The 922,746-nt window shown below is 55.9% G+C and carries 669 protein-coding genes, 14 tRNA genes, 6 rRNA genes, 10 pseudogenes and 1 riboswitch (2 of these 700 cut by a window edge); of the genes and pseudogenes, 379 read left to right on the top strand and 320 right to left on the bottom strand.

Translation table 11 applies throughout. The annotated features are described in order from the left end of the window. The 4 genes from PREDE_RS06550 to PREDE_RS06535 all read right to left on the bottom strand — a co-directional run. A protein-coding gene (locus PREDE_RS06550; RefSeq protein WP_244879145.1) for a glycoside hydrolase crosses the window boundary here: on the bottom strand, window positions 1–930 show its 5' end (the start). It extends 1,179 nt beyond the left edge of the window; only the first 930 of its 2,109 coding nucleotides appear in the window; its start codon is at window positions 928–930; its stop codon lies off the left edge, out of view. A gap of 12 nt (window positions 931–942) precedes the next feature. Continuing rightward, entirely contained in the window at window positions 943–1,638 is a 696-nt protein-coding gene (locus tag PREDE_RS06545; RefSeq protein ID WP_005845225.1) for a hypothetical protein, read from the bottom strand. Continuing rightward, complete coding sequence (locus PREDE_RS06540) at window positions 1,635–2,147, bottom strand: hypothetical protein (protein ID WP_015298572.1); 513 nt, start codon at window positions 2,145–2,147, stop codon at window positions 1,635–1,637. The genes PREDE_RS06545 and PREDE_RS06540 overlap by 4 nt, the downstream gene beginning before the upstream one ends. A 115-nt stretch (window positions 2,148–2,262) precedes the next feature. Next, a complete protein-coding gene (locus PREDE_RS06535) occupies window positions 2,263–3,576 on the bottom strand; it encodes a hypothetical protein (protein WP_005845221.1) in 1,314 nt (437 codons plus the stop codon). Between the two features lie 589 nt (window positions 3,577–4,165). On the opposite strand from PREDE_RS06535, the gene PREDE_RS06530 reads away from it, so the two are divergent. The 11 genes from PREDE_RS06530 (at window position 4,166) to PREDE_RS06480 (ending at window position 25,151) form a co-directional block, all read left to right on the top strand. Next, the gene (locus PREDE_RS06530; RefSeq protein WP_005845218.1) at window positions 4,166–5,398 is read left to right on the top strand and encodes an alkaline phosphatase family protein; all 1,233 of its coding nucleotides are present in this window, start codon (window positions 4,166–4,168) and stop codon (window positions 5,396–5,398) included. Between the two features lie 77 nt (window positions 5,399–5,475). Continuing rightward, window positions 5,476–6,483 carry a LacI family DNA-binding transcriptional regulator gene (locus tag PREDE_RS06525; RefSeq protein WP_005845216.1) on the top strand — a complete coding sequence of 336 codons (1,008 nt, stop codon included), beginning with the start codon at window positions 5,476–5,478 and terminating at the stop codon, window positions 6,481–6,483. Between the two features lie 36 nt (window positions 6,484–6,519). After that, window positions 6,520–9,180 carry a family 78 glycoside hydrolase catalytic domain gene (locus PREDE_RS06520; protein ID WP_015298571.1) on the top strand — a complete coding sequence of 887 codons (2,661 nt, stop codon included), beginning with the start codon at window positions 6,520–6,522 and terminating at the stop codon, window positions 9,178–9,180. Between the two features lie 13 nt (window positions 9,181–9,193). Next, on the top strand, window positions 9,194–11,593 hold the full coding sequence (locus PREDE_RS06515) for a glycoside hydrolase family 2 protein (protein ID WP_005845213.1): 2,400 nt from the start codon (window positions 9,194–9,196) through the stop codon (window positions 11,591–11,593). Window positions 11,594–11,630: 37 nt separating this feature from the next. Next, window positions 11,631–12,590, top strand: coding sequence for an ROK family protein (locus tag PREDE_RS06510; RefSeq protein WP_015298570.1), 960 nt, complete (start codon window positions 11,631–11,633; stop codon window positions 12,588–12,590). Between the two features lie 12 nt (window positions 12,591–12,602). Then, a complete protein-coding gene (locus PREDE_RS06505) occupies window positions 12,603–13,193 on the top strand; it encodes an SIS domain-containing protein (RefSeq protein WP_005845210.1) in 591 nt (196 codons plus the stop codon). 13 nt (window positions 13,194–13,206) lie between these two features. Next, complete coding sequence (locus tag PREDE_RS06500) at window positions 13,207–14,385, top strand: MFS transporter (protein ID WP_005845208.1); 1,179 nt, start codon at window positions 13,207–13,209, stop codon at window positions 14,383–14,385. A 214-nt stretch (window positions 14,386–14,599) separates the two neighbouring features. Next, window positions 14,600–17,569, top strand: a complete 2,970-nt coding sequence (locus tag PREDE_RS06495) for a SusC/RagA family TonB-linked outer membrane protein (RefSeq protein WP_005845206.1) — start codon at window positions 14,600–14,602, stop codon at window positions 17,567–17,569. A gap of 40 nt (window positions 17,570–17,609) precedes the next feature. Further along, on the top strand, window positions 17,610–19,529 hold the full coding sequence (locus PREDE_RS06490) for a RagB/SusD family nutrient uptake outer membrane protein (RefSeq protein WP_005845204.1): 1,920 nt from the start codon (window positions 17,610–17,612) through the stop codon (window positions 19,527–19,529). A gap of 15 nt (window positions 19,530–19,544) precedes the next feature. Beyond that, window positions 19,545–21,641 carry a glycoside hydrolase family 36 protein gene (locus PREDE_RS06485; protein ID WP_005845202.1) on the top strand — a complete coding sequence of 699 codons (2,097 nt, stop codon included), beginning with the start codon at window positions 19,545–19,547 and terminating at the stop codon, window positions 21,639–21,641. 15 nt (window positions 21,642–21,656) lie between these two features. Then, window positions 21,657–25,151 (top strand): alpha-galactosidase, encoded by a 3,495-nt coding sequence (locus PREDE_RS06480; RefSeq protein ID WP_015298565.1) that lies wholly within the window; start codon window positions 21,657–21,659, stop codon window positions 25,149–25,151. 449 nt (window positions 25,152–25,600) lie between these two features. Here PREDE_RS06480 and PREDE_RS06475 read toward each other — a convergent pair whose 3' ends face one another. The 4 genes from PREDE_RS06475 to PREDE_RS06455 all read right to left on the bottom strand — a co-directional run bounded on the left by PREDE_RS06475 (window position 25,601) and on the right by PREDE_RS06455 (window position 35,629). Continuing rightward, complete coding sequence (locus PREDE_RS06475; protein WP_015298564.1) at window positions 25,601–30,001, bottom strand: DUF7619 domain-containing protein; 4,401 nt, start codon at window positions 29,999–30,001, stop codon at window positions 25,601–25,603. Between the two features lie 460 nt (window positions 30,002–30,461). Beyond that, a complete protein-coding gene (gene secDF / locus PREDE_RS06465; RefSeq protein ID WP_005845191.1) occupies window positions 30,462–33,476 on the bottom strand; it encodes a protein translocase subunit SecDF in 3,015 nt (1,004 codons plus the stop codon). A gap of 111 nt (window positions 33,477–33,587) precedes the next feature. Next, window positions 33,588–34,676, bottom strand: a complete 1,089-nt coding sequence (locus PREDE_RS06460; protein WP_005845189.1) for an endonuclease/exonuclease/phosphatase family protein — start codon at window positions 34,674–34,676, stop codon at window positions 33,588–33,590. Continuing rightward, entirely contained in the window at window positions 34,673–35,629 is a 957-nt protein-coding gene (locus PREDE_RS06455; RefSeq protein ID WP_005845188.1) for a rhomboid family intramembrane serine protease, read from the bottom strand. Before PREDE_RS06455 ends, PREDE_RS06460 begins: the two co-directional genes overlap by 4 nt. A 212-nt stretch (window positions 35,630–35,841) precedes the next feature. Between PREDE_RS06455 and PREDE_RS06450 the strand changes: the two genes are divergently transcribed. Next, window positions 35,842–36,117 (top strand): HU family DNA-binding protein, encoded by a 276-nt coding sequence (locus tag PREDE_RS06450; RefSeq protein ID WP_005845187.1) that lies wholly within the window; start codon window positions 35,842–35,844, stop codon window positions 36,115–36,117. A 72-nt stretch (window positions 36,118–36,189) separates the two neighbouring features. Here the strand turns inward: PREDE_RS06450 and PREDE_RS06445 are convergent, their stop codons facing one another. The 3 genes from PREDE_RS06445 to PREDE_RS06435 form a co-directional block, all read right to left on the bottom strand. Then, window positions 36,190–36,999: a gluconate 5-dehydrogenase gene (locus PREDE_RS06445; RefSeq protein WP_015298563.1), complete on the bottom strand. Its 810-nt coding sequence runs from the start codon at window positions 36,997–36,999 to the stop codon at window positions 36,190–36,192. A gap of 208 nt (window positions 37,000–37,207) precedes the next feature. Further along, window positions 37,208–37,903: a response regulator transcription factor gene (locus PREDE_RS06440; RefSeq protein WP_005845185.1), complete on the bottom strand. Its 696-nt coding sequence runs from the start codon at window positions 37,901–37,903 to the stop codon at window positions 37,208–37,210. Next, window positions 37,896–39,347, bottom strand: coding sequence for a sensor histidine kinase (locus PREDE_RS06435; RefSeq protein ID WP_015298562.1), 1,452 nt, complete (start codon window positions 39,345–39,347; stop codon window positions 37,896–37,898). The genes PREDE_RS06440 and PREDE_RS06435 overlap by 8 nt, the downstream gene beginning before the upstream one ends. A 142-nt stretch (window positions 39,348–39,489) precedes the next feature. Here PREDE_RS06435 and PREDE_RS06430 point away from each other — a divergent pair, with 142 nt between their 5' ends. Next, a complete protein-coding gene (locus PREDE_RS06430) occupies window positions 39,490–41,562 on the top strand; it encodes an outer membrane beta-barrel family protein (RefSeq protein WP_015298561.1) in 2,073 nt (690 codons plus the stop codon). 820 nt (window positions 41,563–42,382) lie between these two features. On the opposite strand, the gene PREDE_RS06425 is transcribed toward PREDE_RS06430, so the two are convergent. Next, on the bottom strand, window positions 42,383–42,754 hold the full coding sequence (locus PREDE_RS06425) for a desulfoferrodoxin family protein (protein ID WP_005845181.1): 372 nt from the start codon (window positions 42,752–42,754) through the stop codon (window positions 42,383–42,385). 228 nt (window positions 42,755–42,982) lie between these two features. Here PREDE_RS06425 and cysS point away from each other — a divergent pair, with 228 nt between their 5' ends. After that, window positions 42,983–44,473, top strand: coding sequence for a cysteine--tRNA ligase (gene cysS, locus PREDE_RS06420; protein WP_005845176.1), 1,491 nt, complete (start codon window positions 42,983–42,985; stop codon window positions 44,471–44,473). A gap of 51 nt (window positions 44,474–44,524) precedes the next feature. Here the strand turns inward: cysS and PREDE_RS06415 are convergent, their stop codons facing one another. Then, the gene (locus PREDE_RS06415) at window positions 44,525–47,368 is read right to left on the bottom strand and encodes a lipocalin-like domain-containing protein (RefSeq protein WP_005845175.1); all 2,844 of its coding nucleotides are present in this window, start codon (window positions 47,366–47,368) and stop codon (window positions 44,525–44,527) included. 225 nt (window positions 47,369–47,593) lie between these two features. Here PREDE_RS06415 and PREDE_RS06410 point away from each other — a divergent pair, with 225 nt between their 5' ends. Further along, entirely contained in the window at window positions 47,594–50,284 is a 2,691-nt protein-coding gene (locus tag PREDE_RS06410) for an alpha-L-rhamnosidase (RefSeq protein ID WP_235777490.1), read from the top strand. Between the two features lie 145 nt (window positions 50,285–50,429). Here the strand turns inward: PREDE_RS06410 and PREDE_RS06405 are convergent, their stop codons facing one another. The 11 genes from PREDE_RS06405 to pckA form a co-directional block, all read right to left on the bottom strand. Beyond that, window positions 50,430–51,689 carry an FtsX-like permease family protein gene (locus tag PREDE_RS06405; RefSeq protein WP_005845171.1) on the bottom strand — a complete coding sequence of 420 codons (1,260 nt, stop codon included), beginning with the start codon at window positions 51,687–51,689 and terminating at the stop codon, window positions 50,430–50,432. Between the two features lie 13 nt (window positions 51,690–51,702). Further along, window positions 51,703–52,038, bottom strand: coding sequence for a 30S ribosome-binding factor RbfA (gene rbfA, locus PREDE_RS06400; protein ID WP_015298559.1), 336 nt, complete (start codon window positions 52,036–52,038; stop codon window positions 51,703–51,705). Window positions 52,039–52,100: 62 nt separating this feature from the next. Continuing rightward, window positions 52,101–52,967: a glutamate racemase gene (gene murI / locus PREDE_RS06395; protein ID WP_005845167.1), complete on the bottom strand. Its 867-nt coding sequence runs from the start codon at window positions 52,965–52,967 to the stop codon at window positions 52,101–52,103. A gap of 25 nt (window positions 52,968–52,992) precedes the next feature. Further along, a complete protein-coding gene (locus PREDE_RS06390) occupies window positions 52,993–53,550 on the bottom strand; it encodes an OmpH family outer membrane protein (RefSeq protein WP_005845165.1) in 558 nt (185 codons plus the stop codon). 194 nt (window positions 53,551–53,744) lie between these two features. Next, window positions 53,745–54,239, bottom strand: a complete 495-nt coding sequence (locus PREDE_RS06385) for an OmpH family outer membrane protein (RefSeq protein WP_005845163.1) — start codon at window positions 54,237–54,239, stop codon at window positions 53,745–53,747. A gap of 106 nt (window positions 54,240–54,345) precedes the next feature. Then, a complete protein-coding gene (locus tag PREDE_RS06380) occupies window positions 54,346–54,894 on the bottom strand; it encodes an OmpH family outer membrane protein (protein WP_005845161.1) in 549 nt (182 codons plus the stop codon). A gap of 55 nt (window positions 54,895–54,949) precedes the next feature. After that, window positions 54,950–57,574 carry a BamA/OMP85 family outer membrane protein gene (locus PREDE_RS06375; protein WP_005845159.1) on the bottom strand — a complete coding sequence of 875 codons (2,625 nt, stop codon included), beginning with the start codon at window positions 57,572–57,574 and terminating at the stop codon, window positions 54,950–54,952. Between the two features lie 62 nt (window positions 57,575–57,636). Further along, a complete protein-coding gene (locus PREDE_RS06370; protein ID WP_005845158.1) occupies window positions 57,637–58,377 on the bottom strand; it encodes an isoprenyl transferase in 741 nt (246 codons plus the stop codon). Window positions 58,378–58,390: 13 nt separating this feature from the next. Further along, the gene (porG, locus tag PREDE_RS06365) at window positions 58,391–59,071 is read right to left on the bottom strand and encodes a type IX secretion system protein PorG (RefSeq protein WP_005845157.1); all 681 of its coding nucleotides are present in this window, start codon (window positions 59,069–59,071) and stop codon (window positions 58,391–58,393) included. A gap of 30 nt (window positions 59,072–59,101) precedes the next feature. Then, window positions 59,102–60,475 carry a DUF6242 domain-containing protein gene (locus PREDE_RS06360; RefSeq protein ID WP_005845156.1) on the bottom strand — a complete coding sequence of 458 codons (1,374 nt, stop codon included), beginning with the start codon at window positions 60,473–60,475 and terminating at the stop codon, window positions 59,102–59,104. Window positions 60,476–60,982: 507 nt separating this feature from the next. Further along, window positions 60,983–62,596, bottom strand: coding sequence for a phosphoenolpyruvate carboxykinase (ATP) (gene pckA / locus PREDE_RS06350; protein WP_005845153.1), 1,614 nt, complete (start codon window positions 62,594–62,596; stop codon window positions 60,983–60,985). 385 nt (window positions 62,597–62,981) lie between these two features. On the opposite strand from pckA, the gene upp reads away from it, so the two are divergent. Further along, window positions 62,982–63,641 carry a uracil phosphoribosyltransferase gene (upp, locus tag PREDE_RS06345; RefSeq protein ID WP_015298558.1) on the top strand — a complete coding sequence of 220 codons (660 nt, stop codon included), beginning with the start codon at window positions 62,982–62,984 and terminating at the stop codon, window positions 63,639–63,641. A gap of 136 nt (window positions 63,642–63,777) precedes the next feature. Here the strand turns inward: upp and PREDE_RS06340 are convergent, their stop codons facing one another. From PREDE_RS06340 to PREDE_RS06330, 3 genes are all read right to left on the bottom strand, one after another. Beyond that, window positions 63,778–64,785, bottom strand: a complete 1,008-nt coding sequence (locus PREDE_RS06340) for a 2-oxoacid:ferredoxin oxidoreductase subunit beta (protein WP_005845151.1) — start codon at window positions 64,783–64,785, stop codon at window positions 63,778–63,780. 43 nt (window positions 64,786–64,828) lie between these two features. Beyond that, window positions 64,829–66,679 (bottom strand): 2-oxoacid:acceptor oxidoreductase subunit alpha, encoded by a 1,851-nt coding sequence (locus tag PREDE_RS06335; protein ID WP_044126916.1) that lies wholly within the window; start codon window positions 66,677–66,679, stop codon window positions 64,829–64,831. A 602-nt stretch (window positions 66,680–67,281) separates the two neighbouring features. After that, entirely contained in the window at window positions 67,282–68,943 is a 1,662-nt protein-coding gene (locus tag PREDE_RS06330) for a nucleoside kinase (RefSeq protein WP_005845149.1), read from the bottom strand. Between the two features lie 97 nt (window positions 68,944–69,040). On the opposite strand from PREDE_RS06330, the gene PREDE_RS06325 reads away from it, so the two are divergent. From PREDE_RS06325 to PREDE_RS06310, 4 genes are all read left to right on the top strand, one after another. After that, the gene (locus PREDE_RS06325) at window positions 69,041–70,750 is read left to right on the top strand and encodes a Na/Pi cotransporter family protein (protein ID WP_005845148.1); all 1,710 of its coding nucleotides are present in this window, start codon (window positions 69,041–69,043) and stop codon (window positions 70,748–70,750) included. Window positions 70,751–70,805: 55 nt separating this feature from the next. Next, window positions 70,806–72,515: a Na/Pi cotransporter family protein gene (locus PREDE_RS06320; protein WP_005845147.1), complete on the top strand. Its 1,710-nt coding sequence runs from the start codon at window positions 70,806–70,808 to the stop codon at window positions 72,513–72,515. A 38-nt stretch (window positions 72,516–72,553) separates the two neighbouring features. Beyond that, window positions 72,554–73,852: a phenylacetate--CoA ligase family protein gene (locus tag PREDE_RS06315; protein WP_005845146.1), complete on the top strand. Its 1,299-nt coding sequence runs from the start codon at window positions 72,554–72,556 to the stop codon at window positions 73,850–73,852. 163 nt (window positions 73,853–74,015) lie between these two features. Further along, entirely contained in the window at window positions 74,016–74,441 is a 426-nt protein-coding gene (locus PREDE_RS06310; protein ID WP_015298556.1) for an ACT domain-containing protein, read from the top strand. A 222-nt stretch (window positions 74,442–74,663) separates the two neighbouring features. On the opposite strand, the gene nhaA is transcribed toward PREDE_RS06310, so the two are convergent. Further along, entirely contained in the window at window positions 74,664–75,986 is a 1,323-nt protein-coding gene (nhaA, locus tag PREDE_RS06305) for a Na+/H+ antiporter NhaA (RefSeq protein WP_174264889.1), read from the bottom strand. Window positions 75,987–76,324: 338 nt separating this feature from the next. On the opposite strand from nhaA, the gene PREDE_RS06300 reads away from it, so the two are divergent. Further along, a complete protein-coding gene (locus tag PREDE_RS06300; protein WP_015298555.1) occupies window positions 76,325–77,671 on the top strand; it encodes a TIGR00341 family protein in 1,347 nt (448 codons plus the stop codon). Window positions 77,672–77,933: 262 nt separating this feature from the next. Here PREDE_RS06300 and PREDE_RS06295 read toward each other — a convergent pair whose 3' ends face one another. The 12 genes from PREDE_RS06295 to argS form a co-directional block, all read right to left on the bottom strand. Further along, on the bottom strand, window positions 77,934–80,003 hold the full coding sequence (locus PREDE_RS06295) for a thioredoxin-like domain-containing protein (protein ID WP_005845141.1): 2,070 nt from the start codon (window positions 80,001–80,003) through the stop codon (window positions 77,934–77,936). Window position 80,004: 1 nt separating this feature from the next. Further along, on the bottom strand, window positions 80,005–81,357 hold the full coding sequence (locus tag PREDE_RS06290; protein WP_005845140.1) for a hypothetical protein: 1,353 nt from the start codon (window positions 81,355–81,357) through the stop codon (window positions 80,005–80,007). A gap of 31 nt (window positions 81,358–81,388) precedes the next feature. After that, window positions 81,389–82,297 (bottom strand): lipoprotein N-acyltransferase Lnb domain-containing protein, encoded by a 909-nt coding sequence (locus PREDE_RS06285; protein ID WP_005845139.1) that lies wholly within the window; start codon window positions 82,295–82,297, stop codon window positions 81,389–81,391. Then, window positions 82,287–82,988, bottom strand: coding sequence for a fibrobacter succinogenes major paralogous domain-containing protein (locus PREDE_RS06280; protein WP_015298554.1), 702 nt, complete (start codon window positions 82,986–82,988; stop codon window positions 82,287–82,289). Before PREDE_RS06280 ends, PREDE_RS06285 begins: the two co-directional genes overlap by 11 nt. Window positions 82,989–83,031: 43 nt before the next feature. Next, on the bottom strand, window positions 83,032–83,931 hold the full coding sequence (locus tag PREDE_RS06275; protein WP_005845137.1) for a hypothetical protein: 900 nt from the start codon (window positions 83,929–83,931) through the stop codon (window positions 83,032–83,034). A 23-nt stretch (window positions 83,932–83,954) separates the two neighbouring features. After that, window positions 83,955–85,574: a RagB/SusD family nutrient uptake outer membrane protein gene (locus PREDE_RS06270; RefSeq protein ID WP_015298553.1), complete on the bottom strand. Its 1,620-nt coding sequence runs from the start codon at window positions 85,572–85,574 to the stop codon at window positions 83,955–83,957. 14 nt (window positions 85,575–85,588) lie between these two features. Further along, window positions 85,589–88,933: a SusC/RagA family TonB-linked outer membrane protein gene (locus tag PREDE_RS06265; protein ID WP_235777489.1), complete on the bottom strand. Its 3,345-nt coding sequence runs from the start codon at window positions 88,931–88,933 to the stop codon at window positions 85,589–85,591. Between the two features lie 431 nt (window positions 88,934–89,364). After that, window positions 89,365–89,721 carry a DUF1893 domain-containing protein gene (locus tag PREDE_RS06260; protein WP_005845134.1) on the bottom strand — a complete coding sequence of 119 codons (357 nt, stop codon included), beginning with the start codon at window positions 89,719–89,721 and terminating at the stop codon, window positions 89,365–89,367. 91 nt (window positions 89,722–89,812) lie between these two features. Then, window positions 89,813–90,100, bottom strand: a complete 288-nt coding sequence (locus PREDE_RS06255) for a winged helix-turn-helix domain-containing protein (RefSeq protein WP_005845132.1) — start codon at window positions 90,098–90,100, stop codon at window positions 89,813–89,815. 12 nt (window positions 90,101–90,112) lie between these two features. After that, window positions 90,113–90,718 (bottom strand): hypothetical protein, encoded by a 606-nt coding sequence (locus PREDE_RS06250; RefSeq protein ID WP_005845130.1) that lies wholly within the window; start codon window positions 90,716–90,718, stop codon window positions 90,113–90,115. Window positions 90,719–90,990: 272 nt separating this feature from the next. Next, window positions 90,991–91,452, bottom strand: a complete 462-nt coding sequence (locus tag PREDE_RS14250) for an RNase H family protein (protein WP_262498062.1) — start codon at window positions 91,450–91,452, stop codon at window positions 90,991–90,993. Window positions 91,453–91,578: 126 nt separating this feature from the next. Next, a complete protein-coding gene (argS, locus tag PREDE_RS06240) occupies window positions 91,579–93,396 on the bottom strand; it encodes an arginine--tRNA ligase (RefSeq protein ID WP_005845128.1) in 1,818 nt (605 codons plus the stop codon). A 147-nt stretch (window positions 93,397–93,543) separates the two neighbouring features. On the opposite strand from argS, the gene PREDE_RS06235 reads away from it, so the two are divergent. Further along, window positions 93,544–94,479, top strand: coding sequence for a YitT family protein (locus tag PREDE_RS06235; protein ID WP_005845127.1), 936 nt, complete (start codon window positions 93,544–93,546; stop codon window positions 94,477–94,479). Window positions 94,480–94,601: 122 nt separating this feature from the next. Here PREDE_RS06235 and PREDE_RS06230 read toward each other — a convergent pair whose 3' ends face one another. Together PREDE_RS06230 and PREDE_RS06225 are read right to left on the bottom strand one after the other, a co-directional pair. Then, window positions 94,602–95,966: an MATE family efflux transporter gene (locus PREDE_RS06230; RefSeq protein ID WP_005845126.1), complete on the bottom strand. Its 1,365-nt coding sequence runs from the start codon at window positions 95,964–95,966 to the stop codon at window positions 94,602–94,604. Between the two features lie 15 nt (window positions 95,967–95,981). Further along, a complete protein-coding gene (locus PREDE_RS06225) occupies window positions 95,982–96,401 on the bottom strand; it encodes a hypothetical protein (protein WP_005845125.1) in 420 nt (139 codons plus the stop codon). Window positions 96,402–96,558: 157 nt separating this feature from the next. Between PREDE_RS06225 and PREDE_RS06220 the strand changes: the two genes are divergently transcribed. From PREDE_RS06220 to PREDE_RS06210, 3 genes are all read left to right on the top strand, one after another. Further along, window positions 96,559–97,800, top strand: coding sequence for a BaiN/RdsA family NAD(P)/FAD-dependent oxidoreductase (locus tag PREDE_RS06220; RefSeq protein WP_005845123.1), 1,242 nt, complete (start codon window positions 96,559–96,561; stop codon window positions 97,798–97,800). Window positions 97,801–97,908: 108 nt separating this feature from the next. Beyond that, window positions 97,909–98,124: a hypothetical protein gene (locus PREDE_RS06215; protein WP_027953111.1), complete on the top strand. Its 216-nt coding sequence runs from the start codon at window positions 97,909–97,911 to the stop codon at window positions 98,122–98,124. After that, complete coding sequence (locus PREDE_RS06210) at window positions 98,124–98,414, top strand: type II toxin-antitoxin system YafQ family toxin (RefSeq protein ID WP_005845119.1); 291 nt, start codon at window positions 98,124–98,126, stop codon at window positions 98,412–98,414. The genes PREDE_RS06215 and PREDE_RS06210 overlap by 1 nt, the downstream gene beginning before the upstream one ends. 57 nt (window positions 98,415–98,471) lie before the next feature. Here the strand turns inward: PREDE_RS06210 and PREDE_RS06205 are convergent, their stop codons facing one another. Both PREDE_RS06205 and PREDE_RS06200 read right to left on the bottom strand, forming a co-directional pair. Continuing rightward, window positions 98,472–99,686 carry a DUF4861 family protein gene (locus PREDE_RS06205; RefSeq protein ID WP_005845118.1) on the bottom strand — a complete coding sequence of 405 codons (1,215 nt, stop codon included), beginning with the start codon at window positions 99,684–99,686 and terminating at the stop codon, window positions 98,472–98,474. A gap of 24 nt (window positions 99,687–99,710) precedes the next feature. Continuing rightward, a complete protein-coding gene (locus tag PREDE_RS06200) occupies window positions 99,711–103,826 on the bottom strand; it encodes a two-component regulator propeller domain-containing protein (RefSeq protein WP_235777486.1) in 4,116 nt (1,371 codons plus the stop codon). Between the two features lie 170 nt (window positions 103,827–103,996). On the opposite strand from PREDE_RS06200, the gene PREDE_RS06195 reads away from it, so the two are divergent. From PREDE_RS06195 to PREDE_RS06160, 8 genes are all read left to right on the top strand, one after another. Continuing rightward, the gene (locus tag PREDE_RS06195) at window positions 103,997–107,197 is read left to right on the top strand and encodes a SusC/RagA family TonB-linked outer membrane protein (protein ID WP_005845116.1); all 3,201 of its coding nucleotides are present in this window, start codon (window positions 103,997–103,999) and stop codon (window positions 107,195–107,197) included. A gap of 48 nt (window positions 107,198–107,245) precedes the next feature. Next, window positions 107,246–108,973, top strand: a complete 1,728-nt coding sequence (locus tag PREDE_RS06190; protein WP_005845115.1) for a RagB/SusD family nutrient uptake outer membrane protein — start codon at window positions 107,246–107,248, stop codon at window positions 108,971–108,973. A 33-nt stretch (window positions 108,974–109,006) separates the two neighbouring features. Next, window positions 109,007–110,026, top strand: coding sequence for a DUF5017 domain-containing protein (locus PREDE_RS06185; RefSeq protein WP_235777485.1), 1,020 nt, complete (start codon window positions 109,007–109,009; stop codon window positions 110,024–110,026). An 18-nt stretch (window positions 110,027–110,044) separates the two neighbouring features. Continuing rightward, entirely contained in the window at window positions 110,045–113,077 is a 3,033-nt protein-coding gene (locus PREDE_RS06180) for a chondroitinase family polysaccharide lyase (RefSeq protein ID WP_005845113.1), read from the top strand. A gap of 62 nt (window positions 113,078–113,139) precedes the next feature. Continuing rightward, window positions 113,140–114,330: a glycoside hydrolase family 88 protein gene (locus tag PREDE_RS06175; RefSeq protein ID WP_005845112.1), complete on the top strand. Its 1,191-nt coding sequence runs from the start codon at window positions 113,140–113,142 to the stop codon at window positions 114,328–114,330. A 17-nt stretch (window positions 114,331–114,347) separates the two neighbouring features. Continuing rightward, the gene (locus tag PREDE_RS06170; protein WP_005845111.1) at window positions 114,348–115,898 is read left to right on the top strand and encodes a sulfatase family protein; all 1,551 of its coding nucleotides are present in this window, start codon (window positions 114,348–114,350) and stop codon (window positions 115,896–115,898) included. Window positions 115,899–115,948: 50 nt separating this feature from the next. Further along, window positions 115,949–116,812, top strand: a complete 864-nt coding sequence (locus PREDE_RS06165; RefSeq protein WP_005845110.1) for a hypothetical protein — start codon at window positions 115,949–115,951, stop codon at window positions 116,810–116,812. Between the two features lie 41 nt (window positions 116,813–116,853). Continuing rightward, window positions 116,854–118,647, top strand: coding sequence for a DUF4955 domain-containing protein (locus PREDE_RS06160; protein WP_005845109.1), 1,794 nt, complete (start codon window positions 116,854–116,856; stop codon window positions 118,645–118,647). A 76-nt stretch (window positions 118,648–118,723) separates the two neighbouring features. On the opposite strand, the gene PREDE_RS06155 is transcribed toward PREDE_RS06160, so the two are convergent. Next, window positions 118,724–120,751, bottom strand: coding sequence for an AAA domain-containing protein (locus tag PREDE_RS06155; RefSeq protein ID WP_005845108.1), 2,028 nt, complete (start codon window positions 120,749–120,751; stop codon window positions 118,724–118,726). Between the two features lie 134 nt (window positions 120,752–120,885). Between PREDE_RS06155 and PREDE_RS06150 the strand changes: the two genes are divergently transcribed. The 8 genes from PREDE_RS06150 (at window position 120,886) to PREDE_RS06115 (ending at window position 128,229) form a co-directional block, all read left to right on the top strand. Further along, a tRNA-Gly gene (locus PREDE_RS06150) sits at window positions 120,886–120,958 on the top strand. A 21-nt stretch (window positions 120,959–120,979) separates the two neighbouring features. Continuing rightward, window positions 120,980–121,065: transfer RNA gene (locus PREDE_RS06145), tRNA-Leu, on the top strand. A gap of 21 nt (window positions 121,066–121,086) precedes the next feature. Beyond that, window positions 121,087–122,763, top strand: coding sequence for a tetratricopeptide repeat protein (locus tag PREDE_RS06140; protein WP_005845107.1), 1,677 nt, complete (start codon window positions 121,087–121,089; stop codon window positions 122,761–122,763). A gap of 142 nt (window positions 122,764–122,905) precedes the next feature. Beyond that, the gene (locus tag PREDE_RS06135) at window positions 122,906–123,910 is read left to right on the top strand and encodes a DUF4369 domain-containing protein (protein WP_005845106.1); all 1,005 of its coding nucleotides are present in this window, start codon (window positions 122,906–122,908) and stop codon (window positions 123,908–123,910) included. 32 nt (window positions 123,911–123,942) lie between these two features. Beyond that, window positions 123,943–125,490 carry a YifB family Mg chelatase-like AAA ATPase gene (locus PREDE_RS06130; RefSeq protein WP_005845105.1) on the top strand — a complete coding sequence of 516 codons (1,548 nt, stop codon included), beginning with the start codon at window positions 123,943–123,945 and terminating at the stop codon, window positions 125,488–125,490. A 31-nt stretch (window positions 125,491–125,521) separates the two neighbouring features. After that, window positions 125,522–126,790 (top strand): DUF2264 domain-containing protein, encoded by a 1,269-nt coding sequence (locus tag PREDE_RS06125; RefSeq protein ID WP_005845104.1) that lies wholly within the window; start codon window positions 125,522–125,524, stop codon window positions 126,788–126,790. A 66-nt stretch (window positions 126,791–126,856) separates the two neighbouring features. After that, on the top strand, window positions 126,857–127,441 hold the full coding sequence (locus PREDE_RS06120; RefSeq protein WP_005845103.1) for a hypothetical protein: 585 nt from the start codon (window positions 126,857–126,859) through the stop codon (window positions 127,439–127,441). A 26-nt stretch (window positions 127,442–127,467) separates the two neighbouring features. Next, complete coding sequence (locus PREDE_RS06115) at window positions 127,468–128,229, top strand: ABC transporter ATP-binding protein (RefSeq protein WP_005845102.1); 762 nt, start codon at window positions 127,468–127,470, stop codon at window positions 128,227–128,229. On the opposite strand, the gene PREDE_RS06110 is transcribed toward PREDE_RS06115, so the two are convergent. Beyond that, on the bottom strand, window positions 128,171–129,070 hold the full coding sequence (locus tag PREDE_RS06110; RefSeq protein WP_005845100.1) for a PfkB family carbohydrate kinase: 900 nt from the start codon (window positions 129,068–129,070) through the stop codon (window positions 128,171–128,173). The genes PREDE_RS06115 and PREDE_RS06110 overlap by 59 nt on opposite strands. 209 nt (window positions 129,071–129,279) lie before the next feature. Here PREDE_RS06110 and PREDE_RS06105 point away from each other — a divergent pair, with 209 nt between their 5' ends. Then, the gene (locus tag PREDE_RS06105) at window positions 129,280–130,431 is read left to right on the top strand and encodes an IS110 family RNA-guided transposase (protein WP_005848072.1); all 1,152 of its coding nucleotides are present in this window, start codon (window positions 129,280–129,282) and stop codon (window positions 130,429–130,431) included. 354 nt (window positions 130,432–130,785) lie between these two features. Here the strand turns inward: PREDE_RS06105 and PREDE_RS06100 are convergent, their stop codons facing one another. Then, window positions 130,786–133,137 (bottom strand): glycoside hydrolase family 95 protein, encoded by a 2,352-nt coding sequence (locus PREDE_RS06100; RefSeq protein ID WP_005845099.1) that lies wholly within the window; start codon window positions 133,135–133,137, stop codon window positions 130,786–130,788. A gap of 186 nt (window positions 133,138–133,323) precedes the next feature. Here PREDE_RS06100 and PREDE_RS06095 point away from each other — a divergent pair. Next, window positions 133,324–133,405: transfer RNA gene (locus PREDE_RS06095), tRNA-Leu, on the top strand. 86 nt (window positions 133,406–133,491) lie between these two features. Here PREDE_RS06095 and PREDE_RS06090 read toward each other — a convergent pair. The 10 genes and pseudogenes from PREDE_RS06090 to PREDE_RS06045 form a co-directional block, all read right to left on the bottom strand. Continuing rightward, the gene (locus tag PREDE_RS06090) at window positions 133,492–135,309 is read right to left on the bottom strand and encodes an ATP-binding protein (RefSeq protein ID WP_005845097.1); all 1,818 of its coding nucleotides are present in this window, start codon (window positions 135,307–135,309) and stop codon (window positions 133,492–133,494) included. 2 nt (window positions 135,310–135,311) lie between these two features. Next, complete coding sequence (locus tag PREDE_RS06085) at window positions 135,312–138,224, bottom strand: N-6 DNA methylase (RefSeq protein ID WP_005845096.1); 2,913 nt, start codon at window positions 138,222–138,224, stop codon at window positions 135,312–135,314. 5 nt (window positions 138,225–138,229) lie between these two features. Beyond that, a complete protein-coding gene (locus PREDE_RS06080; protein WP_005845095.1) occupies window positions 138,230–139,120 on the bottom strand; it encodes a DNA-methyltransferase in 891 nt (296 codons plus the stop codon). Continuing rightward, complete coding sequence (locus PREDE_RS06075) at window positions 139,110–139,400, bottom strand: helix-turn-helix domain-containing protein (RefSeq protein ID WP_005845094.1); 291 nt, start codon at window positions 139,398–139,400, stop codon at window positions 139,110–139,112. The genes PREDE_RS06080 and PREDE_RS06075 overlap by 11 nt, the downstream gene beginning before the upstream one ends. A 199-nt stretch (window positions 139,401–139,599) precedes the next feature. Next, window positions 139,600–140,387: pseudogene (istB, locus tag PREDE_RS06070) on the bottom strand (IS21-like element helper ATPase IstB). A gap of 11 nt (window positions 140,388–140,398) precedes the next feature. Next, window positions 140,399–141,971: pseudogene (gene istA / locus PREDE_RS14035) on the bottom strand (IS21 family transposase). A gap of 164 nt (window positions 141,972–142,135) precedes the next feature. Further along, window positions 142,136–142,471 (bottom strand): annotated as a pseudogene (locus tag PREDE_RS06060) (fimbrillin family protein); the annotation flags it as partial. 46 nt (window positions 142,472–142,517) lie between these two features. Beyond that, window positions 142,518–142,760 (bottom strand): hypothetical protein, encoded by a 243-nt coding sequence (locus PREDE_RS06055; RefSeq protein WP_005845091.1) that lies wholly within the window; start codon window positions 142,758–142,760, stop codon window positions 142,518–142,520. 594 nt (window positions 142,761–143,354) lie between these two features. Continuing rightward, window positions 143,355–145,016, bottom strand: a complete 1,662-nt coding sequence (locus PREDE_RS06050; RefSeq protein WP_005845087.1) for a putative transporter — start codon at window positions 145,014–145,016, stop codon at window positions 143,355–143,357. Window positions 145,017–145,049: 33 nt separating this feature from the next. Beyond that, complete coding sequence (locus PREDE_RS06045; RefSeq protein ID WP_005845085.1) at window positions 145,050–145,868, bottom strand: pyridoxamine kinase; 819 nt, start codon at window positions 145,866–145,868, stop codon at window positions 145,050–145,052. A gap of 170 nt (window positions 145,869–146,038) precedes the next feature. On the opposite strand from PREDE_RS06045, the gene PREDE_RS06040 reads away from it, so the two are divergent. Continuing rightward, window positions 146,039–147,127, top strand: a complete 1,089-nt coding sequence (locus PREDE_RS06040) for a mannose-1-phosphate guanylyltransferase (protein ID WP_005845084.1) — start codon at window positions 146,039–146,041, stop codon at window positions 147,125–147,127. On the opposite strand, the gene PREDE_RS06035 is transcribed toward PREDE_RS06040, so the two are convergent. The 9 genes from PREDE_RS06035 to prmC all read right to left on the bottom strand — a co-directional run bounded on the left by PREDE_RS06035 (window position 147,120) and on the right by prmC (window position 154,318). Next, window positions 147,120–147,512 (bottom strand): HIT family protein, encoded by a 393-nt coding sequence (locus PREDE_RS06035; RefSeq protein ID WP_005845082.1) that lies wholly within the window; start codon window positions 147,510–147,512, stop codon window positions 147,120–147,122. The two genes, PREDE_RS06040 and PREDE_RS06035, sit on opposite strands and share 8 nt — an antisense overlap. A 16-nt stretch (window positions 147,513–147,528) precedes the next feature. Continuing rightward, on the bottom strand, window positions 147,529–147,996 hold the full coding sequence (gene greA, locus PREDE_RS06030; RefSeq protein ID WP_005845081.1) for a transcription elongation factor GreA: 468 nt from the start codon (window positions 147,994–147,996) through the stop codon (window positions 147,529–147,531). Window positions 147,997–148,679: 683 nt separating this feature from the next. Further along, window positions 148,680–149,237 carry a Rieske (2Fe-2S) protein gene (locus tag PREDE_RS06025; RefSeq protein WP_005845079.1) on the bottom strand — a complete coding sequence of 186 codons (558 nt, stop codon included), beginning with the start codon at window positions 149,235–149,237 and terminating at the stop codon, window positions 148,680–148,682. Continuing rightward, window positions 149,234–150,583, bottom strand: coding sequence for an argininosuccinate lyase (gene argH, locus PREDE_RS06020; RefSeq protein ID WP_005845077.1), 1,350 nt, complete (start codon window positions 150,581–150,583; stop codon window positions 149,234–149,236). The genes PREDE_RS06025 and argH overlap by 4 nt, the downstream gene beginning before the upstream one ends. Window positions 150,584–150,755: 172 nt before the next feature. Further along, window positions 150,756–151,166: a hypothetical protein gene (locus PREDE_RS06015; RefSeq protein WP_005845076.1), complete on the bottom strand. Its 411-nt coding sequence runs from the start codon at window positions 151,164–151,166 to the stop codon at window positions 150,756–150,758. Window positions 151,167–151,360: 194 nt separating this feature from the next. Then, complete coding sequence (gene pyrE, locus PREDE_RS06010; RefSeq protein ID WP_005845075.1) at window positions 151,361–151,993, bottom strand: orotate phosphoribosyltransferase; 633 nt, start codon at window positions 151,991–151,993, stop codon at window positions 151,361–151,363. Between the two features lie 233 nt (window positions 151,994–152,226). After that, window positions 152,227–152,934 carry a ComF family protein gene (locus PREDE_RS06005; RefSeq protein WP_005845074.1) on the bottom strand — a complete coding sequence of 236 codons (708 nt, stop codon included), beginning with the start codon at window positions 152,932–152,934 and terminating at the stop codon, window positions 152,227–152,229. Beyond that, complete coding sequence (locus PREDE_RS06000) at window positions 152,924–153,412, bottom strand: regulatory protein RecX (protein ID WP_005845073.1); 489 nt, start codon at window positions 153,410–153,412, stop codon at window positions 152,924–152,926. Before PREDE_RS06000 ends, PREDE_RS06005 begins: the two co-directional genes overlap by 11 nt. Before the next feature lie 12 nt (window positions 153,413–153,424). Then, on the bottom strand, window positions 153,425–154,318 hold the full coding sequence (gene prmC, locus PREDE_RS05995; RefSeq protein ID WP_005845072.1) for a peptide chain release factor N(5)-glutamine methyltransferase: 894 nt from the start codon (window positions 154,316–154,318) through the stop codon (window positions 153,425–153,427). Window positions 154,319–154,515: 197 nt separating this feature from the next. Between prmC and ribD the strand changes: the two genes are divergently transcribed. Continuing rightward, complete coding sequence (gene ribD / locus PREDE_RS05990) at window positions 154,516–155,502, top strand: bifunctional diaminohydroxyphosphoribosylaminopyrimidine deaminase/5-amino-6-(5-phosphoribosylamino)uracil reductase RibD (RefSeq protein WP_005845070.1); 987 nt, start codon at window positions 154,516–154,518, stop codon at window positions 155,500–155,502. Window positions 155,503–155,661: 159 nt separating this feature from the next. On the opposite strand, the gene PREDE_RS05985 is transcribed toward ribD, so the two are convergent. The 3 genes from PREDE_RS05985 to PREDE_RS05975 form a co-directional block, all read right to left on the bottom strand. Next, window positions 155,662–156,957 carry an L-cysteine desulfidase family protein gene (locus tag PREDE_RS05985; RefSeq protein WP_005845069.1) on the bottom strand — a complete coding sequence of 432 codons (1,296 nt, stop codon included), beginning with the start codon at window positions 156,955–156,957 and terminating at the stop codon, window positions 155,662–155,664. A gap of 56 nt (window positions 156,958–157,013) precedes the next feature. Further along, the gene (locus PREDE_RS05980; RefSeq protein ID WP_005845068.1) at window positions 157,014–159,119 is read right to left on the bottom strand and encodes a protein-disulfide reductase DsbD family protein; all 2,106 of its coding nucleotides are present in this window, start codon (window positions 159,117–159,119) and stop codon (window positions 157,014–157,016) included. A gap of 221 nt (window positions 159,120–159,340) precedes the next feature. After that, window positions 159,341–159,889: a protein-disulfide reductase DsbD domain-containing protein gene (locus PREDE_RS05975; protein WP_235777484.1), complete on the bottom strand. Its 549-nt coding sequence runs from the start codon at window positions 159,887–159,889 to the stop codon at window positions 159,341–159,343. Between the two features lie 185 nt (window positions 159,890–160,074). Here PREDE_RS05975 and PREDE_RS05970 point away from each other — a divergent pair, with 185 nt between their 5' ends. Continuing rightward, on the top strand, window positions 160,075–160,629 hold the full coding sequence (locus PREDE_RS05970; RefSeq protein ID WP_005845066.1) for a hypothetical protein: 555 nt from the start codon (window positions 160,075–160,077) through the stop codon (window positions 160,627–160,629). Between the two features lie 179 nt (window positions 160,630–160,808). Here the strand turns inward: PREDE_RS05970 and PREDE_RS05965 are convergent, their stop codons facing one another. The 3 genes from PREDE_RS05965 to PREDE_RS05955 are packed head-to-tail and all read right to left on the bottom strand — an operon-like array spanning window position 160,809 to window position 163,450. Continuing rightward, entirely contained in the window at window positions 160,809–161,654 is an 846-nt protein-coding gene (locus tag PREDE_RS05965; protein WP_005845065.1) for a LicD family protein, read from the bottom strand. After that, on the bottom strand, window positions 161,651–162,709 hold the full coding sequence (locus PREDE_RS05960; protein ID WP_005845064.1) for an NAD-dependent epimerase/dehydratase family protein: 1,059 nt from the start codon (window positions 162,707–162,709) through the stop codon (window positions 161,651–161,653). Before PREDE_RS05960 ends, PREDE_RS05965 begins: the two co-directional genes overlap by 4 nt. Window positions 162,710–162,721: 12 nt before the next feature. Continuing rightward, window positions 162,722–163,450 (bottom strand): IspD/TarI family cytidylyltransferase, encoded by a 729-nt coding sequence (locus PREDE_RS05955; protein ID WP_005845063.1) that lies wholly within the window; start codon window positions 163,448–163,450, stop codon window positions 162,722–162,724. Between the two features lie 154 nt (window positions 163,451–163,604). Between PREDE_RS05955 and PREDE_RS05950 the strand changes: the two genes are divergently transcribed. Continuing rightward, window positions 163,605–164,627 carry a YqiA/YcfP family alpha/beta fold hydrolase gene (locus tag PREDE_RS05950; RefSeq protein ID WP_005845062.1) on the top strand — a complete coding sequence of 341 codons (1,023 nt, stop codon included), beginning with the start codon at window positions 163,605–163,607 and terminating at the stop codon, window positions 164,625–164,627. A gap of 418 nt (window positions 164,628–165,045) precedes the next feature. Here PREDE_RS05950 and PREDE_RS05945 read toward each other — a convergent pair whose 3' ends face one another. Beyond that, window positions 165,046–165,513 carry a nucleoside deaminase gene (locus PREDE_RS05945; RefSeq protein ID WP_005845060.1) on the bottom strand — a complete coding sequence of 156 codons (468 nt, stop codon included), beginning with the start codon at window positions 165,511–165,513 and terminating at the stop codon, window positions 165,046–165,048. Between the two features lie 150 nt (window positions 165,514–165,663). Here PREDE_RS05945 and PREDE_RS05940 point away from each other — a divergent pair, with 150 nt between their 5' ends. From PREDE_RS05940 to PREDE_RS05925, 4 genes are all read left to right on the top strand, one after another. Beyond that, window positions 165,664–166,170 carry a methylated-DNA--[protein]-cysteine S-methyltransferase gene (locus tag PREDE_RS05940; protein ID WP_027951746.1) on the top strand — a complete coding sequence of 169 codons (507 nt, stop codon included), beginning with the start codon at window positions 165,664–165,666 and terminating at the stop codon, window positions 166,168–166,170. A gap of 9 nt (window positions 166,171–166,179) precedes the next feature. Beyond that, window positions 166,180–169,737: an AAA domain-containing protein gene (locus PREDE_RS05935; protein ID WP_005845056.1), complete on the top strand. Its 3,558-nt coding sequence runs from the start codon at window positions 166,180–166,182 to the stop codon at window positions 169,735–169,737. 79 nt (window positions 169,738–169,816) lie between these two features. Beyond that, window positions 169,817–170,371 (top strand): outer membrane beta-barrel protein, encoded by a 555-nt coding sequence (locus tag PREDE_RS05930; RefSeq protein ID WP_005845054.1) that lies wholly within the window; start codon window positions 169,817–169,819, stop codon window positions 170,369–170,371. Window positions 170,372–170,567: 196 nt separating this feature from the next. After that, entirely contained in the window at window positions 170,568–171,137 is a 570-nt protein-coding gene (locus PREDE_RS05925; protein ID WP_015298545.1) for a porin family protein, read from the top strand. A 144-nt stretch (window positions 171,138–171,281) separates the two neighbouring features. Here the strand turns inward: PREDE_RS05925 and metG are convergent, their stop codons facing one another. The 3 genes from metG to PREDE_RS05910 form a co-directional block, all read right to left on the bottom strand. Further along, the gene (gene metG, locus PREDE_RS05920) at window positions 171,282–173,357 is read right to left on the bottom strand and encodes a methionine--tRNA ligase (RefSeq protein WP_005845050.1); all 2,076 of its coding nucleotides are present in this window, start codon (window positions 173,355–173,357) and stop codon (window positions 171,282–171,284) included. A 114-nt stretch (window positions 173,358–173,471) separates the two neighbouring features. Further along, complete coding sequence (mutY, locus tag PREDE_RS05915; RefSeq protein WP_005845049.1) at window positions 173,472–174,503, bottom strand: A/G-specific adenine glycosylase; 1,032 nt, start codon at window positions 174,501–174,503, stop codon at window positions 173,472–173,474. Further along, entirely contained in the window at window positions 174,504–174,938 is a 435-nt protein-coding gene (locus PREDE_RS05910) for a Fur family transcriptional regulator (protein WP_005845047.1), read from the bottom strand. A gap of 98 nt (window positions 174,939–175,036) precedes the next feature. Between PREDE_RS05910 and PREDE_RS05905 the strand changes: the two genes are divergently transcribed. Beyond that, on the top strand, window positions 175,037–175,942 hold the full coding sequence (locus PREDE_RS05905) for an FAD-dependent thymidylate synthase (protein ID WP_005845045.1): 906 nt from the start codon (window positions 175,037–175,039) through the stop codon (window positions 175,940–175,942). 4 nt (window positions 175,943–175,946) lie between these two features. Further along, window positions 175,947–177,560, top strand: coding sequence for an RluA family pseudouridine synthase (locus tag PREDE_RS05900; protein WP_005845043.1), 1,614 nt, complete (start codon window positions 175,947–175,949; stop codon window positions 177,558–177,560). A 1,095-nt stretch (window positions 177,561–178,655) separates the two neighbouring features. On the opposite strand, the gene PREDE_RS05890 is transcribed toward PREDE_RS05900, so the two are convergent. Continuing rightward, window positions 178,656–180,002: a DUF6080 domain-containing protein gene (locus PREDE_RS05890; protein WP_005845034.1), complete on the bottom strand. Its 1,347-nt coding sequence runs from the start codon at window positions 180,000–180,002 to the stop codon at window positions 178,656–178,658. 191 nt (window positions 180,003–180,193) lie between these two features. Between PREDE_RS05890 and PREDE_RS05885 the strand changes: the two genes are divergently transcribed. Further along, window positions 180,194–181,222, top strand: a complete 1,029-nt coding sequence (locus tag PREDE_RS05885; protein WP_005845031.1) for a hypothetical protein — start codon at window positions 180,194–180,196, stop codon at window positions 181,220–181,222. Window positions 181,223–181,243: 21 nt separating this feature from the next. Here PREDE_RS05885 and PREDE_RS05880 read toward each other — a convergent pair whose 3' ends face one another. The 10 genes from PREDE_RS05880 to PREDE_RS05835 all read right to left on the bottom strand — a co-directional run bounded on the left by PREDE_RS05880 (window position 181,244) and on the right by PREDE_RS05835 (window position 191,073). Further along, window positions 181,244–182,680, bottom strand: coding sequence for a DUF6080 domain-containing protein (locus PREDE_RS05880; protein WP_005845029.1), 1,437 nt, complete (start codon window positions 182,678–182,680; stop codon window positions 181,244–181,246). Further along, window positions 182,681–183,094: a GtrA family protein gene (locus PREDE_RS05875; protein WP_005845028.1), complete on the bottom strand. Its 414-nt coding sequence runs from the start codon at window positions 183,092–183,094 to the stop codon at window positions 182,681–182,683. Next, window positions 183,057–183,707: an HAD family hydrolase gene (locus PREDE_RS05870; protein WP_015298543.1), complete on the bottom strand. Its 651-nt coding sequence runs from the start codon at window positions 183,705–183,707 to the stop codon at window positions 183,057–183,059. The genes PREDE_RS05875 and PREDE_RS05870 overlap by 38 nt, the downstream gene beginning before the upstream one ends. A 4-nt stretch (window positions 183,708–183,711) precedes the next feature. Further along, window positions 183,712–184,674, bottom strand: a complete 963-nt coding sequence (locus PREDE_RS05865) for a UbiA prenyltransferase family protein (RefSeq protein ID WP_005845026.1) — start codon at window positions 184,672–184,674, stop codon at window positions 183,712–183,714. Beyond that, window positions 184,671–185,681: an acyltransferase family protein gene (locus tag PREDE_RS05860; RefSeq protein ID WP_005845025.1), complete on the bottom strand. Its 1,011-nt coding sequence runs from the start codon at window positions 185,679–185,681 to the stop codon at window positions 184,671–184,673. The genes PREDE_RS05865 and PREDE_RS05860 overlap by 4 nt, the downstream gene beginning before the upstream one ends. Beyond that, window positions 185,678–186,772 carry an acyltransferase family protein gene (locus PREDE_RS05855; RefSeq protein ID WP_005845024.1) on the bottom strand — a complete coding sequence of 365 codons (1,095 nt, stop codon included), beginning with the start codon at window positions 186,770–186,772 and terminating at the stop codon, window positions 185,678–185,680. The genes PREDE_RS05860 and PREDE_RS05855 overlap by 4 nt, the downstream gene beginning before the upstream one ends. 32 nt (window positions 186,773–186,804) lie before the next feature. Then, window positions 186,805–188,718 carry a sulfatase-like hydrolase/transferase gene (locus PREDE_RS05850; protein WP_005845023.1) on the bottom strand — a complete coding sequence of 638 codons (1,914 nt, stop codon included), beginning with the start codon at window positions 188,716–188,718 and terminating at the stop codon, window positions 186,805–186,807. Window positions 188,719–188,801: 83 nt separating this feature from the next. Continuing rightward, a complete protein-coding gene (gene nadD / locus PREDE_RS05845) occupies window positions 188,802–189,407 on the bottom strand; it encodes a nicotinate (nicotinamide) nucleotide adenylyltransferase (RefSeq protein ID WP_005845021.1) in 606 nt (201 codons plus the stop codon). Window positions 189,408–189,417: 10 nt separating this feature from the next. Beyond that, window positions 189,418–190,014: a guanylate kinase gene (gene gmk / locus PREDE_RS05840; protein WP_005845019.1), complete on the bottom strand. Its 597-nt coding sequence runs from the start codon at window positions 190,012–190,014 to the stop codon at window positions 189,418–189,420. A gap of 183 nt (window positions 190,015–190,197) precedes the next feature. Next, a complete protein-coding gene (locus PREDE_RS05835) occupies window positions 190,198–191,073 on the bottom strand; it encodes a YicC/YloC family endoribonuclease (protein WP_005845015.1) in 876 nt (291 codons plus the stop codon). Window positions 191,074–191,209: 136 nt separating this feature from the next. Between PREDE_RS05835 and tsaB the strand changes: the two genes are divergently transcribed. From tsaB to PREDE_RS05790, 9 genes are all read left to right on the top strand, one after another. Further along, on the top strand, window positions 191,210–191,902 hold the full coding sequence (tsaB, locus tag PREDE_RS05830) for a tRNA (adenosine(37)-N6)-threonylcarbamoyltransferase complex dimerization subunit type 1 TsaB (protein WP_005845013.1): 693 nt from the start codon (window positions 191,210–191,212) through the stop codon (window positions 191,900–191,902). Between the two features lie 121 nt (window positions 191,903–192,023). Then, window positions 192,024–192,617 (top strand): DUF4290 domain-containing protein, encoded by a 594-nt coding sequence (locus PREDE_RS05825; protein ID WP_044126804.1) that lies wholly within the window; start codon window positions 192,024–192,026, stop codon window positions 192,615–192,617. 2 nt (window positions 192,618–192,619) lie between these two features. Beyond that, the gene (gene murA / locus PREDE_RS05820; RefSeq protein WP_005845009.1) at window positions 192,620–193,930 is read left to right on the top strand and encodes a UDP-N-acetylglucosamine 1-carboxyvinyltransferase; all 1,311 of its coding nucleotides are present in this window, start codon (window positions 192,620–192,622) and stop codon (window positions 193,928–193,930) included. Next, a complete protein-coding gene (rimM, locus tag PREDE_RS05815) occupies window positions 193,923–194,447 on the top strand; it encodes a ribosome maturation factor RimM (RefSeq protein WP_005845008.1) in 525 nt (174 codons plus the stop codon). Before murA ends, rimM begins: the two co-directional genes overlap by 8 nt. Before the next feature lie 37 nt (window positions 194,448–194,484). Further along, window positions 194,485–195,645: a 1-deoxy-D-xylulose-5-phosphate reductoisomerase gene (locus PREDE_RS05810; protein WP_005845007.1), complete on the top strand. Its 1,161-nt coding sequence runs from the start codon at window positions 194,485–194,487 to the stop codon at window positions 195,643–195,645. Window positions 195,646–195,661: 16 nt separating this feature from the next. After that, a complete protein-coding gene (gene rseP, locus PREDE_RS05805; protein WP_005845006.1) occupies window positions 195,662–197,095 on the top strand; it encodes an RIP metalloprotease RseP in 1,434 nt (477 codons plus the stop codon). 213 nt (window positions 197,096–197,308) lie between these two features. Next, window positions 197,309–198,064, top strand: coding sequence for a hypothetical protein (locus tag PREDE_RS05800; protein ID WP_005845005.1), 756 nt, complete (start codon window positions 197,309–197,311; stop codon window positions 198,062–198,064). Between the two features lie 149 nt (window positions 198,065–198,213). Further along, on the top strand, window positions 198,214–199,197 hold the full coding sequence (locus tag PREDE_RS05795; RefSeq protein ID WP_005845004.1) for a hypothetical protein: 984 nt from the start codon (window positions 198,214–198,216) through the stop codon (window positions 199,195–199,197). Window positions 199,198–199,236: 39 nt separating this feature from the next. Next, entirely contained in the window at window positions 199,237–200,277 is a 1,041-nt protein-coding gene (locus PREDE_RS05790) for a glycoside hydrolase family 43 protein (RefSeq protein WP_005845003.1), read from the top strand. Between the two features lie 117 nt (window positions 200,278–200,394). Here PREDE_RS05790 and PREDE_RS05785 read toward each other — a convergent pair whose 3' ends face one another. The 3 genes from PREDE_RS05785 to PREDE_RS05775 form a co-directional block, all read right to left on the bottom strand. After that, window positions 200,395–201,252, bottom strand: a complete 858-nt coding sequence (locus tag PREDE_RS05785) for an enoyl-ACP reductase FabI (RefSeq protein WP_005845002.1) — start codon at window positions 201,250–201,252, stop codon at window positions 200,395–200,397. 142 nt (window positions 201,253–201,394) lie between these two features. Beyond that, window positions 201,395–202,282 carry a hypothetical protein gene (locus PREDE_RS05780; protein ID WP_005845000.1) on the bottom strand — a complete coding sequence of 296 codons (888 nt, stop codon included), beginning with the start codon at window positions 202,280–202,282 and terminating at the stop codon, window positions 201,395–201,397. Window positions 202,283–202,326: 44 nt separating this feature from the next. Then, window positions 202,327–202,953, bottom strand: coding sequence for a hypothetical protein (locus tag PREDE_RS05775; protein ID WP_005844999.1), 627 nt, complete (start codon window positions 202,951–202,953; stop codon window positions 202,327–202,329). 273 nt (window positions 202,954–203,226) lie between these two features. Between PREDE_RS05775 and PREDE_RS05770 the strand changes: the two genes are divergently transcribed. Together PREDE_RS05770 and PREDE_RS05765 are read left to right on the top strand one after the other, a co-directional pair. After that, window positions 203,227–205,416, top strand: coding sequence for a glutamine synthetase III family protein (locus PREDE_RS05770; RefSeq protein WP_005844998.1), 2,190 nt, complete (start codon window positions 203,227–203,229; stop codon window positions 205,414–205,416). Between the two features lie 278 nt (window positions 205,417–205,694). Then, window positions 205,695–207,629, top strand: a complete 1,935-nt coding sequence (locus tag PREDE_RS05765) for a rhamnogalacturonan lyase (RefSeq protein WP_174264887.1) — start codon at window positions 205,695–205,697, stop codon at window positions 207,627–207,629. Between the two features lie 1,276 nt (window positions 207,630–208,905). Here PREDE_RS05765 and PREDE_RS05755 read toward each other — a convergent pair. From PREDE_RS05755 to PREDE_RS05735, 5 genes are all read right to left on the bottom strand, one after another. Next, entirely contained in the window at window positions 208,906–210,867 is a 1,962-nt protein-coding gene (locus PREDE_RS05755; RefSeq protein ID WP_005844991.1) for an alpha-L-arabinofuranosidase C-terminal domain-containing protein, read from the bottom strand. A gap of 110 nt (window positions 210,868–210,977) precedes the next feature. Continuing rightward, a complete protein-coding gene (locus tag PREDE_RS05750) occupies window positions 210,978–212,453 on the bottom strand; it encodes a hypothetical protein (RefSeq protein WP_005844989.1) in 1,476 nt (491 codons plus the stop codon). Between the two features lie 215 nt (window positions 212,454–212,668). Further along, window positions 212,669–215,881, bottom strand: coding sequence for a glycoside hydrolase family 2 TIM barrel-domain containing protein (locus PREDE_RS05745; RefSeq protein ID WP_407635993.1), 3,213 nt, complete (start codon window positions 215,879–215,881; stop codon window positions 212,669–212,671). A 153-nt stretch (window positions 215,882–216,034) separates the two neighbouring features. Next, on the bottom strand, window positions 216,035–218,038 hold the full coding sequence (locus tag PREDE_RS05740) for a RagB/SusD family nutrient uptake outer membrane protein (RefSeq protein WP_005844983.1): 2,004 nt from the start codon (window positions 218,036–218,038) through the stop codon (window positions 216,035–216,037). Between the two features lie 16 nt (window positions 218,039–218,054). Next, window positions 218,055–221,354, bottom strand: coding sequence for a SusC/RagA family TonB-linked outer membrane protein (locus PREDE_RS05735; protein WP_005844980.1), 3,300 nt, complete (start codon window positions 221,352–221,354; stop codon window positions 218,055–218,057). Window positions 221,355–221,615: 261 nt separating this feature from the next. Here PREDE_RS05735 and PREDE_RS05730 point away from each other — a divergent pair, with 261 nt between their 5' ends. Continuing rightward, on the top strand, window positions 221,616–222,557 hold the full coding sequence (locus PREDE_RS05730) for a glycoside hydrolase family 43 protein (protein ID WP_390183297.1): 942 nt from the start codon (window positions 221,616–221,618) through the stop codon (window positions 222,555–222,557). Window positions 222,558–222,561: 4 nt separating this feature from the next. On the opposite strand, the gene PREDE_RS05725 is transcribed toward PREDE_RS05730, so the two are convergent. The 3 genes from PREDE_RS05725 to PREDE_RS05715 form a co-directional block, all read right to left on the bottom strand. Further along, window positions 222,562–223,704 (bottom strand): glycoside hydrolase family 88 protein, encoded by a 1,143-nt coding sequence (locus PREDE_RS05725; protein WP_005844976.1) that lies wholly within the window; start codon window positions 223,702–223,704, stop codon window positions 222,562–222,564. A gap of 82 nt (window positions 223,705–223,786) precedes the next feature. Continuing rightward, window positions 223,787–224,683, bottom strand: a complete 897-nt coding sequence (locus PREDE_RS05720; RefSeq protein ID WP_005844974.1) for a beta-1,6-N-acetylglucosaminyltransferase — start codon at window positions 224,681–224,683, stop codon at window positions 223,787–223,789. 4 nt (window positions 224,684–224,687) lie between these two features. Beyond that, complete coding sequence (locus tag PREDE_RS05715) at window positions 224,688–226,133, bottom strand: lipopolysaccharide biosynthesis protein (protein WP_015298538.1); 1,446 nt, start codon at window positions 226,131–226,133, stop codon at window positions 224,688–224,690. Between the two features lie 108 nt (window positions 226,134–226,241). On the opposite strand from PREDE_RS05715, the gene PREDE_RS05710 reads away from it, so the two are divergent. From PREDE_RS05710 to PREDE_RS05655, 12 genes are all read left to right on the top strand, one after another. Beyond that, on the top strand, window positions 226,242–227,069 hold the full coding sequence (locus PREDE_RS05710; protein WP_005844970.1) for a NodZ family protein: 828 nt from the start codon (window positions 226,242–226,244) through the stop codon (window positions 227,067–227,069). Window positions 227,070–227,610: 541 nt separating this feature from the next. After that, window positions 227,611–228,072: a 50S ribosomal protein L13 gene (rplM, locus tag PREDE_RS05705; protein WP_005844966.1), complete on the top strand. Its 462-nt coding sequence runs from the start codon at window positions 227,611–227,613 to the stop codon at window positions 228,070–228,072. 12 nt (window positions 228,073–228,084) lie between these two features. Then, window positions 228,085–228,471 carry a 30S ribosomal protein S9 gene (gene rpsI, locus PREDE_RS05700; RefSeq protein ID WP_005844964.1) on the top strand — a complete coding sequence of 129 codons (387 nt, stop codon included), beginning with the start codon at window positions 228,085–228,087 and terminating at the stop codon, window positions 228,469–228,471. A gap of 332 nt (window positions 228,472–228,803) precedes the next feature. Beyond that, entirely contained in the window at window positions 228,804–229,646 is an 843-nt protein-coding gene (gene rpsB, locus PREDE_RS05695) for a 30S ribosomal protein S2 (RefSeq protein WP_005844962.1), read from the top strand. 117 nt (window positions 229,647–229,763) lie between these two features. Continuing rightward, complete coding sequence (gene tsf / locus PREDE_RS05690) at window positions 229,764–230,762, top strand: translation elongation factor Ts (RefSeq protein WP_005844960.1); 999 nt, start codon at window positions 229,764–229,766, stop codon at window positions 230,760–230,762. A gap of 129 nt (window positions 230,763–230,891) precedes the next feature. Beyond that, complete coding sequence (locus PREDE_RS05685) at window positions 230,892–233,018, top strand: S8 family serine peptidase (RefSeq protein WP_005844958.1); 2,127 nt, start codon at window positions 230,892–230,894, stop codon at window positions 233,016–233,018. A gap of 5 nt (window positions 233,019–233,023) precedes the next feature. Then, window positions 233,024–233,641 carry a fumarylacetoacetate hydrolase family protein gene (locus PREDE_RS05680; protein WP_005844956.1) on the top strand — a complete coding sequence of 206 codons (618 nt, stop codon included), beginning with the start codon at window positions 233,024–233,026 and terminating at the stop codon, window positions 233,639–233,641. A gap of 16 nt (window positions 233,642–233,657) precedes the next feature. Next, window positions 233,658–237,197, top strand: coding sequence for a type IX secretion system sortase PorU (porU, locus tag PREDE_RS05675; protein WP_005844954.1), 3,540 nt, complete (start codon window positions 233,658–233,660; stop codon window positions 237,195–237,197). A gap of 97 nt (window positions 237,198–237,294) precedes the next feature. After that, the gene (porV, locus tag PREDE_RS05670) at window positions 237,295–238,491 is read left to right on the top strand and encodes a type IX secretion system outer membrane channel protein PorV (RefSeq protein ID WP_005844951.1); all 1,197 of its coding nucleotides are present in this window, start codon (window positions 237,295–237,297) and stop codon (window positions 238,489–238,491) included. A 30-nt stretch (window positions 238,492–238,521) separates the two neighbouring features. Then, window positions 238,522–239,010 (top strand): 2-C-methyl-D-erythritol 2,4-cyclodiphosphate synthase, encoded by a 489-nt coding sequence (gene ispF / locus PREDE_RS05665; RefSeq protein ID WP_015298537.1) that lies wholly within the window; start codon window positions 238,522–238,524, stop codon window positions 239,008–239,010. A gap of 438 nt (window positions 239,011–239,448) precedes the next feature. After that, window positions 239,449–240,723, top strand: a complete 1,275-nt coding sequence (locus tag PREDE_RS05660; protein WP_005844945.1) for a glycosyltransferase family 4 protein — start codon at window positions 239,449–239,451, stop codon at window positions 240,721–240,723. Then, window positions 240,720–241,484 carry a glycosyltransferase family 2 protein gene (locus tag PREDE_RS05655; RefSeq protein WP_005844943.1) on the top strand — a complete coding sequence of 255 codons (765 nt, stop codon included), beginning with the start codon at window positions 240,720–240,722 and terminating at the stop codon, window positions 241,482–241,484. The genes PREDE_RS05660 and PREDE_RS05655 overlap by 4 nt, the downstream gene beginning before the upstream one ends. A gap of 252 nt (window positions 241,485–241,736) precedes the next feature. Here the strand turns inward: PREDE_RS05655 and PREDE_RS05650 are convergent, their stop codons facing one another. The 4 genes from PREDE_RS05650 to PREDE_RS05635 form a co-directional block, all read right to left on the bottom strand. Further along, window positions 241,737–242,705, bottom strand: a complete 969-nt coding sequence (locus PREDE_RS05650) for a peptidoglycan DD-metalloendopeptidase family protein (protein ID WP_005844941.1) — start codon at window positions 242,703–242,705, stop codon at window positions 241,737–241,739. Between the two features lie 497 nt (window positions 242,706–243,202). After that, window positions 243,203–245,305 carry an ATP-dependent DNA helicase RecG gene (recG, locus tag PREDE_RS05645; RefSeq protein ID WP_005844939.1) on the bottom strand — a complete coding sequence of 701 codons (2,103 nt, stop codon included), beginning with the start codon at window positions 245,303–245,305 and terminating at the stop codon, window positions 243,203–243,205. Between the two features lie 44 nt (window positions 245,306–245,349). Continuing rightward, window positions 245,350–246,039 (bottom strand): 2-C-methyl-D-erythritol 4-phosphate cytidylyltransferase, encoded by a 690-nt coding sequence (locus PREDE_RS05640; RefSeq protein ID WP_005844937.1) that lies wholly within the window; start codon window positions 246,037–246,039, stop codon window positions 245,350–245,352. Between the two features lie 39 nt (window positions 246,040–246,078). Next, on the bottom strand, window positions 246,079–246,651 hold the full coding sequence (locus tag PREDE_RS05635) for a DJ-1 family glyoxalase III (RefSeq protein WP_015298535.1): 573 nt from the start codon (window positions 246,649–246,651) through the stop codon (window positions 246,079–246,081). Between the two features lie 224 nt (window positions 246,652–246,875). Here PREDE_RS05635 and PREDE_RS05630 point away from each other — a divergent pair, with 224 nt between their 5' ends. The 9 genes from PREDE_RS05630 (at window position 246,876) to PREDE_RS05590 (ending at window position 257,919) form a co-directional block, all read left to right on the top strand. Beyond that, entirely contained in the window at window positions 246,876–248,981 is a 2,106-nt protein-coding gene (locus PREDE_RS05630) for a prolyl oligopeptidase family serine peptidase (protein WP_015298534.1), read from the top strand. Window positions 248,982–249,048: 67 nt separating this feature from the next. Beyond that, a complete protein-coding gene (locus PREDE_RS05625) occupies window positions 249,049–249,927 on the top strand; it encodes an NAD kinase (RefSeq protein WP_005844933.1) in 879 nt (292 codons plus the stop codon). Between the two features lie 74 nt (window positions 249,928–250,001). Beyond that, a complete protein-coding gene (locus tag PREDE_RS05620) occupies window positions 250,002–251,651 on the top strand; it encodes an ABC transporter ATP-binding protein (RefSeq protein WP_044126915.1) in 1,650 nt (549 codons plus the stop codon). Between the two features lie 14 nt (window positions 251,652–251,665). Then, window positions 251,666–252,583, top strand: coding sequence for a redoxin domain-containing protein (locus PREDE_RS05615; RefSeq protein ID WP_005844929.1), 918 nt, complete (start codon window positions 251,666–251,668; stop codon window positions 252,581–252,583). 48 nt (window positions 252,584–252,631) lie between these two features. Continuing rightward, complete coding sequence (locus PREDE_RS05610; RefSeq protein WP_044126801.1) at window positions 252,632–253,351, top strand: ABC transporter ATP-binding protein; 720 nt, start codon at window positions 252,632–252,634, stop codon at window positions 253,349–253,351. 64 nt (window positions 253,352–253,415) lie between these two features. Next, window positions 253,416–254,678 (top strand): ABC transporter permease, encoded by a 1,263-nt coding sequence (locus PREDE_RS05605; RefSeq protein ID WP_005844925.1) that lies wholly within the window; start codon window positions 253,416–253,418, stop codon window positions 254,676–254,678. Next, complete coding sequence (locus PREDE_RS05600) at window positions 254,675–255,919, top strand: ABC transporter permease (RefSeq protein WP_005844923.1); 1,245 nt, start codon at window positions 254,675–254,677, stop codon at window positions 255,917–255,919. Before PREDE_RS05605 ends, PREDE_RS05600 begins: the two co-directional genes overlap by 4 nt. 103 nt (window positions 255,920–256,022) lie before the next feature. Further along, entirely contained in the window at window positions 256,023–257,135 is a 1,113-nt protein-coding gene (locus PREDE_RS05595; RefSeq protein WP_005844921.1) for an efflux RND transporter periplasmic adaptor subunit, read from the top strand. 22 nt (window positions 257,136–257,157) lie between these two features. Next, window positions 257,158–257,919 carry a four helix bundle suffix domain-containing protein gene (locus PREDE_RS05590; protein WP_005844919.1) on the top strand — a complete coding sequence of 254 codons (762 nt, stop codon included), beginning with the start codon at window positions 257,158–257,160 and terminating at the stop codon, window positions 257,917–257,919. Window positions 257,920–258,128: 209 nt separating this feature from the next. Here the strand turns inward: PREDE_RS05590 and PREDE_RS05585 are convergent, their stop codons facing one another. The 6 genes from PREDE_RS05585 to PREDE_RS05560 form a co-directional block, all read right to left on the bottom strand. Beyond that, window positions 258,129–259,466, bottom strand: a complete 1,338-nt coding sequence (locus PREDE_RS05585; protein WP_005844917.1) for a glycosyl hydrolase 53 family protein — start codon at window positions 259,464–259,466, stop codon at window positions 258,129–258,131. 119 nt (window positions 259,467–259,585) lie between these two features. Further along, window positions 259,586–261,622, bottom strand: coding sequence for an alpha-amylase family glycosyl hydrolase (locus tag PREDE_RS05580; RefSeq protein ID WP_015298533.1), 2,037 nt, complete (start codon window positions 261,620–261,622; stop codon window positions 259,586–259,588). Window positions 261,623–261,954: 332 nt separating this feature from the next. Further along, the gene (locus PREDE_RS05575) at window positions 261,955–263,388 is read right to left on the bottom strand and encodes an Outer membrane protein SusF domain-containing protein (protein ID WP_005844913.1); all 1,434 of its coding nucleotides are present in this window, start codon (window positions 263,386–263,388) and stop codon (window positions 261,955–261,957) included. 31 nt (window positions 263,389–263,419) lie between these two features. Continuing rightward, window positions 263,420–264,604, bottom strand: coding sequence for a SusF/SusE family outer membrane protein (locus tag PREDE_RS05570; RefSeq protein WP_005844911.1), 1,185 nt, complete (start codon window positions 264,602–264,604; stop codon window positions 263,420–263,422). Window positions 264,605–264,628: 24 nt separating this feature from the next. Next, the gene (locus tag PREDE_RS05565; RefSeq protein ID WP_005844909.1) at window positions 264,629–266,254 is read right to left on the bottom strand and encodes a RagB/SusD family nutrient uptake outer membrane protein; all 1,626 of its coding nucleotides are present in this window, start codon (window positions 266,252–266,254) and stop codon (window positions 264,629–264,631) included. Window positions 266,255–266,272: 18 nt separating this feature from the next. After that, window positions 266,273–269,356, bottom strand: coding sequence for a SusC/RagA family TonB-linked outer membrane protein (locus tag PREDE_RS05560; protein WP_174264886.1), 3,084 nt, complete (start codon window positions 269,354–269,356; stop codon window positions 266,273–266,275). 358 nt (window positions 269,357–269,714) lie between these two features. Here PREDE_RS05560 and PREDE_RS05555 point away from each other — a divergent pair, with 358 nt between their 5' ends. The 15 genes from PREDE_RS05555 (at window position 269,715) to PREDE_RS05485 (ending at window position 292,714) form a co-directional block, all read left to right on the top strand. Further along, a complete protein-coding gene (locus tag PREDE_RS05555) occupies window positions 269,715–270,740 on the top strand; it encodes a LacI family DNA-binding transcriptional regulator (RefSeq protein ID WP_005844905.1) in 1,026 nt (341 codons plus the stop codon). Window positions 270,741–270,780: 40 nt separating this feature from the next. Continuing rightward, the gene (locus tag PREDE_RS05550) at window positions 270,781–271,161 is read left to right on the top strand and encodes a four helix bundle protein (protein WP_005844903.1); all 381 of its coding nucleotides are present in this window, start codon (window positions 270,781–270,783) and stop codon (window positions 271,159–271,161) included. A 360-nt stretch (window positions 271,162–271,521) separates the two neighbouring features. After that, window positions 271,522–272,856: an MFS transporter gene (locus PREDE_RS05545; protein WP_005844901.1), complete on the top strand. Its 1,335-nt coding sequence runs from the start codon at window positions 271,522–271,524 to the stop codon at window positions 272,854–272,856. A gap of 401 nt (window positions 272,857–273,257) precedes the next feature. Further along, window positions 273,258–273,929: an MgtC/SapB family protein gene (locus PREDE_RS05540; RefSeq protein ID WP_015298531.1), complete on the top strand. Its 672-nt coding sequence runs from the start codon at window positions 273,258–273,260 to the stop codon at window positions 273,927–273,929. Then, window positions 273,901–274,521 (top strand): phosphatase PAP2 family protein, encoded by a 621-nt coding sequence (locus PREDE_RS05535; protein WP_015298530.1) that lies wholly within the window; start codon window positions 273,901–273,903, stop codon window positions 274,519–274,521. Before PREDE_RS05540 ends, PREDE_RS05535 begins: the two co-directional genes overlap by 29 nt. A gap of 142 nt (window positions 274,522–274,663) precedes the next feature. Further along, window positions 274,664–277,339, top strand: a complete 2,676-nt coding sequence (locus PREDE_RS05530; RefSeq protein WP_005844896.1) for a 4-alpha-glucanotransferase — start codon at window positions 274,664–274,666, stop codon at window positions 277,337–277,339. A gap of 61 nt (window positions 277,340–277,400) precedes the next feature. After that, the gene (locus tag PREDE_RS05525; RefSeq protein ID WP_005844894.1) at window positions 277,401–279,530 is read left to right on the top strand and encodes a glycoside hydrolase family 97 protein; all 2,130 of its coding nucleotides are present in this window, start codon (window positions 277,401–277,403) and stop codon (window positions 279,528–279,530) included. A gap of 66 nt (window positions 279,531–279,596) precedes the next feature. Next, complete coding sequence (pulA, locus tag PREDE_RS05520; protein WP_005844892.1) at window positions 279,597–281,579, top strand: type I pullulanase; 1,983 nt, start codon at window positions 279,597–279,599, stop codon at window positions 281,577–281,579. Window positions 281,580–281,616: 37 nt separating this feature from the next. After that, on the top strand, window positions 281,617–283,467 hold the full coding sequence (locus PREDE_RS05515; protein ID WP_005844890.1) for a glycoside hydrolase family 13 protein: 1,851 nt from the start codon (window positions 281,617–281,619) through the stop codon (window positions 283,465–283,467). 158 nt (window positions 283,468–283,625) lie between these two features. Then, window positions 283,626–287,600 carry a phosphoribosylformylglycinamidine synthase gene (gene purL / locus PREDE_RS05510; RefSeq protein ID WP_005844888.1) on the top strand — a complete coding sequence of 1,325 codons (3,975 nt, stop codon included), beginning with the start codon at window positions 283,626–283,628 and terminating at the stop codon, window positions 287,598–287,600. Window positions 287,601–287,732: 132 nt separating this feature from the next. Then, complete coding sequence (locus PREDE_RS05505) at window positions 287,733–288,260, top strand: chromate transporter (protein WP_005844886.1); 528 nt, start codon at window positions 287,733–287,735, stop codon at window positions 288,258–288,260. After that, window positions 288,257–288,832 carry a chromate transporter gene (locus PREDE_RS05500; RefSeq protein WP_005844885.1) on the top strand — a complete coding sequence of 192 codons (576 nt, stop codon included), beginning with the start codon at window positions 288,257–288,259 and terminating at the stop codon, window positions 288,830–288,832. Before PREDE_RS05505 ends, PREDE_RS05500 begins: the two co-directional genes overlap by 4 nt. Before the next feature lie 47 nt (window positions 288,833–288,879). After that, complete coding sequence (locus PREDE_RS05495; RefSeq protein WP_005844883.1) at window positions 288,880–289,977, top strand: family 43 glycosylhydrolase; 1,098 nt, start codon at window positions 288,880–288,882, stop codon at window positions 289,975–289,977. A gap of 515 nt (window positions 289,978–290,492) precedes the next feature. Beyond that, window positions 290,493–291,350, top strand: a complete 858-nt coding sequence (locus tag PREDE_RS05490) for an OmpA family protein (RefSeq protein WP_005844881.1) — start codon at window positions 290,493–290,495, stop codon at window positions 291,348–291,350. Window positions 291,351–291,511: 161 nt separating this feature from the next. Further along, window positions 291,512–292,714 (top strand): NADP-dependent isocitrate dehydrogenase, encoded by a 1,203-nt coding sequence (locus tag PREDE_RS05485; RefSeq protein ID WP_005844880.1) that lies wholly within the window; start codon window positions 291,512–291,514, stop codon window positions 292,712–292,714. Window positions 292,715–292,855: 141 nt separating this feature from the next. Here PREDE_RS05485 and PREDE_RS05480 read toward each other — a convergent pair whose 3' ends face one another. The 3 genes from PREDE_RS05480 to PREDE_RS05470 all read right to left on the bottom strand — a co-directional run bounded on the left by PREDE_RS05480 (window position 292,856) and on the right by PREDE_RS05470 (window position 295,148). Then, the gene (locus tag PREDE_RS05480; RefSeq protein ID WP_005844879.1) at window positions 292,856–293,203 is read right to left on the bottom strand and encodes a hypothetical protein; all 348 of its coding nucleotides are present in this window, start codon (window positions 293,201–293,203) and stop codon (window positions 292,856–292,858) included. 54 nt (window positions 293,204–293,257) lie between these two features. Next, complete coding sequence (locus tag PREDE_RS05475) at window positions 293,258–294,172, bottom strand: YitT family protein (RefSeq protein WP_005844878.1); 915 nt, start codon at window positions 294,170–294,172, stop codon at window positions 293,258–293,260. Window positions 294,173–294,242: 70 nt separating this feature from the next. Then, window positions 294,243–295,148: a serine O-acetyltransferase gene (locus PREDE_RS05470; RefSeq protein WP_005844877.1), complete on the bottom strand. Its 906-nt coding sequence runs from the start codon at window positions 295,146–295,148 to the stop codon at window positions 294,243–294,245. A gap of 637 nt (window positions 295,149–295,785) precedes the next feature. Between PREDE_RS05470 and PREDE_RS05460 the strand changes: the two genes are divergently transcribed. The 13 genes from PREDE_RS05460 (at window position 295,786) to PREDE_RS05405 (ending at window position 308,642) form a co-directional block, all read left to right on the top strand. Continuing rightward, window positions 295,786–297,319 (top strand): 16S ribosomal RNA (locus tag PREDE_RS05460). Between the two features lie 258 nt (window positions 297,320–297,577). Further along, a tRNA-Ile gene (locus PREDE_RS05455) sits at window positions 297,578–297,651 on the top strand. Window positions 297,652–297,848: 197 nt separating this feature from the next. Next, window positions 297,849–297,925, top strand: a tRNA-Ala gene (locus tag PREDE_RS05450). A gap of 222 nt (window positions 297,926–298,147) precedes the next feature. Continuing rightward, window positions 298,148–301,051, top strand: a 23S ribosomal RNA gene (locus PREDE_RS05445). Between the two features lie 111 nt (window positions 301,052–301,162). After that, window positions 301,163–301,275, top strand: a 5S ribosomal RNA gene (gene rrf, locus PREDE_RS05440). The 16S, 23S and 5S rRNA genes sit together here with 2 tRNA genes alongside, the layout of an rRNA operon. Window positions 301,276–301,766: 491 nt before the next feature. Continuing rightward, complete coding sequence (locus PREDE_RS05435; RefSeq protein ID WP_005844871.1) at window positions 301,767–302,609, top strand: FimB/Mfa2 family fimbrial subunit; 843 nt, start codon at window positions 301,767–301,769, stop codon at window positions 302,607–302,609. A 200-nt stretch (window positions 302,610–302,809) separates the two neighbouring features. Next, on the top strand, window positions 302,810–303,976 hold the full coding sequence (locus PREDE_RS05430; protein ID WP_015298527.1) for a sensor histidine kinase: 1,167 nt from the start codon (window positions 302,810–302,812) through the stop codon (window positions 303,974–303,976). A 132-nt stretch (window positions 303,977–304,108) separates the two neighbouring features. Continuing rightward, the gene (locus tag PREDE_RS05425) at window positions 304,109–304,630 is read left to right on the top strand and encodes a YceD family protein (RefSeq protein ID WP_015298526.1); all 522 of its coding nucleotides are present in this window, start codon (window positions 304,109–304,111) and stop codon (window positions 304,628–304,630) included. 22 nt (window positions 304,631–304,652) lie between these two features. Continuing rightward, a complete protein-coding gene (gene rpmF, locus PREDE_RS13450) occupies window positions 304,653–304,838 on the top strand; it encodes a 50S ribosomal protein L32 (RefSeq protein WP_006848356.1) in 186 nt (61 codons plus the stop codon). Next, a complete protein-coding gene (locus PREDE_RS05420; protein WP_005844865.1) occupies window positions 304,838–305,857 on the top strand; it encodes a beta-ketoacyl-ACP synthase III in 1,020 nt (339 codons plus the stop codon). Before rpmF ends, PREDE_RS05420 begins: the two co-directional genes overlap by 1 nt. A 95-nt stretch (window positions 305,858–305,952) precedes the next feature. After that, entirely contained in the window at window positions 305,953–306,834 is an 882-nt protein-coding gene (era, locus tag PREDE_RS05415) for a GTPase Era (RefSeq protein WP_005844863.1), read from the top strand. Between the two features lie 102 nt (window positions 306,835–306,936). Further along, entirely contained in the window at window positions 306,937–308,250 is a 1,314-nt protein-coding gene (gene der, locus PREDE_RS05410) for a ribosome biogenesis GTPase Der (protein WP_005844861.1), read from the top strand. Continuing rightward, window positions 308,250–308,642 (top strand): hypothetical protein, encoded by a 393-nt coding sequence (locus tag PREDE_RS05405; RefSeq protein ID WP_005844859.1) that lies wholly within the window; start codon window positions 308,250–308,252, stop codon window positions 308,640–308,642. Before der ends, PREDE_RS05405 begins: the two co-directional genes overlap by 1 nt. Window positions 308,643–308,706: 64 nt before the next feature. Here the strand turns inward: PREDE_RS05405 and PREDE_RS05400 are convergent, their stop codons facing one another. From PREDE_RS05400 to PREDE_RS05390, 3 genes are all read right to left on the bottom strand, one after another. After that, window positions 308,707–309,480, bottom strand: coding sequence for an ABC transporter ATP-binding protein (locus tag PREDE_RS05400; protein ID WP_005844857.1), 774 nt, complete (start codon window positions 309,478–309,480; stop codon window positions 308,707–308,709). After that, a complete protein-coding gene (locus PREDE_RS05395) occupies window positions 309,467–309,997 on the bottom strand; it encodes an endonuclease domain-containing protein (RefSeq protein ID WP_005844855.1) in 531 nt (176 codons plus the stop codon). The genes PREDE_RS05400 and PREDE_RS05395 overlap by 14 nt, the downstream gene beginning before the upstream one ends. An 87-nt stretch (window positions 309,998–310,084) precedes the next feature. After that, window positions 310,085–310,843 (bottom strand): MlaE family ABC transporter permease, encoded by a 759-nt coding sequence (locus tag PREDE_RS05390; protein ID WP_027952393.1) that lies wholly within the window; start codon window positions 310,841–310,843, stop codon window positions 310,085–310,087. A gap of 341 nt (window positions 310,844–311,184) precedes the next feature. On the opposite strand from PREDE_RS05390, the gene lptB reads away from it, so the two are divergent. The 19 genes from lptB to asnS all read left to right on the top strand — a co-directional run bounded on the left by lptB (window position 311,185) and on the right by asnS (window position 337,393). Then, entirely contained in the window at window positions 311,185–311,997 is an 813-nt protein-coding gene (lptB, locus tag PREDE_RS05385; RefSeq protein WP_005844850.1) for an LPS export ABC transporter ATP-binding protein, read from the top strand. A gap of 17 nt (window positions 311,998–312,014) precedes the next feature. Continuing rightward, window positions 312,015–313,517 carry an RNA-binding domain-containing protein gene (locus PREDE_RS05380; RefSeq protein ID WP_005844848.1) on the top strand — a complete coding sequence of 501 codons (1,503 nt, stop codon included), beginning with the start codon at window positions 312,015–312,017 and terminating at the stop codon, window positions 313,515–313,517. Window positions 313,518–313,656: 139 nt separating this feature from the next. Continuing rightward, window positions 313,657–315,012: a trigger factor gene (gene tig, locus PREDE_RS05375; RefSeq protein WP_005844846.1), complete on the top strand. Its 1,356-nt coding sequence runs from the start codon at window positions 313,657–313,659 to the stop codon at window positions 315,010–315,012. Window positions 315,013–315,138: 126 nt separating this feature from the next. Next, window positions 315,139–315,807, top strand: a complete 669-nt coding sequence (gene clpP, locus PREDE_RS05370) for an ATP-dependent Clp endopeptidase proteolytic subunit ClpP (RefSeq protein WP_005844845.1) — start codon at window positions 315,139–315,141, stop codon at window positions 315,805–315,807. Window positions 315,808–315,869: 62 nt separating this feature from the next. Continuing rightward, window positions 315,870–317,114, top strand: a complete 1,245-nt coding sequence (clpX, locus tag PREDE_RS05365) for an ATP-dependent Clp protease ATP-binding subunit ClpX (protein ID WP_005844843.1) — start codon at window positions 315,870–315,872, stop codon at window positions 317,112–317,114. Window positions 317,115–317,188: 74 nt separating this feature from the next. After that, window positions 317,189–319,417 (top strand): DNA helicase RecQ, encoded by a 2,229-nt coding sequence (gene recQ / locus PREDE_RS05360; protein ID WP_005844841.1) that lies wholly within the window; start codon window positions 317,189–317,191, stop codon window positions 319,415–319,417. Window positions 319,418–319,526: 109 nt separating this feature from the next. Continuing rightward, on the top strand, window positions 319,527–321,011 hold the full coding sequence (gene guaB / locus PREDE_RS05355) for an IMP dehydrogenase (protein WP_015298525.1): 1,485 nt from the start codon (window positions 319,527–319,529) through the stop codon (window positions 321,009–321,011). A gap of 79 nt (window positions 321,012–321,090) precedes the next feature. Then, complete coding sequence (locus tag PREDE_RS05350) at window positions 321,091–322,515, top strand: peptidylprolyl isomerase (protein ID WP_005844837.1); 1,425 nt, start codon at window positions 321,091–321,093, stop codon at window positions 322,513–322,515. Between the two features lie 7 nt (window positions 322,516–322,522). Beyond that, window positions 322,523–323,983, top strand: coding sequence for a peptidylprolyl isomerase (locus PREDE_RS05345; RefSeq protein WP_005844835.1), 1,461 nt, complete (start codon window positions 322,523–322,525; stop codon window positions 323,981–323,983). Then, window positions 323,980–325,710, top strand: coding sequence for an OstA-like protein (locus PREDE_RS05340; RefSeq protein ID WP_005844833.1), 1,731 nt, complete (start codon window positions 323,980–323,982; stop codon window positions 325,708–325,710). Before PREDE_RS05345 ends, PREDE_RS05340 begins: the two co-directional genes overlap by 4 nt. Beyond that, complete coding sequence (locus PREDE_RS05335; RefSeq protein WP_005844831.1) at window positions 325,707–326,006, top strand: hypothetical protein; 300 nt, start codon at window positions 325,707–325,709, stop codon at window positions 326,004–326,006. Before PREDE_RS05340 ends, PREDE_RS05335 begins: the two co-directional genes overlap by 4 nt. Further along, window positions 326,003–327,886, top strand: a complete 1,884-nt coding sequence (mutL, locus tag PREDE_RS05330) for a DNA mismatch repair endonuclease MutL (protein ID WP_005844829.1) — start codon at window positions 326,003–326,005, stop codon at window positions 327,884–327,886. Before PREDE_RS05335 ends, mutL begins: the two co-directional genes overlap by 4 nt. 34 nt (window positions 327,887–327,920) lie before the next feature. Continuing rightward, window positions 327,921–329,090 carry an OmpA family protein gene (locus PREDE_RS05325; RefSeq protein ID WP_015298524.1) on the top strand — a complete coding sequence of 390 codons (1,170 nt, stop codon included), beginning with the start codon at window positions 327,921–327,923 and terminating at the stop codon, window positions 329,088–329,090. A gap of 398 nt (window positions 329,091–329,488) precedes the next feature. Continuing rightward, a complete protein-coding gene (locus tag PREDE_RS05320; protein WP_005844825.1) occupies window positions 329,489–331,855 on the top strand; it encodes a BspA family leucine-rich repeat surface protein in 2,367 nt (788 codons plus the stop codon). A gap of 342 nt (window positions 331,856–332,197) precedes the next feature. Next, window positions 332,198–332,272 (top strand) — tRNA-Val (locus tag PREDE_RS05315). 48 nt (window positions 332,273–332,320) lie between these two features. After that, window positions 332,321–332,395 (top strand) — tRNA-Val (locus PREDE_RS05310). Between the two features lie 553 nt (window positions 332,396–332,948). Next, window positions 332,949–334,295, top strand: a complete 1,347-nt coding sequence (gene purB / locus PREDE_RS05305; RefSeq protein WP_005844823.1) for an adenylosuccinate lyase — start codon at window positions 332,949–332,951, stop codon at window positions 334,293–334,295. Window positions 334,296–334,382: 87 nt separating this feature from the next. Continuing rightward, window positions 334,383–335,855, top strand: a complete 1,473-nt coding sequence (locus tag PREDE_RS05300) for a pseudouridine synthase (protein ID WP_005844820.1) — start codon at window positions 334,383–334,385, stop codon at window positions 335,853–335,855. 143 nt (window positions 335,856–335,998) lie between these two features. Beyond that, entirely contained in the window at window positions 335,999–337,393 is a 1,395-nt protein-coding gene (gene asnS / locus PREDE_RS05295) for an asparagine--tRNA ligase (protein WP_005844818.1), read from the top strand. Window positions 337,394–337,518: 125 nt separating this feature from the next. Here asnS and PREDE_RS05290 read toward each other — a convergent pair whose 3' ends face one another. From PREDE_RS05290 to PREDE_RS05280, 3 genes are read right to left on the bottom strand one after another with little or no spacing between them, the layout of a single operon-like run. After that, entirely contained in the window at window positions 337,519–338,385 is an 867-nt protein-coding gene (locus PREDE_RS05290; protein ID WP_005844816.1) for a CvfB family protein, read from the bottom strand. 3 nt (window positions 338,386–338,388) lie between these two features. Continuing rightward, complete coding sequence (locus tag PREDE_RS05285) at window positions 338,389–339,126, bottom strand: ABC transporter ATP-binding protein (RefSeq protein ID WP_005844813.1); 738 nt, start codon at window positions 339,124–339,126, stop codon at window positions 338,389–338,391. Window positions 339,127–339,163: 37 nt separating this feature from the next. Next, window positions 339,164–341,287: a cation:proton antiporter gene (locus PREDE_RS05280; RefSeq protein WP_005844811.1), complete on the bottom strand. Its 2,124-nt coding sequence runs from the start codon at window positions 341,285–341,287 to the stop codon at window positions 339,164–339,166. 202 nt (window positions 341,288–341,489) lie between these two features. On the opposite strand from PREDE_RS05280, the gene PREDE_RS05275 reads away from it, so the two are divergent. The 3 genes from PREDE_RS05275 (at window position 341,490) to PREDE_RS05265 (ending at window position 347,723) form a co-directional block, all read left to right on the top strand. After that, complete coding sequence (locus tag PREDE_RS05275) at window positions 341,490–342,503, top strand: aspartate-semialdehyde dehydrogenase (protein WP_015298522.1); 1,014 nt, start codon at window positions 341,490–341,492, stop codon at window positions 342,501–342,503. A gap of 266 nt (window positions 342,504–342,769) precedes the next feature. After that, a complete protein-coding gene (locus PREDE_RS05270; RefSeq protein WP_015298521.1) occupies window positions 342,770–345,706 on the top strand; it encodes a sugar-binding domain-containing protein in 2,937 nt (978 codons plus the stop codon). Window positions 345,707–346,331: 625 nt separating this feature from the next. Beyond that, the gene (locus PREDE_RS05265; RefSeq protein WP_005844807.1) at window positions 346,332–347,723 is read left to right on the top strand and encodes an MATE family efflux transporter; all 1,392 of its coding nucleotides are present in this window, start codon (window positions 346,332–346,334) and stop codon (window positions 347,721–347,723) included. 243 nt (window positions 347,724–347,966) lie between these two features. On the opposite strand, the gene PREDE_RS05260 is transcribed toward PREDE_RS05265, so the two are convergent. From PREDE_RS05260 to PREDE_RS05225, 8 genes are all read right to left on the bottom strand, one after another. Further along, window positions 347,967–350,225 (bottom strand): GH92 family glycosyl hydrolase, encoded by a 2,259-nt coding sequence (locus PREDE_RS05260; RefSeq protein WP_005844806.1) that lies wholly within the window; start codon window positions 350,223–350,225, stop codon window positions 347,967–347,969. Window positions 350,226–350,238: 13 nt separating this feature from the next. Next, window positions 350,239–351,237 carry a glycoside hydrolase family 130 protein gene (locus PREDE_RS05255; protein WP_005844805.1) on the bottom strand — a complete coding sequence of 333 codons (999 nt, stop codon included), beginning with the start codon at window positions 351,235–351,237 and terminating at the stop codon, window positions 350,239–350,241. After that, window positions 351,234–352,529: an MFS transporter gene (locus PREDE_RS05250; RefSeq protein ID WP_005844804.1), complete on the bottom strand. Its 1,296-nt coding sequence runs from the start codon at window positions 352,527–352,529 to the stop codon at window positions 351,234–351,236. Before PREDE_RS05250 ends, PREDE_RS05255 begins: the two co-directional genes overlap by 4 nt. Window positions 352,530–352,533: 4 nt before the next feature. Then, on the bottom strand, window positions 352,534–354,699 hold the full coding sequence (locus PREDE_RS05245) for a GH92 family glycosyl hydrolase (protein WP_005844803.1): 2,166 nt from the start codon (window positions 354,697–354,699) through the stop codon (window positions 352,534–352,536). A gap of 22 nt (window positions 354,700–354,721) precedes the next feature. Continuing rightward, window positions 354,722–356,713, bottom strand: a complete 1,992-nt coding sequence (locus tag PREDE_RS05240) for a glucosamine-6-phosphate deaminase (protein WP_005844801.1) — start codon at window positions 356,711–356,713, stop codon at window positions 354,722–354,724. A gap of 37 nt (window positions 356,714–356,750) precedes the next feature. After that, complete coding sequence (gene nagB / locus PREDE_RS05235) at window positions 356,751–357,539, bottom strand: glucosamine-6-phosphate deaminase (protein WP_015298520.1); 789 nt, start codon at window positions 357,537–357,539, stop codon at window positions 356,751–356,753. Between the two features lie 210 nt (window positions 357,540–357,749). After that, window positions 357,750–358,508: a FecR family protein gene (locus PREDE_RS05230; RefSeq protein ID WP_235777482.1), complete on the bottom strand. Its 759-nt coding sequence runs from the start codon at window positions 358,506–358,508 to the stop codon at window positions 357,750–357,752. A gap of 140 nt (window positions 358,509–358,648) precedes the next feature. After that, on the bottom strand, window positions 358,649–359,182 hold the full coding sequence (locus PREDE_RS05225) for an RNA polymerase sigma-70 factor (RefSeq protein ID WP_005844797.1): 534 nt from the start codon (window positions 359,180–359,182) through the stop codon (window positions 358,649–358,651). A gap of 529 nt (window positions 359,183–359,711) precedes the next feature. Here PREDE_RS05225 and PREDE_RS05220 point away from each other — a divergent pair. The 16 genes from PREDE_RS05220 to PREDE_RS05150 all read left to right on the top strand — a co-directional run bounded on the left by PREDE_RS05220 (window position 359,712) and on the right by PREDE_RS05150 (window position 388,472). Beyond that, window positions 359,712–359,999, top strand: a complete 288-nt coding sequence (locus PREDE_RS05220; protein ID WP_005844796.1) for a hypothetical protein — start codon at window positions 359,712–359,714, stop codon at window positions 359,997–359,999. 111 nt (window positions 360,000–360,110) lie between these two features. Beyond that, on the top strand, window positions 360,111–363,905 hold the full coding sequence (locus PREDE_RS05215) for an endo-beta-N-acetylglucosaminidase (protein WP_005844792.1): 3,795 nt from the start codon (window positions 360,111–360,113) through the stop codon (window positions 363,903–363,905). Between the two features lie 282 nt (window positions 363,906–364,187). Then, on the top strand, window positions 364,188–367,589 hold the full coding sequence (locus PREDE_RS05210) for a SusC/RagA family TonB-linked outer membrane protein (protein ID WP_005844790.1): 3,402 nt from the start codon (window positions 364,188–364,190) through the stop codon (window positions 367,587–367,589). Between the two features lie 12 nt (window positions 367,590–367,601). Further along, window positions 367,602–367,775 carry a hypothetical protein gene (locus PREDE_RS14030; RefSeq protein ID WP_005844788.1) on the top strand — a complete coding sequence of 58 codons (174 nt, stop codon included), beginning with the start codon at window positions 367,602–367,604 and terminating at the stop codon, window positions 367,773–367,775. A 241-nt stretch (window positions 367,776–368,016) separates the two neighbouring features. Further along, the gene (locus tag PREDE_RS05205) at window positions 368,017–371,589 is read left to right on the top strand and encodes an endo-beta-N-acetylglucosaminidase (protein WP_005844787.1); all 3,573 of its coding nucleotides are present in this window, start codon (window positions 368,017–368,019) and stop codon (window positions 371,587–371,589) included. 326 nt (window positions 371,590–371,915) lie between these two features. After that, a complete protein-coding gene (locus PREDE_RS05200) occupies window positions 371,916–373,925 on the top strand; it encodes a SusD/RagB family nutrient-binding outer membrane lipoprotein (protein ID WP_005844784.1) in 2,010 nt (669 codons plus the stop codon). A 179-nt stretch (window positions 373,926–374,104) separates the two neighbouring features. Further along, on the top strand, window positions 374,105–374,749 hold the full coding sequence (locus PREDE_RS05195) for an RICIN domain-containing protein (RefSeq protein WP_005844782.1): 645 nt from the start codon (window positions 374,105–374,107) through the stop codon (window positions 374,747–374,749). 258 nt (window positions 374,750–375,007) lie between these two features. Further along, window positions 375,008–378,445, top strand: coding sequence for a glycoside hydrolase family 2 TIM barrel-domain containing protein (locus PREDE_RS05190; protein ID WP_235777481.1), 3,438 nt, complete (start codon window positions 375,008–375,010; stop codon window positions 378,443–378,445). Window positions 378,446–378,590: 145 nt separating this feature from the next. Beyond that, window positions 378,591–379,385 (top strand): creatininase family protein, encoded by a 795-nt coding sequence (locus PREDE_RS05185; RefSeq protein WP_005844778.1) that lies wholly within the window; start codon window positions 378,591–378,593, stop codon window positions 379,383–379,385. A 157-nt stretch (window positions 379,386–379,542) separates the two neighbouring features. Continuing rightward, window positions 379,543–380,628 carry a cyclically-permuted mutarotase family protein gene (locus PREDE_RS05180; RefSeq protein WP_235777480.1) on the top strand — a complete coding sequence of 362 codons (1,086 nt, stop codon included), beginning with the start codon at window positions 379,543–379,545 and terminating at the stop codon, window positions 380,626–380,628. 12 nt (window positions 380,629–380,640) lie between these two features. Beyond that, complete coding sequence (locus PREDE_RS05175; protein ID WP_005844775.1) at window positions 380,641–381,882, top strand: MFS transporter; 1,242 nt, start codon at window positions 380,641–380,643, stop codon at window positions 381,880–381,882. Between the two features lie 77 nt (window positions 381,883–381,959). Further along, window positions 381,960–382,877, top strand: a complete 918-nt coding sequence (locus PREDE_RS05170; RefSeq protein ID WP_005844773.1) for a dihydrodipicolinate synthase family protein — start codon at window positions 381,960–381,962, stop codon at window positions 382,875–382,877. Window positions 382,878–382,880: 3 nt separating this feature from the next. Further along, the gene (locus PREDE_RS05165; protein ID WP_005844771.1) at window positions 382,881–384,071 is read left to right on the top strand and encodes an AGE family epimerase/isomerase; all 1,191 of its coding nucleotides are present in this window, start codon (window positions 382,881–382,883) and stop codon (window positions 384,069–384,071) included. Then, complete coding sequence (locus PREDE_RS05160) at window positions 384,061–385,431, top strand: sialidase family protein (RefSeq protein WP_005844769.1); 1,371 nt, start codon at window positions 384,061–384,063, stop codon at window positions 385,429–385,431. Before PREDE_RS05165 ends, PREDE_RS05160 begins: the two co-directional genes overlap by 11 nt. A gap of 103 nt (window positions 385,432–385,534) precedes the next feature. Next, on the top strand, window positions 385,535–387,166 hold the full coding sequence (locus tag PREDE_RS05155) for a beta-N-acetylhexosaminidase (protein WP_005844767.1): 1,632 nt from the start codon (window positions 385,535–385,537) through the stop codon (window positions 387,164–387,166). A 469-nt stretch (window positions 387,167–387,635) separates the two neighbouring features. Continuing rightward, the gene (locus PREDE_RS05150; protein WP_005844763.1) at window positions 387,636–388,472 is read left to right on the top strand and encodes a helix-hairpin-helix domain-containing protein; all 837 of its coding nucleotides are present in this window, start codon (window positions 387,636–387,638) and stop codon (window positions 388,470–388,472) included. A gap of 618 nt (window positions 388,473–389,090) precedes the next feature. On the opposite strand, the gene PREDE_RS05145 is transcribed toward PREDE_RS05150, so the two are convergent. Continuing rightward, entirely contained in the window at window positions 389,091–389,978 is an 888-nt protein-coding gene (locus tag PREDE_RS05145) for a protein of unknown function (DUF303) (RefSeq protein WP_015298514.1), read from the bottom strand. After that, window positions 389,960–391,951 (bottom strand): beta-L-arabinofuranosidase domain-containing protein, encoded by a 1,992-nt coding sequence (locus PREDE_RS05140; RefSeq protein WP_005844760.1) that lies wholly within the window; start codon window positions 391,949–391,951, stop codon window positions 389,960–389,962. Before PREDE_RS05140 ends, PREDE_RS05145 begins: the two co-directional genes overlap by 19 nt. 26 nt (window positions 391,952–391,977) lie before the next feature. Between PREDE_RS05140 and PREDE_RS13840 the strand changes: the two genes are divergently transcribed. The 16 genes from PREDE_RS13840 to PREDE_RS13285 all read left to right on the top strand — a co-directional run bounded on the left by PREDE_RS13840 (window position 391,978) and on the right by PREDE_RS13285 (window position 432,726). Then, window positions 391,978–392,166, top strand: coding sequence for a hypothetical protein (locus PREDE_RS13840; RefSeq protein WP_154648441.1), 189 nt, complete (start codon window positions 391,978–391,980; stop codon window positions 392,164–392,166). 32 nt (window positions 392,167–392,198) lie between these two features. Further along, window positions 392,199–396,242: a hybrid sensor histidine kinase/response regulator transcription factor gene (locus tag PREDE_RS05135; protein ID WP_015298513.1), complete on the top strand. Its 4,044-nt coding sequence runs from the start codon at window positions 392,199–392,201 to the stop codon at window positions 396,240–396,242. A 111-nt stretch (window positions 396,243–396,353) separates the two neighbouring features. Next, window positions 396,354–398,894 (top strand): glycosyl hydrolase 115 family protein, encoded by a 2,541-nt coding sequence (locus PREDE_RS05130; protein ID WP_005844756.1) that lies wholly within the window; start codon window positions 396,354–396,356, stop codon window positions 398,892–398,894. 164 nt (window positions 398,895–399,058) lie between these two features. After that, the gene (locus PREDE_RS05125; protein WP_005844755.1) at window positions 399,059–402,550 is read left to right on the top strand and encodes a beta-L-arabinofuranosidase domain-containing protein; all 3,492 of its coding nucleotides are present in this window, start codon (window positions 399,059–399,061) and stop codon (window positions 402,548–402,550) included. A gap of 55 nt (window positions 402,551–402,605) precedes the next feature. Continuing rightward, window positions 402,606–404,231, top strand: a complete 1,626-nt coding sequence (locus tag PREDE_RS05120) for a DUF4859 domain-containing protein (RefSeq protein ID WP_005844753.1) — start codon at window positions 402,606–402,608, stop codon at window positions 404,229–404,231. A gap of 29 nt (window positions 404,232–404,260) precedes the next feature. Further along, on the top strand, window positions 404,261–404,458 hold the full coding sequence (locus PREDE_RS13835) for a hypothetical protein (protein WP_015298512.1): 198 nt from the start codon (window positions 404,261–404,263) through the stop codon (window positions 404,456–404,458). Window positions 404,459–404,636: 178 nt separating this feature from the next. Continuing rightward, the gene (locus PREDE_RS05115) at window positions 404,637–407,267 is read left to right on the top strand and encodes a DUF4859 domain-containing protein (RefSeq protein ID WP_005844748.1); all 2,631 of its coding nucleotides are present in this window, start codon (window positions 404,637–404,639) and stop codon (window positions 407,265–407,267) included. A 196-nt stretch (window positions 407,268–407,463) separates the two neighbouring features. After that, complete coding sequence (locus PREDE_RS05110; RefSeq protein ID WP_005844747.1) at window positions 407,464–410,811, top strand: DUF4859 domain-containing protein; 3,348 nt, start codon at window positions 407,464–407,466, stop codon at window positions 410,809–410,811. A 109-nt stretch (window positions 410,812–410,920) separates the two neighbouring features. Next, window positions 410,921–413,587, top strand: coding sequence for a hypothetical protein (locus PREDE_RS05105; RefSeq protein ID WP_005844745.1), 2,667 nt, complete (start codon window positions 410,921–410,923; stop codon window positions 413,585–413,587). Between the two features lie 3 nt (window positions 413,588–413,590). Then, window positions 413,591–416,923 carry a SusC/RagA family TonB-linked outer membrane protein gene (locus PREDE_RS05100; protein WP_005844742.1) on the top strand — a complete coding sequence of 1,111 codons (3,333 nt, stop codon included), beginning with the start codon at window positions 413,591–413,593 and terminating at the stop codon, window positions 416,921–416,923. A 16-nt stretch (window positions 416,924–416,939) separates the two neighbouring features. Then, complete coding sequence (locus PREDE_RS05095; protein ID WP_005844741.1) at window positions 416,940–418,643, top strand: RagB/SusD family nutrient uptake outer membrane protein; 1,704 nt, start codon at window positions 416,940–416,942, stop codon at window positions 418,641–418,643. A gap of 12 nt (window positions 418,644–418,655) precedes the next feature. Further along, window positions 418,656–420,743 carry a fasciclin domain-containing protein gene (locus PREDE_RS05090; RefSeq protein ID WP_015298511.1) on the top strand — a complete coding sequence of 696 codons (2,088 nt, stop codon included), beginning with the start codon at window positions 418,656–418,658 and terminating at the stop codon, window positions 420,741–420,743. 30 nt (window positions 420,744–420,773) lie between these two features. After that, complete coding sequence (locus tag PREDE_RS05085) at window positions 420,774–422,525, top strand: fasciclin domain-containing protein (protein WP_005844739.1); 1,752 nt, start codon at window positions 420,774–420,776, stop codon at window positions 422,523–422,525. 221 nt (window positions 422,526–422,746) lie between these two features. Next, window positions 422,747–425,797, top strand: coding sequence for a SusC/RagA family TonB-linked outer membrane protein (locus PREDE_RS05080; RefSeq protein WP_005844738.1), 3,051 nt, complete (start codon window positions 422,747–422,749; stop codon window positions 425,795–425,797). 52 nt (window positions 425,798–425,849) lie between these two features. After that, window positions 425,850–427,562: a RagB/SusD family nutrient uptake outer membrane protein gene (locus PREDE_RS05075; protein WP_235777478.1), complete on the top strand. Its 1,713-nt coding sequence runs from the start codon at window positions 425,850–425,852 to the stop codon at window positions 427,560–427,562. A 97-nt stretch (window positions 427,563–427,659) separates the two neighbouring features. Beyond that, window positions 427,660–432,726, top strand: a complete 5,067-nt coding sequence (locus PREDE_RS13285; RefSeq protein WP_015298510.1) for a DUF4859 domain-containing protein — start codon at window positions 427,660–427,662, stop codon at window positions 432,724–432,726. Between the two features lie 528 nt (window positions 432,727–433,254). On the opposite strand, the gene PREDE_RS05055 is transcribed toward PREDE_RS13285, so the two are convergent. From PREDE_RS05055 to PREDE_RS05010, 10 genes and pseudogenes are all read right to left on the bottom strand, one after another. Continuing rightward, window positions 433,255–433,336 (bottom strand) — tRNA-Leu (locus PREDE_RS05055). A gap of 161 nt (window positions 433,337–433,497) precedes the next feature. Beyond that, window positions 433,498–433,785, bottom strand: a pseudogene (locus PREDE_RS05050) (S1 RNA-binding domain-containing protein); the annotation flags it as partial. 13 nt (window positions 433,786–433,798) lie between these two features. Then, window positions 433,799–434,317 (bottom strand): Tex-like N-terminal domain-containing protein, encoded by a 519-nt coding sequence (locus tag PREDE_RS05045; protein WP_005844732.1) that lies wholly within the window; start codon window positions 434,315–434,317, stop codon window positions 433,799–433,801. Window positions 434,318–434,334: 17 nt separating this feature from the next. Beyond that, window positions 434,335–435,333: a S41 family peptidase gene (locus PREDE_RS05040; protein WP_005844731.1), complete on the bottom strand. Its 999-nt coding sequence runs from the start codon at window positions 435,331–435,333 to the stop codon at window positions 434,335–434,337. A 65-nt stretch (window positions 435,334–435,398) separates the two neighbouring features. Further along, complete coding sequence (locus PREDE_RS05035; RefSeq protein WP_005844729.1) at window positions 435,399–436,214, bottom strand: DUF3316 domain-containing protein; 816 nt, start codon at window positions 436,212–436,214, stop codon at window positions 435,399–435,401. 28 nt (window positions 436,215–436,242) lie between these two features. Continuing rightward, window positions 436,243–438,999: a DNA gyrase/topoisomerase IV subunit A gene (locus tag PREDE_RS05030; protein ID WP_005844727.1), complete on the bottom strand. Its 2,757-nt coding sequence runs from the start codon at window positions 438,997–438,999 to the stop codon at window positions 436,243–436,245. Window positions 439,000–439,078: 79 nt separating this feature from the next. Then, window positions 439,079–440,125 carry a hypothetical protein gene (locus PREDE_RS05025; RefSeq protein ID WP_005844725.1) on the bottom strand — a complete coding sequence of 349 codons (1,047 nt, stop codon included), beginning with the start codon at window positions 440,123–440,125 and terminating at the stop codon, window positions 439,079–439,081. A gap of 31 nt (window positions 440,126–440,156) precedes the next feature. Continuing rightward, window positions 440,157–441,527: an MBOAT family O-acyltransferase gene (locus PREDE_RS05020; RefSeq protein WP_005844723.1), complete on the bottom strand. Its 1,371-nt coding sequence runs from the start codon at window positions 441,525–441,527 to the stop codon at window positions 440,157–440,159. Between the two features lie 18 nt (window positions 441,528–441,545). Further along, window positions 441,546–441,788 (bottom strand): acyl carrier protein, encoded by a 243-nt coding sequence (locus PREDE_RS05015; protein WP_005844721.1) that lies wholly within the window; start codon window positions 441,786–441,788, stop codon window positions 441,546–441,548. After that, the gene (locus tag PREDE_RS05010; protein WP_005844719.1) at window positions 441,767–443,332 is read right to left on the bottom strand and encodes an amino acid adenylation domain-containing protein; all 1,566 of its coding nucleotides are present in this window, start codon (window positions 443,330–443,332) and stop codon (window positions 441,767–441,769) included. Before PREDE_RS05010 ends, PREDE_RS05015 begins: the two co-directional genes overlap by 22 nt. A gap of 254 nt (window positions 443,333–443,586) precedes the next feature. Here PREDE_RS05010 and PREDE_RS05005 point away from each other — a divergent pair, with 254 nt between their 5' ends. Together PREDE_RS05005 and PREDE_RS05000 are read left to right on the top strand one after the other, a co-directional pair. Continuing rightward, window positions 443,587–445,155 (top strand): glycine--tRNA ligase, encoded by a 1,569-nt coding sequence (locus tag PREDE_RS05005; protein ID WP_005844717.1) that lies wholly within the window; start codon window positions 443,587–443,589, stop codon window positions 445,153–445,155. Window positions 445,156–445,162: 7 nt separating this feature from the next. Further along, the gene (locus PREDE_RS05000) at window positions 445,163–445,867 is read left to right on the top strand and encodes an FKBP-type peptidyl-prolyl cis-trans isomerase (RefSeq protein ID WP_005844715.1); all 705 of its coding nucleotides are present in this window, start codon (window positions 445,163–445,165) and stop codon (window positions 445,865–445,867) included. Between the two features lie 138 nt (window positions 445,868–446,005). Here PREDE_RS05000 and PREDE_RS04995 read toward each other — a convergent pair whose 3' ends face one another. The 3 genes from PREDE_RS04995 to PREDE_RS04985 form a co-directional block, all read right to left on the bottom strand. After that, entirely contained in the window at window positions 446,006–447,517 is a 1,512-nt protein-coding gene (locus PREDE_RS04995) for an alpha-L-fucosidase (RefSeq protein ID WP_044126898.1), read from the bottom strand. A 325-nt stretch (window positions 447,518–447,842) separates the two neighbouring features. Continuing rightward, window positions 447,843–449,867 carry a M13 family metallopeptidase gene (locus PREDE_RS04990; protein WP_044126794.1) on the bottom strand — a complete coding sequence of 675 codons (2,025 nt, stop codon included), beginning with the start codon at window positions 449,865–449,867 and terminating at the stop codon, window positions 447,843–447,845. Between the two features lie 13 nt (window positions 449,868–449,880). After that, window positions 449,881–450,693 carry a CPBP family intramembrane glutamic endopeptidase gene (locus tag PREDE_RS04985; protein ID WP_005844711.1) on the bottom strand — a complete coding sequence of 271 codons (813 nt, stop codon included), beginning with the start codon at window positions 450,691–450,693 and terminating at the stop codon, window positions 449,881–449,883. A 388-nt stretch (window positions 450,694–451,081) separates the two neighbouring features. Between PREDE_RS04985 and PREDE_RS04980 the strand changes: the two genes are divergently transcribed. Together PREDE_RS04980 and PREDE_RS04975 are read left to right on the top strand one after the other, a co-directional pair. Then, window positions 451,082–454,315 carry a SusC/RagA family TonB-linked outer membrane protein gene (locus tag PREDE_RS04980; protein ID WP_044126896.1) on the top strand — a complete coding sequence of 1,078 codons (3,234 nt, stop codon included), beginning with the start codon at window positions 451,082–451,084 and terminating at the stop codon, window positions 454,313–454,315. Window positions 454,316–454,355: 40 nt separating this feature from the next. Next, a complete protein-coding gene (locus PREDE_RS04975) occupies window positions 454,356–456,410 on the top strand; it encodes a RagB/SusD family nutrient uptake outer membrane protein (RefSeq protein ID WP_005844709.1) in 2,055 nt (684 codons plus the stop codon). 276 nt (window positions 456,411–456,686) lie between these two features. Here PREDE_RS04975 and PREDE_RS04970 read toward each other — a convergent pair whose 3' ends face one another. The 9 genes and pseudogenes from PREDE_RS04970 to PREDE_RS04935 form a co-directional block, all read right to left on the bottom strand. Further along, window positions 456,687–456,905: a hypothetical protein gene (locus tag PREDE_RS04970; protein WP_005844708.1), complete on the bottom strand. Its 219-nt coding sequence runs from the start codon at window positions 456,903–456,905 to the stop codon at window positions 456,687–456,689. Window positions 456,906–457,251: 346 nt separating this feature from the next. Beyond that, a complete protein-coding gene (locus tag PREDE_RS04965) occupies window positions 457,252–457,497 on the bottom strand; it encodes a hypothetical protein (RefSeq protein WP_005844706.1) in 246 nt (81 codons plus the stop codon). A 180-nt stretch (window positions 457,498–457,677) separates the two neighbouring features. Further along, entirely contained in the window at window positions 457,678–458,826 is a 1,149-nt protein-coding gene (locus PREDE_RS04960; protein ID WP_005844704.1) for a hypothetical protein, read from the bottom strand. 234 nt (window positions 458,827–459,060) lie between these two features. After that, window positions 459,061–459,159, bottom strand: a complete 99-nt coding sequence (locus PREDE_RS14245; protein WP_235777477.1) for a TIGR02391 family protein — start codon at window positions 459,157–459,159, stop codon at window positions 459,061–459,063. 55 nt (window positions 459,160–459,214) lie between these two features. Further along, window positions 459,215–461,548, bottom strand: a complete 2,334-nt coding sequence (locus PREDE_RS04955; RefSeq protein ID WP_005844702.1) for a hypothetical protein — start codon at window positions 461,546–461,548, stop codon at window positions 459,215–459,217. Between the two features lie 62 nt (window positions 461,549–461,610). Continuing rightward, entirely contained in the window at window positions 461,611–462,522 is a 912-nt protein-coding gene (gene fic, locus PREDE_RS04950) for a protein adenylyltransferase Fic (protein ID WP_005844700.1), read from the bottom strand. Then, window positions 462,515–462,721, bottom strand: coding sequence for a helix-turn-helix domain-containing protein (locus PREDE_RS04945; protein ID WP_005844698.1), 207 nt, complete (start codon window positions 462,719–462,721; stop codon window positions 462,515–462,517). The genes fic and PREDE_RS04945 overlap by 8 nt, the downstream gene beginning before the upstream one ends. A gap of 100 nt (window positions 462,722–462,821) precedes the next feature. Next, on the bottom strand, window positions 462,822–463,484 hold the full coding sequence (locus PREDE_RS04940) for a hypothetical protein (protein ID WP_005844696.1): 663 nt from the start codon (window positions 463,482–463,484) through the stop codon (window positions 462,822–462,824). A 2-nt stretch (window positions 463,485–463,486) separates the two neighbouring features. After that, window positions 463,487–463,930, bottom strand: a pseudogene (locus PREDE_RS04935) (mobilization protein); the annotation flags it as partial. Between the two features lie 544 nt (window positions 463,931–464,474). Here PREDE_RS04935 and PREDE_RS04930 point away from each other — a divergent pair. The 3 genes from PREDE_RS04930 to PREDE_RS04920 all read left to right on the top strand — a co-directional run bounded on the left by PREDE_RS04930 (window position 464,475) and on the right by PREDE_RS04920 (window position 467,624). Then, window positions 464,475–465,977 carry a leucine-rich repeat protein gene (locus PREDE_RS04930; RefSeq protein ID WP_015298506.1) on the top strand — a complete coding sequence of 501 codons (1,503 nt, stop codon included), beginning with the start codon at window positions 464,475–464,477 and terminating at the stop codon, window positions 465,975–465,977. Window positions 465,978–465,990: 13 nt separating this feature from the next. Beyond that, entirely contained in the window at window positions 465,991–466,215 is a 225-nt protein-coding gene (locus PREDE_RS04925) for a hypothetical protein (RefSeq protein WP_005844688.1), read from the top strand. A gap of 434 nt (window positions 466,216–466,649) precedes the next feature. Next, on the top strand, window positions 466,650–467,624 hold the full coding sequence (locus tag PREDE_RS04920; RefSeq protein ID WP_005844686.1) for a DUF6261 family protein: 975 nt from the start codon (window positions 466,650–466,652) through the stop codon (window positions 467,622–467,624). Between the two features lie 78 nt (window positions 467,625–467,702). Here the strand turns inward: PREDE_RS04920 and PREDE_RS04915 are convergent, their stop codons facing one another. The 4 genes from PREDE_RS04915 to PREDE_RS04900 form a co-directional block, all read right to left on the bottom strand. Beyond that, window positions 467,703–468,689: a bacteriophage abortive infection AbiH family protein gene (locus tag PREDE_RS04915; protein WP_005844684.1), complete on the bottom strand. Its 987-nt coding sequence runs from the start codon at window positions 468,687–468,689 to the stop codon at window positions 467,703–467,705. A 76-nt stretch (window positions 468,690–468,765) separates the two neighbouring features. Next, the gene (dnaK, locus tag PREDE_RS04910) at window positions 468,766–470,694 is read right to left on the bottom strand and encodes a molecular chaperone DnaK (protein ID WP_005844682.1); all 1,929 of its coding nucleotides are present in this window, start codon (window positions 470,692–470,694) and stop codon (window positions 468,766–468,768) included. A 158-nt stretch (window positions 470,695–470,852) separates the two neighbouring features. Next, on the bottom strand, window positions 470,853–472,907 hold the full coding sequence (locus PREDE_RS04905; protein ID WP_154648439.1) for an outer membrane beta-barrel protein: 2,055 nt from the start codon (window positions 472,905–472,907) through the stop codon (window positions 470,853–470,855). Between the two features lie 144 nt (window positions 472,908–473,051). Beyond that, window positions 473,052–473,783, bottom strand: a complete 732-nt coding sequence (locus PREDE_RS04900) for a helix-turn-helix domain-containing protein (RefSeq protein WP_005844677.1) — start codon at window positions 473,781–473,783, stop codon at window positions 473,052–473,054. 207 nt (window positions 473,784–473,990) lie between these two features. On the opposite strand from PREDE_RS04900, the gene PREDE_RS14385 reads away from it, so the two are divergent. After that, window positions 473,991–474,770, top strand: coding sequence for a ZIP family metal transporter (locus PREDE_RS14385; RefSeq protein ID WP_154648461.1), 780 nt, complete (start codon window positions 473,991–473,993; stop codon window positions 474,768–474,770). Here PREDE_RS14385 and PREDE_RS04890 read toward each other — a convergent pair. Further along, a pseudogene (locus PREDE_RS04890) lies at window positions 474,764–475,783 on the bottom strand (DUF4435 domain-containing protein); the annotation flags it as partial. The gene PREDE_RS14385 and the pseudogene PREDE_RS04890 sit on opposite strands and share 7 nt — an antisense overlap. A gap of 9 nt (window positions 475,784–475,792) precedes the next feature. Then, complete coding sequence (locus tag PREDE_RS04885; RefSeq protein ID WP_005844671.1) at window positions 475,793–476,623, bottom strand: AAA family ATPase; 831 nt, start codon at window positions 476,621–476,623, stop codon at window positions 475,793–475,795. Window positions 476,624–476,735: 112 nt separating this feature from the next. Here PREDE_RS04885 and PREDE_RS04880 point away from each other — a divergent pair, with 112 nt between their 5' ends. From PREDE_RS04880 to PREDE_RS04845, 6 genes are all read left to right on the top strand, one after another. Beyond that, a complete protein-coding gene (locus tag PREDE_RS04880; protein WP_005844669.1) occupies window positions 476,736–477,641 on the top strand; it encodes a DMT family transporter in 906 nt (301 codons plus the stop codon). 413 nt (window positions 477,642–478,054) lie between these two features. After that, window positions 478,055–478,279, top strand: a complete 225-nt coding sequence (locus PREDE_RS04870; RefSeq protein WP_005844666.1) for a hypothetical protein — start codon at window positions 478,055–478,057, stop codon at window positions 478,277–478,279. 80 nt (window positions 478,280–478,359) lie between these two features. Further along, window positions 478,360–480,027: a hypothetical protein gene (locus PREDE_RS04865; protein WP_015298503.1), complete on the top strand. Its 1,668-nt coding sequence runs from the start codon at window positions 478,360–478,362 to the stop codon at window positions 480,025–480,027. Between the two features lie 378 nt (window positions 480,028–480,405). Continuing rightward, window positions 480,406–481,353 (top strand): DUF6261 family protein, encoded by a 948-nt coding sequence (locus tag PREDE_RS04855; protein ID WP_015298502.1) that lies wholly within the window; start codon window positions 480,406–480,408, stop codon window positions 481,351–481,353. 932 nt (window positions 481,354–482,285) lie between these two features. Continuing rightward, window positions 482,286–483,233 carry a cysteine synthase A gene (gene cysK / locus PREDE_RS04850; RefSeq protein ID WP_005844659.1) on the top strand — a complete coding sequence of 316 codons (948 nt, stop codon included), beginning with the start codon at window positions 482,286–482,288 and terminating at the stop codon, window positions 483,231–483,233. Window positions 483,234–483,573: 340 nt separating this feature from the next. Further along, window positions 483,574–484,449, top strand: coding sequence for an AraC family transcriptional regulator (locus tag PREDE_RS04845; RefSeq protein ID WP_005844657.1), 876 nt, complete (start codon window positions 483,574–483,576; stop codon window positions 484,447–484,449). Between the two features lie 179 nt (window positions 484,450–484,628). On the opposite strand, the gene nhaD is transcribed toward PREDE_RS04845, so the two are convergent. After that, complete coding sequence (gene nhaD / locus PREDE_RS04840; protein WP_005844656.1) at window positions 484,629–485,990, bottom strand: sodium:proton antiporter NhaD; 1,362 nt, start codon at window positions 485,988–485,990, stop codon at window positions 484,629–484,631. A gap of 202 nt (window positions 485,991–486,192) precedes the next feature. On the opposite strand from nhaD, the gene PREDE_RS04835 reads away from it, so the two are divergent. The 7 genes from PREDE_RS04835 (at window position 486,193) to PREDE_RS04805 (ending at window position 501,054) form a co-directional block, all read left to right on the top strand. After that, window positions 486,193–487,668: a rhamnulokinase gene (locus tag PREDE_RS04835; RefSeq protein WP_005844654.1), complete on the top strand. Its 1,476-nt coding sequence runs from the start codon at window positions 486,193–486,195 to the stop codon at window positions 487,666–487,668. Window positions 487,669–487,731: 63 nt separating this feature from the next. Continuing rightward, window positions 487,732–488,985 (top strand): L-rhamnose isomerase, encoded by a 1,254-nt coding sequence (locus PREDE_RS04830; protein ID WP_005844652.1) that lies wholly within the window; start codon window positions 487,732–487,734, stop codon window positions 488,983–488,985. A gap of 53 nt (window positions 488,986–489,038) precedes the next feature. Continuing rightward, window positions 489,039–490,076 carry an L-rhamnose/proton symporter RhaT gene (locus PREDE_RS04825; RefSeq protein ID WP_005844650.1) on the top strand — a complete coding sequence of 346 codons (1,038 nt, stop codon included), beginning with the start codon at window positions 489,039–489,041 and terminating at the stop codon, window positions 490,074–490,076. Window positions 490,077–490,208: 132 nt separating this feature from the next. Then, window positions 490,209–493,469, top strand: coding sequence for a SusC/RagA family TonB-linked outer membrane protein (locus PREDE_RS04820; RefSeq protein ID WP_005844648.1), 3,261 nt, complete (start codon window positions 490,209–490,211; stop codon window positions 493,467–493,469). 17 nt (window positions 493,470–493,486) lie between these two features. Then, window positions 493,487–495,115, top strand: a complete 1,629-nt coding sequence (locus tag PREDE_RS04815) for a RagB/SusD family nutrient uptake outer membrane protein (protein WP_005844646.1) — start codon at window positions 493,487–493,489, stop codon at window positions 495,113–495,115. Between the two features lie 252 nt (window positions 495,116–495,367). Next, window positions 495,368–498,679, top strand: a complete 3,312-nt coding sequence (locus tag PREDE_RS04810; RefSeq protein WP_005844643.1) for a SusC/RagA family TonB-linked outer membrane protein — start codon at window positions 495,368–495,370, stop codon at window positions 498,677–498,679. Between the two features lie 26 nt (window positions 498,680–498,705). Next, window positions 498,706–501,054 (top strand): RagB/SusD family nutrient uptake outer membrane protein, encoded by a 2,349-nt coding sequence (locus PREDE_RS04805; protein ID WP_005844641.1) that lies wholly within the window; start codon window positions 498,706–498,708, stop codon window positions 501,052–501,054. A gap of 124 nt (window positions 501,055–501,178) precedes the next feature. Here the strand turns inward: PREDE_RS04805 and PREDE_RS04800 are convergent, their stop codons facing one another. Next, the gene (locus tag PREDE_RS04800; RefSeq protein ID WP_005844639.1) at window positions 501,179–502,084 is read right to left on the bottom strand and encodes a polysaccharide deacetylase family protein; all 906 of its coding nucleotides are present in this window, start codon (window positions 502,082–502,084) and stop codon (window positions 501,179–501,181) included. Between the two features lie 189 nt (window positions 502,085–502,273). Beyond that, window positions 502,274–503,086 carry a rhamnulose-1-phosphate aldolase gene (rhaD, locus tag PREDE_RS04795; protein WP_005844637.1) on the bottom strand — a complete coding sequence of 271 codons (813 nt, stop codon included), beginning with the start codon at window positions 503,084–503,086 and terminating at the stop codon, window positions 502,274–502,276. A gap of 244 nt (window positions 503,087–503,330) precedes the next feature. Here rhaD and PREDE_RS04790 point away from each other — a divergent pair, with 244 nt between their 5' ends. From PREDE_RS04790 to recA, 4 genes are all read left to right on the top strand, one after another. Continuing rightward, window positions 503,331–503,936 carry a DUF6621 family protein gene (locus PREDE_RS04790; protein ID WP_005844635.1) on the top strand — a complete coding sequence of 202 codons (606 nt, stop codon included), beginning with the start codon at window positions 503,331–503,333 and terminating at the stop codon, window positions 503,934–503,936. Window positions 503,937–503,958: 22 nt separating this feature from the next. After that, entirely contained in the window at window positions 503,959–504,102 is a 144-nt protein-coding gene (locus tag PREDE_RS14430) for a DUF559 domain-containing protein (RefSeq protein ID WP_084567359.1), read from the top strand. Between the two features lie 83 nt (window positions 504,103–504,185). After that, window positions 504,186–505,409 (top strand): saccharopine dehydrogenase family protein, encoded by a 1,224-nt coding sequence (locus tag PREDE_RS04785; protein WP_044126784.1) that lies wholly within the window; start codon window positions 504,186–504,188, stop codon window positions 505,407–505,409. A 14-nt stretch (window positions 505,410–505,423) separates the two neighbouring features. Next, window positions 505,424–506,476 (top strand): recombinase RecA, encoded by a 1,053-nt coding sequence (gene recA / locus PREDE_RS04780; protein ID WP_005844631.1) that lies wholly within the window; start codon window positions 505,424–505,426, stop codon window positions 506,474–506,476. A 132-nt stretch (window positions 506,477–506,608) separates the two neighbouring features. On the opposite strand, the gene PREDE_RS04775 is transcribed toward recA, so the two are convergent. The 4 genes from PREDE_RS04775 to dxs all read right to left on the bottom strand — a co-directional run bounded on the left by PREDE_RS04775 (window position 506,609) and on the right by dxs (window position 513,296). After that, the gene (locus PREDE_RS04775; RefSeq protein ID WP_005844630.1) at window positions 506,609–508,279 is read right to left on the bottom strand and encodes a formate--tetrahydrofolate ligase; all 1,671 of its coding nucleotides are present in this window, start codon (window positions 508,277–508,279) and stop codon (window positions 506,609–506,611) included. Between the two features lie 327 nt (window positions 508,280–508,606). Further along, on the bottom strand, window positions 508,607–510,064 hold the full coding sequence (locus tag PREDE_RS04770; RefSeq protein WP_005844629.1) for a TrkH family potassium uptake protein: 1,458 nt from the start codon (window positions 510,062–510,064) through the stop codon (window positions 508,607–508,609). Next, window positions 510,064–511,404, bottom strand: coding sequence for a Trk system potassium transporter TrkA (gene trkA, locus PREDE_RS04765; protein ID WP_005844628.1), 1,341 nt, complete (start codon window positions 511,402–511,404; stop codon window positions 510,064–510,066). Before trkA ends, PREDE_RS04770 begins: the two co-directional genes overlap by 1 nt. Beyond that, the gene (gene dxs / locus PREDE_RS04760; RefSeq protein WP_005844627.1) at window positions 511,401–513,296 is read right to left on the bottom strand and encodes a 1-deoxy-D-xylulose-5-phosphate synthase; all 1,896 of its coding nucleotides are present in this window, start codon (window positions 513,294–513,296) and stop codon (window positions 511,401–511,403) included. Before dxs ends, trkA begins: the two co-directional genes overlap by 4 nt. 154 nt (window positions 513,297–513,450) lie before the next feature. On the opposite strand from dxs, the gene PREDE_RS04755 reads away from it, so the two are divergent. Together PREDE_RS04755 and PREDE_RS04750 are read left to right on the top strand one after the other, a co-directional pair. Then, window positions 513,451–514,872 (top strand): C1 family peptidase, encoded by a 1,422-nt coding sequence (locus tag PREDE_RS04755; protein ID WP_005844626.1) that lies wholly within the window; start codon window positions 513,451–513,453, stop codon window positions 514,870–514,872. A gap of 227 nt (window positions 514,873–515,099) precedes the next feature. Then, a complete protein-coding gene (locus PREDE_RS04750) occupies window positions 515,100–516,044 on the top strand; it encodes an endonuclease/exonuclease/phosphatase family protein (protein WP_044126894.1) in 945 nt (314 codons plus the stop codon). Here the strand turns inward: PREDE_RS04750 and PREDE_RS04745 are convergent, their stop codons facing one another. Further along, entirely contained in the window at window positions 516,045–516,443 is a 399-nt protein-coding gene (locus tag PREDE_RS04745; RefSeq protein ID WP_015298498.1) for an FMN-binding protein, read from the bottom strand. 160 nt (window positions 516,444–516,603) lie between these two features. Here PREDE_RS04745 and PREDE_RS04740 point away from each other — a divergent pair, with 160 nt between their 5' ends. The 12 genes from PREDE_RS04740 to PREDE_RS04680 all read left to right on the top strand — a co-directional run bounded on the left by PREDE_RS04740 (window position 516,604) and on the right by PREDE_RS04680 (window position 535,925). Next, on the top strand, window positions 516,604–517,569 hold the full coding sequence (locus PREDE_RS04740; protein ID WP_005844622.1) for a metallophosphoesterase: 966 nt from the start codon (window positions 516,604–516,606) through the stop codon (window positions 517,567–517,569). Between the two features lie 171 nt (window positions 517,570–517,740). Continuing rightward, on the top strand, window positions 517,741–518,640 hold the full coding sequence (locus tag PREDE_RS04735; protein WP_005844621.1) for a diaminopimelate dehydrogenase: 900 nt from the start codon (window positions 517,741–517,743) through the stop codon (window positions 518,638–518,640). Between the two features lie 148 nt (window positions 518,641–518,788). After that, window positions 518,789–519,409, top strand: coding sequence for a Holliday junction branch migration protein RuvA (gene ruvA / locus PREDE_RS04730; protein WP_005844620.1), 621 nt, complete (start codon window positions 518,789–518,791; stop codon window positions 519,407–519,409). 80 nt (window positions 519,410–519,489) lie between these two features. Further along, complete coding sequence (sov, locus tag PREDE_RS04725) at window positions 519,490–527,196, top strand: T9SS outer membrane translocon Sov/SprA (protein ID WP_005844619.1); 7,707 nt, start codon at window positions 519,490–519,492, stop codon at window positions 527,194–527,196. Window positions 527,197–527,610: 414 nt separating this feature from the next. Next, on the top strand, window positions 527,611–527,826 hold the full coding sequence (locus PREDE_RS04715) for a hypothetical protein (protein WP_005844615.1): 216 nt from the start codon (window positions 527,611–527,613) through the stop codon (window positions 527,824–527,826). Then, the gene (locus tag PREDE_RS04710) at window positions 527,823–528,230 is read left to right on the top strand and encodes a putative toxin-antitoxin system toxin component, PIN family (protein WP_005844613.1); all 408 of its coding nucleotides are present in this window, start codon (window positions 527,823–527,825) and stop codon (window positions 528,228–528,230) included. The genes PREDE_RS04715 and PREDE_RS04710 overlap by 4 nt, the downstream gene beginning before the upstream one ends. Window positions 528,231–528,834: 604 nt before the next feature. Beyond that, window positions 528,835–529,089, top strand: a complete 255-nt coding sequence (locus PREDE_RS04705) for a hypothetical protein (protein ID WP_005844611.1) — start codon at window positions 528,835–528,837, stop codon at window positions 529,087–529,089. Between the two features lie 361 nt (window positions 529,090–529,450). Continuing rightward, window positions 529,451–530,680, top strand: coding sequence for a site-specific integrase (locus PREDE_RS04700; RefSeq protein WP_009348524.1), 1,230 nt, complete (start codon window positions 529,451–529,453; stop codon window positions 530,678–530,680). 124 nt (window positions 530,681–530,804) lie between these two features. After that, window positions 530,805–532,019, top strand: a complete 1,215-nt coding sequence (locus tag PREDE_RS04695) for a site-specific integrase (protein WP_004585093.1) — start codon at window positions 530,805–530,807, stop codon at window positions 532,017–532,019. Between the two features lie 188 nt (window positions 532,020–532,207). After that, window positions 532,208–532,420 (top strand): hypothetical protein, encoded by a 213-nt coding sequence (locus PREDE_RS04690; RefSeq protein ID WP_004585094.1) that lies wholly within the window; start codon window positions 532,208–532,210, stop codon window positions 532,418–532,420. A 96-nt stretch (window positions 532,421–532,516) separates the two neighbouring features. Then, the gene (locus PREDE_RS04685) at window positions 532,517–533,233 is read left to right on the top strand and encodes a GLPGLI family protein (protein WP_004585095.1); all 717 of its coding nucleotides are present in this window, start codon (window positions 532,517–532,519) and stop codon (window positions 533,231–533,233) included. 16 nt (window positions 533,234–533,249) lie between these two features. Further along, complete coding sequence (locus PREDE_RS04680) at window positions 533,250–535,925, top strand: carboxypeptidase regulatory-like domain-containing protein (protein ID WP_004585028.1); 2,676 nt, start codon at window positions 533,250–533,252, stop codon at window positions 535,923–535,925. An 89-nt stretch (window positions 535,926–536,014) separates the two neighbouring features. Here PREDE_RS04680 and PREDE_RS04675 read toward each other — a convergent pair whose 3' ends face one another. Together PREDE_RS04675 and PREDE_RS04670 are read right to left on the bottom strand one after the other, a co-directional pair. Next, window positions 536,015–536,311, bottom strand: coding sequence for a helix-turn-helix domain-containing protein (locus tag PREDE_RS04675; RefSeq protein WP_004585029.1), 297 nt, complete (start codon window positions 536,309–536,311; stop codon window positions 536,015–536,017). Between the two features lie 8 nt (window positions 536,312–536,319). Beyond that, complete coding sequence (locus PREDE_RS04670) at window positions 536,320–536,592, bottom strand: helix-turn-helix domain-containing protein (protein WP_004585030.1); 273 nt, start codon at window positions 536,590–536,592, stop codon at window positions 536,320–536,322. Between the two features lie 602 nt (window positions 536,593–537,194). Here PREDE_RS04670 and PREDE_RS04665 point away from each other — a divergent pair. The 13 genes from PREDE_RS04665 (at window position 537,195) to PREDE_RS04605 (ending at window position 552,570) form a co-directional block, all read left to right on the top strand. Beyond that, the gene (locus tag PREDE_RS04665) at window positions 537,195–538,385 is read left to right on the top strand and encodes a VapE domain-containing protein (RefSeq protein WP_004585033.1); all 1,191 of its coding nucleotides are present in this window, start codon (window positions 537,195–537,197) and stop codon (window positions 538,383–538,385) included. Between the two features lie 369 nt (window positions 538,386–538,754). Then, complete coding sequence (locus PREDE_RS04660; protein ID WP_005844603.1) at window positions 538,755–539,687, top strand: toprim domain-containing protein; 933 nt, start codon at window positions 538,755–538,757, stop codon at window positions 539,685–539,687. A 330-nt stretch (window positions 539,688–540,017) separates the two neighbouring features. Next, window positions 540,018–541,274 (top strand): MobV family relaxase, encoded by a 1,257-nt coding sequence (mobV, locus tag PREDE_RS04655; RefSeq protein ID WP_005844601.1) that lies wholly within the window; start codon window positions 540,018–540,020, stop codon window positions 541,272–541,274. 465 nt (window positions 541,275–541,739) lie between these two features. Beyond that, window positions 541,740–544,553, top strand: a complete 2,814-nt coding sequence (locus tag PREDE_RS04650; protein WP_005844600.1) for a fimbrillin family protein — start codon at window positions 541,740–541,742, stop codon at window positions 544,551–544,553. A 245-nt stretch (window positions 544,554–544,798) separates the two neighbouring features. Beyond that, window positions 544,799–545,629, top strand: a complete 831-nt coding sequence (locus tag PREDE_RS04645) for a KilA-N domain-containing protein (protein ID WP_015298496.1) — start codon at window positions 544,799–544,801, stop codon at window positions 545,627–545,629. 39 nt (window positions 545,630–545,668) lie between these two features. Then, window positions 545,669–545,845: a hypothetical protein gene (locus PREDE_RS04640; protein ID WP_005844598.1), complete on the top strand. Its 177-nt coding sequence runs from the start codon at window positions 545,669–545,671 to the stop codon at window positions 545,843–545,845. A 702-nt stretch (window positions 545,846–546,547) separates the two neighbouring features. Then, window positions 546,548–547,534, top strand: a complete 987-nt coding sequence (locus tag PREDE_RS04635) for a DUF6261 family protein (protein WP_005844596.1) — start codon at window positions 546,548–546,550, stop codon at window positions 547,532–547,534. A 500-nt stretch (window positions 547,535–548,034) separates the two neighbouring features. Continuing rightward, window positions 548,035–548,433, top strand: coding sequence for a PH domain-containing protein (locus PREDE_RS04630; protein ID WP_005844595.1), 399 nt, complete (start codon window positions 548,035–548,037; stop codon window positions 548,431–548,433). 12 nt (window positions 548,434–548,445) lie between these two features. Continuing rightward, window positions 548,446–549,723: a D-alanyl-D-alanine carboxypeptidase/D-alanyl-D-alanine endopeptidase gene (gene dacB / locus PREDE_RS04625; protein WP_005844594.1), complete on the top strand. Its 1,278-nt coding sequence runs from the start codon at window positions 548,446–548,448 to the stop codon at window positions 549,721–549,723. Between the two features lie 24 nt (window positions 549,724–549,747). Next, window positions 549,748–550,863 (top strand): mechanosensitive ion channel family protein, encoded by a 1,116-nt coding sequence (locus PREDE_RS04620; RefSeq protein ID WP_015298494.1) that lies wholly within the window; start codon window positions 549,748–549,750, stop codon window positions 550,861–550,863. A 28-nt stretch (window positions 550,864–550,891) separates the two neighbouring features. Further along, the gene (locus tag PREDE_RS04615; protein WP_005844591.1) at window positions 550,892–551,485 is read left to right on the top strand and encodes a cytidylate kinase-like family protein; all 594 of its coding nucleotides are present in this window, start codon (window positions 550,892–550,894) and stop codon (window positions 551,483–551,485) included. Window positions 551,486–551,512: 27 nt separating this feature from the next. After that, window positions 551,513–551,881: a CidA/LrgA family protein gene (locus PREDE_RS04610; RefSeq protein WP_005844589.1), complete on the top strand. Its 369-nt coding sequence runs from the start codon at window positions 551,513–551,515 to the stop codon at window positions 551,879–551,881. Then, complete coding sequence (locus PREDE_RS04605; RefSeq protein WP_005844587.1) at window positions 551,878–552,570, top strand: LrgB family protein; 693 nt, start codon at window positions 551,878–551,880, stop codon at window positions 552,568–552,570. The genes PREDE_RS04610 and PREDE_RS04605 overlap by 4 nt, the downstream gene beginning before the upstream one ends. Window positions 552,571–552,669: 99 nt before the next feature. Here the strand turns inward: PREDE_RS04605 and PREDE_RS04600 are convergent, their stop codons facing one another. From PREDE_RS04600 to PREDE_RS04590, 3 genes are all read right to left on the bottom strand, one after another. After that, entirely contained in the window at window positions 552,670–553,014 is a 345-nt protein-coding gene (locus PREDE_RS04600) for a HigA family addiction module antitoxin (protein WP_005844585.1), read from the bottom strand. Between the two features lie 16 nt (window positions 553,015–553,030). Continuing rightward, window positions 553,031–553,348, bottom strand: coding sequence for a type II toxin-antitoxin system RelE/ParE family toxin (locus PREDE_RS04595; RefSeq protein ID WP_005844584.1), 318 nt, complete (start codon window positions 553,346–553,348; stop codon window positions 553,031–553,033). A 101-nt stretch (window positions 553,349–553,449) separates the two neighbouring features. Then, entirely contained in the window at window positions 553,450–555,021 is a 1,572-nt protein-coding gene (locus PREDE_RS04590) for a ComEC/Rec2 family competence protein (RefSeq protein WP_044126893.1), read from the bottom strand. A gap of 82 nt (window positions 555,022–555,103) precedes the next feature. Between PREDE_RS04590 and PREDE_RS04585 the strand changes: the two genes are divergently transcribed. Continuing rightward, window positions 555,104–556,966 (top strand): ATP-dependent DNA helicase, encoded by a 1,863-nt coding sequence (locus PREDE_RS04585; protein WP_005844580.1) that lies wholly within the window; start codon window positions 555,104–555,106, stop codon window positions 556,964–556,966. Here PREDE_RS04585 and PREDE_RS04580 read toward each other — a convergent pair. The 5 genes from PREDE_RS04580 to PREDE_RS04560 form a co-directional block, all read right to left on the bottom strand. Then, on the bottom strand, window positions 556,963–557,379 hold the full coding sequence (locus tag PREDE_RS04580; RefSeq protein ID WP_005844578.1) for a hypothetical protein: 417 nt from the start codon (window positions 557,377–557,379) through the stop codon (window positions 556,963–556,965). The genes PREDE_RS04585 and PREDE_RS04580 overlap by 4 nt on opposite strands. Window positions 557,380–557,415: 36 nt before the next feature. Then, the gene (locus PREDE_RS04575; RefSeq protein ID WP_005844577.1) at window positions 557,416–558,618 is read right to left on the bottom strand and encodes an L-serine ammonia-lyase, iron-sulfur-dependent, subunit alpha; all 1,203 of its coding nucleotides are present in this window, start codon (window positions 558,616–558,618) and stop codon (window positions 557,416–557,418) included. A 68-nt stretch (window positions 558,619–558,686) separates the two neighbouring features. After that, on the bottom strand, window positions 558,687–560,405 hold the full coding sequence (locus PREDE_RS04570; RefSeq protein WP_005844575.1) for an acyl-CoA dehydrogenase family protein: 1,719 nt from the start codon (window positions 560,403–560,405) through the stop codon (window positions 558,687–558,689). A 15-nt stretch (window positions 560,406–560,420) separates the two neighbouring features. Beyond that, window positions 560,421–561,443, bottom strand: a complete 1,023-nt coding sequence (locus tag PREDE_RS04565; RefSeq protein WP_005844573.1) for an electron transfer flavoprotein subunit alpha/FixB family protein — start codon at window positions 561,441–561,443, stop codon at window positions 560,421–560,423. A gap of 51 nt (window positions 561,444–561,494) precedes the next feature. Further along, window positions 561,495–562,364, bottom strand: a complete 870-nt coding sequence (locus tag PREDE_RS04560; protein WP_005844572.1) for an electron transfer flavoprotein subunit beta/FixA family protein — start codon at window positions 562,362–562,364, stop codon at window positions 561,495–561,497. Between the two features lie 160 nt (window positions 562,365–562,524). Here PREDE_RS04560 and PREDE_RS04555 point away from each other — a divergent pair, with 160 nt between their 5' ends. From PREDE_RS04555 to cls, 4 genes are all read left to right on the top strand, one after another. Then, a complete protein-coding gene (locus PREDE_RS04555; RefSeq protein ID WP_005844570.1) occupies window positions 562,525–564,159 on the top strand; it encodes a rhamnogalacturonan acetylesterase in 1,635 nt (544 codons plus the stop codon). 38 nt (window positions 564,160–564,197) lie between these two features. Then, window positions 564,198–566,177, top strand: coding sequence for a DNA primase (gene dnaG / locus PREDE_RS04550; protein WP_005844569.1), 1,980 nt, complete (start codon window positions 564,198–564,200; stop codon window positions 566,175–566,177). A gap of 129 nt (window positions 566,178–566,306) precedes the next feature. Further along, window positions 566,307–568,028: a hypothetical protein gene (locus PREDE_RS04545; RefSeq protein WP_005844567.1), complete on the top strand. Its 1,722-nt coding sequence runs from the start codon at window positions 566,307–566,309 to the stop codon at window positions 568,026–568,028. Between the two features lie 28 nt (window positions 568,029–568,056). Continuing rightward, the gene (gene cls / locus PREDE_RS04540) at window positions 568,057–569,481 is read left to right on the top strand and encodes a cardiolipin synthase (RefSeq protein ID WP_005844565.1); all 1,425 of its coding nucleotides are present in this window, start codon (window positions 568,057–568,059) and stop codon (window positions 569,479–569,481) included. A gap of 196 nt (window positions 569,482–569,677) precedes the next feature. On the opposite strand, the gene rsmD is transcribed toward cls, so the two are convergent. The 3 genes from rsmD to PREDE_RS04525 all read right to left on the bottom strand — a co-directional run bounded on the left by rsmD (window position 569,678) and on the right by PREDE_RS04525 (window position 571,633). Beyond that, window positions 569,678–570,208 (bottom strand): 16S rRNA (guanine(966)-N(2))-methyltransferase RsmD, encoded by a 531-nt coding sequence (gene rsmD, locus PREDE_RS04535; RefSeq protein ID WP_005844563.1) that lies wholly within the window; start codon window positions 570,206–570,208, stop codon window positions 569,678–569,680. A gap of 83 nt (window positions 570,209–570,291) precedes the next feature. Further along, window positions 570,292–571,086, bottom strand: a complete 795-nt coding sequence (locus PREDE_RS04530) for a DUF3822 family protein (RefSeq protein ID WP_235777475.1) — start codon at window positions 571,084–571,086, stop codon at window positions 570,292–570,294. Between the two features lie 52 nt (window positions 571,087–571,138). Continuing rightward, window positions 571,139–571,633 (bottom strand): hypothetical protein, encoded by a 495-nt coding sequence (locus PREDE_RS04525; RefSeq protein ID WP_015298490.1) that lies wholly within the window; start codon window positions 571,631–571,633, stop codon window positions 571,139–571,141. A gap of 100 nt (window positions 571,634–571,733) precedes the next feature. On the opposite strand from PREDE_RS04525, the gene PREDE_RS04520 reads away from it, so the two are divergent. Beyond that, entirely contained in the window at window positions 571,734–573,254 is a 1,521-nt protein-coding gene (locus tag PREDE_RS04520) for an ATP-dependent DNA helicase (protein ID WP_005844559.1), read from the top strand. Here PREDE_RS04520 and PREDE_RS04515 read toward each other — a convergent pair. From PREDE_RS04515 to alaS, 4 genes are read right to left on the bottom strand one after another with little or no spacing between them, the layout of a single operon-like run. Then, complete coding sequence (locus PREDE_RS04515; protein ID WP_005844557.1) at window positions 573,244–573,897, bottom strand: SprT-like domain-containing protein; 654 nt, start codon at window positions 573,895–573,897, stop codon at window positions 573,244–573,246. The two genes, PREDE_RS04520 and PREDE_RS04515, sit on opposite strands and share 11 nt — an antisense overlap. Beyond that, window positions 573,887–574,990 (bottom strand): metallophosphoesterase, encoded by a 1,104-nt coding sequence (locus PREDE_RS04510; RefSeq protein ID WP_005844556.1) that lies wholly within the window; start codon window positions 574,988–574,990, stop codon window positions 573,887–573,889. Before PREDE_RS04510 ends, PREDE_RS04515 begins: the two co-directional genes overlap by 11 nt. Window positions 574,991–575,005: 15 nt before the next feature. After that, entirely contained in the window at window positions 575,006–575,392 is a 387-nt protein-coding gene (locus PREDE_RS04505) for a hypothetical protein (RefSeq protein WP_005844554.1), read from the bottom strand. A gap of 29 nt (window positions 575,393–575,421) precedes the next feature. Next, on the bottom strand, window positions 575,422–578,082 hold the full coding sequence (gene alaS / locus PREDE_RS04500; RefSeq protein ID WP_005844553.1) for an alanine--tRNA ligase: 2,661 nt from the start codon (window positions 578,080–578,082) through the stop codon (window positions 575,422–575,424). Between the two features lie 194 nt (window positions 578,083–578,276). Between alaS and PREDE_RS04495 the strand changes: the two genes are divergently transcribed. Then, window positions 578,277–578,627 carry a MerR family transcriptional regulator gene (locus PREDE_RS04495; protein WP_005844549.1) on the top strand — a complete coding sequence of 117 codons (351 nt, stop codon included), beginning with the start codon at window positions 578,277–578,279 and terminating at the stop codon, window positions 578,625–578,627. Window positions 578,628–578,923: 296 nt separating this feature from the next. Here the strand turns inward: PREDE_RS04495 and PREDE_RS04490 are convergent, their stop codons facing one another. The 7 genes from PREDE_RS04490 to PREDE_RS04460 all read right to left on the bottom strand — a co-directional run bounded on the left by PREDE_RS04490 (window position 578,924) and on the right by PREDE_RS04460 (window position 590,298). Further along, window positions 578,924–583,039: a pectinesterase family protein gene (locus PREDE_RS04490; RefSeq protein WP_005844548.1), complete on the bottom strand. Its 4,116-nt coding sequence runs from the start codon at window positions 583,037–583,039 to the stop codon at window positions 578,924–578,926. Between the two features lie 93 nt (window positions 583,040–583,132). Continuing rightward, window positions 583,133–584,110, bottom strand: coding sequence for a pectinesterase family protein (locus tag PREDE_RS04485; RefSeq protein ID WP_005844546.1), 978 nt, complete (start codon window positions 584,108–584,110; stop codon window positions 583,133–583,135). 3 nt (window positions 584,111–584,113) lie between these two features. Further along, on the bottom strand, window positions 584,114–586,399 hold the full coding sequence (locus PREDE_RS04480) for a RelA/SpoT family protein (protein ID WP_005844544.1): 2,286 nt from the start codon (window positions 586,397–586,399) through the stop codon (window positions 584,114–584,116). A gap of 30 nt (window positions 586,400–586,429) precedes the next feature. Next, window positions 586,430–587,845 (bottom strand): lytic transglycosylase domain-containing protein, encoded by a 1,416-nt coding sequence (locus PREDE_RS04475; protein ID WP_005844543.1) that lies wholly within the window; start codon window positions 587,843–587,845, stop codon window positions 586,430–586,432. Window positions 587,846–587,865: 20 nt separating this feature from the next. Further along, entirely contained in the window at window positions 587,866–588,615 is a 750-nt protein-coding gene (locus PREDE_RS04470) for a DUF5683 domain-containing protein (RefSeq protein ID WP_005844541.1), read from the bottom strand. Beyond that, a complete protein-coding gene (locus tag PREDE_RS04465; protein WP_005844539.1) occupies window positions 588,616–589,512 on the bottom strand; it encodes a ParB/RepB/Spo0J family partition protein in 897 nt (298 codons plus the stop codon). A gap of 21 nt (window positions 589,513–589,533) precedes the next feature. Continuing rightward, window positions 589,534–590,298 carry a ParA family protein gene (locus PREDE_RS04460; RefSeq protein WP_005844536.1) on the bottom strand — a complete coding sequence of 255 codons (765 nt, stop codon included), beginning with the start codon at window positions 590,296–590,298 and terminating at the stop codon, window positions 589,534–589,536. Window positions 590,299–590,464: 166 nt separating this feature from the next. Here PREDE_RS04460 and surE point away from each other — a divergent pair, with 166 nt between their 5' ends. Both surE and lpxB read left to right on the top strand, forming a co-directional pair. Beyond that, window positions 590,465–591,241, top strand: a complete 777-nt coding sequence (gene surE / locus PREDE_RS04455) for a 5'/3'-nucleotidase SurE (protein WP_235777474.1) — start codon at window positions 590,465–590,467, stop codon at window positions 591,239–591,241. 39 nt (window positions 591,242–591,280) lie between these two features. Beyond that, complete coding sequence (gene lpxB / locus PREDE_RS04450) at window positions 591,281–592,441, top strand: lipid-A-disaccharide synthase (RefSeq protein WP_005844532.1); 1,161 nt, start codon at window positions 591,281–591,283, stop codon at window positions 592,439–592,441. A gap of 229 nt (window positions 592,442–592,670) precedes the next feature. Here lpxB and PREDE_RS04445 read toward each other — a convergent pair whose 3' ends face one another. The 3 genes from PREDE_RS04445 to rsfS form a co-directional block, all read right to left on the bottom strand. Beyond that, window positions 592,671–593,543, bottom strand: coding sequence for a phosphatidate cytidylyltransferase (locus PREDE_RS04445; protein ID WP_005844530.1), 873 nt, complete (start codon window positions 593,541–593,543; stop codon window positions 592,671–592,673). Window positions 593,544–593,608: 65 nt separating this feature from the next. Next, window positions 593,609–595,657 (bottom strand): ATP-dependent zinc metalloprotease FtsH, encoded by a 2,049-nt coding sequence (gene ftsH / locus PREDE_RS04440; RefSeq protein ID WP_005844528.1) that lies wholly within the window; start codon window positions 595,655–595,657, stop codon window positions 593,609–593,611. 57 nt (window positions 595,658–595,714) lie between these two features. Further along, the gene (gene rsfS, locus PREDE_RS04435; protein WP_005844526.1) at window positions 595,715–596,074 is read right to left on the bottom strand and encodes a ribosome silencing factor; all 360 of its coding nucleotides are present in this window, start codon (window positions 596,072–596,074) and stop codon (window positions 595,715–595,717) included. A 307-nt stretch (window positions 596,075–596,381) separates the two neighbouring features. Between rsfS and PREDE_RS04430 the strand changes: the two genes are divergently transcribed. Then, window positions 596,382–596,452 (top strand) — tRNA-Gln (locus tag PREDE_RS04430). Window positions 596,453–596,559: 107 nt separating this feature from the next. Here the strand turns inward: PREDE_RS04430 and hemG are convergent. Further along, entirely contained in the window at window positions 596,560–597,924 is a 1,365-nt protein-coding gene (hemG, locus tag PREDE_RS04425) for a protoporphyrinogen oxidase (RefSeq protein ID WP_005844525.1), read from the bottom strand. Between the two features lie 348 nt (window positions 597,925–598,272). Between hemG and PREDE_RS04420 the strand changes: the two genes are divergently transcribed. Together PREDE_RS04420 and PREDE_RS04415 are read left to right on the top strand one after the other, a co-directional pair. Continuing rightward, window positions 598,273–598,989 (top strand): M15 family metallopeptidase, encoded by a 717-nt coding sequence (locus PREDE_RS04420; RefSeq protein ID WP_015298489.1) that lies wholly within the window; start codon window positions 598,273–598,275, stop codon window positions 598,987–598,989. 83 nt (window positions 598,990–599,072) lie between these two features. Continuing rightward, on the top strand, window positions 599,073–599,498 hold the full coding sequence (locus PREDE_RS04415) for a hypothetical protein (RefSeq protein WP_005844521.1): 426 nt from the start codon (window positions 599,073–599,075) through the stop codon (window positions 599,496–599,498). A 47-nt stretch (window positions 599,499–599,545) separates the two neighbouring features. Here the strand turns inward: PREDE_RS04415 and PREDE_RS04410 are convergent, their stop codons facing one another. From PREDE_RS04410 to PREDE_RS04340, 15 genes are all read right to left on the bottom strand, one after another. Then, window positions 599,546–600,001, bottom strand: coding sequence for a copper resistance protein NlpE N-terminal domain-containing protein (locus tag PREDE_RS04410; RefSeq protein WP_005844519.1), 456 nt, complete (start codon window positions 599,999–600,001; stop codon window positions 599,546–599,548). Window positions 600,002–600,110: 109 nt separating this feature from the next. Continuing rightward, on the bottom strand, window positions 600,111–600,593 hold the full coding sequence (locus tag PREDE_RS04405) for a DUF4625 domain-containing protein (RefSeq protein ID WP_005844517.1): 483 nt from the start codon (window positions 600,591–600,593) through the stop codon (window positions 600,111–600,113). A gap of 18 nt (window positions 600,594–600,611) precedes the next feature. Then, entirely contained in the window at window positions 600,612–601,355 is a 744-nt protein-coding gene (locus PREDE_RS04400; protein ID WP_027952235.1) for a DUF4625 domain-containing protein, read from the bottom strand. Between the two features lie 71 nt (window positions 601,356–601,426). Continuing rightward, window positions 601,427–603,598: a TonB-dependent receptor gene (locus PREDE_RS04395; protein WP_005844512.1), complete on the bottom strand. Its 2,172-nt coding sequence runs from the start codon at window positions 603,596–603,598 to the stop codon at window positions 601,427–601,429. 181 nt (window positions 603,599–603,779) lie between these two features. Continuing rightward, window positions 603,780–604,106, bottom strand: coding sequence for a hypothetical protein (locus tag PREDE_RS04390; protein ID WP_005844509.1), 327 nt, complete (start codon window positions 604,104–604,106; stop codon window positions 603,780–603,782). 353 nt (window positions 604,107–604,459) lie between these two features. Continuing rightward, window positions 604,460–604,536, bottom strand: a tRNA-His gene (locus PREDE_RS04385). 89 nt (window positions 604,537–604,625) lie between these two features. Continuing rightward, entirely contained in the window at window positions 604,626–605,039 is a 414-nt protein-coding gene (gene secG / locus PREDE_RS04380; protein ID WP_005844507.1) for a preprotein translocase subunit SecG, read from the bottom strand. Between the two features lie 6 nt (window positions 605,040–605,045). After that, window positions 605,046–605,813 (bottom strand): hypothetical protein, encoded by a 768-nt coding sequence (locus PREDE_RS04375; protein WP_005844506.1) that lies wholly within the window; start codon window positions 605,811–605,813, stop codon window positions 605,046–605,048. Between the two features lie 4 nt (window positions 605,814–605,817). Continuing rightward, on the bottom strand, window positions 605,818–606,399 hold the full coding sequence (locus tag PREDE_RS04370) for an LptE family protein (protein WP_005844504.1): 582 nt from the start codon (window positions 606,397–606,399) through the stop codon (window positions 605,818–605,820). Continuing rightward, window positions 606,380–607,633 (bottom strand): sigma-54 interaction domain-containing protein, encoded by a 1,254-nt coding sequence (locus tag PREDE_RS04365; RefSeq protein WP_015298486.1) that lies wholly within the window; start codon window positions 607,631–607,633, stop codon window positions 606,380–606,382. The genes PREDE_RS04370 and PREDE_RS04365 overlap by 20 nt, the downstream gene beginning before the upstream one ends. Before the next feature lie 88 nt (window positions 607,634–607,721). Beyond that, window positions 607,722–608,732, bottom strand: coding sequence for a lysylphosphatidylglycerol synthase transmembrane domain-containing protein (locus PREDE_RS04360; RefSeq protein WP_005844500.1), 1,011 nt, complete (start codon window positions 608,730–608,732; stop codon window positions 607,722–607,724). 33 nt (window positions 608,733–608,765) lie between these two features. Beyond that, window positions 608,766–609,887 (bottom strand): 4-hydroxythreonine-4-phosphate dehydrogenase PdxA, encoded by a 1,122-nt coding sequence (locus tag PREDE_RS04355; protein WP_005844498.1) that lies wholly within the window; start codon window positions 609,885–609,887, stop codon window positions 608,766–608,768. Window positions 609,888–609,890: 3 nt separating this feature from the next. Beyond that, a complete protein-coding gene (locus tag PREDE_RS04350; protein WP_005844496.1) occupies window positions 609,891–610,838 on the bottom strand; it encodes a DUF4837 family protein in 948 nt (315 codons plus the stop codon). A gap of 11 nt (window positions 610,839–610,849) precedes the next feature. After that, window positions 610,850–611,920 (bottom strand): 23S rRNA (adenine(2503)-C(2))-methyltransferase RlmN, encoded by a 1,071-nt coding sequence (gene rlmN, locus PREDE_RS04345; RefSeq protein WP_044126778.1) that lies wholly within the window; start codon window positions 611,918–611,920, stop codon window positions 610,850–610,852. A 304-nt stretch (window positions 611,921–612,224) separates the two neighbouring features. Further along, entirely contained in the window at window positions 612,225–613,376 is a 1,152-nt protein-coding gene (locus PREDE_RS04340) for an IS110 family RNA-guided transposase (RefSeq protein WP_005848072.1), read from the bottom strand. 311 nt (window positions 613,377–613,687) lie between these two features. On the opposite strand from PREDE_RS04340, the pseudogene PREDE_RS04335 reads away from it, so the two are divergent. The 4 genes and pseudogenes from PREDE_RS04335 to PREDE_RS04320 all read left to right on the top strand — a co-directional run. After that, window positions 613,688–615,004: pseudogene (locus PREDE_RS04335) on the top strand (SpoIID/LytB domain-containing protein); the annotation flags it as partial. Between the two features lie 16 nt (window positions 615,005–615,020). Next, complete coding sequence (locus tag PREDE_RS04330; protein ID WP_015298483.1) at window positions 615,021–616,337, top strand: MFS transporter; 1,317 nt, start codon at window positions 615,021–615,023, stop codon at window positions 616,335–616,337. A 132-nt stretch (window positions 616,338–616,469) separates the two neighbouring features. Beyond that, window positions 616,470–616,616 carry a hypothetical protein gene (locus PREDE_RS04325; protein ID WP_005844489.1) on the top strand — a complete coding sequence of 49 codons (147 nt, stop codon included), beginning with the start codon at window positions 616,470–616,472 and terminating at the stop codon, window positions 616,614–616,616. After that, the gene (locus tag PREDE_RS04320) at window positions 616,613–617,107 is read left to right on the top strand and encodes a DUF6169 family protein (RefSeq protein ID WP_005844487.1); all 495 of its coding nucleotides are present in this window, start codon (window positions 616,613–616,615) and stop codon (window positions 617,105–617,107) included. The genes PREDE_RS04325 and PREDE_RS04320 overlap by 4 nt, the downstream gene beginning before the upstream one ends. A 175-nt stretch (window positions 617,108–617,282) precedes the next feature. On the opposite strand, the gene PREDE_RS04315 is transcribed toward PREDE_RS04320, so the two are convergent. The 4 genes from PREDE_RS04315 to PREDE_RS04300 all read right to left on the bottom strand — a co-directional run bounded on the left by PREDE_RS04315 (window position 617,283) and on the right by PREDE_RS04300 (window position 621,421). After that, the gene (locus tag PREDE_RS04315) at window positions 617,283–619,358 is read right to left on the bottom strand and encodes a glycoside hydrolase family 20 protein (protein WP_235777473.1); all 2,076 of its coding nucleotides are present in this window, start codon (window positions 619,356–619,358) and stop codon (window positions 617,283–617,285) included. 348 nt (window positions 619,359–619,706) lie between these two features. Continuing rightward, window positions 619,707–620,066, bottom strand: coding sequence for a DUF2023 family protein (locus tag PREDE_RS04310; RefSeq protein ID WP_005844482.1), 360 nt, complete (start codon window positions 620,064–620,066; stop codon window positions 619,707–619,709). Window positions 620,067–620,150: 84 nt separating this feature from the next. Then, window positions 620,151–620,639 (bottom strand): flavodoxin FldA, encoded by a 489-nt coding sequence (fldA, locus tag PREDE_RS04305; protein WP_005844480.1) that lies wholly within the window; start codon window positions 620,637–620,639, stop codon window positions 620,151–620,153. A gap of 389 nt (window positions 620,640–621,028) precedes the next feature. Then, on the bottom strand, window positions 621,029–621,421 hold the full coding sequence (locus PREDE_RS04300) for a hypothetical protein (protein ID WP_005844478.1): 393 nt from the start codon (window positions 621,419–621,421) through the stop codon (window positions 621,029–621,031). A gap of 320 nt (window positions 621,422–621,741) precedes the next feature. Here PREDE_RS04300 and PREDE_RS04295 point away from each other — a divergent pair, with 320 nt between their 5' ends. Together PREDE_RS04295 and aroC are read left to right on the top strand one after the other, a co-directional pair. Continuing rightward, entirely contained in the window at window positions 621,742–622,410 is a 669-nt protein-coding gene (locus PREDE_RS04295; RefSeq protein ID WP_005844477.1) for an FKBP-type peptidyl-prolyl cis-trans isomerase, read from the top strand. 14 nt (window positions 622,411–622,424) lie between these two features. Beyond that, window positions 622,425–623,501, top strand: coding sequence for a chorismate synthase (gene aroC, locus PREDE_RS04290; RefSeq protein WP_015298481.1), 1,077 nt, complete (start codon window positions 622,425–622,427; stop codon window positions 623,499–623,501). 319 nt (window positions 623,502–623,820) lie between these two features. Here the strand turns inward: aroC and PREDE_RS04285 are convergent, their stop codons facing one another. From PREDE_RS04285 to holA, 5 genes are all read right to left on the bottom strand, one after another. Next, window positions 623,821–625,887 carry a glycoside hydrolase family 43 protein gene (locus PREDE_RS04285; protein ID WP_005844473.1) on the bottom strand — a complete coding sequence of 689 codons (2,067 nt, stop codon included), beginning with the start codon at window positions 625,885–625,887 and terminating at the stop codon, window positions 623,821–623,823. Window positions 625,888–625,930: 43 nt separating this feature from the next. Then, a complete protein-coding gene (locus PREDE_RS04280; protein ID WP_005844471.1) occupies window positions 625,931–626,836 on the bottom strand; it encodes a dihydroorotate dehydrogenase in 906 nt (301 codons plus the stop codon). Continuing rightward, window positions 626,830–627,603 carry a dihydroorotate dehydrogenase electron transfer subunit gene (locus tag PREDE_RS04275; protein ID WP_005844469.1) on the bottom strand — a complete coding sequence of 258 codons (774 nt, stop codon included), beginning with the start codon at window positions 627,601–627,603 and terminating at the stop codon, window positions 626,830–626,832. Before PREDE_RS04275 ends, PREDE_RS04280 begins: the two co-directional genes overlap by 7 nt. Window positions 627,604–627,969: 366 nt before the next feature. Continuing rightward, window positions 627,970–628,425: a helix-turn-helix domain-containing protein gene (locus PREDE_RS04270; protein ID WP_015298480.1), complete on the bottom strand. Its 456-nt coding sequence runs from the start codon at window positions 628,423–628,425 to the stop codon at window positions 627,970–627,972. 788 nt (window positions 628,426–629,213) lie between these two features. Next, window positions 629,214–630,242: a DNA polymerase III subunit delta gene (holA, locus tag PREDE_RS04260; protein WP_015298479.1), complete on the bottom strand. Its 1,029-nt coding sequence runs from the start codon at window positions 630,240–630,242 to the stop codon at window positions 629,214–629,216. A 79-nt stretch (window positions 630,243–630,321) separates the two neighbouring features. Between holA and PREDE_RS13420 the strand changes: the two genes are divergently transcribed. Continuing rightward, window positions 630,322–630,771: a type I restriction enzyme HsdR N-terminal domain-containing protein gene (locus PREDE_RS13420; RefSeq protein WP_005844461.1), complete on the top strand. Its 450-nt coding sequence runs from the start codon at window positions 630,322–630,324 to the stop codon at window positions 630,769–630,771. A 122-nt stretch (window positions 630,772–630,893) separates the two neighbouring features. Here the strand turns inward: PREDE_RS13420 and PREDE_RS04250 are convergent, their stop codons facing one another. Beyond that, complete coding sequence (locus PREDE_RS04250; RefSeq protein WP_005844459.1) at window positions 630,894–631,103, bottom strand: hypothetical protein; 210 nt, start codon at window positions 631,101–631,103, stop codon at window positions 630,894–630,896. 128 nt (window positions 631,104–631,231) lie between these two features. Here PREDE_RS04250 and PREDE_RS04245 point away from each other — a divergent pair, with 128 nt between their 5' ends. Continuing rightward, window positions 631,232–632,056 carry a DnaJ domain-containing protein gene (locus PREDE_RS04245; RefSeq protein ID WP_005844457.1) on the top strand — a complete coding sequence of 275 codons (825 nt, stop codon included), beginning with the start codon at window positions 631,232–631,234 and terminating at the stop codon, window positions 632,054–632,056. Window positions 632,057–632,165: 109 nt separating this feature from the next. Here the strand turns inward: PREDE_RS04245 and PREDE_RS04240 are convergent, their stop codons facing one another. Together PREDE_RS04240 and PREDE_RS04235 are read right to left on the bottom strand one after the other, a co-directional pair. Beyond that, window positions 632,166–633,008, bottom strand: a complete 843-nt coding sequence (locus PREDE_RS04240; protein WP_005844455.1) for a zinc ribbon domain-containing protein — start codon at window positions 633,006–633,008, stop codon at window positions 632,166–632,168. 26 nt (window positions 633,009–633,034) lie between these two features. Continuing rightward, complete coding sequence (locus PREDE_RS04235; protein WP_005844453.1) at window positions 633,035–633,856, bottom strand: Nif3-like dinuclear metal center hexameric protein; 822 nt, start codon at window positions 633,854–633,856, stop codon at window positions 633,035–633,037. A gap of 169 nt (window positions 633,857–634,025) precedes the next feature. On the opposite strand from PREDE_RS04235, the gene PREDE_RS04230 reads away from it, so the two are divergent. Together PREDE_RS04230 and PREDE_RS04225 are read left to right on the top strand one after the other, a co-directional pair. Beyond that, window positions 634,026–634,961, top strand: coding sequence for an Rpn family recombination-promoting nuclease/putative transposase (locus PREDE_RS04230; RefSeq protein ID WP_015298477.1), 936 nt, complete (start codon window positions 634,026–634,028; stop codon window positions 634,959–634,961). 85 nt (window positions 634,962–635,046) lie between these two features. Further along, complete coding sequence (locus tag PREDE_RS04225; protein WP_015298476.1) at window positions 635,047–635,307, top strand: hypothetical protein; 261 nt, start codon at window positions 635,047–635,049, stop codon at window positions 635,305–635,307. 12 nt (window positions 635,308–635,319) lie between these two features. Here the strand turns inward: PREDE_RS04225 and PREDE_RS04220 are convergent, their stop codons facing one another. The 7 genes from PREDE_RS04220 to PREDE_RS04190 form a co-directional block, all read right to left on the bottom strand. After that, complete coding sequence (locus tag PREDE_RS04220) at window positions 635,320–635,724, bottom strand: PaaI family thioesterase (protein WP_015298475.1); 405 nt, start codon at window positions 635,722–635,724, stop codon at window positions 635,320–635,322. Further along, window positions 635,724–636,152 (bottom strand): amino acid-binding protein, encoded by a 429-nt coding sequence (locus PREDE_RS04215; RefSeq protein WP_005844446.1) that lies wholly within the window; start codon window positions 636,150–636,152, stop codon window positions 635,724–635,726. The genes PREDE_RS04220 and PREDE_RS04215 overlap by 1 nt, the downstream gene beginning before the upstream one ends. A 35-nt stretch (window positions 636,153–636,187) precedes the next feature. Further along, entirely contained in the window at window positions 636,188–637,510 is a 1,323-nt protein-coding gene (locus tag PREDE_RS04210) for a phenylacetate--CoA ligase family protein (protein ID WP_005844444.1), read from the bottom strand. A 27-nt stretch (window positions 637,511–637,537) separates the two neighbouring features. Next, window positions 637,538–638,848, bottom strand: coding sequence for an aminotransferase class I/II-fold pyridoxal phosphate-dependent enzyme (locus PREDE_RS04205; protein WP_005844443.1), 1,311 nt, complete (start codon window positions 638,846–638,848; stop codon window positions 637,538–637,540). Next, a complete protein-coding gene (locus PREDE_RS04200; protein ID WP_005844441.1) occupies window positions 638,845–639,420 on the bottom strand; it encodes an indolepyruvate oxidoreductase subunit beta in 576 nt (191 codons plus the stop codon). The genes PREDE_RS04205 and PREDE_RS04200 overlap by 4 nt, the downstream gene beginning before the upstream one ends. Next, the gene (locus PREDE_RS04195) at window positions 639,417–641,024 is read right to left on the bottom strand and encodes a thiamine pyrophosphate-dependent enzyme (protein ID WP_015298474.1); all 1,608 of its coding nucleotides are present in this window, start codon (window positions 641,022–641,024) and stop codon (window positions 639,417–639,419) included. Before PREDE_RS04195 ends, PREDE_RS04200 begins: the two co-directional genes overlap by 4 nt. Window positions 641,025–641,202: 178 nt before the next feature. Then, window positions 641,203–641,955: an amidohydrolase gene (locus PREDE_RS04190; protein WP_005844435.1), complete on the bottom strand. Its 753-nt coding sequence runs from the start codon at window positions 641,953–641,955 to the stop codon at window positions 641,203–641,205. Window positions 641,956–642,613: 658 nt separating this feature from the next. Here PREDE_RS04190 and PREDE_RS04185 point away from each other — a divergent pair. The 10 genes from PREDE_RS04185 (at window position 642,614) to PREDE_RS04140 (ending at window position 652,808) form a co-directional block, all read left to right on the top strand. Further along, window positions 642,614–643,501 (top strand): M48 family metallopeptidase, encoded by an 888-nt coding sequence (locus PREDE_RS04185; protein WP_005844432.1) that lies wholly within the window; start codon window positions 642,614–642,616, stop codon window positions 643,499–643,501. 161 nt (window positions 643,502–643,662) lie between these two features. Beyond that, window positions 643,663–644,112, top strand: coding sequence for an NfeD family protein (locus PREDE_RS04180; protein WP_005844430.1), 450 nt, complete (start codon window positions 643,663–643,665; stop codon window positions 644,110–644,112). A 35-nt stretch (window positions 644,113–644,147) separates the two neighbouring features. After that, window positions 644,148–645,092 (top strand): SPFH domain-containing protein, encoded by a 945-nt coding sequence (locus PREDE_RS04175; protein WP_005844428.1) that lies wholly within the window; start codon window positions 644,148–644,150, stop codon window positions 645,090–645,092. Window positions 645,093–645,209: 117 nt separating this feature from the next. Beyond that, window positions 645,210–646,313, top strand: coding sequence for a UDP-N-acetyl glucosamine 2-epimerase (locus PREDE_RS04170; RefSeq protein ID WP_015298472.1), 1,104 nt, complete (start codon window positions 645,210–645,212; stop codon window positions 646,311–646,313). Between the two features lie 33 nt (window positions 646,314–646,346). After that, entirely contained in the window at window positions 646,347–647,426 is a 1,080-nt protein-coding gene (locus PREDE_RS04165; protein WP_005844425.1) for a bifunctional methionine sulfoxide reductase B/A protein, read from the top strand. A gap of 14 nt (window positions 647,427–647,440) precedes the next feature. Next, on the top strand, window positions 647,441–648,796 hold the full coding sequence (locus PREDE_RS04160) for an MATE family efflux transporter (protein ID WP_005844423.1): 1,356 nt from the start codon (window positions 647,441–647,443) through the stop codon (window positions 648,794–648,796). A 22-nt stretch (window positions 648,797–648,818) separates the two neighbouring features. Continuing rightward, complete coding sequence (locus PREDE_RS04155; protein ID WP_005844421.1) at window positions 648,819–649,388, top strand: AraC family transcriptional regulator; 570 nt, start codon at window positions 648,819–648,821, stop codon at window positions 649,386–649,388. Window positions 649,389–649,461: 73 nt separating this feature from the next. Continuing rightward, on the top strand, window positions 649,462–650,415 hold the full coding sequence (locus PREDE_RS04150) for a DUF4595 domain-containing protein (RefSeq protein ID WP_005844419.1): 954 nt from the start codon (window positions 649,462–649,464) through the stop codon (window positions 650,413–650,415). 158 nt (window positions 650,416–650,573) lie between these two features. Beyond that, complete coding sequence (locus PREDE_RS04145) at window positions 650,574–650,789, top strand: heavy-metal-associated domain-containing protein (RefSeq protein WP_015298470.1); 216 nt, start codon at window positions 650,574–650,576, stop codon at window positions 650,787–650,789. A 54-nt stretch (window positions 650,790–650,843) separates the two neighbouring features. Then, window positions 650,844–652,808 (top strand): heavy metal translocating P-type ATPase, encoded by a 1,965-nt coding sequence (locus PREDE_RS04140; protein ID WP_015298469.1) that lies wholly within the window; start codon window positions 650,844–650,846, stop codon window positions 652,806–652,808. Window positions 652,809–652,826: 18 nt separating this feature from the next. On the opposite strand, the gene PREDE_RS04135 is transcribed toward PREDE_RS04140, so the two are convergent. After that, complete coding sequence (locus PREDE_RS04135; protein WP_005844413.1) at window positions 652,827–653,459, bottom strand: hypothetical protein; 633 nt, start codon at window positions 653,457–653,459, stop codon at window positions 652,827–652,829. Window positions 653,460–653,661: 202 nt separating this feature from the next. On the opposite strand from PREDE_RS04135, the gene PREDE_RS04130 reads away from it, so the two are divergent. The 17 genes from PREDE_RS04130 (at window position 653,662) to ilvC (ending at window position 675,951) form a co-directional block, all read left to right on the top strand. After that, complete coding sequence (locus PREDE_RS04130; RefSeq protein WP_154648437.1) at window positions 653,662–654,237, top strand: hypothetical protein; 576 nt, start codon at window positions 653,662–653,664, stop codon at window positions 654,235–654,237. Between the two features lie 520 nt (window positions 654,238–654,757). After that, a complete protein-coding gene (locus PREDE_RS04125; protein WP_005844405.1) occupies window positions 654,758–654,967 on the top strand; it encodes a hypothetical protein in 210 nt (69 codons plus the stop codon). Window positions 654,968–655,010: 43 nt separating this feature from the next. Continuing rightward, complete coding sequence (locus tag PREDE_RS04120; RefSeq protein WP_005844403.1) at window positions 655,011–656,588, top strand: hypothetical protein; 1,578 nt, start codon at window positions 655,011–655,013, stop codon at window positions 656,586–656,588. Window positions 656,589–657,062: 474 nt separating this feature from the next. Then, window positions 657,063–658,010 carry a DUF6261 family protein gene (locus PREDE_RS04115; RefSeq protein WP_015298467.1) on the top strand — a complete coding sequence of 316 codons (948 nt, stop codon included), beginning with the start codon at window positions 657,063–657,065 and terminating at the stop codon, window positions 658,008–658,010. Window positions 658,011–658,945: 935 nt separating this feature from the next. Further along, window positions 658,946–659,782 carry a prephenate dehydratase gene (locus tag PREDE_RS04110; RefSeq protein WP_015298466.1) on the top strand — a complete coding sequence of 279 codons (837 nt, stop codon included), beginning with the start codon at window positions 658,946–658,948 and terminating at the stop codon, window positions 659,780–659,782. A gap of 21 nt (window positions 659,783–659,803) precedes the next feature. Beyond that, window positions 659,804–661,006 carry a pyridoxal phosphate-dependent aminotransferase gene (locus PREDE_RS04105; protein ID WP_005844396.1) on the top strand — a complete coding sequence of 401 codons (1,203 nt, stop codon included), beginning with the start codon at window positions 659,804–659,806 and terminating at the stop codon, window positions 661,004–661,006. 59 nt (window positions 661,007–661,065) lie between these two features. Beyond that, on the top strand, window positions 661,066–662,130 hold the full coding sequence (locus tag PREDE_RS04100) for a bifunctional 3-deoxy-7-phosphoheptulonate synthase/chorismate mutase type II (protein ID WP_005844394.1): 1,065 nt from the start codon (window positions 661,066–661,068) through the stop codon (window positions 662,128–662,130). Between the two features lie 14 nt (window positions 662,131–662,144). Further along, entirely contained in the window at window positions 662,145–662,921 is a 777-nt protein-coding gene (locus PREDE_RS04095; protein WP_005844393.1) for a prephenate dehydrogenase, read from the top strand. Between the two features lie 149 nt (window positions 662,922–663,070). After that, a complete protein-coding gene (gene ffh, locus PREDE_RS04090) occupies window positions 663,071–664,435 on the top strand; it encodes a signal recognition particle protein (protein WP_005844391.1) in 1,365 nt (454 codons plus the stop codon). 32 nt (window positions 664,436–664,467) lie between these two features. Continuing rightward, a complete protein-coding gene (gene folD, locus PREDE_RS04085) occupies window positions 664,468–665,349 on the top strand; it encodes a bifunctional methylenetetrahydrofolate dehydrogenase/methenyltetrahydrofolate cyclohydrolase FolD (RefSeq protein ID WP_005844389.1) in 882 nt (293 codons plus the stop codon). 223 nt (window positions 665,350–665,572) lie between these two features. After that, entirely contained in the window at window positions 665,573–668,110 is a 2,538-nt protein-coding gene (locus PREDE_RS04080; RefSeq protein ID WP_005844388.1) for an alpha-L-arabinofuranosidase C-terminal domain-containing protein, read from the top strand. 238 nt (window positions 668,111–668,348) lie between these two features. Then, entirely contained in the window at window positions 668,349–669,458 is a 1,110-nt protein-coding gene (locus PREDE_RS04075; RefSeq protein ID WP_005844386.1) for an OmpA family protein, read from the top strand. Between the two features lie 354 nt (window positions 669,459–669,812). Further along, window positions 669,813–671,615: a dihydroxy-acid dehydratase gene (ilvD, locus tag PREDE_RS04070; RefSeq protein WP_015298464.1), complete on the top strand. Its 1,803-nt coding sequence runs from the start codon at window positions 669,813–669,815 to the stop codon at window positions 671,613–671,615. A 27-nt stretch (window positions 671,616–671,642) separates the two neighbouring features. Beyond that, window positions 671,643–673,442: a biosynthetic-type acetolactate synthase large subunit gene (gene ilvB, locus PREDE_RS04065; RefSeq protein ID WP_005844380.1), complete on the top strand. Its 1,800-nt coding sequence runs from the start codon at window positions 671,643–671,645 to the stop codon at window positions 673,440–673,442. A 5-nt stretch (window positions 673,443–673,447) separates the two neighbouring features. Beyond that, the gene (ilvN, locus tag PREDE_RS04060; RefSeq protein ID WP_005844378.1) at window positions 673,448–673,981 is read left to right on the top strand and encodes an acetolactate synthase small subunit; all 534 of its coding nucleotides are present in this window, start codon (window positions 673,448–673,450) and stop codon (window positions 673,979–673,981) included. 49 nt (window positions 673,982–674,030) lie between these two features. Next, window positions 674,031–674,795: an acyl-[acyl-carrier-protein] thioesterase gene (locus PREDE_RS04055; RefSeq protein ID WP_015298463.1), complete on the top strand. Its 765-nt coding sequence runs from the start codon at window positions 674,031–674,033 to the stop codon at window positions 674,793–674,795. Window positions 674,796–674,907: 112 nt separating this feature from the next. Beyond that, the gene (ilvC, locus tag PREDE_RS04050; protein WP_005844375.1) at window positions 674,908–675,951 is read left to right on the top strand and encodes a ketol-acid reductoisomerase; all 1,044 of its coding nucleotides are present in this window, start codon (window positions 674,908–674,910) and stop codon (window positions 675,949–675,951) included. A 266-nt stretch (window positions 675,952–676,217) separates the two neighbouring features. On the opposite strand, the gene PREDE_RS04045 is transcribed toward ilvC, so the two are convergent. The 4 genes from PREDE_RS04045 to PREDE_RS04030 form a co-directional block, all read right to left on the bottom strand. Further along, window positions 676,218–678,116: a RecQ family ATP-dependent DNA helicase gene (locus tag PREDE_RS04045; RefSeq protein WP_005844373.1), complete on the bottom strand. Its 1,899-nt coding sequence runs from the start codon at window positions 678,114–678,116 to the stop codon at window positions 676,218–676,220. A 13-nt stretch (window positions 678,117–678,129) separates the two neighbouring features. Further along, window positions 678,130–679,857 carry a single-stranded-DNA-specific exonuclease RecJ gene (gene recJ, locus PREDE_RS04040; RefSeq protein ID WP_005844372.1) on the bottom strand — a complete coding sequence of 576 codons (1,728 nt, stop codon included), beginning with the start codon at window positions 679,855–679,857 and terminating at the stop codon, window positions 678,130–678,132. A 169-nt stretch (window positions 679,858–680,026) separates the two neighbouring features. Next, a complete protein-coding gene (locus PREDE_RS04035; protein WP_015298462.1) occupies window positions 680,027–681,229 on the bottom strand; it encodes a C1 family peptidase in 1,203 nt (400 codons plus the stop codon). A gap of 51 nt (window positions 681,230–681,280) precedes the next feature. Continuing rightward, on the bottom strand, window positions 681,281–682,678 hold the full coding sequence (locus PREDE_RS04030) for an aminopeptidase P family protein (RefSeq protein WP_015298461.1): 1,398 nt from the start codon (window positions 682,676–682,678) through the stop codon (window positions 681,281–681,283). Between the two features lie 85 nt (window positions 682,679–682,763). Here PREDE_RS04030 and PREDE_RS04025 point away from each other — a divergent pair, with 85 nt between their 5' ends. Continuing rightward, window positions 682,764–683,606, top strand: a complete 843-nt coding sequence (locus PREDE_RS04025) for a patatin-like phospholipase family protein (protein WP_015298460.1) — start codon at window positions 682,764–682,766, stop codon at window positions 683,604–683,606. A gap of 275 nt (window positions 683,607–683,881) precedes the next feature. Here the strand turns inward: PREDE_RS04025 and nifJ are convergent, their stop codons facing one another. From nifJ to PREDE_RS04000, 5 genes are all read right to left on the bottom strand, one after another. Then, complete coding sequence (gene nifJ, locus PREDE_RS04020) at window positions 683,882–687,490, bottom strand: pyruvate:ferredoxin (flavodoxin) oxidoreductase (protein WP_005844364.1); 3,609 nt, start codon at window positions 687,488–687,490, stop codon at window positions 683,882–683,884. Between the two features lie 46 nt (window positions 687,491–687,536). Beyond that, window positions 687,537–688,724: an ATP-binding protein gene (locus tag PREDE_RS04015; RefSeq protein ID WP_005844362.1), complete on the bottom strand. Its 1,188-nt coding sequence runs from the start codon at window positions 688,722–688,724 to the stop codon at window positions 687,537–687,539. Between the two features lie 816 nt (window positions 688,725–689,540). Then, window positions 689,541–690,008, bottom strand: a complete 468-nt coding sequence (locus PREDE_RS04010) for an HU family DNA-binding protein (protein ID WP_005844360.1) — start codon at window positions 690,006–690,008, stop codon at window positions 689,541–689,543. Window positions 690,009–690,232: 224 nt separating this feature from the next. Further along, complete coding sequence (locus tag PREDE_RS04005; RefSeq protein ID WP_015298458.1) at window positions 690,233–693,070, bottom strand: fimbrillin family protein; 2,838 nt, start codon at window positions 693,068–693,070, stop codon at window positions 690,233–690,235. A gap of 213 nt (window positions 693,071–693,283) precedes the next feature. Then, window positions 693,284–693,538, bottom strand: a complete 255-nt coding sequence (locus PREDE_RS04000; protein ID WP_015298319.1) for a hypothetical protein — start codon at window positions 693,536–693,538, stop codon at window positions 693,284–693,286. 515 nt (window positions 693,539–694,053) lie between these two features. On the opposite strand from PREDE_RS04000, the gene PREDE_RS03995 reads away from it, so the two are divergent. Beyond that, window positions 694,054–695,211 (top strand): hypothetical protein, encoded by a 1,158-nt coding sequence (locus PREDE_RS03995; protein WP_005844354.1) that lies wholly within the window; start codon window positions 694,054–694,056, stop codon window positions 695,209–695,211. An 85-nt stretch (window positions 695,212–695,296) separates the two neighbouring features. Next, entirely contained in the window at window positions 695,297–695,500 is a 204-nt protein-coding gene (locus PREDE_RS03990) for a hypothetical protein (RefSeq protein WP_015298457.1), read from the top strand. 71 nt (window positions 695,501–695,571) lie between these two features. Here PREDE_RS03990 and PREDE_RS03985 read toward each other — a convergent pair whose 3' ends face one another. The 4 genes from PREDE_RS03985 to lon are packed head-to-tail and all read right to left on the bottom strand — an operon-like array spanning window position 695,572 to window position 702,274. Continuing rightward, window positions 695,572–697,311: a DEAD/DEAH box helicase gene (locus PREDE_RS03985; RefSeq protein WP_015298456.1), complete on the bottom strand. Its 1,740-nt coding sequence runs from the start codon at window positions 697,309–697,311 to the stop codon at window positions 695,572–695,574. A 22-nt stretch (window positions 697,312–697,333) separates the two neighbouring features. Beyond that, window positions 697,334–698,608, bottom strand: a complete 1,275-nt coding sequence (locus PREDE_RS03980; protein ID WP_005844348.1) for an LptF/LptG family permease — start codon at window positions 698,606–698,608, stop codon at window positions 697,334–697,336. Between the two features lie 30 nt (window positions 698,609–698,638). Further along, window positions 698,639–699,766, bottom strand: a complete 1,128-nt coding sequence (gene tgt, locus PREDE_RS03975; RefSeq protein WP_005844346.1) for a tRNA guanosine(34) transglycosylase Tgt — start codon at window positions 699,764–699,766, stop codon at window positions 698,639–698,641. Window positions 699,767–699,769: 3 nt separating this feature from the next. Next, window positions 699,770–702,274 (bottom strand): endopeptidase La, encoded by a 2,505-nt coding sequence (gene lon, locus PREDE_RS03970; protein ID WP_005844344.1) that lies wholly within the window; start codon window positions 702,272–702,274, stop codon window positions 699,770–699,772. Between the two features lie 220 nt (window positions 702,275–702,494). On the opposite strand from lon, the gene PREDE_RS03965 reads away from it, so the two are divergent. Continuing rightward, window positions 702,495–703,193, top strand: a complete 699-nt coding sequence (locus PREDE_RS03965; protein ID WP_235777472.1) for a tRNA1(Val) (adenine(37)-N6)-methyltransferase — start codon at window positions 702,495–702,497, stop codon at window positions 703,191–703,193. Between the two features lie 17 nt (window positions 703,194–703,210). Here the strand turns inward: PREDE_RS03965 and PREDE_RS03960 are convergent, their stop codons facing one another. Next, on the bottom strand, window positions 703,211–704,254 hold the full coding sequence (locus PREDE_RS03960; RefSeq protein ID WP_015298454.1) for a diacylglycerol/lipid kinase family protein: 1,044 nt from the start codon (window positions 704,252–704,254) through the stop codon (window positions 703,211–703,213). Window positions 704,255–704,431: 177 nt separating this feature from the next. Between PREDE_RS03960 and spt the strand changes: the two genes are divergently transcribed. Continuing rightward, the gene (gene spt / locus PREDE_RS03955; protein ID WP_005844337.1) at window positions 704,432–705,619 is read left to right on the top strand and encodes a serine palmitoyltransferase; all 1,188 of its coding nucleotides are present in this window, start codon (window positions 704,432–704,434) and stop codon (window positions 705,617–705,619) included. Between the two features lie 412 nt (window positions 705,620–706,031). On the opposite strand, the gene PREDE_RS03950 is transcribed toward spt, so the two are convergent. Beyond that, window positions 706,032–707,369, bottom strand: coding sequence for an NADP-specific glutamate dehydrogenase (locus PREDE_RS03950; protein WP_005844335.1), 1,338 nt, complete (start codon window positions 707,367–707,369; stop codon window positions 706,032–706,034). 423 nt (window positions 707,370–707,792) lie between these two features. Here PREDE_RS03950 and PREDE_RS03945 point away from each other — a divergent pair, with 423 nt between their 5' ends. Next, the gene (locus PREDE_RS03945; protein ID WP_005844330.1) at window positions 707,793–710,237 is read left to right on the top strand and encodes a DUF4982 domain-containing protein; all 2,445 of its coding nucleotides are present in this window, start codon (window positions 707,793–707,795) and stop codon (window positions 710,235–710,237) included. A 39-nt stretch (window positions 710,238–710,276) separates the two neighbouring features. On the opposite strand, the gene PREDE_RS03940 is transcribed toward PREDE_RS03945, so the two are convergent. The 3 genes from PREDE_RS03940 to PREDE_RS03930 all read right to left on the bottom strand — a co-directional run bounded on the left by PREDE_RS03940 (window position 710,277) and on the right by PREDE_RS03930 (window position 713,698). After that, window positions 710,277–711,089: an SDR family oxidoreductase gene (locus PREDE_RS03940; protein ID WP_005844328.1), complete on the bottom strand. Its 813-nt coding sequence runs from the start codon at window positions 711,087–711,089 to the stop codon at window positions 710,277–710,279. 93 nt (window positions 711,090–711,182) lie between these two features. Continuing rightward, window positions 711,183–712,421, bottom strand: a complete 1,239-nt coding sequence (gene uxuA, locus PREDE_RS03935) for a mannonate dehydratase (protein WP_005844326.1) — start codon at window positions 712,419–712,421, stop codon at window positions 711,183–711,185. Window positions 712,422–712,501: 80 nt separating this feature from the next. Continuing rightward, window positions 712,502–713,698, bottom strand: coding sequence for an alkaline phosphatase family protein (locus tag PREDE_RS03930; protein ID WP_015298453.1), 1,197 nt, complete (start codon window positions 713,696–713,698; stop codon window positions 712,502–712,504). Between the two features lie 216 nt (window positions 713,699–713,914). On the opposite strand from PREDE_RS03930, the gene PREDE_RS03925 reads away from it, so the two are divergent. The 6 genes from PREDE_RS03925 (at window position 713,915) to PREDE_RS03900 (ending at window position 721,262) form a co-directional block, all read left to right on the top strand. Next, a complete protein-coding gene (locus PREDE_RS03925) occupies window positions 713,915–715,249 on the top strand; it encodes an NAD(P)-dependent oxidoreductase (protein WP_005844322.1) in 1,335 nt (444 codons plus the stop codon). 31 nt (window positions 715,250–715,280) lie between these two features. Further along, window positions 715,281–715,464, top strand: a riboswitch (cobalamin riboswitch). Window positions 715,465–715,482: 18 nt separating this feature from the next. Then, window positions 715,483–717,477 (top strand): TonB-dependent receptor, encoded by a 1,995-nt coding sequence (locus PREDE_RS03920; protein WP_005844320.1) that lies wholly within the window; start codon window positions 715,483–715,485, stop codon window positions 717,475–717,477. A gap of 30 nt (window positions 717,478–717,507) precedes the next feature. Then, on the top strand, window positions 717,508–718,605 hold the full coding sequence (locus PREDE_RS03915; protein ID WP_005844318.1) for an NHL repeat-containing protein: 1,098 nt from the start codon (window positions 717,508–717,510) through the stop codon (window positions 718,603–718,605). Between the two features lie 9 nt (window positions 718,606–718,614). Beyond that, window positions 718,615–719,691, top strand: a complete 1,077-nt coding sequence (locus PREDE_RS03910) for an ABC transporter substrate-binding protein (protein ID WP_005844316.1) — start codon at window positions 718,615–718,617, stop codon at window positions 719,689–719,691. A gap of 77 nt (window positions 719,692–719,768) precedes the next feature. Further along, a complete protein-coding gene (locus PREDE_RS03905) occupies window positions 719,769–720,758 on the top strand; it encodes an iron ABC transporter permease (RefSeq protein ID WP_005844314.1) in 990 nt (329 codons plus the stop codon). A 30-nt stretch (window positions 720,759–720,788) separates the two neighbouring features. After that, on the top strand, window positions 720,789–721,262 hold the full coding sequence (locus tag PREDE_RS03900) for a cob(I)yrinic acid a,c-diamide adenosyltransferase (protein ID WP_005844312.1): 474 nt from the start codon (window positions 720,789–720,791) through the stop codon (window positions 721,260–721,262). Between the two features lie 112 nt (window positions 721,263–721,374). Here the strand turns inward: PREDE_RS03900 and PREDE_RS03895 are convergent, their stop codons facing one another. Beyond that, window positions 721,375–722,427 carry an OmpA family protein gene (locus tag PREDE_RS03895; RefSeq protein WP_005844310.1) on the bottom strand — a complete coding sequence of 351 codons (1,053 nt, stop codon included), beginning with the start codon at window positions 722,425–722,427 and terminating at the stop codon, window positions 721,375–721,377. A gap of 267 nt (window positions 722,428–722,694) precedes the next feature. On the opposite strand from PREDE_RS03895, the gene PREDE_RS03890 reads away from it, so the two are divergent. Next, on the top strand, window positions 722,695–723,234 hold the full coding sequence (locus PREDE_RS03890; protein ID WP_154648436.1) for a hypothetical protein: 540 nt from the start codon (window positions 722,695–722,697) through the stop codon (window positions 723,232–723,234). 280 nt (window positions 723,235–723,514) lie between these two features. Here the strand turns inward: PREDE_RS03890 and ispE are convergent, their stop codons facing one another. Further along, window positions 723,515–724,354, bottom strand: a complete 840-nt coding sequence (ispE, locus tag PREDE_RS03885; RefSeq protein WP_005844303.1) for a 4-(cytidine 5'-diphospho)-2-C-methyl-D-erythritol kinase — start codon at window positions 724,352–724,354, stop codon at window positions 723,515–723,517. A gap of 132 nt (window positions 724,355–724,486) precedes the next feature. On the opposite strand from ispE, the gene dnaB reads away from it, so the two are divergent. The 6 genes from dnaB (at window position 724,487) to leuB (ending at window position 732,457) form a co-directional block, all read left to right on the top strand. Further along, on the top strand, window positions 724,487–726,010 hold the full coding sequence (dnaB, locus tag PREDE_RS03880) for a replicative DNA helicase (protein WP_005844301.1): 1,524 nt from the start codon (window positions 724,487–724,489) through the stop codon (window positions 726,008–726,010). Between the two features lie 276 nt (window positions 726,011–726,286). Beyond that, window positions 726,287–727,786, top strand: a complete 1,500-nt coding sequence (locus PREDE_RS03875) for a 2-isopropylmalate synthase (protein WP_005844299.1) — start codon at window positions 726,287–726,289, stop codon at window positions 727,784–727,786. Window positions 727,787–727,809: 23 nt separating this feature from the next. Next, the gene (leuC, locus tag PREDE_RS03870; RefSeq protein ID WP_005844297.1) at window positions 727,810–729,204 is read left to right on the top strand and encodes a 3-isopropylmalate dehydratase large subunit; all 1,395 of its coding nucleotides are present in this window, start codon (window positions 727,810–727,812) and stop codon (window positions 729,202–729,204) included. Between the two features lie 18 nt (window positions 729,205–729,222). Beyond that, window positions 729,223–729,813, top strand: coding sequence for a 3-isopropylmalate dehydratase small subunit (leuD, locus tag PREDE_RS03865; protein ID WP_005844295.1), 591 nt, complete (start codon window positions 729,223–729,225; stop codon window positions 729,811–729,813). Beyond that, the gene (locus PREDE_RS03860; RefSeq protein ID WP_005844293.1) at window positions 729,794–731,377 is read left to right on the top strand and encodes an alpha-isopropylmalate synthase regulatory domain-containing protein; all 1,584 of its coding nucleotides are present in this window, start codon (window positions 729,794–729,796) and stop codon (window positions 731,375–731,377) included. The genes leuD and PREDE_RS03860 overlap by 20 nt, the downstream gene beginning before the upstream one ends. A 27-nt stretch (window positions 731,378–731,404) precedes the next feature. Next, entirely contained in the window at window positions 731,405–732,457 is a 1,053-nt protein-coding gene (gene leuB / locus PREDE_RS03855) for a 3-isopropylmalate dehydrogenase (RefSeq protein WP_005844291.1), read from the top strand. Window positions 732,458–732,547: 90 nt separating this feature from the next. Here the strand turns inward: leuB and menA are convergent, their stop codons facing one another. Beyond that, window positions 732,548–733,474, bottom strand: coding sequence for a 1,4-dihydroxy-2-naphthoate octaprenyltransferase (gene menA / locus PREDE_RS03850; protein WP_005844289.1), 927 nt, complete (start codon window positions 733,472–733,474; stop codon window positions 732,548–732,550). Window positions 733,475–733,539: 65 nt separating this feature from the next. Here menA and PREDE_RS03845 point away from each other — a divergent pair, with 65 nt between their 5' ends. Further along, window positions 733,540–734,175 (top strand): HD domain-containing protein, encoded by a 636-nt coding sequence (locus PREDE_RS03845; RefSeq protein ID WP_005844287.1) that lies wholly within the window; start codon window positions 733,540–733,542, stop codon window positions 734,173–734,175. Here PREDE_RS03845 and PREDE_RS03840 read toward each other — a convergent pair. Together PREDE_RS03840 and mtaB are read right to left on the bottom strand one after the other, a co-directional pair. After that, window positions 734,172–735,188, bottom strand: a complete 1,017-nt coding sequence (locus tag PREDE_RS03840; protein ID WP_005844285.1) for a glycosyltransferase family 2 protein — start codon at window positions 735,186–735,188, stop codon at window positions 734,172–734,174. The two genes, PREDE_RS03845 and PREDE_RS03840, sit on opposite strands and share 4 nt — an antisense overlap. A 51-nt stretch (window positions 735,189–735,239) precedes the next feature. Then, window positions 735,240–736,580 (bottom strand): tRNA (N(6)-L-threonylcarbamoyladenosine(37)-C(2))-methylthiotransferase MtaB, encoded by a 1,341-nt coding sequence (gene mtaB / locus PREDE_RS03835; RefSeq protein ID WP_005844283.1) that lies wholly within the window; start codon window positions 736,578–736,580, stop codon window positions 735,240–735,242. Between the two features lie 291 nt (window positions 736,581–736,871). On the opposite strand from mtaB, the gene PREDE_RS14020 reads away from it, so the two are divergent. After that, a complete protein-coding gene (locus tag PREDE_RS14020; protein ID WP_168109895.1) occupies window positions 736,872–737,042 on the top strand; it encodes a hypothetical protein in 171 nt (56 codons plus the stop codon). A gap of 92 nt (window positions 737,043–737,134) precedes the next feature. On the opposite strand, the gene PREDE_RS03830 is transcribed toward PREDE_RS14020, so the two are convergent. The 11 genes from PREDE_RS03830 to pyrB form a co-directional block, all read right to left on the bottom strand. Further along, on the bottom strand, window positions 737,135–737,599 hold the full coding sequence (locus PREDE_RS03830; RefSeq protein WP_005844277.1) for a MarR family winged helix-turn-helix transcriptional regulator: 465 nt from the start codon (window positions 737,597–737,599) through the stop codon (window positions 737,135–737,137). Window positions 737,600–737,702: 103 nt separating this feature from the next. After that, window positions 737,703–738,251, bottom strand: a complete 549-nt coding sequence (locus PREDE_RS03825; protein ID WP_005844275.1) for a glutathione peroxidase — start codon at window positions 738,249–738,251, stop codon at window positions 737,703–737,705. Between the two features lie 487 nt (window positions 738,252–738,738). Further along, window positions 738,739–739,254 carry a CinA family protein gene (locus PREDE_RS03820; protein WP_005844273.1) on the bottom strand — a complete coding sequence of 172 codons (516 nt, stop codon included), beginning with the start codon at window positions 739,252–739,254 and terminating at the stop codon, window positions 738,739–738,741. A 33-nt stretch (window positions 739,255–739,287) separates the two neighbouring features. Further along, window positions 739,288–740,313, bottom strand: a complete 1,026-nt coding sequence (gene tsaD, locus PREDE_RS03815; RefSeq protein ID WP_005844271.1) for a tRNA (adenosine(37)-N6)-threonylcarbamoyltransferase complex transferase subunit TsaD — start codon at window positions 740,311–740,313, stop codon at window positions 739,288–739,290. Window positions 740,314–740,371: 58 nt separating this feature from the next. Next, a complete protein-coding gene (gene map / locus PREDE_RS03810; RefSeq protein ID WP_005844269.1) occupies window positions 740,372–741,238 on the bottom strand; it encodes a type I methionyl aminopeptidase in 867 nt (288 codons plus the stop codon). Window positions 741,239–741,344: 106 nt separating this feature from the next. Beyond that, window positions 741,345–744,053 carry a methionine synthase gene (gene metH / locus PREDE_RS03805; protein WP_235777499.1) on the bottom strand — a complete coding sequence of 903 codons (2,709 nt, stop codon included), beginning with the start codon at window positions 744,051–744,053 and terminating at the stop codon, window positions 741,345–741,347. Window positions 744,054–744,136: 83 nt separating this feature from the next. Continuing rightward, window positions 744,137–744,616 carry an SsrA-binding protein SmpB gene (gene smpB / locus PREDE_RS03800; protein WP_005844265.1) on the bottom strand — a complete coding sequence of 160 codons (480 nt, stop codon included), beginning with the start codon at window positions 744,614–744,616 and terminating at the stop codon, window positions 744,137–744,139. Next, a complete protein-coding gene (locus PREDE_RS03795) occupies window positions 744,609–745,118 on the bottom strand; it encodes a DMP19 family protein (protein WP_005844263.1) in 510 nt (169 codons plus the stop codon). Before PREDE_RS03795 ends, smpB begins: the two co-directional genes overlap by 8 nt. 366 nt (window positions 745,119–745,484) lie before the next feature. Further along, window positions 745,485–746,765, bottom strand: a complete 1,281-nt coding sequence (gene glyA / locus PREDE_RS03790) for a serine hydroxymethyltransferase (protein WP_027952772.1) — start codon at window positions 746,763–746,765, stop codon at window positions 745,485–745,487. A 52-nt stretch (window positions 746,766–746,817) separates the two neighbouring features. Next, window positions 746,818–747,273, bottom strand: coding sequence for an aspartate carbamoyltransferase regulatory subunit (gene pyrI, locus PREDE_RS03785; protein WP_005844258.1), 456 nt, complete (start codon window positions 747,271–747,273; stop codon window positions 746,818–746,820). A gap of 30 nt (window positions 747,274–747,303) precedes the next feature. After that, window positions 747,304–748,260 (bottom strand): aspartate carbamoyltransferase, encoded by a 957-nt coding sequence (pyrB, locus tag PREDE_RS03780; RefSeq protein ID WP_005844257.1) that lies wholly within the window; start codon window positions 748,258–748,260, stop codon window positions 747,304–747,306. A 116-nt stretch (window positions 748,261–748,376) separates the two neighbouring features. Here pyrB and PREDE_RS03775 point away from each other — a divergent pair, with 116 nt between their 5' ends. From PREDE_RS03775 to PREDE_RS03745, 7 genes and pseudogenes are all read left to right on the top strand, one after another. Then, complete coding sequence (locus tag PREDE_RS03775) at window positions 748,377–750,689, top strand: transglycosylase domain-containing protein (protein WP_015298450.1); 2,313 nt, start codon at window positions 748,377–748,379, stop codon at window positions 750,687–750,689. A 444-nt stretch (window positions 750,690–751,133) separates the two neighbouring features. Next, a 16S ribosomal RNA gene (locus PREDE_RS03770) occupies window positions 751,134–752,667 on the top strand. 258 nt (window positions 752,668–752,925) lie between these two features. Further along, window positions 752,926–752,999, top strand: a tRNA-Ile gene (locus PREDE_RS03765). Window positions 753,000–753,195: 196 nt separating this feature from the next. Further along, a tRNA-Ala gene (locus PREDE_RS03760) sits at window positions 753,196–753,272 on the top strand. Window positions 753,273–753,450: 178 nt separating this feature from the next. Next, a 23S ribosomal RNA gene (locus PREDE_RS03755) occupies window positions 753,451–756,354 on the top strand. A gap of 111 nt (window positions 756,355–756,465) precedes the next feature. Beyond that, window positions 756,466–756,578, top strand: a 5S ribosomal RNA gene (gene rrf / locus PREDE_RS03750). Window positions 756,579–756,722: 144 nt separating this feature from the next. Then, window positions 756,723–757,503 (top strand): annotated as a pseudogene (locus tag PREDE_RS03745) (IS982 family transposase); the annotation flags it as partial. Here PREDE_RS03745 and PREDE_RS14450 read toward each other — a convergent pair. From PREDE_RS14450 to PREDE_RS03715, 6 genes and pseudogenes are all read right to left on the bottom strand, one after another. Then, window positions 757,481–757,918 (bottom strand): annotated as a pseudogene (locus tag PREDE_RS14450) (IS110 family transposase); the annotation flags it as partial. The pseudogenes PREDE_RS03745 and PREDE_RS14450 sit on opposite strands and share 23 nt — an antisense overlap. Before the next feature lie 5 nt (window positions 757,919–757,923). Further along, window positions 757,924–758,358, bottom strand: a complete 435-nt coding sequence (locus PREDE_RS03735) for a GNAT family N-acetyltransferase (protein ID WP_005843181.1) — start codon at window positions 758,356–758,358, stop codon at window positions 757,924–757,926. A gap of 27 nt (window positions 758,359–758,385) precedes the next feature. Next, a complete protein-coding gene (locus PREDE_RS03730) occupies window positions 758,386–759,252 on the bottom strand; it encodes a CPBP family intramembrane glutamic endopeptidase (RefSeq protein WP_235777457.1) in 867 nt (288 codons plus the stop codon). Between the two features lie 179 nt (window positions 759,253–759,431). Further along, window positions 759,432–760,466, bottom strand: a complete 1,035-nt coding sequence (locus tag PREDE_RS03725; RefSeq protein WP_015298449.1) for a hypothetical protein — start codon at window positions 760,464–760,466, stop codon at window positions 759,432–759,434. 172 nt (window positions 760,467–760,638) lie between these two features. Further along, a complete protein-coding gene (locus PREDE_RS03720; protein WP_005843189.1) occupies window positions 760,639–761,301 on the bottom strand; it encodes a nitroreductase family protein in 663 nt (220 codons plus the stop codon). 12 nt (window positions 761,302–761,313) lie between these two features. Continuing rightward, entirely contained in the window at window positions 761,314–762,393 is a 1,080-nt protein-coding gene (locus PREDE_RS03715; RefSeq protein ID WP_005843191.1) for an FMN-binding protein, read from the bottom strand. A 461-nt stretch (window positions 762,394–762,854) separates the two neighbouring features. On the opposite strand from PREDE_RS03715, the gene PREDE_RS03710 reads away from it, so the two are divergent. After that, complete coding sequence (locus PREDE_RS03710; protein WP_015298447.1) at window positions 762,855–764,612, top strand: 1-deoxy-D-xylulose-5-phosphate synthase; 1,758 nt, start codon at window positions 762,855–762,857, stop codon at window positions 764,610–764,612. Window positions 764,613–764,656: 44 nt separating this feature from the next. Here the strand turns inward: PREDE_RS03710 and PREDE_RS03705 are convergent, their stop codons facing one another. Continuing rightward, window positions 764,657–765,148: an RNA polymerase sigma-70 factor gene (locus PREDE_RS03705; RefSeq protein ID WP_005843197.1), complete on the bottom strand. Its 492-nt coding sequence runs from the start codon at window positions 765,146–765,148 to the stop codon at window positions 764,657–764,659. A 194-nt stretch (window positions 765,149–765,342) separates the two neighbouring features. Here PREDE_RS03705 and PREDE_RS03700 point away from each other — a divergent pair, with 194 nt between their 5' ends. Beyond that, a complete protein-coding gene (locus PREDE_RS03700) occupies window positions 765,343–765,840 on the top strand; it encodes a helix-turn-helix domain-containing protein (protein WP_005843199.1) in 498 nt (165 codons plus the stop codon). A gap of 158 nt (window positions 765,841–765,998) precedes the next feature. Here the strand turns inward: PREDE_RS03700 and PREDE_RS03695 are convergent, their stop codons facing one another. The 5 genes from PREDE_RS03695 to PREDE_RS03675 are packed head-to-tail and all read right to left on the bottom strand — an operon-like array spanning window position 765,999 to window position 771,071. Continuing rightward, window positions 765,999–766,463: a MaoC family dehydratase gene (locus tag PREDE_RS03695; RefSeq protein ID WP_005843202.1), complete on the bottom strand. Its 465-nt coding sequence runs from the start codon at window positions 766,461–766,463 to the stop codon at window positions 765,999–766,001. A gap of 55 nt (window positions 766,464–766,518) precedes the next feature. Beyond that, window positions 766,519–767,361 carry an N-acetylmuramic acid 6-phosphate etherase gene (murQ, locus tag PREDE_RS03690; protein ID WP_005843204.1) on the bottom strand — a complete coding sequence of 281 codons (843 nt, stop codon included), beginning with the start codon at window positions 767,359–767,361 and terminating at the stop codon, window positions 766,519–766,521. Window positions 767,362–767,377: 16 nt separating this feature from the next. Next, window positions 767,378–768,271: a BadF/BadG/BcrA/BcrD ATPase family protein gene (locus PREDE_RS03685; RefSeq protein WP_005843205.1), complete on the bottom strand. Its 894-nt coding sequence runs from the start codon at window positions 768,269–768,271 to the stop codon at window positions 767,378–767,380. A 5-nt stretch (window positions 768,272–768,276) separates the two neighbouring features. Continuing rightward, a complete protein-coding gene (locus PREDE_RS03680; protein ID WP_005843206.1) occupies window positions 768,277–769,605 on the bottom strand; it encodes an MFS transporter in 1,329 nt (442 codons plus the stop codon). Between the two features lie 38 nt (window positions 769,606–769,643). Further along, window positions 769,644–771,071 (bottom strand): glycosyltransferase family 2 protein, encoded by a 1,428-nt coding sequence (locus PREDE_RS03675; RefSeq protein ID WP_015298445.1) that lies wholly within the window; start codon window positions 771,069–771,071, stop codon window positions 769,644–769,646. A 260-nt stretch (window positions 771,072–771,331) separates the two neighbouring features. Here PREDE_RS03675 and rbr point away from each other — a divergent pair, with 260 nt between their 5' ends. The 6 genes from rbr to PREDE_RS03645 all read left to right on the top strand — a co-directional run bounded on the left by rbr (window position 771,332) and on the right by PREDE_RS03645 (window position 776,752). After that, complete coding sequence (gene rbr, locus PREDE_RS03670) at window positions 771,332–771,985, top strand: rubrerythrin (protein ID WP_005843208.1); 654 nt, start codon at window positions 771,332–771,334, stop codon at window positions 771,983–771,985. A gap of 132 nt (window positions 771,986–772,117) precedes the next feature. Then, window positions 772,118–772,780: a lipocalin-like domain-containing protein gene (locus PREDE_RS03665; protein ID WP_235777458.1), complete on the top strand. Its 663-nt coding sequence runs from the start codon at window positions 772,118–772,120 to the stop codon at window positions 772,778–772,780. Window positions 772,781–772,787: 7 nt separating this feature from the next. Continuing rightward, window positions 772,788–773,339 (top strand): hypothetical protein, encoded by a 552-nt coding sequence (locus tag PREDE_RS03660; RefSeq protein WP_005843210.1) that lies wholly within the window; start codon window positions 772,788–772,790, stop codon window positions 773,337–773,339. A gap of 56 nt (window positions 773,340–773,395) precedes the next feature. Continuing rightward, the gene (crcB, locus tag PREDE_RS03655; protein ID WP_005843211.1) at window positions 773,396–773,773 is read left to right on the top strand and encodes a fluoride efflux transporter CrcB; all 378 of its coding nucleotides are present in this window, start codon (window positions 773,396–773,398) and stop codon (window positions 773,771–773,773) included. A gap of 175 nt (window positions 773,774–773,948) precedes the next feature. Next, window positions 773,949–775,391 (top strand): rhamnogalacturonidase, encoded by a 1,443-nt coding sequence (locus PREDE_RS03650; RefSeq protein ID WP_005843212.1) that lies wholly within the window; start codon window positions 773,949–773,951, stop codon window positions 775,389–775,391. Beyond that, entirely contained in the window at window positions 775,388–776,752 is a 1,365-nt protein-coding gene (locus tag PREDE_RS03645) for an MATE family efflux transporter (RefSeq protein WP_005843213.1), read from the top strand. Before PREDE_RS03650 ends, PREDE_RS03645 begins: the two co-directional genes overlap by 4 nt. Before the next feature lie 130 nt (window positions 776,753–776,882). Here the strand turns inward: PREDE_RS03645 and PREDE_RS03640 are convergent, their stop codons facing one another. Continuing rightward, window positions 776,883–777,704 carry a TrmH family RNA methyltransferase gene (locus PREDE_RS03640; protein WP_005843214.1) on the bottom strand — a complete coding sequence of 274 codons (822 nt, stop codon included), beginning with the start codon at window positions 777,702–777,704 and terminating at the stop codon, window positions 776,883–776,885. Between the two features lie 139 nt (window positions 777,705–777,843). Between PREDE_RS03640 and PREDE_RS03635 the strand changes: the two genes are divergently transcribed. From PREDE_RS03635 to PREDE_RS03620, 4 genes are all read left to right on the top strand, one after another. Then, on the top strand, window positions 777,844–779,193 hold the full coding sequence (locus tag PREDE_RS03635) for an AAA family ATPase (RefSeq protein ID WP_005843215.1): 1,350 nt from the start codon (window positions 777,844–777,846) through the stop codon (window positions 779,191–779,193). 4 nt (window positions 779,194–779,197) lie between these two features. Further along, entirely contained in the window at window positions 779,198–779,869 is a 672-nt protein-coding gene (locus PREDE_RS03630; RefSeq protein ID WP_005843216.1) for an HNH endonuclease family protein, read from the top strand. Between the two features lie 20 nt (window positions 779,870–779,889). Further along, a complete protein-coding gene (locus tag PREDE_RS03625) occupies window positions 779,890–781,041 on the top strand; it encodes a peptidase associated/transthyretin-like domain-containing protein (protein ID WP_005843217.1) in 1,152 nt (383 codons plus the stop codon). 124 nt (window positions 781,042–781,165) lie between these two features. Then, window positions 781,166–782,797, top strand: coding sequence for a class I adenylate-forming enzyme family protein (locus tag PREDE_RS03620; RefSeq protein WP_005843218.1), 1,632 nt, complete (start codon window positions 781,166–781,168; stop codon window positions 782,795–782,797). Window positions 782,798–783,644: 847 nt separating this feature from the next. On the opposite strand, the gene PREDE_RS13410 is transcribed toward PREDE_RS03620, so the two are convergent. The 5 genes from PREDE_RS13410 to PREDE_RS03590 form a co-directional block, all read right to left on the bottom strand. After that, the gene (locus tag PREDE_RS13410) at window positions 783,645–784,073 is read right to left on the bottom strand and encodes a hypothetical protein (RefSeq protein WP_015298443.1); all 429 of its coding nucleotides are present in this window, start codon (window positions 784,071–784,073) and stop codon (window positions 783,645–783,647) included. 395 nt (window positions 784,074–784,468) lie between these two features. Next, window positions 784,469–784,804, bottom strand: a complete 336-nt coding sequence (locus PREDE_RS03605; RefSeq protein WP_005843222.1) for a type II toxin-antitoxin system RelE/ParE family toxin — start codon at window positions 784,802–784,804, stop codon at window positions 784,469–784,471. Next, window positions 784,801–785,040, bottom strand: coding sequence for a hypothetical protein (locus PREDE_RS03600; RefSeq protein ID WP_005843223.1), 240 nt, complete (start codon window positions 785,038–785,040; stop codon window positions 784,801–784,803). Before PREDE_RS03600 ends, PREDE_RS03605 begins: the two co-directional genes overlap by 4 nt. A 233-nt stretch (window positions 785,041–785,273) precedes the next feature. Then, on the bottom strand, window positions 785,274–788,120 hold the full coding sequence (locus tag PREDE_RS03595) for a fimbrillin family protein (RefSeq protein WP_015298442.1): 2,847 nt from the start codon (window positions 788,118–788,120) through the stop codon (window positions 785,274–785,276). 236 nt (window positions 788,121–788,356) lie between these two features. Beyond that, entirely contained in the window at window positions 788,357–788,611 is a 255-nt protein-coding gene (locus PREDE_RS03590) for a hypothetical protein (RefSeq protein WP_005843225.1), read from the bottom strand. A 440-nt stretch (window positions 788,612–789,051) separates the two neighbouring features. On the opposite strand from PREDE_RS03590, the gene PREDE_RS03585 reads away from it, so the two are divergent. Continuing rightward, the gene (locus tag PREDE_RS03585) at window positions 789,052–792,042 is read left to right on the top strand and encodes a DUF4450 domain-containing protein (RefSeq protein WP_005843227.1); all 2,991 of its coding nucleotides are present in this window, start codon (window positions 789,052–789,054) and stop codon (window positions 792,040–792,042) included. Between the two features lie 31 nt (window positions 792,043–792,073). On the opposite strand, the gene PREDE_RS03580 is transcribed toward PREDE_RS03585, so the two are convergent. Then, window positions 792,074–793,204 carry a sensor histidine kinase gene (locus PREDE_RS03580; protein WP_005843229.1) on the bottom strand — a complete coding sequence of 377 codons (1,131 nt, stop codon included), beginning with the start codon at window positions 793,202–793,204 and terminating at the stop codon, window positions 792,074–792,076. 54 nt (window positions 793,205–793,258) lie between these two features. Next, a complete protein-coding gene (locus tag PREDE_RS03575; protein ID WP_015298441.1) occupies window positions 793,259–794,602 on the bottom strand; it encodes a sigma-54-dependent transcriptional regulator in 1,344 nt (447 codons plus the stop codon). A gap of 242 nt (window positions 794,603–794,844) precedes the next feature. Between PREDE_RS03575 and PREDE_RS03570 the strand changes: the two genes are divergently transcribed. The 9 genes from PREDE_RS03570 (at window position 794,845) to rd (ending at window position 807,665) form a co-directional block, all read left to right on the top strand. After that, window positions 794,845–796,191, top strand: a complete 1,347-nt coding sequence (locus PREDE_RS03570; RefSeq protein ID WP_005843233.1) for a TolC family protein — start codon at window positions 794,845–794,847, stop codon at window positions 796,189–796,191. Further along, on the top strand, window positions 796,176–797,429 hold the full coding sequence (locus PREDE_RS03565) for an efflux RND transporter periplasmic adaptor subunit (RefSeq protein WP_005843235.1): 1,254 nt from the start codon (window positions 796,176–796,178) through the stop codon (window positions 797,427–797,429). Before PREDE_RS03570 ends, PREDE_RS03565 begins: the two co-directional genes overlap by 16 nt. A gap of 54 nt (window positions 797,430–797,483) precedes the next feature. Then, the gene (locus PREDE_RS03560; RefSeq protein ID WP_005843237.1) at window positions 797,484–799,823 is read left to right on the top strand and encodes a TonB-dependent receptor; all 2,340 of its coding nucleotides are present in this window, start codon (window positions 797,484–797,486) and stop codon (window positions 799,821–799,823) included. 32 nt (window positions 799,824–799,855) lie between these two features. Then, window positions 799,856–802,252, top strand: a complete 2,397-nt coding sequence (locus tag PREDE_RS03555; RefSeq protein ID WP_005843239.1) for an ABC transporter permease — start codon at window positions 799,856–799,858, stop codon at window positions 802,250–802,252. A 14-nt stretch (window positions 802,253–802,266) separates the two neighbouring features. Continuing rightward, window positions 802,267–804,657 (top strand): ABC transporter permease, encoded by a 2,391-nt coding sequence (locus PREDE_RS03550; RefSeq protein ID WP_005843241.1) that lies wholly within the window; start codon window positions 802,267–802,269, stop codon window positions 804,655–804,657. A gap of 86 nt (window positions 804,658–804,743) precedes the next feature. Continuing rightward, on the top strand, window positions 804,744–805,406 hold the full coding sequence (locus tag PREDE_RS03545) for an ABC transporter ATP-binding protein (RefSeq protein ID WP_005843243.1): 663 nt from the start codon (window positions 804,744–804,746) through the stop codon (window positions 805,404–805,406). A gap of 454 nt (window positions 805,407–805,860) precedes the next feature. After that, window positions 805,861–806,121, top strand: a complete 261-nt coding sequence (locus PREDE_RS03540; protein ID WP_005843245.1) for a membrane protein — start codon at window positions 805,861–805,863, stop codon at window positions 806,119–806,121. A 270-nt stretch (window positions 806,122–806,391) separates the two neighbouring features. After that, window positions 806,392–807,012, top strand: coding sequence for a hypothetical protein (locus PREDE_RS03535; RefSeq protein WP_005843247.1), 621 nt, complete (start codon window positions 806,392–806,394; stop codon window positions 807,010–807,012). Between the two features lie 488 nt (window positions 807,013–807,500). Continuing rightward, window positions 807,501–807,665, top strand: coding sequence for a rubredoxin (rd, locus tag PREDE_RS03530; protein WP_005843250.1), 165 nt, complete (start codon window positions 807,501–807,503; stop codon window positions 807,663–807,665). A 214-nt stretch (window positions 807,666–807,879) separates the two neighbouring features. Here the strand turns inward: rd and PREDE_RS03525 are convergent, their stop codons facing one another. The 3 genes from PREDE_RS03525 to eno all read right to left on the bottom strand — a co-directional run bounded on the left by PREDE_RS03525 (window position 807,880) and on the right by eno (window position 811,225). Beyond that, window positions 807,880–809,067, bottom strand: coding sequence for an FprA family A-type flavoprotein (locus tag PREDE_RS03525; protein WP_005843251.1), 1,188 nt, complete (start codon window positions 809,065–809,067; stop codon window positions 807,880–807,882). Window positions 809,068–809,152: 85 nt separating this feature from the next. After that, window positions 809,153–809,761, bottom strand: a complete 609-nt coding sequence (locus PREDE_RS03520; protein ID WP_005843253.1) for an HAD family hydrolase — start codon at window positions 809,759–809,761, stop codon at window positions 809,153–809,155. A gap of 153 nt (window positions 809,762–809,914) precedes the next feature. After that, the gene (gene eno / locus PREDE_RS03515; RefSeq protein ID WP_015298439.1) at window positions 809,915–811,225 is read right to left on the bottom strand and encodes a phosphopyruvate hydratase; all 1,311 of its coding nucleotides are present in this window, start codon (window positions 811,223–811,225) and stop codon (window positions 809,915–809,917) included. Between the two features lie 273 nt (window positions 811,226–811,498). Here eno and PREDE_RS03510 point away from each other — a divergent pair, with 273 nt between their 5' ends. Next, entirely contained in the window at window positions 811,499–812,785 is a 1,287-nt protein-coding gene (locus PREDE_RS03510; protein ID WP_044126876.1) for a histidine-type phosphatase, read from the top strand. Window positions 812,786–812,837: 52 nt separating this feature from the next. Here the strand turns inward: PREDE_RS03510 and PREDE_RS03505 are convergent, their stop codons facing one another. Next, complete coding sequence (locus PREDE_RS03505) at window positions 812,838–813,521, bottom strand: tetratricopeptide repeat protein (RefSeq protein WP_005843256.1); 684 nt, start codon at window positions 813,519–813,521, stop codon at window positions 812,838–812,840. Between the two features lie 226 nt (window positions 813,522–813,747). Here PREDE_RS03505 and PREDE_RS03500 point away from each other — a divergent pair, with 226 nt between their 5' ends. Beyond that, a complete protein-coding gene (locus PREDE_RS03500; RefSeq protein WP_005843257.1) occupies window positions 813,748–813,915 on the top strand; it encodes a hypothetical protein in 168 nt (55 codons plus the stop codon). 113 nt (window positions 813,916–814,028) lie between these two features. Here the strand turns inward: PREDE_RS03500 and PREDE_RS03495 are convergent, their stop codons facing one another. From PREDE_RS03495 to PREDE_RS03475, 5 genes are read right to left on the bottom strand one after another with little or no spacing between them, the layout of a single operon-like run. Further along, window positions 814,029–816,524 (bottom strand): DUF3943 domain-containing protein, encoded by a 2,496-nt coding sequence (locus tag PREDE_RS03495; RefSeq protein ID WP_015298437.1) that lies wholly within the window; start codon window positions 816,522–816,524, stop codon window positions 814,029–814,031. 11 nt (window positions 816,525–816,535) lie between these two features. Beyond that, complete coding sequence (locus tag PREDE_RS03490) at window positions 816,536–817,714, bottom strand: serine/threonine protein kinase (RefSeq protein WP_005843263.1); 1,179 nt, start codon at window positions 817,712–817,714, stop codon at window positions 816,536–816,538. 24 nt (window positions 817,715–817,738) lie between these two features. Continuing rightward, complete coding sequence (locus tag PREDE_RS03485; RefSeq protein WP_005843265.1) at window positions 817,739–818,386, bottom strand: deoxynucleoside kinase; 648 nt, start codon at window positions 818,384–818,386, stop codon at window positions 817,739–817,741. Window positions 818,387–818,444: 58 nt separating this feature from the next. Beyond that, window positions 818,445–819,086 carry a deoxynucleoside kinase gene (locus tag PREDE_RS03480; protein WP_005843267.1) on the bottom strand — a complete coding sequence of 214 codons (642 nt, stop codon included), beginning with the start codon at window positions 819,084–819,086 and terminating at the stop codon, window positions 818,445–818,447. Window positions 819,087–819,107: 21 nt separating this feature from the next. Next, window positions 819,108–820,211, bottom strand: coding sequence for an AAA family ATPase (locus PREDE_RS03475; protein WP_005843269.1), 1,104 nt, complete (start codon window positions 820,209–820,211; stop codon window positions 819,108–819,110). Between the two features lie 188 nt (window positions 820,212–820,399). On the opposite strand from PREDE_RS03475, the gene PREDE_RS03470 reads away from it, so the two are divergent. The 15 genes from PREDE_RS03470 to PREDE_RS03400 all read left to right on the top strand — a co-directional run bounded on the left by PREDE_RS03470 (window position 820,400) and on the right by PREDE_RS03400 (window position 839,080). Next, window positions 820,400–823,519, top strand: coding sequence for a glycoside hydrolase family 127 protein (locus tag PREDE_RS03470; RefSeq protein WP_005843271.1), 3,120 nt, complete (start codon window positions 820,400–820,402; stop codon window positions 823,517–823,519). Window positions 823,520–823,668: 149 nt separating this feature from the next. Then, a complete protein-coding gene (locus PREDE_RS03465) occupies window positions 823,669–824,544 on the top strand; it encodes a sigma-70 family RNA polymerase sigma factor (protein WP_005843273.1) in 876 nt (291 codons plus the stop codon). 815 nt (window positions 824,545–825,359) lie between these two features. Further along, on the top strand, window positions 825,360–827,831 hold the full coding sequence (locus PREDE_RS03460; RefSeq protein ID WP_005843277.1) for a coiled-coil domain-containing protein: 2,472 nt from the start codon (window positions 825,360–825,362) through the stop codon (window positions 827,829–827,831). A gap of 34 nt (window positions 827,832–827,865) precedes the next feature. Then, a complete protein-coding gene (locus tag PREDE_RS03455; protein WP_005843279.1) occupies window positions 827,866–828,978 on the top strand; it encodes an OmpA family protein in 1,113 nt (370 codons plus the stop codon). A gap of 88 nt (window positions 828,979–829,066) precedes the next feature. Further along, window positions 829,067–830,230 carry a hypothetical protein gene (locus PREDE_RS03450; protein WP_005843281.1) on the top strand — a complete coding sequence of 388 codons (1,164 nt, stop codon included), beginning with the start codon at window positions 829,067–829,069 and terminating at the stop codon, window positions 830,228–830,230. Window positions 830,231–830,404: 174 nt separating this feature from the next. Further along, window positions 830,405–830,815, top strand: coding sequence for a SoxR reducing system RseC family protein (locus PREDE_RS03445; protein WP_005843283.1), 411 nt, complete (start codon window positions 830,405–830,407; stop codon window positions 830,813–830,815). 59 nt (window positions 830,816–830,874) lie between these two features. Next, complete coding sequence (locus PREDE_RS03440) at window positions 830,875–831,735, top strand: Fe-S cluster domain-containing protein (protein ID WP_005843285.1); 861 nt, start codon at window positions 830,875–830,877, stop codon at window positions 831,733–831,735. Then, on the top strand, window positions 831,732–833,081 hold the full coding sequence (gene rsxC, locus PREDE_RS03435; RefSeq protein ID WP_005843287.1) for an electron transport complex subunit RsxC: 1,350 nt from the start codon (window positions 831,732–831,734) through the stop codon (window positions 833,079–833,081). The genes PREDE_RS03440 and rsxC overlap by 4 nt, the downstream gene beginning before the upstream one ends. Window positions 833,082–833,118: 37 nt before the next feature. Then, entirely contained in the window at window positions 833,119–834,123 is a 1,005-nt protein-coding gene (locus PREDE_RS03430) for an RnfABCDGE type electron transport complex subunit D (RefSeq protein ID WP_005843288.1), read from the top strand. Window positions 834,124–834,133: 10 nt separating this feature from the next. After that, window positions 834,134–834,751 carry an RnfABCDGE type electron transport complex subunit G gene (locus PREDE_RS03425; protein WP_005843290.1) on the top strand — a complete coding sequence of 206 codons (618 nt, stop codon included), beginning with the start codon at window positions 834,134–834,136 and terminating at the stop codon, window positions 834,749–834,751. A gap of 16 nt (window positions 834,752–834,767) precedes the next feature. Continuing rightward, on the top strand, window positions 834,768–835,355 hold the full coding sequence (rsxE, locus tag PREDE_RS03420) for an electron transport complex subunit RsxE (RefSeq protein ID WP_005843293.1): 588 nt from the start codon (window positions 834,768–834,770) through the stop codon (window positions 835,353–835,355). Between the two features lie 26 nt (window positions 835,356–835,381). Next, complete coding sequence (gene rsxA, locus PREDE_RS03415; RefSeq protein WP_005843295.1) at window positions 835,382–835,984, top strand: electron transport complex subunit RsxA; 603 nt, start codon at window positions 835,382–835,384, stop codon at window positions 835,982–835,984. A gap of 81 nt (window positions 835,985–836,065) precedes the next feature. After that, window positions 836,066–837,103 (top strand): UDP-glucose 4-epimerase GalE, encoded by a 1,038-nt coding sequence (gene galE / locus PREDE_RS03410; RefSeq protein ID WP_005843298.1) that lies wholly within the window; start codon window positions 836,066–836,068, stop codon window positions 837,101–837,103. A gap of 537 nt (window positions 837,104–837,640) precedes the next feature. Continuing rightward, complete coding sequence (locus tag PREDE_RS03405; protein ID WP_005843300.1) at window positions 837,641–838,264, top strand: 30S ribosomal protein S16; 624 nt, start codon at window positions 837,641–837,643, stop codon at window positions 838,262–838,264. Between the two features lie 135 nt (window positions 838,265–838,399). Then, window positions 838,400–839,080 (top strand): DnaJ domain-containing protein, encoded by a 681-nt coding sequence (locus tag PREDE_RS03400; protein ID WP_005843302.1) that lies wholly within the window; start codon window positions 838,400–838,402, stop codon window positions 839,078–839,080. Between the two features lie 5 nt (window positions 839,081–839,085). Here PREDE_RS03400 and kdsB read toward each other — a convergent pair whose 3' ends face one another. Further along, entirely contained in the window at window positions 839,086–839,835 is a 750-nt protein-coding gene (gene kdsB, locus PREDE_RS03395) for a 3-deoxy-manno-octulosonate cytidylyltransferase (protein WP_005843304.1), read from the bottom strand. A 156-nt stretch (window positions 839,836–839,991) separates the two neighbouring features. On the opposite strand from kdsB, the gene PREDE_RS03390 reads away from it, so the two are divergent. From PREDE_RS03390 to PREDE_RS03375, 4 genes are all read left to right on the top strand, one after another. Next, window positions 839,992–841,119 (top strand): MORN repeat-containing protein, encoded by a 1,128-nt coding sequence (locus PREDE_RS03390; RefSeq protein WP_005843305.1) that lies wholly within the window; start codon window positions 839,992–839,994, stop codon window positions 841,117–841,119. A gap of 52 nt (window positions 841,120–841,171) precedes the next feature. After that, window positions 841,172–841,618: a YhcH/YjgK/YiaL family protein gene (locus tag PREDE_RS03385; RefSeq protein WP_005843306.1), complete on the top strand. Its 447-nt coding sequence runs from the start codon at window positions 841,172–841,174 to the stop codon at window positions 841,616–841,618. Window positions 841,619–841,670: 52 nt separating this feature from the next. Continuing rightward, window positions 841,671–843,758 carry an alpha amylase C-terminal domain-containing protein gene (locus PREDE_RS03380; protein WP_005843307.1) on the top strand — a complete coding sequence of 696 codons (2,088 nt, stop codon included), beginning with the start codon at window positions 841,671–841,673 and terminating at the stop codon, window positions 843,756–843,758. 67 nt (window positions 843,759–843,825) lie between these two features. Beyond that, complete coding sequence (locus PREDE_RS03375) at window positions 843,826–844,983, top strand: DUF6057 family protein (protein ID WP_005843308.1); 1,158 nt, start codon at window positions 843,826–843,828, stop codon at window positions 844,981–844,983. On the opposite strand, the gene hisC is transcribed toward PREDE_RS03375, so the two are convergent. Genes hisC through hisG form a run of 3 tightly spaced genes read right to left on the bottom strand, consistent with a single transcriptional unit; the run spans window position 844,959 to window position 848,222 of the window. Continuing rightward, the gene (gene hisC / locus PREDE_RS03370) at window positions 844,959–846,017 is read right to left on the bottom strand and encodes a histidinol-phosphate transaminase (protein ID WP_005843309.1); all 1,059 of its coding nucleotides are present in this window, start codon (window positions 846,015–846,017) and stop codon (window positions 844,959–844,961) included. The two genes, PREDE_RS03375 and hisC, sit on opposite strands and share 25 nt — an antisense overlap. A gap of 46 nt (window positions 846,018–846,063) precedes the next feature. Continuing rightward, a complete protein-coding gene (gene hisD, locus PREDE_RS03365) occupies window positions 846,064–847,362 on the bottom strand; it encodes a histidinol dehydrogenase (RefSeq protein WP_005843310.1) in 1,299 nt (432 codons plus the stop codon). An 8-nt stretch (window positions 847,363–847,370) separates the two neighbouring features. Next, the gene (gene hisG, locus PREDE_RS03360; RefSeq protein ID WP_005843312.1) at window positions 847,371–848,222 is read right to left on the bottom strand and encodes an ATP phosphoribosyltransferase; all 852 of its coding nucleotides are present in this window, start codon (window positions 848,220–848,222) and stop codon (window positions 847,371–847,373) included. 115 nt (window positions 848,223–848,337) lie between these two features. Between hisG and PREDE_RS03355 the strand changes: the two genes are divergently transcribed. After that, window positions 848,338–849,516 (top strand): MltF family protein, encoded by a 1,179-nt coding sequence (locus PREDE_RS03355; RefSeq protein ID WP_005843314.1) that lies wholly within the window; start codon window positions 848,338–848,340, stop codon window positions 849,514–849,516. Window positions 849,517–849,555: 39 nt separating this feature from the next. Continuing rightward, on the top strand, window positions 849,556–850,191 hold the full coding sequence (locus tag PREDE_RS03350) for a DUF3256 family protein (RefSeq protein ID WP_005843315.1): 636 nt from the start codon (window positions 849,556–849,558) through the stop codon (window positions 850,189–850,191). Window positions 850,192–850,366: 175 nt separating this feature from the next. Here PREDE_RS03350 and PREDE_RS03345 read toward each other — a convergent pair whose 3' ends face one another. Together PREDE_RS03345 and PREDE_RS03340 are read right to left on the bottom strand one after the other, a co-directional pair. Continuing rightward, a complete protein-coding gene (locus tag PREDE_RS03345; RefSeq protein WP_052308323.1) occupies window positions 850,367–851,104 on the bottom strand; it encodes a helix-turn-helix domain-containing protein in 738 nt (245 codons plus the stop codon). A gap of 215 nt (window positions 851,105–851,319) precedes the next feature. After that, entirely contained in the window at window positions 851,320–851,565 is a 246-nt protein-coding gene (locus PREDE_RS03340; RefSeq protein WP_154648429.1) for a hypothetical protein, read from the bottom strand. A gap of 55 nt (window positions 851,566–851,620) precedes the next feature. On the opposite strand from PREDE_RS03340, the gene PREDE_RS03335 reads away from it, so the two are divergent. From PREDE_RS03335 to PREDE_RS14015, 10 genes are all read left to right on the top strand, one after another. Continuing rightward, window positions 851,621–855,046 (top strand): leucine-rich repeat domain-containing protein, encoded by a 3,426-nt coding sequence (locus PREDE_RS03335; RefSeq protein WP_005843320.1) that lies wholly within the window; start codon window positions 851,621–851,623, stop codon window positions 855,044–855,046. A 15-nt stretch (window positions 855,047–855,061) separates the two neighbouring features. Next, a complete protein-coding gene (locus tag PREDE_RS03330) occupies window positions 855,062–855,268 on the top strand; it encodes a hypothetical protein (RefSeq protein WP_005843322.1) in 207 nt (68 codons plus the stop codon). A gap of 270 nt (window positions 855,269–855,538) precedes the next feature. Next, the gene (locus PREDE_RS03325) at window positions 855,539–856,789 is read left to right on the top strand and encodes an MFS transporter (RefSeq protein WP_005843326.1); all 1,251 of its coding nucleotides are present in this window, start codon (window positions 855,539–855,541) and stop codon (window positions 856,787–856,789) included. Next, window positions 856,789–857,388: a UvrB/UvrC motif-containing protein gene (locus tag PREDE_RS03320; RefSeq protein ID WP_005843328.1), complete on the top strand. Its 600-nt coding sequence runs from the start codon at window positions 856,789–856,791 to the stop codon at window positions 857,386–857,388. Before PREDE_RS03325 ends, PREDE_RS03320 begins: the two co-directional genes overlap by 1 nt. After that, window positions 857,385–858,110 (top strand): 16S rRNA (uracil(1498)-N(3))-methyltransferase, encoded by a 726-nt coding sequence (locus PREDE_RS03315; RefSeq protein WP_005843330.1) that lies wholly within the window; start codon window positions 857,385–857,387, stop codon window positions 858,108–858,110. The genes PREDE_RS03320 and PREDE_RS03315 overlap by 4 nt, the downstream gene beginning before the upstream one ends. Continuing rightward, window positions 858,107–859,435, top strand: a complete 1,329-nt coding sequence (locus PREDE_RS03310; RefSeq protein WP_005843332.1) for a DUF4836 family protein — start codon at window positions 858,107–858,109, stop codon at window positions 859,433–859,435. The genes PREDE_RS03315 and PREDE_RS03310 overlap by 4 nt, the downstream gene beginning before the upstream one ends. Window positions 859,436–859,439: 4 nt before the next feature. Continuing rightward, the gene (locus PREDE_RS03305) at window positions 859,440–860,084 is read left to right on the top strand and encodes an ATP-binding cassette domain-containing protein (protein WP_005843333.1); all 645 of its coding nucleotides are present in this window, start codon (window positions 859,440–859,442) and stop codon (window positions 860,082–860,084) included. Next, window positions 860,081–861,280, top strand: coding sequence for a cell division FtsX domain-containing protein (locus PREDE_RS03300; protein WP_005843335.1), 1,200 nt, complete (start codon window positions 860,081–860,083; stop codon window positions 861,278–861,280). The genes PREDE_RS03305 and PREDE_RS03300 overlap by 4 nt, the downstream gene beginning before the upstream one ends. A 35-nt stretch (window positions 861,281–861,315) precedes the next feature. Then, window positions 861,316–862,215 carry an RluA family pseudouridine synthase gene (locus PREDE_RS03295; RefSeq protein WP_015298431.1) on the top strand — a complete coding sequence of 300 codons (900 nt, stop codon included), beginning with the start codon at window positions 861,316–861,318 and terminating at the stop codon, window positions 862,213–862,215. Between the two features lie 20 nt (window positions 862,216–862,235). Then, on the top strand, window positions 862,236–862,388 hold the full coding sequence (locus PREDE_RS14015) for a hypothetical protein (protein WP_005843338.1): 153 nt from the start codon (window positions 862,236–862,238) through the stop codon (window positions 862,386–862,388). A 24-nt stretch (window positions 862,389–862,412) separates the two neighbouring features. Here the strand turns inward: PREDE_RS14015 and PREDE_RS03290 are convergent, their stop codons facing one another. The 11 genes from PREDE_RS03290 to rsmG all read right to left on the bottom strand — a co-directional run bounded on the left by PREDE_RS03290 (window position 862,413) and on the right by rsmG (window position 875,832). Continuing rightward, window positions 862,413–863,915, bottom strand: coding sequence for a DUF5687 family protein (locus PREDE_RS03290; RefSeq protein WP_005843340.1), 1,503 nt, complete (start codon window positions 863,913–863,915; stop codon window positions 862,413–862,415). A 34-nt stretch (window positions 863,916–863,949) separates the two neighbouring features. Continuing rightward, window positions 863,950–864,558, bottom strand: coding sequence for a LolA-like putative outer membrane lipoprotein chaperone (locus PREDE_RS03285; protein WP_005843342.1), 609 nt, complete (start codon window positions 864,556–864,558; stop codon window positions 863,950–863,952). Between the two features lie 56 nt (window positions 864,559–864,614). Next, window positions 864,615–867,083 carry an FtsK/SpoIIIE family DNA translocase gene (locus tag PREDE_RS03280; protein WP_005843344.1) on the bottom strand — a complete coding sequence of 823 codons (2,469 nt, stop codon included), beginning with the start codon at window positions 867,081–867,083 and terminating at the stop codon, window positions 864,615–864,617. Window positions 867,084–867,276: 193 nt separating this feature from the next. Continuing rightward, a complete protein-coding gene (locus PREDE_RS03275) occupies window positions 867,277–868,794 on the bottom strand; it encodes a DUF4301 family protein (protein ID WP_005843346.1) in 1,518 nt (505 codons plus the stop codon). 123 nt (window positions 868,795–868,917) lie between these two features. Next, complete coding sequence (gene tilS, locus PREDE_RS03270) at window positions 868,918–870,285, bottom strand: tRNA lysidine(34) synthetase TilS (RefSeq protein WP_005843348.1); 1,368 nt, start codon at window positions 870,283–870,285, stop codon at window positions 868,918–868,920. Beyond that, complete coding sequence (locus tag PREDE_RS03265) at window positions 870,275–871,456, bottom strand: class I SAM-dependent rRNA methyltransferase (protein WP_005843350.1); 1,182 nt, start codon at window positions 871,454–871,456, stop codon at window positions 870,275–870,277. Before PREDE_RS03265 ends, tilS begins: the two co-directional genes overlap by 11 nt. Then, window positions 871,449–872,264: a 3'-5' exonuclease gene (locus PREDE_RS03260; protein ID WP_005843353.1), complete on the bottom strand. Its 816-nt coding sequence runs from the start codon at window positions 872,262–872,264 to the stop codon at window positions 871,449–871,451. The genes PREDE_RS03265 and PREDE_RS03260 overlap by 8 nt, the downstream gene beginning before the upstream one ends. Window positions 872,265–872,331: 67 nt before the next feature. Further along, window positions 872,332–873,861 carry an ATP-binding cassette domain-containing protein gene (locus PREDE_RS03255; protein WP_005843354.1) on the bottom strand — a complete coding sequence of 510 codons (1,530 nt, stop codon included), beginning with the start codon at window positions 873,859–873,861 and terminating at the stop codon, window positions 872,332–872,334. 29 nt (window positions 873,862–873,890) lie between these two features. Beyond that, the gene (ruvC, locus tag PREDE_RS03250) at window positions 873,891–874,472 is read right to left on the bottom strand and encodes a crossover junction endodeoxyribonuclease RuvC (RefSeq protein ID WP_005843356.1); all 582 of its coding nucleotides are present in this window, start codon (window positions 874,470–874,472) and stop codon (window positions 873,891–873,893) included. A gap of 24 nt (window positions 874,473–874,496) precedes the next feature. After that, window positions 874,497–875,144 (bottom strand): MBL fold metallo-hydrolase, encoded by a 648-nt coding sequence (locus PREDE_RS03245; protein ID WP_005843358.1) that lies wholly within the window; start codon window positions 875,142–875,144, stop codon window positions 874,497–874,499. Window positions 875,145–875,181: 37 nt separating this feature from the next. Continuing rightward, window positions 875,182–875,832, bottom strand: coding sequence for a 16S rRNA (guanine(527)-N(7))-methyltransferase RsmG (gene rsmG, locus PREDE_RS03240; RefSeq protein ID WP_005843360.1), 651 nt, complete (start codon window positions 875,830–875,832; stop codon window positions 875,182–875,184). A gap of 96 nt (window positions 875,833–875,928) precedes the next feature. Between rsmG and PREDE_RS03235 the strand changes: the two genes are divergently transcribed. Together PREDE_RS03235 and PREDE_RS03230 are read left to right on the top strand one after the other, a co-directional pair. Continuing rightward, window positions 875,929–876,576 carry an HAD family hydrolase gene (locus PREDE_RS03235; protein WP_005843362.1) on the top strand — a complete coding sequence of 216 codons (648 nt, stop codon included), beginning with the start codon at window positions 875,929–875,931 and terminating at the stop codon, window positions 876,574–876,576. Continuing rightward, window positions 876,576–877,730, top strand: coding sequence for an MFS transporter (locus tag PREDE_RS03230; RefSeq protein ID WP_005843365.1), 1,155 nt, complete (start codon window positions 876,576–876,578; stop codon window positions 877,728–877,730). Before PREDE_RS03235 ends, PREDE_RS03230 begins: the two co-directional genes overlap by 1 nt. Before the next feature lie 6 nt (window positions 877,731–877,736). On the opposite strand, the gene PREDE_RS14225 is transcribed toward PREDE_RS03230, so the two are convergent. Then, window positions 877,737–877,880 carry a hypothetical protein gene (locus tag PREDE_RS14225; RefSeq protein WP_244879149.1) on the bottom strand — a complete coding sequence of 48 codons (144 nt, stop codon included), beginning with the start codon at window positions 877,878–877,880 and terminating at the stop codon, window positions 877,737–877,739. On the opposite strand from PREDE_RS14225, the gene PREDE_RS03225 reads away from it, so the two are divergent. Then, on the top strand, window positions 877,870–879,189 hold the full coding sequence (locus PREDE_RS03225; protein ID WP_005843369.1) for a right-handed parallel beta-helix repeat-containing protein: 1,320 nt from the start codon (window positions 877,870–877,872) through the stop codon (window positions 879,187–879,189). The two genes, PREDE_RS14225 and PREDE_RS03225, sit on opposite strands and share 11 nt — an antisense overlap. Before the next feature lie 6 nt (window positions 879,190–879,195). Beyond that, window positions 879,196–879,675 (top strand): cytidine deaminase, encoded by a 480-nt coding sequence (gene cdd, locus PREDE_RS03220; protein WP_005843371.1) that lies wholly within the window; start codon window positions 879,196–879,198, stop codon window positions 879,673–879,675. 18 nt (window positions 879,676–879,693) lie between these two features. Here the strand turns inward: cdd and PREDE_RS03215 are convergent, their stop codons facing one another. Beyond that, entirely contained in the window at window positions 879,694–881,325 is a 1,632-nt protein-coding gene (locus PREDE_RS03215; protein WP_005843372.1) for a glycoside hydrolase family 10 protein, read from the bottom strand. A gap of 92 nt (window positions 881,326–881,417) precedes the next feature. Between PREDE_RS03215 and PREDE_RS03210 the strand changes: the two genes are divergently transcribed. The 11 genes from PREDE_RS03210 (at window position 881,418) to PREDE_RS14165 (ending at window position 891,153) form a co-directional block, all read left to right on the top strand. Next, window positions 881,418–882,932, top strand: coding sequence for a carbon starvation CstA family protein (locus PREDE_RS03210; RefSeq protein ID WP_005843374.1), 1,515 nt, complete (start codon window positions 881,418–881,420; stop codon window positions 882,930–882,932). Window positions 882,933–882,963: 31 nt separating this feature from the next. Next, window positions 882,964–883,446, top strand: coding sequence for an outer membrane beta-barrel protein (locus PREDE_RS03205; RefSeq protein ID WP_005843376.1), 483 nt, complete (start codon window positions 882,964–882,966; stop codon window positions 883,444–883,446). A gap of 20 nt (window positions 883,447–883,466) precedes the next feature. Then, the gene (gene recR, locus PREDE_RS03200; protein WP_005843377.1) at window positions 883,467–884,072 is read left to right on the top strand and encodes a recombination mediator RecR; all 606 of its coding nucleotides are present in this window, start codon (window positions 883,467–883,469) and stop codon (window positions 884,070–884,072) included. A gap of 10 nt (window positions 884,073–884,082) precedes the next feature. After that, window positions 884,083–884,505: a hypothetical protein gene (locus PREDE_RS03195; RefSeq protein WP_005843379.1), complete on the top strand. Its 423-nt coding sequence runs from the start codon at window positions 884,083–884,085 to the stop codon at window positions 884,503–884,505. Next, window positions 884,478–885,680 (top strand): glycosyltransferase family 2 protein, encoded by a 1,203-nt coding sequence (locus tag PREDE_RS03190; RefSeq protein ID WP_005843380.1) that lies wholly within the window; start codon window positions 884,478–884,480, stop codon window positions 885,678–885,680. The genes PREDE_RS03195 and PREDE_RS03190 overlap by 28 nt, the downstream gene beginning before the upstream one ends. 37 nt (window positions 885,681–885,717) lie before the next feature. Beyond that, on the top strand, window positions 885,718–886,197 hold the full coding sequence (locus PREDE_RS03185; protein WP_235777460.1) for a GNAT family N-acetyltransferase: 480 nt from the start codon (window positions 885,718–885,720) through the stop codon (window positions 886,195–886,197). Window positions 886,198–886,284: 87 nt separating this feature from the next. Beyond that, a tRNA-Asp gene (locus tag PREDE_RS03180) sits at window positions 886,285–886,358 on the top strand. Between the two features lie 25 nt (window positions 886,359–886,383). Then, window positions 886,384–886,457 (top strand) — tRNA-Asp (locus tag PREDE_RS03175). A gap of 230 nt (window positions 886,458–886,687) precedes the next feature. Beyond that, window positions 886,688–886,984 (top strand): winged helix-turn-helix domain-containing protein, encoded by a 297-nt coding sequence (locus PREDE_RS03170; RefSeq protein WP_005843385.1) that lies wholly within the window; start codon window positions 886,688–886,690, stop codon window positions 886,982–886,984. Window positions 886,985–887,049: 65 nt separating this feature from the next. Then, window positions 887,050–887,373, top strand: coding sequence for a hypothetical protein (locus PREDE_RS03165; RefSeq protein WP_005843387.1), 324 nt, complete (start codon window positions 887,050–887,052; stop codon window positions 887,371–887,373). A 300-nt stretch (window positions 887,374–887,673) separates the two neighbouring features. Continuing rightward, entirely contained in the window at window positions 887,674–891,153 is a 3,480-nt protein-coding gene (locus PREDE_RS14165; RefSeq protein ID WP_015298426.1) for a hypothetical protein, read from the top strand. 157 nt (window positions 891,154–891,310) lie between these two features. Here the strand turns inward: PREDE_RS14165 and pyrF are convergent, their stop codons facing one another. From pyrF to PREDE_RS03125, 7 genes and pseudogenes are all read right to left on the bottom strand, one after another. Further along, window positions 891,311–892,138: an orotidine-5'-phosphate decarboxylase gene (gene pyrF, locus PREDE_RS03155; RefSeq protein ID WP_005843393.1), complete on the bottom strand. Its 828-nt coding sequence runs from the start codon at window positions 892,136–892,138 to the stop codon at window positions 891,311–891,313. Window positions 892,139–892,145: 7 nt separating this feature from the next. Beyond that, the gene (prfA, locus tag PREDE_RS03150) at window positions 892,146–893,261 is read right to left on the bottom strand and encodes a peptide chain release factor 1 (protein ID WP_005843395.1); all 1,116 of its coding nucleotides are present in this window, start codon (window positions 893,259–893,261) and stop codon (window positions 892,146–892,148) included. Then, on the bottom strand, window positions 893,261–894,424 hold the full coding sequence (locus PREDE_RS03145) for an AIR synthase-related protein (protein ID WP_005843396.1): 1,164 nt from the start codon (window positions 894,422–894,424) through the stop codon (window positions 893,261–893,263). The genes prfA and PREDE_RS03145 overlap by 1 nt, the downstream gene beginning before the upstream one ends. Window positions 894,425–894,468: 44 nt before the next feature. Continuing rightward, the gene (locus PREDE_RS03140) at window positions 894,469–895,215 is read right to left on the bottom strand and encodes a shikimate dehydrogenase family protein (protein ID WP_005843398.1); all 747 of its coding nucleotides are present in this window, start codon (window positions 895,213–895,215) and stop codon (window positions 894,469–894,471) included. Window positions 895,216–895,255: 40 nt separating this feature from the next. Further along, window positions 895,256–895,991, bottom strand: a pseudogene (gene ubiE / locus PREDE_RS03135) (bifunctional demethylmenaquinone methyltransferase/2-methoxy-6-polyprenyl-1,4-benzoquinol methylase UbiE). A gap of 9 nt (window positions 895,992–896,000) precedes the next feature. Then, window positions 896,001–896,951, bottom strand: coding sequence for a phosphoribosylaminoimidazolesuccinocarboxamide synthase (locus PREDE_RS03130; RefSeq protein ID WP_005843402.1), 951 nt, complete (start codon window positions 896,949–896,951; stop codon window positions 896,001–896,003). 71 nt (window positions 896,952–897,022) lie between these two features. Then, on the bottom strand, window positions 897,023–898,057 hold the full coding sequence (locus tag PREDE_RS03125) for a PhoH family protein (protein WP_005843403.1): 1,035 nt from the start codon (window positions 898,055–898,057) through the stop codon (window positions 897,023–897,025). A gap of 164 nt (window positions 898,058–898,221) precedes the next feature. Here PREDE_RS03125 and PREDE_RS03120 point away from each other — a divergent pair, with 164 nt between their 5' ends. Further along, window positions 898,222–899,064: a DUF5715 family protein gene (locus PREDE_RS03120; RefSeq protein ID WP_015298423.1), complete on the top strand. Its 843-nt coding sequence runs from the start codon at window positions 898,222–898,224 to the stop codon at window positions 899,062–899,064. 2 nt (window positions 899,065–899,066) lie between these two features. Here PREDE_RS03120 and feoB read toward each other — a convergent pair whose 3' ends face one another. Beyond that, entirely contained in the window at window positions 899,067–901,568 is a 2,502-nt protein-coding gene (feoB, locus tag PREDE_RS03115; RefSeq protein WP_015298422.1) for a ferrous iron transport protein B, read from the bottom strand. 578 nt (window positions 901,569–902,146) lie between these two features. Between feoB and PREDE_RS03110 the strand changes: the two genes are divergently transcribed. The 5 genes from PREDE_RS03110 (at window position 902,147) to PREDE_RS03090 (ending at window position 907,276) form a co-directional block, all read left to right on the top strand. After that, window positions 902,147–902,374 (top strand): hypothetical protein, encoded by a 228-nt coding sequence (locus PREDE_RS03110; RefSeq protein ID WP_235777461.1) that lies wholly within the window; start codon window positions 902,147–902,149, stop codon window positions 902,372–902,374. Window positions 902,375–902,476: 102 nt separating this feature from the next. Further along, window positions 902,477–905,107 (top strand): fimbrillin family protein, encoded by a 2,631-nt coding sequence (locus PREDE_RS03105; protein ID WP_005843413.1) that lies wholly within the window; start codon window positions 902,477–902,479, stop codon window positions 905,105–905,107. Between the two features lie 145 nt (window positions 905,108–905,252). Further along, window positions 905,253–905,522 (top strand): hypothetical protein, encoded by a 270-nt coding sequence (locus tag PREDE_RS03100; protein ID WP_005843415.1) that lies wholly within the window; start codon window positions 905,253–905,255, stop codon window positions 905,520–905,522. Then, a complete protein-coding gene (locus PREDE_RS03095) occupies window positions 905,509–905,781 on the top strand; it encodes a type II toxin-antitoxin system YafQ family toxin (RefSeq protein WP_005843417.1) in 273 nt (90 codons plus the stop codon). Before PREDE_RS03100 ends, PREDE_RS03095 begins: the two co-directional genes overlap by 14 nt. Window positions 905,782–906,271: 490 nt before the next feature. Further along, a complete protein-coding gene (locus tag PREDE_RS03090; protein WP_005843419.1) occupies window positions 906,272–907,276 on the top strand; it encodes a DUF6261 family protein in 1,005 nt (334 codons plus the stop codon). Window positions 907,277–907,715: 439 nt separating this feature from the next. Here the strand turns inward: PREDE_RS03090 and PREDE_RS03085 are convergent, their stop codons facing one another. The 3 genes from PREDE_RS03085 to PREDE_RS03075 all read right to left on the bottom strand — a co-directional run bounded on the left by PREDE_RS03085 (window position 907,716) and on the right by PREDE_RS03075 (window position 916,669). Further along, a complete protein-coding gene (locus tag PREDE_RS03085; RefSeq protein ID WP_005843422.1) occupies window positions 907,716–910,238 on the bottom strand; it encodes an ATP-dependent Clp protease ATP-binding subunit in 2,523 nt (840 codons plus the stop codon). A 141-nt stretch (window positions 910,239–910,379) separates the two neighbouring features. Further along, window positions 910,380–913,340, bottom strand: coding sequence for a PD-(D/E)XK nuclease family protein (locus tag PREDE_RS03080; protein ID WP_005843423.1), 2,961 nt, complete (start codon window positions 913,338–913,340; stop codon window positions 910,380–910,382). After that, window positions 913,337–916,669: a UvrD-helicase domain-containing protein gene (locus tag PREDE_RS03075; protein WP_005843425.1), complete on the bottom strand. Its 3,333-nt coding sequence runs from the start codon at window positions 916,667–916,669 to the stop codon at window positions 913,337–913,339. Before PREDE_RS03075 ends, PREDE_RS03080 begins: the two co-directional genes overlap by 4 nt. A gap of 171 nt (window positions 916,670–916,840) precedes the next feature. Between PREDE_RS03075 and ftsY the strand changes: the two genes are divergently transcribed. The 4 genes from ftsY to PREDE_RS03055 are packed head-to-tail and all read left to right on the top strand — an operon-like array spanning window position 916,841 to window position 920,976. After that, on the top strand, window positions 916,841–917,788 hold the full coding sequence (gene ftsY / locus PREDE_RS03070; protein ID WP_005843428.1) for a signal recognition particle-docking protein FtsY: 948 nt from the start codon (window positions 916,841–916,843) through the stop codon (window positions 917,786–917,788). A gap of 4 nt (window positions 917,789–917,792) precedes the next feature. Further along, a complete protein-coding gene (rimO, locus tag PREDE_RS03065) occupies window positions 917,793–919,124 on the top strand; it encodes a 30S ribosomal protein S12 methylthiotransferase RimO (RefSeq protein WP_005843430.1) in 1,332 nt (443 codons plus the stop codon). After that, window positions 919,121–919,399: an HU family DNA-binding protein gene (locus tag PREDE_RS03060; RefSeq protein WP_005843432.1), complete on the top strand. Its 279-nt coding sequence runs from the start codon at window positions 919,121–919,123 to the stop codon at window positions 919,397–919,399. Before rimO ends, PREDE_RS03060 begins: the two co-directional genes overlap by 4 nt. A 14-nt stretch (window positions 919,400–919,413) precedes the next feature. Next, complete coding sequence (locus PREDE_RS03055) at window positions 919,414–920,976, top strand: HU family DNA-binding protein (protein ID WP_005843434.1); 1,563 nt, start codon at window positions 919,414–919,416, stop codon at window positions 920,974–920,976. A 44-nt stretch (window positions 920,977–921,020) separates the two neighbouring features. On the opposite strand, the gene prmA is transcribed toward PREDE_RS03055, so the two are convergent. After that, window positions 921,021–921,881, bottom strand: coding sequence for a 50S ribosomal protein L11 methyltransferase (gene prmA, locus PREDE_RS03050; protein WP_005843436.1), 861 nt, complete (start codon window positions 921,879–921,881; stop codon window positions 921,021–921,023). Between the two features lie 185 nt (window positions 921,882–922,066). On the opposite strand from prmA, the gene PREDE_RS03045 reads away from it, so the two are divergent. Beyond that, window positions 922,067–922,746, top strand: partial view of a hypothetical protein gene (locus tag PREDE_RS03045; protein WP_015298421.1) — the 5' portion only. Its footprint extends 289 nt past the window's final position; only the first 680 of its 969 coding nucleotides appear in the window; its start codon is at window positions 922,067–922,069; its stop codon lies beyond the right edge, outside the window.

The raw sequence follows: 922,746 nt of genomic DNA, 5'->3' as shown, positions 1-922,746 counted from the left end.
ATAGGGATCATCATTGTCATTAGTTGGCTCGAACCATTGAGACATGACCCATACCCTGAAATTGTGGGGCTTCATTTGTTTAACACGGGGGACTATAACGTTGTCCCAGTCTTCTGTCTTGGCGCCGTCATTTTTGGCGAGGCATGCTGTTAGAAAATGTGGATCGAACTCTACTCCGATGCCCTGTAAGGATACACCTGTCGGATTACCAACAGACAATTGCAGGGGTTGGTTCTCGGGTTGATGAGTAACAGGTCTGATGCAGAATCCGAGATCTCTTGTGTTTTCTTGGATAGTATATTCTCCTTTTTTAAATCCTAAGAATCGTGCATTCCTTGCCTGTGTTCCGGAATTGGCCGACCAATAGAAGCCGCAGGTGCCTATGTTGTCATGCGTAGTACCATCGTAATAGTTACCGTTTGCAGGCAAAAAGATACAATTACCATTGGTTCCGGTTACAGTGTACCCGGGAATGTTGTTATAACTGTTCCAGGTCCATGTGCAGTGGTCAATAAGTTCTTGTAGCTGTTGGATAGTGGGGATGGCCCACTGGCCTCCTAAATTCTCTGTGGCAGCATCATGGCTGGTTGATGAAATATTGTTGCCGATGGCAGTATAGGTGCCATTGGAATAATAAAGATAATTTTGCTGGGTAAAGCTTGCTTTTTGTATGGGTTCCCCCCAAGCAAAGAAGTCACCATATTCCTCTGGATAAGTGGAACCGAGATTGCAATTGGACCATAAAGTCCCGCTGGGGAGCCCAAGGTCTATGCTTTTGAGACGTTCTTCACCGAAAGTGATATTCGAGATAGAAGTGATGGGAATGGCTTTCATTCCGCCACTCTTTTGCCTAACCACTATTTGGGTCTGTGCGAAAATAGGTGTGGCAGACAGGAAAATGATTAACCCAATATAGAAACGTTTCATCATAATCATAATATATTATTGTACAGGCCGGATGGGCAGGCCTATATATCTGTATTCATAATCGATGGTCTTTTTTCCGTTGCGTATTTCTAAAGTGAAAGATTCCTGATCGCTCCGATCGGCCAGAGATGCGGCCCAATAGTATCCCGATATTCCTTTATCTTCATGTTCGAGATTGATGCGCTTACCGGCAGCTGGTAGAAATATGCTCTTCCCGTTGGGCCCTGTAACGGTGTATCCCTCAATGCCATTTGTGATAGTCCATGTCCAAGCACATTCCTTTATGAGTTCTTCCATTTGTGTTTTGGTTGGAATCTTCCACGGCTTTCCTAAATTTGAGGTCGCCCCGTCATATTTTGATGCAGAAATATCTTCCAAAATATCTTCGTAAGGGTAAGTGCCATGTACGGTATCATAGAGTTTGTATTGCACAAGATTATAGATGCTTTTGTCAGTAAGTTCGCCCCAGGCAAAGAAGTTTCCGGCATCTTCGGGATGTAGCCCTCCCACATTACAGGATCCCCATTGCGTTCCGCTGGGTAATCCGAGACTGACAGCTTCAAGTCCACCCTCATCGAATTCTACAATTCTCACTTCGTTGAGTGAATAAGTGAAAGTGTTGCCATCAACATCCCTAATAATCATTTTGGTTTGAGCCTGTATGTTCTTGAGGGCCAATAGCATGGTTATGAGGATGATATAGCGTTTCATGGACGAACCAATTTAATAGTTGATAATCCTGCTTTTACGATAAACAACCTTTGAGAGGAGGGAAATCGAAAGCATAGGGAGCCATTGTTATCTGTTCGGTGAGTTGCGACAATTTTTCCGTCGAGGGAGTAGACATAAATAGGGGTAGATGGTTCGAAGCCTTGGATGCTGATGCCATCCGGTGTTGCAGTGATGGTACCATGCGGCAAGTTGTTCTGGTGTGCAGCTGCAATACCATTTGCTGTATGGTCGAAAGTAATTCTATCCAGATTGGTTACGGGATATGCAATGGTTATATTTTCCGTTTGGAGTAGGAGTGTATCTCCTTGATATATGATTTTTGGTTTGGCAGACAAAGCATAGGACACGGTTCCTCCTGTCTTCTGCCAGATCATGATATGAGTTTCTTCACCCATAACGGAGGCAGCAGCTCCTATACACAGCCATACGATGACGATAATCCGTAAGGGCCATGGTTGCGTGCAATGTCTGTGTTTGATGATCTTCATGGTGTATTTTAATTTGAAATGTCCCCACCGGAATAGTATGAATAGCTATCCCGTGTGGGACATTTTAGGTATGACGCAGAGTCTCTTGAAGATTCAGCGATGGACTATAATGCTTTTATTTGCAAACCTTTTTTCCATTGATGATATAAACACCGTGCTGTAATCCGTCAAGAGCCTTATGCTGCTTTACGGCAGTTCTTATCAACATGCCTTGAAGATTATAGACGTTTACTTTAATATCAGACTGTTGCATCTCTACACCGGCAAGATTCTCATCGAGCACTTTGCCATCTATGGCGCATGCGAGTGTTTCCGGCATATTGGATTCTGTGATGGCAAGATAGGCTGTATTGGCTTTTGCTTCCAATTCTCCATTGCTCTTGACAAAGTTTTTGCCGTCAAAAATATATGCTCCAGCTGGTATGACTTTCTTGGTGTATGTACCTTGGTAAGTGGCTGTGCCCTCTGTCACGGCGCCCACCGTCCCCTCTCCATTAATCAGACGGTTTCCCATCGTGCTATTGTAGCCCGATGCCGGCAACACAAGATAAGGAGTTCCACACACTATTCCATTGCCTATTTCCAAGGTTTCAAACTGAGCCACTCCGTCTTTAATGCCTTTGAATACAGCCACTTTACTCACAATATCCAAAAGGTTGCAATGCCCATCCTCTTGGTTGATGGTAAAGGGTACGCAAATGGGTCTCCATACGTCTTCCTCGAAAGAGGTTTTCAACGAGGCAAATACATTGTATTGGCCTAGAGGAACGGGATTTGTGTCCGCTTCTTCATCAAAAATAAATCCGGGTATACCGGGCCGTACGCTCAGACCATAGGCACGATCCATGGGTATAATCTCAATTTTGTCTTTGTTGAAATGTACGCAATAAGCCTCTTTGGTATTCTGTTCGTTTCGTGTAGTAGTCCAGTAATATCCGTCGGTACCGGCATGAATGGCCTTTCTTCCATCTTTATAACCAGCTGCGGGAAGAACGATAGTCGTTCCACTGGGTCCTGTGACATAGTACACTTTGTCATCGTCAGACCATTTCCATGTGCAGTTGTCAATCAGTTCCTTCCATTGAACCATGGTTAGCGACTTAATCCATGTTTCTCCGTAGCACATGGCAACATCCCAACAATTGGGTGCGCTGTACCAGCCTGCAATATCCGTTGTGTTGATGGTTTCATACATATTACCGTATGAAGCCGCATTGTAACTACCTTGAACGTGGATGTTTCCCCATTGGTAGTAGTTGCCATATTCCATACTTGATGTTGTGCCGATGTTGTGGTCACACCATCGTGTGTTCGACAAAACGCCCATGTAATTGGCGTTGTTGTTTACGTATTCATTGATGTCGTCTTCTACAGCCCAGAGGCTGAGCGAGGTCATCACTGCCATTGCAAAGGTAAATAGTTTCTTCATACTGCTTATTTTTAGAAGTTAGTAATATTCATTTTCAGATGAGAATGTAGTTCTTTCGTTCACTTTTAAAAAAGTAATCTTGTGGTGTATTATAGAGATAGCATGCTTTTTGTGCTTCTCTTTCTACTCTTCATCTTGTAATGGAACACCCCATCGCCATGGGTCTTTTCTATTGTTTTTCAACAAACAGCGTGTAATTGTGTTGCTTTAACGGTTAAACCGCAGCTTTTTGCAATGATAGATAAAAAAGCAATATGATGCAACACTTTGGCCATTAAATGGTGAAAAATTAAATATAATTAATATATAGACATGTATTTTAGCGTTGCTATTATAATAATGTGTATCTGAAAGCCCATCATTGTTTTTGTCTTGTCTTCATCAATGCAGAGTTGACAAGTCCGTAAATGTATAATTTAATGGTTTGATTATTAGTGTTTTATAATGTGTATTGGATAGAAAAAGGGATATATTTAAGAAAGTTCGGCAAAGAATAGCTTAATTAATGTTAAGAGAAATACCAACTTTGGTATGGAAAACCTATCTTTGCGGTGATTAACCGTTTAAGTAATTCAAATATTAAACGCTGATGAAACAATTAAGATTAATAATCATTGCGGTGTCGTTGATGACGGCATTGATTGGGGAATGCAAGACGCATAAGGCTCTGTTTGTAATTATAGATGGTATTCCAGCAGACTGCGTGGAACGCCTTCAGCCTCCAACCATTATGGATATTGCCGGTCACGGTCATTATAGCCGCGCACTGTGCGGAGGTGAAATCAGCATGTATTCGCAGACACCAACCATATCGGCCATTGGCTATACGAATATTTTAACGGGAACTTGGATGAACAAGCATAATGTCCAGGGCAATGAAAACATCCATATTAACTATAATTATTGGAACATCTTCCGTATCGCCAAGGCGCAAAAACGCCCGGTGAAGACAGCCATCTATACGGGATGGACAGACAATCGTACAATATTGTTGGGGGCGGGAAAGCCAGAAGCCGGAAATTTACAGGTGGATTACGTGTACGATGGTTATGACCTTGATACCATCAGATTCCCTCACAAGCCAGACGAACTGCACGTATTTGACATAGACCGCCAAGTTTCGGCAGATGCTGCCAAAAGCATTCGTACCGAGTCACCAGACTTAAGTTGGCTCTATCTCTGGTATACGGATGATGCTTTCCATAGTCACGGAAGCGGTTCTTACTCTGATACCTATGTGATGAAGACGGACAGTTTGCTGGCGCAAGTATGGGAAGCCGTTCAATACAGGGAAAATAACTTCAACGAAGAGTGGCTGGTCATCGTTACGACAGACCATGGACGCTACGTGGATGGCTTTGGACACGGCGGCCAGACGGTTCGTGAACGCACGGTGTGGGTGTCGACTAATCTGAAAGAAGTCAATCCCCATTTCAAGGAGTCGTCGCTCAGCCATGTCGACATCAACCCAACCATTTGCAAGTGGATGGGCTTCAGCATGCCTGAATCTGTGGCGTATGAGCAGGACGGAATGTCGTTTTACGGCAAGCAGGGCATTACCAACCTTTATGCTACAAAGTATGACGATCAGGTGGTGCTGACTTGGGAATGTCATGAACCCTCAGAGATGGCCACAATCTATGCAGTTCCTACAAATCATTTTGCAACGGGTGGACATGATGAATGGCAGAAAGTCGGGACGGTGAAAGCGGCGGCCCAATCATTTGCTGTGGACATGAGTCAACTTGCGAAGTCGAAACTTTATAAATTTGTCGTGGTTACACCGAGTGCCCATCTGACGCGATGGTGGAACATATTTTGAGGTCTTGTCATGGGAATATCCCTCGATAGATCTTTGTTAATCGTTGCATCTGTCCGAGTTAATATAATAAAGGTAACATGAAAGCATCTTTAAAAGATATAGCAGAGGCCTTAAATGTATCGAAGACCACCGTGTCTTGGGTATTGGGAGGAAAAGGTGACGAGCGAGGAATCAGCACAGCCATGCAAGACAAGGTGTGTGCCATGGCCAAGAAAATGAACTATCAACCCAATTTGATAGCGCGAAGTCTGAATACGGGGTTGACGAGTACCATAGGATTGATTATTCCTGATATTACGGACTCTTTCTATTCTGAGGTGGCCAGCTCTATAGAGAAAAGTGCAGAACGGGCAGGTTTCTACGTGATGATTGGTAATTCTGAATCCAATCCGGAGCGCGAGCGCCACCTTATTCAGATGTTCAAGGCCAAGCAGGTGGATGGCATCGTCCTGGCACCGACCAAGATTTCGCGAGTGGAAATAGACCGACTGATGGAGGAGCACTTCCCATTTGTACTCTTCGACCGCTATTATCCGGAGGTCAAGACCAACTATGTGATTGTGGACAACGGGGACAGCAGCTATCGGCTTGTCAAGAATATGGTGGGCCGTGGATGCCGAAAGGTAGCCATTATCACCACCAACTCGCATCTTCGGACAATGAACATGCGCCGTGAGGGCTATAGCAATGCCCTGCTCGAATCGGGAATAGAGCTGGATACCAACCTGTATGGAGAGGTGGGTTTCAATGATTACCAAAAGGGAATCTATCCGGTGCTCGACCGTATTCTGGAGCAAGTTCCCGATGTTGACGGCTTCTTCTTCACCACTCACATCCTGTGTTTGGCGGCATTCAAGTATTTCCATGATCGTCATGTCAGTTATGCCAGCTACGAATTCTCGTGTATTCATGGCATGCCGGCCTTTCAGTGCATCGCCCCGTCCATGCAGATTGCCCGCATGCCCGTGGAGCAGATTGCAGAGGAATCGGTCAATATATTGGTCAAGAACATAGAATTCCGGCAGACCCATGGTGATGCGGAGTTCCCTATTCATGAGGTGAGTCTCAAGTGCACCTATTATTAATAGCAATACTTTAGTTCCCATCAAATCCCCCGGCTTATGTATCAAGAGATGAAAAGGATGCGGCACTTATATCGGATGCTCCTGCTGCTTGGTTGTGTCCTGCATACAAACGGGTTGATGAACGCCCAGTCCATTTCGCGCATGCGTTGTGAATATTCTGTTCGACCGATTTGCATAGATGCGTCTTCGCCACGTTTGACATGGAATTTCCAAGCTAATGGGGACTTTCGGCAGCGTAGCTATCGCATTCTTGTTGGTACGGATGCCACAAAACTTGCCGAAAAGGTTCCGGCAGGACTGGTGTGGGATTCGGGTATTGTCACGTCTTCTCTATCCCGGGCGGTCTATCGTGGAAAAGACTTGCAGCCGTTCACGCGCTATTATTGGCGTGTCATTGCTTGGGATCAGCGTGGGCGGCAAATCGATTCGCCGGTAGAAAGTTTTGAGACGGCCTTGATGCGCACGTCCGATTGGCGTGCACTCTGGATCACAGATGGTCGTCATCGGGACTTTGAGCCGGCCCCAATGTTTCGGAAGTCGTTCCAAGTGGATGGCGTGCATGTCAGGCAAGCCCGATTCTATTGCAGTGCGGCGGCCTATGGGTGTTTTAAGATCAATGGAAGTCCTGTTTCGCAAGACTTGTTGAATCCCGGATATACCCATTATGACAAGCGTAACCTTTACAGTGTCTACGACGTTGGCTCCTTGCTTCGGCAAGGTACCAATGTCATCAGTGCCGTGCTTGGCAATGGTTTCTATAACGAGATAGGCAAGGTGGCTACATGGGGATTTGAGTCGGCCCGCTGGCGCAACCGCGCCCGTATGACCTGCATGCTCCGCATGGAGATGGAAGACGGGACGGTCAGGGAAATCCTTTCGGACGGAAGTTGGAGGACGGCAGTAGGCCCCTATCTGGTCAACAACATCTATGCCGGCGACAAATATGATTCGCGTCTGGAAAAGAAAGGCTGGGAATTGGCCGGCTATGACGACAGTGGCTGGCAAGAGGCCATGGTAGTCAGTGCCCCCTCGCCTTTGCTTGCAGCCCAGAAAATGCCGGCCATACGGGTATCGGAGGAGTTGGGTGCCCAAGGGTTCCGGTCGCAGGGCGATACGCTTTTCATCTATGATTTTGGCAAGAACATTTCGGGTTTCTGCAAATTGCGCATCCAGGGCAATTCGGGAACGCAGGTCCGGCTCCAGCATGGCGAAATCAAACTGCCCAACAACCGACTGGAGGTGGGGAATATAGCCTGCTATTATTCTCCGATGGAAGACAAGGAATTCCAGACTGATACCTATATGCTCAACGGCGAGCTGCAAGAGCTTTCGCCCCAGTTTTGTTATCACGGCTTCCAGTATGTAGAGGTCAGGACCTCGCAGCCTGTACATCTGACCAAGGAAAGTCTGCGTGCCGAGTTCTTCCATACCGCTCTCAAGCCTGTGGGAATGTTTGAGTGTTCGGACGAGTTGTTCAACAAGTTGTCGGCAGCCACCCACGTGTCCTATCTCTCCAATCTGCAGAGCATTCCCACGGATTGTCCTCAGCGCGAGAAGAATGGCTGGACGGCCGACGCTCACATGAGTATGGACTTGGCCCTGCTCAACTATGACGGAATCCTGTTGTACGAGAAGTGGCTGGACGATTTTCTGGACAATCAGAACGATTCGGGCCGCATCTCCGGCATCATTCCCTCTGCCCAATGGGGATATGACGACTGGATTGGCCCTGTATGGGATGCCGCCATGTTCGGCATTCCCATGACGCTCTATTATTATTATGGTGACACGCGCCCGATAGAGAAGATGTGGCCGGCGTGTGTGAAGTATCTGAACTACCTGAAAGGACGGGAAAATGCAGAGAAGACGGTGACTTATGGCATCGGCGACTGGGTGTACTACAAGACCCAGACACCAACCGATTATACGACCACCTGCTACTATTACTTTGACAACCGGCTGATGGCAGAATTTGCCCGATTGTTGGGAAAGGACGGAACGGCCTATGAACAGAAAGCGCAATATCTCAGACAACTGATTCAGTGCAAATACTTCGATCGTGAAAAGGCACTCTTTTCCAACGGTTCACAGGCAGCGCAGGGCGTGGCTCTCTATCTGGGGCTGGTGCCCAAGGAGTATGAACAGCGGGTGGCCGACAATCTCAGCCAGATGATTGCAGCCAACGGCGGGGCTCTTGACTGCGGCATGCTGGGCAGCAAGACTATTCTTCGCATGCTCTGCAAGTATGGTTATGCCGACCAGGCTTTCCAGATTGCCAACCGCACGGAGGCGCCCTCATGGGGCAACTGGATCAAGCGCGGGCTGACCTCACTGGCCGAGACGTGGAATCTCTCGCCAACCTTTAAGGACGCCTCGCTCAATCATGTCTTTTTAGGCGATATTCATGCGTGGATGTATCAGTATCTGGCCGGCATCAATTATGATGAGGCCCAGCCTGGTTTCAAGCATATCCTCTTGCAGCCCTATTTCGTGAAAGGACTCGACTGGGCCAAGGGATCGTATCGTTCACCGATGGGCATGGTTAAATCGGAGTGGGTGCGCAGGCACGGACGCATCGTGCTCGATGTGGAAATCCCTGCCAACACGTCTGCCACGCTCTCGGTTGATGGGAAGAAGCAGGAATTGCAAAGCGGACATCATCATTTTGTGTACGAGGAAACTAAAAAAAAACATTAGACCATAGGCGATTATGCGACTGTCAGGATTATTGTTTCTGTGGCTGTTATTGGCTTTTCCGAAGACTGTAACAGAGGCTTGCGGACAGGTCATTACACTGAACGGAGAGTGGCAGCTTTCTTATTGGAAGCAGCCGGCGGCCCCCGTACGCTCGCCGGAGGGCATGCAGCGCATGGCTGCCAAGAGCATCCCGGCCACGGTGCCGGGCAATGTGGAGCTGGATCTTCTGCGGGCTGGTCTCATCAAGGATCCGATGATTGGCAACCACGTGAACGAGCTGCGCCAGTGGGAGGGCTATGAATGGTGCTTTAATCGCCGTTTCATTACGCCGCAATTGCGCGGCGATCAACGCGTAAACCTTTCGCTTTTAGGCGTAGATTGTCTGGCCGATATATGGTTAAACAGCCGCCATATAGGCTCCGTCGCAAACATGATGATAGAGCATGCTTTCGACATTACGGATGTGCTGAATCGGGATGGAACGGACAACACGCTGCAAATCATTATCCGTTCGGCCACCCTGGAGGGTCAAAACCGCCTGCTCGGCACGTTCAGCATTGGCGGTTTTGCGTCAGAAGAGTCGGCCTATATCCGCAAGGCTCCCCACACTTTTGGGTGGGACATCCTGCCTCGGCTGGTCAGTGCCGGTCTGTGGAGGAATGTAGAGCTCCGCGTGGTTCAGCCCGTCCGCTTTCGTAATGTTCATTATTATGTCAGCCAGATAGACACGGCATCCCGCCATGTACAGCTCTTCGCCGACGTGCAGGTGGCTATGCCCATGGAGCAGTTCGACCATGTCAGGGCCCGTCTCAGCTTGAGCCGTCATGGCAAGGTGGCCTATACGCTGGAGCAACCGGTTGTAACGCCGGCTTTCCGCTGCCAGTGGAGTCTCGAACACGCCGATTTGTGGTGGCCTCGTGGCTATGGAGAGCCTGCCCTTTATGATGTGAAGGCCGAGCTCGTCGATGAGAAAGGCCGGGTGCTGGCCTCCGACCGTCAGCGGCTGGGGCTTCGCACCGTCTGCCTGGACCTGAACGACATGCACTCGGACAGCAGTCCCGGCCGCTTCAGATTCTTTGTCAACGATGAGCCTGTCTTTATCCACGGAACCAATTGGGTGCCTCTGGACGCTCTCCACAGCCGCGACACGATGCACGTGGACAAGATGATGGACATGGTGGCCGACCTGAACATCAATATGATACGCTGTTGGGGCGGGAATGTGTACGAAGACCATCATTTCTTTGACCGTTGCGACGAGCTTGGCGTTCTGGTGTGGCAGGACTTCGCCATGGGCTGCAACTTCTATCCCCAGCGCGACGATTTTGCACGTGCCGTCGAAGAAGAGGTGCAGAGCGTGGTGGTCAAGTTGCGCAATCACCCGTCGTTGGCCCTCTGGTCCGGCAACAACGAGAACGACATGATAGCCTATCAGACGTTGCGCAACTTCCATTTCGACCCCAATAGGGACAGGATAAGCCGTGAGGTGATACCAAGGGTGCTTTATGAATTTGACCTCACCCGTCCCTACCTGCCCAGCTCCCCTTATTATAGCGAGGCCGTCTATCGTCACGGCGGCGGCGACAGTCTGTTGCCGGAGAATCATTTGTGGGGGCCTCGGGGCTACTATAAGGATGCGTTTTATAGGAATGCGACGGCTGTGTTCTGTAGCGAGATAGGTTATCATGGCTGTCCTTGTGTGGAAAGTCTGCAGCAGATGTTCTCCAAAGACTGCGTATATCCCTGGACTCGTGACTTTGAATGGAACGACGAATGGGTGACGAAGTCTGTGCGGCGGTTCCCTGTCTGGGGCAAGACTTATAACCGGAACAACCTGATGCTCAATCAGATTCGCTGTGTCTTCGGCGATGTGCCGAGAAAGCTGGACGACTTTGTCTATGCCTCTCAGAGTGTGCAGGCCGAGGCGATGAAATACTTCTTGGAGATGTGGCGTGGCCGTAAGTTCGATGACAAGAGCGGCATCATCTGGTGGAACCTGAGAGACGGGTGGCCTCTTCTGTCGGATGCCATCGTCGATTATTACTTTCGGAAGAAGCGTGCCTATGACTATCTGCGCCACGCCGAGCGTGATATATGCTTGTTTGTCAATGATGCAGCCTCCGGTTCCTTGGCTCTGATGGCGGTCAATGATACGCGCAGCGAGGTTCGGGGAGAGGTTACTGTCAGCGATGTGGAAAGTGGAAAGCATGTATTTCAGGGCCGCTTCCATATCCCTCGAAACGGAAAAGCTCTTGTGACTACATTGCCCGAACCTCATGGGCAGGGTGTGTATCTCATTCGATATGCCGTTGGCGGTCGCACATATGGCAACCATTTCCTCTATGGCAAACCGCCTTACGTGTTAAGCGACTATCGCAGATGGATGGAGAAGAGCCGTTTGTACGGCCAGTGATTCGCAACATATTATTTCATTCAAATACTCAATGCGTATGAAAGAGAACCTGATCGGAATAGACATTGGCGGTACCAAGTGTGCCGTGTCTTATGGACGTTGGGAAGCGGATGAGCTTGTTGTTGTCGACAAGATCCGATTTGCGACGACCGAAGTCAATGAGACCATCGGGCGGATTTGCCAAAGTGTGTCTCAGATGCTTGATAAATATCAGCTGAATCGGGAGAATACAAGAGGCATCGGCATCTCTTGCGGCGGGCCGTTGTCGAGTCAGAAAGGGATCATCATGTCGCCCCCCAACCTGATAGGGTGGGATAACGTCTCTATTGTGAAGACAATAGAAGAACTGACCCACATTCCCACGCATCTGCAGAACGATGCCAATGCTTGCGCTTTGGCCGAGTTCCGCTTTGGTGCCGGCCGTGGTTCCCGCAACATGGTGTTCCTTACGCTTGGCACCGGCTTGGGGGCTGGTATCATCATTGATGGAAAATTGTACAGTGGCACCAACGACAATGCCGGTGAAGTGGGGCACATTCGCTTGGCCGATTTTGGCCCGGTGGGCTACGGCAAGAAAGGTTCGTTCGAGGGATTTACCAGTGGGGGCGGCATTGCACAGATTGCATGCTCTCTGATTATGGAGCAATGGCAACAGGGAAATAGAGTCTCTTGGTGTGAGTATGGCGGTCTGGATAAGGTGACCACGCGGCTTGTTGCCGAGCAGGCCACCAAGGGCGATGCCGTGGCCAGGCATGCTTTCGATATTGCTGCGGAGTATCTTGGTCGTGGATTGGCCATTCTCATAGACACCTTGAATCCCGAGGTCATCGTTATTGGCAGCATTTTTACCCGTTGTGAGCATCTGCTCCGGCCCCGAATGCAGCAGGTTATCGATCGGGAGGCTTTGTCGTGCTCCCGTCAGGTGTGTGTAGTGAAGCGCGCTGCCTTGGACGAACAGATCGGAGATTACGCCGCTTTGTCCGTGGCACTTGTTTAACCGTTTAAGCGTATGGCGATGAATGAATTGATAAAGAGCAGTTTGACTGAAGCCCACGAGGAACTGAAAGCCTTTATGTTGTGCGATTCCAATATTGCCGCAATAGGCGAGGCGGGGCATGTAATGGCTTGCACTCTGAAGAGTGGGCACAAGGTGATTAGTTGTGGCAACGGTGGCTCGCTCTGCGATGCCACTCATTTTGCAGAAGAGCTGACGGGGCGTTACCGCCATGGTCGCCGTTCCTTGCCGGCGGTTGCTATCAACGACCCTGCTTATATGACCTGTGTAGGCAACGATTTCTCGTTTAATGATATTTTCGCCCGCTATGTTGAGGGGATAGGCGAGGAGGGCGACACATTGCTGGCCATCAGTACAAGCGGCAATTCTGAGAATGTGCTTCGGGCCGCAGAAGCTGCCCATCGTAAGAAAATGAAGGTCGTGGGGCTCACCTCTACCGGCGGGAACCGGCTGACTTCCCTATCCGATGTTTCCATCTGTGCGCCTAAATCGGCCTATTCGGACCGCATTCAGGAAATCCATATCAAGGTCATCCACATACTCATACAACTTATAGAGGCTGAATTGGAAATAGTGGAACAGTAAAAAGGAGGAAGAGATGAAGACAGTCGAAAACCATTCAAGTTCAATGATGAGAATCCTCCCGGTTATGTTTGGATTCTTCATCATGGGTTTTGTCGATATTATCGGCATGGCCAATAACTATATCAAGCACGACTTTGCAGACCTGACAGATTCCATAGCCAACCTGATTTCCCTGTCCTGCTTTATCTGGTTCTTCTTGTGTGCCATTCCCACGGGCATGCTGATGAACAGGATTGGTCGGAAGAAGACGGTTGCGCTGAGCTTCTGTGTCACGGCCTTGGCCATGCTTGTTCCGCTGGCCGACTATAGTTTTGGCATGATGCTCGTCACATTTTCACTGGTGGGAATTGGCAATACCATTCTTCAGGTGGCACTCAATCCATTGGTTACGAATGTCGTCACGCCGAAGCAGCTGACGGGTACACTGACCTTGGGCCAGTTCATCAAAGCTGTGAGTTCTTTCCTTGGCCCCATCATCGTGGCTTGGGCAGTGGGTACGGCGTATGGATGGAAAATGATATTTCTGTTTTATGCAGCCACCTCTTTGCTGGCCTTTGTGTGGCTTTGGGCAACCCCCATTCCCGAATCAGAGCCGTCTGCGCAGCCCAACGTCTCTTTTTTGATGACGCTCTCGCTGTTGAAAGACCCTTATATCTTGGCTTTCTTCCTGGGCATAGTTGTCCTTGTTGGCGTGGATGTCAGTATCAATCTCACGTTTCCCAAGCTCATGATGGAGCGTTGCGGCCTTCCGCTGAGCGAAGCCGGCATGGGCAACAGCGTCTATTTCTTTGCGCGCACGGTGGGTGCATTTGTCGGTGGACTCTTTCTGCTGCGAATGTCCGAGGTAAAATTCTATGTCTTTAGCATTTGGTTGGCATTGGTCGGCTTGCTGATGCTGGCTGTTTGCCAACCTATTGGGTTGGTATATCTGAGTATCGTTGTCTTTGGTCTCGGCTATGCCAACCTGTTCTCTATTATCTTCTCTCTTTCGATGAAGCGTTTGCCAAGCAGGGCTAACGAAGTGTCTGCATTGTTAATTGTCGGTCTTGTGGGTGGCGGCATACTGCCGCCGATACTGGGTCTGTGCACAGACAGCTTTGGGTCACAGCTGGTCGCTGTCATCTTTTTGATTTGTATGTGGGGGTATATGTTCTGGCTGACGAGGCGTGTGAAAAGCGTAAGTCCTCTGTAAAGACGCTGAGGGCAGAGATGTGTACCGTGTGTTAATTTAATACTTGTGAATTATGAATGTAAGATGTTTGGTAATGATACCTTGTATGGCGGCTTTGTCAAGTGGCAGTGCTTATGCCAGTCATACAGGAAGTGGGACTCCCGATGCTGTTCGGAATGCGATAAGTGTAGCACATATTGCCCCTCAACAGCAAGGAAGACAGTCCCAAGGACGGGTGATTGACGAACAGGGCAACCCGATTATTGGTGCCACGGTCACTCAAAAAGGCACGACCAACCGCACCGTAACAGATGCTGATGGCTATTTTACGTTGCAGGTGCCTCTGGGTGCAGCTTTGGTCATTTCCTATGTAGGATATGATGTCCAGGAGGTGAAGTCGGGCCGGCATATCAATGTCGTGCTGAAAGAAAGCGACAACCTGCTCAATGAGGTGGTGGCCGTGGGTTATGGCGTGCAGAAAGTTGGGACGGTGACGGGCTCGGTATCCCAAATTAAGTCGGATAAGATAACGGTGGCGCCCATTGGCAACGTGACCAACGCTTTGGGAGGACAACTCCCTGGTCTGATCACGAAGCAGGAATCCGGCATCCCGGGCCAGGACGACGCAGCCTTGTATATCCGTAATTTCAATGCTCCGCTCATTATTATAGATGGCGTTGAGGCTTCTCTCTCTGCGCTCGACCCCAATCAGATAGAAAGTATTTCCATTCTGAAAGACGGTGCGGCCTCTATTTATGGTGCCCGAGCCGGTAACGGCGTGATTCTGGTCACCACCAAACGGGGTGTGGCTGGCAAGATGAGGGTCGAAGCCAATGCGAGTTTCTCTTGGCAAGGCTCGTCCCATGTCATCAAACCGGCCACGTCGGCCCAGCGGGCCCAGTATCTGAACGATGTTTGGATTTATGGAGGCAACGACCCCTCGGGTGCACCATACACCGACGAAGAAATCGAGTTGTTCAAGAAAGGAACGGATCCCAACTACCTGAACACCGACTGGTTTGCTGCGAGCGTCCGCTCCTTGGCTCCCATGCAGAACCATAATGTCAGTCTGTCGGGCGGTACAGACAAACTGAAATATTTCAGCTATTTCGGCTATGGCCGGCAGGAGACCCTGCTTAAGACCAATGGCGGCCGCTACGAGCACATGAATATCATGACCAATGTCGACGTAGAGATCGCCCCGCGGCTCACTGCTTCTGTGGATCTTAAGTATTACAAGCAGCAGCGACTCTACCCGGCCGCCTGTGATGGAATGTCTACTCCCGATAACTTCTGGCGTGACATGATCTATGCCGCCGACCCGCAGTATCCGCTTTCACTGCCCGACAAGACCAAACTGGCCTACGCCGGCATCACCTACGGCAGTCCGATTTATGGCACGAATATCGAACTCAGTGGCTATCAGAACCTGAAAAAGAATATTACGGCCGTTCATGGTGGCCTGAAATATGAGTCCAAGTTCGTGCCCGGATTGGATGCCCGCGGCTATGTAACCTATACACACACCGAGGATGGCAGTAAAGTATTCAAGAAGCAACAGTCTTTTTATACCTATAATGCAGAGACTGGCGAGTATACTTTCTCGCGCAAGTCCCAGGATCCGATGCGGATGAGCATGAGCAATTCCGACGACAATCACACCAACATGCAGCTGTCGCTGAATTACAACCGTACGTTCAAGGAAGCCCATACCATCAGTGTGCAGGCCATATACGAGTACGACCTCTTCCGCAACACCGGTTTTAACGGCAGTCGCGAGGGTTTCAAGTCTTATGTGCTGAACGAATTTTTTGCCGGCGACCCTTCCACGTCGAACATTGCCTCGGGTTCTGCATCGGTTGGTCGCGTCAGTTGGATTGGCCGCCTGAACTACAATTACAAAGATCGCTATCTGTTCGAGGGCATTCTCCGTGCAGATGCTTCTTCGCGCTACGCCAAGGGCAGTCGCTGGGGCTATTTCCCCAGTGTGTCTGTGGGCTGGAATGTGGCCAACGAGCCTTTCATGAAGCCGCTCAAGATGGTCGATTTGCTGAAAGTTCGCCTGAGTTATGGAGCTTCGGGCGACGACGGCATTGCCAACTTTGCTTTCCTTACCGGATACTTCTACGACAATTCTTATACGTTTGGCAACAGCTTGACCTCCGGTCTTCTGGCCACGGGCCTCCCCAATCCCAATCTCACTTGGGAGAAGATGGCCATCACCAACTTGGGCATCGACTATGGATTGTGGAATCGTAAGCTCTATGGCAGCTTCGACATGTTCCGTCGTCACCGCACGGGAATCCCCGGCCAGCGCTCATCTTCGGTTCCTTCTACCTTTGGTGCCAACCTCCCGGTGGAGAATCTCAACAGCATCAATACCGACGGATTTGAGTTCAGCATGGGCACGGCAGGGAGCATAAGCGGCTTCAGCTACGATGTCAGCGCCAACATATCGTATGCTCGGGCCAAGTGGGCCAAGTACGATCAGGCCAAGTTCACCGACCCCGACCAGGACCGTCTCTATCGTCTGGAGGGCAATTACACCGACCGCCGCTTCGGCTATGTGTTCGACGGGCTCTTCACTTCCCAAGAAGAAATCGACAATTGGGACTGCACCTATGACATCCTCAACAACGACAACAAGACCCTGCGCCCCGGCGATGCCAAGTACAAGGACCTCAATGGCGACCATGTCATCAACTGGCGCGACCAGAAAGAGATAGGCAAGGGCACCACGCCCCACTGGATGTATGGCATCAATTTCAAGTTCTCGTACAAGGGTTTCGACCTTCAGGGCCTGTTCCAAGGCGCATGGGGATATACGACCTACGTGGTACTCGACGGTTGTGAGACGGAATTGAAATACAAGAGCATGTGGCGTGAGGACAATAACGACCCGCGGGCATACACCCCGCGTCCGGGCGGCATTGCATCGGTAAACTGGCTCTATTCCGATTATCGCAACCACAACACCTCCTACCTGCGGCTGCGCGACGTGGCATTAGGCTATTCGCTTCCCAAGTCGGTGGTCATGAGATGGGGCTTGGAGCGCGTGAGATTCTATGTGGCAGGTACCAATGTGTTCACGTTGAGCAATCTCAACAAATATGGTGTCGACCCCGAGATGTCCGAAGGGCATTATGCAGGCATTGGCTATCCGCAGCAGTACACGTTCAGCTTCGGCGTGAACCTGAGTTTTTAAGACTGTAGCAGCAGAAAAGACAACTTCAAACTTTAGAATTATGAAAACGAAGATACATTTAGCCCTCCTGGCTTTCACCATGGCATCTTTTGCTTCATGCACCGACGTGCTGGACCAGATTCCCTCCGATCGTTATACCGACGCTGTTGTCTGGAACGACGAAACCTTGATTCTTCAGCATTTGGCCCAGCTCTATGCCTATACGCCGGTCATGGTGCAAGACTGTCCGGCCTCGGCTTCTACATGGAATGGGGCCACCCTCAACCGCGATGACAACAGCTGGGGAGTGTGGATGGGCCAGAGCGAGCAGATAGAGGGCTCGACCCGTTCCTTGGAAATGGCAGACGAGTGCAAGTACAATTTTGGTGCCCAAACCGATTTCAACCAGCTCAAACGGTATGGCTATCAAGTGAATGACACCTATTTCCAGTGGTGGGGAAATGCCTATTACCAGATTCGCAACCTCAACAATTTCATGGACCAGATGGATAAGTCGACCTTGCAAAACAAGGAGGAACTGAAGGGCGAGGCTCGCTTCTTGCGCGCATTCTGCTATTTTGCCATGGTCAAGCGCTACGGCGGCGTGCCTCTGGTAACTGCTGTACAGGCCATCGATGCCGATTCCACGGTGCTCTATCTTGCCCGTAGTTCGGAAAAGCAGTGCTACGATTTCATCATTGACGAGTGCGAGCAGGCTGCTCGGGTGCTTCCTGCCCGGCAAGAGACCGGGCGGGCAAGCAAATGGGCCGCCTATGCTTTGGAGAGCAGAGCATCCCTCTTTGCTGGCAGTATTGCCCAATGGGGCCAACAGCAACTCGACGGATTGCTGGGATTTGCGCCGGCAGATGCCAACAAGTATTACCGGATATGCGTGGATGCTTGCAACAAGATTATGGAGAGTGGCAACTTCTCACTCTACAATCAGGATGCCGATAAGGTCACCAATTATCGGAACATTTTCTTGAAGAAAGACAATTCCGAGTCTATCATGGCATGGCGTCACACCGGTCCCAGCTGGATGGCAGGCGGCACCGGTCTCTGGTCTTGGGACATGTGCGAATGTCCTCGACCCAACGTGTGGGGCGTGGGCAATTACCATTGCCCCTACCTCGACTTCGTAGAATTGTTCGAGTGTGTCGATGGCACGCCGGGCAAACTCGAGTTCGATCCCAACAAGAGCTACACGATGGCCGAACTCTTTGGCAACCGCGACCCACGCTTGGCAGCCAACGTCTGGACCAACGGCACACCGTGGCCCAACGGCGTGGGCGGCGTGTGCTTCGGACAAGACCATGTAGACATGCACCGGGGCATCATGAAACCCAATGGTGTTGTGGAGAGCAGCCGCTTTGGATCGTACAAGGGCATCGGTGCCATTGGCGACCAGCTGGCGCGTGTGGTCGAGTACAGTTTGCTGAATACGGGTTTCGGGGTACGTAAGTATCTGGACGATGATGCCGATGTTCAGAGCTGGTTCTGCACCTCAACCACCGATTATCAAATCTTCCGCTATGCCGAGATTCTGCTCAATCAGGCCGAGGCTGCCTTTGAATTGGGAGACAATGCCGTGGCTTTGCGCAATGTGAACCAGATTCGCAGCCGGGCCGGCATCGTACAACTGGCGGGTATCACACGCGACCAGCTGCGCCACGAGCGCACCATTGAGCTTTGTTTCGAGAACCATCGTTACTGGGATTTGCGCCGGTGGCGCACGGCCGAACAGGTATTGTCCACTTCGCATCAGGGACTTACCTATATTCTCGACCCGTCTTCGCTGCTGGATGCCAAGGACAAAATCATTCCGGGGGCCACGCCTAAGTTCTATCTCCGCGTGGTCGAGTACATAGACGGAGCCAACGAAACACCCGTCTTCCCTGCCAAGAACTATTATTGGCCGGTGGGCAATGCCCGCATCGCCCAGAATCCGAATCTTGTCGAAAATCCGGGTTATGCCAACTAATGCGACGTACAGGCAATGGACAAAGTCAGAAAAATAAAAACGATGTGGCGGCTTCTCTTGGCGGTGGGGCTTTGTGTGCTCCCCGCCGTGGAGGCCTTGGCGCAGAACAGCTTCAAGCTGAGCCGTCGCGCGCCAGACGTTGAGAGATGGATCAAGAGTGCCTTTGCCCGTGGCAGGGTGCCGCCATTCTCGTTCGTCTACGACGGCCAATCCTCGGCCTCGTTCATCAGGTCGTGGACTTATCAGGCCGTGCGCCACGGCCGCACAGCCCCCGGTCAAGTGGCCTACACATTCACTTACACCCATCCTCAAGACGGTCTCCGGGTGAGCTGCGACGTCACCGGCTATCCAGATTATGGTAGCGTGGACTGGATATTGCGCGTAGAGAACACGGGCACCACCGACTCCCGGCCCCTGCAGCAGGTACAGGCCATCGACCTGTCCCTGCGCTATGGCCGCCCGGGCCGCTTCCTCATGAATTACCTGGAGGGCAACCAGATCAGCCCGGCAGACTTTCAACCCCGGCAGATCACACTGCCTACGGGCCAGCCCGTCGGCATGTCGCCCGAGGGAGGACGCTCCAGCCAGGGCAAGTACACCCCATTCTTCTGCATCACTTCCCCGCAGGGTGGTGGTGTCGTGCTGAGCATCGGGTGGACCGGCAACTGGCTGGCCGAGGTCTGCGCACAGAGTGATCGCGAGGTCAGCTTGGTGGCGGGGCAGAAGCGAATCAGCCTCTACCTCCATCCCTCCGAGCAGATTCGCACCCCCCGCATCAACCTGATGTTCTGGGAGGGACAGGACTATCTGGATGGCACCAACCAGTTTCGCCGGCTGGTGCTGGCTCACAACAGCCGCCGTGTAGACGGGCAAGTGGCCTGGTATCCGTTCTCCACGGGGTTCAATTATCACGAGCCCCAGCCCATGCAGGAGTATTCCTGCCTCACCCGGCAGTATGCCATTGCCATGGTGAAGCGCAACTATCGCTTCGGCATCCGCCCGGATGTGTTCTGGCTCGATGCGGGCTGGCATCAGGACGCCGGCGATTATCAGTATGGGCGCAACTGGGCCAACACCACGGGCAACTGGACGGTCGACACCACACGCTTCGGTCATACGCTCCGGCCCATAGCCGACGAGATTCACCGCCATGGGGCCAAGTTCATGGTGTGGTTCGAGCCCGAGCGTGTGGTGGACGGCACGCAGTGGGCCGTCGAGCACTTCGACTGGATGCTGCGCCACCCCAAAGGGGGCGACTGGCTGCTCTTCAACCTGGCCAACCGCGAGGCCTGCGACTGGCTGTGCCGGTATTATGGCGACATGATAGCCCGGAACGGCATCGACTACTACCGGCAGGACTGCAACATCGAGCCCGAAAAATACTGGGAGGCCAACGACGAGCCGGGTCGCGAGGGCCTCACCGAGATTCGCTACATCGAGGGGCTTTATCGCTTTTGGGACTATCTGTTGCAGCGTTTCCCACAGTTGCTGATAGACAATTGCGCCAGCGGCGGTCGCCGGATAGACTGGGAAACCATGGGCCGGAGCGCCCCGCTCTGGCAGAGCGACTACTATCACTATTATGCCACCGAGGGCCTCCAGACGCAAAACTACGGGCTCAACCTCTTCGTGCCGTTCCATGGCACGGGTGTCGTTACGGCTGATGCCTATGCGGCTCGCTCCAGCTACAGCTCGGCCATGGTGTGTCATTGGAAGCTGACAACCAAGCAAACCAACCTGGAAACCGTGCATCGCTGCATCGACGAATACCAGTCGGTCAGACCTTATTATATAGAGGACTATTACCCGCTGACGGGCAGCAACACGGCTACGGACGCCAACAGCTGGATGGCCTATCAGCTCCACCGCCGGTCAGACGGCACGGGCATCGTCGTGGCTTTCCGTCGCCCCGAGTGCCAGGACAGCACCACCGTGGTTCGGCTGCGGGGTCTGCGCGAGGGCGGCAGCTACGAGCTGGTCAACGCCGACACCGGGGAGACCACCGTTTGCACCGGCCGCTCGCTGTCCGACGGGCTGGTGCTCCGTCTGGGCACCCCGCGCTCTTCGCTGCTGTTCCGATATAAAGAGGTGGGGCAGCAAAGTTCATTCTAAACAGTTTGGCACGTTATGAAGACTATCCGTTTATACCGATTTCTGGCATGCTGCTTCTGTCTGGTCATGCCGTTTTTGCTGAAAGCGCAGACGGCCATCGACTTCCGGGGCGAGAGGATGGACGTGGGGCGGTGGGCGGCAACGCATTTTGCCCGTCATGGCGAGCATCCCTTCTCGTTCACCTACGGAGGGCGCGCCTCGGCCACATTCCTCAAGGGCTGGTCCTATACGGTCAGCCGGCGCATGTCTCCATTGTCCGATGTGACCAATACGGTCTACACCTACACCGCCCCCGACCGCTCGTTGCGGGTGGACTGCGACGTCAAGCTGTACCGTCGGCAGCAGGCCGTCATGTGGACGTTGCGGTTCACCAATATCGGCCAACGCCCGTCGCAGCCCATAGCCCAGGTGAAAACCACCGACCTGTCGCTGCAAAACCGCGGGCGGCAGCCGTTCACCGTCCACTATGCCAAGGGCAGCAATGCCGACCCCGACGACTTCGCGCCGCGCCAGACCGTGCTGTCGGGCGATGCCGGGCTCTCGCTGCGGCCGGTAGGCGGCCGGTCGAGCCAGGGCAACTTCCCGTTTTTCAACCTCGACACCGGCCGTGGCCAAGGCGTGATTGCCGCCATTGGGTGGACCGGTACATGGATGGCCGACTTCCGTTCCACGGCTCCCGGTTGCATGTCCATGGTGACGGGCATTGAGCGTCTGAACACTTGGCTGAAGCCGGGCGAGAGCATCCGGTCGTCGAGTGCATGCCTGTTGTTCTGGCAAGGAGAGAACCATGTAGACGGCCAGAACCAGTGGCGGCGCTTCGTGCTGTCCTGTCTCACGCCACGTGTGGACGGGCGTCCGGTCTGTTATCCGCTGACCACGAGCTTCAATTATGGCGACCCCTATCCCTGCAATGAATACACCTGCCTGGACGAGGACTATGCCATCGCCCTGGTGCAACGGTACAAGCAGTTCAACTTGGCTCCCAAAGTGTTCTGGCTCGACGCCGGATGGTATGCCGAGTCGGCCCGCGTCAAGGAGGGCTGCAACTGGTACAACACGGTGGGCAACTGGACGGTCGACCGCGACCGGTTCCCCAACGGGCTCAAGCCCGTGAGCGATGCCGTGCATGCCATCGGCTCGGAACTGATGGTATGGTTCGAGCCCGAGCGCATCTTCAAGGGCTCGCAGTGGAGCAAGGAGCTGCCCAAGGCATGGCTGATCGATGGTGGGCCGCAGACCGAGTCGTATCTCTTCAACCTCTGCGACACGGCGGCCGTGGCCTGGCTGAGCCGCTACATCAACCGGTTCATGGACGAAAACGGGATAGATCACTACCGCCAGGACTACAACATAGAGCCGGCGGGGTTCTGGGCTGCCAACGACGAGCCGGGCCGTGAAGGTGTCACCGAGAACCACTATGTGGAGGGACTCTATGCCTATTGGGACAATATTCTGAAGCACCATCCCCATGGTTTCATCGACAACTGTGCCGGGGGCGGCCGCCGGCTCGACCTCGAGACCATACAACGGAGCGCTCCGCTCTGGCGCACGGACTATCGCTACGGCGAGCCCGTGGGCTACCAGACCCACACTTTCGGCCTTGCCCTGTGGCTGCCGCAGACGGGCACGGGCGTCATGGGCAGTGACAAGTTCTCGTCGCGGTCCAGTCTGAGCACCACCGTGGTCTACGACTGGAAGATTACGGAGCCGGAGTTCAACCTGACGGAAGTGCGCCAACTCATGGACGAATACGAGGAGCTGCGCCCCTACTACTTCGAGGACTATTATCCGCTCACCGGCACAGACCGCGTCCTGGGCGACAGCATCTGGCTGGCCTACGAGCTCAACCGGCCGTCGGGGCAGGACGGTGTGGTGGTGGCTTTCCGCCGGGCCAGTGTCCCGGACAGCAGCTGCACGGTGCGGCTGCGCGGTCTCGACCCCCGGCTCACCTACACCCTGACCGACCGCGACTCCCGCCGCAGCTTCACGCAGACCGGTGCACAGCTGGCCCGTGGGCTGAGGCTTGTGCTGCCGCAGCCGCGCTCCAGCCTCATTCTGACCTATACGGCCAATCCCGCGGCCCGTCCCGCGCAGCTGGCCGTGGCCGATCCCAACCCTCAAAAGGTGGTGGGCATGGGTGTGGAATTCGACCCGCACTTCCTCTCGCAGAACGTCACCCGCAGTGAAGGCTGCCGGGCCGAAGACTGGGACAGCGTCATCTGTCGGCGCGTGGCCGAAATGCAGGTGCAGCGTTTTCGCGTCATGGTGCTGCCGTCGTGGTACGAACCGCAGAACGACGATGCCGATGCCCACCACATCCGTGCCGCCGGCTTCACCTGGGAGAGCCGTGAGATGCAGTCGCTCTATGCCGAGCTGGACCTGGCGCAGCGGCTGGGCATACAGGTCAACCTCACGGTGTGGGGGGCCGAGCGCAACCATTTTCTCGCGCAGGGCAACGACGGCGACTGGGTGGTGGCACCCACCAATCTGGAGGAGTGGGCCGAGAACATCTCGGCCTTGGTGCAGCATCTGCTGCACGACAGGCACTACAGCTGCATTCGGGAGATAACGCCCGTGAACGAGCCCGACTGGGCTTTCATCCATAACGGCCGGAAGTCTACGCCCGATCCCTATATCCGGATGTGCCGGGTGCTCGACGCCCGCTTTCGTCAGGACGGCATTCGCGACAAGGTGGACTTCTGTCTGGCCGACAATTCCGACGGCGGCATGGGCACCCATAAGTATCTGCAGGCCTGCACCCGCGGGCTGGCCGACGTGGCCGACGGGTTCAACAGTCACACTTACATCTTTGGCTACGACACGCCCAACTCCGTCATCTACCATTGGGAGTGGGAAAATTGCCAGCTGGCCGGCCGTGCGGGCAAGCCGCATTTCGTCGGCGAGTTTGGCGGAAACCAGTGCGTAGGCTCCACGCGCCAGCGCGACATCAACCTCTACGAACGGGGCGTGCTGCTGGCCCGCATCGCCATCAACTGCCTGCAGGCCGGGGCGTCGGGGCTGAGTTACTGGAGTCTGCTCGACCAGTACTACGGTCGGCAGAGCGACTACAACGCCATGCAGCAGCTGGGATTGTGGAAGAGTGTATGGAGGGCTTACGCGGGCGACTCCCTCTATCAGGGCCTGCACACCGACTATGAGGTGCGTCCGCAATACTACGCCTACTCGCTGCTCACGCGCTTTGTCCGCAGTGGCGCCGAGGTGTACCCCATTCCGACCAACGACGAGTTCTATGCCGGCATGGCCTTGAAAAACACAGACGGCCGCTGGACCTACGTGTTTGCCAACGCCCATGCCACCCCACGGCACATCCGGCTGTCCAACCGCCGGGCTCCGAAAGGCACGTTCGAGGTCTACCGCTACGTGCAGCAGGAGCTGCCCACAGACGGCCGACAGATTCAAGCTGCCGCGCAGCGACTGCGCGGCCAGACCGAGCTGGACTATGTGTTACCGGCCAGTTCGGTTGTAGTTTTCTATCAGACGACATTTTGATTGTTCATGGTAAGTCTGATACCGTGGCGGATAGGTCAAATGGCGATTTGGCATATCCGCCTTTTTTGATGGTGTATTTATAAGAGATTTCAGGCTGTTATAGGCTGCTATATGCTGCATGGATAAGATAACTGCGGCGTATTCGTGGGATGTTTGCGGCGTTATCGCGGTGCGTTTACGGCGTAGACGTCGGGCGATTCCACCGTATTTATTTTACGATCACGGCGTTTTTGTTTCGTGATGGCATTGTTTTCATTTTGCCGTTTCTCGGTTTTGGCCGGCCCAGTGGTGGAATACGGGCTGTGGGGCATCGGCATAACGACAAGTCATCGGGGGGTGAAACGGAAACCTCCCCTCCCGGTTGAGGGGGAGGGGAGGCGGAGAGGATGGCTCCGGGGCCAAGCCCGACAAGGGCGGTGGCCGGCGGGAACCGGGGCGCGTACCGGGACTTACCGCTGGATGTGCTTGCGGCCGTTCCTGATGACCACGCCTCGATAGCTCTTGCCCACGCGCTGTCCGGACAGGTTGTAGGCGGGGCCGTCGGTGCGGTCACGGTCGAGCTGGCTGATGCCGTCGGTGGTGGTCGATACAGACATCGGGGCCGTCTGCTCCGTGTTGCCCACCCAGTCTACGGCGAGAGCATAGAAACTGTAGTCGGCCTTGTCGCCCTTCGGAACAGGATAGGCGAACCGCCCGTTGTTGCTGATGCCGGCGAGGTTGTAGTCGCCGCCGTTCCTGGACACGTAGTAGTAGTAACTGCTGGTGCCCGAGGCGGCGTCGGCGGCCGTGCAGTTCACGCTGATGGCCGTGTCGCCGTTGGCAAACGTGGCCGCGCCCATGGTCGTCACGGGAGCCGTGAGATCGAGTGTGTTGACATAAGTATTGGTTTCGATTGGTTGGTTCTTGTCGAAGATGATGGTCGCCTTGTTGGCAATGCGCGTGCCGTCGGCGAGTCCCGGCTTGAGGTTGACCGAGAAGCTGACGTAGCCCTCGCCCTCGGGAGCCTTCACGTTGGGCGGCAGCTCGATGCCCTTGATGTCCCACACGAGCTTATTGCCCTCGCGCGTCATGGACCAGTTGTAGCCCTGGTCGTGTGAAGTGGGCCCAAAGCTGACGCTGTTCACGTCGAACACGTTCTCGTCGAGCTCGTCGAACACCCGAACGCGCCAGGCCGGTGCGCCGGCCTCGGCCTTGTTCTCGAAGAGGATGCGGTAGTCCACGGTGTGCGTGTCGGCGATGTAGTGCTCTTCGCCGCTACCGGCCGGGCCCACCATCTCGTTGGGGTCGAAGGAGGCCACGATGTCGGTGCAGCCCACCTGGCCGGCCGTTACCTTCATGTTGGACTTGGGATTGATGAGTCCCGTCTCCACGGCACACCAGTATTCCCAGCGCAGCCGTATGGTGCTGGCAAAGGTGCTCAGCGTCTCGAGCAGGCCACCGGCCGTGGCAATGGGCTTCAGCACAGGCACCTTGTCCATGGTTTCGGTGATGATGGTCTTGGTGACGTTGCGTGCGGAGAAGTCGGGTTTGAAGCCCTTGCGCTCGGTGATGTAGTAGTTGGAGGGGAGGCCCTTGGCGCGGGCGAGCTCTCGTTTCTGGTCGTCGGGCAGGGCAAGCTCCTCGGCGATGAACTCCTTGGCGGCGTCGCTGGTGATGGCTTTGGTCACGGCATAGCTGAGTGCGCATACGCCCAAGGCCACCGTGGTGCCCACAATGCGCTGTGGCTTGGCATAGGAAATGTCGCCCACGCCCTCGGCCACGATGGTGAAGCCGCACTGTTCGTAGGGAGCGAGGCTGGGAATCCAGAATGCGGCCACGGGCGATCCGTCGTACATGATGCTGTCCATGGGCATGTAGATGCGGCGTCCGTTGTCGTAGATGTAGGCGCCGAGCAGTTTCACGTCGTTGTTGGCCACGGCGCAGAGCATGAAGTTGCCGGTTGGTTCGCCCGTGACGTTCTTGGCCGTGACTTGATATTCGGTGGGCACGCCCTTGCGCACGGCGTTGCGTCCGGTGAAGGTGACGCGGATGGGCGAGCCCTTCTCGGCCTGATGCACGCCGTTGCAGATGAGGTAGCCGCCTTGTCCGGAGCTGCGCGGCACGCATACGTAGTAGTTGGCCTGAGCGTCGTCGGCCGTGAAGTTGAGCACGCCGGCGCTGCGTTCAAAGCGCTGCGAGGCTATTTGGACCATCTGCTCGCTGCCGGCCGCTTGCTTCAGCACGCGTACCACACCGATGTTGAGCGCGTAAAGGTGGAGGGTGTCCACGCCAATCTCCACATAGCCCACGGCATCCTGGGGCTTGCGGATGACGTACCAGTCTTCCGTGTCTTTCTTGCGGATGCCGTAACCCAGCGTGGCCTGCAGCGGTTTGCCCGGTTCGAGCACGCGGGCGTGCTGCCAGTCGTCGGCGTCTTCTGCGCCCTCGTCATAGGGATTCTTCTCAAACTGGCAGTTCAGCGTGTAGCCGCCGTAGCCGTCGTAGCGGTTGATGTCGAAATAATAGGTGCCTGCGGTGAGGCCCTCGATGGTGAAGACCACGGTGGTGTCGGTGTCGTGGTTGTCCATGTCGTGGTTGTAATAGAGGTAGTCCAGCGCGTCGCCGTTGGCGATGTTCATGCCGGTGCCGCCGAGCCGCAGGGTGGTCTGTGCCGCTGCCGAAATGGTGAGGTCGCCATCGGCGGGCAGGGTCACTTTGTACCAGTCTTTTTTGTCCTGCTCTCGGAACTTGTAGCCCATTCGCCCGGTGAGGGTCTGGTTGAACGCCACTTCCACGGCATGCGTCCAGTCGGCGTTGCCGGGCTCTCCGGCATCGTTGGCAAGGGTGCAGGGGGTGAATTTCGTGGTCAGCGTGTAGCCGCCGTAGCCGTCGTAGCGGTTGATGTCGAAATAATAGGTTCCTGCGGCGAGTCCCTTGATGGTGAAGACCACGGTGGTGTCGGTGTCGTGGTTGTCCATGTCATGGGTATAATAGAGGTAGTCCAGCGCGTCGCCGTTGGCGATGTTCATGCCGGTGCCGCCGAGCCGCAGGGAGGTCTGTGCCGCTGCCGAAATGTCGAGGTCGCCGTCGTCGGGCAGGGTCACTTTGTACCAGTCTTTCTTGTCCTGCTCTCGGAACTTGTAGCCCATTCGCCCGGTGAGGGTCTGGTTTGGCTCCACTTCCACGGCATGCTTCCAGTCGGCGTTGCCGGGCTCTCCGGCATCGTTGGCAAGGGTGCAGGGGGTAAACTTCGTGGTCAGTGTGTAGCCTCCGTGGCCGGCGTAGCGGTTGATGTCGAAATAATAGGTTCCTGCGGCGAGTCCCTTGATGGTGAAGACCACGGTGGTGTCGGTGTCGTGGTTGTCCATGTCATGGGTATAATAGAGGTATTCCAACGCGTCGCCGTTGGCGTTGGCGATGTTCATGCCGGTGCCGCCGAGCCGCAGGGTGGTCTGTGCCGCTGCCGAAATGGTGAGGTCGCCATCGGCGGGCAGGGTCACTTTGTACCAGTCTTTTTTGTCCTGCTCTCGGAACTTGTAGCCCATTCGCCCGGTGAGGGTCTGGTTGAACGCCACTTCCACGGCATGCGTCCAGTCGGCGTTGCCGGGCTCTCCGGCATCGTTGGCAAGGGTGCAGGGGGTGAATTTCGTGGTCAGCGTGTAGCCGCCGTAGCCGTCGTAGCGGTTGATGTCGAAATAATAGGTTCCTGCGGCGAGTCCCTTGATGGTGAAGACCACGGTGGTGTCGGTGTCGTGGTTATTCATGTCATGGGTATAATAGAGGTATTCCAACGCGTCGCCGTTGGCGTTGGCGATGTTCATGCCGGTGCCGCCGAGCCGCAGGGAGGTCTGTGCCGCTGCCGAAATGTCGAGGTCGCCGTCGTCGGGCAGGGTCACTTTGTACCAGTCTGTCACGTCATGCTCTCGGAACTTGTAGCCCATTCGCCCGGTGAGGGTCTGGTCGGTACCCGTCTCCACAGCCCCGTTCCAGTCGTTGTTGTCGGGCTCCCCGGCGTCGTTGGCAAGGGTGCAGGGGGTGAACTTCGTGGTCAGCGTGTAGCCTCCGTGACCGGCGTAGCGGTTGATGTCGAAATAATAGGTTCCTGCGGCGAGTCCCTTGATGGTGAAGACCACGGTGGTGTCGGTGTCGTGGTTGTCCATGTCATGGGTGTAATAGAGGTAGTCCAGCGCGTCGCCGTTGGCGTTGGCGATGTTCATGCCGGTGCCGCCGAGCCGCAGGGTGGTCTGTGCCGCTGCCGAAATGTCGAGGTCGCCGTCGTCGGTCAGGGTCACTTTGTACCAGTCTTTCTTGTCCTGTTCTCGGAACTTGTAGCCCATTCGCCCGGTGAGGGTCTGGTTTGGCTCCACTTCCACGGCATGCTTCCAGTCGGCGTTGCCGGGCTCTCCGGTGTCGTTGGCAAGGGTGCAGGGGGTGAACTTCGTGGTCAGCGTGTAGCCTCCGTGGCCGGCGTAGCGGTTGATGTCGAAATAATAGGTTCCTGCGGCGAGTCCCTTGATGGTGAAGACCACGGTGGTGTCGGTGTCGTGGTTGTCCATGTCATGGGTATAATAGAGGTATTCCAACGCGTCGCCGTTGGCGTTGGCGATGTTCATGCCGGTGCCGCCGAGCCGCAGGGTGGTCTGTGCCGCTGCCGAAATGTCGAGGTCGCCGTCGTCGGTCAGGGTCACTTTGTACCAGTCTTGGGTGTCGCCGTCGGCTCCCAACTGTCCGCGAACGGCGGTTCCAGTCTCGATGGCCTGTGCCTGTTTCCAGGTGTTGTCGGGCACGGCATCCTGCCCCCAAGCGTGTGTTGCGCCCAGGAGCACGGCGGCCATGAGGGCCGCTCGTAGGTTGTGCGTAGCGTTTTTCATCTTGTTTCGGTTTATAGGATTACATATGTTTAAGTTTACAAAAATAGGGCAGGAAGTGCCGTAAAAGCGTCGCAATTTCGGAATTTTAGTGTCGCAATTTTAGAAAAATGCTTTTAAGGGGGCCCTAAAAAGCAAAAAAGCCCAATCTTTGGACGGGATTGGGCTTTTGGACAACAGGGGAAAGGGCACAGTCATGGGAGGTCGCGGCGCGGCGCCCGGTAGGTATTGCGAACCTTTGGGAGCTGCAACAGCAGGGCGGCATGGCGCCGGGCGTTGGGGCGGGCGGCGGCGGACAGTGGGCCAGGGGCCGGCCGGCCGCCGAGGAACAGCAACGGCAAGGTGTGCATGGATGACAGGATGACAAATGAAAAGACCATCCCTGCAGCCCAGGGCTGCAGGGATGGTCTTTGGATGAAAGGGCTGGTCGGACCCAGCCGGCGGGGTGTTTACCCGCCGAGGCTTAGGCCTGGGCCGTTGCAAGAGCTGCTTCGTCGCCGTCCGGGACGCGTCGGTCCTGAATCTTGCGACCCATCACGAGGTAGGCAATGGGCGAGGCAATGAAGATGGAACTCAGTGTGCCGGACACCACGCCCATCGTCATGGCAAAGGCAAACGGCTGGATGCTCTTGCCGCCGAGGAAGAGGATGCAGAGCAATACTATCAGCGTCGAGAACGAAGTATTGATGGTACGGGCCAGCGTTTGGTTGATGGAGTTGTTGAAAAGGGTCTGAATGTCCTGTTTGGGATGCAGTCGCAGGTTCTCGCGGATGCGGTCGAACACCACCACTTTATCGTTGATGGAGTAGCCGATGACCGTCAGCACGGCACCGATGAATGTCTGATCCACCTCCAACGAGAAAGGCACGAGGCCTTGCAGCAGCGAGAAAAGGCCAATCACGGTGAGGGCGTCGAGGGCCAGAGCCACCGTGGAACCCACCGAGAAAGCCACGTTGCGGAAGCGCAGCAGGATGTAGAGGAAGATGGCCACTAAGGCGATGAGCACACTGATGATGGCTCCATAGGTCACGTCGCGGGCCACGGACGGGCCCACCTTGGACGAGCTGATGATGGATCCGCCCTGACGAATGTCGGGGTTCTTGAAGGCTTCGACGCTCTTCTGGCTCACCAGGCCGGCACCCTTGAGACCCTTGAACAGCAGGTTCTCTGCCTCGTCGTCGACGGTGGGGCTGCTCGACTCAATCTTGTAGTTGGTCGAAATGCGGATGGTCTTGTTGTCGGTACCCAGCGAGAGGGCACTGCTGGTGCAGCCGGGGAACGTCTTGGCGAGCACGTCGCGCACCTGCTCGGGTTGCGTGGGCTGCTCAAAGGCGATGACATAGTTGCGTCCACCCGTGAAGTCGATGCTCTGGGCCAAGCCGCGTACAAGGAAGCTGGCGCCGAAAACCACGACGGCAGCAATGGCAATCGTGAATGTTTTCTTGTACATTGACATGAATTTCACGTTCGTGCCCTGCATCATGTTCTTGGAAATGGCGGTCCAATACTTCAGGTTGAGCCACTTGTCCTTGCTCAGTTTGTACTCATAGACCAGACGGGTGAGGTAGACGGCACTGAAGAACGAGCAGACAATACCGATGATCCAGGTGGTGGCGAAGCCGCGGATGGGGCCTGTACCGAAGACGTAGAGGATGACACCGGTGATGATGCTGGTGAGGTTGGAGTCGAAAATGGCCGAGAAAGCATTGCTGTAACCTGCGCTCACGGCCTGCTTCATGCCCTTGCCGGCACGCAGCTCTTCCTTGATGCGCTCATAGATCAGCACGTTGGCGTCGACCGCCGTACCGAGCGACAGCACCATACCAGCTATACCCGACATGGTGAGGGCGGCCTGGAACGAGGTGAGAATGCCGAGCGTGAAGAATACGTTGATGAGCAGAGCGCTCACGGCAATGAGGCCGGGGATGATATTGTACATGGCAAGCATGTAGACAATCAGCAGTACGAAGGCAATAATGAACGACACAATGCCCTGCTGAATGGACTGCGCACCGAGCGTGGGACCCACTACTTCTTCCTGCACAATGTGGGCGGGAGCAGGCATGCGGCCCGACTTGAGAGTGTTGGCCAAGTCTTTAGTGTCCTCGATGGTGAAGTTGCCGGAGATGGAAGACTGGCCGCCATCGATCTCTCCATTCACGCGAGGGGCGGAGTAAACCACGCCGTCGAGCACGATGGCAATGGCTTTACCCACGTTGGCTTTGGTGAGTTCGGCCCAGCGTCGGGCCCCTTCCGAGTTCATGGTCATGCTTACTTCGGGCTGGCCTGAAAGGTTGTTGAACTGGTCTTTGGCGTCTGTAACCACGTCGCCCTCCAGCGGAGCACGACCGCTGGTGGTGGTCACTTTCAGGGCATGGAGCTCAAAAATGTTCTTGGCAGAGATGCCGTCGGCAGCCTTGGCACTCCAAAGGAGCCGCATGTCGGCGGGCAATACCTGCTTGGCCACGTCGCCGTAGATGAGCTTGTTGATGGCAGCGGTGTCGCGGACGCTGGCATATCCCACCAGGCTCAGGCTCTGTCCGCCTGTGGTTTGCAGCATGGCAAGCAGCGGATGCAGCTTCTTGGCCTGGGCGAGCTGGTCGTCGGGAGTGGTCTTCACCACGGTCTTTTTGGTATCATTCTTCAGCTGGAACTTGGGCTTGGCTGCCTGTACGGCAGGTTTCTGAGCCTCAGCCTTGGTGCTGTCCTTGGTGGCAACGGTGTCCTGGTCGGCGTTGGCCAGGCGGCTGTCAAGCTGTTGAAGATAGGGTATGGCCTCGGCGGCGTTGTAGGTTTCCCAGAATTCCAGGTTGGCACTGCCCTGCAACAGCTTGCGCATGCGCTCGGGTTCCTTGATGCCCGGCATCTCCACCATGATGCGGCCTTCGGCTCCCTGCACCTTTTGGATGTTGGGCTGAACCACGCCGAACTGGTCGATACGGGTGCGTACTACGTTGAACGAGTTGTCGATGGCGGCGCTCACTTCCGAGCGGAGCACCTTTTCCACCTCGCTGTCCGAGCTGGTCGGCGAGACCTTGCCCTGTAGCTGCTGGGTGGCAAACACCTCGGCCAAGCGGTGGCCAGGGGCATTTTTATGATAAGCGTTGATGAAGAGCGAGATGAAATTTCCCTGTGTAGCCTCCTGCTCCTGCCGGGCTTCGTTCATCGATTTCACGAAAGCGGGGTCGGTTTTGTGGTCGGCCAGTGTCTCCACAACGTCGGGAACGGAGATCTCGAGAATGACGTTCATGCCGCCTTTCAGGTCAAGACCCAGTCCAATCTGTGTTTCGAGGCACTTCTGGTAGCTGTAGATTCCCAGATACTTTACAGAGTCCTTGTAGTCCTGCTGGGCAATGGGATCCTTCAGTTTGTCGGCTTGTTCGTCATAGTATCGCGTGGCGAACGAGAAAGACAAATAGAAGATGCTTGCAAGCGTCAGTAGGACTGCGGTTACAATTACAATTCCTTTGTTTTGCATTTTGTTGGTTATTTATTGTTTTCTATGGTTTCACTATATTCTGCAAAGGTACTCATTTTTCCACGTCCGACGCAAAATATCCACCTTTTTATTACATAAAGGCTTTTGTTTTTAGCGTTTCACGCGCTTTTCGAGCCAGCAGATGATGGGATAATGGTCGGAACTTTTGATTTTGTTGTCCACGTAGCAGCCATAGGGTTTGAAGTGGCTGGAGCAGAAAATATGGTCTATGCGCACCAGAAACCCGTTGTAGTGGTAGCTGATTCCTGGGCCGTTGCCAGTGGCAACATAGCAGTCGGTCAGTCCGTCGGCTATGGTTCGGCGGGCGTAGGAGATGGGGCCGTCGTTGAAGTCGCCGCATACAATCATGGGCAGGTTGCGGTGGAGGTCGATGTAGCGCGCTACGGCCTCGGCCTCGGGAGCCCGCGTGGCGGTGGCCTTGCCCAGTTTATGGATGAGCAGCCGCGAGGTCTGCTCGGCGGTGTCGGCGTTCAGCGTGCCCTTGAGCAGACTCCTGAAACGGCCTTTTTCCTTGTTGGTCAACCCCGTGGTTTCCAGATGATTGTTGATGACGACCACCGTGTCCCGACCCATGCGCAGCTTGAAAGCCGCACTCAGGTTGCCCTCCGATGCGTAGATGATGTGCTCCTTGCCCACGATGGGGTACTTGCTGAAGATGCTGATGCAGTCGCCTTTGTCGCGCATGGCCGTGTCGCGGTACTGATAGATGGGGTTGAGCATGGAGTCTATCTGTTGCTGGCCCACCTCGTTGGCCCCCGATTCCTGCAGGCAAACAATGTCGGCATCCTGGTCGCGCAGGTATTCCAGAATGGGGTTGGGGCCTGTGTCGCTGTCTTCCCACCCGGCAAAAAGCCACACGTTGTACGATATAACCTTGATGGATCCCTTGGGTGGCTTGCGGTTCACGTTGACAGGCGTGTAGCGGCGCACGGGTCCGTAACATAGGATGAAACCCAAGAATGGAATCCACGCCCCCTTGGGCTTGAAGAGAAGCCAGAAGACAAGGAAAGCCGTGTTGAAGAGGAGAAACAGCGGAAACGCCAGTCCGGCATTGCTCAGAGTGGGAAACGACACGGGGTTGAGCAGGTCGGAGTGACCCACCATCAGCATGATAAGCACGGTGGCCACGTTGGCGCCGCCCATCATTTGCAGGGTGACCGTCTTGAGTTTGCGAATCATTTCTTGCTCTGGTCAAAGAGCGTTTGTTTCTCCTCGCGGGTCAGACTGTCGTAGCCGCTCTTGCGAATCTTGTCCAGAATGCGGTCGGTCTCTTCCTGTGTGGCTTTCTTTCGGGAATTGTAGTCCCAGTCGGCATTGCCCGTGGACTGCCTGTGGGCATGGCCGCCGACCGACCGGCGGCTACCCTCGGACGTGCTGCCCTTCCTGCGGCCGGCGGCATGCTGTTCCCAACGCGAGCGCAATTGGTCGAAGAAGCCCGTGCCGCCCATGCCCATGCCCTGGCTGCCCGGATGCCGTTGCCAGTAGCGGATGAGGAAGAAACCGAAGACCATGCCGCCCAAATGGGCCAGATGGGCCACCTTTCCGCCCGGCATGGCCAGGCCCAGCGTCAGTTCAACGGCAATGGAACCAATGACCATCCACTTGGCTTTGATGGGGACAGGGATGGGGATAATGAACATTTTCTCGTTGGGAAACATCATTCCAAAGGCCAGCAGCAGTGCGTAGAGCGCCCCCGAGGCTCCCACGGTGGTGAGGCCGTTGAGCTGTGAAGCCAGTTGGTGCATCACGCTGAAGGCTTCGCCGATACCCAGTGGTTGCTGGCCGTAGAGCATGTAATACACCCAGCCGAACTGGGCCACCTCTTGCAGAATGCCGGCTCCGACACCGCAGAAGATGTAATAAAAAATAAATCTTCTGCTGCCCCAGGTGTGCTCCACCACGGTGCCAAACATCCACAACATGAACATATTGAAGATGAGATGCTCCCATCCGGCGTGCATGAACATGTAGCTGACGAGCTGGAACACGTGGAAGTCGGAGGCCATGAAGAAGTGTAACCCGAAGAGGTCGTTCAGGTCAACGCTGCCTTGCTGTCTGGTGGCCAGTGTGCCCACAAAGGCCAGAATATTGATGATGAGCAGATTCTTGGTGATGGTTGGAATCCTTGGCATGATGTCGAAATTGTGTCGTGAAACGTTTATGATGGGTGCAAAAATACGAAAAAACTCGGTTAATCAGCTATGAAACAACCGTTTTAGGAGTTTTTTTGATATGTCGCGGCTTTTTTTTCAGCATTTTGTTTGGAATCTAAAAGGAATCCCCTATATTTGTTGCCAGAAAAGAACGAAGTGTCATGATATTATTCACTTAATACATAGAAGTTATGAACAAAACAGATTTAGTAAAGAAGATTGCTGACGCTGCAGGTTTGAGCGCAGCCGATGCCAAGAAGGCCCTCGACGCTACAACCGTTGCCATCAAGGATGCACTGGTGGCAGGAGAGAAAGTTCAGCTCGTAGGTTTCGGCACATTTGCCGTCAAGGAGCGTCCCGCCCGCCAGGGTGTGAATCCCGCTACGGGCGACAAGATTCAGATTGCGGCCAAGAAAGTGGTGAAGTTTAACCCGGGAGCTGAATTTGAAGAGGCAGTTAACAAATAATGTCAATATAATTACCATATAAAAGGGCCCGTGCGAAGCACGGGCCCTTTTATGTTTCAGCTGTCCGAAACACTACTTCGGCTGCTTGCCGATATAGGCCAGAATGCCGCCGTCCACATAGAGCACATGGCCGTTTACGGCGTCAGAGGCATGCGAAGCGAGGAACACAGCGGGGCCGCCCAGCTCCGAAGGCTCGAGCCATCGGCCGGCCGGAGTCTTGGCGCAGATGAAGCTGTCGAACGGGTGGCGACTGCCGTCGGCCTGGCGTTCGCGCAGCGGAGCCGTCTGCGGCGTGGCGATATAGCCCGGCCCGATGCCGTTGCACTGGATGTTGTACTCGCCATATTCCGAGCAGATGTTGCGGGTGAGCATCTTCAAACCGCCCTTGGCGGCGGCATAGGCCGACACTGTTTCACGGCCCAGCTCGGACATCATGGAGCAGATATTGATGATTTTGCCCTCCCTGCGCTCCATCATTTCGGGCAACACGGCCGAGGAAACGATGAACGGGCCAACGAGGTCAATGTCGATCACTTGCTGGAACTCTTCGCGCTTCATCTCGTGCATGGGGATGCGTTTGATGATGCCGGCGTTGTTCACGAGGATGTCAATGTGGCCCACTTCCTGGTGAATGCGCTCCACCAGAGCCTTTACATCGTTTTCCTTGGTCACGTCGCACACGTAGCCCGTTACGTTCTCGATGCCGGCTTCCTTGTAGGCAGCCAGGCCGCGGTCCACGAGTTCCTGCTTCACGTCGTTGAAGATGATGTGGTTGATGCCGGCTGCAGCAAAGGCCTTGGCAATGTTGAATCCGATGCCATAGGAGGCACCGGTGATCCAGGCGTTCTTGCCTGACAGTGAGAAAATGTTTAAACTGTCCATTTTGTTATTGTTGATAAGGTTGAAATGAATGTCTTGCGACGGTTGCTTCCGCGCGTGCCGCATGGGCGGACAGCGGGGAACCGTAGTTTGTTTCCTGCCCCGCCGGTGGGGCCGTTGCGTTGCAAAGATAGCCAATTATTTTGGAATCGCGTGCATCTGCCTGTGATTCTTGCCCGCCGAAACCTTAATTTAATCAAACGCCGTCCCGTCAGCACACCAGTTTGTAGCCGATGCCGCGCACGTTGAGGATGCGGATTCCTGGGTCGGCGGCCAGCCGATGGCGCAGTTTGGTGATGAAAACCTGCAGGCTGCGGGCGTTGAAAAAGCTGTCGTCGCCCCACAGTTGTTGCAGGATGTGGCGCGTCTCCACCACCTGTCCACTCCGTTCGGCCAGCATGCACAGCACGCCCGTCTCGCGGTGCGACAGCTCCTCGACGGCGGCGTCGTGGCAGAGTTGTTGGGTCAGCGTGTTCAGCCGGTAGCGCCCAATCACCATTTCCTGCCCGGAAGCGGGCGGTGCTGTGGCAGCCATGCGCTGTCCCCGCATGGCCAAGGCACGGATGCGCACCATGAGTTCCTGCATGCCGAAAGGCTTCTTCAGGTAGTCGTCGGCCCCCAGACCGAAGCCCTCGACGACATCGCTCACCGCCGAACGGGCCGAGAGGAACAGCACGGGCGTCGTCGTGTCGGTCTGCCTCATCCGCCTTACCATCTCGAATCCATCCATGTGTGGCATCATGACGTCGGCCACCAGCACGTCGGGCATCTGCTCGGCCATACGTCGCAGTCCCTCCTCGCCGTCGGCAGCCAGGCGGATGCAGAAGCCCTGGGCCTCCAGTGTGTCCTTGATAATCATGGCCAGCGTGGGCTCGTCCTCCACCAGCAGTACGTTGATTTCATTCATAAAACGTCAGTTTAAAGGTTGTGCCGCGGCCGGGCGCACTCTCCACGCTCACCTCTCCGCCAAACTTCTCCATCATGCTGCGCACGTAGTAGAGCCCCAGTCCGTAGCCCTTCACGTTGTGCCGGTTTCCCTGCGGCACGCGGTAGAACTTGTCAAAGACGTAGGGCAGGTGCCCGGCGTCTATGCCGATGCCCTGGTCATGCACGGTTATCGTGGCGCCGCCGCTGTTGCCGGGCCGTGCCGTCACCACGATGCGGGCCCGTCCCTCGCTGTATTTCACGGCATTGTCGAGCAGGTTTCCGATGACGTTGGCCAGATGTGCGCGGTCGGCCCGCACGGTGACGCCCGGCGTTGCGTGCGTCTCGATGTCCACAGGCTTGCCCGCCTTGAGCTTCTGCTCCCTGACGAGCGGCGGCAACAACGCGCCAATGTCCACCGGTTCCATTGTGAGCTGCATGGTCTTGCGCCGCTCCATGCTCATCGAGAGTATCTGTTCCACGAGCCCACCGAGCCGCTGCAGCTGTTGCTGGCTGATGGCGAGGTAACGCCGCATACGGGCCGGGTCGCTGGCTGCATCGAAGTTGAGCAGTGCGTCGTTGGCCGCATAGGCCACGGCGATGGGCGTCTTCAGCTCGTGAGTCATGTTGTTGGTGAAGTCGGTCTTCATCTCGTCGAGCGTGCGCAGCTGCATCAGCGTGCGCACCAGATACCAGAACACGAGGGCCAGCACGAGCAGTATCACACCCGACGTGGCCAGAATGCCGGCCATCTGGCGCAGCACTCGCGGCCGGTAGGGCGGCAGGAACACCACGTAGCTCTGGCTCTTAGTGGCATCCATTTCAAAGCGGATGGTGTCGACCCAGGTCTCATTGGCAGGGCCGAAGACGGCCAGCGTGTCGGTGATGACACGGGGTTTGCTGTGGTAAACGGTGTAGTGGTGGAGGTGGAGCAGCCGGTGGCTGGAGGCAATGCCCAGCGAGTCGAGGCGACGGGTGAGCAGACTGTCGAAGTAGGCGGCGTCGTTGGGCTGCATCGGGTCCAGGCCCGAGTGGATGCCTTGCTGCATGTAAAGGCCAAACTGCATCATGTTGTGCGCGTCACGGAGCATGGTGGAGAACTTGAGATAGGGCAGCACAGCCATGACGCCGGCCCCGCCCATCTGGATCGTCTTCACGTCGCTCGACACGGTGGACCGTCCCGAATGGCTGTCCACGTGGATGCTCACGTCCGTCCGTTCGTGCTCTGCGTCCTTGCGTTGGCGCAGCACTTGGATGCGGTGTATCATCTCGTCGTAGTCGGCCACGCGCACGGCCTCGCGCGCGTCGCTGCGTGCCCGGGCCTCCATGCTGTGGTAGAGGTCGAGCAGCCAGTAGCCCTGATAGCCAAGGATGGCGGTCAGCACCACCATCACCAGCACCACAATGTATTTCATTGGGAGTCTCATCGTTGCAAATTTACGGTTTTTAGACGTAACCAGACGCAAACGATAAGACTAAATAACACTCGCATTAAGCCTGTATAAGCCGTGGCGGGCAGCCGTCCGTCGGTTTTTTATTAATTTTGTCGCAGCTTAAAACATGACGGAAATGAAACAGATGATTCTCTCGGCCGCCCTGCTTGCGGTGGCCGCCAACGTTTGGGGGCAGCAATCCGACTCGCTGCGCATGGACAGTGTGGTGCGTAGTCTGCCCGAGGTGATGGTGCGGGGCGAGCGCCCGGTGGTGCGCGTCGACGGCTCGCGGCTGGTCTACGACATGCCCCGGCTGGTGGAGAAGCGCGCGGTGGACGATGCCTACGCCGCCCTGCAACTGTTGCCCGGCGTGGCCGAGACGGACGGAAGGCTCACGCTGGGCTCCCAGCCCGTCACGCTTGTCATCGACGGAAAGGTCTCCACGCTCGATGCCGCGCAGGTGGCTCAACTGCTTCGCGCGCTGCCGGCCAGCCGTGTGGCCCGTGCCGAAGTGATGTACACGGCACCGGCCCGCATGCAGGTACGCGGGGCCGTCATCAACGTGGTGCTGCGCCAGGCCACCGCCGGGGAGCCGCTGCAAGGCGAGGCCAACCTGGCCTGGAACCAGAAACACGAGGCCCGGTTCGGCGAGCGCGCCACCTTATTATATAGTAACGGCCCGCTGTCGGTCGATGCGATGTACAAGCACAGCCATGGCAACGTCTACACGCGTACCGACGAAACGTCGCACCACACGCTGGCCGACGGCTCCGTGCACGACATGGACACCCACCAGCAGATGCATGGCGACGGCCCCACCCACGACTACAGGCTGGGTGTGGACTGGCGGCCGGCCGCGGGCCATCTGCTCAGTCTGGTCTATACCGGCCAGTACGGCCGGGACCGCACCCGCCAGACCATCTCGGGCAATGTGGAGGGCCACACGCGGATAGACGGCCACACGTGGCTCCACAACCTGCGCACCGACTATGCGGCGCCCTTTGGACTGCGGCTCGGAGCCGACCTCACGTGGTATCGCAACCCCGAGACACAGACCCTCGCCAGCACGCTGCCCACCGGGTCGCTGCGCTATGTGGTGGACAACAGCCAGCGCATCTTCCGCTCCAAGTTCTTTCTGTCGCAGGAGCATCGGCTGGGCCGCGGCTGGTCGCTGAACTACGGCGCCATCTATATGGGCAGCAGCAACTGCAGCCGCCAACTGTATGCCGAGACGATGCAGACCGCCGGCCCCCGCCCCGCCTCGTCGGAAACGCATCAGCATGAGGACGACTTGAACCTCTATGCGGGCTTCAGTAAGACCTTCGTCGGGCATCTGTCTATGGAGGCTTCTGCCGCTGCATCTTATTACCATTCGGTGGCCTGGCACCGGTGGAACCTCTTCCCCACACTCACGCTCACGTGGGCTCCCAAGGCGGGCAACATGGTGCAGCTGGGGTTAAGCTGCGATCGCCGCTACCCGGACTATTGGACTCTCACCAATTTCACCACCTACAGCAACGGCGGCTACAATGAGGTGACGGGCAATCCGGGCCTCCGACCCACGTCCAAATACCGGTTGCAGCTGGTCGGACTGCTGCATGGCAAGTATCAGTTGGTGGCTTGGTTCCACCACACCGACGACTATTTCACGCAGACTCCCTACCAGCGTCGCGACCGTCTCACGGTGAGCTATCAGTATCAGAACTTCGACTTCCAGCAGCAGGCGGGCTTCCAAGCCTCGGCGCCGGTGCGGCCCTGGCGGTGGCTCGACGTGCGGGCCACGCTCATTGGAGTGTGGATGCGCGACAAGAACTCGGCTTTCTACGACATACCTTTCGACCGCAGGATGGCCTACGTCATGGCGCGACTCAACAACACAGTTACCCTCTCCACGCGGCCGGACATCACGCTTTCGGCCGATGGCATGATTCGGTCGCGTGCCATCCAGGCCACCTACGACCTGCCGGGCTCGGGCTCTGTGGATCTCAGCATGCGGTGGCGGTGGTGGAACAAGCGGGCGGTGGTGCGACTGTTCTGCACCGATTTGTTCGAGACGGGCGGCATCAATCCGCGCATTGACTACCGCGGGCAGCAGCTGCGCATGGCTTTTGCACGATACCGTGAGGTGGGGCTGTCGTTCACCTACCGGTTTGGCGGATATACGGAGAAGAAGCGGGAGGAGGTCGATACCAGCCGGTTTGGACAGTGAGTGCAATTCAAAATTCAGAATTCAAAATTCAAAATTATTCCTGCCATACCGTAAGCATTGCTCAATTCAAAATTCAGAATTCAAAATTCAAAATGGGCGACGGGGGTTAATCTGCCATTCGCCACTCGTCATTATTCCTGCCTTTCTATAGGCTATTATAGGACAAATAGGATGATATAGGGGGAGCATTGTGCAATTCACAATTCAGAATTCAAAATTCAAAATGGGCGACGGGAGTTAATCTGCCATTCGCCACTCGTCATTACTGGCACTGTTTGTTAGGCTATTATAGGACAAATAGGATGATATAGGGGGTGCTTGTAGGGGCCGGCCTCTATGCCGGCCCGCCAATCACCGGCTATGTAGAAACATGTTGTTATGTTGTTCTGTCTAAAATTCACCGCGCGAGCCATATGTCTAATATGTTGTTCTGTCTAAAACCCACCGCGCGAGCCATCTGTCCCATCTGTTGTTCTGTCTAAAAAACACCGCGCGAGCTATATGTCCAGTCTGTTGTTCTGTCTAAAAACCCCCATGTTTCTGTCTGAAATACACGGTTGTTTTGTTTAAAAAACTCGCGGTTGCTTCTGTCTAAAAACGGGGATGGCACGATGAAACACCGGGTCTCGCGTTGCGAAACCGCTTGTTTCATCGTGCCATCACGGCGTAATCGTGCTGCGTTCAGCCCTTTTTCGTGGGCCCGTCACGGCGTAAACGACGGCCGATAAGGCCGTAATCGCGGCGGGGGCTACGGTTGCCCGTCGGTCGACGGCGGCGCAGCACGCTCAATGATTCTTTGAAATCGCTGTCGATCAGTGGCTTAGAGCCACTCCGACTTCCACAGTCCGTGCAGGTTGCAATACTCTCTGGCGTAGGCCTTCGGCGCGTCGGTCTTGAACTCTGCCACTGGTTTGTCGTTAGGAGTGAGGTATTTGCGCAGCACCTCCGTCTCGGTAACCAGCTCAATCCACTGGATGGAGTGAGCCTCGGTCATGGGATGTTCCACAGAGCCCACGGTCACACGGTAGCCACCCTCCACTCTTTCCAGCACGGGAACGTGCTTCTCGGTGGCTGCGTCAGTGGAGTTCTCGTTCATCAGTTTCCACTCTCCGGCCAGCTCGCCATCGCCTGCATTCAACACTTCGACCAGGCTGCCTGTGGCAGCATGCTTGTAAATTTCGTTTGTTTTCATTCTTGTTACAATCTTGTTCTAATGGTTCATGATGTTCAATTGCAAAGTTAAGACATTAATTTGAAAGGCGCAAGGCTTCTGGTGTAATAATTACAAAAAAGAAGAAAACCCCTCTCCTGCATGCGGTTGCCGTGGCCCGGGGGCATCAAAAATTGCATAAAAGGCCGGCCGGCCGCACAGATTCTCGATTATAATCGCTAACTTTGCAATACCAAACACAGAAAAAAGATGGAACAGAATTTGCTGATTTACAATACGCTCAGCCGGAGCAAAGAGCTCTTCAAGCCGCTGCACGCCCCCCATGTGGGCATGTATGTGTGCGGCCCCACCGTCTATGGCGACCCGCATCTGGGCCACGCCCGTCCGGCCATCACGTTCGATGTGCTCTTCCGCTACCTCAGACACTTGGGCTACAAGGTGCGCTACGTGCGCAATATCACCGATGTGGGCCACCTGGAGCACGATGCCGATGAGGGCGACGACAAGATAGAGAAGAAGGCTCGGCTGGAACAACTGGAGCCCATGGAGATAGCCCAGCACTACGCCAACCGCTACCACAAGGCCATGGAACGGCTGGGCGTGCTGCCCCCCAGCATAGAGCCGCGGGCCACCGGCCACATCATCGAGCAGGAAGAGCTGGTGAAACAGATTCTGGCCAACGGCTACGCCTACGAGAGCAACGGTTCCATCTACTTCGATGTGGAGCGGTACGACCGCGACCATAAGTACGGCATCCTCTCGGGTCGAAACCTTACCGACATCATCAACAACAGTCGCGAGCTGGCCGGCACGGGCGAGAAACGCAACCAAGCCGACTTTGCCCTGTGGAAGAAGGCCCAGCCCGGGCACATCATGCGCTGGCCCAGCCCCTGGGGTGCAGGCTTTCCCGGCTGGCACTGCGAGTGCACGGCCATGGGCCGCAAGTACCTGGGCGACCACTTCGACATCCATGGCGGCGGCATGGACCTGGTGTTCCCGCACCACGAGTGCGAGATTGCACAGGCCGTGGCCAGCCAGGGCGACCAGATGGTGCGCTACTGGATGCACAATAATATGATTACCATCAACGGCCAAAAGATGGGCAAATCGCTCGGCAACTTCATCACGCTGGAGCAGTTTTTCCAGGGCAGCCATCCGTCGTTGGAGCAGGCCTACACGCCCATGACCATCCGTTTCTTCATCCTCTCGGCCCACTACCGCGGCACGGTCGACTTCTCCAACGATGCCCTCAAGGCCGCGCAGAAAGGCTACGAGCGGCTCATGAACGGCCTGTCCGACCTGGAACGCATCCAGCCCGCCAAGGGCTCGCAGCCCGAGGTGGCCCGGTTTGTGGGTGCCCTGCGCCAGCGACTCTACGACGCGATGAACGATGACTTGCAGACACCGCTGGTCATCAGTGGGCTTTTCGAGGCTTGTCACCTCATCAACACGCTCATCGACCACAAGGCCAAAATATCGGCCGACGACCTGCAAGCCCTTTCCGACACGATGCACACCTTTGCTTTCGACCTGCTGGGGCTGAGCAACGAGAAAGGACAGACGGGCGAAGCCCGCGAGGAGGCCTACGGCAAGGTGGTGGAGATGGTGCTCCGGCTGCGACAGCAGGCCAAGGAAGCCAAGGACTGGGCCACGAGCGACCAGATTCGCGACGCCCTCGCCGAGGCCGGCTTCGAGGTGAAAGACACCAAGGACGGTGCCACCTGGAAGCTCAACAGGTAAAAAAATTGCTCCCCCATAAGCCGTGCTTATGGGGGAGCAATACGTTTATTCTTACTTCACAACAAACTTTTTTCCGTTGCAAATGTAGATGCCGTGGGGTAGACGGGCGAGTGAGGCTTGGCCCCCGGAGGCCGCTACGCGCTGGCCCTGCAGGTTGTAGACGGCATCGTCGGTACGGGCATCGTGTGCATTTGGCCTTGTGTTGCTGATGCCGGTGAAGTCGTGTCCGATGCGTTCGGCGGCGTTGAGGGCTGCCACGTCGTCGGCCGAGAGCACGCGGTCGAACACCATCAGATCGTCGAACCAGGCATCGCAGGAGCCCCAGAACGAGCCATAGCCCAGATACATGTCGGGGCACGACTTCACGAAGTCGACCACTTCGGAGAAGCTGAACTGCCCCATCTGCGTGATGCCGGTGTCCCCTTGCGAGCCCTTGACCGTGTTGAAAGGCTTGGGCGAGCCGTCGACGTAGAGCTTCGGCCCCTCGGCACGCGAGAGGGTGAGCGTCACCAGCGACCAGCTACCCACGCCGATGTGGCCCGTGGCAACGTCGGGATAGTTCAGGTCGGTCCAGTTGCCGGCATTGTTGTTGTAGCCCAAATAGGTGTTGCCCGTGAGGTAGAGGCGCGCGCCGCTTGCGGCATTGTAGAAAGCAAAAAGGGCATCCCAGAGGTTGTCGTCGACCCGCTTGGTGAGGAACGACACGCTGAAGCCCTCGGCAAGGGCCGCTCCCTGGAGCGCGTTGGGCATCTGCACGTAGCTCTCGCTGCCGTTGGCCCCGAACGCCGTATGCACGGCTTGGCTGCTGCGGTCGGGGGCGGTGGCGAGCGTGGGCAGGGCCGTCGCGCCGTTACGCTTGAGTTGCGCCGCCTGTGTTGTGTTGAAAGCGTTGGCCGCCGGCTGCTGGCTGAAAGGATAATAGGCCTTGGCCCCCGTCCAGTAGTCGGCCGTGGAGCGCACCACCGTCACGCTGATGGTGTCGCAGTATTGGGCATCGCCGGCCGTGAGCGTCATGTAGAGATCCACGGGTTGCTCGTCGGCCGTCATGGCGTCGCCATGGTATTCGCCCGTGCCCGAGAGGATGTCGGGGCGCGACGACTGCCATTCCACCTTGGTGTCGCCGGCAAAGCTCGTCAGGTCGAGGCTGTAGCTCACGCGGTCGCCATCGTTCACGGGTACCTTGCCGCCGACCACCAGCGCGGCCAGCTGTGAGCTGCCGTGCAGCTTGTAGCCCCAGAGGGCCACGCCGCGATTGCTTACCCCCGAGAATGCGACGGCCTTGAGGGCGTAGGGTTCCAGCTGCTGCTCCACCACGACACCCTGATAGGTGTAGCCCCCGACAGTGATGTTGATGTAGGATGTGCCGTCGACGAGCTCCCAAGACCCCGTGTAGGCTCCGGTCACAGTGCCGTCGGCATTCAGCGAGAGCGTCTCGGGGCGCACCACCTCACGGTTGGCATAGTCCATCTTTTGCTTGTGCAGCAGCACTTGATAGGTGCCAGTCACCTCGGCGGCCGGGAAGCGTTGGTGTGTGGCGATGGAGTCGTCGGTCACTGTCTCGCCATTGAACTCGAAGGGCGCGGCGGCCAGCCAGCCGCTCTGCGTGGTGAAGAGCTGGTGCACGCGCACCTGATGGCCCTCGCTGCCATCGTTGAAACGAGTGTGGTAGACCAGGAAAGAGCGGCCCTTGTCGTCGGTGATGGCCGAGTTGTGACCCTGCGACAGCTCGCCCGCCTTGCCGGTAGCCATGTTGCCCCAGTCGGCATAGGCCCCGAGAATCTTCTCGCCCCGCACGCTGCTGGCCTTGAGGCCGTAGTTCATCTGGTAGTTGGAGAAGATGGCGCTGGTGCCGCGCGGGTCGGTATAGGGGCCGTCGGGGTTCTTCGAGCGAAACACCTCCATCTCGTAACCACCCTTGGAATCGAGCCCGCCGTAGGTCATGAAGAGGTAGTAGTAGTCGCCGATGTGCTGCACGTAAGAGGCCTCGCCCGAGACGTAGAAGCCGCCGGCTATCTTCTTTCCGAAGTAAGGGTCGGAGGTATAGTTGCTGCCACTGCCCGTGAGCGGGTAAGTGACGTCGTAGTCGCGCAGTCCCGTCGTCTCGTCGAGTTGCAGGGCAAAGATGCCGCCCGACCACGAGCCGTAGGTCATCCAGAGTTTGCCCTGCTCGTCGTAGAATACGCAAGGGTCTATGTTGTTGGGCCAGGTGGTGCCCCATTGGCTGCCCTTGTTGTAGCGTGCGGGCAGCGACGACTGTGCGCCGAGCACAATCTCCAGGTCGGTCTTGTGGTAGTCGTTGGTGTTGGTGCCGTTGAATCCCGAGACAACCACCGGAGCCTGGTACACGTAGGGCCCCTCAATCTTGTCGGCCGTGAGCAGTACAATGCTCGATGCCCACTTGTCGCCGTTGATGCTCAGATACTGGCACCACTTCTTCATCACCTTATTATATATAATGTCCGGAGCCCACAGGTTGCCGTCGATGCCGTAGTTTGTGGAGGTTTGTGCAGCCCATTCCCTGGCATTGAAAGCCGGCAACGTGTGGGCTACGCCACCCTTGGTCACGGTCTTCACCTGTGGGGTGTCGAAGGCAAACTGGCTGGTCAGCTGTTGTATGGCCCCCGAGGCGCTGACGCGTCCCCAGGGAATGGCGGGCGAGATGGCCGTCCAGTGGTACAGATCGCGCGTCTTGGCCTGGGCGCGGTGCGACCCGAAGATGTAGTATTGCTGGCTTGCTTCGTCCCATACCACCGAGGGATCGTGCACGCTGACACGCGTGGGCGCATGCCGGGTGTAGAGGCGTTGCAAGTCGGTTCGGGAGAGTTGGCTTTGGGCCGACAGCGGCGCCCAGGGCAGGGCAGCCAGCAGAAACAGGAGGGCAGATAGTTTTTTCATATAGTGTTGTTGTGTTATCTTGGGATTGCGACGGCTGTATGGCCTTGCTTGCAAAGTTAAAACAAAAAATCAAAATAACAGTACGGCAGACACTTTTTTTGCCCGTCATTGCACCATGTGCCGCCGGCCACTGAAAGTTGAAGCAAAAAAGCCAAATATCCGAGGCCGGAACGATGGAAAAGGCCTATCTTTGCAATGAAAGCTAAACGTATGAAACTGGATGACATGAAACGGAAGAAGATGCAACCGTATGTGGCGAACCTGCTGGGCGCAGCCTTTCTCTGGTGGGCCGCCCTGCCCCTGACAGCGCAGAATGGCTATGGACGACTCACCGTGGAGGGCCGCCAAAGCCCCATGGGACTTGATGAACTGCAGCCCCGCATGGGGTGGCAAATCGTGTCGGACAAGAAAAACGTGGTGCAAAAGGCCTATCGGTTGCTCGTGGCTACGAGCAGGGAGAAGCTGGAGGCCGACGAGGGCGACGTGTGGGATACGCACACCGTGCATTCCGACCGCTCGCAAAACGTAGTCTATGCAGGCCCTGCCCTGCACCCCAATACCACCTATTACTGGAAAGTGAAGGCCAAGACCAACAAGGGACGGGCCCGTTGGAGCCCCGTGGCGCAGTGGAGTACGGGGCTCATGGGCGACGCCAATTGGACGGGCCGGTGGATAGGCACCGACTCGTTGCTGGCCCACGACAGCTGCCAGAAGCATAGCCGCGCCACGGGACGATACTTTCGTCGGGAGTTTGAGACCTGTGGAGACGTGCGGCGTGCCACGGTCCACGTGTCGGGGCTGGGCTACTATGCACTCTGGCTGAACGGCCGCCGCGTGAACCGCAACCGGCTCTCGCCGGTGCCCACCGACTATGCCAAGAGCGTGGCCTACGACAGCTACGACGTCACTTCACTGCTTGGCCGCAGCAATGCCATCGGGGCTGTGGTGGCCCCGGGCTACTATTTCGCCCCGCGACAAAGTAGTGGAACCGATATGCGCCCCACTTATGGGCTGCCCCGGTTGAGGCTCGACCTCATCATAGAATATGCCGACGGCCGCGCCGACACCGTTGCCACCGGCCCCTCGTGGCGGATGAATGCCGACGGCCCGCTGCGCTGGAGCAACCTTTACGACGGCGAGATGTATGACAGTCGGCTGGACTTTGCCGGCTGGACACAGCCCGGATTCGACGACAGCCGCTGGGCCGTCGCCCCATGCTGCCAGGCTCCCGGGGGCACCATGCGCGGCAGTCTCACCGAGCCGGTGACAGTGTACGAGACGGACAGCCCCGTGAGTCTGCGCAAGATGGGCCGTCGCTATCTCATCGACTTTGGCACCAATGGGGCCGGAGTGGTGAGTCTGCGCGTGCACGCCGCCAAGGGAGACACCGTGCGTGTGCGCCATGCCGAACTGCTGGAACCGGGCGATTCGACGCTCTACACGGACAATCTGCGCTCGGCCCAGGCCACGGCATGGTATGTGGCCGACGGCAAAGCGCGCAGATGGCAGCCGGAGTTCACCTGGTTTGGATTCCGCTATGCCGAGGTGACGGGGGTGGAACGGCTGGAGCCGGAAGACGTGGAGCGATTGCTGATTTCCGACAATCTGTCAAGAATGGGCAACAGCATTCGGTTCGTGGGGGCCGACACGCTGAACCTTGTCATGGAGGCAGCTTACCGCGGCATACGCAGCAACTACAAGGGAATGCCCATGGACTGCCCGCAACGCGACGAGCGCATGCCATGGACGGGCGACCGCACCATGGGCTGTCAGGGGGAAAGCTATGTGCTCGACGTGCGTCCGCTCTATGCCAAGTGGCTGGACGACATGGCCGACAGCCAGTTGCCCAATGGAGCCCTCTCTGACGTGATGCCGGCTTACTGGCGGCTTTACAACACCAATATGACCTGGCCGGCCGTGTTGCCCTTTGCCTGTGAGATGATGCGACGGCAGTATGGCGACGACCGCATGGTGGCTCGACATTACGGACATGTCGACCGCTGGCTGCGTCATGTGCGCAGCTATAGGTGGAAAGACGGGCTCATCACCTATGATCGCTATGGCGACTGGTGTGTGCCGCCGGAGTCGGCCGAGCTGATACACAGCAAGGATCCGGCCCGACAGACCGACGGCAAGCTCATTTCGTCGTGCTACTATGCCTACCTGTGCCGGCTGATGGCGGGCTATGCCGCCACGCAGGGCAAAGAGTCCGACCACAACTATTACATGCAGGAGGCCGACACCACGTGCCGTGCGCTCAACGCTGCTTATCTGCACAACGGCACTTATGCCAACGGCACGGTGACGGCCAACCTGCTGCCGCTGGCCATGAGACTGGTGCCGGCCGACCAGGAAGCAACCGTGAGAGACGCGTTGCTGCGCACCATTGAGGAGCGGAACCATGGCATGCAGAGTTGCGGCGTGGTGGGTGTACAGTGGCTCATGCGCTATCTGGCGGGTATAGGGCGGGGCGACTTGGCCTGGCGCATGGCTACCAGCACGGCTTATCCCGGCTGGGGCTATATGGTGAGTCGTGGGGCTACCACCATTTGGGAACTATGGAATGGCGATACGGCCAACCCGTCGATGAACAGCGGCAACCACGTAATGCTGCTGGGCGACCTGCTGCCGTGGGCCTATGAGCAGATGGGCGGGCTGCGGAGCAGCGACACCGACCCGGGATTCCACCGCACGGTCATGGCTCCCGACTTTTCCGTTGAGGCCTGTGCGGGTGTAGAGGCCTCGCACGAGAGTCCTTACGGAACGGTGCGCAGCAACTGGCATCGTGAGGGGAATGGTATCGTGTGGACGGTTACTGTGCCACCCAACACGACGGCCGAACTCCATCTGCCTGGTAGGAAGACGCGCATCGTGGGGTCGGGAGTGTACCGAATGAGAAAGGAAATGGAAAAATGAAAACAAGAAAAATGAAAGGATGCCCGCCTTGAGATAGAATGAACAGGGAGAAAACGGGGTGTTGATGCGGGGGGCGGTTCTGTGCCGGCCCCCGCATTTGGAATAAACCTCCCGATGGATGAATGCAAAAAAAGGCTTGATGCCGCTACCGAAGCTGGCGACGGCTCAATGCCTTGACGGGATACCACACGGCAAGCCAGCCGGCTACGATGACGGTGAGGAAGACGAGGAACACGTCGAGATAGTGCACACTGACGGGATAGGCATTGACCACGAAAGTGCCGTCGGCCTCGCCCATGCGCACAAAACCGTATTCTTGCTGGAGCCAGCAGAGCAGCAGTCCCAGCAAGATGCCCACAACGGCACCAATGGCACTAATCATACGACCCTCAAAAAGGAAGATGCCCGTAATCTGGTGGTCGGTGGCTCCGAGATTGCGCAGGGTGTGCACATCGTCTTTCTTGTCGATGATGAGCATCGAGACCGACCCAATGATGTTGAGACAGGCCACCACGAGGATGAACGTGAGGAAGATATAGGCCATGAGTTTCTCGATTTGCATAATCTTGAACGTGTCGGCTTGTTGCTCGAAACGGTCGAGCACGCGATAACGCGAGCCTGCCAGTTGCTGCATCCGGGATTTCACGGCCTCGAAGTCTGAGCCCGGTTTGAGTCGCAGTTCCAGGGCAGACACCATGCCCTGCTGCCCGAAGAGGTTACGGGCGAACCCAAGACTGGTGATGAGATAACGTCTGTCGTACTTGCTCTGATTCACGGAGAAGACCACTCCCGAGGCGATGAGCGAGTCGGTGACGAAGCCACTCTCGGGGTCGGAGAAATCGAACTGTCCCTCGCGCTGCGGCGCATAGATGTGCATATAGCCTTTCCACTGCGTGCCGGTGCCCAGCGTCTGGGCCAGACGCAGCCCAGGCGTTCCGTATTGCAGGTTGGCCGTGTGCAGCTGGAACTGTCCGTCACCATAGAGAATCTCGGTGATGTGGGTGAGGTCGGCAAAGTTGTCGTCCACTCCTTTCACGGTCACCATGGCCTGTCTGCCGTTGTAGACGGCTAAGGCCATGTCTTCCACGGTTTCCGTGGCTACCTCCACTTGGGGCAGTTGGCGTATCTGGGTGAGTATCGGATCATCGGCAGGAGCCGTCTTTCCACTCACGGGCATCACCTTGAGTTGCGGGTCAAAGTTGGTGAAGAAGCTCGCCACCAAATCGTGAAATCCGTTGAACACCGAGAGTACAATGACCAGTGCCGTCGTTGCCACAGCCACGCCGATGACCGAAATCAGCGAGATGATGTTGATGGCATGCGTCTTCTTTTTGGAGAAGAGATAGCGATGGGCAATGAAGAGGGAGAAAGGGGAGACCGAAGAATGGTTGAGATTCTGCTTCATGGTTGCCGGGAGGTTACTTCTTCAGCAGCTCGTCGATGCGATCGATATAGTCGAGGCTGTCGTCGATGAAGAAGCGCAGCTCGGGAATGATACGCAGCTGGTTGCGCACGCGTCGGCCCAGCTCGTAGCGGATGCTCTTTTCGTTGGCTGTGATGTTCTGCAGCAACTGCTCTCCTTGTTCGGAGGGAAAGATGCTGAGATAGGCCGAGCAGATGCTCAAGTCGGGGCTGATGCGCACACGAGTGACGCTGATGAGCACGCCGTGCATCTGGCGTGTCTGGGCCTGGAAAATCTCGGCCAGCTCCTTTTGGAGCAGACGTGATATTTTGTTCTGTCTGGTTTCTTGCATAACTTTTGATTTGAAATCATGAATTTTTAACTGAAAACGCTTGGCTTCCAACCTTTCGCCGCTCATTCCCGGTTACCCAGCTCAATATGCTCCACGTCTATTTTCTCGCGGAGGAACACGGAGGCAGACTCTTTGAAGCGTTGGGGACTTTCTGTGGTGAAGTATCGGACGGAATGTCCTTTACTGAGCCGGCTCTCCATGTCGGCATGCCGGTGAAGATAGTTTTTCAGGCTGTCGGCCACATATTCGCCTTGGGGGACGAGACGGATGCCATCGTGCACGTATTTCAGAATCTTGGGCATGAGCAAAGGAAAATGGGTGCAGCCCAGGATAATGGTGTCTATGTCGGGATCTTTGACCATGAGCTGGTCGAGGCGTTTCTTGACAAAATAGTCTGCCCCGGGCGAGTCGGCTTCGTTGTATTCTACAAGGGGCACCCAGAAAGGACAGGCTTGTCCGGTGACCTGGATGTCGGGCCAGAGCTTGGCTATCTCCAAGGCATAGCTATGACTCCTGACTGTACCTTCGGTGGCCAATAGACCCACATGGTTGTTGCGGGTGAGTTTGCCAATGACTTCGGCTGTGGGTCGGATGATGCCCAGCACGCGACGGGAGGAATCCCAGTGGGGCAAGTCGTTCTGCTGGATGGAGCGCAGGGCTTTGGCCGAGGCGGTGTTGCAACCCAGAATGACCAGCCGGCATCCCATCTCGAAGAGTTTCCTCACGGCCTGCCGCGTGAATTCATAGACCACATCGAACGAGCGGGGGCCATAGGGAGCACGGGCATTGTCGCCCAGATAGACGTAGTCGTATTGTGGCAGCAGCTGACGGATGCCATGGAGAATGGTAAGTCCGCCGTATCCGGAGTCGAAGACCCCGATGGATGTGCCCTCGCTGGGAGGCAAAATGGAAAGTGAAGAGGAATCCATAAGCAGACGCGGATGGGTGTGAGGCTTACTTGGTCTCGGCCTTGACAGCCTCAGAGATGTCGATTCCCAAGGTCGTGTTGACATAGGGAACGGCATCATTGTCAGTGTTGAGTACGAAAGCAAGTCCCTTTTCGCGCCCCACTTTCTGGATGGCCAAGGCAAGACGGTCGCGCAATGGCTTGTAGGCTTCTTCCTCTGCCTGGTGCATCAGTCGCCGGGCTTCCTGCTTGAAAGCCATGTTCTTCTCCATGAGGTCTTGCAGTTCGGCTTGTCGCTTTTGCAGGATGGAGGGGGCAAAGTTGTGTTGCCCGTCGAGGAACAGCTCGTATTTCTGATTGAACTCTTCCTCCACGCGCTTCATCTCTTCATCGTACTTGGTGCGCAAGGCATTGAGATTGTGCTGGGCGATGGTGTATGTGGGCATGGCATGGAGAGCGGCTTGATAACTGAGATAGCCAAAGTGCAGGGTGGCGCCGGCAGTGGGGAGTATCTGCTGGGGCTGCTGGATGGGCTCGGCTGTGGTTTGGGCCGGTGTGGTTTGGGTGGCCATGACAAGTAACAGGAGGAGGGAGATATGTTTCATTGCGATATGTTCTGATTCGTGATTTGGAGATTCACGGGGGTGGAGCAGACTTGGTGAGGGAGTGGCAGGGAGCCCGTAAGGCGACAAAGAAGTTAAGACAGGATGCACGTGCCGATGGTTGGCACGGGCAACGGGTCTTAACTTCTCCTGTCTCTGACGGTCTTCCGTTTGGGAGACCTATGATGAAATGGGAGTTACTTCATCTTGCTGAGCTCGGACTGCACTTTGGAGGTCACGTCCTCTACGTTGGATCCTGTGTAGACAGCAGCACCTTCTTCAAAGATATAGGTGAAGCCACCGGCGTTGCCCACGTTGGTGATGGCATTGCGCACCTTGGCCACGACGGGCTGCATCTTCTCCTGCTGGGCCTTTTGCAGGGCCTGCTGGTTGTCCTGATAGGTCTGCTGAATCTTCTGATAGAGTTGCTGAAGTTCCTGCTCTTTCTGTTTCTGAGCGGTGGCATTCATGGTGCTTTTGCCCTTGTCGTAGGCATCGCTCTGACGCTGCAGCTCGTCCTGCATGCTCTTCAAGTCGTTTTCATACTGCTTGGCCGTGGCCTCAAGTTCACCATTGATCTTGGAAATCTCGGGCAGGGACTGCATGATGGTCTGGGTGTTCACCTTGCCGAACTTCTGGGCAAAAGTGGCCAAGGGGGCCATCAGCATCATCATTAAAAATAGTTTTTTCATTTCTTTTCTTATGTTTTAATTATGGTTTGTACTTTATTGTCGATGTTGTGATGGCTTCCTTGCCATTCTTTCATCTTGTCACTTTGTGTCTTTTTGTCCTTGGGGCTTATTTGCCATAGCCCAGTTTCTCAAGCACCTCGTTGGAAATGTCTATCCTGGGTGAGCCAAAGATGATGGCTGTGTCAGAGGCACGGTCGAGCACAAGGCTGTAGCCGCGGAGGTCGGAAATCTCTTTGACTGCATTGTATACCTCTTCTTGAATAGGGGTCATGAGACTTTCACGCTTTTTGAAGAGTTCGCCTTCGGGACCGAAATACTTTTTCTTCAGGTCGGCAGCCTCTTTTTCCTTGGTCATGATTTGCTCCTGCTTAGTCTTTTTTTGCTCTTGAGACAGGAACACCACCTCGTTCTGGTAGTTTTTGTACATGGTGGCAGCCTCGGTATTGAGGGCCTCTACCTCGGCCTGCCACTTCTTGGACACCTGATTGAGTTGCTCGTTGGCACGCTCATAGGCTGGGATGTTCTTCATCACATACTCCATGTCGACCAGCGCAAACTTCTGGGCACTGACAGCAAATGGTGTGACAGTAAAAACGGCAATCAGCAGAAAGGTTCTGACCCATGCTGTTGTTTTGAAATGACGTATGGTTTTCATTGCTTATCCTCTCCTTTTAATTTTTCTCTTATTGAACTTATCTTTTCCTCAATGCTTAGAACTCCTGTCCGAGTACAAAGTGGAACTGGCTGCCGCCCTTGGTGCCAAACACCTTGTCGAAGCCGTAGGCCCAGTCGATACCCATGAGTCCGACCATAGGCAGGAAGATACGAACACCTACGCCGGCCGAGCGTTTCATATTGAAAGGATTGAAGTTCTTGGTTTCGGTCCAGGCATTACCGCCTTCGAGGAACGTCAGTCCGTAGATGGTGGTGTTGCCCAACATGAACGGGTAACGGAGTTCCAGCGAGAAGCGATCGTAGGCGTAGCCCTCGTAGCCGTAGGGAGTGAGTGATCCATTCTCGTAACCGCGCAGCCCAATGGTTTCCTCGGCATAGCTCGTGGAGTAGCCGCTCATACCGTCGCCACCCATATAATAGGTCTCGAAAGGCGACTTCTTGTTCTTGTTGTAGCTGCCGAGCAAGCCCATCTCGATACGTGTCATCAGCACGAAGCACTTCTGTGCACTGCCGAGAGCGGTAAAGGTACGTGACTTGAACTTCCACTTGTGGTACTCAATCCACTTGTACTTCTCCTGCTGTTCACGGTTGTAGGAAGCCGATCTGGGATTGGTGGCGAGATTCTTATAGTCCTTGCCGTCCCAGGCCGACCATGGCGGAGTGATGGTGACACTGGCCGAGAACTCAGAGCCGCGATGCGGGAAAAGCTGGTTGTCGGTGGACGAACGGTCGAGCGAGATGCTGAGATTCAGATTGTTGGAGTTACCTGTAGTGAGCAGGAAATAACGCCAGTTTTTCAGCATGTAGCGCGTGTAGGACAGTTGCAGCGAGAGTGTGAAGTAATCGTCGGGCCACCGTAGACGCTTGCCCCATCCCAGACTGGCACCGATGAGCTGCACATATTTGTCGGGGTCGTAATAGTTCTCGTAGTTGGAGTAGTTGTAGCCATAGCTGCTTGACCCAAGCATATAGTTATAGTAACTGTTCCGCCAAGCCGAGTTGTAGTAGTTGCTTGACACGTCGGTCTGCTTGGAGTAGAACATGCTGAACGAGAACTGAATGGGGCGCTTGCCGCCAAACCATTGTGTGGAATAGCTTCCGTTGTAGCTCTGATAGTATTTTCCGTTGGTCTGCACACCGAGCGAGAGCTTCTCGCCGTCGCCCACAGGCATGATGCCCCGATGCTCTTTATTCTTGTTGAAGAGGTTGGCCATGGAGAAGTTGTTGAGCGTGAGGCCTACCCGGCCGATGACGCCTGTCTGTCCCCATCCGAGTGAGAATTCCACTTGGTCGTTGGACTTCTGCTCCAAGTTCCAGTTCACGTCTACCGTGCCATTCTCATAGTTGGGTTTTATATCGGGCGCAACTTTCTCCGGATCGAAGTGCCCCATGGAAGCCAACTCGCGCGCCGAACGCATGAGAGCCTCTTTGGAGAAGAGGTCGCCCGGCTTGGTGCGGAGTTCACGGCGCACAACATTCTCGTAGAGACGGTCGTTTCCGTTGATGCGCACATGGCTGAGGTGAGCCTGTGGCCCCTCCACGACACGCATTTCCAGGTCGATGGAGTCGCCCACGATGTTCACTTCTGTAGGCGTGATACTGGAGAATACGTAGCCGTTGTTGTAGTAGAGATTGCCCACGGCATCGTCATCCTCGGAGAGGCGCTTATTCATGAGCTTCTGGTTGTAGACATCACCGGCCCTCATGGTGAGCAGACCGGAGAGATAATCGGAGTTGTACACCGTATTGCCCACCCAATGCAGGTTGCGGATGTAGTATTTCTGCCCCTCGGCTACCTTGACAAATACATTGACGTGCTTGGGGTCGTTGTTCCACACACTGTCTTCCAAGATGGCTGCATCGCGGTATCCCAGCTCGTTGTATTTCTCAATGAGTTTTTCCTTGTCTTCTTTCCAGCGCTCGGGTGTGTACTTTTTGGATTTCAGGAACGACGAGAGCTTGCCAGCTTCGTGGGTTTTGGCAAAGGCCCCTTTAGAGAAGAGACCGCCCTTTATTTTAGCGTCGCTGAGCTTCTCGTTGCCCTCGATGATGATGTTGCGAATCTTCATCTTCTGCTTCTTGTCGATGATGACGTCCAGAATCACCTGGTTCTTAGCGGTCACGTCATCGCGCTGGCGTATCTCGATGTCGGCGTTCTTGAATCCCTTGTCATCGAAGTATTTCTTGGCCAGAATCTTGGCACGGTCAATCATGTTGGGCGTAATTTGTCCGCCTTTCATCATGCCCAGTTTCTGTTCCATGTCCTCGCGTTCACTCTTTTTGAGTCCGGTATAGTTGATTTCAGAGACGCGTGGGCGCGGCTTCAGCGCAATATGCAGGTATACCTTGTTGCCCACGAGCGAGTCTGCGGCGATTTGCACGTCGGAGAAGAGCCCATGTTTCCAGTAACGCTTCACAGCATCGGTAATCTCGTTGCCCGGCAACGAAATATGCTGGCCTATGGCCAACCCGGAGATACCGGTCAGCGTGTAGTCTTCATAACCGTCCATGCCTGAGACATTGAACCCCGCGATGACGACATCGCGCGGCGTTCCGGCATAGGTGATGTCCGGGTGGATAATCTTGTCCTGTGCTTCAGCTCCCATGCAGCAGGCCATGGCCACGAGGGTTGCAAATATCTTATTCTTGTTATGGTGCATCGTATGTTGGTTTGGGTTACCCTGTTACCTTTGCTCTTTTAGCTTTTGTTCCTTTCACCTTATTATATATATGCTTCTCCTTCTACCTGTGCTTCGGTCTTGCCGAATCTTCGTTGGCGATTCTGATAGCTGGCGATGGCCTGATGGAGGTCGCCCTCGTCGAAGTCGGGCCAGTAGGTATCACAGAAGTAGAGTTCAGAATAGGCAATCTGCCAAAGCAGGTAGTTGGATATGCGCAGCTCACCGCCGGTACGGATGAGCAGGTCGGGGTCTGGCATAAAATGGGTTTCCAGATGCTGGCTGATGGTGTCTTCGGTAATGTCGTTGACGGCCAGTGTACCCTCTTTCACTTCGGTGGCAATGTGTTGGGCGGCGCGTGTCAATTCCCATCGTGAGCTGTAGCTCAATGCCACAACCATTGTCATGGCTGTATTGTAGGCTGTGCGCTCCATCATACCCTTGATTTTTTCTTGCACATTGCCAGGCAGACGGTCCATCTCGCCCACCATGCGGAATCTTACATTGTTCTTATGAAAGAGTTCTTCCTCCAGAAACTCGATGATGAGTCCCATAATTGCGGCAACCTCTGATTCGGGCCTACTCCAGTTCTCGGTAGAAAAAGTGTAGAGGGTGAGATACTTCACACCCAGACGTGTACATTCGGAGGTGATGCGCTTGACGGTCTCTACACCTGCCTGATGGCCATAGCTGCGGTCTTTTCCACGTTCCATGGCCCATCGTCCATTGCCATCCATGATGATGGCAACGTGCTGTGGAATTCTTGTTCTGTCGAGTTCTGTCATATCGCTTGTCGCTTTATTCCTTATTACATGTCCTGCACTTCGCCATGAGGCTGTAGCTGAGTGTCACTTGCAATGCCGTGTAGCAGTCGGTGTTCTTGAAGAGGCCGCTGCTCTTGATATAGTAGGGATCTTTCACTCCGTCGAGTTCGTCGCTCTGTGCCCAGTGGATGGCCCACTCCAGTCCGAGGTTGGTTCGGTCGCCCATCTTGTATTTCAGGCCGATGCCTACAGGTACATTGAGTGCAAACTTTCCTTTGGCTCTCGTATCGGCGTAGGTGCCGCCCAATCCGGCAAAGACAAACGGCGTGAGGCGTTTGGCCCCGCGATAGTCGCGGCCGGTGCCGTAGGGCCAGAAGTTATATTCGTATGTCAGGCACACGTCGTAGAGTCCGTTCTTGAACGTGTAGGGAGTCCTGGCGTAGTCGGGATAATAGGTTTGCACGTCGGCCGACGAGCCTTTCATGGTGCCATAACTCACATTCATGCGCAGTCCCATGTAGGGATTGAATACATAGCGGGCCAGGAGCGTAGCCATGGGCTGCAGGTTTTTGGTGATGTTGCCGTTGAAGTCGCCCAGATACCCATTGATACCCACACCGCCTCCTATCTCCATGCGGTATTCCGGGTCGTCCTGCGCCTTGGTCGAAATGGCAGCAACCGTCAGCACGGCTATGAGTGTCAGCAGCTTCCTCATCCCTTGTTACCTGATACCTGTTGTGTGCGGTTATTCGGTGAAAGATTTCTGTTCAGTGGCCCAGCTCAAGCGGGCGAGGCGTCCGCTCCAGATTTGATTTTCGCCATTCTTGGACAGATGGATGTAGTTGTCGCCGTCTGCAGTCATGGTGAACGCGCCGGCCGACTTGCCGAAACTGGCGGGCAGGACATAGGCTGTGGTCTTGATCCAGGTGAGCCCTTCGTCATTGCTGAAATAGAACGACGTGAAGTCACCGCCAATGGCCAGTATGCCGCCGTCGTAGCCGATGGCCTGGAGATTGGCCAAGGCCGGGAGTTTCTTGCGGTTGTATTCGTCGGCCGGATAGAAAGCCCAAGGCTGGTCTTGAGAGCCGCTGGCATTTTCTTCCACCTTGCGCCATATCTTGGTTTCGCCGTTTCTGGTTCCCACAATCACCAGGTCGTTGGTGTGAGCATTGGTTTTCGAGGCCTTGCAAACGAAGTTAAGGTTGTCTGTGGGCAGGTTGGCGGTCTCGTCGTCCAAGCTGTCGGTGGTCCATGTGGCACCGTTGTCGGCCGAACTGGAGATGCCGACAGCCGTCAGAGCGTAGAGGCGGACATCACTGGCACCGATGATTTGCGTCAGCTCGGCATTGGAACTTACTTGTTTCCAACTCTCACCATCGGCAGACTGCATCACCTTGCCTCCCTCGTCGAGCACGTAGAGCATGCCATCCTTGGCTACAACACTCTGGTAGGCTGCTGCCGAAAAGGTCGTGGTAAGCTGTGTATAGGTGGTTCCCGTTTGCTTGAGTACCACAGTCTTTCCTGATTTCACACCAAAGATGTAGGTCTGCTTGTTGCTTACAATCAGCTTGCGTCCCTCCACACCGTCGAGTGCATCGACGGCATGCCGGTTCCAGCTCATCTCTTGGCCGGTCTGTTGGTGCACGTTCAGCTTGACCGTGTATTCCCGCCAAGCTGTGCCCCGGAGGCTGTAAACACGTATACGCAGAGGCGAAGAGAAGTCGAGAGAGTCGGTACTGGCATAGTAGGTCAGGCTGTCCTTTCCTTCTTTGTCCCTGAGATTCAGGACAATGGTTCCGCTGTTTTTGGTTGTGACGGAGCACACCACCTTGGAGGCGTCCGTGCCATAGCGCAGCGAGTCGGGGTTGTAAATCAGTTGTTTTTGGTGGTCAATGTAGAAAGTATAGGTGCTGGCACTGTAGTTGGAAGTGTATATGCTGTCAGTTACACCGTCAGAAGCTGTGGTGTGGAGATGCCGTTTTACCGTGGTCAGAGAGAATGCTGTCACGGCCGTATCATCATAGTAGGTTATGTCTTCGTCATTGTTGTTGCTCAGGCACGAGGTCATTGAGACCGTGGCTGAGACCATCATGGCCCATGACAATAACTTCTTAATCATTGCGCGCAATTTAGTTGATTTAGCTGCAAAATTACTTAGAAATATCCAAAATTGCGCCACTTTTGAGGCTTTATTATGTAAAATATTGGTTTATAGCGTGTTTTTTAAGGTTGTTTAGAAGTTTGCCTCAACAAGGCAAACAAAAAAGGCAATACGATCACTCGCACTGCCTCTTTGTAAGAATAATGTTAACGGATGCTGGTATGTACCAAAGCAATAATACTAAGAGCGGTCATCAACATGACCAATACCAGCATCACGACTGATTCAAAATCTAATAACATAATCCTAATCTTTACCTTAAAAATCTATCAAACTACTAACCTAATGAAACTTTATGTGAATCTTCTCACGAAGACTGTGCAAAGTTACGTCAAGTTTTTGACGAAACCAAATATATTTGCACATTTTTATTATTTTAAGCAGCCTTTTTGATTTAGGTCAATCTAAAAAGCCCGCCTCCATCGGAGGCGGGCTTGATGATTTGTGATTCCGTGAATCGGATGCTTAGAGCTGGGGACCGGCAGCCACGAGAGCCTTGCCGGCTTCGTTACCCTCGTACTTCTTGAAGTTCTTGATGAAGCGGGCGGCCAGATCCTTGGCTTTCTCCTCCCACTGAGTAGCGTCAGCGTAGGTGTCGCGGGGATCGAGGATGTTGGTGGCTACGCCCTCGAGCTTTGTGGGAACGGTGAAGTTGAAGTAAGGAATCTGCTTGGTCGGGGCAGCGTCGATGCTGTGGTTCAGGATGGCGTCGATGATGCCGCGGGTGTCGCGGATAGAGATACGCTTGCCTGTTCCGTTCCAGCCAGTGTTCACGAGATAGGCCTTGGCGCCGCTCTTCTCCATCTTCTTCACGAGCTCTTCAGCATACTTCGTGGGGTGCAACTCCAAGAAAGCCTGGCCGAAGCAAGCCGAGAATGTGGGCGTGGGCTCGGTGATGCCACGCTCTGTACCGGCCAGCTTGGCGGTGAAGCCAGAGAGGAAGTAGTACTTCGTCTGCTCAGCGTTCAGGATAGATACGGGAGGCAGCACGCCGAAAGCGTCGGCACTCAGGAAGATCACCTGCTTGGCGGCGGGGCCCTGAGAGGTGGGACGCTGGATATTCTTGATGTGATAGATAGGATAGCTTACGCGGGTGTTCTCGGTCACGCTCTTGTCTGCGAAGTCAATTTTGCCGTTCTTGTCAACGGTAACGTTTTCCAGCAGGGCGTCGCGGGTGATGGCGCCGTAGATGTCGGGCTCAGCCTCTTTGTCGAGGTTGATCACCTTGGCATAGCAGCCACCCTCGTAGTTGAACACGCCCTCGTCGTCCCAACCGTGCTCGTCGTCGCCGATGAGCTTGCGCTTCGGGTCGGTGGACAGTGTGGTCTTGCCCGTGCCGGACAGGCCGAAGAAGATGGCGGTGTTCTCACCGTTCATGTCAGTGTTGGCAGAGCAGTGCATGGAAGCCATGCCCTTCAGCGGGAGGAAGTAGTTCATCATCGAGAACATACCTTTCTTCATCTCGCCGCCATACCATGTGTTGACGATAACCTGCTCCTTGCTGGTTACGTTGAACACAACGGCAGTCTCAGAGTTCAGGCCGAGTTCCTTATAGTTCTCCACCTTGGCCTTGGAGGCGTTGTAGACGATGAAATCGGGCTCCTGCTCGAAGTCGGCCTCGCTCTGAGGACGGATGAACATGTTGGTCACGAAGTGAGCCTGCCATGCCACCTCCATGATGAAGCGCACTTTCATGCGGGTGTCCTTGTGCGTGCCGCAGAAACCGTCGACCACGAACAGACGCTTGTTTGACAGTTCCTTCTTGGCGATTTCCTTCACGGCGGCCCAAGCCTCCTTGGTGGCCCTGTGGTTGTCGTTCTTGTACTCCTCGGAAGTCCACCATACGGTGTCGTGAGAGTTCTCATCGTCAACGATGAACTTGTCCTTAGGAGAACGGCCGGTGTAGATACCAGTCATGACATTGATGGCGCCGAGCTCAGTTTCCTGGCCCACCTCGAAACCTTCAAGGCCTTCCTTGGTCTCCTCGTTAAATAACACCTCGTAAGTAGGATTGTAGAGAACCTCTTTGGTTCCCGTGATGCCGTACTTTTCCAGTACGCTCTTGTCAAACTTTGCCATTTTCTAATTCAATGTATTAAGTTGTGAATAAATGCTTTTTACCCTTTGTCGGACTGGAGTTACATGGCTCCAAACTATCCTTATACGCCCACAAAGTTACGTAAATTGTGATGAACGGCCAACTTTCATTTTGTAAAAATACGGCCTCTCTGTCCTTTTTAGGTTAAAGAATACAAAAACAGAGACGCCCTTTTTGGATTTGCTATTTAGACTTTGCAAAAATTCGGCACTCCCATACCGGGGTAGGGCAGGGCCCGTGCCGCAGTCGTGATTTCCCGATCAAGGCGCGATGCCGGGATGGTTCAACTTTTCCGGGATTTGTCTTTCCCATCCCAGAGAAAACGAGTATCTTTGCACGAATTTAACAAAAAGCCATTCTGCAAATATGAAAATCATCAACCTGAGCGAGCACAACTCCATCATCAATCAGTATATGGCGGAGATACGTGACAGGGAGTATCAGAAAAACCGGTTGCTTTTCCGCAACAACATTACGCGCATAGGTGAGTTCGAGGCCTTTGAAATCTCGAAGACGCTCGACTATGAGCCGCAGGACATCGAGACCCCGCTGGGCTTTTCCCAGGTGAACGTGCCCACCGACAAGATAGTGCTGGCCACCATCTTCCGTGCCGGACTGCCTTTCCACAATGGCTTCCTCAATGTGTTCGACCATGCCGGCAATGCGTTTGTCAGCGCCTATCGCGAGTACAAGGACGAGGAACACACCAAGGTGGGCATTCATGTGGAGTATCTGGCCACACCGAGCATCGACGGCAAGAACCTGATTATCGCCGACCCGATGCTGGCCACCGGCGGCAGTATGGAGCTGGGATACAGGGCATTCCTCACCAAGGGCACGCCCAAGCGCATCCATGTGGCCTGTGTCATTGCCACGCCCGAGGGCATCGCCCACATCCAGAAAACGTTCCCCGAGGACAAGACCACCATCTGGTGTGCCGCCATCGACCCGGGCATGAACGACCACAAGTACATCGTGCCGGGCTTCGGCGATGCCGGCGACCTGTGCTACGGCGGCAAACTGTAGGCCGGACCCCTTGTTGCCCCCTATGGTTTAACCTGTCCTCCCTCCACGCTGCGGCCCTGCGCAATACCCGAAAACCGGGATGCGCTGGGCCGCGGCGTGGAGGGAGTTTTTCTTGTTGGGAAGTGAAGCCTGGGCCTTACTCCACTTCCCAAATATCGTTGGTCTCGAGCAGCTCGGTGAAGTTGTGGTAGGCTTTCTGTTGGCTTACCTCTTCAATTTGCCGGTTCACGGCCTCGTCGTAGGTCGGCGCCTGCACGTCACGGATGACGCCAAGGGCCACCGGGAAGCCGTGTTCGTTGTCCATCATGGCCAGTTTGAGCTGTAGCGTCTTGTCCTCGCAGTGGCTGTCGTGAATCAGGATGTCGTCCATCGTGTATCCGTCCTTGCCGATTTCGACCACTTTCAGGCCGAAACCCTCCTGCACCAGTCCGTACCTGTCGTCCTCGCCAAACACCAGCGGCTTGCCGTCTTCCACGTAGATGGCATTCTGCCGGCGCCCCTCCTTGCTGTAAATAGACTCGTGGGTGCCGTTGTTGAAGATGACGCAGTTCTGCATAATCTCGCACACGGAGGCCCCCTTGTGCCGTTGGGCGGCCTTGAGCACCTCGATGGTGCCCGTGGAGTCGGTGGCCACGGCGCGGGCAAAGAAGCGGCCGCGGGCACCGAAACAGAGTTCGGCCGGGCGGAACGGGTCTTCCACCGTGCCGTAAGGACTCGATTTCGACACGAAGCCGCGGGGCGATGTGGGGGAGTACTGGCCCTTGGTGAGGCCGTAGATGCGGTTGTTGAGCAGAATGATATTGATGTCCACGTTGCGGCGTATGGCGTGAATGAAGTGGTTTCCGCCGATGGCCAGCCCGTCGCCGTCGCCGCTAATCTGCCACACGGTGAGCTCCGGGTTGGTCACTTTCACGCCCGTGGCGATGGCGGCGGCCCGGCCGTGAATGGTCTGCATGGCGTAGGCATTGACGTAGTAGGGCAGTCGGCTGGAGCATCCGATGCCCGAGATGACGGCCGTCATGTGCTGTGGAATGCCTATCTCGGCCATGGCCTTGTGCAGCGAGGCCAGGAAAAAGTGGTCGCCGCATCCGGGACACCACCGGGGCAGTCCTTTCTTGAAATCTTGCGCTGTAAGTGTTTCCATAAATGTTTTCTTGTCTTGAGGGGCGGGCTGTGGGCCCTGCCGGTTAGTCGTTGATGATTTTCTCGAAGCTGGCCACGAGGTCCTCCACGTTGAAAGGCTGGCCTTTCACCTCATTATATTGGTAGGGCACGAAGCCGTTGATCTTCATGCGCAGGTACCCGGCAAACTGTCCCAGGTTCTGTTCGGCCACCACCACTTTGGGGTAGCGGCGCATCACGGCCTCGGTATTGGCCGGCAGCGGGTTGATGTACTCAAAGGGAGCGCATGCCGTTTTGTAGCCTTTGGCACGCAGTGCCTGCATGGCGGAGTAGAGGTGTCCGTAGGTGCTGCCGAAGCCAACGATGAGCAACTGTGCGTCGTCAACGTCGCCGAGCACCTCCACGTCGGGCACTTCGATGCGGGCCACTTTCTCTGCCCGCAGGTGGTCCATGCGGTCGTGGTTCTCGGGCTCGGTCGATATGGCTCCCGTGGCCCCGTCTTTCTCCAGTCCGCCCAGGATGTGGGCGTAGCCCTCCTGGCCGGGCACGGCCCAGTATCGGGCGGCTGTTTGCTTGTCGCGGCGGTAGGGCGTGTAGAGCCCTCGCATCTCCGGGCCGGCGTAATGGGGCTGTATGTCGGGCAGTTTGTTGATGTCGGGCAGCCGCCATGCCGCCGATCCGTTGGCGATAAAAGCGTCTGTAAGCAGGATGACGGGCGTGAGATGCTCCAGCGCCATCTTGGCTGCCGTGTAGGCTGCCTCGAAGCAATTGGTGGGGCTGGTGGCGGCAATCACGGGGATGGGCGACTCGCCGTTGCGCCCGTAGAGGGCCTGCAGCAGGTCGGTTTGCTCGCTCTTGGTGGGCAGACCGGTAGACGGACCGCCGCGCTGCACATTGACGATGACCAGCGGCAACTCGTCGATGACAGCCAGATTGATGGCTTCCGACTTGAGGCAGATGCCGGGCCCCGAGGTCGACGTGGCGGCCAGCGCACCGGCAAAGGCCGCCCCGATGGCACTGGCGCAGCCGGCAATCTCGTCTTCGCACTGCACGGTGGTCACGCCCAACGACTTGTGTTTGGACAGCTCGTGCAGGATGTCGGTGGCCGGCGTGATGGGGTAGGAGCCCAGAAAGAGGCGCAGCCCCGCTTTCTCGGCGGCGGCCATCAGGCCGTAGGCCGTGGCCTTGTTGCCCGTGATGTCCATGTAGCGGCCCGTCTCCTTGTGCCTGGAGTCGATGCGATAAGTGTTGGGCACCGAGGCGTGGGTGTTGGCCCCGTAGTGGTATCCGGTCTCCACCACCCTCATGTTGCACTCGGCCAGTCCCGGCTTCTTGCCGAACTTGGCCTTCAGAAAGTTGTCCACCAGCCGCAGGTCGCGGTTGAAGAGCCAGCACACCAGCCCCAGGGCGAACATGTTGCGGCACTTCAGGATGGACTTGTTGTCCATTCCACTGTCGGCCAGACACTCGCGCACCATCGTCGTGATGGGGCAGGCGATGAGGCGATCGGTGTCGAGTCCCATCTCCTCGAAGTAGTATTCGCTGTTGATTTCGGCCTTTTTCAGGTCGGTCTGCCTGAAGCAATCGGTGTCGATGATGATGCAGGCCTGCGGCTTGGCATACTTGTATTGCGTCTTCAGCGCGGCGGCATTCATGGCCACCAACACGTCGCACTTGTCGCCCGGAGTATAGACACGGCCCTCGCCGATGTGTACCTGGTAGCCCGATACGCCCGTGAGCGAACCCTGCGGAGCCCGGATGTCGGCCGGATAGTCGGGGAACGTGGAGATGCCGTTGCCCACGATAGCCGATATGGTTGAGAAAATGTTGCCGGCCAATTGCATGCCGTCGCCGGAATCGCCGGAGAACCGCACGACGACGTCCTCGAGTTCTTTCACCTCTAATTCTTCTGCCATCATGTTTTCTGCGCTTTTAGTTTTTGGTTTTATTTTGGGATCAAAGATAGTAAACTTTGGGCAACGCGCAAATAAAAAAGCGTATTTATATTTATCTTTCTCCCGATTTTCTTCGGTATGCAAGTTGCGGCCCCTTGTGACAGAACGGCTGCAAACGGCTGCGGGCGGGGCCTCGTGGGGGGCGGTTGGCCGGGTTGCGGTTCCATGACGTGGACGCCATCTTGTGGACATGCTACGTTTTTGGCTGAATGATTATGCCGTAAACGCCGTGCGATTACGGCGTAGCAGCCGCGCGTTTGCGGCGCAATCGTCGTGCGATTACGCCGTTGTTCAGACAGGAAAACGGGGAATTTCAGATAGAAAGAAAGAGTTGTTCAGACAGAAAAGATGGTATTTTTAGACAGAACAACATAACAACATGTTTCTGAATAGCCGGTGATTGGCGGGCCGGCACAAAGGCCGGCTCCTACGAGCATCCCTCTATATCATCCTATTTGTCCTATAATTGCCTAACAAATAGTGCCAGTAACGACGAATGGCGAATGGCTGCTTAACTCCCGTCGGCCATTTTGAATTTTGAATTCTGAATTTTGAATTGGGCATTAATACTTGAACGAGCTTCCCCCCAGAAACTCGCGCAACAGGCTGGTGGGCGGGATGTCGCGGTTGGGAATGGGGCTCAGGTATTGCAGGAACTTGCGCAGTCGGTAGGCCTCGGAGTGCTCCTCGCAGTTCTCGGGCACCAGCTCCAGCAGGGGTTCGGCCTGTTGCCGGATGACCGCCAGCTCGAAGAGCATGGCCGAGTTGAACATGGCGTCGGCGTTTTCTTGGTAGGGAAAGATCCACTTGTTCTCGCCGGCGCGCACCGACGGCCAGCGGCGGATGGTCTCGCGGGCGTTCACTCCTCGGTATTTGTAGTCGCGGATGATGCGGCGCAACAGCCTGTTGTCGGTGGTAGGAATGTAGTTATGGTCGTCGAGCAGGATGGTGGTGAGGGCCGAAACATAGACGCGGAACTTCTGTGCCTCGGGTATCTGCGCCGTGAGCTCCGGGTTGAGGGCGTGGATGCCCTCGACCACGAGCACGTTGTTGTCGGCCATGCGCAGCCGCCGGCCGCCGCTTTCGCTCATGCCCGTCTGGAAATTGTACTTGGGCAATTGCACCTCCTCGCCACGGAAGAGGGCGTTGAACTGCGCGTTGAGCAGGGGCAGGTTGAGGGCGTAGAGGCTCTCGTAGTCGAACTCGCCGTGGGCGTCGAGCGGCGTGTGGGCGCGGTCCACGAAGTAGTCGTCGAGCGAAATCTGCAGCGGTTTGAGGCCGTTGGCCAGCAGTTGGATGCTGAGCCGCTTGCACGCCGTGGTCTTGCCCGATGACGAAGGGCCGGCCAGCAGCACCAGCCTCACGTCCTTGCGGCTGGCTATCTCGTCGGCAATCTGCGATATTTTCTTCTCTTGCAGGGCCTCCGACACGTTGATGAGGTCGGTGGCCCGCCCGGCATTCACCATCTCGTTGAAGTCTCCCACGGTGCGGATGCCCATGATGCGCTGCCACCGATGGTGCTCCTTGAAGATCTCGAACATCTTTTCCTGATGGACGAACTGGGGCAGCACGCCCGGCGTCTTCAGGTCGGGGATGCGCAGCAACAGGCCGTCGTAGAACGGCTCCAGCCCGAAGAGATAGAGCTGCGAGGTGTTGGTGAGCAGGGCTCCGTAGTAATAATCCACGTAGTCGTCTATCCGATAATAAGTGGTGTAGATGGTGCCGATGCTGCGCAGCAGCTTCACTTTGGCCTCGTCGCCCTTGTCCTCGAACATGCGGATGGCCTCCTCGGTGGGCACTTGGTGGCGGGTGATGGGCATGCGGGCGTCGACAATCTGCTGCATGCGCCCCCTGATGCGGTCCACGTCGGCCTGTTCCACGCTGCGGCCTATCTGCAAATCCACGTAGTATCCGTTGCTCACCGGGATGTCGATGTTGACCCGGCTCTTGGGGTAGAGGTCGTGCACGGCCTTGCAGAGCACGAAGAAGAGCGTGCGCGAATAGTTGCGCGAGCCCGACCCGGAGGTCATGTCGAGAAACTCCACGTCCTTGTTGTGGTAGAGTCGATAGTGCATTCCCTCCACCTTATTATTGACTTTGGCGCAGATGGGACCGTAGTCCATTTTGAGATTTAACGTTTGGTAAACATCAGAAAGTGAGCTGCCAATGTCTGCCTTTAATGTTTTTTTATTATTTTTGCAACGGATTTGTATCATTTGTTTCATTTCGAGGCTGCGGCGTTGATGTGACAACGCACGCAGTCAAAGTTAGAAATTATTTTGCAATCCGCCAATACGATGACACGACAAATAAACTAAATTTATGTCGATTTGGATTTTGTTTAGGCTGATCGGCTCGCTCGCGCTCCTCATGTTCGGCATGAAGTCGATGAGTGACAGCCTCCAAAAGATGGCCGGCCCCCAGTTGCGGCATGTGCTTGGAGCAATGACCACCAACCGTTTCACCGGCATTCTCACCGGGACGTTCATCACCGCAGCCGTCCAGTCGTCCACCGCCACCACGGTGATGACCGTTAGCTTTGTCAACGCCGGGCTGCTCACGCTGGCCCAGGCCATCTCGGTCATCATGGGAGCGAATATCGGAACCACGCTCACGGCCTGGATCATGTCGGCTGGGTTCGCGTTCAACATCACCGATTTTGTGTGGCCCGCCTTCTTCGTCGGCATCATTCTCATCTACTCCAAGCGGCGCAAAATCATCGGTGACTTCCTTTTTGGCGTGAGCTTCATGCTCCTGGGTCTGGGCACCCTGCGGCAAACCGGCATCGACATGGACCTCGCACACGACGCCCCCGTGCTGGCTTTCTTCTCCTCTTTCGACCCCGACAGCTTCGTCACCACCATTGTTTTCCTCCTCATTGGCAGCGTGCTCACCATGTGTGTGCAGAGCTCTGCCGCCATCATGGCCATCACGATGATACTCTGTTCCACGGGCGTGCTGCCCATTTATCAGGGCATTGCGCTGGTCATGGGCGAGAACATCGGCACCACTGTCACCTCCAATCTGGCCGCCCTCACAGCCAATACGCAGGCGCGGCGGGCGGCTTTCGCCCACATGGTGTTCAATGTTTTTGGCGTGGTGTGGGTGCTTGCGGTGTTCCATCCTTTCATCAACATGATATGCAGCTGGGTGGGCTTCGACGTGACGATGGCCAAAACCGACCCCGGCTTCTTGGCCAATGCCGCCCGGCTGAGCTTTGTGCTGGCCGCTTTCCACACCACGTTCAACGTTACCAACACGCTCATTCTGGTGTGGCTGGTGCCCCAGATGGAGAGGTTGGTGTCGTGGGTCATCAAGCCCAAGGCCCACAAGGATGAGGATGACTTCCGTCTGCGCTTCATCCAGACCGGTATCATGAAGACCCCCGAGCTCTCCGTGCTCGAGGCGCAAAAGGAGATACAGAGCTTCGCCGAGCGCATACAGCGCATGTTCGGCATGGTGCGCGAACTGCTGGGCGAGCGCGATACCGACAAGTTTGTGAAGCTATACACCCGCATTGAGAAGTATGAGGGCATCGCAGACAATATGGAAGTCGAGATCGCCAACTACCTGGACAACGTGTCCAACGCTCATCTGAGCGACGAGACCAAGGAGAAAGTGCGGGCCATGTTGCGTGAAATCTCCGAGATAGAGAGCATCGGCGACAGCTGTTTCAACCTGGCCCGCACCATCAAGCGTCGGGTGAACAGCAAGGAAGACTTCACCGACAGGCAGTATGAACACATTCATCAGATGTTCGAACTGACCGACGACGCCCTGAGCCAGATGAACCTGATGTTCCAAGGACACCGTGCCGACCTCGACGCCAACCGTTCGTTCAACATCGAGAACGAAATCAACAACTACCGTGACCAGCTGCGCACGCAGAACATCACCGACGTGAACAGCCACACTTATACCTATACCATCGGCACCATGTACATGGACGTCATTCAGGAATGCGAGAAACTGGGCGACTATGTGGTCAATGTCGTCGAGGCCCGCATGCGTGTAAGGCAGTCGGAGGCATAGGTCTGGTTGCAGTGAATTTCTATTATTATATCACATTAATCCAACCATTCGTTTTATGAGTGAAAGTTACTGGGTCGTTTTTTTGCAGATTCTCGGATCGCTGGCCCTCCTGATTTACGGCATGAAAGTGATGAGCGAAGCCTTGCAGAAGATGGCCGGCGCGCAGTTGCGACACATTCTTGGCGCGATGACCACCAACCGTTTCACCGGCCTTGCCACTGGTGCTTTCATCACCTGCGCCGTGCAGTCGTCTTCGGCCACCACGGTGATGACGGTGAGTTTCGTCAATGCCGGTCTGCTCACGCTGGCCCAGGCCATCTCCGTCATCATGGGTGCCAACATCGGAACCACGCTCACAGCTTGGATCATGTCGCTGGGCTACAACGTTGACCTCACGATGGCCGTCTTCCCGGCTTTCTTTGTCGGCATCATCCTCATCTATACCAAGAAGAGCCGCTACGTGGGCGACTTCCTCTTTGGCATCGCCTTTCTCTTCTTCTCGCTGGTGTTGCTCAGCAACGCCGGCAAGGCGCTCGACCTGGAGCACAACCCTGCCGCCATCAGCTTCTTCTCGTCGTTCGACACGGGCAGCCACCTCACCATCCTGATTTTCCTGCTCATCGGCACCGTCATCACCTGCGTCGTGCAGAGCTCGGCCGCCGTCATGGCCATCACCATCCTGCTCTGCTCCACGGGCGTGCTGCCCATCTATCTGGGCGTTGCACTGGTCATGGGCGAGAACATCGGCACCACCGCCACGGCCAATCTGGCGGCCCTCGGGGCCAACACCCAGGCCCGCCGTGCCGCCTTTGCCCACCTGCTGTTCAACGTGTTCGGCGTGGTGTGGGTCATGTTGTTGTTCTATCCCTTTGTGGGCATGGTGTGCCGGCTCGTGGGCTACGACCCCGATGCCACCACTTACACCGTGGCACAGCGGGTCGCCCTGCTGCCCATCGTGCTGGCTGCGTTCCATACTTGTTTCAATGTAACCAACACGGCGGTGCTCATTTGGTTCATTCCGCAGATGGAAAAAGTGGTCTGTGCCATCATCAAGAACAAGGAGAAAGGTGAGGACGACGACTTCCGTCTGCGCTTTATCCAGACCGGAATCATGAAGACCCCCGAGCTCTCGGTGTTCGAGGCCCAGAAAGAGGTACAGAGTTTCGGTGAGCGCATGCAGCGCATGTTCGGTATGGTGTGCGAGCTGCTCGACGAGAAAGACAAGTCGAAAGCCGAAAAACTGGCCGCCCGCATCGAGAAATATGAGAGCATTGCCGACAACATGGAGATTGAAATTGCCAAATACCTCGACTCCGTGAGCAACGCCCACCTGAGCGACGAGACCAAAGGCAAGATACGTTCCATGCTTCGCCAAATCACCGAGATAGAGAGCATCGGCGACGCCTGCAACAACATGGCCCACACGCTGGTGCGCAAAGGCGCCTACAAGGACGACTTCACGGCCAAGCTCTACGAGCAGGTGCGGCAGATGTTCAACCTCACCGACATGGCGCTTTCACAGATGGTGGTGTTGCTTACAGGCCATAAAGACGAGCTGGACGTTGACCGATCGTTTGCCATTGAGAACGAAATCAACCGGCTGCGCAACCAGCTGCGTCAGCAGAACATCAACGATATTGACAACCACGAGTACAGCTACGCCATGGGTACGCTCTATATGGACCTCATTCAGGAGTGCGAGAAGCTGGGCGACTATGTGGTGAACGTGGTCGAGGCACGCATGGGCGTGCGTCAGGCCGGATAGTCAAGACCTATTGTCAGAGAGAAAACAGACTGTGACTTATGATTTGGAATGAGACGATGGAGTGCATGGACCGCGGCCAGCTGCGCGAAATCCAGAGCCGACGACTGCGGAAAATGGTGGATTATGTCTACCACAACACCCCCTTTTACCGCAAGAAGTTCCAGGAAACGGGGCTTCTTCCCGAGGACATTCGCGACATCGACGACATCGCGAAACTGCCTTTCACCGACAAGCTCGACCTGCGCGACAACTACCCCTTCGGGTTTGCCGCCGTGCCGATGAGCCAGATTGTGCGCATCCATGCCTCGTCGGGCACCACGGGCAAGCCCGTCGTGGCCCTTTACACACGCAACGATCTGGCCCAGTGGACGGAGTCGCTCTCGCGGGCCTTCACCTCATTCGGTGCCGACCGCAATGACATTTTCCAGATTTCCTACGGCTACGGCCTCTTCACTGGCGGCCTCGGGGCTCACTCGGGAGCCACCAATATCGGGGCCAGCGTTATTCCCATCTCCTCCGGCAACACGCAGAAACAGATCACGCTGATGCACGATTTTGGGGCCACGGCCCTCTGCTGCACACCCTCGTATGCCATGTTTCTGGGCGAGGCCATGAAGGAATCGCCTTGGGACAAGGACGATTTCAAGCTGCGCATCGGGGCTTTCGGCGCCGAGCCGTGGACGGAGAGCATGCGCCGGAAACTGCAGGACGCACTGGGCATCAAGGCTTACGACATCTACGGACTGAGCGAGATTGCAGGCCCCGGCGTGGGCTACGAGTGTGAGTGCCAGCACGGCACCCACCTGAACGAGGACTACTACTATCCCGAAATCGTGGATCCCGAGACGGGCCAGGCCCTGCCCGAGGGCACGGTGGGCGAGCTTTGTTTCACCCATCTCACCAAGGAGGGCATGCCGCTGCTGCGCTATCGCACCCACGACCTCACGGCGTTGCACTACGAGAAGTGTGCCTGCGGCCGCACCTTTGTGCGCATGGACCGCATCCTGGGACGCTGCGACGACATGCTTATCATCCGTGGCGTCAACGTGTTCCCCACGCAAATCGAGGCCGTCATCCTGAGCCTGACGGAGTTTGAACCCCATTATCTGCTCACCGTCGACCGCGACAACAACACCGATACCACCGAACTCCGGGTCGAGGTGAAAGAGGAATACTTCAGCGACGAGATGGGGCAGATGGTGCGGTTGCAGAAGAAACTCGAGAACGAACTGCGCAGCGTCATCGGCCTGGGCTTCAAAGTGAGACTCGTAGAACCCAAGAGCATCGAGCGAAGCACGGGCAAGGCGCGGCGCGTCATCGACAACAGAAAGATGTGATAATTCAAAATTCAGAATTCAAAATTCAAAATTTCCCAATACCGCTTCTCATCTTTCCCCATCCCAACATCGAGCTTTTTAGTCCCAGCTTTAGGATTTCCCAATCCCAACGATGAGATTTTTTAATCCGAAAGAAGAGGCATTTACATTTAAAATTCACGTTATGCTGGCAAAACAACTGTCTATATTTCTGGAGAACAAGTCGGGCCGTCTCACCGAAGTGACCGAGGTGCTGGGCCGTGCGGGGGTGAACCTCTCGGCCATGAGCATTGCCGACAACAGCGATTTCGGCATTCTGCGCTGCATTGTGTCCGAGCCGGACAAGGCCTACACCGTGCTCAAGGAGGCCGGATTCACGGTGAAGATAACCGATGTCATCGGGCTCACGGTGCCCAACACGCCCGGTGCGCTTGCCATCATCCTGCAATATCTGTCGGCCGCCGGCGTGTTCATCGAGTACCTCTACTCCTTTGCCAACGGCGACGGGGCCAACGTTGTCATTCGTCCGAGCGACCTCGCGGCTTGCGAGCGCATCCTCTTGGAGAAGCGGGTAGACCTCATTGCCGCCAGCGACCTCTACCGCATGTAAGGCTGTGGCTGCAGGCAAGAGGGCCGAGGACGCACGTCCGAGGCTGCCCGCCCTGCGCCGAGTGCGGCCGATGCACTCCCAGAATGGCTGGTGTGGCCTTTTGCCACACTGGGCAGGAGCCCTGCGAAGTGGTGCCTGAAGCCCTTGACTGCGGACAAGGGCACGGCGGTAGGGGAGGAGAAACCGTATTGCCGCGGAGCCTTGTCGGCTGTCCGGCAGGTGTCATGACTTCTTTTTCAGAAGGCGATAGCCAATGAATCCACCCATGATGGAGGCGGCAAAGATGCCGACTTTGGCCTGAATGTAGTTGTCTGGATTGTCGAAAGCCAGCATGGTGACAAACATGGACATGGTGAATCCGATGGAGGTAAGGAAGCCCACTCCCGTGACGGTGCGCCAGTTCATGGAGCGGGAACGCTTGCCCAGCCCCGTCTTTTCGGTGAGCCACACCGTCAGGACGATGCCCAGTGGCTTGCCCAACAGCAGTCCGCACAGCACTCCCGGTGCCACGTGGTTTGTGTTCAGCACGTGAATATTCATGTCCACAAGCGACACTCCCGTGTTTGCAAGGGCAAAGACGGGCATGATAACGAAGAAAACCAAGGGGTGCAGGCTGTGCTCCAGACGCTGGAGCGGAGGCATGGCCTGCACGGAGTCGGCCTTGACGCGGGAGAGAATCTCAAGCTGTTCGGGCTCAAGCGTTCTCACGTCGTTGGGCTCTGACTGCTCAAATTGCCGCGTGAGCTTTTTCATGCGGGCTATGAATGCAGCCTCGGGGATGCGGGAGTCGGCAGGGATGACCATGGCTGCCAGAACGGCGGAGATGGTGGCATGGATGCCCGACATGAGGAAAGCCACCCAGACACCGCCTATTCCCAGAAGGCCGTAGAACCACACATTCTTCACCCCAAGCCGGTTGCCGACGAACATGACGAGGAGGAAAGACAGCCCCACAACAAGGTTGCCGACCGAGATGTGCGAGGTGTAGAACAAGGCAATGACCACCACCGACCCCAAATCGTCCACGATGGCGAGCGTGGTGAGAAACACTTTCGCAGAGATGGGAACGCGGTTGCCCAGCATGTAGAGCACGGCCAGGGCAAACGCAATGTCGGTCGCCATGGGGATTTCCCAGCCGTGGGCCACGGGCGTTCCGAGGTTGAACAGCAGGTAGATGCCCGCAGACAGCAGCATGCCCATGACGGCAGCCGCCACCGGGAGGGTGACTTTGCGCAGGTTGCGCAGCTCGCCGCCGATGAACTCACGCTTCAGCTCGAGTCCCATGACGAAGAAAAACATCGACATCAAGCCGTTGTTGAACCAGTGTTCGATGCTGAAATTCAGAAAGGGCTGCCCGTCGAAGACAAAGCCGAAGTGGTGTTCCAGCAATTGCGCGTACTCCTCGTGCAGGGGAGAATAGGTCAGTATCAGGGCCAGCGCGACGAATAGGGCCAGCACGATTCCGCTCGACTTCTCCCGTTGCAAAAACTGTAACGTCGGGATAATCATGCGGTTTTCTATATTCTTTTGGTATTGTTGTTTCAGCATCTTGTTGCAAATCATTGAGCTTCCTATTCTTTCAGGGTGTCGAAAAACCGCATCCTTTGGTCAAGGCCCCTGTCTTTTCCATGGCCCAAGTCTGGTCGCCGTGGTGGTCTTTATGCTGTAAAATGGGTTGCATGATTCTTCTATAAGCATAAATGCCATACGATAAAGATTGTGGAAAAAGGTGAAAAACGGGGCGGCTCAGTCGATTTGTACTGCGTTTAACAATTTTTCATGCTTTCTCGCCGCCTTTTCGGCCCGCGTTTGCAGCAGATTTGTTTTCAGAATATTGTTATTTTTCGGGAAATGTCGTATTTTTGCGGCAAATGAATCATGATATGGAACAGAACGAAAAAACACTGTGGCAGGTGGTGAAGGGATATTTCAACGCCCTGCCCGACAAGGAGAACGAGGAAGAGACGATAGCCCAAATCGACAGCGGCGTGGCTTTCCACGGGGCCAATCTCTGGGTGCTGGTGTTTGCCATCTTCATTGCTTCGCTGGGTCTCAACGTCAATTCCACGGCCGTCATCATCGGCGCCATGCTCATTTCGCCGCTCATGGGCCCCATCATCGGCATGGGCTTGGCCGTGGGCGTCAGCGATTTGGAGTTGCTCAAACGGTCTATCAAGAGCTATTTGGTGGCTACACTCATCAGCGTGCTCACGGCCACGCTCTACTTTCTCATCACTCCGCTCACCGAGGCGCAGTCGGAATTGCTGGCCCGCACCTCGCCCACGCTCTACGATGTACTGATTGCTCTCTGCGGCGGCGCTGCCGGCATTTTGGCCCTTTCAACCAAGGGCAAGGGCAATGTCATCCCCGGCGTGGCTATCGCCACGGCGCTCATGCCTCCCCTCTGCACGGCGGGCTATGGGCTGGCCGTGGGCCGTCCGGCCTATTTCTTCGGGGCGTTCTATCTGTTTTTCATCAACACCGTGTTCATTGCACTGGCCACTTTCGTGGGTGTGCGCATGCTGAGGTTCCGGCACAAGACGTTTGTCGACCCCGCCAAACTGGCCAAGGTGAACCGCTATATCGTCGGCATCGTGGTGTTGACGATGCTTCCCGCCACCTACATGACGGTGCAAATCATCCGCCAAAGCGTTCGCGAGAACGACACGCGGAAGTTTGTCAGGAACGAACTTTCATTCAAGGGCACGCAGATTATCTCGCAGAACCGCGACGAGAAGACCAAGACCTTGAACGTGGTTGCCGTGGGCCGGGTCATCACCCCCGAGGCCATCGCCCAGGCCCGCGGTCTGATGGACGAGTACCGGCTGGGTGGCTATCGGCTCAACGTCATCCAGGGGTCGCAGTCGGACAGTCTGTTGCTCAGCCGCGTGCTCAGCAATGCCACGACCGGCACGCAGGTGAGCAAGCAGAAATTGCTGGAGCAAGCCGAGCAAATTCATGCGCTGGAGACGCAGCTGGGCGACTATACGCAGTATGCCCATCTGGGCCTCGTGATCCGGGGAGAGCTTCGGGCGGTGTGCCCGGCGGCGGGAAGCGTCAGTCTGTCCCTGGTTACGGAGGCGCGTACCGACACCGCAGCCACCCGGCAGTATGTGCTGGCTGTGGTGGGGTGCCCGCGCGGACTAAACGCCACCGACCGCCGCCGGCTGCATGACTGGCTGCAGGAGCGCACCAAGGCCGACAGTCTGCGGCTGCTGGTCGCCCAGTAGCCGCGGGCGCATGGGTTGGCCGTCCTTTGCCCTCTCTCCGCGTTCCCTGCGCCCCTGCGCGAGCCCTCGCAAAACTTCCACACCGCAATCGCGCCGCGATGATACCGTTTTCGCGTGCCGACAACACCGCAATCGCGTTGCGATTGCACCGTTCTCGTGCGGCCTTCACGGCGCAATCGCGGAGCCCCTGCAACGCAAAGGGGGAGGCAAGCGTCGTTGCAGCCGCTTGCCTCCCCTTTTTAGCTTGGGCCCCAAGGCCCTCCTACTTGTTGAAAAGCTCGGCGAGTTTCTCCTGAAGTGCCTCCTCTCGCAGGTCCTTGGCCACGATGCGGCCCTCGCTGTCCACGAGCACGTTGGCCGGAATGGCCCGCACGTTGTAGGCGGCGGCCCCGGCGCTCTCCCAGCCTTTCAGGTCGCTCATCTGCGGCCAGGGCATGCGCAGCTGCTTGATGGCCTTGAGCCAGGCGGCCCGATTGTTGTCGAGCGACACGCCGACGACCTCGAAACCTTTCTTGTGATACTTGGCGTAGGCCTTCGCCACATTGGGCATTTCGGCGCGGCAGGGGCCGCACCAGCTGGCCCAGAAGTCGATGAGCGTGTAGCGGTTGCGGCCTACATAGTCGGACACTTTCACCGTCTGGCCGTCGGTTCCGCCCATGGCGATGTCGGTGTAGGGCTGTCCCACGGCCGTGGCCGCCGTGGCGGCGCGTGCGGCCATCAGCTCCTTGTAGACCGGATATTGCGGCTGCCGCTCGCCCATGAGCTTGAGCAGGGCCTCCTGTTCGTCGGTCGTCATGTCACCTTGGTAGAAGCCGTAGAGCATGTCGCTCAGGGCCGAAGGCATGTGGTCGACGATGTATTGGCGGTGGAACAGCCGCTGCTGCGCCTGCAGCGAATCGAGCTGCGCCTGGGCTTGGCGGCGTGCAGCCTCGTCCTGCGTGGAGTCCTGCATGATGGCCCAGGGGTCATTCTGCCGTGCGGATAGGGTGCTGTCCTCGCGCTCGAACGCGTCCCAGAGCTGCTGGTTGGGGCCGCCCTCGACCATGTTGCGGGTGTTGTCGGCATAGACCTGCATGCGGGCGCGTCCCGGTTCGAGGATGAACGAGGCCATGCCTTTGGCTTCGCCTTGGTGGATGGGCACGATGTAGCGCAGCCGTGCACCCTCGGTGTTGCCCATGAAACAGAACTCACCGCCGCGCACCACGGCCGTGTCTTCGGGCACCATGGAGAAGAAACCCTGCATGGAACAGATGAACACCGAGTCGCCGTCGGCCGTGCTGTCGGCCGTTCCGGTGATGCAGTAGCGGCCTTGCCGCTCCAGGAGCATGCGCTCTGCGTCGGCGGGGCTGTCTGGCGAGCCCACCACGCGGCCGTCGGGGGCCACGAGCAGATAGTAGGGCACGCCGTTGCCAATCTGCAGTTTGTCCGTCAGGTCGCGGTAACCGGCGGCTGTGGTGCAGTATTGCGGCCATGGTTCGGGATGTTTCTCCATGGCCTTGCGCCACGCCTCGTCCTTGGTGTCGATGGAAATGCCCAGCACGTTCAGGCTGTCGGCATGGCGTTCGCTCAACGTCTTCACCTCGGGCATGGCGTAAAGACAGATGCCGCACCAGCTGGCCCAGAAGTCGAGCAGCGTGTATTTGCCGTTGCGGGGCACGGCGTCGGTGAGTTGCAGGGTGCGGCCGTCGGTGGTTTTCAGCTCCAGCGAGGCCAGCGGCGAGCCGATGGTGGTGCGTCGGGCGGCGGCGAGGCGCGTCTGGTACTGCCGGAATCCCTCGGGGTCGATGGTGTTGGGCTGGAGTGTTTGTGCCAGGTGTGCCACCTGCGCGTCGGTCAGGTTATAGGCGCGCTGCAGCAGCGTGTTGGCCAGCCACACCGCCACGGGCGACTGCGGCCGGCGGTCTATAAAGGCCCACACGGAGTCGCCGCGCGCGCCTCCCATGCGCTGCAGCTCGGCAAAGTCGGCCTGTACGGAGCCGCCCGTCACCGTGAGGTCGGGCGAAACGTTGTATGTGTCGTTGCCCACGTACACGTCCGTATAGGTCCACTTGATGGAATCAGTGGGCCACTTGTGCTTCTCCACCAGCCGCAGGTTGTTGGTGGTCAGCATGCCCACGTAGGGACGGTCCACTCGTCCCTTCAGTTTGAAGCGTCCGTTCTTTACCGTGCCGTGGGCCAGCTCTACGGAAAAACTCGTGTCGGTGGTGCACGAAAGCCCCACATCCGTGCCGTCGGGCATGGCTACACGCCCGTTGATGACGAAGCCCTCCTTCTGGGCGCCCGCCGTGAGCGAGCACCCGAGAAGAGCCGTCAGGATGATTTTTTTCTTCATATTACTTCTTGCGATAGGCCACCTTGCGGCCGTCGAACACGTAGATGCCCGTCTCTTTCATGGCTTCCACCTTGCGGCCGTCGAGGGTATAGATGCCGCGGCGCACGGCTTTCTTCTTGTCTGCGGTGAGGGCAGAGATGGCGTTGGGCACGTCGGCGCCCTTGTTCAGATAGATCATGGCGGGAGCTGCATCGAGCTTCACGGGGTCTATCTGCTTGCTGCCGTCCCACACCGAGTCGGGCAGGGCCATGTAAACCGTCCGGGGCTGGAGCACGGTGCCGGCCGGAGCCAGCTTCAGCACGCGGTTCTTGACATCGAGAGTGTAGTAGCTGTGCAGCTTGTCGAGCGTGTCCACGTTCACCTCCGTGGCGGCCCAGCGGTTCAGGCTGGTGGGGTCTACGTTCGGCGTTGCGGCTGGCCGGCGCACCAGTGTGGCCTCGCCCTTGCCGTAGACAAAGAAAGGATTGGCGGCCGGAATGTTGAATCCGCCGGTGCTTGGGTTGGTGCAGTTGTCGTTTCCGTCTACGCTTTTGAGGCGCATGCTGTCGGCCTTGAAAGCCCAGGTCTCCACGTTGGTGGGGATGCTCACGTCGGTTGCGTCGCCGGGATAGTACATGAGGAGACGTCCCTCGCCGAAGTCGATGGTCTCGGCATCGTCCGAAGTGAAGTGGGCCACGTAGCGGGCGGTGTCGGTTACCGCCACCTGCATCGTGGCATCGGTGGACACGGTCTGGCCGTTGAGCGTCCAGCGGTCAAACTTGGTGTTGGCAAAGTCGGCGCTTGGCGTGGCGGTCAGCGTCACGTTGTCGCCGATGTTGTTGCACACGGGGCTCACCCTGACGGTGCCCAACTCGTCTTGTCCGTTGGCGGCCCGGGCCACCACGTGGGTGAAGAGGGCGCGGAACACGCCGTTGGGATCCAGTGGCATCAGGCCGGCCACCGTGGCCGAGTCGCTGCCTCCCTGGCCGCTCGGGTCGTCGGTCACTGTGTTGTTCACGGTGAGGTAGCCGGGATTGGCGGTGGTTGCGATGGAGTCGTTGAACACGGGCTGGTCGTTTTCATCGAACTTGGCCTGGCTGAAGCCGGCCAGAATCCAGCCCTCGGCGGGCTTGGCAAAGCCGTAGACGGAACCCATCGTGCTGACAAACTTCGTCTCTGACTGGGCTCCCCACTGTATCTGGTCGGCGGCAACCTGGTTGTCCTGCGACAGATACACCTCGCCGGCACCCGTGGGCCAGGCGGTCAGCTGGCCGTAGTAGGCATACCAGGTGGAGCCGGCCTGGGCCTGAAGAGCCGTGGCCGCAAAAGCCACGAGCAGCATGATTGCTTTGTGTAAAGTAGAAAACCTTTTCATAAGCGTTCTTTTTTGAGGGTTGATAATATGGTTAATGTTTTCGTTTGCGGTACAGCAGCCCGGTGGCGGCCCCTGTGCAGAGCAGCCCGGCGAGCAGCAGCGCGCATGCCGCGGGGGTGAACCATCCGGGCTCCTGCCGTGGGCCGGCGGGCAGCAGAGCCGCCGGACGGCCGGTGATGAGGGGGCGGCTGTGTCCCGTGCTGTCGGTCAGCGTGGCGTGTTGCCAGGCCTCGGCGAGCAGGGCGGGGGTCATTTTGTCCTCGGGCTGGCCGGTCTTGTCGCCGCGTCCCAGCAGCAGAATGTCCCAAACGAGGCATGCCCACGGATCGTTTTGCGAGATATGGTGCAACACGTCGCGGTAGGTTCCGTTCAGGATGGGGGAGAGATGGTGGTAGGTCAGACGGTCGTTGGCCAGCGATTTCTCCACCATATAGATGCACATCGAGGCACAGTTCACGGCCGGATAGTCGTAGTCCCAGTGCGCCCCTGCGGCCACTTCCTGGTCCAGATTGCGCCAGAGCGTCTGCTTCTCCGCGGGGTTCAGGTTGAGCCGGTAGGCCTTGACGCCGCGCCGTTCGGCCCGGTATTGCCGGAGAAACAGCGGTGTGGGGGCAGCGGCAAATCCGGCCTTGGCCCGGTGGAACAGCAGGCTGAGCGTGGCGCCGAGGTCGGTATCCATCTCGAACGTGAAGCTGTAGTCCAACCCTTTGCTGGGGCATTCCAGCCGCAGGGCGGCGTGGCCGAAGGCCGAGTAGACCTCTCGGCCGGGCTCCACCACGAGCAGACTGGCCCAGATGAAGCCGGGCTCCAAGGCCTCGCGGGCCAGACGCGCACTGTCGGCAGCCGTCGTCGGCGGTGTCCCGACGGCTCCCCGGGCGTGCAGCGACGGTAGCCAGAGCAGGGCCACGAGCAGGAATGGCAGTCGCAGTCTACTGGGCATCGCGCACGTATCTCACGCTCATCTGGTAGCCGTCGGGCTCGGTGCTCTCGCGGCAAACCTCGTTGCGGCCGTAGAACAGCTTGCGGAAGAAGTAGAACTCGCCCTCCTTGCCCGTGTCTTTGGTGGCTGTCCAGTAGTAGGCCATCTCGCCCATGTGTCGCCAGCCCGGCATGCTCATGATGGTGTGGGCCGTGTAATAGCCGCCGAGCAGCAGGTTCAGGGCGCAGGTGTCGCCTTTCATGGTGAGCATGTTGTGGGCAATGCGCCCGCGCCATTCGCGTTGCCGGGTGTCGCTTGGGCTCATGCCCAGCTGCTGTTCCAGCTGTTGCCAGTCCTCGTCGGTGGGCAGCCGCCAGCCCTCCGGACAGGCGGCCTGGGCCCCTTTCAGGGTGTAGAGGCGGCCGTAGAGGGCCAGGTGCTTGGTGCTTCGGGGGTTCTTCTCGTAGTCTTCGGTATCGAGATACACGGTGCTTTCACTGCCGGCGTCGTACCGGTAGTTGTCGGTCATCCAGTCCTGACGGCCATACCGCACCCAGCCGTAGGTCTGCCCGTCGCGCGTGTCGGTGTAGCTGCCGGCCGCTGCGGGCTGCACTTTGGCGGGTGTGGCGTCGTCGTCGTTGCCGCAGGCCGTGAGAAAGGTCAGGCCTAAAACCGCGAGCAGCAGTGCGCTGCATGTATAAATCCTGTTCATCGTCTTGTCTTTTGAATCTTGGTGGATGGTTGCTCGGGACGCGTCAGGCCACATAGCCCAGCGCGGCCAGCACCTGGCGCACGATGGCAAACTTGGCCATCACCACCGAATACCTGCCGTAAGTGTTGGCCAGCCAGGCGTCGTCGTAGAGAATGGCCGAAGTGATGAAGGCCGAAAGATCGGAATCTTGCGAGGGGAACGAGCCCGGTGTGCCGCCCGAACTGATGAAGCCCAGCTGGGCAAGCTCGTCTGCAGAGCCCTTGATGCCGGCGCTGGTGTAGGTGCGGTTGTAGTAATTGGCGCTGTGGGCATAGAACGCACGGAAGGCGTTGGTGTTGTTCTTGGCGGCCTGTGCCACCAGCGTGTTGAGCACGCGACCGGCAAAATTCTTCTTCTGCGCCTCGGTGCGGGGACGCTGCAACAGGTAGTTGGCGGCCACGGCCACGCACCGTTCGTTGGCCACGGCATAGGGTGTGGTGGTCACTTTGTTGCTCGTCGTCACGGAAATGCGGTTGCACAGGAAGAACGAGTAGGGCTTGAGGCGCTTCGTGGCATGGGGCAGGATGTAGTCTTTGACGAACTGCGCCATCTCGGTCTGCTCTTTCTCGGTGGTGAGATACGTGAAGCTGTAGACCGAAGAGGAGTTGGAAGAGCTGCCGATGTCGTAGGCCAGGTCGATGGTTTCCGTGAAGTAGCGGGGCTGTCCGGTGATGTCTGTGCCCTGGTACACGCGCTGCAACGTGTCGTTGAACAGCAGGTAGCTGCCCGTTTCACCGAAGAATCGGCGGCGCAGGGCGGCCGTGGAGCTCTGGTCGCTGTCGGCCGGCTGGAACAGCAGCGAGGGGTTGTCATAGCTGATTGCCGGCGTGTCCTCGCTGCCGCAAGCGGCAAGAACCGTGGCGGCAACCGCCAGCAGGGAGAGGAGGTATGCTTGGGTCTTCATGCGTTGATATGCTTGTGTGGGGGTTAATACACTTTGACGGTGGTATAAGTACGCCACTGATTGCCGTTGCCGGGCATGCCGACGTTGAACTCCAGTACCTCGGTGGGCATGGGAAGCGTCCATGAAGCATCGTCCTCGGTGAGCACGAAGCGGCGCGTTTCGGTGGGTTCCTGCGAGGTATGGTTCTTATAATAGGTGTAGTCGTGGGTGATGGCGATGCGGCTTGGCTGCACGCTGCATACGCGGTAACGGCGCAGGTCGAACCAGCGTTGGCCCTCGAGCACGAACTCGCGGCGGCGCTCCTTGCGGACAAGAGCCACCAAATCGGCATCCGACACGCCGTCGAGCGATAGCTCGGGAGCCCCGGCCTTGTAGCGGGCGGCCATCTGTTGCAGCAGGGCGGCGCGGGCCTCGGCGCTGTGTCCCAGGCAGGCCTCGGCCTCGGCAAGGTTCAGATAGGCCTCCGAAGACCGTAGCCAGAAGAGCGACGACACGGGCGACTTATCGTCTTTAAGGCCGGCATAGTAGGCCTTGTAGTAGTACTCCTTGTCTGTTATGTCCAAATCCGTGTTCTTGTTGCCTACGGCACGCTTGGTGAGCCCGTGGAAAGTGCCCAAGTTCCAGAACCATTGGGCGCGGCGTTGGTCGTTGGCACTGTAAGTGTTGTACTGGTCGTCGGACACCGTGAGGCCCAGAGCACCCGACAAGAGCAGGCAGGGAACGTCGTCGCCGCCCATGGAGAAGATGTTCTCGGGATTGGTTTTTGTCATGAAAGCGGCCGAGTTGCCGTTGAGGTTCATCAGGGTGGGGTGCTCGGCAATAGCCTTTCGGGCATACTCGGCGGCCTTGTCCCAGTCCTGCATGTACAGGTAGACGCGGCTCCGCAGCAGGTGCACGGCCACGGAGTCGGCCCGATAGATGCTCTTCTTGGGCGCGGTGTACTGCGACAGACGGGTGTCGGCTTCCTGCAGGTCGGCCAGCACCTGGTCGTAGGTTTCCTGCACGGTGTTGCGGCCGAATATCCTGTTTTCCACCTCGGGCGTGGTCTTGAGCGTCACGCCCAAGTCGGTGGCGGCGGTGGAAGGACGGTAGGGTTGGCCGTAGATATTGACGAGCCAGAAGTAGTAGAAGGCGCGTAGGAAGTAGGCTTCGCCCGTTACCTTGAGGTAACCCTGCCGCTCGTCCTCGGTGGTTTGGGGCAGTTTCTCGGCCTTGGCAAGGATGTTGTTGGCCACGTTGATGGCGTTGTACACCTTAGTCCACTCGGTGTTCTCGGCATAGGCATCGGTATAGGTCTCGTTCTGCCCCGACCGCTGCTGCCACGTGTAGTAGCCGAAGATGTAGTAATGGGGCTCGTAAGCGGCGGTAGTGCCTTTGGTATTGACCTCGTGCACCTCGTCGCCGACGAGATGCAGGAACGTGCCGTAGTTCACGGCACCCACATATTCGTATTGTTCGCTCGGCTTCACGGGCATGTAGCAGCTGCCCACGAGCAGCTCGTTCATGTCTTGCCAGGAGCGCACGTAGTCCTGGTCTTGCGAGGTGGCCTCCAGAAAGTCGCCACAACCGGAGAGCAGTAGCGTGAGGGCGGCCAGGCTGCCGCCGGCCACGCTACGCCCGATATGCTTGAAAAAATGGTTCATGATGGTTGCCATGTTTAGAAGTTGATGTTGACGCTCAGCGTGTAACTGGGCGTGTCGGAGAGCTGCACCTGCGAGAATCCGCCCTGTGTGGGTGTCTGTCCGCGCAGGGCTCGGTCGCACCAGGTCTTGAGATTGTAGCCCGTCAGCGTCAGGGCCAGCCGGTCGAGCTTGAGCCGTGCCAGCTGTTTGGCCGTGAACTCGTAGGTGAGCGAGAGAGTGGAGAGCTTCACATAGTCGGCGCTTACCACGCGGGCCGAGCTGTAGTCGTACATGGTGTAGTAGTTGCCCGTGGTGACGGGGCCCGTTTTCCAGATGGTGTTCTGGTTGTCGCCCCAGTGGTTGGCATAGTACAGCCGGAAGTTGATGTTGCCGCTGCCCATGATGGCGGGGATGTTGGTCGTGGCCTCGTCGCCGGGTTTCATCCATCGGTTCATCAGGTCGCGGTTCACGTTTTGCTCCGAACTGTAGGCGGTGCTGTACTGTGCACCGGTGAATCCGTCGAACAGACGGAAGAGGCGTGTGCTGGCTCCGAAGTTGTAAAGCAGCGTGGCGCCGAGCCTCCACTGCTTGTAGGTGACGGTGTTGGAGATGCTTCCCGTGAGGTCGGGCTCGCGCTTGCCCGAGGGCGTGAGCAGGGTGGTGTAGAGGTCGTACTTGCTCGATTGCGAGAACTCCCGCTGGCGGTCCTCCAGGTCTTCAAAGATGGGGCCGCCGTCTACTGGGCTCAGTCCGAGGAACTTGTACGACCAGAACGTGCCCACGGGCTGGCCGTCGACCACGGCCGTACCGCCCAGAAAGTTGTCCAACTCGTACTCCTCGGCACCCGGCGCCGACTTAATCTTGTTGTACATCTTGCTCAGACTGCCCGAGAATATCCAGTAGAAGTTGCGCATCTTCACGGGCGTGGCGGTGAGGGTGAAGTTGAATCCGCTGTTGGTTACGGTGCCGCCGTTGATGACGTAGGAGGTGTAACCGTTGATGTCGGATATGGTTTTGTTCATGAAAGCGTCGGTGGTCTTCTTGTAATAGTACTCTGCTTCGAGCTGCAGCCGGTTGTCGAGGAGCGACGCTTCCAGGCCCACGTTGGTGCTGTGGGTCTTTTCCCAGTCGAGGTCGGGGTTGGCAAAGGCGACGACTGTCGAGGTCATCTCGTTGTAATAAGCGTCCATTTGTCCCTTGCGGATGATGAGTTCGGAGGTCTGTCCGTCGAGCATATTGCCCTGTTCGCCGTAGCTTGCCTTGAGGTTCAGGGCGTTGAGCCACTTGGGTTTCAGGCCGAAGATGCTGATGAGGTTGGCGTTGCCCGACACCGACCAGATGGGCAGCAGGTTCTCGTTGCTGCGCGAACCGAACTTGTTGGAGCCGTCGAAGCGTCCGTTCACATTGGCCGTGAAGAGGTCGCGGAAGCTGTAACTCAGCGTGGCATAGGCCGAAAGGATGTTGCTTCGCGTGTCGGTGATGGTGGGTGTGTTGGTCTGCATCCAGTTCCAATAGGTGGTGTAGCTGGTGGGAATGTTGGTGGCAAACGAGCGTCCGCGGTCGGCGTAGTAGCCGCGTTGAGTGTAGGAATCGCCCGTGTAGTGGCTGCCGCTGGCCTCGAAACCGAGGGCCACGTTGACGTTGTGCTGCATCAGCGGCCCGAAGTATTTGTTGTAGTTGCCCTGCAGGCGCGTGGTCCAGCCCACGGTTTTGTTGGTTTGTCGGCCGAACTGTCCGCCGTAGGGCAGGTTGCTGTCCGAGGGAATCTCCTCGCCGTACTCGGCCCGTCGCAGCGAGCCTACGTAGTGGCTCTGCTCGCCCCACCAGTTCTCGATGGTGGCGTTCTGCACGTTGGCCGACACGACGGCATTGAAAAACAGCTCGTCCAGCGGCTGGTAGCGCAGGTTGAGCGTGGTGGTCACGGCACCGGTGTTCTGGCGTATGGAGCTGTTGTCGAGCTCGTTGAGCACGTTGAAGCGCAGGTATCCGTTGTATGTGCCCTGCCCCTCCCGCTGGTAGTAGTAGTAGCTGCCGTCAGCGTTGTAGGCGGGGATGGTGCGGCTGGTGTGGTACGCATAGTCGATGGGGTTCACCTCGGTCTGGTTGTATTTGCGCTTGTTCAGATAGCCGTTGATGTTCATTTCGAACTTGAACTTCGAGCTCAGGTCCAGATCCACCTTGGCCATGGCCGTGTAGCGGTCGTTCATATTGTTGTCGATCACGTCGTCCGAGCTGGTGTAGCCCACGGAAGTGTAGTAGCGTGCTTTCTCCGAACCGCCCGAGACACTCACGCTGTGGTCGTGCGAGAAGGAGTTGTGGGTCAGGATGTCGAACCAGTCGGTGTTACGCGTTTCCATCTGCTGCACGCGTCGCTCGAACTCCTCCTGCGTGATGAGGCCCGAGTAAAGCTGGCTCAACGCCTCCTCGTAGCCCACCTTGGCCATGCCCGAGGGGTAGACGTAGTGTTGTGCGGCGAGGTACTGCGAGAACTGCACGCGCTCCGAGGAGTTCATCAGGTTGATCTTGCTGTCGGTGTAATAGGGCCGCTTGCGCAGGGTGAACTGTCCGGTGTAGCTCACGATGGCCTTGCCCTCGCGGCCGCTCTTGGTGGTCACCACGATGACGCCGTTGGCCGCGCGCGTGCCGTAGAGGGCCGTGGCGGCGGCGTCCTTGAGCACGTCGATGCGCTTGATGTCCTGCGGATTGATGCCGGCGATGGCGTTTCCGATGCGGTTAATGTAGTCGGGGTCGTTGAGCACGTCGGACGTGAGCTCCACGGGGTCGGTGATGATGATGCCGTCTACCACCCAGAGGGGCTCGCGGTTGCCCACGAGTGTCGAGGTGCCGCGGATGCGAATCTTGCTTGTAGCGTTGATCTCGCCCGAGCCGGTGAAAGAGATGAGGTCGGGAATCTTGCCCTCAAGCATCTTTGAAATGTCGCTCACGCCGCCTATTTCGAGCTCGCTCATGTCCTTGGACGTGACCGACGAGGTGAGGTTGCGGCGGTCGAGCTGCTGGTAGCCGGTGATGACTACACCCTCCAGCGTCTCGCTGGCATCCTCCATGGCGACGAGGCATGCGTCCTTGTAGTTGCCCGACCAATGGGCTGGTTTCATGCCGATATAGGTGATGTCCACGGTGATGCGGTCGCTCTTGGCGCGGAGACTGAACTTTCCATCCACGTCGGTCACCGTGGTTTCGTTGTGGGTCTTGTCTTTCACGATGGCGCCGGTCAGTGGCTCTCCCTTGTCGTCCACCACGATGCCCTCCAGCCTCCGTTCGGGCTCGTTCTGGGTTTGGGCGGTGGCGGGGACGGTGAGAAAAAGTGCGAGGAGAAACGTGATGGCGGCGGCCATACGTCCTATAGAACTTTTTTGCATATCAAAAAAACCAAACTTGTATTGCTAACACTTATCGAAACACACTGCAAAGTTATGCAATCTATTTCAAATAAACATGAAATAGGCTGAAAAGATGATAAATTTTAACCCTGGACGGGCCGTAAACGTAGAGTTGAACAGAATGGGATGGGGTCTCCGGAACGCCGCCGCGGGTGCGCAATGGGGCAGTGTCGGGTGTACGACAGAGCTGCGGCGGCGTTGCGGCTGCGGCGTAGGGGCCCTGCGTTTGCGCCGTAACGGCGTGGCGTTTGCGGTGAAATCGCGCGGCGTTTGCGCCGTGATCGCGATGCGTTTACGGCGCGATGGCCGGGCCTGAAAAGCATGGCGGCTGTGTGAACCGGTGAAGTTCACACAGCCGCGAAAGGAAGAACGGGGACGGGCCGCGGCGTGACGGGCCGGCGGCCGGCGGGTCAGGCCACGGCCTCGGCCATCTCGCCGAGCTTGCGCCAGATGTTGAGGAAGGTCTGGTGGTCCACCTTTTTCTCGCATTTCACCACGATGCCGGCATCGCGCAGCACGTCGAAGGCTTGCTGTGAAATGATGTCGGCATAGACCTCGGCCACGCCGCCGTCCACCATCATGCGGGCGGCGGAACGGCCTACGGCCTTGACGGCCAGCTTGGCGTCGAGGAAGAGCTCGGGCTCTTCGTTGATAAGGTTGTAGAGACGGCGCACTCCGTGACCATTGAAAGTGCGGATATTGCCCTCGTGTAAAATCACAAGCGAGCACTGTTCAATATGTAGGGTGTCGATCAATTCCTGCATCATAGGTCTGTAATTTTATGGGTTTCCTATGCGGCAAATATAGCGATTATTTCCCTAAACGGTGTCATGTAAAGCGAAAAATGCCGTCATCGCGTCAAGTTGGGCGGATATAGTCGTGCAGCGCATCGACATATTGCGCGAAAGCGTCGCGTCCCTGGGGGGTCATGCGGCAGAGCGTGCAGGGCCGCCGGCCGCGGAATGTCTTCTCCACGTCGATGTATCCGGCCTTGGCCAGCTTGTCTATCTGGATGCTTAGATTGCCTGCCGTGGCCCCCGTCTGCGTGCGCAGGTAGGGGAAGTCGGCCTCCGTGACGTCCAGAAGTATCGACATGACGGCCAGTCGCAGCTCGCTGTGGAGCAGGGGATTGAGGGGTTGAAACATGGCGATTGGGATTTAGACACGGGTTTTCCATTGGAGATAGAGGCCGGGAACGATGAGCCCCGCCACGGCCATGCCGGCGATGAGTAGCATCTCGGACGCGCCGCTGATGTAGCAATCGGCGATGAGACAGAAGATGCCGAGCAGTATGCCGCAGAAGGCGATCAGCCGTTTGTTCAGCAGAAAGCCCGACACGGCGGTGGCCATGCCCATGAGCAGGGCCAGCGTGCCGGCGAATGGAAGGGACTTAATGGGCTGTGCCACGCTGGAGGCCAGCGTGCCGGCGGCAAACAAGCCCAAGGCGAAGAAGCAGAAAGTGAGCCACGTCTTGCCCAGCATGACGGGCACGAAGCCGGTGGCGTGGACGGTGGAGCGGCGGTCGAGCAGGTAGTTGAGCCCGAAGCCCACGGCCGTCATGGCCAGCCACAGCAGGTTCCACACGGGGCCGCCGCAGTGTTGCCACAGGTGGCCCACCACGAGGGCGGTGACGAAAACAAGGCTGCCCCAGAGCAAAAGGGGCTTGCCCATCTGGCGGGAGAGCGTCTGGCGGCTCTCTTCGATGTGTTTGCGGATGAGCTCGAGACTGCGCTCGGCGGTCATTTCAGGATGTTGGGTGTTCATAATGGCATGGTGTTGATGGGTGAGTAATCTGGTTCTCGTGCATGTGCCACGAGGTTCTCGGACCTCGGCCGACGGGATCCGCGCCCGCGTTGACCCTTGAACACTGCAAATATAAATAAGTTTATAATATAAACCAAACGTTTTGCCGAAAATCTTTCACGGGAAGCTCATTTTTAACAAATGGGGGGCAGATGGAACGAAAACTGCGTCGCGGCATGGCCTTTGCCATGCCGCGACGCAGGGACGGGGGAGTGGGGAAAGCCCGGGGGCGGTTATTTCTTGTTGCCGAAGTCGGCCGGAATCTCGCCCCACAGCTTGGTTTCCCATTTAATAATAGGTGTGGTGACGGTGTGGGTGCGGAGCCATTGCTCGGCGCGGGCAATGATTTGGTAGAGCGGTTCGGTCGTGGCATTGCGCTTCAGCTTGGTTTTACACTGCTTCTTGCGCACCCAGAGGATGGCGTTGTACGAGTCGGAATAGATCGCCTTGTCGGTGACGCCGCGCCTCTCCAATAGGGCCAACGCATGCACAATGGCCAGAAATTCGCCGATGTTGTTGGTACCGTGCATGGGTCCGAAGTGGAACACGCGCTCGCCCGTCTGCAGGTCGACGCACTGGTATTCCATGGGTCCCGGATTGCCGGAACAGGCTGCGTCGACGGCCCAGGCCCCGGTACCCCCCACCGGCCCCCCTACAAAGGGAGGCGGGCCGGAGGGCCCCGGCACCCCCTTCATGCCCCCCTTGGTTGGGGATGATGGGGAGGACGCGCCCTGACCACACCCGGATGCGGTGCAGTTATTGGGCTGGGGGTATGAGGTTTTCATGTTCTTGCTGATGTCTTTGGTTTGCCGTCCCTGCATTTACATACGTTCGGGCACCTCGATGCCCAGCAGATCCATGCCGTTTTTGATGGTCTTGGCCACGTTCTGGGCCAGCACCAGACGCGTGGTTTTCTCCCTGTCGGTGTCGGCGCTCAGGATGCTGTAGTCGTGGTAGAACTGGTTGAAGTCCTTCGTTAGCTCGTAGCAGTAGTTGGCAATGCCGGCCGGATTGTAGTTCTCGCCGGCGTCGCGCACGGCCGTCTTGAACTCGTCCATCTTCTGGATGAGCTTCACCTCCTTGTCGTTGAGCGGTGCGTCAGCGGGTAGGGAGGCGGGGATGGCGATGCCCTCGGCCGCGGCCTTGCGCATGATGGAGCGGATGCGGGCGTGCGTGTACTGGATGAAAGGCCCCGTGTTGCCGTTGAAGTCGATCGACTCTTCAGGGTTGAAGAGCATGTTCTTGCGGGCGTCCACCTTGAGAATGAAGTATTTCAGGGCGCCCATGCCCACGATGCGCGCAATGTCCTGCCGCTCGTCCTCGGTCATGTCCTTGAACTTGCCCAGCTCTTCGCTCATGCGTCGCGCGTCGTCGACCATGGTGGCGATGAGGTCGTCGGCGTCGACTACGGTGCCCTCACGGCTCTTCATCTTGCCATTGGGCAGTTCCACCATGCCGTAGGAGAAGTGCACCAAGTCCTTGCCCCACTTGAATCCGAGGCGGTCGAGCAGGATGGAGAGCACCTGGAAGTGATAGTTCTGCTCGTTGCCAACCACGTAAATCATCTTGTCGATGGGGAAATCGCGGAACCGCAGGTCGGCCGTGCCGATGTCCTGCGTCATGTAAACACTCGTGCCGTCGGAGCGCAACAGCAGCTTTTGGTCGAGTCCTTCGTCGGTGAGGTCGGCCCACACGCTGTTGTCTTCCTTTCTGAAGAAGAGCCCTTTGGCGAGTCCTTCCTCCACTTTCTTCTTGCCTTCGAGGTAGGTGTCCGACTCATAATAGATCTTGTCGAAGCCCACGCCCAGTGCCTTGTAGGTCTCGTCGAAGCCGGCGTAGACCCAGTTGTTCATCTTTTGCCACAGTGCCCGCACCTCGGGGTCGCCCTGTTCCCACTTCACGAGCATGGCATGGGCCTCGCGAATGAGCGGCGCTTCGGCCTTGGCTTTCTCTTCGGCCTGCTCCCCGGACAGGCCGTCGGCCAGGTATTGCTGCTTCAGCCGCGCCACCTCCTCGCGGTAGTGCTTGTCGAAGGCCACGTAGTAGTCGCCGATAAGATGGTCGCCCTTCTTGCCGGTAGACTCCGGAGTCTCGCCGTTGCCCCATTTGAGCCAGGCCAGCATCGACTTGCAGATGTGGATGCCGCGGTCGTTTACGATGTTGGTTTTCACCACGCGGTTGCCGTTGGCCTCCATGATGCGCGCCAGGCTCCAGCCCAAAAGGTTGTTGCGCACGTGGCCGAGGTGGAGCGGCTTGTTGGTGTTGGGCGATGAATATTCCACCATGACGAGCTTGCTCTCGGGGCCGACGGGCCGCTTGCCGTAGTCGGCGTCGGCATGAATGTCGTTGAGCAGGCCCACCCAGGCCTCGGTGGCGACGACCAGGTTGAGGAATCCTTTCACCACGTTGAACGCGGCCACGGCCGGGCAGTCGCGCTGCAGGGCCTCGCCAATTTCGCGTGCAGTGTCTTCGGGCTTCTTATGCGAGATTTTCAGAAAGGGGAAAACCACCAGTGTAAGATTGCCTTCAAAGGTTGCCTTTGTCTTTTGCAGCTGCACCGAGCTCTGGTTCACGTCCTGTCCATAAAGCTCCCGAACGGCCTTGATGACCGCGGAGCCGATTTCCTTTTCAATATTCATCGTTGCCGTGTAATGTTGTTGTAATCCGAATGTTGCGTGCAAAGTTACGAAAAAGAAGAGACAAATGGGGCTGCCGCGACGGTTTTTTGGCGCAATCGTTGCGCGCTTAGCCCGTTTTTGTTTAATTTTGTAGGCACAACAACGACTATGGATTCGACAAGCAAAAGGGGCAAGCCGCTGTCGCGTACCGCCCGCGACTATGCCGTCATCACCGTGGGCATGCTGATCGGTGTGGTGGGTTTCAACCTGTTTCTGCTGCCCAATCAGATCACCACGGGCGGTACCATGGGCATCGCTTCGATTGTTTATTGGGGCACGGGCATTCCGGCACAGCACGTCTATTTCGTGCTCAACGCCGTGCTGCTGGCCGGTGCCCTGCGTGTGTTGGGCTGGCATTTCTGCGCCAAAACCATCTGGGCCGTTGTGGTGTTCACCGTGGGCTCCACCCTGCTGCAGCTCTGGGTGGGCCCGGAATGGCACCTGCTGGCCGACCAGAAGTTCATGGCCTGCATCGTGGGCGGCGTGTTCCTCGGCACCAGTATAGGCCTGGGTCTCTCGGCCGGGGGTAGTACGGGCGGATCCGACGTAGTGGCGGCCATGGTGCACAAGTACCGCGACGTATCGTTGGGCCACGCCATTCTCTTCTTCGACCTGGCCGTCATCACGTCGAGTTACGTGGTGCTACGCGACTGGGAGAAAGTGATCTACGGCTACGTGCTGCTGTTCATCGTGTCGTTCTGCGTGGACTATGTGGTCAACTCGCTGCGGCGCAGCGTGCAGTTCTTCATCGTCTCCGACCGTTATCAAGAGATTGGAGAGGCCATCAACAAGATTGCCGACCGCGGCTGCTCCACGCTCAACGGCAACGGTTTTTATTCCAAAAAAGACATCAAGGTGCTCTTCTGCATTGCCAAGAAGAGCGAGTCGGCCTTTATTTTCGACCTCATCGACGAGATCGACCCCGACGCTTTCGTGGCCCAGAGCGACGTCATCGGCGTTTATGGGCGCGGGTTTGACCGCGTGAAGGGGCACAAGAAGATCAGCCTCAACGAAATCAACGAGAAGCTGGGCAACACTCCTTGAACTTCTTTCCACGGTTCATCCCGTATTAATTCAAAATTCAGAATTCAAAATTCAAAGTTTTGCATCGTGATGGTTGGGCGACGGCTGTGTGGCAGTTTGCCTACGGTTGCGTTACGGTTGCGTTACGGCTGGGCCACGGCGGCGGCCTCCTGCCGGCGGCTCAGGTGGCGGTAGAGCAGCCAAAAGGCCGGCATGAGGAACGCGTCGGCGGCCACCCAGGCCACCGGGTCGCCCAGGCACACGCCCGTAAAGGCCAGTGCCGGCACCAGCCAGAGGCTCACGCCGCAGCGCGCCAGCATCTCCATCACGCCCGAGAGCATGGACAGATTGCTGTAGCCCAGCCCCTGAATGCTGTAGCGCAGGATGGTGAGCAGCCCCAGGGCAGGGTAGAAATAGTTGGCCACGCGCATGAAGAGGGCCGCGTTGTCGATGACAGTCTGCTCGCCGCCATCGACAAAAAGCATCATCATCTCGTCGGCAAAGGGATAGATGACCAGCACGGTGAGCACGAAATAGCCCAGCATGATGCGGATGGCCGACCGCACGCCCAGCCTGATGCGCGGCAGGGCGTGGGCCCCGATGTTCTGTCCGCAGTAGGTGGCCATGGCCACGCCGATGTTCTCGAACACGCAGGTGAAGAGGTATTTGATGCGCATGGCCGCCGTGAACGAGGCCACGTAGACCGTGCCCAGGGCGTTGTTGGCGCTCTGCAACATCATGATGCCGATGCCGGTGATGCTGAATTGCAGTCCCATGGGCACGCCGTTGTTGAGCAGGATGCTGATTTTCTTGTTGTCGAAACGCCGCTCCTCGCCCCGGGGCAGCAGCATTTGCAGGCTGCGCCGGATGTAGATCCAGCAGAGCAGGGCCGAGAAACCCTGTGACAGCAGCGTGGCCACGCCGGCCCCCGGCACGCCCAGCCCGAGGCCCAGAATGAGTGCCACGTCGAGCAGGATGTTGAGCAGCGACGAAAAAATGAGGAAGAAGAACGGCTGGCGGGAGTTGCCCAGGGCGCGGATGAAGCCGGCCTGCAGGTTGTAGGCCATGGTGAAGGGGATGGCCACGAACTGTAGGAAGAGGAAGATCCAAGCGTCGGCCATGATGTCGGCAGGCGTGTTGACCAGTGCCAGAATCCGGCTGCACAGGGCGCAGGTGAGCAGCGTGATGACCACAGACTGCACTGCTGCGATGCGCAACGCGTTGGCTACGTAGGCCCGCATCTTGGTGTAGTCCTTGGCTCCGAACGCTTGGGCGATGGGGATGGCATAGCCCGCGCACGAGCCGTTGCAGAAGCCCATCACCAGAAACATCACCGACGACGACGCGCCCACGGCGGCCAAGGCCTGCACGCCTATCCAGCGGCCCACGATAGCAGCGTCTGCAATCAGATACAACTGCTGCAGAATGTAGCCCAGTATCAGGGGCAAGGCAAAGCGCAGAATGTCTCTTGTGGGCGAGCCCACGGTCATGTCGTTGGTGTTGCTCATGGTCGGGAGCGGGGTTCAGAGGTGGGCAATGATGCTCGGCACGGCGTGGCCGAGCTGCCCCAGAATCATGTCCATCTTTTGTCGGCGGCCGATGGAGTACTCCGAGCCGTGGGTGTCGAGGAAGTCGAACAGGCGGTAAGCTTTTTCGAGCAGCACGTGGCGCAGGGGCGGCTGCTTGGTGTTGCCCTCGGCATACCACAGTTCGGCCAGCATCTCCAGCCGTCCCTGCTGTCGGTCGGGCTCCCATTGCTCGCGGGCGTAGGCTATGGCTTCTTCGGGCGTGAGGTTGCGCAGGTCGTCGTAATCGCCCACATATTGGCGGTAGAGGTCGCGCAGCTCGTCGTCGGTGCGACGGCCCTCGTCTTTCTCGAGAAAGCGTTGCAGGGCTGCCATGAACTCCTCGATGAGCCGGATAAAATAGTCGCGTTGTAGCATAATCAGGGTTTGTCGGTGATGAATTTCGGGGCAAAGGTAGCAATGAAATCGGAGAAACGCAGTGCTTTGCTCCGATTATTTTCCTTGGTAGCCGGATAAAATAAACGCCGTGGTTGCTCGTTGTGAGTGCAAGGAACACTTAGAACAGACGTCAATCATGGGCAACCCTACAACCGACATCGCCGTCGTGGGCGGCGGTGCAGCCGGATTTTTTGCCGCCATTGCCGCCCGGCGCGCCAATGCCGCGGCCCGCGTCACCCTCTTCGAGCGGGCCGCCAAGGTGCTGGCCAAGGTCGAAGTGACGGGCGGCGGCCGCTGCAACCTGACCAACAGCTTTGCCGGCATCACCGACCTGAGCCAGGCTTACCCCCGTGGGCACAAGCTGATGAAGCGGCTATTCAAGACTTTCGACCACGAGGACACCTGCCGCTGGTTTGAGGAAAACGGGGTGCCGCTGGTGACGCAGCCCGACGAATGCGTCTTCCCCCGGGCGCAGGACGCGCATGCCGTCATGGACTGCCTCACGCGGCAGGCCGCCCGCCTCGGGGTGACCGTCTGCTGCCACAGCTGCCTCACTGACATGCAGCCCATGCCCGACGGCTGTCTGGAGCTGCACTTCCAGAACGGCATGCGCCGCGTTTTCCACCGCGCCATCGTCACAACGGGCGGTTCGCCCCAAGCCCGCGGCCTGTACTATCTGGAGCGCATGGGGCACAGGGTGGAGCCGCCCGTACCGTCGCTCTTCACCTTTAATATATGTGACCGTAGCTTCCGCGACCTCATGGGGACGGTGGTCGACCCTGTCGAGGTCTCCATCCCCGGCACCAAGCTACGCGCCCGTGGTGCCCTGCTTGTGACCCACTGGGGTGCGAGCGGCCCGGCCATCCTGAAACTCTCGTCGTATGCGGCCCGCTGGCTGGCCGAACATGACTATCGGGCGCCGCTGGCCGTATGCTGGACCGCCCGGCTCGCCCGGCAGGAGGTCGAAGAGACATTGGCCGGAATCGTGGCCGCCAACCCGCGCAAGCAGCTGGGTTCGCTGCGGCCTTTCGGGCTGCCGTCGCGCCTTTGGCTTTATCTCATAGGCAAAATGGGTCTTGAGCCCACGAAGCCGTGGGGCGAGACGGGGAGGAAAACGCTCAACCGCATGCTGGAAATGCTCGTGAACGACCAGTACACCATAGCCGGCAAGGGCAGCTACCGCGACGAGTTTGTGACCTGCGGCGGCGTGAGCCTCAAGAGCATCGACCCCAATACGCTGCAGAGCCGCGTGTGCCCTGGCCTGTATTTTGCCGGCGAGGTGCTCGACATCGACGCCATCACGGGCGGCTTCAATCTGCAGGCTGCCTGGACCACGGGCTATGTGGCCGGGCAGATGGCGGCTGGCATCAAGCCCTGACAGGCTTGTAAATAAGGGGTATCAAGTAACCTTTTCTTTTTATTCTCTTGCAAATCTCAAAACAAAGGGCTATATTTGCAATATGAACAAATAAACGGGAGGATGGCAATGAATACGAATAACACCACAATGGACAGCTTTTTCTTGGAAATACCCAGGGCCGATAGTTCATTATTGAAATCACTTGTTAAGCGCATGGGGTGGACGGTACATAAGACTACAGCCAAGAAAACTGCCTACGAACAGGCGCTTGACGACAAGGAGCATGGCCGTATCAAGGAATATGCCAATGCAGATGAGCTGTTTGCCAAATTGAATATCTGATGGCATATAGACTCTTGACCACGCACCAGTTTGAGAAAGACCTCAAACGGTGCAAGAAACGCGGACTGCCCATGGACAAACTCAAGGAGGTTATCAATGAGCTTGTTGCCAAAGGTAAAGTGTCTGCCGGTTTCAAACCTCACTTGCTTCATGGTAATAGGGGTGGGCAGTGGGAATGCCACATACAGCCTGACTGGTTGTTGATATGGGAACAAAACGATACAGAGCTGACCTTACTCATGCTGAATACAGGAACACATGCTGATTTGTTTGGCAAAACAAAAAGATAACATCAAATGAGCAATCATTTGATGTTTTTTTAATAACAGTCCCCTGGCTCCCCGCGTTCACTCCATGGTGCAGCGCAGGGGCTGGGTGATGGCTTCGAGCGTCTCCTGTGCACGCAGCTGCCATGCTGCGAACGTGCGCACATCGGCAGAACTCCATGCCGACCCGAAGTAATAGACAAATCGGGACTGCGGCCGGTAGGTGGCGATGCCCACGGCATTGCCCGCAATGTCGTCGGCCTCGTGCGATGCCATCAGCCGCGTCTTCACGGCAGTGTCGGGGAAGAGCACACCCACGTAGACCCGGCACCCCAGCTTGTCGGGGCGGTCGGTGGGGTCGGCATAGAGCACGGCATGCGGCGTGAGCGTGAGCGACTGCGTGTCAGCCGTGTGCACCACCACTCCGGCGGCGAGCGGCATGGGCTGCGTGAGCCTCTCGTACCACAGCTCGCAGCGGTTGAAGTTGGACCCGCGGTCGAGCGAAATCACGCGGTGTTCGGTAACGCCCACATCGCCGCCCACGGTCTTCGGCTCAAATGTCAGCTCCAGCGTGAAGCGCAGAGGACCATTGTCGAGAATGCGGTACCGGCGGTAACAATAAGGGAAGAGCAACCTGTCGTCCTGCACCAGGGCCGGTGCACCGCAGCCCAGAGACGGCCCCACGGCATAGGCATCGAGGCCGTCGCCGTGGTCAAGATGGAATGAGGCAAGGCGGTAGATCGAGTCGGCAAGGTGCTGCGTCCCGTCTATCTTCTTGCATTCGTTGCGGTAATCGAAGCCGAATCGGTCCATGAGGTATCGGTGTTCCAGTATGGGGGTGGGCACGCATTTGGTCCACACGTCAATGCCGTAGGCTTTCTCGCCCGCCCGTTGCAGCGAAGGCCCGTAGACGCGGTATGCCCCACGGTCGTTCTCCCATGCGATGTCTTCCGCGCGGTTGGGGAAGTAGTTGCCGCCCACCCATGCGGATACGGGTGCCGTGGGGCTGCCCTCCTTGACGGTGAGCGAGGTGGTGGTGCCGGGTCTCACTGACACGTAGACCAGAAACTTGCCGTCGTGGGTCAGCTGGCAGGGCGCATCCTGCCCGAAAGCATTCAGCACGCGCAGCCGGGTCTTCCCGTCAGTTCCCATCTTCTGCCGCAGGGCGGCGGCATCAAGTTCGACCACCTCTTCGCGCTGATCGGAAGACGGGGAGGTGAAACGCAGGGTTACGTCCCGGGCGTTTGCCGCCATGGCCAAGGCCAGACAGAGGGAGAGCAAAAGCATTCTTTTCATAAATAGGTTTTTGTTAGTGTTGTTTCATGAATGGTTTTCCCGGCTGCCGGTGGCTTCCGGCGACGGGCTGTTCCCGGCTTTGGGCTGATGGCCCTTGCGGTAAGCCGATGGCGACACTTTGTAATACTCCTTGAAACACTTGCAGAAGTATCGCCCCGTGCTGAATCCGCAGTCCAGCGCCACGGCTTCCACGCTCTTGCCCTGCTCGCTGTGCAGCATGGCGGCTGCCTTGCGGAGCCTCATGTTGAGCAGAAAACTCTTGGGAGTCTGGCCCGTCAGGCTCTTCCACTTGGTGAAGAGCGATGTGCGCGAGAGCCCCACCTCCTGTGCAAAGACGTCGACATTGAAGTCGGAGTCGGTGATGTGGTCGTCGATCACCCGCATGGCCTTGTCCACAAGTTGCTTGTCCAGAGGGTTGGTGGCCAGCAGGTCGGCCTGTGTGTGCGGGTGTTCGCTGAATTTGCGCTGCAGCATGCGGCGGGTATTGACAAGATTGTTGCAGCGCGAGATGAGAATGTCGGTGTTGAAAGGTTTGGTGATATAGTCGTCGGCTCCCGTGCGTAGGCCCTCCAGTGCCTGCTCGGTGGCCGTTTGGGCCGTGAGTAGCACCACGGGGATGTGGCAGATGCTGAAGTCGGCCTTGATGGCTCGGCACAGCTCTATGCCTGTCATGCGCGGCATGAGCACGTCGGTTATTACGATGTCGGCCTCTGCGCTGTGCAGGTCGTCGAGTGCCTCCACGCCGTCGATGGCTGTGGTGATACGGTAGAATGGAGCGAAGACCCGGGCCAGCATGCTGCGCAGGTCGTCATTGTCTTCCACGATGAGGATGGCGGGGCGTTGTTCCTTGCCGTCGGCAAGTGGGGCCTCACCGGCCGTCCTGCTGTTGTTGGGCAGGGCCGGGGCGGGTTTCCATTGGGCGGCGGCTCCTCTGTCGGGATGCGTCGCAACGGGGCCGCCGGCAGCGTGAGGAGCGTCTTCGGCCGCCAGCGTGACGATGAAGCGGGAGCCCTTGCCCTCCTCGCTTTCCACCCTTATTGTGCCTTGGTGCAGTTCCACGATGCCTTTGGTCAGTGCCAAGCCGATGCCTGTACCAAGTCCCGAGGAGATGGAGTCTGAGCGATCGGCCTGATAGAAGCGGTCGAATATCCGGTCGATGTCTTTGGCCGGTATGCCCTCGCCGGTGTCGGCCACGGTCAGGGTCGCCGCAGGCTTGCCGTCGAGAGGCTTGTCGGGCACATGGCAGTGCAGACCCACGGTCACCGTCCCCCCCTGCGGGGTGTGCTTCAGGGCGTTGGCCATGAGGTTGTTGAGGACTTTCTGCATCTGTGTGGCATCAAAGGCACAGAAGATGTCCGCCTCGTCGTGCTCGAAGTACATGGAGATGCCTTTGCTCTGCGCATACTCCCTGAAGAGCAGGAATGTCTCGTTGACAAACGAGGTGAAGTTGGCCGTCTTGAGGTGCACCTGCATCTTGCCCTGTTCCTGCTTGCGGAAGTCGATCATCTCGGAAATGAGCGAGCGCAGCTGGATGCTTCCCTTATAGATGTCGAGCAGACGGGCGTAGACCTCCGGCGGGAAATTGCGGGAGCCGAGCAGCATCTCGCTGTAGCCGATGATGAGCGTGAGCGGGGTGCGTATCTCGTGGGAAATGTTGGTGAAGAAGCGCAGCTTGGACTCGTTCATGGCCACGATGTCCCGGGCATGCTGCCGTTCATAGCTCAGCGAGGCGTTCAGTTTGACGCGCTCGCGGTACTCCCTGGCCATATAGACAATGGCACTGATGAGCAGGAGCGTCCATATCAGCTTGGCCCACCACGAGGCATACCATGGCGGCAATACCTGAATGTTGAGCTGGGATTCGGGAATGTCGGGGCGCAGCGAGCGCAGTTCCAAGGTGTAATGGCCGGGTTTGAGGTTGAAGTTGAGCAGGGTCTGGCCGAGCTGCACCGCCGTCCACTTGGCCGATGAGCCGACAAGGCGGTATTGCAATTCGTCGTGATTGCTCTTGAGATAGTTGGAGGTGGCTATCTCGATGGCAAAGGAAGACTGGTCGCTGCTGAGTTTCAGTGTCTTGGTAAACTCCAGGGTGGCATCCAGTATGCCGGTGCTGTCGAGTGGCTGCACAGGCTTCCCGTCCAGATAGAGATTGGCAAACTTGAGTCTGTAAGGGGCTATGGGCTTGTGGAGCGCTTTCTCAGAGAACGAGAGCATGCCCTGAACGCCGCCGAGCCATACCGTGCCCTGCGGCCCCACGTAAAGCCCGTTCTCGTTGATGGTGGCCAGTGGGAAGCCGTTGACGCGTCCGTAGTTGCGGCAGGTGCGTGCGTGGATGTCGAGCACGCTGAAGCCCTCGTTGGTGATGAGCAGCAGGTTGCGGGCATTGAGTGTCGAGGCATGCACGCCATAGACACAGTTGCTGGCAAGGTGGGCATTCTGGGCATCGAAGTTCTCGAAACGGGATTCCTGCGCATGCCACAGGTCGAGTCCGCCCCCTGCCGTAGACACCCAGATGCGTCCGCGTGGGTCAACGTAAATGTTGTTCACGTGGTTGTTACTCAGCGTCCGCCGGTCGGACGGATGGTGACGGTAGCAAATGAGCCGCTTGTGCCTGGGCGAGAAGCAGAACACGCCGGCCCGCTCGGTGCCTATCCACAGCTGGCCTTTGCCGTCGACGGCCACGCTGGAGACAAGCTGGATGAGCCGCCCGAGCCGTGTGTCGGCAAAAAGCCGGCGGCAGGAGCCCGTGTGGGGATCGAAAAGGCATACTCCCTGTTGTGTTGCCAGGACGAGCCGGTGGCCCCACGGGCGGATGTCGCGCACGATGTCGGAGGGCAGTGACGACGGGTCGCCCGGCCGGTGACGAAACACGGTGACCCGGTGGGTGTGGATGTCCATGCGGTCGAGGCCACCCAGATGGGTGCCTATCCACAGGCACTTGCGCCGGCGGTCATACCACAGAGCCTTGAGATTGTTCTGTGAGAGTCCGGATTCTCCGAAGCGGAACCATTGGAAGCGTCCTGTCTGGTGGTCGAGCATGTCCAGGCCGCCGCCCTCGGTGCATATCCAGAGATGCCCCTCGTCGTCTTCAGTCATGCGGCCCACGATGGGGCTGGAGAGCCCTTTGGTGCTTTCGTCCGACGTGCGGTAGAGCTGGTAAATGTTGTAGCCGGCATTGAAATAGTTGACGCCGCCGAAGTAAGTACCCACCCAAACGGTGCCTTGGCGGTCGCATACCAAAGACCATACCGAGGCATTGCTTAGGTTTCCCTCCTTGCCGTCGGCCGTGAGCACGCGTGTCTGTCGTGTCTGTGGGTTGTAAACGCTCAGGCCTCGGAATGTGCCTATCCAGATGTTGCCTTGGTGGTCCTCGCAGAAAGTGCGTACAAAGTTGGAGGGAATGCTGCTTCCGGGGCTTCTCGAATTGTGCACGCGTCCCTGCGGCCCCACATGGTAGTAGCCCTCTTCCCATGTTCCTATCCATACGCCCCGGTGGGAATCCTCGAAAAACGAAGTCACGCGCCCCTGCCCTATGCGGTGCAAGGGTGGGGTGGGGCGTACCGCACTCACGTGGGGTGGGAACACGAGGGCTCCGGCATCTGTGCCTACCCACATTCGCCCCCGGCTGTCGAAAAAGAGGTCGGTGGCTGTGCGTCCTTTGTCCAGCATGCGGCACAGGGTGCGTTTGGCAAGGCTGTCGTCGAACCGGTAGATTCTGTTGCCTACGGCCACATATAGATTTTTGTGGAATGCGATGGCACTGACATCATCGGAGACTATGGTGCGGAAACGGCGTGTACGCAGGTTCATACACGCCACCCCCTCTGTGCAGAGCAGGAAGAGCCGTCCGCGGCCGTCGCCAGTGATGCGTTCAATGCTGTTGGACGGGAGGCTGTAGGGATGGTCTTTCTCTTTCTTGAAAACAGAGATACGGTTGCCATTGAAGTGATTCAGCCCCTCGCGGGTTGCAATCCAGAGCTCGTCGTTCTCGTCCATATAGAGACTGTTCACGGTGATCTGCGAAAGTCCGCCCTCTGGCGTGAGGTATGAGAAAGAGATGCCGGGAGCTGCACCGGCATGGCTCTCCATGCCAAGGAGGAGCCACAATATAATAAGGTGTAGATATCTGATGGGTGTCATATAGGATTCGATACTCGCAAAATTATAAAAAATATGGTGAAAGGCCACACGAATACGGTACTTTTGTACGTTTTTGGACATATTTTGAACAGAATTAGCCCCTCGTATTTTATAGAGTGCGTACCTTTGTGGCAATCGTAAACAATCTCTAACTTATTGTAAATCCAGCCATGCAAAAACTGAAGAAAGCGATTAGCATCCGCATCCTGATGATGATAGTCATGATGGCATGCGTATCTTTTGTCCCCGCGCTGGCACAGGTGAACGTCAGTGGTGTGGTGAAAGATGCCAACGACGAGCCCATGCCCGGCGTGAGCATCAAAGTGAAAGGCTCTGCCACTGTCGGTACGGTGACCGACCTGGACGGTGCGTTCAGGCTCTCTGTGCCCAGCAGGAACTCGGTGTTGGTGTTCTCTTTCTTGGGCTACTCCAATCTTGAGCAGAAAGTTGTTACCGGCAAGCCGATGAACGTGAAGATGTCGGAAGATGACAAACTTTTGGACGAAGTGGTCGTTGTGGGTTATCAAGAAGTGCGCAAGCGCGACCTCACCGGATCGGTGTCCAAGGCCAACATGAACGACCTGCTGAGTACACCCATAGGTTCGTTTACCGAAACGCTTGGCGGCCGCATTGCCGGTGTGAACGTCAACTCGGGCGAGGGCATGCCCGGAACACAGACGAACATCGTCATTCGTGGAAACAACTCGCTGACACAAGACAATACGCCGCTCTACGTGATCGACGGATTCCCGATAGAGGATCCCTCGGTGGGCAGTAGCGTCAATCCATCGGATATTGCCTCCATTGATATTCTGAAAGACGCTTCGGCCACTGCCATCTATGGTGCACGCGGAGCAAACGGTGTGGTCATCATCACAACGAAGAGCGGTTCGGAGGGAAAGCCCAAGGTGACGTATGATGGAAGCGTGGGCTTCCAGAACGTGTCCAAGAAGATGGAAATGATGGACGCTTATGAATTTGTGAAGCTGCAGCAAGAGATTTATCCCTCGATCATGTCGAGCACCTACATGCGGGAGGACCAGGGCAAGACGTACACGCTGGACGATTACAGGAATTGTCCGCAGTACGACTGGCAGGACATGATCTTCCGTACAGCAGCCGTGCAGAATCATAATGTAAGCATGAACGGCGGCAGCAAGACCGTGAGGTACAATAGCTCGCTCTCCTATTATGACCAGGACGGTGTGGTGCTTAATTCCAACTTCGAGAGACTCCAAGGCCGCCTGGGCATTACTGTGAATCAGAAGAAGTGGAAAGTATATGCCAACGTCAACTATTCACGGATGGTGCAGACAGGCGCGTCTCCCTCTCAGCAGAGCTACAGCGGGATGAACAATCTTTTCTATTCCGTCTGGGGCTATCGGCCTGTGACCTATCCCGGCATCCCCCTGAAAACACTGGTGGATAATGGTTATGACGAGGATGTGAACTGGAACAATGACTACCGCTTCAATCCCATCATGTCGCTGAACAACGAGTATCGCAAGCGTTACTCTACCTACATCCAGTTCAACGGCTATGTGCAGTATGAGTTCATGAAAGGGCTGCGGCTGAAAGTTTCGGGGGGCTATACGACCGAAAACCGCCGCTATGATACGTTCAACAATTCCAAGACCCGCTACGGCGGTCCAAAGTCCAATGACAAGGTGAACGCCCAGCGTTACCATTCGGAGCGCATGACGTGGCTCAACGAGAACACGCTGACCTATCAGGCCAATGTCAAGCGCCGCCACTACTTCAATGCCCTCCTGGGCTTCTCGCTCCAGAACTCGGACTTTATCGACGACTCATTCAGCACCATTCAGATTCCCAACGAGAGTCTTGGCATGGCAGGCATGAGCAACGGACAGCCCAGCACGACCAAGTCGGGGCAGTCATCTTGGTCCATGATGTCGTTCTTCGGCCGCTTCAACTATAATTTCAGGTCCAAGTACTATGCCACGGCCACATTCCGCGCCGACGGCAGCTCCAAGTTCAGCGGCAAGAACCGCTTTGGTTACTTCCCCTCCGGTTCCGTAGCCTGGAATTTTACGGAGGAAAGATTCATGAAACCTGCCAAGAGCTGGCTCAGCAATGGCAAGGTGCGCCTTTCGTGGGGTCTCACAGGAAACAACCGTGTGGGCGAGTACGACACGTACGGACTCATGGAAATGCTCAAGGAGCGTCGTGGAGACTATGTTTCTTCCGGTTCCATCCCTTCGGGTGTCTTCCCTCTTGATGGAAGCCTAACCCGCGTGGGTATGGTTCCTACTTCTGTGCCCAACAAAGACCTGAAGTGGGAGACGACCGAACAGTGGAACCTGGGATTCGATTTGGGCTTCCTCAACGAGCGCGTCAATCTCACGGTAGACCTCTATCATAAGGTGACACGCGACCTTCTTCTGATGTCCACGCTCCCGATGTCGTCGGGCTTTATCAGCGCGATGAAGAATGTGGGCAAGGTGCGCAACCAGGGTTTGGAGATTACGATCAATACGTTGAATGTGAAAAGCAAGACCTTTGAGTGGCGTTCCAACTTCAATATTGCCATGAATAAGAATAAGGTGATGGAGCTCTCCGAGGATCAAACCGCCATGCTCTCCACGGCCTACTTTGATCAGAAGTATAACTCCCAGCCATCGTATATAGCCAAGAAGGGCTATCCGATGGGCATGATGTATGGCTATCTTTACGAAGGAACATACAAGTATGACGACTTTAACAAGGTGGGCGACTCGTACACCCTCAAGAGCAACGTGCCTCATTTTGCATCAGAAAACAACACGCAGCCAGGTATGCCCAAGTATAAGGATCTGAATGGTGACGGCATAATCGACGACAACGACAAAACCATGATAGGTCGCGGTCTGCCTATCCACACAGGCGGTTTCACCAATGACCTGCGCTATAAGAACGTGGATCTGAGCATCTTCTTCCAATGGTCCTACGGCAACGATGTACTCAATGCCAACCGTCTGATCTTTGAAAGTTCCAACAATATCTCGCGTGAGCTCAACCAGTTTGCCAGTTATGCCAATCGCTGGACTCCCGAGAACCCGACAAGCAATATCCCACGTGCCACGAGCTCGGCTTCCAACCGCGTATTTTCCTCTCGTGTCATAGAGGATGGTTCGTTTCTTCGGTTGAAGACCATCACTTTGGGCTACTCCCTCCCGGCCCGTATGCTTCGTAAGGCCGGTATCGACAAGGTACGTTTCTATGTGGCTGCCCAGAATCTCTTTACCATCAGCAACTATAGCGGCTACGATCCGGAAGTGTCTATCCGTGACGGTGCACTCACCCCGGGGCTCGACTTCTCAGCCTATCCGCGCTCACGCAGTTTTAGCTTCGGCGTGAACCTGGGGTTCTAAGCAGAATGGGATAAACAATACGGATATTGACAACAAAGCAACAGCAAAATGAAAACGACAAAAGCTATCATACCCGCCGTGGCCATGACCCTGCTCGTGGCTGGCTGCAACTTCCTGGACAAGGCTCCCACCATGGTCACTACTGGAAGCTACTATACAACAGAGAGCGATGCCGAGTCGGCACTTAATGGCGTATATGCCATTCTCACCCAGTCTTCGTTCTATGGAGCAGACTATTTTTATCTCACTGGAGGCGACGATTTGGAGTTCTATGGGGGTCAGGGGCGTTCGCCCGCCGACCGTGGACTCTGCTGTAATAACGCCACCACCAGCGATCCGGCTGTCACAGGATATTGGTACAGTCTCTACTCCGGCATCAACCGTGCCAACATGCTGCTTGAAAATATAGATCACATCTCTGATATTGGCACTGCCAACAAGAAGCAATGGACGGCTGAGGCCCGCTTTCTGCGAGCGTTCTATTATTTCAATCTCGTGCAAGGATGGGGCGATGTGCCTTTTACCACGTCGTCCACCAAGACCGTGAAAGGGCTGAGCATTCCACGTACCGACAAGGAAACCATCTATGACTTTATCGTCAAGGAGATGGAAGAAAGCGCAAATGATCTGCTCTCGGCCTCTACGCTGAACTATCGTCCGGGCCGTGTGTCGAAATCGGCAGCTTGGGGAATATTGGCGCGTGTGCTAATGTTTCGCGCCGGAGAGCATTATCGTGACGGAAAGTCTGCCGACAACAGTGAGATTCTGAAATATTTCCGGCAGGCTGGCGAGTATGCACAGAAGGTCATGGGAGAGAACCACGGTCTGGCCACACACTATTGGGATTACTTCATCGACCTTTGCAAGAGCCAGTATAACAGCAAGGGCAACGAGAGCATCTGGGAGGCAGAGTTTGCCGGCAACTATACCACCGACACCCGCAATGAGGGGCGCGTGGGCAACATTATAGGTATTCAGGGCCCCGACCTTTCGTCTACGACACTTACTGGACAGGCTGATCCAGGCTATGGCTACTCTTTCTTTTGGAGCACCCCCAAACTCTATGAGCTCTATGAGAAGAATGCCGACATCAATCGTATGAACTGGAACATCGCTCCTTTCACCTATACACAGTCTGTAGCCGGCAAGGGCGTGGACGGTCGTGTCTTTGAGAAAGGCAAGCTCGCCGAGGTGCAGCAGCAATATTGGGACGAGTCTTATCAGTATGGGCTCACTACTCCCAAGGACAAAAAAGGCGACCGCGAGAAAGAAAAGACCGATGATGACAAGGGATTGAGCTGTGGCAAGTACCGCCGAGAGTATGAGGCCGACAAGAAAAGCAAGAACTTCACGGCTATCAATTTCCCGATTTTGCGCTATGCCGATGTGCTGCTCATGGTAGCCGAGTGCGAGAACGAGACCCACGATGTGCCCACCTCTCTGGCTTATCAATGTATCAATGCCGTGCGCCGCCGTGCTGGAATAGCAGAACTGTCGGGGCTCGACAAAGCAGCTTTCCGGCAGGCAGTGAAAGACGAGCGCGCCATGGAACTCTGTTTCGAGATGATCCGGCACTTCGACCTCATTCGCTGGGGTGAGTTTAAGGAACGTATGAATGAGCTGGCACCACGCGCCCAGGCCGGTACCAGCTGGAAACTTGGGCCATCTAATGTCTATACCTATTTTCAGGTGTCGGACACTTACAATTATTTCCCTATTCCAGCAAACGAAATTGCTGTGAACAAGAGCATCACCAAGAATAATCCGGGCTGGTAAACTCTGGTCAGCCCATAACCAATGACCATCAAAATGAAAACAATCAATATACTGGCTGCCGCCCTGTTCCTTGCCGGTCTTACAGCATGTGAGGGCGAATTGCAGGAGAGTGTAGCCCTGAACGTTGTGCCCCAGGTTGCCGATGGCATCTCTATGGACAAGGACACCCTTGTTGTTCGGACGGGGGTACCTGTCACTTTCAACATGACCGGCAATCCGGACTTTATCACTTTCTACAGCGGAGAGCCCGGACACAAGTACGATTTCAGAGAGCGCACCCAGGTTGCACCGGAGGACATTCTCTCGTCTTCACTCATCTTTTCTGTCGGTGAACAGTATGGCAACGCACAGACTGGCAAGAATCTGATAGCCATGTTCGTGTCCGACTCGTTCGACGGCCTGTCGAAAAAAGACTTCGAGGCAGATTCTGTCAAGGTGGAGACGCATAAGTGGACTCCTTTGGTAGAGCAGGATCAATTGCCCCAAGCTCCAGGCAAGGCGCAAGCCTACACCGTGGACATGATGCCGTATCTCGGCAGACAGATTACTTTCTCTATCAGGTATCGGGGGACAGACAACAGTGCTGCTCAACCTCGCGTCAACTTCTCGGGCATGAAAATCGAGAACAAGATGAAAGATGGAACCACGACGACATTGTATGCCAGCGATTTTGGTCTCACTGCCCTCAACATGCTTCACAAGCATCTCTTGGCAGACCAGAAAGGACTCTCCGGCAATCGCGCCTATGGAACGGTGACCAACAACGTCAGTGGAGTATGGAATATCAAGGATGCCGGCAAAGGCAACTTCTATATCCATAGCAGTCAGTCCAAGGCGGCACTGAAGTACGCATGGCTTGTCACCAATCCCATCACGGTGAATGCCTGTTCGCCTGATGCGGGCTACAATATCAAGAATACAACCTCTGCGCTTTCTACCTATACCCATACTTATTCCAAAGCAGGGCTTTATAAGGCTACATTCCTCGCAGTCAATGGCAACTACAAGCGTGTGGAGCAGGTAATCAAGGAGGTTTATGTCAGGGTGAAGTAAACGAAAAACATCTGCAAAATGAAAGATAAACTCTTGTTTCTTGTCTGTCTGCTCTTCTGTGGCTCAATGGCGTATGCTCAAATTGTCGATGACGATCGCATGTTTTCTTTTGAGCGTGCTGCCAAGCAGGAGATGTCTTTCCTGCACGATGCAACGGGCAGGCTGTCTGTTTCTGATGCCCACTTCAAGAATGGTTCGCACAGTCTCTGTTGGGACTATCAGGGGCAGGGTGTGCTGAGTCTCAAAAAAAAACTTCGCTTTGAGGCTAAGGATGCAACGGGCCGTGACAACTACCTCTCAGCTTTCATCGTGTGGGTCTACAACGAGAAACCTCAGGCCGACAGTATCGTCTTCCGATTTCTCAAGGACGGTAGAACATGTTGCTCTTTTCCAATGTATGTCAACTTTAAGGGTTGGCGTGGTGTGTGGGTATGCTATGAGCGCGACATGCAAGGACACCCCGTCGAGGGCATGAACGAAATGCGCATCCAGGCTCCGTCGATCAAGGGCCGTATCTTCTTTGACCATCTCATCACGGCCGTCAAGGTGGACGCGCGTCAGCAGACGCCCGATTGCCAAGTGCCTTTTGTCAACAACAAGAATACGAACCACTGGTTGCAGGTCTACAACAATTCCATGCTGAAACCTGACATCGCTCTCACTCCGCTAACCGCCCAGGAGCGTCAGGAGATGAAAGCCATCGAAGGACGTTATCGTGACCTCATCTTTGCTCCGGGCAAACTTTATAATAAGGTGAAGCAGGAACTCCATAGCGACTTTGCCAAGTACGACATCAAGGAGAAGGGAGGCAATGTCACGGGAAAGGGCATTTGGTTCGTAAGGCATGCAGAGGCCTATGAGCGTATGGTAACGCCTTGGGATAAGGAGCTCCTCACGCGTACAGGCTTTGAGATGGGCGCTTATTTTACCTTGATGAAGAAAATTGCCATTGCCTACAACAAGGCAGACAATGATGACGACCGCGAAGATATGGCCGATATGTTTCTAAAGATGTACGACCATATCACTGATCAAGGCGTGGCCTATGGCAGCTGTTGGGGAAATATCCATCATTACGGCTATAGTCTTCGTGAGATGTATCCCGCTTATTTCCTCATGAAAGATGTGCTGCGCAAGGCGGGCAAGCTTGCCGAGGCAGAGCGTACCATGATTTGGTACGCTCAGACCAATGAGGTGTATATACGTCCGGTCATTAATGGCATGGACATGGACACTTTCAACACAGCTGCTTCGGGCTGTATGGCCAGCATCCTGCTCATGGAAGATTCGCCAGAGAAAGTGCAGTATCTGCGCTCTATGGCCCGATGGCTTGACTGGGGTGCGCGTCCTGCCCAAGGTCTCATGGATTCCTTCAAAAGTGACGGCAGTGCCTATCATCACTGCAACAACTATCCAGCTTATGCGGTGGGGGGGCTTAATGGTGTCACGCAGATGATCTATATGCTCAGCGGTACCTCTTTTGCTGTGGGCCAGCTGGCTCACGAGACGGTGAAGAAAGCCTTGCTCGCCATGCGCTTTTATTGTAATCGCAATCACTTCCCCCTCTCTATGTCGGGTCGTCACCCAGACGGCATGGGCCATCTCACCCCGGTGCACTATGCCTTGATGGCGTTTTCCGGAACTCCCGACAAGAAGAGCACCATCGATCCTGAAATGGGGGCAGCTTTCATACGGCTCATGCCGGAACCCAAGTCGGCCCTTGAAAGGAAGTTTTTCTCTCGACTTCAAGGAACGGGCATCAAGGCAGAGATCGACCCCGAAGGGAATATGGCCTTGGGCTATGCGTGTGTGGGTGTGCAACGCCGGCAGAATTGGGCGGCTGTGGTGCGTGGGCATTCGCGCTATCTCTGGGCCGCCGAGCATTATGTAGGTGAAAATCTCTATGGCCGATACATGGCGCACGGTTGTCTGCAGATTCTCACGGCACCTCTGGGGCAGACGGTTACGCCGCTCACCAGCGGATGGCAGGAACCGGGCTTCGACTGGAACCGCATTCCTGGCACTACCACAATCCATCTGCCTTATGAAGATTTGAAAGCCAAGATTCGTAATATTGATATTTCGGCTGGTGTCGAAGAGATGTTGCTCTCCGACGAGTCGTTTGCCGGCGGCCTCTCACAGGTCGGACAGAATGGAAACTTTGCCATGAAACTGCACGAGCACGACAAGTACAATGGCTCTTTGCATGCCCGTAAGTCGTGGCATGCTGTTGACGGACTCATAGTCTGTCTCGGTTCCAATATCTGCGATACGGTGAAGACACATCCCACGGAGACTACCGTATTCCAGCTTACTGTAGATGGAAGTGAGGCCCACAACTTCTGGGATGCCGCTCCTCGGGAAGGACATGTGTGGATGGATCCTGCCGGAACTGGTTATTACACGCCTGGCAATCCTGTTTTTGATAAGGCTTATCCTCAGCATTCGGTCGATCAAGGTACAGGACAGCCCACACAGGCCGACTGGGTGTCTCTTACTTATAACCATGGCATGGCCCCCCATGATGCCGGCTACGAATATGCTGTGATGCCGCAGACCACCAAAGAAGACATGCAGGCCTTTGCTGCGCAGCCTACCTACGAGGTGCTCCAATGCGACAGCATGGCCCATGTAGTCAGGTTCAAAGGACAGAATACAGTTTCCTATGTCCTCTTCGAGACTCCGCGGACACTCCTTCCCGGCAGCATTCTTGCCAAGGCTGATACCTCATGTTTGGTCATGGTGAAACAGTTCAGCCGCACCCAAGCCCTGCTCACTGTGGCTCAGCCCGACCTAGCTCTCTATCGTGGCAAGAGCGATGATGCTTATGACCGTCAGGGTCGCCGCAAGGAACTCTCGGTTTATGGACGTAAGTGGCGGGACGATCCCAGTCTCGACATTCCCGTGAGTATAACCCTTCTGGGTAGCTGGGCGGTGAACACACCAGGTGTGTGTACAGAGGTGAGTCGAGACAAAAAGACCACCGTGCTGCGCTTCCTCTGCTCCGAGGGCAAGAGCTATGATGTGGCCCTGCAAGCTCGGAAAGACTGATGCTTGTTCCTTAATGGTTCCGACCATTCCATACAACCACTTGAAACCAATATGATAAATTCATGAAACGGAAACTATTTACCTTTGCGGTGGCATTTGCGCTTGCCGTTGTCTGCATTGCACAGCGTCAGCTTCCCTCGTTTGTTCGACAAGATATTACTTTTGCTGATAAGCAGTATTCGCTGATGGAGCGGCAAATCGCGCGGACGGGAAAGCTACAGCTACCCAAAACCTTTGATAACGGTAAGGTCACATATATTCCCATAGACGACTGGTGCTCGGGCTTCTATCCCGGAAGCCTCTGGTATCTTCAGCAACTTACAGGTAAGAAAGACTGGGGAGAGCGTGCAATGAGATATACCGAGATGCTCGACTCCGTACAGTATCTCAAGTGGCATCATGATGTAGGCTTCATGATTGGAAGCAGTTATCTCAACGGTTATCGCCTCTGTGCCCATAAAGAATATGTTCCCGTCATTGTGCAGACAGCCAGGTCTCTGGCCACTCGCTTCCATCCCGGTGCTGGGATCATCCAATCGTGGAATACGGATCGGGGATGGCAGTCACAGCGTGGCTGGACATGTCCCGTCATTATTGACAACATGCTCAACTTGGAGTTACTCTTTGAGGCCACACGCCTCTCTGGAGATTCCACGTTCCATAAGATAGCGGTGAGCCATGCCAATGCCACATTGGCCCATCACTTTCGTCCCAATGGAAGCTGCTATCATGTGGTAGACTATGAACCCGTCACGGGCAAAGTGCTCCGTCGGCAGACAGCCCAGGGGTATGACGATGAGAGTGCCTGGGCGCGTGGACAGGCTTGGACCATTTACGGTTACACCGTGTGTTATCGCTATACACATGACCGTCGTTATCTCGAGAGGGCTGAGAATACGTTGCACTTTATCCTCACAAATAAGAATATGCCGCGTGACTTGGTACCCTACTGGGACTATGATGCTCCAAAAATTCCCTATGAGCCGCGCGATGTCTCTTCTGCTGCCTGTGTAGCATCGGCACTCGTGGAACTCGACAGCTATCTGCCAGGGCGTGGTTACCGCCAGCTGGCTATCAAGATGCTGTGCTTTCTTTCTACCTCTGCCTATCGTGCCAAGCTTGGAGAGAATGGTTGCTTTCTGCTCATGCACTCTGTGGGTAGTATTCCTCACAATAACGAGATTGACGTGCCCTTGAATTACGCCGACTATTATTTTCTCGAAGCTCTCTATCGGCTTCGTAGCACCAAGTAAAAGCAACGCTGGAACACATGGATAAACTATATGCACTTCTTATCAGTCCTTTGGCTGTCTGCCCGCAGACGGTGGGGGCACAGGACGCATCAGACGTTGTGGCCGACCGTCCCAATGTGATTTACGTGTTTCCCGACCAGTTTCGTAATGCCGCCCTTGGTTTCTGGAACGAACCTGGTTATCGTGAGCAGGTGAACTTCAGAGGGGATCCGACTGTAACTCCAAATATCAACCGTTTTGCCCGTGAGTCGAGGGTCATGAGGTCGGTCATGAGTAATTTCCCGTTGAGTAGTCCTCACCGTGGCAGTTTGCTTACGGGCATGTATCCCAACAAGAGTGGTGTGCCAGAGAACTGTAATTCTAGTCGTCCTTTCAGTTATATCCGCGAGGGAATCACCACAGTGAGCGATGTGTTTGCTGCGGCTGGCTACGATTGTGGATACATAGGGAAATTGCATGCTGACGTACCGCAGCGGAACGACCCTGACCGCCCCGGCCATTATGTAGAAGACGGAGTGTTGGTCTGGGATGCTTTCACGCCGGTGCAACGACGCCATCATTTTAATTTCTGGTACAGTTACGGTACTTTCGACGAACACAAGAACCCCCATTATTGGGATACCGAGGGCCGCAAGCACGAACCACACGAGTGGTCGCCGATGCATGAGGCCAAGGTGGCAGCTGCTTACATACGCAATGAGCATGGGGTGAGAGACCCGCACAAGCCTTTCTTTCTCATGGTGGGCATGAATCCGCCCCATAGCCCTTATCGCAGCAGCGAAGACTGTATGCCCGAAGATTATGCCCTTTATGCCGACAAGCCTTTGGATAGTCTGCTCGTCAGGCCCAATACCAACCGCGCACTGGCCAAGGCCCCGTCCGTGCGTTACTATTTTGCTTCTGTTACGGGGGTTGACCGCGCTTTTGGACAGATACTCCAAGCTGTCAAGGAACAGGGAATTGAGCGGAACACCATTGTCGTGTTTGCCTCAGACCATGGTGAGACCATGTGTAGCCAGAATACCGACGATCCCAAGAACTCGCCCTATACGGAATCGATGAATATCCCGTTCATCGTGCGCTGGCCGGGGCATGTACCTGTGGGTATAGACAGTGTTCTCATGTCTACGCCCGATATTATGCCTACATTGCTCAGTATGGCAGGACTGAAGCATTGTATCCCCAGCTTGTGGCAGGGACGTGACTACGCTGCGCTCTTCCTCGATCCCTCTGCCAAGGTGCCTCGTCCTGATGCCGCACTCTACTTCCAAAATCTTGATGGTGAAAAGGATGCACAAGGAATAGTGAAAGATTATTTCCCAGCCGCCCGTGGCATCAAGACTGCCCGTTATACCTTGGCACTCTATATCGACCGGCGTGGCAGGCTCAAGCGCACACTTTTTTTCGATGACCAGACTGATCCTTACCAGATGCAAAATCTCAATCCCCGTATGTATCGGAAGACTTATCGACTGCTTGTCGAAAAGATGATGTCTATGCTGCGCGATATAGACGACCCGTGGAGCCACATGCAACTTAAGGGAATTGACTTGGAAAGAGAACAGTAGGAGGACAATCAGCAAGTCCATTATTCAACAACAATAAAACATTGATAGCGATGAAACACTTTATTAAATTTGTAACTTCACTGTGCGTAGCACTTGCCATGGCAACCGGCACCAACGCACAGGACACAAAGACATGGGACTTTACAAAGATTAGCACCGTGGACAGAGAGGCTATAGAGGCCAATATCAAGGACTCTGGCAAGGATTGGGAAGAGAAAGACGGCGTGTGGTTCTGTAAAACAGCCATCGGTCAGAACAGCAAGAACAATGTAGCCGTGTCTTATGCAGATATTTATAAGGAGACTGCAACCAAACCACTCTACAGCAATCCGGCAGTCAAACCCAGACAGGAGGCAGAATATACCAAAGGACTGCATTTTGGCATTTGGATAAATGGCAACGAGACGACGCCAGCCCCAACCAAAGCCATTTATAAGAATCTGAAAATACAGCATGACAAAAATACGAGACTCCTGCTGAATGCCAAGAATATTATTATTGTGATTCCTGCGCTGAAGAAAGGCTATACCCTCGAAGTGACTATGGCAGGAAATTCTGATAAAGAGCCCCACACGCTTGAAGCCATGAACGTGACTTCCCAGTTCAAGCCCCAAGAACAGAACTTCAACATGAAGTTCCTGCGTCGGACCAAGGTGAAAGCCGATGGAAATGTGGTGCTGCGTTCTACCGATGGAGGAATCTATGTCTATGACATCACCGTGAAAGACGAGCAAGGCCAGGTGCTGACCAAGGAACAGATTGGGGCAGTTCATACGGCTGTCTCTACGGTTAAGGCTCATGCAGAGACTACTGACCGGAATGTCTATACTCTCGAGGGCAAGTGTATGGGTGCCCATCTTGATGCCTTGCCGCATGGCATATATGTGGTGAATGGAAAGAAAGTAGCCAAGTGAAGGTTCCCAACTGACAAGCTAAACAGTAAGAGTTTCTTAGTATGAACAGGTATAAGAAGGTGGCTGCCTCCATGGCTGCCGCTATATTCCTCCTTAGTCCAATCTCGATACAGGCCGGAGTGTGGGAGGATTATGTGGGCAAATCACCCAACAATGTGTTGCCCGACTTTTCGTATGCGGGTTATCATCATGGGGAAGAGGCACCTGCCGATGTCTATTCATTGGGGTACACCATCATTAACGTGAAAGACTATATGGCAGCCAATGGACTGACGGCCCGTCAGGCACTCATGAATATAGCCGCCAAATATAAGAATAGGGAGAAGGCCAAGGTTATAATTTACTTCCCCGAGGGTGATTATGTGCTGCATACTAAGGATGACAATATAAACGGGAAGTCGTTTTGCATTAATATCTTGGCCGGACATATCGTATTGAAAGGCGATGGGGTAGGCAAGACGAGGCTTATCATGCAGGACCCCAACCTGCCCAACAATCCCAATACGCTTTACAGTTCGCCCGCAATGATACAGTTGCGCAACAACGGAGAGGCCGCTCCGAAGTATTCCACCAAAGTGATGGCTGATGCAGATAAGGGCGGCATGAGTGTAGAGGTGGAGAATGCTTCGATGTACAAGGCGGGAGATTGGGTCTGCCTGAAGGTCGTCAATGCCGACCGAAATTTCATTGCAGAAGAGTTGGGCCGGCCGGCCGACAAGGCAATGACCAATCTTGTCAAGGTAGGCGTGCAGGTCTACGACGCCCATCAAATCAAGTCGGTCAGCGGCAATACAGTTACTTTCTACGAGCCGTTGCTCCATCGGGTGGAAAGCAAGTACAATTGGACGCTCGACTGGTTCAAGCATTTTGAGGAGGTAGGTGTGGAAGACTTGACTTTCGTGGGAAACTGTGTACCCGACTTTAAGCATCACCGCACATGGCAGGACGATGGTGCCTACAAGCCCATCCAGTATGTGCGCATGGTGAACTCTTGGATGCGCCGTGTCTCTTTTGAGAGTGTGAGCGAGGCTTGTACTTTCGATGGCTGTGCCAGTGTTTCGGCTACCGAGATAGAGATTATAGGCAATCGCGGTCATTCTGCCATACGTCTACAGAAGACCACCCGAGGCTTCATAGGCAATGTCTACGACCACACCCGGGGGCCGCTTACCGACGATCGGTCACAGATACTCGAGGATATGGGGCAATTTCATGCCTGTGGTGTATCGAAACAGAGCTTGGGTTGTGTGGTCTACAAGGTGAAGTGGGGCAGAGACGCTTGTTTTGAATCACATGCCACGCAGCCGCGTGCCACGCTTATTGATGCCTGTTACGGAGGTTTCATGATGTATAGGATGGGTGGCGACCAGTCGCAGTTGCCCAATCATCTCGATGATTTGGTCATTTGGAACTTTGACTGCAAGGGAACCTCGCTGCAGACCAAGAAAGCAGGTCGGTTTATCTGGTGGACGGATCCTGGAAAATCGGGATGGATGTGTTTCATGCCGCCTGTGATGGTGGGCTTCCATGGCAACGTCGCAGACTTGCATTTCAATAGTGACGAGATAAAAAGGAATGAAGGCTACGGACTGGCCGAGGCTGCACACCCCTCGTTGTATCGTGCCCAAATACAGGAGCGGCTGCACAAGATCCCCGATTGGCTTGACGAATTGGATTGTGTGGACCTGACCACAGGCTTGGGGAGAGGAACCGTTAGGACTCCACAACCTGCAGATGGCAGGATTTACAATCTTGAGGGACAGTGCGTGGGTACTGACCTGGATACTTTGCCACACGGTATCTACATCGTCTGTGGCAAGAAAGTGATGAGATAAACAAACTGCCTGTTTATATATTCCTGGCTGGAGAGTAGCCTGATTGTAGCCGTCGCTTTTTTGCCGATGGCGGTGGTCAAGCATTCTCCAGCCCTTTTGCGTATGTGTAGAGTCTTTTGTAGAAAGGGTGTCGGGTGAGTGTGGGCGCATTGCCGAGGATGATGAGCTTCATGCGTGCTCGGGTGATGGCTACATTCATACGGCGCAGGTCGCACAGAAAGCCTATTTGTCCCTGGTCGTTGGCACGCACCATAGAGACAAGGATGATGTCGCGTTCCTGCCCTTGGAACCCGTCGACGGTATTCACAGAAATGAGATGACGGTAGGGCTTGAAGAACTCGCGTCGCTTGATGAGCTGCCTCAGATATTGCACTTGGGCGCGGTAGGGCGAGATGACACCCACGTCAATCTTCTCGTCGAGGATGCGTTGGCGGCCAATCTTGACGAAATAATCCTGCAAGGCGTCCAGCGTGAGGAAAGCCTCGCCACGGTTCACTCGGCCATAACTCTCGCCCACGAACTGCTCACTAAAGTCAGAAGCCTTCCCCAACCCTTCCGGTAGGAGAGAGTCGCCAATGTTCTTATGGGGGACTTGTTCCACCTCCCCTGCCGGGGAGAGTTGTGGAGGGGCCGTGTCTATCCAGGTGAACGGATTCTCCAGGTCGAGTATTCCACGGTGTTTCGCTTGCGGAGCAGTCTCCACCCGACCGCCGTAGAACCATTCTGAAGAGAAGTGCATGATTTCTTCCCTCATGCGATACTGTACCTGCAACAAAGTGACACACTCGGGCTTCTGCTCAACAATGCGCTCCATGAGCGTTTTGCCCAGCCCTGCTTTCATGGCGGCGATACTCTTCACGGTGGGCGGAAGCTGACAGTGGTCACCTGCCAATACAACGCGTGAGACCCGACGGATGGGAATCCAGCAGGCTGCCTCAAGGGCTTGGGCGGCCTCGTCGATGAAGAGCGTGGAGAATTTCTGCCCCTCAAGCAGACGGCTGTCGGCCCCTACGAGGGTGGAAGCTATGACGCGTGCCTCGCCGAAGAGCTCGGCATTGATGCGTATTTCCAGTTCGGTGGCCCTCGATTTCAACCGTTCCATCTTCTGGTGGTAGCTCTCGTCGCGTCCCTTACGTTTCTTGCGTAGTTCGCGTATGGCTTTTCGGATGGCCCACAGCTGTGGGTAGTCAGGATGTGCCTCAAAGCGGCGCTCGTAGGTGAATCCCAGCATTTTGTCGTTCACGCGGGTGGGATTGCCGATGCGCAGCACGTTGATGCCTCGGTCAACAAGTTTTTCCGAAATCCAGTCTACGGCCATGTTGCTCTGTGCGCACACCAGTACCTGACTCTCGCGCATGAGTGTTTCATTGATGGCTTCAACCAATGTGGTGGTCTTGCCGGTTCCCGGCGGCCCGTGCACCACCTCCACATCCTTGGCCCGCAACACTTCGTTGACGGCCCTTTCCTGGGTGACATTAAGCCAAGGGAAACTCATGGGTGCAAATGTGAATCGCTGGGCCGGTATGTGGGAATAGAACAGATCACGCAGGTAGGCCATACGATTGCCCTTGGCTTTGATGACCCGGTCAAGGGCGGAGAACATGGCACGATAGCTGGTCTCGTCGAACGACAGTTGCACGCCAAGGGGCATCGTGGCCGAGGTTACGTCGCTGACGCGCCCCTCAGGCAGGATTATCACCATGCGGTCTCCGTCTACATAGGAGACGGTGCCGCCACACAGCAGTCTCACCGAAGCCTCCTTGCCGGCGGACGCAGGGGCTGATGGCTTGTCCGTATCTTGTTTTGCACTGTCCGAGGAGGAGGTTTTAGCGGAGAGGGCAAAAAGCATGATTTGTTTGCCGAACTCGAAATTGTGCTCAATGTCCTGGTCGGCTGTTCGGAAGATTTCGAGGGAGAGCTGGTTGAGCGAGTTGTAAAAAGTGTTGCCCGTCCGAATCGGACACCACGCGTCTCCACGTTTCACCTGTCGGCCTATGCCGCGGGCTTCGGTCTGCTGGCGAAATGCTTCTTTCTCGGTCTGGTATTCCAGTTGCAGCAACAGGCGTTGTCGCTGTAGGGCTTGTATGGGAGACTCCTGTGTCATAACTGCGCGCAAATGTAGAAATAATCGTAGAATTGTGCAAGGATGCAGGCCCAAAAGTTTCCCGTTTTTATTTTCTTAAATTGTGTAAATCCCTTGGCCTTTCAAAGATTTAACCATATCTTTGCATACGTTGTGCGGCAATAGCTCAGTTGGTAGACCCCGACCTTGCCAAGGTCGGGGTCGCGAGTTCGAGTCTCGTTTGCCGCTCAGGGTTAGATACAATCCGATGCCGCAATGGTGGAATTGGTAGACACGAGGGACTTAAAATCCCTTGGCCAGTAATGGCTGTGCGGGTTCGAGTCCCGCTCGCGGCACTTCCTAAATTTTTAGTCATTATGCGCAATCAACTAATTCTTTCTCTCTCTGTTTTCTCTGTGCTGACATTCTCAGCCTGTTCCAAACTGGGCCCCTTGTCGACCGACCAGTTTACGGTAGATCCTAACCCGCTGGAGACACAGCATGGCCAAGTGCCGGCCACAGTCAATGGCACATTCCCTGCCAAGTATATGAAGACCAAGGCTGTGGTTACTGTGGTTCCCGAACTGCGTTACGGCAACGGACAGGTGGCCAAGGGACAGGGTACCACGTTCCAGGGCGAGCGCGTCATGGGCAATGACCAGACCATCTCGTACAAAGTGGGTGGCCGCTACACCATGAAGACGACATTCGACTACGTGCCCGAGATGCAGCAGAGCGAAATGTATCTCACGTTTGATGCTCGTCTGGGCAAGAAGAAAGTGAACGTGCCAGCAGTCAAGGTGGCCACGGGTGTTCTTGCCACAGCCGAGCTTTACCGCCAGACCATGATGAATGCCGGCGGCTGCATTGCTCCCGACTCTTTCCAGCGTGTGAAGGCCCAAAAGACCGAAGCCAACATCAAGTTCCTTGTGAACCAGGCCAACCTGCGCAAGAGCGAGCTGAAGAACAGTTCGGTGAAAGAATTCATCAACATGCTCAAGCAGATCAATGCCGACCGCGAGGGTCTCAACCTGCGTAATGTAGAGGTGTCGGCCTATGCCTCGCCAGAGGGTGGTTTCAGCTTCAACGACAAGCTGGCCGGCAAGCGTCAAAACACCAGTGAGAACTATGTGAAGCAGCAACTCAAGGCAGCCCAGTTGGGCGACGCTAACGTTGATGCCCACTATACTGCCCAGGATTGGGATGGATTCAAGCGCCTCGTGCAGGCCAGCAACATTCAGGACAAGAACGTTATCTTGCGTGTGCTGGAAATGTATAAGGATCCCGAGGAGCGCGAGCGTCAGATTCGTAACATGAGCGAGGGCTTCCGCGAACTGGCCGACGGTATTTTGCCCGAGTTGCGTCGTAGCCGTCTCATCATCAATTATGAGACCGTGGGCCGTTCCGACGACCAGATCAAGGAGCAGTACGCTAGTGATCCCACTCGGCTGAGCGCCGACGAGCTGCTTTATGCCGCCAGTCTGGAGCAAGATGCCAGCAAGAAGGAAGCCATCTACAAGAAAGCAACCGAGCTTTACGGCAACGACTATCGTGCTTACAACAACTTGGCTGCGTTGGCATTCAACCGTGGCGATGAGGCCGCTGCCAAGTCGTATATCAACCAGGCTATGGGCAAGAATGCCAAGGCTCCCGAGGCCAATGCCAATCTGGGACTCATTGCCCTGCGCCACGGCAACCTGCAGGAGGCCGAGAGCTGCCTGGCCAATGCCATTGATGCCAACGGATTTGGCGAGGCTCTGGGCAATCTGAATATTGCCAAGGGCAACTACGACACAGCCGTGCGCAATTTTGACGACTCCAAGTCGAACAGTGCCGCACTGGCCCAGCTACTCAACAAGGACTATGCCTCGGCGGCCGCTACGCTGAAGGCTGTGAAAAATCCCGATGCCATGACCGACTATCTGATGGCCATTGTACAGAATCGTCAGGGCAATGTAGCTTCTGCACGCGAGTATCTGCAGAAAGCTACGTCGGCCGATGCTGCTTTGGCTGCTTATGCTGCCAAGGATTTGGAATTTGCCAACTTGAAGTAAGCAACTCTATACCATGATTCGGCCCTGTGATTTGATACCGGGCGTGTATGCGCCTTTCACAGTTATTATATCATAAAGGAAAGAAGGTCGCTTGGGCGGCCTCTTTCCGTTCTATACTTACATCTTATGTGCTTTCAGCGGCATGAGCGTCATGTATAAATCTCTTCTTTTCTGCTCTCTTGCACTTTTGCTGGTTTCTTGTGGTGTGGACAGCAAGCATTTCAAGATAGAAGGCCGTTTCCTCCACATGAATCAGGGCGAACTCTATGTCTATGGTGGCGATGGTTCGGTGGACGGCATTGACACCATCAAGGTGGAGGGCGGCCGCTTTGCCTATGAAATGCCCTGTGAGCATGCCAGTACGCTTATGCTGGTGTTCCCCAACTTTTCTGAACAACCCATTTTTGCCGAGCCGGGCAAGTCGGTCGACATAGACGGTGACGCCTCACACCTGAAAGAACTAAAGGTAAAGGGCACCGACGACAACGAACTGATGACAAAGTTCCGCCAGCAGACAGCCAATGCCTCTCCGCCAGAGACCAAACGGTATGCCCGACAGTTCTGCGAGGACTATCCGGAGTCGGCGGTGAGTGTGTATCTGATGAGGCGATACTTCGTGACCGCAGTCGAGCCCGATTATCGTCAGGCCGTTACCCTCATCCGGATGATGGAGCCCAGGCAGCCCGCCAATGGCCAGTTGGTGCGCATGAAGCAGTTGCTCAAGGCACTGGGTTCCACAGGTGTAGGAGCCGCACTGCCGGCCTTTACCGCTTACGACATGAACGGACGGCTTGTCTCATCGTCCAGCCTTTCTACAGGGCTGGTCGTGGTCTGCACATGGGCCTCGTGGAGTTATGAGAGCACAGATATGCTACGCCAGATTCACCAGCTACAACGGAGCTCCCAAGGGAGGCTTAAGGTGGTTTCGATTTCACTGGATGCGGGTAAACAGGACTGCCGCCCTACGCTGAAGAACGACAGCATATCCTGGCCCAACATCTGTGATGGCATGATGTTCGACGGCAAGACGGTGCAGCACCTGGGGCTGAAGGCCGTGCCGGACAACCTGCTGCTGCGCAATGGCCGCATCATTGCACGCAGTCTTTCCCCACAAGAACTGCAACAAAAAATCAAACAGAATTTGTAACGCCACTCTTTTCCACGGAAAGTCTTGTCCCTATGCTTGTCAAAACCTATAGCGCCGCAGTGAATGGCCTCGACGTAACACCTGTTACCATTGAGGTGAGCCTTACCCGGGGCGTGATGTATCATCTTACGGGGCTGGGCGATGAGGCCGTGCGCGAGGGTCGTGACCGCATTTCGGCCGCCATGCTGCACAACGGATTCCACTTTCCCAAGGCCGACATCACTGTCAACATGGCTCCGGCCGACCTGCGCAAGGAGGGAAGCAGCTTCGACCTGCCATTGGCCATCGCCATCCTTGCGGCCGACGGACAGGTGCCGACCGACGGGCTCGACCGTTATATGATGGTGGGCGAGCTGGGACTCGACGGTAAGCTGCAGCCGGCCAAGGGGGTGCTGCCCATTGCCATCAAGGCCAGGGCCGAACACTACAAAGGACTTATCGTGCCTCGCGAGAACGTGCGCGAGGCCGCCATCGTGAACCAACTGGAGGTGTATGGCATGGACACAATGGCTGCCGTCATCGGGTTCCTGACGGGCCGGACGCCTTGCGAACCCACCGAAGTGGACACGCGGCGCGAGTTTTACGAGCAGCAATACAATTTCGACCTCGACTTTGCCGACGTGCGTGGCCAGGAGAATGTGAAACGGGCACTCGAGGTGGCGGCTGCCGGAGGCCACAATCTCATTATGATTGGTCCTCCGGGCAGCGGTAAGAGCATGATGGCGAAGCGGCTGCCCTCCATACTACCGCCGCTGACACTGTCCGAGAGCCTGGAGACCACGCAGATACATTCGGTGGCCGGACTGCTGGCCCGCCAGTCGGCACTTATCTCGCAACGGCCTTTCAGGTCGCCGCATCACACTATATCCGAGGTGGCCCTTGTAGGGGGAGGCATGAATCCTATGCCCGGCGAAATCAGTCAGGCCCATAATGGCGTGCTCTTCTGCGACGAGCTTCCCGAGTTCAGCAAGCATACCCTGGAAGTGTTGCGCCAGCCGCTCGAAGACCGTGTCATTACCATTAGCCGGGCCAAATATTCGGTGACCTTTCCGTGCAGTTTTATGTTTGTGGCCAGCATGAATCCCTGTCCCTGCGGCTACTATGGAGACCCGACCCACCACTGCGTGTGCACGCCGGGACAAATACAGAAATACTTGAACAAGATTTCAGGGCCGCTTATGGACCGTATCGACATTCAGTGCGAGATAGCCGCCCTGCCGTTCAAGGACATCAGTAAGGCGGCCCCGGGTGAGCCGAGTGCATGTATCCGTGAGCGGGTGATTGCCGCCCGGGCCATGCAGACCGAACGATTCAAGGAATACAAGGACGTGCACTGCAATGCGCAGATGACCGAACGTATGATTCACCGCTATGCGGAGCCCGACGACCAGGGGCTGGAGTTGCTGCGCGTGGCCATGGAGCGGTTGTCGCTCTCGGCGCGGGCCTACAGTCGCATTCTCAAGGTGGCCCGCACCATTGCCGACCTGGCCGGAGCAGAGCACGTGGGCAACGGCCATTTGGCCGAAGCCATCGGCTATCGAAACCTCGACCGCGGCGACTGGGCCGAGCGGGGATTATAATCAGGAACATCAACCAATCACGAACGATACAATGAAACAAACCATCAAACTATTCGCCGTCTTGTTAGCTTGCGTGCTCCCGCAGGGGCTTTGTGCCAAAACCAAGACGAAGACCGCGGTCAGTGACCGCCAGTATTGGTGCCAGCAGGCCTACAAGATGGCGCAGCCCGTGCTGGAAAACATGGCCAAAGGCGAACTGCAGAAGAACATGCTGCTCGAGGTGAGCCCCAACTGGGACGGCCGATCGAAGAAAGTGGCCTACATGGAGTGCTTCGGGCGGCTCATGGCTGGCATTGCACCTTGGCTCTCGCTGCCCGACGACGACACGCCCGAGGGCAAGCAGCGGCGGCAACTGCGCACATGGGCGCTGGCCAGCTACAAGAATGCCGTGGACCCGCAGAGCCCCGATTATCTGGCCTGGAGGGGACACGGCCAGACACTTGTGGATGCCGCCTACGTGGCAGAGAGCTTTATCCGTGGCTTCGAGGCCCTTTGGGAACCGCTCGACACGGTGACCAAGCGACGCTATGTGGAGGAGTTCACACAGCTGCGCCGCGTGGATCCGCCTTATACCAATTGGTTCCTCTTCAGCTCGACCATTGAGAGTTTTCTGGCCAAGATCAAGGCACCCTACGATGAGTTCCGGGTGAACACGGCCTGCCGCAAGGTGGAGGAGTGGTATGTGGGCGACGGTTGGTACAGCGACGGCTCGGAGTTTGCCTTCGATTACTACAGTAGCTACGTGTTCCACCCGATGTATCTGGAGACGCTGCAGAACATGGTGGACGCCCGTGCCAGCACGCGTCTGGACTATCAGAAATACCGCGACCGAGAATTGAGGCGGGCACAGAAGTTCGCCATCATACTGGAACGCTTTATCTCGCCCGAGGGCACATTCCCCGTCTTTGGCCGTTCCACGCCTTACCGGCTGGCCGCCATGCAGCCATTGGCGTTGATGGCCTGGTACCAGCAATTGCCCAAAGACCTGAGCAACGGACAGGTGAGGGCTGCACTCACGCAGACGATGCACCGCATGTTCGACCATCAGAACAATTACAATGCGGCAGGATTCCTGACCATCGGGTTCTGCGGGGCCCAACCGGGCACGGCCGACTGGTACACCAACAATGGTTCGCTCTATATGTGCTCGCTCTGCTTCATGCCGTTGGGACTGCCGGCCGACGCAGCTTTCTGGACCGATGCCCCGCAACCTTGGACGCAGGTGAAAGCCTGGGGCGGGCAGCCTTTCCCCAAGGACCACCGATGGGGCGACAACATTCAGACCAAAGACAAGTGGTAGGCTTACGTGCCTACCGCTTATTTGCTTTTTTCCTAATATTCATTCACCCATTTAACACTAAGAACTATGAGAAAACATCTGTATTCGGCAGCCGCTGGCCTGGCGATGGCGAGCCTTGCGGCCATGTGCCTTGTGGGCTGCGGCACGAAAAAGGCAGCCTCGGAGATGGCTGCACGGCAGGAAACCACGGTGTTGTCGCCCGAAAAATCCTTGCCGGAGGTAGCCTCCAATCCCGGTTTTATAACCATCCTTGAGGCTGCAGAAGCTGTGATAAATCCTGGAAAACTCGACGAGGTGGCCAGGAAATATGGTTACAAAACGGTTGAAAATTATGAGGTTTCCCGGCTGGGCACTTATGAGAAGATGCTCTATAAAAACTGTATTCTTGGCAAGTCGCTGGGCCATGGAACCTATGCCGACACACCGCGGGCACTGAAAAAAGGCACGTCAAGCTATGTGGCTACGGCGCATGAAACAGTCATCGTCGGAGTGTTCAACCTTGCGGCCTACCAGAATTTGCTGAACCAACTTCAGGCTGCGGGCTACAGGCTGGCCTCGAAAGGCTATGAAGACCGATACACCAATGGGATGATCGATGCCTATTGTTATGCCGAACGCAAGACGATTCGGCTGCAAAGGGCGCAACCGTAAAGCGGATTTCCACGACGGGACACCTCATGGATTTGGTGATTCGCCACCTTTCAATAGGATATAAAGGCCGGAGTGTGGGCAGTGGGCTCGATGGCAGCGTGCCCGGCGGACAGCTGACGTGTCTGCTGGGAGTGAACGGCGTTGGCAAGTCGACCCTGCTGCGCACGCTGGCTGGACTGCAGCCGGCCTTGTCTGGAGAGGTGGAACTGTCGTCGGACGACAGCGGCCGGGTGGTCATGAACGAGCTGTCGAAGCAGGAAATGGCCCGAAATGTGGCCGTGGTGCTGACCGAACAGCCCGACGTGCAACACGTCACCGTGGGCGATATGGTGGGCATGGGGCGGATGCCTTACACCGGATTCTTTGGAAGATTACGCCGAGAAGACCGCCGGATTGTGGCGGAATCGCTGCGCCTTACCGGGCTAAACGCCTTTGCTTTACGGCAGTTTGGCGCGCTGAGTGACGGCGAACGGCAAAAGGTGATGATAGCCAAGGCTCTGGCCCAGCAGACTCCTGTTGTTCTGTTGGACGAGCCTACGGCCTTTCTTGACTATCCCAGCAAGGTGGAAATGATGAGGTTGTTGCGGCGGTTGGCGGGGGAGACGGGAAAGACCATCCTGCTTTCCACACACGACATAGACTTGGCCCTGCGCTTTGCCGACCGGCAATTGCTGCTCGACGGCAGTGGTCTGCGTGAGATTGGAAAGGAGGAACTTCGGCAATACATGGTCAGAACGCAGTCGCAGGGTGGTGCTGGCTCTTCCGCATCACTTGGTGAATGTCTTTGAGCGTACGGTCGAAGGGGCCGCTGTGTTCCAGTTTGAGCGTGCACATGGCAGCGGCAAACCGGCCGGACTCCTCGACGTTCATGCCTTGGGAACGGCAATAAAGATAGCCGGTGGAGTAGGTGTCGCCGCAGCCTGTGGCGTCGACGACCTTGGCGGGCCGGTAGGCCGGTATCTCATGGAACCGGCCGTCGGCATAGATGAGCGAGCCGTAGCTGCCTAATGTGATGACAATTTCGCGCACGCCATACTCTGCCAGTTGCAGAGCTACGGTGCGGGGGTTCTTGGAATTGGTGATGACCTCCATCTCGTGCTCGTTGAGTTTTAGGATGTCGGTGCAGGAAAGGATGTCTTTCTTGTCGGCCCAGTCGGTGGCATGCACCTGCTCTCCGACGACCTTGCGCAGGTAGCCCTGCACGTCTATCGAGACAAAGCCTTGTGTGGACAAGTATTTCACGACCTCCGGGGAGAAGTCGTCGTTGAGCAGACTGCCCAGATGGAACACCTTGGCTTCGAGCGGACGCATCTCTTCGATGGTGAAAGGATCGGCCTTGGCCAGCACCCGCTGCGTGCGGTTGTTGGTGTTCTCGCCGTACTTGTTCTCAAAGTACACGGTGTGGCGGCTAGAGTAGCACACGACGTCTACTCCGCTCTGTTGCAGCTTTTCCACTTCGGCCAGCTGTCCTCTTCCCACTTTGGTAACCAGCTGGTAGGATACTTTCGGGGGCAGTTGGCAGATGCCGTAGGACATGTAAAAGGAGGTGCCACCGGCCATGTGGACTGTACTCTCGGGGGTGATGATTTTATCGCGGGTGATATGCCCGATGCAACAGAGATCTTTCATCGGCAGATAATGTTTAGATTGCAAATTTACATAAAAATCGTGATTTATAAGCCAGTGGTAATAAAAAACCAAAAATAAATTCCCTGACGGCTTCCCTTGTACCGGTAGAAGTGTCAAGGCCAGCATAGATTTCCTTGTCCTAAACACATGCTCGTGGCACAATTTGTATTATCTTTGAGAGGTATTAATAATCCTCAAAATGTAGGCTTATGAGAATCGTATGCGGCCTTGACGTGCACAAAGATAGCATTTATCTTTGTATTTTGAGCAGCACAGGCGAAATTATTGAGAAAGTTTTCGGTGTTCTGACCTGCCAGTTACAGGAAATGCGTGATCTGATGCTCACACATCACGTAGAGGAGGCCGGCATGGAAAGCACGAGTGTCTATTGGATTCCTGTATGGCGTGTGCTTGAGCCGCACTTCAAGCTGAAGCTCATCAACCCCTACTTCATCAGGCAGCTTCCCGGCCACAAGAGCGATGTCAAGGATGCCCGGTGGATAGCGGAGTGCATGATGAAGGAACTTGTCCGTGGCAGCTTCGTCCCGCCCGAGCGCATCCAGCAGCTGCGCCAGTATGACAGGCGCATCTACGACCTTGACGATGAGATTGTCCGAAAGCTCGCCAAGCTCGACGCCGTCGTCCAGCGGTGCAACATCCGGCTGGGCAACTACGTGTCCAACACGGACAGCAAGAGCTACAAGTCCGTCATAGACAGGATCTGCGAGGGCGTGACCGACCCCAAGGTGCTTGTGGAGGAGATTCACGGCCGTATCATCAATCGCCACGGGAAGGACACCATCATCTCCTCGCTCACGGGATGCGTCACGGAATGCGACATGGACATCCTGCGCCAGCTCAAGGCCGAGATAGACATGGCCGGGCAACATAAGCAGGAATGCATGGACAAGATGCAGGCCGTCTGTGAAAGGGAATACTCCGCCGCATTGCAGAACCTACAGACCATACCGGGAATAAAGATGAGGGCCGCCACCTCACTGATTGCAGAAATCGGAACGGACATGGGCCATTTCCAGACGGCAAACCATCTTACTTCATGGAGTGGCCTGAGACCACGCAACGACCAGTCGAACAAGACCATAAAGTCACGCTGCATCACCCATGGCAACCGCTACCTGCGCCGCACCCTCATCCAATGCGCCTGGGGCGCGAGCCGCACCCAAGGCTGTTTCTTCAACCGCTTCTCCTATCATCAGACACAAGTCCGCAGAAAGAACAGGATGAAAGTACAGGTCGCCATTGCGCGCAAGATGCTTGTCTGCGCATGGCACATACTCAGCCGGAACGTCCAATACAAGGACTTCGACAACAGAATCGGGACTTCCGACGAAAACGGATGACACGATATACCGGTCATGGAAAGGCTATTATCTTTGTGATGGCACGCGACCTCGCTTTGCAAATTAACCCACGACATGGCCGGCGATGGAACCCAGTGTGAGCCCGGAGCTCGAAGAGGAAAGTATCATTATCGTTTATGCAGGCCTGGAGACGGGCCTGTACGCAACCAATATGGAACGAGGTGGCGAACTCCGGGTGTTTGAGTTACCTGGAAGGGCTTTTATTTTCGGTTTTATAGAGGAAAGATAATAAAAATCTTTGAACCTTGCACTTTGAGCTTTGAACTTTATGTTGCGCCATGTCATAAAGTTCAAAGCTCAAAGTGCAAGGTTCAATGCCCAATGCTTCCGGTTTCAGGGCATGGGCTGCAGGCCTTCCCACCGCACGTCCCAGTCTTTGGGGAATCCCGGGTTGGGCCCCAGCGTGCAGCCGTCCCATCCGGCAGCCATCATGGCTACGGCCGTGAGCAGTCCGCCGTTGCCGGGCATGTAGACCCGCAGACGCTGATCTTGGTAGTTATGGCCGTTGACAAGGTAGGTGTTCTTCTGCTGGGGCATGAGCAATGCGTCGACGGCACGCGACGGTTCGCCCAGTCGGGCACAGGTCATGGCCGTCATGGGAAAGTCCCATCCCCAGGAGGTCGCCCAGTTCCAGTGGTTCCATATCCAGTCGAGCGTTTTGTGCATGATGCGTGGGTTTACCAGCCTGCTCTTGGGCAGTATTCCCAATGCCCCGAGCAGGGCGGGATGGTCGCTGGTAAAGCGGGTGTTGGTATAGGTCTGGGTGGCAGTCTCGGCGGCCAGATAGAGGCTGTCGGCATTGAATGCCAAGGGAGACAGACGGGCGATGATGCTGTCCCAGCCCTGCCGGCGTCCTTTTCCTTCACGCTCCCGCCACAGCTGTGCCATTTGGAGTGTGGTCAGCCAGTAATTCAGTTCAAAGGGAGGGTTTACGGTAGGGTCGGCGTTCAGCGTCTCCTGAGCAGGTATGCAGCCGCGCAGGATGTAGCGGTGTCTGAGGGTGTCGAGTTCGGCAAAGTCGGACATAAACTCGGCCGTTTCTTCTACCAGACGGCCGTATTTTTTCAGCAAGGCGTCTTCTTTTTTAGGAAAGGTGGCATCGAAAGGCTTGGCAGGACTGGGCCGGCTTGCCTGTTGACGGCGGTCAATGCCGGTTTCCTTGGAAGTGAAATGGAGTGGATGGCGACTCCTGTACAACAACTCTGCCAGATAAATCAAATGCGGCTGCTGCCAAATCAGATAGCTGCCTACGTTGGAGGGGGCTTCGGCTGCACTGGGGTCGGTCATTTTCATCCATCTGATTCCCTTGAATCCTTGTCGGCGGGCAATGGCTTCAGCTTTGTTTTCAGCTTCCAAATACCAGGTCAGCGGACGGTCGAGAAGTTCTGGTCTGCCCCAAAGCGGCCAATGAGCCAAGTGCCACCAGGTCATCTCCAGATGGAACTTGCCGAACCAGCTGTTGTAGGTAAGGCCGGTTTCCTGAGGTGGATATTGTCCGCACTCCTGGGCTCCCATGAGATATTGGCTGAGAATGATGCGTCGCTCCAGTTCTTTGGCGCGCGTATCCTGCACGTGTCCCAGGTCGATGAAGCCTCCTTGGCTCCAGTATTTGGCCCAGTGGGTGGCGGATGCCTCGCCCCATTGGGCAAAAGACTGCCATGGGGTGGAGAGCTGTTCTTCTGTCTGCACAAACTCGCACTGTAACTGAAGGTCGCCTTGTTTGCAGTTGATTTTGAGCGTGTGTGGGGCGGTCTGCGACAGGGTTGCGTCACCTTTCCATGTCACTCGCAAGGCATAGCGTGTGTCATCTACTTGTCGGGTGATAAGGCATGAATGGCCGTTTTGCCGAAAAGTGGTTTGGTGGCGTTGGTCTTGAGTCCAGTCGCATGCGTCATCGCTGTGTCCGCCGGTGGGATAGGCGAAGCGAAAGAGAATGGAAAACTCGCCGTCAGACTGTACATGGGTGGCTATGAGGTCCTGATGCGGGGCGCACAGCGTCTCAACTTCATAATGTTGGGTGTCGTAGACAAATCGGCTGCGCACCTTGCCCGTCCAAAGATCGAGGGTCTCGTCAATACGGTGAAGTTTTGCAGGAGAGGCAAGGTCAAGTCCGATATTTCCCAAATGCAGCCGATGCGGATTCTCGCGTAAATAGTTGGCAGCATCCCTTTGGCGTCCCGGTTGCTTGAATTGTGCGGCATAAACTTCCTGATGGCCCCGCCCGAAGTCTTTCTCCAGCCACGCGTCACGCTCTTGGTAAGCATTGGGATTAGGAAAAGCGTGCCAGCCCCAATCGCTGAACGTGCCCAGGCATACGCCCTTGCGGTAGGTTTCGGGGAAAGTCTGTAGGCCGGTGGCATCCACGGTGAATGCAAACCCACCGTTGCCCACAGTGAGCGACTCCAGCGAATCGATGTGAGTGACATGCGGGTTGTGGCGGCTCACCACGGCCTGTCGGACAATGGGAGCCCAGCGTTTTTCCTTTTTTTGATCGTTGTTTGGGACTTGTTGAGGTTGCTGCCGGGGCTTCCTTTTACTATTGTCGGCCTTTGTATATGGAAAATGTGAGGTGTGGATACTTGGCTGGATAGACTGGGTTTTAAGCATGTTGCGGCACGTCTTAGCCTCCAAGGACATGCCTGTCCATGGCAGCAAAACGAAAGCAAAGAGAAGATATTTGTTCATAGAATCCTTGATTGATAGTTTGCTTTGGGCAAAAATACAAATAATAATTCGTTCTTCTGCAGAATTTCTCCGTAAATCTTTGTATTCATCAATAGAATTTCTCCGTAAATCTTTGCACTCATCAATAGAATTCCTCCATAATTTTTTGCCATTCCGAAATTTCCTTGTACCTTTGTACGCACATTTGCCCAGATGGCGGAATAGGTAGACGCGCTGGTCTCAAACACCAGTGCCGCAAGGCATCCCGGTTCGAGCCCGGGTCTGGGTACAAAGTAAAAAGCTAAGTAATTGATTACTCAATACTTAGCTTTTTCTTATTTTATAAATGTTCCCAAAATGTTCCCAATCGGCATATTATATTTCTACAAGTTTCTTTATCCTATCAAACCAACTTTTAATTTCCCCCTCAGTATCTCGTGCCATTAATAATTGGTATGTCATATTGTCAAATGCCTTTTCAAGATAAATCTTGGATTTTTTTGCTTTCATTGGGTTATCCAATTTTTTCTTTTTAGCATAAATTTCACCAAACCTTTCTGGTACCTTGTCCTCATCTGTATCTACCTCTATATCGTAAGCTGCTTTAATAGCATCACTATGAAGATAATTTTCTATTTCATATTTTTTTGTGAGGACTCCCCATGAATCATCATTTTGTGTATTGACTTTATCTATAGTAGTTTGATATGCAGCCACGTCATTGTCATAGATATGCACACATGGGCAATGTAAGTTTTCCAAATAGTGAGCATCTACCCAATATTTAAGAATACTACCGCCAGATGGTATCAACAAGATACGACTATCGGACGATAAATCAATAACATCAGTATATTTTTCTCGTAAACAACGAGAGAAACATTTTAAAGCTATAACATCCGTAGGACCTTCTACATGAATAACCAATTTTATATTTTGTTCAGGATTAGGAAATATACCTAAGGCCTTAACGACATTGGAGATAACAACTTCCGTTCCCCCTTGAACAACAGAATTATTGTGTTCGTCTTTATTTATAAATCTTATGCTATTAGTTGGTAATTCTTGAGCTAAACCTGGACTATGTGTTGTAAGGATAATCTGACAATGGGGAGTATCTGATAATTCTAAGAAGGAGTTGATTAAAATCTTTTGGTTATTTGGGTGTTGAGCTGTTTCAGGCTCCTCTATTGCATAGATAATATCCTTTTTATTGCTTTTCTTTGCTTTCCGTTCTGCCTCAGCCTTAAAAAAACCTACCAAAATCATTCGTCTTACACCACTACCGCGCTTATTAAGTGATATTCCTGCATCTGTATCCATCGCTATTGAAAATAGGCTGTTCCACTTAGATGCAGCAGGTGTTGCAAATGTAGGTGTTAACTCATTTGCCAATGAAGGGTCAATAGCTTGTAAAGCTTTATGGGTTTGATTTGCAATTTCTGTTGCCTTTTCACGAACCTTTTCTTGAATTTCTTGTATCTCCTTCTGAACTTCGCTAATAGCTTCCTGTATAGCTACTTTCATTGGATTTTGAACCTCTCCATCAGAATCGCTACTGGAACGGTCACTTTGGAAAAGTGCATAAGTTGGCAAATATGATTCTATCTTAGACCAAATATCCTTTACATCTTCTTTAGATTTTGTCAAAGATATTTCAACCTCAGATATTTTAAGATCATCAGTAGATTTCCATAAAGCTTTACGCATTATAGGATTACCCTTTTGGGGACAATTTAATTGGTGTTCTTTAACCATCTTCTGCAGTTCCTTTTCTTTCAAAGAAAGAAGATTCTCAAACCCATCTGCTGTTGGATGATTAGCTACAATGTATATATCTTCAGAAGGTTTAGATTTGTTACAATCATAAATCTTTTTAATACGCATCGTATCCTCATCTATTAGTAGGTATTCCTCTTTCAATGAAGTCTTCTCGCCTGAATCTAAAACCAGTTCATTTGGTAATTCCGTAAAATCGCATGCTATTGTAACTTTTTTAGAATTCGAAAAAATATTGGCATCAGAGCTATCAATTTTAACTATATCATTGTTGAAAAAAATCTCTAATGCCTCTAATATCGTTGATTTCCCCGCATCATTTTTACCGATAAAAGTAGTTATGCTATCAAAGTCTATACTAATCAAGTCTTTATAACTCCGAAAATTCTCAAGATATAATCTTTTTAATTTCATATTTATTTTTTTCTTAATGTTACTCTATCTGTTACTGCACTTATTAATAATGCATATACACTTTGTAGCATACATTTATCTAATCCAAAACACTCAAATACCGTCTGATCGAATTTTATACGGTCTTTATCGTTAACTTCTTTAAAGACACTGTTGATTTTTCTGTGTTTTAAAGGATCAAATGCTCTTTTTATTTTTTGCGAGTGTTCTGTTGATAACAAATTAGGATTTAATAAGCATATCTGCTTCAAATAATCAGCATTTAAATCTAATGCGCCTAAGTTTCTCGATGTTCCTCGTATTTCAAGAATAAAGAAAGTTATCACAGAGTTGAGTAGAGCTGCTATCAGTTCTATATCATAGCCATCCTGCACCTGCATTGCTATCAAACGCTGATCAATAACAAATGGCTCTTTGGCAAAAGTAAAGAAGAAGCGTTCGTATGGATTTATTGTAGTGATAATGTGTGCCCTTTTAGGATTTAGAGAATACCAATATGGTCGGTGTCCTGCGCATGCCTCTGATATTGTCTGGCTACCATTCTTATTAGGTGCGTTCACAAATTTATCAATCCATGACTTCGTTCCTTTGTCTATATCCTTTTCCTCATCTTGGCAGACGAAAGCCCTAAACTTATAATTATCATCAAACTCTATCTGTTGGAGATCTGACGATGACTTCACATACGGAACCAAATACTTTTCGTCAATACGTGATGATTTTACATCCTTATCTTTAATGACAAACATAGGATTCCAACCTGTCCGCTCCCCTCTAAACACTTTTACAATGTTTGGATAATATTGGGTTAAACAACTTTCAAAGCTACCAAATAGATTGGTGGAAAGGAAAAGCTGTCCCCAATTAGTCTTGTTTTCAAGACTATCTAACAAACATTCCTTAGATGCCAAGCATACAGATAAACTTCCATCTTTACGCTTATACAGGTCAGCAAAGAAGTTATCCTTCTCCCATAGCTCATTATGAGAATCACTGCAATTATCTATATCACTATAAAAATCTTCAATCTGCTGTATTTGCCCACTTTTAGATTCAGCAACAAACAATTCACTCAACTTACGATTGAGTGTGATAAACTTCGTTGGTTTACAACTTTGCATTTTATCTAAGACAAAATAAATGGTGGACACTTGAGAATCCTTAAACCAGTGTTCAGCATTGCTTTTTACAACATATCGTATATGGAAGTTATCCAACAAGAACTTCTTGAATTGAAATCCATATTCCTTGCCTAGCCACGCATTAGATGTTATTGCTGACAAGCAACCATCAGGCTTGAGAAATTTATCAGCGTTATAAATACAGTATGTAAAATAATCAGAACGCTCATTAATTTTGAATGTTTTGTCTTTCAAAAAAGCTTGCTGCCCACTCTGAAATTGCTCTCTAAAGAAAGCTGATAGTTTCTCATTGGGAATATCCTCCTGCTGTATGAACGGGAAATTACTTGCAATGCCGTCAAAAATTGGTATTGGCACATCAATATGCTTATTATGGTCGTGCGAATCAGGAAAGATGACCTTTTCTCCAACTTCCAAATTAAAAAAGTCATTACGCATAACACGTGGGAAGTTGTTTGTAGCTATTACATTTTGCTTATATAAGTTGATAACAGATAAAATTGCAGGGAAATGAGACACATCATTACCCCATATCTGCCTTAGTAGTTTCTCATGCTCTTTTGTTCCTAAAGCTTGTAAAATCTCATAAAAGGAGCTTAGGAAAGTACCTGTCCCACAAGTTGGGTCGAACAATACGTCCTTATTGGTCTTAATAACAGGGAAAGCCACAAGTTTTGCCAAGACTTCATTAGTAAAGTATTGTCCAAACTTCTGCTTCTCATCATCAGGCACAAGGTTTTCCAATATATGTCCAATAACTTCTGTTGGCAACACTTTGAAATCAAAAGTGGTCAGCACCTCCAATAGAGCATAAATTGCTTTATCGACCAAAACAGAATATTCTATACTATCTGTAAAATATGGTCTAAAGATAGCTTGATAATCTATCTTCTTTGCTTTGTCAAAATAGCTATTCAATAAATCTTTACTAGACTCATTTTCATCAAAAGTAATCGGTTCCAACTCTCCACTTAAGTTCTCGCAAAGCGTCAAATAGAAAATGGTCTTTCCTATCAAGTTGTAAAAAGTAAACTTTGCCAACACCTGTTCTGGTATGACATACTCCTTCTTTCTTGATGAAGATTCTAAAATCTTCAAAGTGGAACTTTCATAAATTTTCCATTTATTAAATTCATCTCTAAACGCACGATTACTACCCTTCTCCTGAATTATCGCCTCTTGAAATTGTGGAATAATGATAGTAGATGCTTCTCGTACAGCAGAAATGATATTTTTAGAAATATCAAGCGCAGGTTTCAAAGCGCCATTACGGTACAAAGAATCTAAATCATGCAGGATTTCCTCTGTACGTTCTTTCAATAATGGTTCGTGCTGTGCAAACTTTACAGGATCAGCTAAATCCTCACGACTATTGATAGTTGAAACCTTTGGATAAACTTTTAACTTTGATAGCCCATCAAGTGTATATTCTTCATCGTTTATATGCCAAATGATAGCTTCAGCACCATTCCATGTAACAAAGGAATCAGAGTGTAGCTTATGCGCCTTTTCCAACGCATTCTCCAACATAATGGTATCGTCAACGGCAGTATCTGGAAACTTCAATTCCCAGCCATTGAATATTACACCAGAAGTCTTATCAATGAAAAGAAGAATATCAGGAAATTTAGTTCTTCCCGATTTCATTTTTACACCTGTATCATTAGTTGCATCTTGAAAAATAGTAGTCTTTCTGTCAATAGCTGATTTTATCCAACTGATAAGCTGACCAGCCCAATCTCGTTCATTTCTCTTTATTTCAGGTTTTGCCATAACTACTATTTAACTGCTGAAGCATATACTTTGTTATCAAATAAACCTTGTATAACAGGCTGTTTTTTTTCATCGTGCTGCATTGCTAAGACCTCTGCTAGGCGATCAGCACATACTTGGATGTAGTCTATTGATTTGACTTTATGAAGCATTACGTTCTGATTTTTTTCGATTCCGATATACTTTCTATGCTCCATTGCTGCCGCAACTAAGAAGCTGCCACTACCACAAGCATTATCAAGAATAATATCCCCAGGATTAGAGAAAGTTCTTATTAAGTATCGTCCTAACTCAATGGGCTTTTGAGTAGGATGATATACTGGTCCTTCCGACTCTGCCGTTTTAACATACAAAAAGTCTTCTATTGGCAATTCATTATCGTCCATGAACAGAACGTCATTTGGATAGCGCATACCATTACTTTGAACATGCCGTGGCTTAAAATCTCCATAACTTCCTGTATATTGATTTTTGCGAATACCCTTATCATAACTCTCTCCCTTTGTCATTTGAGGATTATATGTGGGTTGTTGTTTATAAAACACACAAATATCTTCATGTTTTCGCAAAGGCTGTTTCTTGGCATTTAAGAAATTCGTTGATTTTGATTTTATCCAAACTATTTTATATTTGAACCAATCCTCATTGCTTAAAATCAGTTTTGCAGTAAAAAGACCTTGTGCTGTCAGGACAATAGCACCATTATCTTTTATTATACGCATATACTGTTGCCAAAGCTTATTTAAGTCAATGACAGAATCCCACTTATTTTGTGTTGTACCGTAGGGTAAATCACACAAAATCATATCAACAGATTTGTCTGGAATATTTGGCATAACTTTCAGACAGTCATTTTCAATAACTTTATTAATAAAATCTTGAATGTTATTTTCCATATTCACGTATATTTTCTGCAACCATATTTATTACTCCATCAGCACAATCTTCTTCTGCTAAAACATCATAGACCTTATCTGCAAGCCATAATTGCAAAAGTTCTTTTTCGTTTGCGCCAAGCAACTTTGCCAATAAAACGACTTGTTCCCTTTTGGCTTTTCTTTCTCCTCTTTCAATACGGCTATACATAGGAGTATCTATCTCCAATGCAGAAGCCAATTGCCTTTGAAGTAATTGCTTCTTTTCTCTTAATTCTTTCAATTTATCAGCAAACAGCATATTTGTCAATAGTTGATTTGTCTTTATTTGGCAAATGTACTGCTTTCATATGAAATAAACAAATTATTCTCACTTTTTTACTCATTGGAAAAGCCACTCTGCTTTGCCCCCTTTGGCCAAGTAGAATTTGCTCCTGTTGGCCACAACATGATTGCCCCTTGTAAAGTTCTGGTGCAGGGGTCAATTTTATTTTACCCTTTTAGATACTCTGGCTTTTCTTAGCCCTTAACTTACGCATGCTTTCGCCATATAATTCTATGGTATGCGCCGTATGAATGATACGGTCAAGAATGGCATCTGCTATTGTCGGGTCCCCCACCATGTCATACCAGTTGGACGCAGGGTACTGTGAGGTTATGATGATGGATTTCCGTTCATGCCTGTCTTCGATAATTTCGAGCAGTATGGGCCGTTCCCTGGCGTCAAGATGCACAAGGAACAGGTCATCAAGGATAAGCAGCTGGCACCGCTCGATCTTCTTGAGTTCTGCCTCGAGTGTACCCTTGATTTTGGCCACTTTCAGTGCCCCGAGCAGTTTTGGGGCATTGGCATAGAAAGTGCGGAATCCCCTTATGCACGCCTCGTGGCCGAGGGCACATGCAGAAAGCTTTTTCCCGTACCGGAAGATCCTGTGACGAAAAGGTTCTGCCCTTTGTTCACGAAATCCAGGGTGGCGAGGCGTTCCATCTGATTGCGCTCCAGCCCCCGGTTCGTGGCATAGTCTATATCTTCAAGATAGGCCTTGTAACGGAATGCCGCATTCCTGGTAAGCCGTGCTATGGCAGCCTGGGCACGATGGTCCCATTCTCGTGCAAGAAGCATGGAAAGGAAAGTGTCCGCCGTCATGGCCTGCGGCGTGGTGCCGGCAAGGCTTTCCCTGAAGGCCTCCGCCATACCATGCAGCTTCATGCGGTTCATCAAATCAAGCGATATGGCATTCTGATCCTGCTGTCCTGTAACAGGAGCTGTCTTGTTGTTTGTTTCCATAAATCCGAACTTTATAATTCTTGTTTGTCTTTTCTGTAATATTCACGTCCGCGTATGTTCTTGTGGGTCGGTGGCGCAGGGGAAGCCCCGAGGGGCTGTACCCTTCCGTCCTCATCGGGAAGGAAATCCGCGTCTTCTCCCAGTTCAAGCACCTCGCGTAAGGCCTGATATCCGTATTGCAGCTTCTGGTTTGCGCAGGCGCAGGCCGCGACCAGACGGTCACGCCCGTACTTTTTCTCCAGCGTCAGTATGCCCCGGCAGGCTCTGAACGCTTTTGGAGGATACTGCATGAGCCGCTCCACTTCCCGAAGATAGTTCAATACGATGTTGTCCATTTCCGAGGCACGCCGGAAGAGTTCCTCCAAGTCCTTGTCATAAGGGCCGTAATGTCCCGGCAGGTAGTGCTCCTTTTTCCATGAATAAGCGTAGGGGACGTCACTGCGGTCATGGGCGGCGACAAGGTTCATGCCACAGTAGATTTCCACCGTGTCGGCATCGTAGAGGATCGTCACGCGTTTCCCCACATATTCCTTGGGAACACTGTAATGGTGCTTGAACAGCGATACGTAGGAGTTCCTGCCGACAGTCATCAGCTTTTTCTCTTTCATGACGTAGCGTTTCAGTGGAAGCGGGCGGAGGTAGTCCTTCTCACCGCGCAGGAACATCTCCTTGCGTGACGCCTCCCGGCCGGCCATCACCTTTTCATTGAAATCGTGCAGGGAAACATGGATAGCGGCATTGAGATCGTCCAGACTGGAGAAAGTCATTCCCTCTATGTCCAGGTAAACGGAACGGTAGAGAAGCTTCACTGCGTTTTCAACAAGGGCCTTGTCCTTGGGGTGGCGTACACGGGCGGGATAGACCGCACAGCCGTAATGCTCGGCAAAAGCGGCGAAATCGTCATTGATGACGGGCTCGTTGCGGTCGCTTCGTGTGACGGCCGCCTTCAGATTGTCGGGGACTATTGCCGCCGGAGCCCCTTCGAAATACAGCATGGCATTCTCGCATCCCTTGATCAGGTCTTCCTTGCGCTGCGACCATACGGCCTCACAGTAGGTGTAATGACTGAACGGAAGGATGGCAACAAAGACTTCGGCCTTCTTCGTCTCGCCTGCCATCTCATCGACAACTTCAAGTCTGTCACCGGCAAAATCAACATACATCTGGTCTGCGGCATAGTGCTCGACATGGCCGACGACCTTGATGTGGAACTTGTACTGGCGGACTGCCCGCTTTGAAGGAAGACAGCTGAAGACCGTCAGGATATTCAGCATGATACTCCTTAAACAGTTTTCTGACACTCATCCCTTTGCGTGTCAGGCGGGATACATATCCGGGAAGCAAAGCCTCCAATTCAATCCTTTTGGAAGAAGGCTCCCGACGTCGGGATTCCGTACCGACAAACATCTCATGCAACTGCTCCTCGGAAAGGGAGAGAAGCTGATCGATGCTTTTCCCACTTGAAAGGAACAGACGGACATACTTGCGGACAGTGTTACGGGAAGTATGGAACGTGGATGCCGTTTCCTTGATACCCATCCCTGCCGCATAACATCTTAAAATGTTCTTGATTCTCTTGTTCATTTGCATAGATTTTATTATTACCCCTTACACCAGGACTCGGGTTCCCAAATCTACATAAAAAACTCTAACGACACTTGTACTAAGTGGTTAATATTATTTTGGCCAAAAGGGTCAATCATATTATGGCCAAGGTGAGCAATCCTGTTTGGCCAAAAGGGTCAAAGTAGAGTGGCTTTTCCAGCTCCCTTGATGTCGAGCTTCTGCGTGGTGAGGTCTTCGGGCATGAGGTTCATCATGCCCAGCTGTTCGCTGAATGCCGCACGTGTCACGGGCATGCCCGGCATGGCCTTGGCGGCAGCCTGTGCGTCGTCCTGCGCCTCGCTTACGTTGAAGGCTACGGAGGCGTTCCTGTCGCCCTCCTTGCCGCCTTCCTTGCCCAGATCCTCGTTGGCACACGAGCCGAGGAAGAGCCCGCCGAAACCTGTGAGTCCCGCGAGGCACACACTCATGAACGCCGCCCTGCGGGCCCTGCGCTCCAAATATTCCTTGAATCTTATCATGGTTGTAGTCTTTACTTGTTGTTTGCCTTTTACTCTTTTTTACCTTTTACTCTTCCCACGCGTCCCATCTGTTGACACGTTTGGCTCCCATGAGCTCCGTGTCGTCGTTGTCCTCTGTGAGGTCTTCGATGCTGACGCTGCCTTTGTTGCCTGCGGGCCCGTCTCCGCCGGGGCGCACGGGCGGGCTGCCGGCAAGGATGGTGTTTTCGTTCTCTACGACGATGACTTCGCAGTTGGGGCAGACATAGGGCTGCCTGTGACTTTTTGTTGATGTCTCTTTTTTGTTCATGAATATGAGTTTATGGGATTTTATAGGATTCTATAAGGGGGGATAGGGGGCTATGGGAAAGTGACAAGCTTTTATAAGACTTGACAAGGTCCATAGGTGGCTGACAAGCGTTGGCAAGACTTGATAGGAGCCTATAGGATTTGTAGGAGTTTGGAAGACTTAAATCTCTCTTATTTTCCCTTGGGCTCCTTGGGAAAAACACACAAGGAACCGGGCAAAGGAAGCTTCGGGAAGTCCTTTGCCTATTGGGATTGCGCGAGGTTCTCCTCGCGCGCGTACGCGCGCGTGTTAAAGAAAGGTTACGCCAGGTGCGCCTATGAGAGAGAGTAGCAAATTATTTGGAACTACCAAACAATTCGACAATAAATTTGCAAGAAAAGTTGTTTTCTCTTGTGCGGCCGACAACAAATTTACAGGAAAAGTGGGCTTTTCCTGTGCTGCACATACACCTCTATGGTATAGGGAGCAATGCTGCTGACGGTTATGTCTCTCTATGGCAATCAATACCAATGATTTGGATTTGGGTGCAAAGATAGCGATAAAATCGGAACTACGCAAGAGAAATGGCAATTATTGCGTCATGTTTGTGCCCGGCTACACCATAAACATAATGATGATTTGGACGATGACGACACGGACAAACATGCCGAGGGGATAGACGGCGGCGTAAGAAATGCTGGCCGTGTCGCCGCGCAGCGTGTCGTTGGCATAGGTCAGCGCCATGGGGTTGGCCATGCTCCCGCAGAGGATGCCGCAGATGGTTCCGAAGTCATATTTCCGGGTTTTCAGGGCGATGAGGCCCACTAGGACGACGGGCAGTAGCGTGATGAGGAAGCCAATGCCCACCCATGCGATGCCCTCGGGGCGCACGACGGTGGCAAAGAAGTCCTTGCCCGCATCCAGTCCCAGACAGGCCAGATAGAGCGACAGGCCCAGCATGCGCAGCATGAGCGAGGCCGAGCGCGTGGTGTAGGAGATGAAGTGCATGCGCGGCCCCAGCGCGCCCACCAGAATGCCCATGATGATGGGGCCGCCGGCGATGCCCAGCCGGATGGGCGATTCCATGCCGGGCAGACTGATGGGGATGGTGCCTAAGGCCACGCCCAGGATGATGCCGAGGAAGATACTGCCGATGTTGGGCTCCTCGAGCGTCTTCACGGAGTTGCCCAGAAAGTGCTCGGCATTCTCCACATCGTTGTGCTTGCCCACCACGGTCACGCGGTCTCCATATTGCAGACGGAGGTCGTGGCTGGCCAGCAGCTTGACGTCGCCCCGGATGATGCGGCTCACATTCACCCCGCAGATGTCGCGCATGCGCAGTTCGCCGAGCCGCTTGCCGTTGAGTCCCCGGCGTGTCACCACACAGACACGGCTCTCCACATTGGAGTCGATGGCGTTCCAGTCTATCACGTCGCGGTTCCAGTCCTTGGCTTCCTGGCGGCCGAAGAGCAGCACCAAGGCCTCCTCGTCTTCCTTGGTGGTCACCACGAGCAGGGAGTCGTTGACCTGAATCACGGTGTCTGCCACGGGCACAATGACCTGGCTTCCGCGCCAGATGCGCGAGATGATGAAGTGCAGGTGGGTCATCTGTGCAATCTGTGCAATGGTCTTGCCGTCGATGGCCGGGTTGATAGCCGTGAGCTGTGCGATGTATGTATTGTCGTCGTCGCTGAGCGGTTTTACCTTGAGGTCGCAGGGCTTCACAAACAGTTTGCGCATCAGCATCATGGCCAAGATGACGCCCACCACGCCGAGCGGATAGGTCACGGCGGTGGCCAGGGCGGCCCGTCCGCTGGGCATGCCCAGGTGTTCCAGTGCCTGTGTGGCGGCACCCAGGGCGGGTGTGTTGGTTGTGGCGCCACAAAGTAGCCCCACCATGTCGGCCACGCCCACCCCCGTTATCGGCACCAGCACCAGTGCCAGCAGGGTGCCCGCCAAGATGACGGCCAGCCCCCACAGGTTGAGGGCCATGCCTTCGTGGCGCAGCGAGCCGAAGAAGTTGGGGCCAACGTGCAGTCCCAGGCAATAGACAAACATCGACAGGCCGAACGTCTCCACATAGTCGAGCGTCCGGGCATCGATCGACAGGCCTGCATGTCCGGCCAGAATGCCGGCGAAGAACACGAAAGCAATGCCCAGCGAGACGCCCATCACCTTGATGCGGCCCAAGGCGAGGCCAAGCGCAACGACCATAGAAATGATGATCACCGTCTGTACGGACGAGTGGACACTGAAGAGGGAGGACAGCCAATCCATGGGATGCAGGGGTAAGGTGTGGAGTGGGGGTGATTAAATAAGGTGGAGGTAGTTCTCCAAGGGGATGCCGCGGTTCTTGTCGGCGTTGTCCTTGTTGCACTCGATGAGCCGCGACACGGCGTTCATGGCCTCGCGTGTGGAGCGTCGCAGCCCCTCGCCGTTGAGCAGATGGCCGATGAGCACGGCCGAGAAGATGTCGCCCGTGCCGGGGAAGTGGACGGGAATTTCGGTATAGGGCAGCATGAAATACTGTCCGCTCTTGTGATTGTAGCCCACCACGCTGGGCTGCCTGTCGACCGGAATCGACGTGATGAGGGCCGACTTGGCGCCGATGGCCGTGAGCTTGTCGAGCAGTGCCCGGGTCTCCTCCATCGTGATGCCGTCGGGACGGTAGCCGGCGCCGGTGAGATAGCAGGCCTCCGTGTAGTTGGGGAAGATCAAATCGGCCACGGCAATCATCTCTTTCATGCTTCCGATGGTGGCGGGGGTCACCCCGTTGTAGAGCTTGCCCTCGTCGCCCATGATGGGATCCACGAAGATGGTGGTGCCGCCGAGGGCCTGTTCACGGCAGTAGGCCGACACCACGAGGGCCTGACGCTCCGAAGCAATGAATCCCGTGGCGATGGCGTCGAAGCGGAAGCCCAGCCCTTTCCACACGGGAAACACGCCGGTGATGTAGTCGGTGGTGTCGAGAATGTTGAACTTTCCATAGTCCAGCGTGTTGGATACCAGCGCCGTAGGCAGATTGTAGGTGGGGTGCCCCATGTAGGAGAGAATGGGCAGCATGGCTGCCGTGGCCACCTTGCCGTAACCCGCCATGTCGTTGATGAGGAGTATTTGCTTCTTGCTCATGATGTCGTCAAATCGGTTGCAAAGTTAGTAAAAAGCCGAAAGGTGGAAAAGTAAAAAGACAAAAAAGGTTGGTTATTGAAAAAATAAGCCAAAAAAGCGGCCGAAAGCATGGTTGTATCGTTTTATTGTCGTAATTTAGTTCATGATTTTAAATCTATGCTTTAGCCAAGATGAGCAACAACAACAACAACTTCTGCCTGATACTTGCCGGGGGCAAGGGGCGTCGCCTGTGGCCTTGCAGCCGCGAGAATTTCCCCAAACAGTTCATCGATTTCTTCGGAACGGGGCGCACGCAGCTTCAGCAAACCTACGACCGCATGGCGCGCATCCTGCCGTCCGACCATATCCTCATCAACACCAACAGCCAGTATCTGCCTCTGGTCATGGAACAACTGCCCGAGGTGCCCCGTTCGCGCATCATGGCCGAGCCCATCCATCGCAACACAGCTCCCAGCATAGCCTGGGCCAACTACCGCATTTCGCGCCTCTGTCCCGAGGCGCGCATCATTGCCGTGCCGTCTGACCAGCTGGTGATGAACGAGGAGGCATTCCGGCAGAACGTGCTCGACGGCCTCAACTTTGTGGGCACACACGAGACTTTTCTCACCATGGGGGTGAGCCCCACGCGGCCCGAGCCGGGCTATGGCTATATTCAGAAAGCCGAAATGCTGGAGCAAGATGTCTACCAAGTGAAGACTTTCACCGAGAAACCCGACCGCGAGTTTGCCCGAACGTTCATGGAAAGCGGCGAGTTCCTCTGGAACACGGGCCTCTTCCTCTCCAGCGTCGTCCACCTGCGTGAGAGCTTTTCGCATATCCTGCCCCCCGTGCTGCGCGAACTCGAAAGAATCAACAAGGATGCCACGGTGGAACAAGAGGAAGCCTACATGCAGGAACACTTCACGCTCTACCCCAACATTTCGCTGGAGGCGGGCGTGCTCGACAATGCCGAGGGCGTGTGCGTGATGAAGTGTGACTTCGGCTGGGCCGACCTGGGAACCTGGCATGGCATCTACGAGGCCATGCCGCGCACGGTCGAGGGCAACGTCGTCATCAATTCAGAAGTCATTGTTGACAACAGCCGCAACAATGTCATCAAGCTGCCCAAGGGGCGGCTTGGTGTTATCAACGGGCTCGAAGGGTTCATCGTGGCCGAGAAGGACAACGTGCTTCTCATCTGCCGCAAGGAAGATTCTTCGGCTCTGATTCGCAAGTATGTGAACGAAGTTCAGCTCAAAATGGGGGAAGCGTTCATTTGAACGCTTCCCGAATCTTGGCCGCCGTCTCTTTCATCTCGTCTTCGCTGAGCGTTACGTGCTTCTTGAAGTCCACGTCGCCCTCGGTGTTGATGGGCATGAGGTGGATGTGGGCATGGTTCACTTCGAGCCCGAGCACCACCTGCGCCACTTTCTTGCAGGGGAAGGCCGTGCGGATGGCCCGTGCCACGCGTTTGGCAAAGAGCTCAAAGGCGGCCAGGTCTTCGTCGGCCATGTCGAAGATATAGTCCACTTCCTTGCGGGGCACCACCAGTGTGTGGCCCTTCACCACAGGGTTGATGTCGAGGAAAGCATAGAAGCGTTCGTCCTCGGCGCACTTGTAGCTGGGTATCTCGCCAGCGGCAATCTTACTGAAAAGGGTAGGCATAAGGCAGTTGGTTTTCCTATTCAATGGTAATCTTGTCTATTTGCAGCTTGAGCGTTCCGCGCGGAACCTTCACCTCTACCACGTCGCCCACTTTCTTGTTCAGCAGTCCTTGGGCAATGGGAGTGTGGATGGAGATCTTGCCTTCCTTGAGGTTTGCCTCGCTCTCGCTCACCACAGTGTAGGTCATTTTCTTCTTTGTGGTGAGGTTTGTCATCTCTACTTTCGACATGATTTGCACCTCGTCGGTGGAGAGTCGTGACATGTCCACGATCTTGGCAAGGGCAATGGTCTTCTTCAGTTCGTTGATTTTGTTCTCCAGATGCGCCTGTGCCTCCTTGGCAGCGTCGTACTCTGAGTTCTCGCTCAAGTCGCCCTTGTCGGCCGCCTCGGCGATGGCCGCCGACGCTTTGGGGCGCTCGATAGCTTCCATTTGGTGGAGCTGGGCCACGAGTTTGTCGTAGCCCTCTTGTGACATGTAAGCCATAGTTATCTCTTTAAATTGTTTATGCGTTTCCAAACGGAGACTTTAGAAAGCAGCGTTCCGACATGATTGCGAATGTCGGAACGCTGCTTTCTAAAGTCTGTCTGTTGTCGTGTATCGGTGCAAAGGTAGGCATTAATTTCGACAGACACAAGCAAATGGCCTAATATTTTTGTTTTTCGCTTGACGAAGATCAAGAAATCGCGCTTTCTGCATTTTATTTTCGCCTTAGATTTGCATTGAGTTGGAGATTTGTTTATTTTTGGTTTGTGTTTTTCATAGTATTAGATTTAAGGTTAACAAAGGTTGGGGACTCGGCGGAGCCCCCTTTTTTGTACCCTTTCCGAGCTGAAGAACCGAACGGGGCGGGGCGTGCGTCGAGGCCCCGAACGGTGCCCAAACCGTAGGGGCATACGGCCTGTGCCTGCAAGGGCAGGACCCGACGGGCAGCCCCGCACGGGGTGCATGCCTGCATGCCAACCGCAGTTCTTGTTTCAAAGTGCATTTTGCCGCAGGACGATGACGGGGCAATCGCGTCGCGATTGCGGCGTTTTCGCGTTGCGTTTACGCCGTTTTCATGCCGCGATTACGCCGTTGCCGCATCGCGTTTGCGCCGTTGCCGCGGGGGCTGTGCCGGGCGGCCGTGCAGCCGCAGGGCGGCGGGGGCGTGGCCGGGAGCCGGCGGACTACCCCACGTTGAGCCTGCCGTAGGGGCCGGTGGTGGTGGCCCGGTAGCGCGTCAGCTTCTTGCCGGCCTCGCCCTCACTGACGATGCCGCCGTTGTTCAGGTCGTACCGGCGGTGGCACGTGGGGCAGACGGCGATGCCGAACTCGCCCACCTCGACCTTGTGGCTGCGCACGGGCAGGGCGTTCGGGTCGAAACAGTTGGGGCATTCGCGGTCGTAGGCATAGAAAGTGCCGTCGGCCGAGTTGCCGTAGCCCACGATGATGCCGCCGTTCATGCCCAGCACGAAGCCCCGTCGCTCGTCGAGGGCCGTCATCGTGACGCGGCTGTTGAGGCCCTGGTTGCTCTCGAAGACAAACTGTTTGCCCGACGTGCTGATGGTGACAAAGACGCCCGAGTGGGGCGTCATGCCGCCGGCCAGGGTGGCGTCGTTGTGCTGAGCATTGTCGAAGTAGAGGCGGCAGTAGCTGTTGCTGTACAGATCCTGCGTGTCGCCACAGGCACACGGCAGGGCCGCAAGGGCCAGCACGAGTCCGAATGTGAGGTTTCTGGCGGTCATGGGCGGGGAGGATTCAGCAGGGCCTGCTCGGCGGCGGCCACGCGGTCGAAGTGGAATTCGGCCAGCGTGCTGTCCATGAGCGCGCGTATGCGGTCGTTGCACAGGTTGCCGATGGAGCCCTCGTGGGTGTGGTGGATGTGCTTGTCGGCCTTGAAGGTGCCGGCCTCGATGTCGAGTCCCACCTGTTTGTAGGCGTCGCGGAACGGCATGCCGGCGGCGGCCAGACGGTTCACCGCCTCGACGGAGAACATCGGGTCGTACATCGGATTGTCGAGAATGTGCTCGTTCACCTCCATTTTGTTGATGATGTAGGCGGTCATCCGCAGACAGTCTTTCAGCTCGTCGAAGGCGGGCAGGAAGATTTCCTTGATGACTTGCAGGTCGCGGAAGTAGCCCGTGGGCAGGTTGTTCATGATGAGCATGACCTGTTGGGGCAGGCCCTGCAGCTTGTTGCTCTTGGCGCGGATAAGCTCGAAAACGTCGGGGTTTTTCTTGTGGGGCATGATGCTCGAGCCCGTGGTGCACTCCTTGGGCAGCCGCACGAACCCGAAGTTCTGCGAGTTGAAGAGGCAGGCGTCGAACGCCAGCTTGGCCAGTGTGCCGGCCACCGAGGCCAGGGCAAAGGCCACGTTGCGCTCCATTTTGCCGCGTCCCATCTGGGCGTAGACCACGTTGTAGTCCATCGAGTCGAAGCCCAACAGCTGCGTGGTGAGCGTGCGGTCGAGGGGGAACGACGAGCCATAGCCGGCCGCCGAGCCCAGGGGGTTGCGGTTGGTGAGGCGGTAGGCCGCCTGGAGAAAGAGCATGTCGTCGGCCAGGCTCTCGGCGTAGGCGCCGAACCAGAGGCCGAAACTGGAGGGCATGGCTATTTGCAGGTGGGTGTAGCCGGGCATGAGCACGTCCTTGTAGAGGTCGCTTTTCTGGACGAGCTCGTCGAAGAGCAGCTTCACGCCCTCGGTAATCTCCAGGAGCTGGCGGCGTGTAAAGAGCTTCAGATCCACCAGAACCTGGTCGTTGCGCGACCGTCCCGAGTGTATCTTCTTGCCCATATCGCCGAGCTTTCGGGTGAGCATCAGCTCCACTTGGGAGTGCACGTCTTCCACGCCCTCCTCGATAACGAACTGCCCCTGCTCGCAACTGCGGTAGATGTGGCGCAGGGCTTGCAGCAGTTGCAGTAGCTCGTCGCGCTCCAAGAGCCCGATGGACTGCAGCATGGTGATGTGGGCCATGGAGCCCAGCACGTCGTATTTGGCGAGGTAGAGGTCCATCTCGCGGTCGCGGCCCACGGTGAACCGCTCAATCTCTGCGTTGACCTGGAAGTTTTTTTCCCAAAGTTTGGTGGCCATGGTTGCTGTGAATTGATGTGTGGGTAAGGAGTTATGGAGTTAAGGAGTTATGGAGTTAAGACAAATGTTTTGTCAAAAGAGTGCATGGGGGAACGCCTGACATTTGTCTTAACTCCCTAACTCCTTAACTACATAACTCCTTGAATTTAACTCCCTAACTCCTTAAAATGAATCAAACATAGTGTATCATCTGCAGCGCGTCGGCAATTTTCTCGATGCCTTCCTGCAGCGGTTTCTTCACCATGCCGCTGATAAAGGGGTTGAGATCGGCCTTGATGGTGAGCTTCATCTTGCTTGTCGACTCGTCTACAGGGAGTATTTGTATCCAGAAATTGAAAGATAGGGGGCTCTCCCGCGTCTCAAACTTGATGGTCTTGGGCGCTTCGCGGTCTACGACGACGAGCTTCACGGCCCCCATGGGGGTGGAGATGGAGATGCTGTCGGCGTCGAACGTGAGGTCTCTCACCTTGTCTTCGGGGAGCTTGTCCCTCACTTTGTCAATGTTGCTGAGGTCGCTCAGCATGTCGTAGACCGACTGTTGGGGGTAGTCAATCTGCCGGATGGTACTTTCGATGGTGGTCATAAGTGTTTTAAGGAGACAGCTCTCGCGCGCTTTCAAAGGAAAGAACCGCGCAAAAAGTCGTTTCTGTGTAATGGTGTTTATCGGGTATGGCCCCACATTCCCTCCTTTGGAGGGGACTGTTGAGGCTCTTGGAGGGCCCCTTTATCCCCGCCTTTGGAGGTGCTTGGGGAGGCTTTTGGAGGGGCTGGGGAAAGCTATTTCTTCCAGTTGGCCGGGTCCTTGCGCCATTCGTGAAGCGTTGCGATGTCCTGATTGGTGATATAGCCGGTCTTTTCGGCTTGGGCCACGACGTGCTCATAGTCGGTCAGCGTGACGAGCTTCACCCGGGCCTCGTCGAAAGCCTGGGCGGCCACGGGGAAGCCGTAAGTGTAGCTGGCCACCATGCCCACCACCTCGAAGCCGGCCTGTCGCAGGGCTTCTACGGCCTTGAGCGAGCTGCCGCCGGTGGAGATCAAGTCCTCAACCACCACCACTTTGGCCCCTGCGGGCAGTGTGCCTTCGATGAGATTGCCCATGCCGTGGTCCTTGGGCTTGGAGCGGACATAGCAGAAAGGCAGTGCCAGCGCGTCGGCCACGAGGGCGCCCTGGGCGATGGCGCCGGTGGCAACACCGGCTACGGCCGTGGCCTCGGGGAAGTGTTCGAGGACGGCATGGACGAGTCCCGCCTTGACCATACTGCGCAGATCGGGGTAGGAAAGCGTCTTGCGGTTGTCGCAATAGAAAGGTGATTTCCAGCCCGAGGCCCAGGTAAAGGGGTCGTTCGGCTGCAACTTGATGGCCTTGATGTCCAGCAGACGTTTGGCAAATGCTTTCTTGAAGTTGTCCATAATTGTCGTTGTTAGCGCGTTTATTTGCCGCAAAGTTAGCGCAAAATCACGACAACGGCAAGCAAAACGGCGTATTTGTCGCCCGAAAATCGGCAAAAGGGGCGATTTGACGGCACGGTGAAGTCCCGGGCTTGGAGGAGTGGGGGCTTAGACTTGGAGGGGTGGGGGCTTCGACTTGGAGGGGTGGGGCTGTTGTTTTAAAAGGGTCTTTCTGCCGTTTTGAAAGGGTCGGGTTATCGCCTTGGGTCTACGAAGCCCAGGGCGGCCACGCTGATGCGCACGCCCTCGACGCGCTCCAGCTCGGCGGCGCAGGCGCAGATGGTGGCCCCGGTGGTTACTATATCGTCGACAAGCAGCAGGTGGGTGCCCTTGATTTTGTCGGCGTTGCGCAGTGCGAAAGCCTCCGCTACATTGGCGTTGCGCTCCCATCGGCCCTTGGTGGTCTGGCTGCCGCGGAAGTCGCGGCGCGTCAGCACGTCGGTGAGCACGGGCTTGCCGCACACCTCGGACAGCCCGAGGGCGATGCGTTCGCTCTGGTTGTAGCCGCGCTCCCGCCGGCGGTCGGGGCTGAGCGGCACGGGAACGATGAGGTCGATGTCGGCCCAAAAGCCGCTTTCGGCCATCTCCTGGCCGAGCATGCGTCCCAGCATCGTGCCCAGTTCGGGCCGATGATGATACTTCAATGCGTAGATGGGATTGGAGGCTTGCGAGCCGGCCTCGTGGTAAATGAGGGCTGCCGCTTTCTCCATGTGGCGGATGCGGCCCCAGAACGTCTTGGCCATCTCGTTGTCGTAGGGGCGTGCCAGATGGTCGGTGCGCGGCAGATGCAGGTTGCAGGGCGTGCAGACCACGCGCTCTCCGGGGGCCAGCCGGTAGCCGCAGACGGCGCAGCTGCGTGGCGCAATGAGGTCGGTCAATCGGCCGAACAGCTTAGAAATCATCGTCGGGAGCCTCCGCTTCTTCTCCCATTTCGTCAATGCACCGCCTGATGAGACGCAGGTCGAAGCCCCGTCCCATGGCAAATTTGATGAGTTTCATGCTGCGCTCGTAGTCGCTTCTGCCCTTGATGGTGGGCCATTTGCCGCGGAGCAGCGGGCGCAGGACGCAGAGATAGTCCTCGTCGGGAACGCTGTCGAGGATGGGGGCATACACTTCTTCCGCCACGTGCTTGGCCCACAGGGCCTGCGAAATCTTGCGCGAGCCCCAGCCGTTGTACTTCACTTTGTCGTTGATGAACGCGCGGCAGTAGCGCGCGTCGTCGACAAACTGATGCCCGACAAGGTAGCCGAGCACGCGTTGGCGCGCCTCCTCGTCGAGCCCCCAGCGGCGCATCTTGTCGTCGAGTTCGCCTGTACAGTGCTCCCCCTTGGAGCAGAGGGAGGCCAATGAGGCGAGGGCCTTGTCTTCGGTCATGGTCATAAGCGTGAGGATTTATCGGCCGGCGGTGCAGAACCGCTGCTTGCCGAAGTCGTCGTCGAGCAGTTGCACGTGCCCGAAGCCCAGTTGGCCGAGGAGTGTCTGGAGCTCCGTGGCGTAGCGGGGATTAATTTCAAAGTAGAGTGTTCCGCCGGTGCGCAGGGCGTTTCGGGCGTAGGAGGCGATGGCGCGATAGAAGCGCAGCGGGTCGTCGTCGGGCACAAAGAGGGCCAGCGAGGGCTCGTGGCCGACCACGTGGGGCGACATTTCGCGGCGTTCCTGCTCGGCAATGTAAGGTGGATTGGACACAATGATGTCCCAACGGGCCGTGTCGTCGGGTGGCTGCAACGCGTCCTGCCACTCCAGATTGACCTTTGCGCCGAGGCGGTGGGCATTGTCACGGGCCGTGAGCAGCGCGTCGGGCGAGACGTCCCAGGCCGTCACGGCCGCATGGTAAAGGTCGAGAGCCAGTGTCACGGCAATGCAGCCGCTACCCGTGCCCACGTCGAGCACCTGCAATGGGACGGGCGGTTGCAGGGCGCAGTAGGGGCGGTTGTGGTCCGAAACAATCTTGCGGCACAACGCTTCGGTCTCCGGACGGGGGATGAGTACGCCGGGCCCCACATGGAACGGACGGCCGCAGAAGTCGGCACGGCCCAGCACATACTGCACCGGTTCGCCCTGCCCGAGCCGCGTCATGATGTTCTGCAGCCGCTCTTGTTCGGCCGCCGGCAGCTCCTCCACCTTGCCGCAGCAGATGTCGGCCATGGTCAAGCCGAAGCCTTCGTCGAGCACCAGCCGCACGATGGCCTTGGCTTCGGCCTCGTCGTACCGGGGCAACAGCCTCCGCCAAAGCGTCTGATAAGAACGCTTCGGCCCTTGTTCCGTCTGGTTTTTATCTTGGTTCATCCTTGCTTTGCTCCTTGCAGTCCTTTGCTTTTCTCCTTGCAGTCCAAGGTTTGCATCCTTGCAAATTTAACGAGTTTTTGGAAGACGGCAAAGGATTCAAAGGGAAAAAGCGGGGCCTTTCAAGATAAAAGTTCTAACTTTGCAGCCTTGGGAGGGAGTGTAAAAACGCTCAAGAACCAACGTCGAGAACCAGAAATATGGATGTAGAACCGCAGAAAGCCATAGACGAACGCTATATGCGCCGCTGTTTGCAGCTGGCGCGCAACGGCCGGCAGCACGCCAAACCCAACCCGATGGTGGGTGCAGTGATTTTGAGTGCCGACGGACGGATTATCGGCGAGGGCTACCACCTGTGCTGTGGCGGGGCCCATGCCGAGGTGAATGCCTTTGCCAGTGTGCGCCCCGAGGACGAGCGGCTGCTGCCCGGAGCCACGGTTTACGTGAGTCTGGAGCCGTGTTCGCACTGGGGCAAAACGCCGCCGTGTGCCGATCTCATCGTCAAAAAGGGAGTGTGCCGCGTGGTATGCGGGTGCATCGACCCCTTTGCCGAGGTGCGGGGACGCGGTGTGCGGCGCATCCGCGAGGCGGGCATCGAGGTGACTGTAGGCGTTCTGGAGCAGGAGTGCCTGGCCTTGAACCGGCGGTTCATCACGGTGAACACCCGCCGCCGACCCTATATTCTGCTCAAGTGGGCCCAGACGGCCAATGGCTTCATGGCCGCTGCCGGAGGCCGCCCTCTGGCTGTTTCCACGCCGTTCACCCGGCAGCTTGTCCACCGGCTGCGGGCCGACTGCGATGCTATCCTCGTTGGTCGGGGCACGTTGGAGGCCGACCGCCCGCGCCTCGACGTGCGCCACTGGGGCGGGCCCGCCCCCCGGCGCATGGTGCTCACCCATCAGCCGGACGGCGTGCCCGAGGGCTTCGAGGCCTGTGCAGGCATTGACGAGGCCCTGCAGCAGCTCTACAACGACCGCTGCCAGAGTCTGTTGGTGGAGGGAGGAGCCCGCACGCTGCAGGCGTTTATCGACCGCGGGCTCTGGGACGAGATACGCGTGGAGACCGCACCATGGGTCATCGACGGCAGTGTGCCCGCCCCCCGGGTGCCGGCCCAAGCCCGGTTGGCCGACGTGCAGACCATCGACGGTAACCGCATCTGCCGCTACGAGCGGCCCGACAAGGGGTAGCCTCCAGCCCGATAATGGGAATCCACCGAATCCACCACCCACCACTCCCGTTCCTATTAAGGCAAAGCCGGACAGACTTCAGGTCTATCCGGCTTTTCAAGTGATATGGAAAGAGAATGACATCTTCCCCGAGCGGGAAGACATGAAAGGGCCCGAGGGTCAGCATCCCTTGCTTGTCATGATGCTGAGCACCATGTCGTCGGTGCTGGTCATGGCCTCCTTGCCGATGCTTGTCAGGTTTCGGATGCTGCGGTCCACGTCCTGGTCGATGATGCCCTCGGCGGCCGTCACGTGCTCTCCTTCCATGCTTAGCAGGGCCGAGAGCAGTGCAGACGACACGCCCGAGCAGATTTTGATGGAGCAACTGGGCTTGGCCCCGTCGCAAATCATGCCTGTGAGGTTGGCAATCATGTTCTTCACGGCATGGCACACACGGGTGTAATCGCCCCCCATGAGGTAGACAATGCCGCAGCTCGACCCGATGCTGGCCACCACGCAACCGCAGAGCGCGCTGAGTTTGCCCAGGCTCTGCTTGATGTAGATGGCCGTGAGGTGCGAGAGCGTGAGGGCCCGAACGAGCTCCTCCTCGGTGTTCTCGTTCTCCTGTGCATAGACGGCCACGGGGTTTGTGGCGCAGATTCCTTGGTTGCCCGAGCCCGAATTGGACATCACCGGAATCATGGCCCCACCCATACGAGCGTCGCAAGCCAGCGCTGTTTGCGAGATGATGTGCGAGAAAATGGTCTTGCCGAAGATGCCATGACTCAGCGGACGGTCGATGGTCTTGCCCAGACAGTGCCCATAGTTTCCCTTTTTGCTCTCCTCGGCGGCCCGGAGATTGTAGTCGCGTGTCTTCAGAATGAAGTCTATTTCGCCCACCGGAGCCGTGGTGGCAAACTCCCAAACGGTCTTCATGTCCAGCTGAATGTCGCCCTCCTCATTGCCGTTGCCGCCGAGGCACTGCCGCTTGTCGAGCAGCACGTTGCCGTTGCGTTCCTCGTAGACAAAGTTGGTATGGCCCGCGGCGATGACGGCCGTGGCGCAGTCGTCGCCGGCCTGACAGCAGATCTCGATGTAGAGTTTCTCGCTGATATTCTCCTTGAGCTTGATGTCGATGCGGTTTCCATCGCCGAGAAAGCCCTTGCCCTCCTCGAGCGATTCGGGCGTGAGATCCTTGATTACTTCCAGCTGATACTCGCTTTTTCCGATGAGCGCGCCCAGCGCAATGGCGATGGGCAGCCCTATCATGCCCGTTCCGGGGATGCCCACGCCCATGGCATTCTTCAGGATGTTGGCGCTGAGCAGGGCGGTTATCTTCTCCGGCCGGCGGCCCAGGTTCTCGGTGGCGCGGGCCGTGCACAGGGCCACGGCCATGGGTTCGGTGCAGCCCACGGCGGGCACCACCTCCTTGTTGATGAGCGCAATGATGCGCGCGCGGGTCTCTTTTTCAATCATTTCGTCTTGTTTTTGCCGCCGCCGGGCTGCGGCGCACCGGGTGGCGGGACTCGGAGTTACTTGGCATAGTTGTCCAGTCCCTTGTTCAGGAAGTCGAGATAGGCCGGCACATCCTCCTTGTAGCTGAACGAACCGGTCAGCGGGTTGCCCTCGTTGTCCAGGGCAACATAGAACGGTTGGGCGTTGGCGCCGAACTTGTGGCTCTGCAAATAGCTCCACTTGTCGCCCACGGTGCGCAGCGTTCGCGTCTGTCCGTTGGCCTCCACCTGCATGGGCTGGGGCAGCGGCGTCTTGTCGTCCACGTAGAGCGAGATGAGCACATAGTCCTTTTCGAGCTTGTCCGACACCTGCGGGTCGGTCCAAACAGCGGCTTCCATCTTGCGGCAGTTCACGCAGCCGAAGCCCGTAAAGTCGATGAGCACGGGCTTGCCCTGGGCTTTTGCAGCCGCCATGCCCTCCTCGTAGTTGGTGTATTTGGCCTCGACGGTCTTGGTGTTGAGGTTGAAATCCTGCGTGTTCATGGGCGGGGCGAAGGCCGAAACAGCCTTGCACGGCGCACCCCAGAGGCCGGGAACCATGTAGATGGCAAAGGCCAGGGAGCACAGGCCCAGCATGATGGCGGGCACGGGCATGGGCTTATGGAGGTCGCCTCCAATCTGGTCTTCGGGGAACTTGAGCCAGCCAATGAGGTACCAACCCAAGGCCAGGAAGATGACAATCCAGAGCGAAAGGAACACCTCGCGGTCCAAGAGGTGCCAGCCGTAGGCCAGATCGGCCACGCTGAAGAACTTCAAAGCGAAGGCCAACTCCACGAAACCGAGTACCACTTTTATCTGCGTCATCCATGCACCACTCTTCGGACTCTTCTTCATCAGCGTGGGGAACATGGCGAAGAGCGTGAACGGCACGGCCAGTGCAAGGGCAAATCCCAGCATGCCTACGGCCGGGGCGAGCCAGTTGCCCGACGTAACGGTCTGCACCAGCAGCAGTCCGATGATGGGCGCTGTGCAGGAGAACGACACGAGCACCAGCGTGAAAGCCATGAGGAAGATGGAGAGCAGCCCCGTGGTGTTGCTGGCCTTGGTGTCTACTTTGTTGGCCCAACTGTCGGGCAGTTTTATCTCGAACCAGCCGAAGAAGCTCACGGCAAACACCACAAGCAGCAGGAACAGGAAGATGTTGAATACGGCATTGGTGGACAACGAGTTGAGCGTACTGGGCCCGAAGACGGCCGTCACGCCGATGCCGAGGCCCAGATAGATGACCACAATGGCGATGCCGTAGGTCATGGCATCGCGCACACCCCGCTTCCTGTCGTCCTTGGACCGCTTCAGGAAGAAGCTCACCGTCATGGGAATGATGGGCCAGATGCAGGGCATCACCAGTGCAAGCAGACCGCCCACCAGGCCCATGAGGAAGATGTAGAGCACCGACTTGTTGGCAATGTCGCCGGTGCCGCCGAACTGTTGCAGCTGCTTCACCACCGGCCGCCACAGGGCATCCTTGTCGGCTGCCGAGAGATTGCCGGCGGTTGCAGCCGTCACTTGGGCTGCGGAGTCGGCCTGGAGACGGGCCAGCGAGTCGGCGGCACCCGGGGCCATGGCGGCAGTGGCGGCAGCATGGGCGGAGCTGCCGCCGGCCTGCAGGGCGGCTTGGCCCTGGGTCTGCGGGGCAGCGTCCGGCGCACCCTTGGCTGCGGCGGCCACGGCGGGGCTCTTGCCGCTCTTCTTCAGGTCGACGCTGGTGGGCGGCAGACAGTTCTGGTCGTTGCAGGCACCGTATTCCAGATAGGCGTCGATGGTGTACGAGGGCTTGGTGAAGCGCACTTTCTGCACGAATTGCACGCTATTTTCAAAGTAGCGCAGGGTCATCTCGAAGAGCTTGTCATAGCTCTTGATTTCGTGGCCCTTGGGCGTGAGCCGCCCCACGAGCTCCACGCCGTCCAGCTTGTTCACGTTGAACGTGGCCGAGATAGGGCCGTCGGCACCCAAGCCGGTGGAGTAGACGTGCCACCCCTTGTCTATTTTGCCGGTGAAGACAATCTCGCCTTCGGCCGTGTTGCCGGTCTTGAGCTGCGAAGAAAACTTCACGGGGTCGAGCATTTGTGCGTGGGCCAGCACGGTGACGAGCATCAGCAGGGCCAGGGTCATTGCTTTTTTCATTGGTCTTTCCTTGTCTATACCTTATTATATATGTGGGTCTCCGACCTCACGCGGCCGGGTCTTGGCTGTGGTGCGTGGCGGCCTTTTTCATTATCAATACGTCCGGCCGTCGAAAAAGGCTACAGTCCATGACGATAATTGACGGTTTTTAACTGATACGAACAACGGGGTGCACCCCCGGGGGCACATCCCGTTGGGCGAGGGTTGCGCGTGTGCGGCCATCAGCGGCGGCTGCGGGCCGTGGTCGTGGCGGTGCGTGGCCGGGCTGCGGGCTTCTTGCCGGCGGTGCGGCTTGTGGCTGTCGGGGCGTAGATCTTGGGGGCCGTGCCCTGCCGCTTGATGTCGGCCTGGGCGGGCGGCATGCAGTTCTGGTCGTTGCATGCACCGTATTCCAGATAGGCGTCGATGGTGTACGAGAGCTTGGTGAAGCGCACTTTCTGCACGAAGCGCACGCTGTTTTCAAAGTAGCGCAGCTGCATGCCGAACAGCTTGTCGAACTTGTTGATCTCGTGGCCCTCGGCCGTGAGCTTGCCCACGAGCTCCACGCCGTTCAGCTTGTTCACGTTGAACGAGGCCTGGATGGGCCCTTCGCTGCCCAGGTCGGTGGAGTAGACGTGCCAGCCCGGGGCCATGGCGCCGGTGAAGACTATCTCGGCTTGGGCGTCGTCGTGGGTGACGAGCTGCGACGTGAAACGCACGGGGCCGGCCGTCTGTGCGTGGGCGAGCATGGCGAACGCCATGGACAACGCCAGGGTTGCAATCTTTTTCATGAGTCCGTGAGTGATATGTTGTTGCAAAGTTATAGTTTTCTTTCGGCCCGTCCAAAAACTTTCGGTTCTTTCTTTGCCGCGGTTTTGGACGCAAAAGATGCCCTCGTCCTGTTGCGGGCGGCAGGAGGGCATGGGGGGGGTGACACGTTTTGACGTTATCGGGGTGTAACCATCAATATGCAAGGATGAAGCGTTTCAGAGTCTTTGGGGTGTGGGCCGTCTGCCTGATGGTCGCTCCCGTTGCGCATGCGCAGGGAGCGCAGGGCGTGTTTGCCGAGCTGTTCGGGGCATCGACCACGTTTGGAATCCATTACGACAGCCGTTTCAGCAGCCGCACGCGCTGGGGCGGACGGGTGGGATTGGCCTATACCCGCTCCCGTTCGCAGGACTTCTTCGATTCCAATCCCGAGGCCACGAGGGGCTGGAGCTTCCCCGTTGCCGTGAACCATCTGGTGGGCCGTGGGCGGCACCATGCAGAGATAGGCGTGGGGGTGAGCTACGGACTCTACACCTGCAAGTATCACGACCCCGCCGGGCGGCAGGTGGAACACGACCGTTCGGGCACTTTCGGCTTTCTGGACCTGGGCTATCGCTACCAGCCCGCCCGCGGCCTCATGCTCCGTACGGGCCTTAACCCGGCCGCGGCCCTGGGCCGGCGCGACCCGTTGGGGCGGAGCGAGCACGGCGTGGATCGCGCTGCCGTTGTCTATCCTTACCTGAGTTTGGGATGGAGTTTCTAAGCCAAGCGGCGGCGGCAAACTTCTCACTGCCCGGCGGCGCCCCGTTTCCGGCCGCGCGATTGCGCCGCAACGGCATCGTGAAGACGGCGTAAACGTGCGGCGTTTACGCCGTTGTCGGCTTGCGTTTGCGCCGTCATGGTCTGGCGATGGCGGCACGGCCGACGGCCGGCCGCAAAGGGTTAGGGCTGCGTGCCGGCGTCTTTGCCGGTTGTGGGAGCCGTCGGCACGAGCTCGGCAACCATGAAGACGGAGTGGATTTTGCGCTTTTCCACGGGCGGAATCTCCATGTAGTCGTGGAAAAGGTCGCGCAGGTAGGCGTCGGGATTGGCCGGGCCGAGAAACGTGTGGCCCTCGAACGTGATGTCCTTCACGGGGAAAATGCTGTCGCGCCGGTGCATGATGCCGTAGCCGTTGTTGACCAGCGTGTTGCTGAAGAACACGTCCTTGCGGTGCGTGGTGCACACGGCGGCCCAGGCGGCACGCAGCAGGGCATGCTTGGCGCCGAACCAAAACAGCTCGGCTACGGCCCGCCACGAGTAGTAGTGGCGGTGGTGCAGGATGGAGTAGCTGCGCGAGAGCTCGCGCGTGATGCGCCTCACCATGCCGCGCGGGGCCGAGGGATAGGGCACCATGGGGAAGACGTCGACGTACAACCCCTTTTGATAACCCATGGAAAAGTCGTCGCTTGCCTCGACGTAGAACGAGTTGAGGTCGCGTATCTTGATGATGGGCTCCTTGGTGTGCTCGGCTCCCGGCAGCTGGAGCTGCAGGTGGGCGGGCAGCTCGCGGGCGGCCGCGGCCTCGAAACGGGGCAGGTCGTCGCGGCGCATGGCAATGTCGATGTCGTCGTCCCACGGAATGAAGCCTCCGTGGCGCACGGCTCCCAGCAGGGTGCCGCCATCGAGCCAGTAGTCGATGTGGTGCGCGCGGCAGATGCTGTCTACGGTTTTCAGTATCTCCAGCTGCTTCAGTTGGCAGGAGCGCAGCTGCTGCGCCTTGTAGGTATCGAGGTAGGTTGGGGTCATGGTTGCGGGGTGTCGGTTTTCAGAATCTCGAGCGTGCGCTCCACGGCCTCGCCGAAGGCGTAGTGCGGCCGCCAGCCGATGGCCTTGAGACGGCTGTTGTCCAGAATGGCCGTAGAGGCCACGGAGAAGCCGCGCCGCTCGGTCTCCGTGGGCAGGTCGAACACCACACGCGTGCCGGCAGCGCGGGCACAGGCCTGCGCAAAGTCGCGCAGGTGCACGTTGCAGGCCTCGCTGGCAATGTTGTAGGCCCGTGCATCCTCGCCGTGGAGCATCACGTGGAGCAGGGCCGAGACGGCGTCGGCCACATAAGTATAGGAGAAAAACTGCGTGCCCTCGCTCTTGAGCACGATGTCCTCGCCGTGCAACGCTTTCCAAATAAACTGCGACGAGGCCTTGCTGTCAGTGGGTAGCACCGACGGGCCGAACACGCGGCTCAGGCGGGCAATGCGCACTGGCACCCCATACTGGGCCGCATACGACTGGCAAAGAGCCTCGCAAGCCCGCTTCGACTCGGTGTAGCACGCCCGGCTTGTGGTCAGATTCAGCTGGCCGGTATAGTCTTCGGTGAACACGTCGGCCCCGCGGGCGTTGCCGTATATCTCGACCGTGCTGGGGTAGAGCACGGTGGCATGGCTGCGCCGGGCCAGCTCCAACGCGTGGCGTGCACCGTCCAGATTGAGCAGCATGGTCTCTACGGGCTGCTGGCTGTAGGCCAGCGGATGGGTGTGGCTGGCCAGCGGAATGATGTAGTCGGGTGCGAGGTCGGGTGCGAAAGGCCGGTCGGCCCCCTGTTCCACAAAGGTGAACAGCGGGCTGTCCAGGGTCTCGCCCAGCCGCTCGGCGGCGCGCTGGCGGCTGCGTCCGGCGGCCGTGATGCGGATGGCGGCCCCCTGCGCGTTGTAGCGCATCAGGGCGTCGACAAGCTGTGTGCCGATGAGGCCGGTGGCCCCGGTGAGGAGAATGTGGGTGCCCCGAAGCCGTTCGATGCCCGCGGTGGCGAGGATATGGGCCAGGTCTTCCTGGTAGAGGGGGTGCTGTCTGCTGCGTGCTGTCATGGTGGCGGGGAGTTATTTCAGCCAGTCGGAGTGGCGGCTCTCCTTGGCAAGATAGCCTTTGAACATCTCGAGGTCGTCCTTGGTGGTGAGCTTGATGTTCTTGTCGCTGCCGGCGGCAAAGTGCAGCCGCACGCCCAGCTCCACCATCATGGTGTTGGTGTAGGCGCTGCCGCGGATGCCGATGCCGCGGGCAAAGGCCTCGTGATACTTCTCGTCGAGCAGCTGGAAGCGGTAGGCTTGGGGTGTGCTGACGCGGCGCAGTGTCTCGCGCGGGATGTATTTCGTGGTGGTGCTGTCGTCTTCGGGGTCCACGATGAATATCTGCTCGTTGTAGGGCAGGCTGGTCACGGCGTTGCCATATTTCTGTGCTTTGAGTATCACGTCGGTGAGCACCGAGTCGTCTACCATGGGCCGAATGCCGTCGTGAATGATGATGGTGTCGTCCGGCGAGCACACGCCCTCCAGCCGGTACACGCCGTTTCGTATCGACTCCTGCCCGCTGTCGCCGCCGGGCACCACCCATTTCAGCTTGTCAATGTTGAACTGCCGGGCGTAGGCCCAGAGCACACGCTCCCAGCCTTCGAGGCAAACCACCTCGATGGCGTCCACTTGCGGGTGGCGCTGGAAGCCCTCGAGGGTGTAGATCAGGATGGGTTTATCGAAGACATTGATAAACTGCTTGGGGATGTCCTGCCCCATGCGGTGGCCGGACCCGCCGGCAATGATGATGGCGATGTTCATAAGCTCGTGTTTCGATTAATCTGTGGCCGCCTCGCGGACAACCGCCGGCCAGCCCTCGCAAAAGTAGGAAAAATATCGGGCGCACGCAAGCAAACAGGCGTAATTCTGCCGAAAAAGGGCTAACTTTGCACCGTAAAAGCTAACGAAACACAATATGGAGAATCCTTATGTCAAGCAGTTTCCCGACCTCATGGCGGGCAAGATCATCCTCTACAACCACGGATTCGGGTCGTCTGCAGCCTCGGGCACGGTGGCGCGCATCCGGCAAACCTTTCCCCAGGCCCGTGTGGAGGCGTTCGATCTGCCGATCCATCCGGCCGAGGCCATGGACTTGTTGCGCCGCAAGGTGGACGAGCTGAAGCCCCGGCTCATCCTCGGCACGTCGATGGGCGGCATGTACACTGAGATGCTCTACGGCTACGACCGCATCTGTGTGAACCCCGCTTTCGAGATGGGGCAGACCATGAAAGACCACGGCATGACGGGCAAGCAGCTGTGGCAGAACCCGCGTCGGGACGGCGAGACGGGGTTCTTGGTGACCAAGGCACTGGAGAAGGAGTATCGGGAAATGACCGAACAGTGCTTCAACGCGCTGGAGGCCATGGGGCCCGAGGCGCGCGCCGCCGAGCAACAGCGCGTGTGGGGGCTCTTCGGCGACGAGGACGACGTGGTGGATACCTATGCCCTCTACCGCCGTCACTACCCCCAGGCAGCCCGTTTCCACGGCGGCCACCGCATGGACGACCGCTCGTTCATGAATGGTGTGGTGCCTGTCATCCGCTGGATAGACGACCGGCAGGAGGGCCGCGAGCGGCCCATCGTCTACATTGACAGCAGTACGCTAGCCGACGGCTACGGCAAACCCAAGTCGAGTCTGGCCAAGGCTTTTGCCTTGTTGGTGGAGAGCTACGAGGTGTATGTCGTGGCCCCGGCGCCCACCAATGCCCATGCCGACCTCGCCGACACGGCCTCGTGGGTGGAGCAGTACCTCTCCACACCGGCCCACGACCGCGTGATTTATACCAACCAGAAGCGGCTGCTCTATGGCGACTACTTCATCGACACGGCCCCCGACACGGGTTTCATGGGCACGGGCATCGCCTTCGGCTCTGACGAGTTCAAGACATGGGAAGACATCATCACGTTCTACAGCCGTCTCAAACCAGCCGAGAGTTAGACAGGGCAACAGTGGGAGTTAGACAGAACAACGGTGGGTTTTAGACATAACAACATTAAACATATGGCTGGCGCGGTGGGTTTTAGACATAGTAACAGAATAACAGGTAGGGTGCGCCATATTTTTGGGGGGTAATGATATATTGATGTGTTGATTTTGTGGGCTAAACGGATATTGGCGTAGGGGCCAGCCCCTACGCCAATATCCCCCCACCCCACATTCAAAGTCCGTTGTAACAGCTAAAACTCACCGCGCCAGCCAATATGTTATTCTGTTACTATGTCTAAAACCCACCGCGCCAGCCATATGTTTAATATGTTGTTCTGTCTAAAATCCACCGTAACTCTGTCTAAAAACCACCGTTACTCTATCTAAAACCACCCATTATTCTGTCTAACTCCACCGCGCGCCACATGGCTTAATACCGGGTTTTGTCTCCTTTGTCTCGCCACAGGTCAAATGCCCGACGGCCCTCTTCGGGCAGCAGGGGCTGGATGGGGCAGTGGCGCTGGGCCAGCGGACGCCCTATTTCCTCATAGATGAAGTCATCGTCGAAGCCGATGCCGGCGGCCGCCTTACGGTCGTTGGCATAGTAAATGCGGTCGAGCCGGGCCCAGTAGATAGCTCCCAGGCACATGGGGCAGGGCTCGCACGAGCAATAGATTTCGCAGCCCGAGAGGTCAAAGGAACGTAGCCGCGTGCAGGCTGCACGGATGGCATTCACCTCGGCATGGGCCGTAGGGTCGTGGTCCAGCGTGACACTGTTGGAGGCTTCGGCCACCACCACGCCCTCGCGGGCAATCACAGCACCAAAGGGACCGCCCCCTTGGCGCACACTCTTTTCGCTCAAGGCAATGGCCCTGCGCATCAGTTCTTCCTGGTTCATCGTGTTTCGATTTAATGGATAGGGTATCAAAGATAAGTAAAATCCCGAAGAAAGCACCGTAAAGGCCCCAACTTTTTGCACCTGGACGGGCTTTTTCGCCGTTTATTGCCTATCTTTGCAACGCTACAACACCCAGCAGAACATCAAGACATGACCAAGATTGAATACGGATTTACCGACAGTCCTTTCGGCGAGCTTATCGTGGCCCGCACATGGGACGGCATCTGCGACCTGCAGTTTCTCGACCACAACCGCATGGAAACCATTCATGAGCTGGCTCGGCGATGGGGCGAATACACGCCCACCACGCAGAGCGACACCATGGCTCACACCGTGGAGCGCGTCATCTTTGAGGGTTACGACCATGCGTTGAAGCTCGATCTGTGGGGCACCGACTTCCAAAAGGTGGTGTGGCAGGAGGTGATGCGCATTCCCTTTGGCCAGACGGCCAGCTATCAGGAGATAGCCGATCGCGTGGGCAATCCCCGCGGCGTGCGCGCCGTGGCCTCGGCCGTGGCCCGGAATCCTGTGGCTATGCTTGTGCCCTGCCACCGGGTGGTGCACAGCGACGGCACCACGGGCGAATACCATTGGGGGCGCGAACTCAAGCAGAAACTCATTGCATGGGAGCGGACCAGACTGGCCGACCGGCAGTAAACGGGGGTGATGGACAATCGGTTGACAGACATATCGGCCCGCCCCGCCGCCAGCATCGCCGCGGACGGAGTGGCCCGTGAGCTGATGGACACGGTAGTCTCGCTGCCCGACATCCACGCCCGGCATCCGGCAGTGGCCAACCGACTGATGCACGAGACGCTGGTGCAGGTGTGTGCCGAGGGGCTCAAGCACACGCGGTATGGCTTTGGCGACCTCAATGCCCAGGTGGAGACGCTCGTCCGCATGCTCCATATCCCCGCCCCGGAGGCCAATGCCATTCGGCAGATGCGCCGTGACTCCAACCATAGCCGGCCGCTGACACCCGAACAGCTGCGCTACGACATGCACGCATTGGCCACGCTCGTGGGACGCGTCTACCGTGTGGCCGTGCCCTCAGCACTCACGGATGCCCTGTCCCGCAACCACCCGGAAGCCGAGCGTCGGCCGCGGGCCAATACGCCCGACAGGCGGGCCATCGTGCGCTCGTGGGATGAAAATGTGATTCGGGTGGTCATCGACGAGGACCCGGAGACCGGGGACACGGCCGACGGGCAGCCCCTTTACGAGGTGCGATATACCGAGGAGACACAGTATGCGCGCATGGGCTATCTGGCCGGTTTGCTGCGCGAGGGCATGCAGCTGGGCCTGCTTGGCTGCCACGCCGAGGGGCGCACGCTCACGCCGCGCCTCATCGTGGTGGAGCCCGACTGCCTGATCGACATCAGCACCATTGCCAGTTGTTTCGAGGACTACGGGCACCACCCGTTGCTTTATCTCGTCAGCCGCATGCGTTCCAAGGCCAACAGCCAGCCCATTTTGCTGGGAAACTTTGCTGGAAGCGCACTCGACGACATCATCAACCAGCCCTCTTTCTCGCCGGCCCGCACGCTGATGAACAGCTTTCGGGAGAGGGCAATGGAGTACAGCACGTGCCCCGACTTTGACGGTGAACGGTTCAAACAGGATGCCGCTACGCAGACAACCAACCTGCAGCACGTTGTGGAGGCGTTGCGACAAGAGTTCCGTCTGGACAGGGCCATCCTGGAACCGTCGTTCATCTGTGAGAAACTGGGCATCCAAGGACGCGTGGATCTCATGACCACCGACCTGCAGCTGCTCGTGGAGCAGAAGTCGGGGCGCAATCTTTTTGTGGAGCGTGGGCTCAACAACCGGCATGGGTCGCGGGCTGTGGAGAAGCACTACGTGCAGGTGTTGCTCTATTATGGCATCCTCTATTACAACTTCCACCGGTCGGAAACACACATCCGTCTGCTCTATTCCCGGTATCCGTTGCCCGGCGGTTTGCTCGATGTGGCCAACCTGATGCGGCTGGTCTACGAGGCCATTCGCTTTCGCAACGAGGCCGTGGCCCTGGAGTTCGAGCTGGCTCATGACGGGCCCGCCCGCTTGTTGCCCCGGCTCACGTCCCAGGAACTCAACACCGAGGGCATGCAAGGATTCTTCTACGACCAGTATCTGCGGCCGCAGCTTGACGAGGTGCTACGCCCGCTACAGGTGCTGCGGGGGCTGGAACGCGCCTACTTCTGCCGGATGCTGCGTTTCGCCGTGCGCGAAAACCTGATGGCAAAGGTGGGGGTGGCTGGAGGCGTGGGCAGTTGCACGGCCAATCTCTGGAACATGCCCTTGGCCGAAAAAAAGGAGACCGGCAACATCTACACCGGTCTGCATATTATAAATAAGGAGAAAAGCACGGGGCCGGAAGGCTATGGCGGCTACGACCTCATCACGTTGTCGGTGCCCCATCAGGGGGAGGACTTCCTGCCCAACTTCCGTCGGGGCGACATGGTTTACCTCTACGCCTACCCCGAAGACCAGGAGCCCGACGTGCGTCGAGCCCTGCTCTTCAAGGGCGGGTTGGCTGAAATTCACACCGACAGCCTCACGGTGAAGCTGGCCGACGGCCAGCAAAATGCGGCCATTTTCGACCATTTGCCCTACGGCGGATGGGTGGCGGGCGAGGCTGCACAGGGAAAGCCGTTCGCGTGGTGTATCGAACACGGCAGCAGCGATGCGGGTGGCAGTGCTGCCATACAGGCCATTTACGAGCTGGTTACCTCCGCACCCGACCGCAAAGCCCTGCTGTTGGGGCAGCGTGTGCCGCGTTGTGACAAGACGGTCACCCTGTCACGCAGCTATGATGCCGAGCTCGACCCGCTGCTTCTGCGGGCCAAACAGGCCCGCGATTTCTTCCTGCTCGTGGGGCCGCCGGGTACTGGAAAGACCAGTAGGGCCCTGCGGTATTTGGTGGAAGAGGCCTTGGCCGCATCTCCAAATTCCTCCATTCTGCTGCTTTCTTATACCAACCGTGCCGTCGATGAAATCTGCGGCATGCTCGTTGAGGCGGGCATTGGCTTCATTCGGCTGGGCCATGAACTGAGCTGTGCACCGGCCTATGCGCCCTATCTTGTCTCCAACATCGTGGGCGAAAGTCCCCGGCTCGACGACATGCGCGGGCGGTTGCTGCGCACGCGTGTCGTCGTCTCCACCACGTCGATGCTCCAGTCACGGCCTTTCATCTTCAGCTTGAAGCACTTCTCGCTAGCCATTGTCGACGAGAGTTCACAGATTCTCGAGCCTTCCATCATCGGTTTGCTGGCCAGCCACCGCCCCACCGTCTCCCCGGCAGACGGTGCTGCTGCGGCGGTGGGCGGCGGGCCTACGTGCAACATCGACAAGTTTATCCTCATCGGTGACTACAAGCAACTGCCCGCCGTGGTGCAGCAGAACGACGAGGAAGCCCGCGTGACCGAGCCCGAACTGCAGGCCATCGGGCTCACCAACTGCAAGAACAGCCTCTTCGAGCGCCTCATCCGCCAGGAACAGGCGGCCGACCGCACCGATTTCATCGGCACGTTGCGCCGACAAGGACGCATGCACCCCGCCATCGCTGAGTTCCCAAGTGAGGCGTTCTACTTGGCCGAACAGCTGGTTCCTGTACCTCTTCGCCACCAGCAGGAGGCGCAATTGCACTATGCTTTGCCCGCTCAAGACAATATCGACAGGCTGCTCAAGCGGCACCGTCTGCTCTTCTTTGCTTCGGAAGACTGCCGCCAGCCTGACCTCTCCGACAAGGTGAATGCCGCCGAGGCCCGCCTTGTGGCCTCGCTGCTGCGGCGCATCCGCCGGTTTTATGGCAGTCGTTTCGAGCCCGACAAGACCGTGGGTGTCATCGTTCCCTACCGCAACCAGATCGCCATGATACGTCAGGAGATCGAGCTTCTGGGCTTGCCCGGACTGGAACAAGTAAGCATTGACACCGTGGAACGCTACCAAGGGTCGCAGCGCGACGTCATTATCTACTCGTTTACTATCCAGCAACGCTGGCAGTTGGGCTTTCTCACAGCCAACAGCTTCTATGAGGACGGCCGCCTTATCGACCGCAAACTCAACGTCGCCCTTACCCGCGCCCGCAAACAATTGCTGCTCACGGGCAATGCCCGGACGCTGGCGGCATCGCCCCTTTTCAGCCAGCTCATGGACTATATTCGGGCTCGCGGAGGCTATATAAGTCAAGAAAATGCCGAGAAAAAGGTAAAAAAAGATTAATAAACGGCTGTTGTACCGCTTTTTTTATAACTTTGTCACGACTTGAAAGAGCCAAAGAGAATTAAAAACAAGTAAGGAAATGAAAAAGTTATTCATGACTTTGGTCATCGCCATGATGGCTGTTTGTGCTCAGGCACAGGTGTATTTAGGTGGAACTGTCGGCATAGCCAGCATTGGTTCGCAGGGCGGTGACGACGAAACTTCGTTCAAGTTCTTGCCCGAGATTGGCTACAACCTGAACAATTCTTGGGCAATTGGCACGACGATTGGCTATCGGAAAGGCACTTTTTCCATGCTCAACAACAAGTTGTCCAACGCGAATGACGTCAAGGCTTTCGAGATTTCGCCCTATGCCCGCTGGACTTTCTATCACTCGAAAATGGTGAACGTGTTCCTCGACATGGGCCTCGGTTTCGCGTCTGGAGAGGCTAATCACGTGGACTTCACCGCTTTCAACGTGGGCGTTCAGCCGGGCGTGGCCGTGAATCTGAGCAAGCATTTTACGTTCGTGGGCAAGGTAGGCTTCCTGGGCTACGAGGAAATGAACCCCGAAGGAGACAACAACAACACCCACGCTTTCGGCTTCGACGTGAACGGCAACAACGTGCAGTTCGGCCTTTACTACAACTTCTAAACCGCCCCGAGGCGGTGACGCTACTTTACCATAGGGATATTCCCCCTGTTTTTAGGGGAATCTCCCTATGGCCTTTTTAAGAATTCTTTTACTTTTGCACTTGTCGGATGCAGACCGGAAACCGATCTTGATACGCCCGGCAGCAAGAGAAGACGATCAAATGAATGATTATTTTAACCATTTAAACATAGTGAACATGAAAAAGATTATCCTTTCAGCAGTTGTGATGCTTTCCTCCTTGGCTGGCTATGCTCAGCACGAGGTCGGTACATTGTCATTGAAACCCCAAGTGGGCATGACCATTTCCAGCCTGACCAACGCCAATGCCGATGCCAAAGTAGGCCTTGCCGCCGGTGCCGAATTCGAGTATCAGGCCACCGACATCTTCAGCATCACCGCCGGTGCACTCTATTCTATGCAGGGTGCCAAGTGGAGCGGAATCAGCGTCGACCTGCCTTTCGTGGGCAAGGTAAAGACCGGCGACGTGAAACTCAACCTGAGTTACATCAACGTGCCCATCCTGGCCAACGTGTATGTACTCAAGGGAATGGCCGTGAAACTTGGCGTGCAGCCCGGCTTTTGCGTAGACAAGGACAACTCAATTGCCAAGACTGTAGACCTGGCCATCCCCGTGGGGCTGTCGTATGAGTACAACAACTTCGTGCTTGACGGCCGTTACAACTTCGGTGTGACCGACGCTTTCAAGTCTGGCGACGCGAAGAACAGCGTGTTCCAGATTACGCTTGGCTACAAGTTCGACCTGTAATCCATGCGCGAAGCGCGTGCCGGACACACGTCATGTATGTGTCGTCCGCACGTCATGCACGTGCCGGCCCGGTGCCGATACCAAAGACTCCCTGAAAGAATGCACTTCATTCTTCCGGGGAGTCTCCTTATATATAAGGTGTGGTCAGCCCACCTGGGAGCCGGGCTTCACCTCGCCGAGCGTCGTGGTGACGGCCAGCGACCCGTCGAAATTGAGGGCGGAGAGAATCATGCCCTGGCTTTCGATGCCCATTATCTTGCGTGGAGCAAAGTTGGCCACGAAGAGCACGTCCTTGCCCACCAGCTGTTCGGGCTCGTAAAACTTGGCGATACCCGAGAGGATGGTACGGTCCTGCCCCGACCCGTCGTCGATGGTGAACTGCAAAAGCTTGTTGCTTTTCTTCACCTTTTGGCAGTCCTTGACGTGCCCCACACGGATGTCGAGCTTCTCGAAATCGTCGAACGGGATGTCGGCCTTGATGGGCGCAGCCTTGTAATCCAGTGCGGCCTGGGCCTGTTCGTTGGTTTGGCGCGTGGCCTCCAGCTTGTCGAGCTGAGCCTGGATGGCCTCGTCCTCGATCTTTTCAAAGAGCAGATGCGGCTTGCCCAGCCGGTTGCCGGCCTTGAGCAGTTCGGTACTGCCCAGCTCGGCCCAGTCGAAACGTGTCATGCCAATCATGCCACGCAGGTCGCGGCTGCTGAAAGGCAGGAACGGTTCAAAGGCTATGGCCAGGTTGGCCACCAGCTGCAACGAGATGTTCAGAATGGTTTCCACGCGCTTGGAATCGGTTTTCCACACTTTCCAGGGCTCGCATTCGGTGATGTACCGATTGCCGATACGGGCCAGGTTCATGGCCTCTTTCTGGGCCTCGCGGAACTTGAAGGCATCGAGATACTGCTCCACTTTTTCCTTCACATCCTTGAACTCGGCGACAGCCTGACGGTCCACATCCAGCAGTTCGCCGCAGGCCGGCACCACGCCGTCCCAGTATTTCCAGGTGAGTTGCAGGGCGCGATTCACGAAGTTGCCGTAGATCGCTACCAGTTCGGAATTGTTGCGCTCCTGAAAATCCCTCCAGGTGTAATTGTTGTCCTTGGTTTCCGGGGCGTTGGCCGTGAGCACATAGCGCAGCACATCCTGCTTGCCGGGGAAGTCGCGGAGGTATTCATGCAGCCAAACGGCCCAGTTGCGCGAGGTCGAAATCTTGTCGTTCTCCAGATTGAGAAACTCGTTTGCCGGCACGTTGTCGGGCAGGATGTAGCTGCCGTGGGCCTTGAGCATGGTGGGGAAGATGAGGCAATGGAACACGATGTTGTCCTTGCCGATGAAGTGCACCAAGCGCGTCTCCTCGTCCTGCCACCATTTTTGCCATGTGCCCCAGCGTTCGGGCTCGCGGTCGCAGAGCTCCTTGGTATTGGAAATATAGCCAATCGGCGCGTCGAACCACACGTAGAGCACCTTGCCTTCAGCCCCTTTCACGGGCACGGGGATGCCCCAGTCCAGATCGCGCGTCATGGCGCGGGGCTGCAGATCCATGTCGAGCCAGCTCTTGCACTGGCCGTAGACGTTGGAGCGCCACTCCTTGTGGCCGTCGAGAATCCACTGTCTGAGCCACTCCTGATAGTTGTTCAAGGGCAGGTACCAGTTCTTGGTCTGCCGCACCACAGGCTTCGCTCCGCTGATGGTGGAGTGGGGCTCGATGAGCTCCATGGGGCTCAAGTCGCTGCCGCACCGCTCGCACTGGTCGCCGTAGGCATTGGGATTGCCGCAGTGGGGGCAGGTGCCCATGACGTAACGGTCGGCCAGAAACTGGTGGGCTTCCTCGTCGTAGAGCTGCTCGGTGTCCTTTTCCACGAGCTTGCCGTCGTTGTATAGCTTCCTGAAGAAGTCGGAGGCAAACTGATGGTGCGTCTTCGAGGTGGTGCGGCTGTACACGTCAAACGAGATGCCGAACTCCTCGAACGAGTCCTTTATCAGCTTGTGGTAGCGGTCGCACACGTCTTGCGGCGTGAGCCCCTCCTTTTTGGCACGGATGGTAATGGGCACGCCGTGCTCGTCGGAACCGCCTACAAACACCACCTCCTGCTTCTTGAGCCGGAGGTAGCGCACGTAAATGTCGGCCGGTACATATACGCCGGCGAGGTGCCCTATGTGCACGCCGCCGTTGGCATAAGGCAGTGCAGCGGTGACCGTGGTCCGCTTGAACTTGTTGTTTTGCATCTGAATGTAATTTGTAATTTGCGTACAAAATTACAAATTAATCTGCTAACGGGCTACAAAAAGCCCCATGAACTTCGGCCCATTCCGCCTTTTTCGATGTCGGTGCGGCGGGTGTCACTCCGTCTTGCCACAGCCGGCCGTGTGCCCGGCAACGGCTTCGAGCAGCAGTTCCACCAGCCGCGGCAGGGCGTAGCGTTCGATGTCGGCCTCGGCAATCCAGCGGTAGCCGGGGGGCAGCGCGGGGCGCAGGTCGGTGTCGAGCAGGTAGAAGTCGGCCAGAAGAATGCGGTGGGTGAGCACGTGCTTCACGCCTTGGCGCAGTAGGGTGAGCCTCCCGTCCAGCCGGGGCAGGGGTGCATCCTCGACGAGCAGCGGCTCCCACAGCCCCTGCCAGATGTCGCCCGCGCCGCGTTGACGGATGGCTGTGTGGCCCTCGCAGCGTATATAGACGTAGCTTAGGCGGCGGGTGGCGACCTTGACGGTCTTGAGTTTCACGGGCAATTCCTCGGTGCGGCCCTGCCGCAGGGCCACACATCGCTCTGCCAACGGGCAGAGCAGGCAGTTGGGCGACTTGGGTGTACACTGGATGGCGCCGAAGTCCATGAGGGCCTGGTTCACGGCCCCTGCTTCGTGTCCCACGATGAGTTGGTCGGCCATGGCCTGGAACAGGTGCTTGCCCTCCGTGGAGTTGATGGGCGTGTCGAGCCCATGGACGCGCGCCAGCACGCGGTAGACGTTGCCGTCGACCACGGCGGCCTGCAGCCCGAAGGCCAGCGAGGCAATGGCGGCGGCGGTGTAGTCGCCCACGCCTTTCAGCTGCCTGATGGTGTCGAGCGTGTCGGGAAAGCGGCCCATGGCCGCCACTTGGCGGGCGGCGTGGTGCAGGTTGCGGGCGCGGCTGTAGTAGCCCAGCCCTTGCCACAGGCGCAGCACGTCGTCCTCCGAGGCTGCTGCCAGATCGGCCACGGTGGGATAGCGGGCCATGAACCGCTCCCAGTAGGCCTGTCCCTGACTGATGCGCGTCTGCTGAAGAATCACTTCACTGAGCCAGATGGCATACGGGTCGCGGGTGTGGCGCCAGGGCAAGTCGCGCCCATGCTCGGCATACCACTCGAGCAGCGTGCTGGCAAGGTCGGGCGTGGGCATCTATCTGCCTCCCCCTTTCCGCGTGCATTCGGGGCAGAGCCCCTTGACCACGTAGTTGGCCGTGGCCGCAGTGTAGCCCTCGGGCACGGTCACCGGCGGCACGGGCGTGTCGTAAAGGCAGAAGAGCCGGTGGCAGCTCCTGCAATAAAAGTGGACGTGCGTGTCGTCGTCGTCGCCGTCTTCGTCGTGGCTTAGACACAGTTCATACCTCACCCCGCCCTCGCCGTCGTCCAGCGCGTGCACCAGATGGTGTTCGCGAAAGAGCATCAGCGAGCGGAAGATGCCGCTCTTGTCGATAGTCAGTATGGCCGTCTCCAGGTCGGAGAGCGATGCCGGACGGGGGGCGGCGGCCAGGGCTTTGGCCACCACGATACGGTTGCTCGTGGGCTTGACGCCGTGCTGTTGGAGCAGTTTTACGCAGGTCGATTCATCCATTACAGTTGCAAAAATAGCAATTATTCCGCGTTTTTCGCCATGCCGTCGCGTTAAAATCGCTATCTTTGCAACAGATAACCAACCACAGCCAACAGTCCATGAAGATACAGAAACCCTCCTTTGAGATATGGCTCCAACAGCCGGGACTCGACGGAATATACCGCCAGATAGAGCGGGCGGGCCGCGTTTGTTACAAAAGCGAAGACCACTGCACGGCCGATTCGGCCCGTCCCTTTGTCGAGCGGATGGTCAAGAGCGACCACACGGCCATGCTCGAGCACGGCACGGTGTACCTTGCCTGTCCCTCGGCCGGCCGTCCTGCCGGGGCCGCCGGCCCTGCCGCCGCCCTGCCCCCTGCCGAGCGTTACCGCCGCAACAAGTTCTCTTGGGTGAACGACGTGGCGGGCACGGCCTACGTGACAACCAACCTGCGCGTGCTGGCCGAGAACGGATGGATGACCGACCTCGACCTGCTTGCCGGGCCCACACCGCACCACGAGCGGCGCGTCACCGTGCACTTCACCACCCAGATAGGCACCACCCGCGAGTTCAACCGCCACCGTGCCAACTCCATGGCCGAGCAGTCCACGCGCTATTGCAACTATGCCAAGGACAAGTTTGGCAACGAAATCACCGTGAACCTGCCCACGTGGGTGGCCGATGCGGCCGCAGCCCCCGAACCCGCCGCGGATGCCGGCACGCTCGCCACGCTCTTCGGCCGCGTGATGGCCGGCACGGCCACCGACCTGGAGAACTGGCAATTTGCCAATCTGGCCGCAGAACGGGCCTACATGAACCTGATGGCCGCGGGCCGAAAGCCGCAGGAAGCCCGTGCCGTGCTGCCGCTCGACACCAACACCGAACTGGTGCACACCGCCTTCGTGGCCGACTGGCGCCACTTCTTCGACCTGCGCGCCCTGGGCACCACCGGCGCTCCCCATCCCGATGCCAGGGTGCTGGCACAGCCCCTCATGGAGGAGTTTGTGCGGCTGGGACTGCTCTAAGCCGATGGTTGTGAGTGTTCCTGCCGGTCTGCTGCACCCTTTGGACCTGACCGTTGAGCCGCCGCAGCGGTTCAACAATCCTTTTTATTATACCCCCGATGCGCTTTGCCGCGGGGCCATGAACGTGCTCACGGCCTGGCTCGACGGCTCGGTGTCGCAGTGTTTCTCCTCCCGGCCACCCTCGTCGGCTTTCCGGGCGGAGATTGCCCGTGGCAAGATGTTTGGCGTGCTGATTGTCGAAACGCCTTGTCCGGCTCCCTCTTCCTCGCCTACCGACGGCCCTGCACCGCCCCGTTATCAGTTTCTCGCCGGCTACAGCGGGCAGATAGGCGGGCGTAGCGACTGGCCGGACTTCGTGCCGGCCGTGTTCGATTATCTGCAGCCCGACGGCTATTTCAAGCGCGAGGAGGCCGCAATCGTAGACCTCGGCCAGCAGTTGGCGCAGCTGCCCCGCCCTCGGCCATGGGAAGGGACGGCCGGCGCGCCGCGTCCTGCGGCCGACAAGGCGCGGCGACAGGACGAAACCGACGAGGCCTACATCCGCCGCCGGCAGTTCGAGAATGCCGAGCTGCACCGTTGGAAGCTGGGGCAGCGGGCCCTGCGCGAGGCGTTCGAGGCCGGCGAACGGCAGAAAGCGGAGTGCATCCAGACCCTTAAACGGCTGCGGCGCCAGCGCAGCGACGCCCTGCAGACGTGGCTCTTCCGCCACTTCGTGATGTGCAATGCGCGGGGCGAGCGGCGCAACCTGGTCGACATCTTTGCCGACCATCGGCTGGAGCCACCCGGCGGGGCGGGCGAGTGCTGCGAGCCGCGGCTGCTGCACTATGCCTTCAGCCACGGGCTGCGGCCGGTGGGCATGGCGATGTTTTGGTGGGGCGAGAGCCCGCGGGGCGAGGTGCGCCACCACCTGCTGTGCTATCCGGCGTGCAACGGCAAGTGCAAGCCCCTGCTGCCGTGGATGCTGCGGGGCATGGACGTGGCCTCCAACCCGCTGGAACAACCCTCGGCTCACACACTGCCGATGGTCTACGAGGACGACTGGATTTGCGTGGTGGACAAGCCCGCGGGCATGCTCTCCGTGCCGGGAAAGAACGGGCGCGAGAGCGTGCTGGGCCTCTTGCGCCGCCGCTATCCCGCCGCCGAGGGGCCGCTCATCGTCCACAGACTGGACATGGACACGAGCGGACTGATGGTGGTGGCCCTCACCATGGAGGCTTATCTGGACTTGCAACGGCAGTTCCTGCGGCGCGAGGTGTCCAAGCGTTACGTGGCCGAGCTGGTGCGTCCGCTGGCTGTAGGGCGTGGCTCGATAGCCTTGCCCCTGCGTCCCGACCTGGCCGACCGTCCCCGACAGATGGTGGATCGGCTGCACGGCCGCCCGGCGGAGACGCGCTTTGAGCGGATAGATGGCCGCCGGGTGGCCCTCTATCCGCACACGGGACGCACCCACCAGCTGCGCGTGCACTGCGCCCACCGACAGGGTCTCGACAATCCCATCGTGGGCGATGCCCTCTACGGACAGCGGGCCGACCGGCTGCACCTGCATGCCCAGACTCTCTCTTTCCGCCATCCGCAGACGGGCCGACAGATGACCTTCACCTCTCTCGTCCCTTTTTAAGACAGGGTATCTTTAGACAGAACAACATATCTTACAGATGGCTCGCGCGGTGGGAGAAAGACATAGTAACAAAAGAACATATCAGCTCACACGGTATTTTTTAGACATAGTAACAAAAGAACATATTGGCTGCGCGATGAATGGGCTCACGCAGAGGCACGGAGACAAGGAGGCTGCGCGAAGAAAGGGCTCACGCAAAGGCGCGAGGACAAGGAGGTTGCGCGAAGAAAGGGCTCACGCAAAGGCGCGAGGACAAGGAGGTTGCGCGGGGATTTTCAAATCTGAATTTGGGGAAAACGAATGGATGGCCGGTGATTAAAGGTGTTGGCGTAGGGGCTGGGCTCCGTGCCAGCCCCTATGTTTGGAACAAACGTTCACGGTGGTAGGATGCGTGAAAATGCGGTTGTGCATGCGCCACGACGGGGCCATGCCATGACGAATGAAACCCAATCTTTGTGGCATCCCTCGGTCGGGGCAAAATCGTCACGGCGTAAACGCGTTGTGTTTGCGCCGTCGTCGCATCTCGTTTACACCGTTATCACGATGCAAAAAGGCCGTAAACGCTTTGCGTTTACGGCCTTTCTGTTGCAGGTGCACGGTGTCATGGTTACAAGTATGCGGTATCATGGTTGTGAAAATGCAGTGTAAAGATTGTGGGTGCAGTGTGCCATGGTTGTGAAAATGCGGTGCAATGGTTGATAGAATGTGGCACAATGGTTGTGGGTGCACGGCGTCGCCATGGCATGCCAACGGTATGTGGGCATTTCGTATTGCATATAACGTTTGTTCCAAACGGGCGGGCCGGCACGGAGGCCGGCCCCTACGTCAATACCTTTAATCACCGGCCATCCATTTGATGACCTTAAGTTCAGATTTAAAAATCCCCGCGCAGCCTCCTTTTCTCCGCGCCTCTGCGTGAGCCCTTTCTTCGCGCAGCCAATATGTTCTTTTGTTACTATGTCTAAAAAATACCGTGTGAGCTGATATGTTCTTTTGTTACTATGTCTTTTTCCCACCGCGCGAGCCATCTGTAAGATATGTTGTTCTGTCTAAACCCACCCATTATTCTGTCTAAAAAGCGCAGGCGGAGCCGTCTCAATACAGGTGTTGGACGACGAGCGTGAGGTTGTGTCCGAGGAGCAGGGCCACCACAAAGACCAGGACCGCCTGCGCCAGGAGATGCCACTTTCCCCGCATGCGCTGCAACACGAACGAGGCGGCGATGGGGAGGGTGAACAGCCATCCCGAGGCCATGATATAGATTTCGTTCACGGCGAAGCCAAGGACGAGGTTGAGCAGAACGTCGAAACAGAACCAGCAGAACAGCATCTGCACCAGCCGGTGCCGCCGCCCCAGCCACAGGCCACCCGCGAGCAGCGCCACCATGAACGCCTCCACGGCGTAGCACCACCACGAGTGGTAGCGCACGATGCTGGGTCGCGTGCGCAGCACATCCTCCAGCGCGTGGCCGCGGTGCAGCAGGATAGACTCGCCGAAATAGTCCTCGACGAGGATGGGCAGCCGTGGCGTGGAGAAGTCCATGAGGCTTGCCACCCCCGTGCCGGCCGCTTTCATGTCGTGCGTTTGCTTCCAGCGGCGGTGGTCGGCAATCTCTTTTTTCTGCTTGGCGTCCATGGTCTTGGCGCTCTTTTTTTCCATCTGGGCGATGGCTTCGGCCTGTGGCACCTCGAAAGCCTCCACCTGATACTGCTGGATGCCCAGCAGCAACGCCAGCGGCATGACCGTGCCCAGCAGGACGAACCGGGGCCTGAACACGCGGCGGCTGTTCACAAAAAGGTCGGCCAGCAGCGTCTTCACGCCGTTGGAGGCCGCGATGCCCGCGGTGAAAAACAGCAGCAGGGCCGACTGCCACCACAGCATCAGCCGACCCGTCATCAGCTTCTTGCCGGCGATGTAGGCCGTCATGGTGAGCAGCATGAGTGAGATGACGAAATGGTCGGGCACCATGGCCGGCACCATGACATGGCCGAAAGAGAAGAGCAGGGCCGTGAGCAGCAGGGCATCATTTCGCGGCACCGACAGGAGCTCGCGGAAGATGCGGTACATGAAGATGGCCGTGTAGACGGCCGAGAAAACCAGCACTGCCCCTATCATGAACACCGCAAAGTTGACGCCTGTCTCGGTCATGAGCCAGTGGTTGAGCAGGTACATGGGGTAGAGAAACGAGAGATAGAGCGGGTGGCGGATGGTGATGAAGTGGATGCGAAGCCCCGACACGGTGATCCACGACCAGCAGTCGTAGCCCGACATGGTGAACCTGCGCGTGAAGAGCGACCAGAATCCGCCCGGCGCTCCCTGGGTGTAGGCCTCCCAGTGGCTGCCGATGAGCAGGGCGTTGAGTCCCACAAAGAACAGCAGGGCCACGAGGGCCAGCCACCGTTCCTCCCGTTTGATTTTGAAAATATGCAGTGGATGGGTCATGAGAATGGTTTCAAGTGGTGTGTTGAACCTTGGTTTGTGGCCGCAAAAATACGAAAAAAAGGCGAAAGGGGATTGCCTTTAGGTACTGAAAAGCATGGTTTTCCGAATAATTCACCTATCTTTGCAAGGGCGTGTTCCGGCTGTGGCAGACAGCGGCAACGGCGGAACCATGCCATAGAACTCAAGGACGAATGATGACAAAACAACCCTACAAGACGGACATTGCGGTGCTGATGCTCTTCTTCAACCGCCCGGAGACGTTCCGGCTGGTGTTCGACGAGGTGAGGAAAGCCCGGCCCTCGCGGCTGTTTCTCTACCAAGACGGGCCACGCGACGGGCGCGACCTGCCCGGTGTGGAGGCGTGCCGGCAGATCGTGGCCGACGAGAACATCGACTGGGAATGCGACGTGGCGCGCAACTATCAGACGCAAAACCGCGGCTGCGACCCGTCGGGCTACCTGTCGCATACGTGGGCTTTCTCGCTGGCCGACAAGGTGATGGTGCTCGAGGACGACGTGGTGCCCGCGCAATCGTTCTTTCCTTTTTGCAAGGAAATGCTCGATCGCTACGAGCACGACCCGCGCGTGGCGATGGTGGCAGGCTTCAATACCGACGAGGTGACGCCCGGAGTGCCCTACGATTACTTCTTTACCTCGGTGTTTTCCATCTGGGGATGGGCCTCGTGGCGACGGGTGGTGGAGCAGTGGGACGAGCAGTATGGCTTCATGCGCGACGACTTCAACCGCCGCCAGCTGGCCTCGCTCGTCAGGGCAAGGGGCTACCGGCGCGACTTCATGCGCATGTGTGCCGACCATGCTGCGAGCGGCAAACCTTTCTTCGAGAGCATCTTCTGGGCGGCCCTGCTCATGGGCAACGGACTGGCTGTGACGCCTACCCGCAACATGATTAACAACGTGGGGGCCACCGCCGACTCCACTCATTTCTCGGCGTTGAAGACCATGCCGCGCCGCCTGCGCCGCATCTTCACCATGCGGCGGTTCGAAACCGACTTCCCGTTGCGCCATCCGCGGTATGTCATGGAGTACGTGGACTACAAGGAACACTTCTATCGTGCACAGGGCTGGAACCATCCTTGGCTCAAGGTGGGCCGCTCAATGGAGGAATTAATGCTGAATCTTCGCTACGCCAACTTTGCCGCCATCGGCCGCGCACTGGCCCGGCGGGTGGGCAAGTGGACGGGCCGGGAGCGGCATCGGTAGGAGAGTTTTGGGGGCGTGCCCCTACCAGAGGTACTCTGTGTAGAGCCATCCGTTCCATGCCAGGAAGAAGAGAGCCAGCGTGAGCACCGTCAGGCGGGCAGCCGTGTGCAGCCTCGGCGAGCGGCGGAGTGCCCTGAATAAGTAGGCCATGGCTATGGTGAGCACGAAGAGCCAGTGGGGCGACATGATGTAAACCTCGTTGAGACCGAAGCCCAGCACCACGTGGATGAACATGTCGAAAAGGAAGAAACCGAGGGCCAGCCAGAGGAAACGGCTGCGTCGTCCGCACCAGACGCCCGCCAGAAAGAGCAGTACGAGCAGGGCCTCGACCACGTAGTTGAGGGCGTAGCGGTAGGTCACGATGACGGGACGGGTGGACAGGTCGTCTTCGAGCAGATGGTCCTGGTGCAGCTGCAACGCCTCGCCGAAGAGATTTTCGACCACCGACGGCCACCGCGGCGTGGTGATGTCGGTCCACTGTGAGAACTCGCCTTGGGCGATGGGACGGCCCACATGGGCTTTCCAAGGCTTGTGGTTTTCGCGGGCTTGACGGGCTTGGGCTTTCGCGGCCAGCAGTCGGTCGATGGCCCGGTGGATGGCGGCGGTGTCGCGCAGACGCGTGGTATCGCGGAAAGCGCGTGCCGTCTTGTCGCGCCGTATCTGCTCGTTGCGGGCACGGATTTCCTGTCGGGTGATGTATTTGGGCCGCTCAAAATGGTACCATTCCAGTCGGGCCACGCCCCAAAGCAGGGCCGACGGCAAGGCGACGACCAGCAGCAGGTGGGCCGGCCGCCAGAAACGGCGGCCGTTGGCAGCCCAGCAGGCCATGAACGTCTTGATTCCGTTGTTGAGCGAGATGCCGGCCGTGAGTGTGAAGAGCAGCAGCGTTTGCCAGGCGCGCATGGGCCTCCCGTGCTGCATCTTGCGCCCAGTCAGGTAGAGGGTGAGCACCAGCATGAACATCGAGAGTGCGAAATGGTCGGGCACCGACACGGCCACCATGACATAGGCAAACGAAAACGTGAGGCCGCCGAGTAGCCAGGCGTCGGCCCGCGTCACGCCCACCACCTCGTGGAAGATGCGGCAAAGGAAGACAAACGCATAGAAACTGCACGCCACCAGCAGGGCTCCCACCACCAGTTGGGCGCAGTTGCAGCCCGTGAGCAGCATGAGGCCTTGGTTGATTTGGTTGGGAATGTACATGAAGAAAGCCAGCAACGGATGGCGGTAGATGTTGTATTCCGTGTCCCAGTTGGACACCACGGCATAGGTGAGGGGGTCGAATCCCGAGATGTGGAACGTGCGCACGAAAAGCCGGTGGTAGTTGTCGGCTGGAGTCATAAACCGGTCTGCATAGCGCGCAATGACGAGAACGTTGAGCGTGATGGTGTAGACGAGGGCCGCAAGAGCCGTCCACCGTTCGTCGCGGCGTATCTTGAAGAGGGAGAGGTAAGGCATTCAGGAGCTGTGTTGTTTGAGGAAAAAGCGCACCAGCAGGAAGTTGACGGGCACGCAGATACCGAACATGGGGATGGGTGCCAGCTGTCTGGGCACGCCCAGCCAGAGGAAAAGGGCCAGCGTGACCATCTGCAACAGGTAGTTGACAAGGTGGCTCAGCGCGAAGCCCGCGCCGCGCCGGGCATTGGCCTTGACGTGGAACGTGAAGCGGGTGCTGGCATAAAAGTTGAACAGGAAGCTGACGGCGTAGCCCAAAGTGTTGGCCACGCCGGCGGCTGCCCACCGCAACAGCAGCAGGTAGACACCATATTGTATCAGCGTGGCCACGGCCCCCACGATGCCGAAGCGCAGCACTTCGCCCAGCTGCTGCCGTCGTTCAGGGGCGAAACGGCTTGTAATATCCTTGGTCTGCATAGGCTAACAGTTCGCAGTCGCCCCGGCTGTCGCCAAAGGCGGTGATGAAATAGTGTGAGCGCGGCCCGCTGAGCGCGGTCTCCACACGCCTCACCTTTTCCGCCCCGTAGCAGTTGGGGGAGGCGAAGTGGCCGGTGAGACGGCCGCCGGCAACCTCGACCTGCGTGCCGAGCACACGCACCTGGCGGTGCGGCAGGAAGAACGGGGCCACCCAATTGTCGATGCTTGCACTCACAATGAGCACCTCGGCACCCTCGGCCAAGGCGCGGTCCATGGCCGCAAGGCCTTGTGGCCGCAGCAGGTGGGCCGAGTCGTGGGCAAAGCTCCGGCAGCAGGCATCGAAGGCTTCGAGCGGCATTCCCCTGAAGTAGAAAGAGAAGAGGCGTTGCTTGGCCCGGCTGTTGGAGTAGAGTTTCAGCTTCATCAGCACCAGCAGCGGGGCGTGGAGCAGCAGTCCGCCCAGCAGGGCGGGCAGGCCCCGGACGTGGCGAATGAAGGCGAGCAGCGTGTCGCGGGTGGTGAGCGTGCCGTCGAAGTCGAAGGCATACAGCCTCTTGCGTTCGGTTGCCGCCGGGCTTTGTCCGGCCGTTATGGGGTGGTGAGGGGTCGTCATGTCGTCAGAGCACATAGATTATCATCAGGAACGCCAGCAGCCAAACCAGTCCCACGAGCTGGATGAACCGGTCGCGGAGGATCACCTGGGTAGGATTGCCACTCTTTTTCTCCACTACGGCAATCTGGATATAGCGCAGCAGACCCACCAATACCAGCACGCTCGTGAGATAAAGATAGTCGTTGTGTAGCTGGGCAATGACCTCGGGGCTCACCGTGTACATGATGTAACACACCAGTGTGACGGCTGCCGTGATGGTAATGGCCTGGTTGATGAAGGTGGTGTTGTAGTGTATGGTGTTCTTTCGGGGGGCTTCACCGGTGGCCTCCATGCGCAGCACGTCGTCGCGCCGCTTGGCAAAACTCATGAAGAGAGTGACCAGAAACGTCATGAGCACTATCCATTTGCTTAGTGCGATGCCCGTTGCCAGGCCCCCGGCCAACAGGCGCAGCACGAACCCGAAAGCCACAATGCACACGTCGATGATGGCATATTGCTTGAGCTTGGCGCAGTAGGCCAGGTTGAGCAACCAATAGAACAGGATCACCGCAAGGACTCTGAATGCGGAACTTGGGGCTCTGAACATTGAGCATTGAACATTGAACGTTGCGCTTTGAGCAAGCAGTGCGGTGTCCTCCGGGGCCATCTGGCACGTGCCCAACAGCAGGCACAGGGCCATGGAAGCCGCGAAGAGCAAGGCCATGAGCGCGTAGGCCCGGCCGATGGAGACGGCTCCCGAGGCGATGGGGCGGTGGCATTTCTCGGGGTGCCGCCGGTCGTCGGCCACGTCGTGAATGTCGTTGAAGCAGTAAATGCTCGATGCTGCAAGGCTGAAAGCCAGAAAAACGACGGCCCCCGACAGCAGGGCGTCGCCGCGAAACAGGGCTCCGCCGAAGACGAGAGGGCCGAAGACAAAGAAGTTCTTCATCCATTGAGCGGGCCGGATAAGGCGTAGGAGATTCTTCATTCGGGTATCAATTGATCTATTCGGGCCGACAGCCAGCCGGCCACCTTGGCCAGCAGCCAGGCCAATGGCAGTGTCACGGCCAGACAAACAACGAACGTAGGCCAGTAGGTCCAGCCCTTGGGGATGTAGTCGAGAACGAAGTGAATGTGGACGAGATAGCACTCCAGGCTCAGCGCGCCCACCAGTCTGAAAGCACGGTTGAAGCCTGCCGGGGTGCGGCGGAACACGCGGTTGAGTAGCAGGATGGCCGTCACCGTGAGCGGAATGTAGAGCATACGCTCGATGAAGAGCGGGAACTGGCCGTGCCGAACCTGCTCCAGGAAGATGCTGGAAGCCAGTCCCATGACGAAGATCAGCAGTATCATCCACACCCCGGTGCCGTCTACTTTCTGCCGGGTGCGCACCATCTCGCCCATGTTGATGCCGATGAAGAAGATGGGAATACGGCTCCAAAAGATCTCCAAATGGCCCACGGCGTGGTGGATTGGTGTGACCCACTCCACCAGAATGCACCACATTACCATTACCACGGGCAGCCAGCGGTACACCGGGTGGCGGCGAATGAGCTCCATATAAGGCGGTGCCAGGAGGTAGAGCATCATGGTGGCGGGAATGTACCAGAACGTAAGCTCGTCGCGAATCCAGAAGTCCCAGTTGATGGCGATGTCGCCCACGAGGTCGATCCACGCCATGACACTGCCGCCGTGGAAGCGCGGAATGTAGTAGAGACAGGCAATGATGAGCCACGCCGGATAGATGCGCAGGTAGCGGCGACGGAAGAATCGGCGCACGTCGGGCCGTTTCACCCACGAGAACCAGAGGCCCACACCACTGAGGAAGAGGAAGATGTCGACCCCGATGTTGCCCATGCGACGCAGCCCGTAAAAGGCATCCCATCGGGGCAAGGCCACGTGGAACAGGATGATGAACAGCATGGCCGCCCCCATAAGCTCGCCTCGATAGCGGCTGATGTTGGCCAGTTCGATGTCGGGAATGGCGTGTTTCATGACAGGTGGGGGTTCGGAATCTTCTTCATCAGCTCGCGGATGAGCCACGCGGCACCCAGTGAAGTGATGACGTAGAGCAGCAGACCCACATAGATGTCGCCGCCCCTCGAGATGGGAATGAACAGCTTGCGTAGCACGGGATGGATGACAAAGAGGGCCGCCGAGAGGCTGCCCATCCACTCCAATACCCACAGCAGACGGGCCGATAGGCCGCCCAGACGCACGCTGCCGACGAACTTCACCACGTAGACACTGGCATAACACACCAGGGCGGGCACCAAAACCCAGCCCCAGAAACTGCCGCTCAGCCCGTAGATAAAGAAAGAAGTGATGACCGCCGACATGAGCAGGGCCCCTGCATTCAGCCTCAACAGTATGACGCGCTCGCCATAACGTGCAAAGAGCAGCCCCATGCCGAAAGGCAGCATGCCGCCCATGAAGTTGTAACGGTAGCGGTTGAGCGCCTCGCCCTCGGGGTCGAAGAGCAGCTGCGCAGCCGTGCACGCCAGCATAAGCCCCACTGTCCAGCCCCAGTGGCGGCGGTGGAGCAGCAGCCGGTAGACGATGTAGAGCTGGAGCATGAGCCCGAAAAACCAGTAGGGCCCCGGCCAGATGTTACGGTCGGGCTCGGGCAACAGGTTGTTGAGCATGGCCAATTGAGCCACGATCTGCACCACGCTGTAGTGCCAGCGGCCGGGCGTGAGCACATCGACAATGGCAAAACAGATGAAGCCCACTATCATCATCTTGAAGAGTTTCAGGTAATGATAGCGCACGAAAGCCAGCGGAGCCGCCGCGGGTGCGGGGCCGCCGTACTTGCGTTCCAGTCCGAAGGCACTGAGAAACAGGAACACCGGCACCCCATAGTGACCGAAGAACGACAGCAGATGGAGCGGCAGCAGTGCGTCGGGGGCGGTCAATGCCTGGTCCAGCCAGGCGGCATTGTGCCGGAAAAACTGGTATTCGTTCTCTTTCACCACGGGCCCCAGCCAGTGGCAATAGTTGTGCAGGAAGATGCCGAGAATGGCCAGACCGCGCAGCGCGTTGCACTCGGCGCGGCTCAGGAGCTCGTGGTTGATTCTGTATTCCATGCGTCAAAGTTGGTCGTAAGCAGGTTCGGCGGCTACTTTCTGTCGCGTCGCGCAGCCTCGTGGCGGGCGCGCAGCAGGTCGTAGTCGGCCGAATTTTTGAGGATGCGCGGGCGCATCGGGTTGTAGTCGGGCGAGAGCAGGTTGTAGGCCGGCCTGTAATCCTTGGCGGCAATGCCGGCCAGCCACACCATCATGTGGGGCAGGGCGTCGGTCATGAAACGCTTGTCCTTGGCGTCCTTGATGGCCTTGAACACCTCGGGATGGCGCACGGCGTAGCGGTGGGAGCAGTAGATCCAGAACGGTATCTCGAACTCATAGTGGGCCAACGGCCAGTCAATGGCGGCACTGTGGTTGCGGCAAATGAAGTTGCGCCCCGGCTCATAGCACTCCTCTCCATGGTCGGGCATGTAGATGACGACGGCGTCCTCGTTCTCGAATCGACGGATGATGGCATCCACGATGGAGTCGTTGTAGCGCACGGCATTGTCGTAGTCGGCGATGGTTTGCCGGCGGCGGAGGTTCAGCTCGGGGCGGGCTTCCTCGTAGTCCTCGGGCGTGAAGACGCGCCGGTCGTTGGGGCAGCGCGTGCGATAGTTCACGTGCTGGCCGATGAGATGGAAGATGATGAGGTTGCGGTCGCCCTGTGTTGTGGCTGCGTCGGCCCGGTTGCGGCCGCCCTTGGCCAGCCTGATGCAGCCCTCCTTGAGGAAGCGGTCGTAGTCGGCCAGCAGCCCGTCGTCATAGGGATGGAGCTCTGTGTTGCGCGTGTCGAACTGGGCCTCGCTCAGCGTGGGGTTGTTCAGGAAGAAACCTCCGGAGAAATCATACACCGCCTCCTGGGCCTTGGGCAGGAACTGGTTGGTGAGGAAAGTGACGCGATAGCCCGCCTTGCGGAACAGTTCGGGGAAGAGCGGGTAGTCGCACCACTCGCCTTTCTCGCCGACGACATGGAGTGAGAGCACGTTCTTGAACACAAAGCTGGTGAGGTTCCAGCAGGTCACCACGTCGCCGAACGGCGTGAGCAGTCCGCTGCGCACACGTTTCACCTGGCGCGGGGTGGTGGGCAGCCGGTAGCCGTAGAGCTGGGCATGCACCTTGCCGTAGCTCTCGCCGATGATGAGAACGATGTTGGGCGAGCGGTAGGAGCAGGAGTCCACGCGCACGGTTTGGGCGGCGGCGATGCAGCGGTCTACCTGTTGCGAGGCCAGCGCATTGCTGTAGACGCTGAAGGCCAGCCTGTAGATGGGCAGGTAGAACACGCCGTGGTCGTGTTCGGTGAGCAGGTGCTCCACGTGGCCGATGGTGCTGGCCGTCATGAGCCGCGTCATCTGCACCTTGTTGTTCCAGCTGCACACGGCACCCGCCGCAAGCAGTGCAGCCACGCCCACGGCGGCGCCCAGTTGCAGCCGCCACGACCGCCCCCGCGCCTCGAGCCGCTCCAGACGGGCTCGCAGCAGGATGCGGCGGCGGTAGCCCAACAGGTGGAAGAGGCGGCGGCGCAGCGTCCATGCCGCGTGCACCGCCATGAGCAGGAACAGCCAGCCCAGCGGAGAGAACAGCACTTCGGGCGAGAGATAGGAGCGCAGGAACTCGCCGGCCTCGCGGCTGTCGGTCTCGCTCACGAGCAAAAGCATGGACGGAGTGAGCGTGGAATCGAACTTCCAGAAGCAGTAAACATCGACAACGGCCACGCCGTAGAGCGCCACATAGGCCAGCCGCCGGGCCCACAGCCGCACGCGCCGGGGCAGCACGGCCAGCACCGTGCAGGCCAGATAGACGTCGAGGAACAGCTCCACGAACAGGTTTTCGTAGAGCGCGGCGCCTTGCCGGCGGGGCAGCGTGAGCAACGCGCACGCCACACCGAGCACGTACATCGTGACGAAGAACACGCCGTTGGCCGCTATGGGGCGGAGCAGGAGGTGGGGGATGCGCCCCGGCACCCGCATGAATCTATTGCTAATCACAACTGCAAATATAGTACAAAAAGGGTAAAAGGCAAAGGTTCGGGCGACAAAAACAGCGCAAAAAGTTATTCGTCCGTGCGATAGTATTGCTCCACGAGCATGCGGATGGACTCGGGTACCAGTCCCTCCACCGACAGTCCGGCCTGCACGCGGCGGCGGATGTCGGTGCTGCTCACGTGGTAAAGGTCGGTGTCGAGCAGGTGTACGCCCGGCGGCAGCGCGGTGCAGTCCACCGGGTAGCCGGGGCGTGGGTACACGGCCACCTCGTGGTGGGCTAGAATATAGTCGGCGCGGGCCCAGCGGTCAAAGGCCAGCCAGTTGTCGGCCCCGATGACAAGCACGAACTCCCGCCCCGGCCACTCGGCCTGAAGATGGGCCAGCGTGTTCCACATGTACGAGGGCTTGGGCAGCCGGAACTCGTAGTCGGAGGCCCGAAGCCGGGGCTCGCGGGCCAGCGCCTGGCGCGTCATGAGCAGGCGCAGGTCGTCGGCCAGCAGGTCGGTGGCCGCCTCCTTGAGGGGGTTGAGCGGCGACACCACGAACCAGATCTCGTCGAGCGAGGCCAGCTGCAGCAGCTGGCGGGCCAGCCGGATGTGGCCGCAGTGCAGCGGATTGAAGCTGCCGCCGAAGATGCCGATGCGTTGGCGGGGAGAGGATGGCGGCACGGCCATGGGCAGGGGATTAGAGGTTGAGGAATCCGGAAACCAGCCGCCAGGCCTCGTCCTCGGCCTGGGTCAGGTTGTCGTTGACGATGACGCAGTCGAAGCGCGGGGCAAACGTCAGTTCGTATTCGGCCTTGGCCAGCCGCTGCTCTATCACTTCGGGCGCATCGGTGGCCCGTCCCACGAGGCGTTGGCGCAGGGCCTCGACCGACGGGGGCTGGATGAACACGCTCAGGGCGCGGTTTCCATAGTATTGCTTGATGGTGCAGCCGCCCTTCACGTCCACGTCGAACACCACGTTCTGGCCGGCTGCCGCCTGGCTCTCCACCTGGCTTTTCAGCGTGCCGTAGAAGCGGCCGGGGTACACTTCCTCGTACTCCAGGAACTCGCCGGCGGCTATCCTGGCCCTGAATTCTTCGGGCGAGAGGAAGAAGTATTCCACGCCATGGCGTTCCGTTCCGCGTGGGGCGCGGCTGGTGCACGATATGGAAAAGGCGAGGCGCAGCTCGGGATGCTCCTTCATCAGATAGTTCACGATGGTGCTTTTGCCGCTTCCGCTGGGTGCGCTGAAGATGATGAGGCGGCCTGTCTGTGGGGTTTGCGTGTTGTCTTGCATGGGTATGCTTTCAGGGTTTGTGGGGGCGTGTGGCGGCGGCCGTGGGGAAAGGGCGTCGCGTCCACGCCGTAAACGCCGCGCGATTGCGGCGCAAAGGCGAGGCGAAAACGGCGTAATCGCACGGCGTCTGCACCGTTTTCGCGGGGCCATGACGGCGGCACGGCGGCCGTGTGGCGGTGCGGCTTAGAGGGCGTTGAGCACTTGCTCCTTGATCTGCTCCAGCTCGTCTTTCATCCTCACCACGATGTTCTGCATCTCGGCTTGGTTGCTTTTGGAGCCGGTGGTGTTGATTTCGCGGCCCATCTCCTGGGCGATGAAGCCCAGTTTCTTGCCGTTGGGCTGGTCTTCGGCCATGGTCTGGCGGAAGTATTTCAGGTGGTTGGCCAGCCGTTGCTTCTCCTCGTTGATGTCGAGTTTCTCGATATAGTAGATGAGTTCCTGCTCCAGGCGGTTCTTGTTGTAGTCGGCTTCGGGTATCTGTTCCAGTCCTTTGACGATGCTCTCGCGTATTTTGGCCACCCGTCCCTGCTCGAAGGGCTCGATGCTGCGCAGCAGGGCCTCGATGTTGTCCACCTTTTCGTGGAACTTGCGCTCCAGGGCGGCGCCCTCCTGGCGGCGGAAGGCCGTGAGCTCGCCGAGTGCCTGGTCGATGGCCTGGCCGGCCGCCAGCCACTCTTCGTCGTCGAGCTGCTCGGTCTCGGTGCGGGCCAGCACGTCGGGCAAGCGCAGCAGCGTGGCATACCAGTCGGTCGGCGCGGGGATGCCCGTGCGCTCGGAGAGCTGCCTGATCTGCTCGTAATAGTTCTCGACAAGGGAGGCATTGATGGGCGTGGCGTCGACCACGGACTCCTTTTCCGTCCAGATGGAGAAGTCCACCTTGCCCCGAACCAGCGCGGCGGCCAGCTTCTGGCGTATCTCCATCTCCTTTTCGCGGTAGAGGGGAGCCACGCGTGTCGAGAGGTCGAGGGCCTTGCTGTTCAGCGATTTGATTTCCACATGGATTTTTTTGTCCTTGTAAGCCACCACGGCCTTGCCGTAGCCCGTCATCGATTGTATCATGATCCGATTCAAGTTAAATTTCTGCAAAAGTACAAAAAATGGCGGGAAAAAGAGTAAATTTGCACTTAATTAAGATGATTGACGGGGTAATCGCAGAAGCATCACGCCGTAGAATCCATAAAACCACTCATTGACAATGTCGTGCATATTGAGTATTGAGACGAGCACCGACGTGTGCTCCGTGGCCGTCAGCGAGGATGGCGGATGTATCTTTCAGCAAGAAGACCACACCGGCCCCAACCATGCCGAGCGGCTGGGCACGTTCGTGGACGAGGCCCTTTCGTTTGCCGACAACCACGCCATACCGCTCGACGCAGTGGCTGTGAGCTGCGGCCCGGGTTCGTACACGGGGCTGCGCATCGGCGTGTCGATGGCCAAGGGCGTGTGCTATGGCCGCGACGTGAAGCTCATCGCCGTGCCCACGCTGGAGCTGCTCTGCGTGCCGGTGCTGCTGCAAGAGCAGGTGGCCGAGGCCGACGCCCTGCTCTGTCCCATGCTCGACGCCCGCCGTATGGAGGTTTACGCCCAGCTTTTCGACCGCAGTCTGCGGGAAGTGCGGCCCATCCACGCCGACGTGGTGGAGGCGGAGACCTACCGTGAGTATCTGGACAGCCGGCCGGTCTACTTCTTCGGCAACGGCGCCATGAAGTGCCGCGAGGTGGTACGCCATCCCAACGCCCGCTTCATCGAGGGCGTGGAGGCCCTGGCCAAGAACATGTTTCCGCTGGCCGAAAAGCGCATGGCCGAGGGCCGGTTCGAGGACGTGGCCTATTTCGTGCCTTTCTACCTGAAGGATTTCGTGGCCAAGCAGCCGCGCAAACTGTTGTAGCACACGCTCCCCGCACTCCCCGGCAACGGGGTGGGGGACTTTTTTCTTATCATTCCAAAGTGCCGTGCCCACCTCCTGCCGGCACGCCCCTCGCGTGAGGAGACTGGCGGAGGCCGATATTATGAACATAGAAGGATTGGACTATAACACCCAGCGCGGCCAGCTCGTGCTGCCGGAATATGGCCGGGAAGTGCAAAACATGGTGGACCATGCCGTCTCGTTGCCCGACAAGGCGGAGCGGCAGCGGTGTGCCGAGTCGATCGTGGCCGTCATGGAGCGCATGTCGCCACAGGTGAGAGACCATGCCGACTACAAGCAGAAGCTCTGGGACCACCTGGCCCTCATCAGCGGTTTCAAGCTCGACATCGACTGGCCCTACGACGTGTCGCAGGCCCATGCCATCCACACGCGCCCCGAACCGCTGCCTTATCCCTCGGGCCGCATCCCCGTGCGCCACTACGGCCGCATGATTTTCGACATCTTCGAGCGGCTCAAGACCATGGCCCTGGGCAAGGAGCGCGACGCACTGGCGCGGCTCGCCGCCAACCAGATGAAGCGCGACCTCATGCAGTGGAGCCACGGCTACAACAGCGACGAGAAGGTGGCCGACGACCTGGCACGCTTCACTGACGGCAAGATTCAGCTGGACTTGGCCAAGTTCAAGTTCGACAAGATTGTGATGCGAGAGACCGAAAGGAAACGCAAGAAGAGATAGCCATGGAGTCATTCATCATTGAAGGCGGGCACCGGCTCAGCGGTTCCATCACTCCCCAAGGGGCCAAGAATGAGGCGCTGGAGGTGATCTGCGCCACGCTGCTCACCGAAGAGCCGGTCAGGATGAGCAATATCCCCGACATTCTTGACGTGAACAACCTCATTCAGCTGCTTCGTGACATCGGTGTCAAGGTGACGCGGCACAGCCGCAACGACTACACCTTTCAGGCCTCCGGGCTCAATCTGGACTATCTGGACAGCCTGGAGTTTGTCGGGAAGTGTGCCTCGCTGCGCGGCTCGGTGCTCATGATAGGGCCGTTGCTCGGCCGCTTTGGCAAGGCCACCGTGGCCAAACCGGGTGGAGACAAGATTGGACGGCGTAGGCTCGACACCCATTTCCTGGGCTTCAAGAACCTCGGGGCACAGTTCGTGCGCGACGAAGAGCGCGACGTTTACCAGATTCAGGCCCAGCGTCTCAAGGGTGCTTACATGCTGCTCGACGAGGCGTCGGTCACCGGCACGGCCAACATCATCATGGCTGCAGTCATGGCCCACGGCAACACCACTATATATAATGCGGCCTGCGAGCCCTACATCCAGCAGCTGTGCCACCTGCTCAACGCCATGGGCGCCAGCATCAGCGGCATCGGCAGCAACCTGCTCACCATCATCGGAACGCCCCGTCTGCACGGGGCCACCCACCGCGTGCTGCCCGATATGATAGAGGTGGGGTCGTTTATCGGCATGGCCGCCATGGTGGGCAGCGGTGTGCGCATCAAGGATGTGTCGCTGCGCAACCTGGGAATGATTCCCGATGCCTTCCGCCGGCTGGGCGTGAAGCTCAAGGTGGAGGGTGACGACATCGTGATTCCGCACCAGAGCCACTACGTCATCGACTCCTTCATCGACGGCACCATCATGACTTTGGCCGACGCGCCGTGGCCCGGACTCACGCCCGACCTGCTCTCGGTGCTGCTCGTGGTGGCCACGCAGGCCCGCGGTTCGGTGCTTGTCCATCAGAAGATGTTCGAGAGCCGGCTGTTCTTTGTTGACAAACTCATCGACATGGGAGCCCAGATTATCCTCTGCGATCCGCACCGCGCGGTGGTGGTGGGGCAGGATCACCGCATCACGCTGCGGCCCGGACGCATGACGAGCCCCGACATCCGGGCTGGCATCGCCCTGCTCATTGCCGCCATGAGCGCCAGCGGAACGAGCCGCATTGCCAACATAGCACAGATAGACCGCGGCTATCAGGACATCGAACAACGCCTCAACAAGCTGGGGGCCAAGATTCAGCGCGTGGATGATTAGGCAGGAGGAGGTCTACCGCATAGGCCGCCTAGGCAAGCCGCATGGCGTGAAAGGCGAGCTGTCGTTCCAGTTCAGTGACGATGTGTTCGACCGCGTGGACGCCGATTTTCTCGTTCTGGAGATCGACGGCATCCTGGTGCCGTTCTTCATGGAAGCGTATCGGTCTCGCTCGTCGGAGGTGGCACTCGTGAAGTTTGCCGACGTCGATACCGAGGAGCAAGCCCGCGAACTCACGGGCTGCAGCGTGTATTTTCCGCGCGAACACGCCGAGGCCGACACCGAAAATGCGTCGTGGCCCGAAATCATTGGCTACGCAGTGGTCGATGCCGGCACGGGGCAGACCGTGGGACGCATCGCCGATGTGGACACCAGCACCGTGAACACGCTCTTCGCCGTGCAGACGGACGCGGGTGGCGAATGCCTTATTCCGGCCAGCGACGAGCTCGTCACGGGCGTGGACAAGGCCGCCCGCACGCTCACCATGACCATCCCCGACGGGCTGCTCTCGCTGGATTGAACCCTCCACAGACACCCCAGGGCCAAGCAAACAACGTATGAAGAAACAACAGATATGTATTCTGGGCAGCACCGGATCCATCGGCACGCAGGCCCTCGACGTGATAGCCCAGCACCCTGACCGCTACGAGGCTTACTGCCTCACGGCCAACAACAGTGTGGAACGGCTGGCCGAACAGGCGCGCCGGTTCAGTCCGGCCTGTGTGGTCATCGCCAACGAGGCCCGCTACGGCGAGCTGAAGGCGTTGCTTGCCGACCGTCCCGACATCCAGATCTATGCCGGCAGCGAGGCCCTCGGCCAGGTGGTCGAGGCCGGGCCGGTGGACGTGGTGCTGGCCTCGATGGTCGGCTTCTCGGGGCTGGTGCCCACCATCCATGCCATCAAGGCCGGCAAAAAGATTGCCTTGGCCAACAAGGAGACGCTGGTGGTGGCCGGTGAACTCATCCTGAATCTGGTGCGGCAGCACCACGTCGACTTGCTGCCCGTCGACTCGGAGCACAGTGCCATCTTCCAGAGTCTGGTGGGAGAGGACATGAACGAGGTGGACAAGATACTGCTTACCTGCTCTGGAGGTCCCTTCCGTCTCTACAATCACGAACAGCTTGCCGGTGTCACTGCGGCCGATGCACTGCGTCATCCCACGTGGGACATGGGGGCAAAGATCACTATCGACTCGGCGTCGCTCATGAACAAAGGCTTTGAAGTGATGGAGGCCCGCTGGCTCTTCGGCGTACCTGCCGACCGTATTCAGGTGCTCATCCACCCGCAGAGCATTGTGCACAGCGGCGTGCAGTTCGTGGACGGAGCGGTGAAAGCACAGCTCGGTGTGCCCGACATGCGGCTGCCCATCCAGTATGCTTTCTCCTATCCCGAGCGTCTGCCGCTGGCCGGCGACCGCCTCGACCTCTTCGCTGCAGCCCGTCTCGACTTCTTCGAGCCCGACATAAGCAAGTTCAAGTGTCTGGCCCTAGCCTACGAAGCCATCCGTCAGGGCGGCAACATGCCCTGCATTCTCAATGCGGCCAACGAGGTGGCCAATGCCGCTTTCCGCCGTGGCGAGTGCTCGTTCCTCGGCATGGCCGACATCATTGAGCACACCATGCAGACGGCAACGTTCGACCGCAAGCCCGATCTCGACACTTATTTGCAGACCGACCGCGAGGCCCGCGAGGTTGCGGCGACTTTTCTTCACCCATAAAACCTTTTAAAAACACATGGAAATTTTTCTGATCAAGCTGCTTCAGTTCATCCTGTCCATCTCGCTGCTGGTGCTGCTCCACGAGGGCGGTCACATGGTGGCCGCAAGGCTCTTTGGCGTGAGGGTGGAGAAATTCTTCATCTTCTTCGATGTCTCCGTGGGCAAATGGAGCGGCAAGCTCTTCAGGTTCAAACCCAAAAACAGCAACACCGAGTTTGGCATGGGCTGGCTGCCGCTGGGCGGCTACTGCAAAATAGCAGGCATGATCGACGAGAGCATGGACACCGAACAGATGAAGCGCGAGCCGCAGCCATGGGAGTTTCGCACCAAGCCGGCTTGGCAAAGGCTCATGATTATGATAGGTGGCGTGACCGTGAACTTCCTGTTGGCACTGTTCATCTACTCGATGGTTATGTTCCATTGGGGCGAGAGCTACATCAACATGGCCGACATGTCGCAGGGCATGAAGTTCAATACCGAGGCCAAAAAGCTGGGCTTCCACGACCACGACATCCTTGTGGGCACCGACCTGGGGACGTTCCGCGACTTTAATGTCGATGTCTACCGCGACTTGTCCAAGGCGCAGTATGCCGACGTCATCCGCAATGGCAAGCCTGTTCGCGTGGCTCTTCCCGGTGATTTGAACCTGCTCGACATGCTCAAGACCACGCCGCAGTTCCTGCGGCCGTTTGTTCCCGCCCTCATCGACAGCGTGCCGCCGCGTGTGCCTGTGGCCGAGGGCAGCAAGGATTCCATCGTCTCTCCGGCTTTCAAGGCCGGCTTGGCCAAGGGCGACAAGATACTGGCCGTGAACGGAAAGGCCGTCGACTCTTACAACGAATTCACGGAGGAGATAGGCCGTGTGGCCGACCAACTCTCGGCCGTGAGCACCCATCGCGACAGTCTGCGGCTGTTGAACGTGACGCTGGTCGTGGCCAAAGCCTCTACAGGCAAGACCGACACGCTGCGCGTCATGCTCACCTCCGGCCTCAAATTGGGCATCGTTGCGCCCGGTCTGGAGAAGATGTACAAGGACCGCACCACGCACATTACGTATAGTTTCTGGCAGAGTTTTCCGGCCGGCATCAAGTACGGGTGGAACGTACTGGCCGGCTACGTGAGCGATATGCAGTATGTCTTCTCGGCCGACGGCGCGAAGTCGCTGGGCGGTTTCGGCTCCATCGGAAGCCTTTTCCCCGACAGCTGGAACTGGTATCTGTTCTGGAAGATGACCGCTTTCCTGAGCATCATGCTTGCTTTCATGAACATTCTGCCCATCCCTGCCCTTGACGGCGGCCACGTACTCTTCCTGCTCTACGAGATTGTAACGCGTCGCAAGCCCTCCGAGACTTTTATGATTCGGGCCGAATACGTGGGCATCACCATCCTGTTGCTGCTCATGGTGGTGGCCAATCTGAACGATATTCTCAGGTGGCTCGGCGTGATGTAGTGCGCTTTGCATGACCCACGGCGCGTCGTCTTTGTAACGTCTGCGGCCGGCCCTGCCCCTTTCTGTGGCGTTTGGGCCGGCCGTTGTCTTTTGAATGACAAATCGTTTTGATTAGTTAAATAGTTTTAATAGAAATGTTGCCCTACCTTTTAATTACGTATTTTTGTGTCTAAGATTATCTTTTTAACTTTTGTATAACCTAAATAAGAGGAAATGAAACGATGGATTGCATTATGCGGATTGCTGCTGGCAGTGTTCCAGGCTCCCGCACAAGAGGTTTTTTATGGCACTTTCAACCGTCTTGGCGCCCATGTCGATGTGGGCACCGAAGGCATCGGCGTGGGTGTGGCTTCGCCTTTGACCCCCTATTTGGAGGTGAGTCTGGGCATGAACGTCATGCCTGGCATCAAGGTAAAGGCCGACATTGACGTGGGTACGCTCAATGCATCGGGCGTGTCCATCCCCGTGAAAGAGGTGGAAGCCAAGGGAAATTTCGGGCGCACCATGCTCGATTTTAAGGTCAACTGCTATCCTTTTGGCACGCACAGCTCTTTCTTTGTGGCGGCGGGATTCTCGTTTGGCGGCAAGACCGTGGCCGAGTTGAGCGGTCACAGCCAGGAGGTGGCCGGCTTTATAGCCAACCATCCCGAGATGAAAGGCAAGATTGTGGCGGCGATTGATGAGTACAATATCAAGTTCGACGACAATGGCAACGTGTCCGGACGACTGGAAGCTGCGGGTTTCCGCCCCTATCTGGGGCTGGGGTTCGGCCGGCTGGTGCCCAAGCATCGCATGGGGGCACGCTTTGAAATGGGTTGCCAGTTCCATGGAAAAATCAAGGTGATGCAGGACTATCAAGAGGTGGTTGTCAACAAATGGAACGATGGTGACAACGACTTCTCGAAGATTGTGGATAAGATTCGAGTCTATCCTGTGCTGAAATTTTCTCTCGTGGGACGCATCCTGTAATGAGTGGGCGGCACCGATGCGGTGCCGTCTTTTCTTTGTTTTTACTGCCGCCATTGTTTGACCGTTCGCAAAATAATGCGTAAATTTGCAAAGGCTGCAGTGGCGCACAGTTCCATGTAGGCCGTCACCCTCCCTTACCTACCGCATACATGGGCGTCGTTAAATTCATCAAGGACTGGACTCTGCCCGTTGCCATGGCAACGGGCACGGCCGTCTACTTGCTGTTTCGCTTCGTTCCCGTGTTGCGTCCCATCGGGCAATGGTATGAGCCTTACAATGCCAATGTGTTGCCAGACTTCATGTTTCTCATCCTCTTCGTGACGTTCTGCAAGGTGGATTTCCGCAAGTTGTTGCCCGTGAAATGGCATTTCTGGACGGGCCTTCAGCAGGTCATCTTCGTGCTGGCACTGGTCGGAGGCGTTGTGGGGTTCGGCATTACGGGCCGTGCCCTCGTCATGCTCGAGGCCATTTTGGTGTGTATCATCGGGCCCTGCGCGGCCGCCGCGGCCGTCGTCACGGCCAAACTCGGGGGCAGCTTGGAGGAGATGACAACCTATACTTTCGTGTCCAACTTCATCTCTGCACTGCTCATTCCCCTCTGTTTCCCCCTGCTGCCGCAGGCCGATGCCGCCTTGGAGGCAGTCTCGTTTTTGCCGCTCTTCCTGGAGATTCTCTGGAAAGTGAGTGTCGTGCTGCTGCTTCCCATGCTGCTCGCTTTCGTCGTGAAGCACGGCTTCGGACGGCTTCACCGCTGGGTAATCAGCGTCAAAGACCTGAGCTACTACATGTGGGGCGCGTCGCTTGTGGTGGTCACCGGCACCACTGCCATGAACATTGCTGATGCGTGGAGCCACACTTCGGTCTTCTTTCTCCTGTCCATCGCTGCCATGGCACTGCTTCTTTGCATCATCCAATTTGCCACGGGGCGCTTCATTGGCCACTATTTCGGCAGGACAATTGAGGCCGGACAGGCCTTGGGACAGAAGAATACGGCCTTCGCCATCTGGGTTGCCACGGCCTTTTTGCACCCATTGTCGTCGGTAGGTCCCGGCTGCTACATCCTCTGGCAAAACATGATTAACTCAGTCGAAATCTGGATTTTCCGCAAGCGCGGACTGGAGCAGGCGAGTTGAATACCCTGAAAAATCAACTTAAAACCATCATTAAAGCTTATGCACTATTCTAAAAAAATCACGCTTGCGCTGCTCTCATGGCTCACGTTGACCGCCTCGGCGCAGAACCCTGTCAAGGGCGACTACGGTTATCTCTACTGTCACATGAGTGACAAGGGCGAGTACACGGCCTATGCCGTGAGCCGCGACGGCTACCATTATCAGGACATTCTGGAAGGCAACGCCATCTTCGACCCCAAGGAGCACGCCCGCATCGAGGGAGGAACACGCGATGCTTACATCACCCGCGCATGGAATGGCAAGGGCTATATCATGGTTACCACTGACATGTGCGTGGCCAAAAGCCACAAGTGGGACAACTACGGCATCGACCTGCTCAAGAGTGATGACCTCGTGAATTGGACTTCGGTGACCTTCGATTACCGCAAGGGTCCTTCGATTTTCAGCGATGGCGCCACCGCCACGTCGCCCTATCGCGACTGGTCCACCATCAACCGCGTGTGGGCTCCACAGATATTTTGGGATCCCAACTACCGTTGGCCCAGCGGTGAGAAAGGCGGCTACATGATCTATTATTCCATGCTGAATCGCCCCGAGGAGGCCTACGACCGCATGTATTACAGCTATGCCAACAAGGACTTTACCCAGCTCACGATGCCCCGTTTGCTCTTCGACTGGGGCTATGCTACCATTGATGCCGACATCAATCTGCTGGCTGACGGCAAGTATCACATGCTTATCAAGAAAGAAGGAGGCCGTCCCGGCATCTACACCGCCACCTCCGACCACCTCACCTACGGCTGGGGCGAGCCTGTGGAAGATGACTACGTGAGCTTCGAGGGCCGTAAGAACTGCGAGGGTTCGTCGGCTTTCCAGCTCATCGGCGACAAGACTTGGCGCGTGGCTTACATCCAATACAGCGACCATCCCAAGCATTACCGCATCTGTAAGGCCGACGAGAACCTGCGCAATTTCCACGACCCCGTGGACATCGAGGGTGTTACGGCACCGCAGCACGGCTCTTTCATGCGCATCACCAAGAAGGAATACCAACGGCTGCTGAAGCTGAACAAGAAGTAAAGCCTCCCCACACCACAAACGAAACGGGGCCATCGCTGCATAAGCAGCGATGGCCCCGTTTGACATCCCCTCCTTTGAAAGGGCTTGGAGAGGCTTTTGTTGTGGCTTGTCGAAGCCTTATCCGTAGATGATGTTGCCGTTCTCGTCCATGTAATCCTCGAGTCCTTTCTCGTAAGTGGCCATGGCACGCAGACTCATTCCCACGTTGGAGAAGCCGCCGTCGTGGAAAAGGTTCTGCATGGTAACCTTTCGGGTCAGGTCGGAGAACAGGGTGATGCAGTAGTCGGCGCACTCGTCGGCATCGGCATTACCCAGCGGCGACATGCGGTTGGCAAAGTCATAGAGGCGGTCCATACCCTTGATGCCCTCGCCGGCCGTGGTCATTGTGGGCGACTGCGATATGGTATTGATGCGCACGTGGTGCTCGCGGCCGTAGATGTAACCGAAGCTACGCGCGATGCTTTCGAGCAGGGCCTTGGCGTCGGCCATGTCGTTGTAGCCGTAGAAAGTGCGTTGTGCAGCCACGTAGGAGAGAGCCACGATGGAGCCGTACTCGTTGATGGCATTCAGTTTCTTGGCACTTTGAATCATCTTGTGGAACGAAACGGCCGAGATGTCGAGTGTGGTGTTCAGCATCTTGTAGTCCAGATCGTCGTAGGTGCGGCGTTTGCGCACGTTGGGCGACATGCCGATGGCGTGGAGCACAAAGTCAATTTTTCCCCCGAGCACCTCCATGGAGCGGCGGAACACGTTCTCCAAGTCCTCCACATTGGTGGCATCTGCCGGGATGACTTCGCAGCCGAGCTTCTCCGACAAGGCGGTCACCGTGCCCATGCGCACGGCTATTGGTGTGTTCGAGAGAGTGATGACGGCACCCTCTTCTACGGCTCGTTCGGCCACTTTCCATGCGATGGACTTCTCGTTGAGCGCACCGAAGATGATGCCTCGCTTACCTTTTAATAAATTGTAACTCATATTTTCTCGTTGTATTTCTTGGGGCAAAGGTACGAAGTTTTTGTGACTTTAACCGTGATTGCGGTGAGATTTTGCATGCGCCGCCCCCGCCGTCTCCGTTTCGTTGCGGGCCGGCGGCCTGTGGCGGAGCCGTCCACAGAGGTTAGTACCACCACTCTTCCGACAGGTTGCGGGCGGTGATGAGCACGCGTCCGTCGTCTTTTCCCGAGAACTTCGCCGTGGCCTGCTCAGTCTCTTTTGTGCCTCTATCGGTGATGTTGAGACCCAGTGTGCCGCTCGCCCGCAGCCTCCCCGGCTTCCCTTCGCCGCCGGCAGCGGTGGTGTCGGCGGGTATATAGCTGACGGTGAATGGTGTCAACAAGGGTGCCTCGATAAGGAGAGGAATATTCAATAGGGTGTACATCTCTATCTTCCCCTCCAGCCGGCACTGCGGTTCTCCATTGTCCTGGAGCGTCCATTTGGCTGTCAGGTCGGAGCCCCAGACATAGAATCGGTTGGCCACCGAGAACAAATCGGCCCAATATAGCTCCCTGGATGAATCGTCGGTGCTGGTGGTTGGATGGATAACATAGTTGTCAATCCTCCATGAACCGTCGCTTTGTTGATGGACGTCGAACATGCGATGGGTCTTCGTTTTATACAAATAGGTGGTACATTCTATGCGTAGATAGTTGTATCTATAGTCGGTAATGGTGTACTGTGTATAGAAGTAGTCGCTCTTCCGATCGGTCAATATGTACATAGGATTGAAAGAGTTTTCCTTTGATACCGTGTCTTTAACCGTCATGTCCCGCAGGTAGGTCTTGCGAAAAGCCTGGCGTGCCGAGTCGGTTTGCAGCCGGTTGTACTCCTGCATGCGGTAGGTGATGAACAGCGCATCGAGCATCGGCCGGTTGGCGTTCCTGACATATTCGAAGGCCTCGTAAATGCCCCGGGTGGGACGGTGATTCTCTTCCGGCTCTTCGACAATGCAGCTCGAGAGGAGCAGTGAGAGCAGCATGGCGGGCAGTAGGGCAAGTATTTTTTTCATGAGATGTGTCTGATGTGAAAGTGTTTGCGGATAGGGGATGATGCTTAGAACCGGTAGCCGGTGCCCACGCGCAGCAGTCCGAGACTGCCGAAGCCCAGTTCTACCGAGCCAAACAGGAGGTGGCCCCACTGGAATCCCAGGTAGGTGAGCTGGCCGGTGAGCAGCACGCGGCCGTGGCTGTCGGGCTCGCCGCCGTTCTGCCACACGTTCAGCGCACCGCCCACGCCCAGCTCGCCATACATGCGGAAGCCCGGGCGACGCTTGTAGTAGAGGCGCACCATGGGCAGCACGGACAGGTAGTTGTCCTTCATGCGGTAGACGGTCTCGTCGGTGAGGCGGTGTTTCCAACTGCCGTGCTTGGGTTCGTAGGCCACGTTGAAGCCATAGGCCAAGCGGTGTTTGCGGCCGAAGTCTTTCCGATAGGACAGGCCGAAGCAGGGCAGCTGCACGGTGCCCTTGTCGTAGACGCTGCTCCAACGATAGTTCAGCAGCGGGTCTTCGTATCGGGTCCAGTACGCGGCATCGTAGTTGTTGCCCGTGTCCCAGCCCAGGTTGGTGGTGCCGGTGCCCACGCTCACCATGATTTCGTGGGTGGGAATTTCGTCTTGCGCCCCGGCGATGCCGGGCAGGAGGCAGAGGGCAAGGCCGGCTGCCATAGATTTCAAATTCATGGGTTTGGTCGTTGATGAGTGACTATTTGGAGATTGACGGTGCAAAGGTAGTCATTCCATCCGTATCGCCCAACGTCTCGTTTCCCTTTTTTTCTCCCGTCGGCACCCGCCACGCAGCATCGCCGCCACGCCATGCCCGGCTGACACTATTGGGGCCATCGTGCCCCGAAATCTGTACAAAGAGGTAGCCCGGAGATAAAAAAGCCGGCAAATGTTTTGCCTTTTGGGCGGATTGGCGTAATTTTGCAGTGCAAACTTTAATACCCAAGGATAATGGCCAATTTGAGATTTGAGGCGGTGACCGAGGCCTTCCGCAAGCGCCCCCACGAGGTTGTGGCACCCGTTGAACGCCCCTCCGAGTATTTCGCCCGCAAGGTTTTCAACCGGCAGAAGATGTACAAGTATCTTCCTTCAGACGTTTATGAGAAGCTCATCGACGTGATAGACAACGGTGCCCGCCTCGACCGCGGCATCGCCGACGCCGTGGCCCAGGGCATGAAGCAGTGGGCCGAGGAGAACGGCGTGACCCACTACACCCACTGGTTCCAGCCCCTCACCGAGGGCACCGCCGAGAAGCACGACGCCTTTGTGGAGCACGACGGCCGCGGCGGCATGGTCGAGGAGTTCTCCGGCAAGCTGCTCGTACAGCAGGAACCCGACGCTTCGAGCTTCCCCTCGGGTGGCATCCGCAACACTTTCGAGGCCCGCGGCTACTCGGCTTGGGACCCCACAAGCCCCGTCTTCATCATGGACGACACGCTCTGCATCCCCACCATCTTCATTTCTTATACGGGCGAGGCCCTCGACTACAAGTCGCCGCTGCTGCGCTCGCTCCATGCCCTCAACACGGCTGCAACCGATGTGGCCCGCCTGTTCTACCCCGACGTGAACAAGGTGCAGACCAATCTGGGCTGGGAGCAGGAGTACTTCCTCGTTGACGAGGACCTCTACTCGGCCCGCCCCGACCTGATGCTCACTGGCCGTACCCTCATGGGCCACGACTCGGCCAAGAACCAGCAGATGGACGACCACTACTTCGGCACCATCCCCGAGCGCGTGCAAGCCTTCATGAAAGACCTGGAGACGCAGGCCCTCGAGCTGGGCATTCCCTGCAAGACACGCCACAACGAGGTGGCTCCTAACCAGTTTGAGCTGGCCCCCATCTTCGAGGAGTGCAACCTGGCCGTCGATCACAACATGCTTCTGATGGGTCTGATGAAGAAGGTGGCCCACAAACACAGCTTCCAGGTGTTGCTCCACGAGAAGCCGTTCAAGGGTATCAACGGCTCGGGCAAGCACAACAACTGGAGCCTTTCCACCGATACGGGCGTGCTGCTCCACGCCCCCGGCAGGACTCCGGCCGACAACCTGCGCTTCGTCACCTTTGTCGTCGAGACGCTCATGGGCGTGTTCCGCCACAACGGACTGCTCAAGGCCTCCATCATGACGGCCACCAATGCCCACCGCCTGGGGGCCAACGAGGCGCCGCCCGCCGTCATCTCGTCGTTCCTGGGCAAGCAGCTCGCCGACCTGATAGACCATATCCGCAAGGCCGACAAGAAAGAACTCTTCACCCTCAAGGGCAAGCAGGGCATGAACATCGACATTCCCGAGATTCCCGAACTGCTCATCGACAATACCGACCGCAACCGCACGTCGCCCTTTGCTTTCACCGGCAACCGCTTTGAGTTCCGTGCCGTGGGCTCCGAGGCCAACTGCGCGTGCTCCCTCATCGTGCTCAACACCACGGTGGCCGAGGCTCTGGCCGACTTCAAGGAGCGTGTGGACCGTCTGGAACAGGCCGGCGAAGACCGCACAAGTGCCATTCTCGACGTTCTCCGCGAGGACATCAACACCTGCGCCCCCATCCATTTCGACGGCAATGGCTACAGCGACGAGTGGGTGGCCGAGGCCGCCCGCCGCGGGCTCGACACCGAGAGTTCGTGCCCGCTCACCTACGACCGCTACCTCGATCCCGCCACCATCAGGATGTTCGAGCGGCTGAACGTGATGCACGAGAACGAGCTCCGCGCCCGCAACGAGGTGAAATGGGAGATCTACACCAAGAAGATACAGATCGAGGCGCGCGTCATGGGCGACCTCACGATGAACCACATCATCCCCGTGGCCACCCATTACCAGAGCCAGCTGGCCAAGAATGTGGACAACATGTACGCCATCTTCGACGAGGGAGAGGCCACGCACCTCACGGCACGCAACAAGAAACTCATCCGCGAGATAGCCGAGCGCACCCAGATTATCGAGACGGGCGTGGAGGAACTGGTCAACGCCCGCAAGGTGGCCAACAGGATAGACAACCTGCGCGACCGCGCCATCGCCTACCACGACACCGTGGAAACCAAGATGGAGGAGATACGCTACCAGATAGACAAGCTGGAGCTCATCGTGAGCGACGAGCTCTGGACACTGCCCAAATACCGCGAGCTGCTCTTCATCCGATAGGCGCCGGGGCGGTGAAAACTGCGGGCGGCAACGCCGAAAAACCTACGGGAATGCTGCGGCATTCCCGTTTTTTATTTACCTTTGCAACAGATCGTTTGCACGCGGCCGCAGGAAAGCAAGCCTTTCCGACGGGCGGCGATGCGACCTCCGAAACCAACAAATGAAACAACATGAAACTATTCTGCCATTCCCTTTGCTATGCTGCGGGCAGGTCTGCCCGTGCGCGTCGCCTGTTCTTTCTGGGGCTGACGGCCCTTTCCTTGTGTTCCACTCCCGCCATGGCCCAGACGCGCTACGACCGCGCCCGCATGGTCACCGAGCGGCTCAACCGTGGCGTGGTGGCCCTGCGCCACGGTTCGGAGGTGGTGGTGTCTTGGCGCACGCTGCCCGGCGACCGTGCCGCCGAGCCTTTCGACGTGTACCGCAACGGCGTGCGCCTCACGCCCCGGCCGCTCACTGGGGGCGGGACATTCTTCATCGACCGCCATCCGCTGGCCGTCCCGGCCACCTACGAGGTGCGCGGCGGCGGCCGCAGCGGCTCGTGGACGGTGACGCCCGCCGCCCCCGACGGCTTTCTGGCCATCCCGCTCACGCCGCCCGTCACCGCCGACAGCACTGAGGCATGGCCGCGGCAGCGTGGCCGTGGCGGCGGCAGGAGGCCCACAACCGACCCGCGCAGGGACGGCATGGCGCGCCGAGTGCCCGTGACCTACAGCGCCAACGACGCCTCGGTGGCCGATGTGGACGGCGACGGACAGTACGAGCTCTTCCTGAAATGGGAGCCCTCCAACGCCCACGACAATTCGCACGTCGGGCTCACCTCGCCTGTCTATATGGACTGTTACCGGCTCGACGGCACGCGTCTCTGGCGCATCTGCCTGGGGCGCAACATCCGGGCGGGGGCTCACTACACGCAGTTTCTGGCCTACGACTTCGACGGTGACGGCCGCGCCGAGCTCATGATGAAGACGGCCGACGGCACCATCGACGGCACGGGGCGTGCCATCGGCGACGCCAACCGCGACTGGCGGAGCCTCGAGGCGGGCACGCCGCAGTATGGCCGCATCATGCAGGGGCCGGAATATCTCACCGTGTTCGACGGACTCACCGGCGCAGCACTCAAGACGGTGCCCTATTTGCCCGACCGCGGGCCGCTCATGTGCTGGGGTGACGACCATGCCAACCGCTCCGAACGCTATCTGGCTGCACTGGCCTGGCTCGACGGGCGGCGGCCCTCGGCGGTGTTCTGCCGCGGTTATTACACGCGCACCACGCTGGCCGCCTGGGACTGGGACGGCCGCGACCTCAGGCTGCACTGGTATTTCGACACCCACCCGCAGCCCGAACAGCTGGCGCTCCTGCGCGAGCTGGGACTCGAAAACCACGCCCGTCCTGACTATGCGGGGCAGGGAAACCACAACCTGCGCGTGGCCGACGTGGACGGTGACGGCAAGGATGAGATTGTGTATGGCTCGATGTGTGTGGACCACGACGGCCGCGGACTTTACAACACGGGCTTTGGCCATGGCGACGCCATCCACCTCGTGGCCGAGCCGCGGACGAACAAACTCTTCGTCTGGGACTGCCACGAGAACCGCCGCGACGGCTCCGACTTACGCGAGGCGGCCACCGGACGTGTGGTGTTTCAGCGCAAGGCCGACTTCGACGTGGGGCGCGCCATGGCCGCCGACATCGACTCCACGCAGTATGGCGTGGAGGTGTGGAGCTCCAATGTGCCGCTCACCTCGCCCTTCAGCACCACGGCGCGGCAGCACGAGCAGCGGGGCGAGGTGGACTACAGTGACGCCAGCCGCGACGTGGCACGCCTGTCGTGCAACTTCGGCATCTGGTGGGACGGCGGCCTCACGCGGCAGCTGCTCGACCACGAGACGGTGACACGCTACAACCCCGACACACAGGCCATGGACGTGGTGACGCGTTTCGACGGGCAGTTCAACAACGGCACGAAGTCCAATCCCTGCCTCTCGGCCGACATCCTGGGCGACTGGCGCGAGGAGGTGGTCGTCCGCAACGCGCAGAGCACGGAGCTGCGCATCTATGTGTCGCCCATAACCACGCCCCACCGCGTGCCCTGCCTCATGACCGACATACCCTACCGCGCGAGTGTGGCCGCCGAGAATGTGGCCTACAACCAACCGCCCGAACTGGGCTGCTACCTCGGTCCCGACGCCCCCGTGCCCACCGGGTTTTAGACAGAACAACGGCGGGTCATGGATAGAGTCATGGGAGGTTTTAGACAGAACAACATATCTTACAGATGGCTCACGCGGTGGGAGAAAGACATAGTAACAAAAGAACATATTGGCTGCGTGGTGGAAAGGTCTCACGGATTCCACAGATTTCACAAATGCTGCGCGAAGAAAGGACTCACGCAGAGGCGCGGAGACAAGGAGGCTGCGCGGGGATTTTCAAATCTGAATTTGGGGTAACCGAATGGGTCTAAACCGGTCAAGGGTATTGGCGTAGGGGCCGGCCTCCGTGCCGGCCCGCACGTTTGGAACAAACGTTACATGCAATACGAAATGTCCACACACCGTTGGCATGCCATGGCGACACCGTGCACCCACAACCATTGCACCGCATTTTCCCAAACACTATACCATGTACCCACAACCATAATACCGCATTTTCGCAACTATTATATCGTGCGACCGCAACAAATATACCGTGCACCCATAGCCATTACGCCGCATTTTCCAAAACGCTATACCGTATATCCGCAACCATTGCACCGTGCACCCGCAACATAAACACCGCATTCCATCAACCATGATACCGTGTACCCACAACATAAACACCGCATTTCATCAACCATGATACCATACACCTACAACAAAAATGCCGTAAACGCAACGCGTTTACGGCATTTTTGCATCGTGATAACGGTGTTAACGGGATGCGATGGCGGCGCAAACACAACGCGTTTACACCGTGACAATTTTGCCCCGACCGAGGGATGCCACAAAGATTGGGTTTGATTCGTCATGGCATGGCCCCATCGTGGCGCATGCACAACCATGTTTTCACGCATTCTGCCACCGTGAACGTTTGTTCCAAACATAGGGGCTGGCATGGAGGCCGACCCCTACGCCAACACCTTTAATCACTGGCCATCCATTCGTTTTCCCCAAATTCAGATTTGAAAATCCCCGCGCAACCTCCTTGTCCTCGCGCCTTTGCATGAACCCTTTCTCCTCGCAGCCTCTGTGAAATCTGTGGAATCTGTGAGCCTTTCCCCCGCGCAGCCTCCTTGTCTCCGTGCCTCTGCGTGAGCCTTTCTTCGCGCAGTATTTGTGAAATCTGTGGAATCTGTGAGCCTTTCCACCGCGCGAGCCATCTGTAAGATATGTTGTTCTGTCTAAAACCTCCCATGACTCTGTCTGACTCCACCCGTTGCTCTGTCTCAGAAATGGCACCGCCCCATCCTCGTTTCCGGGGATGGGGCGGTGGGATGGCGTGTGTCTGGGATCAGAATTTGTACACGGCGAAGGTCTTGGCAGGCACCGTAACGGTGGCGGCAGAGCCGTTGGCCTGTACGCCGGACTCCTGTGGCACCACGCTGTTGGGCTTGTCCAGGGAGTTGACGGCGCGGGGATCGTCGGCATGCAGCGTGATGGCGGTGCCGGCGCCGAGGCCCTTGGCACCCTTGAAGTTCAGGGCAATCTCCTGCGCCTTGTCGCCCGTGTTGGCTATCTTGACAATGTATTGCTTGGCATCCTTGTCGTAGACGGCGCTGGCATAGAGGCCGTCGGCACCCTCGACGGCCTTGCCGTTCTCGGTGAGCGAGAGCATGTGGGTGCCCCGATGGGTGGCGTAGAGCATCTGAACATACCAGTTGACCGAGCGCACGCTGCGCAGATTGTCGAACCAGATGAGGTCGGGACGCCACTGCCAGCCGTCTACATGGGCGAAGAGCGGGGCGTAGGTGGCCTGGTACACCACGTCGGCATTGCGCTCAAGACCCGTCATGAAGGCGGCCTCGGCCAGGGCGGCCTCGAAGTTGTTCATGGCCACGGTGGGCTCCTTGTCCAGTCCCCTGACGTGGCAGGCGTACTCGCCGGCGAACACCTTGGGGCCCTTGCGGTCGTAGTTGTCGTAGCGGCCGGCATTCTTCAGGAACCAGTCGGGCGACATGTAGTAGTGCTCGTCCACGAGGTCCACGTCGAGCTTGCGCATCTGCTCCCAGCCATAGTCGAACATTTCGCCGCTGGCCGAGGGTCCCGATGAGCCGCAAATCTTGATGTTGGGGTACTTGGCGCGAATCTGTTCGACGAACTTTTTCAGACGAACGGGGTAGAGCTCGCCCCACTGTTCGTTGCCTATGCCAATCTGTTTGAGGCCGAAAGGAGCCGGATGGCCCATGTCGGCGCGCAGCTTGCCCCACTTGGTGGTGATGGCACCGTTGGCAAACTCGATGAGGTCGAGGGCGTCGTCGATGTAAGGCTGCAGGTCGTCCACGGCCACGTGGGCGTTGCAGGCGTCGTCCTTGTTCTGGTACTGGCACGACAGGCCCACGGAGAGGATGGGCAGCGGCTCGGCCCCTATCTTCTCGGAGAGCAGGAAGAACTCATAGAAGCCCAGGCCGTAGGTCTGGTAGTAGTTGGGGAAGAGGCGGTGCGGGAAGGTGTAGTTCCAGCGGTTTTCGTTGAGCGGACGGTTCTCCACGTCGCCCACGCTGTTCTTCCATTGGTAGCGCGTGGCCAGGTCGGTACCCTCCACGATGCAGCCGCCGGGGAAGCGGAATATGCCGGGATGCAGGTCGGCGAGGTCCTGCACGAGGTCGGCCCGCAGTCCGTGCCAGCTGTCTTCGGGGAAAAGACTCACGTGATCGAGGTCTATACCGTCGCTGCTTTCCAGGAAGATGCGCAGGAGTCCTTTCTCCACAGTGCGGTTGGAGGTGAGCGTTGCGGTGGCCTTTTGCCACTGGCTGACCTTGATGGTGATGGTCTGTTTGTCGATGGGCACGTCCTGGTTGTCCACCAGTTCGACGCGTATCCGGGCCTCCTTGCCCTGCAGATCGTGCAGACGGGCATAGACCGAGAAGTCGTATTTCATGCCTTTCTTCAGGCCCATGCCGAAGAAGCCGCGGTTTTCCAGCCCGGTGAACTTCTGGTCGTGGCCGGCCGACTCGAGCACCACGTAGTGCGGGTTGCGGTCGAAAGCAGGCTTCACGTCACTCACGGAGACGTTGCCAAAAGTGCCCCATCCCATGAGGTTGTTGGGAAATTCAAAGCTCCGGTTCTCCACCAACTCGGCATAAAGACCGCCGTCGGCGCCAAAGTTGATGTCCTCGAAGAAGATGCCGTACATGGTGGGCTGGATGGGGCCGCCGGGCTTGGCGTTGACCGTGAACTGGCGCGGCTGTGCTGAGGCTCCCATGGAAACCAGGAGGCCCATGGCCAGCGCGGAGAAGAGTTTTCGATGTTTCATAAATCTTAATGGTTGAATGGTTGTGGTGCAAAGATACAAAAATCCACCCGCTTGGGGGTGGATTTTTCTTCTTAAAAAGGTGGACAGCCGGGCAGAAAGCCCTGCGAACCTTACAGGGTCAGGGGCAAAAAGGACAGTTCAAAGTCTTTTGCGTCGTGGTGGACGATGACCTGCGTCGTGGCCGGAGCCTTGAGGGCGGTGAACGGACGGGGCCCCATGACCTCGATGCCGTGGCCGTTGGCCTCGGTGCCCCGCACGAGGTAGGCGCGCGGACGGCGGTCGGGGAGGGTGGTGAGCGTGTCGGTGCCGGTGAAGCCTTGGGCCAGGACCTGCGGTTGCTCAAACCGTGGCGAGAGCGACACGAGGATGTCGCTGCCGCCCCCGGCCGTGAGAGTGAGCACGCCGCTGGGCGCAATGTCGTAGACCCACGTGACGCGGCCCTGGCCCTCCACGTCGTAGACGGCCGTCACCCGGGTGCCACGCAGCTTGTGGGGCCGGGTGTTCTTGAAGCTCACGAGCTTGAACCGCGCGTTGGGCATCACGGTGACGCGAGCCGAGAACACGGCGACGTCGTTCAGTGTGTAGCTGTGGATGAGGCCCGTGAAGCGGTCGAACACGATGTGATAGGTCTTGTCCCTGACGGTAAACCAGTCGTCTGTCTTCTTTTTGCGGGGGCGGGGGTGCGGCAGGGCCTCGCCGGCCAGCCGGCGTTTGTCGGCCAGTGCTTTCGTGAAATCGAAGTCGGGTGCGGGCAGCAGCAGGTCGTAGGCCGCGGGGGTGTAGGCGTTGTTCTCGTCGACGAGCCGCTCCGAGGTGACGGGCGGCGTGCTCACCACCGGCATGTTGTGCCGGCGGGCCAAGGCGAGAAACTCGGGCGACGACGAGAGTTTGTTGTAGGTGATGGCGCCGAAGCCCAGCTGGCGCAGCCGCTCGATGTCGGAGAGCATGCGCTGGGGCGTGTCGTCGAAGCCGCGGCTGAGGGCCAGGTTGCGGCGGTCGCCCACGCGGGTGCCGGGTGAGGCCGGGGCGGGGATCTGCTCCGGAGCCGGGCTGGCGTCGGCGGGCATGTTGTAGACAAAGCTGCGCGAGAGGATGCCCGTCTTGTCGTCGGGGGACAAGGGCGTGTCACCCTCGTCGTAGTGGGGCATGTGGAACACGAAGAGATTGCGCTGGCCCAGCTTGATATAGGGCGTCACCTCGAACTCGGTCTGCGCCCGGTCGGTGGCGGAGCGGCCTATTTTCTGGCCGTTCACGTAGATGTCGGCCGTGGCCGTGGTGAAGCCCAGGTGGAGAAAGATGCGGCGGTTCTTGAGTGTGGGCGGCATCTTGAGCCAGCCCCGGTAGGTGCCCACATAGTTGGACTCGGCCCAGGCAACGGGCACGCGCCAGGTGCCGGGCATCTTCTGGAACCCCCATTGGGAGTCGTCGCAGTGGGGTGCGGCATAGTCGCGGGGGGCCGTCGACTCGGTCTTGGCCAGTTTGAAAAGCCACTTCTCGTCCAGCGACAACGTGTCGCCGGGGTCGGCATGGAGGGGCAGGGAGAGGGCCATTAAGCAGGCGGCGGCCCAATAGCATTTGTTTTTCATATCCAGATTCTGTGTGACGGGGTGTTATCCTATAAAAAAATGGTAAGAAAAAGAGGGTGTGTCAAAACAGAACAACTGCGGCTTGCATGTGGGGATAACCCCTGCGCGTGTCTGTCCGCACCGTTCAATGCAGGGACATACAAGGTGTATGTCCCTGCGATTTGGCTATGATTCTTTGTTTTGGCACACCCTCTTGGAGTGTAGGGAGCGGATGATTATTTCACCGTCTGCGGCGTGATGCAGAACGTGAAGGTCATGTCCTTGTAGGTGAGACGGTGCTGCGGCAGCGGCAAGGCCCCCCAGCTGTTCTCGTCGCCCAGGCCATATTGGGCCAGATCGAAGCAGAGCTCGGTGTACTTGCTGCGCTCGAGCTCGGGCGAGTGACGCTGGGCTTTCTCGTCGCCCTCGTCCAGACTGGTCACGCTGTAGTGCAGGGCGCTGGCGCTGAAGCGGTCGGTGGCGGTGAGGCGGAAGCCCCGTCCCGCGCCGTCGGTCTGCTGCCACCAGCGGATGTCACTCTTGGTGCCGGTCTCTTGCGGCCGGATGTAGGGGAAGAACTGCTGGTCGGCCGTCTGGGTGTAGATGCCCAGGGGCTGGCTTTCCTTGCGGTCGATGTAGTTCTCGATGGGGCCGCGGCCGTAGAACTGGCTGCGATCCATGCCGTAGGGCAGCTCCATCAGCATGCCGAAACGGAGCATGGGGCTCACCTCGGCGCCGGGCGTGGTCTTCAGGGCCTCGGTTACGGCCAGGCTGCCATCGGCTGCTGCGTTGTAAGTGAGGGTGAGGGTGGACTGCACCTCGGGCATGTCGTAGGTGGCTGTTACCTTGGCGGCGGTGCCCTTGCCGGCTTTCACTTTCTCGACGACGAATGATTTGAGCGTCATCTTGGGGTTGCGCCAGGCGACAAATTTCTTTTGCAGCTGTGCGCCCATGTCGTTGTCGGTCACGGCGCGCCAGAAGTTGGGCTTCAGGGCACCGCCCTCACCGAGCAGGTTCTGGCCGTCCACGGTGTACTGGCAGAGCAGTCCGGTGGCTTTGTCAAACGCTAGGCGGGCCTGATCCGACGTGAGCAACAGAAGTGGGTTCTTCTTGTTGTTGTCGATCTTCAGCTTCTGATTCATCATCGTGTTCTCGGTGTAGCTCACGGGAGCTTCCTCGCGCACGGCGAGCTGGCGGTGGGCAACGGTCTGCCCGGCGGCCATCAACGGCTCGGCAGTCTTGAGCTTGAACTCGATGTTGAGCATGATTTCGCCATCGGCCGGCACCTGATAGGGCAGGGTATAGGTGCGTGTCTGCTGCGGGGCCACCTGCAAGTCGTCCACCTCGCCATGCTGAACGGCCTTGCCGTTCTGGAGCAATGTCCACACGAGTTTGTAGTTGGAGAGGTCGCGGAAGAAGTATTCGTTGTACACGGAGACGGTTCCGGCCTTGAGGTCCACGGGCTGGGCCCAGATGTTCTGATACACGTAGGCCAGGTCGTAGGCGTGTGGATTGAGCTGGCGGTCGGGGCCGATGATGCCGTTGCAGTTGAAGTTGTTGTCTGAAGCATCGGTCTTGTTGTAGTCGCCGCCATAGGTATAGAGGGGTGACATATTGCCGGTACCGACCTCATATTTGGCGGCGATGGCTTCGTAATCGGCCAGTGTACGGCTGGCTTTAAAGTCGGGATGGCGGTGCAATCCCTGGTCTACGAAGTCCCAGTCGTAGCCTCCCTGGAACTTGGGATACTTGCGCACGAGATCCCAGTACTCCTTGAGGCCGCCGCCTGAGTTGCCCATCGTGTGGTTGTACTCGCACTGGATGAGCGGCTTGGTGTAGGCGGGATTCTGTGCATATCGCTCGCAAGCCTCGTGCGAATAGTACATGGGGCAGAAGATGTCGGTGTTGGAACCGTCGATGCCAGCGCGCTCCCAATGTATGGGGCGGCTCTGATCCTGGCTCTTGACCCACTGATAGGCAGCCGTGAAGTTGGGGCCGTCGGCGGTTTCGTTGCCCAGACTCCACACGATGATGCTCGGATGGTTGAACTGTATCTCGACGTTGTGCTGGTTGCGCTCCAGTATTTGGCGGGCAAAGATGGGCTTCTTGGCCTCAGAGTTATCGTTGTAGCCGAATCCGTGGCTCTCTTGATTGGCCTCGGCCGTCACGTAGAGGCCGTACTCATCGCAGAGATCGTACCAGAGAGGATCGTCTGTATAGTGGCAGGTGCGCACAGCATTGATGTTGAGCCGCTTCATAATCTTGATGTCTTGAATCATACGTTCGCGAGTGACTACGTAGCCGCCGTCGGGGTCCATCTCGTGGCGGTCGGCGCCCTTGAAGAGTACAGGCTGGCCGTTGACGAGGAGCCGGCTGTTCTTGATCTCGACTTTGCGGAAGCCAACTTTCTGTGGAATCGCCTGAACCACGTTGCCCTTGGCATCCTTGACAACGGCAAGCAGGGTATAGAGATACGGAGTTTCGGCGGTCCATTTCTTGACGTTGCGCACCATGAAACGGGCTGTACCGCGGGTCATGCGGCGGAAGTTGCCCGTGGATCGGCCCACCACGGCCCCTCCTTCGTTGAGCAGCTGGAACTCAATGACCGGGTCGCCCTGCACGTCTACGTCGATGAGCAACTCGCCGTCGGTATAGTCATTCTCCAGGTTGGGGGTGATGCGGAGGTTGCTTACGTTCACTTTGGCATCCTGTGCATAGAGGTAACTGTCGCGGGCCACGCCGGAGAGGCGCCAGAAATCCTGGTCCTCGCTGAGCGAACCGTCGCACCAACGGAAAGTCTGGAACGCGATGAGGTTGGCCCCGGGGTGCACATATTGGGTGATGTCGAATTCTGCAGCCGATTTGGCATCCTCGGCATAGCCCACGTAGCGGCCGTTGACATAGAGGTAGATATTGGAAGTGACGGAGCCGAAGTGGGCGATGATCTGCTTGCCGTTCCAGTTGGCCGGCAGGGTGACGGTGCGGCGATAGCTGCCCACGTGGTTGTCTTTGGTGGGTATGTTGAGCGGTTTGTTCCAGTCGAATTGATAACGCCAGGCAAAGCCAACATTGACATATTCGGGATCGCCGAAGCCGTTGAGTTCCCAGTTGCCCGGTATCTGCATGGTCTTCCAAGCAGAGTCATCGAGGTCGGTCTTGTAGAAGTCGGTGGGCCGCTGGTCGGCATTGGCCACCCAGTTGAACTTCCATGGGCCATGCAGCGACAGGTAGTTGGCAGAGGCTGTCTTGTCGCCTTTCAGGGCAGCAGCCTCATTTTCGTAGCCGAAGAAGCTGGTGTGCATCTTGAAACGGTTCACTTCGTTCACCTGTAAGTCGTTCCATTCTGTCCATGTGGGTTGTGGATCGACCGCGACAGACGGCTTGGGCTTGGCTGCTGTCATGCTTAGCGCCATGCCCATCATGGCCGTAATGAATAGGGTTGTTTTCATCATTGATAATTGGTTAGATTGCAATTTTGTAGGCAAATTTACGTAAAATCATTTATATCAGCAAGATTTGCCGCCTTTTTCGTCTAAAAAACAAATCAGGGGGGCACGCACCAGTCGGTGCGTGCCCCCCTGAAAAAGCTGTGGGCCGTGGGGTTATTGTGCGGCGGTCTTGTCGGTTTCCAGACCCCAATACGGATTCTGGTACATGGGACTTTCGCTCATGGTGGCGTGGTCGGGGGCCGTGAGGAGGAACTGTCGCAGCGGCAACGGCTCCAGATAGTGGGCCATCTTCCAGGTGAGTCCATCGTAGAAGTTGTTGTTGTCCTTGATAATCTCGTGCGGACGGAAGTACTCGCTCTTGCTCTGTGCGGAGACCGTGGCCGCGCTCGACCCGTCGGCCACCACATCCTGGGCGGCATACCAGTGCTGCATCACGGTGCCCCAGAAGTGGATGCCCTCGGTGTGGGCGGGAGTAGCAATGAGCTGATCGAAGGCGCGCCAGCGTTTCAGGTCCATGTCGCGCAGCCCCTCGGCCAGCAGTTCGCAGCGTCTCTCGCGACGGATGTTGTAGAGCACCTTGTCGGTGAGCACCTTGCCGGCGGTGTAAGCACCCCAGTCTCCGGTCTCCTTGCTCATGTCTGTGGCATTGATGGTGACGTTGGGATCGATGGCATCGCCGGTGAATCCGGCTGCGGTGCGCACTGCTCTCCAGTATTCTAAGGTGTGGCCGGTGCCCAGATTGCCGGTGAGCATGTACTCTGCTTCCATGTAATTGAGCAGGGCTTCGGTGGCGCGGAAGACGACGCAGGCGTTGTAACTTCCGCCGTTGGCGGTGAGCGAGCGGTCGTGGGTCATGCCTTTGCGAATGGCGTAGCCCGTGATGTAGCCGTCCTCGGCGTTGGAAATGAGGATGTTGGGCACGGGCTCGATCTCGGTCCAGTGGGTGCCGGCCTCGTCTGTGACGTTGATAAAGGCGTTCCTGTCGCCCGGTTTCTTGAGCATGACGGTGAGACGCGGGTCGCGATCGACGGTCACCTTGCTGACGGAAGTGTCGCTGTAGGTGTAGCTCGAGGCGTAGATGGGCTTGCCGTCTTTCATGACATAGCTCTCAATAAGGCTTCGAGTGAAGCCAGTGCCGATGTTACCTTTCTGAACTGCGACCTCAATGTCGTTCTGTACGCCGAGCGACTTGCTGTATTGCCGCCAGAGAAGCACCTCGGGAGTCTTGGAGCAGTCGGTTGTTCCCCAGATGTCGAGATAGGGATTGTCCTGCCCGAGCGCCTGGGGCACGGTGCCGTTGTTGACCGACAGCTGCCCCTTATACTTCTCTGCAACCTTTTCTGCAGCGTCCACGCTTTGCTGGAGGAACCACCGTGCCTCCTGCTGGATGGAACCTGCAGGGAACTGATAGCCGCTGTTCTTGCTGGCTCCGGGCCATCCGGTGCCGTTGGGCACGAAAGGTGTCTCGGCAAAATTGGTGAGCCAGGAGCCCTCGTACAGGGCGACGCGGCTCTTGAAGAGCTGCACGGCATCGTAGCCAATGCGTGTGGTGGCTACGGTGTGGCCCTCCATGTAGGTAGCTGCCGTGTCGAGATTGTTGAGGATAAAGCGCGCCACCTCGTTGCAAGGCTGCCGGTTGCTGGCCGCCACGAGGTCGACTTCCACGTCTTTCATGGCCACGGTGAGGATGGGAAGGTCGCCGAATTTCTGGAGCAAGTCGAAGTAAGCGAATGCCCGCAGGAAGTAAAGCTCCCCAATATACTGCTTGATATTGGCTTCCGAACCGTTGATGGCTTTGGCATTATACTTGGGCAAAATCTGTCCCAACTGGTAGTTTACGTTGCGTACACGGGTCCAGTTCCAGTCGTCGTTGGTGTTGCTGGTACGGTAGAGCGTGGTGGAAAACTGGTTGCCTGGCGTGCGCGACATTTGGTTGTCGGTGTTGTTGTCGCTGGTATAGGTGCCGTAATTCCAGCCTCCATGTCCGGGCAGAATGTCGGTATAGAGCTGGTTTGCGGCTGCCTGCAGCTGATCTTCGCTGGTGTAGAAGTTCTCGGGAGTGATACTTGACGGTGGGTCTTGCTCCAGAAAGTCGTTGCAAGAGGCCAAGCCGGCCGTGAGGGCCAGGGCCAACAGGGAAATCTTATAGCGTTTCATAATAGCATGCGGGGGGTTAGAAGGTTACGTTAAGACCAAAGGAGAATGTCTTGGAGAGCGGATAACCGTTGGAATGCTTGGCGTCTTTGCCAATCATTTCGGGGTCGAACTGCTCGGGCATGCTCGTGATGGTAAAGAGGTTCTCGGCGGAAAAGAAGACCCTGAGATTGGTGATGCTCCACTTTCCAGTGATGTTTCGTGGGATGGTATAGCCCAATTGCAGGTTCTTCAAACGCATGTAGGCGGCATTCATCAGGTAGCGAGTCTGGCACTGTTCGTTCTTGTCGCTGAACGTGGCACGCGGCAGGAAAGCGTCCTGATTGGCACTTTGGTAACCGTTGGCCACCGACCAGGTGTTGGCATCACGGTAGTAATCCTTGACGGCGGTGATGCCGGTGGCCCACCATTCCCAAGAGTTGGTAGCCCCAAAGTAGTACTCCAGAGAACCCCATGAGCCGCCGAGCCACGAGTCGCGCTTGAGCACACCTTGGAAGAAGGCTCGGAAGTCGAAGCCTTTCCAGCTGGCATTCAGGTCGAGACCAAAGAGATAACGCGGCGTGGAATTACCAATGACCTTCAGGTCGCCGTGGTCGGCCAGCGTGCGTGCGCCGGCAGAAATCTTCTTGTCGTTGTTAGTATCTTCGTACATGATGTCGCCGGCCGCCCAGTTGCTGCCCAGTGTACTTTGGTCGGCATGGGCCAGATGGGCGTTCATTTCGTCGTTGCTCTTGGCAATTCCGATGGTTGTATAGCCCCAGATTTCGTTCAGATAGCGGCCTGCAATGTAGGTGTCTATAGAGTTGGTGGGGTTGTTGGGGTAGCGCGTAATCTTGGTGCGGGCATCCGAAAGGTTCAGTGTAATGCCATAGTTCAGCCCGTTGGACAGCCGGTCGTGCCAGCTGATTTGGAATTCCCAGCCGGTGGTACGCAGGTCGGTGTTGTTGGTTTGGGGAACATTGGTGCCCAGGATGGCGGGAAGTTCGGGGGCGTTGCCCATCATGTTCTTGGTGTTGCGGATGTACCATTCAAAGATTCCGCTCAGTCGATTGTTCAGGAAACCGAAGTCGAGTCCAATGTTATAGCTCTCGGAAGTCTCCCAGGTGAGCAGTGCAGACACCAGTCCCGGCGCGGCGGTGGTGTTGGGTCTCACGCCATTTTGCAGCCAGTTGCCGGCAGAAGAGCGGTAGCTGATGGTCTGATAAGTTTGGTACCAGTTGTCGAGGTTCTGGTTGCCGAGGTTGCCATACGAGGCGCGCAGCTTCAGATTGCTGAGCCAACTCTTGGTCTCTTCCATGAAATTCTCTTCCGAGATGCGCCATCCCATCGAGAAAGAGGGGAACAGCTTCCACATCTTGTCGGTGCGGAATCTGGAAGTGCCGTCGTAGCGCAGGTTGACTTCGGCCAGATAACGTTCGTTGTAGTTGTAGTTGAGTCGTCCGAAGAATCCGGCCGTCTGCCACTGATTGCGTGTGCCGTTCGTACTCGGCACCACGGCCTTGCCGTCGTAGCTCAGCCCGCTGGTCAGGTCAACTTCGGGCTTGAAGGGGTCGAGGATGCCGTCTCGCTGCAGTCCGAACTCGGTGCGCTTCAGCTGTTCGGCCTGGAATCCGGCCATGATGTGGAAGTTATGCCTTGCGGCCAGCGACCAGGAGTATTCGCTGTAGGCCTGGAAATTCAGGTAATTGTCCTTGTACTCGTCTTCGTGCACGTTGGAGTTCTGGTTGTAAATGATGGGATCGCCGGCCACGTTGTGGTTGTAAGTGCGCTGGCTGTCCCAGTGACGTATCCTGTTGTCTATCTTGTAATTGAAGTCGATGTGCGTCACCCAGTTCTTGACGGGCTCGAGCACCAGTCCCAGCTGATGGTAGATGACGTCCTGCTCCTTTCGGTCTTCGCCGCCGGTGGCCAGTCCGAGGGCGGGCGACGGCGAGCTGTAGAGATAGCCGTTGCGGTCGTAGAGCGGCAGCATGGGCCAGCCCTGGCGGGCCATGTCGCTGTACAGGGCGTCGGTGAGGGCCGCCGGACGCTTGTAGTTGGTGCGGGTGAAGCGCATGTTGTAGTTCACGCGGGCCCAGGGAGAAACCTCTCCACTGAGCTTGACGGTACCGTTGTAGCGGTGGTAATTGTCGCTGCCCATGTCGATGAATCCACCGTTGTAGAGGTAGTTGCCCGAGAGGTAGTAGTTGAATTTTTCGTTTCCTCCGCTCACGCTGGCATTGTGTTCTTGGGCGAAGGCCGTGTTCTTGTAGACCACGTCGTACCAGTCTACGTCGTCGATGCCATAGCCGTAGCCATCGGCCCACGTCGTGCCGTTGAGGGTAGGAATGGCATAAAGCAGGGTGCCGTCGGCGGCTTTGCGCACGCCGGGACTCACGGGGGTGGCATTGTGATAGTCCACAATCTGCTTCATGCGGTCGTTCTCGAAGAACACGGTGCTGCCCGTATTGGTGCGGGCGTCGTTCATCCAGCTGGCGAAGTCTACGGAGTTCATCATGTGCTTGCCGCGAATCAGGTTGCTGAAACGGAAGCTGTTGTTGTAGTTCACCGTCACGCGGCCGTCCCTGCCGCCGCTCTTGGTGGTGATGAGAATCACGCCGAACGGTGCGCGCGAACCGTAGATGCTCGATGCAGCAGCGTCTTTCAGCACGGAGATGCTCTCGATGTCCTGCGGGTTCACGGTGTTAATGTCACCCTCCATGCCGTCGATGAGGATCAGCGGCTCACCTTTGGAACCCTCGCCGATGGTGGCCGTTCCGCGCACGTTGATGCTGGGATTGGAGTCCAGCGAGCCGCCCGACGAGCTGGAAATCTGCAGTCCCGGAACCACGCCCTGCAGGGCTTGGGCTGCGCTCTGCACCGGCCGTTGGGCCAGTTCGTCGCCTTTGACCACGGCCACGGCCCCGGTGAGGTTCACCTTTTTCTGTGTGCCGAAGCCCACAACAACCACTTCGTTCAGGTTCTGTGAGTTCTCGACGAGCGTAATCTGGGCGGAGCCGCTGCCGGCTTTCACGGTTTGCGGTTTGTAGCCCACGTAGGAAATCTCGAGCAAATCGCCGGGCTTGGCCTTGACAGTGTAGTTTCCGTCAAGGTCGGTGACGGTGCCTTCCTGGGTGCCCACCACCTTGATGGTGGCACCGATGATGGCTTCGCCGTTGGCGTCCACCACCCGCCCGTTCACCATTCCGGCCTGCTGGATGGTCTGAGTGGCGTTGATGCCGGCACGCAGCGGCTGCGGAAGCCCTACGAACAAGGCGGAGGCCAATATCGACGACAGGAGAATGCGCTGTGTCGATGATGGATTAGGTTTCTGTTTCATGGGTCGTTAATGTTTTTAATTGTTATAGGTTGTCTTTGTTTCTTCGGTTTCATCGATTACCTTGCAAATATAACATAAGTTCATACACGCCGCTGTGTTCTGTAACATAAATTAAGATTCAATTGCGGCATGCCGGAAAAAAGACCCGCACGGGCTTGCCGTTGTCGGGCGAATGGCTTACTTTTGCAGCGTCAACAACAAGCTATCATGATGTACAACCTCCTGTTTTCTCTGGCTATGGCCCTTTCGACGGCCCAGCCCATGGCGGCTGCCGAACCGGCAGATACGTCCCAAACCGTGGCCTTGGCCGACATCCGGCTGAGCGACCCTTGCATTCTGGCCGACCCCGTGACCCACCTTTATTATATGACAGGCACCGGCGGGCTGCTCTGGAAGAGCCCAGACCTGAAGCGTTGGACGGGCCCTTACCGCGTGGCTCGGCCCGACAGCAGCTCGTGGATGGGCCCGAACCCGATGATTTGGGCGGCGGAGCTGCACCGCTATCAAGGCAAATACTACTATTTTGCCACCTTTACCAACGAGGCGGTGAAGATAGACACGGTGGCGGGAAACGTGATTGACCGCCGGGCCAGCCACGTGCTGGTGAGCGACAAGGCCGAGGGCCCATACCGGCCGATGCGCGACAAGACCTATCTGCCGGCCTCCAAGCCCACGCTCGACGGAACGTTCTGGGTGGATGCCGACGGGAAACCGTATATGGTGTACTGCTGGGAGTGGCTGCAAAATGGCAACGGCACGGTCGATAAAATAGAACTCAAGGCCGACCTGAGCGGCAGCATCGGCGAGGGCAAGACGCTCTTCTGGGCCAGCGACAGCCCTTGGAGCAGGGAGATGGTGGACGGCAGGGTGCGCCCCAACAAGGTGACCGACGGCCCTTGGCTCTTCCGCACTGGCACGGGTCGGCTGGGCATGCTCTGGACCAGCTGGGTGATGGACGTCTATACGCAGGGCGTGGCCTACTCGCAGAGCGGCACGCTCGACGGCCCCTGGCTCCAGGAGCCGGATCCGATAACGCCTCCCAATTACGGCCACGGCATGCTTTTCCAGACCTTTGAGGGGCAGTGGCTCATGGCCGTGCACAGCCACGACAGCTCCACGGGCCGTACCATCCGCAAGCCTTGCCTGTTCGAGGTGGATCTGTCGGGCGACAAACTGAAGGTGGGCAAGCGGATATTGCCCTGACAACTCACCGTCCGAGGTAGCGGTGATACTCGCAGGCGGCCAGCAGGAAGGCCCCGGTGCCGAAGTTGGTCTGCGAATTTTGGTCGACCACCTGGCCCGGAATGGCCTTCTCGCCGATGGGCTGCACGTAGCCTATGCCGCCATCCGGCTGCAGGGCCGTCTCGGTGAGGTAGCGCCAGGCGCGGTCTATGGCTTTCGTGACGGGCTTCTGCGGAGCCAGCTCGCTATGGTTCACGCCCCACAGCAGCCCGTAGGCAAAGAGCGCCGTGCCCGATGTTTCGGGGCCGGGAGCCTGTTTGGGGTCGAGCATGGAGCGTGTCCAGTAGCCTTGTTTCTGCTGGGCCTGCACCACGGCCTTGGCCAGCCGCTTGTACTTTTCGAGGAAGAACGCGTAGTGGCGGCAGCTGCGCGGCAGGTCTTGCAGCACCTTGGCCAGGCCGGCCAGCACCCATCCGTCGCCGCGTGCCCAGAAGTCTTTCTTGCCGCTGGCCGTGGCATGCCGGGGGTAGACATACTTTCCGTCGCGGAAGTAGAGGCCCGTCTCGTCGTCGAGCATGATAGAATCGGCATAGCACACGTAGTCGTAGAGCTTGTCCAGATAGGCCGCATCGCCCGTCAGACGGTACATTTTGGTCATGACGGGCATCACCATGTAGAGCGCGTCGGCCCACCACCAGTAGTCGTTGGCGGCCGACCGCACCTGGTAGCCCATGACCTCGCGGGCGCGTTGCACCATGCGTTCGTTGCGGGCCGACGCCCCTTGGGCGTTGGCCATCCAGTAGAGGTCGATGTAAGTCTGGAAACAGATTTGCCAGTCGCCGAAGAGCACGTGCTGCTGGTCTTCGCCATACTGGCGGTATTTCCACTTCGCGGGGTCGGTTTCGCGGGCCCCTTGCCACAGGTTGTGCTCGGCCCAGCGCGTGCTGTAGTCTTGCCAGGCGGCTTGTCCCAGCAGTTGGCAAGCCTCCATGTTGCCCGTATGGTACACGGCTTCGTCCCAAAAGCTGCGCACTTCGGGCTTGTGGTTCTCTTGCCAATGGTTGTTTACGCGGGTGATGAGGGCGGCCACCTGCTCTCGGGTCCAGTTCCTGGCCTGTAGGCCAAGGCCGAATGCCAGCAGCAAGGCCATAATCAGAGTCTTTCTCATGGTCGGTTTTATGATTGGGTTTATGGATGGGCGGTTGTCGTGCCGGCGTGCCTGTCCTGTGCGGCGGCGTGCCGGCGCCGGCCTATTGCCGGTTGGCGTCTATCAGTTCCACGAGCCGGTCGCTGTCGTGCGACACGACCTTGCGGCAGAACATCTTGCCCGAGGCCAGCAGTGTGTCGAGGTCTGACTCGTCGAGCACCTTGACCACGGGGTGGTAGTGAATGTAGGTGAGGGGCGTGAGGGCCGCCAGACTCTGGTATCGCCCCTCGGCCAGCATGCAGCGCGAGGCGAAGCCGGAGTTGAAAGCCACGGTCTGGACGAAGGTCTCGGCCGGGCAGAAGCTGGTCCTGAAGTAGCCCACGAGGTGCGCATTGCCGTCCCACTCCTCGACGACCAGCCGGGCCAGGTCGGGCGTGATGGCCCACCAGGCTGCACCTTTATATAAGGTGTAGGTCTTGCCCGGGCAGTGGATGCGCAGCGTTTTCTGTACGCCCGTGGCCGCCACGAGGCGGCGCAGGGCCACGCGCAGCTTGCTCTGTAGGCTGCCGACGGGCCATGGACGGCTGGCCAGGAAGCGGAAGTCGCGGTAGTTGCGCGAGGCCTTGCCCTGGCGGAGCATGGAGATACCCTGCAGGAACTCCCGGCCCCCGGCCTCGCTGAAGAAGCGTTTGATGCGGCCGTTGCCCCACAGCGGGTAGTCCATGCCGCTGAGGGTGATGAGATAATCGGCCCGGCCGTAGTAGAGGGCGGCGCGGATAAGCTCCACCTGATACTCCACTTCGTTGAGGCTTCCCCACACCACATTGACGCGATGCTCGATGAAACGGATGTTGGGCCGGTCGAGCCGCTCCTGGAACGGACGGATGTCGGCCTTGCGGTCGATGTGGATATAGAACTCCGAGTCCTCGGGAAGGCTGTTCACCAGCCGGGCAAGCTGGCGTGCATCTTGGTGTGCAGAGATGAGAAACGCTAATTTCATGGGTTTACTGTTTGTGGATTTTGGAAAGGATGTAACGCTGGCACTCCATCAGAATCCGGGCTCCGGCCACACGCATGACCGCATAATAGAGCACGGCGGCCAGCGCCATGCGGCTGACAAGCAGCAGCGGAAGCGAGGCGATGGGGGCCGTGACGAGGTGGACGGCCGCCATGACCGCGAGGGCGGCGAGGGCAAAGGGCAGCGTGTCGCGCAGGAACATGGCGGGCGTGTAGCCCGCCAGACGCCAGACGAAAGCGTGCCACACGAAGAGCCATGCCACGTTGATCGCGGTGTAGGCCACGACCATGACGCGGATGCCCCACGGCCAGATGAGGAGCATGACGGCCACCTGCACCAGCCCCAACGCCAGGGTGCACCAGAAGAAAATGTCCGACCGGCCCTTGCTGATGATGAGGTTGGACAGCAGGGTGTAGAGCGGCATCGTGGCCCCGCTGACGCAGAGTATCTGTATCATTTCGGCGCTGGCCAGCCACTTTGCCGTGATGGCCAGCACGATAAACTCGCGGGCCACCAGCCCGAAACCGAACAGAAGCGGAAAGGAAACAAAGGCCGTGAAGCGCATCATCTTGCGCAAGGCGTTGAGCTGGCGGCCGCGTTCGTCGCGCAGGTTCACCAGCACGGGCTGCGCCACCTGGTTGGCCATGCTCTGCACCAGGTAGTAACACTTCGAGTTCCACTGGTAGGCCTGGTTGTAGTTGCCCGTGTCGTGGGCCGAAAAGTAGTGGCCCAGCAGGATGTTCAGGATGTTGTTGTTCACCTGGTTGGTGATGGTGGTGGCCAGAATCTTGAACGAAAATCGGAACATGCGCCTCACGGGCCCGAACGAAATGTGGCGCATGCTGGGCCGCCAGGCCGAATAGTGCCAGGCCATGAGCGTGTTGCACAGCACGAAGACGTTGCTCTGCGTGGCCAGCGACCAGTAGGCCCATCCGTTGAAGGCACAGGCGGCGCCCACCGTGCTCGAGACGATGACCGAGAGAATACCGGCCTTGGCCTGCTGCTTGGCCCGCAGGTTCTTGAAGAGCCAGGCGTTCTGCACCGTGCCGAACGAGGCCAGCACGAAGCCCAGAAAGGCGTAGCGGCTCAGCGGCACTATCTTGTCGGTGTGGTAATAGTCGGCGATGAGCGGGGCGCAGCAGAAGAGAACCGCGTAGGCCGACAGGCCCACGATGATGTTGAACCAGAAGACGGAGTTGTAGTCGCGGTCGGAAGGCTCCTTGATGTTGACCAGTGCGGTGCTGAAACCGCTGTTCTGCAGCGTGTTGGCAATGAGCGAAAACACGCTTATCATGGCCATCATGCCATAGTCCGACGGGGCGAGCAGCCGGGCAAGAACGATGCCGAACGCCAGCCCAATGGCCTGTTGCAAGCCACTGTTCAGCCCTCCCCAGAAGAGTCCCTTAGCTGTTTTTTCCTTGAGCGATTCCATTTTTCCTTGATGCAAAAATACGCTTTATCGGCGAATTGTCCAAGAAAAGGCCCTGATTTCATGGCTCAATCGCCGCAAACTCCTTATCTTTGCAGTCAAAAACAAGGTATGAACAACGGCAGTTTAGTTTTTGTGCCCTCGGGAGGACTGGCCAATCGCATGCGGGCCATGGCCTCGGCGCACGAGCTGGGACGGCGCACGGGGGTGGCCGTCCGCGTGGTTTGGTTTCAGGACTGGGCTTTGCGCGCCCCCTATGCGGCCATTTTCGAGCCGTGCCCGGAGCTGTCGGTGCGCGAGGCCCGGCCGTTGGATTATCTGCTCCACGACCGTCCGCGCCGGCGCAACCTGTGGCTGCCGCGCCCGTTCCAGCAGCTGCTCTTCGACCAGCGCATCGACGAACCCGAGGTGACGCCGCTGAAACGGCAGGGCTTCGACTTCGATGCCTGGGCCGCGGGCCGCCGCAGTTACATGAGCTGCTATCAGGAGTTCGGCACGTTTCCCGACGCGGTCTATGCCCGCCTCTTCCGGCCGGCAAGGCCCGTGGCCGAAGCCGTGGCCTCGCTGGCGGCCCGGTTTTCTCCCCACACCGTGGGCTTCCACATCCGCCGCACCGACAATGCGGAGAGCATTCGGCAGAGTCCTTTGCAGCTGTTTGTCGAGGCGGGGCGGCGCGAGGTGGCGGCCCACGCCGACACGCGCATCTTTCTGGCCACCGACGACGAGCCCACGAAGCGGGAGCTGCAGCGGCTGTTCGGCGACCGTCTGGTGGTGCAGGCGGCCCCGGCCGACCGCGACAGCACCGAGGGCATCCGCGGCGGGCTGGTCGATATGTACGCCCTTGCCGCCACGGGGCACGTCTATGGGTCGGCCGGCAGCTCGTTCTCGGTCATGGCCTCGCGCCTTGGCGGGTGTCCGCTCACGGTTCTCCGGCAGTGAAAGCGGCTTTTGGGGGCTGCGTTTGCGGCTGTAAACGCCGTGCGATTGCGCCGCAAACGCGCGACGTTGAGGCCGTAAACGCGAGGCCGTTACGGCGCAATCGTCGGGCGAATACGCCCGTGCGGTCTGTGCCGCAGTCTTTCCCCGCAGTTCGCCCACGCGGTGGTAGCCCCGTCCCGGCCTTGGGCAGGGCGGGCGGCGAGGCCGTCCATGGCATGGCTTGAAACCGTATTCGCGGGACGTTAATTAATCGAAATAAGGTTAATAATACTTAATCCATGGGCGTTTTCACCGTTTTGCCGTGCGTTGTACGTCATAAAATATGTAATTTTGCAGAACCGATTATTTCCGGGGCACACTTAGAGCCCCATACACGACCGTGTTAATAGTCGCGCCTTTGGCCGGACGCGACGGTTAGTGAATCGGCCGTGGGGCAGGGCAAAAGCCATGGATGGTCTCTTTTAGACTGGAGGCGCCGTGAGGTCTCTGCCTGGTATCAAGGTAATAAAAACGTTTTTTAGTAGTAAATTTAAGTTTTAAAATGGACACTTTAAGTTACAAGACTATTTCCGCCAATAGGGAAACTGTGAAGAAGGAGTGGGTTGTCGTGGACGCTACCGACCAGATTGTGGGTCGTCTCTGCTCTAAAGTTGCCAAGCTCATTCGCGGAAAGTACAAACCTAACTTCACCCCTCACGTAGACTGCGGCGACAATGTCATCATTGTGAACGCCGAGAAGGTGGTGTTCTCCGGCAAGAAGGAGACAGACAAAGTCTACACACGCTATACTGGTTACCCCGGAGGACAGCGCTTCAACACGCCCGCGGAGCTTCGTGCACGCAAGGGCGGTGTCGACAAGATCATTCGTCACGCTGTCAAGGGCATGCTCCCCAAGGGCCGTCTGGGACGCGCCTTGTTGGACAATCTCTATGTTTTTGAGGGTGCCGAGCACGACAAGCAGGCCCAGAAGCCCAAGACAATCGATATTAACCAGTATAAATAATAAGGAGAAAAGATGGAAGTTATCAACGCAATAGGTCGCCGCAAGAGTGCCGTCGCTCGTGTTTACCTCTCTGAGGGTACCGGCAAGATCACAATCAACAAGAGGGATTTGAAGGAGTTCTTCCCATCGGCCATTCTGCAGTATGTGGTGAAGCAGCCACTGGAGCTGTTGGAAGTTGCCGAGAAATATGACATCAAGGCCAACCTCGACGGTGGCGGTTACACGGGTCAGAGCCAGGCTCTGCGCCTCGCCATTGCCCGCGCGCTGGTCAAGGTGAACGCCGAGGACAAGAAAAACCTGAAAGACCACGGTTTCCTCACACGCGACAGCCGTGCCGTGGAGCGTAAGAAGCCGGGTCAGCCCAAGGCTCGTCGTCGCTTCCAGTTCAGTAAGCGATGATTCGATTCAAAATTCAAGATTCAGCTTTCAAAATTTAAAGCTCGGGGTTCAAAGCGGAACCGCACCTCCGTGTGGCAGTCCGTGCCCATTCGCGTGGCGGCTCATGTCCGTTTGTCTCGTGGTTCGTACCCGTTCACACAACGGCTCATGTCGATTTGGACAGCGGCTCATGCGCTAACGTCGCGCCAGCCTAATTTTGAATTTTGAATTCTGAATTTTGAATTACAAAACTCTGTTTAGCATCCAAACCCGTGAGATTCGCATGCCGACTACCCACGGGCTGGTTCTAAAAGAATTAAAAGGAAAGTAAACAATTTAAAGAAAAAAAGACCATGTCAAGAACAAATTTTGACCAGTTACTGCAGGCAGGTTGCCACTTCGGCCACCTCAAGCGCAAGTGGAATCCCGCTATGGCTCCTTACATCTTCATGGAGCGCAACGGCATTCACATCATCGACCTGAACAAGACGGTAGCCAAAATCGACGAGGCTGCCGAGGCTTTGAAGGGCATTGCCAAGAGTGGCAAGAAGGTTCTGTTCGTCGCTACTAAAAAACAGGCCAAGGATATTGTAGCCGAAAAGGCTGCATCGGTAAACATGCCTTACGTGAACGAGCGTTGGCCGGGCGGTATGCTCACCAATTTCCCCACGATTCGTAAGGCCGTGAAGAAAATGACGAACATTGACAAGCTGATGAACGACGGTACGTTCTCGAATCTTTCCAAGCGCGAGATTCTGCAAATCAACCGTCAGCGCGCCAAGCTGGAGAAGAATCTGGGCTCTATTGCCGACCTGACCCGTCTGCCTTCGGCCCTCTTTGTGGTGGATGTGATGAAAGAACACATCGCCGTGAAAGAGGCCAACCGCCTGGGAATTCCCGTGTTCGGCATCGTCGACACCAACTCGAATCCCCGCGACATTGACTACGTTATCCCTGCCAACGACGACGCCAAGGACTCTGTGGAGGTGATTCTGAACGCTGTCTGCGCTGCCGTTGCCGAGGGCCTCGAGGAGCGCAAGGCCGAGAAAGCCGACGACAAGGCTGCCGAGGAGCAGGCCGATGAGGCCGCCGAGGGCCGCCGTCATGCCCGTCGTGCACGCAAGGAGACTGCAGAAGAGGTGGCCGAGGCAAAGCCCGAGGAGACCGCTGCACCTGCCGAGGCTGCCGCCGAGTAAGGTCATCATAGGGTCTTATAGGATAAGATAGGATCTTGTAAGACCCTAACACGCACTCCTATAAGACCCTATCGCTTTCAACAACAATTCGTAAAATTCAAAAGATACTATATTATTATGGCTGTTACAATAGAAGACATCAAGAAGCTGCGCACCATGACCGGTGCAGGAATGAAGGACTGCAAGAAGGCCCTCGCCGAAGCCAATGGTGATATTGACAAGGCAGTGGAGCTCGTTCGCGAGCGTGGTCTGGCCATCGCTGCCAAGCGTTCGGACCGCGAAACCTCCAACGGCTGCATGCTGGTAAAGAACGACAATGGCTTTGCGGCCATGATTGCGCTGAAGTGCGAGACCGACTTCGTGGCCAACGGAGCCGACTATATCCAGCTCACGCAGGAGATTCTCGATGCCGCTGTCGCTGCCAAGGCCCAGAGTCTGGAGCAGGTTAAGGAGCTCACACTGGCCGACGGCACGAAGATTTCCGAGGCTGTGGTGCGTCGTTCGGGCGTTGTAGGCGAAAAGATGGAGCTCGACGGCTATCTCGTTCTCGAGGGCGACAATGTGTATACTTATGACCACATGGGTCGCCACACGCTGTGCACGCTCGTGCAGCTCACCGCTGCCAATGAGGATGCCGGCCACAAAGTGGCCATGCAGGTGGCTGCCATGAAGCCGGTTGCTCTCGACGAAGCCAGCGTGTCGCAGGAGGTGAAGGACAGCGAACTCAAGGTGGCCGTGGAGAAAACCAAGGAAGAACAGATCGAGCGTCAGGTGAATGTGGCCCTGAAGAAGGCCGGCATCAACGCCAATCTCGTGGATTCCGAGGATCACATTGCCTCCAATGTGGCCAAGGGTTGGCTCACGCAGGAGGATGCCGACAAGGCCAAAGCCATCAAGGCCGAGGTGTCGGAGACGGCTGCCGCCAGCCTCAACGAGAGCATGATTCAGAACATTGCCAAGGGCCGCATGGCCAAGTTCTTCAAGGAGAACTGCCTTGTGGACCAGGAATTCCAGTTTGGCGATGGCGACAAGCAGAGCGTTTCGCAGTGGCTCGACAAGCAGGCCAAGGGGCTGAAAGTGGTTGCTTACAAGCGCTTCAGCCTTTCTGCAGACTGATTTCAACACGCAATCCAACAGACCGGGCCCCGCTGTGCGGGCTTGGTCTTCAGATATTAGCGGGGAGCCATGGGAGACTTGTCTTCTGTGGCTCCCGTTTGTTTTCTTTCAAAGTGCCGTTTCCCTCTGATGAAAAAGCCCTCTTGCCTGTTTGCTGCCGCCTGGTTTGCCCTGCTGATGACGGGGTTGCTGGTGTTGCTGTCTCCCATGGAGGCGGCGGCGCAGCGTGCCGTTCTGTCGAAGATGTCGCCGCTGGTGCGCGAGGCCTGGCTCCATGCGCGTCAGGAACGGCCGCACTTTCGTAAGGGTTTGCCCGCTCGTCCTGCCGTGCTCACCGCCTTTGTCAAGACCGCAGATGCCGGTTCGCAGGTGCTGGAGACTGCGGGATGCCGCGTGCTGGCCAGGTATGGCACGCTGGCCATAGCCGAGATTCCGCTCAATCGTCTGGACACGTTGGCCCGCAATGGCCACGTGTTGCGCATCGAGGCAGGGCGCAGGGCTACGGCCTTGATGGACACCACGGCCTTGATTGTGCAGGCCCCCGCCGTGTACGAGGGCTTGAATCTGCCTCAGGGCTACACCGGACGGGGGGTGCTCGTGGGGGTGCAGGACATTGGTTTCGACCTGACCCATCCCAATTTCTATTCCTCCGACTTCTCCACTTACCGCGTTCGAGCCCTCTGGGATCAGCTCTCCACCGACACGCTTGGCTCCGCGCTGCCCGTGGGTCGCGACTATGTTGGTCGTGCGGAACTGCTGTCGTTGGGGCACCCGCGCGACGGATTGATCCAGACGCACGGCACGCATACGGCGGGCATCGCGGCTGGAAGTGGGGCAGAGGGGCCGGGCGTCAACTCGCCTTATCGCGGCATTGCCTACGAGAGCGACCTCTGCTTGGTCAGCAATGCCGTGAGCGAAGACGCTTCGCTCATCGATCCTGCCGATTATTACAAGTACACCTTTGCCCTCGACGCCCTTGGTTTCAAATACATTTTTGACCAGGCCGACCGGATGGGGAAGCCTTGCGTCATCAACTTCAGCGAGGGCTCGCAGCAGGATTTCCACGGTTACGACCGGCTTTATTACGAGATGCTCGACTCGCTCTGCGGGCCCGGACGCATCATCGTTTCTTCTGCAGGTAATGCCGGGCAGGGCATCAATTATGTGGAGAAACCGGCAGGAACGGCCTCGGCCGGCGTGTTCTGCACCAGTGGGCAGGCCCGCGTCTATGCCACTGCCAAGGCAGATGGCGACTACACCCTGCGTCTCTCCTTCTATCGCGACAGCCTTCCGGCCTTGGTACGCGACTATAAACTGTCGGCCGTACTTGCCCGACCCGACTCCATGCTCCGCGACACGCTGCGGCTTGATACGGCCCGCTATGTGGTTACTGCCATGGCTTATCCCTCGGCTTACGATGCTTCAGAGACCGTTTGCGACTGGGCCATCAGCACTTCCGGCCAGCCTTTCCGCAATGGCGCGCCCGCTTCGCTCCAGCTTGTCGGGCGCGAGGCCCGCGTTGAGCTGTTTCCCGTGACCGGGTCTTTCTATCACAGCGCGATCGATCCCACGCTCTGCTCGGGCGACAACACCCACAGCGTCTACTCGCCGGCCAGTGCGCCGCGCGTCATCTGCGTGGGAGCCACGGCCTATCGCACGCAGTTTGTCAATTATTTGGGTAACCTGATGGTCTATGATAACGGGACCGACGGCCGTCGTACTCCCTATTCCGCCGTGGGCCCTACGTGGGATGGGCGGCTGAAACCCGATGTCATGGCACCGGGACAGAACGTTGTTTCCTCTTATAGCAGCTTCTACCTGGAGCACAATCCAACGGCCCGCGACCTCACCTCCGACGTGCGCCACTTCACGTATGGCGGCCGCACCTATGCCTGGAACAGCAATGGAGGCACCTCCATGGCCTCGCCCGTGGTGGCCGGTGTCATAGCTCTTTGGCTCCAGGCCGACCCTAAACTCACCCCCGAAGACTGCCTGGAGGTGATGGCTTCGACTTGTCGTCATCCCGACCCCACCCTCCATTATCCCAACCAGCTCTACGGACACGGCGAGATAGATGCCTATGCAGGGCTTCAGGCTGTCCTGGTACGGCAGGCCGCAGACGTCGCCGTGGTGTCGCCCCGACCGGCCGCTTCGGCCATCTATAGTCTTGATGGCCGCTATGCCGGCACGGATGTGTCCCGTCTGCAACGGGGCATCTATGTCCGTGCGGGACAGAAAATCGTCGTTCGTCATTAAGAATCATGAAGATATTTGCCATTGGTATGAACTACGCCATGCACAATAAAGAGTTGCACGGCACGTTATTGAAACCGGATGAACCGGTGATTTTCCTCAAGGCCGACTCCAGTTTGCTCAAGGATCACAAGCCGTTCTTCATCCCCGACCACCTGGGACGCATTGAATACGAGACGGAGATGGTGGTGCGTATCTGCAAGCTGGGCAAGACGGTGCCCGTGAGATTTGCGCCCCGCTACTATGATGCCGTCACCGTAGGAATAGACTTTACAGCCCGCGAACTGCAGAAAAGGCTGTCGCAGAAAGGGCAGCCTTGGGACCTGTCCAAGGGATTTGACGGGGCGGCGTGCCTCGGCGAGTGGGTGCCCAAGGAGAAGTTTCTCGACATTCAGGCCCTCCATTTCCATCTGGACATCAACGGAAAGACCGTCCAGCAAGGGTGCACGGCTGACATGCTCTACCGTGTGGACGAGATCATCTCCTACATCAGCCGCTTCTATACCCTCAAGACGGGCGACATTCTCTATACCGGAACGCCGGCCGGAGTGGGGCCGGTGCATGTCGATGACCATTTGGAGGGCTATCTGGAAGACCGTAAGGTGTTGGAGTTCAATTGTAAATAAAGGAGTTTTTCAGGCCATGAGAATAGACCGCCATGCTTGGGCCGTGCTTGCCGCCCTGTGCCTTTGCACCACGATGCAAGCCCAACGATTCTTCAATCTCACTTCCGACGAGGTGCGGGTAGACTCTGTGCTGCCCCAGTTTGCCTATTCCGTTCCCCTCGACGGGGCGTGGCAGGACTCTGTTTATACCGCTTCCATTCTCTATCCTGAGTTTATAGACATGACTCTTCAGGACGTGAACAACTATCGTTTGCTCTCGTCCGACTCCCTGCCTGCCCTGCCGCAGCTGGCCCAGCGCATCGTTCTCGACCGCAAGCGAGGGGCTCTGGAGGTGCAGTTCTGCCCACTGGTTTATCGTGAAGGACGGTATCAAATCCTTGTCAGTTTCATGTTGCGGGTGGACGCCCGCGTGCAGAACCGTGCCGTTCGGCGCGCTGCGGCTCTCACCCGGGCCACGGCGGCGTCCTCGCGTTATGCCGCCCACTCCGTGCTGGCCACGGGTGCATGGGCCAAGATCAGGGTGCCGTCCACCGGGGTCTACCAGCTCAGCGAGTCGCTCATCCGCCAGGCCGGCTTTACCGATTTGAGCAAAGTGCGGGTCTATGGCTATGGCGGCAACCTGCAAAATGAGGTTCTTCGGGCCAAGGATTTACAGGAACTCGACGACCTTCGCGAGGTGCCCACCTGCACTGTGGGCGGCAAACGGCTGTTTTTTGCCCGTGGGCCGGTGAGCTGGAGCAGCAACACGGCGGCCCGACGCACCCGCAATCCCTATTCCGACTACGGCTATTACTTCCTCACCCAGACGGCCGACGCACCGGCTCAAGTCGATTCTGCCACCTTTGTCTCGGCTTTCTATCCCTCCGCCGACGACTATCACAGCCTTTATGAAGCCGATGGTTACAGCTGGTATCACGGCGGACGCAATCTCTTCGACCGTGAGAGCACGGCTGTGGGGAGCACCCGTCGCGTGGTGATTGGCAACCGCAGCCGTTCCGCCTCGGGCCTGCTCTCGGTCAATATCTCTGCCGGAACAGTGAGCCAGGCCCAGATATTGCTCAATGATTCCGTGCTCGGCACGCTCACCGTCAGGCTGTACGGCGAGTTCGACAAGGGCAATGAGGCATCCGGCACCTACCGGGTCGCAGGACTTCATGCCACAGATACGGTGAAGATACGCGTGCTTTCCGGCGGCCCCGTGCGTCTCGACTATGTGTCGATGGCGTGGACTGATGCCGCCGAGCCCCCCCGCTTGTCGGCCGTCACCGCCGTTCCCGAGTATGTTTACCGCATTACCAATCAGGATCTTCACGCCGATGGCGCGGCCGATATGGTCATCATCATTCCCACTTCACAGAAACTTCTGGCCCAGGCCCAGCGTCTGGCGGCTTTCCACGAACGGCACGACTCGCTGCGTGTGCGCATCGTTCCGGCCGACGAACTCTATAACGAATTCTCCAGTGGAACCCCTGATGCCAATGCCTACCGCCGTTATCTCAAGATGCTTTACGACCGCGCCGAGACCCCGGCAGACATGCCTCGCCATCTGTTGCTCTTTGGAGACTGCGTGTGGGACAACCGAATGCTCACCAATGAATGCCGCAACTTCAATCCCGACGACTACTTGCTCTGCTTCGAGAGTGAGAATTCTTTCAACGCAGTGAGGTGCTATGTCGACGACGGTTTCTTCTGTTTGCTCGACGACGGCGAGGGCGGCGATCCCCAAAGCTCAGACAAACTCGACATGGGCGTGGGCCGTTTCCCGGTCACCACGGCCGAAGAGGCCAAGGCCATGGTAGACAAAACCATCGGCTATGCCACCAATTCCAATGCCGGGGCCTGGCAGAACGTGCTGATGTTCATGGGTGACGACGGCAACAGGAACCTGCACATGAAGGACCTCGACGAGGCCGCCAACGACATTGCAGCCCGTTATCCCGACTATTTGGTCAAGAAAGTGATGTGGGATGCCTATACCGGAGAGACGTCGGCGGCGGGCAACACCTACCCCGAGGTGAGCAGCATCGTCAAGCAGCAGCAGCAGGCCGGCGCACTCATCATGGACTATGCCGGCCACGGCCGCGAGGATCAGATCTCGCATGAAGTCGTTCTCAAGCTCTCCGATTTCGAGCATTTCACCAACAAGAACCTGCCGCTTTGGATCACGGCCTCGTGCGACATCATGCCTTTCGACGGCACCACACCCACCATTGGCGAGGCCGCCGTGCTCAATCCCAACGGCGGAGCCGTGGCTTTCTTCGGCACCACGCGCACGGTTTACGCCGATTACAACAAGCTCATCAACATGGCGTTCCTGCGTTTGGTGCTCAGCCGTCCCAATGGCAAGGCCATGACGTTGGGCGAAGCCCAGCGACAGGCCAAGAATCTGATGATTACTTCCGGTGCCGACCGCACCACCAACAAGCTGCAGTATTCGCTGCTCGGCGACCCCGCACTGTCTCTTTGCCTGCCCTCTCTCTCGGCCGTGGTCGACTCCATCAATGGCGTGGCCCTCTCTCCGTCGGCTCCTGTCAAGCTGCGCGCCGGCAGCAAGGTGCGCCTGTCCGGGCACATCGAGCAGGCTTCCGACTTTGACGGCGTGGTGACGGCCGTGGTGCGCGATGTGCGGCAACTCATCACCTGCAAGCAGAATGCCAGTGCTGAGACCACCAAGGCCTTTACTTTCTACGACCGTCCCGGCACGCTCTACAGCGGTTCCGACAGTGTTCGGCAGGGCCGCTTTAGCCTTTCGTTTGCCGTTCCACGCGACATCAGCTACTCCGACGAGAGTGGACTCATCAACCTCTACGCAGTCAACACGGCCCGTACGCTCACGGCTCACGGCACCGAGGATGGTTTCACTCTGAGCGGTTCCGACGAGACGGCGATGGATTCCGTGGGCCCTAAAATCTACTGCTACCTCAATACCGCACAGTTCCAGAACGGTTCGGCCGTCAATCCCACGCCCTATTTCGTGGCCCGGCTCACCGATGCCGACGGCATCAACGCCTCGGGCAGCGGCATTGGGCACGACATGCAGCTCATTATAGACGGCGACGCCTCGAAGACCTACACGCTCAACGACCATTTCCAGTTCGATTTCGGCACCTATACCAGCGGTTCCACCTATTATAATATACCCACCTTGGAGCCCGGCCGCCACACGCTGCTCTTCCGGGCGTGGGATGTTCTCAACAATCCCTCCACGGCCACGCTCGAGTTTACCGTGGTCAAGGGCCTTGTGCCATCCATCTATAGCGTCGATGTGTCGGCCAATCCCGCCTCCACCAACACCACGTTCATCGTGAACCACGACTTCTCAGGCTGCACCATGGACGTGTCCATCGACGTGTTCGACATGAGTGGTCGGCTGCTCTGGACCCATAGCGAGCGTGGCGTCTCTTCTCCGGGGGCCTACACCATAGACTGGGATCTCTGCCAGGATGGCGGGAGTCGGTTGCCCACTGGCGTGTACCTTTACCGCGTGCGGGTGGCCAGCGACGGCAGTGCCGAGGCCTCCAAGGCACGGAAATTAGTCGTCATCAGCAATAAATAGGCCGTTGCGGCGTTTATGGTGTAGTGTTTTGCCGCCAGTCATGGTTCGGCCATGGCTGTGCGGCTTTCTTTATTTCAAGGACAATCAACAATAGCAGATGAACAGAATCTTGAGAACGTGGATGGCCGGCATGGCCTGTATGGCGGCCACAGGAGCCGTTGCCCAGGACAAGGCCAATATGTTCAATCCCGTCAATGCCTCGGTCACTTCGCAGACCTTTGCCCCCGACGCCCGTTCGGCCGGTATGGGCGACGTGGGTGTGGCTACCGATCCCGACGCCACATCGCAGTACTGGAATCCCGCCAAATATCCTTTCACCGTGAGCCGTGCCGGCGTGGCACTCAACTATACGCCGTGGCTGCGCCAGCTCGTCAACGACATGGGCCTGGCCTATCTCTCCGGTTACTACCGCATTGGTGACTACAGCGCGGTGTCCAGTTCGCTGCGTTATTTCTCGTTGGGCGAGGTGCAGTTCGAGTCAAGCCAGAGCGGAGGCGCCGCGATGACCATCAATCCCTACGAGATGTCGTTCGATGTGGCCTACTCATTGATGCTTAGCGAGAAGTTCTCCATTGCTGCCGCGGTGCGCTGGATCTACTCCGATCTCACCTACGACTACACCAGCGACACGGCCCCTGGCTCAGCTTTCGCTGCCGACTTGGCTGCCTATTATCAGAATTATATCAACCTGGGCGACCGCGAGTGCCAGTTGGGACTGGGGCTTAACATCTCCAATGTCGGCAGCAAAATCAACTTCGGCGGAGACGATCGCAGTGAGTTCATCCCCACCAACCTGCGTCTTGGTGCCTCGCTCATGGTGCCCATTGACGAGTACAACCGGTTCACCTTTGCCGCCGATGCCAACAAACTGCTAGTGCCTACCTTGCCCACGGAGGCGCAATACAAGGAGGCCCGCGACAAGGACAGGTACAACGACTACGACGATTACGTGCGCAAGAAGTACTATGACCTCTCTTCCATCAGCGGTATTTTCAAGAGTTTCAGCGACGCTCCCGGCGGATTCAAGGAGGAATTGCAGGAGGTGCAGTGGAGCCTCGGCGCCGAATACACTTACCACGACCAGTTCACCCTGCGCGCCGGCTACCATGACCAGAATGCCAACAAGGGCAACCTGAAATATTTCACCGTGGGCGCCGGCTTCAAGATGAGCGTCTTCTCGCTCGATGCGGCCTATGTCATCGCCACGGCCAAGAGCAACCCGCTTGACCAGACACTCCGCATCACCATGAGTTTCGACATGGACGGCATCAAGGATTTGTTTAATAGAAGATAACTCCATAACTCCTTTCAAAACCAAAGAACCATGCAACGAATAGGAATGGGCTACGATGTCCATAAACTTTTGGAGGGCCGCGCCCTCATCCTGGGAGGCATCCGGATAGACCACACGCAGGGGTTGCTGGGCCACAGCGATGCCGACGTGCTGATACATGCCATCTGCGACGCCCTGCTCGGGGCGGCCAACCTGCGCGACATAGGCTATCACTTTCCCGATACAAGCGATGCCACGCTCAATATGGACAGCAAAATCATCCTGCAAAAGACGGTCGGGCTCATTGCCGCCAAGGGTTATCGCCTGTGCAACATCGATGCCACGGTGTGCGCCGAGCGGCCGAAGATCAATCCTCACATCCCTGCCATGAAGGTTTGTCTGGCCCAAGTGATGGGCTGCGACGAGGATCAGATCAGCATCAAGGCCACCACTTCCGAGCGAATGGGCTTTGTAGGCCGCGAGGAGGGCATGGCCGCCTATGCCGTCTGCCTGATCGAGCGGCTGCCGGCAACCGATTGAGCGGCAACCGACAGCCCATAGCACCGGCAGCTTTCTCCTATATTCATTTCCTACCAACGAGAATACGCCGGAACTCATCAACGAGCTCCGGCGTATAGCCTATGTTTAACTAAAAAACTTTTTCAAATCGAATGAAAGCCTCACGGTTTTCATTGTCATCCGTTAAACAATCTATCAAATCTACCTTAAACCTAATAACTAAAAACCTAAATCTATTACTAACCTAAACAATCTATTAACCTTTTGACGTTGCAAAGGTACGACGATTTCCGGCAAGCCGCAACACTTTTCCCTTGCTTTCCTGCAAAAGGCCCCGTTTTCTTGATGCAAATCAACGAATGTGTACGGACACAATGCTAATTTAGGCCTAAAACAGCCTGTTTGGCCGCTATCTTTTGAAATGATTTTATTACCTTTGCGATTAAATTAGTATTGCCCATGAGAGTACTCATCGTAAATACAAGCGAGAAAACCGGGGGGGCGGCCGTGGCTGCCGGCCGGCTGATGGAGGCCCTGAACAACAATGGGGTCAAGGCCAAGATGCTGGTGGGCGACAAGCAGACCGACAACATCATGGTGGCCGGCCTGCCCCGGCCTTGGCTGCAGCGGTGGAACTTCCTGTGGGAACGGTTCTGCATCTTCGCGCATCTGCACTTCTCGCGCGAGCATCTCTTCGAGATCGACATGGCCAACGCCGGTACCGACATCACCTCGCTGCCCGAATTCAGCGAGGCCGATGTCGTCCATCTCTCCTGGATCAACCAAGGGATGCTCTCGCTGGGCTCCATTCGCAAGATTCTTCGCAGCGGCAAACCCGTGGTCTGGACCATGCACGACCTGTGGCCGGCCTCGGCCATCTGCCACTATGCACGAGGCTGTGCAGCCTTCAAGACGGGTTGTCACCACTGCCGGCTGCTGCCCGGCGGAGGCTCGGTCAACGATCTTTCGGCCCGTGTCTACGCCCGTAAGCAGAAGATTTACCGCAACAGCAACATCCACTTTGTGACGTGCAGCAAGTGGCTGGCCGACCAAGCCCGGCAGAGCAGACTGCTTGCCGGCCTCTATGTGGAGCCCATTCCCAACCCCATCGACACCCGTGTCTATGCCCCACGCGACCGTCGGGAGTGCCGCAGCCGGCTGCAACTGCCCGTGGACAAGCGTGTCATCCTTTTCGTGTCGCAGCGTGCTACGATGGAGCGCAAGGGCATGACCTACTTGGTGGAGGCCGTGAGGCAGCTGGCCGAAAGCCGTCCCGACATGGCTGCCGACACAGTGGTGGCTATCCTCGGCGGCCACTCCGAAGACGTGGTCGCCCAGCTGGCCCTGCCCGCTTTCCCCTTGGGCTATGTGAGCGACGAGCGGAAGATTGTGGATGTCTACAATGCAGCCGACGTGTTCGTGCTGCCGTCGCTCGAGGACAACCTGCCCAACACCATCATGGAGGCCATGGCCTGCGGCGTGCCTTGTGTGGGCTTCAAGGTGGGCGGCATCCCCGAGATGATCGACCACCGGCGCAATGGCTACGTGGCCGCCTTTCGCGATGCGGCCGACCTGGCCGCGGGCATCCGCTGGGTGCTCGGCGAAGCCGACTATGCCGACCTGCAACGCCAGGCCCTTTCCAAGGTGGCCGCCAGCTATTCACAGCGGTCGGTGGCCATGCGCTACATCGAGGTGTACAATCAGGCCATGGCTTTTAAAGACTATTCCCTATGATTGCGTTTTCCCTTATCACCTGCACTTACAATGCCGGTCACGAAATCCAGCGCACGCTCGACAGTGTGCTGGCCCAGACGTACCCGGCCGTGGAGCACCTCATTGTCGACGGCCGGTCGGCCGACGACACCGTGGCCCGTGCCGAAGCCTACCGGAAATGGTCGGCCGAGGCCGGCAACGGCCACCGCGTGAGCGTGACGTCGGAGCCCGACGACGGCCTCTACGATGCCATGAACAAGGGGCTGGCCCGTGCCACGGGTGATTATGTGGTGTTTCTCAATGCGGGCGACGTGCTGCCCTCGGCCGACACGCTGGAGCACGTGGCGGCCAGTGTGGGCGAGGGTGAGCGGCTGCCCGGCGTGCTCTACGGGCTGGCCGACATTGTGGACGACGAGGGCCGCTTCCTGCGTCACCGGCGGTTGCAGCCGCCGGCCGTGCTCTCGTGGCGGTCGTTCCGCCACGGCATGCTGGTGTGCCATCAAGCTTTCTATGCCCGCCGCGACCTGGCACAGGCCACGCCCTACGACCTGCGCTACCGCTTCTCGGCCGATGTGGACTGGTGCATCCGGGTGATGAAGCGGGCCGAGGACGCACGGCTGCCGCTGCGTGGCGTGGGCGAGGTGCTGGTCAATTACCTCGACGGCGGCATGACCGTTCGGCACCACCGTGCCTCGCTGCTCGAGCGTTTCCGCGTGATGACCCGCCACTACGGCTGGCTCTCCACGGTGGCCATGCACCTGTGGTTCGTGGTGCGCAAGTAGGGCGACGCGTGCTTCGACCGCCCTGCCGCCTTGGGGTCTGCGCGATTGCGGCGTAACGGCCGTGCGATTACGGCGTAAAGTGCGTGCGATTGCGGCGTAAAGCGCGTGCGATTGCGGCTTCTTCATTCTGCGGCCACGCCCTCTTTGTTTCGTCCTCTCCCTTTTGGCCTGTTGCCAAACGCAAGCATCCCCCGTCGGACTGGCCGGCGGGGGATGCTGTGTGTTGGGGTGTAGGCGGAAGCCGCAGGACGGCTACACGTAGCGAATGATTTGTCCGGGCCGCACGGTCTGGTTCTTGCGGTAGCCGTTGAGCCGGCAGATGACGTCGACCGTCACGCCGCATTTCTTGGCAATCGACTCGAGGGTGTCGCCCTTGAGCACCTTGTAGTAGACGCGCTCGGGCACATTGGCCGCGTTGCGCACGGCCGTGGAGGCCGTCTCTTCGCTGTGGCCCACCTCGCCATAAATCTGGTCTCGCGTGTAGCCGCCGTTGCCAACCTTGCCGCGTTCGCGGGTAGCCACGTCCGACTCACGCTCGTAGGTGGCCTTGTTGAATACGTACTGGTCGGCCACTACGTCCTGATTGCGGAAGTCGAAGAAGAGCGCCGGGTTCAGGGCCACGCCGCAGAGGCGCGTCTCGAAGTGGAGATGGGAGCCGGTGCTGCGGCCTGTATTGCCGCCCAGGCCTATGGGTTCGCCCACCCGCACGTTCTGATTCTCGGTGACAAGCTGCTTGGACAGGTGCCCGTAGATGGTCTCCAAGCCGTTGGGGTGACGGATGACGATGTAGTTGCCATAGCCTCTACCCTCGTATCTCACCACGCGCACCTTGCCCGAGAAGGCGGCGCGGATGGTGTCGCCGATGTAGACCTTGATGTCGAGGCCCTTGTGCTGGCGGCCCCAGCGGCTGCCGAAGTTACTGGTTACCACGCGGCTTGGCGTGGGCATGCAGAAGTGGCGCAGGTTGATGACAAAGGAATCGGGCAGCTCGGTGGTGCGGTGTGCATAGCGGTTGTCCCAGTCGTCCCCATAAAGTTGAGCTGCGGGGGACTGCAGGTTTTCTTTTTCTACGAAAGCGCGGACTTCGATGGAGTCGAGCTTTTTGGCACGGCGGTCGACGGGAGCTTGCCGGGCCAGCAGGTCTTGCCCGCAGACGGGCTCCGCCGCCAAGGCAAAGAGGAGGGATAGGGCAAGTGTCTTTATTGTCGTCTTAAAAGTCATCTATATTGTTTTCTTTATAGGTTTTGGCCTTCCGCGGAGCCATCGACGGCATGACAAACAGCGGTCATGCCAACCCCGAAAACCAATTGACGGGCAACACGAGAGCTCTGCCAATTTTCGGAAGACCCGACAAAGATACTAAAAAAATGCCGCCAACGCCCTCCTCTTAACAGAAATTATGGTCTATTTAACACATTATGCTCGTTTCCCCCTACGCGTTAACAGTTAAATAACACAAAGGGAAGCATTTCAGTCCGCTGCTTGACCTATCGCAAGTCGTTGGGAAAAACAGAACAACATTTGCCGTATTCAGAATAGAATGCGTCCGACCGCGCGTTGCGAATGATATGGCCGCACTCCTCGAAAAGGCTGTTTCGACATGGTGTCCGCCCATTTGTGCATGGCTCCCGGCCGCCATTCGGCCCACGGCCGAAAGCCACCCCGTGGCGTGACGGACGGTGCCAAGCAAGGGGATATGGGGGAGGGCATGGTGCGGCTTAGCTGATGGCCGCCCAGTTCACGTGGGTCTTGCGCAGCTCGCGCAGGTGGTTCCAGAGTAGAGCATAGTCGGATTTCCGGCACTGGGGGTCGTCGTCGATGATGCGCTGGGCCTCGTCGCGGGCCATCTGCACGAGCTGGCCGTCGCGGGCAATGTCGGCAATCTTCAAGTCAAAAGCCATGCCGCTCTGCTGGGTGCCCTCGAGGTCGCCGGGGCCGCGCAGCTTCAAGTCGGCCTCGGCAATGCGGAAACCGTCGTTGGTGTCGCACATGATGTCGATGCGTTTGCGTGTCTCGGCCGAGAGCTCGTAGCCGGTGACGAGGATGCAGTAGCTCTGTTTAGCCCCGCGCCCTACGCGTCCGCGCAGCTGGTGGAGCTGGGACAGGCCGAAGCGCTGGGCCTCGAGAATGACCATGACCGAGGCGTTGGGCACGTTGACGCCCACCTCGATAACCGTGGTGGCCACGAGGATCTGCGTCTCGCCGCTGACAAACTTCTGCATCTCGGCCTCTTTCTCGCGGGCCTTCATCTTGCCGTGGACCTTGCTCAGACGGAACTCTGGAAAGATGTCGCAAAGCGAGCGGAAGCCGTCTTCCAGGTTCTTGAGGTCCATTTTTTCGCTTTCCTCAATGAGCGGGAACACGATGTAGACCTGCCGCCCCTCGCGAATCTGCTGGCGTATGCCGTTGTAGAGCGAGGTGGTCTGGTTGTCGTATTTGTGCAAGGTCTGGATAGGCTTGCGGCCGGGAGGCAGTTCGTCGATGACGCTCACGTCGAGGTCGCCGTAGATGGTCATGGCCAACGTGCGCGGAATGGGCGTGGCGGTCATGACGAGGATGTGGGGCGGCCGCTCGCTCTTGTGCCACAACTTGGCCCGTTGGGCCACGCCGAAGCGGTGCTGCTCGTCGACGACGGCCAGCCCCAGCCGGCGGAACTGCACGGTATCCTCGATGACAGCGTGGGTGCCCACGAGGATGTCGATGTCGCCCGAGGCCAGCCGGCCGAGCACTTCGCGCCGCCGCTTGCCCTTGACGACGCCCGTGAGCAGGGCCACGCGCACGTCGGAGTCCCGAAGAAACGCGCGGATGGTGTCGAGGTGCTGCTCGGCCAGAATCTCGGTGGGGGCCATGATGCAGGCCTGGTAGCCGTTGTCGATGGCGATGAGCATGGTGAGCAGGGCCACGAGTGTCTTGCCCGAACCCACGTCGCCCTGGAGCAGACGGTTCATCTGGCGGCCTGTGCGCATGTCGTTGCGTATCTCGTGCATCACGCGCTTCTGGGCCCCGGTGAGGGCAAAAGGCAGGTGATCGTTGTAAAAAGAGAGGAAAGCGCGGCCGATGCGGCTGAAGATGTAGCCCTGGTATTTCTGCCGATGCTCGGCGGCATAGCGCAGGATGTTGAGCTGCACGTAGAACAACTCCTCAAACTTGAGGCGCACCTGCGCGCGCTGCACGTCGTCGAGGCTCTGCGGATAGTGAATCTTGCGGAAGGCATCCTCGCGCGACATGAGGTGAAGGCGGCCTGTCATCGACGGGAGCAGCGTCTCGGCGATGGCCCCCGGCGGGATGCGGGTCACGAGGGCCTTGGTGAGTTTCTCGATGGCGCGCGAGGTCATGCCCATGTTTTTCATCTTCTCCGTGGTGACGTAACAGGGTTGCATGCCCATCTCGGACAGCTTCACGTCGGTGGCTTTCTCCATGTCGGGGTGGGCAAACTGGTAGCGCCCCTGAAACACCGTGGGCTTGCCGAAGACGATGAACTCCTCGCCCACCTTGTAATTCTGGTAAACATATTTGGTGCCATTGAACCACACGAGGTCGACGACGCCGTGGCCGTCGGTGAAATGCCCGACGATGCGCTTCTTGCGCGGCCCCATGGCAAACTCCTCGAAGCTCAGGATGCGGCCCTTGACCTGCACGAACGGCATGTCGCCCGTGAGTTCGTCGATGCGGTATATCCGCGTGCGGTCCACATATTTATAAGGATAATACTCCAGCAGGTCGCGCCACGACTTGATGTTGAGCTGGCTGCCCAGAATCTCTTTCCGGCGTGGGCCCACGCCGGCGAGGTACATGATGTCTTGGTCTAAGATGGTGGGCATGATGAATCGAGGCCAAATCTTTGTCTTTTTCCCTTTTTACTCTTTTACTTTTTTACACTTTTACCCTTTAATTGGCAGAGTGCCTCGCCCACCAACAGGTCGAACGGCGTGGTGAGTTTGATGTTCTCGCGGTTGCCTTCGACCATGGTCACCTGGCAGCCAAGGCTCTCAACGACTGAGGCATCGTCGGTAAAGCTGTCACGATAGGGCTGGGCAAAAGCCTGGCGGGCCAGGGAAATGTCGAACACCTGGGGGGTCTGCACCGTGCGGAAGTGTGCGCGCATGACGTTGTTGCCGTGGCCGCGGTCCACATAGCGCAGCGTGTCGGTGACAGGCATCACGGGTATGGCGGCATAGTCTTCGCGGGCTGCGTCGAAGCAGCGACGGATGACCTCCGGCGAGACAAAGGGGCGCACGCCGTCGTGGATGGCCACGAGGCCCTCGGCGTCGGCGGGAATGCAGGCCAGGCCGCGCTGCGAAGAGGCAAAGCGCGTGTCGCCGCCGTCGGTCAGGGTGTGGGGAATGTCGAAATGGTGTTGCGTGCAGAGCTGTTGCCACAGGAGTTGCTGGTCGTGGGGCAGCACGAGGATGAGGGAAAGGTCGGGGCTGAAAGCATGAAACTTTTCCAGCGTGTGCATGAGCACCGGCCGGCCGGCCAAGGGCAGAAACTGCTTGGGCAGGTCGCCGCCCATGCGCAGCCCCTTGCCTCCGGCCACGATGATGGCATAGTCCATAGGGTTGTCTTGATGTTGGAACAAGCGGGGGCGCGCGTCTCAGCCGCGCGACTCCATGAGATGAACGTACATCATGCCCTGCTGTATTTCGCGCATTTGGTCCTCGCCAACGAAGTAGCTCAGGATGCGGTAAGCGTAGGGCAGAGTGGCGGCGGGACCCTCGCCGGTGATGATGTTGCCGTCTTCTTGCCACAGGCGGGCCGTGTAGTCGGCCCCGGTGAGGAACTTCTCGAAGCCCGGGTAGCAGGTGGCTTGCCGGCCTTGCAGCAGTCCGATGGCGCCGAGCACCATCGGGGCGGCGCAGATGGCACCGATGCGGCGGCCGCGCTCGTGCTGGCGGAGCAGGGCCTGGCACACGCCCTCGTGGGCCTTGAGGTTGGCAGCCCCCGGCATTCCGCCGGGTAGCAGGAGCATGTCGGCATCGGCAAAGTCGCCGCCCTGCTCGAATCGCATGTCGGCCTTGATGGTCACGCCGTGTGCGGATTCCACGAAATCGGAGCCCGTGACGCTTACTGTCTTCACCTCGACACCGCCGCGGCGCAGGATGTCGACCGGGGCCAGTGCCTCGATTTCCTCGAAGCCGGTGGCCAGAAATTCATAAACTTGAGCCATAGTCTTGATGGGATTGGTTGCCGTTTGCGGCCAATTGGCATCGCGTCGGGCCGTTAAACACTGTACAAACTTACGAAAAAAATCTACTTTCGGGCCCGTGGCGTGTGTTAATTTAGGATAAAACGGCACATTCGTTGGCCGTAGAACGGCTTTTGTTGACGATTTTGCGTAAATTTGCAAGAGTAGCCAAACAGACTGCACACAAACTCGAAGACGAGAGACTTATGAAGAAAACATTATGGCTGTCGGCCCTTGCCCTTTCGGCAACGTCGGCTATGGCGCAGCACATTCAGTATCCTGCAGCCCCGAAAGACGGTACCGTGGACGAATATTTTGGTGTAAGAGTGCCCGACCCTTTCCGCCCTTTAGAGAATGACACCAGTGCCGAGACCCGTGCTTGGGTCGAGGCAGAGAATGCCGTGACGGCTGCCTATCTGGGCAAAATCCCGTTCCGCAGCAAGCTCATGGCCCGGTTGAAAGCCGTGGCGAACTATGAAAAGGTGGGCGTGCCCTTTGAACAGCACGGCGCGTGGTACTGCTATCGCAACGACGGATTGCAGAATCAGAGCGTGCTCTACCGGCTGGATCGGCTGGGCGGCACGGGGCAGGTGTTTCTCGATCCCAACGCTTTGAGCACGGATGGAACCGTTGCCCTGCGGGGCGTCAGCTTCTCCAACAATGGCAAATACATGGCTTATACCATCTCGAGAAGCGGCAGCGACTGGCAGGAAATCTATGTCAAGGACGTGAAAACAGGCCGCGACCTGCCCGACCATATCCGCTGGAGCAAGTTCAGTGGAGCCGCTTGGTACGGCGATGGATTCTACTACAGTGCCTACGATGCGCCGGAGAAAGGCAGGGAATTCAGCAGCAAGAACGAGGTGCACAAGGTGTACTACCACCGCATGGGCACGCCGCAGAGCGAGGATGTGCTCTTCTATCAGAATCCCGCCTACCCTCTGCGCTTCTACAGTGTCTCGGTGAACAAGGAGGAAACGCTGATGTTTCTCTATGAGGCGGGTGCCGGATCGGGCAACAATCTCTACGTGCGCAACCTGCGCGTGCCCGGCTCCCAGTTCATCCAGATGACGGCGAACATGGACCTGCAGTATTCGCCCGTACAGACCATAGGCGACAGCATCTACCTCTACACCAACGACGGCGCGCCCCGCAACCGCCTGATGGTGACCACGGTGCAGCGTCCGGGCTTTGCGGAGTGGCAGGAACTGGTGCCCGAGGGCAGCGGTGTGCTCGAGGGTGTGACCTTTACCAACGGCCGGATGATACTGGAATACAGCCAGGATGCTTCGAGTCATGCGTACCTCTATACGCTGGAAGGGCGTCGGCTGCACGAGATCAAGCTGCCCTCGGCAGGCAGTGCCTCGTTCTACGGCAAGCGCGAGTTGAAGGAGTGTTTCTACAGCTTTTCCTCGTTCACCGTGCCCGGCACGGTCTACCACTACGATGCCGAACAGGATCGCAGCACCGTCTACGCGCAGCCGAAAGTGAACTTCAGGCAGGGCGATTTCGTGACCGAGCAGGTGTTTTATACCAGCAAGGACGGCACGCGCGTGCCGATGTTTCTCACCTATAAGAAAGGATTGAAGCGCGATGGACGGAATCCTGTGTACCTCTATGCCTATGGCGGGTTCAACATTTCGCTGCCCCCCTCGTTCTCTTCCATGCGCATTCCCTTCCTCGAGAGCGGGGGCATCTATGCCCAAGCCAACCTGCGCGGGGGCAGCGAGTATGGTGAAGAGTGGCATTTGGCCGGCACAAAGATGCAGAAGCAGAACGTGTTCGACGACTTTATCGCCGCTGCCGAGTGGCTCACCACCAACAAATACAGCAGCAAGGACAAGCTCGCCATCGTGGGAGGCAGCAACGGCGGACTGCTCGTCGGTGCGTGCATGACGCAACGCCCCGACCTCTTCAAGGTGTGTGTGCCCGAGGTGGGCGTGATGGACATGCTGCGCTACCACCGCTTTACCATCGGATGGAACTGGGCTCCCGACTATGGAACGAGTGCCGACAGCAAGGAAATGTTTGAGTATCTGCGGGCCTACTCGCCCCTGCACAACCTGAAACCCGGCACCCGCTACCCGGCTACGCTCGTCACCACGGCCGACCACGATGACCGTGTGGTGCCGGCCCACTCGTTCAAGTTTGCCGCCACGCTGCAGGAGTGTCAGGCGGGCGAGGCTCCGGTGCTTGTCCGCATCGACAGCAAGGCGGGGCACGGAGGTGGAAAGCCGCTGGCCAAACAGCTCGAAGAGTATGCCGACATCTACAGCTTCATCATGCAGAATCTGGGCATGAAGTATAAATAAGGACAGGCCTTGCCCGTGGCACGCCTCTACAAAAACATGGAATCCGAACCCCATCACCCGTCAGCCTATGAAGAAACTGCGCTTTGCCCTCTTTGGTAACGAGTACCAGGTCAAGAAGTCGGTGGCCGTGCGGCAGCTCGTCGACACGCTGCGCGCCCACAATTCCGAGGTTTATTTCGACCGTCCCTACTATGAATTTCTCGTCAAAAGCGGCGAGGAGCCTTGGTGTTCGGGCGTATTCGATGATTACAACTTCGACGTGGACTATGTGATTTCACTGGGCGGCGACGGCACTTTCCTGCGCGCTGCCAGCAAGGTGGGGGCCAAGGGCACGCCCATCCTCGGGGTGAACATGGGTCGGCTGGGCTTTCTGGCCGAAGTGTTGCCGGGAGAGGTGGGCTGCGCCATCGACGAGATTTATGCCGGAGAATGCCGTGTAGAGCGGCACACCGTGATTATGATCGAGGCCGAAGGCGAGCCCATCGAGGGCTCTCCCTATGCTCTGAACGACATCGCCCTGCTGAAACGCGACAACGCTTCGATGATTTCCATCCGGTGTAGTATCAATGGCGAGTACCTCGTGACCTATCAGGCCGACGGCCTGCTCATCGCCACACCGACCGGCAGCACGGCCTACAACCTCTCCACGGGCGGGCCCATCGTGGTGCCGTCGGCCGATACACTCTGCATCACTCCCGTGGCTCCCCACAGCCTAAACATCCGGCCCATCGTGGTTAAGGACGACAGTGTGATACGGCTTGAGGTGGAAAGCCGCAGCCACAACTTCCTCGTGGCCATCGACGGACGGTCGGAAAAGCTGTGCGAGGGCACGCAAATCACCATCCGCAAGGCCCCCTACGAGGTGCAAATGGTCAAGCTACGGTCGGCCCGTTACTTCTCCACGCTGCGCGAGAAGCTGATGTGGGGAGCCGACCAGCGCGGATAAACCCTTGAGACCCGAGACAGAACATGCGTATGCAACTCTTTAGACAGAACCCCTTGAGACGGTTGGGCCGGTTGATGGCGGGCTCTAACAAATACTCGGCCCGCAGCATTCTGCGCTGGTTGTGGTGGGCCTGGCGCGGCAATCGGCTGCAGGCCGTGCTCAATGCCCTTATAGGTCAGGCCTCGGTGGGGGTGTCGCTGGCCCAGGTGTGGGCGGTGCAGCACGCCGTCGATGTGGCTTCGGGCGTGGTGGCGGGCTCCATCTACTGGGCCGTGGCCCTGATGGGCGGCCTTGTTCTGCTCGACTTTGCACTCAATATCTCCAGTGTGTGGGTGCGCAATATTCTTGGCATCCGTGCACAAAACCGCATGCAGCAACACATGCTCGACCGCATCCTGCGATCCGAGTGGCATGGCAAAGAGAAGCACCACTCCGGCGATGTGCTCAACCGTTTGGAGATAGACGTGAACAATGTGGTGGGCTTTCTCACCGAGACCATTCCCAACACGCTCTCCGTGCTCACGCTGTTCGTGGGTGCTTTCTGCTATCTTTTCGTCATGGATGCCCGCCTGGCGCTCATCACAGTGGGCATCATTCCGGTGTTCATAGCCGCCAGCAAGGTCTACGTTCGCCGGATGCGCCACCTCACGCGAGCCGTTCGTTCGTCGGACTCCAAGGTGCAGAGCGTGCTCCAGGAGACCATTCAGCACCGCATGCTCATCAAGACACTGGAGAGCGAAGAGCCTATGGTGGGGCGGTTGGAGACCACACAGTGCGAGCTTCGCCAGCGCGTGGTGCGCCGAACGCTCTTTTCCGTGTTCAGCAATCTGGTGATCAACCTGGGCTTTGCCATGGGTTATTTGGTGGCTTTTCTCTGGGCAGCCCTGCGCATGTCGCACCACAGCCTCACCTTCGGCGGCATGACGGCTTTCCTGCAACTGGTGAACAGGATACAGAGTCCGGCGCGGAGCCTCACCCGACTGGCCCCGGCTTTCGTCTCTGTGTTCACTGCGGCAGAGCGCTTGATGGAGCTTGAGGAGGACCGACTTGAGGAACGGGGCGCTCCCATTGACCTCGACGGGGCCTGCGGGGTGCGCTTCGTCCATGCGTCATACCGCTATGACGACATTGACGGCGACGTGATACGCGACCTGAGTTTCGACTTCTACCCGGGCTCGTGCACGGCCATTCTCGGCGAAACGGGTGCGGGCAAGACCACGCTGGTGCGTATGATTCTGGCCCTCTTGGCTCCGCAGAAAGGGCGGGCCGAGGTCTACAACGCCCACCGCCACTATGTGCTCTCGCCCCGGCTGCGCTGCAATTTCGTGTATGTGCCCCAAGGCAACACGCTGATGAGCGGCACCATCCGCGACAATCTGCGGCTGGGCAAGCTCAGTGCCACCGACGAGGAGATGTACGAAGCCCTGCACAAGAGCTGTGCAGACTTCGTGATGGACCTGCCGGCAGGGCTCAACACCGAGTGCGCTGAGGCCGGCGGCGGCCTCTCCGAAGGCCAGGCCCAGCGCATTGCCATTGCCCGTGCGCTGCTGCGCGACCGCAGCATCATGCTTTTCGACGAGGCTACTTCAGCCCTCGATCCCGAGACAGAGCGGCAGCTTTTGCGCAATATTCTGTCGGCTCGGAACAAGACCGTCATCTTCATTACCCACCGCCCGGCCGTGGTGGACTACTGCGACCAGACATTAAGAATCGAGAAAATATAAACCACAGACAGCTTATGAAGAAAGTTTTGCTGGCAGTTGCGCTGCTGAGCGCATGCCTCTCAACGCTGCATGCACAGAAAAAGAGCGAAGACCTTGATGCCAAATACGGAGCCGAACTGCTGAAGTCCGGCACCCAGGCCCCCGACTTCAGTCTGCCCGACACCGATGGACAACTCGTGAACCTTAGACACGAATACAGCGATGGCTATACGGTTATCGACTTTTGGGCCTCTTGGTGCGGCGACTGCCGCCGGGAAATGCCGGCCGTGAGCAAGCTTTCCGAACAGTATTTCGAGGATGGCGTGCAGTTTGTCGGCGTGTCGTTCGACACCGATTCAGCGCAGTGGAAGAAGTGCGTGCGGGAGAAAAACAAGATGATTGGCAAGCAGGTGTCTGAGCTGAAGAAGTGGAAGGAGACGCAGGTGTCCAAGGATTATCACATCAACTGGATTCCCACGCTGTACCTGCTCAACCCCGACGGCACGGTAAACCTGGGCACGGTAGATGTGAACAAGCTGTCGGATCGTCTGTCCGAGCTCAAGGCGGCCGGCAAGTTTGAGCCTTACCAACAGAAGATGCCGGAGTTTCCTGGGGGAGTACCGGCGTTGATGCAGTTTGTGAAAGGCCATCTCCGTTTCCCCAAGACTTGCGAGAAACTGGGTGCCAAGGCCCGTGTCGTGGTGTCGTTTGTGGTCGATCGTGACGGTTCCGTCAGTGACTTGGCCATCAGTAACTATACGCAGATAGGCAGCATAAAGGTCAAAGGCCCTGTGACGGTGGACGAAATCAAGGAACAGGAGACGCTCTGCCGCACGCTTTTCACGCAGGAGGCCCTGCGTGTGGTGCGTGCCATGCCCTGCTGGAAGCCCGGCGAGAAAGCTGGTCGAAAGCAGAGAGTAAAATACAACATGCCTTTCAAGTTTGCTTATTAATCCCCCAAACTGCAACTTTCTACTGCCGTTCAGCGTCTTTTCATCATGATGATACACCTCAAAGACATCAACAAGACCTACTTTGGAGCCCAGCCCTTGCACGTGCTCAAGGGCATCAGTCTTGACATTGACGAGGGCGAGTTCGTTTCAATCATGGGTGCTTCAGGGTCGGGCAAGTCCACCTTATTAAATATACTCGGCATTCTCGACAACTATGACAGCGGTGAATACACGCTGGCCGACACGCTCATCCGCGACCTCAGTGAGAAGCGCGCCGCCGAATACCGCAACCGTTTCATCGGTTTCATCTTCCAGAGCTTCAACCTCATCGGCTTCAAGACAGCCGTGGAGAACGTGGAACTGCCTCTGTTCTACCAAGGTGTGTCGCGCCGCAAGCGTCATCAGATGGCCCTCGACTATCTGGATCGGCTGGAGCTTTTGCCCTGGGCCGACCACTATCCCAACGAAATGTCGGGCGGACAAAAGCAGCGCGTGGCTATCGCCCGCGCCCTCATCACCAACCCCAAGATTATTCTCGCCGACGAACCGACGGGTGCCCTTGACTCGAAGACGAGTGTGGAGGTGATGGCCCTGCTCAAGAAACTCAACGTCGAAGAGCGCAAAACCATCGTCGTGGTGACGCACGAGAGCGGCGTGGCCAACGAGACCAACAAGATTATCCATATCAAAGACGGACTCATCGGCCGTATCGAGGAGAACCTCGACCACAACGCCTCGCCCTTTGGAGGCGCGGGACCGATGAAGTAATTCAAAACTTAGGATTCAAAATTCACGATTTCCTTTTCTTTTTTCTTGTTAAATACCAGTCTCTATGCGTGATGTTCTCGAAGAAATATGGGCCACGGCCCGGCGCAACAAACTGCGCACGGCACTCACGGGCTTTGCTGTAGCCTGGGGCATTTTCATGCTCATCTTTCTGCTGGGAGCCGGCAACGGACTTATCAATGCCACCCAGCAGAACTCCGACCGCTTCATGGCCAACTCGATGCAGGTGAGTGGCGGTGTCACGTCCAAGGCCTATCAGGGACTGATGGAGGGCCGCGACATCACCCTTAACGATGCCGACATGCAGACTACTCTGCATCGGCACGAGCAGGTAGTGGACACCATTGGGGCCACCATTGCGCAGGGCAGCGTGCAGGTTTCCGCGGCCGACAACTACGTGAACAGCACGCTTCGCGGCGTCTATCCCAATTTGCAGCAAATCAATAAGATAGTGATGCTCCACGGTCGCTTTGTCAATGATATTGACAATGCGCAGCAACGCAAGACGCTCGTCATCAGCGAGACGCAGGCACGCGAGCTTGTCGGCAACGGCAGCCTGGCCTCACTGGTAGGCCGCTACGTCAAGGCGGGGCAGTCGGCTTTCCGTGTAGTGGGCATCTATCAGAGCGATCAGAGCGGGATGAACACCGACGCCTACTGCGCTTTCACCACGCTTCGCGCGCTCTATAACCGCGGCGACAAGGTGGACAGAATCGTCTTTACCTTTCACGGACTGGAGAGTCAAGAAGCCAATGAGGCTTTCGAGAAGCAGTACAAGGCCGAACTGAACACCAACCACCGGGCAGCCCCCGACGACGATAACGCCGTGTGGATATGGAATCGCTTCACGCAGAACCTGCAAATGGAGATGGGAATGGGCATCATCCGCACGGCCTTGTGGATTATTGGCATCTTCACCTTGCTCTCGGGAGTCGTTGGTGTGAGCAACATCATGCTCATCACCGTGAAAGAACGTACGCGCGAGTTTGGCGTGCGCAAGGCCATCGGGGCCACGCCGTGGTCCATCTTGCGGCTGATTATCATCGAGAGCATCATCATAACCACCTTTTTTGGCTACATCGGCATGATGCTCGGCGTGGCCGTCAACCAGTACATGGATGCCACCGTAGGCCACATGCAGGTGGACTCCGGCCTGTTCAAGGCCACGATGTTCGTCAATCCCACCGTGGGATTCGACGTTTGCATCGAGGCCACTGTGGTGATGATCCTCGCCGGTACCATGGCCGGCATCATTCCGGCACGCCGTGCCGCCCGCATCCGTCCCATCGAAGCATTGAGAGCAGAATGAAAATAGACATCGATACTTACCGTGAAATTCTCGACACGCTGACGCGCAACAAGACGCGATCGCTGCTCACCGGCTTCGGCGTGTTCTGGGGCGTGTTCATGCTTGTGGCCCTCATCGGGGGCGGTGCCGGCCTGAAAGAGTTGCTCTCGAACAATTTCGCCGGCTTCGCCACCAACTCGGCCATCGTCTTTGCACAGCCCACCACCAAGCCCTGCGACGGCTTCCGGAAAGGCCGCGAGTGGAATATGGAATATAAAGATGTGGAGCGGCTGCGGGCCCAGGTGCCCGAACTCGATGTGGTGTCGCCCGTCATCTCCATGTGGCAGCGCACCGTGGTCTTCGGCGACAAGAAGACCACGGCCTCGGTCAAGGGGCTGCTGCCCGAGTATGCACGCGTGGAAGAGCCCAGCCTGTACTACGGCCGCTATCTCAATCAGATGGACATGGCCCAGCGGCGCAAGGTGTGCGTGCTTGGCAAGAAAGTCTACAAGTCGCTCTTTCCCGGCGGCGGCGACCCTTGTGGACAGCTGGTTCGCATCGACTCAATGTATTTCAACGTGGTGGGTGTAGACTATAGTTCGGGCAACATGAGCATCAACGGCTCGGCCGAGGAGAGTGTGGTCGTGCCGCTTACACTGATGCAACAGGCCTACAACATGGGCAGCGAGGTGCACCTTATCTGCGTCACCGGCAAGCCCGGCGTGACGATGAGTCGCATCACGCAGCACATCCGCGGGGTCATTGCACGGGCCCATCACGTGGATCCCATGGACGAGAAAGCCGTGTCGGTGTTCAACACCGAGGTGATGTTCGGCATGGTCGACAGTCTGTTCAAGGGGGTCAACTTCCTCATCTGGCTGGTGGGCATCGGCACTTTGCTGGCTGGAGCCATCGGCGTGAGCAACATCATGATGGTGACCGTGCGGGAGCGCACCACCGAGATTGGCATTCGGCGGGCCATCGGGGCCACGCCGCGCATGATTCTTTCGCAGATTGTTTCCGAGAGCATTGTGCTTACGGCCGTGGCCGGCATGAGCGGCATCCTGCTGGCAGTCATCATTCTACAGATGCTAGAGGTGGGCAATACCACCGACGGCATAGCCTCGGCCCACTTCCAAGTGGGCTTCTGGACGGCTCTGGGGGCCGTGGCCTTGCTGAGCGTGCTCGGCGTGCTGGCCGGTCTGGCACCGGCTGCACGGGCCATGAGCATCAAGCCCGTGGATGCCATGCGCGACGAGTAGGCTCGGTTGACAGCCCTCCCGGACATGGATGGGGAGGGCTCCCGACTGTGGGAATCCTTGGAGAACAGGGCATGCGCACATAGGAATTAAACAAGCAAAAGATATGAAAAGGTACATCAAGTTTATGGTGGCAGCGGTGGTGCTGCTGATTTTCGTGGGCACTTTTGTGTTTCTGTGGATGAAGAGCCGTCCGCAGGCCGATGCCTACGAGGAGTTTTCGCCGGTGGTGCGCGACATTCGCAAGACCACCATCATCACGGGAAAGATAGAGCCGCGCAACGAAGTGAACGTGAAACCGCAGATTTCGGGCATCATCACCGACATCTACAAGCAGGCCGGCCAGCATGTGGAGGCGGGCGAGGTGATAGCCAAGGTCAAGGTGATACCCGACATGAGCCAGCTGTCGTCGGCCCAGTCGCGGGTGCGGCTGGCCGAAGTAAATGTGCGCCAGGCACGGGTGGACTACGACCGCGAGAAGACGCTCTACGACAAGGGGCTGGTTTCGGGCGACGAGTACGACAAGAAACGGCAGGCCTACGACCAGGCCCGCGAGGAGCTGCGCGCCGCCAGCGACAACCTGGAGGTGGTGCGCGACGGCGTGTCGTCGCAGAACGCCAACACCAGTTCCACGCTCATCCGCTCCACCATCAGCGGCCTCATTCTCGACGTTCCGGTGAAGGTGGGCAACACGGTGATACTCTCCAACACTTTTAACGACGGTACCACCATTGCCACCGTGGCCAACATGGGCGACCTGATTTTCCGGGGCAACGTGGACGAGACCGAGGTGGGGCAGATTGTAACAGGCATGCCCATGAAGATAACCATCGGTGCTTTGCAGAACGAGAAGCTCGGCGCCTCGCTCGAATACATCTCGCCCAAGGCGGTGGAAAGCAACGGAGCCAACCAGTTTGAGATTAAGGCGGCCGTGCACAGCGTGGGCGGCACGCAGATTCGTTCGGGCTACAGTGCCAATGCCGAGATAGTATTGGCCGAGGCCCGTGGTGTCGTCACGGTGCCCGAGAGCGCCATTGAGTTCAGCGGCAACGACACTTATGTGTATCTGGTGGGCGGCACGCCCGAGGCCAAAACCTATACCCGCCGCAAGGTAACCACTGGCCTGAGCGACGGCATCCATATTCAGGTGAAGAGCGGATTGGGCAAAGGCGACAAGGTGCGCGGCCCGAAGATTGTGAAGGACAGTGAAGGGAAGTGATGATTCCCCAACCAACATCCCCATGGTCAAGCTCAACAACAACTTCCTGCCCCAGGATGGGCAGTACCAGCACCTGCTGGTCTACAAGAAAGCAGAGTGCATTTGCGACCTCACTTTCTACTTCTGCCACCACTTTCTCGACAAATACAAGGATCGCACCGTGGACCAAATGATTCAGGCGGCGCGCTCGGGCAAGCAGAATATCGTAGAGGGAACGGCAGCGTCGGCCACCTCGAAAGAGACGGAAATCAAGTTGATGAATGTGGCCAAGGCCAGCCATCAAGAGTTGTTGGAGGACTATCGCGACTATCTTGCCCACCACGGCTTCCGGGTATGGCAGCCTGGCGATGCCAAATACGAGCAGGTGCGCCGGGCCTGCCGGGCCCACAACGACCGCGAATACTACATGCGCGACATCGATAAACGCAGTGACGAGGCACTGGCCAATATCTGCATCACGCTCATCTGCCAGGAAGACCAGATGCTGCGCAACTACATAGAGAAGCTCAAACAGAAGTTTCTGGAGACCGGCGGCATCAAGGAAGAGATGACGCGCGGCCGTCTGGCCTACCGTCAGCAGCACCCGCAGAGCCACCAGTACCCGGCCAACGACCATGAGTATGCCCGCCGCTGCGACGAGCTCATACGGCGCGAACAGGCCGCCTTGCAGCGCGAACAGCAGTTGGCAGCCCGCGAACGTCAGCTCGCCATCCGTGAGCAGGAAATAGCCCGGCTACTCAGAATGGCGGGAAGTGAGGGAATAGGGGAGGATAAGCAGCCGTAGGAGGGGATAGGTGGTGATGGGAAATGTGATAGGCACCTATAGGCTTTTATAAGCTCTCTTGTAGGCTATTATAAGCTTTCTTGTAGGCTTTTATAAGATATTATAGGCTCTTATAAGTTCCTATAAGTGCCTATAAAAGCTTATAAGTGCCTATCATTTCCTATCCAAAGCCTATCACCACCTACCAAATCCTATGCTCTCCCATCGGCTTACCGCACGATTTTCTTGCCCCCTTGGACATAAACCCCGCGGCGTAAGGGGGCATTGGCAGGCAGTTGCACCCCTTGGAGGGTATAGACGGGCGAGGCATCCGAGGTGTTGGCAGAGGACTGGGAAGCACCGGCAGAGGGTTGGAAGGAACCGGCAGAGGGCCAGAAAGTACCGGTCGCTGGCCGAGAGCTGCCAGCGAGGGGCGGGGCAGCGATGCCCGTGGGGTCGAGCCCGACAAACCGTTGCAGCTCGAAAAGGGCGGCGAGGGGGCGGCCCGTGTTCTGCGTATAGAGCGAGGCATTCCACCAGGAACTGCGGGCCGGATTCTTATCGGCCCAGAACTCATTGTCTTCGGGCAGCCACCAGAAGAGGCCGGTGACGCGGCTGTGTCGGGCGAGCTCGCCGATGAGGTCGAGCGTGAACTGCCTCTGGCCGGCCTCGGTCACGGGCCATGCTCGCTGCACGGCACTGCTGTAGTCGCCATTGAGCGACCAGCGGGCTCCGTAACCCGTCTCTACAATCATGATGTCTTTGTCGGCATGCTGTGCCTCCAGCGTGGTGAGGGTGGAGGCGAGGGTGGAGAGCGGGCCGTGGTAATCGGGGTAATAGCTCAGCCCGATGATGTCGTAGTCCACCCGGTTGCCCAGCGTATTGTAGAAAGTGGTGACGTTCCAGGCACTGCTCAGCTCGGTGTGGACAATGATTTTGGCCTGTGGACACACCTCGCGGCAGCCCTTGATGCCGGCCTGCAGATAACCGACGAAGTTGGAAAATCTGCCCGTGCCGTATTGGGAGCCGTCGGGATAGCAGCGCCCGGTGGGCCAGAGCATGCCGAATGTCACCTCGTTGCCCGGCTGAATGAGGTCGGGAGCCACGCCGTTGGCCTTGAGATGCTCCAGGCAGCGCACGGTGTAGCGGTACACGCTGTCGGCCAATACCGAGGGGTCTGAGCTGATCCAGGCCGACGGTGTGGCGTGCTGCCCCGGGTCGGTCCAGGTGTCGGAGTAGTGGAAATCGAGTATCAGCGCATAACCTTCGGCCTTGATGCGGCGGGCCAGGGCCGTCACGTAGTCGAGGTCCTGGCGCACGCCCTCCTGCCGGTGGGCGGCCGGAGCCTTCGACGGGTCGACGAAGAGGCGCACGCGCATGGCGTTCCACCCGGCCTCCCGACCCAGATAGGGCAGGAGCTGCACCTGCGTGCCGTGGGTGTCGAGATAGTGCACGCCGTGCTCTTCATAGGTGGGCAGCAGCGAGATGTCGCCGCCCACATACTTCTGCGCCCCGGCCAGCAGCGGGCAGAGACACAGCAGGGAGAATAGTTTTTTGATGTTGTTCATCGTCAATCAGTTTGGGTTGATGGCTGCAAAGGTACGAAAAGAAAACAGGAGTAGGGGAGGTTGGCCAAGCCAACTTCCCCTACTCTTGAGAAAAAAACGGGAATTGCCGAGGCCGAAGCCTATTTCACCACTTTCTTTCCCTGGTGCACGTAGACGCCTTTCTGCGTGGGCCGGCCGCCGAGGCGGATGCCCGAGAGCGTGTGCCAGGCCCCGTCGTCGCCCGTGCCCACGGTCATGCCGCGCTGAATGCCAAGTGTGGGGTTGGCCTCGGTGGTGCCGATGTTGTACCAGCCGCCGTCGGTAAAGGTCATGTCCTTGGTCTGGTTGGTGCCCACGCCACTGCTGCCGTTGTTGAAGATAATCATCGCCGGCGGCGTGGTCTCCGTGCCATAGTAGCACCATTGCCACACATAGCCGCCGTCGCCGGCCTTGGCAATGCGGTAGACGTGCTCGTTGTCGCCCGGCCACGAAGCGTTGTTGTCGGGAGTGTAGTTGGCTCCATTCTCCACCCAAGCCCAGGCGTAGACGTCGGCTTCGCTGCCCCACGAGGCCGGTGCAATGAAGTAGGCGTGGTAGGTGTAGCCGGCGGGGGGAGTCTCATAGACCACGGAATCTTCCACCTCGCCCGCCTTGATGGTGTACTGGCGGGTGACGGTATGGGTCACCTGCCCGCCCACAAGGAGCCCCACTTTGAGCGTGCAGTCCTGCCCGATGGCGACGCTTGTGCCGCTGTCCACGGTCGTGCCGTTGGAGGCCGAGGGGTCGGAACTGTCGGTGGTGTAGACCAGCCGGGCCCCGCCGTTGGCCGACACGGCCGTAAGCCGGGTGCTGAAGGCCTCGGCATAGGTGCCCGAGGGCTTGTCGGCAAAGGCCACCTCAGTGGAGGGCGAGAGGTACAGGGCGTAGTGCCGGCCGCTGAGCACCTTGACATAGCGGCTGGCGGCGGGGTCGGTGAAGCCGCTGCCCACGCAGACGAGCAGGGTGCCGCGGCTGCCGTTCACGGTGTTGGCATAGTAGGCCTTGCTGCTGCGATAGTTGTTGTAGCTGCTCGTATTGGCGATGCCGGCGGCCTTACGCACGTCGATCATGGCCTTGATTTCGTTGGGGTAGGCCAAGTAATGCTTGTAGAACACGCAGGGTGTGCCCGGCATGGCCAGCATATAGGCGTTGGCGGCCAGCGTGTCGCGGCGGATGGGATCCTGCTGGTTGGTGGCCGAACGCTGCTCGGTGTCGTGGTTTTCAACGAAGGTCACGGCATACTGGCGGTAGGCGCCGTTGTCGTTGGAACTGCTCACGAGGGGCCAGTTGTCATCGTTTTGCTGCCCCAGGCGGCTCCAGTCGCCGCTGCCCACGGCGTTGCGCACGGTGTAGCGGAACTGGAAGTCGAAGGCTGCCGTGGTCTTGCCGGAGCCATTGATTACGCTCTTGATCTTGGCGTCGCCGTCCCACACCTCGCCCACGGCGAACTTCGGGCCGGCGTAGTTGTTGTAGTCGGCCAGATGGCTGGGCGCAAATCCTTTGGCCACGTCGTAGCGGAAGCCCGTGTAGCCGAGGTCGTCGATGAGGTATTTGGCATAGGCCTTGACGATGGTTTGCACGTTCGTGCTCTTGTGGTCGAGGTCGCGGAAACCGCCGAAGTCTTCGCCCTCGTCGATGTTGCTGCTCAGCGTCACGCCCTCGAGGATGGCTTGGCGGGCCGTGGCACCCCCGTCGTCGTTGGCCGTGATGTCCTGCGGCGTCATCTGATAGGTCACGCCTTGGTAGGTCTCGGCGGGGAAAGTGAACCAGCCCGAGGTGCTGCGGTGGTTCACCACAACGTCGGCAATGGTGCCGATGCCTTTGTCCTTGAATGTTTTCATCATGGACCGCAGCTCGCTCTCACTGCCGAACGACGAGTTCTGGTTGAAGTAATAGTAAGGGTCGTAGCCCATGGAGAGGCCGCCTTGGGTCTTTCCGCTCTGCGGCACCCACACCAGGTCGAAGTATCCAGAGAAGTCGGCGGCCTGCCTTTCGAGGCGTGTCCACTTGGCATCCTTGAAGCCGTCCCAGTAGAATCCCTGCAGCATCACGCCGCCATAGTCGGCCGGCCATCCTTGGGCGGCCATGGTCATGGGCAGCGTCAGGGCTGCCATCATGAAAGTGTGGAAACGTTTCATCATCAACTTTTTAGTTTGGTTCTGCCGCGAAGATACGATATTTTGGCACATCATCGTCTGTATGGGCTGAATCAATTGCCGTTCATTCCGTGCAAACGATTGCGCGTAGAGGGGTGGAGTTCCTTGTAATCGCCCCGCGTCCACGTCGTGTTCGCCCTGCGCTTGCGGCGTAATCGCAGCGCGTTTGCGGCGTTTTCGTCCGGCGTTTACGGCGTGACGGCGGCGGGATGGCAGGGGGAACGGCCCGGGCCGGGGCCGTGAGGGCAAGCAAAAGGGGCGGCTCTCCTTGCAGAGAACCGCCCCCGGCGTGGTAACATCTGATGAAGCAGAGGTTACTTTTTGGTCAGCGTGGCGTAGTGTTTGCCCTCGCAGCTCAGGTAGAGCTTCACGTCGTAGGTGCCGGCCTCCACGTTGATGTTGGCGCCATTGTTGGAGGTGAGCTTGTCGAGCGTGCCGCCCCATGAGGTCTTCCAGTCGTGGTTCATGCGGAATTTCAGGTCGCCCGTCTTGGCGAGTACCACGCCGTCGCCCTCCCATGCCCCGCTTGTCGGGTTGTAGGCAAGGTCGATGTCGGTCTTCCAACCATCGTCGCTGAAGTCGCCGATGAGCGACACAACGCTCACCTTGTCCAGGCTGTAGGTCATGGCTGTAAGGTCTACATTGACTGCGTAGAAGCCCGTTTCGGGGGCCGGGCAGTTGCTGCCGCCGTTGTCGGCAATCTTTCCTTCGCCGTTGTTCTCCCAGTCGCCCTCCCAGTTGTTGCTGTTGGGCATGAACTTGAACTCGCCGTTCAGGTACATGAATCCCTGGTACTTGCCGTCCTCGCTGACGAGTGCCAGCGGGCAGGCAGCCTTGTCGCCCCAGCTGGTATTGGCCCCGCGCTCGTAGATATACTCGGCAAAGTTGAGGGCCGTCACCTTGTAGGTGGACTCCAGCATGTTGATTTCCACGCGTGCATACTTGGTTCCGGCGGGCACCTTGAGCGAGCCGTCGTCGGTCAGTTTGGCGCGGCGGTCGAGCTGTCCGGCAGTGCCGTCGGTGGCGTTCTGGCCGTTGCCCTCCTTGATTCCGAAGAGCTGGGTCCAGTCATCGCTGTTCACAATGGCGTCGCAGGCCTTGTCGTCGGCGATGGCAAACCAGCAGTCCTTGGAAGCATCGGCGATGGGGAACACGATGGTGAACACGGGATCGTCGTAGATGTTGGTCTCGCTATGGGTGAATTTCAGGCTGCGGCTGGCTGCCGAGGCCGCCCAGTCGCTGTTGGGACCGCCTATGATGTAGTAGGCATTGGCAATGTCAGGCGTGACGGCGGTCACGGTGTAGTTCACGGTGCCGGCGTCGATGAGGACGGCCTGGCCGCTCTTGACGGCGTTCACATACACGTGGCCGCTGAAGGTGCGGGCCACGGGGTTCTTGCCATAAGCGGCCTCGATGAGCGACTGGATGTTGTCCTTGCTGGCTAGTCCCTCCATGGTGGCGCTCACTTCGGTGGCTGTTGTGGCTCCCTGCGGCGTGAGTGCCACGCGGGCGTTGGCCAGCGTGTAGCCCTCGGGCAGGGTGGCGGTGCTCAGCGTGAACACGGGAACGGTGGCGGCGTCGGCTGTCAGGGTCTGTGCGGCCACGGCCGTGGCGGTGAAGCCCGGAATGGTGATGGCATCCTCTTGAGGGTTGGACTGCGGGTTGGCCCAGTCGGTGTAGTCCTCACTGCAGGACCCCATGAAGAGTCCTGTCAGTGCGAGCATGATATAAATAGATAGCTTTTTCATTCTTGTTGGTATTTAATCCTAAAGATGTGAATTACTTGATCGAGCCGGTATCCTTGCTGAAATTCAGATAAATCTTCTGGCCGGCCGTGCAACCTACGCGGGCCTGGTCGCCGCCGTTGCCGCGGTAGGAAATCTTGTCGCCGTCGATGCCGACGATGAATTCCGACTTCCACCAGTCGTAACCGGGCACCTTGGCGTACATGCGCACGCTGCCGCCGTCGTCAGTTCCGGGCAGTGCGGGCAGTGCGGGCGACACAAATTCGCCGTCGGCCGTGGCAGGCACGCTGAAAGCTTCGCCCTTGCCCTCGTCCCAGCTACCGATGGCCACGCCGATGAGGCGCACCTCGGGCTTGTTGAAAGTCACGGTGTAGTTCACGTCGCGGCCGCTCACCTTGGCCGTCACAATCATCAGATACCAGCCCGGATTCTTGGAGGCGATGTTGCCGCCGCCGTCCTGAATGTCGGCGCCCAGTTCACTCTCAGGGTCGATGGTGATGCCCGCGAAGCCTACTTCGCCGCCATCCCATGCCGTGGCCGTGTTAAACTTGATGCCCGATGCGTCGATGTAGACCATGTGCCAGAACTTGGCTGTCGTGTTGTCGTTGTCGCGCGATCCGTTCACTTCGGTCATGGTCAGCGGGCTGTCCCACGACCATCCGCAGAAGTTGCCGGTGATGTAGAGGGCGCTTGGAGCCTGTGCGGCGGGTAGAGAGTAGGCGAGTTTCACGTTCTTCAGGCTCACCACGTTGGACACTACCTGGGTCGTGTCCATGGCTTGCTTGGTGGAAGCGTTCACAATCTTGGCCGTGGCGCGGAAGTACACCGGTACGGTCAGGGGGAAATCCTCGGCTTTCTTGCCGGCGTTGAGTTCCAGATTGGTCATGGTGCTGGCCACCTCATTGGCGTCGAGAACCAGCTGGGTGGAGGTGAAAGTCTGGCTCAACGTCACGGCATCGCTCATGTCTGCTTTCGTGGCCACGTCCACCGTGTACTGCGTGTAGACGGGGAAGCCGCCGTAGTTGGGCTGGCTGCAGGTGAGGTTGACGAACTGCGAGTGGGCCAGGTCAACCACGTTGTTCTCAGAAACGGCGGGCGTATTGAGCTGGAACGTCTTGGGAATCTGGAGCGTCGGGTTGGAGTCGTTGTCGTCTTCGCAGGCCGTGAAGAGGGCCACGGCGCAGAGCAGAAGAAAGGCTGACTTGAATATTGTTTTCATTGTCGTATGCTTTAAAAGGATTGATTAATAGCCGTCGTTCTGTGTCAGGTTGCTGTTGACGGTGAGATCGGTTGTCGGAATGGCGAAGATGTTCTTTCTGGCGTCGAAGCTTCTGCCGGCCTTGGTGCCGCCTTTCCACTGCCACATGTAGCTGTTGCTGCCGCCGAAGTAGCCGAATCGGATGAGCGTGGGCCGGCGGAGCCCCTCGAAATAGAACTCGCGGCTCCATTCGTCGCAGATGTCTCTCAGCGAGAAACTGCCTGTGCGGGTCTGTGCATTGGCGCGGGTGCGCAGGGCGTTGATGTCGGCCGTACCGGTTGCCGTGGTGTTGCCGCCGTTGAGGCGAGCGTCACATTCGGCGTCGATCAGGTAGGCTTCGGCCACGCGGAAGAAGAAGAAATCGGTGTCGGGGAACTTCGAGTCGGTGGCAGTCGAGCCGTCGCTCTTCCAGTTGGAGAACTTGCCTACGGCGAAACCGTTGGTGAAGGTACCCACCTCGGTGTTTTCTACGGTGCGTCCAACGCCGTCGAAGATGGCGCGGTCGTCGTTGGCTGCGTCGGGCATGGCGTAGGCGTTCACGTTGGGAGCGTCGTTCTGCGGGAAGAACTTGGCGATGAGATCAGGCCGGCAACGGTTGCCGCCCCAGGTCTGGGAGATGTTGTTGCCGGTGGTGCCGTCTTTCTTTACACACACGCTTCCGTCCATGCAGCCGGCCATGAGGAAGGTCGTCACGCCGTAGGAGGTGGTGCGGTTGCCCTGTTGCAGAATCGGGAAGATGCCCTCTACGGAGGCTCCGCTCTCGCCGTTGTCGCCCAGGAACAGCTTCTGATAGGCCGACCATTTCTGGCCGTTGGGATCGGTCGAAGCCGTGCTGTAGAGCTTGTAGTCGGAGCCAATCACGCGCTTGGCGTAGGTCTGCGCGTCGGCCCAGTGGGCTGTCCCCGTGTAAACCTCGGCGTTCAGGTAGAGCCGGGCCAGAAGCATCCATGCGGCTGCCTTGTCCACACGGCCGTAGCCGGCGTCGCTGGACTTCTTGGCCTTGGGCTCGGAGAGCGCGGGTTCAATCTCCTTCAGCTCTTTTACGAGCCAGTTGAACAGGTCGGCGCGCTTGATTTGCGTGGGGTTGTTGCCGTCTGCGGCCAGCGTGAAAGGCACGTTGCCATAGAGATCCAGCAGCTCAAAGTAATTCAGGGCGCGGAGGAAACGCACCTCGGCTGTCTTGGTGGCGTCTTCCGAACTGAACCGATCCAGATACTGGTTGCACACCGTCACGCCGAAGTAGAGACGGTAGTAGAAGCCGCGGAGCATGGGATGCGAGGCGTCGTAGGCGTTGTAGCAGAACGACGAGAGGCCCTCGTCGCCCCAGCCGCAAATGGCTTCGTCGGTGGTCAGCTCGTTGGCATTGAAGAGCTGTCGCACGTAGCCCGTGGTGCCGCCGTCGAGTCCGGCGATGTCGCAGTCATTGTCCTCGGCACCCTTGTTGCCGGATACTGCGAAGTTGGCATAGCACTTGTTGAAGAGCTGGCTGCTCTTGATCTGTGTCGTTTTGTTGGGGTCGAGCGGTTCAACCTCAAGGATGTCGCAGGAGCTCAAGCCCATCGACAGCACCAGAACGACAGCAGGAAATATGTTTTTGATTAACTGTTTCATTGTCGATTTCTATTAGAATTAGAAGTTAAGATTCAGTCCGATCATGGCCGAGAAGGGGCGCGGGTAGACGTTGTTGTCGATACCGCCATACACTTCGGGGTCTATGCCGCTGTACTTGGTAATGGTGAACACGTTGTTCACGGCACCGTAGATGCGGCCGTTCAGGCCTGCCCATTTGCCGGCACGGAAGAGACTGTTGAAGCTGTAGCCCAGCGTGATGTTGTCACACTTGAGGAAAGAGCCGTTCTGCACGTAGCGGTCGGAGAGCACGGAGTAGGTCTCGTCCGATGTCCAACCGGCTGCAAGGGCCGAGATAGGGCGGTTGCTCAGGAACTCGTTGCGGTAGATGGCGGCCGAACCAACGTTGGCAGAGCCGGCCTCCAGGTTGTTGAACACATAGTTGCCGATGCTGGCACGGAGTGAGAAACCGAGGTCCCAGCTCTTGTATTCCAGGCGCGAGCTCAGGCCCATCGTCACCGGAGCCACGGGACTCTTGTAGAAATACTTGTCCTTTTCGGTAATCACACCGTCGCCGTTGCGGTCTACGACCACACCCTCCAGGGGCTTGCCGTCGGCCCCATAAGCCTGCTGGAACACATAATAAGAGAAAGCCGGATGGCCCACGGCGTGTGCCTGGCAGTTGTTTCCGGTACCGGCCGAGATGCCTCCTACGGGGATAAAGTAGTCTTTCACATAGGCTTCGGTCAGCCGAGAGATATTGTTCTGGTTGTAGGTGAAGTTGTAATCGATCATCCAGTTCCAGTCTTTCGTCTGGATAGGATTGAAGTGAATGGCTGCCTCCACACCGGTGTTGGTCATGTCGCCAACGTTCTTTGGCAGGGTGTTTTTAAAGGTAGAGCCTGCACCAACATTCACTGTACTGATGAGGTCTGTGGTCTTGCGGTAGTACCAGTCGATGCTGCCACTGATGCGCTGATTGAGGATTCCCCAGTCCAGACCGATGTTGTAGGTCGTGGTCTTCTCCCAGGTCAGGGCGTGGTTGGTGGCTACCGGGCGTGCCAGCGAGCCGTCACCGTCGATGTCATAATAGGAGGTGGGGTTCACATTCAGGTTGTAAGTGTCGTAGTAGGGATAGTCGCCGATGTCGGTTCCGAGGTTCTGCTGTCCGGTGGTGCCATAGCCAAGGCGTAGCTTCAGGTCGGACAACCAGGAGATGTCGCGGAACTTATTCTCGTCCTTGATGCGCCAACCGAAGGCGAACGACGGGAACACACCCCACTGTTTGTTGTCGTAAGGCTGCAGCCAATTGAAGCGACTTGAGCCGTCGGCACGCACCGTTGCAGTCAGCATATAGCGGCTGTCCATGAGAGTCCAGTTGGCACGACCGAAGAAAGAGAGCAGCTTACTGTGGGTGATAAAGTCGTAAGTCTTGTCGTTGTACTTGGTGCCGGCCTTCGAGGCATCGTTGTAACCGGCGCCATAATAGCCATAATAGTTGTTGTGCTGGCTGCGCCAGAAGCGCTGGAACTCCGAACCCAGCATGATGTCGAAGTGGTTTTTGGCCGGGTCGTTGAAGTCGTGGTAGTACTGCGCATAGGCGCTGGCCGTGAAGTTGCGCTTCAGAATCTTCTCCCATCCGTGGCTGCCGTAGTAGATGTTCTCAGGCGAGGCGGGATCAACGTCGGTCAGCTGCTTGCCCTCGGCAATGTCGTAGCCCACGGTTCCGTGCAGACGCAGGTCTTCAAATCCCTGTATCTGATAGTCCACGTCAAGGTTGGCATTCAGGTCTTTGGAGTGCGCGCGGTCGTTTTTCAGGTTGAGCAGTGCCACGGGATTCTTGGTGGCGTTGTTGTTGTAGGTGTAGGCCCAGTTCTTGTCACCCAGTGGCGTGCCGGGCTGCGTCCACTCATAGTAGCCGCCGAAGTTGCTGTACATGGCATCGCTGCTCCGTACCGGCTTCGTGGGATCCATCCACACGGCTGCGCTGATGGCGTCGGTGTTGGCATATTTCGTGTCGGCATACATGCCTTTCACGTTGATGTTGAACTTCAAGTGGTCGTTGAGCAGACTGGGATTCAGGTTTACGGATGCCGTGTAGCGGTCGAAATCTGAGGTCTTCAGGATGCCCTGCTCACCCGTATAGCCCACTGATACGCGGTAGGGGAGCACTGTGCCGAGCGAGCCCGAAAGCGTCAAGGCATGGTCTTGCGTGATAGCCGTGCGGTAGATTTCCTCCTGCCAGTCGGTGTTTTCCTTGCCCAAAGCGTTCTGTACGGTCTGCTCCTGGGAGGTGCCTTTGTACAGATTGGTCACGAATTTGCGGTACTGATCGCCGTCCATCACGTCGATGGTCTTGCGCTTCATGCTCACTGTGGCACTGCCGTTGTAGCCGATTTGCACCTTCTGTCCCTTGCGGCCTTTCTTGGTGGTAATGATGATGACACCGTTTGAACCGCGGCTTCCGTAGATGGCCGTGGCCGAGGCGTCTTTCAAAATGTTGAAACTCTCGATGTCCTGAGGGTTTACAATAGACAGCGCATTGGACAAACCTTTCACGCCATTGTTGTCCATGGGGATGCCGTCGATAACGATTAGCGGGTCGCTGTCGGCGTTGAGCGAGGCACCGCCACGGATGCGAATGGTTGCCTTGGAGCCGGGGGCGCCGCCCTCCGTAGTGACATTCACACCGGCAATCTTGCCCGAAATCATTTCCTGGGCGTTCACCACGAGACCCTTGTTCTTGCTGTCCGGCTTCAGGGCAGTCACCGATCCCGTGAGGTCTGACTTCTTAACGGCACCGTAACCAATAACTACCACCTCGTTGAGAGACTTCTCTTTGCCCTCTTGCAACGTGATGCTCATGTTGGAAGAAGCCGTTCCTTTGTAGCTTTCGTACCCGATATAGTCCACGGTTACCGTGGCTCCGGAGTTGGCGTTCAGTGTGAAATTACCGTCGATGTCGGTCACCGTCCCGCCCTGTTGTCCGTCTATACGGACCGTGGCGCCGATGACTGGCTCGCCAGTAGCATCCACTACATGTCCTTTGACAACCACTTGCTGACCAAACGCAGTGGCTGCGAGAGCAAGGCCACATGCTAATGTGACGGCTCTGCGAGGCATTGTAATCTTTACCTGCTTCATCATTTTTCGTTTTAAGTTAACCTATAATTTATAAATTGTTTACTCGTCTTTAGGCTCCAACTCCCTTTCCTGTGTGGTAGATAAATCGTTGATAATGGGAATGGTTAGCGGTGCTCGCGGCACACTTTCACGCTGCAAAAATAAGCGTTATTTAATTGCCGTACACTTTTTTTAGCACAAAATTGTCGAAACGGTCGTGCAAACGTTTGCGCAATTCAATGCAAACTTTGTAAAAAACGGTGTACCGTGTTCACGCCAAAATCCTTATTTTTGCAACGAGAAAGGCGCGGTTTGGCCTTTTTGGACGGCCGGCCGCGCTGCAAACGCAGTGATCTGCCCTTTAGACCTAATGTAGAAGATGAAACAATCTGCACCTGTCACGATGAAAGATATAGCCGAGGCACTGGGCGTGTCGGTGGCTACGGTGTCGCGTGCCCTCAAGGACAGTCCGCGCATCAGCGGCACGCAGCGCGAGAAAATAAAGAGGTACGCGCGCGAACATAATTATTATCCCAATGTATTGGCCGAGAGTTTGCGCAACAGCCGCACCAGACCGCTCAAGATCATCGGCGTCATTGTACCCCAGTTTGCACATTTCTACTTTGCCTCAGTGCTTAGTGGCATCGAGCAGGAGGCCGCCTCGCGGGGCTACACCATTATGGTGGGACAGAGTGCCGAACAGTACAACCGCGAGGTGTTGCTCTGCGAGCGGTTCTATGAGCACAAGGTGTGCGGCGTCATTGTTTCCCAAGCCAAGGACACGCAGCAGTACGAACACTTCCAGAAACTCATGGACCACGGCATGCCTCTCGTGTTCTACGACCGCATCTGCACCGGCATCGACTGCAACCGTGTGGTGGTGGACGACTATCAGGGGGCTTTCAACGCCGTGACCCATCTCATCAATACGGGCTGCCGGCGCATTGCTTTCTACGGCTCTCCCATGACTCTCGAAATCTCCAAAAACCGCTACAACGGCTACCGCGACGCCCTGTTGCGCCAAGGCCTGCAGCCCGAGGAGCGGTTCTTCCGCATCTGCGACAACCGGGCCGACGCCGAGGCCATCACGCCCGGCCTGCTCTCACAGGGGGAGATTCCCGACGCTTTCTTCGCCGTGAACGACGATACGGCCATCGGTATTCTCTATACAGCCAAGCGTATGGGCTACCGCGTACCCCAAGACGTCTCCGTCTGCGGCTTCACCAACGGCTACCGCGCCGTGGCCTGCGACCCAATGCTCACCACCGTGGAACAGCGTGGCGTGCGCGTGGGCGAGGAGGCCACCAACATCCTTATCTCCAAAGTGGAGGGAGAAACTCCTCTGAACAAAGTGGAGAAACGCGTGGTGAGGACGCGGCTGGTCATCAGGGGAACAACGAAATAATTCAAAATTCAGAATTCAAAATTCAAAATTACCGTGCGGCATGAAGGAGTTGAACGATAATGTTGTTGTGATGAAGAGTATGGATTTTGCCGTGCGGTGCGTGCGGTTGGCCAAGTATCTGCGCGACACCCACCATGAATACGACCTGGCCAGCCAGATTCTTTGCAGCGGCACGAGCGTTGGCGCGAACGTGCGCGAGGCGTTGCGCGGACAGAGCCGGGCTGACTTTCGCGCCCGGATGAACATCTCTTTGCGTGAGGCCAACGAGTCGCAGTACTGGCTGGACTTGCTGTCTCGCGTGGGACTTATCTCCGAAAGGGAGTATCAAAGTTTGTTTGCCGATTGCACGGAACTGTGCAAACTCCTCATGGCTATCGTGAAGTCCACGGCCCAAAACAATGTGAATGGAACCCCAAAATAGTTAAAAGTCAGGCTGGCAGCCACTCCGTCAGCCTCATCTTATATCATCATGTCAGACCGTATAAAAAGTAAAATCAACCCCCAAACAACGAAAAAACAGGATGTCGTCCAGTACGTCAACGCATGTCAGCCCGCGCATCACCGAATGATTGCCAGTGCATCAACGGATAATTGCCAGTGCATCACCGAATGATTGCCTGTGCATCAACGGATAATTGCCAGCGTATCATCGAATGATAGCCCGCGCATCACCGAATGTTTGTCAGCGTATCACCGCATGATTGCCAGTGCATCAACGGATAATTGCCAGCGTATCAACGGATGACCGCCTACGCGTCAGCCTAATTTTGAATTTTGAATTATGAATTTTGAATTAAAAAACAAGCCCGATTTATCCTTTTGGGGCTTATGGAATCTGAGCTTCGGATTCTTCGGTGTGCAGATTGCTTATGCCCTGCAGAGTGCCAACATCTCGCGGATTTTCGCCACGCTCGGCGCCGATCCCCACAGTCTGAGTTACTTCTGGATACTGCCGCCGCTCATGGGCATACTGGTGCAGCCCATCGTGGGCTCGTGTTCCGACCGCACCTGGACACGTTGGGGCCGCCGTATTCCCTACCTCTTCATCGGTGCAGCCGTGGCTGTACTGGTGATGTGTCTGCTGCCCAACAGTGGCTCTTTCGGCATGGCCGTGTCCACGGCCATGGTTTTTGGGCTCGTCTCGCTCATGTTTCTCGACACCTCCATCAACATGGCCATGCAGCCATTCAAGATGCTTGTAGGCGACATGGTGAACGAGCGGCAGAAGGCCAAGGCCTACAGCATCCAGAGTTTCCTGTGCAATGCAGGGTCGCTCGTGGGCTATGTGTTCCCCTTTGCTTTTGCCTTGCTGGGTATTGCCAACGTGGCTCCCAAGGGCGTGGTGCCCGACTCGGTGATCTACAGCTTCTATGTGGGCGCCGCCATCCTCATTCTTTGCGTCGTCTATACCGTGGTGAAAGTGAAAGAATGGAGTCCGCAGGAGTATGAACAGTACAACGGCAAGAAGACCGACAACGGGGCCTTGGACGACGAGGGCAGCGGCAACTGGCTGGTGCTGCTGCGCCATGCGCCCGCCACGTTCTGGAAAGTAGGCCTCGTGCAGTTCTTCTGCTGGTTTGCTTTTATGTATATGTGGACCTATACCAACGGCACTGTGGCCGCCAACTGCTGGGGCACCACCGATGTGACCAGCAGCGGTTACCAAGAGGCCGGCAACTGGGTGGGCATCCTCTTCGCCGTGCAGGCTATCGGTTCGGTGGTCTGGGCCCCCATCCTGCCCAAGTTCAGCAACCGCAAGATGGCCTATGCCGTGAGTCTGTTGCTGGGTGGCGTGGGCTTCGCGGCCTGTGCCGTGGTGCACGATCCCTACCTGCTCTTCGTGCCTTTCTTGCTCATCGGGGCTGCCTGGGCTGCCATGCTGGCCATGCCTTTCACCTTTGTCACCAATGCCCTGCAGGGTTATGGCCACATGGGTGCCTATCTGGGGCTCTTCAATGGCACCATTTGCATCCCGCAGATTGTGGCTGCAGCCATTGGCGGCACCTTGCTGGCCGTGGTGGGCAGTGTGCAGAGCCACATGATGATTGTGGCCGGCGTGAGCCTTGTGCTCGGTGCCGTTGCCGTGTCGTTCATCCGCGACGGCAAGCAGGCATAGCCCCCGTTTCTCTGCCGCCACGACCCTGCCGTGCGTGCGTGAAGCCATGATGGTTTAGCCGTGGCAACCCTGTCAGAGGGTTGCCACGGCTTTGATTTTTCCCTACCATTGTGCCGTCATTCCCCCATCATTCCCTGGCCCCACTGCGCCAACCCTGCAATCGTCTTTTCATCACGGCGCAACGGCGTTGCGTTTACGCCGTCGTCGCCTCGCGTTTGAGGCTTTTTCACGCCACGTTTACGCCGCCATCGCACTGCGTTTGCGCCGTTGTCGCTGCGGCCCGACGGGGTGGCGGATGGCGTTGCGGGCCCTCGGGGCGCGTTTTCGGGCTGCCGGACTTGGCGGGTTGCCGATTTTTGCCTATTTTTGCAATGGGCTTTAATCCCCCAAATGCTTTGGTTATGACAACGACAATGATTCTTCTCCGGCTGGCCGTGGCCGCCATCTTCGGCGGCCTCATCGGCCTCGAGCGCGACTATCGCTCCAAGGATGCCGGCTTCCGCACTCACGTGCTCGTGGCCCTGGGCAGCGCCCTGTTCATGATTGTGAGCCAGTATGGCTTTGCCGACATCATTGCCCACGGGGCTGTGGGCCGGTTCGATCCCTCGCGCGTGGCCGCCCAGGTGGTCTCGGGCATGGGCTTCCTCGGGGCCGGCTGCATCATCTTGCAGAAGAATGTGGTCAAGGGACTCACCACGGCCGCCGGCTTGTGGGTCACCTCGGCCATCGGTCTGGCCTGCGGTGGAGGCCTCTTCCTGCCCGCCGTGGCCACGGTGGTGCTACTGTTGCTCTGCCTGGAGGTCATCAACAGCAGTCTGCCTAAGATGGGGCGCACGGTCATCACCGTGGGCTTCACGGCCACCAGCAAGATGGCCGTCACCGCCGTGCTCGACCGTCTGCACGGTGAGGACATCGTCCTGGCCGCCTACGAGATGAAGCATGCGCCCACCGCCGAGGGCGATTGCTACAAGGTGACGATGGAAATCAAGGTGCGGCGCGACCGCGACCAGCACCGGCTGCTCAACACTTATCTGGCCCAGTTTGATGACATTTCCATCGACAGCTTTGAGTAACCGCCCGTGGGCGGCCGGTGGTCTGCAGCCGGTTCGCCGGTGTGTGCTGGCCTTGTGGCTGCTGCTGCCGGGGCTGCCCGCCGTGGCTGCGCCCGGCGGCGGCGGCGCGTTGAGCTATGGGCCGGCCCTGTTGCCAGTGGCCGCCACCCTGGTGTTGAAGGCCGGCGGCGTGGAGAGTGCCAGCTCGTGGCGGCGGCTGGGCGTGGATGCGGTAGCCTCGCTGGCCCTCTCGTGTGGCACGGCCTATGCCCTGAAGCGGGCTGTGCGCGAGCGTCGGCCCGACGGGGCCGACCGTCATGCTTTCCCCTCGGGCCATGCCACGCTGGCCTTTGCCGGCGCGGCGGTGCTTGATCGGGAGTTTCGCCACGCCTCGCCGTGGGTTAGCGTGGCGGGCTATGCGCTGGCTGCGGGCGTGGCCGTGGAGCGGGTAACGAGCCGCCGCCACCGCTGGCACGACGTGGCGACAGGGGCCGCCCTCGGCGTGGGGGGTACGTGGCTCGGCTACTGGCTGGGCGACAAGCTCACGGGGGAACACAGCCGTTGGCAGCTGCATGTGGGTGCAAACGAGCTCACCTTGAACCTCGAACTTTGAGCTTTACCCTTTGAAATATGAAGTTCAAAGGACGAGAGTGCAAACGATTGCACGTTCTTTTCCACACTTTGTGCAAAAGGCGGGGAGCGGTGTATGATAGTTTTTGTTATCTTTGAACCAGAAAATATTTAACCTAAACTCTATGAATTTATCATTTCATGTGGATTACCAGACTCGGTTCGGCGAGGAACTCGTGCTGAATCTTGTCAAGCAGGACGGCGTTGCCCAGTACCGTATGAGGACGACCGATGGTAGCCGGTGGAGCTGCCAGCTCACCATGCAGCCCTCGAAAGCGACAATCGACTATTACTATAGCGTGGACTACGCCGGCACACGGGAGCGTCATGAGTGGACCACCGTGATGCACCGGCTGGAGCTCTGTGCGGCCAAGGGCGTGGAATACACCGTCTACGACCACTGGACCGACATTCCCGAAGACTCCTATCTCTACAGTTCGGCCTTCACAGACTGTATCAACCGCCGCGAGACGGGCGCATTGCCCCGCACGGAGTATGGCCGGACGGTGCGCCTTGTGGTGCGCGCCCCTCAGTTGCGCAGCGGCGAGCGGCTGGCCCTGGTGGGCGCGGGTGACTATCTGGGCAACTGGGAATGGGACAAGGCTCTGCCCATGACGGAGCACAATATCAACGAGTGGGCCGTTGATCTGAACGCCGATGCCCTCGACTCCAATGTGGTGGAGTTCAAGTTTGCCGCCCTCGGCAGCGGGCAGGCTTCGGGCCCACTTTGGGAGACGGGGCTGAACCGCACCGTGGAACTGCCCCCGATGACCGACGGGCAAGTGGTGGTTTACCATCTCGACCAGGCCTTCCTGCCCGTCTACAACGTGAAGCTGGCCGGCACGCTGGTGCCTGTATTCTCGCTGCGCTCGCACAGCAGCTTCGGCGTGGGCGACTTCGGCGACCTGCGCCGCATGGTAGACTACGTGGAGCAGAGCGGTCAGCGCGTGCTCCAGGTGCTGCCCATCAACGATACAACCATCACCCATACCTGGACCGACTCCTATCCCTATAGCTGCATCAGCGTGTTTGCCCTGCATCCGCAGTATGTGGATCTGACCCGGCTGCCCGCCCTCAAGGACGAGGGGCAGCGGGCACGGTTCGAGCAGTTGCGCCAGGAGCTCAACGCCCTCGACCAGATAGACTACGAGCGTGTGAACCAGGCCAAGACCGAGTATCTGCGCCTGGTGTTCGAGCAGGAGGGAAAGGCCATGATGGCCTCCAAGGCTTTCCGCGGGTTCTTCAAGGAGGCCGGGCAGTGGCTTGTGCCCTACGCACAGTACAGCATGCTGCGCGATCGCTTCGGCACGGCCGACTTCTCGCAGTGGCCCGACCACCGTACGTGGGACGAGGCCGACCGCCGCGACCTGTCCAACAGCCGTACCAAGGCCTATCGGGAGGTGGAGTTCTGGTACTTTGTGCAGTTCGTTCTGGATAGCCAGTTCCGTGAAGTGCACGACTATGCCCGTCTGCACCGCGTGGTGCTTAAGGGCGACATCCCCATCGGTGTGAACCGCTACAGCTGCGACGTGTGGATGGAACCGAAATATTTCAACCTGAACGGCCAGGCCGGTGCCCCCCCCGACGACTTCTCGGTGAACGGCCAGAACTGGGGCTTCCCCACCTACAATTGGGACGAGATGCTCAAGGACGGCTGTCGGTGGTGGGTGCGCCGCTTCCAGAGCATGGCCCGCTTCTTTGACGCCTACCGCATCGATCACGTGCTGGGCTTCTTCCGCATTTGGCAGATTCCCGGCGATGCCGTGCACGGATTGCTGGGACAGTTTAGCCCCGCACTCGGCATGACGCGCGAGGAAATCGAGGGCTATGGCCTCCTTTTCCAGGAGCACCAGTTCTGTGACCCGTTCATTTCCGACTGGATCGTCGAGCGCGTGTTTGGCGAGCGCGCCGACGAGGTGAAGCAGAAGTACCTCGACCATGCCCACGACGACGTATGGAACATGAAGCCCGAGTATGCCACGCAGCGCAAGGTGGAGCGTGCCTTTGCCGGTGTCACCGCACAGAGCGAGCTCAATCTGCGCGACGGCCTCTATGCTTTAATCTCCAATGTGCTCTTCGTGCGCGACGCCAGGGAGCCCGGCAAGTACCATCCGCGCATCTCGGCACAGTTCGATTTCACCTACGAGGCCCTCTACGACAGCGACAAAGCTGCCTTCAACCGCCTCTACAACGACTATTTCTATCGCCGCAACAACCAGTTCTGGTATCGCGAGGCCATGAAGAAGCTGCCACGACTGGTCGAGGCCACGCGCATGCTTGTGTGTGCCGAGGACCTCGGCATGGTGCCCGACTGCGTGTCATGGGTCATCAATGCCCTGCGCATTCTCTCGCTCGAAATCCAGTCTATGCCCAAGGATCCGCACGTGCGCTTCGGCCATCTCTCGCGCAATCCCTACCGTTCCGTCTGCACATTCTCCACCCACGACATGCCCACCATGCGCCAGTGGTGGGACGAGAATATCGACCGCACGCAGGATTATTACAACTCTATGCTCCATCGCGGCGGTGCAGCCCCGCACCCGTTGCCGGGCTGGCTGGCCCGCGACATCGTGTCGCGGCAGCTCACCTCGCCCTCGATGCTCTGCGTGCTGAGCATTCAGGACTGGCTGGCCGGCGACGAGCGGCTGCGGCTGCCCGACGCCGACGCCGAGCGTATCAACGTTCCCGCCAACCCCAGGCACTACTGGCGCTACCGCATGCACCTCTGCATCGAGGACCTGATGGCCGACGAAGCCTTCATGGAGAGCGTGCGCGAGCTGGTGTACCAGAGCGGGAGGTAATTCAAAATTCAGGATTCAAAATTCAAAATTGTTCTTGCGGGATTTTAAAAAGAAAAGGAATATGCGCTTACATCTGTTCATTGCATCCCTCCTGTGCTCGGCTGCAGCCCTGGGCCAGGAGGTGAGTTCGCCCGACGGCAACGTCAGGCTCAGGTTCTCGCTCACGGCCGCCGGCCAGCCCACCTACGAGATGAGCTACAAGGGCTGGGCCGTGGTGAAGCCCTCGCACCTGGGGCTCGAGCTGGCCAAGGACAGCCATGCCTCCAAGGGCATGCGCGAAACCAGCTTGATGGACGGCTTCACCGAGACGGCCCATCGCACCACAACCTTCGATGAGACGTGGAAACCCGTGTGGGGTGAGACGGCCACCATCCGCAATCACTACAACGAACTGGCCGTGGACTTGGCCCAGCCTTCGTCCAAGCGCACCATGACCATCCGCTTTCGCGTGTACGATGACGGCATGGGGCTGCGCTATGAGTTCCCCCAGCAGGACTCGCTCGTTTACTTTGTCATCAAGGATGAGCACACGCAATTCGCCATGACGGGCGACCATACCGCCTGGTGGCTGCCCGGAGACTACGACACTCAGGAGCAGGAAACCCAGGAAAGCCGCCTCTCGGAGATACGCACCCGCTTCCATGATGCCGTGAATTGGAGCAACTCTTCGGTGTCGGTGTTCTCACCTACCGGCGTGCAGACGTCGCTGCAAATGAAGAGTCGCGATGGCCTTTACATCAATATTCACGAGGCTGCCTGCGTGGACTATGCCACGATGCACCTCAATCTGGACGACAAGAACTTGGTGTTCGACTCGTGGCTCACGCCCGACGCCACCGGCATGAAAGGCTACATGCAGACGCCCTGCCAGACACCCTGGCGCACGGTAATGGTGAGCGACGATGCGCGCGACATGCTTTCGAGCAACCTCATCCTCAATCTTAACGAGCCGTGCAAGATTGAAGACACCAGCTGGATACACCCCACGAAGTACTGTGGCGTGTGGTGGGAGATGATTGTGGGCAAGAGTTCGTGGAACTATACCGACGAGTTCCCCTCCATCAAGCTCGACCAGATAGACTGGAGCAAGGCCAAACCCAACGGCCGCCACGCCGCCAACACGGCCAAAGTGAAGCAGTATATCGACTTTGCTGCCCGGAACGGCTTGCAGCAAGTGCTCGTCGAGGGCTGGAATGTGGGCTGGGAAGACTGGGCTAACCACTGGAAACAGGATGTGTTCGACTTTGTGACGCCCTATCCTGACTTCGACCTTAAGGCGCTGAATGACTATGCCCACAGCAAGGGCGTGAAGCTGATGATGCACCACGAGACCTCGTCGAGCGTGCAAAACTACGAGCGACACATGGAGCGTGCCTACCAGTTGATGAACCGCTACGGCTACGACGCGGTGAAGAGCGGCTATGTGGGCGACATCATCCCGCGCGGCGACCACCACTATTCCCAGTCCATGAACAACCATTATCTCTACTGCGTGAAGGAGGCGGCCCGGCATCACATCATGGTGAACGCCCATGAGGCCACGCGTCCCACGGGTCTTTGCCGCACGTGGCCCAACCTGGTGGGCAACGAAAGCGCCCGCGGCACGGAATATGAAGCCTTTGGCGGCAGCCAGCCCAACCACACGGTCATCCTGCCTTTCACCCGGCTTCAGGGCGGCCCCATGGACTACACGCCCGGCATTCTGGAGACGCAGCTCAAGACTTGGAGCGACAATCCCAACTACGTGCACACCACGCTCGTGGGCCAGCTGGCCCTGTATCTGGTGATGTACAGCCCGTTGCAGATGGCCGCCGACCTGCCCGAGAACTATGCCAAATACGACGATGCCTTCCAGTTCATCCGTGACGTGGCCTGCGACTGGGACGACTCCCGCTATCTGGAAGCCGAGCCTGCGCGCTACATCACGGTGGCACGCAAGGCCAAGGGCACGGACAACTGGTTTGTAGGAGGCAAGTGCGACGAGCACGGCCACCAGAGCACGGTGAAGCTCGACTTCCTCGACAACGGCCGTTGCTACGACTGCACCATCTATGCCGACGCCAAAGGGGCCGACTATGAGAAGAATCCCAAGGCCTATACCATTACTCGCAGGACGGTGAAACACGGCGACGTGCTGAAGCTCACCGAGGCGCGCGGCGGCGGCTTTGCCGTGTCGCTGATGGCGAAGTAACCGTTTGGGCGGTCAAGGCGTTCCTTAATTCCTTAACTCCGTGGCTCTAAAATAATCACAACCCCCATGCAATTGAAGAATATCTTTGTGTCTGCCCTCGCACTTTTAGGCATCCATGGACAGATGGAGGCCGCCCCGTCGACGGGAGGAGAGGGCAAGGATCTGTTTCGAGAGATAGTCTATTCGGCGAAGCAGACCGTCTTCAACCTGAATGCCCCCACGGCGGTGGATGCCGTTACAGGGGCCACACCGCAGTCGGCTGGCCGGCCGCCGTACGTCACCCTGCGCATCTACGACCGGGGAGAGGGCGGCAAGGCCGTGAAGACGGTCAGGATGAAGAAGAGCGGCGACAACCGCTGGACGGCCACTGTGGGCGGAGATCTGAAAGGCAAGTTCTATACTTTCGACACGTCGCACGGCGAGACCGCCGGCGTGTTTGCCCGTGCCGTGGGGGTGAACGGCCGGCGCGGAGCCATCATCGACCTGCGCGACACCGACCCCGACGGCTGGGCACAGGACGTGCGGCCCGCACTGAAGTCGGCCGCCGACTTGGTGATTTACGAAATGCACCACCGCGACTTTTCCATCGACGCCTCGTCGGGGCTGGAGCACAAGGGCAAGTTCTTGGCCCTCACAGAGCCCAGAGCCATCGCCCATCTGCGGGCGCTTGGCGTGAACGCCGTGCACATCCTGCCCTCATTCGACTATGCTTCGGTGGACGAGACGCGGCTCAGCCAGCCGCAATACAACTGGGGCTACGACCCGCTGAACTATAATGTGCCGGAGGGTTCGTACTCCACCGACCCCTATGACCCCGTGGTGCGCATCCGTGAGTTCAAGCAAATGGTGCAGTCCCTGCACCGGGCGGGCATCCGTGTGATACTCGACGTGGTGTACAACCACACGTTCGACATCGACGGCAGCGGTTTCCAACGCACCTGGCCCGACTATTACTATCGCAAGACAGCCGATGGAAAATACTCCGACGGCTCGGGATGCGGCAACGAGACGGCCTCGGAACGGCCGCTGATGCGCGCTTTCATGCTGGAGAGCATGAAGTATTGGGCCACGGAATACCACATTGACGGCTTCCGGGTAGACCTCATGGGTGTGCACGATATAGAGACGATGAACCTCATTCAGCACGAGCTTACAGAGCAGGATCCCACCTTATTTATATATGGCGAGGGCTGGAGCGCGGGCACATGCGCCTATCCTTTGGACAAGTTGGCCGTCAAGGCGCACACCCTGCAGATGCCGGGCATAGCCGCTTTCAGCGACGATATGCGCGATGCCCTGCGCGGCCCGTTCTCCGACGACAGCAAGGGGGCTTTCCTGGCTGGGCTTCCCGGTGAGGAAGAAAGCTTGAAATTCGGCATCGTGGGCGGCATCGCCCATCCGCAGGTAGACATGAGTCGGGTGAACTACGACAAGCAGCCGTGGGCCGCCGAGCCCACGCAGCAGATCAGTTATGTGAGTTGTCACGACGACATGTGCCTTGTAGACCGGCTGCGTGCCTCCATTCCCGGCATTGCACAAGACGAGCTTGTGCGGCTCGACCTGCTGGCCCAGACCGCCGTGTTTACGGCTCAGGGCATTCCGTTCATGCTCTGTGGCGAGGAAATGCTGCGCGACAAGAAAGGCGTGCACAACTCGTTCAACTCGCCCGACTCCATCAATCACCTTGACTGGAACAACCTCACGCGCTATCCGCAGGTGTTCGACTATTACAGCCGGCTCATCCAACTGCGCAAGAATCACCCTGCTTTCCGCTTGGGCACGGCCGAGCGCGTGCGCCGGCACCTCCGATTCTTGGATGCGCAACCCTGTGTAGTGGCCTATGCGCTGGAGAATTTGCAGGGCATTGACGCGTGGAACGACATCATTGTAGTGCTCAATGCCAACCGCCAGCCCACCGTCGTGACCCTGCCGGAAGGCAGTTATACCGTGGTGTGCAGCGACGGACGCATCAACGAGCAGGGCCTACGGACCCTCCCGGGTGGCCGTGTAACCGTTGCCGCACAGTCGGCCTTGATCCTTCACAAGTAATCCGAGGCAAACCGTAACACCCAAAATATCCCTTGAAATGAAGAAACAACTTCTTACGTTGATACTGTTGGCACAGGCCTTTCTGATGAGCGCACAAGTGAAAATAGACCGTATAGACCCTACCGACTGGTATGCCGGCATGAAAGATCCCAGCCTGCAGCTGATGGTTTATGGCCAGAATATTGGGGCGGCCGACGTATCCACCGACTACCCGGGCGTGCGCCTCGACTCGCTTGTGCGCCTCGATTCTCCCAATTATCTGCTCGTTTACCTCAACCTGCAGGGGGCGCAGCCCGGCGAAATGACGCTCAGCTTCAGGCAGGGCAAGCAGAACAAACGCGTGAAATACCTGCTCAAGACCCGCGAAATGGCGGGCGAGAAGCACATGGGATTCACCAACAAGGACGTGCTCTACATGCTCATGCCCGACCGTTTTGCCAATGGCAATCCCAAGAACGACGCTTTCAAGACGATGCAGGACAAGCTGTGCGACCGCCGGGAACCCAGTCTGCGCCATGGCGGCGACCTGGAGGGCATCCGCCGGCACCTCGGTTATTTCAACGAATTGGGGGTCACGGCCCTGTGGCTCACCCCCGTGTTGGAGAATGACCGCCCGGCCGACGAGGGCAAGTACAGCACTTATCATGGTTATGCCACGACCGACTACTATCGCGTGGACCCGCGCTTCGGCACCAATGAAGACTATCTTCAGCTCGTGGATGAGGCCCACCAGCGGGGGCTCAAAGTGGTGATGGACATGATTTTCAACCATTGCGGCGACTTCCATCCGTGGAACAAAGACGTGCCTTCAGCCGATTGGTTCAATCATCCGGGCTACGGATTGCAGACCAGTTACAAGCTCACGCCCGTGTTCGACCCCTATGCTTCGCAGGTGGACAAGGATGAAACCATGGGCGGATGGTTCGTCTCTTCCATGCCCGACCTGAACCAACGCAATCCCCATGTGATGAAATACCTCATTCAAAACTCCATGTGGTGGATCGAAACGGTGGGCATCGACGGCATCCGCATGGACACCTATCCCTATGCCGACCGCGAGGGCATGGCCCGGTGGATGGAAGCACTCGACCGCGAATACCCCAACTTCAACACCGTGGGCGAGATTTGGGTGACGGAACCCGCCTATACAGCCACCTGGCAGAAAGGATCGAGGCTCTCGGATTCCAACAGTTATCTGAAGACAGTCATGGACTTTGCCCTCTACGATCGCCTGAATCAGGCCAAGAACGAGGAGACCGACGACTGGTGGAAAGGGCTCAACCGCATCTACAACGTGCTGTGCTACGACTACGTGTATGCCAACCCGCGGAGTGTGATGGCGTTCATCGACAACCACGACACCGACCGTTTCCTGGGCAATAGCAAGGACTCCACGGCTCTGAAACAGGCTCTTGCCCTGCTGTTCACCATCAATCGCATTCCCCAACTCTACTACGGCACGGAGATATTGATGAACGGAACCAAGGAGGCGAGCGACGGCAACGTGCGCAAGGACTTCCCCGGCGGGTTCCCCGGAGACGCCCGCGACTGCTTCACCCCGGCCGGACGCACGCGTGAGGAGCAGTCCATGTTTGCGTGGTTGAGCCGGCTTCTCCACTGGCGGCAGGGCAATGCTGTCATCACCGAGGGCACGCAGACGCAGTTTATCCCTTGGAAAGGCGTCTATGTCATAGCCCGTCGGCATGCGGGGCACACGGTGCTCACCGTCCTCAACGGCAAGCACGGCGAAGCCTCGATGGCTGTTCGACGTTATGCCGAGGTGATAGGCAGCCACACCCAGGCCACCGACGTGCTGACCGGAAAGCGTGTTGACCTGACCAAGGACATCCCCTTGGCCGGCCGCGAAACGCTGATACTGGAATACTAAGTCTTTCCACGGTCCTGTTTAAAGGCAAGGGCCTTGTTGCCATAACCGGCGACAAGGCCTTTATCGTCTTAAAATTAAGGGTAAATCATTGCTTGGGCAAAAAAAATCAAGTACCTTTGCATCATAGTATCACACCTTAATTATTAAACAGGAAGATTATGATTCTTTTCTTTAAGACTCCTAAGGAGAACATCATTGCCACTGAAATGGACCATCGGCCCAGTGAGCAGGAGACAAAAGAACTGTGCTGGCTCTATGGCGATGCCGAGCCATTGAGGGCCGAGAAGCTGGAAGGCTTCTTTGTTGGACCGCGTCGCGAGATGATCACTCCATGGAGTACGAATGCCGTTGAGATAACCCAGAACATGAGTCTCAATGGCATTTTGCGTATAGAAGAGTTCTTCCCGGTGAAGAGTGAGGCGGCCGACCACGACCCGATGCTCCAGCGCATGTACCGCGGTCTGGACCAGAACGTCTTCACGGTGAACCATGAACCGGAGCCCATCAGGCACGTGGACGACCTGGAGAAGTTCAACGAGGAGGAGGGTTTGGCCTTGAGTCCTGAAGAAATAGAATACCTGTACAAGATTGAGAAAGCAAACGGCCGCCCGCTTACCGACTCGGAAATTTTCGGCTTTGCCCAAATCAACTCCGAGCATTGCCGCCACAAAATCTTCGGCGGAACGTTCATTATCGACGGCGAGGAGCGCGAGTCGAGTCTCTTTGCACTGATTAAGAAGACCACAAAAGAGAATCCCGGCAAGATACTTTCGGCTTACAAGGACAACGTTGCCTTTGCGCAGGGCCCGGTGGTGGAGCAGTTTGCACCCGAGGATCAGAGCACAAGCGACTGGTTCCGCGTGAAGCCCATTGAGAGTGTAGTCTCTCTGAAAGCCGAGACCCACAACTTCCCGACGACCGTCGAGCCGTTCAACGGCGCTGCTACAGGCACGGGCGGCGAGATACGCGACCGCATGGGCGGTGGCGTGGGCAGCTGGCCCATTGCCGGAACGGCCGTGTACATGACGAGCTACCCCCGCAGTCTCTCCACCGGCACCCCCTCCGCTGACGCCGCTCCGATGGGAGAGGGTAGCGGGCATGCCGATACAACAGCACGGCGTGCGTGGGTAGACAGCATCCCGGAACGCCCTTGGCTCTACCAAACACCCGACCAAATCCTCATCAAGGCCTCGAACGGCGCCAGTGATTTCGGCAACAAGTTCGGCCAGCCGCTGATTGTCGGCTCAGTGTTGACCTTTGAATACCAGACCTCATCCGCCGACACCGCAACACGCCCGGACGGCACTCCCCTCCCGTCGGAGGGGTCGGGGGCTGCCCCGCAGGTCTATGGCTACGACAAAGTCATCATGCTGGCAGGCGGCGTGGGCTATGGTAAGAAGCGCGACTGCCTGAAGAAAGAGCCCCGGCCGGGCAACGAAATTGTGGTCGTGGGCGGCGACAACTACCGCATCGGACTGGGCGGCGGCTCGGTGTCGAGCGTGGACACCGGCCGCTACACCAGCGGCATCGAGCTGAATGCCGTGCAGCGAGCCAACCCCGAAATGCAGAAACGCGCCTACAATCTGGTGCGCGCCTTGGTCGAAGAAGACGTGAATCCCGTGGTCTCCATCCACGACCACGGCTCTGCCGGCCACCTGAACTGCCTCTCCGAACTGGTGGAGGAGTGTGGCGGCGAGATAGACATGACCAGGCTGCCCATCGGCGACAAGACCTTGAGTGCCAAGGAAATCATCGCCAATGAGAGCCAGGAGCGCATGGGATTGCTCATTGACGAGAAGCATCTCGACCATGTGAAGCGCATCGCCGAGCGTGAGCGTGCCCCACTGTATGTGGTGGGCCGCACCACGGGCGACGCCCACTTCAGCTTCAGGCAGGGCGACGGCGTGAAGCCTTTCGACCTCGACGTGGCCCAGATGTTTGGCCATTCGCCCAAGACGGTGATGCGCGACGAGACCGTGGTGCGCCACTACGAGGATGCCGTCTACTCGGTGGAGCATCTGGACGAATACCTCAACAACGTGTTGCAACTGGAAGCAGTGGCCTGTAAGGACTGGCTCACCAACAAGGTGGACCGCTCGGTGACGGGCAAGGTGGCCCGCCAGCAGACGCAGGGGCAGGTGCAACTGCCGCTGAGCGACTGCGGCGTCGTGGCGCTCGACTACCGTGGTGAGAAAGGCATTGCCACGGCCTTGGGCCATGCCCCCCAGGCCGGCATGGCCGATCCGGCCGCCGGAAGCGTGCTGAGCGTGGCCGAGAGCCTCACCAATATCGTGTGGGCACCCGTGGCAACAGACGTGAATCATCCCTACCCCGTGCAGAACTTGAACCTCTCGGCCAACTGGATGTGGCCCTGCCGCAGCCAGAAAGGCGAGGACGCCCGCCTCTACACGGCCGTCGAGGCCCTGAGCGACTTCTGCTGTAGCCTGGGTCTGAACGTGCCCACGGGCAAGGACTCGCTCTCGTTGAGCCAGCAATATCCCGACGGGCGCAAGGTTATTGCGCCGGGCACGGTCATTGTGACGAGCGGCGCCGAGGTGAGCGACGTGAAGCAAACCGTGAGTCCTGTGATGGTGAACGACAAGAATTCCTCGCTCTACTATATCGACTTCAGCTTCGACGGGCTCCGTCTGGGCGGTTCGGCCTTGGCCCAGACGCTGGGCAAGATAGGCAGCGACGTGCCCACGGTGAAGAACCCGGAGTACTTCGCCGACTGCTTCAACGCCGTGCAGGAACTCATCAAAAAGGGATGGATCATGGCCGGACACGACATATCGGCAGGCGGTCTCATCACCACGTTGCTGGAGATGACGTTTGCCAATGTCGAGGGCGGCATGCACGTAAACCTGCACGATGTAGCCCCCGAGAGCGGAGACGACGTGGTGAAAATGCTCTTTGCCGAGAACCCGGGCGTGGTCATTCAGGTGAGCGACCAGCACAAGAAAGACCTGCGTGAATACTTTGAAGCCAACGGCATCGGCTATGCCAAGATAGCCTATCCCACGCCCGCCGAGCGCAAGATCGTGGTGGTGAAGGGCGACTTCCACCATGAGTTCGACATCGACGCCCTGCGCGACACGTGGTACAAGACCTCCTATCTGCTCGACCGCAACCAGAGCCGGAACGGCATGGCACGCAAGCGTTGGCTCAACTACAAGAAGCAGCCGCTGGAGATGAAGTTCGCCGACGGCTTCCAAGGAACCTTTGTTTCGCTCGGCCTGAACCCCGACCGGTGGAAAGAAGAGGGGAAGAATTCAAAATTCAAAATTCAAAATTCAAAATTCACAGACTACAGTTTACAGTTCACAGACCATAGTTCACAGCTCAAAGACTACGGTTCACAGCCCGAAGACCAAAGGCCTTGTGCCGCCATCATCCGTGAAAAGGGAACGAATGGCGAGCGTGAGATGGCCTATGCACTGTGGTTGGCCGGCTTTGAAGTCAAGGATGTGATGATGACCGACCTGATAAGCGGCCGCGAAACACTGGACGAGGTGAACATGATTGTGTTCTGCGGCGGCTTCTCCAACTCCGATGTGCTCGGCTCTGCCAAGGGATGGGCGGGCGCTTTCCTCTTCAATCCCAAGGCCAAGGAGGCGCTCGACCGCTTCTATGCCCGCCCGGACACGCTGTCGCTCGGTATCTGCAACGGGTGCCAACTCATGGTGGAGCTCAACCTTATCAATCCTGAACACAAGCACCGCTCGCACCTGACGCACAACCAGAGCCGGAAATTCGAGAGCCAGTTCCTCAGCCTTTCCATCCCCCGGAACGAGAGCGTCATGCTGGGAAGTCTGGGCGGCAGCAAGCTCGGCATCTGGGTGGCCCACGGCGAGGGCCGTTTCTACCTGCCCGAACCCGAGGACCATTACAACGTCGTGGCCAAGTACAACTATGCCGAATATCCCGGCAACCCCAATGGCAGCGACTACAACGTGGCCGCCATCTGCTCGGCCGACGGCCGCCATCTGGCCATGATGCCGCACCCCGAGCGGTCTGTCTTCCCCTGGCAGAACGCCTGGTACCCGGTCGGCCGCCGTGCCGACGAGCTGACACCGTGGATGGAAGCCTTTGTCAACGCCCGCAAGTGGGTGGAGGAAAGGCTCGAAAAATAATTCGATGAGGGAGTTAGGGAGTTAAGGAGTGATGGAGTTAAGACAATAGGCTATTGGGACATTTTCTTCCCTCCAACCATTTGTCTTAACTCCATTACTCCTTAACTCCATCACTCCAATAATCCCCAACGCATGTACAGAACCCTTTTCACCACCTTTTTCAAGATTGGCGCATTCACCCTTGGGGGAGGATACGCCATGATTCCGATTATCGAAAGCGAGGTCGTGAACAAGAACCGGTGGATTGGCAAGGACGAGTTCATCGACCTGATAGCCATTGCCCAGAGCTGTCCAGGCGTGTTTGCCATCAACCTCGCCACCTTTATCGGCTACAGGCTGCGCGGCCATCGCGGGGCGGTGTGCACCACGGTGGGCACCGCGCTGCCGTCGTTTCTCATCATCTTGATGATTGCCATCGCCTTCCATCAGTTCATGGACGTGGGGTGGGTGGCCGCCATGTTCAGGGGCATCAGGCCCGCCGTGGTGGCCCTCATCGCCGTGCCCACGTTCAGTCTGGCCAAAAGCGCACGCATCAATCTGGCCAACTGCTGGATTCCCGTGGCCTCGGCCCTGCTCATCTGGGCCTTTGGCGTGAACCCCATCTGGATTATCATTGCCGCCGGCGTGGGCGGCTACGTATACGGGAGGATGGCCTTATGATCTTCGTCCAGCTGTTCGTCACGTTCTTTGAGATAGGCCTTTTCGGCTTCGGCGGCGGCTACGGCATGCTGTCGCTCATCCAGACCGAGACCGTGGTGCGCCACCACTGGCTCTCCACGGCCGAGTTCACCAACATCGTGGCCATCTCGCAGATGACGCCGGGGCCCATTGGCATCAACTCGGCCACCTACTGCGGCTACACCGCCGTGCACAATGCCGGCTACGGTTTGTGGCTCTCTTGCCTCGGTTCGGTCACGGCCACGTTTGCCCTTGTGCTGCCCTCGTTCTTGCTGATGATACTCATCAGCAAGATGTTCATGAAGTACACGAAGACCGCCGCCGTGCAGCACGTCTTTGCCGGACTGCGTCCTGCCGTCGTGGGGTTGCTGGCCGCCGCCACGCTGCTGCTTTGCAACGACGAGAACTTCTCCAGCCCGAGCGTCAGCCCCTGGCAGTTCGGCATCAGCCTTGCACTCTTCGCCGCCACCTTTGTGGGCACGATGTGGTTCAAGGTCAACCCCATCCGCATGATTTGCTATGCGGCGCTGGCCGGTCTGTTGCTGCTCTATTGAGGGCACGGCCGCACCCCGTTTTGATTCATTTTAACCCCTCACCACTTATGAAACGACCCCTCTTGGCCTTGACGCTTTGCACCGCGCTCTCTGCTGTTGCGGCGCAGGCCCAGCCCGCCGACCCCGCGCCCGCCGCGCCCCTGCGCCCCGTGACTTTCACCACCGACACGCCTTTCGTACACGACCCCGTGCTGGCCTTTGAAGACGGACGCTGTTATCTCTTCTGCACGGGCACGAACATCGGCGCCTTGACCTCGGCCGACCGCCGCACTTGGCACGTGCAGCGCGACGGCGTGCTCCGCGACATTCCGCAGTGGACGCGCGACAGCGTGCCCGGATTCGACCGCCACGTCTGGGCCCCCGACGTCATTCGCTGGCACGGCCGCTGGTGGATGGCCTACAGTTGCTCCACGTTTGGCAGGAACACCTCGGCCATTGGGCTGCTCTCGGCCACGTCGCTGGCCGCTGCCGACTGGCACGACGGTGGCTGCCTGGTGGCCAGCCGCGAGGGCCGCGACAACTGGAACGCCATCGACCCCAACTTCATTGTTGACGACGACGACCGCTTGTGGATGGCGTGGGGCTCGTTCTGGGACGGCATTCAGCTGGCTCCCCTCACGGAGGCTACGGCCCCCGACGGCCGCCTGACGCTGCGCCTGGCCGCCCCGCCACAGACCATAGCGCGCCGCTACGCTCCGGGAGCGCCCTACCAGCAGGAGAATCCCACGTCGCGCCATGCCGGCACCAACGCCATCGAGGCCCCGTTCATCTTCCGCCACGGCTGCTACTACTATCTCTTTGTGAGCTGGGACTACTGCTGCCGCGGCAGCCAGAGCACCTACCGCGTGGCCGTGGGCCGCAGCCGGCATGTGGCCGGACCCTACGTGGACCGCCAAGGGCGGCCCATGACCGAGGGTGGCGGCACTGAGGTGTTCGGGGGCGACGGCCGCGTGTTCGAGGCCGCCGGTCACTGCGCCGCCTATGCGCTGCCCGCCGCTGGGGGCGTGAAAGGCGCCGACCTCTTCGTCTGCCACGGCTACTCCATCCCGCTGCAAGGCCAGTCGGTGCTGGTGCAGCGTGCCATCAAATGGAAGAAAGGCTGGCCTGTCCTGTCGGTGGAACCAGCCTCTCCACAGGCCCGTTGACGGGCTCGCCTTGGGCTCTTTTGCTGTCTTTTTCCGTTCAGGCCGCTTGGCTTGCGCCGTTTTCGCCTCGCGTTTGCGCCGTCATCGCCCCGCGTTTACGGCGCGATCGCGTGGCGTTTACGCCGTTGTCGCGCGGCGTTTGCACCGCAATCGCGCCGCCTCCGCGGCATGCAGCCGGCGGGTTGGCGAAGTCGGGGAGAGTGAACGATGCGTTGTTTATTGCCCTGTGTTGTGATAAAATGTAACCCAAAAGGCTTGTTTGTGAACGAAAAGTCGTAACTTTGGCCGTGAAAACCTAAGTGCAACCATTCATGAAGAATGGTTTTCGGCCGTTGTTTCCCTCGTTGCCCCCGGCTCGGCCACCCGGCCCGGCCGATAAGGACGCAGCCCGCCGAAAGCGGTTAAATAAACCTAACGCAATGCAACAATCCGGCGGCTGGGCCGTCTAAAGGGTAACTGGCAATGGGAGAAGCCCGCCACCCTATGGTAAAATCACAACTAAAAATGAGAACAATATGAAAAAGAACATCTTAGTGCTGACCCTGCTGGCAGGTGCGCTGCTCGTTACGGGCTGCGCCAGCAAGAAGGAATTGCAGAATTGCCAGAACGAGAATCGTGAGCTCACGGCCAACTATCAGGACGCCAAGGAGCAGCTGGCCGCCTCACAGGCCCGTGCGGCCTCGTTGCAAGAGCAGCTGGCCCAGCAGAAGACCGACTATGCGGCCCTGCAGCGCAGCCTGGACAAGAGCCTGGCCAATACGAGCGACAACAACGTGAACATTTCCAAACTCGTCGACCAAATCAACGAGTCGAACCAGTACATACGCCATCTGGTGGAGGTGAAGAGCAAGAGCGACTCGCTCAATATGGTGCTCACCAACAACCTGACACGCTCTCTGAGCAAGGAGGAAATGAAGGAAGTGGACGTCCAAGTGCTCAAAGGCGTGGTCTATATTTCGCTTGCCGACAACATGCTTTACAAGAGCGGAAGCTACGAAATCAACGACCGGGCCGAGGAAACGTTGAGTAAAATTGCCAAGATTATCACCGACTACAAGGACTACGACGTGCTCATCGAGGGCAATACCGACAATGTACCCATCAACACCGACGCGGCCTCGATGCGCAACATCCGCAACAACTGGGACCTTTCGGCCCTGCGCGCCTCCAGTGTGGTGCAGTATCTCATCGACCGCTTCGGCGTGGCTCCCAAGCGGCTCACGGCCGGTGGACGCGGCGAATTCAACCCCGTGGCCTCCAACGACACCGAGGTGGGCAAGCAGCGCAACCGCCGCACGCAAATTATCATCACGCCGAAGCTCGACCAGTTTATGGACCTCATCGACAAGGCACCCGAAGACAGCAACAAGTAACGGCGTGTGTGTCAAGACAAATGACTGGGTTTGACGCGTAGGAGCACACCCCGTGGGTATCCGTGGGCTTTGTTCGGCTTTCGGTCTTATGGGACGCATGCTTCTGCGTTGCGGCAACAACCCGGCGTTTTGGCACACTCGTTCATTGAAAAAGACAGGTTATGGAGAAAATCAAGATGACGACCCCGCTGGTCGAAATGGACGGCGACGAGATGACTCGAATCCTTTGGCAGATGATTAAGGACGAGCTCATCCTGCCCTTTGTCGACCTCAAGACGGAATATTATGACCTCGGTCTGCCCAACCGCGACCGTACAAACGACCAGGTGACCGTCGACTCGGCCCGTGCTGCATGCAAGTATGGCGTGGCCGTGAAGTGTGCCACCATCACGCCCAACGCCCAGCGCATGGACGAATACCACCTGCACCACATGTGGAAGAGCCCCAACGGCACCATCCGTTCCATCATGGACGGCACGGTGTTTCGCGCTCCCATCACCATCCCGAGCATACGGCCCGTGGTGCGCAACTGGGAGAAGCCCATCACCATTGCCCGTCATGCCTACGGCGATGTGTACAAGAGCGTGGAGCTGAAAGTGGACGAACCCGGCACGGCGCGGCTGGTGTTCGAGGGCCGGAGCGGCCGCAGACAGGAGGTGGAGATACACGAATTTGAGGGCTCCGGCGTGTTGCAGGGCATGCACAACACCGACAAAAGCATCCGTTCGTTTGCCCACAGCTGCTTCAAGTTTGCCGTAGACACGCGGCAAGACCTGTGGTTTGCCACCAAGGACACCATATCGAAGACCTACGACGCCCGCTTCCGCGAGATCTTTGAAGAGGTGTACGAGCAGGACTACAAGGAGCAGTTTGCCCGGCTCGGCATCGAATACTTCTACACTTTGATAGACGATGCCGTGGCGCGCGTCGTGCGGTCGAAGGGCGGTTTCATCTGGGCCTGCAAGAATTACGACGGCGATGTGATGAGCGACATGCTCTCCACGGCCTTCGGCTCGCTGGCCATGATGACGTCGGTGCTCGTCTCGCCCGACGGCAACTATGAGTTCGAGGCGGCCCACGGCACCGTGACCCGTCACTATTACCGCTATCTCAAGGGCGAGGAAACCTCGACCAACCCCATGGCTACCATCTTTGCATGGAGCGGTGCCCTGCGCAAACGCGGCGAGCTGGACGGTCTGCCGGCCCTCGTGCACTTTGCCGACCGGCTGGAGGCGGCCTGTCTTGACACGCTCAATGCCGGCATTGCCACCAAAGACCTCGTGGGGCTCATGGAGGGTGTGGAGCCCCGGGCCGTGAATTCGGCCGGCTTCATAGCGGCCATCCGTGAGCGGATTGTGCTCTGACAAGAAAGTCGTGAGGGGAGTCGCATGGTGTGGCTCCCCTCGCGACTTGATGTACGGTAGAAGTCTGTGAGCGTAGAAGAAGTGAGGACCGGCCGCACTTCTTCTGCTATGGTTGGGTGGGCGCGGATGCCATACGGCCGGTTACCGCTGTGGGCTGGCCGGTTGTGACGACTCAGGAGCCTTGGGATAGACGTAGGGGAAGGAGTCTAAGGAGACCACGCGGCCGTCGCGGAAACCGATGAGCACCACGTCGTAGTCGCCGCTGAGGTTCACGTTCTTGTGGTATTCCCACTGTTCGATGCCGTTCTCCATGAAGCGCCGGTACTTGGGTTCGCCTTTCATCACGGAGAGAACTTGCTGCTGAGTCTGGCCCTGATGTATCTTGCTGATTGCTTTCAGCTGCCCGCTCATCCCAAGGGCGGCACATGACGACAGCAGCAGGGGGAAGAGAAAGAGCTGCAGTCCGCGCAAAATGTTTTTCTTGTTCATGGCTGTTTATTGTTGTGTTTAATCTTTTTCTAACCCGTAAGCCCGCCGAAAACCTCATTCTATGGCCTTGGCATGCTCTGTAGTCTGCGGCCGGGGTTTCACCTTGAACTTGTCGAATCCCTCGCCGTAGACGCCGATCACGTTGGTTTGCGTGACAAAAGCCTTGGGGTCTATCTCGTTGATGATGGAGAAGATGATGCTGCTCTCGCGGCGCATGGCCATGATGAAGAGCATCTTCACGCCGTGCCCCGTGTAGAAGCCGTGGGCCTCGATGATGGTTGCGCCGCGGTGGGGATAGACGGCAATGCGCGAGGCGATCTCCTGATACTTGTCCGAGATGATGAAAAACTGTACGCTGCGGTGGGTGGACTGCACCACTTGGTCCACGCAGAAACTCGTCACCCAGAGCACGACATAGCCGTAGATGACCTTTTCCCAGTCGTGAAATACCAGGTAGGACGAGGAAATGATGAAGATGTCGCAAATCATAATGACACGGCCCAGCGAGATGTCGCGGTACTTGTTCACGATGGCCGCCACGATGTCGGTGCCTCCGGTGGATCCGTGGAACGAGAAGCCCAGTCCCACGCCCGAGCCGCAGAAGATGGCTCCAATGATGCTGGCCATGAAGGGTTGGTCGTGAAGCAGGCGCATGTCCGCGCCGTGTTGCCGTGTCAGAACGGTCATGGTGGTCAGTGCAATGACGGCATAGATGGTCTTGATACAGAATTTGAAGCCCAGAATGCGCAGGGCCGCCACCAGCAGCACGGCGTTGATGGCAAAGTAAGTGTACTGAACGGGAATGCCTGTGCCCCAAAATACAACCGAGGCAATGCCCGGAACGCCCCCTGTGGTGATGCTGTTGGGCAGCAGAAAGATGTTCCACCCGATGCAGTAGGAGAGCATTCCGATGAGGATCATCACGTAGTCGCGAATTTCATTCACTAACGTTGTCTTCTTGAAATTCATGGTGTTTGGTTTAAATGCAGTCTGTTTTTTCTTCCCGTCACCTTGATGACGGTCTCCCAATGCTCGGTAGCTAAATCCCCAGGCCGCCGGAGAAGCTCAAGTCCTGCGACTTGCCTTGCAGGACAAGAGAGCCAGGCGGCACGCTGTGGGTGAGCCAGACGTTGCCGCCCACCACCGTGTCGTGCCCAATGGTAATGCGTCCCAGCAGGGTGGAATTGGAGTAGACGGTCACACGGTCTTCGATGATGGGGTGGCGTGGAACCGAGAGTCGGGCCATGTTGCGGCCGGCCGGCTGGGGTCGGTCGGGGTGTCCGGCGCCAAGAGTCACGCCCTGAAACAGGCGTACATGGTTGCCAATGACACTGGTCTCGCCGATAACCACGCCTGTGCCGTGGTCGATGGAGAAGTGAGTGCCTATCCGGGCTCCCGGGTGGATGTCGATGCCGGTCAGGGCATGGGCCTGTTCGGTGATGATTCGCGGGATGACGGGAATCCCCATTTCGTACAGTTCGTGGGCCACCCGGTAGTGGATCATGGCCAGAATGACCGGATAGGAGAAAATCACTTCACTGTAGGAGCGGGCCGCTGGGTCGTCGGCAAAGACGGCTTCTACGTCGGTGTAGAGCATGTTTTTAAGTTCGGGCAGCCGATCTATGAACTGTTGGGTCAGCCGGTCGCCCTCTTTTTTGGCCTGCTGCGTGTCGTGCTGGTTGAAGAGCAGGGCCAAGGAGGTCTGTTGTTTCAGCAGACAAACGAGACGTTCCATGTTCACGCCGATGTGGTATGAACGGATGTCGCTGTCGATTTGTCGCTTGTCAAAGAATCCGGGAAACACCATCATCTTCACCAGCGACACGATTTCGCCCAATGTTTCGACCGATGGCAGCTGGGCCTCATGGTCGGGGAGCATTCGTGCTTCGGCATCCGTCACTTGAGTGAGCAGGGCCACATTCTTTTGGAACACCTCGTCGTTCATTTCGGTTGATTGGTTTTACGGCGCAAAGATAATACTTTTTTCTTTGAACATGGAACAATGTCCATCGAACTTTATAATGCTGATACAGGAAAAACAAGACGGAGCAGTTTGCCATAGAGTATGGTGTTCGTAGTTAGATAAGGTGGTGAAGCCAAGAGTCGGTTGCTGTGCTTTGGAGATCATTGAGGGTGATGCTCGCCTCGATCGCCGCTTTTTCTCGCGCATATATATAATAATGTGAGTTCTGTTTTTGTGTCCTTGTTTTGTCCGTTAAAGCGAAAAATTCGTTTTTCATCTGTATTTTTTTGTGGGATTGTTTGGTTGTTTTGGTTGCAATGTCTACCTTTGCACTCGCTTTCCGCCTGTGTGGCGGTTTGCGTTTAGGAAAGAGTTCTTTGAAAGTATTTACATAGACAGAGTAGTAGTACAAGAAGCAAGTCCCCGTTCCTGTTTTTATTGGGTTTCGGGGAATTGGGTATGAATGAGAACCGTCCGATTCATTTTGGATGAGATTCACAGGTTTTACTTGAACTTCGATACATTTTCAGGCGTTCTGTGACAGGCAAGACGTCGTGCTTTCATTTGCCGTGGGGCATTGGCCTTGTGGTGATTGTAGGCACGTACAATGTTATATTTTACCATGGAGAGTTTGATCCTGGCTCAGGATGAACGCTGGCTACAGGCTTAACACATGCAAGTCGAGGGGCAGCATGGCGGATGCTTGCATCTGCCGATGGCGACCGGCGCACGGGTGAGTAACGCGTATCCAACCTACCTTCAAGCAGGGGACAATCCGTAGAAATGCGGTCTGATACCCTATGTATTCCAACGAGGTCCTCCGTGTTGGAAGAAAGGTTTATCCGCTTGTTGATGGGGATGCGTCCGATTAGCTTGTTGGCGGGGCAACGGCCCACCAAGGCAACGATCGGTAGGGGTTCTGAGAGGAAGGTCCCCCACACTGGAACTGAGACACGGTCCAGACTCCTACGGGAGGCAGCAGTGAGGAATATTGGTCAATGGGCGTAAGCCTGAACCAGCCAAGTAGCGTGCAGGATGACGGCCCTATGGGTTGTAAACTGCTTTTATACGGGGATAAAGTGCGCCACGTGTGGTGTTTTGCAGGTACCGTATGAATAAGGACCGGCTAATTCCGTGCCAGCAGCCGCGGTAATACGGAAGGTCCGGGCGTTATCCGGATTTATTGGGTTTAAAGGGAGCGTAGGCCGCATGTCAAGCGTGTTGTGAAATGCAGGTGCTCAACACCTGGATTGCAGCGCGAACTGTCGTGCTTGAGTGTGCGCAACGTTGGCGGAATTCGTCGTGTAGCGGTGAAATGCTTAGATATGACGAGGAACCCCGATTGCGAAGGCAGCTGACGGGAGCATAACTGACGCTGAAGCTCGAAGGTGCGGGTATCGAACAGGATTAGATACCCTGGTAGTCCGCACGGTAAACGATGGATGCCCGCCGTCCGCCCTTTTATTGGGCGTGTGGCCAAGCGAAAGCATTAAGCATCCCACCTGGGGAGTACGCCGGCAACGGTGAAACTCAAAGGAATTGACGGGGGCCCGCACAAGCGGAGGAACATGTGGTTTAATTCGATGATACGCGAGGAACCTTACCCGGGCTTGAATTGCAGAGGAACGATCCAGAGATGGTGAGGCCCTTCGGGGCTTCTGCGAAGGTGCTGCATGGTTGTCGTCAGCTCGTGCCGTGAGGTGTCGGCTCAAGTGCCATAACGAGCGCAACCCCTCTCCGCAGTTGCCATCGGGTCATGCCGGGCACTCTGTGGACACTGCCGCCGCAAGGTGTGAGGAAGGTGGGGATGACGTCAAATCAGCACGGCCCTTACGTCCGGGGCTACACACGTGTTACAATGGGGGGCACAGCAAGCCGGCCGCGTGCAAACGCGGTCCAATCCTGAAATCCCCCCTCAGTTCGGACTGGGGTCTGCAACCCGACCCCACGAAGCTGGATTCGCTAGTAATCGCGCATCAGCCATGGCGCGGTGAATACGTTCCCGGGCCTTGTACACACCGCCCGTCAAGCCATGAAAGCCGGGGGTGCCTGAAGTCCGTGACCGGAAGGATCGGCCTAGGGCAAAACTGGTGATTGGGGCTAAGTCGTAACAAGGTAGCCGTACCGGAAGGTGCGGCTGGAACACCTCCTTTCTGGAGCTGTCGCCTGTGAGGTGTGCGTTGTGATGAAAGGTATTGCCTTAAGGCATGTGTGCCCCTCTGGGGCGTGTATGCCTTGTGTTTCTGAAAGGATGATGCCGTCCGGCCCGTGTGGCCGTATGGCAGTGACGGTTCGTCCAGCCGTTCCCAATCTTCTTGCTGCTGCTGCCCTGTTTTTGACAAGCAAGGGAAGAAGGAAGCCGGGCTGCCTCCGGTCCCCGTTTTTTGACAAGGGCCGGTGGGGCGCTAGAGAGTCCTATAGCTCAGTTGGTCAGAGCGCCACACTGATAATGTGGAGGTCGGCAGTTCAAGTCTGCCTGGGACTACTTTTGCAATTCAGGATTCAGGATTCAAAATTCAAGATTGCCGTCCGGCGAGGGCGTGCGGTTGGGAAGATGACGATGTTTTTTGTATTGTACGCTCCCTGTGGTTCCCGGTTCGGAATGCCGCCGGCTTGACATTGACATCCGTCGGTGCAGGTCTGTAATTTTGAATTTTGCATTTTGAATTATGAATTGGACAAGGGGGATTAGCTCAGCTGGCTAGAGCACCTGCTTTGCAAGCAGGGGGTCAACGGTTCGAATCCGTTATTCTCCACCACGACCGTTCCGTTCACGGAGCACGAACATGGGTTCGTGCGTCCTGAATGTGTACCCGGTCTCCGATCTTTGACATATTGACACAAGCAAGACTGTATAAGAAGAAAAAGTGAAGACTTGCCGCTCGTGGCGCGCCTTTTTAGAGGTGCGTGTCCACGTGCGGGACGATACAGCTGAAAGTATGGGCGTCCCCCTGGCAGATAAGCTGTCATGGGGGAAAGTCGAAGAAAGTAGGAAAGGGCGCATGGCGGATGCCTTGGCTCATCCAGGCGAGGAAGGACGTGATAAGCTGCGAAAAGCTGCGGTGAGGTGCAAATGACCCCTGACCCGCGGATATCCGAATGGGACAACCCGTCAGTCTGAAGGACTGTCACCCGGTGTTTTTTCCGGGGGCTAACGGAGGGAACTGAAACATCTTAGTACCTCCAGGAAAAGAAAATAAGATAATGATTCCCCCAGTAGTGGCGAGCGACCGGGGAAGAGCCCAAACCCACGCCGTGGCAACGCGGCTTGGGGGTTGTAGGACCACGTCGTTGCACGGCAGTTGCGAGGGGAATCCGCTGGAAAGCGGTGCCGCAGGGGGTGATAGCCCCGTACCCGAAGCATTTGTCGGCATAGTGGTATCCTGAGTAGCGCGGGCCACGAGTAATCCTGCGTGAATCCGCCGGGACCATCCGGCAAGGCTAAATACTCGGATGAGACCGATAGCGAACGAGTACCGTGAGGGAAAGGTGAAAAGCACTTCCATGAGAAGAGTGAAATAGTTCCTGAAACCATGCGCCTACAAGCGGTCGGAGCTGCTTATAGCAGTGACGGCGTGCCTTTTGCATAATGAACCTACGAGTTGCCGTCACCGGCGAGGTTAAGCGTCATGAGACGCGTGAGCCGCAGTGAAAGCGAGCCTGAATAGGGCGTTTCAGTCGGTGGTGGCAGACGCGAAACCAAGTGATCTACACATGTCCAGGATGAAGTCCGGGTAACACCGGATGGAGGTCCGCACCAATAAGCGTTGAAAAGCTTCTGGATGAGGTGTGTGTAGGAGTGAAAGGCCAATCAAACTTGGAGATAGCTCGTACTCCCCGAAAGGCATTTAGGTGCCGCGTGCGGTGTTCCGCATGAGAGGTAGAGCGACCGATAGGTCGAGAGGGCTTCACCGCCTATCGAGACCTGACGAACTCCGAATGCTCATGCGCCGCAGCCGTGCAGTAAGGGGGCGGGTGCTAAGGTCCGTCCCCGAGAGGAGAAGAATCCAGACTGCCGTCTAAGGCCCCGAAGTTCCGCCTGAGTTAGTCTAACGAAGTCCTGTCCCTGTGACAGCCAGGATGTTGGCTTGGAAGCAGCCATTCATTCAAAGAGTGCGTAACAGCTCACTGGTCGAGGGTCCGGGCGTGGATAATAATCGGGTATAAGGCGGACGCCGAAGACGCAGGATAGCATTGAATAAAGTATCGGTAGGGGAGCATGCCGTATGCGCAGAATGGTGAAGATGACTGATCCTGGAGCGTACGGCAAAGCAAATGTAGGTATAAGTAACGACAAGGGGGGTGAGATCCCCCCCCGCCGCAAGTCCAAGGTTTCCCGGGCAATGCCAGTCATCCCGGGGTAAGTCGGGTCCTAAGCCTCAGCCGACAGGCGATGGCGATGGCAGAAACGGTCAACATTCCGTTACTACCACATGGGGCGACGCGGGGACGGAGCAGTGACACAGCCGCGGGGTGACGGAAATCCCCGTTGAAGGGCGTAGGCGCCGAGGAGGGCAGGCAAATCCACCCTCCGAGCCGACCCTGACAGTATGCCCCTCCTTTCGGGGAGGGGTAACAGCGCTGGTAATCATACTCCCGAGAAAATCCGCTAAGCTCAACCCTTGTGGTACCCGTACCGCAAACCGACACAGGTAGACGGGTAGAACATACTCAGGCGTTGAGAGATTCATGGTTAAGGAACTAGGCAAACTGACCCTGTAACTTCGGGATAAAGGGTCCTCCCTTTTTTGGGAGGCGCAGAGAATAGGTCCAGGCAACTGTTTAACAAAAACACAGGGCTGTGCCAACACGCAAGTGGACGTATACAGCCTGACACCTGCCCGGTGCCGGAAGGTTAAGAGGAGACGTCATCCGCAAGGTGCCGCGTTGAATTGAAGCCCCGGTAAACGGCGGCCGTAACTATAACGGTCCTAAGGTAGCGAAATTCCTTGTCGGGTAAGTTCCGACCTGCACGAATGGTGTAATGATCCGGACGCTGTCTCAACCATGAGCTCAGTGAAATTGTAGTATCGGTGAAGATGCCGATTACCCGCGATGGGACGAAAAGACCCCGTGAACCTTTACTACAGCTTAGCGCTGACCTTGGTCATCCGATGTGTAGGATAGGCCGGAGGCTTTGAGGCGTGCACGCCAGTGCATGTGGAGCCCTCCTTGAAATACGGCCCTTCGGCTGTCTGAGGTCTAACGCGCGTATGCGCGGACACCGCTTGGCGGGTAGTTTGACTGGGGTGGTCGCCTCCAAAAGCGTAACGGAGGCTTCCAAAGGTGCCCTCCGGCCGATTGGTAACCGGCCTTATGGAGTGCAATGGCATAAGGGCGCTTGACTGGGAGGCAGACATGCCGAGCAGGCAGGAAACTGGGGCATAGTGATCCGGCGGACGTGTATGGAAACTCCGTCGCTCAAAGGATAAAAGGTACTCCGGGGATAACAGGCTGATCCCCCCCAAGAGCTCATATCGACGGGGTGGTTTGGCACCTCGATGTCGGCTCGTCACATCCTGGGGCTGGAGAAGGTCCCAAGGGTTGGGCTGTTCGCCCATTAAAGTGGCACGCGAGCTGGGTTCAGAACGTCGTGAGACAGTTCGGTCTCTATCTATCGTGGGCGCAGGAGTTTTGCGTGGTGCCGTCACTAGTACGAGAGGACCGTGACGGACAGACCTCCGGTTTGCCGGTTGTGCCGCCAGGTGCACCGCCGGGTATCCGCGTCTGGTCGGGATAAGCGCTGAAAGCATCTAAGTGCGAAGCCCTCCGCAAGATGAGAACTCCGTAGAGGGTCGTTGCAGACGACGACGTAGATAGGGCGCAGGTGTAAAGACGGCGACGTCAAAGCCGAGCGCTACTAATTGCCCGAGCGCTTTCTTCGGGCCCCATTTTTTCAGCCGTGGCGTTCCCTGTCCCGCTTTGATGCGGTGTCCGGGCGCATGTCTTTGTTTTTCTTTTTCAGTCCTGCCTTGTGCCGATGGTCATTCGTTATTTTTGGTGGCTGTTGCGGCGGTGTCCCACCTCTTCCCATTCCGAACAGAGAAGTTAAGCCCGTCTGCGCCGATGGTACTGCAATGCAATGCGGGAGAGTAGGGAGCTGCCTGCTTTTTGGTTCCCCGTCCACAGGAAGTGTGGGCGGGGGACTTTTTTGGGGTGGGGGAGGGAGGTGATAATAGGAGGTGATAGGCAATTATAGGCGGGGATAGGTAATGATAGGAGGTAATAGGTAATTATAGGTTATGATAGGAGATGATAGGTAATTATAGGAGGTGATAGGAATTTATAGGCCAAGATAGGAATTTATAGGAGGTGATAGGCCTACTATGGGATAGGAAATCTGTTTTCCCTTGTAAAAAAATAATGCTCCTACTTTTATTTTTCGTTTTTCTTGCGTTGGTATAACCATAAAAAGGCTATATTTGCAACATTATTTACTAATCTTTTGATAATATGAACCACAATGGAATTGAGATGGAAAGGTGCAGGACCGACCGTAACGGCCGTGGAACTTGTACGAACAAGTGTTGGACAAGTATGGTCGGCATGTGTAGGCTGAGAACATGTGTGGCGTGGCTTTGTGCTGTCATACTATGTGGGATGACGTTTGGTTGCCAGAAAGTGGCCATTAGTGACGTGGATCAGCCTGATGGGCAGGATGGCAAGATGCCCGTGGAATTCCGAGTGTCGGATTTGGAGCAGACGCCGTTTGCCGGGCCGGTGCAGTCACGCGGTACAGATGTTGGAGCCTCATGTAGCCATCTTAGCTTAGCTGTCTATCAGGGAGGGACTAAGACAGTGCAGATGAATCAGGAGTCTAAGGATGCCGACTACGGTAGTTTCCAGCTGTCGCTCCGCCCGGGTGCCTATCGCGTGGTCGTGATAGCTCACAATGGTGCCAAGGCTCCTGTGATGACCGACCCTGCAAAGATCTCGTTTGACGGAAAGGTGACCGATACCTTTTATGCTACAGAGGAGTTTACTGTTGAGGGTAGCGTGTCGCGTAGCCTCTCGTTGAGACGTGCCGTTGCGATGTTCCGCTTGGTGACTTCGGACACAGTCCCGTCTCGTGTCACAATGCTTCGATTCTACTATACGGGTGGAAGCTCTACTTTCGACGCCTTGAATGGAGTGGGATGTGTGAGCTCCAGGCAGACGGAGACGCGGGCGGTTACGTCGGACATGGTGGGCCAGCCAGCAACGTTCGAGGTCTACACTTTCCCTCGAAGTGATACCGGTTCACTGAAGATGCAGGTGACAGCTCATGATGCGGGTGCCAACGTTGTGGCACAGAAAACCTTTGACGAAGTGCCCGTTCGCCGCAATCTGATTACCCAATACAAGGGCAACCTTTTCGGGGGCTCGAGTGGAGACGAAAAGGCCTTGTTTAAAATAGGACTTTTCTCGGAAGACGAGTGGTCGACGAGAGAGCACACATTCTGAGAGAGCAGAGGGAAAGATAAGAGAGAATAGGTTGTTATAAGGTGGGATAGACTATTTAGGAGATGGCAGGGTCGAGTAGGAGATGACAGCTTGTTAGAAATATTATAGAAGAATTGGGAGGATGGTTGGGGAGTATCAGGTAGGGTAATGGGAGAGTCGGGGAGCAATAATAATTAAGGTGTGACGTTAGTATGAATATCATGCAATGGACAGACCGGATACGACAAGTAAAGATATTCCTGATTCTTGCGGCTATCTTGATAGCTGTCGCATCGCTATTGGTTTCGCATTTTCTGACCCAGGACTTGAAAGAACAGGAAAGGCACAGGATGGCGGTTTGGGCGGAGGCTATGCGCACGCTGAATAATGCCGATACAAATACAGACCTGAACCTTGTACTCAAGGTGTTGAACGACAACAATTCTATACCTGTTATCGTACTGGATGCACAGGGGAACGTGACAGAATTCAGAAATATAGCTTTGAAGACCGGTGCTCACCAAGACAGCATTGCAGAGATAGAAGCCATGGGCAAACGGTTGCTTGCCGAACATAAGAATATTCGCATTGGGCTTGGAGAACATACGCATGATTATATAGATGTGTGTTATGATGAATCGGTGATGCTGAAGCGTCTGGCGGTCTATCCTTTTATCCAATTAGGCATAGTCTTGATTTTTGTGGTGATTGCCATTTTTGCTTTGCTTACTTCCAAGCGTGCGGAGCAGAACAAGGTGTGGGTGGGTCTTTCCAAAGAGACTGCACACCAGCTGGGGACACCCATTTCCAGTCTAATGGCGTGGGTAGAGATTCTCAAAGAGAGTTATCCGAGCGACGGCCTTATTCCAGAGTTAGACAAGGACGTGCGCCGACTGCAGCTCATTGCAGACCGTTTTTCCAAGATAGGCTCGAATCCAAGACTTGTTCCTACCAGCCTCAATGATGTACTCGACCATGTCATTGAGTACATGGATCACCGCACCAGCAAAAATATAAGTCTGGTCAAAGATTTGCCCGCACACGATGTAATCGTTAATCTTAATCCCTCGTTGTTTGAATGGGTTATTGAAAACCTTTCCAAGAATGCAGTTGATGCTATGGGAGCAGATGGCGGTATCATTACCTTACGGGTGGGCGAGACTAATAGCCGGGCTATGATAGAAGTCTCAGACACTGGTAAAGGGATTCGCAAGAAAGACATAGGCAATGTATTTCGTCCCGGCTTTACAACCAAGGAGCGCGGGTGGGGCTTAGGGCTGAGCCTGGCCCGGCGTATTGTAGAGGACTATCATCGAGGTAAAATCTATGTCAGGAATTCTGAGATAGGACGCGGCACGACCTTTTGTATAGAGCTCCGCAAGTCGTGACGAAATGGGCAGCCTACGCTCCATCATGGCCGCTACAAATCAGTAAACTTGTACGTTTGGTGGAAACTTTTTTCCCGTGAAGTTGGCTTATTATCGGAAAAAAGTCGTAACTTTGCAGCCCAAAGCGTGGATATGTCTAATTTAGAGCAGTTTAAGATAGATTTGCACGGACTGGCCGAGGGTAACAATATCTTCGACTTTGACTTGGACGATTCTTACTTCGAGGCCATTGAGGCCCAGACAGTGAGGAGCGGTCATCTTCATACTACTCTGAACGTACATCGTGTCGAGGGTCTCTTCGACATGGATTTCCATACCGAAGGCTCTGTCATGGTGGTCTGCGACCTCTGCTTGGAGGAAATGGAGCAGCCCATCTCCACGGACAATCATCTCGTGGCAAAGTTTGGAGAAAAAAGCTCAGAAGACGATGAGCTCGTCACAGTTCGCGAGGATGAAGGAATACTCGACGTGGCGTGGCTTATTTATGAATTTATAGAGCTCGGCATCCCACTCAGGCATGTGCATGCACCTGGAAAATGCAACCCTGCCATGATGAAGATTCTCGAAGAGCATTCAGCCGCCCGAAGCGGTGCTGGTGATGTGCAGGAGGCTATGGATTCCCGATGGGCTGCACTTTTAAAATTAAAAGAATAAAATATTAAAACATTAAAAAATTATGGCACATCCTAAAAGAAGACAGTCAAAGACTCGTACACTCAAGAGAAGAACTCACGACAAGGCAGTTGCCCCCACGTTGGCCGTTTGCCCCAACTGCGGTGCTTACTATGTGTACCATACCGTATGTCCCACTTGCGGATATTATCGCGGCAAGGTTGCTATCGTTAAGGAAGCTGCTGAATAATGGGCAAGATTAACGCTACCATCACGGGTATTGGTGGATATGTGCCCGACTATATCCTCACCAACGAGGAGTTGTCGCGCATGGTAGACACCAGTGATGAGTGGATCACAACACGTGTGGGCATCAAGGAGCGCCGAATCCTGAAAGAGGAAGGCCTCGGAAGCAGTTACATGGGCCGCAAGGCGGCCAAGCAGCTGTTGCAGAAGACGGGCGTTGATCCTGACACCATTGATGCACTGATAGTTTCCACTACCACCCCTGACTACATGTTCCCTTCTACGGCCAGCATCGTACTGGGCAAGTTGGGATTGAAGAATGCTCACGCCTTTGACGTTTCTTGCGCTTGCTGTGGCTTCCTCTATGCCATGGATACCGCATCGGCAATGATTCAGAGTGGCCGTTATCATAAGATTATTGTCATCTCGGCCGAGAAGATGTCTTCGGTGGTTGACTATACCGACCGCCAGACTTGCGTCCTCTTCGGCGATGGAGCGGGTGCGGTGCTCGTCGAGGGTACCGAGGAAGAGGGCATCGGTCTGCAGGACTCTTACCTGCGCACCGACGGCAAAGGTCTTCCTTTCCTTCACATGAAAGCCGGAGGAAGTGTTTGCCCACCGTCACACTTCACCATTGACCATCATCTGCATTACATCTATCAGGAGGGCCGCAACGTGTTCCGTCATGCCGTGACCGACATGGGTGACGACATAGAAGAAATCCTCACTCGCAACCAGATGCAACCCAGTGATGTGCAGTGGGTTATCCCTCATGAGGCCAATCTCCGCATTATCGAGGCCGTAGCCAAGCGTGCGGACTTGCCGCTGGAGAAAGTGATGATCAATATCGACCACTATGGCAACACCAGTTCGGCCACCATTCCATTGGCCCTTTGGGACAATGAGGCCAAACTGAAGAAAGGCGACAATGTTATTCTGACTGCCTTTGGCGCAGGCTTTGTTCATGGTGCCTCCTATTATAAATGGGGCTATGACGGAGCTTCCGTGGCAGACAGCAAGTAACACTTCGCACCATCCAGACAGAAAAACGCATCTTTCACGCTTAAAAGAATGCGTTTTTTTGTTCTTGAGCTTCACGTTTAACTAAAAAGTCGAATATGCACAAGGCAGGTTTTGTAAATATAGTGGGCAATCCCAATGTGGGCAAGTCCACACTGATGAACCAGCTTGTAGGCGAAAAGATCAGCATAGCCACGTTCAAGGCCCAGACCACACGCCACCGTATCATGGGCATTGTCAACACGCCCGACATGCAGATTGTGTTCTCCGACACTCCCGGAGTGCTCAAACCCAACTACAAGATGCAGGAAATGATGCTGGCTTTCTCGGAGTCGGCCCTTGCCGATGCCGACATCCTGCTCTATGTGACAGACGTGGTGGAGAACCCCGAGAAGAACATGGACTTCCTCGACAAGGTGAAATCCATGACCATTCCCGTCATTTTGCTTATCAACAAGATAGACGAAAGCGACCAACAGAAGCTGGTCGCCGCCGTGGACAAGTGGCACAGCCTGCTCCCCAATGCCGAAATCCTGCCTATTTCAGCCAAGAACAAGTTTGGCACCGACATGCTGATGAAGCGTATTGCCGAGCTGCTGCCCGAGAGTCCGGCTTATTTTGAGAAAGACCAGCTTACCGACAAGCCCGCCAAATTCTTTGTTTCCGAGATTATCCGCGAGAAGATTCTCCGCTATTACGACAAGGAGATTCCCTATGCCGTTGAGGTGGCCGTGGAGCGATTCAAGGAAGACGAGCGCCACATCCACATCAATACCGTCATCTATGTGGAGCGCGATTCGCAAAAGGGCATCATCATCGGCCATCAAGGCACGGCCCTGAAGAAAGTGTCCACCGAGGCCCGCAAGAGCCTGGAGACGTTCTTTGGCAAGAAGATTTTCCTCGAAGTCTTTGTCAAGGTAGACAAGGACTGGCGCAATTCTCAGAAAGAGCTCAACAATTTTGGATATAACCCGCAGTAGTATCACACTATGAAGTGGTTGGGAAGAGGAGTTATTGGAGCAGCGGGGGATAATGTCCTTTAACTTCTTGAACTCCCTTAACTTCTTTAACCCCTATACAATATGGCAAATTTAGTAGCGATAGTAGGCCGCCCGAACGTGGGCAAGTCTACACTTTTCAACCGACTGACCCAGACCCGTCATGCCATCGTGAGCGATGTGGCCGGCACCACGCGCGACCGCCAATACGGCAAGTGCAGCTGGAACGGCAAGGAATTCTCCGTGGTGGACACCGGCGGATGGGTTGTCAAGTCCGATGATATTTTCGAGGACGCCATTCGCCAGCAGGTGCGCATTGCCTCCGACGAGGCCGACCTCATTCTCTTTCTTGTCGACGTGGAGACGGGGCTCACCGATTGGGACGAGGACGTTGCCCTCATCCTGCGCCGTGCCAAGCTGCCCGTCATCCTTGTGGCCAACAAGGTGGACAACAGTGGCGAGGCCTATGTGGCCGCCGAGTTCTACAAGCTGGGCCTGGGCGAGCCCCACTGCATCAGTGCCGCCACGGGTGGCGGCACGGGTGATTTGCTCGACGTCATCCTTGCCAGTCTGCCGGCCGAGAACCGCGAAGAGATACAGGAAGACATTCCCCGCTTTGCCGTCGTGGGGCGTCCCAATGCCGGAAAGTCGAGCATCATCAACGCTTTCATTGGCGAAGACCGCAACATCGTAACCGAGATTGCCGGCACCACACGCGACAGCATCTACACCCGATTCGACAAGTTCGGCTTCGATTTCTACCTGGTCGACACGGCCGGCATCCGTCGCAAGAACAAGGTCACCGAGGATTTGGAGTTCTACAGCGTCATGCGCAGCATCCGTGCCATCGAGAACAGCGACGTCTGTATCCTCATGATCGACGCCACCCGTGGCATCGAAGCTCAGGACATGAACATCTTCCAGCTCATCCAGAAGAACAACAAGAGCCTCGTGGTGGTGGTGAACAAGTGGGATCTTGTGCAGGACAAAGACCAGAAAGTCATCAAGACTTTCGAGAATGCCATCCGCGAACGCATGGCGCCGTTTGTCGATTTCCCCATCGTCTTCGCCTCGGCCCTCACCAAGCAGCGCATCTTCAAGGTGCTCGAGATGGCCAAGCAGGTCTACGTCAACCGTGAGACCCGCATCGGCACCACCAAGCTCAACGAGGTGATGCTGCCCATCATCGAGCAGACGCCGCCACCGTCCATCAAGGGCAAGTACATCAAGATCAAGTATTGCTCGCAGCTGCCCAACACGCAGATACCCTCGTTCGTGTTCTATGCCAACCTGCCGCAGTACATCAAGGAGAACTATCGCCGGTTCCTGGAGAACAAGATTCGCGAGAACTGGTCGATGCACGGCTGCCCCATCAACGTGTTTATCCGCAAGAAGTGATGGTGCGGCTGTTCCCATGGCTGTGGCTTCTGGTCTTTGTCTGCGCTTGCGGCTCCCAAGGCCCCTCGCCGGCCGACATTGCCGGCCACGCTGCCAAGGTCTATTATGACCGGTTGCTGCAGGGCCACTACGACCAGTTTGTCGACGGGCGTTACCAGCCCGACTCCATCCCGGCTTCCTATCGCGACCAGCTCATCGCCAACATGCAGATGTTCATGGGGCAGCAACGGCAGGAGCACGGCGGACTCCGTGAGGTGCGCTACGTCTCGGCCACGGCCGACACCGCCCGCCATGTGGCCCAGGTCTACCTGCTCTTCGTCTATGGCGACAAGACCACCGAGCAGGTGCTTGTGCCGATGGTGGAGCACAAGGGCGTGTGGTACATGCGCTGAAACACAGCGGCGGAGCAATCCTCAAGGGGTTGCTCCGCCGCTGTGTTTTGGCCTTTCTTGGTTTTTATCCTCGTTCCTCCTCTTCCATTTCCACCTCTTTCACCTTGCGGAAGAGGTCGGAGGCGAAGACCAGGTCGTTGAGCCGCTTGTTGGTGGCGCCCATTACCTGGTCTTTGTTGCCCTGCCACTCTTTGCGTCCTTTGTAGATAAAGATGATGTTCTCGCCGATACCCATCACCGAGTTCATGTCGTGGGTGTTGATGATGGTGGTAATATTGTATTCTTTCGTGATGCCCGAGAGCAGCTTGTCGATGACAAGCGAGGTCTTGGGGTCGAGTCCCGAGTTGGGTTCGTCACAGAAGAGGTATTTCGGGTTCAGCACGATGGCCCGGGCGATGGCCACGCGTTTCTGCATGCCGCCCGAGATTTCTCCGGGAAACTTGTGCTGCGCGTCGAGCAGGTTCACGCGTTCCAGGCACTCCTGCGCCCGCTTCACGCGTTCGCGGTAGTTCATGGTCGAGAACATGTCGAGCGGGAACTGCACGTTCTCCAGCACCGAGAGCGAGTCGAAAAGAGCCGCACTCTGGAAAATCATGCCCATCTCTCGGCGCATCATCACGCGTTCGCGCTTGCTCATGGTGACGAAATTGCGGCCGTCGTAGCGTATCTCTCCGCTTGTCGGCTCGAGCAGTCCCACGATGTTTTTCACAAGCACGGTCTTTCCCGAACCGCTCTGTCCGATAATCAGATTGGTCTTGCCGGTCTCGAACACGGCGTTAATGTCATTCAGGACCGTCTTGTCCTCGAACGATTTGGTCAGGTGTTTAACTTCGATCATAGCCCCCTAAGTTAGGGGGTTGGGGGTCTGAGCAGCCTTTGTATGGCTCTTCCGTACGCCCCAACCCATTATGATATATCCCCGGAAACCGGGTCTTTTTTTCTTTCTTTATCCTTGTGCCTCCTCTTCCGAGGGGCAGTTGTATGTGTTTGTCGGCAGCCAGTTGCATGGCTGTTTCGTGTAGTCGCTCCACAACACCCTGCACGCCGTTCTCCAGTTCTTCGTTCTTCATCCGCGTAACCGTGATGCCTTGCTGGTTCAGGTAACTGGTACGGTCGGCATCTTTCTGTCGGTTCTCCGGCGTGTCGTGTATTTTGCCGTCCACCTCGACACACCATCGCAGCTCCGTACAGAAGAAGTCCATCACATAGGGGCCGTAGCCATGTTGCCGTCTGAACTTCAGCCCCTCGATTTGGCGGCCTTTGATGTAGTGCCATAGCAAGAGTTCGCACGAAGTGGCATCGCGTCTCAACTGTCGTCTGAGGTCCTTGGTGTAGATGGGATTGGAGTCGGACATGGTGCGGGAGAGAGGTATTTGGCGTGAAGTGATTGTGGGCTGACGCGTTGTCCAGACCCCCCAACCCCCTAACTTAGGGGGCTGGGCTCACGAAAGCAACTGCGTCAGGAACACGTCTGAGAACAGGATGAGGACGCTGCTGCTCACCACGGCGTCGGTCGAGGCCTTGCCCACCTCCACCGAGCCGCCCTCCACCGTGTAGCCGAAGAACGACGACACGCTGGCAATGATGAAGGCGAAGCACAGGCTCTTGATGATACTCATCCACACAAACCACTGGTTGAACGAGTGGTGCATGCCCGCCGTGAGGTCGTCGGGCGACATCATGTGGCCGAGATAAGCCGTGGCATACGCGCCCATGATGCCCATGGCCGAGGAGAACACCACCAGGAAAGGCATGATGGTTACCAGTCCCATAATCTTGGGCAGGATGAGATAGCTGGCCGAGTTCACGCCCATGATGTCGAGGGCGTCTATCTGCTGCGTCACCCGCATGGTGCCCAGCTCAGAGGCGATGTTGGAACCCACCTTGCCGGCCAGAATCAGACACATGATCGAGCTGGAGAATTCCAGCAGCATAATCTCGCGCGTGGTGTAGCCCGTCACCCATCGCGGCATCCAGGGGCTCTGGATGTTCACCTTCATTTGGATGCAGATCACGGCCCCGATAAAGAAGCTGATGAGCAGCACGATGCCGATGGAGTCGACGCCGAGCTGCGACATCTCCTTCACATACTGCTTCATGAACATGCGCATGCGCTCGGGACGCGAGAACGAGCGCCCTATCAGAATCAGGTATTTGCCGAATGTGGTGAGCCACTTCAGCAGAAGTTTCATGATAATCATTGGTGCAAAATTAAGTAAAAACCGCCGATAAACGGCCAATCCCCGGCCGCTTTTTGCTTTTTTAAGGCTAATGCTTTTCCCTCGCCGAATGGGTGAGGAACCGCCGGCAGCCTGCTGCGCCACTGCTGCCGGGCGGCAGGGGGCGGTGCGTTTGCCGGGCAATCGCCGTCCGTCTGCGGCGTAATCGTGGCGCGTCCACGGCGCAATCGCAACGCGTCTGCGGTGTGACGGTCGCGCGTGCATGTCGCAGCGGAACTGCCACGGGCCCCGCAACACGAAAAAAGGAGCAAGTTGCGCTTGTTCCGTTGAATTTTCGTACATTTGCAACCAAAACAAGCGACATGGACGAAAACAACCTGAATGTGGCGCCAGCAGGGACTGCGGGTGCCGTGCTGCGTGCCGAGGGACTGGTGAAACGCTACGGTGCACGCACCGTGGCCAACGGCGTGACCTACAACGTGAAGCAGGGCGAAATCGTGGGGCTGCTGGGCCCCAACGGCGCCGGCAAGACCACCTCGTTCTACATGACCACCGGCCTCGTGGTGCCCAACGAGGGCCACGTCTATATCGACGACCACGAAATCACCGACTATCCCGTCTACAAGCGCGCGCGCGCCGGCATCGGCTATCTGCCCCAGGAGGCCAGCGTGTTCCGCAAGATGAGCGTGGAGGACAACATTATGTCGGTGCTCGAGATGACCGACAAGCCGCGCCAGTACCAGCTCGACAAGCTGGAGAGCCTCATAACAGAGTTTCGTCTGGGCAAGGTGCGCAAGAACAAGGGCGACCAGCTCTCGGGCGGCGAGCGCCGGCGCACGGAGATAGCCCGCTGCCTGGCCATCGACCCGAAGTTCATTATGCTCGACGAACCTTTTGCCGGCGTGGACCCCATTGCCGTGGAAGACATACAGCACATCGTGTGGCGGCTGAAATATCACAACATCGGCATCCTCATCACCGATCACAATGTGCAGGAGACGCTCTCCATCACCGACCGCGCCTACCTGCTCTTCGAGGGGCGCATCCTCTTCAAGGGCCTGCCCGAGGACATCGCTGCAGACCCCACTGTGCGCAAGCACTACCTGAGCGAGAACTTCGTCTACCGCAAGTTCAAGCCCAACGACGAGGACATTCGCTACGTGGAGGGGAGGTAATCTAAAAAGACTGCAAGATGAGCCGTGAACCTTTCGACCTGCAACAAATAGCGTCGCTTCGGGAAAACAACAGGCTGGAAGCCAAGCGTGCCCGGGGAGGGGTGCCGCATTCCATGTGGGAAACCTACAGCGCTTTTGCCAATACAGAGGGTGGAGTGATTCTGCTGGGTGTGGACGAGACGCGGAATCATCAGCTGGTGGTGACAGGAGTAGATGCTCCACAAACCTACATTCGGGACATTTGGAACACGGTGAACAATCCGCAGAAAGTCAGTGTCAATATTCTAACAGAGCGCATGGTACACGCAGAGCGGGTGAATGGCAAGGACATCATCGTAGTCGAAGTGCCGAGAGCTGACCGCAGTCTACGCCCGGTCTATCTTAACAAAAACCCTGAAAGCGGTTCCTATCGCAGAAACTTTGAAGGCGATTACCATTGTAACAAGGAGCAGATTTCAGCCATGTATCGCGATGCTTCCGAGGTAACAATGGATAGAAAGGTTCTGGTTTCCAAAGAGATTGACGCGTTTTGCAGAGAGACCATAATCGACTATCGAGGACGTTTTAAGGCTTTCCATCCCAGTCATGTCTGGAATCAGCTGGACAACGAACAGTTTCTTCGTCACATCGGGGCGGTGCAATGGTCGGGCGAAGACCTGCGTTTTCATCCTACTTTGGCCGGGCTCTTGATGTTTGGTTTCGACTTTGAGATACTGCAAGAACTCCCCCAATACTATCTGGATTACCGGGAAGAGTTCGACCCCGGTGTCAGATGGACACATCGTTTGGTGTCCAGTTCGGGCGACTGGAGCGGAAATATCTACGACTTTTTCTGGCGTGTATATCCTCGTCTAAGGCAAAATTTGCCGGTTCCTTTTGCCGTAGATGGCGGCGTGAACCGTATAGACGAACCTCGTACACATCTGGCCATAAGGGAGCTTTTGCTCAACGCCTTGGCGCACGGCGACTATTTTGGTCGTCGGGGATTCGTAGTTGTCAATGCGCCCTCGGGCATACGGATAGCCAATCCCGGGGACATGCGGGTGAGTCTTGATGTGGCTCTTGAGGGCGGCGTGTCGGATCCGCGCAACAGTATGGTCATGCGCATGTTTAGTCTGGTGGGCATTGGCGATCGGGCTGGCAGTGGAATGCCCGATGCCATTTCGGCTTTACGGGAGGAGCTTCACGCTGAAATGAGCTGCCGAGTTTCCCTCGATCCAGACAGGACAACGCTGGATATTCAGTTTGGTAAACCGCTGGTAAAAGCTCCATCCGCTGATAATCCGTTGATAAACGGGCCGTCCGTTGATAAAAACGCGGATAAGATGGCACAGATATTGGCTTTTATCAACGGGCGGGGAGAGGTGAAGACGGCTGAGGTCGCACAGGCGTTTCGGCTGAGTATGACGCAGTCGCGGTATTATCTGCAGAAGCTAATAGGGGCAAATCAAATCGTGGCTTGCGGAGGCAACAGAAACCGAAGTTACAAGGTGAATGGGAAAGAAAGGCGATTGGAATAACCGGAAATAGCTGCGTTAAAAAAACAAATTTTCATTTGTTATATTAGGTATATTCGCAAAATATCAGTAATTTTGCGTTCCGAATTGCTGTAACCCCCTTACGATCAATCAAAAATAAACAAAATAGTAAAGACAAAAGATGAAAGTTTCATTTGAGAACCCCGACAAGATCAATGCCCTGTTGACCATCACTGTCGAAGAAGATGACTACAAGAACGACGTGGAAAAGACACTGAAGGACTATCGCAGGAAAGCCAATGTGCCCGGTTTCCGTCCCGGTCAGGCTCCGATGGGCATGATTAAGCGCCAGTTCGGCGCCTCGGTCAAGATGGATACCATCAACAAGATCGTTGGCAACGAGATACAGAAATACATCGCCGACAACAAGGTGCAGATGCTCGGCGAGCCCCTCGCCTCGGAGAAGCAGGAGCCCCAGGACCTGGAGAAGGCCGGCCCCTACACGTTCATGTTCGACATTGCTGTTGCCCCGGAGTTCGACGTTGAACTCTCCGACAAGGATACCATCGACTATTACAGCATCGACGTGGACGACGAATTGGTGAACCGCCAGGTGGAGATGTTCGCCTCGCGCACGGGCAAGTACGAGGATGCAGAGACGTATGCCGAGGGCGACATGCTCAAGGGCGACCTGCGCGAACTCGACGAGAACGGTAACACCAAGGAGGGCGGTCTCACCGTCGAGGCGGCCGTGCTGATGCCCAATTACATCAAGGCCGACGACCAGAAGAAGCTCTTCGACGGGGCCAAGGCTGGCGACATCATCACCTTCAACCCCCGCAAGGCCTATCCTGAAGGCGATACAGAGATTTCGGCCCTGCTGAAAATCAAGAAAGAAGAGGTGGCCGAACACACGGGTGACTTCAGTTACCAGATCACGCAAATCCAGCGTTTCCAGAACCATGCCGTGGATCAGGAGCTCTTCGACCAGACTTTTGGCGAGGGCGTTGTGAAGAGCGAGGAGGAATTCCGCCGGAAGATCGGCGAGGGTCTGAAGGTGCAACTCGGCCGCGACAGCGATTACAAGTTCCTGCTTGATGTGCGCAAGTACGTGGAAGACAAGGTGGGACAGCTTACTTATCCCGATGCCCTGCTCAAGCGCATCATGCTGCAGAACAACAAGGACAAGGGGCAGGAGTTCGTCGACAAGAACTATGAGGCGAGCCTCAAGGAGCTCTCGTGGAGCCTCATGCGCAGCAAGCTCTCCGAGAAGGCCGGCGTGAAGGTGAACGACGACGACGTGAAGAACGCCGCCCGCGAGACCGCCCGCGTGCAGTTTGCCCAGTACGGCATGAGCAACGTGCCCGAGGAGTATGTGGACAACTACGCCAACGAGCTGCTCAAGAAGCAGGAGACGGTGCAGAACTTCGTGGATCGCGCCGTCGACGTGAAGCTCACGGAGGCCGTCAAGAACGTGGTGAAGCTGAACGAGAAGCACATCTCGCTCGACGATTTCAACAAGATGATGGGCGAGTAAAAACGTTTTTTTAGAAAAAATAATCTCTTCGCGAAAGGGGTTATCGACTTTTTTTAGTAACTTTGTGTTACTGATACATGGAAAAGAGTCGGTAATCTCTTTTCGCAGTTTAATAAGAAAGGAATCATGAACAACGATTTTAGAAAGTATGCCACCCGGCATTTGGGGATGAACGGCATGGTGATTGACGACGTGGTCAAGGCTCAGGCTCGGTATCTCAACCCCTATATCCTCGAAGAGCGACAGCTCAATGTGACACAGATGGACGTGTTCTCGCGTTTGATGATGGACCGCATCATCTTCCTTGGAACCGAGATCGACGACTATACGGCCAACACCCTGCAGGCTCAGTTGCTCTATCTCGACTCGGTGGACAATGGCAAGGACATCTCCATCTATATCAACTCGCCCGGTGGCAGCGTGACGGCCGGGCTGGGCATCTACGACACCATGCAGTTCATCACCAGTAACGTGGCCACCATTTGTACGGGTATGGCTGCCTCGATGGCTGCCGTGCTGCTTGTGGCCGGGGCCGAGGGCAAGCGTTCGGCGCTGCCTCATGGCCGCGTGATGATACACCAGCCGCTCGGCGGCGTGCAGGGCCAGGCCTCGGACATTGAGATTGAAGCCCGCGAGATTCAGAAGTTCAAGAAAGAACTTTATACCATCATTTCCAACCATTCGCACCAGACCTACGAGAAAGTATGGCAGGACAGCGACCGCAACTACTGGATGACGGCCGAAGAAGCCAAGGAGTATGGTATGATCGACACCGTGCTGGCCCGCAAGCAATGAGCGGGCAGGCATGCCCCGCATAAGCGATAACCCGAAAGCAATCAAAGGAGAAGAAAGAAGCAATGGCAAAGAAAGTTTGTTCGTTCTGCGGAAGAAACGAAGACCAGGTAAGGCTGCTCATCACCGGACTGAACGGCTATATCTGTGAGGACTGCGCCGCGCAGGCCTACAATATTGTGCAGCAGAGCGGCGTGCTGGGGAGCGAAGCCGAGGGCGAAGACGCCGAGAAGGCGTACCGGCCCAAGAAAAAAGTGCCCAAGCCCAAAGAGATTAAGGGCTATCTGGACGAATATATCATCGGACAGGATGAGGCCAAACGCTATCTGGCCGTGGCCGTGTACAACCACTACAAGCGGCTGCAGCAGCCTAAGGACGACGATGGCGTGGAGATCGAGAAGAGCAACATCATCATGGTGGGCTCCACCGGCACGGGCAAGACATTGCTGGCCCGCACCATCGCCCGGCTGCTCGACGTGCCTTTCACCATTGTCGACGCCACGGTGTTTACCGAGGCCGGCTACGTGGGCGAGGATGTGGAGAGCATTCTGAGTCGCCTGCTCCAAGTGGCCAACTACGACGTAAAGGCGGCTGAGCGCGGCATCGTGTTTATCGATGAGATAGATAAAATTGCCCGCAAGAGCGACAACCCCAGCATCACCCGCGACGTGAGCGGCGAGGGTGTGCAGCAAGGACTGCTCAAGTTGCTCGAGGGCACGGTGGTCAATGTCCCGCCACAGGGCGGGCGCAAGCATCCCGACCAGGAGTACATCCACGTGGATACGAAGAACATCCTCTTCATCTGCGGCGGAGCTTTCGACGGCATCGAGCGCAAGATCGCCCAGCGGCTCAATACCCATGTGGTGGGCTACAGCTCGGTGCAGAACACGCGCAATATTGACAAGGGCGACCTCATGAGGTATATCATGCCGCAGGATCTGAAGTCGTTCGGACTCATTCCCGAGCTCATCGGCCGTGTGCCGGTGCTCACCTATCTGAATCCGCTCGACCGCAAGGCCTTGCGCCGCATCCTCGTGGAGCCCAAGAACTCCATCGTCAAGCAGTATGTCAAGCTGTTCGAGATGGACCACATCGCCCTGACCTTTGCCGAGGACGCCCTCGACTTTATCGTCGATAAGGCTGTGGAATACAAGCTCGGGGCCCGCGGACTGCGCTCCATCGTGGAGGCTGTTATTATGGATGCCATGTATGATGTGCCCTCACGGCGCATCAAGAAGTTCGAGGTGACGCTCGACTTTGCCCGGGCCCAGCTCGACAAGGCCCGTCTGCAGAAGCTGGAGTCGGCCTAAGCCGGCTCCGCTTCACCCCTCTATGCGCCGTAGACCGACGCGCCGCCTGACGAACAATCTGAACTACCGCAACAATGGCACAGGAAGTAAACCTGCTCGAACAACTGAAGCACTATTTCGGCTTTGACGCTTTCAAAGGCGATCAGGAAGCCATCATCCGCAACCTCATGGCGGGCAACGACACGTTTGTGCTGATGCCCACCGGCGGCGGGAAGAGTCTCTGCTATCAGCTGCCCTCGCTGATTATGGACGGCACGGCCATCGTCGTGTCGCCACTCATTGCGTTAATGAAGAATCAGGTGGACGTCATCAATGGCCTTACCGAGGAAGACGGTGTGGCCCACTTCCTCAACTCCTCGCTCAACCGTGCCGCCATCAACCAGGTGGAGCAGGACGTTCATTCGGGCAAGACCAAGCTGCTTTATGTGGCTCCCGAGTCGCTCAACAAGGAAGACAACCTGGCTTTCTTCACTTCGTTCAAGATTTCGTTCTACGCCATTGATGAGGCCCACTGCATATCGGAGTGGGGACACGACTTTCGTCCCGAGTACCGCAACATCCGTCCCACGATAGACCGCATTGCTTGTGAGCAACATGTGGACAAGGTGCCCGTCATCGCGCTCACCGCCACGGCCACCGACAAGGTGCGTACGGATATTAAGAAGAGCCTGGGCATCATGGATGCGCCCGACTTCAAGAGCTCGTTCAACCGGCCCAACCTGTATTATGAAGTGCGCCCGAAAGTGAGCGAGGAAGACACCGACAGCCAAATCATCCGCTTTCTGAGGCAACACGAGGGCAAGAGCGGTATCGTCTATTGCCTCTCGCGCAAGAAAGTGGAGGAGCTGTCAAAGAAATTACAGCTCAATGGTTTCAAGGCAGCACCCTATCATGCCGGGCTGGACACGGAGTTGCGCACGAAGACTCAGGACGACTTTCTCAAGGAGGAGCTCGACGTCATTGTGGCTACCATCGCCTTTGGCATGGGCATTGACAAGCCCGACGTGCGGTTTGTCATCCACTACGACATACCCAAGAGCCTCGAAGGCTACTATCAGGAGACGGGCCGCGCCGGCCGCGACGACGGCGAGGGCATTTGCATCGCTTTCTATTCGCCCAAGGATCTGAAGAAGTTGGAGAAGTTCATGGAGAACAAGGGCGAGGCAGAGAAGGAGATAGGGCGGCAGTTGCTCGAGGAAACCAAGGCCTATGCCGAGACCTCGGTGTGCCGTCGCAGGTTCCTGTTGCATTATTTCGGAGAGGAATATCCCAAGCCTGACTGTGGGAACTGCGACAATTGCAAGCATCCGCAGAAGCCGCGCGATGCGCAGGATGCGCTTGTTGAGGTGCTGAGCGCCGTTCGCGCCGTGAAGGAAAACTTCGACCAACCCTATATTATAGACTTTGTAAAAGGCCGTGCCACCGACAACATTGTGCGTCACGGGCACGACCAGCTGCCCGAATTTGGCGGCGGGGCCAAAATCAATGAGGAGATGCCCGGCATCTGGCATCCGGTCATCCGTCAGGCCATGATTTCTCATTATATCCGCAAGGACGTGGAAAACTATGGTCTGCTGAAGCTCACACCCGAGGGACTTGGCTATCTCAAGAGTCCCAAACCGTTCATGGTGGTGCTTGACCGCGAGTTCGACGATGTGGAGGAAACGTCGGACGGAGGCACCAGCGCACTCGACGAGAACCTGCATGCCCTGCTCAAGAAGTTGCGCAAGGACGTGGCCCGCCGGCACAACCTGCCGCCCTACGTCATCTTTCAGGATGCCTCGCTCACGCTCATGGCCACTAGCTATCCCACCTGTATGGAGGAACTGCTGCAAATCCAGGGGGTGGGGCAGGGCAAGGCCCGCAAGTTTGGTAAGCCCTTTGTCGATCTCATCAAGCAGTATTGCGAGGACAACGGCATTCAGCGCACTGACATGATGCGCGTCATCAGCTTGCCCAACAAGTCGCTCAAGAAGCTCAAAATCATTGAGCTTATCGACAAACGCGTGCCGCTTGACGAGATCGCCAATGCGCAAGGCTGCGATTTCGACGAGTTGCTCGACGAAATAGAGACCATCGTGAACAGTGGCATGAAGGTCAATCTGAACTATTATCTCGACGATGAGAATGTCATGGATCCTGACGAGATGGAGGACATCTACGAGTATTTCCGCGGCAGCGAGTCCGACGACATTGACAAGGCCATCGACGAAGTGGACATCTACGATGATGATCACGGGCTCACAGCCGAGGAGAAAGCCCGCTTGGTGCTCATCAAGTTCCTGTCCGAGGAAGCCAATTGAACGGACGCGTTAAATAGCATTAACGCAGGAAGAAATCGGGAGGAATCGCGCAAGTATGTGCGAAAATATTGCTATATTTGCACGCAATAAATTTATAAATACCCATTTTATGTCATCATTTGTTGCAGATAAAATTGTCATGGACGGCCTGACTTTCGACGACGTCCTGCTCATTCCTGCTTATTCTGAGGTGCTGCCCAAGGAGGTAGAGCTGAAAACCAAGTTTTCCCGTCACATCAATTTGAATGTTCCTTTCGTCACTGCAGCCATGGACACGGTTACGGAATCGTCGATGGCCATTGCCATTGCCCGTGAGGGTGGCATTGGCGTGATACACAAGAACATGACAATAGAGGAGCAGGCCCGCCAAGTGGCTATCGTGAAGCGGGCCGAGAACGGAATGATCTACGACCCGGTGACTATCCGTCGCGGCCGCACCGTGCGCGATGCGCTGGAGATGATGCACGATTACCACATCGGAGGAATCCCTGTTGTGGACGAGGAAAACCATTTGGTGGGTATTGTTACCAACCGCGACCTGCGCTTTGAGCGGCGTCTGGACAAGACAGTGGACGAGGTGATGACCAGCGAAAACCTGGTGACCACCCATCAGCAGACCGATTTAATCGCTGCCGCACAGATTCTGCAGGAGAACAAAATCGAGAAGCTGCCCGTGGTTGATGCCGCCAACCGCCTCATCGGTCTGATTACTTATAAGGACATTACCAAGGCCAAGGACAAGCCTATGGCCTGCAAGGACGAGAAAGGCCGGCTGCGTGTGGCCGCCGGCGTGGGTGTTACGGCCGACACGCTCGACCGTGCCCAGGCACTCGTCGAGGCTGGCGTGGACGCCATTGTCATAGATACGGCCCACGGTCATACCAAGGGTGTGGTGGGCAAACTCCATGAAGTGAAGTCCACTTTCCCCGGTGTCGACGTGGTGGTGGGCAACATTGCTACGGGCGAGGCCGCCAGATATCTTGTCGACAACGGTGCCGATGCTGTGAAAGTGGGCATCGGACCGGGCTCCATCTGCACCACCCGCGTGGTGGCCGGCGTGGGCGTTCCGCAGCTAAGTGCCGTCTACGACGTGTATTCTGCCCTGAAAGGCACCGACGTTCCCCTGATTGCCGATGGCGGTCTGCGCTATTCGGGCGACATTGTAAAGGCCCTGGCCGCCGGTGGCAGCTGTGTCATGGTGGGCTCTTTGGTGGCTGGCACCGAGGAGTCGCCGGGCGAGACCATCATCTACAACGGCCGCAAGTTCAAGAGTTATCGCGGCATGGGCTCGCTGGAAGCCATGGGACAGAAGAACGGTTCACGCGACCGTTACTTCCAGGGCGACACCAATGATGTGAAGAAGTTGGTGCCGGAGGGCATTGCCGGACGCGTTCCTTACAAGGGTACGGTGCAGGAAGTGATCTACCAACTCGTGGGCGGACTGCGTTCGGGTATGGGCTATTGCGGTGCGTCGACCATTGGCAGCCTGCACGATGCCAAGTTCGTTCACATCACCAATGCTGGCGTCCAGGAGAGCCATCCGCACGACATCGCCATCACCAGCGAGGCTCCCAACTACTCCAGACACGAATAATCCACAATACGAATTGCCGGGGTGACAGCGTGTGCGCACGGTTACCACCCCGTTATAATGACTAAGCGAATCCTCAGAAATGAATACGAAGCTGTTGCTGGGCGCCATGCTGATGTGTGGCTCTTTCTCTTTTGCCCAAAGCGATGACCCCGTGCTGATGACCGTCAACGGCCACGCCGTGACGCGTTCGGAATTTGAATATTCTTACAACAAGAACAATTCGGAGGGTGTCATCGACAAGAAGACGGTCAAGGAATACGTTCCCCTGTTTGTCAATTACAAGTTGAAAGTGGAGGCAGCAAAGGCTGCCCGTTTGGACACCATGCGGTCGTTCCAGCAGGAATTTGCTGGTTACAGAGACCAGCAGATTCGTCCAGCCATGATTAATGATGCCGATGTGGAGGCCGAGGCCCGTAAAATCTATGCGCAGACCCAGCAGCAAGTCGACGGCAACGGCGGCATGGTGCAGGTGAGCCACATCTTGTTGTTGTTGCCGCAAAAGGCTTCGGCTGACGAGCAAAAGGTGGCCAAGCAGCGTGTCGACTCCGTGTATGAGGCCCTGCGCCGGGGAGCCGACTTCGCCGAAATGGCCAGTAAGGTTTCCCAAGACCCCGGCTCGGCTGCCAAGGGCGGCGAGCTTCCGCTCATCGTCAAGGGCCAGACCCTGCGCGAGTTTGAAGACCAGGCGTGGCAGCTCAAGGATGGCGAGATGAGCAAACCCTTTCTCTCGCCGGCTGGCTGGCATATCATCCTGAAGCGCGGACACCAGAATTTCTACAGCTACGAGAGCCAGCGCGAGGCCATTCTGAAGTTTATCGACCAGCGAAACCTGCGCGAACAAATCATCAATGCCAAGCTCGACACCCTGTCCCGACAGGAGCACACCACCCCTGCTCAACTGCTCGAAGCCAAGAAGCAAGAGCTCGAAGCACAGGATCCCAGCCTGAAATATCTCATTCAGGAGTACCACGACGGATTGTTGCTCTACGAAATCAGCAACCGCACTGTGTGGGACAAGGCCCAGAAAGACGAGGCCGGACAGGCCGCTTACTTCAAGCACAACAAGAAAAAATACAAGTGGGAGCAGCCCCGCTTCAAGGGCATCGCCTACAGCACACGCGATGAGGCCGATGTGAAACGGGTGCAGGCTGCCGTGAAGAAACTCCCGTTCGACGCTTGGGCCGAGCAGTTGCGCAAGACGTTCAATGCCGATTCCGTGCTCCGCATCCGGGTGGAGAAGGGCATCTTCAAGCAGGGCGACAACGCCTTGGTCGACCAGAAAGTGTTCGGTGTGGACACTGTACCTCAGCCCATGAAGGGCTATCCCTACATGGCCGTGTACGGCAAGAAGCTCAAGGCCCCCGAGGAACTGGCCGACGTCAAGGCTCTGGTGGTGGCCGACTATCAGGAGGAGCTGGAGCGGCAGTGGGTGGAGCAGCTGCGCAGGCAGTACCCCGTGACCGTGGACGAGCAGGTGCTCGACACGGTAAACAAGCACAAATAAGAATCGTATGAGAATCAAACAGACATCAATAGCCGCCGCCATCATTCTGTCGGCCGGTCTCTCCGCCATGGCTGGCAGCCGCGGACGCATGGCGTCGGGGCTGCAGGGCCAGTCCACAACGGCCGACACCGTGAAGTCGGTACCCGCCCCGAAGCCCGAAGTCCCCCCCGTGCCCGAGAGCAGTGTCGTGGACGAAGTGATCTGGGTGGTGGGCGACGAGCCCATCCTCAAGTCGGATGTCGAGATGATGCGCATGCAGGGACAGGCCGAGGGCATGAACTGGGGGGGCAACCCCGACTGCGCCATCCCCGAGCAACTGGCCGTGCAGAAGCTCTTCCTGCACCAGGCAGCCATCGACTCGCTGGAGGTCACCGAGTCCGAAATAGCCAATGGCGTGGAGCAGCAAATCAGCCGATGGATTGAGGTCGCCGGCGGACAGGAGAAACTGGAAGAGTATCGCAAGCAGTCGATCAGCGAGATGCGGGCCGACCTTCACGATGATTTCAAGAACCAGCAACTCATCCAAAAGATGAAGCAGAAACTCGTCGAGGGCATCAAGGTGTCGCCCGCCGACGTGCGTTCCTACTTCCGTTCGCTGCCGGCCGACAGCATACCCTTTGTGCCCACCGAGGTCGAAGTGCAGGTCATTGAGCGTGCGCCGAAGATTAAGCTCGAGGAAATCAACCGCGTGAAAGACGAGCTGCGCAACTTCACCGACCGCGTGAACAAGGGCGAGACCACCTTTGCCACGTTGGCCCGCCTCTACTCCGAGGATCCCGGCTCGGCCCGCCAGGGTGGCGAGATGGACTACATCGGGCGCGGTCTGCTCGACCCCGCCTTTGCCAGTGTGGCTTTCAACCTCACCGACCCCAAGAAAATCTCCAAAATTGTAGAGACCGAATTCGGCTATCACATCATCCAGCTCATCGACAAGCGCGGCGACAAGATCAAGTGCCGGCACATTCTGCTCAAGCCCAAAGTGTCGTCCGACGAGATCGATGCCGCCGTCAGCCAGCTTGATTCCATCAGTCGTGACATCCGTGCGGGCAAGTTCACGTTCGAGCAGGGAGCCTCGTTCCTCTCCGATGACAAGGATACTAAGAACAATCAGGGCCTGATGTCCAACTCCACGCCCGACGGCATGACCTCGCGTTTCCAGATGAAAGACCTGCCCACCGAGGTGGCCCGTGTGGTCGATACGCTGAAGGTGGGCGAGATTTCGGCTCCTTTCCAGATGGTCAACTCCAAGGGAAAGACCGTCGTGGTGCTGGCCCGGCTCAAGAGTCGCACCGAAGGACACAGGGCCACCATCACCGAAGACTTCCAGGTGATGAAGGAAGTGGTGCTGTCCAAACAGCGCGAAAAGGCCCTCAACGACTGGGTATCCGACAAAATCAAGCATACTTACGTGCGCATGAACGACCGTTATCGGGACTGCACGTTCCAATACCAGGGGTGGAATAAATGACCTTTCAGCACAACGACAACGTTTTGAAACATGGGCATAGGGTCATCATCGTGATGGTTCTATGCTTCTTTGTCCTTGGCCTTGCCATGGCCGCGGGGCGCAAGGCACGGCGCAAGCCGGTGGACGACCGCGTCTATCTGCTCCACGCCGACGAGCTGCGCTACGACGTCTACGGCCCCAACCCCGACGCCCAGATTGTGAAAGGCCACGTGTCGTTCCGTCACCAGGGTTCCCGTCTCACCTGCGACAGTGCCTATTTCTACCAGGCCGCCAACTCCGTGCGCGCCTTTGGCCACGTGCATTTCCGCGAGGGCGACACGCTCTCGCTTACCTGCGACCGCGCCTGGTACGACGGCGGCGAGCAGATGATGGAGGCCCGCCAGAACGTGGTGCTGCGCCACCGGCAACAGACGCTCTATACCGACAGCCTGAATTACGACCGGCTTTACGAGTACGCCTACTTCTTCAACGGCGGCCGTCTCGTCGACGGCAAGAGCCGGCTCAGCTCCGATTGGGGCGAGTACCACACCGCCACGCGCATGGCCAAGTTCTGTCTCGACGTGCAATTGCAGACTCCCAAGAACCGCGTCTCCACCGACACGCTCTACTACGACACGCGCCTGTCGCGTGCCCACGTGCTCGGACTCTACACCGCCGACAAGGGGCGGGGAGCCGTGGGCCCCTCCATCATCCGCGGAACCACCAACACCGTCACCACCACCGACGCCTACTTCAACACCAAAACCGACCATGCTGAGCTCTTCGGACGCTCTACAGTGGTGGACAAGGAGAAGACCATCACCGGCGACACCTTGTATTATGACAGCCAGACGGGCCGCAACCGCGGCCTCGGCAACGTGGTCTACGTGGACACGAAGAACAAGAACACGCTGACCTGCGACGAGGTGGTGTACAACGAGAAGACGGGCCGCGGCTATGCCACGCGCCGTGCCCTCGTCACCGACTACTCGCAGCCCGACACCCTCTACATGCACGCCGACACCCTGCGCATCGAGACTTTCAACATCAACACCGACTCCGTCTACCGCAAGGTGCACTGCTACCCCCACGTGCGGGCCTACCGCGTGGACGTGCAGGGCGTGTGCGACTCGCTGGTGTTCAGCTCCAAGGACTCCTGCCTGACCATGTACCGCGACCCCATCGTCTGGAACGGCACGCGCCAACTGGTGGGCGAGGTCATCAAAGTCTACATGAACGACTCCACCATTCGCGAGGCCCACGTGCTGGGGCAGGCCCTCTCCGTGGAGCAGCTGCCCGACAGTATCCACTACAACCAGGTCTCCTCGCGCGACATGTTTGCCTATTTCCGGCAGGGCAACATCCGTCGCAGCGATGCCGTGGCCAACGTGCGCGCCGTCTATTATCCCATGGACGACAAGGACAGTACGCTCATCGGCCTCAACTACACCGAGACCGACACCATGAAGATGTTTCTCTCTGACCAGCGTCGGCTGGAGCGCATCTGGATGCCCAAGGCCCAGGGTACGCTCTATCCCATGACGCAGATACCGCCCGACAAGCCCCGGCTCGACTGCTTCGTGTGGTTCGACTATATCCGTCCGGTCAGCAAGGACGACGTGTTCCGCTGGCGCGGCAAGGCCCAGGGCACCGAGATGAAACGCATCGAGCGTCATGCTGCCCCCTTGCAGCGGCTCAAACCGGCCGGCGTGCCGGCCCCGGCTCCGCCCGAGGGAGCCCGCCCATGAACCTGCTGTTCCAGACCCGCCGCCCCCGCCGCTTCCATCACGAGCCCATCTACATCGACGAGCGGCGCGACCGGCTCCGGGCCGTGGAGCGTCGGGCCCGCGAGGAACTGGGGCTGCCCGTGGAGCCGCTTCCGGCCGACGGCAGCCCGCAGCCCTTGTCTCGCCGGGCAGACGAGGGTCGCCGCTTCTGCTTCTCGGCCGCCGGCCGCCATGCCCACCGGGCCCTCAACACCGGCCATGTGCTTGCGGTGCTGGTCATCCTGCTGTTTGTTGCCATCCTGCTATTCCTGTTATGAGCGATATTATCCAACTTTTACCCGACTCCGTGGCCAACCAGATAGCGGCCGGCGAGGTGATTCAGCGGCCGGCCTCCGTCGTCAAGGAACTGGTGGAGAATGCCGTCGATGCCGGTGCTCGCCGCATCGATGTGCTTGTGGTCGATGCCGGCCGCACGTCCATTCAGGTGGTCGACGACGGCAAGGGCATGTCCGAGACCGACGCCCGCCTCTCGTTCGAGCGGCACGCCACCTCGAAGATACGCCAGGCCGACGACCTCTTCAACCTGCGCACCATGGGCTTTCGCGGCGAAGCCCTGGCCTCGATTGCCGCCGTGGCCCAGGTGGAACTCCGCACGCGCATGGCGTCCGACGAGCTTGGCACCCACCTTGCCATTTCCGGCTCGCGCTTCGGCGGGCAGGAGCCCTGCGCCTGTCCGGTGGGTTCCAACTTCCTCATCGAGAACTTGTTCTTCAACGTTCCGGCCCGCCGCAAGTTCCTGAAATCCAATTCCACCGAGCTCAACAACATCATCGCCGCCTTCGAGCGCATCGTGCTCGTCTATCCCGACATTGCTTTCACGTTCCGCAGCAACGGCTCCGAAATGTACGCCCTGCGGGCCGGCAACCTGCGGCAGCGCATTGTCGACCTCTTCGGCAAGCGCATCAATCAGGACCTGCTGCCCGTCAAGGTGGAGACCTCGGTGTGCAGCATCGGCGGTTTCGTGGGCAAGCCCGAGTCGGCCCGCAAGAAAGGCGCGCGCCAATTCTTCTTTGTCAACGGCCGCTACATGCGTCACCCGTACTTCCACAAGGCCGTCATGTCGGCCTTTGAGCGGCTGGTGCCGCAGGGCGACCAGGTGCCCTACTTCCTCTATTTTGACGTCAGCCCGCAGGACATCGACGTGAACATACACCCCACGAAGACCGAGATCAAGTTTGAAAACGAGCAAGCCATCTGGCAGATTCTCTCGGCCTCGGTCAAGGATGCCGTGGGCATGTTCAACGATGTGTCGGCCATCGAGTTCGACACCGAGGGCAAACCCGACATCCCCGTCTTCGATCCCAACAACCCGGCGCAGTCGCCCCGGGTCGAGTTCAACCCGCAGTACAATCCTTTCGACACCCCCGCCACAGGCATGGTGGAGCGGCGCAGCCGGCTGGGCGGCAGCAGTTCCGACGGCCCCTCGGCCGGCGGCTGGACGCCCGCCCCGCAGTCCCGCATGGGCGCCCCGGCCCAATGGGAGCAGCTCTACGAGGGGCTGGCGCCGGCTGCCGAGGCTCCCGGCGCGCTTTTCCCTGCTGACGGGGCCGCCCCAGGCAGCCTCATCGACGAGAAGTCGCCCGCCCACTACCAGTACAAGGGCCGTTACATCATGACGGCCGTCAAGTCGGGCCTCATGATTGTAGACCAGCATCGGGCCCACCTCCGCATACTCTACGAGCAGTATCGGCGGCAGCTCGCCGCGCGCAAGATGCACGCCCAGAAGCTGCTCTTCCCCGAGTCGCTGCAGCTCTCAGCCCAGGAGGCCGTCACGCTGGACCGCATCCGGCCCGAGCTGGAGGGCATGGGCTTCGAGCTTTCGCCGCTGGGCGGAGGCGCCTTTGCCGTGAATGCCATCCCCGAGGGGCTGGAGGGCATCAGCGTGCCCGTGCTGGTGCGCGACATGCTGGCCGCCGCCGCCGAGAAAGGCACGTCGGCCACCGCCGGCGTGAACGACGCGCTGGCCCTGAGCATGGCCCGTTCCGCCGCCATCCCCTACGGCCAGGTGCTGGGCAACGAGGAGATGGAGAACCTCATCAACGGTCTCTTCGGCTGCGACAACGTGAACTATACGCCCGACGGCAAGAGCGTGCTCTGCATCTTCAAGCAGCACGACATCGAGCAGCTCATGGGTTGACCAACGCATCCCAAACCTCAAAACATATCCGATGATGAAAAAAATCTTCCTCGCACTGGCCCTCGCCGGTGCCGCCCTGGGCGCATCGGCCCAGGATGCCGAACCTGTACAGCAGTACAGCGTAGCCACCAATTCGTTCTGGAGCAACTGGTTTGTCCAGGCCGGCGGCGACTGGAACGTGTGGTATTCGGCCCAGGAACACCATGCCGACAACCACAACGGCATGGGCTTCTTCGGCAGCGAACGCCGCACGTTCGGCGCATCGCTGGCCCTGGGCAAGTGGTTCACCCCCGGCATCGGTCTGCGCACCAAGCTGCAGGCCTGGCAGGGCAAGCGCATCCCGGCACTGGAGCACGACGCCGCGAAATTCGACGCGTGGATACTCAACGAGCACGTCATGCTGAACCTGAGCAACCTGTTCTGCGGCTACAGCGACACGCGCGTGTGGAACCTCGTGCCTTTCCTCGGCGGCGGTGTGTCGCGCAACATGTCACGCAACACCTATGCCATGCAGCTCAGCATGGGCCTGCAGTCGTCGTGGCGCGTGAGCCGCAAGCTCAGCATCTACCTGGAAGGCGGCTGGAACCGCCTCTCCGACGATTTCGACGGTGCAACGGCCTCTGCCGGTGCGGCCCCCCATCAGGGCCCATTGTGCTGGGAGAACAAGGACAACCATGTCTACGGCGAGGTGGGCCTGACGCTGCGCCTGGGCCGCGGCACCTGGAACAGGGTGCCCGATGTGGAGGCCATCCAGTCGCTCTCGCAGAGCCAACTCGACGCCCTCAACGCCCAGCTGGGCGACGCCCAGGCCGAGAACGCCCGCCTGCAGAGCCTGCTCGACGAGCAGTCCAAGCCGCAGGTGGAGGAGACTGTCGCCCCCGAACCGGTCAGCACCGTGGTGTCGGTGTTCTTCAATCTGGGCCGTTCGGAGATTGCCTCGCGCAAGGATTTGGTCAACGTGGAGCCGCTGGCCCGCTACGGTCGTGAGGGCCGCAAGCTCGTCGTGACCGGCTATGCCGACAGCGCCACGGGCAATGCCGAGGCCAACCGCAGGCTTTCCGAGGCCCGTGCCAACACTGTGGCCCGCGAGTTGGAGAAGCTGGGCGTGAGCCGCGACAACATAGTCATCGTGGCGCGTGGTGGCGTGGCCGACCTCTCGCCCGTGTCCTACAACCGCCGCGCCACGGTCGAGCTGGCCAAGTAATCCCCTCGTATTCCCGCGCCGCGCCCTTGCCGGGCGCGCGTGCGCTTTTTCCTTGTTTTGCGGCCACGGCCCAGACGCGTTGCGTTTGCGCCGTGGCCGCATCGCGTTTGGGCCGTAACGGCGCGGCGATTACGGCGTTGTCGCGCAGCGTTTGCGGCGTAGCGGTTTTGCGTCGAAGCCGTAAAATTTGTGCCGATTCCTTGCTTTGTTTATAATAATGTACTATCTTTGCGCGTGAACGGGAACCCCTTTGCAGGGAGTTGCAGGTAGGGCTTTCTGTACAATAGCCGAAAAAACTTAAACCACACTGCTAATCAATAATAACCTAAATGCCCCAGCCTCGGCACGGCGTTCCCGCTTGCACACGGGCGGGTCAAGGAAGAGGCACCTTTGTTTTTATGAAAAACGATTTCCTGAAAGGTATGTATGCGACCATTGTCATGTTGTTTGTCACCATGTCCGCCCTGCCGCAGCAGGCCCGGGCGCAGACCAAGGAGGCTTATGTAGTGAGAAGTGCCGACAGCACGACCCTCACTTTCTATTACGACGCGCAGAAGTCGGGCCGTGAAGGCACCACGTATGGCATTGACGCAACCCAGACGGATGAAAAGGGAAACGTGCTCCCGGCCTGGGTGGGAACCGTCAAGAACCTTGACAAGTCGACCGTCACGGCCGTGTTCGACGCGTCGTTCGCGGACTATCGCCCGACAAGCACCCGCCGCTGGTTCGCCTACTGCACGACGCTGGAGTCCGTCAAGGGCATGGAAAATCTCAACACGGCCGACGTGACCGACATGTTCGGAATGTTCGCGTACTGCCGTGCGCTGGCCTCGCTCGACCTTTCGCACTTCAACACGGCGAACGTGACCAACATGTTCGGAATGTTCTGGTGCTGCGACGCCCTCACTTCGCTCGACCTGTCGCACTTCAACACGGCGAACGTAACCGACATGTCCGGAATGTTCGCGTACTGCCGTGCGCTGGTCTCGCTTGATCTTTCGCACTTCAACACGGCGAACGTGACCGACATGGGTGCAATGTTCAGGGACTGCAACGCCCTCACATCGCTCGACTTATCGGGCTTCAGCACGGCGAATGTGACCAATATGTCTGTTATGTTTTCCGATTGCCGTGTACTGCCCTCTCTTGACCTGTCGGGCTTCAACACGGAGAAAGTAACCGACATGAGTAAAATGTTCGCGTACTGCCAAGCCTTGTCCTCTCTCGAATTGTCAAGTTTCAACACGAAGAATGTAATAGATATGTGCGGAATGTTCCTTTACTGTCATGCCCTGCCCTCTCTCAACCTGTCGAACTTTAATACGGCGACCGTGACTAACATGAGAGAAATGTTTAGAGAATGTAAGGCCCTGCCCTTTCTTGATTTCTCAAGTTTCAACACGAAGAACGTAACAGACATGAGTGGAATGTTTCATGACTGCAAAGCCTTAATCTCTCTTGATTTATCGAATTTCGATACGGAGAACGTAACCGACATGAGTCGAATGTTTGATAACTGTCGTTCCTTGGCCTCGCTCAACCTTTCAAGTTTCAACACCGCGAAAGTAACTGACATGAGCAGAATGTTCTATAACTGCAAGGCGCAGACTTCGTTCGACCTCTCGAACTTCAACACAGAGAGCGTGACCAACATGTACGGAATGTTCGCCCTCTGTACAAGGCTTGTCTCTCTCAATATCTCGAACTTCAACACGTCGAATGTGACCAACATGGGCAGAATGTTTGAAAGTTGCCAAAAAATAACCTCTCTCGACCTGTCGAACTTCAATACGGAAAAAGTGACCAACATGAACGAAATGTTCTCGTTCTGCACTAAGCTGACCTTGCTCAACGTTTCGAGCTTCAACACTACGAACGTGACCGACATGGGAGATATGTTCGCAGGCTGTAGAGCTTTGCCCTCTCTTGACCTCTCGAATTTCAACACAGCGAATGTAACCAACATGTACAACATGTTCTACAACTGCTTTGCGTTGCCCTCTCTCGACCTTTCAAACTTCAATACGGAGAAAGTAACCAACATGAGCGGAATGTTCTACGGCTGCTATGTGTTGTCCTCGCTTGACCTTTCAAACTTCAATACGGGGAAAGTAACCAACATGAGCAGAATGTTTAAAACTTGCTATGCCATGACCTCCCTCAACCTCTTAAGTTTCAGCACGGAGAATGTAACCGACATGTCTCACATGTTTTCGTACTGCCGTGCTCTACCCTCGCTCAATCTCTCAAACTTCAACACGGAGAAAGTAACCAACATGAAAGAAATGTTCAGTGAATGCCATGCCCTGACCTCTCTCAATCTCTCGAATTTCAATACGGAGAAAGTAACCGATATGTTCAGGATGTTTGAGGAGTGTCGCGCGCTTCTCTCTCTCGACCTTTCAAACTTCAATACAGAGAAAGTAACCGACATGAGAAGTATGTTCTCGGTTTGTTTTGCTCTGACTACCATTTACTGCAACAACACATGGACATGCGAGGAATCCACCGATATGTTCGTCGCCTGCAGGAAGCTCGTGGGTGTAGCGGCATACGACAAGAATAAGGTAGATGTGGGCATGGCGAACCCCGAGACGGGCTATTTCACGAAGAAATCTCCGGCGGGAATTTCGGCAGCCCCGGCTTCGACCGATGTCGTCGCCACGGGTATTTATACGCTGCAAGGCGTTCGTCTCGTGGGCAAGCTCGAGAACCTGCCTGCCGGTGTCTACATCGTGGATGGCCGTAAAATGGTGAAGAAGTAAAGGCCCAAGGGCCGGGATATGTAGGGACACGCCCGACGTGTGTCCGCTCGCAGCGTTCGGCGTTCGGACATGCAGGGCGTATGTCCCTACAATCTCAAGGAGGAGACGTTTTCGTTTTGACGAAAAACTATTTTCTCTATCTCGTCCGGGGCGGATGTTCTCGTTTTAGTGATTTTAAAAGATGGGGCTTGGGCCAAGTCGTTATCCCCTTAGTTACCCATTTACACGCTTTTAGATGACCAATTGCAGGGGCTCATTCCGTGATTTTTTGAAAAAACCGGCGTGAAAATTTGGCGACACGAAAGAATTGTTGTACCTTTGCACCCGAAATCCGAGACACTCGGGCGCTTAGCTCAGTTGGTTTAGAGCGTCTGCCTTACAAGCAGAGGGTCGGGGGTTCGAATCCCTCAGCGCCCACTTAGGGGTGTTTCCCTGTAGTCTTTCGGGGCTGCGGGGATTTTATTAGGGCGCTTAGCTCAGTTGGTTTAGAGCGTCTGCCTTACAAGCAGAGGGTCGGGGGTTCGAATCCCTCAGCGCCCACATCAGGAATCCTGCGGTCATCATGACCACGGGGTTTTTTGTTTTATAGTGCTTGTGGCGATGGGCGTTGTAACCCTGTTTGCCAACCACGAAGCCCTAAGAAGTCCACAAACTTGTGGTCCATAAACTTGTGAACTTGATATATTTTGCCTATATTGGCAGCAAGCATAAGTGCACATCAAGTCTGTTGCGGCGACAGTCACGCCTATCTTTTCCAACTTTTCCGTGCTATATTTGGTTTGAGTGGGTGCGTTTTGGGAACTTGCCAGATGCAACCTTCCGAAGCTACAGTCCTTCGTGTATGAGTATATTCTCTGCTTGCAAACATAGGCTTTTTTACTTAATGCCACAGAAAAAGATGGGATGAATTGATGGGTCGTGTGACGAATGGGCAGAGCTGGCGGCGGTAGGCGAGGGTGAAGGCGACGGGAGAGGGTGGCCGTGAATGGTCTGGGAGACGTTAACTTATCTTATATAAAGATTTTGTGGTGCTACGACTTTCAAATGAAATAGTTTTCGTAATTTTGCAGTCGAAGTAATATGTACTAAGATTATGCATCTCAATTCTTTGACTGCGGTGTCACCGATAGATGGTAGATACAGGAGTAAGACCGAGCCGTTGGCCGACTATTTTTCGGAATATGCACTGATTCGCTACCGTGTCCGCGTGGAAATAGAGTATTTCATTGCACTTTGCGAGTTGCCCGTGCCGCAGCTGTCGGGTGTCGACCATGCCCTTTTCGACCGGCTCCGCCGCATCTATCTCCACTTCGATGAGACATCGGCCCAACGCGTGAAAGATATAGAGAAAGTGACCAACCACGACGTCAAGGCCGTGGAATATTTCCTGAAAGAAGAGTTTGACAAGATTGGCGGGCTGGAAGCCTACAAAGAATTCATCCATTTTGGCCTCACTTCGCAGGACATCAACAACACCAGTGTGCCCCTTTCCATCAAGGAAGCCTTGGAACAGGTCTACTATCCGCTCGTTGAAGAGCTGATCGCCCAGCTGCAGGAGTATGCCGAAGCCTGGAAAGACGTACCCATGCTGGCCAAGACCCACGGGCAGCCCGCCTCGCCCACACGGCTGGGCAAAGAGGTGATGGTCTATGTGTATCGGCTTGGTGAGCAGCTGCGTCTGCTGAAGCAGACACCTCTCACGGCCAAGTTTGGCGGGGCTACGGGCAATCTCAATGCACACCATGTGGCCTATCCGGACTATGACTGGAAGGCTTTTGCCAATGGCTTTGTGGCCAACCGGCTGGGCTTGCAGCGCGAGCAGTGGACCACGCAAATCAGCAATTACGACTGCTTGGGGGCCGTGTTCGACGGCATGCGCCGCATCAACACCATCATCATAGACCTCGACCGAGACTTCTGGATGTACATTTCGATGGAGTATTTCAAGCAGAAAATCAAGGCAGGAGAAGTGGGTTCCAGCGCCATGCCCCACAAGGTGAACCCCATCGACTACGAGAACAGCGAGGGCAATCTGGGTGTGGCCAATGCCGTGTTGCAGTTCCTGGCCGCCAAGTTGCCCGTGAGCCGTCTGCAGCGCGACCTCACCGACTCCACCGTGTTGCGCAATGTGGGCGTGCCTTTCGGCCATGCCGTGATTGCCATTGAGAGTACGCTCAAGGGACTGCGCAAGCTCATCCTGAACGAGGAAAAGCTGCATGCCGACCTCGACGACACGTGGGCTGTGGTGGCCGAGGCCATCCAGACCATCTTGCGCCGCGAGGGTTATCCCCATCCCTACGAGGCATTGAAAGCCCTCACCCGCACCAATGAGAAGATGACCGAGCGAACCATCCACGACTTTGTACAGACACTGAACGTGAGCAACAGCGTGAAAGCCGAGCTCATGGCCATCACCCCACACAACTATACCGGCATTTAGTACGGATTTTTTCAACATTCCATATTTTAATTTTTTATTCATTTAATTTATTAACCATAGCCGCGAGGCTAAAAAAGAGTAATTAAGATGTCAGAAGATTTAGAGAACAAGGCTCAGGATTCCACACAGACACCGAATCAGGAAAGCGAAGGCAGCCGTGAAGGCTACGGTCATCCTTCAGGTTATCAGAGAGATTATCACGACAACAGTGGCCGGCCGTTGCGTCCGCGCATCCACACGCAGCGCGCCTACACCACCGACCGTCACAACGGCGGACAGGAAGAGGGCGGGTTCCGTCCTGAGGGTTTCGGCGCTGGACTGCAGGGCAGCGGCGATCAGCCCCGTCAGCAGCGCAGCTTCCAGCCCCGTCAGGGCGGCTATCAGCTGCGGCAAGGCAGTTACCAGCCCCGCCAAGGCGGCTACCAACCGCGTCAGAACGGTTATCGTCCACGATATAACAACAATCAGGAAGAAGGTGGCTACCAGTCGCGCGAAGGCGGTTATCAGCCCCGCCAGCAGGGTGGCTACCAGCCGCGTGAGGGTGGTTATCAGCCCCGCCAGCAGGGTGGCTACCAGCCCCGTCAGGGCGGTTATCAACCGCGCCAGGGTGGCTATCAGCCTCGCCCCGGCGGTTACCAGCCCCGCCAGCAGGGTGGTTATCAGCCTCGTCCGGGCGGTTATCAGCCCCGCCCCGGTGGCTACGGCCGCCAGCAGGGCGGTTATCAGCCTCGTCCGGGCGGCTATGGCCGTCAGCCCTATGGCCAGCGTCCGGGCTACGACCCCAATGCCAAGTACAGCATGAAGAAGCGGATTGAGTACAAGGAGGAGCACATCGACCCCAACGAACCCATCCGTCTGAACAAGTTTCTGGCCAATGCCGGTGTGTGCTCGCGCCGTGAGGCCGACGAATTCATCCAGGCCGGCGTGGTGACCGTGAACGGCACTGCCGTGACCGAGCTCGGCACCAAGGTGATGCGTACCGACGAGGTGAAGTTCCACGATCAGCCCGTCACGCTGGAAAAGAAAGTCTATGTGCTGCTCAACAAGCCCAAGGACTATGTGACCACCAGCGATGATCCCCAGCAGCGCAAGACGGTGATGGACCTCGTGAAAGACGTGTGCCCTGAGCGTATCTATCCTGTGGGCCGCCTGGATCGCAACACCACGGGTGTGCTGTTGCTCACCAACGACGGTGACATGGCCTCGAAACTCACACATCCCAAGTTCCTCAAGAAAAAGGTGTACCACGTATATCTGGACAAGAATGTGTCTACGGAGGATCTGCAGAAGATAGCCGAGGGTATCGAACTGGAAGACGGAGAGGTACATGCCGATGCCATCGAGTATGCCGATGAGCGCGACAAGGCGCAGGTGGGTATTGAGATTCACAGTGGCAAGAACCGCATCGTGCGCCGTATATTTGAGGCTCTGGGCTATCGGGTGGTGAAGCTCGACCGTGTGCAATTTGCCGGTCTCACCAAGAAAAACCTGCGTCGTGGCGACTGGCGTTTCCTCTCGGAGAAAGAGGTGGAGATGCTTCGCAGCGGTATGTTTGAATAGTTATACCTTGGGAGTTAAGGAGTCTGGAGTTAAGGAGTTGAGATATGAGGCGCAGCGGTGGGCCGGCAACGTGCCCATGAGCCATCGGTCTTGACTTTTTGACTCTCTGACTTTTTGACACTCCTCAACCAGAATAGAATCTAATGAGTAGCAGAACAAAAGTCGTCGATGCGCTTCGCAGCACCGACTTTGGAAAAGAGATTACGGTGAAGGGCTGGGTGCGCTCTCACCGCAACAGTAAGGCCGTGGACTTCATTGCCTTGAACGACGGCTCCACCATCAAGAACATTCAAGTGGTCGTCGACCCCTCGACGATGGATGCCGAACAGCTGAAGAGCATCACCACCGGTGCCTGCATCCGTGTCACCGGCATGCTCGTGGAGAGCCAGGGCAAGGGTCAGGCCTGTGAGGTGCAGAGCCGCGAGATAGAGATCTACGGTCTTTGTCCGGGCGACTACCCTATGCAAAAGAAGGGGCAGAGCTTTGAATACATGCGTCAGTTCGCCCACATGCGGCTGCGCACCAACACGTTCGGGGCAGTGTTCCGCATCCGCCACAACATGGCCATTGCTGTGCACAAGTATTTCCACGACCATGGCTTCTATTATTTCCACACGCCACTCATCACGGCCAGCGATGCCGAGGGGGCGGGCGAGATGTTTCAGGTGACCACGCTCGACCTTGACCGTGTGGCTAAGAGCGGGGAGGTGGACTACGAGAAAGACTTCTTCGGCAAGAAGACCAGTCTCACCGTGAGCGGTCAGCTCGAGGGCGAGCTGGGTGCCACGGCCTTGGGAGCCATCTATACTTTCGGTCCCACGTTTCGTGCCGAGAACAGCAACACGCCGCGCCATCTGGCCGAATTCTGGATGATAGAGCCTGAGGTGGCTTTCATGGATCAGAAAGAACTGATGGATCTGGAGGAAGACTTCATCAAGTATTGCGTGCGCTGGGCACTCGACAACTGCCACGATGATTTGGAATTTCTGAATCAGATGATCGACAAGACGCTAATCCAGACGTTGGAGTCGGTGGTGAAAGAGGACTTCGTGAGGCTGACTTACACCAAGGGCATCCGCATTCTGGAGGAGACCGTGAAGCAGGGACGCAAGTTCGAGTTCCCCATCACGGGTTGGGGCATGGACTTGAGCAGCGAGCATGAACGGTTCCTGGTGGAGGAATACTTCAAGCGTCCGGTTATCATGACCGATTATCCAGCTTCCATCAAGGCATTCTACATGAAGAAGAATGCCGACGGCAAGACTATGCAGGGCACGGACGTGCTCTTCCCCCGCATCGGCGAAATCATCGGCGGTTCGGTACGTGAAGAGAGCTATGAGAAGCTGGTGGGTGAGATTGAGGCCCGCGGCATGGAAGAAAGTACCTACGGTTGGTATCTCGACACGCGTAAGTACGGTTCCTGTCCGCATGCCGGCTTCGGGCTGGGCTTCGAGCGGCTCATTCTGTTTGTCACCGGCATGCAGAATATCCGCGATGTCATTCCCTTTGCCCGCACGCCCAAAAACGCCGAGTTCTAAGCGGGCTTACACCTTATTGTATAAGAGCCTCCCCATGCTTTGCGTGGGGAGGCCCTTTGGTTTGGCGCAGTCTGCATGCGTCATGCTCCCGTGGGGCAGACGGTTGCAGAGGGGGGCTGTCGGTGTTATACCAGACGGATTCCGTCGTCGTCGATGGTGATGAGCCGACGTTTGTATAGGTCGCCGACGGCCCGTTTGTAAGTCTTCTTGCTCACTTGGAACATTCGTTTGATGTCCTCGGCATCGCTCTTGTCGCCCAACGGGCAGGCACCCCCGTTGTCCTTGAGCCATTGCAGTAGGGTCTGTGCGAAGTCGGCCGTCTGTTTGCGCCCAGTGGGCTGCAGGGCGATGTCGATTTTTCCGTCGGGCCTCACCTGCTGCACATAAGCCTTGATGCGGTCGCCGGTATGGATGTACTGGAAAATCTGATCCTTGTAGACCAGTCCGGCATACTGGTTCTCCACGATGACCTTGAAGCCCAGGTCGGTCTTTTGCCACACTAGAGCTTCCACCTCCTGGCCGGGCCGCAGGTCTGCATGGTCGGCTGCGAGGTAATGTTCCACTTTGGCGCTGGCCATGATGCGATAGCTTTCTTCGTCGATATGCAGATGAACGATGTAGCTTTTTCCTATCTCCATTCGTTTCTTCTGCTCGCGGAAAGGGCAGAACACGTCTTTCATGACACCCCAGTCCAAAAAGGCTCCGTACTCGTTCACCCAGTTCACGCAGAGATATGCAAAGTCGCCCACCCGTGCCAGCGGTGTCTCCGTTGTGGCGATGGGGCGCTCGTCCTGGTCGAGATACACGAAGCAAGTGATGTCGTCGCCCACCTTTGCATCTTGTGGTACGTATTTCTGCGGCATAAGAATGTCGCCATCGCTCCCTCCATCGAGGAAAATACCAAACACTTCTTTTCCGCCGAAAGCATGTGGATTGGGGCGTTCGGCCACTTTGACCATCTTCAGCGTGTTGTAGTCACCTAACTTTATCATGGTTTAATCATTATGAGGGGTTCGTGGTTGTGGGTCCGGCATGCTATCTGTGGCTGTGGACATGTCGTAGGAACTGTCGGGATGGCTGTCGTTTTCCAGCTGGCCGTCGCGCATGTGAATGGTGCGGTCGGTGATGGAGGCCAGGCTTTCGTCGTGGGTGACGATGACAAACGTCTGCCCGAACTTGTCGCGCAAGTCAAAGAAAAGCTGGTGCAGCTCGGCCTTGTTGCGTGTGTCGAGGCTGCCTGAAGGTTCGTCGGCCAGTACCACGGCCGGATTGTTCACCAAGGCCCGGGCCACGGCTACGCGCTGTTTCTCGCCGCCCGACAGCTCGTTGGGTTTGTGTCGGGCCCGGTCGGCTAGTCCCATGAACTCCAGCAGCTCGTCGGCCCGCTTGCGTGACTCCTTGCGGCTTTTGCCTGAGATGAGGGCCGGCAGCATGATGTTTTCCTGGGCCGTGAACTCGGGCAGCAGCTGGTGGAACTGGAATACGAAACCCAGATGCCGGTTGCGGAAGTCGGACAGCTTGTCGGTCGACAGCCGCCCCACGTCTACACCGTCCACCGTCACTTGCCCGCCGTCGGGCTTATCGAGGGTACCGATGATTTGCAGCAGGGTGGTTTTGCCGGCGCCTGAAGGGCCAACAATGGCCACTACCTCGCCCGCATTGATGTGCAAGTCGATGCCTTTGAGCACCTGTAACTTGCCAAACGACTTGGTTATGCCTTGAATGTCTATCATTTTTGTGATGCTTGTCAGTTCAGAAGTGCAGTATGGCTCAGAGATTCCTTTTCTGGTGCAGCCAGTTGCGTAGCAGCTCATAGGCTGATTGCTCCTCAGTGTGCTGTGGCTGGGCAAAGGTCATGGCAGACATGTCGTCGCCATACTGGTCGGGGAAAATAATCATGAGGTTCTTGCCCGAGAAATATTTGGTGAGTTCTTCGGGCAGTCGGTCTTGTGCTGCCTTGTACGACACGGTGCCCTTGCGGGCTGTCACCACCACGAAGAGATGGTCATCGGCTATCGAGGAGGCCAGTTTCGGCATCTCGTTCCAATGATCCATGGAGACATACGATGCCCGCAAGGCTGCGTGTCGGTTCTGGATATATTCGCGGATCATCTGCAGGGTGTCTGTGCGCCCGTGGAACAGGATGCGGCATTCCAGGTTGCCAGCCAGTCGAGCCAGCCGTTCCAACCACCGATAGAACCCCGACTCATACTGAGCCCTTGAGGGCACGGCCACCTGAATGCGGCGTAGCGTGGCCAGCGGATGGTTGAGTCGGGTCATGATGATCTGCCTATTCAGCCCGTTGAAAAGGCTTTGGTGGAACTGTCCCCAGAACTTGGGCGACACGTTGGAATGGGTGTGCATGCCAATAAGAATCTCTGAAGCGCGGAATTCCTTAAAGGCATGTTTGATGCCATTGGCAATGTTGGCTGCCACGCGCACCTGTTTCTGCATCTTCACGTCCGAGCCCGAGGCATACTGTGTGACCTGTTCCAGCAGACGGCGGCCCTGTTCCTGATGCTGTCGCATGTATTCGTCGTCGTAGACAACGTTGAGCGCCACCAGGCTGCGGTTCAGTTTCGGGTTGCGCATCATGATGCCCATGTTGACCAGCCGATTGGCATATTCCGGATATTTCACGGGGATGAGAATCTTCTCGTCATCCTCGGGGCTGACCTCAGGAGCAAAGTTTTTGTCGCGCAGTGTAATTTTCTGTGCTGCCCATTCTGTCACCATTGACGAGATGATACACGTGAAGAGAATCATAATGACTACGCCGTTGAGCATTCGTTCGTCCACCACGGGGCGGCCGTTAGGCAGTTTCAGCGACATGCCCACCATTACCATGGCAATGGCACCGGCTGCATGGGCCGACGTGAGACCGAACATCATGTGTCCAGAAGACGTAGGCATGCGGAAAAGCAGACACGAGGCATAAGCTGCGATGGCCTTGCTTAGGGTACCAAACACCACGATACAAGCCACCACCCAGATGATGCCGCCGCCTTGGAACAGCAGCCTGACGTTGATGAGCATGCCTACACCGATGAGGAAGTAGGGGATGAAGAGTGCATTGCCGATAAACTCAATACGGTTCATCAACGGCGATACGTGAGGAATGTAGCGGTTAAGGATGAGCCCAGCGAAGAAAGCTCCGAAGATGCCTTCCAGTCCTACCAACTCGGCCAAGGCTGCACTTATGAACAGTTCCGACATGACAAAGATGAACTGCATCACGGCATCGCTGTATCGGCGCAGGAACCAACGCGTGATGCGAGGCATGCCCCAGAGCAGCCCGCCACAGTAGCAACAGAACTTCAGGGTAAACCACAGCCAGAACCACAGTCCTGCCCCGCCTCGGTGGGCACCTACGATGGCTGCCAGCACAATGAGGGCCGCCAGCAGACTGAGCATCGTGGAGCCCACGCTGAGGGTGACGCTCGGCTTTCGTTGCAGGCCATATCGACTCACGATGGGATATGAAACCAGTGTGTTTGAGGCCATTAGACTGCCCAGCAGGAGGGCCGTGGCCGTGGAGTATTGCAGCAACGTCACCCCCATGGCATAGGTCATGATGAAAGGAACGGCAAAAGTCAGGACACCGAAAATCAGTGTGTGGTACTTGTTGCGCTTCAGCCCGTCCATGTCCATTTCCAATGAAGCGAGGAACATGATATAGTACAGGCCCACGCGTCCAAAGAGCTCGAATGAGGCGTCGCGGTCGAGAATGTCGAAGCCGTAGCGGCCCACTGCTACGCCGGCAATCACCATACCGATGATATGGGGAATGCGCAGCTTGCCCATGATGATGGGGGCCAGCAGGATAATCAGCAGCACCACGAAGAAGATGAGCGTGGGGTCGGTGATGGGAAAATAGGACGCTACGTTGGGCATTGGACTTATGATTTCCTGCAAAGTTAGCCATTTTTTCTCACAGACAGCACGGATAGCAGGGATTTATCCCGCTCACGAGGTCTGCAATCCGAACATTTTGCATTGCCGAGATGAGAAAAACTTACAGATTGTGTGCAGAGTTGGTTGAAAAATTGTAATTTTGCAGCCAAAGAAGAATATATCATTAGAAAGTAAAAAGATTATGAGAGTAGCAATCGTTGGTGCAAGCGGTGCTGTGGGACAGGAGCTCCTTCGCATTCTCGCTGAGCGCAACTTCCCTTTGGATGATTTGTTTTTGTTTGGTTCCGATCGCAGCGCGGGCCGAAAGTATAGTTTCAAGGGCAAGGAGTATGAGGTAAAACTTTTACAGCATAACGATGACTTCAAGAACATCGATATGGTTTTTGCTTCGGCCGGCGCAGGTACCAGTAAGGAGTATTTGGAGACCATCACCAAGTATGGAGCTGTGATGATAGACAACTCCAGTGCTTTCCGCATGGATGAAGACGTGCCCTTGGTGGTGCCGGAGATTAATCCTGAGGATGCCCTTGTGCGTCCGCGCGGTGTCATAGCCAACCCCAACTGCACTACTATCATGATGGTGGTTGTGCTCAATCCCATTGAGAAGCTCTCCCATATCAGAAAAATACACGTCTCTAGCTACCAGAGTGCCAGTGGTGCCGGAGCCGTGGCCATGGCTGAGCTGCAGCAGCAATACAAGGAAATAGTGGAGCAAGGTGAGGTCAGAACCATCAGCAAGTTCCCCCACCAGCTGGCTTATAATGTGATTCCCCAGATAGACAAGATGACGGAGAACGACTATACCAAGGAGGAGATGAAGATGTTTTACGAGACGCGCAAGATTATGCACTCTGACGTGCGCACGTCGGCAACCTGCGTGCGTGTGAGTTCGTTGCGTTCCCATTCTGAGAGTGTGTGGTTCGAGACGGAGCAGCCGGTAAGCGTGGCACAGATTCGTGAAGCCCTCGTAGCCGCTCCTGGTGTCACGTTGGTGGACGATCCGCAAAACTATGTCTATCCCATGCCGCTGGAGAGTGCCGGCAAGGACGATGTGTACGTGGGCCGCGTGCGCAAAGATTTGGCCGACGACAACGGCAATACTCTGTGGCTCACGGGCGACCAGATACGCAAGGGTGCTGCCCTCAATGCCATCCAGATAGGCGAGTATCTTGTTCGGGTGGGCAATGTGAGGTAGTTTTTTGTCTTCCGTTAATATAATTTTAGGCCCGCTGCAACATGGTTTGCATACGGGCCTGAATGTTTTTCTGGCATTGCGTCGAAGTCTGCCTCTTCGTGATGCCCGAAGTTTCTTTGTAAATGGAACGGTCTTCGGCTGGCCCATACCTTTGGCAGCATCTTCGTGTTTTTTCAGTTCTCATGAAAATATTTGGCCCATACGGGCATGCTCTCGCCTATTTTGCTTACTTTTGTGGAGAAAACAAATCAGAATCTAACGAAACCATGACGAAAGGATCAATCGCTTGCCGTCTGCTCTTTTTCACCCTCTGTGTATTCACATGGCCGCTTGCAGGAGTTTTTGCTCAAAGTCGTATAGACTTGAGTGGGCGCTGGCAATCGTCGCTGGGCGACGTGACGCTGCCCGGCTCACTGCTCACCAACGACAAGGGCGACCGCCCAAGTATGGACACCCGCTGGACGGGCAGCCTCTATGACTCCTCTTATTATTATAATCCCTATATGGCCCGCTACCGTTTGCAGGGGCAGATGAAGTTTCCTTTCTTTCTCACGCCCAACCGCCACTTTGTGGGCAATGTGACCTATACACGTCGTGTGGCTGTGCCCCGGAACTGGAAAGGCCAGCGGGTCACACTTATGCTGGAACGGCCTCATATCGAGACTACGCTCACTGTAAACGGTCGGAAAGTGGGACATCAGACGAGCCTGAGCGTACCGCATGTGTACGATGTGACAGCGTTTGTCCGTCCTGGGCATGACAATGAAATTGCAGTGCATGTGTACAATGGTATTGAGAACGTATGTGTGGGACAGGATTCTCACAGCGTGACCGACCAGACTCAGGGCAACTGGAACGGACTGGCCGGCCGGCTGGAGCTGCAGGCCCACGGCCGCGAACCCATTGGGGCAGTGCGTGTGTATCCCGACATTCATGCGCAGAAGGCTGTGGTGGTGGTACGTACAGCGGCAAGACAGCTTGGGTTCTTTCTTGACGGAAAGGCCGTGAAGGCCATGCGCCAAAACGATTCCACCTATATACTACCCATGCCCGGCGCACGCCTGTGGTCGGAATTCTCGCCCCAGCTCTACCGGCTCACCGTAACCTCGCGTGATGACCGCCGGGAAACTACTTTTGGTATGCGCGAGGTGAGCATCCGCGGCCGCCAGTTCTATATGAACGACGTGCCCTTTTGGATTCGTGGCACAGTGGAGAACTGTAACTTTCCACTTACGGGTTATCCTCCTACCGATGCGGTCTCGTGGGAGCATATCTTCCGCAAGTGTAAGGCTTACGGGCTCAATACCATGCGCTTCCACAGCTACTGTCCGCCCGAGGCAGCTTTCGAGGCGGCCGATCGGGTGGGCTTCTATCTGCAACCCGAGGGGCCCAGTTGGCCCAATCATGGCGTGAAGCTGGGTCGCGGTATGGCCATCGACACTTATCTCATGGATGAGACGCGCCGCATGGTGGAGGCCTATGGCAACCATCCCTCGTTCGTGATGATGGCGGCGGGCAACGAACCGGCCGGCGACTGGGTGAAGTGGTGCAACCTATGGGTGGACTACTGGAGGCAGACCGACGCACGCCGCGTGTACTGCGGAGCCTCAGTAGGGGGTGGCTGGGCCTGGGATGACAGGAGCCAGTATCACGTCAAGGGCGGTGCCCGCGGACTTGATTGGGATCGTCGTGCCCCGCAGTCCATAGACGATTATGCAGAAGACATTCGGATTCCGCGCAATTTCAAGCCCACGGCTGCGCATCCTGAGAATACTGAGCCCTACGTGAGCCATGAGCAAGGTCAGTGGTGTGCATTTCCTGACCTTGAAGAACGTGCGCAGTACACGGGTGTGTATCGTGCAGGAAACTTTGACATCTTTGAGGATTTGCTGCGTCACAACGGTATGGGTGCACAGGCCCGCCGATTCCTGATGGCCAGTGGAAAGCTGCAGACACTGGCCTACAAGTACGAGATGGAGCGTAACTTGCGCACAGCCGACTATGCAGGGTTTTTGCTGTTAGGCCTGAACGACTATAGTGGACAGGGTACGGCGCTTGTAGGGCCGCTCAATGTCTTCTGGCGCGAGAAAGGCTACGTGGACAGTGCAATGTGGAGGCAGTTCTGTTCACCTGTGGTGCCGCTGGCCCGTTTCCCCCGCTTTGTCTATACCGATGCCGACACGCTGCAGGTGTCTGTGTCCCTGTATAATGCTGCGGGACATGTGCTGCGCAACGCTCGCTGTGCCTACTACGTGCATGACAGCCGGCACAAGGAATACACCCATGGCCTGATAGCACAGGGTGACATGCCTCTTGGCAAGACACCCGACTTGGGAAACATTACGTTTCCTCTCACCGGCTTTGCCCGTCCTATGAAGCTCACGCTGACGGTGACCGTGGACGAGCGGCCGCTTCACGACCCTACGCCGGCTGATCCTCCTATCGATGTCCGTAACAGCTGGGACTTTTGGATCTATCCATCCGCTCCTGATGCATGTGATGCCAAGAATTCTTCCAATGTTTGCTGCGCAAAAAAGGCGGCTTTTCTGCCAAGGAACCAAGGTGTACTCCAGAAAGAGGTAGCGTTGGGCGTAGAACCTTTCATTTCCGACACTCTATCGGCACAGGCCCTCCACGTGTTGCAAAGTGGAGGTACGGTGCTGCTTACGGCGGCAGGAAAGGTGCGGTATGGCAATGATGTGAAGCAGACTTACTTGCCTGTGTTTTGGAACACGAGCTGGTTCAAGATGCGCCCGCCCCACACTACGGGAGCTGTCATTGACACGAGACATCCCATCTTCCGCGAGTTCCCCACGGACGACTGGCCCAATCTGAATTGGTGGGAACTGCTTAATCGGGCTCAGGTGATGAACTTGGCTGAGTTCCCGCCCGACTATCAGCCTTGTATTCAGCCTATTGATACGTGGCACGTGAGTCGTAAGTTGGGTATGCTGGTCGAGGCCAATGTACTGAACGGCCGATTGCTCATGACCACGATGGATATTTCTACTGGCCTTGATCATCGCGTGGTGGCACGACAGATGCGTCGTGCCATCCTCGACTACATGCGATCGCCCGACTTTCATCCGACCATTACGCTTGCCCCCGAGGTCATCACCCACTTGTATGAGCGTGAAGCTCCGCCAGTAAACATGTTTACCAAGGATAGCCCCGACGAATTGAAGCCGAAGTTGGGGAGCTAAGAAAACGGAAGAAACAACAAGGCGTGCACGTGCACAATAATTGATTTGAATCAAAAATCATGGCCTTTTAGCTGAATTTTGAAGCCGAAGCATTGTCTGTTTCCAGATTTCGACCTACCTTTGCACCGCGAAATCAGACAGGGCGATGCTCCTTGGAGCTCAAGCTTTAACGAAGATAAAAGAAAGATTGGAGAGAAATATAGGGAAGAAAGTTATTACAAAGTTATACACAAAGTGTGTAGGTATTCTCAATAGGGTCTTTGATAGACGGTAAAAGATTGTTAGGAAAGGTATTAGACAAGGTAAAAAAGAGTATGACTCGACTAGTCGTGAGACTACGTCTAAAAGGATAACATTCAGGAAACACAAACAAAGGAAAGAAAAAGATGAGTTTGACAACAATGTGTATCTTGTGTGCAGCATTGGCTGCCACATGGATGACGGGCGATGGCACGGGAATGCTGAAAAGCTGACCAAGCCTCCCCCGATGAAAGGAGAGAAGCAAAGAAGTATATCAAGTGGTAAAGATACGTAGGCGGCCGTCGACAGACGGCCGCCTTTATTATGCGTTCAATTTTGTCAGTCGGTGAAATGTGCGTATCTTTGCACACTCGAACGAAAGAAGATGTTAAGCAACAAGAAAAGTGAGGCCTTGCTGGCCAAGATACGCGAGAACCAGTCTCTTGTGGGTCGTGAGAAACTGAATCTTATTGTGGAGTTGAGTATTCCCTCGATGCTGGCTCAAATTACTTCGGTGATGATGTTCTTCATTGATGCCTCAATGGTGGGCCATCTGGGTGCCGCGGCTTCGGCCAGCATCGGACTTGTCGAGACCACCACGTGGCTCATGGGGTCTGTAATGAGTGCCGCCTCCATCGGTTTCTCGGTACAGGTGGCCCATTTTATTGGTGCCAATGACTTTTTCAAGGCACGCCAAGTGTTCCGTCATGCGCTAGTATGTGGTTTGGTGTTTGCACTGTTTATTGGTCTGGTGGGTGTGGGGGTTCACCGTCCGTTGCCCTATTGGCTGGGTGGCGGTGACGACATAGCTGCTGATGCCTCGACTTATTTTCTCATCTTTTCGTTCACACTGCCTGTGGTACTGCTTTATCATCTCATGGCAGCCATGCTCAAGAGTTCGGGCGACATGCGTGTGCCTAGTGTGTTGAGCATTATGATGTGCGGCCTCGACGTGGCGTTCAATTACCTTTTTATTTATATTATCCATCTGGGGGTGATGGGTGCTGCCCTGGGTACATTGTGTGCCTATGTAGTGACGGTGATGCCGATGGCCTATGTGGCCTTGTGGCGCAATAAGATTTTGGCCCTGCATCTCGACTCTGATCCTTTCCGGTGGGTGTGGGATTATGTGCGCAATGCACTGAAAATAAGTCTTCCTATTGCCGTGCAGTCCGTTTTGATGAGTGGGGCGCAGGTGGTGAGCACGCTCATTGTGGCTCCACTGGGCAATTTTGCCATCGCAGCCAACTCGTTTGCCATCACGGCAGAGAGCCTTTGCTACATGCCCGGCTATGGCATTGGCGATGCAGCCTCGACACTGGTCGGGCAGACCCATGGGGCCGGGCGTATGGATCTATGCCGTGGTTTTGCCCATGAGACCATTGGGCTGGGCATGGCCGTCATGGCACTGATGGGTGTGGTGATGTATGTATTTGCTCCTGAGATGATAGGTTTTCTTTCACCTGTAGCCGAGATTCGCGAACTGGGAGTCAGTGTGTTGCGTATCGAGGCTTTTGCTGAACCGTTCTTTGCGGCCAGCATCGTAAGCTACAGTGTGTGTGTGGGAGCCGGCGACACATTGAAGCCCGCCATCATGAACCTTGTGTCCATGTGGTGTGTGCGGCTCACGCTGGCTTGGTGGCTGGCCCAGCACTATGGCTTGCGCGGTGTGTGGTTTGCCATGGCTACCGAGCTCATCTTCCGCGGTTGCATCTTCTTGATACGCATTTGGCGCGGCAGTTGGATGAAGTCGATGAAACCCACGGTAACGGGGTAAGCCTTCTTGGCCTTTATAGTTTATCATTAAGAAGAGTGAAACTGACTATGTCTACCCTTTCGGTCCTGTGCTCTTGAGAAAATCCGAGTGGACGGTTGTGCGTAGCTCACCCACATGCGTGAGAATTGCTATGCAACTCTTTGTCCGCGATTTGGATTTTCTCAGGCTTTAGACCTAACCGATGTAAGCATAACGCTTCTTTCTTTTCGACAATGTCTTGACCCGGATATTGCTGCCAGAATTTTATTTCAACAAGAAATGCAAGGTCTTGCTCTTTGTCAGTTCTTGATGGCTAATCCGGTACCGTGACAGCGGCTTGCCTCCTAAGGACATTTGGGCAATGAGGTGCGCATCGGGTGTCGGCCGCTGAGCCGTGATTACGATGTCTCCATCGGGATAATAACGCTTGTCGAGGTGCAACGTCACTTTGTCGAATGTCGGGGCCGTGACGGAATACCAAGGACTTCCGGGGCAGTCAGGATAGATGCCCATCATGGAGAATAGTGCCCAGGCCGACATGGTACCACAGTCGTCGTTCCCAGGAATACCGTAGGGGGTTGCCTTGTAATATTTATGTAGCAATCGGTAGACCTGTTCCTGCGTGCGCCATTCCTCTCCCTTAAAATAGTTGAACAGATAGGGGTAGGCGATGTCGGGTTCATTGGCAGGGTCGTACAGTCCTTTGTCAAAGACCATCTGCAGCTTGTCGACAAACGCACGCTTACCGCCCATAAGGCGGGCCAACCCCATGATGTCGTGTGGAACGCAGAACGTATAGTTCCAGGCTGATCCCTCATGGAAGCCTGGGGCATTGCTAAAGTCGGCCCCGTCTTCGGGGTTGAAAGGCGAGAGCCAGCTGCCGTCGGTATGGCGGGGGCGGAGTGTGCCGTAGTCTTTGGAGTAATAGTGCTTGTAGCCGAGGCTACGCTGGCGAAACAGTTTGGCATCCTGTTTCTTGCTCAAGGCTTCGGCCAAATTGGCCAAGGCATGGTCGGCCACGTAGTATTCCAGGGCGTGGGACACGCTGTTGTCGCCCGAGTTGTCCTGTACATACGTGCCCATGGGCACATATCCTTTTTGAATGTATTCGTCAATGTCGGGCCGCATCAGGTTGCTGTCGCCTGGTATTGTGGCACTCTTATGAAAAGCCGCGTAGGCCGTTTCTATGTCAAAGTCGCGCAACCCTTTTAGGTAAGTGTCAGCAATGACGGGAATGGCAGGGTCACCCTCCATCGTCCATGTCTCTCGCCCGAAGAGTTCCCATTTGGGCATCCAGCCCCACTCTTTGTACATGTCGATCATGGAGCGTACCATGTCGGTCTGCCGCTCGGGATAAAGCAGTGTTTCCAGCTGGTGCAGGTTGCGGTAAGTGTCCCATAGGGAGAACACCGTGTAGCGGTTGCCTTGGGTCGTTCCGTTGTCGGCTGATTGCATCTTGGGGTATTCTCCATTGACGTCCTGCAAGATACCCGGATGTATCTGCGTGTGGTACAGGGCCGTATAGAATATCTTTCGCTGCGCCTCTGTGCCTCCCTCGACACTCACTACGCCCAGCGTCTTCTCCCATGCGCGGCGTGCTTCCTGCCTCACTTTCTCGAAGTCACACCCCTGTTGTTCGTGTGCCAGATTCCTCCGTGCATTGTCCACCGACACGAAGCTCACGGCCACTTGTACTTCTATTTGCTCCGCCTCGTCCACGTTGTAGGTGAAATAGTAGCCCACCTCATTGCCCGCCAGTTCGCGGCCATAGTTCTTGTATAGCTTGTACTTGCCGTTGTCGGCGTCCCATTGTCCTTCCACGCCCGTCATCAAGGGCTGTTTCTTCCAGAAGCCAGCCTCACGCGGCACTTTGCTTACACGCATGACGAAGTAAAGGGGAAAGACAGCCTGGGCATTGTAGCAGAATGTGCCGCACAGGCGTGACCCCTCGATCTCTGTTGACGACACTCGTCTGATGTATCCTCCTGTCTCGTTGGTCAGTCCGTCGCCAATATTCATCAGCAGATGGGCTTCGCCTTTCTTGAAAGTGAATCGCTCGATGCTGGTGCGGTCGGTGGCGGTCACCTCGCAGCGGATGTTGTGTTTGGTCAGGTAGTTGGCATAATACCCGGGGGTGGCCAGTTCGTCCTGATATGCAGAACCATAGTTGCGGTGATCCACGCTGAGCGGCCCGCTCGTGGGCATCACCAGCAGTGTACCCATTTCCGGACAGCCCACGCCACTCAAGGTGACGTGGGCAAAGCCGGTGAAATATCGGTTGGTAAACTCATAAGGTGCCGACCACCATCGCCCGTCCTTGTCGTAGCGGTTCAGGTCGGATCCCATCACATTGAACGGAACCACCGACATCATGGCATGGGGCCGCACCGCACCGGGATGGCACACGCTGAAGTTGGTGGTGCCGATGAACGGGTCGACGTAATCCACGGGGCTTTTGGAATCGGCTGCGGCCGACAGTCCGCCTAACAGGCAGAGGACAAACAGTGACAGTCTCTTGTGCATACGCTCTTCGATTTTAGATGATGCTGTTTGCTCTGGTCCATTCCACAATCTCGGGAATGTAGCCGAAAGCCAAGCCCGTCACGGTGTCGGCACAGCCGTAGTAGACGGCCACGCGCCCTGTAGCGGGGTCGTGCAGCTCGGCGCAGGGGAAACACACGTTGGGCACGTCTCCCGTAAGCTCATACGTTTCTTGTGGCGAGATGAGGTATGGCCCCGAGCGATAGATGGCTTTCCATGGCTTCTCCAGGTCGAGCAGGGCAGACCCGAAGCTATAGACATAGCCGTTGCACGAGTGCAGCACGCCATGGTAGAACAGCAACCAGCCCTCGCTCGTCTCGATGGGCACGGGGCCGGCCCCAATTTTCATGCACTGCCATGCGCTCTTCTCGAATGCTGCTGGAGCCATGACATGGCGGTGCCGCCCCCAGAATTCCAGGTCGGGCGACTCGCTGTAGAAGATGTCGCCAAAGGCTGTGTGCCCCGTGTCAGACGGGCGGGAGAGCATGGCAAAGCGGCCGTTTATTCGGTGGGGGAACAGCACGCCGTTGCGGTTGTATGGTAGAAAGGCGTTTTCTAATTGATGGAACGTTACGAAGTCCTGTGTCCAAGCCACGCCGATGGTCGGGCCGTGGTAGCCGTTGCACCAAGTGACATAGTAGCGGTCGTCGATTCGGCAGACACGCGGGTCATAGCCATACACCCATTGCCCCACCTCGTCGTCGTCACACAGAAAGCGTAGCGGGGCCTCGTTGATGTGCCAGTCTATGCCATTTGTGGAAAAGCCCGCGTGCAAAGCCATGCGACGGTTGGTGTCGTCACAGCGGAATACGCCTGCATAGCCGTCGCCGAAAGGCACCACGGCACTATTGAAGATACTGTTGCTTGTAGGCAGCAGGTCGCGGGGAATGATGGGGTTGCGATGGCTGCGCCACATCACGTGCTTGTCGTTTTCTGCTCGGTCTTCCCACGGCATGCCGGGTAGCGCTGGACCTTGGATTTTCAATGTGTTCATGTCTGTTGTCGGTTTCTGTTTGTATCAGGATAAGTGAAAGGTACGAAATAAGTGATGAGTAGGGCGGGGATGGTGCACAGCAGCACGAACAGGAAGAACTGTCGGTAGCCGAGCCAGTCGCTCACCGCACCGCTGAGCATGCCTGGCAGCATCACTCCCAAGTTCATAATGCCGGAGGCAAAGGCATAGTGCGACATTTGGTGCTTGCCGGGGGCTATCTGTTGCATCATGAAAAGCGTGAGCCCAACGAAGCCGAATCCGTAGCCGAAATACTCCATTGTGATGGCACCGCCAATGAGCCACAGACTGGTGGGCTGATAAAGGGCCAGCAGGGTATAGGCGACAAAGGGCAGGTTGAAGATCAGGGCCAGCGAGAACAGGCTACGCTGCAGTCCCCGGTGGGCGATGTAGTAACCGGCCAGAATGCTCCCCACGACGAAAGCGGCTGCACCAAACGTGCCATAGCACAGGCCAATCTGTTGTTCGGTCAGCCCAAGTCCCTGTCCGTCTCGTGGAGCCTTGAGGAACAGGGGCACTATCTTCATCACAAATCCCTCGCAAAAGCGGTAGAGGATGATGAAGCAGACATAATAGACAATGTGTTGCTTGCCGAAGAAGTCACGGAACACAGCCCATAGCTCCCGAAGGCTGTCGCCCAGCGGCAGGGTCTTCTCTGTCCGCTCGTCCTTGGAGGGAAGCACAAAGAAGTGGTAGATGCCGATGGCGCACATGATGCCGGCTATGATGAGCATGACGGCCGTCCATGCTTGGGTCACGCCGAACAGGTCGATGAACATGCCGGCCAGATAGACCAATCCGCCCGTCGCCACGATTTTGGCAATATTGTAGAATGCTCCCTGCCAGCCTATCCATCGTGCCTGCTCCTCGTTGGACAGTACGCTCATGTAGGTTCCGTCGGCGGCAATGTCGTGCGTGGCACCACTGAGGGCAATCACTGCCAGCATGGCGATGGTGATGGCAAAGTACTGCGGCAGGTGCAGGGCAAGGCCAACAAGGGCAAACAGCACGCCGCTGAGCATTTGGGTGAGCACAACAAAGAACTTCTTGGTCTTGTACAGTTCCAGGAAAGGACTCCACAGAGGCTTCAAAGTCCAAGGCAGCATGATAAGCGATGTCCAGAAAGCGATCTGCGTATCGCTCACGCCCAGCCCCTTGTACATCAGCGTGCACACCATGTTGAGCACCACAAAAGGCATGCCCATGGCAAAGTAGAGTGTCGGTACCCATGCGGCAGGGCTGATGGCGGTACCGTTGTTCTGTCTCTTTTTCATTTGTTCAAGGACGGTTTTTGACAGAGGTTCCAAACTTGGAAGGCTTGCTGCCCATGGTGAATTCCAAGGTTCCACCATGGAAAATATCCTTGTAGCCGATGTACGACTTGGGGTATGGCTTCCCGTTTAGTCTTACTTGCTGGATGTACATGTTCCGTTCGTTGTTGTTGTGTGAGACGATGCGAAAGGTCTTGCCTCCGCCCACTTGCAACTCTGCCTCATCGACGAGGGGAGAACCGAACACGAAAACGCCGTCGGCAGGGTCTACTTGATAGAGGCCCAAGGCGGAGAGAATATACCAAGCAGACATCTGCCCCACGTCCTCATTGCCGCTCAATCCGTCGGCATCATCATGGTACATGGTGGCCAGCGTCTGTCTCAGCAGCCTTGCCGCTTTCCAAGGCTGTCCCACGTAGTTGTACATGTAGATGATGTGGTGGCTGGGCTCATTGCCGTGGGCATATTGTCCTATCAGCCCGGAAATGTCGGGAGAAGCGTCCTCGCCAAGGGTTCCCTGTGCCAGAAATAGCGAGTCGAGCTTTTGCGTGAAAGCCTTCTCGTTCTTGAACAGCCCCACCAGTCCGTGCACGTTGTGTGGCACCAGCCACGTGTATTGCCAGGCGTTGCCCTCGGTGTAGTCGTCTTGGCGGTGTACCGCATGGAAAGGATTGAACGGTGTGCGGAACCGTCCCTCCGAGTCGCGTCCTTTCATGAAGCCGTCACGCGGGTCGAACAGTTTCTTGTATGACTGCGAGCGATCCAGAAAATACTTGTAGTCCTCCTCGTGTCCCAACAGCCGTGCCACCTTGGCGATGCCGGCATCGGCAATGGCGTATTCCAGCGTCTTGGCCACGGTCTCGCGCTCTTCGTCCTTGTCGAACGGAACATAGCCATATTGTTTTAGGGCACCCAGTCCGCGCTCGTCTTTCAGGGCAGAGGCTTTCATGGCCTGGAAGGCAGCCTCCTTGTCACTGACGAATCCTTTCAGCACCAAGTCGGCCAGGACAATGATACCCGGATTGCCAATCATGCAATCGGTCTCGTTGCCCACAAGATGCCACACGGGCAGCTTGCCCTGCTCGTGGTAGATGTGCAGGAAAGTCTCTCCCACGTCGTTCATCATGCCGGGGTGGATGAGCGTCATCAGGGGCATGGCGGCACGATAGGTGTCCCATAACGAGAACGTGGTATAGTTGGTGAAGTTTCCTTGGTGTGTCTTTCCGTCTGCACCGCGGTAGTCACCGTTGACGTCGCAGAATACAGAGGGGGCAACCATCGTGTGGTAGAGGGCCGTGTAGAAAGTGCGGCGCAGGGCTTCGTTGCGGGTCTTGATGCTGATTTTGCCCAGCTCTTGGTTCCAAAGGCGTGTCGCCTCGCGGGCCACGGCCCCAAAGTTCCACTCGGGAATTTCGTGTTCAAGGTTCTCTTTGGCGTTGGCGGTTCCCACGGCCGAGAGTCCCAGCTTGACCAAGAGCGGCTTCCCGTCATCCTCCACCTGGATGGTATAGATGTTGTCGTTGCATGACAGCAGTTTCACAGCTGAGGAGAAGACGGCCGTGAAATACACCTGCTGGTTCTTGGCCCACCCGGTGGACAGGCGGCAGCCCTCAATGGTCCTGCCGTCAACCTGCCGTAAGGAGCTTGACGACAGTGCATCCCATCCTATTCCATGACGCAGGTCAATCTTCATCAGGCGTTTCGCCCCCGGAGCATAGGTGTAGCGATGGAAGCCAGCGCGTGCCGTGGCCGTGAGTTCTACTTTCACTTCGGGCTTCTGCAACCGTATGGCGTAATAGCCGGGACGCACCGTTTCGTCGTCGTGGCTGAACGCCGTGGAGTCCTGTTCCTCGTCGGCCACGGGCAAAAACGTCACGTCTCCCAGGTCGCCGATGCCCGTGCCGCTGAGGTGCAAGTGCGAGAAGCCCCGCAGCATGCGCCCGCTGTAGTGATAGCCCGAGCACCAGTCCCACCCGCTGTGGGTCTGTGTGGGGCCGAGTTGAACGAATCCGAAAGGCACGTTGGCACCGAGGAACACGTGTCCGTGTCCCCCCGTGCCAATCCATGGGTTCACATATCGTGCCGGTCCGTCTGTCTGCTCCCCCGCACTGGCGGGCAGGGCCGCCAGGCAGAGGGTAGCGATGACAAGTAATAGCAATCTTGGTCTTTTCATATTAGGCCGTTTGTCAGGGTCTTTAGGATTTGTATTCCACGAAAGCCTCCATGGCTTCGTAGGATGCCAGTCCCAGCTTGTCGTAGAGGTCGGCCGTGCCGCGGTTGCGGTCTTCGGCGCGTTGCCAGAACAGGCGCTCGTCGTTGCCGAGGAACGGTGCGCTTTCCATCTGTGACTGGTGCTTGAGAATGGCATTCCGTTTGGTGCGCAGTTCTTCAGGGCTCATGGGCACGCACATCTCGATGTTCTCAATGTCCCATTCGGCCCATGCCCCCCGATACATCCACACGCGGCAGTCGTCCAGCCACTTGGCGCCGGCCTGTCGTTCCAGGTCGATGGCGGCGAGCACGGCGTCCGTGCACTTGCGGTGCGTGCCGTGCGGGTCGGCCAAGTCGGCGGCCACATAGATCTGGTGGGGCTGGGTCTTCTGTAGCAGTTCTCTTACAATCTGCACATCCTGCTCCGTCATCGGCAACTTCTCGATGGCCCCACTCTCATAGAAAGGAAGGTCGAGGAAGTACACATGCTCCAAGGGTATCTTGTTGAACGTGCAGGCCGTCCGAGCCTCGCCCCTGCGGATAAGTCCTTTGAGGATCAGCACGTCACGGCTGTCGAGGTCGCCCGCTTTCTTGGCCTTAAAAAAAGCCTTGATTTCCTGATACTTATCAGAAATGGTCGTGTCTTTTGACTGGTTGAACAGCTGGTTGAAACCGTTGATGAAGTGCATGAATCGGGTTACCTCCTCGTCGTTCACGGCAATGTTGCCGCTGGTCTCGTAGGCCACGTGCACCTCGTGCCCTTGGCTCACCAGCCGCTGGATGGTGCCGCCCATGGAGATGACATCGTCGTCGGGGTGGGGCGAGAATACCAGCGCGCGCTTTGGATAAGGGGTGGCTCGCTCGGGCCGGTGGGTGTCGTCGGCATCGGGCTTGCCGCCGGGCCAGCCTGTGATGGTGTGTTGCAAGTCGTTGAATATCTTGATGTTCGCATTGTAGGCCGACCCGTAGAGGGCGAGCAGTTCGCTCAGACCATGCTCGTTGTAGTCTTTGTTGGTCAACTTCAGAATGGGCTTCTGCGTGATGCCGCAGAGCCACACCAAGGCAGAGCGTGTCAGCTTGTCGGTCCATTCGCATGAGGTGACGAGCCAAGGCCGCTTGATGCGTGTCAGTTCGGCGGCTGCCGAGAGGTCGATCACCACATGGGTGTCGGGATGAGTCTGCATGAATGTGGCGGGCACGGCGTTGGTGATTTGGCCTTCCACCGTTTCCTTGATGATGCCTGCCTTCTCTTCTCCCCATGCCGTGATGAATATCTTCTTGGCTTTCAGGATGGTAGCCATGCCCATGGTGATGCTGCACGGTGGCACGGCCTCGCTCGTGGCGAAGCTGTTTGACATCTCCTCGCGCGACAAAGCGTCAATCAGAATGAGGCGCGAGTTCGACGCCATGCTCGAGCCCGGCTCGTTCACGGCGATGTTGCCTGTACGGCCAATGCCGAAGAGGGCTGCGTCGAGACCGCCGAAAGTCTGTATGCGTTGTTCGTAAAGACGGCAATATTCCTGGATGTCGTCTTGGTTGACCGTGCCGTTGGGCGAGAACACATTCTGTGGTTCGATGTCAATATGATCGAGGAAGAGTTTTTTGAGTTGCAGCAAACTCTGGCAAGTGCTCTTCGGCGTCAGCGGAAAATACTCATAGCCGTTGAACACGACGAGGTTTTTGAAGCTCAGCCCGTTCGCCTCATGACGGCGTATGAGCTCCTGATACACAGGCGTCAGCGAGGTACCAGTGCCAAGGGCCATGACATAGAACTCGCCCTTTTGTCGTTTGGCTGCCATGCCTGACTCGATGGCGTCGGCGATATGGGCGGCACCCTCCTCGGTGGAGGCGAAGATGTTTGTTGGTATTTTCTCCATCCGGGTCAGTTCCGAACGGTCTACTGCCGTAGCGGGCTGGTAGAGTTTCTGGGGTACTTTGTTTAACGCGATCTGTGAGGTCAGATTTAAATTTACCATAGTTTTTAGATGATTATTGGGGTGTTAAAATGTGAAATCAAGCATTTCGCTCGATGTCCTTGAAGTATCTGTAGGTTGCCACTTTCAGTTCGTCGGTGGCTGCTTCGTCGCTCACGATGATGCTGTGGGGGTGCATCTGCAGCGCGCTGATGGTCCACGCTTGGGTGACGGGCCCCTCGACGGCGGCCTGCAACGCACGCGCCTTGCCATGACCGTTGACCAGAACGAGCACCTCATCGGCCGCCATCACGGTGCCCACGCCCACGGTGAGCGCCCGTTCGGGCACCTGAGTCGGGTCGTTGTCGAAGAAGCGGGAGTTGGCAATGCGGGTATCCTCGGTGAGCGACTTGATGCGGGTGAGCGAGGTGAGCGAGGAGAAAGGCTCGTTGAAAGCGATGTGCCCGTCGGGCCCGATGCCTCCTACAAAGAGGCGGATGCCTCCGGCTGCACGAATCATTTCCTCGTAATGCCGGCATTCTTCCTCTATGTCCTCGGCATTGCCGTTCAAAATGTGGATGTTTTTCTCGGGACAGTCTATGTGTGCGAAGAGGTTTTCGCGCATAAACGTATGATAACTCTGGGGATGGTCTTCGGGCAGCCCTACGTACTCGTCCATATTGAAAGTCTCCACAAATCTGAACGACACGCGTTTTTCTTTCACGGCTTTCACGATATGAGCATACATGCCTTTGGGCGACGAGCCCGTTGGGAGGCCCAGAACGAAATGCCGTTCAGCTGTGGGCTGAAAGTCATTGATGCTTTTTACAACATAGTCTGCCGCCCATTTCGAGAGGTCTTCATAGTCTTTTCTAATAATTAGTCGCATATTGGTTTTTATGTTAAAGATGAAAGTGGTGTAGCCTGACTTCAAGGCCGGTCATACGGATAACGGCCTTGGGGATGCAAAAGGGTGGGCATATCTTGCAATCCCGCAGGTTCCGCTCCATACCGCAGCCCTCCAAGGCGGTTTCTGCCGGTCCTCCTCCCTGTGGAGGGGGCACCGGGGAGGTGGCGGTGCTTGCCGCAACTTTCCGGGTCAGCACGATTTTGTTGCCCGTCCGATGGTATGTTTCTTGTCATGCCACATGGCTCCTGTCGGTGCATGCACCTCTCTCACCTCCATGGTGTGGGTGTTCTTGTCGACGATGATTTTCTGATTGGGGCGAATGGTCACCTTGTTTCTGCCGGCTTTCTCGGCCACTTCCAGCCGCCCCTCCAGCAAGGTCACCTCTTCGGTGTTCCCCTTGCACTGGGTCTTGAAGTCGAACACAGTGCCCAGCACCTTGGCAGAGACGTTTCCACTCGACACGATGAATGGCTTGGCCGGATTTCTCACCACTCGGAACAAGGCCTCGCCTGCTAGTTTTACCTCGCGCGTGTCGCCCTTGAAGTCTTTCGGATAGCTGATGGTGGCATTCTTGTTGAGCCATACCCGGCTTCCGTCGGGCAGCGTCAGTTCTTTCTTGTTTTGGGCCGTGATGCAGACCATGTCGTCCGCGCCCATGTGCAGCCCCGCCCAAAGGGCGATGGAACCACTCGCCACTATCACCAGTCCTACGGCCGCATGGCGCAAGAAGACCAGCCGGCGTATCCTTACCCGGTACCGGTCTTCATGTTGCATGATTCTGTCCATGACGTCGGCCTCCGCCTGTGCCATCTCCATGGCAGAGGGACGATAATCACCCCTCCCCTCATGATACATTCGCTCTGCCTGGAACAACATCTCTTCGTTGGCTTCCGACTGGTTCAGCCAATCGAGAAGGAGTGATGTATTCTTAGGTGAGCTTTTACCCAAAATATAATCTTTTATGATCTTAAAATTGGCTATTGACATTGTTTACCTTGTTGCAATTTCTGTCGAAATCGTGATGATTCTTACAAAAATCATACTAATAACAAACGGAAATGAAAAACAACGTACTCCTTTCTTATATATTATTCACGTGCAAGAAATCCCAGGCGCCCCCGCAGGTAGCGCAAAGCCTTGAAAATGTGCGTATCTACCGTGCGAACAGATATTTTCATTACACCACTGATTTCCTTGTTCTTCATGCCATGCAGATAGCTCAGCGTGAAAGCCATGCGACATTTTTCGGGCAGTTCGTCAATGGCAGTGTCTATCTGCCGTCCTAATTCCCGGCTCTCAATGTGGCGCATCACGTCGCTCTGATCGGGCTGGTAGTATTTCATTCTTCGGTTCTCAATCTGTTTTTTCTGCTCTGAATATCCCTGCACGATATGCCGGTGCCTCACCATATTGAGCGTGCGCGTGTAAACGGTCTTGTACAGGAAAGCTTTGATATGGTCGTCGTCGTTCAGGGTGTCCCGCCGTTTCCATAGTTCAACGAACGCCTCCTGCACAATGTCTTTCACCTCCTCGTCGGCAAAAAGGGTCAGGGCATAGTTGAGCAGGGCGGAATACTGATTCCGGAATATTTGTCTGAAATGGTCTTCGGTTATAGTTTCCATATCTACAATGAGTAATTTCTGTCTGGCCGAAAGGGTAGGGCACTGTCGGCATTGCCAGTCCTGTTTTGTGGTAGGTAGGGAGGTGGCGTCGGTTTTTCGGTTCTATTCCGTTGCGTATTAAACAAGGAACGATGGTGATATTGTTATGCAAAGGTAGTGTTTTATTCTGAACGGCATGCCTTTTTAGGAAAATATTTGCATTGGCGACACGGCTTTTCTCCTTGCCGGCCGGGACGCATGAACCGTCTGTTGGATGGCAGTGGCTCGCGCGTACCTATTTATAATTGGAGGCCTTGGGGCCACGACTGTCTTGATGACGTGTTCCCCCTGTATTCGGAACTGGTGTACTGTCGATGCTGAAATAACTGGTGTACGTCTGCCTTTCGGGTAGTGGTTCGGACTTTCGCGCCTTTTCGCCCGATGGCAAACGTCTAAACGCCAGGCGAATAACCTGTTCACGCCATGCGTCAAAGGGTTATTCATTGGATGAAGACGGGTAAAAGATGGCGCGTTGAGCCGTGGGCGGCAGATGAAAGGTGTGTGGCGGGGAAACGCCGTCGTGGGGTTTATCAACGGCATACGCCTCAACGAGGTAAAGAAGAACCTTGATTTCCAGCCCGGCATTGCCATCAGCGTACTGGCTGGACATATGGAATTTAACTCACCGAAGTATTTTTCACACCTGTTCAAGAAAAAATCGGTATGCTGCCCAGCAAATGTGCTGCGGATCACCTGGAAGAAACTGCAATTTATTGAACCGGCTTCATCCCTTTCTTTAGTTGTTCGCGCAAACATTGAAAAAAGGCCAGAATTTTGATCTCTACAGCCGAAAAATTTTAAATATTCGTGTTTATTACAAAAATTTTTGTCTATCTTTGCAAGAGTTAGCAGCAATCTTTTCAAAACATTGTTAATTTAAACCTAAAAAATGAGAAAATTTTATCTATTGGGATCGGCACTGCTTGCTTGTGCCGTAGGATGGGCACAGAGGACTCCCCTACATCCTCTTGACATCCAAACTTCGGATTTTGACCAACTTGTGAGTAACTTTAATGCATGGAAAACAGGGAAAACTTTTGGTGGTGTATCAAAAATTGACGAGCAGTTCTTTATCTCTCGTCAGCGCCCGCTTGAGCGCATAGCCGGCTCCCTTGACTACAAGGCTGACGGCGAGGGCGACGAGAATCGCAACCTGTGTTTGTGGGTTCCCCTTGACGACCCTACTGTTACTTGGAAAGCACTCCCACGTTACTGTTTTGAGGGTGATAATTTCAGCAACTGGTCGTATGTCACCATTCACGGCAACTGGACAGCGCCATGGCTCCGCGTGACCGCCGGTCTCGCCGATGTGGCGCACAAAAATGGAGTGAAAGTGGGATGCGTGATGTCCGTACCATGGGCCCAGTTTGTAGAAGTGGGTTCGGGGGCAAACACCTATAGTGCTGTTTTCTCTATGCTTTGCGAGAAAGACAACGACGGAAATTTCAAGAATACGGAGAAGTTTGTCAAGTTCCTCAAATACTACGGCATCGACGGTGTGGGGGTCAACTCCGAATTTAGTTCCGATGCCAACTCGATGGAAAATATCCGAAATTTCTTCGCAGAATGCCATACCAAAGCCAAGGAGATAGGCTGGAACTTCCAGCTGCACTGGTATGACGGTACCAACGACTATGGTTCAATTCAATTCGACCAAGGTCTCAACAGTAACAATGCGTTGATGTTCGGAAGTAGCAAAAAGGTTGTAACTGACATGATGTTTGCCAATTACAATTGGAACAAAAGTGTACTGACGCGGTCTGAACAGAAAGCAGAGGAACTTGGCCGCTCAAGCTACGACTATTATGCTGGTTTCGATATTCAAGGGCGCGCACTGCGCAACCTCAGGTGGAACGATTTGCTCGCATCGAAGATTTCCATCGGATTCTGGGGTGCCCACAAACAGAGTCTCATACACCAGAGTGCCACTGACAACGGTACCTCGGACGTGGCCATACAGAAGACCTACCTTGACAAGCAGGAACTTATTTTCTCAGGTGGAAACCGCAATCCTGCCAATACGCCGAGCATCAATATGATGTGTGACCTGAGCAATGCCAGCCTACAAAACTTTCATGGTCTGTCGCGCTTCCTCTCTGCTAAGTCGACTATACAAGCTGTGCCTTTCGTTTCACGCTTCAATCTTGGTAACGGCTTGGTGTTCCGTAATGACGGACAAGTGGCATTCAACCATAAATGGCACAACATCGCCACTCAGGACATCATGCCCACATGGCGTTGGTGGATCGTTGACGGCAGTGAGAGTGCTAAGAATGGAGGCCTTGTCAATGCCGACCTCACATGGAACGACTCTTGGTTCGGCGGCTCATGTCTGCAACTCAGCGGACAGACGGCTTTTTCCCGCGTAAAACTCTTCAAGACTGCGCTCACTACACAGCCCACATATAATATATCCGTCACCTACAAGGTGCCTTCCGACACCAAGACGCATGCAAAGCTTTTTGTAGCTCTAAAGGATAAGCTCACCGATTACAAGGAGATAGATATACCTGAGGCTAAGACCTACGGTCAATGGCAGACTTTCACTACAACTCTCGGCGAGCTCGGGCTCTCTGCAGACGATGTCATTTCTATGATTGGCATCACTGTAGCCGATGCACCGGCAGACTATAAGATGTATGTCGGAGAGATTGCCGTCCGTGATCCGCAGAAGAGCTTTGCCCCTGTGGCTCCTGAGATCAACGAGGTGGAGATCATCCGCGGCAAGGGCAGCAGTGTTGACTTCAAGATGCGTTACTCTGCTAAGGATGAGAGTGACGGCTCCAAGTATTATAATGACGAGGTCGACACATGGTACTATGAAATCTTCATGCAGCAAGAGAATCGGCCAGTGCAACTTCTCACGGCTACAACATCGTGGGCAGCTTATGTCGTTGACGCACCACTTAAGAGTGGTTTTGAGGGACGTAACGCACGCTTCGGTGTTGTGGCAGTATCGCCGGATGGTCTGCAGAAGTCAGACACGACATGGACGGCCTATAAGCAGGTGCCCTACGACACACCATCAACGGAGGTCGTCATAGATATGCCAGTCATCAAACCAGGACAATCTTTCACCATGAGTCTTGAGGACGAGATGGCTCAGCCTGCACAAAAGTGGCAGCTCGTCAACTCGCAGACAGGCACAGTGGTATACACAGCAGAGAACACAACAAAGATCACAACAAAGATCGACGAGGTAGGAACTTATGATCTTATCCTCACTCCATCAAGTGGTGCAAATATCATCACTCGCGGAAAAGTTGTCATCTCGCCCAAGGCTACGGGTAAGGTGCCTGAGATAATCGACTTCGCCGTTGATAAACATGAAGTAGAAACCGGCAAGGACGTTACCTACAACTATACCATTGATAAAGGAGAGGGAAAAGTGTCGCGTGCACTTACCATTAACGACCCGGACATGCTCATGATACCCGGCGAGATGCAAGTGGGCAAAACCTATACCTATGCCCTCTGGGTGAAAGCCAATAAGTATGCTCATGACTCGCAGGGCACCAATCTCATCAGCAAGAACACTATCGCCGACCGATGGCCGCACAACAACTGGGGTGACCTTTGGGTACAGGTTCGTCCGGCATGCACTGCCGATGCTGGATCTGGTTGGTACGGTGGCGACAATAATGGCTCGCAGCATACAGAGAACGAGGTGTCGTTCAATACTTTCGGATGGCTTCACCACGACTCCCCATGGGAGGAGATGATGTCGACCGGCTACAGTCTTAACCCTGGTGTATGGAACCACATCGCTGTGACGCAGAAAGGCAATCAGCAGGCTATTTTCTTCAACGGCAAGCGAGTGGCTTATGCAGAGGCATCCAGCAACAATTCGCGTCGCGAGAACTCTTCTGACGCTCGTATTGACAAGTCAGCAACTGCCAACATTTTCATCGGTGGTGGCGGTGTTTACAAAGCCGGCTTCAACGGATGGGTCGATGAGGTGCAGGTATGGAATAAGGCACTCACGGAAGCCGAGGTACTCCAAGCTATGCAGGGCTACAAAGCTGAAGAAGTGCCCGAGGGGCTTCAGGCTTACTACACCTTTGAGACCTATAACACTGCAGATTCCACTTTTGCTAACTACGGACATGGTGGCGAGCAGTACAAGGCACGTATGGTGCGGACACAGGGTTCCGGCGGTGAGGCTACTGGCAATGCAGCATATGTCACGCAAGAAGCCGATAACAGCACACAGGGATACCCAGGTATAGAGGGAACCATGGAGATAAAGGCTACCAGAACATTCTCTTCTCCTATGACAACAATCTCCAGTGAGGATGACAAGGCTGCTGTGGTTAAGTACAATGCTGCAGGCACTTACAGTGCTACACTCAACGTAACCAATGACTGGGCATCTGATGAGCGGACACTTGAAGATGCAGTGATTGTCAGTGTGCCCACATCCATCAATGCTATGTCTCAGGAGTCTGACTTAGCGATCTATCCCAACCCGTTTGTGGAATCTGTTAATTTCCGTTTTGCTGAGGCAGGACATTACACGGTCAGCATCATTAACGCAGCTGGGACAGTGATGCAGACCAATTCGTTCAATGCACAGGCAGGAAAGGTGATCAGCGTCACCGTAACTGCACCAGAAGGTCTCTATCTCGTGCAGGTAGTTAAAGATGGAAAGGTCCACAAGACCGTTAAGGTCGTGAAGAAGTAATTGTCTTTTTATAGTCAAACAGGAAAACTTTGCAAAAAATCAGTTGTAACTATCTGAAAATAAATTTAGAAGCATTACGACTTTTGCAAAGTATTCCTGTTTAGCTGTAACTATTGACAAACAAGAAAATAGTAAACAGATATTCTGAATCTTTCGTTACATATTCTCTAATCCTCCAAGGTGACAGAGAAAACGGGAACTATACTATTAATATCCTATTATAATCAAATCTAAATGAACAACTATTCAACTGACAGAAAGCAAAGGCGAAACCGAACTGCCATGGTTCTCCTTTTTGCTGGGTTGCCCATGTTCTACGCCTACGCCAATTTTTCGGCTGCCCCGGCGGTAGTTCCAATGATGCAGCAACCACAGCAGAATGTAGCACATGGCACCGTGATCGACGAGAATGGTGAACCGCTCATAGGGGTCACGGTGACGATAGAAGGCCAGAAAGGCACGGGCACCGTAACCGATCTTGACGGTCGATTCGAACTGCGCGGTGTCAGCCGTGGGGCGAAGCTCCAGATAACGTACATCGGCTATGCATCACAGACGGTGACATGGAGTGGACAAAGTATCAACATTAAGCTCGAACCGGAGAGTAGCACCATCAGCGAGGTGGTTGTAACGGCCATGGGTATACGCCGTAAGGAAGAGTCGCTGACCTATGCCACACAACAGGTCAGAGCTTCCGAACTCAATCGTGTTCAGGATCCCAACCTCGCCAACTCGCTCGAGGGCAAGGTAGCCGGCATTACCATCACGCCATCAGCCGGTGGTGCCGGTGGTGCGTCAAAGATCATTCTTCGTGGTAACAAGTCGATTCTGGGCTCCTCTACACCGCTCATTGTCGTTGACGGTGTGCCCATGACCAACTCACAGCATGGACAGCTTTCCGATGGTTCGTTCATGGCAGAAGGCAGAACAGAGGGTGCTGACGCGTTGTCGATGATCAATCCTGAGGACATTGAGTCCATCAACGTGCTTAAGGGTGCCAATGCCGCTGCCCTATACGGCTCGGTGGCAGCCAACGGCGTGCTGATGATCACCACTAAAAAAGGTCGTGAGGGTAAAATGCGCATCGACTTCTCGTCGAACATTACTTTCGACAATCCACTCACCAAGCCGAAAATACAGAATATTTACGGAGCCAACGTTCTCGAAAACGACATTGCCGGGCAGGTTTCTGATTACTCGTGGGGACCTCGTCTCGCTGACCGCTCATCAGACAAGCTCACGCAACGCACACCCATGGATGGAGATACGTTCAAGTATACTGTTATTGGTGAGAATGGGAAACCGCAAACCATCCGTCAGTACAACGACGTGCATCTGCGCAACTATGCCGCCGACGACATTGGCGACTTCTTCCGCACAGGAGTTACCGCCAACAACTCATTGGCACTCTCGGGGGGGACGGAGAACATGAGTTCGTACTTTTCCTACGGTAACGCGCATTCCAATGGCATGATGCGCAGCAACTCCTACAACCGAAATACATTATCGTTTAGGCAGATGTTCAAGTTCTTCAACAGGGCAACAATCAACGTTTCAATGAACTACATCTCCACCAAGACAAAGAACCGACCCGGTGGTGGTACGAACATGAATCCTATCTTCGATGTGTACACCATGCCTCGGAATATCGACATGGCCTACTACCGTAACAATTATCGTATAGAAAACGGCAGGTGGAACGCTAATAATCGGAGTCATTTTGTAGAACGTAGCAACGGGTCCTATCGCCTAAATAATGCGGACAAGGTTGCGCTCACCGGACCGATGATGAGCTGGTATACATACTCTAACAACCATAACAACCCTTATTGGCTGATGTATCAGAACGAGGGCGTTCAGCGCGAAGACAGGTTCTTCGGCAACATCACCGGCACCCTTGATATTTGGGACGGGTTGTCATTTCAAGCGCGTCTCGGTATAGATTTCGACAAGTATGAGAATGAGGCCAAACGCTACGCAACGACATACATACCCAGTGGAATAGAGCCCTACGGACGCTACTGGTGGAGCTACAACAAGACCACGGAGTATTATACCGATTACATGCTCAATTATAACAAAACTTTCAACGATACATGGGAGGTATCGGCAACGGCCGGTTTCGTGGGACACACCATTAAGGGGCAGAACAAGAGCGTAGATACCGGTGATGCCACCTATGTTGATCCACAGAATATCTATCTTTCCGACCTTATCAATTGGTTCTCCGTTTCGGCAGGCGGTGCAGGCAAGAATACACAAAGCCGTTCGTCAGACTGGAACAAGGGTGCTGTATTCACCGCACAGCTCGGATGGAAAGAAAAGGTATATGTTGACGGATCATACCGTCGCGACTGGTATCGCTCGTTCAAGCAGTTTAAGGATCGCGGTACACCGGCATCGTACGGATACTTCGGCTTTGGAGCTAACGCCATCGTCAGCTCACTCGTCAAGATGCCCGAATGGTGGAACTATCTCAAATACCGTGTTTCATATTCTGAGGTGGGTAACTCCATACCCAACCAGGTGTTCGGCGCTGTGTCCATCAACTGGAGAGAGAAGACCTATACCACCAACCTGTGGGCCGACTTCAAGGATCCCAGGCCTGAAAAGACACAGTCTTTCGAGACGGGTTTCGAGTCCATGTTCCTTAACGACAGGCTCAGCGTCGATTTCACATACTATAACTCCACAACGTCTAATCTCTACATGGTTGGAACCAATGCTTCCGGACGCAGTATTCCGATGAACTCGGCCAAGATACGCAACCAAGGCTTTGAGGCCTCAGTAGGTTACAACTGGAAGATTATGAGGAATATGACGTGGAAAACAACGGTCAACTTCGCCTACAACAAGAACAAAATTCTCCGCACAGCCTACAGTGTTGACGAGACAACGGGCAAGGAGAAAGAAAATATCATTGCTACCAATGTGGGACAAGTGCGAGTACTCTACGCTGAGGGTGGTTCTGTGGGCGATATGTATATCTCTGATATTCGCCGTTACGAAGCAGATGGTGTAGACGACAAGGGTAATCCTGTGAAGGCCGGGTGGTATCAGCTTGATTCACAGGGAGGTTTACAGACTGAAACCAAGTCTGACAAGGCATTGAAGAAGTATGTGGGAAACATGAATGCGCCATGGACGCTTGGATGGAGCAATCAGTTTACATGGAAAGATCTCACGCTTACTTTCCTCATCAACGGACGTATTGGTGGCAAAGTGCTGTCGTTTACCGAAGCATTCCTCGATTCCTACGGTCTTTCGCAGCGTACCGCCGATGCACGTATGTATGCCGAGCAGAACAAGATCTATGCCACAGGCTACGGCGATGGCAAGCAGCTTGGCGTACAACTTGATGACGGTTCGGGACGCATCGTGCCCATCGAAGCCTACTATCAGTCTGTCGGAGGCAACAATCCCCAAGACCTGCAGCGTTATATCTACAGCGGTACTAATTTCCGTCTGCGCGAGCTCACGCTCGGTTACACTTTCCGCAATCTCTTCGGAACCAACCGCAACCTCTCGCTCTCATTCATAGCCCGTAACCTGTTCTTTATCTATAAGGATGCCCCTGTCGATCCCGACGTGTCGCTGGCAACGGGCAACGGACTCGGAGCTTTCGAGATGTTCAACATGCCGTCGGCACGCTCTTTCGGTTTCTCGCTCAATATGAATTTCTAAAAACCAGACAGTATGAAAAAAATCTTTCTATTTGCGGTCATGAGTATCGCCACACTGTCGATGCAGTCTTGCCTCCAGTATGACGAGCCAGGAGATGAGTTTGAGATGGGGCAGTTAAAGCCTGCTTCTCCAGACTCGTCAAGCAAAGCTAAGACAGCTATCCCACAGCGAATACAGCAGCGGTAATCTTTGGAAAAGTTTATCAGGCAATTATAAATACGTTTAATTTTGAATACATACTTTATTCTCAATATCTGCCAAAGACGAGTGATGGGAACACCGTACCACGGAATATTTCTATCTTCTTGCTTGTTTTGGCGAGATATTGAGAATATGTACTGAAAATTTCAGAATAGAATGTATATCAAAAGAAACTTCTTGTTTTCACTTTTACATATACCCTAATTAAAAAACTAAATTTTATAGTATGAACTTTACACGACTATCTAAGGCTTTCATGGTGACGACATCACTCGTCTTCACTATGGGTGCCTATGCCCAAGGTACGGAGACCGTGCTAAGGAGCAATTATTCGCCCAATGGCGAGAAATGGGTAGATCAGGTTGCCATCGACTGGAATGCGCAGAAAGTCTATGTCAAGGCCGACCTATCTTCATGTACACAAACGAATGAGGGCATCCTCTCAGTTGGTTCCGCTATCAGTGCATGGAACGGAGAGCACTGGCACCTCTATTACACAAAATCATCGTCGACCTTGCAGGTTAACTATCTCTCAGCCTCAAACGGCAATGTCATCCGAACTGATGTCAATGGCATCTCCGGCACTGTTGAAATTGAAATCAGTAAGGCACTGGGGCTCACTGTCAATGGCAAAGCTTACAACATCCATTCCGGAAATACGGTGGATGTGACTACAGCTTGCGCAGCACTTTGGGGCATGCCTACCATTGAGATAGGCTCACAGGAGGGAAACACTCGTTCCTACGCCACCTATGAGAAGATATGTATCCAACCCGTCGGGGACACGCCCACACCACCTACGCCGGATCCTGGGCCATACTCACCCACGGCCACCGATCAGGTGTATGACGGCAGTGGATGGTCAGACGAGAAGCTTCTCAAACTTTTCAAGGAGGCTTTCGACAATGGACGCACATTCCCAACAGATGCAGCGTTTGAGCAGGCCGGCATACAGAAGAGTGACATCGCTTTCGTGCGTTCCCATGTGCCCAACCCCGGCATACAGTCGCGCTCCGAAAGGCTGTTGAGCAACACTTATGAGAATCGCAATCTTTGGATGAATATTCCCATGGACGTGGGCAAGGACTTTTCTTCTGGAATGCCCAATGGAAGTTTTGCCAGTGACAACTTCTCAATGTGGAACTACACCAACATCTTTGGTTCATGGAATCGTGGACTCTTTACGGCTCCTGCTGCATGGACTGATGCTGCTCATAAGAACGGAACAGACATCATGTCTGGCATGAAGTTCTTCGATACAACGGGAGGAGGTACCGGTTACGCCAGCGGCTGGATGAAGTTCATCACTGAAAAAGATGCCGACGGTAACTTCGTATATGCCGAGCCTATGATCAACTTACTGATGTACTTTGGCTTTGACGGTATCAACTACAACTGGGAGGATTCAGGATATGGCAACGACGATATTGTGGCTTTCCATAAGCAGCTCTATAAGATCGCTGCCAGAAAGGGCTTTGACAATTTCCATTGTGGTATCTACACATCGGTGTCCCAGCTCAATGCCGCATCTCCTGAAAATACCAATGCTCTTTTCGGTAATAGTGAGGGTCGCACGCACGACTTGATGCTCAACTATTCCAACGGTGACTTTGCTTATTCGCTTGGCCGTACATCAAAGGCCGCTCAGGCTGCCATGGGCACCACCGATGGCCTCTATGCTGGCGTGTGGATCGTGTCCATGGATCGCAGATGGAATTCCCTCAACTCTGACGACGATGCTAAAAAAGTAGGAATCTGTCTCTGGGGTGAGCATAATGAGAGCCGTTTCTGGAGCTACAACAGTGGTGCCGATGCCTACACCAAGATGAATAACTACCAGCGACTTCTTGAACGTGCTTTCTCTGGTGGCAACCGCAACCCGCTCATTCGACCGGAGATAAGTAATAGTGGTAACAATTGGGAGGGTGAAAACCCGCTGTCTACCTTTGCCGGACTGGCAACGTGGATACCCGAGCGCACCACGATAACGGGTAACCTGCCTTTTGCTACAGGCTTCAACCTTGGCAACGGTGACCGCTACAGCTATAAAGGCAAACGTACCACCGGCTCGTGGTACAATATGGCATCACAAGACATCGTGCCTACCTATCGCTGGCTTGTCGTGAAGCCCGGCACCAAGACTGCAAGTCAGGACATCCAGCCGGAGTTCACCACCGAAGATCAGTACACCGGCGGCACGGCACTGCAACTTACTGGCAAGGCAACCGCAGACGGTACCGATATCGTGCTCTATAAGACAGATCTCAACGTGAGTGCTGCCAACCCTTATGCCAAGGTGGCCGTGAAGAACGGTAAGAACGCTACCAATCCTTCCAACCTCTATGTCATCGTGCAGAAAGGCGATGGCTCATGGGTGGAGACTGCTTATGGCAATGTAGAAGGCAATACATGGCAGGAGAAGAAAATTGTCATCGGCGGCCTCGCCCAGGGCGATGTTGTCAAGGCTATCGGCCTCCGTGTGAAAGGCAGCGACGACAACTATAAACTCTTGGTCGGCAAGCTCGAGATTAACGACGATGTGAAAGCCACACCGGCAGCCGTCACCGACCTTAATGTGGAGATCAAGCAAGAGACCAAGACCTCTCTCACGGCCAAACTTTGGTGGAATACCACTGCTACGGCTACCAAGCGTGCTGATTGGGATCTCGCCTACAACAAGGAGGGCAACATTGACCACTTCGAGATTCTCTACAAGAACGGTGAGGATGGCAAGGTTTCCGAGGTGGGCCGCACCACTACGTGGGGCACACTTGTACCCAACATTGAGTTTGAGAGCGAGGCTGACCGTCCGTTCATCGGTGTACGCAGTGTCTCCACAGACCTCAAGACTTATTCTGCACCCGTATGGGTGGAACTTGCACGTGCCGAACAGGACAAGCTGCCCGCCAAGAAGGATCTCTCCTACGGTGTGAGTGAAATCAATCCCAATGCCGAGGGTGTCGACATTGCACGCAAGATACGTTTCGTGACAAAGGTCACCACTACAGGTGCAGATCAGAATATCGACTATTCTGCTACAACAGCACCGGCTGACGGCACGCAGTATGTTGATGCCACAGACCACATGCTTACCATCAATCAGGGCCAGACAGTCAAGCTCTTCATCAAGTGTTACGATACATCTGACCTCGTTGCTCCTGATGGCACGGCTCTTGCTTCTCCCGACGGTCTGCGCTACTGCTTTGGTGGTGGATGGCTTGACCTCAACGGCAATAAGATGTTTGAACCTACAGATGTTGTCTCTGATCCGAAAAACGGTGAGCGTCTCTTCACAGTGGGCACACTGCGTAAGGGCACACCAGAGTTTGAAACACAAGGAATCACCACCACTTTCGTTGTTCCTGAGGATGCCAAACCTGGCCCCAGCCGTCTGCGCATCGTGTTCACTGATGCTTGGTTTGCTGGTACTTTCTTGCCCACAGGCTATACTGCCAAGGGCTTCTCCATCGATTTCGGGGTGACCATTAAGGGAACCAACCCGGGTCGCGAGTCTGTTGACAACCACGACAAGGGCATAGCCGACGAGCCCGAGGATCTCAACGGTACACCAACAGGCATCCACACAGCCACAACTGGTCAAGTGTCGAGTGTCTCTGTAGAGGATGGCAAGATCAACTTCCAGAATGTCGACAAGGCATGGATCTATACGCTCTCAGGTGCCATGGTAAGTTACCATGTAAATCCAACGATGGTTGCTGCCAGTTTGCCACAGGGTGTGTATTTAGTGAAGATGCAGTCTGGAAGTCTCTTCCGTAGCCAGAAGATTGTCATTGAGTAGAATTTATAACAAGCAGGTAGCAAAGTGAAAGACATAAAGGAAAATACATGCGTGACTTTGCACTTGCTTATGGAATCTATCGTTTGATACCCTACAGTTAATATTACTGTAAGTATGCTCTATATCTCACTAAAAGTGGCAGGAGGAATAGAAATAAATTTTCTTTCCTGCCACTTTTAGTAGGATATTTAAAACAAGTGACATATATACCAAGAGAAAAGTTTTTGTTTTTTTAAGCAATTCATCATTGCCTTATAAAAATAATTTCTTAAATTTGTACCAATTATTATAATCAACAACATTCTGATAACCTCATTAAAAAAGCTATGAACATTTTTACATCACCCCGAGCCTTATTAGTGGCTGGTGCAGCCTTGTTCTCCTTGGGACTCTCTGCCCAGACCACCTTGCTCAATGACACTGAGGCCGACGAGCTTAACTACCAACGCACGATAACTGATGCCGAGGCACGACAGGCCATGGGCGACCTTAGCCAACAACTTGCTACGGCCAGAGCCGGTTTCTGGTATCTTCGCGGATCCAAGGATGCTCGGCAGATTGCCACCCACTCCTATCAAGTCAAATACTCGCTGAGCCTCGAGAACTATACTCAGTATTCCTGCGTCACCCATAGGGACTATCCTTACAGTCCGGGTCTTGAAATACCATCGACCTATTCTGTCAATAAGGCTATGGGCGGAGGTGGTGGCCTTTTTACCGATTACCGTACAACCGTTGTACCACTGATGGTTGACAGTCGTTTTAACAACCTTCCTGAGTTCAAGGCCATTTGTCTTCTCTTCTATGACTATGGAGCTGTGGAAAACTCAGATATGTTCGGCCCGTTACCTTACAAGGATTTTAAAAAGAACAAGTCTTCGAATCCTTTCACCTACAATAAGCAGAGTGATATTTATTATACTGCAGTTGCCAACATTGACAAAATTATTGCCTGTCTGCGGTATTATGAGGGCAATCGCACTCCTGCATACAAAACGGTGCTCCACAATGTCATCAAAAGTAGCTGTGACCTCATTCCGAATGGCGACTACCACAATAACCTCAACCAGTGGATACATTTTGCCAATGCCTTAAAGCTACGCTATGCCATACATATCTCCAAGGTTGATCCAGTCAGTGCACAGAAGTGGGCAGAAGAGGCTGCTGACCCTGCCAACGGGGGGCTGATGGCCGACAAGCCTCAGGAGCAGGTGCTGGTAGGGCTTAACGGAGCCACACACCCAGTTGTCGAGATACAGACATCATGGCACGACAACGTTCTTGGCGCGTCTTTTGTCAGCATCCTTGAGAGTCTCGACCACCCGTTTGCAAAGTATATGTTCGACAAAAACAGCGATCCCATCCTTAAGGTAGGTACCCAAGGGTCAGCTCCTCAATCTACAGGTCCTGAAGATCGTCTTATCGGTATGCGCAATGGCACAAGTGGCGGCATAGGCCAGGCTGTAGCCAGCAACTCTTATGTAGCTATGAGTAAGGTAAAAGCTGAATTTTTCGGACAACAGAATCCTCCGATGTTCTTCATGAAGCTGTCAGAGCAATACTTCAACCTTGCTGAGGCCGCACTACGTGGATGGGATGTCCGTGGTACGGCAAAAGACTTCTATGAGAAGGGAGTGCGGAATGCAGCCATCTCTGACCCAGCGTATGTGGATGAAGATGAGTATAAGAATTATGTTGACGAATACATGAGCCAGTCAGCTGCAAAAGATTATACATATGTTGATCCCACGGGCAATACCCCAGACATGCCAAGTGTGACAAAAATCGGCGTGGCGTGGGATGACAACCTCCCCGTTGAGACCAAACTCGAAATGATTATCACGCAGAAGTATATCGCTGCATATCCCAATCCCACCGAACCGTGGCTGGATATGCGCCGCACAGGTTATCCCAAGGTATTCCCGGTTATTAACACTGCCGATGGAGACGGAAGTTTACACGAGGGAGATCAGATTCGTCGTATCCCATGGAATTCGACAGATCCGTCGACGATTGATGATATCAACAACACGGGTATTCCCAACCTCGGTGGAGCAGATCAGATGGCTACACGCTTGTGGTGGGACACCACCGCTGGAAATTTCCCCACTGGCATCAATACAGTCAATAGTGACCGTCAGTCTGTGGAGATGATCAACGGAAACCTCGTATTTGAGGGCGTAAACAAGGTAGATATTTACGATACCACAGGCCGTATCGTCAAGACAATTGCCAATCCCGGCAACGTGTCTACACAGTCTATGCCTAGAGGCCTGTACATCATCAAGACTACTGGTGCCCTTGGTACTCAGACCCAGAAGTTCATGACGAAGTAATCGCTTACACCATACATGCAAGATTGTCTCTGAGAAAGATACTACCTCGCTCAGAGACAATCTTTTAGTTGCTTTTTCTCCACATGCTGTCGCGGGATGTACGGAATAAGCATCATCGGATATTTTACAGTATATTATCTTCTTGCGATTGGTGTGACACCGAATTCTACTGACAATCTATGAAGAACCCTGTGATATTGACATTTATGCTGGCGTGCTGTCTTGTGGCAGCCCATGCCGAGACTGCTGCTTCGTCTTTTGCAATAGCCAAGACATATTATATATGCAATGTAGCCAACGGTATGTACCTCTCTGTCACAAAAGGTAGCTTGGTGCTGTCCACAGTTTCCTCTCCTTTTACTTTCAAAGTCTCCGCAGACGGTTTTTATACGGTCTCCTCAACCTCCGGCACTGTCGGTGGCTCTATTCATATGCCGATTTCTACCGATGGTAGCGGACAGTATCAAGACTGGCTGCTTGAGCCTGTTGAGGGAAAGGAGGGTGTCTATCTGCTGGCAAACCGTCAGAGGGAATCAGCCAGCTTCCACTTTCTCGCTTTTTCCAAAGACGACGTCACAGATTCTCTCTCTTTAATGCTCTCGCCCGTTAAGCCCGGCGACTATGCGCCGGCGCAGTGGAGACTTGTCACAGAGGTAACGACGGATATGGGCGGCGTGACGACACAGCCGACAATGCCTGCTTTTCATTCTCAAGAAGGTGTGTATACCGTTTCCGGTATCAAATGCTCTGAGAAAGTGGGGGGGCTTGCCAATCTCCCCTCGGGTATATATATTGTTGATGGTAAAAAGACTGCTAAATATTGATCCTCTTTAAGTGCCGAATTGTGTTATCTAAGAAAATAAAAACATTTGCTTCCCACAATGATAGCCAACACCCGTAAAACCCTTTTGCCCCTTATCATATTGTTGGGGCTTTTTATTCCAAACGTCGTTTTTGGTGCAGACAACATTAAGAGTCTGTGGAAGAACTACGTTCCCGATGGCCAGCCATTCTCCACCACTACCGATATAGACTTTTCCCAGCATGCCCTCCGAGCCGTCATCGATTTGAGTACGTGTCGTATGGACAGGCAGTTGGAGGACATATTGTCTTTTGGCAGCAACATATCGCAGTGGAACGGCACACATGTACACCTTTACTATACTCGTTCCTCGCAGTCGCTCCAGATAGACGTGCTCATAGCTGGGCAGGGCAATGTCGTGCGCACAGACATTATTCTGCCCTCCACCGATCTCACCGTGGAGTTCAACAGGGATGGTCTCATTGTCAATGGCGAGAGCTATGCTGGTGCAACTGTCTGCCAGCTGATTAGTTCCATGAATCACATAGAGATAGGTAGCACAGAGGGCAATACACGTTCGTGGGCTACTTACAAGGATGTGAGTCTCATACCCTATACGGCTCCGCAATCTAAGCCGAATCCCGCCGACTTTTCCGTGGGTTTTATCAGTGATCAGACGTTTTTCCAACATAAAAAAGAGGTAGGTCATGCCACGTTTATCCCTTATACTACAGAGGCAGAAATGAAGGCCGATGCCCACTATGACCGTCCATGGCTTACACCGGAGAAAGCACAGACCATCGACCTCAATGGTGTGTGGAAGTTCAAGTATATTGCCGGAACTTCCAGCGGTCCGGGCGAAAGCGACTTCTTCGCAGACAAGTACGATGATGAGTCGTGGGATACCATCCGTGTACCATTGTCGTGGGAGATGGCGGGCTACGGTAAGCCGGTATATACTAATGTCGGATACCCGTTTTACAATACACCGCCGCGTGCCATGACCGGCATCAGTGGTAACGGTGTCGTTGATGACAATGCCATTGGCTTCTATCGCCGAATGTTCCGGTTGCCCGATGGGTGGACCGACAAGCGTGTGTTCATCCATTTCGATGGTGTGTACAGTGCCGCCGTGGTATGGGTCAATGGACAGTATGCCGGTTACTCACAAGGTTCCAATAATGATGCAGAGTTTGATATTACAGAACTTGTACGGCGGGGTGACAACCAGCTATCCGTGCGTGTCTATCGCTGGAGCGATGGCTCTTATCTCGAAGGACAGGATATGTGGCATCTCTCCGGTATACACCGTGATGTGTACCTCGTGGCCACGCCGAAGGTGTTCGTTCGCGACCATCGCATCACCGCCGACCTCACCGCTGATGCCACTTCCGGCTCCATGATCGTGGAGTTAACCGTCGACAACCGCGACAGCATTTCCGCAGCGAAAACTTTTACAGTGAAGTTGCTCGACCCCGATGGTGCTACCGTAGCCAGTGGCACGACCTATTACAGCGGTACGGACACGCAGAAACTCAGCGTGATGCTTTCTTCCCTCGCCCAACTCAAGCCGTGGACGGCCGAAACTCCGAATCTCTACACCGTCACTGTTAGCCAAACCGAAGGCGGCAGCGAGGAGATGGTATTCTCCACCAAATACGGGTTCCGTAAGATTACCAAGAGCGGTAACCTCGTCTACATCAACGGTAAGCGCATATTTTTCAAGGGTGTCAATACACAGGACACACATCCTGAGTACGGTCGTGCCATTGATGTAGCTACGATGCTCAAGGATGTGACGCTGATGAAGCAGGCTAATGTCAACACCGTGCGCACCAGCCACTATCCGCGCCAACCGAAGATGTATGCCATGTTCGACTACTACGGACTATATTGCATGGACGAGGCCGATATGGAGTGCCATTACAACCAGAGTCTGGCTTCCAATGCTTCGTGGAGTGCTGCCATTACCGACCGCGAAGTGCGCATGGTGTTGCGCGACCGTAATCACCCGAGTATTATCTTCTGGTCAATGGGCAATGAGAGTGGCGGCGCATCGAATCTCATGGCTGCCATAGCGGAAGTGAGAAAACTTGATGACCGCATGATACACTATGAAGGTAACAATGCCATCGCCGATATTTCTTCCAGCATGTATCCTACGGTCAGTGATGTGACAGCCCGAAAGGGAGGCTATGCCGGCAAACCATACTTCATCTGCGAGTATGCCCACGCCATGGGGCAGGCGCTTGGCAACTTCAAGGAATATTGGGATGTTATAGAGAACTCCACGGGCATCATCGGCGCGTGTATATGGGATTGGGTGGATCAGGCCATCTATGATCCCGTGCGGCTGAAGCAAAGTGAGAAAACAGATTCAAGGGGTTTCCATTACTGGACAGCGGGCTATGATTATAATACTGTAAATGCCGATATCGGCTTTCAGGGTAACTTTATGGACAACGGCATTATAACCCCCGACCGTGCATGGACGGGCAAACTTACTGAGGTGCGCAAAGTGTACCAGAATGCCGTATTTGAGAAGTTTGAGAACAAAACAGCCACGATACGCAATAAGAACAGCTTCGTTAACCTCTCCGATTACAATCTCGCCTATGAAGTGCTGCGCGACGGCAGTGTAGTGGAACGTGGGGCGGTGCCTATGCCCGGTGTGGCTCCTGAGGGCACAGGCACGGTACAGGTACCATATACCACTGAAACAACCGACGGTGCTGAGTATCTCATCGTGCTCTCACTGACACTCAAAACCGCCCAGTCGTGGGGCATGGCTGGATATGCTGTGGCATACGAACAGTTCAAGATTACCGAAAGGCCGGAACTCAAGGCATACAGCAGCCGGGGTACAATCAGTGTCTCCGGTCAGACGGTGACAGGTATGACGGCAGATGGTCAGACTTTCAGCATAGTCTTTGCGGGAGGAAAAATTAACTCGTGGACTTATGCCGGCAAACAGATTATGCAGCAGGGCTTTGATTTTAACAACTACCGTGACATTGAGAACGACCGCAACGGGCAAGTTACCGGCTTGCCGTATGCCAACAGCTCCACTGTCATAGTCACCTCACCACCGACCAAAAACGGCAGTACGGCCACGATGGTCGTAGAAGGCCGTTCCCCCAACTGCAACTATATCATTGCCTATACTTTCTACGGCGATGCCACCGTGGACATGAAAGTGACTTTTACGCCCACTGGCGGCAACCGCAGGATTGGTCTCGGCGTACAGTTTGCAAAAGGATTTGAGAATGTGGAATACTATGCCCGCGGCCCGTGGAGCAATTACACTGACCGTAAGACGGGATCATTCTTGGGACGTTATGTCACTACTGTCGATGATATGGTGGAGGAACTGACCCATCCGCAGACCTATGGCGACCGTCAGGACATGCGTGACCTCACGCTCACCAACAGCACTGACGGCGTGGCTCTGAGGATTGTTTCTGGCGGTCAAGTATCTTTCTCGCTGTCCCACTATGACGAGACACGATGGTGCTACAATGGTGACCGCATGTGGAGCACAAAGCTACATTGGACGGATATGGTGCGCCAGCCGCAGATATACGCACACTTCGACTATATGCAGCGCGGACTGGGTAACAACTCGTGCGGTGGAGATATCTGCCTTCCGGAGTATGTATGCCCCACATCCGGCTCTTACACCTATACCCTGCGTCTGACGCCAAGTCTGACAAAGTAGTCTCCTAATATTGCCATAATTATTCGTGACATTGCACGTGCTGGTTGATTCCTTAGCTTGTGCCTTGCCCCAAGAGGCCCCGAAAAGATTGGAGTTGTTACTGTTTCTAAGGATTTTTCTTTTAATTGATATTTATAATTGACTGATGACCGACAAAAAGAATATCCGTGAGCTTGATTTGTCCATCGCTCCGTATGGCATGACGAAAGAACGCAATTATGAGGTGGTGTTGCTGCCTTGGGGTGCCACGGAGCCTCACAATCTGCACTTGCCCTACATGACCGACTGCATTCTGGCACATGACATTGCAGTGGATGCTGCACGGCTGGCCCGAGAACAGTATGGCGTACTGTCGATGGTGATGCCCCCTGTGACAATGGGTGCGCAGAACCCCGGACAGCGTGAACTGCCTTTCTGTGTGCACGCACGATATGACACGCAGCGTGCCATCCTTACTGACATCGTGGATTCGCTGCACAGGCAGGGGTTCCGCCGAATGCTGATCGTGAATGGACATGGCGGCAACAACTTCAAGAACATGATACGTGACCTCACCGCGGACTATCCCGATATGCTGTTGGCTATGAGCGAGTGGTTTCGTCAGGCACGGGCCACAGATTATTTCGATGCGCCCGAGGACCATGCCGACGAATTGGAGACCTCGGTGATGATGTACTATCATCCCGAATTGGTGAGGCTTGACGAAGCTGGAGAGGGAACTAACCGGGGGTTCGCGTCTGAGGCTCTGCGCACGGGAAAGGTGTGGCTGCCGCGACACTGGAATATGGTTTCGCGCGATACAGGCATTGGCAACCCCTCACTCGCCACCGCAGAGAAAGGACGTAGGTTTGCCGAGGCTGTGGCCTCCGGCTACGCCCAGTTTCTTAACGACTTCGCCAAGGTGGACACTGTTACCGACCTCTACGATCCATGGGGATAATTAGGAAGAAAGGGGGGCAGTACGTACTTTTTTCATGTTACGTGTGTTCAATATGTTGTATAACCTAAACGGAATGACATCTATGGAAAAGCAACAGGACCTTTGCGCTTCGATCTAATTCCTATCTGAACAAATGCGGAATATACTGACAATGGCGATGACTCTTATTGGATTGAGCGGACTGTCTGGACAAACCTGCCATCTACAACCGGTGATTGGCTTCCCTAACGGGGAAGCAGGGATAGAACTAGGTGTCTCGGCATGTTACGCCGGAGGTGTGGATGGATGGGTGGTGATGGCCGGTGGCTGTAATTTCCCCGAGAACACGCTGGATCCCGACAGCAAGAAACGGTTTTATAAAGGCATCTACGTGGCCAAAGCCAGTGGCACCGACCGGCTGGACTGGACGAAAGCGGGGGTGCTGCCCCAGGAAATGGCCTATGGCGTGGCTGTGGCGTGCGACGGTGGGCTGGTCGTAGCCGGTGGTATCAATGCGAAAGGCAGCTTGAAAGATGTCTGTCGCATTGAACTCATGGAGGGAAAGGTGCACGTGAGAAAACTGCCGTCACTACCTTGCGCAATGGACAACATGGCCGGAGCCTTGGTGGGCCGCAAACTGTATGTAGCAGGAGGTTTTACAAACGGCAAGGCATCCTGCCGGGTGTTCCGTCTTGATATGGATAACGTGGTGAGAGGATGGGAAGAAGTTACTCCTTTTCCTGGCATCGCACGGGTGCAGCCCGTGGCGGGCAGTATGGGCAAGGGCCGACTGTGCCTCTTCGGAGGATTTGCCCCTGCAGCGGATGGGCGCCCGGCCGAACTGGCGATGGACGGATGTGTCTACGACGAGGGTAGCGGCGAGTGGACGGTAGTGGATGGACCTGCAGACAATTGGAACGAGCCCCTTTTCGTGGGGGGTGGCATTGCCGCCAACGTGGGGGAAGACAGCTTGCTGGTGATGGGAGGCGTGAACAAAGAAGTTTTCCTCGATGCCTTGAATCATCCACAGCCCGACTATCTGTCTCATCCTGTAGCATGGTACCGCTTCAATCCCTATACCTTATTATATAATGGAGGGCATTGGAAGACTGTTGCCAAAAGTCAGTCAACGGCCCGTGCCGGAGTGGCTTTGGCACAAACGTCACACGGCATATACGTGATAGGCGGCGAGTTGAAGCCGAGAGTGAGAACAAGCAAGATATATCGGCTCAGGAATCAGCAAGCATTGGGTTCTAAGTTCTAATTTCACCTCACTATGTTTAAACTTGAAAATAAATCTTATCCTTGGATATTAGTGGGGCTGCTATGGTTTGTGGCCCTGCTGAACTATATGGATCGGCAGATGCTCTCGACCATGCAAGAGGCTATGAAAGCAGACATTGCCGAGCTGAACCGTGCCGAGGCGTTCGGCGCGCTGATGGCCGTATTTCTTTGGGTCTACGGCATTGTGAGCCCCTTTGCCGGCATTGTGGCCGATAGAGTGAGTCGTAAATGGCTCGTGGTGGGCAGTATCTTTGTGTGGTCGACGGTGACGTATCTCATGGGCTATGCCCAGAATTTCCAACAACTCTATTGGCTGCGCGCGTTCATGGGGGTCAGTGAGGCTCTCTATATCCCCTCGGCCCTTTCGCTTATCGCCGACTGGCACGAAGGCAAGTCCCGCTCGCTGGCCATCGGTGTGCACATGACTGGCCTCTACGTGGGCCAGGCCATCGGCGGCTTTGGAGCCACAGTGGCGGCCCTCTTCTCGTGGCACTCCGCTTTTCATGGGTTCGGCATCGTCGGCATCGTCTACTCGCTGGTGCTCATGGTACTTCTCAAGGAGAACCCCAAGCACAACCATGCCCAAGCTCAATCCGGGGCAATGGTGACGAAGCGGGGCAACCCGTTCCGAGGGCTTTCCGTGGTACTGTCCACGTGGGCGTTTTGGGTTATCCTGTTCTATTTCGCTGTGCCGAGTCTTCCTGGCTGGGCCACAAAAAACTGGCTGCCGACACTTTTTGCCGATAGCTTGGGAATTCCTATGTCGAGTGCAGGTCCCATCTCCACTATCACCATTGCCGTCTCGTCGTTCGTGGGCGTACTCTTGGGTGGTGTAGTGTCCGATCGCTGGGTACAACGTAACCTGCGTGGCCGCATCTATACCAGTGCCATAGGCCTGGGACTCACGGTACCCGCCTTGATACTGCTCGGTTTCGGCCATAGCCTCGTGGCTGTCGTGGGGGCCGGTCTCTGCTTCGGGGTGGGCTATGGCATCTTCGATGCCAACAATATGCCCATCTTGTGCCAGTTAATCTCGTCGAAATACCGCAGCACTGCCTATGGCATCATGAACATGACCGGTGTGTTCGCCGGTGCTGCAGTGACACAGGTATTGGGCAAATGGACAGACGGCGGTAATCTTGGACTGGGTTTCGCCATTCTGGGCGGCGTGGTGGTGCTGGCTCTCGTCTTGCAACTCTCCTGCCTTCGACCGAAGACGGACGATATGGAATGATTTGTAGCCGGCAGCAGAAGCTCGTCCGGCGGCAAGTTCAAGGAATCATAAACAAAAAAATATAAACGCAAACAACTATGGAGAAAATCATTGGGCTGATTGATGCCCCCTTTACTCCATTCCATCCGAATGGTGACGTTAATCTGCAACCTATTGAGGCTTATGCGTCCATGCTGGTGAAGAACGGACTGAAAGGGGTGTTCATCAATGGTTCTTCCGGAGAAGGTTATATGCTTACCACCGAAGAGCGCATGCTGTTGGCAGAGAAATGGGCCGTGGCGGCTTCTGCAGGTTTCAAGGTTATTGTGCATGTGGGCAGTTGCTGTCTGCGAGAGAGCGAGAAATTGGCCCGGCATGCACAGCAAATTGGTGCATGGGGAATCGGGGCCATGGCCCCTCCTTTCCCAAAAATCGGAAGGGTAGAGGAACTCGTGAGATACTGCGAGGTCATTGCTGCCGCTGCTCCTGAACTCCCGTTCTACTATTACCATATCCCCGCTTTCAACGGAGCGTACCTCCCTATGATCTCCCTGCTGGAAGCCGTTGACGGTCGCATACCTAATTTTGCCGGCATCAAGTACACCTATGAGAGTCTGTACGAGTACAATCAGTGCTGTCAGTACAAAAATGGTAAGTTCGATATGCTTCACGGTCAAGACGAGACCATCCTGCCGAGCCTGGCACAGGGAGGTGCAAAGGGCGGTATTGGCGGCACGACGAACTATAACGGGCGTGAGCTTGTGGGCATAATCGAAGCATGGAAACGTGGAGATGTGGAGACGGCCCGAGAGAAGCAGAACTTCTCCCAGGAGGTCATTAATGTAATCTGCCGTTATCGTGGAAACATCGTAGGGGGGAAACGCATCATGAAACTCATGGGCTTCGACCTTGGCCCCAACCGCGTACCGTTCCGCAACATGACTGATGATGAGGAAGTAGCCATGTGTCGTGAACTGGAGAAGATAGGTTTCTTTGAACGTTGCAATCGGTTCTGAACTATGGATGTTAAGAAATATTTAAGAAATTGGGCAGAGGTCTATCGCAAAGACTTGACCGACAATATCATGCCCTTTTGGCTCAATCATGGTCTTGACCGCGAGAACGGGGGTGTCTATACCTGTCTCGACCGTGAGGGAAGACTGATGGATGGCACCAAGTCGGTATGGTTCCAAGGACGTTTTGGTTTTATTGTCGCTTTCGCCTATAACAATATTGAGAGGCGGCAGGAGTGGCTGGAGGCATCAAGAAGTTGTATAGACTTTATCATTCAGCATTGCTGCGACGAGCATGGCCGCATGTATTTTGAGGTGACTGCTGACGGCAAGCCGCTGCGTATGCGCCGGTATCTGTTCTCCGAGTGTTTTGCAGCTATTGCTATGTCAGAGTATGCCATCGCCTCGGGCGACGAGTCGTATGCACAGCGCGCATTGGATATGTTTCGGCTGATCCTGCACTATAAAGACACTCCGGGTCTTCTACAACCCAAGTATCTTCCTGACATGGAGTGCCAAGGGCATTCGCTTACGATGATTCTTATCAACACGGCCTCACGGCTTCGTGCTGCCCTGCAGGATTCAATGCTCGATCAACAAATAGAAAAGTCGATACAGGCACTGCAGCGTTACTTCGTACATCCCGAATTCAAGGCTGTACTCGAAACGGTTGGTCCCCGAGGTGAGTTTATCGATACCTGCAACGGGCGTGTCATCAATCCCGGGCACTGTATTGAGACTTCATGGTTTATCCTTGAGGAAGCACGCCATCGGGCTTGGGATGAGAAGCTCACCGACCTTGCACTGACCATTCTTGATTGGTCGTGGGAATGGGGATGGGATAAGGAGTATGGCGGAATTATCAATTTCCGCGACTGTCGAAACTTCCCACCACAGGATTATTCGCAGGACATGAAATTCTGGTGGCCACAGACGGAGACGGTCATCGCCTGTCTGTATGCCTATCTTGCTACTGACGACGAGCGTCATCTCCTGCGTCACAAACAGGTGAGCGACTGGGCTTATGCCCATTTCCCCGACCCGGAATATGGTGAATGGTATGGATACCTGCACCGGGACGGGACGGTGGCACAGACGGCCAAGGGCAATCTTTTTAAGGGGCCGTTCCATATTCCACGCATGTTGATTAAAGGTTATATGCTTTGCAACGATATTTTTAAAAAACATGAAGAATAGTATTCCCTTATCCCAGATGTTGATGAGAAATAATTTTTGCAGAAGAATCAAAGGCTTAAGAGTTACGCCCGTGCAGCTTGCTTTCGTATTGCTTGTAGGTTTTCCTATTGGTACAACAGCGCAGACGACCGATAAGGAAGTTGTCGTTTTCGACAATGTGCACAGTGAGGTTCCCTACCGTATTCCAGCTTTGGCCTACACCCGCGACGGCCGGCTGATAGCAGTGTGCGATTATCGCATCAGTAAGTCGGATATCGGTATTAACAATCGCAACGGATTGTGGCAAATCAATGAGGTGATGCGCATGAGTACGGATAATGGCAGGACGTGGGGAGCTGTCAAGACTGTAGCTGAAGGCAACGAGTTGGCAGATGACTGGCATGCCGCTTTTGGCGATCCCTGCATCGTGGCCGACCGGGAAAGCGACCAGATCCTTATGGGATGCGTGGCGGGGAAGATAGGATATTGGGGAGAGAACCGGTCGACACGTGGTCGGCGTCAGGACTGTGTGTTCTTCCGCAGTAATGACGGGGGCCATACTTGGGGGCCGGGAGAACTACGTACCGACGACATTTGGAACCTCTATGAGGGAACCCTGCCTGGGGGGCAGTCGGCGCATGGACTGTTTCTTACTTCGGGAAAGATTATGCAGAGCCGATATGTCAAGGCCGGTTCGCACTATAGGCTCTACATTGCCCACCCAGTGAGACTCGATAGCTTCGACAAACGTATGGGCACTTTTGTTATTTATTCGGACGACTTCGGCAAGACTTGGCGGGTGTTGGGCGGAACGGCTGCGCCGGCTTCCATAGCGCAGGATGAATCAAAAGTGGAGGAATTGCCGGATGGCAGTGTGTTGTTAAGTTGTCGTGATAAAGACGGGGGCCGCCGGTTTAATGTATATACCTATACCGACCCGAAGACAGCCGCCGGCACATGGGGTGAGGAGGTGATGCCAAGCAACATGACACGCGACAGCATCAATGCAGTAAACGGAGGCATCATGGTAGTGTCTGCCCGACAAACGTCAACCGGCCGGCCGATATGTCTGCTGCTTCAGTCTGTTCCGCAGAGCCCCGAGCGTCGTACCATGGGGTTCTATTATAAGGTTGTGACCAATCGCACGGATTATGCCACGCCCAGTCGGCTTGCTGCCGGATGGGTTAAAGGGTTGAAAATCACTGATGCTACGGCATGCTATTCCACGATGGTGCTAATGGATGACGGATACATAGGGCTGCTATATGAAAAGAATTCTCATAACGACGGCTACGATATTGTGTTCCAGCGCCTCTCGTTGGACGAGATTACGGGCAACCAATACCACTACGACGATACGCAGCCATGCCGGCCGACATGATGAAACCAATTTTATCCTGATCTCAAGAACGTGAATTTTGGGTGGGGATTTCCCTGCCCCCAAGCATACGAAAACAAAACATCAACTTAAACCAAACAATACGATGATGAAAAGACAACTGTTCGCAGCTTTGCTCGCACTGCTTGCACTGGGGGGATATGCTCAGCAAGCTGACTACCGCGTGGTGCCTCTTCCGCAGAGCATCACGCCCACCCGCCACCCGGCGTTCATTTTCTCTGCCACCACGCCTATTGTCTACGAGGGCGAGGATGCTGACATGAAGCGACAAGCACAGTTCCTGGCCGATTATATCGAACAGGCCACGGGCATCAAAGCCTCTGTAATGAACCAAAAGCCGAAGAAAACACCGGCCATAGTGCTGGTTATTGACAAGAAGATCGAGGGGCCAGAGGCCTATCGACTCACCGTGACCGACAACCAAGTTACTCTTGCTGGAGGCACAAGTGCGGGAGTATTCTACGCCATGCAGACGTTGCGCAAGTCGCTTCCCACTGAAGTGTCAGGTGGCACAGTAGCCCTGCCAGCCACCGTGGTGACAGATGCGCCACGCTTCCCCTACCGTGGAATGATGCTCGACTGTGCCCGTCACTTTTTTCCAATCGATTTCGTAAAGCAGTATATTGACCTCATTGCCCTACACAACATGAATGTTTTTCATTGGCACCTCACTGATGACCAAGGATGGCGCATTGAAATCAAGAAGTATCCCAGACTGGTGGAAATCGGTTCGATGCGCTCTGGTACCATCATGGGGCACAATTCCGATGTGGACGATAAGCAGCCCCACGGTGGTTATTACACCCAAGAACAGGCCCGCGAAATAGTGGAGTATGCTCGTCAGCGTCACATTACTGTCATTCCCGAGGTGGATATGCCTGGTCATACAAAGGCTGCACTGGCCGCCTATCCTGAGCTGGGTTGCACCAGTGGCCCCTATGAGGTGGGTCACCATTGGGGTGTCTATCGTGACGTGTTCTGCTTGGGCAATGAGAGAATGTACGGATTCGTGCAGGACATCATCGATGAACTGGTGGACATTTTCCCGGCCAAATACTTCCATATAGGCGGCGACGAGACCCCGACAGACCGCTGGGCAACATGTCCCAGATGTCAGAAACTGGCGGCCGACCATCATTTGGAACTGAATAAGATGCAGGCCTACTTTACCAATCGTCTGGAAAAATATCTCAATGGCAAAGGGCGTAACATTATCGGATGGGATGAGATTCTTGAAGGTGACATCAACAAGAGTGCGACCATCATGAGTTGGCGTGGTGTAGGTCCGGGACAGAAAGGGGCAGAAATGGGTCACGATGTCATTATGACCCCTGTGGACTATTGCTACTTTGACTATTGCCAGAACAAGGACGAGGACACCGAGCCCGAAGGACAGCATCAGTATCTGCCAGTCTCCAAGGTGTACAGCATGAATCCAGCCCCGGCCGACATGCCTGAATCCGTGCGCAAACATGTGATAGGTGCCCAAGGAAACCTGTGGACAGAATACATAGCTTGGCCCAGCCGTGCTGAGTATGGCGTGTTGCCGCGTATGGCCGCCCTGTGCGAAGGCCAGTGGATGGATGATGAGAAGAAGAATTTTGAGGATTTCACCCTTCGTGTCACACGTTTGGCCAAGCTCTATGACAGGTATGGCTATACGTATGCCACACACCTCTGGCCAGAACGTTTTAATCATAACAGGTCTTTTTGGTAAACAGACACTATGACAGATGGCATCGGTGTATTAAACCGATGCCATCTGCCTTCCGTAGTCCTGCAAGGGGGAGCATCATAACTTGATTTTGTACTTCTATTTGGAAAGGGTCTGGTAGAGAGGGCCAACCTGAAACTCATCACCGACGAGGATGACGGCACAACCGACACCGTCCCGGATACTCCCGACCCATCACCCCATAGCGGTGGCTCCGGCTCAGGTTCCGGCGACACAGGCGGTGGTCTCGGAGTCTGACCACCCACAACAACATGCCTTGTTGCTTGTTTGCTTCCGACATTAATGTCGAGAGCAAACTCTTTGCACTCTCCATGCCGACACATGGGGAGTTTTCTTTTTCCTATGACAAAACGACTCCTTTAAAATTAAGTTTTGAAAAACTTTCTGAAAAATTTTGGTAGTAAACGAAAACATACCACCTTTGTACTTGAAATAACAAAAAGCTATAATAATGGGAAAAGTGGAAGTATCACAAGACACGCTCTATCAGTATATGCTGACACATGGGATAATATTGTCGCGTCTTGCAGAGTTAATCGGGAAGTCGCCAGAAATGGTCATGTCGTGCTTTAAGCATCATAAAGACGGACGTGGCAAATCCCGTTACTTCAGTCACGCCAATATTGTTGCCATCAACAAGGCGTTGCCTGTGATAGCCGATAAGCTGCGGGCACGTCTGCTCACATTTGGTAGCGACCAGACCTATACCAATCAGCGCGGTGCTACCTATGATCCTGCCCTTATAGGGCCTATTAAAGAAATCGGCAAGTATCTGAACATTACCGCATTGGTCGGTCGTCTGTTTGGATGGTCGAAAGGAAAGAAGAGTGCTGTCTTGGTACAGACCAGCGGAAAGGCTTACGGATGTGTCAGTGAGGCAGATGTGGTGGCCATCAACTATGAACTCCTCGCCGTGGCCGGTGTGCTGTCAAGCTATGAAGTGGTGGCCGATGGCGATGTACTCCCTGCCTTGCACGATGCGATAGAGCAACCCGCGGTAGAGGAATCCGTACCCACGGGAACACCAATGCCCACTGCACCGCAAGCCGATAACGGCACGCCGGTGGAGGAGACAGAATACACGCTCGACGATTTGTATCATGCGTTTGGCGAGGAGAAAAAATCATGTGCTGCACGCTTGCGCAATACGCTTGAGAGGCAAGGAGTATCCACACTGAAAGAATTTCTGCTGCTAACACCTGGAGAGTTGCTTGACATGGAGGGGATGGGTAGTGGAACGCTCGGACTAATTCATAAGGCATTGAAGAAGATGGGCGTGCGCTGGTAGTAACCGTTATTTAAAATAATACGTGCACGTGAGCCTTTAAATAATATTTATGATTATCCGCACATCGTACCACCAAAATTTTGGCCTGTCCTAACGGGTACTAATAGTTTTGCCTTTTGGCTGAAAATAATTGGGGGAAGTTTGGTAATATAAATCATAATGATTACCTATGTAGTGCATTTGTAAATCGGCATTTGCTCTTATCTTCTACTATTGCCAGCCTGCCTATTAGGGTCGATATGTGTCGTACCAGGCGAATATGGGCCTGGCGCATCTGTAATAATCTCCGGCTCTTGATTTTCAGAAAACTTAATTTATACTCATGCAATTTACTATTTTATAAATGTGGGTGCAAGGGGACTAAATAAAAACCGTACCACCATTATATTTAATTGAAAATTTTGGTGGTACGATTGCGGATAATCATTTAATCTGAATATTATTGTAACTTGTCGATTTGAACCATAAAGGTACAAAATATTCTTATGATTACCAACTTTTTGAATAACTAATTATAAAGAACTTATCCCGAACTGGGGGCATACAATGAAATTCTTAGCCTGATATTTGGATATATCCATAGAATACGTTTAGAATACATTGGTTTATGGCTATGTGTTATTTGAGAGATCCAATCTCCACAAGTTTGTCGAACATCTTACGCCCAAGCTGCACCGTTGACAGCGAATCAAAGTGGAGTTGATCCGCTTTCAGTTCTGCTTGGCTCATGTCGATGAGGTGGAGATTGGAATCCTCGTGATCCAGACGTAGCTGTGCGGCTTCCACTTCTGCATTGTATTGTCGACTGAGATGGCTGACAGTGCCGATGATGACAGGCAAATGGCGAGTTCTCTTGTCACCGGTGACATGGAAGATGGTGTCACGAAAATAAGCAATGAGTGTGGCAAGATTCCGATAGTATTGGCTTCCTGCTTTTCGGTCACTCTCTCCCTGATGCCAAAGAATGGCTTTCACCTCGTAGCCATCCTTCAGATGCGAAAGTTCTCCGGCCACGAGTGTGGCGAATCCCTCAGCAAAAGCAAGGGCAAGGCTGTTGCCTATCTTGTAGGCCTTTCCGTCGGCTTCATGCCCACGGTAGGCGCGTGCCGTATCGAGATATTCTACAGAGGCATTCCACGTGGGAATCCAGGGATTGGTTTGATGGAGCGCGATGGCCGTACCGCCATAGGTACACTTGATGGCATAGAAATCCTGTTTGGCAGTGCGGTCGATGAGTCCATTGACGATATCTTGGAACGACCATGTCCGGTCTTCCAGCAATTGCCGCTCACCGAACTTCCACAGGCTGTTTTCCCGAATGTTGGCAAAACGTAGATGGCGATAACCTTGACGAAGCTCGTGTGGCAGTTTGTCAATGGTTTCGCGCCCCTCGGCATTGCTTTGCCCCATCGTGATGTAGACGGCACGTTTTTTTGCTGTTGCTGCCAAAGAAAGCAGCAGCAGCAAAAGGGTAAGGGTGCGGTGTGTTATTTTCCAGTCAGCCATATTGCGTAAGAGAAAGCATTGGACCATTGGGAGGGCTTGTCTTCTCCGTTTCGCCACCACTGGCCGATGTTGCAGAACGGAGAGAGTGTGATGGTGACGTTGCGCCCCATACAAGTAGCTTTGGTCTCATAGAAAGGTGCGAGTACATTATTGGATGGCAGATCGATGGGCCGAGGCAGCACGGAAGTGTCAACAGTGATGTTGCGGTTGATGTCAACATCGTCGTTGCTCAGTTGCTTGTTCCAGACCATATCGACACAGTATACCACGGGGCCACGTGTAAAAGCATAGGGGATGTTCTTGGTAGGCTTTTCACGATACATGATTTCACCGTCTTTGAGATAGTATTTCTCGTAGTCGGCATGATGTTCACGCTTTACCCATTGCTCCTTCATGGGCAAATGCATGACGATGCGGTCACCCTTACTCCATTTCTTATTGACAACATAGTACTTCCCAGCCGCAACGTTGCCCTGTGGTTTTCCGTTGACGGTGATGGAGGGGTTGTCGCACCATGCGGGCACGCGTATGAAGAGCTTGTTGCCTTGCATGCGGTTTACGTCAATAACGACACTGTCGCTGACTGGATAGTTGCCGGAGATGTTGAAGTCGATAGCTTTGCCACGGTAATTGGCTGGCAAGAGCTGATTGATATAGAAGCTCTTTCCTTTCTCTGCATAGAAGAACGTTGGCAACAGTGAAATGATGCGGTGCCCGCTTGCCGTACAGCAATCGGGGCCATGGAAATAGCCGTCAGGTTTGAATCCGTTAGGGGCGGTATGGTATCGGCAGGTTCCAGAGAGAGCATCTTGTGCGGCAAACACGTGGTTGAGCATAATCTTTTCGATGGCATCAGCATATTTGGTGTCGCCTGTCAGTTCCAGCAACATCTGTGTGAGTTGCATCCAGGACATGGTGGCACAGGTTTCTATGATATTGCCTGAGAGGGGCTTCACATATCCTTTCTCGTAATGCTCGGCCACGCTTACGCCACCAGTGATATACATCTGCCGCCGGTAGATGTCATTCCAAGCACCCTCCACCTTTCTGAGAAGTGACCTGTCTCCTGTTATTTGATACAATCTGAGGAATCCCATGAAGTTCATTTGGAAAGTGTGGGCATGGACGTAGGGTTGCAATTGGTCGACACCCAGCTTGCCGTCGGCAATGGAGTCAAGGCGCGAGAAAGCATCCCAGCCACTCCATTTGTCAATATTGCCTACCACCCATTTGGCCCAATCCAAGTATCTTTTCTTCCCAGTAATGGTATACAGACGTGCAATGGGGTCGCAGAGCAGTGTTCCCTCCCAGCTATAATGCACGCTGTGGCCGGCAAAATCGCTTTGTCCATTGAGTGTTTGATGACGGTTCTCAGGAGCCCTCAATGTCTTGGAGGGCCAGAACTCCAGTTTGCCCGGGCCAAAATAGGTCAGGAAATATTCGGCGAGTTTTTCTACAGCTTTGAGGGCCTCTTTGTCACCGGTCTCCTCATAGATGGTCTCGAAAGCATGGAACACAAAATAGAGTTCGTAGGGATCCATGCCGCGGATGGGCCGTTGGGGTGAGCGATACGACTTGGCCGTGGCGCCAAGGTAGCCGTCGGACTCTTGGGAACCGATGATGCGGTGCAACACTTTCTTGGCTTTGTCGAGCAGTTCCTTGTCACCGCTTTGGATGGCGGAGAGGTAAGCCGATTCTAACCATTTTCCGTGCTGTTCGGCGCGCGTCCAGTCCCATTCCATCTGTTGGCGGTTGGCAATAAAGTCGACATACTTGTTAATGGGGAAATTCTTCAAGTAGGTGTTACGGTTCAAGGCTATGCGCTGACCGAAGAAGCCTTGTACATTTTGTACGTCAGCTACTTTGATGGGCTGTTCTACCAGTCCAATCTTTTGCGTGGACTGCGAAAAGACTGCCAACCCCACGGCGAGCCCGGCAGTAATTAAAGTTGATTTGATGGATTTGTTGTTCATAAAAATAAAAGAAGCGGCAAGAACGTATGCCAGAATTAAGAGAAGATGATATGCAAGTTGATTTATTGCAAAGTTACGGGTTATTCCTTTCTTTCATGGGGATAAATGAAGCATTTGGGAGCACGGATTCAGCAAAATACCACTTCTTTACAGATAAAGCGGTGAGTATTCCATTTTTTTCGTATTTTTGTCGGCAAACAAGATGGGCATGTTGAACATGCTTTGACAACTAAAGACCAACAGAAATATGAGACAAGCTGCCTTCCGACGTGTGATTTCAACGCTTATGTTGTTTTTTCTTGTTATCCGGGCCTTTGCTTTCCAGACATCCGCAGCCCGCAACATCTGCTTGCGCGAGGGACTTTCCAACGGTTACGTTACCGACATGGCCTTCGACAAGAATGGATTCCTATGGGTTGCCACAGAGTCGGGGCTGAATCGTATTGCGGGTAGTAAATGCACCGTGTTCAATACTGCCAACTCGAATATCAGCAACGATGAAATTGTGGGACTTTGCTATCATCCGCGCAGCAATACACTGTGGTTGTATGACAAGCAGGGCATGCTCAGTGTATTCGATGGCAACTCCCTGTTCTTTTCTCATCCCAAGGTCAACGGCACGGTCCCCCATGACATATCGGCGATAGCTTTGGCTGCTGATTCGGCAATATGGATTGCTCACGACAATGGGGACATCACGCATTACGACCCGTTGACAGGCAAGGAATACACCATCAGCCACTGTCATTTTCCATGGATACACCATGGGGTGAGGAGCATTGCCGACGACGGCAAGGGCAACCTTTACATCGGGCTGCGCATGGAAGGCTTGATTATCTATAATAAGAATACGCGCAAGGCACGTTATTTCTGCCAGCACACCAATGATCCTGCCAGCATTCCAGGCAACAATGTACGAGTCGTATTCTTCGACAGAAGCCACCATGTCTGGGTGGGTACCAATGGTGGCCTGGCCTTGTACAATCCAACTTTGGGTAAATTCAAGGTGTTCAATCAGACCGGGGAGGGGCATCTGGCTGGCAACAACATCCAGCATATTGCAGAGACTAAGGATGGCAAGCTCTTGATTTCCTCAGACATTGGCGGCATCAGCATTCTTGATGGGACGCGCTATCCCAATCCATGGGAAGAGAGTTTGCAGTTTTCTCGTCTGACGCATGAGAACAGCCCGCTGTCGTCCGACAATGTCAGGCGTGTGTCTATCGACGCTTATGGCAACCTATGGGTAGGCAACTACAGTACGGGAGTGGATTTTTTCGCCGCTTCTCCATCTCCTTTTCAGATGCTCGCTCTTTTGAATCATCCTGTAAGCAACGTCATGGGACTGTACACCGACAGTAAGGGGAACCTATGGATAGGCCAGGACAACACCATCATCCAGTGCCGTAATGGCATGGTCGTTCGACAATGGAATTTTTCTCGCTATCTTTTCAACAGTTCCGCATCGGTCTACACATTTTGTGAAGACAAAGAAGGATGTATCTGGTTTGGAACAAGCGATAACGGAGCCATGCGCCTTAATCCGTCAACTGGTGTCATTACACCCATTTCCATCACCCGCCATATGGATGTCAACGCACTCTTTGCAGACAGCAAAGGCAAGATGTGGATAGGTACGGAGAATGGCATCTATTCTGTTGATCACGGTATTGAAAAGTATGAGTTGGCTGTTAACCAAGCGATAGGGCTCAAGTCGTTGCCATTTGCCATAGAAGAAGACTTTCTGGGGAGATTATGGATAGGCACGATGACCCAAGGTTGCATGGTTGTCACACCCGATGGCAAACTCATTGCCAAACTGCGGGGCATGGCATCCAACAGTATTACCCAGATACTACAAGGAGAATCCGGGGGCATGTGGATAGCCACGTACAAGGGTTTGGTCTCTGTTCCTGATACGCGCCGGCCACAGCAGACTCTGGAGTATGGCAGACGGCAGGGACTGCGCGACAGCCATGTGTGTGCACTGGCAGAGGACTCGCAGGGCAATCTATGGTTGGGAACGCTTTCCGGCATTGCTTGCTTCAATTTGGACAAGCGCACTTTCTCCTATTACGACTTGCGCAGTGGCGTTCCTATGGGCAACTTTGCCACGGCTTCGGCAACAGTGTTGGCCAATGGCACAGTTTGTTTCGGTTCGCCCGAGGGTGTGTGCTATTTCAATCCTATGGCCCTCGCACAAGGCAGAAAAGTATCGCCAGTACGTATTATCGACTGCGAGCGTCTTAGAAGTCAGAATGACACCTCCGGGAGTCTGCTCTTCCATCCCGACGAGACCGGAAAGGTGACCATCCGCCACCATGAAAACATGTTCAAGATTGCTTTCACAGTGGTCAACTATGCAGAGGTCGCCGATGTGGAATACGCCTACCAATTGAAAGGACAGGATAACCGATGGTATGACACCTACAACGAAAATGCGGTGACATTCCGCGATCTTGCTCCCGGCAAATATGTCTTTTGTGTGCGTGCCAAACTGCGCAATCAAGGGTGGGAACAGGCACGGTACGCCGAGCTGCCGCTGGTCATCACCCCACCGCTGTGGCAGACCTGGTGGGCCAATTTGGTGTACTTCCTGATGATGGCCGCCATCTGCTATTTCTTGATACGCTCTTATTTGAGACAGCGGCACCTCCATGAGTCGCTGGCGCGTGTGCGGTGGGAGAATAGCCATCGCCAGGAACTCAACGAGGAGCGTCTGCGATTCTTTACCAACATCACCCATGAACTACGCACACCTTTGACGCTTATTCTCGGTCCGCTCGACGACCTTATCGCCGACAATCGATTGCCCCAAGTTTTTGCTAAAAAAGTGGCAACCATCCATGCCAGCGCACAACATCTGTTGGGGCTCATTAATGAATTGCTGGAGTTCCGCAAGGTGGAGACGCAAAACCGCCAGATCTCCGTGGCACGAGCTGACCTTGGGGCGTTTGTACTAAATGCAGGCCGACGTTTTCAAGACTTAAACCGCAATCCCAAGCTGCACATTGCGGTAACCGTTCCATCTTCACCCGTTATGGTATTCTTTGACTCGGAAGTCGTCACTACGGTTGTCAATAATCTCATGTCCAATGCCATTAAGTATACCCAGCAGGGTGAGGTGGAGCTGTTGCTCATAGATGAAGGAGAACGCGTGGTGCTGCAGGTTCGCGACACCGGCTACGGAATCAGTCCAGAAGCTTTGCCTCATATCTTTGACCGCTATTACCAAGCCAAAGGGTTGCACCAGGCTTCTGGAGCAGGCATAGGGCTTGCCCTCGTCAAGTCTCTGTCTGATTTGCATCATGCCCAGCTTGCAGTAGAAAGCAAGGAGGGAAAGGGCAGTTGTTTTTCGTTTGCCTTGCTGAAGGCAGAAACTTATCCTAAGGCCTTTCACAAAGATGACGAGCCTATAGTAGCGGCAGAGGAAGAAGGATTGGACGCAATGGAAGACAAGGAGCAGGATGAGCACCCTTTGGTCCTTGTTGTGGAAGACAATGACGATATTCTGCGATACATCAATGAATCACTCTGCGAGGATTACCGTACTCTGCTTGCCCACAATGGCAAGGAGGGGGCCAGATTGGCCTTTGAGCAGACACCCGACATCATCGTCAGCGACATCATGATGCCTGAGATGGACGGCATAGAGATGACACGCCTGTTGAAAGAGGACATCCGTACTTGTCACATTCCCATCATCCTGCTCACCGCCAAGACAACACAGAGTGATCAAGAGGAAGGCTACGACAGCGGTGCCGACTCTTATCTGACAAAACCTTTCTGTTCGCGGCTGTTGCAGAGCCGCATTCGCAATCTGCTCTCTTCACGTCGCCGACTGGCCGAATTCGTGCTGCAGCGCGAGGTACGCACCTCCATGCTACAGACTTCTGGAAATGATGAAGAGGTAACTGTCGATCATGAACAGACCATCTCTCCGCAGACGGAACCTATGCTGAGTCCACTCGACAAGAAATTTATGGAAAAGCTAAACCGGATTATCGATGAGAATCTGTCGACCGAAGACATCGACATGGGGTTCATGACCGACAAGATGGCCATGAGCCACTCCACTTTCTATCGCAAGGTGAAGGCGCTCACTGGTGTCAGTGCCAATGAGTACATCCGCAAAGTAAAGCTGACCCAAGCCATGGCCATGTTGCGCAGTGGCGAACACAATGCTTCGGAGACTGCCATGCTGACGGGTTTTAACAGTCTGGGTTACTTCCGACGGTGTTTCAAGAAAGAGTTTGGTATTCTGCCCTCCGAAGTACTTCAGAAGAAATGACGAATCCGTCACTTCTTGCATTTCGTTTTTGACGATAAAGTGTCTGCCGATAATAAGGATTCGTTCTAATTTTGCCACGACAAGACTTTATCGTTAAAAACGAAATGTAGTATGAATTCCATCTTCTTGTATACAGAACGATTCCTGCTTTTTCTGATCGTCTGCACATCGGCAACACGTGCTTCATGCCAGCCGTTTGTATGGTGTGACGGTCACCGTCCAGCCACAGTTTTTTTTTCATCACCGACAGACCCCGTTGTGGATGAGGCCATGAGCATGTTTTCCTGTGACATGAAAGCCGTCACCGGCATTGCGGCCGTAAGGTCAAGACAGCCTCAAGAAGCAGTGATACGCTTGGTTCAGCTTGACAAGATTCGCCGCGGCAAGACCAAGTCGTTGCAACGCATGGGGATTCCCGTTGATTCGCTCCAAAAAATGATTGATGGATTCCACATATCCGTTGCTTGCAACCATATTCTCGTAGTGGGTTCCAATGGGCGGGGGACGGCTTATGGCTTGCTGGAACTGTCTCGTCTGGCAGGTGTGAATCCCTGGACATGGTGGGGAGACATTCCTCCTGAGCGTCGTCTTCAGTTGGCAATAGACCATCGGTATACTACATTGCAAGGGGCCTCGGTGGCTTGGCGCGGCATCTTCCTCAACGATGAGGACTGGAGTTTCCGCCCGTGGAGTGCGGCTGCGTTTGGCACTTCGCAGGGCTCTACCATCAGTTTGCAATCTTACCGGCATCTTTTTCGGTTGCTCATGCGTCTGCGAGCCAATGCCTGTTGGCCAGCCATGCATCCGGGGTCAACGGCATTTTTCAAAATTCCAGGAGCCAAGGCCTTGGCCGACAGTTGCGGAATAGCCATCGGATCGTCGCATTGCGAGCCACTGCTACGCAACAATGTGGGAGAATGGGACACACGTCGGCAAGGCCCATTTAACTATATCACCAACCGCGCAGCTGTCCACGACTACTGGGAACAGCGTCTGAAAGAGGTAAAGCAGTCTGCCGGCGGCAATCTGTTGACTATCGGCATGCGTGGCATACATGACGGATCCATGGAGGGGGTCGGCACCATGAAAGAAAAGTTCCAGGCCCTGCAACAGGTTATTGACGACCAGCAACATTTGATAGCCAAATATCTGGGTGACCCAGCGCAGCAGACGCAGGTCTTCATTCCTTACAAGGAAGTACTTGACATTTACAACATGGGACTGAATGTGCCCGACCATGTTACGCTGATGTGGTGCGATGACAACTACGGATACCTCACCCGGCTTTCTGACAGTCTGGAGCAACAACGCCCTGGAGGAGCAGGCGTGTACTACCACCTCAGTTATTGGGGGCAGCCCCACGACTACCTGTGGCTCACCACTACACAGCCCGGGCTCATCTACAGCGAGATGAAGACCGCCTACGACTATCATGCACGCAAACTATGGATAGCCAACATCCACGACCCCAAGGTGGCAGGCTACGGCCTTGAACTGTTTCTTGACATGGCATGGGACATCCGCTGCGTGTCGGCGGGTACGGTAGGCGAGCATTATCATCGTTGGCTTTGCCGGCAATTCGGTCAGGAGGTAGGCAACAAGTTGTGGCCCGTCATGTGCCAGTTTTACCAACTGTGTTCCGAACGCAAACCTGAATTTATGGGTTGGAACCAAGTGGAGCGCTGGGATCTGTACAGCAATGGGCAGGAACCGGTGCACGCCACGGCTTTCTCTCCAAATGCCTTTGGCAATGAATTGGACCGCTATCTCGACCGCTACGCCTCCGTAGCGGCCAGCGTTGAGTCGATACAGCAAACGGTGTGTCTTTCGCTGGGTGATGCCTTTTTCGCCGCGATAGCCTATCCCGTTCTTGCCGCCGAGGCACAGGCGCGCAAAATGCTATGGGCGCAAAAGGCATGCTTGGCAGCCAATGACGACCGCTTTGCATCTGCCGACAGCGTTGCTTGGCGTACAAAGCTCTTCCATGCCTGTGCGGAGAGCCAACAAGCCTACAATGACATTCAGACCTTAACCCATCGCTACAATGAGCAAAACAGTAGAGGCAAGTGGCACAGCCTGATGGACATGCGCCCTCGTAAATTGCCCGTCTTCGATGCTCCGCAGCTGCCCATCCGGCTCAGCAACACACAAATCGGGCAATGGCTGGATGCGGATACTGCAATTGCGTCACATCCCGTCGACACCACGGGGGCAGTGGCACGCAATGCCAGTCAGTGGCAATACGCTTCGGCAGGGGCACGAACCGTGAGCATGCTCGGCCACAGCATGAGTGCCGTCTGGCTGCCGCAAGGTGACAGCTTGGTTTACATCTTCAGCACGCCCCAAGATTGGGATGCCGTGCTGCGAGTGGCACTGGTGCCCACACATCCCAATGACAAGGGCGACCTGCGTTTCTCGGCAAGCATTGACGGTGCCTCGCCTGTCGTATTCTCCCTGAAAGAGCCGTTCCGTTCCGAGCAATGGAAACAGAATGTTTTGAGAGGACAGGCACTTCGCACGTTGACTTTGGGCAACCTCTGGGCTGGTACACACACGCTGATCATCAAAGCATTGGACAATCATGTGATTGTGGACCAGTGGATGGTAGACAGCCAACCATCACGCCCATTCTATCTGTTCCCCACCCATTAGGCACATGCCGCGTGACAGGACATCAAACACGTCTGTCCCGAAAGCACGTGGACGAGACCATTTGCCGGATAAGTTCCCCTCTTTGACCTGTAATTGATTATTGCTGTGCCGGAATTGCGCTATCTTTGCAACAATTTATCAATCACCCTTGTATCATCTTTTCTATGACACGAATACTTAAGCCGTTCCCTCGCATCATGCTGGCCATGACATTCTGGCTAAGCGGCAGTGTCTGTTTGGCCTATAGCGACTATCCCATTCAGGGTGTACCATTCAGCGATGTCACTTTAACAGACAACTTTTGGCATTCCCGCTTGCAACAAAACCAGCAGACCACCATTCCCATTGCCTTGGACCAATGCTATTCCACTGGTCGTGTCGCCAATTTTCTGAAAGCGGCAGCCATTCTTCACGGCGATAACAGCCTGGGCTATTTCTCTACGGAATATACATTCGACGACACCGACATATACAAAATATTGGAGGGCATGTCTTATTCTTACAAGATGATGCCCAGCCCCAGCCTCAAAGCAAGGATGGACACGCTGGTGAAAATAGTTGCCGAGGCTCAGGAGCCCGACGGCTATCTGACAACAGCACGCACGGCCGGGCAGCCCGGGCGTCTGCACGCGTGGCTGGGCGCCCGCCGATGGCAGAAAGATCCAGACTTGAGCCATGAGCTCTACAACTCGGGGCATCTCTTTGAAGCCGCGGCAGCCCATCTTCAAGCCACCGGCGATACCGCACTGCTGCATGTGGCCAAGCGAAACGCCGATTTGCTCGTGGAGAAATTTCTGCGAGGAGGGCTTGCCTACGAGCCAGGGCACCAAATTGTAGAGATGGGTTTGGTGAAAATGTACCATGCCACAGGACAAGAAGACTACTTGAAGCTGGCGAAGTATTTTCTCGACATCCGCGGCATCAACGGCCCCAACAGCAAACACTACGCGTACAACCAGAGCCACATGCCGGCCAAAGACCAGACGGAGGCTGTGGGGCATGCCGTACGCGCCACCTACATGTATTCTGGCATGGCCGATGTGGCGGCCATGATGCAAGCCCTTGATTATCAGTATGCCATAAACAAGATATGGGCCAATGTGATAGGCAAGAAATACTATGTCACAGGGGGCGTCGGAGCTATCCGCAATGGTGAGGCCTTCGGGGCCGATTATGATTTGCCCAACCAGACGGCCTACAACGAGACATGTGCCGCCATTGCCAATATCTACTGGAACTGGCGAATGTTTCTCACTTATGGTGAATCGAAATACTACGATGTCATTGAGCGCTCCTTATATAATGGTGTACTCTCGGGCATTGGTCTTGGTGGCGACCATTTTTTCTATCCCAATCCTTTGGAATCCACGGGCGGCTACAGCCGATCGGCGTGGTTTGGATGCGCCTGTTGCCCGAGCAATCTGTGCCGCTTCATCCCATCTGTCCCTGGCTATGTCTATGCTTGTCAGGGCAACAGCGTGTACGTGAACCTCTTTGTGCAGGGCCATGCCAGCATCGGCTTGGCCAACGGCAACATGCAGATAGCCCAAACCACCGGGTACCCATGGGACGGCAGGGTGACTCTTACCGTCAGCCACGCGCCGGAATCCGAGGTAAAGCTGATGATTCGTGTCCCAGGATGGGCGAAAAGCCAGCCGGTGCCCAGCCGGCTCTACCACTATCTTCAGCCACAAAAGCCGAGCCTGAAACTGACGCTCAACGGCACAGCCGTAGACTACCACGAAGAAAAAGGCTACATAGCCGTCAGCCGCCAATGGCACGACGGTGACGCGTTGCAGGTCAATTTTCCCATGGAAGTGCGTCGTGTAGTGGCCAATGACAGTGTGGCGGCCGACCGGGGCATGGTGGCGCTGGAGCGTGGCCCGATTGTCTATTGTCTGGAATGGCCGGACAACGGCGGCGAGGTTCTCTCGAGTGTGGTTCCGGACGATGCCGTCATCACGGCGTGTCAGGATACCACCCGCTTTCAAGCCTTTCCACTCCACGACATGCGAATACTGAATATTCAGGGTGGCGAAGCCGTCTATCAGAAAGACGGTACGCGGGGCCTAAAGCCCAAGAATCTCGTTGCCATTCCCTATTATGCTTGGGCCAACCGTGGGGCAGGACAAATGGAGGTGTGGGCGGCACGGACGGTCGACAAGGCGGAGCCTTCCACCACGTCGGTGAGGCATACCGACACTTTAAGGGTCACTGTGGGCGAGACACCGTCGTCCACATCTGGCAATACCGGCTATCCCTCCGTGCCCGTAAAAGTGGACATAGCTGCTGTGGCGAAATCATTTGGCATTAGTGTCTCGGAGGTCAAGTCTTTGTTCGGCACGAAAATTACTTATGCCGCCATCGAGCCCAACGGAACGGTCAATACGGAGTCGACCGCAAGTGCACCCGGTCATTGGTTTACGGAAAACGGCACTGTCACTACATGGGAAAACACCGGCGATATACCGGTAATCTTCTCTGAATTCAGCCGTAAACATTTTACGTTTAACATAGGACAATACCCCGGCACATGGCATCAGGGCGACAACTACACCATACGCCAGGCCCTGACCTATCTGCCCACAGGTGCCGCTCCCCGCCGCGTGGTATTCCTGTTCACTGTCCATGCCACCGATGTGCGCGGGGTCTACAATCGTGAGCTGGCAGAGGCAAAGCGATTGCTCGCCAGCGCAGATTACAGCAACGTAAAAGGCGAAGAAGCGGCTACGCTGCGCAGCCTCGTGACAGCGAACACGTCCAACTATGCCCAAATGACTCAGCGTCTGTATGCAGCTGTATCGTCATTTGTCGATGCCAAAGTTGCATTCGACAAATTCGATCAGGCTGTTCTTCAAGCAGGGATGGCAACAGCAGACTACCCGTATGCCGCCACCGAAAAACTCCTTGCGCTGTCAAAGGCGGCTTCGACAGTCCCCACTTCCGTCAAACAGGCTCTGACAGCCGCCGATGCCATTCATGCGGCACTGAAAGCCGTGGTTCTCTCCAATGCCGACGCAGAACAAGGCGGCAATGGCAGAAACCTCATTGAGAATGCAGATTTCAGTCAAAACAATGGTACCACGGCCAAAGACTGGGATATTACTACGTTTATTGCCGGCTTTAAGCTCATCACCAACGAGGCCAGCTATGACAGTGCGTCACAACCCTATTTTGCCAACTATGGCAGTTGGGGACAGGGCAATTCGTCGTTCGATTTCAAAATGTCGCAGACTGTAAGCAATGTACCTGAGGGCAGTTATCTCGTTTCGCTGATGTATCGTGGCAAAGACCTAGACACGGCAGAACTAAAGATTGCCACAGCAGATGGAGACACTATCGTTGTATTGCCGGTCTATGGCCATGCAGGGCAGATGTTTGGCAACGGGTGGAACAGCAAATGGCTTGTCGTGCCGGTGCGGCAACAGGGCCATGTCACCCTGACGGTCACAGCCAGTGCCGGCAGGGATGAGACCTTTGTCTCACTTGGCCGTTTCCGCATGATCCGTCTTGCTGCCACCACCAACATGGCAGGACGCAAAGGAGGGCAGGAACAATCTGCCGACACGGCTGTATACAATCTTTCGGGAATGAGAATGCAAAAAGCTGACCGAAAAGGGATTTTCATCGTCCGTCATCATAAAATCTTGAAATAATGGTATTATATTTTTCATTTAAATCTTTATTTTTTCATTTAACAACAAATCGAGTATGAAACATTTTCAATTCTTTGGTGTTTTCTTAGCCCTCTTTCTCTCAACACGAACTTGGGCAGACAGCACGGTGAACTACACTTTTGTGGATGACTTGCGCTCAGACTGGTCGGCCCACTTCTTTGCGTTGGACAAGGCACGGATTGCCAGCAATCTCGGATTGACAGAAGATGAGCTCACGTCCAAATTCTCGCCTTCGGAAGGCAAGAACACGGTGGTATGCTATTCGCTTGGAAAAGACGGCAGCTCGCAGTTGCTGGTTCCTACAAGCAACGTGACGGGCAGCGCCGGGTATGGCGGTTATTTTGGATGGTGGGTCAATGCCGAAGGCAAGTCCTTTAACTCCACACAGCGCTACTACTATGTTTTTGACCATCAGAGCTTCAAGGTTGGCATTGGGCAGAACGGCAGTAGTGTGTCGTATGGCAACATCAAGTATGGCAGTACACTGGCATTCACCTTATACGTAAAGTATACGCCAGAAAACGGAGAGGCCAAGACGGAGACGATCAACGTCAACTATAAGGTATTGGGAACTGATGCAGGTGCCTATACCTTTTATGATTCGCCCCTGCACAACGGTTATGCTGTAACCTATACAGACATAGAGCATGGCAAGATTGCTTCGGCACTGGGGCTTTCGGCTGATGAGTTCGCCTCTGCATACAAGGCCGACAACAGCGGAAGCGTGAAGCTCTGTGCCTACAAAGCCGACGGGACACTGGCAGAGACCACAAATGCCGGTGGCAACAAAGGGGACAAAGGCTATTGGCTGGGCGCAGACGGCTGCCAATGCTCTTGGAAGAAAGGCGTTTCCTATATCTACTTCACTTATGATGCCCCGGGCAAGATTGGCGTAGGGCAGATGTCTACTGCCGACCAAGGCAATGTGAAGTTGGGTGACAGCCTCACCTTTTATGTTGTCTTCAAGAATGAGGGAAAGCGGGCCGTAGTCACATTCAACTACGTTGTCAATACGCTGGACGAGGCTTGGAGTTTCACACCGGTCGATGGCAACTTTGACAATATTCACCTGAAACGCTCTTTCGTCAAGGGCTGGAACACTTTGTCGCTCCCATTCGATCTGGACAAAGAACAATTGCAAACCGTCTTTGGTTCCGACGCAAAAACAGCAGAATTCTCCAACACGGACGGCAACAACGTGAACTTCTCTACGGCAACCGGCGGCTTGAAGGCCAATGTGCCTGTTCTGCTATGGCTGGACAATGCAGGAGATGACTACACCTTCAACAATGTTGTCATGGAGACTTCTTCCACCTTGCAGGCCGATGGCAACACATGGCTGCTCAAGGGCAACTACAATGCCGAGAGCAACCTTGCTGAAAACGACTATATCCTGTCCGGCAATCAGTGGTGGAAGAACAGCAGCACAAGTAACTACAAGGTAAAGGGCTTCAGAGCTTTCATCAGCTATGCAGGGGCGTCCAGTGCTGCCAAGCAGATGAATTTGACCATCGACAATCATTCTTTGACAACCTCTATTGATGATATTAGCGTCAAGCAGAACTCAAGAAGTGAAATGTTCAATCTTGGAGGCGTGAGAGTGAACGGCCAGTACAGGGGCGTAGTACTCCAAAACGGCAAGAAGTACATTCGAAAATAACAGTTTTAACCTTTAATTCACAAAGCAGTATGAGACCATATATCAAACCGTCCATCAAAATTAAGAATCTTGAGTGTGAAAGCCTTATGGCAAGTTCCGTCAACGTAACAGGTGAGACCAGCGTAGGAACCGTTGAAAGCCAACGTCCCTCTGACGGTGCATTCGGCCAAGCTAAGTCCACCAATCTTTGGGAGTCAAGCTGGTCTGAAAATGATGACGAAGAATAGAAGTCTAATTTTTAGGCTATAGCACAAGGGGGAGAAACGCTGCGTTTCTCCCTCCTTATAGTTATGGCCTCACGTTAATAGACGGGAAAGTGCTCATTCTATGAAGAATTAATACCCATGCGTTGGCTTTTTATCGTTTAATTTTGCAAGAGGGAAAACCTTTAAATAAAAACCAAATATGAAAATCAAAAGTTTACTCTTGTTGGGCTTGCTTGCTACAGGCTTTCCTTTGTCAACAAGGGCTGACGGCACACAGAACGTAACGTTTCTTGCCAAGCTCAGTGGCAACGGTGACTGGACTCCCGCTTACTTTCCGCTGGACAGGGCCCAAATTGCCCAAGACCTGAACATACCCGTGGATTCTTTGTTGGCTTGGGGCGGTTCCAAGGTGATAGTGTATTCCGTTAAGGCAGATGGAAGTGTTGTGCCACCCAACGCCAAATATGCCAGTGCCGACGGCAACGACGGCGACTGGCACGATGCCAAAGGACATTCGCTTGGGGGATGGACGGGTGCATCCTCTTTCTATCATGTGGTCAACTACAAGGATTTCACAGTTGGCATAGGACAGAATCCCAATGCCGGCCTCGCCTACGGCGATGCCTTTAGGTTCAGGCTACTTATCAGATATACGCCCATGACAGGAAATGTCGCTACCGAAACAGTGAATGTCAGCTACAAGATTTACCAGGAAGTGGCCGACGAAAAGGTGGACTCGGTGCTAAACTCTGCACTGCTGCTTTGCAAGTCCGACACAGCAACCAAGAGTAGGCAAGTGTATTATAACAAACAGGAAATGGAGACAGCCTTTGCAGCAGCTGCTGCCGGCGAAGACATTACACAAAAACGCAAAGCCATAGCCATGCTTCAGCAGGCTCATGAAAACTTCTGGATCATCACCGATGCCTACGAGGGCATGATGAAAGCCGTGGGTGCGCTCCGTCAAGAGGTGGAGCAGTCTGACTTTATCTTGAAAGAATCCATCAACGAGCTTTACAATCAGGCTCGCAAATACTATCAGCAGAACGAGGACCATACGGCGTGGATGACTGAACAGCTGACAGTGGTGAGGGAAATGTCGAACGCCCTCGCCCTTCGCTTCAAGGTGGGATGCGCTGTACGCATTGCGCGTGTGCAGCTCGCAGAAACCAATTACACGGGCAAGGAGGCTTTGCTGCAAGCTGTCAAGGAGACAGAAAATGCACTGACGACAGCCAACAATTCTGCAGCATTCCAAAAGCTCATAGACAACCTCAATGCCGCTCAAGCCGCCTATCTCGCCAATCGTACAGAGCAATGGGTGACCATCAAGAATGGCAATGCCTGGGTCGCAACAAACACGGGCAGATCCGTGCAGGCTCATGGGCCGGGCTTCCTGCGTGAGGGTGATGTCTGGTATATGTGTGGTGAAGACCGCACGGCAGCCCCTTCGGCTCCTTGGACACCTGATGTGAACCTTTATTCGTCCACCGATTTGGTCAATTGGAAATTTGAGCGGAAAATCATAGAGAATGGAGTCACCGCCCCCGAACTCGGGCATGGCCGTTTTATTGAGCGGCCAAAACTGCTCTACAACGCCAAAACCGGCAAGTACCTTGTCTGGTGCCATTATGAACAAGGCAATTATGGTGCTTCCGAGGCCGCTTGTTTTGAGTGCGACTCCGTCAATGGTGCTTATAAGAAGATATGGAGCGGACGCCCGGCAAATACCAAGTCGCGCGACTGCAATGTGTTCCAGGACAGTGACGGCACGGCCTATTTCATCTCTACCACGGACGAAAACTCCAACCTCGGGCTTTTCCGCTTGAGCGATGATTATCATTCGGCTGTGGAGAAAACGGTGCTATTTGCCCGCCAGGGGCGCGAGGCTCCAGCCATCGTGCGTGTGGGTGATCGCTACTTTATGTTCAATTCTGCATGTTCCGGTTGGGAGCCCAATCAGTGCAAAATGTCTTATTCTACCAGTCTGGAGTCGGGCTGGACTGGCCTTGTCAACGTGGGCAACTACTATGCTTACGACACGCAGGCGGCTGCAATTTTGACTATCAAAGGCACAAAGAAGACCACCTACCTCTATGTTGGAGACCGCTGGCAAGATCCAGGACTTTCCGACACCAAGACCATTATCTTCCCTGTGTCGTTCAATGGAGGCACGGCCAATCTCGACTTCCGCGAGCGTTTCGACATCAATTTTGTAACTGGTGAATGGCGTGAGACTCCTACCGAGGGCATGTTTGTAGATCGCTCCAATTGGAAAGTGAAGGCAAAGTCCAGCGAACACGCCTCTTATCCTGCCACTAATGCCATTGATGGCAACATGAACTCTTTCTGGCGTTCTGCATCGGAATACGACAGCAATACATCGGTCAACCAGTCCATTACCATCGACATGGGACGGTCTTATCAGATTAAAGGCTTGGTTATCATGCCACGCTTGGATTATAGTGCCGGACTAATCCGTTCATGTATGATACAAACCAGCAAAAACGGTGTTACCTGGTCGACCGTCTACAAGAACACATGGCTGCCCTATGGTGCCGAAGTGAACTTTGCTCCTCAAAATTGCCGCTATTTCCGCATTACGAAGTACAATGGAGGAACCGCTTCCATCGCAGAAATCAATGCCGTACTTGCAGATGAGACCACAGGCATAGAGCATGTGATGCCCAACAAGGGCTGCAAAACGATCATGGCCACGAAATATTACACGCCCGATGGCCGGCAGGTGACCACACCGGGAAAGGGACTGTTTCTGGAGAGAGTTGTCTATACCGACGGAACCTCGAAGACCGTCAAGCGAATCTTTTAATAGGGGACAAAGTTCCACTCATCTTATTTCATGAGGTCGTTTGCCATGAAATGAAAAGTAGAGGGATAAAAACAAACAGACCGAAAAGTGCCCCTTTGTGACCGATTAGAATCTGGCTTTTTGCTCGTGAGAGATTAATTTTGCGACATAAAAGCCAGATAATCATTATTAATAACATCATTAACCCAAACAAAGTATGAAACTCAGATTTCTACACACAGGTTTTGTCTGCCTCGTGGCGTTGTTGTACTCTATGTTCGCCAGGGCAGCCAGTACATTGACGCTGACATGGGAAGACACACCATTGCATGGAAGCTACTCATGCACGTACTACACATTGGACACTGCACCCATTGCAGCTGCTTTGGGACTGAGTGCAGAAGATTTCGTAGGCTATAGCCAGTCGGGCGACATCAAGGTAGGAACTTATACTTCCAGCGGAACAGTATCTACGGCAACAGATGCCGGTGCGGACGGTTTTTCTGGTTATTGGCTCAATGCCAATGGCGTTCAGAGCGGGTGGTCCAGCGGCTATATCTATTTTGTTTACGATCCGGCTGGCCGCATTGGCATCGGGCAGATGCCTATCTCGGTAAGTGACAGGACACATTGCGAACCTGGAAACAGTGTTACTTTTCACGCCATTTATCAATACAATGGCCAAGAGGCAGATGTAGAGCTTACCTATAAGACCACCTACAAGGTCTCTTACGACAACTATAAAAAGGAGGCGCAGGCTGCACTCACAAGCAGCATCTATGCCAGTGTGAGTGGTTCGCCGCGCACCAATCTTCAAAACACAGTCGCCGCGGCCGTCACAGAGACGGAAGACGGCTGGCTGGCTGCCGCCAACGCAATCAAGACTGCATTGGAAACTTTCACGGGCAGCGTGACAGGAGCTGGTGAGTACACGCTTCAGGACGGGCCGGCACATCAAAACTTCGACTGCACCTATCTGACCATCGACAATGATGCAATCGCCAAAGTTCTCGGAATCACCGCCGAAGAGTTGAAGGCAAACTACAACAATAACGCCTCTGGCAGCACGATAACAATGGGCACCTATGATACATCTGGCAACCTATTCGTTGCAACCAACGATGCTGGTGCCAACAACGGCAGCTATATTGGCTATTGGCTCAACAAGCAGGGCCAGCGTTGTGGCTGGGGCAGCAAGGCCTGCATCTATTTTGTCTATGACCCTGCGGGACGTATTGGCATCGGGCAGATGCCAACCACCCAGTCTACGGGCGACAAGGTGGCTGCCGGCGACAAGGTTCCTTTTACCGTCGTATTCAAGTACGGCGACAAGAAAGCCACCGTGCAGGTATCTTACGAACTGACCTTTGGCAAATGGTTGCAGACTCTTGTGGAGAGCACCCCTGACTACAGCGATCCTACAAGCTACACTTATGTCACCACATCCATGCTGAACGATTACAAGGCGATGAGGGCAACTGCTGCATCCAAGTACGATGCCGTGAATTCAGAAAATGAAGTCCTTGATATTTATAATCCGCTGAAAGCCAGTGCCGACAGCCTGGCTGCCAATATTGAATTGTGGCTGGTTTATAAGAAAGCCGTCGACAGAGCACAGAAAGAAGTGATAGACGATGCCGACTACGTCATCTGGAGCGATGCTGCCGACGACTTGGAGGAGTATCTCTCCGAGGCTCAGAGCAACCTGAACAAGGCAGAACTTGCCAACGACGGTTTACGCTCGGAATTTGCAAAATTGACCAACCTCTTTAAGGAGGCTCTGAAAGCCGGAGTGAAGCCTGGTGCCAATATCACAGACAAGTATCTGGTTAATGCTGACTTTGAAACAACAAGTGGCAGTGGCAGAGGATGGATCGTGGATGGCAGCAATGTCAACTGGGGTGGAAACAGCAGCAATCATTGCATCGAGGCTTCCAACAGCAGCAGCTTTGATGTCTACCAGCAACTGAACGATATGCCGGTGGGTCTGTACACGGTCAAAGTGAACGGCTACTATCGTTATGGCAATGGTTCTTCGTCGCTGACCTACTTTGAGGATGGCACTGCTGCCAGCCACAAGAACGATGTAAAGGTGTATGTCAACGGCAACACAGCCACTTTCATGAATGTCTATGATGAGAAAGTGCCTGTGGGTACCGACTATACCGAGGGCAACGCCATCAAGGATGCTGCACAGACCTATTGGTATCCTAACAACATGTCCGATGCTGCCACAGCTTTCAAGAAAGGCCGCTACGAGGCTGTCACCTTTGGTGTGGTGAGCAGTCCCGACGATGTGCTCCGCATCGGTGTCAAAGGTTCTACGAATCAGGGAGGCTCCTGGTCTGCTTGGGACAACTTCAATGTCATCTACGAGGGTACTGTTGCTTCTGCCGTACAGCCCGTGCTGCAGGCCAAAATTGCCGACATGAAAGAGCTGATGGCAAGTGAAACGGTCTTTGGTACTGAGGCCATGGAAAAAGCAAAGGCAGATCTTGCCACTGCCGCAGAGGCTGTAGCCGGTTCTGACGGTGAGGCAAAGTTCAAGGCTCTTTGTAGTCTGATTGATGACCAGACCATGCTGAGCAACTCGGCTTCCACAATCGATTCACTTAAAACTTTGAATGAGAATCTGGAACACAACATCACACAGTTCAAGAATACTGCCGCTGCTGATGCCGTGACCAATGCCACTACCATTTATAATGAAGTGAATGCCCATTTGACAGCAAAGGACCTCAACACGGTCGAGGCCCGCGCATATATGTTGAAGATAGCTGAAGCTATAACCAAACTGCGCATGCCCGCCGATCCTTCGGAGACCGACTACACTTCTGTCATCATCAACCCGGGCTATGACAACGACGGTGAAGGCACCAACAGTTTCAATGGATGGACAGAACGAGGCTATAAGCATAGTTTTGGCAACAGTGACTATCAGAAGAATGCACTTCTGGTGGAATATCACAAAGCATTCGATGTCAGCCAGACCATCTACGGGCTGCCGGCCGGGAAATACAAGGTTACGGTAAGTTGCTTCTCCCGTTACGGTTCGCTTTCCAACGACTACAAGGTGTACTCCAGCAATCCCGACACCCTGAACAACGCATACCTGTATGCCGTAAATGGAAAGAACGACAGCACGAAAGTTTCTGTTGCATTCATCAGCTCAGGTGCCTATGAGAATGCGGGCATCTCGGGTCAGACAAGCATCGATGGCAAGAATGTGCCCAACGATATGGTGAGTGCCGGCCAGTGGTTTAACAACGGTTACTACTGCAACGAGGTTCTCGTAGATGTTACGGATGGCAAGTTGACTATTGGCATATGCAAGTTTGAGAACACTGGCGACGACTGGGCCATCCTCGACAACTGGACGCTGACCTATGTAGGCAATTCCACTGGCATACACGGTGTTGTCAATGCGGCCGACGAGAATGTGGTTTCTACAGAAATCTACGATCTCAGCGGCATGCGCCGAAACAGTCTTGCCAGAGGTGTGAACATCATGAAGATGAAGAGTGCCGACGGAAGAACCATAGTGAAGAAAAAGATCGTGAAGTAAGTCTTCCACGCTTTATGCACAAGAATAGCCCCATCCACCCAGAAAGAGGATGGATGGGGCTAAAATCCAAATCATTCTCCCTCCAGAATAAATATCCAAAAAGACCAATATGAGAATCAAATACAGGATTCCTGACGCGTTGCTTCTTGCGGCAACTGCACTTTCCGGAGTTTTTACGCTCCAATCATGTCAGGACGACTCTCAGACCGGACAACCTTCGTGGTTAGGTGAGTCGATCTATGAAGAATTGCAGCATCAGGGAAACTACTCCACCGTGCTGCATCTTATTGACGACCTCGGTCTGAAAGAGCAGATGAGTCATACCGGCTCGTTGACCCTCTTCGCTGCCGAAGATGACACGTTCAGCAAATGGTTCCAAACCAATTCTTGGGGCGTGCGCTCTTACGGTCAATTAAGCCAGGCACAGAAGAAACTGTTGCTCTACAGCGAAGAAATCAACAATGCCTACCTCATCGAATTGATGTCGAATGTTCCCGCAACGTCTACCGGTGGCATACCTTCTGAGGGAAAATGTATGCGGCGCACCAACTCATCGAGCATCTTTGATTCCATTACAACGGCCTTCTGGCAAGACATGCCCAAGACAAGCTATTGGAAGTACTACCGCGACAACGAGAAGAGCATCGTTCTGTTCAAGGATGGCGCGATGCTGCGCGGTTCCAACACCAACGCCCTCTCACAGCCCATGATTCATTTTCTGCCGGCATTCATGCAGGCACAAGGATTTACGAATGAAGATATTTCCATACTGACCAACGGAGCCGTGACTTCCACCTCTGACGCTTATGTCGGCGGGCATCTTGTGACCGAGCGCGACATTACCTGCAAGAACGGCTATATCCAAAAGATGGACGGCGTGATACAGCCTTTCCCGAACATGGCTGAAATACTGCGCAGGCATTCAGTCACTTCAGAATGGAGCAGTCTCATCGACCGCTTCTGCGCTCCGTATTACGACACGCAGAAAACCACGGAATACAACCGGCTGTACAGTCATCATGCCGACTCAGTATTTACGCTTCGATATTTTGCCAAGGGCACCAATGAATACTTGCCCAAAGAGCAAAGCCGAAATAAGGAAACGGGAGACCGAACCGCAGCCACCCTGGCTTTCGATCCGGGATGGAACCAATATGTACCCCCCACCAGTTTGGACCTGCACTATAATGCCGGAGCCATGCTCGTACCGACAAATGCAGCCTTGGAAGAATGGTGGAATCATGGAGGAAAGGTTCTCCAAGATATGTACCACTCATGGGAAAATGTACCGGATGTGGTACTGGCCCCACTGCTCAATGTAAACATGCTGAACTCGTTCACGGCTTCCATTCCCTCCAAGTTCAGCAGCATTGTGAATGATGCCAAGGTGACAATGGGGGTCACCAAGGCCGACATCGACAGTTGCTTCATCGGATGCAACGGCGTGGTTTACCTCACCAACCGTCTGTTCCCGCCAATGGAATATGCGTCGGTCACATTCCCGGCCCTTATCCATCAGGACATCCTGAGTGCCATTTACAAGGCCATAGACATTTATGATTACAAGCCATACCTCAACTCCATGGGGTCTTACTACAGCCTGTTGCTTCCAACGAACGATGCCTTGCTACAGTATATAGATCCATGCAGCTACGGCAATCAGCAGATGACGATGTTTGAATTCTACTACGATGCGGACGATGCCACGTTGAAAGGCAACAGCTATGCTTGCACCGTAGATCCCAATGGAAAGATTAACAAGGGACTTATGCAGAAAAAAGACCTCGGCAAGGCTGTCATGAAGAATCGTCTTGACGATTTGATCAACCAGCTGATTGTCGTGGGAAACATCGAGGATGGCCACAGTATATACAAAACAAAAAACGGCACACCTATCATCGTGCGCAACCAAGGCAAGACCATTCTGGGCGGATGGCAATCCGAACACGACAATGCCAGTCAGGTGACACAGGTCTACGACCAAAGCAAAGAGGGCAACGGCAAGTCGTATCTTATGGAGAGCAACATTCCCCAGAGTGCCTCCAAGACCGTTTATGAAACCCTGAGGGCACATCCAGAGTATGCAGAGTTCCTCAAACTGCTGCAGGGGTCTGAGCATCTCTCCACAAACGACCAATTGTTGCTGACTCAGCAAACCGTGGGGGCGACTAAGCTGACATGCACAAACAATACTGACAATTACAACATCAGCTTGTTCGGCAACTACAACTACAATATTTACGTGCCGACCAACGAGGCCATCAAATCGCTCATAGCCAAGGAAGCACTGCCCACGTGGGACGATTATGACGCAGCCTACGAGGCTGCCGGCGAGGAGACCGACGAATGTGTGATGATCAAGGACAAGATACTTAATTTCGTGAAATACCATATCCAGGACAATGCCGTGGCCATAGACATGGCTCCTGAAATCGACGCACAGGGACGCCAACTCTACAAAAACAACTATGAGTCGATGATGCTCAACCCTCGGAACAAGCGCTACTATACCCTTGCAGTAGACTTCGGTTCGGATCATCTCACCGTAACAGACAACTGCAACCACCAACGCCAAGTGGTGAAGACGGCAGGGCTCTACAACAACATCTGCCGGGAATACTGGCTGGAAGGCACCGGAGAAAGCTGGGCAAAGTCCATCTACGCTTCTGCCGACGCAATAGTCCACCTGATCGATGGTGCACTCTTCTATGACCAAAGCCAGTATGAGACCTCATGGCGAACACAAGCTAAGAAATATTCCCATAGAAAAAAGTAAAACATGCTTATCCACAATATACCTTGCAGGCTGCGTGTCCTGCTTCCGGCCTTGATGCTCGGCCTTGCCGTCAGGGCCCAAATCACATTGGTTCACGGAACGGTTTCCGACGACATGGGTGCCCTCATCGGTGCAACAGTTTGTGAGGTGGATGGTACCGGACGTATCTACAACTCTACCGTGACTGACCTGAACGGCAACTTCTCCATGCCCGTAAAGAACGAGAAAAACAAGATTCGCTTCACTTACGTAGGTATGAAGACACAGTTGCTGGCTATTGACAAAACAACGTACAACATTACACTGGCCTCGGCCACCCAATTGAACGTCGTGACGGTCACGGCCCGCCGCGTCACCCAAGGCAACAACCTGGCCATCCCGGAACGTGAGGTGTCGTATGCCAAACAGTCTTTCGACATGAAGAACTTGGAGGGACTCGGCGTGACTACCATTGACGAGGCCTTGCAAGGACAGATTGCCGGCTTGGATGTTATCGGTAATTCGGGCGACCTTGGCGCGGGTTCCACGTTGCGTTTGCGTGGTTCTTCTTCGCTGTCTACACTGACATACTCAGACCCTCTCATCGTAGTCGACGGCAATGTACGGTCAGTTGATTTGTCAAGCTTTGACTTGGCTGGCGCCAATGAAGAAAAATTTGCAGAATTGCTCAATATTAACCCGGAAGACATTGCAGCCATCAATGTGCTCAAGGATGCAGCCGCCACGGCGGTTTATGGTTCGCAAGGCGGCAACGGTGTGATAGAGATTACCACCAAACGAGGCAAGACGGGCAAGCCCCGTGTTTCCTATTCGCTCAAGCTCACAGGCACTCACCAGCCCCAGGGCTATGCACTGCTCAATGGAGACGATTACACGATGCTGCTGAAGGAAAGCTATTTCAATCCTTCGCAGAGCGATGTCATCTCTCAGTCCATCAAGGAAATCAATTACGACCCGACTTTCTCGGAATATGAGCAGTACAACAACAATACCGACTGGCGGAAAGCCGTCACCCAGTGGGGACTCCGCCAAAACCACTATCTTGCCGTGTCGGGCGGCGGTGAGAAAGCCGCTTTCCGTGTCGGTGGCGGTTTCGACCATGAGACTGGTACAATCATCAAGCAAAAGCTCAACAGGTTCTCAACCCGCGTAGCCCTCGACTACTATGTCAGCGAGCGCATCCGCGTCTCTTCCAACTTTGCCCTTACCTACACGCAGAACCATCTTTCCAGCGACAACCTTCTGGCCATCGCCATGAAGAAGATGCCGAACATGGGCATCTACATGCAAAATCCGGCAACAGGCGAAGATACCAACCGTTACTATGAAATGCTGCAAACGGCAAGTAGCTACTTTGACGGCAATCAGAAAACCTACGTCAACCCAGTGGCAAGTGCCAATCTTGCCAAAAAAGAACGCCGTACTTACGACCTCGCGTCTGAACTTGTCCTTAATTATCGTCTGCTGGGAATGGACGAGGGACACACACAGCTGAACTGGCGTGGAAGTGTCTACATGGGTGTCTTCAATCAATACGACGACTCTTTCTATCCTTCCGAATTGCGTACCTTTGTATGGCAGGACGGTGTAAACACAGCATCTTCTGCCAGCTCGAAGAGTGTGTCTTTCAACACGAAACAGACACTGACATTCATTCCGCACTTCACCAACAGGGATCACTCATGGTCGATGATGGGGCGGTTCGAGCTTAATTCCGGTTCGGCCAGCGGACAGTCGAGCGGAGCCAAGGGGCTGCCAGACTCAGGTGTGAAAAGTCCGGATGCCGGAGGAATCAACACAGGGCTAAGCTCGTATTATTCCGAATGGCGCTCGCTGTATTTTACCTATTCCACCCACTATGCGTACAAGAGTCGTTACATGTTCGACTTCTCTCTACGTGCAGACGGCACCACAAAGTTTGGTCCCGGCAACAGGTGGGGGCTGTTCCCCGCGGTATCCTTGCGCTGGAACGTCGGCGACGAGCCTTTTATGAAATGGTTCCGTGAACATGCAGGATTGCAGATGCTTTCTCTCCGTCCATCGTGGGGACGCGTGGGCACCCAACCTAATCAAGACTACCTCTATATCAGCAAATATGTCACAGGAAACAGATATATCGACATGCCGTCCATGCTGGTTTCCAATATCCGCCTTACGAATCTCCAGTGGCAAATCAACAACAGTTATAATCTGGGTATCGACTTGAGTCTGTTCGATAAGTTCAACATCACCTTTGAAATGTACCACTCGACGACCACGGATATGTTGCTGAGCAACTATCGCATTCCCTCCAACACCGGCTTTACCACCATACCCTATAAGAATGGCGGCAAGATGCGCAACACGGGATGGGAGTTTCATGCAAGTACCAACAAGCTCGTTCAGTCAGGCCGGTTTACTGCAGACCTTAATGTCAACTTCGGCAACAACCACAACGAAATTCTGGAAATGGATGATTACGTGCTGAACTCGTTGAACTCCACATTCAACTATGTCAATGGCGAGGTTTTGCAGCGCGTACAACTATACAATCCCTTTGGAGCCATCTATGGTTTCCGTTACAAGGGCGTGTACCAGTACAAATACAACACTTTCAAGAACTTGACCCCCGAGGAGCAAAAACAGTTCCTGGCTTCGGGCAAGACGGCCCCCGTGTCGTTGAACGAGGAGGGACAGGTGGTTCTGGACGACAAGGGCAATCCTTTGCAGATGCGTTTCAACTATACCAATGACGGTACGGGCAAGAACTATGCGTTTACAGGGGGCGACGCTATCTATGAAGATGTCAACCATGACGGAAATATTGATGCTTTGGACATTGTGTATCTCGGTTCCTCATTGCCAAAACTTACCGGTGGTTTCGGACTCACTTTTTCCTATGGACAATGGAGGCTGAACTCTCAGTTTGCTTACCGGGTAGGCAACAAGATAGTGAATCTTGCCCGGCTGAATGCTGAAGCCATGACCGGCAACGACAATCAGAGCCAGGCCGTCAACTACCGGTGGCGCAAAGAGGGCGACGTGACCAACATACCACGCGCCATGTATGGCAGTACGTCCAATTACAACACCCTCATCAGCGACCGATTCGTGGAAGACGGCACCTACCTGCGCTGCAGCTACATCCAGCTGTCCTACTCGCTGCAACAAAAAAGCCTGAAGTGGATGGGGGTGAACCACATAGCTTTCTATCTCAGTGCCAACAACCCGTTCTTCCTTACAAAATACAGAGGTGTGGATCCTGATGTGAGCCAGAGCGGATATGGGCCGGCAGTGGACAACTCCAAGACACCACGCTCACGCTCTTTTACACTCGGAATAACTGTTGACTTCTAAAAAACACTTATCATCAATGAAAACAAACCGCATATATAGACACCTGTTGGCACTTCCACTGGCTGTTGTCGTGTTTTCGTCATGCAGCGACTGGCTGGAGATAAAACCACAGAATGTCATTACGAAAGATGAGTTCTGGAACGAAAAGGCAGATGTCGACAACATGATCTCTGGCCTTTATACCATCATGCAGTCGCAGAATGTCATGGAGAGAATGATGGTTTGGGGCGAATACCGCAGCGACAACATTGCAGCCAACGAAAATACTGCCAGCAATGCCAACCTGCAGAACATACTGACGGAGAGCATTACAGCTTCCAATGCCTACACCACGTGGGATCGTTTCTACTATGTAATCAATCAGGCCAATACCATTATTGACCAAGCCCCAGCTGTGGCTGCCAAGGATCCGGCGTTCAAGCAAAGCGAACTTCGTGCCGACATTGCAGAATGCTCGGCCCTCCGTGCCCTGTGCTATTTCTATCTTATTCGTACGTTTCGCGATGTGCCCTATACCACTACGCCGTATTATGATGACAATCAGACAATGAATTTGCCGGCATCGAGCTTCGACAGCGTGCTGGACAGCATTATAATCGATCTCGAGCGCATAAAGGACGATGCCGTGACCGTGTGGGCAGCCTCTTCCGCGTCGAAGAGGCTCTATCAGCAAGGACGCATCACGCGCGATGCCATTTATGCCATGCTTTGCGACATGTACTTGTGGAAGCAAGATTACCAGAAGTGTATAGAATATGCAGACAAGGTCATTGCCGACAAAAAGTCACAGTATGAGGAAAACAATATTGGTGTCAACGATCTCTCACGCTTCAATGGCTTCCCACTCATCAGCGACTATGTGTCAAGCAATGGCAATTTTGGCAATGCCTACAACAGTATCTTCGGCAGCGGAAACAGTTCCGAGAGTATCTTTGAGTTGGTCTATATGGCCGATGAATCCATGCTTGGTAATGGTGCCGTGAACTATTTATACGGACCATCCACCAGCGGAAAGGGATACAGCGGCCCCTCGGATCCCGTCAACGAGACAACGTCCAACAAGCTGTCGTCCTCCCAGGTCTACTATGAAAAAGATGCCCGGTACTACGAGAATGTCTATAACAACAGTATCTGGAAGTACACCTATTCCGATGGTCTGGTGAATAAGGCTACGTTGAAGCTGGCTTCATTCAACCGATTCACCAATGGCAGGGTAAAGAGCAATTGGATTGTCTATCGTCTCACCGACGTGATGATGATGAAGGCTGAGGCCTTGGTTGCACTGACCGGTAACGAAACTGAACTGACGGCAGAGGACGAAGACCGATTGAAGGGAGCTTTTGCACTGGTGAATGCGGTAAACAAGCGCTCCGTCATGCAGTCCGACAACGAGCTTAGCGACACGCTCTCGGTCGTGGCCTACAAATCGAAAGAGCAGATGGAAGACTTGGTGTTGGCAGAGCGGCAGCGTGAATTGATGTTTGAGGGCAAGCGCTATTTCGATCTCGTCAGACGAACCAGAAGAGATGGCAATACAGATTACATTAAGCAGCGCATTGCCTTGAAATTTTCATCAGGAGGTTCTGGATCCTCCAATAAGTTCTCAAGAACGGACTATATCTATTGGCCCTACAATGTCGATGAACTGAAGGTCAACAAAAACCTGAAGCAGAATGCGGCATTTGGCAGCGGTGAGTCAAGCAATATCCAACGTAACTAAAAAATGTCTTTTATGAAATATCTTCGTTTTAGCAACCTGTTAAAGTCGGCGTTTGTCACTATGGTTTGTGCCGTGGCGGTTCTTCTGGCTCAAGGCTGCTCCGACGATCCGGCAGCGGAGCACTACTACACGTTCACAGGCGAGACAATGAGCGATTACATCAATAGCCGTCCGCAGTACAGTCATTTTGCTTATATCGTCAAACAAGCAGGACTGAACGATCTGCTTTCGTCCTATGGCCACTATACCTGTTTCCTTCCCGACAACGAAGCCGTAAAGACCTATCTCAAAGAGAAAGGAATAGGCAGCATAGAGAAACTCTCCAAAAACGAGTGCGACACACTGGCACGTACCCATTTGGTAGGCAACATATACACCACCAACAGCATGAACGACGGCACGCTTAACACCGCCAACATGAACAACCGCTATATCCAGATTACGCATGGACTGGATTCTGCAAGCAATTCGGTAGTGTTCCTCAATCGATCGGCCTATATTATCTATGCCGAGCAGGACGACTCGGTAGTAAACGGCATTGTACAGCCTGTCAACAAGGTGCTGGAAATGACCAATTCCTCTCTCGGTGATATTTTGAGGACAAACCAGCGTGTCTCCATGTTCTATCAGGCTTTGCAGGCAACAGGGCTCATCGATACGCTGTACAAAGTGCGAGATGACAGTTATGACGGGGCACTCTACGGATATCAGGAATATTCGTCGCACAACCACCCCGAGGTGGCTGTAGCACCTGACGAAAAGAGATATGGCTTTACAGCCTTCATTGAACCCAATGACGTTTATCTCCGTACCTTAACGGAAAATGGAATTGACGTTGATACCACTTCTGCCAAGAGTGTACTGAGCGCCCTCTACAAACTTGCCCTGAAACTCTATGAGCCGACCTACGGCAACGATGAAGATTTTAAGCAAGCCAACAAAGATAACAATAAGGAGAATTACAGCCATCGCTGGAATGCCTTGAACATGTTCGTCGCTTACCACATTCTCAATCGCGACTGCATTGGCTGGAACCTGTTGACCCCACGAGAGCTAAGCGGCTTCCCGTCACCCTACAACACCACGGCCATCATGATTAAGAAAAACCTGATGAACCCGTGCGATTGGTATGAAACATTGCTGCCACGCACCATGATGAAGATAGAACAAGCCACGGTCTATGGTGATCTGGATGGAGACACACAGTACGACCGATATATCAACCGCCGGGTGAAACTGGACGACAATATCCGGGTGCATGGTGCCTACATCAGTCCTACCATCGAGAGCAATTATGTGCAGGATGGGCCTAATGGCCGTTACTTTTATATTAATAAGGTGATAGCCTTTGACTATGATACTCAAAACATTGTATTCAACGACAATATCCGTATGGACATGTCAACCATCTTTCCCGAGCTGATGACCATGAACATCCGTCTCAACGGTGACCCGACAAAGGATGATGGCAGCAGGGATTACACCTTTGCCAATGGTAAGAACTACTATTTTCCCCAAGGATTCCTCGACAATGTCAATATTCAAGGTGGTTTCTTCGTCTATCGGCGTCCTCATTGGAACTTCGACTGCTACGAGGGTGACGAGATGAACCTGATCGGTGACGGCTACGACATCACTTTCCGTCTTCCTCCTGTACCTTTTGAGGGTGATTATCAAATCAGGCTGGGAGCGGCCTTTATTGAAACGCGCGGTATCGCACAAATCTATTTTGACGGCAAGCCACAGGGCATTCCCATTGATATGACCAAGAACCTACAGGACATCTTGGGTACAAAATGGACTAGCAACTGGGTTGGCATGTCCGACGATGATAAAGCTGCCGATCAGAAAATATTGAAAAACCTAGGGTATTATCGTGGCCCTTACGGTGCCATTCATCAGAACAATAGTGAGTTCGTCAACTCGAAATATACATTCCGCAAGGTGCTTTGCACGGTACACATTAATCCTAAGACAGACCATTACCTGCGTATCCGCAGCACTTCCAGCCAAGGCACCGAGTTCATGCTCGACTATTTGGAGCTTGTGCCCAAGAGTGTCTATGACGTGATGGCAGGCAAAATGGAATCACCACTTTAAAAATAATACCATTAGATAACAATCACGGATATGAAGCGTATCATCCATTATAGAAAGATCTGCTTGGTGCTTTCCGTAGCAGCTATGGCTATCACCTCATGCTCTGATGAGTGGGACAACCACTACCAACCATCGGCCTTAACGGGTGAAAGAAATTTGTGGACCACCATTGAGAGCCACCCCGAGTTGTCCAATTTTGCCAGTGTGGTCAAGGCCGTGGGCTATGACAGAGCCTTGAATGGCTCTCAGACGTTCAGTGTCTTTGCACCGGTCAACAATGTACTTTCCATCGAGCAAGCACAAAGCCTGATTACTGCATATCAAATGGAAAAGGCTGCCGGCAAGCGAGACAACGAGAACAGTGCCATCAAGGAGTTCATTCAGAATTACATCATGCTCTATAGCCGTTCTGCCTCGTCGGTTACCAATGACTCTTTGATGATGATGAACGGCAAGTATCAGACGTTCACCTCCTCTGCTTTCGCAGGAAAGCAACTGTTGACAAGCAATGTAGCTTGTTCCAATGGAGTGTTGTACACGGTAGACGGCCTGGCGCAATACTTTCCAAACATCTTCGAGTATTTGGGCAAGGACAAGGAAATAGACTCTTTGGCGAACTTCGTCTACGCTTTCAACAGGTATCGCTTTGATGCTTCAAAGAGTGTTCCTGGAGATATTGTGAATGGCAAGACGCAGTATCTGGATTCTGTCATTACACTGCGCAACGAATTGCTGGAAAATTATCTGGCACCTGTCAACTCAGAGGACTCTTCCTATTGGATGGTAGTGCCGACCAACGAAGTATGGCAACAGCTGGTACCACAATACGAACGCTATTTCCAATACGACGAGTCGGTAGGTGGCAGGCGCGACTCGCTGACTTGGCTTCAGGCCCGTCTGGCTCTCATTCGGGGCACGGTCTTCAGCCGCACGCGAAACACCGATGCTGTCATTCAAGATTCAGCCTTGTCCACAGAGGCTGTAAGCTATAGGATGAGAAAGTTCCTCTGGGGATCATACGACGACAAATATTATCAGTACAGCCACCCCTTGGAAGAAAGTGGCGTGTTCAACGGCACTACAAACGTGCAGTGTTCCAATGGGCAGGTGATGAAAGCCAAAGAGTGGCACATCTCGCCCCAACAAACCTTTCTTAGAAAAATTACAGCAGAAGGTGAAAACAGCGCACGTCTTGACTCTGTAGACCAGAGTTCTACAACCTATCCTGCCACTACCTATCGTGTGGCTACAAGCAATGCTTTCTACGGCAAAGTGGGCAACAATGCTTATGTGGAACTATCCCCTGTATCGCGTACGAACATCACAGCCTATTTTAGCCTACCCAACTTGCTCTCGAATGTGGGATACGACATTTATGTGGTGACTACCCCCGCTATTGCCGGTGACGAGAACGCTTCCGACATGGCACGACTTCCCACAAAATTCAGAGTCTTCCTTAGGCACCAGTCTGCCGACGGCATCTTGCCCTCGCTGCAGCGAGATTGGATTACGCTGGACGGCAATCACAATCTGTCGGCCGTTACTTGGGAGACGACAAAAGACAAAATAGACACTTTCAAGATTGCTTCCAACATCAAGGTGCCTTACACGACTTATGCCATAGGGCAGGCGGCCAAGGTGGAACTGGTGTTCAATACCACACCGACCACCCGACAGGTAAACAATGGAATCTATAACCGTATTCTGCGCATAGACCGTATCATCGTCATTCCTCATGAAGACACATCGGATAATGGAGCTAAACAATCATTTAACAAATGACAAGGATGAAATCACTTTTCAATAATATACACGTACGCCCGCTGCCCACTGCCGGTACGTTGCTCTGCTTGGCAATGGCAGTTTCCTCCACTGTTGTGGCTCGGAGTTCAGAGAGGGCTTCCACAACAGCTCACACGCCTTTCATGCAGAAAAAATATGCTACACGTCAAATCCAAGGTCGTGTTCTTGATGCATCCACTGGCAGACCGGTTGCTGGTGCTATGGTGTCTGCACAAGGGGTTGACGGCTACAGTACGCTTACAAATGAAGAAGGCATCTACGTGCTGAATGTACCCACGTTCGTCTCTGCCATCTACACTACGCTCCCAACCTACAACCCCGTAGCTCAGGGATTGGGCAAGGGCGAGCGACAAAGGAATATCCTGATACACTCTGCCGACTTCACACCATTATACAGCAAGCATATTGACCAGAACGAAGGATACGACATCAGTGACTTTGAATATTCCAATGCCACTAATATTAAGGAAGAAGTCCAGAAGCAACTGGGTGCACTTGCTTTTACCACGGAGCGTAGCGGTATGCCGGGCATTGGTGCCAACGTGTTTATTCAAGGGTTAAATTCTCTGAATGTCAACGCCCAGCCACTCGTGGTTGTGGACGGAGTCATCTTTGACCAACAATATGGCCGCCCCCTATTGCACAGTGGCTTCTACAACGACATTCTCTCTGCCGTTAATCCTGCCGATATTGAGAAAGTGGAGATTGTGCGCAACGGTACAGCGCTCTATGGCGCAAAAGGAGCCAATGGGGTGATTGTGATCACTACAAAGCGCAGCACGTCAATGGCTACACGCATCACCGCCTCCATGTCAGGCGGTGTCACATTTCAGCCGCGCTTCTTGGACATGATGAATGCCTCGCAGTATCGCACTTACTCCTCTGACCTGCTCGGCACTACAAGCAGCAAGGCCACAGACTTCCGTTTTCTCAATGAAGATCCCAACTACTATTATTATAAGCAGTACCACAACGAGACCGACTGGAAAGAGCGAGTCTACCACACTGCCATGACACAAAACTATGGAATCAACGTACAGGGCGGTGACAATATTGCCACTTATAACTTCTCGGTAGGTTATACACATGCACAAAGTACTTTGTGCTACAACGACATGAGCCGCATCAATGTGCGCTTCAACACAGACATTAACATTTTGCCGAAGCTGAAAACACGCTTCGATGTCTCTTTCACCAATATCACACGTGACATTCGTGATGACGGGGCTGCAGTAGGCTACACTGATGGCACGCCCACCTCGCCAGCTTTCCTTGCCTACGCAAAGGCTCCGTTTCTCAGCCCCTATTCTTATGGTGCCGGGCAATTGTCAGATTCCAAGTTGGACATAACAGATGAGTCATACCTAACCGAGGCTTTGGCCGACTATCCCTCTTACAATTGGAAGTTAGCCAATCCGTGGACCTTGAATGAATATGGTGAAGCAGAGAATAAGAACCGTTTTGAGAACTCTATGCTCAATCTTACCGTCACGCCGACATGGGAGATTCTGCCCAACCTTTCCGTCAGCGAGCACTTCAGCTATAACTTGGTCAACACCAATGAGAAATATTACATTCCTGTGAACGGCGTGCCCGACTATTTCGTGGCAAGTGTCAATGCTTTCCGCGAAAATGAGGTGCGGTCGCTATTTTCCAAACAAAACTCTGTCATGTCGGACACACGCATCAATTGGTCGCAACGGTGGAATGTCCATGCCCTTGAACTCTTTGGCGGCGTGCGCATCAATTGGGAAAGCTACAAGCTCAATAATCAAATAGGCTATAACACTGGCTCTGACAAGACTCCTTTCATGGGCACAAGTCTGCTCAATGCCAGTTCTTTCGGAAACCATGACAACTGGAAGAGCGTAGCATGGTACAGTCGTGCTTCCTACAACTATCTGGGGCGTTACTATCTTCAAGCCAGTCTTACGGGTGAGAGTAGCTCCCGCTTCGGCACTCAGGCAAAGGGCGGGCTGCATATGGCAGGAGTGGCATGGGGGCTCTTTCCCTCTATACAAGGTTCTTGGGTGGTTTCTCATGAACCATGGGCACACCGTGTTCCTTGGATCAATTATCTGAAGCTGTCAGCAGGATACGACATTAGCGGCAACGATGACATTGATTTCTATGCGGCACACAGTTACATGACTTCCAAACTCTATCTTGATGCAGTCTCTGGACTGTCCATTGAGGGTATCGGCAATACAGAGATGAAGTGGGAGACCACGGCCCGCCTGAATGCCGGTTTCGACATCCGTCTGCTGGACAATCGGCTGGCCCTTGGCTTCCGGTTCTATAAAAGTTTCACCAGCAACTTGCTTGCCTTGCAAAACTTAGGCTATCTGTCCGGTGTGTACAACAACTGGTCCAATGGCGGGAAACTCGAGAACACTGGTTTCGACATTACGGCCATGGTCAGGTTGCTGGATGTAAAGAACTGGAAATGGCAGATAGGAGCATCGGTGGGACATTATAAAAACAAGATCACTGAATTGCCAGATGGCAGGAATTTCCTTGACCACACTTATTATGGTGCTAATATCCGCTCCCAAGTGGGCAAGGCTGCCAATCTGTTCTACGGCTTCCAAACCAATGGTGTGTTTGCTACGACCGAAGAGGCTAAGGCCGCTGGCAACTATGTGCTGGGTAGCAACGGCCAGACCAAAAATTACTTTGGTGCGGGCGACATGGTGTTCGTGGACCGGAACAACGACCATCAGATTGATGACTGCGACCGCACTGTCATTGGTGACCCCAATCCCGATTTCTTCGGCAATCTCTTTATATCATTGGCATACAGGCATTTCAAATTGGACATACGTTTTAATTATGTCGTGGGCAACGATGTTTACAACTATCAGCGTTCACAGTTGGAAAGTGGAAGCCGCTTTCTTAATCAGACTACCAATATGCTCACCCGATGGCGGGTGGAAGGCCAAAAGACAGATGTGCCTAAGGCTACTTTCCAAGACCCGATGGGGAATAGCCGGTTCAGCGACAGATGGATCGAAGACGGCTCCTATCTGAGGCTGAAGACAGTGACGCTGAGCTATCAACTGCCATTGAACAGCACTTTCATCCAAGGATTACAATTCTGGATTCAAGGCAACAATCTTCTGACATTTTCCAAGTATCTGGGTTCCGACCCCGAGTTCTCCACCACCTCTGCTGTCATTGGGCAGGGTGTAGACTTGGGACTGCTCGGCCAAAGTCGGTCGGTTGTTGCCGGCGTGAAAGTTAATCTCTAAATGTTTATTTCGTATGAAAGCAAAAAAAATCCTATATCTCGTCATAATCGCCTTGGCGACAACATCATGCAGTGACTTCTTCGAGTTGGATTCCGACCATGTGGCATTTACGAATCATAAGCACATCAACGAGCCCGGAGACAGCATCTATTCGCTCACTGGCATCTTGCAGAAGTTGCAGACATTGGGTGACCGGACTGTTCTCTTAGGTGAGGTTCGTGGCGACTTGGTCACCGTTACTGATGCAGCCTCGTCCGACTTACGTCAATTGGCTACCTTTTCTGTAAGCGACGACAATGCCTACAACAATCCTCGGGACTACCATGCTGTTATCAACAATTGCAACTTTTATATTGCCAAGGCCGACACTTCGTTAAAAGACAGTCGTGGCAACAGTATTTTCATGCGTGAATATGCTGCCGTAAAGGCTATTCGTGCTTGGACTTATCTGCAGCTGGCACTTAACTACGGCCGTATACCTTTCGTAACCGTTCCGGTCTTGACCAAGGATGAGGCAGAAAAGAACTATCCTATGGCAGACATCAAGACAGTCTGTGATTATTTTATAAGCGACCTACAGCCTTTGGCAAATGTAGAACGTCCAGGGCTCGGTACAATAGGCTCCGTGGACTCCCGCTTTCTCTATTTCCCCATCAATCTGCTTTTGGGCGAACTTAATCTGTGGGCTGGCAACTACAAGGAGGCTGCCTTGGCCTACTATCGCTATATTGCCACAGCGAATGGAGGCAATTCCTATTATCCTGTCAAGGCACAATATGTGCATTGGAACAACAGCAATTGGAACATGGTCATCTCACGTGGCAACTATGCTGGTTCCTTTGCTAATGAGACATGGACAAGCGACCGCGATCTGATTACGATGATCCCGGGAGACTCCCTGATTTTACAAGGCAACTACTCGCAATTGCGGAATATCTTTAACAGCACATCGGCCAATAACGGAAAGGTCAGCCTGACACCATCCGCAGCCCTGCAGACTCTGTCTGAGGCGCAGAGCAACAATGTGATTAGCACCGACAAGGATCACACCACTCTCTATGCACCGACTAAGCTCGACAACAATATGTCGGGTGACCTGCGTCTGCAAGCGGTGTGGTCCCACTACAGCAATGGACGCAACGGCGAGAACAATGACTATCAATATATTTGGAAGTTCACGACTCGGAATGTCCATATCTACCGCCGCACAATGGTCTACCTGCGTATGGCAGAAGCTCTCAACCGTGCCGGCTATCCCCATTTCGCCTATCAGATATTGGCAAGAGGAGTCAACAATCAGGTCATAAACGATGAGGTGCTATCCCACTGTACTTCGGAGGCTGACAGTACCTTTGTCCGGCAGTTTGACTTCCCAAGTACTTCCAACTCTGGCTATATCGTCTTCGACAAGAACGATATGGATGCCAACTACAATACCATTGGCATTCATTCACGCGGAGCAGGATGGGCCTGTTACGATAAAAACTACCAAATGCCGTTTGATGAGACTCTTTCGGGAGAGGCCTTGAAGCAATGGCAAATCAACAAGGTGGAGGATATGATTGTAGATGAGGATGCGCTTGAGGGAGCTTTTGAGGGAACGCGTTACTATACGCTGCTCCGTGTGGCTCTCCGGCGCAGTGATCTCGGCTATCTGGTCAACCGCATCAAGGCACGCGACGGACAAGGAACAAGCAGCATCAGCAGAGACCTCCTGCAACCCAGCAACCTCTTCCTTCATTGGAATGGGAAAATAGGATATTAGTTGCTCCGAAAGTTTTATGCATGGAACAATAAAATAAAGTTGTATACCAGATACCTGCCATTTGTAAAACTCACGTTATTCTAAAAATTAAATCTCCATGAAAAAAAAATCAAAGCCTATTATTGTCTTCGGGCTTATACTGATATTTTTGGGTGCATGGTCTACAGTATGGGCTGGCACGTCAAATTACATGTTCATTGACGACCTGAGCGGTAACGGCGATTGGACTGCCACATATTTCCAGTTGGACAAGGCCCAGATAGCCAAGAACTTGGGACTGACAGAACAAACGCTGGTCACCAACGGAGGATCATCCGTTACCGTGTATTCAGTAAAGGAGGACGGCACGAAAGTGGCACCTAACAGTAAACATGCCGGGGCTGGCGGCAATGCCGGTGACTGGCACGATGCCAATGGGCATTCTCTCAGTGCGTCAACAGGAATATTCTACCATGTCATCAATTATTCCAATTTCTCCGTCGGTATTGGGCAGAGACCAACGGCCGGGATTACCTATGGGCAGTCTTTTGCTTTCAAACTCGTTGTGGAATACATTCCCGCCAGTGGTGACCCTGTGACCGTAACCTTGGACGTGACTTATAAGATTACCTATCAGAAAGCCTATGAAAATGCCGTGGCTGAGGCAAAAGCGGCCCTCGCCAACAATGAATATGCCGCCGTTACAGGTATGCTGCGAACCAACCTTGAGGGCCTTGTCAACGCCACCGTCGACCAAACAGAAGAAGGTTGGAAGGCTGCAATGATGGACATTATAACGGCCCTAACGACATTTAAGTCCTCTGCCATTACGGTCGGTACGTACTTTTTCCAAGATTCGCCACTGCACAACAACTACGTATGCACATATTACAATATAGACAACCATGCCATCGCCAAAGCTCTTGGGCTCAGCACGACAGACTTTGTCAACAACTATAAGGCTGACAACAGCGGCAAGGTAAAGATGAGTACATACGGCACTTCTGGCTCCATCTATACCGCCGCAAATGATGCAGGCGAGGGCAACTACAAGGGCTATTGGCTCGACAGCGACGGCAAGCATTCTGGATGGTCTGCCGGAATATTCTTCTTTGTCTACAACCCAGCTGCACGCATAGGCATTGGGCAGATGCCGACAACCGAGTCAGGCAGGACACACTGCGAGCCAGGCAAAAGTTACAATTTCTGCGTCATATTCCAATATAATGGTAAGAAAGCTGTTGTAAGCGTGACTTACAACACCACATATAAGGCAAGTTACGAGACGGCACTGGAGCACGCAAAGACGGTATTGGGCAGCAGTGACTATGTGTCTGTCACAGGTAAGCCGCGCACAAATCTGCAAAGTCTCGTTGATGCCCACGTTGCAGAGGCTGAGGAGGCATGGAAGTCGGCAGCAGAACGTATCACCGCTGCGGTGGCATCTTTCAAAAAGGGCGTTACAGAAACAATAGCCGGCACCTATGTTTTGGATGACTCGCCGCAACACACCAGCTACTCCTGCAAATATATCGACATTGACAATGATGCCATCGCCAAGGCTTTGGATCTCAGCACGGTGGATTTCACGACCAACTACAAAGCCGACAACAGTGGCAAGGTCGTTCTCAGCACCTACGATGCCACTGGCACCCTTTACACCGCATCTGCCGATGCTGGAGACGGCGACTTCAAAGGCTACTGGCTCAACAGCGACGGGAAAAGTGCCAGTTGGGCCGTAGGCTACATCTATTTTGTCTACGACCCGGCAGGCCGCATCGGGGTTGGCCAAATGCCTGTTACAGAGAGCGGCAAAAAACACGTCGCTGCAGGAGACATCTGTACATTCCACGCTGTTTTCTGTTATGGCAATAGACAGGCTATAGTAAAAGTTTCTTATAAAGCCACGGTATACTTGTGGCTGCAAGATGTCCTCACAACGGCAAAAGCCATGTTGGCCGATATCACTATAGGCTATGACAAAACGGCCATGGCAAAAGCCATTGCCGATGGCGAGTCTGCCACCATCGCCATGCCCAACGATGAAATCATGGCCGTTATCAATGCCATCAATAAAGCCATTGCCGATTATCAGGCACAGCTCAAGAATGTAAACACGTTCAAAGCTGTTGTCGAGGATGCCAAGGCCGAGCGTGCTGCCGACAGCTATCCAGGAAATTCTGCCTTTGATGTTGCCATTAGTACAGCAGAGTCTTTCTTGGCTAAACTTGAGATAGCCCCCACTCTCGATGCCACAGAGCAGCTCGCAGCCCTCAATATGGCCCGTGAGGCTTATTACAACTCTCAATACGCCTTTGCCCCTATCTGGCAGACTGTATCCTATGTTGATCTGTCGCTCAATGCATCTGAGAAATATACGCTGCGCGTAGACAACAAACCTTTCTATCCAACAAACATTCAGGTGCGCCCCGATAAGCTGCGCGGCTACCTCGGTTGGTCAGAGAAAGAGATAGAAGCAGCTTTCAAGCGCGCCGCCGATGACGGTTTCAACACGGTCAGCGTACCCGTATACTGGAAAGAGGTGGAGCCCGAAAAGAACCATTTCGACTGGCGCATTCTTGATCGCTACCTCGGCTGGTGCAAAAAATATGGCATGAAGATGGAGATGCTATGGTTCTCGTGGAGCAGTGGAGGTCGTGTGCAGTGGCTCTGGAATGGCACCAACGGCAAGTGGGTGCTGCGCACGCCCGACTATGTTTGCTCCGCCGACGGCAAGTCGGATTTCAACATGTTGCGTAATACTTGGGAGTACAGCCTCGACTGGCGTGACACCAACCTTCGCAGCCGTGAGACTTATGTTCTTGGTCGCATCATGGAGCATATTGCACTTTGGGATGCCAACAACGACAATCCGCACACTGTCGTAGGCGTACAGCTCGGCAATGAGGCACGCGGACACGGCAACAACTCTGCTACGGCAGCCGAGATTGTCGACTACTATCACCAGGTGGGCTCAGCCGTAAAGAACTCCAAATACGTCACTTGGACACGGATCAACTGCGTTTCCTACGAGACCAGCGGACGCACTTCCGCCAATGAAAACAAACGCAATAACGGAGGATCCAACATCGATTTCGTTGGCATAGATGTCTATGGAACCAATGCAGGCAGTGTGAAAGGCAACATCAACGGGCAACTTGGAACCAACGGCAAGAATTACCGAATGATTATGGAGATTGATGCCAAGGACTCGTGGTCGCCCATCTACCAGATGGCAGCTCTGGCCGGCGACAAGGCTTTTGACTACTACAATCTTGGCCCGGTAGACGGCAACGGTCTGTATGCCAACGACGGCCACGCGCTCAAGGAGCGTGCCCATATCAACCTTGTGCGGCAACGCAATAAGATGCTCAACCTCTGCAACCAGGACATCTGCCTCCGCAAGCAGGGTTCAGGACTTTATGTCTACAACTACGCGGCTACCTCTACCAATACCGAGGCAGGATACAAGGGCATTACTTTCACCCCTGGTGCCAACAACACGCAAGCCATTGCCGTGGAGCACAGCTCCCATGAGTTTTCTCTCCTTTCCACAGCCGACGGCACATTTACCATTCCCTCTGCCTACGTTATCAAGTCAGCAGAAATAGGTCATTACGACAGCAGTAACAACTGGGTGAAGGAAGGCTATGCCAGCGTCGAGGGACAAACTATAAAGATGTCAGGAACATCATGCGTGCGTGTCATATGGGGCACTTCTTCCAAAAAGAAAGTCTTCACCTGCGGCGACTCCACTATGGCACCCAAGTCAAGCAATACGGAACGGGGATGGGGCATGCTTTTCTCAAGATTCCTTGATGCCAACCATACCGTCGTCGACAACCGGGCCCTCGACGGCTACAGCACCAAGAGCTTTATTGACAAAGGCAAATGGCTCGGTGTGACAAACAGCCTGTCGGCGGGCGACTACGTGCTGATACAGTTCGGCCATAATGATGCCAAGACCAGTAGCTCACTGCACACCGATCCCCAGACGACCTACAAGCACAACCTTGCCAAAATGGTTGCCGAGACACGAGCCAAGCATGCCACCCCGGTGTTGCTGACACCTATCGTGCGTCGCACTTTCGGCAGCGACGGTAACATCGTCAACGACCATACCGCTTACGCAGAGGCAATGCGTCAGGTGGCCGACAGCCTCGACGTGCCGCTCATCGACATGAACCTCCTCAGCTCGCAATATGAGAACGTTGCCGGTATCAAGGGCTCGCGCAGCCTCCACGAGTATTACCCCGGTACGGAAATAGACAATACCCATCTCTGCCAGTTCGGGGCGTACATCACCGCACGTTGTGTCGCTGAACAAATAGCTATAAACGACAAAATAGGTATCGAAGTCAACGCCAAGCCTATGGCAATGGCCGGGGCTTACAGTTCTACCGTCGATTTCGCACGCCACGCCCTTGCCGCCCTTTACCCTGCTGCCGATACATCGGGCATAACCCTTGAACAGGCCGATGCCATGGCAAGAGGCAGGAGAGTGGCCGAAAGAACAGCGATAACTCAGAAAGAACCGGGCACAGACGTGTCGTTCGCACTGGTCAACAGCGACATGGCCGAGGGCTTGTGCTGGGACAACAGTTTACAGATGACAACGCCGATGGGCTATGCACTCCGTCTTAATGTGTCGGGATGGACAAGCTACGGCATGTGGTACAACGATCGTGTGTCGGGGCCTTACTGGTGCTTCAATGCGCAAAACATTGGATATACAGAGATTCGTCGAACTGTCTCCGGGCTGCCGAACGGCTTTTACAAAGCCATCATGCACGTCAATGTTTCAAATCAAAATCCCATGACTGCCGGTGCAGAAGGCAAGGCCTATGTATGGACAACGTCGGGCGGCGACGAAACCAGACAAGCAATTACAGAATTGACTTCGTGGGACGAGCTCGCCGGCACGTTCAAATGGCTTGATGCCTCCGTCACTTGTCAGGTGAAAGATGGGGAGCTGGTTTTCGGCATATGCACAGAAAACGGCTACTATGCACGTCTGTCAAACGTTGCACTCACATGGCTCGGCAAGACACCCACAGGCATCGAGATCATGAACACAGACGTTTTTGACGAGAATGCCCCCACATACAACATTGCCGGAATGAGAGTGGATAACAGTTACAAAGGAATTGTTATACAGAATGGTAAAAAGTTCGTAAGGAAATAGATTGTTTGAGAACAACGAATTCGGAATAAAGAAGCTGTGCGTCATTTGTCCTTTATATATAGACGCACTGCTTCTTCAATATATATCGAACAAGAACAAGATGCCAAAACTGGTATCGCTTCTACCATGCCGCCATCTGCATAATCAGTGCGCTATAGCAAAGATACGCTACATTAGTTTATAGATTCCCCAAAAAATCTTGGGGACATCTGGTTGAATGGGGAGCAGAATTTCTGTTTCTGCCAAGGGGGAGCATTATACGAAAGATGAGGATGCTTCCTATTATAGTAAGTTTGCCTTTCAACAAGCCAATTTCATTTAGGGTAAAAAGCCTCATCGTATTGCATATTTCTCAAATTATTTCCATTAAACATGAGTATGTAATCCAAAGAAGTCATATAAAAAGAAAGCTTACTTTTGCCAATCCATATGGATTAGCATCGATTTATGTTGGCAAGATGTTGGCAAATTTATAAAAATAAAATATCAACTACTCGTAATTAGTTAGATCGTTAGGATTTTACCATGTGCGCCTGACAGGACTCGAACCTGCACTGCGTGAACAACTGGATCCTAAGTCCAGCGCGTCTACCAATTTCGCCACAGGCGCATTTGTGCTGCAAAGGTAAGCATATATTTCTAAACCAAGGCCAGGAACGGCCGAAAAGTTGCAGAAGCGACCATGTGACGGAATTCAACCATATGCTATATGGTAAACGAGAGGCAGCGCAATCGTATGATGCAGCATCAGAACGGCATGATACAATGGAGTCAGAACTTCATGGTGAGCGAGATACGGTGGCGACGACGGTCGACCTCCAGCACCTTGACGCGCACGTGCTGATGGAGCTTTACCACTTCGTTGGGATCTTTGACAAATCGGTAGGCCAGCTGAGAGATGTGGACGAGCCCATCCTGATGGACACCGATGTCGACAAAGGCACCAAAGTTGGTAATGTTGGTTACGATTCCCGGCAGTTCCATGCCTGTTACAAGGTCTTCCGGGGTCTTGACGCGCGGGTCGAACTCGAACGTCTCTATCTTGTCGCGCGGGTCAAGTGGAAAAGCCACTCTACTTTGACCCTTTTGGCCAAACAGGATTGCTCACCTTGGCCATAATATGATTGACCCTTTTGGCCAAAAGGGTCAAAGTAGAGTGGCTTTTCCACAGTGCGGCCGCCTCTGGATTACGCTCGCGCTGCATCATGATGAGCGTGGCCAGCGGCTCGAGCCCCAACTCGCGGGCAGCCTGTGCCCGTGTGCGTCGCCGTGGCTTGTAGGGCATATAGAGGTCTTCGAGTTTGGTGGCATTCCACGTGCCGGTTATGCGTTGCCTCAGCTCGGCGGTGAGCTTTCCCTGCTCGTCAATAGTCTTCAGAATAGTTTTCTTTCTTTTCTGCAGTTCCTTGAGCTTGTCGTTCAAGTCGCTGATGGCTGCCACTTGAACCTCGTCGAGGTTGCCGGTGGCCTCTTTGCGATAGCGGCTGATGAAAGGAATGGTGCAACCTGCCTCGAGCAGGTCGATGGTGGCGTCTACTTGTGGCTCGCGAATATGGAGTTTCTCGGCAATGTATGGGGCGAATGGATTCATATGCAGTGAGAGTTTCTTTAATGATTGGAAATAAGTCGGCGTGCCTGTTCAATGAGCGTGTCGCGGCCTCTGAGAAAGTCGAACATGGTCTGTGTCACGGCCTTGTCGGGTGCGATGCCGTCTTCGGTGCTGCGGCCTTCGCGGTCATACATGGGACAGGCCGAGAAGCGCACGCTCCAGCCATTGGGCAATTCGCTGGAGAAAGGCAGTCCCGCCCCGCCTCCGGTCTGGTCGCCCAAGATGATGGCTTTCGGGCAACATTTCATATATTTCACAAACTCGTTGGCGGCAGAGAACACAGAGCGGTTGGTGAGCACCACCACCGGCTTCTGCCAGCGCATTCCTCTGCTGGGCTTCAGCCACTGCTCCTCCATGGCCGAAAAGTCGGTGTGTCCGCGTCCTGTTTTGTGACGCATGTAACCCACGAGACGTTTCTCATTGGTGAATCGAGCCGCCAGTTCTTCAGCTGCCGTGAGCATTCCTCCGCCGTTTTGTCTCAAGTCGATGATGAGGCCACGACAAGGAGCCAGAAAAAGCAGAATGTTGTCGAGGTTGCCGCCTCCCAGAGCCCGCTCGAAAGTGGTGCAGCGGATATAGCCCGTGTTGTCGTCGAGTATGCGGTAGCGCAGTCCGTTGGTCAATCGATAGTCGGTGCCAAGATAACGGTTGACGAGGGTGTCGCTGTAGTTGCTTGGATAATTCTCATGGAAGCTCCAGTAGCGGCCGGTGTCGAACGAGGTATAGAGATTCACGTGTCCGTCTTTTAGCTCAGCCAGCATGTTGCCGAGCACTTCAAATAGTTGGCTGTCAGTCATTCCGGCATTGGGCTGGGCTTGGTAGCGGCTGTGCACATCGTCCCAGTCTACGCCTTTTTCTGTGAAAAAGCAGTAGTGCTCGTCCATGATTTTCCACAAGGCCTCGAAGTTGCCTTGTGGGTCGTTGGCAAACTCAATCTCCGTGACACAGGAGACGAGCAGCAGGGGCAGCAGGAGCAAAGGTGCAAGATGACGGAGCATGGGTGATATTTTGGATGTATGGGTCTTCTGGCTATGAGATGGTTTGTGGGAAGAGAGTCAAAAGATTAGTATCGCCACCCAAAAAGTAGCGCATGGGTGTATTGATGATATTTTAGTTGGTTGGCCCGCATCTGTCTCAGGTCGGCCCCATAGCCGATGGTGAAAGTGACGCGCCAGAGACGGAAGTCGAGCAGTAGCATTTGATGGAGCTGTGGACCGCTGAATGGCGAGGTCATCACGATATTGTGGTCGTAGTTGCTGCGCGAGAAGATTTCGTAGTACGACTGTCCGTAGTTGGGCGAGAACGCAGCGCCGATGAGCGGTAGGGCCGCCTCGTAGTGCAGGACTAGTGGGCAATGGCCAATGGAAAACGGCCATGCTATCCGCACAGCCGGATCCAGACTCAGGGCGGCTCGGGCTTGAGCCGGATTGTTGGAATTGCGTGTATTGTAGGTGCCGCCGAGTGTGCCGTCCACCATTCCGCCAAGAGCCACGCTGATGCGGGGCACTGGCCAGTTCCAGTTGTAGTGCCAACCCAGCATGAAATGGTACATTGCCGTCAGTAGAGAGTTGCTGTTGCCCCGTGTGCCGGCCGATGACAGCATGATGTGGTGAACGAATGTACTGGAGATTCTACTGTCAAGCCGCCGCCTCACCGATTGCGACAGATAGCCCAATTCCGTCCCTGTGAACCTTTCCTGTGAGAGATAGGTGTCGAGCAAATCGGTGTGTCCCATGCCGAGTACGTTCAGGTGTGTGGTGACGGCCGGCAGCCGTCGGCCTGTAGAGTCGGTCTGCCCAAGGGCGGTCAGGCTTGTCGCCAGCACCCCACCCAGAAAAAGCATTTTCAGCGGTCTGGTCATGGTCGTCACTTTTTTCATTGCTCGTCTTGTCTTAGGGGGCGGGATGTCAGCCCAGGTTGTCGGTATCCGGGAAGAGGCTGAGTTGCCCTGTCATCTCGTCGATAATCTGCTGCTGACTTTTGCCGGCATCAGGGTCAGTTTCTTCGGCATGTGTGTCGGTCTCGTCCTCGTCGTCGTCTTCCATGGTGACAGGATCGGGCATCCGCAGTGGCTCCAGCTCCTCTATTTTGTCTATCTGCCAAGTGGCTATGCGTTTTCCCTTGGCCTTGAATCCCTTCACGGCAATGAAACTCTCCACATCTATCTCCATCGGAGGACGCACGGCATCGTTGCCACCGAAGGTCACTTGTATGCGTGGATAGACGGTGTCGGTGAGCAGTACGAGCTGGCTGTTGGGATTTTCGCCGATGTAGTTCTGCCGCCGCTTTGTGGCGTCCATGAGAAAACGCTTCACGTAGGGATAGCCCTCGTTGTCGGCATCGAAGAGCACTGCCGTCCACACTTTCTCGGGATTCCACTTTTCAATAATCCTGATGCCTTTCTCAAAGTGGTTGTTCACATCGAAATCCGTGATATAGAAGTCGCCCCCGTTGAGCACCACGAGGATGCTTTCGCCGTCGTTGAACTCTCCGAGCAGCCGTCCGTGCTCCTCGTAGTTGATTCGGTTCACATCGGGGTCGAACCACACCTTTCGCCCGCCCAGCGTGGAGCGGCCGTGGCTTTTCAGTGTCACGCGGTGTACGCTCTTCTTGGTGAGCAGGTTGCCTTTGGCTGTGCGTCCCTTGATGGCTATCTCGGAGAAGTCTTTCTCCAGGAAGATGTTTTGCTTCTTCTTTTTCGGTTCGGGGTCGAGTGTCACCTTGATGACCTCCGCCTCGCCGTTCGGGTTGGCTGTGAAATACATCACCCTCGACCCGGGCGTACCCTGCGTGAGGTCGTATTCCCGGTCGCGCGTCATACTCGTCACGTTGAACCGCTTGATGAAACAGCTGCCTCGCTTGCCGTCGCGGTACACCACATTGTATATCGTGCGGCTGTCGTTCTTCTTGAACACCTGCAGCCATATAATGTTCTTGCCCACAAATATCTTGTCGGCCACCTTGATAATCTTGTACTTTCCGTCTCGATAGAAGATGATGATGTCGTCCAGATCGGAGCAGCTGCACACCAGTTCGTCTTTTTTCAGCCCGGTGCCGATGAAGCCGTCCTGCCGGTTGATGTAGAGCTTCTCGTTGGCTTCCACCACCGTGGCCGCCTCAATGGTGTCGAAACTGCGTATTTCGGTGAGTCGGGGATAGTCCTTGCCGTAGGTCTCTTTCAGGTGTTCGTACCAGGCAATGGTCACATCTGTCATGTGGGCCAGGTCGTGGTTGATGCCCTTAATCTCCGCCTTGATTCTGGCCAGAAGCTGTTCGGCTTTCTCCTTGTTGTATTTCAGGATGCGTTGCATCTTGATTTCGAGCAGCCTCAGGTAGTCTTCCTGCCGAATCTCGCGGATGAGCTTTTCCTTGAAAGGGGAGAATTTCTCGTCGAGAAATCCGATGACCGCTTCTTGGTTGGGAGCCTGTTCAAAACGCTTTTCCTTGTACATGCGCTCCTCAATAAAGATACGCTCCAGCGAGGCAAAGAAGAACTGCTCTTCCAACTCGCCCTTTCGGATGAGGAGTTCTTGGCGCAGCAGTCCCATGGTGCGGTCCACATTGTGGCGCAACACCTCGCCTACGGTGAGAAATTCCGGACGGTTTTCATCGATGACGCAGCAGTTGGGCGAAATGTTGATTTCACAGTCGGTAAAGGCATAGAGGGCATCAATGGTCTTGTCCGACGAGACTCCCGGGGCCAATTGCACCTGTATCTCCACTTGACGTGCCGTCATGTCAATGACGCGTCGGGCCTTGATTTTTCCTTTTTCGATGGCTTTGGTGATGGAGTCCTGCAGCGAGGCGGCTGTCTTGGAATAGGGCACCTCGCGGATGACGAGAGTCTTGGTGTCCAGTTTCTCTATCTTGGCCCGCACGCGTACCATGCCGCCACGCTGTCCGTCATTGTATTTGGACACGTCGATGGCGCCGCCTGTTGGAAAGTCGGGGTAGAGTTGGAAGTCCTCACCACGCAGATAGCTCACGGCGGCATCGCACAGCTCGTTGAAGTTGTGGGGCAGCACCTTGCTCGACAGGCCCACAGCGATGCCCTCTGCGCCTTGTGCCAGCAGCAGGGGGAACTTGACGGGCAGACTGATGGGCTCCTTGTTGCGTCCATCGTAGCTCAGTTGCCACTCTGTGGTTTTGGGATTGAAGACGGTTTCCAGGGCGAATTTCGAGAGCCGGGCTTCGATATATCTGGGGGCAGCGGCACGGTCGCCTGTCAGGATATTGCCCCAGTTGCCCTGCGTGTCGACGAGCAGGTCTTTCTGTCCCAACTGCACCAAGGCATCGCCGATGGAGGCGTCACCGTGGGGGTGGAACTGCATGGTATGACCCACAATGTTAGCCACTTTGTTGTACCGGCCATCGTCCATGCGTTTCATGGAGTGCAGGATGCGCCGCTGCACAGGCTTCAGCCCGTCTTCGATGTTGGGCACGGCCCGCTCCAGAATCACGTAGCTGGCATAGTCCAGAAACCAGTTCTTGTACATGCCCGAGAGATGGTGCACGGCCGAGGCGTCGAAACGCCCGGCCGGTTTGTAGTCGGAATGCAGGTCCACGGTGAGCTCGTCGTCTCTGTCTGTGCTGGTTTCTTCGGCGTGGCTGCTGGTGTCTTCCGGCATGTCTTGGTCTTTGTCTTTCGTTCTATCGTCGTCCATAAGAATGGGTTGTCATTGGGATTTCCTTGCAAAGATAGCAAAAAATCGACAAAAACCGAGGCTTCCCGCCCTTTTGTGGTCATTTTTTAGTGAGGCCCGCGCCTTGGTGTTGGCTTGGGCTTGGCCTTGTAGGCTGCCGGTAGATGGCATCCATGATTTGCCGGCCCACCGGTCGGCGGTAGTGGCATGCGTCGTAGAAGTTGTGGCAGTCGTTCAGTCGGTCTTCGTTGCTGTAGTCGTAGACACGGCCATGGCCGAGCACGGCTCGCAGGGTGGCCACGTCGTGCGGATTCATGGCTATGCGGTCGGTGTTGGGCCCGATGACGAGGCGCAGGTCGGTGTTGTTTCGTCGGCAGATGGTGCGAATCTCGCGCAGCAGCCTCACATGGGGTGCAAAGAGCAGCCGGGGGCTTGTCGATGGGCGTGTCTCTCGGGCGTGTTTCCATGAGTCTCCGCTCCAATAAGCCTCGCCTTGTTTGCGGATAGAGTCTTCCTGCGCCAGGATGGCATCGTTGGTATAGGTGGTTCGCACGGGTACATGAGCGTTGACGATGCCCCTCATCGAGGAGCGTAGCTGGCCCGTCAGCTCATATTGCAGATAGGGCAGCAGTACCTTGGGGTCGAGAAAGGCCTGTAGGAAGACGGTCTGCACCTTAAGCCACCGCTTGTGGCTCACCTCGGGCGGCATGATGTGCATGGCTCCCGTGCTGGGATGATAGTTCACAAACGACTGTCGGTCGAGCACCACGAGCAGGTGGCGCAACGGCTGCCGGGGTTGCCGGTCGAGGGCCTGGAGCTGTTCCAGCAGGTCGGCCAGCCCCAGGTTGTTGCAGAACAGGCGGAAAGGGCGGCCGTGAATGTGCCGGTTCCAGTCGGCGCAGGCAAAGGCCATGGTGCACGAGTTGCCCATGATAAAGGCATCGTAGCGTTCTGTGTCGCGGTAGCGTTTGTATTTCTGCCACGATACATAGCCCTCGTTCTGGCAGATGTGGCTGTGGTCGTAGTCCGCATAATGGCGAATCACCATGAACGGGTCGCGCTGGATATAATAGGCCACCAGCAGCAGGAAAGGCAGGATCAGGGCCGAGGCCTTGAGGCAGAGGATGGCAAGAGGATGTTTTTTCATACTCGACTTGGGATGGGACGGTGATGTCTGTTTAGAATTGCACATAGATGAAGTTCTCGACTCCAAACGAGCCGTAGAGGAAGATGATGAACACGGCCACCACATAAAGCGTCCAGCGCAGGGGTGCACTCTGCCGCTCGCTCCACTGGATGAGATCACGGCGGCTGTTCAGGGCTTCGATGATAAACATGAGCACCACGGCAATGCCAAAGACAATCCACAGATGGTCGGGCAGTCCCAGGCGCAACTCTTTCACGTCAGTGTTGAACCCGTCGGCCAGATGGGCGTAGGCATAGCCCACGTCGCCGATGGTGGGCAGCCGGAAGAAGAGCAGCGACAAGGCGAAGAGCAGATAGGTACGCAGCCGCATCACCACGGCCCACAGCCGGTGCCCCACGCACTGCTCGGCCCGTTGCCGCTGGGTCTTGAAAAGTGTTTCGTAGATGATGATGAGGCCTTGGAACAGTCCGTATGCGGCAAACGTCCATCCGGCACCGTGCCACACACCGATGGTCACAAACGTGACGAGCAGCGACAGGCAGAGTCCCGTGCGTCCCATGCCGCGCAGCGAGGCGTTGAGTGGGGTAAACACGTAGTCGCGCACCCAGAACGAGAGCGACATGTGCCATCTCCGCCACAGTTCGCCCGTGGACTGCGAGAGGAACGGCCGGTCGAAGTTGGGTTGCAGGTTGAAGCCCAGCATGCGTCCCAGTCCGAGAGCCATGCAGGTGTAGCCGGCAAAATCGGCGTAGAGTTGGATGGGGTAGAGCAGGGTGGCCACCAGAATCTGCATGCCCGAGGCCTGCCGCACCTGGTCGAGAATACCGTCGAGCGACGGCCCGATGCGGTCGGCAATGACGAGTTTGAGGAAGCAGCCCCAGCCCAGGAGTTTCAGTCCGCGTGTCACTTCCACATAGTCGAACCGGCGGCCGGTCTTCAGCTGGGGCAGCAGGTTGTCGGCCCGTTCGATGGGGCCTGAGAGAAACTTTACAAAGAGCAGCATGTAAAGAGTAAAGTCGGGCAGACTGTCCTCGGGCTCCTCCTCCCAGTAAATCTCAATGAGATAGGCCAGGGCTTGGAAGGTGTAGAACGAGATGCCCAGCGGGAACATGCCCGACCAGTAGCGGGCCAGCAGCCAAAAACCGACCAATCCCGCCACACTACTCCAAAAGAGGACGGGTGCCTGCCGCGTGTCGAGACTGCGGTGGAGCCAACGGCCCATGTAGAAAGTGAACAGGGTTACGCCCGCTGCCACCGCCAGATACTGCCAGTGGTAATAGGCAATGAAGATGCTGCTTGCAGCCAGCAGCACGCCGTGCTGCCAAGCTCGCGACGGGCGGGCATAATAGAGCAGAAACGTGATGCCGAAGAGCGCCACGAACGCAAAGGTGAGAAATTCCATAAAAAAGGTGTCTGAGGACTATTTGGCGCGCTTCACGATACAGTCTACCATGTCGCCCACGTTGCGCATCTTGATGATGTCGTGCAGCTTGAACTTGAAGCCCCACCGGTGCTCCACTTCGCTGATGAGCGTCATATTGGTGAGCGAGTCCCACTCGTCTATGTCATCGGCCGACTGTGCATAGTCCAGCTGCATGCCGGGACGTTTGAATACTTCTGCAAAAATCTCGTTGAGTTGAGTCAATACTTCTTCTCTTTCCATGATGGGATGTTGTGATGATAATGGTCAATGGCCAACCGCTGAATCTCCTTACGGTCTATCTTGTTGCTGGTATTTTGTGGGAATTGCGGCAGGTGGAGTATCTGCGTGGGCAGCATGTACTGGGGCAGATATTGCCGCAGATGGGCCATCAAGGGTCTGTCGGTCTGCCCGTCTGTGCCCTCTACAGCCAGGCAGAGGGCTATGTCGCCGCTGCCGTTGTTCATCGGCACTACAGCCACGCCCGTCTCCTTATGGTAGAACGTGCGGGCCACATGCTCTATCTCGCTCAGCTCCACGCGGTAGCCCTGTATCTGCACCTGGGAGTCGCGCCGGCCCTGATAGAGCAGGGTGCCGTCGGCCTGCAGCTCGCAGATGTCGCCCGTGCGGTACCAACGCTGGCCGTCGGCCTCGAAGAAAGCCTCTCGGTTTTTCTCGGCGTTGGCCCAGTAGCCGGGGGTGAGCTGACGGCCGGCCAGGCACAGTTCGCCCGGCTGTCCGGCGGGCAGGGGGCGGCCTTGCCCGTCAGCCACGCGCAGTTGCACGTGGCGCATGGCGCGCCCTATGCCCACGATGCCGTTGTAGGCGGCCATGTTGTTGCGGGGGATGAGGTAGCCTGTGCTGTAGACGGTGTTCTCCGTGGGGCCATACACGTTCCACACTTCGGCCCGGGGCACACAGTGTTGCCACGCCGCCACGTCGTCGGCGGGCAGTCCCTCGCCCGCGAAGAGCACGTAGCGCATGGACAGAGCCTCTATCTCATCGAAGTAGGGGCGCATGTAATGAATGACCGAAGGCACCAGCTGGGCCTCGGTGATGGCGTATTGCTCCATCAGCCGGTACACCTCCTGCCACTTGATGCGGCCAGGATGCACGGTGTAGACACAGGCTCCGCAGAGCAATGGGGCCAGGTAGCTGCCCACCGACATGTCGAACGTCAGGTCGAACATTTGCAGGCAACGGTCGTCGGGCCCCAGCTCGATGCCCAGTGCAAAGAGCGAGTCGGCAAAGGCGGCCACGTTGCCCAGGGTGATGGTCACGCCCTTGGGCCGCCCCGTACTGCCCGAGGTGAAGAGGATGTAGGCCGTCTGGTCGTCGGTCGTGGGGCCGTTTGCGGCCCAGCCTGTCGGCTGTGGCTCCAGACGGTCAGGGCGGATAACGCGTTGCTCGGTGTAGTGCGTATTGTCCGAGGTGTCTATCACGGTCTGTATGTCCACCTGCCCGATGATGTCAAGGCAGCGGGCCAGGGGCTGCAACGGGTGCAGGGGCACATAGCTTTTGCCCTCCATCCACAGGGCCAGGATGGCGGCATAGGTGTGCAGGTCGTCGTTGGCCACGAGACCCACGTGGCGGTCGGGCAGGGGATGCAGGGCGTGGCGCAGGGTGCCCACGGCGTGGGCCAGCTGGCGGTAAGTGTAATATTGGTCGTCGATGCACAGTGCGGGGCGGTCGGCATGCTGCTGCATGGTTTGGCGCAGCCGGGCCAGCATGGGTGCGGCCAACGGTCCGTCTGTCGATGTTGCGGTGTTTTCGGTTGTCTGTTGCATGGTTGCTTGCTAACGTTCTTTTTTCTGTTTGCAGTCTTGTTTTTTGAAATATAACGGCAAAGGAACGTTTTTCCCCTACTCGTTTTTCTCTTTTTTAATGCACTTTCTGCATATTTCTTGCATCGGGCAATGCTTTTTTTGTCTGTCGGCGGGAAGTTTCTATTTTACCCTATTTTAACGCTTCGTCCCGGCCGTAATCGCTGAAAAAGCCTTACCTTTGCACCAAATTATATCAAAACAAGCAAGTAATAAACATGGCACAGGAAGATGTTTTCAAGAAGATTGTAAGCCATTGCAAGGAGTATGGCTTCGTTTTCCCCAGTTCGGAAATCTATGACGGGCTCGCCGCCGTGTACGACTACGGTCAGAATGGCGTGGAGCTCAAGAATAATATCAAGCAATATTGGTGGCAGTCCATGGTGTTGCTGCACGAGAATATCGTGGGCATCGATGCCAGTATCTTCATGCATCCCACCACGTGGAAGGCCAGCGGGCATGTCGATGCTTTCAATGATCCCCTCATCGACAACCGCGACTCCAAGAAGCGCTACCGTGCCGACAACCTGATAGAAGACCAGATTGCCAAGTACGAGGAGAAGATAGACAAGGAGGTTAAAAAGGCGCAGAAGAAATTTGGCGACGCGTTCGACGAGGCCAAGTTCCGCCAGACCAACCCCCGCGTGCTGGAAAACCTGCAGAAGCGCGACGCGCTTCATGCCCGCTATACCGAGGCCATGCAGGGCCCCGACCTCGAAGCACTGAAGCAAATCATCCTTGACGAGGGCATCGCAGACCCCATTTCGGGCACCAAAAACTGGACCGACGTGCGCCAGTTCAACCTGATGTTCTCCACCGAAATGGGCTCCGTGTCGGATGCCGCCAACAAGATTTACCTGCGCCCCGAGACGGCACAGGGCATCTTTGTAAACTATCTGAACGTGCAGAAGACGGGCCGCATGAAGCTGCCTTTCGGTATCGCCCAGATAGGCAAAGCGTTCCGCAACGAGATTGTGGCCCGCCAGTTTGTGTTCCGCATGCGCGAGTTCGAGCAGATGGAGATGCAGTTCTTCTGCCAGCCCGGCACCGAGATGAAGTGGTTTGAGTACTGGAAACGGGTGCGCCTGGCCTGGCACGAGGCTCTGAGCATGGGTAACGACAACTACCGCTACCACGACCACGAGAAGCTGGCCCACTATGCCAACGCCGCCACCGACATTGAATTCAAGATGCCGTTCGGCTTCAAGGAAGTGGAGGGCATCCACAGCCGCACCGACTTCGACCTGTCGCAGCACGAGAAATACTCGGGCCGCAGCATCAAATACTTCGACCCCGACACCAACGAGAGCTACACGCCGTACGACGTGGAGACCTCCATCGGCGTGGATCGCATGTTCCTCAGCGTGATGTGCCACGCCTACACGGAGGAGCAAATGGAGAACGGCGAGAGCCGTGTGGTGCTGAAACTGCCCGAGGCGCTGGCCCCGGTGAAGTGCGCTGTGTTCCCGCTCGACAAGAAAGACGGGCTGCCGGAGATTGCTCATCAGATAGTGGACGAGCTGAAATTCCACTTCAACACCCACTACGGCGACCCCAAGGACTCCATCGGCAAACGCTACCGCCGTCAGGATGCCGTGGGCACTCCCTACTGTGTCACCGTGGACCACGACACCCCCAACGACCACAAGGTGACGCTGCGCCACCGCGACACCATGCTGCAGGAGCGTGTGGACATTGACCAGCTGCGTGCCATCATCGAAGACCGGGTGAGCATTACCTCCGTGCTGAAGAAGCTCGGGCAGCAGATTGCCGGACTCGACAAGTAAACACCGTATGAAGCATCACGACAATATCACCCTGCAAGGCGCGGCGGCCAATGCCCGCCGCGCCCTGCGCCGTGCCTTGGCCTTGCTGCCCCTGGCCCTCATGGCTTTGGCGCTGGGGCTGGCCTCGTGCTCGGAAGCCACCGACGAGACCGAGGAGTACCCCGACTGGCGGAACACCAACACCGCTTATTGGAATAACCTCTACACCCAGGCCCAGCAGCGTATTGCCGCCGGCGACACCACGTGGAAGATATACAAGAGCTGGAGCATCCCCGACACCCTGCGCACGGACAACACCTATTCTATTATAGTGCACGTGCTCAAGGAGGGTACGGGTTCGGGCAGTCCGCTCTACACCGACTCCGTGCGGGTGCACTACAAGGGCCGTCTGCTGCCCTCCGCATCCTATCCCAACGGCCGCGAGTTTGACTCTTCGTGGAACAAGGCCACGTCCACGGCGACGGCCGCACCGGCCCAGTTTGCCGTGGCCGGCCTCTACGACGGCTTCGCCACCGCCTTGCAGCGCATGCACATCGGCGACGAGTGGGAGGTCTACATGGCGTGGCCCTTGGGTGCAGGAACCAAGGGCAATGCGGCCATCCCTGCCTACTCGGTGCTGACGTTCGACATCAACCTCGTGGCTTACTTCCGTGCAGGCACCCCCGTTCCCAACTTCCACGCCAAGCGTGGCACGGACTGGGTGAGCGAGTAACTCCTCAACGAGGGCTGGTCAACCCCTTGGTTTGTTGCCGATTCATAGGGACATACGCCCTGTATGTCCCGAAAACCAAGCATGTAGCGGGGGCACACCCAAGGTGTGCCCCCGCTACATGCCTGTCATCTTATATCATCAATACAGGGCTTCCGAATGGTAAAGGCCGATTTCTGCGATGCAAGGCACATCCCTTGCCTGTAGAATGTTCACGCGTATTTGCTTTCCTTGGGCCGCCGGGAACCTTAGCAATCGTTTGAAGCCCACGGTTGTTCCCTCTGCGATTTTTTCCCATTCGCCGGCCTGATTCCTCACTTCGGCCGTGAATTTCTCCACGCGTTGCCCTTGGCGAATGTCCTCTTGAAGGGCGAGCACGTTGAATTTTTCTTCTTGACCGAGGGTAAAGGTGATGGTCGCCACGCCTCGTTTGCCGGCCAGCTGATAGGATGTGTCGTAATTTCCGTCGGTTATGGCCCTTAAGTTTCCTTTTCCCGATGGGCATTTGACATGCGCCTTGGACAGCAGGTTTCGGGCGAATATGCTGTCGTGCAGTGTTTTCATGCCCTTCAGGCTTCGTACGTCTGCCTCTGAGAAGCGGCCTTCCCGATTGGGCGGAACGTTTAGCAGCAGGACACCGTTTCTCCCGACGGAGCTGAAATAAATGTCCATCAACTCCTGTGGAGTCTTGACTTTGGCGTCTTCATGGTCGTGATGGAACCATCCCGGGCGTATGGACACGTCTATTTCTGCGGGATACCACACGAGCGTCTTGGCTTTCTCTATCACTTTCCGACTGCCCAAATCCTGCCCGGTCATGTCTCCTGCCGGTTGTGCGAGCATTTCGGTCTGCGAGTTTTGGGCTATTGCTTTTTGGTCGAGGTTGTCGTTGGGAACAACGCTCCACTCCGTCTCCCGGCCCCGTCCGGTCTCTGTTCCCACCCAGCGCACGTCGGGCCCCATCACTGCGATGACCGCTTCCGGCTGGAGTTGGCGGATTACTTGGTACCATCTGACAAAGTCGTAGGACTGCCTTTTCCCGTTGGGGCCTTCGCCGCAGGCACCGTCGAACCACACCTCGCCCACCTTGCCGTACCGGGTCAGCAGCTCGGTGAGCTGATGAACGAAGTAGTCATTGTAGGCCTCCGTTCCATAAAGCGGGGAGTTGCGGTCCCAGGGCGACAGATAAACACCAAACGAAATGCCGTGTTTCTTGCATGCGTCGCTTACCTCGCGCACCACATCGCCCCGCCCGTTTTGCCAAGGCGAGCGCTTCACGCTGTGCTCCGTGTAGGCAGATGGCCAGAGACAGAAGCCGTCGTGATGCTTGCAGGTGAGAATGGCACACTTGAAACCGGCGTCTTTCAGAACCTTGATCCACTGGTCGGCATCCAAGGCCGTGGGTGCAAACACGGAGGGTTGCTCGGTTCCGTCTCCCCATTCGCGGTCGGTAAAGGTGTTGACACCAAAGTGGATAAAGGCCGTCAGCTCTTGCTGCTGCCAGCGGAACTGCCGCTCGGAGGGTCTCACCCGAACCGCCTTCCTGATGATTTCTGCCGGCGAATCGGTTGGGTCGATGACCACGATGTTGGGTTCCTGAGCCTTGACGAGGTGGGGCAGAAGCGCCAACGAGAGGCACAAACCTGCCTTCATGGCAAGCGGAAGCCATCGGGCCGGTATCTGGAACAGTTGTTTTTGTTTGTTCATATCATGACATAGAGGGTTAAACAATAACTGCAATATTACGAATAATATTTGTAAAAATCCTGTTTTGGCGCAGAAAAGTTCGGTGCTTTTTGGGGATGTCATCCCTTTCCGGGTGGATGTCAAAGGCGAGTGCGGCGTGGGTCAAGGGTTTTCCGCGTTGCGACGGTACCGTAATCGCCGCGCGAAAAGGCCGTAATCGTAATGCCGTTGCACCGTAAAGAAAAGGCCTTTACGGTGCAACGGCGGGGCCACGACGGCCCCGTGGGCGCGCCTACCAGATGTGGGCGCGCTTGTTCTTGGGCAGGTACATCTTGTCGCCTTTCTTGATTTTGAAGGCCGTGTACCAGGCATCGATCTGGGGTAGGGCGGCGTTCACGCGCGCATAGTTGGGCGAGTGCACGTCAACGGTGAGCAGATACTTCACGTATTCGGGCGTGGCGTTCGAGGCCCACACGCGGGCCCAAGCCAGGAAGAACCGCTGCTCGGGGGTGAATCCGTCCTTCACGCCGATCGGATTCTGCTTCAGGGCGTTCTGCAGGGCGCGGAAGGCGATGTTCAGTCCGCCGTTGTCGCCGATGTTCTCGCCCAGTGTCTGCTGGCCGTTCACCTTGACGCCGGGCAGCACTTCGAACTGCGAGAAGTAGTCGGCCAGCGTCTTGGTGCGCGCGTCGAAGTTCTTCTTGTCCTGCGGCGTCCACCAGTTGCGCTGGTTTCCAGTCTTGTCAAACTGCGCGCCTTGGTCGTCGAAGCCGTGGCTCATCTCGTGACCGATGACGCCGCCGATGGCTCCATAGTTGGCCGCATCGTCGGCCTCGGGGTCGAAGAACGGCGGCTGCAGGATGGCGGCAGGGAAGCAAATCTCGTTGGTCGTGGGGTTGTAGTAGGCGTTGATGGTCTGCGGCGTCATGCCCCAGCGCGTTTTGTCCACCCTCTTGTTCACCGTGCGGCCGATGTAATCGTCGGTGGCCCAGCGGCTGATGGCCTGCAGATTGGCATAGAGCGAGAGGCTGTCGGAAACCTGCAATCCGCTGTAGTCTTTCCATTTGTCGGGATAACCAATCTTGATGATGAAGCTGGCGAGCTTTTCCCTGGCCTGTGCCTTGGTCTCGGGACTCATCCATGTGGCCTCGTCGATGCGCTGGCCCAGGGCCGTCTGCAGGCTGTGCACCAGCTCGAGCATGCGCTTTTTGGAGCTCTCGGGGAAGTATTTCTCCACATAGAGCTTGCCGATGGCCTCGCCCAGCGTGCCGCTCACGAGGGTCACGGCGCGTTTCCAGCGCGGCCGATCCTGCTGGACACCGCTCCGCACCGAGCTGAGCTTGAAGGCTTCGGCGCGGAAAGCGTCGCTCAGTTGGCTTGACGCGCCGGCTATTACCTTGGCCTCGGCATAGGTCTTGAGGTCGTCGAGCGAGGCCTCGGCCAGTATCTTCTCCACCTCGTGGATGGGTTCGGGCTGGCTCACGTCCACCTGGTCGAAGGCGGGGAAGCCGCCGGCCAGGAACACGTTGCCCCAGTCGATGCCCGGAAACTGAGACAGGAGCTGCGCGTAGGACATCTTGTGGTAGTTGGCGTCAACGTCGCGCAGCTTCACCTCGTCGTAGCTGGCCTGGGCAATGCGCGTCTCGATGGCCAGCACGGTTTCCATCTTTTGCTGGGCCGTGGAGGCGTCGCAGCCAGTCATTTGGAAGAGTGTTTTCAGATAGTTTTTATAGGCATCGAGCACGCGTTTGTTCTGTCCTTCGGTGGTCAGATAGTAGTCGCGCGAGCCCAGTCCCAGCCCGCCCTGCGAGATGCTGACGATGTTCCAGTCGGCGTTGCGCATGTCGGCGCCGCAGCCCAGTCCGAACATCATCGTGGCTTCGCCGTTGCGGTCGAGCTGCGAGGTGACGAGCTGGTACTCGCGGCGGTCCTTGATGGCGGCAATCCTGTCGAGCGTGGGCTTGATGGGAGCCCAGCCCTCGCGGTTGAGGCGCGTGCTGTCCATCATGAGTTTGTAGAGTGAACCGATCTTCTGCCCGAGGGTGCCCTGCTGCTGCGGGGCGTCGGCATATTGCAGGATGAGCTCTTGGATACGGGTCTGGTTCAGTTCGTACAGGTCGGTGAAGGCTCCGTTGTCCGAGTGTTCGGCGTCGAGCGGGTGGGCCTTGAGCCAGCCGCCGGCGGCATAATGGTAGAAATCGTCGCCCGGACGCACCGAGGTGTCCAGGTTGTTCGGGTCGATGCCCGATGACAGGTTCTGGGCCATGGCTCCGGTTGCGGCGAGGGCCAGCCCCATCAGCATCATTCTTTTTTTCATGTGTATGGTTGTGTTAAATATAAATTCTTCGTGCCAGCCGGCGGTCAAGTGTCCGGATTGTGGCGGCAAAGAGCAGGCAGCCGGCCAGGCAGAGAGCCACGTTGAGGCCCACGGAGGGGATGGACTGCGTGAGAAGGAAGTCGTCGCCAAATGCCAACATGAGGGCGGTCGAGAGTGAGTTGTTGGCTACGTGCATCACGATGCCGGGCACCAGGCTGCCCGTGCGCACGTAGAGCCACCCCATGACGAGGCCCATGAGCGAGGCGCCGAACACCTGCACGGGGTTCATGTGCACCAGTCCGAAGATGAGGGCCGAGCCCACGATGGCCACCCACGGCCGCCGCGACAGGCGCAGCAACCCCTTGAGCACCACGCCACGGAACACGAGCTCCTCGCCGATGGGCCCGATGATGCTGATGGCCAGCGTGCCCAGCACGTTGTGCGAGAGCAGGGAAAACATGCCGGAGAGGTCGTCGTTCAGGTTCAGCAGTTCGCTGGCATAGGTCTCGGGCAGCGCGAAACCGATGGTCATCGCCACCGTGAGCAGACACAAGGCCAGGCGGTCGGCACGCGCGATGGGGCTCCAGCGGATGGCCGTCCACCGGCGTTTCAGGAAGAAGCGGATGACGAACACGTAGCCCAGCAGCACGGCCGCTGCGAGGAGCCAGGCCGAAACCTGCGCGTCACTGTGCCCGGCAATGGCATAATAGCCCAGCGCAAACGGCGCCACGACCAGCGCGCCGGCGATCTGCAACAGGAAAAACATCACAATGCCCCAGGCAATGCGCTTGGCGTTGGCTTTCTTTACATCTTCTCTTTGTCTCATACGGGTGGGGCCTTGCCCAGGTAGGTTAAAGTTGATGCAAAGGTAGCGGCTTTTTCAACAGATTGCAAGGAAAACGCCGCTTTCGGGTAGGAAAATATCAATATTTAACGTTAGGCACGCACTTTCACGTCTGTCCGGCCCACGGAGAACGCGATGCGGGAATCCGTTGAAACGTCCGGCGTGTTAATATAGCTTAAATGTCGTGTTCCGTTTAGGCTGTTTTTAAAACTTTGGCTACTTTTATAAAAAATTAAACCGGCGTCAAATGTGTGGAGACGCGCGTATGACCATCATCATTTCATCAATCAACCTAAATGCTTTTACGCTTATGAACAGAAGAAAACATTCGCAAGGATTGCCGTGGGTCGTGGCTTGTGCCATCGCAACCATGGGACTGTGGAGTGGAGGGCTCGCGGCTGCGGCAGCTCCCGCAACGCAAGTGGTGCAGCAGGTGGGTACCGTAAGGGGAACCGTGACCGACGCCAACGGCGAGCCCGTCATCGGTGCCACGGTTCGTGTGACCGGCACGAAGACAGCCACCGTGACCGACATTGACGGCAACTTCACGTTGCAGGCCGACAAGGGTGCCAGGCTCGAAATCTCCTATGTGGGCTATCAGACGCAGACCGTGACGGCCAGCGCGCAGACCCTCGTGCAGCTGAAAGAAGACTCGCAGACGCTGACCGACGTGGTGGTCGTGGGCTATGGCACGATGCGCAAGAAAGATCTCACGGGCTCGGTGGTGCAGATAGACCCGAGCAAGATAGCCGACCAGAACCCTAACAGCGTGCAGGACATCCTGCGCGGCACGCCGGGACTGCAGGTGGGCATGAGCACCACGGCCAAGGGCGGCGGCTCGCTGCAGCTGCGCGGACAGAACTCGCTCTATACAGAGGGCTCGCACAACTCGCCGCTTATCGTGCTCGACGGCATGCAGTTCAGCGGTGAACTGTCGGAAATCAACCCCGACGACATTGCTCAGGTGGACGTGCTGAAAGATGCTTCCTCGGCCGCCGTCTACGGCGCCAAGGCCGCCAACGGCGTGATTATCATCACCACCAAGAAAGGAAAGATGGGCAAACCCGTCATCAACGTATCGGCCAACCTGGCCGCCAACACCAAGGCGCAGTACCGCAAGATGTTCAATGCCGACGAGTACATGACCTATCGCGAGGACTGGTACAAGGCGCAGACCTACGGTTACCGGGCCGACGGCACGTGGGGCTACTACGGCACGGCCAGCGGCGTGCCCGAGGGCTACTACGACAATGTGCACAATCTCTGGAAGTACGGGCTGTCGACCGAGCAGTGGGCCACGACGGGCGCCAAGACCCTACAGGCTGGCGAGGACCTGCGCTCGCTCTATGCCCGCCGCATGGGACTTGATGCCGATGCCGCCCTTGTGATGCAGAACTATCTTGACGGCAAGTCCTACGACTGGGAGAAAGCCGTGTTCCGCACGGGCTTTGACCAGGACTACAACGCCAGCATATCGGGAGCATCTGAGAAAGTGAACTACTATCTGAGCTTCGGCTACCTGCGCAACGAGGGCGCGGTGCAGGGCGACACCTACCATGCCTACCGTTCCAACCTGAAACTCAACGCCGACATCACCGACTGGCTCACGATGGGCGTCAACGTGAACTTCCAGGATCGCTCCGACGAGTCGAGCCCCGTGCCTTTCGGTTTCAACCTGTCCGAGAACCGCGTGGCCGACAACTATTGGGACAGCAACCAGCTGCGGCAGTCGCCTTACTCCTCGCGCTACGATGCCGACGGCCGCGAACAGCAGTACCCGAACAGCGGCAACCCCACCAACGGAGGCTACAATTACCACTTCGACCAGCAGTACATCAATCTGGAGAAGGGCTACACCACGCTGAATGTCATCTACAACGCCACGGTGAGACTGCCTTTCGGCTTCACCTATTCGTTCAACATCGCCCCGCGTCTGCAGTGGTTCTACAACCGCTACTTCCTCTCGGCCGAACTGCCCAACAGCACACCCTCGACGCGTGGCGCCGATCGCGAGATGTCGAAAACCTTTGACTGGAACCTCAACAACACGCTGACGTGGGACCGCACGTTCAATCGTGACCATCACTTCACCGTGACTCTTGTGCAGGAGGCCGAGAAGAACCAGTCGTGGAACGACCGCATCGAGGCCCGCAACATCATGCCAACCGACGTGCTCGGCTTCCACTACATCGCCGGTGCCAACAAGGCACAGAGCGCTTTCTCGGCCACCGACCGGGAGATAACGGCCGCCGCCTACCTGGGCCGACTGTTCTATGGCTACAAGGATCGCTACATGTTTACCGGCACTTTCCGTCGCGACGGCTACTCGGCATTCGGCATGAACAACCCGTGGGCCAACTTCTGGTCGCTCGGCGGCAGCTGGGTGTTCTCGGAAGAGAGCTTCGCAAAGCTGCCGTGGCTCGACTATGGCAAGCTGCGCGTGAGCTACGGCACCAACGGCAACCGCTCGCTCAAGGACACTTACATTGCCTATTCCAACCTGTCGAACGGCGGACTCTACGCCTACTACGACTACGGCAAGACAAGTCAAAGCACGGTTCAGGCCCTGAGCATCGACCGGCTGGCCAACCCGAACCTGCAGTGGGAGAAGACCACATCGTGGAATGTGGGGTTGGATTTCGCCGTCCTGGGACAGCGGCTCTCGGGTAGCATCGAGTGGTACACCAAGCGCACGCACGACATGATTATGACGCAACGGCTGCCCAACTTCACTGGTTTCAGCGGCATCACCACCAATCTGGGCGAGGTGACCAACTCCGGCGTCGAGATAACGCTCAACTCACAGAACATCAAGAACAGGAACTTCACCTGGAACACCAGCCTCGGCTTCTCCTACAACAAGAACCGCATCAAGCATCTTTACTACGAATATGACAAGGATGGCAAGGAGGTAGACGATACTTCCAACGGCTGGTTCATCGGCAAGTCCATTGGTGAGATATGGTATTGGAAGACAGACGGCATCTGGCAGGCCAACGAAGCCGAGGAGGCCGCCAAGGTGAACCAGAAGCCCGGCGACCCCAAGGTGGTGAATGTCTATACTGAAGACGACAGAATCAACCCCGACGGCACGCGCACGCCTGTCTACAACGACAACGATCGCGTGTATCAAGGCACGACCAATCCGCCCGTCTACTGGACGCTGCGCAACGACTTCACGCTGTTCAAGGACTTTACGTTCTCTTTCTCAATGTACTCGTACATGGGCCACAAGAGCCGCGCCGGCTACTGGCTCAACGGCGACAACTCCGGCTCGATGTTTACCAACACCTGCAATACCTATAAAAAGGAGTACTGGACGCCGGACAATCCCACCAACGACTACGCCCGTCTGAACGCCGTGGGCCCGTCGGGCGTGACCGGCATTCAGAAGGTTTACAACCGCAGTTACGTGCGCGTGGACAACGTGACGCTGGGTTATACGTTGCCCAAGATGCTCACACAGAAGTGGGGTATTGAGCGCGTACACCTCTCGGCAGGCGTGCACAATCTGTTCACCATCGACAGTTGGGAATACGGCGATCCGGAAACAGGAGGGTTCTCCAACCGTCAGTTCTTGTTCGGCGTGTCGCTGACCATGTAGCGGTCACTGCTTTTTACTTATTCATTCAAAACACATCAACATGAAAAATAGCATCAACAACATAGCACGCGGGGCCCTGCTGCTGGCCATGGCAGGCTCCATGGCGGCCTGCTCGGACAGTTTTCTGGAGCAGAAGCCCTTGTCTTTCTACGAGCCCAGTGAGACTTATACCACAGAGGCGGGCCTGCAGTCGGCGCTGACGCAGTGTGACAAACAGCTGAAGACCTACCGCATCGACGGCAACTGGAACAATGTGGGCATCTTCACCAACTACCTCATGTCCGACGTGGGCATGTATGCTAAGACCGACATGGGCGGCGGATTTCAGGACAATTTCGACGCCAAACTCACACCCACGTCGGGTATGGCCGGCGGTGGTGACGGCAACTACATGCAGCGGTTCTGGGATCAGGGCTACAATATGGTGAAGTATGCCAACTCCATCCTGTCGTATGCCAGCCAGGTGAAGGGGCTTGACGATGCCACGCGCGATGCCTACGTGGGGCGCGCCTACTTCCACCGGGCCTATGCCTACTACAATCTCTGTCTGCAGTTTGGCGACATACCGTTGGTGACGAAACTGCTCCAGGTGCCCAAGCGCAACTATACTTCGACGAGCAAGGAGGCTGTGTTCCAGATGCTTGTGCGCGATTTGGAGTTTGCTGTGCAGCATGTTCCGGCGCAGAGTAAGATGCAGTATGTGGGCCAAGTGAACCAGGAGGCTTGCATGCAGCTGCTCATCAAGTGTTATCTGGTCGTGGGCGAGTATGCCAAGGCCGAGGCCATGGCCACCGATCTTATCAGCAATCACGGACTGGAGCTGATGACGGATCCGTTCGGTACCTGGCAGCCGTCGGGTGAGGAAAAGACTTGGAAAGTGACGCGCAACGTGGTGTGGGATCTGCACCGCACGCCCAACATCGCCAATCCGGCCAACAAGGAGACCATCATGATGATTGTCAACTCCAACGACGAGGACTTCGCCACCTATAATATTATGCGTGCCGTCTTCGTGCACTGGAGCAACAGCGTCATCCGCGACCCGCACGGAATGGCCACGCCGGGTAACAACATTGCCCGCAACAACGCGAACTACAACGACACGCTCGACTGGGTGCGCGCGGCCGGACGCGGCATTGCCGTGAACCGTACCTCGTACTATTTCAACAAGACCATCTGGAACTACGACGGAGAAACCGACTGGCAGGACCTGCGCCACAACCGTGAGGTGGGCAACTGGATGGAGATGGAGGACTTCAAATACAACAATCGCAAGTCCACCTGCTACGGCCAGCACTACCAACTCTATGCCACCGAGGACTACGTGGGGGCCGACGGCAAGGTGCTTGTCCATAAAGGCGACATCCTCTGCTCGGACACCATCCGCTCCTGGTACCCCACACCGCTCTACCAGCTCTACATCAAGGACGAGGTGGCCGAGGCCAATCAAGGGGCCAACCAGTTCCAAGGCGCACAGGGCAAGGGCTGCAACGGCGACATGTATCTGTTCCGTCTGGCCGAGACTTACCTGTTGCGTGCCGAGGCCCGCTTCTATCAAGGCAATGCTGCCGGAGCTGCCGAGGATGTGAATGCCGTGCGCCGACGGGCCAATGCCAAGAAGATGTTCACCACAGTGACCATCGGCAACATTATGGACGAGCGTGCGCGCGAGCTGTACCTCGAGGAGTTCCGTCAGGCTGAGATGGTGCGTGTGAGCTGGTGTCTGGCCCGCAGCGGCAAGCCCGACGAGTGGGGCAACACCTATAGCCTCGACAACTGGGACAAGCAAGAGGGCACCGACCTCAGCGGCGGCAACTACTGGTATCGCCGCTGCACGCACTACAACGTGTTCAACCACGAATACGGCAGGGGTCAGCAGGGCAACCAGAGCTTTGAGTACAAGGTGAACAAGCACAATATCTTCTGGCCTATCCCCAACAGTGCCATCACGGCCAACAACCAAGGCACGTTGCGCCAGAACTTCGGGTACGATGGTTATAGCGAGAGTATACCCATGTGGACCAACTATGCAGATGCCATCGCCGACGAGGATGTAGCCGGAAGCACGGCCGTCACGCCGGCATCACAGAACTAACATCATCATCCCTGCCTGTTTGTGGCTGTGGGCGGCACAAGAGTCGCCGCCTTTTGCCATGGACGGGCAGGGTTGTTGTGGTAAGTACAGATAGCTCACTGTTCTTTTAGATTTTGTAGTTGGCTTGATAATTTGTGCTTTCTCGGTAGCAAAGACAACCGAATATCGGCTCGCGTATGACTTTCCGCAATTGTAACTTACTTGAAAATTTGTATCTTTGCAGTAGTAATAACAACCAGGCAAAGATATTGGTATGGGGTGAAACGGCAAGGAATGCTACATGAAATGACCGCTGAAGTCGGGGGGAGGGGCTACACAATCGGAAGATCCGCCGTCTCTTGCATTCATGATCCAAGTGAAAAGCATGGGGCCGAAAATGGGCGTGAGGGGGATGTTCAGGAAATAATACAGAATCCTGTCTGCCCAACAGGTGCCTTCAGTGAGGAACCGCTTGCGGCGGAAAAAGGCTATGATGAGAAACAATGCCGTTATCATATGGTGCAACTTTGAATATTTGTATTGCAAATATAGGCCATTTGGATGGGAAACACAAGGAGAAACCCCTATTGATGACGGAAGAACCCCTATGGGTACGTCAGATCTCGACGGCCCGCTTGAGCTTGCCGCGGAACTCGCGCCGTACCTCGTCGGTGAGACCGTAGCGGAGCTTGGGGAAGACGTGCTTGTAAAGGATGGGCCACACGAGCTTGTTGTAGAGGTTGGCACGACCCTTGGCCCGCGTGGCCGAGGTGGCGGTACTGGATGTCGAGGAAACTGAGGTGTTCTGTGATATGAGGCAAAGGTAACAGTATCAAGGGAGAGTCGAAAGGACAATAGAAGGTTAAGCGGCTGAAAGCAGCCAAATTAGGGCAAGGCTTGCAGCAAGGACGTGAAAGGCGATGGTTACGCGGACATTGGCAGCACTGTTGCCGGGAGCCCAGAGCCACGCCCAAAGGATGGAACCAGCCACGGGTATGCCCATGGAGAGGGCAAAGAAGAGCAGGAAGCCTCCGAAGCCCTTGCCGGCCACGAGGAATGGGGCAAGGAGGAGAAGGAGTGATGCGTAAAGGATGTAGAAGAAAAGCATAATTGACGTAAATTTACTTCCTCAAATATATCCTACGCTGATAATCAATGATTTATATTTGTATGGTACAAAAATGTTTCCTCAATTTGAGTAGTATTGATTAGTAAACATCTTGGATGTTATCACAAGAACAGATACAACTCCTATTAACAATTTAATGGAACACCAAATTACAAAAGTTTATTCTTCCACTATCTTTGGTAAAATAATCACTTCATTTTCCTTTAATTCATCAATATTGTCTACTTCAACTTTTTCCTTCTTATCCTCAAATTTAGGTTCAACATTCAATATGAGTTCTCCTTCCTTTTTGTAGTTGCGTGAATGAAGAACCCACATAACCTTTATTGATTGTACATTATCCTTAGGTTTTACTGCAATCTTAAAAGTTCTGTGATCATCTTGAACTAATATTCTATCTTTAGGACGATACTCAATAACATCACAATATTCTGTCGACTCAAAAACTTCTCTTTGAGCATCTTTCCCTGCATTAATTTGAGCTACGGCAGCCTGATCCATTAATCTACTATTATAATAATGAAATTTATCACTAATTTCTAAAACATTCTCCATTTCTATTATTATGGATAGCTTATAATCTTCTATTACTGTTTTACCAGTATTATAAATGTTTATGGATATGGTACACCAGCGATAATCATGCTTTGATGGTGGATAAAGAACATCATTTAAGTTCATAAAATGTGTATTAGCCTGTATAAGCTTTAGCGATTCTTCTGAAAGCCATGACAACTCCTGTGCTTTTAAATGGTATTCCTTAGTTATTCGAAAATATTCAGGAGAAATCGTATATTCTTTTTTTCCACCAATGAAAACTTCAACATCCGATACATCTTTATAACTACAATTATTAAGAAACCAATTATATGTATTCCGATGTGCCTCAATCAAATCAACTATATCCTCCCAAGCAAAAATATCTATTTCAAATTCTCCCTTAGAAATACTTTCTAAATTCTTCTTTCTGATATATTCTTCTATGTGAGCGTCTTTATTTGCTGTCGTAGCAAAATAGAATGATTTTAACTTTGGAGTAAATAGAAGAGCCTTAGCAATCTCATTATCTATTTCAGATTCTGTCAATTGACTATTCGTATAATCATCTTTTCCTTTACACTGTATGCCACGATAAGCGGTTTCTCCTTTTTTTATGCCATATACATCAACCCCCTTTTGAGCTTGACCCTGTTTCCCATTACGCTTGATAGTATCTGGGCATTCCCAAAGTTCTCCCCACAAGACTTTACATAATCTTTCAAAGTCCTGCCAGTTCTCTGGTTTTCTTAATTGTAATTTTCCTTCCATTGTTCTATATTAAACATACAGTTCTTTTACTTTATTGTACTATTCAGCCCCTCTCAATATGAACCCGAATAGTTTCTATTACCCTACGTATATAACCTTTGTTTTCAAAATTGCCAAATAATGTATGTTCATTGGTATATAGCATAGAATCATCTGTTTTTGGTAATTGTCTAATCGTCTATGACAATAGGATATTATTCCAAGTATTTCAAGGGCGTTTTGTTCCGAAATTTCCTAATCAACTTTGGGCTCATGTGCTGTTGGATTTCTAAACATACTGCATAAACCTTTAGGTAGACTACAGAAGCCTTCATGCTCATTCTTTCTGAACAAGTTTGGTAATTATTAATATAGGTTTCTTACTAAATAATTTCTCTATAAATCTTATTCATGTAGTTTTCTCATATGCTTCTATTTCTTCGCTTAATCCAGATAAATCAATAGATTTTATTTTGTCGAAATATTCTGTAAAGTCGTACGCTTTATAATCCTCCAGATTCGAAATCTGATTTATTATATCAATGATATAATCTGAATTTTCTTCGGAACTCATGAATAAAGAAAATTTATCCATAATATTCTTATCCTCTTTTTCCTTATTTTTATTAGGTATTAACAACATGAAGATTTCTTCTATGGGTAAGTTTTTTTCTTCTTTTCCATCTCCTACTTCAGATCCTCTTAATTCAATCTGTTCCTTTCTAATTCTTCCTAATTTCCTAAATATTTTTTTACTGCCACTCCCCTTTAGAAATGGTGCAATCAATTCTAAAAGACTTTTAACACGATTTGAAATGTCATATCGTTTATCTGCGTACGCAAAAATATCATTAGTTAATGCAGACCCGTCAATATTAAAACTCTCTAGGGCTATTCTATTTGACAATTTTGCAGGATTGCAAATAAAGAAATAGCTATATTTTAAATGTTCATCTTCTGAGAGAACTTTATCTCTTAATAGATGAATTGTCGTATCCCATGTGGTTAAATAGCAATCGGTATACCTATCGTGTTCTAAAGAAACTATCACTTGATTAACATCATTACAAACAGCCATTTCAGATTTGTTCTTTGAATTTGCTAAAAGAATTTTTTCATATGCGACTTTGAATTCAGCATATTTGTCATTTTGACTCCAATTAATTATGCTAATTTCATAATCTTTAGCTACTTGGCTAAGAAATTGATTTGCATCTTTGAAAAAACGAGAATCATTTGGGTTTGTGTTATCTAGACCAAGACTGTATATGAAATCTTTGAAATACTCTATATTATCACTATTGTCAAAAAGGTTACTGTGTTTCAAATACTCATAATAATTAAAGAGCGTATTTCTTGTACCTCCCATATCTTTAAAAAAAGGATAACTCTCAAATTGAGAAAAGATTAATGCTTTTTTTATTTCTCCTGCGACTTCACCTAAATAGTTTTGAGTAATGTAGAAACTAATTTTATCGGGATAAGTATCTCTTAGTTTTATTAAACTCTTCATTGAACGATAAAATGGATTATCCCAATCGTTATTGTCAACTCCATAATATGAACAGAGAAGATATACAAATGTTGGAGTGTCCAAATAAATATCTTTATGCTTTTGGTTTAAATACCGCTCTAACTGATTTGATTTATATAGGCTTAAAAAAGATTCACTAGCACTTATCTTGTTGAGATAGTTATTTGAAGAACATAGAGTACTTATTTCTTGAATAAGTTTACAAATATCCTCTTTGTCATCTATAATATTCAAAAGATATTTTTTAAATGATTCAAATACAACAAGATCTGCAGATTCGTCACTTTGTGTATTGTCATCAATATCATTAGAATAATGGTATTGATACAAGTACTTAAGTTTATTAAGAATCTCTCCATTATAGTCTATTTGATATTTTGCCAAGATTTCTGCAAAAGAGTCACAAAAATCTTTTTCAGCTTTTCTTGAGTTTGCAAGAATCTCTTTAACATTTCCATATTCTAATTCTGATAGTTGAATAAGATTGTGATTATCTGGAACTTTTATAATTCGTCGATCTGTCTTCAAGTTATTTACAGAGTGTAATATGTCCGGAAGATTTTTTCCCAATCTATTCTCAAGTTCATTTTTCAACTCTAAACTGTCGATTGGAGCTTTTTCATACAAGATCGAAATAATAACAGAATCAACCAGACTGTTTTTAATGTCTGAAGAATCTTTGCCATTTGCCAATAAGTCATATAAAGTTTTTGTCGACTTGTCAATATTCATCTGTTCTGGCTTCAACACCACATCAGAATGGAGAGAATAAATATAGTCAACAACCTCCCTGCAATTTAATTGTGATAAACGTTTTGCCTCATAAATATCTAATTCGATATCGTGTTCGTCAATAGCAAATTTCTTGTATTCTTCTATCTTGTCCTCTGAAATTGGAATTGAACAATAAAATTCAAACTTATTAGAATAGCGATATTGAGATATCATCTTAGAAACCTTCTCAAGATCCTTCTTTAACTTTAGTTCAATTTGTTTCTGAGTTGTGACTTGAACACACTTCTTTATTTCTCTCTTATTCTGAAAGATTTTTATGTCACAGCCACCATCATTTGCACCATCAACATTAATTGCTTCATTATTGTGTAAATATGATGTCTGAAAAGTGCGAACTAGTTCACTAAACTCATCTGGCCTTAATCCTTTTATTGCTTCAAGAATAAAACTTCGTACTGCTTTTTGTTGTGCCATAATATTTTAGTTTTGATTTGCCGTAATTTTTAAACTGTGGAAATAAAGTCTCATCTTATGTATCACTCATTTTGTTCATAATAATATGAATAATCAATACCCTTCATAAACATTTCTCGGTCATTAATCTTGGTTGTGAGAGCTGGCAGCACCAAAGCCTTGATATGTGTGCTATCAGAAACACTCTCGCGCATGGCTGTCAGATATTCGTTTTTGTCTATTTGGCTCCAATCCACACATCGTTTGAGAGAAGACTTCAGCATGAGGTCGAGCCAAATGCGAGTACTGCGACCATTACCCTCCATAAAAGGATGAGCTACATTCATCTCTACATATTTGTCCATTATCTCATCAAAGGTTGTTTCAGGCATTCGCTCTATTGTTTGCAGGGTTTCGGGGAAGTGCATACAATTAGCAAACGTAAAGCCTCCTTTGGATATATTCTTAGTTCGGATTTGTCCTGCAAAGTCATATAATCCTCCAAAGAGATAAGCATGTATCTGTTGCAGACACTTTATGCTTCCCGGCTTTGCCGATTGCAAGATTGCACTCTCAAAAAGTTGGTAGGCTTTCTTCTTACTCTGCCCATCAATGGTGTTGTCGCTGTAGGTAAACCAATCGAGAAATGACATTGCCTTGCTGTTAGGCATAGCCTTTGCCAATAAGACTACGCCCTCGCTATCCAGCATATCCGTCAATCGCTGTTTCCCATCCGGGGCTTGCATTTTGAACCGGTTAGTGGCACTAACCAGTTCGTTATTCTCTTTCTTCAACTTTATTTTGAGATACTTCCAATAGTTTCTGGTCTTTTGGTAATCATCTTGCTCGTTAATTGCAGTAATGATGTCCAGCACAGAGAACCACCACTTATTGTGTTCGTCGTCCCATACCGCCCTTACTTCACGGTCGTTGAAAAAACGAATAGATTTTTTATGTTGCTCTTTATGTTCTGTCATAATAAAAACGTTACTCATCTGGTGTGTTAATCAAATCTTTTGGATTCACCTGCAAGATCTCTGCAATCCGGAATAGTAATTCAAGGCTTGGCTGTCGACGATTGCAAACGTATGAATTCACAATAGTGAAACTCTTACCGAGTTTCTCTGCAAGCCATGTTTGCTTAATTCCTTTCTCGATAAGCACCTCTTTAATTCTATTAGTTGGACTTTCCATAAATATTATATGATTGTTTGCAAATATAGTAAATTTTCTTGTATAAAATACTTAATAAGAGAGGAATTTTCCCCTCTTATTAAAGTTTATGTGTTCAACACTATTTATTTTTCTTATTTTGCAGGTTATTCTGCATCAAACTATCTGCCTTTTGCTTCAATTCCATGTCGTAATCATCTGCTTTTTCCTTGATTAGTTTGATAATCTTTTCATTACGATGAATGTCAAACACATCGTTAAGCCATAGGATTTCCTTAGGGCTACAACCTCGCCATACCCTGATAATACGGAATTTCAAGGCATCGTCTTTGTATTGCTGTTTGCTTTGCCACAAGAAGTAATTGCCGACCAAAGAAACAAAACAAAGGACAGATACTGCTACCATATAAGTAAAAACTTTCGAGGACTTGATGTCAAAACTGTGCCTGTGAATCTGTTCTTGAGGTTGTGGATGTTCTTTCTGCTCCTGCCACTCGTGTAACATAGTCAAAACACTTGCCACCAACTTATCAATGGATTTGGCTTCCTCGTCCTTGATGCGCACTTGCACACCAATATACTTGTTAATCACTTCTTTTGTTCGCTGTTCATACTGATTGAGCAATTTCTGTTCTTTCTGCTCATCACTTTGTGCTAGTGTAGATTGAACAGGGAGAGAAACAGAACCGTTCTCCTTTTCTTTCAGTTCCTTTAGCTCCCTGTAAATTGTCTCCAGTTTGTTTTTGATTTCCTCAAAAAGGACAAATGTATTATTATCAGCCATAGTTATAAATGTATTTTACGTTTTTTCTTTTTCTTCTTTTTATCGAGTGTGTTGTAAACCTCCGCAGGGACAGTACCATGAGTTTGAAACAAATCCAATCCTCCTTCGATGAGGTCGTTGGTAATTTCGCCCGTAACACTTGCAACATTGGATATAAGGTTTATCATTCCTTGTGTTTGCTGTTCGTGTTCCCTGTTATTCTGTTGCAGGGCAAAGTCTATCTTGGAATAACTGAACCCTCTATCCACTTTAGAACCATTGAAATGATAACCGTTCTTTTCAAAGATGATCCCCTGTATTTCCTGTGAGTTACCTTTATACTTAAAGCGGACATCAATATCTTGCTTTTTCAAGTGAGCAAGCAAAGCTTTCCAATTCTTGCACCGAACTATTTCTGCATTCAACGCCTGATAGATTTCATACTTGGTCTTATCGGGTTCTTTCAGGTTGTCTTACTCCACAACAATCAATGAGGTCTGTTCCTTTCTTCGCATCAAGAATGTAATTTATTAATCCTGCGTATTCAGTTTCACCGTGGTGCGGTATTTCTTCTTTTCGGCTGCGCCTTTGGACGAAAAAGCATGAACTTACTACTCTGAAAAACAGATCATACGGAGAATTCCTTCCCGATTATTTGGCCGTTTCAGAATTTTGTCATACCTTTGCCACCGTGAACGAATTAGCAATATCATATCAGAGCAATGACAGCATGCGAAGAATCTTGAATTTCTTTGCATCTTTTTGCATTGATTATTTGGTAGTTCCAAATAATTTGCTAACACACACACACACACACACATTCGCACTTAGCGTCGTGTAACCATTTTTTAAGCTTTATTCTACGCGCGCGTGAGAAGCGTGCAAACCCCATAAACAAAGGGCTCCGAGGAGTTCCCTTTGTGCGCTTTTTCGTACCCTTTTGCCAAGCCACGCAAGAGGGAAATAACGACGATTATTCTGGTTAAATATTCAACGATAAAACAAAGAAACATGAAGAAAATCATTTTACTTTTCTTAGGCTGCATGGTATCGCTTCTGCTCCATGCGCAAGCCGCTTACGATTTCATGGAGACCAATAGCGATGGTATACGAATCTACTATAAGATCATCGATGCTGCCAACCATCACGTGGAAGTTACCAATGGAGATGGCGGGCTTATGAATCCTCCTATCGTGGATCCGTATAGAGATCAGCTACGGACTTTGAACCTTACAGTCTTCCGAGTTCCTGCTACAGTGGAACATGTAGGTATCACCTATCAGGTAAAGGCAATAGGAATAATGGGATTGTTTTATATAGCAGATGACAATATAGTTGATGTCGAATTACCGGAAGGGCTGACTACAATTAAAGAGCGTGCTTTTGAAGTAACATATACATTGCGCAAGATAAACTTCCCTTCTACCCTTACCTCTATTGGCAAGGGGGCTTTTCATGCTGCCGGTTCTTGGGGGATATATGGGACACCTCCTTTTTATCAGACTTACGACCTGTCGCAAACCCAGATAACAGAGTTGGATGAAGTCTTCGGTTATCTGCAATGGAGCATTGAGAAGATTATCTACCCGGAGACGCTGAAGACGCTTAAAGGCAGTAGTACGGGAGGTTCTAGCAATCAGTCAGACCATTTGCTTTCTGTTACTATTCCCGCTGCTGTAGAGATGGTAGGTCATTTTGATGGCCCCAACCTCAATACTATCTACATGCATCCCTTTGTAGCACCTGCCTTTGACCAAGGTGCAAGCGGAAATCTGGGTATCAACAGCACAGCTACCATTTATGTTCCTGTTGATGCAACTTTCAACTATGAAACAGCAACGGGAGCGGCCACACCATGGACAGCCTATGTTGGTAAGTACCGCGAAGAGGTGAATATCGGCCCCACCGGTTACACCACCTACTACTTAGAAAACGAGAATTTCCTCGTACCCGCGGGCTGCACGGCCTACATCATCACCGGCGTCACGCCCAGCGGCAGCATCACTACTCCCGACCAAGCCGTAGTGAAAGCGTTCGGTGCAGGCAAGATTATCCCCAAGCAGACGGGATTTATCCTGCAAGGCACGCCCAACAGCACCGTCATTTACCAGGCCAACGTTACCGGCACAGAAGAAAATGTCACGGGCAATCTCCTCGTGGGCACAGCCACCGAGCAAGAGATTAGCGGAGCCGGTTACAAATATTACATCCTTTCGAACAGCGGCGACCAAGGCCTCGGCTTTTACAAACAAGGCACGCGCGCCGGCGCCTCCATCAAGCTGAAACCCCACCGCGCCGGGCTCCGTCTGCCCGCAGCCATCGCCCGCGCCAAGCGCTTCATCGTTGACTTCGACGCTGCCCGCGAGGAAGCCGAAACCACCGGCATCCGCGGCATCCGACCCACCGGACAGCCCAAAGACAACGCCATCTACGACCTCCAAGGCCGCCGCGTGACACGCCCCACCCGCGGCATTTACATCGTGAACGGAAAGAAAGTAATCATCAACCAATAAAAAAACAAACATCATGAATCATAAAAAAACATACACGGCTCCTCATACCGAAATCGTACGCATCGAGCCCGCAGAAAACCTCGCCCAGTTCGTCGTCAGTTCCCATTCCGTCGGTGAAGACGAAGGACTGGCCAAGCCCGGCTACTTCTTCGACGAAGACGAGGACGCCGGCGATTGCTGGAACGAAAATCCCACGGGAAATTTGTTAAAGACAGCGGGAAATGCAAAATTCCAATAGAAAGTGAAGATTGTAGGCCTACGAAAATCAAATTCCAATAGAAAGTGAAGATTGTAGGCCTACGAAAGTCAAATTCCAATGGAAAGTGAAGATTGTAGGCCTACGAAAGTCAAATTCCAATGGAAAATGAAGATTGTAGGCCTACGAAAGTCAAATTCCAATAGAAAGTGAAGATTGTAGGCCTACGAAAGTCAAATTCCAATGGAAAGTGAAGATTGTAGGCCTACGAAAGTCAAATTCCAATAGAAAGCGAAGATTGTAGGTCTACGAAAGTCAAATTCCAATGGAAAGTGAAGATTGTAGGCCTACGAAAGTCAAATTCCAATGGAAAGTGAAGATTGTAGACCTACAACGCCTTAAAACAAGCAAAAATTGCTCTTCGGAGCTATTCCGAGATCGTTAACCATTTTATTCATTACCAAAAGTTGAAATCTATGACAAAAGAGGTTGAAACAATTGCGCTGACGCGCATCAACAACGGCGCGCACTACAATTTCATGGAGGCCGTGGCCGGAAAGGCGAAAGCCGATGCGAAAGTGTATGCAAAGGCACAGACGCAGACCGACGCACTGACGGCAGCCGTGAAGGCGGAGAACGACGTGCTGGTGCTGAGCCGCAAGAGCGCGTTGAGCGATGTGATTGAAAAGGCCGACAAGCAGCGCGACGGCTATTTCAGCGGCTATCGCGAGGGCGTAAGGAGTTACTGCCGATTCCCCGGCGGGTCTGAAAAGCTGGCGGCCGACAAGCTGTGGCAGCACCTGACGGACTACGGTATCACGCCGAAAATGCAGCTGGACCGCGAGACGGGTCTGATGACCAATCTGGTGGAGGATCTGCAAGGCAAGTACGCTGCGGAGGTGGCCAATCTGAATCTGCAGCCGTTTGTGGAGGGCATGAAGCTGGCGAACGACAATGTGCGGATGGCGCTGGCAGTGCGCGACACGGAGCAGTCGGCCGAGGTGCTCGGAGCCTTGAAGGAAATGCGCGCCAGGACCGACGAGGCCTACCAGTCGCTCATCCGCCGCATTAACGCCTATGCCGAAATCGAGGGTGCGGCCGACTATGCGGCGTTCATCGACGATGTGAACCGGCAGATCCGCCGCTTCAAGCAGGAGGTGCTGAAGACCACTTCCCGGCTTTCTCCCAAAGAAAAGGAAAAGAAAACGGCCAAGCTGCTGGCCGGGCTGATTCCCGCGTTCGAGAAAGAACTCGGGCTGGAAGAAAAGTCGCTGTCGTATGCGGGTCATACGGCCAAGTTGGACGCCAAAACCACGCTCTATCTGCTCTACATCAACGACGATGCCACGAATTTCATCTGGGTGAAGATCGCCGGCGAAAAGCTCGTCAGGGTGAATTATATGGCCGGACCGGGGGAGCCGGGGGGAGTGGGGCAGGCGACGACGGAATAAAATAGCAGAAAGGGTGAAAAGATGCCAGCACGTCTTTTCACCCTTTTTGCATTGTTGTTTCACAACGTTTACTTCTTGTTACTTATCTTTTATTTCTCGATAGGGAAATATATCAGCATTTCGAACAACATATATTCGTTGTCTGTGATCGGGCTCGCTTCCCGGAAGTCCCATTGCATTTATAACTTTATCACGAATTTGACGCTCTAATGCTGACATCTCTATATCGTGTCTTTGAGTTGTTTCATTTTCATGGTCAAAATACAATATAACGCTATTAGAACCTTTATATCGCTGTGCAATAGAATTCCACCAAATTTGGTCTGTTATACCAAGCGAAGTTCCGTATATGTAGAAGATATGTCCATCCCTTATTATATTCGCACATTCAGCATCAATATTCTCTCCTAATTCGGCATTACCTTTTGGTTTTACTATCAAATCGAGTAGGGCTTCGTCTTTTCTGAACTCTTCATTTTCTATCTGCTCTGCATTATTCACCCCAAATAGTACATAATCATTTTTAAGTGTACGGTGAATATGTCTTACACTTATATGTGAGTTTTCATTAGTATGTCCATCAAGTAACCTCTCGATTGTACTTGTGTAATTGAAGCTTATGATATTTGAATATACTTCGTCCTTTGTAATAGCATTGTTGATAAAGTCTTGTCGTAATTTGAGGGATCTCAAGTATCGCTCTGGGCTTTCTAAGTCATGGAAGAATTTTTCTTTTTCTTCTTCTGACGGAGTAGGCGATTGTTTTTCAACGCTTTTGAGATAATTGATAAGTTCTTCATTAGTGTTCCTGCAAAAATCCTTAAATAACCCTATGTTAGTTTCGTCTTTTGTAAATGCACCTAACGCCACCTCTAAATCTGCCCATTTGTTTTTTTCTTTAGCTTCCTCTTCTTTCATCTTTTGAAAGAATCTCATCTTAATTTTCCCAATCTCATTAGATGGAGCCTCTAATGCCTTATAATACTTTAGAAAGCTGGGATAATCGGTGAGCATACCCATTCTCATATCAAATCCATTGCCTATAATGTAAACTGCATTTGCCATATGTATTAACTTTTCTATTTAACACAATAATCGCAGCAATCCTTTCGGACTGCTGCGATTACTATAATGTTTATTCTTACTTCACTTCTTCAAAGTCGGCATCTTGGACGGTGTCGTCAGGGTTGGTGCCTTGCGATTGATTGTCGGTAGCACCGCCTTGGAAGCCTTGACCTGCGTCTGCGCCCGGCTGTGCACCTCCACCTTGATACATCTGCTGTGACGCTGCCTGCATTACGGTGTTGAGGTTGTTGATTGCCGTATCGATTGCGGTGACGTCAGCGGCCTTGTGAGCGTCCTTGAGTTGCTGGAGGGCTGACTCGATACCGGGCTTTTGATCGGCTGGTATCTTATCGCCGTTGTCCTTCAAGAAGTTTTCAGTGGTGAATATCATTGAGTCAGCCTGGTTCATCTTGTCCACTTTCTCACGTTCGGCCTTGTCGGCAGCAGCATTGGCTTCGGCCTCAGCTTTCATGCGCTTGATTTCATCATCGCTCAGACCGCTGCTGGCCTCAATGCGAATCTTCTGCTCTTTGCCTGTGGCCTTGTCCTTGGCACTCACGTTGAGAATGCCGTTGGCATCAATGTCGAATGTCACCTCAATCTGTGGCACACCACGACGGGCTGGGGCAATACCCTCAAGGTTGAACTGACCGATGCTCTTGTTCTGTGCAGCCATGGGGCGTTCGCCCTGCAGCACGTGAATGGTCACGGCCGTTTGGTTGTCCACAGCGGTAGAGAATGTCTCGCTCTTCTTGCAGGGAATGGTGGTGTTGGCCTCGATGAGCTTCGTCATCACGCCGCCCATGGTCTCGATACCGAGGGTCAGCGGAGTCACGTCAAGCAGCACGATGTTTCCGGCACCGCTCTCCTTATTGAGGATGGCACCTTGGATGGCAGCACCCACGGCCACAACTTCGTCGGGGTTCACACCCTTGGAAGGCTCCTTGCCGAAGTAGTTCTTCACCAGAGTCTGTACAGCAGGAATACGGCTCGAACCACCCACGAGAATCACCTCGTCAATGTCCGACGTGGAGAGGCCTGCATCACGCATGGCATTCTGGCAGGGCACCAGACACTTCTGAATCAGCTCATGAGCCAGCTGTTCAAACTGGGCACGCGTCAGTGTCTTTACCAAGTGCTTGGGCACGCCGCCCTCAGCCGAGATGTACGGCAGGTTGATTTCAGTGGTCGTGGTCGATGACAACTCCACCTTGGCTTTTTCGGCAGCCTCTTTCAGACGTTGCATGGCCATGGGATCCTTGCGCAGGTCAATGCCCTCTTCTTTCTGGAAGCCGTCGGCCAGCCAGTCGATGATTACTTGGTCGAAGTCATCGCCACCCAGATGGGTGTCGCCATTGGTGGAGAGCACCTCGAACACGCCGCCGCCAAACTCCAAGATGGAAATATCGAACGTACCGCCACCGAGGTCGAACACGGCGATCTTCATGTCCTTGTTGGCCTTGTCCACGCCGTAGGCCAGTGCGGCAGCCGTGGGCTCGTTCACGATGCGGCGCACGTTGAGTCCGGCAATCTGTCCAGCCTCCTTGGTGGCCTGACGCTGCGAGTCGGAGAAATAGGCCGGCACCGTAATCACGGCATCCGTCACCTCCTGCCCAAGGTAGTCCTCGGCCGTCTTCTTCATCTTCTGCAGTACCATAGCCGAGATTTCCTGCGGCGTGTAGGGATGTGCGGCACCATCAATCTCCACTTTGGGGTAACCATTGTCGTTGATTACGGTGTAGGGCACGCGTTCAGCCTCCTTGCGGCTCTGCTCATAGGTTTCACCCATGAAGCGCTTGATGGAGTAGACGGTGTTCTTTGGGTTGGTGATGGCCTGACGTTTGGCAGGGTCGCCCACCTTGCGCTCGCCATCTTTCACGAAGCCAATCACAGAAGGCGTGGTGCGCTTGCCCTCGGCGTTGGCAATTACTACAGGCTCGTTGCCTTCAAATACAGAGACACAACTGTTGGTTGTTCCCAAGTCGATTCCAATAATCTTTCCCATAATCGTATTTTATTTTATTTGTTGTCTGTTCGTTGTTCTGACATTGTTGTCTGCCCTTACTAAACAAACGATATGCCATTGCCGAAAGACTGACAAACTGACAGAGAAAGCTGCTGGGTATGACGCAGGCATTAGTCTTGCAGACGCATCGTGCAGATTCAGAGAATGCCCGTTTGGGTGTCCTTGTTATGCAGAGTTCTGTCAATGTCTCGGTACCGGCGACCGCGGTCAAGCCTCCACGTCAGTCTGAGGGTGAGCATGTTGGCCCGATCGGAGGAGTGCAGACTGAACCGTTTGTGTATGAGCTTGTTCTTCAACTCGCCCTCATTGCTGAGCATGCGGCTTTGCAGCGGGTGTTGCCAGTGGAGGGCCAGCATGCAGCGTCCCATCCTGTAGCTGCATGCCAGATAGGTGGCGGCTCCCTGGTGCCCTTGGCTCTCACCTTCCATGAACTTCCAGCCGTTGTCGGCATAAGCCATCAGTGTCCAGCGTCCCAAGTAGGCTTTGAGAGCCGCATATATATTATATGAGGTGAGGTAGTGCCGATAGTCGTCGCCGAGGTTGAAAAACCGGCATAACGAGGCATCGGCCGAGGCCGTCAGTTTGTCGGGCACGATGTCGTAGCGTAGGCTGCCCTGCAGCCGCAGCATGTTGCATGCGGGCTGGTTGGCCTGGGTGTAGAGAAATTGGTTGTCGTCTGTCCGCGTGTATTTGGCCAAGTTGCAGTTATGGTTCATCTGGTATTCCACCTCCATCTCCGACTGCCATCGCGGTCGTGTATAGTCGATTGTCAGGCGGTGGGTTGTGACCCGATTGGGCCGTATGTCGGGGTTGCCCACCGTCCATTCCAGACTGTTGCGGCGGATGCGCGTGTCGCTAATCATGGCAATCTTGGAGATGTGCTGCGAAATCTCGAACACGTAGCGTAGGCTGAGCGGCCTCGTAACAGTCCAATTCAGCGTAGTTTTTGGTCGCAACAGCCAGTAGTCGTAGCTGTGTCCTTGCTGCCGATAATGCTCACAGCTGGCTCCCATGCCGGCCACATAGTCGATTGGGCCGACCTTTCCCTGTGCCTCGCCGAAGAGATAGAGCCCACGGTTGTGCATGCCGTTCACAGCGGCGGCATCGCCCGTATAGGTGTTGCACGTGTATTTCTGCGTGTGGCGTAATCCCAGTGAGAGGGTGACGGGGTGCAGCCGATTCTCATAGATGGCCTCAGACAAGAGCGACCACGTGCGTCCCTCCACTTGGTAGGCGTAGGCCGAGCCCTCATCGGTATAGGAGGAGTCGGTGGTGGCAATGTGGGTGCCCACCACATTGGCTGTCAGTGTCTGGTGGCTGCCCAGCTGACAGAAGAAATAGAGGTCAAGGCTGGGCGTACATTGCTTGTCCGACTGCCAGTTCATGGCAGTCTGGCTACGCCCTGCATCGGCCACGAGCACGGTTTTTCCGTTGCCCGGCGCATGGCTGAAAGCACCGGCCAGCGTGGCTTGGAACACATAGTTTGTGGAGTCGGCCAGATTGTATTTCAGTTCGATGTTGTTGTCAAACGAGCGCGAACGTGTCGTCTGGTCCGTGCGGCTCACGGTGCGGTGACTCTCATCGGTGAGCAGATAGTCGGCTTCTTCGGCATAACGGTCGCCCCGAAAGTCCTGATAACTCATGTTGTAAGTGAGTCCCAACTCGCCTCGTCCCCGATTCCATTTGGCATAGACGGCATCATTGCCGTGCCAGGCGGTGAGCGTGTTGGCCAGCTGCGTGCCCACGGTGTGCCCAGCCTCGCTTCGGCGGGTATGGATGTCGAGCACGCAGGCCACCCCAGCCCCGTAGCGCACGCCAGGGTTGGACACGTAGTCGATGCGCGTCACCAGTTTGGGGTCGAGGGCCAACAGGTCTTCGCGCGAGGCCAGCGCACCGTTGATGCGCAGCTGCACCGTGCCGAGGTTGTCGGCCGCCGTCACCGTGTGCATTACTTCGTCCACACGTACACGGGCGAGTCCCAGTTTGGCCAGCAGCCCGTAGCCATTGGCCGATCCCAGCCGTTGTGCCTCCGTAGGCATGATGTATTGTCCGTTGGGCTTGCTCACCACGCGGGCTGCCTCCACCTTTACCTCGTTTAGTTTCACGGGCTGTTCCTCTTGGGCCAGTGTGGATAGGGTAGGGGTGAGCAGGAGGATAACAGCCGCCATCTTTGTTTTTACATTGTGTTTCATCGCCATTTGTTTTTGAGACAAAGGTAGGGCGATGTTGGGGAAAATGGCAAAAACAAAGCTGACAACTGCCTGACAATTGACCATCTGCCACCTGACATCTCCATGCAAACTGCTGGAGATGTGGGTGTTATGGGTGTAAGAGGGCTATTCTGCGCGCAATTGGTAGTCCTTGCCGCGGTCGGAAACAATTTGCAGCCGGCTGCAACCCGCAACAACAGGCTTGAGCCGCTTGATGAGGGTGTAGAGCGTGTCGCTGGCATCGGGCTTCTTGGGCCAAAGCGTGTCGCAGATGACCTGCTTGGACAGGCGATGTTCGTCTGCGGTGAAGAAGAGCGTCATGAGTTGTTGCTGCATGGGAGTGAAAGCCACGGGGCGGTGCCGGCTGTCATAGAAACATTGTGTCTGTGCGTCGAAGGCCAGTCCGCCCAGCACGGTGTGTCTGCGATGCTGCCGCCTCAGACAGGCTATGGAACCCGCCAGCCACAGCAGGGCCGCCAACGAGAGCGAGAAGGACAGACGTTGGTCGGACAGTGCGAAGACCGAGGCCGCCGAACAATTGGCATACCCCTGAAAGACGATGGGCGCCTGGGCCCCGTTCCAGCGCATCTTGCGGCTGCAAAGGCCCGGCCCCGGTTCGTCCATGGCATAGCACACCATCGACCGTTTGCGCAGGGCGGCTATTTGCAGGTGGCTGCGATAGTTGCGGATGGTGTCGGGCGTAATCCAGCCCTCGCGCTTGGTGTCCAGCGTCTGGGCCAGGGCCTGGTTCATGTCGGCTACGATGAGTCCCTCGGCGCAGCGGTAGCTGTGCAGGCTTGCAACAGCGGAACAACTGGCGAGCAGCAAAAATACGATAACGGCTTGGTAGGCTTTCATGTGTCTTGCGGATAAGGGTTTCGGTGGCTTTCCGGCCACAGGCTTGTGCTGTGCAAAGTTAGCCTAAAATGAGGAAACGGCCAATGGCTGCGTCCGCTTTTTCATACCCAAACATCATTATTTGAGCTGTTGCACGGCCGGAAAAGTTGTGGGAAAAGAGAATTATGCCTACATTTGCACTGCAAAACAAAAAATCGCAGACCAATGATGAATGGAGTCTCTCTGGCCCTGCTCATTCCCTTTCTGGGGACGACGCTGGGCGCGGCGTGTGTATTTTTCATGAAAGGCGAGATGCCCCAGCGTGTGCAGAAGTCGCTACTGGGTTTTGCTTCGGGTGTGATGGTGGCTGCCTCGGTGTGGTCGCTGCTCATCCCGAGCATGGAGATGTCTTCCGATATGGGCAAACTGAAGATTATGCCGGCCGCCCTGGGCATGCTGGCGGGCATGGGTTTCCTGTTGCTGCTCGACGTGATCACCCCGCACCTGCACCTGGGCAATGCCCGTCCGGAGGGCCCGCGGTCGCACCTTTCCCGGGCGGCCATGCTGTCTCTTGCCGTCACCATCCACAACGTGCCCGAGGGCATGGCCGTGGGTGTGGTGATTGCCGGCGCGTTGCAAGGGGGCGAATGGATCTCGGCTGCGGGTGCCATGGCCATGTCTCTGGGCATTGCCATTCAGAACATTCCCGAGGGGGCCATCATCTCCATGCCCATGAAGGCGGCCGGTGGCACCCGTCTCAAGTCGTTCATCATTGGTACGCTCAGCGGGGCCGTAGAGCCTGTTGGCGGTTTGCTGGTCATTTTGCTGGCTTCGGTCATGACCCCCGTGCTGCCTTATTTGCTGGCCTTTGCCGCCGGTGCCATGTTCTATGTGGTGGTCGAGGAACTTATTCCTGAGGCCTCCGAGGGCGAACATTCCAACCTCTCCACCATTGGCTTTGGCATCGGTTTCGTGTTGATGATGCTGCTCGACGTGGTGCTGGGTTGAGCCGCGGCGGGCTTGTCCAGTTCCTGCACAAAGCGTTCCAGGTCGGCCCTGATGCTCCGATACTGGGGCGAACGCATGAATCCGGCGTTTTTTTTCAGCATGGGAATGATGTCTTCCACGCTGTTGCTGTAGCACGACAGTTCGTTGCGGCGTTGTGTGCCGTGTACGCTCTGCCGTGCTATTTCGTTTTCCTTTTCGCGGACGAGCTTGTCGCATATCTTCGACATCATGGGCAACACCACCTTGTTAAATAGGTGGTGCCCCTGGATATAGAGGTAGGTGGTGGACGGTGTGACGCCCAGCCGTTTGATGTCTTCCTTGACCCGGCCATAACTCTCGCGGGCATGAGGGTTGCGGTGTTGCAGCAACTCCACCTTGCGGCCCACCTTTCGCCGCAGGTTCCTGATGGCTTCGTCCACGTGGTTCAGTGAGAAGGCACCGACCTCGATGGTTTTCAGAAAATCGGTGATGGTGAACTGGCCGTAGTGGGGCGTGCGGTAATACCAAATGCTCCACACAAACAGCGGGAAGATGGCTTCGGAATAGTCGGTCAGATACTGCTCGGCATCGAAAATCAGATGGTCGTTTAGCGTCACGGCCACGGCCACGTCGTGCAGCGACGGGGCGTAGCACTGCAAGTTCTCGATGGCGTAGGCATAGGTGTGGAACACGTAGGGGTTGGCGATGACCTGCTGCGAAGTGGGCGTGGCTCCCTGCTCCAGATAGTCGTAGTCGGCGTCCACACAGGCTATCATGCTCTGCCCCACGTTGCCCGAGAGCAGCTGCATGAGCACCGCTTTCTTGCCCCGTTCGAGCCGTTGCACGCGCGTGGGGAGCATCACCTCGAAGTACATCCTGTCGGTTTCCAGCTGGCTCAGTATCTGCCGCCAGAAGTACACGTCGTCGTAGCTCTCGACGTAGGCCACGATTTTGCGTCGCGACAGTTTCGAGTTCAGCCGGTTGGCCGCCTCGAAATACGAAGAGGTGATGTTGTCGCTGAGTCGTTTGCCCATGGTCTGCTGCTATCCTTCGCGGTTCTGATCGGTGATGTCGCTCACCTCGGTAACCCGATCCATCCATCCGTTCATCACAACGGCGGGGCTGTGGGTGGTGAGAATCACCTGCACATTGGGGTTCAGGGCCAGGATGAGGTCGATGAGTTGTTTCTGCCATTCCACGTGCATGCTCACCTCGGGCTCGTCCATGAAGAGCACGTAGTTCTGGTTGTCCTCCACGAGCACGGTGAGCAGAATGGCCAGAATCTGCTTCTCGCCGCTCGACAGCTGATAGGGCACCAGCGTCTCTCCCAGCTGTGAGAAGCGTATCTCGTTTTCCGTCCGGATGATAGTTTTGCCAGTGTCGGCAAAGAGGCTGTCTATGAAATCCTGGAACTTGCGCTTCGGCTCGGCCAGCCGCTGCGCCTGCAAGGGGGCGTCGGTGCCGCAGGTTTGCAAGGCCTCGATAATGCGGTTTCCCACGTTTACTTGGTAGTCCAGGTACTTGCGTTGTAGCTGAAAGAGCTGCCAGTCGAGCTCCGTAGCCAACGAGAGGTCCATTTTTGTCACCGCGTCCGAGTGCATGAGCGGGCGGTCGAAGCTGCGGATGATGTCGTAACGAATCCATTTGGCGTCTGCGGGCTCCACTTTCAGGTGCACGCCTTTAATCATGTGGCTGGGAAATTCGCCCCCGGCCGCCAGTCCCTTCACCACCTTATTTAATATAGTGGACTTGCCCACGCCGTTCACTCCACTCAAGATATTGACCTGCCGGTCCAGATTCCACACCACGTGCTTCTGGCCGCTCCATAGCGACTCAATCTCGATTTGCTTGATATAGTCTGCGTATTTCTGCATGTCTGACAAGGTTGATGTGTATATGACAAAATTAGCAAAAAATCCCGATGTTCCAATCTTCCGTCCTCTTTTTATTCGTATCTTTGCGCGAATTTAAGGTTGAACGACAGGTATGGACAACAACAAACCACTGCAGGCTCACCTCAGTATGTTCATGGCCGAGGCCATCTGGGGCCTCATGGCTCCGCTGGGCAAGGACGCGATGAATCATGGAGTGGACGGCATCTCGATGGTTTCTTTCAGAGTGACCGGTGCCGCCGCGCTTTTCTGGCTGACTTCTCTCTTCGTGAAACACGAGCACGTGCCCCTGCGCGACGTGTTGCTGATGGCCGGTGCCGCCGTTCTGGGCATTGTGTGCAACCAGTGCTTGTACACCGTTGGCCTGAGTTTTACCTCACCCATCAACTCAAGCATTGTCACCACCTCCATGCCCATCTTCGCCATGGTGCTCTCTTTTTTCATTCTGCACGAGCCCATCACGGCCAAGAAGGCCGGGGGCGTACTCATGGGTTGTTGTGGTGCCGTGACGCTCATCCTCACGAGCATGTCGGCCGCCAGTGCCCGTGTGGGCGACATTCGGGGCGACCTGATGTGCATGGGCGCCCAGGTGTCGTTTGCCCTCTACCTCTCGCTCTTTAGCCGGCTCATCCGCAAATACAGTGTCGTGACCGTCAACAAGTGGATGTTTCTTTGGGCCGCCGTCATCGTTCTGCCCCTCACGCTGACCCACGTGCCCGCCCTGCCGTGGCCCGAAATACCGGCAAAAGCCTGGATGGAGACGGGCTACGTGGTGTTCTTCGGCACCTTTGTGAGCTATCTGTTGTCCATCATTGGGCAGCACGTGTTGCGGCCCACGGTGGTGAGTGTGTACAACTATGTGCAGCCCATCGTCTCGGTCACGGTGAGCGTGCTCACCGGCTTGGGCGTGTTTACGTGGATGCAGGGCGTTGCCGTCATCCTGGTGTTCTCGGGCGTCTGGCTGGTGGTGAAGTCGAAGTCGCGGCGTGATTGTGCCTAAATACCACGGCCATACCCTTTTACTCTTTTACTTTTTTTACCCTTAATTCTTGTTCATTTCCCAAACATTCACTACCTTTGCACCGCATTTGTCGCAAAACATGTACACCATTAAGAGATACAACAGAGCTGAAGAGGCGCAGGGAATCGCAAAATTTCCTGCAAATTTTTCGTCGAATTGTTTGGTAGTTCCAAATAATTTGCTACTCTCTCTCTCTCTCTCTCTCTCTCTCAAGCCACTGGCGTAACCTCTCTCTAAAACATACACGCGTACGCGCGCGAGGCGAACCACGCGCAACCCCAATAGGCAAAGGACTCCCCGGAGTTTCCTTTGCTTGATTTTTCGTGCCTTTTTGGCAACCGTTCAAAAAGTAAAATAAGACATTTTTAATTCACCAAATCATAATTTAAAGCATGAAAAGTAAGCAAACGAACAAGCGGGTATATGTGTGCCCTGAGGCAACCGTCATCACGGTCGAAAGTGACTATTTGATGCAGATTGCCAGCGGTAATGCCGGAACCATAGGTGCTGGCGGTCAAGGCGGAGATGCCAAGCGATGGAGCAGCGCATGGGAAGACGAAGAGGACGGAGACGGAGAGATTGGCGGCAAGGTGGGCTTCAAGCCGTGGGAAGAATAGCTTTCCGCGACTATCAAGTACGAGCCGGCAGCTTGCTGCCACCACGAATGGAAACAAAAACAGATAAAACAAAAAACAGAATGAAGACTTTAGGCAATCAACAAAGAACAGACCGATGGTTCAGAGCATGTCTGCTGATGGCAACCACAATACTGACCGTCAACTGTGCGAACGACAATAGCATGCCACAGCCCGAGCAAAAAGAGAATGGCGGAAAAGTTCCTGCTGGAGCGACCGTATTCAGCGGTGAGACTCAAGCCGAAGCCACCACACGCACGGCCATCGTAGGCCACACGAAAGGCAGCGGCGCAGCCGTAACCTGGTCGGTCACGGACAAAATCTGGGTGAAGGACAATGGAGGCACGTGGCAGCAGAGCGGTACAGCAGTTTTTCCCGCAGCAGCCAAGACTTCGCATGCCAGGTTTGCACTCACCACCGGAGTTTACGGCAACCCCACGCACGATGTTGTCTACACCAACAAACCGATAGACGGCACGCAGCCTCAGGTCGAGATCAAGACACAGCAGACGCAGTCGGCCGCCAACAACTTTGACCATGCTGGCGAGTCGGGCGACTGTGCCATTGCCACAGCCACAGCAAGCGACGGTGTCACCGACTACGATTTCACTCTCGACCACAAGGCTTCCTACCTCTGTCTGATTCCCCGCTCCTCCAATGCCTACGTACATCGCAGCAAGCTCACGAAGATAGAAATCGTTTCCGACGATGATATTGCCGGCACCTACAACATTGCCACCGACGGAACACTCACCCTTGCCTCGGGTGGCTCCAGAACCATCACGCTGACCACAGGCAGCGGATTCGAACTTGACAACACGACCGACGACATGGGCAAGAACGCCTCTTATGTCGTCATCGCTCCCGGCACCCACTCGCTTCGCATCCGCTATTGGCTGAAGAACACGGTAGACGGATTTTATAAGCCATACAATATGGGCGGCCAGGTTCAACCTATAGAGGGAACCATCACCAAATACGTGACCATGGATTTCAAGCCGGGCAAGATGCAGGACATTACGTCGAATCTCGACTTTCAGACCAACAACGACTACAAGAACTACTACATGTGGGATGCCAAACAGAACTATTGGTGGCAGCATGAATGGAATCCTGCCAATCCCTCAGACCCCAATATCTGGCAGCCCACTTTCGGATTCGACGGAGGCAATCCCAATTATCCCACGGCATCGGATCCCGACCGCTATTACAATCCTGTACCTATAGGATCAGCTCATATTTATGCCTCAAATTCTTGCGCCATCTGCCCCAATACGAACGAATTGGAGTGGTATGCCCAGAAAGGCAATCCACATTGGGACGATGAACTGTGGCTCATGATGGGGCATCTTTTCCGCGGTCGTTTGTGGCTGAAGAAAAAAGCAAAAATAGCTTTTGACAATTCCACAACCGAGTCCGCAATGGCAGCAGCAGCGCCCAATGGAGTAAACATGCGCGATGATCCCCCAAGTCTTGAAAGTTATAATCTTTCGCACGATCTGCCAAAGATCAGCGAGCTAAATGATTATTTCTATCTGTACGCTGCTGGTTATTATTTAGGCAGTCAATTATACATGTCTGATTATTGGCAAGGAACATATTGGTCATCGGATGGCCATCACAGTTTTACTAATTATGCCTGTTTCTTCAATTTTACAAGTACAGAAATCTCTATAATGTCCGCCAACAATACTCGTAATTATGGTCACATGGTCAAGGCATTCGAGTAGTCTCGTTTCCGCATCAGAGTTCAATTACGGATGAAAGAAAAATAATGCTTTCGAGGCATCAGAAGTATAGGGCATTCCTCCCCCCTTGGATGCACCGCCACCCGATGCGGCATCGTTTCCACCCGTCGTGTATGTTCCAAACATGCGGGCCGGCGCCCGTTTCCCAATATTGGGAAAGCGCAAAAAGGAGAAAAAACGGCCGTCCCAGTACTGGGAAAGCATAAAAAAGGAAAAAACAGCGTTTCCCAACATTGGGAAAGCACAAAACGAAGAAAAAACGGCCGTCCCAGTACTGGGAAAGCATAAAAAGGAGAAAAACAGCGTTTCCCAACCGTGGGAACACAAAAAACATCGCATTAATCTCAAATTCAAAACAAGATGGAAACCAAAAAAATCTATCTGCACCAGCTCCACAACATGGAGCACTACCAGTTTGCCGACCGCGTGCTCACGCTCTGCAAGGAGGCGAAGACCGAGAAGCTCACCGCCGTGCTCGGGCCCCTCGAGGCTGCCGTGGCCGCCGAGGACAAGGCCCTCAACCAGCCCCGAACGGAGCCCAACACGCAGAAGATGCGCGAGGCCGACGAGCGGCGCGACAGGTCGTACCAAGCCCTGCGCCTCGCCGTGGCCCTGCACCTGCACAGCACGGACGCGGCCACGCAGGCCGCCGCCGAGGCCGTGAACCGCGTGATGGAGGCCTACCCCAACGTCACGGCATCGAACTACGACAAGGAGACGGGGCTCATCCGCAACCTCGTGGCCGACCTGGGCACGGACGACATGGCACAGCACGTGACGAAGATCGACGCCGACCTGTACGTGAACCGGCTGGAGATGGACAACACGGTGTTCGACAAGCTCTTCCACGCGCAGCTCAAGACGGGCGTGACGGCCGGCGCATTCGACGTGAAGCAGCTGCGGGCCGCGACGGACCGTGCGCTGTCGGCCGTGCTGCGCCGCGTCGAGGCGCTGGACGAGCTGGAGCCCTCGGCACCCATCGCCTCGCTCATCACGCAGTACAACAACTTAGTGGACAACCGCCGCACACTCTTGGCCCACCGCGCGGGCACGTCGCAGACAGCACGCGACCGCCGCCGGGCTGAGCACGAGGCGCATCTGCGGCCGGGTTTCGCCGCGCTGGAGCAGCAGCTGGGGCTTGCGGCCGGCAGCCTGTCGTTCACGGGCAAGACGGAGGGGACGGGGGCGAAGCGGCACTACGAGCTCGTCGTGGCGGGCCAGACCACGCCCGACGGCCAGCCCAAGACCATCTGGGTGGGGCAGAACAAGAACGGCTCCCTCTTTGTGTACGAGAAAGTGGAGGGGTGAACCGCGTCGGGTTCAAAAGACAACGGCATTTCACATGGGTTCAAAAGGCAACGACATGTCGCATAGGTTCAAAAGACAACAACGTGTCGCATGGGTTCAAAAGACAACGACCAACAACCATAAACAACGCTACGCCACGGTATAAATGTTGTTATCCGTTGTTCCCAGTTGTCTTTGCCAACATGAACGGACACGCACGGGGGCAAGAACATTGCACACCGCATCGCGTTCAAAAGACAACGACCAACAACCATAAACAACGCTACGCCACGGTATAAATGTTGTTATCTGTTGTTCCCAGTTGTCTTTGCCAACATGAACGGACACGCACGGGGGCAAGAACATTGCACACCGCATCGCGTTCAAAAGACAACGACAAACAACAACAAACAACGCTGCGCCACGGCATAAATGTTGTTATCCGTTGTTCCCAGTTGTCTTTGCCAACATGAACGGACACGCACGGGGGCAAGAACATTGCACACCGCATCGCGTTCAAAAGACAACGACAAACAACAACAAACAACGCTGCGCCACGGCATAAATGTTGTTATCCGTTGTTCCCAGTTGTCTTTAACCCACCGATTGACAGTTGTATGAACGGACACACACGGGGGGCATCCATCCCTTTACACAGACAAGGTAACTACAATACACCTCTATATTGTGTTTTTATAATATCTCTTTTTGTGCGGGCTGTGTCGTGAGACACGGCCCGCGATTCTGTTTTAGGCATGCGGGCGGCCGCGCATCGCGTCGTGTGTTCCAAACGGCGGGCTTAAATACCACAAACATGGTAGCCGATATGCCCTGTTTGTGCGATTGCGGCGCATGGGTTTTTGCCGTAACTTTGCAGCAGAGAATCAGAACGATGCAAACAGCTTTTGCAATTCAAAATTCATAATTCAAAATTAGACGGAGGATAAGATTTTATGGCAAAGATTTTCAAGCGTATTACAGATTTAGTGGGCCGCACACCGCTCGTGGAGCTGGCCAAGTATTCGGCTTTGCGGGGTGCCGGCACCCCTGTTGTGGCCAAGGTGGAGTCGTTCAATCCCGGTGGCAGCGTGAAAGACCGCATCGCCCTGGCCATGATCGAGGCCGCCGAAGCCCAGGGGTTGCTCAAGCCCGGAGCCACCATCATCGAGCCCACGAGCGGCAACACCGGCGTGGGGCTGGCCCTGGTCTCGGCCGTCAAGGGCTACAAGCTCATCCTGACCATGCCCGAGACTATGAGCATGGAGCGGCGCAACCTGGTGAAAGCCTATGGAGCCCAGGTGAAACTCACCAGCGGAGCGGCCGGCATGGGCGGTGCCATCAAGGCCGCCGAGGAGCTGCGCGACTCCATTCCAGGCTCGATAATCCTGGGGCAGTTCGTGAATCAGGCTAACCCGCAGCGGCACTACGACACCACGGGGCTGGAAATCTGGGAAGACACCGACGGGCAGGTAGACATCTTCGTGGCCGGCGTGGGCACGGGCGGAACGGTGTCGGGCATTGGCCGGAGACTCAAGGAGAAGAACCCCGGGGTGAAGATTGTGGCTGTGGAGCCCAGCGCATCGCCCGTGTTGAGCGGCGGCACCGCCGGCCCGCACAAGATTCAGGGCATCGGTGCAGGCTTTGTTCCCGCTACTTATGACGCTTCCGTGGTGGACGAGGTGGTGCGCGTGGACAACGACGATGCCATTCTGGCCGGTCGCCAACTGGCCCAACAGGAGGGTCTGCTCGTGGGCATCTCGTCGGGGGCGGCCGCCTTTGCCGCCACCGAGCTGGCCCGCCGCCCTGAGAATGCGGGCAAGCGCATCGTGGTGTTGCTGCCCGACACGGGCGAACGCTACCTCTCCACCGTGCTCTACGCCTTTGACGAGTATCCGCTTTAAGGCGTAGGAACAGTGCCGCAGACGGGAGCGTTTCAGAACAATAACCACGATTTATATGCAGGGATACACCTCGTGTGTGTCCCTGCATGCCGTTTTACATTCGGGCATACAGGGCGTATGTCCCTACAATTTGGCAATAGTTCAGCATTTTGACACGCCCTTATCTTGTTGTTGATGCGGTGGTAGACATACCGAAACTTTCGTTTCGCTGCAAATTTTTGGGGAGATTTTTGGCTATTGCCCATTGTTTTTTGACACCTTTTCAGTATTTTTGTCCCCATCAAATCGAGGCTCGGCTTGAGTCCTACCGGCTTGACCGTCTTTATCAATCCCAAACCGCATGCAGATCAGCAAATACTTGGTGGCCAATTCTCACGACAGTCTGTGGGGGCTTACGGTCTCTACCGTGGGCTACGAGGAGATTTTGCCCGGTGAAGAATACCCCACCCACGGCCATGCCGACGGCTACTACTTCAACCTCGACAAGGGACGCATCCTGAACGAATACCAGTTGCTCTACATCATTGAGGGCGAGGGCGTGTTCCATTCGGCCCGCGTGGCCGAAGCCCGGCTCAAGGCCGGCGACCTGTTCCTGCTCTTCCCGCAGGAGTGGCACAGCTATCATCCCGAGCCGGCCACGGGGTGGAAGAGCTACTGGATTGGGTTCAAGGGGCAGAATGTGGACAGCCGTGTGCGGGCCGGATTCCTCGCGCCCGACAAGCCTGTCTACCATGTGGGCTTCTCAAGCCGCCTTGACGAGCTCTACCGCTTTGCCTACCAGACGGCCCTCGACGAGAGCGCTTACGTGCAACAGACGCTGGCAGGCGTGGTGAACCTGCTCATCGGACTGATGTATTCGCTGGAACGCAACAACGAATTGAACAGCAACCACAAGCACGTGGACATGGTGAACCATGCCCGCCGACGCATCCGTGAGTCGCTGGAGGCCGACCTCACCATCCAGCAGATAGCCAAGGAGATGAACGTGAGCTACAGCAATTTCCGCAAGCTCTTCAAGGAATTTACCGGCGTCTCCCCGGCCCTCTACCAGCAAGACCTGCGTCTGCAGCGGGCCAAGGAGCTGCTGACCACCACCGATCTCAGCATCAAGCAGATTGCCTATCAGTTGCGTTTCGAGTCGCCCGACTATTTCTCGTCCAAGTTCAAGATAAAGACCGGCATGAAGCCCAGCGACTTTCGGGAGCAGACCCGGTAGGGGAGTCCCTGCGGGAAAAACGAAACGACGCCGCCACAAATCCGTAGCATCGGATCTGTGACGGCGTCGCGGTTTTTTCCTGACGGCGTAAAGGCGCGGCGATTACGCCGCAACCGCCGTGCGATGACGGTGCAATCGCAGGGCCTTTACGGTGCAATCGCAGGGCCGTTGCGGCGGCATCAAATCGGAGTGGTGAGGACAAACGTGCGCAACCCCCAGTAGCTCAGGATGCCGAGAGCGTAGCCCACGAAAGCAATCAAGCTGATGTGACGCATGTACCAGCCGAAAGTGATCTTCTCCAGACCCATTACCACCACGCCGGCGGCCGAGCCGATGATGAGCATCGAGCCGCCCACGCCGGCACAGTAGGCCAGCAGTTGCCAGAAGATGCCGTCCACGGCCATGTCGCCTGTGGCGGTCACGGGATACATGCCCATGCAGCCAGCCACCAGCGGCACGTTGTCGACGATGCTCGACAGCACGCCGATGATGCCCGTCACGGCATAGTGGTTGCCGTCGAAAGCGGTGTTGAGGCCCTGGCCCAGGGCCGTGAGCACGCCCACTTCTTCGAGACAGGCCACGGCCATGAGGATGCCGAGGAAGAAGAGAATGGTGCTCATGTCGATGTTGTGCAGCAGGTTGGAGACGCGCTTGCCCGTGCCCTCACGGTCGGCCCCGCAGTGCAGGTTGCGGTAGAACAGCTCTGTCGTGGTCCACAGAATGCCCAGCACGAGCAGGATGCCCACGAAAGGAGGCAGCCCTGTAACGGCCTTGAACACCGGCACGAGCACCAATCCGCCCACGCCGACGAGGAACACCGCCTTGCGCTGGCGGCTCGAAAAGTCGAGCACCTCGTAGTCGCTCTTCATCGGCATGTCGCCGGCGGTCTCCAGTTCGCCCCGCAGCGAGTATTGCAGGATGAGGGCGGGCACCACCATCGACACCAGCGAGGGAACGAGAATCTCCGTGATGACGCCGGCCGCCGTGATAACGCCCTTGTTCCAAAGCATGATGGTGGTGACGTCGCCAATGGGCGAAAAGGCCCCGCCCGAGTTGGCCGCGATGATGACCAGCGAGGCATAAACGATGCGGTCCTTGTGGTCGTGGACCAGCTTGCGCAGTATCATAATCATCACAATGCTTGTGGTGAGGTTGTCGAGAATGGCCGAGAGGATGAACGTCATAAAGGCTATTCGCCACAACAGCGTGCGTTTACTGCGCGTGCTCATGGCGGTGCGCACCCAGTTGAAACCGCCGTTTTGATCGACGATTTCCACGATGGTCATGGCCCCCATGAGGAAGAAGAGGGTGGTGGAAGTGCTTCCCAGATGGTGCTCGATGGCGTCGCTCACCTCGCTGAGCAGCGCGGGGCCGGTGGCTCCAGGGATATAACTGCCGGGCGACACCATGAAGAGCGTCCAGCATGCGGCAAACATCAGCAAGGCCACGGCGGCCTTGTTCACTTTGGTCATGCTCTCAAGGGCGATGAAAAGATAGCCCACGCAGAAAGCGACGACGATGGCAATGGTTAAGGTTGACATGCTTTTGATACGTTAAGAAATGGGGAATGGCGGGCCCGCGGCCGGCATGAGGCCGCCCCGGCACCGTGGCTGCAAAGTTACGCAAAATCTCAAAACCTTGGGCTCAAAAATCAAATTATTATGGCAGCCCCTTGGAAAATCGTCTAATTTTGCCGCGACGATAAGACAAATCCCTAACCCCTCATCCTAACAGCAACTCTCTATGGAAAATCGAAAATACTATTTTGCCGTAGACCTCGGGGCCACAAGCGGCCGCACCATCATCGGCACACTGGCCGGCGGACGGCTCGAACTGCAGGAGCTTACGCGCTTCGACAACGTGCTCATCGAGGTCGGAGGCCATGTCTACTGGGACATTTTCGCCCTCTATCACGAGGTTGTCAAGGGGCTGCGGCTGGCTGCCGAACGTTGCATTCCCCTGAGCAGCATCGGCATCGACACCTGGGGCTGCGACTTCGTATGCGTGGGCGACGACGGCCAGATACTGCGCAACCCGCTGGCTTACCGCGACCCCCACACGGCGGCGGCGATGGAAACCTATTTCAGCGAGGCCGTGGACAAGGCCACGGTCTACGCCAAGACGGGCATCCAGTTCATGAATTTCAACTCGCTGTTCCAGCTCTATCAGATGCAGCGCGACGGCAACACCGCCCTGCGCCACGCCTCGAAGGTGCTCTTTATCCCCGATGCCCTGAGCTATATGCTCACGGGACGGGCCGTGTGCGAGTACACGGTGGCCTCCACTTCGCAGCTGCTCAACCCCCTGACGGCCGACCTCGACGAGGAGCTGGTGGCCAGCCTGGGGATGCGGCGCGACCAGTTCGGGTCCATGACGACCCCCGCCACGGTGATTGGCGGGCTCACGCCCGAGGTGCAGCGCACCACGGGACTCGGGCCCGTGCCTGTGGTGGCCGTGGCCGGTCACGATACGGCCAGTGCCGTGGCGGCCGTGCCGGCGGCCGACGAGCAGTTTGCCTACCTCAGCTCGGGCACGTGGAGTCTCATGGGCATCGAGACGCGCCGGGCCGTCATCAACGGGCAGAGCTTCGAGCGCAACTTCACCAATGAGGGTGGCATTGAGGGCACCACGCGCTTCCTGAAGAACATCTGCGGCATGTGGATCTACGAGCGTTGCCGGCAAGAGTGGCCCGAAGAGAAGGCCCGCGGCCATGCCGCGCTGCAGCGTGAGTCGATGGATTGTGAGTCTTTCCGCAGCCTCATCAATCCCGACGACGCCTGTTTTGCCAATCCGCCGTCGATGGTTGCCGCCATTGACGACTATTGCCGGCGCACCGGTCAGCCCGTGCCGCGCACGCCGGCCGAGTACTGTCGCTGCATCTTCGAGTCGCTGGCCCTGCGCTACCGCCAGGTGTTCACGTGGCTGCGGGAGTTTGCCGACTTCGACATCCGCGTGCTCCACATCATCGGCGGCGGCTCGCTCAATGCCTATCTCGACCAGTTCACGGCCAACTCGTGCGGTGTCGTCGTGCTGGCCGGACCCCAGGAAGGCACGGCCATTGGCAACGTCATGCTTCAGGCCAAGGCCGCCGGCGACGTGGCCGACGTGTGGGACATGCGCCGCATCATCGCCCGGTCGGTGGAGCTGAAACGCTTCGAGCCCCAGGACAAGGCCGTGTGGGACGAGGCCTACGCCCGCTGGACAGACCTCACCAAGTAGGCCGCCGCACTGCCGGCACCCCCGTTTTCCGCAATATTCATCATTAAAAAATACAATCGCAACATGAAATCAGAACTCATTGAAAAGAACTATGCGCTGGCCAAAGAGCGCTATGCTGCCCTCGGAGTAGACACCGACAAGGCACTGGAAACCCTCGAAAAGACCCCCATCTCCCTGCACTGCTGGCAGGCCGACGACGTGGTGGGCTTTGAACGCAATGAAGCTGCCTCGGGCGGCATCCAGACTACGGGCAACTATCCCGGCAAGGCCCGCAACATTGACGAGCTGCGTCAGGACATCGACAAGGTGACCTCGATGCTCGCCGGCTCGTTCCGACTGAACCTGCACGAGACTTACGGCGACTTCGGCGGACGGTTTGTCGACCGCGACCAGGTGGAGGCCAAGCACTTTGAGAGCTGGATGCAGTGGGCCAAGGAGCACAATTTGAAGCTCGACTTCAACTCCACCTCGTTCTCGCATCCCAAGAGCGGCAGCCTCACGCTCTCGAATCCGGACAAGGAAATCCGCGAATTCTGGATCGATCATACCAAGCGTTGCCGCCGCATTGCCGATGCCATGGGCAAGTATCAGGCCGATCCTTGCATCATGAATATCTGGGTGCACGACGGCTCCAAGGACTATACCGTGGAGAAATTCCGCTATCGTCAGATTCTGAAAGAGAGCTTGGACGAGATCCTTGCCGAGCAGCTGCCCGACATGAAATCCTGTCTGGAAGCCAAGCTCTTTGGCATCGGGCTGGAGGCCTACACCGTGGGCTCGCACGATTTCTACGCCGGATACTGCGCCAAGAACAACGTGATCTACACGCTCGACACCGGCCACTACGAGCCGACGGAGAATGTGAGCGACGCCGTTTCGTCGCTGCTGCTCTTCGTTCCCGAGCTCATGCTCCACGTGTCGCGGCCCATGCACTGGGATTCCGACCACGTGACGCTCTTCGACGACAACACGCGCAACCTCTTTGCAGAGCTTGTACGTGCCGGCCAATTGCACCGCGCCCACATCGGTCTGGACTATTTTGATGCCTCCATCGACCGTATAGGGGCCTATATTATAGGTACGCGCGCCACGCAGAAGAGCCTGCTTCAGGCTTTCCTGGAGCCGCTCGAGCTGCTGCGAAAGTACGAGGACGAGGACAAGCTCTTCCAGCGTCTGGCCCTGCTCGAAGAGGCAAAGACCCTGCCCATGGGCGCCGTCTACGACTACTACAACTATACGCACAATGTGCCTGTTGCCGAAGACTTCATCGCCGACATCGAGAAGTACGAGCAGGAGGTGACGTTCAAGAGAAAATAATAAGGTAGGCCCCTTGTCCCGGCAGACTGCCGCGGGCGGGGGCTTTTGCTGTTATGGACATCATCATCGGATTACTCATCATTGCTGTCGGCGCCTTCTGCCAGTCGAGTTGCTACGTCCCCATCAACAAGATCAAGGGTTGGAGTTGGGAGAGCTACTGGGTGGTACAAGGCGTTTTTGCGTGGCTGGTGCTGCCGTGCCTCGGCGCGCAGCTGGCCGTTCCGGCGGGCCACAGCCTGCTGGAACTCTGGGCCGGTGCGCCCGCGTTCAGTCTCTGGATGACCGTGCTCTTCGGAGTGCTCTGGGGCGTGGGCGGCCTTACGTTCGGTCTCTCCATGCGCTATCTGGGTGTGGCCCTCGGGCAGTCCATCGCGCTGGGCACTTGCGCCGGGCTGGGCACCGTCATGGGGCCCGTGTTGCTCAATGTGTTCTTCCCCGAACTCGACGCGCTCAGTGCCCTCACCACGGCCGTGATTCTCGGCGTGGTGGTTACGCTCGTCGGCATTGCCATCATTGGAGTGGCCGGCTCCATGAAGGCCAGCTCGCTCAGCGAGGAGGAGAAACGGGCGGCTGTCAAGGACTTCAACTTTCCCAAGGGCCTGGCCATTGCGTTGCTGGCCGGCTTCATGAGCGGCTGTTTCAACGTGGGACTCGAGTTTGGCAAGGACATCAACTTCGGCGAACTCACGCCCGCCATGTACAAAACACTGCCTGCCACGGCCCTCGTGACGCTGGGCGGCTTTGTCACCAACGCCGTCTACTGCTTCTGGCAGAACCAGAAAAACCACACCTGGGCCGACTACACCCGGCGCGACGTGTGGGGCAACAACCTGCTGTTCTGCCTGTTGGCCGGTGCGTTGTGGTACAGTCAGTTCTTCGGTCTCTCGTTGGGCAAGGGCTTTCTCACGGGTTCGCCCACGCTCATGACGCTCTCGTTCTGCATCCTCATGGCCCTCAACGTGGTGTTTTCCAACGTGTGGGGCATCATCCTCAAGGAGTGGAAGGGCTGCTCGCGCAGTACCATCGCCGTGCTCGTCGTGGGCATTGCGGTGCTCATCCTTTCCTCGTTCTTGCCGCAGTTCCTCGGATAGCCATCCGGCTGCGGTCGTCATCATCCGGGCATGTTGTGCCGATTGGCGCTGCCCGGATGTTTCCGATACATGCGAAATACGTATGTTTTTCGGAATTTAAAGCTTAAATACTCATCATTAAAAACCTCTACAATGAAACAATCTCAAGGAAACAGGTCTAAAAACCACTTGTCGCGGCTGCTGTTCACGACATCTTTCCTGCTCTGCACCTCCATGGCTGTCGCCCAAAATCGGGTGACAGGAACCGTGGTCGACTCCAATGGCGAGCCCGTCATTGGGGCCAGCGTCATCATTCAAGGCACTTCACAAGGCACGGTGACCGACCTCGACGGCCACTTTTCCATCGCCGGAGTGAAAGATGGACAGACAATAACCGTGTCGTATGTGGGCTTCGAGAGCCGGTCGGTAACGGCTCGCGGCACAGCCCCTTTGGCCATAACGCTGACCGAAGACAAGCTGAATCTGGACGAAGTAGTGGTCATAGGCTACGGCTCAGTAAAGAAACGCAACCTGACATCGGCGGTTGCAAAGATGGACAATAAGGGCATTCAGGACAGGCCGCTGGCTCGTGCCGAGCAGGCCTTGCAGGGGCAGCTGGCCGGCGTGACCGTGCGAACGGTGAGTGGTGAGCCGGGTGCCGACCAGCAGATTCGCGTGCGCGGGGCTGCTTCTGTCAATGCCAGCAGCGACCCGCTTTACGTTGTTGACGGTGTGCCGCAGAACACAATCAGCAACCTTAACCCCAATGACATCCAAAGTATAGAGGTGCTCAAGGATGCCGCTTCGGCAGCCATCTATGGAAGTCGAGGCAGCAATGGCGTGGTCATTGTGACCACCAAGCGTGGCAAAAACGGCAAGCCTACAGTGACATTCAATGCCAGTGTGGGCTTTCAGTCCCCGGAAAAGAAGCTCGACATCATGTCGGCCCAGGAGTGGATGCAGTTCAAAATGCGATGGAACGACCAGTACTACCTGAACACTGCGGCCAGTCGCGGGGTGACCAATGCCAGTATTACCGATGACAATGCCACGCGTATGGCCAACATTGGCGGCTCTATGTCGAAACCCAACTACATGGTTGTACTCGACAACCGCTGGTTCCAGTATCTTGATCCCTCGGTTGCCGCAGCCCACGGCTACACGGTGACAGGCAACGAAGGCAGCTTGGCACTGCTGGATTGGCAGGATCGCTGTTTCCGCAATGCCATGATTCAGAACTACGATGTCTCCGTCTCCGGCGGCACTGACGCGCTGTCTTACATGGTCTCCGGCGGCTATATGCGGCAGGATGGCCTTGTGGTGGGCACAGACTATCAGCGTGTCAACCTGCGAGCCAACGTGGAAAGCAAAATCAACAAATACCTTACCATCGGCCTGAATCTGGCCCCCACCTACATCATTGTCAACGGATCGGGGCTGGCCAATGGCAAGGACGCCATGGTTCATCACATTGTTTCGGCCACGCCCGTGGCTGAACCCGATGCCGGCTATTATACCAACCGGCAGCCTTATTTGAAGTATGACTGGGCCGGAACGCCCTCGCCGCTGGCCACGCTGGAGCAGAACATCAACCGTAGCAACCGTGCACGTCTGGTGGCCAATGCTTTCATGCGCATTACTCCTATCGAAGATCTCAAGATCGAATTCTCGGGAGCGGCCAACTATTACGACGTGGACGGTCGGTCGTACAATTTCACCAGTGCCAGCGCTAACTGGACATCGGGCGAGGGATCGCAGTCGAGCGGCGGACATTCCACCTCTCGCGTGTGGTCCACTCTGGTACAGGCATTGGCTAATTACGACCATGACTTCGGCAAACACAACCTTAGTTTGATGGCCGGAGCCTCGCGCGAGAACAGCAATGTGGGCTTCAGCACCAACCAAACCTACAAGGCTCCTTTTGCCAATGATGCCATTACGGGCTCGTTCAACGGGAGTATTGTCACGCCAAACGCCAATACCGTGACCGAGTCTACCCCCAACAATCTGGTGTCGGTCTTCGGCCGCGCCTCCTATAACTACGCCGAACGTTATCTGTTGTCTGCCTCGTTGCGCTACGACGGCGGGTCTGTTTTTGGCGGTGACAACAAGTGGGGCGTGTTCCCTGCACTGAGTGCCGGCTGGCTTGTGAGCGAAGAAAAGTTCTGGAAAAACTGGAAACCCAGTTGGTGGAACACGTTCAAGCTGCGCGCTTCCTATGGTGTGACAGGCAACAACAACATCTCCAACACGGCCGCCTATGCCACACTGACAGCCGTTGCCTATGCCGGGGCGGCGGGGTTTAACGCCAATTCGCTGGGCAATGCCGACCTGGGATGGGAGAAGACCCACTCTACCGATGTGGCTTTCGACTTTGGTTTCCTCGACAACCGGCTGCAAGTGTCGCTCGACTGGTACACCAAACGCACCAAGGATTTGCTCTATCAGGTGCCCGTGGCCGGGGCTTCCGGCTTCACTTCCATCTGGGGCAACCTGGGCGAAATCAAGAATCGGGGTCTTGACGTAGAGCTCACCTCGCACAATATGACGGGCAAATTCAAGTGGGACACCTCTTTCAACGTATCATACAACACCAACGAGGTGGTGTCTCTCGGTACCGACAACACTCCCATCTACTCGGGATTCAACGGCACGGGTGACGGAGCCAACGCCTCAAATATCCTTGCCGTGGGCCATCCTGTCAACGCATTCTACATGTATGAGGCTGTGGGCGTGTGGAAATCACAGGCCGAACTCGATGCCTATGCCCAGGAATGCGGCGTGAAGAGAGTGACTTTCCAAGGCAAAGCCAACAAGCCCGGCGACATCCGCTACCGCGATGTGAACCACGACGGCAACATTACGCTCGACGATGACAGGGTATATCTGGGCCAGCCCACTCCCAAATGGACTTTCGGCATGACCAACACCTTCCAATGGAAAGGCTTCGATGCTTCCATGCTCATTACGGCCCAGCTGGGCGGAAAGATACTTGGCACGCTGGGTAGAGCCATCGACCGTCCGTCGATGGGCGCCCAAGGCAACGTGATGGACTGCTGGAACACGGCTTGGTGGAGCGAGAACGAGACGGGCGACGGCACCACGCCCTACATCTTCAGCAGTACTACGGGCGGACAAGTTGACTCTCGTTGGCTCTGGAGCTCCAACTATTTGAGCCTGAAGAACCTCACCATTGGCTATACTCTTCCTGTGAAGAGCAAGATTCTGCAGCGTGCCCGCATCTACGCGTCGTGCGAGAACCTGTTGCGATTTGATGATTACTACTCCGGCTTTTCTCCCGAAATTGCCAACGGCAAGTCGGGCGTGCCTGGTGGAGCATCGGCTCTGGGCATCGACTATGGCGGCTACCCCACGGCCCGGGTCTACACGCTGGGAGTTAATATCACGTTCTAACCAAATAGCTTTACATCATGAAACTAAGAAATATTCTATATTCCGGAGCCTTGCTCCTTGCCTTATCCTCGTGCAGTGACTTCTTGGAGCAGCCTCCCAAAAACCTCCTGTCGGCCGACGGTTTCTACCAGACGGCCGCCCAGGCCAACCAGGGAGTGCTGGGCATTTATGCCGACTTGCGCTACTTGGTGGAGCATGAGTATCATGAAATGTCGGAATACCGGTCGGACAATGTATGGTCCAACCCCACGCCCAACGGCCAGCGCGACTGCTCAGACATCAGCAATTTCCGGGCCGGCTCCGAGTTGGGCACCTTTGAAAGTGCCTGGGACGCCTGGTACAAGGTGATATTTGATGCCAACACGGCCATAGCCAAGCTCGGCAAAGCCAAGTTCAACAATGCCACGGTACAGGCCCAGCTGCTGAACGAGGCCCACTTCTTGCGGGGCTGGGCCTATTTCGAGCTGGTGCGTTTGTTCGGCAATGTGCCTGTGGTGCTCGAGCCATCGTCGCCCTCTGCGGTGAATGCCATAGCCCAGACCGACGGCAGAACCATCCTCGACAAGGTGGTGATACCCGAACTCAAGTACGGTCTCGACCTGCCGGACAAAGGCAACGTGACCGACGGTGCAGGGACCAAGGTGCCCGCGCAGGGGCGTGCCGACAAGACGGCCGCCGCCGCCATGCTGGCCCGTGTCTACATGACGCTGGCCGGAAATCCCTACAATGATGCCACGGCTACGGCCTCGGCCAAGACCTATTTGCAGCAGGTACTGGCCAATAAGGCACGTTACTGGGCACCCACCATTGCCGAATGGCGCAAGCAGTTCACCCCCGACGGCAACAATCTCTACTCGGTCTTTGCCATCCAGTACCGTGTCGGGGGCACGGGTAATCCCGGCATCTTCAGCATGGTGAAGTCGCTGCCGCCCTCCTATACCAACGGTGTGGGCGTGCGCCTTTTTGGCTACGACAACTTCGTGGAGAAGACGCTGCGCTTCGAGTTCAACCGTGTGTATTCCACGGGCAACAAAGATTTGCGGGGCGAGGGCTGGTCGCTGCTCGACGGTTATCCTGCCGAGGGCAACACCGTGGCCTATTCCAACGCCAAGGAACTGCTGACCGTGGACGGCGAGTCGGATTCTGTTTACGTGGAGAGCATCATCTACAAGCCCATCCCCTCCAAGCCCAAGCTGGACGCCCTGGGGCTCTCGATGAACTACAGCACGCTGAAAGACTACAACGACTGGCCCGTGAACTATGCCGTCATCCGCATAGAAGACATGATGTTGCTCCAGGCTGAAATACTCGTCGATGAGGGCAAGACGGCCGAAGCACTGGCCATTGTCAACGAGATTCGCAGTCGGGCCGGCATCGACCCCGTGGCCACCGACGTGGATGCAGCCACGGCCCGGAAATATGTGCGGCGCGAGCGGCGACTGGAACTCTTCGGCGAGGGTGTGCGATGGTTCGACCAAGTGCGCTACGGCACGTGGAAACAAGACATCATCGACATGTTCGCCCGCTACGGAAATCCCGAGGGGGCGAGTGCCTCCAACGTGGCCGACGGCCGCTATCTCTATCCCATTCCGGCCAATCAGATGAACATTACTCCCGGCTTGTACAAGCAGAACGCCGGGTATTGACCCCTTGTCTGCGGAGGCTCATTGCGGCCTTCGCAGACGTCCCATGCGGGACGGGCGTGCCAAAACACCGGCAAATGGTTGCCAAGACGTAGGGACATGCGTCCTGTATGTCAGAAAACTGAGCGATATGGGTGGACACACACGGGTTGTGTCCCTACAATTCCGGGGTGTTGGATAAGGTCGCCGGCGACGTGGACGACGTGTGTTTCACGGAATTTAAAGCTTAAATACTCATCATTAAAAACCTCTACAATGAAACAATCTCAAGGAAACAGGTCTAAAAACCACTTGTCGCGGCTACTGTTCACGACATCTTTCCTGCTCTGCACCTCCATGGCTGTCGCCCAAAATCGGGTGACAGGAACCGTGGTCGACTCCAATGGCGAACCCGTCATCGGGGCCAGCGTCATCATTCAAGGCACTTCACAAGGCACGGTGACCGACCTCGACGGCCACTTTTCCATACCTACCGTGCCCGCCAAAGCCACGATTGTGGTCTCGTATGTAGGCATGAAGACGCAGAGCGTCGGTGTCGACGGCCGCAGAGAAGTCAATGTTAAACTGATGGATGATTCCGAGACGCTGGACGAACTTGTTGTCGTGGGCTATGGCCAAATGCGCAAATCGGATCTCACGGGGGCCATGAGCCGTATTAATGCCAAGACCATCGAGGAGCGTCCGGTGCAGAATGCACTCCAAGCCATGCAGGGCAAGACTGCTGGCGTGGACATTACTACCAACAATCGACCGGGTGAACTCGGCGACATCCGCGTGCGAGGCAACCGCTCGCTGCTGGCCGACAACACGCCGCTCTACGTTGTTGACGGCATCCCTCTGACGGCAGGGTCGATGGCTGACCTCAATCCCAGCGACATAGAAAGCATAGAAGTGCTCAAGGACGCTTCGTCGACGGCAATCTATGGCAGCCGTGGTGCCAATGGCGTTATCCTAATAACGTCCAAGAAAGGCCAGAGCGGACGAGTGAGTATTAACTATGATGGCAGCTACATTTGGAACTCCTTGCACTCCACTACCGACTATATGAAGGCCGGACAACTGCTTGATTATACCCGTCAGGCCGCCATCACCGGGGGCACTTACAATGGTGCTTACGGCACGGCGCCCGACCCCGACCGCGACCGTGCCATCACAGGCATGGGCTCGGAAGACTGGACTCGGCGCGTCATGGCCACGGCCTATGCCTACAATGCAGACGGAACGCTGCAGATGCGGGCGGCTACGGCCGAGGAGATGGCGGCGGGATATGCCGCCCAAGTGCCGGTCTACGATTCGTCGCGCATGTTCAGTCAGGATTGGGGTAAGCTTGTGACACGTACCGGATTTACCCACAACCACCAAGTGAGTCTGTCTGCAGGAACGGACAAGAGCAAGCTCTACATGAGTATGGGCTATCTAAATCAGGATGTTCCACTCAAGGATCAAGACTACAAACGCTACACGGTGAACCTGAATGGCGAGATTAAACCGCTCGATTTCCTGACCGTAGGCATCGGTTTGAACGGGTCGCACTCCATCAAGAACTATGGCATTGTGAGCAACTTCGACAATTCTGTGGCCAAGGATTCCTACGGTCTGGCCATGGGAATCATGCCTTGGGTGCCGGCGTTCAACGAGGACGGCAGCTACCTTGTGGGCACCACCAACGGCCAGGCAGGCCACAACATAGCCAGCGATGTGGCTCATTCAACCAACGAGTACCGTTACTATGGCCTTAACCTGAGCTCTTATTTCGAGGTGGGTTTCGGCAAAATCTGGGCCCCGTTGGACGGTCTTCGCTGGCGCACGAACTTCGGTTCGCAGTTCCGCCAGTCGCGTTATGGCAGCTACTATGACGAGGAATGGTCCAATGTCTACGGCTTCGATTCTACCGAGCCAAAGGTGGGATACAACAACCAGAGCACCAACATGAGCTGGACTTTAGAAAATCTTCTTTACTACGACAAGGACTTTTCCAAGATACACCACTTGGGTGTGACGCTGATGCAGAGTGCTGAAAAGTATCGCACGGAGGGCATCAACATCCGCGCCTACGAGATTGTCTACCCCACATCCATGTGGTACGACCTGGGCAACTCCAACAAAGACAAGGTGAGCTACGGCACCAACTACAGCAATTGGACGCGTGCTTCGTGGATGGCCCGTGTGAACTACAGCCTCATGGACCGCTACCTGCTCACACTGACAGGCCGTTACGACGGTGCCAGCGTGCTGGCCGAGGGCCACAAATGGGACTTCTTTCCGTCGGCTGCACTGGCTTGGAAGATCAACGAGGAGAGTTTCCTGAAAGGGGTAAAATGGATAGACCAGTTGAAAATACGCCTGGGTTACGGTGTGACGGGCAACTCTTCCGTATCGCCTTATTCGACTGCTGGAAGCGTGACCTCCACTTACGCCAAGATTCCTTTCGGCTATGGCGGGTCGGTGAGCAACACCAATGGTGCCAAGCCCGACGTGATGCCCAACTATGTGCTGGGCTGGGAGAAGACGGCTTCGACCAATGTCGGCATTGACTTCAGCTTCCTGAACAGCCGCATCTACGGAAGTCTGGAATACTATGTAGCCAATACATCCGACGTGATTATGAACCGCACGATACCCGTCATCACGGGCTACGCCCAGATTCGCTCCAACATTGGCAAGACACAGAACCGCGGTTTTGAAGCCACGCTCAATGCCGTTCCGGTGAAATCGAAGCAATTTAGTTGGGAGACTTCCGTATCGTTCACCACCAACAAGGAGAAGATCGTGGAACTCTCGAACGGCAAAGTGGACGAGCCGGGCAACACTTGGTTCATCAAAAGCCCTCTCAACGTGTACTATGATTACCGGCTTGACCGTCTGTGGCAGGACACCGACGAAGACCGAATGATGATGGCAGCCTACAACTCGAAGAAGCTGACGTTCCTCCCCGGCCAGTACAAGATAGCGGATCAACCCATGGTTCTGGTCGATGCAGGCACGCCGGGCGCCACGAAATTTACCTATGAGGGCAAGGACTACTACTTTGCCGACAACGGTTTTGGCAAGTTCGACAACGACGACAAGGTGGTCTATCAGAAGAGTCCCAAATGGAGTTTCGGTTGGACCAACACCTTTACCTACCGCGATCTCTCGCTGAGCATCTTTGCTTACGGCCGTTTTGGCAACACCTACTACGGTCTGGCACAGACCATAGGCCGCCGGGTGGAGCACGACACCTGGAGTCCCACGAACACTGGAGCCAAATTTGCCCAGCCCACCACGGCCACGCGCACCACCACCTACGACTATGTGCGCAACTATACCAAGGGCAACATGGTCATCATTCGCAACATCTCGCTCAGTTACAACCTGCCCAAGAAGGTCACGTCGCGCTTTGGCGCTAACACCGCCTCGGCCTATGTGCAGGTGCTTAACCCGTTCCTCTTCGGCGGCGAACTGGTCAAGGCCGGTATAAACCCTGACGACATCACAGGCTGGGACGCGTCCAACCATAATGGCGGACAGACCAACAACACCTGTATCACCCGCAGCTTTGTACTCGGCGTTCGTCTCGGATTCTAAAAATTACAGCTTAAAGCATCATCAATATGAACATCAAATATCTTTCAATTGGCTTACTGGCCTTGGGAACAGCTTCTTGCTCGGGCGATTTTCTGGAGGAGAAGATGGTGAGTACCATTACCCAAGACTATTTTGAAACAGAGCAGGGGCTCGACCAGCTGGTGGTGAGCACCTACAATGCAGAGCGTCTGCGTCATCCCTATACCGAGGGCGGATACTGCTTCGAGGTGGGACACGACTGCGGACTGGTGAGCGGACGCAACGCCGAGAACCAGTTCTCCACATCCACTTGGACGGCCACCGGCACATGGAACAGCATCCCGGGCTTCATGAATTCCTTTATGGGCACGCAGAGCCGGCAGCAGTCAGGCTTCATCATCAACTGCTACCCCGTCATCGACTGCTGCAACAAGGCCATTGTCTCCATTCGCAGCGGCAAGGCCGTGGGCAAGTATGCGACTGATGGGAAGTATGCGGCCGCACGCCTCTCGGAGGCTCTCTTCAACCGCGACTACCTGATGTACACACTCAACACGCTGCTGGGCGATGTCTATTTTCCGCAGACCAGCATCACGTCGCTGCCCAGCAACTTCAACTATAGCCGTATGCCCTCCGAGCAGCAATGGCGCATCATGATTGCCGACATGCGTTACGCCGTGGAGCATCTGCCCGAGGAGGCCGAGGCTTTCGGCCGCATCACCAAGTATGCTGCCGCCCATTTCCTAGCCAAACTCTACCTCACACGGGCCCAGGGTGCCGACTATGGCACGGCCGAATATGGCCGCAACGCCGACGGAACCATCGACAACAGCAACCCCAAATCCTATCTGGGCATGCTCTATAAAGGCAAGGTTGATACCGACCTCGACTCGTGCATCCACTACGCCGGCATGGTGATCAACAGCGGAAAGTACGCTATGGAGAGCAACTATCTGGCCTTGTGGAAAAACGGTATCGACTCATGGGACAACGAAAGCTCCCGCGAAATCATTCTGGCCGGCGTCTTCGGCAACGGTACAGACAACTATCGTTACGGCAACCGCGCCTGTTGCTTGTTCGCCCAAACTTATGTGAACAACAAGTGGGGCATACCCGATTATACCTGGGAGAACCCCTCGGCGCCCAACACCAGCTACGTGAACAACGACTGGGGATTCGACGTTTTCACCGACAAGCAGCACGACTCGCGCTTCGAGAAGTCGTTCCACCTCGAGTTCACAACGGCTCTCAACGGCGGCACGCGCTCCACCAAGGCGGCCGATGCCGACTATTACACCTACACAGATGACAAGAACGACTCCTATACTTGGACGGAGCGGCAGGCCGACTACTTCAACACCCACATCCTGCCCGGCTATACCCGCACCAGTTGGGGCGGACGCAAGGCCGTGGCCGGCGAGCACAAGATGGGCCGTAGAGACCTTGCCTTTGCCATCATTGAGAACACCAAGGCCACGGCTATCGACGTGGACGAGGCCGATGCACAGCCCTTTGTGTGCTTCGCCCGCTGGATGAAGAAAGACGGCAAGTACTACTACCGCCCGCAGCTGGTGGAAAACGGTGGCCAGTACAGCTTTGTGAGCCAGCTGGGCGAGGGTGCCAGTGCCAACCACTACGGCCTCGAAAATGCCATGCGCACCGGCTATCTCTCCACCCTGAAGTATGACGACTGCAACCGTTCGGGTGCCAACTCCATCTATGGCACCAAGGATGTGCCCGTCTTCCGGCTGGCCGAGACCTATCTGTTGCGTGCCGAAGCCGAGGGCCGCAAGGGCAACTACACGGCCGCCATAGCCGACATCAACGTGCTGCGGGAGCGTGCAGCCTACAAGGCCGGCGAGCATCGCGCCGAGGTTTTGGCCCGTCTCTATCCCGGTCATGCCGAGCTCTCGGCCGCCGAACGGCAGTATCCCTATGCTGCTGCAGGCGACAGCTATGCCCGCATACGGGTGGATGCCAGCTATTGGGACGGCGTGTCTGTCAAGTCGCAGCAGGAGAATTATCCTGCCGCAGCCACGACCGACCAGTTGCGTTTCCGCGAGTTCATCCTCAACGAATACTGTCGTGAGTTCAACTCCGAGGAGATGTACTACGAGATTCTGCACCATTCGGGCCTTCAGGCAGAGCGCATTCAGTGGCACGACCAGATGGGGGCCAACGCCGGCAACGGCAGTTACGCCGTGGGTCAGTGGGACACTTCGGACAATACTACCGCCACCACTGGACAGGATGGCAAGCCCAAGGGGGCATTCCAAAACTATATGACGCTGAAGCCTTTCCCGCAGACGTTCATCGATATGCTCACCGACGACAGCAATACGCTGCTTTCCGAGGATGCCAAGAAAGCCTATCAGAACTACGGTTACAATCAGTAGACATCATCGACAGCTGGTTGTCCGGCCCGTTCGGATGCTCTGACGGGGGGCGGCGGACATAAAAATGGCGGGGTGCAGACTTGACATGTCAAGTCTGCACCCCGTTTCGTTTGCCGTGGCGGCTTTATTTTCCGAGTTCGATTTCCAGCCGTCCCCCGCGCTTCCCCATCTCCACCCGGTAGGGCCGTCCGTCTACAAGCAGGGTGAGCGGGTGGTGGAAGACAGCTGGGTCGAGTCCTGTGCGCACGCGGATGACGAGCCGGCCCCGCCGCTGCCGCACGCGCAGCCGGGCGTGGTCGCGCTCCTGCACGTAGGCTCCCACGTCGCGCAGCGGGGCAATCCACAGGCTGTCCTGCCGTGCCGCCGCCAGTTCCAGCATCCGGGTAAAGTATTGGGGCTGGTCGAAATGGTCGTAGCCTATGGCAATGCCATGGGTCATGGTGACGCCCCAGCCGTGGCTGGCCATGAGCTGGCACAGGTAGCCGCCGAACCATTCCGGCGTGCGCTTTCCGCCCAGGCTCACCTGGGACGTGCGCGTGCATGTGCGTCCACGGCTGCAAAAGGCTGTGGCGGTGTCGCTCTTGCGGTTGCCGGGATAGAGATAGGTGCGTGGCAACTGGCCCGTGTGCTGCCAGATGAGCGTGTCGTTGTGCTGCACCTCGCGGCGAAGCTCGGCGGGCGAGAGCTGCGTCACGTTGAGATGGGCGTAGCCGTGGCTGGTGATTTCCTGTCCGCCCAGTGCCATCTCGCGGGCCTGCTCCCACGACAGGCAGGGCACATTCTTGTATTTACCGCTCGTCACGCCGCCCACGCGGCTGCCGATGAGGCCAAAGGTGGCGCGCAGTCCCAGTCGCCGGAGCAGGGGGAAGACCACGGTGTAGTGCTCCAGCAGCCCGTCGTCGAAGGTGAGCGACAAGGCTGCTACGCGGCCGCTGTCATAGCGGGCCACGCAGACTTGGGGCCTTTCGGCATGGAGACCAACGGGGCCAAGCAGGGTGGGGAGGAGCAGGAGGAGCGTCTTGCAAGTCATGGAATGAGGGGTGGTAGCGGCTGGGAGACGAACCGCAACTGCGCGGCCGTAGAACCATGGCTGCACCGTCGTAGAATCATGCCGCCGCAGCCGCGAAATCATGACGGCGCAATCGCGGGGCGGCTGCGGCGTAAACGCGCTGCGATTGCGGTGTGGAGGCTTTGCGATTACGCCGTTGTTGTCTGGCCTTTACCGCGGCAGGTTGAAAGCTCGGGTCATTCCTGCCATCTGTTCCTCGGTCATGCCGGTGGGCGTGAAGCCCATGGCGCGGGCGTCGATATAGATTTTTGCGCTCTTGGAGAGCACGTCAATCTGGTCGAAAGCGTCCATCACGTCCTTGCCTTTGGCAAAGACTCCGTGCTTCTCCCACATCACCACGTCGTACTCCTCCAGCTCCTTGAGTGTGCCCTGGGCCAGTTCGTTGCTGCCCGGCAGCATGTAGGGCACGATGCCCAGACCCAGCGGACAGAAGGCTTTGGTCTCGGGAATCATGCTCCAGAGCATGCGCGAGAGCACGTCCTTGGCCAGGAATGCCGGGTTGTGGCTCATGGCCACGAGCTCGATGGGGTGGGTATGGACGGTGGCTTTGTAGCCCGAACCGAGCTCGATCTGGCGGTTGTGCACGGCCAGGTGTGAGGGCAACTCCGAGGTGGGAAGCACGGGTTGGTCGGCTATGATGGCGTAGCTGGCGCAGTCGTCGAGAATGCGGATGACGGAACCGTTGGCCATTGGCTCGCGGGCCAGGTCGCGCATGCGCTTGCCTGTGCCCTTGCAGTAGAAGTACTGGCCCCGCAGATGGGGCAGCGTCTCGCCGATGGGCATTGTCTCGGAGAGGGCTGGAAGCCGGCGTATCTCGTCGTCCACGTGGTCGGTAATGTTGACGGTGATGTTGCCGCCGTTGCGTTCGGCCCATCCGTTCTGCCACAGATAGCCGGCCACTTCGGCAATGGCGTAGACTTCTTTTTTCAAGGCCGGGCGGCCCTCCAATATACTTTTCGTCATGGTTTGTTGATGTTTTTGATTGTCTTCGGCGCAATGCGGGATGCGTTGCGCCCGATGTCCGTGCAAAGGTAAGCATTATCTGTTGACGGCATGCAGCAAGAATTGATTTTTGAGCCTTGACTTTTGTCCGCCGCGTGCACGGGGTGCACGGCCGTGGCTTGCGCCTTGGCGGGAATCCTCGGCGGTGGCGAAAAAAAACAAATCATCGTGGCTTTTTCTTGGGAAATAGGCTTATCTTTGCAATATGAATGAACAACAGACCGGCAATGTCCGCATGAGCGAGAATGTTATCCTTGCCGATGCCGACTACATCGACCGGGTGGCTTTTGAGCTGATAGTGCAGTTTGAGCGCATGATTGGCCGCCGCATCCCCCGCGCCGACCTGAGTCAGTGGGCCGTAAACATTGTCCTCGACGGAGGGTTGAGGACCGACGGCACGGAGCATGAGACGCAGGTGGTGCTGGTGCACGACCGCAATCGTCGGCAGATGGACAACTTCTTGCCCTCGGTCTACGACACGGAGCTCAACGCCCAGGCCTTTCGCGACGCGCAGTTGGGCGAGTTTCTGGTCAATGCCTACGCCGTGGGCGACGTGGTGGGTAAGGACGATTACATGCTCGATGCCATACGCACGGTGTGCGGGCACCCCGAGGTGAAACGCCTGATGGTGGTTCCCAATGCCGAGGAGGGCGACCTCTACGCACGCATCCGCACGGCCCTGCGCAGTGCGGGCGACGGCTGTCGCGTCACGCTTTTCGCCATGCAGCCCATGGAGGGAGGCAACTATCGCCAGGAAATCCTCGGCTACTCCCTGATGAACGCACTGGGAATCAAGGCGGAAGAAGTGTAAGGCCTCACCAAGCCCCTCCCAAATTCTTCAACGGACAGGGCCGACGGAGCACGGCTGCCTACGGACGGAAGCATTGGAGACACAAGGCTTTCGTGCAATCAGATTCACAAGCAGCGAGGTGTTCAACCCAATAGAACAAGTGATAAAAAGCATAAAGAGACAATGAACGATTTGCAGAAAGGTTCTGTGAAGCCGCAGGAAGCGGCCGCAGGACATCCCCTCCCCGGGAGGGGGCAGGGCCGGATCCTGATGATTGGAGCCGGCGGCGTGGCCACGGTGTGTGCTTTCAAGATAGCCCAAAACCAGGACGTCTTTGGCGGTCTGATGATTGCCAGCCGCCACAAAGACAAGTGCGACCGGCTCGTAAAAGCCATTCACGACAAGGGATACACGATGGACATCAAGACCGCTGAGGTGGATGCCGACGACGTGGAACAGCTCAAGGCCCTCATGAAGAGCTGGCAACCGGAGCTGGTTGTCAACCTGGCGCTGCCTTATCAGGACCTGACCATCATGGATGCGTGCCTTGCCTGTGGCTGCAACTATCTGGACACGGCCAACTACGAGCCCAAGGACGAGGCCCACTTCGAGTATAGCTGGCAGTGGGCCTACAAGGAGCGATTCGAGCGGGCAGGGCTTACGGCCATCCTGGGATGCGGCTTCGACCCGGGCGTATCGCAGGCCTACACGGCCTATGCAGCCAAGCATCACTTCGACGAGATGCACACATTGGACATTGTGGACTGCAATGCGGGCAACCACCACAAGGCTTTTGCCACCAACTTCAACCCCGAAATCAACATCCGCGAGATAACCCAGAAAGGCCTTTACTACGAAGACGGCAAGTGGGTGGAGACAGAGCCGCTGGCCGTGCACCGAGACATCACCTACCCGAACATCGGTTCGCGCGACAGCTATCTCATGCACCACGAGGAGCTGGAGAGCCTGGTGAAGAACTATCCCACCATCCGTCGCGCCCGTTTCTGGATGACTTTCGGGCAGCAGTATCTCACTTATCTCGACTGTATTCAGAATCTCGGCATGAGCCGCATCGACGAAGTGGACTACGAGGCCCCGCTGGCCGACGGCTCGGGAAAGACAGCCCGGGTGAAGATTGTGCCGTTGCAGTTTCTCAAGGCCGTGCTGCCCAACCCGCAGGATCTGGGCGAAGACTACGACGGCGAGACCTCCATCGGCTGCCGCATACGGGGCGTCAAGGACGGAAAGGAGCACACCTATTATATATATAACAACTGCAAGCACCAGGATGCCTACCTCGAGACGGGCATGCAAGGCGTGAGCTACACCACCGGCGTGCCGGCCATGGCGGGTGCCATGATGTTTGTGAAGGGCCTGTGGCGCAAGCCCGGCGTGTGGAACGTCGAGGATTTCGACCCCGATCCCTTCCTGCAGGTGCTCAATGAGCAGGGACTTCCCTGGCACGAAGAGTTCGACAAGGATATTGAATTGTAACCCAACATATCACAATGGCTAAGACAGAAGAAGAACAGGCAGCAGGAAAAGCTGCACAGCAAAAGGCAGAAAAGGACGCGAAACTCAAGGCGCTCCAGGCTGCTATGTCCAAGATAGAGAAAGATTTTGGCAAGGGTTCCATCATGCGCATGGGCGACGAGAGCGTGGAAAACGTGGAGGTGATACCCACAGGTTCCATTGCTCTCGACGTGGCTCTGGGCGTGGGCGGCTACCCCCGCGGCCGAATCATCGAGATTTACGGCCCGGAATCGTCGGGCAAGACCACGCTGGCCATCCACGCCATCGCCGAGGCGCAGAAGCGGGGAGGCATTGCTGCATTCATCGACGCCGAGCACGCATTCGACCGTTTCTATGCCGAGAAGCTGGGTGTGGACGTGAACAACCTCTGGATTTCCCAGCCCGACAACGGCGAGCAGGCCCTCCAGATAGCCGATCAACTCATTAGCAGCTCGGCGGTGGACATCTTGGTGGTGGACTCTGTGGCCGCGCTCACGCCTAAAAAAGAGATTGAAGGCGAGATGGGCGACTCCATGGTGGGCCTCCAGGCCCGCCTGATGAGCCAGGCTCTGCGCAAGCTCACCGGCACGATTGCCAAGACCAACACCTGCTGCATCTTCATCAACCAACTGCGTGAGAAGATTGGTCTGACCTTTGGCAACCCCGAGACGACCACCGGCGGCAACGCCCTGAAGTTCTATGCAAGCGTTCGCGTGGACATCCGCCGCTCGACAAGCGTGAAGGATGGCGACAATGTGGTGGGCAATCACGTGAAAGTTAAGGTGGCGAAAAACAAGGTGGCGCCGCCCTTCCGCAAGGCCGAGTTCGACATTCTGTTCGGTGTCGGCATCAACAAGATGGGAGAAATTGTAGACCTTGGCGTGGAATACGACATTGTGCAGAAGAGTGGAAGCTGGTACAGTTACAACGGATCGAAGCTGGCCCAGGGCCGCGACGCCACGATGAACCTGCTGCGCGACAACCCCGAACTCTGCGAGGAGCTGGAGGGATTGATAATGCAAGCCATTCGCGACAAGGCCGAATCCTGACATAAAAGGCGCAGCTGCTGAATGCGGCTGCGCCTTTTCTGATGTTCCATGGCGGTGTTTTCTTGGGTTTGAAAACGGTATTCTTTAGTTGTTGGCAGCCTTCTTTTCAGTCGCCGCCGGCGTTTCCTTGATTTAGGAAAGGCCGTGAATTTCGCCGTTCACGATGTCGATGCGCTCGGCTTGCGGGCTCTTGGGCAAGCCGGGCATGCGCATGATGTCGCCGGCTTCGGCCACAATCATCTCAGCCCCGGCGTTGATGACGAGGTCTTGAATGGTAATGTCGAAGTCGGTGGGCACGCCGTAGGCTTTCGCATTGTCCGAGAACGAGTATTGTGTCTTGGCTATGCACACCGGAAAGTGCTCGAAGCCCAGCTCCTTGATGCGTCGCAACTTCTTCTTGGCAGCCGTTTTGAAGATCACGCGGTCGGCCCCATAGATGTTGCGGGCCACGTGGATGATCTTCTGTTCGATGCTGTCGCTCTCAGCGTAGGGCAGCCGGAGGGGCTGCGAGGGCCGGCTGGCGATGGTGTCTACTACGAGCCGGGCCAGTTCCACGGCACCCTCGCCGCCGTCGGTGAAGGCGCGGTTCACGGCGAAGCCCACGTGCAGCACATCCTCGCAGTGGCGGCGCACCAGCTCCAGTTCCTCGTCGGTGTCGGTGTCGAATCGGTTGAGACACACCACCACCGTCTGCCCGAAGCTCTGGATATTGCGGATGTGCTTGTCCAGATTGGCGAATCCAGCCCGAAGTCCTTCGGCGTTGGGCTCCTTGATTTCCTTGATGTCCACACCGCCGTGCATCTTCAGCGCCTGCGTGGTGGCCACTATAACGGTGAGCCTCGGGGCGATTCCGGCCCGGCGGCACTTGATGTCAAAGAACTTCTCGGCCCCGAGGTCGGCCCCGAATCCGGCCTCAGTGATGGCATAATCACCGAATGTCATGGCCATCTTTGTGGCCAGAATGCTGTTGCATCCATGGGCTATATTGGCAAAGGGGCCGCCGTGGACGAAGACCGGCGTTTGCTCAATGGTCTGTACCAAATTGGGGTGGATGGCCTCGCTCAAAATGGCCGTGATGGCTCCGGCAACGCCCAAGTCTTTCACCGTGAACGGTTCGCCGCTGATGGTGATGCCCAGCAGGATGTTCTCGATGCGGCGTCGCAGGTCGGCCTCGTCCTGGGCCAGGCACAGGATGGCCATGATTTCGGAGGCCGGGGTAATGTCGAATCCGCCGCCCTGCACCAGTCCGTTGGCGTGCCCGCCCAGCCCCGTCACGATGTTGCGCAGGCTCCGGTCGTTCACGTCGAGCACGCGTCGCCACAAGATTTCACGCATGGCGAAGCCCTCGTCCTCGTGTTGATAGATGTAGTTGTCGAGCAGGGCGGCAATCATATTGTTGGCCGAGGTGATGGCATGAAAGTCTCCTGTGAGGTGGAGATTGATTTTCTCCATGGGCAACACCTGGGCGTAGCCGCCGCCGGCCGCCCCGCCTTTCATGCCGAAGCAGGGGCCCATGCTGGGCTCGCGCAGGGCCAGCACGGCGTTTTTGCCGATGCGGTTCATGCCGAGGGCCAGGCCCACGCTCACCGTTGTCTTGCCGTTGCCGGCCTTGGTGGGTGTGATCGACGTTATGAGAATCAGGTTGCTTTGGGCCGCCCGCCGGTCGTTGACGAGCGTATAAGGCACTTTGGCCACGTACTTTCCATAGGGTTCGAGGGTGTTTGCCGGGATGTGGATGCTCCGTGCAATGTTTGCAATGGGTTCGAGGTGGGCCTCGTGGGCGATTTCACTGTCTGTTTTCATGTTGTGGTAGGAAGTTAGGAGCGGCAGCTCTACGGGGTGGAGGGATTGCCGCAGGCTGTCAGATTGATTGCAAATGTACGGATATTCCGCGGAAAACACGAGCAAAAGCCCCGATTTTTAAATGAAAATCGGGGCTTCATTGACAGTTTGTTGCCGTTCCATGGCCGGTTTGTTGCGACGCGGTTAACGGTTAATCGCGTTGCGGTTAACGGTTAATCGTGACGCCTTTAACGGTTAATCGTGACGCCTTTAACGGTTTATCGCATCGCCGCTAACGGTTTATCGCACTGCCATGAACGGTTTATCGTGGTTCTGTTGCGGCGTGGCTCAGTTCTTGGTCCAGAACGAAGGCGTAAGGATAACGAGGACGGTAAAGATCTCCAAACGCCCGATGAGCATCATGATGGAGCACATCCATTTGGCAAAGTCGGGGAGAATGGACCACGACATCGTGGGGCCGATCTCGATGCCCAGCGTTGGCCCCACGTTGCCCAGGCAGCTCAGGCAGATGGTGATGGCGTTGGTGTTGTCGATGCCGGCGGCTATCATGACAAAGGCCATGAGCAGCATGAGTAGCAGGTAGGCCGTGAGGAAAGCCAGCAGAGACACGCGTTGCGGGTCGGGAATGTTGTTGCCGTTCACTTTCAGCGGCAGCACGGCGTTGGGGTGGAGCCGTTGGCGCAGCTCGTTTTTCACCACCTTGAACAGCATCACGCCGCGCATGCACTTCAGTCCGCCGCTCGTACTGCCCGAGCAGGCCCCGATAAACATGCACAAGGACAGCACCACCCAGGTGACATGAGGCCATCGGGCGGCGTCGTCGTTGTAGAGTCCGGTGGTCGTGATGAACGAAACCACTTGGAACAGAGCCGAACGAAACGCATGCTCCAGGTCGTAGTGATTGCGCAAAATAAGCTCTGCCATGACGAAAGCAGTGAAGCCAAGCACGATGGTTGCATAGAACCGAAACTCAGAATCACGGCACAACTCCCTGAACTTGAGCTTGGCGGCCGAGAAGTACAACAGGGTGAAGTTGACGCCGGAAAGGAAGCAAAAGAAGATGGTGGTGTACTCCAAGGCGGGCGAATTAAAGAATTCGGTGCTGTTGTTGTTGATGGCAAAGCCCCCCGTGGCGGCCGAGGCCATGGCGTAATTTACGCCTTGAAACCAGTCCATGCCGAAGAGCATGTAGCAGCCCATACAGGCGAAGGTGATGAAAAGATAGACTATCCATATCCACCGTGCGCTCATGGAGAGGCGCGGGTGCAGCTTGGTCTTGATGGGTCCGGTGGACTCTGCGGCAAACACCTTGGTGCTGCCGCCCACCAATGAGGGCAGCAAGGCCACGGTAAAGAAGACGATTCCCAGGCCGCCAATCCACTGCGTGAGCGACCGCCAGAAGAGAATGCCGTGGGGCATGGACTCTACATCGTCGATGATGGTGGCCCCGGTGGTGGTGAATCCCGACATGTTCTCGAAGTAAGCATCGGTAAAATTGTGCAGGTAGCCGCCCAGCAGGAAAGGCAGCGTGCCGAAAGCGGAGAACACTACCCACACCAGCGTGACCACCAGAAAGGAGTCGCGGCGCGACAATCGGTTCTCGGCGTTGCGCCCCATGTAGCGCAGCATGAACCCGGCAAACGCCGTGGCGAGTATCGAGATGCTGAAAGTGGGGATGTCGTCTTCCTCATAGACCAGTGCCATGACCAGGCACCAGAGCATGAACGAAGCCTCGATGAAAAGCAGCGATCCCAGTATTTTATAGATGATTTTAAAGTTGATCACTAATTAAACAGCTTTTCAAGTTTCTTCATGTTTGCATTGTGGCAGAACACCACCACCGTGTCGCCGGCCTGAATCTGCGTGTTTCCGGACACGAGCTGCCCCTCGCCGCGTCGCACGAGGCCGCCGATGGTGATGCCCTGCGGCAGTCCCAGGTCCTTCACTGCCTTGCGCGTCACCACGGCTTTTTCCTTTGGAATGAACTCGGCCACGTCGGCATTGGCCGACATCAAGAACGTCACGTTCATCACATCAGCGTCGAGCATGAGCTGGTAGATGCGGCTGGCGGCAATGGCTTTCTTGTTGATGATGGTGCCGATGTCGAGGCTCTCGGCCATGCTCACGTAGTCGATGTTCTCGACCATGGCCACCGTTTTGCGCACGCCGAGCCGTTTGGCCGTGAGGCATGCCAGGATGTTGGCCTCGGCATTGCCGGTGAGTGCCACGAAAGCCTGCGTGTTCTTGATGCCCTCTTCGTTGAGCAAGGCGATGTCGCGCGCGTCTCCATTGATGACGAGCGTGTTGTCGTCGAGTATCTGATTCAGCTCTTCGCAACGGCGGGCGTCTATTTCAAACATCTTGGCATTCATGTATTCGGGCATCGTGAGCACGGCGCGGGCGGCCGTTGCACCGCCTCCCATGAACATCACGTCCTTGACATCGGCATAGTGTTCCTTGCCCACAATCTTGCGGATGTAGGGGATGTAGCGGCGCGTGGTCATGAAATAGGCCAGGTCGAAACACTTCAATTCGTCGTTGCCGCCGGGGATAATGGTCTCGTCGCCGCGCTTGATGGCCACCACATGGTAGGGATCTTGCGGGCCGCAGAGGTCTTTGAGCGGCTGGTTCAGTATCTCGCAGCTCTCGCGTAGCTTGATTCCAAGCATGACGAGCGCGCCGTCGTGTACGTCCCACCGCTGGCGCACCCACGACATTTTGAGCCCGTTGTTGATGTCACGCGCAGCCAGAAGCTCGGGGTAGATGAGTTCGTCGACCCCGAGATCCTTGTAGAATTGCTGCACGTCGCGCTCCATATATTCGGCGTTGTTCACCTGGGCCACGGTCTTTCGAGCGTGCAGAGCATGGGCCAAGATACAGCTGTTGATGTTCTCGTTTTCGTCGGGAGTCACGGCGATGAACAGGTCGGCGTCGGCCGCACCGGCCTCTTTGAGCGTCTTTACGCTCGCCGGCGACCCATGCAACGTGAGCAGGTCGTAGTCCGACCCTATCTGGGCCAGCAGCTCTTCGTCGGTGTCGATGACGGTGAGCTCCTCCTGATTGCGCGCGAGCAGACGGGCCAGATAGGTGCCGATGGCCCCTGCCCCGGTAATGATAATCTTCATGAGCGGGTGATTTTCCTGATAGTTTGGGCAATGGCTTCGGCGTCGATGCCGCAGATATGGTGTAGCTGGGCCGGCGAGCCATGCTCTACAAACTGGTCGTCGGGCAGTCCGAGGCGCACCACCTGCGGGTGGTAGCCGTGGTCGTCCATCCATTCGAGCACGGCCGTTCCCAGTCCGCCGTTGCGCACGCCGTCCTCCACGGTGACGATTCGGCCGAACCGACGGCCCACCTCGTCGAGCAATTGGCCGTCGATTGGCTTTAGGAAACGCATGTCGTAGAGGGCGGCGTCCACCCCCGACAGCTCGATGGCGCGGGCGGCTTCAGCGCCTATCGGCCCGATGGTGAGCACAGCCACCTCGTGACCTTCGCGCAGCCGTCGGCCCGTGCCCACGGCGACGGCCTCCAGCGGGCAACGCCAGTCGGTGAGTGTTCCGCTGCCTCGGGGGTAGCGAATGACAAAGGTACCCATGCCGGGCAACTGGGCCGTGTACATGAGTCGGCGCAGTTCGTGCTCGTCCATGGGCGAGGCAATGGTGAGCCCGGCAACGGGCCGCAGGGCCGCCATGTCGAACGCGCCGTGGTGCGTGGTCCCGTCTTCGCCCACCAGTCCGGCCCGGTCAAGGCACAGCACCACGGGGAGGCTCAGGATGGCCAGGTCGTGAATAATGTTGTCGTAGGCCCGTTGGGCGAACGAGCTGTAGATGTTGCAGAAGGGCTGAAGACCGTCTTTAGCCATGCCTCCTGAAAAGGTCACGGCGTGGCCTTCGGCTATGCCAACGTCGAAGACGCGGTCGGGCAGCTCCTTCGACATGATGTTCATGGAGCAGCCGGTAGGCATGGCCGGTGTCACGCCCACGATGCGGGGGTTCTGCCGCGCCAGCTCCAACAGGGTATGTCCGAACACGTCCTGGAACTTGGGCGGCTGGCCCGTGGTGTCGGGAAGCAGCCGTTCGCCCGTCTCGGGATCGAACTTGCCGGGGGCGTGCCACACGGTGGCCGCTTTCTCGGCCGGCTCGTATCCCTTGCCTTTCACTGTGTGCAGGTGGAGCAGCTTGGGGCCTTTCATGTCTTTCAGCTGGCGCAGCACGCGCACCACCTCGCGCACGTCGTGCCCGTCGAAAGGCCCGAAATAGCGGATGTTCATGCCCTCAAAGATGTTCTGCTGGTGGCTAAGGGCGCTCTTGATGGCGTTGTTTAGGCGGATGATGCCCTTGCGCCGGTTCTCGGTGAGGTAGCCTTTGGCATGCAACCACTGCGAAGCCTTGAAGCGCAGACGGTTGTAAGTTTCGTTGGTATCGAGGTGGAGCAGGTACTGTTCCATGCCGCCCACGGCGCGATCGATGGACATATCGTTGTCGTTGAGCACGATGAGCAGGTCGTTGGGCGTGGAGCTCGCGTTGTTGAGCCCCTCGAAAGCCAGCCCTCCGCTCATCGCCCCGTCGCCGATGACGGCCACCACGTGTCGGCCGGCATGCCCCGTCCGGCGTGCAGCCACGGCCATGCCCAATGCGGCGGATATGCTGTTGGAGGCGTGCCCGCAGGTAAACGTGTCGTATTCGCTTTCCAGCGGGGTGGGGAAGGGGCGCACGCCGCCCATCTTGCGGTTGGTGCAGAACTGCCGTCTGCGGCCTGTAAGTATCTTGTGCCCATAGGCCTGATGGCCCACATCCCACACAATGCGGTCTTCGGGAGTATCGAAAACATAGTGCAGCGCCACCGTAAGTTCCACCACGCCAAGGCTGGAGGCAAAGTGGCCGGGGTTGGCGGAGACCTCGTCGATGATGTCTTGACGAAGTTCCCGACAAAGTTCGGGCAGCTGCTCTACGCTCAGTTTTCGCAAGTCGGCCGGATATTCAATGCGGCCCAACAGGTCGAATTTGTCGTGATTCATTGATATTCTGTTGGAATAACCTTGCAAAGATACAATTAATAATCGAGAAAGGCGTGGAAAGCGGCGGAATTTTCCTAACTTTGCAACACCCTTGTCCGGGCCCCGCAACGCCGTGGGCCCGGGCCCAAAACAAGTCAAACATCAACCCGACATCATGAACAGCAAAACCCTTTTACTCGCTGCTTGCATGGCCTTCACGGCCACGGCCGCGGCCCAGACCACCCCCGACGGCGGCATTTCCAGCCAGATGCTCAGCCAGATAGAGCAGGCACAGAGCCGCAACCCGGCCTACAAGGCCCTGGCCAATGCCATTGCTTCCAACAAGATTGACGACTTGGCGCGCAACTACAAGAACCTGGGGCAGGTGGATACTTACTTCAGTGTGGAGACGCCCAGGCAGAGCATTCACGACCAGCAGAGCTCCGGACGCTGCTGGCTCTTCTCCGGACTCAACGTGTTGAGGGGCGATTTTGCCCGCGCCCACGGCGATTCCGTCAAGGTGGAATACTCTCAAGCCTACCTCTTTTTCTATGACCAGCTGGAGAAAGCCAACCTCATGCTGCAAGGTGTCATCGACTGCGCGCGCAAGCCTATGGACGACACGAGGGTGCAATTCTTCTTCCGTCACCCCATCAGCGACGGCGGCACGTTCTGCGGCGTGGCCGACCTGGCCGACAAATACGGCCTTGTGCCGATGAGCGTGATGCCCGAAACGTTCTCCAGCGACAACACTTCACAGATGCAGAAAATGATTTCGTCGAAGCTGCGCGAGTTCGGACTGGAGCTGCGAAAGATGGTTGCCGACGGCAGGAAAGCCGCCGATTTGCGCCGCCGCAAGACCGAAATGCTGGGCACCGTCTACCACATGCTCACCCTCGCGCTCGGCGCGCCGGTCAAGGAATTCACCTACGTCTTCCGCGACAAGAACGGCAAGGTCTTGGGTGAGGCCCGCCGGTACACGCCGCGCAGCTTCTACGAGGCCACCGTGGGCGCGCCGCTCAACGGGTCGTTCATCATGGTGATGAACGACCCGCGACGGCCCTATCACAAGACCTTCGAGGTGGCCTACGACCGCCACACCTACGACGGACACAACTGGCGCTACCTCAATCTGCCCATGGACGAGATAGCCCGGCTGGCCGTTGCCTCGCTCAAGGACGGGCACAAGCTCTACTCGAGCTACGACGTGGGCAAGCAGCTCGACCGTAAGCGCGGCTATCTGGACATCGACAACTACGACTACGCCTCGCTCTTCGGCACGTCGTTCGGCATGGATAAGGCCGGCCGCATCGAGACTTTCGACAGCGGCTCCACCCACGCCATGACGCTCACCGCCGTGGATTTGGATGCCGAGGGCAACCCGTTGAAGTGGAAAGTGGAGAACAGCTGGGGCCCTGGCTACGGCCAGGACGGCTGTCTCATCATGACCAACCCTTGGTTCAGGGAGTACATGTTCCGGCTGGTGGTGAACCGCCGCTATGCTTCCGACGAGACGCTGAGGCTTTTCGACCAAAAGCCCACGATGGTGATGCCCGAAGATCCGCTCTTTCAGGCCGACGACTCCACCCGTCCATAAACAGCCGCCCCCGGCGGCAGACCTTTGCGCCTACTCGTCGGGGGCTTTCTGTTTGCGCCGTAACGGCCCTGCGATTGCGGTGCCATCGTCTTGCGATTGCGGCGTAACGGCGCGGCGTTTACGGCGTTGTCGGCCGGCGTTTGCGCCGTCATGATTCGGCGATGACGGCCGCACACACTCCGTTTTTTCGTTTTTCCATCCTTTCATCCTTTCCTCCTCACATCATGATGCCGGCCATTCTGCTGCTTCTTTCCTCGCTGTTCACACTGGTGGAACTCAATTGCGAGAACCTCTTCGACACGCGCCACGACAGCCTGAAACAGGACGAGGAGTTCCTGCCCACGTCTGCCCACCGCTGGACGCCCTACCGCTACTGGCGCAAGCTGAACCGCGTGGGGCAGGAGATACTGGCCTGCGGGCAGCTCGACTCGGCCGAGGTGCTGCCCGACCTGGTGGCCCTCGTCGAGGTTGAAAACGACACCGTGCTCACCGACCTCACGCGGCGGTCGCTGTTGCGACGGGCCGGCTACGCGTATGTCATGACCGACGGGCCCGACCCGCGCGGCATCGACGTGGCCCTGCTCTACTCGCCCTTCACCTTTCGGCTGCTTCGCCACCGGTCCATCCGCGTCGGCCCGCTGCCCGGCTTCCGCCCCACGCGCGACATGCTCTATGCCGCCGGCGAGCTCGCCAGCGGCGACACGCTGCACGTCTTCGTGGTGCATGCCCCGAGCCGGGCCGGTGGCGAGCGGTTCTCGCGCCCCTACCGGCTGCACGTGGCCCAGGTGTTGGCCGTCGCCGTAGACTCCGTGCGGCTGGCGTCGCCCGGTGCACGCATCGTGGTGGCTGGCGACTTCAACGACTATGCGGCCGACGTCGCCCTGCAGCGGCTGGCCGTCGGCGGCCTGTGCGATGTGTCGGCCACGGCCCGCGGCACGCACGGCGCCCTCGGTACCTACCGTTACCAAGGCCGCTGGGGCAGTCTGGACCACATTCTCTGCGACAGTCTTTCGGCCTCGAGGCTCCGTTCGTGCCGGGTCTTCGACGCCCCGTTCCTGCTCGCCGAGGACAAAAAATACGGCGGGGTCATGCCCCGCCGCAATTATCTCGGCCCCCGATACCTGGATGGTTTCAGCGACCATCTGCCGCTGGTGGCCGTGTGGGAGTGGTGATTATTTGTGCTCCTTGTAGTACTTCAGTCCCTCCTGCACGTTCTTGACAAGGGCTTTACTGGAGAGGGTGGCGCCGCTCACGGCGTCCACTTCCATCTTCTGCGCCTTGGTTACAGTCTTTCCTTCGTACTTGTCGAGCACGGCCTTGGCCTTGTCGAAGTATTTCGGCGTCTCCTGGTTGCCGAGAGCCTCCACCTTGACCACGCGGTTCTTCTTGATGTAAATCTTCACGGGCGTGGCGCTTTTGTAGCCGCGCACGCTCTTGGTGAGGCTGGTTGTGTTCACGATGTCGGTGCCGGTGTCTTTCGTGATGACGCTGTCGGCGGGCATGGCGCTCATCAGCACGGCCACGGCCATGGCGGCCACGGCCGAAATGGTCAGTGTTCTCTTGCGGTTCATTTGCTTTGTTCTTTTTTACCTTATTATATATACGCTGCTCGTATGTGCGGACAAAGTTAGCCAAAAGTTTGGTGGCTTGGGTGCCGCCGTCGGTTTTTTTAACGCTTGGCAGTTATCTTTTAACGTTTAAAGTGCTACCTTTGTTGCCAAATATACGCCCATGACACTCAAGCTCCGACACAACACGCTGATGCGCCTCCTCTTTGGCGGCATTCTCTACATCGGGTTTCCCGGCCTGCTCTTTCTGCTGCTCTGGCCCCTTGTGGGCTGGTGCTGGGCGTTGGTGCCGGCCGGGTTGCTGGTGGCTCTGGTCACTTATGGCTTCTTCTTTGGCTGGCGGCACATCGTGGTTCGGTCGGCCAAGTGCATGTCGCCCCTGCTTCCCCGGTCGTTCGATGGCTACCGGGTGGTGCAGCTGTCCGACATCCACATCGGCACTTTCCTGCGCAACCGCGCCTTCATCGACAAGATGGTGCGCACGGTGAACGCCCTGCACCCCGACGTTATCGTGTTCACCGGCGACCTGGTGAACGTGAGCGCCGACGAGGTGATTCCCTTTCAGCATGCGCTGGGACAGCTCCATGCCCCCGACGGCGTGTACTCCATCATGGGCAATCACGACTATTGCGAGTACGGAGCAGACCGCAGCGACCGCAACATTGCGCGCAACCAGCACGTGCTGCGCTATCTGGAGGAGAAGATAGGATGGCGGCTGCTCATGAACGAGCACGTCACCATCGCCCGCGGCGACGGCGCGGAGATAGCCGTTATCGGCGTGGAAAACATCAGCCGCCCGCCTTTCCCCGACTACGGCGACCTGCGGAAGGCCATGCAGGGACTGCCCGTCGGCATGTTCAAAATCCTGCTCAGCCACGACCCCAGCCACTGGCGGCGCGGCGTGCTCCACCAGACTGACATCGCCCTGACCCTCTCGGGGCACACCCATGCCGGGCAGATACGCATCGGTCGCTTCTCTCCGGCGCGCTGGGCCTACAATGAATGGGGCGGCAAATACGAGGAAGGAGGCTCCATGCTCTACGTGTCGCTGGGCATCGGCGGCACCGTGCCCTTCCGCTTTGGAGCGTGGCCCGAGGTGAATGTCATCACGTTGAGGTGTGAGAAGTAGGGGTCGATGGCCGACCGGACACAGTGTCGCCTAAATCCGCCGTAGGCTTACTATTTGCTATACTTTATACTTTTTTAGAATAAAAACGACGTCGTTTCTTCCGCTTTTTCGACAGAAACCCGTAAATTTGCAGCGCAGAACAGACAACCAAGTTTAAACAAACAGAACGATATGAAGAAGATTAGAGCAGCCGTTGTAGGTTACGGCAACATTGGTCATTATAGTGTACAGGCCCTGGAGGCCGCCCCCGATTTCGAGATTGCAGGCGTGGTGCGCCGTCAGGGAGCCCATGACAAGCCCTTGGAACTCACGCCTTACGAGGTGGTGGACGACATCACGAAGCTGAAAAATGTGGATGTAGCCATCCTCGCCACGCCGACACGCTCGTGCCCCGAGACGGCCGCCCGCATCGTGTCGCTGGGCATCAACACCGTCGACAGCTTCGACATCCACACCTCGATACTCGATTATCGCACCCGGCAGATGGAGCATTGCAGGAAGGCCGGCCGCGTGAGCGTCATCTCGGCAGGCTGGGATCCGGGTTCCGACTCCATCGTGCGCGTGCTCATGGAGAGCCTTGCCCCCAAGGGTCTCACCTATACCAACTTCGGTCCGGGCATGTCGATGGGCCACAGTGTGTGCGTGCGCGGCAAGCAAGGAGTGAGGAATGCCCTCTCGGTAACCATCCCGTTGGGCGAGGGCATCCACCGCCGCATGGTCTATGTGGAGCTCGAAGACGGAGCCAGGCTGGAGGATGTGACAGCCGAAATCAAGGCCGATCCCTACTTTGCACACGACGAGACCCATGTGTTTGCCGTGGCCAGCGTGGACGATGTGCGCGACATGGGGCACGGCGTGAACCTCGTGCGCAAGGGTGTGAGCGGCCGGACGCCCAACCAGCGCATGGAGTTCAACATGAGTATCAACAATCCTGCGCTCACGGCCCAGGTGCTGGTCAACGTGGCCCGGGCCACATTCCGGCTGCAGCCCGGCTGCTACACCATGCCCGAGATTCCCGTCATCGACATGCTTCCCGGCACGCGCGAGGAAATCGTGGCCACGCTGGTGTAGGCCGTTCGCCGCCGGCCGGCACAATGTTTTCAAGAGGATCTCATCCCGTTGCGGGTGGGATCCTCTTGTGCGTTGGGGCCAAATCTCCCGCCGCACACAATAAGCCGTGCCCCCTGCGCGTTATCATAAGGTAATCAACAGGCATAACATGATTGAATATATCCGGGGCGAGCTGGCCGAACTGACGCCGGCCCTGGCCGTGGTCGAGGCCGGCGGCGTGGGCTATGCGCTCAACATCTCGCTCAATACCTATAGTCGTGTGCAAGGCAAAAAGGAGGTGAGGCTCTACGTGCACGAGTCCATCCAGACAGGCGGACGCGACGACAACTACACCCTCTACGGCTTTGCCGACAAGCAGGAGCGCGAACTCTACCGGCTTCTCATCAGTGTTTCGGGCGTGGGGGCCAACACGGCGCGCATGATGCTCTCGTCGCTGTCGCCCAAGGAGCTGTGCAATGCCATTGCCAACGGCGACGAGCGGGTCATCAAGGGTGTGAAGGGCATCGGGCTGAAGACGGCCCAGCGCATCATCGTGGACCTGAAAGACAAGATTGTGAGCTCGGGCATCGCCGACGAGCTGCACGTCTCGGCTACGGCCTCCGCCCCGTCCACCGTCGACACGGGTGTCAGGGACGAGGCCGTTTCGGCCATGACCATGCTGGGCTTTGCCCCCGTGGCGGCCTCCAAGGTGGTGACGGCCATCCTCGAAGAACAGCCCGGCATAGCCGTGGAAATGCTGGTCAAGGAGGCCCTGAAGCGAATAAAATAGGCGGGTGCGCCGCCGGCCGTTGCCTCCTGTCGGGGCAGAGGCGAGGGCGAGGGGCGGCACACGGTCAAACAGATGCGGTTTTGAAGATTCGGAAAAACTATATCGTCACGTGGGTGGTGCTGGCTGTTGCGATGGCTAGCTATGCCGTTGCGGTGCCCGTTTTCCAGCGCGACCCCCGGCAGCAAAACCGCAACACGCGCCCGGCCTCCGCCCGTCCGGCGGGGGGTGCCGCCGCAAATGCAGGTGCCTCGCCGGCTGCCCGCCCCGTCGCCGGGCAGCCCATTCTCAGCGACGACGACTCCATCCCCGACTCCTTGCTCCATCCGCGCTGGAAGATTCAGCGCACCACCCCCATCACCTACGACGACCTGGAACAGCGGGCACTGGACTTGCAGCGGCCCGAGGGGCTGAAATACGAGGTGGTCTACAACGACACCCTCAACCGATACATCATCGGAACCCGCATGGGCTCCACCTATCTGGCCGCCCCCATCATGATGACGCCGGCCGAATACCTGCGTTGGAGCGAGAAGCATGCCCGCAATGCGTACTTCCGTTCCAAGAACGACGAGGTGTATAAAGCCCAGGGCAAGGAGAAGTTCGACTTCTCCGACATGCACTTCAGCCTGGGCCCGGCCGAGAAAATCTTCGGTCCCGGCGGCGTGCGCATCAAGACGCAGGGCACGGCCGAACTGAAGTTCGGGGCCACATTCAAGAGCATCGACAATCCCTCGCTGCCCATCCGCAACCGCAAGACCACCACGATGGACTTCGACGAGAAGATAAATCTCAGCGTGAATGGCCGGGTGGGCGACAAGGTGAACATGAACCTGAACTACAACACGGACGCTACTTTCGACTTCGATTCGCAGAACATGAAACTGAAGTACGACGGCAAGGAAGACGAAATCATCAAGCTCGTCGAGGCCGGCAACGTGTCGTTCCCCTCCAATTCCTCGCTGGTGCAGGGGGCCAGCAGCCTCTTCGGCCTGCGCACCGACATGCAGTTTGGCAAGCTCAAGCTGCAGCTTGTGGCCTCGCAGAAGAAGAGTTCGTCGAAAAGCGTGTCCAGTAAGGGCGGCAAGCAGCTCACCCCTTTCGAGATCGACGCCGCCGATTATGAGGAGAACCGCCACTTCTTCCTGGCCCAATATTTCCGCAATCACTACGATGCGGGCATGAAGACGCTGCCCAACATCACCACGGGCGTGACCATCAACCGCGTGGAAATCTGGGTGACCAACAAGTCGGGAACCACGTCCAACACGCGCGACATCGTGGCTCTGACCGACCTGGGCGAGACCAGCAACATCAGCAACAGCCGGTGGACAGCCGGCGGAACGTCCGTGCCGGCCAATGCCGCCAACAGCGAGTACGCCACGCTCGTGGGGCAGCTGGCCGACGCCCGCAACATCGACCAGACCTCGAGTACGCTCGACGGGGCAGACCTCGTGGGCGGGGTGGACTATGAAAAGCTGCAGAGCGCCCGGCTGCTCAACTCGTCGGAGTACACGCTCAACAGTGCCTTGGGCTATGTTTCGCTGCGCAGTTCGCTGCAGACCGACCAGGTGTTGGCCGTTGCTTACGAGTACACCTACGGCGGGCAGACCTACCAGGTGGGCGAGTTTGCCAGCGACATTTCCGACGTGAGGCAGGCCCTTTTCGTCAAGTCGCTGAAGAATACAAGCAACAATCCCATGCAGGGCAACTGGGACTTGATGATGAAGAACGTGTATTACCTGGCCTCGACAGTGGAGAAAGACAAGTTCAGGCTGGACGTAAAGTTCCAAAGCGACACGGCCGGCGTCTACCTTTCTTATATTCCCGAGAGCCAGGTGAAGAGCCAGACGCTCATCAAGGTGCTGGGCGCCGACCGGCTGGACAACAACAACAAGGCCCATCCCAACGGCTATTTCGACTACGTGGACGGCTACACCGTGAGCAACGGCCGCGTGTTTTTCCCGGCGGCCGAGCCTTTCGGCAGTTACCTGTACAACTATTTGGTGGCCAAAGGCGTGGATGCCGGCAAGGCGCGCAACTACGCCTTCACCGAGCTCTACGACTCCACCAAGACCACGGCCAAGCAGATTGCCGAGAAAGACAAGTTCATCTTGCAGGGCCAGTACCGCGGCACGTCGGCCAATGTCATATCCCTTGGGGCCTACAATGTGCCGCAGGGCTCCGTGGTGGTCACGGCCGGCGGCGTGACGCTCACCGAGGGCAGCGATTACTCCGTGGACTACAGTGCGGGCGAAGTGACCATCCTGAACCAGAGCATCATCGATGCCGGCACCTCGGTCAACGTCTCGCTGGAGAGCCAGAGCGACTATTCGCAGGAGCGGAAAACCATGTTCGGCATGAACTGGGAGTACGATTTCTCCAAGAATTTCCAGCTCTCGGGCACGTTGCAGCACCTTTCCGAGCAGGCGCTCACCACCAAGGTGTCGATGGGTTCGGAGCCGCTCAACAACACGCTCTGGGGCATCAACCTGAACTGGAAGCACGAGAGCCAGTGGCTCACCAACGTGCTCGACCGGCTTCCTTTCCTCCATCTCACCCAGCCCTCGCAGATTTCGTTCACCGGCGAGTTTGCCCAGCTCATTGCCGGACAGAGCCACGGCACGCAGGACAATGCCTCCTACATCGACGACTTCGAGAACACCACCGACAAGATAGACGTTTCCATTCCCACCAACTGGACGCTCTCCAGCGTGCCCTCCATGTTTGCCGAGCAGTCGGACAAGACTACACTGCGCAGCGGATACAACCGTTCACTGATGGCCTGGTACACCATCGACCCGCTCTTCACCCGTCGCAGCTCTTCGCTCACGCCCGGCCACATCAAGAGCGACCTCGACCAGCTCAGCGATCCCTACGTGCGCGAGGTCTATGTCAGGGAGCTCTATCCCAACCGCGACCAGAGCAGCTACAGCGGTGCAACGTCCACACTCCCCATTCTCAACCTGGCCTACTACCCTAACGAGCGCGGCCCCTACAACTTCAATCCCGACCTTGCCGCCGACGGCACGCTGAACAATCCCGCTCAACACTGGGGCGGCATGACGCGGAAACTCGAAACCAGCGACTTCGAGACGGCCAACATCGAGTACATCGAGTTCTGGATGATGGACCCGTTCATCCATTCCAACCGCCGGCCCAACGCCTCGGAGTATGGCGGCGACTTCTACATCAACCTTGGAGAAGTGTCTGAAGACGTGCTCCGCGATGGCAAGAAGTTCTACGAGAGCGGCCTGCCCGTGGATGGTTCCAGTAGTTTCACCTACACCCAGTGGGGCAAGATTCCCACACAGGCGACCGTTACTTACGCCTTTGCCACGTCGGGCGGCAGCCGCGCCCGGCAGGACTTGGGCTACAATGGACTCAACGATACCGAGGAGCAGCAGTTCCAGTCGTATCAGGATTTCCTGACCCAGATACAGGGAAAGGTCAATGCTGCTGTGTGGGATTCCATCTGGGCCGACCCCGCCAACGACGACTACCACTACTTCCGGGGCTCGGATTACGACCGCATGCAGGCCTCCATCCTGCGCCGCTACAAGTACATCAACAACCCGCAGGGCAACTCTCCCGACAACGACAGCCGTACCGAGGGCTACGACACCTCCTACAAAACAACGCCCGACGTGGAAGACATCAACCAGGACTACACGCTCAACGAGTACGAAAAATACTATCAGTACCGCATATCGGTGCGTCCCGAAGATCTCGTCGTGGGCAAGAACTACATCGTGGACAAGCGCGAGACCTCGCCTACACTGCGCAATACCAAGACCGAGAAAATTGATTGGTACCTCTTCCGCATCCCCCTGCGGGAGTATCAGAGCCGTGTGGGCTCCATCTCCGACTTCTCCAGCATCCGCTTCATGCGTATGTTCCTCACGGGATTCCGGCATCCTGTGGTCATGCGCTTCGGCAGTCTCGACCTCGTGCGCGGTACCTGGCGCGTCTACGAACAGCAGCTTGACGCCACCGCAGCCCAGACCGGCATCATGACTACGGCCTCGGTCAACATTGAGGAGAACAACGACAAGACCCCCGTCAACTACGTGTTGCCCCCCGGCATCAGGCGCGAGCAGGACCCGACACAGCCCCAACTGGTTGAGGCCAACGAGCAGTCGCTCGACATCAACGTCTCGAACCTCTCCAGCGGCGAGTCGAAATGCGTCTACAAGAACACCATGCTTGACCTGCGGCAGTACAAGCGTCTGCAGATGTATGTGCACGCCAATGCCAACGAGCAGAACGTCACCAATCTGCAAGACGACCAGCTGGCCGTCTTCGTGCGGCTGGGTTCAGACTACAAAAGCAATTACTACGAATACGAGATTCCCCTCAAGCTCACCGCCCCCCGCTCGTACAACCGCTTCGACCTGGCCGACTGCAAGGCCGTGTGGCCCGAGGAAAACATGCTTGACATTCCGCTTTCGATCTTCACCGCCGTGAAGAAAGAGCGCAACCGGCAGAAAGCTCAGGGACTGGCCTCCTACAACCGGGCCTACACCGCCTACGACAACGACCGGCCGCAAAACAAGGTTACCATCATGGGCAACCCTACGCTGGGCGAGGTGAAGACCCTCATCATCGGCGTGCGCAACCTTGCGGCCGAGCAGAAGAGCGGCGAGGTGTGGGTCAATGAGCTGCGCCTGAAAGAGTACAACAACTCCGGCGGCTGGGCCGCCAACGGCAACCTGAACGTGCAACTCTCTGATTTGGGCACGATGAACCTGCAGGGCAAGTATGTCACGCAGGGCTTCGGCGGGCTGGAAGACGGCGTGGCCGCCCGTTCGCGCGACGATCGGAGCAACCTCGCCTTCACCACAAGTCTGGAGCTGGGCAAGTTCTTCCCTGACAAGGCTAAGGTTTCGGCTCCCCTCTACTACAGTGTCACCAAGCAGGTGACCCGCCCCAAATACAACCCGCTGGACACCGACATGGAGCTCTCCGACGCTCTGGAGAGCACCGGTAGCCGCCGCGAGCGCGACTCTATCGAGAGCATTGCCGTGACCAGAACCATCAACACCAACTTCTCGCTCTCCAATGTCAAGGTGGGCATCCAGACCAAACGCCACCCCATGCCCTACGACCCGGCCAACTTCTCTTTCTCCTACAGCCACAGTCACGCCCATACACAGGGCGAGACTACCATCTACGAGAACGAGGACAACTGGCGCGGCGGCATGAACTACAGCTGGGTGCCCGTGTACAAGGCCTGGGAGCCGTTCAAGAAAATCAAGAGCAAGAGCAAGTGGTTTGACCTGCCACGCCGCTTCGGTCTGAATTGGTTGCCGCAGAGTGTGAACTTCGACACCGAGATCACCCGCAGCTATTACGAGCTGCAGGAGCGCGACATGGATGCGCTGGAGGGGGCGCAGCTGCCCGTCACTTTCTCTTCACAATTCCTCTGGAACAGGGAGTTCAGGCTGCGGTGGGACCTTACCCGCAACATCCACATGAGTTTCCAGAGTGCCACACACGCCGAGGTGGAGGAGCCTTACACGCCTGTCAACAAGGACCTTTACCCCACACGCTACGAGGCTTGGAAGGATTCCGTGTGGACAAGTCTCAAACATCTGGGCACGCCGCTCGACTATCAGCAGACGTTCAACCTCTCGTACCAGCTGCCGCTTAACCTGCTTCCCGTCTTCGACTGGCTCACCAGCGACGCCTCCTACAACGCCACGTACAACTGGATACGCGGCACTGACCTCGAAGACGGCACCTCGCTGGGCAACACCATACAGAACAACCGGCAGCTTAACGTCAATGGAGCTTTCGACATGGTGAAGCTATACAACCACGTTCCATTCCTCAAGAAAGCCAACGACCGCTTTGCCAAGGAGCCGAACGCCTCCGAACAGAAACGCAAGCAGCAGACCCGGCAACAGGCCAAGGCCGACCGCAAGAAGCAGCAGGAGGAGGAAGCCAAGGTGCGCCAGCAGGCTCTGACCGACGGTAAAGACGCCGACGAGGCCGTGAAGCAGTGGCAGCTGCAACAGAAGCAGGCTGCCGCCAAGCAACAGCAATTGCCCAAAAACAAGCAGTCTTTCGAGAAAGAGGTGACGCTGCTGCCCGACACCACCATCGACATTGCCCACAACAAGAAGTCGCGGCGGCTCGTCATCACGGCCAAGACCGAGGACGGCCACGCGCTGAAACTTAAGTACAGGAAGCTCGACGACAACCGCATCCGCATCCGCAACCGCGTGGACTCGGCCCTCAAAGTCAAGGTCACGGTCACGGCCAAGCCCCCTCTTGACGAGCAACGCTGGTATCGCGCGGCACAGTCCATCGCTCGTGTGGCCATGATGGTGCGCAGTGTCAGCGTGGCCTATCGCAGTCAATACACGCTGGCCCTGCCCGGCTTCATGCCCAATATCGGCGACGCTTTCGGTCAGACCAGCCGCACCGGGGCCGGCGCACTCTCGCCGGGCCTCGACTTTGCCTTTGGCTTGGTGGACGACGACTATATCGGAAAGGCCCGCAACAACGGCTGGCTGCTGCAGAACGACAGCGTGGCGACGCCGGCCACCACCAGTTTTACCGAAGACTTGCAGCTGCGCCTCACGCTCGAACCCATCCGCAACTTCAAGATAGACCTCAATGCCAGCCGCACGCAGACCACAGCCAAGAGCATCCAGTACATGTATGCCGGGTCGCCCACCACGCAGACCGGCACTTTCGCCATGACCACCATCTCGCTCGGCTCGGCGTTCGAGGGCATGGGCAATGCCAACAACGGGTTCCGCAGTGCCACGTTCGAGAAGTTCTGTCGTTCGCTCGACGGTTTCCGCCAGCGTGTCGAAGCCCGCTATGCCGGGTCTGTTTATCCGCAGGGCACCGCGCTGGCCGGCCGCACGTTCGACGCGGCCAACGGCGGGGTGGGGGCCTACAGCGCAGACGTGATGGTGCCCGCCTTCTTGGCCAGCTATACCGGCATGGGCGGGAGCAGCCTCGACATTTTCCCCGCACTCAGGAATTTGCTGCCCAACTGGACGCTGCGCTACAGCGGCTTGGGCAAGCTGTCGTGGCTGCGCGACCGCTTCAAGAGCGTCAACATCAACCACAGCTACAAGAGTGTCTTCGCCGTGGGCACCTACCAGAGCTATTCCACGTTTGTGGCCCTGATGGGTCCCCGCATGGGTTTCATCACCGACGCCACCACGGGCGGCCCCGTCCCCAACTCGATGTACAACGTCTCCATGGTGAGCATCAACGAGAGCTTCTCGCCCTTGCTCGGCGTGGATCTGACGCTGCAGAACAATCTCACGGTCAAAGCCGAGTACCGACAAACGCGTGTGCTCTCACTCTCGATGACCAGCGTGCAGCTCAACGAGGCCGTGAGCAAGGACTGGGTGGTGGGTCTTGGCTATAAAATCAACAACTTCAACCTCTTTGGCGGCCGCAACCCGAGGCTGGTGAAAGGCAAGGCCCGCGGCGGCGACAAGGCCAAGACACAGCAGACCGCCGCCACGACCAGCCGCTCCGGCAACCGCAGCGGGGCCAACCACGACCTGAACATGCGCCTCGACCTGTCCTACCGTCGCCAGGCCAGCATCACCCGCGACATTGCCAGCATCACCTCGTCGGCCAGCAGTGGCAACACTGCTTTCAAGTTCTCGTTCATGGCCGACTACACGCTGTCGCGCCTCCTCACCATGAGTTTCTATCTGGACCGCCAGACCAACACGCCGCTGCTGAGCAGCAGCAGCTATCCCACTACCACGCAGGACTTCGGCTTGAGCATCAAGTTCAGCCTCACGCGGTAGCTTTTCTCGCTCCATTTCTTGCAAATTACAGAAAAAGAGTTATATTTGCAACAAACGTCAATACTACGCTTAAATCTGAACACAGTGGAGACTTCTGCGAAATACCATGCGGCAAGCCATTGTGCGGCCCTCCCAAACGGCGCCGCAACCCTGTTGCAGGCGACCCCCACCAAGGCCATCTACTCCATGGACGGCCGTCGGCAAAAGGGGATGCGGCGCGGGCTGAACATCGTCCGTATGGGCGACGGAACGGCAAGGAAGATCGTCCGCCGATAGCACTCGGTGTTAAGCCCCCTTGCTCTTTGACATACTGACACACACGACGGAAACGAAAATCACGGCAGGAAACATGGCTGTTTGTGAGATTATTCCTATCTTTGCAGCAATCATCACAATATCATAGGAGGAATTGGCATGGACACCACGACAGGCAATACGCAATCCGTGTATCTTAATATTCCGCAGAGCGACTGGCAGTTGCTGAAAGACCTTGCACGGAAGTTCGGATGGCAGGCACAGACAAGCGAACAGCGACTGGAGGCTTTCATCGAAAGCCGGCCGCAGACCGTGGAACTGTCCGAAGACGACATCATGAATGAGGTGAGCGCCATTAGGTACGGCAAATCATGAAAATCATCATTGACTGCAATATCTGGATTTCGTTCTTGCTGGGCCATCAGACGGCTCTCATGCGAAAGATTTTGACCGACCCGGCGGTCGACATCTTTGTCTGCCGCGAACTCTTGGCAGAGATTAGAGACGTGGCTGGCAGAGAGAAAATCCGTAGATACACGGATGCCTCCGAAGTTGCAGACTTGTTGAATCTGATTCACAGCTTTTGCCTCTGTACGAATGTTCAGCAGACAGCTACGAGCCCGGTAAGAGATTCCAAAGACTTGTATCTCTTGTCACTGGCAGAGACGGTTGGTGCAGACTATCTTGTATCCGGTGACAAAGACCTGCTGGTTTTGGAAAGTCATGGACAGACCCAAATGATAAAACTGTCGGATTTTAAATTGCTGCATGGTTTGTAAATAAGGGTCTTTCTGATAGATTCCCATAGCATTTCCGTCCCACGCTCCGTTTCAATGGCGTGGGACGGTTGTTTTCTCTCCGTTGCCAAGATTTTCGTTTCCCGTCGTGTATGGTTCATTCCCGAGGTTGTTTACTCCTCCGACGGTGGTTGGGGACATACTGGGCGTGTGTCCCCTAATCATTCTGTCATTTTCAGGTATTCACACAACTAATTGATAATTTTCCTATTATTCTCTTGCCTGTTTCGCAAACATTCGTTAACTTTGCAGCGCATTTTAAATATATGTACCCACAACATCCATATACGAGCGAGCGCGGAGAGCGGCAGGGAAAGATGAATTTTCCTGCAAATTTTTCGTCGAATTGTTTGGTAGTTCCAAATAATTTGCTACTCTCTCTCTCTCTCTCTCTCAAGCCACTGGCGTAACCTCTCTCTAAAACATACACGCGTACGCGCGCGAGGCGAACCACGCGCAACCCCAATAGGCAAAGGACTCCCCGGAGTTTCCTTTGCCCCACTTTTCATGCCCTTTTTGCAGCCGGGCGAAAAGGGAAATAAGCAGCTTTTAAGCATATCAAAAAGCATGTTAAATCCAAACTAAAATGAAGCGTATAAACATGAAAACAAAAAAAGAGCAAGACAAGCACAGGCAACCCTATGTCTGCCCCAACTGCGAGGTCGTCGCCGTGGAGAACGAAAACACCATCCTTGCCGGTAGCCCGGCGGTTCAGCCTGGAGGTGGAGGACCCGTAGGCAACAAAGGCAGCGTCAGCATCGAAGACCTCGTAGAGGATGACGACGATACGGAAATCTCCGGAGCCAAAAAGTCCACCGTCTGGGATGCGTGGGAAGAATGAAAAGGTAAAAAATAAGAAAGTAAAAGGGTAAAAGGTAAAAAAGTAAAGGAACTATTCGAGGAAAGGGCATTATAGAGAGGATGAGAGGTAAGTAGATGGAAATGAGAGGGATTTGCGCTATATTTCTATGGTTTGCGTATTGAGATAAAGAGCAGAAGATGTGGATTTATGCAGAAGTTCCGTTACCAAATCGTTAGTTCATTCTCCGATTGGTAACGAAGAGGCGGGAGAAGGTAACCGACAGAAGAGTATTCGGTAACTCATTTTTCTGCTATTACGGTGCTTATGCTTTGTACCACAATGTTTTGCGTAGCTGAAAACGCTTCAAAATCGGGTAACTTTGCCCATAAAAAAGAAGTGTATGAAAAAAGACAAAATGAAGGTTTTGCTCTACCTGAAAAAGAGCGGATTGGACAAGTCGGGGAAAGCTCCGATCATGGGGCGGATAACCTACGAGCGAACTATAGCCCAATTTAGTTGTAAGCTATCGTGCGACCCCAAGTTATGGAACGCTCGTGAGAGCAGACTGAACGGCAAAAGCCGTGAAGCAGTGGCAACGAATGGCAAGTTGGAACGCTTGCTTCTCTCGGTACAGTCGGCTTATCGACTTCTTTGCGAACGAGGTGCGGTGTTTACGGCAACAGGCATTAAGGAGCAGTTTCAAGGAAGTATGCAGAGCCAGACCACCTTCTTGGAGCGATACGACCGAATGGTCGAAGAGATGGAGCAAAAGGTGGGCATCGAAATAAAGGCTACGACTATGAGTAGTTACCACACTGTTCGCAAGCACTTGCAAGCCTTTATCCGAGAGAAGTATCACACGACAGATATTTCTTTCGGACAGATAGAGGAAGACTTTTTGGAATGCTTGCAACACTATTCTGTCGGGAAGTTGGGATATTCGCAAGGTTATTATCGTAAGATGGCTTTAGTGGTGAAGAAAGTCTGCCGTTTGGCGTATCGTGAGGGCTTGACAGAGCGACAAATGTTCGCTCACATACAGATTGAACGAGGAGAGAACAAACAACCTCGTGCATTGGACAGAGCTTCATTGGATAAGTTGCAAGCCTTGACTTTTGAGCCGTATGAAGTGGAGTTGGAAACAGCTCGTAATCTCTTCCTCTTTTCTTGCTTTACGGGGGTAGCCTATTGTGATATGGTTGCCCTTGGTCGTGAGCATCTATTTACGGATGATGAGGGGGCGTTGTGGTTGAAGTTCCGCCGACAAAAGACTGACACCCTTTGCCGTGTGAAGCTTCTATCCGAAGCGGTGCGTTTGATAGAGCGGTATAAATCAGAGGAACGCAGCATGCTCTTTGCGCCTATTGTCTACTCGGCTTACCTCACCCAACTCAAAGCCCTCCAACTTCGGGCTGGTATCTCTATACCTCTTTCGGCTCACGTTGGGAGGCATACCTTTGCCACCTTGATTACTTTGGAGCGAGGCGTTCCTATTGAAACGGTGAGTCGAATGCTGGGACATAGCAACATCCAAACGACTGAGCGATACGCCCACGTTACCCCGAAGAAGCTCTTCGACGAGTTCGAGCGATTTCTCTCTTTCACCGAAGATTTGCAACTCTCTTTGTGACATTCAAGAATATGCCCTCAAAAGCACCTAAGCTTTTGGAAGAAAGCAATAAAGCTTTTGCCCGAAAGCTTAGGAGCTTTAGAAGACAAAGTTTTTATCATTCATACAGCACACGAAAAAGATTATGCGCAGTACATTCAAAATTCTATTCTATATCAATAAGAACAAGACCAAAGCGGACGGCACAACGGCAATCCTTTGCCGTATCACCATTGACGGAGCAAGCGTAGTGATAATCACAGGAGAAAGTGTCGTTCCCCATGATTGGAGTGTGAAGCGAGGGGAAACAACGGACAAGAATACCAATCAACACCTGCAAAACTTTCGGGAAGAAATCGAACAGGGATACAATGCTTTACTCTACAAATATGGAGCGGTCAGTGCCCAGCTTCTGAAGAACTACCTGCAAGGCATCGGGAGAACTCCAACGGCACTTCTTGCCCTTAGTACGGAAGAACTTAAAGCCCAACGAGAAAGCAAGAGCGAGGGAATGTATAGCAACAATCGGTGTTCCGACAGACAGCTTAACGCCTTTGTGCGAAGTCGTGGCGAGGAGGATATTCCCCTAACGGCTCTTACGATAGATTTCTTTGATGATTACCGCTTCCATTTGAAGAAGGAGGGCTATGCCCCTGCAACGATAAACGGGCATTTGTGTTGGTTGAGTCGGCTGATGTATCGAGCCGTCAGCCAGGGGACAATCCGCCTCAATCCGTTTGAGGAGGTGAAGTATGAAGCCGTGGAGTGCAAGCCTCGTTTCCTGAGCAAAGGCGATGTGGCAAAGCTCTTGGCATTCCCGTTGCAGGAGGAAGGGGCGGAACTAAGCCGAAGGATGTTTCTTTTCTCTGTCTTTACGGGTTTGGCATTTGCCGACTTGCAGAGCCTCCGAGCTTCGCAAATCGAAACGAATAGCGAAGGGAGGCGATATATCCGCAAGGCAAGACAGAAAACAGAAGTGGAGAGTTTGATACCCCTGCATCCGATAGCGGAGCAGATACTCTCCCTTTACACAAAAGAAAAAAGCAAGAGGGATTATAAGAACGACAACGAGAGCAATTGCAAGACACTCCCCGACACGAAGATATTCCCCGACACGATAAGCAAAGGCAAACTATTCACTTACCTTAAATCCGTAGGTTTGGCGTGTGGCATTCGAACTCCGCTAACTTGGCATGTCGGCCGCCATAGCTTCGGTACGCTGACTTTGGAGGCAGGTATTCCGATGGAGAGCATTGCCAAGATGATGGGGCATTCATCCATTGCCAGCACACAAATTTACGCTCAAATCACAGACCAAAAGATTGCAAACGATATGGAGAGGTTGATAAAACAAGGTTAGGTTTATATGGTAGTGTTTAATGAGGCGTATTTTCGCATCCCTATTATTGGGTATTTTTCATTCGTTTGCGAGAAAAAACACACAAAAAGTTTTGCAGTCGATATTTTTTTTCTACCTTGCCCAGCGAGAGAAAGCAAAAGAGTGCTTTCTACAATTTATTTTTCACAAACAAAAAAACAGAGAAGACTATGAAAAAGTTTTTCGCATCGTTAGCCGTAGCATTAGCTGCTATGTGCTTTGCCCCGACAGCAGGTGCAACTGAGATGGTATCACTTCCCCAGGAAGTAGCAGTTGAAAACGTTGTAACAGAGGCTCAAACTCAGTTGCAACAAGAGGTTGAGGTTTGGATCATCATCTATGATGATGGTACAGTAGTTATTATTATTATCGAAAAGAACTAAGTCTGTTTTTTGACTATAGGCTTTTGGATAACTTGTCCTATAATATAATCAAAGCGGGAGGCAATACTCTCGCTTTGATTAGTAAAAAGTTGTGTTATGGCCAGATTATTTTTTGCAATATTTTTAATGATGAGCGCTTTGCCAAGTTTCTCGCAGTCTAAAGCTGTGACGGTTTCTTATTCTTTTGAAATGAAGATTCCTGAAAAAATAAAACAAATCGAGAATGAACAAATTCGAAAACTTGCAATACAAAAAATGCAAGAAAAAAGTCAGGAATACACGATGTATTTCCATGATGGACTTTATGGATTCTCTGCTCTTTCGGAGGCTTTTCAAGGAAAAAACTTTATTGTCGGAGGAGAACGAAGTGTTTTTTTAGACATGAAGAAGCGAGAACGTGTGTCCCAAGAGGGTATTATGGATAAAAAATTCATCGTAAAAGAACCCTTTGCAACTTTAACGTGGACGATTGGTAAGGAGACAAAGGTTATTTTAGGTAAAACTTGTTTGAAAGCTATTACTCATATTGATAAGATGCCTATTACTGCATGGTTTTGTGAAGAGATTCCTATACAAATAGGCCCGGCTGGGTACTGTGGTTTACCAGGTTTAATCATGGAGATAGAAAGCGGTAGTTTTGTTTACTCGGCACGGAAAGTTGAGTACACAGCTTCAATTTTAAAGATTACACCGCCTTCAAAAGGGGAAGTTTTGAGTCGGGAAGAGTTCATAAAACTGAGAGAGAAAAAAATGAAAGAAATAGGAGTGGATCCCAAACATCAGCCGGGAGGTATTCAAATCATAAAAATGTAAAGAAAAAATCGTTCTCATGCACATCTTTGGATATGTTGCACGAAATGTTCTTTTTGTTTTATTCGGATTGATATTCGGATATGAGGTTTCATATGCACAGACAATTACGATAAAAGGACAAGTGCTTGATGAAAAAAAACAACCTGTCTCATATGCAAGTGTTGTTATCTCAACGGATAGTTTATCTAAAAAAGACATTTCCTATGCTGTAACGGATGAGCATGGGCAATTTAGGATAGGACAACTTTCGGCTATTCCTGACAAGAGATGGATTCATGTTCGTTCAATTGGCTACTTGGGATTTCATAAACAAATTTCTCTTAGGGCAGTTAAGTCACCTCTCGATATAACTCTTACAGAAGACACAAAAGAGCTGGAAGAGGTTGTTGTTGTGGCAAGAGCACGTGATGCTTATGCTAAAGGAGATACAATTGTTTTTAACAGCAAGAATTACACACTGGGGAATGAACGTAATCTTGGGGATGTAGTAAAAAAGATGCCTGGTATGGAAGTTGACCAGACAGGAAATATCTCATATCAAGGAAAGAAAATTGGAAAGGTCTTGGTTGACGGGCAGGATATTTTATCCTCTTCTTCCGGTGTTGCCATGAATACGCTTCCTCCTGATTTTGCCAATTCGATAGAATTGCTTTCGAATTATACGGATGGTGATATTGCCCATGCTTTCAAGGCAGAAGAACAATTAGCCCTCAATCTGAAGTCCAATAAAAAAGTTGCTTTAAGCGGTTCTTTTGAAGGCGGAGGCGGCCTGAAAGACAAATTTATCAGCAAAGCATCTTTGATTACAGTCTTACCAAAAATATCTGCCAGTACCATCATTAACGCCAATAATACAGGTGAGGCTGTTTTTTCGATTCAAGATTATATGTCGAATATCATAGACTTTGAATCGATCCGAAGTGGAGCTTCAACGCAGACATCTTTAAGTTTATCTCCTGAAGAACAACAACTCTTACTGCCTCCGACGAATGAACATGCACGTACGGCAGGATTAGCAAACATAAATATATCATGGACCCCTCACTCAAGCTACAAACTCAGAGCAAGTACACTGTTCAACAAAGGTAAATCAGAAGGGGCGCATACAAAGACGGATACATATACTTTGCCGGAGAATTATTTTACAAATATATCAACAGGTACTGCCGATAAAGAGACCCAACTTGTATCTCAATATTTGTCTCAGAAATGGATTCCTTCTCGTTTTTTCTCTGTCAGTGCTAAGACAAAGATAGACATACGAAACCATAATGCCGATAATATCTATGCTAATACATTCAATGATAATCATATCCATGCATTAGAAAAGCCGAAAAATCACTTTTCCGGTATCAAACAGGATATTGAGATGAAATGGCTTTTGAGCAAAGGGCTTCTTTTCGGTGGAGGAAGTTTTGTTTTCAACAAAGGAAAGATCAATAGTGATATATATACCGATGTCTTACTGCTTCCATTACCCCATATAAATGGAAATTCTATTTATCCTTATTTTCATGAACACATAAAAAAAGACATGGAAAAAGGATTCAACGCCTACGTAGGTGGAATGTATCCTGTATTGAATAATATATATCTGCGAGGTGAGTTTTCCATGTCGATGAATTGGAATGAACTTAAGATGGCTTATCCTACGAGTATAAACGAGGAAACAGCCGATTTAAGAGTATTCAGGCCTTACATTAGTCTGATGAAAAACAAGGGGGTATTCCGGTTTAACATAGGCTCTTATTTTTCCTCCTATAGACAAAAAACATCTCCGGAACTATTGAGAGAGAAATCTCTTTTTTATATTGAGCCACATGCTTCAATCGAATTAGTAATGAGTAACCAGCATCGGTTAATGCTGTCTGTCTCTGAAGCTGTTTCTCCTTCAACCATCGATTACTTTTCTCAGCAGATTTTGGCTAAAGGATACAATAACCTCCAATTACCCTCAAAATTATCGAACCCTTTTGCAAAAAGGTTTAAGGGAAACTTATCCTATGCCTATTTCAGCTTGTTTAACCGGCTTTCGATGTATGGCAATTTAAGTTATATCAAGGATAGAGATACGCATATTACCGTCACAACCTCAAAGGGACTATTGATCAGTAATTTTTATCAAGATGGAGGATGGAGCAATACATTAAGAACAAACGCCTATTTGAGTAAGGGAATCGGCACCCTTCCATTGGACATAAAATTATCAGGTAAATATACGCTCAGCAAACACAACCTGATGCGTGTAGATAAAGAAGACGAATTAATTAACAAAAGAGTAGATGCGAAATTGGATCTTATTTCACGGCTGTACCAATCTCCGGTTAATTTTGAGATAGGAGTACGTTTTAGTCGTCTTGACCAGAAATTTACGTACAGCAATATCCACTCTTGGAATCAAGAATTTGGAGGTTTCGCAACAACTCATGTAAATATAGGAAATTTTGTTTTTTCTGTTTCTGGCAAGTCGAATAGAATTGAAGATGCCGAAGCCAAGCGTTATTTTAGGGATTTAGACTTCTCTATGAAATATAAATTAAACAAGTTAGACATCAAACTTCAGGGAGAGAACGTGTTCCATCTTAAAGATAATGAATGGATGAAAGAAATCCTCACCCCGACAGTCCAATCAACTATCTTATACAGACGATTGCCTGGGCATATTCTTCTATCTCTCTGTTATACACTATAATCTTTTATAACATAACTCCAAATTCCGTTTTTTTGACAAGAAAATTATAAATAACATACCTTGCTAACATATACACAAACAGAGGGCTTCTAAAAAGATCTTTGCTTATAGTTTTCTTCCAAAAGCTTCTCCAAGTCGGAGAGACGGTAGAGTATCTTCCCTGCGATTTGGGTGTAGGGAATAATGCCCTTGTCCCGATAATCCTGCAAGGTGCGAGGACTGACGAAAAGGCGTTCGCATACCTCTCTCCCTGTGAGATAGATTTCTCCCCCGAACAACGGACGGTGCGTTTGGGCAATCTCCCGAATACGCTTGCTTACTTCTTGAATGCCCGAAATGAGCTGTTTCATTTCGGGTGTTTCTCTGTTTACAATTTCGTGTTCCATAGTCGTGGTTATTGGCGATTGGACTTGGCAAGGAGTGCTTCCACATCCTCGCGTTTGTAATAACATTTATGCCCGATTTGGATAAAGGGTAACACGGACGTGTCCCGATAGTGCTGGAGCGTCCGTTTGCTGATGTTCAGGATTCGGCACACGTCTCCGTTGTGCAATAAGTCGGGCATTTCGGGACGAAGCCCGAAATGTTCTCTCATACAAAGAGCCAACTCTTCGATGCTCTTTTTCAGTTCCTCCCAAGCGGAGGAGTCGATGGCTGTAAATCTCATATCAATATCGTTTTAATTGTTGTTATTTTCTCTTTTTGGCGCAAATATATGCAGCCGAAATCCTTGTTCTCTGACCTGATGAAATCAAGGGAAATAACAGGAACTTGCAGGCAAATGTATAAGTAAAATCTATCTATTTTTAGAAGGGATTCCCTGCCTTTTCTCTCTGTTTCCCCGAATTCCTTCCGAGGGAAAAAATCCTGTTTCGATGCGAAAATAACGAACCGACATATACTGTTTACCCCATTCCTGTTAAGTGGATACTTCTGGCGTCGAAATGGTATGAAATGGCTCTGTTAGAGAGAATCTTCCTACCTGTCTTTTTAGGCTTTTCCCTCTGCTTTCATCGAAAAGGCAAAGGCATGCATCTGCATGTAATCCGATACAGCCATTCGGGTAGCGTTTCCCTTTCTTCCATTTGTCGTTTTCTGATTTTTGAGGAGAAAATATGAGGTATCCTTTCCTTTTGCCGAAGAAATATGCAGCACCTCGATGCAACAACGCCACAAGGCTTGGCTTCACCTGTTCGCCTCTGTAACTTGGTTTCAGCATCCCATTTCGGGTGAAAGTTCAAAACCAAGCAAACAGAAGAAGTACGAACAATGAAAAAAGAAGAGAAGGAGAGCCCCTCCAAGAACGCCCAAATAGAAGAGTTCCTTTCGGCTCGCTACGAGTTTCGATACAACACCGTGTTGCACCGAGCGGAGTACCGTCCACGAGGAACGGACGACTACACAGCCATAGACCGCTACTGCATCAATACCCTCAAACGAGCCTTGGACAAGGAAGCCGATATACAGACCTCGCCCGAGAACCTGTACTGTATCATCGAAAGCGATTTCTCCCCACGCATCAATCCCGTGCAAGCCTATTTCCAAGCCTTACCGCAGACGAAAGGAAATACGGAAACTATCACCACCCTTGCCGACTGCGTGAGCGTAACCCATCCCGAGAAGTGGAGGGAATACCTCACCAAGTGGCTGGTGGCAGTAGTTGCCAATGCGATGGACGACAAGCAATGTCGTAACCATACCTGCCTTGTACTGACAGGCGATCAGGGAAAATTCAAAACCACGTTCCTTGATTTGCTCTGCCCTCCGTCTCTCTCCGATTACCGCTATACAGGGAAGATATACCCACAGGAGAAGGACGTGCTGAGTCTTATCGGGCAAAACCTCATCATCAACATTGACGACCAACTCAAAGCCCTTAACAAACGGGACGAGAATGAACTGAAGAACCTTATCACCTGTCCGCAGGTGAAGTACCGTATGCCTTATGAGAAACACATTGAGGAGCGACCCCACTTGGCAAGTTTCGTGGCTTCGGTCAATGGCAACGACTTCCTCACTGACCCGACAGGGAGCAGACGCTTCCTGCCCTTTGAAGTGCAGGCAATAGATATAGACCAAGCCAAGAGCATTCCGATGGATGCCGTTTACAGCGAAGCCAAGACACGATTGAATGAAGGGTTTCGCTATTGGTTCAATGATGAAGAGATTATTGAATTGCATAGAAACAGCGAAGCCTTCCAAGTCTATACGACAGAGATAGAACTGTTGCTCCGCTATTTCACCTTTCCCACGGAAGCGGAGACGGCAACGAAACGCTTCTATATGACCAATTCGGAGATAGTGGGCTATCTCTCCTGCTATACTCGACAACCGCTCTCCAGCAAACGGATGGGCGAAGCCTTGCGAAAGGCAGGCTATACGAGGGAGTGTCGCAGGATAAACGGCAATCCCGTGTATGTCTATGCCGTCCGTAAGGTTTACCCCGAGCAACCGCCATAGCACTCTGTTGTTGCAATCCCTTTGCAATACCCCTTTCTCTTTTATTTCCTATCCTCCTTACTACGTTACTACAACCAAGGATAATACGGTGAAAGAGAAAGGATTGCAGGAGGTGTCCATCTTGCGACACAGCTTACTACCATCTTTCTACGCTTCTACGGCAGAATGAAAGAGGATAGGTGTAGACAGGAGATGTAGAAGGATAAATCCGAATGAAGTGTTACACTTTTCTCTTTCACAGTCAAATACTTATCCGAGTGTCGAAGGGTAGTAAGATGAAAAGGGGAAAATTCCAAAAAGAGAAAACAGAGCGAACAATGAAATAACGAACAAATGAATATGAATAATCCAAATCCAACGATAACAGCAATGAACAACGAATATTACGACCTACAATACATCAAGGCGATACCGATAGCGGACTATCTGCACGCCTGCGGTATCGAGCCTGCCAAGCGTTACAATGGCTATGCCCTTTATCACGTACCCTACCGAGAAGACTCCAACGCCAGTTTGAAAGTGGACTTTCGGCAAAACCTGTGGCACGACTACGGCACAAGCCAAGGCGGAAGCATCATCGACCTTGTGATGCGGATGCGTGGATGCAGTGCCTACGAAGCAATGGCACATCTTGCTGAAGGGAAAGCGACAACCCTCGCCCCTTCTTCCTTTCATCGTGAAACAACCATTACTACGAGCAATTCCACAAGTACAAGGCACATTCTTTCCATCAGCGAAGAGTTACCCCTACATCTGCAAAGCTATCTCCGAGAGGTACGCAGGATAGACCTTGCCATGGCAAGCCCTTATCTCCGTCACGTTCGCTATGAGGTAGGAGGACGAGAGTATTCTGCCATCGGCTTTGTCAACCGTGCAGGAGGGTATGAGCTTCGGGACGACAAGACATTCAAAGGAACAATCGCACCAAAGGATATATCCGTAGTTGCGGGAGAAACGAACAACTCCCCTCTCTGCATCTTCGAGGGCTTTATGGACTTCCTTTCCTATCTCACAATGAAAGGGAAAGAAAGCATTTCGCCTTCCATAGTTCTGAACTCCGTCAGCAATCTACCACGAGCCATCGCCTATCTCTGCGAGAATGGCATTCTCTCCGTCCGTGCATTCTTCGACAACGATGAAGCAGGACGGCAAGCTCTTCAGGGTATCCAATCTTCAGGCATCAAGGTAGAGGATATGAGCCAATACTATGCCCGATACAAAGACCTCAATGAGTACCACGTTGCCCAAAGAACAGAACTAAAGCAGGTGATACCACCTCGCAAACGAGGACTTAGACGATAAGGCAAAAGAGAGCAAACAACATTATTCTATCATCAGGTATTCAAAGATGCAGAAAATAAAATGTATGCGAATAAACGGCTTTGTTTCGATAGCTACGGCAGTTCCTCAGAACAGCAAGTTTGCAGAGCAAAACTTAGAAACAAAGCGTGCAGGCATTCACAGGATGCAACGCAACAAGAAAGAAGCACGAGCAGGGCGGAGCGGACATTTCGAAAAATGCCATAGCTCATTAGGGTATTTTCTTTACGCTGCACTCCGTTATCGCTAAAAATACCCTCCTGAGCCAAGGGGCGGTGCCCCTTTGGATACCCCTAAATCAATCTTCAAGCAATGGGCTACGCCGTTTTACATATAGACAAGGCGAGAGGAAACGACTCGGCAATGACCGCACACATAGCGCGTACATTCATGCCGAGTAACGTCGATTCCTCCCGCACACACCTCAATCGAGAGCTGGTGCAATTCCCTGCAAATGTAACTAACCGTACCGAAGCGATAGAGCATCGCATCGCCACGGCAGGTATCTACCGAAAGGTGGCACAGAACCAAGTCAAAGCCTTACGCTTTATCCTGTCAAGTTCACCGGAGGATATGGCTCGCATAGAGCAAGAAGGACGCCTGTACGAATGGTGCAATGAAACGATGGATTGGCTTCGCACCACTTTCGGGGCGGACAATGTGGTCGCAGCCACACTGCACGCAGATGAGGACACACCTCATATTCACGCCACAGTTGTCCCGATTGTCACGGGTGAAAGACGGAAAGCCAAAGAGGAAGCCAAGAACGGCAAGCGGAAGTACAAGACAAAGAAGAATAAGGTACGACTTTGTGCAGATGATGTGCTCACGCCCAAAAAGTTGGAAGACTATCAGACGAGTTATGCCAAGCGAATGCAACGGTTCGGATTGGAACGGGGCGTACACGGTTCGGAAGCCAAGCACCGCACCACGATGGAGTATTACAAGGAAGTCCTAAAATCCACGAAAGAGAAAGAGGCGCAAGAAGCAGAACTCACTGCCAAGATAAAAGAGTTGGAGAAGCAGGCAGGCAAACTCCGAATGAAAGGTACGTTTTATTCTATATTTGGCAACTCTGAACTCGACAAGGCAGAAAAACGCATCGCAGACTTGGAACAGGAAGCCGAACGACAGCGGTATCTTTCGGAAAAGGAGAAGAATGAAATCCGAAAGGAGATTGTTCTCTTGCAGGACACGGTTAAGGGAAGAGACAGAGCCATTGCCGAACTGAAAGAGACCATGCAGGTTTACGAGGAAGAGCGGAATTGGATAAAACGCTTCTTCAATGGTTTCTACCAACTCTTAAATATCCGTCTGATGCTCCGAAAGATGAATTTCTCTGATGACAGAATTGCAGAAATGTATCGCACGGAAGCTCCCCAGCGAGGTACGGCTAAAGCCTATTCGGGACTATACAAGAGAGAGTTTACGGAAGAGGGTTGTGAAATCCGCATCGCTAAGGATGAGAAGAAGCGACCGCTACTGACTATCAACGGACTTCCTGTTGCCGATTGGTGCGAACAGAAATGGAAACAGCTTATCAATCGTAATCGCTCGCAACGGCTATAAAACCGAAAGACCTCCTTCTCTTTCATCGTTGTATTTCAGTTGCGACAAAACTTTTTAAGAAGAAAATCACGTAAGAACGCTCACTTTCGCTCGCAAATCTGTACCTTTGCAAGTGATAATAGTGAGCGTTCTTTGGTTATTCAAAACAGTGTGCCTCAAAGCACTCCGCTCATTTCTAAATCGTTACCTACTCATCTATCTCTCAAAGGTAACACTCTATTACTCAACAAGATAGTTCGCAAGCGAAAAATTCCTTTGGCTGTCGCGGTGTTCCTCCTTTCCTCTGCGCCTCTGCGTGAGCCATACTCGTGTAGCTCCCACACAGAGACGCGGAGGAAAGGAGAAGCAAGAACGGAGCCACTCTTAAGACAAGCAGACCATTAAGAAAACAAGTAAGTTAGTTCGCAAGCAAGGAAAAGCAAACAAGCTGACAAGTAGACAACGATTAAACAACAAGCAACAACCATGATAAGATTCAAGGAATATCTGGAACGCAGGGCCCGCAGGGCGGCGTTCATGAGTGTGTGCCTCGCGGGGCTCGCAGGATTCGGCGGGCTCTTCCTCGGCTCGTGCGCCAACGAGGACTTGGGCAAGGACGGCGGCGAGGAGGGCGACAGGAACGCCTCCGTGGCCTTCAACGTGAGCGAAGCGCAGGACGACGCGCAGGCCGCCGCCAAAGCCATGCCGGGCGTGCCCGTGACGCGCGCGGCGTTCAGCGAGCAATTGGGCATGATGAACCTCACGCCCGCAGACCTTACCACGCAGAAGCTCGCCGTGCAGGGGGCCGCCGGCACCGACCTCTGCCTCATCGAGACCACCACGCCCGGCGTTAATCCCATGCGACAGGACAACCGTACGATGACAGCCCGCACGGCGGCGACCACAGGCAAGGAAGATACCGAGGCTGCGACCCGCGCCAACATCACCACGATGACCACACTGGGCCACTTCGCCTCCTACGGCTACCGTGGCACCACCGCCGCCGGCATCTCCGCCGCGCCCAGCTGGTTCTACCATGAGAAGACCAACCCCGACGGCACCCTCGTCAGCCCCCGTTTCTGGTCGTGGCAGATTCCTTTCGGCAGGTTCTATGCCGTCTCCCCGTGGGTGGAGTCGGGCTATGCCAAGCTACAATTCTCACCTGCGACCCATGCCGGCACGCCCTACGTGGACTTCGAGGTGGAGCCCGACGTGAAGAACCAGAAAGACCTCATGACGGCCTGCTCAGGCGTGGTGCAGTATGCCACGCAGTTCGTGCCTCCCACCACCAACCTCAAGTTCCGCCACGCCCTGACGGCCGTGCGCTTCAAGGTGGGCCAGAACCTGTCGTACAGCAAGACCATCACCAAGGTGGAAATCATCGGGGCCATGAGCAAGGGCCGCTACACGCTCTCCACCGACGAGACCGGCACGGGTGCGGCATGGAGCGACCTCTCCACTCCACAGACCTTCACCCTCGGCGGCGACGGCACGGTGAACGTGAGCACCACGGCGGCCGTGAACCAGATTATCCTGGGCAACAATGGCGACAACTTCACGTTCTACATGATTCCGCAGCCGCTCTCTGGCGTGCAGATAAAAATATACTTCAACAACAGCTCCACCCCGGCTATCACTGCCAATCTCTCGGGCACATGGAAGCCCGGCACAACAAAGACCTACGCCCTCTCGCAGAACACATCTACATGGGACTATCAACTCACCGTGACCAGCCCCGCCGCCGTCGGCTACGATGTCACCACGACCGGCGATTACACTGTCAAGAGTTATCGCGAGGATCCCGTCACCCACATACAGCAACCCGTGAAGTGGAAAGTAGTGAGCTATCAGGAGAGTACTGATGGCGGTCAGACATGGGGAGCCGAGACAACGGTCAAACCCGCATGGCTTACCTCTCTGAGCATGACCGAGGGTAACGGCGGAACTTCTGCAGAGAGCGGATTCGGCACGCTCACGACCAACATTACCGACTTGCTTGCCAAACGCAACAAGGCCTTGAAGAATGCAACGGCATTAGGTTCCTCCGGCACTCCCTACGACCTTTCCACAAAGGGCGGCACGATTCAGCGCAGCACAGCCAACTGCTACGTCATCTCCGCACCGGGACATTACCGTATTCCGCTGGTCTATGGCAATGCTATCAAGAACGGCACGACTAACGTCCATGCCGTACAAACCAGCAATACAGGTAGTCATATCCTCAAACATTTCAAGAATCATAATAACCAAAATATTACCGAACCTTGGATTACGGAGAGCAACGGTGGAGCCAATTCACCCAATGGTGCCAAAATTGTCTGGGCAGACGAGAGCGGACTCGTAACCAACCTCGCCGTGTCGGGCAGCGGTACCAACGCTTTTGTCAAGTTCAAAGTGCCCGCCTCCGCCATCAAGAACGGAAATGCAGTCATCGCCGTGACCAAAGCCGGTGTGGTCGTATGGTCCTGGCACCTGTGGTTCGCTCCGCAAAGCGTACTTCAGACTACGGCTTGCACGAATTTCCAGAAGAAGGTTTACAACATCCCCAATGAGACACTCGGCTGGAAATACACCGTTTGGAAAGCTACCACCTATTCAGCTCCCCGCATCGTAAAAGTCAAGGTGGAGCAGACCGTTGCCAATGGTGGTGTAAAGCAAGAAGGCATCATTACCATCACCCAGAACAACGGCGGAGTGCGGCAAGGCTACAGCACGTTGTACCAATTCGGCCGTAAGGACGCTTTCCCCGGTACGGACGCAATTTCCGAGGGTTCTTTCAACAAGAACGGTGGCAACAACATGTCCATCCAGAACGGCATCCGGCATCCCGAAATATTCTATACTGAAGGTTCGTCATGGATCAATTATTACTCTTACAACAATCTTTGGTCTATGGACAATACCGGCTACGGCCACAACGACAACCCTGTCGTGAAAACCATCTACGATCCTTGTCCCGCGGGCTTCCACATGCCTGCCGGCTATGCCTTTACCGGATTCACTACCACTGGCAACAACTCCGAAAATCAATCAGAGTTTAATGTTTATGGAAACTGGGACTATGGTTGGAATTTCAACAACAAGATTACCAGTCCTAATGCCACGGTTTATTTCCCCGCTTCGGGCTATCGTGGGCATGACGGCACGTTACACAGCGTGGGGAACTTCGGCGACTATTGGTTGGCCGTTCCGGGCGACACGCGACGCGGTTGCGATCTGTATTTCGGATTGAACAAGATTGGGCCGCGGGGATTCGACGGCCGGTCGTGGGGATTCTCCGTTCGCCCCGTGGCAAAATAATCTGCAGAAAACCGGACAACAATATTTAGTAACAATCATGGGCTGCGGCGCATCGCAGTGTCCGCACCCTTCGCTCTTTGACATACTGACACACGACGGAAACGAAAATCTCCTCTGATATTTGGAATTGTCGCCGGAAAATTGCATTTTTGCAGAAAATTGGCGGCACTCGGCAAATTGAAAGTAAACTTTCCTTACACTCGCTTGCACAATTTTTGCTACAGAAATCAAAACGATTGAAAGACATGGCGAAGCAAAATGAAATTAAGGTTAAGACGGCAATCATTAAAACGATGCGGAAAAACGGCATGGACTTTATCTGCATCACCGACATTGCCAGACAAAAGAACCCCATAGACCCCAACGGAGTGATTGCCAACTGGATGCGCAACCGCAATACCATCGAGTTTCTTGGCATTTGGGAAACGCTTTACAACCCGATTTTCAATCCCCTCGAATTCGAGGGGTTTAGAGCTACGGCCGGATTAAATGCTTTCACGCTATCGCCCACTCGTTGGATTGAGGCAACCCGAGCCATCGGCATTGTTTCGCAGCCGGGTCGCTACGGAGGTACTTACGCCTGTTCGGACATCGCTTTTGAGTTTGCGTCTTGGATTTCGGTTGAATTTCGTCTTTACTTGGTAAAAGAGTTCCAACGCCTCAAATCCGATGAGCAGAAACAGATAGGCTGGTCGGCCAAGCGCGAGCTGTCGAAAATCAACTACCGCATCCACACCGACGCCGTCAAGCAGCACCTGATACCCGACGAGGTGACGCCGGCCCAGGCAAGCGTCATCTATGCTGAGGAGGCCGATGTGCTCAATGTGGCCATGTTCGGCACCACCGCCCGGCAGTGGCGCGAGGCAAACCCGGAGTTGAAAGGCAACATCCGCGACTACGCCACCATCAACGAGCTGATATGCCTGTCGAACATGGAGAACATCAATGCTGTGCTCATCGACGAGGGCATTCCGCAGGGCGATCGCTTGGTCAAGCTCAACCAAGTGGCCATCCAGCAGATGCGCGTATTGGAGGGCGACGGGGCAAGAAAGTTGCTGACAGACGAGAATCTCTGACACGCACAACGGAAGCGTGTTTATTCTCAAAAATAAACGATGATGGAAAATAAGGAACGGTACAGCGAGTTTGCACGCAAGGTGATACAGGGTGTAAAAATAGCGCATCAGAAAATGATTCACGAAAAAGTGCTCAAAGGCGAAAACATCGTGATAGCCGATGCAGACGGACAGATTACGACTATTTCTGCACGGGAACTCACCACAAGCGACTGAAAGCATCTTTTTGTCCACACGTCCTTTCCGTCCCACGCCCTTGAATGGAGCGTGGGACGGTTGTTTTCCACCGCTTGCCAGAATTTTTGTTTTCCGTCGTGTGTGGTTCATTCCCGAGGTGTTTACTCATCCGACGGTGTTGCGGACACACAGGGCGTGTGTCCCTACAGGGTGCAGCGCATGGGGATTTGAAAGACAACGCCCAATCGCATAGGACTCAAAAAAGACAACGAACAATTGCATAGGATTTGATGAAAGACAACGAACAACAACTGAAAACAACGCTGCGCCGCGGTATTACTGTTGTTATGAGTTGTTATCCGTTGTCTTTGTCAACCCATAAAAACGGGAAGTGAGCATTGCAAGTCTGCAAAAGTCCCAAGACAACGGGAAGTGAGCATTGCAGGTCTGCAAAGGTCTCAAGACAATGGGAAGTGAACATTGCAAGTCTGCAAAGGTCTCAAGACAACGGGAAGTGAGCATTGCAAGTCTGCAAAGGTCCCAAGACAACGGGAAGTGAGCATTGCAAGTCTGCAAAGGTCCCAAGACAACGGGAAGTGAGCATTGCAAGTCTGCAAAGGTCCCAAGACAACGGGAAGTGAGCATTGCAAGTCTGCAAAGGTCTCAAGACAAATGGGAATGAACATTGAAACGATACGAGAACCATTCAATCCGATTGTAAACCATTAAAACCAAACCGCTATGACACAAGAAATCGAAAACATCGTGCTGTCGAGAATCAACAACGGTGCGCACTACAACTTCATGAGCAACGTGGCCGAGAAGGCGAAGGGCGACGAGGCTGTGTATGGCAAGGCCAAGTCGCAGACCGACGCTCTGGTGTCGGCCCTTGCGCAGGAGAACGAGGACCTGATGCTGAGCCGCAAGAGCTCGCTGAGCGACACGATTGCCGAGGCCGACCGCCAGCGCGATGCCTACTACCGCGGCTACCGCAACGGGGTGCGGAGCTTCCGCTCGTTCCCCGCGGGGGCTCAGAAGACGGCGGCGGACATGCTGTGGCAGCACATGACGGACCATGGCATCGAGCCGAAGATGCAGCTCGACCGCGAGACGGGCCTGCTGACCAACCTCGTGGAGGACCTTCAGGGTCGTCTGGCCCCGCAGGTGGCGGCTCTCGGGCTGAAACCTTTCGTTGACGGCATGAAAGCGGCCAACGAGACGGTCCGCACGTCGCTCTCGGGGCGCGACACGGAGCAGTCGGGGCTGACGCTTGGGGCCCTGAAAGCCTCGCGTGCGAAGACGGATGAGGCCTATCAGTCTCTCGTGCGTCGCGTCAACGCGCATGCCGAGATAGAGGGCGCGGGCGATTACTTCGTGTTCATCACCTACGTGAACGAGCAGATCAAACGTTTCAAGGAGCAGGTGCTGCCCCCGGGAAAAGGTTCGGGCAAGGGCTCGAAAGGCTCTGGAACAGGCAAGGGCTCCGGCAAGTCTTCGGTCAAGAAGCAGCTGTCGCTGCTCATCCCGGCTTTCGAGACAGCTCAAGGGCTGGCTGCCGGCTCGCTGGCGTATGCCGGTCACACGGGCGAGCTGCCGGACGGCACGAAGCTCTACCTGCTCTACGTGGACGGCAACCCCGACAAGTTCGTCTGGGTGAAGATCGACGGCGACCACCTGTCCAAGGTGGACTATCTGGCCGGGGCAGGGAAGCCGGGCGGCGTGAAATAGGATATACTCAATATATCATGTTTTTATAATATCTCTTTTTTGCGCGGGCTGTGTCGTGAGACACGGCCCGCGTTTCTTTTAGACAGAACAACATATTGAGATATGGCTGCGCAGTGAGGTTTTAGACATAACAACATATTGAATATATGGCTGCGCGATGGAAAGGAGCACGCCGATTCCATGCGGGGCGTTTTTCTCACAGATTCCATGCGTGGTATTTTCTCACAGATTGCACGGATTTCACAGATGCCATGCGTGGTAATTTCTCACAGATTGCACGGATTTCACAGATGCTGCGCGGAGGGTGCGGCATTGGGTTTGGGTGTAGGGGCTGGCTTCTACGCCAAAACCATGAATCCCGCCCCTTGTTCCTCGCGATGGTGTAAAAAGTTGAAATAAAAGCTAAACGGACACGCCAATTGGCGGAATCTTTGTAATTTTGCAGCCAATATGTTGTTTTACCCAAGGCCCGGACTGCTGGCCCGAGTCAAGAACTCCGAATGACAAACCGAACTTTTCACCACCGGTTCACGCTGGGTGCCCGCTGCGGCATCCTGCTCTTGGCATGCCTGATATTCTGGCTGCTGTGGACCAAGGCCGTGGCAGCGGCCTTGGTGCTGGTGGCGTTCGAGGTGGTGCTCATCGAGCGCACACTCCACTCGGCCTATGTCTTCACCAACGACAGCCTGCTGGTGCGCCGTGGCCGTTTTGCCCGCGAGCGGCGTATCCCGCTGGACAGCATCGTCTCGTGCCGCCCCATGACTACCACTTTCGGACTGGTGCACTATCTGCTCATCGGCTACGGCGCACAGCGCATGCTGGCTGTGCAGCCGGAGAATGAGGCCGAATTTGTGCGCTGTCTGCAAAGGCTCGTGGGGCTTCGGAGGGTGGAAGAATAGATGTAGAGGTATATGTCTTTTGATCTGAAAATAAGAATCAGGCTGACGGCCCTGCTGGCTTTGCTCGCCGTCGTGCCCCTCCAGGCGCAGACCGATGAGGACGAACTCACCGAGGACAACGACACCACGGTGGCCGATTCCGTGTGGGCCGACTCGCTCGTCCTGCGCAATGACACGCTGCCCTGGCCGCAGAACGTGCAGGCCCAGCTCGACGAGCTGCTGCGCCACGACATGTTTTCCACCTCGCAGGTGGGCATCATGGTGTGGGATTTGGATGCCGACTCGGCCATCTACCGCCGCAACGAGCGGCAGCTCATGCGGCCGGCCTCCACGATGAAAGTGGTCACGGCCATTGCGGCCCTCGACCGTCTGGGTGGCGGCTACCCGTTCAAGACCGAGCTGTGCTACACCGGCCGCGTGGATAGCTGCACGCTCACGGGCGATGTCTACTGTGTGGGCGGGTTCGACCCGCGTTTCAACGGCGACGACCTGCGGGCTTTTGTCGAGGCCCTGCACAAGATGGGTGTCGACACCATTCGCGGCAACATCTATGCCGACAAGTCGATGAAAGACCCCGACCGTCTGGGTGAGGGCTGGTGCTGGGACGACGACAACCCTGTGCTCTCGCCGCTGCTTATCTCGCGCAAGGATCGGTTTGTGGAGCGGTTCTACGACGAACTGTGCAAGGTGGGCATCTATCTCACGGGCACTCTCGGCGAGCGTCGCAAGCCGCAGGAGGCCAACTGCATCGTGAGTCGCTTCCACACCATAGACCAAATCCTGATGCGCATGCTCAAGGAGAGCGACAACCTCTATGCCGAGGCCATGTTCTACCAGATTGCCGCCGCCACGGGCAACCACCCGGCCACGGCCAAGAGTGCGCGCGTGCTTATCAAACAGCTGGTGAACAAGCTGGGGCTCGATGCCTCGCGCTACAAGTTTGCCGACGGCTCGGGCCTGTCGCTCTACAATTATGTGAGCGCCGAGCTGGAGGTACGCCTGCTGCGCCATGCCTTCCGCAACGAGAACATCTACAACCATCTGTTGCCCGCCCTGCCCGTTGCCGGGCTCGACGGCACGTTGAAGAAACGCATGCAGACGGAGTTCACCCGTGGCAACGTGCGGGCCAAGACCGGCACCCTGACGGGCATCAGCTCGCTCTGTGGCTATCTCACGGCGGCCAACGGCCACAGGCTCTGCTTCTGCATCATCAATCAGGGTGTGATGCACGGGAGCAACGGCCGCCGATTTCAGGACTGGGTGTGCTCTGTGCTATGCCGTCCGCAGTAGGTGTTTGACCATAAAATTATAGGAATGGAAGAAATCAGAATATTCGTAGAGACGCTGGTGCAGCAGTGGGGTATTTCGGGCTGCATGGTGCCTGTGGTTCGCCATGCGCTGCTCATTGCCGTGGCCGCCCTGCTGGCGCTGCTGGCTGACGTGTTGTGCCGCCGCATACTCATCCCCGTGGTGACCCGGATAACGCGCCGCACAACCGCCCAATGGGACGACGTGGTGCTGGGACGGCCTGTGCTCACGGCCGCCTGCGGTATCGTGCCGGCCATCGTGGTGTGGTGGCTGCTACCCATGGTGTTCTATCAGTTTCCCACGGTGCGTGAGGTGCTGGCCCGCGTTACGGCCATCTATATCACGCTGGCCTCGGTACATCTGTGCTTGGTGTTCATCAGCAGTCTGCATCGACTTGACAATGGCTGTCGCACGAGCATGCAGCAATACATCCTCTCGTTCTGCAGTCTGCTGCGCGTTGTGGTCATCTTTGTGGCCGTCATCGTGGTGGTGGCCATCGCCCTGGGGCGCAACCCCCTGACGTTGCTGGCTGGTCTGGGGGCCACGTCGGCCGTGCTCATGCTCGTGTTCAAGGACACCATAGAGGGCCTTGTGGCCGGCATCCGCCTCACCTCGGCCGACATGATGCACGTGGGCGACTGGATCACGGTGCCCGTAGCCGGAGCCAACGGCATTGTCACCGAAATGAGCCTCACCACGGTGAAAGTGCGCAATTTCGACAATACCATCGTCACCGTGTCGCCAACTACGCTGGTGGGTGGCTCGTTCCAGAACTGGAAAGGCATGCAGGCCAGTGCCGGCCGCCGTGTGAAGCGCATGGTCTACTACGACTTCCACAGCATCCGCTTCGTGGACGACGACCGCCGCGAAACCAACATGGCGCGGTATCGTCGGGCCGTGGAGCAGTATCTGGCGGAGTGCGCGTGGGTGAACCATGACATGTTGCTCATGGTGCGCCAGCTGGAAGCCACGCAGAGCGGGCTGCCGCTGGAGTTTTATTTCTTTCTCAAGGACAAGGAGTGGAAGACCTATGAACACCAGCTGGCCGCCATTATGGAGTATGTCTATGCCCTGGCACCCGAGTATGGGCTCAAGGTTTACCAGCAATACCCTGAACAGTAACTCCGAACTTCTTAAATTCACAACGCGTATGATTATCACCATTGCCCGCCAGTGCGGCTGTGGGGCCCTGCATGTGGGCGAAGCCCTGGCCCGGCATTACCACCTGCCCATCTACACCCGCATGAACCTGCTCGACATGGCCCGCGGGCGAGGCATTCTGAACGAGATGGACGATTTCTTCGAGGAGCGGCCCGTCGACGACCTCCTGTTTGCCATCTCCGATGACTATCGGGCTGCTACCGGCCACGTGAACGACCGGCCGCAGCGCATGCTGGCCGACATGCTGGGCCGTGAGAGCTGCATCATCGTGGGCCGCTGCGGCAATTATATCTTTCGCCACCGCCCCGATTTGGTGTCGGTTTTCCTCAAGGGCAACATCCACAAGCGCATCCGAAACATCGAGGCGGAGCGCAGCATGCCCTATCGCGAGGCCAAGGAATTTGTGCAGGAGCAGGACGACCGGAGGCTCACCTATCACCGTTTTCACACGGGCCTCACCTGGGGCAATGCCGACGACTACGACCTCTGTCTGGACAGCTGCCGGCTCACGGCCGACCAGGCGGCCCTGCTCATCGAGGATTATATCGACCATGTGCAGGTGAAGCGGCACACGTTCGAGTAGGTTTACGGTAAAAATGGATTTCTGGATATGAAGTTTTTGATTCAGTTTCTCGTCATTGTCATCTTCGCTTTCATGGGCGAAGTGTTGCACCATGCCATTCCTTTCCCCATCCCGTCCAGCATCTACGGCATCATCCTGCTGTTTACAGCGCTCGAACTGAAGTGGATTAAGGTGAAGGACATCCGCGAGGTGACGGTATTTCTCATTGCTGTCATGCCCGTGGTGTTTGTGCCGGCGGCAGCCGGACTCATCGATTCTTGGAGTGTGATAAGCAGTTCCATCGTCGAGTATGCCGTCATCACGGTGGTGAGCACGTTTGTAGTAATGGGTGTGGCCGGTCGTGTGACACAGGCCGTGATTCGCGCCGGGCGGCGACGGAAGGAGGAAGCGCAATGAACGGTTTGTTTCAGAACTCGGTTTTTCTGGGTGTGATGCTCACGCTGGGCAGCTATGGATTGGGCATGGTGCTCAAGCGCAAGACGGGCTGGAGCATCATGAACCCTCTGCTCGTGGCCATTGCGCTGGTCATTGTGTTCCTGTTGTTGAGCGGCGTAAGCTACGAACGCTACAGCGAGGGCACCACCATCATCAGCTATCTGCTCACGCCATCGACCATCTGCCTGGCCGTTCCCCTGTATCAGCAGGTGGAACAGCTCAAGAAAAACTACAAGGCTGTATTGGCCGGCATCCTTTCGGGCGTACTCTCGTCCATGGTTACGGTGCTGGTGTTGGCCCTGCTGTTCCATTTCGACCATGCGGCTTACGTCACTTTTCTGCCCAAGTCCATCACCACGGCCATTGGCATGGGCGTGGCCAAGGAGCTGGGCGGCTATGTGTCGGTGACGGTGGTGGTGATTATCATCACGGGTGTGCTGGGCAACATCTTCGCCGAAAAGTTTCTGGCGTTGCTCAGCATCCGCGAACCCGTAGCCCGTGGCATTGCCATCGGCAGTGCGTCGCATGCCATCGGCACGGCCAAGGCCATGGAAATGGGCTCTGTTGAGGGTGCCATGAGTGGCCTCTCCATCGTGGTGAGCGGCATCCTCACCGTGTTTGGTGCCATGTTGTTTTCGGTGTTCGTGTGATGTTTTATCCTTGGTCGACCGTGTCGGCCAGCATCCACCACGACAGAATCAACGGGCTGCATGGTGGTTTTGTACGGCTATGTTTATGGGCAGACGAATCTACAGCATGGCGGCCAATTGGCGGATATGCTCGAGTCGTTTTTGTAATTTCAGGTCTCTCTTGGCCACTTGTTTGTTGTATTCTGCCTGCATGCCAATCCAAAGGTCGGCATCGATGTCCAGTGCGGCCTCCAGCATCAACGCATATTCCACGCTGACAGGACGCTTTGCGTTTAAAATTTCGTTGAGTACACTGTACGAAACGCCCATTTGCTTGGCCAACTGCCGTTGTGAAATGCCCCGTTCAGCAATTTCCTCCTTGATGGTTTCGCCCGGGTGGGTGGGGACAAATGCCTCCAGATTGTTGGCTATCATATCTGTGCTAACACCTTTCTGTTCTATCATTTTCGTTCCTCCTGTTTTATTGATAATGATTGGATAAATCCGTAATATTGCAAATGGTTGCGATTTCCTCGTCTCCTTCCTTGCGCTCCTCGAACTCAATGCGGTATCGATGGTTGACTCTAACCGAGGATATTCCTTTTTTCTCGCCTATCAGTTTCTCATAGTGCAAGGAGCCGATTGCATTCAGAGCCAGCACATTTTTAGAGTGCTTCATCAGATTGATCATCCTCGCATATTTCTGAATAATCTGAGGTTGAAACCTGTGCTTCTTGTCGTCGGTCTTTCCTTTGGTGTAGAGATCTCGCAGATATTCCTCATTGAATGTAACAATCATGGGCTTTTCGTAACTGGGTGCAAATATAAATTATTTAGTCGTTATTCGCAAATTATCGAATGATTAATTGGTGACTGGTTGGTGAAAACACCCATATTCCCTCATTTATAGAATGCTTCGAGACGTGACTGGTGGCGCACTTTCCAAGCGTAGCGGACAATGACGGTGAATGAACAGAGAATCATATAGATGATGAAGAGTTGGAGGCGGCCGATGACGATACCCTCGATGCTGGATCCGGGCAGGGTGGAGAGGGCTGTGAGCGAGGCGTTGAGCCAGTCGGCCACGTGGCCTAAGGCCGTAGCGATATACTGTTGAAGTGGCGGGATCGGTGTGGCAAGCAACATGAATACGGCCCCATAGAGAATGGCTGTGGCCGCCGGGACAACCAGAAAGTTGGCTGGCAGGAAGTAGCAGGAGAACCGGCCAAAGTAGTACATGACCAGTGGAGCCGTGCCCAGCTGGGCGGCTATGGAGATGCAGGTGAGCCCCCAGATCCATTGAGCAAACGGGTTTTGCAGATGGAGCAGCCGGTAGAGCGGCCTGTAATAGATCAGAATGGACAGCACGGCGAGGAATGACAGCTGGAAGCCCATGTCCCAGAGACACAGCGGGTTGGCTATCAACAGGATGATAGCGGCAAAGGCCAGCGTGTTGACCGAGGCCCGCTGTCGGCCCAGCAGCAGGCAGAGGGCGTAGATGGTGAGCATGGAGGCTGAGCGGACTACGCTTGGGGGAAGTCCCACGAGGGCGGCATAGGTCCAGATGGCCGTCAGTACCGCGCCTTGGGCAACTGCCCGATGACGGAAGCGGCCCAGCAACAACGTGAGCAAGGTATAGATGATGCCTAAGTGGAGTCCCGATAGAGCCAGCACGTGCGAGGCTCCGGCGACGGCATAGGCCGACTGCGTGTTGCGGTTGAGTTGGCTTTTGTCACCTAATGTCATGGCAGCCACGACTGCATACGACTGGTGGTTGAGTCCGAGCATGCGGTAACGCTGGAGGAGGCGTTGGCGCAACAGGAGTAGGTGAAGACGGATGCGTTGCAGCCAGGGGAGCGGCCGGAGGTTGGGCGGTGACGCATGCCAGTTGCTTGGGAGAACGAAAGTTTGGGCCACGATGCCGTGCACGTGTAGCCAGCGCACCACATCGAAGTGGGGGCGTCGGTTCTGGGTGGCGGAGTAAGGGCGGAGTGGTTCCAATTGAGAAGCGGCCCGGATGCCGCTGCCTACGTGCAGACTGCGCCAGCGGTTGGTGAAGGTGTCGCGCAGCAGGGAAGCCTGGATGTGCAGGGGATGGTCGAGCATCCGCCCGATGGGTAGTTGGGTAATCATGAGCTCGCACCGCAGGATTTTGCCCCTGACCTGCGGCTCACCCACGACGACAGCCTCGTAGCTGACGGGGTGGGGAGGGCAGACGACGTGTAGCTGACGATTCTGCCAGTCGGCCAGCGTGGCCCCTACCAGCAGCGTGGTGCACAGAATCAGCGCACCCTGGGCCGTGCGGTGAACCCGAAAAAGTGTGAGGGCCATGCCTAAGCAGATCGCCGCCAAGGCCAGCCACAGCCACAACGACACATGAAGCCATAGCCCGTCACCGACAAGAATGCCGGCGATAAGGGACAGCGCAATGCGCAGCAGGGGGCGGGTGTCGAGTGTCTTGCCTCGTTCCATGCTGCAAATATAGGACTTTTCCCACATTCTTGGCCCAATTGTCAGACTGTTTTGGAAAAATCACCGTATCTTTGTAGTGACTATGGAACAGAACAAGGAACTGAGGCAGGCCTGGGATTTTGTGGAGCATACAGGCACGAGCATATTTCTGACGGGCAAGGCCGGAACTGGAAAGACCACGTTTCTGAAAGCCATCAAAGAGCGGTCGGCCAAGCGCATGATTGTGGTAGCCCCCACGGGCGTGGCGGCCATCAATGCCGGCGGCGTGACCATTCACTCGTTTTTCCAGCTTCCTTTCACGCCCTTTATTCCCGGAATGGCCATCAAGGACCGTTTCGATTTTGGCAAGGAGAAGCGTCGTATCATCCGTACGCTCGACATGGTGGTCATCGACGAAATCTCGATGGTGCGCAGTGACCTGCTCGATGCCGTCGACTCCGTGTTGCGCCGCTACCGCGACCGCACGCAGCCGTTTGGCGGTGTGCAGTTGCTCATGATTGGCGATTTGCAACAGCTCACCCCTGTGGTAACCCCGCAAGACGAGGAGATGCTTCGCCCATACTATGACACGCCTTATTTTTTCGGGTCGAAGGCCCTGCAGCAAATCAGTTATGTCACTATACAGCTTACCCACGTTTACCGTCAGCAGGACCAGGCTTTCATCGACATTCTGAACCATATCCGCGATGGCCGGCCCACGGCCGACGACATGGAACGGCTGAACGCACGTTGCCGTCCGGCTTTCTTCCCCAAGGCCGAGGAGGGCTACATTCGTCTTACCACCCACAACCGGCTGGCCGACAGCTTCAACGAAACCGAGCTGCAAAAGCTCAAAGGCCGCCGGTACACCTATCGGGCAGAAATCAAAGACACGTTTCCGGAGTATAGTTACCCGGCCGACGTGAACTTGGAACTCAAGGTGGGGGCGCAGGTGATGTTCATCAAGAACGATGGCTCGGGTCGCCACCTTTATTATAATGGACGTATTGGCCACGTGACGGCTCTCGACGAGAAAGGCATCGAGGTGAAGTGTCCGGGCGACGAGGAGCCCATCAAGGTGGAGCCGCAGGAGTGGGAAAACACGAAATACGCCATTAATGAGCGCACCAAAACCATCGAGCCGCAGGTGCAGGGCGTGTTCCGGCAATATCCGTTGCGGCTGGCTTGGGCCATTACCATCCACAAGAGTCAGGGACTTACGTTCGACCGTGCCATCATCGATGCCGGCCTGTCGTTTGCCTCGGGTCAGGTCTATGTGGCGTTGAGCCGCTGCAAGAGTCTGGAGGGACTGGTGCTGGCATCGCCCATCAGTGCCGGGAATGTCATCAACGACCAGCGTGTGGCCGAGTATATCGCCCATCAACAAGAGGCCGCCGAAGCCAGTATCCGCAACTTGCCGGGGCTGAAAGAGGAATATTTCAGATTCCAACTGCTCGATCTTTTTGACTTTACGACCCTGTTTGCGGCCGAGCAGATGGTGTACCGCACGCTGTTGGAATACTTTCGTAGCCAGCCCAAACTCTCTACTTTGCATGGCAATCGCATACAGGCGTTCAAGGCACGGGTGATGGACGTGGCGTATAAGTGGCTGGCGGTGATTCGGAACACGCCGACGGATGGGCTTCACACGGATGAGTTTTTGCAGCGGGTGAAGCGCAGTGCCGGCTATTTCCTGCAGACCTTGGAAGAGGAACTGGGCGATGTCATCACGCTTACGCGGCAGGCCAAGAGCCAGAATCAACGCGGCATGGAGCAGATGGAAGAACGCTACAAGGAGTTGTGGCTGGCCTATCTGGCCAAGGACAAGCTGCTTCGGCGGATGGAGGAGGAGCCTTTTACTGTGCCTGCCTACATGCTCGCCAAGCAGGAAGCCATGCTCGACGCACTGGATGTGGTGGCACCGGGAAGTGTGCGGCGGCGTGCGCCCCGCAAGCGCAAGAGTTAGGGCTGGTCCGATGTGGGAACAACCTCTTCCAGTCGGGTAACGAGGGAGTCGCCTCCAGGTGACACCCAGAAGCGGGCGCGCACGATATGGTCGAAGTCTGCATTGCCGCTCACCTTGATATGGCGGCCTTTGCCGTAGACGGCCGTGTCGCGACGGCTGGGATAACTCACCAGCTGTACCGTTGTTTTGTTGGATTCCGAACCGATGTAGAAGATGTCGAGGCTGTCTTTGACGGGGACTGTCGCTGTGTCCTGCATCTGTGTCCTGCGATCCGCGGCGGCGGTGTCCATGGGTTCAAAGACTCGGGCTTCGACGGTGTCGCCCAGTTGTTGCGACGGGGCCATGCGGCAGGAGGTGGTGAGTGCGGCCGTCGCACCCAAGCCGGTTAGGATGGAGAGCAGTATCTTTTTCATGACAAGAAAAGCGTAGGGTTGGGGAAAGGCTTGGGTTCAGAGCGTGACACCCATGCTCTTAGCCAGTCCTCCTTCTGATGTTTCCTTATAGAGTGAAGGCAGGTCGTGCCCGGTCTGATTCATCACTTCGACCACGCGGTCGAAGTTCACACGGTGCTTGCCGTCGCTGAACGAGGCATAGAGATTGGAGTCGAGGGCGCGTGTGGCGGCAAAGGCATTACGTTCGATGCAGGGAATTTGCACTAGTCCGCACACTGGGTCGCAGGTCATGCCCAGATGATGTTCCAGTCCCATTTCGGCAGCATACTCAATTTGCGACGGACTTCCGCCGAAAAGCTGGCAGGCCGCAGCCGAGGCCATGGCACAGGCTACGCCCACCTCGCCTTGGCAACCCACGTCGGCACCGGAGATGGAAGCGTTCTCCTTGACAATGTTGCCGATGAGTCCGGCGGTGGCCAAGGCGTGGAGAATCTTGCGGTCGGAGAAGTTGTGTCCGCGCGACAGGTGATAAAGCACGGCCGGAATAACGCCGCATGCCCCGCAGGTGGGGGCCGTGACGATGGTGCCGCCCGAGGCATTCTCCTCGCTCACGGCCAGGGCATAGGCATAGACCAGCGCGCGGGTTTGCAGGCTCTGCTTGTAGCCTTTGGCCTTAATATAATAGGTGGAGGCCTTGCGCTGCAGATTCAGAGGGCCGGGAAGCACGCCTTCGCGGTCGATGCCACGTTCCACCGCAGCTTGCATGGCCTCCCAAACGATTTGTAGATGATCCCATACGGCCGGGGCTTCGCTCGACTGCACATACTCCCAGTAGGTGCGCCCATGGCTGTCACACCAGTGCTGAATGTCCGCGAGATGGGTCAACGGGTAGATGTCGGGCGATTCCGGAAGCAGTCCTGTGGGTTGGTCGCCCTCAGAAAGTGCACCGCCACCGATGCTGTAGACCGTCCAGGTCTCGCCTTTCTCGGTCTCGAACTTCATGCCGTTGGGATGGAAATTCAAGAAAGTGTCGGGACACCAGACAATCTCTACCGGGGCCGTGGCTTGGAGCACGTCCTGAATGGCAGTGTCGGTCATGTGTCCTTTGCCCGTAGCTGCCAGACTGCCATAGAGCGTCACACGGAAGTTCCGGGCATCCGGATGCTTGGAAAGATAGAGCTGGGCCGCTTTCTGCGGGCCCATGGTGTGGCTGGACGAAGGGCCTTTGCCGATGCGGTATAGTTCTTTTAGTGATTTCATGACGTGAAAAGGGCAAGGTGCGGCCCGCACTCCTTGGGGAGCACGGCCGCACCTTGGCGATAGGATAATTATGCTTCGGTCTCGGTCTGCACGAAATGTTGCAGGTCTTCAGCCTTGAAAGCCTGGATGTAGGCAGCGTGCCCGACAACCTCTTCTTCGGCCATGCGCACGTACACGTTGGCACTCTTGGCAAAGAGTTCGGGAGCTTTCGAGGCATTGTCGAGCAGCAGCAACGACATGACGATGTCGCCGGTCATGTTGTAAAGGCGACGGCCCAGGAAGTCGTGCTCATCCTGATTGTCGTCTGCTTTCACCTTGTCGAGGGCCTGTTCGTAGAGTTCCACGCATTTGGCCATGCGTTCCTGCAGCGGCTTCATGTCCTCAGACACCTCGCCGTCCAGCAGTTCTTTCATGATGCCGAGGTAGGTTCCGTTGGTGATGTAGCGGATGGCGGCCACCACTTGCAGCTGCGTCGTGCCTTCGTAAATGGAGAAGATGCGGGCGTCGCGGTAGAGACGCTGGCACTTGTACTCCATGATGAAGCCAGAACCGCCGTGCACGGAGATACTGTCGTAGGCATTCTGGTTGGCATATTCGGAGGCCATTCCTTTGGTCAACGGTGTGAAAGCATCGGCCAGACGGTTGTATTTCTTCATCTCCTGACGCTCTTCGGGTGTGAGCTTGCGCTCGCGGGAGATGTCGTCCAGCGTCTTGTAGATGTCCACGTAGCGGGCCGTCTGGTACAGGATGGCGCGGCTGGCATCGATTTTTGCTTTCATGCGCGACAGCATATCGTAGACTGCCGGGAAGCTGATAATCTTCTTGCCGAACTGCGCACGCTCCTTGGCATAGGCCAAGGCCTCGTTGTAAGCCTCCTGCTCCAAGCCTACGCTTTGGGCTCCAATGCCCAGCCGGGCACCGTTCATCAGGCTCATGACGTACTTGATGAGGCCCAGTTTCCGGTCGCCACAGAGCTCGGCCTTGGCATTCTTGTAGACCAGCTCGCAGGTGGGCGAGCCGTGGATGCCGAGCTTGTTTTCTATGTGGCGCACGTCGACACCGCCGTCTCGCTTGTCGTAGATGAACATGGAGAGGCCGCGCCCGTCCTTGGTACCGGCTTCAGAGCGGGCCAGCACGAGGTGAATGTCGGAGTCGCCGTTGGTGATGAAACGCTTTACACCGTTCAGTCTCCACGTGCCGTCCTCGTCCTGCGTGGCTTTCAGCATCACGCGTTGCAGGTCTGAACCGGCGTCGGGCTCGGTGAGATCCATTGACATGGTCTCGCCGGCGGCGATGCGTGGAATGTATTTTTGCTGCTGCTCTTCGGAGCCAAACTCGTAGAGCGTGTCGATACACGACTGCAAAGACCAGATGTTCTGGAAGCCGGAGTCGGCCGCCGCCACCAGCTCGGAGAGCATGGAGAAGACGGTGATGGGCAGGTTCAGTCCGCCGAAACGGCGTGGCATCGACACTCCCCACAAGCCAGCCTGGCGTGTCACGCCAATGTTCTCCTTGGTCTTGCTGGCATAGATCATGCGCCCGTTTTCCAGATGCGGACCTTCCTGGTCCACGCTCTCCGAGTTGGGCTCCAGCACGTTGGCTGCCACGTCGCCCGTAATTTCAAGGATTCGCTTGTAGTTTTCGATGGCATCCTCGTAGTTGACGGGGGCATCGGCATAGTTTTCTTTGTCGGCATAGTTGCGTTCTTTCAACTCAACGATGCGCTTCATCAGGGGATTGTCCAGATAGAAAGCAATCTCCGGGTGGTCGGTATAATAATTGGCCATGACTGTTTATCTTGATTATTTGCTGTTCTGCTTGTAATACTTAATCATCTTGGGCAGCACCTCTTCCACCGTTCCATTGATTACGTAGTCGGCAATCTGATTGATGGGAGCGTCGGGATCACTGTTCACCGAGATGATGATGCCGGCATCCTGCATGCCGGCGATGTGCTGGATTTGGCCGGAGATACCACAGGCGATATATACTTTCGGGTGCACGGTAACTCCCGTCTGTCCAACCTGCCTGTCGTGGTCAACCCATCCGGCATCGACGGCGGCACGTGAGGCTCCGACCTCGCCATGAAGCTCCTTGGCCAAGTCAAACAGCAGGTTGAAACCCTCCTTGGAACCCACGCCATAGCCTCCGGCCACGACGATGGGCGAGCCCTTAAGGTTGTTTTGGGCTGCTTCCACGTGGCGGTCGATGACTTTCACCACATAGTCCACCTCGGGCACATACTTGGCTACTTCGGGGTAGACCACTTCGGCACGGGCCTGACCCTCGTAAAGGGCTTTCTGCATGACACCCGAGCGCACGGTGGCCATCTGTGGACGGTGGTCGGGATTGACGATGGTGGCCACGATATTGCCGCCGAATGCCGGACGAATCTGGAACAGAAGGTTCTCATAGTGCTTGCCGTTCTTCTTGTCGTCGTAGTCGCCAATCTCCAGTTGGGTGCAGTCGGCCGTAAGACCCGACGTGAGCGAGGACGACACGCGCGGGCCCAAGTCGCGCCCGATCACCGTGGCGCCCATGAGGCAAATCTGCGGTTTCTCCTCTTTAAACAGATTCACGAGAATGTCAGTGTGGGGTGCAGAAGTGTATGGAAAAAGGCCCTCGGCATCGAAGACAAACAGGCGGTCTACGCCGTAGGGCAGGATTTGGTCTTCTACCTTGCCTTTGATGCCGGCTCCGGCCACGACAGCCTCCAGCTCCACGCCCAGCTCGTTGGCCAGCTTGCGGCCTTTGGTCAGCAGTTCCTGGGACACCTCCTGCACGGCGGTTCCCTCTATTTCGCAATATACAAATACGTTGTTCATGTCTTTGTCGTTAAATGGTGAAGAATCGTTTTGGGTCTTCCGATTCTTTCGTTAGCCGATAATCTTTTCTGCCAGGAGCTCTTTCATCAGGCTCTCCACGTCGGCATCGCTGCCAGAAAGCGTCTTGCTCTCCTTGGCTTGGAACACGATGTTCTGTACCGACTTCACTTTCGTAGGCGAACCCGAGAGGCCGCACTGCACCTCGTCGCCGTCCACGTCGGCCACGCTCCATTGGTTCAGGGTCAGGTAAGGCCTCTCCTCGTATAGGTTGGCCCAAGGCTCGTCGCCCTTGCGCTCCATGGGGCAGGTGGCATATTTGTACTTCATCACCAGTTTGGCGTTGCAGGGCCGTGCCGGTGCCGCCGTGCCGTTCACCGTCACGAGCACGGGCAACGGAGCCACCACGGTCTCTACGCCGCCGTCGATGTGGCGGCGGATGGTGGCCTGCCCGTCCTCGATCTTCACAATCTCCTCGGCGTAGGTCACCTGGTTCAGTCCCAGTTTCTGGGCTACCTGCGGCCCCACCTGTGCCGTGTCGCCATCAATGGCTTGGCGGCCCCCCACGATGATGTCCACGTTTCCAATCTTTTTGATGGCGGTGGCCAGCGCATACGAGGTGGCCAACGTGTCGGCTCCGGCAAACTTGCGGTCGGTGAGCAACCAGCCCGTGTCGGCCCCGCGGTAGAGTCCCTGGCGGATGATTTCGCCTGCGCGTGGAGGGCCCATCGTGAGAACACCCACGGTGGAGCCGGGGTTCTGGTCTTTCAGGCGGAGAGCCTGTTCCAAGGCATTCAAGTCTTCCGGATTGAAGATGGCGGGCAGGGCGGCACGATTCACGGTTCCTTCCGCGGTCATGGCATCCTTGCCCACGTTTCTTGTGTCGGGCACTTGCTTGGCAAGTACAACAATTCTTAATTTCATATCCTATTATTATATAATGTGAAGTCGTCTAAGTCGGAGGCAAAAATACGAAGATTTTACTTCCCTGCCAAACAAATGGCACAAAATCCACCGAAATGTGCACGTTTCGTTTGCCAAAAATGACTACCTTTGCACTGTCAACGACCAACTATAACTCCATATGAAGAGAATACTATCTACTATGATAATGATGGCTGCAGCCCTGTCGATGGCCGTGGCCCAGAACTTTGACAATCTGCCCACGCCTGTAGAGGACGTCAACAAGGTGGTGGACAACACGCCCGACTCCATAGCCAAAGCCTTGATGTCGCGTCCTGCTCCCGGCAGCACGCGGCAGGGCAGCAACCCCGTACTCTTTCTGGTGGGCAACTCCACCATGCGCAATGGCACTCGTGGCGACGGCAGCAACGGCCAGTGGGGCTGGGGATACTATGCCAGCCAATACTTCAATGGCAGCAAGATCAGCGTAGAAAACCAGGCCTTAGGCGGCATGTCCACCCGCACGTTCTACCGCAAACTGTGGCCCGACGTGCGTCAGGCCCTGCGTCCGGGCGACTGGGTCATCATCTCCATCGGGCACAACGACAACGGCCCCTACGATTCCGGCCGGGCCCGCGCCGTGCTCCCCGGCACGGCAGAAGACAGCATCCGCGTGACCATTAAGGAGACGGGCGAAACCGAAACGGTCTATACTTACGGCGGTTATCTGCGCCGCTATATTGCCAATTGCCGTGCTGCCGGAGCCCATCCCGTCCTGATGAGCCTCACCCCCCGCGATGCCTACGACGAGCAGCACCGCATCATCCGCAAGCCGCAGACGGGTTGGGCTGCCCTGGTGGCCGCCGAAGAGGGGGTGCCTTTCGTGGATCTCAACGAGATAAGCGGCCGGAAACTCGACTCCTACAGCCCGTGGAAGGAGAAGTACCACTTCTATGGCGACCACATCCATACCAGCTACTGGGGGGCCGAAATGAATGCACGTTCGGCGGCCGAGGGGCTCATGGCCAGCCGCAATCCCGACCTTCGGCCCCTGCAGGCCATGATGGTGGGCACGTCGCTGCCCGTTTGGCCCGTCAGGCGCGAGGCGGGAAAGCCTGTGGTCTGGATAACGGGCGACTCCACGGTGAAGAACAAAGACAAGGACAGCGACGGCATGTGGGGGTGGGGTGCCTTGGCCGAGACGGTTTTCGATACCCGCAAGTGCACCCCCTACAACGCTGCCCAGGCGGGCCGCTCCACGCGTAGCTACATCCGTGAAGGCCGTTGGGAGAAAGTGTACAATGCGCTTCGCCCCGGCGACATCGTGCTCATCCAGTTCGGCCACAACGACATCTGCCCCATCACCGATGCCAAGGAGCGCGGTGTCATTCCTGGCACGGGCGATACCTGCCACGTCTATAAAATGGAGAAAGACGGCCGCTACGAACTGGTCTACAGCTTTGGCTGGTATCTTCGGAAGATGATCGACGATGCCCGCGAGAAAGGAGCCACGCCCGTTCTCGTGTCGCTCACCACGCGCAACGAGTGGCCCAATGGTAAGGTGGAGCGTCGCAATGACAGCTATGGCCAGTGGTACCGTGAGGTGGTAGAGGCTACGGGCGTGGATTTCGTGGATGCACACAACCTCATTGCCGACTATCTGGACAAGCATTACAAGAACAAGGAGCAAGCCGCCGAGTACTTCAAGCAAGACCACACCCACACCTCGCTCAAGGGCGCGCGCACCAATGCCCGCATCATTGCCAAGGCGTTGGCCGCCTTGCCGTCGGGCAAGTTTAGGCAACTTGTCAAGTAAATCGATAGTTTTAAGCACCAAGGATCACACAAAGACCTATGATAGACCGCCAGACCGTAGAGAAAATCAAGGATGCTGCCAATATTGTGGACGTGGTGTCCGAGTTTGTCACGCTGAAACGGGCCGGGGCCAACTACAAGGGTCTCTGCCCGTTCCACAACGAGAAAACGCCTTCGTTCATCGTGTCGCCGGCGCGTGGTACCTGCCATTGCTTTGGCTGTGGCAAGGGAGGAAACGCCATAAACTTCATTATGGAGCACGAGCAGATGACCTATCCCGAGGCCCTGCGCTGGCTGGCCAACAAGTATCACATCGAGATACGCGAGCGCGAGCTGACCGACCGCGAGAAAGAGGAGCAGAGCCAGCGCGAGTCCATGTTCATCGTGAACGAGTGGGCCAGCAGCTATTTTGAGGATTTGCTCCACAATCATGCCGACGGTGTGGCTATCGGCATGCAGTATTTCCGCAGCCGCGGCTTCCGCGACGACGTGATTCGGGCGTTCCGTCTGGGTTACGATCTACCCGACCGGCTGGCCCTGGGACGTGCCGCCCGGCAGAAAGGCTACCAGGAAGAGTTTGTCGTGAAGACCGGCTTGTGCTACAAAACTGACCGCGGCGAACTCTTGGACCGCTATTCCGGCCGGGTGATTTTCCCGTGGATTGGCGTGAGCGGTAAGGTGGTGGGCTTCACGGCCCGCGTACTCGACAGCCGCACCAAGGGCGTGAACCAGAAGTATGTGAACTCGCCCGACAGCGACATTTACCACAAAGACCATGAGCTCTACGGCATCTGGCAGGCCAAAAAGGCCATTGCCAAGGAAGACCGCGTCTATATGGTGGAGGGCCAGGCCGACGTGATTGCCATGTACCAGTGCGGTTTGCAGAACACGGTGGCCAACTCGGGCACGGCCCTGAGCCAGCACCAGATTCACATGCTCCACCGCTTTACGTCCAACATCACCCTCATCTACGACGGCGACGCCGCCGGCATCCATGCCGCCCTGCGCGGCACCGACATGCTGCTGGCCGAGGGCATGAACCTCAAGGTGCTGCTGCTACCCGACGGACAAGACCCCGACGAGTTTGCCCGCAACCACACGGCGGCTGACTTCCGCCAGTTCATCGAAGACCATCAGGCCGACTTCATCCAGTTCAAGACCTCGTTGTTGCTCCGGGGCGTGACCGATCCCAAGAAGCGGGCCGACGGCATCAGCTCCATCGTGGAGTCCATCTCGGTCATCCAGAACCAGATATTGCGCGACACTTATATCCACGACTGCGCCCAGCGCATCGGCATCAGCGAGACCACGCTCATCAATCAGATGAACAATTTCATCCGCAGCCGCCGTGCCGGCAGCTCGTCGCCTGGTCAGTCCGCCGCACCCGCGGCCCAGCCGTCGGCGGTTCCTTCGGATTCCGCTGCCCAGCCCTCCACGCCCATGCAGCAGGCTTCCAAGGTGGAACACATGCTCATGCAGCTCATTGTGCGCCATGGCGAGCGCATCATTTTCGAGAATGTGGAGGATGAGGAAGGCCGCGTCTACAACCTCACCGTGGCGCAATACGTGCACTACAGCCTGGGGGCCGACCATCTGCAGTTCCACAATCCCGTGTACAATCGTATGCTGGCCGAGGCCGCCGACCGCAGCACGCAGCCGGGTTTCAAGGCCGAAACCCACTTCCTGAACCACGACGACATCGCCGTGAGCCAGGTGAGCGCACCCCTTACGACCGACAGCTACCACCTGACCCGCCGTGACACCTCCAACCCCCTCAACGAGGAAGACCTGCGCCAACGCGAGGAAAACGAGACGAGCGACCTGCGCAACCAGACCGTCCACCTGCTGCTCGACTTCCGCATGGACTATGTGGAGCAGCACCTCAAGGACCTGCAGGCGCAGATGGCACGCGTTGCCGGCGACATGGAGCGGCTGCGCCACCTCATGGAAGAATACCGCGACATGCAGGGCATCCGCAACAAACTGGCCCGGCAGCTGGGCAACAACATCATCGTGTAGTCCCTGCCCGTCCCTGCGCCGTCGCGCCATTGCGGCGCGACGGCATTAAATAATCCTAATTTTTCACGCACGTTCCGCCTATTATTGCTATATTTGCGCATCTAAACGGCTGGTTGTCAGTCAAGCAATATGGCATACGTCGCGATTATTCTCCTTCTTTGGGCCATGGCCTCCATCGGGGCTTTCGTGTACCTCCTCCTGTGGCACCGCCGCCACAAGACGGGGCGAAGCCTCGGCGACCGCTCGATGGACGACAACCGTGTCTGCATCAGAACGGCCCTGAAAAGGCTCAATTGCAAGGGCCGGTGGGACAAGGAGGGCAGTGACCTCATCGTGCGCTACGACTACCAGAGCGGGCATTTCCGCATCCGGCTGGAGTCTGCTTCGCCCTATGTGCGGCTGGCCTATCTCTTCTTTTTCGAGGCCGAGGCCGACTATCTGGAGCACGTCCGCAACGTCTGCAACCTGTGTAACCTCAACACCGAGACCTGCCGGCTGGTCTATTCGCTCAACAAGGAGACGGGTATGGTCGATGTTCACATCGTGAGCATCCTGCTGATCGACGCCGCCACGGCGGCCGACGTGCTCGAGCGAGCCATGAAAGAGTGCTTCCGCTGGCAGTACAGCTTTGCCGACAAGTACAAGGCTTTGTGCGCCGAGAACGAGCGCAGCAGCTCGCGCGACGAGGAGAAAGACGAAGCCACGTGGTACCGGGCGCAGTTCCTCATCCGCGAGCAGGAGATGATACACCAGGACGAGGGCCCCGACTGGCACGCCTCGCAGGCGGCTCCCATCCGTCTGCGGCAGCTACTGGCCTCGGCCATGGCCCTGGCAGACGTGGTTCCTGCCCGCCTCACGCTCACCGTAGGCACGCAGGTATCGACGCTCGACGACGTGGATGCCATCCTCGATTTCGACATCTCCACGCCGCTCATTGCCGACGGCGCTTTCGTGGCCGCGGCGGCCATGGCCCGTCTCGACTTCTACGACCCGCGCAATCCCGTGCGGCTGCGCCATCTCTCACTGGACTTCTGCCAGGAGACCCAGACCCCCGACACCCTTTATTACCGCATCACGCTTGCCCTCGTGCCGCTGTCGGCGGGCGAGGCTGTGAGTCCCGACAGCTCCGAAACCAGCCGCCAGACGGCCAGTGTGCTCCTGGGATTCGACCTCACCCCGGCCGCCGACCGCATGCTGGAGTTCCGCTATCTTTGGAAAGAGGCCATGGCCAAACAGCGTTCAGGTAACACCGGCGACATGTCGCGCGAGGAGCAACTGCTCTGCGGCATGCAGACTCCCCGCCATGGCTACCTGCTCTTCCGTGGGCGTACGCTCTACGGACAGCAGCGGTTCTATGAGGCATCCCTGCTGCTGGAGAATGTCTACTGGGCCATTCAGGCCCACGTGCACAAGCTCTCGCCCCAACGGCTTGCCGCTTTCTACGAGGTGTGCTACCTGGTGGGTGCGTGCCATGCCCACCTGCACCAGTATGCCCGGGCCTGCTATTATCTCCAGATCACCCTCCCCATCCACAACATTGCCTATACCGAAGAGTACATCAACTGCCTGGTCAACAGCGGCGACTTCCGGGCCATGGACTACATCAACAGCTTTCTCGACGACCTGCAGCCCGCCCGGCCCGAGGCCGACGACGAGCCCGCCGCCCGCCCCGAAGCTCCTGCCGTGGCCTCGTTCCGCGCATTCCTGCAGCGGCGCAAGGCCTACCTGCTCGTGCGGCAGGGCAGCTACGACGAGGCCGAGAAACTGCTCAAACAGCTGATTGGCGACCCGGCCAACAGCACTTTCGCCCTGAAAGAGCTGGCCTGGATACAGAAGATGAGGGCCAAGTAGGGGGGCAGGGCACACACAGCGACACGTCATGATATACTTGCATTGGCTTTGGGTAATGGCCTACGGGCTGGTGGTGGTCATCGTCATGCTGAAGGTGCTGATGGACAATCGGCAGCCTTCCAAGACGATGGCCTGGATATTGGTGCTCTGGTTCCTGCCCCTGCTGGGCATTTTGCTGTATTTCTTTTTCGGCCAGAACACGCGCAAGGAGAAGTTCATCAGCCAGAGCTCGCTCGACCAGCTCACCAAACGCGCCATGACGAGCTTTGCCGAGCAGCGCGACCTGCGTCTGCCTAAGTCGCACCAACCCCTCATGCAGCTCTTCAAGAACCAGAACATGGCCCTGCCCTTCAAGGACAACGAGGTGGAAATCTTCACCGACGGCTATGGCTTCTTCCCGGCGTTGCTGCGCGAGATAGGCCAGGCGCGGCACCACATCCACATCGACATCTTCATCTTCAACGACGACGAGCTGGGCCGGCTCCTGGCCGACGCCCTCATGGACAAGGCGCGCGCGGGCGTGGAGGTGCGGCTCATCTACGACGATGTGGGCTGCTGGCACGTGCGAAACCGCTTCTTCGAGCGCATGCGCGAGGCGGGCATCGACGTGCATGCCTTCATGCCGGTGAAGTTTCCGGCCTTTACTTCCAAGGTGAACTACCGCAACCACCGCAAGCTCATCATCATCGACGGCCAGGTGGGATTCATCGGCGGCATGAACTTTGCCACGCGCTACGTCAAGGGCACCGGCCGGCAACCGTGGCGCGACACCCATCTGCTCGTGCGCGGCGGCGCGGTGTACGGCATCCAGCGGGCGTTCCTCGTCGATTGGTACTTCGTGGATCGCACGCTCGTGACCAACCGCCGCTACTACCCCGAGCCCGCAAGGTTCATCGAAAACAACTGTCTGGCCCAGGTGGTGACGAGCAGCCCCATCTCGCCCTGGCCCGACATCATGCAGGGTTACGTGCGCGTGCTGCTCGAGGCCAAGCGTTACGTCTACATGCAGAGCCCCTATTTCATGCCCACCGAACCCATCCTCTTTGCCATGCGCACGGCGGCGCTGACGGGCGTGGACGTGCGCCTCATGATTCCCATGCGGGGCGATTCGAGGATTGTGGAGTGGGCCAGCATCTCCTATGTCATGGAGACGCTCGAGGCTGGAGTCAAGGTTTACCTGTATCAGGGGGGCTTCAACCATTCCAAACTGCTCGTCAGCGACGACTGTATCTCCACCTGCGGCAGCACCAACGTGGACTTCCGCAGCTTCGAGCACGACTTTGAATCCAACATTTTCTTCTACGACGAGGGCATGGCCCTGCGTTTCAAGCGCATCTTCCTGGCCGACCAGCAGTCGAGCGTACTCATCGACGAGGTGCGGCGCGTGGTGGGCCGCACCTTCTTCCGCCGCCTCTGGGAGAGCCTGCTCCGTCTTCTCAGTCCATTGTTGTAGGGCCCTGCCCGTGCCGTCGAGGCGGGGTGGGGCTGTGAGGGTGCTGTCGCGGCTGCGCGACGGCACGGCAATGGCTGTGCGTTGAGGCCGTAATCGCCCCGCGATTACGCCGTAACGGTGATGCGTTTACGGCGTGATGGCGATGCGTTTGCGGCGTGATGAAAAAGCGGGGAGGGAGTGGCAGTCGGCGGACGGCCTATTTGAACAGGCTGAAATTCACGCTGCCGTAGCTGCGGTGCTCCACAAAATGGGGGTGCCGGACAAAGTCGTGGGCCTTGCCATGCTCCAGAACGAAGATACCGTCTTCGCGCAGCAACTGGTGCTCGAAGACGAGGTCGGGGATGGAGGACAGCTGTTCGAGGGCATAGGGAGGGTCGGCAAAGATGAGGTCGAACTGCTGGCGGCACGATTTCAGGAAGCGGAACACGTCGCCCCTGACGAGCACGTGCCCGTGGATGCTGAGTTTCTGCATGCACTGCCCGATGAAGCGGGCATGGTCGCGGTCGGCCTCCACGCTCACCACGCCGGTGCAGCCGCGCGAGAGCAGCTCCAGCGAGATGCTGCCCGTGCCGGCAAAGAGGTCGAGGGCGGCGGCTCCGTCGAAGTCGACGTAGCCGTTGAGCACGTTGAAAATGTTCTCCTTGGCAAAGTCGGTGGTGGGGCGGGCCTTGAACGTGCGGGGGATGTCGAAGTGGCGGCCCTTGTAGATTCCGGTGATGATGCGCATGATTACAGGTGTTGTAGGGTGGCTGGAGGGGTGCCGGGGGCCGGCTGACGGGATGCGCCCTGTGCCGCGTCGGCATGCCGTTGTCAGCCCAGATAGAGGGCCAGCAGGTCGAAGGGGATGCCGCGGATGGCCGTCATGGGCGCGCGGTTGAAGTCGGCTCCGGGGTTGATGGTGCTCACTTTCTTCACGTGTTGCTGCAGGGCGGCCGTGAGTTGGCCGTGGTCTACGATGGCGCCCGAGAGGTAGAGCTCGTCCTTGAGCTGGTCGAGGGCCAGCTGTTTCCACACGAAGAGGATGAAGTAGACCGCGTCCTGCGTGTGCTTGGCCGGGAAGCTGTTGCAGAAGACAAACCGGTTTCGCTCGAAACTGAACACCTCGAGCCGGTGGTCGTGGAAGTGGGCATAGAGCTTGCGACGGGTTCCAATGAAGCTGCGGTGGTGCAGATAGCTCCACACGGGCTGCATGATCGGCAGCACTTTCACGTCTTTATAGTGGTCGTCGACCACGAGGCGCAGGTCTTTGTTAACGGCAAAAAGAGCCACGGCATTCAGGTCGGGGAGGATGCGGCTCTCCACGTAGCAGCCCTCGGTGTCGGGAAAACTGTGCTGGTAGAGCGTGTCGCCATGGCCCTCCTCGTACTCCTCGATGGGAATGAGCAGCGAGGGAGAGTCCACGAGCAGCTGGGCGCGGTAGGTGTCGCGCTGCAGCAGGTCGGCCGTTTTGAAGGCTTCACGCAGGTTGGCGGCCATCGACACGCCGCTCTTGGCCGTGTAGGGACGGTACACCATTTGCTCTTTCGCCGTCTTGTCGGCAATGGCAAAGGCCAGCGAGCCCTTACTCACGCGGATGGTCATGCGGGGTGGCTTGTTGTTGTCCATGGGTCTTGGGGAGTTCTGGGAGGTTGTGGTGGATGGGCCGGCAGTCGGGAGTCTACTCCCAGTTGCCGGCATTGTTGTTGGGGGCGGCGAGGTCGCCTATCTTCAGTCCGGCGAAGCGCCCGGCCTGGCTGGCCTCGCGGGTGAGGGCGGCCACGGCGTCGGGGTCGAGCCCCTGCAGGTAGTCGGCATAGCCGGCACTGCACTCCATGAGAGGGATGTGCCGTCCGCTCTTGCCCGTGATGGTGGTGGTGAAGAGGGCAAACCGCTTGCCGCCGGCATAGGGAATGCGCTGCAGCGAGTCGGGCAACAGCCCGGCGTGCACGAGTTTGTCCAGTCGGTCGGCATAGACACCGTGCCGGGCCTTGTAGGCTTCCGCGGCCGTGCGGATGCGCACGAGCCGCTGCTTCACAGCCTGCTCGCGCTGCGTCCGCTCGCGTTCAAAGCGGATGGGGCTGTAGACGCTCAGAAAACAAATGGCGCAGAGCACCAGCGTGCAGACCGTGAGCAGGTGGATGTTTTTGAAGTTATTCTTCAGACCGGACTTCATTTCTCGTTTTTTATCGTTACCTTTGTCTGTGAAAAAGCCGTAATGGCCTTGCAAAGTTAGCAATAACAATTTGAAATCAGCCCACTAAAGACGAAATTCGTTGACGATAGCAGAATTTATTGACCGCATCAAGGAGGAGTTCGGCTTCGAGCCCACCCCCGACCAGCTGCTGGCCCTACGCACTTTTGGCCGCTTCCTGGCCGACCGCGGGGAGCGCGTGGCAATGATTCTCAGGGGCTCGGCCGGCACGGGAAAGACGTCGTTGGCCGGGGCCATGATGCGCACTTTGCACCGGCTTGGGCAGAAACTCACGCTCATGGCGCCCACGGGCCGGGCGGCCAAGGTGCTGTCGCTGGGCAGCGGTCTGCCGACCTACACCGTGCACCGGCGCATCTATCGCGAGAAAGCCTATCAGGGTATTGACGGGCAGTTCTGCCTGAACGACAACCGCTATCGCGACATGCTCTTCGTGGTCGACGAGGCTTCGATGGTGAGCAGCATTCCCACGGACGGGAGTGCATTCGGCTCGGGCAGCCTGCTCGACGACCTGGTGCAGTATGTCTACAGCGGGGAGAACTGCCGGCTCATGCTCATTGGCGACAGCGCGCAGCTGCCTCCCGTGGGCGAGGCCGAGGCCCCTGCCCTCAGCGCCGGCGTGCTTGGCGGCTACGGACTGCGCGTGTACGAGTGCGACCTGAACGCCGTGTTGCGTCAGAGCCGCGAGTCGGGCATCCTCTACAACGCCACTTTCATCCGTCATCTCATCACCCACGACGAGGCCACCGAGCTGCCCCGCATCGTGTTCGACGGGTTTGCCGACGTGGTGCGGCTGCCCGGCAACGAGCTCATCGAGAGCCTTGCGTCCAGCTACGCTGAGGTGGGCATTGACGAAACCATCGTGGTGACGCGCTCCAACAAGTGGGCCAACGTGTACAACCAGGGCATTCGCAACCGTGTCATCGACCGCGACGACGAGCTCTGCTCGGGCGACATGCTCATGGTGGTGCGCAACAATTACTTCTGGACAGAGCGGTTGGCCGCCGCGACGGCCGCCGACGGGCTGCAGCCCCGGCAACCTGTGGGGCAGGGCGGCGAACCCTCGGCTCTGTCGGGGCCCGCCTTTCTGGCCAACGGCGACCGGGCTCGGGTGCAGCGCATCCGCAACGTGCGCGACTTCTACGGGTTCCGCTTCGCTGACGTGACGCTGCTTTTTCCCGATTACGACGACTTCGAGATGCAGCTCACGGTCATCATGGACTCGCTCTCCACCGATGCGCCGGCCCTCACACGCGAGCAGATCGGGCAGCTCTATGACCAGGTGATGGCCGACTATGCCGACCTGCCCACCAAGGCTGACCGCCTGAAAGCCTTGCGCAAGGACATCTATTTCAATGCCCTGCAAGTGAAATTTGCCTATGCCGTGACCTGCCACAAGGCGCAGGGCGGGCAGTGGCAGCACGTGTATCTGGACCAAGGATACATGACCGACGACATGCTCACCCCCGACTACATCCATTGGCTCTACACCGCCTTCACCCGTGCCACGTCCAAACTCTTTCTGGTGAACTGGCCGATGACGCAGGTGGACGAGGGCGAACACCGCGTGCCACTTAGAAACTGACGGGTGTCATGGCCGCAGTCTTGTCGGTGTAGACCTCCGGGGTGACGCGGCGGCCACGCAGACTGCGCACCTTGGGCATGTCCTCGAACCAGTGGTCTGAGGTGGTGAACCAAGCAAAGTGGGTAATTTCGCGGGCCGAATGCAGTTTGGCGTGAAGCTCGCGGGCAAATTTGGGATTGACAGAAGAGAGGAAATGATACCCGTCGCGCGTCTCGATGGCCAGCACCAAGTACTGGCTGATGACGGTGGCAGAGCCTGCATGGGCTTTCTTGTAGCCTTTGGTGGAGGTCATTACCCGGATGTTCCAACCCTCACGGTTGAGTCGTTGCATCATGCCGCGGAAGACAACGCCGTGCGGCGACGTGTCCTTGATGCCGCTGCAAGCTATGCTCAGGTGAATCATTTCATGGAGCAGCACGCTCTGGAACTGGTATTCTGTCTGGTCATAGAAGTTGCTCAGCGAGATGGAAAAGTCGTAGTGCCGGGTGCGTCCAAAGGGTTGAACCTTGCGTTTGAACGACATGGAGCCGAGCCTTGTGCGCGAGTGCCCCACATGAAAGCGGGGCACAGGCAGCGTGTCGGAGAAGTAGCGGGTGTTGAAGCGGGCGAAATTCTCCCGCAGCCAGCCCATGTCAATCTGCATCTTGGGCTCCTTTTTGCAGTCGGGCCACGACGTATTCCGACTGTGTGCCCACGCGGAACTTGCCGCCCCAGATGCCTATACCACTGGTCACATAGTATTGGGTGCGGCCCTTTTGCAGCCCGCCATAGGCTTTTTCATAGATTAAATCCACTATCCAACTGACGGGCCACAGCTGCCCGTAATGGGTGTGCCCGCTCAGTTGGAAGTCCACACCGGCCTGCTGCGCCTCCTCGAGGTGATAGGGCTGATGGTCGAGCAGGATGGTGTAGCGGCTCCGGTCGACTCCCAGCATGAGCTGGACCAGGGGCTTGCGGTGGGCATTGGTGCGGTCGTCGCGGCCTATGATGTTGATGCCTTTCACGGTGACGGCCCGGTCGCGCAGCAGTGTGATGCCGGCTTCACGGTAGAAAGCCTCGGCCTCGCGCTCGCCGCCGAAGTATTCATGATTGCCCAAGCAGGCCACTACGGGGGCTTGGATGCGCCTGAATTCCTGTGCCATGCCCTGCTCCCAGAGCGGTCTCATGTGGCCGTCGATGATGTCTCCGCCGATGAGTACCAGGTCGGGGCGCTCCGCATTGACGAGATCGACCCATCGGGCCAGCTCCGGTCGCTGGTTGTGGTAGCCGATGTGCAGGTCGGACAACATGACGATGGTCCGGGCTTCGGGCGTGGCTTTGGCCGTGTGTAGCTCTAGCGGCACGCGCACCTTGTTCATATAATGGACGTAGCCATAGGCAAACACGACGACGAGCACGCCCGCCACCGTGAGCGTGCCCCGCCAGCTGTCATGGAGAAAGCTGCGCGGCACGAGGTGGACGAGCCGCCCCAGGTCGAGCGCCAGATAGAGCAGCACGGCATAGAGCATCACGAAAAGGCTGGAGTTGCCCACCTCGTAGGAGGCCGTAGCCAGCGGCATGGGCCATCGGTCAATATGGAAAAAGCCGAAGTTGGCAAAGAGCAGGAACACGCACAAGCCTAGCACCGCCAGCACAATCCACTTGTAGGCCTGCGGCAGCGGCAGGATATGCCATGTGCGCCAGAGGCTATAGGTGATACCGGCCAGCGGCAGCACAAGAAAAACAAGTCTCCACATGTTGTTGAATATGTTTTAAAAGAAGAACAGGTCGCGGCCTCTTTGCAGTTTCTGTTCCAGTTCGTCGCGCATCTGTTCCATGGCAGCCTTGAAGAAAAAGGGCACCAGCTCCACGTCGAAAGCGTGGTCAAGCTGGCTGTGCATCCACTCGTAGGCGGCAAAATGGTCGGCCATTTCCTGACATTCCAGCAGCGACTTGCCCACGGGCCGGTAGCCCAGGCCCTCCTCGAAGAGGGCCCGGGTGTCGTCTACAGAGAACGAAGAGCCCTCGATGCCACAGCTGTGGCACGAGAGCATAATCTCCGAATACTTCTGGAATCCGGCTTTTCCCATGGGCTCCACCACCTGCCGGACGTATTCCTTGGCCAGCAGGTCGTAACGATGGATGTCTTCTTCAAACATGGCTTCGCGGTATAAGGAGGTAGCCGACCCTACAATTGGGCCAGCTCGATCACCTTGTCGACGGCGGCCGAAAGGCCGTCGGCGTTCTTTCCGCCGGCCTGGGCATAGTGGGGCTGACCGCCGCCGCCGCCCTGAATGAGCCGTGCGGCCTCACGCACCATCTTGCCGGCGTTGAGGTTGCCCTCGCTCACCATGTCGTCGGAAAGCATGACCGAGAGCATGGGCTTGTCGTCATGGACGGAGCCCAACACGCAAACGAGCTTCTCGGGAAGCCGCTCACGCACCTTGAACACGATGTCCTTGGCCGATGCCGGATCGACTGGAATCACGGCCTTCACCACGTTCACGCCGCCCTTTGTCTGCACGCGCTCGACGAGAGCCTTGGCCGTGCGGTCCACGGCTTGGGCGCGGAAGCCCTCTATCTCTTTCTTCATCGCGGCGTTGTCCTCGATGTATTTGCACACGGTGGACTGCAGATCCTTGGCGTTGTTGAACATGCTGCGCACGTATTTCAGCGTGTCTTCGAGGGCGTAGAGGGCCTCCTCACAGGTCTGTCCCGTCATGGCCTCGATGCGGCGAACGCCTGCTGCCACGCTGCTCTCGCCCACAATCTTGAAGAATCCGATACGTCCCGTGCTGCGGGCATGGATGCCACCGCAGAACTCGCAGCTCGGGCCGAAGCGCACTACGCGCACTTTATCGCCGTATTTCTCGCCGAAGAGCGCCACGGCCCCCATCTCCTTGGCTTCCTCGAGGGGCGTGTCGCGATGCTCGTCGAGGGGATAGTCCTCGCGAATCATCCGGTTGACGAGCCGCTCCACCTGGCGCAACTCCTCGTCGGTCACCTTTTGGAAGTGGGCAAAGTCGAAGCGCAGCGTGTCGGGGCTCACGAACGAACCTTTCTGCTCCACGTGGTCGCCGAGCACTTGTTTCAGGGCATAGTCGAGCAGATGGGTGGCTGTGTGGTTGGCGGCGCTGGCGTTGCGCTTGTCCGTGTCCACGCAGGCCATGAAGTCTGCGGTGGGTTCCTGGGGCAACTGCCTGACGATATGAATGCTCTGATTGTTCTCGCGCTTGGTGTCGATGACGTCTATGGTCTCCGTCTCGGACACGAGCACGCCTTGGTCGCCCACCTGTCCGCCCATCTCTCCATAGAACGGCGTGTGGTCGAGCACCAGCTCGAAGAAGGTGGTTTTCTTCTGCGTCACCTTGCGATAGCGCAGGATGTGGCACTCGTGCTCGGTGTAGTCGTAGCCCACAAACTCCTGATCGCCCTCGCGCAGCACCACCCAATCGCCGTTCTCCACGGCGGCGGCGTTGCGGGCGCGGGCTTTTTGCTTGGACATTTCAGCGTCGAAACCGGCTGCGTCTACGGTGAATCCGTTCTCCCGACAAATCAGTTCTGTGAGGTCGAGGGGGAAGCCATAGGTGTCGAACAAACGGAAAGCGCTCACGCCATCGAGCTGGTTGCGGCCCTGGCTGCGCAGGGTGTCCATGTCGGCGTTGAGCAGCTGGATGCCTTTCTCGAGCGTGCGCAGGAAGCTGTCTTCTTCCTCTTTCATCACGCGGCTGATGAGCTCTCGCTGTGCCGGCAGCTCGGGATAGGCCTCGCCCATCTCCTGCACGAGCACGTTGACCAGCTTGTAGATGAAGGCTTCTTTCTGGTCGAGGAAGGTGTAGGCGTAGCGCACGGCACGGCGCAGGATGCGGCGAATGACGTAGCCAGCCTTGGCATTGCCGGGCAGCTGGCCGTCGGCAATGCTGAAAGCCACGGCCCGCAGATGGTCGGCCACCACGCGCATGGCCACGTCTGTCTTCTCCTGCGCACTGGCTTCGCCGCCCTGTGGACCCGTGGGCGTGGTGAAGCCGTATGTCTTGCCTGAGAGAGCCTCGATCTCTTTGATGATGGGCTGGAAGATGTCGGTGTCGTAGTTGGAGTGCTTGCCCTGCAGCATGCGCACCAGTCGCTCGAATCCCATGCCGGTGTCGATGACGTGCATGGGCAGCGGTTCCAGCGTGCCGTCGGCCTTTCGGTTGAACTGCATGAACACCACGTTCCATATTTCGATGACCTGCGGGTTGTCCTTGTTCACGAGTTCACGGCCGGGCACGAGGGCCTTCTCCTCGTCGGGGCGAGAGTCCACGTGTATCTCGGTGCAGGGTCCGCAGGGCCCTGTGTCGCCCATTTCCCAGAAGTTGTCGTGCTTGTTGCCGTTGATGATGTGGTCGGCAGGCACGTGCTTGGCCCAGTAGCGGGCGGCCTCCTCGTCGCGTGCAATGCCTTCTTCAGGTGCGCCCTCGAAGACAGTGACGTAGAGATCGGCCGGATTCAGGTGGAGCACATCCACCAGATACTCCCAGGCATAGTCGATGGCGCCCTCCTTGAAGTAGTCGCCGAAACTCCAGTTGCCCAGCATCTCGAACATGGTGTGGTGGTAGGTGTCGTGCCCCACCTCTTCCAAATCGTTGTGTTTGCCGCTCACGCGCAGACACTTCTGCGAGTCGGTGCGGCGGCGTGGTGCGGGATCCTTGGTGCCAAGAATGACGTCTTTCCACTGGTTCATACCTGCATTTGTAAACATCAACGTCGGGTCGTCCTTGATTACCATCGGGGCAGACGGAACGATGACGTGTCCTTTCGACTCGAAGAACTTCTTGTACGAGTCGCGGATTTCGTTTGCTGTCATCATCTTGCTATTATGCTTTTGTTGTTTTTATGTTCTGAAAATTCCGTTGCAAAGTTACTAAAAAGATTGCAGACCGACGGGCGGCTCCCGCGATTATTTGTAAACGGGCACGGGGCGGCGGCCGCAGATTCTTGGCAAAAACGGTGGCTGTTACGCCGTTTTTTCGTAAGTTTGCACAAGATAAAAGCAAATCTGCTATGGCATTGAAGACAACTCCCCCCACCAGACTCTACTATTCCATCAAGGAAGTGGCGCAGATGATAGGCGTGAACGAGAGCACGCTGCGCTACTGGGAGACCGAATTTCCCAACCTGCGGCCCAAGACGGTGGCCTCGACCAAGGTGCGGCAGTACACCGAGAAAGACATCGACGAGATTAAGGTCATCTACAATCTCATCAAGGTGCGCGGCTTCAAGATTGCCGCCGCCCGCAAGTACATGCACGAAAACCGGGCGAGCGCCGAGCGCAGTTCCGAGATATTGGAGACGCTCACCGGCGTGCGCGACCAGCTGAAAGAGCTGAAACGGCATCTTGACGGCATTGTCTGACGGCCGCCGCGCGCCGCCGCGCCGGACCGCCCAACGGGGTGTGCCTCGCTGTCTGCCGTGCGCGGGCTCTGCGTCGGCGGGTTTAAGGCGCGGCGATGACGGCTTTTTCGCCGCGCGTTTGCGGCGTGTTCGCATCGCGTTTACGGCCTGATGGCCAGGTGTTTGCGGCGTGGAGAAAAGGCGATGGCTGTTTGCGGGGAAAACGTGGGCCCGTTCGGGGCAGATCTTCCCACAATGAATCGCGGCATGAAACCCAAGGTTTCATGCCGCAATTGGTTTTGTTTGGCGGTGCCGGTTTATCTCACCATCACTTTCTCCGTGAGCTGCCGGCCGTCGGGCAACGTGCTGACGCGCAGGTTGAGACCGCGCCGGGGCTGTGCCAGCTGCACGCCCGAGGGCGAGTAGTAGCGGGCGATGGCCCCGGCTGCAGCCGACTGCACGGCCGTGGCGCCGCCCACGCTCTGGGCCGGGCCGAAGCCGCCCATGGCGTTGGCCGTGCGCACGGTGCAGCGTGTTGCGCCGCTCGGGGCCTCGAAGGAGGGCGTGGTCGTGATGCCTTGGAACACGCCGTCGGCAAAGACGGCATAGCCGGGCGCACCCTCGGCGGCATTCCACGTGAGGCGCCCGGCCGAGCACGTGAGGCCCGTGGTGGCGGCCTGTGCGGCCAGAGCCTGTGGGTTCCAGTTGGGGAAGACGGCCGCCAGCGCATACTGCTCGGTCTCGTCGGCGGCGAGGGTGGTGTCGTAGGTGCGGCTGTCGTCGCCTTTTGTGAAGGTCACCACGTTGCTGGCGGGGGTCACTACGGTGCCTTTGCTGTCTACCGAAGCATACTCTTTAAAGCTGTAGGCGGGGGTGTTCATGCCCCGGGCGGTGAAGCGCGTGGCCACGATTTCGGCGGGCTGCATGAGCGTGGTGTTGAGCCACGCCAGGCGCGACTGCCCGCCCCACGAGCGGCCCAGGCTCAGCTCCTTGGCCCGGTTCACCACGGTGCAGCTGTCGAACACGTAGCCATGGGCCACGTTGCCGCCGGGATAGGGGGCGGCAATGACGTTGCTGCCCGTCTTGCCGCTGGCCGAGCGCGACTCGCTCACCAGCGTGACGCGGCGGAAGAACACGTCGCCGCTGCCGCAGATGAAGTCCACGGTGCCGTGTATCTCGCCGTCCTCGAAATAGTACTGGCCGTCGGCATTGCTGTAATAAGTGTCCTGATAGGACAGCAGACGCACGTTCTTGCAGATGGTTCGGTGGCCTTTGTCCTGTATCACGACGGCGCGCCCGGCGTTGCCGCTGGCGTAGTAGTCGAGTGCGTTTTGCAGGGTGAGGTCCTGCAAATAGGCGTTGCGGCCGGTGATGAGAAAGGTGGCCGTGCGGCCGATGCCCTCGTTCTCGACCTTGGGTGCGTTCACCACGACGGTGCCGTCGCGGTCTTCACCGATGATGGAAATGTTGTCGCCCGCGATGGGTGTGAGCGTCTTCTCGCCCAGGTCGTAGCGTCCGCGGGGCAGGAAAATGTAGGTGCGGGCCTCGCCGGCAGCGGCATTGGCCACGTCGAGCGTGGTGAGCAGGTTGTCGGCGTCGCCGGCCTTCACCACGTAGTATCCGGCTGCATTCTTGGCCACGGCGGCCTCCTGCACGTTGGCCACGGTGATGGCATGCACGTAAGGAGCCCCGTCGAACACCAGCGTGAGGCGGCCGGCCGGGCCTTGGTAGTAGTAGGAGGCCACGGCTCCGTCCTTGGCGGCCGGGGTACTGATGGTGGTGAGCAGCCGGTCCTGACCGTCGAGCAGCCGCACGTTGGCCGCGCTGCCATACTGGCACAGCCGGGCCATGATGTAGGCGTTGCCGCCCACAAGCAGGTGGAGCGAGTCGCCCTTGGCCATCTGCCAGCCGTGGTTGCTGTCGTGGAAGCGGCCCGCGCCCACGAGCTGGAAGGCCTCGTGGTCTTCGTCGTAGAAGTAGCGGTCGGTCAGGTCGAAGACATATCGGCGCGTGGTGCTCTGCCCTTCGCGCTCGGTGGCCACGGCGTAGAGGGCCATGTCGGCCGTCACGGCGTCGGCCACGGTGTACTTGCGGTTGCCCGACCCCCGGGCAGCCTTGAACCAGCCGCGGAACACACAGCCCTCGGCCACCGTGGCGTCGGCACTGCCGTAGGCGAAACTACCGATGGCGGCATCCTGCTCCACGCGCTGCGTGCCCAGCACGGTGGTGCCGTCGGTGTCGTAGTAAGTGAGTGTGTATTGGGGCATGGGCGTGTCGCCCATGTGCACTTTTCCGTAGATGTCGAGCTGGAAGAGGTAGGCGTTTTGCGTGCCGTTCAGATTGGTAAAGCGCAGCCGGCAGTTGGTGCGGTTCACCTCGACGGTCACCTCCGTGCCCGCGGGCTTGGTGGCAACGGCCTCGCTCAGCGTCACCCAGTCGGCGTCGCCGTCGCCCTTGGCCTCCAGCTTCCAGCCGCGGTTGCTGCCCGTGGCCCCGTGGATGAAGTGCACCTTGGTGATGCTGGCCAGCGGAGAGGTTGCCACGTAAGGGTCTTTGCTCTTGCTGCACATGAGGTATCCGCCCGCCCAATTGGGAAACTTAGCGGGGTTTTGGTTGGTGGAACTCACCTGTGTGTCGTAGAGCGTGAAGCTGAGCGGCTCGTGGCTGTAGCGCGTGGTCTTCGCCACGGTCGACTCCGTGGCCGTGGCCTTGGCGTCGGTCCAGTCGGTGAAGGTGGTGGAGTAGATGGCCATTTCGTGCACGTTGTCGGTGGTGTCGGTCTTCGTGGTGTCCTGTTCGGTCACGCGTTCCACCAGTCGCCCGGTGTAGTAGTCCATGCCGCTGGCCTTCTGGCAGCCGGGGAAGTATTCGTCCACGGCGGTCTGCGCGTCGGCGTTGCCGCCTCGCACGATGTCTTCGACGAGGGCGTTGGCATAGACTTCAAGGTTGGTATAGTAGCCCTTGGCATCGAGCGTGGAGGCCGATGCGTCGGCCGGGTCGTTGGGATTCAGGCGGTTGGCCGTCTCCCAAGCATCGGGCATGCCGTCGCCGTCGGTGTCGAAACCTGCGGGACGGGAGCCTCTGGGGAAGTTCTTCTCGGTGTAGCCGTCCACGTCGGCCACCACGTCCACGCGGCCTTTGACGTGTGTCTTCGAGCCGGTGTAGGTGGAGGTGCCGCTCCGGGCCTCGGTCATGTAGCGATGGTCCACGTCGTCGCGGAAGAGCGACGCGCCGCCGAAGGCCAGAATCTTGGCGTAGGCCTGTTCGGCGCTGTGGGTGGTCACCTCGCCGGCAGGGGCGTGGGGCGTGTCGAGCTTGATGCTGACGCAGGGCACGCCGGCGGCATTTCGCACGTGGGCCACGTCGCGGCCGTAGGCGTAGAGCGAGTCGCGCGTGTAGGGCTGGCCGCCGATGGTCTGCACGCCGCTGTCGTATTTCACGCCCCGCCAGTCGTAGTCAGCGCCGTAGCCATGCACGTAGTTGCCGCTGATGAAGTAGCGGCTGGTCATGTCGAGATAGGTCTTGTCGTCGGAAGAGGTGGTGGAATTGGCCACCGAAACCTGTGTCACGCGGTCCTTGGCACTGGTTTCGGGCGTGGCCTTGTAGTAGTTGTTCACCATGTTGATGTAGCCGCCGCCGGGCCCTCCGTAGCATCCGCCGCCGCCCCAGTCGAAGACAAGGCAGTTGCGGAAGTCCACATTCTCTGCCTGTACGGCGTTCTGCCAGCCATGTTTGGCGTACTCGGCGTTGGCCGTGTAGCCCGTCCAGTTGTAGCGGGCGCCGTTGAACCGGGGTGCGCGGTTGTTCACATGGGCAATCATGTTGTGGTGGAAACTGGCCAGTTTGCCGCCCCAGATGCCGCCGTAGCCGTGGGCGCCCTTGCCGTGTCCGGCGTTGTTCAGGCTCTCGCCCACGGTGCACCACTGCATGGTGAAGTTGTTGTTGTCGTAGAACGAGGCCACCTCGTCGATGCTCCAGGAGAACGAACAGTGGTCGAGCATCACGCCCGTGAGGTGCCGGTTCCAGATGGCGTCGGCCCCGTCGTTCACGTTTTTCTCCTGCCCGCGGCGCACGCGGATGAAGCGAATGATGTTGTTTGAGCCGGGCTCCACGGTGTAGTAGCGCAGCGTGATGCCGGGGTAGGGGGCCGTTTGGCCCAGGATAGTGGTGTTGGCGCCTATCTTGAGGTCGGACGCCAGGGCGATGACACCACCCACGTCGAACACCACCATCTTCTTGCCGTTGCCGCTCACGGCGGCGCGCAAGGAGCCTGTGCCCTTGTCGTTCAGGTTGGTGACGTGCACGATTTTGCCGCCGCGGCCGCCCGTGGTGTAGCGGCCGTTGCCTTCGGCACCGGGAAATGCCGGCGCCTGCGCCCATGTGGGGCTGCACAGTCCTGACGCTGCCAGGACCAGGAGAGTCTTGAATTGCATGTGTTGAAAGGTTTATTTAAGTAGTTGTGGGAAAGTTTCGGTCGGGGACAGACGGGTGCGGGGCGGGCGACGGGCGGGCCGTGCGCCGCCCGATCACTCGGCGGGCAGCCACGTCGTGTGGCTGTCGAAGACGCGGGCCGGGGTGACGGCTGCCGCCTCCTTGCGGCTGAGCTGCCGGGTCCAGGGGGCGCGGCTGGCGGTGGAAGCCCCTGCGCCCGTGTTGCCGAACTCGGCATAGCGGGCCGTGCGCTCGTTGTCGGCATTGTTCCAGTTGTGCCATCCCTCGGGGCGGATGTGCCGCCCGAGGTCGCTATATATAAATAAGGTGTAGGCATAAGGCCGCCACGGCCGGCCGAGGTACACCTGCGTGGCTTCGGGGGCAGCGGTCAGACGGCAGTGGCTGAAGACGTAGCCGTAGGGCTGCGAGGCGGGCGTCGAGGCGGCAGTGACGTAGCTGTTGGCCTTGCTGTGTACCGTGCAGTGCTCGAACCATGCCGTGCTGGGCCCGAAAATAAAGTCGGTGGTGCCCTCGATGTAGCAGTCCTTGAAGTAGAGGCGCGTGCCGGCGGCCCCGGTGTAGACGGTGTCTTGATTGCCCAGGAAGCGGCAGTTGACGAAGACCAGACGGTCGCCCTCGGTGTGCAGGGCCACGGCCTGGCCCAGCAGGGCGGCGTTGTTCTCGACAGCGAGGTTCCTGAGCGTGATGTCGCTGCCCTCTATCTTGAGCGTGTAGGTGCGAAAAGTGCCCATGGGCAACCCCGTCTCCGGCCGGCGAATGTTGGCGTGGTCGTCGTAGGTGATGATGGTGTGGTCGCGATCTTCGCCGCAAATCTCGATGTGGGTGAGCCACGAAGGCACCACGAGCTTCTCCTTGTAGGTGCCCCGTTTCACGAAGATGACCTTGTGGTATTCCATGAAAGCGCGGCACACTTCGAGGGCTTCGCCGATGGTTCGGAACTCGGCCGTGCCGTCGCGGGCCACAAACAGCGTGTCGGGATTGTCGTATTTGTTGGCTGCGCTAACAGGCAGCAGGGCCGCGAGGGCCAGCAGAAGCAGGAACGTTTTGGCCATGGTTCAGATGATTTGTTGCACTTCTTTCAGGTCGGGAATCTTCTTGAGGCGGGCCATGATAACCTTTACCTCGTCGCGGTCGTGCACGCGAATTTCGATGGTGCCGCCGAAAATGCCTTGATTTGCAGTGAAGCTCACCTTGTGAATGTTCACGTTCATCTTGTTGGATATGACCTCGGCCACGTCGTGCAACATGGCTTTTCGGTCGATGCCATGCACTTCTATCGTGGCGTCGAAGAAGAGTTCCTTGTGCATGTTCCACTTGGCATCGAGAATGCGAGGCCCGAAACTCGTCTTGAGCTTGCTGGCCACGGGGCACGAGCGCTTGTGTATCTCCACCCTGTTCTTGCCGTCGATGAAGCCCAAGATGTCGTCGCCGGGGATGGGATGACAGCATTGCGGGAAGATGTACATGCCGATAGTGTCTTCGCTAATGACGCAGGGCTTCTTCTTGTTGAAGTCTTTTCCCACGATGAGCAGGTCGCGCTGTGGGGGAGTCTGACCGTCGTCGTCCTTGTCTTTCTTGTTCTTTCCAAGGAAAGGCACGTATCTGCGCCAGCCCGTGCTGCCGCCCTCTTTCCTGCCGTTACCGTGGAGTTCTTCGATGTCCTTGTCGCTGAGCAGGATGGTGTGCTCGCCCAAGGCCAGGAAAAAAGCCTCGTGATTGCGTACGTCGTGCAGTTCGCACAGGCGGTCGAGCAGGGTGTTGGTGAGGTCGAGACCGTTTTTCTTGAGCCATTCGTCGAGGATTTTCTCGCCCTTTTTCTGCTGTTCGCGGTTGTCGCGACGCAGGATAGCCTGTATCTTTCCCTTGGCCTTGGCGGTGGAAACAAAGCCTGCCCACGCCGGCTGCACGTGCTGCGAGTTGGAGGTGAGCACCTCCACCTGGTCGCCGCTCTTCAGTTTATGGCTCAGGGGCACAAGCTTGTGGTTCACCTTGGCCCCGATGCAGTGGCTGCCGAGAAAAGTGTGTATCTGGAAGGCAAAGTCGAGCACGGTGCACCCCGCGGGCATGGTCTTCACCTCGCCCTTGGGTGTGAAGACGAAGATTTCCGAGGCGAAGAGGTTCAGTTTGATGGAATCGAGGAAGTCCATGGCGTCGGGCTGCGGGTCGTCGAGTATCTCCTTGATGGTGCTCAACCAGTTGTTCAGCTCCTCATCGTCGTCTCGAGTCTCCTCGCCCTCTTTGTATTTCCAGTGTGCTGCAAAGCCTTGTTCGGCCAGTTCGTCCATGCGGTCGGATCGTATCTGCACCTCAATCCACTGTCCTTGACGCGACATCATCGTGGCGTGCAGGGCCTGATACCCATTGGCTTTGGGGTGGTTTACCCAGTCGCGCAGACGGTCGGGGTGGCTCTTGTAAATCTGATTCAGAGCCACATAGATGCGGAAACAGTCGTTGATTTCGTTCTTGCGGTCCTGCGGGGTGAAGATGATGCGCACGGCCAGAATGTCGTAAATCTCGTCGAAGGTGACGTGCTTGTTCTGCATTTTGCACCAGATGGAGTAAGGACTCTTTATCCGAGCTTTGATGACATACTGGAAACCCATGGCGTCGAGCGACGCGCGGATGGGCACAGTAAAGTCGGAAAAGAGCTTGTTGCGCTGGTTCTCGCTGAACGAGAGCTTGGCCACGATGTCGGCATACTCCTGTGGATGCTCGTAGCGGAAGCTCAAATCTTCGAGTTCGGTCTTGATTTTGTTCAGCCCCAAGCGGTTGGCCAGCGGTGCATAGATATAGAGCGTCTCGCCGGCAATCTTGTATTGCTTGTTGGCCGGCTGGGAGTCGAGGGTGCGCATGTTGTGCAGACAGTCGCAGATTTTGATGAGAATCACGCGGATGTCGTCGCTCATGGTGAGCAGAAGTTTCTTGAAATTCTCGGCCTGGGCCGAGGCATGGTCGCCGAAGATGCCGCCGCTGATCTTGGTAAGACCGTCTACAATCTGTGCGATTTTCTCGCCGAAGATGTTCTGGATGTCCTCGGTGGTGTAGTCAGTATCCTCTACTACGTCGTGAAGCAGGGCGGCACAGATGCTCGTCGAGCCCAGCCCCATCTCCTCGCAAGCTATCTGAGCCACGGCGATGGGGTGCATGATGTAGGGCTCGCCCGACAGTCGTCGCACCCCCTTGTGGGCCTGGCGGGCAAAGTTGAAGGCCTTGGCGATGATGTCAACTTTCTTGCGATGGTTTGAGTTGAGGTAGGTCTCCAGCAGACGGTTGTAGGCATCGGTGATGAGTTTGTTATCGGCAACCTCACGTTCGCGGCTCTTCAGCTCTTGTTCGTCCATAGTCGTATAGATATGTGTAAGGAGGGATTGTTACTTCACCTTGATTTTCTTGCCGGTCCGAATGGTGTTCCCGCTGATGCCGTTGAGCTTGCGCAGCTTCTTCACGGTGGTGTGGTTGCGCTGGGCTATCTCGCTCAACGTGTCGCCGTTGCGCACGGTAACACTTCTCGAACGCTCACGCCGCTGCCGCTTCGAGCTGCGGCTCTTGCGGGCTTGGGACGACGAACGCCGCCCGCCCGACTTCTTCACGCTGGCCCCATCGGCACTGTCCAGATCCTCGTCGGCCCCGTTTCCGCCTCGGGCAATGCGTGTCACCTGATTCCGATTCACCACATAGCTGGCATCGTCGACCACTCGCACCTCCTTGCGCTTGGTGAGATACAAGTCGGAGTTGTAGGCGTAGACCGAGTCTTCGCGGTCGATAAAGTCGTTGATGAGCATAGCCGGCAGCCGCAGCGGCGAGGGCTTGGTGCTGCCGTTGACGAGGTTCCGGCGGTACTGCGGGTTCAAATCTTCCAGCTCCTCAACGTTGATGCCCGTCACATGGGCTATCTGTTCAAAGTGTGCATCCCGTGTAAGCATCACCGTATCGGTCTTGGCGGGCAGCGTGGTGTAGAGCGGACAGATGTTGTGTTCGCAGTAGAAGTTCATGATGTAGTTGGCGGCGATGAAAGCAGGGACGTATCCACGCGTCTCGCGCGGCAGTCGCGGATAGATCTTCCAATAGTCTTTCTCGCCCTTGGCACGGTGGATGGCATGGTTGATTTTGTCGGGCCCGCAGTTGTATGCAGCTATGACGAGATTCCAGTCACCGAAGATTTTATAGAGGTCGCTCAGGTAGTGGGCGGCGGCATACGAGGCCTTCACCAGGTCTTTGCGCTCGTCGACCAGTGAGTTCACCTCCAGCCCGTAGCGTTTGCCGGTGGTAATCATGAACTGCCACAGGCCTGTAGCCCCCGCGTGCGACACGGCCTGGGGGTTGAGAGCCGACTCGATGACGGGCAGATATTTCAGTTCCAGCGGCAGCCCGTAGGCTTCCAGCGCCTCCTCGAAGACGGGAATATAGAGATTTTGAGCCCCCAGCATGTAGGCCACCGAGCGGCGCAGCTCGCCGCTGTAGCGGTCGATGAACTTCTGTACGATGTCGTTATAGGGCATTTCAATGACGGTAGGGAGCTGCCCCAAGCGTGCTTTGAACACGCCGGGCTCGTACACCGGGTTCACGTCGGGCATGTTGCAGTTCGAGTCGGGACGCAGGAAAGTCTTAGCATTGTAGAGGTTCATCAGGCTGTCGAGTTCCTGATTCATCGACTCGGGCAGGTCTATCTCTTCCTGTTCTCCATTGGCGCCGGTCACAGTGATGGTCTTCTCGTTGGTCTGGGCCTGTGCGGAGCACATGCCTCCGAGGAGCAAAAGTCCGGCTGTCAGTATATGTTTGTAATTCATAAATCTTGTTGTCGTTCTTGTTAAAAGGTCAGACTGCACTGTAGTCCGATGCCCGCGGCACGCATGGCGCCGCGTTCCGGTCCGCCGCCGATGAGGGCGGGGGCCACGTGCAGGCTCAAGTCGGGCGAGACGTCAAACTCTGAAAGCGAGGCGTCCACATAGGCATCGATCACCGACAAGGCGTAGACACCCAGCATCACGAAGAAGCTCAGGTCGCGCCACCGACGGTAGCGGTCCTTGCGTTTGCGGAAGATTTCCTGCCAGCGCCCCATGTTTTCGGGCGTGATCTGATTGCCCAAATGCAGGAACTGATTGTAGCTTTGCGTCATCGGGTCGCTGTCCATGATGTCGAGATAAGCCTGGCTGTAGTCGCGGTACATCATGTTATTCCAGCGCATGGCATAGGCGCAGCCCACAAATCCACCGTAGATGATGGGCAGCTTCCAGTACTTGCGGTTGTATATCTGTCCGGCTCCGGGCAGCACCAGACCCAGCCACAGGGCCCGCTTGGGCGTGGGCCGCCACGTGGTCCAGTCGCGTTTGGCCCGCTTGCGGCTGCTGTCTGCGGGAGCCGCGGCAGCCGCATCGAGGCGCGTCAGGGCGGCCGCCATGCTGCGTGTGCTGTCGGCCCGGAGCGTGTCTCCCTCCGTCCCGGCGGGCGGGAGACGGTGCACACCGCCATCCTCCTGCCGGGCAGCGGCGGTGAGCGGGGCCGGCCACAGCGGGCCGGCCAGCAGGAGTGACGAAAGGACGGTCTTCAGGATGTTCACCTATTGTTGCTCCTTGAGTTTGTCGAACACGTTCATGATGCGTTCGAGGTCTTGTTCGTTGTTGAACGGAATGCTGATTTTCCCCTTGCCCTTGCTCGAGCATGAGAGCGTCACCTTGGTGTTGAGGAAGGTGGACAGGCGGTTTTTCAGCAGATTAAACTCCTCGGGCAGCGGGTTGCGGGCCATGATTTTCTTCTTGCCGCTCTCGATGTCCTCGCCGTTTTTCAGCTGCTGGGCCATCGCCTCCACCTTGCGCACCGACCACCCATTCTTCAGGATTTCGCGGAAGAGCTTCAGTTGCATCGACGGGCTGTCTATGGCCAACAGGGCCCGTGCATGGCCCATATCGATCTCTTTCTTCTGCAGGGACATCTGCACCTGGGCCGGCAACTTGAGCAGGCGCAGGTAGTTGGTGATGGCCGTGCGGCTCTTGCCCACGCGCTCCGACACTTTCTCCTGGGTCATGCCCGACTGTTCGAGCAGGTGTTCGTAGGCCAGGGCGATTTCGATGGAGTTCAGATCCTCGCGCTGAATGTTCTCCACGAGGGCCATTTCCATCACGTTTTCGTCCTTGATGGTGCGTATATAGGCGGGCACGGTCTTCAGTCCGGCTATCTGCGAGGCGCGCCACCGCCGCTCGCCGGCGATGATTTGGAAGCGGTTTTCGGCCGTCTGCCGCAGCGTGATGGGCTGGATGATGCCTATTTCACAGATGCTGTTGGCCAGTTCCTGCAGGGCGTCCTCGTTGAAAAGACTGCGCGGCTGGTCGGCATTGGGCTCTATCTGGTCCACGGGAATCTCGTTGATGGTCGACGACCCCTGGGTGCGCACGGCCTCGGTCGAGATAAGAGCGTCGAGCCCGCGGCCCAGCGCGTTGTATTTCTTGTGTACTGCCATGATGGTTTTTCTCTTTTACCTTTATACGTTCTTGCCGATAATCTCCTTGGCCAACGCCAGATGGTTCTTGGCTCCAGTGGAATCTGCGTCGTAGAGAATCACGGGCAGGCCGTGGCTGGGACTCTCGGAGAGCTTCACGTTGCGCTGGATAACAGTCTTGAACACCAGTTCCTGGAAGTGCCGTTTCACCTCGTCGTAGATCTGATTGGCCAGTCTCAGGCGCGAATCATACATAGTCAGCAGGAATCCCTCTATCTCGAGCTTCGGGTTCAGCTTGCTCTTGATGATCTTAATCGTGTTCAGCAGCTTGCTGATGCCCTCGAGGGCGAAGTACTCGCACTGCACGGGGATGACGACAGAGTCGGCTGCCGTGAGCGAGTTCACGGTGATGAGGCCCAGCGAGGGCGAGCAGTCGATGAGGATATAGTCGTATTCACTCTTGAGCGGCTCGAGGATATTCTTGATCACTTTCTCCCTGGACTCCAGGTTAAGCATCTCTATTTCGGCCCCCACCAGGTCGATATGGCTGGGAATAATGTCCAGCCCCTCGATGTCGGTAGTGTAGATTGCATCGCGCACGTCGGCATGGTCGATGATACATTCGTAGAGCGAGCAGTCCACTTCACTGATGTCTACGCCCAGTCCGCTGGAGGCATTGGCCTGCGGGTCGGCGTCGACCACGAGCACAGTCTTCTCCAGAGTGGCCAGCGAGGCGGCCAGGTTGATGGTGGTCGTGGTTTTGCCCACGCCGCCTTTCTGATTCGCTAAAGCAATGATTTTCGCCATTTTTTATTCAGATTTTCTGGTTGGCCCGGCCTGGAAAGGCTGTCCTTTCCCGCTGTTTACGCGCTTGCCGGGCACGAATAAGTATTGAATGCAAAGATACATATTTATTGCGAGAAAGAAGATAATTAAAGGTTTTTTCGTATTTTTGCACCGCAAAATCAACATCATGAACAAAGAAAACAAACGTTCTCTCATCCTTATCTCCAACGATGACGGCTATCATGCCAACGGCATCAAGAAGCTGGTGGACATCGTGAAGCCACTGGCCGACGTGCTTGTCGTGGCTCCCGAGAGTGCCCGTTCGGGCTACTCGTGCGCTTTCTCGGCCACCGACTATCTGCGTCTCAAGCCGCGCCACAACATGGGCGACACCGAGGTGTGGTCGTGCAGCGGCACGCCGGTGGACTGTGTGAAGATAGCTCTCGACCAGTTTTGCCGCGACCGGCAGCCCGACCTGATACTCAGCGGCATCAACCACGGCGACAATTCCACTACGAATAATCATTACAGCGGCACGATGGGCGCGGCCAAGGAGGGCTGCATGAAGTATATTCCTTCCGTCGCTTTCTCGAGCTGCTACTACGACGAGAACGCCAACCTGGAGCCGCTGCACCCCTACGTGGAGCGTATCGTGCGCAAGGTGCTGGCCGACGGACTGCCCAAGGGCGTCTGCCTGAACGTGAACTTCCCCGCCGCCGAGACGTTTCGCGGCATCCAAGTGTGCCGCATGACGATGGGGCGCTGGATGAAAGAAATCGTGAAAGAGCGCCACCCGCGCGGCTACGACTACTATTGGGTGGTGGGTTCCTACGTGAACGACGAGCCCGGCGTGGAGGGCACCGACCAGGAAGCCCTGCGCCAAGGCTACGTGGCCATTACGCCCACGCAGATCGACGTCACGGCCTACGCCTGCATGGACGAGCTGCGCGCCGCCCTCGGATAAGGGCCGGGGCGCAAGGACAAACGGTTAAAAGTCAAGCAAATGCGTTATTACCTGATAGTCGGCGAGGCCTCGGGCGACCTGCACGCCAGCCACCTGATGTGCCGTCTGCGCGTGCACGACGAGGCGGCCGAGTTCCGCTTCTTCGGCGGCGACCTCATGGCGGCCGTGGGAGGCACCCGTGTGAAGCACTACCGCGAGCTGGCCTACATGGGCTTTGTGCCGGTGCTGCTCCACCTGCGCACCATCTTTCGCAACATGGCCCTGTGCAAACGCGACATCGTGGACTGGCAGCCCGACGTAGTGATACTGGTGGACTATCCAGGCTTCAACCTCGACATCGCCAAGTTTCTGCGGGCCCACACCCACATTCCGGCCTACTATTACATCTCGCCCAAGATTTGGGCGTGGAAGGAATGGCGCATCAAGGCCATCCGTCGCGACGTGGCCGAGCTCTTCTCCATCCTGCCTTTCGAACTGCCTTTTTTTGAAGAGAAACATCATTACAAGATTCATTACGTGGGCAATCCCACGGCCGAGGAGGTGCGCGGCTTCCGCAACGGCTATCGCGAAACGCTTTCCGACTTCTGCCAACGCCACGGCCTCGACCCTGCACGGCCCATCATAGCCCTGCTGGCCGGCAGTCGGCGGCAGGAAATCAAGGACAATCTGCCCGCCATGATCGAGGCCGCCGCAGCCTGTTGCACCGGTCCCGACGGCTGCCAGATGGTGCTGGCCGGGGCCCCGTCCATCGACAACGCATACTATGAGCCGTTTGTCGGCGGCCACTCCGTGCGCCTGGTGAGCAACGAAACCTATGCGCTGCTCAGCCATGCCACGGCTGCTCTCGTGACGAGCGGCACGGCCACGCTGGAGACGGCACTGTTCGACGTGCCCCAGGTGGTGTGTTACGAGACCCCCGTGCCGCGGCTCATCCGCTTCGCTTTCGACCATGTCATCAAGGTGAAATACATCAGTCTCGTGAACCTCATCGCCGATGCCGAGGTGGTGCCCGAGCTGCTGGCCGACCGTTTCAGCGTGCGGTCCATCCGCGAGGAGCTGGCCCGCATCCTGCCCGGAGGGGCCGGCCGCGAGCCGATGCTCCGGGCCTACGGGGAGGTGCGACGCCGGCTGGGAGACCGTGTGGCCTCGGACGAGGCGGCCCGGCAGATGGTGGAACTGCTGCGGCAACGGGCCCGATGAGACGTGGCAACAGGCTGACAATCAACGAAGAAGGCGTTTCCCGCAAATAGGGAAACGCCTTCTTGCATTTTGACAACGCCGTAATGGCCTGGCGATAACGCCGTAACGGCGGTGCGATTGCGCCGCAAAGGCGCGGCGATTACGGCGTGGCGGCGATGCGATTACGCCGTGATGGTGGGCCCATGAAGCCGCCAAGTGTGGCGCGCCGCACGGTGGCGGCCCGTCTGGCTCAGGCAAACTGCGTGAGCGTGTACAGGTAGACCACGGCCGCAGGAATGGCCATCAGCGAGGAATCAAAGCGGTCGAGCATGCCGCCGTGGCCGGGCAGGATGCTGCCGCTGTCCTTGACGCCGAGCGTGCGCTTGAATAAACTCTCCACTAAGTCGCCCCAGGTGCCGAAGAACACCACCACCAAGCCCAGCCCCATCCAGCCTACGATGTCCAGCGTGTGGGGCTCGGGGCCCTGCCCGGCCAGCCAGCCCGTCACGCCGGCTACGATGAGCACGAGGATGCCGCCGCCGATGCTGCCCTCCCACGACTTGCCTGGGGAGATGCGGGGAAAGAGCTTGTGGCGGCCCAGTAGCGAGCCGGAGCAGTAGGCGCCGGTGTCGTTGGCCCAGAGAAAGACGAAGACGCTCAGCGGCAGCAGGGTGTCGAAGTGCACGCCGCTGCCGTCGGGGGCCACCTCGAAAGCCAGAATGTTGATGAGCGAGAAGGGCAGGGCGATGTACATCTGCCCGAGCATGGTGTAGGCCCAGTCGTGCACGGCGTTCTTGTTGCCCGTATAGAGTTCACTGACAAACAGGTAGATGACGGTGAGCACATAGGGCACCATCACGATGAAGTTGCTCACCAGGCCCGTGCGCCAGCCCGCCACGGCCACGAAGAGATAGACTCCGGCCACGGTGGAAATGAAGCGGTTGACCTGCACTTCGGGCACGCGGTCGTTCACCAGCCCCGTGTATTCCCACAGGGTGAGGCCGGTGATGAGGGCGAAGAGTGCCGTCATGGCCCGGGGATTGAGAAAACCTGCCACCATGATGGCGACGAACAAGATGCCGGTAATGGTTCTTACGACGAGATTTTTCTGCTTGGCTGTCATTGTGTTATACGTTTAAGGCCTCTCCCGGCTCCCCTCGGCGAGGGGGCGGGGAGAGGCTCTTGGCTTTACTGTTGTGTGGACGCCTCGTGCTCGGCCTGGGCTTGGCGCACGGATTCGGGCATGTCTTCCAGCCGCGGCTCCTCGGCCTTGTCCTTGGCCTCTTCCAGGGCCTTGTTCTCGCGCAGCAGCTCTTCGGTGCGGCTCACCCAGGGGCGTTTGCCGAAGATTTGCTCCACATCCTCGGCGTAGATCACCTCTTTGGTGTAGAGCAGCTCGGCCAGCCGTCGGTGTCCCTCCTGGTGCTCGGTGAGGATTTGCTTGGCGCGGGCGTACTCTTCGTTGATGATTCGCAGCACCTCGTCGTCCATCACCTTGGCCGTGGTCTCGCTGTAGGGGCGTTGGAACTGGTATTCCTGGTTGTTGTAGTAGCAGATATTGGGCAGCTTGTCGCTCATGCCCGCATAGGCAACCATGCCGTAAGCGCTCTTCGTGGCGCGCTCCAGGTCGTTCATGGCGCCGGTGGAAATGCGGCCGATGAAGAGGTCTTCGGCGGCCCTGCCGCCCAGGATGGCGCACATTTCGTCGAGCATTTCGTCCTTGGTGGTGATGACGCGCTCCTCGGGCAGGTACCAGGCGGCGCCGAGAGCCTGGCCTCGGGGCACGATGGTGACCTTGACCAGCGGGTTGGCGTGCTGGCAGAACCAGCTGATGGTAGCGTGTCCGGCCTCGTGTATGGCGATGCTGCGCTTCTCCTCTGCGGTCATGACCTTGGTCTTTTTCTCCAGTCCGCCGATGATGCGGTCCACGGCATCGAGGAAGTCCTGCTTGGAAACGGACTTCTTGTCGTGGCGTGCGGCGATGAGGGCTGCTTCGTTGCACACGTTGGCTATGTCGGCGCCCGAGAAGCCCGGAGTCTGTCGCGACAGGTAGTCGATGTCGAGGCTCTCGTCGGTCTTCAGCGGTTTGAGGTGCACTTGGAAGATGGCTTTGCGCTCGGCCAGGTCGGGCAGGTCCACGTGAATCTGCCTGTCGAAGCGGCCGGCACGCAGCAGGGCCTGGTCGAGCATGTCGACCCGGTTGGTGGCTGCCAGCACGATGACGCCCGAATTGGTGCCGAATCCGTCCATCTCGGTGAGCAGGGCGTTGAGCGTGTTCTCGCGCTCGTCGTTGCCGCCCATGGCCGGATTCTTGGAGCGGGCACGGCCCACGGCGTCTATTTCGTCGATGAAGATGATGCAGGGAGCCTTTTGCTTGGCCTGTGAGAACACGTCGCGCACGCGGCTCGCGCCCACGCCGACGAACATTTCAACGAAGTCGGAACCCGACATCGAGAAGAAAGGCACGCCGGCTTCGCCGGCCACGGCCTTGGCCAGCAGCGTCTTGCCCGTACCCGGGGGGCCGATGAGCAGGGCGCCGGTGGGTATCTTTCCGCCCAAGTCGGTGTATTTCTGCGGGCTCTTCAAGAACTCCACAATCTCCTGTACTTCCTGCTTGGCGCCCTCCTGTCCGGCCACATCCTTGAACGTGACGCCCAGTTCGCCGGCCTTTTCGTAGAGCTTGGCCTTGCTCTTTCCCACGCTGAACACGCCGCCGCCACCGGCTGCACCGCCCATGCGGCGGCCCCAAAACCAGAGCAGGGCAAAGAGAATGATGAGCGGGGAAAGGTTGATGAGCAGGGCCGTGAAGTCGTTGCCCTTCTCATTGTTGTAGCTGAAACTGGCCAGACGGCCCTTTTGCTGCGCCTCGGTGAGATAGCGTTCCAGCTCGTCCACCGAGCCGAACTGCACGCTCACATAGGGATTGCTGCCCACCTGCTGGGCCGACATGTGGAACACATTGCGGATATATTTGGGCTTGACATACATGCGAAGCGTGTTGTCGGTCTTGTTCACGACGACGCGCTGCGCGTAGCCTTTTTCCACGTATTGCTTGAAATCGGTGTACTGGGCTTCCCGGCTTGCGCCCGAACCCTTGGCAAGTGACTCTCCGCCACCCGTAAAAAGCAGGGCGGCCAGGGCAATCGCGATGATGATGTAAATCCAGTTCATGTTGAACCGGGGCATCTTCGGCTGATTGTCGTTGTTGTTGGGGAATGGTCTTTTGTTGTTGTCCATCGTTGGAATGTTGTATGGTTACATCATCTTGCTGGCTATCAAACGATGTGCCAAAGGTCAGTCGATGTTCGGGATTTTAGTTAATTTAGCATCTTCCCACAGGTCTTCGAGGTTGTAGAAAGCGCGCACCTCGGGCTGAAAGATGTGCACCAGCACGTCCACAAAGTCGATGGCCACCCACTGATTGTTGCCCAATCCGTTCACCCCAACGGGCTTCTCACCCATCTGTTTGCGGCAAAAGTCGCCCACCGACTCGGCTATAGCCTCGACCTGCGAGGGCGAGTTGCCTTGGCAAATGACGAAATAACGGGCGATGGCACCGTCTATCGGGCTCAAGTCTACGACAACAATGTCCTGTCCTTTCTTTTCTTGAATTCCTTGGGTAATGGTCTCTACGAGCTTTGTTGATTCTGTCATGGATAATCGTGAATGAGGCATACCGCGGGCGATATGCCCGGTATGGTTTACTTTGTTTGCTGTACCTTATTAAGGTATAACCGGTAATCGGTGGCAAAGGTACGCCGATTTTGTGGAAAAGGAGCACCTTTCGGCGTATTATTTGGAATTTTTAGGAAGTGTCTCCTGCCGTGCCCGGCGGTCAGGCAAACGGGTGAAAAAGGGGTCGCGACCCATTTTTCTTGCAAAAAAATGGGCCAAAGTTTTGGAGGTTCAGAAAAAAGCCGTACCTTTGCAACCGCAATACGGAAGCGATTGCAACAGACATTGGGATATGGTGTAATGGTAACACTACAGATTCTGGTCCTGTCATTCCAGGTTCGAGTCCTGGTATCCCAACGGTTTAAGAGATAGGCCCGCCATGGATGGCGGGCCTGTTTGCGTGATGGAGGGTGGGTGTCGGCCCGTGCATGAGCGGTTGGAGCCATGCCGTGCGGGCGTGGGTGTCAGGCCCGTTCGTCGTTGGCAATGTCGAAGCCCTGCTTGATTCGGTCGCCGATGCCGATGCCGTCGCGCAGGTTTCCGGCGATGGTCAGCGTGGGAAACTGCTCGCGCAACCGGGCCACGGCGGCCAGCCGGTCGTCGGTGGACAGCTCGTATTGCGGGATGGCACGCTCGTGACGGAAGACGCACACGCGGCTGGCCTCGGTGCCGGCCGGGTATTTCAGCATGTCGTGGAGCGTGCGGTTGGCCAGCTGTGTCAGTCCGTCGTCGGTCATGCGCAGCATGTCCGGGTGGCGTACACCGCCCAGAAAACAGGACATGACCGCCCCGCCCTCAGGGGCCCGCCCGTCGAAGCAGGCCGAAGGGAAGAGTATTCCCAGCACCTGCTGCCGTTCGCACGAGGGCACCAGTCCGCCGAAAGCGGGCCAATCGACCCCGCCTGTCTGGCGCAGCCCCACTCCCAACTGCACCACGGGGGCGTAATAGAGATTGCTCAGACGGCCCATTGTCTCGCCGTCTACAAAGGGCAGCAGGTGGGGCAGGGCGTAGGCCCCGCAGGTGGTAACCACTCGCCGCGCCGTGAGTTCGCAGTGTTCGCCGTTGTGCTCATAGGTCACGCGCCAGCCTTCGGCCGTCGGTTTCACGACAATGTGGCGGGCCGACGTGATGATGCGGTCGCTGCCGATGGCTGTGGCAAGGGCTTCAGTGAGTGTGCCGAAGCCGCCTCGGGCCGAGAAAACTTTCTTCGTGGCCTTGCGGTCGCGCTCGGTTTTGGGCTGTCGTGCCTTGGCCAGGGCACCGCGAATGAACGATCCGTAGCACTGTTCCAGCTGGTAAAGCCGGGGCAGGGCCAGGCGCGTGGGCAGCCGGTAAGGGTCGCCCGCATAGACACCAGAGAGAAACGGGTCTACGGCATAGTCCACATACGACTTGCCCAACCGCCTTTCGGCCAGACTTCCCACCGACTCGTTCGGGTCGGTTCCCTTGTGTCGCCAGGGCTCTCCCAAGATGCGCAGCTTGTCGCTCCAGCTGAAAAGCGGCGTGGCCAGTGCGCCGGCCAGCGACGAGGGCAGTTCGTGGAAGCGGTCTCCTTTCCAGACAAGCCGCCGTTTGCTCGACTCGCGGGCCGTCTCCATACGGCAGTTCGCCCCCAATTGCTCGAAGAGTTCGGCCACCTCGGCATGTTTCACCACACCCGTGTTGGGCCCGCTCTCAAAGGTGAAACCGTCTACACGATGGGTGTTTATCTGGCCGCCCACCCGATTCTGACGCTCCAGCACAGCTACGTCCACGCCCTTGCGCCTCAGCTGGAAGGCGCAGGTCAGGCCGGTAATGCCGGCTCCTATCACGATGGTATCTCGTTTCATGAAAAGGGTTTCGGGTACTTTTTTGTTCGCATTGATGGCATTTCCCGATGAAATTCATCTTGTTTTTTGCAGGCGGCACCGTGCGGAGGTCTGCCCATTGGGCTTTGGAGCCGGTGCCGTGCCTGGGGCAAGAACGCATGGTTCGGGTGCAAAGGTAGTTGGAAGACAGGACTCTGGCTATCCTTGTTTATGATGATTTCCGGCCCTTTTTATGCAGATTCCTGTCCCTGTTTATGTCAATTCCTGTCCCTGTTGCCGCTCACGGTTCCTCTGATTTATGGCGTTCGGTGGCCGATGGCTGGAAGAAAAGCACTACCTTTGCGTGCGGAAACCCTTTTTCAAAATGGTATGCAACAGCTGTTCAAACGTTTTTGCGGGTGCCTGGCGGCCCTTGCGGTGATGGCTCCGGGCTGTCGGGCACAAACCGCCAGCCCCGAATGGAAGGCGGGCAGAGTGGTCACGGCCGAGGCGGTGAAGCGTGCCGGCGAGTCCCATTGGTTCTCGCAGGAGCCTTTGCCCGACGGTGTTTTTGCACGCATGAGGGGCTACTCGTACCCGGAAGACTGCTCCGTGGCGCGGTCTGAACTGCGCTATCTGCGGGTGATCCACTATGATGTGGACGGCCGGGTGCGGATGGGAGAACTGGTGTGCAACCGGGTTATTGCCGACGACCTGCTGGCCATCTTCCACGAACTCTACCGGCAACGGTACCCCATTCACAGTCTGCGGCTTATCGACGACTTCGGGGCCGACGACGAACGGTCTATGCGAGCCAACAACTCCAGCTGTTTCTGCTATCGTGTGGTCAAGGGCGCGAAGCGGCTTTCGGCCCACGCCCGCGGCATGGCCGTAGACCTGAACACGCTCTACAACCCTTGTGTGCGCCAGCGCGGAGACCGTATCATCGTGCAGCCCGCCACGGCCCGGGCCTACTGCGACCGCTCGGCCACCTTTCCTTACAAGATAGATCGCCACGACCTGGCCTACCGGCTCTTCGTGCAGCACGGCTTCAAATGGGGTGGGGCATGGTGTACGGTGAAAGACTATCAGCACTTCGAGAAGTAACACTGCCTCCTCCAGTTGACTGTAAAAAGAGGATTTGGACAAACGGCTTGAGCTTGGCGCACTGCCGGAATACGCAAAAAGAGATGACTTACTGGATTAGAGCTTACAATCACAAGCAGTATCGTGTGGCCGATTTCATCCGTGACCATGGCTTCATCGACTGGGGCATGCGCCACCGCTATGCCGTGGGCGACCTGCTGTTTCTTTATGCCACGGCTCCCGAAAGCCGCCTCACGTTCATGATGGAGGTGGAGCAAGTGGACATGCGCTTTGAGGAAACGGTGGACGACGGCGCCTATTTTATTTCCCAAGCCTACTATGACGACTGGCTGGCCCGCCGTGAACAGTGCCGTTATGTACGCTACGGGCTACTCAAAGAACTGTCTTCACCCGCACTCACACTGGTGCAACTGCGTGCCCACGGACTGTCGGGGGCTCCGCGGTCGCCGCGTCGGCTCGGGCTGGAGACGGTGGACTATATCATGCAGCACCTGGGGGAGGGATGCTAAAAAACGCGTGTCCCTGCAAACAAAGCGTTTGCAGGGACACGTATGGATTACTTGACGAGCTTCAGGTCGTAGTTCAATTCCTTGGTGGCGGCCTCTTCCAGCTGGTCGTTCACCAGGCGCAGGGTAGAGTCGTTTACCACGAGGAAGTTGGTCGTGGGCTCGTTCTTGCCCATCGGCAGCTTGTAGTAGGTGTTCTCCTTGCCGCCTACCGTGGCTTTCTGCTCCTCCAGCTTGCCGGCGTAGGCATAGGTGTTCTCCACCTCGGTTTCCGACTTGAGGTAGCTCTCTGTGAGGCTGAAGCCCTGGGTGGAGTCGTTGGCCACGGCCAGACGATAGCGGATGCCGGCGCAGTCGGCGGCGGGCAGCACACCCTCGTAGACGATAGAGTCGGCGGTGGCTGTGGTGTCTGCCTGTGCGTCGGTAGTGTTGGAGGCTTTCTTGCCGTTGTTACATGCAGCCGTCAGAGCGGCGCAAGCGATGATTACAAATACTGTTTTTTTCATTTTTTGTTGTTTGTCAATGATAACTGTTCTTATTTAACTCGCCGCAACTCCGATTATTGCATGGCGAGACCACCTTTTTTTGAACCGCGGGGCCGGTTCCGGCGTATCCCTATTCCACAATCTTGATGCTCATGGCCTTGAGTTCTTGCCATCCGGTGGCATCGGTCAGGCGAATCATGAAGTGGTAGTCGCCGGCATCGATGTCGGCCGGAATCCGGATGTCCTGCCGGCCGGTGAAAGTCTTGGTGCCGGCCGGGATGCTGAAGTCCTGGTTGTAGACCCAAGCCTTGACGGGGGCTTTCTTGGCGTCGAGCGGGCAGTCGGTGGCCGATGTGCCGTGGGTATGGTGGTCGAAATTGTTGTGAATCTCGATGTTGTAACTGCCCAGGGCCTTGTTGTCCTGGAATACATACTGGAAAGGAATCACGTCGCCGCGCCTGTAGACCTGGCAGTCGATGGGATTGGCAGTGATTCCTGCGTCGGTGATGACGGGCTTTTCCATGTCTTTCTCCTCTTCGTTCTCGCCGCTGCAGGCAGCGAGCGAGAGCAAGGCGAGGAGAGAGAACACGGCTTTGTTGGCAACTCGAATCATGCGTGTGACGGATGAGCGTTACTTGGTGATGTTGAAACCCTTGAACTCTTCCGTGGTCGAGCGGCCGTCGGCATCCTCTACAGTGAAGTGCACATGGTACTTGCCGGCTGCACATTCGGCCGGAATGGTGATCTCCTTCTCGAAGTCAATGCTGCCCGTCTTGCCGTTGAAGTCGTCCACCTTGATGGGGTATTCCTTGTCGCCGTGGAACTCAATTTCGATGCCTTTCACGGCACTCTTGACCGTGAGCTTGGCCTTCACGGTGAACTTTCCGCCGGCCACGCCGCTGTTGGCCGACGCGCTGGGGCTCAGAATCTCCACCTTGGGGGCGTTAGCATCCACGGCTTTCAGCGTTACGTCGGTCTCGTAAGCTTTCTTGGCATTGTTGGCATCGGTCACCGTCAGCGTGAAGTGGTAGGTGCCGGCAGCCAGTCCGGCCGACAGCTCCAGGTGCTCGTGGAACTTGGTGTTGAGCACGCCCACGTACTTGCCGTCGGTATAAATCCGGTAGGCGCTGCCCGTTCCGTTCTTCTGGATGAGGGACATCTCGATGGATTTAATCTTTGCTTCCGACTTGATGCCGCACTCCACGTGCAGGTCCTTGCCCACCATGGCCTCACGCGAGTTCTCTTTTCCCACCTCCACGTCGCTGAAAGTCACGTTGGCCACGGCCGTGGGCTTGTCGTCATCGTCGCAGGAAGTGAGCGACAGGGTGAAGAAACTCAGGAGCGCGAAAGCTCCAATCATCCATTTGTTTTTCATCGTTTTTTTCATGATTTTGTTTTTTTAGTGAGGCCGAGGCCTCTGGTTCGTAATTGAAATTTGATGTTATGTTAAAAGTTTAGTGTGGCCATCAGAGCCATGTTGCGCCCCGGTTCGGGCACGTCGATGAGCCGATAGTAGCTCGTGTGGTCGTAGTAGCGACGGTTGAGCAGGTTGTCGGCGTTGAGGCTGAGCCGTAGCGAGCGGTCCTCGCCCAGGGCAAAAGTCTTGCCCGCCGTGAGGTTCAGTGTGCAGTAGCCCGGCGTGGGCTTCTCGGGGGGCACTATCTGGTGTTGGGCCCCCACCACGTGCAGGTTGAGCGAGGCATAGCCCTCGCGACCCTCGCGGCGGCAGAAACGGTAGGTAGCGGTGGCGTCGGCCGACCACGGGGTGGAGAAAGGCAGGGTGAATCCTTTCTTTTCTCCCGACTGCTGCCGGGCGTAGAGGTACTCGCCCTTGGCCTCGGCCTCGAGGGCCGGAACGATGTGCCACGTGGCCTGCAGCTCGAAACCGTAGCGCAGCACGCGGCTCTGCGTGTAGTGATACATCTGCAGACCCTCGTAGTAGCCGGCCGTGGGGTTCATGTAGATGTAGTTGGGGAAATAATTCAGATAGGGATCCAGCTCCACGCTCACCGCCTGGTTGCTCCAGCTGATGCCGGCGTCCAGCTGATACGACACCTCGGGTCGCAGCTCGGTGTTGCCCTGCTCGTAGCGGAAGATGTGGTAGTTCACGCCGTCGGCTCCCAGCTCCTTGGGGATAGGTGTGCGGAAACTCTTGCCCGCATTGGCCTTGAGCACCCAGCCGCCATGGGCATAGTTCACGCCCGCCGACCACGTGAGGCTGCCGAACGAGCGGTTCACCTCGGCCGACCGCTCCTTGTACACCGAGTCCGTGGGCCCGGTGGGCGTGAGGTACCAGTCGCGGTAACTGTGGATGCGCGTGCGGGCACGGTCGTAGCGCAAGCCGGCATTCAGAATCAGATGGGGCGAGAGCGTGAGCCGGTCGAGCACGTAGGCGCCGGCCGATGCCGTCTCGAAATCGGGGATGATGAAACCCCAGCCGCTGCGCCGGTTGTGCTGGTACTCGGTACAGAGACCCGCGTGCAGCTCGTTGCGCTCCGACTGCCGGAGGCACATGCCCAGGTTGGCCGTGAGCGTGTGCTTGTCGAACTGCCGTTCCAGCGTGCCCTCCGGGCGGGGCATGTAGCCGTGCGACACGGGCTCGCTGTATTCGCGGCGGCGGTTGTTCTGATAGGCCAGGTTGGCCTCGAGTGTCGTCCGTTCGAGCTGCCATACGGTGTGGCTGCCCACCTTCAAGTGGTTCACCTGCTGGCGGGGCAGGTCTATGTCGCGGGCGGAACGGTCGTAGTCGATGTCGGACAGACGCACCTCCAGCCCATGGGCATTGGCAAAGAAGCCGCTCTTGGCAAAGGAGTCGGAGATCTTGAGCGACGTGCTCACGCGGCGGCCCACGTAGCCCAGTGTCACGCTGCCGTCGAGTTCGCGCCCCGCCGTGTTGCGCAGACGGCGGCGGTGCAGCCCGATGCGGTAGGAGTAGTACTCGATGCTGTCGGTCGGAACCTGGTAGTCGGCATAGCTGATGGCCGTCAGGTGGGTGCGCCAGTACAGCCGGTTGCTGCGCCCCTGCAGCCGCACCGACGTGCCCAGCGAGGCGTTGTTGGTGCGCGTAAAGAGCGAGGCGCTGCCCTGTAGCGGGGCTGTGGGCACGTAGTTGCCGTACAGGCTGAGCACGCCGCCAATGGCATCCGAGCCATAAAGCAGGGCTCCGGGGCCCTTGATGACCTCGATGCGGTCGATGGCAAACTGGTCTACTTCCAGCCCGTGGTCGTCGCCCCATTGCTGTCCTTCGTGCTTGATGCCGTCCTCGGCCACCACCATGCGGTTGAAGCCCAGACCGCGAATGGCGGGCTTGGACTGGCCCGAGCCGATGCTCATGGCCTTGATGCCGGGGATTCCGCTGAGCGTTTGCATCAGGCTGCCCGCGAAATGGGTCGACAGATAACCGCGGTCTACCAGTATGCGGTTGACCGAAGACTGCATCTGGAACTCTTTCTTCTGGTTGCCATACACCATGATTTCTTGCAGTGTGGTCGCGGAGTCTGTGCGAGCGGAGTCGGCCGGCGTGGGTGTGCTGACCGGCAGCCCCGCCGGCATTGCCGGCTCATGAGCCCACAAAGCAGCAGGTGACAGCAGAACCCAGGCCCATAGAAACTTGTTCATAGCCTAATTCCTTGTCTGATTGTTGTCTGAAAGCGTAGTGTTGTGTGGTTGCCATGCCGCTCGGCGTGCGGCATGTGGAGGGTGCCGGCAACCTATTGCCGCACACCGGTGCCGGACACGTGAGGACATGGCTACCCCCTATGGTTGTGGCCATAAGGTGTAACCCGCTGAAAAGCAGGGGTTAGAACAAATAGGGAGGAGCCCTAAGACTGGCCGTGGCGAGCTTCTTCGAGACGTAGCTCGTCTGGAAGAAGACGGTCAGCGTAAAGACCACTGTGGCAACGATGACGCCCAAGGTGATGAACTCTGCCTTGTCGAAACTGAGAAAGGCAAAGTGGCAGATGGCGCAGTTGTCGCTGTGGTGGCCGTCGGCTTTGCCGGTGCCGGCCTCGGTATTGGGGTGAATCTGGCAAACATGCACCGCCTTGGCTACGATTGGCAGCATAAAGAGCAGCAACAGCAGCCAGGCAACGAACGTGCGTTTGGTGTTATGTTTGTTGATTCCCATAGGAAAATGTATGCACTTGCAAAAGTACAACCTTTCCTTATATAAACGAAAAAAACGTGCGAAAATTAACCTTTGTTGAGAATGCAGCACCGTATTTGCCCCGCGTTTGCGGCGTTGCCGCGTGGCGTTTACACCGTATTCGCCCCGCGTTTGCGGCGTATTCGCATGGCGTTTATGGCGTATTCGCCCTGCGTCTGCGGCCTTATGCTCCGGCCTCTGTGCCGCGCAGTTGCTGTGTCGGAGGGATGGACGGGGCAGGAGGGCCGGGTCGCGGAGTCTGTATGAGCGGGAGCCGGGGGTGCCGGGAACAGGGCAAAAACAAAGCGGAAACCCTTGTTTCAAGGATTTCCGCTTGGGGTGGAGGGTGGGACTCGAACCCACGACATTCAGAACCACAATCTGACGCTCTAACCAACTGAACTACATCCACCGTGTTGGCTGCTTTCTGGAAGCGGGTGCAAAGGTAAGGGATTTATCTGGTACGGCCAAATAAATCCCTCTCTTTTTTCAATAATTCTTTTATTTGGCAGGTGCAGCCGGTGCCACGGGGGCTTTCTGGGCGTCTGTGGCGGGAGCCTGGGCGGCACCCTGACTGCCTGAACCCTGTGCGGGAGCAGTCTGCTGGCCGGCCTGGAAGCCCTGCGTGTTGGTCGGATTGGTGGCCTGCGACTCGGTGGCGCTCTGCTCGAGCACGCTCTGGTCGGCCGAAGCCTGTGGAGCGGTATGGGCGCAAATGATACTGAACACCACCATGGCGGCAGCCAAGCCCCAAGTGGCTTTCTCTACAAAGTCCGTGGTCTTGCGTACGCCCATAATAGCGTTGGAGGAGGAGAAGTTGCTGGCAAGGCCGCCTCCCTTGGACTCTTGGATGAGTACAATGCCGATCATCAACAGTGACACCACGACGATGAGAGCTACAAAAAATGTGTACATAATACTTTACTTATTGTTTTTGTTGTTTAATATCAGCTTTTCCAAGAAGCGAATCTGGTCTGCAAAGTAAGCATTTTTTTTCGGATAATTCAAATTTAAGCGTTGAATTATTTCGAGTGCTTTGCCATATCGTCCTTGTTTGATGTAAATGCGGGCCAGTGTTTCCGTGAAATAGCCCTCGTTTCCCTCCCTTTCTTCCTCGGGTTCGGCCGGCAAAAGGTCGGGCATGTATTCGGGCTCTTCCTTGAGTTTTATCTTTCCACCCTCATTGTTTATGAAATTATCTATCAAACTCTGGCCTTTCAGCAGAGGGGCGGATGGCGCTTGCAGCTCCTCTTCCCCGCTGGTCTCCAGCAGATAGGAAACGTAGTCCACTGCTGCATCGGCGGGTGTGGGCTTGCGGTGGGTCTTCTGCTGTTCCTGCTTCTCCTCCTCGGGGATGGAGTCCAGAAAGTGGTCTATGAGGGAGATGGTGCGGTCGGCGCCGGCCGTCTTGGCGGCGGTGGCCGGTGGGGTGGAGCCTTGGGGCCGGTCTATCTTGAGCCGGTAGTGGGCGGCCTCCACCAGGTTGAAGATGACTTTGCGGTCGGTGATGTAGATGGCGGCACGGCGCAGCTCCTCGTCGAATGTGGGATCGTGGAGCAGATAGAGGTTCTGGAGCAGCAGCAGCCGGGCAGTCTGGTAGTATGGGTACAGGGCCAGCAGGCTGCGCAGCTCGTAGAGCGTCTCGCTGTCCAGCTGTTCGGGATGCTTGATGAGGTCGGCTATGTCCATGTCGTTACCAGTTGGCCACGGTGGCATTGAATATTTGGTCGGTCAGATCCTTGCACATTTGGGTGACGAGTTCTTCCTGAACGCTGTTCAGGCTTCTGGTCGTCTCGTAGGTTTGCGTGGCTGTGAACGAGCGTTCAAAGTCTTCGCTGTGGTTGGTGTTGTTGGTGAACCGCACGTTGACCGTCATCGAGAGTTCGGTCTGTGCCGAGTAGCCCTCGCTCGAAACCGACTTGTTGCGCTGCGAATACTGCGTGATTTCGCCGTCGACCACAAGGTCGCCGTTGCGCTTCACCTGCTGCAAGTGGGTGTGGTTGGCGTATGTATCTTTCAGCTGGTTGTTGAAAAGCGGGCCCATGGGCCCCCAAACGTAGCTGCTGCGAATGGGAAAATCGGCAATCTGGATGGTCTTGGTCTTGGTGTAGTCGATGCTGGCCCCGTTGAAACCATAGTTCACCTTGCATGCCGTCAGCAGGGTGAAGACGCACAGGCAAACGCCCGCTGCCCGCAGCAGCAACCCGCCGTCGACCCGGCAAATGGCGGGCAGGCGGCGGCCGTTGGGCAATGGATTATTTCTTGTCGAGCCCATATTGTCTGATTCTTCTGTAAAGGGTGCGGTCGGAAATGCCCAGTTCCTGGGCGGCCTTTTTGCGGTTGCCGTCGTTGCGTTCCAAGGCTTTCTCCACCATTTGGCGGCCCAGGTCGCTTAGGTTGAGGCTTTCGGGCTCGGCCTTGATTTCCTCGGCTTCGGCTTCTTCGGCCGATGCCGGTGCATAGCTTTCAAGGGTGGCGTGGTCGGTGCGGAGGGCCGGCATCGGTGCCTGTGCGGTGTTGATGAACTTGCTGTGCTGGAAAGTTGCGGCCTCGTTCAGGGCATGGGCTTCGTCGAGTTGCTTGCGCAGGCTTGTCATGTCGCGGCGCAGGTCGGAGACATTGCCCCGTAGCTCGTAGAGAATCTTGTAGAGAATCTCCCGCTCGCTCTCGTAGGAGTGCTGCCCGCCCTGGTTGATGGGGGCCAGCTGGGTGCTGTCGGGGTTGTCGGGAATGTACTTGCTGAGCTGGGCGGCATCAAGTTCACGGGCCTCGCTGAGCACCGACATCTGCTCGGTAATGTTCTTGAGCTGTCGTACGTTGCCCGGCCATTTATAGCGGAGCAGCAGCGATTTGGCATCCTCGGTGAGGGCAATCTTGGGCAAATGGTACTTCTCGGCCATCTGCATGGCGAAGAGGCGGAAGAGCAGCACGATGTCGTTGCCGCGGTCGCGCAGGGGCGGCATTTGGATGGGGATGGTGTTGAGCCGGTAGTAGAGGTCCTCGCGGAAACGGCCTTCGGAGATGGCTTTGCGCATGTTCACGTTGGTGGCGGCCACGATGCGCACGTTGGTCTTGCGGATTTCCTGCCCGCCTACCCGGATGTACTCGCCCGTCTCCAGCACGCGCAACAGGCGCGCCTGGGTGGCAATGGGCAGTTCACCCACCTCGTCGAGGAAGATGGTGCCCTTGTTGGCCACGCCAAAATAGCCCTCGCTCTCGCCGATGGCGCCGGTGTAGGCTCCTTTCTCGTGGCCGAAAAGCTCGCTGTCGATGGTGCCTTCGGGGATGGAACCGCAGTTGATGGCAAAGTAACGCTCGCGGCGGCGCGGCGAGTTGTCGTGGATGACGCGCGGAATAATCTCCTTGCCCACGCCACTCTCGCCCACAATGAGGACGCTCAAGTCGGTCGATGCCACCTGCAGGGCCACGTCCAGCGCATGGTTGAGCCCATCGCTGTTGCCGACGATGTTGTAGCGTTGCTTTATCTTTTGCAGTTCGGATGTATTCATTTGCCTGTAATCAATGCGTGACAAAATTACGCAATTAAATCGACATACCTGCAAAAATGGCAGAAAAAGATGGCGTTTACGGGTTGCTTTACGAGTTTTTGCGCACCATCTTAATCATGAGAAGACCGATGCCTGTCCACACCAGTTCGCGGATGCGCACGATGAGCGCCACGAAAATGCCGGCGCTTGCACTGATGCCCAGGCCGGCCGTGGACATGAGGAAGCCGCCCTCGCGACCGCCCAGCTGAAGCGGGATGAAGAACAGCAGGTTGGCAAAAAGTGAGGTGAAAGCCAGGATGAGGATGCAGTTTACATAATTCACGTCGGGCATGAGCACCAGCAAAATGAAGAAAATCTCAAGGGCAGAACAGATACGGCATGAGAACTCCAGCAGTACGGCGCCTATAAAGTTATAGGGATTCTGGCTGTGGAGGGCGGCAATCTGGCGGTCGATGGTGTCGAGCTGGCTACGATGTTTGTCCACGAAAGGACGCGCCCATTTCTTGATAAGGGGGAGGTGCCGCAGCAGACTCATCACGCGGTTGGCCAGTCCCTTGCGGTAGCCCACGGTGAAAAACCAGATGCCCAACAGGCAGAACGCAAGGATGGCACCCATGAGCGAGCCCATCCATAGGCCGGCATGCTGGGTGAAAAGAAAGAGCAAGACGGAGAAAAGCCAGAACCAGAAGTGGCTGAAGATGTGGGTCATGGCATAGAGAATCACCGACGAAGAGGCTCGCTCGGTGCCTATCTTGGGGGCCAGTTCCATGATGCGGTAGGGCTCGCCGCCCATCAGTCCGCCCGGGGTGGCATAGTTGAGGGCAAAACCCGATACGCTTACCTTGTAAAGCCAGGCAAAGGGAATGCGCTTCGGGGCGGGTGCGTCGGCCGATGGCTGGCTGCATACGCCCTTGATGATGAGGTACCAGGCGGCGGTGTTGAACAAGTAGAGAAAGGCCCATAAGGCGACAACGGCGAAAAACCAATAGCCTGCATGCCGCAGCCCCTGCCACACTTGGGTGAAGTCGAGCTGGGTAATCATGATGACGAGCACCAGCAGCCCGAAGACAAAGAACCCGTTCTGATATTTCTTGTTCATGGTGATGGTCGGAGGATGGTTCGTGGCCGGAACCTACTTCTGACGCTCCTTGATGGCATTTTCGTGCTTCTTGGGGATGGAGAAGCGCACTTTCTCGCTCTCGTCGCGGCGTTCATGGTAGAGCTTGGGCAGCGGATTGGCCAGGGGTGCGTCATAGTAGGCGCGGTTGCGGAAACCGTCGATGGCTTGATAGATAGCGCGGCGGAGTGCCGTGGGGTCGGCCGTGCCCTGCCCGGCAATGTCGTAGCATGGTCCCATGTCGGGGGCGGTACTCACAAGCGGCAACCCACCCAAGTAATGGATGTTGCCCTCGGGAGCCATGGCTTTGAACGGCGCGATACCTTGGTCGTGGTACATGGCCAGAATGCCGTCAAAGGCCGTGAACTCGCCGTTGCCGAAGAAACTTGCGGCCTGGTAGGGGCCAAAGGCATTGACTCCGGCATCGGATAGCTTCTGCACGGCGGGGATAATGGCCTCGCTCTCTTCCTTGCCGGGACGATCGTCGCAGTCGTTGGGGTTGAGGGCTAGGATGGCAATGCGCGGACTGGAGATGCGCATGTCGTGGCGAAGCGTGGTAAAAAATATGGCCACTTTCTCGATGACGCGCTCCAAGGTGATGGCTGCGGGCACATTTTTCAGGGCAATGTTGTCGGTGACCAGGGCCACGCGCAGGTTCTCATTAGTCAGTATGTCGAGGCCTTTTTTGCCCTCGCCAATGCTCGTCTCGATGTATTTGTCACTGTTGGGCAGTGTGTAGCCCTCAAGGCTGAGGTGAGACTGGTCGACGGGACAGGTGACAAGCACGTCGAAGAGTCCGTCCTTGTAGTCGGTGATGGCCTTGTCGAGTGCCTTGACGGCGGCGTGTCCCGACTCATCCGTAGGCGTGCCCAAATCCACTTTGATGTCTTCGTCGAACACGGTCAGCAGGTTCACGCGGTCTTCCTGCGCCTCGCGGGCATCGGCAATGATGCTGAAGTTCCCCTCAATGTTGAGTGCCTTGCGGTGATAGGCGGCTATCTTGGGCGAGCCGTAGACGATGGGAGTACAGAGCTCCAGCATTTCGGGCTCGGCAAAAGTCTTGAAAATCAACTCATAGCCTATGCCATTTGTGTCTCCGTGGGTGATGGCCACGCGTATCTTGCGGTTGTTGTCCATTGCTTAATATTTTAAAGTATATAGTGCGGCTTCAAGTTGCCGCAGTTTGTTTCGCTTCTTGGTGCCCGGGGCATAGACGAATGCTTCGACCGTGATGTCGTCTACGGTGTGACTCACGAAAGGGCCGCCCATGTCGTCGCCCGCCATCTCCCATAGGCCGCGGTGTACCACAACTGGCCGCCCCTTGTAGGTTGCCGTGTACCGGCGGACACTTCCCGGCATGGTCTGCATGGCCATGCGGTCTGTCTCGCCCTTGATGTTGGCGCCCATAATACTGTCCCGTTGGGCCGTGTAGGCTTGTATGGTGCGGCAGCGACGGGTCCGGTAGACCACGATGTTCAGCAGTTCGGAGGCAGTGTTGTTGCTCATCCAGAGGAAGCTGCGCCCCCTCTTGCTGGCGGTCATGTCGGCTGGTATCCACATGGTTGCGCCGAATTGCCGTTGCAGCTGCTTCTCCATCTGTACGTTGCGATGGTGTTGCAGTCGGGCGATAGCCGCTTGAAGCTCGGTGCGATTCAGCAGTCGGCGCAAGGCCGTTCCTTGGCTTTGCATGCCGGTCTGGAGGGCAGCGGCCGAGGGAGCACCGACATGCACTACAAGCTGCGGGGTGGCATGTACATTCCGTTCGTAGCGGATGCGGGTCACGGTATAGAGCTGCGGGTCAATGTGCACCATCACGATGTTGCGCGCCAAAGCCAAGGCGGCTGTGAAATGGGCACTGTCCACGTTGGATATATCGAACTCGGGCTCGCTCTGTGGCAGACAGTCCACATCGGTACTCAGGGCGCGTGCCACGGCCTTCTGGCGGTCGCCCACCACCAACACCTCGTAGGCCCGTCCGCCCGATTTGGGCAGAAGTCCGTCGTGCCCAGTGCAAGCCATCATCATAAGGAGGGTGACGACACATAGCAGAGTGCGGGCCGGGTGGGGAAAGAAGCGTTGGCGAGCCATAGGCGACGGTGTCAGGCTTGCTCCTTGCGGTCTTTGTCCATCTGTGCCGAGGTGCTCAGCAGACCGCAGGCGGCATAGATGTCCTGGCCTCGGCTGGCCCGGATGGTGGTAAAAATGCCGTGGGCCGTGAGATAATCACGCATGACTTCCATCTGCTTTTCACTGGCCCCGTGCAGGTCTACATGGGGAATTGGATGAAAGCGGATGAGGTTGACACGACAGTGCAGCCCCTTGAGCAGTTGTACGATTTGGCGGGCGTGGGTCATGGAATCGTTCACTCCGCCGAAGACAATGTACTCGAACGAGAGCCGTCGCTGGTGTGCAAAGTCGTAGTTGCGCAGCAGTTCCACGAGCTGCTCCACGGGCATACTCCTCTCTGCGGGCATCAGTTCGGCCCGTTGCTCGGGGATGGGGGAGTGCAGACTGACGGCCACATGGCACTCGCTCTCCTCAAGAAATCGTTTGAGCTTGTCTTTGAGGCCCACACTGCTCACCGTGATGCGCCTAGGACTCCAGGCGTATGCGTATTCGGCCGTGAGTATCTCAGTGGAGCGCAACACGTTGTCCAGGTTGTCCATGGGCTCTCCTTGTCCCATGAAGACAATGTTGGTGAGCTTGTCGCGCTCGGGCAGACTGTACACCTGGTTGAGAATGTCGGCGGTCGAGAGGTAGCCCTCAAAGCCCTGTTTACCCGTCTGACAGAAGAGGCAGTTCATCTTGCAGCCCACCTCGCACGACACGCAGAGCGTGGCGCGATCGTCTTCAGGGATGTAGACTGTCTCAACAAACTTGGTGGAAAGCGCGCCGGAGTCGGCCGATGTTGTGTGCACGGGGAAGAGGTATTTGATGGTGCCGTCCTTGGAATACTGGGCATCGATGGGGTTGGCACAGCCTATTTCGTACTGCTCGGACAGCCGCTCGCGGTTGGCTTTGGAGATGTTGGTCATCTCGTCAATGGAACGCACGTGCCGCGTGTAAATCCATTGGGCCAGCTGTCCGCCCGTAAAAGCGGGCATGCCGAGCTCCTTGGCTACGCCTTTGAGCTCGGCCAGCGTCATGCCGAGAAGTGTTTTCTTGTTCATAATGCAAAGATACAAACTTTTTAAGTAAAGTCTGTGTTTTGTGCCTTAAAATCGTTATCTTTCCTCTATAAAACCGAAAATAAAAGCCCTTCCAGGTAACTCAAACACCCGGAGTTCGCCACCTCGTTCCATATTGGTTGCGTACAGGCCCGTCTCCAGGCCTGCATAAACGATAATGATACTTTCCTCTTCGAGCTCCGGGCTCACACTGGGTTCCATCGCCGGCCATGTCGTGGGTTAATTTGCAAAGCGAGGTCGCGTGCCATCACAAAGATAATAGCCTTTCCATGACCGGTATATCGTGTCATCCGTTTTCGTCGGAAGTCCCGATTCTGTTGTCGAAGTCCTTGTATTGGACGTTCCGGCTGAGTATGTGCCATGCGCAGACAAGCATCTTGCGCGCAATGGCGACCTGTACTTTCATCCTGTTCTTTCTGCGGACTTGTGTCTGATGATAGGAGAAGCGGTTGAAGAAACAGCCTTGGGTGCGGCTCGCGCCCCAGGCGCATTGGATGAGGGTGCGGCGCAGGTAGCGGTTGCCATGGGTGATGCAGCGTGACTTTATGGTCTTGTTCGACTGGTCGTTGCGTGGTCTCAGGCCACTCCATGAAGTAAGATGGTTTGCCGTCTGGAAATGGCCCATGTCCGTTCCGATTTCTGCAATCAGTGAGGTGGCGGCCCTCATCTTTATTCCCGGTATGGTCTGTAGGTTCTGCAATGCGGCGGAGTATTCCCTTTCACAGACGGCCTGCATCTTGTCCATGCATTCCTGCTTATGTTGCCCGGCCATGTCTATCTCGGCCTTGAGCTGGCGCAGGATGTCCATGTCGCATTCCGTGACGCATCCCGTGAGCGAGGAGATGATGGTGTCCTTCCCGTGGCGATTGATGATACGGCCGTGAATCTCCTCCACAAGCACCTTGGGGTCGGTCACGCCCTCGCAGATCCTGTCTATGACGGACTTGTAGCTCTTGCTGTCCGTGTTGGACACGTAGTTGCCCAGCCGGATGTTGCACCGCTGGACGACGGCGTCGAGCTTGGCGAGCTTTCGGACAATCTCATCGTCAAGGTCGTAGATGCGCCTGTCATACTGGCGCAGCTGCTGGATGCGCTCGGGCGGGACGAAGCTGCCACGGACAAGTTCCTTCATCATGCACTCCGCTATCCACCGGGCATCCTTGACATCGCTCTTGTGGCCGGGAAGCTGCCTGATGAAGTAGGGGTTGATGAGCTTCAGCTTGAAGTGCGGCTCAAGCACACGCCATACAGGAATCCAATAGACACTCGTGCTTTCCATGCCGGCCTCCTCTACGTGATGTGTGAGCATCAGATCACGCATTTCCTGTAACTGGCAGGTCAGAACACCGAAAACTTTCTCAATAATTTCGCCTGTGCTGCTCAAAATACAAAGATAAATGCTATCTTTGTGCACGTCAAGGCCGCATACGATTCTCATAAGCCTACATTTTGAGGATTATTAATACCTCTCAAAGATAATACAAATTGTGCCACGAGCATGTGTTTAGGACAAGGAAATCTATGCTGGCCTTGACACTTCTACCGGTACAAGGGAAGCCGTCAGGGAATTTATTTTTGGTTTTTTATTACCACTGGCTTATAAATCACGATTTTTATGTAAATTTGCAAAAGATGATAAAGGTGGCGTGCCCACGGCACGCCCATTGCGAACGGAACATGACAGAAAAGAAAAACAGAACGAAGCAGCAGCCGGCAGGAAAGCCCGCTCTGCCCCGTTTTTTTCATGGGCGTGAGCTCCAGGTGGCCGTGGGCATCGTCAGTGGTGAGAAGATTTGTTTTGCCCTGAATGCCCCTTACGAGGCCAAGGGCGACACTGTAACGGGCGAGCAGGAGGTGGAGTTTGCCGAGGGCGGAATCCGCTGGCATGGCAGCCTCTACCGCGAGCTGGCTTTTCGGCCCGGAGGAAGCGGCGCATCGTTCTCGCTTCGCAATGTCACCATTGGCATCGATTTTCATTGGGAGCGCAAGGAGACCCAGACGTTTCTGGGGGCCTTGCGCTTTGTCGTGGATGAGGGCAAGGTATGTGCCATTAACGAGTTGCCCGTGGAGCATTATCTGGAGAGCGTCATCTCAAGTGAGATGAGCGGCACGTCGAGCTTGGAGTTGCTCAAGGCCCACGCTGTGATTTCGAGATCGTGGCTACTGGCCCAGATGGAGAAACGCCGGCAGGAACAGGAGGGCGACAGCCGCCCTTTTTCTTTTGTAAAAACGGAGGATGCCTTCATCAGATGGTACGATCGTGAAGACCATGCCATCTTCGACGTCTGTGCAGACGACCATTGCCAGCGATACCAGGGCATCACGCGGAGGACCAGTCCGCACGTGACCGAGGCCGTCCGACAGACACGTGGCCGCATCCTCACGTCGGAGGGCGGGATATGCGACGCACGGTTTTCCAAATGCTGCGGCGGTGCCACGGAGGAGTTTCAGTATTGCTGGGAAGACGTGCCCAAGTCTTATCTACAGGCTGTGGCCGACACTGACAGTCCCGACCGGCTGCCCGACCTCACCGTTGAAGCCAATGCCGATCGCTGGATACGGTCTGCTCCCCGCAGCTTCTGCAACACATCCGACCACCATGTGCTCTCACAGGTGCTCAACGACTACGACCAAGAGACCACCGATTTCTACCGTTGGCACGTCGGCTACACACAAAAAGAACTTTCCCGGCTACTTTGTAGCCGCCTCAATATGGACTTTGGCGCCATTCTCGACCTCGTTCCCGTGGAGCGTGGCCGCAGTGGCCGCATCTCCCAACTCAGGATAATGGGTACCGACCGCACTTTCACCATAGGCAAGGAACTGGAGATTCGGCGTGCGTTAAGCGACACCCACCTCTACAGTTCGGCCTTTGTCGTAGACAAGCTGGAGGTAGATGCCGCCACCGGAGTGCCCGCCCGCTTCGAGCTTACAGGGGCAGGGTGGGGTCATGGCGTGGGACTTTGCCAGATTGGCGCGGCCATGATGGGAGAGAAAGGCTATGGCTACGACCAGATTCTAACCCACTATTATCCTGGTGCCAACATCACCAGAATATACAATTAGACAGTATAACCCTTTTATGAAACCAACACCTCAACCACCTCGCCACACTCCGGGCAGCCCCAGCCGCTCGCCGTGGCTGTGGGTTCCCTCGCTCACCTTTAGCGACAGTCTGCCCTCTGTGGCCGTGATGACCATCTCCGTCATTCTCTACAAGCAGCTCGGACTGAGCAATGCGGCCATTACTTTCTATACCTCCTGGCTCTACTTGCCGTGGGTGTTGAAGCCCGTGTGGAGTCCGTTTATCGATCTTGTCAAGACCAAGCGCACGTGGATTCTGGCCATGGAGGTGCTTATCGGAGCAGCCTTTGGCGGCATTGCCTTTACCATTCCCACCTCGTTGTGGCTGCAAGGGTCGCTCTTCTTCTTCTGGCTCATGGCCTTTGCCGGCGCCTCTCACTGCGTGGCGGCCGACGGTTTCTACATGCTCGGTCTCAATGGCCACCAGCAAGCAGGATTCATGGGCATCCGCACGCTTTTCGACCGCTTGGCCACCATCTTCGGACAAGGCATTCTCGTGATGATTGCCGGCAACCTGCAGGTCATCTTTCGCAACAGCATCTCCTATTCATGGAGCCTGATGTTCTATGGCGTCACCGGCTTGTTTCTGGCCCTATGGCTGTGGCACAGCCATGCCCTGCCTTATGCACGCGAGGACGTGCGCCGTAGTTACATCAACGCCCGTACCATTTGGAGTGGGTTTCTGGACACTTTCCGTTCGTTCTTTACCAAGCCGCAGGTGGTGTATGCCGTGCTTTTCATCCTCTTTTTCCGCATGCCCGAGGGGTTGCTTTCCAAGGTGTCCGAGCTGTTTCTGATAGATGCCGGGCACAACGGCGGGCTGGGACTTTCGCCCCAGGAGTACGGACTTGTGCAGGGAACAGTGGGTATCATTGGTATTGCCTTGGGTGGCATCCTGGGCGGAGTGGTGGCCAGCCGTGACGGTTTGCGCCGTTGGCTGTGGCCCATGGTCTTCGCTTTCATGCTGCCCGAAGTGGTCTATGTATTCCTCAGCTACACACTGCCTTCCAGCCTGCTCGTGGTCAACGCCTGTGTTTTTGTCGAACAGTTTGGCTATGGCTTCGGCCTCACGGCCTATATGCTATACCTTATTTATTATAGTCGCGGTGAGTTCAAGACCAGTCATTACGCATTGGCATCGGCCATGATGTTCCTCTCGATGATGCTGCCGGGCGTTCTGGCCGGCACGTTGCAGGAGCAGATGGGCTATCGCCACTTCTTCATCTTCACACTCGTAAGCTGCATTGTGATGGTGCTCGTAACGGCTTTTCTCAAGATAGACCCGGCTTTCGGCAAGAGCAAGGAGGAGAATTGAGCTGCCACTGCCTTTTCATCTTTCAACGAAAAACACCATTTTGAGCATGCTCTTTTGGTGTTTTTCCGTTTTTTCTCTTGCCGATATGGAAACAAAGGGCTATATTTGCACCATGTAAAAGGAGTGGAATATATGATTAGTTTCAAGGAAAAGACAAGAGAAGAGCTTATAGCGGGATTCAAGCGGGCGATTGATCGCAAAAGGAAATTTGAAGAACAGGCCCAAAAAGAGTTTGCAGACATGCGTAGACGAGGAGCGGAACTGAAAGAGGCCCTATGAACGCACTCGACATTTCTGCTATCAATCTCAATGCGCCATATTCTGTTTGGAGTGTGGCAAGCTATTATTATTTCCGTACAAAACATGGAGCCATCTATAAGATTGGCTTCATGGATGATGATACCATTTGGGAAAGGGGAGCTTATCAGTTCGTCATCGTCAATGAAAACAATACTCCCTCTCCTAATGACACGCAACTGCGCGAGACCATTTTCTGCATTATAGAAGACTTTTTCAAGGCTAATCCAGAAATACTACTCTACCTCTGCGAAACGGGAGATGGTAAGCAAGCATCGCGTAATAGGCTTTTTATCAGATGGTTCAGGGAGTATGCCAAGCACCATCTTTACTATTTTGACACGGTGGAAATGGAAGCGGACGGAATAGAAAATTTTGCTGCCATTATTGTACAGAGAAAAAATCCCAGACTAAATGATATTGTAAAAGCGTTCAACCATGTGGTGGACACTCTTAAAAGAAAGCCAGAATAGAGCACAAGAAAGTTCTTTTTATTCCGTGTAACAACTGGCATCTATCCAAAACAGGCAGGGACGTATTCGCCTCAAACCGTTTGGTTTCCATCGGCGCATCCCCTGCCTTTCTCTTTTCTCCTGCCACAACTACAGCCTCAACCGTGCCTTGCAGCATATCTGCAAATGTCGCCGCTTACTGTTTGTTTACTACAATCTCATCGGTGAAGAGCCATCCGCCGTCCCTGTCGGTCCTGGCCTCGTAGCGTATGTAGCGTCCCTTGGCATGTCCCCGCCACTGATAAGTGCGAATGCTGAGCTTATCCTCGTCTTTGATAGACGGGCGATGATCGATGGGCGTATAGTTCTTGCCGTCGGAAGACACGGAGATCGTAAGCTCGCAAGGCTGGAATATCCAAAGTTCAGCGAACTGCATAAAATCGGCGGATATGTCGATCAGCTCCGTTTCCTGCCCCATGTCGACGACCACATCCATCTTTTTGTCGGCAATGAAGCCTTGCCACTGGCCGTCTTTATGGCTCCAGTCGCCCTGCTTCCCGTTGGTGAGGGTGGCATCGCCGGCCGCAGCGTATTTCTCCGAGTAGGGCGAGAGATAGGTTACTTTCTTGCCTATGGCGGCATGAGACACGCTGGTAAGGCTCTCCTTGCGCGGCCCACTCTCGTGGTGCAAGTCGAAAGGATGATAACCGGCCGTGCGCATTTGGTCGGCCAGGGCCTGTGCCCGCTCTCTGAAGGCGGCATAGTCTTTCGCTCCGCCGTTCCATCCTATCTCGGCAATGGCCATCAGCCGGGGGTATGCCATGTATTCCACACGGTCGGCATGCTCTATATATTCTGTCCACAGATTGCCCTGAACGCCGTCGATCAGGCTGATTTCAGCACTGTCGGCCAATGCTTCAGGCACGGGCTCTAAGGCATAGGTGACTTTCAAGGGGGTATATCCGCCCATGGCTTCCGGTTGGGTAAAGGGGTTGTCTTGATAGAAATTGAGGTAACACCAGTCTGCCGGACTCATAATAACATGGTGCCCGGCCTTGATGGCCTCTACACCCTTGTCGATACTACGCCATGCCATGACGGTGGAACCCTGCGGAAGCCCGCCGTCTATCATTTCATCCCATCCGATGAGACTGCGCCCGTGCGCCTGAAGAAAGGCATTGATGCGCTTCATCATATAGGCTTGCAGCTGCGACACGTCGTTCAGATGATGGTCTTGCATGCGCTGCAGGCAACGCTTGCACGTCTTCCAATGCTCTGTTGCCGCCTCGTCTCCGCCGATATGAATATATTTGGAAGGGAATATGTCCATCACTTCGCGGAGCACGTTCTCTGCAAACCGAAACGTTTCTTCGGTGCCGATGCACAGATCGGAGTACACTTTGCCGTCGCAGGACAGCTGGGGCAGGGCAAACGTCACTTCCTCGCTGTGGCCGGGCATGTCTATTTCGGGTATCACGGTGATGTGGTGCAGGGCCGCATAGCTTACGATCTCGCGCAGATCATCCTGCGTATAATAGCCGCCATACGCCCCGGCGGCGTCCGCCTCGCAGTAGCGCCGGTCGCCGCTGCTCCACCATTTGTCCCAATGGGAGTGGGTGCGGTAGGCTGTTTTCTGTGTGAGCTCGGGGTAATGCTTGAGCTCCATGCGCCATCCGGCGGCGTCGGTCAGGTGCAGATGGAGGCGGTTCAGCTTCAGGCGAGCCATCATTTCGATTTGCTTCTTGATGAAATCCACCGTCCAGAAATGGCGCGAACAGTCGAGCATAAAGCCTCTGTAAGCGAAACGAGGGGTGTCTTCAACATGCACGAACGGCACCTCGCCCCCCGTGAGCAGCCCCCGCAAGGTCTGGAGACCATAATAAAGGCCCGCCTCGGAACGCGACTTGATGGTGACGCCCTCTTTCGTCGCATCCAGCGTATAGCCTTGAAGCTGTTTGTCGAACGGCACTTGCTCCGGGTCGGCCGCCGGATTCGTGAGCAACAGGCGGAGCTGACCTTTCTTCTTCTTCCCCTCACTGCTTGTCAGATTCATGCCCAACAGCCCGCTTGCCGTTTTGGTCAGTCGGCGGTCTTGGGACGACTCCAGGTTGGTATAAACGCCTGTTTGCTCGTGAATACGGAATTTTCCCGAGTCGTAAACGAGCTGGTTGGGCAAGGGAAGCAGTTGCTGTGCCTTGGTTTCACTTGGCGTCAAGCCCAGACACACACAGCAGACAAGGCCGACAAGAAACGAACGGTTTTGTTTCATCATGATTTTTCTGAATGGATTGCCTGTGGAAACAAGTGTCTTTCCCATGTGTCGTAATCGACCGGCACATGCCTTTTCCACAGTTGTACGGTTGCAAAAATACGGATAAACCGAGACATGGGCAAATTTATACGCATGTTTTTCGAGCCGTGCCCAGCCTGTTCCGCAGCTCTCCGCCCCCTTTCGCGGCTCTCTCCGCAGGGCAGAGCGCCGGCAAAGACGGCAAAAAGATAAAAGGCTGACTTCACAGCCAGCCTAATACATACTATACAAAAACATTATGAATTTCTATTTTATAGCGAACAAGATGTAATTTATGGTATTGTGATATGTGCTTAGAATGGGTGCTTCTCAGCAGCCGGAGCAGTGGCAGGAGCGGCTCTTGCGTTGGCAATAGCGCTCGCACTGCATGCGAATGTCGTATCCGAGCAGGGCACCCAGCATGAAATCCTCTTCGGGCGAGAGCTCGCTGAGCGACTTGTTGACTACAAGCCGGATGGCATCCAGGCACTCCTGGCGGCCAAAGAAGAGGTTGATGGTGTCGGCCCCGGCGGGTTGGACGATGTAGCCAATGTTCTGATGCTCCAGCCGCTTGATGGCAAAATCGGCATAGCGACGGTTGAAAGTGTAGAGCACCATCTGGCGCACACCTTTCTGGTATTCGTAGATGTGGTTCATGAGAACCTTCATCTCTATGGGCACATCAGACATAAGGCTGTGTATTTGTCGGTCTAAATGCAAATAAGGGTAGGGGTGAGGAATAGGGGTGTTTCCTTGTTGTCGATACCTTGCGGTTTAGAATCCGAGTGCAGCCACCCAGGCATCTATGCGCCCGGCGGTCTTGTCGTCTTCGTTCACGTCGTCGAGGGCCAAGCCAACAAACTTGCCATCTACCACGGCGTCGGAGTCGTCGTAGGTGTAGCCGTCGGTCGACACGGCACCCACAACGGTTGCACCGGCAGCCTCGGCAGCGTCGCTGAGTTCTTTCATGCCGGCGCAGAACGTGTCGGAATAGGAGGCAGAGTCGCCGCATCCGAAGATGGCCACCTGCTTTCCGGCGAGGTTTGCACCTTTCACCACGTTCACACCGTCGTACCAGTCGTCCTGCAATTCGCCGGCACCCCAAGTGGAAGTGCCCAGCAGAATGTGGTCGGCGGCCTCCAGTTTGTCGGCGGTCAGGTCGGTTACATTGATGACTTCGGCACCCAGCTTGTCGCCCAGGGTCTGCGCGATGCTCTCGCAGGTGCCGGTTGTAGAGCCATATACTACAATCGTCTTACTCATTTCTGTTTGCTTTTTATTCGTCTTTTGATGTTTACGGTTGCAAAGATAAGCGGTTTTTCCATATCGTGCAATACCTAAAAATAAGGGTTTCGCCGAAATACCTACAAATGGTGACGGCCCGAGGGCTGCGGGGCCGTGGGGCCATGACGGGGAGTTGATGGTTCGGCGGCGGCGAAACGGCGTTGTGTTAGCGGTGAAATCGCGTGGCGATGACGGTGTAATCGCGCAGCGACGACGGCGTAATCGCACGGCGTTGGCGGTGGAATCGCGCAGCGTTTCTCCACGGACGGCGAGTGCAGGGCTGCATGGGGCGTGCGCCCCAAACGCAAATATGCAGACTCCCGGCGGGAATCTGCATATCCTATTCTGCGTTGGAAGCCGCTGTTGGCTTAGTCCAACAGGCCGCGGTTGCTCAGTGTAAGGTTGAGCAGGGTGTTGAACTTGCTGTACTGCTTGTCGTTGAGCACGTAGCCCATGTACTGCAGTTCGCGGGCTGCGGCGGCCTTGACCAGCTCCTTGCGCTGGGCGGCATCGGCCTGGGCGGCCTTGTCCATGTCGCGCACGAAGTTGTTGTGGACAATCTGTACGGCCTCCATCTGATAGTCGTCGAGCCCGAGGGTTGTGCCCAGAACACGGTAGTTCACCGTCATGTCATAGTTGGGAGCAGCCACGGCAACGGCCTGGGCTGCATTCACCGACTTGTTGGCGTCTTTCTCGTTATTGCCTGCAAAGGCCATGGTCATACTTAGCATAGCTACCATTGTCAATACAATCTTTTTCATCTTTTTACCTTTTGAGGGCCGGCCGCTCCGTCGTGCGGGGTGTGCCAGCCGTTAAACATGTTATCCTAACGAAATCCTCACGATTTCTTTTGCAAAGTTAATGCTTTTCGCGGCACGTTGCAAGCAATCTGATAGTCTGTGTACGGAAACAGCTGTAAATTTTGATATAGGTCAAACCGAGCCGTACAGCCGGCGTTTGGAGACGGCAGAGCAACAATTGTGGGGCGCTGGCCGCGATTGTGGGAAAAAAGCACTATCTTTGCATCACCGTCTCATGTAGGGCGCTATATAATAAGGTATATAACAATAGAAAAAGGAATATGGACAAGAAACCCAACAAGTACATCGACGCTTCTTACCAACTCTACGACGTAACCGACGGCGGGCGCACGCTCATCGAGGAAACCACGGCCGACCGCCCTTTCCGCTTCGTCAGCGGAATGGGCTTCCTGCTGGAGGCCTTCGAGGAGCAGGTGGTAGACCTGGCGGCCGGCGAGACGTTCGATTTCATCCTTGCGCCCGAGCAGGCCTACGGTCGGCACGAGGAGGAGCGCGTGCTTGAGCTCGACCGTGAAATCTTCTTTGTGGACGGCCATTTCGACGAGGAGCACATCTATCCCGACGCCATCGTGCCGCTGCAGAACGAGGCTGGCAACCGTTTCAACGGCAGGGTGGTGAAGCTCACGGCCGACAAGGTGACGATAGACCTGAACCATCCGCTGGCCGGCCGCCGTCTGAACTTCTGCGGCAAGATATTGGAGAGCCGTGAGGCCACCAATGAGGAGGTGGCCGCTTTCGTGAGCAGCAGCTCGGGCCACGGCGAGGGCTGCTGCTGCGGAGGCCATGGTGGCTGCGGTCACGACGGCGAGGGCTGCGGCCATCACGAGGGCGGCTGCGGCCATCATGACCATGAAGGCCATGGCGAGGGCCATCACTGCCGTCACCACGGCGAGGGGGAATGCTGCGGAAAGCACAGGCACGACGACTGACAAAGGGGCAAATCATGAGAAATACGTTTGGAAATGTGTTCACGCTGACCACCTTTGGCGAGAGCCATGGGGCGGCCGTGGGTGGCGTGGTCGACGGCATGCCGGCCGGCGTGGAGATAGATTTGGACTACATTCAGCACGAACTGGACAGGCGGCGGCCCGGCCAGAGCCGGGTGACCACCTCGCGCAACGAGCCCGACCGGGTGGAACTGCTCAGTGGTGTGTTCGAGGGGAGGTCCACCGGCGCTCCCATCGGCTTCGTGGTGCACAACCGTAATCAGCATTCCAAAGACTATGACAACATGCGCCAACTCTTCCGGCCCTCACATGCAGACTATACTTATTTCCAGAAGTATGGCCTGCGCGACCATCGCGGGGGTGGCCGCTCGTCGGCACGCATCACCATCAGCCGGTGTGTGGGCGGTGCGTTGGCGCGCCTGGCCCTGCGCCGTTTGGGCGTCACGGTGACGGCCTATACGGCCCAGGTGGGGCCCGTTGCGCTGGAGCGCGGCTACCGCCACTACGACCTGACACAGGCAGAAGGCAACATCGTGCGCTGTCCCGATGCGGAGAAAGCACGGCAGATGGAAGAGCTCATCCTCCGGGTGAAAGAGGCGGGCGACACCATTGGCGGCATCATTGGGTGCGTGATTCAGGGGTGCCCGGTGGGCTTGGGCGAGCCCGAATTTGGCAAGCTGCACGCCCAGCTGGGGGCGGCTATGCTGAGCATCAATGCCGTGAAGGGTTTTGAATACGGTGAGGGATTTGCCGGTGTGACGGCTCGTGGAAGCGAGCAGAACGATGTGTTCGAGAGCCGCGACGGGCACATCACCACTCGGACCAACCACAGTGGCGGCATCCAGGGCGGCATCAGCAACGGGCAGGACATTTATTTCCGTGTGGCTTTCAAGCCTGTGGCCACCATCCTGCAACCGCAGCACACGGTGGATTTGCAGGGCCGCCCCACGATGCTCGACGCGCGTGGCCGCCATGACCCCTGCGTGTTGCCGCGTGCCGTACCGGTGGTGGAGGCCATGGCGGCCATGGTCATTCTGGACCATTACCTGCTGAACAAGACTACACGAATGTGATATTTTTGGATGAGCCCAATAATTTAACGTATTTAAACACGGGTTTTCGGAATAATATCGTATATTTGCAATGTCACCGAAGAGGGATTTGCGAAAACCCTGAATCGGTTTAGTTAAGTCTAGTTTAGTTTTTGTGTTGGTTGGGGGCTGTCTCTGCACAGCTCCCACTTTTTGTATTTCCATGTCCCGTTGGCGGCTTGCGGAAAGGCCGGCAGTGCTTGCCGGGACTGCGAGCAGCCGGTTGTGGCGGACTGGAAACAGTTTGGGCCGGTCTGCCCAAACGGCAGACCGGCCCAAACGCAGCTGTGGTACACAGTGCTTAGCGGCGGTTCTTCTTCCAGTATTGCTCCAGACGACGGGCCTCCTCTTGGGTGAGCCAGCAAACGGCGCCGTGCTTCTGTTCCTCAAAATTGGTGTGGCGCATGGGGCTTCCGGCATCGCCAAAGTGTCCGAGATTGGTGAAATGGCTGAAGTCTGTGGTGGCGTAGAAGCCGAAGTTGTGCTTCTTTTGACCATAGACGTCGGTCATGAGCATCCACTTCTTCTGCCCGATGAGCTTGTACACATGGGGTGCTTCGCAGCTGACGCTCTCCTCATCGCAGAACCGATCGTCGTAGGTCCAGGGGCCGGTGATGCTGCTGCTCGTGGCCTGTTTGATGCCGGGCGTGCCGTCGTGAGCCACATAGAACAGATGATATTGCCCGTTGCCCCAGCAGATGTCGCCGTCGATGGCGGTGATGCCGGGCTTGGGATAGGTGAAGAGGGGCTTGGGCAGCGAGGTGAAGCGGTTGAAGTCGGGGTTCACGTAGGCGTAGTAAAGGCTGGCTTGGGCCGTGCCTTGGCGCATGGTGAAGTAGACCATGAGGCGGTGGGTCTCGGTGTCATAAGCCGTTTCGGGGGCCCAGGCGCAGCCTATTTCGCGCAGCGAGGCGTCGAGGGAGTCCAGGCAAACAGAGGTGTGGGCCCAGTGGATGAGGTCGCGCGACTTCATCAACACGAGGGCTCGGTTGTTGCCCCAGCCGTACTTTTCGCCGGGACGCTCCCACTCTGTACTGCGCAAACCCTCGCGTTGGGCATAGATATGCAGGTCGGTGGCGGCCAGGTAGAAGTTGCCTTCAGCGTCTCGATAGATGTGCGGATCGCGTACGCCGCGCTGCCTTGCTATGGTGTCGCCCTTGACAACAGGCCTATCTTCGTTGAGTGCGGTGAAGCTGTAGCCGTCTCGGCTCAGGGCAAAGTGGATGCCATGGTCGGCATCTTTGTGGTACACCATCAGGTAAGCCCCCATCTTTTTTTCCTGTCGGGCCTGTTGGTCGGCCCAGTATTGCTCCAGCCGCCGTGCCTCTTTCTCGGAGATTTGGCACACGGCACCGTGCTTCTGCTCTTGGAAATTGGTGTGGCGCATGGTGCCCTGGTTTTTGCCAAAATAGCCCAATGGGGTGAAGGTTTTGAAGTCTGAGGTCTCCATGAAACCGAAATTGTGCGGGCGGAGACTGTAGACGTCGTACATCATCACCCACTTGTCCTGGCCGATGAGCTTGTATATCTGTGGGGCCTCGCAGCCCCGTTTCTCGTTGTCTATCTGTCCCTCGGTGTACTGGTAGCCGCTGTTCACGCGGTCGGAAATCATGTAGCGTATGCCGCCGGGCTGTTCCTGGGCCACATAGGTCATGAAGAATCGGCCGTCGGGCATGGGTGTGATGTCGGCATCGAGCACTTGGATGTTGGGGTCGGGATAGTCGAAGAGCAGCTGTGGCTCAGTCTCCAGGTCGTCGAAACTGCTGTTGGCGTAGGTGTAGTAACAGCGTGTCTTGCCGTCGGGAGTGGCGCGAATGGTGAGGTAGATCATCATACGGCCCGTGGTTGGGTCGTAAATGGTCTGGGGAGCCCAGGCACAACCCATGTCGCCGAAGCGTTCGGGGAACCGCTCGTTGATGAACACTTCGCGGTGGGTCCAGTGGATGAGGTCGCGCGACTTCATGAGCACGATGCCGCGGTTGTTGCCCCAACCATACTTGTCGTCGCGCTCCCACTGGGTGGTGCGGAAGCCCTTGGCCTTGCCGTCTACGTGCAGGTCGGTGGCCACCATGTAGTAGCAGCCGTCGGGGCCGCGGTAGATGTGTGGGTCGCGCACGCCGTGCTGGGCGGCGATGGTGTCGCCGTCGAGGATGGGGCGGCCGTCGTTCACGTCGGTAAACGTGTGTCCGTCACGACTGGTTGCCATATAGAGGCTCGACGTGGCATCCTTGTGATACACCATAAGATAGGCCCCCATGCCTTTCTCGCCGGCGATGGGACGGGCGGAGGACTTGGTCTTGGCAAGGACAGGAGCTGCTGCCAGCGGTGCCGCCAGCAGCAAGTAGAGGAGGAGATTTGCTTTTTTCATGGATAGTTTTTAGTGTTCTTATATATAATAAGGTGGAGGCAGACTACACGGTGCCTATGATTTCGGTGACGCTCCGGCAGCCGTGGCTTTCGAGCCAGTCGGCCATTCCGTTCTTCACTTTTACGGTAACGGCCGGGTCGATGAAGTTGGCGGTGCCTATTTCAATGGCTGTTGCCCCCGCCATCATGAACTCGATGGCATCCTCGGCGGTCATAATGCCGCCCAGTCCCACGACGGGAATCTTTACCGCGTGGGCCACATCCCACACCATGCGCACGGCTATGGGCTTCACGGCAGGGCCGCTGAGGCCGCCCGTGCGGATGCTGAGCTTGGGCTGCCGCCGTTCAATGTCGATGGCCATGCCCATGAGCGTGTTGATGAGCGACACGGCATCGGCTCCCTCTGCCTCGCAGGAACGGGCAATGTCGGCAATGCTTGTCACGTTGGGGGAGAGCTTCACGATGAGCGTCTTGTGGTAAACCTTCCGCACGGCACGCACCACGCTGGCCGCTCCTTCGCAGGTAACACCGAAAGCCATGCCGCCATCCTTCACGTTAGGACACGAGATATTCAGCTCGATGGCCGGTATATGCTCCAGTGTGCCTATCCGGGCCGCACAGGCTGCATAGCTCTCGGGCGAGTGCCCGCTCACGTTGACAATCATCGGTGTGGGCAGATGGGCAATCTGAGGATAGATGTGTTGGCAGAAGTAGTCGGCCCCCTTGTTCTGCAACCCCACGCAGTTGAGCATGCCCGAAGCCGTTTCGGCCATGCGCGGATAGTCGTTGCCCTCGCGCGGCTCGAGCGTGGTGCCTTTCATGATGATGGCTCCTATTTCTTCCAAAGGCACGAGATCCTGAAACTCCAGCCCATAGCCGAAGGTGCCGCTGGCCGTCATCACGGGATTGGCCAACCGCAATTGATTTATCTTTACACTTAAGTCTACCATAACAACCTCTTGATATTAAACACCGGGCCCTCCTTGCACACGCAGAGATTACCCTCTGTAGTCTTTTCCACACAGCACAGACAGGCCCCCAGTCCGCAAGCCATCAGGTTCTCCAGCGAGGCTTCGCATGCAATGTCTTTCTCGCGTGCGTAGCGTGCCACCGCCACCATCATGGGCTTGGGGCCGCAGGTTTGGATGAGGTCGAAGTGCTCACGCTGCAGGATGGAGTGGTTGGTCACGAAGCCTTTCTCTCCTGCTGAACCGTCCTCGGTGGTGATATGGACAGGCCCCACCTGCTTGAACCAGTCGAGTTCCAGCAGGTCGGCGGCCGTGCGTGCACCGAGCAGGAAGATGGGTCGGCCGCCTGCCTGACGAATCTGTTCGCCCTGATACAGCAGTGGGGCCACGCCCACACCGCCGCCAACAAGGAGCACGCGCCGTGCCCCCGACTCGTCGGCGCTGATGAATCCACGGCCCAGGGGCAGGAGGCAGTTGAGCTTGTCGCCAGCCTTGAGCCGGGTCAGCCGGCGTGTGCCTTCGCCTACGGCTGCCACGAGCAGCCAGAGTTCGTTGCGCGAGGGGTCTGCCCAGTTGATGGAAATAGGCCGGCGCAGGAAAGTGGTGGGCGAGTGGTCGACCCGTACTTCAACAAATTGACCTGGCTGCATTTCCGGCAGGGGCTCCTCGTGGGTAAGCCTGATGAGCGCGTGTTTGGCACTCAAAGCCTCTGTCGAACTGACGGTCAGGTCAAGACAGTATTTCTTCATGGGTTTATCTTTGATGGATTGTTAGCTCACTGCAAAGTTAGAGATTTTTTAGAGAAGGGGCGACATGGGGGCGCGGAAAGTTTGTGTTTGCACGCGAAAGTCTCCTACAACAGCCCATCTGTGCCCGTCATAGAAATCATAAATGCCGGACATCCGTTGCCCGTACGCTCCGCTTGAAGACGGCAGCCCCTCGAAGCTAAGACAATCGGCACTCGAAGAACGGGTAGCCAGAAACCATTCCTAAAGCCACAGGATATTAGAGAACGGACAGCCGGAAACGCAGCCCAATATAATAAGGTGCCAAACAACAGGAAGCCGGAGCCCAATACCAAGGTCTGGACTCTGGTGTGTGCCATGCTCTTTCCGTTAGCTCTTGGGAGTGAAAGTCTCCCAAGTCTGGTCATCGTAGAAGATGCGAATCTCGGTGATGCGCCGTTCCGGTTTGTCAATATATTTAGTGATCGTTTTATCAATACGGTTGGGTGTCGCGGCGACACCGCCATAAGCATCGCCACTTTGACCTTCAAAAAGGGAGGGGGAGAGGAGACTTTGCTGGCCCTCTTGGTGGGCATCTGTTCCGGGTGACTGTTCGCCTGAAGCCACTGAAAGGCTGTCTGTGTACATGGGGCCCGTTCCAAACAGCATCCATTCCACAGAAATGTTGGGCAGATGCGAATGGATCGATTCCACCATCTGTATGGTGGGGCGGGTCCTTCCGTTGAACACGCCACTCAGAGAGCCCTCTGAAATTCCGGTGAACTGGGCGAACACTTTCTGCGACATGTGTTGGCTCTCCATAATTTTCTTGATTCTATCTTTCATAAGCTCCTTTTTGTGGCAGTGCGAGCCTTGGGAGACCGTTTTGCCGTTTTTTGCTTCTATTTGCAAAGGTAAAGTGAAAATTTGAAATCTCCAACGGTTAATCGCAAAAGTTTTACGGTGTAAATTCGAGTTTAAAAACCCGTATTCGCGCAGGGAATAACGGGAAATCGCAAGACGTATAGCCGTTATTCGCAAATCCAAATTCGCATGCTCAAATCAAGACAAAGAGTTTCTGACACATAAATAGCTAATGGATTGACATGTATGCTACTATACAATGTTATATGTTGTACTACAATGCGATTATGCAATAAACGGGCAGACCTTGGCCCAATATACTGTTGAATTTATACGAATGAGAGCTTCAAATATCTGATTCTTAGCCATTTGTGTTGTGATTATAAGATTGCATGAAGATTCGATTTGTGTTTTTGAATTGCAAACCAAGATTTGCAACCTTGAATTTGACAAACTGAACAGAAGATAAAGATTATGCCATTTGAGTTTTAAAACATGAACCACGAGCTGCAAAATCTTCAATTTGACACTTTGGATTTCAGCTTGTCGAATTAAAACAAACGTTAACGGTGAATTCGCGCTTCTGGAAAAAGGCTGTTATTTGTGATTTTGAGCCTATAGCGAATGACGATGCACGAACTTTGAAATACGCGAATTTCAAAGGGGGTAAAATGGGTTTAACTCACGGAAAAACAGTGGAGTTAAAGCAAAAAAAGCATCCTTTGAGGATGCTTCTTCCAGAGAAAATAATGCGTTAAAATGTCAAGGAATCAGTGTAAAATGAAGAAAATAAGCTCTTTCATCAGGTCTCCGGCACTCGTATTTGGGTTGTCCAGCCCCTTGCTTTTGGCATCAACCTCGCGTATTTTCTCTAATATCTCCAACGTTTTCGTGCCCGAGTAATTTCGCATGCCGGTCATATAGTCGTTGACACCCCAAATACTGCGGAGCTCCAGATAGTCGGCGACGCTTTGTTTGTCGGCTTTGTTGGGTGCGTAGAACGCAATCATGAGATTCTGAAAGTAATTGAAGAGCAACGGGAGAAACGCATAAATGGAACCGGCCTTGGGGTTCTTGTCAAAATAATTAATAATTTGATTGGCCTTGAAAACATGGTGATTTACGATGGCATGACGTAGTTCAAAGGCGTTGAAATCCTTGCTTACGCCGATATTGCGCTCTACCAGCTCGGCCGTTACCCGCCGGTCACCGTCGGGCAAGGAGAGTAGCAGCTTGTCGAGTTCCGATTTCAGCCGGTTCATGTCGGCGCCGATGTGCTCTGCAATCATGCTGGAACTCTTGTCGTCAATGGTGGCTTGGTGCTTGGTGAGGTAGGCCCGGATGTGGGCCGGAAGCTCCCATTCGCGCAGTTTCTTGCTCTCAAACACCACCCCCAAACGTTCGGCCATCGATACAAACTTGGTTCGACGATTCAGCGTTCCATTCTTATAGCAAATCACCAAAATCGTTTTGGGTTGTGGTTTCTCCAAATATTTTTCCAGTCTGTCGAACGAACGCAGGCCTTGTGCCTCTTTCACGATAATGACTTTGCGCGGTGCCATCATCGGGTATTGCATGGCCAGGTCGGCCAATTGGGCGGCGTTGACATCGGCTCCGAAGACTACGGTCTGGTCGAAGGCTTGTTGGTCGGGACTCAAGGCATGGGTCTGGATGTAGTCGCTAATCTGGTCGATGTAGTAAGATTCGTCGCCCATCAATATATAAATAGGTGAGAAATTGCCAGCCTTGAGCGTGTGCATGATGGCGTCAAAGGTGGTTGCGGTTTTCTTTTCCGGCATAATTCTGAGTGGTATTTTCTGTTTCTCGGTGCAATTTGCTACCTTTGCACCAAGAAGATTTCCGTGCAAAGATAATAAAATGATTCCATTAAACCTACCCCTCTTCGACATAAAATTGCAGGGCTCGCGGGAGCATCCACGCATTCTCGACGTGTTGCGTCGGCGCTATGTAGCCTTGACTCCAGAGGAGTGGGTGCGTCAAAGCTTCGTGCATTACCTCATCGAACACTTGGGTTATCCAGCTGCATTGTTGGCCAATGAGGTGAGTCTGCAAGTGGGGCAGAAGCAGTTGCGGGCCGACAGTGTGCTTTATGATCGCCGCCTGAAGCCGCGCATGATTATTGAATACAAGGCTCCAACCGTCCAGCTTACACAGAAAGTGTTCGACCAAATCTCTGCTTACAACTTGCTGCTCCACGTAGATTATCTCATCATCTCCAATGGCTTGCAGCACCATTGCTGCCGAATGGATTATCCAAATAAAAAATATTTATTTATGGATCACATTCCGAGATATGAAGAAATCTGACGTTTTGAACGCTCTCCAAACGCCAAATCCCGCATGAAACCATGTATGGTTGCATGCGGGATTTGTGCTGTGTGGGTGGAAAGAGCCGCAATACGTCCTGCGGGCGCACGGACACGGGAGGGTCAGCCTACGGCATCGAAACCCTTGGTGCTGTTGTCACGCATGATGTCCCGGATGTTCAGCTCCTTGTAATCACCGTCCTGATGAGCTGTAGGATCCGGGTGATGAGGCTTGTCCTCCTCATAGTGGAAGCCCTTGTAGTTCAACTCGCCTATACCCCAAAGGGCCACGGCTACAACGAGGAAAGCTATGAAAGCAATTGCTATATTCATAATGGTTGCTTGTTTTGTTGGTATTCGTGTTGCAAAGTTAGTGAATTTTTGCCAAAACGCTGACCTATAGCCAGTTTTTTAACAGAAAAACGCTACCTTTGCTGCCGTTTAGAACAAGACTGAAAGATATGGCAAAATTAGGCAAATGGATAGGAGGTTTCTTTGGTTTTATCACTACGGGCAGTCCTTTAGGCGCATTGGCCGGCTTCGCGCTGGGCGCCCTCTTCGACTCGGACACCGACACAGCCGATGACAAATACACCGGTGACTCCCAGCGTGGACACCGCAGTGGCTTCTCGCAGCAGGGATTCGGCACCGGCAGATACGATTCTACTGAAGGCGTGCGCAGCACGTTTCGTTTCTCTCTCCTCGTGCTGGCTTCCTATATCATTCGTATAGATGGGCGCGTGATGCATTCAGAGATGAACCTTGTGCGCCAGTGGCTGCGCACCAATTTTGGCGAAACAGCCGTGGCCGAGGGGGAGCAGGTGATGCGCAAACTCTTTGAACAGCAGAAGATGCTCGGCCACGCCGAATATCGTTCGGCTGTGCTCAGCAGCTGCCAGCAGCTACGCCAGCTCATGACCTACGAGCAGCGGCTGCAGTTGCTCAACTTTCTGGTGATGATTGCCCAAGCCGACGGCGTGGTGGTCAGCGAGGAAGTGAATGCCCTGCGCGAGTGTGCCCGGTATTTGGGACTGACCGAAGGCGACGTAGACTCCATGCTCAACCTGCACGATGGAGGTTCCAATCTTGACGCTGCCTATAAGGTTTTGGGCGTGGCTCCCACGGCAACGGACGCTGAGGTAAAGGCTGCCTACCGGCGGTTGGCCCTGCAGAACCATCCCGACAAGGTGGCTTCCTTGGGCGAGGACGTGCGGCTGGCTGCCGAACGGAAGTTTCAGGAAATCAATGCTGCCAAGGAAACGGTGTGGAAAGCCCGTGGCATGTAGTTTCAGGTGCCCTTTCTTTTTCCTTTTTCTTATACGTTGAAGCCCCGCCACAGCCTGTTGGCCGTGATGGGGCTTCAATGATTGATGTGGTAAAACTGCTTGGCGAGGCTTATGCCTCTTCGGTGGTTTCCTCGTCTTCTGCCTTTTTGGTGCGGCGTGTGGTACGCTTGCGCTTGGGCTTTTCCTCCACGGCAGCCTCTGTCTTGACACCGGCCAGTTCCGGGTCAATAAGGATACGACCACAATATTCACACACAATAATCTTCTTGTGCATCTTGATATCGAGCTGACGCTGGGGCGGAATCTTGTTGAAACAGCCGCCACAGGCATCGCGTTGCACGTACACAATGCCCAGTCCGTTGCGGGCACCCTTGCGTATGCGCTTGAAGCTCGTGAGCAGACGCGGTTCGATTTTCAGTTCCAGTTCCTTGGCGCGTTCTTTCAGTTTCTCCTCTTCCTCGCGCGTTTCCTGCATGATTTCGGCCAGTTCGTTGCGCTTGTGGTCCAAGTCCTGCTGACGATCGGCAATGGTAGCTTGGGTTTGAGCCAGGTCCTCCTGCCGTTCGGCCACCTTGGCAGTAGCCTCCTTGATCTTCTTGTTGCAGAGTTCAATCTCCAGACTCTGAAACTCAATCTCCTTGCTTAGCGTGTCGTATTCGCGGTTGTTGCGCACCTCGTCGAGCTGCGATTTGTAGCGCTCCACGCTCTGTTGGGCAGTTTCAATCTCGTTGCGTTTCTGGGCAATGGCCTGCTGAAAGTCGGCAATGTCGTTCTCAATTTTGCTCTGTCTTGTGTTCAGGCCGGCAATTTCATCTTCCAAGTCCTGTACTTCCAAGGGCAGTTCGCCGCGCAGGGCACGCTTTTCGTCGATGGCCGACAGCGTGGTTTGCAGCTGGTAGAGTGCGTTCAGCTTCTCTTCGACAGACAGCTCTGTGGGTTCTTTCTTCGTCATAATGTGTGGGTATGTGATTTAAAATGTTACAGATAGATAATCGGATTGGTGTTCGTCCGCGTCAGGTGGCACGTTACACCCGGGCAGGCCGCGGTAATGACATCGCGGAACACCTCGTTGGTGAACTGCTCGCTCTGGTAGTGTCCAATGACGGCAATCTGCACTTCCTGCTCATGTCCGAAGTATTCGTGATAGTGCATCTCACCTGTAACAAAGGCGTCGGCCCCGGCAGCAATGGCCTGGGGCAGCAGGAAAGAACCCGCTCCGCCGCACAGGGCCACCCGTTCGATGCTGCGGCGCAGCAACTGGTTGGCCGAAACACATTCTACATCAAATGTCCGCTTCAGCATCAGGATAAAGTCATCAGCTGCCATGGGCTCCGCCAACCGGCCGATAACGCCTTCTCCTCCAGCCACCGTTTCGGAAGACTCCTGTCCGTCCGCACCCGGTATGGGCACCGATTGTTGCCGTCCGAAGAAGTGCAGATCGCCGAGTCCCAGCTTCTGTGCAATCCTGTAATTCACCCCGCCGCGGGCACTGTCCATGTTGGTGTGCATGGATACGATGGCCACATGATGCTCTATGGCTTTCATCACGGTGCGCTGCACGTAGTCCTCGCCCGTGATGCGACGCAGTTTGTGGAATATCAAAGGATGGTGCGACACAATGAGATTGCAGCCCAAGGCCACGGCCTCATCTACCGTTTGCTCGGTTACATCCAGACACAATAAAGCCCCTGAGACTTCCACTTCTGTTAATCCGAGCTGCAGACCGGCATTGTCATAGTCTTCCTGCAGGGGCAGAGGCGCGAATCGTTCAAGGGCATTCACCACTTCTTTTATTTTCACGCTAAAGTACGTTTAGGGTGCAAAGATAGTGAAAAGTGGGCGAAAAAGTTGGTGTACTCTTGCTTTTTAACCAAATTTAGCGTGCTCTCCGTATGCCGAAAAGCAGTCAATCCTTGGCGCGTTGGGTATTTTTCCGTATTTTTGCCACGAGGAACAAAGACAGAAGATTATGGCAAGCTATATCAGATTCGACTGGGCCATGAAGCGCATGCTTCGCGACAAGGCCAACTATGGGGTGCTCGAAGGACTCATCACCACGTTGTTGGGCAAGCGTATCAAGATTCAAAAGCTGCTGGAGAGCGAGAGCAACCAGGAGCATGAAGACGACAAGCAGAACCGTGTGGACGTGCTTGCCGAGGATGAGAGCGGCGCACTCTACCTCATTGAGGTACAGAACGAGACCGAGTTTGCCTATTTTCAGCGTATGCTTTTCGGCACTTCAAAGCTCGTCACCGAGTATATTAACCGTGGACAGGGCTACGAAAACATCCGTAAAGTATATGCCATCAACATCGTTTACTTCAAACTTGGCGAAGGTAGCGACTATGTTTATCACGGCAAGACGGAGTTTCGGGGCATTCACGACAACGAAGTGTTGCGGCTCTCGCCCTTTCAACAGCAGAAATTCAGCGTCGATGCCGTGAGTGATCTCTATCCCGAGTACTGGATTCTCAAGGTAAACGACTTCAGCCGTTGGAGCCGCGTGCCGCTGGAGCAGTGGATTTATTTCCTCAATACAGGCGAGATTCCCGACGATGCCGACGCTCCGGGCTTGGACGAGGCCCGGCAGAAGCTCAAGCTGGATCACATGACACGCGAGGAGCTCCGCGCTTATTACCGTCATTTGGACAATGTAGTCATTCTGCGCGACAATATCACCACGGCACGTGGAGAGGGTAAATTAGAGGGCCGGGCCGAGGGAATCGCCGAGGGTAGAGCCAAGGGAATCGCTGAGGGTAGAGCCGAGGGAATCGCTGAAGGGCGGGCCGAAGGCCGAACCGAAGCCTTGACGGAAACGGCTCGCAAGCTCAAGGCCATGGGGCTCCCAGCCGAACAGATTGCCGAGGGAACAGGGCTTTCCATAGAGGAGATAGCCCGGTTGTAATGCTTTCGTCGCGACAATGGCGGCTATCAGAGCCTTGGGGCGACAATTGTTTTTTGTATGTTATGGATTTGACTTTCTCTTTTTTATGAAGACCATTCTTGTTGCCGCGCGGCGCAATCTCGGCAAACTGTCCTTTCGTACCGGTGTCATGACGCTGTTGCTCTGCATTCCTTTTTATATCCTCTCCTTTGCCCAGCTGGCCTTTGTTACCTCTGCCGTGGCTAAAGGCGTGCTTTGGTTCATCCTCTTTGGCTTGGCCAAATGCTTCCAGTATGCCGGTCTCACCATCCTTGGAGTCGAGGGCGTGAAGCGGCTGAAAGTGTGGTGGAAGCAAAAGAAAGGGTAGATTCCCAGGAATCTACCCTTTCCTTTCTCCGTGTTTCTCCTTTCGATAGCCGCTGGCCGTGAAGACGGCGAGCAACTCCTGGTGCTGATTGCACACACGAACTTCGGCAAATGGCATCTTGTGGTGGTTCACCACCTCGTGTCCTTCGGCCGTGAGCCGATCGCCAAGTCTGGCCGATTTCACATACGTGATGCTGGCGTTCGTGGTGAGTGTACTGATGCCATGGCTGTTCACGGCGGCGGCAAAGGCCAGGTCGGCCAAGGTGAACAGGGCACCGCCCTGACACACTCCATAGCCGTTGAGATGGTGTTCGGCCACGGTCATTACGGCCTTGGCATATCCCTCATGGGCTTCCACCAACCGGGCGTCAATGTGATTGATAAAACGGTCGCTCTGGAAATAAGTCAATGTGTCCATCATTCGGCCAGTTTCAGCAAGTCTTTGTCGTCGAGTGCTGTGAGCCGGTGTTCTGAGATGATCCGGTCGGCCCGTTCCTTGTTGTCGGTCTTGAAGATGAGTACGCCCCGGTTTTTCAGCAGGAAAGAGTACAGATAGTTTATCTCTATCTCGTCGGCTGCAAAGATTTCCAGTGCATCTGCGGCCATGCCCGGCGTGTTGTCCAGGCTGATTGCCTGTACCTGCGTGAGCGTAGCAGTGATGCCAGCCTCCTTGAGCACCAGGCAGGCGCGCTGCGGCTCCGTGCAGATGACACGGCAGATACCGAAGTCCTGCGTGTCGGCCACGGTGGTGGTGATGAGCTGTATTCGTGATTGCTTGAAAAGGCGCAGCACCTTTTCAAGCGTGCCGGCCTTGTTTTGTATGAAGATTGAAATCTGGTTTACCATGAGTCTGTGGGTTGTTGGGTTAAGAAAAACGGAGTCTACCGCCTGTCGCCAAGGAATGCCCGGCGGTCCACCACGCGCACAGCCTTGCCGTCGCTTGCGGGCAACGTGCCGGCAGGAAGCAGTTTTACATGAGGCGTGAGCAGTATCTCGTCGTGCAAAGCATGTGCAATGTTGCGTGTAAGTTGCTGCAACACGGCAAAGTTGTCGGTGAAACCCTGCTCCAATTCCACCTCCACCGTCATGGCATCGTTGCTTTCTTCGGTGTCGAGTGTGATGAGATAGTTGCTGCCCAGCTCCCTGAATTGCATGAGAACCTGCTCAATTTGGATGGGGAAAATGTTCACGCCCTTGAGCACAATCATGTCGTCCGACCGGCCTTTCATGCGGTCGATGCGGCGATGGCAGCGGCCGCAGGGGCATGTTCCGGGGATGATTCGCGTGAGGTCGCGCGTGCGATAGCGCAGCAACGGCATGGCCTCGCGGTTCAGTGTAGTGAGCACTAGCTCGCCCACTTCGCCGTCGGGCACAGGCTCCAGCGTCTCCGGATCTACGATTTCCACCAAGTAATAGTCCTCCCAAATGTGCATGCCGTTTTGCTCCCGACACTCGAAAGCCACGCCCGGCCCGCACATCTCCGACATGCCGAACGAGTTGTAGGCCTTCACGCCCAGCATCTCTTCGATACGTTTGCGCTGCTCGTCGCTGTGGGGTTCTGCGCCGATGGCTAGGATTTTGAGCCGTGTGTCGCGTCTGGGATCGACGCCTTCCTGCTGCATCACCTCGTAGATGCGGGTGGCATAGCTGGGTATGGCGTGCACCACCGTGGTGCCAAAGTCGGTCATAAACTTGATTTGCCGCTTGGTATTGCCGGCTGCAGCGGGCACGGTGAGCATGCCCAGCCGCTCGGCTCCATACTGGAATCCCAGTCCGCCGGTGAACATGCCGTAGCCCGAGGTGTTCTGGAACACGTCGTCGGGGCGCGCTCCCACCATCCATAGGCAGCGGGCCACGGCATTGGCCCACTCGTCCAGGTCACGTTGGGTGTGGAGTATCACGGTGGGGTTGCCCGTGGTGCCGCTCGACGAGTGCAGGCGCACGCAGTCGCGCAGCGGCACAGAAGCTATGCCGAAAGGGTAGGTATCGCGCAGGTCCTGCTTGGTGGTGAAGGGAATGCGGCGCAAGTCGTCGAGCGTCCGGATGTCGTCGGGCGAGAGGCCGGCCTCGGCAAACCGCTGCTTGTAGAACGGGGAGTGCATGCAGCGGGCCACCGTCTTTTGCAGACGTTCCAGCTGCAAGGCCTCTATCTGCGGGCGCGGCATGGTCTCCAGCTCGGGGTTAAAGTAGGGAGAATGGTTCATAACATAATAGGTAATTAAGGTAGTAGGCTACAGCTGATGGTCGTCGTGGAACTGGCGCATGCGGTCGTCGAGCACAGTATAGAGCTCGTCGCGCATGCGGCTGGTACAGGCTCGCACACCCTCCTGACGGCTGCCGGTGGTGTCGAGAGAGATGCTACTCACACCGTAATACATCAATTCCTTGGCCAGCTGACCGCCCGTGAGTCCGGGATAGCCCAGCGTGAAGAAGAAGCCGTCGCCCACTTCGCGTGTCACGTCGCGGTCATAGACCACGCGGAAACCGTGCCGACAGAATATCTCCTTCATCTTGTTGGCCCGCCGTTCGTACTCGCGCGTGTCTTCCACGAAGTTGATTTTGCCCTCGCAACTCAGTCGCAGCATCTCGGCATAGCCGTACTGCGTGGAGGCGGTGCAGCCGCTGGTCATCATGTAGAGTATCTCGGCGATGAACGTGCTGCCGAACACCCCCGCGTCATGGTAGCGTTGCTGCAGGGCGGGATAGTGCTTGTCGAACAGGGCGTCGCTGATGCAAACCAGCGCCATGCGCTGGCCGGCGTAGCTGAATATCTTGCTCGACGAGAGCATCAGCACGTAGTTTTCCGTGTATCGGGCCACGGTGGGCACGTAGGGCGGCCGGTAGGGATGGCCCAGGTCGCGCCGGTAATCCATGCAGAAGTAGGCCAGATCCTCCAGCACCACGGCGTCGTATTTGGTGGCCAGCTCGCCTATCACTTGCAGCTCGGGCTCCTCCAGGCATATCCATGCCGGGTTGTTGGGATTGGAGTAGACGATGGCCGCCACGTCGCCGTCTTTGAGTTCGTCTTCGAGCTTGGCTTTCAACTTCTCGCCGCGGTAGGGATAAATGTCGAACTCTTTCCACTTGATGCCCAGCACGCGGAGCTGCGACTTCTGGATGGGGAAGCCCGGATCGATGAACAGCACCTTGTCCTTGCCCGGAATGCGCTGGGTGGTGGCGATGAAAGCGCCGAAGCTCCCGGCCACGCTGCCCGTGGTGGGCACGCAGCTGCGTGCGCTCACGTCCACGTTGACAAAGGCTTTCACAAACTCGTGGGCGGCCTCTTTCAGCTCTCTCACCCCGGCGGCCGGCGGATATTGGCTGCCCACCCCGCGGTCGAGCGCACGCTTTTCGGCCTCTATGCCGTAGTGGTTGGCGGGCAGTCCCGGCGACCCTTGGTCCATGCGTACAAAGGGGATGCCCGTCTTTTGTTCCAGATACTGGGCCACCAGAAGCGTCTCGCCGATGGTGGCATGCGAGAGGTTGGCCACGTGCGACTGTGCGCAAGCCTCGTTGACCAACTGTTCACTGAATATCTTCATCGCTCTTCTTTTAATCCCAAATCAAAGGCCTTGTAGTTGTCTTCCACCACGCGCGCGCCCTTGGCGGCAAAGATACGGCCGATGGCGGCCCGTAGTTGCTCGGGCGAAAGTATGCCGATCGTGTCGGCTGCCATGCCCAGCAGGAGCATGTTGGCGCTCTTGGGCATGTGGTGTTCCCTGGCCATGCTGTTGATGGGCAGGGCCTTGACGTGGGGCAAACGCCGCAGAGCGTCGGCCACGCGCTGCGCGTCCGGGTAGTTGGGAATGTTGACGAGGGGCTCCGACGAGGTAATCACCCATCCGTCCTTGTTCAGGAACGGCACGTAGCGCAGGGCCTCCATGGGCTCCATGGCGATGATGATGTCGGCCTGTCCCTGCGGTATCAGGTCGCTGTATATCTCCTCGGTGCTCAGCCGCAGGTTGCTCTGCACGTCGCCGCCGCGCTGGCTCATGCCGTGCACCTCGGCCTGTTTCAGATGGAGGCTGGCCGCCGTGGCGGCCTCGCCAATGACTGTAGCGATGGAGAGGATGCCTTGTCCGCCCACGCCCGACAGGATAATGTTCTTTCTCATGACTTCTTTTCAGCTTTGTTCTTACGTGCTTTGCGGCTCAGTGTCTGCACGCATTCTCGGCGTGGGATGATGACACTGACGCCCTGATACTCGAATTCTTCGCGCAGCGTCTGCGTGATTTCCGGCATGTTCTTGGCCAGCGGCGTCACCACGCGCACATGTTCCGGCTCCACGCCCAGCCCCAGGCAGATGGCCTCGAACTTGTTGGTTCCGGCCGAATCCTGCCCTCCGGTCATGGCCGTCGTGAGGTTGTCGGAGATGACGACCGTGATGTTGGCCCTGTCGTTCACGGCATCGAGTAGGCCCGTCATGCCGCTGTGGGTGAAGGTGGAGTCGCCGATGACGGCAATGGCGGGGAACAGTCCGGCGTCGGCCGCGCCCTTGGCCATGGTGATGCTGGCCCCCATGTCCACGCAGCTGGCGATGGACTGGAACGGGGGCAGCGCGCCCAGCGTGTAGCAACCGATGTCGCCGAAGATGCGTGCTCCCTCGTATTCGGCCGCCACCTCGTTCAGGGCGGTGTACACGTCGCGGTGGCCGCAGCCTTGGCAAAGGGCCGGCGGACGCCCCACCACGTCGTCGATGGGGGCGAACGGCATGTCGATGGTCTGGCCAAGTGCCTTGCCCACGTTGTCGGGGGTGAGCTCGCCGGTGCGCGGCAGGTCGCCCGTGAGGCGGCCGCAAACCTTGTAATCCTTGCCCAGCAGGGCTTTGAGGCTCTCTTCGACAAAGGGCTGCCCGTCTTCCACCACGAGCATTCGGTCGCTCATGGCGGCCAGTTCTGCAATCAGCTTCTCGGGCAGGGGGTACTGGTTCAGTTTCAGAATGGCCGACACGCCCGTGGCCCCGGCCTCCTTCACATAGTTGTAGGCAATGCCACAGGCTATCACGCCCACGCCCTTGCCCTCTTGCAGCTCCAGCTGGTTGCGGCCGCCCTCCTCCGAGAGGCGCAGCAATTCGGGCTGTTTGGCAATGAGGCCGGCGTAGTTCCTGCGGGCGATGGCGGGCAGCAGCACCCAGTGCTTGCCCTCGTCGGGGCGGAGCGCGTTGGGCGCTTTCAGTTCGCTGCCGATGGTCACCGAGGCGCGCGAGTGGGCCAGACGCGTCACAATGCGCACCAGCACGGGCAGTTTCAGGGCCTCCGACGTGCGGAACGCCAGCTTTGGAATGTCGAAACACTCCTGCTGGTTGCTCGGCTCGAAGATGGGAATCATGGCAAACTTGCCATAGAAGCGGCTGTCTTGCTCGTTCTGCGACGAGTGCATCGAGGGGTCGTCGGCCACGAGCACCACGATGCCGCCGTTCACTCCCGTGATGGCTGAGTTGACAAAGGCATCGGCACAGACGTTCAGGCCCACGTGTTTCATGCACACCAGGGCGCGCTTGCCGGCATACGACATGCCCAGTGCGGCCTCCATGGCCGTCTTTTCATTGGTGCACCATCGGCTGCGTATGCCGCGCTGCGCGGCCGTCGGGTCGTTCTGGATAAACTCTGTAATCTCTGTCGAGGGCGTGCCCGGATAGGCATAGACACCCGAGAGACCGGCGTGGATGGCACCCAGAGCGATGGCTTCGTCGCCGAGCAGCAGTTTCTTTTCTGTCATGTTATTCGTGTTCAAATGGGTTTTCTGGGGTTGGATGGGGTGGTGTGCGGCCCGCCGGTGTCGCGATGACGGTGTAACGGCCTTGCGATTGCACCGTTTTGGCCTCGCGATTACGGCGTTTTGGCGTTGCGATTACGCCGTGACGGCGCGGCGATTACGGCGTTGTGGCGCAGCGGCTTCAGGGCAACGGGTCGGCGTCGTCCAGCACGGGGAACTTGCTGCGAAAGGCTTTCAGCGGCTCTATGTCGAGATCTGCCGTCACCACGTCCACCTGCCCGCGCCTGCATGCGGCGATGGTGTTGCCGTAAGGGTCTATCAGTTCCGTGCCGCCGCTGTAGCTGCATGCGGGGTCGTTGCCCGTGCGGTCCACGCCGGCCACGTAGCATTGGTTTTCGATGGCGCGGGCGTGGAGCAGCGTGGTCCAGGCCGACAGGCGAGCGGTGGGCCAGCTGGCCACGTAGAGCGCGAGGTCGTAGTCCTTGCGGTTGCGGCTGAAGACGGGGAAACGCAGGTCGTAGCACACTTGCAGCAGGATTCTGAATCCGGCATATTCCACCACCACGCGCTCCCGCCCGGCCGTGAACTGCCGGTCTTCGCCGCCGTAGGTGAAGAGGTGCCGCTTGTCGTAGTGACGCTCGCTGCCGTCGGGAAACACAAAGTAGAAGCGGTTGTAATACCGCCCCTGCTCCTCGGTGGCCACGCTGCCGGCCAGTGCACAGCCGCGCTTGCGGGCCTCGCCCTGCATCCATGCCAGGCTCTGTCCGTGGGCCTCGGCTATGCCCCGGGGGGCTGTGGCAAAGCCCGTGGAGAACATTTCGGGCAGCACGTAGAGGTCGGCCCCGGCGTTGGCGTCGAGCAAGGCGGCTATAGTCTTGTGGTTGGCAGTGGGTTGGGCCCATGCTATATCGGTTTGGAGCAGCGTTATTTTCATCTTGTTCGCTCTTGTTTTACATATTGAAAGCAAAAGTACGAAATAATCTTCGGTTTAACAAGAAATGTTTCTCCTTTTTACATTCGTGTTACATCGGCGTCGCCTTGCCTCCATTTGCGGCTATGACCGCCGCCGCTCCGACAAAACAAGGGCGGCAGACCGTCCGAAGACAGTCTGCCGCCTTTTCAACCTAAAACAATCTAATCTTAACTTTCTTTCTTGTTAAACCAATCATCAAATCTAACAACCATTTGGTAAATGGTATGCTTCGAGGCCTCGCGGGCCTGTCGGCTTCTGCTCTTACACTTTTTTTTCTACTGACCGGAACCCACAGGCCGCGGTTGTTGCCCTTGGCTTTGAGTCCGCTGCAAAGATAGGCAGAAAATCCGTGTGGCCGCCGCAAAAGAGGGCACGAAACGGCCTTTTCCTTGTGCAATCGATTGAACAGCCCGTATTCCGCCCGTTGCGGCAGGGCGGTCGGGGCGGCAGTCTCCTCCTATATATAATAATAGGTGTAACCCCGGTTTGCCCCTGGTGCAGATTAAAAAAAAGCAAAAGATGCGGCCTCGAGCGGTCTGCTCTACGGATTAATCCGTACCTTTGCAACCCAGTACGGAAGTTCGGAAAGACAGTTATAAAAATCAAATTCAAGAAGAGAATGAGAAGTATGAAGCTTTTTCTGACGGTGTTTCTGGCCGCCACACTGCTGGCTGGCTGCGGCACAGCCTCCAAGGTTCCCCTGACGGGGCGCACCCATCGCATCTCGGGCAGCTATTCCGATGCCCAGATTCTGAGTCTCAGCAACGCGGAATACACCAAGTTTATGGCCTCGGCCAAGCGGTCTTCCAATGCGGCCAACACGGCCATGGTGACGCGCGTGGGCCGGAAACTGGCCTCGGCCGTGGAGACTTACCTGCGCAACAACGGCTACGCGGGCGAGCTGAAGAACTTCCAGTGGGAGTTCAACCTCGTGCAAGACAACCAGGCCAACGCCTTCTGCATGCCCGGAGGCAAGATCGTGGTCTATGAGGGACTGCTGCCTTACACGCAGAACGAGGCCTCGCTGGCCGTGGTGCTGGGACACGAAATAGCCCATGCCGTGGCCAAGCACAGTGCCGAACAGCTCACCAAGAAGCAGAATCAGGGCGCGCTGACCTCCATTGGCGGTGCCGTGCTCAACGGTGTAGTGGGCAGCGGCGTGGGCGACATTGCCTCGCAAGTGGCCAGCGGCGTGTTCTCGTTCCGCAATCTCAAGTATTCGCGCGACAATGAGACCGAGGCCGACTACATGGGACTCATCTTTGCTGCTATGGCCGGCTACGACCCGCAGAACGCCGTCTCGTTCTGGCAGCGTATGTCGGCGGGCTCGGGTGGCAAGACTTCCGACTTCATGAGCGACCATCCCAGCGACGCCAAGCGCATTGCCAACATTCGGGGTTGGCTCCCCGAGGCCGAGAAATATTACGCCGCCAGCGGGGCCAAGACGGTCACGACGACTGCCAAACGCCCGGCTCCGACGCGCAAGGCCACCCGGAAAAGAAGATAAGCCGGCGGGGAGCCGGTCGTCGGACAAGACGCATCTGCCGGAAGCGTCATCGGGGCTTTTCGGCTGCATATTCGCAAAATAATGGCGGCAAATCCTTGCTGCCATTATTTTTTTGCCTATATTTGTAAGCGAAAAGACTCATATCAAACATCAAAATCACGATGGACTACCTTACGCATAACCTGTGGCTGGTGTGGACGCTGATTAGTGTTCTGGCCCTCATCCTGGAGGTTTCCTCGGGTACATTCTATATTATGTGTTTCGCCATTGGCGCGGCTTGCGCCGTCGTGGTGTCGTTGTTTGCCGCGCCGTTCTGGGTTCAGGTCCTGGCTTTCATCGTCTTTTCGGCCGGCAGTGTGCTCGGCGTGCGTCCTTTTGTCGTGCGTTATCTGCACAGCAGCGACAGGGAGCAGGCGAGCAATGCCGACGCCCTCATCGGGCGCGAAGGCATTGTGGTGGAAGACATTCCGGAGCGTTCCACCGGCTATGTGAAGATAGACGGTGACATGTGGCAGGCGCGCATGGACGCCTATACCGGCGCTGCGGTCAGCGGAGACCGGGTGAGGGTCGTGGCGCGCGACAGCATCATCCTCTCCGTGGAACGGCTCTGAACCACTGACAAACCATTATCTTAACTTTAAATATCATGATTGGAACCTATGTTTTGATAGGACTCATCGTCCTTGTGCTTCTTTTTGCCAAGATGTCGCTGGTCATCATCCCCCAGAGCGAGACCAAGATCATCGAGCGGCTCGGCAAGTACTATGCTACCCTCAAGCCGGGTATCAATATCATCATCCCGTTTATCGACCGGCCCAAGACCATCATCACCCTTGTTCAAGGGCGTTACACCTATAGCAACTCCATTGATTTGCGGGAGCAGGTGTACGATTTCGACAAGCAAAACGTGATTACCAAGGACAACATTCAGATGCAAATCAACGCCCTGCTCTACTTCCAGATCGTCGATCCGTTCAAGGCTGTCTATGAGATTAGCAACTTGCCCAACGCCATTGAGAAGCTCACGCAGACCACGCTGCGCAATATCATTGGCGAGATGGAGCTGGATCAGACGCTCACCTCGCGCGATACCATCAACAATAAACTGCGCGGCGTGCTCGACGATGCGACCAACAAGTGGGGCATCAAGGTGAACCGTGTGGAGCTGCAGGACATTATTCCTCCCAAAAGCGTGCTCCAGGCCATGGAAAAACAGATGCAGGCCGAGCGCGACAAGCGGGCCACGATTCTGACTTCGGAGGGCCACAAGCAGTCGCAGATTCTGCAATCCGAGGGCGACAAGACCGCAACCATCAACCGTGCCGAGGCCGACAAGCAGCAGGCCATCCTTCGCGCCGAGGGCGAAGCCCAGGCACGTATCCGCAAAGCCGAGGCCGAAGCCGTTGCCATAGGGAAGATTACCGAGGCGGTGGGGCAGTCAACCAATCCCGCCAACTACCTCCTTGCCCAGAAATACATCCGCATGATGCAGGAATTGGCCACGGGCGACAAGAACAAGACCGTCTTCCTGCCCTACGAAGCCAGCAACCTGATGGGCAGTCTGGGCGGAATCAAGGAGTTGTTCAAGTAGCGGCCGCGGGTCTTTGCGCCCGTCCGAAGAGCAATTTCTGTGGAAAGAATGACTGTAAATCTATTGGCAGTCATTCTTTTTTTTATTACTTTTGCAAGAGTTATAAGTCGAAAATCCATGAATATTTGCATAGTTTGTGGGGCTCGCCCCAACTTGATCAAGGTGGCTCCGGTCATCAGAGCGATGGAGACGGCTGAGTCCCGGGGCCGGCAAATCCGTTATCAGCTGGTCTATACCGGCGCAGCCGACGATGCGACACTCGACGGCACGCTCTTCGACGACCTCCGGATACGCCGCCCCGACGTGTTTCTGGGTGTCACTTGCTCCAATCTCAACGAGCTGACGGGCCGGGTCATGGCTGCCTTCGAGCGTTATTTGCAGCAGCAGCCGGCCGACGTGGTGGTCGTTGTAGACGACCTGGCCTCCACGATGGCCGTGTCCATCGTGACCAAGAAGCAGGGCATTCGCCTGGCACATATCGCTGCCGGCACCCGCAGTTTCGACATTTCGATGCCCAAGGAAATCAACCGACTGGTCATCGACGGCTTGTCCGACATGCTTTTCACGGCCGGCATCAGCAACAATTCCATTGCCAACCGCGAGGGAGCGGAGCTCTCGCGCGTGTTCATGGTGGGCAATGTGCTCATCGACAACCTGCGTTTCAATCACGGACGGCTCGTTCGCCCCACCGTCTGCGACGAGCTGGGACTCAAGGAGGGCCGCTACATCGTCTTCACCCTCAACCGCAAGGCCCTCATCCACGATGCCGACAACCTGCGCGAGATGGTGCGCGCGCTCGACGCCCGGGCCGACGGTGTGCCCGTCGTGGCTCCGCTGCGCGGGCCGGCGCGCGAGGCTGTCGAGGCCTGTCTGCCCAAGACGGGTGGCAGCCATATCAAGCTTATCGACCCGCTGGGCTACCTCGAATTTTGCTGGCTCACGACCCATGCCATGGGTATTGTCACCGACTCGGGCAACGTGGCCGAGGAGGCCACGTTCAATCAAGTGCCGTGCATCACGCTCAACAGCTACACCGAGCACATCGAAACCGTCAAGGTGGGCACCAATGTGCTCGTGGGCGAGGATGCCGCACAGCTGTCGGATGCCGTGGGCCGCATGGTGCGGGGCGAGTGGAAGACGGCTGGCATTCCCGACCGCTGGGACGGCCGCAGTGCCGAGCGCATCGTCCGTATCTTGGCCGAAAGCGGTGTTCAGACCTAAGCCACGAATCATTTTTAACCCAAGAAGGATAACATGAGAACGAGTATTTTTGGACTTTTAGCCTTGCCGCTACTGTTCTCGGCCTGCCACGTCAACGGGCAGACCAAGAAGAACGGCCATAATACAACGCCGCGTATGGAAATCAACGACACCCATCAGTATGTCAAACCCAGCGAAGCCCAGCTTCGCCGGACGCTTACCCCGGAGCAATACGAGGTGACGCAGCACGCAGCCACCGAGCGTCCCTTTGCCAATGCCTACGACCATGAGTTCCGGCCGGGCATCTATGTGGACGTCACCACGGGCCAACCGCTCTTTGTCTCGACCGACAAGTACGATTCGGGATGCGGCTGGCCGGCTTTCTCCCGCCCCATAGACGATGGTCTGCTCGAGACCGTCACCGACCGTTCGCACGGCATGGTGCGTACCGAGGTACGCAGCAAGTTGGGTGGAGCCCATCTGGGCCACGTGTTCGACGACGGCCCTGCCGAGCGTGGAGGTACGCGCTACTGCATCAACAGTGCTTCGCTGCGCTTCGTGCCCGAGGCGCAGATGGAGGCCGAAGGCTATGGAGCCTACCTGAAATTGTTGGGCAAAAAACAGAAAACGATGAAAGAAATTTATCTTGCCGGTGGCTGCTTCTGGGGCACTGAGCACTATTTCAAACAAGTGAAAGGCGTGGCAGAGACCGAGGTGGGCTATGCCAACGGCATCACCGCCAACCCCACATACGAGGAGGTGTGCACTGACAAGACGCAGTTTGCCGAGACGGTGCACCTGCGCTATGATGCCGCCAGCATAGGGCTTGAGAAGCTGCTCGACCTCTATTTTCTGGCCATCGACCCAACCAGCCTCAACCAGCAGGGCCACGACCGCGGCACACAGTACCGCACGGGCATCTACTATACCGACGAAAGCGACCTGCCTGTTATCCGTAGGGTCATGGCGCGGCAGCAGCAAAAGGTGGGCCGTCCCATCGTCGTGGAGGTGAAACCGCTGAAGAATTTCTATGCCGCCGAGACCTATCATCAGGATTATCTCGACAAGAACCCCAACGGTTACTGCCATCTGCCCAAGGCGCTCTTCGAGTATGCGCGCAAGGCCAATCGCTAAACCGACGTTGCTCCATGCACGGACATACTGACAATTACACCTTTCTCACCTCGGCGCCTATCCACCGTGTCATCATCACGATGGCCGTCCCCACCATCGTCTCCATGTTGGTGACGAACCTTTACAACATGGCCGACACCTTCTTTGTCGGCCATATCAACACGCAGTCCACGGCCGCCGTGGGCATTGTGTTCAGCATGATGTTTGTCATTCAGTCGTTCGGTTTCTTCTTTGGACACGGTTCGGGCAATTTTATTTCACGCGAACTGGGGGCGCGTCGGCACGATACGGCTGCACGCATGGCGGCCACGGGCTTCTGTTGGTCGTTCCTGACGGGGGTGGTCATCCTGGCGCTGGGTGAGTTGTGGCTCACGCCGCTCAGCCGGTGGCTTGGCTCCACGCCCACCATCCTGCCCTATACCGAACGCTACATGGGCATCGTGCTCCTCGGTGCGCCGTTTCTCACGAGTTCGCTCACGCTCAACAACCAGATGCGCTTTCAGGGCAACGCCTCGTTGGCCATGGTGGGCATTGTCACTGGTGCTGTGCTCAACGTAGGGCTCGACCCGCTCTTCATCTTTGGGCTGGACATGGGTGTTGACGGCGCGGCCCTGGCCACGGTGGTGGGGCAGGTGGTGAGCTTCGCCATTTTGCTCTATATGACTTATCGTGGCGAGAACATTCCCATCCGTCTGCGCAGCTTCAGTCCGTCGCCCGCCTTGCTCAAGGAGATCTTCTTTGGCGGCAGCCCGTCGCTCAGTCGGCAGGGATTGGGAGCCGTGGCCACGTGGGCTCTCAACGTGGCCTCCGGCCGTTACGGCGATGCCGCCATTGCGGCCATGAGCATCGTGGGCCGCATTTCCATGCTCGTCATGTCGGTGGTCATCGGCCTGGGCCAGGGCTTTCAGCCTTTCTGCGGCTTCTGTTATGGGGCCGGTCTCTACCCGCGTCTGCGCCAAGGCTTCTGGTTCACGGTGAAGCTGGGCACGGCTTTTCTGGTGGTTGTGTCCGTGGCGTTCATGCTGTTCAGCGGGAGTTCCATCGGCATCTTCCGCAACGACCCGGCCGTGATAGCCATAGGCGTGAAGGCTCTGCGTCTGCAACTCATCACGTGGCCCGTCAATGCGTTTGGCATTTGCAGCAACATGCTCATGCAGACTTGCCGCAAACCGTGGCGTGCCAACCTGCTGGCCGCCGCCCGCCAGGGACTGTTTTTCGTGCCTCTGGTGGTAGTGCTCCCCCGCTATTTCGGTCTGCTGGGGGTGGAAATGTGCCAAGCGTGGAGCGATGTGCTGGCCCTCTTGCTCACCGTTCCCATCGTGTGGGGATTCTTCCGGGAGTTGCGCGCCACCCCGATGAGGGCGGCCTGAAAACCTGTTAAAGCATCAAGGTATGTCAGAAACAACTTTATACGTCAAGAACATGGTGTGCGACCGCTGCAAGATGGCAGTGGACAAGACGTTGCGCCAAGTGGGGCTGGAACCCGTCGAGGTGGATTTGGGCGTGGTTCGTGTGGCCGGAGTGCCCGGCGAGAGCCAGTTGGCCCAGCTGCGTGAGGGGTTGGAGGCTCTGGGATTCGGGCTGCTCGATAACCGCCGCTTGCAGACCATTGAGCAGATCAAGGCCGGCATCATCAAGCTGGTGCACTATCTCGACAACCAGACGTCGCTCAATCTCTCGGGCTTCTTGCAGCAGGAACTCCATCAAGATTACTCCACACTCTCCAAACTGTTCTCCGAATACACCTCGAAAACCATCGAGCGTTACTATATAGAGCAGCGTATCGAGCGGGTGAAAGAGTTGCTGACCTACGACGAGAAGACGCTCACCGAGATAGCCCTACAAATGAACTACTCCAGTGTGGCCTATCTGTCGAGCCAGTTCAAGAGTGTCACGGGCATGACACCGTCGCAGTTCAAGACGCTGAGGCGGCAGGGCCGGAAAGGCCTCGACACCATTTAATCTGTGTCCATAGGCCGTGAGCCAGCATGCCCCGCAAGGGAAAACGATGAATATTAAACCATAAAATCACAAGATGAAAAGAAGAATTTTAGTGTTTGCAGCCATGCTGCTGTTGGCTGGGAGTGCCTTGGCACAGCGCAGCCCCAGGTTGTTGAGGTTTACAGCCCAGCAACAGTCTCTCAAGTTTGAATATGATGCGCTCGGCAGAGTCGTCAGAGATGTGTACAGTTCAGAGGATGCAGAAGAGGGAGTGGAGTTTCGCACCAACACCTATGCCTATAGCATGAACAAGATTGTGCAGCGTTATAGTGAGGGAAGCCTCATGGATACTGACTCGCGTACCAGTATACTCAAGGATGGAAAAATCGTGAAAGAGACCGTCGTGATGAATGATGACGAAAGCGGTTTGCCCAAAAGTACGTACACACTCAACTTTACTTATAATGCCGACAACCAGTTGGTGAAGGTGGAAACGCTTGCGGGGTCTGGGAAAAACATCAATATTCATGAAGTGACATGGGCCGACGGGTGTCCGTCCAATATCAAGACCTATCGGGAGGGCGTGCTTGTTGGTGAGATGAACTTCACCTACGACACCTCCGTGACCAACCCCTACATCATTGCAATAACCAATCCTTTCTTGCATGTGCTGGACTATGAGGCCATCCTGCCGTATGGGCAACTGCTGGAAGACAGCTATGGAGAGCCGGTGAAGTATGCCATGCGCAGCGTGAAATACACGGAACACGTGAGCCATTCCTATGATTGGGATCCCAGGGATGACTTTGAATTAGCCTATACTAAAAATGCAAAGGGCGAAGTTGTCAGTGCTGTTCAAACCGGCCCTGAGGAAAATGAGACAATAAGTTTCGAGTGGGAAAATGCTACGGGCATATCTGTACACAATAATAACGGTACGGGCACAGACAGCTATTATCGTGCCGACGGCGTGCGCCGGACGAGCACGGGCAAGGGCCTGAACATCATCCGCTCGGCTGATGGTACCGTGCGCAAAGTGCTGAAATAGCCTCCCCGCCGTTTGTCCTCCTTAAGAAAGGAGGATGGAAACTTGTAACGAACATCCAGAATTCCGTAACAGACTCACCCTGTAAAGGCCGTACCTTTGCAGGGTGAATGGTAATATGGCAGTTCCTTGCCATTTTCAAATCGTTAAAAACAGACATCATGATGGAAACAAAGACATTTGCAGTAAGTGGAATGAAGTGTGAACATTGCCTGGCCAAGGTGGAGAACGCTCTCAAATCGCTGCCGGGAGTGAGCGCTGTGGAGGGCAGTCTGGCAGACAAGAGCGTCACCGTGACTTATGACGAGGGGCAGGTCAGCCCAGCCTGGATGAAAGAGAGCGTGGCCGCCAGCGGCCGATACGAACTGAGTTTGTAGTTGCCCGGCTTCCCTTTCCTAAGGGATAGGGGACTGGAAAAAATTTGATTGGATATGAAACAAACCATTCCTGTCATCGGCATGGCCTGTTCGGCCTGTTCGGCCAACGTGGAGCGTAGGCTCAACGAGCTGGAGGGCATAGCCAGTGCCTCGGTCAACCTGCCCGGCCGTACTGCCCTTGTGGATTTCGATCCGGCACGCATCTCGCTCGAAACCATGAAAAAAGAGATCAATGCCATCGGCTACGATCTCGTGATAGAACAAGACCGCTCGGCCGAAGAAATACAGAAGCGTGAGTATGTGCTGCTGCGTCGCAAGACCGTCGTGTCGTGGTTGGCCGCTCTTTTGGTGATGTGCATCTCCATGGATTGGCTCTCTGTGGGCAGCCGCAGCATGGCCAACCAGGTCAGTCTGCTGCTTGCACTGGCCAATATGCTGTATTGCGGTCGGACGTTCTACGTGTCGGCCTGGCGGCAGTTGCGCCACGGCACGGCCAATATGGACACGCTGGTGGCCCTGTCTACGGGCATCAGCTTTGCATTCAGCGCGTTCAACACGTTTTGGGGAAACGTGGTATGGGGGAGCCGGGGCATCGTGTGGCACACCTATTTCGATGCCAGCGTGATGATTATTACTTTCGTTCTCACCGGCCGTCTGCTCGAAGAGAAGGCCAAGGACGGCACGGCCAGCAGCATTCGCCAGCTCATGGGCATGGCTCCCAAGACGGCGAGAATTGTGGCCTCCCCCGTCCCCTCCGCTGGAAAGGGCGAAGCGGAGCCGCAGTCTGTGGTCGATGGCGAGGATGTTCCGGTTTCGGCTATAGAGGTGGGCGACCTGCTGGAGGTGCGGCCGGGCGAAAAGGTGCCCGTGGACGGCGAGGTTACCTGGGCCGCCTCGTTCATGAAAGGCGATGCTGCCTACGTGGACGAGAGCATGATTACCGGTGAGCCTACACCCGCCGAGAAGAAAGCGGGTACGCGGGTGCTGGCCGGCACCATCCCCAGCCAGGGCAAATTCCGCATGCGTGCCAGCCAAGTCGGCGAGCATACGGCTTTGGCCCACATCATCCGCATGGTGCAGGAGGCACAGGGCAGTAAGGCTCCCGTGCAGCGAATCGTGGATCGGGCCGCCTTGGTATTCGTGCCCGTAGTGGCGGGTATTGCGGTGCTGACCTTTCTTGCGTGGTGGGCCATTGGCGGTACGGCGGCCCTGCCCCAGGCCATTCTCAGTGCGGTGGCCGTGCTTGTGGTGGCTTGTCCATGCGCCATGGGCCTGGCCACGCCCACGGCTCTCATGGTGGGCATTGGCAAAGCCGCCCAAAAGCAAGTGCTCATCAAGGATGCCACGGCATTGGAGAACCTGCGACGGGTGGACGTGCTGGTGACCGACAAGACGGGTACGCTCACGATTCCCAATCAGAATGTGGACTTCACACAAGCCGATGCACTGCCTATGGAGCAGCGCGAAACGCTGAAACCGCATGCCCGCGAGGCCATGCAGGCCTTGCAGAAACGCGGCATCGAGGTCTATATGATGAGCGGGGACAAGGAAGAGGCGGCCCGCTACTGGGCCCGGCAAGCCGGCATTGCCCACTATCGGAGCAAGGTGCTGCCACGGGACAAGGAGAATCTAGTGCGGCGGTTGCAGGCCGACGGCAAGCGGGTGGCCATGGTGGGCGACGGCATCAACGACACACAGGCCTTGGCCTTGGCCGATGTGAGCATCGCCATGGGCAAGGGCACCGACGTCGCGATGGACGTGGCACAGGTGACATTGATGACGGATGACCTGCGGGCCATTCCCGAAGCCGTGACGCTGAGCCACAAGACGGTGCGCATGATATGGGAAAATCTGTTTTGGGCTTTCGTCTACAACATCGTGTGCATTCCGCTGGCGGCCGGTATATTGCACATCTTCGGCATCGACTTCCAGATTACACCCATGTGGGCCTCGGCCTTGATGGCCCTGTCGAGTGTGAGTGTGGTGCTCAACAGTTTGCGGCTCAAGCTGATGGATTGAGCCGTGTTGTGGCTCCGCTTACTGTTGTGGGGTGGGGTAGTTGTACTTGTATCGGTCGGCATAGCCGACGTGGTAGGAGGGAAACCAGTTCCTTTCCACCGAGAGTTGGAGCGAGAAGCTGGGGTTGGGCGTCCATCGCACGGCAGCCCCCAGCCTGTCGCCCAAGTCATTATATAAATAAGGTGTACCCAGATAGTCCAGCCCGCGGCCGTAGGGATAGCCGTAGCTCCCCACGCCATTGTCGACAAGCGACTTCTGTCCGTACAGGTAGGCCGACCAGTGTTCGTTGAACTGATAGCCCAGTTCACCGTAAAGGCCGCCGGTGGTATAGCTGTCACCACTCCAATTCACATGGTTCACGTATCCGCCCACGGCCAACCAGGCGCGTCGGCCCAAGGGTTGCAGCCAAGTGGCCGAGAGCCTTTGGGAGAATCCGGCCCCGTGGCGTGCGTGCTTGCCAAACTGGGCAAACACGCTCAAGTCAAGGCTGGCATTGAGTCCCTGATGGAGCGAACCGTATCTGTAGGCCGAGTCGGGCAGGGCCGGCCGGGCAAAAGTGGGGACAGGGGCCAGCGGTTGCAGGTGTTGGGCATGGGCTGCAAGGGCCGGGCAGAAAGCCGCAGCCAAGAGGATATAGGCCGTTTTTCTCATCGTCGGTATGGTTGAATCTTCAAATGCTTATGCCGCAAAATTACGCATTCCCGGGCAGAGGCAGGGAGGGAGAAGCGGTTTTTTATTATACTTTTGTATAAAAAACGCTAACGGGAAAACCTCTCCCTACATAGAATTGCTACCTTTGCCCCATATCCGGCAGGACGATGTTGCCCTGCCTTCGGATAAGAACAACATGCCGATGAAAAAGAATTGTCTCATGGCCGTGGTGCTGTTCGCATTGGCAGCCCCGGCGAAAGCTCAAGTCTATAAGGACACCAATAGGAGCGTGAAGTCGCGCGTGACCGAACTTTACGGTCAGGCCCGTAAGGGCATGAAGAAAGCCGGGAAGAACGTGGGCGACTTTTTCGGGTTGCATCATCGCGGCGACAGCGACGAGGTGGAGATAGACGGGGTGAAGTATATGCCTGTGTACAGGGTCAATCTTTTCCGTGACGATACCGAGGGTCTGCGCGAAATCTGCCGCAAGGACTTTGCGCGACGCTATGCCCGCGCCCAGATTGTGAGTGTGGCCATTCCGCAGCGGTCGTGGACGGAGACTGCCGTGAAGCAGCGGGGAAAGATTATTGCCTACCGCCGCCGGGCCTACTGCTACGTGCTGGCCAAGGATGGCACCGACGGATATATCAATGCCCGCTATCAGTTCAAGAGCTCGCGCGAGCCCGGCAAGGCTTGGGTGATACCTGAAGGCTATTGGCCCCGCTTCGAGCGGGCCGACGCCATCCCCAACGTCCATTTCGAGAAACTGAAAGATTGAGGCAGAGCACGATTTGATGGTTTGGGGCATGAATAGACGTTTTAAGGGTATATGAATAGACACTTTAGGGCAGAATAGCGCGCAATAATTGCCATTTCTCTTGCGTATTTCTGTTTTTATCGCTACCTTTGCGCCCAAATCCAAGTTTTTGGTATTGAACATCATAGAGAGACATCAGCGTCCGCAGCATTTCCACAACGAGAGCAAAGGGATGTGCGCAGCACAGGGAAAGACAACTTTTCCTGCAAATTTTTCGTCGAATAGTTTGGTAGTTCCAAATAATTTGCTACTCTCTCTCTCTCTCTCTCTCTCTCTCAAGCCACTGGCGTAACCTCTCTCTAAAACATACACGCGTACGCGCGCGAGGTGAACCTCGTGCAACCCAATAGGCAAAGGACTCCCCGGAGTTTCCTTTGCCCCACTTTTCATGTCCTTTTCGCAGCTGAGCGAAAAGGGAAATAAGCAGCCTTTAAGGCCTTAAAAAGAAGTAAATCCCTAATTTAAAATCAAGATTATAAACATGGACAGACAAAAGACAATGAAGTGCGCTTATCTCGCGCCATTCACCGAAGTGATTCCAGTGAACGTAGAATATTCCTTGCTGGTCAGCTCCCCCGTTTCGGGCGGGCACAACGATGCCGGCGACGGCGAGGAACTGAATGCCAAGCGGAACAGATTCTTCGATCACGAGGACGAGGTCGGGACAAACGGCTGGAGGGCTTGGAGCTAAGACTAAAAGGAATAAAAGTACGGAACAATCAGAAAAAGAAAACATGAAAATGAATACCAAGCATTTGTCCAAGGCGGCATCACTGCTCATCGCCGCCACGCTCGCCGGTTGTGCCGGAGACGAAAAGGCACCGGCCGGACAGCAAGGCCAGCAGCCGGACACGAAAGGAATGACAGAGTTTGCCATGGTTGAACAGGATGTGAATGCCGTCGCCACACGAACCTCGGGCGAGTACACCGGGGCGGCGGTGAAATTCTACTGGACGTCGAACGACCAACTGTGGATCAACAACACCGCCTCCGCTTCGCCCCTGAAAGCAAGCAACCACTCCACCATCCCCACCCCGAACGGCAAGGAGGCCACCGCCAAGTTCTGGTTTGAAGACCGCTACACCGCCCCGGACTATCCCGTGCGCTATACGGGAAACAGCAACACTGCGGGTGACAAGGTGATCATCAAGTCGGCACAGGCGCAGCAAGCGCCCAACGACGGCGCGCATATCGGCACCGACGGCGACTGCGGCACGGCAACGGCACACCGCCAGGGCGACGGCTCATACCTCTTCACGCTCGACCACAAGGCATCCTACCTCACGTTCATGCCCTGCTACAGCAGCAATCTCGACCCAGACTATCCGGGATTCGCATCAAGCGTAAAACTCACCCAAATCAAGGTCAGCGCCGACCAGCCTCTCGCCGGCACCTACAGTTTCGACGACACGGGCCTCAAGCTGTCCACCGCCACTGCCACCTCTAAAAGTATCACCATCACGCTCGCGGGCGGCGGCACCAACGGCTTCGAGATTCCCGTTGCCACAGAATACGGCAAGAACGCTGCCATCATGGTTGTCGCTCCCGGCTCGTACACCAACTTCACCGTGGAATACACCCTACACGACCAGGTGACGAACATAACCGGTACGGTGAAGAAGAACTATGGCAGCGTTGACTGTCACGTGGGAAGGAACAAGAAGATTGCCCCCGACCTTGATGTGCCCAATTACAGCGACACGAAGTGGGCGATGTGGGATGCGCACCACACCTACTGGCAGGGACACGAGAGCACACAGCCCAGAGTCAACGGTGAAACTGGCACCGGCTTTGCGACAGCGTGGGGCGACCCTCGCTGGTACAGCAACTCACCGGCCCAAGCAGTCAACCTCTGCGCCCAGTGCCCCAATATCAACGAAATGATGTGGTATATATCCAATGGAGACGCTCACTGGGATGCCACGAAGATATGGTGCGTATGGGGACACCTTTATCAGAATGGCATGTGGCTCCTCAAGAGAGCCAACATCCCCATTTTCAACTCGGAAAAATGGTGGGATGAAAAAGACTGGCGTGTCATAAATCATCCGAACTTTTATCTCGACATGTCAGATCGTATCAAAACGACGGCCATCGCCGATGCCGATCGGGACAAGTACTTCTATCTCCCCGCCTTCGACAATATGGATGAAGGTAACTGGTGGCCCGTGGGAAAATATGGAACCTACTGGGCATCCACACCCACAAACGGAACTGACAAATATGCTTACGCCTTGCTTTTTGCCAAGGATACGCTGGTCGTGCGTCCAAGAAGGCGATGGGAAGGCGATGTGTTCATAGCATTTGAATAACATACCCCCTACTTTTGGACGTGCTTTGTCATGATAGCGGCAGGTGTCGTTTGATGTCTGCCGCTGTAGGCAAATCCAATTGGTGGTGCAAAATCAAAATGGAGAAAACAGACTTTCGCTCTTGGGCGAAACGCTAAACTGGCGGAAAAACGGCCGTCGTCCCGGGGCGAAACGCTAAATCGACGAAAAAACGGCCGTCGTCCCGGGACGAAACGCTAAACCGACGAAAAAACGGCCGTCGTCCCGGGGCGAAACGCTAAACCGACGAAAAAATGGCCGTCGTCCCGGGGCGAAACGCTAAACCGACGAAAAAACGGCCATCGTCCCAAGGCGAAACGCTAAACCGACGAAAAAACGGCCGTCGTCCCAGGGCGAAACATCCATGGCAATGAAAACAACACATATTCGTGGCAACCTCCCCTACGCCAATACCTGAATGTATCCAATCTTTATTAACCCTCTAAAACGAAAAACATGGAATTGAAAGAAATGAAACGTTCGCGCCTCCACAACATGGAGCACTATCAGTTTGCCGACCGCGTGCTCACGCTCTGCAAGGAGGCGAAGACGGAGAAGCTCACCGCCGTGCTCGGGCCCCTCGAGACTGCCGTGGCCGAGGAGGACAAGGCCCTGAACCAGCCGCGAACGGAGCCCAACACGCAGAAGATGCGCGAGGCCGACGAGCGGCGCGACAGGTCGTACCAAGCCCTGCGGCTGGCCGTGGCCCTACACCTGCACAGCACGGACGCGGCCGTGCTGGCCGCCGCCGAGGCCGTGAACCGCGTGATGGAGGCCTACCCCAACGTCACGGCATCGAACTACGACAAGGAGACGGGGCTCATCCGCAACCTCGTGGCCGACCTGGGCACGGACGACGTGGCACAGCACGTGACGAAGATCGACGCCGACCTGTACGTGAACCGGCTGGAGATGGACAACACGGTGTTCGACAAGCTCTTCCACGCGCAGCTCAAGACGGGCGTGACGGCCGGCGCGTTCGACGTGAAGCAGCTGCGGGCCGCGACGGACCGTGCGCTGTCGGCCGTGCTGCGCCGCGTTGAGGCGCTGGACGAGCTGGAGCCCTCGGCACCCATCGCCTCGCTCATCACGCAGTACAACAACCTGGTGGACAACCGCCGCACGCTCTTGGCCCACCGCGCGGGCACGTCGCAGACGGCGCGCGACCGCCGGCGTGCCGAACACGAGGCGCATCTGCGGCCGGGTTTCGCCGCGCTGGAGCAGCAGCTGGGGCTCGCGGCCGGCAGCCTGTCGTTCACGGGCAAGACGGAGGGGACGGGTGCGAAGCGACATTACGAGCTTGCCGTGGCGGGCCAGACCACGCCCGATGGCCAGCCCAGGACCATCTGGGTGGGGCAGAACAAGAACGGCTCCCTCTTTGTGTACGAGAAAGTGGAGGCATGAACCGCGGCGCATTCGCAGGGCCACATGCTCTGTGTGGCCGACCGTCCAAACCACGGTGCATGAGGATTTAAAAGACAACGACACATCGCATGGATTCAAAAGACAACGACCATAAACAACGCTGCGCCACGGTATTGCCGTTGTTATCTGTTGTTCCCCGTTGTCTTCGCCAACCCCATTAATGACGGTTGTATGAACGGGCACATACGCGTATGGGCATCGTCCATCCCCTTGTAACTATAATACGCTTAATATTGTGTTTTTTATATATCTCTTTTTGCGCGGGCTGTGTCGTGAGACACGGCCCGCGATTCTTTTAGACAGAACAACAGAATGGACATCTGGCTGCGCGTTGGGGTTTTAGACAGAACAACATATTTGAACATATAGCTGCGCGATGAATGCGCATGCGAGGTTTTGCTGTAGGGGCCGGCCTCCGTGACACCCCGCACGCCAAAACCACACTAAACTCCTGTGCCATTCCACCGCGCAGCATCTGTGAAATCTGTGCAATCTGTGAGAAAATACCACGCATGGAATCGGTGTGTCCTTTTTCATCGCGCAGCTATATGTTCAAATATGTTGTTCTGTCTAAAACCTCACTGCGCAGCCATATATCCTTATTTGTTGTTCTGTCTAAAAAATAATTGAAAGAATGAGGCCGTGCGGCATTTTTCTTATGAAATGTTTGCCGGTCTCGAGGAAAAGTGATACTTTTGCACCCAGAACTCGAAAAGGTTAAGAAAATGAAGTCTTACGCATCTTATCTCTACTTCTACTTTTACTTTGCAAGCAATTGTGAAGCGGGAAGTTGCGTGTAATTTCAACTTAAGACCAAGAGATTAAACCAAGAGGTTTACGCTGAGTCCCGCTTCATGTCCATGAGGCGGGACTCGGTGTTTACGGCCCTTGACCCAAGAAACAGGACACAAAAGATGAAAAGAGTAGCCATACAAGGCATTCCCGGGTCGTTTCACGACATCGCGGTCCGACAGTATTTCGAGGGCGAGCAGATACAGTTGATCTGCTGCTCCACGTTCGAGGACGTGTTTGAAAACATCAAGCGCGACCCTACGGTCATTGGCATGCTGGCCATCGAGAACACCATCGCCGGCTCGCTGCTCCATAACTACGACCTGCTGCGGGCCAGCAACACCACCATCGTTGGAGAGCACAAACTGCACATCTGCCATAGCATTTGCTGTCTGCCCGACGATGATTGGAGCACCCTCACCGAGGTGCACTCGCACCCCGTTGCCCTGATGCAGTGCCGTGGATTTCTGGCTAATCATCCCGACCTGAAGGCCGTGGAGGGGGAAGACACTGCCGGCAGTGCAGCCTACATTCAGCGGCATCGGTGTCGCGGCTGGGCCGCCATCTGTCATGCGGATGCCGCCGAAATGTACGGGTTGAAAGTGCTGGAGAACCACATCGAGGACAACAAACACAATTTTACGCGGTTCCTCGTGGTGAGCGATCCGCGCAAGGCCGACTTCCTGCGTCCGCTCAATGCCTCGCGCAAGGCCAGCCTGGTGTTCTCGTTGCCCCATTCGGAGGGCTCGCTCTCCAAGGTGCTCACCATTCTGAGCTTCTACGACATCAACCTCACCAAGATACAGTCGCTGCCCGTCATCGGGCACGAGTGGGAGTATTTGTTCTATGTGGACGTGACGTTCGACGACCTGACCCGCTACCGGCAGTCCATCGACGCCATCACCCCCCTGACCAAGGACATCAGAATCATAGGCGAATACATCGAGGCCCAAGTATAAATCCCAAGCAGAACACGCACCATGATACAACCAGCAGAAAGAGTAAACGCAATACAGGAATACTACTTCAGTCGCAAACTCAAGGAGGTGGCCCGGCTCAATGCCGAGGGCCTGGACATCATTTCGCTGGCCATTGGGTCGCCCGACATGCCTCCCTCGCCGCAGACGGTGGACAAGTTGTGCGCCGTGGCCCACGACCCGAAGGCCCACGGCTACCAGCCCACCGCGGGGCTGCCCGAGCTGCGCCGGGCCATGGCCGGATTCTATCGGCGTGTGTACGGAGTGGAGGTGGACTGGGCCACGGAGCTGCAGCCCATCATCGGCTCGAAAGAGGGCATCATGTATGCCACGCTGGCTTTCTGCAATCCCGGAGACGAGGTGCTCATTCCAGACCCCGGCTATCCCACTTACACGGCCATCAACAAGATATTCGGTACCCGAATCGTGAACTACGACCTGCGCGAGGACAACGGCTGGCAGCCCGACTTCGACCGGCTGGAACAGATGGATTTGAGCCGCGTCAAGGTGATGTGGACCAACTACCCCAACATGCCCACCGGGGGCAATGCCCGCCGCGAGACGCTGGAGCGGCTGGTGCAGTTTGCCCGCGACCACGACATCGTGGTGGTGAACGACAATCCCTACTCGCTCATCCTGAACCGTCGCCCGCAGAGCATCATGCAGGTGCCCGGGGCCAAGGACTGCTGCATCGAGTTCAACTCGATGTCGAAGAGCCACAACATGCCCGGCTGGCGCGTGGCCATGATGGTAAGTAATGCGAAGTATATCTCGTGGATGTTCAAGATACAGAGCAACATCGAGAACGGAATGTTTCGGGGCATTCAGCTGGCCGCCGCCGAGGCTCTCAATGCCAACGATGAGGCGTGGCATCTGGCCAACAATATTGAGAACTATGCCCGCCGGCGTGCCATCGCCGAGCAAATCATGACGGCCCTGGGCTGCACTTTCGACCCCACGCAGGTGGGCATGTTTCTCTGGGGGCGCATCCCCGACGCTTGCCGTGATGTGGAAGAACTCACCGAGCGCGTGCTTCACGAGGCCCGCGTCTTCATCACGCCGGGATTCATTTTCGGGCGGAACGGAGCGCGCTACATCCGCATCTCGCTCTGTGCCAAAGACGAGAAGGTGCAGGAGGCCTTGGCCCGCATTCAGCGTCTCGCACCATGGCCCAAGCGACCCGACACCCCCAATAACAGTATATAAAGTATAAAAACGACAGTCCCGGCCCCTCTGCGGGAGAGACTTTATCAAATCAAGATGATATGGAACTCGAACTGGAACCATTGAATTTGCCAAGTGACAACGAACGCCCCATCGTCATTGCAGGTCCCTGCAGTGCCGAGACCGAGGAGCAAGTGATGACCACCGCCCGCCAGCTGAAGGAAAAAGGCTGCCACATGTTCCGTGCCGGCGTGTGGAAGCCCCGCACCAAGCCGGGAGGATTCGAGGGCAACGGCGAGGCCGCCTTGCCTTGGATGAAGCAGGTGAAGGAAGAAACCGGCATGCTCACGGCCACCGAAGTGGCCAAGCCCGAGCACGTGGAGCTCTGCCTGAAGTATGGCATCGACATCCTCTGGGTGGGCGCACGCACGTCGGCCAACCCCTTTGCCATGCAGGACCTGGCCGACTCGCTCAAGGGAGTGGACATTCCCGTCTTTGTGAAAAACCCTGTGAACCCTGACCTGGAGTTGTGGATAGGAGCCTTGGAGCGCATCAACCAGGCGGGCGTCAAGCGGCTGGGAGCCATCCATCGCGGCTTCTCCAGCTTCGACAAGAAGATATACCGCAACCTGCCCATGTGGCAGATTCCCATGGAATTGCACCGCCGCATCCCCGCGTTGCCCCTCATCTGCGACCCCAGCCACATTGGCGGCCGTCGCGAGCTCATAGCCCCGCTCTGCCAGCAGGCCATGGACATGGGCTTCGACGGACTGATTGTCGAGAGCCACTGCACGCCCGATGCCGCCTGGAGCGACGCCCGCCAGCAGGTGACTCCCGACGTGCTCGACTACGTGCTCAGCCTGCTTGTAGTGCGCGACGAGGTGTCGACCACCGAGGGCATACGTCTGCTGCGCGGACAGATTGACGAGTTCGACAACCAGCTGCTCGACCTGCTGGCCAAGCGCATGCGGGTTTGCCGCGAAATCGGTCAGTACAAGAAAGAGCACAACATGACCGTGTTCCAAGCCAACCGCTACAGTGAAATTCTTGAGAAACGCGGGGCACAGGCCAGCCTGCTCGGCATCGAGCCGGAATGTGCGGCCCATATCTTCGAGCTGATTCACGAGGAAAGCGTGCGCCAGCAAATCGAAATCATTAACCGATAACCCCTGCACGCCACATGAAAATACTGATTATGGGAGCCGGAAAAATGGGCTCTTTCTTCATCGACCTGCTGAGTTTCGAGCACGAGGTGGCCGTCTATGAGAAAGATGCCCGGCGGCTCCGCTTCACCTATAACTGCCAACGCTTCACCGAGCTTGGCGAAATCGAGCCTTTCCAGCCCCAGCTGGTCATCAATGCCGTGACGGTGAAGTACACGCTTGCTGCCTTCAAGGAGGTGCTGCCTGTGCTGCCCGCCGACTGCATCCTCTCGGACATCGCATCGGTGAAAACCAATCTTCGGGAGTTCTACGAGCAGTCGGGGCATCCCTATGTGTCCACGCACCCGATGTTCGGACCCACTTTTGCCAATCTGAACCAGCTCTCCGAGGAGAACGCCATCATCATCAAGGAGGGCGACTACATGGGTCGCATCTTTTTCAAAGACCTGTATCAGAAGCTGGGGCTCAACATCTACGAATACACGTTCGAGGAGCACGACAGGATCGTGGCCTACTCGTTGAGCATTCCGTTTGTGTCTACCTTTGTCTTCGCCGCCGTCATGAAGCATCAGGATGCGCCGGGCACCACGTTCAAACGGCACATGCGCATTGCCAAGGGAGTGCTGTCAGAGGACGATTATCTGCTGCAGGAGGTGCTTTTCAATCCCTATACCCATGACCAGGTGTCGCGGATTCGCGATGAGCTGAAGCAGTTGCTCGAGGTTATCGACACCAAGGACGGCGAGGGGATGAAAGCCTATCTTGAGAAGATTCGCCGCAATGTGTCCAGATAAAAAGCCGATATTAATTTTTCCAAAAACTCATCATAGTGTTCTTTTTTCACCTGATTATTCTGTAACTTTGCAGCAAATTAGGTGCGGGCAAACGGCGTGCGTATAGCTTTTGACACGGTTTGCCGATACCAAAGAACGATGAAAACAGCATGTTTGAGAACTTAACAGACCGTCTGGAACGCTCTTTCAAGATTCTGAAAGGAGAGGGAAAGATCACAGAAATCAATGTTGCCGAAACCCTGAAAGACGTGCGCCGGGCCTTGCTCGATGCGGACGTCAACTTCAAAGTGGCCAAGACTTTCACCGACACGGTGAAGCAGAAGGCACTGGGCATGAACGTGCTCACGGCCGTGAAGCCGGGTCAGCTCATGGTGAAGATTGTGCACGACGAGCTGGTGAAGCTGATGGGCGGCGAGGCGGCAGAGCTGAATCTTACGGGCCGGCCGGCCGTTGTCCTGATGTCGGGACTGCAAGGATCGGGTAAGACCACGTTCAGCGGCAAGCTCGCCAACATGCTGAAGAGCAAGCAAAACAAGAAGCCCCTGCTCGTGGCTTGCGACGTTTACCGTCCCGCAGCCATCGAGCAGCTCAAGGTTGTTGCCGCCCAGCTCGACGTGCCGGTCTATTCAGAGGACGGCAACAAACAGGTAAACGAGATTGCGCTTCATGCCATTCAGGAAGCCAAGGCCAAGGGCAACGACGTGGTCATCATCGATACGGCCGGCCGACTGGCCGTGGACGAGGAGATGATGAACGAGATAGCCTCGCTCAAGGAGACCGTGCATCCCGACGAAACCCTGTTCGTGGTCGACTCGATGACCGGCCAGGATGCCGTGAACACGGCCAAGGAGTTCAACGACCGCCTCGACTTCGACGGTGTCATCCTGACCAAACTCGACGGCGATACCCGTGGCGGTGCGGCCCTTTCCATCCGCACGGTGGTGACGAAACCCATCAAGTTCATCGGCACCGGCGAGAAGATGGATGCCATCGACGTGTTCCACCCCGACCGTATGGCTGACCGTATTCTCGGCATGGGCGACGTGGTGTCGCTCGTGGAGCGTGCGCAGGAGCAGTTCGACGAGGAAGAAGCCAAGCGCTTGCAGAAGAAAATCCAGAAGAACAAGTTCGATTTCAACGACTTCCTGGGCCAGATAGAGCAAATCAAGAAGATGGGAAATCTGAAGGATTTGGCCTCGATGATTCCCGGTGTGGGCAAGGCTATCAAGGATGTCGACATAGACGACAACGCTTTCAAAGGCATCGAAGCCATCATCCGCAGCATGACGCCGAAAGAGCGAGTCAACCCCGAGATACTGAATCAGAGCCGCCGTCTGCGCATTGCCAAGGGATCGGGCACGAGCATTCAGGAGGTGAACCGGCTCATCAAGCAGTTCGACCAGACCCGTAAGATGATGAAGATGGTCACTGGCAACCAGATGAAGTCGATGATGGCACGCATGAAAGATATGAAAGGCATGCCCGGAATGCCCGGGAGCATGCCCGGCATGTAACCGCGGACAACGCCCGCCAACCCACACAAACCATGTACACACTGATAGACGGAAAGGCTACGGCAACAGCTATCAAGCAGCAGATTGCCGACGAAGTGAAGCAGCTGACGGCCCGTGGCGGCAAGCAGCCCCATCTGGCTGCCGTGCTGGTGGGCCACGACGGCGGCTCGGAAACCTATGTGAAGAACAAGGTCATTGCCTGCGAGCAATGCGGCTTCAAGTCTACGCTGATACGTTTCGAGGCCGACGTCACCGAGGAGGAGCTCCTCGCCTGTGTGGATCGGCTCAACCGTGATGCCGATGTGGACGGATTCATTGTGCAGTTGCCACTGCCCGCGCACATCGACGAGCAGAAGATTATCATGGCCGTCGACTACCGCAAGGACGTGGACGGGTTCCACCCCATCAACGTGGGCCGCATGGCCATTGGCCTTCCTTGTTTCATTTCGGCCACGCCGTTGGGCATCCTCACCCTGTTGCAGCACTACCGAATACCCACTTCGGGCAAGAAGTGCGTGGTGCTGGGGCGCAGCAATATTGTGGGCAAACCCATGGCCCAGCTCATGATGCAGAAGCAGTATGGCGATGCCACGGTCACCGTGTGCCACTCTCATTCGGCCCACCTCAAGGAGGAATGCCGCGAGGCCGACATCATCATTGCTGCCATCGGACGCCCTGATTTCGTCACCGCCGACATGGTGAAAGAGGGTGCCGTGGTCATCGACGTGGGCACCACACGCGTGCCGGACGCCACCCGCAAGAGCGGATTCCGCCTCAATGGCGACGTGAAGTTTGGCGAGGTGGCCCCCAAGTGCGCTTTCATCACGCCCGTGCCGGGCGGCGTGGGCCCCATGACCATCTGCTCGCTGATGAAGAACACGCTCGCCGCGGGCAAGCACGAATACTACAAGTAAGCACCACAACCCACCTCCCGGCGGCCTGAATGCCGCGCGGGGCGGGGCAAAAGATATTTCGTAATAACTTGATTTTTTATAACTCTCTAATTTTGGGAGGCAGGTCGCAGTGATTGCAACCTGCCTTTTTTTATCCCCGTTGTGGACTTTTGCCGTAGGAAAGTTCTGCCTTTACGCTGTTTTTGCGTATATTTGCAAGCACAAACCGACTTGAACCAACATCATGAAGAAATCTTTATTGCTGCTGGCCGCCGCGGCTTTGGCGGCGCAGACGCGCGCCCAGCAGCCCGTTCCGGCTTATCAAATCATAGGCAGGGACACCACTTGTCAAATCTTTGTCTACTCGCCCGGAGAGAAAGACGGCCTGCATCTGGCCTATCTCACCGACAACGACCACTGGCAGGACGTGGGCCAGCTCTGCGCTTCCGACTATGCGGAGTGGGGCTCCGAGAAGCGCATGCACCATCCCTACGTGGTGCATGCCAGTGACGGCACATGGCGGTTGCTCTTTGGGGTGAACGACTATTCGCCCTGCTTCGCAGCCGCCTACAGCGAGGACTTGGTGACATGGCGGCCGCAGGACTATCCGCGCGTGGCCGAGAAAGGGGTGGCGGAGCCCGTGATGTTCCAGATGGACGACGGCACTTTCGACATCTATTTCAAGGCCAAGGACGGCACCCGCCACTACGTACAGGCCAGCGAAGACTTCCGCAAGTTCACGGAACAGCCCGGCCCGAGCACCATTGAGGACATGGCTTGGATGCGCGACACGGCCACCGTGGGCGGCCGTGTGCAGCAGGGCAACCAGTTCGACGTGCCCAAACTGCACCTCGACTACATACGCCAGTATTTTGCGGCCATCGACCGTGACAACGAGTTGAGCCGCGAAACCATGCGCGACGACGCCCGCCGTTTTGCCCGCATCGGCAACAACGTGGAGGCCACGCTCACCGTGAAGCCCGCCCAGACTAAGCGCATCAGCGACAAGCTGCTGGGTGTTTTCTTCGAGGACATCAGCTATGCGGCCGACGGCGGCCTCTATGCCGAACTGGTGCAGAACCGCGATTTCGAATATTCCCCGGCCGACCGCCGCGGGTGGACGGCCACCACGGCGTGGCAGTCGAACCGCGAGATACGGATTGCCACCGACGTGCCGCTGAGCACTGCCAATCCCCACTATGCCGTGCTGGCCGCCCGCGACACCTTATATAATATAGGGTGGGACAGCATCACCGCCGCACCGCAGTCGGCGTTCGACTTCTCGGTCTACGTGCGCAACGAGTCGGGCCTCCGCAACCAGCTGCTCGTGGCCCTCGTTGCAGCCGACGGCACCGCTGTGGCCAAGGGCAAGCTCAAGATAGAGGGGCAGGGATGGAACCGCTACACACTGCCCCTTGTGGTCGATAGGAAAGCCTTGAAGGGGCGCGTACGCCTGGCCCTCACCCCGCTGAAAGAGGGGCAGCTGGCCGTCGACATGGTGAGCCTGTTCCCCCGCGAAACCTTTCGCGGCCACGGTCTGCGCAAGGATCTGGCCGAGGCCATTGCCGCCTTGCACCCCAAGTTTGTGCGTTTTCCCGGCGGTTGCATGAGCCACGGCCAGGGCATTGACAACATTTATCACTGGAATCAGACCGTGGGTCCGTGGCAAGACCGCACGCCGGCCCCCAACATTTGGAACTATCACCAGACGCGCGGCCTGGGCTTCTACGAGTATTTCCAGTTCTGCGAAGACATCGGGGCCGAGCCGCTGCCCGTGCTGGCCGCCGGCGTGCCCTGCCAGAACTCGCGCTGCAATGCCGACGGCTACGGCGGCCAGCAGGGCGGCATCCCCATGGACCAGATGCCAGCCTACTGCCAGGAGCTGCTCAACCTCATCGAGTGGGCCAACGGCGACCCCGCCACCTCCAGCTGGGCGCGGTTGCGTGCCGAGGCCGGCCATCCCGCCCCGTTCAACCTGAAGTATATCGGTATAGGCAACGAAGACATCATTTCCACGGCCTTCGAGGAGCGCTGCGAGATGATATGCAGGGCCATCAAGGAGCGTTACCCCCACATCAAGGTGTGCGGCACGGTGGGCCCGTTCCACGATCCCTCGCCCGACTATGTGGAGGGATGGAAGTTTGCCAAGGCCCATCCCCAGCTGTTCGACATGGTAGACGAGCATTATTATGAGTCGACGGGCTGGTTCATGCACCACCAGGACTACTACGACCACTACGACCGAACGGGTCCCCAGGTGTATCTGGGCGAGTGGGCGTCGAGGAGTACCACTCACGAGAGCGCCCTCGTGGAGGCCATGCACCTGTGCGCCCTCGAGCGCAACGGCGACGTTGTGGCCATGTCGAGCTATGCGCCACTGCTGTGCAAGGAGGGCCACGCCAACTGGAACCCCGACATGATCTACTTCAACAACGACACCATCACTGCCCTCACGCCCAGCTATGAGACGCAGCGGCTTTGGGGCACCTACTGCGGCGATGAGTATGTGGCCTCCGAACTGGCCATCGCTCCCGAGCTGCGCTATCGCTTGGCGGCCAGCGTAGTACGCAACACTGCCACGGGCAAGACTTATCTGAAACTTGTCAACGCTCTGCCGTCGCAGCTCACGCTCACCGTCGACGGCCTGTCGATACCTGCCGGAGCCCCTGTCGAGGGCTTCCACGGACAGGTGACCGACCGCCGTGTGCGCGTGGAACGGACTGCCGCCGAGGGGCCCCGCCTCGTGCTTCCCCCGTATGCCGTGCGCGTGATCGAGCTCTGATGCTGTACGCATTCCGAGGCCGCAATCCGGCGATTAAGCCGGATTGCGGCCTCGGAATGCCCAAAATGGGCGTTTTGGTTAAAAAGATTGAAAAAGCGTCATGACTTATATCAATAAATGTGTAAATTGTTGCGTTAATGCGAAAAACATTTGGAGGTATCAAGCTTTTTTTATTATTTTGCATCCCGAAAAGTTGACAAGATAACAAATCAACAGTTAAATATTAAAACAAGAGAGTATGAAAAAGTTATTTACTTTGCTGGCAGCTGCATCGATGGCTGCTTCCTTGTCTGCTCAGACGGTAACCGAGAGCAAGACATTCGACAATGTTTACGTAGGCATCAACGGTGGTGTAGCTACCAAGACCACGGGCCACGCTTGGCTGAAGGACCTCAATCCCAACGCCGGCATCCGTGTGGGCCGCTACTTCACGCCGGTTTTCGGCTTGGCTGTTGAGAGCAACGCTTATTTCTCCAACAAGCCTTGGACTTCTGTCGGCACCACCGTGCGTGCCATCAACACCAGCTTGCTGGGTACCGTGAACCTGAGCAATTGGTTCGGCGGCTACAAGGGCGAGCCCCGTGCATTCGAGGTGAGCGCCGTGTATGGCTTGGGTTGGGGTCACGTGTTCGGTAACAGCAACAAGTATATCGGCAGCGACTTCAAGCAGAACGACCAGCTGAAGAACGCCCTCGCCGGCAAGCAGAACATCGTGAAGACCAACAGCCTGACCTCCAAGGCCGGTCTGGACTTCGCTTTCAACCTCGGCGAGAAGAAGGCTTGGCAGGTATATGTGGAGCCCGCTGTGATTTGGGGCCTCAACGGTCTCGGCTACGAGGGCGCACAGTACAACATCAACAAGTCGTTCGTTCAGCTGAACGCCGGTGTTGTCTACAAGTTCAAGAACTCCAACGGAACGCACAACTTCACCATCGCCCAGCTCCGCGACCAGAGCGAGATCGATGCGCTGAACTCCACCATCAACGACCTGCGCAACGAGTTGGCCAAGAAGCCGAAAGAGGTCGTGAAGACCGTGGTGAAAGAAGCACCGGCTCCTCAGCAGGTGAAGGTTGAGAATCTCGTGTTCGTTACTTTTGCTCAGGGCAAGTCTGTACTCACCAAAGAGGCCAAGAAAGCCCTCGATGTTGTTGCCGCCGGCAAGCACGTTCAGATCGTAGGTACCGCTTCTCCCGAGGGTTCCAAGGAGGTTAACGACCGTCTGTCCCAGGCTCGTGCCGACGTGGTGGCCAACTACCTCAAGACCAAGGGCGTGAATGTGGACGAGGCTACAGGCAAGGGTGTGCAGGGCACTACCTCCAACCGTCTGGCCGTAGTTTACGTGAAGTAACCCTCACAACGACAATATTTCGAGTCCCGCTGCCCGTCAGGTGCAGCGGGATTTTTTGTAGCCGCCCGCCGCGCGCTTCTTCCCGGAGCCGCGACTGGTGGCTTTCGGCGGTGTGATGACAGTGCAAACGCGTCGTGATTACGGCGTAACGGCGGTGCGATTACGGCGTAACGGCGATGCGTTGACGGCGCAATGGCGGAGCGATTCTTGGGGCGTCGCACTTCAAATTTCAGATTGTCGCCATTTCGCGGCTTTGTCTTACAGGTTTGTTCAATATCTCATTTTTCGGCCGATAATCCGTTGCGGTTATAAATAAAATCCGTACCTTTGCATGAAAATTGTAATTTGTGGTATATGAAGCATCCGTTGAGAAGTTCCGTCTGCACCGAGGGGAGGCGCATGGCAGGCGCCCGCGCCCTGTGGGTGGCCACGGGCATGAAGCACGAACATTTTGGAAAGCCCATCATTGCCGTGGTCAATTCGTTCACCCAGTTTGTGCCGGGACACACGCATTTGCACGAGATAGGGCAGATTGTGAAGCAGGAAATCGAGAAGATGGGCTGCTATGCGGCCGAATTCAACACGATAGCCATTGACGACGGCATAGCCATGGGGCACGACGGCATGCTTTATTCGCTGCCCTCGCGCGACATCATCGCCGACTCCGTAGAGTACATGGTCAATGCCCACAAGGCCGACGCCATGGTCTGTATTTCCAATTGTGACAAGGTGACGCCGGGTATGCTCATGGCCGCCATGCGGCTCAACATCCCGACAGTGTTCTGTTCGGGCGGCCCCATGGAGGCCGGCCGCTGGCGCGGCGAGAATGCCGACCTCATCACGGCCATGGTTAAAGGTGCCGACCCCGAGGTGAGCGACGAGGAGCTGCAGCAGATCGAGGCCTGTGCCTGTCCCGGTTGCGGCAGCTGCTCGGGCATGTTCACGGCCAACTCGATGAACTCGCTCACCGAGGCCATTGGCCTCTCGCTGCCCGGCAACGGCACCATTCTGGCCACGCATGCCAACCGCATCGAGCTGTTCCGTCAGGCGGCGCGGCAGGTCGTGAAAAACGCATTGGCCTATTATGAAGACGGCGACGACAGCGTGCTGCCCCGCAACATTGCCACGCGTCAGGCCTTTCTCAACGCCATGACACTCGATATTGCCATGGGTGGCAGCACCAACACCGTGCTCCATCTGCTGGCCGTGGCCCAGGAGGGTGGGGTGGACTTCCAGATGAGCGACATCGACCGGCTGAGCCGCAAGGTGCCCTGCCTGTGCAAGCTGTCGCCCAACACGCAGCAGTATTCTGTGCAGGAGTGCAACCGTGCAGGCGGCATTCTGGGCATCCTGAACGAGCTGAACAAGGGCGGACTCATCGACGACAGCGTGCGTCGGGTGGACGGCATGACCGTGGGCGAGGCCATGGAGAGGTACGACATTACGGGTCCCGACGTCTCGCCCGAGGCCTCCCGCATCTACCACAGCGCGCCGGGCCGCCGCTTCTCCACCCGGATGGGGAGCCAGAACGAGCAGTGGCCCACGCTCGACACCGACCGCGAGCACGGCTGCATCCGCAGTTTGGAGCATGCTTACACCAAGGACGGCGGCTTGGCCGTGCTCTTTGGCAATATCGCCCAGGACGGCTGCGTGGTCAAGACAGCCGGTGTGGACGAGGCCTTGTGGCACTTCTCGGGGCCCGCCGTGGTGTTCGACTCGCAGGACGATGCCTGTGAGGGCATCCTCGGCGGCCGTGTCAAGAGCGGCGACTGCGTGGTCATCACCCACGAAGGGCCCAAGGGAGGCCCCGGCATGCAGGAGATGCTCTATCCCACTTCCTATATCAAGAGTCGCCACTTGGGCAAGGCATGCGCCCTGATTACCGACGGCCGCTTCTCGGGCGGCACCAGCGGACTGAGCATCGGACACGTCTCGCCCGAGGCCGCCTCGGGGGGCAACATCGGCAAAATCAAGGATGGCGACATCATTGAAATAGACATTCCGGGCCGCAGCATCAACGTGAAGCTCTCCGAAGAGGAGCTTGCCGCGCGGCCCCAGCAGCCGCTGAAGCGCCGGCGTGTGGTGAGCAAGGCCCTGCGCGCCTATGCCCAGAGCGTGAGTTCGGCCGACAAAGGCGGCGTGAGAATCATAGAATAAGGATAACAGAACAGAACTTTTAGCATCATGAACCCTACAAACAAGCAGCACAATACCACCCCATTCACTCCCGTCAGGCAGCGCGGCCCCGAGGCCCCTTGGGCGGGAATCCGCATCGGCGAAGAATGCACGGGGGCAGAGATACTCATGCGCGCACTCTATCAGGAGAGTGTACGCACCATCTTTGGCTATCCCGGCGGCGCCATCATACCAGTGTTCGACGCCTTGTACACCTATACCCACAAGCAGGATCCCTGGTTCCACCACGTGCTTGTGCGCCACGAACAGGCGGCAGCACACGCCGCCGAGGGCTATGCCCGCGTGAGCGGCGAGGTGGGTGTGGCCCTGGTCACCTCGGGTCCGGGCGCCACCAACACCATCACGGGCGTGGCCGATGCCATGATGGACTCCATTCCCATCGTGGTGATTGCCGGCCAAGTGGGCATCAGTTCACTGGGCACCGATGCCTTTCAAGAGGTGGATCTCGTGGGCATGGCCCAGCCCATCACGAAGTGGAGCTACCAGATACGTCGGCCCGAAGACGTGGCATGGGCCGTGAACCGGGCGTTCTACATTGCCCGAAGCGGCCGTCCCGGCCCTGTGGTGCTCGACTTTCCGCGCAACGCGCAGACGGGCAAGGCCAAGTGGATGCCCGGCAAGGCCGACGCGGTGCGCTCGTATTGCCCCTGCCCCAAGATAGACACGGGGGCTGTCGAAGCCGCCGCCGCACTCATCAACCAGGCCAAGAAACCGATGGCTCTGGTGGGTCATGGCGTGGAGATTGCCGATGCTCAGCAGGAGCTCACGGCCCTGCTGGAGAAAGCCGACATCCCTGCAGGCTGCACGTTGCTGGGCCTCTCGGTGCTGCCCTCGGGCCATCCGCTCAACGTGGGCATGCTTGGCATGCACGGCAACTACGCGCCCAATGTGAAGCAGCAGGAGGCCGACGTGATTATTGCCGTGGGCATGCGCTTCTCCGATCGCGTCATTGGCCGGCTCGACCGCTATGCTAAGCAGGCCAAGATTATCCATCTCGACGTGGATGCTGCCGAGATAGACAAGAACGTGAAGACCGACGTGGCCGTGGTGGGCGACTGCAAAGAGAGCCTCGCGGCTATCTCCGCGCTTGTGGACAAGGCCGACCACAGCGCATGGCGAGCCTCGTTCGGCCCCCTCTATGAGGAGGAGAAGCGCGAGGTTATCGCCCCCTCCATCCATCCGTCTGAGGGGCCGTTGCTCATGGGCGAGGTGGTGAACGCCGTGGCCGAAGCCACCCATGGCCAGGCCATTCTGGCCAACGACGTGGGCCTGAACCAGATGTTCTCCAGCCGGTATTTCAAGTTTGGCGTGAAGCGTAGCATCGTCACCAGCGGCGGTCTGGGCACCATGGGCTTCGGTCTGCCAGCTGCCGTGGGTGCCGTCTTCGGTGCACCCGACCGCACGGTGTGCCTCTTCACGGGCGACGGCGGCTTCCAAATGTCCATCCAGGAGCTGGGAACCATCATGGAGGAGCAAGTTCCGGTGAAGATGATCGTGCTCAACAACAACTATTTGGGCAACGTGCGGCAGTGGCAAGACCTGATGTACGACAAGCGTCGTTCGTTTACTCACATGCTCAATCCCTGCTACGAGGACATTGCCCGAGGCTATGGCATCGCCTACGATTTGGTGACCGACCGCAAGGATCTGGAAGCCAAGGTGGCCCGTATGCTGGCCACCGACGGGCCCTACCTGCTGGAGTGCGCCGTCAAGGAGGAGGAGAACGTCACCCCGATGGTGACTCCCGGCAGTGCCGTGGACGAAATGATGTTGCATTTGGACATATAAGAATTATGGAAAAGAAGTTTTATACCTTGCTCGTTTACAGTGAGAACGTGGCCGGTATCCTCAATCAGGTGACGGCCGTTTTCACCCGTCGGCAGGTCAATATAGAGAGTCTCAACGTGTCGGCATCGAGCATTGACGGCATCCACAAGTACACAATCACCTGCTGGAGCTGCGAAAACGAGATAGAAAAAATCACGAAACAACTCGAGAAGAAGATAGACGTCATCAAGGCCGACTACTATACCGACGATGAATTGTTCATTCACGAGGTGGCGCTCTTCAAGATTTCAACGCCCGTACTGCTCGACAATGCCGAGATTTCGCGCACCATCCGCAAGCACGACGCACGCATGATGGAGGTGAACCCCACCTATTCCACGGTGCTGCTGGCCGGTCTCACCGAGGACATCTTCGACCTTTATACGCGGCTCAACAGCTTCAACTGCCTACTGCAATACACGCGTTCGGGGCGCATCGCCGTGACGCGGAGCTTCGAAGAGCCCGTGACCGACTTCCTCAACGGGCAGGACAATCTGTAAATCAGCCACATGCGGTCTTCCGGACGGCATGTGCAGAAAGCACAAGGATATGGAGAAGATGCTGCCCAAGACGGGCAAATACGAGTTTATGGCCGAGCCGTTCCACTGCGATTTCAGCAACCGGCTGTTCATGGGACACCTTGGCAACGCCATGCTCAACGCGGCCGACTTCCACAGTAACGACCGCGGTTACGGTATGAGCTACTTGAATGGTTTGCACAAGACTTGGGTGCTCTCGCGCCTGGCCATAGAGATGGAGGAGATGCCTACGGCCTACGACCGCTTCTCGGTGGAGACTTGGGTGGAGAGTGCCATGAAGTTCTTTACGAGCCGAAACTTTGCCGTGACCGGCCCCGACGGCCGCACACTGGGCTACGGCCGTAGCATTTGGGCCATGATCGACACGGAAACGCGGCAGCCGGTGGACTTGCTGGCCGTGCGCGACGGGCTTATCAATGCCTATGTGGAGCGCGACAAGGCGTGCCCCATCAGCAAGCCCTCGCGCGTGAGGATGGACAAGGAGGCCCCGCTGGTGCACAGCCTCGACACCTATTACAACGACATTGACGTCAACGGCCATGTCAACTCGGTGAAATACATCGAGCATGTGCTCGACTTGTTCGACCTCCCATGGTACCGTTTGCACCGGCTGCAGCGTTTCGAGATAGCCTATGTGGCCGAGAGCCACCAGGGCGATCGACTCCATTTCTACCGGGAGCAGACCGGCGAAGACGAGTATGGGGTGAGAATCACCAAGGGAACGGACGACGAGGTAGAGGTTGTAAGAAGTTTGATAAGGTTTGCAAAAGATTGAAAGAAACCTTTGCGGTTTGCTTTTAAATCGTTACCTTTGTGCGCGAAAACAAGCGTCGGCGTGCACGCGAGGAAAGAAACATGGAAGTTTAACGTTATAAATACATATCATTATGGCAGAGATGAACTTTGGTGGCGTAGTTGAAAATGTAGTCACCAACAAGGAATTTACTTTGGAAAAGGCACGCGAAGTGCTCAAGAATGAGACGATCGCAGTCATCGGCTACGGTATTCAGGGTCCCGGCCAGGCCGGAAACCTCCGCGACAACGGCTTCAATGTCATTGTGGGCCAGCGCGAGGGCAAGACCTACGACAAGGCGGTGGCCGACGGATGGGTGCCCGGAAAGACGCTGGTTTCCATCGAGGAGGCCGTGCAGCGTGGCACCATCATCTGCATGCTGCTCTCCGATGCCGGCCAGATTGCTGTGTGGCCCAAGATCAAACCCTATCTCGTGCCGGGCAAAACGCTCTATTACTCGCATGGCTTTGCCATCAACTGGCAGGATCGCACGGGCGTGGTGCCCCCCGAAAACATCGATGTCATCATGGTGGCTCCCAAGGGATCGGGCACCTCGCTCCGCACGATGTTCCTCGAAGGCCGCGGTCTGAACTGCTCGTATGCCGTTTATCAGGACGCTTCGGGCAAGGCAGAGGAGAAGACCATAGCCTTTGGCATCGGCATCGGCGCTGGCTACATGTTCAAGACTACGTTCCACAAGGAGGCCACATCCGACCTTACCGGCGAGCGCGGATCACTGATGGGGGCCATCGAAGGACTGCTGGAGGCACAGTATGAAGTGCTCCGCTCGCACGGCCACTCCCCCTCTGAGGCTTTCAATGAGACCGTTGAGGAGCTCACCCAAAGCCTTGGCCCGCTGTTCGGCGAAAAGGGAATGGACTGGATGTATGCCAACTGCTCGACCACGGCCCAGCGCGGCGCACTCGACTGGCGGCCCCGTTTCAAGGCGGCCATCAAGCCTGTCATGGAGTGGCTCTACCTGAGCGTGGAGAACGGAACAGAGGCTCAAATCTCCATAGACAAGAACTCTCAGCCCGACTATCGCGAGAAATTGAATGCCGAACTCAAGGAAATGCACGACATGGAAATGTGGCGTGCAGCCGAGACGGTGCGTCAGCTCCGCCCCGAGAACAACTAAGCGGCCATTCAAAACAGAAGACAAGCGGGAGCCCCGAACCTTGGAAGAGGTTCGGGGCTCTTTGTGTTCGTGTCACTGGAAGCCCTTGGACGCTGGACAATAAAGCCGTATTCGCCCCACGATAAAGCCGTGGAGGCACAGCGAAAAACCCGTAAACGCATGATGAAAAACCCGTAAACGCGTGACGAAAAACCCGTGGACGCGTGGCGAATAACCCGTGGACGCACGACGGCAAAATGGCCGCCGGTCGCCGGTGAGGCGGGGCATTATATGAAAATGCAGGCTCCCTCTACGTGGATTTGCTCTTCGGCGGCCAGCTGGTGCAGGGCCTCGTCGAGCCGGGCCTTGGGCAGTGGCAGCCGGGAGAGCTCGGCGAGAGCGTGGCGCCGGCCGTCGGACAGCAGGCCGAGGATGAGCCGCACGGCCTCGCCGGTGCCGGGTTGGGGATTGGAGGACGCGACGACAGCCCGGCAAACATCGCATGCGCCGCAGTCGTGGCTGCCGGTCTCGCCGAAGTAGCGCAGCAGCTGGCGGCTGCGGCAGACGCTGTCGTTGGTGGCGTATTCCATCATGGCGTCGATGCGTTTGGTGAACTGCGTCTTGCGGTCTTCGTACACACTGGGCGGGATAACCACGTCGTCGCGGTCCACGCGGTCGCGCAAGTAGGTGATGAAAGGCGTCTTTCGCTGGGGAATGAAGCTGAGGATGTGCTTGTGGTCAAGGCCCCGCAGCACCTGGTAGGTGCGTTCGCGGCCCAGCCCTGCCTGCTGGGCGATGAGGGCTTCGTCGATGTAACCGTAGTCGGTGAACAGGCTGCCGTAGTTGCGCAGCACGGCCGTGATGACGGCATCTTCGTCGGGCGAGGTCTCCTCCAGCCGGTAGAGCTCGTTGCGCCGCAGCAGGAACATCAGGCGGGCTGCGGCATCCGGGTCGGTCTCGTAGGCGATGAGGCCCGCGCTTTGCAGCAGACGCAGGGCGGCGTCCACCGTGAGCGGGAAGTACTTGTAGGTGTGGCAGAACTTGTCTATCTCGAAAGAGAACGTGTGGCCGCCGCCGCTACCCGTGCCGATGACGTAGTAATAGGCCAGGTGCTCGTACACGTCGCGGATGTAATCCTTGGGCGGAAAGTTGTCGTCGATGCGCTTGCAGAGCTTGCGCCGGTCGCTGTTGTTCCACAGTAGCACGGCATAAGCCGTCTGCCCGTCGCGGCCGGCCCGCCCCGCTTCCTGGAAGTAGGCTTCGATGGAATCGGGACAATCCACGTGGACGACGAGGCGCACGTCGGGCTTGTCGATGCCCATGCCGAAAGCGTTGGTGGCCACGATGACGCGTTTGGCCCCCTGCTGCCACAGCCGTTGCCGCTCGTCCTTGGTGGCGGGCTCCAGTCCGGCATGGTAAAAAGTGGGGGAAAGGCCCTGCTGCTCCAGCAGGGCCGAGATGTCCTTGCATCGTCGGCGGCTTCGCACATAGACGATGGCCGAGCCCTGTACGGCGGTGAGAATGCGGGCGAGCTCTGCCTCCTTATCGGTGGCTTCGCGCACCACGTAGGCCAGATTTCTGCGCTCGAAGCTCATGCGGAACACATTGGGGTGGCGGAACGACAGCCGCTGCTGGATGTCGTCGGCGACCTGCGGTGTGGCCGTGGCCGTGAGCGCGAGCACGGGAGCCTCGGGCTTGAGCCGGCGGATGTCGGCAATTTGGAGGTAGGAGGGGCGGAAGTCGTAGCCCCACTGGCTGATGCAGTGGGCTTCATCCACGGTGATGAAGCTCACGCGGATGCGCTTCAGCTTCTCCAGAAAGATGGTAGAGGAGAGGCGTTCGGGCGAGACATAGAGAAACTTGACGTCGCCGAGGATGCAGTTTTCCAGCGTCTTCACAATCTCGGCACGCGACATGCTCGAGTAGATGGCCGAGGCAACGATGCCCTTGGTCCGCAGGTGCTGCACCTGATCTTTCATCAGAGCAATGAGCGGCGTGACGACAAGGCACACGCCCTCCTGGGCCAACGCGGGCACTTGAAAGGTAATGGACTTGCCGCCGCCCGTGGGCATGAGCCCCAAGGTGTCGTTGCCCGCCCCGATGCTGCGGATTATATCGTGCTGGATGCCACGAAAATTGTCGTAGCCCCAGTACTCCCTGAGGATGCGCTGATACTGGTCGGCCATGGGTTGCAGCCCTTTACAGCTCGTCCTCGGCCGGCCGGATGTCCTCGATTTGCAGCTGCACCTGGTTGCGCTTGAACACGTTTTCCTCGATGGTGTAGGCAATGTCGAACGAGCGTTTCGACTTGATGTAGCGGGCCGAAGCGCTTTGTCCGAAGGCGATGCCGTTGACCACGGCCCCCGATTTGGAGTCGACGAGCTCCAGTTTGATGTGTTCCTGCGCGCGTCCCACCACCTTGCTCGTGCCGTAATCGTAGACTCCCTTGGTGCAGAAAACCGGTTTGGGGTTGCCCGGCCCAAAGGGGGAGAAGCGCTTCAAGTCGTTGTACAGCCGCTTGGAAATGTCTCTAAAGTCGAGCTCCGCATCCAGATCGAGGTAGGCTTCAGTCTGTTCGGGCATGATGTGCTCCTCTACAAAGTGCTGGAATCGACGGCGGAACTCGGGCACATCAGCCCATCGCAGCGTGAGCCCGGCGGCGTAGGTGTGGCCCCCGAAGTTGAGCAACAGGTCGCGGCAACTCTTGATAGCCGCATAAATATCGAAGCCCATGACCGACCGGGCCGAGCCCGTGGCCAGCTCGTTGTCGCGTGTAATCACCACGGTGGGGCGGAAATAGATCTCCGTGAGCCGCGAGGCCACGATGCCGATGACCCCTTTTTTCCAATGTTCGTCGTAGAGCACGATGCTGGAATGGTGCTTCTGGCTTTCGAGTTTGGCCACAATCTGGTTGGCCTCTTCGGTCATTTGCTTATCAATATCCTTGCGTTGCTCGTTGTATTCATTGATGTGACGTGCCTCCTTGAGGGCGGTGGCGAAGTCCTTTTCAACGAGCAGAACCACGCTCTCCTTGCCGTTTTCTATGCGTCCCGAGGCGTTGATGCGTGGGCCAATCTTGAAGATAATGTCGCTCATGGATATTTCGCGGCCGTTGAGTCCGCAGATGTCGATGATGGCTTTCAGGCCTACACTGGGATTCTGGTTGAGCTGTTTGAGGCCGTGGAAAGCCAGAATGCGGTTTTCGTCGACCACGGGTACAATGTCGGCGGCGATGCTGACGGCGCAGAAATCGAGCAAAGGGATGAGCCGCGAAAAGGGAATGCCGTTGTTTTTGGCAAAGGCTTGCATGAACTTGAAGCCCACGCCGCAGCCGCACAGCTGCTTGAAAGGGTAGGTGTCGTCGGGGCGTTTGGGGTTGAGGATGGCCACGGCGGGGGGCATCACATCGTCGGGCACGTGATGGTCGCAGATGATAAAGTCGATACCCAGGCTCTTGGCATAGGCAATTTCCTCGATGGCCTTGATGCCGCAGTCGAGTATAATGATGAGCTTGACGCCCGTTTCGTGGGCAAAGTCCATGCTCTTGCGACTCACTCCGTACCCCTCATCGTAGCGGTCGGGGATGTAATAGTCGATGTTTGAATAGAACTGTTGCAGAAACTTATACACCAGCGCGACGGCCGTGCACCCGTCCACGTCGTAGTCTCCGTAGACCAGAATGCGCTCCTTTCGCCCCATGGCATCATTCAATCGGTCGACGGCCACGTCCATGTCTTTCATCAGAAACGGGTTGATGAGGTCGGCCAGCTGAGGCCGGAAGAACCGCTTGGCGGCGCTTTCTGTGGTGATGCCCCGCTTGATGAGCAGTTGCGCCAGGATGGGATTCATGCTGAGCTTCTCGCCCAACTCCCTGGCTTGCTGGATGTGGTCTGGTGTAGGAGGGTCATATTTCCATTTGAAGTGCATTTGATTTTTCCTTTATTTCTGCCTCAAAGTTACGAATTTTCACCGAGAATGCTAACAGATTCCATGTAAAAGTTGGCCCTGCTCGGCTTAAATGACAGAGGGGACGCGCCAAGCGAATGGCGTGTCCCCTCTGATGGCGGACCCTTGCGGAGCCCGTATGGCGGCGGCGTCAGATGCCGATTTTCTTTCTAATGTCCTTGGGCACGGCGTTCTTGTTGACCATAAAGTCCATGGTATTGGCCACGATGAAGTTCTTGGTCATGTACCAGATGCCCTTGTAGTCGCCGGTCTCGCCCCACGAATTCTTCACCATGTAGTACTCCTTGCCGTTCTGATCCTTGGCAATTCCGTAGATGAGCATGCCGTGGTCGTCGGTGAGTTCCCAGTTGTCGTAGCGTTCCTGCCGCTGCTTCTGCGTGGGCGTTAGCTCGGGCACGTTCACGCCCAGAGAGTCTACAATGTTCCTCTTTTGGGCCGAAGAGAGCTTCAACCACTTGCCCATGTCGCTGCCTTCCATGCCTTCGAGCTTCTTGATGTCGCACATATAGGCCAGGCCTTGACGGGTGAAGCCGTCCTCGCTCACGTCGCCGCCCCAAGCCACGGTATAGCCGTTCATGATGGCATTGTCGATGATTTTGGCCAGCTCATCGATGGGCACGTTCCACGAGAGCGGGTTGCGCCAGTTGTCTTGCACCTCTACGGCAAACGATGTCCAGAAAGGATGGTGGGTGTAGGAGGTGAAGGTGGTGTAGTTGTTCCAGTCCAGACCCAGGCTGGCTGCGAAGCTCTGCGGCGTGTAACTCTTGCCCTGGTAGGTGAAGTTTTCGGGGCATCGGCCCAGATAGGCGTCGAGAATGCCCTGCAATCCCACTTTCCACTGGGTGGAAAGTTTCTTGGAATCACTCTTGGCCACGCTCTCCACGTAGGGGGTCATCACGGCGAAGAACTCATTGTAGTTGTTCAGCGAGTCGCCGTAGAGGCTGCCGGCGGCGGGCATGGCAGTCTCGGGGCAGATGCCGTAGTGCTGGATTACGTAGAGCGGATCGTAGCAACTGCCGCCTTGTGAGAACTGGCAGTCGCCGTGAAGACGCACTACTTGGACGGCGCGGTCCATGTAAGTCTTGTTGGCTACAAAGCTCTCACACAGGTCGTAAGTCTTTCCTGTGGCCTTGAGTATCTCGGCCTCGAAGAAGCTGAGCGTGGAAAAATCCCAGCAAGTGCCCGATCGATTCTGGTTCTTGATGCTGGTGATGGGGTTCTCTTTGACGACGGTAAAGACAGGCTTGTTGGGGTTCACGCTGTCTTTCTTGGCCTCTGCGCTGGCACTCATTGCTGTCACGGCAAGGGCGGCCAGTACGATAATTTTCTTCATTCTTCTGTTTATTGTTTTGATGTGATTGGTATTGCAGGGGTGCATGGCGGCTCAACCGGCCATGTAGGCCTCTACATCCTTGGGATGATAAGGTATGCGGTCTTGCCCGATGAAGCGGCAGCCGTCGGCGGTGATGAGCAGGTCGTCCTCGATGCGGATGCCTCCAAAGTCCTTGTAAGTCTTCAGACGGTCGAAGTTGAGGAACTCGGCGCAGTGGCCGCTGGCCCTCCACTCGTCGATGAGGGCTGGGATGAAGTAGATGCCCGGCTCGTCGGTCACGACGAATCCCTCCTCGAGCCGACGGCCCATGCGCAGGCAATTGGTGCCGAACTGTTCCAGATTGGGTCGCGTCTCCTCGTCGAAGCCCACGTTGATTTGGTCGAACGATTCCATGTCGTGCACGTCCATGCCCATCATGTGGCCCAGTCCGTGGGGCAGGAACATGGCGTGGGCGCCGGCCCGCACGGCCTCCTCGGTGTCGCCTTTGGCCAGTCCGAGCTCCTTGAGCCGGTCGAACATGAGCCGGCATACCGAGAAGTGCACGTCGGCATACTTCACGCCCGGGCGTGCCACCTCCAGTGCATGGTCGTGGCAATCCTCGACGATGGAGTAGATTTCAAGCTGCCGTTGCGTGAACTTGCCGCTTACGGGGCAGGTGCGGGTGTTGTCGGAGCAATAGTGTTCCATGGTCTCCGCACCGGCGTCGCACAGGGCCAGGCGACCGCTTTCGAGCGGGGCCATCGAGGGGTTGCCGTGCATAATCTCGCCGTGCTGGGAGAAGATGGTGGGGAAACTGACCATTGAACCGTAGGAGTGGGCCACGCCGTCGACCTGCCCGCTCACGTATTTCTCGGTCACTCCCGGCCGTATGAGGCGCATGGCCGTGGTGTGCATCTTGTAGCCAATGGCGGCTGCACGCTCCAGCTCGGCTATCTCCTCGGCCGTCTTTACCGACCGCATTTTCACCACGGCACGGATGAGTTGCATCGATGCGCTCTCCTTTTGCTGGTTGGGATGAATGCCCAGCAGGTCGAAAATCTGTATCTTGATGTCGGCCCGATAAGGGGGCAGGAAATGGATTTGACGCTTGTTTCGCATGGCGTCGTTGCAGATGGTCTTCAGCGTTTTCATGGGAGCCGAGTGGGTCACGCCCACTTGGGCGGCCATGTCGGCCACGCTGTCCACCGACCCGTACCACACGATGTCGTCGATGGAAATGTCGTCGCCCAGGAGCGTCTCCCGGTCCTGGTCTATGTCGATGACGCCCACCAGGCCGTCGCGCTTCTGTCCGAAGTAGTAGAGAAAGGAGGAATCCTGGCGGAAAGGATAGTACCCGTTGTTGGGAAAATTGGCCGGAGACTCGTTGTTGCCGAACATCACGATGATGCCGCTGCCCACGAGCCGCTTCAGTTCGGCCCGGCGGCCGACGTATGTTTCTTTGTTGAACATGGGGTATTTTTTAACGCTTTGCATGGCAAAGTTACGAAATATCCCATGAAAATGAGTATCTTTGCAAGTAAAATTTAGGTATTTTATGCGAATTGACAGAAACACAGGCCTGGTGCTTGAAGGCGGCGGAATGCGCGGCGTCTTCACCAGCGGCGTGCTCGACGCCCTGATGAAGCACGACGTTTACTTCCGTTACGTGGTGGCCGTGTCGGCCGGCGCATGCAACGGCATGAGTTATATTTCGCGCCAACCGCGCCGCGCCCGTATCGCCAACATCGACCTGCTGGCCCGCTACGACTACATCGGGCTGCGGCATCTGGTGACTCAGGGCTGCATCTTCGACCAGCGGCTGCTCTACGACCGGTTCCCCAACGAGCTGGTACCTTTCGACTATGACACCTATTTCCGCCATGCGGGCGGCTTCGAGATGGTGGCCACGAGCTGCGTGACGGGCCGTCCGGTGTATCTGAGCGAGACCCACGACCGGCAGCGCACCTGTGACATCGCCCGGGCTTCGAGCAGTCTGCCCTATGTGAGCAAGATGGTGGACATCGACGGCGAGCCGATGCTCGACGGCGGAATCACCGACTCCATTCCCGTGGAGCACGCCATGGCCATGGGCCACGAGACCAACGTGGTGGTCTCCACGCGCAACTATGGCTACCGCAACACCGGGCGCGACCGCCGCATCCCGGCCTTTGTCTACAAGCGTTACCCGCGTCTGCGCGTGGCCTTGAGCCACCGCATCGAGGTCTACAACCGCCAGTTGCAGCTCATCGAAGACCTGGAACGCGACGGCCGCATCGTCTGCATTCGTCCGCAACGGCCCATGGAGGTGCACCGCATCGAGAAAGACACGCAGCGGCTGGAACGGCTCTACGAGGAGGGTTTCCGGCTGGGCGAGCAGTTCTGCGGGCGGTATTTGTAACGCAAGTATTGGGAAAGCGCGGGACGATAAGGCTGTCAACGCGTCGCGATGGCGGCGTTTTCGCCTCATGTTTACGGCGTTGTCGCGTGGCGATAACGCCGTCTTTGTTTTGCGTTTGCGGGTTGATGGTGCAGCGGCGATAGCGGCGGGTCGCGACGGCGGCTGTTTTGCCGCTGCACAATGACGGGACAGGGCGGGTTGCCCGAAGAGAAAGAAAGTGGCCCGGCACAACGTAGTTGTGCCGGGCCACTTGGGTTATGACGGTGTGTCAGGGGTTATGCCTCTTCCAGACTCCAGTCTTCCTTGCTCTTGCGCACGTACGACTGGTAGCGCAGTTTGGCCATCTGCTCGGCGGCGGCAAAGAGCTCTTCGGCCTCGTTGGGATAGGCCTTGGCCACCGAAGAGTAGCGCACCTCGCCCATCAGGAAGTCGCGGAAGTCTGCCCAATTCGGGGCTTTCGAGTCGAGCTGGAACGGGTTCTTGCCCTCGTCGGCCAGGCGCGGGTCGAAGCGCCACAGGTGCCAGTAGCCGCAAGCCACGGCCAGAGCCTCCTCGGTCTGCGAGGTACCCATGCTGCGCTTCATCTTCTTGGTGCCCTTGATGCCGTGGTTGATACACGGGGCGTAGGCGATGACGAGCGACGGTCCGGGGTAGGCCTCGGCCTCGCGGATGGCTTTCAGCGTCTGGGCATTGTCGGCGCCCATGGCCACCTGGGCCACGTAGACATAGCCGTAAGTGGCCTGCATGAGGCCGAGATCCTTTTTGCGGATGCGCTTGCCGGAGGCGGCGAACTGGGCGATGGCGCCGAGCGGGGTCGACTTGGACGACTGGCCGCCCGTGTTGGAGTACACCTCGGTGTCGAGCACAAGGATGTTCACGTCCTCGCCGGTGGAGAGCACGTGGTCGAGACCGCCGTAGCCGATGTCGTAGGAGGCACCGTCGCCGCCGATGATCCACTGGCTGCGCTTCACGAGATAGTGGTCGAGCGTCTTCAGCTCGGCGCATACGGGGCAGCCCTTGTCGGCTCCCTCGGCGATGAGCGGCTTCAGCACCTCGGCGGCTGCCTTGGAAGCGTCGGCGTCGTTCTTGCCCTCAATCCACTGCTGGGCGGCCTCCTTCATGGCTGCCGGCGTGGTGTCGTCGGCCATAAGCTCATTGAGCAGCACGGTGATGCGCTCGCGCATCTTCTTGTTGCCCAAGGCCATGCCGAGGCCAAATTCGCAGAAGTCCTCGAACAGTGAGTTGTCGAAGGCCGGGCCTTGGCCCTTGGCATTGGTCGTGTAAGGCGTGGAGGGGATGGACGCCGAATAGATGGACGAGCAGCCCGTGGCGTTGGCAATCATCTCGCGGTCGCCGAAGAGCTGGGAGATGAGCTTCACATAGGGAGTCTCACCGCAGCCCGCACATGCGCCCGAGAACTCGAACAGCGGCTGGGCGAACTGGGAGTTCTTGGGACTCTGCTTGATGTCTACGAGGTCCTGCTTGGACTTCACGTTCTTCACCATGTAGTCCCAGTTCTTCATTTCCTGCTGCATTTCGGGGGTGTCCACGTTGAAGGGCACCATCTTGAGAGCCTTCTCCACGTTGCCGGTCTCCCGGTTTTTCTTGCCCGGGCACACGTCGGCGCAGTTGCCGCAGCCCAGACAGTCGAGCACGGACACCTGGATGCGGAACTGCATGCCCTTGAGCTGCTTGGGCGCCAGCACGTCGATCGTGCGCACGTCGCAGCCCTGAGACTCGGTCTCGTCGAGCACGAACGGGCGGATGGTGGCGTGAGGACACACGTAGGCGCACTTGTTGCACTGGATGCAGTTGTCCGAGTTCCACACGGGAACAAAGGCTTCCACGCCGCGCTTCTCCCAGGCGGCGGTGCCGTTCTGCCAAGTGCCGTCCACGGTGCCGTGCTTCACAAAGTCGGACACCTTGAGCAGGTCGCCGGCCTGTGCGTTGATGGGACGCACCAGTTCGTTGACGAATGCGGGTGCGCCGTCGTCGGTGGCAGCGTCGTCGGGCAGGTTGGCCCATGCAGTATCCACGGGCAGCTCCTTGTACTCGCCGCCGCGGTCTACGGCTGCGTAGTTCAGCTTCACCACATCTTCACCCTTCTTGCCGTAAGACTTCACGATGAAAGCCTTCATCTGCTCCACGGCCAGCTCGATGGGAATCACCTTGGTGATGCGGAAGAATGCCGACTGCAGGATGGTGTTGGTGCGGTTGCCCAGACCAATCTCCTGGCCTATCTTGGTGGCGTTGATGTAGTACACCTTGATGTTGTGCTTGGCAAAGTGGCGTTTTACCTTGTTGGGAATGAAGTTCACGAGCTCCTCGCCGTCGAAGATGGTGTTGAGCAGGAACGTGCCATTGTCGCGCAGGCCGCGCGTCACGTCGTACATGTGCAGGTAGGCCTGAACGTGGCATGCCACGAAGTTGGGCGTGTTCACCTGGTAGGCCGAGTGGATGGGCTCGTCGCCGAAACGCAGGTGAGAGCAGGTGAAGCCGCCCGATTTCTTGGAGTCGTAGGAGAAGTAGGCCTGGCAGTATTTGTCGGTATTGTTGCCGATAATCTGCACGGAGTTCTTGTTGGCACCCACTGTTCCGTCGGAGCCCAGGCCGTAGAACTTGGCCTCGAAGAGCGAGTCGCCGCCCATGGGAATCTCTTCCACCTCGGGCAGCGAGGTGAAAGTCACGTCGTCTACAATGCCCACGGTGAAGTGATCCTTGGGCATCGGCAGCTCCAGATTATTGAACACGGAGATGATTTTCGCCGGCGTAGTGTCCGAAGACCCCAGACCATAGCGGCCGCCCACGATGAGGGGCTTGCGCGGATCGTCGTAGAGGGCCGACTTCACATCGAGGTACAGCGGCTCGCCCTCGGCGCCCGGCTCCTTCGTGCGGTCGAGCACGGCAATGCGTTTCACGGTGTCGGGGATGGCCTTCTTGATGGCCTCCACGGAGAACGGACGGTAGAGGTGTACGGCCACCATGCCGACTTTCTTGCCCTGTTTCACGAGGAAGTCGATGGCTTCGCGGGCTGCCTCCGTGGCCGAGCCCATGAGCACGATGATGTTTTCGGCATCCTTGGCACCATAGTAATTAAAGAGGTGATACTCCCGTCCGGTGATTTTGGAAATCTCGCCAAGGTATTTTTCCACAATCTCGGGCACAGCATCGTAGTAGGGATTGCAGGCCTCGCGGTGGGTGAAGAACGTTTCGGGGTTCTCGGCCGTGCCGCGGGTCACGGGGCGTTCGGGCGAGAGGGCACGGTCGCGGAAACGCTTGATGTCCTCGGGATCGATGAGCTTGGCCACCTCGTCCTGGTCAATGGCCTCAATCTTGTGGTACTCGTGGGAGGTGCGGAAACCGTCGAAGAAGTTGATGAAAGGCACCGAACTCTTGAGCGAGGCCAGATGGGGCACGGCGCTGAGGTCCATCACCTCCTGCACGGAGCCCGAGCAAAACATGGCGAAGCCCGTCTGGCGGCAGGCCATCACGTCCTGATGGTCGCCAAAAATGCAGAGCGAGTGGCTGGCCAGTGTGCGGGCAGACACGTCGAACACGCAGGGAAGCAGTTCGCCGGCAATCTTGTACATGTTGGGGATCATCAGCAGAAGACCCTGCGATGCCGTGAACGTGGTGGTGAGGGCACCGGCCTGCAGCGAGCCGTGGACGGCGCCTGCGGCACCACCCTCAGACTCCATTTCCTGCACGGATACCGTCTGGCCGAAGATGTTCTTACGACCCTTGGCAGCCCATTCATCGACATGTTCTGCCATGGGAGAAGACGGAGTGATGGGGTAAATGGCGGCCACCTCGGTAAACATATAGCTTACATGGGCAGCGGCGGTATTGCCGTCACAAGTCATAAATTTCTTTTCTTTTGCCATTTTAAATAGATAATAAAAGTTTATAATGTTCTTGTCATTGTTTGATTCAGTAGAGGAAGCCGAAGAGCCACAGCGGAACCTGGTTGTCGTGGCCCACCTCTGTGTTGTAGCGTGCATAGGTCACCTCGCTGTTGTAACGCTGCTTGCCCGGCGCGTGGGCGTCGCAGATGCGGAACTTGCGGCTGTCGTCAATCATGTAGTAGTGCGATTTGTTCCCCTCGCTCACGGTGTGGTCTTTCCACAGCGAGTTGACGAAGAACGTCTCCATAACGTCCTGCTCGTCTATCTGGATGGGATAAATGGCATATATGAGGTTGGAATTGTGCATCATCACCTTGGCCGGCTTCTTGGGAAAATGCTGTCCGGGGGTGTAGATGATGTTGATGAGGCGTGCGTCGGCCAGGTACTTGATGTAGTTCATCACCGTGGCGCGGCTGGTGTCTATCTGCGTGGCCAGCTGGCTGATGTTGGGTGCATGGAGCCCGTCGACGGCGAGCAGGTAGAACAGCTTCTTGATCTTCGTGAGGTATTTCAGCTCAATCTGCTTGATGAGCAGGATGTCCACCTCGGTCGTCATGTTCATCGTCTTGAGCAGGTTTTCCGCATAATTGCGGTGTTCCAGAAAGAAAGGGTAGAAGCCGTGGTGCAGATAGTCGGCGAAATATTGCTGCGGACTCACGAGCGGAAGAATCATCTTGACAATGTGCTCGTGGTTGTTCACAATCTCGTCAAGCGTGTAGGGAGCGAAGTGGTTGCCCGTTTGCAGGTTGAGAAACTCGCGGAACGAGAAGCCGCGCAGGTTGTAGCTCTTGACAATGCCGTTGAGTTCGGGGTTCTCCTCCTTGAGCCGCATCACGCTGGAACCGGTGAATACAATCTTCAGCTGCGGAATCTCGTTGTAGCAGCTGCGCAGCTCCTGGCTCCAGTTGGGCTGCTTGAACACTTGGTCGATGAGCAGCACGCGCCCCCCTTGCTTCACAAAATCGCGGGCAAAATCGGCTATGCCGCGCCCCTGAAAGTAGAAGTTGTTCATGTTCACATAGAGGCACTTGCGGTCGTCTTTCCCAAAATGTTCCTTGGCGTATTGCAGCAAAAAAGTGGTCTTTCCCACACCGCGGGTTCCCTTGATGCCTATCATACGGTCGTTCCAGTCGATCTCGTCCATCAAGCTGCGACGAACCGGCACGTTGGTATGTTCTACGAGGTAGGCGTGGGTGCGAAAGAAAGCTTCCATCTACTGTCTTTTTGCGTTACGTTTAGTCGTTGCAAAGATAGATACATTATTTGGATTTTGCAAACTCTGCATAGCAAAACTTTTGCGTTTTAGCTTTTTTTGCATAATGAATACGGCGGAAAAGTGGGTGCGGACAGCCCCTCCAGTCCCGACCAAAAACAAGGGGCGTAAGCTGTGTTTTTAGACAGAACAACAGAAACTGCGCGTTGGGGTTTTAGACATAACAACATATTGAACATATAGCTGCGCGATGAAAAAGGGCACACAGATTCCATGCGTGGTATTTTCTCACAGATTGCACAGATTTCACAGATGCTGCGTGTTGGAATGGCATAGGGGGGTAGTGTGGTTTTGGCGTGTGGGACGGCACGGAGACCGGCCCCTACATCAAAACCTCGCATGCGCATTCATCGCGCAGCATCTGTGAAATCTGTGCAATCTGTGAGAAAATACCACGCATGGAATCAGCGTGTCCCCCTTTTATCGCGCAGCTACATGTCCATTCTGTTGTTCTGTCTAAAGAATCGCGGGCCGTGTCTCACGACACAGCCCGCGCAAAAAAGAGATATTATAAAAACACGATATAGAGGTGTATTGTAGCTACCTTGTCTGTGTAAAGGGATGGCCGGCACCCCGTGCGTGTCCATTCATACAACTGTCATTAGTGGGTTGGCAAAGACAACTGGAAACAACGGATAACAACATTTATGCCGTGGAAGACAACGGGTAACAACGGATAACAACATTTATGCCGTGGCGCAGCGTTGTTTATGGTTGTTGGTCGTTGTCTTTTCAATCCGATACGGTGTGTCGTGTTCATCCGCCCGATGCACCACCACCCGATGCTCCTCCTCCGGCCGCACCGCCGGTCTTCTTGTCATCCGCCAGCTTCACCTCGATGCCTTGGATGAACTGCTTGCGGCGGGTCTTGTCGGTGGCCGTCCAGTGGGTTTCGGGCTGGAAGTTCAGGCGTGCGCCGGTGATGTTCTTGGCCGGGGTGAAGTCCTTGGCGGTGGCGGCTGCCGTGGTCTTCAGGCCCACCTTGAACGAGCCGAAGCCGTCGAGTACCACCCGGTCGCCGTTTCTTAGGTGTCGGCCCATCACGTTGACCAGCTCCTTGAGCACGGCATACACGTCGGCCTGCTTGGCCGTGGTGTTGTCCTGAATTTCCTGACTGATTTCTTCCATTCTCACAACGTCCGTCACCAGTGCGCGGGCGTACCATTTGCCGAAGTTGGCGCTTGAGGCCCGCTTCTCTTGGTAGAGTTTGTACTTTACTGCCATAACTGTTTGATTTTTAATGGGTTAATATATTGTTTTGTAAGAGCTGTGCTCCCTGCTGTAAAGAGCTATGCTTTTTACGGCAAGGAGCATAGCTTTTTAGCCTACGGAGCATAGCTTTTTACGATCCATATGAACCATACCCCGATATCTCCACATATGTCCATCCTTTGTCGGTTTTGACGGGGCGGCTTTCAAGGCCGCCCTGTAATCGAATGGTTGTTGGATTATTCTGAGACGGGACGGACACCGCCGCCGTACGACCGAGTGCCGCCGTACTGAGGGCTCACGCGCCCTGAGCCGAAGTTCAGGTTGCACCCGAGGCTCGCGTAGTACGGAACACCCGCCCAATAGTAGCCGAAGTTGCCCACGCTGTACAACGAACCATCGATGTTGTCACGACGCCCCGAGGCGGGGAAGTAGACGGTGGCGTTGGGAGAAGAGATTTTGTTGTTGAAATTATATCCATAATCCCAAGCACCGGAGATGTTGAGGTTGGATTGAGTAGTTGTATTGTTACCTGTTTTTGTGAAACCGGTGAAGGCATTGCTGGCGGGCATCTTGAAGCCGGCAGGACAGGGATCGTAGATGGTTTTAATGACAGCGTTGTCGTTGAAGCCGGTTGTGGTGTTGTCCATTGACCAGAGATTGTATTGATTGTAACCGTTATACCAACTTGAACCTTGGGTGTAGAACGTTTCAGGATGTTGAATGCCATTCTGGATAGACATATTGTCACCACCGTTAGGGGTGAAAGAACCGTCAGCAATGGCGTCTGTACCGGGGAGAGCATCCTTACGCCCGAATTGGTATAACGTGGAGGAAATCTCCTTGACACTACCGGGATTCTGCGTGATGTTGATAAACGCCGTTTGTTTGATACCGCTGTTGGCGATCTCCTGCTCCACCTTGATACGCGCTACGCGGGGCTGGTCGGAAGCAGAACCGATCCATTTACGATAAGCGAAGCCCAAAGTTTGCTTGGTGAAGTTATAAGTGACACCTTGGAGGTTGGTGTAGGGAATGGTAGTAAGCACGTCGTCGTGCTCGAACCACAGATGCCAGGACCACATCACTGTGCCCGAAGCATTCTTTACGGCAATCACAGCATTGCCATTACGAATTTTATCGGCAGGAATATGGAAATTGACAAAAGAATTATTCCCACTACCCGTTACGGACAGTCCGTCTACGATACCGCTTTGGTCAGTCCACACAATACCTGCCTGCGTGGCAGGATTACCGGTGTTTTGCACGTTGATATAGGGAGAGGTAATGTCTTGACCAGCGTGATCCTTGAAATGGCGCAGTATATATGATTCGTTCGGCGTGCCGGTCGGTGCTTGACTGATGTAGGCATGGCTGTTGGTGGTGCCACCCGTGATGGCATTGCCATATACCAGCGGAATACGATAGTAACCGGGAGCGGAGATCAGATAGGAGTTGGCCGTGTTCTCTACGGAGGCTCCACCCGTAGCGTTGGCAAGGTTCCAGTGGTTGCCCGCAGAACCTTTCGGTGTGGCATCCTGCAATACTTTGTTGTAGAGAGCGAGGCGATCGGTGATGTCCTTGGTGAGCGTGGCGGAGCCGCTCTCGGCAGACGTGCCGCCGTCGCCGCCCTCGATGGTGAGGCCGGTCAGCCATGCGGGTTTCGTTTGCGTTTCACTGCCCCAGGTTGCTCCGCCGTCGGCACTTTCCTGATACCCCACGACTTTCCATTTCACCGGCTGCTGGGTACTGGTGGCTGGGTCAGTGCGGTAGGAAGTGATGGTATAAGCCCCGGCTGTGGTCTGGTCGTAGGCTATGGCTGCGGGCGAGGTCACGGTGAGTTGGTACTGCCAGTCGGAGGTGTTCTGCGAGAGGGCGTAGGTCTTCGTCGTGCCGGGCTTCCATGTGCCCGAAAGGCTGGCAGTGATAGCCGGGGTGGAGCTGTTGTTGAAGTATATTTTTACCTGCACACCAGAGAGCGGCTGCGGAATCATGTAGAACGTGTAGTTGTCGTTGTTCTTTCCCATGATGATATTGTTCACGGCTGCCGTGGTGCTCACGTTCACCGTGCCGTCGCCGCCGAGGGTGAAAGTCTGCGGGGCAGAGAGGTTGCTCCATGCCGCCCCCGTGCCGGTCTCGTCGGCGGAGAGCGTGTAGCGGCCCTTGCCCATGGCCCCGATGATTTCCACCTTGGTGATGGTCTTGCTGTACGACAGGTTCTGGCCCACCTTGAAGCGCACGGCCGTCAGGGCGTGGCGGAACTTGAGGTTGGTGGTGGGAGGCACGAACTGCGTGGCATACTGCACCACGCCCGAGCAGGCCGTCATGAGGCCTCTCTGTTTCTTCACGTTCGGCTCCACCTCGAAGTCCACGTAGGGCGTGCCGGCATGGGTGTCGGGCGAGAGCTTGAGCCTGGCGTAGCTTGAGGCCTCGCGCGGGGCAATGGCGAAGAACTTGCCGTAGGGTATCTGAAATGACCAGTAGATGGGGCTGACGAGGGTGCCGTCGGGGTTGGTGTCCTTGTCATGGAACCACGGTGTGTTGCTGATGCTGGTTGCTGATGTACCGCGGTAGCCGATGGTGGTAAAGTGCCCCAAAGTGGTCATCGTGGTGATGTTGGCGCGGGTCGCAGCATCGGTGTCTTCCTTGCCTGTGGTCGCCGCCGTGCGGGCTGTCATCGTGCGGTTGTCCTGTCGCATGGGATTGACGCCGGGCGTGGTGGTCTCGATGAGGCAGAGGTCGGTGCCGGCGGCTCCCTGCACGGAGAGCCTCTGTGTGGTGAGGTCCTCGGGTGTGAGGTTCATCATGCCCAGCTGCTCGCTGAACGCCGCGCGCGTCACGGGCATGCCCGGCATGGTCTTGGCGGCGGCCTTTTGTGCATCGTTCTGCGCCTCGCTCACGTTGAAGCTTACGGCGGCTCCCTTGTCGCCTCCATTCTTGTCATTGTCTTTGCCCAAATCCTCGTTGGCGCACGAGCCGAGGAAGAGCCCGCCGAAAACTGCGAGCACCGCAAGGCACACACTCATGAACGCCGCCCTGCGGGCCCTGCGCTCCAAATATTCCTTGAATCTTATCATGGTTGTTGCTTGTTGTTTAATCGTTGTCTACTTGTCAGCTTGCTTGCTGACTCACTTGCTTGTTTTCTTAATGGTCTGCTTGTCTTAAGAGTGGCTCCGTTCCTGCTTCTCCTTTCCTCCGCGTCTCTGCGTGGGAGCTACACGAGTATGGCTCACGCAGAGGCGCAGAGGAAAGGAGGGATCGCGACAGCACCTTTTACTCTTTTACTTTTATCACTCTTCCCACGCGTCCCAGACGGTGGACTTTTTGGCTCCGGAGATTTCCGTGTCGTCGTCATCCTCCACTGGGCCCTCGATGCTGACGCTGCCTTTGTTGCCTACGGGGCCTCCACCACCAGGCTGAACTGCCGGACTGCCGGCAAGGATGGTGTTTTCGTTCTCCACGGCGACGACCTCGCAGTTGGGGCAGACATAGGGTTGCCTGTGCTTGTCTTGCTCTTTTTTTGTTTTCATGTTTATACGCTTCATTTTAGTTTGGATTTAACTTGCTTTTTGAGTGCTTAAAAGCTGCTTATTTCCCTTTTCGTCCGGCTGCGAAAAGGGCACGAAAAGTGGAGCAAAGGAAACTCCGGGGAGTCCTTTGCCTATTGGGGTTGCGCGTGGTTCGCCTCGCGCGCGTACGCGTAAGTGTTTTAGAGAGAGGTTACGCCAGTGGCTTGAGAGAGAGAGAGAGAGAGAGAGAGAGAGAGAGTAGCAAATTATTTGGAACTACCAAACAATTCGACGAAAAATTTGCAGGAAAAGTTGTCTTTCCCTGCCGCTCTCCGCGCTCGCTCGTGTATGGATGTTGTGGGTACATATATTTAAAATGCGCTGCAAAGTTAACGAATGTTTGCGAAACGGGCAAGAGAATGTGAGAATAATCAAGCGAAATTCTGGCTTTCTTTCGTAACTTTGCAGAAAATATAGCCGGTGAGTATAGAGTGAACTTGCTCATGGCTGCCGAATACAGCGATATTTTGACTGGAAAAGACAAGTGAATAATGACCAAATTGCATATCTTCAACCCTGAACACGACATGGCTCTTGCGGCCAACCTGGCGCATTTCACGCCTCCGCATGCCGGCCGGCAGCTGCGTCATGACCTGGGATTTCTGCCCGCGCTGTGGGCCGAACCGGGCGATATGGTGCTGGTGGACGACGTTGGGGCAGCCGCCGAGAGCTTCCGCCATCTGGGGTTGCCGCTACGGCCTATGTTTGTTGACCGGGCCACACTGACACGGCTCATGCGTGCCGTGAAAGGCGAGGGTATTGAGATTCGTCCTTGGGGATGGGACGTGGCGGTGCGGCAGCTGCTGTGCGAGTGCGGCGTTTCGACTTCGTGGCTGTCCACACCGGCCGCATTGGAGCAAATCAGGCAGATGAGCCATCGCGGCTGGGCGGCCGTTCATCTGTTGCCCAGGCTTGTCGAACTGCCAGGCACGGTGGGCGAAGCGTGGACGCTGCACGGGGTCGACGAGATGCGGAAAGTTGCCCGCACGGGTTGCGGCCTCGTGCTCAAGTCGCCATGGAGCAGCAGCGGGCGGGGCGTGAGATATGTGTCCGAGAGCTTGGTGGAGGAAGTTCATGGGTCTGCACTTCCTGCTTCCTTGGCCAACTGGTTTGCCCATGTGCTGGAGCGGCAGGGCTGCCTGATGGCCGAGCCTTATTATAATAAGGTGGTGGATTTCGGCATGGAGTTCGTGAGCGACGGGCTTGGCGGGGTGGACTACAGCGGTCTGTCGCTCTTCCATACGGTGAATGGAGCCTATGTGGGCAATGTGGTCGATACCGAGGAGCGCAAGGAGGAGCAGTTGGTGCGGTATGTCAGCGTGCAGCTGATTCGGCAGCTGCGGAAACGCATTGCCGAGGTGCTGGGCGAGGCGTTCGGCGGATGCTATCAGGGCCGGTTCGGAGTGGACATGATGGTGGTGCGGCAGGGGCGCAGGTTCTTGGTGCATCCCTGCGTGGAGCTCAACCTGCGCATGACGATGGGGCATGCCGCATTGGCCTTGGCGGACGACGGCCTATCACCCCGTCGCATCATGCGTATCAGCTGTACCGACAAATATCGGCTCCGCATCGAAAACTGCCGTGAGACAGACGAAGCCGTAGTACAGACAGACCGTGCAAAGGCGGAGGAAAACCGAAAAAAAGGGTGAAGACGGCGCGATTCTGCAAAATATTTAGTAGCTTTGCACCACGAAAAGTTATCCATCAAGCATTCATTAAAACGATTCTCAACTTATGACAGAGAATATAGAACGGGCGGCGCACCATCATCATCGCCGCCACCGCCACCATCACAAGGATGAGGCCGACCTCTTTAAGGAGTATCAGCTCAAGGTTGTGCAGCGGCGTAAGCAGTTTGTCAAGATGCTCTACATCTTGGCGTGCGTGCTGGCCGCGCTGGTGAGTCTGGGGGTGTTGTGGGTCTATACCCAGGAATAGAACTGCTAACGAAAAAGGCATCGGCCGTCTACAGACGGCCGATGCCTTTTGTATTTTCTTGTTTTCCGAGCTTATTTCTTGCCTAATGACCTGAGCCATTTCAAGGGCTTTTTGATTAACGACTTGATGCCGCCGTCGTTCTTTTCCGTGCGCGCTGATGCAGCTGCAGCCTTGTCGTTGCGGCGACTGCCGTTCTCGGCGTTGGGCCGACGGTTTTTCGGCTTGCGGCTGTTGTTGCGACGCCTCTGCCGGTTCTCGTCGACAGCCGGTCTTTCGGCGTTGGGATTGCGGTCGGCATGCTGGCCGTTGTCGGCGTTGCGGTTGCTGCCACGCTGCCCGTTGCGCCTCCGGTTGCCTCGCTGGTTGGCGCCTTGCTCCTTGTTGGGTGCAGCGTCCTGTCCCTGACGCTGGTCGTTGGTCAGGTCTTGACCGGCTTTGTTGGCCCTGTCTCCGCTTTTGGGAGAGGCGTTGTCTTGTTTTTGCTGCGTGCCGCCCTGCTTCTGTGCATCGTCGTTCGGTTTCTGACGGTCATTGTTTTGTTTCTGTCGGTCACCGCGGCGGGGCGCACGGTCATGCTGCTTGGCATCGCGGTGTGCGGTGTTGTCGCGGTCCTTGCGGCGGCGGCTCTTGGCCGAGGTCTTGCCCGGACGGCGCGAGGTGGTGTATTCCGGCCCTTCGCCACAACCCTCGGGAAGCGGATTCTTCAGAATGTCTTTCTCCAGGAACTTCTCTATCTGGCGGAAAGCGAACATGTCGTCTTCGTTTACCATGGTGATAGCCACGCCGTCGCGCTCGGCACGGGCCGTGCGGCCGATGCGGTGCACGTAGTCTTCTGCATCGTGGGGCACGTCGTAGTTGATGACCATGGCAATGTCGTCGATGTCGATGCCACGGGCTACGATGTCGGTGGCTACGAGCACATCGATCTGTCCGCTCTTGAATTTGAACATGATGTCGTCGCGTTCGGCCTGCTCCAGATCGGAGTGCATCTCACCGCAGTTGATGTGCAGCCGCTGCATGGCCTGGTTGATGTGCTTCACCTTTTGCTTGCTGCCCGAGAAGACAATGACGCGTTTCAGGTCGCCGGCCTTGAAGATGTCTTTGATGATTTCCAGCTTCTGCGTTTCGTAACAGATGTATGCGCTCTGCTTGATTTTCTCGGCGGGCTTGCTCACGGCCAGCTTCACCACGGCGGGATTCTTGAGCAGCGACTGGGCCAGCTTCTCAATATCCTTGGGCATTGTGGCCGAGAACATGATGGTTTGGCAGGTTTTGGGGAGCTTGGATGCAATCTTCATGATGTCTTCAGAGAAGCCCATGTCGAGCATGCGGTCGGCCTCGTCGAGCACAAAGAAGCTCACGCGGCTCAGGTCGATGTTGCCCATGCTGATGTGCGAGATGAGGCGGCCCGGGGTGGCAATAATCACGTCGGCCCCCAGTCGCATGCTCTTTTGTTCCTGGTCGTAACGGTTGCCGTCGTTGCCGCCATATACGGCAACGCTCGACACGCCCGGCACATAATAGGAGAATCCCTGCATGGCCTGGTCTATCTGCTGGGCCAGCTCGCGTGTGGGCGACATGATGACGCAGTTCACGGCATCCTTGGGGTAGCCGCCATCGTCGAGTTTCGACAGGATGGGCAGCAGGTAGGCGGCCGTCTTGCCGGTACCGGTCTGGGCCACGCCCAGCAGGTCGTTGCCTTTCAAAATCTCAGGAATACAATTCTCCTGAACGGGTGTACAGTCCTCGAACTGCATGTCATAGAGTGAGTCGAGAACGTTATCGTTCAAATCTAATTCTTCAAATTTCATGTTCTTTAAATTCTTCTTGTTGTTAATTGGGTGCATGCCGGTAGCAGATGAAAGCGATGATGGCAAACACCATGTTGGGTACCCACGCCGCCAGCATGGGCGGGAACCCGACGTTGATGGCAAACGTGGCCGACACCGTCTGCATCATAATGTAGGCAAAACTCAGGGCGAGGCCAATGCCCAGGTACATGCCCATGCCGCCCTTGCGCTTGCGCGACGACAGCGAAGCCCCGATGATGGTCAGGATGAATGCGGCAAACGAGGAGGCGATGCGCTTGTGATACTCCACCTGATACTGCACCACATTGCTCGAGCCACGGTCTATCTGCTTCGAGATATAGTCCTTGAGCTCGGGCGAAGTAAAGGTTTCCTGCTGTCCTTTGGAGTAGACCAGGTCGGTGGGCTCCATCTGGATGAGCGAGTCTTTCTCCATGCCGCTGGTGATGTGCTCGCGCAGCCCCTGCAGCCGGCGCACTTTCCAGTTGCGCAGTTTCCAGTGATACTTCGAGTCGGACACCGTGTCGTACTGCACCTCCATGGCCGTGAGGTGCGACACCAGCTTCTTGTTCTCAAAGCGGTCCAGACAGAATCCGTAGCCCTTCTTGGTGGTGTTGTCGTAGTGCTGGATGTAGGCAATCACGCCACGCCCCACCTGCAACTGCACGTTCTCGGCCGAAGTGTTCTTCTTCTTGTTCTTGTACATCGACTCAAAGTTCTGCCGGATGACCGTCCCGTGGGGGATGACATAGGCCAAAAGATAGTACGACATACCTGCGATGAGCACGCACGAAATCATATAGGGGCGCAGCAATCTCCTGAACGAGATGCCTGTAGCCAGCATGGCTATGATTTCGGAGTTGCCCGCCAACTTCGAGGTGAAGTAAATCACAGCAATGAAAACGAAGAGCGCACTGAAGAGATTGGCGAAGTAGGGCACGAAGTTCGCATAATAGTCGAACACGATGGCCCGTAGCGGCGCATGGTACTCTGAGAACTTGGCCAGGTTCTCGTTCACGTCGAAGACGATGGAGATGGAGATAATCAGGAGGATGGAGAAGAAGTAGGTGCCGATGAACTTCCTGATGATATACCTGTCTATGCGCTTGATATACCGCAGCGGGTTCAGCCGCCGCAGGAAGTTCAGCTTGCGTCCCATCCACTTGCAGACCCTCTGCAGCCCCCGGGTGTGCCGGTCTGTCCATGCAAACAGCCGATGAAACCAGGCCGGATGCCGGCTCAGCCAGCGTCTTGCCTTGTAGCGCTTGATGTGTCTGCGTAGTTTGCTGTAACTTTTCATGGCTGATGTCTAAAGCGTCGTGAACCTCCGTTAGATTCTCTGTCCCAACCGGTCGACGACCGAAGCCTTCCACTGCACGAAGTCGCCTTGCTCGATGTGCTGGCGTGCATCGCCGACGAGCCGCAGGTAGAAAGCCAGGTTGTGGATGCTGGCAATCTGCATGGCCAGCAGTTCCTGGGCCTTGAACAGGTGGTGCAGGTAGGCCTTGGTATAGATGCGGTCGGTGTCGCAACCGTCCGAATCGATGGGCGAGAAGTCCATTTCCCACTTCTTGTTGCGCATGTTCATCGTGCCCTCATAGGTGAAGAGCATGGCGTTGCGGCCGTTGCGGGTGGGCATCACGCAGTCGAACATGTCGACGCCACGCTCGATGGCCTCGAGAATGTTCTGGGGCGTGCCCACGCCCATGAGGTAGCGCGGCTTGTCCTTGGGCAGGATTTCGTTCACCACCTCAATCATCTCGTACATCACTTCCGTGGGCTCTCCCACGGCCAATCCTCCGATGGCGTTGCCCTCGGCCCCCTTGTCGGCCACGAATTTGGCGGCTTCGCGTCGCAGGTCCTTGAACGTGCAGCCTTGCACGATGGGGAAGAGATTCTGCTGATAGCCGTAGAGAGGCTCCGTCTCGTCAAAGCGGCGGATGCAGCGGTCGAGCCAGCGTTGGGTCATGGCCAGCGAGCGTTTGGCATACGCGTAGTCGCTCTGGCCCGGCGGGCATTCGTCGAGGGCCATCATGATGTCGGCGCCAATCACGCGCTCGGTGTCCATCACGTTCTCGGGAGTGAAGATGTGTTTCGAGCCGTCGATGTGCGAACGAAACTCGCAACCCTCCTCGCGCAGCTTGCGAATACCGGTCAGCGAGAACACCTGGAAGCCGCCACTGTCGGTCAGAATGGGGCGTTCCCAGCCGTTGAACCCGTGCAAACCGCCCGCAGCTCGCAGCACTTCGAGCCCCGGCCGCAGGTACAGATGATAGGTGTTACCCAGAATAATCTGTGCCTTGACCTGCTCGCGCAGCTCGCTGAAGTGCACTCCCTTGACACTGCCGCAGGTGCCCACGGGCATGAAAATCGGAGTCTTGATTTGTCCGTGGGCGGTGGTGATGAGGCCCGTGCGGGCGTCGCTGCCCTTGTCGGTGTGTTGCAACTCAAATGTCATGGCCTATTTCTTTTTCAGCTCAACCACCTCCGTAGCCTGGCTGTCGCGCCGGGACTCCTGCCCCTCGCGCACGGTCAGGTCCACAGGATTGCTCACCACCTCGTCGGTCAGGGCGAAATCCCACACATCCTGCACGTTCTCCACGTAGTGGAATTCCACGCCCTTGCGGTACTTCTCGGGTATTTCCTCGATGTCCTTGCGGTTGTCACGGCACATCAGAATGTCGGTGATGCCGGCACGTTTGGCGGCCAGAATCTTCTCCTTGATGCCGCCCACGGGCAGCACTTTGCCGCGCAGCGTAATCTCACCTGTCATGGCAACGTTCTTGCGCACCTTGCGCTGGGTGATGGCCGAGGCGATGGAAGTGGCGATGGTGATGCCGGCCGAGGGGCCGTCCTTGGGCGTCGCACCCTCGGGTACATGGATATGGATGTTCCAGTTGTCGAAGATGCGGTAGTCCACTTTCAGGCTGTCGCAGTGGGCCTTGACGTATTGCAGGGCGATGACAGCGCTCTCTTTCATCACGTCGCCCAGATTGCCGGTGAGCGTCAGCTTGCCTGCCTTGCCCTTGGACAGCGAGGTCTCGATGAAGAGTATCTCGCCGCCCACGCTGGTCCAGGCCAGTCCTGTCACCACACCGGCATAGGCGTTGCCCTGATAGATGTCGCGATAGAAAGGCGGTTTGCCCAGCAGGTCTTCTATCTCGGTGGGCGTCACGTTGGTGGTTTCCAGCGTGCCGTCCATGGCCTTACGGAATGCCATCTTGCGCATGGCCTTGTTCAGCTGCTTCTCCAGCTGGCGCACGCCGCTCTCACGGGTGTACTGTTCAATGACCTTTTCCAAGGCCTGCTTCGTGAATTTAATCTTCGGCTCGTTGGTGTCGAGGCCTGTATTCTTCAGTTCGCGGGGCAGCAGGTGGCGCTTGGCAATCTCTATCTTCTCCTCGGTGATATAGCCCGACACCTCGATGATTTCCATGCGGTCGAGCAACGGCCGGGGAATGGTGTTCAGATCGTTGGCCGTGGCGATGAAGAGCACTTTCGAGAGGTCGTAGTCCACGTCGAGGAAGTTGTCGTGGAAAGCCGCGTTCTGTTCCGGGTCGAGCACTTCGAGTAGGGCCGAAGACGGGTCGCCGTTGATGGTGTTCTGCGTCACCTTGTCTATCTCGTCGAGGATGAACACGGGGTTGGAGGCCCCGGCTTTCTGGATGCTCTTGATGATGCGGCCCGGCATGGCCCCCACATAGGTGCGGCGGTGTCCGCGTATCTCGCTCTCGTCGTGGAGCCCGCCCAGCGACATGCGCACGTATTTGCGCTTCATGGCGGCGGCAATGCTCTTGCCCAGCGACGTCTTGCCCACGCCCGGGGGGCCGTAGAGGCAGATGATGGGCGACTTCAGGTCACCGCGCAACTGCAGCACAGCCAGGTATTCCAGGATGCGCTCCTTCACCTTTTCCATGCCATAGTGGTCCTGGTCAAGGGTTTTCTGCGCCCGTTTCAGGTCCAGGTTGTCCTGCGTGTAGACTCCCCAGGGCAGGGCTGTCATTTGTTGCAGATAGTTCAGCTGCACGCTGTATTCAGGGCTCTGCGGGTTGAACATGTCGAGCTTGTCGAGCTCCTTGCTGAACACCTTGCCTATCTCTTCCGGCCATTTCATGTCCTTGGCCTTTTCCAGCAGTTCCTGTTTCTCGGGCGATCCCTCGGCGCCGCCGAGTTCCTCCTTGATGTTTTTCATCTGTTGCTGCAGGAAATACTCTTTCTGCTGCTCGTCCAGATCCTCGCGTGTCTTCTGTCGAATCTGGTTCTTCAGCTGTTGCAGCTGCAACTCCCGGTACTCAATCTTCAGCAGTTCGATGACGCGTTCCTTGATGTCGTCGATGGTGAGGAGCTTGATTTTGTCTTTCACCGAGAAAGGCAGGTTGGTGCACACGAAGTTGGCAAACATCACATCGTTGCTGAGATTCTTGAGTGTCAGCAGCATGTCGTCGGGAATTTCCTCGCTGTTTTTGATGAGTTCCTCGGTGGAACCACGCAGGTCGTCGAGCACCGTGTGGAACTCCCTGTCGGCCTCGTCGGGCAGTACGTCGGGGGCGGCGTTCACCATGCCGCGATAAAAAGGCCTTGTGGCGGTAATCTTCTCCAGGCGGCACCGGCCCAGCGACTGGAAGATGGTGGTCACGTTCTCCTGGCCGGGCATCTCGATGATGCGCACCAGACGGGCATACACGCCATATCCGTACAGGTCGTTGGCCGAGGGCACGTCGATGTCAGAGTTCTTCTGACAGAAGATGGCGCAGAGGTTGTCGCTGCCGTTTTTGCTGAGCTTCTTGGCCAGATTCATGCTGGCCTTGCGGCCGATGAGGATGGGCACCAGCACGCCCGGAAAGAGCACCATGTTGCGTGTGGCAAGTATGGGCACTTCGGCGGGGGCTTCGGTGTTGAGGAGTGCGGAGATGTCGCCGTCGAAATCGGCGAACATTTGGATAGAAGTATTTTGCTTTTTACTCATTGCCGGATGCTGTGGGGCTGCGTCCGCCCCGAATTAAACTCGCTTGAGTTGATACTCTTCATGATTAGTGTGCAAAGGTACGAATATTCCCGCACATTCTCGTGGCTTCGCGAAATAAAAATGAAGCTGCGGCGGCGCATGGGAGAAAGAAAGGCCGGAAAAGTGCCTTTTAGGCCTGTTCGGCATGAAACAAAACGGCGTTTTCGGCGTTAAGGGACAGATGACAGACGGTTTTCAATTCAAGCAGTTCACGATTTTTCATGACCGCTGCGCCATGAAGGTGGGCACCGACGGCGTGTTGCTGGGGGCGTGGGCCCATGGTGGGAGGCGCGTGCTCGACGTCGGGGCGGGTACGGGACTCATTTCACTCATGATGGCCCAACGCTTCCCCGAGGCCCGCATAGAGGGCGTGGAGATTGATGCCGCGGCTGCGCGCCAGGCCGCCGAGAACTTTTCGGCCTCGTCTTTTGCGGGCAGGGTAGGGGTGTGGCCCGTTGCCTTGCAGGATTTCGAGCCCTCGGGCCCCTATGAGGCCATCGTGAGCAACCCGCCATTTTTCTTGAACGGCGAGAAGAATCCGGATGCCGGCCGCCGCATGGCCCGTCATGCCGAGAACCTGCCTTTCGCCGTGCTGTTCCGCTTTGCCGTCCGATGGCTCACGCCCGACGGCGAGCTGAGTGCCATTGTCCCTGCAGAGGTGGTGGAACAGTTTGTTGCTGATGCTTATCTTTCAGGTCTTTGTCTCTCCCGCAGGGTGGGTTTGAGAACTACGCAACGCAAGCCTGTGCGTCGCTGCCTGGTGGCTTTTCACCGGCTGCACGGAGAGACGGTGGAGCGTGCCGTGCACACGCTGCTCAACCCCGACGGGTCGCGGAGCGACTGGTATCAAGAACTGACTAAAGATTTTTACATCAGATAGTATGTCGCCGACCCATGCTAAATGCTTGGCAGCGTGCGTTCGATGCGTTTTTGGATGAGTCGTGTCAGGGCGATGCCACGGCGCGAGTGGCGCGCTATGCCGTCGCGGATGTCGTTGATTTCGTTGAACAGCTCGGCCGCGGCCGTCTGAATCATGTTGGGCCGCCGCATGTTTTTGTCGCCGTTGGGGTTCACCAGGATGCGAATGCCTTTCTCTTCGGTGTGTATGTCAATGTCTGCACCCGTCATTACGGGCTCGCCGTCGTAGTGGATCACGCCCGGCTGCGAGCGGTGAATATGCAGACGCTTGGTGCGGAAAGTCTTGATTTTGGAGCTCTTGTCCAGCGTCTTGCCAAACATGTCGATGGCAATCTGCGGTGCCTCCAGCACGTCGAATGGCTCCATGATGATGATGTCCATCAGGCCGTCGCTCATGGAAGCCTGTGGGGCTATGTAGGCATTGTTGCCGTATTGCGAGGCATTGGCACACGAAATGAGGAATGCCTTGTAGCGCATGGTGTCGTCGTCCTCGCGTATTTCGTAGGTCTCGGGCTTGTAGCGCACGCCCTCTTCCAGCACTTTCTGCACGTAGGAGATGGGGCCGCGCTTGCCGCACTCGGCAAATTTCTGGCTCACAAAGGCGTCGAAACCCATGCCGCAGGTGCAGAAGAAAGGGTAGTCGTTGATGACACCGTAGTCCAGTTCGTGTATGTCGCACGCATTGATGACGTCGATGCTCTTGCGCACGCTCATGGGGATGAGCAGGTGGCGGGCCAGCCCGTTGCCCGACCCGCAGGGAATGATACCCAGTGCCGTGCGCGTGTGCACGATGGCACGCGCCACCTCGTTTACCGTGCCGTCGCCGCCAATGGCCACTACAACATCCGTGCCCCGCCCGGCGGCCTCGCGCGCTATCTCCGTGGCGTGGCCGGCATGCTGGGTTTCTTGTATCTCGTAGTCGAACTTGTCCTTATCCAGAAAACGCTCGATGGCATCGGGTATGCGTGCTTTACTCACAGTACCGGAAATGGGATTGATGATGAACAGAATGCTCTTTTTCATGCGATAACCAATTCTTGGCACAAATATAAGGGTTTTCCGAGGATTTCTTCTTCATTGCATGCTTGTTTTTTAATATTTTGATGATTTATCCGTTTTTTGCTCCCCGTATGACTTCTTTTTCGTACCTTTGCAGCCTAATTACATCACACTGTAGAGATTCTACACCTATTTATCGAAATGGGACAGTTACAAGACAGATACAAAAACTATCGTGTGCCTCAGCAATACATGGAGGCGGACGTGTATCCTTATTTTAGAGAAATCACCAGCAAGCAGGGACCGGAGGTCACCATGGGCGGCCACGAGGTGCTCATGTTCGGTAGCAATGCCTACACGGGCCTTACGGGCGACGACCGTGTCATAGAGGCCGCCAAGCGAGCCTTGGACAAATACGGCTCGGGCTGTGCCGGAAGCCGGTTCCTCAACGGAACGCTCGACATTCACGTGCAGCTCGAAAAGGAGCTGGCCGCCTTTGAGCACAAGGACGAGGCCCTCTGTTTCTCTACGGGCTTTACCGTCAATTCGGGTGTCATCCCCACCGTGGTGGGGCGCGGCGACTATGTGATTTGCGACGACCGCGACCATGCTTCCATCGTGGATGGCCGCCGGTTGAGCTTCGCCACCCAGCTGCACTACAAGCATAACGACATGGCCGACCTGGAGCGCGTGCTCCAGAAGCTGCCGCACGAGGCCGTGAAACTCATCGTGGTGGACGGCGTGTTCTCCATGGAGGGCGACCTCTGCAAGCTGCCCGAGATAGTAGAGCTGAAACATAAGTACAATTGTTCCATCATGGTTGACGAGGCACACGGCCTCGGTGTCTTCGGCGAGCAGGGACGTGGCGTGTGCCATCACTTCGGCTTGCAGGACGAGGTGGACCTCATCATGGGCACATTCTCCAAGAGCCTGGCCTCCATCGGCGGTTTCATTGCCGGCGACTGGGACACCATCAACTACCTGCGCCACACGAGCCGAACCTATATTTTCTCGGCCAGCGACACGCCGGCCGCCACGGCTGCCGCCCTTGAGGCCCTGCACATCATCCAGAACGAGCCCGAGCGCATCCAGCATTTGTGGGACGTGACCAACTATGCGCTCAAGCGTTTCCGCGAGGAGGGCTTCGAGATTGGCGATACGGAAAGCCCCATCATCCCGCTCTACGTGCGCGACATCGACAAGACTTTCAAGGTGACCAAGCTGGCTTATGAGGACGGCGTGTTCATCAACCCGGTGATTCCGCCTGCCTGTGCCCCCGCCGACACGCTGGTGCGCTTTGCCCTGATGGCGTCGCACACGGAGGAACATGTGGAGCGCGGCGTGCAGATTCTGAAGAAAATCTTTGTAGAGCAGGGCATCATCAAGTAGGTTTGCCCTGCTTCTGCTGCCCGCCGCAGCTCATGATGCGGCTCTGCAGAAAGCCCCAATCCGACAACTGGCCGGGTTGGGGCTTTCTGCATTTGGGGCTGCGGCATGGGCGTGGAGGCCCCGTCCTTGGGGCCGAATGACGGCGGCCGCCGACCGACGGCTCCGTGTGGTCCGCACGGCAACGCTGGAACGGCCGCGCGTTCAGGCCGAAATCGCGGTTCGATTACGCCGTAGCGGCTTTGCGATTACACCGCAACGGTCTTGCGGTTACGCCGGGAACGCAGCGCGGAAACACTGCTTTCGCGCGGGTAACAACAAAAAAGCGCACCTCCATGGAGGTGCGCTTCTATGATGCTGGCCGCCCTGTCCTTGCTGGCCGGGGGCGTTGCGGAGGGTCGTTGCGGCGGTCGGGTTACACGATGCCCTGGGCCATCATGGCACGGGCCACCTTGAGGAAGCCGGCCACGTTGGCGCCTTTCACGTAGTTCACGTAGCCGTCGGGCTCAGTGCCATACTTCACACAGTTCTCGTGAATGTCGTTCATGATGTCGTGCAGCTTGGCATCCACCTCCTCGCGGCTCCATTTCAGTCGCTCCGAGTTCTGGCTCATCTCCAGGCCCGACACGGCCACGCCGCCGGCGTTGCTGGCCTTGCCCGGGCAGTAGAGTATCTTGTTGTTCTGGAAAATCTTCACGGCCTCGGGCGTAGAAGGCATGTTGGCACCTTCGGTCACGGCTATCACACCGTTGTCGACAAGGGCTTGCGCAGCCTCGCCGTTTATCTCATTCTGCGTGGCGCAGGGCGTGGCGATGTCGGCTTTCTCGAACCAAGGCTTGGCGCCGGCCACGTACTTGGCATTGGGATATTCCTCTGCATACTCCTTGATGCGGCCGCGCTCCACATTCTTCAGCTCCATGATGTAGGCCAGTTTCTTCTCGTCGATGCCGTCGGGATCGTAGATATATCCGTCCGAGTCGGAGCAGGTCATGGGCACGGCACCCAGCTGGAGCAGCTTCTCGATGGTGTACTGGGCCACGTTGCCCGCACCCGACACGAGCACTTTCTTGCCCTTGAGGTCGATGCCCTTGGTCTTGAGCATGTTCTCCAGGAAGTACACGTTGCCGTAACCGGTGGCTTCGGGACGGATGAGCGAGCCGCCGAACTCCTGCCCCTTGCCGGTGAGGATGCCCACAAACTGGTGGGTCAGGGCCTTGTACTGGCCGAACATGTAGGCCACTTCGCGTCCGCCCACGCCGATGTCGCCGGCCGGCACGTCGCAGTCGGGGCCGATGTAGTGCCACAACTCCCTCATGAAAGCCTGGCAGAAGCGCATCACCTCGGCATTCGACTTGCCGCGGGGAGAGAAGTCGGAGCCGCCCTTGGCACCGCCCATGGGCAGGGTAGTGAGCGAGTTCTTGAACGTTTGCTCGAAGGCGAGGAACTTCAAGATGCTCACATTCACGGAGGCATGGTAGCGCAGACCGCCCTTGTAGGGGCCGATAACGTTGTTGTGCTGCACGCGGTAACCCATGTTGGTCTGCACGTTGCCCTTGTCGTCCACCCAGTTTACGCGGAACTGGATGACGCGGTCGGGGATGCAGAGACGCTCAATCAGGTTGGCGCGGTCAAACTCCGGATGCTTGTTGTACTCTTCCTCGATGGTTCCGAGTACCTGGCTTACTGCCTGAATGTACTCAGGTTGATTGGGAAAACGCTGCTGCAATTTCTCTACAACTTCGGTTGCTTTCATAATGATGTGTTTATTAATTGTGTATAATCGTCATTCTTTCTGCCCTTGGAGGCAGCCTCAAAACTGGTTGCAAAGGTATAGCTTTTTGTTTGAAAAACAAGCAAAAAGAAAGTTTTTTTAATAAGAAAGTGTGAAAAAGTAAGTTTTTCTACCGTTTTGAGGCAATGTGGCGACCTTGTCGCGGGTGAGCGGCGCCCAGGTGTGGGCAAACAAAAAAGCGGCGTCCTTCACAGGCTGCCGCTTCTCTTCTTCAATAGGTATTAGCCTTTATCAAGGCAAAAAGATTGTTTTCAGGATAACGATTGCAAAGATAAGATAAAATTTTGAAACGGCAAGAAAAAGCTCTCTTTTTTTTGGAGGAGCCCTGATTTCCATTTATTTTTCACTAACTTTGTGGCATATTGCTAACGAATCAAAACCATCATGAAGAAATTTTCACTCTGGTTGGCGGCAGTTCTGGCCTTGCCGCTCACGGCCGTAGCCCAGCAGCGGCAGGTGTATGAGCTGCGCGCGTGGGACTTTTCGCGCGACAGCATCAACTGGAAGCCGGTGTCGGTGCCCCACGACTGGGCCATCGAGGGGCCCTTTGACAAGAAGTGGGACCTGCAGATTGTGGCCATCGAGCAGAATGGCGAAAAGGAAAAGACCGAGAAGTCGGGCCGTTCGGGTGCCCTGCCTTGGATAGGCCGGGGCCACTATACCACCACCATCAGTCTGCCGCAACTGGCCGGACGGCGCGCCTTGCTCGAGTTCGACGGGGCCATGGCCGAGCCCGAGGTCTATGTAAACGGCCGGCGGGCCGGCGGCTGGGCCTATGGCTACACGCCGTTCCGCCTGGATGTGACATCGCTGCTGCACGCGGGCGACAACCGCATCGACGTGCATCTGCAGAATGTAGAGGAGAGTAGCCGCTGGTATCCCGGGGCCGGACTCTACCGGCCGGTGAGGCTTACGCTGACGCCCCGGCTGGCCATCGACCCTTGGGCCACGGCCCTGCGCACTGTGGCGGCCAGCCCGCAGGAGGCCACGCTGCAGGTGGAGACGCAGATAGACGGGGCCGGCGGGCGGCAGAATCTGGCCGTGGAGGTGTCGGTGATGCACCCTGGCGGCTGGGTGGAGCGGGCCGCTCATGTGGGCGTGGACGGGCAGGGACGGGCCGCGGCCGACATTGTGCTGCCCCGTCCGCATCTGTGGTCGCCCGAGTCGCCCTATATATATAAGGTGGAGATGGCCCTGTACGAGGACGGTCGGCTGGTGGACCAGACCGTGATGAAGACGGGCGTGCGCACGGTGAGCGTGGACTCGGTGCACGGATTCAGGCTCAACGGCGTGAGCCGCAAGCTCAAGGGGGTGTGCCTGCACCACGACCTGGGGCCGCTGGGAGCCGCCGTCAACCGGGCCGCCCTGGTGCGCCAGGTGAAGCAACTCAAGGACATGGGGGCCGATGCCATACGTACTGCGCACAACATGCCCTCGCAAATGCAGATGGAAATCTACGATTCTCTGGGCATGATGGTGATGGCCGAGAGCTTCGACATGTGGCGTTATCCCAAGTGCCGGAACGGTTACGCCCGCTTCTTCGACGCGTGGAGCGACCGCGACATCGCCCAGCTGGTGCTGGCCAACCGCAACCATCCCTCGGTGGTGATGTGGTCCATCGGCAACGAGATACCCGAGCAGTGGAGCGAGGAGGGGCGCGACATTGCCCGCCGTTTGCAGGACTTGTGCCACCGGCTCGACCCTACACGCCCCGTCACCCAAGGCATGGACCGCGCCGAGGCCGCGCTGAAGTCGGGCTTTGCACAGGTGATGGACGTGCCGGGATTCAACTACCGGGTGTACAAGTATGATCGCAATCTGCGACAGTTGCCCCAGCGGTTCCTGCTCGGTTCGGAGACGGCGTCGACAGTGAGCTCGCGTGGCGTGTACAAGTTTCCCGTGGTTTTCCAGGTGGCCCGCGCCTATGCCGACGGCCAATGTTCCAGCTACGACACGGAGTGGTGCTCGTGGAGCAACCTGCCCGAGGAGGATTTCATGGCCGAAGAAGACAAGGATTACGACATCGGACAGTTCGTTTGGACGGGCTATGACTATCTGGGCGAGCCCACGCCTTACGATGAATACTGGCCCTCGCGCAGCAGTTACTTCGGCATTATGGACTTGGCGGGCCTACCCAAAGACCGCTACTGGCTCTACCGCTCGGAGTGGAACCGGCAGGATCACACGCTGCACGTGCTGCCCCACTGGACGTGGCCGGGGCGCGAGGGCAAGGTCACGCCGGTGTTTGTTTATACTGATTATCCCGAGGCTGAGCTCTTTGTCAACGGCCGTTCGCAGGGTCGCGTGCGCAAGGCTGCGGGGCTGCAGGTGGACGATCAGCAGCCGGCCACGGGCAGTGTGGCCCGTGAGCGTGCCCGCCGTTACCGGCTGATGTGGGACGAGGTGAGGTACGAGCCGGGCGAACTGCGCGTCGTGGCCTACGACGCACAGGGCAACCGGGCGGCCGAGACGAGTGTGAAGACGGCCGGGCGGGCCAGTGGCATCAAGCTGGAGACCGACCGCCGGCAGCTGCATGCCGACGGCGAAGACCTGGCCTATGTCACGGTGAGCCTGGTCGACAAGAACGGCACCGAGCTGCCTACGGCAACCGATGAAATCGAGGTGAGCGTGAGCGGGACGGGGCGGTTCCGCGGCATCTGCAATGGAGATGCCACGTCGCTGGAGTCGTTTGTGCAGCCCCGGATGAAACTTTTCAGTGGCAAGCTGGTCGTAACGGTGCAGGCCGGCACCGCGCCCGGCGTGCTGAGGCTCGCCGTGGCCGACAAGCGGGCACGGCTGGAGCGCACGATTGACATTGCGGTAGAATAGGCTTGCGGCCTGCTCCCAACGGGGAGCAGGCTGCAAACGTTACATGGCGAAGATGTTGAAACCGCCGTCTACCACGGCCACCGTGCCGGTGACAAAGGCGGAGGCATCGCTCATCAGGTAATGGATGGTGCCGCACAGCTCCTCGGGCTTGCCCATGCGTCCGAACGGCGTCTGGCGAATCACGTCCTGTCCGCGCTGGGTGTAGCTGCCGTCGGGGTTGGTGAGCAGGGCGCGGTTCTGCTCGGTGATGAAGAATCCTGGGGCTATGGCATTCACGCGGATGCCCTCGCCGAACTTTCTTGCCGTCTCGTGGGCCATGTAAGCCGTGAAGTTTGAGATGCCGGCTTTGGCGGCGGCATAGCCGCAGACACGGGTCATGGGGCGGAAAGCAGCCATCGAACTGAAGTTGATGACCGAGCCCTTGCCCTGCCTGACCATGGGTTCAAGGAACACCTGTGTGGGGATGACGGTGCCTGTGAGGTTCAGATTGAGCACGGTTTGGAACTGTGCCGGGTCGAGGTCGAAGAAGTTCTGGTCGGGTCCGATGGTGGCTCCTTTCATGTTGCCGCCGGCCGCATTGAGCAGCGTGTCCACGCGCCCGAAGTCGCGAAGGATGGCTTCACGGTTCTGTCTTACGGTGTCGAGGTCCATCACGTCGGTCTTGTAGAACTTGGCTATGCCGCTTTCACGCACGATGTCGGCCACGATTTCGTGCCCCATTTCGGCCTTGCGGCCCAGGATGGCAACCTTTGCTCCGTTGAGTGCGAGGTACTTGGCGATGCAGCGGCCCAGCACGCCGGTGCCGCCGGTAATGACTACCACGTAGTCTTGAATGTCGAATAGGTTTTTCATGTCTTGGGTATTGGTGTTTCGTAGAGTTTCTCCAGGCAGAAGCGGCCAGGGGCAAAGGCATGCCCTCCGGCCATTTGTGTGGTTGTAAAAGGGTCAGTCAAAGAAGCCCGGCTGCTTGTATGCGATGCCGAGTTCGCGGTCCACGGTGGCCAGAATGCCCTGCACCTGCCCTAAGGCGAGCATACGGCCGAGGAAGCTGTAGCCGGCGTTGTAGCCGCGGGCCTCGTCACCGAGCATGGTCATGCCATGGTCTACGCGCATGGGCAGGGCCGGATTGGTGCGCTCGAAAATGCGGGCCAGCTCGATGAGGTCGGCCCGCCCGCCCAGATGACTGGCCTCGGTAAAGTCGCCGTTGGGGAACACATGGCAGCTGCGCAGATGGACGAACCATGTGCGGGAAGCGTATTTACGGGCCAGTTCGACTACGTTGTTGTGGGCCCCGGCCGAGAGCGAACCGGCGCAAAATGTGAGTCCATTGTGCTTGTCGGGTACGGCTTGGAGGAACCAGTTGATGTCGTCGTCGCAGGTTACGATGCGTGGAAGGCCAAGGATTTGGAAGGGGGGGTCGTCGGGGTGCACGCACATGTACATGTCGCACTCCCGGCACACGGGCATGATGGCTTCGAGGAAGTACTTCATGTTCTCGTGCAACTGGTCGCGTGTGATGCCTCGATAGAGCTGGAGCAGCTCGCGGAAGAGCTCCACCGGATGCTCGTCGCCCTCCTTGAAATTGCCCGAAACGAAGCCCTGCGTCTTGATGACGATGTTCTCTATCAGCGCATGGTCTTTCTCTGGAGTCATGTTTTTGGCCAGCTCGTCCACCTCTTTCAGGATGTTTCGGCCGTTGGGCTTGCCGTCTGGGCCGAGTGTCTTGAAGTCGGCCCAGCTCTCGCGTGCCCCTGCGCGCTTGAGGATGTGGATGTCGAAATAGGCAAACTCGGGAATGCTGAAGTAGAGGTTGCTTGTGCCGTTGGGGTTCGCGTGGAGCAGGTCGGTGCGTGCCCAGTCGAGCACGGGCATGAAATTGTAGCAGATGGTGTGGATGCCCTCGGCGGCAAGATTACGCATGCTTTCTTTGTAGACCTCGATTTGCTGGTCGCGGTCGGGGCCGGCATACTTGATGGTTTCGGTTACAGGCAGCGACTCGACCACGCTCCAGCGCAGTCCGCAGCCCTCAATATAGGTCTTCAGTTCGTGTATCTTCTCGCGGGTCCACACCTCGCCCAGAGGCACATCATGCAGTGCAGTGACAATGCCTTCGACGCCGATTTGCTTCAGCATGGCAAGCGTGATCCTGTCGTTCTTGCCAAACCATCTCCATGTTCTTTCCATTTTTGACTTGTTTGATGAAGTTGGGATTTATGATTCTGGCTGCAAAGATAAGACTTTGACTGCCAAATCCTTTTGTGATGCTATTTGTTTTTATATAAAATGGTCTCAATTTCGTCTATCCGGCCGTCGTTGGGCGCGGGAATGATGCCCAGCAATCGGCAGAGCAGGGGATAGACATCCACGTTGCGGAAGTGGGGAATCTCGGTATGGCGGAAGTCGGGCCCGATGGCGCGGAACAGGGCGTGCATGTCCTGCAACGTGGGGTCGTAGCCATGGTTGCCCCCGGGCGTGATGCTGTCATCGTAGACCACGTAGCCCAAGTCGGGGCACACCACCACGTCGCCCACGCGCCGGCTTGTTCCGTAGTGCAGGTAGGAGGGGATGTTCTGCCGCCGCCACACCTTGGCGTGGTCAAGTCCTTGAAGGGCTTGGAACACGGAGTCTTGGCAGCCCGGCTGCACATAGATGTTGCAAGGAACGCTGCCGCTGGCCATCCGCACCCACTCGGGGCGGAGCCGCTGACGGATGCCGATGGTGTGGTCTCGGGCCACCCATGCCATGCCGTGGTCGGAAACGACAATGAGATTTACGTGTGAAGCATCCGGCAACAGGTGGATGCCGTCGTACAATGACTGGAGCAATGAGTCTACGATCTGTACGGCATGGCGGGTGCGTTTTCCCTGTGGACCGTAAGTGTGTCCGTGGGCATCGGGTTGCTCCATGTAGGCCATGATGAGGTCGGGACGCTGTTGGGCAGGCAGCTGCAACTGCTGAAGCACACCCTGAATGCGCTGTGAAAGTGTGAGCCTTGGCGTCTGGTCGTAAGGAAAATACTTGTCCGGGTAGCGTCCGTTCACCTTGACATCAGAGCCCGGCCAGTAGAACACGGCCACGCGTTTACCCTGTCGGTGGGCGGTGTTCCAGATGGGTTCGCCACCGTAGAAGTCGGGATTCATCTTCTGTTCAGCTGTGCCTAGCGAGAAGCTGCGGCCGTTGGCAGGGTCGAGAAACTCGTTGGCCACGATGCCGTGGTGGTCGGGATAGAGGCCGGTGGCCAGTGTGTAGTGGTTGGGAAAGGTCTTGGAGGGGAACGAAGGAATGAGTCCTGAAGCCACGCCTTGGCTGGCCATGAAGTCGATGAAGGGCGTATCGTACCATTGTGGATAGTCCCAGCGGTAACCGTCGAGCGAGATGATGACGGTGTAATTCTTGCCCAGCATGCCTGAATGGCCCAATAGCAGGGCCAGCAACAGGAAAAGGTGACGGATGGTTTTCATTGCGGTTCGTATTTGATGACAAAGGTAACAAATTAAAATAAAAAAGGTCTCGAATGAGTAAAGAATGTTCATGGGCACCCGAAAAAGTGGCAGTGAGCTTAAAATAGGTTAAGGATTGTTATTGAAATTTCCGTAAACCTCGATTAATTCTTACTTTTGCAATCTGGAGATAACAAAACAAAGCATAGCGTACAAGCATTTAAAGAGGAAATAGGTATGAGTCAACAAGAGGAGAATGATGCTTTTCAGGTGGTTCATCAAGCGTTTACCATGCGGGAAGCCGTCGAGGAAGCGAAGCGTTGTTTGAACTGTAAGGTGCCTTTATGTCGCAAGGGATGTCCCATCAACAACAACATCCCAGAATTCATCCACCAGCTTTCCAAGGGCAATATCGGCGATGCCATGTCGGTCATCAACGAGACATCCAACCTGCCGGCCATCTGCGGACGGGTGTGTCCGCACGAAAAACAGTGCCAGGGAAACTGCATCTTGAACAAGAAGGGCAAGCCCATACAGATTGGGCGGATAGAGTCTTTCATTGCCGATTTCGACACGGAGATGCGGCTTACCCGTGAGAAACTGCCGCAGAAAAGCCGTGGCAAGGTGGCCGTCATTGGGTCGGGGCCTGCTGGGCTTACCGTGGCCGGCGACCTGGCACGCCAGGGATTCTCGGTCACCATCTTCGAGGGGCAGGACGAACCCGGCGGCGTGCTCATGTTTGGTATCCCTGAATACCGGTTGCCCAAGGCCGTGGTGCGGGCCGAAATCGAAAAAATCGGCGAGCTTGGCGTGGACTTTGTCACCAAGACCATGGTGGGAGAGAACGGTGTTACCGTGGACTACTTGTTCGGTCGAGGCTTTGATGCCATCTTCATGGGCACGGGAACGGCCGTCCCGCAGGACATGAACCATGTGAAAGGAGCCCAGCTGCGCGGTGTGAGCCAGTCCACTTACCTGCTGCATCAAGTCACCGCCTACAATGAGGGAGCCATCAGCCGCGACATGGTGCCGTTGCGCGAGGGTGAGCGTGTGGGCGTGATTGGCGGTGGCAATGTGGCTATGGATGCCGCCCGTACGGCCATCCGGCTGGGAGCCGACGTCACAGTGATCTATCGTCGCACGGAAGAAGAGATGCCCGCCATCCGCAGCGAGTACGAAGAAGCCGTCAAGGAGGGAGTGAAATTCTGGTGGCAGTCGAGCGTCACGGAGTTCATGCCAGGCCATGGCCGCCGCCTGGGCAGTGTCATGGTACACACCGACGAGGGCGACCGCATCGAGCCTTTCGACCGCATTTATCTAGCCATCGGATCGCGTCCGGCCAACCGCATAGTCTCGACCACCGAGGGCATCGAGGTCGACGAGAAAGGTTATGTCAAGATTCTGGAGCGCCCTTTTGGCATGACCACGCGGCGCGGCGTGTTCGCCGGCGGTGACGTGGTGCATCGTCCACAGACCGTTGTGTTGGCCATGAAAGCCGCCAAGGAGGTGGCTCAAGGCATTGCCCAGTATGTTGATGCCGTGAAACTGATCGAGGAGATCAACAATCGGTGAGGCTTTTGTCCGTCGGTTGCTGATTTTTTGTTATCTTTGCACCGCAATTGGTTCCCCGTTTCGAGGGGATTAAAATGGGAATCGGGTGAAAGTCCCGAACAGTCCCGCTGCTGTAATCGGCATTAGTCCGGCATGCACAAGCCACTGAACATTTTTCGGGAAGGCGCATGCCGGAGGCCGTGAGTCAGAAGACCTGCCATTGCCTACGGTTCATTTCCAGTTCTCGAGGAAGAATGAGAAAGAGACATTTCGCCCTGTTGCCGCTGGCGGTGTGCCCTTGTGGGGCTGCGGCCCAGACCGACTCCATTTCGCTTGACGGCGTGGAGGTGACCGCTGTTGCCCCCGGCAACAGCGTTGCCTCGGCCGTGCCGCGTCAGCAGATGGGGCGCGAGGAGATGCTGCGGCTGGGTGTATTCGGCATCGAGGATGCCCTAAAGCATGTGGCTGGCATCGTCGTCAAAGACTATGGAGGGGCTGGCGGCATGAAGACGGTGTCGGTAAGGGGCATCGGGGCCAAGCATACCGCGGTGATTTATGACGGTATTGCCCTCACCGATTGCCAGACGGGCGAGATAGACCTGAGCCGTTATTCCTTGGCCAACATGCAGCGGCTGGATCTCATCATCGGCGACGGCGATGACATTTTTGTGCCGGCACGCAACATGGCTGCGGCTTCTACGTTGCAGATGGACACCGACTGGGGCATGCCTACAGCCGCTGCACCTACCCTGCGGGCAGGGCTCACCACAGGCTCCTGGGGCATGGTGGAGCCCTCTTTCTACTGGCGGAGACAGTTTGGCCGCCGATGGAAGCTCTGTGCTCAAGGCGATTGGCTCCATGCCAAGAACGACTATCCGTTTACGCTGACCAATGTCAACCTCGTCACCCGTGAGTGCAGACAGAACAGTAGGCTGGGCAGTGGACGGGGCGAACTGAACGTACAGTGGCTGCCCGCAGTCGGACAACAGCTCCGTGCCAAAGTCTATTACAACGACCACGCCCGCCGGTTGCCGGGCATTGTCCATCTTTATACGCAGGACAATGACGAGCGACTCAAGGAGCGCAACGCCTTTGCGCAAGTGCAATATACGGGCCGGCTGTCCGCCAGCTGGTTGCTTAAGGCCGCCGGCAAGGCCAATTGGAATGCTTCAATCTATGATGTTGGCATTGCCAGCGGCGGCATCAAGAGCGAACGCTACTGGCAGCGCGAGTACTATGCCACCACTTCTTGGCTCTACGTCCCCACACAATGGCTGTCGGCCGACTACGCCATTGACTACCAATTCAACAATCTGAACAGCACGCTTTCCACCCCCACCAGCACCGTGGGCGGGGCAGTCCGCGTGCATCCCTACCGTCACAGCATCCTGCAGTCGCTGGCCGTCAAGGTTGCCACAGGCCGTCTCACGGCCACGGGCCGGCTGCTTTGGTCCAACTATCTCAACGGGGTGGGGCAGGGCACGCCCGCTACCGATGCCCACCGATGGTCGCCCTCGCTGGCGGTGTCGTGGCAGTTGCTGCCCGCCCGGGCCCTCTATGTCCGCGCTTTCTGGAAGAGCATCTTCCGTGTGCCCACGTTCAACGAGCTTTATTATTACCATATTGGCAGTACCGATCTCAGCCCCGAGCGCACCAGCCAGTGGAATTTGGGACTGACGGGCCGCCTCTCCGTGGGGCCCGCCACGCTGCAATTCACGGCCGACGGCTACGTGGCCAGCGTCTCCGATAAGATAGTAGCCATCCCTTTCAACATGTTCGTGTGGCGCATGATGAACATGGCACGCGTGGCCATGCGCGGTCTCGACCTCACCGCCGCGGCCTCCTGGCACCCCTCGGCCCGCCACCAACTTGAACTCACGGCCAACTACAGTCTGCAGCATGTGCTGAACCACACACGTCGTGCTTCACCTTATTATAATAACCGGATAGCCTACGTGCCGCGCCAGACCTTTGCCACCACGCTGGGTTGGCAGAATCCTTGGGTCAACGTCTCGGCTACGCTGAGCGGCATGGACGGCCGCTGGGCCACCAACGAGCACGCCGACGGCACCCGCATGGCCGGCTTTGCCACGCTCGATCTCTCGGCCTACCGCGTTTTCTCCATCCGCCGGGGCAGTCTCACGCTGCGCTGTGCACTCCTGAATCTGCTCGACAAGCAATACGACATTGTAGCCCATTACCCGATGCCCGGCCGTTCATGGCGGCTGTCGGCGGGCTGGACACTATAACATCAATCATTCCATATTCAAACAACAAACATGAAGAAGTATTTATCGCTCGCCCTCTGCATGGCAGTTGGGCTGCTTGCTTTCACCTCCTGCGGTGACGATGACAACAACAAGAAAGACCAGCCCGTGCCCATGCGCACCGTTGCTGGCGTGTATGTGCTCAACGAAGGCAGCTATTTTAATAAGGTGAACGGCAGCCTTGACTACTATGCCTTTGGTGCCGACAACCAGCTCACGCCCACCCGCAACATCTTCCAGACGGTGAACGGACGCTCTCTCGGTGGCACGCCCAACAATGCCGTCATCAACCGTAAAGGCGAAATGTATATCGCGACGACCGATGAAAATCGCGTCGAAATCGTCGATGCCAAGACGATGAAGTCGGTTGCAGTGGCCAAGATTCGCCAGCCGCGCGAGCTGGCCTACGACGACAATGCCGTCTATGTTTCCTCTTATACTGGTCGCGTCTACAAGATTGACGAGAAGAGCCACGAGGTGGTCGACAGCTCCGAAGTGGTGGGCCAGCGGCTTGAGGGCATCGCCGTGGTGGGCGGAAATGTCTACGTTTGCAATGCCTACAACGCCGATTACACCTACAACAAGAACGTGGTGAAGCTCAGTGCCGGGCTTGACAAGGTGAAGGATATAGCCGTGCTCGACAACCCCACACAGCTTGTCGTGAGTGGCTCAGACCTTTTTCTGGTGAGCACCGGCAACTATAACGACGTGTCGGCCACCGTTCAGCAGATCAATACGACGACCGATGCCGTGACCACCATCGGCAACGCCACGATGATTGCCGTGGGCGGCGACCGCCTCTACATGGTGAATGCACCCTACGGCAGCACGCCCACCTATTCTTATTATGACCTCAAAGCCAAGACCGTCAGCAAGTGGATTGTCGGCAGCGAACTGTTCAACCCCTATGCCATTGCCGTTGATCCGTGGACAGAAAACGTCTACGTCAGCTCGCAGAATGAGAATCCCGACAAGCCCGGCACGCCCAGCTACACCACCGACGGCTACTTCGCCGTCTATAAAAAAGACGGTACGTTCCTGGGCAAGCATGCCTGCGGCGTGAGCCCCGGAACCATTGTCTTCTGGAGTTACGACGAGGAAATCAAGTAATCCAGCGGAATGAGACACCGTTTCCTATGGCTCGTGGGTGTCGCGGCCCTGCTGCTCGGTTCGTGTGGTACAGCCACACGGCGGGCCGCCGGGCCGGGCGACACCCTTGCCCTGCGCCATGCCCGTCTGCTCACGCTGGTCGATCGGGGCGACGAGGGCACCGAGGTGACCGTGGCAGATCCCTGGCATCAGGGCAGAACGCTCCAGACTTATACCATCGTCCAGCCGCTTCGTCGCGTCGTGGTGTTCACCACCTCGCACTGCCAGTTGCTCGAAGACCTTGGGCTGGCCAGCCGCATCGTGGGTGTGTGCGACCTGCAATACATGCTCATTCCCGACATTCAGGAACGGGTGCGCAGCGGCCAGATAGCCGACTGCGGCGATGCCATGAGCCCCGATATTGAGAAAATCGCCGAACTGCAACCCGATGCCATCATCGTGAGTCCCTTTGAAGGGAGCGGCGGTTTCGGCCGGTTGGAGAAGCTGGGCATCCCCATTATCCAGGCCGCCGACTATATGGAGACCTCGGCACTGGGCCGTGCCGAATGGATGCGCTACTACGGCCGGCTGTTCGACTTTGGGCAGCGCGCCGACTCGCTCTTCCATGTGGTCGACTCCACCTACCAGTCGCTCCGCCTCCGGGCCGCCCGTCTGCCCTTGGGTCGAAGCATCCTTACCGAACGCAAGACCGGGGCCACCTGGTACACGCCCGGCGGATCCAGCAGCATCGGCACCATCATTCGCGACGCCCATGGCCGTTACGCTTTCTCGGCCGACCGCCACGGCGGCAGCCTGGCCCTCTCATTCGAGCAAATCATCGACCGGGCGGGCGAGAGCGATGTGTGGGCTTTCAAGTATAGCGGGCCGCGCATGCTGACGCGTGCCGACCTGTTGCGGGAGTTTCATGGCTACGCGGCCCTGAAGGCTTTTCGCACGGGCGACATCTACGAGTGCGGCACCTCGTTCACCCCCTACTTTGAGGAGGTGAGCTTTCGGCCCGACTATCTGCTGCGCGAGATGATACAGTTGCTGCATCCCGAGACCGATCTGGGCGGGCTACGCTACTATCGCCGCCTCGGCTCCTGATATTTCCCATCCTGTTTACACGGCGGTGCCGGCCGGCGGCAAAGGCTGCCGTCGCCGCCCGTCCATTCCCCATCACGATGAAACGAACCTATCTTCTGCTCCTGCTGTCCATCTCTTTGTTCTTCGTCCTGAGCCTGGTGCACGGGGCGGTGGCCATCCCCCTGCGCAGTGTGCTGGCCATTCTGGGCGGTGATGCCGGGCAGCGCGAGAGCTGGCGGTTCATCATTCTTGAGAGCCGGCTGCCCCAGGCGCTCACCGCCCTGCTGGCCGGCGGCGCACTGGCAGCGAGCGGACTGCTGTTGCAGACCGCTTTCCGCAATCCGCTGGCGGCCCCCGACATCTTCGGGGTGACCAGCGGAGCCAGTCTGGCGGTGGCCCTGTTCACATTGGCTCCCGCCGCACTGCTCCCGCCTGCGCTCTCTTATCTCTCGTCGGTGGCTGCCGCCTTTGTGGGGGCCATCGGTGTCACCGCCTTGGTGTGGATGTTCAGCCGCATGGTGCGCAGCGGCGTGGTGCTCATCATTATCGGCATCATGATAGGCTATCTGGCCTCGAGTGCCATCACGTTGCTCAACTTCTTCGCCACCGAGGAGGGGGTCAAGAGCTTTGCCGTGTGGGGCATGGGCAACTTCGGCAACGTGTCTGCCGCCCAGATGCCCCTCTTTGCCGCCGTCACGGTGGCCGCCACCGGCTCTTCGCTGCTGCTCATGAAGCCGCTCAATGCCCTGCTTCTGGGCGAGCGTTATGCCGGCAATCTGGGTGTCAATGTGCGTCGCGTGCGTAACGTGCTGCTCGTGGTCACCGGTCTGCTTACGGCTGTGGTCACGGCTTTCTGCGGCCCCGTTTCCTTTATAGCACTGGCTGTTCCCCACATCGCTCGCCTGTTGTTGCGCTCGGCCGACCATCGGCAGCTGCTGCCCATGACCATCCTCTCGGGCAGTGCCATCGCCCTGCTCTGCAACGTGCTCACCAGTCTGCCCGGCGAAGCCGGCACCTTGCCGCTCAACGCCGTCACGCCGCTGGTGGGTGCGCCCATCATTATTTATGTCATCGTCAGTCGATCCTGACGACGGCTCATCCCTGAAAACCTTATCCCTATGAACATTACAACCAAGAAAGGAGACCAAGGCTCCACCTCGCTCTACGACGGCACCCGTGTGCCGAAAGACGATGCCCGCATCGAGCTCAATGGCCAGCTCGACGAACTCAACGCCTTGTTGGGCCTCTGCAAGGCTGCCACCGGGCAGTCGCAGCCTTACGAAACCGTGCAGCGCGAGCTCATGCTGCTCATGGCCGTGGTGGCCCGCCGCCCGGATCCGGCCGCAGCGGATGTGCTCTCGGTCGCCGTAGACCGCATGGAGCAGTTTGTTCGCACGGCCACCGAGGGCCGTCGGTTCGACTTCGTGCTGCCTGGCCGCAGCCTGGCCGACGCCGCCATCCACATGGCCCGTGCCAAGGTGCGCACCTGCGAGCGGCGGCTGGTGGCCCTGCAACGGGAGGATGCTTTGCCGCCCGTGCTGCTGGTCTATCTCAACCGTCTCTCCGACTTTCTTTTCTGTCTGCCGGACTGAGGCCGGCCCTTGCCGCCACCGCCTTGCGGCAGTGAGACAGGAAAACAAGAATCCCCTGCTTGCCATGGCAAGCAGGGGATTGCTGATTGATGGTTTCGCCAAGCGGCGGAGCTTACTTCACGTAGACAATAGCCAGACGGTTGGAGGTCACGCCCTGCACACCCTTGCCGAGTGCCTCGTCCACGATCACGCCTCTGGAGCTCAGGTATTCGGCCACGATGTTGGCACGGTTCTGAGACAGTCTGTCGTTGAACTCCTTGGAACCCTCAGGCGAGGCGGTACCGATAATCTGCACGTGGCTGCCGGAAGCAACGGCGTTGAGGGCCTTCTTGGCCTGCGGGGTGAGGTAGTACTTGGCCTGCTCGAAAGTCACGAACACCAGATTCTCGATTCTGATCTCCTTGCCGGGCAGTTCTTTCACTACTTCCTTCACCACTTCCTTGGTCACCACTTTGGGCTTCTCGGCCAGCTGGGCGCGCAGCGAGTTGATCTCGTCGTTCAGCTGTCCAATGTTCCACTCCTTGAAGTTGTGGGTGCCGTTGGAGGTCAGGAACTTGTAGTTCAGGCCTACGAAGAGACCCAGCTGGGCAAATTTCTTGTCGAAGTGGATGGCGTCGCCGGGACCCGGAGTGAGGTTCCACAGTATGGCGGGCTCTGCATACAGCTGCCAAGCCTTCTTCTGGCCGAGGTTCCAAGCGAAGATAAGGCCGCTCTTGCCGGTCAGTTCGGTGTCGTCGCCCATGTTGTTCACTGAGATGAGATACGGGTCACCGTAGATGATGGAGTAGCCGACGCCGAGCTCTGTGCTCACCTGGAAAGTCCTGTCAGCCCTGTAACCGCAGAAGATGTTGGTGAGATTTGCGGTACCGTTCAGGCCAATGTTGAACACGCGGGCAAATGTATGGCTGTTGGCTATGCCGTTGTCGCCGAAGCCCACGAGGGCCTCCAGGTTGGCGCCAAAGAGCGGACTGAAGAGCTTGCCCACCTTCACGCCGGCTGTGGTGTTCATGGGGAACATGTGGTCGAAAGTCAGCGGAGTGGTCACACCGGCCTCAACGCCTAAATACACGTTGTCGAAGAAGCCTGCTTTCTCGTAGGCTATCTGCGCATTAGCACTGCCCAGACCCATGAAAAGCATGGCAGCGGCAAATAAAATTTTCTTCATAAGTGATTGAATTTATTAATATAGAAATGATGTTTATATACTTTACGAGGTGCAAAGTTACGAAAAAAAACGTTACTGCCATGCAAAAAGGGTTAAAAATGTCGTTTTTTTCTCCAAAAGGCTGCCCCGTCGGGGGATTCCCCGCTCAGCAATAGGGAAATGCCGTCGCCCTTTTAGGTATTTCTGTTTTCTGTTTCGGCGTGCAGCCATTATCTTTGCCACAGAGAAAACAAGAACCCGATGTTGAACCCTTTAAACGCTGCAACCATGAAAAGATTTACGATGATGATGGTGATGCTGGCAGTCGTAGCCGTTGCCACCTGCGCCATGTCATACCACGAAGCCCGCAACCGGGCGCTCTTTCTGGCCGACAAAATGGCCTACGAACTGGACCTCACCGACGAGCAGTACGAGGCTGTTTATGAAATCAACCTCGACTATCTGATGGGGCTCGACGGCCGCCGGACGGTCTATGGCCCTGCCTGGGACTGGCGCAACCGCGAGTTGCGCCGCGTGTTGGCCACGCTGCAATATCGGGCTTATGCCGCTGCCGACTATTTCTACAGGCCGGTGTTCTGGGCCCACAACCGCTGGAACTGGCTGGTATACAGCCGTTACGACCGCGGTCGTTTCTATCGCGGCCGTCCCGTGGCCTTTGGCGTCTATCGGGGTGGGGGCCGTCGCTGGCATGCCGAGCCTCCGCGCCCCATGCCCCGTCACGGCATGGATCCGGGGCCGCGCTTCGACCGTCACGACGGCTGTCCCGGGCCGCGTGGGCACCATCGGCCGCGCCCCAACTGGCGATGAGCCCGCCGCGGCCCTGCGATTGCGCCGTAACAGCCCTGCGATTGCGCCGTAACAGCCCCGCGATTGTGCCGTAACGGCCCCGCGATTGTGCCGTAACGGCCCTGCGATTACGCCGTAACGGCCCTGCGATTACACTGCTATGATAACACGAAGACGCCGCGACAATCCTCTTAGAAAGATGTCGCGGCGTTGTGGTATCAGCCAGTTTGCGGAGCCGACTGTCTGCCGTGGGTGGGCTTCCACCTTATTATATATAAGGCTCCACCTTTTATATATAGAGTCAGAGCCGGGCGCAGTGGGTGAAGAGGCCGAGGAAGGCTTGTGCCAGCCCCGCGGGTTCCTGGCGGAAGATGCCGAAGATGGCGCTACCGCTGCCGCTCATCTGGGCGTAGACGGCCCCAAGGTCATAGAGCCGCTGCTTGATGTCGGCCAGCACGGGATGGGCCTTGAACACGGGTGTCTCGAAGTCGTTGGTGAGCTCCCGACGCCAGGTTTCGATGGGCTGGCGCACGATGTCGCGGCAGCTCTTGGCCGGCTTTTGGCAGCGAATCTGGGCGTAAGCCTCACGGGTGGACACGGCCACGTTGGGCTTGGCCAGGGCCAGCCAGTAGCCTTTGAGATTGCCCCGTGGGCCGTCGGCCGGTTCGAGCACTTCGCCGCGCCCGGTGGCGAATGAGGGTTCGGCGGTGATGAAGAAGGCGCAGTCTGAGCCCAGACGGGCGGCATGACGCTCCATCTCGGCAATGCCAATGTTGAGACGGAAGCGCTCGTCGAGCAGTCGAATCATGAATGCCCCGTCGGACGAGCCGCCGCCCAGCCCGGCCTGCGAGGGGATGCGCTTGTAGAGGTGGGCATGGATGCGCGGTATCTCGTACTCGGCGGCCAGCAATTGGTAGGCTTTGACCACCAGATTTTGCGCTTCGTCGCAGTCCACGGCATTGCCCGTCACCTTGAGGTCGCAGGGTGTCGCCGAGGGAAAGTCGGGATCCATGTGCTTGATTTCGAGCACGTCGGTCAGGGGAACGGGGTAGAACACGGTTTCCAAGTCATGGAAACCATCGGCACGCTCGGCGATGATATTTAGTCCGAGGTTTATCTTTGCACAGGGAAATGTCAGCATGGCATTCGGGTTTTAGTCTATGCAAAAATACGCAAAATCTGACGAGAAGCGAATCCCTGTTCTTATTTTTTTTGAATCCGGGGGCAGATTGGCGTTTTTTTCGTAATTTTGCGACTATAAAATCAAGACGACATGCCAGAAAACAACAATAGCGGCAGGCCTGTGGCCAACCGCCGCAAAGCCCCGGCCCCCATCGATCCGGCCTACGGACACCTGCAGCCGCAGGCCCCCGACGTGGAGCGGGTGGTGCTGGGTGCACTGATGATAGACAAGGACGCTTTCTCGGTGGTCTCGGAAATGCTGCGGCCGGAGACGTTCTACGAACCGCGCCACCAGAAGATATTCACCGCCATCCAGACGCTCAACATGAACGAGACGCCGGTGGACATCATGACCGTGACCAACGAGCTGCAGCGCGAGGCCACGCTCGACGACGTGGGTGGGGCCACCTACGTGGTGGACCTCACGGCCCAGGTGGCCTCGTCGGCCCATATAGAATACCACGCCAAGATACTCCATCAGAAGTTCCTGGCCCGCCAGCTCATCTCTTTTGCCAGCAATATCGGCACTAAGGCTTTCGATGCCACAGTCGACGTGGACGAGCTGATGCAGGAGGCCGAGGGCAACCTCTTCGAGCTCTCGCAGCGTAACATGAAGCAGGACTACACCCAGATCGACCCCGTGATACGCCAGGCTGTGGACATCTTGCAGAAGGCATCGGCCAACTCCGACGGCCTCACGGGCATCCCGTCGGGCTTTACCAAGCTCGACGATATGACCTCGGGCTGGCAGAAGAGCGACCTTGTCATCATTGCCGGACGCCCTGCCATGGGCAAGACCTCGTTCGCCTTGTCCATCGCCAAGAACATTGCCGTGGACTATCAAACGCCTATTGCTTTCTTCTCTTTGGAGATGAACAACGTGCAGCTAGTGGACAGACTCATCTCGAATGTGTGCGAAATCGAGGGCAAGAAGATTATGAATGGCCAGCTTGCCCGCGACGAGTGGGAGCGGCTCGACAAGAATCTGGCCAAGCTGACGGGAGCACCAGTGTATATTGACGACACGCCGGGCATGTCGATCTTCGAGCTTCGCACCAAGGCGCGGCGGCTGGTGCGCGAGAAAGGAGTGAAAGCCATCATGATAGACTACCTGCAACTCATGAATGCCAACGGCATGCGGTTTGGCAACCGGCAGGAAGAGGTATCCACCATCTCGCGTTCGCTCAAGGGCCTGGCCAAGGAACTCGACATCCCCATTCTGGCCCTCTCGCAGCTCAACCGAACGGTGGAGAACCGTGAAGGACTGGAGGGAAAGCGACCCCAGTTGAGCGACTTGCGAGAGTCGGGAGCCATTGAACAGGATGCCGACCTGGTGCTCTTCGTGCACCGTCCGGAGTACTATCATATCTATGAAGACGAGAAAGGCAACGACCTGCGCGGCAAGGCACAGATCATTATAGCCAAGCACCGTAAGGGTGCTACGGGCGATGTGCTGCTGGCTTTCCAGGGGCAGTACACCCGATTTGCCAATCCCGAGGACGCCATGCTGGCCCCGCTGCCCGCCGATTTTGGCGGTGGAGAGATCATCAGTTCCCGGTTGAACCAGGACGACGGCGACCCTTTCGGCGGCATTCCGACGGTGAATCCCTTTTAGATGATGTTGATTTATCATGAAAACAAGCAAAAAAGTAACAGATTATTTGCCTGTGTCGGCTGAATTGTTTACCTTTGCAAGCAGATAAAAGAGAAAGAACAGATGACACGCTCATACATCATTCTAAGCATTGCGATTAGCATTCGACTGCATCCTGTGGCCGGAAGTGAGAATGTGTGCACGTGTGTCTGACGAGCGACGACATAGCAGAGCCTTTCCACTTCCGTTGAGTGGGAAGGCTTTTTTCGTTTAAAAGGACAAAACAATAACAACAGCATGAGCGACAGACTTTACATTTTCGACACGACGCTACGCGATGGCGAGCAAGTGCCGGGGTGCCAATTGAACACGGTGGAGAAGATACAGGTGGCCAAACAACTGGAGCTACTCGGCGTGGACGTGATTGAAGCCGGGTTCCCTATCTCCTCGCCGGGCGACTTCAATTCGGTGGTAGAAATCTCGAAAGCCGTGACATGGCCCACCATCTGTGCGCTCACGCGTGCGGTGGAGAAAGACATCGACGTGGCTGCCGACTCGCTGAAGTTTGCCAAGCACAAGCGCATCCACACAGGAATAGGCACCAGCGACTCCCACATCAAGTACAAGTTCAACTCCACGCGCGAGGAAATCATCGAGCGTGCAGTGCGTGCCGTGGCCTACGCCAAGAAGTATGTGGAGGACGTGGAGTTCTATGCCGAGGATGCCGGACGCACGGACAATGAGTATCTGGCCCGTGTGGTGGAGGCCGTCATCAAGGCCGGAGCCACGGTGGTGAACATTCCCGACACCACTGGCTACTGCATGCCCGACGAGTATGCAGCCAAGATTCGCTTTCTGAAAGAGCATGTGAGCAACATCGACCAGGTCGTCATCTCGACCCACTGCCACAACGATCTGGGCATGGCCACTGCCAACACCATCGGCGGCGTGCTCGCCGGCGCGCGTCAGGTGGAGGTAACTGTGAACGGTCTCGGCGAGCGCGCGGGCAACACTTCGCTGGAGGAGATTGCCATGATACTGAAGTGTCACAAGAACATTGGCATCGATACGAACATCAATACGCGCAAGATCTATCCCATCTCGCGCATGGTGTCGTCGCTGATGAACATGCCTGTGCAGGCCAACAAGGCCATCGTGGGGCGTAATGCCTTTGCCCATTCGAGCGGCATTCATCAGGACGGCGTGCTGAAGAACGTGCAGACCTACGAGATTATCGACCCCAAGGACATCGGCTTGGACAACAACGAGATCGTGCTGACAGCCCGTTCGGGCCGCGCCGCGCTGAAGTATCGGCTGCAGGTGAACGGCGTAGACGTGGACGATGAAGAGAAGCTGGACAACATCTATCAAGCTTTCTTGCGGTTGGCCGACAAGAAAAAAGAGATAACCGACGACGATGTGTTGATGCTGGCCGGTGCCGACACGGCGGCCAATCATGCCGTGAAACTGGACTACTTGCAGGTGACGGCCGGCAAGGGCGTGCGTAATGTGGCCAGCATTGGACTGGACATTGCGGGGCAGAAATTCGAGGAATCGTCGTCGGGCAACGGCCCGGTGGACGCTGCCATCAAGGCACTGAAGCGCATCATTCACAAGCACATGGTGCTTAAGGAATTCACCATTCAGGCCATCTCCAAGGGCTCGGACGATGTGGGCAAGGTGCACATGCAGGTGGAATATGACGGTAATGTCTACTTCGGTTTCGGCGCCAACACCGACATTGTGACGGCTTCGGTGGAGGCTTATCTCGACTGTGTGAACAAATTCAGAAAATAAAAAGCGAACGAATTATAGCGAACATGAATACATTATTTGACAAGATTTGGGACAGCCACGTCGTGCAGGTTGTGGAAGACGGTCCCACCCAGCTTTACATTGACCGGCTGTACTGCCATGAGGTCACGTCGCCACAGGCTTTCGACGGGCTTCGTCAGCGCGGACTCAAGGTGTTCCGCCCCGACCAGGTCTACTGCATGCCCGACCATAACATCCAGACTCACGACCAGGATAAGCCCGTGGAGGATGCCGTGGGCCGCAAGCAGATAGAGACGCTCGACCGCAACTGTGAAGAGTTTGGCGTGACGGAGTTCAAGATGAACACCAAGGAGAACGGCATTATCCATGTGGTGGGCCCCGAGACGGGCCTGTCGTTGCCGGGCATGACCATCGTGTGCGGCGACTCGCACACCTCTACCCATGGAGCGATGGGGGCCGTGGCCTTTGGCATCGGCACGTCGGAGGTGGAGATGGTGCTCTCGTCCCAGTGCATCTTGCAGCAGAAACCCAAGTCGATGCGCATCAGCATCAACGGCAAACTGCGCCCCGGTGTGGTGGCGAAGGACGTAGCGTTGTATCTCATGGCGAAGCTCACCACCTCGGGAGCCACGGGCTTTTTTGTGGAATATGCCGGCGATGTGGTACGCGACATGAGCATGGAGGGCCGGCTGACACTCTGCAACCTCTCCATCGAGATGGGTGCGCGCGGCGGCTTCATCGCCCCCGACGAGACCACCTTTGCCTACATCAAGGGCCGCAAGTATGCACCCAAGGGGGCCGATTGGGACAAGGCGGTGGCCCGGTGGAAGACGTTGCGCTCGGGCGATGATGCCGTGTTTGACAAAGAACTTGTCTTTGATGCCGCCGACATTGAGCCGCGCATCACCTACGGCACCAATCCCGGCATGGGCATCGGCATCCGTGGCAGCGTGCCCACGCTGGCCGAAATCGATGAGACCGAACAGGTTTCTTTCCTCAAGAGTCTCAAGTACATGGGCTTCGAGCCCGGCGAGAAACTGCTGGGACACAAGATAGACTACGTGTTCCTCGGGGCCTGCACCAATGGCCGTATCGAAGATTTCCGGGCCTTTGCCTCGCTGGTAAAGGGACACAAGAAAGCGGCCGACGTGGTGGCTTGGCTTGTGCCCGGCTCTTGGGCCGTGGCCAAACAGATAGAGGACGAGGGGCTCGACCGGGTGCTGCACGAGGCTGGTTTTGCCATCCGTCAGCCGGGCTGCTCGGCTTGTCTGGCCATGAACGATGACAAGGTGCCGGCCGGACTCTACAGCGTGTCCACCTCCAACCGCAACTTCGAGGGCCGTCAAGGGCCGGATTCGCGCACCATTCTGGCCAGCCCGCTTGTGGCAGCGGCAGCGGCTATTACCGGCAAGATTACCGATCCCAGAGATTTCATGTAAAGGCGAAAACAGAAAACGATGAAACAGAAATTCGATATTATCACATCGAGCTGCATCCCCTTGCCGCTCGAAAACGTAGATACGGACCAAATCATCCCGGCCCGTTTCCTCAAGGCAACCGACAAGAAGGGCTTCGGCGACAATCTTTTCCGCGATTGGCGCTACAACAAGGATGGCAGTCTGAAGGCGGACTTCGTGCTCAACGATCCCAGCTACTCGGGTGTTATCCTTGTGGCCGGCAAGAACTTTGGTTCCGGCTCCAGCCGCGAGCATGCGGCCTGGGCCATTGCCGGATATGGTTTCCGTGTGGTCATCAGCTCGTTCTTTGCCGATATTCACAAGAACAATGAGCTCAACAACTTCGTGTTGCCGGTGGTAGTGAGCGAGGAATTCCTGCAGGAACTCTTCCGTAGCATTGACAAGGACCACAGGACTGAGGTGCGCGTGGATCTGCCCAACCAGACGGTAACCAACCTGGCTACGGGGCACAGCGAGCATTTCGACATCAACGGCTATAAGAAACACTGCCTGATGAACGGTCTCGACGATGTGGACTTCCTGGTGGAGAACCGTATCAAAGTGGAAGCCTATGAACGGAAACAAGCATAATATGAATATGGGTCAGACAGGCCGGCAAAGGGCCACGATAGAAATCATGGACTGCACGCTGCGCGACGGCGAGCAGACCAATGGCGTGAGTTTCTTGCCGCACGAGAAGCTGATGATAGCCCGCATGCTGTTGAGGGATGTCAATGTAGACCGGATAGAAGTGGCCTCGGCCCGCGTGTCTGAGGGCGAAAAAGATGCTGTGACGCGCATCTGCAAGTTTGCTGAACGCGAGGGCTACCTTGACCGTATCGAGGTGCTGGGGTTTGTAGACCATGACAAGTCGGTGGACTGGATTCGCGACTGCGGCGGTCGGGTCATTAATCTGCTGGCCAAGGGCTCGCTGAAACACTGCACCCAGCAACTCCACAAGATGCCTCAGCAGCATATTGACGATATTCTCGATGTGCTCGATTATGCCGAACGGCAGGGCCTTCGCGTGAATCTGTATCTGGAAGACTGGAGTTCGGGCATGAAAGATTCGCCCGAATATGTCTATCAAATTATGGAGGCCATGAAGGGAACCCGCATCGAACGGTTCCTCCTGCCCGACACACTGGGCATCATGAACCCCCTGCAGTGCATGGACTATATGCAGCAGATGCTGAGCCGTTATCCCGACAAGCATTTTGATTTTCATGCCCACAACGACTACGACCTGGCCGTATCGAACACGTTGGCAGCAGTCATGTGTGGTTGCTCAGGCGTGCATGTCACAGTGAATGGACTGGGAGAACGCTGTGGGAATGCGCCGCTGGCCAGTGTGCAAGCCATCCTGAAAGATCAGATTCACGTGCAGACTAACATCAAGGAGAGCCAGCTGAACATGATTAGCCGCGTGGTGGAGGACTACAGTGGAATAGCCGTGGCGCCCAATCAACCCATCGTTGGTGAGAATGTTTTTACCCAGGTGGCTGGCGTGCATGCCGATGGCGACAACAAGAACAACCTGTACTGCAATGACCTGAAGCCGGAGCGTTTCGGTCGTAAGCGCGAGTATGCGCTGGGCAAGAACTCGGGCAAGGCCAACATTGAGCGCAATTTGGAGGAACTGGGCATGGAACTTACTGCCGAGCAGACCCGCAAGGTGGTGCAGCGCATTACCGAACTGGGAGACCGCAAGGAGGTGGTGACACAGGACGATCTGCCTTATATCGTGTCGGATGTGCTGAAGCACGACACGCAAGAAGACCGGGTGAAGCTGCTCAGCTACATGGTCTCCACATCCTATGGACTCAAGCCCATTGCCAGCATCAAGGTGGAAATCAACGGGCAGGTCTATACGGCCGACGCTACGGGTGACGGCCAGTACGATGCCTTTGTCAAGGCTTTGCGTGACATCTACAAGGCCAAACTCGGGCGTACTTTCCCCCGGCTGGCCAACTATATGGTGACTATTCCGCCGGGTGGACACACCGACGCCCTTGTGCAGACCATCATTACGTGGCACGAGGAGGGCGGACGCATCATCCGTACACACGGCCTGGATGCCGACCAAACCGAGGCTGCGATCAAAGCTACGTTCAAGATGCTCAACATTATTGAGAGCGAAAAGACCGTCAAGTAAGTATCAACCCTATAATCAAAGATAAGTATGAAACTGAACATTGCTGTTCTGGCCGGCGACGGCATCGGGCCTGAGATCATGCCCCAGGCTATCAATGTGCTCAATGCTGTAGCCCGGAAATTCGGCCATGAGTTTGTCTATCACGAAGCCTTGTGTGGTGCACATGCCATCGACGAGGTGGGCGATCCTTTCCCAGAGGAGACCTACAAGGTGTGCATGGATGCCGATGCCGTGCTCTTTGCCGCTGTGGGCGACCCTCGCTTCGACAATGACCCCACACTGAAAGTGCGTCCCGAGACCGGTCTGTTGGCCATGCGCAAGAAGCTAGGCCTTTTTGCCAACGTGCGTCCCGTGGCTACATTCGATTGTCTGTTGCACAAGTCGCCGCTCAAGGAAGAACTCATCAAAGGGGCCGACTTCGTGGTGATTCGTGAACTCACGGGCGGCATGTACTTCGGCGAGAAATATCAAGACAACGACAAGGCCTACGACACTGATATATACTACCGGCCCGAGATAGAACGTATCTTGAAGGTTGGCTTTGAGTTTGCGCAAAAGCGCAATAAGCACCTCACCGTGGTCGACAAGGCCAATGTACTGGCCAGCTCGCGCCTGTGGAGGCAGATCGCTCAGGAGATGGAGTCTCTCTATCCCGACGTGAACGTGGATTACATGTTCATCGACAATGCTTCGATGCGCGTGCTCACCGAGCCTCGATTCTTCGATGTGATAGTTACGGAGAATACTTTTGGAGACATTCTTACCGACGAGACCAGTGCCATCACAGGCTCCATGGGTCTGCAGCCCTCGGCCTCACTGGGCGAACATACGCCGCTCTTCGAGCCGGTTCATGGCTCTTGGCCCCAGGCAGCCGGCAAGAACATTGCCAATCCACTGGCGCAGATTCTCTCTGCTGCCATGATGCTTGAGCACTTCGGTCTCAATGCGGAAGGGGCAGCTATCCGTAAGGCTTGTGATGAGGCACTGGAGTCCAACATCCGTACGCCCGAGATTCAGGTTGAGGGTGGCAAGGCGTACGGTACCAAAGAGATTGGCGAGTGGATAGTAAACCATATCTAAAGGTTTAGCTATCTATTGGATAGACCGAAGATGAACGAGGAGCGGCGTTGTCATACTGTGACAACGCCGCTCCTCGTTCATTGTTTGAAGCTATTCCATGACCATAGATAGCAGGAAGCCCACGGCTGTGGCTGCTCCATAGATGAAGATGTTACGGGCCGTTTCGCCCAGCACGCCGTTGAGTGCCTGACCGTGGTCGATACTCACCAAGTGGCGATAAGCTTGGCGGTGAGGCCAGAGATAGGCCAACGCGGGCAGCACGAAAGCCGGCCAGTGGCCTCGAAACACGAAGCAGATACCCAATCCCAAGGCCACCAGCCCTGACCAGAGGTAGAGCGTCATGCCCCAGTGGTGGCCCACACGTACCACGAGTGTGCGCTTGCCGTCACGGCGGTCATTGTCGATGTCGCGGTTATTGTTGATGAGCAGCAGTGTGTCGATGACGAAGCCACAGGCCAGCGCGGCCACAACCGCCTCGGCAGTGATGGTTTGCATGGCGGTAGGTAGCGAGAGGTAGTAGGTGAGACATACGGGGACAAGCCCGAAGAACACGAGTACCAGCACGTCGCCCAGTCCATGATAGGAGAGGGTAGTGGTGTAGAGAAAGCAAAACAGCGCACAGAGCACTCCCACAATAATCATCTGCCAACCTCCATATCTTATCAAAGGCAAGCCCACAAGGCAGCTTGCACCCGTAGTTATGGCTATGGCCCACAGCATGGCACGCGGTGTCACCCATCCCATGGCGCAGGCACGGCGGGGGCCGAGACGGGTCTCTGTAGCGTCGTTGCCACGTCGGAAATCGAAGTAATCGTTCACGAAGTTGGCATCAATCTGCATCAGAAAAGCAAAGAGAAAGCACAGAAAGCAGGGTGTCCACTCGATATGCCCTCCGGTGTCGGCTACGGCCAGTGCTGCCCCGACCATCACAGGTACGGCGGCCCCTATGAGTGTCTTGGGGCGAGCGGCCAGCACCCACGCCCGCAAGGAATTTGTTTTTACGTGAGATTCGTCCATAATTGCTTGCAAAAATAAACATTATTTGCTATATTTGCAAAGCAAATCAACAAGAAAACAACTGCATGATGGACGTGAGTCTCGACTTGATGTCGTTTGTAGAGACCAATATTCTCCCTAAGTACACCGCTTTTGGACATTCTCATGGACTGGGGCATGTGCAACGTGTAATAGCCAACTCGCTGATGCTGGCCCGCAGACTTGGGGCCGACATCAATATGGTCTATGCTATTGCGGCCTATCATGACTTGGGCATGAGCGGTCCGCGGGCTATTCATCATGTGACCGGCGGCAAGATTTTGGCAGCAGATGCCCGGTTGCGCAAGTGGTTTTCACCGACGCAAATCAGTATTATGAAAGAGGCGGTGGAGGATCATCGGGCTTCGGCCTCGCATGAACCGCGCAGCATCTACGGCAAGATTGTGGCCGAAGCAGACCGTGATCTGGATCCGGAGGTGGTGTTTACACGGGCCATTGAATACGGCTTTGAACACCAGCCCCAGCTTGACAAGGAGGGACAGTGGAAGCGGTTCTGTGCACACATGGAGGAAAAATATAGTGCCCGAGGGTACATTAAACTCTGGATCCCCAACTCGCCCAATGAGGAAAAGATTCGTGAAGTAAGAGCCACCATAGCCGATCCGGCCCGACTGCGTTCCATATTCGAACGCATTTGGGATGTAGTGGCAAAACAGTCTTAGCCGAATAGGGAGAACTTTCTTATACCTTTTATATAATAGAGCCACAGAATGCTGTAGGGCTTTCGTTCGGCAATGGGGGCTGCGACGCGTGTGCGGCGGATCTCGTTGCGGTCGTCGTCGAAATCGTGTCTCCATTTCCAGAAGGCACGCCGAGCCCTGAGAATGGCCACGAAGTCGCTCCAATTGTGATTCACCAGTAAGGTCTGTAAGGCTGCCATATGGTCGAGCACCCATCTCGCAGCCATCACACGTACCAGTTCGCTCGCGGGTAGATTCTTGTAGAGCATGGTGAGATTGTTGCGGAAATTCAGGAAAGTCTTCATCGGATTTCCCTTGGGTAGTGTTCCCCCACCCACGTGGAAGACGTGGCTGGAGGGTTCGCACATAATGCGGCGGCCCCGTTGACGCAGCCGCCAGCACAGGTCAATCTCCTCATTGTGGGCAAAGAAGCGGTGATCGAATCCATGCACCCGCCAATAGTCCTGGGCGCGAATCATGAGACAGGCCCCTGTAGCCCAGAGCACATCAGCTGGCTGGTCGTACTGTCCATGGTCGGCCTCCACTTCCTCAAACACGCGGCCCCGACAGAAAGGATAACCGTAGCGGTCGAGAAATCCCCCCGCAGCCCCTGCATATTCGAAGTGGTCTTTTTGGAATTCTGCCAGCAACTTGGGCTGGCAGGCTGCCACTTCGGAATCGCGTTCCATCAGGGCAATGAGGGGTGTGAGCCAGTGAGGTGTCACTTCTACGTCCGAGTTGAGTAGCACGTAGCAATCGTCATCGATTTGAGCCAAGGCCCGATTATAGCCCTCAGCAAACCCATAGTTGCGATCGAGCAGAATGGTCTTGACCTCAGGAAACTGATCGGCAAGCAACTGCATGGAGCCGTCGGTCGAGGCATTATCGGCTACATAGGTGTCGGCCTCAGCCCGAGAGTATTTCAGGACGGTGGGTAGATATGTGCGGAGCATCTGCTCGCCGTTCCAGTTCAATATGACAATGGCTACTTTCATCTGTCTCTTCTTTCTTGTATTAAAGGGTTTGTGAGAGTTCCAGATGCTCCGTCAGTCGAGCAATTCGACGCGCAGGGCAGTGCGGTTGTGATTGAAATCGCATAGTTGTACGCGCCGTATCTGGTTGTCGTATTCCTCGTGTGCCAGCCGCGCCGGCAGCTCCACGCGAATATAATTGTCGGTGAAACCGTGCATGGCCTTGTCTATGCCGGCTTTCTCAAAGAGCACCTTTGCTTCATGCCCGATGTGTTTGGCATAGAAAGCTTGGGTCTTTCGGTCGGAAAGTTCCAGTAGCCGTCGTGACCGCTGCTTCTTGTCCTGATCGCTCACGATGTAGGGTATGGATAGGGCTGACGTGCCGGGCCGCTCAGAGTAAGGGAAGACATGGAGCTGTGTTACGGGCAAGCCATCAAGGAAATTGTAGCATGTCTCAAAGTATTCGGGTTGCTCGCCACGGCAGCCCACCATCACATCCACACCGATGAAAGCATCGGGCATTTTCTCTTTGATAAGATGAATCTTGTGGGCAAAGAGGGCTGAGTCGTAGCGGCGGTGCATGAGTCGCAGCACCTCGTCGCTGCCACTCTGCAATGGGATGTGGAAGTGGGGCATGAAAGCACGCGACCGGGCACAGTATTCGATGAGCTCGTCGTCGATCAGGTCAGGCTCCAGACTGCTGATACGGAACCGCTCGATGCCTTCAACCCGGTCCAATGCTTTCACCAGATCGACGAAACGCTCATGGGTGCTCTTACCGAAGTCGCCGATGTTGACACCCGTGAGCACAATTTCCTTGCCTCCTTCACGGGCCGCTTCTTCGGCTTGGGCCACGAGTGATGCGATGGATGGGTTGCGCGACAGACCGCGTGCATAGGGGATGGTGCAGTAGGTACAGAAGTAATTGCAGCCATCCTGTACCTTGAGAAAGTAGCGGGTGCGGTTGCCTCGCGAGCATGAGGGTTGAAAACTCTTGATGTCACGCGTCTTCACATGGTGGTATTGGTGCAGATGCCCTTTGCGAGGCTGTGTCCAAGCCTCGGACAGAAACTGTACCAGATTGGCTTTTTCGTTGGATCCCAGCACCAGGTCTACACCGTCGATCTTGCTCACAGCTTCACTCTCCAGCTGGGCGTAACAGCCTGTCACCACAACAAAGGCACCGGGATTTTCCCTCACCATCCGGTGAATGGCCTGTCGGCATTTGTGGTCGGCGACCTCGGTGACCGAGCATGTATTGATGAGGCAGATGTCGGCTTGGTCGCCCTTGCCGACCGTGGTCACTCCCATGTCGCCCAACAATTTGCCGAATGTTGAGGTCTCGGAGAAGTTTAGCTTGCATCCAAGCGTATAGTAAGCAGCCTTTTTACCTTGAAAAGCACTTGTATCTATCATGATAACATCTTCTTTCTTTCCTGCAAAGGTAGCGGTTTATGCCGAAATAAGGGGCATTTGAATAGAGATAATCGTGCCTTTGGCCGATGCTTTTGATGAACTGTTAGGGCAAACAAGATGTTTAACTTTTGTTTAGTATTTGTAATCATTTGGTATTCAAAGCGTTGCGAAAAAGTTACAGAGAGAGTGAAAAAAAAGCTCAAAAAAAAGAACGTCGTATTGAAAAAATGGCTAACTTTGCATCGTTTTAATAAACAAATGATTGTTTTACAGATTTAAAAGCAAAGAAAAATGAAGAAATTAGTTTTGGCTTTCGTAGCTGTTGTAGCTGTATCTTTCGCATCATGTGGTAACAAGAACCAGAGCGCAGCTCCTGCTTCCGACTCTGACACAACTGCTGTTAGCGACACTGCTGATACAGCTGCCGTTGACACTGCTGCTGCTGACACTGCCGCTATGTAATTCGACGCATCAGCTCGAACTGAAAAAAGAGAGACCCGCCCAGGACATTGTCTTGGGCGGTTGTTTTTATGGTATGGATGCCTACGCTTTCCCTATTGATTGATAGTTTTATTTCGTGTATCCGACATCTTGGCAATGAAGTCATCGAGTATGGGAATCATAGTGGTCAAAGCGGCGGGATCGATGTTGCATGACTGGAATCCATCAACCATACACTTTGGCAAGCTGGCGGCTTTGCGCCTGAGTGCCTTGCCTTTGGGGGCGAGGAATACGATTTGCTGACGTTTGTCGGCGGGATTGTCACGGCGTGATAGCAGTCCGAGATTCTCCATGCGCTTGATGAGGGGCGACACGGTGTTGACACCCAGAAGCAGTCGTTTGCCAATGTCGTTGAGGGGTTGCTCGTCCTGCTCCCACAGTACCATCAGCACGAGATACTGCGTATAAGTGATGCCCAAAGGACGTAGGAGAGGCTCGTAGGCTTGGGTGATGAGTCGCGATGCCGCGTAGAGTCGGAAACAAAGCTGATGATTGAGTCTTAACTGTTCGTATGCCATTGGCTGATGGGTTTATACATGTTGGTTCCTATTCTGGGAATCATACGAAAAAGTAGCCGGCGGGATGATTCCTGCCGGCTGTCTTTGTGATAGAGTTTGTCTTTTATAGCTGTTCCTCAACGGCTTTTTCCACTTCCTTGAGGTCGACGGTCGGCTCGAAACGGGCTACAACTTCGCCGTTGCGATCGATGAGGAATTTGGTGAAGTTCCATTGGATGTCGTCCTGTTTACGGGGTTCAGAGTTGGCCTTATTGTAAAGATCCTCCATGATGGCTGCCAGTTTTTCCTCGTAGGCACCGCCGGCATAGCCTTTCTTGCTCTTCAGCCAAGTGTAGAGAGGAAGCTCATTAGCACCGTTGACATTACTTTTCTTGAACTGTGGAAAGTCTGTTCCGAACTTCATGGTGCAGAACTCATGAATCTCCTCATCGGTGCCGGGAGCCTGATGACCAAACTGGTCGCAAGGTATATCGAGAATCTCCAGTCCCTTTTCTTTCAGGCGCTTGTACATAGCTTCCAATTCTTCATACTGGGGCGTGAAGCCGCAGCCTGTAGCCGTATTGACGATGAGGAGCACTTTACCCTTGTAGGCTTCGAGGCTTACCTCGTTACCTTTCTTATCTTTCAGGTTGAAATCAAATAATGTTGCCATAATGATGTTTATGAAATAAATGGTCTGTTAATTATAATCGCTTGTCCTTTGTTTATGTCTGCAAGTTCTTTCATCTTGCCCTTGCATCCATTGTTTTTATTTTTAGGGTCGAATATATTCCCTATCCTTTGTCTTAGGAAATATCTCCTGTTCCTTTTGACAATGCAAAGATAGGAGTTCTCTGTTAAATCGTAAACGATATAATCAAAGGTTTAACATCCTTTATTATGTATCGTCCGCGATATTCCTTGAATATACATACGTTAACATGGAGTTGAGGGATAGGAGGACTGATGATTTTGGCAGGGCCATGGCAAGATAGGGCAGTGGTTGGCGTGTGATATGGCACGTGTCTTTCATTTTCTTATGACTACAGAAACAGATTGCCCCATGCGTGAAAGCAACATGGGGCAAATCAAGTAGAGGATGTGCCATAGCGATTATGACACATCCTCTACTTGTGATAATAAAAAGATGAGGAGGGAGCCTATTCTTCGGTCTTTGCCTTGGCCACCCCTTTTTCTTTCAGGTATTCAAGAAAGAGACGGAGGGCCTTGTTGGTGGCAATGGCAAGATTGATGTCGCGGCCGAAGTCCTCGGTGAGTTTCAGAGTGCGCACGTCGTCCTTGGAACCATAGCCAATCCAGATGGTACCCACGGGAATCTCGGCAGTGCCCCCTGTGGGACCGGCTACGCCAGTGGCAGAGATGGCATATTTGCAGTTCAGGGCATCGCAGGCGCCCAGCACCATTTGGCGTGCCACCTCTTCGCACACGGCGGTCTGTTCCTCGAGTACCTGATGGGACACATGGAGCAAATTCTCTTTCACTTCATTGGTATAGCAGATGATGCCACCTTTGAAATACTGTGAGGCTCCTGGTACGGAGATGATGGCTTCAGCGATGCGGCCGCCGGTGCAACTCTCGGCCGTGCCCAGAGTGAGGTCGTTGTCATACAGAATCTCCTGGATTCCACGACTCAACATTTTGCTTTCAAATTCCATATTCTGAGTATTGATGAATCTGTAGATAAAACATTACTGAAAGGTTACCTTGGAAAAGGCCGGGGCATCGATGGGGCAGAAGTCGTGGTCCAGAAACTTGAAATAGCCTACGATACCAATCATAGCTGCATTGTCGGTGGTGTAGCTGAACTTGGGGATGTAGATGGTCCAGCCGTATTTTTCGGCATGTTCGCGGAATGCGTTGCGCAGCCCATTGTTGGCCGAAACGCCGCCGGCCACGGCCACGTGGCTGATACCCGTTGCCTTTACAGCCATGCGCAACTTCTTCATGAGGATGTCCACGATGGTATGCTCCAGACTTGCAGCAATGTCCTCCTTGTGGTGCTCGATGAAGTCGGGGTCCTCGGCCACCCATTTGCGCATGTTGTAGAGGAAAGAAGTCTTCAAACCCGAGAACGAATAGTTCATGCCGGGGATGTGGGGCTCGGCAAACTGATAGGCCTTGGGATTGCCTTGGCGGGCCAGGCGGTCGATGATGGGGCCGCCGGGATAGCCCAGCCCCATCACTTTGGAGCATTTGTCAATGGCCTCGCCGGCGGCATCGTCGATGGTCTGCCCCAGCACTTCTATGTCGTTGTAGGCATTGACTTTGACTATCTGCGAGTTGCCGCCAGACACCAACAGACAGAGATAGGGGAAAGGCGGCATGTGATGGTCGTCATCGCTCTCCTTGATGTAGTGGGCCATGACGTGTCCTTGCAGGTGGTTGACATCGATAAGGGGAATCTCCAGACTGCGGGCGAACCCCTTGGCAAAGCTCACACCCACGAGCAGCGAGCCCATGAGCCCCGGCCCCCGAGTGAAAGCCACGGCCGAAAGTTGTTCTTTGGTGATGCCGGCCCGCTTGATGGCTTGGTCGACTACGGGCACCACATTCTGTTGATGGGCCCGGCTGGCCAGCTCGGGCACCACGCCGCCATAGGCCCGATGAACCTCCTGCGAAGCCGTGACATTGCTCAGCAGCACTCCATTCTTCAGAACAGCTGCCGACGTATCGTCGCAGCTGCTCTCTATACCTAATATATATATATCGTTCATTCAGCGAAGCAAGTTGTCGTAAGTCAATGAAAAGTTGGTTGGTGTGCGGGTGCGTGTCTTAGTAAGACAGCACTTCTACGCCGGTCTCGGTCATGAGGAACGTGTGCTCCCATTGGGCAGAGGGCAGTTCGTCACCTGATATAACCTCCCAACCGTAGGGGTCTTCCGAGTCGATGAACACCTCCCACGTGCCCATGTTTATCATGGGCTCAATGGTGAAAGTCATGCCCGGAACCAGCAGCATGCCGGTGCCTTTGTGCCCGTAGTGCACAACGTCGGGTTCCTCGTGCATGGCCATACCTACGCCATGGCCGCAGAGGTCGCGCACCACACCATAGTGATATTTCTCGGCATGCTTCTGAATGGCATGACCGATGTCGCCCACAAAGCAGTAGGGCTTGGCGGCTTCGGCACCGATTTCGAGACATTCCTTGGCCACCCGCACCAGCTGCTCTTTCTCAGGAGTGGTCTTGCCGCCGATGATAAACATGCGCGAGGCATCGCCGTAGTAGCCGTTGAAGTCGAGCGTCATGTCCACATTGACAATGTCTCCCTCTTTGAGCACGTCCTCTTTCTTGGGAATGCCATGGCACACCACTTCGTTGATACTGGTGCACACGCTCTTGGGGAATCCCTCGAAATTGAGGCAAGAAGGGTGGCAATGATTGTCCTCACAATATTTCATGCAGATGTCGTCAATGTCCTGGGTGGTCATGCCCGGACGGATGGCAGCCTCCACGGCATCGAGGCAACCCGTATTCAGCTTGCCGGCCAAACGGATACCCTCTATCTGTTCGGGTGTTCTCACCATCTCGCGGGTGGGCACTTCCTTGCCCCGGTTCTCCCAATACATCACTTTCTTGTCGAGCTCACTGATTGGGCCGCCGGGCAGACAGTGCCATCTTTTCTTTTTCTTGAAAACCATATAGATGTGTTTATTTTGCAATGCAAAGTTACAATATTATGCCGAAAGGGGCCATGTCTGTCCCCGGAAAACGTTGCGTGGCGGACAAAAATGCCGGCGCCCCCGCTCAAAACAGCTGTAGCTTGTTCTTGCGCGCCTCTTCGAGCGAGAGGATGTGCTGCTGCTCTTGGGCGTACTGCGTGCGCAGCACCTCATACTTGTCTGCAAGTTCCTGCTCGAACTTGGGGCGTTCGGTGGGGTTGAGCAGCCGTGCTGAGGCGAGGACGCATTGGGCCGCGTCCTTGGTCCAGACCACAGGACCGTCGTAGTGGGGCGCTATCTTGAGTGCCACGTGGAGTTGAGAAGTGGTGGCTCCACCGATGAGAATGGGAATAGTGAGCCCCGCTCTCTTCATTTCGACGGCGGTGTTGACCATCTCGTCGAGCGACGGCGTGATGAGTCCGCTGAGTCCAACGATGTCGGCCTGGGTCTCAATGGCCTTTTTCACGATGTGTCCGGGAGGAACCATGACGCCCATATCGACCATCTCGAAGTTGTTGCAAGCCAGCACTACGGACACAATATTTTTGCCGATGTCGTGCACATCGCCCTTGACCGTAGCCAGAATGATTCGCCCGGCACTTGCTGCACTGCCCGCCTTTTCGGCCTCGATATAGGGCTGGAGGATGGCCACGGCCTGCTTCATGGTGCGGGCCGTCTTCACTACCTGGGGCAGAAACATCTTGCCCGAACCGAACAGCTCGCCCACCTTGTTCATGCCATCCATGAGCGGCCCCTCGATAATGTCGACGGCGTGGGGGTATTGTTCCAGTGCCTCGTGCAGGTCTTCGTCGAGATGGGTGGCGATGCCCTTGCGCAGGGCATAGACCAACCTTGCGTGCAGATCGTCCTGTCGCCACGCTTCCACCGTGGGCAGGGGGGTGGCCGCGCCGTTCCCTTGGCTGGCTTCCTGGAGCGCAAGTTGCTCGGCCTTGATGTGCTCGGCCAGCTCTATGAGGTCTTCGGCGGCGTTCTTGCGGCGGTTGAGCACCACGTCCTCGATGATTTGCAGATGGTCGGCCGGGATGTCCGAATAGGTTACTTTGGTGGCCGGGTTGACGATGCCGAAGTCCATGCCTTCGCGGATGGCGTGGTAGAGGAACACAGCGTGCATGGCTTCGCGGATGTAGTTGTTGCCGCGAAAGGAGAAGCTCAGGTTGCTCACGCCGCCACTGACGTGGGCGCCGGGTAGGTTGGCTTTGATCCAGTGGGTGGCGCGGATGAAGTTGACGGCATAGTCGTCGTGTTCTTCCATGCCCGTGGCGATGGCCAGCACATTGGGGTCGAAGATGATGTCGAGCGGATTGAAGCCGGCTTTCTCCGTAAGTAGCCGGTAGGCGCGTTCTGCTATCTCGATGCGCCGCTCATAGGTGGCGGCCTGTCCTTGCTCGTCGAAGCACATCACCACCACGGCGGCCCCGAAACGCTTCACGTCGCGGGCATGGGCAAGAAAGGTCTCTTCGCCCTCCTTGAGCGAAATGGAGTTGACGATGCACTTGCCTTGTACGCACTTGAGGCCGGCCAGGACGACGTCCCACTTGGACGAGTCTATCATCACCGGCACGCGGGCAATGTCGGGTTCGGAGGCGATGAGGTTGAGAAAAGTCACCATTTCGGCCTCGGCGTCGAGCAGTCCGTCGTCCATGTTCACGTCGATGACGAGGGCTCCGTCTTCGACCTGCCTGCGGGCGATGTCGAGGGCTTCGTCGTATTTCTTTTCCTTGATGAGCCGCAGGAACTTGCGCGACCCGGCCACGTTGCAACGTTCGCCCACGTTTACAAAGTTGACCTCGGGTGTCACGTCGAGCAGTTCGAGGCCCGAGAGCCACAGTGTCCGGGGTTTGGGCTGCGGCACATGGGGGCGTTTGCCCTGCGAGAGTTGGTAGTAGCTGCGGATGAAAGCGTCGGTGGTGCCGCAGCATCCGCCGAGAATGTTGACCAGCCCCTCGTCGACAAACTCGGCTATCTGGGGCGACATGCTCTCGACGGTCTCGTCGTACTCTCCCATGGAGTTGGGCAAGCCGGCGTTGGGGTATGCCGAAATGTAATAAGGGGCCTTTTGGGCCAGTTGCTTCAGATAGGGTTTCATCTGGCGGGCGCCAAACGAACAGTTGAGCCCTACGGAGAAAATGTCGTAGCAACTTACGCTGGCCAGGAAGGCTTCGAGCGTCTGTCCGCTCAGGGTTCGGCCGGCAAGGTCGCTCACCGTCACGCTGAGCATGATGGGAAGTGCGGCGCCCCGGCTGGCCATGGCCTGGTTGCAGGCGTCGATGGCGCACTTGGCGTTGAGCGTGTCGAAGATGGTCTCAATCAGAAAAAGGTCCACGCCGCCGTCGATCAAGGCCTCGGCCTGTTCCACGTAGGCAGCAAGAAGCTCGTCGTAGGTCATGGCACGGGCGGCCGGACTGCTCACGTCGGGGCTGAGCGAGCACGTCTTGTTGGTGGGGCCGATGGAGCCGGCTACGAAGCGGGGCCAGGCATCGGTGGAAAACCGGCGGGCGGCCTCCTTGGCCAGTACGGCTCCTTGACGGGCAATCTCACGGCTGTGGGCCTCCAAGTGGTAGTCGGCCTGGGAGATGCGCTGGCTGGAAAACGTGTTGGTCTCGATAATATCGGCGCCGGCTTCGAGGTATTTGCGGTGTATGTCGCTGATGATGTCGGGGCGTGTCAGGTTGAGCACATCGTTGTTGCCTTTCATCTGACCGGGGACGTCACGGAAAAGCCGTCTGCGAAAATCAGCTTCCGTCAGGCGGCAGTCCTGAATCATGGTGCCCATGGCGCCGTCAAGAATCAATATCTTCTCTCTCGCAATACTGTCCAGTAATCCTGAATTCACAATGGGATGGTCTTGTGGTTTGTTTAGTAATGCTTCATGGCCCTGTCCATTTCCCGGCGGTCTTCTTTCTCCTTGAGGGTCTGCCGCTTGTCGTATTCCTTTTTGCCCCGGGCCAGCACAATGTCTATTTTGGCCCGGCCGTGGGAGTCGATGAACACCAAAATGGGGACAATGGTGAAGCCGGGAGCCTTGGAATCTTCGATGAGTGAGTGGATTTCGCGCTTGGAGAGCAGGAGCTTTCGGTCGCGCATGGCCTCATGATTGGAGTAGGAACCATAGAAATAGGGCGAAATATTCATGCCCTTGACCCACACTTCTCCGTTGTGGATGTAGCAGAAAGCATCGACCAACGAGGCTTTGCCCAGGCGTATGGACTTGATCTCGGTGCCCGTCAGCACGATGCCTGCGGTGTAGGTGTCGATGAAAGCGTACTCAAAAGAGGCTTTCTTGTTGCGTATCTGTACCGGACTCTTTCTGCGGAGTTCCTGCTGGTCTCTATTCATTCTCTATCGTTGCAAAGTTGGTAATGTGCTCATCCACGTAGTGGGCCACCATGTTGGTGAAGTTTTCTTCTTCCTCGATAAAGGCATTATCGAAGTCGTCGAAGTCGCTGTACTGCTCGTAGAGCGCGTCGAACTCCTCCTGTGTATAGTCTTTTTCGAGTGCCTCATGGTGGAGATTGTAGAGCCGGTGGCATTTGTTGATGAGCTTGTAAAGGCCTTGGAGCCCCCAGTTGCGCATGGCCTTGTCGAAAGGGTTGCGGAAAATGAAACTGCCCAGACCGTTGTGGATGAGCTGCACGAAACCGCCCTCCATCAGCTCGTCGCGCATGGCTACGTAGGTGATTAGGGTGATTTGGTCGGCATTGAGCTCGGCCATGTTGTCGGCATTGAGCTCTCCACCGATGGCCTGATGGATGGCATCGGTGAAGACTTTGATGAATGCGTCCATGTCTTCGCCGGCTGCTTGGCGCAAGGCGGCGTCGCTGACTTTGACCTCTATCATGATATTTGCTTAATCAATGGGCTCCAATATAATGGCCACAAAGGTAAGCAAATAATCTATGAATGAGGATGGGGCGGTGCAAAAGGTTGTTAAACGCCGGCCGTGCACGCCGTATTCGCGGGGCGAAACAGGGCTAATCGCAAGGCCGCGACGGGTTTTTCGCAGGGCGTTCAGCCGTTGGACGGTCGGCGAATAGCGCGTGAGGCGTCGGCCGGCACTAAAAAACCGCCGCACGAAGCCATCTGCGCGCGGCGGTTGTCTGATGTATGACGGGAATGGGGTGAGGGGCAGGCGCGCCCATACAGGGCGTATGTTCCTACAGTTTGGCAACCAATCGGGGGGCTTGGCACGCCCCCCGACGGATGGTTAATAGGCGAAGAGCGGATAGTTCTTCATGGTGTCGTTCACCTTTTGGCGCACGCGGCTGATGACTTGCTCGTTTTCAGGGTCGGCCAGCACTTCGTCAATCAGGTCGGCAATGAGGTGCATCATGTCTTCCTTGGCGCCACGGGTGGTCATGGCGGCAGTGCCGAGACGGATGCCCGAGGTCTGGAAGGCGCTGCGTTCGTCGTAGGGCACCTTGTTCTTGTTGACCGTGAGGTCGGCGGCCACCAGGGCCGTCTCGGCCACTTTGCCGGTGAGGTCGGGGTATTTCTGGCGCAGGTCGAGCAGCATAGAGTGGTTGTCGGTGCCGCCGCTGACGATGCTGAAGCCGTGCTCGATGAGGTCTTGGGCCAGGACGGCGGCGTTGACCTTGACCTGCTTGGCATAGTCAATCCATGAGGGCATGAGATTCTCGCCGAAAGCCACGGCCTTGGCGGCGATGATGTGTTCCAGCGGACCGCCTTGGTTGCCGGGGAATACGGCGGAGTTGAGTAGCATGCTCATGGGCTTGACCACTCCCTTTTTGGTGGTGTAGCCCCAGGGGTTGTCGAAATCTTTGCCCATCAGGATGACACCGCCGCGAGGGCCGCGGAGGGTCTTGTGCGTGGTGGTGGTGACGATGTGGGCATACTTTACGGGGTTCTTTAGCAGTTTGGCGGCAATGAGTCCGGCAGGGTGGGCCATGTCGATCATCAGCAGAGCTCCCACTTCGTCGGCTATCTTGCGCATGCGCTCGTAGTCCCACTCGCGGCTGTAGGCCGAGCCGCCGCCGATAATCAGCTTGGGTTTGTGCTCCAGGGCCAGCCGTTCCATCTCGTCATAGTCCACGTGTCCGGTCTCGCGGTTCAGCGTATAGCCGACGTGCCGATAGAGTATGCCCGAGGTGTTGACCTCGCTGCCGTGAGAGAGATGGCCGCCTTGGTCGAGGTCGAGGCCCATAAAGATGTCGCCGGGCTTCAGCACGGCCAGCAGTACGGCCTGGTTGGCCTGAGCTCCGGAGTGAGGCTGCACGTTGGCAAATTCTGCATCGAAGAGCCGCTTGACGCGCTCGATAGCCAGCGTCTCCACCTGGTCGACAATCTGGCAACCGCCGTAATAGCGTTTGCCGGGCAGTCCTTCGGCATATTTGTTGGTGAGATAGCTCCCGGCGGCAGCCATCACTTCCTCGCTTACGAAGTTCTCGGAGGCAATGAGTTCCATGCCTCTCAGCTGACGCTGATGCTCTTGCTCGATCAAATCAAAAATCTCTTGGTCTCTTTTCATCATGTCGATTATTATAGGGTTGATAATGATTGGTGTTGGTTTGTGGACGGGTTTACAGGATGGCCACCTTGTCGATGTCCTGTTCTTTGTCGCAGTAATGGCACTTGACGATGCCCGCAGCCTTGTCCACGATGGTGAAGTAGGTCTGCATGGGCTCGTTGTTGGTGATGCACTTGGGATTGTTGCATTTCACGATGCCGTGCAGCTCGTCGGGTGTCTCGACGGTCTTCTTCTCCACCACTTCGTAATTTTTGATGATGTTGAGCACGATTTTAGGGGCGATGACCGAGAGTTTGCTCACTTCCTCCTCGGTAAAGTATTTGTTGGAAACCTTGACGATGCCCTTGCGTCCCACCTTGCGCGAAGGCAGATTGTAGCCGATGGTGATCTGCTCGTCGAGTTCGTGCAGATGAAGCAGCCGGGCCACTTGGTAGGTTTTGTCGGCCGGAATATGGTCAATGACGGTTCCGTTCTCAATGGCGGCAACCTGTAATTCTTTCTTAGCCATGTATGTTGCAGTTATGGGTTCGAGTGAAAATCAATACTCGGAGCGGATGATGGTCGTGTCGTTGCGCACATCGTCGAGCGTGATACCGAGGCAATAGCAGAAAATCGCTTCGCGGGCGTAGAGCCCGTTCTTGGCTTGCTGGATGTAATAGGCGTGTGGATTGTTGTCCACGTCGTAGGCAATTTCGTTGACACGAGGCAGTGGGTGCATGATTTTCATGTTGGGCCTGGCCTTGTGCAGCATGGATTCGTGGAGAATGTAGACGTTCTTAACCCGTTCGTATTCCATCAAGTCGGAGAAGCGCTCTTTCTGCACGCGGGTCATGTAGAGAATGTCTGCATGGGCAATCTCGTCTTCGGTAAATGCGGTGTGCTCGTGGAATTCGATGTTATGCTTCTTGCAATAAATTTTATACTCTTGGGGCATGGCCAGCTCTTCAGGAGCAATAAAATGAAAGGTGGGGTTGAAGTGCCGCATGGCCGTAATCAGCGAGTGAACGGTCCGGCCGTATTTTAGGTCGCCGACAAGGTAGATGTTCAGATTTTCAAGCGTGCCCTGCGTCTTGTAAATGGAATAGAGGTCGAGCATACATTGGGAGGGGTGCATGTGTGCTCCGTCGCCGGCATTGATGATGGGGATGGGAACAACCTCGCTGGCATACTGGGCTGCTCCCTCTATGTGGTGCCTCATGGCGATAATGTCGGCATAGTTGCTGACCATGAGTATCGTGTCTTTCAGGGTTTCGCCTTTGGTGGTGCTGGAAGTTTTGGCGTCAGAGAAACCGATGACACGGGCTCCTAAGCGATTGGCAGCCGTCTGGAAACTGAGTTGGGTGCGTGTGGATGGTTCAAAGAACAGTGTGGCGACGACTTTTCCTTTCAGCAATTCTCTGTTGGGATGTCTCTCGAACTCTTGCGCCATGTCGAGCAGGTATAGAATCTTCTCCTTGGACAGATCGGCAATCGTCACAAAATTATGCTTCTCCATTGACATTTTGATTGATTGTTACGAATTCGACGGCTAAGTTACTCATAATTTTTTATTCCTTAGTGCGATTTCAAAAGAAATATTGTATTTTTGCACAAATAATATTTGGCACTGTCATGAGAAAGACATTCGTGAAAATGCTGTGGTTTTTTCTGGCCCTTTTGGTTGGAATTGCCGCTTCGCTTTTTTCCCTGATATGGTTTGGCATCATCGGTTATTCCCCGGATATAGCTCATCTGCAGAATCCCATTAACAAATCGGCTTCCCAGGTTTTTTCTGCGGACGGCAAGATTATCGGAACCTATAATATAGACCGGGCCAACCGTATTCCTGTGGCCTATTCCAAGTTGTCGCCCTACTTGGTTCGCGCATTGGTGGCTACCGAGGACGAACGCTTTTACGATCATTCGGGCATTGACTTCTACGCATTGGGGCGGGCAGTCGTGAAACGAGGGCTGATGGGACAGGAGAGTGCCGGCGGCGGAAGCACCATTACGCAACAGCTGGCCAAGCAGTTGTATTCCGCACCGGCCAAATCGACCATGGAGCGACTGTTGCAGAAACCGATAGAGTGGGTGACGGCCATCAAATTGGAGCGGAATTTTACCAAGGAGGAAATCATAGCCCTTTATCTGAATTACTTTGATTTTCTGCATGGAGCCGTGGGAATCAAGATAGCAGCAAACACTTATTTTAGCAAGGAACCCAAGGATTTGACGGTGGGGGAGTCCGCACTGCTGATAGGTCTTTGCAAGAATCCGTCCTTGTTCAACCCTGTACGTTATCCGGAACGCAGCAAAGCCCGGCGAAATGTGGTGTTGGGACAGATGCTGAAAGCCGGTTATCTCTCCGAAGCGGAATATGCAACCTGTTGCGCCGAGTCGATTGAGTTGCATTTCCATCGGGCTGATCACAAGGATGGGACAGCCGTCTATTTCCGGGAATTCCTGCGCCAGTACATGATGATGGATAGGCCGGAGCCGAAAAACTATCCGGCATGGAATAAAAGACAGTACGTGATAGACTCCATTGCTTTTGCTAATGACCCGCTTTGCGGATGGTGCAAGAAGCATACCAAGAAAGATGGGAGCTTCTATAATGTCTATACGGACGGTTTGAAGATTTACACAACGTTGGATTCCCGCATGCAGCGTTATGCAGAGGAGGCCGTCTATGGGCATGTGGCTAAATACTTGCAGCCTGCATTCAATAAGGAGAACAGCAATAAGCCGAATGCTCCCTTTACGGATCAACTGACACATAAGCAAGTGAACCAGATTATCAACAGGGCTGTGGTTCAGAGCGAACGCTACCGTAATATGAAAGAGGCCGGGGCCTCTAACGAGGAAATAGAACGGGCTTTCAGAACGCCTACGGATATGTCGGTGTTTACGTATCATGGAGATATAGACACGGTAATGACGCCGATGGATTCTATTCGTTATTACAAATCGTTCTTGCGGGCGGGCTTCATGAGCATGGACCCGCACACAGGGTATGTCAAAGCGTATGTGGGAGGTATCAATTTTGAGCATTTTCAATATGATATGGTGATGGGCGGACGTAGGCAAATAGGTTCGACCATCAAGCCTTTCCTCTATTCTTTGGCTATGGAGAATGGGGCGTCGCCCTGTGATAAGGCTCCCAATGTGCAGAAGACGTATATGGTGGCCGGCAAGCCTTGGACTCCCCGCAATGCCAACAGGAGGCGATATGGAGAGATGGTGACTTTGAAATGGGGATTGGCACAGTCGAACAACTGGATTTCAGCTTATCTCATGAGCAGGTTGAATCCCAGACAGTTTGTGAGTATGCTGCATCAGTTTGGACTGAACAATCCTGATATTTATCCGTCGTTGTCACTTTGTTTGGGGCCTTGTGAGGCCTCGGTGGGAGAGATGGTGAGCGCCTATACCACATTTGCCAATAATGGAATTCATGTGGCACCCATGTTCGTAACCAAGATAGAAGACAGTGAGGGAAATGTGGTGGCAACATTCCAGCCGGCAATGAATGAGGTGATTAGCTCGGTCAGCGCCTATAAGATGCTGGAAGAGCTGATGGCTGTTGTCAATGAGGGCACTGCCGGACGTCTGCGCCACAAGTATAATATCACAGGAGAAATTGGGGGAAAGACGGGAACCACCAACCGCAATTCGGATGCGTGGTTCATGGGCTTTACGCCTCAACTGGTCAGTGGTGTATGGGTAGGCGGCGAGGATAGGGACATTCATTTCGATTCCATGAGGATGGGACAAGGTGCAACGATGGCTCTGCCTATCTGGGCCTATTACATGAAGAAAGTCTATCAGGACCGTAGTCTTCCTTATGATCCCACTGCAGTCTTTGATGTACCTGACGATTTCAACCCCTGTGAAAAAGAAGCGGAGGAGACGGGAGATTTGGGAATAGATGAAATTTATGAGTAAGCGTATCTGGTCTTTCCCTTTTTCTCTCGCATATATATAATAATGTGAGTTCTGTTTTTGTGTCCTTGTTTTGTCCGTTAAAGCGAAAAATTCGTTTTTCATCTGTATTTTTTTGCTTGATTGTTTGGTTGTTTTGGTTGCAATGTCTACCTTTGCACTCGCTTTCCGCCTGTGTGGCGGTTTGCGTTTAGGAAAGAGTTCTTTGAAAGTATTTACATAGACAGAGTAGTAGTACAAGAAGCAAGTCCCCGTTCCTGTTTTTATTGGGTTTCGGGGAATTGGGTATGAATGAGAACCGTCCGATTCATTTTGGATGAGATTCACAGGTTTTACTTGAACTTCGATACATTTTCAGGCGTTCTGTGACAGGCAAGACGTCGTGCTTTCATTTGCCGTGGGGCATTGGCCTTGTGGTGATTGTAGGCACGTACAATGTTATATTTTACCATGGAGAGTTTGATCCTGGCTCAGGATGAACGCTGGCTACAGGCTTAACACATGCAAGTCGAGGGGCAGCATGGCGGATGCTTGCATCTGCCGATGGCGACCGGCGCACGGGTGAGTAACGCGTATCCAACCTACCTTCAAGCAGGGGACAATCCGTAGAAATGCGGTCTGATACCCTATGTATTCCAACGAGGTCCTCCGTGTTGGAAGAAAGGTTTATCCGCTTGTTGATGGGGATGCGTCCGATTAGCTTGTTGGCGGGGCAACGGCCCACCAAGGCAACGATCGGTAGGGGTTCTGAGAGGAAGGTCCCCCACACTGGAACTGAGACACGGTCCAGACTCCTACGGGAGGCAGCAGTGAGGAATATTGGTCAATGGGCGTAAGCCTGAACCAGCCAAGTAGCGTGCAGGATGACGGCCCTATGGGTTGTAAACTGCTTTTATACGGGGATAAAGTGCGCCACGTGTGGTGTTTTGCAGGTACCGTATGAATAAGGACCGGCTAATTCCGTGCCAGCAGCCGCGGTAATACGGAAGGTCCGGGCGTTATCCGGATTTATTGGGTTTAAAGGGAGCGTAGGCCGCATGTCAAGCGTGTTGTGAAATGCAGGTGCTCAACACCTGGATTGCAGCGCGAACTGTCGTGCTTGAGTGTGCGCAACGTTGGCGGAATTCGTCGTGTAGCGGTGAAATGCTTAGATATGACGAGGAACCCCGATTGCGAAGGCAGCTGACGGGAGCATAACTGACGCTGAAGCTCGAAGGTGCGGGTATCGAACAGGATTAGATACCCTGGTAGTCCGCACGGTAAACGATGGATGCCCGCCGTCCGCCCTTTTATTGGGCGTGTGGCCAAGCGAAAGCATTAAGCATCCCACCTGGGGAGTACGCCGGCAACGGTGAAACTCAAAGGAATTGACGGGGGCCCGCACAAGCGGAGGAACATGTGGTTTAATTCGATGATACGCGAGGAACCTTACCCGGGCTTGAATTGCAGAGGAACGATCCAGAGATGGTGAGGCCCTTCGGGGCTTCTGCGAAGGTGCTGCATGGTTGTCGTCAGCTCGTGCCGTGAGGTGTCGGCTCAAGTGCCATAACGAGCGCAACCCCTCTCCGCAGTTGCCATCGGGTCATGCCGGGCACTCTGTGGACACTGCCGCCGCAAGGTGTGAGGAAGGTGGGGATGACGTCAAATCAGCACGGCCCTTACGTCCGGGGCTACACACGTGTTACAATGGGGGGCACAGCAAGCCGGCCGCGTGCAAACGCGGTCCAATCCTGAAATCCCCCCTCAGTTCGGACTGGGGTCTGCAACCCGACCCCACGAAGCTGGATTCGCTAGTAATCGCGCATCAGCCATGGCGCGGTGAATACGTTCCCGGGCCTTGTACACACCGCCCGTCAAGCCATGAAAGCCGGGGGTGCCTGAAGTCCGTGACCGGAAGGATCGGCCTAGGGCAAAACTGGTGATTGGGGCTAAGTCGTAACAAGGTAGCCGTACCGGAAGGTGCGGCTGGAACACCTCCTTTCTGGAGCTGTCGCCTGTGAGGTGTACGTTGTGATGAAAAGTTCAGCCTTAAGGCATGTGTGTCCCTGTGGGGCGTGTATGCCTTGTGTTTCTGAAGGGATGACGCCGTTTGGCCTGTGTGGCCGTATGGCGGTGACGGTTCGTCCAGCCGTTCCCAATCTTCTTGCTGCTGCTGCCCTGTTTTTGACAAGCAAGGGAAGAAGGAAGCCGGGCTGCCTCCGGTCCCCGTTTTTTGACAAGGGCCGGTGGGGCGCTAGAGAGTCCTATAGCTCAGTTGGTCAGAGCGCCACACTGATAATGTGGAGGTCGGCAGTTCAAGTCTGCCTGGGACTACTTTTGCAATTCAGAATTCAGGATTCAAAATTCAAGATTGCCGTCCGGCGAGGGCGTGCGGTTGGGCGAGGACGATGTTTTTTGTATTGTACGCTCCCTGTAGTTCCCGGTTCGGAATGCCGCCGGCGCAATGCCGACATCCGTCGGTGCAGGCCTGTAATTTTGCATTTTGCATTTTGAATTATGAATTGGACAAGGGGGATTAGCTCAGCTGGCTAGAGCGCTTGCATGGCATGCAAGAGGCCATCGGTTCGAATCCGATATTCTCCACCACGTGCGCTTTGCGCCGTAAGATCTTTGACATATTGACACAAGCAAGACTGTATAAGAAGAAAAAGTGAAGACTTGCCGCGCGTGGCGCGCCTTTTTAGAGGTGCGTGTTCATGTGCGGGACGATACAGCTGAAAGTATGGGCGTCCCCCTGGCAGATAAGCTGTCATGGGGGAAAGTCGAAGAAAGTAGGAAAGGGCGCATGGCGGATGCCTTGGCTCATCCAGGCGAGGAAGGACGTGATAAGCTGCGAAAAGCTGCGGTGAGGTGCAAATGACCCCTGACCCGCGGATATCCGAATGGGACAACCCGTCAGTCTGAAGGACTGTCACCCGGTGTTTTTTCCGGGGGCTAACGGAGGGAACTGAAACATCTTAGTACCTCCAGGAAAAGAAAATAAGATAATGATTCCCCCAGTAGTGGCGAGCGACCGGGGAAGAGCCCAAACCCACGCCGTGGCAACGCGGCTTGGGGGTTGTAGGACCACGTCGTTGCACGGCAGTTGCGAGGGGAATCCGCTGGAAAGCGGTGCCGCAGGGGGTGATAGCCCCGTACCCGAAGCATTTGTCGGCATAGTGGTATCCTGAGTAGCGCGGGCCACGAGTAATCCTGCGTGAATCCGCCGGGACCATCCGGCAAGGCTAAATACTCGGATGAGACCGATAGCGAACGAGTACCGTGAGGGAAAGGTGAAAAGCACTTCCATGAGAAGAGTGAAATAGTTCCTGAAACCATGCGCCTACAAGCGGTCGGAGCTGCTTATAGCAGTGACGGCGTGCCTTTTGCATAATGAACCTACGAGTTGCCGTCACCGGCGAGGTTAAGCGTCATGAGACGCGTGAGCCGCAGTGAAAGCGAGCCTGAATAGGGCGTTTCAGTCGGTGGTGGCAGACGCGAAACCAAGTGATCTACACATGTCCAGGATGAAGTCCGGGTAACACCGGATGGAGGTCCGCACCAATAAGCGTTGAAAAGCTTCTGGATGAGGTGTGTGTAGGAGTGAAAGGCCAATCAAACTTGGAGATAGCTCGTACTCCCCGAAAGGCATTTAGGTGCCGCGTGCGGTGTTCCGCATGAGAGGTAGAGCGACCGATAGGTCGAGAGGGCTTCACCGCCTATCGAGACCTGACGAACTCCGAATGCTCATGCGCCGCAGCCGTGCAGTAAGGGGGCGGGTGCTAAGGTCCGTCCCCGAGAGGAGAAGAATCCAGACTGCCGTCTAAGGCCCCGAAGTTCCGCCTGAGTTAGTCTAACGAAGTCCTGTCCCTGTGACAGCCAGGATGTTGGCTTGGAAGCAGCCATTCATTCAAAGAGTGCGTAACAGCTCACTGGTCGAGGGTCCGGGCGTGGATAATAATCGGGTATAAGGCGGACGCCGAAGACGCAGGATAGCATTGAATAAAGTATCGGTAGGGGAGCATGCCGTATGCGCAGAATGGTGAAGATGACTGATCCTGGAGCGTACGGCAAAGCAAATGTAGGTATAAGTAACGACAAGGGGGGTGAGATCCCCCCCCGCCGCAAGTCCAAGGTTTCCCGGGCAATGCCAGTCATCCCGGGGTAAGTCGGGTCCTAAGCCTCAGCCGACAGGCGATGGCGATGGCAGAAACGGTCAACATTCCGTTACTACCACATGGGGCGACGCGGGGACGGAGCAGTGACACAGCCGCGGGGTGACGGAAATCCCCGTTGAAGGGCGTAGGCGCCGAGGAGGGCAGGCAAATCCACCCTCCGAGCCGACCCTGACAGTATGCCCCTCCTTTCGGGGAGGGGTAACAGCGCTGGTAATCATACTCCCGAGAAAATCCGCTAAGCTCAACCCTTGTGGTACCCGTACCGCAAACCGACACAGGTAGACGGGTAGAACATACTCAGGCGTTGAGAGATTCATGGTTAAGGAACTAGGCAAACTGACCCTGTAACTTCGGGATAAAGGGTCCTCCCTTTTTTGGGAGGCGCAGAGAATAGGTCCAGGCAACTGTTTAACAAAAACACAGGGCTGTGCCAACACGCAAGTGGACGTATACAGCCTGACACCTGCCCGGTGCCGGAAGGTTAAGAGGAGACGTCATCCGCAAGGTGCCGCGTTGAATTGAAGCCCCGGTAAACGGCGGCCGTAACTATAACGGTCCTAAGGTAGCGAAATTCCTTGTCGGGTAAGTTCCGACCTGCACGAATGGTGTAATGATCCGGACGCTGTCTCAACCATGAGCTCAGTGAAATTGTAGTATCGGTGAAGATGCCGATTACCCGCGATGGGACGAAAAGACCCCGTGAACCTTTACTACAGCTTAGCGCTGACCTTGGTCATCCGATGTGTAGGATAGGCCGGAGGCTTTGAGGCGTGCACGCCAGTGCATGTGGAGCCCTCCTTGAAATACGGCCCTTCGGCTGTCTGAGGTCTAACGCGCGTATGCGCGGACACCGCTTGGCGGGTAGTTTGACTGGGGTGGTCGCCTCCAAAAGCGTAACGGAGGCTTCCAAAGGTGCCCTCCGGCCGATTGGTAACCGGCCTTATGGAGTGCAATGGCATAAGGGCGCTTGACTGGGAGGCAGACATGCCGAGCAGGCAGGAAACTGGGGCATAGTGATCCGGCGGACGTGTATGGAAACTCCGTCGCTCAAAGGATAAAAGGTACTCCGGGGATAACAGGCTGATCCCCCCCAAGAGCTCATATCGACGGGGTGGTTTGGCACCTCGATGTCGGCTCGTCACATCCTGGGGCTGGAGAAGGTCCCAAGGGTTGGGCTGTTCGCCCATTAAAGTGGCACGCGAGCTGGGTTCAGAACGTCGTGAGACAGTTCGGTCTCTATCTATCGTGGGCGCAGGAGTTTTGCGTGGTGCCGTCACTAGTACGAGAGGACCGTGACGGACAGACCTCCGGTTTGCCGGTTGTGCCGCCAGGTGCACCGCCGGGTATCCGCGTCTGGTCGGGATAAGCGCTGAAAGCATCTAAGTGCGAAGCCCTCCGCAAGATGAGAACTCCGTAGAGGGTCGTTGCAGACGACGACGTAGATAGGGCGCAGGTGTAAAGACGGCGACGTCAAAGCCGAGCGCTACTAATTGCCCGAGCGCTTTCTTCGGGCCCCATTTTTTCAGCCGTGGCGTTCCCTGTCCCGCTTTGATGCGGTGTCCGGGCGCATGTCTTTGTTTTTCTTTTTCAGTCCTGCCTTGTGCCGATGGTCATTCGTTATTTTTGGTGGCTGTTGCGGCGGTGTCCCACCTCTTCCCATTCCGAACAGAGAAGTTAAGCCCGTCTGCGCCGATGGTACTGCAATGCAATGCGGGAGAGTAGGGAGCTGCCTGCTTTTTGGTTCCCCGTCCACAGGAAGTGTGGGCGGGGGACTTTTTTGGGGTGGGGGAGGTTGGGGAAAGAGAAAGGGGAGAGAAGAGGATAGGCGGGGATAGGCAATTATAAGAGGTGATAGAAACTTATAGGCGGGGATAGGTGCTACCGAAACCGCAAGGCCAGACTCTTGAAAAGTGGGATTATGACCATTCTGGTATACTATCATTTCGGCACATATCGCAATTTCAAGGAGTATTATTTTGAATTGGGTCAAAGGGGTATAATGTGTCAGGATTTGCTTGACGCAGTTTCCTATAACCGCTTTGTTGAACTCATGCCAAGAGTGTTCTGCAGGCTGATGCTGTTCATGAAGCTCTTTGCCTTCGGACGTTGTTCGGGAATCTCCTATGTTGACAGCACCATGATACCCATATGTCACAATGTACGACGATATTACAACAAGGTCTTTGCCGGCCTTGCCAAGAATGGAAAGGAAAGGGTAAGATGGGATGGTGTCATGGCTTCAAGTTGCACCTGCTCTGCAACGACCTTGGAGAAATCATAACATTTTGTTTTACAGGGGAAAATGTAGATGATGGGGATGAGAGAGTATGGAGTGTCTTCTTCAAGGAACTCTTCGGAAAGGTGTTTGCAGACACAGGGGATACATCAAAAAAGAACTCTTTGAAAGGATCTTTGAATAAGGTATCCATCTGGTGTATGGTCTGAACTCAAACATGAAGAACAAACTCCTACCCATGTGGGACAAGATACTCATGCGTAAGAGATATATTATCGAGTGCATCAACGACCTGCTGAAGATTAAGGCAAATCTCGTCCATTTCCCGGCATCGGTCGATACACAATTTCATCATGAATCTATGTGTAGCACTCTTGCTGCTTATTGTTTCTTTGACAACAAAGATCCTTTTCGAGATTTCTGATCTGCTTTTCAAGGAAAGCGACAGTCTGCTCGATGGACTTCCTGCACATGAAATCAAAGAACGGCGGTACTTCCATGGAGCCCTCGAGGTTCTTTAGGGCAATGAGTTGCTTCTTGATTTGGCGGATGACTGTGCGTTTCTGCTTTAGAGTCAGAATGGCATCGCTGCGCATCACATCACATAAGGCTTTGGCTGCATCCTCTCACTATAGAGGGCAATAAGGCGGGCGTCCAACTTCGTCGGTCTTGACGGTAGAGAGCATCACACGGGCGAAGTTCTTCACCTTGAGGGGATTCTCCAGACTGGTGGTAATACCTGCCTCGGAAAGCAGATAGACAAGCAGAGCACTGTAGTTTCCCGTAGCTTCTATGACTCAGTGATGCTCGTCCTTGGAGATGGTTTGGATGAACTCATTTCATTTTAAGTATTGGGAAAAGGATTACCCAGTTTATCTGTTTCCGTTCGCTCCAAAACCTGAAACTCCATTTTCAGATAAAAGAATGCGAGTGCGTTGGGATTTTGCTCGTTTACATCAATATAGTGTATTTTGTATTCATCAATGGCAAGCCGAACAAGTCTTTGTCCTATGCCTTTCCTGAAATAATCGGGCGACACAAACAACATTTCTACCTTGTTGTCCGAAATGCTCATAAACGCAACAGGGAGCGTATTGTAATTCACAACGAATAAATCAACCAATTTCAGTCCTTTTCGGCAGAAAGGAATAAGGTTTTGAATATCTTGCTCTGTCAAGAAAATATGAGCTGCACGCACGGATTTCTCCCATACATTTATTAGAGAATCGAGAAGTTCGCCTGTTTTTGGGCTATTAATAGGGTAAAAATCTATGGTCACAAACTTTTTAATACTTTCCTTGTCCCATTACATTAGATAAAATATACAGTAAATCATTCCCAGATTAAATGCTGAATGACAGATTATTGCCCCTAAAAGTGAATTGGAATGTTTTTTAAAATTGAAAAACAATATACTTACCAAGAACATACTTAATACCCAAATTATAGTTGGAATAGTGAAAAAGCTCCAGTTATTATTGATAAATACCAAGCCAAAATGTGAAATGTGAGTTATTGCAAACGTAGAACTATCAACTATTGATGCTTTTTTCTCTCCGATTGATTTTGCAAAACTTGAATGAACAATTCCTCTGAAAAACAATTCTTCGCCGATTGGACTAAATGTCATTCCAGTAATTGCCATGATAACAAATAATATTTTTTTGTCACTCTGGCTTATTTCCATCGGAATTTGATAAGACTTTCCGATATACTTGTACCAATTTTCATAAGAGTCCCCGTATAAGACTTGTCCTAAGAAATAAAGAAAAAGGCTCGCAATCAGTCCGCAAACAAAAGCAATTAAAAGCCAATTGTACTTTTGAGGTTTTGTTATTCCTATCTCTTGTCGTCCATGTTTGTTCAAAAACAGGAACGGCACGATTGCAGAAAGCGTCATGATTAGCCCCATAGTGCCATAACTCCCGGAAGCATTGGCATGGAGCACCAACATGAACCGTGGGATGCAAACCGCAATAACCAAGAAGAGTCCGAACTTCCAGTTAAAGCAGAATGCCCTGTTCCAAAAAGTCCTAAGCTCACTGTCCATTCTGACGATAGCTGATTTGTTCATAGTCGATTGATTATTGTCATTTATCCATTCTGTGCCTGAGGCGGAACTTCGGGGGGGCACGCCCCCGGCCGCAAGGCAAGCCACAGTGGTGTTTTTCATAGTGTGTCAAACACCACCGAGATTTTGCACTTCTATTTGGAAAGGGTCCTAATTTTCCGATTATAGATAGGAGTTGATAGGACTTTACAGGAAGTGAGGGCGGGATAGGAACTTATGGAGGATAGGCTGTTATGGCGGCGTGCTAAGTTTACTATAAATTTCTTCTGTTTAGAAAGGGTTTAGAAAGATTTGGTGAGCTTTACATTGAGGACGGGAAAGAGGGGGAGGGCTTTAAGGAAGTTGATTTTCCCCTTGATATTTTTGCGATAATTGGTGACGTCGCGGACAATATCGACTTTCTCCTTGGTGTAGTTGTAGGTCTTGATGCCTGTTTCTTCGTCTTCGGTAATATGCTCAATGGTGCGCTCGGTATAGACGCGAGGTCTGCCGCCCCAGAAAAGAATGCCGGCATCAAAGCCGATTTTCCAGTGATTATCTGCACGTCCCAATTGGGACTCGTAGCCAAAGCCCAAGTAAGGTTTGAAGTTGTTGATGATGGCTTCGGCCTTAATCAGTCCATTGGCGTCCGGCTCAGCGTAGCATGCCTCTCCGGTGGACTTCATGTCGCCTATGCGATATTTCATGCGTCCGTAGCTGATGAGCTTGTTGGCCAGCGATTCATTGTAAACATCGTTGCCGTTGATCGTTACGAAAGGTTGGTTGTTGATGGCCTTGCTATACATATTATTATAGATGCCTACAGCCAGCATCGTGGTCATGTCTTCCTGTGACACCACGGCGTCGGCCAGCTTATTGTTGCCCCAATAGAAGCCGGCGGTGAGATGCCACTGCTTGTTGGCGAAAGGCATGACATCTACCAGAAGACTGAAATTATAGAACTTGGGCTTGCCTTGCAAGTGGATGGTCTCGTCTACGTTGAACCCCGTAAGCTCTTTCATGCGGGCCTGTAGCCGGTCGAATTTGGTCTTCACGCGATTGCCTTGAGCGTCGTATTTCGACTCGGGCTTGTCGCCCACCTGCACGCCAAACTTCATGTCGTCACTCCAATGAGGCATGAAAGAGAAACCGGCGCGCAGCCGAACCATTTCCGATATGTCGGAGCCCACTTCCAGTCCAAGTCCTGTGGTGCCGGCAGATACGGACACATCGAGATTGCGGAAGGGTTTTATCGGCGACTGTTCTTGGGTTTGTGCAGCCATCGGCAGGGTGCACAACAGGAGGGTGATGCAGGAAAAGCAGACTCTATTCGTCATAAAAGTTTGAACGGTTGAATTTAAAATAGTGTTTTATCGGGTGCAAAAGTAGTGATTGTTTTCCAAATGGGCAAGCGCTTGGACAGGAAAAGCCCCGCCCAATCCCATCGGATCCCATAAAATGGATTCGCATAGGGAGCCCATGAGGCGGGGTCAATCTGCAGCGTGCGGACTACTCATCGTAGGCGTCGTAAGACACATTGTCTTCATCCCATTTGTCCTTAGCCTTGACGGTCTTGTCGGGATAGCCAATGACAACAGTGGCAAGCGGAATCACGTGGTCGGGGAGTTCGAGCACCTTGGCAATGGCCCGACAGCGGTCGGCGACCGGATAATTGCCCGTCCACACGGCTCCCAGTCCCAAAGCATGAGCCGCCAGCAGGATGTTCTCGGTGGCAGCAGCGGCATCCTGAATCCAATAGTCCCTGCCCGCACCCTCGATGGCCTTGTTCATGTCGCCGCACACAACGATGACCAGCGGGGCCTTGGCGGCGAACGCCGCATGGGGGTTGGCCCCGGCCAAAGCCTTGAGCTGGTCCTTGTCGGTTACGACCACAAACCGCCATGGCCGCTTGTCCATGGCCGTCGGAGCCGCCATGCCAGCCTTGAGCAGGGTCGTAACTTTCTCGTCCTCCACGGGTTTGTCGAGGTAAGAGCGCACGCTTGCCCGCGTCATGATGTTGTCGATGGCGGCATTTTCTGCCTTTTGGGCGGCCCGTGCAGCCTCTGCCCTTTGCGCTTCCTCACTCTTGGCGTGGTTGGCCAGCACCATTTTTCCACTGACAATGGCCAGTGCCACGGCCAGAATCAGACTCAACCATGTGTTTGCTTTCATATCTTTTATGCGTTAGTTGCGGTTTTCGGCCATTTTGAAGAGGGTGCCGGTGGGGCATACGAAACGGCAGTAGGGGCGCGGCACAAAGGCGGCCAGCACGGCAAACACCACTCCCATGGCCACCACCACCGCGGCGGCCGACCGGAAGATAAAGGCGGTGAACACCTCGTAGTCCATCCACTGCGCGGCCGTGCCCGTGAGCATCAGCACCATGAGCACGGCGAAAAGCAACTGGCGCAGCTGCTCCAGCCGCTTGGCCGTGGCCTGTCCCATCTTCCATTTGCGGCGGTTGGCCTTGCCCACAAGGTCTTGAATGGAGCCGAAAGGGCAGATGTTGGTGCAATAGTAGTTCTTTTTGCCGAAAAGAGGATAGACAAATGCCGTGACGAGCATGACCACAGGGATGAGCGATGTCCACAGATTGATGCCGCTCGACATGTAGTTGACAAAGAGCGACCAGCTCAGGAAAGTGCCGCACCAGAAGCCCAGCACCACCACGTTGAGCGACAGTTGCACGGTGCGGTAGCCCTTGTTCTTGAAAAACAGGGGGATGACAGCCGCCATGAGCACCACCACAAGCCCGGCGATGCTCTTCGCACTGAGGTCGAGTTTGTCGAGCAAAGACGGCTGCACGTCATGGCTCGAGGCAAACTGCAGACCGCGCCGCACGTTGCCGATGATGGCCCGCGAAGAGAATGTAGCCCCGCTCACGGCGTCCACTTTCTGGGCCTCGGCCTCCTCGATGGTCTTACCGTCCCAGCGCGTGAGCAGCGACTTGGCCTTGTCGAAAAAGTCGGGAGTCTCCGTGTTGGCCAGTGCCTTGACGCCCGCCACACGGCCGTCTTTCAGACGGATTTCCAGCGGCACCGGTCCGCCGTAGCCCGCAATGTCCTTGCCGATGGCCGTGGTATTCACCACGATGGTGCCGTCGTCGAGCGTGCGCAACGTCTGCACGGCGGACTGCCGGCCCCCCGTGGTCTGTGCGGTGTCTGCCAGCGCATGGCCCCACACCCGCCCGTCGCGCTGGATGGCGGCCACGGCCATCACCGTCAGGCAGGTGAGCAAGAGGATCATCTGTTCGAGTTTCTTCATAGATGCAAAATTACTCGAAATAGTTTAGAGGGGCCGTGCGCATGCGTCAACTCTAACTTTTCTTATTCGTCATTGGATTTTGTTAACAGGTTTGGGGGCTCGGCAGCCGTGCGGCTCTTTGCGTCCGCCGCAGGTTGGCGCGGTTCCTGTCACCGTGCAAGGGCGGCAGGGGCATGCCGGCCCGTTATCACCGGGATGCGTCCGGCCCGTTGCTGCGCTGCGTTTACGCTGTTGTCGCAGTGCGTTTACGCCGTCGTCGCAGTGCGTTTACGCTGTTGTCGCAGTGCGTTTACGCTGTTGTCGGCGTGCGTTCGCGCCGTTGTCGCAGCGTGTCGGATTGGTATAAGGTCTGCATGGGCGTAGGCAAATTTTTATGGTTGCAAGGTCAAGCATCATCCTCAAAAAGTTGTAACTTTGTAGTTTGATATTCCACAGGGGTGATATTATTAAGGTATAAAGATATGTATATAGAAAAAATCAACAGTCCTGCCGACTTGAAAGGCATGACAGTAGACCAGCTTGGCGTGCTGGCCGAGGAGGTGCGCCAGGGCGTGCTCAACCGTGTGAGCCAGCATGGCGGCCATGTAGGCCCCAACTTGGGCTTCTGCGAAGCCACCGTTGCCCTGCATTATGTGTTCGACACGCCCGAAGACCGCATCGTCTTCGACGTTTCCCACCAGAGCTATCCCCACAAGATGCTCACCGGTCGAAAGGATGGTTTTCTTGATTCCAGCCGCATGGACCACATTTCAGGCTACTCCTCGCCGCTGGAAAGTCCCGTTTACGACAACTTCGAGATAGGCCACACGTCCACCTCAGTCTCGCTGATGTCGGGCCTGATGAAAGGCCGCGACATTTTGGGCGGCAAGGAAAACGTGATCGCCGTCATTGGCGACGGGTCGCTCTCGGGCGGCGAAGCCTTCGAGGGTCTCAACACCGTGAGCGAGATAGGCACCAATGCCATCATTGTGGTGAACGACAATGAGATGAGCATTGCCGAGAACCACGGCGGCCTCTACCGCAACCTGAAGCTGCTGCGCGACACGCAGGGCAAGGCCGAGAACAACTTCTTCAAGGCTTTCGGACTGGACTATGTCTATGTGGAGGAGGGCAACAACGTGGCCCGCCTGGTGGAGGCGTTCAGGCAGGTAAAGGGCATCGACCATCCCGTGGTGGTGCACATCCACACCGAGAAAGGGCACGGCTACCAGCCTGCCGTGGACAACAAGGAGGCCTGGCACTGGCACATGCCTTTCCATCTTGAGGACGGGACGCTGCTCGAAGCCATGGACGGCGAGTCGATGCCCATGTTGCTGGGCGACTGGCTCTTCGAGGAGATGAAGCGCGACCCCAAACTGGTGTGCATCGCTGCGGGGGTTCCGGCCGCCATCGGTTTCAACAAAGAGCGGCGCGTTGCGGCCGGCCGGCAGTTTATCGACGTGGGCATTGCCGAGGAAGAGGCCGTGGCCCTGGCTTCGGGCATGGCCAAGCGTGGGGCGCACCCCGTGTTTTCCACCTACGCCACGTTCTTCCAACGTACCTATGACCAGCTCTCACAGGACCTTGCCGTCAATGGAACCCCGGCTGTGTTCAACGTGCTGGGCTCGTCCATCTACGGCATGAACGACTTCACGCACATCTGTTTCTTCGACATTCCCATGATTAGCCACATCCCCAATCTGGTGTATCTGGCCCCTACCACCTGCGAGGAACTCATTGCCATGGAGCGTTGGGCCATTGCCCAGGACAAGCATTCGGTGGCCATCCGCGTGCCAGCTTTCGGGGCTGCACACGCCACAGGGCCCGTGGACGAGAGCTACGATGCCATCGACACCTTCAAGGTGACCCATCGTGGAGGGCGCGTGGCCGTGATTGCCGCCGGCGACTTCTATCAGAAAGGAGAGGCTGTGGTGGCCCGGTTGGCCGGGCAGGGCATAGACGCCACGCTCATCAACCCGCGCTTCCTGTCGGGTGCGGACGAGCCGTTGCTTGAGGAACTCAAGGCCGACCACGAGGTGGTGGCCACCATCGAAGACGGTGTGCTCGACGGCGGTTTCGGCGAGCGCATAGCCCGTTTCTACGGTCCCTCAACCATGAAAGTGCTTTGCTTCGGAGTGAAAAAACAGCTCTACGACCGTTATGACGTAGCCCAACTGTTGGTGGACAACCACCTGACCGAGGAGCAGATCGTGGCCGACATTCAGGCTGCATTGTCATAAGGCCTGACGGGAGCTTGCCCGTGCGGCCGGCTCCCGCAGGATTTTCACCCAAGGCACGTGGCGAGGAACAACAGTTCCCCGCGGCGTGCCTTGAGTCGTTTCAGGGCTTTGCTCACCTGGTGTTCCACGGTTTTCTCCGAGAGGCCCAGCTCGTCGGCAATCTCCCGATACTTCATGCCGTCGCGCTTGCTCATCAGGAAGATTTGCCGGCACCGTTCGGGCAGACTGTCGATGGCCGTCCAGAGTTCGGCCTCGCGCACCGACCGCTGCTGCGCCTCCTCGTCAGAGATATAGCCGTCGAGGTCTTGCGGGCGCACGTTGGGCGGGGCGGCTTTCTGTCGCCGCAGCTCGTCGATGCACGCATTGCGCACGGCCGTGTAGAGAAAGCTGCGGGGCTGCTCGGGCCTGCGCTGCCACAACTTGACGTAGCAATCCTGCACGATGTCTTCAGCCAGCTCCACGTTGCCGGCCAGATAGTGCATGGCGTAGAGGCAAAGTGGGCGATAAAAAGTTCTGAAGATAGCGTCTATATCCATATTTCGTGGTTTGCAGGTGCAAAATTAAGCATTTTATTTGAATTGGCCAATCCGTTCCTTGCTCTCTGCACATGCGATGGTGGTCAAACAACGGGAAATAAATATCTTCGTAAAAAAATATTAAAATAATTGGAAAATATACTTAACTTTATTATCTTTGCAATAATATAAGTTTTGGTTCAAAACGCGTAGTTATGGCAAAGTACAATATCACGGAAATCAAGGAAAAGGAGGCCACCTATCGATCTCTGGTCAGCCCGCAGATGATGGATGAGCTTGAGTCCAAAATCAACAACATTATCATCATCCAGAAAAAGTACAGGGACAAGAATTATTCGGCCAAGAAGCTGGCCGAAGACTTGGGCACCAACACCCGATATATCTCGGCTGTGGTGAATGTGCGGTTCCACATGAACTACACTTCCTTTGTCAACTCCCATCGTATTCGGGAGGCCATGACGCTCTTGGTGGACAAGCGCTACCGTGCCTTGACGATGGAGGAGATCTCGGATATGGTGGGATTCTCCAACCGGCAGTCGTTCTACGCCTCGTTTTACAAGATTAACGGCATCACGCCGCGCGACTACAAGATGCAGCAATTGGAGTTCCATCCCAAGATGATGGAGGAGCCCAAGAAGCGCGGGCGCAAGCCGGGCTCGAAGAACAAGCCCAAGACGGCAGAACAAGCATAAGAGATTCGCAGACATGCAAGGGGCATGTCCCTACAACCGCACGCTGTGTTCGTGCCTGAAAGGTTGTAGGGCCATGCCCCGTAATGTTTCGGGTACAGACCCTTGCAGGACTGTACCCGATGTGTGTTCGCCGGACGGGAAGGTGCCGCCGGGCAGGATTACTTGAAATAATAGAGGAATTGCGCCTCGCCCTGCAGCGCCGGCTTGCGCTCGCCGTCTATCTCGATGCGGAAGTTGATGTAGGTCTTGCAGATGCCGCGCAGGTTCTCAATCTTTTCGAGCTTGGCCACCAGGCGGATCTTGCTGCCCGAGAGCACGGGTATACCAAAGCGCATTTTGTCCATGCCGTAGTTGACCATCATCTTCAAATTCTTCACCTCGATAATCTCATTCCACAGATGTGGCAGGAGAGAGAGCGTCAGATAGCCGTGGGCAATGGTGTTCTTGTAGGGGCTTTCGCGCCGGGCACGCTCCTGATCCACGTGTATCCACTGGTGGTCGAGGGTGGCGTCGGCAAAGCTGTTGATACGGTCCTGGTCTACGGGCAGCCAGTCGGACACGCCCAGTTGCTGTCCCAAATGGGAAGCAAACTCCTCGTAGGAGCTGATGATGAGTTTCTCCATTTTATCGTTATAGTTGGTTAATCTGTTGCTATAAAGGGTTGATTGTGGTGCAAAATTACGTATTTTGCAGCAGATGGCCAAAGTTTCCGTCGGTTGATTTGCGGGCTTGGACCAGTGCCTTTTCCACCGATCCGCAGGCGAGCAGCAGCCGTCGGGCTGCGTCGTATCCCATGCCGAGCGTGTCGGTCAGCATGCGTGTGCCGCGTTCGATGAGTTTGTCGTTGGCAAGCTGCATGTTCACCATGCGGTTTCCCTGTACGCGTCCCAGCTGTATCATGAGGGTGGTGGAGAGCATGTTGAGCACCATCTTTTGAGCAGTGCCCGATTTCATGCGCGAGGATCCCGTGACAAACTCGGGGCCCACGGCCAGTTCCACGGCCACGTCGGCCGCTCGGGCCAGTGGCGTGTCGGGGTTGCTGGTGATGCATCCGGTGAGAATGCCGTGCTCGCGGCAGCCACTGAGCGCACCCACCACATAGGGCGTGGTGCCCGAGGCAGCGATGCCCACCACGGTGTCTTGCGGTGTGGGGTGATGGGCCGACAGGTCGAGCCATCCTTGGCGGGCGTCGTCTTCGGCATGCTCCACGGCGTGGCGCAGGGCCCGGTCGCCCCCGGCAATGATTCCTACGACCAGCGTTTCAGGCACGCCGAAAGTGGGAGGCAGCTCCGAGGCGTCGAGCACACCCAGACGGCCGCTGGTGCCCGCCCCGACGTAGAACAGTCGGCCGCCTATCCGCATGCGTGGCACGATGGCCGTGGCCAGCCGCTCAATCTGTGGCAGGGCCCGGTTCACGGCCATGGCTACAAGCTGGTCTTCGGCATTGATGTGGGCGAGCAGCTCGTGCACGCTCTGCTGTTCCAAGTGGTCGTAACGGGATTCTTGCTCGGTCTGTAGCATGTTGCGGAGCTGCGGGTTATGCCTGGCGGGCGGCGTGATACTCCACTAAACCCTCCATCGGAGCCTGGATTATGCGGCCCAGGTGCATGCCCTCGGCCTCCACCACCTCCTGCAATTGCTGGCGGAAAACGGTGGCAATGGAACCGTTGAAACCGATGGGCAGCTGTTGCCAGCCCGCATACTGCATCACGTTGCGGCGCAGGAAGCGGCGGAAACTCTCAGTCACCAGCTCGTGAATGGCCGGCTCACCGATGTTCTCTGCCAGGAAAGGGGCAAAGCTGGCCAGGAAGCGGTTGGGCAGTTTCTGGCGGTACACGCGGTCGATGATGTCGGCCGCGGTGAGCCGGTACTGCCGTTCAAACCGGTCGATGATGGGCTGGGGCAGCTGTCGTTTTAGGATGTCGCCCACGAGAGTGCGGCCCAGCACGGCCCCGCTGCCCTCGTCGCCGAGGATGAAGCCCAGGGGGGAGACGTTGTGTGTAATGCGTTCTCCGTCGAAGGCGCACGAGTTGCTTCCCGTTCCAAGAATGCAGGCAATGCCCGCCTCGTGGCCGCAAATGCTGCGTGCGGCCGCCAGCATGTCGGATGCTACCTCGCAGCGAACGATGCCCGAAAGGCTGCGGCGCAGAGCCCGCTCCACGATGGGCTGCTTCTCTGTAGTGCATCCGGCTCCGTAGAAGTACACGTCAATGGGCGCGTTGTCCGCCCCCGCCGTCTGCAGGGCAGGTCTCAGGGCGCGGCACATCTCGTCGGCCATCTCTTCTTCGGAGAGCTGAAAAGGGTTCAGTCCCTTGGTGCGCACCTGCTGAATGGGGCGGCCATCGGCCGTCACGCACCAATCGGTCTTGGTCGAACCGCTGTCGGCAATGAGCTGATAATGAGTTCTGGGATGATTCAATTCCATGTTCATGATGTTTAAGATTGTGCTTCGTGTTTGCGCCCATAGGTCGGGTCGATGCCGCGTCGCACCAGAATGGTCATCACCACGGTAGCCAGACAGCAGAGCATGACTATCCAGAAGAACCAGCCATAGCCCACCAGCTCTTGCAGATAGCCGGCGAACATGCCGGGAATCATCATGCTCAGGGCCATGAATGCGGTGCAGATGGCATAGTGGGCGGTGACAAATTCGCCCTCGGCAAAGTACATCATGTAGAGCATGTAAGCCGTAAATCCGAAACCGTAGCCAAACTGTTCGATGGCCACGCAGACGCTGATCACGACGAGACTGGTGGGTTGGGCCAGGCTGAGGTAGATGAAGGTGGCGCAGGGAAGTGTCATGCAAGCCGCCATGGGCCACAGGGCTTTGCGCAGCCCCCAGCGCGAGGCGGCGATGCCTCCCACGATGCCTCCCACGGTGAGGGCCAGTACACCGATTGTTCCGTAGACAATGCCCACCTCGTCGGTTGCCAGTCCCAGTCCACCCTTGGCGGTGGGGTCGAGCAAGAAAGGATTGACCATCTTGAGCAGAAAAGCCTCGGGCAGCCGGTAGAGGAGCATGAAGACAATGGCCAGCCACACGCCCGGCTTGCTGAAATAGGTGGAAAAGGTGCGGCCGAATTCGCTGAATATGTCGCGGGCCGTGGCTGTTGTCCCGTTGCCCGCACGCAGTGCATCGGCCCGGGGCCGCGGCAAGGCGAAGAGGTGATAGACGGTGATGGCGGCAAAGAGCACGGCCGTAATGGCCATGGTGATTTGCCAGGCCTGTGGAATGTTGCCCGTCGACCGCTCAAGCATGCCGGCCACATAGACCAGCACGCCTTGCCCGAAGATGCTGCTCAGTCGGTAGAACGTGCTGCGTATCCCCACGAAGAAGCTCTGCTCCTCCTGATTGGAGGCCAGCATGTAGAAGCCGTCGGCCGCAATGTCGTGGGTGGCCGAGGCAAAGGCTGTGATGACAAAGAGTACGAGTGTAAAGGTGAACAGGCTCACAGGAGTGCCTTTGGCGGCAATGACGGCCGCCTCGGGGTGGGGGATGCTAAGGGTGAGCAGCACGAAAGCAGCACTGATAAGCAGCTGCATGGCCAGAATCCACCAGCGCTTGGTACGTACGATGTCGACAAAGGGACTCCACAGCGGCTTGATGGTCCACGGCAGATAAAGCAGGCTTGTGAAGAGCGCCATGTCGCCATTGGGCACTCCCATCTTGGTGAACATGGTCACCGATATGTTGTTGACGATGAAATAGGGGATGCCTTCGGCAAAGTAAAGCGTTGGTATCCACCACCAAAGTTTGTGATTCATCCTGGTCTTGTTTTTGGAGGAAAAGGTGGTTCGAGGGGTCAGCTCCTCTGTTTCAACCCCATTCTGGCCTTGAGTTCCCAGGTGCGGATGCGGTCTTTGTAGAGGTTGTTACGGTTCTCCTTGTCGCGGCTCAGGTCGCCATCGGAGTTGTCGTCCCATCGGCGGCAGTTGTACAGCACGTCGTAGATGCGGCCGATGCGGTAGTGACGGCTGATGGCCAGCCCCAGGGCGTAGTCCTCTCCGTAGTTCACATTGGGCAGGTTCACCTGGCGCAGCACTGGCGTGAAGAAAGCGCGCGGCGCGCCCAGCCCGTTGATTCGCAGGGCGTTGTTGCGGCCGTTCTCAAGTGTCCACTCCTTGTGGTCAATCTTGCCGGGGGGCAGTGTGTTGAGGTTGATGTCGGTGAGCATGTACGTGCCAATGACCATGGCACACTGCTGGGCGTAGAAAGCATCGACCATCTTCTGCAGGGTGTCGGGGCCCGAGTACACATCGTCGGAGTCGAGCTGCACAATAAACCGGCCGCACTGCGGGTGATGGGCCGCCATGTTCCAGCTGCCGCCCACGCCAATGTCGTTTCGGTTGGGGATGATATGGATGATACGCGGGTCGTCGTAGGCATCGACGGCCTCGGTGGTACCGTCGGTGGAGTGGCACTCCGGCCCGTTCTCCACTACGAATATGTTGTATTTGAAAGTGGTTTGTTGGCTTAATGCGCTGTCGATGGCATCGCGGATGGTACGCAGTCTGTTGCGCACGGGTATCATGATGGAGGCCTCCACCTCAAACGTTCCCTCGGTGAGGGCCACGTCTCGGAACGTCGGAGGCAGGTAGGCCCCCATCTCTTTCAGGTATTCCGTACAGGCCGCCTCCATCTCTATCTGCGACTTGCGGTTGCGCGGGTCCACGTAGTCGAAGAGCTTCTCGCCCGTCTTGCGGGTGTCGAGTTCTACTTCAGCGTAAAGGTATTCGTTGATATGTTCAATGCCGTGCTTCTGTGCCAGCTTCAGACGCAAGTCGTAGAGGCCGGCGGCCTGGTAGTCGGCTTTCATGCGGCCGGCGGCCTCCTTGAAGGCTTCGGTGCGGAAGAGCAGCACCGATCCGAAGTCGAAGTCGTTGCGCAGACTGCCCAGCTGATAGTCGATGACCGGAGCTTCCGTGCGCAACCCGTCGGCCGACACGTTGTAATGGTCGGCGTAGAGCATGCCGGCCCCCGTGGCTTCGGCTATCTGCACCATGCGTTCCAAGGCCAGATAGCCTGTGCGGATGAACTGGTGCTTTAAATATAATAAGGTGTAAGGAGTCTTGACCATGCTGGCAATGGCTTGCAAGGTCTCGGTGCTGGTCATGGAAGTCTCCACGATGGTGATGTCGTTGGTGATGTCGAGGGCGTCGAGGGCCTGGACATTACGCTCGGTTTCTTCTTCGTTGCCCACGGGCACGAAGCAGTCTATGAGTTTGTTCATGATGCTTATGAAATGTTGTGATGGTTGCTGAGGCTTGTCAACTGCAAAAGTACACATTTTCGAGCGAATACGGCCAGCCGGCCCTCTGCTTTTTTCCAATATGTGGTTCTTGGGACTTCAGGCGTTGCCGGGGAAGCCGTTTCTAATTTATTCGTTGTATAAATCACAACTTCCAAGATGTAATAATTGTAAAAAGGCTTGGAGTCTACTTCTGAATTGCCTATCTTTGCACCGTTGATTCAAACATATACAAACACATTATGAAGAAGAAATTTATATGCACCGTATGCGGTTACGTCCATGAGGGCGCAGAGGCTCCCGAGGAGTGCCCCGTCTGCCACGCCAAGGCAGACAAGTTCCAAGAGTTTGATGCTGCTGCCCTGAAAGGCACGAAGACCGAGGCCAACCTCCAGGCCGCCTTTGCCGGAGAGAGCCAAGCTCACACCAAATACCAGTACTATGCCTCCAAGGCCAAGAAAGACGGCTACGAGCAGATAGCCGAACTCTTCACCGAGACCTCGATCAACGAGAAGGAGCACGCCAAACTTTGGTTCAAGTTCCTCCATGAAGGCGACGTCCCCGGCACCATGCAGAACCTGGCAGATGCCGCTGCCGGCGAGAACTATGAGTGGACCGACATGTACGCCGAAATGGCCCGCGTGGCCAAAGAAGAGGGCTTTGCCGGCATCGCGGCCAAGTTCCGCGCGGTGGCTGCCATTGAAAAGCGTCACGAAGAGCGGTATCGCAAGCTGCTGAAGAACATAGAGGACAAGGTGGTGTTCTCGCGCGACGGAGACTGCATCTGGCAGTGCCGCAACTGCGGACACATCGTTGTCGGCAAGGCGGCTCCCGAGGTTTGCCCCGTTTGCAACCATCCGCAGAGCTTCTTCCAGATTGCTGCCGAGAACTATTAAGTTGTTTTCCGCACCGCGGGTGCGAAGAAAAGTCAAGAGCGGCGGAACCCTAAAATAAAGGTTCCGCCGCTTTCAATTGTAGGAAAAGTTGTAACTTTGCACCCGTTTTAGCATTTAAACATTGATTCAAGAATGAAGAAAAGTGTATTCAGGATGCTCTTCACGGCATTCCTCGGCATGGGCCCCGTCGTGGCTCAAGCTCAAATCGATTTGGACGGCGTGCTCAAAAATGCGGCCGGGCAGGTGTCCGGGGCTGCCCGTAGCAAGTCTTCAGGCAGTGCGAACGGCGGTATGCTCTCCGGCCTCACCTCTATTTTCTCGGCCAGCAAAGTGGCCAAGGCCAAAGATCTTGTAGGCACATGGACCTATCAGGAACCGGCCATCGTGTTCTCGTCATCGTCGGCACTGAAGAATGCCGGCGGCAAGATGGCCAGCGCTGTCATCGAAAAGCAGCTCCAGAGCAAGCTCTCCGCTATGGGCATCAAGCCGGGCATGTTCACCATGACTTTCAAGAATGACGGCACCTTCACGCAGAGCGGACTGGGCAAGCAGCTGGGCGGCACCTACACGGTGACCGGCAACACGGTGAACCTGGCCTATGGCGGCCAAGTGAAACAGGTGGTCGGCACCACGCAGGTGGAGGGCGGTTCGCTGCTCATCGTGATGAACACTACCAAGCTGCTGGGCTACATGAAGACCATTGGAGCACTCAGCGGCAACGCCACGCTCAAGAGCGCATCCTCCTTGATAGGCAGCATGGACGGCATGCAGTGCGGTCTCCGACTGAAAAAATAGTGCCGGCATGACAAGCAGAACAGAACAACAGCAAGCCTTCGAGTCCTCGTTCCAGACGGACTTGAAGGCTTATTTGCTTCGGTTGGGCGAGGTGGACGACATGCTGCCCGATGCGCCCGACATCGAAGGCCAGTGGGCCCGGATAGGCGAGGCCTATCTGCCCGATGCCATGCGCGAGTTCCAGGCCTATCCAACCGTGGCTCTCGGCTGGGTGATGTACGTGGGCATGGCCGTGGCCAAGTACTGGGACGAGGACTGGGAACGTTATGCCCAGGTGGAGAATCTCTATGTTTATCTTCGCGACAAGCAGGACTTCGACCATCTCGACGACTATGTCCGCGAACGCGTGCTGCGGCTCTCCGCACCCGACGCCGGGCGTTTGCAGGATATCGTGGCCGAGTGTGCCTCGCGCACCTACGGCCGTCTGCACCATCTCCAGCTCGTGCCCGCATCGCCCGAAGCCTTCTATGCCTTTGTGGCCGCCCTGCACCAGATGTACCTCATGGGAGCTTACATGCAGCTTCACCGCATGGGCTACCACATGACCCGGCTGGGCTGAGCCCCGGCCCGATGCTCCGGGACTGCCCTGGGGTGCGTATTTAATCACACCAAATTATGTTTAAAGATTTTCTTCTGGTCGGCACGGGCAGCTTTTTGGGCGGCGGCATGCGCCTCCTGGTCTCCCGGCTGCTTACAGCATGGGTGCCCACACCTTTCCCTTTGGGCACTTTCACCGTCAACGTGCTGGGCTGTCTGCTCATCGGATTCTTCTCGGGACAGCCCGTGGGCAGTGGCCATTTGTCGCCTGCCGCCCGGTTGCTGCTCACCACGGGCTTCTGTGGCGGCTTCACCACTTTCTCCACTTTCATGAGCGAGCACACGGCCCTTGTGAAAGACGGCCAGTATTTCTACGTGACTCTCTACCTGCTGGGCAGCCTCGCGCTTGGCCTTGTCGCCGTGCTGGCGGGCCATCAGCTGGCCAAGCTGGTGTAGCGCACGCGTGCAGCTTCGTCCCGCCCGGTTCCTTGTTGGCCCTGTCGGGACAGAACCACACCACCGCGCCACCCGAAGCATTAAAAAGTGGCGGAAATAGCTGAAAACTTGATTCGTGCCGCCTCTTTTTCTTAACCTTTTCTTACCTTTGCGGTGAATTAACAACCCATTACCGATGAACAAGTCCTTTCTTCTCGCCCTCATGCTCTGCTTTGCGCCGGGACTGTGGGCGGCCGACTACAACGTGCGTCAGTTTGGAGCCGTGGGCAACGGCACCGTTCTCGACTCGCGGGCCATCAATGCCGCCATCGACACGGCCGTGTTCCACGGCGGTGGCCGCGTGGTGCTGCCCGCAGGTACCTACCTCTCCGGCTCCATCCGCCTCAAAAGCAATGTCGAACTGCACCTCGAGCCCGGGGCCGTGCTCCTGGCCACGTCCGACAAGACAGCCTACGACGCGAGCGAGCCATTCGACTTCTCCGAGTATCAGGATGGCGGGCACACCTACTTTCACAACAGCTTGATATGGGCCGAGGGCCAGCACAACGTGTCCATCACGGGGCCGGGAATGATAGATGGCCGGGGCCTCACCAAGCACGACACCGAGCGTGCCGGGCAAGTGCAGGGCGGAAGCATCGGCACAGGCGACAAGGCCATTGCCCTGAAGCTCTGCCGCAACATTCTCATCCGCGACGTCACCATCATCCGCGGCGGCCACTTTGCCATCATCGTCACGGGCTGTGAGCGCGGCCACATCGACAATGTGACCATTGACACCAACCGCGACGGCATAGACATCGACTGCTGCAAATACCTCACCGTGACCAACTGCAAGGTGAACACGCCGAGCGACGACGGCATCGTGCTCAAGTCGAGCTACGCCCTGAAGCGGCCCGTCGTCACCGAGCACGTGCTCGTGAACAACTGTCTGGTCACGGGCTACAAGGTGGGCACGTTCCTCGACGGCACTTTCGTGCCCGAGCAGGTGAACTGGGTGTGCGGGCGCATCAAGCTGGGCACGGAGAGCAATGGCGGCTACCGCAACATCACAATAGCCAACTGCACGTTCATGTACTCCTCGGGACTGGCTCTCGAAGAGGTGGACCAGGGGCGCATGGAAAACGTTGTTGTGACGGGCCTTTCGATGAATCACGTGCACCATTACCCCATTTACATCACCACCGGATGCCGCAACCGGGGGCCCAAGGAGGTGACCGCGCGCAGCTATGGCGGCGACATCATGATTAGCAATGTCGTGGCACAAGACTGCGACTCGCTGGCCGGCATCATCGTGACGGGCATGCCCGGCGAGCCGCTACGCAACATCACGCTACAGAACATTCGGATACAGTATCGAGGCGGAGGCAATGCCGGTCTGCGTGACAGGGACTACCGCGAGCAGGCCGCCAACTATCCCGAGCCCCGATGGGCCGGGCCCACGCCGGCCTACGGCCTCTTTGCGCGCCATGTGGACGGGCTCAGCGTGCGTAACGTGCACTTCTTGACGCTGCGCCCCGACCATCGGCACATGGTGATTCTGGACGACGTGACGGGCGATGACCTGACCGACGTGACCGGACCTGTGGAACCGGGCGCACAAAAGGTGGTGAGAAGATGACGGGACAGGCCAGCCTACAGGCGCGCCGCGTGCTGCGCGCGCAGTACCGGCCCATCGTCATGCTCGGCATTCCCATCGTCATCGGCCAGGTGGGCACGGTGGTTTTGAGCTTCGCCGACACCATGATGATAGGCCATCACTCCACGCCCGAGCTGGCCGCCGCCGCCTTTGTGGGCAACATGTTTGCCTTGGGCATCCTGGTGGCGCTGGGCTTCTCCTACGGCATGACGCCCATCGTGGGCAACCATTACGGCCGGGGCGAGACGGCCCATATCGGGGCCGTGGTGAAGAACGGGCTGCTGGCCAACACGCTGCTGGCCGCGCTGCTCGTGGCGGCCTACACCGTGCTCTACCTCTTTCTCGATCGGCTGGGCCAGCCGTCGGCGCTCATCCCCCACATGCGCCCTTACTTCCTGGTCAACCTGGCGTCGCTGCCGTTTGTGTGTTGGTTCAATGTTTTCAAGCAGACGGCCGACGGAACCACCGACACGCGCACGCCCATGTGGATTCTGCTGGGCGGCAACCTGCTCAACATCGTGGGCAACTGGGCGCTCATCTACGGCCATCTGGGGTGCCCGGAGCTGGGGCTGCTCGGTGCCGGCCTGTCCACGCTGCTGGCCCGAATCATGATGACGGCGGCCATCGCGGGCGTGTTTTTCGACAGCCGCCGCTACCGGCCGCTGCGCCGTGCCTTTGCCCAGAGCCGTTGCAGTAGGCCGGTCTTCGGGCGGTTGCAGCGCATGGGCTGGCCGCTGGGGCTCCAGATGGGCATGGAGACGGGGGCGTGGACGCTCTGCAGCATCATCGTGGGGTGGATAGGAGCATCGTCGCTGGCCGCCCATCAGGTGATGCTTTCGGTGAGCCAACTCTTCTATCAGGTCTACTATGCCATCGGTGCAGCCGTGGCCATCCGCATCAGTCTGTTCCACGGCCAGCGCAATTTCGACCACATTGCGCCCACGGCCTGGGCCGGCTTCCACCTTATTTTATTGGTGGCCGTCCTGGTGTCGGTGCCCGTGTGGCTGCTTCGCCACCAGATGGGATGGCTCTTCACCGACTCGGCCGAGGTGGCCCACATCGTGACCCTGACCATCGTTCCGCTCGTGGTCTACCAGCTGAGCGACGGCCTGCAGTGCACTTTTGCCAACGCCCTGCGCGGGCTGTCGGACGTGAAGCCGATGATGCTCGTGGCTTTCGTAGCCTATTTTGTGGTGTCCATTCCGCTGAGCTACCTCTTCGGCATCACCATGCACGGCGATTTGGTGGGCGTGTGGTCTGCCTTTCCTTTTGGGCTCAGCGTGGCCGGGGGGCTCTATTACCTGTTCTTCAGGCGGCGGCTCCATGCCGTGCGTGGCTCGTAGGAGTCTGCGCGACGAGACTTCCAGGGCCCTGCGATGGCGGTGTAAAGGCGAGGCCGTTACGGTGTAATCATGATGCGATTGCGCCGTAACGGCCTCGCCTTTACGGCGTAATGAAAATGCGACGACGGCCTTATGGCTGCGGGGCGGCCGCGTGCGCCCCGCACAGTTCCCAGAAAGCCACGGCGGCTGCGGCCGCCACATTGAGAGAGTCCACTTGGTGGGCCATGGGGATGCGCACCACATAGTCGGTGGCCGAAATGGTGTCGTGGGGCAGCCCGTCGCCCTCGGTGCCCATCACAATGGCCAGCCGCGGCTCGGCCTTGAGGCGGGCGTCGTCGAGCGCGATGGAGTGGGGCGTGAGGGCCATGGCCACCGTCTTGAAGCCCAACCGGCCGAGGCTACTCACCGGCCCGTCCAGCCAGGCCCAGGGCAGGAGGAACACCGACCCCATCGACACCCTGACGGCGCGCCGGTTGAAGGGGTCGCAGGAGTCGCGCGTGAGTAGCACGCCGTCAATGCCCAGCGCGGCCGCCGAGCGGAAGATGGCCCCGATGTTGGTGGTATCGACCACACCGTCGATCACCACCACGCGCTTCCCGCCCCGGCACACCTCGGCCGCCTCGCGCTCCTGCGGCCGCCGCATGGCACAGAGCACGCCGCGCGTGAGGGTGTAGCCCGTGAGCCGGGCCAGCAGTTCGCGGCTGCCCGTATAGACCGGTAGGCCGGGGCAGCGGGCCAGCAGGTCGGCTGCGTCGCCCGCAATGTGGCGTTCCTCGCAGAGCAGGGCCACGGGCTCGTGCCCGGTGTCGAGGGCCACACGAATCACCTTGGGGCTCTCCACGATGATGAGACCCCGGTCGGGTTGCAGCCGGTTGCGCAGCTGATGGTCGGTGAGTTTGCTGAACGGCTGCACGCCGGGATGGTCTAATGAGTCGATGTGAATGATGGGCATGGTCGTGTCTGGCGGGTGACATATCCCCGCATCGGCTGCAAAGTTAGTTAAAATATACGGCCATTCTCAGATTTTTTGCCTAAATTTGCCGGGAAATAAGTTGCCAGAATCGAGTAAAACGATAAACAATGATAGCCTTATGCAAGATATAACTATCCATAACTTCCGCTGTTATGAGGACAAACAGATGACTTTCCGACGTGGCGTCAATTTGCTGATAGGAGACAATTCCGCGGGCAAAACATCGCTGCTGCGTGCTTGCAACTTCGTCATGAATTCGTTTTTTTCCGGGTATAGTGACGAGAACACGGTTTGGAAAAGCGTTGAAGACGATGATTTCATGCTGCAGGTCAGCGAGCAAGGCTCCATACTCCCAGAACGTCCTATTGCCATCTCGTTTCATGCGGGCGAGTGGGACTTTCCTCCTGTAGCCGTCATGGCAGGAGGAAAGATGGAAACTGTAGCTGGGGTTGGGCCTGACGAAGAACTGAGAATAGAGAAAACATCGAAGAAAAACAGCAGGAATCTGGTGACCGGACTAAGGGTGCTGAAGGATTATGCCGCCTTGTTGCAACAGCATTCACATGTTATGGCAGGCGGACGTGTCTGTCAAAATAATGTGTTGCCCGTATATGCCTACTTCTCTACAGAGGATATTCACAGCTCCCGAAAAATCAACCGAGAGCGTTTCAAGGAGTATAACCACAAGACTTCGTTCGGATATTATGAGTGTTACGATTGCAAGGGGCTGTTCGATTATTGGGTGGATCGGTTGCTTGTTTTGGAAGAAGCGGAGGTCGGGCAGCTGGAGATTCAAACGGTGCGCAAGGCCATTGCCGAAGCGCTTGGAGCCAAAGGCTGTGGCATTGTTGAGGAGCTCATCATTCGGCCGCGGCGTGGAAAAGTCTTCTTCAGATACACAGACCATCGCATGGTGGAGGCCAATCTCTTGTCGGATGGCTATCGGAGGCTAATCAATATTGTGATGGACATAGCCTTTCGCTGCGCATTGCTGAACAAAGAGAAGTTTGGCGATGAGTGTTACAAGCATACACACGGCACGGTTATTATAGACGAGATAGACGAACATCTGCATCCGGCTTTGCAGGTAAGGGTCTTGAAAGCCTTGCAAACCACGTTTCCCATGATACAGTTTATTGTCAGCACGCATGCGCCAATGGTGATGTCGTCTGTCGACCGGTGCCCGGAGAATGTGGTGTATAAGCTGGAATATCATCAGGAAAGCGGCAGATACACACATCGCGAGCTGAATACTTATGGGCTTGACGCGTCTACGATTTTGGGTTCGTCCATGGGGCAAGTGCCGCGCGACCTTGATGTGGCCAAGGATTTGGAACGGCTCTTTCAGCAGATAGACGAACAGAAACTGCCCGAAGCCAAGGAGACTTTGCATCGTTTGTATGAGGTGATGGAGAATGGAGACCCGGAGTTGGCCCGTGCAGAGGCCATGATTTCATTCATGGAGTGAGGCGATGATTAAGATAACGAAGACTAAGGAGCCGCTGCAATGGACGCAATACCGCAAGACACCGGGGGCTCATTATCAGGCGCAAGACTATCTGACGGAGGCCCTGATGAGGGAGCAGGGATATATCTGTGGCTATTGCATGCGGCGCATTCCACGGAAAGACAAACTGAGTGGAGCGGCTACTCAGGAGGATCACCGTATAGAACACGTCAAATGCAGAACGTTTTACCCGGAGCTTGAGTTGGATTATTCCAACATGATTGCCTGTTGTCCGGGCCATATTGGGGATGAGGACCACTGCGACCGCAGCAAGAAAGATCTCGCCATATCCTTTTCGCCGATGGAGGAAGCGGCAATAGAGTCAATTCGTTATTCCAGTTCCGGCAAGATTTTTTCTGCCAACAGGCAGTGGAATAAAGAGATGGACGAGGTGCTGAACCTGAATACCAGCATGCTGGTTCTTAATCGCAGGAGCATGCTTGACGAGGTGATTAAGCGTATCAATCAGCAATGCAGGAAGAAGAATGGCTGGGACAAGGCATTGTTGAACAAGTTCCTGCAGAAGTATTCCCAGATGCACAAAAGTAATGACAAGGAAGAAAACCGCATGGAATATTATCCATTTTGTGGCATTGTCATCTGGTTTCTGAAAGACAAACTACGGAAACTTGGGTAGCCAATGATACCATTCGACTTATGAAACACAACGGAATGGCTGGCCTGTTGGCGGGCTTGCTGCTGATGCCGGCGGCCCAGGCGGCAGCGCAGAGGCGAGTGCTGGTCTACGACCGGATGCAGAACGTGCCGGTGGCCTACGCCAATGTGTACAAGGCAGAGGGTGGAACGTTCAGAGGCACCACGAGCGACGGCAACGGCGTGGCCGTGATAGACTTCGACTTTCACAGGCTCCGGGTGAGCCATGTAGGTTACCAGTCTTGTGCATTCACCGTCTTGCCCGACACCATCTTCCTGACATCCAAGGAGAACCAGCTGGCCGAGGTGGTGGTCAGGGACGAGGAACCGCAGTGGATTCGCCCTTGGCTGCAAAGGCTGGTCGGCGAGAAGCGGCGGCGGTACAGGGCCGCCGCGGCCTGTTACGACTACGACTATACCACCCGCAGCACGAGCGACAGCAGTGGATATTGGTTTGAGAACAAGGGGAAAATGCGGATTCCGGCTTTTCGGGAGAAGCAGCTCTTTCGGATTAAACCCGAGCGGGGCTACATCCATTTCAAGGACGTGACGGCGGGCTGCGACTTTTCCAATCTGAAACGGATGGTCTATCACGACTTTGTGGACGAGTTGGACGCGAGGTTCATCAGGCAGCACGTCTTCCGGGTGAACGACGCATTCCGATCGGGAAACAGGAACATCGTGCAGCTTTATTTCAAATCCGCCAAATACGGCAAGGAGGACAGGGGCTACCTCACGGTGGACACGGCGATGCGTGCTGTGCTGGCCGTAAGTCGGGAAACGGGACTTCGGTACAACGTGGACAACCACACGAACCGCTTTACCCGCGGTGCCGTGGGTATGCTGACGGGCTGGAGGTACTCGGAGTGGCTGGTCAGCTCGGAGACGCGCTACCATGTGGACAGCGTGTCGTGCTATCCGTCGGTGTGCCGTTACAAGGCCTACCTCCTTGCCGAATCCGCCAAGGGCAGGTTTGCCGGCCGCAGGTTTGAATCGTATGAGGCGGAGCTGACGCTCAGCCCGGCCGTCGATGCTGACGGGCCGGCCTATATCGACCTGCCCGAACCGTGGTACATGAAGCTGATTCTCGGCAAGAAAGAACGCCTCGCCGAAGAGCGTCTGCAGGCCATTCCCAAGGAACATGTGGTTTATTAGTTCCCGAAACGGGAAAGGGAAAAGATGCTGCATGGGCAATTCTTTGCGGCCCCGGCGGTCGTTTCTGATAAAAATTCGTACTTTTGTGGCTGTTTAAATGAACCCTACACGGTGCAAAACAAGAATGATGACAGATTTTAAATCCATTTTCGAGAGCCGCTACACGTGGCTGGAAGGCTTTATGCGCAATGTGAGACGCTACTCCTCCAAACCCGCCATGATATGTCCCGAGACCGAAACGGCGTGGACTTACCGAGCGCTGAACGAGTCGTGCAACCGCCTGGTTAACCGCTTGGCGGCCGACGGATTCGGCAAAGGCGACGTGCTGATGGTGCAGTTGCTCAACTGTCCCGAGTTTGTCTTTGCCTATCTGGCCGCCCACAAGGCCCACGGCGTGTGCTGTCCGGTGAGCTATAGGCTGAGCCCCGGCGAGCTCGCCCACCATATTGGCGACTCGCAGCCCATGGTGCTGATCTTCGACATGGACCACAAGGCGTATATTCTGGAGGCGTTGACCCTTTCCGGATTTCGGCCCAAGCGGCTCGTTGTGACCGATGGAGAGAGCGACGGCGAGGTGCTGTCGTATGCCGACTACGTGGCCGGGGCCTCAGATGGCGAGCCTGTTCCCGTTTGCAACTACAACATTTACGATGAAACCACGCGCCTCTACACCTCGGGTACGACGGGTCAGCCCAAGGGTGTGGCCATGACGAGCATCAACGAAGTGCTGTCGGCCCACGACGTGATGATACATTTTCCCATGAGCTACAAGGACGTGACGATGAACACCACGCCGTGGTTTCACCGTGGCGGACTGCATTGCGCCGGCCCGTGCCCCACGCTCTACGCCGGCGGCACGATGATTATCATGAGGAAGTTTGATGCTGTGAAGACGCTGAAGTACATCGCACAGTACAGGATTACGTTCGTCGTGGGGGTGCCCACCGTGCTGGAAGAGCTGGCCGACGCACAGGAACGCCTGGGCTACGACCTGAGCACGCTCAAGGGAATCGTGACCATGGGCAGCCCGCTGGAGCGGTCGGCCTGCATCCGTTTCCAGCAAGTGCTCACGCTGAACATCTTCAACGGCTACGGCACCACGGAGACTTTCTGGAACACATTCCTGCGACCTTTCGACCTTCCCGACAATGCCGGCACGGCCGGGGCCTCGTGTGTGGACGACGATGTACGTGTGGTCAAGGTGTACGAAGACCATCGGGCCGAGCCCGACGACCTGGCAAGCACCGACGGCCAGGAGGTGGGCGAGGTGATTATCTGCTCGCCGGCCAAGTCGCCCTACGCCTACGTGAACAACGAGGAGGAGACGGACCGGAAGTATTACAAGGACTTTATTTATACCAACGACCTGGCCACCTGGGACGAGCACCAGTTCATCACCATCGTGGGGCGCAAGGACGACATGATTATTTCGTCGGGCGAGAACATTTATCCTGCAGAGATCGAGGCCGTGCTCAACACTCATGCCAAGGTGAAGGACTGCATCGTCACCTCCGTGCCCGACAAGATGCGGGGCCAGATGGTCACGGCTTACGTGGTACGCAGCGACGATTCGCTCACGCCCGAGGAGCTTGACGACTATTGCAAGGCCAGCCCCGACATGGCCAACTTCAAGCGTCCGCGCTTCTACTGTTTCGTGTCTCAGATACTGTTCAGTGCCACGGGCAAGAAGCTGCACGTGAAAATCAAGGAAGCCGCCGAGGAGGACCTGAAGAATGGTCTGCTCTATCGCGTTTAGTGCATGGGGCGGACGAGCGCACACCCACCGCGCAGCATCTGTGAAATCCGTGCAATCTGTGAGAAAAAAAGCCACGCATGGAATCTGCGAGAAAATAGCATGCACGCGTGGAATCCGCGTGCCCCTTTCACTGCGCAGCTATATGTCCTTTATGTTGTTCTGCCTAAAACTCCACTGTGCAGCCATATTGTCCATTCTGTTGTTCTGTCTAAAAGAATCGCGGGCCGTGTCTCACGACACAGCCCGCGCAAAAAGAGATATTATAAAAACACATGATATTGAGAGTATTGTAGTTACCTTGTCTGCGTAAAGGGATGGCCGGCACCCCGCGCGTGTCCGTTCATACAACCGTCATTGGTGGGTTGGCAAAGACAACGGGAAACAACGGATAACAACATTTATGCCGTGGCGCAGCGTTGTTTATGGTTGTTTGTCGTTGCCTTTTGAATCCGATGGAGTGTGCAATGTTCTTGCCCCCGTGCGTGTCCGTTCATACAACCGTCATTGGTGGGTTGGCAAAGACAACTGGGAACAACGGATAACAACATTTATGCCGTGGCGTAGCGTTGTTTATGGTTGTTTGTCGTTGTCTTTTGAATCCGATGGAGTGTGCAATGTTCTTGCCCCCGCGCGTGTCCGTTCATACAACCGTCATTGGTGGGTTGGCAAAGACAACGGGAAACAACGGATAACAACATTTATGCCGTGGCGCAGCGTTGTTTATGGTTGTTTGTCGCTGTCTTTTGAACCCATGCGACACGCCGTTGTCTTTTGAATCCATGCAATATGTCGTTGTCTTTTGAATCCAATGCGGTGCGGCCCTACGAATGCAGTGCGCTTCACCCCTCTACTTTCTCGTACACAAAAAGGGAGCCGTTCTTGTTCTGCCCCACCCAGATGGTCTTGGGCTGGCCGTCGGGTGTGGTCTGGCCCGCCACGGCAAGCTCGTAGTGCCGTTTCGTGCCCGTTCCCTCCGTCTTGCCCGTGAACGACAGGCTGCCGGCCGTAAGCCCCAGCTGCTGCTCCAGCGCGGCGAAGCCCGGCCGCAGATGCGCCTCGTGCTCGGCTCGTCGGCCTCGCGCATCTTCTGCGTGTTGGGCTCCGTGCGCGGCTGGTTCAGAGCCTTGTCCTCGGCGGCTACGGCAGCCTCAAGCGGCCCGAGCACGGCGGTGAGCTTCTCGGTCTTTGCCTCCTTGCAGAGCGTGAGCACGCGGTCGGCAAACTGATAGTGCTCCATGTGCTGGAGCTGTCCTTTTCTTACATTTCTCAATTCCATCGTCGTTCAGGTTTAAAAGATTTTGATTGTTTGGCCTTTCATCAGCTGCTGACGACCGTTTTTTCTTCGGTTCAATGTTTCATCAGCTGCTGAAAGCCATTTTTTCTTCGGTTCAGTGTTTCATCAACTGCTGACGGCCATTTTTTTGTCGATTCAATGTTTCATCAGCCGCTGACGGCCATTTTTTCTCCTTTTTGCGCTTTCCAAGGGGTTGGAAACGCATTTTTTCTCTTTTTCCGTCCGTCCAAGCCCTTAGATGGGCAGGGAACGGTTGATTCAGTACATACAACACGACGGAAAACGAAAAATCTCGGTAGCGGTTGAAAACGACCGTCCCACGCTCCAATCGAAGTGAAGCGTAGGACGGATTTTTTTCTTGGAAAAGGGAATTGCGGTCAGAGCAGACCTGCCAACAGGCTCTTGAGATAGGAATCTGAGACATTGGCGAGTTCGCCCTTGTCGTAAATAGTGAGCAGGGTGATTTCGAGGTGGTCGTGTGTCGCAAACACATGGTAGGCTATCACCCTTGCACCGCCACTCTTGCCCTTTCCTTTCGAGGCAATGGCCATCCTCACCTTGTGCATGCCGTTGCCGAGGTCAGCCCCCTGTATTGGGTCGGCCTCCAGACTTTGCAGGAGTACCTTAAAATCAGCCGGGAGTGAGCGGTATTTCTTGGCCAGCCGCTTGAACTGGCGTTTGAACTCCTCGCCCAGATAAATCTCCGCCGTCATACGCTTTCCTCAAATTCCCTGACGAAATCGTCAGCCTTTTGCATTTTCATGCCTTTATCTTTCGCAGCTTTCAATTCGGCGACTGCGCGTGTCAACGTCTCCTTGACATACGCCTTGCGGGTCTGCTCCCCTCCCTTGTAAATGGAGGTGGAGGCCACGCCGCGAAGCATGCCGATGGCGCGGCGGATGCTCTGCGTAGCAGAGTCTTCATTGAGCGTTACCAGAATCTGTCTCATCGTTTTGCCTCCTTATGCTTTGATTGTTCCGATGTAAAAATTGTGCAAGCAAGTGCAAAGAGAGTTTACTTTCAATTTGCCGATTGCCGCCAATTTTCTGCAAATATACCACTTTTCCCTGTTAGTTCCAAATCTCCGCCGTTGGATTTTCGTTTCCGTCGTGTGTGTCAGTATGTCAAAGAGCGAGGGGGATTGTGGGGCGGCTTTGCGGGCCGCCCGCAATCGGATGATTATTATTGCTCTGCAACAGGGCGAACGGAGAAGGCGAACGATAGAGTGTAGGTGCCCTGAGGATTCACGTACCCATTGCTGAAGTTCAGGTAGCAACCGAGGCCCGTGTATCTCGGAACGGCCGACCAATAGTAGCCTTGGTAGCCAACGTACAACAACAAACCACTGTAGTAGTTACGACACCCCAAAGCGGGGAAGTAGACAGTGGCGTCGGGAGAAGAGACCTTATTGTTGAAGTTCCATCCGTAATCCCAAGCACCGGTGGCGTTTATTGGATCGCCGCTTTGACCTGTTTTAGTGAACCCGGTGAAGGCATTACTGGCGGGCATCTTGAAACCAGCAGGACAAGGATCATAGATGGTTTTGATGACGGCATTGTCATTCAATCCAGTTGTGGTGTTGTCCATAGACCAGAGATTATATTGATTGTAATTGCTATACCAACTTGAATCCTGGAAGTAGAACACATTGGGGTTCTGAATACTATTTCGGATAGACATATTGTCACCACCGTTTTCGTTGAAAGAACCCTCGGCAACGGGATTGGTGCCTGGGAAAGCGTCCTTACGACCGAATTGGTAAAGCGTGGAGGAGATCTCCTTGACGCTGCCGGGATTCTGCGTGATGTCAATGACAGCAGTTTGTTTGACACTGCCGTTGGGGATTTCCTGCTCCACCTTGACACGCGCTACACGGGGCTTGTCGTAGGTAGAGCCGACCCATTTGAGGTTGGCGAAGCCCAAGGTGCGCTTGGTGAACTTGTAGATGTAGTTCTGGAAATTGGTACAGGGGATGACGTCTAAGGCTTCGGCGTGGTCGAACCATAGGTGCCAAGACCACATCACGGTGCCGCTTGCGTTCTTGATGGCGATCACGGCATTGGCGTTACAGATTTTGTCGGCCGGGATGTGGAAGTTCACAAAAGAGTTATTTCCGCTGCCGGTTACGGACAGATCCTTCACGATGCCCTTGTGGTCAGACCACACGATCGAGGCCTGGGTGGCAGGAGCACCAGCATTCTGCACGTTGATATAGGGAGAGGTGATGTCAGCCTCATTGTGATCCTTGAAGTGTTGCAGAATGTAAGTGCCGCTGTTACTCGTTTTATACGAACTTGGATTGTCGACACCGACAGTGGGCGATGCCGTTGTGGTGTGGATAGCGTTGCCATAGACCAACGGAATGCGATAGTAACCCGGAGCGGAGATCAGGTAGCTGTTGGCCGTGTTCTGAATTGTGGTGCCGCCGTCGGTCTGGTTGGCTAGGTTGTAGTAATTGCTGTTGTTGCCTTTTTCCGGCGCGGTTTTCAGTACGTTGTTGTAAGCGGCCAGTTGATCGGTATAATCCGGTTTAAGCGTGGCCTTGCCGGTTTCGGCTACTGTGCCGCCGTTGCCGCTCTCGGTGGTGAGGTTGGTCAGCCATGTGGGTTTCGTTTGCGTTTCGGGGCCCCAGGTTGCTCCGCCATTGATGCTTTCGCTGTAGCTGATCACTTTCCACTTCACGGGCTGCTGCACGTGAGTGACGGGATCTTCACGGTAGCTCTGCACGGTATAGTTGTCGGTTGAGGTCTGGTCGTAGGCCACGGCGGCAGGGCTGGTGGTGGTGAGTTGGTACTGCCAGTCGGAGTTGTTCTGAGACAGGGCGTAGGTCTTCGTGGTGCCGGGTTTCCACGTGCCCGAAAGGTTGGCCGTGATGGGTGTGGAGCCGTCGGAGAAGTGTATCTTCACGCTCACGCCCGAGAGCGGCTGCGGAATCATGTAGAACGTGTAGTTGTCGCCGTTGTTGCCCAGAATAATCTGGTTCACGGCGGCTGTGGTGCTCACGTTCACCGTGCCGTCGCCGCCGAGGGTGAAGGTCTGCGGGGCAGAGAGGTTGCTCCATGCCGCCCCCGTGCCGGTCTCGTCGGCGGAGAGCGTGTAGCGGCCCTTGCCCATGGCTCCGATGATTTCCACCTTGGTGATGGTCTTGCTGTACGACAGGTTCTGGCCCACCTTGAAGCGCACGGCCGTCAGGGCGTGGCGGAACTTGAGGTTGGTGGTGGGAGGCACGCCGAACGAGGCATATTCCACCACGCCCGAACAGGCCGTCATGAGGTCTTTCTGGTTCTTCACATCGGGCTCCACCTCGAAGTCCACATAAGGAGTGGAGGCATAAGTTTCGGGCGAGACGGTGAGCCTGGTGTAGCCTGCGGTCACCAGCGGGGAGACGGCGTAGAATCTGCCAAAGTGGTGGCTGGTCCACGACCAGTAGACGGGATCGACGAGTGTGCCGTCGGGGTTGGTGTCCTTGTTGTAGAACCAATTGGGTGTGGTAGAGAAAGACGTGGCGCTGGTATCACGGTAGCCATAGGAGGAAAAGTGCCCCAGTGTGGTCATCGTGGTGATGTTGGCGCGAGTCGCGGCATCGGTGCTGGTCTTGCTGCCGTTGCCGGAGGCCTCTGCACGCTCCGCGGCGGTTGCCGTGCGGTTGTCCTGTCGCATGGGGTTGACGCCAGCTATTGTGGTCTCAATGAGGCAGAGGTCGGCCCCGGCGGCTCCTTTCACGGCGAGCCTCTGTGTGGTGAGGTCCTCGGGCGTGAGGTTCATCATGCCCAGCTGCTCGCTGAATGCCGCACGCGTCACAGGCACGCCCGGCATGGCCTTGGCGGCGGCCTCTTGTGCATCGTTCTGCGCCTCACTCACATTGAAACTTACGGCGGCTCCCTTGTCGCCGCCATTCTTGTCATTGTCTTTGCCCAGATCCTCGTTGGCGCACGAGGCAAGGGAAAGTCCTGTGAGCCCCGCAAGGCACACACTCACGAACGCCGCCCTGCGGGCCCTGCGCTCCAGATATTCCTTGAATCTTATCATGGTTGTTGCTTGTTGTTTAATCATTGTCTACTTGTCAGCTTGCTTGCTTTTCCTTTTGCTTGCTAACTCACTTGCTTGTTTTCTTAAAGGCCTGCTTGTCTTAAAAGAGGCTCTGTCCTTGCTTCTCCTTTCCTCCGCGTCTCTGCGTGGGAGCTACACGAGTATGGCTCACGCAGAGGCGCAGAGGAAAGGAGGGATCGCGACAGCACCTTTTACTCTTTTACTCTTTTACCTTTTCACTCTTCCCACGCGTCCCAGACGGTGGACTTTTTGGCTCCGGAGATTTCCGTGTCGTCATCGTCCTCTACGAGGTCTTCGATGCTGACGCTGCCTTTGTTGCCTACGGGTCCTCCACCACCAGGCTGAACCGCCGGGCTACCGGCAAGGATGGTGTTTTCGTTCTCCACGGCGACGACCTCGCAGTTGGGACAGACATAGGGCTGCCTGTGCTTGTCTTGCTCTTTTTTTGTTTTCACGTTTATACGCTTCATTTTAGTTTGGATTTAACTTGCTTTTTGAGTGCTTAAAAGCTGCTTATTTCCGTTTTCGTCCGGCTGCGAAAAGAGCACAAAAAGTGGGGCAAAGGAAACTCCGGGGAGTCCTTTGCCTATTGGGGTTGCGCGAGGTTCGCCTCGCGCGCGTACGCGTGTATGTTTTAGAGAGAGGTTACGCCAGTGGCTTGAGAGAGAGAGAGAGAGTAGCAAATTATTTGGAACTACCAAACAATTCGACGAAAAATTTGCAGGAAATTTTGCGGTTCCCTGCGCCTCTTCAGCTCTGTTGTATCTCTTAATGGTGTACATGTTTTGCGACAAATGCGGTGCAAAGGTAGTGAAAGTTTGCGGAACGGGCAAAAGAAAGTTGAAATAATCACGAAAATGACATCTTTTGATTAACTTTACAGCGCAAATCACTTATTCAACAAACAGAAATGAAACGAAACAATCTACTCTTCCTTGCACTTCTCGTCTGCATATTCATATCGGAAGCCCCGGCAAGGGCGCAGAACACGGCTGCTGTGGCGCGCCCTACGTCTTATCTTCCCTCCGGGCTCGACATTGTGTGCATCAACGGCCGGCAGCGCTACACGCGGGCCCTCTATGGCGGCCCCACCGTTTTCCGGCTGGAGACGAGCGACAGGCCGGTTTTCGCCACCTATTATAATAAGGGAGGTCATCGGCACATCGATTTTGCACTTCGTGTGGGAACGGCGAAACTGCCACTCGACTCCACGGCATGGTGCGAGGCCCGCTATCAGGGTGGCCGGCGCACTTATCGGCTGCGTGACCCACAATGGGGCGGGGGAGAGCTGCACGTCACGGCTCTGGCCGATGCCGACCGCGAAGGAGCCGTGTGGCAGCTATGGGCCACGGGGTTTGCCGCGCCGGTGACGGTGGAGGCTCGGCTGTCGGCCACCCGGGTGCAGAAGTTCCGTCGGGCCGGAGACATCGGCGGGTTCGACCGTGACGACGCTTTCGAGGCCGCACCGCCCGTTTTGCAAACCGTCGGTCTGGCACTACCTGCAGACCAGCCGGCCTATGTGGCCCTCGACACCACGGCCCTCACCGTGACCGACCAGCCGGCACTGGCCCGGCGTTACGACCGGGCCGAGCGCCACAGACTGGCGCTTGCGAGCCGCGTCGTCGTCTCCACGCCCGATGTCTGGCTCAATCCTGTGGGCGGAATCCTCACGACGGCGGCCGACGGGGCCTGGGACGGGCAGACGTGGCTCCACGGGGCCGTGGGCTGGCGGTCGCAGTTGCCCGGATGGCGTGGGGCTTATGCGGGCGACTTCCTGGGCTGGTCCGAACGGCAGCAAAGTCATTTTGAGGCCTATGCCCGCAGTCAGGTTACGGGCGTGCCCGCCGTGCTGCCCCATCTGCCGGACACGGCCAACCGGCTGGCCCGCGGGGCATACCGATGGGGCACGCCGATGTACTCGGACGGCTATATCTGCTGCACACCGGGAAACAACCACCAGTTTCACCACTACGACATGAATCTTGTCTACATCGACGAACTGCTGTGGCACTTTCAGTTCGATGCCGACACGGCGATGATGCGCCGGTTCTGGCCCGTCATCCGGCGGCATCTGGATTGGGAGAAACGCACATGGGACCCCGACGGCGACCATCTTTATGATGCCTATTGCTGCATCTGGGCCAGCGATGCCCTGCAATACAACAGCGGAGCAGTGACCCATGCCTCGGCCTACAACTACCGGGTCAACCGCCTGGCTGCACGCATCGCCGAACTTGTCGGCGAAGACCCGGAGCCTTATCGGCATGAGGCACAGGCCATTCTGCAGGCCATGAACTCCCGCTTGTGGATGGAGCCACAGGGACACTGGGCCGAGTTTCAGGACATGATGGGGCACAGGCTGGTGCACCCGGACGCCGCCCTGTGGACCATCTACACCGCCGTGGACAGCCGGGTCTGCACGCCCGGTCAGGCTTGGCGTGCCATGCAGTATGTGGATCGTCACATCCCCCACATTCCTTTTACTTATCAAGGCCAGCCGTATGCCACGCTGAGCACCAGCGACTGGGGCCCCTACGAGTGGAGCCTGAACAATGTGGCCATGGCCGAAGTGATGCACACCGCCTTGGCCTATTATGAGGCGGGACGGCCCGAGACGGCCACACGACTGCTGCGGAGCAATATCGTCGACTTCATGTATGCCGGAAAGTCGCCGGGCAACCTGGGGCAGCTCTCGGCCCTCGACCGCAATACGGGTGAGGGCTACCGTGACTTTGCCGACGTGACGGGCATCTGCAGCAGGGCCGTCGTGGGCGGTCTCTTTGGCATTACGCCCCAGGCTCTCGACGGCCAATGTGTCATTCGCCCTGGCTTCCCGGCCGAATGGGACAGCGCAGCCATCCACACGCCCTACCTGGACTACCGATTTGAGCGGCGGGATGGGCACGACATCTATACCGTGAGCCAACGGTTCGCCCGGCCGCTTCAAATGGTGATTCGGCAGAATCTGGGCGGCGGTCGTTGCCGCGATGTGGTGGGTACGATCGACAGCGTGCAGACCATCACCCTGACATCGGTGCCCGCCGATTCCCTGCACGAGCCCTCAGACACGTGGCCGCAGCCCCTGCCGGAAGTCAGCGGCACGGCTTTTTGCGTGGACAGTGCAGCTCAATTCACACCGGTGCGCCTCGCCCGCTACTTCAATGCCAATGTGACCGACATTTTCCGCAACAGTTATCTCTCGCCACGATCGCCCTATACGACGCTCGCCCTGCCCACGCAGGGCATCGGCGACTGGTGCTCCACCATGCGCACGGCCGACATCGACGACTCTGGTCTGCGCACACTGGCCGGCCCACGGGGGTGGGTCATGCTGGCCGGAGTGCCATTTGCCACGCCGGCCCAGGGGCGCAACATCATATTTGCCAGTTTGTGGGACAATTATCCCGACAGTGTAACCGTACCGTTACATGGGCACGCCAACCAAGCTCTGCTGCTGATGGCCGGCTCCACCAACCCCATGCAGTATGCCATGGTGCAGGGCATCGTGCGTGTCGGCTATACCGACGGAACCGCAGACACGCTGGTGTTGCGTAGCCCGGACAACTGGTGCCCCATAGAACAGGATTTTGATGACGACGGTTTGGCTTTCCGTCTGCCCAAGCCTCGGCCGCTGCGTCTCTCGCTCCAGACAGGCCGGGTGAGCCGCACATTGGCCATCTCGCAAATCAAGGAATCGGCGCAGCCTGGTGATACGACGGGCATCAGGCATTCTTCTGCCGACCTGCCCAGTGGCAAGAAGCCCGTGCTCGACATTCCCGGCGGGGCTGCCCAGCTTCTCAGTCTTCCGCTCAATGCCCGCAAGAAACTCCGCAGCCTCACCGTCACCGCTGTGGCTAACGATGTGGTGTTGGGGCTCATGGCCCTTACGCTGCAACGCTGATTAAATCATGAAGACGGTGGGGAACCGGCTTTTAGTTGAACGTCAGCCGGAAAGTGGTAAGGCAACGGTCGGGGATGCTGATGAGCACTACAGAACCATTGCTCACGCGCATGATTTGCCGCGAAATGGAGAGCCCGATGCCGCTTCCCTCGTTTTTCGTAGTAAAGAAAGGTATAAAGATATGTGACGCCACTTCTTCCGGAATCTGCGGACCGTCATTGCTGATGTCTATGACCACCGATTCCTGTGCATTGCTGTAGGCATGCAGCCAAATGTTGCCGCCCGGGCCCAAGGCCTGGGCGGCGTTTTTCATGATGTTGGTGACCACGCGTGTGATAAGCCCCTCGTCGGCATAGACCAGCAGCTCCTTGGGTTCCACCTGAATGTGTATCCGGGCATCGTGCTTGAGCAGCGGTTGCGTCAGCCGGGCCATGCGTTCCAGGAATGGCTCTACATAGAACAATGTAGGGGTGGGCGTAGGCACGTGGGTAAACTTGCGATAGTTCTCCACGAAAGCCATCAGCTCTTTGCTGGTTTGGTTGATGACGTGCAGCCCCTCGTGCTGCTCTCCCGTCGACTTGCGCAGCAGGGTGTCACTCAGTGAGATGATGGGGGTCACGGTATTCATTATTTCATGGGTGAGCACACGTGTGAGCTTCACCCAGCTGTCTATCTCCTGGTTGGCCAGTTCTCCGTGAATGTCACTGAACCCAATGATGGTGACCCGACGGCCTTGGAGCATCGTGTGCGACTGGCGAATGGAAAATCCTGCCAGCTGCTCCCGAATCTGCTGAATATGAGAGACAGTCTCTCTCTGCAGCAATGTTAGCGCGGCCCTGTTGCTGCGCAGTACGATGCCACGCTCATCGTCCACGACCAAGATGCCAGTATCCACGCTGTTGAGAATCAGTTCAAAATATTTCTCATGTTCAATCTGCTGCTCGCGCGCATGCTGCAAGATGGTTTTGATGCGGTTGAGCGAGGTGTTGAGCAGTTGTTCGTCGGCCTGTCTCTTGTCTTCGGGGAACCGAAAAGTATAGTCGCCGTTGTCCAGTGCGTCGAACATGAAAGCCACCTTGCGGATATTTCGCCGGTACCGTCTCAGCAACCGCACATATCCGACCAGCATCACGACGAGTACCACAATCAGCCATCCCTCCATCTCCATCATCTTTACCTCTATCCAAATTTTGAATTTAGAATTCTAAATTTTGAATTACAAACCGTATCTCTTGATTTTGTTATAGAGGGTCTGGCGCGAGATGCCCAGCTGTATGGCCACTTGCGAGAGATTGCCCTCACAAGTGCGTATGGCTTTCTCAATGAGCAGCCGCTCCATTTCGTCGAGTGTCTGTGCCTCCTCCATCGGGTCCCGTTCTTGTCGGGCCGTGTCACCGCTGATGTCTTCGGCATCCACCATCTGCCCGCTGCTTAGAATCACGGCCCGCTCGATGGCATGCTGCAATTCGCGGATGTTGCCATACCAGGGCAGCATGGCTATTTTTTGTTCGGCTGTAGGCGAGAACGTCTTGCCTTGTTTGTCATACCGATCGGCATACTGATTCAGAAAGAGTCGGGCCAAAGGAATGAGATCGGTCTGCCGTTCGCGCAAGGGAGGCAGGTGCAAGTGAATGGTATTGATGCGATAGAGCAGGTCTTCGCGGAAACTTCCTTCGGATACCATCTTGGACAGATCGCGATTGGTGGCACAGACCAGCCGCACGTCGATGGCAATGGGTTTCGACCCGCCTACGCGTACGATACTCCGCCGTTGCAGGGCTGTGAGCAATTTGGCCTGTAGCCCATAGCTCAGGTTGCCTATCTCGTCAAGAAAGAGTGTTCCGCCTTCGGCCTGTTCAAACTTGCCGGGGCGGTCGGTCTTGGCATCAGTAAAAGCTCCTTTGACATGCCCGAAAAGTTCGCTCTCGAACAAGGTTTCCGTGATGGCACCCATGTCGATGGGCATGAGCTGGGCTTCGTGGCGGTGTGACAGTCGATGAATTTCTCGGGCCAGCACTTCCTTGCCCGTCCCGTTCTCGCCGGTGATGAGGATATTGGCATCGGTGGCTGCCACTTTCTCGACCATCGTGCGCAGCTCGCGCATGGCCGGCGATTCACCCCAGAACATGCCATTGTCTGTCTGCTTCCTGTCCGTGGCATGCTGTTTCCGTCCTTTCTGTGTCTTGCGATAAGCGTTGACAAGCGTTTCGATGAGCTTGTCGTTTTCAAAGGGCTTGACGATGAAGTCGGCCGCTCCCTCCTTAATTCCTGATACGGCGAGCTCAATGTCAGCATAAGCCGTGAAGAGCACCACTTCTGTCGCAGGGCGCAGCCGCTTGATTTCGCGAAGCCAGAACAGTCCTTCGTTGCCATTATTGATGCCGCTGCGAAAGTTCATGTCGAGCAATACCACGTCGGGCTGGACTTCGCGCAGTCGGGCTGGAATATGGGTAGGACTGGCTATTGCCACTACGTGGGCAAAGACACCGGCCACAAGCATTTTTACCGATGCAAGTACATTACGGTTGTCGTCTACAATCAGAAGGGTTCCTTGGTTCATGATTTCTACTTTGCAACAAAAATAGCCATTATTTGTTGAACAGACAAACAAAGGGTATGCTTTTTTGCATACACGTCCGGCCGCCGGCTCGCTATCCCGTATTGTCCGAATCATCTGCATTGTCCAATACTTGGACGGGAGTGTCTAATTCTTGGACATCCCCTGCAACCATCCTTTTTTAATAACCGTCTATGTTACAGCGATATAGTTTTTTGGCATGGCATTGGCCCTGTAAATCGTGTATGAACAGAATATTTCAACTTTTCCTATTGTCCGCCGTCCACATGCCGGTTGTTGCCCAGAGTTCTGTCTGGACCATGGAGCGTTGCGTCGGCTATGCGGTGGAGCATGGCATCGACCTGCGCCGGCAACGGGTGGAGACTGAACAGAGTCATTACGATGTCCGCATGGCCCGGCTGGAACTGCTACCTACGATAGCCGCCGAGACGACAGGGCAATACAGCTGGGGCCGCAACATTGACCCGGAAACCAACACCTACAACACCATTACCACATTCAATAACTATTATAATGTAGGGGCTGTGCTCAATCTTTTTGATGGCGGACAGGCCATCAAGGCCCTGCGTCGTGCCCGCCTTGCCCGTGCCCAGGCCGAAACCACTCTGCAAAAATTGGCCGACGACAAAGCCATTAACGTAATGGCTCGATTTGTGGAGGCCGTGTACAGCCGTTGTTGTGTGGCTTTGACCAGCCGCAAGCTGGCCGACAGCCAAGCCCTGTTGGCCAAGACACGCCGCCTTTTTGAGCTGGGCGAGAAGAGTCGGCCCGATGTGGTGCAGATGGAGAGCCATGTAGCCGATGACGACTACCAGTTGCTTCATCAGCAGAATGTGGCCCGCCAGGCCCTGCTGGCCCTGAAAGCGGAAATGAATTACCCCACGGCCGATTCTCTGTGTCTCGACACCACGGTTGCCACAGCCTTGTCTTCCGCTTCCCTGTCATCGACAATTGCTGGGGCTGAAAGGCTCTATAGTTCTTTTGAAAGCCTGTCGCCCGCCGTGAGGGCAGCCCAGCTCTCTGTAGAACAATCCCGATACGACTGGCTCATCTGTCGTGCGCAGCAGCTACCCTTGCTGAAAGTGGGAGCCGGCTTGTCGACCAATTATTACCGTAATCTCTCTCAGGAAAGTGGCAGTGCGAACCCATTCGGCCGGCAGTTTCACAACAACTTGGGCGAATATGTCTACCTGTCGCTTTCCATTCCTATCTTCGCCCCCGGTCGGTGGCGTTCGGCCCGGCGGGCCAAGACCGACTGGATGAAAGCACGGCTCAACCTTGTCGAGGTGCAACGGCAACTGCACGACGACATAGCCAAGGCCGTGATGGATCGCGATGGTTATTGCCGCGAGATGAGACAGATGGAGCGCAAGGTGGTGGCCGACAGTCTGGCCCATTACCTCTGCTGTCGCAAGTATGAGGAGGGCATGCTCTCCACTTTCGACCTTCACACGGCAGCCCAAACCCTGCAGGAAAGTCGCATTCGGCTGCTGCAGATGCAACTGATGCTTGTCTTGAAACAGAAACTTGTCAATTATTATCAAGGAGAACCGCTATGGACATCCAAATAAAACAAAAGAAATTTCTCATTCCCCGTAAGTATTGGGCTTGGATAGCGGGAGGAAGCCTGCTGGCCGCCATCCTGCTTTGGCTGGCTTTTTCCAACTTCGCATCTACCCTGCGCATAGATCGGCGTGGACTCACGCTCGGCAATGTACAGCGAGGACAGTTCGATGACTATGTGTCTGTCGATGGCAACGTGGTGCCTATCCAGGTGGTACAAATCAGTCCAGAGGAGGGGGGCATCGTTACTGAGAAAGTGATCGATGAGGGAGCACGCGTCCACAAGGGCGACATCATCGTTCGACTGAGCAACAGCAATCTTGACCTTGAGATTCTCAATGCCGAGAGCGAACTGGCCGAGAAGCAGGACATGCTGCGCAATACTCAGATTTCGATGGAACAAGACCAGCTCAACAACCGCAACGAGGCGGCGCAGCTGGCCATGGATCTGCAAGCCAAGCATCGTGCCTACAGCCATCAAAAAGCCCTGCAGCAGGAGCAGCTCAACTCGCGTGAAGACTATCTCCGTGCCCAGGAGGACTACGATCTGGCTGTGAAGAAGAACCGTCTCATCCAGCAGCGACTTCAAAAGAGTCAACAGTTACGCCGGGCGCAGATGGATCAGATGGCCGACAACCTCAACTCCATGCAGCGCAATGTGCAGCTCGTGCGTGCCCGCAAGGCGCGTCTCGACGTACGTTCCACCATCGATGGCGAGGTGGGGCTGCTCGATGTGGAACTGGGACAGAGCATCATGCCAGGGCAGAAAATAGGAGTCATCAACGATTTGAGCGACTACAAGGTGGAGGCTCAGGTCGACGAGCACTATATCGACCGTGTGCGTAGCGGCCTCACTGCTGTCTTCGAGCAGAACGGTCGCAAGTATCAGCTTGCCGTCCGAAAGGTTTATCCCGAGGTGCGCGACGGTCGTTTTCGCATCGATTTTGTGTTTCATGGCTCCCGCCCAGCCAACATTCGCACCGGCCAGACCTATTACATTGACTTGCAACTGGGCGAGGCCAAGCCTGCCGTTCTCATCCCTAAGGGCACTTTCTACAGCGTCACCGGAGGCCAATGGATATTCGTTCTCGACAAGAGTGGGCGCAAGGCCTACCGCCGCAAGATTGTCATCGGCCGGCAAAATCCACAATATTATGAAGTCATCGAAGGTCTGGAGCCTGGCGAACGTGTTATCGTGAGTGGGTACGAGGGCTATAAGGACAACGAAGTGTTGGTACTGGAGTGAGGCAACTCCTCTAAAATAGAAGATAGCATAAAACAATAGAACGACATACGGAAGATGAAAAAGCGTATCATCCACTTACTGACGGCCATGATGGCCCTGCTTGCTGCAACCACGTCTTGGGCCGTAGACACCCCCACGCCCCTTGCACCGGCACACAGAATAAGAGGCACGGTGACCGATGGGCGCGAGCCGCTCGCGGGAGCCTTGGTGCGGCTCATACGTCCGGACTCAACTTTGGTCACAGGCGTTGCGGCCAATGCCGACGGTACATTCAGTCTGCGCGACTTGGACAAAGGCAACTATCTGTTGTCCATATCCTGCCTTGGCTACGAAACGGCGACACTGTCCCTGAACAATGTGGAGAGCGACGTGAACATCGGGCAGGTGACTCTCTCCATGGAGGGCAAGATGCTGAACGATGTCGAGGTCACCGCCTCGCGGCAGGTCAACAAGATAGACCGCCAATTGCTTATTCCCTCGAAAGCGCAGATCGCGAGTTCCAACAACGGCGTGTCGCTGCTTCAGCGCATGCAGCTCGACCGTATTCAGGTGGATGCCCTCAAAGGCAGCATCACCACCACGCTCGGCGAAGCCGTTCAGCTGCGCATCAATGGCGTACAGGCCACCATCAAAGAGGTGCAGGCATTGCAGCCCCGCGACGTGCTCCGCATCGAATATCACGACATGCCGGGGCTGCGTTATGGCAATGCAGCTGCTGTGCTCGACTACATCGTGAAACACAAGACGGCGGGTGGCAGCTTCTCGGTCAGTGGCAGACAGGGTGTTTCTTTGCCTGGAGCCGGAGATTACCAGACCAATGGCAGCTGGCACAACGGTCGGTCGGAAGTGAAGGCTTCCGGCAACTGGAGTCGGCGACGGCTGAAATGGACACGCGAGAACTACGAAACCTTTGTCTATCCCACGGACACCTTATATAATCAGGAACTCGGAGAACCCACCCCTGTGGGCTACGACAATGTCGATTTGTCCGCTGCATATATCCACACCGGCGAGAAAAACATGGTGAGTATCACCCTCCGCGACCAACTCGACAACAATCCCGACGAGATGTCAAGCCGCGTCAGTACGCTGCATCAGGGCGGCAAGACCTACCATGTGAACGACCATCTCTCCACCTGGTCCAACAGCCCCTCGCTCGACCTGTACTGGCAGACCGACCTGCCCTGCAACCAGCATCTTTATTTCGACCTCGTGGGCACCTACATCGACAGCCGCAGCGATCGTGACTACACGATGGGCACCAGCGACACCGACATCTCGTCTGCCATCACCAGCCACACGCGTGGAGACAAATATTCGCTCATCGGCGAAGCCATCTACGAGAAGTTCTGGGGCAACAGCAAACTCTCGTTCGGACTGAAACACACCTGGCAACATGTGCGCAACAGCTATGCTGGAAGCGTGGAGGCCAATGTGCGCATGCACACAGACGACACCTACGGCTACGGCGAGTACCAGCGGCAGCTCGGCTCACTTACGTGGAATGTGGGATTGGGCCTCACCCGTTCTGCCTACAATCAGGAGGGAAACAAGCGCACCACCTATGTGCCGCGTCCCAACTGGATGCTTGCTTATGGCATCGGCAAGCACGTATACCTGAAATACCACGGCTATGTCTCGTCCTATTCGCCCTCGCTTTCCGATTTGAACGACGTTTCCCAACCCATTGATGCCTACCAGATTCAGCGTGGTAACCCCCACCTGAAGACTGTTACGTTCGTCTCCAACGACCTCATGATTAGCTGGAACACGCCGCATCTCCGCCTCATGGCGGGTGGGCGTTACAGCTATGACCATCGGCCCATGATGGCGTCGACATACGATGAGGGCGGCATTTTTGTCCGCACTACGGAAAACCAGCTCGGTTTTCACCGTTTGCAAACGCAGCTTTCCCTCACCTACAAACCTTGGAAAGACGGGCTCTCCATCCGGCTCACGCCGTTCTTCAATCGATACATCAGCCTTGGACATGCCTATACCCACACCTACAGCAACTGGGGACTGCGTGGATACATCACCGCCATATACAGGCATTGGGTGGCAGAAATGTCTTTCCGCACCCGCTACAAATCGCTCTGGGGCGAGACCATCACCGACACAGAAAATGGGCACAACCTTGCCTTGGGCTACAACCCCGGTCGGTGGAGCATCAGTCTGGAAGTTTACAATCCTTTCTCCAACCACTATTCGCTGACCAATGTCGACCTCTCCCGTCTTGCTCCGGCACGCAAGGTGACACGTTCCAAGGACTTCTGCCACCTCTTTTTTGTCAATGCATCGCTCAATCTCGACTTCGGCAAGAAGCATGAAGGGAAGCAGAAGCGCATCAGCAACCGTGATGAAGACACTGGCGTGATGATAGGAAAGAAATAATTTCTCTGTATTTTCCAAACAACCCATTTCCCATGAAGACTTTTGAGACCATACATAGAGGACTTTCCTCCTATCTCATTTTCCTTTCGCGCAACAAGGCCTACACGGCCATCAACGTTTTTGGCCTGAGCTTGTCCTTGCTTTTCGTGTTGCTCATCGGCGTGTACACCTGGCAGGAGAGCCGGGTGGACCGCCAGTTCACCAAGGCCGACCGCATTTATATCTATGGCTTGGAGATGCACGCCCAGGGCGTGTCAGAGCTGTACACCGGTGGCAACTGGCGGTTGCAGAAGTATTTTCGCAGCCGTTATCCCGAGATTGAGAGTTCGTGTGCCTTGGCCAATTACTATCAGGGCGTGGTTACGCGTCAGGGCGACATGCCCACCAACTGCCTGACGTCACTTACAGACAGCACTTTCTTCGATATGTTCGATGTGACATTCGTTTTGGGCGACCGCCGCCGGGCCCTTGCCGACCGTGCCTCCATCGTGCTCACCACCGACATGGCCACGCGTCTCTTCGGATCTCCGGAGGCTGCGATCAACCGCAAGGTGTTTTTTCGCGACGGCAAGGCTTTCCGCGTGACTGGCGTGGTGCAGGTGAAAGAGAACACGTGCCTGAAGCCGGCCGATGCCTTCATCCGTTTTGAAAACATCGAATCTATCAATTCTTCCATGTTCAACGAGCGGTTGAGCAATGCCACCGGAGCACAGCTTTTCTTCCTTGTGCGCCCTGGTTCCAACTTCACGCAGAAAGAGAACGACATGGACGAGTACCAGAAGAAGTTCTTTTGGATATTCCAATCAGACGACATGCCCGTCTATACCAGATTGATTCCTCTCAACCGTTACTATTTCTCGGGGATTCAGGGTGAAATGGAGAACACGCTGAGGCAGGGTGACAGCAAGCTCGTGCACACGCTCTTCCTGGTTGGGCTTGTCATCCTGCTGTTCTCCGTGTTCAATTATATCAACCTCACCAATGCCCAGTCGTCCTATCGGGCCCGCGAGATGGCTATGCTGAGGCTGCTTGGCTCGCAGCGCATCGACATCGTGGTGCGCCTCATTCTGGAGAGCATCATACTCTGCACGCTCTCGATGGCTGTAGCCCTGCTGCTGGCTTGGGCCGCTACACCTTATGTGGCCCGGCTGCTCGACACCACGCTTCTGCTTTCCGTCCTGTTCCATCCCGTTACGCTGTTGCTGCTTGTGGCCTTTGTGTTGCTGCTGGGACTGCTGGCCGGACTCATCCCCGCCACCATGCTGTCGGCCAGCAAGCCCATCGATGTGGTGCGGGGAACTTTCCGATTCCGCAGCCACCAATGGCTGGGCAAGGCATTCATTGTGGTACAGAGCACGGTGACGATAGTGCTCATAGCCACAGCTTTCATCATGTCGGGCGAGATCAGACACCTCATCGCCATTCCCCGCGGCTACAACACACAGGGGCTGATGGAGGTCTACGTCATGGACGATTCCACCAAGATGGCAGCTTGGTACGACGGTCTGAAGCAGTTGTCCTGTGTGCAGAACCTGACCACTTGTTGCGGAACGCCTCATAGTGGCGGCAACAACATCACGTTCAACTTCAACGGAAAGACGCTCTCCACCCAGTGGCTTGTCGGCGACGAACAGTATATGAAGATTTTCGGACTGACGCTGAAGTCGAGCACCGGCCTACGCGGCAGGAATGGCGAATACTATGTGAACCGGCGTATGCTGGCTGACGAGGGTCTGCCGCTGACGAGCAAGTTTTTCTATCAGTGGGCCGACAAGCACGGAGTGGGCGAGCGTGAGACCCTGAGCGGTATAGTGCACGATTTTAATATCCGCGGACTCGGCTCGCGTCAGCACCCCATGGTAGTCAAAATTGCTCGGCGGGGCAGCTTCCAACCATGGGCCACAGTCATCCAGATACAGGGCGACCCCGTAGAGGCCTACCAGCAGGTGCAGCAACTTTTCAAGCGTATTTTTCATGAAGAACTTGATCTTGACGAGCCTTACCTCGACCAGAAAATCGCCGCCGAATACAAATCGGAGACGCGCATTGCCACCATTGTGCGCCTGTTTGCCCTCATCGCGGTTGTCATTTCCCTGTTGGGCTTGGTGGCCATGTCCACCTATCACATTCAGCAACACCGTCGCGAACTGGCTGTCCGCAAGGTGTTTGGTTCGTCGGGTCGTCAGGTTCGCATGCGGCTCGTCACCTCTTTCCTCGCCTATGTGGGCATGGCTTTCGTGATTGCTGTGCCTGTCGTTTGGTATTTCATGGCCGACTGGCTGAGCCGTTATCCCTACCGCATCACCTGGTGGCCCTGGCTTCCCGTGGCCGGGCTCATCGTCTTGGCCGTCAGTTTCTGTGCCGTGGCGATTCAAAGTTGGGCGGCCAGTAATGAGAATCCGGTGAACGTCATCAAGGAAAACCAGTAAATCCTACTGCAATCATGAACACATACAACGAATTACGCTCGGCCATACTCAACCTGCCCCGCCGTGGCCAGCACAATGTGGCCAAGATAGTCTGCCTGGCTTTGGGCTTGGCTATGAGTGCCGTTATCATTGCCGAAGTCTATTACGAGCAGACTTTCGACCAGTGTTATCCCGATTATCAGTGCATCTGCCGCGTGCAGGAGAGGTTTCGTCTGAACCAAGGCGAGCTTATGGAAAGCGCCAACACCTCAGGAGGCGTGGGCCCACTCATGCAGAAAACCATTCCGCAGGTAGAGTTGGCGACGCGTACCAATGTCATCGTGGGAAACGAAGAGCTCGTCCTTGACAGCATGGACCGCATCAAAGCCAGCATCTATACGGCCGACAGTTGCTTCTTCCGCATGTTCCCCACCCGGATATTGGAGGGCGATGCCGTAAAGGCTCTCACGGCTCCAGGCTGTTGTGCCGTGAGCCGTTCCACAGCCGAGCGGCTGGGAGGCCGCGTGGTGGGCCGCAGCATCTCTCCCGGACAATTCCCCCGACTGCGGTTTACCATCGTGGCCGTGTACGAGGATTATCCCCACAACTCCACGTTCCATGATTTCGATGTCATAGGAGCCATGAGCACCCAGCGCAATTTCGTTTACGACGGGCAGGACAATCTTGTGGGCAACGATCGTTACCAGAGCTTCGTGCGGCTGTCCAAAGGCACCTCGTCCGGCAGTCTCGCCAAGTCCATCCAGGCCATGATGAAAACACATTATCCCATGGAAGACCTCAAGAAAGCCGGTTGCTGGATGACGTATCTGCTCACGCCCATCAGCACCTATTACACCAGTCAGCCCAACGTGCACCAGATGTTCTGGATTCTTTCGCTGCTGGCCGGCGTGCTGCTGGTCACCTCCGTGCTCAACTATGTGCTCATCGTGGTGGGCAATCTCATTACCCGTACCCGCGAAATGGCCGTGCGCAAGTGCTTCGGTGCCGGCCGCGGCATTGTCTACAGCCTCACTTTCCATGAGGCGGCCCTTCACTTGTTACTGGCCGTGCTGCTGGCTGCCGCACTGCTGTGGGCCTGTCACGGCACCATCGAGCAACTGCTCTCGGCTCCGCTCTCCGTACTCATCTTCAACCGTGGGGCATGGATATTGGCCGCCCTTGCCCTGCTGGTGCTCGTCGTTGGCGGCTGGGTACCGGGTTGGCTCTACAACCACATGCCCGTGACCGCAGCCTTTCGCGGCTATGCCACGGCACGCCATCGCTGGAAGGTGCTCCTGCTCGGCGTGGAGTTTGCGGGTGTGGGATTCCTGCTGTCCCTGCTCTTGGTTACCGGCCGCCAGTACCAGTTGCTCACGGGTTACGACTTGGGTTATCGCTGCAACGACGTGAGTATGGTGAACATCAGTGCCCTCTCGGCAGCCGAGAAACGGACGGCCGCTGCAGAGGCGGCCCGGGTACCGGGCATCCGGCAAGTGTCGGTATGCCACGATCTGCCCCTCTACAGCCATTCGGGCAACAACGTGTCGCTGCCCGGCCAGGACGACCAACTGTTCAATATAGCTGATTTCTATACCGTGGGCGACCACTACTTCGAGCTCATGGAGATACCTGTCGTTGCGGGCTGCACGTTCACCCAAGGGGGCGACAGCCTGCGCGAGGTGATGGTGAGCGAGTCGTTTGCACGCCAAATGCGGAAACTCTGCAAGTGGAAGAGCGTGGTGGGGCGCCAGGTAGTCATCAGCGAGCACAGCGAAAACGGCCGTCCGCTCACCATCATCGGCGTGTACCGCGACGTGCATGTGGGCAATGCCACCAGCAATGCAGTCAACCGTCCCTCGGCCATGTTCTATGGACGCGCCGACCATGTCATGACGCAGACACTGCTCCTGCGGCTCGACCATGCGGACACGGAGACGCTGACAGCCCTGCACGACCGGCTGCAACGCTTCTTTCCCGGCAAGACCATCATGGTGGAGAACGTGGAAAACCTGCGCAACAATGCCTATGCGCCCCAGCTCCATTTCCGCAACGGAGTCATGACGGCAGGGTTTGTCACCCTGCTCATCGCCTTGGTCGGCCTGGTGGGATACGTGACCGACGAGGTGAACCACCGCCACAAGGAGATAGCCCTGCGCAAAGTGAACGGTGCCCAAGGCCGCGACATCCTGCGGCTCTTCGAGCGCGGCATCATGCTCACGGCCGTGCCTGCCGTGGTGGTGGGCGCGACGGGGGCCGCCTATGTGGCTGCCCAGTGGATTCAGCTCTTCGACAATCGCATCACGCTCTCGCCGTGGCTGTTCGTCGGCGCCGCCCTGTCGGTGCTGGTCATTGTGGCCATCGTGGTGGCCCTGAACTGCCGCCGGGTGGCCTGGGGCAATCCAGCGGTGTTCCTCCAGCAGGAATAGCCGTGCCTTCCCACGTCGTCAGCCGTGTCGAACAGGCTGGCATTGAAGCGGCAAACAACAACAAGACAACACTAACAACAACCAAAATGATAGAAGTAGAGAATCTCAGCAAGTCGTTTCGCACGGAAGAAGTGGAGACGATTGCACTCAACCTGGTGTCGTTCCGCGTGGACGACGGAGAGTTTGTAGCCGTGATGGGGCCTTCCGGTTGCGGCAAATCCACACTGCTCAACATCCTCGGACTGCTCGACAATCCCACGAGCGGGGCCTACCGGCTCGACGGAACCGAGGTGGGCGGACTGAAAGAAAAGGAGCGCACCGACGTGCGCAAGGGCAAGATTGGCTTTGTGTTCCAGAGTTTCAATCTCATTGACGAGCTCAACGTCGAGGAGAACATCGGACTGCCGCTCACTTATCTTGGCGTGCCCCGCAACGAGCGGCGGGAGCGCGTCCGGGCCATGATGAAGCGCATGGACATCAGCCATCGCGCCAAGCATTTCCCACACCAGCTCTCGGGCGGACAGCAGCAGCGCGTGGCCATTGCGCGGGCGGTGGTCTTCGGCCCCAAGCTCATTCTGGCCGACGAGCCTACCGGCAATCTCGACTCGAAGAACGGAGCGGAGGTGATGCAGCTGCTCACCGAGCTCAATACCGAGGGCACCACCATCGTCATGGTGACTCACAACGAGCACGACGCCCAGCGGGCCCATCGCATCATCCGCCTGTTCGACGGCCAGATTGTGGGTTGAGGCTGCCGTGTGCCGCGTGCCGATGGGAGTGGGGGAGCGTGTCCCGAACCCCCGAGGGCATGGTGTTGAATTTGACGACAACGGAAACAACAAACATCAACATGAAACCGTATGGGCCGGCCTATGTGCCGATCCATACGGTTGGAACAAGCGTTTGTCAGTGCAAGGGGCTTGGGGAATGTCCCACTGGGGCATGCTTGTACATACGGGGCAGGGGAGTACATTAAAATTCTGGCTATATGTTTGGCCGACATCCTGCCGCAATTGATAGGCCGCCATAGCCTAAACAGGGAGTTAAAGATTGGTTAAACAAAACACAAGGCTTTGCAGTTGCTCTCAATTTTTCTACCTTTGCAACAATAAATTCATATAGTGATGGCAGCAAAAGCAAGGTTTTGGAAGAAAGACAGCCTTTGCCTTGTTTTAATTTATCCACTGACAAAAGGAAGATAACATGACGAAAGAAAAGTTTTTTGGAACTATGGGATGGATCGGTATGGCGACATCGGTATTAATGTACATCTTTTATTTTCCACAAATAGAAAACAACTTAGCCGGGCACAAAGGTACTTTCATTCAGCCATTTATGGCAGGCGTCAACTGTACACTGTGGGTAGCTTATGGACTCTTTAAGGAGAAGCGCGACCTTCCCCTTGCCATAGCCAACACTCCTGGCATCATATTCGGCTTCGTTGCTGCTTTCACAGCATTGTAACTCCGATACGTTCAAGCGCAATTACAAAGCCCCGTGTTGCGCATGGACGTTTTTTTTGAGGATTTCGTCTTCCCTGTCGTATATCGTTGTCGATGCCGTTTGCTATAAACGTTTTGCCTTTCTGGCATTTAGTAGACGGCAAAGGCAAGCACAGCACCTATGGAGCGAAGTGATTAAGGAAAGTTAAACCCCGAGCTTCCTTCGTTTTTTCGTGCAAGGTTTCGGCCTGTTTCTCCTTATTTATATAGCGTAACCTAAAAAGTACGAACCATGAAGGTATTCTCAAAATCAATGATGGGGAGCATGGTGGCCTTGGCCACCATCGCTCTTTTCGGCGCCTGCCTCACCGATGAAAACGACAAACCACAACTCATCATCGACCCTATCGAGCCCTATGTCGTGCTGGATACGGCGGGTGTGGCGAGCATCCCCCATCTGGAATCCTATTCGGAAGAGGAGTTTCGACAACACATCGTGGGGCGTTGCTGGTATTGTGAGGCGACATACGAGATAAACGACAAGGGCGTAGCCCTCGCAATGAACATCTGGAAAGATATGATCGGCATGGGCCCCACACACTATTATTTCGACGCCGACTCGGTGACCATGTTCTACTACGACGACGCACACGCCAACATCAACTTGGGGCGGCGCACCAAAAAATATGCCTACAGCTATCGTGCAGCCGACAATGGCGTCTACATCAATGGCTATAGGCAATGGCAGATTGTTCCTCCGGCAAAGGGGGACAACGCGTATTTAAGTGCCGTCGACTTTATCGGCACGCGCTCGGACCACAGCCTTTCGTATGGCTGGAGCACGTATCGGGCGTTGAGTGCGCGCGAGATGCACGCACTGTGCAACGACTACGGCCTCACGGCCAGGCCCTGAACTCAGTCGAGCACCGTGCCACGGGTCAGGGCATACCTGCCCGCACCCGTGAAGCAGAGGGCCAGCTCACCCGTAAAGTGCCTTGTGCATGCCATGAAAAAGCATGAGCACGCCTATGCCCAGCCGGAGAACCAGCAGTCCCAAGTCGGGATTGCACATGAAATCTTTGTCTAAATTCATCATCTTGCTTGTTTTTGCGCCTCTCGCGAGGCTGATTATTGAAAAGTGTGCCACTCGAAGTGGGGTGCAAAAATAATGAAAAAGAGACGACGAAGCAAGAGATTCGGCGAAAAGATGGGGTGGTTTTTTATTTTGTAACATTTACAAAACAAAAAGTCTCCAAATCGTTTTGAATCTGAAAAAAATCGCTTATCTTTGCAGCGTTGAAGGGTTGTCGTGTCTGCTGGAACGCCAGCCGGACAAGCGACCATCCCAACAACGACAAGCGAACAAGAACATATTATTTTTAAAAATTACACAAAAAGATTATGAAGAAGTACGTATGCGACGTGTGTGGCTGGGTGTACGACCCCGCAGTGGGCGACCCCGACAATGGTGTTGAACCCGGAACGGCCTTTGAAGACCTGCCCGAAGATTGGGTGTGCCCCGAGTGCGGAGTGGGCAAGGAGGACTTCAGCCCCGTTGAAGACTAAGCCCCTTTTTATATGACAACAGCCCGCCTGGCTTCCGAAGAGCCAGGCGGGCTGTTGCGTTGATACGCTGCCGTGTGGGCGACAAACGTGCAGACGGCGTGCGACGACACCGTAAACGCGTCGCGATCAGCCCGTAATCGCAACGCGTTTGCGGCGTTTTCGCGGGGCCGTTGCGCCGTGAAGGCAAAGCCCTTGCTGCGGAATGGTTGCCACTCTACTCGGCCAAGAGGCGCTCGGCCATGGCTCGTCCGAGTGCCTCGCACTGGGCCGTGGTCTCCGGCGAGAGCGACTGCTTCATCTCTACCGGCGTGCCTACAGGCTCGAAGTGGAGCTTGTTCTCGTTCCACTCGCCGATGGTGGCCACGGCCTTGCCGGCCCAGCAGTAGCTGCCAAACCAGCCGAGGAGGTGGTTCTTGATGTCGCGGTTGGCGATGGCAGAGAGCAGAAGCTCCATCTTGGGGAAGAGGCTGTTGTTGTAGGTGGGGGCGCCGACAATGAGGCCGCGGTAGCGGAAGATGTCGCGCAGCACGTAGGAATAGTGCGTCTTGCAGAGGTTGACCAGGCTGATGTTGGTGAGTCCGGCCTGCGAGGCGGCGCGGGCGATGCCCTCTGCCATCTGTGCGGTGTTGCCGTACATGGTGCCATAGGCAATGACGAGTCCGCGTTCGGTCTCGTATTTGCTCATCTTATCGTACATCTCCACCACCTTTTGGACATGCTTGTGCCACACCGGACCATGGGTGGGGCAGAGGTAATCGAGCTGCACGCCGGCCAGTTTCTTCAGCGCATTCTGCACCGGAGTGCCATAGCGGCCTACGATATTGGAGTAGTATCGCACCATCTCAAGCCAGTAATCTTCGGTGTGGATGTCGTCGTCGAGCACGCCGCCGTTGAGCGTTCCGAAGCAGCCGAAGGCGTCGCCGGTAAAGGCTACGTGGGCGTCAACATCGATGGAGACCATCGTTTCGGGCCAGTGCACCATCGGAATGAGCGTGAAAGAGAGCGTGCGTGAGCCCAGCGAGAGGGTGTCGCCCTGCTTTACTTCGATGCCGCCGTCTTTGATACCATAGAAGCCGTTCATCATGTCGAAAGTCTTTTTATTGCCCACAACGCGCACGTCGGGATAGAACTGGCGGAGCAACGAGAGGGAGCCGCTGTGGTCGGGCTCCATGTGATGCACGACGAGATAGTCGATGGGGCGGTCGCCTATGACCTCGCGGATGTTGGCAAGGAACTGTGGAAAGAAGTCCACCTCGACGGTATCCATGAGGCATACTTTCTCGTCGACGACGAGATAAGCGTTGTAGGTAACGCCGGCGGGCAGGGGCCACAGGCCTTCAAAGTAGGCCTTGTTGGTGTCGTTGACGCCAACGTAATATACCTTGTCGGTAATCTGTTTCATAGTTGTGGGATGTTTATGTGTTATACTGTGATGATACGTTTCTCGATGCGGCACACCTTGGCCGTGCCGTGGCGGTTGCTGCGTATCAGATGGAGGTCTGGAGCAGGGGCGTCAGGTCGCGGCGCAGCTGGGGAGTGTCGCGGAATACCAACCCCGGCATGCCCACGGCTCTGGCCCCGTCTATGTTTTCGGGCTTGTCGTCGATGAAGACACACTCGGCTGGCTCCACGCCGAATTTCTCGAAAAAACTGTGATAAATGGCGGGCTCGGGCTTCAGTTGGTGCACGTCCTTGGAGAGCAGGTAGCCGTCGAGCAGGTCGAAAATGCTGAACTTTTGCATCACTTCGTAGACCCGCGACGACCAGTTGGAGAGGCCCAACAGGCGGTAACCTTGGGCGCGGAGCTCGGTCATGAGCGTGCGCATGCCCTCCATTTCGGCGGTGAAGATGTCGGTATAGTGCTCGTCGAACTGCTGCAAGGCATCGGCATAGTCGGGCCAAAGGCGTTTCTGCTGCTCAAAAAAGTAGGCCGGTTCGTGCTCGCCGCGATCCATCTCGGCATTGATTTCGCCTGTGAAAACATGTTGCATGAACCATCGGGCCCGCTCGCGGCTGCCCAGGATGGACGTAAAGAAAACCGTGAAGTCGTACTGCACGAGCACGCCTCCAAAGTCGAATACAATATTCTTGACCATAAATGGAAAGACGTTTTAGCGTGGGGCAAAGGTACGAAAATAGGGGGACGTGAGCAAGGAACGGCATATGAAAAGTGTACGAACCGCGGTAAATGGCAACAAAAAGAGGGTATGCCTGTCGGCATACCCTCCGGATGTGTGGTTGGAAAGTGCTTACTTCAGCTTGGTGTAGCCGTACTTGGCAGAGCAGCAAAGCTCTTCCTCGATGCGGATAAGCTGGTTGTACTTGGCCATGCGGTCGGTGCGGCTCATCGAACCTGTCTTGATTTGGCCCGAGTTGGTGGCCACGGCGATGTCGGCAATCGTGGTGTCCTCGGTCTCGCCGGAGCGGTGAGAGGTGACGGTGGTGTAGCCGTGACGGTGTGCCATCTCGATGGCCTCGAGGGTCTCGGTGAGCGAACCAATCTGGTTCACCTTAATCAGGATGGAGTTGGCAGCACCCATCTTGATGCCCTTCTCCAGGAACTTCACGTTGGTCACGAAGAGGTCGTCGCCCACGAGCTGGCAGCGGTCGCCGATTTTAGCGGTGAGTTTCACCCAGTTCTCCCAGTCGTTCTCGTCAAGACCGTCCTCGATGGAGTCGATAGGATACTTGGTAATGAGCTCCTCGAGGTAGGCAATCTGCTGCTCGGCAGTGAGCTTCTTGCCGTTCTTCACGTCTTTCGGCATGCCGTTCTTGAGCTGGCGGTAGTCGTAGAACCACTCGCCGTTCTCCTGTACGGCAAACTCAGAGGCTGCGCAGTCCATGGCAATCTTCACGTCCTTGCCGGGCTCGTAGCCAGCATCCTTGATGGAAGCGATGATGGTGTCGAGTGCATCCTCGATGCCGTCGAAGTTGGGGGCGAAGCCACCCTCGTCGCCTACAGCCGTGGAGAGGCCGCGCTTCTTCAGGTTCTTGGCCAGAGCGTGGAACACCTCAGCACCCATACGGATGGCTTCTTTCTCGCTGGCAGCGCCAACCGGACGAATCATGAACTCCTGGAAAGCGATGGGAGCATCGGAATGGGCGCCGCCGTTGATGATGTTCATCATGGGAACGGGGAGGGTATAAGTGTTGCAGCCGCCGATGTAACGGTAGAGAGGAATGTTGAGTGCCTTGGCAGCGGTCTGGGCAACAGCCAGGGAAACACCGAGGATGGCGTTGGCGCCGAGCTTGCTCTTGGTGGCGGTGCCGTCGAGTTCAAGCATTTTGTAGTCGATCTTGCGCTGCTCGAGCACGCAGAAACCTTTCAAGGCGGGAGCGATGATGTTGTTCACATTGTCCACGGCTTTCAGGACACCCTTGCCGCCGAAACGGTTCTTGTCGCCGTCGCGGAGCTCCAGAGCCTCGTTCTCACCGGTAGAAGCGCCAGACGGAACACTGGCACGGCCCATGACTCCATTCTCCAACGTTACTTCAACTTCCACTGTAGGATTGCCGCGTGAGTCGAGAATCTCACGAGCGTGCACTTTTTCAATTTTCATCGTTTTACCTTTTATAATTAATGAATAACAATAAGTCCTTTTCTTATCTTGTGCAAAGTTACGGCCAAAAAATGGGTTAAACAACTTTTTACCCCGCTTTTTTACGGGTAATTGAGTCCTGTTTTGGGACGCGTGCAATAAAAAAAGTTAAAAGGAAAAGCGCAAAAACAGACCTCGGGAAGAATGTCGGACAGAATCGGTAAATTTGTGCTGCACAAGGGTTCAGGCAGCCCGACGAATGCCCGACTTACCTATAAAACAAAACATAGAATGATGAAAAGAACTGTTCTGATCGTTGCATTGTCTGTTGTGACGGCCTGGGGGGCAAACGCCCAGCAGGCTCGGCAGCGAATCCAAGCCAACATCAACCTGGCGGCCAGCAACTATCTGGCCTATCCCGGACCGAAGAAGGCTCTCACGCCCACACCGAAAGGCTACGAGCCTTTCTACATCAGCCACTACGGCCGACATGGGTCGCGCTACCTCATAGGCCGTGGCGACTACGACAAGACCTATGAAACGCTGCAACAAGCCGACTCGCTGGGCAAGCTGACGGCTCGGGGACGTGAGGTGCTGGACAAAGTGAGGATGATTCGCAATGAGGCCATGGGGCGGGACGGCGAGCTGACACAGCTCGGGGCCGAGCAGCATCGGCAGATTGCGCGCCGCATGATCGGACGCTTTCCGCAGGTGTTTGCCGGCGAGACAAACATCGACGCGAAGTCGACAATTGTGATTCGTTGCATCCTCTCCATGGAGAATGCGCTGCAGGAATTGGCCAGCATCAATCCGAAATTGCGCATCCGCCACGATGCCAGCTACCACGACATGTACTACATGAATGACGAGAACAGCCGCTACAACAAGCTGCGCGATACTCCAGAAGCCCGGGAGGCCGTGCAGGCATTCAACCGCAACCACGACAGCCATGCCCATCTGATGACCGTGCTTTTCAACGACACGGCCTTTGTCCGCAGCATCAATGGCAGCAGCCTGGCCAACCATCTGTTGCGCCTGGCCGCCAATGTGCAGAGCACGGAACTGCGCCACAAGCTCTCGCTTTGGGACATTTTTACCGAGGAGGAGGTCTACGACTTCTGGCAACGGACCAATGCTTTCTGGTACACCTACTATGGGCCGAGCAAGCAGGCAGGGCAGGCCGGCATCTATACGCAGGTGAACCTGCTGCGCAACATCCTGGCCACGGCCGACAGCTGCATCAGGCTGCCGCACCCCGGAGCGACATTGCGCTATGCCCATGAGTCGGACGTGATGCCGCTGGTGTGCCTCCTTAACCTGAACCGCTACGGCGAAACCATAGACGATTTGGAGGAGCTGGATGACAGGGGATGGAACAATTTCGACATTTATCCCATGGGATGCAACGTCCAGTTCATTTTCTACAAGCCGACAAAAGGCAGGCTCGACGGGGCCGACATACTGGTCAAGGTGTTGCTGAACGAAGACGAGGCAACGCTTCCGCTGTCAACGGATTGTGCGCCTTACTATCATTGGAAAGACGTGCGGGAGCATTACATGACCAAGATACAGGGCAAGTAATGCCCGGTCAGCGAAGATGGGTGCCGACAGTGCGCTCATGTTGACGGGCCGATTACTTGCAACGGTCGTACCATTCGCGCAGGGCCAGGCGCGGTGTGCCCAGCTTGACAATGGCGTCAAGGTCGCGGCGCGCCTGGCCGAACCGCCGGAGCCGGATGCGGACGTCGGCCCGCGAGAGCAGGTAGTCGGCATTCTGCGGGTCGCGCTTTAGGGCTTCGGTAAAGTCATAGTCTGCCGGTTCGAGCATGTCCTGCTGCTGTTCGATGCCCGCGCGCGCCGCCCAGGCGGAAGCTGAATCTGGAAAAGCCGCCACCAGTCGGTTGATGCCGTCCATCGCTTCGGTATAATGACGGTCTTTTTGATTGAGCAGAGCCAGTCCCAGCTGGGCCTCGAAACTGCCCGGCACCATCTCCAAAAGACGCTCATAATCGAGGCGGGCAAAGTTGTAGCGATGGAGTTTGCCGTTGACGTAAGCCCGATAGTAGAGCGCAGCAATGCTGTTGGGCTGGTGCTGTAACACGATGTCGTACTCGTCTTTGGCGTATTGCCATTGCCCCAATTCCACATTCCAAGCTGCCTTTTTCAGTCTCAAGTCGATGGAGTCGGGATGATAAGCCAGTGCGTCGGTGGCCTTGGCCAGGCTGTCGCGCAGGGGATTGCGATTGTTCTGGGCCTGTATAGGTAGGGTGACTCCTAGAACAAGGAGCAGGGCTGTAAGGGTGTGGGAAGTATTCATACCTTATTATATATAGTGCAAAGTTACGTGTTCTCTGGGCAAAGAGTGTGCTTTCTGCTGTTAAAAAAGTCTTTTTCAGTGTCGTTGCACACTATTTTTGCAATTATTTGGCAATATCGTTGCGGGGTAAAAGAAATAGTATTAATTTTGCAGTCCCCCTACAAACAAACTCTTGTAATAGAAGCAAGGGCTTACTTCACGACAACAAGTAAGAAAATTTATAAACATGACACAGGAACAGAGCCGTCATACTGACCAAGCAGAAAAAGACAAACAAGCAAAAATCCGGGAGCAACGCCATGAGGCTTTTGCAGAAAACGTACTCACAGTACTGCTTTCTTTGATAGCCATAGCGGTGATTTCTTTCCTGGTTTGGAGCATCATCGCCGACTGACGACACTGAATGTGCGTTGACTTCAGGCGGTAGTGACTGACGGTAGAGGGGTAAGGCTCCCTTTCATGTTGTCGGTCAGGCTGTCCTTGGATACGTCCAATAGAAAATCAATATCAGAAACGATAAACCAGTCCGGCCCGAACCTCAAAGGTGCGGGCCCGCACTTCGTCGTGATATTTGTAATGGGTGTTGCGTGCATAATAGTCTCCTGCCAGTTCTATGCCCAGGTTGTGCTTCAAATGGAACAGGAACATGGGGTTGATGACCAATAGTTCTGCATTGCCCCGGTCGCCTTGAGCGTTCAGATAGAGTGGGTTGACGGTGGTCAGATCCTTGCCTTCATAGCCTTTCCAAGTGAAGATACGGTAGTAGTCTACGTGGAGAACGAAGCGTCCCAGACGGGGAAATTCCATCAGTGTGTTGGTCTTGAGGCTGAAGCCTGACCCCATGTTATAGTCGCGGTCGATGATGTTGTAATAGTCACTTTTAGTGCCGCCCAACAGAATGAGGTCGGCAAACAGCCGTTGTTCGAGTCGTGAGAGATTACCCACGCGTGGAAACTGCCAGATGATGCCGGGGCCGAAAGCAGCTGCTTCGGATATGCGGTAAGGCGTGAGCGTGGTGCCATCTTTCACCGGTTTGGAATCGTAGTAGTTGAAATGCTGGAACAATCCGACGAGCGTTTGTCCTTCCTTGCCACTGTAAACAATGCTGCTCCACAGACGTCCCATAAGGTGCAGGCCGCTGAACAGCGGCTGACTGCCCGAGAACCCCATGCTGACATTGGCACAAAAATAGCTGTAAGGCTGGGTGTCGGCCTCCTCGAAAGGATCACCATACTCTAAGTTAAATGAGAGATAGGGCAACCGTTCTCCCCGAAAGAGCCCACCATTGTCGGCCAGATAACGGCCCCCCAAGGTCATTGTAAACTCCACCGGGATGCGACTGAAGTCGTGATAGAGATACTTGTTGCGGCGAACCTGCCAGGCATCACCGTCCATGATGCGGGTGAGTCCCTGCATGGGATTGACCACCATGGCCGCCGCTTCGCGCAGGAAACGGGAGAAGCCCCGGCTGCGGTCGTTGAGAATGAGGGCCGAAATGCGGTGGGTAATCTCGCCCAAGCAGATTCCGCCAAAGGTTGTAGCTATGAGATCGTTGATGGCGGGTGGTTCCACCTCACCGCAAAGTTCCCACATTGCACTCCCTCCCAGTGCGTATGGTGTGCTCTGCCAGAAGCCAAGTCCGTTGCTGCGCGCCGAGTTGAAATACAAATTTCCGTGATAAGGATGGGCAAAAAGGTTGGTAGAGAACTGGTCATTGTCCCAAACGAAAGCGTGTCGCCAGTTGTGGGCAATGCTTTTGAAGTTGACTCGTGCAAACTCTTCGTTGAGAACGAAGCGGTCGAAGCTATGCACAAACACGTTGATGCCTGCCGTTTCGGCTGCGGCACGCCACCAGCGGTGCCGGGTGTAGGCAGGATCGGTCATTCGATACAGGCGGTCGGCGGGTGTGTCGCGCAGTTGTCCCAGCTGGTATTGCTGGTCACGCAGCCGCTCTGATAGCCATTTTTCTTCCTGTGTCGCATTGTGATGGTAGCGGAAACTCAGGCCTGCCTGGAGGATCGGACGCGTCCGATAGTTGTGGTTGGAGCCATAGAGGCGTGTCGTTCCGTAGCCGGCAGAAACAAATGCACCCAGTGTCGGAGTCACTTGATAGTCCAGATTGACATGTCCTTGCAGGGAGTAAAGCCGCTCTGGGGCATCTTCTGAATTCTTCTTGAAGCTCTCGACATGGTAGAATCCCAAGTCGCCGCTGATGGTCCAACGTGGAGAAAGCGTAAAGTACTGCCCGATACGGTAATAGATGGCTCCGGAGAAGCCTTCGTCGAATCCCATGTAATGCGACCCCACGCCCACGATGCTGTAGGTGCTGCGATTGCGGAAACGTAGGGCAGCGTTCAGTTTTGAGGCGGTGCCCAAGCTGGCGAGCAGGTCAATGCGCGTCTTGGGATTGACATTGACCAGCCCTATCTTGCGGGCAATGGTGTCGCGTGTGTAATTGAAGAAGCCCACCTGCACCCCACGCGGATGGCTCAGTGCTACGTTGATGATGCCGATTTGGGAACCGGTCAGCGTGTCTGCATAGTTGTAAGCACCCAGTTGAAGACCGTGCATCTGCCCGGAACTGACATTGGCTGTAGTGGAGATCTGGATTCCCTTGCGCACACCCATGGCGATGTTTGTGAGCATGCTGAGCTGCAGCCCACGCATTGGCGTGAAGACAATATTGCTGAAACCGGCCAGTTGGATGCCGCTCATGGCATGGGCGGCATTGGCTATTCCTGCCACCATCAAGCCTTGGGCATCCCTATGGATACCGCCATAGAACAGTCCGAATTGAAGTCCATGCAGACTGTCCACTTCGGTGCGCAGACCCACATTGAGCCGACTACAAAGCAGGGAATCATGGTGGTGGTTCAGCCCGACTCCTATGTTGGGCAATCGGTGACCGGCGGGTTCTTGCACGGTCTGGGCCCCAAGTGAACCTGAACACAGGATAGAAGCTATTGCCAAAACTCCATATCCTGTGGCATCATGACGCTTCATGAACCTCGGAATTAGGGTTCTTGCCCTGCCTTTTTGGCCGTCACGTAGCTGGCAAAAGCCTCGTCGAAAGCAGCAAACTGCTCTTGGCTCAAGTTGCCGAGCGTGCGGCGCAGTCCCTTATAGTAAGCTGCGACCCGCCTGTGCACGGCAGCGGCATCACCGCCACGCGCATAAATCTTGTCCAAATCAATGTGCATCTGCGGTACGAGGCGGTTCAGAAATTCCATGTCGCCGGTGTACTTTCCGTCTGTCTGACCAGCGGATGTGGCCTGTTCGGACGTTGCCGGAGCATCGTCTGTAGGCTGGGCCGTTTCGGCCGGAGTATTTGCCGCAGCCGCTTCCTCACCTGGAGCCGCTTGCGCAGAGTCGGCCAGCTCATTAGTGGGCTGGGACATTCCAGCGGTTTCATTGTTTTTATTGAACCAAAGCAGTACGGCCACTGCCAGTACTGCCACGACAGCGGACATAAGGATGGCCAGTTTCTTGTTTCCCGAAGAGGAGCTGCGGGCTGTGCTTCGGCTATAGTGACGATGCTCAAGTGCATCGAGAAAGGCATCCACGTCGGCATAACGCTCACTGCGCCCATAGCTGCAACAGCCGGCCACCACCTGCTGATAGTCGTCGCCCAGCCCCATTTCGCGAACCATGACACCCAGTGAAAAGATGTCGGCACGGGGGTCGATGGCCACCGTTCCATCCTTGGCCTCGGGAGCCCGAAACTTGAGCGTTGCAGCCGGCTCATTGAGATTGTCGGCATAGCGCAACCTGAAGTTCAGCACCTTGACCTCGTCTCCTTTCGTGGTGACAAACACCACGGCGGGCGTCAGTGCGCCGTGCACTTTGCCCATCCGGTGCATGAAGCCCACGACCTCAGCCACTTGGCGTACAATTTTCTTCTTTTCCTCTTCGGTATGGGCCTCTTGCATATAGTCGGACAGCGGACGTGCCGGCTCCCATTCCATCACAATGCAATGGCCGAATCCAGCCACATCTTTTTGTTCCAAATATCGCAGGATGTGCGGATGTTCCGTCTCATGGCACTGATCGAACTCTCGTTTCAAAGCCTTCTGGTACTGCGGCTTGTCGCAATAGGCTGCTTTCAGACCTACGAGCAGCACCTCGCGGCCCTCCTCCTTGCCTGTCACGAGGGCATTGATTCCTGCTGTCTTGATTTCGTTTGTTTCTGTCATGGCATTATCTTTTTCTGTTGCGGTTCAACCTTTGGCGTTGGCAGTCCCGGACTCGTCCATGGGAAAGAGGCCATAGAGCTTGGCATCGATCATGTCGGTGACCTTGCGAAAATCCTCGGGCGTATCCTCAAAGCTGATTTTGTCGCCGTCAACAATAATCAGATCACCCTTGTAACCGGCTATCCAGTTCTCGTAACGCTGCTGCAATCCCGTGAGATAATCTATGCGAATACTCTTCTCGAACGACCGCCCTCGCTTCTCAATGTGGTTCACAAGTGTGGGAATAGACGAGCGGATATATATCATGAGCTGCGGCAATTTTACCAGCGACATCATCAGATCGAACAAGTTCGAGTAGTTTTCGAAGTCGCGATCGCTCATGTATCCCTGGGCGTGCAGGTTGGGTGCAAAGATGCGGGCATCCTCAAAAATGGTGCGGTCCTGAATGATGGTCTCCTTGCTTTGAGCTATTTCCACTACTTCCTTGAAGCGTTTGTTCAAGAAATAGATTTGGAGATTGAACGACCATCGGTTCATGTCGTGATAGAAATCGTCCAGATAAGGATTGTTGTCCACGGGCTCAAAACGGGGTGTCCATCCATAGCGTTTGGCGAGCATGCGGGTCAGTGTGGTCTTGCCGCTGCCTATATTTCCTGCGATAGCAATGTGCATTGTAGAAGTGTCTAATGAGAATTAAAGGGTGGATAATGAATGTGAGAGGGGCGGCGGGCTATGTTGCAAACAACAAATTCTCCTTGTGCTCTATTTCGGCCAGCTGTCGGTCTATCCTGCTGATGACCGAAGCAAAATCTTCCCGCGAATAAAGTATGTCGAGATCGTCCACGTCTATGGTGAGCACGCGCCCTTTGTATTTGTTCTGAATGAAGTCTTCGTAGCGGTCGTTCAGGTTCTTCAGGTAGTCCAACTGCATGTTCTGTTCGTAGTCGCGGCCACGCTGGTGAATGTGCTCCACAAGATGCGGAACCGAGGCACGCAGGTAGACCATGAGGTCTGGCTCGCGCGCCACCATCATCATCGACTCGAAGAGCCCCATGTAAGTTTCATAGTCGCGGTCGCTCATGTTGCCCATATCGTGGTTGTTGGCCGTGAAGATATAGACTCCCTCGAATATCGACCTGTCTTGAACGATGGTGTTTGGGGAGCGGACTATCTCCAGAAGATCGCGGAAACGCTCTTTCAAGAAGAACACTTCCAGATTGAGTGACCAGCGTTTCATGTCTTTATAATAGTCACCGAGGTAGGGGTTGAACTGCACACTCTCCAGCCGTGGTTCCCATCCATAATGCTGCACGAGCTTGTGGGTGAGTGTGGTTTTCCCGCTTCCGATGTTTCCTGCAATAACAATGTGCATGTGCTGTGAGTAGTTCCGGCCCTACTTTCTCAGGGCCAGATTGTAATTATAATAGTTGCGGTCGCCCGTGATGTCGCTCACCACCTTGATGAATGGTGGGAAGTTCACATCCTCGGTGCTGGTAATCCCTTTGGTCTCCAAAATGACGAGTCCCTGCAATTGATTCAGATAGGTGTCGAGTTCAAAGTACTGGCCTTTCCAGATGAAGCTGCGACGCTTCTTGGTGATGGTGTGGCGGTAGGGGTCGGCTTGGGAAAGCAGCGAGTCGTAGAGCGCATTGCTCACCTGCCGCTCGGTCTCCACCTGCTTGTTGCCCTCGACCGTTTTCTTCATCGTGTGCACGTTGACGCGCTTGCCGTTCGACCAGTTGCGCCGACGAAGCCTCACCTCACTGTCGGGGTCGGCCACGAGATAGGTCTGCGTGATGTCGCTGTCAATGGTGGCCGGCATGCTTCCTGTCACCTCCACGATATACTTGCGCTCCTCGGTGATGGGCTGCGGCAGCCCGAGAACAGCCGATATTTCCATGAGTACCCGGTTGAGCTTGGTGTCGAAGTCCTGGTGATTGTTGATGACACGCAGGTGCGGATGCCCGCTCCAGGCATTGACCACGCGCTTGTCCAGCTCCCGGGCCACGCGCAGTCCTTCCTCGTTTTTCTGTTCCAGCCGCTGGGCGTTGCTGCTCGTGGTGTAGAATTCCTCGGCGCCGTCGGCGGCCGACACCAGGTGGAGCACGGCATCGTAGCGCCCGATGAGCTGTTGTGTGGAAGTACCCACCAGCCCTGTAATGTCCTCCCACATGGTGGCATCCATATAGGCCGAGATGTCCATCGCACCCCGATCGCACACGATGACAGACGGTTCGTTCACCTGTTCGGCCATCTTCATGAACTTGTCTTCGAGAGCCAACTGTATCTCCAGCGTGGCTTTCTCGCCCTCATAGAAGAAGTTGCGGTTCTTGGTCAGATAATCCATGCCCGCTTGCAAGAACAGCGTGGGCACCTCGGGGATGGTGAAAACCTTGAAGCCCATGCTGGAAAAATGGTCTATCACCTTGACCAAGGCCGTGGTCTTGCCGGCACAGGGACCGCCGGTAAGTACTATTTTCTTGATGTCTTTATTCATGATGAACGTGTCATAACAGCGTGAACGCTTGGGGCAAAGTTACTGAATTTATCGCGTTTCTGCAACAATTGCACCGTATTTTACGGCAAAAACATGGAAGAACTTCAAAGAAATAGTGTATCTTTGCACCCAATCAACTTGTTATTCAACCATCGGGACACCAGTCCTCCATTCAATCCAATCCTAAAATGAAACAACCTCAAGGACTATTGCTGTCTGCCGTGCTGGCCATGAGCGCCGCCGCCCCCGTCCATGCCCAAAGCATGCTTTATCCCCATCACTTCGATTTGAGCGAGGTCACCTTGTTCGACAGCCCGTTCAAGACCGCCATGGAACTGAACTTCAAGGTGCTGTTGGACTATGATGCCGACCGTTTGCTGGCCCCCTTTGTGCGTCAGGCAGGGCTCAATACGGGCGATTATGCCGGCTGGCAGACCCTGCATCCCAACTTTGCCAACTGGGGTGGAAACGGTTTTGACCTGTCGGGCCACGTGGGCGGACACTACCTGTCGGCCCTGGCCCTGGCCTATGCAGCCTGTCGGGATGCAGGCATGAAAGCCCGGCTGAAACAGCGGCTCGAGTATATGCTGAAGGTTCTCAAAGACTGTCAGGATGCCTACGACGGCAACACAGAGGGCCTCCGCGGGTTCATCGGCGGACAGCCTATCAACGAAGCCTGGAAGAAACTCTATGCCGGCGACGTGTCGGGCTTCCGCAGCGTGCGTGGCTGGGTGCCGTTCTATTGCCAGCACAAGGTGTTGGCCGGCCTCCGTGACGCCTATGTTTATGCCGGCAACAAGGAGGCTCGGGAGATGTTCCGCAAGCTGGCCGACTGGAGTGTCAACGTGGTGGCCCGGCTCGATAACGCAGCCATGCAGTCGGTGCTCGACACCGAACACGGCGGCATGAACGAGAGCCTGGCTGATGCCTACACCCTCTTTGGTGACCAAAAATATATGGATGCCGCTCAAAAATACTCCCACCAGACCATGCTCAACGGCATGCAGATGCAGAATGCCACCTTTCTCGACAATCGGCATGCCAACACACAGGTGCCCAAGTATATCGGTTTTGAACGGATAGGAGAGCAGGGTGGGAGCGAACTGCAGAAGAAATACGAGCTGGCGGCCGGGAACTTCTGGAACGACGTGGCCCTCAACCGCACGGTGTGCATCGGCGGCAACAGTGTGGCCGAGCACTTTCTCTCGGCAGCCAACAGCCACCGATACATCGACCATCTGGACGGCCCGGAGAGCTGCAACTCCAACAACATGCTCAAACTCTCGGAGATGCTCAGCGACAATACCCACGACGCACGCTACGCCGACTTCTACGAATACACCACTTGGAACCACATTCTCTCCACCCAAGACCCCAAGACGGGCGGCTACGTCTACTTCACCACCCTGCGCCCGCAGGGTTATCGCATCTACTCGCAGGTGAACCAGGGCATGTGGTGCTGCGTGGGCACCGGCATGGAAAACCACAGCAAGTACGGGCACTTTGTCTATACGCACGACGGCGACTCCGTCATCTACGTCAATCTCTTCACAGCCAGCAAGCTGGCTAACGCCAAGTTTGCCCTCACGCAGCAGACCGCCTATCCCTATGAGCCCCAAACCCGCATCACCATCGACAAGGGCGGCAGCTACACCCTCGCCGTGCGCCATCCCTGGTGGACCACCGAGGGCTATGCCATCCTCGTGAACGGCGAGAAGCAGCAGGTGGCCGTCACGCCGGGCAAGGCCGGCTATGCCCGCCTCACGCGCAAGTGGAAGAGGGGCGACGTGGTCACCGTCGCGCTGCCCATGCAGCTCCGCACTGTCGAGTGCCCCAACTACACCGACTACGTGGCCTTTGAGTACGGCCCGCTTTTGCTCGCCGCACAAACCACGGCCGTGGACGCAACCGATGCCGACACCACCGGCCTCACTGCCGAACGACTGCCCAACGAGTTTGCCGGCGAGGGCCGCATGGACCATGCCCCAAGTGCCATGGCCTCCAGTCGGAGCCTCACGGCTGCACCCTTGCTCATTGGCGAGCGTGCCCATGTGCTGGAACGCATCGCCTCCACACAGCCCTCACGGCTGCAGTTCAGCATTGACGCCAGCCGAAGCGACGCCCCGGACTACAAGTGGAACAGGCTGACTCTTAAGCCTTTCTACGAGATTCACCACAGCCGCTACATGTGCTACTGGTATCAGCAGACCGCCGAGAACTATGCCGCCAGCGACATGGCGGCCAGCGAACAGGCCAACAAGAAGTTGCAGGAACGCACCATCGACTTTGTGGCCACGGGTGAACAGCAGAGCGAGGCCGGCCATGAGTACAGCTACAGCGACGACTCCTCGACGGGCAGCTACAATGATGAGACCTACCGTGATGCTAAGGCCGGAGGCTACATTCAGTACTCGCTCTTCAATCCCGGCGGCGTGACCGACAGTCTGGCCGTGCTCTGCCGTTTCACCACGGCCGATGCGGGCCGCAGGGCCACGCTCACCGTCGATGGCGAAAAGCTGGCCGACATCGTGATTCCGTCCTCTGTAAAGGGGGCCGTCAACGGCTTCTACAACGTGGAGTTTGCCATCCCCGCCAGTCTCGCCACCGTCAAGGGCAAGGCCAAAGACAAGTTTGTGGTGCGCCTGTCGGCATCGTCCGGCACCCTGTGCCCGGGACTCTACTACCTCCGTCTCATGCGCAACCACACGGACTATACCTATCGTTTCACGGCCGGCGACTGGAAGTCGGGCGACAAGGGCCGGCTGCAGCCCGCCAACATCAGCTATGATGCGGGCCGGAATATCATCACCGTGAACCAGGGAGGCGACAACAACGTGTGCCTGATGCTCGACTACAACAACCTGAACTACAGCATCTCGCCCCGGCAGAAATACCTCATGGTGCTGGGCCGGAACCTCAGTACGCGCGCCGGCGCCTCCTACCTGTGGTGGCTCAACGGCAAGAACCGGGGCACACAGGTACCTCCCACCATTGCCCGGGACGTCACGCTCAACGGGGAAGCCTACCAGGTCATTGCCTGGGACATGGCCAGAAGCGGCATCGCCGACAATATCTCGACCACCGGCAACACCGACATCTGCCTGGGCCAGACCATTTTCGGCCTGACCTCGACCACCGGCACGTCCTATATCCACGACATCGACTTTGTGGCTGATGTCGATGCAGCCACCGGCATTCGGCTGCCCCATGCAGCCGGCACCCCTGCCACCTACAATCTGCAAGGCATGAAAGTGGCGCACCTCACGAGGGGCGTGTATATCCAGGGCGGCAAGAAAATCCTCCTGTAACCAATCCGTCAAATCCCCGACAGCCCCCAGCCGACACAGAAAATGGGGGCTGTCGCCGTCTTTTTTCCGGGATATGCTTGGGCGTTAAAAGATTTATTCGTACTTTTGTCCAAGAAACTTTAGAAACTTCCCCTATAAACCTATTCACAATGAGACAGCTCAAAATCACCAAAAACATTACCAGCCGCAACAGCGAGGCCCTCGATCGCTATCTCACGGAGATAGCGCGCGAGCCCATGCTCACGCCCGACGAGGAAGCGGCCCTGGCCCAGACCATCCACAAAGGCGGCAAGGAGGGAGAGAAAGCGCGCGACAGACTGGTAAGCGGCAACCTGCGTTTTGTTGTCTCTGTGGCCAAACAGTATCAGCATCAAGGCATTACTCTCACCGATTTAATCAATGAAGGCAACATGGGTTTGGTGAAGGCAGCCGAGAAATTCGACGAGACGCGAGGCTTCAAATTCATATCCTACGCCGTGTGGTGGATTCGTCAAAGCATCATGGAAGCACTGGCGGTGAAGAGCCGCATTGTGCGCGTGCCCCTTAATCAAGTGGGCATTGCCGGCAAGGTGAACCGGGCCACGGAGCAGTTTCTCCAGCAACACGGCCGCATTCCGTCCACTCATGAGCTGGCCCAACTCACCGGAATTGAGGAAGCACAAATAGAGGCAGCGATGGATGCCGCCTCGCATACCACCAGCATTGACGCCCCGCTGGGCAACGAAGACGATACTTCGATGGCCGACATCCTCTCGTCCGACGACATCGGTTCCAAGTCCGACAGCCAGCTCGACCGCCAGTCGATGAACCAGTTTGTCAGCGACTTGCTTAAGGAGGTGCTCAATCAACGCGAGCAGAAAATCATCAAGGAGTCGTTCGGTATCGGAGTGATGGAGAAGAGTCTGGAGGAGATTGCCGACGAAATGGGCATGACACGCGAGCGTATTCGCCAGGTGCGCGAGAAAGCCCTGCGCAAGATTCGTTACAGCAACTACGCCTCCACGCTGCGGCAGTACTTGGGATGAACAGTTAATTAGACAGTTTTTTGTTTGATTATCAACCTTTCATAAAGGTATCTTCAAGTAATCATTCGTAGTTCACCTCGCCCTCAAGGCGGGGTGATTTCGTTGGTGAACAGCCCTCGTTCCGGCAGTTTGCCCGAATTATTACGATGGAACGGTGCTGCCTTTATGCCGTAATGGCGTTGCGTTTGCGTTGTAATGGCGGTGCGTCTACGGCCAAACGGGTCTGCCTTTACGGCGTAACGGTAAGGCCGTTTTCACCCCGAGCAGCCAACGGTTCCGGCAGCAGACATCCCTGTCACAGCCAAACGGGCCTGCTTTCAACAAACAGGCCGGCAGACTCTCACGAGTCTGCCGGCCTCAAAATTAACCTAAATAATCTAATACCATGAAAAACATGTTGCAAAGTTACACGAATATTTTGAAGAGAATCCGTTTTTGAAATTGTTTTAAGTATTCTTAAAGCTTGGCCTTATGGCTAAAACTCAGAGTGCAAGCAGATGAAGGCAACACGCCTTGCTTGTGCAGACGGCAATACAATATATATAATAAGGTGAAGACAATACGAGCTATTGACATTAAAAAATCAATGATTTCCAACGAAAGCTACTTGAAAAATTATTGTTTATCAATATTTTAATGTGCTCTTATGAAAAATTGGTCAAAATGCTTTGGCAGGTTAGAAAAAATACCTAATTTTGCGCACAGAAATGCCAAAAATACTTTTCCGGCTTGGCAACCATAAATCGAAGTGATATAAAAAATGTATATAAACGATAAACATACGGATAATTTGTAGTTACATAAATTAAGTTTCAATGAAAAAGAGAATTACTAATTGCCTTCTTGTTGCCGCTATGTTGTCGGCAACGGCAGGAGTATTTGTTTCCTGCAAGGACTATGACGGAGATTCTGCTTGGAACGAGCGCACGGCCCAGAACACAAGCCTGATCGAAGCGCTGACCCAGCAGGTGAACAGTTTGAAAACAGCCCAGGCAAACTGCAAGGCACAGTGCAGGGCCACGCAGGACTCTTTGGCCGCCGTTACCAAGGTTAACGAAGCTGCCATCAACAAGAATGCCACGGACATTAAGACCAGCGTTGATGCCTTGACAGCACTCATCAATCAGAACTCTACCGACATTGCTGCCAACAAGGCTTCCATCCAGACCGCTGAGCAAGCCATCGCCCAGCACAAAGATGCTATCGACCTGCTCAACCAGACTGTGGCTGCCAATGGCCGGACCATTGCCCAGAACAGTGCCGACATCATTAGTCTGACTGCCCGCGTGCAGGCTCTGGAAAGTGCCGATCAGGTGTTGGATCAGAAAATCAACACGCTGAGTACAACGCTGAACACGCGCACGGACTCCGTGGTGAACGCCATCAACGAGGTGAACTTGACCGTTCTCAACGTGCTGAACAAGGTGAACACGCTCGATGCTACACTGGCAAGCGCCCTCGTGCGGCTGACCAATGTAGAGGCCACTGCCGGCGAAGCTCTGACCAAAGCAAATGACAACAAGACACTCATTAGCACGCTTCAAGGCACGGTGACTGGTCTGGAGACCCAAGTGGCTGAGCTCTTCCGGAAAGCACTGGCCGACTCCACGCTGGCTGCCCAGGCCTATACCTTGGCCGACAGTGCCGCCAAGCTGGCCAATGAGAATCTTGACAAGATCAATGCACAGAATGTAACCATCGCCAACTTGGAACAGGCTTACAAGGATGCCGACAAAGTGCTGAAGAATCAGATAGACGCTTTGAGCAGTCGTGTGGAGGCTTTGGAGAACGCCTACAAGAAGCAGGTGACCAGCATCATGGTGAATGGTGCCATCAATCCGCTCTTCGGCTACTATGCCGTTCCTACGGGCGACGTGCGTTCTACGATTGTTGCTGCCTACTATGGCACCCCCGCACAGTTCCAGTTCCCGACGGCCAATGCCGGTTACTATGCTGACGCCACCTCTAAACTCTCTGCTGTCGATCTCGACATTACCGGCGTAACCTCAGAGACTCTGGGCGGCGGTACTATTGTGACCGAAGACGGTGCCGTGGGTAATGCAGGAACAGTCTACATGACCCTGAACCCCGTGGGCACTCCGCTTGATGGCAAGACGTTTGCACTGGTGAACAGCCAGGGCGAAGCCTCGCCCGTGACACTCTCAGCAGTGAAGTCTTCTGATGCTGTGCTCAACTTCGGCTATACCCGTGCCAACACCAACGGCTTCTATGAGTCCCAGGCTACCGTGAAAGCTGCCGATGTGCAGAGCATCAAGCCCGCCGTGAACCTTGGCGAACTGAAAGAAGCTGCCACCACCCTGCTCAAGGAATTACGCCACAACAAGCCCTTGAGCCTGACCAAGATATCTAGCCTCGTTTACAACAACATGACCAACGTGCTTCCCGCACTGGCCCTGAAGACCACTTGGAACGACGGCACCGGCAACCAGAGCGTACTCTCGCAGTATGTTGTTGCCGCCACTGCAGTGAAGCCTCTTTCGTTCAGCTCTCTGAGAAACATCTCTTATCGCATCCCCACCATCAGCGCCCTGCAGCAGCTGAACCTCAATATTAAGAACATAACTGTGGAGAAACTCACCGGCAGTGACTACAACATTGTTGTGGAGAATGCCAGCGGTGACAAGACCAAGTACACCGCAGAGGGTGTGGACAAACTCGTAGACGACCTGAACAAGCGCCTTGGTGATCTGGAGAAGGACGTGAACGAGCAGATCGACAATGCCGAGAACAAGCTGAACAACAAGGGCAACAATTATGTGAACAAGGCCAACAGCTTGATTAGCAAGTACAACAAGTTTGCCAATCGCTTTAACCATTTCATTGCCCATATCAACGATTACCTGCAGCCCTCTCTGCTCTGCGGCAAGGGTGATGCCCAGCTTTATCAGGTGAGCGGTACGCCTTACGGTGCTGATGCCTTGGCTACGGGTTCCAGTCTGCTGCTGACCACTCATTCTTTCGAGTATTTGGCTCCCGCCTATAAGAAATGGATTGCAGTGACCAATGTTTGGGAAAACTCCAACGATGCCGTTAAGGATGTGGTCCTCAACCAGAGCGTTACCAGTGCCCAGAACGGTAGTGCCGCCCTTCAGGCTGCCCTCCGGGCTGCCAATGGTGGTGAGAACATGAACAAGGTGGTATTCGGTACCATCCGTCATGCCAAGCTCGGCACTCTCCAGAGCGGCAAGGTTTACGAGATTTCTTACAGTGCCGTAGACTACTCCGGTAAGGTGGCAGCCCGCAAGTACTACGTAAGAGGTAAGTAATAAACATAGGTAAATACATAATAGACTCAACGATATGAAACTCAATAAAGTATTTATGTCCGGCTTGATGCTGATGGCTGCCATGACTGCATCTGCACAGGAGCCCGAGGCAAAGACGGTATACGATTTTAATCCTCACTGGTATATCCAGGGACAGGTTGGTGGTCAGTACACATTGGGTGAGGTGAAATTCAAGGATTTGGTTTCGCCCAACGCACAGCTGGCCGTGGGTTACAACTTCACGCCGGAGTTCGGTCTCCGCCTGGCAGCAAATGCCTGGCAGAGCCGGGGCGGCTGGGAGATTGGCAACAACACCTACAAGTGGAAGTACAAGTACGTGGCACCGGGGCTTGACCTGATGTTCAACTTGAGCAATGTCTTTGCAGGTTTCAACCCCAACCGTGTGTTCAACGTGTCAGCTTTCGTGGGTGCAGGTGCCAACATCGGTTTCGACAACGATGAGGCCAAGGACGTGGCTGCCAAACTGGGTACAGTGTTCCCCTTCAGCCACCAGAATCTTGACTACCTATGGGACGGCACCAAGACCCGTTTCTTCGGCCGTGCAGGCATGGACTTCGATTTCCGCGTGAGCAAGGCAGTTTCTGTGGGCATTGAGGTGAACGCTACAGCGCTGAGCGATCGCTACAATTCCAAGCAGGCAGGCAACCCCGACTGGTACTTCAATGCACTGGCTGGCATCAAGGTGAACTTGGGCAAAACCTATACCGCACGTCGCGTAGAAGCTCCCATGCCTCCGCAGCCTGTGGAGCGCATTGTGGAGCGCATCGTCGAGAAGCCGGCTCCTGCACCTGAAAAGGTGGTGGAGCAACTGCGCAAGGACGTGTTCTTTACGATTGGCAAGTACAATGTGACCGCAGCCGAAGAGACTAAAGTGAAAGAAATGGCCGACTTCCTGAACAGCCATCCCGATGCCAAGGTTTCTGTGACCGGTTATGCTGATGCCGGTACGGGTAACAACAAGATCAATGACCGCCTGGCAGCACAGCGTGCTCAGTCGGTAGTGACCTTGCTCCGTACCAAATATGGCATTGCGCAGGCCCGTATCACGGCAGACTCTAAAGGTGCCTATGTTCAGCCTTTCCAGGAGAATGACAAGAACCGTGTGTCCATTTGTATTGCAGAATAGTCCTTTTTATAAATAGAATCCAAGGGACCCTGCCCGACTTTCAACATGAAAGAAAGTCTTGGGCAGGGCCCTTTTATATAGATATGAAATGAGAAAAAAAGTCTCTTTGTTTGCCCTACTGCTGGGTATGACTCTCATGGCTAAAGCCCAGATTGCTGATGGCTATTATCGTGTGCAGAACACAAAGACCAAGCGCTACATGGCCCTATACGACAACAAGGCCAAATTGGACAAGGTGGCTACCGATGCCGATCTGAAAGCCATCCGCTCATTCCACGATTACAATCGCATCGTCTCTGATCCTGCATCCATCATTTACTTCAAAAACATCAAGGGAAAGGGATACGAGCTGGCTGCCCAAGGGGCAAACACCACCAAGATGCTGGGCGAATATTACCTGCAGCTCAAGCCTGTGGGCAAGACCTACATGGCCTACGGCACCTACTCGGGAGTCAGTGTGTTCCTGAGCGACGAGGTGTTCGACAACGAGAGAAAAGGATATACGGAGCCCTATGATTCCATGGGCTACATGCTGACGAGTGGCGAAGCCTACAAGTATTGGTTTGTCAAGCCAGTAAGTGCCGATGACGACAGCAATTATTTCGGATTCTCACCCGACCTTCAAGTAGGTTCCGACTACTATCAAAGTTTCTATGCAGATTTCCCATTCTCGTTTTATTCGTCGGGCATGAAAGCCTACTACGTGGACAAATTCAGCGATGAAAAAGCCATCGCTGAGCTTAGGGAGGTGGCAACAGAAGTCATTCCGGGAGCCACACCCATTATCGTCAAGACTGCATCGGGCAACGCTTCGGACAACCGAATCCTCTTGCAGAGGACAGTGTCATCGCCATTGACCGACAACAAGCTGACCGGTGTGTACTTCTGTTCGTCCAAGGATTTGGTGGCCAGCTACGACCAAATTCTCAACCACGAGAATTATGTCAGGAACGATCCGGCCACCATGCGGGTGTTGGCTGTGGAAGACGGCGTGCTGGTGCTGAAGAAATCTACCGGCAAGTATATCCCTCGCAACAGTTTTTATCTGAAAGTAAAGGCTGGTTCGCCAGAGGTCTACCGCCTGTTGCTTCCCGAAGCCTATGCTACAGGCATCAGCATGACGAAGGCCGACCAGCGTGGTACATCATCGGCGGTCTATACGGTCTCCGGCCAAAAGGTGTCGGATAATGGCACGCAGCATCTGCCTCACGGCCTGTATATACAGAACGGAAGAAAGATTGTCGTCAAGTAACGGCGACAAACTGACGAGCATCAAGAAGGCCTTGCACCCGGACTGTCCGAGTGCAAGGCTTTCTCGATGCCTTGGTTTTTTGGTGAAGAGACTGAAAAAACTGGCTTTTTAATTGTTCGTTTAGAGAATTGTTGTTACTTTTGCATTTGTCAAGTCGACCTTACAAAATAGCGAATGAGCAATAAGATAACACACTCGGGAGTTATCACGGACATCGGGCAGCAGCGATTGACGGTGCGCATCGTGCAAACGGCAGCCTGCGCCACCTGCAAGGCGAACGGCCATTGCACGACATCGGAATCGGCCGAGAAACTGATAGACGTCTATACGGCAGACACCGGTGGGCGCAGGGTGGGGGAGCAGGTAACGGTCTCCACGGATGTCCGGTCTGGGTTTCGGGCCGTGACATGGGGTTTCGGCTTCCCGCTTGCGTTGATGACAGGCACCCTCGTCGCCGTCATGTTGCTGACCGGCCGAGAGGCATGGGCCGCCTTGGCCAGCATCGGTGCACTTATACCTTATTATATATTGCTCTATCTGTTACGCCACAAGATACGCAACCAACTTTCATTCTACATCGAATAGATACAGGAATACAAAACAACAAACCTACTTATATCAAGAAAAGCGAATACAAAAAAGTTATGGATTTTATTTTGAATGCAGTCATTGTTCTTGGATCCATTGCACTGGTTGCAGCCGTGGTGCTCTACATGGTCTCCAAGAAGTTTGCTGTGGATGAAGATCCGCGCATCGGACAGGTGCAGGAGGCACTGCCCGGCGCTAACTGCGGCGGGTGTGGTTTTGCCGGTTGTTCGGGCATGGCCGACGCTCTTGTCAAAGGTGCTGAACGGGGTTCCATCGACGGACTGATGTGTCCTGTCGGTGGGCAGGAAGTGATGGGACAGGTCGCCGACTTGTTGGGCATGGCCGTGGCCAATACGGAACCGCAGGTTGCCGTGGTGCGCTGCAATGGTACGTGCGAGCATCGGCTGCGCATCGCCCAATATGACGGCTTGATGACGTGTGCCGCCATGCACGCCACAGGTGCCGGCGAGACGGCATGCGGCTATGGTTGTCTGGGCTGTGGCGACTGCGTGCAGGCCTGTCAGTTCGATGCCATCCGCATGAACCCGGAAACCAGGCTGCCCGAAGTGGACGATGACAAATGTACTTCGTGTGGTGCATGCGTCAAAGCCTGTCCGCGTCATATCATCGAATTGCGCAAGAAAGGACCCAAGAACCGCCGCGTCTACGTGCAGTGTGTGAACCAAGACAAGGGAGCCGCGGCACGCAAAGCGTGCCAGGTGGCTTGCATCGCTTGTGGCAAGTGCGAGAAAGCGTGCTCATTTGATGCCATTACGATTGAGAACAACCTGTCCTATATCGATTTCAACAAGTGCCGTCTGTGCACCAAGTGTGTCGACGAATGTCCGACAGGGGCCATCGTCAAAGTGAACTTTCCCGTGAAAAAGAAGATTGAAATCAAGGAGGCAGCCGTATGAAATTGCACACATTCCGTATTGGAGGCATCCATCCCGAAGAGAACAAATTGTCGACCGATGCCGTAACCGTGGCAGCCGAACTGCCCAAGACAGCCATATTCCCCCTGGGGCAGCACATCGGAGCACCAGCCAAACCGGTTGTCCGTCGCGGGGACAAAGTCAAGGTGGGCACACTGATTGCCGAAGCCGGAGGCTTTGTCTCTGCTCCCATCTACTCCTCGGTGTCGGGCACTGTGGCCAAAGTGGACATGGCCATAGATGCCACGGGGTATCGCCAACCGGCCATCTATGTCAACGTGGAGGGGGACGAGTGGGAGGAACGAATCGACCGTTCGGAGCGGCTGGAGACGCTGGCCGCCCATCCGGAGCTTACCCCAGAAGAGATCGTGGCCCGTATCAAGGAGGCCGGCGTTACGGGTATGGGCGGCGCCGGATTCCCTACCTTTATCAAGCTGACACCGCCGCCCGGCAGCAAGGCCAGTTGTGTCATCATCAATGGGGTGGAGTGCGAACCCTACATCACCTCGGACTATCGGCTGATGATGGAGCACGCCGGCGAGATCATGGTAGGCATACAGCTGCTGATGAAAGCCGTTGGCGTGGACCAAGGCTATATCGGCATTGAAGAGAACAAACCGCAAGCCATTCGGCTGCTCACGGAACGAGCACGCGAAGATGCTCGCATCCAGGTGGTGCCTTTGGCGCAAAAATATCCACAAGGAGGAGAAAAACAACTGGTGGATGCCGTGATACGCCGACAGGTTCCGGCCCCGCCGGCCATTCCAGTCAGTGTAGGTGCAGTGGTGCATAACGTGGGAACGGCCTTTGCCGTCTATCAAGCCGTGATGAAGAACAAGCCTCTTTTCGAGCGTTACACCACGGTGACAGGCAAGGGAATCGCCCGGCCGGGCAACTTCCTGGTGCGTATGGGCACCCCCTTTGGCCAGCTCATCGAAGCGTGTGGAGGCATGCCCGAAGGCGACAACAAGGTGTTGGCGGGTGGCCCCATGATGGGCAAGGCTGTCAGCAGTCTGGACGTGCCCGTGTGCAAAGGCACCAATTCGATTACCGTACTCACTGGGCAGGAGGCGCATCGCAAACCTGTGCAGCCCTGTATACGCTGCAGCAAGTGCGTTGCAGTGTGCCCCATGGGGCTGGAGCCTTACCTCATTGCAACACTGTCGGCCTTGCAGAAGTATGAGCGGCTCGAAGCCGAGGCGGTGACAAGCTGCATTTCCTGCGGCTCCTGCCAGTTCACTTGCCCGGCCCATCGTCCTTTGCTGGACAATATCCTGCAGGGCAAAGCTGCTGTCATGAACATTATCAAAGCGAGAAACAAGAAATAAAAGAAACATCAACGATTGCATACAATCGGATTTAGACATGAGTAAATTAGTCGTTTCACTATCGCCGCATGTCCATGGCACGGACAGCATCGAGGCGAATATGCGAGGAGTCATTCTTGCCCTTCTCCCAACGCTTTTGGTTTCCTTTTACTATTTCGGGCTCGGTTCTGTGGTCGTCTGCCTGACAAGTGTGGCCGCCTGCATGTTTTTTGAGTGGTCGATCACCAAATACCTGCTCCGCCGTCCCACCACGCTCACCGACTGCTCGGCCATGCTTACTGGCTTGCTGCTGGGTATGAACCTCCCCAGCAACTTCCCCATCTGGATGATTCTGGTTGGGGCACTTGTGGCCATAGGCGTGGGCAAAATGAGTTTTGGCGGGCTGGGCTGCAACATTTTCAATCCGGCATTGGTAGGCCGTTGCTTTTTGCTGGTCAGTTTTCCGGCGGCCATGACCAGCTGGCCCATAGGCGGACAGCAGACTGCCTATACCGATGCCACGACGGGCGCCACCCCGTTGAGCCTCATGAAAGAGGCCATCAAAAGCGGCGATTCCAGTCTGCTCGACAAGGTGCCCAGTGCGATGGATATGTTGCTGGGCAATGCAGGAAACGGACTCGGTGCAGGCACGTTGGGAGAAATATGTGCGCTGACCCTGTTGCTGGGATTGGGCTACATGCTCTGGAAACGCATCATCACATGGCACATCCCTGTAAGCATCATCCTCACCGTCTTCATATTCAGCGGACTTTTGCATGCAGTCAACCCCATTTACGCCAATCCCATACAAGTGATTCTGAGCGGCGGACTCATGCTGGGAGCCATCTTTATGGCCACCGACTACGTATCGTCGCCCATGACCCACAGGGGACAGCTGATTTATGGAGTCGTCATTGGCTTCCTGACAGTGGTCATCCGCAACTGGGGCAGCTATCCGGAAGGTATGTCGTTTGCCATCTTGATGATGAACGCCTGCACCCCGCTTATCAATTTTTATGTGAAACCCAAGCGCTTTGGTGAAGTGCCGGCCAATAACAAGTAGGAGAAATGTCATGAAAAAAATCAGTTCTTCACTGCAAAACCTCATACTTGTGCTCGTGGGCTGTGCGCTAATCACGGGTGTGCTGCTGGCGTGGGTGAATCATATCACCGAAGGCCCGATTGCCGAAAAGGCTGAAAAAACGCTGGCCGACGGCATTCAGGAAGTCATGGGGACGACAGGACTCACCGTGACGGCCAACGATACGCTGAAACTATCCATGGATGGAAAGGAGGCTACTTTCGTTGTTCACCAAACTGCCGACCGAAACGGACGCCCTCTCGGCGCCGCTGTGGAAAGCACGACACTGGGCTTCGGCGGAGACCTCAGGGTGCTGGTGGGATTCAATCCGCAAGGCACCATACTGGGCTACACCATTTTGCAGACATCGGAGACACCCGGTCTGGGAGCCAAGGCCCAAACTTGGTTCCAGAAAGGAGGCAAGGGCGACATCATTGGCATGCGTCCCAACGAGGCGCTCCTCTCCGTGAGCAAGGATGGCGGACAGGTGGATGCCATTACAGCCTCTACCATTACAAGCCGTGCTTTTCTCAAGGCTGTGAATCAGGCCTATGCAGCCTATAGCCAGTTGGTGACGCATGAACATCGGACGGTCAATGCCAACAAGTAAAAGAAAGGGATAAATCATGAATCATCTTCAAATCATAACCAACGGCCTGGTCAAGGAGAACCCCACCTTCGTCCTTTTGCTGGGCATGTGCCCCACGCTGGCCACGACGACAAGCACCGTCAACGGTCTGTCCATGGGACTGGCAACCATGCTGGTGCTGGTCTGCACCAACACCGTCATTTCGTGCATCAAAAGCGTCACCCCCGACAAAGTGCGCATTCCTGTCTTCATCGTGGTGATAGCAGCCTTTGTCACCATCCTGCAAATGTTCATGTCGGCTTATGCTCCCGACAGCATTAACAAGGCACTGGGCATCTACATCCCGCTGATAGTGGTCAACTGCATCATCCTCGGACGTGCCGAGAGCTTTGCCTGCAAGCACACACCCTTGGAGAGCTTCTGCGACGGCCTGGGGATTGGCCTTGGCTTCACGTTGGCGCTGACGCTGCTGGGAGCCATGCGCGAGATTCTCGGAGCAGGCAGCCTCTTTGGCTTCCAGCTGCTGCCCGAGACAACCAACATACTCCTCTTCGTGCTGCCTCCAGGTGCATTTCTTTCACTGGGATTTCTTGTAGCTATATTTAATAAGGTGAGAGCCAACTAACGTAGTACCCCTCAATCAATGACCAAATGGAATATCTCTTAATATTCATCAGCGCGATATTTGTCAACAATATCATTCTCAGCCAGTTCCTGGGCATCTGTCCGTTCCTTGGCGTCTCCCGCAAAATCGAGACCGCCATGGGCATGGGGGCTGCCGTGGCCTTTGTGCTGACACTATCCACTGTCGTCACCTGGCTGGTGCAAATCTATATACTCAACCCCTTGGGACTCCAATATTTGCAGACGCTGACTTTTATCCTCATCATCGCGGCCTTGGTACAGATGGTCGAGATCATCCTTAAAAAAGCGAGTCCGGCCCTTTATCAGGCTTTGGGCATCTTCTTGCCCCTCATCACCACCAACTGTGCCGTCTTGGGTGTAGCCATCCTTGTCATCCAGAAAGACTATGACCTGCTTCAGAGTGTGGCCTATGCTTTCTCAACGGCCCTGGGCTTTGCCCTTGCCCTGACGGTCTTTGCCGGCATTCGCGAGCAGTTGGAACTGGTCAGAATCCCCAAGGGCATGCAGGGCATGGCCATTGTTCTGGTCACGGCAGGTCTGCTGTCGCTGGCTTTCATGGGCTTCTCCGGCGTCGACGGCGGCCTGAAAGTATTGTTTGGTCTGGATTAGATTTAAATGCGACGGCACTTTGCCCGTATTGAGTTTTTTTCTTAACTTTGTGGCAGATTCATCAATTATTCCACATATACAATGAAACAAACCATTCTCGTTACCGGCGGAACCGGCTTCATCGGTTCCCATACCACGGTAGAGTTGCAACAGGCAGGTTACAAGGTTGTCATCGTCGACGACCTCTCCAATTCCAACATTCAGGTCTTGGATGGCATTGAACAGATTACCGGCGTCAGGCCGGCTTTCGAGCAGGTAGACCTTCGCGACAAGGCCGCTACGGAGGCTGTGTTCCAGAAGTACCCCGACATTGAAGGCATTATCCACTTTGCAGCCAGCAAGGCCGTGGGCGAGAGCGTGCAGAAGCCCCTGCTTTACTACCGCAACAACATCGTTTCTCTGGTCAACTTGCTGGAGCTTATGCCCAAATATCACGTCAAAGGCATCATCTTTTCATCCAGCTGCACGGTCTACGGCCAGCCCAAGCCCGAGAACCTTCCCGTCACCGAAGACGCCCCTCATCAGAAGGCAACCTCTCCCTATGGCAACACCAAGGAGATCAACGAGCAGATTATCTTTGACTATATCCACAGCGGTGCAGACATCAAGAGCATCGTATTGAGATATTTCAATCCTATCGGGGCCCACCCGACGGCCTTGATTGGCGAGCTGCCCAACGGCGTGCCGGCCAATCTGATTCCGTTCGTCACGCAGACGGCCATGGGCATTCGCAAGGAGCTGACTATCTTTGGGCACGATTACGATACGCCCGACGGCACCTGCATCCGCGACTACATCTATGTCGTCGACCTGGCCAAGGCGCACGTGGCAGCCATGGCCCGCACGCTGGACCAGGACACCGAGCCCATCGAATACTTCAATATTGGTACGGGAAACGGCAATTCCACCTTGGAAATTGTCGAGACTTTCGAGAAAGCCACCGGCGTAAAGCTCAACTGGAAATACGGTCCCCGTCGTGAGGGCGACATCGAAAAGATTTGGGGCGACTGCTCCAAAGCCAACCGAGTGCTTGGTTGGAGGGCAGACACGCCCTTGGAAGACGTGCTGCGCTCCGCATGGGACTGGCAGCTGAAACTGCGCGAACGGGGACTGATGTAAGCGGGGGCGGCCGGGTTTTGTCCTCGCGCATCCCCCGCTCTTTCCAACGAGAAGTGCAAACCCCAGCAGTGTTCGGGACTATGAAAACACTGCTGGGGTTTTTCTCGTGGCCATTCCCGGGAGCCTTTCGGGAGTTTCCGCAAGGCTCCCGGCCATCCTTTTGAAGCTTTCGGGTGTTCCCGCAAGGCTCCCAGCCATCCTTTTGAGGCCTTCGGGTGTTCCCGCAAGGCTCCCAGCGATCCTTTTGAGGCCTTCGGGAGTTCCCGCAAGGCTCCCAGCGTTCCCTTTGAAGCTTGCGGGGCTCCCGCAAGGCTCGCGGCGATCCTTTTGAGGCCTTCGGGTATTCCCGCAAGGCTCGCGGCGATCCTTTTGAGCCTTGCGGGAGCCCCGCAAGGCTCCCGGGCATTTCTTAAAAAAATGTAATCACCAACGGTTTACGGCTCCCCGGTCATGCGGTCAGAATAAAAAAGCGTACCTTTGCAGCCGCTACCACGAGTTGGTGGCATTAGTTCAAACCAAATAAAGTTATTTAAACAAATGGCAACAAAAATCAGATTACAGCGTGGCGGTCACAAGAATTACGCATTCTACAAAATCGTTATCGCTGACGTAAGAGCTCCACGTGATGGTAAATTTACAGAGAAGATTGGTACTTACAATCCCAATACCAATCCTGCAACCGTAGATTTGAACTTTGAGCGCGCCATGCACTGGGTAGAGTGCGGTGCACAGCCCACCGACACCGTGCGCAATATCCTCAAGTCCGAGGGTGTTTACATGATGAAGCATCTCAAAGGCGGTGTCAAGAAAGGTGCTTTCGACGAGGCAACCTGTCAGAAGAAGTTCGATGCTTGGAAAGCCGAGAAAGACCAGAAGGCCGCCGCTACACGCAATGCTGTAGCCAAGAGCCGTCAGGAGTCTGTGGCCAAGGAACTCGAGGCCGAGAAGAAAATCAACGAGGCCATTGCCAAGAAAGTGGCCGACAAGAAGGCCGCCGAGGCAGCTGCAAAGGCAGAGGCCGAAGCTGCAAAGGCTGCTGAAAATGCAACAGAGACTGAAGCACAGACCGAGGTTCCCGTTGAAGCACAGGCCGAGGCTCCTGCCGAAGCACAGACTGAAGCTCCTGCCGAAGCACAGACTGAAGCTCCTGCTGAAGCATAAGGTGCACTTTTACAAGAAGATTCATCAAGCTGGATTCCTCATGGAGTCCAGCTTTTTTATGTTCCGATGCAAGACCTTGGCATGTATTTTGCTAAGAACAGGGTAGACTTATCACCATTATAAGGAGGACAGATTATGGCATTTATAGACTATTACAAGATACTGGGAGTGGATGCAAACATCCCACAGAAAGATGTGCGCGAGGCGTACCGCAAGCGTGCCAAGCAGTTCCATCCCGACCTGCACCCTGACGACCCCAAGGCGAAAGCCAAGTTTCAGGCACTCAACGAGGCATACGATGTCATTGGCGACCCGGAGAAACGAAAGAAATACGACCAGTTTGGGCAGAACTGGCGGGAGGCGGATGCTTTCCGCCAGGCGGGGCAGGGCGGGGGCTCCTATCAGGGAGCAGGCGCCGGTTCGCCCTTTGAGGGCTTCGATTTCTCGAATGCAGGTGGCGGAGACGGCATGTTCTCCAGCTTCTTTCAGGATCTGTTTGGCAACATGGGTGGCCGACGCGCATCCCGGCAGACTGGCAGTCGTATGAACAACGGCGAGATGAACCTCAAGGTCAACATCGATCTCTATACCGCATTGTTGGGTGGTGAGGTGATTCTTCAGCTTCGTAATAACAGTAAAATCAAGCTGAAAATCAAGCCCGAAACGCAAAACGACACCAAGGTTCGTCTGCGCGGCAAGGGCTACGACAGGGGCGACGGCACCTATGGCGACCTCATCATCACCTATCATGTCAAGCTCCCAACCAATCTCACCGCACATCAGAAAGAGCTTCTTCAGGAAATGCGTAAGGGTTAACTCCCTTACGCTTTTTTCTGCTTGCGCCAGAAAGCCTCCGCCCGTTCCAAATCGGCCGGAGTGTCTATGCCTATCGTCTCTACATGGGTCAGCCCCACCTTGATGCGATAACCCTGTTGCAGCCACCTCAGCTGCTCGAGGCTTTCGGCCAGTTCCAGTGGCGACTGGGGCAACCGCGTGATTTCACGCAACACCTCGCGCCGATAGGCGTAGATGCCCAAGTGTTTCAAATAAGGAAAATGTTCCAGCCATTCGTCGTGCACCTTGCCCCGCACGAAAGGAATGACCGACCGCGAGAAGTAAAGAGCAAAGCCCCTCACGTCCGTTACAATCTTCGGCGAATTGGGATTGTCCACGGCTTCCATCGTGTCGAAAGGCTTGCCCAAGGTGGCAATCTGGGTTTCGGCATCCTCAAACAGCTGGCATACCGTCCGGATTTGCGAAGCCTGCACAAACGGCTCGTCGCCCTGAATGTTGATAATGATGTCTGCATCGCTGCCTATCTTCTCTACAGCCTCCTCAATTCTGTCCGTCCCGCTCTGATGGTCGCGGCGCGTCATGACGACCTTGCCGCCAAAAGTCTCCACGGCATCCTTGATTCGCTCGTCATCGGTCGCAACCCACGTCTCCGGAACAACCTGGCTCACCTGTTCATACACATGCTCTATCACTGGCTTGCCACCCAGCAGGGCCAAGGGTTTGCCCGGGAAACGCGACGAAGCGTACCGGGCTGGAACAATAGCTGTTATCTTCATGCTCTTACGATTTTAAAGTGTGAAGCAAAGTTACAAAATAAAGAAGAATGGTGTCTATTTAATAATGTTAAATAGCCTCCCCGTTGTCATAAAAACCTCAACTGCCCTTTCCCGTTCCAATTATTATTGCTATCTTTGACCAAATTAAACGCTTGAATGGTGAGAAATAAGATATTCAATTTGTTACTATTGCTACTTCCTGTTTCCGGCATGGCGCAAAAAATTACGCTTGGCTCATGCACGATAGAAGAAATGGGCATTCACGGTACCTACAAGGGCGAGATGTCGTCGGGCAAGCCTCACGGCAAGGGGAGTGTGCTCTTTGAGAACGGCAACGTCTACGAGGGCGATTTTGTCAAAGGCAAACGTCAGGGCTTTGGCATTTATACCTTTTCCGACGGCGAGAAATACGAGGGCGAGTGGTTGCTGAACCAGCAGCATGGCCGCGGCATCTATTACTTCAACAACAACAACAAGTACGACGGGCTCTGGTTCCGTGACTATCAGCAGGGTCACGGCATTATGTATTATTTTAACGGTGACAAGTACAATGGCGACTGGTATCGTGACATACGCCAGGGTAAGGGCCGTTACACCTATGCCAGCGGAGCCTATTACGAAGGCCAATGGAAAGCCGACAAGAAAGAGGGCAAAGGCTTCTTCGACTGGGGGGACGGCACCACTTATGAAGGCGAATGGGCCAACAACCAACGCTCGGGCTATGGCATCAACAAGTATGCCGACGGTGATGTCTACAAAGGGCAGTGGCGAGACGATATACAGCAAGGCCGCGGCATCTATCATTTCCAGAACGGCGACCAGTATGAGGGCGACTACGACCAGGGCGAGCGCACCGGAGAGGGCATCTTCAAATATGCCAATGGCGACCGCTACACTGGTCACTTTGTCGAGGGCAGCCGCAACGGGACTGGCACCTTTGTCTGGAACAGCGGCGACAAATACGAGGGTTCCTGGAAGAACGACCTGCAGAACGGGCATGGCAAACTCACCAAAAAGAACGGCGACATCTTCGAGGGCGACTTTGTCAAAGGCAAGATCGAGGGCGAGGTCATCATTCATTATGCCAACGGCACTCGCTTCAAAGGCACTTACCAAAACGGCATGCGCAACGGCAAGGCCATTGAAGAGGGCAAGGACGGCAAGCGCTTCGAGGGCACTTACATCAATGACATTCGAGACGGCCGGTTTGTAGAGAAAGACGGCAACGGCCGCGTCGTCTGCACCGGCCACTACGAAAGCGGTCGCCGATTCAACGACAACTAAGTCACTTTCCCCATTGTCCGCATCCCATTCATCCCATCAAGATATTACCGTTATGATTATCGACACGTTAGACCATTTGGAGAAGTATGTAGCCCTGAACCCGCTTTTCCCCGAAGTTGTCAAGTTTCTGAAACAGCATTCATTGGAACATTTGCCCGAGGGCAAGCATGCCATCTTGGAGCAGGACCTTTTTGTCAATGTACAGACGGCCCAAGGCAAGACCCGCGAAGCGGCCGTTTTGGAATGCCATCGCCGCATGATCGACATCCAGATTCCACTCAGCGGCAGCGAGACCTACGGCTACACGCCAGTGGCTGCACTTCCTCCTGCCAGCTTCAACGAGGAGAAAGACATTGCCAAATACCCGGGGTCACCCTGTCAAACCTATGTCACTATCCACCCCGGGCAGTTTGCCATCTTCTTCCCGCAGGACGGACATGCCCCTTGCATCACCGACCAGCCACAGCTTCTCAAGGCCATCTTCAAGGTCAAGGCATAGCCGTATGCCCATCCGTAACAGCCCTATCGACTAACTTTTATCATGATACCCTATGGCAACAAAGAACTCCAAACCATCCACGTCTGCCTCTAAGCCGGCAGCAGCCAAGACCACCAATCGCAGGTCTCCTCGCCACATCGGCATCGTTGCTCATGATTCCTATCTCGAACCTTATGAGTCGGCCATCCGTGGCCGCCACGACCATGCGCTGTGGAAAATCAATCAATTGACGCAGAACGGCAAGCTGCCGCTTTCCGAATTTGCCAACGGCTACGAATATTTCGGACTGCACCGTAGCAGTCGTGGCGGCTGGGTATTCCGCGAGTGGGCGCCCAATGCCACCGACATCTATCTTGTGGGCGACTTCAACGGATGGGCGGAAGACGAAAAATACCGCTGCAAACGCATCACCGACTCCGGCAATTGGGAATTGAAACTACCCGCCAAAGCCATGAAACACGGCGATCTTTACAAGATTCATGTCAAGTGGAATGGGGGAGAAGGCGAGCGCATTCCGGCCTGGGCCCAGCGCGTGGTGCAGGACGAGCAAACCAAGATATTCTCGGCTCAGGTATGGGCCCCACAGGAAGTCTACGTCTGGAAAAAGCCCAAGTTCCGTGCCCAGAAGAATCCTTTGCTCATCTACGAATGCCACATTGGCATGTCGCAGGATGCCGAAAAGGTGGGCACCTACACCGAATTCAAAGACAATATTCTGCCCCGTATAGCCCGGGACGGCTACAATTGCATTCAGGTCATGGCCATTCAGGAGCATCCTTACTACGGCAGTTTCGGCTATCACGTCAGCTCTTTCTTTGCTCCCTCCAGTCGTTTCGGCACGCCCGAGGAGCTCAAGGCCCTTATTGACGCTGCCCATGGGATGGGCATTGCCGTCATCATGGACATTGTTCACTCCCATGCCGTAAAGAACGAGGTCGAGGGATTGGGCAATCTGGCCGGTGACCCCAATCAGTATTTCTATCCCGGTGACCGCCACGAGCATCCGGCTTGGGACAGTCTTTGCTTTGACTATGGCAAGGACGATGTCATTCATTTCCTGCTCTCCAACTGCAAATACTGGCTTTCAGAATACCACTTCGACGGTTTCCGCTTCGACGGTGTCACTTCCATGCTCTACTATAGTCACGGGCTGGGCGAGGCATTCACCAACTATGGTGACTATTTCAACGGTCACGAAGACGACAATGCCATCTGCTACCTCACACTGGCCAACTGTCTCATCCACGAAATCAACCCTTCGGCCATCACCATCGCCGAGGAAGTGAGCGGCATGCCGGGACTTGCCGCCAAGTTTGCCGACGGCGGTTACGGCTTCGACTATCGGCTGGCCATGAACATTCCCGACTATTGGATCAAGACCATCAAGGAGTTGCGCGACGAAGACTGGAAGCCCAGCAGCATCTTCTGGGAGGTCAAAAACCGACGCTCCGACGAGAAGACCATCTCCTATTGCGAGAGCCACGACCAGGCACTCGTGGGCGACAAGACCATCATCTTCCGTCTCATCGATGCCGACATGTACTGGCATTTCAAGAAAGGCGACGAGAACGATGTGGTACACCGCGGCATAGCCCTGCACAAGATGATACGCCTCGTCACGGCATCGGCCATCAACGGCGGTTACCTCAACTTTATGGGCAACGAGTTCGGCCATCCCGAGTGGATTGATTTTCCGCGCGAGGGCAACGGCTGGAGCTACAAGTATGCCCGCCGCCAGTGGAACCTCGTTGACAATCAAGAGCTTGACTATCACTATTTGGGCGACTTCGACCGCGAAATGCTGTCTGTCATCAAGAGCGAGAAGAACTTCAATACCACCCCCGTTCAGGAGATTTGGCACAACGACGGCGACCAGGTGCTGGCTTTCATGCGCGGCGATCTCGTGTTCGTTTTCAACTTTTCGCCCACCCGTTCGTTTGTCGACTATGGCTTTCTTGTGCCCACAGGCTCCTACAGCGTGGTGCTCAACACCGATGCCAAGGCCTTTGGCGGAAACGGACTGGCCGATGACAGCGTGACGCATCTCACCAACTACGACGAGCTCTACGCCAAGGATCACAAAGAGTGGCTCAAACTCTACATCCCTGCACGCTCGGCCGTGGTTCTCAGACGCAACTAAACTTTTCCGGGGGTGCCCGCGTTCAGGGCTCCCTCTTTCTTGTATAGACCAACCAATCAGACACGCAATGTTGTGGAACAGCAAGAATGGCGCAGTGGTCCAGCGACTCATCTGCGCCATTTTTTTCATTCTTTTTTCAGTTCTCTACCTCCAGAACTATCAGGACAGCATTCTGGCCGTCACCCAGCACGTGCTCTCTCACGGAGCCACCCACTACAACAGCATCGTCGGCACCGTGCTCATCACGCTGGTGCTGCAACTTGTTCAGGTGGGCGTCTGCGCCGGCACCCGGCTCCATGGGCAGTTCCATGCACTCACCTATTTTCCCTCGCTCTTGTTGCTGGCCATGCTCACCGATGTTTCTCCCCATATGGACATTGAGGGCTATCTGGGCCGTTGGCTGTGGCTGCTCCCCTTGCTCATCGTGGTATTTGTCGTCGCGGTGTGGGTGTGCCGCCAGTTCGACTTCCTCGAACAGGTGCCCAACAGCCGTTGCTCGCCTTTGCAAACGCTGTGGCTCAACATGCTCTTGATGCTTGTCATGACCTCTGCGACGAGTGCCGTCGGCTGTTCCGACAAGGTGTTTCACATGCGCATGCGCATGGAGAGCCACCTTTTGGCCGGGCGTTTTGCCGCCGCCACGGGCGTAGGCGTCAAGGAGGCAGCTACCGACAGCAGCCTCACCATGCTCCGCATCTGGGCCCTCTCCGAGCAGCATGCCTTGGGCGAGCGTCTGTTCGAGTATCCCCTGACGGGCCGGTCGGACGCCATGCTGCCCAACGGCGGTTCCGTCAAACTCATGATGGTGCCCGAGTCTCGGCTCTATCGTCACCTGGGCGTGGTCTTCCGGCAGAAGCTGCGGCCCGCCACCTATCTGGCCAAACTGCATGAAAAGCGGTGGGCCACCCCTGCCGCTCACGACTGGCTGCTCTGCGCCTGTCTGCTGGACAAGCGGCTCGACGACTTCGTCAGGCTTCTGCCGCGATACTATAAAGTGAACGCATCCTTGCCCAAACACTATCGCGAGGCCCTCACGCTCTACACCCATCTGCACGCCCATCCTTACATCGTCTACCACGAGGCCGTGATGGATGCCGATTATGACGACTATACCGAGCTCGAAGCCCGGTATGCCCATTCGCCCGAACGCTATGCCGCCTTACGCGACAGCTACGGCAAAACTTATTGGTTCTATTACGACTATCTTGCCCGTCGCGATTCCTGAGGATACTGCCGCAGTGCGCTCAGCAGCTCGGCATTCTCGCTCTTGGTGCCGACCGTCACGCGCAGACAGTTCTCGCAAAGTGTCACCCGGGTGCGGTTGCGCACAATGATGCCCTTGGCCACCAGATAGTCATAGATGGCTTGGGCATCCGTCATTTTGGCCAGAAAGAAGTTGGCATCCGTGGGATATACCGCCCGGCAGATGGGTAGTTCCCTGAAAGCTGCTGTCAGGCGGCCGCGTTCTTGCAGCAGCAACGTCACCCATTTCTCCACATCCTCGCGGCCGTTCAGGGCTTCAAGCGCCTGTTGCTGGGTGAGCAGGTTCACGTTGTAAGGGTACTTCACCTTATTAAACAGTTCCACACACTCCCTGCTGGCAAAGGCCATGCCCAAGCGGATGGCGGCGCAGCCCCACGCCTTGCTCATGGTGTTGAATACAATCAAGTTGGGATACCGCGCAATTTTTGTACGGAACAGTTCGGCCGACGAGAAGTCGCTGTAAGCCTCGTCCACCACCACCATGCCCTCAAACTCGCGCACCACCGTCTCGATGGCCTCCTGCTGCATGCTGTTTCCCGTCGGATTGTTGGGCGAGCAAATCCAGATTACCTTTGTGTTTTCGTCACAGGCATCCAGCAAAGCCCGGGCATCCATCTGATAGTGTTCGTCCAGCGGCACGGGCCTGTACTCCACATCGTTGATGTCGGCACACACGGCATACATGCCGTAGGTGGGTTCAATGGCCACCACGTTGTCGATTCCGGGGCGGCAAAACACGCGGTACACCAAGTCGATGGGCTCGTCCGACCCGTTGCCCAGGAAGATATTCTCGGCCGGCACTTTCTTGATTTTGGACAGTTGAGCCTTCAGTTCCCGCTGCAACGGGTCGGGATAGCGGTTGAAAGGCCGGTTGTAGGGATTCTCGTTGGCATCGAGAAACACATGCGCCTCGTGGCCGGAATATTCGTTGCGTGCCGAACTGTAGGGGGCCAGCCGCCAGATGTTGGGTCTGACCAGTGATTCCAAACTTTTCATCTTTTCGTTCTCCTTTGCTTTTTGATGGTGTGGCGGGTCTTTGGGGTCAGGCTTCCGGCTGTTGCTCCACGCGTTGCAATCGCAGCCGCATGGCGTTGGCGTGTGCCTCGAGCTGCTCGTTCTCGGCCATGCACACCACGGCCCGCCCGATGCTTCTCACGCCCTGTTCCGACAGATACTGGAACGTCACCTTGCGGTTGTAGCTGTCCAGGTTCACCCCATTGTAGGCCAGCGCATGCCCGTGCGTGGGCAGCGTATGGTTGGTGCCGCTGGCATAGTCGCCCGCGCTTTCGCAGGCCCACTTGCCCATGAACACGCTTCCCGCATTCACCACCTTGGCCGCCAGCTCCTCATAGTTGTCTGTAGCCAGGATGAGATGCTCCGGCGCATAGGCGTTGCTCAGGGCCATGGCCTCGTCTTCGTCGTGTACCAACACCAGTTTGGAGTTGGCGAGCGCCCGCTCGGCCATTTCCTTGCGGGGCAGCCGGCCCAGCTGCCGGTCTATTTCGGTCTTCACCCGTTCGATCGTCTCCTCCGCCGTGGTGATGAGCAACACCTGCGAATCGATGCCGTGTTCGGCTTGCGAGAGCAGATCGGCCGCCACGAATGCAGCGTTGCAGTGGGCATCGGCCACGATGCACACCTCGCTCGGGCCGGCCGGCATGTCGATAGCCACGTCGTGCAGGCTCACCTGCTGCTTGGCTGCCATCACGTATTGGTTGCCCGGTCCGAATATTTTGTACACCTTTGGCACGCTCTCCGTGCCGTAGGCCATGGCTCCTATGGCTTGCACGCCGCCCGCCTTGAAGATGCGGCTCACCCCGGCCACCCTGGCTGCAGCCAGTATGGCCGGGTTCACCTTGCCCTGTCGGTCGGGTGGGGTGCAGAGCACGATCTCGCGGCATCCTGCAATCCTCGCCGGCGTGGCCAGCATCAGCACCGTGGAAAACAGGGGGGCCGTGCCGCCGGGAACATAGAGCCCTACTTTCTCTATGGCGATGCTCTTCTGCCAGCAGTCCACGCCCGCCACCGTTTCTATCTTCTTTCCGGCAAAAGCCTGGGCTTCATGAAACTGGGCTATGTTGTGATGGGCCAGTTCGAGGGCGGCTTTCAGCTCGTCGTCCACAAGTGTCATGGCCTCGTCTATCTCGGCCTCGGTCACGGCCAGCGCGTCGAGCGACACGTGGTCGAACATCTCCTCGTATCGCTTCACGGCCGCGTCTCCGTGCTGTCTGACGTCGTCCAGCACGCTGCACACCGTGGCCTCCAGCTGCGACACGTCCAGGCGGGGCCGCTCCACAATGGCCGCCCATTCACTCTTTTGCGGGAATCTTATCGTGTTCATGTTTCTCGTCAAAGTATCATCTTCTCAATGGGCGACACCAGAATGCCCTGCGCCCCCAGGTCTTTCAGCTTGCCTATGATTTCCCAGAAGCGTTTCTCGTCGAGCACGGTGTGGATGGCACACCAGTCGGGGTCGGAAAGGGGGATGATGGTGGGGCTCTTCATGCCCGGCAGCACCTCGGTGATTTTCCGGATTTTGTCCTTGGGCGCATTCATCATCACATATTTCTTGTCCTGCGCCGAACGCACGGCCTCGAAGCGGAACAGCATTTCGTTCAGGATGCTGTGTTTCTCCTCGTCCATCTTCCAGTTGCCAATGAGCAGGGCTTCGCTCTGCATCACCACCTCCACCTCTTTCAGATTGTTGTGCACCAGCGTGGAGCCCGAGCTCACAATGTCGAAGATAGCATCGGCCAACCCGATGCCAGGGCTGATCTCCACCGAGCCCGTAATCACGTGAATGTCGGCCCGAATGTCGTTCTTGTTCATGAACCGCTGCAGAATGCCAGGGTAGGAGGTGGCTATTTTGCGGCCGTCGAACCACGACAGCCCCGAGTAGTTCACGCCCTTGGGGATGGCCAGCGACATGCGGCACTTCGAGAACCCCAGCCGCGATATGATGTGCGCGTCCTCCTGGTGCTCCTCAAACTCGTTTTCTCCCACCACGCCAATGTCGGCCACTCCGCTGGCCACGCTCTGCGGAATGTCGTCGTCGCGCAGGAAAAGCACTTCCAGCGGGAAGTTGGAACTCTGTACCAGCAGGGTGCGCTTGCTGGGATTCACCTTGATGTCTGCCTCGGCGAGCAGGTTCATTGTGTCGTCATAGAGACGGCCTTTGGACTGAACGGCTATTCTTAACATAGGGCCTTGAACTTGGATTGCTTTTTAATAATTATCTTAAAAATACGTGCAAATGTACGCTTTTTCGTGTTATTGTGCAATAAAAATAGTACTTTTGTGCCCAAATGATTCGAGTATGCGAGTTTTATACCCTGTATTTTCCCTGCTGTTCCTCTGCGTGGTGATGGCCTCCTGCACGGAGCAGTCACACCGGGAGACCACTCCCTGGGGCACCATAGTGGGCGAAGACTCGCTTCCCCAAACGGCTGCTTTCGGCCTGAACGACATTGTGAACAACGGCGAACTCATCGTGCTCACTCTCTCCGGTGCCGACACTTACTACGATTACCACGGGCGCAGCCTGGGCGTGGAGTACATGCTCTGCGAGCGGTTTGCCCAGTCGCTGGGGGTGTCGTTGCGGGTAGAGGTGTGCCGTGACACCACCGAACTGGTGCGTCGTCTCAGGCGCGGCGAGGGCGACATCGTGGCCGTGCAGCTGCCCCGCACGCTTCGGGGCGTGGCCTTTGCCGGAGCCCGCGTCGATTCGGCCCGCACGGCCTGGGCCGTCCAGACGGGCAACCGCGAACTGGCCGACACGCTCAACCGCTGGTTCCGGCCCGCCATGATGGCCGCCATGCAGCGCGAAGAGCGCTTCCTGCTCTCTACCAAGAGCATCCGCCGGCACGTCTACTCGCCCATGCTCAACCGTGCCGGGGGTGTCATTTCGCGCTACGACCATCTGTTCCAGCGGTATGCCGCGCTGGCCCGTTGGGACTGGCGGCTGCTGGCTGCCCAGTGCTACCAGGAGTCCACTTTCGATCCGCAGGCCCGCTCTTGGGCCGGGGCGTGCGGCCTTATGCAGATTATGCCTGCCACGGCCAGCCATCTGGGGCTCGACCAGGGCAGCCTCTTCGACCCCGAACACAACATTGCCGCCGCCGCCAAATACATACGCGAGCTGGGTGGTCTCTTTGCCGACGTGCCTGCTGCAGACCGCATCTACTTTGTGCTGGCCAGCTACAACGGCGGCCATTTCCACATCCGCGACGCCATGGCCCTGGCCCGGAAAAACGGGCGCAACCCCCATAGCTGGGCCGAAGTGGAGGAGTTTGTGCTCAAGCTCGGCACGCCGGCCGGCTACAACGACCCCGTGGTGCGCCACGGTTACATGCGCGGAGCGGAGACGGCCGACTATGTGTCGAAGATTCGGGCCCGCTGGGGACAGTACCGCGGCTCGGCCCGTGCAGGGGGCGGCAGCCGCGATTTCATGACCCAACCCGAGCGCGCCCGCCGCCGATACAAGTGGCATCTGTAGCCGCGCCCACACACTTCATCCCGACCATTCCTCAGAAACATGAAAAAAAAGATACTCCTTTTGTTGTCGCTCGCAGCCGCACTTCAGCTCCAGGCCAAGTCCATGGTGGAGCTGTGGAACGCCATGCCTGACTCCGTGATTCCCTACATCGACCGCAACCACAGGCTGGAGATGACCGAGTTTATCGGCATGGGACTCAGCGGCGACGTGGACAACGGCCTACAGGGCAAGAGCAAGATGGACACCATTACGGCCGACTACATTCGCCTCACGCTTAACGAGTCGATGGTGATGCAGCTCAAGCGGCTGCCCTCTGTCACGGGCGACTCCCTGCTCTGTGTGGTCAAGACGTGGCTGGCTCCCGAACCCGAGAGCGAGCTGACGCTCTACACGCAGGACTGGCAGCCCCTGGAGCAGCCACAGCTCGTGGGCGACCGCCCTTGGGCCGATTGGCGCACCGCACTTTGGACACGGCCCGACACCATGGCCGTGGCCGATTTTGACGCGCTGCGCACCGCCACAGGCTTGGTGCTTGTGGCCGCCACACTCGCACCGCAGACGGCCACAATCACCCTGCAGGGCACGGCCCCGGTGGCCCTTGCAGCCGACAAACCGCGTCTGAAGGCCGCCCTGCCGCCCCGCACCTTTACATGGGACGGGCGGGCATTCCGATGAAGCGGTCCTGCATTGACGGCAGAAACGCTTTTCTTTTACGGCGAAATCGCGTTGCGTTTACGGTGAAATCGAGCCGTGTTTACGGCGTTGTCGCAAGGCGACAACGCCGTAAACATTTGGCATCCATAAGGAAAAGGGAGGGCGAAGCCCATGGATCTGTCGCTTGTTGCCGGTATCAGATGGCGCCGCCCGTGCGGTAGGCGGTGGCCGTGCTACCCGTCATGCGCTTGAAAAACTTGCAAAAAGAGCTCACCGAGGGGAAAAAGAATTCGCCCGCCAGCACTTTCAGCGACTTGTGTGTCTGCTTCAGTTCCACCTGTATGGCTATGAGAAGCGCCCTGTCTATCCATGCCTTGGCCGTCTCGCCAGTCTCTTGACGCACGAGCATTCCCAGATAGTGAGGGGTGATGCACAGCTGCTGCGCATAGAATTCAAGCTCGTGCTGCTGCCGTGCATGGGCCACAACGAGCTTCATGAAGCTGTTGTTCAGTTGTCGGCGACGGGGAGAGAACCCCTCGGGCGGCACCACCTTTTTCTGATAAAGTGTCTCGATGAAATGTAGTGCAGAGGCAAACAGCGTTCGTACGGCGTTGCGGACGTCGATGCCCTGGTCCATCAACGTGACCAGATGGAACAGCGTTTCCAGGTAGTTGCAGAAGATGTGCAGCTCTGCCGGCTTGAGATGGACCTTGAAACACTGGGCTGGCAGCAGGAATGCCCGGGGAAGCTCGTCCCCAAAGATGTGCTTCATGTATGTCTCGTTCATGGCAATGCCGTCGAACTGGGCTTCCACAGAGAAATGGTCTTCAGTAATAATTGTGCCCCAGTTCATGAACAGCAGGTCGCCCTCTCCGCAGGGATAACGCCGGTTGTTGACGACCGGCGCGCAGGAGCCGCGACGAACGATGCCCACGCGCGCACACTACACGCGTGGATACATGGGGGGCCAGCATCGACTTGAAAAGCGCATTGCCACCTAGTAACACGGAATAGTTGTCATTCGCGAAATACTTGTCTGCAAATCCGTGTTCCCCATTGGCAATAGAATCTCTTATTTCTTGATAGGTCGTTACTGTGGTTTTTAGGTCTAAGTTCTCCTTGTCCATGTCGGTTTATCTTTGTGCTAATTTACGAAATATCTATTAGCGCAGCTCTGTAGTTTTGTTTTGTTAACACAATCGGTTTGTTATTAACATCAATTTTGCCAGAAAACGTACCTTGTTTGGAAAGAATATCAAAAAGAGAAAAGCCTTTGCCGTTATCGGAAACTATCAATCCCTTTTGGATAACGGCCCTGTCACGGGAATCTGTTACCTTTGTCCCGCCATTCAGAAATATGCCTCCAATCAATGGTTGAAAAACATAATCGGTCACAAAGACTGGTGTAGACGAAGAGATATTATAGATATAAATACAATTTATTATTAAAATGAAACAAGCAAAACAGTTGTTGTTAAGCCTGTTGTTTGTGGCATTTCCCGCACAACTCCTGGCTTACACATTGAATGAAATCGTAAGGAACGATGGAATTATCTATCAGGTGATAGATGTGGGTGCCAACAAATTGTCTTTCGTAGGCGTAGAAGACAACGTTAGTGGGCCCGTTACCATTCCTGCAACTTGGAGCGACGGCAAGGGCGTTACTTTTACCGTAACCAAAGTAGGAGGCAATGAAACTTTCTATTGCCGTAATATTACTGCGGTGACACTGCCCGAAGGGATCACGGAAATAGCATACTCTTCTTTCAGAGCCGCCCGCCTGACGACGTTGAACATTCCGGCTTCGGTGACCAAAATTGCCGACAATGTGTTCTACAGGGTGAATCAAATGCCATGGATTACCGTAGACCCGGGCAATACCAACTTCTCTGATGACGGCCACGGAGCACTCTACACGAATGACAAGACCGAGCTGTTTGCCGTGCCGTCCAATCCCGACAATCTTGACCCGGACGGCACCTACACGGTAAACACGGCAGTAAAGACCATCCATTCTGCGGCCTTCCTCAATACCAATGGAATGAAGAAAATGGTGCTGCCACCCAACCTGCAACATGCAAGAACCACATATCCAAGCTTCTCGCAGACCAACTCTCTGGAAGCCTACGAGATTGCTCCAGGCGGGTCGACCCTTTACACGGTCAATGCGGGCGTGCTGTTCTTGGGCCAAGCACTGGTTCAGTATCCGCGCAACAAGCCCACCAAGGACTACACGGTTCCCGATGGCATCACCGAAATTACGGGGCGTGCCATCGACATGGCCCAGAAAATGGAGAGCATCGTGATGAACCAGGTCACCAAATTGGGTGAGAACTCCATCAATGCCTGTCCGATACTGGAGACCGTAACCCTGCCCAAGGACCTTCAAATAGCCGGTACGCTGGGTGCCATTTCCAGTTGTGTGAAAATCAAAGAATACAAAACCGCTCCCAATTGTGTCAACTTTATTGCAGAAGACGGGGTGGTGTACAGCAAGCCCAACAAGGATTTTCTCTACTTCTTCCCACCGTCAAAGCCCATCGCCGAGGGAAATTACACCATCCCATCTTCTGTAAAAACGGTAGGAGACTTTGCCTTTTCTTCCAACCGCTATATCAAGCATTTGACCATTCCCGGCAATGTGGAAACCATCAAAAAGCAGGCTTTCGGCGGGTTCAGTGAACTGCTCACTGTTACTTTTGAGGAGCCTTCCAGCACTTCTACAATAGGAAGCGGTGCCTTTGGCTGGAATCCCAAGCTCCAGGAAGTGACCCTGCCATCGACATTGACGGAGCTGAACCTTATCTTTACGGATTGCAAGGCTTTGGAAACCATCAATATAGCCGCTAATTCCAAGTTGAAAACCATCAATAAAGGCGTGCTCCAGACCGTGAGCAATCTGAAACACTTCAACTTTTTGGGCGCATGCGACCTCGAGACTATAGAAGACGGTGCATTCCAAGACCTGAAATTTTTGGAGAGTTTTGCGTTCCCCAAAGGTGTCAAAACCATTGGTACCAATGCTTTCCAACGTTGCGAAAGAATGAAGACGGCCACTTTCGACGACGATGCAGTCATTACAACCATCAAGGCCGGCGCCTTGGCCGACTGCGGTCTGACCGCCATCAGCATCCCCAACAGTGTGAAGACGCTGGAGAAAGAGGCGTTTCGCGGCTGTGCTGCACTGACCGAAGTGAATCTTTCCAAGAATGTGGAGAGCATCAGTTCTGAAACTTTCAAGTATTGTGAAAACCTGACCGACATCAATGTCCACAAGGAGAACACCAATTATTCAAGCATCGACGGCTACCTGCTGTCCAAGGACAAGCTGACGCTCATCCTCTTCCCGCACGGAAAGGCCAACGACCGCTTCACGCTGCTGCCTCCTTCCATCACCAAGATTGGCGACTATGCCTTCTACGAGTACACGGGCCTGAAGAATGTGGTAATACCCAACAAGGTGGCTTCCATCGGTGAGCGCGCTTTCAGTCTCTGTAAGAATCTGAACACGATTACGTTCCTTTGCGACTTGATGATCGACCCGGCCAACATCAACCAAGAGGACAACAAGCGCAGTTTCGACAACGGTTCGTCTGGAACGACGAACATGCCTGCCAACATCGACATCTATGTGCGCAAGAATCTGCTGGGCAATTACAACGCTTCGACGTTCTATCAGCAGTTCAAGAGCCGCAACACCTCTTTCACAGAGAACCATTTGGAATACATGCCGGTATCGGACAACAGCGTGGATCTACTGGACGTGCGCAGCACAGACTATACTTTCATTGTGCCCGAGATCGTGGCACACGCCGGGAAAACCTACAGCGTCAACCTGATTGGCGACTATGCTTTCCAAAACACGACCAGTGCCGTGCAGGAGGTTGTGGTGAAAAAGAATGTGGAATACATCGGTGCCAAGGCTTTCAAGACCGATATCAATGCCAACACATCTACGATAAAGAACGTGTTTTTCCTGGCTTCCAATCCTACCAAACGGATGTTGAGCACCACCCGCTTCGAGCTGGACGAGACCAATGAAAACTACAACGAGTTTGCCCCGACAACGAAAATCTATGTCAAGAAGTCGGCCCTGCCCACTTACCAGATGCAGTGGCACAAGCAGGTGTACGACTCGGGCACGCACGGATACCAGGAGAGTCAGTTCAACTTTACCGGCCAGCTTTCCTATCAGATTCCGGGCATCGAGATTACTCACAAGTATGGCAGCTTTGCCCGCGAGTTTGATACAGACCTCAGTGTGTACAAAACCGAGAAAGGAAACGGCGACATGGGCGCATTCGTGGCCAAGGTCGGCGAAGTGAAAGAGGGCCCCGGCGACTACGGAAACGCAACCTACATGGTGAAAATGACGAGTGTGGACATGAATGGCGGCTATACCGGGAGCTACGGTTACGTGCCGGCCTTCACCGGCGTGCTGCTGAAAGTGCTTGATCTGAATGCTACGCCCGCCGACTTCTACTATGCCATCGGCGAGCATGACGATGTAAGCTATGACGTGACCAACGACATCATGCACGGCATCACTGTGAATAGTCAGACGGTGGCAGCCTCCATGACCGATCCCATCTACGTGATGTCGAAGAACAGCGGTATCTTCAAGAGGAGAACTTCACCGCTGCCCAACTTCCCCGTCCACAAGGCCTACGCCAAGATCCCGGGTGTACCGGCAGGTGTCAAGATTCAATTTATCACCGATGACGAGGAGCTGACGCCGACTGGTATTGAGGTGGCAGACGGTCTGGATACCAAACAAGATGAAGATGCAGCCTGTTACAATCTCTATGGCCAACGCATCGAAAAGCCCACACGCGGTGTATATATCCATCAGGGCAAGAAGATTATTGTCAAATAACAAGAAGAAACCATTATGATAAGAAAGACATATATGACTCCGATGGCCGAGAAAATCTACCTTTCGGCAGAACAAGTAATGATTACGGCAAGCCCTGGTGTCTCCAATGATGAGTTCGATCCGGACGATGACGAGGTTGGCGCCAAGAGGAATTCGTTCTTCGATATGGAAGACGGGAACGGCTATACGGCCTATCCGCGCTTCTCTGCCTGGGACGATTGACCTACCCCTGTCACCTGCCGCTGTGGATTCAGCGGAGGTGCATGGCGGTAAAAGTCTGGCAGGGAACCCAAACCCCCAACTGTAGTTCAAATGTGAACACTACATTCCTATTTTAATAATATGCTCTTGACGAAAGGGGAAATTGCACGGCAATGCAATTTCCCCTTTCCTTATTTTACCTTTGCCCCGACTTCAACTTTTTCCTGCAACCGGCATGAAATTCGATTATTTTGTGTAAGTTTGCAGCATGAATTCTAAAAAGAATACAGAATGAATCTGAAAGTGCGTTTGGCCCTGATGAATTTCCTGCAGTTTGCAGTGTGGGGCGCCTACCTGACTTGTATGGGAATCTACTTGAGCAGCATCGGTATGGCCTCCCATATCGGTCCTTTCTTTGCCATGCAGGGCATTGTCTCTATCTTCATGCCGGCCCTGATGGGCATCGTTGCCGATCGGTGGATTCCGGCACAGCGGTTGCTGGGCTTCTGCCACTTGGCGGCAGGTCTGTTTATGTTCGCAGCCGCATGGTATGGACACAGCACGGGAACCAACGCTGCGTTTGGCATTCTGTTTACCCTTTATTCTCTGAGTGTAGCTTTCTATATGCCCACGCTGGCCCTGTCGAACTCGGTGGCTTACAATGCGCTGGTGCAACAGAATATGGACACCGTGAAAGACTTTCCTCCCATTCGCGTGTTTGGCACCGTCGGTTTCATCTGTTCCATGTGGTTTGTAGACCTGATGGGGTACAAGTCGACGGAGATGCAATTCGTGGTGAGTGGCGTGTTAAGCATAGTGCTTTTTCTCTACACGTTCACCTTGCCCGCCTGTCCCATTTCGCACGACGGCGGGAAGAAGAGCCTGGTCGATGCATTGGGACTGCGTGCTTTCACGCTGTTCCGCCAGAAGAAGATGGCCATTTTCTTTGTCTTTTCCATGCTACTGGGCGTGAGTCTACAGATAACCAACGGCTTTGCCACTCCGTTTATTGAGAGCTTTGCCAGCATGCCAGAGTATGCCGACACTTTCGGCGTGAACCATTCGGTGATACTCTATTCCATTTCGCAGGTTAGCGAGACGCTGTGCATCCTGATGATACCTTTCTTTATGAAACGCTATGGCATCAAGAATGTGATGCTGATAGCCATGTTTGCATGGGTGTTGCGCTTTGCACTGCTGGGTGCCGGCAACCCGGGATCGGGTGTATGGATGTTCATTGCCTCCATGATTATCTATGGTGTGGCTTTCGACTTCTTCAACATATCGGGGTCGTTATTTGTAGATAAGGCAGCCGATCCCAAATTGCGCTCGTCGGCCCAAGGCCTGTTCATGCTGATGACCAACGGTCTGGGTGCCACCATCGGGTCGTTTGCCGCCCAAGCCGTGGTGGATGTGAACACCGTGAACAACATCACGGCATGGCAACCCTGCTGGTACACCTTTGCAGCATACGCCTTGGGGGTAGGCTTTTCCTTTGCTCTGGTATTCCGACCCAAGAAAGAGGAGGTGGCAGTCGACTGATGGCAAGGGTTAGACTCATATTCAAAAGCGTCTCCGAGATTGTCGGGTCAAAAGAGCTGGGGCTGCTGGTGCTGACTGACAGTGCCGAACAGCGTCAGGTGGCTGTGCCATGCGACAAACGCATACTGGAGGAGTTCGGCATGCGCCTGGGACATCGGAGGAACACCGATAAGATGTTGCCTGAAGTGTTGCAGAACCTCATCAAGTGGCAAACAGACCTGTCTCTGGAAATCCACATCGACTCTCTGCACGACGGGCGATACCAGGCCGTGCTGAGCAATACCGATACTTTGGAAGAATTGCCGCTCTATGCCACGGATGCCGTCCTGTTGCTGTATCTGAGCCGGGGAGACATACCCGTGCTCATGGACGAGGGATTGTTTGCCCGTCAGAGCACAGTCTACGACCGTGAGTCAACGGGAGTTCCCCTGCCTGTCAACACGATCAACGATGAAATGTTGCAGCGTGCACTCGAAAAAGCCGTGAAAAACGAGAACTACGAGATGGCCTCACACTTGCGCGATGAACTGAATCGCCGAAAGCAGCAACAGACAAGTCGAAAAAACGACGGGGCCACAGAAGACAAACAACAAGCATGAAAGAAGCCAGATATTTCTATGTGCCTCATGCAGACCAGTCGTCCGAGCTTCCCGCCGACGAGACACATCACGCCGTCCGCGTGCTGAGACTGCAGCGTGGCGACGAGTTCTTTCTGATGGATGGGGCGGGAACCATCTATCGCGCCGAAGTGACGCTGGCTTCGGGCAAGCACTGCATGTATAAAATAGTGGAGGCGCTTCCCCAAAGCAAGACATGGAACGGACACATCCATTTGGCCATCGCGCCCACAAAAATGATGGAACGCATGGAATGGATGATGGAGAAGATAACAGAGATAGGGTTTGACGAAGCCAGTTTTCTGAATTGCAAATTCTCTGAGCGCAAGGAACTCAAACTGCCTCGACTGGAGCGCATCGTGGTGTCGGCTGTGAAACAGAGCCGCAAGCCTTGGATGCCCCAGTTGAATGGATTGATGAGTTTTTCCGATTTCATCCGTCAGCCACGGCAGGGGAAAAAATGGATTGCCCATTGTTATCAGGAAATCGAACGAGAAGACCTCTTTGACCAACTGCAACAAACGGCCCCTAACGAGGCCGTAACCATACTCGTGGGGCCTGAAGGAGACTTCTCGACGGAGGAGGTGAGGCTGGCCATGGAACATGGCTACGAACCCGTGAGCTTGGGCAACAGCAGACTCCGCACCGAGACTGCGGGAATGATGGCTGTGTCCATGAGCCAGATTGCAAAACGTAAATCATGAAAAAAATAGCTTATCTTGTCGTAACCATATTGGCTGCGATGTTTTCTTCGTGTTCGGACAGCGACTATCTGGATGCCATTCCCAGCGAAAGTATTCTCCTCATTTCGATGAATACAGCAAAACTAAGCGGTGCCGGCAGCCAGACGTTGCTGAAAACGTTGCTCCACATCTCGAATCTTGACCATACAGGGATAGATCTTTCGGCCAACCTTTTCTTTTTTGAAGATGCACAGGGAAATCTTGGTCTCTGTGCCAAAATGGAGGATCCCGACAAACTGGGAGGACTCTTGAAGAAAGCCGGGCTGGACATAGTGATAAAAAGAGACTGTCAGTTCGCAGCCCTGCCCAATCAATGGATAATAGGTTATACGGACAAGGCTGCCCTGCTCATGGGACCGGTGCTGGCGGAAGCACGGGAAGAGATGATGGGACAGATGGCCAAGTATCTGAAGGCCGACGAGGAGAATGGCATCCGTCACACACCTATATATAATAAGGTGGACTCTATCAATGCGCCTATGGCCATGGTATGCGAAGCCCGCGCACTGCCCGAACAGTTTGTAGCTCCCTTTACGCTGGGAGCCCCAAAGGATGCAGACCCCTCGCAGGTTTTAATTGCCGCAACGCTGGAGGTGAAAGACGGCTGTCTCTGGATGAGCGGAGAGACCTTTTCTTTCAACAAACGCATTAACGAGGCCCTGCAAAAGGCCACAAAGACTTATCGCCCCATAGAGGGGAAATACATCGGCACGATGTCCGACAAAGATGCCGTGGGTATGTTTCTGAACGTAGACGGCAGACAATTTATTGAGTTGATGCGTCGGAACCGAGGACTGAAGACCATGCTCTCGGGCATCAATTCGGCTATCGACATGGACAATATCATCAAAAGTATTGACGGTGACATGACCATTATCACCCCCTCATTGGGGAGCGACAGCTTCCAACTCATGATGGCGGCCCAGCTGAAACATGCAGATTGGCTGGCAGATGTGGATTACTGGAAGCAGAGCGTCCCCCAAGGTGGCTTCATTGGCGACTGGGGACGTGACTGTTATTATTATCATGGTGACAAGACCAACTACTATTTTGGTGTGACCGACGACAGGCAATATATGAGCGGAGGAAGCAAGGAAGCTGCCTTGCAGAGCATCAGGACGGCAGCTACCCCGATGGCCCAGACGCTGCAGAATAAGATAAAAGGGCAGAAGTTGGTGATGGTCATCAATCTCGCGGCTATGCAAGGAAGCAAGGCACAAGCTGTGACCTCCTTGTTGAAACCTATGTTCGGGCAGCTCAACACCATTGTATATACACTGAAATAGAGAGATGGACAGGATTCATTTACAGAAGGTTATCCCACAAGTATTCTCGCAGCGTGAAGATTTGGTGTCGGAGGTGTGGAACCATAACGTGACCTTTGACAAGGGAAAACTCTATTTGGTCGAGGCTGAATCGGGAAAAGGCAAGAGTACCTTTTGCAGCTATATCCTGGGTTACCGGCGCGATTACAGTGGAGCGGTGCTGTTTGATGAGCGCAACACCTCTGACTTCCGCGTATATGACTGGGTGAGAATGCGTCGCACCCACATCAGCTACCTCTTTCAGGAACTGAGATTGTTTCCCGAACTCACGGCGATGGAGAATGTGCAAATCAAGAATAAGCTCACCGGATTCAAAACAGAAGCTCAAATCATGGATTGGTTCGATAGGTTGGGGATAGGTGACAAAGTGGATGCCAAGATAGGACGAATGTCGTTTGGACAGCAGCAACGCGTGGCCCTGATTAGGGCTTTGGTGCAGCCTTTCGACTTCATTCTGGCGGATGAGCCCATCTCGCATCTGGACGACAACAACTCGCGCATCATGGGAGAAATCATGATGGCAGAGGCCAAAGCGCAAGGAGCGGGGGTCATTGTGACGAGTATTGGCAAGCACATGAACCTGGACTACGAAAAGACATTGAAGTTATGAAACTGGTTTGGAAGTTATTGAGGCAGCATATCAGCATACCGCAGTTGGCCGGATTCTTCTTGGCCAACCTGTTTGGCATGCTCATCGTGTTGCTCGGGTATCAATTTTACAAGGACATGATGCCAGTGTTCACGGCAGAAGACTCGTTCATGAAGACCGACTATGTAATACTGAGCAAGAAGATTGGTACGGGAAATACCATCTCAGGGCGAACCAACACCTTTTCCGTTTCGGAAGTTGACGAGCTGGAGCAACAACAGTTTGTCGATAAAGTGGGCAAGTTCACCTCCACAGAATACAAGGTGGATGCCCACATGGGGGTGAATGGAACCGATGTGCTCAATTCCGAACTCTTCTTTGAGAGCATCCCAGACGAATTTGTAAAGGCCTCGCCACGTATCTGGCGCTATAAGCCGGGGGCCACAGAGGTGCCCATTATCCTGCCCCGCACCTATATAGCCATGTATAACTTCGGGTTCGCCCAAAGCCGTTCGCTGCCCAAAATCAGTGACGGGCTGGTGGGCATGATAGACTTCGACATCTTTGTGCAGGGGAACGGACACAAGGGAAGGTTCAATGGCAAGGTCATTGGCTTCTCCAGCAGACTGAACACTATCCTTGTGCCGCAGGCTTTCATGGACTGGAGCAACGGCTATTTTGCCCCCGACAGCCACTCTGAACCAAGCCGACTTGTGATGCAGATGGCCAATCCTGCCGACGAAACTGTAGCCAAATATATCGACAAAAAAGGCTATGAAGTGGAAGATGACAAGCTGGAAGCCGAGAAAGCCACTTACTTTCTGAAGATGATGGTGTCGATGGTCATGGTGGTGGGACTGGTGATTTCGTTGCTGAGCTTCTATATTCTCATGCTGAGCATCTATCTGTTGGTTCAGAAAAACTCTTCCAAACTGGAAAACCTGCTACTTATTGGCTACAGCCCTGGCGAGGTAGCCCGACCCTACCAACTGCTCACTATTGGCCTGAATGGGGGAGTGCTGCTCATGGCCTGGCTGGCACTCTATGCAGTGAGAGACTATTATATGAACATCATCGAGACTCTTTTCCCAGAGATTGATGGTAGCGGCATGGCCCCGGCATTGGCACTTGGCATCATCCTTTTTGTGTTGGTGAGCATTTGCAACATCTTTGTCGTTCGCCGTAAGATTGCCCGTATTTGGAAACGGAAAGAGTAGGATTACATCCAGACAAGACAGAAAGAAAAAACATGATGAAAGCAAACAACAGCGAACAGGGGCAATACAGCCACTATGTCGTGGATAAAGAATCGCCTCTGCTGGAATGGCTTCTGGCCCATGTGGGTCTCAGCCGTTCCAAAGTGAAAGCGACCCTCCAAGGACACGGCATCCGAGTGAATGGGAAATTCATCACGCGCCATGACTATCCGCTGAAGCCCGGCATGAAGATTGCCGTAAGCAAGACGAAACGCAACGAGACGCTGAAAAGCCGATATGTGAAGATTGTCTACGAAGACAACTATCTGGTTGTAGTGGAGAAAGCTGTAGGCATTCTCTCGATGGCAGCAGGGCACAGCAGTCTGAATGTCAAAACTGTGCTTGATGGCTACTTCCATCAGACCAATCAGCCCTGTCAGGCTCATGTAGTACATCGGCTGGACCGGGAAACGAGCGGACTCATGATTTATGCCAAGGATAAGAAGACGGAGCTTTCACTCGAAGCTGACTGGCATCGCACCGTCTACGACCGACGTTACGTGGCCGTGCTCTCGGGCAGGATGGAAGACCGTGAAGGAACTATTGCCAGCTGGCTCAAGGACAACAAGGCCTACTTCACTTATAGTAGTCAGGTGGAGAATGGCGGTAAATATGCTGTAACCCATTTCTATGTGCTGGACGAATCGAAAGAATATTCGCTTGTGGAATTCAGACTGGAGACAGGAAGGAAGAACCAAATCCGCGTACATGCTGCTGAGATGGGACATCCAGTATGTGGCGATATGAAATACGGCAATGGCGACGATCCGATTGGCCGGCTCTGTCTGCATGCCTATACGTTGTGCTTCTATCATCCCGTGACACACGAATCCATGGAGTTTCAGACCCGAATCCCCCAAAACTTCCAGCAACTCTTCCTACACACGAACAAGTAAAAGACGCTTCCTAAAAGAATATGGACTCTAACTTCAGCTATTATCTCTCTGCACTCATTGCCATCATCATAGGCATCGTTATTATTAAAAAGGTGACGAGCTGTCTGTTCAGATTGGTGTGCACGGCCATCATCATTGCTATACTGGTCTGGATATACTTTGCGTTGACCTGATTCGAAGTCTGAGTGTGGGCCTTTCTACTTGCGAAAGGACTCCAAATTGGCATATCGACGCAACATCATTCGCCGATAGATGCTGCGAAGCCACCACCGATGGGTAGAAATAAAGCCCAGGCCAATAGCCATCATGACTAACCAGGCGTAGACTGGACTCACCACTAACTCCAACACGCTGATGATGACCATGGGCACCAAGAAAGCGAGAATTTCGCCAACAATCTGAATGTAATTGGTCTCGATGCCGCCCTTGCCCACAAAGTTTTCGTTCATGGGAATGCTCTTGTTGTTGTAGACAGCAGCCTGCATGAGCAAGCAATATTGGAAGCCTGCAGTGAAAGCTGCGTAGGACAGCAGCATCAGAATGCTCCATTTGCCTACAAATACCATGGGGAGCATAAGCACAAAGGGCAACAGAAGCAATGAGCAGAAAAAGTAATACTTGGCTGTCAGCAATTTGAGAAGCTCTTCATGATGTATCATGAGCAAGTCCATATAGTTGCCTTCGTAGCCCATAATCTTAATCAACAGGACTACTCCGAAAATTGCAAAATTGTAGAAACACCAGAAATTAGTCATGGTAGCAGTGTCGTAGACATCTGTCAGGACAATAATGAAGCTGATGAAAATAACCACGGCAGTCGCTATCAGAAAACTCTTTCTCGGATTTCTGTTGCGCAGCAAAGACTTGATTTCAATCTTAATATATTCTCCCAATACATCAAAATGCTCCAAAAAAGAAAAGCGACTGACGTGCTTGAGTGTAGAAGTCTGCTGACGCCCCAATTCTTTCCAGACCTGCTGATACTGCAATCGACGGTTTATCATGAACAGGGTGGTCAGCAAGGCCAAAACAACGACGTGGGGAATGATATTTCCGTGCTCCAATCCTGTTCCGGTATGGGCATAGAATCTAAAAAAGGAGGCCCAGTTGCCCGGAAGAAGAGGGAGGGCGACAAGGGCGGTGACACCCATAGGCAGCAACCACCATAACGGATGAGAGATAATCAACGTGCGTGCAATGGAATACCATTGGCTGTCTGCCAGAAACAGCAGATAATAAAGAAGCAACAGAGACAAAGCCGGAAACGGCCCATAGCCAAAGATTACAGACATGAGACAGAAAGGAACCAACAGGACAAACCAAAGCAGATTGCCCCAACTCAAGAGGGAATTAATTAGAAACGTGTCTATGCAGACGAAGCGTGGAATGGGCAACAGGATGTAGGGGCGGATGAGCTGAACCGGTGTATGCTGAACTACGAAGCGCCCCCAAAAGTCAAGCATGATGATAATGGGGGAGGCTCCCATGATAAACTCGACAGCTGTATATCTGCTGGATGCGTTGGCCCCAAGAGACAGCATGACGGCAAACATCAGCAGGTAGAGCACCATGAATGTCATCATAAAGCCTAACAACCATTTGGCAGTCTTGTTTGACTCGAAGATAGCATCACGACGCTCGGAGATCCGACGATGGTGACGCAGTATGCAGAAGAGCTGATAGAAAGATAAATGGGACATGGTGACGGGTTGAAGTGGGAAACTGGACGGAGGCTTATCTCAGGTCGATGACTTCGGCCGAGGGGAAGTCCTTGGCCTTGAATACAAACAGTTCATTGGACAGTTTGCCGGTGCGGAAGTTGGAGATGGATATAGTCATCCATTTCTGCCCCTCGCGCATCTTGATGGTGCTTGGCTTATAGCTACGACTGTCGATAGTCAGAAAAACTTCCTGCACCGAGCGTTGTTTGTTTTGAGCCACCATGTGAACCTGATAGTTTGTACCCTTTTGGGTCATGCTGAGTGCATAGCCATTCTTATACATCGTGATGAACGTGTAGGGATTCATGCGCATGCGCTGGGCCTCGGTTGGCGTGGTGACATTTACCTCATTGGTAGACTTGAGATAGGTCCACTGTGTCTTTCCATTATACCAGACCGTAGCGTCACCGGTATGGGCGTAAAACTTATTGCCCTTGATGGAAATGGTACTAGAGGCAGAACTTATTTTGGTACCCGAAATGCTGAAATTGGCCGTGGCACCGCCGCGGTTGCCCACGATGGATGCCGTTTTGTCCAACACCTTTCGCGCCTCTTCTGCCCGCTGGGCAAACGTGCTCAGTGTTATGAAAGACAACAAAATCAATAAATATGTTTTCTTCATATCATCATCTTTTTAAAAGAATGTATTATAGATTGTGAAACAGTTCTCAAGCGTATTTAGTTACCATGAATCTGATTCAGCAGCACATTCAGGCTGTTCTCATCAGTAATGAGCACTTCGCGTGGCTTGGAGCCTTGGGCGGCTCCCACGATACCGGCGCTCGCCAACTGGTCCATGAGGCGGCCGGCACGATTGTAGCCAATGGAAAAACGCCGCTGGATCATGCTGGTAGAGCCCTGCTGAGAGATAACGATGGCGTGGGCAGCTTCATCGAAGAACGGGTCGAGGCTCTTGGAATCGGTACCTCCGGCGGCTCCTCCCATCCCGCCATTATTGTCGTCGGGTTCGGGCAACTCCATAGAATCGACAGGGCCCGGCTGCCCGGCTATGTAGTCGTTCACAGCCTCAATCTCCGGTGTGTCGATAAAAGCACACTGGACGCGCACCGGCTCTCCACCCGCCAGGAACAACATGTCGCCACGACCCACCAACTGGTCGGCCCCCGTACAATCGAGAATGGTACGAGAGTCTATCTGGGAAGTAACGCGGAAAGCCATGCGACCGGGGAAATTGGCCTTGATGTTGCCCGTGATAATCTTGGTGGTGGGACGCTGGGTGGCAATAATCATGTGGATGCCCACGGCACGGGCCAGCTGGGCAATGCGCTGAATGGGAAGTTCAATCTCCTTGCCGGCTGTCATGATGAGGTCGCCAAACTCATCAATAATCACCACGATATAAGGCATATAGTCGTGCCCGTCTGTCAGTCTGAGGTGATGATGAATGTACTTGTCGTTGTACTCGTCTATTTTCTTAACCTGGGCCTTTTTCAGCAAGTCATATCGATGATCCATCAATTTACAAAGAGAATTCAGCGTGCGCACCACCTTTTGCACATCTGTGATGATGGGCTCGTCTTCGTTCTCGGGCAAGGCCGCCATATAGTGAGGCGTGATTTTATTATAGATGCTGAACTCTACTTTCTTAGGGTCGACCAATACAAACTTGAGCTCGTTGGGATGCTTTTTGTAAAGCAAGGAAGAGATGATGGCATTGAGAGCTACAGACTTGCCCTGGCCCGTGGCACCGGCTACAAGCAGGTGTGGAATCTTCGCCAGGTCGACCATGAACACCTCATTGGTAATGGTCTTGCCCAAAGCCATGGGAAGAGACATCTTGGTGGTCTGGAACTTTTTGGTGTTGAGCACACTCTCCATTGACACAATCTGCGGATTCTTGTTCGGCACTTCAATGCCAATGGTTCCCTTTCCCGGAATCGGCGCTATAATACGAATGCCCAAGGCCGAAAGGCTTAAGGCTATATCTGCCTCAAGTCCGCGAATCTTACTGATGCGGACACCCTCGGCCGGCGTTATCTCGTAAAGGGTGATGGTGGGGCCAACCGTAGCATTGATTTTGCTAATCTTGACTCCAAAGCTGTTGAGTACCTCTACAATGCGTGCGTTGTTGGCCTTGATTTCATCCATGTCAATGACTGGTTTGTTGTTGTATTTCTTCAACAACTCGCAGGTAGGGAACTTATATTTGGTGAAAGGTTCCCAAGGATTGATAGGGGTATCCAGACGGTCATCGCCCGCAAGAACCTTGCCTGCCGCCAAATCTTCAGAGTGAACAGCATCGACCACAAGTTGATTCTCTGGCTCGGAGGAGGAATGCCCTGCATTGACAGCAGCCGGATCAAGTGAAGCGACATTGGCAGCCGGTTCCTTGTGGGCTTGGGCCATGTCGGTGAGATCGACCACTGTGGGAGATACTTCGGCGTCAGACTGAGCGTCTCCCTCCTGTTCGCCGTCATCTTGCACCTCAAATATATCGTCTGCAGACTGATGCTCCTCGGTATGCTCGTGGTTGGTGACAGTCAGTTTCACCTTATCCGTAATATACCTTACGGGGTTTATGGCCTTGCGAATCACTTCTATTGTCTCCGCACTCAAATAGGTCAGGAATGCAAGTGCCACGATAAGCAATACGGCTGTGAGGCCCGGAGGCCCTATCAGATTCTCCAGCTTCTGAACGCAAAAAAGACCGTGATTGCCACCTGGATTGTAAACTTGGTTGCTCATGAAAGGGGTTACGAACTTGGCAAAAGTTACAGATGTCCATACCATAACCAAAGCCATGCCGAAGAACCACTTCAGCAGATTCATCCGATATGCCCGCATCAGCTGAAGCGAGACCAGCAGTAAGAAAGCCGGAATGAGAAAAGAGGGCAACCCAAAATTGGCAGTAATCAGAAAATAAGACAGCAAGGCACCAAGTGAACCGCAATAATTGGTAAACTCATGATTCGTATTAGTCCATTCGCCCGGGCGCATTCCCTCAAGCATGCTTTGGTCAGCCTGCCCCGTTGAGAGATAGGACACCATGGCAATAACCATGTAAATGGCAAATGCCATTAGTAGAAGTCCTAAAAAGAAGTCTGTGGTCTCATTGCCCCATATATTCCGTATGCCGATGGCTTCGCCAAAATTCTTTGTCCTACGCCCGCTTTTCTTTCTTGCCATTCTCAATTTGAAACTACTGATTCTCCTTGCAAAATTAATGGATTTTCGTCGAATTGCAAAACAAAATCAGGCATAGTTTATTGAAAATTAGCATGTGATGGGATTTGCCTTGCCCATCAACTGTAAGCACATGTCCCCGCCACTTCGGATAAAGCGACGGGGACATGCGCATATAGATTGTAAAAGCTGGTGGTTACTGATGCGTATCGCGTAACAAATCGTTAACGGTCTTGACAGGATTGAACGTGGTAAGGGGAACCTCCACAAAGATGGTATTCCAATCGCTCATGGCCCCGTTCCACAAGCCGGGCAGCTCCAATGCTTTCAGTTCGCGGCCGTTCTTGCTCTTTGAACTGATAAAGCCGGTAAGCTCATCCACATAGTCAGGCAAATGGAAATGCTCTCCTTGATAGTTCCTTACAGCACATACCAAGTCTACAGGATTGAAATGAGTGCCATGTGCAAACATTTCCATGTATTCATGATTAGTCTTGTCTATCTGGCTGCTCTCCAGAATCTGTGGACTCACACTGCCATCCGGATTGTATGCCATGAAAGGACCGCCGCCCGGTTCGCCCACATTCTTCACCACGCCACATACGCGCATGGGGCGATTTAACTTTTTACGCAGGTAGACTACGAGTTCTGCATCTTCCAGGTCCTTGAGCTCCACATGCCGGCAACACAGCTCGCGCTGGACAAAACGAATGATTTCTTCGAGCTTGGCATGGTTGTAGGCCCCACTGTCAAGCACGTGCAAATACTCAAACACCTGCTGTTGCAGCTGCACCAGCACCCCTGCAATGATTTGCTTCCACCTCACGGTGTCGCCTTTGATTCTGTCGGGCACCACGTTGTCGATGTTCTTCACGAAGATGATGTCGGCGTCTATGTCGTTAAGATTCTCTATCAACGCACCGTGGCCTCCCGGGCGGAACAGCAGCGTTCCGTCTTCATTGCGGAATGGTGTGTTGTCTGGATTGGCGGCAATGGTATCTGTACTCGGCTTCTGCTCGGAGAAAGAGATTTGATAATGAATGCCAAACTTCTTTTCGTACGCGCCCTGCTTCTCTGCGACCCGTTGCTTGAAGAGAGGCAGATGGTCGTGAGAAACCGTGAAGTGGACGCAGGCCTCGCCTTGGGATTCTGCATAGAGGGCTGTCTCCACCAGATGCTCCTCCATCGGCGTCCTCGCCCCATCTTCATATTGATGGAACAGGAGCATGCCTTTAGGCAACTGTCCATAATTGAGTCCCTCGGGGTTCAACATGTTGGCGACAACCGTCTTAAATTGGCTGGAAGCGATGAGCTGGTCTATCGTCTTGCCATTGTTGGCCACGCATTGGGCATCCAAGGCCTCGTAAAAAGCAAACTGATGAATGTCTTGGAAAAACTTTTTCTCAAAGTCGGTTGTCGGTGTATCATAATCGGAGCCAAGGAAAGCAAACATGTCCTTGAACATTCGGCTGGCAGCTCCAGAGGCTGGTACGAACTTGACCACCTTGTGTCCTTCGGCCTTGTAAGCCTCCCATGCTTTGACGGCATGCTGACGGGCTTGCTCGTCAGGGGCGACAACGCCTTTACCCACAGAGGCAGGGGCCTCTATCCGAAGAAAAGGAAAGCCAGTGGCAAACTGCTCCAACTGATGCTCAACCTGGGCCATGGTCATCCCACGCCCCTCAATCTGTTTTCTGTCTGCGTCTGTAAACATAGATGTTGAGATTAAATAGATGAATTGATGATTGACTCAACAAAAATAAAGAATATTTCGCAAACGGTGCCATACTGTGGCTTAAATTATGCGAAAAACAGCAGAATCTTTCAGATACGAGCCTCAACGGGAGATCATCAGGGCACGTTGAGACCGCCCTGGCACAATGGCGAAGCGATTGTCTATGCGCAGACCTACAACCCAGATGATGTTTCCCTGTGCGTCTGTCAGCACCAATTGATGACGCCGTGCCGGGAAAGGAATCTTCCTGTCCTTGAGAAAATCACAGACCAACTTGGTTCCTCGCATGCCGAAAGGGCTGAAACGGTCGCCCGTTTGCACCGTGCGCAACGTTAAAGGAAACCGTATTCGCGCCGCGTCTACGGCTGCAACGTCCGGCGATTTACGGATGATGAAATCTGGTGTTACGTCTTCCACGCAAAGCCGGAATCTGGTTTCACTCTCTCCCTTAGTGCCGGCGGGATAAACATAAACGCCTGTTTCGGGAATGACAAGCATGGGGGGCAGGGTCTCCCACGATTCCCTGTCCAGTATATAAAGTTGTCCTTGATGGATCAAAACAACCGTTGTTGCCGACTTCCACGTGCCATGCTCAAGTCCGTGACGAGCGATTTCATCGATCTGGGTTGAGTTAAACCCACGGCCGTGCAGCAAATGCCACAGCACATAGTGTGGGGCGGGGTAGGAGGCCAAACGCCTTAAATCATAGCCGTCACCGTCCAATCGAATCGCCTTGAGAACATCCGATACGGCATGATCTACGATGGCCGCCGCCTCTTGCAGGTGCTCGGACATGTGCAGGATATGCTCCCTGGCCGATGAGTTTATCTCTTCGAGCAAGGGAAGAACACGAAGACGTAACTTGTTGCGCTTCACGTTGTCTTCCAGATTTGTGCTGTCTGTCACATACGATTGGGAGAGCCCTGCAAGATAGTCGAGGATTTGCTGGCGTGACACCGATAGCAATGGCCGGACGACAGTTCCGTTACGCGGCTTCATTCCCTGTAACCCGGCAAGCCCGGTGCCTCGTAAAAGATGCAAGAGAATGGTCTCCACTTGGTCGTCGCTATGGTGGGCCACGCACACGGCATTGGCTTGAATGTCCTGTCGCAACTGCTTAAAGTAGCGATACCTCAAGTCGCGGGCAGCCATCTCGATGGACACTCCGTGTGCCTGGGCATAGACTTCTGTCTCGAAATGAATCCGGTGCAAACCTACATGTAGGCTTTCGCACAATGCCACGCAGAAAGCCTCGTCTCGATTGCTTTCCATTCCGCGAAGATGAAAATTGCAATGTGCGGCTTCCACACGATACCCCAATGCCAGGAGAACTCGCAGCAACGCAACGCTGTCCGCCCCGCCGGAGAGTGCAACGACGTAAAAACCGTCATGACGCAGCAAGTCATGACGGCGAATATAGCTTTCGATGGAATCGGAGAAAATCATCGTGAAACGATTTTTATTCCACATACAACACCAATCCTTTGAGATATTCTCCCTCTGGATGGTAGATGTTGATGGGATGGTCGGCAGGTTGGTGAAGCTGGTGCAGGATGCGGACCTTTCTTCCTGCCTGGGCAGCCGCGGTGAAGACAGCATTGCGGAAATTGTCTTTCGTCACCACTTGCGAACAACTGAAAGTAAAGAGAATGCCTCCGCGCTTAATCCGTTCCATTCCCTTAACATTCAAACGCGTATATCCTTTCAAAGCATTATGCAGGGCACCACGGTGCTTGGCAAATGCCGGCGGGTCGAGAACAATCAAGTCATACTTGTCGTTATTGGCATCAAGATACTTGAACGCATCGTCACAGAATGCCTCATGACGTCCGTCTCCGGGGAAATTCAAGCCAACATTACGATTGGTGAGCTCGATGGCCTTGGCACTGCTGTCCACGGAATTCACCAGTTGTGCCCCTCCACGCATGGCGTAAACCGAAAAGCCACCCGTGTAACAGAACATGTTGAGCACCCGTTTGTCTCGGGAATACGATTCCAGCAGCGCCCGGTTTTCCCTTTGGTCGATAAAGAAGCCGGTCTTCTGCCCCCGCAACCAGTCCACATGGAATCTGAGACCATTCTCCACTGCCGTGTTGTCGTCGGTGGAACCGAAGATAAAACCATCTTCTTGATTGAGCTGGGCTTTATAGGGAAGCGTTGTCTCACTCTTGTAATAGACATGCTGAATACGAGGGCCCATCACCTTGAGCAGGGCTTCGCAAATCTGCTTGCGGCACAGGTGCATGCCCACACTGTGGGCCTGCATCACGGCCGTAGTGCCGTAACAGTCGATTACCAGCCCCGGAAGCAGGTCGCCCTCGCCATGTACCAACCGATAAGTGTTGTTCTGCGGATTGTCTGCAATACCTATGCGCTGACGCATAAGCAAGGCGGAAGACAGGCGGCTTGTCCAAAAATCCTCATCAATCACGACATCGCGGAAAGAGAGCACCCGAACCGTAATACTGCCAATTTGGTAATGGCCGACGGCGATGAAATCGCCGTCGGCAGTGGATACTCTTACAATTTCACCTTCTTCGATGCCCTCGTCTGCTCGCAAAATAGCTCCGGAGAACACCCAAGGGTGAAAACGCAATAAAGATTCTTCCTTTCCTCGTTTTAGATAAATGCTTTTATACATGAGTATCCTTGTTTTCTTGGTTTGATAATTCTGCTTTCTTCCTTGCAGTCTTTTTGTTTGTTTTTGCAGCCGAATTGACTTTCTTCCGACTTTTTACCCTTGGCTTTCGCGCTGTTTTCTTGGATTGATGAACCTCCGCCTTATCCTTGCCTGTTGCTCTTGCCCTTGCCTTGGGCGTAGCAGGCTCCGGCTCTGGTACGACAACGAGTTCGTAATCATGCGTTTTCTCAAGCCTGACGATCTCCTCATACAGATGGATACATGCCCAGGCGTCAATGGCTGCATACTGCTTCTGCCTTTCATCGAGTATGGGAGCCTCCCAGTTGGACAATCGTTGCCGCTTGGATATTTTCCGCCCAAAGAAGTTGGCATAGAGTTTCTGCAAGCTCAGATCTTCGATTCCCATCTGTGGCACCATGTCTTGAAGGTCTATGAACAAGCCTGGTGCAAAAGGTTCTTTTGCCTGAAGCCCTCTTAGGTCATCATGCCATGACAGGCCCACTTTCTTGACACTGGTGTCTTCCAGCAAGCGTTTGATGGCGGGGGTGATACCCGTAAGATTGAGTCTGAAGAGGAAACAGGTGGTACGATTAGACACCTGCAACAAGCCCACTTGATGTTGTTCTCCACGATGAAAGGCAGGTTTTGTTTCCGTATCTACACCAAGAATATCGCTCGAAAGCAGATAGTTCACAGCCTTTTCCGTCTCTCCGGGAGAGATGATGGAGATGATGCGTCCGGGAAAAGAGACTTGTGGCAATGCGGTAATCTCTTTCTTGTCAAACTTGCTATATAGCGTTTTCTTCATGATTCTCTCATGTTGTTGAGCTGCAAAAGTATAAAAAAAGCCTGAAATAGACGTGAAAAGGCAGAAATTAATGTCTTGCGAGTTGGATACGATGATCTATGCACGCCGGCAAATCACTTTCGTCGTGGGAGACCATGACCAGAGTCTTGTTGTGCCGATGGCAGAATGTCTCTATAATGTCCTTGACCAATCGGCGATTTCTGTTGTCAAGGCCGTGCAGGGGTTCGTCAAGTATCAGAAGCTCCGGGTCCTTTACAAATGCCCGCGCTAGGAGTACCAGTCGCTGCTCGCCACTCGACAATTTAAGGAACGTCTGATTTTCCAAGCCACTTAGCCCAAAGACCTCCATCCAAAATCGACACGCCGCATATTCTTTTTCATCCGGCTTGACATAAAGTCCTATACTGTCTTTGAGCCCACTGGCTATTATACGAATGGCGGGCAAATCCCGTCGATAGGCCCGGTGCATCTCCGGCGACACATAGCCTATATGCCGTTTGATGTCCCAGATGCTTTCTCCCGACCCCCTTTTTTGACCAAACAAGGTGATGTCACAGGCATAGCTCTGTGGATTGTCTGCACAAACGAGGCTTAGAAGCGTGGATTTTCCTGCACCGTTCGGTCCGCTTAAAGCCCAGTGCTCTCCATTACGGACGGTCCACGAAAGGGCATTCAAAATGGTACGGTTGCCATAGCGAATAGAGACATTGTGCATATTTACCACTTCTTCACAGTGATATTCCCCGGCCTTATAGGGAAGATTTAGAATCTTCTTCTCCTCTTCTTGGCCAAGCACATGCTCAGGAACTTCCGGTTGTGTGTTCAAGTATTCTTCAAGTGTCATCTTTGGGCCGACCACCTTGCCTTTTACTTCCACAACGTGGGTGATGAAAAAGGGAATGTCGTCGCTTTTGGGAAGAACCAGCATCATCTGCAGAGACTGTTCCTTGACAATAGTAGCCAACAGCATGCGAAGCTGTTCGCGGGTTTTGGCATCCAGTCCGATAAACGGATTGTCTATAATGAGTACCCGTGGGAGGGAGAGCAAGGCTTCTATGAGTTTTAGTTTCCGAAGTTCGCCACTCGACAACAGGATTATGTATTTATCCAGCAAGGTTTTCATTTGAAACAGCTCATACAGGCGACGCTGCAACGCACGACGGGCAGTTGTGTCATCGCCTGCCCGCAAATAGGATTCCTCCAGTCTTGAACTCACCGTTGGTGTCGATTCGTCTATTTCCATTTGATTCCATCGTTGCTGGAGAAAGAAAGTGCGGTCGTTGTCACCGCCATAGGCATCGCGAAACTCGATATACTTGATATTGTCCGACACCAAAGGCTGCAGACTCGGAGAGAAATCATACATGGGCCCGGTTCCGAGAAGTGGATGACGCCCGGTAATAATGTCTACCAACATGGATTTTCCGCCTCCATTGGGCCCGACAATGGCAATTTGTTCCCCTTCACAACTTTCAAAATCAACGGGGGAAGTCATTCTCCATGCCGGCATCGTACAGATACCCTTGGTAATCTTAACCAAGGATTGTCCCGAATTCACCTTTTGCGAAGAATCAGAATAACATTCGTTCATCATCATATCATGATTTTGGAATCTTAAGAATAGGCTCACCCTTTCACCCTACTTGGGTTCTTGCCTACAAAGTCTTTCCAACTTCCATAATGGCGAGCCCCCGTATCAGGCGTGGACAACTGCAGAAAATGGCAATAGGCTGCCCCAAGTGCGTCGGTTGCATCCATGAACTTGGGCATGTCGCCCTCTTGAATGTGCAGCAGTCGCTGTAGCATGCCGGCCACCTGCTCCTTGGAAGCCTGTCCTTGGCCCGTGATTGCCATCTTGATTTTTAAAGGGGCATATTCGTGAATGGGGATGTCACGATGGATGGCTGCCGCTATGGCGACCCCCTGTGCACGTCCCAGCTTGAGCATGGACTGAACGTTTTTTCCAAAAAAAGGAGCTTCAATTGCCACTTCGTCTGGCAAATATTCATCAATAATGCCCGTAACCCGTTCAAATATACGCCCCAATTTCAGATAGGGATCTTCGATTCTCCGAAGGTCAATAACCCCCATTGCCACCAAGTCTGCCTTGTTGCCGTGCACATGGATCACCCCATATCCCATAACGTTGGTACCAGGATCGATGCCAAGGATATACGAATCGTGGGTGAGGCCGTTAGATATGGACATACGATTGCAATTGTCAGGTGCAGACTAACGGTCAAGATAAGGATTCCCGGCCAGCTCTGTCCCAATCGTTGTTTCTTCTCCATGGCCTGGGTATATCCGTGTCTCATCCGGCAACTGACAAACCATGCGCAGACTTTGTATCAGCATGAACATGGAGCCTCCGGGGAAATCAGTACGTCCAATGCTATAATGAAACAAGGTGTCACCAGAAAAAGCGACATTCTCCTCCGCACAATAGACAAACACACTCCCCGGAGTATGGCCCGGAGTCTCCAGAAGTGTAAACTGATGGGAACCAAAACAAATCACATCATCCGCGGCCAGGAATTTGCCTACAGGTGAAAAATCATCATCGGACATCATGATTCCACATAATGACGAGGCCTGCTCTGGCAGACTTTTCATCAGCTCTTCATCCGACCGGTGCACCTCGGGCTTCAGCCCCCAGCTTTCCCAAACAAACCGATTGCCCAAATTATGGTCAATGTGCCCATGTGTAGCGACCAAATGCCGCAGGACGATGCCTTTCTCTGAAATGTATTTTTTTATAGCCTTTCGCTCACTTTCATAGAATGCCCCGCAGTCAATGATGATTCCTTCATGAGTTTCATCACTAACCACGTAACAATTCTCTTGAATCATGTTGCATGCAAAGCACTTGATTTCCAACATCTTTCTTTAATAAATTATTCGTTCACTTAGGATTAAACTACTTAATAGGAAGATAAATCACGCTTTTCCCTTTGAACCATTCATCATCAAAATAATCAGAGATAGGGGTCACTTCTGCTACCTTGGCAAAGGGTTTCAACTCTTCTTGCAGGTCTCCTCCTTTGAGCACCAAGAGTCCATTGGGTAGTGCATTGCGCTGTTCTCGGGCCATATTCTTCCTCACTATCTTGGATAACTCCATCAATGGCATCACGGCACGGGACACTACAAAATCAAATCTGCCCTTCTCCTCTTCGCCTCGTCGATGTACCGGCTCCACGTTGTGCAGGTCGATTGCCCCCGCTACTTCTGCCGCCACCCGGACTTTCTTCCCCGTTCCGTCAATTAACCGAAACTTGCATTCTGGAAACAGGATGGCTAAGGGGATTCCAGGGAACCCGCCCCCCGTGCCAAAATCCAGAATCTGGGAACCCGCCTTGAAACGGATTACTTTAGCTATTGAAAGTGAATGAAGCACGTGGTGGATATACAAATTATCAATATCTTTCCGTGAAATGACGTTAATCTTGCTGTTCCAGTCGCGATAGAGTGCGTCCAAAGCTGCAAACTGCTCTATCTGTACTTCCGTCAGATTAGGGAAATACCGGAGTATGTCTTTGACAATATCTTTATTCATGTTGTGTATCATGGAGACCAATCCCTTTCTTTCCTATAAGGAATTCTTTGGGATACTCTGCAAAGTTACGACTTAATTTCGTAACTTTGTCACCAAATTCTTGAAATAATGATTAAAGCAGCTTTATTCGACCTTGACGGAGTGGTATTCGATACCGAAACACAATACACCCAGTTCTGGGGCTCCCTGTTCCGTCTTTATTTTCCCAACCAGGATGGATTGGAGCAAAAAATCAAGGGCATGACTCTGGTTCAGCTTTACGAGCAATACTTCCCCGACCAGAAAGAAGAGCAAAAACTTATCACGCAGCGTCTTAATGACTTTGAGCAAAAGATGAGCTACAACTATATTCCCGGGTTTGAATCCTTTATTCAGTCCTTGGGCGAGGCCGGTGTCAAGCGTGCCGTGGTGACGAGCAGCAACCGTGAGAAGATGGAAAATGTCTACCGCAAGCATCCTGAATTCAAACACTACTTTGAAGCTATCCTTACCAGCGAAGACTTTGAGCGCAGCAAGCCTGATCCCTGCTGCTACCTTAAGGCTGCATCTGTTTTTGAAGTAGCTCCCAAGGAGTGCGCCGGCTTTGAAGACAGTTTGAATGGGTTGCGTGCCGTTCGTGCCGCCCGGATGTTGACCGTCGGGCTGTCCACCACCAATCCCCACGAACTCATTGTCCCGTTGGCAGATACTGTCGTTGCCGATTTCACTCACCTTTCCCTGTCCCAAATCAACGTCTGGCACGACAACACGAAGTAATGGATACTCAAAATACTCCCATACACTTCCGTCTGTGGCATAAGAATTTCCTGCATATTGCTTTAGCAAATCTTTTGCTTACAATGTCAGTGTACATGCTTCTGCCTGTCCTGCCAGTTCACTTGCTGCATCATGGCTACCCCAAACTCTTCGTGGCGCTGTGCTTTGTAGCTTATGCTGTCGGGATCTATTTGCCTGGTGGCTTCCTGTCCGGTCTTATCCAGCGTCACCGGCGCAGCCGTGTTTGCATCGTGGCCATCCTGGCCCAGACGGCCATTCTGGGGTATTATTACCTCATGGGCAGCCATTATCATCTGCTCACTCTTTTGGCAGGCATGGGGGTGGGCTGCTGCTACGGGCTTGCCCAAATGACCATGACAAGCACATTGGTCATTGACACCTGCGAGTCTTTCCTGCGAACAGAGGCCAATCATGCCTCTTCCTGGTTCGGGCGGCTGGCTCTTTCCGTCGGCCCTTTTCTTGGCTTTTGGATTTATACTCACCTCGGCTTCAAGGAAATGATTCTCGTATCCTCCGTCTGCTCTTTGCTCTCGGTACTACTGGTCATGAGCATCAAGTTCCCTTTTAAGGCACCTGAGGATTTTAGACATTGGTTCAGCCTCGACCGTTTCTTTCTGGTTCACGGTACGCCACTCTATTTAAACTTGATTCTTATCACGCTCACCATGGGGCTCATTATCTCCACACAACTCTCCAACTATTTCTTTATGGTGATGATTGCAGGATTCCTCGTTGCCATTCTGGCTGAGAAATACGTCTTTGCCAATGCTGAACTCAAGAGCGAAACTACAGTAGGAAGTCTTCTCATAGGGTTTGCCATCCTGCTGTTGCTCCTGCGCCATGAGAATGCCTCTCAAGCGCTGGCTGCCATGTTTTCTGGCTTCGGCATCGGTATTATTGGGTCACGCTTTCTGCTTTTCTTCATCAAACTGGCTTGCCATTGTGAACGGGGCACCTCGCAGAGCACCTTCTTCCTGGGATGGGAGACGGGGCTGGCACTTGGGTTGGCACTGGGCTATCTCTTGGGCAACTCCGATTGGGTTCTGTTAGCGGCACTTGCGGTCTTGGGTATCGCATTCCTTCTCTACAATTTTGCCATCCATCCTTGGTATATGCAAAATAAAAGCCGGTAGTTTTCGTTAGTTTACCATGAAATCAATATTGGCGATTCCTATGGTGTTTGCCGCCATCTCCTTGGCGAGTTCCTGTGCAGACGATGACACGTTCTCCACTTCGTCGTCACATATTCTCACTTTCTCCACAGACACGGTCATGATGGACACCGTTTTTTCCAATGTTCCTTCGGCTGCCAAATCCTTTTGGGTCTACAACAAATCCGGCGACGGGCTCCGTGCCATCCGTGTTCGATTGGAAAACGGGAGCCGTTCGGGCTATCGCGTCAATGTCGACGGCGAGTATTTAGGAGCCGCAACAGATTATTCCATTTCTGATATTGAGGTGAGAAACAAAGACAGCATCCGCGTCTTTGTTGAACTCACGTCGCCCTCCAATCACGCTGTCTCTCCCCAGCAGAGCTTGGACAATCTCGTTTTCACATTAGAGAGTGGGGTAGAGCAAAAGGTTCAACTCAACGCTTGGTCTTGGGATGCTACGCTTTTGCGCAACGTGCACATCACCAAGGACTCGACTCTGAACAGTTCCACTCGTCCTGTCGTTATCTATGGCGGAATTCAGATAGACAGTGCAGCTACGCTCACTCTTGCTGCCGGGACCACGCTCTATTTTCATGGCGATGCTGGGCTGGACGTGCGTGGTTGTCTGAAGAGCGAGGGAACAGCCAGCCAGCCCGTGACACTCAAAGGCGACCGACTTGACCGAATGTTTGACTATCTGCCTTACGACTTTGTTCCAGGACAATGGAAAGGCATCCACTTCTATCCGTCCTCCTACAACAACACTCTTGCCTATACTGACATTCACGGGACCTACGACGGTATCCTCATCGATTCCTCGGCTGTCGACAAGCCGAAGCTCTCTCTTGCCAATTCCACCATCCATAATTGTCAAGGCTACGGTCTTCGCGCCATCAACAGTCAGTTGACAATAGAGAACACCCAAATCAGCAATACACTTAACGACTGCATGCGGATTGATGGCGGCAGCGTCATGATGAGCCAATGCACCTTGGCGCAGTTCTATCCTTTCGACTCTAATCGGGGAGCCGCCTTTCGTTTCACGTCGCAACACCCGCTGGTCAACCTATCCATACAGAACAGTCTCATTACAGGTTATGCTGACGATGTACTGATGGCCCATCTGCAAGATACTACCCGAGTGGCCAACTACGCTTTCTCCGACTGCATCATCCGCACCCCACGCATAGTGACGAAAGACAGCCTTCACTTCACCCGCGTGGTCTACGAGGACATCAAGGACACCACAACCTGCGGTGTCAAACATTTCAAACGGATAGATACCAAGCTCCTGCGTTACGACTTTCATCTTGATAGCGTGTCATCGGCTATCGACAAGGCCAATCCAGCCACAACGTTGCCAATCGACCACGACGGGGACGAACGTGATACACGTCCGGACATAGGCGCTTACGAATATAGACCGAACAAAACTTAAACCAATATGAAGAAAGTCAATCTGAATATTCATATGGAGTTCTGCACGCTGGATGAGCTCTCCGAAGAAGAAAAGACGTTGGTGCTGCGTGCTGCCGAAGCCACAAGGAATTCCTATGCCAAATACAGTCATTTCTATGTAGGGGCTGCGCTTCTACTGGCCAATGGGCAAATCATCATTGGTGCCAATCAAGAGAATGCAGCTTTTCCCTCGGGCTTGTGTGCAGAGCGTACAGCCATTTTTGCAGCCCAAGCCAACTATCCTGACCAGCCTGTCAGAATGCTGGCCATAGCTGCCAGCGACGACCGTGGGCTGCGCCAAGAGCCTGTAAGCCCCTGTGGAGCCTGCCGTCAAGTCATTTTGGAGATAGAAGACCGCTATCAGCAGCCCGTCGAGATTCTGCTCTATGGCGAGTCAGGTGTCTATCGTATTCAAAGCATCAAGGATTTGCTGCCGCTCTCTTTCGTAGATGCTAACATGCACTAAATGCACTCGCCAGGCCTGTCAGCCTTGCTTTCGCCTAATCATGAAGAAGCCCAGCCGATGGGCTACTCCTTTGGCTCCCAATGATTTCAACACATAGCATCCCTCGGGAACCAGAGAAACATCCAAGAATCGCCCTTGATAAGGGCGTGTACAGACCATGCAACCTTGCAGCGACTCTATCAGCAGCAAGTCTGCATCAAGCATGCTGCCCTTGGCAGGGAGCCGAAGTTGGCGACCATCGCAGGGCAGCAACAAGCGAGAGGAAGGCACGGCAGCTTCTTCTTTGACACTTTGCAAAGCCTTGCTCTCACAGCCATAGCGATTCATTCCTGTCACTGCAAAATACCTGTTCTCCGTAGGAACCGTCAGCCTGTCGCCTTGTTGCCTCATGGCAATCAGGTTTGCAGCATCTTTCGTATCCACCGGCCACGTCCGGCTACTATATATATTATAATAAGGTGTGGTTCCTTGCCACCTCAGTCCATTCTGTCCTACGGTCAGCATGGTTGGTGTAGCAGGAAGTTCCCGGCTTTGCCACGTCATGGGCGGAACCAAAGCCAGATACGAGTCAAAGTGCCCGGCATAGTCGTAAATGCCTTGCACATTGTCCGTCAAAAAGCGGCCACGAAAGTAGGCATGCCCCATCCCGTACATCCGCAGCACCTCCATCTGCCGCTTCACGTCATCCAGTTTCCAGTTTCCCTCCTTGGGATCCAAAAAGTAAATGCCCAGCCCCGGTGCCACCATCCTGCCTTCGCTCTGCTCTGCCCAGTCAATGGCAAAAGGGAAAAATTGGTTTTCCCGGAAATACATCATCGGAAAGAGAGCATCCATCAGCCCCTCGCGCAACCAACCCTGTGCGTCCTGACACACCTTGCTGTACGCATTCCAGCCATGACTCCAATACCGACTCAAATCATCAAACTTGCCAATAGGCGAACAGCTCATCTTTACCCAAGGCTTCAATGCTTTCACCCTGTCGTGAATCGCCCGGACTATAGTTGTGATGTTGTGTCGTCCCTGATCTCCCGAAACGCGCAGCTTCCAGGTCTCCGGGTAACGAATATAGTCCAGATGAACACCATCCACGTCATAGTTGCGCACAATTTCCTCACACATGTCTGCCAGATAAGTTGCCGTCTTGGCGTTTTCTGGGTTCATGTATCCGTCCGTTCCGATTCGCCTGATGAGGCCCGGGTACCGTTTGCGGAGCGACTGGCACCCCAGCTTCTCCCATCTGCCCACAGGAATGGTCACCATCCAGGCATGGAGTTCCATGCCCCGCCGATGACACTCGTCCACGGCAAACTTCAGGGCATCATAACCCGGCGATTTCCCGGGGAAGCCGCTCAGGCAGCCATCCCAAGGCTCCATGGCCGACGGATAAATCACGGTTCCCCGTATGCGCGTTTGCAGCAATACGGTATTGATGCCTACTTTCTGATAATCGTCCAGGAGACGACGCAACTCTTTCTGCTGTTTCTCAATGCTTCGTGAACTCTGCGCATAGCTGTGCGGCCAGTCCAGACCGCCAATCGTGGTCACCCATACGGCTCGCATCTCGTATTTGGGAGAGCTTTCGTATGCGCGTGCGTCGGAAACAAAAAACAGGAGAAGAATAGATATAGTGGCAAAAAATCGTGTTTGCATTTCGATATTATTTGGCACAAAGGTAGTGATTATTTTTCGTTATTTCAAAAATTACCATTACTTTTGCAAGAGTTATAAACCGAACGAAAGAGATGATTTCTTTTACTATTTCCCTCCTGGCCCTGATTGTAGGGTACTTGCTCTACGGAAAGTTTGTAGAACATGTCTTCGGCCCCGACAACCGGCCCACGCCTGCCATAGCGCATGCAGACGGTGTGGATTACATGGCAATGCCTAATTGGAAAGTCTTCATGATTCAGTTCCTCAACATTGCAGGTACCGGTCCCATCTTTGGCGCCATTATGGGAGCATGGTACGGTCCCAAAGCCTACTTGTGGATTGTGTTGGGCTGCATCTTTGCCGGGGCCGTGCACGACTATCTTTCAGGCATGTTGAGCGTGCGCCACGACGGAGCCGGACTGCCGCAGCTCGTAGGTGATTACCTTGGCAAAACGGCTAAGCGCGGCATGCTGGTTTTCTCCGTTTTTCTGCTGATGATGGTGGGAGTAGTCTTCGTTTACAGTCCGGCCCTCCTGCTCAAGGACCTGGGTGGAACCACCATGGGCTGGGTGAGTGCTATTTTTGTCTATTACATTCTGGCCACCATGCTGCCCATTGATAAGATTATTGGCAAGTTCTATCCCATTTTTGCCTTTGCCTTGCTCTTCATGGCCGTGGCCCTTATGGTATGCCTATTCATTAAAGTGCCCGACCTTCCTGAGCTCTGGAGCAATCTTGGCGAGAGCAATCGCAATGTCCCGGCCGCTCTTCTGGGCACCACTGCCTACATGGCCGAGAATCCTCTTTTCCCCTGCCTCTTCCTTACCATTGCCTGTGGGGCCATCAGCGGCTTCCATGCCACGCAGAGCCCGTTGATGGCCCGGTGCATCAACAGCGAGCGGCATGGCCGTCCCATTTTCTATGGAGCCATGATTACCGAGGGCATGGTAGCCTTGATTTGGGCTACGGTTTCCATGTATTTCTTCTATTATGGAGGCTGGCGCGAGTGTGTAGACGCACAGGCCGTCAATGAATTTCTGGGCCAATATCAAAACGGTGAGGGCAAGACACTGATACAGTTCTTCACGGCCCCCAACGTGGTCGAGAAAGTCTGCACCGGTTGGCTGGGCTTCTTCGGCGGCATTCTGGCCGTCTTCGGTGTAGTGGCAGCCCCCATCACCAGTGGCGACACAGCTTTCCGCAGTGCCCGCCTGATTATTGCCGAAGCCCTTCATCTGGAACAGCGGAGCATCGCCAAGCGCTTCTACATTGCCGTCCCGATGTTTCTGCTGGCCATAGCCCTGCTTGTATGGCAGATGGAGAACCCCAATGGGTTCAACACCATCTGGCAGTGGTTCGGCTGGTCCAACCAAACATTGGCCGTCTTCACCCTTTGGACCCTCACCGTTTATCTGGTTCGGCAGCACAAGCCTTATTTCATTACCTTTGTCCCTGCCGTTTTCATGACGGTGGTCTGCTTCACTTTCCTGCTCATTTCGCCCATGGCACTGGGACTCAACACCACGATAGGCTATGTGGGTTCGGCCGTCGCACTCGTCATTGCCTGTGCATGGTTTGCCGTGTGGCACCGCAAGCAGCAGCAATAATACAGATTCCAACAACACCAATAAAAAGAACATGAAGAGATTTTTTACGGCCCTTGTGGCCATGACGATGGCCGTCTGTGCCCACGCGCAATTTGAAGAGGGCAAGATGTATGCCGGAGCATCCCTTTCGGGATTCGACTTGAGTTACAACGGTTCCAAGGAATTGAGCCTGGGCATTCAGGCCAAGGCCGGCTATATGGCTGCCGACAACCTGATGGTTCTGGGCGAAGCCGGCTTTCAACACGAGGGCAAGGGAGCTGCCAATGCTTTTCAAGCCGGTGTGGGCGGACGCTATTACATCACCCAAAACGGCATCTTTCTGGGGGCCAACTGCAAGTTTGTCCATGCCAGCCACAACTACAACGACCTCATGCCGGGCGTAGAAGTGGGCTATGCTTTCTTCATCAGCCACACGGTAACCATTGAGCCCTCCATCTATTACCAGCAAAGTTTCAAGAAACACTCCGACTACTCCACCATCGGACTGAAACTCGGTTTCGGCATCTACCTCTAACTGCAAGACTGCCACCGGCGATGGAACAATATCCCTCCGCTTTACTCGAAAAGGCTGTCGAAGAGTTCAGCCGCTTTCCGGGCATAGGGCGCAAGACCTCCTTGCGCCTTGTGCTCCATCTGTTGCGCCAGCCCGTGGAGCGTGCCGAGGCCTTTGCCGATGCCGTGCAGCGGGTGCGGAAAGACATTAAGTATTGTCGGGTGTGCCATAACATCAGTGATACTGATGTGTGCCCCATCTGCTCGGATGCCCGACGCGACGCCACCACCGTGTGTGTGGTGGAGAACGTGCAGGATGTCATGGCCGTGGAGAACACACAACAGTACGACGGACTTTACCATGTGCTGGGTGGAGTCATCTCGCCTATGGACGGTATTGGTCCCGGCGACCTGCAAATCGACTCCCTCGTCAAGCGGGTGGCGCAGGGAGAAATCAAGGAGGTGGTGTTGGCTCTCAGCTCTACCATGGAGGGCGACACCACCAATTTCTACATCTCCCGCCAGCTCAAGCCCTATCCCGTCAAGCTGACTGTCATTGCCCGCGGCATTTCGGTGGGCAACGAACTTGAATATACCGACGAAGTGACACTGGGCCGTTCCATTCTGAACCGCATCCCATTGTCCTAATTCCTCCATCATGAATCACACCCGCAACATTCTGTTGGCAGAGTTTCTGACCCTTGTCCTCGCTTGTCTCATCCCCCTGACGCTCTATGAAAACGACATTCTGCTGAGTGGTTCGTGGACAGCCGACACGACCCTGGACTATTATGCCGCCCTCTGTATGGAGCTGGTCACCATCTGCCTGATACCCTTGGCCCTGCGCCTGTTCCGTTTCGGCAGCATTCGCCGCAGGCTCACGGGCAGCCCTGCACCCAGTCTGACCCGGTGGGGCAGCTGCCGACTCATGATGATTGGACTCCCGATGGTGGCCAACACCTGGCTTTATTACCAGTTCATGAACGTGGCATTTGGCTACATGGCCATCATTGGCCTGTTGAGTCTGTGCTTCATTTATCCGTCCCATGCCAGATGCAATCAGGAAGTTTCCGCCCATTGAAGCTCTCGGTCATCATCGTAAGCTATAACGTCAAGTTCTATCTGGAGCAGTGTCTGCAGTCTGTAATGCGGGCCTTGCAAGGGATGGAGGCCGAGGTTATCGTCATCGACAACCACTCCCGAGACGGTTCCATCGAATATTTGTCGGAGCGTTTTCCGTCTGTCGTCTTCATGAGCAACAGTCATAATCTGGGCTTTGCCAAGGCCAACAACAAGGCCATCCGGCAAAGCCAGGGCGAGTACGTGCTGCTGCTCAACCCCGATACGATCGTGGGTGAGGAGGTGTTGCAGGCCTGTGTCGACTTCATGGACACCCATCCGCAGGCCGGCGGGGTAGGGGTGCGCATGCAGAAGATTGAGGGTTCCGATGCCTTGGAGTCGCGACGGGGCGTTCCCACCCCCATGACCTCTTTCTACAAGATGGTGGGACTCACCAAGCACTTCCCGCATCACCGCCGTTTTGCCAAATACTACATGGGGCACCTCTCCTGGGACGAGCCGGCCCAGATCGAGATTGTCAGCGGCGCTTTCTGTTTCCTCCGGCGCACGGCGCTTCAGGAGATAGGGCTGCTCGACGAAGACTTCTTCATGTATGGCGAAGACATCGACCTGAGCTACCGGCTGCTCAAAGCCGGATGGCAAAACTGGTACCTGCCCCTGCGCATCCTGCACTACAAGGGAGAGAGCACGCAGAAGTCCAGTTTCCGCTACGTGCACGTGTTCTACGAGGCCATGCTCATCTTCTTCCGCAAACACTATGGCAACCTGCGCCTGCCGCTCACCCTGCCAATTCAGTTGGGCATTTATGTCAAAGCCTCCATCGCCCTCTGCTCCACGCTGATGGTCAAGGCCCGGCGAAGCCTGGGATTTGTCAGTGTCCGCAGACAGGCAGACCCGCTCTATCACTTCCATGTCGCCCCCGAACACGAAGGACAATGCCGCCAGCTGGTGCGCAAGCACGCCCTGCGCAGCCTGTTCGACAGCCACGACACTACGCCCCCAAAGGAAGCGGATGCCGCCGGAAACGACTTGACCTATCTGGTCTACGACAGTTCACTGTTTACGTTCCACGAGATTCTGGAGTTCATGGCTGCCCGTCAGCAGGACAACGTCCGCATTGCCATCTTCAATCCTGCCAACAACACCATCATCACCGATGCCGAAATCCTGCAATAACACAGCCGATCAATTGCCCTACGTCGCCCTCAGAGCCATGGAGCCAGAGGATTTGGACACCCTTTACAGCATTGAAAACGACTTTGAACTGTGGAATGTGGGCTCCACTAATGTGCCTTATTCGCGCTATGCCCTGCACGAATACATTGCCAATGCCTCGGGCGACATCTATACCGACCGGCAGGTACGGCTCATGATAACCGGCAGTCGGGGCGAGACCATCGGCATCATCGACCTGGTGAATTTCAATCCCCAGCACCAGCGCGCCGAGGTGGGCATCGTCATCCAGAAGCTCTACCGCGACCAAGGCTACGGTCGGGCGGCCATGCACAGGCTCATAGACTATGCCCACAGCGTGCTCCACATCCACCAACTCTACGCGCTCATCAGCGTGGACAACGCCTCTTGCATCAAGCTCTTCGAGCATCTGGGGTTCCAAAAAGGTGTAGAACTCCGCGATTGGCTCTACGATGGAGACGTGTATCACGATGCTGTCGTGATGCAAACTTTTTTATGAAAAAAGCCGTGAATTGTTTGGCGGTACAGAGATTAATTGCTACCTTTGCAACCGCAAATCAGAAATGAGGTGCCGGAAAGCCCAAAAGGTGCGTTAGTTCAGCTGGTTAGAATGCCTGCCTGTCACGCAGGAGGTCACGGGTTCGAGTCCCGTACGCACCGCCTCTCACCTCATTTTTGTATGCAGGGTGCGTTAGTTCAGCTGGTTAGAATGCCTGCCTGTCACGCAGGAGGTCACGGGTTCGAGTCCCGTACGCACCGCAAGCCTTCGACGAACACGAAGGTTTTTTTATGCTCTTGCCGTTTGAGCTCGTAGGCAAAAACCATTGATTTAAATCAATAAATCAGGGTTTCGCACGCGAAAAGCTCCTAATCGCCTCATTTTCTTCACGTTTATGCTCTGTTAATCGCAGCAAAAACGCTAATTTTGTACCTAGAAAATCATAAATCGGTTAGTCATTCATTAGTTCATTTAATAGTTTCACTAAATCATGGCAGAAAAGAAAGCAGCAGAGAAGAAAGTTGCAGAAAAGACAACTGCAGCCAAGAAGAAGACAACGACCAAGAAGTCAGTAGCCAAGAAATCAGAAGTTTTGGTAGACGCCGAGAACGCCGGATTCCGTGCGGGCGACGTTTATCAGGCCCTGTCCGCAGTAGGCACCGCCCTGTCTGTAGCAGAGCTTGCCGAGAAGACCGGCAAGACAGAGGCAGAAGTTTTGCTCGGTATCGGCTGGTTGCTGAAAGAAGGCAAGGTGAAGGGCTTGGAGGGCAAGGTGGTTCTTGCCTAAGCACAGTTCGAGATAGAAGAGGGCCGCAGCTTGATGTTCCGTTGAGTTGCGGCCCTTTTTGGCCCATGAACGAAACCATCCTGCGCATACTGACCGAGGCCGGCGAACAAGGCATGTCGCTGCAAAAGCTCATTCTGCATGTCTACAATGCCAGCAACAGCTTTTTCCATCCCGTCGACTTGGACGAGGTGCGGATGCGTGTAGTCCAATTCCTGCGCACCAACAGCAGATACCCCAGCTCGCTCGTTGAGCACACCCAGCGCGGCATCTACCGTCTGAATCCCAACTCAGACCGTGCGCGGCAACTGCTGCTCAGTTTTGAGGAGACAGCCAAAGACACTGCCGACACAGTCCCCGATGCGCCTCTTGGCCCGTCATTGTTCGACTGAAAACAAAGCCGGCTTCGGCCGTCAATACGGTTCCTATCCACCCCACACGCCTTTTTTCGTCCGCGTCTACGCCTTTTTCCGCCCGTGTTTACGGCTTTATCAGCTCGCGTTTACGGGCTTTTCGGCTCGCGTTTACGCCTTTCTGACCGCATGATTCCCGTGCAATCGCAAGGCCAAACTGGCGGCAAGCCGTATCTATTTCTATTTTAAACGCATCGTCTCCCCATTTTTTTGCTATCTTTGCACCATGGCAACTCAACGGTGCCATCCTGAAAATATTAACAATCCAAACAAAAAGTTATGCCAAGAACCGTTACCTTTGCATTTTGCGCCTTGCTTACCATGTCGCTCTTTGCGATCAACCACCAGGCTGCCGCCGCCTCGCAGCCCGTGCACAACGTCTTGTTCGACAACGATGGCTCGGAGCAAAGCGTAGAAAGCCCTACCGAGGGCGTGATAACGGCCCGTTTCGTGGAGGAGGATGCCATGAAGGCGGACCTGCTGCAGATGCTGGCCAACTTCTCCGTCTACATGAAGAACGACTTCCAGCACTGTGCAACTGCCAACAGTCTGGGCGAGGCTTGCGGATGCTTCAAAGGCGAGAACACCATGGGCGGCAACGAGCAGGGCGTGAGGCCCAACGCTGATCTGTCCATGGTTTGCGCTTTCCTCGTCAAGTATGCCCGGGGGAAAGTGGTGCTGCCTGGCGGCGTTACCTGGGCCGACCTGGAGCAAATGGCCATGAAAAGCCTCGTCTTTGCCTACAGCACACACAAGGCCAACAGGCTGAAAACGTGTGCCGGCGGCGACTACTGGGGCTCCACCTCTGTGCGAGACCATGTGTGGGAAAGCTCGCTGTGGGCCATGTCGGTGGCCTACTCGGCCTTCTTCCAATGGGACAAGCTGTCGGACGAGCAGAAAAAACAGGTCTGCCAACTGCTGAAGGCCGAGTGCAACTACCAGCTGGAGCGCACCATACCCACGGGCTATGCAGGCGACACCAAGGCCGAGGAGAACGGATGGGAGGCCGACGTGCTGGCCGCAACCTTGGGCCTGATGCCGAATGACGAGCTGGCGCCCCGCTGGTTTGCCCGCTTGCGCGAGTTTGCCATCAACAGCTATTCGCAGAAAGACGATGCCAACGACATGACAGTCATCGACCCCGACTACGACAACGTCACGGTAAAAGACCTGTATCGTGGGCAGAACCTCTACGACGACTACACGCTCCAGAACCACAACTACTTTCATACTTCCTACCAGAATGTGGTCGTTCAAGAGTTGGGTGAGGCCGCCTTGGCGCTCAAGCTGTTCCAAACGGCAATGATTGGCCACGAGAAATGGAAGACAAACGCCCTCATGCACAACAACGACAAGGTGATGAAAGAGGTGCTTTATCACCTAGCACTGGCCGACGGCGAGCTGGCCATGCCCAACGGCAACGACTGGAGTCTGTTTCTTTATGACCAGATTACCAGCTACTCGACCAATGCCTGCTTCCTGCGCGACCCGCATGCACTGCTGCTTGAGAACCTGGCCTACAAGATGATCAAGGCGCGGCAAACCACTACTGCCGACGGCTCTTGGCTGTTGCGGGCCGACGTGGGCGCACGCCGCATGGGCGTCGAAGCCCATCGTGTCATGATGACCTGGCTCATGCACGAGCTCCTGCCCACGGCCTCGATAACGGCAACCGACTGGAACTGCTTCAACGAACAATATGGCGCGGCCAAGCTCTTCACGTCGCAAAACATTGTGCGGGCCGCGACCAACGACCGCTTTGTCACTTTCTCGTGGAGCAAGGGACTGCAAAGCTACACGGGATATATCGCGGCAAACTCGGTGGACAAAAATAAAATCATCGTGCCTTACAGGGCCAACAACACCGGAAACCTCATAGGATGGTACGAAGTGAGCGGCAAGAAAACCAACGCCACGCCCGTGGTGAGCGGCATCTATCAGTTGAAAGGCAACAGTTTTGCCATGAACGGCGAGCTCAACACCAATGAGGGGACGCTGAACAACCGATTTGCCATTTACGCCACACCCGGCAATGCTGTGATCTATTTGGACAATGTGCGTGCAAACGCCGATGCCGTCATCACGGCCGAAAAGGGCGGACTGACGGCCGTGAGCGTGGACGAGCTGACCAAGACCCGGCGGACGCTCTACACCGAGACGGGACACAGGCAGCTCGACGGGGCGGGCCTCTCCACGTTCAGCACGCCATGGGTCAACGTCGACAATGCGTTGGGCATTGTGCAGCTTGCCGCTGACGGGAAATACAAGGACATGGCTTTCGGCGATCGTAGCAACAACAACTCGATACTGACGGCCCGGCTCTATACGCTCTACGGTGCCGGCAAGCGGACTTGCCGGCGGAATGATGTGGTAGACCGCCGCGCCCTGGTCTATTACAGCAACACGACCGCCACCGGCACGCGGCGGCTTTTTGAAAAAGGCCGGCAGCTTGTCTGTCCGGAGGGATGGAACGGCGCCATGGCGGCCGACCCGGACAGCACGTTCTACCTGCTGCTGTGCAACTTTGCCAGCGACCAAAAATGCAAAATACAAAAGGTTGGCACGGCCTACGGGGCCCCGGTGTTCAACGTCGAGACCGACATTGAAGACGGAAAGGCCTCGGCCAGCTTTGTGGCAGAGGAGAATCACGCCATAACTGGCGAGCTCCGATTCTTCATCAGCGGCAAGAACGGAATAAAAGCCGTTCAGGATAAAAACTCGCCCAACGTTGTTTACCTGAAAAACCTGCAGGGCAACCTTGCGCCTGTGGACGTAGCAGCCATGGTGGGCCATGGGAAGGTGGTGCGCCGACGCACCAACATGGCCGGCACGCTGAAGCTCAGCATCGTTGACGGCAAGCTCTTGATAGAAGAAACCAACGAGTTTCCCGAAGATAAAGAAGAAGACCTCACCGTAGGCTACAACGACATTACGGTAAACCATATAGCCAACGCCTCGTTTGAAGAAGACGTGACCTATGGCGATGCGACTGGTCATGTGACAATAGGAGGCAACACCTACAGCCCGTGTTATGTGAACACGGTGCAGGCCAATGACAGCAGATGGCCCAACATCTTGCCCGTGAAGGGGTGGACGGCAGCCAACACACTGCATGGCGGTTCCAAGTTCTGCCGCATGTATTCCATGCCCTACAGCACCACGCTCTACTGTGCAAGTCCCGGCAACGTGGGCAACTATGTTGACCGCTGCCCACGCCCCATTGCCGATGGGGCGTGCGGCAACCGCACGCTCACCGTTCTCAACTCATGGGACAAGGGCGGAAATGCCATCACGCAGCAGACAAGCCTTGACAAGGGAAAGTATCGACTGCTCATGAATGCCCGCTATGTATGTACCAACGAAAGCCGGAACGACGGACAAACCGTTGTGAGTCAGGGAGGCAACGTGAACACATCGCTGACTGGAATCATCACGGCTGACAAGACTTTCTTCCAGTATCCCACGCAGCCCAGCACATGGCAGCAGCTGTGCTACGACTTTGAACTGGCTGAAAGACAACTGGTCACCATTTCGTTGGGATTTGGAACATCGGCAGCCGTCGGCGCGGCCAACAACAGTCTGCTCTACATTGACAATCTGAGACTGCTGGCTTCAAAGGACAACGAAACCGTCGGCATTCGAGAGTTGAGACACGGCGCCCCCGACAATGACTGCTACGACCTGCAGGGGCGCAGGGTTGGCGCTCCGCGGGCAAACGGCATCTACATCGCGAACCATAAGAAAATCGTGTTCAAGTAACAAACAGACAAGCTTTTGTCCGTTCTTTTTGCCGGTTGTTTCGGCTTTTGCTTCAGGCTTCTAAAATAATTGGGCGACAGGAAAAGGAACCTGTTGCCCAATTATTTTGGCAAGCGGGAAGCCACGGGAATGCCGTTTGGCATTTTCCGAATGAGCCTTAGCCCTGGATTTTAGACAGCTCTGCAGCCATCTGCTGTTGTAGCTCCCGTGCTTTCTGTCCTGCCATTTCCGCAAAGTCTTCTCCGTTTCCGGCATAAATGATGCCGCGGCTGGAGTTGACCAACAGGCCGCACTGACTGGTCATGCCATACCGGCACACCTCTTGCAGACTGCCGCCCTGGGCGCCGACACCGGGCACAAGCAGGAAATGCGACGGCACTACGCGGCGAATATCCTCGAACATCCGACCTTGGGTGGCGCCTACGACATACATCATGTTGTCTTCGTCGCCCCACGCCTGGCTCTTGCGCAGCACTTTCTCAAAGAGACGTTCGCCTTGTGCGTCCTCCGTAAGCTGAAAGTCGTGCGAGCCTTGGTTGGATGTCAAGGCTAGCAATACCACCCACTTGCCCTCGTAGGCCAGGAAGGGCTTCACGCTGTCCTCTCCCATATAAGGAGCCACAGTGAGAGCATCGAGATTGTACTCCTCGAAGAATGTGCGGGCATACATCGTGGAGGTGTTGCCAATGTCGCCGCGTTTGGCATCGGCGATGATGAGATGCTTGGGACATTGCTGTTTGAGATAGGCTATCGTGCGTTCAAAAGCAACCAAGCCTTTCACGCCCAAACTCTCATAGAAAGCCAAGTTGGGCTTGTAGGCCACGCAATAAGGGGCGGTGGCATCGACAATGCGCTTGTTGAATTCAAAAACAGGATCTTCGGCTGTCAGCAAATGAGTTGGGATTTTCTTGATGTCGGTATCCAAGCCGACGCACAGAAACGTCTGCTTGTCGAATATCTGTGCTACGAGTTGTTTGCGAGTCATGGGAGGGTTATAATTCGTTTTCTTTGAGTTTCTCTGCATTTTCGGCTACGGTGAGATGGTCTATCATGTCCTGAATGTTTCCGCCGAGGAAACCTTGCAGGTCGTGCGTGGTATAGCCGATACGATGGTCGGTGACACGTCCCTGCGGAAAGTTGTAGGTGCGAATCTTTGCGCTACGGTCTCCCGTGGAAACCAGACTCTTGCGGCGACTGGAGATGTCGTCGAGATACTTCTGATGCTCATGGTCATAGATATAGGTATAAAGACGGCTTAGGGCGCGCTCCTTGTTCTTGGGCTGGTCGCGCGTCTCGGTGCATTCGATGAGAATTTCCTCCACTTCGCCCGTATTGGGATTCTTCCAAGGATAACGCAGACGCACGCCGGATTCCACCTTGTTGACGTTCTGGCCGCCTGCCCCGCTCGAACGGAAAGTGTCCCATTTGATGTCGCCCTCGTTGATGTTGACCTCGAACTTGTCGGCCTCTGGAAGCACGGCTACGGTGGCCGCCGAGGTGTGCATGCGGCCTTGTGTCTCGGTGGCCGGCACGCGCTGCACGCGATGCACGCCGCTCTCATACTTCAACACGCCATATACATTGTCACCACTCACGGCAAAGTCTATCTCCTTGTATCCTCCTACAGCACCCTCCGAGACGCTGGTCACGCTCAGGTTCCAACCTTTCGAGTCGCAGAACTTCTTGTACATGCTGAACAAGTCGCCGGCAAACAGAGCTGCCTCGTCGCCGCCGGTTCCGGCACGAATCTCCATCTGTACGTTCTTGGCATCCTCAGGATCCTTGGGCACGAGGGCAATCTTGATTTCCTCTTCCAGCTGCGGCTGCAAAGCCTCATTGGCAGAAAGCTCTTCACGGGCCATCTCTTTCATGTCGGGGTCACTTTCGTTAGCCAAAATATCCTTGGCTTCGGCGATGGCGTTGAGACACTCCACATATCGCTTGCGGGCATTCATGATGTCGCCAAGATCCTTGTACTCTTTGGTCAGCTTGACGTATCGCTGTTGGTCGGCTATCACGGATGGGTCCGTAATCAGCGTTCCCACCTCTTCGTAACGGGCTTCCAGCCCGTCCAGCTTCTCTAATATGTTGTTGTTGCTGTCTGTCATTAATAATTGAATTCTCCAAATTCGGATATAATGGTTAATGAACGCTTTCCTTTTTCTATGTGTCCCACTATCTGGGCATCGATGTTGAAGCTCTTGCTCACGGCAATCACCTGTTCGGCCACTTCCGGCTGCACATAGACTTCCATGCGGTGCCCCATATTAAACACTTGATACATTTCTTTCCAGTCTGTGCCGGAGGCATCGTGAATAGCCTTGAACAGCGGAGGAACGGAGAACATATTGTCTTTCACAACACGGCAATCATCACCCACGAAGTGGAGCACCTTGGTCTGTGCGCCACCTGTACAGTGAATCATACCGTGTATTTCGGGCCGCAGCTCGTCGAGCAGTTTCTTGATGACTGGAGCATAGGTGCGGGTGGGGGAGAGTACCAGCTGGCCGGCATCCACCGGAGAATCCTCTACGGCATCCGTCAACCGGAACTTTCCACTGTAGACCAACTCATTGGGCACGGCGTGGTCGTAGCTCTCGGGATATTTCTTTGCTAAGTATTTGGCAAACATGTCATGACGGGCACTGGTCAGTCCATTGCTGCCCATGCCACCGTTATAGCGGTTCTCATAGGTGGCCTGGCCCGTGGAACTCAGTCCCACGATAACGTCGCCTGGACGGATATGGGCGTTGTCGATCACATCCGCACGTTTCATGCGGCAGGTGACGGTTGAGTCCACGATAATGGTTCGCACCAGATCGCCCACATCAGCCGTCTCTCCACCCGTGGGCCAGATGTCAATGCCCATACCCCGCATTTGGGTCAACAGCTCGTCGGTGCCGTTGATGATGGCACTGATGACCTCGCCTGGCACCAATGCCTTGTTGCGTCCGATAGTGCTTGAAACCAAAATCTTGTCCGTTGCACCTACACAAAGCAGGTCATCGGTGTTCATGACGATGGCATCCTGAGCGATTCCTTTCCACACGTTAAGGTCGCCTGTCTCTTTCCAATAGATGTAGGCCAGCGACGATTTGGTGCCGGCCCCGTCGGCGTGCATGATGTTACAGTAGTCGGGGTCGCCACCGAGTATGTCGGGAATAATCTTGCAGAAAGCCTGTGGGAAGATGCCCTTGTCAATGTTCTTGATGGCGTTGTGTACGTCTTCTTTCGCTGCACTTACGCCTCGCATCATATATCGGTTGTTCATATTTTCTTTGATTTATCAGTCTTGTTTTTCTTGTTCTGCCTCCCTTATTCCTTGCTGTTCCAGAACTCCCAGCTGGCAAAGGCTTGCAGCAGAAGCATTTCCAAACCATTCTTGACAGTTGCATTCTGGGCCAATCCCTTCTTCATGAATAGTGTCTCGTCCGGATTGTAAATCAAGTCGTAGAGCAGCGTGCGGCTGTCCATGGCTTCGTAAGGCAGATTGGGGCACTCGTCTGCATGAGGATACATGCCGCTTGGCGTACAGTTGACAATGACGTTGTACTCCTTGACAACGTCTGCTGTCACCTGCTCATAGCAGATGGTGTCTGGCCGCTCAAACCGACTCACTTTCACTGTTTCCAGCCCCAGAGCCTTAAGTCCAAAGTCGATGGCTTTCGATGCCCCGCCTGTCCCCAGCACCAAGGCTTTTTTGTGATAGGTTTCAAGCAAAGGCTCAATACTCTTGGTAAACCCTATGACATCACTGTTATAGCCTTTCAGGAGAGTCTTCTTGCCTTTGTGAATCACTTTGATGACGTTCACGGCCCCGATGGCCCTGGCTTCCGGACTCAGTGAGTCCAGATAGCTGATAACTTTCTCCTTGTAAGGAATGGTGACATTGAGGCCGCGCAGTCCGGGTGTTGTGTCGATAATCTCCTGAAACCCGTCTATGGTGGGAATTTCAAAGTTTTCGTAGACGGCATCAATGCCCTCGTTCTGGAATTTCTCATTGAAGTAATTAACAGAGAACGAGTGCATCAGCGGATAGCCTATCAGTCCATATTTATCCATCGTCTGTATACTTTATCAGGTGGGACTATTGTGGTTTGGGTTATTTTTCGGCGAAGTAGAGCGTACAGATGCCAAAGGTAAGTCGACGAAACGAAACCTTGCGGAACCCTGCCTTTTTCAGTATAGCCATCATCTCCTCTCCCTGCGGGAAAGCCTCAATGGTGGCCCGTGAGATAAGAATAGGCACTCTTGTCTTTCGAGATAAAACTGCCATAGACAGGCAAGAAAGTATGAGCATAAAACGTAAAGAGTGACTTCATTGGAAACGAGATGGGCCTTGTCAACTCGGCAATGCTCAGATGTCCGCCTGTCTTCAGCACACGGAACATCTCCCTGAGCCCTTGATCCAGATCCTCGAAATTACGAATGCCGAAGGCAGCGGTCACGGCATCGAATGTCTCGTCGGCAAAAGACATGTGAAGCGAATCCTCCCGACAGAACGAGATAACCTCGTCCAATCCCTCTGCTTTCACTTTCTTCTTTCCAATGGTCATCATCCCTTCGGAAATGTCAGCCCCTATTAGTTTCTCCGGTTTGAGCATCTTGGCTGCCAGTATGGCAAAGTCTCCCGTCCCCGTGGCTATGTCGAGCACGACCCGAGGGGCATAGGGCACCAGCTGTCCAATGGCCTTGCGCCTCCATGCCTTGTCAATGTTCCATGACAGACGATGGTTCAAGGTGTCGTAATTAGGGGCAATGTTGTCGAACATTTCCTCTACCAACGCCCCTTTGTCGCTCTTCTCGTCGTAAGGCTTGATTTCCTCTTGCTTATACATAAGGTGGGGTTACTTGCGGGAGGCAAGATAGTCCTTGACGTTTTTTTCTATGCGAGCTGCAATATCTCCTGCCTCTGCGGCTTTGTCGAACTTCTCTCCGGTGATGTGCTCGTAAAGTTCTATGTAACGATCCGACACGCTCTCGGCATACACATCCGTTATCTCGGGCATGGTCTGGCCTGGCTCGTTCATAAAGTTGTGCTCTATGAGCCATTGACGTACAAACTCCTTGGAGAGTTGTTTTTGGGGTTCGCCCTTGGCCAAGCGCTCCTCGTAGCCGTCAGCATAGAAATAACGGCTGGAATCGGGAGTATGTATTTCGTCTATCAGATAAATCTGATCGCCTTTCTTGCCAAACTCATATTTGGTATCCACAAGAATCAGTCCATGCTTGGCCGCAATCTCCTGGCCACGAGCAAAGAGCTTGCGTGTCCAGTCCTCAATGACGGCATAGTCCTCGGCCGACACGATGCCTTGCGCAATAATTTCTTCACGCGAAATATTCATGTCGTGACCTTCGTCGGCTTTCGTCGTCGGCGTGACGATGGGTTCGGGGAAACGCTCGTTCTCGTGCATGCCCTCGGGCAACTTCACGCCGCACAGTTCGCGACAGCCATCCTTATAGGCACGCCAAGCCGAGCCGGTGAGGATGGAGCGAATGATCATTTCCACGCGGAATCCCTCACACTTCACACCCACGGTCACCATAGGGTCGGGGGTGGCCAGTTTCCAGTTGGGGCAGATGTCGTTCGTGGAGTCTAAGAACTTGGCGGCAATCTGATTGAGCACCTGTCCTTTGAAAGGAATGCCCTTGGGCAGCACCACATCGAATGCAGAGATTCTGTCCGTGGCGACCATCACAATCAGGTCGTCGTCGATGTTGTAAACGTCACGTACTTTGCCGTGGTAAACACTCTTCTGTCCATCAAAATGGAAATCAGTATTCGTCAATGCTTTCATAAAACTGTATCCCCTCGTCTTCCCCTTATGGGGTACTTATACAGAGGGCTCCCATATTAAGTGATTGAATTTTAGTTTTCTGTGATGATATTGGTATCGAGCATCGGCACCTGGCTTTCGTGTGTGGGCCTTGTCCTTAGCCTGACTTTATTGGTCTTCTCCTGTTCCTGTTTTTTGTCGTAGGCATCGTAGGCTGTTACAATTCTTGTGACGAGTTTGTGACGCACGATGTCTTTCTGTGAAAGGTTCACCACCGATATGCCTTCAATGCCCGAGAGAATCTTCAAGGCTTCCTTGAGACCGCTCTTCTGTTCGTGTGGCAGGTCTATCTGGGTCATGTCGCCCGTGACGATCATCTTGGTGCTCCAGCCCATACGTGTCAGGAACATGCGTATCTGGGCGGGTGTCGTGTTCTGTGCTTCGTCCAGAATGACGATGGCGTCACTTAGCGTCCGTCCGCGCATGAAAGCGAGCGGGGCTATCTGAATGATACGCTTTTCCATCATCTCCTGTAGACGCGTGGCCGGAATCATGTCTTCCAGCGCATCGTAGAGGGGTTGCAGATAGGGGTCTATCTTGTCTTTCATATCGCCGGGCAGAAACCCCAGCTTCTCGCCGGCTTCCACAGCCGGCCGGCTTAGGATAATCTTTTTGGCCGTTTTCTCTTTCAGGGCTTTCACAGCCAGCGCAATGCTCAGATAGGTCTTGCCCGTACCGGCCGGCCCCACGGCAAATATCATGTCATTCTTCCCGAAAGCGTCTATCAGCTTCTGTTGGTTCTCCGACCGACCCTTGATGGGTCGCCCCGAAATGCTGTACACCAGCACGTCCGTTGCGGCATCGGCCTTGGTCTTATGTCCTTTCACAATGTCGAGGATATCTTCGTCCGAGATGGTGTTGTATTTTAGCACGTGCCTCCGCATATTCTCAATGCACTCTTCTATCCGTGCCATGTCCTCTTCGTCGCCTAGCACGCGAATCACGTTGTCGCGAGCCATGATGCGCAACTTGGGGAATAGGGATTTGAGCATCTGAAGATGACCGTTGTTTAGACCGTAAAAGGTCAGCGGGTCAATGTCTTCCAATACGATATGCTTCTCTATCAATGTATCTGTTCTTTTGAATAATGATGTGGAATATTGATGTTGCAAAGTTACAAGAAAATTGTGAATTGCAGGTTGATTTGGTGCGAAATCTTTCCGAAAGATTACCGTTTTTCCAATGTTTTTGTTTTGTTTTTCTTCCGATTTATGCTATTTTTGCACATGAAATGAAAATAACGAAAAGAAGATATTTAGAAGGATTTCTGGCCGTCACCTTGCTTCTGGCATTGGTCAGGTGTATTTTCCCCTCTGTGGCGGCCCACCGTTCTGCTGCCGGTGCCCTTTCGTCCACTGACTCCGGGTCTGCCACCGATTCCGATGCTATAGCAACGGCAGAAGCCTCCCAGCCGACCCGTCGCGACAGTATTGCCCTTGTACGCACGATACCTCATAGACAAGGGACATCGAGTTCACGTTTTTTCCATCCTGACGGCAGTCTTGTCAAAAACCGCATCTTGAGTGTTCCGGGCTATTCCAAGTCGTTCCCTGACCAGCAAGACGTGCAGTTTGCAGCCGCCAACAAGTGGGGCGTCAGCCCGGTGACCGACCGTGAGGAAGCCGAACGCCGCAAGACAGAGCTGGTGTATGTGGGCAGCAATCCGTATTTTCACGTCGATAAGCTTCGCAACAGCATTCCTTATCTCGTGCCGCGTGCCTCTGTATTGTTGCAGGATATAGGGCGCAACTTCTTCGACAGCCTGCAAATCAAAGGTATCCCCCTGCATAAACTCATCGTTACAAGTGTGTTGCGTTCCAAGTCCGACGTGGAGAAACTGCGCGGTCACAACGGCAACGCCACCCAAAACAGCTGTCATCTTTACGGTACCACTTTCGACGTGTGTTACAATCGCTACAAAACGGTCGAAGCACCGGGCGAGCAGCGTCGCGCCGTGCGCAACGATACGCTGAAGTATGTGCTTGCCGAAGTGTTGCGCGACATGCGCGAATCGGGACGGTGCTACATCAAGTACGAGGTGAAGCAGGGGTGCTTCCACATCACCGTGAGATAGGGCTACAGCAACAGTCGCCCTATCTGGAACACTACTGCCGACACCATCCAAGCCAAGCCCGTGGTGTAGCCGGCTGCAAAAAGTGCCCATTTCCATGAGCCTGTTTCGCCCTTGATGGCTGCGATTGTGGCAATGCAAGGGAAGTAGAGTAGTACGAATAGCAGGAAGCAGTAGGCCGTCAGTGTGGCAATGGGCACCACTTCATCCATGGTCATTCCGTGCATCTGGGCCAAGTCGGCGGTCATCTGCTGGCGCAGTTTTTCGTATTTCCCGTTTTCGTCATTATAGCTGTTGTCATCCGAAAAGCTGTCGTCGTTGGAATAGAGCACGCCCATCGTTGAGGCCACTATTTCCTTAGCCCCTACACCGGCTATCAGCCCGATGTCGAGTTTCCAGTTGAAACCCTGCGGCTGGAAGAGGGGTTCCACGGCCTTGCCAATGTGTCCGATGTAGCTCTGCTCCTGCTGTTGCTGTTGGTCGAGCTGGTCGTTGTGAGGGAAATAGCCCAGTGCCCAAACGATGATGCTGGCCACCAGGATGATTCCTCCCATTTTTTTCAGATACTGTTTGCCCTTTTCCCACGTATGGCGTAGTAGGGCCTTGGTGGTGGGAAAGCGGTAGGGTGGCAGCTCCATCACGAATGGCGTGTCCTCACCCTTGACCATAAACTTGGTGAAGAGTTTGCTCATTACTACGGCCATCAGTATGCCGATGAGATAGAGCGAGAGCATGACGAGCCACTGCATGCGCAGCCCGAAGAACGTGCCCACAATCATGATGTAGATGGGGATGCGGGCTTCGCAGCTCATCATGGGCAGGATGAGCATAGTGACCAACCGCGAACGCCGGCTCTCGATGGTGCGTGTGGCCATCACTGCCGGCACATTGCAGCCGAAGCCCATGATGAGCGGGATGAACGATTTGCCGTGCAGGCCCATCTTGTGCATCAGCTTGTCCATAATAAAGGCTGCCCGCGACATGTAGCCGGAATCCTCCATGAACGAGATAAACAGGTATAGAATCAGAATTTGCGGCAGGAATACGATAACCGCACCCACGCCGCCCAGCACGCCGTCGATGAGCATGGCTCTGACCGGGCCCTCGGGTAAAAACTGGCCGAGCAAGCCCCCCAGCCACTCCACGCCGGCCTCTATCCAGTCCATGGGATAGGCCCCCAGCATGAAAGTGGCGAAGAACATGATGCCCAACATGAGGATAAAGATGGGGAATCCCACAAACTGATTGGTCAGAATACGGTCGAGCAGATGGGTAACTTGGTAGGTGTCCTCCTTGTTGCCCGTCTCGTATTGGGCTTCCTCCAGCGCACCGTGGATGAAACCGTATTTGGCATCCATGATGGCAGTCTCTGAGTCTTCTTTGGTCTCTTCCTTGACACGGCGGGCCGCCTCATCCCTGTGGCTGAATATCTCGGCGGCATCGGGCAGCGTGCGCACATAGTTCTCCACCTCGCTGTCGTTCTCCAGCAGCTTGATGGCCAGGTAGCGGGTGGAGTAGCGTTCGCGCAAGGCGCGCTCCATTTTCAGGTGTTCCTGTATCTCCTGAATGCCGTGTTCTATCTCGTGTCCGTGGTTGATGTGGATGTGCCGGTAGTGGGGGTCTTGATCCTCGGCGCTCTCATAAGCCTTGATGATGGCTTGGAACAGTTCGGGCACTCCCTTGCCCGAGGTGAAGACTGTGGGCACCATAGGCACGCCGAACAGGCGCGAGAGCGTGTCAATGTCGACGTGGTCGCCGCGTCGCTCGGTCTCGTCAAACATGTTCAGGGCCACCACCATGCGCACGTGCATGTCGATGAGCTGAGTAGTAAGGTAAAGATTGCGCTCCAGATTGGAGGTGTCGATGACGTTGATGACCACGTCGGGCGTCTTCTCTACCAGCTGCTTGCGCACGTAGAGTTCCTCGGGCGAGTAGGCCGAGAGCGAGTAGGTGCCGGGCAGGTCCACCAGATTGAACTGGTAGTCGCCGAAGACGGCATGCCCCTCTTTGGCATCCACGGTGACGCCCGAGTAGTTGCCCACGCGCTCGTGTGCGCCCGACGCAAAGTTGAAGAGCGATGTCTTGCCGCAGTTTGGGTTGCCCACGAGGGCCACATTGATGACCCGGCTCTCGCTTCTGGCTGCCGCCAGCATCTGCTCGTCGGTCAGGGGTTGGGTGGAAGCAGCGGCCGGACTGGCTTCTGCCTGTGGGGCTACGCCTGACGGTGCCGTAGCTGTGGCATCCGAGTTTGTGCTGCGGTGCATCTGCTTCTGGCGGGCCTCGTCTTCGGTGATCACTTCTATCATTTCCGCCTCGCTATGGCGCAGACTCACCTCGTAGCCCATAATCTTATACTTCACAGGGTCGTGCAGTGGGGCGTTGAGCAGCACCTCCACTCGCTTTCCACGGATGAATCCCATCTCAACCACTCGTTTGCGAAAGCCGCCATGTCCTGTCACCTTGACAATGATGCCACTCTCACCCGTATGCAATTCTGATAATTTCATGTCTCCTTGCTTTGCATGATTACAATGCAAAATTACGAAGAAATCACGGCACAGAGTCGGGTTTTCACCGATGGAATCACGAGAATACCTAAAAATGGGGATGCAGGAATTGAGAAGTATATATAAGAGGTGTGGGGCATAGCCTTTACATGTGAGTTTTTTAATTTTTCCCGGCTTTCTCTTGCCCGTTTCGCAAACATTCGTTAACTTTGCATCGCATTTATCGCAAAATATGTCCACCATTAAGAGATACAACAGAGCTGAAGAGGCGCAGGGAATCGCAAAATTTCCTGCAAATTTTTCGTCGAATTATTTGGTAGTTCCAAATAATTTGCTACTCTCTCTCTCTCTCTCTCTCTCTCTCTCTCTCTCAAGCCACTGGCGTAACCTCTCTCTAAAACATACACGTGTACGCGCGCGAGGTGAACCTCGCGCAACCCCAATAGGCAAAGGACTCCCCGGAGTTTCCTTTGCCCAACTTTTTGTGCTCTTTTCGCAGCCGGACGAAAAGGGAAATAAGCAGCTTTTAAGCACTTTAAAAAGCAAGTTAAATCCAAACTAAAATGAAGCGTATAAACATGAAAACAAAAAAAGAGCAGGACGGGCACAAGCGGTTTTATGTCTGCCCAGAGTGCGAAATCATCGTCGTGGAGAACGAAAACGCCATCCTTGTCGGCAGTCCGCCCATCAGCACAACTCCCATCGTAGTTCCTCCCGGGGTTGATAACAATGACACGAATTTGGACGACGAAAACAATGGCGTGCCAGCCAAACAATTCGAGCCTTGGAAGTGGGACGAGGAATAGTCCTGCTTCGGTGAGCCTAAACGGCTGACAGGCCAACAGAATGCCTGATGGCAGCAGAGGACAAAGAAGAAAACTCAAGTAAAATCATTGAAAAACGGAAGTATGAAAACAAAATGGAATAAATATCCCCCATTCAGCGTTGCCGTGCAGGCGCTGTCTCTCGCAGTCCTGCTCATGGTCGTCTCGTGCGCCGACAAGGATCTGCCCGATGAGGGCAATTCGCAGGAAGAACAGGGCATGGAGATGACATTCGATGTGCGCGATGTGCAGGATGCTCCCGAGGCTGATATGGAAACAGGAGACCCTGAAACCCGTGCAGGAAAGGCGAAAAGTGCCTACCCCATTGGGAAAATTGATGTAGAGGACGGCGACAGCCTCTGCCTGATAGAAACCACCGTGGATGGTGTGAACCCCGTGAAGCGCGACAGCAATGAGGTGATAACCCGCGGCACTGTCAAGACATCCATCGATGCCGATTTCGGGATGCACGCATACAGATACACACCCGTCAGTTGGTATTTTTATAATGAACGGACACGTCCTAACGGACGGACATATAAAACTTATCGATGGAAAAACGGCATCGGAGCATTGAGATTCAGAGGCTACTATCCGTATAGCACCGGAGCAGGGGCTAACGCGGACATCGTTCCCACGGGCGACTATATCGACTTTACGGTAAATCCGAGCGTGCCAGCCCAGAAAGACCTGATGCTGGCACTTTCAGACAAGATTACCTACAACAACAGTGGCGTGGCCCCGGCAGTACCGCTTCGATTTCATCACTGGCTGACGGCCGTGAAGTTTGCCGTGGGCGAAAACCTGTCATGGAACTGGACCATCAACAAGATCGAGATTCTCGGTGCCAGCAGCAAGGGGCGGTTTCAATATGGTGTGGGATGGAAAGGGCAAAATACTCCACGAACGTTTACCCTCAGTGGCGTGAGTCTTTCCACTGCCAAGGCCGTCAACAGTGAGATTACCGGTCCCAACCACACTTTCCTGATGATACCGCAGCAACTGACCGGCAGAGGTGTCAAGGCCAAAATCTATTTCACCAACGGCAAGGCCATCACAGCCACGCTCAAGGGCGAGTGGAAGCCGGGAACCACCAAGACCTACAAGCTATCGAACAGCTCGACGAGCAACTGGGACTGGCAACTCACGGCCTCCTCTCCGGCCGTCGTCCCCTACAACTCGAATGTTACCGGAGCCTACGGCATAACCAGTTATCGCCGCGCCACTGACGGCACGGTACAGCCCGTGCCATGGAAAGTGGAAAGTTATTACTATGACGGATCATGGAAAGCCACGCCGCCCGCCTGGCTCACAGGCCTGACAAAATCGAGCGGCAACGGCGGAACAGCGGCCGAGCAAGGCGTGGGGACACTGACCGTCGATGTAGTAGATAGGCTAGCCCTGCGCATTCAGAAGATGAAGAATTCGCCGGCAAAAGGTGCCCCGGGAGCATATTACGACCTCTCCACCCACGACATCAAAGGCAACGCTACGCCGCGGAACTCGGCCAACTGCTATGTCATTTCTTCGCCGGGCTACTATCAGCTGCCGCTTGCTTACGGCAATGCCATCAAGAACGATGGCGCCAATGCCGTCGCCTATGCCAGCCATTCTTCGAGCGGAAACCATTGCCTGTGGCATTTTCGAGACCACAACGACCAGGCCATCAACAATCCGTGGATTGCCGGAAAATACCAGGCCGCAGGCGCCTATGTGGCGTGGGCCGACGAAACGAGCCTTGTGCGCAATCTTGCCATCACCCCCGACAAGCTCTTCCTCCAGTTCCAGGTAACCCAGGCCGATATTCGGCAGGGGAATGTGGTGCTGGCAGTAACCGACGCTTCGGGCACCACGCTGTGGAGCTACCACCTGTGGTTTGCCCCCGACGATGTGCTCGATAAAATACCCGTCACCAACAAACAGGGTGTCGTGAATCATTTCACGAAAGAGACCCTCGGGTGGAAATACACCCAGTGGACGGGCACTTCTTACGAGGCCACCCGAAGCGTGGGCGTGGCAGTGAGGCAACTCGGAGGCCCCAGAAAAGTTGCCATGATCTGGATTCACCAGGCTCCCGCCCTCATCAGTGCCAAAGGCTACGCAGTGCTTTACCAATGGGGTCGCAAGGACGCTTTCCCCAGTGCCGTGGTGGCAGAGGGAACCATTGTGCGCCGGCAAGGCGGAGTAACTTTTGCCAATCAAATCAAAAATCCCCGCGTGTTCTATATACAAGGAAACGAGGGCGACTGGCACCCCGCAAACGAGTACGACAACCTGTGGTCGGCCGACGATCCGGCACAGGACGGCCCTTACAACAATACCATTGTCAAGACCGTTTACGACCCGTCGCCTGTCGGCTGCAAGGTTCCGCCGAGGATGGCCTTCACCGGTTTCTCCAAGCATGGAGGCAATTTCAACGGCCGGCCGGATCTGTTCAATGTCGTGGACAACTCCGCAGCAAGGTTCAACGCCATTCAAGGCTATGAGTTTTACAACGCCCCCTCTTCTCCTACCGCTACAATATACTTTCCAACGACCGGTTACCGTGGAGACGATATGGGCTATGGCGGCGGAACGACCCACTTCTGGGTATGGACGGCCAATGCGAACTACAGGCATAGCGGAACCTGCCTGTGGGGAATGAGGGACGCCCTGTGGCCGCAAAGCATTGTTGCCCGAGGTTTCGGAATCGGCATACACCCCGTGGCGGAGTAATTCCTGATAATACCCCAATACATCGCTCTTTGACATACTGACACACACGACGGAAACGAATCGTTGAAATAATCAGGAGAAAGACTTGGACTTTCCGCTTATTTGTATTACATTTGCATGCAACATAACAAGAAAGGACAGGAATATGGAAACGATGACAGTAAGAAAGTCGGCTTCGTTTAGGTTGAACGCCGACCTGCTTGAAACGCTGAAGCGGCATGCCAAGGCCGCCAACCGCAGCCTGAACAACTATGTGGAGAGTGTGTTGCTCGATGCCATGTACCATGAGCCGAACGAGGAAACGAAGGCTGCCATTGAGGAGGCCCGGTCGGGGAAGCCCGCTGCCGGCACACTCGACCTCTCCAATTTTGACGCCTTTGTGAAATCAATAGAAGAGATGGATGAAAAAGGTTGACTACAGTACGAAAGCCAAGAAAGACCTCAAATGCTATAGAAGCAAGCCTCATGAATTGGCAGAGCTCTTCAAAGTGCTGAAAATGCTGGCTCGTGAACAAAAACTTCCTGCGATTTATCATCCTCATCAGTTACAAGGCGAATACGAGGGTTGTATGGAGTGTCACGTCAAAAGCGATTTCCTGCTCATCTGGATAGATGAGGATTTATCAACCATACGAGTGCTGAGAGTAGGCAGCCACTCCGAACTTTTTAGATAATCCTTGGATTTTTGTCCCACGCCCTTGAATGGAGCGTGGGACGGTTGTTTTCTCCCCGTTGCCAAGATTTTCGTTTTCCGTCGTGTGTGGTTCGTCCCCAAGGTGTTCACCCCCCGACGATGTTGCGGACACACAGGGCTTGTGTCCCTACGTTGTGCGGCGCATGGGGAATTGAAAGACAACGCCCAAATCACACCGGATTCAAAAAAGACAACGAACAACAACCGAAAACAACGCTGCGCCGCGGTATTGCCGTTGTTATGAGTTGTTATCCGTTGTCTTTTTCAACCCACTAAAAAATGGGAAGTGAACGTTGACGGCCGTCGATTCGTCCAAGACAACGGGAAGTGAACGTTGACGGCCGTCGATTCGTCCAAGACAACGGGAAGTGAACGTTGACGGTCGTCAATTCCTCCAAGACAACGGATTGGGCGTTTTTCCCACGGGAAAACGATACAAAATATTTTTTAACCCTTAAGACCAAAAAACTATGACTGAAGAAATTGTAACTATCAGACTAGCGGGCATCAACAACGGTGCGCACTACAACTTCATGAGCAACGTGGCCGAGAAGGCGAAGGCCGACGAGGCTGTGTACGGCAAGGCCAAGTCGCAGACCGACGCGCTGGTGTCGGCCCTTGCGCAGGAGAACGAGGACCTGATGCTGAGCCGCAAGAGCGCGCTGAGCGACACGATTGCCGAGGCCGACCGTCAGCGCGATGCCTACTACCGCGGCTATCGCAACGGCGTACGGAGCTTCCGCTCGTTCCCCGCGGGGGCGCAGAAGACGGCGGCGGACACGCTGTGGCAGCACATGACGGACCATGGCATCGAGCCGAAGATGCAGCTCGACCGCGAGACGGGCCTGCTGACCAACCTCGTGGAGGACCTTCAGGGTCGTCTGGCCCCGCAGGTGGCGGCTCTCGGGCTGAAACCTTTCGTTGACGGGATGAAAGCGGCCAACGAGACGGTTCGCACGTCGCTCTCGGGGCGCGACACGGAGCAGTCGGGACTGACGCTTGGTGCCCTGAAAGCCTCGCGTGCGAAGACCGACGAGGCCTATCTCTCGCTCGTGCGTCGCGTCAATGCGCATGCCGAGATAGAGGGCGCGGGTGACTACTTCGCGTTCATCACCTACGTGAACGAGCAGATCAAGCGTTTCAAGGAGCAGGTGCTGCCCTCGGGAAAAGGTTCCGGCAAAGGTACGGGTTCCGGCAAGGGCTCGAAAGGTTCTGGAACAGGCAAGGGCTCCAGCAAGGCATCCATCAAGAAGCAGCTGTCTCTGCTCATCCCTGCTTTCGAGACAGCTCAGGGGCTGGCTGCCGGCTCGCTGGCGTATGCCGGTCACACGGGCGAGCTGCCGGACGGCACGAAGCTCTATCTGCTCTACGTGGACGGCAACCCCGACAACTTCGTCTGGGTGAAGATCGACGGCGACCACTTGTCCAAGGTGGACTATCTGGCCGGGGCAGGGAAGCCGGGCGGCGTGAAATAGGATATACTCAATATATCATGTTTTTATAATATCTCTTTTTTGCGCGGACTGTGTCGTGAGACACGGCCCGCGATTCTTTTAGACAGAACAACATATTTGGACATATAGCTGCGCGATGGAAAGGGGCACGCCGATTCCATGCGTGGTAATTTCTCAAAGATTCCATGCACGGCTTTTTCTCACAGATTGCACGGATTTCACAGATGCTGCGCGGAGAGTGCGACATTGGGTTTTAGCGTAGGGGCTGGCCTCCATGCAGACCCGTATGCCCGTCTGGGCATTCAAGTCCAGGTATCTGTCAGCTCCGTTCGCATTCCTTTGGAACGTTTGGAACAAACGGTTCGGGCCGGCACAAAGGCCGACCCGAACAGAGATGCTACAAATTGTCTGTATTTCTATAAAGACGATACAAGGATGACTCCTTTTGGAATATATCGCGTTACAGGATGGTCAGCTCCTCGGCATTCGGAGCCTTGTCGAGCACCAAGGTGCCATCGGGCGCTTCGCCCGAGAGAATGCGTTCGCAGAGCTTGTCCTCGACGTAGGTCTGGATGGCCCGCTTCAGTGGCCGGGCGCCAAACTGCACGTCGTAGCCCTTGGTAGCCACAAACTCCTTGGCCTCGTCGGTGAGCTGCACGTGGTAGCCCAGTTCCCCGATGCGCTTGTAGAGGTCGCGCAGCTCCAGGTCGACAATCTGCTTGATGGCGTTCAGGTCGAGCTGGTCGAAAGTGATAATCTCGTCCAGACGGTTCAGGAACTCGGGCGAGAACTGCTTGCTCAGGCTCTTCTGAATCACTGACCGCGCATATTCCTTGTCCCGTTCGTTCATGTTGGCCACGTTGGAGATACCGCCGGCATTGAAGCCCACGCCGTGGCTGAACTCCTTGAGCTGGCGCGTGCCGGCATTCGAGGTCATGATGATGACCGTGTTGCGGAAGTCGACCGTGCGCCCGTTGCCGTCGGTGAGCCGGCCTTCGTCGAGTGCCTGCAGCAACAGGTTGAACACATTGCCGTGGGCTTTCTCAATCTCGTCGAGCAGCACGATGGAGTAGGGATGACGGCGCACCTGCTCGGTGAGCTGCCCGCCCTCTTCGTAGCCCACGTAGCCCGGGGGCGCACCGATGAGGCGCGACACGTTGAACCCCTCGGTGTACTCACTCATGTCGATGCGGATGAGTGCATCCTGGGAGCCGAACATCGTTTCGGCCAACTTCTTGGTGAGGTAAGTCTTGCCCACACCCGTGGGTCCCAGGAACATGAAAGCGCCGATGGGGTGGTTGGGCGCACGAAGCCCCACGCGGTTGCGCTGTATGGCCCGCACTATCTTATCGATGGCCTGATTCTGGCCAATGACACAGCCCTTGAGCGTGTTGCCCATGTTGCGCAGCCGCTCGCCCTCACCCTCGGCAATGCGCTGCACGGGCACGCCGGTCATCATGGCAATAACCTCGGACACCTCTTTCTCGGTCACCTCCTGGCGGCTGTCGGCGTCGGCCTGCTGCCACTGCTGCTGCATGTGTTCGAGCTGTTGTTCCAGCTCGGTCTGCTTGTCGCGGTGGCTGGCGGCCAGCTCGAAGTTCTGGTTGGCCACGGCCTGCTGTTTCTGTTCCTTGACCTGCTCTATCTCTTTCTCCAGTTCGACGATGGGCGTGGGCACTTCGGCATGTTGCAGATGCACACGCGAACCCACCTCGTCGAGGGCGTCGATGGCCTTGTCGGGGAAGCAACGATCGGTGACATACCGCTCGGTGAGCTTCACGCAGGCCTTGATGGCCTCGTCGGTATAGGTCACGTGGTGGTGTTCCTCGTAACGTCCCTTGATGTTGTCGAGTATTTTCAGGGTCTCGTCGGCCGTGGTCGGCTCCACGAGCACTTTCTGGAAGCGGCGTTCGAGCGCCCCGTCTTTTTCGATGGAGTTGCGGTACTCGTCGAGCGTCGTGGCGCCGATGCACTGAATAGTGCCGCGGGCCAAGGCCGGTTTCATGATGTTGGCAGCATCCATGCTGCCCGGTGTGGATCCGGCTCCGATGAGGGTATGAATCTCGTCGATGAAGACGATGATGTCGGGATTCTGCTCCAGCTCCTTGAGTAGGGCGCGGATGCGCTCCTCGAACTGGCCGCGGTATTTGGTACCTGCCACGATGGCAGTCATGTCGAGGCTCACCACACGGCGGTTGAAGAGCACGGGCGACGTGAGGCGGCGCGACACCAACTGGGCCAGTCCCTCCACAATGGCGCTCTTGCCCACGCCGGGCTCGCCAATGAGGATGGGATTGTTCTTCTTGCGACGGCAGAGTATCTCGGTGACACGCTGAATCTCTTTCTCGCGGCCTACCACGGGGTCGAGCTTGCCTTCGAGGGCGGCCTGGGTGAGGTCGTTGGAGAACTTGTCGAGCACAGGCGTCTTGCTGCCGCCTTGTTTTTGTGCGGTGGCCGTCTGCTGCGACCTGCCGTCGGTGCCTCCGCCCCCCGACATTTCAAACTCGTCCTCGCCGTCGTCGGGCAGCCCGAGGCCGTCGGTCGTGGGCTTCTTCTGCAACAGCTGCATGGCCCGCTCGTAGTCCAGGCTGTTCTGCTCCAGCACCTCCTTGGCGCCGTTGTCCATCTGGTCGTGGAGGATGGCCAGCAGCAGGTGCTGCACATCCACCGTCTGGGTGTGCTGGATGCGGGCTTCGAGCACGGCCAGCTTCAGAATGTTGCTGGCCCGGTCGTTGAGCACGAGCTCGCTGGTGTGGAGCGGAGCATCCTGCTCGTCTTTGCGCACGCGTGCCTCAAGTTGCTGTTTGATATGTTGAATGTCGAGTTCCAATCTGCCGAAGAGGTCGGCCACGACCCCGTTTTTTTCTCTGAGGATGCCGAGCAACAGGTGTTCCGGCCCCACAAAGCTGTTGGCCAGGCGTGTCGCCTCTTCCCTGCTGAAAGCGAGAATCTCTGATACCTTGGGTGAAAACTGGCTGGTCATATATCTTCTCCTTTTACCTTTTTGTTTATTCTGAATCGTAAAGCTATCCTGCAATCATTGTGCCAAAGTTGGGAGCCGTGCGTGCTTTAACGGTTTCCACCTTATTACATATGTGCTCACCGGCTGGAGTCTCCGCCCGGATTACAGGCCACAGATGCTGTTGTAAGGGCAGTTGATGCAACGCTTTCCGTCTGCAGTGGGGTTGAAAGGAACGGCCGGGTTGAAGATTTCGGCCACGAGCGTGCGCAGGGCTGCCATAAATTCGTCGTACTTCGTGTCGATGTCGGTCACCGCTTCGCGCTTTCCTTTGGGCGGGGCCAAGGTCAGCGTGGGGTCGTAGTCCTCGGTGGCCGACTGCCGGATGAAGAAAAGAGCCGGAGCCACGGCCAGCCCCTCGGGATTCACCTGGGGTTGCACCTCGGTGCCGTGACGGATGATTCCGGCGTAGAGAAACGCCTGCAGATAATAAGTTGAATGCTTCGTGTCTACGTTCTTGGGATTGAATATCTCCTCTATATTGCCTGGGCGGGCGCTGAGAGGACTGCCCGTCTTGTAGTCCACCACGCGGATGACGCTCTGCCCTTGGCGCGTGATGCGGTCGAGCCGGTCTATCTGCCCGCCGATGTCGACGGTGTGGGACCGTCCGTTTACGGTGAATGTCAGTTTGTCATGGAAGCTCTGTTCCAATGCCAAGATGTCAAACGGGGCCAGCTGTCTGTCGAGTGCCAATAGCCGCTCCACATAGAGTCGGATCACTTTTTTATTGAGCCTTTGCAGTCCGTTGTACTGCATGCGCGGGCCCGCATCGTCGTTGTTGAGCAGCACATTGCGGAAAGCACGGTCGATGAGTGCGTCGAGTTGCGTCTTGTCTTTGAGCAGACGTGCGATGCCCTCGGCCGTGACTTGCTGCCGACAGTCGTGCGAAAGGTGGAGGTGCACAAGCTCGGCCGCCCGATGGAAGATGTTGCCAAAGGTTACGTTGTCTATCTCATCTTCCTTGTTGGCCGCGTCCTCACGCAGCCGGCACACCGAACTATAGTAGAACTGTAAGGGGCAGCGCAGGTATCGGCTGATGGCCGATGGCGAGAGGTTGGGGATGCCCAAGAGCCGCTCCTGCACCTCGTTGGTCTTCTCAATGGGCCGTCTCTGAATGAGCGTGGCCTGCTGCCCGGAGAGCAATGTGCCGTAGCGGATGCGGTGACGCTGGTGGTTTTCCACCATGAGCTGCAGCATGAACCGGCTCATTTCGCCCTTGTGTCCATCGTCCGTGGAGTTGTTGTAGGCCAGTGTAATGTCTCCGGCACGCTGAAGCAAGGCGTAGAAGTAATAGGCATAGATGGAAACCTTGTTCTCCACGGTGGTGAGCTCGTAACCGGCGCGGAGCGAGTGGGGGATGAAGGAAGCATCGTTGACGCTTTTGGGCAGGTTGCCCTCGTTGCATGAGAGCAGCAGCACATGGTCGAAGTCGAGGTTGCGCGTTTCGAGCACGCCCATCACTTGAATGCCCAGCAACGGCTCGCCGTGAAAGGGAATGGTGGTGGACTGCACCACCTGGCTCATGAGCCGTTGCAGGATGGAGAGGCTCACCAGCTGCCGGCCGCTCTTGGGATCCACACCGGCTGCCGCGGGAGCGGTGTCGGCTGCAACGGGAATCATGATGCTGTCGAGACGGTTGACGAGTGTGTACATGCGGAAAATGGCCTCGTGCATCAGCGGATCGTCGGTGTCGCGCGAGTGAATACCCACCCGTTTCAGCAAGCCCGCCACCCAGCCCAGCAGGGGCAGACGGCCGTCGGTGGGCTGCAATGTGGTGAAGAGTTCGCCCAAGGCCTCGCCGTAGCTCTCGGTGAGCTGGCGGCGGCTGGGGAAGTGGAGGTTGTGGGCGGCAAGGTGCTGGAGCAATGCGGAGCAGTCGGCCGAAATGTATTTGGCATAGGGATGGCGCAGCACTTGGGCCACCTGCCGCAGTCGGTAGTTGTCCGAGTGGTCGGTATGGCCATGGAGCTGAAGATCGATGAGGGCATTGACCAGCGTACCCACCGGCGACGAAGCCAGCGGATAGCCCGTGGTGATGTTCACGTCTTTCACCTCATCGGGCAGACAGTGAACCACAGTCTCCAGCAGATTCTCGTTGCCCAGCACGATGACCGTGCGGCTACCGTCGGCAATGCGCCCGTTCTGACGGAGCCATTCAGCCACGTAGCGGGCCTGAATATTCTCCGTGGGCGCAGAGATATAAGCAATGTCTTTGGGCACGGACATGGCCGTATAGATCTCATCGTGCGATAGACCGGCCGAGATTCGTTGCGGCGAAAGCTCGTTGGGAAACTTGTCGAGGTTGGCCGCGATATGGCGGCCGGCCTCGTGGTTGTCCCGGACAAAGGCCTCATCGTAGTCCCAGTAGAACTCGGCGCGCCCCTCTTCCTTGAGCCGGCGGAAGAGCCGTTGCTCCACCTTTTGCAGCAGGTTGAAGCCCACAAAGATGTAGTGCCGGTAGTGGAAATCGATGTCGCGGCTCTGCACCACACGGCGGTAGAGCATGCCCTCGTAGGCCAGCCCGTCGGCCTCGAGGCTTTGGCGGTAGCGATGGTAGATGGTACCAAGGTGACGCCAGACGTCGTTGAAGCGTTGTTGCATCTCGGTGTCGTCCATCACCTTGCCGAAGAAGTCTTCGAGACTCTGCCGTTGGGCTTCGGTCAAGAACGAGAAATCCTTGAGCTCCTGCCAGGCTTCGAGATTGATAAAGAGCTTGTCGGCATCGGCCATGTTCTTGTCGAGGTCGTCGAAGTCGGCCAGCAGCAGCTGGCCCCATGAGTAAAAATGGTCGAGCGACTCGCAGGAATCGGTGACCTCGCAGAACACATTGTAGAGACGAAAGACGAGCTGGATGGGGTCGGGCACCTGAAGCTCGGAGTGGCGGCGGAAGAAATCGCTGATGGCGATATAGGCCGGACTCCACAGGGGCTTGCCCACTTCGTCGCAGAGTGCCTGGTTGAAAAAGAGCGAGGCACGCTTGTTCGGGAAGACGACGGCCACGTCGTTCAGACCCTCGGGGTGCTTGGCCAGCATGTCGCGGGCTACATATTGGAGAAAGGAGTTCATGCCGGATCGATGTTGGATGGTGGGAAAAGGTTGGCCTCGGACACGGGTACCACGCGGTTGGGACGGATATACCAAAGGCAGCCGCTCACCCGCGGGTAGCCCATGTCGCGCAACAACTGCATGTAGCGGCGCACTTGGGCGTGGTGGGCATCACGTTCGGCTCCGGTCTTGAAGTCGATGACGATGAGCTGCCGCCCGTCGTAGATGACGCGGTCCGGGCGTTGCTCTCTGACCTGCCCCGAGGCGGGGTCTATGGAGAGGATGGTGCACTCGTTGAGAACCTGCCAGTGAGGCGCAAACCATGCCGCCACCTGTGGCGACTGCAACCGGGCGTCGATGATGCGATGAAGCTCTTCGCGGCTCATGGTCTGGCCGTAAAGCACGCCGTCGAACTCCAGCCGGTCAATGGCGCGGGGCACGTCGTCGATGTTGCGGATGGAGGCAAAGAGACTGTGAAGAACGTTTCCTGTCTGGATGTATTCACGTCGTTGCTCCTGCGTTTGCAGCTCGTCGTCGGGGGTGATGAAGTCCTGACTGCCACTGCTCTGGCAGAAAGATGCCTTGACATCATAGTTGCGGATGTGCATGGCAATGCCCTCCTCGGTCTGGCTGAAAACGTTGAGCGTCTCGCGTTTCTGCCGCTCCACCGAGGGGCAGAGCGTGCCCAGGCGAAAGGTGGTGATGCCGTCGGCATCCTCTTCGACCGTATGGTCGGGCAGCATGCCGCCGAATCCTCCTCCGATGACCTGCCCGATGAGGGCCGAAGGATACTGGGCATCGTCCTTGCGCCCAATGACAAAGAGGTTGCGTTCGGCCCTGGTGAAGGCCACGTAGAGCACGTTCAGGTTGTCGGTGAGGTTTTTCAGGTGTTCGCTCTGATACTCCGCGGCATAGATGGAAGCCTGGAGCCGGCCGGCCGACAGGTTGACGGGCACCACGGGCAGGTCGTTGTAGGGAGCTGTCGCGGGCGACACCCACAGAACGTCGGTGCTCTTCTCTATCTCCCAGTCGCAGTAGGGGATGATGACATGGTCGAACTCAAGCCCCTTGCTTTTGTGTACGGTGAGCAGCCGAATGCCGTCCACATCGTCGCAGTGGATGGACTTGGACGAGATGACGCTTTCCCATTCTTCGACAAATTCCTCGATGCCGGCGATGCGGTTCTGCACGAAAGCCGAGAGCTGATCGAAGAAAGCGCACATGTAGGCACTCTGGCCCGTGAGCCGGTGAAGGCCGAATATGCGGTAGAGCTGTTCGGCCAAGTCGATGAGTGGGGTGGTAAGCAGTTCGGTCCAGCGGTCGAGCAACTCAGCGGGGAGCAGGGCACGAAGGTCGTCGCGGCCGACAAAGAGATGGGTATCGGTGGCTTCTGCCTCGCCGTTGCATATCTTGCGGTAGGTCTTGACCAGTGCTGCCGTGGCAAGACGGTCGTCGGGATGGCCCAGCAAGTGCATGGCCCTGACCACGGTGCATACGGCCAGCGACGCGTCCAGTCGGAAGGCCTCGTCGGAGACCATGCTGGCCATCGTCTCCTCTCCACGGACAGAAAGCGGATTCTGCTGGAAGTGGTTGGCCAGGAGTTGGATGTGCTTGTTCTTGCGCACAAGGATGGCAATGCGGCGCGAGGGGATGCCGAAGGAGAGCAGATGTTCCAGCGTGCGCTTCACCTCGAGCACCATGTTCTCCTCATAATCGGCCTTGGGCAGCAGCCGGATGGTAACCGAACCGGCCACGTTCCCAGGCTCCTGCTGATGGCCGGGCGACACTTGCTGTGCCACATCGGCGTAGGCCCGGCGAATGTCCTCGGCCTCCTGGAGTAGGGATGTGGCCGCGCCGTGCTGCTCGAGACCGGCCAAAGCCTCGTCGGCAGTGGCCTGGGCGGCAGCCTGGAAAAAGGCATTGTTGAACCGAATGATGTTGCGTTTGGAGCGGTAGTTGGTGCCGAGCGTCCGGATGCGGATGCGGGAGTCGCGCTCGGGCGACAGCTGTTGGAGCAGCCGCCAGTCGCCGTTGCGCCAGCGGTAGATGCTCTGCTTGACGTCGCCCACGATGAGCGAGCCGTTGTTGTGGGCCAGACAGTCGTCGAGCAACACCTTGAAGTTGGCCCATTGAATGGTGCTTGTGTCCTGAAACTCGTCGATCATGATGTAGCGCAGGTGGCTGCCCGTGCGTTCATAGATGAATGGCGAGTCCTGGTGGTCGATGAGATCGGAGAGCAGTTTCTGCGTGTTGCTCAGCGGATAGTTGTTGTTTTCGGTGTTGATGCGGCTCACCTCTTCCTCGATGCGCCCCAGCAACCGCAGCTCGTTGAGGTTTTTCAGCGTCAGGTCTACGGAGTTCACCACAATGCTCTGCCGCTTGCGCTCCTCCTCGGCCCGGGCCAGCAACGGCCCCACCTGGCCGACGATGATTTGCGCCTCGGGCGTTCCGGCGTCGGCTTTCCTGACCAGCTCGGTGTGGTCGAGGATGCCCTTGGCCACATAGGAGTTGGGTATCTTGTCGTCGACAAACTGTCCCTTGGCCAGCTTGGCAAAGTAGCCGGGAGCGTTTCTGCCTCCCTGGTAGAAGTTGCTGTCGCACAGTCCGTGGCGGTTCACGATGTCCTGGTATTCCGAGGCAAGGCCGGCCATGGTCTTGACGGCCGTCGCTTTCAGAGCGTGGAGACGGCTGGTGTAGGCCTTGAAAAAGTCGGGCTCGCCCATGATGCGCCTCAGTTCGCGTTGGTGGGTCTTGTAGAAGTCCTTGAAAATGTTGCGGCCGAACTCCTTGATGCGGCCGATGACATTCCAGTTTTTCTCCTCGCTCATCTTCTCTGTCACGAAGTCCATAATCCAGGAAAGCAGGGGGTCGGAGTCGAGCTGGATGTTCTCGATGATGTGGTCTACTGCCTGGCTCTCCGTCTCCTGGTCGTTGAGCCCTATCTGGAGATTGGCCGTGAGCCCGAGTTCGCGGGCCAGATGTCGCAGGATGCTCTGGAAGAAGCTGTCGATGGTCTCTACCCTGAAGTGGTTGTAGTGGTGTATGATGAGCTGCATGGCCTCGTCGGCCCGCCGCCGGATGGCCTCGTCGGTCATGCGCGGAAAGGCTGCGCGCATCTGCTCCATGTAGTCTTCTGAGTCGGGCAGGGCGTTGGCAATGCCGTAGAGCTGGCCCAAAATGCGGGTCTTCATCTCTTCCGTGGCCTTGTTGGTAAAGGTAACGGCCAGAATATAACGGTAGTTTTGCGGCTCCCGGACGAGCAGCTTGATGTATTCCACGGCCAGAGTGAAAGTCTTTCCGCTGCCGGCACTGGCCTTGTAGACGGTGAGTGGAGCCTGGGTCTCTGTCATGTTGGAAGATTGATGTGCAAGACAAAGTTAGGCGTTTTCGGTGGAATGGCCAAGCAAAGAACGGTCAAAAAGCATGGAACGGAGACATATTTTTGCCATCTTTTTGGGGATATGATGGATGTTTTCGGCTTTTTTGAGTACATTTGCATACTGATTAGCTAATATGTCACCATGGGATTATTTGGATTATTCAACAGAAAGAAAAAGGAGACGCTCGACCAGGGACTGGAGAAAACCAAGCAGAACGTATTTACGAAACTCACCCGGGCCATCGCCGGCAAGTCGGAAGTGGACGACGAGGTGCTGGACAATCTGGAAGAAGTGCTCATTACTTCGGACGTGGGCGTGGACACCACGCTCAAGATCATCAAGCGCATCGAGGAGCGTGTGGCGCGTGACAAGTATGTCTCGACCGCGGAGCTGAACCAGATTCTCAAGGAAGAGATAGCCCTGCTGCTCACCGAAAACCACACGGCCGACGGCGACAGCTGGGAGCTTCCGACCGACCACAAGCCCTACGTGATACTGGTAGTGGGCGTGAACGGCGTGGGCAAGACCACCACAATAGGCAAGCTGGCCTACCAGTTCAAGCAGGCGGGCAAGAAAGTCTACCTGGGCGCGGCCGACACATTCCGGGCAGCAGCCGTGGAGCAAATCGCCATCTGGGGCGAGCGCGTGGGCGTGCCCGTCATCAAGCAGCAGATGGGAGCCGACCCTGCCAGCGTGGCTTTCGACACACTGCAGAGCGCCAAGGCCAACGGTGCCGACGTGGTTATCATCGACACCGCCGGCCGACTGCACAACAAAGTGGGCCTGATGAACGAACTGAAGAAGATTAAGGACGTGATGAAGAAAGTCATCCCGACGGCCCCCGACGAGGTGATGCTGGTGCTCGACGGCAGTACGGGGCAGAACGCTTTCGAGCAGGCCAAGCAGTTTGCTGCCGTCACACAGATCACGTCGCTGGCCATTACCAAACTCGACGGCACGGCCAAGGGAGGCGTAGTAATCGGTATTTCCGACCAGTTGAAGGTGCCGGTGAAGTATATCGGACTGGGAGAAAAGATGGAGGATCTCCAGCTGTTCAACCGCAAGGAGTTCGTGGACTCCCTGTTCTAAAACCATGAAGAAGAACCAAATAGACATTATAACCATGGGCTGCTCCAAGAATTTGGTGGATTCGGAGCGGCTGATGCGCCTGTTTGAAGAGGCCGGCTATCATTGTGTGCACGATGCCAAGCGGCCGCAGGGAGAGATAGCCGTCATCAATACCTGCGGCTTTATCGAGAGTGCCAAGGAAGAAAGTATCAACACCATACTGGAATTTGTAGAGGCCAAGAACGAGGGGCGGCTTGGCCAGCTCTTTGTGATGGGCTGCCTTTCGCAGCGTTATCAGGACGAGTTGGAGAAGTCGATTCCCGAGGTAGACAAGTTTTACGGCAAGTTCAATTTCAAGCAGCTGTTGCAGGATTTGGGCCCCGCACGGCGCACAGCAGAGGAAATGCAGACATTCACGGCCAGCCGCAAGCGGGCCGGAATGGGCCGCACGCTCACCACGCCGCGCCATTATGCCTATGTGAAGATAGCCGAGGGCTGCGACCGCCACTGTGCCTATTGCGCCATTCCGCTGATTACGGGCAGGCATGTCTCGCGCAAAATGGAGGATGTGCTGCTGGAAGTGGAGCAGCTTGCAGCCGAGGGAGTGAAAGAGTTTCAGATTATCGAACAGGAACTAACCTACTATGGTGTAGACCTTTATGGGAAGCCACGCATCGCGGAACTGGTGAGTCGGATGGCCGACATCAAGGGCGTGAAGTGGATTCGGCTGCACTATGCCTACCCCAATCAGTTCCCGCTGGAGCTGCTCGACGTGATGCGCGACAAGCCCAACGTGTGCAAATATCTGGACATTGCCCTGCAACACATTTCCGACCACATGCTCGAGCGGATGCACCGCCACGTGGGCAAGGCCGAGACACTGGCGTTGCTGGAGAAGATTCGCGCCGCCGTGCCCGGCATTACACTGCGCACAACGCTCATGGTGGGCTTTCCCGGCGAGACGGAAGAGGACTTCCGCGAGCTGGTCGACTTCGTCCGCGAGGCACGGTTTGAGCGGATGGGGGCCTTTGCCTACTCGGAAGAGGAGGGCACTTATTCGGCGAAGCATTACGCAGACGACGTTCCCGAAGCGGTGAAGAGCCGGCGGCTGGACGAGCTGATGGCCATGCAGCAAGAGATCAGCGCAGAGATAGAGGCGGCGAAAGTGGGGCAGACTTTCCGCGTGGTCATAGACCGCAAGGAGGGCGACTACTACATCGGCCGCACGGAGGCGTGCTCGCCGGAGGTGGATCCCGAGGTGCTCATCCCGGCAGAGAAGCGCAGACTGCGCATCGGCAGCTTCTACGATGTAAAGATAACAGACAGTGACGAATTCGACTTATACGGTGAAACATGAACAACAAGGAATTTATCGCAGCGTTGGCCCAGCAAAGTGGCCACACCCAGGCCGACACACAGAAGATGGTGAACAGCCTGCTGGAGGAGATAGGAAGTCGGTTTGAGGCCGGCGACAGCCTGCAAGTGACGGGCTTCGGCACCTTTGAGGTGAAGAAACGACTGGAGCGCATCATTGTGAATCCGGGCACGCAGCAGCGCATGCTGGTGCCGCCCAAGCTGGTACTGGGCTTCAAACCGGTGGCCTCGGTCAAGGACGAGTTGAGAAACAGCTAAGCAAAGCACGACACATGAGCAAGATAGGAAACAAGGAAATAGCCCGCATACTGGTGGCCAAGTACGGACTGGACAAGACGGCCGCCGAGCAATTCGTGGCCCGCATGTTCGAGGTCATCAACGAGGGGCTGCACGATGACAAGCAGGTGAAAGTGAAAGGGCTGGGCACGTTCAAGGTGACGAGCGTGGCCCCGCGCAAGAGTGTGGACGTGAACTCCGGTGAGCCCATCGTCATTGAGGGGCGCGACAAGATCAGCTTTGTGGCCGATGCTGCACTGCGCGACCAGGTGAACCGTCCTTTCGCCCAGTTCGAGACCGTGGCACTGAACGATGGGGTGGACTTCGAGGAGATAGACCGGAGGTTCGAGGACAGCATGACCGAACAGCCCGAACAGGCCGAAGATGAGAATGTTGAGGAGCAACAGCCCGCGGAGCAGCCCGTGGAGACCGCCGAACCGACCCAGATAGAGACACGCTTTGCCGAGCCGACGGAGGAAGACGAGCCCGCGGAGGAAGAACCTGCACCTGAGGCCGGGGCCGAGACGCCGGCAGAGACGGCACCCCTCAGCCTGTCCACCGATATGCTGGCTATCCTGAACGGAGAGGAGCGTAGGGTGGCGAGCCCCCGGCCGGTGGTGGCGGTGGAGCAAGAAGAACGGGTTCGTCTCTCGCCCATGCAGCTGGCTTTCCTCAACGGGCAACGGGCGGAGCAGCCCCCCGTAAGGGAGCAGACGAAGGCCGAACCCGCTGCCGAGGCATCGCCGACACCCGTAGAGACTCCTGCGCCGGCGGCCGAAAATGAGGAAGAACGGGCGGAAATGGCCCGCATGAGAGAGGAGACTTGGGGGTTCCAAGCCCAGATGGAACAGCAGCATCGCAAAGTCGTCCGGCAGCTCAAGGCAGCGGCGTTCTTGCTGCTGGTATGCGTGGGCGGGCTGGCCTACATGGGCTATCTGCTCATCGATCGCGAATACCGACTCAAGTATTTGGAGGATTCGATAGTCACAGTAAGCGAGCCCTCGGCCAGCCCCCAAAAGGATTCCGTTGCTGTTCAGCCGGAGCAAGCCGTTGCCGCCACGCCGGAAACGGCCGAGAATAACGGTGAAATCGCGTCGCCAATACGGCCTGAACGCGAGGCGAAAACGGTGGAACCGCAACGCGAAGAACGGCAAACCACACCCGTGGCAAAGCCCGAACCCAAGGCGAAGCCCGTGGCAAAGTCCGCCGAAGAGCCTAAGCCCAAGGAGGTTGCCAAGCCTAAAGCCCCAGAAATCAAGCCCAAAGCTCCAGAGGCCAAGCCTAAAGTCGCAGAAACCAAGCCCCAGACTGCACCCGCCGCACAAGCCGAGGCCCTGCCGGCAATCAAGACAGACGCAAGGGTGCGCACCGGGGCCTACGACATTGTGGGCATAGAGCGCACGGTGACCGTGCGTGCCGGCCAGACGCTGACCAGCATCAGCAAGTCCAGTCTCGGGCCCGGCATGGAGTGTTATGTCGAGGCGGTGAACGGCGGCAGGACGGAGTTCAAGGCCGGCGAAAGCATCAAGATACCCCGATTGAAACTGAAAAAGCGATAAGGCCCACGGCCTTATCGCTTTTTTCATTGCTTGTTACTGACCATTTATTTGGCCAGCCGCAGACAGCACCAGCGGTCCTCGGTTTGCCGGCCTTGCTCGCGGAAGCCCGATTTTTCGGCTTCGGCCAGCAGCAACGGCGCATCCTCTTCGTAGAATCCACTGATGATAAGCGTGCCGTCGGCCGTCAGCATTTCGGCAAAGGCCGGCATGTCGTGCAGCAGAATGTTGCGGTTGATGTTAGCCATCACCAGCTCGAACAGGCCCGATACGTGGGACAACACCTGGGCATCGCCGTGCAGAACGGTGAGGTTTTCCACATGGTTCTCCTGCGCATTGTGCTTGGCGTTCTCCACGCTCCACTCGTCAATGTCGTAGGCCACGACCTCGCGGGCGCCCAGTTTGGCCGCCACGAGCCCAAGCACTCCCGTTCCGCATCCGCAGTCCAGCACGCGCTTGCCTTGCAACGGCGAGTTCAGCAGCGAGGCAATCATGAGTCGCGTGGTCTGGTGGGTGCCGGTTCCAAAGGCCTGCCGGGCGCGGATGGAGACACCGACGGCCTGGGCGGGTATCGCGGGGGCCGGCTGGCGGGCATCGTAAATGAGCACCCGGCCGCCGATGTCGATGGGGGAAAAGCCCTCCTGTTCCCACTGCTCGTTCCAGTCCTTGTCCTCGGTGGGGTGGAGGGTATAGCTCACGGTGGCGGCGTCCAAGAGCAGTTCGGCCAGATTGCGGTCGAGCATTTCGCGGTCAAAGAGCTGTTCCTGAACATATCCCTTGAGGCCGTCGGGGGTCTCTTCAAACGATTCAAAGCCGGCTTCGCCAGCTGCATCGGCCACCAAGTCGCAGGCCACCTGCAAAAGCTCCGGGGAACAGGCTATTTTAAATTCTGCTACAATGTATTTCATGACATGTATTTATGATGCTGCAAAATTACTTAAAATAGGGAAAAACCTACCATTATTTAGGGTTTTTCCGTACTTTTGCAGGTAGTTATGCTCTATTTTTGTATCGTCAACAAGAGCGTTTGGTTCTTTCTTGAAAGGCCGATGCCGGTTGCAAATGAAAAGGAGAACGATTAAAATAGAAGAAGATGAAAAAGTTGTTATTTCTTTTAGCTGTTGCGGGGGCCATGCCCTTGCAGATGCAGGCTCAGGACGACGACCTTTATTTTACCCCGGATAAGGCCGCGAAGGCTGTCAAGAGCCATATTGCCGACGATGCCCCCGCTTACTATCGGGGCAGCCGTCGCAGTATAGACGAGTACAACCGTGCCGGCCGATTCCGCAGTTATTATCAGAAGATAGGCTCCGACTCGCTGGGGAACGACATCATCACGTTCCAGGCGGGACGGGGCGTCTATCCCGATTCTTCGTACATTGACACGGCCTACGTGTATCCGGGCAGCGCCCGTTTCGACGATGACGAGGACTATGCCTACACCCGACGGATGAGCTTCTGGGACGATTACTACGGCCCCTGGTATGCCGGATTCGGCTATGGACCGTGGCGTTACGGCTGGTACGGCGGCTGGTACTCCCCGTGGCGCTATGGCTACGCGGGCTGGTATGACCCTTGGTATTATGGCTGGTACAATCCTTGGTACTACGGCTACGCCGGTTGGTACGGCCCCTATTACGGCGGTTGGTACGGCTGGGGCTACTGGGGATGGCCTCGCGGCGGCTATGCGGTGGTGCCCGGAGGCAACCCGCGTGGGTTCACGGGCAACCGCAACTGGACCTTTGGCGGCCGCAATGCAGGTGCCGGCTCCGG

Origin of the sequence: Prevotella dentalis DSM 3688 (assembly GCF_000242335.1) — a bacterium.
Classification (GTDB): Bacteria; Bacteroidota; Bacteroidia; order Bacteroidales; family Bacteroidaceae; genus Prevotella; species Prevotella seregens.
This window is presented reverse-complemented; position numbering and strand designations above follow the sequence as displayed.

Excerpts from the sequence above, each read along its gene's own strand:
- PREDE_RS06475 (WP_015298564.1), bottom strand. The coding sequence starts at position 30,001 with ATGAAAAACGCTACGCACAACCTACGAGCGGCCCTCATGGCCGCCGTG.
- PREDE_RS05870 (WP_015298543.1), bottom strand. The coding sequence starts at position 183,707 with ATGACGACCCCTCACCACCCCATAACGGCCGGACAAAGCCCGGCGGCA.
- PREDE_RS05615 (WP_005844929.1), top strand. The coding sequence starts at position 251,666 with ATGAAGAAAGTTTTGCTGGCAGTTGCGCTGCTGAGCGCATGCCTCTCA.
- PREDE_RS05390 (WP_027952393.1), bottom strand. The coding sequence starts at position 310,843 with ATGATTATCATGAAACTTCTGCTGAAGTGGCTCACCACATTCGGCAAA.
- PREDE_RS13285 (WP_015298510.1), top strand. The coding sequence starts at position 427,660 with ATGAAAAAAAAATCAAAGCCTATTATTGTCTTCGGGCTTATACTGATA.
- PREDE_RS04750 (WP_044126894.1), top strand. The coding sequence starts at position 515,100 with ATGCCGGCCATTCTGCTGCTTCTTTCCTCGCTGTTCACACTGGTGGAA.
- nifJ (WP_005844364.1), bottom strand. The coding sequence starts at position 687,490 with ATGGCAAAAGAAAAGAAATTTATGACTTGTGACGGCAATACCGCCGCT.
- PREDE_RS05035 (WP_005844729.1), bottom strand. The coding sequence starts at position 436,214 with ATGAAAAAAGTGACGACCATGACCAGACCGCTGAAAATGCTTTTTCTG.
- PREDE_RS05660 (WP_005844945.1), top strand. The coding sequence starts at position 239,449 with ATGAGAGTACTCATCGTAAATACAAGCGAGAAAACCGGGGGGGCGGCC.
- PREDE_RS05425 (WP_015298526.1), top strand. The coding sequence starts at position 304,109 with ATGTCTAATTTAGAGCAGTTTAAGATAGATTTGCACGGACTGGCCGAG.
- PREDE_RS03430 (WP_005843288.1), top strand. The coding sequence starts at position 833,119 with ATGAGTAAATTAGTCGTTTCACTATCGCCGCATGTCCATGGCACGGAC.
- PREDE_RS05485 (WP_005844880.1), top strand. The coding sequence starts at position 291,512 with ATGGAGAAAATCAAGATGACGACCCCGCTGGTCGAAATGGACGGCGAC.
- PREDE_RS04605 (WP_005844587.1), top strand. The coding sequence starts at position 551,878 with ATGAACGGTTTGTTTCAGAACTCGGTTTTTCTGGGTGTGATGCTCACG.
- PREDE_RS05105 (WP_005844745.1), top strand. The coding sequence starts at position 410,921 with ATGAGAATCAAATACAGGATTCCTGACGCGTTGCTTCTTGCGGCAACT.
- PREDE_RS06385 (WP_005845163.1), bottom strand. The coding sequence starts at position 54,239 with ATGAAAAAACTATTTTTAATGATGATGCTGATGGCCCCCTTGGCCACT.
- PREDE_RS03480 (WP_005843267.1), bottom strand. The coding sequence starts at position 819,086 with ATGCACATTGTTATTGCAGGAAACATCGGAAGCGGGAAAACCACACTC.
- hisG (WP_005843312.1), bottom strand. The coding sequence starts at position 848,222 with ATGTTAAGAATAGCCGTTCAGTCCAAAGGCCGTCTCTATGACGACACA.
- PREDE_RS04880 (WP_005844669.1), top strand. The coding sequence starts at position 476,736 with ATGGACAACAACAAACCACTGCAGGCTCACCTCAGTATGTTCATGGCC.
- PREDE_RS04800 (WP_005844639.1), bottom strand. The coding sequence starts at position 502,084 with ATGACTTGCAAGACGCTCCTCCTGCTCCTCCCCACCCTGCTTGGCCCC.
- PREDE_RS03060 (WP_005843432.1), top strand. The coding sequence starts at position 919,121 with ATGAACAACAAGGAATTTATCGCAGCGTTGGCCCAGCAAAGTGGCCAC.
- PREDE_RS03560 (WP_005843237.1), top strand. The coding sequence starts at position 797,484 with ATGAAAAAGCGTATCATCCACTTACTGACGGCCATGATGGCCCTGCTT.
- PREDE_RS05165 (WP_005844771.1), top strand. The coding sequence starts at position 382,881 with ATGGATGTTAAGAAATATTTAAGAAATTGGGCAGAGGTCTATCGCAAA.
- PREDE_RS03400 (WP_005843302.1), top strand. The coding sequence starts at position 838,400 with ATGGCATTTATAGACTATTACAAGATACTGGGAGTGGATGCAAACATC.
- PREDE_RS05540 (WP_015298531.1), top strand. The coding sequence starts at position 273,258 with ATGACAACGACAATGATTCTTCTCCGGCTGGCCGTGGCCGCCATCTTC.
- PREDE_RS03845 (WP_005844287.1), top strand. The coding sequence starts at position 733,540 with ATGATGGACGTGAGTCTCGACTTGATGTCGTTTGTAGAGACCAATATT.
- PREDE_RS04250 (WP_005844459.1), bottom strand. The coding sequence starts at position 631,103 with ATGAATATAGCAATTGCTTTCATAGCTTTCCTCGTTGTAGCCGTGGCC.
- PREDE_RS04160 (WP_005844423.1), top strand. The coding sequence starts at position 647,441 with ATGCACGGACATACTGACAATTACACCTTTCTCACCTCGGCGCCTATC.
- PREDE_RS03590 (WP_005843225.1), bottom strand. The coding sequence starts at position 788,611 with ATGAAGCGTATAAACGTGAAAACAAAAAAAGAGCAAGACAAGCACAGG.
- PREDE_RS04570 (WP_005844575.1), bottom strand. The coding sequence starts at position 560,405 with ATGGCCAATTATTATACCGACCACCCGGAGATTGCTTTCTATCTGGAC.
- PREDE_RS04035 (WP_015298462.1), bottom strand. The coding sequence starts at position 681,229 with ATGAAGAAAATTATCGTACTGGCCGCCCTTGCCGTGACAGCAATGAGT.
- PREDE_RS05010 (WP_005844719.1), bottom strand. The coding sequence starts at position 443,332 with ATGCAACAGACAACCGAAAACACCGCAACATCGACAGACGGACCGTTG.
- rsxE (WP_005843293.1), top strand. The coding sequence starts at position 834,768 with ATGAATCATCTTCAAATCATAACCAACGGCCTGGTCAAGGAGAACCCC.
- nhaD (WP_005844656.1), bottom strand. The coding sequence starts at position 485,990 with ATGTCAACCTTAACCATTGCCATCGTCGTCGCTTTCTGCGTGGGCTAT.
- PREDE_RS06375 (WP_005845159.1), bottom strand. The coding sequence starts at position 57,574 with ATGCACCATAACAAGAATAAGATATTTGCAACCCTCGTGGCCATGGCC.
- PREDE_RS03350 (WP_005843315.1), top strand. The coding sequence starts at position 849,556 with ATGAAAAAAAAGATACTCCTTTTGTTGTCGCTCGCAGCCGCACTTCAG.
- PREDE_RS06220 (WP_005845123.1), top strand. The coding sequence starts at position 96,559 with ATGGGCAACCCTACAACCGACATCGCCGTCGTGGGCGGCGGTGCAGCC.
- dxs (WP_005844627.1), bottom strand. The coding sequence starts at position 513,296 with ATGAATCACGACAAATTCGACCTGTTGGGCCGCATTGAATATCCGGCC.
- PREDE_RS04905 (WP_154648439.1), bottom strand. The coding sequence starts at position 472,907 with ATGAAACACAATGTAAAAACAAAGATGGCGGCTGTTATCCTCCTGCTC.
- cdd (WP_005843371.1), top strand. The coding sequence starts at position 879,196 with ATGAAGAAAGTCAATCTGAATATTCATATGGAGTTCTGCACGCTGGAT.
- PREDE_RS05100 (WP_005844742.1), top strand. The coding sequence starts at position 413,591 with ATGCTTATCCACAATATACCTTGCAGGCTGCGTGTCCTGCTTCCGGCC.
- PREDE_RS04325 (WP_005844489.1), top strand. The coding sequence starts at position 616,470 with ATGATTAGTTTCAAGGAAAAGACAAGAGAAGAGCTTATAGCGGGATTC.
- PREDE_RS04930 (WP_015298506.1), top strand. The coding sequence starts at position 464,475 with ATGAAGAAAATCATTTTACTTTTCTTAGGCTGCATGGTATCGCTTCTG.
- PREDE_RS04005 (WP_015298458.1), bottom strand. The coding sequence starts at position 693,070 with ATGATAAGATTCAAGGAATATTTGGAGCGCAGGGCCCGCAGGGCGGCG.
- PREDE_RS05255 (WP_005844805.1), bottom strand. The coding sequence starts at position 351,237 with ATGAACACATTGAAAATCCAAGGTCCAGCGCTACCCGGCATGCCGTGG.
- mtaB (WP_005844283.1), bottom strand. The coding sequence starts at position 736,580 with ATGATAGATACAAGTGCTTTTCAAGGTAAAAAGGCTGCTTACTATACG.
- PREDE_RS05045 (WP_005844732.1), bottom strand. The coding sequence starts at position 434,317 with ATGAATCCATTCGCCCCATACATTGCCGAGAAACTCCATATTCGCGAG.
- recQ (WP_005844841.1), top strand. The coding sequence starts at position 317,189 with ATGGCACAGGAAGTAAACCTGCTCGAACAACTGAAGCACTATTTCGGC.
- PREDE_RS04330 (WP_015298483.1), top strand. The coding sequence starts at position 615,021 with ATGAAACCAACACCTCAACCACCTCGCCACACTCCGGGCAGCCCCAGC.
- PREDE_RS04635 (WP_005844596.1), top strand. The coding sequence starts at position 546,548 with ATGACACAAGAAATCGAAAACATCGTGCTGTCGAGAATCAACAACGGT.
- PREDE_RS04350 (WP_005844496.1), bottom strand. The coding sequence starts at position 610,838 with ATGGCTCGCCAACGCTTCTTTCCCCACCCGGCCCGCACTCTGCTATGT.
- PREDE_RS03890 (WP_154648436.1), top strand. The coding sequence starts at position 722,695 with ATGAAAAGATTTACGATGATGATGGTGATGCTGGCAGTCGTAGCCGTT.
- PREDE_RS03325 (WP_005843326.1), top strand. The coding sequence starts at position 855,539 with ATGAATCTGAAAGTGCGTTTGGCCCTGATGAATTTCCTGCAGTTTGCA.
- PREDE_RS04585 (WP_005844580.1), top strand. The coding sequence starts at position 555,104 with ATGGAACAGAACAAGGAACTGAGGCAGGCCTGGGATTTTGTGGAGCAT.
- nadD (WP_005845021.1), bottom strand. The coding sequence starts at position 189,407 with ATGGCCGTGCCGCCATCCTCTCCCCGCCAACGCATCGGCATCTTCGGC.
- ilvN (WP_005844378.1), top strand. The coding sequence starts at position 673,448 with ATGGAAAAGAAGTTTTATACCTTGCTCGTTTACAGTGAGAACGTGGCC.
- PREDE_RS03730 (WP_235777457.1), bottom strand. The coding sequence starts at position 759,252 with ATGAAAAACACCACTGTGGCTTGCCTTGCGGCCGGGGGCGTGCCCCCC.
- PREDE_RS03245 (WP_005843358.1), bottom strand. The coding sequence starts at position 875,144 with ATGTTGGAAATCAAGTGCTTTGCATGCAACATGATTCAAGAGAATTGT.
- pyrF (WP_005843393.1), bottom strand. The coding sequence starts at position 892,138 with ATGACTCGCAAACAACTCGTAGCACAGATATTCGACAAGCAGACGTTT.
- PREDE_RS06505 (WP_005845210.1), top strand. The coding sequence starts at position 12,603 with ATGGCGATGAATGAATTGATAAAGAGCAGTTTGACTGAAGCCCACGAG.
- PREDE_RS05655 (WP_005844943.1), top strand. The coding sequence starts at position 240,720 with ATGATTGCGTTTTCCCTTATCACCTGCACTTACAATGCCGGTCACGAA.
- hisC (WP_005843309.1), bottom strand. The coding sequence starts at position 846,017 with ATGAAAAGTTTGGAATCACTGGTCAGACCCAACATCTGGCGGCTGGCC.
- PREDE_RS03335 (WP_005843320.1), top strand. The coding sequence starts at position 851,621 with ATGAAACAAGCAAAACAGTTGTTGTTAAGCCTGTTGTTTGTGGCATTT.
- PREDE_RS06195 (WP_005845116.1), top strand. The coding sequence starts at position 103,997 with ATGCAAAAACTGAAGAAAGCGATTAGCATCCGCATCCTGATGATGATA.
- PREDE_RS06255 (WP_005845132.1), bottom strand. The coding sequence starts at position 90,100 with ATGTTTCAACCCCTCAATCCCCTGCTCCACAGCGAGCTGCGACTGGCC.
- PREDE_RS04145 (WP_015298470.1), top strand. The coding sequence starts at position 650,574 with ATGATGGAAACAAAGACATTTGCAGTAAGTGGAATGAAGTGTGAACAT.
- PREDE_RS04135 (WP_005844413.1), bottom strand. The coding sequence starts at position 653,459 with ATGAGAAAAACGGCCTATATCCTCTTGGCTGCGGCTTTCTGCCCGGCC.
- PREDE_RS03495 (WP_015298437.1), bottom strand. The coding sequence starts at position 816,524 with ATGAAGCGTCATGATGCCACAGGATATGGAGTTTTGGCAATAGCTTCT.
- PREDE_RS04510 (WP_005844556.1), bottom strand. The coding sequence starts at position 574,990 with ATGTGGAGACTTGTTTTTCTTGTGCTGCCGCTGGCCGGTATCACCTAT.
- PREDE_RS05030 (WP_005844727.1), bottom strand. The coding sequence starts at position 438,999 with ATGGACGACGATAGAACGAAAGACAAAGACCAAGACATGCCGGAAGAC.
- PREDE_RS06545 (WP_005845225.1), bottom strand. The coding sequence starts at position 1,638 with ATGAAACGCTATATCATCCTCATAACCATGCTATTGGCCCTCAAGAAC.
- PREDE_RS04745 (WP_015298498.1), bottom strand. The coding sequence starts at position 516,443 with ATGAACCGCAAGAGAACACTGACCATTTCGGCCGTGGCCGCCATGGCC.
- pulA (WP_005844892.1), top strand. The coding sequence starts at position 279,597 with ATGCAATTGAAGAATATCTTTGTGTCTGCCCTCGCACTTTTAGGCATC.
- PREDE_RS06480 (WP_015298565.1), top strand. The coding sequence starts at position 21,657 with ATGAAGACTATCCGTTTATACCGATTTCTGGCATGCTGCTTCTGTCTG.
- PREDE_RS03405 (WP_005843300.1), top strand. The coding sequence starts at position 837,641 with ATGGCAACAAAAATCAGATTACAGCGTGGCGGTCACAAGAATTACGCA.
- PREDE_RS04310 (WP_005844482.1), bottom strand. The coding sequence starts at position 620,066 with ATGTCTGATGTGCCCATAGAGATGAAGGTTCTCATGAACCACATCTAC.
- ilvB (WP_005844380.1), top strand. The coding sequence starts at position 671,643 with ATGAACCCTACAAACAAGCAGCACAATACCACCCCATTCACTCCCGTC.
- PREDE_RS05795 (WP_005845004.1), top strand. The coding sequence starts at position 198,214 with ATGGGCGTCGTTAAATTCATCAAGGACTGGACTCTGCCCGTTGCCATG.
- era (WP_005844863.1), top strand. The coding sequence starts at position 305,953 with ATGCACAAGGCAGGTTTTGTAAATATAGTGGGCAATCCCAATGTGGGC.
- PREDE_RS04215 (WP_005844446.1), bottom strand. The coding sequence starts at position 636,152 with ATGGTAAACCAGATTTCAATCTTCATACAAAACAAGGCCGGCACGCTT.
- PREDE_RS06210 (WP_005845119.1), top strand. The coding sequence starts at position 98,124 with ATGGCATATAGACTCTTGACCACGCACCAGTTTGAGAAAGACCTCAAA.
- guaB (WP_015298525.1), top strand. The coding sequence starts at position 319,527 with ATGTCATCATTTGTTGCAGATAAAATTGTCATGGACGGCCTGACTTTC.
- PREDE_RS03525 (WP_005843251.1), bottom strand. The coding sequence starts at position 809,067 with ATGAAACAGATTACCGACAAGGTATATTACGTTGGCGTCAACGACACC.
- PREDE_RS05555 (WP_005844905.1), top strand. The coding sequence starts at position 269,715 with ATGAAACAATCTGCACCTGTCACGATGAAAGATATAGCCGAGGCACTG.
- pyrE (WP_005845075.1), bottom strand. The coding sequence starts at position 151,993 with ATGGACAACTTCAAGAAAGCATTTGCCAAACGTCTGCTGGACATCAAG.
- PREDE_RS05135 (WP_015298513.1), top strand. The coding sequence starts at position 392,199 with ATGAGACAAGCTGCCTTCCGACGTGTGATTTCAACGCTTATGTTGTTT.
- PREDE_RS03170 (WP_005843385.1), top strand. The coding sequence starts at position 886,688 with ATGGCAGAAAAGAAAGCAGCAGAGAAGAAAGTTGCAGAAAAGACAACT.
- PREDE_RS05785 (WP_005845002.1), bottom strand. The coding sequence starts at position 201,252 with ATGAGTTACAATTTATTAAAAGGTAAGCGAGGCATCATCTTCGGTGCG.
- PREDE_RS04205 (WP_005844443.1), bottom strand. The coding sequence starts at position 638,848 with ATGAAGATATTCAGTGAACAGTTGGTCAACGAGGCTTGCGCACAGTCG.
- PREDE_RS05000 (WP_005844715.1), top strand. The coding sequence starts at position 445,163 with ATGAAGCATCACGACAATATCACCCTGCAAGGCGCGGCGGCCAATGCC.
- PREDE_RS03535 (WP_005843247.1), top strand. The coding sequence starts at position 806,392 with ATGAAGGTATTCTCAAAATCAATGATGGGGAGCATGGTGGCCTTGGCC.
- PREDE_RS06085 (WP_005845096.1), bottom strand. The coding sequence starts at position 138,224 with ATGGCAAAACCTGAAATAAAGAGAAATGAACGAGATTGGGCTGGTCAG.
- PREDE_RS04925 (WP_005844688.1), top strand. The coding sequence starts at position 465,991 with ATGAATCATAAAAAAACATACACGGCTCCTCATACCGAAATCGTACGC.
- PREDE_RS03470 (WP_005843271.1), top strand. The coding sequence starts at position 820,400 with ATGAAACAACCTCAAGGACTATTGCTGTCTGCCGTGCTGGCCATGAGC.
- pyrB (WP_005844257.1), bottom strand. The coding sequence starts at position 748,260 with ATGGAGAAGCATAATTTTGTGACGATTGCCGATCTGTCCAAGGAGAAG.
- rsfS (WP_005844526.1), bottom strand. The coding sequence starts at position 596,074 with ATGACAGAATCAACAAAGCTCGTAGAGACCATTACCCAAGGAATTCAA.
- PREDE_RS05205 (WP_005844787.1), top strand. The coding sequence starts at position 368,017 with ATGAACTTTACACGACTATCTAAGGCTTTCATGGTGACGACATCACTC.
- PREDE_RS03265 (WP_005843350.1), bottom strand. The coding sequence starts at position 871,456 with ATGTATAAAAGCATTTATCTAAAACGAGGAAAGGAAGAATCTTTATTG.
- ispF (WP_015298537.1), top strand. The coding sequence starts at position 238,522 with ATGCAACGAATAGGAATGGGCTACGATGTCCATAAACTTTTGGAGGGC.
- PREDE_RS03210 (WP_005843374.1), top strand. The coding sequence starts at position 881,418 with ATGATTTCTTTTACTATTTCCCTCCTGGCCCTGATTGTAGGGTACTTG.
- PREDE_RS04630 (WP_005844595.1), top strand. The coding sequence starts at position 548,035 with ATGACAAACCGAACTTTTCACCACCGGTTCACGCTGGGTGCCCGCTGC.
- PREDE_RS06425 (WP_005845181.1), bottom strand. The coding sequence starts at position 42,754 with ATGAAAACAAACGAAATTTACAAGCATGCTGCCACAGGCAGCCTGGTC.
- ruvA (WP_005844620.1), top strand. The coding sequence starts at position 518,789 with ATGATTGAATATATCCGGGGCGAGCTGGCCGAACTGACGCCGGCCCTG.
- PREDE_RS05175 (WP_005844775.1), top strand. The coding sequence starts at position 380,641 with ATGTTTAAACTTGAAAATAAATCTTATCCTTGGATATTAGTGGGGCTG.
- PREDE_RS03900 (WP_005844312.1), top strand. The coding sequence starts at position 720,789 with ATGAACATTACAACCAAGAAAGGAGACCAAGGCTCCACCTCGCTCTAC.
- PREDE_RS05085 (WP_005844739.1), top strand. The coding sequence starts at position 420,774 with ATGAAGCGTATCATCCATTATAGAAAGATCTGCTTGGTGCTTTCCGTA.
- PREDE_RS03710 (WP_015298447.1), top strand. The coding sequence starts at position 762,855 with ATGTATATAGAAAAAATCAACAGTCCTGCCGACTTGAAAGGCATGACA.
- PREDE_RS05880 (WP_005845029.1), bottom strand. The coding sequence starts at position 182,680 with ATGCCTTACCTCTCCCTCTTCAAGATACGCCGCGACGAACGGTGGACG.
- PREDE_RS03075 (WP_005843425.1), bottom strand. The coding sequence starts at position 916,669 with ATGACAGAGACCCAGGCTCCACTCACCGTCTACAAGGCCAGTGCCGGC.
- argH (WP_005845077.1), bottom strand. The coding sequence starts at position 150,583 with ATGGCCACCAAACTTTGGGAAAAAAACTTCCAGGTCAACGCAGAGATT.
- PREDE_RS04460 (WP_005844536.1), bottom strand. The coding sequence starts at position 590,298 with ATGGCGAAAATCATTGCTTTAGCGAATCAGAAAGGCGGCGTGGGCAAA.
- PREDE_RS06180 (WP_005845113.1), top strand. The coding sequence starts at position 110,045 with ATGAAAGATAAACTCTTGTTTCTTGTCTGTCTGCTCTTCTGTGGCTCA.
- PREDE_RS04275 (WP_005844469.1), bottom strand. The coding sequence starts at position 627,603 with ATGAAGAAATACTGTCTTGACCTGACCGTCAGTTCGACAGAGGCTTTG.
- PREDE_RS03575 (WP_015298441.1), bottom strand. The coding sequence starts at position 794,602 with ATGAACCAAGGAACCCTTCTGATTGTAGACGACAACCGTAATGTACTT.
- PREDE_RS04420 (WP_015298489.1), top strand. The coding sequence starts at position 598,273 with ATGCAACAGCTGTTCAAACGTTTTTGCGGGTGCCTGGCGGCCCTTGCG.
- secDF (WP_005845191.1), bottom strand. The coding sequence starts at position 33,476 with ATGCAAAACAAAGGAATTGTAATTGTAACCGCAGTCCTACTGACGCTT.
- PREDE_RS06300 (WP_015298555.1), top strand. The coding sequence starts at position 76,325 with ATGGAACAGAACGAAAAAACACTGTGGCAGGTGGTGAAGGGATATTTC.
- PREDE_RS04900 (WP_005844677.1), bottom strand. The coding sequence starts at position 473,783 with ATGAAAGCCTACCAAGCCGTTATCGTATTTTTGCTGCTCGCCAGTTGT.
- PREDE_RS04615 (WP_005844591.1), top strand. The coding sequence starts at position 550,892 with ATGATTATCACCATTGCCCGCCAGTGCGGCTGTGGGGCCCTGCATGTG.
- PREDE_RS03380 (WP_005843307.1), top strand. The coding sequence starts at position 841,671 with ATGGCAACAAAGAACTCCAAACCATCCACGTCTGCCTCTAAGCCGGCA.
- PREDE_RS03285 (WP_005843342.1), bottom strand. The coding sequence starts at position 864,558 with ATGAAGAAAACATATTTATTGATTTTGTTGTCTTTCATAACACTGAGC.
- PREDE_RS03895 (WP_005844310.1), bottom strand. The coding sequence starts at position 722,427 with ATGAAGAAAATTTTATTTGCCGCTGCCATGCTTTTCATGGGTCTGGGC.
- PREDE_RS03825 (WP_005844275.1), bottom strand. The coding sequence starts at position 738,251 with ATGGCAACATTATTTGATTTCAACCTGAAAGATAAGAAAGGTAACGAG.
- PREDE_RS06515 (WP_005845213.1), top strand. The coding sequence starts at position 9,194 with ATGCGACTGTCAGGATTATTGTTTCTGTGGCTGTTATTGGCTTTTCCG.
- PREDE_RS03295 (WP_015298431.1), top strand. The coding sequence starts at position 861,316 with ATGAAAGCAAACAACAGCGAACAGGGGCAATACAGCCACTATGTCGTG.
- PREDE_RS04870 (WP_005844666.1), top strand. The coding sequence starts at position 478,055 with ATGAAAAGTAAGCAAACGAACAAGCGGGTATATGTGTGCCCTGAGGCA.
- PREDE_RS03705 (WP_005843197.1), bottom strand. The coding sequence starts at position 765,148 with ATGGATATAGACGCTATCTTCAGAACTTTTTATCGCCCACTTTGCCTC.
- uxuA (WP_005844326.1), bottom strand. The coding sequence starts at position 712,421 with ATGGAAAGAACATGGAGATGGTTTGGCAAGAACGACAGGATCACGCTT.
- PREDE_RS03940 (WP_005844328.1), bottom strand. The coding sequence starts at position 711,089 with ATGAAAAACCTATTCGACATTCAAGACTACGTGGTAGTCATTACCGGC.
- PREDE_RS04105 (WP_005844396.1), top strand. The coding sequence starts at position 659,804 with ATGATACAACCAGCAGAAAGAGTAAACGCAATACAGGAATACTACTTC.
- prfA (WP_005843395.1), bottom strand. The coding sequence starts at position 893,261 with ATGACAGACAGCAACAACAACATATTAGAGAAGCTGGACGGGCTGGAA.
- gmk (WP_005845019.1), bottom strand. The coding sequence starts at position 190,014 with ATGCAAGACAACACGCAAACCCCACAGACAGGCCGCCTCATCATCTTC.
- PREDE_RS04210 (WP_005844444.1), bottom strand. The coding sequence starts at position 637,510 with ATGAACCATTCTCCCTACTTTAACCCCGAGCTGGAGACCATGCCGCGC.
- PREDE_RS03520 (WP_005843253.1), bottom strand. The coding sequence starts at position 809,761 with ATGGTCAAGAATATTGTATTCGACTTTGGAGGCGTGCTCGTGCAGTAC.
- PREDE_RS04480 (WP_005844544.1), bottom strand. The coding sequence starts at position 586,399 with ATGGACGAACAAGAGCTGAAGAGCCGCGAACGTGAGGTTGCCGATAAC.
- PREDE_RS04475 (WP_005844543.1), bottom strand. The coding sequence starts at position 587,845 with ATGAATTACAAACATATACTGACAGCCGGACTTTTGCTCCTCGGAGGC.
- leuD (WP_005844295.1), top strand. The coding sequence starts at position 729,223 with ATGAAACAGAAATTCGATATTATCACATCGAGCTGCATCCCCTTGCCG.
- PREDE_RS06130 (WP_005845105.1), top strand. The coding sequence starts at position 123,943 with ATGCTTGTCAAAACCTATAGCGCCGCAGTGAATGGCCTCGACGTAACA.
- PREDE_RS05625 (WP_005844933.1), top strand. The coding sequence starts at position 249,049 with ATGAAGAAACTGCGCTTTGCCCTCTTTGGTAACGAGTACCAGGTCAAG.
- PREDE_RS14250 (WP_262498062.1), bottom strand. The coding sequence starts at position 91,452 with ATGAAGGGGGTGCCGGGGCCCTCCGGCCCGCCTCCCTTTGTAGGGGGG.
- mutY (WP_005845049.1), bottom strand. The coding sequence starts at position 174,503 with ATGCCCACGCCCGACCTTGCCAGCACGCTGCTCGAGTGGTATGCCGAG.
- PREDE_RS05200 (WP_005844784.1), top strand. The coding sequence starts at position 371,916 with ATGAACATTTTTACATCACCCCGAGCCTTATTAGTGGCTGGTGCAGCC.
- porU (WP_005844954.1), top strand. The coding sequence starts at position 233,658 with ATGAGAATAGACCGCCATGCTTGGGCCGTGCTTGCCGCCCTGTGCCTT.
- upp (WP_015298558.1), top strand. The coding sequence starts at position 62,982 with ATGAAAATCATCAACCTGAGCGAGCACAACTCCATCATCAATCAGTAT.
- PREDE_RS04565 (WP_005844573.1), bottom strand. The coding sequence starts at position 561,443 with ATGAACAACGTATTTGTATATTGCGAAATAGAGGGAACCGCCGTGCAG.
- PREDE_RS05140 (WP_005844760.1), bottom strand. The coding sequence starts at position 391,951 with ATGAACAACAAATCCATCAAATCAACTTTAATTACTGCCGGGCTCGCC.
- PREDE_RS04825 (WP_005844650.1), top strand. The coding sequence starts at position 489,039 with ATGGACATCATCATCGGATTACTCATCATTGCTGTCGGCGCCTTCTGC.
- PREDE_RS06115 (WP_005845102.1), top strand. The coding sequence starts at position 127,468 with ATGGATTTGGTGATTCGCCACCTTTCAATAGGATATAAAGGCCGGAGT.
- PREDE_RS05885 (WP_005845031.1), top strand. The coding sequence starts at position 180,194 with ATGATGACAAAACAACCCTACAAGACGGACATTGCGGTGCTGATGCTC.
- PREDE_RS04640 (WP_005844598.1), top strand. The coding sequence starts at position 545,669 with ATGATGGAAAATAAGGAACGGTACAGCGAGTTTGCACGCAAGGTGATA.
- PREDE_RS05395 (WP_005844855.1), bottom strand. The coding sequence starts at position 309,997 with ATGTCCGACTCCAATCCCATCTACACCAAGGACCTCAGACGACAGTTG.
- tilS (WP_005843348.1), bottom strand. The coding sequence starts at position 870,285 with ATGTGGAATAAAAATCGTTTCACGATGATTTTCTCCGATTCCATCGAA.
- PREDE_RS06405 (WP_005845171.1), bottom strand. The coding sequence starts at position 51,689 with ATGAAGCAGAATCTCAACCATTCTTCGGTCTCCCCTTTCTCCCTCTTC.
- PREDE_RS06285 (WP_005845139.1), bottom strand. The coding sequence starts at position 82,297 with ATGCCCAGTAGACTGCGACTGCCATTCCTGCTCGTGGCCCTGCTCTGG.
- PREDE_RS14020 (WP_168109895.1), top strand. The coding sequence starts at position 736,872 with ATGAAGAAATTAGTTTTGGCTTTCGTAGCTGTTGTAGCTGTATCTTTC.
- PREDE_RS03960 (WP_015298454.1), bottom strand. The coding sequence starts at position 704,254 with ATGAAAAAGAGCATTCTGTTCATCATCAATCCCATTTCCGGTACTGTG.
- PREDE_RS03915 (WP_005844318.1), top strand. The coding sequence starts at position 717,508 with ATGAAGAAGTATTTATCGCTCGCCCTCTGCATGGCAGTTGGGCTGCTT.
- PREDE_RS03390 (WP_005843305.1), top strand. The coding sequence starts at position 839,992 with ATGGTGAGAAATAAGATATTCAATTTGTTACTATTGCTACTTCCTGTT.
- PREDE_RS06310 (WP_015298556.1), top strand. The coding sequence starts at position 74,016 with ATGCTGGCAAAACAACTGTCTATATTTCTGGAGAACAAGTCGGGCCGT.
- PREDE_RS05620 (WP_044126915.1), top strand. The coding sequence starts at position 250,002 with ATGGCGGGCTCTAACAAATACTCGGCCCGCAGCATTCTGCGCTGGTTG.
- PREDE_RS04680 (WP_004585028.1), top strand. The coding sequence starts at position 533,250 with ATGCACATCTTTGGATATGTTGCACGAAATGTTCTTTTTGTTTTATTC.
- PREDE_RS04855 (WP_015298502.1), top strand. The coding sequence starts at position 480,406 with ATGGAAACCAAAAAAATCTATCTGCACCAGCTCCACAACATGGAGCAC.
- PREDE_RS04515 (WP_005844557.1), bottom strand. The coding sequence starts at position 573,897 with ATGCAGATTGACATGGGCTGGCTGCGGGAGAATTTCGCCCGCTTCAAC.
- PREDE_RS03595 (WP_015298442.1), bottom strand. The coding sequence starts at position 788,120 with ATGATAAGATTCAAGGAATATCTGGAGCGCAGGGCCCGCAGGGCGGCG.
- PREDE_RS04960 (WP_005844704.1), bottom strand. The coding sequence starts at position 458,826 with ATGGAAGGAAAATTACAATTAAGAAAACCAGAGAACTGGCAGGACTTT.
- PREDE_RS04190 (WP_005844435.1), bottom strand. The coding sequence starts at position 641,955 with ATGAAAATAACGCTGCTCCAAACCGATATAGCATGGGCCCAACCCACT.
- PREDE_RS05285 (WP_005844813.1), bottom strand. The coding sequence starts at position 339,126 with ATGATAGACATTCAAGGCATAACCAAGTCGTTTGGCAAGTTACAGGTG.
- PREDE_RS04610 (WP_005844589.1), top strand. The coding sequence starts at position 551,513 with ATGAAGTTTTTGATTCAGTTTCTCGTCATTGTCATCTTCGCTTTCATG.
- PREDE_RS05630 (WP_015298534.1), top strand. The coding sequence starts at position 246,876 with ATGAAGAAAACATTATGGCTGTCGGCCCTTGCCCTTTCGGCAACGTCG.
- glyA (WP_027952772.1), bottom strand. The coding sequence starts at position 746,765 with ATGAAAAGAGACCAAGAGATTTTTGATTTGATCGAGCAAGAGCATCAG.
- PREDE_RS05015 (WP_005844721.1), bottom strand. The coding sequence starts at position 441,788 with ATGGAAAGAGAAGAAGTATTGACTCAACTCAACGAGATTTTTGCAGAA.
- PREDE_RS03840 (WP_005844285.1), bottom strand. The coding sequence starts at position 735,188 with ATGAAAGTAGCCATTGTCATATTGAACTGGAACGGCGAGCAGATGCTC.
- PREDE_RS05430 (WP_015298527.1), top strand. The coding sequence starts at position 302,810 with ATGCAATGGACAGACCGGATACGACAAGTAAAGATATTCCTGATTCTT.
- rsxA (WP_005843295.1), top strand. The coding sequence starts at position 835,382 with ATGGAATATCTCTTAATATTCATCAGCGCGATATTTGTCAACAATATC.
- PREDE_RS04390 (WP_005844509.1), bottom strand. The coding sequence starts at position 604,106 with ATGGGAATCAACAAACATAACACCAAACGCACGTTCGTTGCCTGGCTG.
- PREDE_RS04100 (WP_005844394.1), top strand. The coding sequence starts at position 661,066 with ATGGAACTCGAACTGGAACCATTGAATTTGCCAAGTGACAACGAACGC.
- PREDE_RS05005 (WP_005844717.1), top strand. The coding sequence starts at position 443,587 with ATGGCACAGGAAGATGTTTTCAAGAAGATTGTAAGCCATTGCAAGGAG.
- PREDE_RS04645 (WP_015298496.1), top strand. The coding sequence starts at position 544,799 with ATGGCGAAGCAAAATGAAATTAAGGTTAAGACGGCAATCATTAAAACG.
- PREDE_RS06525 (WP_005845216.1), top strand. The coding sequence starts at position 5,476 with ATGAAAGCATCTTTAAAAGATATAGCAGAGGCCTTAAATGTATCGAAG.
- ftsH (WP_005844528.1), bottom strand. The coding sequence starts at position 595,657 with ATGGACAACAACAAAAGACCATTCCCCAACAACAACGACAATCAGCCG.
- PREDE_RS06490 (WP_005845204.1), top strand. The coding sequence starts at position 17,610 with ATGAAAACGAAGATACATTTAGCCCTCCTGGCTTTCACCATGGCATCT.
- PREDE_RS03110 (WP_235777461.1), top strand. The coding sequence starts at position 902,147 with ATGAAAACAAAAAAAGAGCAGGACGGGCACAAGCGGTTTTATGTCTGC.
- PREDE_RS04140 (WP_015298469.1), top strand. The coding sequence starts at position 650,844 with ATGAAACAAACCATTCCTGTCATCGGCATGGCCTGTTCGGCCTGTTCG.
- PREDE_RS05650 (WP_005844941.1), bottom strand. The coding sequence starts at position 242,705 with ATGACTTTTAAGACGACAATAAAGACACTTGCCCTATCCCTCCTCTTT.
- PREDE_RS03605 (WP_005843222.1), bottom strand. The coding sequence starts at position 784,804 with ATGACGGCGGAGATTTATCTGGGCGAGGAGTTCAAACGCCAGTTCAAG.
- PREDE_RS03555 (WP_005843239.1), top strand. The coding sequence starts at position 799,856 with ATGAAGACTTTTGAGACCATACATAGAGGACTTTCCTCCTATCTCATT.
- PREDE_RS06235 (WP_005845127.1), top strand. The coding sequence starts at position 93,544 with ATGGATTCGACAAGCAAAAGGGGCAAGCCGCTGTCGCGTACCGCCCGC.
- PREDE_RS04030 (WP_015298461.1), bottom strand. The coding sequence starts at position 682,678 with ATGTTCAACAAAGAAACATACGTCGGCCGCCGGGCCGAACTGAAGCGG.
- purB (WP_005844823.1), top strand. The coding sequence starts at position 332,949 with ATGCATCTCAATTCTTTGACTGCGGTGTCACCGATAGATGGTAGATAC.
- rseP (WP_005845006.1), top strand. The coding sequence starts at position 195,662 with ATGGAAATTTTTCTGATCAAGCTGCTTCAGTTCATCCTGTCCATCTCG.
- PREDE_RS04080 (WP_005844388.1), top strand. The coding sequence starts at position 665,573 with ATGAAGAAATCTTTATTGCTGCTGGCCGCCGCGGCTTTGGCGGCGCAG.
- PREDE_RS06445 (WP_015298563.1), bottom strand. The coding sequence starts at position 36,999 with ATGGACAGTTTAAACATTTTCTCACTGTCAGGCAAGAACGCCTGGATC.
- holA (WP_015298479.1), bottom strand. The coding sequence starts at position 630,242 with ATGCCGGAAAAGAAAACCGCAACCACCTTTGACGCCATCATGCACACG.
- PREDE_RS04915 (WP_005844684.1), bottom strand. The coding sequence starts at position 468,689 with ATGGCAAATGCAGTTTACATTATAGGCAATGGATTTGATATGAGAATG.
- PREDE_RS03130 (WP_005843402.1), bottom strand. The coding sequence starts at position 896,951 with ATGAAAGCATTGACGAATACTGATTTCCATTTTGATGGACAGAAGAGT.
- dnaK (WP_005844682.1), bottom strand. The coding sequence starts at position 470,694 with ATGGGAAAGATTATTGGAATCGACTTGGGAACAACCAACAGTTGTGTC.
- PREDE_RS05145 (WP_015298514.1), bottom strand. The coding sequence starts at position 389,978 with ATGGCTGACTGGAAAATAACACACCGCACCCTTACCCTTTTGCTGCTG.
- PREDE_RS04170 (WP_015298472.1), top strand. The coding sequence starts at position 645,210 with ATGAATATTTGCATAGTTTGTGGGGCTCGCCCCAACTTGATCAAGGTG.
- PREDE_RS06370 (WP_005845158.1), bottom strand. The coding sequence starts at position 58,377 with ATGACAGAACTCGACAGAACAAGAATTCCACAGCACGTTGCCATCATC.
- leuC (WP_005844297.1), top strand. The coding sequence starts at position 727,810 with ATGAATACATTATTTGACAAGATTTGGGACAGCCACGTCGTGCAGGTT.
- PREDE_RS06535 (WP_005845221.1), bottom strand. The coding sequence starts at position 3,576 with ATGAAGAAACTATTTACCTTTGCAATGGCAGTGATGACCTCGCTCAGC.
- PREDE_RS03980 (WP_005844348.1), bottom strand. The coding sequence starts at position 698,608 with ATGAAAAGTTACAGCAAACTACGCAGACACATCAAGCGCTACAAGGCA.
- PREDE_RS06430 (WP_015298561.1), top strand. The coding sequence starts at position 39,490 with ATGAAACAGATGATTCTCTCGGCCGCCCTGCTTGCGGTGGCCGCCAAC.
- rbr (WP_005843208.1), top strand. The coding sequence starts at position 771,332 with ATGAAGAAGAAATTTATATGCACCGTATGCGGTTACGTCCATGAGGGC.
- dnaB (WP_005844301.1), top strand. The coding sequence starts at position 724,487 with ATGCCAGAAAACAACAATAGCGGCAGGCCTGTGGCCAACCGCCGCAAA.
- PREDE_RS03905 (WP_005844314.1), top strand. The coding sequence starts at position 719,769 with ATGAAACGAACCTATCTTCTGCTCCTGCTGTCCATCTCTTTGTTCTTC.
- PREDE_RS04980 (WP_044126896.1), top strand. The coding sequence starts at position 451,082 with ATGGGACTGTGGAGTGGAGGGCTCGCGGCTGCGGCAGCTCCCGCAACG.
- clpP (WP_005844845.1), top strand. The coding sequence starts at position 315,139 with ATGAACAACGATTTTAGAAAGTATGCCACCCGGCATTTGGGGATGAAC.
- PREDE_RS06100 (WP_005845099.1), bottom strand. The coding sequence starts at position 133,137 with ATGAACAAATATCTTCTCTTTGCTTTCGTTTTGCTGCCATGGACAGGC.
- feoB (WP_015298422.1), bottom strand. The coding sequence starts at position 901,568 with ATGAAATTATCAGAATTGCATACGGGTGAGAGTGGCATCATTGTCAAG.
- PREDE_RS03145 (WP_005843396.1), bottom strand. The coding sequence starts at position 894,424 with ATGAACAACCGATATATGATGCGAGGCGTAAGTGCAGCGAAAGAAGAC.
- PREDE_RS03685 (WP_005843205.1), bottom strand. The coding sequence starts at position 768,271 with ATGAACATGGAATTGAATCATCCCAGAACTCATTATCAGCTCATTGCC.
- PREDE_RS04370 (WP_005844504.1), bottom strand. The coding sequence starts at position 606,399 with ATGGGCTCGACAAGAAATAATCCATTGCCCAACGGCCGCCGCCTGCCC.
- recA (WP_005844631.1), top strand. The coding sequence starts at position 505,424 with ATGGCTAAGACAGAAGAAGAACAGGCAGCAGGAAAAGCTGCACAGCAA.
- PREDE_RS05950 (WP_005845062.1), top strand. The coding sequence starts at position 163,605 with ATGGAGAATCCTTATGTCAAGCAGTTTCCCGACCTCATGGCGGGCAAG.
- PREDE_RS06035 (WP_005845082.1), bottom strand. The coding sequence starts at position 147,512 with ATGCCTACCCTTTTCAGTAAGATTGCCGCTGGCGAGATACCCAGCTAC.
- spt (WP_005844337.1), top strand. The coding sequence starts at position 704,432 with ATGGGACAGTTACAAGACAGATACAAAAACTATCGTGTGCCTCAGCAA.
- PREDE_RS04620 (WP_015298494.1), top strand. The coding sequence starts at position 549,748 with ATGGAAGAAATCAGAATATTCGTAGAGACGCTGGTGCAGCAGTGGGGT.
- murI (WP_005845167.1), bottom strand. The coding sequence starts at position 52,967 with ATGGATTCCTCTTCACTTTCCATTTTGCCTCCCAGCGAGGGCACATCC.
- lon (WP_005844344.1), bottom strand. The coding sequence starts at position 702,274 with ATGAGTAAAAAGCAAAATACTTCTATCCAAATGTTCGCCGATTTCGAC.
- PREDE_RS05185 (WP_005844778.1), top strand. The coding sequence starts at position 378,591 with ATGACCGACAAAAAGAATATCCGTGAGCTTGATTTGTCCATCGCTCCG.
- PREDE_RS06120 (WP_005845103.1), top strand. The coding sequence starts at position 126,857 with ATGAGAAAACATCTGTATTCGGCAGCCGCTGGCCTGGCGATGGCGAGC.
- PREDE_RS04230 (WP_015298477.1), top strand. The coding sequence starts at position 634,026 with ATGGCAAGCTATATCAGATTCGACTGGGCCATGAAGCGCATGCTTCGC.
- PREDE_RS04985 (WP_005844711.1), bottom strand. The coding sequence starts at position 450,693 with ATGAGACAAAGAGAAGATGTAAAGAAAGCCAACGCCAAGCGCATTGCC.
- rsmG (WP_005843360.1), bottom strand. The coding sequence starts at position 875,832 with ATGATACACAACATGAATAAAGATATTGTCAAAGACATACTCCGGTAT.
- PREDE_RS03925 (WP_005844322.1), top strand. The coding sequence starts at position 713,915 with ATGAGTCAACAAGAGGAGAATGATGCTTTTCAGGTGGTTCATCAAGCG.
- PREDE_RS05595 (WP_005844921.1), top strand. The coding sequence starts at position 256,023 with ATGAAAAGGTACATCAAGTTTATGGTGGCAGCGGTGGTGCTGCTGATT.
- PREDE_RS05160 (WP_005844769.1), top strand. The coding sequence starts at position 384,061 with ATGAAGAATAGTATTCCCTTATCCCAGATGTTGATGAGAAATAATTTT.
- PREDE_RS05610 (WP_044126801.1), top strand. The coding sequence starts at position 252,632 with ATGATACACCTCAAAGACATCAACAAGACCTACTTTGGAGCCCAGCCC.
- PREDE_RS05530 (WP_005844896.1), top strand. The coding sequence starts at position 274,664 with ATGAATTTATCATTTCATGTGGATTACCAGACTCGGTTCGGCGAGGAA.
- PREDE_RS04830 (WP_005844652.1), top strand. The coding sequence starts at position 487,732 with ATGAAATCAGAACTCATTGAAAAGAACTATGCGCTGGCCAAAGAGCGC.
- PREDE_RS05755 (WP_005844991.1), bottom strand. The coding sequence starts at position 210,867 with ATGAAACATCGAAAACTCTTCTCCGCGCTGGCCATGGGCCTCCTGGTT.
- PREDE_RS04845 (WP_005844657.1), top strand. The coding sequence starts at position 483,574 with ATGCAGATCAGCAAATACTTGGTGGCCAATTCTCACGACAGTCTGTGG.
- PREDE_RS04185 (WP_005844432.1), top strand. The coding sequence starts at position 642,614 with ATGAGAAGTATGAAGCTTTTTCTGACGGTGTTTCTGGCCGCCACACTG.
- PREDE_RS14030 (WP_005844788.1), top strand. The coding sequence starts at position 367,602 with ATGAAAAAAATCTTTCTATTTGCGGTCATGAGTATCGCCACACTGTCG.
- PREDE_RS05970 (WP_005845066.1), top strand. The coding sequence starts at position 160,075 with ATGAAGCGTTTCAGAGTCTTTGGGGTGTGGGCCGTCTGCCTGATGGTC.
- PREDE_RS06200 (WP_235777486.1), bottom strand. The coding sequence starts at position 103,826 with ATGACACCCATCAGATATCTACACCTTATTATATTGTGGCTCCTCCTT.
- PREDE_RS03660 (WP_005843210.1), top strand. The coding sequence starts at position 772,788 with ATGACAAGCAGAACAGAACAACAGCAAGCCTTCGAGTCCTCGTTCCAG.
- PREDE_RS05730 (WP_390183297.1), top strand. The coding sequence starts at position 221,616 with ATGGCGGCTGCCGAACCGGCAGATACGTCCCAAACCGTGGCCTTGGCC.
- PREDE_RS05040 (WP_005844731.1), bottom strand. The coding sequence starts at position 435,333 with ATGCTCCGTCATCTTGCACCTTTGCTCCTGCTGCCCCTGCTGCTCGTC.
- PREDE_RS05195 (WP_005844782.1), top strand. The coding sequence starts at position 374,105 with ATGAAGAACCCTGTGATATTGACATTTATGCTGGCGTGCTGTCTTGTG.
- PREDE_RS05945 (WP_005845060.1), bottom strand. The coding sequence starts at position 165,513 with ATGAACCAGGAAGAACTGATGCGCAGGGCCATTGCCTTGAGCGAAAAG.
- PREDE_RS05900 (WP_005845043.1), top strand. The coding sequence starts at position 175,947 with ATGGTTGTGAGTGTTCCTGCCGGTCTGCTGCACCCTTTGGACCTGACC.
- PREDE_RS04740 (WP_005844622.1), top strand. The coding sequence starts at position 516,604 with ATGACACTCAAGCTCCGACACAACACGCTGATGCGCCTCCTCTTTGGC.
- PREDE_RS05490 (WP_005844881.1), top strand. The coding sequence starts at position 290,493 with ATGAAAAAGAACATCTTAGTGCTGACCCTGCTGGCAGGTGCGCTGCTC.
- PREDE_RS05350 (WP_005844837.1), top strand. The coding sequence starts at position 321,091 with ATGAATACGAAGCTGTTGCTGGGCGCCATGCTGATGTGTGGCTCTTTC.
- PREDE_RS05405 (WP_005844859.1), top strand. The coding sequence starts at position 308,250 with ATGGTGCGGCTGTTCCCATGGCTGTGGCTTCTGGTCTTTGTCTGCGCT.
- crcB (WP_005843211.1), top strand. The coding sequence starts at position 773,396 with ATGTTTAAAGATTTTCTTCTGGTCGGCACGGGCAGCTTTTTGGGCGGC.
- PREDE_RS05080 (WP_005844738.1), top strand. The coding sequence starts at position 422,747 with ATGGTGTCTGCACAAGGGGTTGACGGCTACAGTACGCTTACAAATGAA.
- rimO (WP_005843430.1), top strand. The coding sequence starts at position 917,793 with ATGAAGAAGAACCAAATAGACATTATAACCATGGGCTGCTCCAAGAAT.
- PREDE_RS05345 (WP_005844835.1), top strand. The coding sequence starts at position 322,523 with ATGAGAATCAAACAGACATCAATAGCCGCCGCCATCATTCTGTCGGCC.
- PREDE_RS05020 (WP_005844723.1), bottom strand. The coding sequence starts at position 441,527 with ATGGAATTTCTCACCTTTGCGTTCGTGGCGCTCTTCGGCATCACGTTT.
- PREDE_RS03205 (WP_005843376.1), top strand. The coding sequence starts at position 882,964 with ATGAAGAGATTTTTTACGGCCCTTGTGGCCATGACGATGGCCGTCTGT.
- PREDE_RS05685 (WP_005844958.1), top strand. The coding sequence starts at position 230,892 with ATGAAAAAGCCCTCTTGCCTGTTTGCTGCCGCCTGGTTTGCCCTGCTG.
- PREDE_RS05180 (WP_235777480.1), top strand. The coding sequence starts at position 379,543 with ATGACTCTTATTGGATTGAGCGGACTGTCTGGACAAACCTGCCATCTA.
- PREDE_RS04410 (WP_005844519.1), bottom strand. The coding sequence starts at position 600,001 with ATGAAAAAAACAGTATTTGTAATCATCGCTTGCGCCGCTCTGACGGCT.
- PREDE_RS03875 (WP_005844299.1), top strand. The coding sequence starts at position 726,287 with ATGAGCGACAGACTTTACATTTTCGACACGACGCTACGCGATGGCGAG.
- PREDE_RS05270 (WP_015298521.1), top strand. The coding sequence starts at position 342,770 with ATGACGAAAGGATCAATCGCTTGCCGTCTGCTCTTTTTCACCCTCTGT.
- cls (WP_005844565.1), top strand. The coding sequence starts at position 568,057 with ATGATATACTTGCATTGGCTTTGGGTAATGGCCTACGGGCTGGTGGTG.
- mutL (WP_005844829.1), top strand. The coding sequence starts at position 326,003 with ATGAGCGATATTATCCAACTTTTACCCGACTCCGTGGCCAACCAGATA.
- PREDE_RS04990 (WP_044126794.1), bottom strand. The coding sequence starts at position 449,867 with ATGAAAAAAAGAATGATGCTGATGGGGCTGGCCCTCGCCGCAACCGGA.
- PREDE_RS05715 (WP_015298538.1), bottom strand. The coding sequence starts at position 226,133 with ATGGAATCGCTCAAGGAAAAAACAGCTAAGGGACTCTTCTGGGGAGGG.
- PREDE_RS06090 (WP_005845097.1), bottom strand. The coding sequence starts at position 135,309 with ATGAAATTAAAAAGATTATATCTTGAGAATTTTCGGAGTTATAAAGAC.
- PREDE_RS04315 (WP_235777473.1), bottom strand. The coding sequence starts at position 619,358 with ATGATGAAACAAAACCGTTCGTTTCTTGTCGGCCTTGTCTGCTGTGTG.
- trkA (WP_005844628.1), bottom strand. The coding sequence starts at position 511,404 with ATGAAGATTATCATTACCGGGGCAGGGGCCATCGGCACCTATCTGGCC.
- PREDE_RS04575 (WP_005844577.1), bottom strand. The coding sequence starts at position 558,618 with ATGAAATCACTAAAAGAACTATACCGCATCGGCAAAGGCCCTTCGTCC.
- PREDE_RS04465 (WP_005844539.1), bottom strand. The coding sequence starts at position 589,512 with ATGGCAGTACACAAGAAATACAACGCGCTGGGCCGCGGGCTCGACGCT.
- PREDE_RS03455 (WP_005843279.1), top strand. The coding sequence starts at position 827,866 with ATGAAACTCAATAAAGTATTTATGTCCGGCTTGATGCTGATGGCTGCC.
- PREDE_RS03565 (WP_005843235.1), top strand. The coding sequence starts at position 796,176 with ATGGACATCCAAATAAAACAAAAGAAATTTCTCATTCCCCGTAAGTAT.
- PREDE_RS06080 (WP_005845095.1), bottom strand. The coding sequence starts at position 139,120 with ATGGAAAATAACATTCAAGATTTTATTAATAAAGTTATTGAAAATGAC.
- PREDE_RS13835 (WP_015298512.1), top strand. The coding sequence starts at position 404,261 with ATGAGACCATATATCAAACCGTCCATCAAAATTAAGAATCTTGAGTGT.
- PREDE_RS03795 (WP_005844263.1), bottom strand. The coding sequence starts at position 745,118 with ATGATAGAGGTCAAAGTCAGCGACGCCGCCTTGCGCCAAGCAGCCGGC.
- tsaD (WP_005844271.1), bottom strand. The coding sequence starts at position 740,313 with ATGAACGATATATATATATTAGGTATAGAGAGCAGCTGCGACGATACG.
- PREDE_RS05265 (WP_005844807.1), top strand. The coding sequence starts at position 346,332 with ATGTTAAGCAACAAGAAAAGTGAGGCCTTGCTGGCCAAGATACGCGAG.
- tgt (WP_005844346.1), bottom strand. The coding sequence starts at position 699,766 with ATGACATTTGAGTTGCAACACACCGACAAGGGCAGCGACGCCCGCACG.
- PREDE_RS04150 (WP_005844419.1), top strand. The coding sequence starts at position 649,462 with ATGAAAAGAAGAATTTTAGTGTTTGCAGCCATGCTGCTGTTGGCTGGG.
- PREDE_RS06110 (WP_005845100.1), bottom strand. The coding sequence starts at position 129,070 with ATGAAAGATCTCTGTTGCATCGGGCATATCACCCGCGATAAAATCATC.
- kdsB (WP_005843304.1), bottom strand. The coding sequence starts at position 839,835 with ATGAAGATAACAGCTATTGTTCCAGCCCGGTACGCTTCGTCGCGTTTC.
- PREDE_RS05605 (WP_005844925.1), top strand. The coding sequence starts at position 253,416 with ATGCGTGATGTTCTCGAAGAAATATGGGCCACGGCCCGGCGCAACAAA.
- PREDE_RS03330 (WP_005843322.1), top strand. The coding sequence starts at position 855,062 with ATGATAAGAAAGACATATATGACTCCGATGGCCGAGAAAATCTACCTT.
- PREDE_RS05985 (WP_005845069.1), bottom strand. The coding sequence starts at position 156,957 with ATGATTGAAAAAGAGACCCGCGCGCGCATCATTGCGCTCATCAACAAG.
- PREDE_RS06320 (WP_005845147.1), top strand. The coding sequence starts at position 70,806 with ATGAGTGAAAGTTACTGGGTCGTTTTTTTGCAGATTCTCGGATCGCTG.
- PREDE_RS03725 (WP_015298449.1), bottom strand. The coding sequence starts at position 760,466 with ATGACGAATAGAGTCTGCTTTTCCTGCATCACCCTCCTGTTGTGCACC.
- purL (WP_005844888.1), top strand. The coding sequence starts at position 283,626 with ATGATTCTTTTCTTTAAGACTCCTAAGGAGAACATCATTGCCACTGAA.
- PREDE_RS05790 (WP_005845003.1), top strand. The coding sequence starts at position 199,237 with ATGCACTATTCTAAAAAAATCACGCTTGCGCTGCTCTCATGGCTCACG.
- PREDE_RS03310 (WP_005843332.1), top strand. The coding sequence starts at position 858,107 with ATGAAAAAAATAGCTTATCTTGTCGTAACCATATTGGCTGCGATGTTT.
- PREDE_RS05980 (WP_005845068.1), bottom strand. The coding sequence starts at position 159,119 with ATGAAAAAAGCAATGACCCTGGCCCTGCTGATGCTCGTCACCGTGCTG.
- PREDE_RS06190 (WP_005845115.1), top strand. The coding sequence starts at position 107,246 with ATGAAAACGACAAAAGCTATCATACCCGCCGTGGCCATGACCCTGCTC.
- PREDE_RS04495 (WP_005844549.1), top strand. The coding sequence starts at position 578,277 with ATGGCATTGAAGACAACTCCCCCCACCAGACTCTACTATTCCATCAAG.
- PREDE_RS06440 (WP_005845185.1), bottom strand. The coding sequence starts at position 37,903 with ATGAATGAAATCAACGTACTGCTGGTGGAGGACGAGCCCACGCTGGCC.
- PREDE_RS06140 (WP_005845107.1), top strand. The coding sequence starts at position 121,087 with ATGCGCAATCAACTAATTCTTTCTCTCTCTGTTTTCTCTGTGCTGACA.
- PREDE_RS03140 (WP_005843398.1), bottom strand. The coding sequence starts at position 895,215 with ATGGATAAATATGGACTGATAGGCTATCCGCTGATGCACTCGTTCTCT.
- PREDE_RS14165 (WP_015298426.1), top strand. The coding sequence starts at position 887,674 with ATGCCAAGAACCGTTACCTTTGCATTTTGCGCCTTGCTTACCATGTCG.
- PREDE_RS06455 (WP_005845188.1), bottom strand. The coding sequence starts at position 35,629 with ATGCCAAGGATTCCAACCATCACCAAGAATCTGCTCATCATCAATATT.
- PREDE_RS04200 (WP_005844441.1), bottom strand. The coding sequence starts at position 639,420 with ATGAGAAAGAACATTATCCTGTCGGGCGTGGGCGGACAAGGCATCCTC.
- PREDE_RS04810 (WP_005844643.1), top strand. The coding sequence starts at position 495,368 with ATGAAACAATCTCAAGGAAACAGGTCTAAAAACCACTTGTCGCGGCTA.
- PREDE_RS05115 (WP_005844748.1), top strand. The coding sequence starts at position 404,637 with ATGAAAATCAAAAGTTTACTCTTGTTGGGCTTGCTTGCTACAGGCTTT.
- PREDE_RS05320 (WP_005844825.1), top strand. The coding sequence starts at position 329,489 with ATGAAAAACGATTTCCTGAAAGGTATGTATGCGACCATTGTCATGTTG.
- PREDE_RS03080 (WP_005843423.1), bottom strand. The coding sequence starts at position 913,340 with ATGAACTCCTTTCTCCAATATGTAGCCCGCGACATGCTGGCCAAGCAC.
- PREDE_RS05290 (WP_005844816.1), bottom strand. The coding sequence starts at position 338,385 with ATGATAAAGTTAGGTGACTACAACACGCTGAAGATGGTCAAAGTGGCC.
- greA (WP_005845081.1), bottom strand. The coding sequence starts at position 147,996 with ATGGCTTACATGTCACAAGAGGGCTACGACAAACTCGTGGCCCAGCTC.
- PREDE_RS03675 (WP_015298445.1), bottom strand. The coding sequence starts at position 771,071 with ATGAACAAACTCATAGACTGCTTCGTGCCCGTGGGCAACGAAGAAGAA.
- ftsY (WP_005843428.1), top strand. The coding sequence starts at position 916,841 with ATGGGATTATTTGGATTATTCAACAGAAAGAAAAAGGAGACGCTCGAC.
- PREDE_RS06460 (WP_005845189.1), bottom strand. The coding sequence starts at position 34,676 with ATGATTCGCAAACTCAAGACGGTCACCCTGCAAATGATGGGCGGCGCC.
- PREDE_RS03580 (WP_005843229.1), bottom strand. The coding sequence starts at position 793,204 with ATGGAGGGATGGCTGATTGTGGTACTCGTCGTGATGCTGGTCGGATAT.
- PREDE_RS05925 (WP_015298545.1), top strand. The coding sequence starts at position 170,568 with ATGAAAAAGATTATCCTTTCAGCAGTTGTGATGCTTTCCTCCTTGGCT.
- PREDE_RS05800 (WP_005845005.1), top strand. The coding sequence starts at position 197,309 with ATGAAACGATGGATTGCATTATGCGGATTGCTGCTGGCAGTGTTCCAG.
- PREDE_RS03195 (WP_005843379.1), top strand. The coding sequence starts at position 884,083 with ATGAATCACACCCGCAACATTCTGTTGGCAGAGTTTCTGACCCTTGTC.
- PREDE_RS05525 (WP_005844894.1), top strand. The coding sequence starts at position 277,401 with ATGCGCTTACATCTGTTCATTGCATCCCTCCTGTGCTCGGCTGCAGCC.
- PREDE_RS05720 (WP_005844974.1), bottom strand. The coding sequence starts at position 224,683 with ATGAAATTAGCGTTTCTCATCTCTGCACACCAAGATGCACGCCAGCTT.
- PREDE_RS03665 (WP_235777458.1), top strand. The coding sequence starts at position 772,118 with ATGAAGAAAAGTGTATTCAGGATGCTCTTCACGGCATTCCTCGGCATG.
- PREDE_RS06045 (WP_005845085.1), bottom strand. The coding sequence starts at position 145,868 with ATGAGCAAGAAGCAAATACTCCTCATCAACGACATGGCGGGTTACGGC.
- PREDE_RS03650 (WP_005843212.1), top strand. The coding sequence starts at position 773,949 with ATGAACAAGTCCTTTCTTCTCGCCCTCATGCTCTGCTTTGCGCCGGGA.
- PREDE_RS04225 (WP_015298476.1), top strand. The coding sequence starts at position 635,047 with ATGAAGACCATTCTTGTTGCCGCGCGGCGCAATCTCGGCAAACTGTCC.
- PREDE_RS03860 (WP_005844293.1), top strand. The coding sequence starts at position 729,794 with ATGAACGGAAACAAGCATAATATGAATATGGGTCAGACAGGCCGGCAA.
- PREDE_RS05570 (WP_005844911.1), bottom strand. The coding sequence starts at position 264,604 with ATGAAAACAATATTCAAGTCAGCCTTTCTTCTGCTCTGCGCCGTGGCC.
- PREDE_RS03465 (WP_005843273.1), top strand. The coding sequence starts at position 823,669 with ATGAGACAGCTCAAAATCACCAAAAACATTACCAGCCGCAACAGCGAG.
- PREDE_RS04545 (WP_005844567.1), top strand. The coding sequence starts at position 566,307 with ATGGCATACGTCGCGATTATTCTCCTTCTTTGGGCCATGGCCTCCATC.
- galE (WP_005843298.1), top strand. The coding sequence starts at position 836,066 with ATGAAACAAACCATTCTCGTTACCGGCGGAACCGGCTTCATCGGTTCC.
- PREDE_RS05735 (WP_005844980.1), bottom strand. The coding sequence starts at position 221,354 with ATGAAACAGAAACCTAATCCATCATCGACACAGCGCATTCTCCTGTCG.
- rimM (WP_005845008.1), top strand. The coding sequence starts at position 193,923 with ATGATTAGGCAGGAGGAGGTCTACCGCATAGGCCGCCTAGGCAAGCCG.
- PREDE_RS04395 (WP_005844512.1), bottom strand. The coding sequence starts at position 603,598 with ATGAACAAGTTTCTATGGGCCTGGGTTCTGCTGTCACCTGCTGCTTTG.
- PREDE_RS05225 (WP_005844797.1), bottom strand. The coding sequence starts at position 359,182 with ATGGAAACTATAACCGAAGACCATTTCAGACAAATATTCCGGAATCAG.
- PREDE_RS05780 (WP_005845000.1), bottom strand. The coding sequence starts at position 202,282 with ATGAAAAAAATACTTGCCCTACTGCCCGCCATGCTGCTCTCACTGCTC.
- PREDE_RS05340 (WP_005844833.1), top strand. The coding sequence starts at position 323,980 with ATGACCTTTCAGCACAACGACAACGTTTTGAAACATGGGCATAGGGTC.
- PREDE_RS03230 (WP_005843365.1), top strand. The coding sequence starts at position 876,576 with ATGGATACTCAAAATACTCCCATACACTTCCGTCTGTGGCATAAGAAT.
- PREDE_RS03600 (WP_005843223.1), bottom strand. The coding sequence starts at position 785,040 with ATGAGACAGATTCTGGTAACGCTCAATGAAGACTCTGCTACGCAGAGC.
- PREDE_RS06040 (WP_005845084.1), top strand. The coding sequence starts at position 146,039 with ATGAGCAACAACAACAACAACTTCTGCCTGATACTTGCCGGGGGCAAG.
- PREDE_RS04505 (WP_005844554.1), bottom strand. The coding sequence starts at position 575,392 with ATGTTTGAAGAAGACATCCATCGTTACGACCTGCTGGCCAAGGAATAC.
- ruvC (WP_005843356.1), bottom strand. The coding sequence starts at position 874,472 with ATGTCCATATCTAACGGCCTCACCCACGATTCGTATATCCTTGGCATC.
- PREDE_RS05495 (WP_005844883.1), top strand. The coding sequence starts at position 288,880 with ATGAAACGACCCCTCTTGGCCTTGACGCTTTGCACCGCGCTCTCTGCT.
- pyrI (WP_005844258.1), bottom strand. The coding sequence starts at position 747,273 with ATGGCTAAGAAAGAATTACAGGTTGCCGCCATTGAGAACGGAACCGTC.
- PREDE_RS04995 (WP_044126898.1), bottom strand. The coding sequence starts at position 447,517 with ATGAAGGCAGGTTTGTGCCTCTCGTTGGCGCTTCTGCCCCACCTCGTC.
- PREDE_RS03385 (WP_005843306.1), top strand. The coding sequence starts at position 841,172 with ATGATTATCGACACGTTAGACCATTTGGAGAAGTATGTAGCCCTGAAC.
- PREDE_RS06315 (WP_005845146.1), top strand. The coding sequence starts at position 72,554 with ATGATTTGGAATGAGACGATGGAGTGCATGGACCGCGGCCAGCTGCGC.
- PREDE_RS05110 (WP_005844747.1), top strand. The coding sequence starts at position 407,464 with ATGAAACTCAGATTTCTACACACAGGTTTTGTCTGCCTCGTGGCGTTG.
- PREDE_RS03820 (WP_005844273.1), bottom strand. The coding sequence starts at position 739,254 with ATGGAATTTGAAAGCAAAATGTTGAGTCGTGGAATCCAGGAGATTCTG.
- PREDE_RS05545 (WP_005844901.1), top strand. The coding sequence starts at position 271,522 with ATGAATTTTGAATTAAAAAACAAGCCCGATTTATCCTTTTGGGGCTTA.
- PREDE_RS04075 (WP_005844386.1), top strand. The coding sequence starts at position 668,349 with ATGAAAAAGTTATTTACTTTGCTGGCAGCTGCATCGATGGCTGCTTCC.
- rhaD (WP_005844637.1), bottom strand. The coding sequence starts at position 503,086 with ATGACGAAAAGTATATTGGAGGGCCGCCCGGCCTTGAAAAAAGAAGTC.
- PREDE_RS04365 (WP_015298486.1), bottom strand. The coding sequence starts at position 607,633 with ATGAATACATCCGAACTGCAAAAGATAAAGCAACGCTACAACATCGTC.
- PREDE_RS05590 (WP_005844919.1), top strand. The coding sequence starts at position 257,158 with ATGGTCAAGCTCAACAACAACTTCCTGCCCCAGGATGGGCAGTACCAG.
- PREDE_RS04295 (WP_005844477.1), top strand. The coding sequence starts at position 621,742 with ATGGACAAGAAACCCAACAAGTACATCGACGCTTCTTACCAACTCTAC.
- PREDE_RS06270 (WP_015298553.1), bottom strand. The coding sequence starts at position 85,574 with ATGAACCATTTTTTCAAGCATATCGGGCGTAGCGTGGCCGGCGGCAGC.
- surE (WP_235777474.1), top strand. The coding sequence starts at position 590,465 with ATGAACAAAGAAAACAAACGTTCTCTCATCCTTATCTCCAACGATGAC.
- cysK (WP_005844659.1), top strand. The coding sequence starts at position 482,286 with ATGGCAAAGATTTTCAAGCGTATTACAGATTTAGTGGGCCGCACACCG.
- PREDE_RS04600 (WP_005844585.1), bottom strand. The coding sequence starts at position 553,014 with ATGATAGAACAGAAAGGTGTTAGCACAGATATGATAGCCAACAATCTG.
- PREDE_RS06275 (WP_005845137.1), bottom strand. The coding sequence starts at position 83,931 with ATGAAGACCCAAGCATACCTCCTCTCCCTGCTGGCGGTTGCCGCCACG.
- PREDE_RS03485 (WP_005843265.1), bottom strand. The coding sequence starts at position 818,386 with ATGCACATTGCTATCGCAGGAAATATAGGCAGCGGCAAGACCACACTG.
- PREDE_RS06105 (WP_005848072.1), top strand. The coding sequence starts at position 129,280 with ATGAGAATCGTATGCGGCCTTGACGTGCACAAAGATAGCATTTATCTT.
- PREDE_RS03720 (WP_005843189.1), bottom strand. The coding sequence starts at position 761,301 with ATGAAAGCAAACACATGGTTGAGTCTGATTCTGGCCGTGGCACTGGCC.
- PREDE_RS06510 (WP_015298570.1), top strand. The coding sequence starts at position 11,631 with ATGAAAGAGAACCTGATCGGAATAGACATTGGCGGTACCAAGTGTGCC.
- PREDE_RS03120 (WP_015298423.1), top strand. The coding sequence starts at position 898,222 with ATGAAAATAACGAAAAGAAGATATTTAGAAGGATTTCTGGCCGTCACC.
- cysS (WP_005845176.1), top strand. The coding sequence starts at position 42,983 with ATGGAACAGAATTTGCTGATTTACAATACGCTCAGCCGGAGCAAAGAG.
- PREDE_RS04405 (WP_005844517.1), bottom strand. The coding sequence starts at position 600,593 with ATGATTCGAGTTGCCAACAAAGCCGTGTTCTCTCTCCTCGCCTTGCTC.
- PREDE_RS05865 (WP_005845026.1), bottom strand. The coding sequence starts at position 184,674 with ATGAAGAATCTCCTACGCCTTATCCGGCCCGCTCAATGGATGAAGAAC.
- PREDE_RS04805 (WP_005844641.1), top strand. The coding sequence starts at position 498,706 with ATGAACATCAAATATCTTTCAATTGGCTTACTGGCCTTGGGAACAGCT.
- PREDE_RS04415 (WP_005844521.1), top strand. The coding sequence starts at position 599,073 with ATGACTTACTGGATTAGAGCTTACAATCACAAGCAGTATCGTGTGGCC.
- PREDE_RS06005 (WP_005845074.1), bottom strand. The coding sequence starts at position 152,934 with ATGATTTCTAAGCTGTTCGGCCGATTGACCGACCTCATTGCGCCACGC.
- tig (WP_005844846.1), top strand. The coding sequence starts at position 313,657 with ATGAAAGTTTCATTTGAGAACCCCGACAAGATCAATGCCCTGTTGACC.
- PREDE_RS05600 (WP_005844923.1), top strand. The coding sequence starts at position 254,675 with ATGAAAATAGACATCGATACTTACCGTGAAATTCTCGACACGCTGACG.
- PREDE_RS05325 (WP_015298524.1), top strand. The coding sequence starts at position 327,921 with ATGAAAAAAATCTTCCTCGCACTGGCCCTCGCCGGTGCCGCCCTGGGC.
- PREDE_RS05550 (WP_005844903.1), top strand. The coding sequence starts at position 270,781 with ATGAAGGAGTTGAACGATAATGTTGTTGTGATGAAGAGTATGGATTTT.
- PREDE_RS03950 (WP_005844335.1), bottom strand. The coding sequence starts at position 707,369 with ATGAAAGCAACCGAAGTTGTAGAGAAATTGCAGCAGCGTTTTCCCAAT.
- PREDE_RS03945 (WP_005844330.1), top strand. The coding sequence starts at position 707,793 with ATGAAGAAATTTTCACTCTGGTTGGCGGCAGTTCTGGCCTTGCCGCTC.
- PREDE_RS04785 (WP_044126784.1), top strand. The coding sequence starts at position 504,186 with ATGATTGGAGCCGGCGGCGTGGCCACGGTGTGTGCTTTCAAGATAGCC.
- PREDE_RS03500 (WP_005843257.1), top strand. The coding sequence starts at position 813,748 with ATGACACAGGAACAGAGCCGTCATACTGACCAAGCAGAAAAAGACAAA.
- PREDE_RS05240 (WP_005844801.1), bottom strand. The coding sequence starts at position 356,713 with ATGGTAAATTTAAATCTGACCTCACAGATCGCGTTAAACAAAGTACCC.
- clpX (WP_005844843.1), top strand. The coding sequence starts at position 315,870 with ATGGCAAAGAAAGTTTGTTCGTTCTGCGGAAGAAACGAAGACCAGGTA.
- PREDE_RS05120 (WP_005844753.1), top strand. The coding sequence starts at position 402,606 with ATGAAACATTTTCAATTCTTTGGTGTTTTCTTAGCCCTCTTTCTCTCA.
- PREDE_RS05855 (WP_005845024.1), bottom strand. The coding sequence starts at position 186,772 with ATGGAATACAGAATCAACCACGAGCTCCTGAGCCGCGCCGAGTGCAAC.
- PREDE_RS05960 (WP_005845064.1), bottom strand. The coding sequence starts at position 162,709 with ATGACAGCACGCAGCAGACAGCACCCCCTCTACCAGGAAGACCTGGCC.
- PREDE_RS05740 (WP_005844983.1), bottom strand. The coding sequence starts at position 218,038 with ATGAAACGCTATAAGATTTCCCTGTTGGCCCTGGCCCTCACGGCCGGC.
- PREDE_RS04965 (WP_005844706.1), bottom strand. The coding sequence starts at position 457,497 with ATGCTTTTCTTCTACATCCTTTACGCATCACTCCTTCTCCTCCTTGCC.
- PREDE_RS04220 (WP_015298475.1), bottom strand. The coding sequence starts at position 635,724 with ATGGACACATTGACTTATTTCCAGAGCGACCGTTTTATCAATCACATT.
- PREDE_RS04015 (WP_005844362.1), bottom strand. The coding sequence starts at position 688,724 with ATGGAAGCTTTCTTTCGCACCCACGCCTACCTCGTAGAACATACCAAC.
- murQ (WP_005843204.1), bottom strand. The coding sequence starts at position 767,361 with ATGCTACAGACCGAGCAAGAATCCCGTTACGACCACTTGGAACAGCAG.
- mobV (WP_005844601.1), top strand. The coding sequence starts at position 540,018 with ATGGGCTACGCCGTTTTACATATAGACAAGGCGAGAGGAAACGACTCG.
- PREDE_RS04300 (WP_005844478.1), bottom strand. The coding sequence starts at position 621,421 with ATGAAAAAGATTGTATTGACAATGGTAGCTATGCTAAGTATGACCATG.
- PREDE_RS04940 (WP_005844696.1), bottom strand. The coding sequence starts at position 463,484 with ATGGCTGATAATAATACATTTGTCCTTTTTGAGGAAATCAAAAACAAA.
- PREDE_RS04700 (WP_009348524.1), top strand. The coding sequence starts at position 529,451 with ATGAAAAAAGACAAAATGAAGGTTTTGCTCTACCTGAAAAAGAGCGGA.
- PREDE_RS05680 (WP_005844956.1), top strand. The coding sequence starts at position 233,024 with ATGAAGATATTTGCCATTGGTATGAACTACGCCATGCACAATAAAGAG.
- PREDE_RS04270 (WP_015298480.1), bottom strand. The coding sequence starts at position 628,425 with ATGAAAGATAGAATCAAGAAAATTATGGAGAGCCAACACATGTCGCAG.
- PREDE_RS04665 (WP_004585033.1), top strand. The coding sequence starts at position 537,195 with ATGAAAAAAGAAGAGAAGGAGAGCCCCTCCAAGAACGCCCAAATAGAA.
- PREDE_RS05245 (WP_005844803.1), bottom strand. The coding sequence starts at position 354,699 with ATGAAAAGACCAAGATTGCTATTACTTGTCATCGCTACCCTCTGCCTG.
- smpB (WP_005844265.1), bottom strand. The coding sequence starts at position 744,616 with ATGAATAGAGACCAGCAGGAACTCCGCAGAAAGAGTCCGGTACAGATA.
- PREDE_RS04670 (WP_004585030.1), bottom strand. The coding sequence starts at position 536,592 with ATGAGATTTACAGCCATCGACTCCTCCGCTTGGGAGGAACTGAAAAAG.
- PREDE_RS04580 (WP_005844578.1), bottom strand. The coding sequence starts at position 557,379 with ATGAAAAAGATACTGCTCTCCATCCTAACCGGCTTGGGTGCGACGGCC.
- PREDE_RS04975 (WP_005844709.1), top strand. The coding sequence starts at position 454,356 with ATGAAAAATAGCATCAACAACATAGCACGCGGGGCCCTGCTGCTGGCC.
- PREDE_RS04715 (WP_005844615.1), top strand. The coding sequence starts at position 527,611 with ATGGACACCACGACAGGCAATACGCAATCCGTGTATCTTAATATTCCG.
- PREDE_RS03355 (WP_005843314.1), top strand. The coding sequence starts at position 848,338 with ATGCGAGTTTTATACCCTGTATTTTCCCTGCTGTTCCTCTGCGTGGTG.
- PREDE_RS06410 (WP_235777490.1), top strand. The coding sequence starts at position 47,594 with ATGAAACGGAAGAAGATGCAACCGTATGTGGCGAACCTGCTGGGCGCA.
- PREDE_RS04115 (WP_015298467.1), top strand. The coding sequence starts at position 657,063 with ATGGAATTGAAAGAAATGAAACGTTCGCGCCTCCACAACATGGAGCAC.
- porG (WP_005845157.1), bottom strand. The coding sequence starts at position 59,071 with ATGAGGAAGCTGCTGACACTCATAGCCGTGCTGACGGTTGCTGCCATT.
- PREDE_RS03910 (WP_005844316.1), top strand. The coding sequence starts at position 718,615 with ATGAGACACCGTTTCCTATGGCTCGTGGGTGTCGCGGCCCTGCTGCTC.
- PREDE_RS03680 (WP_005843206.1), bottom strand. The coding sequence starts at position 769,605 with ATGAATCACAAACTTTGGTGGTGGATACCAACGCTTTACTTTGCCGAA.
- PREDE_RS04820 (WP_005844648.1), top strand. The coding sequence starts at position 490,209 with ATGAAACAATCTCAAGGAAACAGGTCTAAAAACCACTTGTCGCGGCTG.
- rbfA (WP_015298559.1), bottom strand. The coding sequence starts at position 52,038 with ATGCAAGAAACCAGACAGAACAAAATATCACGTCTGCTCCAAAAGGAG.
- PREDE_RS06025 (WP_005845079.1), bottom strand. The coding sequence starts at position 149,237 with ATGACCGCCAGAAACCTCACATTCGGACTCGTGCTGGCCCTTGCGGCC.
- PREDE_RS06360 (WP_005845156.1), bottom strand. The coding sequence starts at position 60,475 with ATGATTAAGAAGTTATTGTCATGGGCCATGATGGTCTCAGCCACGGTC.
- PREDE_RS04055 (WP_015298463.1), top strand. The coding sequence starts at position 674,031 with ATGGAGAAGATGCTGCCCAAGACGGGCAAATACGAGTTTATGGCCGAG.
- PREDE_RS05745 (WP_407635993.1), bottom strand. The coding sequence starts at position 215,881 with ATGAAAACAACCCTATTCATTACGGCCATGATGGGCATGGCGCTAAGC.
- fldA (WP_005844480.1), bottom strand. The coding sequence starts at position 620,639 with ATGAGTAAGACGATTGTAGTATATGGCTCTACAACCGGCACCTGCGAG.
- PREDE_RS14015 (WP_005843338.1), top strand. The coding sequence starts at position 862,236 with ATGGACTCTAACTTCAGCTATTATCTCTCTGCACTCATTGCCATCATC.
- PREDE_RS04280 (WP_005844471.1), bottom strand. The coding sequence starts at position 626,836 with ATGGTAGACTTAAGTGTAAAGATAAATCAATTGCGGTTGGCCAATCCC.
- PREDE_RS04175 (WP_005844428.1), top strand. The coding sequence starts at position 644,148 with ATGATTGGAACCTATGTTTTGATAGGACTCATCGTCCTTGTGCTTCTT.
- PREDE_RS05850 (WP_005845023.1), bottom strand. The coding sequence starts at position 188,718 with ATGCGGGTGCCGGGGCGCATCCCCCACCTCCTGCTCCGCCCCATAGCG.
- PREDE_RS04710 (WP_005844613.1), top strand. The coding sequence starts at position 527,823 with ATGAAAATCATCATTGACTGCAATATCTGGATTTCGTTCTTGCTGGGC.
- PREDE_RS06390 (WP_005845165.1), bottom strand. The coding sequence starts at position 53,550 with ATGAAACATATCTCCCTCCTCCTGTTACTTGTCATGGCCACCCAAACC.
- PREDE_RS05170 (WP_005844773.1), top strand. The coding sequence starts at position 381,960 with ATGGAGAAAATCATTGGGCTGATTGATGCCCCCTTTACTCCATTCCAT.
- dacB (WP_005844594.1), top strand. The coding sequence starts at position 548,446 with ATGTCTTTTGATCTGAAAATAAGAATCAGGCTGACGGCCCTGCTGGCT.
- tsaB (WP_005845013.1), top strand. The coding sequence starts at position 191,210 with ATGTCGTGCATATTGAGTATTGAGACGAGCACCGACGTGTGCTCCGTG.
- PREDE_RS06290 (WP_005845140.1), bottom strand. The coding sequence starts at position 81,357 with ATGAAAAGGTTTTCTACTTTACACAAAGCAATCATGCTGCTCGTGGCT.
- PREDE_RS06000 (WP_005845073.1), bottom strand. The coding sequence starts at position 153,412 with ATGACCATGACCGAAGACAAGGCCCTCGCCTCATTGGCCTCCCTCTGC.
- PREDE_RS04775 (WP_005844630.1), bottom strand. The coding sequence starts at position 508,279 with ATGAAAACAGACAGTGAAATCGCCCACGAGGCCCACCTCGAACCCATT.
- PREDE_RS04000 (WP_015298319.1), bottom strand. The coding sequence starts at position 693,538 with ATGAAGCGTATAAACATGAAAACAAAAAAAGAGCAAGACAAGCACAGG.
- PREDE_RS04970 (WP_005844708.1), bottom strand. The coding sequence starts at position 456,905 with ATGATAACGGCATTGTTTCTCATCATAGCCTTTTTCCGCCGCAAGCGG.
- PREDE_RS04110 (WP_015298466.1), top strand. The coding sequence starts at position 658,946 with ATGAAAAGAGTAGCCATACAAGGCATTCCCGGGTCGTTTCACGACATC.
- prmA (WP_005843436.1), bottom strand. The coding sequence starts at position 921,881 with ATGAAATACATTGTAGCAGAATTTAAAATAGCCTGTTCCCCGGAGCTT.
- PREDE_RS05125 (WP_005844755.1), top strand. The coding sequence starts at position 399,059 with ATGACACGAATACTTAAGCCGTTCCCTCGCATCATGCTGGCCATGACA.
- PREDE_RS05965 (WP_005845065.1), bottom strand. The coding sequence starts at position 161,654 with ATGACCCCAACCTACCTCGATACCTACAAGGCGCAGCAGCTGCGCTCC.
- PREDE_RS05825 (WP_044126804.1), top strand. The coding sequence starts at position 192,024 with ATGAACATAGAAGGATTGGACTATAACACCCAGCGCGGCCAGCTCGTG.
- PREDE_RS03775 (WP_015298450.1), top strand. The coding sequence starts at position 748,377 with ATGAGAAAGACATTCGTGAAAATGCTGTGGTTTTTTCTGGCCCTTTTG.
- PREDE_RS03550 (WP_005843241.1), top strand. The coding sequence starts at position 802,267 with ATGAACACATACAACGAATTACGCTCGGCCATACTCAACCTGCCCCGC.
- PREDE_RS06280 (WP_015298554.1), bottom strand. The coding sequence starts at position 82,988 with ATGAACAGGATTTATACATGCAGCGCACTGCTGCTCGCGGTTTTAGGC.
- ilvC (WP_005844375.1), top strand. The coding sequence starts at position 674,908 with ATGGCAGAGATGAACTTTGGTGGCGTAGTTGAAAATGTAGTCACCAAC.
- PREDE_RS03620 (WP_005843218.1), top strand. The coding sequence starts at position 781,166 with ATGATGACAGATTTTAAATCCATTTTCGAGAGCCGCTACACGTGGCTG.
- ispE (WP_005844303.1), bottom strand. The coding sequence starts at position 724,354 with ATGCTGACATTTCCCTGTGCAAAGATAAACCTCGGACTAAATATCATC.
- rpsI (WP_005844964.1), top strand. The coding sequence starts at position 228,085 with ATGGAAGTTATCAACGCAATAGGTCGCCGCAAGAGTGCCGTCGCTCGT.
- lpxB (WP_005844532.1), top strand. The coding sequence starts at position 591,281 with ATGCGTTATTACCTGATAGTCGGCGAGGCCTCGGGCGACCTGCACGCC.
- PREDE_RS04560 (WP_005844572.1), bottom strand. The coding sequence starts at position 562,364 with ATGAAATTAAGAATTGTTGTACTTGCCAAGCAAGTGCCCGACACAAGA.
- PREDE_RS05940 (WP_027951746.1), top strand. The coding sequence starts at position 165,664 with ATGACCAAGATTGAATACGGATTTACCGACAGTCCTTTCGGCGAGCTT.
- rlmN (WP_044126778.1), bottom strand. The coding sequence starts at position 611,920 with ATGAACAAGAAAACACTTCTCGGCATGACGCTGGCCGAGCTCAAAGGC.
- aroC (WP_015298481.1), top strand. The coding sequence starts at position 622,425 with ATGAGAAATACGTTTGGAAATGTGTTCACGCTGACCACCTTTGGCGAG.
- PREDE_RS04120 (WP_005844403.1), top strand. The coding sequence starts at position 655,011 with ATGAAAATGAATACCAAGCATTTGTCCAAGGCGGCATCACTGCTCATC.
- PREDE_RS05420 (WP_005844865.1), top strand. The coding sequence starts at position 304,838 with ATGGGCAAGATTAACGCTACCATCACGGGTATTGGTGGATATGTGCCC.
- PREDE_RS05480 (WP_005844879.1), bottom strand. The coding sequence starts at position 293,203 with ATGAACAAGAAAAACATTTTGCGCGGACTGCAGCTCTTTCTCTTCCCC.
- PREDE_RS03190 (WP_005843380.1), top strand. The coding sequence starts at position 884,478 with ATGCAATCAGGAAGTTTCCGCCCATTGAAGCTCTCGGTCATCATCGTA.
- PREDE_RS04355 (WP_005844498.1), bottom strand. The coding sequence starts at position 609,887 with ATGGACAACAACCGCAAGATACGCGTGGCCATCACCCACGGAGACACA.
- PREDE_RS06415 (WP_005845175.1), bottom strand. The coding sequence starts at position 47,368 with ATGAAAAAACTATCTGCCCTCCTGTTTCTGCTGGCTGCCCTGCCCTGG.
- PREDE_RS03100 (WP_005843415.1), top strand. The coding sequence starts at position 905,253 with ATGGAAACGATGACAGTAAGAAAGTCGGCTTCGTTTAGGTTGAACGCC.
- PREDE_RS05505 (WP_005844886.1), top strand. The coding sequence starts at position 287,733 with ATGTACAGAACCCTTTTCACCACCTTTTTCAAGATTGGCGCATTCACC.
- recG (WP_005844939.1), bottom strand. The coding sequence starts at position 245,305 with ATGCCCACCATCTTAGACCAAGACATCATGTACCTCGCCGGCGTGGGC.
- PREDE_RS05090 (WP_015298511.1), top strand. The coding sequence starts at position 418,656 with ATGAAATATCTTCGTTTTAGCAACCTGTTAAAGTCGGCGTTTGTCACT.
- PREDE_RS06540 (WP_015298572.1), bottom strand. The coding sequence starts at position 2,147 with ATGAAGATCATCAAACACAGACATTGCACGCAACCATGGCCCTTACGG.
- PREDE_RS06155 (WP_005845108.1), bottom strand. The coding sequence starts at position 120,751 with ATGACACAGGAGTCTCCCATACAAGCCCTACAGCGACAACGCCTGTTG.
- PREDE_RS03165 (WP_005843387.1), top strand. The coding sequence starts at position 887,050 with ATGAACGAAACCATCCTGCGCATACTGACCGAGGCCGGCGAACAAGGC.
- murA (WP_005845009.1), top strand. The coding sequence starts at position 192,620 with ATGGAGTCATTCATCATTGAAGGCGGGCACCGGCTCAGCGGTTCCATC.
- PREDE_RS05750 (WP_005844989.1), bottom strand. The coding sequence starts at position 212,453 with ATGAAAAACAAATGCTATTGGGCCGCCGCCTGCTTAATGGCCCTCTCC.
- PREDE_RS03995 (WP_005844354.1), top strand. The coding sequence starts at position 694,054 with ATGACCAAATTGCATATCTTCAACCCTGAACACGACATGGCTCTTGCG.
- PREDE_RS04180 (WP_005844430.1), top strand. The coding sequence starts at position 643,663 with ATGGACTACCTTACGCATAACCTGTGGCTGGTGTGGACGCTGATTAGT.
- PREDE_RS04675 (WP_004585029.1), bottom strand. The coding sequence starts at position 536,311 with ATGGAACACGAAATTGTAAACAGAGAAACACCCGAAATGAAACAGCTC.
- PREDE_RS04240 (WP_005844455.1), bottom strand. The coding sequence starts at position 633,008 with ATGACGAAGAAAGAACCCACAGAGCTGTCTGTCGAAGAGAAGCTGAAC.
- PREDE_RS06230 (WP_005845126.1), bottom strand. The coding sequence starts at position 95,966 with ATGAGCAACACCAACGACATGACCGTGGGCTCGCCCACAAGAGACATT.
- PREDE_RS14385 (WP_154648461.1), top strand. The coding sequence starts at position 473,991 with ATGAATGGAGTCTCTCTGGCCCTGCTCATTCCCTTTCTGGGGACGACG.
- alaS (WP_005844553.1), bottom strand. The coding sequence starts at position 578,082 with ATGATGACAGCAAACGAAATCCGCGACTCGTACAAGAAGTTCTTCGAG.
- PREDE_RS04320 (WP_005844487.1), top strand. The coding sequence starts at position 616,613 with ATGAACGCACTCGACATTTCTGCTATCAATCTCAATGCGCCATATTCT.
- PREDE_RS05935 (WP_005845056.1), top strand. The coding sequence starts at position 166,180 with ATGGACAATCGGTTGACAGACATATCGGCCCGCCCCGCCGCCAGCATC.
- fic (WP_005844700.1), bottom strand. The coding sequence starts at position 462,522 with ATGAGTAACGTTTTTATTATGACAGAACATAAAGAGCAACATAAAAAA.
- rd (WP_005843250.1), top strand. The coding sequence starts at position 807,501 with ATGAAGAAGTACGTATGCGACGTGTGTGGCTGGGTGTACGACCCCGCA.
- PREDE_RS05475 (WP_005844878.1), bottom strand. The coding sequence starts at position 294,172 with ATGAATTTCAAGAAGACAACGTTAGTGAATGAAATTCGCGACTACGTG.
- PREDE_RS06160 (WP_005845109.1), top strand. The coding sequence starts at position 116,854 with ATGAACAGGTATAAGAAGGTGGCTGCCTCCATGGCTGCCGCTATATTC.
- PREDE_RS05890 (WP_005845034.1), bottom strand. The coding sequence starts at position 180,002 with ATGACCCATCCACTGCATATTTTCAAAATCAAACGGGAGGAACGGTGG.
- PREDE_RS06330 (WP_005845149.1), bottom strand. The coding sequence starts at position 68,943 with ATGAAACAAATGATACAAATCCGTTGCAAAAATAATAAAAAAACATTA.
- PREDE_RS05955 (WP_005845063.1), bottom strand. The coding sequence starts at position 163,450 with ATGAACATCGCCATCATCATTGCCGGCGGGTCCGGCCACCGCATGGGG.
- PREDE_RS03645 (WP_005843213.1), top strand. The coding sequence starts at position 775,388 with ATGACGGGACAGGCCAGCCTACAGGCGCGCCGCGTGCTGCGCGCGCAG.
- PREDE_RS06125 (WP_005845104.1), top strand. The coding sequence starts at position 125,522 with ATGAAACAAACCATCAAACTATTCGCCGTCTTGTTAGCTTGCGTGCTC.
- PREDE_RS04705 (WP_005844611.1), top strand. The coding sequence starts at position 528,835 with ATGAAGCGTATAAACATGAAAACAAAAAAAGAGCAAGACAAGCACAGG.
- PREDE_RS04045 (WP_005844373.1), bottom strand. The coding sequence starts at position 678,116 with ATGGCCGACCAGTATCAGCGCATCCTCAGGGAGTACTGGGGCTACGAC.
- PREDE_RS04245 (WP_005844457.1), top strand. The coding sequence starts at position 631,232 with ATGGCAAAATTAGGCAAATGGATAGGAGGTTTCTTTGGTTTTATCACT.
- rsmD (WP_005844563.1), bottom strand. The coding sequence starts at position 570,208 with ATGCGCATCATCACCGGAATCTACAAGGGCCGCCACTTCGACATCCCC.
- rsxC (WP_005843287.1), top strand. The coding sequence starts at position 831,732 with ATGAAATTGCACACATTCCGTATTGGAGGCATCCATCCCGAAGAGAAC.
- PREDE_RS03055 (WP_005843434.1), top strand. The coding sequence starts at position 919,414 with ATGAGCAAGATAGGAAACAAGGAAATAGCCCGCATACTGGTGGCCAAG.
- PREDE_RS04885 (WP_005844671.1), bottom strand. The coding sequence starts at position 476,623 with ATGCAGAAATACGCAGACTATATCAAGCAAATCGAGATTGAGTCGCTA.
- PREDE_RS04660 (WP_005844603.1), top strand. The coding sequence starts at position 538,755 with ATGAACAACGAATATTACGACCTACAATACATCAAGGCGATACCGATA.
- PREDE_RS05770 (WP_005844998.1), top strand. The coding sequence starts at position 203,227 with ATGGCCAATTTGAGATTTGAGGCGGTGACCGAGGCCTTCCGCAAGCGC.
- PREDE_RS03450 (WP_005843281.1), top strand. The coding sequence starts at position 829,067 with ATGAGAAAAAAAGTCTCTTTGTTTGCCCTACTGCTGGGTATGACTCTC.
- PREDE_RS03090 (WP_005843419.1), top strand. The coding sequence starts at position 906,272 with ATGACTGAAGAAATTGTAACTATCAGACTAGCGGGCATCAACAACGGT.
- PREDE_RS06500 (WP_005845208.1), top strand. The coding sequence starts at position 13,207 with ATGAAGACAGTCGAAAACCATTCAAGTTCAATGATGAGAATCCTCCCG.
- PREDE_RS06205 (WP_005845118.1), bottom strand. The coding sequence starts at position 99,686 with ATGAAAAGAATGCTTTTGCTCTCCCTCTGTCTGGCCTTGGCCATGGCG.
- PREDE_RS05635 (WP_015298535.1), bottom strand. The coding sequence starts at position 246,651 with ATGGCTCAAGTTTATGAATTTCTGGCCACCGGCTTCGAGGAAATCGAG.
- PREDE_RS03255 (WP_005843354.1), bottom strand. The coding sequence starts at position 873,861 with ATGATGATGAACGAATGTTATTCTGATTCTTCGCAAAAGGTGAATTCG.
- PREDE_RS06380 (WP_005845161.1), bottom strand. The coding sequence starts at position 54,894 with ATGAAAACCATACGTCATTTCAAAACAACAGCATGGGTCAGAACCTTT.
- PREDE_RS03630 (WP_005843216.1), top strand. The coding sequence starts at position 779,198 with ATGATTAAGATAACGAAGACTAAGGAGCCGCTGCAATGGACGCAATAC.
- PREDE_RS06295 (WP_005845141.1), bottom strand. The coding sequence starts at position 80,003 with ATGAAGAAAAAAATCATCCTGACGGCTCTTCTCGGGTGCTCGCTCACG.
- der (WP_005844861.1), top strand. The coding sequence starts at position 306,937 with ATGGCAAATTTAGTAGCGATAGTAGGCCGCCCGAACGTGGGCAAGTCT.
- PREDE_RS05280 (WP_005844811.1), bottom strand. The coding sequence starts at position 341,287 with ATGCCCAACGTAGCGTCCTATTTTCCCATCACCGACCCCACGCTCATC.
- PREDE_RS03235 (WP_005843362.1), top strand. The coding sequence starts at position 875,929 with ATGATTAAAGCAGCTTTATTCGACCTTGACGGAGTGGTATTCGATACC.
- hisD (WP_005843310.1), bottom strand. The coding sequence starts at position 847,362 with ATGAACACGATAAGATTCCCGCAAAAGAGTGAATGGGCGGCCATTGTG.
- PREDE_RS03475 (WP_005843269.1), bottom strand. The coding sequence starts at position 820,211 with ATGAATAAAGACATCAAGAAAATAGTACTTACCGGCGGTCCCTGTGCC.
- PREDE_RS05975 (WP_235777484.1), bottom strand. The coding sequence starts at position 159,889 with ATGAAAAAGATTGCAACCCTGGCGTTGTCCATGGCGTTCGCCATGCTC.
- PREDE_RS06135 (WP_005845106.1), top strand. The coding sequence starts at position 122,906 with ATGAGCGTCATGTATAAATCTCTTCTTTTCTGCTCTCTTGCACTTTTG.
- PREDE_RS03510 (WP_044126876.1), top strand. The coding sequence starts at position 811,499 with ATGAAAAGAACTGTTCTGATCGTTGCATTGTCTGTTGTGACGGCCTGG.
- PREDE_RS04165 (WP_005844425.1), top strand. The coding sequence starts at position 646,347 with ATGAGAACGAGTATTTTTGGACTTTTAGCCTTGCCGCTACTGTTCTCG.
- tsf (WP_005844960.1), top strand. The coding sequence starts at position 229,764 with ATGGCTGTTACAATAGAAGACATCAAGAAGCTGCGCACCATGACCGGT.
- PREDE_RS05860 (WP_005845025.1), bottom strand. The coding sequence starts at position 185,681 with ATGAAACACGCCATTCCCGACATCGAACTGGCCAACATCAGCCGCTAT.
- PREDE_RS13420 (WP_005844461.1), top strand. The coding sequence starts at position 630,322 with ATGATTCCATTAAACCTACCCCTCTTCGACATAAAATTGCAGGGCTCG.
- PREDE_RS04695 (WP_004585093.1), top strand. The coding sequence starts at position 530,805 with ATGCGCAGTACATTCAAAATTCTATTCTATATCAATAAGAACAAGACC.
- PREDE_RS04360 (WP_005844500.1), bottom strand. The coding sequence starts at position 608,732 with ATGAACAAGAAATATCAGAACGGGTTCTTTGTCTTCGGGCTGCTGGTG.
- PREDE_RS06250 (WP_005845130.1), bottom strand. The coding sequence starts at position 90,718 with ATGAACACCCAACATCCTGAAATGACCGCCGAGCGCAGTCTCGAGCTC.
- PREDE_RS05640 (WP_005844937.1), bottom strand. The coding sequence starts at position 246,039 with ATGGACTATGCCATCATCGTGGCCGGAGGCAAGGGGCTGCGCATGGGC.
- prmC (WP_005845072.1), bottom strand. The coding sequence starts at position 154,318 with ATGAACCAAGATAAAAACCAGACGGAACAAGGGCCGAAGCGTTCTTAT.
- PREDE_RS03260 (WP_005843353.1), bottom strand. The coding sequence starts at position 872,264 with ATGAAGAAAACGCTATATAGCAAGTTTGACAAGAAAGAGATTACCGCA.
- PREDE_RS04735 (WP_005844621.1), top strand. The coding sequence starts at position 517,741 with ATGAAGAAGATTAGAGCAGCCGTTGTAGGTTACGGCAACATTGGTCAT.
- PREDE_RS05150 (WP_005844763.1), top strand. The coding sequence starts at position 387,636 with ATGGGAAAAGTGGAAGTATCACAAGACACGCTCTATCAGTATATGCTG.
- PREDE_RS04445 (WP_005844530.1), bottom strand. The coding sequence starts at position 593,543 with ATGACAGCCAAGCAGAAAAATCTCGTCGTAAGAACCATTACCGGCATC.
- PREDE_RS06435 (WP_015298562.1), bottom strand. The coding sequence starts at position 39,347 with ATGAGACTCCCAATGAAATACATTGTGGTGCTGGTGATGGTGGTGCTG.
- PREDE_RS05905 (WP_005845045.1), top strand. The coding sequence starts at position 175,037 with ATGAAGATACAGAAACCCTCCTTTGAGATATGGCTCCAACAGCCGGGA.
- PREDE_RS04400 (WP_027952235.1), bottom strand. The coding sequence starts at position 601,355 with ATGAAAAACAAATGGATGATTGGAGCTTTCGCGCTCCTGAGTTTCTTC.
- PREDE_RS04010 (WP_005844360.1), bottom strand. The coding sequence starts at position 690,008 with ATGGCAGTAAAGTACAAACTCTACCAAGAGAAGCGGGCCTCAAGCGCC.
- PREDE_RS05585 (WP_005844917.1), bottom strand. The coding sequence starts at position 259,466 with ATGAACAACATCAAAAAACTATTCTCCCTGCTGTGTCTCTGCCCGCTG.
- PREDE_RS05300 (WP_005844820.1), top strand. The coding sequence starts at position 334,383 with ATGTCAGAAGATTTAGAGAACAAGGCTCAGGATTCCACACAGACACCG.
- PREDE_RS03700 (WP_005843199.1), top strand. The coding sequence starts at position 765,343 with ATGGCAAAGTACAATATCACGGAAATCAAGGAAAAGGAGGCCACCTAT.
- PREDE_RS03990 (WP_015298457.1), top strand. The coding sequence starts at position 695,297 with ATGACAGAGAATATAGAACGGGCGGCGCACCATCATCATCGCCGCCAC.
- PREDE_RS04790 (WP_005844635.1), top strand. The coding sequence starts at position 503,331 with ATGAATGAACAACAGACCGGCAATGTCCGCATGAGCGAGAATGTTATC.
- PREDE_RS05210 (WP_005844790.1), top strand. The coding sequence starts at position 364,188 with ATGGTTCTCCTTTTTGCTGGGTTGCCCATGTTCTACGCCTACGCCAAT.
- leuB (WP_005844291.1), top strand. The coding sequence starts at position 731,405 with ATGAAACTGAACATTGCTGTTCTGGCCGGCGACGGCATCGGGCCTGAG.
- PREDE_RS05575 (WP_005844913.1), bottom strand. The coding sequence starts at position 263,388 with ATGAAAAAGCTATCTATTTATATCATGCTCGCACTGACAGGACTCTTC.
- PREDE_RS06075 (WP_005845094.1), bottom strand. The coding sequence starts at position 139,400 with ATGCTGTTTGCTGATAAATTGAAAGAATTAAGAGAAAAGAAGCAATTA.
- PREDE_RS04195 (WP_015298474.1), bottom strand. The coding sequence starts at position 641,024 with ATGACAGAAAAGAAACTGCTGCTCGGCGACGAAGCCATCGCTCTGGGT.
- rpmF (WP_006848356.1), top strand. The coding sequence starts at position 304,653 with ATGGCACATCCTAAAAGAAGACAGTCAAAGACTCGTACACTCAAGAGA.
- PREDE_RS05875 (WP_005845028.1), bottom strand. The coding sequence starts at position 183,094 with ATGCAGACCAAGGATATTACAAGCCGTTTCGCCCCTGAACGACGGCAG.
- PREDE_RS06530 (WP_005845218.1), top strand. The coding sequence starts at position 4,166 with ATGAAACAATTAAGATTAATAATCATTGCGGTGTCGTTGATGACGGCA.
- PREDE_RS03965 (WP_235777472.1), top strand. The coding sequence starts at position 702,495 with ATGACAGACGGTTTTCAATTCAAGCAGTTCACGATTTTTCATGACCGC.
- PREDE_RS05560 (WP_174264886.1), bottom strand. The coding sequence starts at position 269,356 with ATGAAGCAGGTAAAGATTACAATGCCTCGCAGAGCCGTCACATTAGCA.
- PREDE_RS03505 (WP_005843256.1), bottom strand. The coding sequence starts at position 813,521 with ATGAATACTTCCCACACCCTTACAGCCCTGCTCCTTGTTCTAGGAGTC.
- PREDE_RS03375 (WP_005843308.1), top strand. The coding sequence starts at position 843,826 with ATGTTGTGGAACAGCAAGAATGGCGCAGTGGTCCAGCGACTCATCTGC.
- PREDE_RS05250 (WP_005844804.1), bottom strand. The coding sequence starts at position 352,529 with ATGAAAAAGAGACAGAACAACGGTACCGCCATCAGCCCTGCCGCATGG.
- metH (WP_235777499.1), bottom strand. The coding sequence starts at position 744,053 with ATGGGCACCATGATTCAGGACTGCCGCCTGACGGAAGCTGATTTTCGC.
- PREDE_RS06050 (WP_005845087.1), bottom strand. The coding sequence starts at position 145,016 with ATGGATTGGCTGTCCTCCCTCTTCAGTGTCCACTCGTCCGTACAGACG.
- PREDE_RS05260 (WP_005844806.1), bottom strand. The coding sequence starts at position 350,225 with ATGCACAAGAGACTGTCACTGTTTGTCCTCTGCCTGTTAGGCGGACTG.
- PREDE_RS03305 (WP_005843333.1), top strand. The coding sequence starts at position 859,440 with ATGGACAGGATTCATTTACAGAAGGTTATCCCACAAGTATTCTCGCAG.
- PREDE_RS05565 (WP_005844909.1), bottom strand. The coding sequence starts at position 266,254 with ATGAAACAGTTAATCAAAAACATATTTCCTGCTGTCGTTCTGGTGCTG.
- PREDE_RS04920 (WP_005844686.1), top strand. The coding sequence starts at position 466,650 with ATGACAAAAGAGGTTGAAACAATTGCGCTGACGCGCATCAACAACGGC.
- secG (WP_005844507.1), bottom strand. The coding sequence starts at position 605,039 with ATGTACACATTTTTTGTAGCTCTCATCGTCGTGGTGTCACTGTTGATG.
- PREDE_RS03985 (WP_015298456.1), bottom strand. The coding sequence starts at position 697,311 with ATGAAATTTGAAGAATTAGATTTGAACGATAACGTTCTCGACTCACTC.
- PREDE_RS05380 (WP_005844848.1), top strand. The coding sequence starts at position 312,015 with ATGAGCCGTGAACCTTTCGACCTGCAACAAATAGCGTCGCTTCGGGAA.
- PREDE_RS03930 (WP_015298453.1), bottom strand. The coding sequence starts at position 713,698 with ATGAAAACCATCCGTCACCTTTTCCTGTTGCTGGCCCTGCTATTGGGC.
- PREDE_RS05910 (WP_005845047.1), bottom strand. The coding sequence starts at position 174,938 with ATGGATGAATCGACCTGCGTAAAACTGCTCCAACAGCACGGCGTCAAG.
- PREDE_RS03275 (WP_005843346.1), bottom strand. The coding sequence starts at position 868,794 with ATGTTTACAGACGCAGACAGAAAACAGATTGAGGGGCGTGGGATGACC.
- eno (WP_015298439.1), bottom strand. The coding sequence starts at position 811,225 with ATGAAAATTGAAAAAGTGCACGCTCGTGAGATTCTCGACTCACGCGGC.
- hemG (WP_005844525.1), bottom strand. The coding sequence starts at position 597,924 with ATGAAACGAGATACCATCGTGATAGGAGCCGGCATTACCGGCCTGACC.
- PREDE_RS03445 (WP_005843283.1), top strand. The coding sequence starts at position 830,405 with ATGAGCAATAAGATAACACACTCGGGAGTTATCACGGACATCGGGCAG.
- PREDE_RS03830 (WP_005844277.1), bottom strand. The coding sequence starts at position 737,599 with ATGGCATACGAACAGTTAAGACTCAATCATCAGCTTTGTTTCCGACTC.
- recJ (WP_005844372.1), bottom strand. The coding sequence starts at position 679,857 with ATGCACTTCAAATGGAAATATGACCCTCCTACACCAGACCACATCCAG.
- PREDE_RS03640 (WP_005843214.1), bottom strand. The coding sequence starts at position 777,704 with ATGCCCATCATTCACATCGACTCATTAGACCATCCCGGCGTGCAGCCG.
- PREDE_RS05275 (WP_015298522.1), top strand. The coding sequence starts at position 341,490 with ATGAGAGTAGCAATCGTTGGTGCAAGCGGTGCTGTGGGACAGGAGCTC.
- PREDE_RS04530 (WP_235777475.1), bottom strand. The coding sequence starts at position 571,086 with ATGGACAACAACAAGCCACCCCGCATGACCATCCGCGTGAGTAAGGGC.
- PREDE_RS05930 (WP_005845054.1), top strand. The coding sequence starts at position 169,817 with ATGAAAAAGTTATTCATGACTTTGGTCATCGCCATGATGGCTGTTTGT.
- PREDE_RS04835 (WP_005844654.1), top strand. The coding sequence starts at position 486,193 with ATGGAAAATCGAAAATACTATTTTGCCGTAGACCTCGGGGCCACAAGC.
- argS (WP_005845128.1), bottom strand. The coding sequence starts at position 93,396 with ATGAATATTGAAAAGGAAATCGGCTCCGCGGTCATCAAGGCCGTTCGG.
- pckA (WP_005845153.1), bottom strand. The coding sequence starts at position 62,596 with ATGGCAAAGTTTGACAAGAGCGTACTGGAAAAGTACGGCATCACGGGA.
- PREDE_RS05835 (WP_005845015.1), bottom strand. The coding sequence starts at position 191,073 with ATGATACAATCGATGACGGGCTACGGCAAGGCCGTGGTGGCTTACAAG.
- PREDE_RS04285 (WP_005844473.1), bottom strand. The coding sequence starts at position 625,887 with ATGAAAAAAGCAAATCTCCTCCTCTACTTGCTGCTGGCGGCACCGCTG.
- PREDE_RS04690 (WP_004585094.1), top strand. The coding sequence starts at position 532,208 with ATGAAAAAGTTTTTCGCATCGTTAGCCGTAGCATTAGCTGCTATGTGC.
- PREDE_RS04755 (WP_005844626.1), top strand. The coding sequence starts at position 513,451 with ATGAACAGCAAAACCCTTTTACTCGCTGCTTGCATGGCCTTCACGGCC.
- PREDE_RS05025 (WP_005844725.1), bottom strand. The coding sequence starts at position 440,125 with ATGAAAAAACATCCTCTTGCCATCCTCTGCCTCAAGGCCTCGGCCCTG.
- PREDE_RS03215 (WP_005843372.1), bottom strand. The coding sequence starts at position 881,325 with ATGCAAACACGATTTTTTGCCACTATATCTATTCTTCTCCTGTTTTTT.
- PREDE_RS06485 (WP_005845202.1), top strand. The coding sequence starts at position 19,545 with ATGGACAAAGTCAGAAAAATAAAAACGATGTGGCGGCTTCTCTTGGCG.
- menA (WP_005844289.1), bottom strand. The coding sequence starts at position 733,474 with ATGGACGAATCTCACGTAAAAACAAATTCCTTGCGGGCGTGGGTGCTG.
- PREDE_RS03315 (WP_005843330.1), top strand. The coding sequence starts at position 857,385 with ATGAAAGAAGCCAGATATTTCTATGTGCCTCATGCAGACCAGTCGTCC.
- PREDE_RS06520 (WP_015298571.1), top strand. The coding sequence starts at position 6,520 with ATGTATCAAGAGATGAAAAGGATGCGGCACTTATATCGGATGCTCCTG.
- PREDE_RS03290 (WP_005843340.1), bottom strand. The coding sequence starts at position 863,915 with ATGTCCCATTTATCTTTCTATCAGCTCTTCTGCATACTGCGTCACCAT.
- PREDE_RS05725 (WP_005844976.1), bottom strand. The coding sequence starts at position 223,704 with ATGAGAAAGACTCTGATTATGGCCTTGCTGCTGGCATTCGGCCTTGGC.
- PREDE_RS03425 (WP_005843290.1), top strand. The coding sequence starts at position 834,134 with ATGAAAAAAATCAGTTCTTCACTGCAAAACCTCATACTTGTGCTCGTG.
- PREDE_RS03300 (WP_005843335.1), top strand. The coding sequence starts at position 860,081 with ATGAAACTGGTTTGGAAGTTATTGAGGCAGCATATCAGCATACCGCAG.
- PREDE_RS04340 (WP_005848072.1), bottom strand. The coding sequence starts at position 613,376 with ATGAGAATCGTATGCGGCCTTGACGTGCACAAAGATAGCATTTATCTT.
- PREDE_RS04485 (WP_005844546.1), bottom strand. The coding sequence starts at position 584,110 with ATGGCCAAAACGTTCCTGCTTCTGCTGGCCCTCGCGGCCCTGCTGCCT.
- PREDE_RS03440 (WP_005843285.1), top strand. The coding sequence starts at position 830,875 with ATGGATTTTATTTTGAATGCAGTCATTGTTCTTGGATCCATTGCACTG.
- PREDE_RS03920 (WP_005844320.1), top strand. The coding sequence starts at position 715,483 with ATGAGAAAGAGACATTTCGCCCTGTTGCCGCTGGCGGTGTGCCCTTGT.
- PREDE_RS03490 (WP_005843263.1), bottom strand. The coding sequence starts at position 817,714 with ATGACAGAAACAAACGAAATCAAGACAGCAGGAATCAATGCCCTCGTG.
- PREDE_RS04955 (WP_005844702.1), bottom strand. The coding sequence starts at position 461,548 with ATGGCACAACAAAAAGCAGTACGAAGTTTTATTCTTGAAGCAATAAAA.
- dnaG (WP_005844569.1), top strand. The coding sequence starts at position 564,198 with ATGATAGACCGCCAGACCGTAGAGAAAATCAAGGATGCTGCCAATATT.
- PREDE_RS03540 (WP_005843245.1), top strand. The coding sequence starts at position 805,861 with ATGACGAAAGAAAAGTTTTTTGGAACTATGGGATGGATCGGTATGGCG.
- PREDE_RS05095 (WP_005844741.1), top strand. The coding sequence starts at position 416,940 with ATGAAAACAAACCGCATATATAGACACCTGTTGGCACTTCCACTGGCT.
- PREDE_RS03280 (WP_005843344.1), bottom strand. The coding sequence starts at position 867,083 with ATGGCAAGAAAGAAAAGCGGGCGTAGGACAAAGAATTTTGGCGAAGCC.
- PREDE_RS05190 (WP_235777481.1), top strand. The coding sequence starts at position 375,008 with ATGGACAGGCAGTTGGAGGACATATTGTCTTTTGGCAGCAACATATCG.
- PREDE_RS03320 (WP_005843328.1), top strand. The coding sequence starts at position 856,789 with ATGGCAAGGGTTAGACTCATATTCAAAAGCGTCTCCGAGATTGTCGGG.
- folD (WP_005844389.1), top strand. The coding sequence starts at position 664,468 with ATGTACACACTGATAGACGGAAAGGCTACGGCAACAGCTATCAAGCAG.
- PREDE_RS04375 (WP_005844506.1), bottom strand. The coding sequence starts at position 605,813 with ATGGACATAGCCGACCTCATCAAGCATCCCGAACAGCTGGACAGCGAG.
- PREDE_RS04815 (WP_005844646.1), top strand. The coding sequence starts at position 493,487 with ATGAAACTAAGAAATATTCTATATTCCGGAGCCTTGCTCCTTGCCTTA.
- PREDE_RS04490 (WP_005844548.1), bottom strand. The coding sequence starts at position 583,039 with ATGCAATTCAAGACTCTCCTGGTCCTGGCAGCGTCAGGACTGTGCAGC.
- PREDE_RS13840 (WP_154648441.1), top strand. The coding sequence starts at position 391,978 with ATGCCAGAATTAAGAGAAGATGATATGCAAGTTGATTTATTGCAAAGT.
- PREDE_RS04095 (WP_005844393.1), top strand. The coding sequence starts at position 662,145 with ATGAAAATACTGATTATGGGAGCCGGAAAAATGGGCTCTTTCTTCATC.
- PREDE_RS04555 (WP_005844570.1), top strand. The coding sequence starts at position 562,525 with ATGAAGAGAATACTATCTACTATGATAATGATGGCTGCAGCCCTGTCG.
- PREDE_RS06165 (WP_005845110.1), top strand. The coding sequence starts at position 115,949 with ATGAAACACTTTATTAAATTTGTAACTTCACTGTGCGTAGCACTTGCC.
- PREDE_RS13410 (WP_015298443.1), bottom strand. The coding sequence starts at position 784,073 with ATGGAATTGAGAAATGTAAGAAAAGGACAGCTCCAGCACATGGAGCAC.
- PREDE_RS05580 (WP_015298533.1), bottom strand. The coding sequence starts at position 261,622 with ATGAAACGTTTCCACACTTTCATGATGGCAGCCCTGACGCTGCCCATG.
- PREDE_RS06265 (WP_235777489.1), bottom strand. The coding sequence starts at position 88,933 with ATGCAAAAAAGTTCTATAGGACGTATGGCCGCCGCCATCACGTTTCTC.
- PREDE_RS03095 (WP_005843417.1), top strand. The coding sequence starts at position 905,509 with ATGAAAAAGGTTGACTACAGTACGAAAGCCAAGAAAGACCTCAAATGC.
- PREDE_RS05775 (WP_005844999.1), bottom strand. The coding sequence starts at position 202,953 with ATGAATTTGAAATCTATGGCAGCCGGCCTTGCCCTCTGCCTCCTGCCC.
- PREDE_RS03635 (WP_005843215.1), top strand. The coding sequence starts at position 777,844 with ATGCAAGATATAACTATCCATAACTTCCGCTGTTATGAGGACAAACAG.
- ffh (WP_005844391.1), top strand. The coding sequence starts at position 663,071 with ATGTTTGAGAACTTAACAGACCGTCTGGAACGCTCTTTCAAGATTCTG.
- PREDE_RS06335 (WP_044126916.1), bottom strand. The coding sequence starts at position 66,679 with ATGGCAGAAGAATTAGAGGTGAAAGAACTCGAGGACGTCGTCGTGCGG.
- PREDE_RS03225 (WP_005843369.1), top strand. The coding sequence starts at position 877,870 with ATGATGGACACCGTTTTTTCCAATGTTCCTTCGGCTGCCAAATCCTTT.
- PREDE_RS06170 (WP_005845111.1), top strand. The coding sequence starts at position 114,348 with ATGGATAAACTATATGCACTTCTTATCAGTCCTTTGGCTGTCTGCCCG.
- metG (WP_005845050.1), bottom strand. The coding sequence starts at position 173,357 with ATGCAAAACAACAAGTTCAAGCGGACCACGGTCACCGCTGCACTGCCT.
- PREDE_RS05470 (WP_005844877.1), bottom strand. The coding sequence starts at position 295,148 with ATGAACGACGAGGTGTTCCAAAAGAATGTGGCCCTGCTCACTCAAGTG.
- PREDE_RS05335 (WP_005844831.1), top strand. The coding sequence starts at position 325,707 with ATGAACCTGCTGTTCCAGACCCGCCGCCCCCGCCGCTTCCATCACGAG.
- porV (WP_005844951.1), top strand. The coding sequence starts at position 237,295 with ATGAACAGAATCTTGAGAACGTGGATGGCCGGCATGGCCTGTATGGCG.
- PREDE_RS04130 (WP_154648437.1), top strand. The coding sequence starts at position 653,662 with ATGAAAAAGAATTGTCTCATGGCCGTGGTGCTGTTCGCATTGGCAGCC.
- lptB (WP_005844850.1), top strand. The coding sequence starts at position 311,185 with ATGGACGAAAACAACCTGAATGTGGCGCCAGCAGGGACTGCGGGTGCC.
- asnS (WP_005844818.1), top strand. The coding sequence starts at position 335,999 with ATGAGTAGCAGAACAAAAGTCGTCGATGCGCTTCGCAGCACCGACTTT.
- PREDE_RS05155 (WP_005844767.1), top strand. The coding sequence starts at position 385,535 with ATGATGAAAAGACAACTGTTCGCAGCTTTGCTCGCACTGCTTGCACTG.
- PREDE_RS03085 (WP_005843422.1), bottom strand. The coding sequence starts at position 910,238 with ATGACCAGCCAGTTTTCACCCAAGGTATCAGAGATTCTCGCTTTCAGC.
- PREDE_RS06450 (WP_005845187.1), top strand. The coding sequence starts at position 35,842 with ATGAACAAAACAGATTTAGTAAAGAAGATTGCTGACGCTGCAGGTTTG.
- PREDE_RS03545 (WP_005843243.1), top strand. The coding sequence starts at position 804,744 with ATGATAGAAGTAGAGAATCTCAGCAAGTCGTTTCGCACGGAAGAAGTG.
- PREDE_RS06340 (WP_005845151.1), bottom strand. The coding sequence starts at position 64,785 with ATGGAAACACTTACAGCGCAAGATTTCAAGAAAGGACTGCCCCGGTGG.
- PREDE_RS03460 (WP_005843277.1), top strand. The coding sequence starts at position 825,360 with ATGAAAAAGAGAATTACTAATTGCCTTCTTGTTGCCGCTATGTTGTCG.
- PREDE_RS05515 (WP_005844890.1), top strand. The coding sequence starts at position 281,617 with ATGAAGAAACAACTTCTTACGTTGATACTGTTGGCACAGGCCTTTCTG.
- PREDE_RS05130 (WP_005844756.1), top strand. The coding sequence starts at position 396,354 with ATGAATTCCATCTTCTTGTATACAGAACGATTCCTGCTTTTTCTGATC.
- PREDE_RS06055 (WP_005845091.1), bottom strand. The coding sequence starts at position 142,760 with ATGAACAAAAAAGAGACATCAACAAAAAGTCACAGGCAGCCCTATGTC.
- PREDE_RS06325 (WP_005845148.1), top strand. The coding sequence starts at position 69,041 with ATGTCGATTTGGATTTTGTTTAGGCTGATCGGCTCGCTCGCGCTCCTC.
- PREDE_RS04155 (WP_005844421.1), top strand. The coding sequence starts at position 648,819 with ATGTCAGAAACAACTTTATACGTCAAGAACATGGTGTGCGACCGCTGC.
- PREDE_RS06225 (WP_005845125.1), bottom strand. The coding sequence starts at position 96,401 with ATGCTACAACGCGACTATTTTATCCGGCTCATCGAGGAGTTCATGGCA.
- nagB (WP_015298520.1), bottom strand. The coding sequence starts at position 357,539 with ATGCGACTAATTATTAGAAAAGACTATGAAGACCTCTCGAAATGGGCG.
- PREDE_RS06260 (WP_005845134.1), bottom strand. The coding sequence starts at position 89,721 with ATGATGCAGGAATTGATCGACACCCTACATATTGAACAGTGCTCGCTT.
- map (WP_005844269.1), bottom strand. The coding sequence starts at position 741,238 with ATGGTTTTCAAGAAAAAGAAAAGATGGCACTGTCTGCCCGGCGGCCCA.
- PREDE_RS03585 (WP_005843227.1), top strand. The coding sequence starts at position 789,052 with ATGAAACGAAACAATCTACTCTTCCTTGCACTTCTCGTCTGCATATTC.
- PREDE_RS03105 (WP_005843413.1), top strand. The coding sequence starts at position 902,477 with ATGAAAACAAAATGGAATAAATATCCCCCATTCAGCGTTGCCGTGCAG.
- PREDE_RS04865 (WP_015298503.1), top strand. The coding sequence starts at position 478,360 with ATGAAGACTTTAGGCAATCAACAAAGAACAGACCGATGGTTCAGAGCA.
- PREDE_RS04595 (WP_005844584.1), bottom strand. The coding sequence starts at position 553,348 with ATGATTGTTACATTCAATGAGGAATATCTGCGAGATCTCTACACCAAA.
- PREDE_RS05400 (WP_005844857.1), bottom strand. The coding sequence starts at position 309,480 with ATGATCGAAGTTAAACACCTGACCAAATCGTTCGAGGACAAGACGGTC.
- PREDE_RS05435 (WP_005844871.1), top strand. The coding sequence starts at position 301,767 with ATGACGTTTGGTTGCCAGAAAGTGGCCATTAGTGACGTGGATCAGCCT.
- PREDE_RS04685 (WP_004585095.1), top strand. The coding sequence starts at position 532,517 with ATGGCCAGATTATTTTTTGCAATATTTTTAATGATGAGCGCTTTGCCA.
- PREDE_RS03695 (WP_005843202.1), bottom strand. The coding sequence starts at position 766,463 with ATGGAGAAACTCATCATCAGCTCCTACGAGGAGTTTGCTTCCCATTTG.
- rpsB (WP_005844962.1), top strand. The coding sequence starts at position 228,804 with ATGTCAAGAACAAATTTTGACCAGTTACTGCAGGCAGGTTGCCACTTC.
- PREDE_RS03570 (WP_005843233.1), top strand. The coding sequence starts at position 794,845 with ATGAACAGAATATTTCAACTTTTCCTATTGTCCGCCGTCCACATGCCG.
- PREDE_RS03715 (WP_005843191.1), bottom strand. The coding sequence starts at position 762,393 with ATGAAGAAACTCGAACAGATGATCCTCTTGCTCACCTGCCTGACGGTG.
- PREDE_RS04125 (WP_005844405.1), top strand. The coding sequence starts at position 654,758 with ATGGACAGACAAAAGACAATGAAGTGCGCTTATCTCGCGCCATTCACC.
- ilvD (WP_015298464.1), top strand. The coding sequence starts at position 669,813 with ATGAAGCATCCGTTGAGAAGTTCCGTCTGCACCGAGGGGAGGCGCATG.
- PREDE_RS04525 (WP_015298490.1), bottom strand. The coding sequence starts at position 571,633 with ATGAAGTCCGGTCTGAAGAATAACTTCAAAAACATCCACCTGCTCACG.
- PREDE_RS05500 (WP_005844885.1), top strand. The coding sequence starts at position 288,257 with ATGATCTTCGTCCAGCTGTTCGTCACGTTCTTTGAGATAGGCCTTTTC.
- PREDE_RS05535 (WP_015298530.1), top strand. The coding sequence starts at position 273,901 with ATGACATTTCCATCGACAGCTTTGAGTAACCGCCCGTGGGCGGCCGGT.
- PREDE_RS06175 (WP_005845112.1), top strand. The coding sequence starts at position 113,140 with ATGAAACGGAAACTATTTACCTTTGCGGTGGCATTTGCGCTTGCCGTT.
- recR (WP_005843377.1), top strand. The coding sequence starts at position 883,467 with ATGGAACAATATCCCTCCGCTTTACTCGAAAAGGCTGTCGAAGAGTTC.
- PREDE_RS03185 (WP_235777460.1), top strand. The coding sequence starts at position 885,718 with ATGGAGCCAGAGGATTTGGACACCCTTTACAGCATTGAAAACGACTTT.
- PREDE_RS06015 (WP_005845076.1), bottom strand. The coding sequence starts at position 151,166 with ATGACCACCATCGAAAGTACCATCCGGCAGATTGACTACCCCCAACAG.
- PREDE_RS04025 (WP_015298460.1), top strand. The coding sequence starts at position 682,764 with ATGCGAATTGACAGAAACACAGGCCTGGTGCTTGAAGGCGGCGGAATG.
- PREDE_RS04590 (WP_044126893.1), bottom strand. The coding sequence starts at position 555,021 with ATGGAACGAGGCAAGACACTCGACACCCGCCCCCTGCTGCGCATTGCG.
- ribD (WP_005845070.1), top strand. The coding sequence starts at position 154,516 with ATGGATGTAGAACCGCAGAAAGCCATAGACGAACGCTATATGCGCCGC.
- PREDE_RS06215 (WP_027953111.1), top strand. The coding sequence starts at position 97,909 with ATGAATACGAATAACACCACAATGGACAGCTTTTTCTTGGAAATACCC.
- PREDE_RS03625 (WP_005843217.1), top strand. The coding sequence starts at position 779,890 with ATGAAACACAACGGAATGGCTGGCCTGTTGGCGGGCTTGCTGCTGATG.
- PREDE_RS05220 (WP_005844796.1), top strand. The coding sequence starts at position 359,712 with ATGAAAGGTGTGTGGCGGGGAAACGCCGTCGTGGGGTTTATCAACGGC.
- rplM (WP_005844966.1), top strand. The coding sequence starts at position 227,611 with ATGGACACTTTAAGTTACAAGACTATTTCCGCCAATAGGGAAACTGTG.
- PREDE_RS05710 (WP_005844970.1), top strand. The coding sequence starts at position 226,242 with ATGAACAACGGCAGTTTAGTTTTTGTGCCCTCGGGAGGACTGGCCAAT.
- PREDE_RS05810 (WP_005845007.1), top strand. The coding sequence starts at position 194,485 with ATGAAGAAACAACAGATATGTATTCTGGGCAGCACCGGATCCATCGGC.
- PREDE_RS06185 (WP_235777485.1), top strand. The coding sequence starts at position 109,007 with ATGAAAACAATCAATATACTGGCTGCCGCCCTGTTCCTTGCCGGTCTT.
- PREDE_RS05765 (WP_174264887.1), top strand. The coding sequence starts at position 205,695 with ATGGCCCAGACGCGCTACGACCGCGCCCGCATGGTCACCGAGCGGCTC.
- PREDE_RS04945 (WP_005844698.1), bottom strand. The coding sequence starts at position 462,721 with ATGGAAAGTCCAACTAATAGAATTAAAGAGGTGCTTATCGAGAAAGGA.
- PREDE_RS05215 (WP_005844792.1), top strand. The coding sequence starts at position 360,111 with ATGAGAAAATTTTATCTATTGGGATCGGCACTGCTTGCTTGTGCCGTA.
- PREDE_RS04650 (WP_005844600.1), top strand. The coding sequence starts at position 541,740 with ATGATAAGATTCAAGGAATATCTGGAACGCAGGGCCCGCAGGGCGGCG.